This window comes from Hymenobacter sp. YIM 151858-1 (assembly GCF_025979705.1).
Classification (GTDB): Bacteria; Bacteroidota; Bacteroidia; order Cytophagales; family Hymenobacteraceae; genus Solirubrum.
This window is the reverse complement of sequence record NZ_CP110136.1, coordinates 2,446,340-3,361,177: the sequence shown is the minus strand read 5'-3', so window position 1 is coordinate 3,361,177 and position 914,838 is coordinate 2,446,340. Positions and strand designations below refer to the sequence as shown.

Annotated in this window: 788 protein-coding genes, 10 tRNA genes, 6 rRNA genes, 1 other RNA gene, 3 pseudogenes and 2 riboswitches (2 of these 810 only partly in view); of the genes and pseudogenes, 419 read left to right on the top strand and 389 right to left on the bottom strand. The window is 61.7% G+C overall.

Going from position 1 to position 914,838, the window contains the following annotated elements:
* Positions 1-2,963, top strand: partial view of an SNF2-related protein gene (locus OIS50_RS14885; RefSeq protein WP_264691428.1) — the 3' portion only. It extends 949 nt beyond the left edge of the window; the window shows 2,963 of its 3,912 coding nt (coding positions 950-3,912); its start codon lies beyond the left edge, outside the window; it ends in the stop codon at positions 2,961-2,963.
* Between the two features lie 70 nt (positions 2,964-3,033).
* Here OIS50_RS14885 and OIS50_RS14880 read toward each other — a convergent pair whose 3' ends face one another.
* A complete protein-coding gene (locus OIS50_RS14880) occupies positions 3,034-4,107 on the bottom strand; it encodes an aminotransferase class I/II-fold pyridoxal phosphate-dependent enzyme (protein WP_264691427.1) in 1,074 nt (357 codons plus the stop codon).
* Positions 4,108-4,196: 89 nt separating this feature from the next.
* Between OIS50_RS14880 and OIS50_RS14875 the strand changes: the two genes are divergently transcribed.
* The 7 genes from OIS50_RS14875 to OIS50_RS14845 all read left to right on the top strand — a co-directional run bounded on the left by OIS50_RS14875 (position 4,197) and on the right by OIS50_RS14845 (position 10,619).
* Positions 4,197-4,868: a hypothetical protein gene (locus tag OIS50_RS14875; RefSeq protein ID WP_264691426.1), complete on the top strand. Its 672-nt coding sequence runs from the start codon at positions 4,197-4,199 to the stop codon at positions 4,866-4,868.
* Positions 4,869-4,974: 106 nt separating this feature from the next.
* Complete coding sequence (locus OIS50_RS14870; protein ID WP_264691425.1) at positions 4,975-5,652, top strand: hypothetical protein; 678 nt, start codon at positions 4,975-4,977, stop codon at positions 5,650-5,652.
* Positions 5,653-5,695: 43 nt separating this feature from the next.
* Positions 5,696-6,145 (top strand): SRPBCC family protein, encoded by a 450-nt coding sequence (locus tag OIS50_RS14865; protein ID WP_264691424.1) that lies wholly within the window; start codon positions 5,696-5,698, stop codon positions 6,143-6,145.
* Positions 6,146-6,327: 182 nt separating this feature from the next.
* Positions 6,328-7,515, top strand: coding sequence for a class I SAM-dependent rRNA methyltransferase (locus OIS50_RS14860; RefSeq protein ID WP_264691423.1), 1,188 nt, complete (start codon positions 6,328-6,330; stop codon positions 7,513-7,515).
* 209 nt (positions 7,516-7,724) lie between these two features.
* Positions 7,725-9,245, top strand: a complete 1,521-nt coding sequence (gene crtD / locus OIS50_RS14855; protein ID WP_264691422.1) for a 1-hydroxycarotenoid 3,4-desaturase CrtD — start codon at positions 7,725-7,727, stop codon at positions 9,243-9,245.
* Between the two features lie 26 nt (positions 9,246-9,271).
* Positions 9,272-9,964: a carotenoid biosynthesis protein gene (locus tag OIS50_RS14850; RefSeq protein ID WP_264691421.1), complete on the top strand. Its 693-nt coding sequence runs from the start codon at positions 9,272-9,274 to the stop codon at positions 9,962-9,964.
* Between the two features lie 43 nt (positions 9,965-10,007).
* Positions 10,008-10,619, top strand: coding sequence for a TetR/AcrR family transcriptional regulator (locus OIS50_RS14845; protein ID WP_264691420.1), 612 nt, complete (start codon positions 10,008-10,010; stop codon positions 10,617-10,619).
* Positions 10,620-10,831: 212 nt separating this feature from the next.
* Here OIS50_RS14845 and OIS50_RS14840 read toward each other — a convergent pair whose 3' ends face one another.
* Both OIS50_RS14840 and OIS50_RS14835 read right to left on the bottom strand, forming a co-directional pair.
* Positions 10,832-11,074, bottom strand: coding sequence for a DUF6952 family protein (locus OIS50_RS14840; RefSeq protein WP_059071614.1), 243 nt, complete (start codon positions 11,072-11,074; stop codon positions 10,832-10,834).
* Positions 11,075-11,083: 9 nt separating this feature from the next.
* A complete protein-coding gene (locus OIS50_RS14835; RefSeq protein WP_264691419.1) occupies positions 11,084-11,401 on the bottom strand; it encodes a thioredoxin family protein in 318 nt (105 codons plus the stop codon).
* Between the two features lie 294 nt (positions 11,402-11,695).
* Here OIS50_RS14835 and OIS50_RS14830 point away from each other — a divergent pair, with 294 nt between their 5' ends.
* Positions 11,696-12,406: an arylesterase gene (locus OIS50_RS14830; protein ID WP_264691418.1), complete on the top strand. Its 711-nt coding sequence runs from the start codon at positions 11,696-11,698 to the stop codon at positions 12,404-12,406.
* Positions 12,407-12,586: 180 nt separating this feature from the next.
* Here the strand turns inward: OIS50_RS14830 and glgP are convergent, their stop codons facing one another.
* Positions 12,587-14,254 carry an alpha-glucan family phosphorylase gene (glgP, locus tag OIS50_RS14825; protein ID WP_264691417.1) on the bottom strand — a complete coding sequence of 556 codons (1,668 nt, stop codon included), beginning with the start codon at positions 14,252-14,254 and terminating at the stop codon, positions 12,587-12,589.
* A 343-nt stretch (positions 14,255-14,597) separates the two neighbouring features.
* Here glgP and OIS50_RS14820 point away from each other — a divergent pair, with 343 nt between their 5' ends.
* The 5 genes from OIS50_RS14820 to OIS50_RS14800 all read left to right on the top strand — a co-directional run bounded on the left by OIS50_RS14820 (position 14,598) and on the right by OIS50_RS14800 (position 21,263).
* Entirely contained in the window at positions 14,598-16,499 is a 1,902-nt protein-coding gene (locus OIS50_RS14820; RefSeq protein WP_264691415.1) for a glycoside hydrolase family 13 protein, read from the top strand.
* A gap of 59 nt (positions 16,500-16,558) precedes the next feature.
* Positions 16,559-16,942 carry a GxxExxY protein gene (locus OIS50_RS14815; protein ID WP_264691414.1) on the top strand — a complete coding sequence of 128 codons (384 nt, stop codon included), beginning with the start codon at positions 16,559-16,561 and terminating at the stop codon, positions 16,940-16,942.
* A gap of 59 nt (positions 16,943-17,001) precedes the next feature.
* Positions 17,002-17,709 carry an SDR family oxidoreductase gene (locus OIS50_RS14810; protein WP_264691413.1) on the top strand — a complete coding sequence of 236 codons (708 nt, stop codon included), beginning with the start codon at positions 17,002-17,004 and terminating at the stop codon, positions 17,707-17,709.
* 283 nt (positions 17,710-17,992) lie between these two features.
* Positions 17,993-19,678: an alpha-amylase family glycosyl hydrolase gene (locus OIS50_RS14805; protein ID WP_264694386.1), complete on the top strand. Its 1,686-nt coding sequence runs from the start codon at positions 17,993-17,995 to the stop codon at positions 19,676-19,678.
* Positions 19,679-19,856: 178 nt separating this feature from the next.
* Positions 19,857-21,263, top strand: a complete 1,407-nt coding sequence (locus OIS50_RS14800; protein WP_264691412.1) for an MFS transporter — start codon at positions 19,857-19,859, stop codon at positions 21,261-21,263.
* Between the two features lie 84 nt (positions 21,264-21,347).
* On the opposite strand, the gene OIS50_RS14795 is transcribed toward OIS50_RS14800, so the two are convergent.
* A complete protein-coding gene (locus tag OIS50_RS14795) occupies positions 21,348-21,782 on the bottom strand; it encodes a hypothetical protein (protein ID WP_264691411.1) in 435 nt (144 codons plus the stop codon).
* Between the two features lie 127 nt (positions 21,783-21,909).
* Between OIS50_RS14795 and OIS50_RS14790 the strand changes: the two genes are divergently transcribed.
* From OIS50_RS14790 to OIS50_RS14775, 4 genes are all read left to right on the top strand, one after another.
* On the top strand, positions 21,910-23,019 hold the full coding sequence (locus tag OIS50_RS14790) for a glycosyltransferase (RefSeq protein WP_264691410.1): 1,110 nt from the start codon (positions 21,910-21,912) through the stop codon (positions 23,017-23,019).
* A 72-nt stretch (positions 23,020-23,091) separates the two neighbouring features.
* Entirely contained in the window at positions 23,092-24,927 is a 1,836-nt protein-coding gene (locus tag OIS50_RS14785; RefSeq protein WP_264691409.1) for a family 10 glycosylhydrolase, read from the top strand.
* A 117-nt stretch (positions 24,928-25,044) separates the two neighbouring features.
* Positions 25,045-25,479: a hypothetical protein gene (locus tag OIS50_RS14780; protein ID WP_264691408.1), complete on the top strand. Its 435-nt coding sequence runs from the start codon at positions 25,045-25,047 to the stop codon at positions 25,477-25,479.
* Positions 25,480-25,724: 245 nt separating this feature from the next.
* Complete coding sequence (locus OIS50_RS14775) at positions 25,725-28,787, top strand: M16 family metallopeptidase (protein WP_264691407.1); 3,063 nt, start codon at positions 25,725-25,727, stop codon at positions 28,785-28,787.
* 114 nt (positions 28,788-28,901) lie between these two features.
* On the opposite strand, the gene OIS50_RS14770 is transcribed toward OIS50_RS14775, so the two are convergent.
* From OIS50_RS14770 to radA, 4 genes are all read right to left on the bottom strand, one after another.
* Positions 28,902-29,711 carry an immunity 50 family protein gene (locus OIS50_RS14770; protein ID WP_264691406.1) on the bottom strand — a complete coding sequence of 270 codons (810 nt, stop codon included), beginning with the start codon at positions 29,709-29,711 and terminating at the stop codon, positions 28,902-28,904.
* Positions 29,712-29,808: 97 nt separating this feature from the next.
* On the bottom strand, positions 29,809-30,831 hold the full coding sequence (locus tag OIS50_RS14765) for an SPASM domain-containing protein (RefSeq protein WP_264691405.1): 1,023 nt from the start codon (positions 30,829-30,831) through the stop codon (positions 29,809-29,811).
* A 502-nt stretch (positions 30,832-31,333) separates the two neighbouring features.
* A complete protein-coding gene (locus OIS50_RS14760) occupies positions 31,334-32,800 on the bottom strand; it encodes a TlpA family protein disulfide reductase (RefSeq protein WP_264691404.1) in 1,467 nt (488 codons plus the stop codon).
* Positions 32,801-33,005: 205 nt separating this feature from the next.
* Positions 33,006-34,391, bottom strand: coding sequence for a DNA repair protein RadA (gene radA, locus OIS50_RS14755; RefSeq protein WP_264691403.1), 1,386 nt, complete (start codon positions 34,389-34,391; stop codon positions 33,006-33,008).
* Positions 34,392-34,670: 279 nt separating this feature from the next.
* On the opposite strand from radA, the gene OIS50_RS14750 reads away from it, so the two are divergent.
* From OIS50_RS14750 to OIS50_RS14735, 4 genes are all read left to right on the top strand, one after another.
* On the top strand, positions 34,671-36,074 hold the full coding sequence (locus tag OIS50_RS14750) for a sensor histidine kinase (protein WP_264691402.1): 1,404 nt from the start codon (positions 34,671-34,673) through the stop codon (positions 36,072-36,074).
* 147 nt (positions 36,075-36,221) lie between these two features.
* Positions 36,222-37,883, top strand: a complete 1,662-nt coding sequence (locus tag OIS50_RS14745; protein WP_264691401.1) for an NAD(P)/FAD-dependent oxidoreductase — start codon at positions 36,222-36,224, stop codon at positions 37,881-37,883.
* Between the two features lie 243 nt (positions 37,884-38,126).
* The gene (locus OIS50_RS14740; protein WP_264691400.1) at positions 38,127-38,924 is read left to right on the top strand and encodes a metallophosphoesterase family protein; all 798 of its coding nucleotides are present in this window, start codon (positions 38,127-38,129) and stop codon (positions 38,922-38,924) included.
* On the top strand, positions 38,924-39,586 hold the full coding sequence (locus tag OIS50_RS14735) for a hypothetical protein (protein WP_264691399.1): 663 nt from the start codon (positions 38,924-38,926) through the stop codon (positions 39,584-39,586). Before OIS50_RS14740 ends, OIS50_RS14735 begins: the two co-directional genes overlap by 1 nt.
* 77 nt (positions 39,587-39,663) lie before the next feature.
* Here OIS50_RS14735 and OIS50_RS14730 read toward each other — a convergent pair whose 3' ends face one another.
* Positions 39,664-41,094, bottom strand: coding sequence for a lysophospholipid acyltransferase family protein (locus OIS50_RS14730; protein ID WP_264691398.1), 1,431 nt, complete (start codon positions 41,092-41,094; stop codon positions 39,664-39,666).
* Between the two features lie 118 nt (positions 41,095-41,212).
* Between OIS50_RS14730 and OIS50_RS14725 the strand changes: the two genes are divergently transcribed.
* Entirely contained in the window at positions 41,213-42,418 is a 1,206-nt protein-coding gene (locus OIS50_RS14725; protein WP_264691397.1) for a tetratricopeptide repeat protein, read from the top strand.
* 8 nt (positions 42,419-42,426) lie between these two features.
* On the top strand, positions 42,427-42,987 hold the full coding sequence (locus OIS50_RS14720; RefSeq protein WP_461656777.1) for a Riean_0653 family protein: 561 nt from the start codon (positions 42,427-42,429) through the stop codon (positions 42,985-42,987).
* Positions 42,988-43,254: 267 nt separating this feature from the next.
* Here OIS50_RS14720 and OIS50_RS14715 read toward each other — a convergent pair whose 3' ends face one another.
* Positions 43,255-44,016, bottom strand: a complete 762-nt coding sequence (locus OIS50_RS14715; protein ID WP_264691395.1) for a carboxypeptidase-like regulatory domain-containing protein — start codon at positions 44,014-44,016, stop codon at positions 43,255-43,257.
* Positions 44,017-44,037: 21 nt separating this feature from the next.
* Positions 44,038-46,005, bottom strand: coding sequence for a vWA domain-containing protein (locus tag OIS50_RS14710; RefSeq protein WP_264691394.1), 1,968 nt, complete (start codon positions 46,003-46,005; stop codon positions 44,038-44,040).
* A 135-nt stretch (positions 46,006-46,140) separates the two neighbouring features.
* On the opposite strand from OIS50_RS14710, the gene OIS50_RS14705 reads away from it, so the two are divergent.
* Positions 46,141-46,734 carry an RNA polymerase sigma factor gene (locus tag OIS50_RS14705; protein WP_264691393.1) on the top strand — a complete coding sequence of 198 codons (594 nt, stop codon included), beginning with the start codon at positions 46,141-46,143 and terminating at the stop codon, positions 46,732-46,734.
* Positions 46,721-47,836, top strand: a complete 1,116-nt coding sequence (locus OIS50_RS14700) for an energy transducer TonB (RefSeq protein WP_264691392.1) — start codon at positions 46,721-46,723, stop codon at positions 47,834-47,836. The genes OIS50_RS14705 and OIS50_RS14700 overlap by 14 nt, the downstream gene beginning before the upstream one ends.
* A 114-nt stretch (positions 47,837-47,950) precedes the next feature.
* Here OIS50_RS14700 and OIS50_RS14695 read toward each other — a convergent pair whose 3' ends face one another.
* From OIS50_RS14695 to OIS50_RS14665, 7 genes are all read right to left on the bottom strand, one after another.
* Positions 47,951-48,325: a dodecin family protein gene (locus OIS50_RS14695; protein ID WP_264691391.1), complete on the bottom strand. Its 375-nt coding sequence runs from the start codon at positions 48,323-48,325 to the stop codon at positions 47,951-47,953.
* A 423-nt stretch (positions 48,326-48,748) separates the two neighbouring features.
* Complete coding sequence (locus OIS50_RS14690; RefSeq protein WP_264691390.1) at positions 48,749-49,183, bottom strand: CHRD domain-containing protein; 435 nt, start codon at positions 49,181-49,183, stop codon at positions 48,749-48,751.
* 55 nt (positions 49,184-49,238) lie between these two features.
* Entirely contained in the window at positions 49,239-50,162 is a 924-nt protein-coding gene (locus tag OIS50_RS14685) for a DUF5777 family beta-barrel protein (protein ID WP_264691389.1), read from the bottom strand.
* 29 nt (positions 50,163-50,191) lie between these two features.
* A complete protein-coding gene (locus tag OIS50_RS14680; RefSeq protein ID WP_264691388.1) occupies positions 50,192-50,725 on the bottom strand; it encodes a YceI family protein in 534 nt (177 codons plus the stop codon).
* A gap of 72 nt (positions 50,726-50,797) precedes the next feature.
* Positions 50,798-51,157 (bottom strand): c-type cytochrome, encoded by a 360-nt coding sequence (locus tag OIS50_RS14675; RefSeq protein ID WP_264691387.1) that lies wholly within the window; start codon positions 51,155-51,157, stop codon positions 50,798-50,800.
* Positions 51,158-51,339: 182 nt separating this feature from the next.
* Positions 51,340-51,771, bottom strand: coding sequence for a cation transporter (locus OIS50_RS14670; RefSeq protein ID WP_264691386.1), 432 nt, complete (start codon positions 51,769-51,771; stop codon positions 51,340-51,342).
* A gap of 37 nt (positions 51,772-51,808) precedes the next feature.
* On the bottom strand, positions 51,809-52,315 hold the full coding sequence (locus tag OIS50_RS14665; RefSeq protein ID WP_264691385.1) for a group I truncated hemoglobin: 507 nt from the start codon (positions 52,313-52,315) through the stop codon (positions 51,809-51,811).
* A gap of 383 nt (positions 52,316-52,698) precedes the next feature.
* Here OIS50_RS14665 and fumC point away from each other — a divergent pair, with 383 nt between their 5' ends.
* From fumC to OIS50_RS14640, 5 genes are all read left to right on the top strand, one after another.
* Positions 52,699-54,102 (top strand): class II fumarate hydratase, encoded by a 1,404-nt coding sequence (gene fumC / locus OIS50_RS14660; protein WP_264691384.1) that lies wholly within the window; start codon positions 52,699-52,701, stop codon positions 54,100-54,102.
* A gap of 149 nt (positions 54,103-54,251) precedes the next feature.
* Complete coding sequence (locus OIS50_RS14655; RefSeq protein WP_264691383.1) at positions 54,252-54,689, top strand: hypothetical protein; 438 nt, start codon at positions 54,252-54,254, stop codon at positions 54,687-54,689.
* Between the two features lie 159 nt (positions 54,690-54,848).
* Complete coding sequence (locus OIS50_RS14650; protein ID WP_264691382.1) at positions 54,849-56,357, top strand: hypothetical protein; 1,509 nt, start codon at positions 54,849-54,851, stop codon at positions 56,355-56,357.
* A gap of 120 nt (positions 56,358-56,477) precedes the next feature.
* Positions 56,478-56,903, top strand: a complete 426-nt coding sequence (locus tag OIS50_RS14645; protein ID WP_264691381.1) for a secondary thiamine-phosphate synthase enzyme YjbQ — start codon at positions 56,478-56,480, stop codon at positions 56,901-56,903.
* Between the two features lie 50 nt (positions 56,904-56,953).
* Positions 56,954-57,517: a hypothetical protein gene (locus OIS50_RS14640; RefSeq protein WP_264691380.1), complete on the top strand. Its 564-nt coding sequence runs from the start codon at positions 56,954-56,956 to the stop codon at positions 57,515-57,517.
* Between the two features lie 29 nt (positions 57,518-57,546).
* On the opposite strand, the gene OIS50_RS14635 is transcribed toward OIS50_RS14640, so the two are convergent.
* Together OIS50_RS14635 and gpmI are read right to left on the bottom strand one after the other, a co-directional pair.
* Entirely contained in the window at positions 57,547-58,131 is a 585-nt protein-coding gene (locus OIS50_RS14635; RefSeq protein WP_264691379.1) for a hypothetical protein, read from the bottom strand.
* Positions 58,124-59,668, bottom strand: a complete 1,545-nt coding sequence (gene gpmI / locus OIS50_RS14630) for a 2,3-bisphosphoglycerate-independent phosphoglycerate mutase (RefSeq protein ID WP_264691378.1) — start codon at positions 59,666-59,668, stop codon at positions 58,124-58,126. The genes OIS50_RS14635 and gpmI overlap by 8 nt, the downstream gene beginning before the upstream one ends.
* Before the next feature lie 142 nt (positions 59,669-59,810).
* On the opposite strand from gpmI, the gene OIS50_RS14625 reads away from it, so the two are divergent.
* The 6 genes from OIS50_RS14625 (at position 59,811) to OIS50_RS14600 (ending at position 64,022) form a co-directional block, all read left to right on the top strand.
* Positions 59,811-60,209: a DUF4783 domain-containing protein gene (locus OIS50_RS14625; RefSeq protein WP_264691377.1), complete on the top strand. Its 399-nt coding sequence runs from the start codon at positions 59,811-59,813 to the stop codon at positions 60,207-60,209.
* A 94-nt stretch (positions 60,210-60,303) separates the two neighbouring features.
* Complete coding sequence (gene nadC, locus OIS50_RS14620; RefSeq protein WP_264691376.1) at positions 60,304-61,164, top strand: carboxylating nicotinate-nucleotide diphosphorylase; 861 nt, start codon at positions 60,304-60,306, stop codon at positions 61,162-61,164.
* A gap of 99 nt (positions 61,165-61,263) precedes the next feature.
* Complete coding sequence (locus tag OIS50_RS14615) at positions 61,264-61,908, top strand: hypothetical protein (RefSeq protein WP_264691375.1); 645 nt, start codon at positions 61,264-61,266, stop codon at positions 61,906-61,908.
* A gap of 50 nt (positions 61,909-61,958) precedes the next feature.
* Positions 61,959-62,354, top strand: coding sequence for a hypothetical protein (locus tag OIS50_RS14610; RefSeq protein WP_264691374.1), 396 nt, complete (start codon positions 61,959-61,961; stop codon positions 62,352-62,354).
* Positions 62,355-62,502: 148 nt separating this feature from the next.
* On the top strand, positions 62,503-63,252 hold the full coding sequence (locus OIS50_RS14605) for a class I SAM-dependent methyltransferase (RefSeq protein ID WP_264691373.1): 750 nt from the start codon (positions 62,503-62,505) through the stop codon (positions 63,250-63,252).
* 35 nt (positions 63,253-63,287) lie between these two features.
* A complete protein-coding gene (locus tag OIS50_RS14600) occupies positions 63,288-64,022 on the top strand; it encodes a ZIP family metal transporter (protein ID WP_264691372.1) in 735 nt (244 codons plus the stop codon).
* Between the two features lie 148 nt (positions 64,023-64,170).
* Here OIS50_RS14600 and OIS50_RS14595 read toward each other — a convergent pair whose 3' ends face one another.
* Positions 64,171-64,500 carry a chaperone modulator CbpM gene (locus tag OIS50_RS14595; protein WP_264691371.1) on the bottom strand — a complete coding sequence of 110 codons (330 nt, stop codon included), beginning with the start codon at positions 64,498-64,500 and terminating at the stop codon, positions 64,171-64,173.
* 15 nt (positions 64,501-64,515) lie between these two features.
* A complete protein-coding gene (locus OIS50_RS14590; RefSeq protein ID WP_264691370.1) occupies positions 64,516-65,478 on the bottom strand; it encodes a J domain-containing protein in 963 nt (320 codons plus the stop codon).
* 246 nt (positions 65,479-65,724) lie between these two features.
* Here OIS50_RS14590 and OIS50_RS14585 point away from each other — a divergent pair, with 246 nt between their 5' ends.
* A complete protein-coding gene (locus tag OIS50_RS14585; protein ID WP_264691369.1) occupies positions 65,725-66,147 on the top strand; it encodes a DUF6799 domain-containing protein in 423 nt (140 codons plus the stop codon).
* 88 nt (positions 66,148-66,235) lie between these two features.
* Here the strand turns inward: OIS50_RS14585 and OIS50_RS14580 are convergent, their stop codons facing one another.
* From OIS50_RS14580 to OIS50_RS14570, 3 genes are all read right to left on the bottom strand, one after another.
* Positions 66,236-66,433, bottom strand: a complete 198-nt coding sequence (locus OIS50_RS14580) for a hypothetical protein (RefSeq protein ID WP_264691368.1) — start codon at positions 66,431-66,433, stop codon at positions 66,236-66,238.
* 24 nt (positions 66,434-66,457) lie between these two features.
* Complete coding sequence (locus OIS50_RS14575; protein WP_264691367.1) at positions 66,458-66,847, bottom strand: septal ring lytic transglycosylase RlpA family protein; 390 nt, start codon at positions 66,845-66,847, stop codon at positions 66,458-66,460.
* A gap of 120 nt (positions 66,848-66,967) precedes the next feature.
* A complete protein-coding gene (locus OIS50_RS14570; RefSeq protein WP_264691366.1) occupies positions 66,968-67,840 on the bottom strand; it encodes a glycoside hydrolase family 25 protein in 873 nt (290 codons plus the stop codon).
* Positions 67,841-67,951: 111 nt separating this feature from the next.
* Between OIS50_RS14570 and OIS50_RS14565 the strand changes: the two genes are divergently transcribed.
* The gene (locus OIS50_RS14565) at positions 67,952-68,281 is read left to right on the top strand and encodes a hypothetical protein (protein ID WP_264691365.1); all 330 of its coding nucleotides are present in this window, start codon (positions 67,952-67,954) and stop codon (positions 68,279-68,281) included.
* A 452-nt stretch (positions 68,282-68,733) separates the two neighbouring features.
* Here OIS50_RS14565 and OIS50_RS14560 read toward each other — a convergent pair whose 3' ends face one another.
* The gene (locus OIS50_RS14560) at positions 68,734-69,117 is read right to left on the bottom strand and encodes an Hsp20/alpha crystallin family protein (RefSeq protein ID WP_264691364.1); all 384 of its coding nucleotides are present in this window, start codon (positions 69,115-69,117) and stop codon (positions 68,734-68,736) included.
* 193 nt (positions 69,118-69,310) lie between these two features.
* Between OIS50_RS14560 and OIS50_RS14555 the strand changes: the two genes are divergently transcribed.
* On the top strand, positions 69,311-70,012 hold the full coding sequence (locus OIS50_RS14555) for an alpha/beta hydrolase (protein WP_264691363.1): 702 nt from the start codon (positions 69,311-69,313) through the stop codon (positions 70,010-70,012).
* Between the two features lie 63 nt (positions 70,013-70,075).
* Here the strand turns inward: OIS50_RS14555 and OIS50_RS14550 are convergent, their stop codons facing one another.
* Positions 70,076-70,846 (bottom strand): Hsp20/alpha crystallin family protein, encoded by a 771-nt coding sequence (locus tag OIS50_RS14550; RefSeq protein ID WP_264691362.1) that lies wholly within the window; start codon positions 70,844-70,846, stop codon positions 70,076-70,078.
* 191 nt (positions 70,847-71,037) lie between these two features.
* Positions 71,038-71,400, bottom strand: coding sequence for a VOC family protein (locus OIS50_RS14545; protein ID WP_264691361.1), 363 nt, complete (start codon positions 71,398-71,400; stop codon positions 71,038-71,040).
* A 198-nt stretch (positions 71,401-71,598) separates the two neighbouring features.
* On the opposite strand from OIS50_RS14545, the gene OIS50_RS14540 reads away from it, so the two are divergent.
* Both OIS50_RS14540 and OIS50_RS14535 read left to right on the top strand, forming a co-directional pair.
* The gene (locus OIS50_RS14540) at positions 71,599-72,846 is read left to right on the top strand and encodes a TCR/Tet family MFS transporter (protein WP_264691360.1); all 1,248 of its coding nucleotides are present in this window, start codon (positions 71,599-71,601) and stop codon (positions 72,844-72,846) included.
* Positions 72,847-72,904: 58 nt separating this feature from the next.
* Positions 72,905-73,423: a GNAT family N-acetyltransferase gene (locus OIS50_RS14535; RefSeq protein ID WP_264691359.1), complete on the top strand. Its 519-nt coding sequence runs from the start codon at positions 72,905-72,907 to the stop codon at positions 73,421-73,423.
* On the opposite strand, the gene OIS50_RS14530 is transcribed toward OIS50_RS14535, so the two are convergent.
* The 3 genes from OIS50_RS14530 to OIS50_RS14520 all read right to left on the bottom strand — a co-directional run bounded on the left by OIS50_RS14530 (position 73,420) and on the right by OIS50_RS14520 (position 76,950).
* Positions 73,420-73,878 (bottom strand): SUKH-3 domain-containing protein, encoded by a 459-nt coding sequence (locus OIS50_RS14530; RefSeq protein WP_264691358.1) that lies wholly within the window; start codon positions 73,876-73,878, stop codon positions 73,420-73,422. The two genes, OIS50_RS14535 and OIS50_RS14530, sit on opposite strands and share 4 nt — an antisense overlap.
* 121 nt (positions 73,879-73,999) lie before the next feature.
* The gene (locus OIS50_RS14525) at positions 74,000-75,817 is read right to left on the bottom strand and encodes a serine hydrolase domain-containing protein (RefSeq protein ID WP_264691357.1); all 1,818 of its coding nucleotides are present in this window, start codon (positions 75,815-75,817) and stop codon (positions 74,000-74,002) included.
* 278 nt (positions 75,818-76,095) lie between these two features.
* The gene (locus OIS50_RS14520) at positions 76,096-76,950 is read right to left on the bottom strand and encodes a pirin family protein (RefSeq protein ID WP_264691356.1); all 855 of its coding nucleotides are present in this window, start codon (positions 76,948-76,950) and stop codon (positions 76,096-76,098) included.
* A gap of 167 nt (positions 76,951-77,117) precedes the next feature.
* Between OIS50_RS14520 and OIS50_RS14515 the strand changes: the two genes are divergently transcribed.
* A complete protein-coding gene (locus tag OIS50_RS14515; protein WP_264691355.1) occupies positions 77,118-77,549 on the top strand; it encodes a hypothetical protein in 432 nt (143 codons plus the stop codon).
* A gap of 71 nt (positions 77,550-77,620) precedes the next feature.
* Entirely contained in the window at positions 77,621-78,697 is a 1,077-nt protein-coding gene (locus tag OIS50_RS14510; RefSeq protein ID WP_264691354.1) for an NADH:flavin oxidoreductase/NADH oxidase, read from the top strand.
* 308 nt (positions 78,698-79,005) lie between these two features.
* Here the strand turns inward: OIS50_RS14510 and OIS50_RS14505 are convergent, their stop codons facing one another.
* Positions 79,006-79,461: a hypothetical protein gene (locus OIS50_RS14505; protein WP_264691353.1), complete on the bottom strand. Its 456-nt coding sequence runs from the start codon at positions 79,459-79,461 to the stop codon at positions 79,006-79,008.
* A gap of 175 nt (positions 79,462-79,636) precedes the next feature.
* On the opposite strand from OIS50_RS14505, the gene OIS50_RS14500 reads away from it, so the two are divergent.
* A complete protein-coding gene (locus tag OIS50_RS14500) occupies positions 79,637-81,760 on the top strand; it encodes a M13 family metallopeptidase (protein WP_264691352.1) in 2,124 nt (707 codons plus the stop codon).
* 189 nt (positions 81,761-81,949) lie between these two features.
* Entirely contained in the window at positions 81,950-84,064 is a 2,115-nt protein-coding gene (locus OIS50_RS14495) for a M13 family metallopeptidase (RefSeq protein ID WP_264691351.1), read from the top strand.
* 92 nt (positions 84,065-84,156) lie between these two features.
* Here the strand turns inward: OIS50_RS14495 and OIS50_RS14490 are convergent, their stop codons facing one another.
* Both OIS50_RS14490 and OIS50_RS14485 read right to left on the bottom strand, forming a co-directional pair.
* The gene (locus tag OIS50_RS14490; RefSeq protein ID WP_264691350.1) at positions 84,157-84,579 is read right to left on the bottom strand and encodes a nuclear transport factor 2 family protein; all 423 of its coding nucleotides are present in this window, start codon (positions 84,577-84,579) and stop codon (positions 84,157-84,159) included.
* Between the two features lie 28 nt (positions 84,580-84,607).
* A complete protein-coding gene (locus OIS50_RS14485) occupies positions 84,608-85,381 on the bottom strand; it encodes a bacteriorhodopsin-like (protein WP_264691349.1) in 774 nt (257 codons plus the stop codon).
* A gap of 218 nt (positions 85,382-85,599) precedes the next feature.
* On the opposite strand from OIS50_RS14485, the gene OIS50_RS14480 reads away from it, so the two are divergent.
* Together OIS50_RS14480 and OIS50_RS14475 are read left to right on the top strand one after the other, a co-directional pair.
* Positions 85,600-85,860, top strand: coding sequence for a hypothetical protein (locus tag OIS50_RS14480; RefSeq protein WP_264691348.1), 261 nt, complete (start codon positions 85,600-85,602; stop codon positions 85,858-85,860).
* Between the two features lie 145 nt (positions 85,861-86,005).
* Positions 86,006-86,665, top strand: a complete 660-nt coding sequence (locus OIS50_RS14475; RefSeq protein WP_264691347.1) for a hypothetical protein — start codon at positions 86,006-86,008, stop codon at positions 86,663-86,665.
* A 30-nt stretch (positions 86,666-86,695) separates the two neighbouring features.
* On the opposite strand, the gene OIS50_RS14470 is transcribed toward OIS50_RS14475, so the two are convergent.
* The gene (locus OIS50_RS14470; protein WP_264691346.1) at positions 86,696-87,097 is read right to left on the bottom strand and encodes an NUDIX hydrolase; all 402 of its coding nucleotides are present in this window, start codon (positions 87,095-87,097) and stop codon (positions 86,696-86,698) included.
* Positions 87,098-87,245: 148 nt separating this feature from the next.
* Between OIS50_RS14470 and OIS50_RS14465 the strand changes: the two genes are divergently transcribed.
* The 6 genes from OIS50_RS14465 (at position 87,246) to OIS50_RS14440 (ending at position 91,387) form a co-directional block, all read left to right on the top strand.
* Positions 87,246-87,512, top strand: a complete 267-nt coding sequence (locus OIS50_RS14465) for a hypothetical protein (protein WP_264691345.1) — start codon at positions 87,246-87,248, stop codon at positions 87,510-87,512.
* A gap of 121 nt (positions 87,513-87,633) precedes the next feature.
* Positions 87,634-88,242: a pentapeptide repeat-containing protein gene (locus OIS50_RS14460; protein WP_264691344.1), complete on the top strand. Its 609-nt coding sequence runs from the start codon at positions 87,634-87,636 to the stop codon at positions 88,240-88,242.
* Positions 88,243-88,345: 103 nt separating this feature from the next.
* Positions 88,346-88,978 carry a nitroreductase family protein gene (locus OIS50_RS14455; RefSeq protein ID WP_264691343.1) on the top strand — a complete coding sequence of 211 codons (633 nt, stop codon included), beginning with the start codon at positions 88,346-88,348 and terminating at the stop codon, positions 88,976-88,978.
* 345 nt (positions 88,979-89,323) lie between these two features.
* The gene (locus tag OIS50_RS14450) at positions 89,324-90,298 is read left to right on the top strand and encodes an alpha/beta fold hydrolase (RefSeq protein WP_264691341.1); all 975 of its coding nucleotides are present in this window, start codon (positions 89,324-89,326) and stop codon (positions 90,296-90,298) included.
* A gap of 167 nt (positions 90,299-90,465) precedes the next feature.
* On the top strand, positions 90,466-90,762 hold the full coding sequence (locus OIS50_RS14445; RefSeq protein ID WP_264691340.1) for a hypothetical protein: 297 nt from the start codon (positions 90,466-90,468) through the stop codon (positions 90,760-90,762).
* Positions 90,763-91,063: 301 nt separating this feature from the next.
* Positions 91,064-91,387 carry a hypothetical protein gene (locus OIS50_RS14440; protein WP_264691339.1) on the top strand — a complete coding sequence of 108 codons (324 nt, stop codon included), beginning with the start codon at positions 91,064-91,066 and terminating at the stop codon, positions 91,385-91,387.
* Positions 91,388-91,462: 75 nt separating this feature from the next.
* On the opposite strand, the gene OIS50_RS14435 is transcribed toward OIS50_RS14440, so the two are convergent.
* The gene (locus OIS50_RS14435; RefSeq protein WP_264691338.1) at positions 91,463-91,870 is read right to left on the bottom strand and encodes a hypothetical protein; all 408 of its coding nucleotides are present in this window, start codon (positions 91,868-91,870) and stop codon (positions 91,463-91,465) included.
* Positions 91,871-92,046: 176 nt separating this feature from the next.
* Between OIS50_RS14435 and aspA the strand changes: the two genes are divergently transcribed.
* The 3 genes from aspA (at position 92,047) to OIS50_RS14420 (ending at position 95,072) form a co-directional block, all read left to right on the top strand.
* A complete protein-coding gene (gene aspA / locus OIS50_RS14430) occupies positions 92,047-93,453 on the top strand; it encodes an aspartate ammonia-lyase (RefSeq protein WP_264691337.1) in 1,407 nt (468 codons plus the stop codon).
* A gap of 266 nt (positions 93,454-93,719) precedes the next feature.
* A complete protein-coding gene (locus OIS50_RS14425; RefSeq protein WP_264691336.1) occupies positions 93,720-94,232 on the top strand; it encodes a hypothetical protein in 513 nt (170 codons plus the stop codon).
* A gap of 342 nt (positions 94,233-94,574) precedes the next feature.
* Positions 94,575-95,072, top strand: coding sequence for a hypothetical protein (locus OIS50_RS14420; protein ID WP_264691335.1), 498 nt, complete (start codon positions 94,575-94,577; stop codon positions 95,070-95,072).
* Between the two features lie 82 nt (positions 95,073-95,154).
* Here the strand turns inward: OIS50_RS14420 and OIS50_RS14415 are convergent, their stop codons facing one another.
* Together OIS50_RS14415 and OIS50_RS14410 are read right to left on the bottom strand one after the other, a co-directional pair.
* On the bottom strand, positions 95,155-95,442 hold the full coding sequence (locus OIS50_RS14415) for a hypothetical protein (protein ID WP_264691334.1): 288 nt from the start codon (positions 95,440-95,442) through the stop codon (positions 95,155-95,157).
* Positions 95,443-95,487: 45 nt separating this feature from the next.
* Positions 95,488-96,027, bottom strand: a complete 540-nt coding sequence (locus tag OIS50_RS14410) for a GNAT family N-acetyltransferase (RefSeq protein WP_264691333.1) — start codon at positions 96,025-96,027, stop codon at positions 95,488-95,490.
* Between the two features lie 166 nt (positions 96,028-96,193).
* On the opposite strand from OIS50_RS14410, the gene OIS50_RS14405 reads away from it, so the two are divergent.
* Positions 96,194-96,562 (top strand): hypothetical protein, encoded by a 369-nt coding sequence (locus OIS50_RS14405; protein WP_264691332.1) that lies wholly within the window; start codon positions 96,194-96,196, stop codon positions 96,560-96,562.
* Between the two features lie 78 nt (positions 96,563-96,640).
* On the opposite strand, the gene OIS50_RS14400 is transcribed toward OIS50_RS14405, so the two are convergent.
* Together OIS50_RS14400 and OIS50_RS14395 are read right to left on the bottom strand one after the other, a co-directional pair.
* A complete protein-coding gene (locus tag OIS50_RS14400) occupies positions 96,641-97,027 on the bottom strand; it encodes a hypothetical protein (RefSeq protein ID WP_264691331.1) in 387 nt (128 codons plus the stop codon).
* Positions 97,028-97,303: 276 nt separating this feature from the next.
* A complete protein-coding gene (locus tag OIS50_RS14395; RefSeq protein ID WP_264691330.1) occupies positions 97,304-98,638 on the bottom strand; it encodes a TPM domain-containing protein in 1,335 nt (444 codons plus the stop codon).
* Positions 98,639-98,990: 352 nt separating this feature from the next.
* Between OIS50_RS14395 and OIS50_RS14390 the strand changes: the two genes are divergently transcribed.
* Entirely contained in the window at positions 98,991-100,013 is a 1,023-nt protein-coding gene (locus tag OIS50_RS14390; protein WP_264691329.1) for a ScyD/ScyE family protein, read from the top strand.
* A gap of 111 nt (positions 100,014-100,124) precedes the next feature.
* Here the strand turns inward: OIS50_RS14390 and OIS50_RS14385 are convergent, their stop codons facing one another.
* From OIS50_RS14385 to OIS50_RS14370, 4 genes are read right to left on the bottom strand one after another with little or no spacing between them, the layout of a single operon-like run.
* Positions 100,125-101,015 carry a DUF5694 domain-containing protein gene (locus OIS50_RS14385; protein WP_264691328.1) on the bottom strand — a complete coding sequence of 297 codons (891 nt, stop codon included), beginning with the start codon at positions 101,013-101,015 and terminating at the stop codon, positions 100,125-100,127.
* A gap of 28 nt (positions 101,016-101,043) precedes the next feature.
* Positions 101,044-101,631, bottom strand: coding sequence for a glycosyl-4,4'-diaponeurosporenoate acyltransferase CrtO family protein (locus OIS50_RS14380; protein ID WP_264691327.1), 588 nt, complete (start codon positions 101,629-101,631; stop codon positions 101,044-101,046).
* 60 nt (positions 101,632-101,691) lie between these two features.
* A complete protein-coding gene (locus OIS50_RS14375) occupies positions 101,692-101,901 on the bottom strand; it encodes a VOC family protein (protein ID WP_264691326.1) in 210 nt (69 codons plus the stop codon).
* A gap of 48 nt (positions 101,902-101,949) precedes the next feature.
* On the bottom strand, positions 101,950-102,627 hold the full coding sequence (locus OIS50_RS14370) for a VOC family protein (protein ID WP_264691325.1): 678 nt from the start codon (positions 102,625-102,627) through the stop codon (positions 101,950-101,952).
* 213 nt (positions 102,628-102,840) lie between these two features.
* Between OIS50_RS14370 and OIS50_RS14365 the strand changes: the two genes are divergently transcribed.
* From OIS50_RS14365 to OIS50_RS14355, 3 genes are all read left to right on the top strand, one after another.
* The gene (locus OIS50_RS14365) at positions 102,841-103,296 is read left to right on the top strand and encodes a DUF2147 domain-containing protein (protein WP_264691324.1); all 456 of its coding nucleotides are present in this window, start codon (positions 102,841-102,843) and stop codon (positions 103,294-103,296) included.
* An 11-nt stretch (positions 103,297-103,307) separates the two neighbouring features.
* Positions 103,308-104,354 carry a DUF6268 family outer membrane beta-barrel protein gene (locus OIS50_RS14360; protein ID WP_264691323.1) on the top strand — a complete coding sequence of 349 codons (1,047 nt, stop codon included), beginning with the start codon at positions 103,308-103,310 and terminating at the stop codon, positions 104,352-104,354.
* Between the two features lie 142 nt (positions 104,355-104,496).
* The gene (locus OIS50_RS14355; RefSeq protein WP_264691322.1) at positions 104,497-104,766 is read left to right on the top strand and encodes a hypothetical protein; all 270 of its coding nucleotides are present in this window, start codon (positions 104,497-104,499) and stop codon (positions 104,764-104,766) included.
* A gap of 331 nt (positions 104,767-105,097) precedes the next feature.
* On the opposite strand, the gene OIS50_RS14350 is transcribed toward OIS50_RS14355, so the two are convergent.
* The 5 genes from OIS50_RS14350 to OIS50_RS14330 form a co-directional block, all read right to left on the bottom strand.
* Positions 105,098-106,894 (bottom strand): hypothetical protein, encoded by a 1,797-nt coding sequence (locus tag OIS50_RS14350; RefSeq protein ID WP_264691321.1) that lies wholly within the window; start codon positions 106,892-106,894, stop codon positions 105,098-105,100.
* Positions 106,895-107,121: 227 nt separating this feature from the next.
* Positions 107,122-109,497, bottom strand: coding sequence for a ribonucleoside-diphosphate reductase subunit alpha (locus OIS50_RS14345; RefSeq protein WP_264691320.1), 2,376 nt, complete (start codon positions 109,495-109,497; stop codon positions 107,122-107,124).
* Between the two features lie 451 nt (positions 109,498-109,948).
* Entirely contained in the window at positions 109,949-111,667 is a 1,719-nt protein-coding gene (locus OIS50_RS14340) for a CotH family protein (RefSeq protein ID WP_264691319.1), read from the bottom strand.
* A gap of 715 nt (positions 111,668-112,382) precedes the next feature.
* Positions 112,383-112,679 (bottom strand): hypothetical protein, encoded by a 297-nt coding sequence (locus OIS50_RS14335; protein ID WP_264691318.1) that lies wholly within the window; start codon positions 112,677-112,679, stop codon positions 112,383-112,385.
* A gap of 86 nt (positions 112,680-112,765) precedes the next feature.
* Entirely contained in the window at positions 112,766-113,728 is a 963-nt protein-coding gene (locus tag OIS50_RS14330) for a ribonucleoside-diphosphate reductase small subunit (protein WP_264691317.1), read from the bottom strand.
* Positions 113,729-114,211: 483 nt separating this feature from the next.
* Between OIS50_RS14330 and rplU the strand changes: the two genes are divergently transcribed.
* The 3 genes from rplU (at position 114,212) to OIS50_RS14315 (ending at position 115,639) form a co-directional block, all read left to right on the top strand.
* Positions 114,212-114,520: a 50S ribosomal protein L21 gene (gene rplU / locus OIS50_RS14325; RefSeq protein ID WP_059071525.1), complete on the top strand. Its 309-nt coding sequence runs from the start codon at positions 114,212-114,214 to the stop codon at positions 114,518-114,520.
* A 108-nt stretch (positions 114,521-114,628) separates the two neighbouring features.
* Positions 114,629-114,901, top strand: a complete 273-nt coding sequence (gene rpmA / locus OIS50_RS14320; RefSeq protein ID WP_059071524.1) for a 50S ribosomal protein L27 — start codon at positions 114,629-114,631, stop codon at positions 114,899-114,901.
* 180 nt (positions 114,902-115,081) lie between these two features.
* Complete coding sequence (locus OIS50_RS14315; RefSeq protein ID WP_264691316.1) at positions 115,082-115,639, top strand: hypothetical protein; 558 nt, start codon at positions 115,082-115,084, stop codon at positions 115,637-115,639.
* A 17-nt stretch (positions 115,640-115,656) separates the two neighbouring features.
* Here the strand turns inward: OIS50_RS14315 and OIS50_RS14310 are convergent, their stop codons facing one another.
* From OIS50_RS14310 to hemW, 4 genes are all read right to left on the bottom strand, one after another.
* Positions 115,657-116,439 carry a cyclase family protein gene (locus OIS50_RS14310; RefSeq protein ID WP_264691315.1) on the bottom strand — a complete coding sequence of 261 codons (783 nt, stop codon included), beginning with the start codon at positions 116,437-116,439 and terminating at the stop codon, positions 115,657-115,659.
* Positions 116,440-116,447: 8 nt separating this feature from the next.
* Entirely contained in the window at positions 116,448-117,152 is a 705-nt protein-coding gene (locus tag OIS50_RS14305; protein ID WP_264691314.1) for an alpha/beta fold hydrolase, read from the bottom strand.
* Positions 117,145-117,585 (bottom strand): hypothetical protein, encoded by a 441-nt coding sequence (locus OIS50_RS14300; protein ID WP_264691313.1) that lies wholly within the window; start codon positions 117,583-117,585, stop codon positions 117,145-117,147. Before OIS50_RS14300 ends, OIS50_RS14305 begins: the two co-directional genes overlap by 8 nt.
* A gap of 192 nt (positions 117,586-117,777) precedes the next feature.
* Positions 117,778-118,923: a radical SAM family heme chaperone HemW gene (gene hemW / locus OIS50_RS14295; protein WP_264691312.1), complete on the bottom strand. Its 1,146-nt coding sequence runs from the start codon at positions 118,921-118,923 to the stop codon at positions 117,778-117,780.
* Between the two features lie 177 nt (positions 118,924-119,100).
* Between hemW and OIS50_RS14290 the strand changes: the two genes are divergently transcribed.
* The gene (locus OIS50_RS14290) at positions 119,101-120,978 is read left to right on the top strand and encodes a BamA/TamA family outer membrane protein (protein ID WP_264691311.1); all 1,878 of its coding nucleotides are present in this window, start codon (positions 119,101-119,103) and stop codon (positions 120,976-120,978) included.
* Here the strand turns inward: OIS50_RS14290 and OIS50_RS14285 are convergent.
* Positions 120,975-121,163, bottom strand: coding sequence for a hypothetical protein (locus OIS50_RS14285; protein WP_264691310.1), 189 nt, complete (start codon positions 121,161-121,163; stop codon positions 120,975-120,977). The genes OIS50_RS14290 and OIS50_RS14285 overlap by 4 nt on opposite strands.
* Before the next feature lie 235 nt (positions 121,164-121,398).
* Between OIS50_RS14285 and OIS50_RS14280 the strand changes: the two genes are divergently transcribed.
* Positions 121,399-121,471 (top strand) — tRNA-Met (locus OIS50_RS14280).
* Between the two features lie 172 nt (positions 121,472-121,643).
* Here OIS50_RS14280 and OIS50_RS14275 read toward each other — a convergent pair.
* The 3 genes from OIS50_RS14275 to OIS50_RS14265 form a co-directional block, all read right to left on the bottom strand.
* Positions 121,644-124,103, bottom strand: coding sequence for a TonB-dependent receptor (locus tag OIS50_RS14275; protein ID WP_264691309.1), 2,460 nt, complete (start codon positions 124,101-124,103; stop codon positions 121,644-121,646).
* A 527-nt stretch (positions 124,104-124,630) separates the two neighbouring features.
* The gene (locus OIS50_RS14270; RefSeq protein ID WP_264691308.1) at positions 124,631-125,395 is read right to left on the bottom strand and encodes a LytR/AlgR family response regulator transcription factor; all 765 of its coding nucleotides are present in this window, start codon (positions 125,393-125,395) and stop codon (positions 124,631-124,633) included.
* The gene (locus OIS50_RS14265; RefSeq protein WP_264691307.1) at positions 125,376-126,437 is read right to left on the bottom strand and encodes a sensor histidine kinase; all 1,062 of its coding nucleotides are present in this window, start codon (positions 126,435-126,437) and stop codon (positions 125,376-125,378) included. Before OIS50_RS14265 ends, OIS50_RS14270 begins: the two co-directional genes overlap by 20 nt.
* 563 nt (positions 126,438-127,000) lie before the next feature.
* Here OIS50_RS14265 and OIS50_RS14260 point away from each other — a divergent pair.
* From OIS50_RS14260 to OIS50_RS14250, 3 genes are all read left to right on the top strand, one after another.
* Positions 127,001-129,520 (top strand): DUF5686 and carboxypeptidase-like regulatory domain-containing protein, encoded by a 2,520-nt coding sequence (locus tag OIS50_RS14260; protein WP_319805297.1) that lies wholly within the window; start codon positions 127,001-127,003, stop codon positions 129,518-129,520.
* A 224-nt stretch (positions 129,521-129,744) separates the two neighbouring features.
* Positions 129,745-130,374: a pyridoxamine 5'-phosphate oxidase gene (pdxH, locus tag OIS50_RS14255; protein ID WP_264691305.1), complete on the top strand. Its 630-nt coding sequence runs from the start codon at positions 129,745-129,747 to the stop codon at positions 130,372-130,374.
* A gap of 97 nt (positions 130,375-130,471) precedes the next feature.
* Positions 130,472-132,259: a glycoside hydrolase family 15 protein gene (locus OIS50_RS14250; RefSeq protein WP_264691304.1), complete on the top strand. Its 1,788-nt coding sequence runs from the start codon at positions 130,472-130,474 to the stop codon at positions 132,257-132,259.
* Between the two features lie 322 nt (positions 132,260-132,581).
* Here the strand turns inward: OIS50_RS14250 and OIS50_RS14245 are convergent, their stop codons facing one another.
* From OIS50_RS14245 to OIS50_RS14235, 3 genes are all read right to left on the bottom strand, one after another.
* Complete coding sequence (locus OIS50_RS14245; RefSeq protein WP_264691303.1) at positions 132,582-134,762, bottom strand: bifunctional alpha,alpha-trehalose-phosphate synthase (UDP-forming)/trehalose-phosphatase; 2,181 nt, start codon at positions 134,760-134,762, stop codon at positions 132,582-132,584.
* 314 nt (positions 134,763-135,076) lie between these two features.
* Complete coding sequence (locus OIS50_RS14240; RefSeq protein ID WP_264691302.1) at positions 135,077-136,132, bottom strand: aldose epimerase family protein; 1,056 nt, start codon at positions 136,130-136,132, stop codon at positions 135,077-135,079.
* 120 nt (positions 136,133-136,252) lie between these two features.
* Positions 136,253-137,842 (bottom strand): family 43 glycosylhydrolase, encoded by a 1,590-nt coding sequence (locus OIS50_RS14235; RefSeq protein WP_264691301.1) that lies wholly within the window; start codon positions 137,840-137,842, stop codon positions 136,253-136,255.
* A 499-nt stretch (positions 137,843-138,341) separates the two neighbouring features.
* On the opposite strand from OIS50_RS14235, the gene galK reads away from it, so the two are divergent.
* From galK to rrf (OIS50_RS14205), 6 genes are all read left to right on the top strand, one after another.
* Positions 138,342-139,520: a galactokinase gene (gene galK / locus OIS50_RS14230; RefSeq protein ID WP_264691300.1), complete on the top strand. Its 1,179-nt coding sequence runs from the start codon at positions 138,342-138,344 to the stop codon at positions 139,518-139,520.
* 84 nt (positions 139,521-139,604) lie between these two features.
* A complete protein-coding gene (locus OIS50_RS14225; RefSeq protein WP_264691299.1) occupies positions 139,605-140,660 on the top strand; it encodes a UDP-glucose--hexose-1-phosphate uridylyltransferase in 1,056 nt (351 codons plus the stop codon).
* A 157-nt stretch (positions 140,661-140,817) separates the two neighbouring features.
* The gene (locus OIS50_RS14220) at positions 140,818-142,659 is read left to right on the top strand and encodes an alpha-amylase family glycosyl hydrolase (RefSeq protein WP_264691298.1); all 1,842 of its coding nucleotides are present in this window, start codon (positions 140,818-140,820) and stop codon (positions 142,657-142,659) included.
* A gap of 815 nt (positions 142,660-143,474) precedes the next feature.
* Positions 143,475-144,989, top strand: a 16S ribosomal RNA gene (locus OIS50_RS14215).
* Positions 144,990-145,192: 203 nt separating this feature from the next.
* Positions 145,193-148,102, top strand: a 23S ribosomal RNA gene (locus OIS50_RS14210).
* A gap of 99 nt (positions 148,103-148,201) precedes the next feature.
* Positions 148,202-148,313 (top strand): 5S ribosomal RNA (rrf, locus tag OIS50_RS14205).
* The 16S, 23S and 5S rRNA genes sit together here, the layout of an rRNA operon.
* Positions 148,314-148,591: 278 nt before the next feature.
* On the opposite strand, the gene OIS50_RS14200 is transcribed toward rrf (OIS50_RS14205), so the two are convergent.
* Both OIS50_RS14200 and OIS50_RS14195 read right to left on the bottom strand, forming a co-directional pair.
* Complete coding sequence (locus tag OIS50_RS14200; RefSeq protein WP_264691297.1) at positions 148,592-149,554, bottom strand: NAD(P)/FAD-dependent oxidoreductase; 963 nt, start codon at positions 149,552-149,554, stop codon at positions 148,592-148,594.
* 155 nt (positions 149,555-149,709) lie between these two features.
* Entirely contained in the window at positions 149,710-152,457 is a 2,748-nt protein-coding gene (locus OIS50_RS14195) for a 4-alpha-glucanotransferase (RefSeq protein ID WP_264691296.1), read from the bottom strand.
* A 258-nt stretch (positions 152,458-152,715) separates the two neighbouring features.
* On the opposite strand from OIS50_RS14195, the gene OIS50_RS14190 reads away from it, so the two are divergent.
* A complete protein-coding gene (locus OIS50_RS14190) occupies positions 152,716-157,962 on the top strand; it encodes a translocation/assembly module TamB domain-containing protein (RefSeq protein ID WP_264691295.1) in 5,247 nt (1,748 codons plus the stop codon).
* A 295-nt stretch (positions 157,963-158,257) separates the two neighbouring features.
* Positions 158,258-160,582, top strand: a complete 2,325-nt coding sequence (gene tamL, locus OIS50_RS14185; protein ID WP_264691294.1) for a translocation and assembly module lipoprotein TamL — start codon at positions 158,258-158,260, stop codon at positions 160,580-160,582.
* A 155-nt stretch (positions 160,583-160,737) separates the two neighbouring features.
* Here the strand turns inward: tamL and OIS50_RS14180 are convergent, their stop codons facing one another.
* From OIS50_RS14180 to metH, 7 genes are all read right to left on the bottom strand, one after another.
* A complete protein-coding gene (locus OIS50_RS14180; RefSeq protein ID WP_264691293.1) occupies positions 160,738-162,267 on the bottom strand; it encodes an N-acetylmuramoyl-L-alanine amidase in 1,530 nt (509 codons plus the stop codon).
* A 64-nt stretch (positions 162,268-162,331) separates the two neighbouring features.
* On the bottom strand, positions 162,332-162,901 hold the full coding sequence (locus tag OIS50_RS14175) for a hypothetical protein (protein WP_264691292.1): 570 nt from the start codon (positions 162,899-162,901) through the stop codon (positions 162,332-162,334).
* Positions 162,902-162,951: 50 nt separating this feature from the next.
* Complete coding sequence (locus OIS50_RS14170; protein WP_264691291.1) at positions 162,952-163,533, bottom strand: energy transducer TonB; 582 nt, start codon at positions 163,531-163,533, stop codon at positions 162,952-162,954.
* Between the two features lie 180 nt (positions 163,534-163,713).
* Positions 163,714-164,205 carry a tetratricopeptide repeat protein gene (locus OIS50_RS14165; RefSeq protein ID WP_264691290.1) on the bottom strand — a complete coding sequence of 164 codons (492 nt, stop codon included), beginning with the start codon at positions 164,203-164,205 and terminating at the stop codon, positions 163,714-163,716.
* A gap of 176 nt (positions 164,206-164,381) precedes the next feature.
* Entirely contained in the window at positions 164,382-165,338 is a 957-nt protein-coding gene (gene metF, locus OIS50_RS14160) for a methylenetetrahydrofolate reductase [NAD(P)H] (protein ID WP_264691289.1), read from the bottom strand.
* A gap of 88 nt (positions 165,339-165,426) precedes the next feature.
* A complete protein-coding gene (locus OIS50_RS14155) occupies positions 165,427-165,747 on the bottom strand; it encodes an endonuclease domain-containing protein (protein WP_264691288.1) in 321 nt (106 codons plus the stop codon).
* A gap of 97 nt (positions 165,748-165,844) precedes the next feature.
* Positions 165,845-169,651: a methionine synthase gene (gene metH / locus OIS50_RS14150; protein ID WP_264691287.1), complete on the bottom strand. Its 3,807-nt coding sequence runs from the start codon at positions 169,649-169,651 to the stop codon at positions 165,845-165,847.
* Between the two features lie 72 nt (positions 169,652-169,723).
* A riboswitch (SAM riboswitch) is annotated at positions 169,724-169,836 on the bottom strand.
* A 134-nt stretch (positions 169,837-169,970) separates the two neighbouring features.
* Between metH and OIS50_RS14145 the strand changes: the two genes are divergently transcribed.
* The 6 genes from OIS50_RS14145 (at position 169,971) to OIS50_RS14120 (ending at position 181,332) form a co-directional block, all read left to right on the top strand.
* Positions 169,971-170,408, top strand: a complete 438-nt coding sequence (locus OIS50_RS14145; protein ID WP_264691286.1) for a DUF6069 family protein — start codon at positions 169,971-169,973, stop codon at positions 170,406-170,408.
* A gap of 695 nt (positions 170,409-171,103) precedes the next feature.
* Positions 171,104-171,817 (top strand): phage tail protein, encoded by a 714-nt coding sequence (locus tag OIS50_RS14140; protein WP_264691285.1) that lies wholly within the window; start codon positions 171,104-171,106, stop codon positions 171,815-171,817.
* Between the two features lie 169 nt (positions 171,818-171,986).
* Positions 171,987-176,915, top strand: a complete 4,929-nt coding sequence (locus OIS50_RS14135; RefSeq protein WP_264691284.1) for a LamG-like jellyroll fold domain-containing protein — start codon at positions 171,987-171,989, stop codon at positions 176,913-176,915.
* A gap of 97 nt (positions 176,916-177,012) precedes the next feature.
* Positions 177,013-178,158: a PA14 domain-containing protein gene (locus OIS50_RS14130; RefSeq protein WP_264691283.1), complete on the top strand. Its 1,146-nt coding sequence runs from the start codon at positions 177,013-177,015 to the stop codon at positions 178,156-178,158.
* A gap of 164 nt (positions 178,159-178,322) precedes the next feature.
* Positions 178,323-179,774: a M16 family metallopeptidase gene (locus OIS50_RS14125; protein WP_264691282.1), complete on the top strand. Its 1,452-nt coding sequence runs from the start codon at positions 178,323-178,325 to the stop codon at positions 179,772-179,774.
* A 154-nt stretch (positions 179,775-179,928) separates the two neighbouring features.
* Entirely contained in the window at positions 179,929-181,332 is a 1,404-nt protein-coding gene (locus OIS50_RS14120) for a M16 family metallopeptidase (RefSeq protein WP_264691280.1), read from the top strand.
* A gap of 98 nt (positions 181,333-181,430) precedes the next feature.
* On the opposite strand, the gene OIS50_RS14115 is transcribed toward OIS50_RS14120, so the two are convergent.
* The gene (locus OIS50_RS14115; RefSeq protein ID WP_264691279.1) at positions 181,431-182,147 is read right to left on the bottom strand and encodes a hypothetical protein; all 717 of its coding nucleotides are present in this window, start codon (positions 182,145-182,147) and stop codon (positions 181,431-181,433) included.
* Between the two features lie 154 nt (positions 182,148-182,301).
* Complete coding sequence (locus tag OIS50_RS14110; RefSeq protein ID WP_264691278.1) at positions 182,302-183,813, bottom strand: catalase; 1,512 nt, start codon at positions 183,811-183,813, stop codon at positions 182,302-182,304.
* Positions 183,814-183,934: 121 nt separating this feature from the next.
* Here OIS50_RS14110 and OIS50_RS14105 point away from each other — a divergent pair, with 121 nt between their 5' ends.
* Positions 183,935-184,867: a hydrogen peroxide-inducible genes activator gene (locus OIS50_RS14105; protein WP_264691277.1), complete on the top strand. Its 933-nt coding sequence runs from the start codon at positions 183,935-183,937 to the stop codon at positions 184,865-184,867.
* A 108-nt stretch (positions 184,868-184,975) separates the two neighbouring features.
* On the opposite strand, the gene OIS50_RS14100 is transcribed toward OIS50_RS14105, so the two are convergent.
* On the bottom strand, positions 184,976-185,488 hold the full coding sequence (locus tag OIS50_RS14100; RefSeq protein ID WP_264691276.1) for a hypothetical protein: 513 nt from the start codon (positions 185,486-185,488) through the stop codon (positions 184,976-184,978).
* Positions 185,489-185,703: 215 nt separating this feature from the next.
* On the opposite strand from OIS50_RS14100, the gene OIS50_RS14095 reads away from it, so the two are divergent.
* Positions 185,704-186,369 carry an SOS response-associated peptidase gene (locus tag OIS50_RS14095; RefSeq protein ID WP_264691274.1) on the top strand — a complete coding sequence of 222 codons (666 nt, stop codon included), beginning with the start codon at positions 185,704-185,706 and terminating at the stop codon, positions 186,367-186,369.
* A gap of 5 nt (positions 186,370-186,374) precedes the next feature.
* On the opposite strand, the gene OIS50_RS14090 is transcribed toward OIS50_RS14095, so the two are convergent.
* The 7 genes from OIS50_RS14090 to queA all read right to left on the bottom strand — a co-directional run bounded on the left by OIS50_RS14090 (position 186,375) and on the right by queA (position 191,803).
* Complete coding sequence (locus OIS50_RS14090) at positions 186,375-186,584, bottom strand: hypothetical protein (RefSeq protein WP_264691273.1); 210 nt, start codon at positions 186,582-186,584, stop codon at positions 186,375-186,377.
* A 174-nt stretch (positions 186,585-186,758) separates the two neighbouring features.
* Positions 186,759-186,965: a hypothetical protein gene (locus OIS50_RS14085; protein ID WP_264691272.1), complete on the bottom strand. Its 207-nt coding sequence runs from the start codon at positions 186,963-186,965 to the stop codon at positions 186,759-186,761.
* Positions 186,966-187,133: 168 nt separating this feature from the next.
* Positions 187,134-187,478 carry a hypothetical protein gene (locus OIS50_RS14080; protein ID WP_264691271.1) on the bottom strand — a complete coding sequence of 115 codons (345 nt, stop codon included), beginning with the start codon at positions 187,476-187,478 and terminating at the stop codon, positions 187,134-187,136.
* Positions 187,479-187,740: 262 nt separating this feature from the next.
* The gene (locus OIS50_RS14075; RefSeq protein ID WP_264691270.1) at positions 187,741-188,535 is read right to left on the bottom strand and encodes an enoyl-CoA hydratase-related protein; all 795 of its coding nucleotides are present in this window, start codon (positions 188,533-188,535) and stop codon (positions 187,741-187,743) included.
* Positions 188,536-188,693: 158 nt separating this feature from the next.
* Positions 188,694-189,410 (bottom strand): 2-C-methyl-D-erythritol 4-phosphate cytidylyltransferase, encoded by a 717-nt coding sequence (locus tag OIS50_RS14070; RefSeq protein ID WP_264691269.1) that lies wholly within the window; start codon positions 189,408-189,410, stop codon positions 188,694-188,696.
* Complete coding sequence (locus tag OIS50_RS14065; protein ID WP_264691268.1) at positions 189,407-190,402, bottom strand: DUF4932 domain-containing protein; 996 nt, start codon at positions 190,400-190,402, stop codon at positions 189,407-189,409. The genes OIS50_RS14070 and OIS50_RS14065 overlap by 4 nt, the downstream gene beginning before the upstream one ends.
* Positions 190,403-190,750: 348 nt before the next feature.
* Positions 190,751-191,803, bottom strand: a complete 1,053-nt coding sequence (queA, locus tag OIS50_RS14060; RefSeq protein ID WP_264691267.1) for a tRNA preQ1(34) S-adenosylmethionine ribosyltransferase-isomerase QueA — start codon at positions 191,801-191,803, stop codon at positions 190,751-190,753.
* Positions 191,804-192,020: 217 nt separating this feature from the next.
* Between queA and OIS50_RS14055 the strand changes: the two genes are divergently transcribed.
* The 3 genes from OIS50_RS14055 (at position 192,021) to OIS50_RS14045 (ending at position 196,001) form a co-directional block, all read left to right on the top strand.
* Complete coding sequence (locus OIS50_RS14055) at positions 192,021-193,283, top strand: ABC transporter permease (protein WP_264691266.1); 1,263 nt, start codon at positions 192,021-192,023, stop codon at positions 193,281-193,283.
* Positions 193,284-193,781: 498 nt separating this feature from the next.
* Positions 193,782-194,645, top strand: a complete 864-nt coding sequence (locus tag OIS50_RS14050) for an LOG family protein (RefSeq protein WP_264691265.1) — start codon at positions 193,782-193,784, stop codon at positions 194,643-194,645.
* A gap of 183 nt (positions 194,646-194,828) precedes the next feature.
* Positions 194,829-196,001, top strand: a complete 1,173-nt coding sequence (locus OIS50_RS14045) for a lycopene cyclase family protein (RefSeq protein ID WP_264694384.1) — start codon at positions 194,829-194,831, stop codon at positions 195,999-196,001.
* Positions 196,002-196,041: 40 nt separating this feature from the next.
* Here OIS50_RS14045 and OIS50_RS14040 read toward each other — a convergent pair whose 3' ends face one another.
* From OIS50_RS14040 to OIS50_RS14030, 3 genes are all read right to left on the bottom strand, one after another.
* The gene (locus OIS50_RS14040; protein WP_264691264.1) at positions 196,042-196,824 is read right to left on the bottom strand and encodes an ABC transporter ATP-binding protein; all 783 of its coding nucleotides are present in this window, start codon (positions 196,822-196,824) and stop codon (positions 196,042-196,044) included.
* Positions 196,825-196,887: 63 nt separating this feature from the next.
* On the bottom strand, positions 196,888-197,109 hold the full coding sequence (locus OIS50_RS14035; protein WP_022821757.1) for a DUF2795 domain-containing protein: 222 nt from the start codon (positions 197,107-197,109) through the stop codon (positions 196,888-196,890).
* A gap of 135 nt (positions 197,110-197,244) precedes the next feature.
* Positions 197,245-198,549, bottom strand: coding sequence for a DUF349 domain-containing protein (locus tag OIS50_RS14030; protein WP_264691263.1), 1,305 nt, complete (start codon positions 198,547-198,549; stop codon positions 197,245-197,247).
* Positions 198,550-199,004: 455 nt separating this feature from the next.
* Between OIS50_RS14030 and ettA the strand changes: the two genes are divergently transcribed.
* The 6 genes from ettA to OIS50_RS14000 all read left to right on the top strand — a co-directional run bounded on the left by ettA (position 199,005) and on the right by OIS50_RS14000 (position 207,116).
* Positions 199,005-200,672, top strand: a complete 1,668-nt coding sequence (ettA, locus tag OIS50_RS14025; protein ID WP_264691262.1) for an energy-dependent translational throttle protein EttA — start codon at positions 199,005-199,007, stop codon at positions 200,670-200,672.
* A gap of 148 nt (positions 200,673-200,820) precedes the next feature.
* Positions 200,821-202,614 (top strand): site-specific DNA-methyltransferase, encoded by a 1,794-nt coding sequence (locus OIS50_RS14020; RefSeq protein ID WP_264691260.1) that lies wholly within the window; start codon positions 200,821-200,823, stop codon positions 202,612-202,614.
* Positions 202,581-202,802: a hypothetical protein gene (locus tag OIS50_RS14015; protein ID WP_264691259.1), complete on the top strand. Its 222-nt coding sequence runs from the start codon at positions 202,581-202,583 to the stop codon at positions 202,800-202,802. Before OIS50_RS14020 ends, OIS50_RS14015 begins: the two co-directional genes overlap by 34 nt.
* 4 nt (positions 202,803-202,806) lie before the next feature.
* The gene (locus OIS50_RS14010) at positions 202,807-205,494 is read left to right on the top strand and encodes a DEAD/DEAH box helicase family protein (RefSeq protein WP_264691258.1); all 2,688 of its coding nucleotides are present in this window, start codon (positions 202,807-202,809) and stop codon (positions 205,492-205,494) included.
* Positions 205,495-205,583: 89 nt separating this feature from the next.
* Positions 205,584-206,570 carry an HNH endonuclease gene (locus OIS50_RS14005; RefSeq protein WP_264691257.1) on the top strand — a complete coding sequence of 329 codons (987 nt, stop codon included), beginning with the start codon at positions 205,584-205,586 and terminating at the stop codon, positions 206,568-206,570.
* A 96-nt stretch (positions 206,571-206,666) separates the two neighbouring features.
* Positions 206,667-207,116, top strand: coding sequence for a hypothetical protein (locus OIS50_RS14000; protein ID WP_264691256.1), 450 nt, complete (start codon positions 206,667-206,669; stop codon positions 207,114-207,116).
* A gap of 129 nt (positions 207,117-207,245) precedes the next feature.
* On the opposite strand, the gene OIS50_RS13995 is transcribed toward OIS50_RS14000, so the two are convergent.
* Positions 207,246-207,707: a carboxypeptidase-like regulatory domain-containing protein gene (locus tag OIS50_RS13995; protein WP_264691255.1), complete on the bottom strand. Its 462-nt coding sequence runs from the start codon at positions 207,705-207,707 to the stop codon at positions 207,246-207,248.
* Positions 207,708-207,868: 161 nt separating this feature from the next.
* Entirely contained in the window at positions 207,869-208,276 is a 408-nt protein-coding gene (locus OIS50_RS13990; RefSeq protein ID WP_264691254.1) for a carboxypeptidase-like regulatory domain-containing protein, read from the bottom strand.
* A gap of 384 nt (positions 208,277-208,660) precedes the next feature.
* Between OIS50_RS13990 and OIS50_RS13985 the strand changes: the two genes are divergently transcribed.
* A complete protein-coding gene (locus tag OIS50_RS13985) occupies positions 208,661-210,133 on the top strand; it encodes a M48 family metalloprotease (RefSeq protein WP_264691253.1) in 1,473 nt (490 codons plus the stop codon).
* Between the two features lie 121 nt (positions 210,134-210,254).
* Here OIS50_RS13985 and OIS50_RS13980 read toward each other — a convergent pair whose 3' ends face one another.
* Positions 210,255-211,463: an acetate/propionate family kinase gene (locus OIS50_RS13980; protein ID WP_264691252.1), complete on the bottom strand. Its 1,209-nt coding sequence runs from the start codon at positions 211,461-211,463 to the stop codon at positions 210,255-210,257.
* Positions 211,464-211,732: 269 nt separating this feature from the next.
* Between OIS50_RS13980 and OIS50_RS13975 the strand changes: the two genes are divergently transcribed.
* A complete protein-coding gene (locus tag OIS50_RS13975) occupies positions 211,733-212,332 on the top strand; it encodes a hypothetical protein (RefSeq protein WP_264691251.1) in 600 nt (199 codons plus the stop codon).
* A gap of 313 nt (positions 212,333-212,645) precedes the next feature.
* Here OIS50_RS13975 and OIS50_RS13970 read toward each other — a convergent pair whose 3' ends face one another.
* Both OIS50_RS13970 and pta read right to left on the bottom strand, forming a co-directional pair.
* Positions 212,646-213,578, bottom strand: a complete 933-nt coding sequence (locus OIS50_RS13970) for a DUF808 domain-containing protein (RefSeq protein ID WP_264691250.1) — start codon at positions 213,576-213,578, stop codon at positions 212,646-212,648.
* A gap of 111 nt (positions 213,579-213,689) precedes the next feature.
* Positions 213,690-215,786 (bottom strand): phosphate acetyltransferase, encoded by a 2,097-nt coding sequence (gene pta / locus OIS50_RS13965; protein ID WP_264691249.1) that lies wholly within the window; start codon positions 215,784-215,786, stop codon positions 213,690-213,692.
* Between the two features lie 228 nt (positions 215,787-216,014).
* Between pta and OIS50_RS13960 the strand changes: the two genes are divergently transcribed.
* Positions 216,015-216,437 (top strand): hypothetical protein, encoded by a 423-nt coding sequence (locus tag OIS50_RS13960; protein WP_264691248.1) that lies wholly within the window; start codon positions 216,015-216,017, stop codon positions 216,435-216,437.
* 108 nt (positions 216,438-216,545) lie between these two features.
* The gene (gene treF / locus OIS50_RS13955) at positions 216,546-218,114 is read left to right on the top strand and encodes an alpha,alpha-trehalase TreF (protein ID WP_264691247.1); all 1,569 of its coding nucleotides are present in this window, start codon (positions 216,546-216,548) and stop codon (positions 218,112-218,114) included.
* Positions 218,115-218,200: 86 nt separating this feature from the next.
* Here treF and OIS50_RS13950 read toward each other — a convergent pair whose 3' ends face one another.
* The 9 genes from OIS50_RS13950 to OIS50_RS13910 form a co-directional block, all read right to left on the bottom strand.
* Positions 218,201-220,015, bottom strand: coding sequence for a M61 family metallopeptidase (locus tag OIS50_RS13950; RefSeq protein ID WP_264691246.1), 1,815 nt, complete (start codon positions 220,013-220,015; stop codon positions 218,201-218,203).
* Positions 220,016-220,202: 187 nt separating this feature from the next.
* Complete coding sequence (locus OIS50_RS13945) at positions 220,203-220,859, bottom strand: hypothetical protein (protein WP_264691245.1); 657 nt, start codon at positions 220,857-220,859, stop codon at positions 220,203-220,205.
* Between the two features lie 198 nt (positions 220,860-221,057).
* Positions 221,058-223,379, bottom strand: a complete 2,322-nt coding sequence (locus tag OIS50_RS13940; protein WP_264691244.1) for a patatin-like phospholipase family protein — start codon at positions 223,377-223,379, stop codon at positions 221,058-221,060.
* 202 nt (positions 223,380-223,581) lie between these two features.
* Positions 223,582-224,754 carry a hypothetical protein gene (locus OIS50_RS13935; RefSeq protein ID WP_264691243.1) on the bottom strand — a complete coding sequence of 391 codons (1,173 nt, stop codon included), beginning with the start codon at positions 224,752-224,754 and terminating at the stop codon, positions 223,582-223,584.
* A 56-nt stretch (positions 224,755-224,810) separates the two neighbouring features.
* The gene (locus OIS50_RS13930; protein ID WP_264691242.1) at positions 224,811-225,182 is read right to left on the bottom strand and encodes a DMT family protein; all 372 of its coding nucleotides are present in this window, start codon (positions 225,180-225,182) and stop codon (positions 224,811-224,813) included.
* Positions 225,183-225,282: 100 nt separating this feature from the next.
* The gene (locus tag OIS50_RS13925) at positions 225,283-226,266 is read right to left on the bottom strand and encodes a zinc dependent phospholipase C family protein (protein ID WP_264691241.1); all 984 of its coding nucleotides are present in this window, start codon (positions 226,264-226,266) and stop codon (positions 225,283-225,285) included.
* A gap of 89 nt (positions 226,267-226,355) precedes the next feature.
* Entirely contained in the window at positions 226,356-226,943 is a 588-nt protein-coding gene (gene def, locus OIS50_RS13920) for a peptide deformylase (protein WP_264691240.1), read from the bottom strand.
* Complete coding sequence (gene ruvX / locus OIS50_RS13915) at positions 226,940-227,356, bottom strand: Holliday junction resolvase RuvX (RefSeq protein WP_264691239.1); 417 nt, start codon at positions 227,354-227,356, stop codon at positions 226,940-226,942. The genes def and ruvX overlap by 4 nt, the downstream gene beginning before the upstream one ends.
* A 182-nt stretch (positions 227,357-227,538) precedes the next feature.
* Positions 227,539-228,168: a hypothetical protein gene (locus OIS50_RS13910; RefSeq protein ID WP_264691238.1), complete on the bottom strand. Its 630-nt coding sequence runs from the start codon at positions 228,166-228,168 to the stop codon at positions 227,539-227,541.
* Positions 228,169-228,533: 365 nt separating this feature from the next.
* On the opposite strand from OIS50_RS13910, the gene OIS50_RS13905 reads away from it, so the two are divergent.
* The 4 genes from OIS50_RS13905 (at position 228,534) to OIS50_RS13890 (ending at position 233,460) form a co-directional block, all read left to right on the top strand.
* Entirely contained in the window at positions 228,534-230,219 is a 1,686-nt protein-coding gene (locus OIS50_RS13905) for a S41 family peptidase (RefSeq protein WP_264691237.1), read from the top strand.
* A gap of 131 nt (positions 230,220-230,350) precedes the next feature.
* Positions 230,351-231,556 (top strand): homogentisate 1,2-dioxygenase, encoded by a 1,206-nt coding sequence (locus OIS50_RS13900; protein ID WP_264691236.1) that lies wholly within the window; start codon positions 230,351-230,353, stop codon positions 231,554-231,556.
* Positions 231,557-231,570: 14 nt separating this feature from the next.
* The gene (locus tag OIS50_RS13895) at positions 231,571-232,878 is read left to right on the top strand and encodes a hypothetical protein (protein WP_264691235.1); all 1,308 of its coding nucleotides are present in this window, start codon (positions 231,571-231,573) and stop codon (positions 232,876-232,878) included.
* A 51-nt stretch (positions 232,879-232,929) separates the two neighbouring features.
* The gene (locus OIS50_RS13890; RefSeq protein WP_264691234.1) at positions 232,930-233,460 is read left to right on the top strand and encodes a hypothetical protein; all 531 of its coding nucleotides are present in this window, start codon (positions 232,930-232,932) and stop codon (positions 233,458-233,460) included.
* A gap of 97 nt (positions 233,461-233,557) precedes the next feature.
* Here OIS50_RS13890 and OIS50_RS13885 read toward each other — a convergent pair whose 3' ends face one another.
* The 8 genes from OIS50_RS13885 to OIS50_RS13850 form a co-directional block, all read right to left on the bottom strand.
* Complete coding sequence (locus tag OIS50_RS13885; protein ID WP_264691233.1) at positions 233,558-234,502, bottom strand: N-acetylornithine carbamoyltransferase; 945 nt, start codon at positions 234,500-234,502, stop codon at positions 233,558-233,560.
* A 34-nt stretch (positions 234,503-234,536) separates the two neighbouring features.
* Complete coding sequence (locus OIS50_RS13880; protein ID WP_264691232.1) at positions 234,537-235,337, bottom strand: hypothetical protein; 801 nt, start codon at positions 235,335-235,337, stop codon at positions 234,537-234,539.
* Between the two features lie 224 nt (positions 235,338-235,561).
* A complete protein-coding gene (gene carB, locus OIS50_RS13875; RefSeq protein WP_264691231.1) occupies positions 235,562-238,813 on the bottom strand; it encodes a carbamoyl-phosphate synthase (glutamine-hydrolyzing) large subunit in 3,252 nt (1,083 codons plus the stop codon).
* 203 nt (positions 238,814-239,016) lie between these two features.
* Entirely contained in the window at positions 239,017-240,108 is a 1,092-nt protein-coding gene (gene carA / locus OIS50_RS13870; RefSeq protein WP_264691230.1) for a glutamine-hydrolyzing carbamoyl-phosphate synthase small subunit, read from the bottom strand.
* Positions 240,109-240,577: 469 nt separating this feature from the next.
* The gene (locus tag OIS50_RS13865; RefSeq protein WP_264691229.1) at positions 240,578-241,717 is read right to left on the bottom strand and encodes an aspartate aminotransferase family protein; all 1,140 of its coding nucleotides are present in this window, start codon (positions 241,715-241,717) and stop codon (positions 240,578-240,580) included.
* 165 nt (positions 241,718-241,882) lie between these two features.
* A complete protein-coding gene (argC, locus tag OIS50_RS13860) occupies positions 241,883-242,863 on the bottom strand; it encodes an N-acetyl-gamma-glutamyl-phosphate reductase (protein WP_264691228.1) in 981 nt (326 codons plus the stop codon).
* Positions 242,853-244,040, bottom strand: a complete 1,188-nt coding sequence (gene argG, locus OIS50_RS13855; RefSeq protein ID WP_264691227.1) for an argininosuccinate synthase — start codon at positions 244,038-244,040, stop codon at positions 242,853-242,855. Before argG ends, argC begins: the two co-directional genes overlap by 11 nt.
* Before the next feature lie 92 nt (positions 244,041-244,132).
* Positions 244,133-244,708: a GNAT family N-acetyltransferase gene (locus tag OIS50_RS13850; protein ID WP_264691226.1), complete on the bottom strand. Its 576-nt coding sequence runs from the start codon at positions 244,706-244,708 to the stop codon at positions 244,133-244,135.
* A gap of 590 nt (positions 244,709-245,298) precedes the next feature.
* On the opposite strand from OIS50_RS13850, the gene argB reads away from it, so the two are divergent.
* The 3 genes from argB (at position 245,299) to argH (ending at position 248,754) form a co-directional block, all read left to right on the top strand.
* On the top strand, positions 245,299-246,168 hold the full coding sequence (argB, locus tag OIS50_RS13845) for an acetylglutamate kinase (RefSeq protein ID WP_319805296.1): 870 nt from the start codon (positions 245,299-245,301) through the stop codon (positions 246,166-246,168).
* Positions 246,156-247,226, top strand: coding sequence for a M20 family metallo-hydrolase (locus tag OIS50_RS13840; protein ID WP_264691225.1), 1,071 nt, complete (start codon positions 246,156-246,158; stop codon positions 247,224-247,226). Before argB ends, OIS50_RS13840 begins: the two co-directional genes overlap by 13 nt.
* Before the next feature lie 217 nt (positions 247,227-247,443).
* Positions 247,444-248,754 (top strand): argininosuccinate lyase, encoded by a 1,311-nt coding sequence (gene argH, locus OIS50_RS13835; protein ID WP_264691224.1) that lies wholly within the window; start codon positions 247,444-247,446, stop codon positions 248,752-248,754.
* A 333-nt stretch (positions 248,755-249,087) separates the two neighbouring features.
* On the opposite strand, the gene OIS50_RS13830 is transcribed toward argH, so the two are convergent.
* The 4 genes from OIS50_RS13830 to OIS50_RS13815 form a co-directional block, all read right to left on the bottom strand.
* Complete coding sequence (locus tag OIS50_RS13830; RefSeq protein WP_264691223.1) at positions 249,088-249,549, bottom strand: hypothetical protein; 462 nt, start codon at positions 249,547-249,549, stop codon at positions 249,088-249,090.
* A 34-nt stretch (positions 249,550-249,583) separates the two neighbouring features.
* Complete coding sequence (locus tag OIS50_RS13825) at positions 249,584-251,140, bottom strand: hydroxymethylglutaryl-CoA reductase (protein WP_264691222.1); 1,557 nt, start codon at positions 251,138-251,140, stop codon at positions 249,584-249,586.
* Positions 251,141-251,251: 111 nt separating this feature from the next.
* The gene (locus OIS50_RS13820; RefSeq protein WP_264691221.1) at positions 251,252-251,980 is read right to left on the bottom strand and encodes an energy transducer TonB; all 729 of its coding nucleotides are present in this window, start codon (positions 251,978-251,980) and stop codon (positions 251,252-251,254) included.
* 112 nt (positions 251,981-252,092) lie between these two features.
* Positions 252,093-252,863 (bottom strand): WG repeat-containing protein, encoded by a 771-nt coding sequence (locus tag OIS50_RS13815; RefSeq protein ID WP_264691220.1) that lies wholly within the window; start codon positions 252,861-252,863, stop codon positions 252,093-252,095.
* 198 nt (positions 252,864-253,061) lie between these two features.
* Between OIS50_RS13815 and OIS50_RS13810 the strand changes: the two genes are divergently transcribed.
* The 4 genes from OIS50_RS13810 to OIS50_RS13795 all read left to right on the top strand — a co-directional run bounded on the left by OIS50_RS13810 (position 253,062) and on the right by OIS50_RS13795 (position 259,205).
* Complete coding sequence (locus OIS50_RS13810) at positions 253,062-253,880, top strand: phytanoyl-CoA dioxygenase family protein (protein ID WP_264691219.1); 819 nt, start codon at positions 253,062-253,064, stop codon at positions 253,878-253,880.
* Positions 253,881-253,986: 106 nt separating this feature from the next.
* On the top strand, positions 253,987-255,309 hold the full coding sequence (locus OIS50_RS13805) for an amidohydrolase (protein ID WP_264691218.1): 1,323 nt from the start codon (positions 253,987-253,989) through the stop codon (positions 255,307-255,309).
* Positions 255,310-255,680: 371 nt separating this feature from the next.
* Positions 255,681-258,155 (top strand): M4 family metallopeptidase, encoded by a 2,475-nt coding sequence (locus OIS50_RS13800; RefSeq protein ID WP_264691217.1) that lies wholly within the window; start codon positions 255,681-255,683, stop codon positions 258,153-258,155.
* Between the two features lie 147 nt (positions 258,156-258,302).
* A complete protein-coding gene (locus OIS50_RS13795) occupies positions 258,303-259,205 on the top strand; it encodes an ATP-grasp domain-containing protein (protein ID WP_264691216.1) in 903 nt (300 codons plus the stop codon).
* 34 nt (positions 259,206-259,239) lie between these two features.
* Here the strand turns inward: OIS50_RS13795 and OIS50_RS13790 are convergent, their stop codons facing one another.
* The 3 genes from OIS50_RS13790 to OIS50_RS13780 form a co-directional block, all read right to left on the bottom strand.
* A complete protein-coding gene (locus tag OIS50_RS13790) occupies positions 259,240-260,025 on the bottom strand; it encodes an SDR family oxidoreductase (RefSeq protein ID WP_264691215.1) in 786 nt (261 codons plus the stop codon).
* 196 nt (positions 260,026-260,221) lie between these two features.
* Positions 260,222-260,938 (bottom strand): outer membrane beta-barrel protein, encoded by a 717-nt coding sequence (locus tag OIS50_RS13785; protein ID WP_264691214.1) that lies wholly within the window; start codon positions 260,936-260,938, stop codon positions 260,222-260,224.
* Positions 260,939-261,009: 71 nt separating this feature from the next.
* On the bottom strand, positions 261,010-261,738 hold the full coding sequence (locus tag OIS50_RS13780) for a tetratricopeptide repeat protein (protein ID WP_264691213.1): 729 nt from the start codon (positions 261,736-261,738) through the stop codon (positions 261,010-261,012).
* Positions 261,739-261,980: 242 nt separating this feature from the next.
* Between OIS50_RS13780 and OIS50_RS13775 the strand changes: the two genes are divergently transcribed.
* Positions 261,981-263,360: an APC family permease gene (locus OIS50_RS13775; RefSeq protein ID WP_264691212.1), complete on the top strand. Its 1,380-nt coding sequence runs from the start codon at positions 261,981-261,983 to the stop codon at positions 263,358-263,360.
* 169 nt (positions 263,361-263,529) lie between these two features.
* Positions 263,530-264,231, top strand: coding sequence for a phosphatase PAP2 family protein (locus tag OIS50_RS13770; protein WP_264691211.1), 702 nt, complete (start codon positions 263,530-263,532; stop codon positions 264,229-264,231).
* An 87-nt stretch (positions 264,232-264,318) separates the two neighbouring features.
* Here the strand turns inward: OIS50_RS13770 and OIS50_RS13765 are convergent, their stop codons facing one another.
* From OIS50_RS13765 to rocD, 5 genes are all read right to left on the bottom strand, one after another.
* Positions 264,319-264,831, bottom strand: a complete 513-nt coding sequence (locus OIS50_RS13765; RefSeq protein ID WP_264691210.1) for a hypothetical protein — start codon at positions 264,829-264,831, stop codon at positions 264,319-264,321.
* An 82-nt stretch (positions 264,832-264,913) separates the two neighbouring features.
* Positions 264,914-265,906, bottom strand: a complete 993-nt coding sequence (hemB, locus tag OIS50_RS13760) for a porphobilinogen synthase (RefSeq protein WP_264691209.1) — start codon at positions 265,904-265,906, stop codon at positions 264,914-264,916.
* A 54-nt stretch (positions 265,907-265,960) separates the two neighbouring features.
* Entirely contained in the window at positions 265,961-266,149 is a 189-nt protein-coding gene (locus tag OIS50_RS13755; RefSeq protein WP_264691208.1) for a hypothetical protein, read from the bottom strand.
* 605 nt (positions 266,150-266,754) lie between these two features.
* Positions 266,755-266,991, bottom strand: coding sequence for a hypothetical protein (locus tag OIS50_RS13750; protein ID WP_264691207.1), 237 nt, complete (start codon positions 266,989-266,991; stop codon positions 266,755-266,757).
* Positions 266,992-267,251: 260 nt separating this feature from the next.
* Positions 267,252-268,514, bottom strand: coding sequence for an ornithine--oxo-acid transaminase (gene rocD, locus OIS50_RS13745; protein ID WP_264691206.1), 1,263 nt, complete (start codon positions 268,512-268,514; stop codon positions 267,252-267,254).
* Between the two features lie 315 nt (positions 268,515-268,829).
* Between rocD and OIS50_RS13740 the strand changes: the two genes are divergently transcribed.
* From OIS50_RS13740 to rimO, 9 genes are all read left to right on the top strand, one after another.
* Positions 268,830-269,210, top strand: a complete 381-nt coding sequence (locus OIS50_RS13740) for a RidA family protein (protein ID WP_264691205.1) — start codon at positions 268,830-268,832, stop codon at positions 269,208-269,210.
* A gap of 9 nt (positions 269,211-269,219) precedes the next feature.
* Complete coding sequence (locus tag OIS50_RS13735; RefSeq protein ID WP_160328134.1) at positions 269,220-269,378, top strand: DUF5522 domain-containing protein; 159 nt, start codon at positions 269,220-269,222, stop codon at positions 269,376-269,378.
* Between the two features lie 133 nt (positions 269,379-269,511).
* Positions 269,512-269,751 carry a 50S ribosomal protein L28 gene (gene rpmB, locus OIS50_RS13730; RefSeq protein ID WP_059068864.1) on the top strand — a complete coding sequence of 80 codons (240 nt, stop codon included), beginning with the start codon at positions 269,512-269,514 and terminating at the stop codon, positions 269,749-269,751.
* Between the two features lie 177 nt (positions 269,752-269,928).
* Positions 269,929-271,572: an aminopeptidase P family protein gene (locus tag OIS50_RS13725; protein WP_264691204.1), complete on the top strand. Its 1,644-nt coding sequence runs from the start codon at positions 269,929-269,931 to the stop codon at positions 271,570-271,572.
* Between the two features lie 175 nt (positions 271,573-271,747).
* Complete coding sequence (rpmG, locus tag OIS50_RS13720; protein ID WP_059068866.1) at positions 271,748-271,930, top strand: 50S ribosomal protein L33; 183 nt, start codon at positions 271,748-271,750, stop codon at positions 271,928-271,930.
* An 8-nt stretch (positions 271,931-271,938) separates the two neighbouring features.
* Positions 271,939-272,100 carry a DUF4295 domain-containing protein gene (locus tag OIS50_RS13715; protein WP_078062888.1) on the top strand — a complete coding sequence of 54 codons (162 nt, stop codon included), beginning with the start codon at positions 271,939-271,941 and terminating at the stop codon, positions 272,098-272,100.
* 241 nt (positions 272,101-272,341) lie between these two features.
* A complete protein-coding gene (ftsY, locus tag OIS50_RS13710) occupies positions 272,342-273,325 on the top strand; it encodes a signal recognition particle-docking protein FtsY (protein ID WP_264691203.1) in 984 nt (327 codons plus the stop codon).
* Between the two features lie 131 nt (positions 273,326-273,456).
* Positions 273,457-274,626 carry an acyltransferase family protein gene (locus OIS50_RS13705; protein ID WP_264691202.1) on the top strand — a complete coding sequence of 390 codons (1,170 nt, stop codon included), beginning with the start codon at positions 273,457-273,459 and terminating at the stop codon, positions 274,624-274,626.
* 410 nt (positions 274,627-275,036) lie between these two features.
* Positions 275,037-276,353 (top strand): 30S ribosomal protein S12 methylthiotransferase RimO, encoded by a 1,317-nt coding sequence (gene rimO / locus OIS50_RS13700; protein ID WP_264691201.1) that lies wholly within the window; start codon positions 275,037-275,039, stop codon positions 276,351-276,353.
* A 92-nt stretch (positions 276,354-276,445) separates the two neighbouring features.
* On the opposite strand, the gene OIS50_RS13695 is transcribed toward rimO, so the two are convergent.
* Positions 276,446-276,649 carry a hypothetical protein gene (locus OIS50_RS13695; protein WP_264691200.1) on the bottom strand — a complete coding sequence of 68 codons (204 nt, stop codon included), beginning with the start codon at positions 276,647-276,649 and terminating at the stop codon, positions 276,446-276,448.
* A 144-nt stretch (positions 276,650-276,793) separates the two neighbouring features.
* Here OIS50_RS13695 and bshC point away from each other — a divergent pair, with 144 nt between their 5' ends.
* From bshC to OIS50_RS13680, 3 genes are all read left to right on the top strand, one after another.
* Positions 276,794-278,374, top strand: a complete 1,581-nt coding sequence (gene bshC, locus OIS50_RS13690; RefSeq protein WP_264691199.1) for a bacillithiol biosynthesis cysteine-adding enzyme BshC — start codon at positions 276,794-276,796, stop codon at positions 278,372-278,374.
* A gap of 97 nt (positions 278,375-278,471) precedes the next feature.
* A complete protein-coding gene (locus OIS50_RS13685) occupies positions 278,472-279,062 on the top strand; it encodes a 5-formyltetrahydrofolate cyclo-ligase (RefSeq protein ID WP_264691198.1) in 591 nt (196 codons plus the stop codon).
* Positions 279,063-279,142: 80 nt separating this feature from the next.
* Complete coding sequence (locus OIS50_RS13680) at positions 279,143-279,658, top strand: ExbD/TolR family protein (RefSeq protein ID WP_264691197.1); 516 nt, start codon at positions 279,143-279,145, stop codon at positions 279,656-279,658.
* A gap of 32 nt (positions 279,659-279,690) precedes the next feature.
* Here the strand turns inward: OIS50_RS13680 and OIS50_RS13675 are convergent, their stop codons facing one another.
* The 3 genes from OIS50_RS13675 to mnmC2 all read right to left on the bottom strand — a co-directional run bounded on the left by OIS50_RS13675 (position 279,691) and on the right by mnmC2 (position 282,392).
* On the bottom strand, positions 279,691-280,266 hold the full coding sequence (locus tag OIS50_RS13675; RefSeq protein WP_264691196.1) for a GDYXXLXY domain-containing protein: 576 nt from the start codon (positions 280,264-280,266) through the stop codon (positions 279,691-279,693).
* On the bottom strand, positions 280,263-281,486 hold the full coding sequence (locus OIS50_RS13670) for a DUF2157 domain-containing protein (RefSeq protein ID WP_264691195.1): 1,224 nt from the start codon (positions 281,484-281,486) through the stop codon (positions 280,263-280,265). The genes OIS50_RS13675 and OIS50_RS13670 overlap by 4 nt, the downstream gene beginning before the upstream one ends.
* 219 nt (positions 281,487-281,705) lie before the next feature.
* A complete protein-coding gene (gene mnmC2 / locus OIS50_RS13665; RefSeq protein ID WP_264691194.1) occupies positions 281,706-282,392 on the bottom strand; it encodes a tRNA (5-methylaminomethyl-2-thiouridine)(34)-methyltransferase MnmC2 in 687 nt (228 codons plus the stop codon).
* A 49-nt stretch (positions 282,393-282,441) separates the two neighbouring features.
* On the opposite strand from mnmC2, the gene OIS50_RS13660 reads away from it, so the two are divergent.
* The 4 genes from OIS50_RS13660 (at position 282,442) to rlmN (ending at position 285,223) form a co-directional block, all read left to right on the top strand.
* The gene (locus OIS50_RS13660; protein WP_264691193.1) at positions 282,442-282,876 is read left to right on the top strand and encodes a thioesterase family protein; all 435 of its coding nucleotides are present in this window, start codon (positions 282,442-282,444) and stop codon (positions 282,874-282,876) included.
* A 30-nt stretch (positions 282,877-282,906) separates the two neighbouring features.
* Positions 282,907-283,551: a hypothetical protein gene (locus OIS50_RS13655; RefSeq protein WP_264691192.1), complete on the top strand. Its 645-nt coding sequence runs from the start codon at positions 282,907-282,909 to the stop codon at positions 283,549-283,551.
* A 129-nt stretch (positions 283,552-283,680) separates the two neighbouring features.
* A complete protein-coding gene (locus OIS50_RS13650) occupies positions 283,681-284,106 on the top strand; it encodes an STAS/SEC14 domain-containing protein (protein ID WP_264691191.1) in 426 nt (141 codons plus the stop codon).
* A gap of 49 nt (positions 284,107-284,155) precedes the next feature.
* Entirely contained in the window at positions 284,156-285,223 is a 1,068-nt protein-coding gene (gene rlmN / locus OIS50_RS13645) for a dual-specificity RNA methyltransferase RlmN (RefSeq protein ID WP_264691190.1), read from the top strand.
* A gap of 79 nt (positions 285,224-285,302) precedes the next feature.
* On the opposite strand, the gene OIS50_RS13640 is transcribed toward rlmN, so the two are convergent.
* The 5 genes from OIS50_RS13640 to OIS50_RS13620 all read right to left on the bottom strand — a co-directional run bounded on the left by OIS50_RS13640 (position 285,303) and on the right by OIS50_RS13620 (position 290,269).
* Complete coding sequence (locus tag OIS50_RS13640) at positions 285,303-286,028, bottom strand: hypothetical protein (protein ID WP_264691189.1); 726 nt, start codon at positions 286,026-286,028, stop codon at positions 285,303-285,305.
* Positions 286,029-286,089: 61 nt separating this feature from the next.
* Entirely contained in the window at positions 286,090-287,229 is a 1,140-nt protein-coding gene (locus OIS50_RS13635) for a hypothetical protein (RefSeq protein WP_264691188.1), read from the bottom strand.
* A 67-nt stretch (positions 287,230-287,296) separates the two neighbouring features.
* A complete protein-coding gene (locus tag OIS50_RS13630) occupies positions 287,297-288,268 on the bottom strand; it encodes a YihY/virulence factor BrkB family protein (protein WP_264691187.1) in 972 nt (323 codons plus the stop codon).
* Positions 288,269-288,355: 87 nt separating this feature from the next.
* On the bottom strand, positions 288,356-289,087 hold the full coding sequence (locus OIS50_RS13625; RefSeq protein WP_264691186.1) for a DUF3891 family protein: 732 nt from the start codon (positions 289,085-289,087) through the stop codon (positions 288,356-288,358).
* A 183-nt stretch (positions 289,088-289,270) separates the two neighbouring features.
* Positions 289,271-290,269, bottom strand: a complete 999-nt coding sequence (locus OIS50_RS13620) for an NAD-dependent epimerase/dehydratase family protein (protein WP_264691185.1) — start codon at positions 290,267-290,269, stop codon at positions 289,271-289,273.
* 206 nt (positions 290,270-290,475) lie between these two features.
* Between OIS50_RS13620 and OIS50_RS13615 the strand changes: the two genes are divergently transcribed.
* Complete coding sequence (locus tag OIS50_RS13615; protein WP_319805295.1) at positions 290,476-291,498, top strand: patatin-like phospholipase family protein; 1,023 nt, start codon at positions 290,476-290,478, stop codon at positions 291,496-291,498.
* 72 nt (positions 291,499-291,570) lie between these two features.
* Here OIS50_RS13615 and OIS50_RS13610 read toward each other — a convergent pair whose 3' ends face one another.
* Positions 291,571-292,440: a DUF6920 family protein gene (locus tag OIS50_RS13610; protein WP_264691184.1), complete on the bottom strand. Its 870-nt coding sequence runs from the start codon at positions 292,438-292,440 to the stop codon at positions 291,571-291,573.
* Between the two features lie 230 nt (positions 292,441-292,670).
* Between OIS50_RS13610 and kbl the strand changes: the two genes are divergently transcribed.
* A complete protein-coding gene (gene kbl, locus OIS50_RS13605; protein WP_264691183.1) occupies positions 292,671-293,918 on the top strand; it encodes a glycine C-acetyltransferase in 1,248 nt (415 codons plus the stop codon).
* A 60-nt stretch (positions 293,919-293,978) separates the two neighbouring features.
* Here kbl and OIS50_RS13600 read toward each other — a convergent pair whose 3' ends face one another.
* The 3 genes from OIS50_RS13600 to folP all read right to left on the bottom strand — a co-directional run bounded on the left by OIS50_RS13600 (position 293,979) and on the right by folP (position 296,355).
* A complete protein-coding gene (locus OIS50_RS13600; protein WP_264691182.1) occupies positions 293,979-294,404 on the bottom strand; it encodes a hypothetical protein in 426 nt (141 codons plus the stop codon).
* Positions 294,405-294,623: 219 nt separating this feature from the next.
* A complete protein-coding gene (gene cdaA / locus OIS50_RS13595; protein WP_264691181.1) occupies positions 294,624-295,469 on the bottom strand; it encodes a diadenylate cyclase CdaA in 846 nt (281 codons plus the stop codon).
* A gap of 4 nt (positions 295,470-295,473) precedes the next feature.
* Positions 295,474-296,355: a dihydropteroate synthase gene (gene folP, locus OIS50_RS13590; protein WP_264691180.1), complete on the bottom strand. Its 882-nt coding sequence runs from the start codon at positions 296,353-296,355 to the stop codon at positions 295,474-295,476.
* Between the two features lie 145 nt (positions 296,356-296,500).
* On the opposite strand from folP, the gene OIS50_RS13585 reads away from it, so the two are divergent.
* From OIS50_RS13585 to OIS50_RS13560, 6 genes are all read left to right on the top strand, one after another.
* Entirely contained in the window at positions 296,501-297,067 is a 567-nt protein-coding gene (locus OIS50_RS13585; protein ID WP_264691179.1) for a DUF1599 domain-containing protein, read from the top strand.
* A 27-nt stretch (positions 297,068-297,094) separates the two neighbouring features.
* Complete coding sequence (locus tag OIS50_RS13580) at positions 297,095-298,198, top strand: BT_3928 family protein (protein WP_264691178.1); 1,104 nt, start codon at positions 297,095-297,097, stop codon at positions 298,196-298,198.
* A gap of 87 nt (positions 298,199-298,285) precedes the next feature.
* Positions 298,286-299,347, top strand: a complete 1,062-nt coding sequence (locus OIS50_RS13575; RefSeq protein ID WP_264691177.1) for an ABC transporter permease — start codon at positions 298,286-298,288, stop codon at positions 299,345-299,347.
* A gap of 6 nt (positions 299,348-299,353) precedes the next feature.
* Positions 299,354-300,037 carry a shikimate kinase gene (locus OIS50_RS13570; RefSeq protein ID WP_264691176.1) on the top strand — a complete coding sequence of 228 codons (684 nt, stop codon included), beginning with the start codon at positions 299,354-299,356 and terminating at the stop codon, positions 300,035-300,037.
* Between the two features lie 71 nt (positions 300,038-300,108).
* On the top strand, positions 300,109-300,753 hold the full coding sequence (locus tag OIS50_RS13565; RefSeq protein ID WP_264691175.1) for a sterol desaturase family protein: 645 nt from the start codon (positions 300,109-300,111) through the stop codon (positions 300,751-300,753).
* A 242-nt stretch (positions 300,754-300,995) separates the two neighbouring features.
* On the top strand, positions 300,996-303,299 hold the full coding sequence (locus tag OIS50_RS13560) for a T9SS type A sorting domain-containing protein (protein ID WP_264691174.1): 2,304 nt from the start codon (positions 300,996-300,998) through the stop codon (positions 303,297-303,299).
* Between the two features lie 84 nt (positions 303,300-303,383).
* Here the strand turns inward: OIS50_RS13560 and OIS50_RS13555 are convergent, their stop codons facing one another.
* The 4 genes from OIS50_RS13555 to OIS50_RS13540 all read right to left on the bottom strand — a co-directional run bounded on the left by OIS50_RS13555 (position 303,384) and on the right by OIS50_RS13540 (position 306,430).
* A complete protein-coding gene (locus tag OIS50_RS13555) occupies positions 303,384-303,554 on the bottom strand; it encodes a hypothetical protein (RefSeq protein ID WP_264691173.1) in 171 nt (56 codons plus the stop codon).
* Complete coding sequence (locus OIS50_RS13550; protein ID WP_264691172.1) at positions 303,551-304,504, bottom strand: DUF6597 domain-containing transcriptional factor; 954 nt, start codon at positions 304,502-304,504, stop codon at positions 303,551-303,553. The genes OIS50_RS13555 and OIS50_RS13550 overlap by 4 nt, the downstream gene beginning before the upstream one ends.
* 354 nt (positions 304,505-304,858) lie before the next feature.
* On the bottom strand, positions 304,859-305,563 hold the full coding sequence (locus OIS50_RS13545; RefSeq protein ID WP_264691171.1) for a RibD family protein: 705 nt from the start codon (positions 305,561-305,563) through the stop codon (positions 304,859-304,861).
* A gap of 150 nt (positions 305,564-305,713) precedes the next feature.
* Positions 305,714-306,430, bottom strand: coding sequence for a DUF434 domain-containing protein (locus OIS50_RS13540; RefSeq protein WP_264691170.1), 717 nt, complete (start codon positions 306,428-306,430; stop codon positions 305,714-305,716).
* 249 nt (positions 306,431-306,679) lie between these two features.
* Between OIS50_RS13540 and OIS50_RS13535 the strand changes: the two genes are divergently transcribed.
* Entirely contained in the window at positions 306,680-307,462 is a 783-nt protein-coding gene (locus OIS50_RS13535) for an MBL fold metallo-hydrolase (RefSeq protein WP_264691169.1), read from the top strand.
* A 148-nt stretch (positions 307,463-307,610) separates the two neighbouring features.
* Here OIS50_RS13535 and OIS50_RS13530 read toward each other — a convergent pair whose 3' ends face one another.
* Both OIS50_RS13530 and OIS50_RS13525 read right to left on the bottom strand, forming a co-directional pair.
* Complete coding sequence (locus tag OIS50_RS13530; protein WP_264691168.1) at positions 307,611-311,231, bottom strand: ABC transporter permease/M1 family aminopeptidase; 3,621 nt, start codon at positions 311,229-311,231, stop codon at positions 307,611-307,613.
* On the bottom strand, positions 311,228-312,142 hold the full coding sequence (locus tag OIS50_RS13525; protein ID WP_264694381.1) for an ABC transporter ATP-binding protein: 915 nt from the start codon (positions 312,140-312,142) through the stop codon (positions 311,228-311,230). Before OIS50_RS13525 ends, OIS50_RS13530 begins: the two co-directional genes overlap by 4 nt.
* A gap of 269 nt (positions 312,143-312,411) precedes the next feature.
* Between OIS50_RS13525 and OIS50_RS13520 the strand changes: the two genes are divergently transcribed.
* The 3 genes from OIS50_RS13520 (at position 312,412) to OIS50_RS13510 (ending at position 317,416) form a co-directional block, all read left to right on the top strand.
* Positions 312,412-313,434 carry a sensor histidine kinase gene (locus OIS50_RS13520; RefSeq protein WP_264691167.1) on the top strand — a complete coding sequence of 341 codons (1,023 nt, stop codon included), beginning with the start codon at positions 312,412-312,414 and terminating at the stop codon, positions 313,432-313,434.
* Positions 313,403-314,131: a LytR/AlgR family response regulator transcription factor gene (locus OIS50_RS13515; protein ID WP_264691166.1), complete on the top strand. Its 729-nt coding sequence runs from the start codon at positions 313,403-313,405 to the stop codon at positions 314,129-314,131. The genes OIS50_RS13520 and OIS50_RS13515 overlap by 32 nt, the downstream gene beginning before the upstream one ends.
* A gap of 474 nt (positions 314,132-314,605) precedes the next feature.
* The gene (locus OIS50_RS13510) at positions 314,606-317,416 is read left to right on the top strand and encodes a PAS domain-containing protein (RefSeq protein WP_264691165.1); all 2,811 of its coding nucleotides are present in this window, start codon (positions 314,606-314,608) and stop codon (positions 317,414-317,416) included.
* A gap of 689 nt (positions 317,417-318,105) precedes the next feature.
* Here the strand turns inward: OIS50_RS13510 and OIS50_RS13505 are convergent.
* The 3 genes from OIS50_RS13505 to OIS50_RS13495 form a co-directional block, all read right to left on the bottom strand.
* Positions 318,106-318,789, bottom strand: coding sequence for a hypothetical protein (locus OIS50_RS13505; protein WP_264691164.1), 684 nt, complete (start codon positions 318,787-318,789; stop codon positions 318,106-318,108).
* A gap of 80 nt (positions 318,790-318,869) precedes the next feature.
* A complete protein-coding gene (locus tag OIS50_RS13500; RefSeq protein WP_264691163.1) occupies positions 318,870-319,433 on the bottom strand; it encodes an HNH endonuclease in 564 nt (187 codons plus the stop codon).
* A 113-nt stretch (positions 319,434-319,546) separates the two neighbouring features.
* The gene (locus OIS50_RS13495) at positions 319,547-320,296 is read right to left on the bottom strand and encodes an XRE family transcriptional regulator (RefSeq protein WP_264691162.1); all 750 of its coding nucleotides are present in this window, start codon (positions 320,294-320,296) and stop codon (positions 319,547-319,549) included.
* A gap of 84 nt (positions 320,297-320,380) precedes the next feature.
* On the opposite strand from OIS50_RS13495, the gene OIS50_RS13490 reads away from it, so the two are divergent.
* Genes OIS50_RS13490 through OIS50_RS13480 form a run of 3 tightly spaced genes read left to right on the top strand, consistent with a single transcriptional unit; the run spans position 320,381 to position 321,381 of the window.
* Complete coding sequence (locus OIS50_RS13490; protein ID WP_135530105.1) at positions 320,381-320,605, top strand: hypothetical protein; 225 nt, start codon at positions 320,381-320,383, stop codon at positions 320,603-320,605.
* A 6-nt stretch (positions 320,606-320,611) separates the two neighbouring features.
* Positions 320,612-320,998 (top strand): hypothetical protein, encoded by a 387-nt coding sequence (locus OIS50_RS13485; RefSeq protein WP_264691161.1) that lies wholly within the window; start codon positions 320,612-320,614, stop codon positions 320,996-320,998.
* Entirely contained in the window at positions 320,995-321,381 is a 387-nt protein-coding gene (locus tag OIS50_RS13480) for a hypothetical protein (RefSeq protein WP_264691160.1), read from the top strand. The genes OIS50_RS13485 and OIS50_RS13480 overlap by 4 nt, the downstream gene beginning before the upstream one ends.
* Here OIS50_RS13480 and OIS50_RS13475 read toward each other — a convergent pair.
* The gene (locus tag OIS50_RS13475) at positions 321,347-322,141 is read right to left on the bottom strand and encodes a helix-turn-helix domain-containing protein (protein WP_264691159.1); all 795 of its coding nucleotides are present in this window, start codon (positions 322,139-322,141) and stop codon (positions 321,347-321,349) included. The two genes, OIS50_RS13480 and OIS50_RS13475, sit on opposite strands and share 35 nt — an antisense overlap.
* 103 nt (positions 322,142-322,244) lie before the next feature.
* Here OIS50_RS13475 and OIS50_RS13470 point away from each other — a divergent pair, with 103 nt between their 5' ends.
* Together OIS50_RS13470 and OIS50_RS13465 are read left to right on the top strand one after the other, a co-directional pair.
* Positions 322,245-323,162 (top strand): hypothetical protein, encoded by a 918-nt coding sequence (locus OIS50_RS13470; RefSeq protein WP_264691158.1) that lies wholly within the window; start codon positions 322,245-322,247, stop codon positions 323,160-323,162.
* Positions 323,044-323,898, top strand: coding sequence for a hypothetical protein (locus tag OIS50_RS13465; RefSeq protein ID WP_264691157.1), 855 nt, complete (start codon positions 323,044-323,046; stop codon positions 323,896-323,898). The genes OIS50_RS13470 and OIS50_RS13465 overlap by 119 nt, the downstream gene beginning before the upstream one ends.
* A gap of 59 nt (positions 323,899-323,957) precedes the next feature.
* On the opposite strand, the gene OIS50_RS13460 is transcribed toward OIS50_RS13465, so the two are convergent.
* The 3 genes from OIS50_RS13460 to OIS50_RS13450 all read right to left on the bottom strand — a co-directional run bounded on the left by OIS50_RS13460 (position 323,958) and on the right by OIS50_RS13450 (position 325,767).
* Entirely contained in the window at positions 323,958-324,293 is a 336-nt protein-coding gene (locus OIS50_RS13460; protein WP_264691156.1) for a hypothetical protein, read from the bottom strand.
* A gap of 75 nt (positions 324,294-324,368) precedes the next feature.
* Positions 324,369-325,004: a hypothetical protein gene (locus OIS50_RS13455; RefSeq protein ID WP_264691155.1), complete on the bottom strand. Its 636-nt coding sequence runs from the start codon at positions 325,002-325,004 to the stop codon at positions 324,369-324,371.
* Positions 325,005-325,053: 49 nt separating this feature from the next.
* Positions 325,054-325,767, bottom strand: a complete 714-nt coding sequence (locus OIS50_RS13450; RefSeq protein ID WP_264691154.1) for a hypothetical protein — start codon at positions 325,765-325,767, stop codon at positions 325,054-325,056.
* Positions 325,768-326,289: 522 nt separating this feature from the next.
* On the opposite strand from OIS50_RS13450, the gene OIS50_RS13445 reads away from it, so the two are divergent.
* The 6 genes from OIS50_RS13445 to OIS50_RS13420 all read left to right on the top strand — a co-directional run bounded on the left by OIS50_RS13445 (position 326,290) and on the right by OIS50_RS13420 (position 332,780).
* Positions 326,290-326,985, top strand: a complete 696-nt coding sequence (locus tag OIS50_RS13445; RefSeq protein ID WP_264691153.1) for a vWA domain-containing protein — start codon at positions 326,290-326,292, stop codon at positions 326,983-326,985.
* A gap of 2 nt (positions 326,986-326,987) precedes the next feature.
* A complete protein-coding gene (locus OIS50_RS13440; RefSeq protein ID WP_264691152.1) occupies positions 326,988-327,857 on the top strand; it encodes a protein phosphatase 2C domain-containing protein in 870 nt (289 codons plus the stop codon).
* Complete coding sequence (locus OIS50_RS13435) at positions 327,838-330,132, top strand: protein kinase domain-containing protein (protein ID WP_264691151.1); 2,295 nt, start codon at positions 327,838-327,840, stop codon at positions 330,130-330,132. The genes OIS50_RS13440 and OIS50_RS13435 overlap by 20 nt, the downstream gene beginning before the upstream one ends.
* A 398-nt stretch (positions 330,133-330,530) precedes the next feature.
* On the top strand, positions 330,531-330,674 hold the full coding sequence (locus OIS50_RS13430; protein WP_264691150.1) for a hypothetical protein: 144 nt from the start codon (positions 330,531-330,533) through the stop codon (positions 330,672-330,674).
* Positions 330,675-330,687: 13 nt separating this feature from the next.
* Entirely contained in the window at positions 330,688-332,580 is a 1,893-nt protein-coding gene (locus OIS50_RS13425) for a DUF4407 domain-containing protein (protein WP_264691149.1), read from the top strand.
* Positions 332,581-332,585: 5 nt separating this feature from the next.
* Complete coding sequence (locus OIS50_RS13420) at positions 332,586-332,780, top strand: DUF4236 domain-containing protein (RefSeq protein ID WP_264691148.1); 195 nt, start codon at positions 332,586-332,588, stop codon at positions 332,778-332,780.
* 390 nt (positions 332,781-333,170) lie between these two features.
* On the opposite strand, the gene OIS50_RS13415 is transcribed toward OIS50_RS13420, so the two are convergent.
* From OIS50_RS13415 to OIS50_RS13405, 3 genes are all read right to left on the bottom strand, one after another.
* On the bottom strand, positions 333,171-333,593 hold the full coding sequence (locus tag OIS50_RS13415; RefSeq protein WP_264691147.1) for a M15 family metallopeptidase: 423 nt from the start codon (positions 333,591-333,593) through the stop codon (positions 333,171-333,173).
* Positions 333,577-333,810, bottom strand: a complete 234-nt coding sequence (locus OIS50_RS13410) for a hypothetical protein (RefSeq protein WP_264691146.1) — start codon at positions 333,808-333,810, stop codon at positions 333,577-333,579. Before OIS50_RS13410 ends, OIS50_RS13415 begins: the two co-directional genes overlap by 17 nt.
* Before the next feature lie 783 nt (positions 333,811-334,593).
* Positions 334,594-334,950: a DUF2493 domain-containing protein gene (locus OIS50_RS13405; protein WP_264691145.1), complete on the bottom strand. Its 357-nt coding sequence runs from the start codon at positions 334,948-334,950 to the stop codon at positions 334,594-334,596.
* Between the two features lie 182 nt (positions 334,951-335,132).
* Here OIS50_RS13405 and OIS50_RS13400 point away from each other — a divergent pair, with 182 nt between their 5' ends.
* The 9 genes and pseudogenes from OIS50_RS13400 to OIS50_RS13360 all read left to right on the top strand — a co-directional run.
* Complete coding sequence (locus OIS50_RS13400) at positions 335,133-335,504, top strand: hypothetical protein (protein WP_264691143.1); 372 nt, start codon at positions 335,133-335,135, stop codon at positions 335,502-335,504.
* Positions 335,497-335,790, top strand: a complete 294-nt coding sequence (locus OIS50_RS13395; protein ID WP_264691142.1) for a hypothetical protein — start codon at positions 335,497-335,499, stop codon at positions 335,788-335,790. The genes OIS50_RS13400 and OIS50_RS13395 overlap by 8 nt, the downstream gene beginning before the upstream one ends.
* Entirely contained in the window at positions 335,777-336,070 is a 294-nt protein-coding gene (locus tag OIS50_RS13390; RefSeq protein ID WP_264691141.1) for a hypothetical protein, read from the top strand. Before OIS50_RS13395 ends, OIS50_RS13390 begins: the two co-directional genes overlap by 14 nt.
* A 48-nt stretch (positions 336,071-336,118) precedes the next feature.
* A complete protein-coding gene (locus OIS50_RS13385; RefSeq protein ID WP_264691140.1) occupies positions 336,119-336,322 on the top strand; it encodes a hypothetical protein in 204 nt (67 codons plus the stop codon).
* Between the two features lie 11 nt (positions 336,323-336,333).
* On the top strand, positions 336,334-336,648 hold the full coding sequence (locus OIS50_RS13380; RefSeq protein ID WP_264691139.1) for a DUF3846 domain-containing protein: 315 nt from the start codon (positions 336,334-336,336) through the stop codon (positions 336,646-336,648).
* A 4-nt stretch (positions 336,649-336,652) separates the two neighbouring features.
* On the top strand, positions 336,653-336,847 hold the full coding sequence (locus OIS50_RS13375) for a hypothetical protein (protein ID WP_264691138.1): 195 nt from the start codon (positions 336,653-336,655) through the stop codon (positions 336,845-336,847).
* Positions 336,848-336,915: 68 nt separating this feature from the next.
* Positions 336,916-337,593, top strand: coding sequence for a hypothetical protein (locus OIS50_RS13370; protein WP_264691137.1), 678 nt, complete (start codon positions 336,916-336,918; stop codon positions 337,591-337,593).
* Between the two features lie 58 nt (positions 337,594-337,651).
* On the top strand, positions 337,652-337,915 hold the full coding sequence (locus OIS50_RS13365; protein ID WP_264691136.1) for a hypothetical protein: 264 nt from the start codon (positions 337,652-337,654) through the stop codon (positions 337,913-337,915).
* A gap of 45 nt (positions 337,916-337,960) precedes the next feature.
* Positions 337,961-338,566 (top strand): annotated as a pseudogene (locus OIS50_RS13360) (PD-(D/E)XK nuclease-like domain-containing protein); the annotation flags it as partial.
* 406 nt (positions 338,567-338,972) lie between these two features.
* Here the strand turns inward: OIS50_RS13360 and OIS50_RS13355 are convergent.
* The 6 genes from OIS50_RS13355 to OIS50_RS13330 form a co-directional block, all read right to left on the bottom strand.
* Positions 338,973-340,196 carry a DNA cytosine methyltransferase gene (locus OIS50_RS13355; RefSeq protein ID WP_264691134.1) on the bottom strand — a complete coding sequence of 408 codons (1,224 nt, stop codon included), beginning with the start codon at positions 340,194-340,196 and terminating at the stop codon, positions 338,973-338,975.
* 98 nt (positions 340,197-340,294) lie between these two features.
* Positions 340,295-341,152, bottom strand: coding sequence for a RecB family exonuclease (locus tag OIS50_RS13350; protein ID WP_264691133.1), 858 nt, complete (start codon positions 341,150-341,152; stop codon positions 340,295-340,297).
* Positions 341,152-347,271, bottom strand: coding sequence for a DEAD/DEAH box helicase (locus tag OIS50_RS13345; RefSeq protein ID WP_264691132.1), 6,120 nt, complete (start codon positions 347,269-347,271; stop codon positions 341,152-341,154). The genes OIS50_RS13350 and OIS50_RS13345 overlap by 1 nt, the downstream gene beginning before the upstream one ends.
* Positions 347,264-348,361, bottom strand: coding sequence for a hypothetical protein (locus tag OIS50_RS13340; RefSeq protein ID WP_264691131.1), 1,098 nt, complete (start codon positions 348,359-348,361; stop codon positions 347,264-347,266). Before OIS50_RS13340 ends, OIS50_RS13345 begins: the two co-directional genes overlap by 8 nt.
* Positions 348,333-350,309 (bottom strand): hypothetical protein, encoded by a 1,977-nt coding sequence (locus tag OIS50_RS13335; protein ID WP_264691130.1) that lies wholly within the window; start codon positions 350,307-350,309, stop codon positions 348,333-348,335. Before OIS50_RS13335 ends, OIS50_RS13340 begins: the two co-directional genes overlap by 29 nt.
* A gap of 126 nt (positions 350,310-350,435) precedes the next feature.
* Entirely contained in the window at positions 350,436-350,873 is a 438-nt protein-coding gene (locus tag OIS50_RS13330) for a very short patch repair endonuclease (protein WP_264691129.1), read from the bottom strand.
* An 89-nt stretch (positions 350,874-350,962) separates the two neighbouring features.
* On the opposite strand from OIS50_RS13330, the gene OIS50_RS13325 reads away from it, so the two are divergent.
* From OIS50_RS13325 to OIS50_RS13315, 3 genes are all read left to right on the top strand, one after another.
* Entirely contained in the window at positions 350,963-351,385 is a 423-nt protein-coding gene (locus OIS50_RS13325) for a DUF3427 domain-containing protein (protein WP_264691128.1), read from the top strand.
* Positions 351,386-351,483: 98 nt separating this feature from the next.
* Positions 351,484-352,359 carry a DUF6615 family protein gene (locus OIS50_RS13320; protein WP_264691127.1) on the top strand — a complete coding sequence of 292 codons (876 nt, stop codon included), beginning with the start codon at positions 351,484-351,486 and terminating at the stop codon, positions 352,357-352,359.
* 81 nt (positions 352,360-352,440) lie between these two features.
* Positions 352,441-354,225: an ATP-binding protein gene (locus tag OIS50_RS13315; protein WP_264691126.1), complete on the top strand. Its 1,785-nt coding sequence runs from the start codon at positions 352,441-352,443 to the stop codon at positions 354,223-354,225.
* Between the two features lie 242 nt (positions 354,226-354,467).
* Here the strand turns inward: OIS50_RS13315 and OIS50_RS13310 are convergent, their stop codons facing one another.
* The 3 genes from OIS50_RS13310 to OIS50_RS13300 all read right to left on the bottom strand — a co-directional run bounded on the left by OIS50_RS13310 (position 354,468) and on the right by OIS50_RS13300 (position 356,406).
* Positions 354,468-354,941: a hypothetical protein gene (locus OIS50_RS13310; protein ID WP_264691125.1), complete on the bottom strand. Its 474-nt coding sequence runs from the start codon at positions 354,939-354,941 to the stop codon at positions 354,468-354,470.
* Positions 354,942-355,026: 85 nt separating this feature from the next.
* Complete coding sequence (locus tag OIS50_RS13305) at positions 355,027-355,770, bottom strand: hypothetical protein (RefSeq protein WP_264691124.1); 744 nt, start codon at positions 355,768-355,770, stop codon at positions 355,027-355,029.
* A gap of 57 nt (positions 355,771-355,827) precedes the next feature.
* On the bottom strand, positions 355,828-356,406 hold the full coding sequence (locus OIS50_RS13300) for a thermonuclease family protein (protein ID WP_264691123.1): 579 nt from the start codon (positions 356,404-356,406) through the stop codon (positions 355,828-355,830).
* Positions 356,407-356,478: 72 nt separating this feature from the next.
* On the opposite strand from OIS50_RS13300, the gene OIS50_RS13295 reads away from it, so the two are divergent.
* A complete protein-coding gene (locus OIS50_RS13295; RefSeq protein WP_089332422.1) occupies positions 356,479-356,670 on the top strand; it encodes a hypothetical protein in 192 nt (63 codons plus the stop codon).
* 108 nt (positions 356,671-356,778) lie between these two features.
* Here OIS50_RS13295 and OIS50_RS13290 read toward each other — a convergent pair whose 3' ends face one another.
* From OIS50_RS13290 to pheS, 5 genes are all read right to left on the bottom strand, one after another.
* On the bottom strand, positions 356,779-358,104 hold the full coding sequence (locus tag OIS50_RS13290) for a site-specific integrase (protein ID WP_264691122.1): 1,326 nt from the start codon (positions 358,102-358,104) through the stop codon (positions 356,779-356,781).
* A gap of 161 nt (positions 358,105-358,265) precedes the next feature.
* A tRNA-Asn gene (locus OIS50_RS13285) sits at positions 358,266-358,339 on the bottom strand.
* Between the two features lie 96 nt (positions 358,340-358,435).
* Positions 358,436-358,816, bottom strand: a complete 381-nt coding sequence (locus tag OIS50_RS13280) for a QcrA and Rieske domain-containing protein (protein WP_264691121.1) — start codon at positions 358,814-358,816, stop codon at positions 358,436-358,438.
* Positions 358,817-358,915: 99 nt separating this feature from the next.
* Entirely contained in the window at positions 358,916-359,773 is an 858-nt protein-coding gene (locus tag OIS50_RS13275) for a 3-hydroxyacyl-CoA dehydrogenase NAD-binding domain-containing protein (RefSeq protein ID WP_264691120.1), read from the bottom strand.
* Positions 359,774-359,848: 75 nt separating this feature from the next.
* Positions 359,849-360,940, bottom strand: coding sequence for a phenylalanine--tRNA ligase subunit alpha (pheS, locus tag OIS50_RS13270; RefSeq protein WP_264691119.1), 1,092 nt, complete (start codon positions 360,938-360,940; stop codon positions 359,849-359,851).
* 146 nt (positions 360,941-361,086) lie between these two features.
* Between pheS and OIS50_RS13265 the strand changes: the two genes are divergently transcribed.
* A complete protein-coding gene (locus OIS50_RS13265) occupies positions 361,087-361,431 on the top strand; it encodes a hypothetical protein (protein ID WP_264691118.1) in 345 nt (114 codons plus the stop codon).
* A gap of 137 nt (positions 361,432-361,568) precedes the next feature.
* Positions 361,569-362,135 carry a hypothetical protein gene (locus OIS50_RS13260; protein ID WP_264691117.1) on the top strand — a complete coding sequence of 189 codons (567 nt, stop codon included), beginning with the start codon at positions 361,569-361,571 and terminating at the stop codon, positions 362,133-362,135.
* Between the two features lie 57 nt (positions 362,136-362,192).
* Here OIS50_RS13260 and OIS50_RS13255 read toward each other — a convergent pair whose 3' ends face one another.
* On the bottom strand, positions 362,193-363,476 hold the full coding sequence (locus OIS50_RS13255; protein WP_264691116.1) for a M16 family metallopeptidase: 1,284 nt from the start codon (positions 363,474-363,476) through the stop codon (positions 362,193-362,195).
* Positions 363,477-363,763: 287 nt separating this feature from the next.
* Here OIS50_RS13255 and OIS50_RS13250 point away from each other — a divergent pair, with 287 nt between their 5' ends.
* From OIS50_RS13250 to ytxJ, 4 genes are all read left to right on the top strand, one after another.
* A complete protein-coding gene (locus OIS50_RS13250) occupies positions 363,764-365,743 on the top strand; it encodes an alpha-ketoacid dehydrogenase subunit alpha/beta (protein ID WP_264691115.1) in 1,980 nt (659 codons plus the stop codon).
* 79 nt (positions 365,744-365,822) lie between these two features.
* A complete protein-coding gene (locus tag OIS50_RS13245; RefSeq protein WP_264691114.1) occupies positions 365,823-366,266 on the top strand; it encodes a hypothetical protein in 444 nt (147 codons plus the stop codon).
* A 12-nt stretch (positions 366,267-366,278) separates the two neighbouring features.
* Positions 366,279-366,617, top strand: coding sequence for a hypothetical protein (locus OIS50_RS13240; RefSeq protein ID WP_264691113.1), 339 nt, complete (start codon positions 366,279-366,281; stop codon positions 366,615-366,617).
* The gene (gene ytxJ, locus OIS50_RS13235; RefSeq protein WP_264691112.1) at positions 366,618-366,956 is read left to right on the top strand and encodes a bacillithiol system redox-active protein YtxJ; all 339 of its coding nucleotides are present in this window, start codon (positions 366,618-366,620) and stop codon (positions 366,954-366,956) included.
* A 105-nt stretch (positions 366,957-367,061) separates the two neighbouring features.
* On the opposite strand, the gene OIS50_RS13230 is transcribed toward ytxJ, so the two are convergent.
* On the bottom strand, positions 367,062-367,469 hold the full coding sequence (locus tag OIS50_RS13230) for an OsmC family protein (protein ID WP_264691111.1): 408 nt from the start codon (positions 367,467-367,469) through the stop codon (positions 367,062-367,064).
* 93 nt (positions 367,470-367,562) lie between these two features.
* Between OIS50_RS13230 and OIS50_RS13225 the strand changes: the two genes are divergently transcribed.
* Both OIS50_RS13225 and lipA read left to right on the top strand, forming a co-directional pair.
* The gene (locus tag OIS50_RS13225) at positions 367,563-368,360 is read left to right on the top strand and encodes a hypothetical protein (RefSeq protein ID WP_264691110.1); all 798 of its coding nucleotides are present in this window, start codon (positions 367,563-367,565) and stop codon (positions 368,358-368,360) included.
* 161 nt (positions 368,361-368,521) lie between these two features.
* Positions 368,522-369,424 (top strand): lipoyl synthase, encoded by a 903-nt coding sequence (lipA, locus tag OIS50_RS13220; protein WP_264691109.1) that lies wholly within the window; start codon positions 368,522-368,524, stop codon positions 369,422-369,424.
* Between the two features lie 95 nt (positions 369,425-369,519).
* Here lipA and OIS50_RS13215 read toward each other — a convergent pair whose 3' ends face one another.
* Entirely contained in the window at positions 369,520-371,937 is a 2,418-nt protein-coding gene (locus OIS50_RS13215; protein ID WP_264691108.1) for a T9SS type A sorting domain-containing protein, read from the bottom strand.
* A 178-nt stretch (positions 371,938-372,115) separates the two neighbouring features.
* Positions 372,116-372,724 (bottom strand): DUF4136 domain-containing protein, encoded by a 609-nt coding sequence (locus OIS50_RS13210; protein WP_264691107.1) that lies wholly within the window; start codon positions 372,722-372,724, stop codon positions 372,116-372,118.
* 207 nt (positions 372,725-372,931) lie between these two features.
* Here OIS50_RS13210 and OIS50_RS13205 point away from each other — a divergent pair, with 207 nt between their 5' ends.
* Both OIS50_RS13205 and OIS50_RS13200 read left to right on the top strand, forming a co-directional pair.
* Positions 372,932-373,225, top strand: coding sequence for an SH3 domain-containing protein (locus OIS50_RS13205; RefSeq protein ID WP_264691106.1), 294 nt, complete (start codon positions 372,932-372,934; stop codon positions 373,223-373,225).
* An 89-nt stretch (positions 373,226-373,314) separates the two neighbouring features.
* Positions 373,315-373,611 carry a hypothetical protein gene (locus OIS50_RS13200; RefSeq protein ID WP_264691105.1) on the top strand — a complete coding sequence of 99 codons (297 nt, stop codon included), beginning with the start codon at positions 373,315-373,317 and terminating at the stop codon, positions 373,609-373,611.
* 118 nt (positions 373,612-373,729) lie between these two features.
* Here the strand turns inward: OIS50_RS13200 and gcvP are convergent, their stop codons facing one another.
* Positions 373,730-376,648, bottom strand: coding sequence for an aminomethyl-transferring glycine dehydrogenase (gcvP, locus tag OIS50_RS13195; protein ID WP_264691104.1), 2,919 nt, complete (start codon positions 376,646-376,648; stop codon positions 373,730-373,732).
* A gap of 324 nt (positions 376,649-376,972) precedes the next feature.
* Here gcvP and OIS50_RS13190 point away from each other — a divergent pair, with 324 nt between their 5' ends.
* Positions 376,973-378,208: an NAD(P)-dependent oxidoreductase gene (locus OIS50_RS13190; RefSeq protein WP_264691103.1), complete on the top strand. Its 1,236-nt coding sequence runs from the start codon at positions 376,973-376,975 to the stop codon at positions 378,206-378,208.
* Between the two features lie 77 nt (positions 378,209-378,285).
* Here OIS50_RS13190 and OIS50_RS13185 read toward each other — a convergent pair whose 3' ends face one another.
* From OIS50_RS13185 to OIS50_RS13175, 3 genes are all read right to left on the bottom strand, one after another.
* On the bottom strand, positions 378,286-379,128 hold the full coding sequence (locus tag OIS50_RS13185) for a DUF1206 domain-containing protein (RefSeq protein ID WP_264691102.1): 843 nt from the start codon (positions 379,126-379,128) through the stop codon (positions 378,286-378,288).
* A gap of 62 nt (positions 379,129-379,190) precedes the next feature.
* The gene (locus OIS50_RS13180) at positions 379,191-379,757 is read right to left on the bottom strand and encodes a hypothetical protein (protein ID WP_264691101.1); all 567 of its coding nucleotides are present in this window, start codon (positions 379,755-379,757) and stop codon (positions 379,191-379,193) included.
* A gap of 144 nt (positions 379,758-379,901) precedes the next feature.
* Complete coding sequence (locus OIS50_RS13175) at positions 379,902-380,501, bottom strand: hypothetical protein (RefSeq protein WP_264691100.1); 600 nt, start codon at positions 380,499-380,501, stop codon at positions 379,902-379,904.
* A gap of 208 nt (positions 380,502-380,709) precedes the next feature.
* Between OIS50_RS13175 and OIS50_RS13170 the strand changes: the two genes are divergently transcribed.
* Positions 380,710-382,245 (top strand): hypothetical protein, encoded by a 1,536-nt coding sequence (locus OIS50_RS13170; protein ID WP_264691099.1) that lies wholly within the window; start codon positions 380,710-380,712, stop codon positions 382,243-382,245.
* A 59-nt stretch (positions 382,246-382,304) separates the two neighbouring features.
* On the opposite strand, the gene OIS50_RS13165 is transcribed toward OIS50_RS13170, so the two are convergent.
* Positions 382,305-382,613: a hypothetical protein gene (locus OIS50_RS13165; RefSeq protein ID WP_264691098.1), complete on the bottom strand. Its 309-nt coding sequence runs from the start codon at positions 382,611-382,613 to the stop codon at positions 382,305-382,307.
* A gap of 130 nt (positions 382,614-382,743) precedes the next feature.
* On the opposite strand from OIS50_RS13165, the gene OIS50_RS13160 reads away from it, so the two are divergent.
* Positions 382,744-383,208, top strand: coding sequence for a DUF6799 domain-containing protein (locus tag OIS50_RS13160; protein ID WP_264691097.1), 465 nt, complete (start codon positions 382,744-382,746; stop codon positions 383,206-383,208).
* Positions 383,209-383,222: 14 nt separating this feature from the next.
* On the opposite strand, the gene OIS50_RS13155 is transcribed toward OIS50_RS13160, so the two are convergent.
* On the bottom strand, positions 383,223-385,199 hold the full coding sequence (locus tag OIS50_RS13155; RefSeq protein WP_264691096.1) for a WG repeat-containing protein: 1,977 nt from the start codon (positions 385,197-385,199) through the stop codon (positions 383,223-383,225).
* Positions 385,200-385,390: 191 nt separating this feature from the next.
* Here OIS50_RS13155 and OIS50_RS13150 point away from each other — a divergent pair, with 191 nt between their 5' ends.
* Positions 385,391-385,792, top strand: coding sequence for a hypothetical protein (locus tag OIS50_RS13150; protein ID WP_264691095.1), 402 nt, complete (start codon positions 385,391-385,393; stop codon positions 385,790-385,792).
* 85 nt (positions 385,793-385,877) lie between these two features.
* Positions 385,878-386,888 carry a hypothetical protein gene (locus OIS50_RS13145; RefSeq protein ID WP_264691094.1) on the top strand — a complete coding sequence of 337 codons (1,011 nt, stop codon included), beginning with the start codon at positions 385,878-385,880 and terminating at the stop codon, positions 386,886-386,888.
* A gap of 96 nt (positions 386,889-386,984) precedes the next feature.
* On the opposite strand, the gene OIS50_RS13140 is transcribed toward OIS50_RS13145, so the two are convergent.
* Entirely contained in the window at positions 386,985-387,509 is a 525-nt protein-coding gene (locus OIS50_RS13140; RefSeq protein WP_264691093.1) for an RlpA-like double-psi beta-barrel domain-containing protein, read from the bottom strand.
* 438 nt (positions 387,510-387,947) lie between these two features.
* Here OIS50_RS13140 and OIS50_RS13135 point away from each other — a divergent pair, with 438 nt between their 5' ends.
* The 3 genes from OIS50_RS13135 (at position 387,948) to odhB (ending at position 394,002) form a co-directional block, all read left to right on the top strand.
* Positions 387,948-389,081: an SMP-30/gluconolactonase/LRE family protein gene (locus tag OIS50_RS13135; protein ID WP_264691092.1), complete on the top strand. Its 1,134-nt coding sequence runs from the start codon at positions 387,948-387,950 to the stop codon at positions 389,079-389,081.
* Positions 389,082-389,332: 251 nt separating this feature from the next.
* Positions 389,333-392,194 (top strand): 2-oxoglutarate dehydrogenase E1 component, encoded by a 2,862-nt coding sequence (locus tag OIS50_RS13130; protein ID WP_264691091.1) that lies wholly within the window; start codon positions 389,333-389,335, stop codon positions 392,192-392,194.
* A 119-nt stretch (positions 392,195-392,313) separates the two neighbouring features.
* Positions 392,314-394,002 carry a 2-oxoglutarate dehydrogenase complex dihydrolipoyllysine-residue succinyltransferase gene (odhB, locus tag OIS50_RS13125; RefSeq protein WP_264691090.1) on the top strand — a complete coding sequence of 563 codons (1,689 nt, stop codon included), beginning with the start codon at positions 392,314-392,316 and terminating at the stop codon, positions 394,000-394,002.
* An 89-nt stretch (positions 394,003-394,091) separates the two neighbouring features.
* Here odhB and OIS50_RS13120 read toward each other — a convergent pair whose 3' ends face one another.
* The 3 genes from OIS50_RS13120 to OIS50_RS13110 all read right to left on the bottom strand — a co-directional run bounded on the left by OIS50_RS13120 (position 394,092) and on the right by OIS50_RS13110 (position 395,666).
* Positions 394,092-394,475 carry a group III truncated hemoglobin gene (locus OIS50_RS13120; RefSeq protein ID WP_264691089.1) on the bottom strand — a complete coding sequence of 128 codons (384 nt, stop codon included), beginning with the start codon at positions 394,473-394,475 and terminating at the stop codon, positions 394,092-394,094.
* A 250-nt stretch (positions 394,476-394,725) separates the two neighbouring features.
* Positions 394,726-395,136, bottom strand: coding sequence for a group III truncated hemoglobin (locus OIS50_RS13115; protein WP_264691088.1), 411 nt, complete (start codon positions 395,134-395,136; stop codon positions 394,726-394,728).
* 44 nt (positions 395,137-395,180) lie between these two features.
* On the bottom strand, positions 395,181-395,666 hold the full coding sequence (locus OIS50_RS13110) for a hypothetical protein (RefSeq protein ID WP_264691087.1): 486 nt from the start codon (positions 395,664-395,666) through the stop codon (positions 395,181-395,183).
* A 178-nt stretch (positions 395,667-395,844) separates the two neighbouring features.
* Between OIS50_RS13110 and OIS50_RS13105 the strand changes: the two genes are divergently transcribed.
* The 3 genes from OIS50_RS13105 (at position 395,845) to OIS50_RS13095 (ending at position 399,224) form a co-directional block, all read left to right on the top strand.
* On the top strand, positions 395,845-398,298 hold the full coding sequence (locus OIS50_RS13105; RefSeq protein WP_264691086.1) for a heavy metal translocating P-type ATPase: 2,454 nt from the start codon (positions 395,845-395,847) through the stop codon (positions 398,296-398,298).
* 14 nt (positions 398,299-398,312) lie between these two features.
* Entirely contained in the window at positions 398,313-398,483 is a 171-nt protein-coding gene (gene ccoS, locus OIS50_RS13100; protein WP_264691085.1) for a cbb3-type cytochrome oxidase assembly protein CcoS, read from the top strand.
* A gap of 135 nt (positions 398,484-398,618) precedes the next feature.
* On the top strand, positions 398,619-399,224 hold the full coding sequence (locus OIS50_RS13095) for an REP-associated tyrosine transposase (RefSeq protein WP_264691084.1): 606 nt from the start codon (positions 398,619-398,621) through the stop codon (positions 399,222-399,224).
* A gap of 132 nt (positions 399,225-399,356) precedes the next feature.
* On the opposite strand, the gene OIS50_RS13090 is transcribed toward OIS50_RS13095, so the two are convergent.
* The gene (locus tag OIS50_RS13090; RefSeq protein ID WP_264691083.1) at positions 399,357-402,101 is read right to left on the bottom strand and encodes an alpha-L-rhamnosidase-related protein; all 2,745 of its coding nucleotides are present in this window, start codon (positions 402,099-402,101) and stop codon (positions 399,357-399,359) included.
* A 149-nt stretch (positions 402,102-402,250) separates the two neighbouring features.
* On the opposite strand from OIS50_RS13090, the gene OIS50_RS13085 reads away from it, so the two are divergent.
* Positions 402,251-403,966, top strand: a complete 1,716-nt coding sequence (locus tag OIS50_RS13085) for a carbamoyltransferase family protein (RefSeq protein WP_264691082.1) — start codon at positions 402,251-402,253, stop codon at positions 403,964-403,966.
* 106 nt (positions 403,967-404,072) lie between these two features.
* Here OIS50_RS13085 and OIS50_RS13080 read toward each other — a convergent pair whose 3' ends face one another.
* The 3 genes from OIS50_RS13080 to OIS50_RS13070 all read right to left on the bottom strand — a co-directional run bounded on the left by OIS50_RS13080 (position 404,073) and on the right by OIS50_RS13070 (position 405,807).
* Positions 404,073-404,441 (bottom strand): hypothetical protein, encoded by a 369-nt coding sequence (locus OIS50_RS13080; RefSeq protein ID WP_264691081.1) that lies wholly within the window; start codon positions 404,439-404,441, stop codon positions 404,073-404,075.
* Positions 404,442-404,486: 45 nt separating this feature from the next.
* A complete protein-coding gene (locus OIS50_RS13075; RefSeq protein ID WP_264691080.1) occupies positions 404,487-404,918 on the bottom strand; it encodes a hypothetical protein in 432 nt (143 codons plus the stop codon).
* Positions 404,919-405,126: 208 nt separating this feature from the next.
* Positions 405,127-405,807, bottom strand: coding sequence for a carboxypeptidase-like regulatory domain-containing protein (locus OIS50_RS13070; protein WP_264691079.1), 681 nt, complete (start codon positions 405,805-405,807; stop codon positions 405,127-405,129).
* A 531-nt stretch (positions 405,808-406,338) separates the two neighbouring features.
* Here OIS50_RS13070 and OIS50_RS13065 point away from each other — a divergent pair.
* The 8 genes from OIS50_RS13065 (at position 406,339) to OIS50_RS13030 (ending at position 414,731) form a co-directional block, all read left to right on the top strand.
* Positions 406,339-406,836: a DUF4126 domain-containing protein gene (locus OIS50_RS13065; RefSeq protein WP_264691078.1), complete on the top strand. Its 498-nt coding sequence runs from the start codon at positions 406,339-406,341 to the stop codon at positions 406,834-406,836.
* Positions 406,837-407,058: 222 nt separating this feature from the next.
* Positions 407,059-409,260, top strand: coding sequence for a cytochrome-c oxidase, cbb3-type subunit I (ccoN, locus tag OIS50_RS13060; RefSeq protein WP_264691077.1), 2,202 nt, complete (start codon positions 407,059-407,061; stop codon positions 409,258-409,260).
* Positions 409,261-409,352: 92 nt separating this feature from the next.
* A complete protein-coding gene (locus OIS50_RS13055) occupies positions 409,353-409,553 on the top strand; it encodes a hypothetical protein (protein WP_119445222.1) in 201 nt (66 codons plus the stop codon).
* A complete protein-coding gene (locus OIS50_RS13050) occupies positions 409,547-410,461 on the top strand; it encodes a cbb3-type cytochrome c oxidase N-terminal domain-containing protein (RefSeq protein ID WP_264691076.1) in 915 nt (304 codons plus the stop codon). The genes OIS50_RS13055 and OIS50_RS13050 overlap by 7 nt, the downstream gene beginning before the upstream one ends.
* Positions 410,462-410,732: 271 nt before the next feature.
* On the top strand, positions 410,733-412,148 hold the full coding sequence (ccoG, locus tag OIS50_RS13045; protein ID WP_264691075.1) for a cytochrome c oxidase accessory protein CcoG: 1,416 nt from the start codon (positions 410,733-410,735) through the stop codon (positions 412,146-412,148).
* Positions 412,149-412,438: 290 nt separating this feature from the next.
* Entirely contained in the window at positions 412,439-412,924 is a 486-nt protein-coding gene (locus OIS50_RS13040) for a FixH family protein (RefSeq protein WP_264691074.1), read from the top strand.
* A gap of 109 nt (positions 412,925-413,033) precedes the next feature.
* The gene (locus OIS50_RS13035; protein WP_264691073.1) at positions 413,034-413,792 is read left to right on the top strand and encodes a sulfite exporter TauE/SafE family protein; all 759 of its coding nucleotides are present in this window, start codon (positions 413,034-413,036) and stop codon (positions 413,790-413,792) included.
* Positions 413,793-413,846: 54 nt separating this feature from the next.
* Positions 413,847-414,731: a universal stress protein gene (locus tag OIS50_RS13030; protein ID WP_264691072.1), complete on the top strand. Its 885-nt coding sequence runs from the start codon at positions 413,847-413,849 to the stop codon at positions 414,729-414,731.
* A gap of 315 nt (positions 414,732-415,046) precedes the next feature.
* On the opposite strand, the gene OIS50_RS13025 is transcribed toward OIS50_RS13030, so the two are convergent.
* Positions 415,047-416,024: an EamA family transporter gene (locus OIS50_RS13025; protein ID WP_264691071.1), complete on the bottom strand. Its 978-nt coding sequence runs from the start codon at positions 416,022-416,024 to the stop codon at positions 415,047-415,049.
* A 158-nt stretch (positions 416,025-416,182) separates the two neighbouring features.
* Here OIS50_RS13025 and OIS50_RS13020 point away from each other — a divergent pair, with 158 nt between their 5' ends.
* The 3 genes from OIS50_RS13020 (at position 416,183) to lpdA (ending at position 420,849) form a co-directional block, all read left to right on the top strand.
* Entirely contained in the window at positions 416,183-416,971 is a 789-nt protein-coding gene (locus tag OIS50_RS13020; RefSeq protein WP_264691070.1) for an SDR family oxidoreductase, read from the top strand.
* Positions 416,972-417,500: 529 nt separating this feature from the next.
* Complete coding sequence (locus tag OIS50_RS13015; protein WP_264691069.1) at positions 417,501-419,156, top strand: M1 family metallopeptidase; 1,656 nt, start codon at positions 417,501-417,503, stop codon at positions 419,154-419,156.
* 286 nt (positions 419,157-419,442) lie between these two features.
* Positions 419,443-420,849 carry a dihydrolipoyl dehydrogenase gene (gene lpdA, locus OIS50_RS13010; protein ID WP_264691068.1) on the top strand — a complete coding sequence of 469 codons (1,407 nt, stop codon included), beginning with the start codon at positions 419,443-419,445 and terminating at the stop codon, positions 420,847-420,849.
* A gap of 87 nt (positions 420,850-420,936) precedes the next feature.
* Here the strand turns inward: lpdA and uraH are convergent, their stop codons facing one another.
* On the bottom strand, positions 420,937-421,347 hold the full coding sequence (uraH, locus tag OIS50_RS13005; protein WP_264691067.1) for a hydroxyisourate hydrolase: 411 nt from the start codon (positions 421,345-421,347) through the stop codon (positions 420,937-420,939).
* Positions 421,348-421,742: 395 nt separating this feature from the next.
* Here uraH and OIS50_RS13000 point away from each other — a divergent pair, with 395 nt between their 5' ends.
* The 3 genes from OIS50_RS13000 (at position 421,743) to OIS50_RS12990 (ending at position 423,899) form a co-directional block, all read left to right on the top strand.
* On the top strand, positions 421,743-421,961 hold the full coding sequence (locus OIS50_RS13000; RefSeq protein WP_264691066.1) for a hypothetical protein: 219 nt from the start codon (positions 421,743-421,745) through the stop codon (positions 421,959-421,961).
* Between the two features lie 203 nt (positions 421,962-422,164).
* Positions 422,165-422,596, top strand: coding sequence for a SpoIIAA family protein (locus OIS50_RS12995; protein ID WP_264691065.1), 432 nt, complete (start codon positions 422,165-422,167; stop codon positions 422,594-422,596).
* Positions 422,597-422,768: 172 nt separating this feature from the next.
* Positions 422,769-423,899 carry a TlpA disulfide reductase family protein gene (locus OIS50_RS12990; protein WP_264691064.1) on the top strand — a complete coding sequence of 377 codons (1,131 nt, stop codon included), beginning with the start codon at positions 422,769-422,771 and terminating at the stop codon, positions 423,897-423,899.
* A gap of 127 nt (positions 423,900-424,026) precedes the next feature.
* Here OIS50_RS12990 and OIS50_RS12985 read toward each other — a convergent pair whose 3' ends face one another.
* Positions 424,027-424,458, bottom strand: coding sequence for a VOC family protein (locus OIS50_RS12985; RefSeq protein ID WP_264691063.1), 432 nt, complete (start codon positions 424,456-424,458; stop codon positions 424,027-424,029).
* Positions 424,459-425,187: 729 nt separating this feature from the next.
* On the opposite strand from OIS50_RS12985, the gene OIS50_RS12980 reads away from it, so the two are divergent.
* Together OIS50_RS12980 and OIS50_RS12975 are read left to right on the top strand one after the other, a co-directional pair.
* Entirely contained in the window at positions 425,188-425,337 is a 150-nt protein-coding gene (locus tag OIS50_RS12980) for a chryseobasin-related MNIO class RiPP peptide (RefSeq protein WP_264691062.1), read from the top strand.
* 25 nt (positions 425,338-425,362) lie between these two features.
* Positions 425,363-426,481 (top strand): DUF692 domain-containing protein, encoded by a 1,119-nt coding sequence (locus OIS50_RS12975; RefSeq protein ID WP_264691061.1) that lies wholly within the window; start codon positions 425,363-425,365, stop codon positions 426,479-426,481.
* A 103-nt stretch (positions 426,482-426,584) separates the two neighbouring features.
* Here the strand turns inward: OIS50_RS12975 and OIS50_RS12970 are convergent, their stop codons facing one another.
* From OIS50_RS12970 to rlmF, 3 genes are all read right to left on the bottom strand, one after another.
* Positions 426,585-426,962, bottom strand: coding sequence for a DUF805 domain-containing protein (locus tag OIS50_RS12970; protein WP_264691060.1), 378 nt, complete (start codon positions 426,960-426,962; stop codon positions 426,585-426,587).
* Positions 426,963-427,388: 426 nt separating this feature from the next.
* A complete protein-coding gene (locus OIS50_RS12965) occupies positions 427,389-427,778 on the bottom strand; it encodes a DUF805 domain-containing protein (protein WP_264691059.1) in 390 nt (129 codons plus the stop codon).
* Positions 427,779-428,211: 433 nt separating this feature from the next.
* Positions 428,212-429,189 (bottom strand): 23S rRNA (adenine(1618)-N(6))-methyltransferase RlmF, encoded by a 978-nt coding sequence (gene rlmF / locus OIS50_RS12960; protein ID WP_264691058.1) that lies wholly within the window; start codon positions 429,187-429,189, stop codon positions 428,212-428,214.
* Between the two features lie 136 nt (positions 429,190-429,325).
* Here rlmF and OIS50_RS12955 point away from each other — a divergent pair, with 136 nt between their 5' ends.
* On the top strand, positions 429,326-430,453 hold the full coding sequence (locus tag OIS50_RS12955; RefSeq protein WP_264691057.1) for a putative sensor domain DACNV-containing protein: 1,128 nt from the start codon (positions 429,326-429,328) through the stop codon (positions 430,451-430,453).
* Positions 430,454-430,458: 5 nt separating this feature from the next.
* Here OIS50_RS12955 and OIS50_RS12950 read toward each other — a convergent pair whose 3' ends face one another.
* The 8 genes from OIS50_RS12950 to OIS50_RS12915 all read right to left on the bottom strand — a co-directional run bounded on the left by OIS50_RS12950 (position 430,459) and on the right by OIS50_RS12915 (position 437,023).
* The gene (locus OIS50_RS12950; protein ID WP_264691056.1) at positions 430,459-431,019 is read right to left on the bottom strand and encodes a GNAT family N-acetyltransferase; all 561 of its coding nucleotides are present in this window, start codon (positions 431,017-431,019) and stop codon (positions 430,459-430,461) included.
* Positions 431,020-431,141: 122 nt separating this feature from the next.
* Positions 431,142-431,351 carry a zinc ribbon domain-containing protein YjdM gene (locus tag OIS50_RS12945; RefSeq protein WP_264691055.1) on the bottom strand — a complete coding sequence of 70 codons (210 nt, stop codon included), beginning with the start codon at positions 431,349-431,351 and terminating at the stop codon, positions 431,142-431,144.
* A 29-nt stretch (positions 431,352-431,380) separates the two neighbouring features.
* Positions 431,381-431,851: a cold-shock protein gene (locus OIS50_RS12940; protein ID WP_264691054.1), complete on the bottom strand. Its 471-nt coding sequence runs from the start codon at positions 431,849-431,851 to the stop codon at positions 431,381-431,383.
* 177 nt (positions 431,852-432,028) lie between these two features.
* Positions 432,029-433,540: a TPM domain-containing protein gene (locus OIS50_RS12935; RefSeq protein WP_264691053.1), complete on the bottom strand. Its 1,512-nt coding sequence runs from the start codon at positions 433,538-433,540 to the stop codon at positions 432,029-432,031.
* Between the two features lie 48 nt (positions 433,541-433,588).
* The gene (locus tag OIS50_RS12930; RefSeq protein WP_264691052.1) at positions 433,589-434,155 is read right to left on the bottom strand and encodes a pseudouridine synthase; all 567 of its coding nucleotides are present in this window, start codon (positions 434,153-434,155) and stop codon (positions 433,589-433,591) included.
* A gap of 128 nt (positions 434,156-434,283) precedes the next feature.
* Complete coding sequence (locus OIS50_RS12925) at positions 434,284-435,555, bottom strand: PorT family protein (RefSeq protein WP_264691051.1); 1,272 nt, start codon at positions 435,553-435,555, stop codon at positions 434,284-434,286.
* Between the two features lie 149 nt (positions 435,556-435,704).
* A complete protein-coding gene (locus OIS50_RS12920; protein WP_264691050.1) occupies positions 435,705-436,382 on the bottom strand; it encodes a head GIN domain-containing protein in 678 nt (225 codons plus the stop codon).
* 119 nt (positions 436,383-436,501) lie between these two features.
* A complete protein-coding gene (locus OIS50_RS12915) occupies positions 436,502-437,023 on the bottom strand; it encodes a GNAT family N-acetyltransferase (protein WP_264691049.1) in 522 nt (173 codons plus the stop codon).
* Positions 437,024-437,194: 171 nt separating this feature from the next.
* Between OIS50_RS12915 and OIS50_RS12910 the strand changes: the two genes are divergently transcribed.
* Positions 437,195-437,872 (top strand): T-complex 10 C-terminal domain-containing protein, encoded by a 678-nt coding sequence (locus OIS50_RS12910; protein WP_264691048.1) that lies wholly within the window; start codon positions 437,195-437,197, stop codon positions 437,870-437,872.
* A 118-nt stretch (positions 437,873-437,990) separates the two neighbouring features.
* Here OIS50_RS12910 and OIS50_RS12905 read toward each other — a convergent pair whose 3' ends face one another.
* Entirely contained in the window at positions 437,991-439,238 is a 1,248-nt protein-coding gene (locus OIS50_RS12905) for an MFS transporter (protein ID WP_264691047.1), read from the bottom strand.
* Position 439,239: 1 nt separating this feature from the next.
* Positions 439,240-440,403: a hypothetical protein gene (locus OIS50_RS12900; protein ID WP_264691046.1), complete on the bottom strand. Its 1,164-nt coding sequence runs from the start codon at positions 440,401-440,403 to the stop codon at positions 439,240-439,242.
* A 188-nt stretch (positions 440,404-440,591) separates the two neighbouring features.
* On the opposite strand from OIS50_RS12900, the gene OIS50_RS12895 reads away from it, so the two are divergent.
* Positions 440,592-441,455 (top strand): SDR family oxidoreductase, encoded by an 864-nt coding sequence (locus tag OIS50_RS12895; RefSeq protein WP_264691045.1) that lies wholly within the window; start codon positions 440,592-440,594, stop codon positions 441,453-441,455.
* A 554-nt stretch (positions 441,456-442,009) separates the two neighbouring features.
* Here OIS50_RS12895 and OIS50_RS12890 read toward each other — a convergent pair.
* Positions 442,010-442,546 (bottom strand): GNAT family N-acetyltransferase, encoded by a 537-nt coding sequence (locus tag OIS50_RS12890; protein ID WP_264691044.1) that lies wholly within the window; start codon positions 442,544-442,546, stop codon positions 442,010-442,012.
* A gap of 153 nt (positions 442,547-442,699) precedes the next feature.
* Here OIS50_RS12890 and OIS50_RS12885 point away from each other — a divergent pair, with 153 nt between their 5' ends.
* Positions 442,700-444,151 carry an aldehyde dehydrogenase family protein gene (locus tag OIS50_RS12885; RefSeq protein WP_264691043.1) on the top strand — a complete coding sequence of 484 codons (1,452 nt, stop codon included), beginning with the start codon at positions 442,700-442,702 and terminating at the stop codon, positions 444,149-444,151.
* Positions 444,152-444,230: 79 nt separating this feature from the next.
* Here OIS50_RS12885 and OIS50_RS12880 read toward each other — a convergent pair whose 3' ends face one another.
* A complete protein-coding gene (locus OIS50_RS12880; RefSeq protein WP_264691042.1) occupies positions 444,231-445,730 on the bottom strand; it encodes a DUF5723 family protein in 1,500 nt (499 codons plus the stop codon).
* Positions 445,731-446,084: 354 nt separating this feature from the next.
* Between OIS50_RS12880 and OIS50_RS12875 the strand changes: the two genes are divergently transcribed.
* Complete coding sequence (locus OIS50_RS12875) at positions 446,085-448,136, top strand: GMC family oxidoreductase (protein ID WP_264691041.1); 2,052 nt, start codon at positions 446,085-446,087, stop codon at positions 448,134-448,136.
* A gap of 62 nt (positions 448,137-448,198) precedes the next feature.
* Positions 448,199-449,305, top strand: a complete 1,107-nt coding sequence (locus OIS50_RS12870) for a flavin-containing monooxygenase (RefSeq protein ID WP_264691040.1) — start codon at positions 448,199-448,201, stop codon at positions 449,303-449,305.
* 313 nt (positions 449,306-449,618) lie between these two features.
* Here OIS50_RS12870 and OIS50_RS12865 read toward each other — a convergent pair whose 3' ends face one another.
* Positions 449,619-450,002, bottom strand: coding sequence for a T9SS type A sorting domain-containing protein (locus OIS50_RS12865; RefSeq protein WP_264691039.1), 384 nt, complete (start codon positions 450,000-450,002; stop codon positions 449,619-449,621).
* Positions 450,003-450,194: 192 nt separating this feature from the next.
* On the opposite strand from OIS50_RS12865, the gene OIS50_RS12860 reads away from it, so the two are divergent.
* The 3 genes from OIS50_RS12860 (at position 450,195) to OIS50_RS12850 (ending at position 453,470) form a co-directional block, all read left to right on the top strand.
* Positions 450,195-451,337 carry an NAD(P)/FAD-dependent oxidoreductase gene (locus OIS50_RS12860; RefSeq protein WP_264691038.1) on the top strand — a complete coding sequence of 381 codons (1,143 nt, stop codon included), beginning with the start codon at positions 450,195-450,197 and terminating at the stop codon, positions 451,335-451,337.
* Between the two features lie 213 nt (positions 451,338-451,550).
* Positions 451,551-452,666 (top strand): type III polyketide synthase, encoded by a 1,116-nt coding sequence (locus tag OIS50_RS12855; RefSeq protein WP_264691037.1) that lies wholly within the window; start codon positions 451,551-451,553, stop codon positions 452,664-452,666.
* An 87-nt stretch (positions 452,667-452,753) separates the two neighbouring features.
* Complete coding sequence (locus OIS50_RS12850; RefSeq protein ID WP_264691036.1) at positions 452,754-453,470, top strand: methyltransferase domain-containing protein; 717 nt, start codon at positions 452,754-452,756, stop codon at positions 453,468-453,470.
* Positions 453,471-453,837: 367 nt separating this feature from the next.
* Here OIS50_RS12850 and OIS50_RS12845 read toward each other — a convergent pair whose 3' ends face one another.
* Positions 453,838-454,677: a histone deacetylase family protein gene (locus OIS50_RS12845; RefSeq protein ID WP_264694379.1), complete on the bottom strand. Its 840-nt coding sequence runs from the start codon at positions 454,675-454,677 to the stop codon at positions 453,838-453,840.
* 156 nt (positions 454,678-454,833) lie between these two features.
* Positions 454,834-455,244 (bottom strand): STAS/SEC14 domain-containing protein, encoded by a 411-nt coding sequence (locus OIS50_RS12840; RefSeq protein WP_264691035.1) that lies wholly within the window; start codon positions 455,242-455,244, stop codon positions 454,834-454,836.
* A gap of 80 nt (positions 455,245-455,324) precedes the next feature.
* On the opposite strand from OIS50_RS12840, the gene OIS50_RS12835 reads away from it, so the two are divergent.
* The gene (locus tag OIS50_RS12835) at positions 455,325-456,203 is read left to right on the top strand and encodes a carbohydrate kinase family protein (RefSeq protein WP_264691034.1); all 879 of its coding nucleotides are present in this window, start codon (positions 455,325-455,327) and stop codon (positions 456,201-456,203) included.
* Between the two features lie 142 nt (positions 456,204-456,345).
* Here the strand turns inward: OIS50_RS12835 and OIS50_RS12830 are convergent.
* Positions 456,346-456,420 (bottom strand) — tRNA-Val (locus OIS50_RS12830).
* 196 nt (positions 456,421-456,616) lie between these two features.
* On the opposite strand from OIS50_RS12830, the gene OIS50_RS12825 reads away from it, so the two are divergent.
* Together OIS50_RS12825 and OIS50_RS12820 are read left to right on the top strand one after the other, a co-directional pair.
* Positions 456,617-457,306 carry a porin family protein gene (locus OIS50_RS12825; RefSeq protein ID WP_264691033.1) on the top strand — a complete coding sequence of 230 codons (690 nt, stop codon included), beginning with the start codon at positions 456,617-456,619 and terminating at the stop codon, positions 457,304-457,306.
* Between the two features lie 90 nt (positions 457,307-457,396).
* On the top strand, positions 457,397-457,909 hold the full coding sequence (locus OIS50_RS12820; protein ID WP_264691032.1) for a DUF6992 family protein: 513 nt from the start codon (positions 457,397-457,399) through the stop codon (positions 457,907-457,909).
* A gap of 74 nt (positions 457,910-457,983) precedes the next feature.
* On the opposite strand, the gene OIS50_RS12815 is transcribed toward OIS50_RS12820, so the two are convergent.
* The 5 genes from OIS50_RS12815 to OIS50_RS12795 form a co-directional block, all read right to left on the bottom strand.
* Entirely contained in the window at positions 457,984-458,544 is a 561-nt protein-coding gene (locus tag OIS50_RS12815) for a type 1 glutamine amidotransferase domain-containing protein (RefSeq protein WP_264691031.1), read from the bottom strand.
* A 375-nt stretch (positions 458,545-458,919) separates the two neighbouring features.
* Positions 458,920-459,456, bottom strand: coding sequence for an acyl-CoA thioesterase (locus tag OIS50_RS12810; protein ID WP_264691030.1), 537 nt, complete (start codon positions 459,454-459,456; stop codon positions 458,920-458,922).
* Between the two features lie 61 nt (positions 459,457-459,517).
* The gene (locus tag OIS50_RS12805) at positions 459,518-460,753 is read right to left on the bottom strand and encodes a DUF3616 domain-containing protein (RefSeq protein WP_264691029.1); all 1,236 of its coding nucleotides are present in this window, start codon (positions 460,751-460,753) and stop codon (positions 459,518-459,520) included.
* Positions 460,754-460,859: 106 nt separating this feature from the next.
* Positions 460,860-461,378 (bottom strand): hypothetical protein, encoded by a 519-nt coding sequence (locus OIS50_RS12800; RefSeq protein ID WP_264691028.1) that lies wholly within the window; start codon positions 461,376-461,378, stop codon positions 460,860-460,862.
* A gap of 226 nt (positions 461,379-461,604) precedes the next feature.
* Positions 461,605-462,030 carry a hypothetical protein gene (locus tag OIS50_RS12795; RefSeq protein ID WP_264691027.1) on the bottom strand — a complete coding sequence of 142 codons (426 nt, stop codon included), beginning with the start codon at positions 462,028-462,030 and terminating at the stop codon, positions 461,605-461,607.
* 361 nt (positions 462,031-462,391) lie between these two features.
* On the opposite strand from OIS50_RS12795, the gene OIS50_RS12790 reads away from it, so the two are divergent.
* Positions 462,392-463,273, top strand: coding sequence for a DNA/RNA non-specific endonuclease (locus OIS50_RS12790; protein WP_264691026.1), 882 nt, complete (start codon positions 462,392-462,394; stop codon positions 463,271-463,273).
* Between the two features lie 121 nt (positions 463,274-463,394).
* Here OIS50_RS12790 and OIS50_RS12785 read toward each other — a convergent pair whose 3' ends face one another.
* Both OIS50_RS12785 and OIS50_RS12780 read right to left on the bottom strand, forming a co-directional pair.
* Entirely contained in the window at positions 463,395-464,132 is a 738-nt protein-coding gene (locus OIS50_RS12785; protein WP_264691025.1) for a porin family protein, read from the bottom strand.
* Positions 464,133-464,448: 316 nt separating this feature from the next.
* Positions 464,449-465,024, bottom strand: coding sequence for a DUF4468 domain-containing protein (locus tag OIS50_RS12780; protein WP_264691024.1), 576 nt, complete (start codon positions 465,022-465,024; stop codon positions 464,449-464,451).
* Positions 465,025-466,191: 1,167 nt separating this feature from the next.
* On the opposite strand from OIS50_RS12780, the gene OIS50_RS12775 reads away from it, so the two are divergent.
* The 12 genes from OIS50_RS12775 (at position 466,192) to OIS50_RS12720 (ending at position 479,791) form a co-directional block, all read left to right on the top strand.
* Positions 466,192-467,058: a dihydroorotate dehydrogenase gene (locus OIS50_RS12775; RefSeq protein WP_264691022.1), complete on the top strand. Its 867-nt coding sequence runs from the start codon at positions 466,192-466,194 to the stop codon at positions 467,056-467,058.
* Entirely contained in the window at positions 467,046-467,816 is a 771-nt protein-coding gene (pyrF, locus tag OIS50_RS12770; protein WP_264691021.1) for an orotidine-5'-phosphate decarboxylase, read from the top strand. Before OIS50_RS12775 ends, pyrF begins: the two co-directional genes overlap by 13 nt.
* Positions 467,779-468,396, top strand: a complete 618-nt coding sequence (pyrE, locus tag OIS50_RS12765; protein ID WP_264691020.1) for an orotate phosphoribosyltransferase — start codon at positions 467,779-467,781, stop codon at positions 468,394-468,396. Before pyrF ends, pyrE begins: the two co-directional genes overlap by 38 nt.
* 41 nt (positions 468,397-468,437) lie before the next feature.
* Positions 468,438-468,995, top strand: coding sequence for a hypothetical protein (locus OIS50_RS12760; protein WP_264691019.1), 558 nt, complete (start codon positions 468,438-468,440; stop codon positions 468,993-468,995).
* 3 nt (positions 468,996-468,998) lie between these two features.
* Positions 468,999-472,043: an AIR synthase-related protein gene (locus OIS50_RS12755; protein ID WP_264691018.1), complete on the top strand. Its 3,045-nt coding sequence runs from the start codon at positions 468,999-469,001 to the stop codon at positions 472,041-472,043.
* Positions 472,044-472,140: 97 nt separating this feature from the next.
* A complete protein-coding gene (locus OIS50_RS12750) occupies positions 472,141-473,019 on the top strand; it encodes a phosphoribosylformylglycinamidine synthase subunit PurQ (RefSeq protein ID WP_264691017.1) in 879 nt (292 codons plus the stop codon).
* 24 nt (positions 473,020-473,043) lie between these two features.
* Positions 473,044-473,991, top strand: coding sequence for a phosphoribosylaminoimidazolesuccinocarboxamide synthase (locus tag OIS50_RS12745; protein ID WP_264691016.1), 948 nt, complete (start codon positions 473,044-473,046; stop codon positions 473,989-473,991).
* Positions 473,992-474,211: 220 nt separating this feature from the next.
* The gene (gene purD, locus OIS50_RS12740) at positions 474,212-475,498 is read left to right on the top strand and encodes a phosphoribosylamine--glycine ligase (protein ID WP_264691015.1); all 1,287 of its coding nucleotides are present in this window, start codon (positions 474,212-474,214) and stop codon (positions 475,496-475,498) included.
* Positions 475,491-476,186, top strand: a complete 696-nt coding sequence (purN, locus tag OIS50_RS12735) for a phosphoribosylglycinamide formyltransferase (RefSeq protein WP_264691014.1) — start codon at positions 475,491-475,493, stop codon at positions 476,184-476,186. The genes purD and purN overlap by 8 nt, the downstream gene beginning before the upstream one ends.
* A gap of 1 nt (position 476,187) precedes the next feature.
* On the top strand, positions 476,188-477,690 hold the full coding sequence (purF, locus tag OIS50_RS12730) for an amidophosphoribosyltransferase (RefSeq protein WP_264691013.1): 1,503 nt from the start codon (positions 476,188-476,190) through the stop codon (positions 477,688-477,690).
* 318 nt (positions 477,691-478,008) lie between these two features.
* A complete protein-coding gene (locus OIS50_RS12725; RefSeq protein ID WP_264691012.1) occupies positions 478,009-479,124 on the top strand; it encodes an AIR synthase-related protein in 1,116 nt (371 codons plus the stop codon).
* Between the two features lie 136 nt (positions 479,125-479,260).
* Positions 479,261-479,791, top strand: a complete 531-nt coding sequence (locus tag OIS50_RS12720; protein WP_264691011.1) for a DUF4240 domain-containing protein — start codon at positions 479,261-479,263, stop codon at positions 479,789-479,791.
* A 56-nt stretch (positions 479,792-479,847) separates the two neighbouring features.
* Here the strand turns inward: OIS50_RS12720 and OIS50_RS12715 are convergent, their stop codons facing one another.
* Entirely contained in the window at positions 479,848-481,338 is a 1,491-nt protein-coding gene (locus tag OIS50_RS12715; RefSeq protein WP_264691010.1) for a nicotinate phosphoribosyltransferase, read from the bottom strand.
* A 202-nt stretch (positions 481,339-481,540) separates the two neighbouring features.
* Between OIS50_RS12715 and OIS50_RS12710 the strand changes: the two genes are divergently transcribed.
* The 4 genes from OIS50_RS12710 (at position 481,541) to OIS50_RS12695 (ending at position 486,973) form a co-directional block, all read left to right on the top strand.
* Positions 481,541-482,251 carry a class I SAM-dependent methyltransferase gene (locus OIS50_RS12710; RefSeq protein WP_264691009.1) on the top strand — a complete coding sequence of 237 codons (711 nt, stop codon included), beginning with the start codon at positions 481,541-481,543 and terminating at the stop codon, positions 482,249-482,251.
* A gap of 54 nt (positions 482,252-482,305) precedes the next feature.
* A complete protein-coding gene (locus OIS50_RS12705) occupies positions 482,306-483,703 on the top strand; it encodes a M20/M25/M40 family metallo-hydrolase (RefSeq protein ID WP_264691008.1) in 1,398 nt (465 codons plus the stop codon).
* 459 nt (positions 483,704-484,162) lie between these two features.
* The gene (locus OIS50_RS12700; RefSeq protein WP_264691007.1) at positions 484,163-485,413 is read left to right on the top strand and encodes an efflux RND transporter periplasmic adaptor subunit; all 1,251 of its coding nucleotides are present in this window, start codon (positions 484,163-484,165) and stop codon (positions 485,411-485,413) included.
* 39 nt (positions 485,414-485,452) lie between these two features.
* A complete protein-coding gene (locus OIS50_RS12695; protein WP_264691006.1) occupies positions 485,453-486,973 on the top strand; it encodes a TolC family protein in 1,521 nt (506 codons plus the stop codon).
* Between the two features lie 104 nt (positions 486,974-487,077).
* Here the strand turns inward: OIS50_RS12695 and OIS50_RS12690 are convergent, their stop codons facing one another.
* Positions 487,078-488,751, bottom strand: a complete 1,674-nt coding sequence (locus tag OIS50_RS12690) for an OmpA family protein (RefSeq protein WP_264691005.1) — start codon at positions 488,749-488,751, stop codon at positions 487,078-487,080.
* A gap of 381 nt (positions 488,752-489,132) precedes the next feature.
* On the opposite strand from OIS50_RS12690, the gene OIS50_RS12685 reads away from it, so the two are divergent.
* The 8 genes from OIS50_RS12685 to OIS50_RS12650 all read left to right on the top strand — a co-directional run bounded on the left by OIS50_RS12685 (position 489,133) and on the right by OIS50_RS12650 (position 496,897).
* A complete protein-coding gene (locus OIS50_RS12685; RefSeq protein ID WP_264694377.1) occupies positions 489,133-489,801 on the top strand; it encodes an ABC transporter ATP-binding protein in 669 nt (222 codons plus the stop codon).
* A 20-nt stretch (positions 489,802-489,821) separates the two neighbouring features.
* Positions 489,822-490,016, top strand: coding sequence for a hypothetical protein (locus tag OIS50_RS12680; protein WP_264691004.1), 195 nt, complete (start codon positions 489,822-489,824; stop codon positions 490,014-490,016).
* Positions 490,006-491,265 (top strand): ABC transporter permease, encoded by a 1,260-nt coding sequence (locus OIS50_RS12675; RefSeq protein ID WP_264691003.1) that lies wholly within the window; start codon positions 490,006-490,008, stop codon positions 491,263-491,265. The genes OIS50_RS12680 and OIS50_RS12675 overlap by 11 nt, the downstream gene beginning before the upstream one ends.
* Positions 491,266-491,396: 131 nt before the next feature.
* Positions 491,397-492,599, top strand: a complete 1,203-nt coding sequence (locus OIS50_RS12670) for an ABC transporter permease (RefSeq protein WP_264691002.1) — start codon at positions 491,397-491,399, stop codon at positions 492,597-492,599.
* A 118-nt stretch (positions 492,600-492,717) separates the two neighbouring features.
* The gene (locus tag OIS50_RS12665; protein ID WP_264691001.1) at positions 492,718-494,112 is read left to right on the top strand and encodes a sigma-54-dependent transcriptional regulator; all 1,395 of its coding nucleotides are present in this window, start codon (positions 492,718-492,720) and stop codon (positions 494,110-494,112) included.
* A 61-nt stretch (positions 494,113-494,173) separates the two neighbouring features.
* The gene (locus OIS50_RS12660) at positions 494,174-495,544 is read left to right on the top strand and encodes a sensor histidine kinase (protein WP_264691000.1); all 1,371 of its coding nucleotides are present in this window, start codon (positions 494,174-494,176) and stop codon (positions 495,542-495,544) included.
* 349 nt (positions 495,545-495,893) lie between these two features.
* Positions 495,894-496,028, top strand: a complete 135-nt coding sequence (locus OIS50_RS12655; RefSeq protein WP_264690999.1) for a hypothetical protein — start codon at positions 495,894-495,896, stop codon at positions 496,026-496,028.
* A 596-nt stretch (positions 496,029-496,624) separates the two neighbouring features.
* Positions 496,625-496,897, top strand: a complete 273-nt coding sequence (locus OIS50_RS12650) for a hypothetical protein (RefSeq protein WP_264690998.1) — start codon at positions 496,625-496,627, stop codon at positions 496,895-496,897.
* A 152-nt stretch (positions 496,898-497,049) separates the two neighbouring features.
* Here OIS50_RS12650 and OIS50_RS12645 read toward each other — a convergent pair whose 3' ends face one another.
* From OIS50_RS12645 to OIS50_RS20590, 5 genes and pseudogenes are all read right to left on the bottom strand, one after another.
* Entirely contained in the window at positions 497,050-497,787 is a 738-nt protein-coding gene (locus OIS50_RS12645) for a TIGR04283 family arsenosugar biosynthesis glycosyltransferase (protein ID WP_264690997.1), read from the bottom strand.
* A gap of 155 nt (positions 497,788-497,942) precedes the next feature.
* Positions 497,943-500,000: a M13 family metallopeptidase gene (locus tag OIS50_RS12640; protein WP_264690996.1), complete on the bottom strand. Its 2,058-nt coding sequence runs from the start codon at positions 499,998-500,000 to the stop codon at positions 497,943-497,945.
* A 168-nt stretch (positions 500,001-500,168) separates the two neighbouring features.
* Positions 500,169-500,393 (bottom strand): hypothetical protein, encoded by a 225-nt coding sequence (locus OIS50_RS12635; protein ID WP_264690995.1) that lies wholly within the window; start codon positions 500,391-500,393, stop codon positions 500,169-500,171.
* Positions 500,394-500,680: 287 nt separating this feature from the next.
* Entirely contained in the window at positions 500,681-507,943 is a 7,263-nt protein-coding gene (locus OIS50_RS12630) for an MBG domain-containing protein (RefSeq protein ID WP_264690994.1), read from the bottom strand.
* 36 nt (positions 507,944-507,979) lie between these two features.
* Positions 507,980-508,534, bottom strand: a pseudogene (locus OIS50_RS20590) (Ig-like domain-containing protein); the annotation flags it as partial.
* A gap of 625 nt (positions 508,535-509,159) precedes the next feature.
* Here OIS50_RS20590 and OIS50_RS12625 point away from each other — a divergent pair.
* Positions 509,160-509,666, top strand: coding sequence for a cupin domain-containing protein (locus tag OIS50_RS12625; RefSeq protein WP_264690993.1), 507 nt, complete (start codon positions 509,160-509,162; stop codon positions 509,664-509,666).
* A 319-nt stretch (positions 509,667-509,985) separates the two neighbouring features.
* Positions 509,986-511,722 carry a hypothetical protein gene (locus OIS50_RS12620; protein WP_264690992.1) on the top strand — a complete coding sequence of 579 codons (1,737 nt, stop codon included), beginning with the start codon at positions 509,986-509,988 and terminating at the stop codon, positions 511,720-511,722.
* A 127-nt stretch (positions 511,723-511,849) separates the two neighbouring features.
* Here the strand turns inward: OIS50_RS12620 and OIS50_RS12615 are convergent, their stop codons facing one another.
* Both OIS50_RS12615 and OIS50_RS12610 read right to left on the bottom strand, forming a co-directional pair.
* Positions 511,850-512,275, bottom strand: coding sequence for a response regulator (locus OIS50_RS12615; protein WP_264690991.1), 426 nt, complete (start codon positions 512,273-512,275; stop codon positions 511,850-511,852).
* Between the two features lie 50 nt (positions 512,276-512,325).
* Positions 512,326-515,118, bottom strand: coding sequence for a PAS domain-containing sensor histidine kinase (locus OIS50_RS12610; RefSeq protein WP_264690990.1), 2,793 nt, complete (start codon positions 515,116-515,118; stop codon positions 512,326-512,328).
* Between the two features lie 121 nt (positions 515,119-515,239).
* Between OIS50_RS12610 and OIS50_RS12605 the strand changes: the two genes are divergently transcribed.
* Both OIS50_RS12605 and OIS50_RS12600 read left to right on the top strand, forming a co-directional pair.
* On the top strand, positions 515,240-515,650 hold the full coding sequence (locus OIS50_RS12605) for a hypothetical protein (protein WP_264690989.1): 411 nt from the start codon (positions 515,240-515,242) through the stop codon (positions 515,648-515,650).
* Between the two features lie 75 nt (positions 515,651-515,725).
* Positions 515,726-516,133 carry an STAS/SEC14 domain-containing protein gene (locus OIS50_RS12600; RefSeq protein WP_264690988.1) on the top strand — a complete coding sequence of 136 codons (408 nt, stop codon included), beginning with the start codon at positions 515,726-515,728 and terminating at the stop codon, positions 516,131-516,133.
* 108 nt (positions 516,134-516,241) lie between these two features.
* Here OIS50_RS12600 and OIS50_RS12595 read toward each other — a convergent pair whose 3' ends face one another.
* Complete coding sequence (locus OIS50_RS12595; RefSeq protein ID WP_264690987.1) at positions 516,242-517,288, bottom strand: LLM class flavin-dependent oxidoreductase; 1,047 nt, start codon at positions 517,286-517,288, stop codon at positions 516,242-516,244.
* A gap of 315 nt (positions 517,289-517,603) precedes the next feature.
* On the opposite strand from OIS50_RS12595, the gene OIS50_RS12590 reads away from it, so the two are divergent.
* Complete coding sequence (locus tag OIS50_RS12590; protein ID WP_264690986.1) at positions 517,604-518,017, top strand: hypothetical protein; 414 nt, start codon at positions 517,604-517,606, stop codon at positions 518,015-518,017.
* 65 nt (positions 518,018-518,082) lie between these two features.
* Here OIS50_RS12590 and OIS50_RS12585 read toward each other — a convergent pair.
* Positions 518,083-518,154 (bottom strand) — tRNA-Arg (locus OIS50_RS12585).
* A gap of 420 nt (positions 518,155-518,574) precedes the next feature.
* Between OIS50_RS12585 and OIS50_RS12580 the strand changes: the two genes are divergently transcribed.
* The gene (locus OIS50_RS12580) at positions 518,575-519,735 is read left to right on the top strand and encodes a DUF2652 domain-containing protein (RefSeq protein WP_264690985.1); all 1,161 of its coding nucleotides are present in this window, start codon (positions 518,575-518,577) and stop codon (positions 519,733-519,735) included.
* A 610-nt stretch (positions 519,736-520,345) separates the two neighbouring features.
* On the opposite strand, the gene OIS50_RS12575 is transcribed toward OIS50_RS12580, so the two are convergent.
* Entirely contained in the window at positions 520,346-521,569 is a 1,224-nt protein-coding gene (locus OIS50_RS12575) for a Pycsar system effector family protein (protein ID WP_264690984.1), read from the bottom strand.
* Between the two features lie 234 nt (positions 521,570-521,803).
* On the opposite strand from OIS50_RS12575, the gene OIS50_RS12570 reads away from it, so the two are divergent.
* Both OIS50_RS12570 and OIS50_RS12565 read left to right on the top strand, forming a co-directional pair.
* Complete coding sequence (locus OIS50_RS12570) at positions 521,804-525,742, top strand: BamA/TamA family outer membrane protein (RefSeq protein ID WP_264690983.1); 3,939 nt, start codon at positions 521,804-521,806, stop codon at positions 525,740-525,742.
* A 335-nt stretch (positions 525,743-526,077) separates the two neighbouring features.
* Positions 526,078-527,196, top strand: coding sequence for a hypothetical protein (locus tag OIS50_RS12565; protein ID WP_264690982.1), 1,119 nt, complete (start codon positions 526,078-526,080; stop codon positions 527,194-527,196).
* A 268-nt stretch (positions 527,197-527,464) separates the two neighbouring features.
* Here OIS50_RS12565 and ppk1 read toward each other — a convergent pair whose 3' ends face one another.
* From ppk1 to OIS50_RS12530, 6 genes are all read right to left on the bottom strand, one after another.
* Positions 527,465-529,555 carry a polyphosphate kinase 1 gene (gene ppk1, locus OIS50_RS12560; RefSeq protein WP_264690981.1) on the bottom strand — a complete coding sequence of 697 codons (2,091 nt, stop codon included), beginning with the start codon at positions 529,553-529,555 and terminating at the stop codon, positions 527,465-527,467.
* Positions 529,556-529,657: 102 nt separating this feature from the next.
* Entirely contained in the window at positions 529,658-530,158 is a 501-nt protein-coding gene (locus OIS50_RS12555) for a SixA phosphatase family protein (protein WP_264690980.1), read from the bottom strand.
* A gap of 516 nt (positions 530,159-530,674) precedes the next feature.
* The gene (locus tag OIS50_RS12545) at positions 530,675-532,402 is read right to left on the bottom strand and encodes a GEVED domain-containing protein (protein WP_319805294.1); all 1,728 of its coding nucleotides are present in this window, start codon (positions 532,400-532,402) and stop codon (positions 530,675-530,677) included.
* A gap of 370 nt (positions 532,403-532,772) precedes the next feature.
* Complete coding sequence (locus tag OIS50_RS12540; RefSeq protein WP_264690979.1) at positions 532,773-534,005, bottom strand: M43 family zinc metalloprotease; 1,233 nt, start codon at positions 534,003-534,005, stop codon at positions 532,773-532,775.
* Positions 534,006-534,259: 254 nt separating this feature from the next.
* Complete coding sequence (gene hflX, locus OIS50_RS12535) at positions 534,260-535,624, bottom strand: GTPase HflX (protein ID WP_264690978.1); 1,365 nt, start codon at positions 535,622-535,624, stop codon at positions 534,260-534,262.
* Between the two features lie 112 nt (positions 535,625-535,736).
* Positions 535,737-536,168, bottom strand: a complete 432-nt coding sequence (locus tag OIS50_RS12530; protein ID WP_264690977.1) for a c-type cytochrome — start codon at positions 536,166-536,168, stop codon at positions 535,737-535,739.
* 302 nt (positions 536,169-536,470) lie between these two features.
* On the opposite strand from OIS50_RS12530, the gene OIS50_RS12525 reads away from it, so the two are divergent.
* The 3 genes from OIS50_RS12525 (at position 536,471) to rfbC (ending at position 539,164) form a co-directional block, all read left to right on the top strand.
* The gene (locus OIS50_RS12525) at positions 536,471-537,229 is read left to right on the top strand and encodes a hypothetical protein (RefSeq protein WP_264690976.1); all 759 of its coding nucleotides are present in this window, start codon (positions 536,471-536,473) and stop codon (positions 537,227-537,229) included.
* Positions 537,230-537,418: 189 nt separating this feature from the next.
* On the top strand, positions 537,419-538,561 hold the full coding sequence (locus tag OIS50_RS12520; protein ID WP_264690975.1) for a glycosyltransferase family 4 protein: 1,143 nt from the start codon (positions 537,419-537,421) through the stop codon (positions 538,559-538,561).
* 57 nt (positions 538,562-538,618) lie between these two features.
* A complete protein-coding gene (gene rfbC, locus OIS50_RS12515) occupies positions 538,619-539,164 on the top strand; it encodes a dTDP-4-dehydrorhamnose 3,5-epimerase (RefSeq protein ID WP_264690974.1) in 546 nt (181 codons plus the stop codon).
* Between the two features lie 172 nt (positions 539,165-539,336).
* On the opposite strand, the gene OIS50_RS12510 is transcribed toward rfbC, so the two are convergent.
* A complete protein-coding gene (locus OIS50_RS12510) occupies positions 539,337-540,644 on the bottom strand; it encodes a UDP-N-acetylmuramoyl-tripeptide--D-alanyl-D-alanine ligase (RefSeq protein WP_264690973.1) in 1,308 nt (435 codons plus the stop codon).
* 97 nt (positions 540,645-540,741) lie between these two features.
* Between OIS50_RS12510 and OIS50_RS12505 the strand changes: the two genes are divergently transcribed.
* The gene (locus OIS50_RS12505) at positions 540,742-543,012 is read left to right on the top strand and encodes a T9SS type A sorting domain-containing protein (RefSeq protein ID WP_264690972.1); all 2,271 of its coding nucleotides are present in this window, start codon (positions 540,742-540,744) and stop codon (positions 543,010-543,012) included.
* A 178-nt stretch (positions 543,013-543,190) separates the two neighbouring features.
* Here the strand turns inward: OIS50_RS12505 and OIS50_RS12500 are convergent, their stop codons facing one another.
* The 3 genes from OIS50_RS12500 to OIS50_RS12490 all read right to left on the bottom strand — a co-directional run bounded on the left by OIS50_RS12500 (position 543,191) and on the right by OIS50_RS12490 (position 549,787).
* Positions 543,191-543,970: an amidohydrolase gene (locus OIS50_RS12500; protein WP_264690971.1), complete on the bottom strand. Its 780-nt coding sequence runs from the start codon at positions 543,968-543,970 to the stop codon at positions 543,191-543,193.
* 404 nt (positions 543,971-544,374) lie between these two features.
* Positions 544,375-545,532: a methionine aminotransferase gene (locus OIS50_RS12495; protein ID WP_264690970.1), complete on the bottom strand. Its 1,158-nt coding sequence runs from the start codon at positions 545,530-545,532 to the stop codon at positions 544,375-544,377.
* 43 nt (positions 545,533-545,575) lie between these two features.
* Positions 545,576-549,787, bottom strand: a complete 4,212-nt coding sequence (locus tag OIS50_RS12490) for a PAS domain-containing protein (RefSeq protein WP_264690969.1) — start codon at positions 549,785-549,787, stop codon at positions 545,576-545,578.
* Positions 549,788-549,967: 180 nt separating this feature from the next.
* Between OIS50_RS12490 and OIS50_RS12485 the strand changes: the two genes are divergently transcribed.
* Positions 549,968-550,363 carry a hypothetical protein gene (locus OIS50_RS12485; RefSeq protein ID WP_264690968.1) on the top strand — a complete coding sequence of 132 codons (396 nt, stop codon included), beginning with the start codon at positions 549,968-549,970 and terminating at the stop codon, positions 550,361-550,363.
* Between the two features lie 86 nt (positions 550,364-550,449).
* Here the strand turns inward: OIS50_RS12485 and OIS50_RS12480 are convergent, their stop codons facing one another.
* Positions 550,450-550,941: a hypothetical protein gene (locus OIS50_RS12480; RefSeq protein ID WP_264690967.1), complete on the bottom strand. Its 492-nt coding sequence runs from the start codon at positions 550,939-550,941 to the stop codon at positions 550,450-550,452.
* A 172-nt stretch (positions 550,942-551,113) separates the two neighbouring features.
* On the opposite strand from OIS50_RS12480, the gene OIS50_RS12475 reads away from it, so the two are divergent.
* The 4 genes from OIS50_RS12475 to OIS50_RS12460 all read left to right on the top strand — a co-directional run bounded on the left by OIS50_RS12475 (position 551,114) and on the right by OIS50_RS12460 (position 557,984).
* The gene (locus tag OIS50_RS12475) at positions 551,114-553,990 is read left to right on the top strand and encodes a TolB family protein (RefSeq protein ID WP_264690966.1); all 2,877 of its coding nucleotides are present in this window, start codon (positions 551,114-551,116) and stop codon (positions 553,988-553,990) included.
* Positions 553,991-554,107: 117 nt separating this feature from the next.
* A complete protein-coding gene (locus OIS50_RS12470; RefSeq protein ID WP_264690965.1) occupies positions 554,108-554,680 on the top strand; it encodes a fasciclin domain-containing protein in 573 nt (190 codons plus the stop codon).
* Positions 554,681-554,917: 237 nt separating this feature from the next.
* Positions 554,918-557,392 carry a TonB-dependent receptor plug domain-containing protein gene (locus OIS50_RS12465; RefSeq protein WP_264690964.1) on the top strand — a complete coding sequence of 825 codons (2,475 nt, stop codon included), beginning with the start codon at positions 554,918-554,920 and terminating at the stop codon, positions 557,390-557,392.
* 166 nt (positions 557,393-557,558) lie between these two features.
* On the top strand, positions 557,559-557,984 hold the full coding sequence (locus OIS50_RS12460; RefSeq protein WP_264690963.1) for a hypothetical protein: 426 nt from the start codon (positions 557,559-557,561) through the stop codon (positions 557,982-557,984).
* A 76-nt stretch (positions 557,985-558,060) separates the two neighbouring features.
* On the opposite strand, the gene msrA is transcribed toward OIS50_RS12460, so the two are convergent.
* Positions 558,061-558,717: a peptide-methionine (S)-S-oxide reductase MsrA gene (gene msrA, locus OIS50_RS12455; RefSeq protein WP_264690962.1), complete on the bottom strand. Its 657-nt coding sequence runs from the start codon at positions 558,715-558,717 to the stop codon at positions 558,061-558,063.
* A 122-nt stretch (positions 558,718-558,839) separates the two neighbouring features.
* Between msrA and OIS50_RS12450 the strand changes: the two genes are divergently transcribed.
* Both OIS50_RS12450 and OIS50_RS12445 read left to right on the top strand, forming a co-directional pair.
* A complete protein-coding gene (locus OIS50_RS12450; protein WP_264690961.1) occupies positions 558,840-559,445 on the top strand; it encodes a DUF4136 domain-containing protein in 606 nt (201 codons plus the stop codon).
* Between the two features lie 153 nt (positions 559,446-559,598).
* On the top strand, positions 559,599-559,994 hold the full coding sequence (locus OIS50_RS12445; protein ID WP_264690960.1) for a hypothetical protein: 396 nt from the start codon (positions 559,599-559,601) through the stop codon (positions 559,992-559,994).
* A 118-nt stretch (positions 559,995-560,112) separates the two neighbouring features.
* On the opposite strand, the gene OIS50_RS12440 is transcribed toward OIS50_RS12445, so the two are convergent.
* The gene (locus OIS50_RS12440; protein WP_264690959.1) at positions 560,113-561,435 is read right to left on the bottom strand and encodes an MFS transporter; all 1,323 of its coding nucleotides are present in this window, start codon (positions 561,433-561,435) and stop codon (positions 560,113-560,115) included.
* 214 nt (positions 561,436-561,649) lie between these two features.
* Here OIS50_RS12440 and OIS50_RS12435 point away from each other — a divergent pair, with 214 nt between their 5' ends.
* The 4 genes from OIS50_RS12435 (at position 561,650) to OIS50_RS12420 (ending at position 564,101) form a co-directional block, all read left to right on the top strand.
* Positions 561,650-561,919 (top strand): hypothetical protein, encoded by a 270-nt coding sequence (locus OIS50_RS12435; RefSeq protein WP_264690958.1) that lies wholly within the window; start codon positions 561,650-561,652, stop codon positions 561,917-561,919.
* Between the two features lie 287 nt (positions 561,920-562,206).
* On the top strand, positions 562,207-562,632 hold the full coding sequence (locus OIS50_RS12430) for a hypothetical protein (RefSeq protein WP_264690957.1): 426 nt from the start codon (positions 562,207-562,209) through the stop codon (positions 562,630-562,632).
* A 10-nt stretch (positions 562,633-562,642) separates the two neighbouring features.
* Entirely contained in the window at positions 562,643-563,455 is an 813-nt protein-coding gene (locus tag OIS50_RS12425; RefSeq protein ID WP_264690956.1) for an alpha/beta fold hydrolase, read from the top strand.
* A gap of 196 nt (positions 563,456-563,651) precedes the next feature.
* Positions 563,652-564,101, top strand: coding sequence for a DUF2141 domain-containing protein (locus OIS50_RS12420; protein ID WP_264690955.1), 450 nt, complete (start codon positions 563,652-563,654; stop codon positions 564,099-564,101).
* 63 nt (positions 564,102-564,164) lie between these two features.
* Here OIS50_RS12420 and OIS50_RS12415 read toward each other — a convergent pair whose 3' ends face one another.
* The 5 genes from OIS50_RS12415 to OIS50_RS12395 all read right to left on the bottom strand — a co-directional run bounded on the left by OIS50_RS12415 (position 564,165) and on the right by OIS50_RS12395 (position 567,679).
* The gene (locus OIS50_RS12415; protein WP_264690954.1) at positions 564,165-564,830 is read right to left on the bottom strand and encodes a hypothetical protein; all 666 of its coding nucleotides are present in this window, start codon (positions 564,828-564,830) and stop codon (positions 564,165-564,167) included.
* Between the two features lie 46 nt (positions 564,831-564,876).
* Positions 564,877-565,302 (bottom strand): hypothetical protein, encoded by a 426-nt coding sequence (locus OIS50_RS12410; protein ID WP_264690953.1) that lies wholly within the window; start codon positions 565,300-565,302, stop codon positions 564,877-564,879.
* Between the two features lie 92 nt (positions 565,303-565,394).
* Positions 565,395-566,585 (bottom strand): PAS domain-containing protein, encoded by a 1,191-nt coding sequence (locus tag OIS50_RS12405; RefSeq protein WP_264690952.1) that lies wholly within the window; start codon positions 566,583-566,585, stop codon positions 565,395-565,397.
* 167 nt (positions 566,586-566,752) lie between these two features.
* A complete protein-coding gene (locus OIS50_RS12400) occupies positions 566,753-567,049 on the bottom strand; it encodes a hypothetical protein (protein WP_264690951.1) in 297 nt (98 codons plus the stop codon).
* 129 nt (positions 567,050-567,178) lie between these two features.
* Entirely contained in the window at positions 567,179-567,679 is a 501-nt protein-coding gene (locus tag OIS50_RS12395; protein WP_264690950.1) for a YdeI/OmpD-associated family protein, read from the bottom strand.
* A 106-nt stretch (positions 567,680-567,785) separates the two neighbouring features.
* Here OIS50_RS12395 and OIS50_RS12390 point away from each other — a divergent pair, with 106 nt between their 5' ends.
* The 3 genes from OIS50_RS12390 (at position 567,786) to OIS50_RS12380 (ending at position 569,891) form a co-directional block, all read left to right on the top strand.
* Positions 567,786-568,490 carry a DsbA family oxidoreductase gene (locus tag OIS50_RS12390; protein WP_264690949.1) on the top strand — a complete coding sequence of 235 codons (705 nt, stop codon included), beginning with the start codon at positions 567,786-567,788 and terminating at the stop codon, positions 568,488-568,490.
* Between the two features lie 463 nt (positions 568,491-568,953).
* The gene (locus OIS50_RS12385) at positions 568,954-569,256 is read left to right on the top strand and encodes a hypothetical protein (protein WP_264690948.1); all 303 of its coding nucleotides are present in this window, start codon (positions 568,954-568,956) and stop codon (positions 569,254-569,256) included.
* Between the two features lie 263 nt (positions 569,257-569,519).
* Positions 569,520-569,891 (top strand): hypothetical protein, encoded by a 372-nt coding sequence (locus OIS50_RS12380; protein WP_264690947.1) that lies wholly within the window; start codon positions 569,520-569,522, stop codon positions 569,889-569,891.
* Positions 569,892-569,928: 37 nt separating this feature from the next.
* On the opposite strand, the gene OIS50_RS12375 is transcribed toward OIS50_RS12380, so the two are convergent.
* The gene (locus tag OIS50_RS12375; RefSeq protein ID WP_264690946.1) at positions 569,929-571,176 is read right to left on the bottom strand and encodes a dipeptidase; all 1,248 of its coding nucleotides are present in this window, start codon (positions 571,174-571,176) and stop codon (positions 569,929-569,931) included.
* A 435-nt stretch (positions 571,177-571,611) separates the two neighbouring features.
* Positions 571,612-572,889, bottom strand: coding sequence for a DUF2268 domain-containing protein (locus OIS50_RS12370; RefSeq protein ID WP_264690945.1), 1,278 nt, complete (start codon positions 572,887-572,889; stop codon positions 571,612-571,614).
* A gap of 215 nt (positions 572,890-573,104) precedes the next feature.
* Here OIS50_RS12370 and OIS50_RS12365 point away from each other — a divergent pair, with 215 nt between their 5' ends.
* Together OIS50_RS12365 and OIS50_RS12360 are read left to right on the top strand one after the other, a co-directional pair.
* Positions 573,105-573,959, top strand: coding sequence for an aminotransferase class IV (locus OIS50_RS12365; RefSeq protein ID WP_264690944.1), 855 nt, complete (start codon positions 573,105-573,107; stop codon positions 573,957-573,959).
* Positions 573,956-575,185 carry a cysteine desulfurase-like protein gene (locus OIS50_RS12360; protein ID WP_264690943.1) on the top strand — a complete coding sequence of 410 codons (1,230 nt, stop codon included), beginning with the start codon at positions 573,956-573,958 and terminating at the stop codon, positions 575,183-575,185. Before OIS50_RS12365 ends, OIS50_RS12360 begins: the two co-directional genes overlap by 4 nt.
* A gap of 291 nt (positions 575,186-575,476) precedes the next feature.
* On the opposite strand, the gene OIS50_RS12355 is transcribed toward OIS50_RS12360, so the two are convergent.
* Positions 575,477-576,040: a dihydrofolate reductase family protein gene (locus tag OIS50_RS12355; RefSeq protein ID WP_264690942.1), complete on the bottom strand. Its 564-nt coding sequence runs from the start codon at positions 576,038-576,040 to the stop codon at positions 575,477-575,479.
* 58 nt (positions 576,041-576,098) lie between these two features.
* Positions 576,099-576,527, bottom strand: a complete 429-nt coding sequence (locus tag OIS50_RS12350; protein WP_264690941.1) for a DoxX family protein — start codon at positions 576,525-576,527, stop codon at positions 576,099-576,101.
* A gap of 137 nt (positions 576,528-576,664) precedes the next feature.
* Between OIS50_RS12350 and OIS50_RS20550 the strand changes: the two genes are divergently transcribed.
* The gene (locus tag OIS50_RS20550) at positions 576,665-577,105 is read left to right on the top strand and encodes a DJ-1/PfpI family protein (protein WP_319805293.1); all 441 of its coding nucleotides are present in this window, start codon (positions 576,665-576,667) and stop codon (positions 577,103-577,105) included.
* A 75-nt stretch (positions 577,106-577,180) separates the two neighbouring features.
* Entirely contained in the window at positions 577,181-577,651 is a 471-nt protein-coding gene (locus OIS50_RS20545) for a GlxA family transcriptional regulator (protein ID WP_319805292.1), read from the top strand.
* Here OIS50_RS20545 and OIS50_RS12340 read toward each other — a convergent pair.
* The 6 genes from OIS50_RS12340 to OIS50_RS12315 form a co-directional block, all read right to left on the bottom strand.
* The gene (locus OIS50_RS12340; RefSeq protein WP_264690940.1) at positions 577,648-578,196 is read right to left on the bottom strand and encodes a GNAT family N-acetyltransferase; all 549 of its coding nucleotides are present in this window, start codon (positions 578,194-578,196) and stop codon (positions 577,648-577,650) included. The two genes, OIS50_RS20545 and OIS50_RS12340, sit on opposite strands and share 4 nt — an antisense overlap.
* Before the next feature lie 61 nt (positions 578,197-578,257).
* Positions 578,258-578,932, bottom strand: coding sequence for an MBT domain-containing protein (locus OIS50_RS12335; protein ID WP_264690939.1), 675 nt, complete (start codon positions 578,930-578,932; stop codon positions 578,258-578,260).
* Positions 578,933-579,059: 127 nt separating this feature from the next.
* Positions 579,060-580,577: a M61 metallopeptidase family protein gene (locus tag OIS50_RS12330; protein ID WP_264690938.1), complete on the bottom strand. Its 1,518-nt coding sequence runs from the start codon at positions 580,575-580,577 to the stop codon at positions 579,060-579,062.
* 156 nt (positions 580,578-580,733) lie between these two features.
* Positions 580,734-581,039, bottom strand: a complete 306-nt coding sequence (locus OIS50_RS12325) for a hypothetical protein (protein ID WP_264690937.1) — start codon at positions 581,037-581,039, stop codon at positions 580,734-580,736.
* A 91-nt stretch (positions 581,040-581,130) separates the two neighbouring features.
* Entirely contained in the window at positions 581,131-581,439 is a 309-nt protein-coding gene (locus OIS50_RS12320) for a hypothetical protein (RefSeq protein WP_264690936.1), read from the bottom strand.
* A 169-nt stretch (positions 581,440-581,608) separates the two neighbouring features.
* The gene (locus OIS50_RS12315) at positions 581,609-582,547 is read right to left on the bottom strand and encodes an NADP-dependent oxidoreductase (protein ID WP_264690935.1); all 939 of its coding nucleotides are present in this window, start codon (positions 582,545-582,547) and stop codon (positions 581,609-581,611) included.
* A gap of 458 nt (positions 582,548-583,005) precedes the next feature.
* On the opposite strand from OIS50_RS12315, the gene OIS50_RS12310 reads away from it, so the two are divergent.
* Positions 583,006-584,040: an SDR family NAD(P)-dependent oxidoreductase gene (locus OIS50_RS12310; RefSeq protein WP_264690934.1), complete on the top strand. Its 1,035-nt coding sequence runs from the start codon at positions 583,006-583,008 to the stop codon at positions 584,038-584,040.
* Between the two features lie 295 nt (positions 584,041-584,335).
* On the opposite strand, the gene OIS50_RS12305 is transcribed toward OIS50_RS12310, so the two are convergent.
* On the bottom strand, positions 584,336-584,710 hold the full coding sequence (locus OIS50_RS12305) for an SPW repeat domain-containing protein (protein WP_264690933.1): 375 nt from the start codon (positions 584,708-584,710) through the stop codon (positions 584,336-584,338).
* Between the two features lie 152 nt (positions 584,711-584,862).
* On the opposite strand from OIS50_RS12305, the gene OIS50_RS12300 reads away from it, so the two are divergent.
* Positions 584,863-585,588, top strand: coding sequence for an energy transducer TonB (locus OIS50_RS12300; protein ID WP_264690932.1), 726 nt, complete (start codon positions 584,863-584,865; stop codon positions 585,586-585,588).
* 172 nt (positions 585,589-585,760) lie between these two features.
* Here the strand turns inward: OIS50_RS12300 and OIS50_RS12295 are convergent, their stop codons facing one another.
* The gene (locus OIS50_RS12295; RefSeq protein WP_264690931.1) at positions 585,761-586,150 is read right to left on the bottom strand and encodes a VOC family protein; all 390 of its coding nucleotides are present in this window, start codon (positions 586,148-586,150) and stop codon (positions 585,761-585,763) included.
* Between the two features lie 133 nt (positions 586,151-586,283).
* Between OIS50_RS12295 and OIS50_RS12290 the strand changes: the two genes are divergently transcribed.
* The 3 genes from OIS50_RS12290 to OIS50_RS12280 all read left to right on the top strand — a co-directional run bounded on the left by OIS50_RS12290 (position 586,284) and on the right by OIS50_RS12280 (position 588,211).
* Entirely contained in the window at positions 586,284-586,412 is a 129-nt protein-coding gene (locus tag OIS50_RS12290) for a hypothetical protein (protein WP_264690930.1), read from the top strand.
* A 531-nt stretch (positions 586,413-586,943) separates the two neighbouring features.
* A complete protein-coding gene (locus OIS50_RS12285) occupies positions 586,944-587,492 on the top strand; it encodes a hypothetical protein (RefSeq protein ID WP_264690929.1) in 549 nt (182 codons plus the stop codon).
* A 305-nt stretch (positions 587,493-587,797) separates the two neighbouring features.
* Positions 587,798-588,211, top strand: a complete 414-nt coding sequence (locus OIS50_RS12280; RefSeq protein WP_264690928.1) for a protein-export chaperone SecB — start codon at positions 587,798-587,800, stop codon at positions 588,209-588,211.
* Between the two features lie 86 nt (positions 588,212-588,297).
* On the opposite strand, the gene mfd is transcribed toward OIS50_RS12280, so the two are convergent.
* Positions 588,298-591,885: a transcription-repair coupling factor gene (gene mfd, locus OIS50_RS12275; RefSeq protein WP_264690927.1), complete on the bottom strand. Its 3,588-nt coding sequence runs from the start codon at positions 591,883-591,885 to the stop codon at positions 588,298-588,300.
* 273 nt (positions 591,886-592,158) lie between these two features.
* Here mfd and OIS50_RS12270 point away from each other — a divergent pair, with 273 nt between their 5' ends.
* Together OIS50_RS12270 and OIS50_RS12265 are read left to right on the top strand one after the other, a co-directional pair.
* Entirely contained in the window at positions 592,159-592,902 is a 744-nt protein-coding gene (locus OIS50_RS12270; protein ID WP_264690926.1) for a metal-dependent hydrolase, read from the top strand.
* Positions 592,903-593,296: 394 nt separating this feature from the next.
* Entirely contained in the window at positions 593,297-594,283 is a 987-nt protein-coding gene (locus OIS50_RS12265; protein WP_264690925.1) for an NYN domain-containing protein, read from the top strand.
* Between the two features lie 280 nt (positions 594,284-594,563).
* On the opposite strand, the gene OIS50_RS12260 is transcribed toward OIS50_RS12265, so the two are convergent.
* Complete coding sequence (locus tag OIS50_RS12260; RefSeq protein WP_264690924.1) at positions 594,564-595,049, bottom strand: PaaI family thioesterase; 486 nt, start codon at positions 595,047-595,049, stop codon at positions 594,564-594,566.
* A gap of 73 nt (positions 595,050-595,122) precedes the next feature.
* Between OIS50_RS12260 and OIS50_RS20640 the strand changes: the two genes are divergently transcribed.
* Positions 595,123-595,452 carry an Mpo1-like protein gene (locus tag OIS50_RS20640; RefSeq protein ID WP_461656624.1) on the top strand — a complete coding sequence of 110 codons (330 nt, stop codon included), beginning with the start codon at positions 595,123-595,125 and terminating at the stop codon, positions 595,450-595,452.
* Between the two features lie 124 nt (positions 595,453-595,576).
* Here the strand turns inward: OIS50_RS20640 and OIS50_RS12245 are convergent, their stop codons facing one another.
* On the bottom strand, positions 595,577-596,527 hold the full coding sequence (locus OIS50_RS12245) for a pyridoxal-phosphate dependent enzyme (protein WP_264690923.1): 951 nt from the start codon (positions 596,525-596,527) through the stop codon (positions 595,577-595,579).
* A gap of 274 nt (positions 596,528-596,801) precedes the next feature.
* Between OIS50_RS12245 and OIS50_RS12240 the strand changes: the two genes are divergently transcribed.
* Positions 596,802-597,299 (top strand): YajQ family cyclic di-GMP-binding protein, encoded by a 498-nt coding sequence (locus OIS50_RS12240; RefSeq protein WP_264690922.1) that lies wholly within the window; start codon positions 596,802-596,804, stop codon positions 597,297-597,299.
* Between the two features lie 188 nt (positions 597,300-597,487).
* On the top strand, positions 597,488-598,255 hold the full coding sequence (locus tag OIS50_RS12235; protein WP_264690921.1) for a TerC family protein: 768 nt from the start codon (positions 597,488-597,490) through the stop codon (positions 598,253-598,255).
* 65 nt (positions 598,256-598,320) lie between these two features.
* On the opposite strand, the gene OIS50_RS12230 is transcribed toward OIS50_RS12235, so the two are convergent.
* From OIS50_RS12230 to OIS50_RS12215, 4 genes are all read right to left on the bottom strand, one after another.
* Complete coding sequence (locus OIS50_RS12230; RefSeq protein WP_264690920.1) at positions 598,321-599,295, bottom strand: J domain-containing protein; 975 nt, start codon at positions 599,293-599,295, stop codon at positions 598,321-598,323.
* A 21-nt stretch (positions 599,296-599,316) separates the two neighbouring features.
* On the bottom strand, positions 599,317-599,739 hold the full coding sequence (locus tag OIS50_RS12225; protein WP_264690919.1) for a hypothetical protein: 423 nt from the start codon (positions 599,737-599,739) through the stop codon (positions 599,317-599,319).
* Positions 599,740-599,816: 77 nt separating this feature from the next.
* Positions 599,817-602,483 carry a T9SS-dependent M36 family metallopeptidase gene (locus OIS50_RS12220; protein WP_264690918.1) on the bottom strand — a complete coding sequence of 889 codons (2,667 nt, stop codon included), beginning with the start codon at positions 602,481-602,483 and terminating at the stop codon, positions 599,817-599,819.
* A gap of 136 nt (positions 602,484-602,619) precedes the next feature.
* Positions 602,620-603,162: an RNA methyltransferase gene (locus OIS50_RS12215; RefSeq protein WP_264690917.1), complete on the bottom strand. Its 543-nt coding sequence runs from the start codon at positions 603,160-603,162 to the stop codon at positions 602,620-602,622.
* Between the two features lie 186 nt (positions 603,163-603,348).
* On the opposite strand from OIS50_RS12215, the gene mutS reads away from it, so the two are divergent.
* The 5 genes from mutS to OIS50_RS12190 all read left to right on the top strand — a co-directional run bounded on the left by mutS (position 603,349) and on the right by OIS50_RS12190 (position 610,124).
* Complete coding sequence (gene mutS, locus OIS50_RS12210) at positions 603,349-606,066, top strand: DNA mismatch repair protein MutS (RefSeq protein ID WP_264690916.1); 2,718 nt, start codon at positions 603,349-603,351, stop codon at positions 606,064-606,066.
* Between the two features lie 286 nt (positions 606,067-606,352).
* Positions 606,353-606,425, top strand: a tRNA-Gly gene (locus OIS50_RS12205).
* Between the two features lie 150 nt (positions 606,426-606,575).
* A tRNA-Gly gene (locus tag OIS50_RS12200) sits at positions 606,576-606,648 on the top strand.
* A gap of 62 nt (positions 606,649-606,710) precedes the next feature.
* Positions 606,711-606,794, top strand: a tRNA-Leu gene (locus OIS50_RS12195).
* 342 nt (positions 606,795-607,136) lie between these two features.
* A complete protein-coding gene (locus OIS50_RS12190) occupies positions 607,137-610,124 on the top strand; it encodes an ATP-binding protein (protein ID WP_264690915.1) in 2,988 nt (995 codons plus the stop codon).
* A gap of 75 nt (positions 610,125-610,199) precedes the next feature.
* On the opposite strand, the gene OIS50_RS12185 is transcribed toward OIS50_RS12190, so the two are convergent.
* The 3 genes from OIS50_RS12185 to xrtX form a co-directional block, all read right to left on the bottom strand.
* Positions 610,200-610,934, bottom strand: a complete 735-nt coding sequence (locus tag OIS50_RS12185) for a LytR/AlgR family response regulator transcription factor (protein WP_264690914.1) — start codon at positions 610,932-610,934, stop codon at positions 610,200-610,202.
* Between the two features lie 136 nt (positions 610,935-611,070).
* A complete protein-coding gene (locus OIS50_RS12180) occupies positions 611,071-611,571 on the bottom strand; it encodes an XrtX-associated membrane protein (protein ID WP_264690913.1) in 501 nt (166 codons plus the stop codon).
* Positions 611,564-612,094: an exosortase X gene (xrtX, locus tag OIS50_RS12175; RefSeq protein ID WP_264690912.1), complete on the bottom strand. Its 531-nt coding sequence runs from the start codon at positions 612,092-612,094 to the stop codon at positions 611,564-611,566. The genes OIS50_RS12180 and xrtX overlap by 8 nt, the downstream gene beginning before the upstream one ends.
* 152 nt (positions 612,095-612,246) lie before the next feature.
* Between xrtX and OIS50_RS12170 the strand changes: the two genes are divergently transcribed.
* The gene (locus tag OIS50_RS12170; protein WP_264690911.1) at positions 612,247-613,239 is read left to right on the top strand and encodes an AAA family ATPase; all 993 of its coding nucleotides are present in this window, start codon (positions 612,247-612,249) and stop codon (positions 613,237-613,239) included.
* Here the strand turns inward: OIS50_RS12170 and OIS50_RS12165 are convergent.
* The 4 genes from OIS50_RS12165 to OIS50_RS12150 form a co-directional block, all read right to left on the bottom strand.
* A complete protein-coding gene (locus tag OIS50_RS12165) occupies positions 613,236-614,498 on the bottom strand; it encodes a lipopolysaccharide biosynthesis protein (protein WP_264690910.1) in 1,263 nt (420 codons plus the stop codon). The two genes, OIS50_RS12170 and OIS50_RS12165, sit on opposite strands and share 4 nt — an antisense overlap.
* Positions 614,495-615,688 carry a glycosyltransferase gene (locus OIS50_RS12160; protein WP_264690909.1) on the bottom strand — a complete coding sequence of 398 codons (1,194 nt, stop codon included), beginning with the start codon at positions 615,686-615,688 and terminating at the stop codon, positions 614,495-614,497. Before OIS50_RS12160 ends, OIS50_RS12165 begins: the two co-directional genes overlap by 4 nt.
* Before the next feature lie 159 nt (positions 615,689-615,847).
* Positions 615,848-617,464 carry a T9SS type A sorting domain-containing protein gene (locus tag OIS50_RS12155; RefSeq protein ID WP_264690908.1) on the bottom strand — a complete coding sequence of 539 codons (1,617 nt, stop codon included), beginning with the start codon at positions 617,462-617,464 and terminating at the stop codon, positions 615,848-615,850.
* A gap of 105 nt (positions 617,465-617,569) precedes the next feature.
* A complete protein-coding gene (locus OIS50_RS12150) occupies positions 617,570-620,362 on the bottom strand; it encodes a TonB-dependent receptor (protein WP_264690907.1) in 2,793 nt (930 codons plus the stop codon).
* Positions 620,363-620,534: 172 nt separating this feature from the next.
* Between OIS50_RS12150 and OIS50_RS12145 the strand changes: the two genes are divergently transcribed.
* Entirely contained in the window at positions 620,535-621,428 is an 894-nt protein-coding gene (locus OIS50_RS12145) for a YicC/YloC family endoribonuclease (protein ID WP_264690906.1), read from the top strand.
* Between the two features lie 319 nt (positions 621,429-621,747).
* Positions 621,748-622,290: a hypothetical protein gene (locus OIS50_RS12140; RefSeq protein WP_264690905.1), complete on the top strand. Its 543-nt coding sequence runs from the start codon at positions 621,748-621,750 to the stop codon at positions 622,288-622,290.
* Positions 622,291-622,480: 190 nt separating this feature from the next.
* Here OIS50_RS12140 and OIS50_RS12135 read toward each other — a convergent pair whose 3' ends face one another.
* The 10 genes from OIS50_RS12135 to OIS50_RS12090 form a co-directional block, all read right to left on the bottom strand.
* Entirely contained in the window at positions 622,481-623,779 is a 1,299-nt protein-coding gene (locus tag OIS50_RS12135) for a M28 family metallopeptidase (RefSeq protein WP_264690904.1), read from the bottom strand.
* Positions 623,772-624,227, bottom strand: a complete 456-nt coding sequence (locus tag OIS50_RS12130; RefSeq protein WP_264690903.1) for a VanZ family protein — start codon at positions 624,225-624,227, stop codon at positions 623,772-623,774. Before OIS50_RS12130 ends, OIS50_RS12135 begins: the two co-directional genes overlap by 8 nt.
* Before the next feature lie 19 nt (positions 624,228-624,246).
* A complete protein-coding gene (gene gcvH, locus OIS50_RS12125; RefSeq protein WP_264694370.1) occupies positions 624,247-624,627 on the bottom strand; it encodes a glycine cleavage system protein GcvH in 381 nt (126 codons plus the stop codon).
* A gap of 161 nt (positions 624,628-624,788) precedes the next feature.
* On the bottom strand, positions 624,789-632,225 hold the full coding sequence (gene sov / locus OIS50_RS12120) for a T9SS outer membrane translocon Sov/SprA (RefSeq protein WP_264690902.1): 7,437 nt from the start codon (positions 632,223-632,225) through the stop codon (positions 624,789-624,791).
* 39 nt (positions 632,226-632,264) lie between these two features.
* Entirely contained in the window at positions 632,265-632,870 is a 606-nt protein-coding gene (gene ruvA, locus OIS50_RS12115; RefSeq protein ID WP_264690901.1) for a Holliday junction branch migration protein RuvA, read from the bottom strand.
* Positions 632,871-633,295: 425 nt separating this feature from the next.
* Positions 633,296-635,566 (bottom strand): NADP-dependent malic enzyme, encoded by a 2,271-nt coding sequence (locus OIS50_RS12110; protein WP_264690900.1) that lies wholly within the window; start codon positions 635,564-635,566, stop codon positions 633,296-633,298.
* Positions 635,567-635,665: 99 nt separating this feature from the next.
* Entirely contained in the window at positions 635,666-637,711 is a 2,046-nt protein-coding gene (locus tag OIS50_RS12105) for a LysM peptidoglycan-binding domain-containing protein (RefSeq protein ID WP_264690899.1), read from the bottom strand.
* 4 nt (positions 637,712-637,715) lie between these two features.
* Positions 637,716-639,161, bottom strand: a complete 1,446-nt coding sequence (gatA, locus tag OIS50_RS12100) for an Asp-tRNA(Asn)/Glu-tRNA(Gln) amidotransferase subunit GatA (RefSeq protein WP_264690898.1) — start codon at positions 639,159-639,161, stop codon at positions 637,716-637,718.
* Between the two features lie 16 nt (positions 639,162-639,177).
* Positions 639,178-639,555, bottom strand: a complete 378-nt coding sequence (tatA, locus tag OIS50_RS20540) for a twin-arginine translocase TatA/TatE family subunit (RefSeq protein ID WP_319805291.1) — start codon at positions 639,553-639,555, stop codon at positions 639,178-639,180.
* Positions 639,556-639,567: 12 nt separating this feature from the next.
* Positions 639,568-639,792, bottom strand: a complete 225-nt coding sequence (locus OIS50_RS12090; RefSeq protein ID WP_264690897.1) for a twin-arginine translocase TatA/TatE family subunit — start codon at positions 639,790-639,792, stop codon at positions 639,568-639,570.
* A 321-nt stretch (positions 639,793-640,113) separates the two neighbouring features.
* On the opposite strand from OIS50_RS12090, the gene OIS50_RS12085 reads away from it, so the two are divergent.
* Entirely contained in the window at positions 640,114-641,016 is a 903-nt protein-coding gene (locus tag OIS50_RS12085; protein ID WP_264690896.1) for a GAF domain-containing DNA-binding protein, read from the top strand.
* Positions 641,017-641,276: 260 nt separating this feature from the next.
* Here the strand turns inward: OIS50_RS12085 and OIS50_RS12080 are convergent, their stop codons facing one another.
* The 7 genes from OIS50_RS12080 to OIS50_RS12050 form a co-directional block, all read right to left on the bottom strand.
* Positions 641,277-642,671 carry a murein hydrolase activator EnvC family protein gene (locus OIS50_RS12080; RefSeq protein ID WP_264690895.1) on the bottom strand — a complete coding sequence of 465 codons (1,395 nt, stop codon included), beginning with the start codon at positions 642,669-642,671 and terminating at the stop codon, positions 641,277-641,279.
* A complete protein-coding gene (lolB1, locus tag OIS50_RS12075; RefSeq protein WP_264690894.1) occupies positions 642,649-643,425 on the bottom strand; it encodes a lipoprotein insertase outer membrane protein LolB1 in 777 nt (258 codons plus the stop codon). Before lolB1 ends, OIS50_RS12080 begins: the two co-directional genes overlap by 23 nt.
* Positions 643,418-645,199, bottom strand: a complete 1,782-nt coding sequence (locus OIS50_RS12070; RefSeq protein WP_264690893.1) for a tetratricopeptide repeat protein — start codon at positions 645,197-645,199, stop codon at positions 643,418-643,420. Before OIS50_RS12070 ends, lolB1 begins: the two co-directional genes overlap by 8 nt.
* Before the next feature lie 131 nt (positions 645,200-645,330).
* Positions 645,331-646,341, bottom strand: coding sequence for a sugar nucleotidyltransferase (locus tag OIS50_RS12065; protein WP_264690892.1), 1,011 nt, complete (start codon positions 646,339-646,341; stop codon positions 645,331-645,333).
* A 138-nt stretch (positions 646,342-646,479) separates the two neighbouring features.
* On the bottom strand, positions 646,480-646,914 hold the full coding sequence (gene dut, locus OIS50_RS12060; protein ID WP_264690891.1) for a dUTP diphosphatase: 435 nt from the start codon (positions 646,912-646,914) through the stop codon (positions 646,480-646,482).
* Between the two features lie 31 nt (positions 646,915-646,945).
* Entirely contained in the window at positions 646,946-648,469 is a 1,524-nt protein-coding gene (locus OIS50_RS12055; RefSeq protein WP_264690890.1) for a lipopolysaccharide biosynthesis protein, read from the bottom strand.
* A gap of 125 nt (positions 648,470-648,594) precedes the next feature.
* Entirely contained in the window at positions 648,595-649,383 is a 789-nt protein-coding gene (locus OIS50_RS12050) for an enoyl-CoA hydratase/isomerase family protein (protein WP_264690889.1), read from the bottom strand.
* 249 nt (positions 649,384-649,632) lie between these two features.
* On the opposite strand from OIS50_RS12050, the gene mscL reads away from it, so the two are divergent.
* Together mscL and OIS50_RS12040 are read left to right on the top strand one after the other, a co-directional pair.
* On the top strand, positions 649,633-650,058 hold the full coding sequence (gene mscL / locus OIS50_RS12045; protein WP_264690888.1) for a large conductance mechanosensitive channel protein MscL: 426 nt from the start codon (positions 649,633-649,635) through the stop codon (positions 650,056-650,058).
* A gap of 249 nt (positions 650,059-650,307) precedes the next feature.
* Positions 650,308-650,751 carry a hypothetical protein gene (locus tag OIS50_RS12040; RefSeq protein ID WP_264690887.1) on the top strand — a complete coding sequence of 148 codons (444 nt, stop codon included), beginning with the start codon at positions 650,308-650,310 and terminating at the stop codon, positions 650,749-650,751.
* A gap of 264 nt (positions 650,752-651,015) precedes the next feature.
* Here the strand turns inward: OIS50_RS12040 and OIS50_RS12035 are convergent, their stop codons facing one another.
* The 6 genes from OIS50_RS12035 to infB form a co-directional block, all read right to left on the bottom strand.
* Positions 651,016-651,528, bottom strand: coding sequence for an OmpA family protein (locus OIS50_RS12035; protein WP_264690886.1), 513 nt, complete (start codon positions 651,526-651,528; stop codon positions 651,016-651,018).
* 78 nt (positions 651,529-651,606) lie between these two features.
* Positions 651,607-652,233 carry a hypothetical protein gene (locus tag OIS50_RS12030; RefSeq protein ID WP_264690885.1) on the bottom strand — a complete coding sequence of 209 codons (627 nt, stop codon included), beginning with the start codon at positions 652,231-652,233 and terminating at the stop codon, positions 651,607-651,609.
* Positions 652,234-652,278: 45 nt separating this feature from the next.
* Positions 652,279-653,052, bottom strand: coding sequence for a hypothetical protein (locus tag OIS50_RS12025; protein WP_264690884.1), 774 nt, complete (start codon positions 653,050-653,052; stop codon positions 652,279-652,281).
* A 293-nt stretch (positions 653,053-653,345) separates the two neighbouring features.
* The gene (locus OIS50_RS12020; protein ID WP_264690883.1) at positions 653,346-653,738 is read right to left on the bottom strand and encodes a hypothetical protein; all 393 of its coding nucleotides are present in this window, start codon (positions 653,736-653,738) and stop codon (positions 653,346-653,348) included.
* A 343-nt stretch (positions 653,739-654,081) separates the two neighbouring features.
* Positions 654,082-657,081 (bottom strand): 7TM diverse intracellular signaling domain-containing protein, encoded by a 3,000-nt coding sequence (locus OIS50_RS12015; protein ID WP_264690882.1) that lies wholly within the window; start codon positions 657,079-657,081, stop codon positions 654,082-654,084.
* A gap of 147 nt (positions 657,082-657,228) precedes the next feature.
* Positions 657,229-659,844: a translation initiation factor IF-2 gene (gene infB, locus OIS50_RS12010; protein ID WP_264690881.1), complete on the bottom strand. Its 2,616-nt coding sequence runs from the start codon at positions 659,842-659,844 to the stop codon at positions 657,229-657,231.
* A 261-nt stretch (positions 659,845-660,105) separates the two neighbouring features.
* Between infB and OIS50_RS12005 the strand changes: the two genes are divergently transcribed.
* Positions 660,106-660,426, top strand: coding sequence for a hypothetical protein (locus OIS50_RS12005; protein ID WP_264690880.1), 321 nt, complete (start codon positions 660,106-660,108; stop codon positions 660,424-660,426).
* Between the two features lie 47 nt (positions 660,427-660,473).
* Here the strand turns inward: OIS50_RS12005 and nusA are convergent, their stop codons facing one another.
* The 4 genes from nusA to OIS50_RS11985 form a co-directional block, all read right to left on the bottom strand.
* Positions 660,474-661,766, bottom strand: coding sequence for a transcription termination factor NusA (gene nusA / locus OIS50_RS12000; protein WP_264690879.1), 1,293 nt, complete (start codon positions 661,764-661,766; stop codon positions 660,474-660,476).
* Between the two features lie 101 nt (positions 661,767-661,867).
* A complete protein-coding gene (locus OIS50_RS11995; protein ID WP_264690878.1) occupies positions 661,868-662,341 on the bottom strand; it encodes a ribosome maturation factor RimP in 474 nt (157 codons plus the stop codon).
* Between the two features lie 104 nt (positions 662,342-662,445).
* Entirely contained in the window at positions 662,446-666,267 is a 3,822-nt protein-coding gene (locus OIS50_RS11990) for a DUF7948 domain-containing protein (protein WP_264690877.1), read from the bottom strand.
* Between the two features lie 375 nt (positions 666,268-666,642).
* Positions 666,643-670,074, bottom strand: coding sequence for a DUF7948 domain-containing protein (locus tag OIS50_RS11985; RefSeq protein ID WP_264690876.1), 3,432 nt, complete (start codon positions 670,072-670,074; stop codon positions 666,643-666,645).
* 190 nt (positions 670,075-670,264) lie between these two features.
* Between OIS50_RS11985 and OIS50_RS11980 the strand changes: the two genes are divergently transcribed.
* From OIS50_RS11980 to OIS50_RS11965, 4 genes are all read left to right on the top strand, one after another.
* Positions 670,265-671,359 (top strand): endonuclease/exonuclease/phosphatase family protein, encoded by a 1,095-nt coding sequence (locus tag OIS50_RS11980; protein ID WP_264690875.1) that lies wholly within the window; start codon positions 670,265-670,267, stop codon positions 671,357-671,359.
* Between the two features lie 103 nt (positions 671,360-671,462).
* Positions 671,463-672,965: a cysteine--tRNA ligase gene (gene cysS, locus OIS50_RS11975; protein ID WP_264690874.1), complete on the top strand. Its 1,503-nt coding sequence runs from the start codon at positions 671,463-671,465 to the stop codon at positions 672,963-672,965.
* A 119-nt stretch (positions 672,966-673,084) separates the two neighbouring features.
* The gene (locus OIS50_RS11970) at positions 673,085-674,164 is read left to right on the top strand and encodes a M28 family peptidase (RefSeq protein ID WP_264690873.1); all 1,080 of its coding nucleotides are present in this window, start codon (positions 673,085-673,087) and stop codon (positions 674,162-674,164) included.
* Between the two features lie 96 nt (positions 674,165-674,260).
* The gene (locus OIS50_RS11965) at positions 674,261-675,592 is read left to right on the top strand and encodes an alpha/beta fold hydrolase (RefSeq protein WP_264690872.1); all 1,332 of its coding nucleotides are present in this window, start codon (positions 674,261-674,263) and stop codon (positions 675,590-675,592) included.
* 18 nt (positions 675,593-675,610) lie between these two features.
* On the opposite strand, the gene OIS50_RS11960 is transcribed toward OIS50_RS11965, so the two are convergent.
* Positions 675,611-676,516: a S66 peptidase family protein gene (locus OIS50_RS11960; protein WP_264690871.1), complete on the bottom strand. Its 906-nt coding sequence runs from the start codon at positions 676,514-676,516 to the stop codon at positions 675,611-675,613.
* Between the two features lie 96 nt (positions 676,517-676,612).
* On the opposite strand from OIS50_RS11960, the gene OIS50_RS11955 reads away from it, so the two are divergent.
* Positions 676,613-677,836: an alpha/beta hydrolase gene (locus OIS50_RS11955; protein WP_264690870.1), complete on the top strand. Its 1,224-nt coding sequence runs from the start codon at positions 676,613-676,615 to the stop codon at positions 677,834-677,836.
* Between the two features lie 36 nt (positions 677,837-677,872).
* On the opposite strand, the gene OIS50_RS11950 is transcribed toward OIS50_RS11955, so the two are convergent.
* From OIS50_RS11950 to OIS50_RS11935, 4 genes are all read right to left on the bottom strand, one after another.
* A complete protein-coding gene (locus OIS50_RS11950) occupies positions 677,873-679,138 on the bottom strand; it encodes a homoserine dehydrogenase (RefSeq protein WP_264690869.1) in 1,266 nt (421 codons plus the stop codon).
* A complete protein-coding gene (locus OIS50_RS11945) occupies positions 679,116-680,150 on the bottom strand; it encodes a homoserine O-acetyltransferase family protein (protein ID WP_264690868.1) in 1,035 nt (344 codons plus the stop codon). Before OIS50_RS11945 ends, OIS50_RS11950 begins: the two co-directional genes overlap by 23 nt.
* A 232-nt stretch (positions 680,151-680,382) precedes the next feature.
* On the bottom strand, positions 680,383-681,768 hold the full coding sequence (locus OIS50_RS11940) for an O-acetylhomoserine aminocarboxypropyltransferase/cysteine synthase family protein (RefSeq protein WP_264690867.1): 1,386 nt from the start codon (positions 681,766-681,768) through the stop codon (positions 680,383-680,385).
* Between the two features lie 378 nt (positions 681,769-682,146).
* A riboswitch (SAM riboswitch) is annotated at positions 682,147-682,256 on the bottom strand.
* Between the two features lie 239 nt (positions 682,257-682,495).
* The gene (locus OIS50_RS11935) at positions 682,496-682,804 is read right to left on the bottom strand and encodes a LysM peptidoglycan-binding domain-containing protein (RefSeq protein WP_264690866.1); all 309 of its coding nucleotides are present in this window, start codon (positions 682,802-682,804) and stop codon (positions 682,496-682,498) included.
* A gap of 211 nt (positions 682,805-683,015) precedes the next feature.
* Between OIS50_RS11935 and OIS50_RS11930 the strand changes: the two genes are divergently transcribed.
* A complete protein-coding gene (locus OIS50_RS11930; protein ID WP_264690865.1) occupies positions 683,016-683,435 on the top strand; it encodes a hypothetical protein in 420 nt (139 codons plus the stop codon).
* 93 nt (positions 683,436-683,528) lie between these two features.
* On the opposite strand, the gene OIS50_RS11925 is transcribed toward OIS50_RS11930, so the two are convergent.
* Entirely contained in the window at positions 683,529-684,602 is a 1,074-nt protein-coding gene (locus tag OIS50_RS11925; protein ID WP_264690864.1) for a lysylphosphatidylglycerol synthase transmembrane domain-containing protein, read from the bottom strand.
* A gap of 287 nt (positions 684,603-684,889) precedes the next feature.
* Here OIS50_RS11925 and dxs point away from each other — a divergent pair, with 287 nt between their 5' ends.
* On the top strand, positions 684,890-686,833 hold the full coding sequence (gene dxs / locus OIS50_RS11920; RefSeq protein WP_264690863.1) for a 1-deoxy-D-xylulose-5-phosphate synthase: 1,944 nt from the start codon (positions 684,890-684,892) through the stop codon (positions 686,831-686,833).
* A 68-nt stretch (positions 686,834-686,901) separates the two neighbouring features.
* On the opposite strand, the gene OIS50_RS11915 is transcribed toward dxs, so the two are convergent.
* Positions 686,902-687,900, bottom strand: a complete 999-nt coding sequence (locus tag OIS50_RS11915; protein WP_264690862.1) for an SRPBCC family protein — start codon at positions 687,898-687,900, stop codon at positions 686,902-686,904.
* A 40-nt stretch (positions 687,901-687,940) separates the two neighbouring features.
* Positions 687,941-688,279, bottom strand: a complete 339-nt coding sequence (locus tag OIS50_RS11910; RefSeq protein WP_264690861.1) for a winged helix-turn-helix transcriptional regulator — start codon at positions 688,277-688,279, stop codon at positions 687,941-687,943.
* Between the two features lie 147 nt (positions 688,280-688,426).
* On the opposite strand from OIS50_RS11910, the gene OIS50_RS11905 reads away from it, so the two are divergent.
* The 5 genes from OIS50_RS11905 (at position 688,427) to OIS50_RS11885 (ending at position 694,033) form a co-directional block, all read left to right on the top strand.
* A complete protein-coding gene (locus tag OIS50_RS11905) occupies positions 688,427-688,975 on the top strand; it encodes a YceI family protein (RefSeq protein ID WP_264690860.1) in 549 nt (182 codons plus the stop codon).
* A 259-nt stretch (positions 688,976-689,234) separates the two neighbouring features.
* The gene (locus OIS50_RS11900; protein ID WP_264690859.1) at positions 689,235-690,143 is read left to right on the top strand and encodes a GNAT family N-acetyltransferase; all 909 of its coding nucleotides are present in this window, start codon (positions 689,235-689,237) and stop codon (positions 690,141-690,143) included.
* Complete coding sequence (gene upp, locus OIS50_RS11895) at positions 690,119-690,796, top strand: uracil phosphoribosyltransferase (protein WP_264690858.1); 678 nt, start codon at positions 690,119-690,121, stop codon at positions 690,794-690,796. The genes OIS50_RS11900 and upp overlap by 25 nt, the downstream gene beginning before the upstream one ends.
* Positions 690,797-690,946: 150 nt before the next feature.
* A complete protein-coding gene (locus OIS50_RS11890) occupies positions 690,947-691,354 on the top strand; it encodes a hypothetical protein (RefSeq protein WP_264690857.1) in 408 nt (135 codons plus the stop codon).
* A gap of 507 nt (positions 691,355-691,861) precedes the next feature.
* Positions 691,862-694,033, top strand: a complete 2,172-nt coding sequence (locus tag OIS50_RS11885) for a GEVED domain-containing protein (RefSeq protein WP_264690856.1) — start codon at positions 691,862-691,864, stop codon at positions 694,031-694,033.
* 84 nt (positions 694,034-694,117) lie between these two features.
* Here the strand turns inward: OIS50_RS11885 and OIS50_RS11880 are convergent, their stop codons facing one another.
* Positions 694,118-695,560 (bottom strand): DEAD/DEAH box helicase, encoded by a 1,443-nt coding sequence (locus tag OIS50_RS11880; protein ID WP_264690855.1) that lies wholly within the window; start codon positions 695,558-695,560, stop codon positions 694,118-694,120.
* A 152-nt stretch (positions 695,561-695,712) separates the two neighbouring features.
* Between OIS50_RS11880 and OIS50_RS11875 the strand changes: the two genes are divergently transcribed.
* The 3 genes from OIS50_RS11875 to OIS50_RS11865 all read left to right on the top strand — a co-directional run bounded on the left by OIS50_RS11875 (position 695,713) and on the right by OIS50_RS11865 (position 697,178).
* Positions 695,713-695,789 (top strand) — tRNA-His (locus tag OIS50_RS11875).
* A 98-nt stretch (positions 695,790-695,887) separates the two neighbouring features.
* Positions 695,888-696,811: a PfkB family carbohydrate kinase gene (locus OIS50_RS11870; RefSeq protein WP_264690854.1), complete on the top strand. Its 924-nt coding sequence runs from the start codon at positions 695,888-695,890 to the stop codon at positions 696,809-696,811.
* A gap of 64 nt (positions 696,812-696,875) precedes the next feature.
* The gene (locus OIS50_RS11865) at positions 696,876-697,178 is read left to right on the top strand and encodes a hypothetical protein (protein ID WP_264690853.1); all 303 of its coding nucleotides are present in this window, start codon (positions 696,876-696,878) and stop codon (positions 697,176-697,178) included.
* Positions 697,179-697,279: 101 nt separating this feature from the next.
* Here the strand turns inward: OIS50_RS11865 and OIS50_RS11860 are convergent, their stop codons facing one another.
* Both OIS50_RS11860 and OIS50_RS11855 read right to left on the bottom strand, forming a co-directional pair.
* The gene (locus tag OIS50_RS11860) at positions 697,280-698,110 is read right to left on the bottom strand and encodes a hypothetical protein (protein ID WP_264690852.1); all 831 of its coding nucleotides are present in this window, start codon (positions 698,108-698,110) and stop codon (positions 697,280-697,282) included.
* Between the two features lie 23 nt (positions 698,111-698,133).
* Complete coding sequence (locus OIS50_RS11855; protein WP_264690851.1) at positions 698,134-699,894, bottom strand: M61 family metallopeptidase; 1,761 nt, start codon at positions 699,892-699,894, stop codon at positions 698,134-698,136.
* A gap of 140 nt (positions 699,895-700,034) precedes the next feature.
* Between OIS50_RS11855 and rpmH the strand changes: the two genes are divergently transcribed.
* From rpmH to rrf (OIS50_RS11775), 16 genes are all read left to right on the top strand, one after another.
* Positions 700,035-700,193 (top strand): 50S ribosomal protein L34, encoded by a 159-nt coding sequence (gene rpmH / locus OIS50_RS11850; RefSeq protein ID WP_078014902.1) that lies wholly within the window; start codon positions 700,035-700,037, stop codon positions 700,191-700,193.
* A gap of 46 nt (positions 700,194-700,239) precedes the next feature.
* Positions 700,240-700,683: a ribonuclease P protein component gene (gene rnpA, locus OIS50_RS11845; RefSeq protein ID WP_264690850.1), complete on the top strand. Its 444-nt coding sequence runs from the start codon at positions 700,240-700,242 to the stop codon at positions 700,681-700,683.
* Positions 700,684-700,712: 29 nt separating this feature from the next.
* Positions 700,713-702,413, top strand: coding sequence for a S41 family peptidase (locus OIS50_RS11840; RefSeq protein WP_264690849.1), 1,701 nt, complete (start codon positions 700,713-700,715; stop codon positions 702,411-702,413).
* Positions 702,414-702,673: 260 nt separating this feature from the next.
* On the top strand, positions 702,674-702,898 hold the full coding sequence (locus OIS50_RS11835; RefSeq protein WP_264690848.1) for a DUF433 domain-containing protein: 225 nt from the start codon (positions 702,674-702,676) through the stop codon (positions 702,896-702,898).
* The gene (locus OIS50_RS11830; protein WP_264690847.1) at positions 702,895-703,212 is read left to right on the top strand and encodes a DUF5615 family PIN-like protein; all 318 of its coding nucleotides are present in this window, start codon (positions 702,895-702,897) and stop codon (positions 703,210-703,212) included. Before OIS50_RS11835 ends, OIS50_RS11830 begins: the two co-directional genes overlap by 4 nt.
* Before the next feature lie 34 nt (positions 703,213-703,246).
* Positions 703,247-703,942 (top strand): tRNA (adenosine(37)-N6)-threonylcarbamoyltransferase complex dimerization subunit type 1 TsaB, encoded by a 696-nt coding sequence (gene tsaB, locus OIS50_RS11825; protein ID WP_264690846.1) that lies wholly within the window; start codon positions 703,247-703,249, stop codon positions 703,940-703,942.
* Positions 703,943-704,022: 80 nt separating this feature from the next.
* Positions 704,023-704,532 (top strand): DUF2480 family protein, encoded by a 510-nt coding sequence (locus tag OIS50_RS11820; RefSeq protein ID WP_264690845.1) that lies wholly within the window; start codon positions 704,023-704,025, stop codon positions 704,530-704,532.
* Positions 704,533-704,680: 148 nt separating this feature from the next.
* Positions 704,681-706,045, top strand: a complete 1,365-nt coding sequence (locus OIS50_RS11815; protein ID WP_264690844.1) for an APC family permease — start codon at positions 704,681-704,683, stop codon at positions 706,043-706,045.
* 96 nt (positions 706,046-706,141) lie between these two features.
* A complete protein-coding gene (locus OIS50_RS11810; protein ID WP_264690843.1) occupies positions 706,142-707,131 on the top strand; it encodes a hypothetical protein in 990 nt (329 codons plus the stop codon).
* Positions 707,106-707,384, top strand: coding sequence for a hypothetical protein (locus OIS50_RS11805; RefSeq protein ID WP_264690842.1), 279 nt, complete (start codon positions 707,106-707,108; stop codon positions 707,382-707,384). The genes OIS50_RS11810 and OIS50_RS11805 overlap by 26 nt, the downstream gene beginning before the upstream one ends.
* Positions 707,385-707,552: 168 nt before the next feature.
* Positions 707,553-708,722, top strand: coding sequence for a class A beta-lactamase-related serine hydrolase (locus tag OIS50_RS11800; protein ID WP_264690841.1), 1,170 nt, complete (start codon positions 707,553-707,555; stop codon positions 708,720-708,722).
* Positions 708,723-709,427: 705 nt separating this feature from the next.
* Positions 709,428-710,942: ribosomal RNA gene (locus OIS50_RS11795) — 16S ribosomal RNA — on the top strand.
* A gap of 130 nt (positions 710,943-711,072) precedes the next feature.
* A tRNA-Ile gene (locus tag OIS50_RS11790) sits at positions 711,073-711,146 on the top strand.
* Between the two features lie 36 nt (positions 711,147-711,182).
* A tRNA-Ala gene (locus OIS50_RS11785) sits at positions 711,183-711,256 on the top strand.
* Between the two features lie 177 nt (positions 711,257-711,433).
* Positions 711,434-714,343 (top strand): 23S ribosomal RNA (locus OIS50_RS11780).
* Between the two features lie 96 nt (positions 714,344-714,439).
* Positions 714,440-714,551: ribosomal RNA gene (rrf, locus tag OIS50_RS11775) — 5S ribosomal RNA — on the top strand.
* Between the two features lie 498 nt (positions 714,552-715,049).
* Here rrf (OIS50_RS11775) and OIS50_RS11770 read toward each other — a convergent pair.
* The 5 genes from OIS50_RS11770 to OIS50_RS11750 form a co-directional block, all read right to left on the bottom strand.
* Entirely contained in the window at positions 715,050-716,333 is a 1,284-nt protein-coding gene (locus OIS50_RS11770) for a M16 family metallopeptidase (protein WP_264690840.1), read from the bottom strand.
* Between the two features lie 6 nt (positions 716,334-716,339).
* Entirely contained in the window at positions 716,340-717,530 is a 1,191-nt protein-coding gene (gene porV, locus OIS50_RS11765; protein ID WP_264690839.1) for a type IX secretion system outer membrane channel protein PorV, read from the bottom strand.
* Positions 717,531-717,583: 53 nt separating this feature from the next.
* Positions 717,584-721,558, bottom strand: a complete 3,975-nt coding sequence (gene porU, locus OIS50_RS11760) for a type IX secretion system sortase PorU (protein WP_264690838.1) — start codon at positions 721,556-721,558, stop codon at positions 717,584-717,586.
* Between the two features lie 124 nt (positions 721,559-721,682).
* Positions 721,683-722,414, bottom strand: a complete 732-nt coding sequence (locus OIS50_RS11755; RefSeq protein ID WP_264690837.1) for a CDP-alcohol phosphatidyltransferase family protein — start codon at positions 722,412-722,414, stop codon at positions 721,683-721,685.
* Positions 722,415-722,428: 14 nt separating this feature from the next.
* The gene (locus OIS50_RS11750; protein WP_264690836.1) at positions 722,429-723,067 is read right to left on the bottom strand and encodes an MBL fold metallo-hydrolase; all 639 of its coding nucleotides are present in this window, start codon (positions 723,065-723,067) and stop codon (positions 722,429-722,431) included.
* Positions 723,068-723,158: 91 nt separating this feature from the next.
* Between OIS50_RS11750 and OIS50_RS11745 the strand changes: the two genes are divergently transcribed.
* The 7 genes from OIS50_RS11745 to ccsA all read left to right on the top strand — a co-directional run bounded on the left by OIS50_RS11745 (position 723,159) and on the right by ccsA (position 732,686).
* Complete coding sequence (locus OIS50_RS11745) at positions 723,159-724,256, top strand: NAD(P)/FAD-dependent oxidoreductase (RefSeq protein ID WP_264690835.1); 1,098 nt, start codon at positions 723,159-723,161, stop codon at positions 724,254-724,256.
* A gap of 32 nt (positions 724,257-724,288) precedes the next feature.
* Positions 724,289-727,528, top strand: coding sequence for a hypothetical protein (locus OIS50_RS11740; RefSeq protein WP_264690834.1), 3,240 nt, complete (start codon positions 724,289-724,291; stop codon positions 727,526-727,528).
* Between the two features lie 296 nt (positions 727,529-727,824).
* Positions 727,825-728,457, top strand: a complete 633-nt coding sequence (locus tag OIS50_RS11735; RefSeq protein ID WP_264694368.1) for a heme exporter protein CcmB — start codon at positions 727,825-727,827, stop codon at positions 728,455-728,457.
* Between the two features lie 73 nt (positions 728,458-728,530).
* On the top strand, positions 728,531-729,232 hold the full coding sequence (locus OIS50_RS11730) for a cytochrome c biogenesis protein (RefSeq protein ID WP_264694366.1): 702 nt from the start codon (positions 728,531-728,533) through the stop codon (positions 729,230-729,232).
* The gene (locus OIS50_RS11725; RefSeq protein WP_264690832.1) at positions 729,213-729,458 is read left to right on the top strand and encodes a CcmD family protein; all 246 of its coding nucleotides are present in this window, start codon (positions 729,213-729,215) and stop codon (positions 729,456-729,458) included. The genes OIS50_RS11730 and OIS50_RS11725 overlap by 20 nt, the downstream gene beginning before the upstream one ends.
* Before the next feature lie 110 nt (positions 729,459-729,568).
* Positions 729,569-729,994 (top strand): cytochrome c maturation protein CcmE, encoded by a 426-nt coding sequence (locus tag OIS50_RS11720; RefSeq protein WP_264690831.1) that lies wholly within the window; start codon positions 729,569-729,571, stop codon positions 729,992-729,994.
* 118 nt (positions 729,995-730,112) lie between these two features.
* Positions 730,113-732,686: a cytochrome c biogenesis protein CcsA gene (gene ccsA / locus OIS50_RS11715; RefSeq protein ID WP_264690830.1), complete on the top strand. Its 2,574-nt coding sequence runs from the start codon at positions 730,113-730,115 to the stop codon at positions 732,684-732,686.
* Positions 732,687-732,764: 78 nt separating this feature from the next.
* Here the strand turns inward: ccsA and OIS50_RS11710 are convergent, their stop codons facing one another.
* Positions 732,765-734,696 (bottom strand): T9SS type A sorting domain-containing protein, encoded by a 1,932-nt coding sequence (locus tag OIS50_RS11710; protein ID WP_264690829.1) that lies wholly within the window; start codon positions 734,694-734,696, stop codon positions 732,765-732,767.
* A 127-nt stretch (positions 734,697-734,823) separates the two neighbouring features.
* Between OIS50_RS11710 and OIS50_RS11705 the strand changes: the two genes are divergently transcribed.
* The 15 genes from OIS50_RS11705 (at position 734,824) to rodA (ending at position 749,184) form a co-directional block, all read left to right on the top strand.
* Entirely contained in the window at positions 734,824-735,627 is an 804-nt protein-coding gene (locus OIS50_RS11705; protein ID WP_264690828.1) for a Rossmann-like and DUF2520 domain-containing protein, read from the top strand.
* Positions 735,628-735,702: 75 nt separating this feature from the next.
* On the top strand, positions 735,703-736,035 hold the full coding sequence (locus tag OIS50_RS11700) for a (2Fe-2S)-binding protein (protein ID WP_264690827.1): 333 nt from the start codon (positions 735,703-735,705) through the stop codon (positions 736,033-736,035).
* A gap of 89 nt (positions 736,036-736,124) precedes the next feature.
* Entirely contained in the window at positions 736,125-736,364 is a 240-nt protein-coding gene (gene iscX / locus OIS50_RS11695) for a Fe-S cluster assembly protein IscX (protein ID WP_059067060.1), read from the top strand.
* 92 nt (positions 736,365-736,456) lie between these two features.
* A complete protein-coding gene (locus tag OIS50_RS11690) occupies positions 736,457-736,930 on the top strand; it encodes a KdsC family phosphatase (protein ID WP_264690825.1) in 474 nt (157 codons plus the stop codon).
* A gap of 114 nt (positions 736,931-737,044) precedes the next feature.
* Complete coding sequence (locus OIS50_RS11685; RefSeq protein WP_119444997.1) at positions 737,045-737,239, top strand: cold-shock protein; 195 nt, start codon at positions 737,045-737,047, stop codon at positions 737,237-737,239.
* Positions 737,240-737,395: 156 nt separating this feature from the next.
* Entirely contained in the window at positions 737,396-738,298 is a 903-nt protein-coding gene (locus tag OIS50_RS11680; protein ID WP_264690824.1) for a geranylgeranylglycerol-phosphate geranylgeranyltransferase, read from the top strand.
* 123 nt (positions 738,299-738,421) lie between these two features.
* Positions 738,422-739,606, top strand: coding sequence for an outer membrane protein assembly factor (locus OIS50_RS11675; RefSeq protein ID WP_264690823.1), 1,185 nt, complete (start codon positions 738,422-738,424; stop codon positions 739,604-739,606).
* A gap of 107 nt (positions 739,607-739,713) precedes the next feature.
* On the top strand, positions 739,714-740,883 hold the full coding sequence (locus OIS50_RS11670; protein ID WP_264690822.1) for a BamA/TamA family outer membrane protein: 1,170 nt from the start codon (positions 739,714-739,716) through the stop codon (positions 740,881-740,883).
* A gap of 164 nt (positions 740,884-741,047) precedes the next feature.
* Positions 741,048-742,628, top strand: a complete 1,581-nt coding sequence (purH, locus tag OIS50_RS11665) for a bifunctional phosphoribosylaminoimidazolecarboxamide formyltransferase/IMP cyclohydrolase (RefSeq protein WP_264690821.1) — start codon at positions 741,048-741,050, stop codon at positions 742,626-742,628.
* Positions 742,629-742,814: 186 nt separating this feature from the next.
* Positions 742,815-743,840: a rod shape-determining protein gene (locus OIS50_RS11660; protein WP_264690820.1), complete on the top strand. Its 1,026-nt coding sequence runs from the start codon at positions 742,815-742,817 to the stop codon at positions 743,838-743,840.
* Between the two features lie 129 nt (positions 743,841-743,969).
* The gene (mreC, locus tag OIS50_RS11655; protein WP_264690819.1) at positions 743,970-744,896 is read left to right on the top strand and encodes a rod shape-determining protein MreC; all 927 of its coding nucleotides are present in this window, start codon (positions 743,970-743,972) and stop codon (positions 744,894-744,896) included.
* Positions 744,896-745,420: a hypothetical protein gene (locus tag OIS50_RS11650; protein WP_264690818.1), complete on the top strand. Its 525-nt coding sequence runs from the start codon at positions 744,896-744,898 to the stop codon at positions 745,418-745,420. Before mreC ends, OIS50_RS11650 begins: the two co-directional genes overlap by 1 nt.
* A gap of 196 nt (positions 745,421-745,616) precedes the next feature.
* Positions 745,617-747,455: a penicillin-binding protein 2 gene (gene mrdA / locus OIS50_RS11645; protein WP_264690817.1), complete on the top strand. Its 1,839-nt coding sequence runs from the start codon at positions 745,617-745,619 to the stop codon at positions 747,453-747,455.
* 38 nt (positions 747,456-747,493) lie between these two features.
* Positions 747,494-747,868: a four helix bundle protein gene (locus OIS50_RS11640; RefSeq protein ID WP_264690816.1), complete on the top strand. Its 375-nt coding sequence runs from the start codon at positions 747,494-747,496 to the stop codon at positions 747,866-747,868.
* Positions 747,869-747,894: 26 nt separating this feature from the next.
* Positions 747,895-749,184, top strand: coding sequence for a rod shape-determining protein RodA (gene rodA / locus OIS50_RS11635; protein WP_264690815.1), 1,290 nt, complete (start codon positions 747,895-747,897; stop codon positions 749,182-749,184).
* A gap of 134 nt (positions 749,185-749,318) precedes the next feature.
* Here the strand turns inward: rodA and OIS50_RS11630 are convergent, their stop codons facing one another.
* Positions 749,319-750,566 carry a hypothetical protein gene (locus OIS50_RS11630; RefSeq protein ID WP_264690814.1) on the bottom strand — a complete coding sequence of 416 codons (1,248 nt, stop codon included), beginning with the start codon at positions 750,564-750,566 and terminating at the stop codon, positions 749,319-749,321.
* Between the two features lie 40 nt (positions 750,567-750,606).
* Here OIS50_RS11630 and OIS50_RS11625 point away from each other — a divergent pair, with 40 nt between their 5' ends.
* Entirely contained in the window at positions 750,607-750,933 is a 327-nt protein-coding gene (locus tag OIS50_RS11625) for a (2Fe-2S)-binding protein (RefSeq protein ID WP_264690813.1), read from the top strand.
* Positions 750,934-751,329: 396 nt separating this feature from the next.
* On the opposite strand, the gene recO is transcribed toward OIS50_RS11625, so the two are convergent.
* The 7 genes from recO to OIS50_RS11590 form a co-directional block, all read right to left on the bottom strand.
* On the bottom strand, positions 751,330-752,049 hold the full coding sequence (gene recO / locus OIS50_RS11620) for a DNA repair protein RecO (RefSeq protein ID WP_264690812.1): 720 nt from the start codon (positions 752,047-752,049) through the stop codon (positions 751,330-751,332).
* Between the two features lie 78 nt (positions 752,050-752,127).
* Positions 752,128-754,479 (bottom strand): type IX secretion system anionic LPS delivery protein PorZ, encoded by a 2,352-nt coding sequence (gene porZ, locus OIS50_RS11615; protein ID WP_264690811.1) that lies wholly within the window; start codon positions 754,477-754,479, stop codon positions 752,128-752,130.
* A 50-nt stretch (positions 754,480-754,529) separates the two neighbouring features.
* On the bottom strand, positions 754,530-755,162 hold the full coding sequence (locus OIS50_RS11610; RefSeq protein ID WP_264690810.1) for a thymidine kinase: 633 nt from the start codon (positions 755,160-755,162) through the stop codon (positions 754,530-754,532).
* Between the two features lie 154 nt (positions 755,163-755,316).
* Positions 755,317-755,757, bottom strand: coding sequence for an FKBP-type peptidyl-prolyl cis-trans isomerase (locus tag OIS50_RS11605; RefSeq protein WP_264690809.1), 441 nt, complete (start codon positions 755,755-755,757; stop codon positions 755,317-755,319).
* Positions 755,758-755,760: 3 nt separating this feature from the next.
* Complete coding sequence (locus tag OIS50_RS11600) at positions 755,761-756,303, bottom strand: FKBP-type peptidyl-prolyl cis-trans isomerase (RefSeq protein WP_264690808.1); 543 nt, start codon at positions 756,301-756,303, stop codon at positions 755,761-755,763.
* Positions 756,304-756,377: 74 nt separating this feature from the next.
* Positions 756,378-757,397 carry an FKBP-type peptidyl-prolyl cis-trans isomerase gene (locus OIS50_RS11595; RefSeq protein ID WP_264690807.1) on the bottom strand — a complete coding sequence of 340 codons (1,020 nt, stop codon included), beginning with the start codon at positions 757,395-757,397 and terminating at the stop codon, positions 756,378-756,380.
* Between the two features lie 79 nt (positions 757,398-757,476).
* Positions 757,477-758,520: a DHH family phosphoesterase gene (locus OIS50_RS11590; RefSeq protein WP_264690806.1), complete on the bottom strand. Its 1,044-nt coding sequence runs from the start codon at positions 758,518-758,520 to the stop codon at positions 757,477-757,479.
* 413 nt (positions 758,521-758,933) lie between these two features.
* Between OIS50_RS11590 and OIS50_RS11585 the strand changes: the two genes are divergently transcribed.
* The gene (locus OIS50_RS11585; protein ID WP_059067102.1) at positions 758,934-759,353 is read left to right on the top strand and encodes a nucleoside-diphosphate kinase; all 420 of its coding nucleotides are present in this window, start codon (positions 758,934-758,936) and stop codon (positions 759,351-759,353) included.
* A 324-nt stretch (positions 759,354-759,677) separates the two neighbouring features.
* On the opposite strand, the gene OIS50_RS11580 is transcribed toward OIS50_RS11585, so the two are convergent.
* The 3 genes from OIS50_RS11580 to OIS50_RS11570 all read right to left on the bottom strand — a co-directional run bounded on the left by OIS50_RS11580 (position 759,678) and on the right by OIS50_RS11570 (position 762,307).
* Positions 759,678-760,964: a nucleoside permease gene (locus OIS50_RS11580; protein ID WP_264690805.1), complete on the bottom strand. Its 1,287-nt coding sequence runs from the start codon at positions 760,962-760,964 to the stop codon at positions 759,678-759,680.
* A 175-nt stretch (positions 760,965-761,139) separates the two neighbouring features.
* The gene (locus tag OIS50_RS11575) at positions 761,140-761,754 is read right to left on the bottom strand and encodes a superoxide dismutase (protein WP_264690804.1); all 615 of its coding nucleotides are present in this window, start codon (positions 761,752-761,754) and stop codon (positions 761,140-761,142) included.
* 103 nt (positions 761,755-761,857) lie between these two features.
* Positions 761,858-762,307, bottom strand: a complete 450-nt coding sequence (locus OIS50_RS11570) for a nucleoside deaminase (protein ID WP_264690803.1) — start codon at positions 762,305-762,307, stop codon at positions 761,858-761,860.
* A gap of 57 nt (positions 762,308-762,364) precedes the next feature.
* Between OIS50_RS11570 and OIS50_RS11565 the strand changes: the two genes are divergently transcribed.
* A complete protein-coding gene (locus tag OIS50_RS11565) occupies positions 762,365-763,714 on the top strand; it encodes an SLC13 family permease (RefSeq protein WP_264690802.1) in 1,350 nt (449 codons plus the stop codon).
* A gap of 78 nt (positions 763,715-763,792) precedes the next feature.
* Here OIS50_RS11565 and OIS50_RS11560 read toward each other — a convergent pair whose 3' ends face one another.
* The 4 genes from OIS50_RS11560 to OIS50_RS11545 form a co-directional block, all read right to left on the bottom strand.
* Positions 763,793-767,422, bottom strand: a complete 3,630-nt coding sequence (locus tag OIS50_RS11560; protein WP_264690801.1) for an ABC transporter permease/M1 family aminopeptidase — start codon at positions 767,420-767,422, stop codon at positions 763,793-763,795.
* 39 nt (positions 767,423-767,461) lie between these two features.
* On the bottom strand, positions 767,462-768,361 hold the full coding sequence (locus OIS50_RS11555) for an ABC transporter ATP-binding protein (protein ID WP_264690800.1): 900 nt from the start codon (positions 768,359-768,361) through the stop codon (positions 767,462-767,464).
* A gap of 176 nt (positions 768,362-768,537) precedes the next feature.
* Positions 768,538-769,110, bottom strand: a complete 573-nt coding sequence (locus tag OIS50_RS11550; protein WP_264690799.1) for a hypothetical protein — start codon at positions 769,108-769,110, stop codon at positions 768,538-768,540.
* Between the two features lie 252 nt (positions 769,111-769,362).
* Positions 769,363-769,830 carry a hypothetical protein gene (locus tag OIS50_RS11545; protein WP_264690798.1) on the bottom strand — a complete coding sequence of 156 codons (468 nt, stop codon included), beginning with the start codon at positions 769,828-769,830 and terminating at the stop codon, positions 769,363-769,365.
* A gap of 181 nt (positions 769,831-770,011) precedes the next feature.
* Here OIS50_RS11545 and aspS point away from each other — a divergent pair, with 181 nt between their 5' ends.
* Both aspS and OIS50_RS11535 read left to right on the top strand, forming a co-directional pair.
* On the top strand, positions 770,012-771,772 hold the full coding sequence (gene aspS / locus OIS50_RS11540) for an aspartate--tRNA ligase (protein WP_264690797.1): 1,761 nt from the start codon (positions 770,012-770,014) through the stop codon (positions 771,770-771,772).
* Positions 771,773-771,781: 9 nt separating this feature from the next.
* Complete coding sequence (locus tag OIS50_RS11535; RefSeq protein ID WP_264690796.1) at positions 771,782-772,252, top strand: hypothetical protein; 471 nt, start codon at positions 771,782-771,784, stop codon at positions 772,250-772,252.
* Between the two features lie 93 nt (positions 772,253-772,345).
* Here the strand turns inward: OIS50_RS11535 and OIS50_RS11530 are convergent, their stop codons facing one another.
* On the bottom strand, positions 772,346-773,020 hold the full coding sequence (locus OIS50_RS11530; protein ID WP_264690795.1) for an MCP four helix bundle domain-containing protein: 675 nt from the start codon (positions 773,018-773,020) through the stop codon (positions 772,346-772,348).
* A 138-nt stretch (positions 773,021-773,158) separates the two neighbouring features.
* On the opposite strand from OIS50_RS11530, the gene OIS50_RS11525 reads away from it, so the two are divergent.
* From OIS50_RS11525 to OIS50_RS11510, 4 genes are all read left to right on the top strand, one after another.
* Positions 773,159-776,239 carry a sensor histidine kinase gene (locus OIS50_RS11525; protein ID WP_264690794.1) on the top strand — a complete coding sequence of 1,027 codons (3,081 nt, stop codon included), beginning with the start codon at positions 773,159-773,161 and terminating at the stop codon, positions 776,237-776,239.
* A 286-nt stretch (positions 776,240-776,525) separates the two neighbouring features.
* On the top strand, positions 776,526-777,176 hold the full coding sequence (locus tag OIS50_RS11520; protein WP_264690793.1) for a response regulator: 651 nt from the start codon (positions 776,526-776,528) through the stop codon (positions 777,174-777,176).
* Positions 777,177-777,631: 455 nt separating this feature from the next.
* Positions 777,632-778,429, top strand: coding sequence for a 3'-5' exonuclease (locus tag OIS50_RS11515; RefSeq protein WP_264690792.1), 798 nt, complete (start codon positions 777,632-777,634; stop codon positions 778,427-778,429).
* 148 nt (positions 778,430-778,577) lie between these two features.
* Positions 778,578-779,900, top strand: coding sequence for an OmpA family protein (locus OIS50_RS11510; protein WP_264690791.1), 1,323 nt, complete (start codon positions 778,578-778,580; stop codon positions 779,898-779,900).
* 76 nt (positions 779,901-779,976) lie between these two features.
* Here OIS50_RS11510 and OIS50_RS11505 read toward each other — a convergent pair whose 3' ends face one another.
* The 4 genes from OIS50_RS11505 to nuoK all read right to left on the bottom strand — a co-directional run bounded on the left by OIS50_RS11505 (position 779,977) and on the right by nuoK (position 785,288).
* Positions 779,977-781,410: an NADH-quinone oxidoreductase subunit N gene (locus OIS50_RS11505; RefSeq protein ID WP_264690790.1), complete on the bottom strand. Its 1,434-nt coding sequence runs from the start codon at positions 781,408-781,410 to the stop codon at positions 779,977-779,979.
* A gap of 12 nt (positions 781,411-781,422) precedes the next feature.
* A complete protein-coding gene (locus OIS50_RS11500) occupies positions 781,423-782,889 on the bottom strand; it encodes a complex I subunit 4 family protein (protein ID WP_264690789.1) in 1,467 nt (488 codons plus the stop codon).
* Between the two features lie 40 nt (positions 782,890-782,929).
* The gene (gene nuoL, locus OIS50_RS11495) at positions 782,930-784,867 is read right to left on the bottom strand and encodes an NADH-quinone oxidoreductase subunit L (RefSeq protein WP_264690788.1); all 1,938 of its coding nucleotides are present in this window, start codon (positions 784,865-784,867) and stop codon (positions 782,930-782,932) included.
* An 88-nt stretch (positions 784,868-784,955) separates the two neighbouring features.
* Complete coding sequence (gene nuoK, locus OIS50_RS11490; protein ID WP_264690787.1) at positions 784,956-785,288, bottom strand: NADH-quinone oxidoreductase subunit NuoK; 333 nt, start codon at positions 785,286-785,288, stop codon at positions 784,956-784,958.
* 371 nt (positions 785,289-785,659) lie between these two features.
* Here nuoK and OIS50_RS11485 point away from each other — a divergent pair, with 371 nt between their 5' ends.
* Together OIS50_RS11485 and OIS50_RS11480 are read left to right on the top strand one after the other, a co-directional pair.
* A complete protein-coding gene (locus tag OIS50_RS11485; protein WP_264690785.1) occupies positions 785,660-786,262 on the top strand; it encodes an RNA polymerase sigma factor in 603 nt (200 codons plus the stop codon).
* A gap of 13 nt (positions 786,263-786,275) precedes the next feature.
* Complete coding sequence (locus tag OIS50_RS11480; RefSeq protein WP_264690784.1) at positions 786,276-786,659, top strand: hypothetical protein; 384 nt, start codon at positions 786,276-786,278, stop codon at positions 786,657-786,659.
* Positions 786,660-786,701: 42 nt separating this feature from the next.
* Here OIS50_RS11480 and OIS50_RS11475 read toward each other — a convergent pair whose 3' ends face one another.
* The 17 genes from OIS50_RS11475 to OIS50_RS11395 all read right to left on the bottom strand — a co-directional run bounded on the left by OIS50_RS11475 (position 786,702) and on the right by OIS50_RS11395 (position 800,175).
* Positions 786,702-787,229 carry a YegJ family protein gene (locus OIS50_RS11475; protein ID WP_264690783.1) on the bottom strand — a complete coding sequence of 176 codons (528 nt, stop codon included), beginning with the start codon at positions 787,227-787,229 and terminating at the stop codon, positions 786,702-786,704.
* A gap of 2 nt (positions 787,230-787,231) precedes the next feature.
* Positions 787,232-787,744: an NADH-quinone oxidoreductase subunit J family protein gene (locus OIS50_RS11470; protein ID WP_264690782.1), complete on the bottom strand. Its 513-nt coding sequence runs from the start codon at positions 787,742-787,744 to the stop codon at positions 787,232-787,234.
* A gap of 99 nt (positions 787,745-787,843) precedes the next feature.
* On the bottom strand, positions 787,844-788,419 hold the full coding sequence (locus tag OIS50_RS11465; RefSeq protein WP_264690781.1) for a NuoI/complex I 23 kDa subunit family protein: 576 nt from the start codon (positions 788,417-788,419) through the stop codon (positions 787,844-787,846).
* 57 nt (positions 788,420-788,476) lie between these two features.
* Positions 788,477-789,547 (bottom strand): NADH-quinone oxidoreductase subunit NuoH, encoded by a 1,071-nt coding sequence (gene nuoH / locus OIS50_RS11460; protein ID WP_264690780.1) that lies wholly within the window; start codon positions 789,545-789,547, stop codon positions 788,477-788,479.
* A gap of 91 nt (positions 789,548-789,638) precedes the next feature.
* Positions 789,639-790,646, bottom strand: a complete 1,008-nt coding sequence (locus OIS50_RS11455; protein WP_264690779.1) for an NADH-quinone oxidoreductase subunit G — start codon at positions 790,644-790,646, stop codon at positions 789,639-789,641.
* A gap of 48 nt (positions 790,647-790,694) precedes the next feature.
* Entirely contained in the window at positions 790,695-792,035 is a 1,341-nt protein-coding gene (gene nuoF / locus OIS50_RS11450; protein WP_264690778.1) for an NADH-quinone oxidoreductase subunit NuoF, read from the bottom strand.
* Positions 792,036-792,056: 21 nt separating this feature from the next.
* Entirely contained in the window at positions 792,057-792,626 is a 570-nt protein-coding gene (locus tag OIS50_RS11445; RefSeq protein ID WP_264690777.1) for an NADH-quinone oxidoreductase subunit NuoE family protein, read from the bottom strand.
* Positions 792,623-792,973 carry a HepT-like ribonuclease domain-containing protein gene (locus OIS50_RS11440; protein WP_264690776.1) on the bottom strand — a complete coding sequence of 117 codons (351 nt, stop codon included), beginning with the start codon at positions 792,971-792,973 and terminating at the stop codon, positions 792,623-792,625. Before OIS50_RS11440 ends, OIS50_RS11445 begins: the two co-directional genes overlap by 4 nt.
* Positions 792,957-793,259: a nucleotidyltransferase family protein gene (locus tag OIS50_RS11435; RefSeq protein ID WP_264690775.1), complete on the bottom strand. Its 303-nt coding sequence runs from the start codon at positions 793,257-793,259 to the stop codon at positions 792,957-792,959. Before OIS50_RS11435 ends, OIS50_RS11440 begins: the two co-directional genes overlap by 17 nt.
* A gap of 14 nt (positions 793,260-793,273) precedes the next feature.
* On the bottom strand, positions 793,274-794,464 hold the full coding sequence (locus OIS50_RS11430) for an NADH-quinone oxidoreductase subunit D (RefSeq protein ID WP_264694364.1): 1,191 nt from the start codon (positions 794,462-794,464) through the stop codon (positions 793,274-793,276).
* A 182-nt stretch (positions 794,465-794,646) separates the two neighbouring features.
* Entirely contained in the window at positions 794,647-795,216 is a 570-nt protein-coding gene (locus tag OIS50_RS11425) for an NADH-quinone oxidoreductase subunit C (RefSeq protein ID WP_264690774.1), read from the bottom strand.
* 90 nt (positions 795,217-795,306) lie between these two features.
* The gene (locus OIS50_RS11420) at positions 795,307-795,864 is read right to left on the bottom strand and encodes an NADH-quinone oxidoreductase subunit B (RefSeq protein WP_264690773.1); all 558 of its coding nucleotides are present in this window, start codon (positions 795,862-795,864) and stop codon (positions 795,307-795,309) included.
* An 87-nt stretch (positions 795,865-795,951) separates the two neighbouring features.
* Positions 795,952-796,371, bottom strand: coding sequence for an NADH-quinone oxidoreductase subunit A (locus OIS50_RS11415; protein ID WP_264690772.1), 420 nt, complete (start codon positions 796,369-796,371; stop codon positions 795,952-795,954).
* Between the two features lie 200 nt (positions 796,372-796,571).
* Complete coding sequence (pruA, locus tag OIS50_RS11410) at positions 796,572-798,242, bottom strand: L-glutamate gamma-semialdehyde dehydrogenase (protein WP_264690771.1); 1,671 nt, start codon at positions 798,240-798,242, stop codon at positions 796,572-796,574.
* 406 nt (positions 798,243-798,648) lie between these two features.
* Positions 798,649-799,347, bottom strand: coding sequence for a YjjG family noncanonical pyrimidine nucleotidase (locus OIS50_RS11405; RefSeq protein WP_264690770.1), 699 nt, complete (start codon positions 799,345-799,347; stop codon positions 798,649-798,651).
* Positions 799,348-799,413: 66 nt separating this feature from the next.
* The gene (locus OIS50_RS11400; protein WP_264690769.1) at positions 799,414-799,734 is read right to left on the bottom strand and encodes a (2Fe-2S) ferredoxin domain-containing protein; all 321 of its coding nucleotides are present in this window, start codon (positions 799,732-799,734) and stop codon (positions 799,414-799,416) included.
* A 45-nt stretch (positions 799,735-799,779) separates the two neighbouring features.
* On the bottom strand, positions 799,780-800,175 hold the full coding sequence (locus OIS50_RS11395) for an ArsR/SmtB family transcription factor (protein ID WP_264690768.1): 396 nt from the start codon (positions 800,173-800,175) through the stop codon (positions 799,780-799,782).
* A 114-nt stretch (positions 800,176-800,289) separates the two neighbouring features.
* On the opposite strand from OIS50_RS11395, the gene OIS50_RS11390 reads away from it, so the two are divergent.
* Positions 800,290-800,964 carry a carboxypeptidase-like regulatory domain-containing protein gene (locus OIS50_RS11390; RefSeq protein ID WP_264690767.1) on the top strand — a complete coding sequence of 225 codons (675 nt, stop codon included), beginning with the start codon at positions 800,290-800,292 and terminating at the stop codon, positions 800,962-800,964.
* Positions 800,965-801,317: 353 nt separating this feature from the next.
* Positions 801,318-802,694, top strand: a complete 1,377-nt coding sequence (locus OIS50_RS11385) for an NAD(P)/FAD-dependent oxidoreductase (protein ID WP_264690766.1) — start codon at positions 801,318-801,320, stop codon at positions 802,692-802,694.
* A gap of 81 nt (positions 802,695-802,775) precedes the next feature.
* Here the strand turns inward: OIS50_RS11385 and OIS50_RS11380 are convergent, their stop codons facing one another.
* The 5 genes from OIS50_RS11380 to OIS50_RS11360 all read right to left on the bottom strand — a co-directional run bounded on the left by OIS50_RS11380 (position 802,776) and on the right by OIS50_RS11360 (position 807,518).
* Complete coding sequence (locus tag OIS50_RS11380; RefSeq protein ID WP_264690765.1) at positions 802,776-803,177, bottom strand: hypothetical protein; 402 nt, start codon at positions 803,175-803,177, stop codon at positions 802,776-802,778.
* Between the two features lie 88 nt (positions 803,178-803,265).
* The gene (locus OIS50_RS11375) at positions 803,266-803,640 is read right to left on the bottom strand and encodes a PH domain-containing protein (RefSeq protein ID WP_264690764.1); all 375 of its coding nucleotides are present in this window, start codon (positions 803,638-803,640) and stop codon (positions 803,266-803,268) included.
* Positions 803,641-803,697: 57 nt separating this feature from the next.
* Positions 803,698-804,303, bottom strand: a complete 606-nt coding sequence (locus OIS50_RS11370) for a DUF4279 domain-containing protein (protein WP_264690763.1) — start codon at positions 804,301-804,303, stop codon at positions 803,698-803,700.
* A 60-nt stretch (positions 804,304-804,363) separates the two neighbouring features.
* Complete coding sequence (locus OIS50_RS11365; protein ID WP_264690762.1) at positions 804,364-806,724, bottom strand: M1 family metallopeptidase; 2,361 nt, start codon at positions 806,722-806,724, stop codon at positions 804,364-804,366.
* 179 nt (positions 806,725-806,903) lie between these two features.
* On the bottom strand, positions 806,904-807,518 hold the full coding sequence (locus OIS50_RS11360) for a HupE/UreJ family protein (protein WP_264690761.1): 615 nt from the start codon (positions 807,516-807,518) through the stop codon (positions 806,904-806,906).
* A gap of 121 nt (positions 807,519-807,639) precedes the next feature.
* On the opposite strand from OIS50_RS11360, the gene OIS50_RS11355 reads away from it, so the two are divergent.
* From OIS50_RS11355 to OIS50_RS11345, 3 genes are all read left to right on the top strand, one after another.
* Positions 807,640-808,041, top strand: a complete 402-nt coding sequence (locus OIS50_RS11355) for a hypothetical protein (RefSeq protein WP_264690760.1) — start codon at positions 807,640-807,642, stop codon at positions 808,039-808,041.
* Between the two features lie 93 nt (positions 808,042-808,134).
* On the top strand, positions 808,135-808,617 hold the full coding sequence (locus OIS50_RS11350; RefSeq protein WP_264690759.1) for a hypothetical protein: 483 nt from the start codon (positions 808,135-808,137) through the stop codon (positions 808,615-808,617).
* A 115-nt stretch (positions 808,618-808,732) separates the two neighbouring features.
* A complete protein-coding gene (locus OIS50_RS11345) occupies positions 808,733-809,719 on the top strand; it encodes an L-threonylcarbamoyladenylate synthase (RefSeq protein ID WP_264690758.1) in 987 nt (328 codons plus the stop codon).
* A gap of 123 nt (positions 809,720-809,842) precedes the next feature.
* Here OIS50_RS11345 and OIS50_RS11340 read toward each other — a convergent pair whose 3' ends face one another.
* Positions 809,843-811,492 carry a T9SS type A sorting domain-containing protein gene (locus OIS50_RS11340; RefSeq protein WP_264690757.1) on the bottom strand — a complete coding sequence of 550 codons (1,650 nt, stop codon included), beginning with the start codon at positions 811,490-811,492 and terminating at the stop codon, positions 809,843-809,845.
* A 235-nt stretch (positions 811,493-811,727) separates the two neighbouring features.
* Entirely contained in the window at positions 811,728-814,343 is a 2,616-nt protein-coding gene (clpB, locus tag OIS50_RS11335) for an ATP-dependent chaperone ClpB (RefSeq protein ID WP_264690756.1), read from the bottom strand.
* A 775-nt stretch (positions 814,344-815,118) separates the two neighbouring features.
* Here clpB and OIS50_RS11330 point away from each other — a divergent pair.
* Positions 815,119-815,274 carry a class IIb bacteriocin, lactobin A/cerein 7B family gene (locus tag OIS50_RS11330; RefSeq protein ID WP_264690755.1) on the top strand — a complete coding sequence of 52 codons (156 nt, stop codon included), beginning with the start codon at positions 815,119-815,121 and terminating at the stop codon, positions 815,272-815,274.
* A gap of 831 nt (positions 815,275-816,105) precedes the next feature.
* On the opposite strand, the gene OIS50_RS11325 is transcribed toward OIS50_RS11330, so the two are convergent.
* A complete protein-coding gene (locus tag OIS50_RS11325) occupies positions 816,106-817,131 on the bottom strand; it encodes a DUF2268 domain-containing protein (protein ID WP_264690754.1) in 1,026 nt (341 codons plus the stop codon).
* A gap of 654 nt (positions 817,132-817,785) precedes the next feature.
* Between OIS50_RS11325 and OIS50_RS11320 the strand changes: the two genes are divergently transcribed.
* A complete protein-coding gene (locus tag OIS50_RS11320; protein WP_264690753.1) occupies positions 817,786-818,538 on the top strand; it encodes a DUF72 domain-containing protein in 753 nt (250 codons plus the stop codon).
* Between the two features lie 15 nt (positions 818,539-818,553).
* Here OIS50_RS11320 and OIS50_RS11315 read toward each other — a convergent pair whose 3' ends face one another.
* Positions 818,554-819,129 carry a hypothetical protein gene (locus tag OIS50_RS11315; protein WP_264690752.1) on the bottom strand — a complete coding sequence of 192 codons (576 nt, stop codon included), beginning with the start codon at positions 819,127-819,129 and terminating at the stop codon, positions 818,554-818,556.
* A gap of 169 nt (positions 819,130-819,298) precedes the next feature.
* Here OIS50_RS11315 and OIS50_RS11310 point away from each other — a divergent pair, with 169 nt between their 5' ends.
* Positions 819,299-820,030, top strand: a complete 732-nt coding sequence (locus OIS50_RS11310) for a DUF72 domain-containing protein (protein ID WP_264690751.1) — start codon at positions 819,299-819,301, stop codon at positions 820,028-820,030.
* 436 nt (positions 820,031-820,466) lie between these two features.
* Entirely contained in the window at positions 820,467-822,479 is a 2,013-nt protein-coding gene (locus OIS50_RS11305; protein WP_264690750.1) for a monovalent cation:proton antiporter family protein, read from the top strand.
* A 46-nt stretch (positions 822,480-822,525) separates the two neighbouring features.
* Here OIS50_RS11305 and OIS50_RS11300 read toward each other — a convergent pair whose 3' ends face one another.
* From OIS50_RS11300 to OIS50_RS11270, 7 genes are all read right to left on the bottom strand, one after another.
* On the bottom strand, positions 822,526-822,921 hold the full coding sequence (locus OIS50_RS11300; protein WP_264690749.1) for an OsmC family protein: 396 nt from the start codon (positions 822,919-822,921) through the stop codon (positions 822,526-822,528).
* A 276-nt stretch (positions 822,922-823,197) separates the two neighbouring features.
* Positions 823,198-825,633, bottom strand: coding sequence for a S9 family peptidase (locus tag OIS50_RS11295; RefSeq protein WP_264690748.1), 2,436 nt, complete (start codon positions 825,631-825,633; stop codon positions 823,198-823,200).
* Between the two features lie 283 nt (positions 825,634-825,916).
* A complete protein-coding gene (locus OIS50_RS11290; protein ID WP_264690747.1) occupies positions 825,917-826,618 on the bottom strand; it encodes a hypothetical protein in 702 nt (233 codons plus the stop codon).
* Complete coding sequence (locus OIS50_RS11285) at positions 826,618-827,382, bottom strand: LVIVD repeat-containing protein (protein ID WP_264690746.1); 765 nt, start codon at positions 827,380-827,382, stop codon at positions 826,618-826,620. Before OIS50_RS11285 ends, OIS50_RS11290 begins: the two co-directional genes overlap by 1 nt.
* 4 nt (positions 827,383-827,386) lie before the next feature.
* Positions 827,387-827,905, bottom strand: coding sequence for an LVIVD repeat-containing protein (locus OIS50_RS11280; protein ID WP_264690745.1), 519 nt, complete (start codon positions 827,903-827,905; stop codon positions 827,387-827,389).
* Between the two features lie 118 nt (positions 827,906-828,023).
* The gene (locus tag OIS50_RS11275) at positions 828,024-829,082 is read right to left on the bottom strand and encodes an MBL fold metallo-hydrolase (RefSeq protein WP_264690744.1); all 1,059 of its coding nucleotides are present in this window, start codon (positions 829,080-829,082) and stop codon (positions 828,024-828,026) included.
* A gap of 395 nt (positions 829,083-829,477) precedes the next feature.
* Complete coding sequence (locus tag OIS50_RS11270; protein ID WP_264690743.1) at positions 829,478-830,782, bottom strand: serine hydrolase; 1,305 nt, start codon at positions 830,780-830,782, stop codon at positions 829,478-829,480.
* 208 nt (positions 830,783-830,990) lie between these two features.
* Here OIS50_RS11270 and OIS50_RS11265 point away from each other — a divergent pair, with 208 nt between their 5' ends.
* From OIS50_RS11265 to OIS50_RS11235, 7 genes are all read left to right on the top strand, one after another.
* Entirely contained in the window at positions 830,991-831,440 is a 450-nt protein-coding gene (locus tag OIS50_RS11265; protein ID WP_264690742.1) for a MarR family winged helix-turn-helix transcriptional regulator, read from the top strand.
* A 31-nt stretch (positions 831,441-831,471) separates the two neighbouring features.
* Positions 831,472-831,903, top strand: a complete 432-nt coding sequence (locus OIS50_RS11260; RefSeq protein ID WP_264690741.1) for an organic hydroperoxide resistance protein — start codon at positions 831,472-831,474, stop codon at positions 831,901-831,903.
* Positions 831,904-832,062: 159 nt separating this feature from the next.
* Positions 832,063-833,073, top strand: coding sequence for an NADP-dependent oxidoreductase (locus OIS50_RS11255; RefSeq protein WP_264690740.1), 1,011 nt, complete (start codon positions 832,063-832,065; stop codon positions 833,071-833,073).
* Between the two features lie 237 nt (positions 833,074-833,310).
* Positions 833,311-833,718, top strand: coding sequence for a hypothetical protein (locus OIS50_RS11250; RefSeq protein WP_264690739.1), 408 nt, complete (start codon positions 833,311-833,313; stop codon positions 833,716-833,718).
* A gap of 114 nt (positions 833,719-833,832) precedes the next feature.
* Entirely contained in the window at positions 833,833-838,308 is a 4,476-nt protein-coding gene (locus OIS50_RS11245; RefSeq protein ID WP_264694362.1) for a CusA/CzcA family heavy metal efflux RND transporter, read from the top strand.
* 196 nt (positions 838,309-838,504) lie between these two features.
* Positions 838,505-839,689 carry an efflux RND transporter periplasmic adaptor subunit gene (locus tag OIS50_RS11240; RefSeq protein ID WP_264690738.1) on the top strand — a complete coding sequence of 395 codons (1,185 nt, stop codon included), beginning with the start codon at positions 838,505-838,507 and terminating at the stop codon, positions 839,687-839,689.
* Between the two features lie 73 nt (positions 839,690-839,762).
* Positions 839,763-840,611: a glutamate--tRNA ligase family protein gene (locus OIS50_RS11235; RefSeq protein WP_264690737.1), complete on the top strand. Its 849-nt coding sequence runs from the start codon at positions 839,763-839,765 to the stop codon at positions 840,609-840,611.
* A 33-nt stretch (positions 840,612-840,644) separates the two neighbouring features.
* Here OIS50_RS11235 and nfi read toward each other — a convergent pair whose 3' ends face one another.
* From nfi to OIS50_RS11215, 4 genes are all read right to left on the bottom strand, one after another.
* On the bottom strand, positions 840,645-841,334 hold the full coding sequence (gene nfi, locus OIS50_RS11230; RefSeq protein WP_264690736.1) for a deoxyribonuclease V: 690 nt from the start codon (positions 841,332-841,334) through the stop codon (positions 840,645-840,647).
* 252 nt (positions 841,335-841,586) lie between these two features.
* On the bottom strand, positions 841,587-842,087 hold the full coding sequence (locus tag OIS50_RS11225; protein ID WP_264690735.1) for a hypothetical protein: 501 nt from the start codon (positions 842,085-842,087) through the stop codon (positions 841,587-841,589).
* Positions 842,088-842,259: 172 nt separating this feature from the next.
* The gene (locus tag OIS50_RS11220) at positions 842,260-843,810 is read right to left on the bottom strand and encodes a serine hydrolase (protein WP_264690734.1); all 1,551 of its coding nucleotides are present in this window, start codon (positions 843,808-843,810) and stop codon (positions 842,260-842,262) included.
* A 62-nt stretch (positions 843,811-843,872) separates the two neighbouring features.
* On the bottom strand, positions 843,873-844,496 hold the full coding sequence (locus OIS50_RS11215; RefSeq protein WP_264690733.1) for a hypothetical protein: 624 nt from the start codon (positions 844,494-844,496) through the stop codon (positions 843,873-843,875).
* Positions 844,497-844,604: 108 nt separating this feature from the next.
* Between OIS50_RS11215 and OIS50_RS11210 the strand changes: the two genes are divergently transcribed.
* The 4 genes from OIS50_RS11210 to OIS50_RS11195 all read left to right on the top strand — a co-directional run bounded on the left by OIS50_RS11210 (position 844,605) and on the right by OIS50_RS11195 (position 847,227).
* Complete coding sequence (locus OIS50_RS11210) at positions 844,605-845,258, top strand: dienelactone hydrolase family protein (RefSeq protein ID WP_264690732.1); 654 nt, start codon at positions 844,605-844,607, stop codon at positions 845,256-845,258.
* Positions 845,259-845,285: 27 nt separating this feature from the next.
* Positions 845,286-845,924, top strand: coding sequence for a phosphoribosyltransferase (locus OIS50_RS11205; protein ID WP_264690731.1), 639 nt, complete (start codon positions 845,286-845,288; stop codon positions 845,922-845,924).
* Between the two features lie 69 nt (positions 845,925-845,993).
* Positions 845,994-846,569 (top strand): DUF1990 family protein, encoded by a 576-nt coding sequence (locus OIS50_RS11200; protein WP_264690730.1) that lies wholly within the window; start codon positions 845,994-845,996, stop codon positions 846,567-846,569.
* Complete coding sequence (locus tag OIS50_RS11195; RefSeq protein ID WP_264690729.1) at positions 846,556-847,227, top strand: DUF1990 domain-containing protein; 672 nt, start codon at positions 846,556-846,558, stop codon at positions 847,225-847,227. The genes OIS50_RS11200 and OIS50_RS11195 overlap by 14 nt, the downstream gene beginning before the upstream one ends.
* Here OIS50_RS11195 and OIS50_RS11190 read toward each other — a convergent pair.
* Positions 847,224-847,826 (bottom strand): DUF4304 domain-containing protein, encoded by a 603-nt coding sequence (locus OIS50_RS11190; RefSeq protein ID WP_264690728.1) that lies wholly within the window; start codon positions 847,824-847,826, stop codon positions 847,224-847,226. The genes OIS50_RS11195 and OIS50_RS11190 overlap by 4 nt on opposite strands.
* A gap of 127 nt (positions 847,827-847,953) precedes the next feature.
* Positions 847,954-848,256 (bottom strand): DUF3817 domain-containing protein, encoded by a 303-nt coding sequence (locus OIS50_RS11185; protein WP_264690727.1) that lies wholly within the window; start codon positions 848,254-848,256, stop codon positions 847,954-847,956.
* Between the two features lie 97 nt (positions 848,257-848,353).
* On the opposite strand from OIS50_RS11185, the gene OIS50_RS11180 reads away from it, so the two are divergent.
* Positions 848,354-849,397, top strand: a complete 1,044-nt coding sequence (locus tag OIS50_RS11180; RefSeq protein WP_264690726.1) for an NAD(P)-dependent alcohol dehydrogenase — start codon at positions 848,354-848,356, stop codon at positions 849,395-849,397.
* 80 nt (positions 849,398-849,477) lie between these two features.
* Here OIS50_RS11180 and OIS50_RS11175 read toward each other — a convergent pair whose 3' ends face one another.
* Both OIS50_RS11175 and OIS50_RS11170 read right to left on the bottom strand, forming a co-directional pair.
* Positions 849,478-849,987, bottom strand: coding sequence for a hypothetical protein (locus tag OIS50_RS11175; protein ID WP_264690725.1), 510 nt, complete (start codon positions 849,985-849,987; stop codon positions 849,478-849,480).
* 95 nt (positions 849,988-850,082) lie between these two features.
* The gene (locus OIS50_RS11170; RefSeq protein ID WP_264690724.1) at positions 850,083-851,282 is read right to left on the bottom strand and encodes a pyridoxal phosphate-dependent aminotransferase; all 1,200 of its coding nucleotides are present in this window, start codon (positions 851,280-851,282) and stop codon (positions 850,083-850,085) included.
* Positions 851,283-851,504: 222 nt separating this feature from the next.
* On the opposite strand from OIS50_RS11170, the gene OIS50_RS11165 reads away from it, so the two are divergent.
* Positions 851,505-852,035 carry a DinB family protein gene (locus OIS50_RS11165; protein WP_264690723.1) on the top strand — a complete coding sequence of 177 codons (531 nt, stop codon included), beginning with the start codon at positions 851,505-851,507 and terminating at the stop codon, positions 852,033-852,035.
* A gap of 102 nt (positions 852,036-852,137) precedes the next feature.
* Here the strand turns inward: OIS50_RS11165 and OIS50_RS11160 are convergent, their stop codons facing one another.
* Complete coding sequence (locus OIS50_RS11160; protein WP_264690722.1) at positions 852,138-852,548, bottom strand: hypothetical protein; 411 nt, start codon at positions 852,546-852,548, stop codon at positions 852,138-852,140.
* A gap of 393 nt (positions 852,549-852,941) precedes the next feature.
* Here OIS50_RS11160 and OIS50_RS11155 point away from each other — a divergent pair, with 393 nt between their 5' ends.
* Positions 852,942-853,670, top strand: coding sequence for a DUF4397 domain-containing protein (locus OIS50_RS11155; RefSeq protein ID WP_264690721.1), 729 nt, complete (start codon positions 852,942-852,944; stop codon positions 853,668-853,670).
* A gap of 233 nt (positions 853,671-853,903) precedes the next feature.
* Here OIS50_RS11155 and icd read toward each other — a convergent pair whose 3' ends face one another.
* The 3 genes from icd to OIS50_RS11140 all read right to left on the bottom strand — a co-directional run bounded on the left by icd (position 853,904) and on the right by OIS50_RS11140 (position 861,080).
* Positions 853,904-855,169 carry an NADP-dependent isocitrate dehydrogenase gene (gene icd, locus OIS50_RS11150; RefSeq protein ID WP_264690720.1) on the bottom strand — a complete coding sequence of 422 codons (1,266 nt, stop codon included), beginning with the start codon at positions 855,167-855,169 and terminating at the stop codon, positions 853,904-853,906.
* A 644-nt stretch (positions 855,170-855,813) separates the two neighbouring features.
* Positions 855,814-858,777, bottom strand: a complete 2,964-nt coding sequence (locus OIS50_RS11145) for a M16 family metallopeptidase (protein WP_264690719.1) — start codon at positions 858,775-858,777, stop codon at positions 855,814-855,816.
* 281 nt (positions 858,778-859,058) lie between these two features.
* Complete coding sequence (locus OIS50_RS11140; protein WP_264690718.1) at positions 859,059-861,080, bottom strand: DNA polymerase III subunit gamma/tau; 2,022 nt, start codon at positions 861,078-861,080, stop codon at positions 859,059-859,061.
* A gap of 193 nt (positions 861,081-861,273) precedes the next feature.
* Between OIS50_RS11140 and OIS50_RS11135 the strand changes: the two genes are divergently transcribed.
* From OIS50_RS11135 to OIS50_RS11115, 5 genes are all read left to right on the top strand, one after another.
* On the top strand, positions 861,274-861,801 hold the full coding sequence (locus OIS50_RS11135) for a hypothetical protein (RefSeq protein ID WP_264690717.1): 528 nt from the start codon (positions 861,274-861,276) through the stop codon (positions 861,799-861,801).
* Between the two features lie 256 nt (positions 861,802-862,057).
* Positions 862,058-862,582, top strand: coding sequence for a hypothetical protein (locus tag OIS50_RS11130; protein ID WP_264690716.1), 525 nt, complete (start codon positions 862,058-862,060; stop codon positions 862,580-862,582).
* Positions 862,583-862,739: 157 nt separating this feature from the next.
* Positions 862,740-863,111, top strand: a transfer-messenger RNA (tmRNA) gene (gene ssrA, locus OIS50_RS11125).
* 396 nt (positions 863,112-863,507) lie between these two features.
* Positions 863,508-864,482 carry a heavy metal-binding domain-containing protein gene (locus OIS50_RS11120; RefSeq protein WP_264690715.1) on the top strand — a complete coding sequence of 325 codons (975 nt, stop codon included), beginning with the start codon at positions 863,508-863,510 and terminating at the stop codon, positions 864,480-864,482.
* A 515-nt stretch (positions 864,483-864,997) separates the two neighbouring features.
* Entirely contained in the window at positions 864,998-865,261 is a 264-nt protein-coding gene (locus OIS50_RS11115) for a hypothetical protein (protein ID WP_264690714.1), read from the top strand.
* Positions 865,262-865,290: 29 nt separating this feature from the next.
* Here the strand turns inward: OIS50_RS11115 and OIS50_RS11110 are convergent, their stop codons facing one another.
* From OIS50_RS11110 to OIS50_RS11095, 4 genes are all read right to left on the bottom strand, one after another.
* Complete coding sequence (locus tag OIS50_RS11110; RefSeq protein ID WP_264690713.1) at positions 865,291-865,977, bottom strand: LytR/AlgR family response regulator transcription factor; 687 nt, start codon at positions 865,975-865,977, stop codon at positions 865,291-865,293.
* Positions 865,978-866,007: 30 nt separating this feature from the next.
* Positions 866,008-867,066 (bottom strand): sensor histidine kinase, encoded by a 1,059-nt coding sequence (locus OIS50_RS11105; RefSeq protein ID WP_264690712.1) that lies wholly within the window; start codon positions 867,064-867,066, stop codon positions 866,008-866,010.
* A gap of 32 nt (positions 867,067-867,098) precedes the next feature.
* On the bottom strand, positions 867,099-867,389 hold the full coding sequence (locus tag OIS50_RS11100) for a hypothetical protein (RefSeq protein ID WP_264690711.1): 291 nt from the start codon (positions 867,387-867,389) through the stop codon (positions 867,099-867,101).
* Positions 867,390-867,658: 269 nt separating this feature from the next.
* Positions 867,659-867,781, bottom strand: a complete 123-nt coding sequence (locus OIS50_RS11095) for a hypothetical protein (protein ID WP_264690710.1) — start codon at positions 867,779-867,781, stop codon at positions 867,659-867,661.
* 415 nt (positions 867,782-868,196) lie between these two features.
* Here OIS50_RS11095 and OIS50_RS11090 point away from each other — a divergent pair, with 415 nt between their 5' ends.
* Positions 868,197-868,694 carry a hypothetical protein gene (locus OIS50_RS11090; RefSeq protein WP_264690709.1) on the top strand — a complete coding sequence of 166 codons (498 nt, stop codon included), beginning with the start codon at positions 868,197-868,199 and terminating at the stop codon, positions 868,692-868,694.
* Positions 868,695-868,842: 148 nt separating this feature from the next.
* A complete protein-coding gene (locus OIS50_RS11085) occupies positions 868,843-870,162 on the top strand; it encodes a cystathionine gamma-synthase family protein (protein WP_264690708.1) in 1,320 nt (439 codons plus the stop codon).
* 208 nt (positions 870,163-870,370) lie between these two features.
* Here the strand turns inward: OIS50_RS11085 and OIS50_RS11080 are convergent, their stop codons facing one another.
* The 5 genes from OIS50_RS11080 to OIS50_RS11060 all read right to left on the bottom strand — a co-directional run bounded on the left by OIS50_RS11080 (position 870,371) and on the right by OIS50_RS11060 (position 874,746).
* Entirely contained in the window at positions 870,371-870,739 is a 369-nt protein-coding gene (locus OIS50_RS11080; protein ID WP_264690707.1) for a hypothetical protein, read from the bottom strand.
* A gap of 16 nt (positions 870,740-870,755) precedes the next feature.
* Positions 870,756-871,682 (bottom strand): UV DNA damage repair endonuclease UvsE, encoded by a 927-nt coding sequence (uvsE, locus tag OIS50_RS11075; protein ID WP_264690706.1) that lies wholly within the window; start codon positions 871,680-871,682, stop codon positions 870,756-870,758.
* Between the two features lie 75 nt (positions 871,683-871,757).
* Entirely contained in the window at positions 871,758-872,546 is a 789-nt protein-coding gene (locus tag OIS50_RS11070) for a carboxypeptidase-like regulatory domain-containing protein (protein WP_264690705.1), read from the bottom strand.
* A gap of 124 nt (positions 872,547-872,670) precedes the next feature.
* Complete coding sequence (locus OIS50_RS11065) at positions 872,671-873,351, bottom strand: hypothetical protein (protein WP_264690704.1); 681 nt, start codon at positions 873,349-873,351, stop codon at positions 872,671-872,673.
* Between the two features lie 138 nt (positions 873,352-873,489).
* Positions 873,490-874,746, bottom strand: a complete 1,257-nt coding sequence (locus tag OIS50_RS11060; protein WP_264690703.1) for a metallophosphoesterase — start codon at positions 874,744-874,746, stop codon at positions 873,490-873,492.
* A 112-nt stretch (positions 874,747-874,858) separates the two neighbouring features.
* Here OIS50_RS11060 and radC point away from each other — a divergent pair, with 112 nt between their 5' ends.
* The 7 genes from radC to OIS50_RS11025 all read left to right on the top strand — a co-directional run bounded on the left by radC (position 874,859) and on the right by OIS50_RS11025 (position 882,796).
* Positions 874,859-875,602 carry a RadC family protein gene (gene radC, locus OIS50_RS11055; RefSeq protein WP_264690701.1) on the top strand — a complete coding sequence of 248 codons (744 nt, stop codon included), beginning with the start codon at positions 874,859-874,861 and terminating at the stop codon, positions 875,600-875,602.
* Between the two features lie 151 nt (positions 875,603-875,753).
* Entirely contained in the window at positions 875,754-876,383 is a 630-nt protein-coding gene (locus OIS50_RS11050) for a DUF1684 domain-containing protein (protein WP_264690700.1), read from the top strand.
* A 333-nt stretch (positions 876,384-876,716) separates the two neighbouring features.
* Entirely contained in the window at positions 876,717-879,152 is a 2,436-nt protein-coding gene (gene pheT / locus OIS50_RS11045) for a phenylalanine--tRNA ligase subunit beta (RefSeq protein ID WP_264690699.1), read from the top strand.
* 127 nt (positions 879,153-879,279) lie between these two features.
* Positions 879,280-879,576, top strand: a complete 297-nt coding sequence (locus OIS50_RS11040) for a hypothetical protein (RefSeq protein WP_059067347.1) — start codon at positions 879,280-879,282, stop codon at positions 879,574-879,576.
* 34 nt (positions 879,577-879,610) lie between these two features.
* On the top strand, positions 879,611-879,901 hold the full coding sequence (locus OIS50_RS11035; protein WP_059067349.1) for a cell division protein ZapA: 291 nt from the start codon (positions 879,611-879,613) through the stop codon (positions 879,899-879,901).
* 220 nt (positions 879,902-880,121) lie between these two features.
* Positions 880,122-881,786, top strand: coding sequence for a ribonuclease Y (rny, locus tag OIS50_RS11030; protein ID WP_264690698.1), 1,665 nt, complete (start codon positions 880,122-880,124; stop codon positions 881,784-881,786).
* A gap of 149 nt (positions 881,787-881,935) precedes the next feature.
* Positions 881,936-882,796 (top strand): hypothetical protein, encoded by an 861-nt coding sequence (locus OIS50_RS11025; protein ID WP_264690697.1) that lies wholly within the window; start codon positions 881,936-881,938, stop codon positions 882,794-882,796.
* 121 nt (positions 882,797-882,917) lie between these two features.
* On the opposite strand, the gene OIS50_RS11020 is transcribed toward OIS50_RS11025, so the two are convergent.
* The gene (locus OIS50_RS11020; protein WP_264690696.1) at positions 882,918-883,994 is read right to left on the bottom strand and encodes a hypothetical protein; all 1,077 of its coding nucleotides are present in this window, start codon (positions 883,992-883,994) and stop codon (positions 882,918-882,920) included.
* A gap of 206 nt (positions 883,995-884,200) precedes the next feature.
* On the opposite strand from OIS50_RS11020, the gene OIS50_RS11015 reads away from it, so the two are divergent.
* Both OIS50_RS11015 and OIS50_RS11010 read left to right on the top strand, forming a co-directional pair.
* Positions 884,201-884,932 carry an outer membrane beta-barrel protein gene (locus OIS50_RS11015; RefSeq protein WP_264690695.1) on the top strand — a complete coding sequence of 244 codons (732 nt, stop codon included), beginning with the start codon at positions 884,201-884,203 and terminating at the stop codon, positions 884,930-884,932.
* A gap of 27 nt (positions 884,933-884,959) precedes the next feature.
* Positions 884,960-885,370: a contact-dependent growth inhibition system immunity protein gene (locus OIS50_RS11010; RefSeq protein ID WP_264690694.1), complete on the top strand. Its 411-nt coding sequence runs from the start codon at positions 884,960-884,962 to the stop codon at positions 885,368-885,370.
* 64 nt (positions 885,371-885,434) lie between these two features.
* Here the strand turns inward: OIS50_RS11010 and sucD are convergent, their stop codons facing one another.
* Positions 885,435-886,328, bottom strand: coding sequence for a succinate--CoA ligase subunit alpha (sucD, locus tag OIS50_RS11005; RefSeq protein ID WP_264690693.1), 894 nt, complete (start codon positions 886,326-886,328; stop codon positions 885,435-885,437).
* Between the two features lie 361 nt (positions 886,329-886,689).
* Here sucD and OIS50_RS11000 point away from each other — a divergent pair.
* Together OIS50_RS11000 and OIS50_RS10995 are read left to right on the top strand one after the other, a co-directional pair.
* Positions 886,690-887,667, top strand: a pseudogene (locus tag OIS50_RS11000) (PLP-dependent cysteine synthase family protein); the annotation flags it as partial.
* Between the two features lie 74 nt (positions 887,668-887,741).
* On the top strand, positions 887,742-888,158 hold the full coding sequence (locus OIS50_RS10995) for a response regulator (RefSeq protein ID WP_264690692.1): 417 nt from the start codon (positions 887,742-887,744) through the stop codon (positions 888,156-888,158).
* A gap of 90 nt (positions 888,159-888,248) precedes the next feature.
* Here OIS50_RS10995 and ade read toward each other — a convergent pair whose 3' ends face one another.
* A complete protein-coding gene (ade, locus tag OIS50_RS10990) occupies positions 888,249-889,922 on the bottom strand; it encodes an adenine deaminase (protein ID WP_264690691.1) in 1,674 nt (557 codons plus the stop codon).
* Between the two features lie 88 nt (positions 889,923-890,010).
* Between ade and OIS50_RS10985 the strand changes: the two genes are divergently transcribed.
* From OIS50_RS10985 to OIS50_RS10945, 9 genes are all read left to right on the top strand, one after another.
* Positions 890,011-890,172, top strand: coding sequence for a hypothetical protein (locus OIS50_RS10985; RefSeq protein ID WP_264690690.1), 162 nt, complete (start codon positions 890,011-890,013; stop codon positions 890,170-890,172).
* Between the two features lie 58 nt (positions 890,173-890,230).
* The gene (locus tag OIS50_RS10980; protein WP_264690689.1) at positions 890,231-890,938 is read left to right on the top strand and encodes a hypothetical protein; all 708 of its coding nucleotides are present in this window, start codon (positions 890,231-890,233) and stop codon (positions 890,936-890,938) included.
* A gap of 17 nt (positions 890,939-890,955) precedes the next feature.
* Positions 890,956-891,612 carry a hypothetical protein gene (locus tag OIS50_RS10975; protein WP_264690688.1) on the top strand — a complete coding sequence of 219 codons (657 nt, stop codon included), beginning with the start codon at positions 890,956-890,958 and terminating at the stop codon, positions 891,610-891,612.
* Between the two features lie 64 nt (positions 891,613-891,676).
* Entirely contained in the window at positions 891,677-892,072 is a 396-nt protein-coding gene (locus tag OIS50_RS10970; protein WP_264690687.1) for a hypothetical protein, read from the top strand.
* Positions 892,073-892,242: 170 nt separating this feature from the next.
* Complete coding sequence (locus OIS50_RS10965) at positions 892,243-892,662, top strand: hypothetical protein (RefSeq protein ID WP_264690686.1); 420 nt, start codon at positions 892,243-892,245, stop codon at positions 892,660-892,662.
* A complete protein-coding gene (gene cmk / locus OIS50_RS10960) occupies positions 892,659-893,363 on the top strand; it encodes a (d)CMP kinase (RefSeq protein WP_264690685.1) in 705 nt (234 codons plus the stop codon). Before OIS50_RS10965 ends, cmk begins: the two co-directional genes overlap by 4 nt.
* A 105-nt stretch (positions 893,364-893,468) precedes the next feature.
* Complete coding sequence (locus tag OIS50_RS10955; RefSeq protein WP_264690684.1) at positions 893,469-894,353, top strand: 4-hydroxy-3-methylbut-2-enyl diphosphate reductase; 885 nt, start codon at positions 893,469-893,471, stop codon at positions 894,351-894,353.
* Positions 894,354-894,427: 74 nt separating this feature from the next.
* Entirely contained in the window at positions 894,428-894,970 is a 543-nt protein-coding gene (locus OIS50_RS10950) for a DUF502 domain-containing protein (protein WP_264690683.1), read from the top strand.
* Positions 894,971-895,128: 158 nt separating this feature from the next.
* Positions 895,129-895,941 carry an alpha/beta fold hydrolase gene (locus OIS50_RS10945; RefSeq protein ID WP_264690682.1) on the top strand — a complete coding sequence of 271 codons (813 nt, stop codon included), beginning with the start codon at positions 895,129-895,131 and terminating at the stop codon, positions 895,939-895,941.
* 2 nt (positions 895,942-895,943) lie between these two features.
* On the opposite strand, the gene OIS50_RS10940 is transcribed toward OIS50_RS10945, so the two are convergent.
* A complete protein-coding gene (locus OIS50_RS10940) occupies positions 895,944-896,504 on the bottom strand; it encodes an O-acetyl-ADP-ribose deacetylase (RefSeq protein ID WP_264690681.1) in 561 nt (186 codons plus the stop codon).
* Positions 896,505-896,688: 184 nt separating this feature from the next.
* Between OIS50_RS10940 and OIS50_RS10935 the strand changes: the two genes are divergently transcribed.
* The 13 genes from OIS50_RS10935 to OIS50_RS10875 all read left to right on the top strand — a co-directional run bounded on the left by OIS50_RS10935 (position 896,689) and on the right by OIS50_RS10875 (position 909,076).
* Positions 896,689-896,982 carry a 2TM domain-containing protein gene (locus OIS50_RS10935; RefSeq protein ID WP_264690680.1) on the top strand — a complete coding sequence of 98 codons (294 nt, stop codon included), beginning with the start codon at positions 896,689-896,691 and terminating at the stop codon, positions 896,980-896,982.
* 48 nt (positions 896,983-897,030) lie between these two features.
* Positions 897,031-898,137, top strand: coding sequence for a PQQ-dependent sugar dehydrogenase (locus tag OIS50_RS10930; RefSeq protein WP_264690679.1), 1,107 nt, complete (start codon positions 897,031-897,033; stop codon positions 898,135-898,137).
* A 79-nt stretch (positions 898,138-898,216) separates the two neighbouring features.
* Positions 898,217-898,696, top strand: coding sequence for an ATP-dependent zinc protease family protein (locus tag OIS50_RS10925; RefSeq protein ID WP_264690678.1), 480 nt, complete (start codon positions 898,217-898,219; stop codon positions 898,694-898,696).
* Positions 898,697-898,746: 50 nt separating this feature from the next.
* Positions 898,747-899,694, top strand: a complete 948-nt coding sequence (gene rimK, locus OIS50_RS10920; RefSeq protein ID WP_264690677.1) for a 30S ribosomal protein S6--L-glutamate ligase — start codon at positions 898,747-898,749, stop codon at positions 899,692-899,694.
* Positions 899,695-899,791: 97 nt separating this feature from the next.
* Positions 899,792-900,616 carry a T9SS type A sorting domain-containing protein gene (locus OIS50_RS10915; RefSeq protein ID WP_264690676.1) on the top strand — a complete coding sequence of 275 codons (825 nt, stop codon included), beginning with the start codon at positions 899,792-899,794 and terminating at the stop codon, positions 900,614-900,616.
* 268 nt (positions 900,617-900,884) lie between these two features.
* Complete coding sequence (locus OIS50_RS10910) at positions 900,885-901,520, top strand: helix-turn-helix transcriptional regulator (protein ID WP_264690675.1); 636 nt, start codon at positions 900,885-900,887, stop codon at positions 901,518-901,520.
* Between the two features lie 298 nt (positions 901,521-901,818).
* Positions 901,819-903,180 carry a S8 family serine peptidase gene (locus OIS50_RS10905; RefSeq protein WP_264690674.1) on the top strand — a complete coding sequence of 454 codons (1,362 nt, stop codon included), beginning with the start codon at positions 901,819-901,821 and terminating at the stop codon, positions 903,178-903,180.
* A gap of 170 nt (positions 903,181-903,350) precedes the next feature.
* Positions 903,351-903,590, top strand: coding sequence for a hypothetical protein (locus OIS50_RS10900; protein ID WP_264690673.1), 240 nt, complete (start codon positions 903,351-903,353; stop codon positions 903,588-903,590).
* Positions 903,591-903,707: 117 nt separating this feature from the next.
* A complete protein-coding gene (locus tag OIS50_RS10895; protein ID WP_264690672.1) occupies positions 903,708-904,268 on the top strand; it encodes a DUF1353 domain-containing protein in 561 nt (186 codons plus the stop codon).
* A gap of 67 nt (positions 904,269-904,335) precedes the next feature.
* Positions 904,336-906,513 (top strand): HelD family protein, encoded by a 2,178-nt coding sequence (locus OIS50_RS10890; RefSeq protein ID WP_264690671.1) that lies wholly within the window; start codon positions 904,336-904,338, stop codon positions 906,511-906,513.
* 203 nt (positions 906,514-906,716) lie between these two features.
* A complete protein-coding gene (locus OIS50_RS10885) occupies positions 906,717-907,703 on the top strand; it encodes a succinylglutamate desuccinylase/aspartoacylase family protein (RefSeq protein ID WP_264690670.1) in 987 nt (328 codons plus the stop codon).
* Positions 907,704-907,859: 156 nt separating this feature from the next.
* Positions 907,860-908,519, top strand: a complete 660-nt coding sequence (locus OIS50_RS10880; protein WP_264690669.1) for an OmpH/Skp family outer membrane protein — start codon at positions 907,860-907,862, stop codon at positions 908,517-908,519.
* A gap of 311 nt (positions 908,520-908,830) precedes the next feature.
* Positions 908,831-909,076 carry a hypothetical protein gene (locus tag OIS50_RS10875; RefSeq protein WP_264690668.1) on the top strand — a complete coding sequence of 82 codons (246 nt, stop codon included), beginning with the start codon at positions 908,831-908,833 and terminating at the stop codon, positions 909,074-909,076.
* Between the two features lie 93 nt (positions 909,077-909,169).
* On the opposite strand, the gene OIS50_RS10870 is transcribed toward OIS50_RS10875, so the two are convergent.
* The 4 genes from OIS50_RS10870 to OIS50_RS10855 all read right to left on the bottom strand — a co-directional run bounded on the left by OIS50_RS10870 (position 909,170) and on the right by OIS50_RS10855 (position 913,653).
* The gene (locus OIS50_RS10870; protein WP_264690666.1) at positions 909,170-909,751 is read right to left on the bottom strand and encodes a hypothetical protein; all 582 of its coding nucleotides are present in this window, start codon (positions 909,749-909,751) and stop codon (positions 909,170-909,172) included.
* A gap of 77 nt (positions 909,752-909,828) precedes the next feature.
* Entirely contained in the window at positions 909,829-910,518 is a 690-nt protein-coding gene (locus OIS50_RS10865) for an oxidoreductase (RefSeq protein WP_264690665.1), read from the bottom strand.
* Positions 910,519-910,605: 87 nt separating this feature from the next.
* Positions 910,606-911,436, bottom strand: a complete 831-nt coding sequence (locus tag OIS50_RS10860; protein ID WP_264690664.1) for a CvfB family protein — start codon at positions 911,434-911,436, stop codon at positions 910,606-910,608.
* Positions 911,437-911,808: 372 nt separating this feature from the next.
* The gene (locus OIS50_RS10855) at positions 911,809-913,653 is read right to left on the bottom strand and encodes a BamA/TamA family outer membrane protein (RefSeq protein WP_264690663.1); all 1,845 of its coding nucleotides are present in this window, start codon (positions 913,651-913,653) and stop codon (positions 911,809-911,811) included.
* A 233-nt stretch (positions 913,654-913,886) separates the two neighbouring features.
* Here OIS50_RS10855 and OIS50_RS10850 point away from each other — a divergent pair, with 233 nt between their 5' ends.
* On the top strand, positions 913,887-914,838 hold the 5' portion of the coding sequence (locus tag OIS50_RS10850) for a putative DNA modification/repair radical SAM protein (RefSeq protein ID WP_264690662.1). It continues 374 nt past the right edge of the window; 952 of the gene's 1,326 nt are visible here — the first part of the coding sequence; its start codon is at positions 913,887-913,889; its stop codon lies beyond the right edge, outside the window.

Sequence of the window (914,838 nt, the reverse complement as noted above, 5' to 3'; positions counted from 1 at the left end):
ACTTTATCCGGGAGCTGCAAGACCGCGCCCTGGAGGTGCGCAACGGCCGCGCCGTGCTCGAGAAAGCCACCGCCTTTAAGTGGCTGCACTCGCACGCCGAGGAACTGGCCCGCCTAGGTTTTACGGTGCAGCAAGGCAGCACCTCGGGTAAGGACTACTTTATCGGCACGGTAACGGTGAACGTGGGCATCACCGAGAACAACGACTGGTTCGACATCCACGGCACGGTGCGCTTCGGCGAGTTCGAAATACCCTTCGTGAAGCTGCGGCCCTACATCCTGCAGAAGCGCCACGAGTTTAAGCTGCCCAACGGCCAGATTGCCATTATTCCGGAGGAGTGGTTTACGCAGTACCTCGAGCTGTTTGCCTTCTCGGAGGAGCACCACCACTCGCTCACGCTCAAAAAGCACCACGTAGCGCTGGTTTCGGACCTGGAGAACGGTAACCTCGCCACCGTAACCATGAGCCGCAAGCTGGAGCGCCTGCGCGGCTTCGAGGCCGTGGAAGACCGGCCCCTGCCTGCCGGCTTTAATGGCGCCCTGCGCCCCTACCAGCAAGCCGGCTACAACTGGCTGCACTTTGTGCAGGAGTACCACTTTGGCGGCTGCTTGGCCGACGATATGGGCTTGGGCAAAGCCCAGCCGCTGCATGCGCGCATACTGACCCCTACGGGCTGGACCACTATGGGGGAAGTGCAAATCGGCGACGAAGTGATTAACGCGCAGGGTGGCCGCTCGCGCATTACGGGCGTGTTTCCGCAGGGCGAGAAAGAAATTTTCCGCGTTACGTTTACCGACGGGGCCACGGCCGAATGCTGCGCCGAACACCTATGGGCGGTGCAAAGCCCGGTGCAGAAGCACCGCGGCCAAGGTTTTCGGGTGAAAGAGCTCCGCGAGCTGCGCCATGATCTGCACGACAAGCACGGCAACACCAAATGGTTTGTACCCGTGGTGCAGCCGGTTGCCTTTGCGCCCCGGCCTGTTACCATCGATCCGTATTTCCTGGGCCTGTTGCTAGGCGATGGTTGCTTCCGGCAGAACAGCATTGCACTGTCTTCGGGCGACACCGAAATTGTGGCGTATGCTACCGAAGCCTTGCCCAAAGGCTTGCGGGTGCGTCGTAATCCGGGTTCGTATGACTATGCATTTGTAAAGGACACCGGCTGGACCAACCAGCTGATGCAGCAGGTAAAACACCTAGGGCTGAAAGGAAAAGGCTCGAAGGATAAGTTTATCCCGGAGGACTACCTGTTCAACGACGTGCCCACGCGTGTGGCCTTGCTGCAGGGCCTTATGGATACCGACGGCTACGTATCGGCCAGCGGCGACGTATGCCAGTTCACGACCACCTCGGCCCAGCTGGCTGAGGGCCTTACCAGCTTGGTGCAGTCACTGGGCGGCACGGCAAAGCGTACCAGCAAAACCCCGACCTACCGCTATGCCGGCGAGCTGCGGACCGGAATGGTAGCGTACACCCTCACGCTGTCGTTGCCGCCCGATGTGATGCCCTTCCGGCTGGCGCGCAAGCTGGCGCTGTACCGCCCCAAGACCAAATACCTGCCCTACCGCGGTATCAAATCCGTCGAGCGCGTGGGCAGCATGCCTGCGCAGTGCATTGCCGTGGATGCGCCCGACCGCCTGTACGTTACCGACAACTTCGTGGTGACGCACAACACCATCCAGACGCTGGCCATGCTATTGCAGCGCAAGGAAAGCGGTGCGGCGGGCGGCGCGGCCTCGTTGCTGGTAATGCCTACCTCGCTGGTTTACAACTGGCTAAACGAGGCCCAGAAGTTTACGCCCGGCTTGCGCGTGCTGACCTACACCGGCACCTACCGCGACAAAAACGTGGAGCAGTTTGCCGATTACGACCTCATTCTGACGTCGTACGGCATTGTGCGCCTCGATGCCGAGCTGCTCAAAACCTACAAGTTCGACTACGTCATCCTCGACGAGTCGCAGGCCATCAAGAACCCCAGCTCCACCACCTCGCAGGCGGTGCGGCACCTGCACTCGCGCCACCGGCTCATCCTCACGGGCACGCCCGTGGAGAACAGCACCATGGATTTGTGGTCGCAGATGTCGTTTATCAACCCGGGCCTCCTAGGTTCGCAGGCGTTCTTCCGCAAGGAGTTCCTGAAGCCGATTGAGAAGGAGAAGGACGAGCTGAAGACGCGGCGCCTGCATACGCTCATCAAGCCGTTTATCCTGCGCAGGCACAAAGCGCAGGTGGCAACCGAGCTGCCCGAGAAGATTGAGCACCTGAGCTATTGCCGCATGACCGACGAGCAGCAGCAGTGCTACGAGGAAACCAAGAGCTACTACCGCAACAAGATTCTGCAGAGCATTGAGGAGCACGGCACGGCCAGCACCCAGTTTATGCTGCTGCAGGGCCTTACCAAGCTGCGCCAAATTGCCAACCACCCCCGCATGGCCGACGAAACCTACGAGGCCGAATCGGGCAAGCTGCGCGAGGTGGTGCGCATGATCCGGAGCGTGGTGGCCGAGGGGCACAAGGTGCTGGTGTTTAGTCAGTTCGTGAAGCACCTGGAGCTGGTGCGCCACGTGCTCGACGAAAAGCAGATTGAGTATGCCTACCTCGACGGCAACACCCGCGACCGGCACAAGGAAGTAGCCCGCTTTCAGAAAGACGAGGACCTGCGCGTGTTCCTCATCTCGCTGAAAGCCGGCGGCGTGGGCCTGAACCTGACGGCCGCCGACTACGTGTTCATTCTCGACCCGTGGTGGAACCCCGCCGTGGAAGCCCAAGCCGTCGACCGCGCCCACCGCATCGGGCAGGAGCGCACGGTGTTCACCTACAAGTTCATCACCAAGGGCACGGTGGAGGAGAAGATCCTGGCCCTGCAAAACCGGAAAATTCAGCTGGTATCGGACCTGATAACCACCGACGAGGCCATCATCAAGAGCCTCACCAAGGAGGATATTGAGGAGTTGCTGGGGTAAGAACCGCAACCGCCATGCTCTACTTTAAAGCAGCTTTTGGCCTGGGCCGGAAGCTGCTTTTTTTGGGCGGCTAGGTGGCTGTGCGCGCAGCGGCGAACTGCCGGCACAACTCGATTACCCGCGCTACATCGGCTGGGGTATGCAGGGCCGAAAGCACCACGCGGGTAATGCACGGGTCGGTAGGCGAGGGGTAAGGAAAGCTCGAGATAAGCACCTGCTGTTGCTGCAGGTAACCGGCCAACTCGTTGGTGGGGGTATAGAACACCGGCAATCCTTCGGCCGAATGGAACAGCCCTAGGTGCGCGGTGGCCGTGGCAAAGAGGGCAGCGTGGGCAGCCACTTGCTGCCGGGCTTGCCGATACAGCGCTTGGGCGTGCAGAAAGGCATATAAATATGCAGGCACCACCGGCGAGCTGGCTGCGAAAAACGCACTCCGGCGCAGGCTGCCCACAAAAGCGGCATCGGCCAGTACCACCCCGCCGGGTATGCCGCACGCCTTACCTAGGGAGCTGACCACCACCAGGCGCACCGTATCGGGCACGCTGATTTCGGTGAAGATGCCGGCCCCGTCGCGGCCAATCAGCCCGAAGCCGTGCGAGTCGTCGAGGAGCAGCGTGATGGGGCGGTCGGTGGGTAGCTCGGTGGTCCAGGCGAAGTCGTAGCGCTGCACCCGCAGGGCATCGAGCGAATTGCTGACGATAACAACCGGGTGCGGCGTTTCGTGGCGCAGGCGGCGAAGCAAGTGCTGCGCCCATTCATCGAAGGTGCGCGTGGCGGCCACCAAAGCGGGGTGCTCGGTAAGCCAGGCGGCGGGGTGCGTGCCCGGCGCGTACTCGAAGCGGCCCGCGTTGGCCAGGGCCTTCACGGCCATTTGCCCCGCCAAGTACCCCGACGACACCGTGAGGGCCGCTTCGGCCCCGGTGTAGTGCCCTAGGTATGCCTCGGCTTCGTCGTAAATGCGAAGCTGCAGCGAGCTGTTGCGGGAGCTGCTATAGTTGGTGCCGTAACGGGCTAATCCTTCGGCAAGCAGCTCGGCAAAAACCGGATTGCGCGGAATGCCTAGGTAGCTGGTGCCGCTGCAGAACAAGTACTCGCGGCCATCGGCGCATAAGGTGCGGCCCGGCAGGTAGTCGGCGTGCAGCATGGGCAAGCAATGACATTATTGAGCGACTAACATATGCTGTTCTAGGGCATTCTGTACATTGCTGCGGTGTAAGCAATATGCTTGTTCCCATGGATGATCTGCGCAATACCGACCCTGAGGACATCAATGATGTGTTAAAGCTGATTGAAAAGTCCTTTAGTATTCGTTTCGGGCAGACGGACTTTCAGCATGTAGTCACCTTTGGCGAGCTGTGCGATGTTGTTGTGGATAAGCTCAAGCAGCGACCTTTCGACAACAGTTGTACTTCACAACAGGCTTTTTACAAGCTACGCGGGGCCATAAAAGCCGTCGGCATACAATTTGAGGAGCAGCTTGCCCCGCAAACCAGCCTTTCCTTCTTACTTCCGCGCCTCAAGCGCCGCAAGTACGTAGCGCAGCTTCAGCATGAGTTAGGATTGTCACTGAACTGGTTGCTTACGCCTAAGTGGTGGATTGTATCAGTATTGGCGGTGGTGTCTGCTGGTTCACTTATTTACCTATTCATTGATGCAAGCACAGGAGTATTAGCATTTGCTGCCTCGTTAGCTGGATGGACTCTTGCATTTAGACTAGGTCGGGAGTTGCAAGTAAAGACAGTAGGACAGCTGGTTACTAAGCTGATGCAAGAGCACTACGCGCAGATGCGTCGGCAAAGCAATACTGTAAACCACCTCGAAGTACCTGAATTACTGCGTCAGCTGTTTGCTGATCGATTATATCTAAACCCAACGGTACTGACGCGTGAGGCCACGATTAACTAGCACATCAAGCGCGCCATCTATTTCATAGGTTGCTGCATGATTTGTCGCGGCACAAGCCTGCCCCTGCTAACTTACCCGCAAACTGCTAGTAACCGTCACAAAATCTATGGCGCATACCTATCCCGCACAGCTCCGGCTTGCGCTTGTCTTAGCCGCCTTCCTAGGTGCCGCAACGGCTGCCACCGCCCAGGAGGCAGCCGCGCCCAACCGGAAGCTGGGTTTGCAGGTGCACTACGGCGCCGGGGCCAACTTTCAGGCGGCCGGGCAGCGCGACACCCCCGAGGAGCTGAACAGTGTCGATCTGGTCGGCTCGGCCGGCGGGGCTGAACTATCGTACCGCGTGGGCAAGGCCGGGGCCGTGGCCCTGGGCTACACCCGCACCGTGAACATGCAGCAAAAGCACATCAGCTACAGCACGGGCTACGCCATGCCTTCTTCGCTCGATTTCCGCCTGCGCTACATCAACAACGCCTTTCAGGCCGTGTACGAGCGGGCTTTTTCGGCCGATTTCAAGGCCCACGCCGGCTTGCTGTACCTCACCACGGCCAAGCAGTCGGCCACCGTCAACGGCTCGTTGGGCAGCGGCATGCCGTTGGTGCTGGTGTCGGAAACAAACCGCAGCAACAGCTTTGCTGAGGAGGGCGGCGTGGTGGCGGGCCTGGAGTACTCGCGCCCCGTCGATACGCGCCTGCGCCTGGGCCTGAAAGTGCGCTGCTACTACCTGGCGTCGGTGAGCACGTTCGAGATGCTGACGCTCACGCCCACGCTCACCTACCGTTTGTAACGGCAAGCCGAACACTGGCCGCCCCGCGCGGTTTGCATAGCCTATGCGCCTGCAGCTCCGCACCCCCGTGGCCCAACCGCCTGCTCAGGTTTGGGCCGGCTTTACCCGTCAGCTTTTCCTCGACCTGGCCCCGCCCGTGCCGCAGCTGCGCCTGTTGCGCTTCGATGGCTGCCACCGCGGCGACGTGGTCGAAATTGAAATGCACCTAGGGCCGCTGCGCCTCGCCCGCTGGACGGCCCTCATCACCGAGCACGGCGAGCTGCCCGGCGGTGGCCGCTACTTCGTGGACCTAGGGCAGCAGCTGCCCGGGCCCTTGCGCTACTGGCAGCACCGCCACCTGCTGGAGGCCGCCCCGGGCGGCGGCACCGTAATCGTGGAAGACCTGGAGTACCGCACCTTTTCGTCGGTGCTCGATGCTTTGCTGTACCCGCTGGTGTGGGCGCAGTTTGCCTGGCGCCGCCCCATTTACCGGCGGTATTTCGGGGCGCAGTAGGCAGTACGATTTCTCGCGGAGGCTCGCGGAGGTATGCGCGGAGGTGCGCCGAGGGCCCCGAGCAAACCCCGGGCGGGTTGAACCTAGGCGGCGCGGCGGTTGTCCGTATGCCTGGTACTTACCTCGGCCGCCTGCGCCGAGGTGCGTACCTTTGCCTTTCGTACCTGTTTTGCCGAATACCCATGTCAGCCGCTACCATTTTTCTGAAGCCCGGTAAAGACCAATCCTTGCGCCGCCTGCACCCGTGGGTGTTTTCGGGCGCCATTGCCCGCATGCAGGGCGAAGTGGTAGAGGGCAAGGTAGTGAGCGTGCATGCCCACAACGGCGAGCTGCTGGGCCAGGGCCACTACGCGCCGGGCTCCATTGCCGTGCGCATGCTGGCCTTCGGCGAAACCGCGCCTATCGACGCTGCTTTCTGGGTTGAAAAGCTGCGCAACGCCTACAAGCTGCGCCACAGCCTGGGCCTCACGGGGCAGGGCAACACCAACGTGTACCGCCTGGTGCACGCCGAAGGCGACGGCCTGCCCGGCCTCATCATCGACGTGTACGGCGACGTAGCCGTGGTGCAGGCCCACAGCGCCGGCATGTACCAGGCCCGCCCCGACATTGCCGCCGCCCTGCAGCAAGCCGTGCCCGGCCTGCGCGCCATCTACGACAAGAGCAGCGAAACCGTACCCGCCAAAGCCGCGCCCGGCGCCCAAAACGTCTACCTCTTCGGCGAGAGCACCGGGGCCGAGCACGTGGTAAACGAAAACGGCCACCGCTTTGCTGTGGACTGGGAAACCGGCCAGAAAACCGGCTTCTTCATCGACCAGCGCGACAACCGGGCCCTGCTGGCCCGCTACGCCCCCGGCCGCCGCGTGCTCAACACGTTTTGCTACACCGGCGGATTCTCGGTATACGCCCTGCAAGCCGGCGCCGAGCTGGTGCACTCCGTCGATTCGAGCAAGAAGGCCATCGAGCTGACGAACCGCAACGCCGAGCTATCGGGCCTAGGGGATAAGCACGAGGCATATGCGCAGGACGTGTTCTCGTTCCTGAAAGACCGTCACAACCAATACGACCTCATCGTGCTCGATCCGCCGGCGTTTGCCAAGCACCTTTCGGCCCGCCACAACGCCATTATGGGCTACAAGCGCCTGAACGTGGCCGGCATCAGGCAAATCGCGCCCGGTGGGCTGCTGTTCACCTTCAGCTGCTCGCAGGTAGTGAGCATGGAGCTGTTCGAGGGCGCCGTAATGGCCGCCGCCATCGAGGCCGGCCGCCCGGCGCGCATCCTGCACCGCCTCACCCAGCCCGCCGACCACCCCGTTAGCCTGTTCCACCCCGAGGGCGAGTACCTGAAGGGCCTGGTGCTGGCCGTGGATTAGTCCGCTTCCCTGCAATCCTGACGAAGGACCTTATCAAGGCTGAATGGCTGGCGTAACAACGTCGGGTTCTGGCCTGGTAAGGTCCTTCCTTCGTCAGGATGACAATGGAAAAACGTAGCAGCAGCAGAATAGCGTAAACATTACCTGCCGAAACGCATTTCTTAGCAGCACGTCTTTGCTCAAACCCGCCGATACTGCCAGCGCATTTCATGTCCGTTCTGCCCGCCGCCCGCAAGTTCCGCCAAGCGTCTTCCCTTAAGCAGCCCGTGGCCGTAATCGGGGCGGGCATTGGCGGTATTGCGGCGGCTGTGCGGCTGGCCGCCACGGGGCATAATGTCACGGTATTTGAAGGCCGCGAGTCGTTCGGCGGCAAAATGCACCAGTTCGACCTGCCCGGCGGCTACCGCTTCGACGCCGGCCCCTCGCTCTTCACGCTGCCGCAGCTCGTCGACGACCTATTCCGGCTGGCCGAGCGCGACCCTAAAGACTACTTCCGCTACGAGCGCCTCGACCCGATTACGCAGTACTTCTTTGCCGATGGCACGCGCCTCACGGCCTGGGCCGACGAAGACAAGTTTGCCCACGAGGTAGAGCAAAAGCTGCGGGTGCCCGCGGCCGAGGTGCGCCACTTTCTGCAGGGTGCCCGCCGCGCCTACGAGGCCACGGCCTCTACCTTTCTGCACAAGTCGCTGCACCGGCCGCAAAGCTACCTCAGCCGCGATACGCTGCGCGCCGTGGCCGAAATGCCGCGCCTGGGTTTGCTGAGCTCCATGCACCGGCGGCACCAGCGGGCTTTCCCGAAGGATGCGCGCCTGGTGCAGCTCTTCGACCGGTTTGCCACCTACAACGGCTCCGACCCGTACCAAGCCCCCGCCACGCTGAGCATGATTCCGCACCTCGAGCACGGCATCGGCGCGTTTTACCCCGAGGGCGGCATCTACAGCATTGCCAGCAGCCTGGTGCAGCTGGCCGAGGAGCTGGGCGTAGAGTTCCGGTACCAGGAGCCCGTGGAGGAAATCCTGACCGCTGGCAGCCGCATTACGGGCGTGCGCACGGCGCAGGATGTGTACGATTTTACGCAGGTAGTCAGCAACATGGATGTGGTGCCTACCTACCGCCGCCTGCTGCCCCAGCAGCCCGCCCCCGAGCGCACCCTGGGGCAGCCTAGGTCGTCGTCGGCGCTGATTTTCTACTGGGGCATCGGGCAGGCGTTTCCGGAGCTGGGCGTGCACAACATCTTCTTCTCCGCGGATTACCGCCGCGAGTTCGAGGCTATCTTCCGGCAGAAAACCGTGGCTGACGACGTAACCGTGTACGTCAACATCACCTCCAAAAAAACGCCCGCCGACGCCCCCGCCGGCCACGAAAACTGGTTTGTGATGGTGAACGTGCCCCACGACGAAGGCCAGGATTGGGGGGCCCTTACGCAGCATACCCGCGCCGCCGTGCTGCGCCGCCTAAACCAAGCCCTCGGCCTAGACGTTGAGACACTGATCCGGGCCGAACGCGTGTGGACGCCCCCAGGCATTGCCGCCGATACTTCGTCGCAGGGCGGGGCGTTGTACGGCAGCTCCTCCAACACCATGATGGCGGCGTTTCTGCGCCACCCCAATTTCTCGCGCAAGCTGGAGGGGCTGTACTTTTGCGGCGGCTCGGTGCACCCCGGCGGCGGCATACCGCTGTGCCTGCTGTCGGCCAAAATCACTGCTGATTTAATTAATAATGCCTAATTATTAATTAATAATTCTTTTCGTTGATGCCACAACCCGATCAACTGACCCCGCCGGTGGCGGCACCGCCGGCACCGGGCTCGTCGCGCCGGTTGCGCTTCGCGCAGTTTGTGATGCTGCTGTTCTACGCAACGGGTTTTATAGGCCTGGGCTACTCGCAGGACCCCACCTTTTACCTGCAGTTTATGCCCCTGACGCTGCTGCTCACGGCGGCGCTGCTCCTGGGCTTCGATAAGCACAGCCCGGCGCCCATGTTCGGCTGGTTTGCCCTTACCACCATGCTGGTGGGCTATGGCGTGGAGGTGGCCGGCGTGCAAACCGGGGTTATTTTCGGGCGTTACGAGTACGGCACTACGCTGGGGCCTAAGTTCCTGGGTACGCCCGTGATTATCGGCCTCAACTGGCTGATTCTGACGTATGTGGCCGGTGGGTTGGCGCAGCGCCTGCCGCTGCCGGGCTTTGTGCGCGCCTTGCTGGCCGCCGTGCTCATGGTGGGGCTCGATGTGTGCATCGAGCCGGTGGCGGTGCATTTTGGGTGGTGGAAGTGGTTTGCCGATCTCATCCCGATGCAGAACTTCAAGGCCTGGTTTGCCGTCTCGCTGATCCTGCAAGTGTACTTCAACCGCAGCCGCGTAGCGGCGGGGCGCAACCCGCTGGTGCCGTTCGTGTACATGCTGCAATTGCTGTTCTTTTTTGCATTAGGGCTGCTGATCACCTAATTTGCCTGGCTGCCGCGTTTTCGTACCCGCTTACCCCCCGCTCATGAGCCGAACTTTACGCGACACCCTACTCGAAGAAGCCAACCAGCTGTTCAGGCGCGAAGGCATCGAAAGCCAGTCGCAGGAGCAAATCATAGCCGCGCTCGACGTGTCGCCGGTCACCTTTCGGGAGATGTTTGCCGACAAGGCCGACCTGGTGATGCAAACGCTGCAATACGACATCGACCGGCAAAAGCGCGAGCACGCCGAGCTGTTTGCGCTGGTGCAAAACCCCGTGGGGCGGCTGCTGAGCTTGCTTGAGCTGGGCATCCGCGACCTGCGCGACATTTCGCCCACGTACTTCGCCGACCTCATTCAGCACTACCCGCAGGTGTGGGAGGCAGCCCAGCAACACCTGGCCACGTACTCGTTTCCGCAGATTTCGGGCATCCTCAACGATGGCGTGCTGCAAAAGCTGCTGCGCGGCGACATCAACATTGGCCTCGTTACTAAAATCATTCTCGAGCAGCTCAACATGGTGCTGAACGAGCAGATATTTCCGCCTACCCGCTACAACGTGGCCGAGGTATTCCGCAGCGTGTACCTGTACTACTTCCGCGGCCTGTGCACCGACGAGGGCATTCGGGCCGCCGGGGCCTACTTCGCCCGCATGTAGTTGGGTGACAGGTTACACGTGACAAGTGACAGGTAACACGCGAGCCGGGTGCGTGCCTAGGTGGCGTGGGCCCGGCAAGTGGCAGGCACCTGCTGCAGCAAAACCTGAATGAAACAGCAAGGGCCGCTCCCGTTGGGGGGCGGCCCTTGCTGTTGGTGCCGGGCAGGCAGCACACGTGTCACCTGTTACCTGTCACCTCATCACCTAAAAAATTAACTAATCGACACGCGCACTTTTTTGGTGTACTCGCGCAGCGCGGCCGTAAACTCCACGCCGTGGTCTTTCATGTGGTTGAGAATCCAGATAGCGGCAAACACGTGCGTGAGCTGCTCGCCTTCGTCCTCGCCTTCTACCTCAAACGAAGGCTGGCGCTCATCGAGCAGGGCTTCTTCGGCCTCCACCAGGGTTTGCAGGGTTTGGCTTTCAACCAAGCGCTTAATGGCCGGAATTTTCATAGCGGGGTACTAACGGAGTTTATCGATAAGCGAAGCCACGGCGTCTTCCTTGCTGGCTGCTACGGTGTCAACCAGCTCGCCGTTCCGGAATACGGCAAAGAAGGGCAGGTTGGTAACGTTGGCCGCTTTGCGCGCTTCGGGGCTGTTCTCGGCGTTTACATCCAGAAACACCACCTGCTCGTTGCCGGCCTGGTCGGAGAGGCGCTTGAACTTGGGCGAAAACAAGCGGCAGTTGCCGCACCAATCGGCGTAGTACTTCACAACTACTTTCTCGTTTTCCTGCAGAAGCTGCTGAAAATCAGCATCGGTGGCTTTGATTACGGCCATGAATCGTATGTGTGTGTAAAGGGAGGAAGTAAGAGCAGCTAAGAATCATTCTTATCTGGCTGCAAACCTAAAGCGTTTCGGGCAGAAAATAGTTTAGCCCGCAAGGCACAGGCCACTGCCTTTTCCCCAACGCGCCCGCGCCCCAATGGTTTAAACCGGGTGGCTTGAGGCCGGCAAAACGCCCTTTGCCGGAGGCTGCGCAAGGCCCGCGTCGGGCGGCTTGGGCGGGCGGGCGGCAGGGCTACGCGGCCGGTGCGGTTATCCTGCAGGGGAGCTTCGCCGTACAGCAACCACATGCAACGCTTCTTCCTTTGGCTGGTGCCTTTGTTGGCGCTTCTGCTGGCCTGCTCGCCCGACGAACGGGCCCGCACGGAAGCGGTGCCGCCCGTGGTACGTATGCGCAACATTGTTTTCTTCGGCAACTCGCTCACGGCGGGTTACGGCCTGCCGCCCCACCAGGCGTTTCCGGCGCTTATTCAGCAAAAAATTGATTCGTCGGGGCTGGCCTGGCAATGCATCAACGCCGGCGTAAGCGGCGAAACCACGGCCGGCGGCCTGCACCGCCTGCCCGCGGTGCTGAGCAAGCGCCGGCCCGATGTGTTTGTGCTGGAGCTGGGCGCCAACGATGGCCTGCGCGGCATACCCGTGCGCGAAACCACCCAGAACCTGCAGCGCATCATCGAGGAGGTGCACCGCAAGTACCCCGATGCCCAGGTGGTGCTGGTGGGCATGGAGTTTCCCTTCGACCTAGGGCCGCTGGGCAACCACCAGTTTGCGCGCTACGCCCAGGAGTTCAAGGCTTTGTTCCGGCAGGTGGCCGATAAAAACCGCCTGCCCTTTGTGCCCTTTTTGCTGCAGGGCGTGCTAGGTCGGCCCGAGCTGAACCTGCCCGACCGTGCCCACCCCAACGCCGCCGGCTACCGCATTGTGGCCGAAAACGTGTGGCAGGTACTGGAGCCGGTGCTACGCCAGGCCCCGGCGAACGAAAAAGAGGCGGGCACCTAGGGGGTGCCCGCCTCTTTTTCGTTCGCCGGGGCAGCTGTTAGCTATCAGCTATTAGCTGTTAGTTTTCGCCTGCCAGTTGCTTGCGGCCGGAGGTGGTCGCGGGTTTTCGGTTGTCGGGGTGCAACCACTCCCGGCCGCTAAAAGCCAACAGCTGATAGCTAACAGCTAAACGCTGACAGCTTACTTAGCCGCCAATACGTTGGCGTTGTACATCAGCTCGTAGTACTCGGTGGCCATGCGGCCCGACTCGAACTGCGGCTCCACCTCGCGCATGGCGGTTTGCACGGCCTGCCAGTAGGCCTCGGGGTTGCCGTAGTACAGCGGCAGAATCTCCTGCTCCAACACATCGAGCGTGCCGCTCGATTCGATGGCGTCCTTCGTGTCGTCCGACTCGTGCAGCTCGGCCAGCGGAATCAGGAAGCCGTTTTCGCCGTGGCGCACGAACTCAGGAATCCAGCCGTCGGGGATGCTCAGGTTGAGCGCGCCGTTCATGGCGGCCGTCATGCCCGAGGTGCCCGAGGCTTCGCGCGGGAAGCGCGGCGTGTTCAGCCAAATGTCGCAGCCCTTCTTCAGCAAGGCCGAAAGCTGCAGCTCGTAGCCCGTAAGTACGGCGCACTGCTTCAGGTGGCGGGTGCGCTTAATCAGGTCGTTGAACAAGCCGATGGCGGCGTAATCCTTGGGATAAGGCTTGCCAGCCCAGATTACCTGCACCGGGCGCTCCGAGCTGCGCACCAGGGCCTCGAAGCGGGCAAAGTCGTGCAGAATAAGGTTGGCGCGCTTGTAGCCGGCAAAGCGGCGGGCCCACACCACCGTGAGGGCATCCGGGTCGAAGAGGTTGCCGGTTTGGTTGGCTACTTCCTTAAACAGCTCCTGCTTGAGCTGGCGCTTGCGGGCTTTCAGGGCGTCGGTGTCCTTGGCGGCCAGGGCTTCGTGCAGCTGCTTGTCGCGCCAGTAGGTGCCGTTTTGCGAGTTGGTGATGTGGATGATGGGGCAAATGCCCGCGTTGCCGGCCCACATTTGGTTCGACACGCGGCCGTGTACCGCCGATACCCCGTTGGCAATGTGCGACATGCGCAACGCCGTGAGGGTGTAGTTGACGCGCTCGTGCTCCACAAAGCCCAGGCGGCGCACCTCCTCGCCCGATACCCCGGCGAAGAACGTCATGTCGTCGAGCAGCTTGAAGCCGTGCTCCTCGTTGCCGGCCAGCTCGGGCGTGTGCGTGGTGAACACCAGGCGCTTTTGCACCTCCTCCAGCTTGTGGCCGTGCTTGTTGTAGAGGTAGAAGCCCAGGGGCAGGCCGTGGCCCTCGTTGAGGTGGTACACCTCGGGCGTTTTGCCGATTACATCGAGCAGCTTGCCGCCGCCCACGCCCAGCAGAATGCTCTGGGCCACGCGCGCGGCCAGGTCGGCGTCGTAGAGGTGGTGCGAGATGGTGCGCGAGAGGTAGTCGTTCTCGGGCACGTCGGTGGTCAGGAAGAACATGGGGCACGTGCCGAACACCTCGGGGGCGAGGTAGTAGGCGCGCACCTTCACGGGGGCGTTGTGAATGGTGATTTCGAACATCACGCCCGTATCCTGCAAAAAGCTGTAGTGCTTATGGATGTAGTCGACGCGCAGGGTTTCGTCTTCCTGGCGGGCCTGGTCGTAGTAGCCGTAGGTCCAGAGAATGCCGATGCCGATCAGGTTTTGCTTCAGCTCGTAGGCCGAGCGCATGTGCGAGCCCGCCAAAAAGCCCAGGCCACCGCTGTAGGTTTTGAGGGCCTGATCGATGGCAAACTCCATGGAGAAGTAAGCCGCCGGTTTGCTGAACTCGGGTGCTGGCTGGTACGAGGTAAATGAAAAGGCCATTTCGTTTAAAAACTGTTGGAAATGAAGCTGGTAAAGCTGCTAAACAAGAAAAAGGCGCGCCCCGCGGGCGCAGCCGGGTGATGATGACGTGGCAAGCGCAACCGCTTAAGCGGCAAGCACCTAGGCCGGCTGCCCAGGCGCCCCCGGCAGCCCTAGGTGCCGGCGGGCTGCTACGGCCGCGGCAGGCCAAAGTGCATGCGAATTAGGGGCTAAGCGCAAGAAAAAGTAAATAAATAACGCAAATTATCTGCAATTGCCGAGGTAGGTTTGAGTGCGCGCTCCGGAGCATGCTACTTTGGAGCGTTTCCGCTAGGTTGCTTTTCCGCTTATTTTCCCCATTCCTATGTCCCGTAAGTTTTCCTGGGCGCCGCTGCTGCTGATGCTGCTCGGCGCGCCTGTGGCCAGCCAAGCGGCCGAGCCTGCCCCAGTAGCCGTTGCCAAAAGCGGCATTACCCGCATCGACCCCACTTTTTGGTGGGTGGGCATGAAAAACCCCGAGCTGCAATTGCTCGTGTACGGCCCCGGAATCGGTTCCGGCACGGCCGCAATCGATGGCAGCTACCCCGGCGTAACGCTTACCAGCCAGGAAAAACTCGAGAACCCGAACTACCTGCTCGTCAACCTGCGCATCGAGCCCACGGCCAAGCCGGGCAAGTTGCCGCTCACGTTTACGGGCGGCGCCAAAAAGCAGAAGTTTCAGTACGAGCTGCGCGCCCGCACCACGCCGGGCGACAAATCGAAGGTGCAGGGCATCGGCACCGCCGATTTTATTTACCTGCTGATGCCCGACCGGTTTGCCAACGGCAACCCCAAAAACGACATCGTGAAGGGCATGCAGGCGCCGGGCATTGCCCGCGACTCCATGTTCTCGCGCCACGGCGGCGACCTGAAGGGCATCGAAGACCACTTCGGCTACCTCAAGGAGCTGGGCGTAACGGCCATCTGGCCCACGCCCATCGTGGAGAACGACGAGCCCAAAGCCAGCTACCACGGCTACGCGGCCACCGATTGGTACCGCGTTGACCCCCGCTACGGCACCAACGACGACTACGTGCGCTTTGTGCAGCGCGCCCACCAGCAGGGCCTGAAAGTGGTACACGACGTGGTGCTGAACCACATGGGCACCTCGGGCTACCTCGTGAAGGACGCGCCCGCGAAGGACTGGTTTCATCAGTGGCCCACGTTCACGCGCTCCAACTTCCGCGACGCCGCCTTCAACGACCCATACGTATCGGCTGCCGACCGCAAGCAGTTTGGCGAGGGGTGGTTTGACAAGCACATGGCCGACCTAAACCAGAGCAACCCGCAGGTGGCCCGCTACCTTATCCAGAACTTCCTGTGGTGGGTAGAGTACACCGGCCTCGACGGCTACCGCGTGGATACCTACACCTATTCGGACCGCAAGTTTCTGATGGACTGGGGCAAAGCCATTCTGGATGAGTACCCCAACTTGGGGATGTTTGCCGAAACCTGGGTGCAGGGCACGGCGCAGCAGGCCTACTTCGCGCGCAACATCTTCCCGGAGGTGCAGGGCTTTAAGAGCAACATGCCCGGCGTGCTCGATTTTCAGCTGCAGTACGCCCTCAACGAGGCCCTGACCAAAGATGCGGGCTGGACGGAAGGCATCAGCCGGCTGTACTACACCATGCAGGCCGACTGGATGTACGAAGACCCGCAGCGCAACGTGGTGTTCCTCGACAACCACGACGTGAGCCGCTTCTTCTCGGTGGTGGGCGAAGACTTTCAGAAGTACAAGATGGGCATTGCCTGGCTGCTGACCACGCGCGGCACCCCGCAGCTGTACTACGGCACCGAGGTGCTGATGAAAAACTACTCGAACCCCGACGGCAAAGTGCGCGAGGATTTCCCCGGCGGCTGGCCCGGCGACAAAAACAACGCCTTTACCAAAACCGGCCGCACCGAGCAGCAGCAGGCCGCGTTCGAGTACGTAAGCCGCCTGGCCAACTACCGCAAAACGCACCCCGTGCTGCACACCGGCAAGTACATGCACTTCATCCCCGATAACGGCGTGTATACTTACTTCCGCTACAACGAGCAGGGCGAAACCGTGATGGTGGTGATGAACGCCAGCAAGGAAGCCAAAACCGTGGATACCGCCCGCTTTGCCGAGCGCATGCAAGGCTACAAATCGGCGCAGGAGGTAATTACCGGCACCTCGCTCGACAACCTCGCCACGCTGAAAGTGCCCGCCTACACGGCCTGGGTGCTGGAGCTGAAGAAGTAGCTTTCGACCTAGGGTTTTTAGCCCGCAGAGGGCGCAGAGGCTTGTCGCAGAAGGCGCTGATGCACGAGAACGAAATATCCTTTTCGATTCGAAAAGCGGCGTACAACATTCACACGGCTCTTGGGCCGGGGTTGTTGGAGTCGGTGTACGAGACGTTGCTGTGCCACGAGCTGCGCAAGGCTGGGCTGCGGGTGCAAACCCAGGTGGCGCTGCCTGTGCTGTACGACGGCCTGAAGCTGGAAAACGGCTTTCGGTTGGACGTGCTGGTGGAAAACAAAGTAGTAGTGGAGCTGAAGTCGGTGGAAACGCTTTTAGAAGTGCACCACATGCAGCTCATCACGTACTTAAAACTTTCGGGCCTGAAGCTCGGGCTGCTGATCAACTTCAACGTGCCCCTGATCAAAAACGGCATCTTTCGCAAAGTCAACGGCTTGGGTACCTAGGGCTCAGCGCCTTCTGCGAAAACCTCTGCGCCCTCTGCGGGCTAAAAATCATCCGAACCATGACCGACCTAACCAACCAAGTAGCCATTGTAACCGGGGCCAGCCGCGGCATTGGCCGGGCCATTGCCACGCTGCTGGCCCTGCAGGGCGCCCAGGTAGTGCTGGTAGCCCGCTCCGAAGACGACCTGCTGGAGGTAGCCCACAAAACCAACGGCCTGCCCGTGGTGGCCGATGTCAGCCAAGAAGCCGACGCGCAGCTGGTGGTGGCCGAGGCCCTGAACCGCTACGGCCGCCTCGATATGGTGGTGTGCAACGCGGGCGTGGGCTCCTTCAACCTGCTCGAAAACTTTGAGGAGGCCGAGTGGGACCGGATGTTCGACGTGAACGTGAAGGGCACCTTCCTGCTTTGCAAAGCCGCTTTGCCGCACCTCAAGGAGCAGCGCCGCGGCCACATCGTGGGCATTGCCTCCGACGTGAGCAAGCGCACCTTTGCCCACGGCACCGCCTACGGCGCCAGCAAATACGCCCAGCACGCCGTGCTCGATGCCCTGCGCAAGGAGGTGCGCCCGCACGGCATCAAAGTGAGCGTGATTTACCCCGGGCTCGTCGATACCCACTTCAACGCCTCGCGGCCCGGCTCGCCCGAAAAGCAGCTTACCCACCTGCAACCCCTGGATGTAGCCCAGGCCGTGCGCTACGTATTGGAGGCTCCGGCCCACGTAGTAATCGACGAGCTGATGCTGCACCCCCTTACGCAGGAGTGGTAGCCGAACCGCAGCCCGGCCGTGCCTGCCGGTAGTGCGCGGCCCTAGGTAGCCGCAAGCCTTTGGGCGCACCGGCCCAACCACCTCGCACTTTTCCTAACTTACGAGCCGTATGCGACGCTCCCTCCTCCTGTCAGCCACCGCGCTAAGCCTTGGGCTTGCCTCTTTTACCTTGTACCCCCATACGCCCCCGGCCCCTTTGCCCGTGGACCACGCCGCCGACCTAGCCGCCGACCCCAACACCACCGACGAGGTACCGAAGGACAACAAGCTCGTCATCTACCAGATGATGGTGCGCCTGTTCGGTAACCAGAAAACCACCAACAAGCCCTTCGGCTCGGCGGCCGAAAACGGCGTTGGCAAGTTCAACGACATCAACGACAAGGCCCTGCAAGAGCTCAAAAAGCTGGGGGCCTCGCACGTGTGGTACACCGGCGTGCTGGAGCACGCCACCATGGCCGACTACAGCAAGCTGGGCATTGCCCTCGACGACGCCGACGTGGTAAAAGGCCGCGCCGGCTCGCCCTACGCCGTGAAGGACTACTACGACGTGGACCCCGACCTGGCCGTGGACCCCAAAAAGCGCATGCAGGAGTTTGAAGCCCTGGTGCAGCGCACCCACAAAAACGGCCTCAAGCTGCTCATCGACTTTATTCCGAACCACGTAGCCCGCAGCTATAAGTCGGATGCCAAGCCCGCCGGCGTGATTGACCTGGGCCAGAAGGACGACAAAACCAAGGCCTTTGCCCCCGGCAACAACTTCTACTACCTGCCCGGCAAAAGCCTGGTGGTGCCCAAAGGCAACAACCCCCTGGGTGCCGCCATCAAAGGGCCCAAGGAAGACGGCAAGTTTGCCGAAACCCCGGCCAAGGCCACCGGCAACGACGTATTTTCGGAAACGCCCTCCATCGATGACTGGTTTGAGACCATCAAGCTGAACTACGGCGTGGATTACCAGGCCGGCCGCAAAACGTACTTCGAGCCCGTGCCCGACACGTGGCTGAAAATGCGCGACATTCTGGTGTACTGGGCCAAGAAGGACGTCGACGGTTTCCGCTGCGACGTGGCCGAGATGGTGCCCGTGGAGTTTTGGGCCTGGGTTATTCCGGAGGTGAAAAAGGTGAAGCCCGACATCATCTTTCTGGCCGAAGCCTACAACCCCAAGGAGTACCGCAAGTACCTGGAGCAGGGCAAGTTCGATTTCCTCTACGACAAGGTGGGCCTCTACGACGGCCTGCGCCGCCTGATGCGCGACGAGGGCAAAACCGAGGACATTACCAAGGTGTGGAGCGAAGAAAGCCGCGGCTTCTCTTCCAACATGCTGCGCTTCCTGGAAAACCACGACGAGCAGCGCATCGCCTCCAAGGATTTTGCCGGCGACCCGATGCGCGCCATCCCGGCCATGACGGTATCGGCCACCCTGGGCTCGGGCCCCGTCATGATTTACTTTGGGCAGGAGGTAGGCGAGCCGGGCCGCGGGGCCGAGGGCTTCTCGGGCGAAGACGGCCGCACCACCATTTTCGACTACTGGGGCGTGCCCGAGCACCAGAAATGGCTGAACGGCGGCAAGTTCGACGGCGGCAAGCTCAGCTTGCAGCAAAAGCAGCTGCGCGACTTCTACAGCCGCCTGCTGAACCTGTGCAGCTCGCACGAGGCCCTGCGCCGCGGCCGCTTCTACGAGCTGCAGGATGCCAACAACCTGGCCAAGGAGTACAACGATAAAAACCTGTACGCCTACCTGCGCTACACCGAAAACAAGCGCGTGCTGGTGGTCGTCAACTTCAGCGCCACCCAAACCTACGTGCCCACCCTCAAGGTGCCGCCCACGGCCTGGCAGCTGATGGGCCTCGACCCGCTGCGCAACCAGTTTACTTACACCGACGTGCTCAACGGCCGCACCGTGAGCAACACCTCGCGCGTTACGCTGCCGCCCCTCTCGGCCGTGGTACTCGAAATAAATCCGCTGCAATAGGGGTGTTGGGGCTTGGCTGCTCAGGAGCTTGGCTGTGCAGGCCCGCCTGGCCCCAAGCCCCAAAGCCCCCGGCAGCACCTAGGTGCCCCGGGCCTGTTACATTGCTAAGCACCTAGGTCCCAGCCCCCAACTACCCCAGGCTCCCAAGCCCCTCAGTCCCTAAGATCCCCTCTCATTCATGGCCACCGCTTCCGCCACTGTGCCGGCCGGCACGCAGCACAAACCGCGGCTCTCGTTCTGGCAAATCTGGAACATGAGCTTCGGCTTCCTCGGCATTCAGTTTGGCTTTGCCCTGCAAAACGCCAACGTAAGCCGCATTTTCGAAACCATGGGCGGCACCGAAATAGCCTTGTACTGGCTGGCCGCGCCGCTGACGGGCCTGCTGGTGCAGCCCATCATTGGGTACATGTCCGACCGCACATGGTCGCCTAAGTGGGGGCGCCGCCGGCCCTACTTTTTGGTGGGCGCTATTCTGGCCTCGATTGCGCTGTTGGTAATGCCCAACGTTACGGCGCTCTGGATGGCGGTGGGCATGCTCTGGATCATGGACTCGAGCATCAACATTTCCATGGAGCCTTTCCGGGCACTCGTGGGCGACCTGCTGCCCTCGGAGCAGCGCACCACCGGTTTCGCGGCCCAAACCTTTTTCATCGGGGTAGGGGCCGTGGTGGCTTCGGCCCTGCCCTGGATGTTCACCAACTGGTTTGATGTGCCCAATACCGCCCCGGCCGGCCAAATTCCGCCCTCGGTGCGCTACGCGTTTTACCTGGGCGGCGCGGCCTTCTTTTTGGCCGTGCTCTGGACGGTGCTGCGCACGCGCGAATACCCGCCGGCCGACCTGGCCGCTTTTGAGGAGGAAAAGCGCCGCAACGCCGGTTTTATGAACGGCGTGCGCGAATCGTTTGCGGGCGTGCTGCACATGCCCGCTACCATGCGGCAGCTGGCCGTGGTGCAGTTCTTTTCGTGGCTGGCGTTGTTTTCGATGTGGATTTACACCACCCCGGCCGTTACCAGCCACATCTACCACACTTCCGATGCCACCTCCAAGCTCTACAACGAAGGCGCCGACTGGGTAGGTGTTTGCTTTGCCGTGTACAACGGCGTATCGGCGGTGTTTGCCCTGCTGCTGCCCGCCATTGCCAAAGCTACCAGCCGCCGTTTCACGCACATGATTTGCCTGGCAGCGGGCGGCCTGGGTCTGATTTCGTTCTACTTCATTCAGGACCCCAAGATGCTGCTGCTCTCGATGGTGGGCGTGGGCATCGCGTGGGCGTCCATCTTGTCGGTGCCGTACGCCATGCTGGCCGGGGCCCTGCCCGCCAACAAAATGGGCTACTACATGGGCGTGTTCAACTTCTTCATCGTGATTCCGCAGGTGGTGGCGGGCCTGATTCTGGGCTTCTTCACCAAAAACGTGTTCGGCGGCGAAAGCATTTACACGCTGGTGCTGGGCGGCTGCTCGATGATTATTTCGGGCCTGCTGACGCTGCGCGTTAACGATGCCGACGATGTGCACCTGCCCGATGTGGAGCCCGTAACCGGCCCCGCCTACGAGGCCCCGGTGCAGGCCGATCCGCGGGTGTAGCCCGTACGCAACTCCCCAACGCCGAACGCCCCGGCAGCCAGTACTGGCTGCCGGGGCGTTCGGCGTTTAAAGGCACCTAGGGGCTCACAGGCCCAGGCGCAGCCAGTGCTGGGCGGGCAGCTCCTCGGTAAAAGTGTGCACGGCGGCACCTAGGCGCGTGGCCTCGGGCACCTCGGGGTCGAGCTGCCGGATGCGTTCGTTCATAATTTCGGCCTGGTAGGGCGTAACCAGGTAGGCAATGCGGCGGGGCGGGGGTACGGCAGCCGCCATCCGCTCCCGAAACGTGTGCAGCACCCAGGCAAAATCCTCGACGGAGGCCAAGCCGCGGGCGCGCAAGTCAATCAGCCAGCGGCCGCTTTGGTGCTCCTGGCCCAGCGCCAGGGCGGCGGCGTAGCCCGAGCGGTGCTCCTCCGACGACACGGGGCGTACCCAGCGCATAAACAGCAGCTGCAGATCGGGGCGGTACGAAAGGCGCAGGTAATCGTGGTGGTTGATGAGGTGCATAGCGGCGGAGTGCACAAGGGCCCGAAGGTAGCAGCCAAAAGCCCTAAAACCGGTAGCTCGGCGGTATCTCGTCGGTAACTATCCCTAGGTGATTTAACGTAAGGCAGAAGCCGCGCGACCCGATTTCTGAAAGCCAGCCGTTATGCTATTTGTTTACGCCTTTTTCGTAGTGTTTTTTGGCGTGTGCCTGTACCTGTTGGCGCGGCTGGCGTGGGTTCGGCAAGTGCCCGTGCCCGCGCAGGCCCGGCCCCGGGTGAGCATACTGGTGCCGGCCCGCAACGAGGCCGACAAGATCGAACGCTGCCTGCGCGCCCTGGCCGCCCTCAACTACCCCGCCGACAAGCTCGAAATCCTCATCGGCGACGACCACTCCACCGACGACACGGCCGCCGTGGTGGAGCGCTTTATCCAGGGCAAGCCGCAGTTTCGGCTGGTGCGCATTGGGGCGCCGGTGGGCAAGGCCAAGGGCAAAAGCAACGCCATTGCCCAGCTCAGCCGCCAGGCCACGGCCGATTACTTCCTGCTTACCGATGCCGACATGGCCATGGCCCCCGATTGGGTGCAGTACATGCTGGGCGCCGCCGACATCGATAACGGCGGCAAAGTGGGCGTGGTAACCGGTGCCACCACCGCCGAGGGCGGCGTGTTCGGCAAATTGCAGGGCCTCGACTGGCTGTTCGGCCTGAGCGTCATCCGGATTCTGTCGGATGCGGGCTTGCCTGTAACGGCCGTGGGCAACAACATGCTCGTAACGCGCGCGGCCTACAACAGCATCGGCGGCTACGAAACCCTGGCCTTTCAGATAACCGAAGACCTGCAGCTGTTTGCCTGCATTGTGCAGGCCGGTTGGGGCTACCGCAACCTGTGGCACCGGCACGTGCTGGGCGTATCGGTACCGCAGCCCACCGTAAAGTGCCTGCTGGAGCAGCGCAAGCGCTGGATGCGCGGCACCACGCGGCTGCCGTGGTATTTGTCGGGGCTGTTTGGCATGTACGGGCTGTTCTACACGGTGCTGTTTTGCCCGCCGTTTGTCTCGTGGCCCTTCACGCCGCTCGTGTTTGGCCTGAAGGTGCTGCTGCAGGTGGCATTTTTGTGGGGCAGCCTGCGGCAGGTAGGTCGCCGCGAAAAGCTGTGGGTGCTGTTGTGCTACGAGTTCTACCTGGCGGGCATGTCGCTGCTGGTAATCGGCTACACCCTTATGCCCGGTCACATCCGCTGGAAGGAGCGCCGCTACGTGTGGGCCGAGGTGTAGGCCGGCAGTGGGGTAGGAGGGGCCGAAGTGCTATACTTACAGCCCGTTCCATTCCTACCCGCTCTATCCTTCATGAAACAAGCTTACACTTATGCAGCCCGCGCGGGCTGCGCCCTGCTGCTCGCGGGCCTGACCCTAGGTGCCCAGGCCCAAACGCCCGCCCAGCCCAAGCGCGAAATGCGCGCCGTGTGGGTGGCGCACGTGTTCAACCTCGATTGGCCCCGCAGCAAAACCCTGACGCCCGCGCAGCAGCGCGCCGATTTCATCAGCCTGCTCGACCGCCACAAGGCCAACGGCATCAACGCGGTGGTGGTGCAGATTCGGGCGTCGGCCGATGCCATTTACCCCAGCCCCCTGGAGCCTTGGAGCGAGTGGCTGACGGGCCAGCAGGGCCGCGCGCCGCAGCCGCTCTACGACCCCTTGGCGTTTATGATTGCCGAGGCGCACAAGCGCGGGCTCGAGTTTCATGCCTGGCTGAACCCGTACCGCGCCGTAACCAACGCCAACACCGCCAGCGTGGCCGATCACCACGTGAGCAAGCTGCATCCCGATTGGGTAGTGCCCTACGGCACCCTGCGCGTGCTGAACCCCGGCCTGCCCGCCGTGCGCGCCTACCTTACCCAGGTGGTGATGCACGTGGTGCGCCGCTACGACGTGGATGCCATTCACTTCGACGACTACTTTTACCCCGCCCCGCAAAGCGGCCTGGCCTTCGACGACGACGCGGCCTTTGCGGCCGATCCGCGCGGCATCAGCAACAAAAACGACTGGCGCCGCGACAACGTCAACCTGTTTGTGCGCACCGTTTCCGATAGTATTCGGGCAGCCAAACCGCGTGTAAAGTTTGGTATTTCGCCGCCCGGCGTGTGGCGCAACGGCACCAGCGTGGGCGGCACCGCCACCACGGCCTTCCAGAGCTACGCCGATATTTTTGCCGACTCGCGCCTGTGGCTGCAGCAAGGCTGGGTTGATTACCTCGCGCCGCAAGTGTACTGGACCACCAGCACCGCCGCCGCCCGCTACGACCTGATCGTGCCCTGGTGGAGCCAGCAGGTGCTCGGCACCATGCCGCGCCACGTGTACATCGGCCATGCCGCCTACAAGGTAAGCGCCTCGGCCACCGATGCCTTTAATCAGCCCACGCAAATACCCACGCAGCTGCGCCTGGCGCGGCAGCAAGCCAATGTGCAGGGCAGCATGTTTTACAAAAGCACCGAGCTGCTGGCCAACCCCCTGGGGGTAGCCGACTCGCTGCGCACCAACTTCTACCGGCACCGGGCCCTGCCGCCCACCATGCCCTGGAAAGACGCCGTACCGCCCACCACGCCGGTGCAGGCCAGCATGCAAACCGAAGCCACCGGCTCGGTACGGCTCAGCTGGCAGCCCGGCCCCGCCGCCCCCGATGGTGAGCTGGCCCGCTGGTACGCGGTGTACCGCGCACCGTACCACCCTGGCCCCGCCACCGCCGCCGATGTAGCCAATGCGGCGCACCTGCTGTCGGTGCAGGATAGCACGAGCTACCGGGTACCGGCCCAAACGGGCACGCCGCAGTACCTGTACACCGTTACGGCCCTCGATCGGCTGCACAACGAAAGCGCGCCCGTAGGGCAGTTTACCACGGTGCTGGCCAACCGCGCCGCCGCGGCTACTGCTGCCCTGGAGCCGGCCTTCCCCAACCCCTTCGGCGAAAGCACGCAGCTAAGCTTCCGGTTGCCGACGGCCGGCCAGGCCAGCGTACGCGCCTACGACCTAACTGGGCGCCTGGTAGCCCAGCTGGCCGAGGGCCGCCACGCCGCCGGCCGGCACACCGTAACGCTGCGGGCCGGGGCGTTGCCGACGGGCGTGTACATCATCCGGCTAACCACCGCCGCGGGCACCTGGCAGCAAAAGGTGCTGTTGGCGCGCTAACGCACCTAGGGCCGCCTCGTCCGCCGAGGGGGCTTTGGCCGCACGCGGGCGGTTGCTACTTTTGGCTGCCCCGGCCACGCTGGCCGGGGCGGGTTGCTTTTCGGCCGAAATTACTCCATGCGCTACTTGTTAGCCTTGCCGCTGCTCCTGTCGGCCGCTCCGGCCCTTGCCCAAACCGCCGCCGTGCCGCCGTCCGGCCCGCTGAGTGCCGCCCGCTACAGCCCCGCCGATACTTTGCGGGCGGTGCGGCACTTGTTTCAGCAGCGCGGCAAGGGCGGCGCCGGTTACCTCGATGGCGGCAGTGCGTTGGTTGGCCAGGGCACCAGCGGGCTGCTGCAGCCGCGCGATACAGTGCTGGCCGACTGCCGCATAGAAGCGCGCCAGAACGTGCTTGCCGGTGGTTTGATGATGGGGTACGGCCTGTTCCGTACCCAGCGGTTTGGCCCGGAGCGGTACGAGCAGGTAGCCGCAGCCTACGCCCAGGGCGAGCCGCTGCCCGCTTACGTGCGGCGCCGCCTCAAGCCCAAATATTTCCGCTACCGGTCCTTCTGAAGCTTGCCGGCAGCGCCCGGCCGCCCCGGCGGCACCTAAGGGGTTGTCAACGCTTTTCCGAGCAATGGCACCTAGGGCGCGGCGGGTGCCCGCGGCGGGCCGCTAAAAAACCCGGCCGCAGGGCAGCTCCGCACGCAGCCTTGCGGCGCGGCCTACGTCATTCGCGCGAACAGGTTACAGCGCACAGCGCGTTTTACCCGACAGTTCCTAACTTGGCTTCACTTAAACTCCTCTATTCTCACCGTATGACCCGCAACCAACTGTTGCTGCTGGGCCTAGGTGCTTTTCTGTCGGCAGGCACGCCGCAGCTAGCCCAGGCACAAGCAAAACCCGCCGCCAAAACCGCTGCCAAAGCCGCCACCGGCAGCACGCGCCTGGTCGAAAAAGTAACCCGCAAGGCCGGCGAAGTGGCTATTCCGTACGAGAAGTACGTGTTGCCCAACGGCCTGACGCTGATTGTGGCCGAGGACCACTCCGACCCCATTGCCCACGTCGACGTAACCTACCACGTGGGTTCGGCCCGCGAAACCATCGGCAAATCGGGTTTTGCGCACTTCTTCGAGCACATGATGTTCCAGGGCTCGGATAACGTAGCCGACGAGCAGCACTTCAAGACGGTAACGGCCGCCGGCGGTACCCTCAACGGCACCACCAACCGCGACCGGACGAACTATTTCGAAACCGTACCCTCGAACCAGCTCGAAACCGCGCTGTGGCTGGAGGCCGACCGCATGGGCTTTTTGCTCGACGCCGTAACGGAGAAGAAGTTTGAGGTGCAGCGCGCCACCGTGAAAAACGAGCGCGGCCAGAACTACGACAACCGCCCCTACGGCCTGGCCTCGGAGTACGTGGCCAAAACGCTGTACCCCTACGGCCACCCCTACTCGTGGCTGACCATCGGCTACCTCGAAGACCTGAACCGCTCCGACCTGCAGGACCTCAAAAACTTCTTCCTGCGCTGGTACGGCCCCAACAACGCCACCGTAACCGTGGGCGGCGACGTGAAAGCGGCCGACGTGGTGAAGCTCGTAGAGAAATACTTCGGCTCGATTCCGCGCGGGCCCGAGGTGCAGAACATGAAGCTGCCCACCCCGCAGCTGACGCAGGACCGCTACACCAGCTACCAGGACAACGTTCGTTTCCCGATGCTGCAGATGGTGTTCCCGACGGTGCCCCAAAACCACCCCGACGAAGTACCCCTCGACGCCCTGGCCGAAATCCTGGGCGGCTCGAAAACCTCGCCGCTGTACCAAAACCTGGTGAAGGCCCAAAAGGCCGTGCAAGCCCAGTCGTACCACCCCACCTCCGAGCTGAGCGGTGAGTTTACGCTGGTGGGCCTAAGCTACCCCGGCAAGCCCCTCGCCGACCTCGAAGCCACCATGCGCGCTTCCATCGACGAGCTGGCCAAGCGCGGCATCAGCGACGAAGACGTGGCCCGCTACAAAGCCTCGGCCGAAGCCAGCCTCATCAACCGCCTCAACAGCGTGAGCGGCAAAGTGAGCACCCTGGCCGCCTACCAGTACCTCACCGGCAACCCCAACCTGCTGCCCGTGGAGCTGAAGCGCATTCAGTCGCTCACCAAGGCCGATGTGCAGCGCGTGTTCAAGCAGTACATCCAGGGCAAGCACGCCGTGGTGCTGAGCGTGGTGCCCAAAACCTCGCCCGACCTCGTTGCCAAAGCCGACAACTACACCGTATCGAAGGACGGCTTCAAGGCCCCCAAAGACGAGTACGCCGGCCTGAAGTACGTGAAGGCCACCGACAACTTCGACCGCACCAAGCAGCCCAAGGCCGGCGCCAGCCCCATGGTGGCCGTGCCCGCCGTGTGGAAGAGCGAGCTGCCCAACAAGCTGAAGGTAATCGGCACGCAAAACGCCGAAATGCCGACGACGACCATGCTGCTCACCATCCGCGGTGGCCACCGCCTCGAGCAGAACGACCGCAACAAGGCTGGTATCGCCTCGCTCACGGCTTCGTTGCTGAACGAAGGCACCGAGAAGTACACCGCCGAGCAGTTTTCGGCCGAGCTCGAGAAGCTGGGCAGCCAGATTTCGGTAAGCCCCGGCACCGACAACACCACGGTGTACGTGCAGTCGCTGACCAAAAACCTCGACAAGACGCTGGCCCTGCTGGAGCAGCGCCTGCTGCACCCGCGCTTCGACCAGGCCGATTTCGACCGCCTGAAAAAGCAGACGCTGGAAGGCATTGCCAACCAGAACACGCAGCCGGTGATGGTGGCCGATAAAACCTTCGCGCGCCTGCTCTACGGTGCCGGCGACATCATGAGCGTGCCCACCTCGGGTACGGCCGCTACCGTGTCGGCCCTCACGCTCGACGACGTGAAGAAGTTTTACCAGGAAAACTACGCACCCAACATCAGCCACCTGGTGGTGGTGAGCGACGCCGCGCAGAAATCCATCGAGCCGAAGCTGGGCTTCCTGAGCCAGTGGCAGCAGAAAGCCGTGACGCTGCCCGCCGGCAACATGGCTGCCAAGGCCGATAAAACGAAGCTGTACTTCGTGAACAAGGACGGTGCTCCGCAGTCGGAAATCCGCATTGGCTACCTGGGCCTGCCCTACGACGCCACCGGCGAGTACTACCGCGCCTACCTGATGAACTACATCCTGGGCGGCGCCTTCAACTCGCGCATCAACCTGAACCTGCGCGAGGATAAAGGCTACACCTACGGCGCCCGCTCGGGCTTCCAGGGCACGCGCTACGCCGGGCCCTACGTGGCGCAGGCCGGTGTGCGCGCCGATGCCTCAGCGGCTTCGGTTCGCGAGTTCATGAAGGAAATCGAGACGTTCCGCAAAACCGGCATCACCGACGAGGAGCTGGAGTTCCTGAAGGCTTCCATCGGCCAGAGCGACGCCCTGAAGTACGAAACCGGCCAGCAGAAGGCCAGCTTCCTGGCGCGCCTGGTAGAGTACGACCTGCCCACCGACTACGTAGCCAAGCAGACCGAAATTCTGCAGAAGCTGACCAAGGAAGATGTAGCGGCCATGGCGCAGAAGTACCTGCCCGCCGAGAACATGTATATCGTAACCGTGGGCGACAAGAAGTACCTGCCCGAGCTGCGCCAGCTTGGTTACGAGGTAATTGAGCTCGATGCCGACGGCAACCCCGTGGCCCCGGCCGTAGCCGCCGAAGCTGCTCCGGCCCCGGCCGCTGCCCCCGCCGCCCCCGCTACTTCCGACAAGAAGAGCAAGACCAAAGTGAAAGACGCCGACGGCAACAAAGCCAAGCGCAAGCAGAAGTCGGACGAAGACGGCGGCAAGGAGAAAGTGAAAACCGAAAAGGCCGACTAAGCCCTAAGTCTCACCTGCCCCCGCAGCAAAACGGGGCGTTGCCACTGCGGCAACGCCCCGTTTTTGTTTTCTGTAGCGTTTACAACGCGTCATGCTGAGCTTGTCGAAGTATCTCTACCGCTTTGTTGCGGAAGCCAGATTGCGCTTGTGCCCGTAGGACATGACACCAATCTTGTTAAACCTCATAGCCTTTGTAAACGAGAGGTTGCAGAGGTCTACATTCGTCGTTTTCAAAAACGTACTTATCCTACTTAGAGCATCTTTTAAGGTTGACCGGTAAGAGTCATGGCGTCCAAGAACGACGTATACATCGTCTTCATCAAAAAGTGTATAGGCGTACTCTGCCACTTTTTCTGTCTTGTACTCATTCGCCTGTTCATAATCAAGGCCAACATAAATCAAGTCTGACCAATCGAAATCGGCTAGCCTATGCTGACTTGAAATGAAGATGTTTTTTGCATCCATCGGCTCGTCCGGGTTTACCTGCTCAACTTCTTCTGGCTCATCCGTAGGAGGAGCGGTAGGCGTCAAACTTAAGACCGACACCTTCTCAGCAACTATTATCCGGGTATCAGCAGAGGAAGCAAACCCACATTCTATGAGGTTGCCGCGCTCTTCAAAGTCAAGCCCGAAAATGATCGGCTGATGGTCGAACCCCAAAACCGTTTCTTGTATACCAAGAAATTGAAGCTCGATGTCGCAGTGCTTTATCTGTTTATAGTGGCCTTGTTCTGTGACTTCATCGGTCGTTTCACAAGCCTCTATCACAAACGTCACTGCTGCCCCGGATGAAGGATGAACTTCAAAGGTCACCTTGCCAATACCGGCGTCATGAAAACTCGGCCAATAGCCGAAGTGCTGAAGAACAAGTTCAGAATTGACTATCCGTCTAATTGCGGGGTCTAGGTCCTCTATCTCAGCCATGTTGCAAGTGGGCTGTCTGAAACTCAGACGAAGCGGTAGAGATGCTTCGGCAAGCTCAGCATGACGTGCTTTTAATCCTTCCCTGAATCGAACCAGCCTACCCCCACACCCGCGTGCCCTCGGTGCAGTTGCGGCACATTTCTACCTGGTCGCGGCCTTTGAGCAGGGCTTTGCGGAAGTCTTGGTACTTGGGCCCGTGCCACAGCTGCCGAAAGGTCTGGCCCTTCAAATCACCTAGGCGGTACTCGGCGTCCTTGTCGAAGCAGCAGGGCACTACCAGCCCGTCCCAGGTAATCACGCAGGAGTGCCACATCTTCCAGCAGTGGTTGAGCAGGCGGTTTTTGATGCTCCAGGTACCGTCTTGATTGTTCTGGTAGCGCGAGTAGTAGTCGATGGTGGGGATGAGCGGCGAGCCTTGCTGGTAGTCGTAGATCTGGGCGGTTTTAAACCACACGTCGTCCACGCCCAGGTCGCGGGCCAGCTGCCGGGCTTCGTCGATCTGGTGCTCGTTGGGGCGCACCACCAAAAACTGGAAAATGATGCGCGGCGTGGCGCTGCCCAGCTCCTGCTTGTACTTTACCACGCGCTTCACGCCTTCCAGCACTTTATCCAAACGGCCGCCCACGCGGTACTGCTGGTACACCTCCTGCGTGGTGCCATCGAGCGACACGATAAGCCGGTCGAGGCCGCTTTCCACGGTCTTCTTGGCGTTGGCCTCGGTGAGGTAGTGGGCGTTGGTGCTGGTGGCGGTGTAAATCTTCTTGCGCGCGGCGTACTGCACCATGTCGAGGAACTGTGGGTGCAGGTACGGCTCGCCCTGAAAGTAGAAGGTGAGGTACCACAGGCGCGGCGCCAGCTCATCGATGGTGCGGTAAAACACCTCGCCTTCGAGCATGCCCGTAGGTCGCGTAAAGGAGCGCAAGCCGCTGGGGCACTCGGGGCAGCGCAGGTTGCACGAGGTAGTAGGCTCCAGCGACACGGCCATGGGCAGCCCCCACGCCCGCGAGCGGTTGGTGAGGCGGCTCAGCACGTAGGAGCCCGTTACCTGCACGGCGTTCAGGGCCCGCAGGGGCGTAAGCTTGGAAAAGAAGTTCAGCCCGTCGCGGAGGGTGGAGCGCATGGTTGCAAAGGTCGCGAATGGCTGGTAAACCGCCGTTGCTGTGTAGCGCTGAGTGGCACTCGGCGCGGTTGGCGAAGCCAACCATACGGAGTTGCGCAGTATGAGCCAAACGGTAAATCCTGGCGCGAGTCTTAGCGCGTTAGCGCGCTAAGACTCGCGCCGCAGCATGGCGGGGAGTCTCCAGACTCCTGTACTTTGAACAGCACCTAGGAAACGACTGGGCGGCGTGAGGTGCCTCATGCTTCAGCAACCAGCGGCACCTAGGCCGCTCCGTGCAACGCCCGGGAGTCGGAGACTCCCCGCAATGCTGCGGCACGAGTCGCGCGCTAACGCGCTAAGACTCGCGCCAGTTTTCCCAGTGCTACTGCGCTGCCACAACCCAAACGGCGCGGTTCCGCCTTGGCGCCTGCGGCGCCAGCGCCAAGCACCGCTCAGCGCTGCACAAACAACGGCCCCGCCCTGGGTGGGCGGGGCCGTTGCACTATGCCCGACCTAGGGGCAATTACTTGCCCGAGGGCAGGGCGCTGCTGTAGGTAGAGGCCTTGCCGAACGATTCCTTGATTTCGTCGACGGCGGCGCGGCTGCTCAGGCGCTTGGGCTTGGTGTTCAGGAAGGTGCCGTCTTCCGCAATCAGGAAATAAGCCGGTACTTCCTGCAGCATGTAGGCGCGGGCCAGGGGGCCGCGCTGGCCGCCTGGGGCCCGCAGGTGCATGCCCGAGAGTCGTTTGCTGGCTACCAGCTGCCGCCAGGCCGGCTCGTTCTCATCGAGGGCGATGTTGACGAACACGATGTTCTGGCCGCTGAATTTCTTGGCCAGCTCCTGGGCGTAGGGCAAATCGCGCAGGGCCAGGCCGCTGGTGGTGCGCCAGAAATTTACGTACACCAGCTTGCCGCGCAAATCCTGCAAGGATACCGAGTCGCCTTTGGCCGAAACAAGCTTGAAGCCGGGAGCCGGCGAGCCGATAGCGAAGTCTTTGTGCTTATCGAAATCGGCCTTCAGGAAAGGGTAGAAGTGGTTTTTCTGGTCGACGGAATGGCGGAAATCCTCCAGCATAGCCGCCGACATCTTTACGTGGCCGAAGCGGAACGACTCCTGCAGCACGCGGCCCATGATAACGGGCTTCATGGGGCCTTGCAGCTTTTCCTTGGCCAGGTTGTAGCACATCTGGTAGAACTCCGGGTCGCCTTTTTTGCGGCCGGCCACCGTGGCGGCGTAGTGCACGTAGTTCAGCAGGAACTCCTGGTAGCTCTCGTTCTGGTATGCGGCCGGGTTGTTGAGCAGCGCCGCGTCGTTCAGGAAGTCGTAGTACGTGCCCGATATCTTCAGGCGGCCCTCGGTGGCCACCACCTGCTCGCGCAGGTCCTGATAGGTCAGGCGGTCGTTGGCGTAGCTGTAGTCGATTTCGGCTTTGGTGTAGTTGCGGAATGCGGCCGACACGTTGGCGTCTTCCTCCACATCCTTCAAAAACTTCATTTCCTCCTTGCGGCGGTAGTCCAGAAACGACAAAAACGGCCCCTCGTAGAGACTGATGTTGTCGGGCAGTACCTGAAAGCCGTCGTTCTCCACAAACCGCTCGTCGAAATCGGCGAGGTAGGTGTTGGCCTCGGCGCCTTTGCCCTTAAACTTCACCGTGGTAGCCAGGTCTTCGCCCTTAAAGCGCACCTCCAGGTTGGTGCCGGGCTCCAGCCACAGGCCGGTCACGTCGTCGCCGTATACCAGGTCGGCCTTGGTCGGGCCGTCCACCTTCACGGCCAGCTTAAACTCGCCTTTGCCGTCGACGCGGGCGTAGGTAAGCTGCTCCTTGGGGTCGAGGGGGTGTTCGCGCAACGATACGGCTACGGTATCGTCGGTTTTGCCGTTGATTTTGCCGGTGAGCACCACGGTGCTCTGCGCCTGTGCGGCCGCGGGGGCGGCTAACAATCCCAGTGCGAACAGGGACAGAGCAGAAAGACGTGTGACGAAAGACATCAGGCGGCTAGGTATCGGGGTGTGGCACAAGAACAATAATCCGCATACGCGGCCGGGGCCGCCCCGTTGTGCTTGAGCTTATAATAGTTCAGCCGCAAGTCATTCACGGGAAAAGACAATTGTTGGGTCTAAGTTACGGCGAACAGGTATATAAAATCCTATATCGCGCACCACATTTTTAGGCGATTATCCCCTTTTTATGTGATTAGCCGAACAGTCCGCTGAGAACTTCATCGAGACGTGCAACCGGGTGAACTTTTAGTCCAAACCGCCCTAGGTCGAGGCCGCGGCCGTTGAACTGCGAGATGTACATCTCGCGGAAACCCAGCTTCTCGGCTTCCGACAAGCGCTGATCCAGCCGCGACACGGCGCGTATCTCGCCGCTCAGGCCCACTTCGGCCGCCAGGCACACGTCGCCGGGCACCGGAATGTCGTTCAGCGACGATACCACCGCCGCGCACACGGCCGCGTCGAGGGCGGGGTCTTCGAGGCGCAGGCCGCCGGCAATGTTCAGGAACACGTCGTGCTGGCCCAGGCGCAGGCCCGAGCGTTTCTCCAGCACGGCCAGCAGCATTTGCAGGCGCTTGCTGTCGAAACCGGTGCTGCTGCGCTGCGGCGTGCCGTAGGTGGCGGGCGTTACCAGGGCCTGCACCTCCACCAGCAGGGGGCGGTTGCCCTCGAGCGTGGCCCCAATGGCAATGCCACTCAGGGTTTCGGCCCGCTGCGACAGCAGAATTTCCGAGGGGTTCGAGACCTGCCGCAGGCCCGAGCCCTGCATTTCGTAAATACCCAGCTCGGCCGTGGAGCCGAAGCGGTTTTTGATGGTGCGCAGGATGCGGTACGTCAGGTGCCGGTCGCCCTCAAACTGCAGCACCGTATCCACCATGTGCTCCAGAATTTTGGGGCCGGCAATGGAGCCGTCCTTCGTGATGTGGCCGATAAGCAGCACCGGCACGCCCGTGTCTTTGGCGTACTTCAGCAGCTCGGTGGTGCACTCGCGCACCTGGCTTACCGAGCCCGCGCCCGACTCGACGAGCTGCGAGTGCAGGGTCTGGATCGAGTCGACCACCACCACGTTGGGCTGCAGCGCGTCAATCTGCTTGAAGATGTTCTGGGTGTTGGTTTCGGTGAGGATGTACAGGCCCTGGTGCTGCCGGCCCAGGCGCTCGGCACGCATCTTTATCTGCTGCTCGCTTTCCTCGCCCGATACGTACAGGATGCGCAAATCGCGCAGCTGCATGGCAATCTGCAGCATCAGGGTGCTTTTGCCGATGCCCGGCTCGCCGCCGATAAGTACCAACGAGCCCGGCACCAAGCCGCCGCCCAGCACACGGTTCAGCTCGCCGTCGTGGGTGTCGAGGCGCGACTCCTCTTCGTACAGGATTTCACCTAGGGCCTTGGGCTTGGCCGCCTTGCTGGTGCCGCCCACCGAGGTAGACGCTTTCCAGGCGGTAGCCGGGGTAATTTCCTCCTTCTGGATAACTTCCTCCACGTAGGTGTTCCACTCGCCGCACGAGGGGCAACGCCCGATCCACTTAGCCGACTGCGCACCGCACGTTTGGCAGAAATAAAGGGTCTTGATTTTGGCCATGTAATGCTCTGAGGGTATTCTGGGTTAATGCGCAGCTGGGCAGAAAAGTTTGGCAAGAAACGCTATTTCCGACCTAGGAACGCTACTTTTTGCGCCGTGGCCGGCGGCTGTTCAATTTTCTGGCGTACGGCATAAAGCATATGGCGCGGGGCTGCGTCTGCACGGATAGCAGCCGGGTCAAACCTCGGGTACGCAGGCGGGTTGCAATTAGGTTAGCCGGCATGCGGTGGCTTTGTGCCGGCGTTCGTGTAGCTTATCGTTCAACCATTTAACTCGGGCATGGCTACCTCAACTACCCCGCTCGTAACGGCCGACGACTTGGCCACCATACCAGTACTGGCCGGCTTGCCCGACGAAGTACTGATGTGGCTGCTGGAGCACAGCGAAGCGCGCTTTTTGCCCGCTGGTACCGAGCTGTTCAGGCCCGGCGACCCTACCGACCATATGTTTGTATTGTTGCGCGGTGCGTTGCAGCTGTGGCGCGAGCAAGGCGGGCAGCGCGAGCCTTTTCTGCGCTTCGAGGCGCCGGCCGTGTCGGGGGTGTTGCCGTACTCGCGGCTGCGTCAAACCACGGCCACCGGCGTGGTTACGGCCGATGCAACCCTGCTGATGCTGCACCGCAGCCAGTTTCCGGAGCTGGAGCACCAAAGCCCCGAGCTGGTGCAGCGGTTGGTGGGGCTGATGAGCGACCGGGTGCGCGAAGAAGCCCGCGGGCTGGAGCGCGACGACAAGCTGCGCGCCCTAGGTAAGCTGGCTGCCGGCCTGGCCCACGAGCTGAACAACCCCGCTGCCGCCATCAGCCGGGCCGCCGCCGACCTCTCGGCCCGCACCGGTGCCGAGCCCATGCTGCTGCAAGAGTTGCTGGCCGCGGGCGTACCGGCCGAGCAGCTGCCCCCGTTGTTGGCCCTGGCCAGCCGCTCGGCGCTGGCCAGCACCTCGCTCTCGGTGCTGGAGCAGGCCGATTGCGAGGAGGAGCTGGAGGCCTGGCTGCGCAAGCAAGGCATTGCCGACGCCCACACCCTGGCCGCCGGCCTGCTCAGCGGCGGCCTCGACGAAGATGCCCTGGCGCCCGTGTTGGCCGCGCTACCTAGGCACGCACGCCAACCAGCCCTGCGGTGGCTCGAAGGCCAGCTGGCCAGCCGCCAGTTGGTGCGCGATGTGCAAGAGGCGGCCCGGCGCATTTCGGAGCTGGTGCGCAACGTAAAGGAGTACTCCCACATGGACCGCGGTGCCGGCATGGTGCCCACCGATGTGCACGGCGGCCTCGATAGCACCCTGGCTTTGCTCAGCTACCCGCTGCGGCAGCGCCACGTTCAGGTAGTGCGCGAGTACGCCCAGGGTTTGGTGCTTGTTGATGGCTCGCCGGGGGCGCTCAACCAGGTATGGACCAACCTGATTGACAACGCCATCGACGCTTTGCCCCAAGACGGCACCCTTACGCTGCGCACCCGCCGCGAGGGCAATTTTATTTGTGTGTGCATTATCGACAGCGGCTCGGGCATTGCGCCAGAGGTGCTGCCGCACATCTTCGAGCCCTTCTACACCACCAAACCCGTAGGCGAGGGCACCGGCCTGGGGCTCGACATTGCCCGGCGCATCGTGCTCAGCCACGGCGGGCGCCTGCAAGCCAACTCCGAGCCCGGCCGCACCGAGTTTTGCGTGTGGCTGCCGCTGGCCGATTAAAAGTAACAGGTAACAAGTGACACGTCACAGGCTGGAAAAGCCACTTGCTTACGTATTGCCTGTTGCCCACCACGTGCCATCTGGCTCGCGCGTCCTTCCTGTCACCTGTTTCGTGTTACCTGTCACTTATTAATTAGTACCCTCGCCATGCCCAAGAAGCCAGCTTTGCTCGTGGTCGACGACGACCCGCAGGTACTCGCCGCCATCGACCGCGACTTGCGCCAGGAGTTTCGCCAGGACTACCGCATTCTGCGCGCTGGTTCGGGGGCCGAGGGGCTCGAGGCCATTCGTCAGCTAAAAGCCCGCGCCGAGCCACTGGCCCTGGTACTCTCCGATCAGCGCATGCCCGATATGGAGGGCGTGCAGCTGCTCGAGCAGGCGCGCACGCTCTTTCCGGAGGCCAAGCGCGTGCTGCTCACGGCCTACGCCGATACCGAGGCCGCTATCCGGGCCATCAACGAAGCGCACCTCGATTATTACCTCATGAAGCCCTGGGACCCGCCCCAGCACCTGCTCTACCCCACGCTGCACGATTTGCTGGCCACCTGGCAGGCGCAGTACCAGCCGCGCTTTCAGGGCGTGCGGCTGCTGGGCTTTCAATGGTCGCCGCAGTCGCACGAGCTCAAGGACTTTCTGGCGGCGTACATGGTGGCGTTTCAGTGGCTCGATTTCGAAACCAACCCCGAAGCGGCCGTACTGCTTAGCTCCCTAGGTCTGACGCCGAGCGACTTGCCCATAACCGTGTTCGACGACGGCACCGCCTTGGCGCAGCCCAGCCGCACGGCCATTGCCGAAAAGCTGGGCTTGGCCCTAAAAGCTTCGCAGCCACTCTACGATGTGGTGGTGGTGGGCGCCGGCCCCTCGGGCCTAGGTGCCGCGGTGTACGGGGCCTCCGAGGGCCTGAAAACCCTGCTGATTGAGCGGCAAACCCCCGGCGGGCAAGCTGGCACCTCGTCGCGCATCGAAAACTACCTAGGCTTCCCGACGGGCCTGAGCGGGGCCGAGCTGGCGCACCGGGCGTGGGCGCAAGCCGTGCGCCTGGGGGCCGAGTTTTTGTCGCCGCAGGAGGTAACGCAGCTGTGCGTGCAGGATGAGTACAAGGTGCTTACCCTGGCCGATGGCAGCGAGGTGCGCACCCGCGCCGTGGTGCTGACCACCGGCGTAAGCTACCGGCAGCTGGCCGTACCCGGCATGGAGCGGCTTACCGGCGCGGGCGTGTACTACGGCGCGGCCCGCACCGAGGCGCGCTCCTGCAGCCAGCAGGATGTGTACGTGGTGGGCGGTGGCAACTCGGCGGGCCAGGCGGCTATGTACCTGGCCGTGTTTGCACGCAAGGTGTACATCGTGATTCGCGGGGCGTCGTTGGCGGCGTCCATGTCGGCCTACCTCATCGAGCAGATCGGCCGCACGCCCAACATCGAGCTGCTGCCTTACACCGAAATAAAAGAGGTGCGCGGCCAGGATAGCCTCGAAACCGTGGTGCTGCACCACAACCAAAGCGGCGCCGAGCAGGAGTGCTCCGCCCGGGCCGTGTTTGTGTTCATCGGGGCCAAGCCCAGCACCGAGTGGCTGTGCAATGCCGTGCTCTGCGACGGCAAAGGCTTTGTAATTACCGGCCGCGATTTGCTGGCCGATGCCCGGTTTGCCCCCATCTGGAAAAAGCGCCGCGAACCCTACGCCCTCGAAACCTCGGTGCCGGGCATTTTCGCGGCCGGCGACAGCCGCGCCGGCGCCATGGCCCGCGTGGCCTCGGCCGTGGGCGAGGGGGCCATGGCCATCAAGTTTGTGCACCAATACCTCGACGAATAAGCTCAACAGTATAGGGCTATCTGAATAAATTTAGTTGCTGTTGATGAGGCTGTTACAAGTAGTAATAAAAGAATGCAGTGTAAAATATTGCTTAAATGAAAAAATATATTAACAAAACTTAGGCCTCGGTGGTATAGAACGACTGCACACCAAGCCCCATGCCGCACATGCGGGGCGGGTGCAGACCACATGAAACAGCTTTTCTCCTTTCTTCATACCTGCTTACTACTCCACCGCAGCCTGTTGGCCGGTGCCGTACTGTGCCTCTTGGCCGGCTGCGATTTAATCGAGTTCAGCCCCAACGAAACCCGCACCCCCGAAGCGTTCCGCAACCTCACCCAGAAAAACCTGGAGCGCCTGCAGGCTCAGCCCAATCCCACGGGCGGCGACACGGTGCGCTTCGTGTTCACCGGCGATTCGCAGCGCTTCTACTCCGAGGCCGAAGACTTTGTAACGAGCGTAAACCAGCAACGCGACATTGCTTTTGTGGTGCTGGCCGGCGACGTATCGGACTTCGGGCTGGTGCGCGAGCTGCGCTGGGTGCACGATAAGCTGCGCCACCTGCGCATGCCCTACCTCACGGTGGTGGGCAACCACGATTTGGTGGCCAACGGCAGCGGAGCGTACCAGCAAGTGTACGGCCCGCTCAACTACACCTTTACCTACGCCGGCACCAAGTTCGTGATGGTGGATACCAACGGCCGCGAGTACGGCTTCAACGGCCGCGTGCCCGATGTAAGCTGGGTGCAGCGCGAGCTGCGCGAGCCCGCCCCCGAGGTAAAGCGCCAGATTGTGATGAGCCACGTGGCCCCCATGAGCTCCGACTTCGACCCGAAACTGGTGGAGCCCTACGTGCAAACCCTAGGCGATGCGCCGCGCCTGGCCTTCGAGCTGAACGGCCACAACCACGATTTCAGCATCGGCAAGCCCTACGAGAACGACGTGACGTTCATCAACTCGTACAGCTTCGAGAAGCGCCAGTACGTGGTGCTCACGGTGTGGGGCGAAAAGGAGTTCAAGCTCGAAAAAGTCCAGTTCTGATGCGCCGCCTGTTTCTGCTTCCGCTGCTGGCCGCGCTGCTGCCTGCCCCCGCCCGCGCCGCGCACCTAGGCGCCGCCGCGCCCGATACCACTGCCGCTGCCCCCGATGAGCCCGCAGCGCCCCTCGGCCTGATTGCCCAACCCTGGTACCGCCCCCACCACGCCATTGCGCAAGCCGCCGGCGGGCAGGGCATGGTAGCGGCCGGCGTGGGCTACACCACCCTGCGCGGCAAGCTCGATGTGGACGTGCTGGCGGGCTACGTGCCCAAAAAGTACAGCATCACGCCCATGGGCGTGTTCACGGGCAAGGCCACGTACTCGCCCTTCACGCTCGACCTAGGCGAAACCAAGTGGCAGCTGCGGCCGCTGTCGGTGGGCATGTTCGTGAGCCACACGGCCAGCAACGGCATGGTCGAGTCGCGCGACGAGAAATACTACAACGGCTACTACTGGTGGTCGGCGCGCACGCGCATCGGCGGCTTTGTGGGCGGCCGCGTGGCGCGCGTAGTCGGCACCAACCGCTTTGGGCAGCCGCGCACCGTAGCCGCTTACTACGAGCTGGGCACCAACGACCTGTACCTCACCAGCGCCATGACCAACCTGGGCGGCCTGCCCCTGCACGACATCCTCACCCTGGGTTTCGGGGTGAAGGTGGATTTGTAGGAGCACGTTGCTCACGTCTGTCATGTCTCGCTGCGCTCGACATGACAGCTAGCTCCGCTCACCACGACAGCCGGGCCCTACAACGCCGCCGCGGCCCCGTCTTTTTCCTCGGATAAGCCGCGGGGCGAAGCCTCACGCCGAGCGGCCACGTAGGCGTCGCGGGCATCGGCCAGCAAGCGCAGAATGGTGGTGCGCTGGCGCAGCACGCCTTCGGCCACCGGCCGCTGCTCCCGAAACAGGCGCAGCAGGCGCAGGCGTTGGAGGCGCTGGGTGAGGCGGTTCCAGTAGTGCAGGGCGTAGAAACCGGTAACGGGCAGGCTGAGCGCGTAGAGCGCCGTCAGCCAGTTGTTGTCGGTGAGGCGGTGCACGAGCCAGGTTTGCAGCGGGTACATCAGCCCGAAGGTGAGCATGCCCGTAACCAGCATTATGGGCGCAATAAACTCCACATCCTGGGTGGCGCGCTTGGCAATTACGGAGGGGATGATGTAGGGCACGTAGTTGTTGAGCGCGCCGTAGGCATACACCGGAAAGCCCAGTACCACCTTCAGGGCCGTAAGCAGGCCCCGCTTCAGGCGGCCGCGCCGGGCGCCGCTGCGCTGCAGGGCTTCGTCGCTGATGCGGAGGCGGTGCAGCTCCTGGGTGTAGTCGGTTACGCGGCGGCGCAGCTCCTGCAGGTGGTCGGGCGAGTGGCGCTCAAACCAGGCCACGGCTTGCAGCAAGGTGCGCGTCAGCTGAAACTCCTCGTAGGGGCTGCCTTCGTTGTGCTCGGGCACCAGGTACTGGCCAAAGGTGGCCTCGATCTGGCGCACCAGGGCGTCTTCGGCGTCGTCGCGCGTTACCACCAGGTGCTGCTCCAGGCGGCGGCGCAGCTCCTCGGTAAGGGCCTCGGCGGCGGCTTCGGGGTCGAGGCGGTACTGGGCGGCGTAATCGGCTACCACAATGGGCGCGGCCGGGTTGAGGAGCACATCGGAGCGGAAGCGGGTGGAGGCGGAGTAGTTGATGCCGATGGGCAGGATGCGCAGCCCCAGCTTAAACTGGTGGCGCGCCTCGGCACCCAGGGCAATGCGCGCGGCGCCGGTTTTGAGCGGGCGCAGCCGGCGCTCGGCAATGCTGGTGCCCTCCGGGAAAATCATGAGCGTGCCGCCGCGCCCGAGGTGGTCGTAGCTGCGGCCGAAGGCTTTTTCGTTGAGGGCCTGCAGCTGCTCGGGCGTGATGTTGGCGTCGCCGGATTCCACGTCTTGCCGGCGGTACACGGGGATGCAGTTGGAGCGCTCAAAAAACCACCGCGACACCGGGTTCTGAAAAAACGTGCTCTTGGCCAGAAAATGAATCTGCTGCCGGCGGTTGGCGGCCACCACCAAGGGGTCCATCAGGGTGTTGGGGTGGTTGGCGGCGATGAGCAGCGGCCCCGGCTCCTGCAGGCGCTCGGCGTTGCGGATCTGGAGGCGGCGGAAAAACACGCGCAGCGCGAGCTGCACGGGGGGCTTCAGCAGGGCGTAAAAGAGCATACTCGAAGAAAAGCGGCAGCAGGCCGGAGCAGATGCAATTGCCCACAATGGCCAAAATCAATCATATTTAACGAATCCATTTGGCTTCCGGCAGTCGGGCGGCCTGCAATCGTTGTTTATGCGCGTGTTTTTATTGGGTGCCGTCCTGGTTTTGCTGGGTGCCGGCCCGCTGCGGGCCCAAACCGAGGCCGCCGTGCTGGCCCGGGCCGAGGCGCTTATCGGCCAGAAAAAGTACGAATCGGCGTACCGCGCCCTCGAGCAGTTCGACCCCAAAAACGCCCACGTGGCGGTGGTGCTGAAAAAGGAAGCCATTGCCCTGAACTACTACCTGCTGAGCCTGAACCTGGAGGTGTTTGGCCTGCGCGACCTAGGGCCCGGCGAGCAGGTAGCGCAGCTGCGCGGCAAGCCGGGCAAGTACGGCAGCTACCAGCTGCCCGTGGCCCAGGTGCTGGGCGCCCTGAAGCGCCGCCATCCCACCGATTACCGCCTCGACCTAGGGCTGGGCCATTACTACTACACCCTGCAGCAGTGCGGCTGCGGTCGGCAGCGCTTCGCCGACGACGAGCTGCTCCAAAAAGCCCAACAGTACTACGCCGCGGCCCACGCCCACCAGCAGGAAGATTACGAGTCGCGGTTTGCTACGGGCTTTATGCTGCTGCGCGAGAAGCAGCTGGCCGCCGCCGTGCCCGAGCTGGAGCGCTCGGTAGCCCTCAATGCCCAGTACCCCAACGCCCACTACAACCTGGCCTACGCCTACGCCGCCCTCGGCCGGCCCGCCGAGGCGCTGCCGCACGCCCGCCAGGCTGCCGCCCTCTACCAAGTAGCCGAGTACAAAGCCGATGCCGAAGGCATGGCCGCCGCCCTGGAGCAGCAATTGCAGGGCGGCCCGGCCCCCAACCTGCCGGGTACCCGCGAGCAGGCCAGCGCCGCGGCCGATACCTACGCGGCCCTGCGCGAGCAAGTAGCTGCCGCTGTGGCGGGCAAAGCCCCCAACGTTCGGGAGCTTACGCTAAAGCTGTTCCGGCTCGACCCCGACAACGACGCCATGTACGCCGACCTGATGGATATTTACCAGGCCCACAACCAGTTTCCGGCCCTGGAGGTGTTCTTTCGGGAGCAGCTGCCCACGGCGCCCCAAACCCCCACGGCGCAGGGCATGCTGCACTTCTACGTGGCTATCCTGAACATGCAGCTGGGCCGCCCGGCCGCCGCGTACCCGCACTTTCAGCAAGCCGATACGCACTTGCGCCAGGTGGCCCAGGCCGATAATCCGTTGTTTGATACCATCCGGCGCGGGTTGGCCGAAAGCAAGCCCCGCCGCTGATATTCGCTATGCTACTAAGCCTACTAATGCCGCGTCGGTTGCTGTCGTATGCTGCCTTGCTGCTGCTCACGCAGTGCAGCAAGTGCAAAAACGACCCGCAGCCCAAGCGCCCCGAAGACCAATTGCCGCCGGCCACCCAAACCGGCGCCAATACCTTCGGCTGCCTCGTCAACGGCCAACCCTGGACGCCGCAAGGAAACGACGGCACGGGCAACTACAGCATCGTTTGTGACCCAGGCTATAACTACGGTCTGCTCAACGTCGCCACTTACCGCATCTACAACAAGGGCACGGCCCACCAGACGCTCGGGTTTTACTCGGACAGCGTGCGCGCACCCGGCCGCTACCCGATTACCTACCGCAGTCGTCATCGGGGAAATTTCATTGACCGCCCGACCCGATGTGAGTATTTCTCACGAGATGCCGGGACGTATAGCCGCGGCTCGTTTACCATCACCCGTTTGGACTTGCAGGCCGGCATCGTGTCCGGCACGTTCGATTTTACGCTGGTCAAACCCGGCTGTGATACCGTCAAGGTCACGCACGGCCGCTTCGATAAAAAGCTGTAACCAGCCCCAGCTAGGTTTCGTCCGAAAAGTCGTTTTACGTTTATCAGTCGAGATGCTTGGCTTGCGCCTTCCTTCGGTTCGACTTCGCTCAGCATGACCGTTTCGTCCTTTCCAAAAACAGCTAACTAACCGGCGCAAAAAGAAGCGGCCCGCCAGAGGCGGGCCGTTTGCATAGGTGAGTGAATGGTTGAAGGTGTGTCGAAGAAGGCTTTCGCGGCGCGAAGTTGCGGATTCCTTTGGTTATTCGGTGCAACGGGGCAAAGCTTGCTAGCGCCACACGTTGGCCACGCGGCGCGGCACCGAGCGCAGCACGTGCCACCAGGTGCGCGGTGCGTACCAGGGCTGGCGCACGTATACCAATTCGCCAAGCGTTTTGGTGCTCATTTCAAGCTCGATGGGCGCAGCTCCAAGGGCATCGGTCGCGGTTACCTCGCGGCGCACATACCCAACCGATGAAATCTGCAGCACCTGGGCACCCGTGGGCACATTTAGCCGAAACCTCCCCTCCGCATCCGTCGAAACGCCAACCAGCGTGCCCTTCACCAACACGGTTGCGCCGGGGATAGGTTCACGGGTGGCGGCATCGAGCACCTGGCCGGTAACCGGCGTGCTGCCCACGGCGCTGGGGCTTACCATACCTAGGGCAATTACCTGCGGAACCGGCACGGGGGCCGGTAGCTGGCTGGGGCGCGGGTGCTGCGCCGGGGCGGTTTGGGCCTGCGCCGCGGGGGCACCTAGGGCGCGCAGGCCCAGCAAGGCACCGGCGGCCAGCAGCCACGTGTGCCAGCGCGCGGCGGCCCTAGGTACTTGCAAGGGCCGCTGCAGCTGATCGGCCCGAAAGCGGCCGCACACGCGCCGCCCGGCAGCCTGGCGCAGCAGGGCCAGCACCTCGGCGTCGGTTTTGTGGGTGAAATCGGTAACGGTGTGTTGGCAGGCGGCGCAATGGCGCCCGTGCGCGGTGGGCGTCATGGCCTCCCACGCCTCGGCGCACGGGCGCGGCACTTCTACTTGTATGGCGGCACGTGGCATAAGAGCTAGGGCGTTAAGGGGTTAGCGGCTGCCGTACACTTCTTTGGTGGGCGCGAGGCCAGCGGCGGTTTCCATCATCCGGATGCACTCGGCACGGTAGCCGTCGTCGTCGCGGCCGCGGGCGGCGCGGGCCAGCTGCAGGGTGTTATCCCAGGTGGCCAGGCCGCGCCGCTCGCTCTGGCGCAGCAGCAGGCTCATTTGGGCCACGGCCGCCGCCCAGCGCAGGTTTTCGGAGCCCTCCGTTATGTTCTTGGCATCGGCGGCACCTAGGGCCTGGCTTACCAGGCGGCTCTGCTGGCCCTGGGGTTCTTTGTAGCGCAGCTTCACGGTGAGCAGCTCGGCGGCGGCCGCGCCGGCGGGTGCCGGCGCCACGGACTGGTACTTCAGGCCATCAACCACGGGCGGCGCACCCACGGGCACCACTTCGTAGAGGGCCGTTACCTGCTGCCCGGCGCCCAGCTCGCCGGCGTCTTTTTTGTCGTTGTTGAAGTCTTCGTCGGCCAGCAGGCGGTTTTCGTAGCCGATGAGGCGGTAGGCCTGCACGCGGGCGGGGTTGAACTCGACCTGCAGCTTCACGTCTTTGGCCAGGGTAAACAAGGTGCCACCGAACTGCTGCACCAGCACGCGCCGGCCCTCGGCCAGGTTATCAATGTAGGCGTAGTTGCCGTTGCCTTTGTCGGCTAGCCGCTCCATTTTGCTGTCCTGCAGGTTGCCGGTGCCAACGGCCAGCACCGACAAAAACACGCCCGATTCGCGCTCCTGCTTAATCAGGTGTTCCATCGCGTCGTCCGACGATTCGCCCACGTTGAAGTCGCCGTCGGTGGCCAGAATCACGCGGTTGTTGCCTTCTTTCAGAAAGTTCTGCCGGGCCGTAGCATAAGCCAGGCGCAGCCCCGCGCCGCCGGCCGTGGAGCCACCCGCTTCCAGGTTATCCAGCGCCGCCAGAATATCGGCCCGCTGCGAGCCGGGCGTGGGCGGCAGCACCAAACCCGCCGCGCCGGCATACACCACCATCGATACCTTGTCCTGGGGCCGCAGCTCGCGCACCAGCTGCTTCAGCGAGGCCTTCACGAGCGGCAGCTTATCGGCCGAGGCCATCGAGCCCGACACATCAATCAGAAACACCAAGTTGGCGGGCGGCAGCTTATCGGTGGGCACGGTGCGGGCCTGCAGGCCCACAAGTACCAGCTGGTGCTGCGGCGCCCACGGGCAGGGGGCTTGCTCCAACGTAAGGGTGCAGGGCGCGCTGGCATCGGTGGGCGGCGGGTAGTTGTAGCGGAAATAGTTTACCAGCTCCTCGGTGCGCACGGCATCGGGCGGGGGCAGCTGGCCATCCTGCAGCAAAAAGCGGCGCACGTTGCTGTACGAGGCCGCGTCCACATCGATGCTGAAGGTGCTCAGCGGCGCTTTGCCAACCAGCTGAAACCCGTTTTCGGCCACGTGCTCGTACGATTCGCGGTTTTCGCGCGGGCGCCGGGCTTGGTCGTAGGGGTAGTAAGGAGTTGATACAGATGGCATGCTATTGTTGCCCCGTATCATCACACGGGCCTTGCTCTGCGTAGCAACGGCTCCGGTTACCTCACGACGTTGCTGAACTGGCGCTGCGCCAGTTACCACCACTTCGTTCAGTGTTTTGGTGTCGGCTGCCAACCCCACAGCTACCGTTTGCCCCGGCCGCACGGGCATTTCTCTGGTAACATAGCCTACGCTGCTGATCTGCAGGATGTGCTTGCCTTTGGCTGAGGGCAGTACAAGCCGAAAGCCGCCCTTGGCATCGGTGCTGACGCCGGTCGTTGTGCCCTTCAGGAGCACGGTAGCTCCTGGTATGCCCACGCCGGTGCTAACGTCGGTTACGAGGCCCCTAATGGCAAGCGAATCGGAAGCGGGGCTTATGGGCTCGGCTTTGGGTTTTACCTGGGCCGTGGCCGGGTTGGCAGCTCCTAGGTACAAGGCGGCACCTAGGAGGCCGCAGAATAGAACGGTGCGCATGGCGGTGAGTGGTTAGCGGTGGCGTTTGCTGAGTTGATGTGGCCCCGCCAGAAATTCCACACGGCCGCCACAACTTTTTTTGCCGCCGCCCAAAGCCGCTACCTTTAGCCACCGCCGTTCGCTTAGCCTTGCCGCATGTTTTTGTTTCGCCGCCCCAAGCCCCAGGAGCAGCCGCCCACCGAGGCCGAGCTGCTGGCGCGCTACCGCGCCCACGGCGATGTGCAAGACCTAGGGCGCCTCTACGAGCCATACTTTCACCTGGTGTACGGCGTGTGCCTGCGCTACCTGCGCGACGAGGCCGATAGCAAGGACGCCGTGATGCAGATTTTTGAGAAGCTGGTGACGGATTTGCGCCGCCACGAGGTGCAAAACCTCGGCAGCTGGCTGCACACCACCGCCCGCAACCACTGCCTCATGGAGCTGCGCCGGCGCAAAGCCTCGCCCGAGGCCGTCGAAATTTCGTTGCCCGGTGTGGAATCCGACGGCGCGGCGCATCTGCTTGATGCCGACGATGATTTCCCGACCGAAGAGCACCTGCAGCAGCTCGAGGTAGCCCTGGCGCGGCTGCCCCCCGAGCAGCACCGCTGCCTCGATTTGTTTTACCGCCAGCAGCAGTCGTATCAGGAAATAGCCGACCTCACCGGCTACGACCTCAAGCAAGTAAAAAGCCACCTGCAAAACGGCAAGCGCAACCTCAAACTCTACCTCGCCCGCCATGTCGCCCGCTAACCAGCCGCCCCCCCACGCCCCCGCCGCCGCGCACGTGCCGGCTGCGGTGCTGCGCCAGTACGCGGCCGGCACCCTGGCGGCCGCCGAGCGCCGGCAGGTAGAGCGCCATACCCTTGCTTGCCCCCTCTGCGCCGATGCCCTCGAGGGCTACCTAGGGGCCGCGCCCCAGGCCATAGCCCCGGCCGCCCTGGCCGATTTGCAGCAGCGCCTGCACGCCCGCGTAGCCGAAGCCGCCGAGCCGCAGCGTTTTGGTGGCTGGTGGATGCGCGTAGCCGCGGCCGTGTTGGTGCTGCTCGTGGCCCTAGGTGTGTGGCAATGGCCCAACCTGCGGCAGCCCCAGGTAGCCAGCACGCAGCCACAGCAAGCCGCCCCGGAAAGCGTAGCCGCCGCGCCACCTGCCCCGGCGCCTGTGCCGCAAGCCGATGCCGCGGCCGCCGGGCAAGCACCTCCGGAGCAGGCCGCTGATGCCGCCGAGCCTGCCGCCGCCAAGCCCACCCGGCCCGCCTACGCTGCCGCGCCGGCCAAACCGCGCCGCCGGGCCCCGCGCCTAGGTGCCCCCCGACCCGCGCCCGAGGTGGCAGCCCCGGTTGCCGCCTCCGCCGCAGCCGCCAGTGCCGAGCCCCTGGCCGATGCGCCCGTCGTAGCCGCCGCGCCGCCGGCCTCGGTGCCCGATTCGGGCACGGCCGCCCTGGCCCTGCGCACCCGCCTGGCCGCCGCGCCCGATACCAAAACGCTGAGCCTGGCCGAGCAGCCCAAAGCGGCCGTGGCCTACGAGGGCGCCGCCCGCCGCAAAGCGGCCATGCCGGCCGTGCCGCCCATGGCCCCGCTGCCCGCCGGTGGCTACCCGGCCCTTACGCGCTACCTGCGCCAGGAGCAGCAACTGCCGCCCGAAGCGCCGCGGGTGCGCGGCAGCGTTAAGCTGAAGTTCATGGTGGAGGCCGACGGCTCGTTGCAAAACATCCAGGTGGTGAAAGGCCTAAGCCCCGAAGCCGATGCCGAGGCCATTCGGCTGGTGTGCGAAGGCCCAAGCTGGCACCCCGGCATCGTGAACGGCCGCCGCACCAGCATGCCGGTGCTGCTGGAGGTACCGTTCCGCGATTAGCGGAACTTGTAGCGCGGAACGGATTTCCGCGCTACACACAAACAGCCAGCGGGGCCCAGGGTGCAACATTTCACCTAGGGCCCCGCGGGGTTTCATTTGGGCCAGCGGCCAGGCCTAGCCGCTGTAGCCGCCGCCGCTTTCGGGGGCGGTGGCGCTGCCGCCGGGTACCACGGGGCGCGGCAGCTGCGGCTCGGCGTTGATGTTGACGCCGGAATAATCGGGCACGCCGCCCCCGTCGATGGTTTCGGCGGCGCTGGCCGATCCGTGCTGGCCGGGCTGCCAGCGGTGCATCACCTCAAACGTGATTTTGGCCGTGATGCGGTACTCCACAATCTTGTTGTCCTGTACTTTGCAGCTCTGGTCTTTGATGTAAATCGATTTGATGCCCTTAACGGTGGTGCTGGCTTCGGTGAGGGCGCGCTGCAGGGCATCCTCGAAGCTTTTGTCGGAAGACGCCAGCACTTCGATAACTTTTTTGATGGTGCTCATAGCCGATGAGGGGTTTGTAGTGAACGGCAAGCCCCGCCCGGTCGGCCGACCACAGGCAAGGCAGTGGTACTACGCAGCCACCAGCCAAAAAGCTGTTACCTCAAGCGCTTCGGCCACCGGAAACAACGGCAAATGCCGGGTAGTAAACTAGGTTACAATTATATAGTGGCAGGCTAATTGTTCGTTGTGCTGTAAACGTGTTTACCATCAGTAAGTAGTTGATATTTATGTATTTAACCCGGTTATCTGTTCTCTATATATTGAATATCCGATCCTATAATCAGGCTCTTTCCGATACCGCTGATACGCCTGCCGGCCCCAGCAAAACGCAAACCCCGCCCGTTGCCGCTGCCAGGAAGGCAGCAGGCAACGGGCGGGGTTACGGTACAACCAACCTAGGCTGCTAGGTACGGCTGCTCTGGCTTACTTCAGCGTGATGTTGCCGCGGATTTCGCCACCGGGGTAAGTGGTCGAGTGCAGGTTTACGTAGGTATTGCCGGCCACCAGGCTGGCGGCATCGGCCTCCGTAAGGGTAGCCGAGCCTTTGATGGGCGAGCTGGCCACGCTCGAGAAAGGAATGATTACGCCTCCGTTCTGGCCCGGTGCTGCCTGGTGAATGTGGCCAGCCGAAGGCGTAAAGCCCTGGTACGTAACGGTGTAGGTGAGCGTGCGGGTGCCCTTGTCGTAGGTGCCCGTCATGGTGCCGGTGGCCGCCGAGTTGTTGGCCGGTACTTCCTGGCTGCCGTTCAGCGTAGCCGAGGCCTGCATCACGGTGGGGGTTTTGTCGTCGTCGTTGTTGTTGCAGGCAGCGGTAGCCATCAGGCCGGCCAGCATAAGCATCGTAGAAAAACGCTTCATAAGAACAGAGGTGAAGAAGAGAGGAAAAAGAAGGAACAGGTTGGAGTAGAGCAGCTTACTTGCGGAAGCCCTCTTTGGCGCGCACCGTGAAGTTGCGGGCCATGTTGAAGCCGAAAAACAGGTCGCCTTTAAAGAAATTGCCCCGCGTTTCGGTGATGAACTGCTTCTCAATCATGCCCTGCGAGTTGGTAACGTGCAGCTGAAACACGTGCCCGCCCGTTTCGATGTCGAAGCCCACGGCCAAGGAGTTGCGCAGGTCGTAGGGCTTGGTGCCGGGCAGCAGGTAGTAATACTCCAGGTTCAGCGAGGTGCGCTTCGTAAGCTTCTGGCGGCCGCCCACACCTAGGGCGTACACGTCGTTGGGCTCGGTAGCGCGCGACACCAGGTTGCGGTGCACCACCGTGGGCATCACCTGGATAGACAAATCGGAGCTGAACTTGCGCGCCACCATGGCCTGGTAGGTGTAGGTGAGGCGGCGCCCGAAGGTGCGCTCCACGTTGTCGGTGAAGCGCAGCGTGTTCACGGCCGAGGTGGCCAGCAGCGTAACCGTTACGGGCATGGCACGCGGGCCGGTAGTCTGGCGCAGCGCCTTGTACTTCAGAAAGCCATCGAAAGCCTTTTCCATGGAGCTGCGGCCGATGCCCACCGTCAGGCGGTCGGTCAGGCCGTACTCAAAGCCCAGGCGCAGGGTGGCCTGGTCGAGGCCGAAAAAGTTGTAGGCGCCGCTGTTGAGCGCCCCAAAGCGGTGGCTGATCAGGAACGCCATGGTGCCCTGCCCCGGGGTTTGCACGGTGTGGCCGTTGATGAGGCGCAGGCCTTTAAAAGTTGCCTCCACCACTTCGGGCGCGGCGGGCTGGGGCGTTTGCTCCAGCTGGTTCAGCAAGTCGTCGTCCTGGGCCAGCGCGGCGGTGGAGGCGGCAGCCCCCACCAGCAGCGTCGCGGCCACCCGACGACCTAGGCGGGTAATAGATAAATGCATAGGAGTGTGTGCGTTGACGTGGGAGAGGGTTAGGGTTTGGCGGCCGATATCTGCGACACCGATTCGCACGAGGCCACCAGCTTGATGCTGACGATGCGGGCGATGTTTTCGCGCACCAGCAGGGGTATCTCGATGCCGTAGTCGGCCGGGGCTACGCTAAAGAAGGCGTGCACCAGCAGGTTGCCTTTCTGCATCTCGAGCGCGCCCTGCACCTGCACGCGCTTGGTTACGCCGTGGATGCTCAGGTCGCCCTCTACCTGCACTTGCTGCGAAACGCCCTTGGCCAGGGCCTCGCGGTCGAGGTGCTGAATCTGGCCCTTGAAGGTGGCTTTTGGGTACTTGTCCGACTCCATGTAGTTCTCGTTGAAGTGCTCCTGCATGAGGGTGCGCTTGAACTGGAACGACTTGATCGGGATAACAAAGGCCACCTGCCCACCTTGCAAGTCGATGAGCGCCGAGGTTTGCTCCGAGCGGGCTTCGATGTCTTCCAGAATACTCGTGGAGAAGAAAGACACCGTACCCGTGCGGGTTTGGTATTTGCCTTGGGCGTGTGCTTCGGGCACGCCCCAGAGCAGGGTTATCAGCAGCCAGCCACCATATCGCCGCCAGAATGCGGTTGTCGGGAGCGCGGCCATCTAGTTATTGGGTGCGCCAGCGGTAACCCATTTCTGCAGCAGGGCAATGTCGCAGTCGGAGAGCTTGGCCCCGCCCTGGGGCATTTGCGGGTAGCCGGGGTCGTGGTTGACGACGTGCATGAGTAAGCCGCTGCGGGCGCGGGTTTGCAGCTCGTTCATGTCATCCATGTTGAAGTTGCCGGAGCGCAGCGCCGAGGCGTGGCACGAGCGGCAGTTGCGGTCGAGCAGCGGCGACACGTTGAGCGAGTACGAAACCTGCTCGGGCGTGGTGCAGGGCACTTTGGGGCTGGCCAGCTCCTCCACGTTGTCGTAGGCACAGCCCGTTAGGGCCATCATAAAGAGTAAAGCGTATCGGCGCATATGCAACAGGGAAAACCGCGGAGCGGCGGAGGCGTGTAAAAAACGAAGCGGTGAAGCGGGGTACTAGTAGCGTAGGGGCGGTGCCGGCTGGCCCCGGGCAGGCACGTAGCTACCCGGGGCGCAAGCGGTACTGGGGGCAGGCCGCCCTAGGTGGCGCCTGGGCAGCCTGCCCCAAGGAGGTGCTATACTTCCACGAAAAAGCGGCGGAAGTTGAGCGCAAAGCGCAACCGCTCCAGCGCCAGCAGGTACGAGGGCGGCACCGGGCATTGCGGCCCGGTAAGCACCATCGCGGGCGGGCGCGGCAGCGCGGTAGCCTGCACCCCGGCCTGCTGCAATGCCGCCGCCAGCTGTTGCGGCGACACGTGCTCGGGCCGGTGCATTACCACCGCAATGCCGGCGGCGGGGTTGGCGGTGCAGCTCGTAACGCCGGGTACCTGCTCCAGCACGGCGGCCGGCTCGGCCGGGCCGGGCTGGTATTGCAGGCGCGTTACGGTTACGGGCGGCACGTAGTCGTGGAGGTTGGGGGTTTGCCAGTTGGCCCAGGTCAGCAGCGCCAGCACCGGGGCCAGCGCTAGTGCCCAAACCACCAGGCGTTTAAAAGCGGAACGGCGCATGTACGGAAGCTCGGCAGTAGTCGGATTCAGCAAGGGCTTATTTTCCGACTATATCGCCGCGCATGGCGCCCAGCAGGCCCAGCAGCTGCTCCTGGTCGGCGGGCTTGATCTGCTGCGTGTTCATGGCCTTGGTCAGCTCGGCCGCCACGGCGTCGAACTCGGCGTTGGTAATCTTCATGCCGATGTGGGCCGCCACCATGTTTTTACCGCGGTACACCAGCGGGCCACCCGAAATCTGGCCCAGCTGATCGATGAGGTTGTTGCGGAATGCCAGGCGGCGGGCGTCGTTGCCGGCGCTTACATCGGCCAGAAACGCCGTGTGGCTGCGCAGCAGCACCGAGTTGGGCGAGGCGCACTCGGCCACCACGTTGGCCATGAATTTGTCGACGAGTTTACTGATTCCGTCTACCTTACCCACGCGGTCGTAGAGGGTAGGCTCGGGGGCTTTTTCCTGCTCGCCGCACGAGGCAGTGGTGGCCGTTAGCGAAGCGCCAAGCAGCAGCAAAGCAATAAAACGGCTGGCTTGATAGTACTTTTTTTGCATAGGTGGACGTCGGGTTGGTATTGATTCAACAGCGCAACCTAAACGGTAGACCTGCTTACTAGTTGGCCGAATTCGATGAAGCTCGACTATTACTCGATGAACGTTGGCTAGGATGAGACGAACCAAAAATGTTATAGCGTATTAAAATCGTTTAATTTTTGGTCGTTTTAGGGGCCTCCCAGCGGCTTTTGGGAGGGTGCCGGCGGCCCCTGCCCCAGGTGCCCGGCACTGCCTTTGGCCGCTGCCACCTAGGGCCCGCAGCGGCGTATGGCCCACGGCCCTAGGTGGCCACGCAAAGCCCAAGCTCGGCAGTAGGCCGAGTGGCCTCATTGCCTACCTTTGCCGCGCTTATTCCCATCGTTTCACCGAGTCGTCTGCTGCTGATGCAATTCCGCACCGAAAAAGACACCATGGGCACCGTGCAGGTACCCGTCGACGCCTATTGGGGCGCCCAAACCCAACGCTCCATCGAGAACTTCCCGATTGCGCAGGACATCAACCGCATGCCCAAGGAGATTATCCGCGCCTTCGCCTACCTCAAGAAAGCCGCGGCCCTCACCAACCGCGACGCCGGCATTCTGCCCGCCGAAAAGGCCGAGCTGATCGGCCGCGTGTGCGACGAAATCCTGGAAGGCAAGCTCGACGACCAGTTTCCGCTGGTGGTGTGGCAAACCGGCTCGGGCACGCAGTCGAACATGAACGTGAACGAGGTAATTGCCTACCGCGGCCACGTGCTGCAGGGCGGCCAGCTTACCGACGAGAAGAAGGCCCTGGCCCCGAACGACGACGTGAACAAGTCGCAGTCGTCGAACGACACCTTCCCGACGGCCATGCACATTGCGGCCTACAAAATCCTGATGGAGGTGACGATTCCGGGCATCGAGAAGCTGCGCGACACGCTGGCGGCCAAATCGCGCGAGTTCATGCACATCGTCAAGATCGGCCGCACCCACCTGATGGACGCCACGCCGCTGACCGTGGGCCAGGAGTTTTCGGGCTACGCCTCGCAGCTCGACCACGGCCTGCGCGCCATCCGCAACACGCTGGCCCACCTCTCCGAGCTGGCCCTAGGTGGCACGGCCGTGGGTACCGGCATCAACACGCCGCCCGGCTACTCCGAGAACGTAGCCAAGCACATTGCCCAGCTCACGGGCCTGCCCTTCATCACGGCCGAAAACAAGTTTGAGGCCCTGGCCGCCCACGACGCCATCGTGGAAGCTCACGGCGCCCTGAAAACCGTGGCTGCTTCGCTGATGAAGATTGCCAACGACGTGCGCCTGCTGGCCTCGGGCCCGCGCGCCGGCATCGGCGAGCTGTTCATCCCCGACAACGAGCCCGGCTCCAGCATCATGCCCGGCAAGGTAAACCCCACCCAGAGCGAGGCCATGACCATGGTGGCCGCGCAGGTAATGGGCAACGACGTGGCCATCAACATCGGCGGCATGAACGGCCACTTCGAGCTGAACGTGTTCAAGCCGGTGATGATTTACAACTTCCTGCACTCGGCCCGCCTCATCGGCGACGTGTGCGTGGCGTTCAACGACAAGTGCGCCGTGGGCATCCGCCCCTTGGAAGACAACATCCGCAAGCACGTGGAGTCGTCGCTGATGCTGGTAACGGCCCTGAACCCGCACATCGGCTACTACAAAGCTGCCGAAATTGCCCAAACGGCCCACAAAAACGGCTCGACGCTGAAGGAAACCGCCCTGCAACTCGGCTACCTCACCGAAGAGCAATTTAACGAATGGCTGAAGCCCGAGGACATGGTGGGCGAGCTGCCCCGCTAATTGCCTTGGGCCAATAATCTGGCCTGCTGCATGTTGTAACGCCGCAACCCCGCCGGGTTGCGGCGTTCTTGTTTATAGCCGATTAAACTAAAGTTGTACTTTACGGTTGCAATAGGCCCCATGCTTACCACTCTACATCGCTCGTGCTCATGATCAAACTCTACGATCAGCCCTTCTTGCGCATGCACTACGACCAGCACCTGCGGCTGCTGGAGAGCGAGTGGCTAACCGAAGACCTAGGGACGGCGGAGCTGCGCGAAGGCCTGTGGCAAGGGGTGCTGATGATGGAGCGCTACCAGGTGCTGTCGTGGCTAAACGATTTGCGCCGCCTGCCCCTGATACCCGCAAGCGAGCATGCGTGGCTGCAGCAGTACTTTGCGCGCTACCAGGAGCTGCCGCTGCACAAAGTGGCCGTAGTAAAACCCACCGACCCGGTGCGGTACGAGCACCTGCAGGCCGCGGTGGGCATGGCGCGCAGCCACGGCTTGGTGCTGCAGCCCCACGTAATGTACTTCGACACGGTAGAGGAAGCCCGGCGCTGGGTGCGCAAGCCGCTGGTGTCGATGCAGTTGCCCCCGCGCGACTAACCCCGTGGCACTTTGCGGCGGCTTCGTTGTTAAGCTGCTGACTCGTAGGTTTGTGTTTCGGCTGGTTGAAAGCCGCGCGGAAGCCCTGGTGCCCAACGCCCAAGCCCGCGCCGGCCCAACAGCCGTTTCTCATCTTAGCCTTTTGCCGTGCGCTTTCTTTTGCCCGTTCTGCTTCTGTTGGCCATGCTGGCTGCCGCCGTGTTGCCCGGCTGCGAACCCAAAGAGGAGCTGATTACTACCGACGGCAGCGCCCGGCTAACCTTTTCGGCCGATACCGTGGCCTTCGATACGGTGTTTGTGCAAACGCGCACCGTGGCCAAGCGCCTGTGGGTGTACAACCGCAACAAACGGGCGGTGCGGGTGGATGAAATCCGGCTGGCCGGCCCCTACGGCAACCCCTACAAGCTCGTCATCAACGGCGACTCGGGCGCGGTGGCTCAAAACCTCACCATCCGGGGCCAGGATAGCCTCCTGATTTTGGTGAAGGCCACGCTCGGGGCCACCAACCAGGCCCAGAACAAGCCCTTTCTGCAGGAAGACCGCATCGAGTTCCGTACCAACGGCAACCAACAGCAAGTGCAGCTGGTGGCCTACGGGCAAAATGCCTACTTCCACTTCAACGAAACGCTGGCCTGCAACACCGTGTGGCGCAACGACAAACCGCACGTTATCTACGGCGGGGTGGTGGTGCCGGCCGGCTGCAGCCTGCGCCTCGAGGAGGGCACCCGCGTGTATTGCCACGCCCGCACGGGCATCATCGTGCGCGGCACGCTGCTCGTGAACCCCACGCTGCAGCCCTCGGGTGAGGTGCGCCCCGACGACCGCCGCATCGTGCGCTTTCAGGGCGACCGGCTCGAAGCGTTCTACAACGACATCCCGGGCCAGTGGGCGGGCATTCAGTTCGAGGCCGGCAGCAGCCGCAACAGCGTGGTGCGCTTCTGCGAAATCAAGAACGCCTCGTTTGGCCTGCTCGTGTTCAACCCCGAGGCCCGGCAGCCCTTCCCCAAGGTTACCGTCGAGCACAGCGTAATTCGCAACATTTCGGGCGCGGGGCTCACGTTTGCCAGCGGCGGGCAGCGCTTCAACGGCGGCGGCATCCTGAGCTTTTCCGGCGACTTCGACGTGCGCAACACCCTGCTTACCAACTGCGGCGAGTTCGCCCTAGGTGGTTTTCAGGGCGGCACCTACAACGTGCAGTACTGCACCATTGCCAACTTCACGCCGCAGTTCCGCCGCGAAACGGCCTCCATTACCCTGGCCGACGTGCTGCCCGTGCGCGAACCCACGCTGAGCGTGCTGCCCGTGCTGAACTTGCAAAACAGCATCGTGTGGGGCTCGGTTGAGGATGAGCTCCTGTTCGTGAACAGCCAGAAGTACCTAGGGCAGCTGGCCATAAGCAACAGCGTGCTGCGCACCAAAACCTACGCGGCCGCCACCGATGCCAACGGCCGGCCCGGCCTGGCCCGCAACGGCAACTTGCTGAACGTGAATCCCAAGTTCCGGCGCACGCCCGAAACCTTCGCCGAGCGTTTCGACTACCGCCTCGATACCCTCTCGCCGGCCAGCAACCGCGCCGTGCCGCTGCCCCAGCTTGCCACCGATCTGCGCAACCTAGGGCGCAGCGCCACCACCCCCGACCCCGGCGCCTACGAGCGCGCCAACCCGTGATTCTTTAGCAGTTGGTACTGGGTATTGAGTACACAGATGTCAGCTGTAAGACCACGTGCAGGAATGTTCGAACGATGTCTCAATACGAACTACTCAATACCCAGTACCTAATCCCAACCCATGATCAGCGTTCAGAAGCGAATGCGCCTGCCGGCCGTGCGGCGCGGGTTTCACCTTATCACCGATCTGATTACGGCCGAGCTGCCCGAGCTGGAGCAGGTGCGCATCGGCACGCTGCAGGTGTTTATTCAGCATACCTCGGCTAGCCTCTGCATCAACGAAAACGCCGACCCCACGGTGCGCCACGATTTCGAGCAGTTTTTCAACCGCGCGGCCCCCGAAAACGCTCCGTACTTCCGGCACACCCTCGAGGGCCCCGACGACATGCCCGCCCACCTGAAAGCCGCCCTGCTGGGCAGCAGCGTGAGCATTCCGGTAACCAACGGCGAGCTGGCCCTGGGTACCTGGCAGGGCGTGTACCTGGGCGAGCATCGCAACGACGGCGGCCGCCGCTGGCTGGTTCTTACGCTGTTGGGCGTGGCCTAGGTAGTTGTTTTGCGCCGAGTTGCGTATAGGGCTGCAAATAGCCTTTGCGCATGAATATCCTGGTGCCCGGTACGCTCCTGACAGGTCTGATGATCCTGGTTGCCTGCCGCGATGATCCGCAGACTGCTACCACCGAGCCGCCCCGCCGCCCGGTGCCGAAGCCGCGCGCCCAGGCCGTTGCGGCTAAGCCTGCCGTGGTCCGCACCAAGCGCGTGTGCTCCATCACCGATGCCGCGGCCGCCAACGACCCCTTCGGCACCGAGCTTACCGCCGCCGACATCGTGCGCAGCGGCGGGCGCATCACCAGCCGCAAAGCCGTGAAAAACGCCCACGTGCCCGCGCAAACCGATACGCTCGTTACGGTGCAGCAGGGTGGCAACCGTTGGGTGTTTTACCGCACCCCCGAAAAGGATTTGCTGAGCAGTGCCACCTTGGTGTCGTTTACCACGCCTTACGGGCAAGCCGTGCGCAGCCGCGTGGGCGCCAGCTACCGGCGCCAGGGCGGCGGCTGCGACAGTCTGCTCATCTCCGACGACATGCAGATGAACCGCGTGGTGGCCTCCATGAGCAGCGGGCAAGTGCGCAAAGTGCGCATCGAGCCGTATCTGGATTAGCCCACGACGGTGCTGTCGCCTAGTTTAGCTTACCGCACCACCTGCCCACTGGCCTGGTAGCGCGTCGTATCGAAAGCTACCAGCTTTTGCTGCCCGCGCACCTCGTAGCTGCTCAGGCCGCCATCGGCCCCGAAGCGCATCCGAAACTGCTTGCCCGAGAAAAACAGCGGGTTATCCTGGCTGACGGTGGCCGTAAGCTCGCGCAACACCGGGCCGGCTTGCAGCACGGTTAGCTCCGTTACGGGGTGGTCCACGTCGGGGCGGCGGCGGTAGGTGCGGCGCGTCAGCCCGGCCGAATCGGTGCTAGACTCCTGGTAGGCGCCGCGCAGGGCGGGTTTGTTGATGTCGGCCTGGTAGAACAGCTGCAGCTCGTTGGCCCAGTTGGGCGAAGCCAGGCGGGTTGTTTCGGGCTTACCGTTGCGCAGTACCACGCGCTTTTGCAAAGCGGGGCTTTTCGCTTGTAGCTGCTTTACCTGGGCATCGAGCAGGCCCACCACGTCGAAGTAGCCGGCGGGTTGCCGGGCCGGCCGCTCCGAGGGGTCGGAAGAGCAGGCGGCGCTGCATCCGAGCAGGAGCAGCGCCGCTTTTTGTAGCAGCCCTAGGTGGTTACGCATGTGCCTGAGGGCGCAGCAGGGATTCGCCGGTCATTTCGGCGGGCTGCGGCAAGCCCAGTATCTGCAGCACGGTAGGCGCAATGTCGCCCAGCTTGCCATCGGCCAGGGTGCCTAGGTAGTCGGGGTCGGCCAAAATGCACGGCACCAGGTTGGTGGTGTGCGCCGTGTTGGGGGTGCCGTCGGGGTTAATCATCATGTCGGCGTTGCCGTGGTCGGCAATGATGATGCTGGCGTAGCCGCTTTCCAGGGCGGCCGTTACCACGTCGTGGGTGCATTGGTCCACGGTTTCGCAGGCGCGTACGGCCGCCTCAAACACGCCGGTGTGGCCCACCATGTCGGGGTTGGCAAAGTTCAGCACCACAAAGTCGGCGGTGCGGGCGCGCAGCTCCGGCACCAGCGCGTCGCGTAGCTCATAGGCGCTCATCTCGGGCTGCAGGTCGTAGGTGGCTACTTTGGGCGAAGCGCGCAGAATGCGCTTTTCGCCGGCAAACTCGGCCTCGCGGCCCCCCGAGAAGAAGAACGTAACGTGCGGGTATTTCTCGGTTTCGGCAATCCGGATCTGGCTGCGGCCGTTGGCGGCCAGCACCTCACCTAGGGTGTGATTCAGGTTGTCCTTATCGAAGATGGGCTGCACCCCTACGAACGTGGCGTCGTAGTTCGTCATCGTGAGGTAGTGCAGGTTCAGCCGGTGCATGTTGAAGGCGTGGAAATCCTGCTGCGTGAGGGCCTGCGTGATTTCGCGGCCGCGGTCGGTCCGGAAGTTAAAGCAGATCACCACGTCGCCCTGCTGCATGGTAGCCAGCGGCTGCTCGTCGGCCCCGATCTTCACCAAGGGCTTCAGAAACTCGTCGGTAACGCCGGCCCGGTACGAGTCGAGCATGGCCCCGATGAGGTTGGTGCAACGCTGGCCTTTGCCGTTTACGAGCAAATCGTAGGCTACCTGCACCCGCTCCCAGCGGTTGTCGCGGTCCATGGCGTAGTAGCGGCCCACAATCGAGGCGATTTTGCCGCTGGCGCCGTGCTGCAGGTGCTCCTCCAGGTCGTTTACGTAGCGTACGCCGCTCTTGGGGTCGGTGTCGCGCCCGTCGGTAAAGGCATGAATAAACACGCGGTGCACGTCCTCGTCGTGGGCGAGGGTGCACAGGGCCTTCAGGTGCTCGATGTGCGAGTGCACGCCGCCATCGGAGAGCAGGCCCATCAGGTGCAGGTTTTTATCGGGGTGCTGGCGCAGGTACTCAAAGGCCTGCTGCAAGGCCGGCATCGAGCCCAGTTTCCGCTCGCGGATGGCCTTGTTGATGCGCACCAGATCCTGGTACACCACGCGGCCCGCGCCTAGGTTCATGTGGCCCACTTCGGAGTTGCCCATCTGTCCTTCGGGCAAGCCTACCGCCTCGCCCGAAGCTTGCAGGCGGCTGTGCGGGAAGCGCTGAAAAAGCGAATCCACGAAGGGTGTGTTGGCCGCGGCAATAGCCGACACGGCCGGATTGGTGCCTAAACCCCACCCATCAAGGATTACCAACAGTACCGGTTTATTCATGGGGCAAAGATAGCGGGAAGGCAAGTGGCAAACGGCACCGGTTCACTATTTTGGGGCAGTTGCCGCCTATTTGTCGCTTCTTGTATACCTGCCTACCTTGGCACAGTTTTGGCACAATCGCCGCTGCAACCCAGCTTACTACATGAAACGATTGTTTTTCCGAGTTCTGACGCTGTTGTGCCTGGCTTTGGCCACGCCGGCCGTCAACGCCCAGGGCGATACGTTCGGGGCGGTACGCTCGGCCATTCGCAACGGCTCTTCCCGCGCCATATCCCAGTACTTTGGGGGTACGGTGGAGTTGGGCTTCGACGGCGACAAGCAGAGCTACAGTGCTACGCAAGCCGAGTTTGTGCTGAAGGATTTCTTCGCCAAAAACTCGCCCGCCACGTTTGAGCTAGTGCACCAGGGCGCCTCAAACGAAGGCATTCAATATGCAATCGGCAAATACGCCGGCAAGAGTGGCAGCTACCGCGTTTTCATCAAGATGAAACCGGCGCAGGGTAGCCAGCAGATCGACACCATCGATTTTACCCACGAATAGATGGCCTAGACCGCTACTTTTCCCTCCTCTTTTGCGGTCTGAGTACAATAGCAGGTCCCGGCTTTAAGTCGGGGCCTTTTGCTATTTTTGCGCCGTGCAAAACGCTCCTTACCTCACGCCCGAAGCCTTACGCTCTTTTATTCAGGCGGCCCTGGCCGAAGATGTCGGCGACGGCGACCATTCGTCGCTGGCCGGAGTGCCCGCCGGGGCCCGCAAGCAGGCCCGCCTGCTGGTGAAGGACGAGGGGGTGCTGGCCGGGGTTGAGCTGGCTCAGATTATCTTTCGGGAGGTAAACCCCGCGCTTACCGTGCAGGTGCAACTGCCCGACGGCAGCCGCGTGAAGCACGGCGACGTGGCCCTGACGGTGGAAGGCCCGGCGCGCAGCATCCTCACGGCCGAGCGCCTGGTGCTCAACTGCATGCAGCGCATGAGCGGCATTGCCACCCACACGGCCTACCTCAACAGCCTGCTGGCCGGCACCAAAGCCCGCCTGCTCGACACGCGCAAAACCACGCCCAACTTCCGCATCTGCGAGAAATGGGCCGTGCTGATTGGTGGCGGCGTAAACCACCGCTACGGCTTGTTCGACATGATTATCCTGAAGGACAACCACGTTGACTACGCCGGCGGCATCCGGCAGGCTATTGAGGCCACCCACGCCTACCTGAAAACCCTAGGTCGGGAGCTGCCCATTGTGGTAGAGACCCGCACCCTGGAGGAAGTGCAGCAGGTGCTCGAAGTAGGCGGCATCGAGCGCATCATGCTCGACAACATGAAGCCCGATACGCTGCGCGAAGCCGTGGCGCTGGTGGGCGGGCGTTTCCCTACCGAAGCCTCGGGCGGCATCACGGAGCACACCATCCGGGCCGTGGCCGAAACCGGCGTCGATTTTATTTCAGTCGGGGCGCTTACGCATTCCGTAAAAAGCCTGGACCTCAGCCTGAAAGCAATTTGATTGGGTTGTCAGTTGCGAGTTGTTAGTTGTCAGTGGTTCAACACCGCTTTTCCTAACAACGACCTGACAACTGACAACTGATAACCGACAACTTACATAATGCAACCTCCCATTCCGCGTGGCGGCGGCCGGCAATTCGTTCAGCAGCAACAGCAGCCTTCGCCGCTCGCCGTCCGCACCAAAAAACATCAACTCGATAAGAACACCTTCACCCGCATGGCGCTTACCCAGGTGTGGAAGCGCGACTGGTGGCAGGCTGTTATTCCGCTGGTAGTACTGCTGCTGCCGGCCGCGTTCAGCTTTTCGTGGTGGTGGGTAGCGGCGGCCGTGCTGGTAGCGGTGCTTTACGTGCTGGTACGCTCGGCGCAGGTAACCGGCGTAACCCAGATGGAGCAGAGCAAGGTGTTGTTCGACCGCGTAAGCTACGAGTTCGACCCGCGCTACATTGCCATGCGCAGCAACGAGAAAGATCCGCCGCGCGGCATGAACTGGGAAACCATCGAATCGGTGCGCCGCGACAAGGACGCCTACGTGCTGTACCTGAAGCAGCCCGATGTAGCCGACCAGATTTCGGGCTGGCGGCTGTGGCTGGCCAAGCTGATGTGGGTGCCGGTATTTCTGCACATCCCCACGCGCATCTTCAACTCGGGCAAGGATCAGCAGATGTTTGAGAACCTGCTGCGCCGCAAAAACCTGCTGCCCGCCGACGCCGGCGCAACTACCAACGCCCCGAAGGCGGCCTAATGGCCGATTTCTCCGTATTTCGCATTTGATTTCTTCCGCATTCTCTCCTTATGACCTCCAACAAAAGCATTTTGGGCCTGGCCGTTGTAGCTCTGCTGGGTCTGGCTTCGTGCAGCAGCGAACCTTCGGACTGGCGCGCCGACAAAAAAGTATCGGTTGACATGGTGCCTCCCGGAGCCCGCGAGTCGTACGACTTCGACCTGGCTACCGACGCGCCGAGCCAGCACAAAGGCGGCGCTATCGAGAAGCCGGTTAGCTCGCAAATGGAAGTAGAACAAACCCTGGACCCGGCCCGTGGCCTGCCCGACAAGCCCACCGCCGACCAGGCCATGACGCCCGACGCCACCCAGGCCGAAGGCAGCAAAGAAGGCCCCGCGGCTACCAAAGGCCCCAGCGCCACCCAGCACGACCTGAACAACAAGGAAGGCGTACAGAAGCAGAACTAAGCTTCGGCCCACGCCCCCATTTGTTTGCTAGAGCGCCCCGGCGCAGCACTGGCATGCCCGCCAGTGGCTGCGCCGGGGCGCCGGTGCATGCTAGCTAGCCACCGAAGCGGCCCACCCGCTTACTCCGCTTATTGCTTTCTGCCTTTTTATGGCACGATCCTACGCCGAGTCGGCCGAGTGGTTCAGCACTTGGTTTGATTCGCCCTACTACCATTTGCTGTACCAGCACCGCAACCACGACGAAGCCCGTGAGTTTCTGGATAAGCTGCTGATACACCTGCACCCCAAGCCCAAGGAGCGCCTGCTCGATTTGGCCTGCGGTAAGGGCCGCCACGCTATTTACTTAAACCAGCAGGGCTACGACGTTACCGGCGTCGACCTTTCGCCGCAGAGCATCGACCACGCCCGGCAGTTTGAGAACGAGCGGCTCCACTTCTTGGTGCACGATATGCGGGCGCCCTTGCCCGAAGGCCCCTTCGATTTTATCCTGAACCTGTTCACCAGCTTTGGGTACTTCGACGAGGAAGCCGAGAACGTGGTGGCCCTGCGCAACGCGGCCGATGCGCTGCAGTTCGGCGGCAAGCTCGTTATCGATTTCATGAACACCGAGCGCACCGTGCGCGAGCTGGTGGCCCACGAGCAGAAGCAGGTAGAGAACACGCTGTTCCGTATCGATCGTCACCTCGACCGTGACTTCATCGTTAAGGACATCCGGTTTACCGATGCCGAGGGCCGGGAGCAGCACTTTCAGGAGCGCGTGCGGGCCCTTACCATCGACCGTTTCAGGGAGTACTTCTACCTCGCGGGCCTGCGGCTGGGCGAGGTGCTGGGCGACTACAACCTGAACCCTTACATCGAGGCCGAGAGTCCTCGCATGATCTTCATTCTTAAAAAGTAACCGCGCCCCGCGCGCGGTACTGCAGCTTCTCCGCCATGCTCGTAGCTCTTGTGCTGCTGTTCGGAACGGTGCTTGGCGCCGGCTGGCTTACGCGCTTTGTGCCCACCAGCCACACTACCTGGCTTCGTCCGTTGCTGGCATTCAGCGGTGCTTACCTGGTTACGCTCACGCTTACGCACCTGCTGCCCGAGGCCATTGCCCTCGATGGTTCGGCGCACCGCGTGGGGTACTTTTTGCTGGCCGGCTTTTTTGGCCAGTTGGTGCTCGAGCTGTTTTCGCAGGGCGTGGAGCACGGCCACCAGCACGTGCACGCCGAGCATGCCCACGCCGGCGTGCCCTGGCTGCTGCTCAGCTCGCTTACGCTGCACGCCTTTCTGGAGGGCAGCATTTTGGTGCGGCAGCCGCACACCGAGGTGCCCGGCGGCTTTTATGCCGTGCTGGCCGGCGTGGCGCTGCACCACATTCCGGCAGCTTTTGCCCTGATGGCAGTGTTGGTAACGCGCCTGGGCAGCTTTGGCCGGGCCTTACCTTGGCTGATGTTATTTGCGGCTGCCGCGCCCCTAGGTGTGCTCTGGAGCCACTACAGCGGCCTGAACCCGGTGCAGCCGGGCGGCTGGTACCCGGCACTGCTGGGCTTGGTAAGCGGCAACTTCCTGCACGTATCCACCACCATTCTGTTCGAGGTAAGCCCCGAGCACAAGATTAACGTGCGCAAGCTGCTGGCCACGCTCCTAGGTGCGGCGCTGGCGTTGCTGGTAAACAGCCACTGAGGGCTAGTTAGTGAGGGTAGGAGTTTATGAGGTATGAAGTTTATAAGTTGATGAGGGTAGAGTTTGGGGAGTTTTGGTAGCTCCTAGGTTTTCTCTACTATGTCAGAACTCATTAACTCGCCAACTCGAAACTCTTTAACTCCCAAAATTAATCGGCGTCGGTGGCGGGGTGGCGGCGCACCCAGGCCTCGAGCTGCGCCGCGCGGGCGGTTTGGCGACGCAACTCGTACTGCAGCTGCAGCATGCGCTGGCGCATATTCAGGATCAGGTCGATGCCTTCGGGCGGCAGGTGCAGCTCGTGGTGCAGGCGCGCAATACGGGCCAGGTGCTCGGCGTCGTCCTCGATCAGTGGCTCGGCGGCAGGTTGTGGGTGCAGGCGCAGCCAGCCTAGGTCGGCCAGGTCCTGCAGTGCCGCTTCGGGCAGGCCATAAGTAGTGGCGCAGTCGCGGAAGGAGAGGGTGATATAGTGCGTGCTCATGGCTGAGGGGCTGGGTTAGGAGGGTTGGCTTACCTCTTCGCCGCGGAACTGGGCTAGCTGCTGAAACAGCTCGCGCTCCTGCGCCGTGAGGTGCTGGGGCAACTGCACTTGCAGGCGCAGGTACAAGTCGCCGTGCTGGCCGGCGTGGCCGTACACCGGAAAGCCCTTGCCCCGCAGGCGCAGGCGGGTGCCGTTGGCCGTTTCGGGCTTGATCTTCACCCTCACGGGGCCACCCAGGGTTTCTACCACTTGCTCGCCGCCGAGCAGGGCTTTGTAGAGGCTAACGGGCACGTCCATGGTCAGGTCGTGGCCGGTGCGCACGTAGCGCGCATCGGGCTGAATGCGGAAGGTGATAAGCAAGGAGCCATTGGGCCCGCCGTTGCGGCCGGGCGCACCTTGGTCGCGCAGCCGAATGGTTTGGCCATCCTCTACGCCCGGCTTGATGTTGATGCGCAGCTTACGCTCGCCAACCACCACTGTGCGCGGGCCGCCGTGGTATGCCTCTTCGAGCGTAATCTCCATTTCGGCCTGCAAATCGTGGCCAGCCGCCGGGCGTGTGGTGCGAGCGTGGCCGTGGCCGCCCATGCCTCCAAAAAAGGAGCTGAAGAAGTCGGAAAAGTCGCCGGCGTCGGCAAAATCGTGGGCACTGCCGCCGCCTCCGAAGCCGCCAAACCCACCGCCTTGGTTGGTGTACTGCGACCAATCGAAGCCGCCTTGCCCGCCAAAGCCCCCGCGGCCGCCCGCCTGCTGGTAGCGCTGCCAGTCGGCGCCCAACTGGTCGTATTTCCGGCGTTTTTCGTCGTCGCTGAGTACTTCGTTGGCCTCGTTTACCTCCTTAAACTTGCGTTCGGCCTCGGCGTCGTTGGGGTTTACGTCGGGGTGGTACTGGCGCGCCAGCTTGCGGTACGCCTTCTTGATCTGGTCTTTGGTCGCGTTCTTCTCAACGCCCAAAATCTGGTAGTAGTCCTTGTATTCCATGGGCCGCGGGGCTGCGCGTGGGCTAGGTGCTTATCGACTACCAAAGACGCTAGCAGCCGTCAGAATTCATAATTCGGAGGCAAAGCCGTTTGGGTTGCTTTTTCGTGGGGTTGGGCGCCGCCAAGCTGGCCCATTTATTGCCGCTGGCTACCACCACGTTCCGGGCGAGGCATTGCGCAGGCAGCAGTAGCATGGTAACGTGCCAATGGCTAACTTCAACCATCTCTCCGCATTCCTACCCCACACATGAAAGTTCTCTTCTCGCTCCTGACCCTAGGTGCTCTAACCCTAACGCTGTCGGCAGAGGCGCAAACCCGCCCGGCACCGCGCAAACCGGCCACTCCGCCGCAACGACCCGTACTGAAAAACGCCGGCGTGAAAGACGGCGTGCTGATGCAGCAAGGCAAAGTGATGGTAACGCAGCACGGCCATACCTCCGAGCTGACGGCGCCTAACATCATGAGCTTCCCCAACGGCACCAAGGTGCAGGCCGATGGGGTAGTGGTAATGGCCGATGGCAACACCTCGCAACTGCAGGAAGGCGATTACATGTCGCTGAGCGGCCGCATCACCACCGCGCGCATGAAGGCCGAGCAGGACAGCCTGATCCAGGCCGTGAAGTCGGGCCAATCCGGAAAAGCCAAAGTAAAATCGAAGCGCAAGGGCTAACCCGCACTTGCTACTCGCCCGAACGCACAAGCGCCCGCAGCAGCTGCTGCGGGCGCTTGTGCGTTCGGGGGCACCGAGGGCCGCGGGCTCAGGCAAAGGTGTAATCGGCCAGAATTTCGCGGGCCTCGGTGTCGTCGCGGGCTTCCACCACCTCGTCAATCACAAATTGCACTTCCTGCTCCGTCCAGCCTTGTTGTTCGGCGGCTTTGATGAATTGGCTGAGCACCACAAACCGCGCGGCGGTGGCGGGCGGCACGGTCCATTTTACTTTTTTACGGATGCGCATAGGGCTGAAAGAGAAAGTAGAAAGCTAGCGGGCGGCGCTGGCCTGGCGCACCACGCGCACCTGCACGGGCGCCACCCCGGCCTTATCGACCCCGATTTTACGGGCGGCTTTCTTCGAAAGATCAATCACGCGGCCTTTTACGTGCGGGCCCCGGTCGTTGATGGTTACCTTCACGGAGCGGCCGTTTTGCTGGTTGGTAACGCGCACCACCGTGCCAAAGGGCAGGGTTTTGTGCGCAGCCGTGCGTTTGCCGGGGCGGTAGGGCACACCGCTGGCCGTTTTGCGGCCGTTGAATTTATCGGCGTAGTACGAGGCCTTGCCGGTTTCGGTGTAGGCCTTGCTGCCGGCGCAGCCCGCCAGCAGGCTGGCCCCCAGGCCAAGGCACAAGAGTAAGCGGAAGAAAGCAGATACCATAAGCAACAAACACAAGCTCAACCAGAGCCTAAATTAGCCCTATTCGTGGCATTGTGGTGCGCTGCGTGGGCAAAAGCCACCTGCGCCCTAGGAGCCCGATGCCCCCGGGCGGCCAGGCACCTAGGGCGCGGGTGGGCCAATTGGCCTGGCCGCTGGGCTGCCCCCGGCTTCCGGAATGCGCATCGAAAGCAGTTGCTCGTAGCTGCCTTGGTACACGTTGAAATCGACGGCGCCGCGGATGCCGGGCACGTAGGCCTCGTCGGAGTGCTGCCAGATAATCCATTTGTTGCGGGGCAGCGCGGGGCGCTCCACCTCGTAGTGCGCCAGCCACAGCGGGTACTTGTCGAAATGCCCGGCCAGGTAGCGCTTGTAAAAACTGTAGTTGGAGTAAAGAATGGGCCGCACGCCGTAGTGCCGCTCCACCAACCGCAGCCAAGTGGCCACGTTGCGGCGCATCACGGCCACGTCATGAAACTCGGGGTGCTCTACATCGAGCACGGGCGGCAGGTCGCCGGGGCCCAGGGGCACGGTGCCCACAAACAGGTTGGCCTGGTCGGTGCCGTCGTAGTTGGGCTGAAAGTAGTGGTAGGCGCCGCGCACAATGCTGGCCTTGCCCGCGCCGCTCCAGTTTCGCTGGAAGCGCCGGTCGCGCAGGCTGACGCCTTCGGTGGCTTTGATGAAGGCAAACCGCACGTTGTGGCGCGAAACCTCGTCCCAGTCGATGCGCCCCTGGTACGACGACACATCGATGCCGTGCACGGAGTAGCCCGAAAGCAACGGCGTTTTTTCGCGGCCCGTAAGCTGCTCGGCCGTAAAAGTGGCCCAGGCCCGGCGGGCGTAGCGGTGTATCTGGCGGCGGTAGTGCCAGTAAAAAGCGCCCGTGCCCAGCAGCAACACTACCAACGCCCACAGCACGGCCGGTAGCCACGCGCGGCGCTTAGGCGCCGGGCGGCGTCGGGGCGAAACGGGCACAGGGCGTCGGGTACGGGGCATGGGCAAACGGTGCTAAGAGCGAAGATAACGCCAACCACGGCGTAACTCGTGCCCTGCGGGCGCGGCAACTGCCCTGGGTAAGCATTGGCCTGCGGCTGCTATCTTGCTGCTATGGCTACCGACGTACAACCGCAATCTGCTGGCTCCAAATCCTTTCTTGTTGGTTTAGCGGGCTTTGTGGCCTTCGAGGTGCTGGCGTATTTCCTCATCAGCTGGGTGGTGTCGGGGCTGGGCGAAAGCAACCAGTTTCAGCCCGAAAACACCATTGTGCGCAACTGGGTAAAAACCACCGCCTTTTTGCTGCTGCACCTCACCCTGATGATTGTAGCCCTGCTGGTGCTCAGCAACATGCTGCCCCGCCAGCACCGCGGCCAAATCATGCGCTGGTTTCTGCTTTCGCTCGTAACCATGTTTTTCCTGCTTTGGCCGCTGTTCGGGTAGGACGGCAGTGTTTGTTCGTTGGTAGTCGACTTCGCCTGAACGTCATGTCGAGCTTGTTGAGACATCTCGCGTGCTGACGTTCGATAGAAACTGGATAGCCACCGTCATCCTGAGCGCAAGCGAAGGACCTGCTCACGCTTGGGCAACGCGCCTAGGTCCCCACCTCCAACCCCTCCCCAAAAGGAGAGGGGAGCGGTTAGCATCCTGCGTCCGCACGCGAGATGCCTCGGCTGCGCTCGGCATGACACGACCTAGGAAAAATCGTGCGGGCGTGAGAGGCTCCTTCGACTCGCGCCTCAGGATGACAGGCGTTAACCGGGCGTAGACAAGACTCCTTACCGCCAAACCCCCAAAAACAAAAAAGCCACTGCCTAGCCGCAGTGGCTGTGAAACCATGGGTGTCGGTCGGTCCCGACGTTATATGGAGCAATGAAGAGCGCGGCAGGCAGGGCTTAGCGCCGCTTGATGTTGATTTCGCGGTGGCGGCCGTTGGGGCCTTCGTACGGAATGCGCACGCGCAACTCGCCGTCCTGGTGCACCGCGTCGATGCGGGTTACGTCGAGCGTATCGGGCAGGTCGAACGTTTGCACGAACAACGGAGCGGCCAGCTTATCGTCGGGGGCGTGGCGGTACTCGGCAAAAACGCTTAGCGTATGGTCGTTGAGCACCACGTGAAAAGTCTCGGGGTCGACGCTCGGAGCCGACACCTGGATAACCACGCCCTGCTCGCGCTTGTGCACCTTGGCCTGGGCTTGCACTACCCCACCGCCGAGCGTGTTGAGCAGATCGAGCTGAGGAGCAATGTTGTGCAGGAATTGTTGGCTTATGAGCTTCATGGTATGAGTCGTCCTTCTGTTTGTCAGCGGGTTATAGGCAAACCGTGTACCAACCTTGATTGTGTGCATGCCGAATAAGCTGGTTGCCACATTGGCCGTTTTTGGCAGCCCGAGCGGGCCGGCAGTGCGCCAGCTTGGCAGCCAAAACCCTAGGTGTGCGTATAGGCAAAGGCCCACCAAAGCACCCCGTGTTATGTTGCCTCTTCATGATTTTGCCACCACCCGCACCGCCCGCTACGCGCTGTTGGGCGAACCGGGGCCAAACATCCGGAGCGTGTGGTTTTGCCTGCACGATGCCGACCAATCGGTAGCCGACTTAGCCGCGCAGTTGGCTCCCATCGATACGCCCGAGCGCCTGCTGGTGCTGCCCGAGGGCCTCTCGCGCTACACGGTGCCCGGCAACAGCCTGGCCGAGGTACCGCACATGGCCGCCGCGTGGCTGGCCCCCGGCACCGGCGACCTGCTGCCCGACCTTACCGACCTCACGGCTTACCTCGATGCCCTGGCCGAGCACATCCTGGCGCAGTGCCCGCCCGATGTTAGCTGCACCGTGCTGGGCTATGGCCAAGGCGCGGCCGCGGCCTGCCGCTGGCTTAGCGGCAACCGCCTCAACTACGAGCGCCTGATTTTATACGCCGGCGTATTTCCGCCCGATTTCGACCGCCGCGCTACCCTCGTGAGCCTGCCCGAGCGGCCCGTAACCGTGGTAGCCACCACCGTGGATACCTACACTCCCGAAGCCGCCGGCGACGGCCTGGTGCAGGACCTGCTCGACGTGGGCCTGCCCGCCACCTTGCGCCTCGTTACGCCCGGCCCCATTACGCTGGCCGCCCTAGGCCCTACGGCCGATGGGCAGCCCGTGGAGCACGACCCCACGCCCAACCCCACTGCCTAGCCAATGCGAAGGGCGCTTTCTCCGCTGAAGAAAGCGCCCTTCGCATTTAAAAAACATCCAAAATCACGAGCCCACGCCCGAGCCGCGCATCGAGCCGGCGCCGTCGTCGGGGTGGCCGTCGCCGTAGCTATCCGAGGCGGCGCTGGTGTTCGTCCAGGAAGCGGGGCCGCCGGCATTGCTCTGACCACCCATGGTAGGCTGCTGGGCGCTGCCGCCGCTGGCCCCGGTGCCGGCCGAGGCCGTGGCGCCCTGGTACGAGCGGGCCGGTTGCTCTTGCTGCAAGCCATGGCCGGCGTGCTGATGGCCGTTGCCGGCCTCTACCGGAATGTCGGTGGCCTGCTGGCCCATGCGGTCCGATACCTGGCCGGTTTGCAGGTTGTTTTGCTGCGGCTGGCGGCCGCGTATCTCCACCTGGTGGCGCATGGTTTTCTGCTGATCCTTGGGCACGGTAATGTGCAGCACCCCGTCTTCGAACGTAGCCTCAATGCCTTGGCCGTTGGCTACATCGGGCAGCTGAAAAGTGCGCTGAAACGAGCCGTACTGGCTTTCCATCATGTGGTAGCGGCGGTCATTGCGTTCGTTTTGCATGCGCCGCTCGCCCGAAATCGACAGCCGGCCCTGCTGAAACTCCACCTTGATGTCTTCGCGCTTCAGGCCCGGCAACGATGCCTCGATTTCGTAGCCCTGCTCGGTTTCGTACGCATCCACGTGGGGCATAAAGGAGTTCATGCGCCCGCGCGTGTTCAACGAGTCGTTGAAGAAACGGTCCAGCATCGACGAGAAGCTCTGCGGCATCATGTCGCCGAACGAGTCGGAATAACGTTGAATAGCCATGGTACTTAGCGTTTTGGGTTGGAAGGATGACAACAATGAAACTCCGGCGCGGTACGGGCTCGGCAGCTTGAGTACCACCGGAGCGGCTGTTTTGTTTCCTGGCAAAGTGCTTTCCAAACGATAAATAGTGCCACGGTGTCAGGGCGAGTGTACAACCTGACGGTGCTACGCTGCCGGGGCGTCAGGGCAGGCTACGCCGGCAGCTGGAAATGCGGGTTCTGGATGATACCGAACAAGTTACCGGAGGGGTCTTGCACGGTACCGAGCAGAATGCCACTGCCTACGTCGCGCACCGCTTCGTGCGGGCTGGCCCCTAGGTCGAGCAGGCGTTGGTAAGCCTGGTGGGCATCGGCCACGCCCCAGTACGCCACGGGCCCGCCCTGGCCGCCCGCGGGGCCGTCGGGGTCGAGGCCCAGCTCGTAGCCGCCCACGTTGTAGCCCACGTAAAACGGCTCATCGAAATAAGGCTCCTGGCCCAGCACCTGGCTGTACCACTGTTTGGCGCGGGCCAGGTCGCCCACGGGGTACACCACCGTGCGTAATCTCTGAATCATAAAGTAAGTAATGCGCTTGAGCAGCCAACCGTAGGCTACCGCCCCAAAGTAATAGCCTGAGCCCATGCTTGGCGCACGGCCGCCGCTTACTTTTATGGTTTGCTCCGTTGCTGCTGGGCTGCAAGGCCACGCCGGCCACCTAGGGCCGCGCACATGGCCGCGGAGCGCCCCACGTAGTTGCAGCCGCACCCCTCCGCTATGGCCGATAAACGCAAAGCCGCACTGGGCTTCATTTTCGTTACCCTGCTCATCGATGTTATCGGCTTCGGCATCATCATTCCGGTACTGCCCGACCTGATTCGGCAGCTCACGGGCGGCAGCATCAGCGAAGCCGCCCAGTACGGGGGCTGGCTGGTATTTGCCTTTGCCGTGATGCAGTTCTTGTTTTCGCCGGTGTTGGGCAACCTCTCCGACCAGTACGGGCGCCGGCCGGTGCTGCTGATTTCGCTTTTCGGTTTCGGGCTCGATTACCTGCTGCTGGCGTTTGCGCCGAGCATTACGTGGCTGTTTGTGGGGCGCCTGATTGCGGGCGTTACCGGCGCCAGCATGACCACCGCCACCGCGTACATAGCCGATGTAAGCCCGCCCGAGGAGCGGGCCCAAAATTTCGGGATGGTGGGCGCGGCCTTCGGTCTGGGCTTCATTATCGGGCCGGTAATTGGCGGCGTGCTGGGCGAGCTGGGGCCCCAGGTGCCCTTTCTGGCCGCGGCGGGGCTCACCTTTGTCAACTGGCTCTACGGCTACCTGGTGCTGCCCGAGTCGCTGAAGCCCGAAAACCGCCGGCCTTTCGAGCTGCGGCGGGCCAACCCTGTCGGCTCGTTGCGGCAGCTGCAGCGCTACCCCGTGGTGCTGGGGCTGGTGGGCTCGTTGGTTTTCATTTACATCGCGGCCCACGCCACGCAAAGCACGTGGTCGTACTACACCATGCAAAAGTTCGGCTGGAACAAGGCGTGGGTGGGCTACTCCCTAGGTGCCGTGGGGCTGATGGTGGCCTTGGTGCAGGGCGTGCTCATCCGCTACCTCAACCCCCGTCTGGGCGCCGCACGCGCCATTTACCTGGGTATGGCGCTGTACGCGGTGGGCTTTGCCTTGTTCGCGTTTGCCACCCAAGGCTGGATGATGTTCGTGTTTCTGGTGCCGTATTGCCTGGGTGGCATTGCCGGCCCGGCGCTGCAAGGGCTGATTTCGTCGCAGGTGCCCGCCAACGAGCAAGGCGAGCTGCAGGGCGGCCTAACCAGCCTGGTAAGCGTTACCTCCATCATCGGCCCGCCCCTGATGACCAACCTGTTTGCTTACTTCACCGGGCCCCAAGCGCCCGTTTACTTTCCGGGGGCGCCGTTCCTGACCGGGGCCGTGCTCACGGTTATCAGCGTATTGCTGGCCCGGCGTTCGTTGCGCCACCACCTGCCCCAGCCGGTGCCCGCCGAGCAGGTACCGGCGCAGTAGGTTTGGCCGCACCGTTGCGCCACCTTTGCCGCTCTGCTTACCCCGACCTAACCGCGTTATGCTGCACCTACGCCGCGCCACCGCCGCCGATTTGCCGGCCATCCTGAACATCGTACGCCGCGTGGTGCCGCTGATGCAGGCCGCGGGTAATTTTCAGTGGGAAGCCGATTACCCCAACGCGGCGGTGTTTCGGGCCGATATCGAGCGGGAACAGCTGTGGGTGGCCGAGCTAAGCGGCCAAATAGCGGGCGTGGCCGCTCTCACCACCGACCAAGACCCCGAGTACGCCCAGGCCGATTGGGATGCTGCCGAGCCGGCCGTGGTTACGCACCGCCTGGCCGTGGCGCCGGAGGCGCAGGGCAAAGGCATTGCGGCTGCTTTGCTGTTGCAGGCCGAGCAATTGGCCGCCGAGTGGGGGCTGCGCAGCCTGCGCGTCGATACCAATTCGGAGAACAAGGCCACGCAGCGGCTGTTCCCGAAGCTGGGCTACCGGTTTGCGGGCGAAATAACGCTGGCTTTCCGGCCGGGCCTACGCTTTTACTGCTACGAAAAGCGCCTAGGTACCACAGCGGGCTAAGCCGCTGCCACCACCTCGAAAGCCAGATCGAGGCAAATGGTTTCGATGGCTTCTGCGCCGCTGTTGGCAATCAGGTACAGGCAGTCGTCGCAGCCACCGCCGTACACGCGGCCCTGCGCATCCATGAGCAACAACAGATCTTCGGCGTAGGCCTGCCCAATCACCGTGAAGCCGCCCGCACCTAGGCGCGTCATGCAATCGTTCAGTACCTGCGAGCTGGCGTGGCTGGCCAAAGCCTGCGCCACGTTGAAATGCAGGGTGGTAACGCTGCCGTCGGAGCGCAGAAAGCGCAGCAGCAAGCCGCCAAACTCGCTCAGAAAGCGCTGCGCAGGCTCTTGCCACGGAAACTTGTTTGCCCGAATGGCGGCCGCGTAACGGTGCGTATCCACGCTTCTGCCCCTGTACCAACCTGCCTCTTGCAGCAGATGCAGGACTTCATCCGAAAAGCTAGTCATTCTGTTTCTGCGTCTCCTTGAGGTTTAGCTAGATAGCTAATATAGCGGAAGAATTTATTACGCAACTATCCGGGGGCGCCAGTTGCGTAATAAATTATTGGGTGGGCACTCCGCCGGGTGCCTAGCTCGAAGCCCCAAACCACTTCAGCAGGCCGCGGCTCATCTCGCGCAGGCGAATCCAGTACGAGGCCGACTGCGGCTCGATGGCCGGCGAGTCTGGCATGGATTGCCCCGTTTGGGTGCGCTCCGCATCGGCCGTCTGCATCAGGTTGGGCATGGGGCGTGCGGCCTGAGTGGTGCGCTTGGTGCGGGCCTTGGCTGCCCGGGCCAGGGGCGCTTTGGAGGCCTTGTTGCTCTTGGCCACCAACGGCGCGGCCGGCGTGGTAAACTCCAGCACGGGGTTGCCCTCCAGGGCGTACACGGGGTGCTGCCCGGTGGCCTCGCTCTGGTTGTACTCCACCAGGCGCGCGTAGTAGGTTTTGCCGGGTTGCAGGCCCCGTACGGTTACGGCGCTATCGGGGCCGGCGGCCACTACCGAGCCCTGGCCCAGAATGGCGCCCCGGCCCAGCGTGGCATCGGCTACGTAGTTGGTGCCATCCTGCGGCAGCTCGCGTACGGGGCTTTTTTCTTGCAGCACCAGCAGGCGGCCGCTGCCGTTGCCCTTGCTCCAGGTAAGGCGGGCCGTGTTGGCGCTCAGGCTGGCCACGCGCAGCTGGCTGGCGTTCTGCTCCGGCGGAAACAAATCGTAGCTGGGCCAGGCGTTGGTGCCGTTGATGCACTCCCAGCCGAGCTCCTCCAGGTCGTTCCAGAAGCGGTTGGTGGTGGAGCGGCTGTTCAGCAGAATGGCCCAGGTGTAGCCCGAGGCCGTGCGCACCACGCAACTGGCCGTGCCATCGAGCGAGCCGGTGTGCCACCAGGTAGTGCGGTCTTTGTTCACGAGCCAGCCTTTGGCGTAGCGCCGGTTGGGCTCGTGCGAGGTCGTCATGGTATCGAGGGTGGCGGGCAGCAGCAGGTCGGGGCGCGTGGGCGAGCCATCAATGGCCAGCACCAGCCGCACCAAGTCGCGCGCCGAAAACAGCCAGCCGCCGTGGGCTTTCATGGCTTCCAGGTTCCAGCCGCCGTAGGGGTAGGGCACGCGCTTGCCCGTGCCGTAGCACGATTCGCGGGTGTCTTTGCTGAAGTACTCGGCTTCGCGTTCCAGCTTATCGGCCAGCAGGTTGCGCCCCAGGTGGGCTTCGCTGACGCCGGTAGGCTCAAGGATGTGGCGGCGCACCCAGGCTTCGTAGGGCTGGCCCGTAACGCGCTCGATGATTTTGCCCAGCACGAGGTAGCCGATGTTGGAGTAGGCAAAGCGGCTGCCGGGCGTAAAGTTGAGGCCCTTGCCCAACAGGTAGCGCACCAGCGTGGAGTCGGGCACGGGGTTGGGCACCAGCATGGCCGCGGCCACGTGCAGCGGAAAGTCGATGGGGTCGGAGCTGCTGAAGCCGTCGACGCCGGCGTTGCGGTTCCAGCCGGCGGTGTGCTCGAGCAGCTGCTGCACCGTGATGTCGTAGATGCGCGCGTCCTCGATTACGCCGGTATAATAAGGCGTGTTGAGGTAGCCCTCGGGGCCAAACGCTTTGTGCGAGAGCTGCAGCTGCCCGTCTTCCACCAGTTTCATGATGGCCACGGCCGTTACCGGCTTCGATACGCTGGCCACCCGCAGCAAGTGCGAGGGTTGCATTAATTCGGTACGCTCCAGGTTGGCGTGGCCGAAGCCGCGGGAGTATACCAGCTTGCCGTGGCGGCTGATGGCCACCGTGGCACCTGGTATTTTCCAGCGTTGCATAAAGTGCTGCACCGCCGCATCGCACTGCGCCAACTCCGGTTCCGAAACCCCTGTTTGCGCCACCGCCGCCAGCGACCAAAGCCCCAGCAGCACCGTAAGCCACTTCTTCACTAATCCCGCTCCGAGTAAACGTTTTACAAACTTATTGGCGGCTTCTGTTCAGGTAATGAGCCGTTTAACAAGTTTATTATATAATTCCGGGATTGTGGTAATAGCTTTAAAGGATAAAATTGTAAGTTTTAAAGCATCTTATTGGTGCTATATAATATTGGATTCCATATAGTTGAGCTTCGGGAAAAGATGTGGTTGCCGCCGGTGGCGCGTAGTGGTGGCGGTAGGGTTATCCCTAGGTGCTGCCGGGGCTGCGCAGCCCCGGCAGCACCTAGGGCTTAGCCGCGCCAGCGGCCAAACTTGCCCGCCTGGTAATCGTGGTAGGCCTGCTCAATTTCCTGCGGCGTGTTCATCACAAAGGGGCCGTAGGCTACAATGGGCTCGTTGAAAGGCTGGGCGTGGCCGAGCAGCACCACCGCATCGGTAAGCGCTTCGAGCTGCAGCTCGTCGCCGTCGTGGTTGAACTCCAGCAGGCGCAGCGCTTCGGTTTCGTGGCAGTTCACGCGCAGCTTGCCGCGCACCGTGTAAAAGAAAATCGTGTGCTCGGCCGGAATCGGGAGGTTGAGCTTGCCCCCGGCGCGCAGCACGGCCCAGGCCAGGGCAACGGGCGCCAGCGGCTGCACGGCGCCCGCGGTGCCGGCCCACTCGCCCGATACGGCGTGCAGCGTAACGCGGCCTTCGCCAAGAGTAACCTGCGGAATATCGGGGGCTTGCAGGCCGATGTAGCGCGGCGCCGTCATCTTGTGCTTGGCCGGGAGATTTACCCACAGCTGCAGAATTTCGAGCGGGCCGCCCTGGCGCTTAAACGCCTCCGACGACACCTCGGCGTGAATCAGCCCCGAGCCGGCCGTCATCCACTGAATACCGCCCGCGTTGATCACGCTTTCGTGCCCGCCGGTGTCCTTGTGCATGATGTCGCCCTCCAGAATAAACGTTACCGTTTCGAAGCCGCGGTGCGGGTGCGGGCCAAAGGGCAAGCCGCGGTTGTTGGGCGGGTAGGTTTGCGGCCCGTGGTGGTTCAGAAACAAAAACGGATCGAGGTGCTCGACGGATTGCGTGGGCAGCGCCCGGTACGTTATCAGGTCGTCGATGGGGGCGCTTTGGGCGCGGTGCTGTTGTTTGATGGAGCGCATGGCTAAGCAAATAGGGGTGAGGGCAACCTAGGGCGAGCCGCCGCCCGGGAGCAGCAAAGTGGTAGTACAACCGGCGGGCCGTCCGGGTTTTCGGTGGGGGCTGGGGGCGCGCGGGCATCGGGGGATGCTGCCTACCTTTGCCGCCCATCTGCCGCTCATCTCTTGCTATGACTTCGCCCACTACGAGCAGTTTCCTGGACCTTGCCTACCGCCCCGATTTGCACCTGGTGGTGGGCCGCTGGCTGCGCCAGGCCAGCCTGCCCGAGCTCAAGCAGGGCTACCTCGATATGCTCGAGCTGGCCGCTGTGCACCAATGCCCCTACTGGCTGCTCGACGCCCGCCGGCGCATCGATACCGATAAAGAGGCAATGCACTGGATGCTCGACACGTTTACCCCGCAGCTGCCGCTGCGGCTGGGCGGGCAACGCTCGTTTCTGGCCTACCTGGTGGCGCCGCTGCACCTGCGCGACGCCGCCTCGGGCGAAAACTTTCCGCCCGCCAGCTTTTTCGACGATAAACCCTACCTGGCCGACCGCTTTACCGACGAGGCCGATGCCGTGGCCTGGCTGCTTGGCTGCCAGCCCCAGCCGCGCACCTAGGGCCGCCCGCAACCAACGGGCGGGCGCGGCGGTTTAAGCTGCCTGTACCCGCTTTCCCCGATGGTTTTGCTATGACGGTAGCCTTGTTTTCGCCGCTTACGCTGCGCGGCCTAACCCTGAAGAATAGAATTGCCGTGTCGCCGATGTGCCAGTACAGCAGCCTCGACGGCTTCAGCAACGACTGGCACCTGGTGCACCTGGGCAGCCGCGCCGTGGGCGGGGCCGGCCTCATCATCATCGAGGCTACGGCCGTATCGCCTGAGGGCCGCATCACCCCCGACGACCTGGGCATTTGGCAGGACGAGCACGTGCCCGGCCTGCAGCGCCTTACCGCCTTTATGGAGGCCCAAGGCGCCTTGCCCGGCATTCAGCTGGCCCACGCCGGGCGCAAAGCCAGCCACAGCAGCCCCTGGAAAGGCGGCGCGGTGGTGCCCCCCGGCCAGGGCGGCTGGCCCACGGTAGCGCCCAGCGCCGTGCCCTTCGGCCCCGAGGAGCCCGCGCCCCTTGCGCTCGACCTAGGCGGCATCGAGCAGGTAAAGGCCGATTTTCGGGCCGCTACGTTGCGGGCCCTCGATGCGGGCTTCCGGGTGATTGAGCTGCACGCCGCGCACGGCTACTTGTTCCACGAGTTTTTGTCGCCGCTGAGCAACCAGCGCACCGATGCCTACGGCGGCTCGTTCGAAAACCGCATTCGGCTGTTGGTAGAAGTGGCCGAAGACACCCGCCAGCTGCTGCCCGACGAGTACCCGCTGCTCGTGCGCATTTCGGCTACCGACTGGACCGAGGGCGGCTGGACGGCCGACGACTCGGTGGCCCTGGCGCAGGTGCTCAAAACCAAAGGCGTCGATTTGATTGACTGCTCCACGGGTGGCAACGTGCCCACGGCCGCTATTCCCGTTGGGCCGAACTACCAGGTGCCGTTTGCCGAGCGCATCCGGCGCGAGGCCGGTATTGCCACCGGTGCCGTGGGCCTGATTACCACCGCCGCCGAGGCCGAGCAGATTGTAGCCAGCGGCCAGGCCGATCTGGTGCTGCTGGGTCGCGAGCTGTTGCGCGACCCGTATTTCCCGCTGCACGCCGCCGAAGAGCTGGGCGCCGAGGTGGAGTGGCCGGCGCAGTACCTGCGCGCCAAACCGCGCCGGCGGTAGGCCGCAAGTGCCGTTGTTTTCCCTGTTATCCTGACGCAGGAAGGACCTCATCACGCCCGAACGACCTGAGTAAAAGAACGTCATGTCGAGCTTGTCGCGACATCTCGCGTGCCGATGTCAGATAGAAATTACTATCCGGCGAGATGTCTCGGCAAGCTCGACATGACAACGAACTGAAGTAGTTGTTCGGCCGTGATAAGATCCTGCGCTCGGCACAGGATGACGGGTGGTGTCTGGTATTACAGTTCGTTCTTGCAAACGCGAGCTACAAAGGCAGCAAGACAGCGCCCGGCCTGCGCTGCGCGGTACTAATACCGCTCAATGTCAAACGCATTCAAAATCTGCAGCATCATATCGGCGGCGGCGGGGCTGCGCTTGTAGCGGGCCTCAAACTCGGGCGCGGTTTGCAGCTTGCCCAGGTACTGCACAAAGGCGCTGGCCTGCAGGTGTTGCACGGCGGTGCGCAGCTCCTCGCGGCGCAGGCTGCGCAGCCATTGGGCATAGGCAGGCGTAATGCGCTGGGCTTTGGCACGTTGGCACAGGGCGGTGCACTCGCGCAGTAGCGGAGCCTCGGCAGCGGCAGTAGCGGGCTGGGCCATCAGGCGCTTCATCAGGCCGGCGGCGGCATCGGCAGCGGTCAGAAATTCCTGTTCGGGGCTGTTGGTTGCGGCCTGCGTTGCGGTGGCAGGTGCTTGTGCCCAAGCTGCCGGCGCAGCACCTAGGGTAGCGAATAGGGCGAAAGAGATACAAAGGAGCTTACGCACGACGTCAACAAAGGGCAGGTGAAGGCCGCAAGTTACGCACTAGCTGCCGGGCCCTAGGTGCGGCGGGCGCTGGCAGGGCCGAACAGCGGCCGGCAACCGGGCATGCAGCCTAACTTACGCAACCCAAGTCTTTGCCTCGCCCCAAGGGGTGCCTTCCATCCCTGCACAGTCCCCCATGAAACATCAATTAGCGCTTACACGCGCCGTGGCGGCCGCCTCGGTGCTGGCTTTGGCGGGTTGCGCCGCCAGCAACCCGGCCGGCAATGCCCCCGCCGCTGCGGCCAACAACGCCGGTACGGCCACGGCCGCGGCCAGCACCGAGCCCGAAATCAAGGGGCGCAGCATCAACCCCGCCGATATCGACCGCTCCGTGTCGCCGTGCGAAGACTTCTTCCAGTACTCGGGCGGCGTGTGGCTCAAGAGCAACCCTATTCCGTCGTACGCCTCGAGCTGGGGCCCGCGCAACCTGCTGCAAGACCGCAACCAGGCCCTGATGCGGCAGATTCTGGAGGAGGCGGCCGCCAACAAGAGCGCGCCGAAAGGCACGAACCTGCAGAAGGTGGGCGACTTCTACGCCTCGGCCATGGACACCACAGCCATCGAAGCGGCGGGCCTGAAGTACCTGCAGCCCGAGCTGGCCCGCATCAGCGCCATCAAAGACCTGAAAGGCCTGCAATCGGCCATGGCCCGGCAGAAGATGTTGCAGGTAGGCAGCTACTTCCGCACCGGCGTCGAAATCGACGACAAGAACTCGACGCAGTACATCGTGGGCATGAACCAGGGCGGCCTAACGCTGCCTGACCGCGACTACTACCTCAAAGACGACGCACGCTCCAAGAACATCCGCGAGGCGTACCGCACCTACCTGCGCAATATGTTTAAGCTGCTCGGCGACAACGAGGCCACGGCCGAGAAAAACGCCGCTGCCGTGGAACGCATCGAAACGCGCCTGGCCAAGGCCTCGCGTACCCGCGTGGAGCTGCGCAACCCCGAGGCCAACTACAACAAAATGACGGTGGCCGCCGCGGCCAAGCGCTACCCCAACCTCGATTTGCCGCGCCTGCTCGCGGAGCTGCAGCTCAGCACCGCCAAGGAGGTAAACGTAGGCCAGCCGGCGTTCTTCGACGAGCTGAACACCACGCTGAAGGCCGAACCCCTAGGTGACCAGAAGACCTACCTGCGCTGGCACCTGGTGCGCTCGGTAGCGGGCGCGCTGCCCAAAGCGTACGTCGACGAAACGTTCCGCTTTTCGCAAGTGCTCGGCGGGGCCAAAACCCAAACGGTGCGCTGGAAACGCATGCTGGCCTCGACGGACGCTACGCTGGGCGAAGCTTTCGGCGAGCTGTACGTAGCCAAGGCTTTCTCGCCCGAGGCCAAAGCCAAGGCGCTGGAGATGGTGAATAACATCAAGGCGTCGATGGCCGACCACATTCGCTCGAACACCTGGATGAGCGAACCAACGAAGCAGGAGGCGTTGAAAAAGCTGAACGCGCTGCGCGTGAAGATTGGCTACCCCGACGTGTGGAAGGACTACTCGGCGCTGACGATTTCGCGCGAGTCGTACCTCAAAAACGTGCTGGCCGCCCGTGAGTGGGAGTACAAGGACAACGCGCAGAAGCTCGGCAAACCCATCGACCGCAACGAGTGGGGCATGACGCCGCCCACCGTGAATGCCTACTACAACCCGCCCATGAACGAAATTGTGTTTCCGGCCGGGTACCTGCAGCCGCCCTTCTTCGACCCGGAAGCCGATGATGCCGTGAACTACGGCGCTATTGGCGGTGTAATCGGCCACGAAATCACGCACGGTTTCGACGACCAGGGCCGCCAGTACGACTCGCAAGGCAACCTGCGCGACTGGTGGACCAAGGAAGACGCCGCCGAGTTTACCAAGCGCGCTGCCGTGGTGGGCACGCAGTACGACGCCTTCTCGCCGCTCGACTCGGTGCACGTAAACGGCAAGCTGACCATGGGCGAGAACCTGGCCGACTTTGCCGGCCTGACGGTGGTGTACGGCGCCCTGCAAAAACAGCTGCAGCAGAAATACGGCAGCAACCCGCGCCCGAAAATCGACGGCTTTACGCCGGAACAGCGCTTTTTCCTGGCGTGGGCGCAGCTGCGCCGCACCAACATCCGGCCCGAAGCTTTGCGTCAGCAAATCCTCACTGACCCACACTCGCCGGGGCAGTACCGCACCATCGGCCCGCTGATGAACATGCCGCAGTTCTACGAAGCTTTTGGCTGCCAACCCGGCCAGAAAATGGTGCGCGCCGAAGCCGAGCGAGCCAAAATATGGTAAGCAGCTGAGCCGCTGATAAAAACGCAAGAAAAGCAGCCTGAAATTGCCAGGCTGCTTTTTTGTTGCCCGGTTGCTTGCCAGGTTGTGCTATAAAACCCAGCATTAATACCGAACTTAGGAGCGCGCCGCTTTTGCCCCATCGGAAGCGGCGCGCTTTTCCCCGTTCGTTCACTGTTGTCAGTACCCCGCATGACAAACAACAAGTACCTGCTGCTGGCTGCCAGCGCATTGGCCGGCTTCCTGGGTGCCTGCGCCTCCAGCAGCTCCACCCAAACGGCCGCCACCACCCCCACGGCGGCCACGGCTACCGCCACTACTACCGAGCAGCCCAGCGTGCCCGGCGTCGGCCTCGATGTAGCCACCATCGACAAGTCGGTGTCGCCGTGCGACAACTTCTTCCAGTACGCCTCGGGCACCTGGCTGAAGAACACGCCCATTCCGGCCGCCGAAACTTCGTGGGGTTCCTGGAACACGCTCATCGATAAGAATCAGGCTTTGATGCGGCAGATTCTGGAGGAAGCCGCGGCGAACAAGAGTGCGCAGAAGGGCACGAACCTGCAGAAGGTGGGCGACTTCTACGCCTCGGCCATGGACACGGCCGCCATCGAGGCGGCGGGCCTGAAGTACCTGCAGCCCGAACTCGCCCGCATCAGCGCCATCAAAGACCTGAAAGGCCTGCAAACGTCGTTGGCGCGCCAGCAGATGCTGCAAACGCGCTCGGTATTTGGCCTAGGTGTAAACCAAGACCGCAAGATCAGCACCCAGTACGCGGTGTACCTCTCGCAAGGCGGCCTCACGCTGCCCGACCGCGACTACTACCTAAAGGAGGATGCGCGTTCCAAAGCTATTCGTTCGGCCTACAACACCTACCTGACGAACACCTTTAAGCTGCTCGGCGACAACGAGGCCACGGCCCGCAAAAACGCCGAAACAGTGATGCGCCTCGAAACGCGCCTGGCAAAGGCCTCGAAGGACCGCGTAGCCCTGCGCGACCCCTACGCCAACTACAACAAAATGACGGTGGCCGAAGCCGACAAGCAGTTCGGCAACTTGGCCATTCCGGCGGTGCTGCAGCAAGTAGGCTTGGGTTCGGCGAAGGAGGTAATTGTGGGCCAGCCCGACTTCTTTAAGGATGCCAGCGCTGCCCTGAAGGCCGAGCCGCTGAGCGACTGGAAAACCTACCTGCGGTGGCACCTCACCTCGAGCATGGCTTCGGCGTTGCCCAAGGCGTATGTCGATGAGTCGTTCCGCTTCCAGCAGGTGCTCACGGGCGCCAAGCAGCAGCAACCCCGCTGGAAGCGTATGCTGCGCTCCACGGATGCCTCCTTGGGCGAGGCGTTCGGCCAGCTGTACGTCGACCGCGCTTTTACGCCCGAAACCAAGCAGAAGGCGCTGGAAATGGTGGGCCACATCAAAGAGGCCATGGCCGAGCACATTCAGCAGCTCGAGTGGATGAGCCCCGCCACCAAGCAGGAAGCCCAGAAGAAGCTGAACTCCTTCACGGTAAAAATCGGCTACCCCGACAAGTGGAAGGACTACTCGGCCCTCACCATCTCGCGCGAGTCGTACCTGAAAAACGTAATTGCCGCCCGCGAATGGGAGTACAAGGATAACGTGCAGCGCTACGGCAAGCCCATCGACCGCTCGGTGTGGGGCATGACGCCGCCCACCGTAAACGCCTACTACAACTCCTCGCTCAACGAGATTGTGTTCCCGGCCGGCATCATGCAGCCGCCCTTCTTCGACCCCAAAGCCGATGATGCCGTGAACTACGGCGGCATGGGCGCGGTAATCGGCCACGAAATCACGCACGGTTTCGACGACCGCGGCCGCCAATCGGATGCCGAGGGCAACCTGCGCGACTGGTGGACCAAGGAAGACGCCGCCGAATTTCAGAAGCGTGCCGATTTGGTGGGCGCCCAGTACTCTGCCTTTCAGCCGCTCGACTCGGTGTTCGTGAACGGCAAGCTGACCATGGGCGAAAACCTCGCCGACTTCGGCGGCACGGCCCTGGCTTACTCGGCCTTGCAAAAGCAGCTGAAGCAGAAGTACCCCAACGGCAACGCGCCCCGCTACGACGGCTTTACGCCGGAGCAGCGCTTCTTCCTGGCCTGGGCGCAGGTGTGGCGCACCAGCATGCGCCCCGAGGCCCTGCGCCAGCAAGTACTCACCGATCCGCACTCGCCGGCGCAGTTCCGCGTGAACGGCCCGCTCATGAACATGCCGGAATTCTACCAGGCGTTCGGCTGCAAAGAGGGCGACAAAATGGTGCGCCCGCAGGCCACGCGCGCCAAGGTGTGGTAGGGCTTGCCCAGCCCTCCTAGCCCCTCCCCGAAACAAAAAGCCCGCCCTAGGTACCTAGGGCGGGCTTTTTGTTTCGGTGGAGCAGGCAGGGGTCAGGCGGCGGCTTCTTCCTCGCGCACGCCCAGCAGCGAGCTGTGGTAGCGGGCTTCTTTCCAGGCGTTGCCCACTTTTTTCCAGACGATGGTGCTCAGGCACGAGAAGCGCAGGCGCTTGCCGTTGTGCACCAGCATCTGGTCGAAATCGACGACGCTGTAGCCCATTTCGGCGGTTTTTACGGCTTGGTAGCCGGTTATCTCCGACCAGGTGCGGGCGTCCATGGCGTCGAGCTGCCCAAACAGGTTGCGGAACCAGCTTTCCCACTCGGCCCGGTTGCGGATGACGAGTGTGCCGCCCTCGGCGTTGATGTCGACGATGCCGAAATCATCGTCGCACAGGGCCGCCAGGGGCTCAAAGGCGTGGTCGCGCACGTTGTCGAACAGCTGCTGCGTTTCCGCGAAAAACGGCTTGTCGTTCATGGCTGATGGCGTAGCGCTACCTAGGGTGTTACATTACCGATGAGTAGCTGGGCGGCGCCACCTTCACGGCCGATTCGCTGCGGGCAATGCCGTATACCACCAGGCCAAAGCCGATTTTGTTGATGGCGTCGCCGATGTTGTAGAACAGGTCGAGGTCTTGGGGGCGCAGCAGGCCCGCGCCATCGGGCCCCAGCCAGCCGCCGGGCATGGCCATGTAGCCAATGGGGTAAATGGCCCAGCCCACCAGCACGAACCACGCCAGCGCCCGCACGCCCCGCTGCACCGCCTCGGAGCGCGAGGCCGCCGCCAGCTGCGCTACCTCGCCGGCCCAGGCCGAGTACAGGATGTACACGTAGCCCACCGTGGAAAGCGTGCCCCACAGCACCGAGTGGCGCATCGAGCCGTCGGTAAAGGCCTCGCCGATGTAGCCGCACACCAGCATCACGAGGGCCGCTGCAATCAGCTTATACAGCAGCGAAGTTTTGGCCCCGGCGGCGCGCACCAGCAGGTAAAACTCCACCACCATCAGCGGCACGGTCAGCGTCCAGTCGATGTAGCGCAGGGCAATGGGCGTGGCGCGCGTGGTTACGTAGTAGTCGCGCATGTAGTAATAGTGCACCGCCGCAATGCCCGTTACCAGGCCCGAAATCAGCAGCGAGGTCTTCCACTTTTTGTCGACGGTGCTGCGCTCGAAAAAGAAAAACACGGCCGCCGCAAACATGGCCATGTACCCGGTGAAGAACGTGAAAGCTACCGGATCGTCGACCGGTATTTCCATGACATCAAGCAACAAGGTTTTCATAGTGAAAGAGGTTGAGTTGAAGGTCACACATATAATATATCTGATATAAGATTTGTTTAAACTTTGATATATAAAATTTAAACAAAAAATTCTCAGATACCAGCCATGCGCCTGGGCCGGCCCTAGGTGCCTTGGGCCGGCGCCAACCAGGCTACCGGCGGCCGACCCCGGGCCGGGCTGCTGCGTATAGCCCCGAGGTACTTTTATCTGCCTCCGCCATGCCCCTGCACCGCCAGCTTGTCGAAAAGCTCAGCAAAACCTACGAGCCCAGCAGCACCCTCCACGACCGTTTTCGCGGCCTCGATATCACCTTCGTTACCAACGACCTGGGCGAGCCGGTTACGCTGTTTATCGGCCAGCGCCGGCCCGATGGCGCCATTGCCGGCGAGCGGTACGTGCGCACCATTAAGCGCGTGCCCGGCAGCCAGCAGGTGCAGGCCAGCCACTGGGATTTGAAGGGCCGGGTAACGCGGGCCTAGGTGTTGCGGCGGCGTTCGGCGCATGGCACCCTGCAGGGTTGCGGCAGCCGGCCAACAACGGCATGGTGCCGCACAATGTGCAGCCAGGCAGGGCGTTATGCTGGTGTATTTGCTTATCATTCATCACCACTACACCTCTATCGCCATGATGAAACCATTGTTGGGCCGCGCGCTACGCGTGGCGCTTGTTGCATTGCCGGTGCTGTTGGGCGCGGCCCCAAGTTCGGCGCAGCAAAATCCGGCGCCGAGCGGCGGATTTATGGCGCTGTTTCGGCCCAGGTACGAGCCCGCGACGCTGCCCCGCAAGGCCGTGTACTTTATCGACGGCCAGCTGTCCGAGCACACGGCCGCTACCCAACTGGCCCCCGACGCCATTGACGAAATCAGCGGCGTGCGCGACGCGGACGCAGCGGCCCTGTTGCAGCGCGAAGGGCTGAGCAGCAGCTTGCTATGGCCCATGTCGCCGGTGGTGGTGCTCATTACTACCCGGCAAAACGCCGAGCAGCCGGCCGTGCGCGCCTTCGTGGCCCGCCACCGGCCGGCTACTCATCCGGGGCTTGATGCGCAGCGGTATGCGTACACCAAACAGCTCTACAATAAACTACTAACCGGGCAGCCCCTGACCGAGCAGGAGCTGGCCGGGCGCCTGCTCTACATCGATCAGCAGGCAGCCACGCCGGAGCAGCTGCGCGCCCTAACCGCCGCGCGCTTCAAGGGCGTGGCCGTAATGGCTGGCCACCCCGAGCTGCTGCAAACCTACGGCGAGCGAGGCCGCAACGGCATTATTCGGGTGTACACGCGGTAGCCGGCCAGCAGTAACTTTTGCGAATTGCACCTAGGCCAACCGCCCGGCGGCGTGCAGCCAGTCCATGATGATCTGATCGACGGGCGACACGCGGGGGCGGTCGTGGTAGCGGAGCCACACCACCTCCTCGATTTCGGCGGCGGGCTGCAGGGTGCCCTGGTAGCGGGCGGCGTAGCACGTCATCTGCACCCGAATGCCGCTGGCGTGGCCGTGGGCCTGCGCCGTAAAGGTGCCTAGGTGCTGCAGGCTCTCGGGGTCGAGGTCAACGGTCAGCTCCTCCTTGATTTCGCGCAGCAGCGTTTGGGCGTCGGTTTCGCCGGGCTCGCGCTTGCCACCGGGGAAGTAGTAGCAGTCTTTGCCGCGGCTGCGGGTGCTGAGCACACGGCCCTCGGCATCGAGCAGCAGCCAGGCAATTTTGTCGATCGTCGTCATGGGGGCGAAGCGGGGTAGGGGCAGGCAAAGATACCCAGGGCGGCGCGCCCGTAGGCCGGCAGCCCAACCACCGCGCGCGGCCGGCGTACAGCTACGTAGCTGCCGGCGCAGGGCCGCGGCTCCCGATTTTTTATTCCGACCAACAACCATGAGCACCAACCCGAACCAGCCCACCAGCACCCCGAACGAAGCCGACGAGCAGAACAGCCGCCAGGAAGCCCCGCAGCAGCAGCAAACAGCCGGCGCAACCCCGCAGGGCGCCGCCGGTGCCACCGAGGTAACCCAAGGCAACATGGGCGACGGCAGCGGCCAGCGCGGGGGCTACGGCGACAGCGACCAAACCAACGGCATGGAAGGCCAGAACAACGACCCCGCCACCCTCGGCACCGACGAGCAAAGCGGCCAACGCGGCTAGGGCCCTAGGTGCCAGCTGCCCCGGCGGCCCGGTTGCCCTAGGCAGCCGGGCCGCCGTGTTTATTGGGTACCTTGCGGCGCCCAGCGGCATTGCTGGTTCCACCCCCTCGAAAGCTCTTGTTGTGAAATCCCGGCGTGCTGCCTCCGCCCTGCGCAAACCCTCCGTATTTCCGGCCGAAAACGTGTTTGAGCGCTGGGATGCTGCCCGGCTGGCTGCCTACCCGCACGAGCTGGAGCAGTGCCGCTTTGTAAGCTGCGACTTTTCGGGGGCCAACCTCAGCAACCTGCTGTTTATCGACTGCCTGTTCGAGCGCTGCAACCTGGCTTCGGCCACGCTGGCCAACACGGGGTTGCAAAACGTGGCGTTCAGCGAGTGCAAGCTGTCGGGGCTGCAGTTCGGGGCCTGCCGCGACATGCTCTTTGGCGTGCACTTCGAGCGGTGCCAAATGCCGTACGCGTCGTTTTACGGCCGGCGCATGCCGCGCACCCGCTTCGCGCACTGCGCCCTGTCCGATGCCGACTTCACCAACGCCGACCTCACCGAGGCCGTGTTTGCCGAATGCTCGTTGGCCGGGGCCGTGTTCGAGCACACGCAGCTGGCCGGCGCCGATTTCACCACCGCCACCAACTTCATCATCGACCCCACCCTGAACTACCTGCGCAAAGCCCGCTTCAGCACGGCCGGGCTGCCGGGCTTGGTAACGCAGCTGGGCATCGTGATTGAAGGCTAGGCTGCGGGGCGGTAAACATTCGGGCTAGGTGGGCAGTTGTTGGGCCATTGTTTGGCAACGCCGCCTCGCTGAGCCGCGCTGCCCCAAGTACGCATCCACTGCTATGAACCTGCTAGAAGCACTGAACTGGCGCTACGCCGCCAAACGCATGAACGGCCAAGCCATTGAGGCCGAGAAACTAAATGCCATTCTGGAGGCCACGCGCCTGTCGGCCTCCTCCATGGGCCTGCAGCCCTACACCGTACTGGTGGTGGAGAACCCCGCCGTGCGCCGCCAAATTTTCGAGCAAGCCTGCAAGCAGCCCCAGATTGTGGAGGGCTCGCACGTGCTGGTATTCGCCGCCTGGGCCGATGTAACCGAGCAGCACGTGGACGCTTACCTGCGCCGCATCCAGGAGGTGCGCGGCGTGCCGGCCGAGTCGCTGGCCGATTTCCGCAAGGCCATGCTGGGCGGCGTGGTGGCCGGCAAAACGCCCGACGAGCGTTTTCAGTGGGCCGCCCGCCAGGCCTACATTGCCCTAGGTACCGCCCTGGCCGCCGCCGCCGTGGAGCAGGTAGATGCCACCCCGATGGAAGGCTTCAACCCGGCCGCCCTCGACGCGCTGCTGAACCTGCCCGCGCAAGGCCTGCGCAGCGTGTCGTTGCTGGCCCTGGGCTACCGCGATGCCGCCAACGACCACCTAGCCAGCGCCCAAAAAGTGCGCCGCAGCAAGGAGCAGTTCTTCGTGCAGATTTAGGTTGTAGGGCTTAGGTGTTAGGCATTGGTAGTGGCCAATTGTGCTGACCGACAACCCGTAGGCAAGGATTTGTGCCTAACAACTAATTATGGCTTGTAAAGTGGCCTGACTGCCAGTAGCAGTCGGGCCGTTTTTTTAGGCAACAGCCCGGCGCAGTAGAAGAATGCGGGCTACCACAAGCGCAGGGTGGCGCAAGGGTAAGGATTTGTTTGTGGCCCTTGTATCTGAGCCTTACAAAATAGCAAACGCGGAGGGCGGTCTGGTTGTCCGCAATGCAGTAATTATCAGCCACCATACGAAACTTCTATATTGAGGCTCCTTTATCATTCATCAATCCCATCCATCATGCAGTATGCTTACCTGAAGTCGGTTCGGCCGAGCCGATTGTTCGTTGTAATTCTATTGGCGCTGTTTGCGGCGCAGCCCTTGGCCGCCCAGCGCAAAGCGGCGGCAACAACGCTGGCCAACGGCACGCCTACTATCACTACCTCCGACGGCGTAAAACTTTACACCCACGTAGCGGGCAAGGGCTTGCCGTGCGTGTTTGTGCACGGCGGGCCGGGCGCGGGCAGCTACGGCTTCGAGGCCCTGGGCGGCCGCTCGCTCGAAAGCACCTTTCAGATGATTTACCTCGACCAGCGGGGCAGCGGCCGCTCGGCCAGCGACCCGAACGGCAACTACAAGCTGGAGCGGCTGGTGCAAGACCTCGAAGACCTGCGCCAGCAGCTGGGCCTCGAGAAATGGGTGGTGATGTCGCACTCGTTTGGCGGCACCATTGCCACCGCCTACGCCAGCAAATACCCCGAGCGCGTGCAGGCCATGGTGCTGGTCAACAGCATCCTTAACCTGCCCGCCACCATGGAAACCACCACCACCTACGGCTACAGCCTGCTGCCCGAGGCCGGCCGCCCACCCCTCGACCCCGCCATGCCGCTGCCCCAGCGCTGGGGCATGGTAATGGGCATGCTGGGCCAGCAAAAGCTCATGGGCAAGCTGATGTACGTAACCGATACGGCCGCCGCCCGCGCCAGCAAGGTGGTGCGCAGCATGCCCTTGAACCAAGATTTTGCCGCCGCCGTGTACAAGCTGCCCGACTACGTGCAGGACTTTACGCCCGCCTCGGCCAAGCTGCAGGCGCCCGTGCTGGTGCTGAGCGGCCGCGAGGATTACGTAACCGGCCCCGAGCACTACAAGTCGTTTAAGTTTCCGCAGCAGCAGGTGGTGGTGCTGCCCGGCAAGCACTACCCCTTCCTCGAAAACAACAAAGAGTTTCAGGCAGCCGTAATGGCCTTTGCTCGTAAGCTGCCGCGCAAGGCCTAGGTGCCGCTGCTGCCCGGGGTAGCCGCTGATACTTAGGAGTATAAGCGAACCTCGGCGCTGCTGCATAATTCGGTGATAAGCAGGTGGTAGCCTTATTGGTCCGTAATTTGCGCCGCAAAAGCGCGCTGCTCGTGCGGTTGCTACTCCACCTGGCTTTACTCCTCCCTATGAACAAACTCTTTCTACTGCTGCTCTGCCTGATTTTTGCCTTTGCCGATCCGGTGCTGGCATTGGCCGAGCCCGCTGCGCCGGCTGCTACCACCGAGGCCGTGCTCGAGGCCGAAATTGCCGATGCGCCCCCGCGCGTGCCGCGGCCCAGCTACAAGCGCTACAAAGGCAACAGCCGCCGCAAGTACCGCCGCAATATTTTCCGCCGGTGGTCGGCTAAGCGCCGCGCCAAGCACAAAGCCCGCACCGCGCCGCGCCGCGGGGTAATTACCGTAGAGCCGCCGGTGCGCAACTAAGCGCCCGCTGCTTTACCTGCAAAGCCGCCTGCTCCGCCCCGGAGCAGGCGGCTTTTTTATTGCCACCACCCTAGGTGGGTTGTCCAGCGCTGATATTGGGCAGGTAGGACTATACCGCGCTAGGTAGCAGCGCTTTGCTATTGGTTGCTGGCGGGAGCGTACAATTTTTGGCGCGGCGGATATTTTTGTATTGTTCTGCCAAATACTGGCTATATTAGTGCTAACACGCGCCACCTATTGCACATTTCGAATCAAAAACTGCTCACGCATCCTGTTTTAACTTCTAAAACTTACATTCGACATGCGCAAACTTCTACTCTTGTTTCTTTGCACCTTAATGGTGCTCATCGAGCCTGCCGAGGCTTTGGCCGAGGTGGCAATGGCTGCCGCGGCTACCACCGAGGTAGCGGCCGAAACCTCCGTGGCCACGCCCGTGCCCAGCCCCAACTACAAGCGCTACAAAGGCAACAGCCGCCGCAAGCGCGGCCCCATTGCCGCCATGAAGCGCTGGGCCAAGCGTCGCAAAACCCGCCGCAAAATCCGCGCTGCTCACAAAGCCAATCCCAACAAAGCCGGTTCGCGCAAAGGCGTAATCACCGTCGATAAGCCCGTGCGCAGCAAGTAAGCCTGCTTGCCGGCGTACGCCCTAGGTATCGGCCGCTCCTGCACCCGCAGCAGCGGCCGATTTTTTTGTGCCGCCCTAGCGGGTGTAGGTTTTGGTCCGGATGAGGTAGCGCGTGGAGTTGATGTCCTGCCGGGCGCGCAGCACCAGTTTCGCCTTGGTGTGCTCCTCAATGGTAAACTCGCCGCCACTCTGCAGCGAGAGGCGGTTGTCGGTAACCCAGTAGCTGATGCGCCCTGCCACCGTTCCGTTGTTGTAAACAGTGTAAATGCGGGCCTGCTCATCGAAGTGGAGGGCGTGCAGGCCCACCCGGTAAGGCAGCAGGTAAGAACTCAGGAGCTGATTGTTCTCGTCGTACATTTCCTGGCGTTCGTCGAGGCCCTTCCAGTCGCCGGCCAGGGTGGGCGCGGGTTCGGGAGCGGGTTTTTTGTGGCAGCTGCCCAGGGCCATGCCCGCGGCCAGAACCAGATAAGAGAGGTGTTTCATGCAAAAAACAGCGTGAGGGGTGGCAAGGGCAAGAGGCCCGGCCCGCTACCTAGGGTTGCATGGCCGAGGCAAGGGGCCGCGGTTTGCGGCGGTGGTTTGGGCCACATGCGTTTTGGGTTTGCCCAACCAACCCCACCTTTGCGTAGAAGTATCCCACACCCGATCAGCTCAGCCCAATGCCAACATCCCGGATCGAACACGATTTTCTTGGGGAACGCACCCTTCCCAACAACGTTTACTACGGTATCCAAACCCTGCGCGCCCTCGAGAACTTCGATATCACGGGTATTCCGCTGCGGGCCGAGCCGCTGTTTGTTCAGGCGCTGGGCTACGTGAAAAAGGCCGCCGCCCTGGCCAACCGCGACCTAGGGGTGCTCGACGCCACCACGGCCCGCTACATTGCCGAAGCCTGCGACCAGGTAATTGCCGGCCAGCACGACGACCAGTTTCTGACGGACATGATTCAGGGCGGGGCAGGTACCTCCGTGAACATGAACGCCAACGAGGTAATTGCCAACGTGGCCCTGGAGCTGATGGGCCGTAAGAAGGGCCAGTACGAGTTCTGCCACCCCAACAACCACGTCAACTGCTCGCAGTCGACGAACGATGCCTACCCCACGGCCTTCCGCATTGCCCTGAACAACAAGCTGGTGGGCTACCGCGATGCGCTGGCCCAGCTGGCCGATGCCTTCGCCGCCAAGGGCGAGGAGTTCCGGAACGTGCTGAAGATGGGCCGCACCCAGTTGCAGGATGCCGTGCCCATGAGCATGGGCGACGAGTTTAAGGCCTTTGCCACCAACCTGCGCGAGGAGCTGCTGCGCATCGAGGACTCGCGCCACCTCATCAGCGAGATAAACATGGGCGCCACGGCCATCGGCACCCGCGTAAACGCGCCCAACGGCTACGCCGAGCTGGTAACCCAGCACCTGCGCGACCTTACCGGCCTCGACCTGGTGCTGGCCGGCGACCTGATTGAGGCCACCTACGACACGGGTGCCTATGTGCAGCTTTCGGGTGTGCTGAAGCGCACGGCCGTGAAACTCTCCAAAATCTGCAACGATTTGCGCCTGCTGTCCTCGGGCCCGCGCGCCGGTTTGTTCGAGATTAACCTGCCGCCGCTGCAGCCGGGCTCCAGCATTATGCCGGGCAAGGTAAACCCCGTGGTGCCGGAGGTGGTAAACCAAACCGCGTTCTACGTAATCGGCGCCGACCTTACCGTGACGATGGCCGCCGAGGCCGGGCAGCTGCAGCTGAACGTGATGGAGCCGGTCATCTCGTTTGCCTTGTTCACGAGCATCTCCTACATGAGCCGCGCCTGCCGCACCCTGCGCGATAAGTGCGTGGTGGGCATCACGGCCAACGCCAAGCACGCCGAGGACATGGTGCGCAACAGCGTGGGCATTGTAACGCAGCTAAACCCCGTGCTGGGCTACGAAACCTCGGCCGAAATAGCCAAGGAGGCGCTGCGCACCGGCAAATCGGTGTACCAGATTGCCGTAACCGAGCGCCGCTTGCTGACGCAGGCCAAGTGGGACGAAATCTTTACGTTCGAGAACCTCATCCGCCCGCACTTTATTCAGTAGCCCACCCAGGGGCCCAAGCCAAGCCGGCCGGCAGCTGCGTGCTGCCGGCCGGCTTGGTGTTTTGGCAGTGCCCCGCACCGGCAACCGCACCTAGGCAAATGGGCAGCCCGAACAGCATGAGCATGTGATGCGCGGTATGGGTATTTGTGCTATCTACTGCTTGGTAAACAATCGGTTATAGCACAATCATGTCGGGCCGAAATAGTGCAGCAGGGGCCAGCAGCGTGTAGCATTGCATCAACAACACGCCCTCACAACCTACCGCTATGAAAACCCATCAAATGCCCACTGCCGAAGCCGCCGCGCTTGCCCTGCCAACCCCCGCCGCCGAACGCGGCTACCTGCCGCTGGCCGTAGGGGCGCTACTCGCCCTGGGTGGCGCCCTAGCCGCCCAGCCGGCGCGGGCGCAAAACGACGCCCAACCCGTTACCGTGCAAAAAGTCGACGACGTGAGCTTTCGGGTGCGCATCAGCAACCCCGGCCAGCAGCCCGGGCGCGTAGAGATACAAAGCCTGAGCAGCGGCCGGTTGCTGTTCGGACAAGACTACGCAGGCCCGGCTTATGGCCACCGCTTCAGCTTCGGCAACCTGCCCGCGGGGCGCTACGCCATTGTGGTGAAAGCCGATAAGTTGCAGTACCGCTACACCTTGCGCCTGCAAGCCAACGGCACGCAACGGGCCGTAGCGGTGCGCGGCATACGCGTGCGGCTCGCCAAGCAGGGGCCCGGCTCGTTGGCCGCCGCTCCGGCTGCCAACCGCCTGGCGGCTGCGGGCATGTAACCAACCTAAGTTCCGGCCAACGCAGCCCCGCTGCCGCTTGCTTGTGGCCCCGTGCCCGAACGCAAACGGCAGCGGGGCTTTGTGCAGCCCTGCAAAACTGAACACGGTGCCCGCATCCGGACACATTTTAGCGCTGCGTTCAAACGTAACTTTGGGTTAATTAACTGATAATAAGAGCGATATAAATTTGGCATCGGTATTGGGAATATAAGCTGGCCCCCAGGCTACAGTTGTCCGGAACTGCACACCGCCTAGGTGGGCACCGGCAACCGGCCCGGAGGGGGCGCTCCGCTAAGGGCGCCCAGACCAAACCCGATTCACCCATCTTTTCACAATACCCTTATGAAAACCTTCTTCGCTTCCGCCCTCCGTTCGCAAATGTTTACGGCCGTTGCTGCACCTGGCTCCCGCGCTTCGCGGGTGCTGCTGGGGCTGCTGGCCCTAGGTGGCGTGCTGGCCGCTTCGCCGGTGCAGGCCATGCCGGGGCAGCCCGTTTCGCTGGAGCGGGTTGATGAGGTAAGCCTGCGGGTGCGCATCAGCAACCCGGCCCAGCAACTGGGGCAGGTGCAGGTGGTAAGCCTGGTCAGCGGCAAAACGATCTTCAGCGAAACCTACTCCGAGCAGGCCTACGGGCACCGCTTCAACTTTAGCGTGCTGCCAGCGGGCCGCTACGCCATTGTGGTGAAGGCGGGCGAGCAGCAGTACCGCTACACCCTGCAACTGCAGGCCGCCGGCAAGCAGCGCGCGGTGGCCATGCGCAGCATTAAGGTGCGCCTGGGCAAAGCCGCAGCGGCCTCGTTGGCCGCTACGCCCGCTGCCAGCCCGGTAGCGCAGCTGTAGCAACGCCTAGGTGTCAGCCGGGGGCCCGCTTCGGGCACGCAGGGCCAAGGCCGTGCGTGTGCCGGGGCGGGCCTCGGTGCGGTTATACGGCCGCTGGCTCGGTGGCCGGCGCGGCGGGCAGCAGCGTGTCGGCCATGGCCTTCAGGTCGAGGTCGTCGACGAACACATCGGCCACCGTGAGCACCGAGAACAGGTAGCGCTTTAGCTCGGCAGGGCTGGGCTGCCCGGGGCGCAAGGCAGCCTGCACCAAGTGCAACGATAAATCGGCCAGCACCAGCTTTTTGCGCTCCAGCAAATCGGTTTCGGCCACGGCGGTGCTTTCGGTGAGGGCGTGCGCCTGGTGCACCAGCGCCAGAATCTGGTCGTTCATGGGGGAGAGGGTCTTAGGTTGGGGGTAAGGTAGCAGAAATACTTCCTAGGTGGTGCCGGGTGCCGCCTCGGTAAGCAGCTTGTAGTACACCATGGTGCTTTGCAGCTCGCCGGCCTCGTTGCGCACGTAGGCGGGTATTTCGCCGGCCAAGGTGTAGCCCGTTTGCCGGTACAGCTGCTCCGATACGTCGCCGCGGCGGGTATCGAGCACCAGGGTGCTGCGCTGGTGCCGGCGGGCGTGGGTTTCGAGGGCGTGCAGCAGGGCGCGGCCGATGCCTTGGCGGCGGTAAGCCGAGTGCACCAGCAGTTTGCTTACCTCCGCCCGATGCGGCGCGTTGGGCTTGGTGGCCAGCACCAGCTGCACGGTGCCGCACACGCTGCCATCGGGCGCTTCGGCTACCAACAGCACGGTTTCGGCGGCCGCTACCGAGGCCAGCACGCCGGCCCAGTACTGCGCGGCCAGTTCGGGTGGCAGTGGGTGCAGGTAGCCAACCGAGGCGCCACTGGCTACGGCATCAATCAGCAGCTCTTGCAAGGCCGCCAACCTAGGGCGCATTTCGGCCGGGGTAAGGGCTCGGATGTTCATGGGCACAAACAACGGCTGCCGGCCTCAAGCTAGCAAGCGCTGCCGCCCTGGGTGCCGGGTTACGGGCAGGCAACGGGTGCCTAGGGCTAAGCTCAGCGATGTTGTAATTAGCTGCTTTGCATTACATTAGGTAACACTCGTTTCGGCCACGCTACCCCTGCCTGCTATGCTACCCTACGCCGCCGTTTTGCTGCGCATACCGTTTGAGCAGCTGTTGCGCTCCACGCTCGTTACGGTGCCCTTCGTGCTGGTATGCCTGTTTGTGCTGCTGTTGCTGCGCAACGCGGCCGCCGACCCGCCCCGGGGCCGCTACCGGCTTATTCACGGGCTGAACCTGTTCAATTTGCTTTACGGCGCCTACTGGTACTCCAACCACGACGAAGCCTCGCTGCCGGGCGTGCTGCTTTGCCTGCCGGTTATTTTTATGGTGCTGGCGCTGATGCTCAACCGCAAGCCCGCCGCTACCGGCACGCCTGCCGCCCCCAATGCCAACCCGCCAACGCCGGCTGGCCCCAACCGCGCCCCGCTGGCCTGAGCACCTAGGGCACGCTATAAAACGGCAAGGCCTCCGCATCGGTGCGGAGGCCTTGCCGTTTGGGCTAAGCTCGGCGGCCTAGCGCATGGCGGTGGCGCTGGTGCCCAGGGCTACCGTGCGGGTGGTTTGCAAATCCAGCGCGTAGCGGTGGGTTTCGTTGCCGATGCGCACCACAAAGGCGTAGTGGCCATCGGGCAGGCTGCCCACGTTTATCTTCTCGCCAAACGAGGGGCGCGAGCTGCTGCCCTGGTAGAGCACGTTGCCGTCGCGCAGGCGCACCAGTTGCACCTTGGCCGCGCGTTGGGCGGGGTTGCTTACGCGCACCAGGTAGGTGAAATCGGCCACCTTATCCACGTACACCGGCTGCCCGCTGGGCGACTGCGCCATGCTGGGCTGAACAAAACCCAGGCCGGCGAAGGCGGCCATCATCAGTACTCGGGGGGCGGTTTGCAGAAGCGTTTTCATAGTTGGTAGGGTTGGGAGTGGGTTGGCTTGTTACCGGTGCCGGGCACCTGCCTGGCGTTCGGTTTAGTAGGTGCTAAATTACCCCCAACGGTTGCCTGCTTCGTTTCACACAATGATGTGATGCCCAATGAAAATCAGGTTTTTAGCGTGGTTTTAGGCCTTGGCTCACCAATTCATGTGGTAGCCGCAGCCCCCCAATGCAGCGCATTACAAGCACCACGGCCCGGCTGCGCTGCGCAGCCGGGCCGTGGGCATGCAGGCCGTGGCCAGCGGGGCTTACCACGAGCCGCTGTTGTCGTTGGTATCGTCGAAGCCGCCCCCGCCGGTATCGTCCGACGAAAGGTCGTCGTAGGTCGAGGCATCGTCGTTGGCGAAGTAGTCGGCCGAGTTGTCCTGCAGGGCTTCGTTGCTGAAGTAGTCGGGGGCTGGCGCATCGGGGCCTAGGTCGTTGGGGCCACCAGCGCCATCCAGGGCCGCAAAGCCGCCTGCGGCGCCGGCCGCGGGCGCGGTGGGCAGGGGCGGGGTGCCGCCGGTGCCCAGGTCGTTGGCGGCCGGATGGTCGGGGTGGTCGTGGGCCGAGGCTATGCGGTTGCCCAGGTAAGCGCCGGCGGCGGCCGCCGCGCCCGTGAGCAGGGCGCCGCCCATGCCGCTACTCAGGCCTCCGCTGCCGCGGTTGGGGTAAAAATCGGGGGCGGGTTGCTGCATGGGGGCGCGGCCGTAGTTGCCGGCCTGGTTGTAGCCACCGGTTGCGCCATAGCCTCCGCCGGTGCCGTAGCCACCGCTGGGGCCGGCCGGGCGGTTGGGGTAAAAATCGGGCACTGGGCCTTGGGCAGCAGGCGGCGCTTGCTTGCGCCGAAACAGGCGCAGCAGCAGCCACACGCCCCCACCCAGCACCAAGGCCCCGAGCAGCATGCTGCCAATGCCCAGGCCTGGGCTGGCCGGCGCGGCAGCGGGTTGGCTACCCGGCGAAAACGGTTCGTCGCCGTAGCTGGGCGCGGGCGTTTGCAGGCTGCCGCTGCCCGCGCCGGCATCGGCACCCAGGCCCGGGTTGCTGCTGAGCGGGGCGGTGCTGCCCGGTGCGGCCGCGGCATCGGGCTGCTCGCGCCGCGGCGCCGACTCGGGGTTGGCCGCTAGCATCAGCTGGTTGAGCCCGGCGCGCAGCCCGGCAAAGTAGCGGCCCTGCTTAAACTCGGGCGTCATTTGCTGGCCGATGATGCGCTGCGTCAGCTCGGGGGTAATCTGCTGGCGCAGGCCGCTGCCGGCTTGTATGCTCACTTGTCGCTCCTGGCCGGCCAGCAGCACCACCACGCCGTTGTTTTGGGTGCGTTGGCCGATGCCCCAGGCCTCGCCTAGGTCGCGGGCGTAGTCGGCTACGGGGCGGCCGCCCAAAGTGGGCACGGTTACCACCACTATTTGGGTGCCCGTGTTGTCGGCGTAGCGGTGCAGGCCGCGCTCCAGGGTGTTGGCATCGGCTGGGCTGAGCAGCTGCGCCTGGTCGGTTACGAATTTAAACGGGTTGGGCCGAGGCGGCAGCTCATCGGCCGCGGCAGCGAGTAGGGGCCGGCTCCAGCCAGCTACCACAAGCAAACAAATAAGCAGAAGGCGGTACATCGGAGCATCAGGGGGTTAGGGCCGCGGAGCACGTCCGGGCTGCCTGTGTTGTACGCCTGCGGGGCCGGTGGGGCTGCATTGCCTGGGTTGGTGTGGCTGGCCGCAACCTAGGGCAGTTGGCGCAGCGGCCGCAAAAAGCCCGAAGCAGCTTTTGCTGAGCCATTGTGGTTTGCTACCCCTTGCCGAGCCTTGGCAGCAGCTCGGGCATGTGTCTTTGCTTCCGACAATCATAAATAAGAAAAAGTATATGCAGCGGGAAGTGATTTGCTTATATTCAACGTCAATCAGCTGATTAACAGATGATTGTGCTTGTGTAAGTTCTATTTTCTTTCTCACCTCCAATCCTGTTGCCATGAAGTACGCCCGCATTTCCCTTGCTTTTGTGTCGATGTTGATGCTCGGTACGAGCTGCGCCGATAAGCACGCGCTCGACCAGGTGGCGCCCAGCCAGTCGGATGCCAAAGTGCTGCCCGACCAAGCGGCTATTCTCACCGATCAGCTGGTGAAACCCATTGGCATGAGCGTCGATCAGAAAGGCTTGGTGTGGGTAACGCAAAGCGGCACCGGCCAAAACGACGGCTCGGTGGTGGTGGTGCGGCCCAACGGCGAGGTGCAAACGGTGTTTTCGGGGTTTGGCTCGCAGGTGCTGCTCAACGGCGAAATCGGCGGCCTGGGCCACCTGCTCTACCGCGACGGCGTGCTTTACATTCTTGATGGCCTGAACGGCCGCTTGTACGCCGCCGATGTATACAACTACAAGAAGGGCGACGCACCGCAGCCCGCCAGCTCGGTGCCGTACATCGACATCAAGCCCTTCGTGTTGTCGCAGAACCTCTCCGACCCCCTCGACTCCAACCTCTACGACCTCACCTTCGGCCCCGATGGCAACCTCTACATTGCCGATGCCGGCGCCAACGCCATCATCAAGGTAAACTTTACCGCGCGGGCGCTCAGCGTATTTGCCCGCATACCCAACATCAACCCGCGGGTGCAGGCCGTGCCCACGGGCATCATCTTCGATGGCAGCAAGTTTCTGGTAACTACGCTCACCGGTTTCCCCTTCAGCGCGGGTGCCGCCCGCATCTACCAGATTAGCACCAGCGGCGCGGTAAGCGTGTACCGCACGGGCTTCACGGCCCTTACCAGCCTCACGCTGGCCGGGCGCGGCGGGTTGCTGGTTACCGAGTACGGCCAGTTTGCCTTTACGCCGCCCACGTTTGTGGGCTGGCTGCCCAACTCGGGCCGCGTAGCCACCGATGCGGGCACTACCGTGCTGAGCGGGCAGGATCGGCTTACCGATATCGAGCGCATCAACCCCCAAACCTACTATGTGCTCAGCACCGGCGCGGGCACCATTCGTAAGCTGAAGTACTAGCCCCTGGGTACTTGCCTAACCAACCAGCCCACCTGCCGCCCTAATCATGGGCAGCGGGTGGGCTGGTTGGTTGTGTTGCGGTAGCAAGCCGCCGCCAAGCGGCAGTTGGGCCTACTTCTGCTTAAAATACTCTGAAGCCTGCACCAGCTGAAAAGCCGGGTCGGTGCCGAAAATGCCTTGCAACGAGCCCGTGTGGCGCGCCCCGAAAATGGTAAGAATGCGCTTGCTGCCGGTGGCTAGCTGGGTGGTGGCTATGTTGGAATAAATCTTCAGGTCGCGGTTGTAGAACACCGAAATAAACTCGGCGCCCACGTGGCGCGGGCTGATGAACGCGGCATCTACCATGGCATCGGGCCGGAGGGTGCCGTTGGTAACCCGCGCCGGGGTGCGGTACACCAGCGTGTGCAACTCCTGCACCAGGGCCGGGCTGTTCAGGAAAGCCAGGTACTGCCCCATCGTCATCGAGCCGCTTTGCATTTGCTGGCCTATGGTTTTGGTTTTCTCGCGCAGTTGGGCAGTGGCTTGTTGGTAAAGCTCGATGTTGGTGCCCTCGTGCAAAATGCTCTGCGAGGTGCCGCCGGGGGCATTCACACAGTAAATACGTCCGATACCTAGGCGCTTGCCCAGCACAAACCCCAACTGGTATACCTCCGAGCGGCCATCGGGCAGCGTGGCCAGCTCGAGCTTGCCCTGCCGGTACAGGTTGTAGAGGCTATCGATGCGGCCTTGCTGCTCGGGGAGCCGCTCCACCATAATGGCATCGGGCCGAAAACGCTCGATCTGGCGGTTGAGGGCGGTGAGCTCGGCCTGCCGCTGCGGGGTAAGCACGTCGGTGTGGGGCTTATCGGGCTTGTAAAGCTGGGCCAGGTGGTCGCAGCCAAGCACCCATATGGCCGTGCGCGGGGTGGCGCTGGCGGCTGCGGCGCTAGTAGATTTTGGCGAGGTGACGCAACCAAAAAAGCTGCTCAGGGCCAGCAAACCCGGTAGTAACAATCGATTCATGCGGATACTTAGCGTCAACAGATGCCGGCTAAAGTACCGCTTTGTGGCTTTCGGCGGGGCCGGCTCCTGGCTCGTGCTGGCCGGCCGCTGCCGCAAGGCGCAACCGCAGGTACTGCTGCAGCCATATGGGGTACAGGTTGTAGCCGATGTTGGCCAGCAGCATCAGCAAGGCCCAGCCCCACCGGCCGTGGGCGGCGGCGTACAGGGTGCAGCCCAAAAAGAACAGCAGCAGCACCAGATGAAAACGCTCGAGGTGGTACGAGGCCCGCACGTGCCGCTCGGCCGATGCCCGCCCCTGCACCTGCCGAAACCCCGGAAACCGTTGCCGCAGCCGCGCATTCACCAGTGCGCCGTTTTGGGTGATGCGGTTAATCCGGTGCACGCGCAGCTGCCGGTACACTCCCGCCGACTGGCTTAGCTGCAAACGCCGCAGCCACGCAGTAGGCAGCAGGTAGGCCAACAAGCTCGGCGCTAGCAGCCCGTACAGCCACGCCCGCTCCATGTAGCCGTAGCCGAAGGCCACCACCGGCGCAAAGCCCAGCACCGACCACAGCACGTTCGGCACGGCGTTGTACCAGGCCGCCAGCCGAGCTGCTTTTCGTCGTTCCGAAGCCATGGCTTATCGCTGCTGATGTTCGGCCGGAAGGTAAGCACTCCGCCGCGGCGGCTGGTAGCCTTACGCCACGCGCAGCAGCAACGCCGAGCCCCACGGGTCGCGGGTAAGGTAGCCTTGGGCCGTGGCCTCCACGGCGTAGCCGGCCTGCCGGAGCCGCTGGGCAGCCGCCTCGGCGCTGGCCTGGGTGGGCAGCACCAGCTCCCAGCGCAGCAGCCGGGCATCATCGGCGGTGGCGGCGGGTGCGCCGGCGGCCCACACGTTCAGGCCCAAGTGGTGGTGGTAGCCGCCCGCCGATACAAATAGCGCCCCGGTCAGGCTTCAGGTTACTTTATCGAGGCCGAGGGCGGCGTGGTAAAAGGCGGCGGCTTGCCCTAGGTCGCCCACGTACAGGTGCATGTGGCCAAGGGTGGTGCCGGCTGGCAGGCCTGCCCAGGGCTCGGCGCCCGCAGCAGCCAGCACGCCGTGCGTGTCCATGGGGTCGAGGGCCGATTGAATTTCGCCTTGGGCCGTTACCTGCCATTCCTGGCGGGGCCGGTCGCGGTACACCTCCACGGTAATGCCGTCGGGGTCGACGAGGTACGTCGCCTCGCTGTAGTTGTGGTCCGACGAGCCCAGGGGTACGCCCAACTGCCGCACGTGCCGCACGAAACGCCCTAGGTCGGGGCGCGATGGCAGCAGCACGGCAAAGTGGTAAATGCCCAGCAGCCCCCGCCGCGGCACGGGCCGCACGCCGGGTTTTTCGTGCAGCAGCAGCAACGCCTCGTCGGAGGTGGCTAGCCCTAGGTGGGCTACGGCGCCGTGGGGCCCGGCAGCGGCTTGCTGCCGAAGCAGCCGAAAGCCCAGCACCTCCTGGTAGAAGCCGAGCGAGCGGCCTAGGTCGGCTACTTGCAGATGCACGGTGCCCAGGCGCGTTTCGGCCGGCAACGAGCCGGCCGGGGCATGTATGCCAATGCGCTCGGCCGGCACCGAGAGGTACGGAAGGGTAGCAGCGCTCATGGGGTATACTACGGCCCGCGGTGGCGCATGGCCGCTTGCTCTGCCGGTTTTTGGCGGCCCCGGGCAAAGTGGCGCGGTAGCTTCGGGCCCCGGCGTAATCCGGCAACGTGGGCACTCAACAGCAGCGCGAGTATCGCGAAAACAAAATTATGATAGTATTACTTTAAAACATGAGTGCGTTGCTTTATTTTGGCTTAACAAAACTCCTTTCCTATGAACTGGTTGAAGAAAACGCTACTGACGAGCTTATTGCTGCTGGCCGTGATTGGCCTGGCCTGTGCCAAGAACCCCGATGCCGTGCTGGGCGTCTGGAAAAACGGCGAAGGCACCGGCATGGTCCAGATCTACAAAAAAGGCGACAAGTACTACGGCCGCGTGGTGTGGCTGAAGGTGCCCAACAACCCCGACGGCACGCCCCGCACCGACATCAACAACCCCGACGAAAAGCTGCGCAGCCGCCCGCTCAAGGGCCTCGAAAACCTGCGCAACTTCGTGTACGTGGGCGACGGCCAGTGGGAATCGGGCCAGATCTACGACCCCAAAACCGGCAACGACTACTCCTGCGAGATGAAGCTCGTGGATGAAAACACGCTGGAGGTGCGCGGCTACATCGGCGTGTCGCTCTTCGGCCGTACCGATGTGTGGAAGCGCCAGGTAAGGAAGGCTTAAGCCGCGCGCCCATGAAACCGCACACCTACCTGATGGCCGGGCTGCTGGCCGCGGCCACCGTGCCCGCCTTGGCCCAAACCACCCCGCCGCCCGCCGCCCCCGCCGATTCGCTCGATTTCGGCGAGTTTGGCGACGCCGACGACCAAGCCGCCCGCACCTACGCCACGCAAAAGGTGCTGTACCTGAGCCCTACCAAGCTGATTTCGGTCGGCTACGAAACCCAAACCGGCTTCGACCTAACGGCCCGCGGACCCGTGTCGCCTTCGAGCGCGGACCGTGAGGTCACCGAGTCGGTAAGCCGTTTTGGGGGCGTGCGCCTGGGCTTCAACGCGCCCGTTATCTCGCGCTCCAGCTTTATCCTGAACCTGGGCCTCACCTATTGGAACACCAGCGTAGGCCTCGACAACGCCGAGCAGCAACCTTTGTTCGCGGCTTTGCGGCGCGGCTTGCGCTCCACGGGCGTCAACGCCACCGTGTTCAAGCCCTTCGACAACAAGCACTTTCTGCTGCTGCAAGCCAACACCGACCTTAACGGCACCTACCGCAACCCGGGCGACATCAGCGGCGAGGCGCTTACCTACAGCGGCACGGCCATTTACGGCTGGAAACCCAACGACAACTTTATGTGGGGCCTGGGCCTTACGCGCACCTACCGCGCCGGCCAGTTGCTGCACATTCCGGTGGTGTTTTACAACCGCACCTTCAGCCCGCGCTGGGGCGTCGAGGCGGTGTTTCCGGCCCGCGTCAACCTGCGCCGCAGCTTTGGCACCAGCTCGCTGCTCATGTTCGGATACGAGCTTGAGGGCAACACCTACTACCTAGGGCCCGTGGGCGGGCAGGAGCTGTTTTTGCGCCGCGGCGAAATGAAGCCGCGCATCACCTACGAGCGGCAGCTGGCGGGCTTCGTGTGGCTGTCGGCGCAGGTGGGCTACCGCTACAACTGGCGCTTCGATGTATATGACTCGCAAAACCCCGGCGGCTCCAACCGCGAGGTGTTCAGCAACACGCTCGGCAACCCGCTTTACTTCAACCTGAGTGTAAATCTCGTGAGCCCCTAGGTGGGTAGCCGTGGCACTTGGGCAAGCACCCGCTTGGCTGCCGCAACGCAGCCGGGCGGGTGCTTTGCGTAGGGATGGGGTGTTGGCTTAATCTTTGCCTGCTGATGCGTCGCCCTTTACAGTTCAGCTTAACCTCCACTGCATGCGTCCATCTTTCCTCTTCTCAGCCTTGCTCGCCAGTGCCGCTTTGGCCTTCAGCGCAGCTCCGGCCCGTGCCCAAGTAACCATCAACATCGGCCGCCCAGCGCCGCCTCCGGTAGTGGTGGTGCGCGAGCACCCGGTTAAGTACAAACACAAGAAACACCGGCATCACTATCGGGCGCAACCCGTAATGCTGGTGCCAGCCCAACCGGTGTATTACGGCCCGAAAGGCGGCCACCGTGGCCGGGGTCACGGGCACGGTCGTCACTAAGCATAGGTTTTTGAACAACACAGCCGGCTTTTGCTTCGCGCAAAGGCCGGCTGTGTTGTTTGTGTTTGTTGACTAGTCGACTTCTAGCTTAACTGGCGCGAGTTTACTAATCGTACCTTCTTGTGTGGCAGGTTTTCTACTCGCTTGATTCACGTTGTATGTTGTCAGCTTGCCACTGGGGCGGCAGTGAAGATACAATCTCCACATCATGCGTTAGTCGCGAGCTGCAAGCTCGCGGCAGTTGGGGCGAATTTGTCACTCGTGCCTTTTCGTGAAGCGCAAAGATTCAGAATACTGTGGGCGAGTAGTTCACAGTATTACATTGATATAGTCAAATAAACAAATCCACAGAATGTGGAACACAGACGCAAGTCGCTACTCCATATTCATGCTTTTTTAAGCTTTTAAGTATTGATTCTTGGTACGAGAAGAAATCATCAATGCTAATCTTGTGCAATTCGATTGGCTTTGGCTGGCAATCGGAAAAAAATTCTACGCATTTACTCAGAATGAAAGTGAGATAATATCTGAGATTAGCGTATATAGTGTCTAGCTGGTAAGAAGATCTTGCATCATGCACAATTTCATTTCTAATTCTATACATTCTAACAATATGTCTTTCAAGGTTTTGTTTGTGTTTTTCTATATATGTAACTCTTCTCTTTCCATTAAATAAAACACTCTTCAAATATCTCGCTCTATAAGCTATCAAAGGATAATAGCTCTCTAATGCTATTATAGCATCATAGGTTTGTATGTCAGTTAGATAAGTAATATCGTCCTTGTCAAACAAGGGCAAGCGCTTTCTTATTGTACTTTTTGTTAATGTCTTATGTAAATTATGTATATTCCTTTTTATATAGCTAACTAAATGAGCATTCACTAAGTGCTGCTTTATTCGTTTAAAAGTGCTAGAATCAATATTGTAATTCGCAAAAATGTTTTCTAGACCGATCCAACAGTTTAGAAACTTTTGTTCCATTTCGTCTGCTTCTGTTGCCAGCCTAAGGTGTTTGACGCATGAGTAGAGCTTGTCCGATACTTCTTCTAGAACGCAGTTGTTCTCTCGAATACTTGTAAGCTTGCTGATGAGACTACTATATGTTTCAGAATTTGCTTGTATATTATCTACTTGTGGATTAGGTCTCAACAAATGTGCATCTTCATGGTCATAAGTGTTGATTACTAGCACTTGGCTATTTATAGACTGAGCGCTGTGAGGATATATCAAATGAATAATATCAAGGATGATGGTTAGTTTTTTTCGGGCATTGTTTGCCGCTTGGAATCTGTCAAGTGCCTTCGTTTCTATTGGTATAAAATTATCAAGACCATGCTGATCAAGAAACTTAGATAATTTCGTGTTTTCATTTAATCTGTATTTTTCTTTGAGGCTTTCTATACTTTCCTTCATTTGACCGAAATCAGCATCTAAAACCTTTTCGATGTTTACAAATAATTTAAATACAACAATATAGTCAATCTGATTTTCGTAAGAGAATACCTCCTTAAATTTTTCCCAACGAGGGCCAAAATTGCTGGAATTGCTTTTGTCAAACTCTGTTTTGATGAATGTTCTAATAAACGTTTTTGAATATCCGCTATTCAGTAAGTCTGATGTTAAAAGGCTACAATATTTGTTAAGAGCCTTTTGAGCTAATACAAAGCTTTGCTCATCATTGTAAGTAGAAAATATGCATTTTTCTATATCTTTGATTATATCGATGTGATACTCTTTGTTAATTGTCAACAAATAGTATAGATTATACTGAAGTTGTTGAATATTTACTATGTTTATTGTTTTACTGTCTTCTTTTTTACCATCCTCCACCTTCAGCTCCTTTAAAAGGTCTTGAAAAAAAGGTTTTGATATTTTGCCGTAACGTAGATGCTCATCCGTTTCTATAAAATCAGCTAGTTCGTCTCGGATGACCATAACAGTATCAGGAGACTTTATTTTCTTATCCTTCCAGTCGGCTAATACTTGGTACAACTCTTTCAACACAGAGCGGGCACTAGCTGACTTTGCACGGTAACTATCGATAGTGGAGTTGGTTGAAAGCTCCTCCATAAAGCCTATAAATAGGCGCTCAAGTACAAAATGTTTATTTAAATCTTCTTGCTCCATGAATCTTTGTGCGTACTTTTGCGTTCCGATACCGAAAGTTTGGTAGACGGGCTTAATTAGAATGGCTCGGGGACGGGCTAGGCCGATACGATGACGTTTGTCACGAGGCTATAGTGACCGTTCCCCCATCATATTAAAGAGTGCAGATTCACTTCTGCACTCTTTTTTTATACGAAAAAACCGTCCTCCACATAGGCAGGACGGTCTTTTCGTATATATAAATCCTCTTACGCGCTGCAAGCTTCGCAGGCGTCCGGGTTATCTAGTGAGCAGGCCATATCGTTGCGGTTCTGCTCGGCGTACACGGGCTCCAGCGTTTCGGCGGCTTGCTTCTGCACCGTGAACTTGATGGCGTCGACAGCGGCTTTGGTGCGCAGGTAGTACATGCCGGTCTTCAGGCCGCGCTTCCAGGCGTGGAAGTGCATGGAGGTGAGCTTGCCGAAGTTCGGGTTCTGCACGTGCAGGTTCAGGCTCTGGCTTTGACAGATGTAAGCCCCGCGGTCGGCAGCCATGTCGATAATGGTGCGCTGCGAGATTTCCCAAACCGTCTTGTACAGGTCCTTGATGTGCTGCGGAATGCTCGGGATGTTCTGCACCGAGCCGTTGGCGGCAATGATGTCGTTCTTCATCTGCTCGTTCCAGAGGCCCAGTTTCACCAGGTCTTTGAGCAGGTGCTTGTTCACCACCATAAACTCGCCGCTTAGCACGCGGCGCACGTAAATGTTGGAGGTGTAAGGCTCGAACGACTCGTTGTTGCCCAGGATTTGGGCCGTGGAGGCCGTAGGCATGGGAGCTACCAGCAGCGAGTTGCGCACGCCGTACTCCTTCACCTCGGCACGCAGCGCTTCCCAATCCCAGCGGCCCGAGTTGGGCTTCACGTCCCACATATCGAACTGGAACTGGCCCTTGCTAATGGGCGAGCCGGGGTAGGTTTCGTAGTGGCCGTCGCGCTTGGCGAGGTCCTTCGAAGCCGTTACGGCGGCAAAGTAGATGGTCTCGAAAATATCGGCGTTCAGGCCCTTGGCTTCGTCGCTCTCGAAGGGCATGCGCAGCGCAATAAAGGTATCGGCCAGGCCCTGCACACCCAGGCCAATGGGGCGGTGGCGCTTGTTGCTGCGCTCGGCCTCGGGCACGGGGTAGTAGTTGATGTCGATAACCTTGTTCAGGTTCTTCGTGGCGTGGTACGTCACCTCAAACAGGCGCTGGTGGTCGAAGAACACGCGGCCGTTTTCCTCGCGTACGTAGCGGGGCAGGGCCAGCGAAGCCAGGTTGCACACGGCAATTTCGTCGGCGTCGGTGTACTCGATAATCTCGGTGCACAGGTTCGACGACTTAATCGTGCCTAGGTTCTGCTGGTTGCTCTTGCGGTTGGCAGCGTCCTTGAACAGCATGTAGGGCGTGCCGGTCTCGGTCTGGCTTTCCAAGATGGCAAACCACAGGTCTTGCGCCTTAATGGTTTTGCGGCCGCGGCCTTCGCGCTCGTACTTCTGGTACAGCTTCTCGAAGTCCTCGCCCCAGCTCGTGTCGAGGCCCGGGCACTCGTGGGGGCACATCAGCGTCCAGAGGTCGTTGCTCTCCACGCGCTTCATGAAGAGGTCGTTGATCCAGAGGGCGTAGAACAGGTCGCGGGCGCGCATCTCTTCTTTGCCGTGGTTCTTCTTCAGCTCCAGGAAGTCGAAGATATCGGCGTGCCAGGGCTCCAGGTACACCGCGAAAGCGCCTTTGCGCTTGCCGCCGCCCTGGTCAACGTAGCGAGCCGTGTCGTTGAACACCTTCAGCATGGGCGTGAGGCCGTTGGAGGTGCCGTTGGTGCCTTTGATGTAGCTGCCGGTGGCGCGCACGTTGTGCACGGCCAGGCCAATGCCGCCGGCGCTCTGCGAGATGAGCGCGCAGTTCTTCAGCGTGTCGTAAATGCCCTCGATGGAGTCGTCCTTCATCGTGAGCAGGAAGCACGAGCTGAGCTGCGGCTTGGGCGTGCCGGCGTTGAAGAGGGTAGGCGTAGCGTGCGTAAACCACCGCTCCGACATCAGGTTGTACGTTTCGATGGCCTGCTCAATGTCGTCGCGGTGAATGCCTACGGCCACGCGCATCAGCATGTGCTGGGGGCGCTCCACCACTTTGCCGTCGAGGCGCAGCAGGTACGAGCGCTCCAGCGTTTTGAAGCCGAAGTAGTCGTAGTTGTAGTCGCGGTCGTAGATGATGGCCGAGTCGAGCTGGGCGGCGTGCTTGTGCACCACCTCCCACACGTCGCGGGCAATCAGCGAGGCATTTTCGCCGGTTTTGGGGTCCTCGTAGGTGTACAGCCGCTTCATCGTCGAGCTGAACGACTTGGAGGTCACCTTGTGCAGGTTGCTCACCGCAATGCGCGCCGCCAGGATGGCATAGTCGGGGTGCTTGGTGGTGAGCGAAGCGGCGGTTTCGGCCGCCAGGTTATCCAGCTCTACGGTGGTTACGCCGTCGTAAATCCCGTCGATGACCTTTTTGGCCACCTCAATGGGCGAGACGTAGATCATGTTCAGCCCGTAGCAGAGCTTCTCGATGCGAGCCGTAACCTTATCGAACTTGACGGACTCGCGCCGGCCGTCGCGTTTAATTACCAACATAGGCGGTGCGAACTTGTAGCGGTGTGGAGGTTAAGAAGATACACGGGCGCGGGCTCAGGAGCGAAGAATTAGTGTACTAACTATCAACTTCTCCCAAGCCCGCGCCGATCATGACCGGAATATACTCGGCCCGTTTGCTCACCTCAAGAGCAAACTCCGCAGAAAGTTTTCCACAATGGCCTGGCGCCCGTGCCCGGCCCGATTTTCCGGAGTTATCCACAAGCCCCAAGCCGCCGCCAAAGCAGGCCAAATCGGGTTGCTGATTTCCGCCGGATTTGGTAAGCTCCCTAGGTGCCCCGGCCGGGCTTGCCGGGCGGGGGCTGGCCCACCGCGGGCCGGGCCCGGGGCCGCAGCTACCAGGCGCCCGGCAGCCCCTTCGCAAACGCAAACGGCCCGCCACCTAGGGCGGGCCGTTTGGCAACGCAGCCTGGGCCCGGTTGGCCCTAGGTGCTCAATTGATTACCAGCTTTTGGGTGCGCACTTCGGCCGCGCTGCGCAGCGTAACCACGTACAGGCCTTTTTGCAGGTGCGCAACGGGGAGCTTGTGCTGCTTGCCTTGCAGGGCCGAGCGCAGCACCTCGCGGCCGCTCAAATCGCGGATGCTCAGCTCGCCCGAAGCCGTGGCGTCCAGCTCGATGTTCAGGTAGTCGCTGGCCGGGTTGGGGTACAGCTTCAGCGGTTGGCTTTGCTTGCTGGGCTGGGCGGCCAGCGCGAGGCAGCTGCGGCCGAACTCGGCATCGAGGAAAGCGAGGCGGGCCTTCAGCCACGTGTTGATGTAGGTAAGCTGCTCGGGCGTTTGCTCAAAGCTGTTCCAGGTGCGTGTTTCCCGCTCGAACGCGTTGTTGGCCATTAGGTAGTCGTGGTTGGCCCGGAACTTGGCCATGATGTTCTGCTCGGTAACAACGGTGGCGCGCAACTCGGCCCAGCGGGTACGCAGCGCATTCCGGAAACCGGTAGACGAGCAATCCTGCAGCAACCTGTCGTAGAAACCGTTGGAGAGCACATCGTTGGTCGTGGGCTGATCGAGGCCCATCCAGTCAGTACCAAATACGCCGTCCAAATCCCAGGGCACGTAGTAGTACGGCTCGCCCTGCTTGTACTTGGCGATGTAAATATTCTTGCCCGTGTTGTCGCCGGCGCGCGTCAGGTTCAGGAAGATGAAATAATCGACCGCGTTGCCCAGGTGAAATTTCTGCTGGTAGGTGCTGTTGAACTCCTGCTTCGGGCTGTTTTTCACGAAGTCAACGAAGTCGTACAGGTTCTTCCAGTCGGTTTTCTCCTCGGGGTGCTTGTACTCAAAGCCGCCCCAGGTTTCGTTCGCGTTGTCGTAGGGCGGGAGCAGCGTAAACGTCACGGCGCCATCCCACGATTCGCCTTTGTACAGCTCGCCGGTAATGCCGTTGTTGTATTTCTTGAGCTTGAGCTGCTTGCGGTCGACCCGCTCGCTCAGGGTGTAAATGCCCTGGTACTCGTCGTTGACGAACACCTCCACAAATTCCATGTCGATGCCGTTTTTGGCCTCGGGCTCCAGGTTTTTGTAGTAAATCTGGTGTATTTCCTGCCACAGCTCGTTGCTGGTTTTGCTCCGGATGCGCAACGGCTCGTTGTACATGGCCTGCAGGTTGTACTTGTTGTCGTTGCGCAGGCCCAGCAGGCTCAAGTCGCGCGAGGCCCCGGCCAGCGTGTCGTTCACGAAGCCCAGTTCGTACGACTTCTTGGGGAAGGTTTGGGAGAAGTTGCCGCGGATTTCAATTTTCAGAAACGACTCCGTCACTTTGCCGTCGGCCTCGTCGAGCGCAAACTGAGCGTACACACTGGGGCTGTCGACAATCTTGTTTTTGGTGCTGATGCGCACCACCGGCAACTGCGTGAAATACAGCTGGTACAGCTTGTTTTCGCGCGTTACCTCGTAGGAGGTGCCATTGTCTACCTCGGGCACGCCTTGCGTAAACGTGTACACGCCATCGAGCGCAAGGTGGCTCTTCACGTCGTTGTACTCGCGGTTAATTACCTCTGGCTTTTGGTTAACCAAAATCAGGCGGCTCTTGTGGTCGACGTGGTAGAAATTACGGGCAATTACAAGCGTGTCTCCTGCCGTGGCGCTAAGCCTGATGGTAAGGGTAAAGAGAAATGCTAGCAGTAAGAGTTTGTTGGTAAAGATTTGTCGCATGAGTAATGAAGCAAACGTTTATTGCCTGGGGCGTATTTATTTCAGCAGTAACAGCACGAACTAATCAACTACCCGCACTACCACAGTAATTTGGGCGGGCATCTGGGCGTAGTGAGCCGTAACGATGGGCAATGGTTGCATTGCCTGGAAAAATTATTCAGGAGCCTTGCGCACGCGCTCTACCTGCCGCCCGAAGACGTTGGTTAATAGTTAATTAAGCCAGGGAATGGAGGTGCGCGGAGGCAGAAAATTTGAATATTATATCATCAGCAATTTTGCAGTGTAACAATAGTCGCAAACAGAACGATAGCGGAACTGTGGTTGTAATTGAAACTCGTTAGAAGCAATTTGCCGTTGCACACTGCAGCCGCAATTGGCGACGGGTTTTCGACAAACGGGGTGCGATTTACAAATAAATAATCGTGTAAAATATTGCTGGCATAATATTATGCCATAGTTGCTAAAATATATTGCATTAGTTATAAATATGCGATGGTTATGGCACTAAAAGAGGAGTTCGTTTCATAGAACGCCCTTTGGCTCCAATCCGAAAGCAAGGTCCTGAAAGGCATCAGGCGATATGCCTGAGCATGCACTTAAGTAGGCGTTCCGCAAGAGTAAACTGCGGTGTTGTTGCTGCCCACCTGCCCTAGGTTGTTATACTAAAAGCAACCTAGGGGACGGGTAGCAGCGTGCTGAGGAGGCAGGCACGAGGTTACCGCCACGCATAAGCAAAGCAGTTGCCGAGCGTCAGCAGGCTTTGCTTGGTTAGCCAAGGGTGCGCCTCTTGCGTAGCCGATAATACTCGTTGGGTGGCTGTTTCCAGGGTTTCCTTTTCCCAGTTAACAGGTGTGTTCACAGCAGTTTGGTAGGCCTCCCAAACCAACTGATATACAGCCCAGCCAAACTCAGCTTTGATGGCTTCGGCCTTCTCATCTCTCCACCACATGCCCAAATACTTATCAATGGCCGCATTGGCTTGGGCAGGGGCTGAGCTTGATATATTGTGCATCACTGAAAAATAACGGCACAGCTCGCGGCAAACAAAAAGCCCGAAGCGGCAGCTCCGGGCTTTCTGGCTAAGCGGCCGGTGGCCGATTAAAAATCCTCGTCGAGCGAGAATACGTTCTGGTCGCGGTCGGTCATTACGCCGGCCTTCTGGTATTCGCCCACGCGCTTCTCGAAGAAATTGGTTTTGCCCTGCAGCGAAATCATTTCCATGAAATCGAAGGGGTTGGTGGCGTTGTAAATCTTGCGGTAACCTAGGGCCACCAGCAGGCGGTCGGCCACAAACTCGATGTACTGCGACATGAGCTGGGCGTTCATGCCAATCAGGTTCACGGGCAGTGCATCGGTCACAAACTCCTGCTCGATGCTTACCGCGTCGCGGATGATTTCGTGCACGCGGGTTTCGGGCAGCTTGTTCACGAGGTACTTCTCGTAGAGCAGGCAGGCAAAGTCGCAGTGCAGTCCTTCGTCGCGCGAGATGAGCTCGTTCGAGAAGGTAAGGCCCGGCATCAGACCGCGCTTTTTCAGCCAGAAGATGGAGCAAAACGAACCCGAGAAGAAGATGCCCTCGACGGCGGCAAAGGCAATCAGGCGCTCGGTGAAGTTCTCCGAGTTAATCCACTTGATGGCCCACTGGCCCTTTTTGGTTACGGCCGGTACGGTTTCCAGCGCGTTGAAGAGGTAATCCTTCTGTTTGGGGTCCTTGATGTAGGTATCGATCAGCAGCGAGTAGGTTTCCGAGTGGATGTTTTCCATCATCACCTGGAAGCCATAGAAGCAGCGGGCTTCGGGCATCTGCACCTCCTGCATGAAGTTCACCGCGAGGTTTTCGTTCACGATGCCGTCGGAGGCTGCGAAGAAGGCCAGCACGTGCGAGATGAAGTGCCGCTCGCCGTCGTTCAGGTTTTCCCAGTCCTTTTGGTCCTGCGACAGGTCGATTTCCTCGGCCGTCCAGAACGAGGCCTCGGCTTTCTTGTACATCTGCCACACATCGTCGTTCTGAATAGGGAAGAGGACGAAGCGGTTGGGGTTTTCAACGAGAAGCGGTTCCATGAGCTAGGGCAACAGTTGAGAAAACGACAAGGAAGAGCCGGCACCGTGCCGGGCCAGCGGTTGAGCTGCCAACCTCGACGGGCGGGCAATTGTTCGACCTGGACCGGCCACAATCGGACCCGTAACGACCTAGGCGAAGACCAAAGATAGCCCTGCCAGCCGGACCGCCGAGGTGCGTTCTGGCTTTTTTGTCTGTTAATTTTTCGCTAAGCGGGCCGGGGTTGTGCTGTTGCCGATTTCCCGTCAAAACCCAAAACAATAGTGGATTTCTATGCTTTAGGCAAAAGTTATCCACATTTGGCGTGTGGACAAAAGAAGTTATCCACTTATTTTGTATCACGTGCTCGCGTTATGCGGTACTGTTGTACCCGCAGCGGAGCTTGTTTTTAAGCCGACTGAAAGAGGATTAGTGAGTTAGGCTTGGTATTGTGAAATGGAACTCGTACTTTTGCCTTCCATTTTCAGAAAACCTGCGGAAAACCGATGTACGCAATCGTAGACATAGCCGGCAAGCAGACCAAGGTCGAAGCCAACAAATTTGTGTACGCCCACAAACTGGCCGGCAACGTCGGCGACGAAGTAGAACTGGGCAACGTACTGCTGACCGACAACAACGGCACGCTGAGTGTAGGCGCCCCCTTCCTGTCGGACGTTAAAGTAAAAGGCACCATCCTCGCACACGTTCGCGGCGACAAGCAGATCGTGTTCAAGAAGAAGCGTCGTAAGGGCTACAAGAAGCTCAATACGCACCGCCAGGACTACACGAAAGTAATGATCAACAGCATCGGCTAAGAAAGCTGTTGGCCGATGGCTTCTGGCCGTTGGCTTGCTTTCCCAACCGGGCTTTTTCTCAGAACCTCAGCTAATAGCCGATAGCTAATAGCTAACAGCTCAAATAAAATGGCTCACAAGAAAGGCGTAGGTAGCTCCAACAACGGCCGCGAATCGCATTCGAAGCGTCTCGGCGTTAAAATTTACGGCGGCCAGCTGGCCATTGCCGGCAACGTAATCGTGCGTCAGCGCGGTACCAAGCACCACCCCGGTCAGAACGTAGGTATTGGCAAAGACCACACCTTGTTCGCTCTGATCGACGGTACGGTTCAGTTCCGCAAAGGCCGCAAAGACCGTTCGTTCGTAACGGTTGTGCCGGCTGCTGAAGAAGTAGCTGCTTAAGTAGCTGCTGCAACTAGCATCAGAAAAGCCCGCCGTTCAGGCGGGCTTTTTGTGTTTGCGGTTGGTGCCACGTTGTGGCTGGTTGTTTGGGCTGAGGATTAACTACAAACGCGCCGCGAAGCCGAAAACCTTTTTCGCCGCGCCCGGTATTACTATCCCTCCTTACGCTAGTTGTGTTCTATGATTACTTCAACGGCTGCAGCAAGTTCTTTCGTGGTTGATGCCGGCGCGCAAGTAAACGGGGCCACCCTAGGCGTGGTGCTGAAAGCGTTTCGCATTCCGCAGCAAGCACAAAACCTGCTAAAAAAGCACGGCCTCCCGGCCAATCCCGACAGAAACGCCTGGTACTCGCTGCAGGCCTGGCTAGACCTGCTGGGCGACCTAGGAGAGGAGTACGGGAGCACAACGCAGTATGCAGCCGGCCTGGAAGTAGTGGAGCAGTGCGTGTGGCCCGCCGGCCTTGGCTCGTTGCCCCAAGCCATTGAAGCCCTGGATGCGGCCCTGCGGTGCAACATTCAGGGTGGCAACATTGGTTATTACCGCAGCACTGTGGCCGGACGACACGAGATAATAGTGGAATGCTTTACCCCGGCCCCGCCCGACTATGAATGCGGCATAATTATGGGGCTGGCACGAAAATTCAAGCCTGCAACGGCCATTCGGGTGTTTGTTACCCGCGAGCAGCCGCGGCAAAGCGACCCAGAAGCCTTGAAACGGTTTAAGGTAAGCTGGCGGTAAACAACCTCAGCGGCGGGCTAATGCCCTGCCCAGCCATCGGTTTCGGTGAGGGCGTGCAGCACCGGGTTGCTGGGGCTGGCATCAAGTTCCAGCGCAGTTACCTGCAGGTTGAGCAGGTACAAACCATCGGGCACCGCATCGGGCACGAAGATTAGCTCGGTGATGGTGGCTTGCCGGCGGGTGTTGGCAGGGTATTGCCAAAAGATGTGGTGCGCGGCGAGCACGCCGTTGTCTAGCTCCCGGTCGACGCTGGGCAGATCGAGCAGTAAGTGTTGGATGCCCTGGTCAACCAAGTATTGCGCCAGCTCGGCCGAGAGGTAAGGCGGGTTTTGGCCCGAGTACTGGCGGCTGCGCTTGCTCTCGTCGTTGGGCAGGGTGCGAATGATGAGGGCCTGGGGCGGCACCGGAGCCGCCTGCAGCAGCGGTTGCACGTCGGATAGCTCCACCACGTGGTCGCCATCCAGGCGGCAGTGCGGCTCCACGGAAATCAGCCACGCTACAAACAGGTATTGGCTTAAGCAGCCCGGCAGCGCTGCCGCATCGGGGCTGATGTGGCCATAACACTCGGTGTGGGTGCCATTGCCGTGGGGTGTTAGGTGCACGCGCTTGTAGTTGGTGCTGCCGCCCTCGGCCACACTGCCTACAAAGTCGCCCACCCGAATGACGTCGATTTGCACCGGTTCGGCCCAAAAGCAGTTAACCTGCTGGGGGCCGGGTGCCAGCGGCAGGGCAATGCTGATGGGCGCCGCAGGGTTGAAACCGAACGAGCGGCCGCCGTACTGGATAGAAGCAGAAAGCATGGCAGTGGCTAGGTATTGACAACGGGCGGCTCGGCAGTAAACTCCGCCGTCAGCTCGTTCAGGATGCGGGCTACCTCGTCGGCGCGGCTGTAAACCATAAAGTGCGTGCCGCCCTCGATGAGGTACTCGACTTTGGCCGGGCCAGCCGGGAATACCCGGTCGCGGGTGCCGCGGATTTGCACGCACGGGCCGATGTCGCGGCTGTCCCAATGCAGCAGGCTGCGGATGGCCCAGCGGGTGTAGCGGGGCTCCTGGTCGCGTAGTACTTCCTTGAACAGCTGGTATTCGGCGCCGCCCCCGATGCCAAAGTACCATTGGCCGGCCCGCGGAAACAGCTTCAGCAACTGCGGCGGTACCCAGTGCTGCACGCCCGTGGCCCGAATGATGCGCAGCAGGGGCGGAAGCTGATCGGCACCGGGAATGCTGGAGATGAGCGCCACAAGCGCCAGAGGGCGCAGCCGGGCCATTTCCAGGGCCACTGTGCCGCCAAACGACACGCCCACCAGCCAGCAGCGCTGATCGAGCGGAATGCCCGAGGCCATGCGCTCGGCGTAGGCGGGCAGGGGCTCGTCGGGGTGGGTGGGCGGCAGCCAGTTCAGTACCGTTACGTGGCCGCGCAGCCTGGGTATCAGCCGCGTAAAAATGCGCTCGTCGGCACCTAGGCCCGGAATGAGGTAGAGAACGGGTGGCAGCGGCGCGGCGGAATCAGGCATCCAAACGGCGGTAAATACCTTCCAGGTAAAACACGTTGTCGGCGGCCGAGCGCTCTTCGCTTTCCTCGTCCTCTTCGTCCTCAAACTCGTCTTCGTCGGCGGGGTACGTGAAGGAAAGCTTCAGGGCAATGTCGGGCAGCACAAAGGGCTCGTGGCCCTCGGCGGTGTACTCGAGCAGGCAGGGGCGCGGGGCCGTAGCCAGGGCATCGGCTACGTCTTCCTGCAGCTCGCCGGAGCGCACGCCGGCCTGGCGCAGCAGCAAATCGAGCTGCGCAAACGGCAGCCCTAGGTGAAAAAAGTACGTCTGGCCATCGAACACGGTGGTGGCCCACAGCGTCACGTCGTCGGAGTTGTCGAAAACAATGGCGCGCACTTGTACTTCCTCCACAAAGAAATCAGCACCGTATTCGACGGCGTCAATGAGGCGTTGCATGCGGGGAAGCGGGTACGGGGTTGATGGGAGAAGCCAAAATACCCTTGGATTTACGCAAAAGCCGGCTGTTTGCCGAATCAGCAACAAGAAATTTTGCTGGGCCAATAGGCTTATTGCTGAGCTTCAGGCAGTAGCGCCGCCGGCCCTTGCGGAGCGCTCGGCGGGTACAACGCAAGCCTAGGTGGCTGCTGGCTATACCGCCCCGGGAGCTTCCAGGAACAGCTCAAGGGTAATCTGATCGGCGAGGAGCTTGCCGCGGTCGGTAAGGCGCAGGGTTTCGTGGCTGATGGTGGCCCAGCCATCGTGCTGCAGCTGCTGCAGGTAAGCGGCGCGCTCGGTGGCCAGATCGACGCCTAGGTGCCCGCGCAGGTACGCCAGGTTGCAGCCCTGGGCGGTGCGCAGGCTCGTCATGAGGTACTCGTTGGCGCGGTCGGTGGCCGAAAGCTGCTCGACGGTAGCGGGTACCGTGTGGTGCTCCAGTATCTGCTGCACGTATTGGGTGTTGCTCGGCACGGTGTACTGCCGGCTGCGCCCATTGAAAGAGTGGGCGCTGGGGCCCAGCCCCAGGTACGGCACGCCCTGCCAGTAGCTGGAGTTGTGGCGCGAGTAGCCGCCGGGCTGCGCAAAGTTGCTGATTTCGTACTGCTCGTAGCCGGCTTCGCGGGTGGCGGTCAGCAGCATTTCGAACTCCTGCGCTACAAACTCCTCGGGCGCGCCGCGGAAGGTGCCTTTCTTCAGCCGACGGCCAAACACGGTTTGCGGCTCGATGGTGAGGGCGTAGCAGGAGAGGTGCGGCACACCCAGGGCCACGGCCTGCCCTAGGTCGTGCTGCCAGATGCGGTGGTCGGGGGCCGGCACGCCGTAAATCAGGTCGATGCTGATGTTGCTCAGGCCCGCATCTTGGGCGAGCTGCACCGAGCGGCGCGACTCCTCGGCCGAGTGGGCGCGGTTCATGAGGCGCAAGTGCGGCTCGTGGAAGCTCTGCAGCCCAATGCTGAGCCGGTTGACGGGCGAGGCCGCCAACTCGCGCAGCTTCTGGGCGCTGAGGTCGTCGGGGTTGGCTTCGAGGGTTATTTCGGCGTCGGCGGCTACGTCGAAGTATTTGTAAATAGCTTCGAAGAGCGTGAGTAGCTCGGCCTCGGTAAGCAATGAGGGCGTGCCCCCGCCGAAGTAAACGGTGCTGAGGCCGGCGCTGCCCAGGTAATCGTGGCGGAGCTCCAGCTCGCGCACCAAAGCCTGCACTACTTGCGCTTTCCGGCCCAGCGAGGTGCTGAAGTGGAAGTCGCAGTAGTGGCAGGCCTGCTTGCAGAACGGGATGTGAAGGTAGAGTCCGGCCACGGAGAAAAGGATGTGCTAAGATTGTGCAACAGTAGCGCGAACTTTGGAGTTCGTGCCTTGCCGGGCTGCCTGCCGCGGTGCTGCCAATGCCTGCCTGGGAGTGTTTGCCTAGGTGGATGGCGGGCCCACGGCTTCGGCAGGAAATGAAAACGGCCGCTACTGCGTTTGAGCCTGCAAATGTATACCAGCTTCGTGCGCTTCTGGCTGTTGGCAAGCCTGCTCCTGCTAGGGGTGGTAGCAAGCGCGTGGGCACAAACCACCTCGCCGGTATCGGCCCCTAACCTGCCCGCCACCCAGGCGCCGCCCTTGCCGCCGCGGCCAACTTTGCCCGACTCGGCCGCGCAGGCCAAGCGCCGCGTGGCACCCGCCCGGCCCAAATACCTGCGCCTCCAAACCGAAGCCGCCGACCAAGCCGTGCTGCGCCGCTACCGGGTGCGCACCACAGCCGCCGACACCCTGGAAGCCATGCGCAGCGTGCGCGAGTTGCTGCTGGCCATGCAGGCCGATGCTTACCTCACGGCCTCGGCCGATACCATGCACTGGCACGGCGACACCTTGGCCGTGCGCCTGTACGTAGGCGAGCAGTTTCGGTGGGCGCGGCTGCAGCGCGGCAACCTCACCGAGGATGTGCTGACCCATACCGGCTTCCGGGAGCGGTTGTACCTAGGGCAACCGTTGGTGCCGACCGAGCTGGCCCGCCTGCAGCAGCGCGTGCTCGAAAACACCGAGAACGAGGGGTTTCCGTTTGCGCAAGTGCGCTTGGATTCGGTGCAGCTCGATGGCTCCGACATCACGGGGCGGCTGCTGTTGGACCGGGGCCCGTTGGTGGAGTTTGATTCCCTGCAAATCATCGGCAACACCAAAACGCGCAAGCGCTTTCTGAGCAAGTACCTGCAGATTTTGCCGGGCCAGCCCTACAGCCAGCAGCGGGTAGATGCCGCCGCCCGCCTGTTGCGCCAATTGCCCTACGTGCAGCTGAAAGCCGAGCCCGAGGTGCGCTTTGCCCGCGGCCGGGCCCGCGTGTACCTGCTCCTCGACGACCGCAACGCCAACCAGTTCGATGCCATTGTGGGGGTGCTGCCCAACCCCAACCCCACGGCCGAGCAGCGGCGCGTGCAGCTTACCGGCGACGTTACCCTGAACCTGCGCAACCTAGGCGGCGGCGGCAAGCAGCTGGGCTTGCAGTGGCGCAAAATCGGAGCGGCCTCGCAGCTGCTCGATGTGGGGTACCAGCACCCCAGCTTCTTCGGCTCGCCCCTGGATGTGGCCGCCAGCTTCACCCTGTTCAAGCAAGATAGCACCTTCCTGACGCTGCGGCCGCGCCTGCAGGTGGGCTACCCGGCGGCCAAGGCCGGGCGCTTTAGCGTGTTTGTGGAGCAGCGCAATTCGCGCCTTTACCCGCGCCGCAACCTGCCCACGTTGCAAGCCCTCCCCGAAAACATCGACTCGCGCTACACCGCCTACGGCCTCGATTTCAGCCGCTCCACGCTCGATGATTTGCTTTTTCCGCGGCAAGGTTTGCTCCTGGCTGGGCAGGCAGCCGTGGGCAACAAAATCATCAGCCGCAACGCCTATGTCAACCCCGAGCTGTACCAAGGGCTGCCGTTGCGTACCACCCAGGTAAGCCTGAGCGGCCGGGCCGAGTACTACCTGCGCGTGGGGCAGCAGGGCGTGCTGCTAGGCCGGGTGCGCGGCGAGGTCCTGCTAAACCGCCGCCTGTTTCTCAACGATTTGTTTCGCCTGGGTGGCCTGGCCACGCTGCGCGGCTTCAACGAGCTGCAGTTTTTTGCTGCCCAGTACGGCATTGGTACCGTGGAGCTGCGGCAGTTTACCGGCCCCGATGCCTACGTGTTTCTGTTTGCCGACCAGGCCTACCTGCGCCGCGACCTGCCCGGCGACCTAGGCGAGGACGCGCCCACCGGCCTGGGAGCGGGCCTGAGCTTCCGGACCGGGGCGGGCTTGTTTCAGTTCGTGTACTCGGTGGGGCGCAGCAACAGCCAGCGCTTCTCCTTGGGTGCTTCCAAAATACACTTCGGCATTACCAGCCGCTTCTAAAGCCGCACGGTGGCCGTGTCTTCGGGCGCAATACTGGTATCGGAGTCGGCCTCGGGGTTGGTGCTGTTGGTGGTAGTGGGCGACTCGGTGGAGATTTGGTCCATGTCGCGTTGCTGACTGTCGCAGGCCAGCAAGGAAAAGGCAAGCAGCAAGCCAGCCGAGGAGTAGACAACAAAGCGTTTCATCCGCTGAAGGGTAACGTGTCTTCAGCCTTACGCAGAAAGCCATAACCCGGCCGCCCCAATCGGTACTTTGGTTGGGGCAGTAGGGCAAGCTTTCAACTGGCGCAAAAGCAATGGGTAATAATTCGGTAAAATATTTTATCGCTGATTTTCAGGCACAAATGCTTTTATGGCCGGTAATTCTGAGCCCCTATGCTGCAAATCCGAAAAAGGCTACTACTTTTGCATCACCAAACAGTGCGGGGTGGAGCAGTTGGTAGCTCGTTGGGCTCATAACCCAAAGGTCACAGGTTCGAGTCCTGTCCCCGCTACCTAAAAGGCCGTTTCTTCAACAGAAACGGCCTTTTTCTTTTTACCCCGTTTCTGTAGTGGCGCGGAGTAGCTTAGGTGCCGGAAGAAGTTTGTTCTGGGCCTAGGTGGTGAGTGGTGGTAAAAACAACCGCCTCTCGCTTGGCGCGGAGAGGCGGTTGAACCATAGCAAACTTATTGTTGGCCGGTGCGGCCTAGCTCCTCGAGCTGCGTAGCCGGGCGGCGCGGTGTTGGCTGGTTACCGTTGCGGAAGCGGTAGCGCAGCGTCAGGCGCAGGCCCCGGGCACCGGCGTATTGGTCGATGGTGTTGACGTTGCCATTCAGGTTGGCCGTGGCGCGCAGGCGGCGCGTTCGGAACAGGTCGGTAGCACTCAGGCTCACGTCCAGCTTATCGTGGCAAAAGGCGCGCTTCAGGCCGGCATCTACCCACCAGTTGGTTTGGAAGCGGTACAGGCCGTACACCATTGGTCCCTGATAACCGGCGTTCATCTCCAGGCGCACTTGGCGGGGCAGCTGCACCGAGTGCGTAGATTGGGCCTGCAGCAGCACTTGCTGGTTTCGCAGCAGCTCGCTGCCAGCGGGTAAGGTGTAGCGCTGGTAGGCCAGGGTAGCGGTGTTGTTCATCTGCCAATTGGCCGATACCCGCACTGGCACCAGCAGCGTGGCGCTGAGGTTGCGGAAGCGCTTCAGGTTTTGCTGCTGAAAGACAGTGGTTTTGTCGGCGGCCCGCTGCTCGGGTACTTCGCCGATGAAGCCGTTGGTGGTAGCGTAAGCCAGCACCAGGTTGTATTGCTGTTTCAGCGTCTGGCTCAGCTCAAAGGAGTTGGTGTATTGCGGTTTGAGGTAGGGGTTGCCCTGAATCCAGGAGTACGGATCGAGGTAGAAGATGAACGGGTTCAGCGCTTCGTACTGCGGCCGATCGAGGCGGCGGTTGTAGCTGTAGCCAATCTGGTAATCGGCATTCACCGTCTGCAGCACCGATACGCTTGGAAACAGCCCTAGGTAGTTGCGGCGGAACGTTTGGGCCAGCGTGAGCGAGTGGCCGTTGGTCAGTGTCTGTTCGGCGCGCAGGCCGCCCTGCACCTTCCATTTATCTCCGAAGCTGGTGGCTAGGTTTGCATAGCCGGCGTACACCGTTTCCTGGTAGATGAAGTGGTTGCTGCGGTTGGCATCGAGCAAGGCGGCGCCGCTGGTTTCGTCGAAGAAGCGCACTTCGCTACCCGATTTCACGTGGCTGACCTTGGCGCCCAGCTCCAGCTTGGTAAGCTTGTTCAGTGGTTGGCTGAAATCCAGCTTGGCCGCGTAAATGTCGTAGTCGGTGGGGTTTTGGCTGGTGAGCAGGGTGGCCACATCGGCGCGGCTGCTGCTTAGGCTGTCGTAGCGGTTGCGGAAAGTAGAGGCCTCGCGGCTGTGTAGGCGGGCGTAGTCCAGGTCAGCTGAGAGCATGGTGCCGGCGGTATCGAGCTGGCCAGCATAGTGCAGGTTAAGGGTGCCGTTAGTGCCCTGGCCTTTCTCCCGGTTGTCAGCCCCGATGAAGAGGTCGTTTTTTGGGCTGCCGTCGCGCAGCAGCGAGGTAGTAACAAAGCCGTTGTTGGTGCGGCGGTGCGTCAGGTTCAGGGTGGCGCCTAGGGTGTGGCGGGGACTCAGGGCGTAATCGGCGCCTAGGCGCAGGGCCGGTACGTCGCGGGTGCCTTCTTCGCGGCCTTGCTGGTCGAAGGTGCTAGTGCCCGTCTCGCCGCGGAACTCACGGTGCATGTCGAGGGTGCGGTAACGGGGGCGGCGAGCCAGGTCGAGGGCCACGTTGGTGTTCCAGCGGCCGTGGCGGTATCCTAGGTCGGTGCCGGCGCTGTAGCCGTGCAGGCTGTTGTGCTGATAGCCGGCGTAGGCGCTGCCGCTCAGGCCCGTCTGCTGGTATTTCTTCAGGTTGATGTTGATGACGCCGGCCGAACCCGCCGCGTCGTACTTGGCCGAGCCGCTGGTGCTGATTTCCAGGTCGCGGATATTCTCGGCGCTCATGCTTTGCAGCAGGTTCTGGAGCTCTTTGCCCGTGAGGTAGGAACGCTTGCCGTCGATCAGGACTTGCACGCCGGCCTTGCCGTTGAGCTGCAGGTTGCCGTCCTGATCCAGGGCCACGCCGGGCGAGCGGCTCAGCACATCCAGCGCGGTGCTGCCGCCATTCAGGGCCGAGCCGGCCACGTTCACCACCAGTTTATTGGCCTCTTTCACCACGGTAGGGCGCATGGCTTGCACTTTCACCTCCTGCAGCAGCTGGGCATCGGTGGGAAGCACCAACCGGCTGAAGTCTTTGCTGAAGCCGGGGCTGCTTACCTCGAAGGCAGGCGTTTGGAGTGGCGCGTAGCCCAGCATGCTCAGCTTTAGCACGTAGCTGCCGGGGGCATGAACCGGTAGGACGAAGTGGCCCTCGGCATCGGCAGCTATGCCCGTAACCAGAGTGGTAGTGGCGGCATTCAGTAGCACCACGTTAGCAAAACTCACAGCTTCGCCTTTCTGGTCGACCACGGTGCCAATGAGGCTACCGCTAGCTTGGGCTAGGCCGGGCTGCGCGTGGGTGAGTAAGCTCAGGCAGAGCAGCAGCCCAAGCAGGTAGTGCGGAAGGGTAGCGGTTGGTTTCATGGCTGGGGTGAGGCTTAGGCGTTGAGAATTGGGCATCAGTTGATTGATGACCAAAGGTGCTGCGCGCCTTCGCCAGCCGGAATCGAATTCCCATGAGTCAGGAAGCCTAGGCCATGAACCGGGATATCAGCCCAATGAAATGGACGCTACCATGCGTCGAATCGGGCTCAAACGGTGCTCTATCTGCCCTGCCTCAGTAATGCGTTGGTACAAAAGCCGTCGGCCGCGCCATTTGCCCAAACGGGGGCAGCGGCGCGGCCGGTAATGAGGGTTGTGAGTTGCTAGGTAAGCCTTATCAAAAGGTTTTCGCGTCCATGAGCACGTATTGCTGAGCGCGTTCGAAGCATCTCTGCCGCTTCGTTGGGTTTACAACCTCACGTCAGCATGCAAGATGTCTCGTTTGGGCTCGAGATGACAGGCGAGTGAAGTTCAGGCAAACTGGTAGAGATGCTTCGACAAGCTCAGCATGACGGCCTTTTTACTTACTGGCCGCACGCCTTGGCTCAACAGATTCGCTTCTCACACAATCACGAATCCAGCCACTGCTTGAAGCTAGCGGCGCGGGTGCTGCTGATGAAGATGCCCTCGGCGGGGGCGGGGTTTAGCTGCAGAAAGAGGCGACCTTTCAGATATGGCTTTACCTCGCTCACGGCGTTGATGTGCACGATGTACTGGCGGTTGGCCCGGAAGAACTGCTGCGGATCGAGCTGCTCTTCGAGCTGGTCGAGAGTGAAGTTCACGATGAAGCGCTTCTTCTCGTGCGTCACCAAAAACACCACCGCGTCTTCGGCCTGGAAATAAGCAATGTCGTGCAGCGGCACCACCTTAATGCTTTGCCCGTTCTTCACCAGAAAACGGGCCCGGTACTGCCGCTGCGGCGCCTGAAACGACTGCAGCAAGCTTTGCAGGTTGCCCAGTCCATCGGCCAGGTAGTGCTTGCGCGACTCCTCGTACTTGCGTAGGGCCTGTGCTACGTCGGGCAGCTGCACCGGCTTGAGCAAGTAATCTACGCTGTTGACCTTGAAGGCCTCAATGGCGTACTGGTTGTAAGCTGTGGTGAAGATGACCGGGCACTTCACTTCTACCTGCCTGAATATCTCGAAGCTGCTGCCGTCGGAGAGGTGAATGTCGCAGAAGATGACGTCGGGCGCCTGATGCGCGGCCAGCCACTCCACCGATTCCTCCACCGAGCCCAACATAGCCAAAACCTGCGCATCGGGCCGCGCCTGTTGGATGAGGTTCGCCAGGATGTCGGCCGCGAACTGCTCGTCTTCAATAATCAACGTCCTCATATTCACCTAGGGGTAGCAGGGGCAGGGTAACACGGAAGGTTTCGGCGGTTTGTTCGATATGCACGGGCTGCGGGCTCAGGTGGCGGTAGCGGTCCACGATGTTGCGCAGGCCTATCTTGGTAGACGTCTCCGGCGTGGTACGCGGCTGCAGGTTGTTCTCCACCACCACGGCGCCGTCTTCGGCGAAGATGCGCACCTGCAGCGGCTTTTTGTTGGTGGAGCCATTGTGCTTGATGGCGTTTTCGATGAGCATTTGCAACGAAGCCGGCGGCAGGCCCTGCTGCTGCACGTGCGGGGACAGGTTGATAGAGAACTGCAGGTTGTTGCCGAAGCGTGTTTGCATCAGAAACACGTAAGCTTGCACCAGCGCCAGCTCCTCTTGCAAGCTTACTACTGGGCGGCCGCTGTTGTCGAGGGTGAGGCGGTACACGGTGGAGAGCTGCTCCAGAAAGCGCGAGGCCAGCTGCGGGTCCTTGTGGATAAGCGAATTCAGCACGTTCAGGCTGTTGAACAGAAAGTGCGGGTCTACCTGGTTTTTGAGCAGCTCCAGTTGCGCCCGGAAGTTTTCTTTCTGTAGCTGCTCGGCGCGCAGCTGTGCCTGCCGCAGCCGCGCCCGGCTCCGCTCCCGCTCCACGAAGTAGTAGGAGAACAGCGAAATCATGCTGCTCACGATAAACGCCATGCGCACCCGCACCGGTAGCAGCTGCACGTTTACCCAGTCGGCTTTGATGATGATGAGGTAGGGTAGGTAAATCGTCAGGAAGCACACGACCAGGTTGGCCCCGAACACCACCAGTCCCTCTACCGCCGACTTCTGCACGGAGGTAAGCCGCGGTATTTGGCGTGCTTCAAACAGTACGGCTATCTGCTGATTAACCCAGAAGTTGGCCAGCAGGTAGCCAAACAGCATTGGCAGCTCGAGCAGCACCCCGCTATCGAATACCCAGATGGTGCCCTGGTAGATGAAAACGAAGGTGTAGTAAAAGGCCACCGCCGTAACGGCAGCCCGAACTATGGTTTGCAAGGTGGGCGAGGCGGCCATAAACTCAGGAAAGACTGCAAGCAGCTAGGTGCATAGGTAGCAAAAGTGTAGCGATGCTTGGAATGCAGCAACCTGATGATGACCGAAACAGGATAGATAAAGGATGAACCAGGAAATAATACCCGCGAAAAAGTAACGCGGCTATTATGGGCCAGCAGCACGCTAGTACTACTTCGTGGCAAGGGAACGGCGGATACAGCAAACCTCCTGAGTGCGCGCCTTAGCACCTGCACTCAGGAGGTTTGTGTAGCTAGCCAGCCAAAGCGCGAGCCTCTGCATAGGGGTAGGACTTTTCTGTTTGTCAGGTAGTCAACGCAGCACTCTGGGTTTGATAAACGCTGGGTAAAGTTTGAGCAGCTCAATCAAAGATCAGTGTACAGACACGATAACGGCTGTTAAGCGCATAAAGCTCGAAAGTGTTTCTGGAAATAAATTCACTTGATAAACACAGTAATTTACTGTTAATCAAAGGTTAATTACTGTTTTGTGTTCTTGTGCTAACATCTGAATAAAGTAATCCGTGTCCGGCTGCGTCGTACCTTTACGGCATTAGTTGGATAGATATGAAGTATCGGTACGCTTGGACTTGGCTGGTTGTAATGCTGATCAGTGCAAGCTCCGCGTTTGCACAGCGAATTGTATTTACCGGGAAAATCACCGAGGCGGCCACCGGGCAGCCGGTGCCGTTTGCCTCGGTGTATGTTAAGGGTACCACCTTCGGCACTACCGCCGACGACGAAGGCCGCTACGAGCTAAAAGTGCTGCAGCCGGTCGATTCGGTTACGGCTTCGGCCGTGGGCTTTAGGCCGCGCAGCAAGGCCGTAGGCAAGGAGCCCGCCCAAACCGTGAACATCGGCCTGCCCTCGGCGGCTATTGCCCTAGGTGAGGTAACCATTCGGCCCACCGAGAACCCGGCCTACGCCATTCTGCGCCGGGTGCAGCAGCACAAAAAGCAGAACGACAAAAAGGAGCTGGCAGCGTTTGAGTTCGACAGCTACAACCGCACCGAGGTGTCGTTGTCCGACATCACCGACCGCTTGGCGCGCCGCAAGGTGATTCGTGACATGACGGCCGTGGCCAACGGCGTAGGCGAGCTGGCGCGCAACGCCGCGGGCAAGCCCACGGTGCCGGTGTTTGCCTCGGAGGTGATGTCGCGCTACTACGTGCGGCACCGCCCCAACCGCGAGCGGGAAGAAATCAAGCACACCAAGCTGCACGGCGTAGCGCCCAAGGATGGCACGCTGCTCTCGCAGGTGCTGGGCTCGTCGTTTCAGGACTACGACTTTTACCCCAACTGGCAGGTGGTGATGGGCAAGGACTTCATCTCGCCCATTGCCGATGGCTGGCGCATCACCTACGATTACGACCTGGAGGACTCGGTGATGATCGGGCAGGACCGCTGCTACCAGCTGAAGGTGTTTCCGCGCCGCCCGCAGGATTTGGCTTTCACGGGCCGCATCTGGATTACCACCGACTCCTACGCCCTGCGCCGCGTGGACCTGGAGGTGGACCCCAAGGCCAACATCAACTTCGTCGACCAGATTCGGGTGTACCAGGACCTGGCGCCCACCGCGGCCGGGCCGTGGCTGCCGCAGCGCACGCGCGTGGTGGTGGGCCTGAAACCGACCAAAAAGCAAACCGGCTTGCTGGTGCGCTTTACCACCGTCAACCGCAACTTTGAGGCAGGCCGCCCGCACGAGCTGCCTTTTTACGACCAGCCGTTTGCCGCCGCACCCGAAGCCCTGAAAACGCCCGTCGGCTTTTGGGAGCAGCACCGGCCCGATACCCTGTCGGGGCAAGAGCAGCGCACCCTCGCGGTGCTCGATTCGGTAGGCAAGCTGCCTTCGGTGCGCACCTTCCTGGAGGTGGCCGATTTGGTGGTGAATGGCTACAAAGAGCTGGGCCCGCGCGGCCGCTTCGAGCTGGGCCCCATCTTCAGCTCCTACAACTACAACAACGTGGAGGGCCACCGCCTGCGCCTGGGTTTTAGGAGCACGCCCGAGCTGAACCCCAACTGGCTGCTGCAGGGCTACCTGGCCTACGGCACCCGCGACGGGCAGCTGAAATACGGCCTCGCGGCCGACCGCATCCTGAACCGCCAGAACTGGACGCTCTTCAGCATGCGCCACAGCCACGACGTGGACCTGGTGGCCCTGCTCGATAACGACCTGGCCCTGGAAAGCCCCTTGTTTGAGGCCGCTGCGCGGTTCGGCAACATCCGGCCCGGGTTGCCGGTGTGGCGCGACATGACCAGCGTAACGGCCCAAACCGACCTGTTCCACAACTTCACCCAAAAGGTGACGCTGCGCCACCAACGCTTCGATCCGCTGTACAACTTTGCGTACTACACCAGCCCCGACCACGGCCCCAACGCCCCCACGGCCCGGCAGTACGCCTTATCGGAGGTAGTGTTTGAGTCGCGCTACGCCCCCGACGAGGTGCTGATTCAGAACCAGAACCGCCGCTACTCCGTGGGGCTGATGAAGTGGCCGGTATTTATGTTCCGCTACACCCTGGGCCTGCCCGATGTTCTGGGCAGCGACTTTAAGTACCACAAGTTCAACTTCACGATGACGCACAGCGTGCAGCTGGGCCAGCTGGGCCGCACCGAGTACATCGTGGATGCGGGCTACATCCCGAGCACGGTGCCGTACCCGGTGCTCAAGTCGCACCTGGGCAACGAGTCGTTCATCTATACCTCCAACGCCTACAACCTGATGCGCTACTTCGAGTTCGTGAGCGACCGGTACGCCTCCGTGCACGCCGAGCACTACTTCGAAGGGCTGCTGATCAACGCGGTGCCGCTGCTCAAGCGGCTCGATTGGCGCCTGCTGGCCTCGGGCAATGTGCTGTACGGCGGCGTAAGCCAGGCCAACCGCAATGCCACGCCCGCCATCGATGCGAGCGGGGCCCCGCTGCCCTCGTTCCGGCCCCTGGGTAGCACGCCCTACCTGGAGGTGGGCTACGGCGTGGAGAATATCTTCAAGTTTTTGCGGGTCGATTTTCTGCACCGCCTCACGTACCGCGACTTGCCCGGTGCCCGCGACTTCGGCGTGAAGCTTTGCGCGCAGTTTAAGCTGTAGGCCAGTTAAAAGTTGGTGCAAACCCAAACACGTAGCCCCGGCGCAGGTTGTAGAGCTGCTGCCGGGGCTACGTGTTTGGGCCCTAGGTGCTGCCATGCGTGTGCCGCAGCGTTGCCTACCATAATGATGTGATATATGCTTGGTATTGAGCGGCAATAGGTTACGTTTGTGCCAACGGCTGCTTGCGTGGCCGCTACTCCGCTCTCACTGCCCTACCTATTGCTATGGAAACCACTTTTGCGCCGGCCGTGCCGGCCGGCTGGGCCGCGCTGCTCGCCGAAACCGACGCCCTGCACCTGTTCCGCCACTGGCTCGACGAAGCCCCGCTCGACGGCCCCGTGCCCATGACACTCTCGACGGTGCGGCCCGATGGCTACCCCGCGGCCCGCGTAGTGTACCTGCACGGCGTGCCCACCGACAAAACCGGCTTCCGGTTTTTCACCAGCCTCAGCAGCCCCAAAGCGCAGGAGCTCGAAGCCAACCCCCACGCGGCGCTTACCTTTTACTGGGCCGGGCTCGATAGGCAGGTGCGCGTAGAGGGCATCGTGCACCCGCTGCCGCCCGACGATGCCACGGCCGCTTTCGCCAAACGACCTAGGGCCAGCCAGCTGGGCGTGTGGGCCTCGCCGCAAAGCCAGGTGCTCAGCAGCCCCGAGGAGCTGGCCGAGCGCCTGCACGAGGCCACCGAGCAGTTTGCCGACCAAAAAGCCGTGCCGCGCCCGCCGCAATGGGGCGGCTATGCCGTTCACCCCACCACCATTGAGTTTTGGGCCGCTAACCCCGGCGACCTGCCCAGCCGCATGCGCTTCGAGCGTACGCCCACGGGCTGGCAGCAAGTGTGCCTGGCGCCCTAGGTGGGGTAGCCGCGGCGTGGGCGAAGGCAACCCCGGCGGGCCGCAGCGGGTACACCTAGGCCACGCACCCTCGCCAAAGCGGGTGCCGCACCGGCCCATGAGCAATCGACACACTTACGACCTAGGCGTAATCGGCAACTGCGCCTACCTGGCACTTATTCATCAGGATACCAGCCTGCAGTGGCTGTGCTGGCCCCGTTTCGACAGCGGCTTTGTATTCGGCAGCCTGCTCGATCGGCAGCAGGGCGGCGAGTTTACCCTGCAGCCATCCGAGGGCGAGTTTCGCACCCATCAGTATTACCTCGATAACACCAACGTGCTGTGCACCGAGGTAGAGTCGGGGCAGGGGCGCTACCGCGTTACCGATTTCGCGCCCCGCTTTCAGCAGTACGAGCGGTACTACAAGCCCCTGATGCTGATCCGGAAGCTCGAACCCCTGGCCGGTACACCGCGCGTGCGGGCCGTGTGCCGCCCCGTGGGCGACTACGGCCGGCAGGTGCTCAGCCCGCGGCGCTCCTCCAACCACATCAGCTACCTGGGCTTGTCGGAGGAGCTGCGCCTTACCTCCAACGTGCCGCTTAGCTACATCCTCGACGAGGAAGACTTTGCCCTCACCGAAACCAAGTACCTGGTGCTTACCTACGGCGCGCCGCTGGAGGCCGCTTTGGAAAGCACCTGCGAGCGGTTTCTGCGCGACACCACGCAGTACTGGCGGCAATGGGTGAAAAGCACCAGCATCAGCAACTTTTACCAGCCGCAGGTGATTCGCTCGGGCCTGGTGCTGAAGCTGCATCAGTACGAGGATACCGGCGCCATCATTGCGGCCACCACCACCTCGCTGCCCGAGGCACCGGGCTCCACGCGCAACTGGGACTACCGCTACTGCTGGATGCGCGACACGTACTACATCCTCACGGCCTTCAACAACATCGGGCACTTCGAGGAGATGGAGCAGTACTTCCACTTCATCGCCAACATCTCGACGAAGGTGCGCGACAAGTACCAGCCGCTCTACTCCATCAGCGGCAACTCCGAGCTCATTGAGCAGGAGCTTTCGCACCTGGCCGGCTACCTGGGCAACCAGCCGGTGCGCATCGGCAACGATGCCTACACGCACATCCAGAACGACGTGTACGGGCAGGTGCTGGTGGCTTTGCTGCCGCTCTACGTCGACCGCCGCTTTGCCACCAAAGAGCGTGTGCACTCCGAAAAGCTGATGTACGATGCCCTGTCGTTTATCGAGCGCACCATGGAGCAGCCCGATGCGGGCCTGTGGGAGTTCCGCAACCTGGCGCAGTTTCATTGCTACACCTACCTGTTTCATTGGGCCGGCGCTCATGCCGCCCGCAAGGTGGCCAGCAACCTAGGCAACGCCGATATGGCCGCCCAGGCCGAACGCCTGATGCACCAGGCCGGGCAAAAAATCGAGGCCTGCTTTCAGCCCGCGCGGCAAGTGTACACCAATGCCATCGGCTCGCCCCACCTCGATGCCAGCACCCTGCAGCTCATCATGATGGGCTACCTGCGGCCCGACTCGGAGGTGGCGCGTACGCACCTGGCCGCGCTGGAGCAGGAGCTGAAAACGCCCGAAGGCCTGTTTTACCGCTACCGCCACGCCGACGACTTCGGCACGCCCGAAACCACGTTCCTCATCTGCTCTTTCTGGTACATCGAAGCCCTGGCCTGCGTCGGCCGCCTCGACGATGCCATCCGCGAGTTCGAGAAGCTGCTCGGCTACACCAACCACCTAGGGCTGCTGTCGGAAGACGTGGACGCCCGCACCGGCTCGCAGTGGGGCAACTTCCCGCAGGCCTACAGCCACGTGGGCCTGGTAAACGCCGCCTACCGCATTTCCAAAAAGCTCGACATGCCCAACTTTTTGTAGGAGCAGAAACTGTTCCCTTGGCTGTCATTGCGAGGACGAAGGACGAAGCAATCGGTCCTGGGCTGGGTACGACCGTTCAGCTAGCACTAACCGCAAACCTAGGAGCGCACAAAACCGCACCGCCCGAACCCTGGCAGCAGGATTTGGGCGGTGCGGTATTCGGTTGGTGCCAGCTGAACGGTGGTGCCACGAGAGGAAAGATTGCTTCGCTTTGCTCGCAATGACAGCCGTGGGGGTGGGCGGTGCTGCGTTAACGGTCGTGCCCTGCCCAGGACCGATTGCTTCGCTTGGCTCGCAATGACAGCCGGGGGCAGCGGTTGTGCTACTCTGCCAACTGCCACAACACTTGGCGTACCTGCTCGGGGCTGTCGAGGTGGTAGCGGGCCAGCGACCTAGGGCGGGCGCCTACTTTCACGGTGTACGCCTCGGGCGGCATGGCCCGGAACGTGTCTTCGTCGGTGCGGTCGTCGCCCATGGCCAGGATGAAGTCGGGGCTGAATTGGCGTACCCAGTGGGCGGCGGCCACGCCTTTGTCAATACCGGCGTTCTTGACCTCGACCACCTTGTTGCCCTCCATGATGTGCAAGCCGCTGCCGCTGCCGATAAAGTTGAGGTGCGCGGCCAGCTCGCGGGCACGCATGGCGCCTAGGTCCGGATCGACGCGGCGGTAGTGCCACACCAGCGAGTACTCTTTCTCTTCGATAAAAGCCCCGGCCGTACGGCTCACGTGCAGCTCCAGAATGGGCCGGATGTCGCGCTTCCAGTCGTTGCGCAGGGCCTGAATCATGTGCCAGTCGCCTTCGCGCTCCTTTAGCCAAACGCCGTGTTCCGTGATAAAATCGAGCGGCAAATCGCCCAGCCAACCGGTAAGCGTGGCCCGGTCGCGGCCCGAAATGATAACCACGCGGTTGCGCTCGTTGGCGGTAAGCGCCTGCAGGAGGCGGCGCAGCTCGGCATCGGGGCGCACGTGCTGCGGGTTGGTCTGAAAGGGCATTAGCGTGCCGTCGTAATCGAGCAGCAGCAGGCGGTTTTGGGCGCTCTTAAACTGCTCCGTCATCAGCAGCTGCGCCGGTTCGTCGAGGGTATCGGTGTTCAGGATTTGCTGCTTGATTTTGCTGTAAGCCAGGCGGTTCATAAACAGCTCCACCCAGGCGTGCACGTTGTAGCGCTTTACAATGGCCTGCAAGCTGGCCATGCGGTGTTGCTGCTCGTCGAGAGGCATGGTCAGGGCCTGGTAAATGGCATCGGCCACCTGCTCCATGTCAGTCGGGTTGATGATGACTGCGTCGGATAACTCCCGCGCAGCCCCCGCCCGTTCGCTCAGCACCAGCACGCCCCGTTGGTCGAGGCGGCTGGCAATAAACTCCTTGGCCACCAGGTTCATGCCATCGCGCATCGGCGATACCAGCGCCACGTCGGCAATGCGGTACAGGGCGCTCAGCTCCTCGAGCGGGTAGGAGCGGTAGAAGTACTGAATCGGCGACCAGCTGATGGTGCGGTAGTCGCCGTTGATGCGGCCCACCAGCTCGTCAATTTCCTCTTTCAGCTCTTTGTATTGCTGCACTTGGTCGCGCGAGGGCACCACCAGCATCAGCAGCGTTACTTTGTTGTGCAGCTCGGGGTGGCGCTGCAGCAGCAGCTCAAAAGCCCGCAGGCGCTGGGCAATGCCTTTGGTGTAGTCCAAGCGGTCGATGCTGAGCACCACTTGCTGATCGGCCAGGGCCTGCCGGTATTCGGCTTCGAGGCTTTGGGCTTCGGCCGAGGCTGCTACCTCGGCGTACTTGTCGTAGTCGATGCCCATCGGAAAGGCGTCTACCATCACGGTCCGGTTGCCCGACTCTACCAAGCCGTTCTGGTTGGGGCAGCCCAGCAGGCGCTCCACCGAGCTCAGAAAATGGCGCATGTAGCCGTAGGTATGAAAGCCGATGAGGTCGGCTCCGAGCATACCTTCGAGCAGCTGCCGCCGCCACGGCACCGCCCTAAACAACTCGTACGACGGGAACGGAATGTGCAAAAAGAACCCAATGGTAGCATTGGGCAAGGCCTGGCGCAACATGCCCGGCAGCAGCAGCAGCTGGTAATCCTGAATCCAGATGGTGTCGTCGGGGCCGGCCTGGGCTACCACGGCTTCGCAGAACTTGCGGTTCACGGCCTCGTAAGCCTGCCAGTACGTGGGCTCGAAAACGGCGTATTGCGCAAAGTAGTGGAAGGTGGGCCACAGGGTTTCGTTGCTAAAGCCTTCGTAGTAGTCCCGGATTTCGTCTTCGGTCAGGAACACCGGCGCCATGCTGTCGGCCCGCAACTCCTCGGTCACGTGGTGTTCTTCGTCCTCGCTGTCGAGGTATAAGCCGGGCCAACCCACCCACACGTTGCCGTCTTGCTGGTAAACCGAGCCCAGGCCGGTAGCCAGGCCGCCTTCGCTGGGCGAAAAGGAGAGGCTGCCGTCGTCGGCGCGTTTTACTTTAGTAGGAAGCCGGTTAGAGACAATAATGGTACGAGACATACGTCGGAGCAGAGCGTTTCTGCTAGTTCACTACGAACAGCGCCCAGTTTAGGGCGTGTTATTAAATGATTATTCGAACAGGGGAGGGGGGAAGGTGCGGCAAGCAGCACCCGGCACGCGGGCCGCGGCGGCGGTGCCCTAGGTATGGGCACAAAAAGAGGCAGGCCGCTCATCGTTACATGCACCCTCACAAGGAAAGCGCATGCTAGTTGCCGCATTTGATGAGCAGCCTGCCACTTTCTTTAACGGCGGGGTTTGCCGCCGGGCTGCCCAACAAATACCTATTTCAGCTGGTGGCGAATACGGGTTTTGCCTTAGCGTACCCCGCAGCGGTACTCCGTAACCGACTTAAATACCTCGCCCGGCCGCAACACCGTGCTAGGGAAGGTGGGCTGATTGGGCGAATCGGGGAAGTGCTGGGTTTCGAGGCAGAAGCCGCCGTGCTTGGGGTAGGGGCGGCCCTGCTTGCCGGTGAGCGTACCAGCCAAAAAGTTGCCGGCGTAAAATTGAAGGCCGGGCTGATCGGTACGTACCTCCAGCGTGCGGCCCGAGGTGGGCTCGTACACTTCGGCCACCGTCCGCAGGCCTTTGCCGCGCAGCTCCCAGTTGTGGTCGTAGCCGCCGGGCACTTGCGCTATCCGCTCGCCGATGGGGTGGGCTTGCGTGAAGTCGAAGGGTGTGCCGGCCACCGGGCGCAGCTCCCCGGTCGGGATTAAGGTATCGTCGACCACGGTGTAGCGGTCGGCGTGCAGCGTCAGCTCGTGGCCCAAGGTATCGGGCGTGGCGCCGGCCCCTAGGTTGAAGTAGCTGTGGTTGGTGAGGTTGATGGGCGTGGCGCGGTCGGTGGTGGCGGTGTAGTCGATGCGCAGCGCGTTATCGGCAGTAAGGCCGTAGAGCACCGTTACGGTGAGGTTGCCGGGGTAGCCCTCCTCGCCATCGGGGCTGATGTAGGTAAGCCGCAGTACGGGCCCTAGGTCTACAAGCATTTCGGCTTCCCAGAGCTGCTGGTTGAAGCCGTGCAGCCCGCCGTGCAAGTGGTTCGGGCCGTTGTTGGTAGCCAAGGTGTAGGGCTGCCCCTCGAGGGCAAAGCGGCCTTCCCGGATGCGGTTGCCGAAGCGGCCAATCAGTCCGCCGAAGTAGGGGTTGGCGGTAGCGTAAGCGTCGCTGAGGTAACCGTCGAGGCTATCGAAACCCAACACGATGTCGCCGGGCTGGCCTTGCCGATCGGGGGCGAAAAAGTGCGTTACAATGCCGCCGTAGTTGGTGATGCGCACCTGCAGGCCGGAGCTGCCGGTAAGTGTGAACAGCTGGGCGCTTTGGCCGTTGGGCAACTGACCAAACGGGGCCGAGGTAATCGAGGGTTGTGCCATATCCGATGCAAAGAGGCCGGGCCGCTTTGTACGGGCAACAGCGTGCTGCGTTGGCCCTGAAAACACCACGCCCCGGCCGCAGAGGCAGCCGGGGCGTGGTATAACGCAAGGTAAAATGCCTTACCGCTGGTTGCGCAGCTTGAAGTGCGAGAACGTAGCGGTTTGGCCCTCTTCGCCCTGGGCAATAAGGCCCACGCGCACGCCCCGGTCCCAGGGCGGCAGGTACGTGCCGTTGATGGCAAAGCCATCGGTGCGGATCGGCTCCCAGTTCAGGCCACCGTCGAGGGTGTAGGCAAAGCGGTAGCGGCTGCCGCCCCAGCACTCGAGGCGCAAACCTAGGGTGCTGCAGGGCTCGAGCAGTACCTCGGTGAGGCGCTGCTTCTTGCCCATCTTCACGTGCCAGAGTTGCAGCATGTTGTCGCCGGCCACAAGCGCCAGCGCGTTGTACGGGTCGCCCACGGCACCCAGGCCGGCAAACGTGCCTTCGCCCATGGCGGTGGTATCAACCTGTACGCTGGCGGTGTATGTTGCCGAGTAGGTGCGCTGCGCTACAATCGAACCCAGGCGGGCCGGGCTGGCCCCTAGGTGCAGCTGGGCATCGGCTACCTCAATAGGGGGCTGCTGCGTTACCGGCCACTGCCAGGTAAGGGCAAGGGCGTCGCCGGCAAAGTTGTCGGTCACGTTCATCAGCGTCACATCGGCCAGCGGAGCAGCTTGTGGGCTGTTGTTCACGAACTCGGGCCAGCCGTGCTCGTTCCAGGTAAACTCGCTGAGCAAGCCTTGGCGGCCCACAAACTCGTGGCTGTTTACGTGGTAGGCGTGGTGCAGCAAAAACCAGCGGCCGTCTTTCTCGGTCACGGTGCCGTGGCCGGGGCACTTCCACACCTCGTTGTCGGTCAGGATGGGGTTGCGGTCGTACTTCTCCCACGGGCCGAGCAGGTTACGCGAGCGGGCCACGCCCTCGGCGTAGGTGCAGTACTTACCGCAGCACGCGTTGGCGGCGTAAAACATATAGAAGTAGCCGTTGTGGCGCACCAGCGCCGAGCCTTCTACCAGGTTGCCCTCCCAAGGCGTGTCGTTGCGGAACAGCTCGTGGCGCTTACCTACCAGCTTCATCGTTGCTTCGTCGATGCGCTGCGCCCAAATGGGCGTGGGCTTGCCAATGCTGTTGCCGTCGTTCTTCCAAACCAAGTGCAGCACCCCGTTTTCGTCGCGCACCGGAAAACCATCAATCGAGCCGGCGGCCTCGCCTACCAGCGGACCGTGGTCGGTGTAGGGGCCCTCGGGACGGTCGGCGCTAGCCACGGCTACGCATAGCACGCCGCCGCGCTTGCGGGCGGTGTAGTACATGTACACCTTGCCGCCTTCGTAAAACAGCTCAGGCGCCCAAAACTGCGAGTCGCACCAAGCCGGCAAGCGGCCCGGAAAAACGTGGCTTACCAGCTCCCAGTTCACCAGGTCGTCGGACTTGAACAGCGGGAACACGGCGCCCCACTCAGCCGAGGTGGCGCTGGCCCAGTAAGTATCGCCAATCTTGGTAATCGTCGGGTCCGGAAAATCTCCTGGCAGCACCAGGCGGTCATAGCCGGTTAGGGCCGGCGCTACGGGAGCCGGTGCGTCGGCCCCGGAGTACATTACTTCCGGGCGGTCAACGAGCAAATCGGCGTCCGGCATCGGGGTGTAAGCCCCGGGTTCCAATTCGAAAGACAAAGCAGGAGAAGTTTAAAAAGAAAGAAATCAGGCCAACCCGACCAGCCGCTCCAACCCGCTGCCCGACGCGTATAGCCAAATACACCAAGACACCGAAGGCAAAACGCGGGCCAGAATCAGCTGAAAACTTTGGTACTTAAACGAGAAGTTTTATTCATGCCTTTTAGCGCTGCTCGGGCCCCAAAAGCCCTGCTGCAGCAATGGAAACGCCGAACGTGGTGGCTAATCCAAGCGTTCGGCGTTTTCAACTTTTCGAAGTTAGCCAACTCTTCATTGCTGAACCACTATGCTTGCAATTTTTTTGCTGAACACGACTTTGTCTCGGTTCAATAGGGCGAATCGGCCGGTTAAACATTTATGATTCGTGAGTTTGCCTGATGCAGGCTTAAGGCTGCTTCGGGGCGGCGGTAGCGTCGGCAATTGGCCGGATGTTCGGCCATGCCCCCGGATTATTCGTAGTTCTAGGCCGGCTGCTGCCGGTAACCATACCCCCGTTGCTATGCTTGCCCAAACCGTTGCTTCTGCCTTCCAACGCCATTTTGGCTACGCCGCCCCGCTCTTGGTACGCGCTCCTGGCCGCGTCAACCTCATCGGCGAACATACCGACTACAACAATGGCTTTGTGCTGCCGGCCGCCGTCGATAAGGCCATTTACTACGCCGTGGGGCTCAGCAGCACCGCCGAGATACGCCTGGTAGCGCACGACCTGAACGACTGCTTTACCATTGCCCTCGATCAGGTGCACCGCACCGATACGCCTTGGGCGAACTATCTCCTAGGTGTGGTGGCGCAATTGCAGAAACGGGGGCTTACCCTTACCGGCTTCGATTGCGTGTTTGGCGGTACCATTCCTATCGGAGCTGGCATGTCGTCGTCGGCCGCGGTGGAGTGCGGCTTGGCTTTCGCGCTCAACCAGCTGCTCGCGGCCAACATCGATAAAATGGAGCTGGCGCACATTGCCCAAAAAGCCGAGCACGAGTACGCGTTGGTGCAGTGCGGCCTTATGGATCAGTTTGCCAGCCTGTTCGGCAAGCCCGAGCACGTGGTGCGCCTCGATTGCCGCTCGCTCGAGTACGCCTACTTTCCTTTCGATACCCAAGCCTGCCGCATTGTGCTCTGCAACTCAGGCGTGAAGCACAGCCTCGCCAGCTCTGAGTACAACACGCGCCGGCAGGAGTGCGAACGGGGAGTATCGGTACTGCGCCAGTACTACCCCGAGGTGCAAAGCCTGCGCGATGCCACCCTCGACCACCTGGCCGCCCACCGCGACGAAATGGGCACGGTGGTGTACCGCCGTTGCGCTTATGTAGTGCAGGAAAACCAGCGCGTCGAAGCTGCCTGCCGCCACTTGGAGGCCCACGACCTAGGGGCCTTCGGCAAGGAAATGTACGCCTCGCACGCCGGCCTGCGCGACGATTACGAGGTGAGCTGCCCGGAGCTCGACGTGTTGGTAGAGGCTGCCAGCAAAGTGCCCGGCGTGTACGGCTCGCGCATGATGGGCGGCGGGTTCGGGGGCTGCACCATCAACTTGGTAGCGCCCGATCAGGTCGAAAACTTCATCCGGCAAGTAGGCGCCGCCTACGAGCAACACTTCCGCCGGCCGCTCGAAACTTACCAAACCACGATTGTAGGCGGCGTAGAGGCGCTAACCGAAGCGGTGCCGACCGGCGGCAACTAGCGCCCTAGGTACCGGCTTCGGGCAAGGGGCTTGCCAGCGCCCTGCTCGCTGATGATTCATCATTGCTCATTGTTATTGCTCCCCATGGCTGCCTTCGATAGTACCGAGCACCCGCACCGCCGCTTCAACGCCCTCACCGGCGAGTGGGTATTGGTGTCGCCCCACCGTTCCAAGCGCCCGTGGCAGGGCCAGCAAGAAACGCCCGATGCCGAGCAGCGCCCGGCCTACGACCCCGGCTGCTACCTCTGCCCCGGCAACACCCGCGCCAACGGCGCCGTGAACCCCGCCTATCCCAACACCTTCGTGTTCGACAACGATTTCGCGGCCTTGCTGCCCGATACGCCTGCCGGCTCAATCGACGAAGGCGGCTTGCTGCGGGCCGAAGCCGAGTCGGGTGTGGGGCGCGTCATTTGCTTTTCGCCCCGCCACGACCTCACGCTGCCCGAAATGACGGTGCCCGATATCCGGAAGGTGGTCGATTTGTGGGTTGACGAGTTTAAAACCCTAGGTGCGCAGCCCGACATCAACTACGTGCAGATTTTCGAGAACAAAGGTCAGATGATGGGCTGCTCGAACCCACACCCGCACGGCCAGATCTGGGCGCAGCGCACCGTGCCCTCGGAGCCCGCTAAGGAAACCGTGCAGCAACTGGCCTATTACCAGCAGCACGGCCGCACCCTACTGGCCGACTACCTAGGGCTGGAGCTGGAAAAGCAAGAGCGCGTGGTGCTCGAAAACGAGCATTTTGTGGTGCTGGTGCCGTTTTGGGCCGTATGGCCTTTCGAAACCATGCTGGTGGCCCGCCGCCCCGTGCAGGACATTGCGCAACTAACCCCCGACGAGCGCGATGCTTTGGCCGATGCCATTCGCCGCCTCACCATCCGCTACGACAACCTATTTAATATCTCCTTTCCGTACTCGGCCGGGCTGCACCAGCGCCCCACCGATGGGCACGAGCACCCGGAGTGGCATCTGCACATGCACTTCTATCCGCCGCTGCTGCGCTCGGCTACGGTGCGCAAGTTTATGGTAGGCTACGAAATGCTGGGCAACCCGCAGCGCGATATTACGCCCGAGTTCAGCGCCGATAAGCTGCGCAGCCTCTCGGAGGTGCACTACAAGTCGGCAAGCCAGGGCTGAGCTTTGGGCTCAGAACACTATAGTATATATTAGATAGGCATCACGGGCGGCAACATGCTGCCCGTGCTTGTTTTACAAAGCGGTGCCGCCGCCGAACGAGGGCCATTGCTGCTGAATAGCTTATACTAGCGGCGCTCAAAACCTCTTGCCGCTTGCTATGCCCTCTTCCCGCTTTGGTTTACTTATCCTAGGTGCTGCCATGGCTTGTTCGCATATGGGCCTGGCCCAGAATACTGCCGCAAGCCATAACCAGCCGCCCAACTGGGCCAAGGATGTGGTGTGGTACCAGATTTTTGTGGAGCGCTTCAGCAACGGCGACCCCAAAAACGACCCTACACCCCAAACCATGCGGCCAGCTTTCGAGGCGCCGGCGGGCTGGCGCATCACGCCTTGGTCGCACAACTGGTACGAGCCCGAGCCCTGGGCCAAGCAAGCCAACCTCTCGTGGGGCGATGAGCTAGGCCTGCGCCGCTACGGCGGCGACTTGCAGGGGGTAATCAACAAACTGGATTACTTGCGCGACCTAGGCGTATCAGCCCTGTACTTCAACCCGCTGAACGATGCGCCGTCGCTCCACAAGTACGATGCCCGCAACTACCATCATATAGATGTAACCTTTGGGCCCGACCCCGCCGGCGACCAACGCATTATTGCCAGCGAAAACCCCGCCGACCCGAGCACCTGGAAGTGGACCTCGGCCGATAAGCTATTTCTGAAACTCGTGGAAGAGGCGCACCGCCGCAACATGCGCGTGGTGCTCGATTACTCCTGGAACCACACGGGCGTAGGGTTTTGGGCTTGGCAGGACATCCTGAAAAAACAAAAGGCTTCCCCTTTCTCCGAGTGGTATCAGATTACCTCCTTCGACAACCCCAACACGCCCGCCAACGAGTTTGCTTACCAAGGCTGGGCCAACCTCGCCAGCCTGCCCGAAATCCGGAAGGTGAACCTTACTACGGAACGTAAGTCGGGGCAACCCTACGAAGGCAACCTCAGCGAAGGAGCCAAGCAGCATATATATGCCGTTTCCAAACGCTGGCTTGCGCCCGATGGCAACCTGGGCAAAGGCATCGATGGCTACCGCCTCGACGTGGCCGACCAAATACCCATGGGTTTCTGGCGCGACTACCGCACCTATATAAAAGGCATCAAGCCCGACGCCTATTTGGTAGGCGAAATTTGGTGGGAAGAGTGGCCCGATAAGCTCATGAACCCCGTGCCCTACGTCAGCGGTGATGTATTCGACGCCGTAATGTTCTATCAGATCTACCGGCCGGCGCGTAACTTCTTCGCCAACGTAACCGAGGGCATCGACGCCAAGCAGTTTGTGGCCGAGTTGCAGGCAGAGTGGGGCCGCTTGGCTAAGCCCTACCGCTACGCCATGATGAACGTATCGGCCACGCACGATACCCCACGCCTTCTCACCGACTTCTACAACCCTGCCAAGTACAAGTACCAGGCTACGCCCCGCGACAACGCCAGTTACAAAACCGGCAAACCCGACGCCGATACCTATAAGCGGGTGCGTCTTTACCTCATGCACCAATTCACCAACATAGGTGCACCGCACATCTGGAACGGCGACGAGCTCGGCATGTGGGGGGCCGATGACCCGGATTGCCGTAAACCACTGATGTGGCCAGGCCTGAAGTTCGAACCCGAAACCCGCAACAACTACCAGCCCGGCACCAAAGCTTATGACCCTATTGGGTACAATGCCGAGCATCATATCTTCTATCAGAAACTTGCCCGCATGCGCCAGAATAATCCCGTATTGCACACCGGCGATATAGAGTTTCTGACTGCCACGGGTAAGCAACTTGCCTACCGCCGCTTTAATAAACAGCAACAGATTGTAGTGCTATTCAACTTGGAGAATAGCAGCCGCACCTTTAAGCTTCCTGTGAAAGGCCGCTGGACCAACCTGTTAGAAGGTACATCCGTCAATTCAGATCAGGTTCAGCTACCTCCTCTCAGCGGTTTGATCCTGAAGAAATAAACTGCACACCCTGTGTACCAAAGAAGCCCCGAGGTTCCTGAAACTACCTTCAGGAACCTCGGGGGGGGTTATTGCTGATTTACAAATCGTTACGTGTATTATAGCAAGTAGTGAACTTTTGGTTTGGCCACAACGTCTTGCCCAAGTGCCAGTAAAGCTTACCGGTCGGGCTAAGCTCTAGAGCGGGCATTCCGGAGCCAGCAGCATTTTTTTTCGTCAGAAGAAATTGGTTGGAACCAAAGGCAACTGCTTGGGGGTTAAGCCCTCTGCCGCCGGGTGGTTGGCATCTGCGCAGGCCGGGCAAGCAAAAATCTTGCCGTAGCGGTTGCGCAAACGCACCCGGTCTGCTACTTTTGTCCTCCCCTTCAGCCGGAAGAGGGCGCTAACGGCGGGAAACGACCGGTTTTGGGCCGGCGCGCTTCGCCAAAAAAAAAGTTGGGCCAAGGGCTTGCGGCCGCGAAAAAGTGGCTTACCTTTGCAGCCCGCTTCACCCGGAGGCGGCCGCTACGGCAGGCGAAACGGAAGGTTCGAAAAAAAATCTTCGAATTGCTTGCGAAACGAAAAAGGCCTCGTACCTTTGCCACCCCGAACGGAAACGCCGCTCGGCAAACGAGAAAAGCCCCGGCTGAGACGCTCAGCCGCACCGCGAAAAACGAGAGGTTTTTGGCGTGCGTTCTTTGAAAGACTGGAAAGACAAAAGGTAAGACCGCCCTGCTTTCGGGCAGGGCGCGAGCAAGCGTAACAAGCAGCTCGAATACGCGGGTCGGATCAGCACTCGACACGGCTTCGGCTTCGGCCGGAGCGACTGATTTTTTACAATGGAGAGTTTGATCCTGGCTCAGGATGAACGCTAGCGGCAGGCCTAATACATGCAAGTCGAACGCGGGGCAGCGATGCCCCGAGTGGCGCACGGGTGCGTAACGCGTAGGCAATCTGCCTACTTCTGGGGGATAGCCCGCCGAAAGGTGGATTAATACCGCATAAGACCACGGCGCGGCATCGCGCAGGGGTTAAAGAATTTCGGAAGTAGATGAGCCTGCGTGCCATTAGCTAGTTGGCGGGGTAAGGGCCCACCAAGGCGACGATGGCTAGGGGAGCTGAGAGGCCGATCCCCCACACTGGCACTGAGATACGGGCCAGACTCCTACGGGAGGCAGCAGTAGGGAATATTGGGCAATGGCGGAAACGCTGACCCAGCCATGCCGCGTGCCGGATGAAGGCCTTCTGGGTTGTAAACGGCTTTTGACCGGGAAGAAAAAACCCTTGCGAGGGGAATCGACGGTACCGGTTGAATAAGCACCGGCTAACTCCGTGCCAGCAGCCGCGGTAATACGGAGGGTGCGAGCGTTGTCCGGATTTATTGGGTTTAAAGGGTGCGTAGGCGGCCCGGTAAGTCCGTGGTGAAAGCCCCTCGCTCAACGAGGGAACTGCCATGGATACTGCCGGGCTTGAGTCCAGACGAGGTTGGCGGAATGGATGGTGTAGCGGTGAAATGCATAGATACCATCCAGAACCCCGATTGCGTAGGCAGCTGACTAGGCTGGTACTGACGCTGAGGCACGAAAGCGTGGGGAGCAAACAGGATTAGATACCCTGGTAGTCCACGCCGTAAACGATGGATACTCGCTGTGGGCAATATGACGGTCCGCGGCTTAGCGAAAGCGTTAAGTATCCCACCTGGGGAGTACGCCGGCAACGGTGAAACTCAAAGGAATTGACGGGGGCCCGCACAAGTGGTGGAGCATGTGGTTTAATTCGATGATACGCGAGGAACCTTACCTAGGCTAGAATGCGCGTGACCGGCCCAGAGATGGGCCTTTCCTTCGGGACACAAAGCAAGGTGCTGCATGGCCGTCGTCAGCTCGTGCCGTGAGGTGTTGGGTTAAGTCCCGCAACGAGCGCAACCCCTATGTTTAGTTGCCAGCGCGTCAAGGCGGGGACTCTAGACAGACTGCCTGCGCAAGCAGCGAGGAAGGCGGGGACGACGTCAGGTCATCATGGCCCTTACGCCTAGGGCTACACACGTGCTACAATGGGCGGTACAGCGGGTTGCCACGCAGCGATGCGGAGCCAATCTCGAAAAGCCGTTCTCAGTTCGGATCGCAGTCTGCAACTCGACTGCGTGAAGCTGGAATCACTAGTAATCGCGTATCAGCAACGACGCGGTGAATACGTTCCCGGGCCTTGTACACACCGCCCGTCAAGCCATGGAAGTCTGGTAGACCTGAAGCCGGTGCTCGTCACAGAAGCCGGTTAGGGTAGAACAGGTAACTGGGGCTAAGTCGTAACAAGGTAGCCGTACCGGAAGGTGCGGCTGGATCACCTCCTTTCTGGAGCAATCCGATCCGTGAGCTGGCCTTGGCTTGCTACGCCTTTTGTCTTTTCATCTTTCAGCTGCACCGGGCAACAGGCCCGGTACACGTTCTTTGACGTAACGGCTAGCAAACATAGAAGATAAGCCTGCCCGAGCAATCGGGTGGGCATCACACGAGCAAACGACAGTTCCCTGCTTACTCGGGAACGACCGTTACTTACGGAAGTAACGAAGGGCGCACGGGGGATGCCTAGGCTCTCGGAGGCGACGAAGGACGTGATAAGCTGCGATAAGCTTGGGGGACGGGCACATACCGGTTGATCCCGAGATTTCCGAATGGGGCAACCCACTTGGTTGAAGACCAAGTATCCGAATCCGCAAGGACGGAGGCGAACGCGGGGAACTGAAACATCTAAGTACCCGCAGGAACAGAAAATAACAATGATTCCCCCAGTAGTGGCGAGCGAACGGGGACGAGCCCAAACCGGGTTGGTTACGGCCAGCCCGGGGTTGTAGGACCGCGGCGTGGGACCTTTTTACGGTAGTCGAAACAGGTGGGAAACTGTACCAGAGACGGTGAGAGTCCGGTAGACGACATTGTAAAAGGCCCTAGCGGGATCCTGAGTAAGGCGGGGTTGGAGACGCCCCGTCTGAATCCGCCGGCACCATCCGGCAAGGCTACATACTCCCGAGAGACCGATAGTGAACCAGTACCGTGAGGGAAAGGTGAAAAGAACCCCGGATAGGGGAGTGAAAAGAACCTGAAACCGTGCGCTTACAAGCGGTCGGAGCTGCTAGGTGCAGTGACGGCGTGCCTTTTGCATAATGAGCCTACGAGTTGCTCCTCCCTGGCGAGGTTAAGCGTCTGGAGACGCGGAGCCGCAGCGAAAGCGAGTCTGAACAGGGCGCAGAGTCAGGGGGGGCAGACGCGAAACTTTGTGATCTACCCATGGGCAGGGTGAAGGTTGGGTAACACCAACTGGAGGCCCGAACCAGTTTCCGTTGAAAAGGATTTGGATGACCTGTGGGTAGGGGTGAAAGGCCAATCAAACTGAGAAATAGCTCGTACTCCCCGAAATGTATTGAGGTACAGCGTCGTGGTCGAGTCACCTGGAGGTAGAGCTACCGATTGGACTAGGGGGTGTCACAGCCTACCGAATCCAGACGAACTCCGAATGCCACGGTGATATACACGGCAGTGAGGCCTGGGGTGCTAAGGTCCCAGGCCGAGAGGGAAAGAACCCAGACCATCCGCTAAGGTCCCTAAATCCGGGCTAAGTTGAACAAAGGAGGTCCAGTTGCCTTGACAGCCAGGATGTTGGCTTGGAAGCAGCCATTCATTTAAAGAGTGCGTAACAGCTCACTGGTCGAGCGACAGGGCATCGATAATACGCGGGCATCAAGTCCGGTACCGAAGCGATGGATTCTACTTATGGTAGAGTGGTAGGGGAGCATTCCAGCAGCGGCGAAGCCACGACCGGGAGGCGTGGTGGAGCGGCTGGAAAAGCAAATGTAGGCATGAGTAACGATAATGGGGGTGCGAAACCCCCACGCCGATAGACTAAGGTTTCCTGCTCAACGCTAATCGGAGCAGGGTTAGTCGGGACCTAAGGCTAAGCCGACAGGCGATGACCGATGGCCAGCTGGTTGATATTCCAGCACTTGTTCAGTGGAGTGATGCGGTGACGGAGAAGTGAAAGGCACGCGGGCGGACGGAAGTGCCCGTTGAAGCGCGTAGGTATAGGACCGGTAGTGAAGTACGCCGGTTTTGCCGAAACGTGATAGTAGGCCAAGCCCCTCGGGGCGCGGCCATAGTTGCCCTAATCAGACTCCCAAGAAAACCCGCTAAGCGTTTACCGCTGGACAACCCGTACCGCAAACCGACACAGGTAGTCAAGGAGAGCATCCTGAGGCGCTCGAGTGAATCACGGCCAAGGAACTCGGCAAAATGGTCCTGTAACTTCGGGAGAAGGGACGCTTCCTCCTAGCAATAGGAGAAGCCGCAGTGAAAAGGCCCAGGCGACTGTTTAACAAAAACACATGGCTTTGCGAACTCGCAAGAGGAAGTATAAGGCCTGACACCTGCCCGGTGCCGGAAGGTTAAGAGGGGGACTTAGCGCAAGCGACGGTCTGAATCGAAGCCCCGGTAAACGGCGGCCGTAACTATAACGGTCCTAAGGTAGCGAAATTCCTTGTCGGGTAAGTTCCGACCTGCACGAATGGTGTAACGATCTGGGCGCTGTCTCAGCCGTGAGCTCGGTGAAATTGTAGTCTCGGTGAAGATGCCGAGTACCCGCCACGGGACGGAAAGACCCCGTGCACCTTTACTACAGCTTGACATTGACCCTGGGCACCGCATGTGTAGCATAGGTGGGAGGCGTTGAGCCGGGGGCGCCAGCCCTCGGGGAGCCGACGTTGAAATACCACCCTTGCGTTGCTTGGGGCCTAATCTCCAGGAAGGGGAAACAGTGTCTGGTGGGTAGTTTGACTGGGGTGGTCGCCTCCAAAAGTGTATCGGAGGCTTTCAAAGGTCCGCTCAATCCGCTTGGTAACCGGATGCAGAGCGCAATAGCAGAAGCGGGCTTGACTGTGAGGCCGACACGCCGAGCAGGGTCGAAAGACGGATATAGTGATCCGGTGGTTCCGCATGGAAGGGCCATCGCTCAAAGGATAAAAGGTACGCCGGGGATAACAGGCTGATCTCCCCCAAGAGCTCATATCGACGGGGAGGTTTGGCACCTCGATGTCGGCTCGTCACGTCCTGGGGCTGGAGAAGGTCCCAAGGGTTCGGCTGTTCGCCGATTAAAGTGGCACGCGAGCTGGGTTCAGAACGTCGTGAGACAGTTCGGTCCCTATCTGTGGCGGGCGTTGGAATGTTGACAGGACCTGACCTTAGTACGAGAGGACCGGGTTGGACCAGCCGCTGGTGTACCAGTTGTGCCGCCAGGTGCAGCGCTGGGTAGCTACGCTGGGTCGAGATAAGCGCTGAAAGCATCTAAGTGCGAAACTCACCTGAAGATGAGCATTCCGTTGTATAAGGTCCGTGGCAGATCACCACGTCGATAGGCCGCAGGTCTTAAGCCGGAAACGGCCAGCCGAGCGGTACTAATGAACCGAACGCTTCCGAACCAGTGCCTCGTGTTTTCCCCTTCTGCGTTTGCTGGCCGTGCGTCACAAGTTCACGGCTCCCGCCGCCCCCACCGGGGGGCCGGGATGTCCGCTCACGACAATGGTGGCTTTAGCCCGGGTGTTCACCTCTTCCCATTCCGAACAGAGTCGTTAAGCCCCGGAGCGCCCATGGTACTGCCTTCGCCGGCGGGAGAGTCGGTCGCCGCCAACCCTTGTCTTTTCCGCGCTGCCCCCCGCGGGTTCCTGCCCAGGAACCGCCGCGGGGGGCAGTTCGCGTTTCGGGCGAAACGCGGTCCATGAAAGGGCCTAGACCAGGTATCTGGAGGCTAGATTGGATCACCCTGGTCGTTAGCCTGCGCCCCGGCTGGCAGAAACTCCGTGTAATCTGGGTTAGTAATCGGATTGCTGGATAGCAATAATGCCTTTGAGTACGGTGCTTAGCTTTCTTTCCCCGGGCCTAGAACCGTCATTCTGTTGCAGACAACCGGATTATGAGCATTCTTCCCGAGTTAGCTGCTCATTGCAGCTGATACCGGCCTGTACTCCTTCAGCTGCGGCAACCACTGCTTGCTGGGCCGCGGGGGTTGTATCCCCGGCTGCGTACACACCAGGAACGGATGTCTGGATGCGTTTGTCAACGCGTATGCCTCCGCTTCGTGCCAACCGGTAACAACCGAGCTGTGTCGCCAAATCGGTGCGCTGTTGCTGATCCGGGTGAAGAAAAAGAGCTGTACGTTCGATAGTGCTCCCATCAGTAAACTCGATGTGGTGGATTTCGCCGTTTTTTTTGCCTATCAATCGTTTTATCGGCTGCTCATACACCGGGATGCCATGACGCTTAAGGCGGTGGCGTGAATGGTCGGCTAGCCCAGCTGTGCCATCGGTGCATACCACCACATCCTTTGACCAGCGGCTTACCAATAGTGCAAAGCCCGCTACCGATTTACCACGGCCATAAACAGCTAATGGTTTGTCGGACACTTCGTAGCCGTGGCAGTACGGGCAGTGCAGTACTCCTATTCCCCATAATTCGCGCATACCATCGATGGGTGGGAGTACATCAAGCACACCTGTTGCGAGGATGACCTTACGCGACGTGACGCAGCGGCCTGTATCGAGAGTGATTCGGAAGGTGCCGGTTGCTTCGTCGCGTTCAGCTTGTGTTACGCAGCTTTCCCGCTGCTCTACGGTTGGGTAAGCCGACAACTGCTCATGACCATACCGAAGAAGCTCCTGCGGCTTTATTCCGTCTCTGGATAGAAAATTATGAACAGCAGGAGAGGGTGCATTTCTGGTTTTCCCTCCGTCGCACAGCAGAACACGCCGCCGACACCGGCCCAACACTAAAGCTGCGCTCAAGCCAGCGCAACCTGCTCCTACTACGACTACATCATAATCAGTGGGTGGAATATGCGTGGGGCGTCTGAAAGGTCGTCGGGTTGAAGTAGGCATGGTCGTTGGTTCGAGGCTCAACAACGACATACTTCTTAAACGTAGGTATAGGTTACGGACGAGCCTGGTTGAATTTATCAGCTATTGACGCGCGAGACAAAAAAAGAGGGCGCCCTAAATGGGGCGCCCTCGTTCAGGATGAGCTACTGAAGTAATTAAAAAGCTTCGTCGCGGCCGCTTTGCTGTACCAGCTCGTGTACCTGCTGATTGAACTGCTTCTGCTGCACTAACTCTTCGAGCGGGATGTGGAAACGATACTTCCAGAAATGCTCGGGGTTAGCCGGTACGTTTATCTGCTCGTCAAGCGGGTTTTGGCGGCGTAGCTGAGCATCGAGGGCGACAAAATCCTGCAGCGGCAGAATGGCCCACATTGCCGGGGAGTTCAGGTGTTGCACCACCATTTCGCGAGCAACCCAGGGCTCACAGTAAAAAGGGGCCTGCTGGCCGTAATGACCTAGGGTATGCTCAAAGAAACGCTGCGTCCGCTTGTGGTCTTCCTCCCACCAGCCTCGTATGGTGCTCATATCGTGGCAGGAAGGCGAAACCACAGACAGGTAGGCGGCATCGCTGGGGTGCGAAAACTCGATACCCGTTGCAGCCGGCATACGCTGGATGTTCAGGCCAAGCATGCCTAGATGGCGCATCACGCCAGGTACGGAGGCAGGTACCATCCCTAGGTCTTCGCCGCAAATAAGCATGTTGGTGGCGTAGCGCACTGGCGGCAGCTTCACGAGGCCTTGCTCACGCCAGAAGTTCTCGTGGCGGCGGTAGAAGAAATCGATGTACAACCCGTGCATGCGGTGGCGCGTGGCATCGTCGAGGTCGCGGAAAGTGCGCGATTTATCGACGGTGATGCGCGGATGCCAGAACTCGCCGTTGGTACCGTCGGCTTCTACAAACAGTACTTCCGTGAGCAAGCGGTACAGGCCGTTGCGGATGGTAAGCAGGTGTTCGCGCTGTTCGCCTGATGCGCTGCCCAACTTTTGCTCAAATACCGCTTCCACCTTGCGTTGGGTGTTCACGTGTTCCTTCAGACGGAACGCGCCGTGGCCGGCATCCTCCAGAAACTCCTCGCGCACGGCGTGGGCGGCGGCGCCGAACAGCTCCTCCAGGATGTGCCAGCGAATGTACGGCTGCGTGAGGCGGGCGTCGTCCCACCAGCCCAGCCGCTCGCGAATCTCATTGCGGTGCAGGGGCAGGGCCGGCGAAAAGTGACCTAGGAGGCCCTCCACGGCGTGGTTCGGGATTTCCCAAATGCGGAAGAAACCAAGAATGTGGTCGATGCGGAGGGCATCGAAGTAGCGCGCCAGGTGGCTCATGCGCTGTTTCCACCACTGATAGCCATCCTCGGCCATTTTGGCCCAGTTGTAAGTAGGGAAACGCCAGTTCTGGCCCGTTACCGAAAAGTCGTCGGGCGGGGCGCCGGCTTGTTGGTCGAGGTGGTATAGCTCGGGCTGCGTCCAGGCCTCTACCGAATGGCGGTAAATGCCGATGGGCAAGTCGCCTTTAAGGGTTACTCCTTTCGAGCGGGCATAATCGACGGCGGCGCGGAGCTGCTTATCGAGGTGGTACTGCGTGAACAAGTGCAAGCCGAACTCATCGAACTCGGGGTGCTCGGGCTGCAGCAACTGCTCGGGCAAATTGCCGGGCTGCTGAAACTCGGCGGGCCACTGGCGGAAATCAACCGTATTGAACCGGTCGCGCAGGCCCGAGAATACCGCGTACGGCGCCAACCAGGCATTTTGCTCGGCAAAGAACTGTTGGAACTCCGCATCGGCCAGGAACGCGGCTTTCTCTTGCTGGTAGAGCAGCTTCACGAAGCGCCACTTCGCCTGCGTTACGGGTTCGTAATCAACAAATTCGCGCTGGTTCAGCTCGTCGCGCAGGCGGTTCAGCTCTTCGCGCTGGGCCGCGTCTTTCAGCTCGGCAATTTCATCGAGGCGCAGGTACTGCGGGTGCAGGGCAAATACCGAAATGGCCGCGTACGGGTACGAGTCGACCCAAGTGTGCGTGGCCGTGGTATCGTTGATGGGCAGCACCTGCACCAGCTTCAGGCCGGTTTCGTGGGCCCAATCAACCAGCAGTTTCAGGTCGGAGAACTCGCCCACGCCCAGGCCCTGCTTGCTACGCAGCGAGAACACCGGCAGCGCTACGCCCGCCCCGCGCCACGGGCCCTGTGCGTAGCGGAACTGCTCGTCGTGGCGCCAGCGCAGCACGTCGCGGCCGAACACCGGGGGCAGTACGCGGTCGGGGCCGGCTTCGAGGGCTACTACTTCTTTGGTGGCTGGGTTCCAGATGGCGTACTTATACAACACTGGCTTATCGGCGGCTTCCAGGGCCACGTCAGCCGTCCATTCAGGATACCCGGCATCCGAGAGCACCACGGCCTTGCGGGCGTCCCAGGCACCTAGGGACGCATCGGAACCTAGAATGCAAAGGCAATGCTCGGGCGATACGCGCGGGGCCGCTAGGGTAAAGCGCACGGCCGAATCGGCTACGCGGGCTTTGGGCTTAGCCGGAGCGCAGGGCGATTGCGCCGGCCGGCGGAAAATAGCCTGCGTGAAGGCGTTGGTAAGCAGTTCGTTTTCGGCCAGCAGCGGAGCGCGCCAAAATTCATCGAGCACTACGCGGCCGTAGGGCTCGTTGCCGAGGGCCACCACGCGGTCGGGGCCCCACTCCCAATGGGTAGCGTTGTTGGGCTCGTCGATGAGCAGGTATTTATAACGAAGCTCAGCGGTGCCGGCGGGCACCTCCAGCTCTTTCTCCCAATAACCGGTAGCCGGGTCGTAATCGAGGCGCAGGGCTTGCTCGGGGCGCCAGTCGCCCAGCGTAGGCCCGGTGCCGCGCACTTCAATACGTTGCCCCCATTGCGTAAAGTAGGGAAGACGAAAACGAACGCGCATAAAAACGAAAAAAAGTACGCAACAAAAGTAGCGGGAAGTAGGCGCTTGGCCGCACACCAACGGCCCGAACCCGAGGATAAATAAACGCGAGCCGCCCCCTAGGTAAACCAGCGGCACAAGGGGGCCAACAGCGGCTTGAAGGAGGACGGGCGGATTGCGGCAAGTGCTTAAACAAACATCCGCTGTAACATTCCCGGGCAATTGTGCGTCCGAAGGGACGTTCCCGCCCAAGTGCGGGGCGCTAACGCTACTGCTCGCTTGGCTACTCCTACGCCTCCTCCTTCCGATACTACGCCGGCCAGCTCGCCGGCGCCACGCCCGCACGCGCGCAGCCCCTGGGGCTGGTTGTGGCGCGGGCTGTTGGGTTTGTTGCTGCTGATTGTGTTGCTGGTGGTGGGGCTGATCGTGGCCCTGCAGTTTCCGGCAGCCCAGAACTTTGCTGCCCGCAAGGCCGCCAACTACCTTCAGAACAAGATTGGCACCGAGGTGCGCATCGGCAAGTTCCGGACGGATTGGCGCCACGCCCTGTCGCTCGACGGGGTATACCTCGAAGACCAGAAGGGCGACACCCTGCTATCGGTGGGGCACCTAGGGGTTGATATTGATTTGTGGGCCCTCACCAAGTCGCAGATCAACGTAAGCTCGGTGGAGCTGACCGACGGCACCGTGCACATTGCGCGCACCGAGCCCGACTCCACGTTCAACTTCGACTACATCCTGGCGGCGTTTGCCACCGGCGACACTACCACAACCACCCCGGCCGACTCGACCGGCGGGTTTAAGTACGACATCGGCGACGCGCACCTGGCCAACATCTACCTCACGTACCGCGACGAGGTAGACGGCATGAACGTGCGCACCCGCGTGGGCGACCTGGCCGTGGCCATGAACGAGGTGGACGTAGACCGCAGCATTTACCGTATCGGCACGGCCTCGCTGAAGAACACGGGCATCAACATCACCCAAACCAAAGTACCGCCCGATACCCCGGCCGAGCCGCTTACGCTCACCCTGGGTTTGGAGCGCGCCGCCCTCGATAACGTTTCCTTGAACTACCGTAACGACCCCTCGCGGCAGTACATCCGCACGCGCATCGGGCAGGCGGCGGTTACGGCCGATAACATCGACCTCATTCGGCAGCGCATTGCTTTGAATACGCTTACGCTGCGCAACTCGGAAATAGCCTACGCCCAAAACGAGAACGTGCCCGTAGAGCAGCGCGTGGTAAACCCCGCCGAGGTGGTGGAGAAAGTTGATTCGGCGGTGGCGCAAACCACGGGCGCGCCCACCAGCTGGCGCGTTTCGCTGCGCGAGTCCGACATCAGCGGCGTGCGGTTTGCCTTCGACAACGTGGACGAGGCCCGGCAGCGCACCCGCCTGCCCGCCATGGACTACAACCACTTGCTGTTCGATAGCCTGGCGCTGCGTACCCGCAACCTGGTGTACACCAACAACCGCACTACCGGCCGCATCGATTTGCTGCGCGGCCGCGAGCAAAGCGGTTTTCGGGTTGATAAAGCGCAGGCCGATGTGGTGTACGACTCGGTGCAGATTCGGCTTGATAACCTCGACCTGATTACCCCGCACACGCGCATTCGGCGTACGCTGGCTATCGGGTTCGACTCCCTAGGTGCCTTGGCCGACACCCGCACCCTAGGTAAAACCCGCCTCGAGGCCAACCTGCAGAACACCCGCCTCGGCTTCCGCGACATTCTGTACCTGGCCCCCGACCTCATCACCGAAAAGCCCTTCACGAGCGGGCCCAACCAATCGGTACTCATCAGCGGGCAGTTGAACGGCCGCCTCGACAACTTCGCCCTGAACAACCTTGAGCTGGTAGGCCTGCGCAATACCATTGTGCGGGCGTCGGGGCGCATCCGGGGCTTGCCCAACACCGATGGCCGCCTCTACACCGATCTGAACATTCGGCAGCTGACCACCACGCGGCGCGACATCAACGATATCCTGCCCGCGGGCATTATCCCCGAAGATGTAATTGCGCTGCCCGAGCGGGCCACGCTTAGCGGCACCGTGCGCGGCCGCCCTACCGCCAACGACCTAGCCCTGAACCTGCGGGCTAACACCTCGTATGGCGGCGCGGCTATTGTGGCCAACCTGCGCCCCGGCCCAACGGGGCAGGAGCCCGTGGATGCCCGCTTCACGCTCAACAACTTCGACCTGGGACGCTTGCTGAAGCAGCCCGACCTAGGGCCCGTAACCGGCAGCGGCACCTACAAAGGAGTGGGCTTCGAGCCGACGACCATGCGTGGGCAATTGGTGGCCAACCTGCAGCAGGCGCGCTACGGCAACTACACCTACCGTAACGTGGCCGCCAACGTGGGCATTCGGGGGCAGCAGTACGACATCGACGCGCGCAGCACCGGCGACGCCAACGCGGCTTTTGCCATTAAGGCCACGGTTGATTTGCGCAACCCCGATGCCCCGCGCTACAGCTTCAGCGGCAACCTGCAAAGTCTGAACCTAACGGCCCTAGGTTTTTACTCGGGCGGCAACCTGAGCGTACGCGGCGACTTAAACAGCAGCCTTTCGGGCGCCGACCTGAACACCCTGAACGGTACGCTGCAGGGCAACAACGTGGTTATCACGCTCAACAACCAGGTTATTCCCATCGACTCGGTGAATGCCCGCATTGTGCAGCAACCGGGCCGCACCGAAGTCGATTTTACCTCCAACCTCGTAACGGCGGTGCTGCGCGGCAACACCCGCCTCGGCGATATTGCCACCGAGCTGCAACGCCACATCGATCGGTACTTCGATTTGCCGGGTGTGCAGTACCGCGCCTCCTCGTTAGCGCGCAACTTTACGTTTGATGTGCGCGTGCCGCAAAGCGGAGCGCGGCTGCTGCCCAAGTTCGTAACGGGCCTCACGCGCATCTCGCCCTTCGCTATTGCAGGCTCCTACGACAGTCGTGCGGCCAACCTAACCGTGCGCTCCGATATCCGGCGCATGCGCTACCAAGGCGTGGTGTTCGATTCGCTGAAGCTGCGCGTGGGCTCCGATCCGCAGAAGCTTGACTACAGCGTGGCACTCGACCAAATCAGGCAGGATACTACCCTGAAAGTGCCCAGCCCGAGCCTGACGGGCAGCATCGCCAACAACCAAATTGGCACCCGCCTGCGCATCGCCGAAGGCGACTCGGCCGAGCGCCTGAACCTGGCCGGCACCTTGCAAGTGCTGGGGGGCGGGCGCACCTACCAGTTCAGCTTCGAGCCCACGTTGGCACTCGATGGGCGGCAGTGGGATGCCGCACCGGGCAATTACCTGCGCTACACGCCCGCTACCGGCAACATTGAAGCGCAGAACGTGCGCCTGACGTACAGCGGCCGAGCCGAGCGCTTTTTGGCGCTGCAAACGCTGTCCGGTGCCCGCAACCCCTTGCAGGTGCAAATCGGCAACTTTGATTTGAACGCCCTAGGGCACGCGGCCGGCCTGCAGGACTCGCTGATTGGCGGCACCCTCAACGGCCAGGCCGTGGCCTTTAACCTAGGGCGCACGGGCCAGGCCTTCACGGCCGACCTGAACCTAACTGGCCTGGCCTACAACAAGTACCTGCTGGGCGACCTGCGTGCTCAAGCCGTAAACAACACCGCCGACCGCTACGATTTAACGGCGCAGCTGGTAAGCCCCGATGGCAATGACGTGCGCCTGAACGGCTACTACGTGGCCAACGGCACCATCAACGTGGTGGCCGACCTGGCCCGCCTGAACCTGCGCACGGTGGAGCCATTCGCGGCCGGGCAAATTCAGCAGAGCACGGGCGCACTTACGGGCCGCTTTACCGTAACGGGCACCACGGCCGCGCCGCAGCTGCGCGGGGCGGCGCGCTTCCAGGAGGCCGGCTTCACGCTTACGCAGCTGGGCGCACCCTTCCGCCTGCCCTCCGACGAACTGGTGCTGAACGAACGCGGCCTGCGCTTCGACAACTTCGCCATTCTCGACTCGGTGGGCAACCGCGCCGTGGTAAACGGCTACATCGAGCCGGCGCGCGACCTTGCCATGGTGGGTCAGTACCGCCTGGCGCTGGATGTTGTAACCGACGATTTCCTGGCCGTGCAGAGCACCCGCCGCGACAACCCGCTGTACTACGGCAAGTTGCTGGTCGATTCGGACACGCGCGTAACCGGCAACCTGTACCGCCCCGTGGTGCGCACCCGCGCCGCCGTGGTAGAGGGCTCCGACCTAAGCGTGGTAGTGCCCAACGACGAACCCGTGGCCGTGGAGCGCGAAGGCATTGTGGTATTCGTGGATAAAGACGCGCCCAAACCCAATGCCGACTCGCTGCTGCTGGCCACCGCCGATGACATCGACAGCGCCGCCGTAGCCACCGGCTACGATGTGCGCGCCAACATCACCATCACCGACAACACGCCCTTTACCATCGTTATCGACGAAGCCGCTGGCGACAACCTGCGCGTGCGGGCGGCCGGTACGCTCAGTGCCGTGCTCGACGAGCGCGGCGCCCAAACCCTCACGGGCCGCCTCGATGTAACGCAGGGCCAGTACCAACTCTCGCTCTACGACCTGGCCGAGCGCAAATTCGACATTGCGCCGGGCAGCTACATCGTGTGGAGCGGCGACCCGTTCAATGCGCAGGTAAGCGTATCAGCCATTTACCGCGTGCGCGCCGTGGCCGCCGACCTTATTGCCAACCAGATTGAAACGAGTCAGACACTGAGCAACCTGTCGCGCAACCGTCTGCCTTTCGAGGTGTACCTGAACGTTACGGAGCAGCTACTTAAGCCTGCTATCAGTTTCGACATCAAGCTACCCGAGGGGGCAAGCGGCGAGGTTGCAGCGGCCGTGCGTGCCAAGCTGGAGCAGCTGCGCCAGCCCAGCAACGTAAACGAGCTGAACAAGCAGGTGTTTGCCTTGCTGGCGCTTAACCGCTTTATCGCCGACAACCCCTTCCGCAGCACCGCCGGCCCGGGTTCGTTTGTGGAGAACCAGCTGCGCGGCTCGGCCAGCCAGGTGCTTACCGATCAGCTAAACAACCTAACGGGCGAGTACCTGGCGGGCCTAGGTCTGGAGCTGGGCGTGAACTCGTACAGCGCCGTGGGTGCCACCGGCGAGGAGCGCAGCCGCACCGATCTGAACGTGGCCGTGCGCCGGCAGCTGCTCAACGACCGCCTCACGGTGCGCCTAGGTACCGATGTGCCCCTGGCCGGCAGCAGCAGCGGCAGCCAGGCCACCAGCGGCGCCAGCGCGGCCAGCCAGTTTGCCGGCGACGTCAGCATCGAGTACAACATCCTGCCCGACGGCCGCCTGCGCCTGCGCGCCTTCCGCAACAACGCCTACGAAGACATCGACGGCCAATTTGTGCGCACCGGCGCCTCGCTCATTTTCCAGCGCGACTACAACTCGCTGGATGAGCTGTTTGCGCGCACGCCTGAGGCGGTAAAGCAACAGGTAAAAGCCGACCGCCGCGCCCGCAAGGCAGAAGAAGCTGCCCAGCAGGATACGCTTAAAAACAACGCTCTGAACTAGTAAAACGGCCAACCTCCCCTCCTCAGCTGAGGAGGGGACGCGGCAGCTTTAGCTGACGCCGGGGTGGTTGACCCCGCGTTAGATAGTAAAACCACTAACAAGAACGTCATGCTGAGCGCAGTCGAAGCATCTCTCCCGCTTCGCCAGATACCAACCTCAACGAAGCGGGAGAGATGCTTCGACTGCGCTCAGCATGACGCCCTAGGTGGTATCGTTCGCACAACCATCAACCACCCCGCCCTTCGGGCACCCCTCCTCATCTGAGGAGGGGAGTTTTTCGTTCAACTCCACAGCTATGAACCAGCCCCGACCGTTTTATCATCCACTAACTTCCCTGATTTGGCGCGGGCTGGCGCTTGGGGCTGGCCTGGCTCTGGCCTCGTGCAGCGGCACCAAGTTCATTCCCGAAAACGACAAGCTCTACACCGGCAGCAGCGTCAGCATCAAATCGAACTACCCCGTTCCGAACGAGTCGGCGCTTACCACGGAGCTCGAAGCCGTTATTTCGCCCAAGCCCAACACGTCCATCCTAGGTCTGCGGCCCAAGCTGTACTTCTGGCACATGGGCGAGGGCAAGAGCAAAGGCCTGGGCAAGTGGCTGGCCGATAAGTACGGCGAGGCCCCGGTGCTGCTCAGCCAGGTAGATACCCAACGCGTGAAGGGGCTGATGATTAACCGCCTCTACAACAACGGCTATTTTGCCACGCCCGAGGTGCAAAGCCTCATCAAGGCCAAGGGCCGTACGGCCAGCGTCGATTACGTAGCGCGTGTGGAGCGGCCCTACACCATCAAGGAAATTCATTTCCCGGAGCGCGACACGCTCATCGACCGCGACATCCGGAAAACCCAGGCCGGTTCGCTGCTGAAAGTAGGCGACCCGTACAACCTGAACACGCTGATAAACGAGCGTACGCGTATTGATAACGAGCTCAAGCAGCACGGCTATTACTACTTCGCGCCCGATTACCTGCTGTTTGAGGTGGATAGCACGCAGCACAACCAGGCCAACGTGTACATCCGCGTGAAAGGCAACATTCCGCACCGCGCCGACCACCCGTACATCCTCAACCGCGTGACGCTCAACACCAAGTACGGGCTTACGGACACCACCGAGGCCATTCGGCCCATCATGTACAAAGGCTACCGCTACGTACCCGATGAGAAGGTGTTCAAGGCCAAGGCCATAACCAACGCGGTGTTCTTGTACCCCGATTCGTTGTACCGCCGGCGCCGCCACGACCAGACCCTGAGCCGCCTGATGAGCCTCGGTACGTTTAAGTTTGTCGACATCCAGTTTCGGCCGGCGCGGCAAAAGCCCGACTCAGCCGGCTACGGGTTCCTGAACTCGACGGTGCGCATGACGCAGCTGAAGAAAAAGTCGTTGCGGGCCGAGTTTCAGCTGATATCCAAAACCAACGGCTTCACGGGGCCGGGCATTACGGCGCAGTTCCGCAACCGCTCGGCCCTGCGCGGTGCCGAGCAGCTAATCGTGAACCTGGTGGGTACGTTTGAGCGGCGGCAGGGCGTGGGCAGCAATACCGACGTCGGCAACCAAGGCTTTGGGGCCAACTCCATCGAGGTGGGCATCAACGGCCAGCTGCTAGTGCCCAGGCTGATAACGCCGCCCTTGCCTTTCCTGGATGTGCGCCTGTCGAACTCCGATTTTCAGCCGCGTACCAGCTTTGGCGCGGGGTACCGCTACGTGGAGCGGCGGCAGTTCTTTCAGGTTGATTACCTGAACCTGAACTACGGCTACAGCTGGAAAACCAAGATTACCAACGAGCAGGAGCTGCGCCCCATTGACCTGCAGTACGCGCGCCTGGCCCGCACCACCGACGACTTCGACGAACTGCGCCGCCGCCGCCCGTTCCTCGACAACAGCTTCCGGCAGCAGTTTATTCCGGCCTCGTCGTACCGCTACACCTACAACAACCAAGTGTACGAACAGCGGCGCAACCAATCCTACTTCAGCGGGCAGGTGGAGGTGGCCGGCAACCTGGCCAGCCTCGTCAGCAAGCTGTCGGGCACCGAGGGCAAAATCTTCGGGCAGGAGTACTCGCAGTACAGCCGCTTCGATCTGGAGTTTCGCAACTACTACCGCGTAGCGCAAGACCCCACCAGCGGCAACCGCTTTGCCACCCGCGTGCTGGTGGGCCTGGGGCTGCCCTACGGCAACTCCACGGTGCTGCCCTACCTGAAGCAGTACGGCATTGGCGGCCCCAACAGCGTGCGCGCCTTTGCGCCCCGCCAAATTGGCCCCGGCCGCTACGAGCCCACCGACAGCCTGCAGCGCAGCACCAGCTTCTACGACCAGGTGGGCGACATCCGGCTCGAGGCCAACGCCGAGTACCGCCAGGATTTGTTCCCGTTCGTGAAGGGCGCCCTGTTTGTGGATGCCGGTAACGTGTGGCTCGTCAACAACGACCCCACGCGCCCCGGCGGGCAGTTTGCCCTGAACTCGTTTTTCAAGGAGCTGGCCGTAGGCGCCGGGGCCGGCTTGCGCGTCGATGTGCAGTTCCTGGTTATCCGCCTCGATTACGCCGTGCCCTTGCGGGTGCCCTACGGCGGTACCGGCGGTAATGCGGGCCGCCTTAACCTAGCCATTGGCTACCCCTTCTAGGTAATGAGTTTGTGAGCTGAGGAGTTAAAGAGTTTCGGCTGCCTGCTCCCGAAACGCGCGGCCCCGGCAACCTAGGCCCAGGTTGCCGGGGCCGTTTGCTTATGCCGGGGCCAGGGATTCAACTCCTGAACTCTCCAACTCCACAACGCACAAACTCATTGCCTAGCCAGCGCGGGTTGTTTGCGCCACCAGCCCCTAGGTCCGCGGGCGCGGGTTTCTTTCAGGAACTGCTCCAAGCCGCTGGCAATGCGCTCGGCTATTTCCTGCTGAAACGCGGGGTTGATGAGGCGCTGCTCGTCGTCGGGGTTCGAGATAAACGCCGTTTCCACGAGCGCGTTCGGGAACTCGGTGGGCCCGTTCAGGGCAAAGTTGAAGGCGCCCACGTTGCCCCACGGCGCCAGGCCGGTTTGCAACATCTCGTGATAAATGGCCTGCGAAAGCGGCCGGAAGCCCACGTAGCGGTAAAACGTGGCCGTGCCTTTGGTATCCTTGGTGCCCGAGGAGTTGACGTGCACGCTCACGAGCAGGTGCGGCATGGCCCGGCGCAGCCGCACAATGCGGGCTCCGTTATCCACGCTTACATCGGCTTCGCGCGTCATCAGCACGGTGGCGCCTTTTTGCTCCAGCTCTCGTTGCAGGCGTTGGGCAATGGCCAGGGTCAGGTCTTTTTCCTTGGCTCCGGTAGCACCAACGGCGCCGTGGTTGTCGCCGCCGTGGCCGGCATCGACGGCTACCGTAAGGCCCCGCAGCTCGAGCCTGGCCGGCGGCCGCCGCACCCGAACGGTAAGCGTGTTGCCTTGGTAACCGATGGCGTAGCCCCAGCTTTGCGCGTGCTTCAGGTCGATAACAATGCGGAACACATCGGGCTGCGGCTGCTCGTAGTACACGTTCTCAATCGCCTGCAGGCCGCCGCGTTGCGTTATCCAGTTGGTGTTGGAGGTGGCCCCAAACACGTCAATCACCAGCCGCGAGGGCTCCAGTTGCAGTTGCGAGCGGTAGGGCAGGCGCTCCTGCAAACCCACGCGCACGTAGTCGTATTGCGCGTCGCCGCTCACGCTCCACGAGCCCGTAAGCGACTGCGGCACCAGGCCGCCGGGCGGCAGCAGCGTGGCTACCTCCACAGGCACCCAGGCCGTTTGGTTTTCGGCCAGGCGCACGCGGTACTGGCCCCCCACGCGCCCCGTAAGGTGCAGCAGCACCAATGAGTCGAGGTAGCCGATTTTGGCGCCGCCCAGGCGGTCTTCGCCCAAACCGTAGTTAAGGTAGGCCAGGGCACCGCGGGTGCGGGCCAGCTGCGGCACGTTGGGGTCGAGCACGCGCACGGTGGTGCTGGTCAGCAGCGAATCGCGGCGGCCATCGGGCAGCTGCGCGTACAGCTTAATCCGGCGGGTGTGGAGCGTGTCGCCGGGGCGCACCACGTAGCTAACCTGGTATACGCCCGGTTGGCCGTTGGCGAGGCTGGGGTGTAGCTCGGGCAGCGGCAGGCCCCACGAGGTAGTTACCCGCGCGCCGGGTTGGGCTTTGGCGCGCAGCTGCAGCCGGTCGCCGGGTTGCAGCCATTGGTCTTGTGCAGGCACTACTTCGGCGCGCTCCAGCAGGCGCGCTTGGTTTTGGGCGCGCCCTAGGTGGGGCAAGCCGGTTATCAGCAACAGAGCCGGAAGGCAGCGGGCAAGCAAACGCAGCATGGGGGTAGGCTAAAAGAAAAGCCCCGCGGCGTGCGGGGCTTAAATCAATACGGCTGGCGGCGAATTACCGCGTGTTGGTGGGCTTATCGCGCACGGCCTCGCGCAAATCTTTTATGTCGCGGCCGGCTTCAAGGGCCGTGAATTCGGTTTGCAAGGCCTTGATGCGCAGCTCCTGGCGGGCCGGTAAATCGAGGCGCAACGAGCGGTAGCGGTCGTTGAGCCGGCGAAACACGGCCGTGGCGTAGTCCCAGTCGCGTTGGGTCCAGTCGCGGCGCTTGTCGCGGGTTTGGCGCAACAGCTGCGTGTAGGCCGGCTCCAGCTCCTGCACCGAGAGCTGCTCGATGCTGGCGTAGCTGCCCAGCAGCTCTTGCGTAAACTGATTAGCGGCCGCATCGTCGAGCGGCTGGCGGCTGCGCGATTTGGATACCGAATCGAAACGGGCGGCGCGGCTGCCGGCACGTTTCAGCGCGTCGCCGGCTTTGTCGGCCAGGGTATCAAGTTTGCGGGCGCTGTCCTTCACGATGTCTTGCCGCTCGCGCGGCGTGGTATCGCAGGCAGCCATCAGCAGGGCCACACCGGCAAGCAGGGCGGCGCGACCAACGCAAAAAAAGGCGGGGGCGGCAGAGGGTTTCATGGCCGAAGTTTACGCAAACTCTGCCATGCAGGATACTGCCGCCCCGCGCGCTAGTTCTGGGCCTGGGTTATCCGGAAGGTAAAGGGCAGCTCGTACTCCACCGGCACGGCGCGGCCATCCTTGCGGCCCGGAATCCACTCGTGCGGAATGGAGCGGGCAATGCGCAAGGCCTCTTCGTCGCAGCCCGAACCAATGCCGGTAAGCACCTGGTAATTGCTGGCGGTACCTAGGGTATCGATAACGAAGCGCACCACCACGCGCCCTTGCACGTTTTTGGTGCGGGCCTGCGTGGGGTACTGCAACTGGCGCATGTAGGTTGAGAGGACGCCGTCGCCGCCGATGTACAGCGGCGGGCGCTCCAGGTAACCGCTCTGCCAGTTGCCCGCTACCTGGTGCCGGTAAGGGTGTTCGTCGGGCTTGCGGAAGTACAGCAATCGTTTGCGGTCGTAGTCGTAACGCTGCACCAACACTTTGCGTCCGCTACCGGTAAAAGCGTAATAGGCCCATTCGCCGACTTTCTGGCCCTTTTCGACGCGGCCGCTATCGAGGTCGGTTTGGCGTACGCGCCCCTGGGCGTGCACAGCAGCCGAGGCGCAGCACATGAAAGCAATGAGTAGTAAGCGTGTTGCCATAGACGGGAGTAATGGCCAAAGCGAACTTTGCTAAGTTCTACTTCGGGTGGTTGAAGTCAGTTCTTGGAAAAAGCCTGTAATCTGCCGATTTGCTGCTATTGGCAACTCAGCGGATATTGAAATTACACTTTTTCTGTTGAAGGCAAGCTTCGGTAATCCCGGAATGTTACACAAATGTGTTTACGAAGGGTCGTCGAGCCGATTTTGCAAATCGTGGAGTTGTGCCTGTAAACCAGGAAAATGAGGGCACAGCACGCTAAGCCGGCGCAGGGTGCGCAGGGCGCCGCGGTCGTCGCCAACCATGCGCTGAATGGTGGCTTTGCCCGACAAGGCCCCGAAGTGGCGCGGTTCGCGCTCCAGCGTTTGGGCTACGTCCTCGAGCGAGGCTTTGTACTCGCCACGGAGGTAGTGAGCGGTAGCGCGCTTGTTCCAGCCCTCGGCAAAGTCGGGGTGCTTTTTCACCAGCCAGGTAAAATCATCGATGGCCTTGGTGTAATCGCCGGCAGCCATGGCGCGCATGCCTTCTTCGAGGCGTTTGTTCAGGGCCTGGTCGTCGGTTTCGAGCCACAATTGCCAGATGCCCTGCTGCAGAGCCTCGATTTCGAGCGGGGCCGTGGCCGTACGCAAGCGCGTAAAAAGCTCATCGAGTTGTTGCTGACGGTCGGAGGACATAAGCGCAAAAGCTGGCTCGGCTTATAACGAAAATCGGGCGGCTTTGGTCGCACCTGGGGCAGCAAACCCGCCGGGCGGCCCTAGGTGCCCGTGGCATTGGCTGCACAAAGCAGCCCCGGCCCGCTGCAGGAGCGAGCCGGGGCAAACCGACAAACAAAAACCGGAAGCCGAGTAAGCTAAAACAACTCGGCCGCTACGCGGCGCACCGCTTCGGAGCGGCCCATGCTGTAGTAGTGCAGGCAAGGCACGCCGGCCGCCATCAACTCGCGGCTCTGCTGAATGCACCAGTCGATGCCGACCTCGCGGGCGGCGGCATCGTCGCGGCACTGGGCCACGGCCTCTACCAGCTCTTCGGGCAGGTTCAGGTAGAACGTGCGCGGCAAAACGGTAAGCTGCTTTTTGGAGGTAAGCGGCTTCAGGCCCGGAATAATGGGCACCGTAATGCCCGCCTGCCGGCACTTGGCCACGAAGTCGAAGTACTTCTGGTTGTCGAAAAACATCTGCGTCACGATGTACTCGGCTCCGCAATCGATTTTCTGCTTCAGGTAGCGTAAGTCGGTGCTCAGGTTGGGCGCTTCGAAGTGCTTCTCGGGGTAGCCGGCCGTGCCAATGCAGAAGCTGGTGGCCGCCGTATCGGATTGCTCTTCGTCGAGGTAGCGGCCGCCGTTCATGGCCGATACCTGCCCGATCAGCTCGCAGGCGTAGGCGTGGCCGTTGGGGTGCGCCACAAAGCCGGGCTCCGACTTAATGGGGTCGCCGCGCAAGGCCAGCACGTTGTCGATGCCCAGGAAATGCAGGTCGATGAGGGCGTTTTCGGTTTCCTCGCGCGAGAAGCCGCCGCAGATCAGGTGCGGAACGGTGTCCACATCGAAGCGGTTTTTGATGGCCGCGCAAATGCCTACCGTGCCCGGGCGCTTGCGGGTGGTAATCTTCTCGAGCAGGCCTGCCGCCCGTTGCCGGTACACGTACTCTTCGCGGTGGTACGTCACGTCGATAAACGGCGGCTTAAACTCCAGCAGCGGCTCGATGTTCGAGAACAGCGTCTGAATGTTTTCGCCCTTGCGCGGCGGCAGCACCTCAAACGAGAAGAGGGTTTTGCCGTTGGCGCGGGCAAGGTGGTCGGTAACTTTCATAGTGGCCTCACCCCCCGGCCCCCTCTCCGGGGGAGAGGGGGAGCCTGACGATTAGCGAATGGGGGGAGTCAGGATTGTGGTGGCTGGTTTATTCTTGAGGCAAAGCCAAGGCTTCGCGGATGGTTTGCAAAACAGCAGAAAGGGTGCTGAGCACTTGCTCGTTGATGAAGCGCAACACGCGGTAGCCGGCGGTGGCTAACTCGTAACTGCGACCTAGGTCGTACTGGGCTTGGCTGCGCTCGGCGTGCATGTCGCCATCGACTTCAATAATGAGCTGATGATCGGTACTGATGAAGTCAACAATAAAGTTGCCTATAGCATGCTGCCGCCGAAACTTTACTCCGTTGAGCTGCCGGTTGCGCAATGCTTGCCACAAAGCGTCTTCGGCCGACGTCGGATTACGCCGCATCTCCCCGCTGAATGTCTTCAGCCGAGTGTGCCACCGCTTCTGATCAGCGGTTAGCCGGTCCTGCTTTGGGTCTGGTGCGTCCACGCAAAAGCTGTAACTACTGCGCAGTTGTAACTGCAACAACGTTGACTTTAGGCTCCCCCTCTCCCCCATGTCGCGCATCTAGCGAGGGAAGGGGGCCGGGGGGTGAGGCCACATCGTAGTTCAAGTTAGGCGACAACCAGCGCTCCAGCTCGGCAGAGGGCATGCCTTTGCGGCGGGCCAGGTCTTCTACCTGATCTTTGCCAATTCGACCTAGGCCGAAGTAGCGCGAATCGGGGTGGGCGTAGTAGAAGCCGCTCACCGAAGCCGTGGGGTACATGGCCAGGTTTTCGGTGAGGCTGATGCCGGTTTGGCCGTTGCCGAGCAGGTGGAACAAGGTAATCTTCTCGGTGTGATCGGGGCAGCCGGGGTAGCCCGGGGCGGGGCGAATACCGCGGTACTCTTCCTTGATAAGGTCTTCGTTGGAGAGGTGCTCCTGCGGCGCGTAGCCCCACAGCTCGCGGCGCACCCGCTCGTGCAGGCGCTCGGTCAGGGCTTCGGCCAGGCGGTCGGCCAGGGCTTTGGCCAGAATGGCCGAGTAGTCGTCGTGCTGCGCCTCGAACTCGGCCACCAGCTCATCAAGCCCGATGCCCGCCGTTACGGCAAAACCGCCTAGGTAATCGGCGCGGCCGCTGTCCTTAGGAGCCAGGAAATCGGAGAAGGCGAAGTACGGCAGGCCCGGTGCCTTCAGGCTTTGCTGACGCAGCGTGAAGGTTTCGGCCAGTAACTGCTCGCGGGTGTCGTCGGTGTATACCTCAATTGTGTCGGAGTCGACGGTATTAACCGGCCAGAAGCCTACCGTAGCACGGGCCGTAAGCAGCTTTTCATCGATGATGCGCTTGAGCAGGGCTTGGGCATCGGCAAATAGCTTGCGCGCGGCCTCGCCTAGGGTCTCATCTTCCAAGATGCGCGGGTAGCGGCCTTTCAGCTCCCAAGCGTGGAAGAAAGGCGTCCAGTCGATGTAGGGCACCAGCTCCTGCAGCGGGTAATCTTCGAATACCCGCGCACCCAGAAAGCTGGGCTTGGTGATGGGCGCGGCAGCCCAGTCGGCCTGAAACTTCTGCGCGCGGGCATCCTCAATGCTCACGTACTCCTTGGTACGCTGGCGACCGGCGTGGTCGTCGCGCAGCTGTAGGTACTCCTGGGCCACGTCGTTGGCGTACGCATCCCGACCTAGGCCTAGCAGTTGCGAGGCCACCGGCACGGCACGCGAGGCGTCGTTTACGTGTATAACGGGCCCTTTGTAAGCGGGTGCGATGCGCACGGCCGTGTGCAGGCGCGAGGTGGTAGCGCCACCAATGAGCAACGGCACGCGCAGGCCGCGCTTCTCCATTTCCTGCGCCACGTACACCATCTCGTCGAGCGAAGGCGTAATCAGGCCGCTTAAGCCCACAATGTCGGCTTGGGTGCGCTCGGCTTCGGCGATGATCTTTTCGAGGGGCACCATCACGCCTAGGTCAATCACCTCATAGTTGTTGCAGGCCAGCACCACGCCCACAATGTTTTTGCCGATGTCGTGCACGTCGCCTTTCACGGTAGCCAGCAGTACTTTGCCGGCTGTCTGGCGGGCTTCGGTGCCGCCGGCAGCAGCTACGGCGTCGCGCTCGGCCTGCATGTGCGGCTCGAGCCAGGCCACTGCGCGCTTCATCACGCGGGCCGATTTCACTACCTGCGGCAAGAACATTTTGCCGGCGCCGAACAGGTCGCCCACTACCGTCATGCCGGCCATCAGCGGGCCTTCAATCACGGCCAGCGGCTTCTGCAATTGCTTCAGCGCTTCTTCGGTATCGGCTTCGATGTGGTCGGTAATGCCTTTTACCAAGGCGTGCTCGAGGCGCTTCTCAACCGACCACCCGCGCCATTCTTCCTGGCTAATAGCTGTCAGCTGTTGGCTATTAGCTTTCTGATGGCTAAGCTTGTCGGCCAGCTGCACGAGGCGCTCGGTGGCATCGTCGCGGCGGTCGAACAGCACGTCTTCCACGGCTTCGAGCAAATCCTTGGGCACTTCGTCGTACACGGTCAGCTGGCCGGGGTTCACGATGCCCATATCCAGACCGGCCTTGATGGCGTGGTACAGGAACGCGGCGTGAATGGCCTCGCGCACCGGGTCGTTGCCGCGGAAGGCAAACGACACGTTGCTGACGCCGCCGCTGGTGAGGGCGCCGGGCAGGTGCTGCTTAATCCAGCGCACGGCCTCAATAAAGTCGATAGCGTAGCGGCGGTGCTCCTCGATGCCGGTGCCTACGGTAAGGATGTTCGGGTCGAAGATGATGTCTTCGGGCGGGAAGCCTACTTCTTCGGTGAGGATGCGGTAGGCGCGCTGGCAGATGTCGATGCGGCGCTGGTAGTTATCGGCCTGGCCCTGCTCGTCGAAAGCCATTACGATAACCGCCGCGCCATAAGCGCGCACCAGGCGGGCGTGGTGCTTAAACACCTCTTCGCCCTCCTTCAGCGAAATCGAATTGACGATGCTCTTGCCCTGGGTGCACTTCAGGCCAGCTTCCAGCACCTCCCACTTGGAGGAGTCGATCATGATGGGCAGGCGGGCTACATCGGGCTCCGAGGCCAGCAGGTTCAGGAAGTTGGTCATGGCCTCCACCGAGTCGAGTAGGCCTTCGTCCATGTTCACGTCGAGCACCTGCGCGCCGCCTTCCACCTGGGCGCGAGCCACGGCCACGGCTTCGTCAAACTGCCCCGAGCGAATCAGGCGAGCGAAGGCGCGCGAACCCGTTACGTTGCACCGCTCGCCCACGTTCACGAACAAGCTTTCGGGGTGAATATTCAGCGGCTCCAAACCGCTCAGGCGCGTGGCTTGGGGGCGCACCGGCAGCTGGCGCGGCGGGTAGCGGTCGACGAGCTTCGCGGCTTCGGCAATGTGCTGGGGCGTGGTGCCGCAGCAGCCGCCCACCACGTTTACGAGGCCTTCCTGCAGGTACTCTTCCAGCACGGCCGCAAATTCCTGGGCCGATTCGTCGTAGCCGCCGAAGGCGTTGGGCAAGCCGGCGTTGGGGTAAGCCGAAATGTAGCAGTCGGCCAGGCGGCTCAGCTCCTGCAGGTACACCTTCAGCTGCTTGGCACCTAGGGCGCAGTTCAGGCCAATGCTCAGGATGGGCAGGTGGCGCATGGAGTTCCAGAACGCCTCCACCGTTTGGCCCGACAACGTGCGGCCCGAAGCATCGGTGATGGTGCCCGAAATCATGATGGGCACCACGCGGCCGCCCTCATCGAAGAAGCGCTGCGCCGCGAACAATGCGGCCTTGGCGTTCAGCGTGTCGAAGATGGTCTCAATCAGCAGCGCATCCACGCCGCCATCAACCAGGCCTTTGATCTGCTCCAGGTACGCCGTAGCCAGCTCATCGAAGGTGATGGCGCGGAAGCCCGGGCGGTTTACGTCGGGCGAGAGCGAGGCCGTGCGGTTGGTGGGGCCAATGGCGCCGGCCACAAAGCGCGGGCGCTCGGGCGTGCTGTACTCGTCGGCAGCGGAGCGGGCTAGCCGGGCGGCTTCAAAGTTCAGCTCGTACACAATGTGCTCCAGGGCGTAGTCGGCCTGCGCCACGGTGGTGCCGCTGAAGGTGTTGGTTTCTACCAGGTCGGCGCCCGCGGCGAAGTACTCGGCGTGCACGCCGCGCACCACGTCGGGGCGCGTCAGACACAGTAAGTCGTTGTTGCCGCGCAGGGGCTTGGGGTGGTCCCGAAACCGCTCGCCCCGAAAGTCGTCTTCGGTGAGCTGGTGGCGCTGCAGCATGGTACCCATGGCACCATCGAGCACGAGGACACGGCGGGCAAGCAGCTCGGCAAGCGGGGAGGCGGGAACAGTAGGCATATGGTCTTTCCGGATTGCGGTGGATGCTGGCGCGTATCCGGAAAGCCGAGGGGCCGCGAGGGGCTCTGGTTCCGCTCATCTTCTCCGAACGCCGCACCGGCCTCGGATGGGAGTTAGCACCTTGCCGCATTGGCCGGTTGCTAAGACGTCGTCGGGCCCAGTCCCTCGGTCTTTCTGGATAAGCACCACGAAGATAGAGGCCGCCACGAGTTTTTGCAAGTGCCCCGCCGTACCTCAACAGCAAATACGTGTAGTTTATTTGAAAGTATAAATATTTAATTGTAAATTATTGGTAGAAGAAGTGGTGTTGCTGAGTGCTATGGAAACCGTTTATCACCAACACGCGCCCGTGCCAAGCGCCGGGCTGCGCGCCAACCCGTTGTGGTGGGCGGCGCCCCTCGCCGGCCTGGTTGCTGCAGCCCTAAACCTGGGCATTTACTACGCTGCTACTGCTACAGGGCTGTTGCCGGCCAATCTGCGCGAGCCTACCGGCGGCACCATTGGCCCGGCCCACGTGGCCCTGGCCTCGATGGTGCCGGCCCTGCTCGGGGCTTTGGTGCTGGCCGCCCTTATCCGGTGGGCCGATCGGCCGCTGCAAGGGTTTGCTATTGTGGCGGTGGGTATTTGCCTGCTCTCGATGGCGGGCCCGGCGGCCATTCCGCACAACCCGGCCAGCGGCGTGGCTGTACTGGGCCTGATGCACGTGGTAGCGGCCGGGGTGGTGTGGGCGCTGTTCAGCCGCGTTACCCGCGCCTAGGTGCGCGGCACGCTGCAAGGCTCAGCCAACACCTACTGCGCCCCAACTCAGGGTAGGGTTTGCCGGCCGCGGGGCGTCAGATGCAAACAGTGCTTTTGCCAAGGCTTGTGCTTGCCCCCAGCAGCTTGGCTTTGCTGTTGTTGCCTAGGTGCCCGGGCAGCCAGGTGCTGCCGGGGCCTGGGCAACGGTCGTCGGCGTTGGCAAGGGGTTGAGGTGGTTTTGGGCTGATTCCGGCCGATTGCATGGCGGGCGCGGTAGGCAACTACCACTTGGCATGCAGCAACTCAGTTATACAGCCCGGGGTGTGTAAATAGTGTTTTGTCTATTAAAATTATATCAATGATAATATGAATTTAGCCATGGTATATAATGCATATAATATATTTGTGCAGCCATTGTTCAGGCGATATACGCTGCTTGCTAACTAACTGGTAGAAAGCCTTTTGGTTGCTGCAATGTGTCATTGAGCCTGAATGGGGCTGCTTTGGCCTGGGAGCTTAGAGGGCTACTCTGCTTTCGCTTTTCCCGGCCACGAATCACTTTATCTGCCCAACGGGCATTCAGCCTTCGCGCGGCTAACGCTTAACGGCGCCGGGGCAGGCGCAACGAGCCATTTCAGGAATGGCTTGGCTGTAACAAATGCCTCGGTTTGGTGCTGCACAAGCTTTTTTACTCCACCTTCTTAACCCTTTTTCATGCGATTGATTGCTACGCAACAAGGTTTACAGAATATCCAACAAGTGGTAGGCCAGGCCGAGCCCACCCGCCGCAGCTGGCTTAAGCGCCTGGGCGCCGTGCTCGGCGGTAGCCTGCTGGCCGGCCCTGCTGCCGCAACCGCAACCCGGCAAGCCTATCGCACTACCGGCATGGAGCCGTTCATCGGCGAAATCATGCTGTTTGCCGGTAATTATGAAGTGCAGGGCTATATGTTCTGCAACGGCCAGATACTCTCAATCGCACAAAACACGGCCCTTTACTCCATACTGGGCACCATGTACGGCGGCGACGGGCGCACCACATTTGCCCTGCCCGATTTGCGCGGCCGTGTGCCCCTGCATTATGGCCAGGGGCCAGGCCGGTCGCAGTACACCATGGCCAGCGCAGGTGGCAGCGAAAACACCACGCTGCTAGCCAACCAAATGCCCGCCCACGTGCACTCCGCGCCGGGCAGCGTAAGCTCGGGTGCTGCCACCACCAACTCGCCGGTAGGAGCGGTGCCGGCCGTGCTTTCGGCTACCGACGTGAACGGCGAGAGCGTAAGCGTGAAGGGGTACGCCGCCACCGGCAATATCAACTCGACCGGGAGTACCGGTATAGCAGGTAACAGCCAGCCGTTTTCCACTTTGCAGCCTTACCTGGCGCTCAATTTTCAGATTGCAGTAGAAGGCATCTACCCATCGCGCAACTAACCTGCCCGGCGGGCAACCGCCGCCGGCTGTTTCGGCCGGGCCCAAGCGGGTTGTGCGCCAATTGCCGAGCTGGCTTGCCTTGCTCCTGTTGCGGTTTCGGGGCCCTAGGTGTGGCCGGGGCAGCCGCCGCAAAGGGGCAGGGCAGGGGCTGGCTTTTATCTGATATTATATGAAAAAAACTTACTCCTCCGGCGGCCTGCTTCGCAAAGCGGCGCTGCTGGTTTGGCTTGTGTGGGCGGCTTTGCCGGCCCGGGCCCAGGTTAGCTACTCGGTGCAAACGAGTCCGTTTCCGGTGCTGTCGTTTCCCAACCGGCAAGGCTTTATCGACGTGGACAAAGACGGCGACTTGGATTTGCTGTACCAGAACGGCAACACGGCCGGTGCGGGCATCGGCCTGCGGCGCAACGACGGCGGTGGCAACTACACCGATTTCGCGGCCGGTGCGGGCGGTACGTTCGCGAGCGGCCCGCTCACTGGCATCACGTTCACGCACGTGGTGTTTGGTACCGTCAGCAACGGTTATGCGCAGTTTGCCGTCGATTATGACCGCGACGGCGACACCGACATTGCGCAAATGGTGAATGCCCAGGCGGGCTCGTTGTTTCGCAACAACGGCAACGGCACCTGGAGCGCCGTGGCCAACCCGTTCGTTTCCATTGCCATTGCCTCGCGCCGCGTTTTCATCGACGTGAACAACGACGGCGCCATCGACATGCTGTTTCAGGACGGCAATACGCCCGGCACTAACATCGGGGTGCAGATCAACAACGGCAGCGGCGCGTTCAGCACTACCAACGCCAACAGCAGCGGCACCTTTACCAGCGGCCCGCTCACGGGCGTAACCCTCACCGGCGTTATCGGCAGCGGCGACCCGTCGGTGTTTGCGGTGGACTACGACAACGACGGCGACAGCGACCTGCTGACCGCGCCCAGCGGCAGCGCCGGCACCCTGTACCGCAACAACGGCGGCAGCTTTGCCGTGGTGGCCAACCCGTTTCCGGCGCTGAGCATTGCCTCGCGGCGGCGCTTTGTGGATGTGGACGCCGACGGAGCCGTGGACATGCTCTACCAGGACGGCAGCACGCAGGATACCGGCATTGGCCTGCTGCTGAACAACGGCAGCGGTGCGTTCAGCACCACCAGCGCCAACACGAGCGGCACCTTTACCAGCGGCCCGCTCAACGGCCTCGATTTCGATTTCATCTCGCAATCTTCCCCGGGGCTGTACGCCTCCGACTACGATAACGACTCCGATACCGACCTGGTGGAATTTACGACGGGAGCCGCCGGCCGCGTGCTGCGCCAGGAAGGCAACCCCCCGCTGCTGACCGCCAGCACGCCCGCCGACAACGCCACGGGCATCGCGCCGGCCACCAACATCACGCTCGTGTTCGACAAAAGCGTTACCAAAAGCGCGGGCAACTTTTACGTGGTGCGGGTGTCGGATAACAGCGTGCTCGAAACCATTCCGGTGGGCGACGCGCGGGTAACGGGCAGCGGCACCACCTGGGTTATCAACCCCAACACCACGCTGGCCCTAGGTACCGCCTACGCCATCCGCATCGATGAGGGCGTGTTTCGGGATGCCAGCAACCGTGCCTACCTGGGCATCTTCGACAACACCACGCTCAACTTCAGCACCTACAACACGGCCACCGTGGCCACGGCTGCGCCCACCGGCGTGAGCAGCAGCGGGGCCACGCTGGGCGGCAGCGTAACGGCCGACGGCGGCGCCAGCGTAAGCGAGCGGGGCGTGGTGTACAGCAGCACCAGCACTACCCCAACCCTAGGTGGCAGCGGCGTAACGACGGATGCCAACGGCACGGGCCTGGGCAATTTTGCGAAGGCCCTGACGGGCCTGACCGCCGGCACCACGTACTATGTGCGCGCCTACGCCACCAACGCGGCCGGCACCGCCTACGGCAACGTGCTGAGCTTTGCCACGCCGGTACCGCTCAGCGCTTCGGCCGTCATTACCAACGTGGCCTGCTTTGGCGGCGCCACCGGGGCCATCAGCCTGACGCCCAGCGGCGGCACCGCGCCCTACACGTACCGCTGGAACGACGGCATTACCACCCAGAACCGCACCGGCCTGCCGGCCGGCAGCTACTCGGTTACCATTACCGATGCCAACACGCGCACGGCTACGCTGAACCTGAACGTTGCGCAGCCGGCGGCGGCGCTGGCCGCCACTGCCTCGCAAACCAACGTAACCACCCCCGGCGGCGCCAACGGCACGGCCACGGCCACGACTACGGGCGGCACCGCGCCCTTTAGCTACGGATGGGCGCGCACCTCGGCCCCGGCGGGCAGCCTCGGCCAAACCACCGCCACCGCTACCGGCCTGGCCGCCGGCACGTACCGCGCCACCGTTACCGATGCCAACGGCTGCACCACCACCCAAGACTACACCATTCTGCAGCCCACGGCCGCGCCCGTGGTAGTTGCGCCCGCCAACGGTAGCCTACTCTCGACCACCACCCCGGCCTACGCGGGTACCGCTGCCGCCGGCAGCACCGTAACCGTGTTTGTGGATGGCACCAGCATTGGTACCACCCCGGCCAGCGCGGGCGGCAACTGGAGCCTAGGTCAGCCCGCGGCCCTGAGCCAAGGCAGCCACGCGGTTTACGCCCAGGCCCAGCTTAGCGGCCAGCTGACGAGTGCCAGCTCCAATACAAACACCTTTTTGGTAGATTCCACCCCGCCGCCAGCCCCTGTGGTAACGGCGCCGGCCAACGGCTCGCTGAGCGCGGCCACGCCCATTTACTCGGGTACGGCCGAGCCCGGTGCCACGGTAACGGTACTGGTCGACGGCAGTAGCATCGGCACGGCCACGGCCAGCGCCGGCGGCACCTGGAATCTGGCGCAGGTGCAACCCCTGGCGTTTGGGAGCCACACGGTGCGGGCCCGCGCCACCGATGCGGCCGGCAACACCGGCCCCGACAGCGGCACCAACACGTTTACCGTGCCTAACCCGGCCACCTACACCAGCAGCACCGCCGAGCAGCCCGTTACCGGCGCGGTGGCGCCGGGCAGCCTCAACCAGGGCGTGTTGCGCGTGGCCGTAACCATTGGCGGCGGCCCCGACTTGCCCCTGAGCGCGCAGTCGTTCTCGTTTAGCACCGCCGGCAGCACCGCCCCTGCCGACATTGCCACGGCCCGCGTGTACTACACCGGCAGCAGCGGCACGCTGGCTACCACCACCGCCTTTGGCGGCGTCATCAGCAGCCCCAACGGCGCCTTTACGGTGGCGGGTACGCAGCAGCTCAGTACGGGGGTCAACTACTTCTGGCTGGTGTACGATGTGGCCGCCGGTGCCGCCGATGGCAACGTGCTCGATGCCACGCTCAGCAGCCTGACGGTGAGCGGCACGGCCTTCACACCAGCCACCACGGCGCCGGCGGGCAGCCGCCTCATCATCCGGACGAGCCGCGTGGCCGGTACGGCCTTGCGCCTGGCCGGCGGCAACACCCTGGGCTACGTTGGTTTCGGCAACGATGCCGCCAACCCGGCGCCGGCGTTCAGCGGCTCGTACACGCAGCAGGCCTGGATTAAGCCCAGCCTGAACACGAGCAGCACGGAGTACTACGTGCTGGGCAACGGCACCGGCAACGCGGCCGCGCCCTACCTCAGCATTACCGGCAACGGCCGCCTGGAAGCCGGTTTCGGCACGGGTACGGGCACGGTGTTCGTGCGGACCAACCCCAACGCCCTAGGTGCCGGCTGGAGCCACGTGGCCGCCACCTACGACGCCGATGCCGACTTGCTCACGCTTTACCTCAACGGCGAGGTGGTGGGCACCCAAGCCAGCCCCAACGGCCCGGCGGCCACCCCCGTGAGCTACGTGGGCAGCGTGGGCACCACCGCGGGCAACGGCTTCCCCGGCGACCTGGACGAAGTAAGCCAGTGGAACCAAGCCCTGAGCCGAACGCAAATCCGCCAGCTGCGCCACCTCACGCTCAGCGGCACCGAGCCCGGTCTGGTATCGTACCTGCAGTTCAACGAGAGCGGCAGCGCCGTAACCGATGTGGTGCGCCGCCTGGCGGGCACGCTGCTCGGCGGCACGCGCGTGGCCAGCACCGCCCCGGTGGGCTACGGCCAAAGCAGCCTGCTGGCCGTTACGGGCGCCGGCAACTATACCTTTGCGGGCACCAACGCGGCCATCAACTTTACCACCGCCACGGGCGCGCCCTATGATGTGGTGGTAACGCGCCTCGAAGGCCGCCCCCTAGGTACCCAGGTAACCGACGCCAACCTGCGCGGCCTGCATACCCCGGCCTACTGGATTGTGAACCGGTACAGCACCGCCGCCATGGCCGCCACCATTACGTACACGCTGGGCCCGGCCGATATCAGCGTGGCCGATGCGGCCACGCCCGCCAACCTGAAGCTCTACAAGCGCGAGAGCAACAGCGACGGGGCTTTCGACGCGCCCATTGCGGCCAGCGCTGCCAACGCGGCAGCCGGCACGGTAAGCTTCCCGGTTACCTCGTTCAGCCAAACGGTTATCGGCGGCTACGGCAACTCGCCGCTGCCGGTGGAGCTGGTGCGCTTTACGGCCGAGCGCACGGGCCCCGATGCGTTGCTGCGCTGGACCACCGCCCAGGAGAAAAACAACGCCGGCTTTGAGGTAGAGAGCAGCGCCGATGGGCGCGGGTTCCGCCGCATCGGGCGGGTGGCCGGGCAGGGCACCAGCACCAGCCGCCACGACTACCAGTTTACCGACGCCAACCTGGCCCGCTACGCCAGCCCCGTGGTGTACTACCGCTTGCGCCAGCTCGATACCGATGGTGCCGCGCACTACTCGGGCGTGGTGGCCCTGGCCGTGGCCCCCAATGCCGGGGTTAGCGCCGTGGCCTTCCCGAACCCGGCTACCGACGAGCTGCTGGTGCGCGTGGCCGGGGTAACGCAAGGCGCCGTTGATTGCCAGCTCTTCGATGCGCAAGGACGCCGCGTGCTGCGCTTCGGGCAGCGCCTGACGCCGCACTACCAGCCCGACCTTGCCACCTCGGTACAGCACTTGCCCGCCGGCATGTACGTGCTGCGCGTTACCCTGCCCAACGCGGTGGTAAACCTGCCCATCGTGGTGCGGCACTGAGCAAGGCCCTAGCTCCCTCCGAAAGAAGCAAGCCCCGGCCCGTTGGTCGGGGCTTGCTTTTTTGGCCCTAATGCCCTCGAATAACTATGTTTAAGCCATGCGAAATTACCTGTGGTTTATAAAGAGTGCCGGGCTACTGCTGAGCAGCCCCACGCAGGCGCAAACCCCGGCCCCGGCCGTTGGCAGCGGGTTGCGCGCCGAGTATTACCTAGGCGAGCGTTTCGAGCAGCGGGCCTACACGCGCACCGATCCGCAGATCAACTTCGATTGGCGGTTTGAGTCGCCGGCGCCGGGCGTGCCGGCCGAAAACTTTTCGGTGCGCTGGACGGGCTATTTGCTGGCGCCGGTGTCGGGCGTGTATACCTTTCATATTGCCGTCGACGACGGCATGCGGGTGTGGCTCGGCAACCGCAAAATCCTCGACGAATGGCGCTATCAGTCCGAAATACAGGCCACCAGGCAAGTGCGGCTAACTGCGGGCGAGTACTACCCGTTGCGCGTCGAGTACTTTCAGGGCTCGGCGCCCACGCGCGCTTTTCTGGGGTGGGTGCTCCCAAACCAGGAAGCCGAAAAAGGCCTCGACAACCTGTTTGGTTTGCTGCCCGCCGTGCAGGAGCCCGCCGCGGTGCCCGCGCGCTACCTGTTCAGCCGCAACCCCAAAGCCGCCGTGGCTGCCCCGGCTAAGCCTGCCAGCACGCCACCTAGGGCCGTGGTGGCCGGTTTGCCCGCGGGCGTAACCGTGCGCCAGGTGCCCAGCGCGGTGGTGGTGGGTCGCCGGCCCCAGCCCGCGCCCGCCCGCGTGGCGGCCGCCGCGCAGCCGCGCCGGGCAGTGGCCGAGCCGCCCAAAGCGGCGGCTCCAACGCCGGCTGTGGCCGATTTAAGCGAGCTGCACAAGCTGCCCGCCGGCGCGGCCGTGGAGCTGCGGCATATGTACTTCGAGCAAAGCAAAGCGCGGCTGCTGCCGGCCTCCTTGCCCGAAATGGAGCGCCTGGCGCAAATTCTGAAAGACAACCCCGCGCTGCGCCTCGAAATAGCCGGCCACACCGACAACGTGGGCGACGCCAACCTCAACCAAGTGCTTTCGCAGCAGCGGGCCGAGGTAGTGCGCGACTACCTCGTGCGGCAGCAGATTGCCGCCGAGCGGCTGCTGGCCGTGGGCTACGGCGGCACGCGCCCCGTGGCCGACAACGCCGACCCGCAGCAGCGCCCGCGCAACCGCCGCGTGGAGGTGGTGGTGCGCTAGGGTTTGTAGCTGGCTGGCGCCTTGGCCCGCGGTTGGGCAGGCAGCCTAGGTGCTCGTGGCGGATGGTACTGGCAGGGGAGGTTTGTAGGGCGAGGCTTTGATTAAGTTGAAATATTTTTAGCTTAACGGCCTCGTGCTCAACCTCTCAACCCCAAGTAGTGCCCATGTACCAATCCGCCAAAACTCCGCTTTCCTGGCTTGCGCTGGGGGCAGCTGGCTTGCTGGCTTTGGCTTCGGCCTCGTGCAGCCAAAAATCCACCTCCGCCGCTACCCAAGCAGCGCCACCCGCCACCACCACGGCCGCTCCCGCCGCCGAGGCCGCGCCCGCCTACCAGATTCCGGTCGATTACTACACCTTACCCAACGGGCTGAAGGTGGTGCTGTCGCCCGATAAAACCGCGCCGCTCGCTACGGTGGCGGCCTACTACAACATCGGCTTCCGCAACGAGCCCAAAGACCGCACCGGCTTTGCGCACTTGTTCGAGCACATGATGTTCCAGGGTTCGCAGAACCTAGGGAAGATGGAGTTTATCCAGCTGGTGCAGAAAAACGGCGGCGTGCTCAACGGCTCCACCCGCTTCGATTTCACCAACTACTTCGAAACGGTGCCCGCCCACAAGCTCGAAACCATGCTGTGGGCCGAAGCCGACCGCATGCGCGGCCTAGCCATTACGCAAGCCAACCTGACGAACCAGCAGGGCGTGGTGAAAAACGAGGTGCGCGTAAACGTGCTCAACCAGCCCTACGGCGGTTTTCCGTGGCTCGATATGCCGCAGTACGCCAACAAAAACTGGTACAACGCCCACAACTTCTACGGCGACCTGAAGGACCTCGACGCCGCCACGCTCGACGACGTGCAGAAGTTCTTCAAAACCTACTACGCGCCCAACAACGCCGTGCTGGTGGTGGTCGGCGACTTTGAGCCCGCCCAGGCCCGGCGTTGGATCGAGCAGTACTTCGCGCCCATACCCGGCACGCCGCAGCCCCCGAAAGTCGACCTGACGGAGCCGCGCCAGGAAAAGGAGCAGCGCTTCACCAAAGACGATAAGCTGGCCAACAAGCCCGCCCTGGCCTTTGCCTACCACATGCCCGAGCGCAACTCGCCCGAGTACTACGCCATGATTCTGCTCGACCAATTGCTGCTGCAGGGCAACGACAGCCGCCTGTACCAAGCCATGGTGCAGAAGCGCGGCTACACCGACAACGTGAGCGGCGGCATCAACTACCTAGGCAACCAGTTCAACTACGCCGGCCCGATGCTCTGGATGGGCAACCTCACGCACGACCAGACCGTGAAGGCCGACTCCGTGGTGGCCGTGCTCGATCAGGAAATCAATAAGCTGATGCGCCCCGGCGGCGTTACGCCCGCCATGCTCGATCTGGCCGTCGTGAAAATGCGCTCCAGCTTCTACGACCAGGTGGGCGGCTCCGACGGCTTCGGCCGCGCCGATATGCTGGCCTCGTTTGCCTTGTTCGACAACAACCCTGCGCGCATCAACACGCTGGAGGCAGAGTTCCGGAAAGTAACGCCCGAGCTGATGCAGAAAACCGCCCAGGAGTATCTGCGCCCCACCAACCGCACCGTGCTGCTGATTAACCCGTTGGCCAAAAGCTGACGCGCGGCTGTAGCGCGGACTTTGGCTACGCCGACCTTCGGTTGCAGTCCGCGTCCGCAGATAGTATTCTCTTACAATCAGAACGTGCAAACGGCGCGGAGGACGCGGACTACAAAGTCCGCGCTACAGCCGCGCTACACCCCCTCAACCTCCCATGAAACCACTATGCCTAGGATTACTCGGCGCGGCCCTGCTGCTGGCCGCTCCGCTGAAGGCGCAGGATCAGCCTAAAAAGCAAACCCCGCCCGAAGGCGGCACGCCCAAGGACTTTAGCTTGCCCGCCAAGGAAGAGTTTAAGCTCGACAACGGCCTGCAGGCCACGCTGGTGCCCTACGGCAACGTGCCCAAGGTAACCGTTACGCTGGCCGTGCAGGCCGGCAACGTGCATGAGCCGGCTGGCCAAACCGGCATTGCCGATTTGCTCGGGCGCATGCTACGCGAAGGTACCCGCTCGATGTCGGCGCAAGAAATGGCCGAAAAGGTGGCCCGCATGGGCGGCTCGCTCGATGTCAGCGTCGGCTCAAACCAAACCATGATCTGGGCCTCGTCGCTGTCGGAGTTCGGGCCCGAGCTGGTGAACCTGCTGGCCGAAATGGTGCAGCACCCCACGCTGCCCGCTGCCGAGCTGCCGCGCCTGAAGGCCGACTTTAAGCGGCAAGTAGCCCTAATGCGCGCCCAGCCCAGCACGCAGGCCCAGCAGAAGTTTCTGAAGGCCATGTACCCCAACCACCCCTACGGCAACATGCTGCCCACCGACGCCGAAATCGACGCGATGACGCTGGAGCAGGTGCAGGCCTTTTACCAGTCGCAGTACGGGGCGCAGCGCAGCAACATCTACGTGGCGGGCAAGTTCGATGACGCGGCCATGCGCAAGGCCATTACGCAGGCTTTCAGCCCGTGGCCGCAGGGCCCGGCCCCAAGCATTCCGCTGGCCAAGCCCGTTACGCGCGGCCAGATCATGACCCAGGACCGCCCCGGCGCGCCGCAGTCCACCATCGTGATGGGCTTGCCGGTTATCGACCCCACCAACCCCGACTACCTGCGCCTGCGCGTAACCAACTCGCTGCTGGGCGGCTCGTTTGGCTCGCGCGTTACGCGCAACATTCGCGAGGACAAGGGCTATACCTACTCGCCCTACAGCTACATTTCGCCGCGGTACCGCGCGGGCGAGTGGGCCCAGGTGGCCGACGTAACCACCCAGGAAACCGGCAACTCGCTCAAGGAAATCGTGTACGAGATTGAGCGGCTGCAGAAGCAAGCCCCCAGCGACGACGAGCTAAAAGGCATTCAGAACTACGAGGCCGGCTTGTTTATTCTGCGCAACTCCAACCCCGGCGGCATCATCAACCAGCTCAACTTCCTCGATTTGCACGGCTTGCCCGATTCGTACCTCACCGATCAGGTGAAGAACACCTATGCCGTCACGCCGCAGCAAGTCAGCGAAACCGTGCGCAAGTACATCCGCCCTGAGTCGATGACGATTGTGGTGGTGGGCGACAAAAAGGTGATTGACCCGCAGATCAAGAAATTTCAGGCCACGCGCAAAAAGGCGCTGTAATAACCCTGTATCCCTTCCGCCAAGCAAAAGCCCCGGCCTAGGTGGTCGGGGCTTTTGCTTGGCGGAAGGGGCTTGCGCTATCGTCGCTGAACGCGGTTTTAGAATTGCACCGGGTAATTGCGGGCTTCGCTGGGCGCCAGCGTAAGCGAATCGAGGCTGGTGCTGAGCAACGTGCTGTTGCGGAAGCGCTTCACTTCCAGGCGTATCAGCAGCTCGGCCGGCATGTCGAGGCGGTGCTGCGTTACGCTGTTTGGGTTTTGGGGGCTCGAAAAGCCGGTTGAAGTGCCGTGGTACCCGATGCGCAACGGTGGCTGGGTCAAGGTGCTTGCGTAAATATCAATACGGTCGGTGGCTTGCATGGCCTGGGGGTTGGCCAGCTGCATTACCAGAGTGGCTGGCCGCGGCAGCAAGTACGTGGGGTTGGTGACGGTGATGTCCCGCTGCCTAGGTGCTTCCACGTCAATGACGTTCAGGCCGTAATAGGGCAGCGGGGCCACATCCACGTCGAGGATGCCGGTGTTCAACTCCTCGTCGGTAAGGCCATAGCGCAGCATGTACTCGCCGTTGGCGTTGGAGGTGGCCACGCTTTTCTTTCGCACATCGGTGCGGCCAAAAAAGCCGTAGCCCCGAAACCACACCAGGGTAAGCTTTACACCGGGGAGCGGGTCGCGGCCGTTGGGGCCGGTAACAAAACGGCCCGTTACCGTGGTGCAGCCCGAGCGGCATTTTTCCGGCGCGGGCTCCTTGTCGCAGCCGAGCAAGCCCATAGCGCCCGCCAAAGCCGCAAGGGCGACCAATTTTACACGCAGCATCATAAAGCAGGCAATAACCATAACAGCGGCACGCAGCGGGTATCGGCCAGCAGCTCTGACTTGCCGTGCAGCGCCGAAACTTAGCACAAAAAAGCCGGCCCCAACGGAGCCGGCTTTTTCAGTGTAATGAGTTAACCAAACCGATTTATTCCCACCCTTACACTGTGGTGCTCTCGGCAGGCGCGTGGTGCGCCGGCATCGAGATATTCACGCCCAGGCCCTGCGCAATGGCCATGCCGAGGCCCAGGTCGGCGCGGAAGAAGTGGCACAGTTGGCGGTTGATGATTTCGTCGCGCTTGGGGCTGCTGATGCCGCTCATGGCGCCCACGATGTTTTGCACCAGGCGCTGCTGGGCGCCTAGGTCGAGCAGGCGGTAGAGGTTGCCGGGCTGCGTGTAGTGGTCGTCTTCGCCGGGGGCGTTGCGGTCGTGGCGGGCAGCCAGGCCCGAGAGGTGCTCGGCCGGCTCGCCCACGGTGCGGTCTTCCTGCGGGCCGCCGAACGAGTTGGGGAAGTAGTTCGGGCCGGCACCGCCGTTGTCGCCGAGGGCCATCAGGCCGTCGCGCTGGTAGTTGTTGGTGGCGTAGGGGCAGCGGTTCACGGGCAGTTGCTCGTAGTTGCCACCCAGGCGGTAGCGCTGCGCATCGGGGTAGGAAAGGATGCGGCCCTGCAGCATGCGGTCGGGCGAGTAGCCAATGCCATCGACCACGTGCGCCGGCGCAAACGCCGACTGCTCTACGTGGGCGTGGTAATTCACGGGGTTCTCGTTCAGCTCCAGTACGCCCAACTCGTGCAGCGGAAAATCGGCCTTGGGCCACACCTTGGTCAGGTCGAAGGGGTTCCAGCGGAACGTAGCGGCCTGCTCCTCAGTCATCAGCTGCACCTTCAGCGTCCAGCGCGGGAAGTCGCCGCGCTCAATGGCTTCTACCAGGTCGCGCTGCGCGAAGTCGGGGTCGAGGCCCTTCATTTCGGTGGCTTCCTGGGCCGAGAAGTTCTTGATGCCCTGCTCCGTGAGGAAGTGGAATTTCACGTACACCCGCTCGTTTTCGCGGTTGACGAACGAGAACGTGTGCGAGCCGAAGCCGTGCATGTGGCGGTAGCCGTAGGGCGTGCCGCGGTCCGACATCAGAATGAGCACCTGGTGCAGCGACTCGGGGTTCAGGCTCCAGAAGTCCCACATGGCCGTGGGCGACTTGCAGTTGGTAAACGGGTCGCGCTTTTGGGTGTGGATGAAGTCGGGGAACTTCACCGGATCTTTGATGAAGAACACCGGCGTGTTGTTGCCTACCAGGTCCCAGTTGCCGTCTTCGGTGTAAAACTTCAGGGCAAAGCCGCGCGGGTCGCGCTCGGTGTCGGCCGAGCCCTTTTCGCCGCCCACGGTGCTAAAGCGCAGAAACACGCGCGTTTGCTTGCCGACTTCCGAAAACAGCTTGGCGCGGGTAAAGCGCGTCAGATCGTGCGTTACGGTAAAGGTGCCGTACGCCCCCGAGCCTTTGGCGTGCACCACGCGCTCGGGCAACCGCTCGCGGTTAAAGTGCGCCAGCTTTTCGTGCAGCAGGTAGTCTTGCAGCAGCAAAGGGCCGCGCTGGCCTACCGATACGGAGTTTTGATTATCCCAGATAGGACGGCCCGAGGCAGTCGTTAGCTTATTAGGAGTGGTTTGATCGGCCATGGGTGGCAGCGCTTTACTGTTGAGGAACGCTGCAAAGGTGAGTGGCCTAGGTTTATAAATAAAATCGATAATTTTGATTCAAGTATAGCTAAATCAAATAAACAATTGCGGCCCTAGGTGTATGACCCTGCAACAGCTTGAGTACCTGGTTTCGCTCGATACGCACCGGCAGTTTGTGTTGGCGGCCGAAAAATGCTTTGTGTCGCAGCCCACCCTGAGCATGCAAGTGCAAAAGCTGGAAGACGAGCTGGGCGTGCTGCTGTTTCACCGCACCAAGGGCGGCATCGAGCCCACCGCCATCGGCGCCAAAGTGGTGCAGCACGCCCGCGAGGTGCTGCGTTCCGTGAAGCAGCTGAAAGAGGCCGTGCAGCTCGAAAAAGGCGAGTTGATGGGCGAGCTGCGCCTGGGCGTTATTCCTACGCTGGCGCCGTACCTGGTACCGCTGTTTTTGCTGGAGCTGGTAGCGCGGCACCCGCAGCTGCGCGTGCAGGTAGAGGAGCTGCAAACCGAGCAAATCGTGCAGCGCCTCAAAGACAACCGCCTTGATGCGGGCCTGCTGGTAACGCCGCTCGACGACCGCGCCCTGCAGGAAGTACCGCTGCTCGAAGAACCGTTTCTGGCGTACGTATCGGAGGGGCACCCGCTGTACGGGCAAGCCACCGTGCAGCCCACCGACCTCGAAGCGCACGAGCTGTGGCTCTTGCAGCAAGGCCACTGTTTCCGGCACCAGGTGCTCAACATCTGTACGCCCCCCGCCGCCTCGGATAACCGCCCCTTCACCTACGAAAGCGGTTCCATCGAAACCCTGAAGCAGCTGGTGCGCCAAAACCGCGGCTACACGCTGGTGCCCGAGCTGTCGGTGCTTGATGAGCTGGATAATAACCCCATGATCAAGCGCTTTGCCGCGCCCGAGCCCGTGCGCGAGGTAAGCCTGGTGGTACACCACAGCTTTGTGCGGCTGCCGCTGCTCACGACCCTGCGCGACATCATTCTGGGCCGGGTGCCGGAACGGCTGCGGGCCCAGGGCGCCGGCAAAAAGATACGGTGGAAGTAAGCCCTAGGTGCCGGCTAATGCTGGTTGGCCCGGCGGGCTGCCGATGCCTGCCAGCACTTGCCGGCACCTAGGGCGCCGTGCACCCGGCGGCGCACTTAGTATGGGTTCTTAATGAATAAACGACGGCATTTCGCCGGCGTACTGGCGTCTGCTTTCGCGCTTTTGCAGCCATTCGTAAGCCGAGGCCAGGTCGTCGAACGTAGCCACAAGGGGGCGATTTTCGGAAAGCTGCACGGTTTCGCTGATGGCCAGGGCCAGATCGGCGGTGCGGCGGTTCAGCATGCTGGGGGCATTTACCCAGGCAATGTATTGCAAACCGGCTTCGGCCAGCATGGTGTAGAACGTGCTGCCTACCCAAGCCGCCGAGCCCTCGTAGGGCACCACAACGGTTTGCCAGGCCAGGTCGGCGCTCGAGGGTTGCGCGGTGGTGGTTACGTGGGTGTCGTCGGTAAGCAGCTTCACGCACTTGGTTTCGCGCAGGTGGTGCAGCAGCAGCAGGCAGCCCCCCCGGATGCTTTCGGCGTTGTGGTCGCCCAGCCATTGCACGTACAACCAGCAGTTCCGCTTGTCGTGGGCAATGGTTAGTTCCGGGCTTTCGTGCAGGAGGTAAAATTGGGGCATAGGCAGAAGTAAGCAGGGAGGCGGGGCAGGGCGCAGGGCTCAACCTTGCCAAAAAGCTAGTGCAGCTTGTATTGGTACAAAAGGTTGATTCCGACTTAGTAAAGGTACTATTTGGGGAAAGTAAAACGATGCTTAGCTCAGCAATAATTCGCCGAAAAGCATCTTATGCTGTTCGGTTGCGTTTTAGGACAAAGCCAATCTTTTCCCTCTTGCTTATGTGTGGCCGCTACACCTTTATTGCGCCAGCCCCAACCGCGGAGCAGCGCTTCGACGCAACCTTCACCGAACCTGCCCCCACCAGCTACAACGCCGCGCCCTCGCAGCGCATGCCCATCGTTACCAATCTGGCCCCGCACGAAATCCAACTGGTGCAATGGGGGCTGATTCCGGCCTGGGTGAAGGACGTACGGCAGGCCGCCAAGCCCATCAATGCCCGCGCCGAAACCCTAGGTGAAAAACCCTCTTTCCGGCAGTTGCTGCAGCGCCGCCGCTGCCTGGTGCTGGCCGATAGCTTTTACGAATGGCAGCAAACCAACCGCGGCAAGGTGCCGCACCGCATTTTGCGCCTCGACGAGCAGCCCTTTGCCTTTGCCGGCCTGTGGGACGAGTGGGCCGACCGCACCACCGGCGAGGTGGTGCCCACGTTTACCATCGTAACCACCGAGCCCAACGAGCTGATGGCGCGGCTGCACAACCGCATGCCCGTGATTTTGCCCTCGCGCGAGGCCGAGCTGGCCTGGCTCGATGAAAACGCAACAGCCGCCGAGCACCAGGCGCTGCTGCGCCCGCTGCCCGACGGCCTGCTGAAAGAGTATGCCGTAACGACCCTGGTAAACTCGCCCGCTCACAACGACCCCTCGGTGCTGGAGCCAGCGGCCTAGGTGGCCTAGCGCATGCGCATGCGCTGGCGGCGGTGGCGCATCGCGGTGCGGTTCTTCTTGCGCTTCTTGCGCTTAAACTTGTCGCCACCGCCTAGCTCGTCGGCTTTTAGCTGAGCCGAGGGCAGCGCCGCGGCATCGGTGGTTTCGGAAACGGCGGCCTCGGCCGGCACAGAAGCCAGCACCGCCAGCAGTAACGCGTAGCAGGTTATTTTCATCGGTGGTTTGGTGTATGTTGGTGTTGTATTGAGTTATTGTTGTGCTAATCAATGACAACTAATAGATAAATGCAAGTAATTATATGAAATGAAATAAAAACCCTGATTCAGGCATCTATTCTGAATCAGGGCCGTAAGGGATTAGTTTTTCGCTACTGCAGCGGGCGAAGTAGCCTAGCGCAAACCACGCAAACGGCGGTAGCGGCGCATGGAGCGATTTTTCTTCCGCTTTTTGCGCTTGAGCTTGTATCCGCCGCCAAACCCATCGGCCTCGGCCAGCACAGTGCTGGTGGTTTCGGGTGCGGGTGTAGCGGCATGCGAGGCTTCGGAAGGTGCGGCGGCCAAAACGGCAACCAAAAGGCTGAAGCAAAGGGTTTTCATAGCAGAGGGGCGTGGTACTTTTTTAGTGGCGTATGGTTTATTTATGCTGCAAGATTACAGGCTGATGATGGCTAAGTGCAATCACATGATGATGTGAACACGCAAAAAGGCCCGCTTCGGAAAATAGGTTTTCCGAAGCGGGCCTTGTGATTATGAAGGCTTTACACGCTAGTGCTGGCCTTGCTGGGCTTGTTTGTTTTTGGGCTGTGCGCCACCCCGGCCTTGCTGGCCGTTGTTGTCGTCGCCGTCGGTCAGGTCTTCAATGGCGTCCTGAATCTGGTCGGAATACTTGGTGAGCACGATTACCGTACCAACGGCCAGCACCGCAATGCCCAGCACCAGCTGCGTGGGCGTGAAGCGCTGGCTGGCTTTGCGCAGCAAGGCACCGCCGTGGCGCAGCAGGTCTTCCATGTGGTCGTTGTTGCCTTGAATCACGTGGTAAGCACTTTCGAACGTGCGGGCCAGGTCCTCGGGCATGATTTTGTCGAGGTTCTGCTGGAGCTGATTTTCCATAGCGAGTAGAATGAGTAGGGTTTTGGCTTGGCTACGTGCCTGCCGCTGGGACAGGCCGCGGATGGCATGTACGCAAAAGCAGCAATCAGGGCTACGTATGCACGCAGAGTTTTTGCGCCGTTGGCGCAATGCCGGCCGACCGAAAGGCGAGTACGGCGCCAACGGGCCCTGCCCGGGTACCGCCGCAACGCGCCGCGGCAATCAAAAAAGCAGCCTGCTCCTAGGTAGCGGAGCAGGCTGCGGGGCAAGGGAGCGGGCCGGCTTATTTGCCCTGGAACACAGGCTTGCGCTTTTCGCTGAACGCCTGCACGCCCTCCTGGTAATCGGCGCTTTCGCCGGCAATCTGCTGGCAGTAGGCTTCGTAGTCAAGCATCTCATCGAGGGTAGCAGCGCCCGATTTGTTTAGCATTTGCTTGATGAGGCCAATGGCTTTGGTAGGAGCCGAGGCGTAGCGCGTGGCCAGAGCGTAGGTGGCTTCGTCGAGTTGCTCCGGGGCCACTACTTGGTTTACCAAACCCAGGCGCAGGGCTTCGTCGGCGGGTACTTTGGAGCCGAGGGTGCACAGCTCAAAAGCCTTAAGCGACCCTACGATGCGGGGCAAAAAGTACGACGAACCCGAATCGGGCACCAGGCCAATGTTGATGAACACCTCAATCAGCGACGCCTCCGCCGAAGCCACGATGGCGTCGCAGGCCAGGGCCAAGGAGCAGCCCGCGCCAGCTGCCACGCCGTTGAGGCGGCAAATAATGGGCTTGGGCAAGGCGCGCATCGCCCGGATGATGGGGTTGTAGCGCTTGTGCAGCGAATCGTAGAACGAGCGTTGGCCGCCTTCGGCTGCTACCTGCTGCGAGGCCTTCAGATCCTGCCCCGAGCAGAAGGCCCGGCCGGCGCCCGTAAGCACCACGGCACGCACCTGCGCATCGCGGGCTACCTGCTTCAGGGCATCCTGCAGCTCGTAGCTCTGCGCATCATTAAAGGCGTTGAAAACGTCGGGGCGGTTGAGGGTGATGGTGGCCACGCCATCGGGGCGTACCTCGTAGAGCAGGCAGGTATACATTCAGTGAATGAGTGATTGAGTGAATGAGTGGGTGAGTGAGCAGATGAGTAGCCGTAAAAGTAGCCACCCGTTCGCAACCTCCCGCCACGCAGCAAGTACGCCTTATCCACTCATCCACTCATCCACTCATCCACTCATCCACTCATCCACTCATCCACTCATCCACGCCGCAGCAAAGCCTCCGCCAGCAGCAAGTCGTCGGGGGTGGTGATTTTGATGTTGCAGTAGTCGCCCTGCACCAACTGAATGGGGTGCAGGTCTTCTACCACGCTGGCATCGTCGGTGAAGGTGGATAGCTCGGGCATCTGGTAGGCACGGCGCAGCAGGCCCAACTCGAAGCACTGCGGCGTTTGCACCAGGCGCAGGCGCGAGCGGTCGAGGGCATACGAGCCCGTGGCCGAGAGGCCGCGCACCGAGTCTTTGGGCGGTACGGCGGCAATGGCAGCGCCGTGCTGCTCGGCCGCGGCGTAGGTGCTTTCAATCACGCTAAGCGGCGTAAGCGGCCGTACGCCGTCGTGCACGGCTACTACGCCCTCGGTTTGGGTGCCTAGGTGCAGCAGGCCCTGGCGCACCGAGGCCCAGCGGGTGGCGCCGCCGGTTACTACTTCGTGTTTAAGCTCGGGGGCGTAGCGGGCGTGCAGCTCCTGCCACACGGCCTGCTGGTCGGCTGGCAGCACCAGCACCAGGCGTTGCACACCTAGGGCTGGGTCGGCAAAACGGCGCAGCGTATGAACGAGCACCGGCTGGCCCTGCAGCTCCAGGAATTGCTTGGGCCGATCGGCGCCCATGCGGGTACCGGTGCCGCCCGCTACGATAATGGCAAACCGCGCTGCCGCGCTTGTAGGGCGGGCTGAATCGGGAGAAGCGTGGGTCATGGTAATGGATTAGGGGGCTGCTGGCGGCACCAGGCCAGCAGGTCGGGATACAGGGCTGCCACAGTCTGGCCGGGGCGGCGGGCGTGGTACAGCCGCAGTAGCTCGTCGGCAAAAGCCCCGAAGCGCACGAAGCCACGCCGCTCCTCATTCAGCCGAACGCGGCTGCGGCGCACGGCCTCGTACACGGCGGGCGGGTAACGGTCGTGCACGTACAGCAGGTACACAGCATGGGTCATATACTCGTTGAACGTACGCAGCGGGCTCGGGTAGTGCCGCGCATCGCGCCCGGCTGTCCAGTAGGTGCGTTGGGCAAAGGCCTGTTTCACCGCACGCGCGTGCTGGCTGCTGATGGGGTTGACGTAGTGGTGGTCGATTTCGGTAAACACCACCCCCGAGTACAGCGCAGCGGCCAGGGCCGTATCGGGCAGGGCGGCGTAGTCGCGGGGGCTCGAAACGAGCATAAGCGCCGTGCGGCTATCTGCCGGACCGTACGTGCGGGTGGAGTGCGTGCCCCCGATGAGCGGCGACACTACCACGCGGTAGTGCGCGTAACGAGCCGGAAACTGCGCTTCCAGCCACCGCTGCATAGCAGCCAACGGCAACAGCCGCTGGGCCAGCGCCGAATCTTGGCGGTAATACGAGCGCTGCGCCGCGAAAAAAGCACGAAACTGGCTCGCAGCCGCAAAGTTCTCCCATTGCCGCCGCTGGCTGCGCAGCGAATTGAAGGGCAATCGGGCGGGCGGACCTTCGGGAGCGGCGCGCAGGTGTGGCCCCGCAAAATACTGCCCGCACCCGTTGGTACGGCTCGCCACGTACCACCATAAGCCGCGCGGCCCGCCAAGCCGCCGCTCCACCCGTCGCACTATCGGGTGCGCGGCGTAGGGCTGAAAGTGCTGCATCACGGCTTGGTAATACGGCCCGCGCTGCTCCACCAGGTTGGCATCCTGCCGGCCCCGCGGGGTAAGGGCGCACACCACCTTGAACAGTTCCAACGTTTCGGCGTGCTCGATACGAGCGTACCCGTTGGTTGCCGGCCGCGGGGCTTGACCAACGGCGGCCGGAGACCTTGCGAGGCCAGCTACGATTAGCGCAACAGTGAGCAGGCGAATGAGCAGAACAGTCACGCGGTAAAGCTAACGCAAGCGCCGGCACTTTCAACCGGTAGCCAAACAGTGCCCGCAGGTTTGGCCTGGGGGCAGACAACCCTCTTCGCCTGGCTACGCAGCACAACTAATGGCTATCGAAATTTCGCCCACAACAAAGCCCGGCCGCAAGTGAGCATCCGGGCTTTGTTGTGGGCGACACAGCCGGTGGTGGGGTGTCCCGCCACCGGCCAATCACTACAGAATCAGCATCGCGTCGCCGTAGGTGAAGAACTTGTACTTCTCCTTAATGGCGGTTTGGTACGCCTCGATGAGCAGGTCGTAGCCCGCAAAAGCGGCGGCCATCATCATCAGCGTGCTCTCGGGCATGTGGAAGTTCGTGAGCAGCGTGTTGGCGATTTTGAACTCGAAGGGCGGGAAGATGAACTTGTCCGTCCAGCCTTCGGTGGGCTTCAGGCGGGCGTTGGCCGATACCGACGACTCCATGGCGCGCATGGTGGTGGTGCCCACCGCGCACACGCGCTTCTTCTGGTCGAGGGCGCGGTTTACCATCGTGGCCGAATCGGTGGGCACGATGAAGTTTTCCGAGTCCATCTTGTGCTTGGTCAGGTCCTCCACATCAACCGGGCGGAACGTGCCCAAGCCAACGTGCAGGGTTACCGGTACCATTTCCACGCCTTTGATTTCGAGGCGCTTGATAACCTCGCGGGTGAAGTGCAGGCCCGCGGAGGGCGCCGCTACGGCACCGGTGTGCTTGGCGTAAATCGTCTGGTAGCGCTCCTTGTCCGAAGCCTCCGGGTCGCGCGGGATAAACTCCTTGGGCAGCGGGGTTTCGCCTAGGTCGTGCAGGGCCTTGTAGAAGTCCTCCTCAGGGCCGTCGAACAGGAACTTGATGGTGCGGCCGCGCGAGGTGGTGTTGTCGATAACTTCGGCCACCATGATGCCGTCGTCGTCGAAGTACAGCTTGTTGCCGACGCGGATTTTACGAGCCGGGTCCACGAGTACGTCCCACAGGTGCAGCTCTTTGTTGAGCTCGCGCAGCAGGAACACTTCGATTTTGGCGCCGGTTTTTTCTTTATTGCCGTAGAGGCGGGCCGGAAACACTTTCGTGTCGTTCACCACCATTACGTCGCCATCGTCGAAATACTCGATGATGTCTTTGAAAGTACGGTGCTCGATGCGGCCACTATCGCGGTGCACCACCATCAGCCGCGATTCGTCGCGGTTTTTGGCAGGGTGCTGAGCGACCAGGTTATCGGGCAATTCAAACTTGAACTCGGAGAGCTTCATGGCCGGCGTTTAGAACAGGCAAGAAAACGGGGAGAATACGCAAAATTTTCGGATTGCAAAAGTACGCAACGGGCTTGGATATATCGTTACTTTCCTTTCTAAATCTGAAAAGCCTTCACTACGTGAAAGCATGCCGGAAAGATGAGGCCGCCCAACCGGTGGCTGAGCTCCGGTGTTGTACCTTTCCCGGGTAATTGCTGACTACAAGTTCGCCGCCATGAAATCGTTGCGCCTGTTGTTCGAGAGTCTACGCTTTGCCTGGCAGGCGCTTCGTGCCAACCTGCTGCGCACGGTGCTGTCGTTGCTGGGCGTCACGGTGGGCATTTTCGCCATCATCTCGGTATTCACGGTGGTCGATTCGCTCGAGGCCAACATCCGCCAGAGCATGAACTTCGTGGGCGACAAGGTCATCTACGTACAGAAGTGGCCCTGGGCCTTCGGCGGCGACTACCCGTGGTGGAAGTATTTCAACCGGCCCAACCCATCTATTCGCGAGTTTCGGGAGCTGCAGCGCCGCCTCACGGCCGAGAATAACCGCGGCGTGGCCGTGTTTGCGGCGCGCGGCGGCAACACCCTCAAGGCCGGCACCAACAGCGTGGAGGGCATTGCCCTGCAAGGCGTTACCTACGACTACCGCCAGGTATCGAGCGTGCCAATCCAGGAGGGGCGCTATTTTACGCCGCAGGAGATGGATGCCGCCCGCAACGTGGCCGTAGTGGGCTACGACATTGCGCACAACCTGTACCCCAACGGCTCGGCTCTGGGCCGCGAGTTCCGCACCCAGGGGCAGAAGTTTGTGATTGTGGGCGTGATGGAAAAGGAGGGCAAAAAGCTGCTCGATACGCCCAGCAACGATACCAATTGCCTGCTGCCCCTAGGTGCTTTTACCAAAATGTTTGCCCTGAGTACCGGCAGCTTGGGCGGCGCGCAGGCTACCATCGGCATCAAGGGCACCGACACCGACCCCGGCCTGCTGAACCTGGAGGCCGAGGTGCGCGGCGCCATGCGCAACATCCGCGGCCTGAAACCGCGCGAAGAAGACGACTTCGCCCTGAACCGCCCCGAAATGCTCGCCGACGCCATTACCAAACTGTTCGGCGTTATTGGCGTGGCCGGAGCCGTTATCGGTTCGTTTGCTATCCTGGTGGGCGGCTTTGGCATTGCCAACATCATGTTTGTGTCGGTGAAGGAGCGTACCAACATTATCGGGATTCAGAAGTCGCTCGGCGCCAACAACTTCTTTATTCTGTCGCAGTTTCTGTTCGAGGCCGTGTTTCTGTGCCTCGTAGGCGGCGCGGCGGGCCTGTTTCTGGTGTGGCTTGTTACGCTGGTGCCGCAGGATGCCCTGAAGGTGGCCATGTCGCTGAACCGCATTGCGCTGGGCTTGGGCCTATCGGTGCTGATCGGGGTGATTTCGGGCATCGTGCCGGCCGTAATCGCCTCCATGATGGACCCGGTTATTGCCATCCGCTCGAAATAAGTGGGGGCTGCGCGTAAGCGAGGCATTTGGCTTTGCACGTTAATTACATCTGTCATCCTGAGCCCAAGCGAAGGACCTTCTCACGCGTGGCCGACGTGCTTAGGTAGTGTCATGCTGAGCTTGCCGAATCATCTTGTTTGCTGACGCCAGATACTAGCCGCTCCCCTCTCTTTTGGAGAGGGGCTGGGGGTGAGGTCCCGGTAAGGTCCTTCCTGCGTCAGGATGACAATACCATCCAACGACCGCACGCCAGCTGCCTCGACCAGCTCGGCATGACAACGACCTAGGGCTTGCTTAACAATTTAACTATATGGCTAGCGCAATGTTAACAAATTGTTAACTTGGGCGCCGATACTTTTGGTCGCTGCGCCCGTAGGGGCAGAGCGGCTTTCTTTTTGCCCTTTCTTTTCCCACCTTTCCACTTACCCGGTTGGCCGTGCCTGCCGCCGCGCGGTTGCGCAGGTGCCTTAATCAACCCCTTACTTCATCAGCGTGGCTATGACCAAACTGAAAAAAACCAGCAAAACCAAACTCCAGGAGGAAGCCCACAACGCCGGCAGCGGCCGCATCATCACGCAGCCCGACGTTAACGACAACAAGGTTACCACCATCAGCGACATTCGCGAGCAAACCCACGGCGAGCGTACCATTCAGCTCGAGGACGAGCAGAAGATCCGCAAAGCGTTTGTCGACAAGGACTGGAACGAGATTAAGATTGCCGACTCGTGGCAGATCTTTAAGGTGATGGCCGAGTTCGTGGAGGGCTTCGAGAAAATGGCCAAAATCGGTCCGTGCGTATCCATCTTCGGTTCGGCCCGCACCAAGCCCGACAACCCTTACTACCAAATGGCCGAAGAAATTGCGGCCAAGCTGGTGCGCCACGGCTACGGCGTAATCACGGGCGGCGGCCCCGGCATCATGGAAGCCGGTAACAAAGGCGCCCGCGCCGAGGGCGGTAAGTCGGTGGGCCTGAACATCGAGCTGCCCTTCGAGCAGACGCACAACATCTACATCGACCCCGATAAGGTGATCAACTTCGATTACTTCTTCGTGCGTAAGGTGATGTTCGTGAAGTACTCGCAGGGCTTCATCGGCATGCCCGGCGGCTTCGGCACCCTCGACGAACTGTTTGAGGCCATTACCCTGATTCAGACGCGCAAAATCGGCCGATTCCCCATCGTGCTGGTAGGTTCGGCGTACTGGAACGGCCTGTTCAAGTGGATCGAGGAAGTGATGTTGCACGAGGAGCACAACATCTCGCCCGAGGACATGAGCCTGGTGCAGATCGTGGACGACCCTTCGGATGCCGTGCGCATCATCGACGAGTTCTACAGCAAGTACCTGCTCTCGCCGAACTTCTAAGCCCCGGCGGCGCAACTACTGCAATTTTGTGGCGGCTCTGGTACTCACCAGGGCCGCTTTTGTTTGCCGCGGCGGCGGCCCTAGGTGCCTTGGTTACGTATGGCCCGGGGGCACCTAGGGCCGGCGTGCGTAGCTTGGCCCAAACAAATACCCCCGCGCTGTTCTTTTCTGCCCGTGACGACGATGACTCCGCCCGATTTCGACTACCTGCTTGCCGGCGGCGGCGCGGCCGGGCTGAGCCTGGCGTACCACCTCAGCCAGGAGCCGCGCCTGCGCCACAAGCGTGTGCTGCTGCTGGAGCCAGAAGAGAAAAACCAGAACGACCGCACCTGGTCGTTCTGGGCGGACCGGCCTACGCCCTACGATGCTGTGCTGGCCGGCCAGTGGCGGCAGCTGGCCTTCCGGAGCCCCGAGCTCGATGCGGTGCTGCCCTTGCAACGGCACCGCTACTGCACCCTGCGCGGCCTCGATTTTTACCGCTTCGTGCAGCAAGCCCTGGATGCCCGCCCCGAGCAGTTTACCGTGGTGCAGGCCCGCGTAGAGCAGCTCGAAAACACGCCCACGGGCGTGGCGGCGCACACCTCGGCAGGCACTTTTACGGCGCGCTATGCTTTTGATAGCCGCCCGCCCAAGCCGGAGCCGCGCCCCAATAAGCGCTACCTCTGGCAGCATTTTGTGGGCTGGGAAGTTGAAGCGGATTACGACGCCTTTGATGCCCGCACGCCGGTGTTCATGGATTTTCGGGTGCCGCAACACCACGAGTGCCGCTTCGTGTACGTGCTGCCGTTTTCACCTAGGCGGGCGTTGGTAGAGTACACCCTGTTTTCGGGCCAGCTGCTGCCGCAGGCCGAGTACGAGCAAGCACTGCGCGATTACCTGGCCACGGCCCTGGGTGGCCGCCCGTACCGCATTGCCGAAACCGAGGCCGGCGCCATCCCGATGACCGACCACGTTTTTGCGCCGCGCACGGGCACCAATATTGTGCACCTGGGCACCCGGGGCGGGCGCGTAAAAGCCAGCACCGGCTACGCCTTTCTGCGCATGCAGCAGCACGCCGAACGGCTTACTGCGGCCCTGGCCAGTACCGGGGCACTGCCCGCCAACCTTACCGGCGACGCGTGGCAGTTTCGCCTGTTCGACACTTTGCTGCTCGACATTATGCAGCGCGAGGGCGAGCGAACCGGCCAGATTTTCAGCGAGCTATTTCGGAACAACCCGGTGGAGCGCATCCTCGATTTCCTGGACGAACGCACCACGTGGGCCGAGAATTTCCAGGTGATGAATTCCGTAACGCCGTGGCCCTTTATGCAGTCGATTGCCAACGTGCTGCGCGGCAAGCCGGGCCAACGCCGGTAGCTGCGTGTAGCGCGGACTTTGCAGTCCGCGCTACACGCAGCTACCGTTTGGTGGGCAGGCTGGCTTCGTTTTCGAGCCACTCGCGGGCGGCGCGTACGGTAGCCTCGTTCAGGGGCTGCAGCTGCGGCTCGGGGGCCGAAAGGTTGAGCAGGTAGCCCGGGAGGTCGGGCAGCTGGTCGAGGTCGTGGGTGATGCAGAGGATGGTTTTGCGCCGCTCCTGCACCCACTGTTGCAGCAGGGCAAACACCCGGCGGCGGTAGTACACGTCGAGTTGCTGGGTAGGCTCATCGAGCAGCCACAGGCGGGCATCCTGCAGCAGCAGCTGCGCCAGCCATACCAGTTGTTGCTCGCCACCCGAAAGCAGCGTAAAATTTTGCTGCCCTAGGTGCGCGGCCCCCACTTGCTGCAGGGCCTCATCGGCCAGGGCGTAATCGTGGGCGGTGTAGCCGGCCAGCAAGCCGCGGTGCTGCCGAAAGCGGCCCATTACCACTAGCTCGCGCACCTCAATGGGGAAGCTGATGGCGTTGCGCTGCGGCAAGTGGGCCAGCACGCCCTGGGCCGCCGGCTGCCGGATGTGCTGCAAGTCGCGGCCGTGCAGCTGCACTTGCCCGGTGTAGGGCAACTGCCCCGTCAGTACCCGAAACAAGGTGGTTTTGCCGGCGCCGTTGTGGCCTACAATAGCCACGAACGCGCCCTCGGGTACCGACAAAAAAAGGTTGCGGAGCAGAACGCGCTGTTCGTACCCCGCAACCAGATTCTCCGCGCGCAATGCGGGAGGAGCGTCGTCGGTCGTCAGTTGCGAGTTGTCAGTCAGCAGACTCATCAGGTAGGCGGCTTCAGGGCCGCAAAGGCCCCGACAACTGACAACTAAAAACTGATAACTGGCTTAATACTCGTCTTCGTTGAACATGAAGTCTTCCTTGGTCGGGTAATCCGGCCACACTTCTTCGATGCTCTCGTAAGGTTGGCCGTCGTCTTCGAGGGCCTGCAGGTTTTCCACTACCTCCATCGGAGCGCCCGAACGGATCGAGTAATCGATGAGCTCGTCCTTGGTGGCGGGCCAGGGAGCATCTTCCAGATACGAGGCGAGTTCCAGGGTCCAGTACATAGTAAGGTTGTGCGTAAAATGGGTTGGGTAAAGTAGCGGTACGCCGCTAGCAAAAATCCGGCCGTCGATATATAGTGCGCCAAGGCGTCAGGTCGACAGGCGATTGGACAACGTAAAACGCGTGGAAATGTTAGATTATTCGGCGTAACGCTCGCGAAGCAGGTCGATCAGCTCGTTTTTGGTGCGGATTTTCCGCTCGAACGCCCTGATTTTGCTTTGCAGCATCGTCCGGAAAGCCTCGTTGCCCGGGGAGTCGTTCAGCTTGCCCAGGTTTTCCTGCAGCACATCCTGCTCCTGCCGGTCGTACTTGATGAACTCGCGCAGAGCCGTAACGCGCTGCGAAAGCTGCTCCTGCGAGCTGGGCTTGGGGCCTTCCTGGGGTTGGCGCTTGCGGATGTAGTGCTCCAACGAGCTGAGCTCGAACACCTTGTCGCAGGCGGCTAGAAATTGCTCCCACACTTGGTCCGACTCGGGGCCGCGCACGGGGCCCACCTTTTTCCAGGCGGCTTGCAGCTCTTTGGCGCGGGCCACGGCCTCGTGCATGGGCTGGCTGAGCAGGGCTTCGGCCTCGGCCACCAGGGCGCGCTTGCGGCCCAGGTTGTCGTCCATGTACTGGTCTTTGGCCTCGGAGCGCTTCGAGCTGATGTGCTCTTTGAGGCGGTCGAAGAAGCGGTTATGGGCAGCGCGGAAGCGCGTCCAGAGGTCGTTGGCGGTTTTGCGGGGCAGCGAGCCGCCTACGTCTTTCCACTCCTGCTGCAGCTGCTTCAGCTGGGCGGTAGTGCCTTCCCAATCCTCGGAATTTTGGAGGGCTTCGGATTTGTGAATAAGCGACTTGTACTTCTCGAACGCCCGGTTGGTCATGGCCTTTTTATCGGCCTGGAACGCTTTTTTGCGCACGTAGAAGTCTTCGATGGCGGCTTGGAAGCGCGTTTCCATCTCGTCGGTAAGCTCCTTGCTCACCGGGCCGGTTTTGATCCAGGCCTGGCGCAGCTCCTTCAGCTTTTCGCCGCCGGCCTGCCAGTCGATGGTGTCGTGCAACGACTCGGCCTCCTCGATGAGCTTCACCTTGGTGGCCAGGTTTTTCTCGCGGTTGCGGGCTACCAGCGTGCGAATGTGCTCCTCGGCCTCGGTAAGGCGGCGGTGCAGCTCGGTGAAGTCGCCCAGGGCATCGTACGAAGCAATTTGCTCCTTAAGGTGCAAGGCTTTCATCAGGAAAGAGCCCTTGTTTTCCGATTCCTCGATGCGGCTGAGCAGGTCATCTACCTTGCCGCGGAAGCTCTCGAAACGTTGGGCGAAGTACAGCAGGGCTGCGTCTTCGGTGTCTTTTACCTGGCCCACCTGCCGGGCGGGCAGGTCCATGAACGGGCGAAGCCATACCTGGTCGCCTTCGATGTAGCCAAATTGGCGAGCCTGATTGAGCAGCTGCTCTTGCTGTTCCATAAGGATAAACGTCCTAAACAGGAGCGGAGTGGTGGGTGGCGGGAAGCGATAAACGCACAAGTTTACGGGATTCGTAGCTACTTGGCGGTACGGTAAAGGATGAGGTACGTTGGGCGGAGTAAAGTGAACGGCGTTGCCAAACCCGGCGCCTGATGCGAAGACGGCGTACGCAGCCGGAAGTTGCACCCAAGAATGCTTACAATGCAAGCCTTATGCGGTGTGTTTCTGTGGCGGGCGCGGCTTAGCTTTGCAAACGGCCCCGCTGCCGAAAGCGGCGGCCACCTGCCCGACACTGCGGTGCTTGATCAAGGCTAACGCCCGGGGGCAGGAGCGGTTCGGCCACGAGGCCCCGCCCTAGGTCGGCAACCCCCGTTGCTGCGCGAGCAGCAACATTCCTAGCTGCTAAAACAGAAGGAGCTTTTTCTTTCACATCGAATTCATCATCAGCTTACTGCATGAGCGACCAGCCCACCATTATTTTCTCGATGGCTGGCGTGAACAAAGTGTTCCCGCCCCAGAAACAGGTTCTCAAAAACATTTACCTCTCGTTTTTCTACGGCGCCAAAATTGGCGTGCTCGGCCTCAACGGTTCGGGTAAGTCGTCGCTGCTGAAAATCATTGCCGGTGTTGATAAGCAATACCAGGGCGAAGTAGTGTGGTCGCCGGGCTACTCGGTGGGCTACCTCGAGCAAGAGCCGCAGCTCGACGCTACCAAAACCGTGCGCGAGGTAATCGAGGAGGGCGTAGCCGAAACCGTTGCGCTGCTCAAGGAATTTGAGGAAATCAACGAAGCTTTCGGCGGCGAAGACCCCGACTTCGACAAGCTACTTGACCGCCAGGGCAAGGTGCAGGAGCGCCTCGACCAGCTCGACGCTTGGAACCTCGACAACAAGCTGGAGCGCGCCATGGACGCCCTGCGCACCCCGCCCGAAGACGCCATCATCGGCAACCTCTCGGGCGGTGAGAAGCGCCGCGTAGCCCTGTGCCGCCTGCTGTTGCAAGAGCCCGACGTGCTGCTGCTCGACGAACCGACCAACCACCTCGATGCCGAATCGGTGTTGTGGCTGGAGCAGCACCTGCAGCAGTACAAAGGCACCGTAATAGCCGTAACCCACGACCGTTACTTCCTCGACAACGTGGCCGGCTGGATTCTGGAACTCGACCGCGGCGAGGGTATTCCGTGGAAAGGCAACTACTCTTCGTGGCTCGAGCAGAAGGCTTCGCGCCTGGCCCAGGAGGAGAAAACCGAGAGCAAGCGCCAGAAAACCCTGCAGCGCGAGCTGGAGTGGGTGCGCATGGCCCCCAAGGCTCGCCAAGCCAAGAGCAAGGCCCGCCTCGCCAGCTACGACAAAATGGCCTCCGAGGACGCTCGCGAGAAGGAGCAAAAACTAGAGCTGTTCATCCCCGACGGCCCGCGCCTTGGTGCGCAGGTTATCGAGGCGCACAACATCAGCAAAGCCTTCGGCGACAAGCTGCTGTTCGAGAACCTGTCGTTCTCGCTGCCGCAGGGCGGCATCGTGGGCATCATCGGCCCGAACGGCGCCGGCAAAACCACGCTGTTCCGCCTGATTACGGACCAGGTGAAGCCCGACGCTGGTACGTTTGAAGTAGGCCCCACCGTGAAAGTGGCCTACGTAGACCAGCAGCACGAAAGCCTCGACGCCAACAAGTCGGTGTTCGAGACGATTTCGGGCGGCACCGAAACCATGCTGCTGGCCGGCCGCCAGGTGAACTCGCGCGCTTACGTGAGCAATTTCAACTTCCGCGGCGGCGACCAGGAGAAGAAAGTAGGCAACCTCTCGGGTGGCGAGCGTAACCGCGTGCACTTGGCTACCACGCTCAAGCAAGGCGCCAACCTCATTCTGCTCGACGAACCGACCAACGACCTCGACGTGAATGCCATTCGTGCCCTGGAAGACGCGCTGGAGAACTTCGCCGGTTGCGCCGTTATCATCAGCCACGACCGTTGGTTCCTCGACCGTCTGGCCACGCACATCCTAGCCTTCGAGGGCAACTCGGAAGTGGTGTGGTTCGAAGGCAACTTCTCCGACTACGAAGAGGCCAAGAAGAAGCGCCTAGGTGACGTGGAGCCCAAGCGCGTGCGCTACCGCAGCTTGAATTAGTCTCCGGTTTTATTGGGCCGAAGCGCCTCGCTGGATGTGTTCAGCGGGGCGCTTTGATTTACAGCGTGCTAAAACTCTTCTGCCGCGTAGCGTGCCAAATTCATTAGCGACGCTTGTACTTTTAACTTCCCAATCCATCCGATTACTGATGCAGAATTTGCAACAAGACTTAATCGAACTGCTGCGCCAGCAGCGCCCGGACTTTTTCGCCAACGACCAGCTCATTACCGACCGGGTGGCCGAAGCCGCTTACCGCTACGATGCCGGCCTGCTGGCCCTGCTGCTGAACCACGCGGGCCTGCGCGGGCAGTTCTTTCAGCCCGTGGGCGAGGCGCAGGTGTTCAAGCTCCAGGAGTTTGAAACCTTTCTGCACAACCGCACCTTGCTGCCCCAGTCCTACACAGCCTACCGCGACCGGATAGGCCTGCGCGTGGCCCGGGGCCGCTACCTGCGCGAATCCAACGACGTGGTGCTGGCCTGGCCCTACAAGGACTGCGTGCTGGAAGGCGGCCAGGACAAGGACGACCAAAAGCGCGACGAGGTGTTCTACAACGAAACCCTCGCCCCCGACGAAATAACCCGCCTGCTGGCCCCCAAGGCCCTCACCGGCTTCACCCGCTACGACGCCGACGGCGCGCACCCGCTCACGGCCGATGCCACCATTGACCTGAGCCAGGAAAACCTGCTCATCAAAGGCAACAACCTGCTGGCCCTGCACAGCCTGCTGCCGCGGTTCCGCGGGCAGGTCAAGCTGATTTATATTGACCCGCCTTATAATACTGGCACCGACAGCTTCAAGTATAACGACAAGTTTAACCACTCGTCGTGGCTGACGTTTTTAAAAAACCGATTGCTGGCCGCCAAACAACTGCTCAGGAAAGACGGGGTGATTTTTATTCAGCTCGACGACAACGAAGTGGCCTATGCAAAGGTGTTGTGTGATGAAGTGTTCGAGCGAGATAATTATGCAAATCATATTATAATCGAAACTAATAGTGCTTTCGGCTTTAAAGGAGCATCCGATTCTTTGTTTAAGCAGGCAGGACATATTTTATTCTATTGCAGAAATAAAAAATACTTTAAATTAAAGAAAATGCTTGTTGAGAAAGAATATGACAAAGCGTATAAGTTTATTTTTGCAGATATCACCTTGCCGGAATCTGAATGGACCTGGATGGGATTAGGAGAGGCGCTGGCTCTCGAAAAAGGCTATTCATCGGTGCGTGAGGCCAAAAAGGCTATTGGTGAAGAAAGTTTTAATTCGGAGCTGCATGACTATGCTATTGACAACGCCGAACGGGTTTTTCGTACGGCTTCCGTGACAGGCGGCGCCCTGAAAAAAAGACGTGAAACGATAGAGTTATCCAAATCTGATAATTCCAGAATTGTGCGGCATCCCAACGATGATATGGACTACCGTTTTATTGGGGGTGAGCGAGTCTTATTTTATAAGGAGCGCATAGTTGAAATTGATGGCGAGAAGGTACCTGGGACGTTACTCACGGACATTTGGCTGGATATTTCGATAGAAGGAATTTCGAGTGAAGGCGGTGTCAAGTTTGAGCGCGGCAAGAAACCGGAGCAGCTGATACGGCGAATTATAGAACTCGGCTCCCAAGAAAGCGACTTGGTATTGGATTTTTTTGCCGGTTCCGGCACCACGGCGGCCGTGGCCCACAAGATGGGCCGCCGCTACATTGCCATCGAGCAGATGGACTACGTCAACACCGTGACCGTGCCGCGCCTGCAAAAGGTTATTGCCGGCGAGCAGGGTGGCATCTCAAAAGCGCAAAATTGGACGGGAGGGGGGATTTCTTGTACTGTGAGTTGCGGGAAGACAACGCGGGCTACATCGCCCGGGTGGAAGCCGCACCCGACACGGCTACGCTGCTGGCGCTCCACGCCGACATGGCCCGCCACGAGTTCCTGCGCATTGAGGTAGACGGCTGGGACGCGGACGAGTTTGCGGCCTTGCCGCTGCCCGAGCAGAAGCGCGTGCTGCTGGACTGCCTCGACAAGAACCGCCTCTACGTGAACCTCTCGGAAATGGAAGACGCCGACTACGGCCTCTCCGCCACCGATATTGCCCTCAACCGCACCTTCTACGGCCTGTCGGCCGATGCCGAATAGCGCCATGCCCGTCGCCCTTACGTTTCTGGCCGACAAGCTGGCCGATGATTTTGCCGAAGGCGCTTTCGACAACGAAGTGCCCGACAGCCTTATCCGTAACCTGAACCCCGCGCTACCGCTACGGCCCTACCAGGCCCACGCGCTGGCCGTGTTCCGCTACTACTGGGAAGAAATCCGGGCCCGGCGCAAGGTGCTGCGCGACAAGCCCGCCCACCTCCTGTTCAATATGGCTACCGGCAGCGGCAAAACCCTGCTCATGGCGGCCAATATGCTGGCCCTCTACGCCGAAGGCTACCGCCGTTTCGTGTTCGTGGTGGACAGCAAGAACATCGTAGAGAAAACCCGCGCCAACTTCACCGAGCCCGGCAGCCCCAAGTACCTCTTTGCTCCGCAAGTAGTGGTAGCCGGGCGTGCCGTGCCGGTGGTGGCCGTTGAGTCGTTCGAAGGCACTCACCCCGACGACCTGAGCATTCTGTTCACCACCATCCAGAAGCTGCAAGGCGACTTGCGCACGCCCCGTGAGGAGGGCCTCAGCTACGAGGACCTAGCCCGCGAGAAGCTGGTGCTGCTGGCCGACGAGGCCCACCACTTCAACAAAGCCACCCGGAGCCGGCAAGACGCGGAGCAGGAAGAATCCACCTGGGAAAGCACTATCGGGCGCCTGCTGCGGCAGCGCCCTGATAACGCGCTGTTGGAATACACCGCTACGGTAGATTTCAGCGACCGGGCACTGGCCGAAAAGTACGCCGATAAGCTGCTGGTGCGCTACTCGCTCAAGGAGTTCCGGCAGGATGGCTACTCCAAGGAAATCCGGCTGCTGAAATCGGGGGAGCCGCGCTGGGCGCGGGTGGCCCAGGCGCTGCTGCTGAGCCAGTGGCGCCTAAAGGTGTACAACGCCGCCAACCCCGGGCTGCACTCGCCCTACGCGCCCTTTAAGCCGGTGGTGCTGTTCAAGTCGCCTTCTATTGCGGAAAGCAAGGCGTTTTTTCAGGCGTTCGGAGAATGGCTGGATGAGTTGAACGGCGAGCAGCTTACAGCATTAACTACCAATGCCGGACCCACGCTCAGCAAGGCGCTGGCCTGGTTTCAGGCCCACGGCCTGCCCCTGGCCCGCCTGGCCGACGAGCTGCGCGAAGCATTCCGGACCGACCGCTGCATCATCGTGAACAGCCAGGACGACAGCGAGGCCAAGCAGCTGGAGCTGAACCGGCTGGAGGAAGGCCCGATACGGGCCGTGTTTACGGTGCAGATGCTCACCGAAGGCTGGGACGTGCTCAACCTCTACGACATCGTGCGCTTGGATGAAAGCAACGGTGTGAGTGGCTCCGCCCGCAACCCCAAGCCCACCAAAGCCACCACCCAGGAAGCCCAGCTGCTGGGCCGGGGTGCCCGCTACTTTCCCTGGCAGCGCCCCGCCGACGCCGAGCCGAACCGCCGCAAGCTGGATAAGGACTTGGGCAACCCGCTCCGCTGCCTGGAGGAGCTGTACTACCACTCCATCAACGACAGCACCTACGTAGCGGCCCTGACCAAGGAACTCGTAGAGGCCGGCATCTACGACCCCAGCCGCGACGACGGCACCCCGCGCACCGTGCGCGTAAAGCCCGCCTTTAAGCAGCTGCCCATCTGGGAAACCGGCCTGCTCTACACCAACGAGCGGGTGCGCACCGGCAGCCAGCGGCGCGTCACGCTGCAAAGCTCCCTGGCGGGTACCAGCCTGGGCATCCGCTACGTGCTGCCTCCGGACGGTACCGCCGAAGCCACCGTATTCGACCCGGCCGAAGCCGTGGCCGCGGCGGCTACCACCCCGGCGGCCGACCAGCTGGAATACCAGGTGCCGCTAGCCGAGCTGGGCATACCGGTGCTGCGCAAGGCCCTGGAACGCTACTCCTTCTTCGAATTCAGCCGCCTGCGCCAGCTACTGCCCCAGCTCACATCGGTGCGTGAGCTGCTCACCTCGCTGGACTACCTGGGGGCATCCACGTTTACCCTGGTAGCTACTGCGGCTCAGCGCCAGGGCTTGCGGCCTCACCAGAAGCTGGCCGCTGCCCAATACGTTTTTCAGGAGCTACAAACCCTATTGGGCCAGAAGCTGAGCACCTACGTGGGCAGTACGGCCTTCGTGGGCAAGCCGCTGAAAAGCTACCTGGCCAACGACCGGGTAACGGTGGCACAGGATGGCGGCAACCCGGAAACGGCGCTGGCCATGAGCACCCACCCGGATGCTGCCCTGCGCCTCGATGTGGCCAATGCCGACTGGCTTATCTACGATGAGTTCTACGGCACCTCCGAGGAAAAGCACTTTATCAAGTACCTGGCTGCTGCGCTGCCCGAGTTGCGGCAGCGTTTCCAGGACATCTACCTGTTGCGCAATGACAAGCTGTTTCAGCTCTACAACTTCGATGACGGCCGCCCGTTTGAGCCGGATTTTGTGCTGTTTCTCACCGAAGTAGCCACCGGGCAGGCCCTGAGCTGGCAGGTGTTTGTGGAGCCGAAAGGGGAGCACCTGCGGCTCAATGATGCCTGGAAGGAGACCTTTCTGCTAAGCATCGAAGCCCGCGCGACCAATGGGAATTTGCAGTTGTTGTTCGAGAATAACGAGGTACGTCTGCACGGGCTGCCCTTCTACACGCACAGCCGGGAAGCAGCATTTGAAGCTTCATTTAAAACACTTTTAGTCGACAGCGTTTAGCTTCACGGTCGGCGCCCGAATGGAAACAAAAGCGGTCAGAACTTTCTGACCGCTTTTGTTTCCATAAAAGCTGTGCTTATTGTACCAAAGTGGACTGTTCCTACCTCCACCGCTTCACGCACCTGCGCGTGGCGCGCAGCCGCCAGCACGGCGAGGCCCCGTACAAGCCCGCCCTGCTGCTGGCCGTGCTCGACGGCATCGAAGACGGCAGCATCCAGGACAACCGCGTCTACATCACTCCGGAGCTGTTAGCTGCTTTTCGCAGTATCTGCCGCGACCTGAGCACCTCCGCCCTGTTTCGGGCCAACGATTTTTCCTTGCCTTTCTACCACCTCTCGGGCGACGGGTTCTGGCACCTGCGCACCCTGCCGGGGCTGGAAGTGCTGCTGACGGCTTCGCGCTCGGTGAAGAGCTTCCGCAACCTGCGCGACACCGTGGAGTATGCCTACCTGGATGCGGAGCTGTGGGCGCTGCTGCAGCAGCCCGCCGCGCGCGAAGAGCTACGGCAAGCCCTGCTGCTGCGCTATTTTCCGCAAACGCGCTTCCGCTATCAGCCTTGTGTGGGAACTGCTGCGGTGCAGGCCATCCGGAAGCAGATGCTGGAAGAGCCAGCGGCCCAGTACCGCACCCGCGTAGCTGCCACCGACGAGCTGGATGCGGCCGTACGCAGCGGTCTTTTTAAGCGTGTGGTGCTCGATGCCTACGATTATACCTGCGCCATCAGCGGGCTGAAGCTGATTACCACGCAGGGTGCTGCGCCCAACCCGCTGCTCGATGCGTGCCACATTGTGCCCTGGGCCCTCAGCCACGATGATACCCTGCCCAACGGCTTGGCGCTAACGCCTACCCTCCACCGCGCCTTCGACCGAAAACTGCTGTGGGTAGACGACGATTACCGCGTACGCCTGACTCGCGGTTTTGACGAGCTGGCCGGCGAGGCGCACGGCATCCGGCAATTCGAGGGGCGCGCATTGCGCTTGCCTGCGCAACAAGAATGGTGGCCGAGCCTGGTGAACCTGCGGCAGCAGCGGGGCGGCTGCCGGCATGCCGCTGCCGGCACACCCAGCAACACCTAGGGCGTTGGCTCGGGGCGGATGGCCAAAACTTAACTGCGGCAAACCGCGTAGCGGCCGTAGCGGGCTTATCTTGGCGCTGCTTTGTCGTTTTTCGCTATGCGTACCCTGCCTTCGCCTCCGTATCTGCAGCTTGTTTACCGGCCCGAGCTGGGCGTACTTGTGGGGCGCTGGCTGCAGCCGCTTACCTCCGAGGAGCTGCAAGCCGGGTACCACGCAATGCTGGAGGCCGCTGCCGAGCTGCAGTGCCGCTTTTGGCTGGTTGATGGCCGCCGCCGCACGCATGCACATTCCAACGACTCGCGCTGGATGATGGAGGTGTTTTTTCCGCAGCTGGCCCCGCGGCTGGGCGGCCAAACGTACCTAGGCTACTTGTTTACGCCCACCCATTTGCAAGACCTGGAAACCGACGCCGATCTGCCCACACTCAACTACTTCGATGGCCGGCCCTACCAGGTACGCCGGTTTATTGAGGAGCAGGGAGCCATGCAATGGCTGGCGCATTGCCGGGCCCGGCAAATGGCTGGGGCCGCGTTGCTGCACACTTAGCCCTAGGTGCCGCACCACAACCCGGCCCAATGAGGCAAGGCCATTGGCCGCATTACCCGCGTAAACAAACCGCGGCGCACCCACCGGTAGACCGGTAAGCGCGCCGCAGTGGCAATAGGCAGGATGGGGTTATTGGCGGTAAGCCTGGCCCGAGCGCACGATTTGGCCGGCGCGTTTGCCGCTGCGCTTCACCTTGGTGCCTTCGGCTAGCTCAAGGCCCACTACGGGACCCTCGCAGGTATGCAGCTCGTAGTAGCGGCCGATGTAGCCGGCGGCCTCAATGCGCAGCTGCTGGCCGCGGTACACGGGTTCGGCTATCTGGTAGCGGCCTTCGCCATCGGTGATGTAGGGGCGTTTGCTGCCGGCCAGCATTACGGTGGCGCCGATTAGCGGCTGGCCGTAGGAGTTGAGTACCTGCCCCTGCACCTTGCCGCAATCGAGGCGGTTGCTGGCAGCCGATGCCGTGGGAGCTTCCTTGGCAGCAATGATTTCGGCCGAAGCCTGTGGGCCTGCCGGAGCATGTTGGGCAGTGGCGGCGAGGGGCAGCGTCAGCAGGGCAGCAACACAGGCAAAAGGTAGTAGTCGGCTCATCGGTGATGCGGGTTAAGTAAGCATACGGATGCGCTTACAACGCGACACAGCGAAAATGGTTGAGCTTACCCTACGGCCGGCCTACTCGTTTTGGGCGCGGCGCACTACGGCTGGGGCCGTAGCCACGCGTTGCCGGCTGCCTAGGTGGCCCGGCATTGCCCCTAATGCACCTTACCGGTTTTGGTGGTTTTCTTGATGCGCCCATCGGCGCGCAGGCGCGTGCCGGGCAGCAGCTCCAACGATACATCCAGCGGGTTGCAGTTGGTAAGCGGCAGCTCCACACTGGTGTAGCCGGCGGCGCTTACCTGCAGCAGTGCGCCGCGCGGAATCCCCGTTCGCGAAGCCAGAATAAACCGACCCTCCGAGTTGGTGCTGAAGGCGTTGGTGGTGCCCACAAACATTACGGTGGCACCGGTAAGGGGCTCGTCGTAGAGGTTGGTAACGCGGCCGAGCAGGGTGTCGCAAGGCAGCACCGGCGGGGCGGCGGGGGTGGCGGTGGTTTGGGCCTGGCCGAAAAGCGGAGCAAGCAACAGCCCGATGCAGAGCAGCAGCGTAGCACGTTGATCCATGGCAGTGTCGTCGGGGGGGGGAAGAAAAAGAAAGAGAGGACGAGCCACGCGGCACAAAAGCCGCGTGTGCGCTGGATGCAAATAGGTGGCCAACGGGGCGCTAACCCGCGTTGGGTAAGAAAAAGAGAAGCGCAAAAGGCACCACGCGCGCCGCAGTAGCCTAGGAATTAAAGCAATAGTAAGGCTTATTGGCTTAATGTCGAGCTTTTGCCGGCGCGGGTTACCTAAAGTAGCTATTTAATTGGTGCTGCCGATGCGGCGTAACCTATAAGCGGCGGCCGCGTTGCTAGAGCAAAAACCAGACCGCCCGTGCCGCGCCCTAGGTGCTTGCCGGTAAGCCTGCGCTCGGGCAGCCCCCGTTGTTACTGCAACCCACCTCGCATTATGAAAACCCGTTTTGTTGCCGGCTACGGCGCCGCGCTGCTCTTGTTATCCAATGCCTGCTCCACCAACCCCGTCAGCGGCAAACGCGAGGTAAGCCTGATGTCGGAAGGGCAGGAGGTGGCCATGGGCAAGCAGGCCGATCCGCAGATTGTGGCGCAATACGGCCTGTACGAAAACCCCGAGCTGCAGCGCTTTGTGCAGGAGCGGGGCAAGCAAATGGCGGCCGTGTCGCATCGGCCCAACCTGGCGTACGAGTTTAAGGTGGTCGATTCGCCGGTGCTCAACGCCTTTGCCATACCCGGCGGCTACGTGTACCTCACGCGTGGTATTCTGGCGCACTTCAACAACGAGGCGCAGTTTGCCGGCGTGCTCGGCCACGAAATCGGCCACGTAACGGCCCGGCACTCGGCCCAGCAGCAAACCAAGGCCACGCTGGCGCAGGTAGGCTTGCTGGGTGCCATGATTGCCTCGCCGCGCTTTGGCCAGTACGCCGAGCAGGCGCAGCAGGGGTTGGGGCTGTTGTTTCTGAAGTTTGGCCGCGACGACGAGCGCGAGGCCGACCAGCTGGGCGTGGAGTACTCCACCAAAATCGGCTACGACGCCCACCAGATGGCCGATTTTTTCCAGACCCTGCAGCGCGAGCAGGAGAAAAGCGGGGGCGAAGCCCTGCCCGATTTCCTCTCGACGCACCCCAACCCCGGCGACCGTTTCGTGACGGTAAACCAGCTGGCTACCGAGTGGCAGCAGAAGGCCGGCCTCACCAATGCCAAAGTCAACCGCGACTCCTACCTGCGCATGCTCGAGGGCATGGTGTACGGCGAAGACCCCAAGCAAGGCTTCGTGGAGAACAGCGTGTTTTACCACCCCGAGCTGCGTTTTCAGTTTCCGGTGCCCGCCGGCTGGCAGCACCAAAACACCCCGCAGCAGGTGCAAATGGCGCCCAAAGACGGCAAAGCCCTGCTGATTTTTACGCTGGCCCCCGGCCAAACCCTGGAGGCCGCCGCGCAGCAGCTGGTGCAGCAGTACCAGCTGCAGGTAGCCGAATCGAAGAACACCACCGTAAACGGCCTGCCCGCGCTGGCCATCGTGGCCGACCAGGTAGCCCAGCAGCAACAAGGCCAGGCCGCACCGCAGCAGCAGGCACAGGTATCGGCTCGCACGCTGCTCTACCTTATTCGCTACACCGATAAAAACTACCTGATGCTGGGCGCCAGCAGCCCGCAGGATTTCAACGCCTACTTCCCGCTGTTCAGCAGCACCGCCCAGGGCTTCCGGCAGCTCTCCGACCCCGACAAAATCAACCGCCAGCCCCAGCGCGTGCGCATCAAAACCCTGAAGCTGCGCAGCACCCTGCAGCAAGCCCTGCGCACCCTGCAAGTACCCGAAAAGCGCCACGAAGAAATGGCCATCCTCAACGGCATGCCCCTCAACGAGCAGCTCAACGCCGGCTCGCTGATTAAGGTAGTTGAGTAAAGGCTGTTAGTTTTCAGCTCTTAGCTGTTGGCTGTCAGCTGTTAGCTCGTGCCCTAGGTGCTTGGGGCTGAGAGCAGGCCTAACAGCTATCAGCTATCAGCTGACAGCTTATAACTAACAGCTAATAGCTGACCGCTAACAGCTGATAACACTGTTGGGCTATTTCCAGCTCTTCGTTGGTGGGCACTACCAGCACTTTCACCGCCGCACCAGCCTCGTTGATTTCGCGCAGCTGGCCGGTGCGCAGCTGGTTCTGCTGCTCGTCAATCCGCACACCCAGGAACTCCAGCCCCTGGCAGGCCAGGCGGCGCGTAAGCGGGTCGTTTTCGCCCACGCCGGCCGTGAAAACCAGCGCATCGAGCCCGCCCAGCACGGCGGCGTAGGCCCCGATGTATTTCTTGATGCGGTAGGCGTAGAGCTCGTAGGCGAGGCGGGCGCGCTCGTCGCCGTCGTCGAGGGCGCGGCCGATGTCGCGCATGTCGCTCAGGCCCGTGAGGCCCAGCATGCCGCTTTGTTTGTTGAGCAGGTTGCTCACCTCGGCGGGCGAGTACCCTAGGTGCTCGATGAGGTGAAAGACAATGGAGGGGTCCAGGTCGCCGGAGCGGGTGCCCATCACCAGGCCCGCCAACGGGCCAAAGCCCATGGTGGTATCGAGCGAGCGGCCCCCGCGCACGGCGGCCATGCTGCAGCCGTTGCCCAGGTGAATGGTAATCAGCCGGGCATCGGGGTTGCCTAGGTGGGCAGCGGCTTGCGCGGCCACGTACTTGTGGCTGGTGCCATGAAAGCCGTACACCCGAATGCCGTGCTCGTGGTACAGCGCCTCGGGCAGCGCGTAGCGAAACGCCGGCTCGGGCAGCGTCTGGTGAAACGCGGTATCGAACACGGCCACCTGCCGGGCCTGCGGAAAGATTTGCTCGGCCACCTCAATGCCCAGGTAGTTGGCGGGGTTGTGCAGCGGTGCCAGCGAAAACAGCCGCTTGATTTCGGCCTTCACCTCCGGGGTAATCACGGTGGTGGCGGCAAACGCCTCGCCGCCGTGCACCACGCGGTGCCCCACGGCCTCAATTTCGTTCGGGTCGCGAATTACACCTAGGGCCGCATCGGTAAGCAGTTGCAGCACGGCCTGCAGGCCGGCGCGGTGGTCGGGCAGGCTTTCGGGGCTTTGCCGGATAACCTGCTCCTCGCCGCCGCTGTACACCTTGTGCGTAATGCGCGGCTCGGCCAAGCCAATGCGCTCTACCAACCCGCTGCACAAGGGCTGCTCGGCCGGCAAGCGAAACAGTTGGTACTTAATGGACGAGCTGCCGGAGTTGACGACGAAGATGTTCATGAGCAAATGCTGGCCACTTGGAGGATATGCATTACCCAGGGATGGGTAGCGCCTGTAGCACTACGGCTATTTAGTGGAATTGTACAGGTTCGGCAACGAATCTACCACACACCTACTAATGCTTGGTAAGCAGGTCAGGTAGTTACAATCCCTAATTCCGCAGTGCCAACACAGCCATTAAGTGCTCAGTTAGGAAATAGTAATTACTGACTTATGCTTATATGAAAATATAAAGCCGGTTGGTATTTTGGCGGTATCTTATTACTCCAATGAAACACAGAAACGTACTGCCAGCACTTCTACTTCTTTTCTTGGGGTTGTCGCACGGCTCACTTGGGCAAGAAGCTCCAAAGCAAGCCGAAAAGCAAACCCCACCCGTGCGGCTACTGATTGGCGGGGCACTTGAGTTGGGGGGCGATGAAGTGGCCAAGGTGTATTTCACCAACGGCGACGATCAGTCCGTAAAAGCGGGGCAGGGTGGCTCTATCGCCGTTGGTGCTCAGTACCAGTTTCCCAAGCTGGAAAGGCTGCTGCTGCGCGGTACCGTCGGCTTTAAATATGTTACCACAGCCGCGGACAATGCGCATATTCGCCTCACCCGGGTGCCCGTAATTCTGACAGCGAACTGGATGGCTACCGACAAACTTCGCTTGGGCGGCGGGCTAGCCATGCACCGCGGCATCCGCTTCAAAGCCGATGGTATTGGGCCGGATATCAATTTCGAGGGAGCCAGCGGCCCTACCTTCGAAATTGCCTACGGCGGTGTTGGCCTTACTTACACAGCCATGACCTACAAAGGCCCCGAAAACCATACCTATTCCGCCAACGCTATCGGGCTTGCTTTTTCCTTGGTGATTCCGAAAAAATAAGCTCTGCTAACAGCCAGCGCCCCGGCGCGGATGGGTTTTTCGGTTAGGAAAAACCGCATCCGCGCCGGGGCGCTGGCTGTCGGTGGAAAGAAAGCGTTGCTGCCCCTAGGGCGTGTGGACGGAAGGCCAGTCCAATAGGTATTCGCTCCCATAAGGCCGTCATGCGGAGCGCAGTCGAAGCATCTCTCCTGATAGTATTCTACTATCTCACGAAGCGGTAGAGATGCTTCGACGGGGCTCAGCCTGACGCCTTTTTACTTACTGTCCAAACGCCCTAGGTGGTTGCTTTCCCGTGCGGTGCGGGCAGCGGCGGCTAAGCGGCGGCTTGCTTGCTGGGCAAAGCTTTCTTCACCAGCCCCACAACCTTCTCGATAAAGAAACCCAGGATAAGCCCGCCGATGCCGCAGGCCAGGGCCTTGGCAAACCAGGCCACGGCCGGTACATGGGCCAGGGCGTGTTCCAAATCGTGGAGCAAGTGGGCGGTAAACGGAATGCCGTGCGCAATGATTTCGGCGCCCACCCACAGCATAGCCGCCGTGCCCACGTAGCTCAGAATCTTGAGGAAGTGGGGCATGAATTTTACGATGCCACGCCCGAATTTTTGGGTGCCGGGGTGGTATTTGTCCTGCGCCAGGTGCACCCCAAAATCGTCGGCCTTCACAATCAGGCCCACAAACCCGTACACGGCCACGGTGATGAACACGGCCACGGCCAGCATTACCGCAATCTGGTTGACGATGGGCTGATCGGTTACCTGGCTGTAGGCAATGGCCATGATTTCGGCCGACAGGATGATATCGGTGCGCACGGCTCCGGTAACGCGCTCTTTTTCCAGCTCCTCCGGGCTGATGGTTTCCACCGCTTCGGTTTCGGGGTTTACCTCGTGGTGCTTGCTGAACATGGAGTGCACCTTTTCGTAGCCCTCGAAGCACAAAAAGGCCCCGCCCAGCATCAGGATGGGCGTAATGGCCCAGGGCGCGAAGTACCCCAGCAGCAAGGCCGCCGGAGTAAGGATCAGCAGCTTGTTGAACAGGGATTTTTTGGCAATCTGGAAGATGATGGACAGCTCGCGCGAGGGGTCGAGCCCGACCACGTATTTGGGCGTAACGGCCGTGTCGTCAATCACGATGCCCGACACCTTGCCGGTGGTTTTGGCCACTTGGGTCGGCACGTCGTCGAGGCTGGCGGCACTGGCTTTTACCAAAGCCGAGATGTCATCCAGTAAAGCAAAAAGTCCTGAGGGCATAGGGTAGGAATGGCGGTTTCGGTGGGCCCAATGCCGCGCGGCGCGCCATTGGCGGGCGGCAAGTTACGGGCAAATGCGCGGTTGCCGGAAGCGCAGCCAAGCGCCCGCAGGCTATTCGTGCTGGCTCTGAATGGCCGTGATGACGACGGTATTGAACACGTCATCTACGGTGCAGCCGCGGCTTAGGTCGTTTACGGGTTTGTTGAGGCCCTGCAGCACCGGCCCGATGGCCAGCGCGCCGGTTTCGCGCTGCACGGCTTTGTAGGTGTTGTTGCCGGTGTTCAGATCGGGGAAAATAAGCACGCTGGCCTGGCCGGCTACCTCCGAGCCGGGCAGCTTTTGGTTGCCCACGATGGGGTCGACGGCGGCATCGTACTGAATCGGGCCTTCCACCTTCAGATCGGGCCGCAGCTGGCGCACCAGCTCGGTGGCACGGCGCACCTTGTCTACCTCGGCGCCCTCGCCGGAGGTGCCCGAAGAGTAGGAGAGCATGGCAATGCGCGGCTCGATGCCGAAGCGCAAACCGCTCTCGGCCGACGAAATAGCAATTTCGGCCAGCTGCTCGGCGGTGGGGTTGGGGTTTACGGCGCAGTCGCCGAACACCACCACGCGGTCGGGCAGGCACATGAAAAACACCGACGACACCAGCGAAATACCCGGCTTGGTTTTGATGAACTGCAGGGCCGGCCGAATTGTGTGCTGCGTGGTGTGCACCGCCCCCGATACCATGCCGTCGGCGTGGCCTTTGAACACCATCATCGAGCCGAAGTACGACACGTCGCGCATCAGGTCGCGGGCCATGTCGAGGTTCACGCCCTTGCTTTGGCGTAGCTCAAAAAAGGTCTGCACGTAGTCGTCGTAGTAGTCGGAGTGCACCGGGTCAATCACGCGCAGGTGGGCACCTAGGGGCATGCTCAGGCCCAGGCGCTTGGCCGAAGCGGCTACCTCGGTGGGGTTACCCAGAATGGTAAGGTCTACGATGTCTTGCTGGAGCAGGTGGGCCGCGGCGCGCAGAATGCGGTCGTCGTTGCCCTCGGGCAGCACAATGTGGCGGCGCTGGCGCTTGGCCCACTGCAGCAACCGGTACTGGAACATGTGCGGCGTAATGCCTTCGGGCTTGAACGCGACCATGCGCTCGTCGAGGGCGCGCACGTCCACGTAGCGCTCGAAGGTGCGGATGGCCAGCTGAATCTTCTTGGGGTTGTTGGGCGAGAGGCGCGATTTGATGGCCCCGAGCCGGGCACTGGTTTCGAAGGTGCCCGTTTGCACGGCAATAATGGGCATTACGCCCTGCAGGCCGCGCAGCAGGCGCAAAATAGGTTCCTCGGGCTCCCAACCGGCCGTAAGCACCACGCCCGCCACCTTGGGGTAGTTGGCCGACATATTGGCCTGCATGGCGCAAATAACGATGTCGCCCCGGTCGCCGGGCGTTACAATGACGACGTTGTCCTTGAGGTAGTTGAGGAAGTTGGGCACCTGCATGGCCCCGGTCACGAAGTTGTCGACCTGGTTGCCGAGCAGCTCCTGCCCGAACAGCAGCCGGCCCCCTAGGTTCTCATGAATCTCCTGCATGGTGGGGTTCAGCAGGGCCTTGTCTTCCGGTATCACCGACAGAATAACCTCCGGCGGCAGCTGCGCACGCAGCAGTTGCTGCACATCGAGGGCTTGCTCGGGGCGCACTTTGTTGGCCACAATGGCCAGCACCTGCACCTCGCGGGCCTCAAAACCGCGCAGGGCCGTAAGGGTGCCGCTCACCATTTGGGCGGTGGTTTTGCCTTCGCCCGAGGTTACGAGCACCACCGGCACGCCCAGGTTTTTGGCGATGGTCACGTTCAGGTCGAACTCGAAGGCGGTGCCCTGGCCCACAAAGTCGGTGCCCTCTACCACTGTAAAGTCGTACTGGTCTTCGAGCTGCTTGTACCGGCGGATGATGGTGTCGATCATCTCGCCCTGCCGCTCGGTTTCAATCAGCCGCAACACCTCGGCGCCGGTGTAGGCGTAGGCATCGTCGTAGGCCACGGGCAGCTGAAAGTAGCGCAGCACCGTGTCGATGTGCGGGTCGCGGCGGTTATCGGGGCCGGTGTTGATAACGGGCTTGAAGTAGCCCACCTTTTGCGCTTTGCTGAGCAGCATATTTACCAGCCCCAGGGCTACCAGCGACTTGCCGCTGTACGGCTCGGCCGAGGCAATAAAGATGGTTTTCGTCATGCAGAAAATCGGTAAGGAAATCGAACGCCAGGCACGGGCCGCCAGCCGGGCAGCCGCGGCCGCCCGGGCAAGGCAACCGTAGTGGGTGCTTACGCACAGAAGCGCGGCAGGTATACCCGCGCCGCGGCAAGCTAGCCGGTTGTGCCTCCAGAGTAGTGCGAAATCTCTATCTTTCTGCAAGCGGGTAGCCGCTTTGCCTGCCTCCACCACCAAGCCCTGCCGTACTGCATGCAGCTGCAGCTAGTAGCCCATACCGACCTTGTCAGCGTCAGTTACGATGCCACCAACGCGTGGCTGTACGCCGATTGGCGCGGCCAGCACAACCAGCATACCTCGCAGGCCGGGTGCATGCTGCTGCTCGAGGCCCTGCGCCGGCAGCCCTGCAGCAAACTCCTGAACGACAACTCCGGCATTACGCACACCACCGTGCAGCCCACGCTGTGGGGCGCGTGGTGGCTTGAGGAAATGCTGCGGGCCGGGCTGGAGTACGTGGCGTGGGTGTTTCCGCGCGAGTTTGAGGCCCGCCACCTCACCGAAAACACCTTGCTGCTGATACAAAAGCCCATCGTGAGCACCTTCAACGACGTAGCCTCGGCCTACGTGTGGCTGCAGCGGCAAAGCCAGCCCGTGCCCAGCCACCCGATGATGTAAGGGCTGGCGGCACCTAGGGCCCGGGCCGGCGCACCGGCCATTCGCGCCGAGGGCGGTGGCCGCCGGAGCAGCCGTTGCGTACTGCCGAATAAAGCCCTGCTGTGCCCCATGAAATACCTGCTGGTTGTTTGTTGCTGGCTGCTGAGCCTAGGTGCCCGGGCGCAACCCTCGCCGCGGCAGCTGTACCCGGGGCTGTTCGAGGCCGTGCAGGCAGGCCGCGTGTTCGAAGACAGCAAAACCTTTGTGGACGCGCGCCCCAAAGCCCGCCCGGCGGCCATCGTGCAAGCCTACGAGCAGCAGAAAAACCAGCCCGGATTCAGCCTGCGCCAGTTTGTGCTGCAGCATTTTGAGCTGCCCGCGCAAGCGGCAGGCAGCTACCGCGCCAACGTGGGCGGTGGCATCCGGCGCCACCTCGATACGCTCTGGACGGTGCTGCAGCGCCAACCGCAGGATTCGGTGGGGCCTTACGCCTCGCTGATTCGGCTGCCCAAGCCGTACATCGTGCCGGGCGGGCGCTTTCGCGAGATATACTACTGGGATTCGTATTTCACCATGCTGGGCTTGCGCGAAAGCGGCCGTACGCAGCTGATGCGCAGCATGGTCGACAACTTTGCCTCGCTGATTAGCCGCTACGGCTTTGTGCCCAACGGCAACCGCACCTACTACCTTACCCGCTCGCAGCCGCCGTTTTTTGCCCCCATGGTGCAGCTGCTGGCCCAAGCCCAGGGCGACACGGTGCTGCGCCGCTACCACCCGCAGCTGCTGCAGGAGTACGCCTACTGGATGGCCGGCGCCGACTCGCTCGCGGCCGGCCAGGCCGCCCGCCGCGTGGTGCGCCTGCCCGGGGGCGAAGTACTTAACCGCTACTACGACAGCGGCGACTACCCGCGCGAAGAATCCTACGCCGAAGATGTAACTACAGCCGCCAAAAGCGCGCAAACCAAGCCCGTTTTCTACCGCAATGTGCGCGTCGCCGCGGCTTCGGGCTGGGATTTCAGTACGCGCTGGTTTGGCCCGGCCGGTGGCCTGGCATCCATCCGCACTACCGAGCTGGTGCCCGTCGATCTGAACTGCCTGCTCTACACACTGGAGCAAACCATTGCCCGCGGCTACCGTGTTCAAGGCCAAACCGCGCGGGCCAAGCAATTCAGCCAAAAAGCCGCGCAACGCCAAAAGGCACTGCTGCGCTACTGCTGGAATGCGCAAGCCAACTGGTTTACCGATTACGACCTGGCGGCGCAGCAGCCCGCCGCCCTTCGGACCCTGGCGGGCGTGTTTCCGCTGTTTGTGCAGATAGCCACCCCCAGGCAGGCCCGCGCCGTGGCCGCCGGCCTGCAGCGCGACTTTCTGAAAGATGGCGGCCTGCTTACCACGCTCAACAGCAGCGGCGAGCAGTGGGATGCGCCCAACGGCTGGGCTCCGCTGCAGTACGTGGCCATCGAGGGCCTGGAGCACTACCGGCAGCGCGAACTGGCGCGCACCATTGCCACGCGCTGGGTAGCCCTGAACGTGCGCGTGTTCGGGCAAACGGGCAAGCTGCTCGAGAAGTACAACGTGGTGAACACGCACCTGGAGGCTGGCGGCGGCGAGTACCCCACGCAGGATGGCTTCGGCTGGACCAACGGCGTGCTGCTGACGCTGATGAACCGCTACCGGCTGCCCGAGCCGCAGCCCTAGGTGCCCACCAAGCCCGGCAAAGCAAAGGCCCACCCGCCGGCTGGCAAGTGGGCCTTACGCAAAAAAGTAGCAAAGCCACCTAGGGCCTAGCGCGGCAGGTTCTTCAGCCAGGCCTCGCGCAGGGCCAGCTGCTGGGGCGTGGCCTGCGGGTTCAGGGCAAAGGAGTAGCGCTGCACTTCCTCCTCATCGAGCAGGCGCGGGCGCACTTGTTGGGCGGTGCCGTTGCGCCGGATGGTCAGCTCGTACTGGGTGCCGGCCGGGCGGGCCTCCACCGCGTCGAGCAGTTGTACGAGGTTGTCGTAGGTTACGGGCTTGCCCTCCACGGCTACCAGCTGGTCGCCGGGTTGCACGCCGGCGGCCTGCAGCGGGGCCGGCACGCGGCTGAACTCGATGCCCGCCGGACCGGGCTTAAAGCCCAGCTCGCGCGTGGGCAGGGCCGCCCGGCGGCGGCCGGTGCGCAGCACGGGCGTGTAGTTGATGCCCACCTTGGCGTAGTACTCGCGCAGCGGCAGCGGCTCGGCATTCTCCACGTAGCGCGTAAAGAAGTCGCGGATTTCGGGGTAGGTGGCCTTAGTGAAATCGTCGAAGAAGTTTTGCTCGCTTACGGGCTTGCTCGGGCCGTATTGCTTGGCCAGCTCCAGCAGCACCTCGCGCAGCCCGCGCTTGCCGCCCGAAAGCTCCAGCAAACGCAAATCGAGCAGGGAGGCCGTGAGGGCCCCGCGCTGGTAAATGTTGCCGTATTGCTGCTGCCCTTCGTCGGAAAACGAGTTCAGACCTAGGCGCTTCAGCGAGTACGTGGTGTCGGCGCGTTGCTGGCTGTAGCCCACTTTGCTGCGCAGCGTGGCCAGGTACTCGTCCAGCGAAATCAGCCCGCCGCGCAGCTGCATCATGTGGGCGGCCCACTCGGTAGTGCCTTCGTAGAGCCACAGGTGCTGCGAGCCGGTGGGCTGCACAAAGTTGAACCGCTCGATGATTTCGGAGTGGATATTCAGCGGCGTGACGATGTGGAAGAACTCGTGCGCGGCCATATCGGTAATGGCCTGCGCCGATTGGGGCGTAAGGGGCCGCTCGCGCAGGGTGTACTCCGAGCTGTACGAGTGCTCCCAGGCGCCCTGGTCCTGGTCCTCGAAGTGAAACAGAAAGGCGTAGCGCTTCACGGGCAGCTCAACCAGAAACGCCTGCGCCGCCTGCAGCATCTTTTGCATGTAGCCCAGCAGCGGCTCGGCCTGCACCACGTCGGTTTTGGAGTAGGTGTACAAGGCCACTTCGGCGTCGCCGAGCTTAGTGCTGGCCTGCGTAAGGCGGCCCAGCAAAATCGGCGAGTCCACGGCGTGGTCGTAGCTGGTGGTGCGGTAGTAGCCCTGCGCATCGGGCACCAGGGCGGTGCCCACTTTCCAGTCGGCAGGGTAGTTCAGCTTGATACGCAGCGGGTTGCCCTGCATGCCCTGCGGGTACCCGAACACCGTTTGCCCGTTAATCAGGGCGTGGTCGGCCTCGAGCGACGAGCCGCACATGCGGTAAATGCGGTGCTCCTGCACGGGCGTATCCCAGGTTTCGGCAATCGTGTAGCGGATTTCGCGCGTCTTGTCGGGCCGATCCAGCTGCCACTGGTTTGTCGAAAGCTGCTTGGCACCCAGGGGCTTGCCCTTGCTGTCGAAAGCCTGAAAGTTGCTCACGAAGCGGCCCATGTCCATTACCTGGTAGGTGCCCGGCGCCGTGGAGGCAAACTGGTACACGGCCTGGTCTTTCTTGAGCTTGGGCAATTGCAGCCGCACCCGAAACTCGTTGGTCGAAACTTTCGGGTCGATGTCGACGGTGTACGTCAGCTCTTTCTGGGCCTGGGCCGCCAGCCCGGCCAGGAGCAGCCCGGCCAGCAAGCCGTAGCGCAGGTTGTTTTTCATAGCAGCAAGGTAATAGCAGCAGCCTAACGGATGTAAAATCGGGCGCAGCGTTGCTTGGGCGCCTCAAATTGCTGGCGGCCCCGGGTGCGCGTACGGCTGGCGGCTCGCCCAAAAGCGAAACGCCCGAGCTGCGTTGGCAACCCGAGCGTTTCGCTCGCGTGGGCAAGGTGCCCCTAGGTGCTGCCCCTCACGACTTGGCGTAGGGGAACATTTTGGAGCACTTGCGCATAATGGCGTTGATGATGGTGCTGGTGTCGGAGCCGAGGCCGCGCGATAGGGCCTTGTCGTACTTCCAGAGCAGCTCGCCCGTGGCGCCATCGTTGATGCTGATGCTGGTGCGGCCCGAGTTGGTGGGGCCCGACACGCCCACCAGCACGCCCATGGCCACGGCCGCGCCGTCGGAAAGGGGCTTATCCGTCACGAAGGTGCCCGAAATCACGCCGTCGACCCCGAGCAAGCTGGCCAGCTCCTCGGAGGTTTTGCTGCCGATGTTCTCGGGCGTAATGCCGGCCTTCGAGAGCAGCGAGTTGGTTTTGTTAACGTCCTGAAACGTCACCGTGAAGTTGTCGGAGCTTTGGTGCTTCAGAAAGTACGTGTGCAGGGCGCTTTGCACGTTTTTGCCCTCCTGCAGCTCCTGTTGGTGCACTTGCTCCTGCGTTACGCCCTTGGGCAGCTTCTTCGTCGTCATCGTTACGGCGAAGGGCAAGATGGCCAGCTGCTTGTGCTTTTGCGCGAGGGTTTTGAATTGCGGGTTCTCGTAAATCTCGCGCGACTGCGCCACCGAGGCAGTGCTGAGGGTGCCGGCGAGCAGAACGGTGGCGAGGGCGAAGCGGAAAGTTTTCATAGCGAAGGTGGTATGGATTCGGTTTCGCCAGCTAAGGTACCGACCGGCCATACCCCTGCGCAATCACATGATTTTCACAAGATAAAAAGTTGCAATTCAAAGCTGGGTTGGCTATGAGGCAGCTGCCTGAATGCCCAGCGGCCCTAGGTGCCGCTTGCACCTAGGGCCGCTGGGTACGGGCCTGTAGGCGCCTGGGGCCTACTCCAGCGCGCGGCCCTGGAACAGCAGGTAGCCAATGTGCCCGAATACGCCCCAGCGCTTGGCCGGGTCGTCGTAGTGGATGACGTGCACAGCCAGCGGGCCCAGGGGCGTTTGGTACACCAGGCCGGTGCTGGCCGTCAGGCGGGGGCGCTCCAGGCTAAAACGCCCGTTGCGTTCGGCTTCCTGGTTGTCGCCCATGCGCAGGGGTTGGTGCCGCACGTGCACGTAGGCCTCGGTGCGCCACTCCAGCTTGCCCGCCAAGCCCTGGTTGAAGCGCAAACCCGCTGCCACGTAGCGCGCCGAGCGGTAGTTTTCCAGAAACAAGGTGCGCGAGTCGGGCAGGGGCGCAAAAATGGGTGCGGCCGTAACCGACGAGCGGTAGTTGTAAAAGCGCGGCTGCCCGCTAATCATCACCTCGCCGAAGTAGCCCCAGCTTTGCTTTTCGTTTTTCAGCGGGAAGAACTGCTCCGTAAAGGCGCGGATCTGCAGCCAGCGCAGGTACCGCTCGCGCTCCTCCCCGATAAGCGAGGTGGTGCCGGGTGTAAGCTGCTCGCGGCCGTACACGGCCCGCGCCGTAAACACGGCCCGCCGGCCGCTGGTGGCGTACTGCTTGCGGTTGAGGGAGTTGCGGGCAAACTGCGCGGCGGCGGTATACCCCGTAAAATCGGTTTCGTCGAGGCGGTCGGTGTTCGATATCTCGTTTACGTTGGCGTACTCATCCTGCCGCGTAAACCAGGCACCCTCCAGCAAAATGCGGCTGCGGTAGTTCGGGCTGAGGCCCAGCTGCACGCCGGCCTTCAAATCCTGCTGGCGCACCTGCGTGCTCACCACGTCGCGCCCCAGCAGGCCCCCGGTTTTCTGGTAGTTCCACTGGTTATAGATAACGGTGGGCTCGAGGTAGTAGGAGTAGCGCGCCGGCACGTTGATGCGGAACGAGGCGCGCGCTGCGTTGTAGAAGCGGCCGAGGTTTACGCTGGCCGAAGCCTGGTACAGAAAGCGGCGCAGGTAGCGGTACTCCAGCCCCAGGTAAAAGTTATCGATGGGGCGCGAGCTGAGCACGAAGCCCACCTCGCCCGAGAGGTTGTTGTTCTGGCGGGCATCCACCTGAAACACGTAGCCCTCGGCGGCGCGGTCGTAGCGGATGCGCGGGTACACGTTCCGGAAAAAGTCGTCGGCGGCGAGGCGGTAGTAGCCCTCCTCGATATCGTCGACGGTGTAAGTGCTGCCGTCGCGCCGGAAAAAGCGCCGCACAAAGCCCGCTTGCTGATCGTTAAGGCCCTGCACCCCCACGCGGGCAAACCGCGGCTGCGGCGCCTGCTGCTGAAAACCCTGGCGGCGTTGGGCCAGCTCCAGCGTATCCTGCCGGCGCTGAATGCGTTGCAAGGCCTGGGGCAGCTTGGCGGTGGCGGCCTTTTCGCCCAAGTCAATCAGCTCGCGCACCCGGGCAAAGTCGGTAGCCCCAAACCCCTCCAGGTCGGGCTGAATGAACACGCCGTTTTTGCCCACGGCCAGGGTATCGGCCACGTCGGCACCTAGGAACACGATGGAGCCGAGCAGCAGCTCATCGTCCTTGCCGAAGGGGTACTTCTTGTACGCCACGTCGCCCACGTTCACCCCGATGATGACATCGGGCTTGAACTCGGAGCGCATCACATCGGTGGGGAAGTTGTTGTAGATGCCGCCGTCGAACAGGTAGCGGCCATCGGGGTTGCGGATGGGCCGGAACACCAGCGGCACGGCCATGGAGTTGCGCACCGCATCGGAAATCGAGCCTTCGCGCTGAATGACCTGGTTGCGCGTGAACACCTCGGCCGCCAGGCACCGGAACGGCACAAACAGCTTATCGAAGTTGTAGCCCGAAATGGCCCCGGCCGGCGCCAGCATCTTGGCCAGCACAAAGTTCAGGTTCACGTCGTTGATGAGGTTGGGCGTAACCCGCGTCCGGAACGACGAATCGACGGCCAGCCCCACGTGCAACGACGAGGGGTTGGGGTCGGCGGTGAGGTAATTGAAGGTGCGGTCGGCGGGCTGCTTGCCCGATACCCAGTACTGAAACTCGGGCTGGATGACGATCTGCTCGATTTCGCGCGGTGAGTAGCCGGCCGAGTACAGCGCCCCCACCACCGAGCCCATGCTGGTGCCCACGATGTAATCGATGGGGATGCCGTTTTGCTCGAGCACCTTCAGCACGCCCACGTGGGCCAGGCCCTTGGCCCCGCCCCCCGAAAGCACCACGCCCACACGCTGGGCCCCCGCGGGGCCAGCAAGGGCACAAAAACAAACAAGTAAGCCTGCAACGAGGCGTAAAAAACGAGGCATATACAACAGCAGCGGAAAGGTAGGGCAACGGCCTACCTACGCATGCCTGCGGTCGGGGTTGTTGCCTGTGCCTCTGCGGTTTCAACCTAGGCGCGTGCGCGAGCGGGTTGCCAGCTTTGCAGGCGCCGCAAGGCGTGGGCTGCCGGGCTTTTTCAGCTGCCTAGGTGCCTGAGGTTTGGCGGCAACTAGGCAGCTGCCCGGGCTACAGCCCAAGCGTGAGCACCAGGGTGTTTTGCTGTAGCCGGTATTGGGTTTTGCTGCCGCCCGCCAGCAGGGCGCTTTGCCGGTGCGCCGCCAAACCCCACCTGCCAAGCTTGCTGCGGTAGGTGAGCCCGGCCCCAAACCGCGAAGCAAGCGAGTTGGCGTTCATGCTCAGGTTGTAGGCGTAAGGGCGGTCGGTGGCCACTTCGGGCGTTTCGGATACGCGGGCCCGGTAGCTCAGCACCTGAATGTGGGTACCGCCGCCTTCGGCGTACAGGTGCAGGCGGCGCTCGGGGCGGCCAAACTGCCACCGGCCCAGCAACGGAATCTGCAGCGCCTCCAGCTCTAGCTCGGCCGTGCGCAAAAAGTAGTTGTTGGCCGCGTTGGGCCGTTCGCGCACCTGCGCCGTGGTGCCCAGCCGGGAGTAGTTGACCTCGAGCGCGGCCTGCAAGTGACCCGAAAATACCCACACCAGGCTGGCGCCGGCCGTGTAGCTGGTGGTGGTGGGGCGCTGGTTGCCAAACGGCATGTCTTTTTCTACAAGCCAAAACCGGCTGTGTTGCACGCCGCCCTGCGCGCCAAAGTGCAGCCGCTGCATTCCGGAACCGGGGTAGTAACGAGCCGTGGCCGCGGGGGTAGCGCAGCGGTTGTACTCGGTAACCACCTGGCCGATGGGCTGGCGGCCGTACTGCAGGCGGGCGCGCTTCCGGTCGCGCAAATTCAGGGTGGGGCAGTTGGCCACCACGCCTTGCAGCACGGGCAAAAACTGCGGCCGGGCCAGCGGCAGCAAGGGCTTATCGGCCTCGCCCAGCAGGTAGTCGGCCGGGGAGTTGGCCACGTAGCCGGTGTATACCGACAGCGGCCCGCTGGCCACCACCTCCAGCAGGCGCAGGCTGTCGCCGCTTAGCTGCCGGCTCCGGAAAGCCTGGCGCAGATCGGCCGTGCCGGCGGCCAGCAGGTGCCGGGCCCGCAGCTTTTCGACGGGCGCCTCCGGCGTGGCCTGAAAGCGAATGTAGCCCAGGCGGGTAGTGGCGCGGTACACATCCAAGTAGCCGCGCACGGTATCGGCAGGGGCCCCGGCCCGCACAATGTAGCCGGGCTGAAACAAGGGGCTTTGGCCCGAAGCCAGCCGGGCGCCCAAAACCAAGGATAAAGCAAGTAGATAGCTACGCATAGCGGTGCACAGGCAAAGGGCCATATTCGGCCGCTAAGTTAGATGGTCGGTGCCGCTTACCACTTCCGGAAAATGACGTACACCGCCGCCACCAGCAGCCCAAACCCCAGCAGGTGGTTCCAGGCCAGCTTGTCGGATTTGAACACGTACACGGCGCACAGCGTGAACACCGTGAGCGACACTACTTCCTGAATCACCTTCAGCTGAAACAGGTTGTAGGGCCCACCGTTGCCCTCGAAGCCAAGGCGGTTGGCCGGCACCTGAAACACGTACTCGAAAAAGGCCAGCCCCCAACTCAGCAGCACCACGCCCACGATGCCCGTTTTGGCAAACCACGGCAGCTTCTTAAAGTACAGGTGCCCGTACCAGGCAAACGTCATGAACAGGTTGGAAACGCAGAGCAGGGCAATGGTGAGGAAGGCTTTCATAAAGGCAATAGCGGCAGGGGTGGAGCTGGCCAAGCCGCCAAGCAAAGTTCGGCATCGGCTGCCGGTGCGCCGCGCAGCCCTGCCTACCTAGGGCGCGGGGCTAGTCGGTGTGGCCGTGGGTATCGGTGGCGGGGGCGGTTTGCTCTTGCTGAGCCTGCAGGGCCAGTTGGCGCATTTGGGCTTCGGTGAGGCGCGGCAGGTGGTTGAGGTCGGGTTGGCCGGCATCCACCCAGCAGGTGTACCAAAACGCCCCGGTAAGGCGCACGGCCAGGCGCATTTGCCGCTCTACTTGCCCGGCAAGGCGCTGGTGGTACTGGCGGCTGAACTCCTGCGAGTACACCCGCGCGGTGCGGCCGTTGCGCTCCTCGTAGCTGTATTTGCGGTCGGCGGGCAGCTGGCGCGTCAGCTCGCTTTCGAGGCGCAACACCGAGTCGACGGCGGCGTTGGAGCGGGCTACCACGGCCCAGATGGTGCCGGTGGGATACTCGAGGTACGGCGCCGGGCCCGTGAAAAAATCGTAGCCGGTGGCCAGCAGCTCGGGCAGCCGCGACTCCCAAAGCCCGTGGATGCCGCGCTGGTTGGTAAGTTGGCCGTTGTAGTTGCGGGTGGTGTGCAGGGGCACGCAGGCATCGGCCAGGTAGTGCCCTAGGTCGGCCGAAAGGCTGATGATGCGCTCGGCGTCGCGGGTGCGGAAGGCCTCGGTGAGCTGCCCCTTCATGCGCGCTACGTGCCAGGGCACAATGCCGTGGCGCAGAAGCGAATCCTCGCCGAAGCGGGCCACGGCATCGGCGTAGGAGCGGGGCAGCTTGTAGGCGGCCGAGTCGCCGTACACGTCCAGGTCGATGAAGTGCCTGGGGGCCTCGCCGGCCACCACCGTGCGCCGCGAGTCGGGCCGCGTGGCCTGCACCGTGAGGTACTCGATGCGGCTTTTGTAGAAGCCGATCATCTCGGGCGGCAGCGTAAACACGGCCAGGCGGTTGATGCTGCGGTGCGCAAAAAAGCCCCAGGCGCGGGTTTCGGGTTGCGGCGGCAGCAGCCACAGCACGGTAGTCAGCAGAAAAAGCAAAGCACGCCGCAGCAGCATAATCCAGGGATAAGGCACTAATTGGGAACCTAAAGAACGCAAAAACGCCCGGCATGGCCGGGCGTTTCAGGCTGAAAACTACCTGGGGCTTAGCGGCCGCGCTGGCCCGCAAAGCGCATGCGGTAATCGGCCTTGGCATCGCCTTTGGCAATGCGCATCAGCTTGCTCTTGATCAGCTGCTTTTTGAAGGCCGAAATCTTGTCGGTGAACAGCACGCCCTCGAGGTGGTCGTACTCGTGCTGAATCACGCGCGCCGTGAGGCCCGAAAAGCCTTCTTCGCGCACCTGGCGGTTTTCGTCTTCGTAGCGAATGATGATATCGGGCTTGCGAAACACCCGCTCGCGCACGCCGGGGATGCTCAGGCAGCCTTCCTCGAAGGGCCACTCTTCGCCGCTTTCCTTTATCATCACGGGGTTGATGAAGGCCCGCTTCACGCCGGTTTCGGCCGGCGCGTCATCATCCTCGTCGTCATCCACCATCGGCTCCGAATCGATAACGAACAGGCGGACGCCCTTGCCGATTTGCGGCGCCGCCAGGCCCACGCCGTGGGCGTAGTACATGGTTTCGTACATATCGGCGATGAGCTTTTGCAGCTCTTCGGCCGGGAAATCGGCCGGAATGTCCTTGGCGCGGGCTTTCAGCACCGGGTCGCCGTAGGCCACGATGGGGTAAATCATACGGGGCGAGAGTCAAGAAAAGATTGCAGAATGATGGTGGCGCTGACGCGGTCGACCAAGGCTTTGTCGCGGCGGGCTTTCTGGCCCAGGCCGCCGTCGAGCATGGCCTGCCTGGCCATGCGCGAGGTAAACCGCTCGTCTACCTCGTGCACGGGCACCTCGGGCAGCTCGCGGCGCAGCTTGCGCACCACGCCCACCACGGCGGGCGTGGAGTCGGTGGCCTCGTTGAGCAAGGTGCGCGGCATGCCGATAACGATGCCCGCCAGCTGCTCCTGCTGGTGGTACTTCTTCACGAAGGCAAACAGCTCCTGGCTATGAATCGTGTCGAGCGGCGTGGCGATGAGCTGCAGCGGGTCCGTTACGGCCAGGCCCACGCGCTTGTGGCCGTAATCGATGGCAAGAAGGCGGGCCATAAGGGGCTTGGAAACGAGCGAAAAACCGGCCGCGCCTGGGTGGCGCTGCCCCCGCAAAGATACGGCAGCCAGCCGGCAGTAGGTGCCCGGCGGCCCAAGTTGCCCGCAGCACCTAGGCCCGGCGCCGCCCGCCCCCTAGGTGCCGGCGGCCGGTTTGGCGGCAAGGGGTAAGCCAGCAGCGGCTAAAACTGAATTTCGACGTCGGTGGTGTCGAGGGGCGGGTAGGTGATGGGGCGCTGGTGGAGGGCGCCTTGCCCGTTGACGACGATTTGCCAGCTCAGCGTGTGCGGAAAGTTCCCATAGAACATGCGCAGGACGGTGGTGTCGCGCAACTGGCGCGACAAATGTACGGCGTCCGAGCCTTGCGCGTCCTGCATGAACGGAGCCACGTAGATGTCGGCCGGCTGGCGCGGGGGCACGTTGGTGAGGCGCACGCGCACCCAGGCGAAGGGCAGGGCCGGCAGGCGCAGGCCGTTGTTGCGCCCGCCGCGGCGCAGCGCGGGCGCGCCCTGCAGGTGGGCCTGGTAGCGCCCCGGCGCGTAGCCGGCCAGCTTGTAGGCGCTGTGCGCCTCGGCCTCGAAGCGAAAGCGGAAGCGGCCCTGCGCGTCGGCCGGGTGCGGGTCGCCCAGGGGCACAAAGCCGCCGGCCAGCCCGCTGCCGCCCTGCGCCAGCACCTGCACCCGGGCGTGCGGCACGCCCCGGCCCGTGTACTTGTCCACCACCTGGCCCTCCACCAAGGTGGGGCCCTCGCGCTTTTCGCAGCTGGCCAGGGCCAGCGCACCTAGGAATACGGCAACGGGTATCGGTTTCATCTGATGGATTGCAATTAACAAGGATACGCAACGAGCGCCCTGAGCCAGAACAGGCCGTTGGCGGGGCCAGGGCAAGTAGTAGCGCAATGTACACTTTGCGAGGGAGCAAGCAGGCAGGGTTCGATAAGTACAGTTGGGGTGAAATGATTGGGCCTTAGCACAATCCCAACACAACAGCAGATAAATGCACTTGGTGGTGGAATTGTGCAGTAGAATTAAATATATAAAAACCTGTGTTTTTATTGGAAAATTACCATGCGGCCCAAGTTCTGCCGAGTTCGTAGCTGCAGGCTTTGTATTTTTGGGTAGTATCCGTTCGCTTACCCGCTGCTTATCGCTCACATTTACTCGCCCCTCTGACCCTGATGAAAGCTGCTTCAAAGCCGGAAGCGCCGCGCCCCGCTGGGGCTGCGCGGGCGCGAAGCGCGTGGGCGCGCTGGCGGCAGCCGTTGCTGCTGGCGTGCGCGCTGGCCTGCGGGGTGCTGCTGGGGGCCAACCCGTTTCGGCCCTCGGAGCAAAACCCCGACGCCACGGCGCGCGGCTACCTCAAGTTCAAGGAAATCCTGAGCTACGTCGACCGCGAGTACGTCGATAGCGTCAACGCCGAGGAGCTGTCGGACTACGCCATCAAGCGCCTGCTCGAACGCCTCGACCCGCACTCCACCTACATTCCGGCCAAGGAGCAGCAGCAGGCCGCCGCGTTTCTGCAGAGCGACTACGACGGCATTGGGGTGGAGTTCAACCTGTTTCGCGATACCGCCACGGTGGTAGCCCCGCTGAGCGGCGGCCCGGCCGAGCAGGCCGGCATGCAGCCCGGCGACCGGATTCTGGCCGTGGATGGCCACAACGTATCGGGCCAGCACTACACCACCGATCAGGTGTTTGCCCGCCTGCGCGGCCCGCGCGGCAGCACCGTGCGCCTGCTGCTGCTGCGCCGCGGCCAAACGCGCCCCCTGATGATGGCCCTCACGCGCAACCGCATTCCGAACAGCTCGGTTGATGTGGCCTACCTGATGGACGGGCAAACGGGCTACATCAAAATCAGCCGCTTTGCCGCCGGCACCTACGACGAGTTTAAGGCGGCCCTGGGTCGGTTGCGCCGCGAGGGCATGGAGAAGCTGGTGCTGGATTTGCGCGGCAACCCCGGCGGCTACCTCGACCGCGCCACCAAAGTGGCCGACGAATTTATTGCCGGCACGCGCAAAATCGTGTACACCGACGGTAAGGGCGACCAGTACGACAGCCAGACGTTTTCGCGCGTGCTGGGCGAGTTCGAGGAGGGCCAGCTGGTGGTGCTCGTCGACGAAGGCTCGGCCTCGGCCTCCGAGGTGCTGGCCGGCGCCTTGCAAGACCACGACCGCGCCCTGCTGGTGGGCCGCCGCACCTTCGGCAAAGGCCTGGTGCAGCAGCCCATTACCCTCAACGATGGCTCCGAGCTGCGCCTCACCATTGCGCGCTACTACACGCCCTCGGGCCGCTCCATCCAAAAGCCCTACCGCAACGGCGTAGCTGCCTACGACCGGGAGCTGCAGGAGCGCTACGCCCGCGGCGAAGCCTTCCATGCCGATAGCGTGCACTTTGCGCCCGAGCTGCGCTTCCGCACCTCGCACGGCCGCACCGTGTACGGCGGCGGGGGCATCATGCCCGATTTGTTTGTGCCGCGCGATACGGTGGTAAACAACCGCTACTACGCCCGCCTGCAGGCGGCCAACGTGGTGCGCGAGTTTGCCCTGAACCTGTACCAGCAGCACCGCCCCGAGTTGGAGCAGATGACGTTTCAGCAATTTGCCCGCACGTTCGACATCAGCGAGGTGCAGCTGCAGGCCCTGGCTGCCCGCGGTGCCCAGGAGGGCGTGCGCCCCGACGCGGCCAGCCTGCGCCGCAGCGCCGCCGCCTTGCGCGCCCAGCTGAAAGCCCTGGTGGCCCGCAGCGCCTACGGCAAAGACGCCTACTACGCCGTGATGCGCGACCAGGACCTGGAGCTGCAGCAGGCCCTGCACGCCCTGCAGGCGGGTAGCAGCAAGCTGGCGCTCAAGCAGCCGAGCGAGTAGGCGGCGCCCTAGGTGGCGGGCCGGGCAAGGGCGGCAGGAGGGGGGAGCAAGTTCGTCGGCCGGCGGGGGTTTTTCGTACCTTCACGGCTACCCAACCGGCCCAAATTCCCACCCAAGTTTCCCGTCTGCTTATGCCGTATTACACCCGCCTAGGTCAGATTCCGCGCAAGCGCCACACCCAGTTCCGCCAACCCGATGGCTCGCTCTACGCCGAGCAGCTGGTGGGCACGCTGGGCTTTTCGGGCTTGTCGTCGCTGCTGTACCATAAAAACCCACCTACCCAAATTAAGCGCGTAGGCGAGCCGCAGCCCTTTAGCCCCAAGCTGCTGAAAGACCGCCCGCTGCAGCCCACGCACCTGCGCACGCTGCCTCAAACCAGCACCGGCACCGATTACCTAGGTGCCCGCCAAACCCTGCTGGCCAACGCCGACGTGGCCCTGAGCATCTGCAACCCCTCGCAGGCGCGCATGGACTATTACTACAAAAACGCCTTGGCCGACGAGGTTATCTTCGTGCACGAAGGCCGCGGCGAGCTGTGGAGCCAGCTGGGCAAGGTCGCGTTCGAGCCCGGCGACTATGTGGTAATCCCGCGCACCATCATTCATCAGTTTCATTTCGAAGAAGGCCCGGTGCGCCTGCTCGTTATCGAGTCGTTCAGCCCCGTGGAAACCTGCCGCCGCTACCGCAACCACTTCGGGCAGCTGCTCGAGCACTCGCCCTACTGCGAGCGGGACATTCGGCCGCCGCACGAGCTGGTGACGGAAGATGACGACCGCGAGGAATACCGCGTGCTGGTGAAGCGCGAAGGCGCTCTGCACGAGCTGATTTACGCCCACACTCCTTTCGATGTGGTTGGCTGGGACGGCTACTTCTTCCCGTACGCCATGAGCATCCACGATTTCGAGCCGATTACGGGCCGCATTCACCAGCCGCCACCCGTGCACCAGCAGTTCGAGGCGCACAACTTCGTGATTTGCTCCTTCGTGCCGCGCCTGTTCGACTACCACCCCGAGGCTATTCCGGCACCCTATAACCACAGCAACGTCGACTCCGATGAGGTGCTGTACTACGTAGCCGGCAACTTCATGTCGCGCCGCGGCGTCGATCTGGCGTCGTTTACCCTGCACCCCTCGGGGCTGCCGCACGGCCCGCACCCCGGCACCGTGGAGGCCAGCATCGGCAAAAAGGAAACCCACGAGCTGGCCGTAATGGTGGACACCTTCCGCCCGCTATACCTCACCGAAACGGCCCTGCAGTACGAAGACACCGGCTACCCCATGAGCTGGAACCCTGATTATCCGCACGCCGGCCCCAAACCGGCCGACATGATGGATTAACCCGAGTACATAGTATGTCACAATCGAACGTACCGGACGCTGCCACCGCAGCGTCCGGTACTATTATCGGCCCGGCACAAGCCACTGCTGAAGCCAGCAAGCCGGGCAGCTTTTGGCGCTACTTGCTGGTGCCCGCTTTGTACACGGCTGGCATGGTGCTGCTGGCGGTGGTACTGCTGCCCTACCTAGGGGCGCAGCCCATTACCGCCCGCGGGCTGCTGGAGTGGGATGCCGAGCATTACCTGTTCATCCGCAACCAGGGCTACGACCTCATCCGAACCGCTTTCTTCCCGGCATTTCCACTGCTGTGGCGCGCTACGGGGCTGGGGGCCGTGGGCATCAGCCTGCTTAACCTAGGGCTGTTTGTGCTGGCGTTTGCGGCGCTGGCCCGGGCGTGGCGCCTCACGCGGGGGCAGCAACTGTTGGCGCTGTCGGTGCCATCGATGTTTTTTATGGCCGTGCCCTACAGCGAGGCGCTGTTTTTTGTGGGCGGCGCAGCGGCCCTTATTGGGTGGCGGGAGCAACAAGCGCCGCTGGCCTGGGCAGGGCTGTTGCTGTGCAGCTGCACGCGCTCGGTTGCCTTCGTGTTTGTGCCAGCTCTGTTGCTTACGGCCTTACTGCTGCGGCACCAAGCCCAGCGGGAGCTATGGCGGCAAGTCCTAGGTGGGGCGCTGGCCTCGGGCACAGGCATGCTGATTAGCCTGTGCGTGCACTACCGCGATACGGGCATTTGGATGGCGTTCGGCCAAGCTCAGCGCCAGGGATGGAACATTCACCTGCAGGTGCCTGCATGGCCTCTCCACAGCTGGGGCGGCGATATGATGACGCGCTACGAGTCGTTGGCGTTGCTGGTGGCTGTTGCTTGCGCTGTTTACCTGGCCTATCTGCTGGTGCACCCCAACCGGGCTGCTGCGGTGCCGTTTGCGGTGGTGTTTGCCCTTATTTACGTAGCCGGCGTGGCTACCATCACGGTTGCCACCAAAGGCGGCATTGTGGCCAGCCTGAGCCGCTACGTGTTCGCCACGCCATTCTTTGTGGTGCTGCTGAGCTGGGTGCTCGGGCAAGTGCGTTTCGACTACAAGCGCCTGTTGTGGGTGTGGCTGGCTGCCGAAGTGTGCTGGATGGTGCTTTTCCGCTCTTACGGTCACGTCCGGACGCTAACTGCTTATTTACTACTAGGCCTGGCCGCTATGGTGGTGCTGGCAACAGCTAGCCCTTACCCGCGTGTGCGCCAGGCGGCGCTGGTGCTCAGTGTAGCGGGCAACAGCGCGTTGCTCTTGCTGTTGTTGCAGCGCTTTGTTGTGCGCGAATGGGCAGGGTAGTCGTAAATCTTTCTTCTGCCGATCTTCGTAAACTCGACAAAAGCCAACTACATGAATAAAGTACTCTTACTGCTGGCGACTATGGCCCTGCTCTCGGCCGTTGCCTGCAAAAAACTCGACAAGATTCTCACCTTCACCATCGAAGATTCGCAGAATATCCGCGTAGCTGGTAGCAACCTGCCCTTCGGCTCGGTTATTCCGGTAGCGCCCGTTTCGGTTACTACCAAGTCCGAGGACCGTTTCAGGAACGAGGACACCCGCGCCGACCTAGTGAAAGACGTAAGCCTCACCAAGCTTACACTTACCATCACCGACCCCAACACGGCCAACTTCGACTTCCTCGAAAGCATCACCATCTACATCAGCACCGACCAGAACGACCGCGTGCCGCTGGCCTCGCTCTCGTCGGTACCGCGCGGCGTGCGCACCATCGATCTGCAGCCCAGCGGCGCCAAGCTCGATAAGTACATCAAGGCTTCGAGCTACACCCTAACCACCGAAGCACGCATCCGGGCGGCCGTAACGCAGGACATCACCATGCGCGCCGATTCCAAATTCAAGGTAACCGCCGATCCGCTGTAGGGCATTTGCACCTAGGCGCAGCGCGCTGCCATTTACCAAACAAGAAAGCCGGACCTAGGTCCGGCTTTCTGCGTTTTGGGCAATAGGAGAGAAGTGGCTACTTCAGCATCTCGTGCAGCACCGTTTGCATGGAGAAGACGCGGTTGCCGGCTTCCTGCACCACCAGGGAGTTGGGCGAGTCGAGCACCGCGTCGCTTACCTCCACGTTGCGGCGCACCGGCAGGCAGTGGATGAACTTAGCGTTGTTGGTGAGGGCCATGTGGCGGGCGTCCACCATCCAGCTCGGGTCCTGGGTGATTACCTGGCCGTATTTGCGGTAGCTGCTCCAGTTCTTGGCGTACACGTAGTCGGCGCCTTCCAGGGCTTTGGCTTGGTCGTACTCGATGCGGGCGGCCTTGGTGAACTGTTCGGCCAGCTCGTAGCCCTCGGGGTGGGTGATGACGAAGTCTACCCAATCAACCTCCGAAAACCAGTCGGCGAAGGAGTTGGGCACGCATTGGGGCAGGGCGCGCACGTGCGGGGCCCAGGTCAGCACCACTTTCACGCGCTCGGTTTGCTTGGTTTCGGCCACGGTAATGAGGTCGGCAAACGACTGCAACGGGTGCAGCGTGGCGCTTTCCAGGCTGATGACGGGCACGGTGGCGTACTGCAGAATCTTGTTGAACACTACCTCATTGTAGTCCTCGTCGCGGTCCTTGAGGCCGGGGAAGGTACGCACGCCCAGCACGTCGCAGTACTGGCTCATCACGGCAATAGCTTCCTTGATGTGCTCCTGCGTGCCGCCGTTCATCACGGCGCCGTCGGCCATTTCCAGGGTCCAGGAGTCGGCGCCGGCGTTGAGTACCCATGCTTGTGCCCCTAGGTTGTAGGCCGCCTTAATGGAGCTCAAGCGGGTGCGCAGGCTGGGGTTGAAGAAAATCAGCCCGACGGTTTTGTTCTTGCCCAGTTGCTGGTAGCCGAAGGGGTTCTGCTTAATCTCCAGCGCCTGTTGCAGCAGGGCGCGGTAGTCGGGTACGTCGGCGAAGGAGGTGAATTTTTTCATGGGTTGGTTCTACGGAATTTTAGAACGTCAAGCTTCATTTATCCAACATCATATAAAAATTAAACACATGATGCTTCCCTTCATCACCAAGCTTGAAAATTTGAATCCAATAATTTCTGAGCTGCACCTTGTCAACCGAAGGGTGCACGTTGCCATTTTCAATAAGATAGTCGACCATTAAATTTATTTTTTGCTCGGTGTCAAATTCTTCTTTAAAAGATTTCCATGCTAAATCAAAAAGTTCTTGTGAATCTATAAATTGAAATACAGGAGGGTCAATAAACTGATTCATAGCACGAACAGCTTCTACAAAATCATCAAATTTTGGATCGGTTATTTTTTCATAAAAATTAACAAAACTCTCATGTGCAGTTGCTTCACTAACTTTTTCTAAAGGAGCTAGTACTCCCCAAAACGGTGCTCTTGTTATTACGGTAATCTGCTGCCATATCTCTATTCCATAGCAGGCCCCCAGCACCACCAATAGGTTATTTTTGGTCAGGGTATTGATATGCCGAAGATGCAAACCCAGAATATTCCAGGTTATTACTTCTCCAGATTCCATCTCTAAACCTTGATTAGAACCGTGAGCTTCAATATGTATAATTGGTAAAAATCCATCTTCTTTTGCTCCTGATTTAACTTCTTCGAGTGCGCCAATGAAATCCTCGGCACTGTAAACGTTGCAATATCCGCATAGAAACCCATGCTGCTCTGCCCGTCTTCCTAAAATAGAATTTACCAACTCTTGGCCAGTTCTTTCCTTTTGTGGTAGCGATTCTATTACAATTATAGTGTTCCAAGCAAATTGCCGATAGACATGGTTGTCAATCATATATGAACTGTTTTGATGAAATATTTTTACCCTCTTGATCTAACTAGTGAGGCTGCTTCGGTGCACATTGCCCTGGTGTTACCGATGTATAGTACGACTTCCCTCGGGTTAGCAGAAAAGCAGAACAGCAAAAAAAGAACGTCATGCTGAAAGCACGCGAAGCGGTAGAGATGCTTCGCCAAGCTCGACATGACGTTCTTATTTCAGCGCATTCTATCAGCTACCTAGGCCAGCACCGGCGCAGCTTCCGCCTTGAATTCCTTCCAACTCTTGATGCTCAGATCCTGCAGCTTCAGCGTGCAGAAGGCGTGGATGAAGGCTTTGGCCAAGCGGGCGTTGGTGATGAGCGGGATGTTGAAGTCGACGGCCGTGCGGCGGATTTTGTAGTCGTTGTCCAGCTCGCCCTTGGTCATGTTCTTGGGGATGTTGATGACCAAGTCGATTTTCCGCTCGCGCAGGTAGGTCAGGGCGTTGGGCTCCTGCAGCTCGTCGGGCCAGTAGACCAGGGAGCTGGGCACGTTGTTTTCGGTGAAGAAAAGGTGCGTGCCGTGCGTGGCGTAGATGGTGTAACCCTTCTGCACCAGCATTTGGGCCGATTCCAGCAGGGCCACTTTGGAGGTGAGCGGGCCGCTGGAAATCAGCACCGTCTTCTCCGGAATGCGGTAGCCCACCGACAGCAGCGACTTCAGCAGCGCTTCCTCGGCCGTGTCGCCCAAGCAGCCCACTTCGCCGGTCGAGGTCATGTCCACGCGCAGCACCGGGTCGGCGCCTTGCAGGCGGGTGAAAGAGAACTGCGAGGCCTTCACGCCCACGAAGGGCAGGTCGTACACCAGCTCGCTCGCGTCGCGCTCCACGTGCTTGCCCAGTAGCACTTTCGTGGCCTTTTTGATCAGGTTGTTGCCCGATACCTTGCTCACGAAGGGGAAGCTACGCGAGGCGCGCAGGTTGCACTCGATAACGCGGATTTCGCGGTTTTTCTCCAAGAACTGGATGTTGAACGGCCCGCTGATCTGGAAGCGCTTGGCAATCTTCTCGGCAATGACCTTGAGCTTGCGCACCGTGCCCACGTACACGCGCTGCGGCGGGTAGTACATGGTAGCGTCGCCGGAGTGCACGCCGGCAAACTCCACGTGCTCCGATATGGCGTACGACATGATTTCGCCCCGGTCGGCCACGGCGTCCAGCTCGATTTCCTTGGCTTCCTGGATGAATTCTGAAACGACAACCGGATATTCGGCGCTGACCTCGGCGGCCAGCTTCAGGTACTCCTGCAGCTCCTGCACGTTCGACACCACGTTCATGGCCGCGCCCGACAGCACGTAGCTCGGGCGGATCAGCACCGGGAAGCCCACCTGCTTCACGAAGTCGTAGATGGCCTCCATGGTGGTCAGCTCGCTCCAGCGCGGTTGGGCAATGCCCAGCTCGTCCATGATGCTGCTGAACTTGTGGCGGTTTTCGGCCTCGTCGATGCGCGCGGCGGCGGTGCCCAGGATGGGCGCGCCGGCGGCTTCGAGGCGGGTGGCAATGTTGTTCGGAATCTGCCCGCCGGTGCTCAGAATCACGCCCTGCGGCTCCTCGAAGTCCAGAATGTCCATCACCCGCTCGTAGCTCAACTCCTCGAAGTACAGGCGGTCCGACACGTCGTAGTCGGTGCTTACGGTTTCGGGGTTGTAGTTGATGATGATGGACTTGTAGCCCTCCTCGTTCACCGTTTGGGCCGCGTTGACGCCGCACCAGTCAAACTCCACCGACGAGCCGATGCGGTACACGCCCGAGCCCAGCACCACCACCGACTTGTCGGTTTCCGGCTCCAGGTCGTTTTCGGTACCGTGGTAGGTGAGGTAGAGGTAGTTGGTTTGGGCCGGGAATTCGGCCGCCAGCGTGTCGATTTGCTTGACCACGGGCACCACGCCCAGGGCCTTGCGGCGGGCGCGCACCAGCATTTCGTTGGCTTTCACCTCGGCTGGGCCGAGGAGCTGCACGGCCAGCTGCTGGTCCGAAAAGCCCGACTTCTTGGCTTGGCGCAGCAAATCGGTATCGAGGGCATCGAGGCCGCCCTGCTGGCGCTTCTCGCCGAGCTGCTGGCTCAGCTGGTAGATGCCGTAGAGGCGCTGCAAAAACCACCGGTCGATGCGCGTGAGTTCGTACACGCGCTCCACGTCGTAGCCGGCCTGGAAGGCCTCGTTGATGGCGAAGATGCGCTCCTCGTTCGGCTCGCTCAGCAGCGTGTCGAGATTGGCAAGGTCAATCGGCTCGGGCTTGTTGGCCACGAAGCCGCGCCGGCCGGTGTCGAGCATGCGCAGGCCCTTCTGCACGGCTTCCTCGAAGGTTTTGCCGATGGCCATAACCTCGCCCACGCTCTTCATGGCCGAGCCGATCTGGCGCTGCACGCCCGAGAACTTCCCTAGGTCCCAGCGCGGCAGCTTCACCACCAAGTAATCGAGCGAAGGCTCGAAGAAGGCCGAAGTGGTCTGCGTCACGCTGTTTTTCAGCTCGGCCAGGGAGTAGCCCAGGCTGAGCTTGGCGGCCACGAAGGCCAGCGGGTAGCCGGTAGCCTTGGAAGCCAGGGCCGAGGAGCGCGACAAACGGGCATTCACCTCAATCACGCGGTACTCCTCCGAGTGCGGGTCGAGGGCGTACTGAATGTTGCACTCGCCCACGATGCCCAGGTGGCGGATGGTCTTGATGCCGATGCTGCGCAGCTTGTGGTACTCGCGGTTGCTCAGGGTCTGCGACGGCGCCACCACGATGCTCTCCCCGGTGTGAATACCGATGGGGTCGAAGTTCTCCATGTTGCAGACGGTGATGCAGTTGTCGAACTGGTCGCGCACCACTTCGTACTCCACTTCCTTCCAGCCCTTCAAGGACTCTTCCACCAGAATCTGGTCCGAAGTCGAGAAGGCCTTCTGGGCCAGGGCACGCAGCTCCTCCATGTTGTTGGCGAAGCCGCTGCCCAGGCCGCCCAGCGCAAAGGCGGCGCGCACGATAATGGGGAAGCCAATTCGCTCCGCCGCGGCCAAGGCGTCCTCCATCGTGGTTACGGCTTCGCTGCGGGCCGTGAGCACGCCGATCTGGTCGAGCTTTTCCTTGAAGATGTCGCGGTCCTCGGTGTCGATGATGCTCTGCACGGGTGTGCCGAGCACGCGCACGTTGTACTTCTCGAACACGCCGGCGCGGTACAAGGCTACGGCGCAGTTCAGGGCCGTTTGGCCGCCGAAGGCCACCAGAATGCCGTCGGGCTGCTCCTTCTTGATGACCTCCTCCACGAAGTAGGGCGTCACGGGCAGGAAGTACACGTCGTCGGCAATGTCGTCCGACGTCTGCACGGTGGCAATGTTGGGGTTGATGAGGATGGTGCGGATGCCTTCCTCTTTCAGCGCCTTGAGGGCCTGCGAACCGGAGTAATCGAACTCACCGGCCTCCCCGATTTTGAGGGCGCCGGAACCGAGAATCAAGACTTTCTGTGGTTTCTCCATCCTTGCCGTGGTGGTAGAAAATGTATGTTGAGGAGAAAATGAATTTGCGTGCTTGCTAGGTTTAAGACTAGCTCCCCTCCTCAGATGAGGAGGGGCTGGGGGTGGTTGAAAGACTAGAATTAGAGGTTAGATCTAGGGGTTGTTCAACGACTAGTCAACCACCCCTAGCCCCTCCTCATCTGAGGAGGGGAACTAGCTCTAGCTTAGCTGGCTTGCTGCGCCTTGTACTTCTCTACCTCCTCCAGAAACTGGTCGAACAAAAACTCCGTGTCCTGGGGGCCGCCGGCTGCCTCGGGGTGAAACTGGGTGGAGAAGAAGGGCTTGGTTTTGTGCTTGATGCCTTCGCAGGTGCCGTCGTTGAGGTTCTCGAACAGCATGTCCCACTCGGCGGGCAGTGTGGCGGTGTCCACCGCGAAGCCGTGGTTCTGGCTGGTGATGTAGCTGCGCTGGGTGCCCGTGAGTTTCACCGGCTGGTTGTGGCTGCGGTGGCCGTACTTGAGCTTAAACGTGTCGCCGCCTGCAGCGAGGCCCATAAGCTGGGAGCCCAGGCAGATGCCGAAGATCGGCTTGTCCTGTTGCAGGGCTTTCTGCAGGTGCTCAATCGTCGGCACGCACATTTTCGGGTCGCCGGGGCCGTTGCTCAGGAACAGGCCGTCGTAATCGAGCTGGGTGAAGTCGTAGTCCCAGGGCACGCGGATCAGCTCCACGTCGCGCTCCAAAAAGCAGCGGATGATGTTGGTCTTGGTGCCGCAGTCCACCAGCACGATTTTGTTTTTGCCCGTGCCGTAGTGCTGCACGCCCTCGGGGCTTACCTGGGCCACCAGGTTGTCCTGGTTGGGGTCGTGCAGGGGCACGTCCTCTTCGGCCACGATTTTGCCGAGCATGGCGCCCTTCTCTCGCAGCTTCTTGGTGAGCATGCGGGTATCCACGCCGTAGATGCCGGGGATGTTGTACTCGGCCAGCCAGTCGCCGAGGCTCTTGGCGGCGTTCCAGTGGCTGTGCTCCTCGGAGTAGTAGTTCACCACTAGGCCGGCCACATGAATCTTATCCGACTCGAAGATCTTGGAAATGGACTCGTACAGCTCCTCGCCCGGCACGCCGTAGTTGCCCACGATGGGGTAGGTGAGCACCAGGATCTGCCCGGCGAAGGACGGATCGGTGAGGTTTTCGGGGTAGCCGGTCATGGCCGTGCTGAACACCACTTCGCCCGCGGCCGAGGTAAATGCCCCGAAGGAGCTGCCCTGGATTTCGGTGCCGTCTTCGAGCACCAGCTTCACCGTTTTAGCGTTTTCCACTCTGTTGTGCGAAAAAGGGGTTTATGCTGTTGTTGAGTTTCGACCTCACCCCCCGGCCCCCTCTCCAAAAGAGAGGGGGAGCCAGACGATTCGATTTCGATGGTTGGGTTGCGGCGGCCGCAAACGTGACGGCCTGAAAGGGCAGCGGATGTGCCCAAAAAGATTTTCGGCTGGAACAGGACCATAAATCAGGGGTCTGTTCCAGCCGAAAAAGCACTTAAGCCAAACGGGGTCGAAAGCGTGTAGATCAATCGGCCCCGCACAATACCGATCCCAGATGTCAGGCATCGGGAAGTCTGGTAGGCTCGGCTGCTGGAAAGAAAATTCGATGGCTGCTCTTTCCTGGAAAGAGCCAGCCGGGTGCTGCGCCGCAAGGGGCAATGGCAGCGTGCGGCTAATCAGAAGGTGAGCTTTGCTCGTGAACCTCGTGGTGCCACTCATTAAGGCCGCAAGTTAGGCTGCCGGTTGCTTAACTCCTTACATCTGCCGGAATTATTGCGTACAGCGCTTGCAAAAACTGGTCGACTTCCGCGCGCTTGATGTTCAGTGGCGGCAGCAGGCGCAGCACCGTCGGGTCGGAGGCGTTGCCCACGAAGATGTGGTGTTCCGAGAGCAGCTTGTCGCGCACGTCCTTGATGGGGAAGTCGTACTTCAGGCCGATCATCAGCCCGCGGCCGCGCACTTCCTGGGCGCCGGCGTTTTGCAGCAACTCCTGCTTCAGGTACTCGCCCATTTCGCGGGCGTGCGCCAGCAGGTTTTCCTGCTCGATGACTTCCAGCACCGCCAGCGCGGCGGCGCAAGCCAAGTGGTTGCCGCCGAAAGTAGTGCCCAGCAGCCCGTACGAAGCCTGGAACTCCGGCGCAATCAGGATGCCACCGATGGGAAAACCGTTGCCCATGCCTTTGGCCACCGAGATGATACCCGGCCGCACACCGGCGTGCTGGTGCGCGAAGAACTTGCCGCTGCGGCCGTAGCCACTCTGCACTTCATCGGCAATGAGGACGGCGCCGTACTGCTGGCACAGCTGCTCCAGGCCCTGCAGGAACTCGTCGGAAGGCATGATGATGCCGCCCACGCCCTGAATCGGCTCGATGATGACGGCGCAGGTCTTGCCTTCCTGCAGCACCCGCTCTACTTCCGCCAAGTCGTAGGGCAGGAAGCTGATGGGGTGACCGGCGTTGAACGGCGCGACAATCTTCGGATTGTCGGTAGCCGCCACCGCGCCCGACGTGCGGCCGTGGAATGCGCCCTTAAACGCAATAACGTGGCTTTTGCCGGTGTGGAAGGAAGCTAGCTTCAGCGCATTCTCGTTGGCCTCGGCGCCCGAGTTGCACAAGAACAGCGTGTAGTCCTCATAACCTGACACCTCGCCCAGCTTCCGCGCCAGCTCCCGCTGAATCGGGATGTGCACCGAGTTCGAGTAGAAGCCGATCTGCTGCACCTGCGCGGTGATGCGCTGCACGTAGTGCGGGTGGCTGTGGCCGATGCTGATTACGGCGTGGCCGCCGTAGAAGTCGAGGTACTGCTGCCCACGGTCGTCCCAGAGCTGCGCCCCGAGGGCGCGCACCGGCGTGATGTCGTTGAGCGGATAGACGTTGAAAAGCTCCATTTGGGGTTAGAACTGAGAGCTGAGAGATTAGAACTGAGAAACCGTTGAGCGGCAATCAGAACGTAATGCTGAGCTTGTCGAAGCATTACGTTCTGATTGCGATTTATTACCCCTAGAGAAGCGGTAGAGATGCTTCGACAAGCTCAGCATGACCGTGCTAATACATTAGAAAAGCACCGATTTGAGGTGGAGCCCCGTCGTTTCGGGCAAGCCGAAGAGCAGGTTCATGTTCTGGATGGCCTGGCCCGAAGCGCCCTTCACGAGGTTATCGATAACCGAGGTAATGAGCAGCTGCTTGCCGAATTTTTGCACGTGCAGCAGGCTCTTATTGGTGTTTACTACCTGCTTCAGGTGCACTTCCTTGTCCGACACCGTGGTAAATGGCGCGTCGGCGTAGAACTTCTGGTACAGCTCCCGCGCTTCCTCCTGCGTCAAATCCGACGGCGTGTAGACGCTGGCGAAGATGCCGCGGGTGAAGTTGCCGCGGTAGGGAATGAAGTTGATGTCCATTGCCAGCTCGGGCTGCAGTTGCGCCAGGCTCTCCCCAATTTCCCCTAGGTGCTGGTGCGTGAAAGGCTTGTAGATGGACACGTTGTTCGAACGCCACGAGAAATGCACCGTCTCCGATAGGCTCTGCCCCGCGCCCGTGCTGCCGGTAATGGCCGATACGTGCACGTCGTCGGTGAGGCGGCCGGCCTGGGCCAGCGGCAGCAGGGCCAGTTGAATAGACGTAGCAAAGCAGCCGGGGTTGGCAATGCTTTGGGCCTGCTGAATGCGCGTCTTGTTCAGCTCCGGCAGCCCGTACACGAACTCCCGGTCCTGAAACTCCCGATCAGCACCTAGGCGGAAATCGTTGCTGAGGTCGATGACGTGGGTGGTTTCCGGCAGCGGTTGCTTTTCAAGAAACGCCCGCGAGTTGCCGTGGCCCAGGCAGAGGAACACCACGTCTTCGTCGCCGGCCAGCTCCGCGGCAAAGCGCAGGTCCGTTTCGCCCACCAGGTCGTCGTGTGCCTGGTGCACCGGCTTGCCTGCGCTCGACGAGCTGACGATAGCGCCCAGCTCCACGAACTCGTGGTGCAGCAGAATGCGGATCAGCTCTCCGGCCGTGTAGCCGGCCCCGCCGACGATGCCAACCTTAATTTTCATCGTTGAAGGAAGCGTGAATGCGCAGCTGGTTGCTGAAAATCTTGATAAACCCTTTGGCGTCGCGCGAATCCCAGGCGTTGTTCTCCTCACCGTAGGTCGCCACTTTCGACTGCATCATGTCAAATTCCGACTCGATGCCCAGCAGCTCAAACTGATAAGGCTTCAACGACACGTACACCGTGCCTGACACGCGCTGCTGCGACGACTCCAAGAAAGCTTCCATATCGCGCATCACCGGATCGAGGTACTGCGCCTCGTGCAGCAGCGTGCCGTACCAATTGGCGATGTAGTCTTTGTGCAGCAGCTGCCAGCGTGAGGAGGTGTGCTTCTCCAGCAGGTGGTGGCTTTTGATAAGAATCAGCGGGGCCGGAGCCTCGAAGCCCACTCGGCCTTTGATGCCTAGGATGGTGTCGCCCACGTGCGTATCGCGGCCAATGGCGTACTTACCGGCCAGCTCGTTCAGCGCCACAATCAGGTCTACCGGCTTCATCTGCTCGCCGTTCAGCGCCACCGGCTCACCTTTTTCGAAGGTGATGCTGATTTCCTGCGGCTCGGTTGCCGAGAGCTGCGTCGGCCAGGCCGACTCCGGCAGGCCCTGGCGCGAGGTCAGCGTTTCGACGCCGCCCACGCTGGTGCCCCAAATGCCCTTGTTGATGGAGTATTTGGCTTTTTCCCAGCTCATCTCCACACCGTTGGCCTGCAGGTACTCGATTTCCTGCTGGCGCGAAAGACGCAGGTCGCGGATGGGCGTGAGGATTTCGGTGTTGGGTGAAATCACCGAGAAAGCCACGTCGAATCGTACCTGGTCGTTGCCGGCGCCGGTGCTGCCGTGGGCAATGTAATCGGCCTTGTTTTCGCGGGCGTACTCGGCCAAAGCCAGCGACTGGAACATGCGCTCCGCGCTGACGCTCAGCGGGTAGGTGTCGTTTTTTAGGATGTTTCCCGCCAGCAGGTAGCGCAGGCACTGTTGGTAGAAACGCTCGGTTACGTCAATCACCTCGTGGCGCTTGGAGCCCATTTCGTAGGCGCGCTTTTCGATGCCGGCCAGCTCCTTCTCCGAGAAGCCGCCCGAGTTGACGATTACCGTGTGGACTTCCAGGCCCAGTTCTTTCGTCAGATAAACGACGCAGTAGGACGTATCCAACCCGCCGCTGTAGGCGAGAACTACCTTTTTCATGCTTTGTAGTGAGTAGGAAGTAGTGAGTAGTCAGTATGCGCGGCGAAGAGCGAGAGCCAACCCAGTGAGTTTGTCTCAGTACCCAAAACCAACTACTGATTACTGATGAATTCGATGGTTTCCTGCGGCTTCTGCCCGTACTCGTCGTTCAGGTTGTCGTACAACATGCCGGTGCACAGGCACATACGACGCTGGTTTTCCTCCAGAATGGGGTAGTACTTGCACGACGAGCAACCCTTCCAGAAGTCGTCCGACTGCGTGAGCTCGGGGAAGGCCACGGGGCGGTAGCCCAGGTCGGTGTTCATTTTCATCACCGGCCCGGAGGTGGTAATGCCGAACAGCTTGGCGCCGGGGTACTTGGTGCGCGAGAGTTTGAACACCTCGTTTTTGATGGCGCGGCCCAGGCCCTCTTTGCGCAGCTGGGTGTTCACGATCAGGCCCGAGTTGACGATGAATTTCTGGTCCTCGAAGGTCTCGATGTAGCAGAAGCCGGCCAGCTGTTCGCCAATGAATGCGATGATGGCGTTGCCCGTTTCCATCTTCTTCTTCAGGTAGTTAGGGTCGCGCTTGGCGATGCCCACGCCCCGCTGTTTGGCCGATTCCTCGTACCATTGACAAAGCGTTTCTACATGCTGCACGTCGGCAGCATTAGCAACTCGTAAAATCATTGGGGTGTAGACGATGGTGCCGGCCTGCGGAGCGCGGCAAAAAATGTCGGGGAAGTCAGGAAAAAGCAGCAGATGTACGCTAACGGTACGCGGCGCAAACAGGGCCAGCGGCCGACGTTGCAACGACCAAGCCGCCTAGGTGGGCTCGGTATCCGGGGAGGGGTGCCAGTAGGGGATTGGCTGGGGCGGGCAACCGGCCAAACGGGCCGTTGCTCAGGTGGGGCATTTACGCAAAGCCACCTTCAGTACATGTACCGCGTCCTACACTCGTGTCAGTCTGTTGATTGTCAGTTGTTCTGTTCTCTTGATATTTCCGCTCTGTGAGCGGAGCCGTGTTGGTAGCACGAAGGGCAAACACAAACGGCTATCGGCAAGCCAGCTCTAGGCTGGCTTAATTCGCACGATCCGGTTCGATCGTCGCAAATGCACAAGAGAAGTAAAACGAATCATGACAAACACCAACGCCCCTAAAGGGCCAGCAGGAGAGTTTTTCTGACGGTGTAAATGAGGGGCACCGGAAAAACGTTGCAATACTAGATGTTTTTTTTCGGAAACTTTGCCGGCCCGGCGGCAAAAAAAATGCGCAACTAATGCCGGCCCATTGCCTGCTGGCCCCAAGCCGGCGCCCTGCACCTAGGGCCGAAAAGCGCGTGTCGGGCCTCTCTGCTGACTTTCGGATGAAAGAAATCCTCAAACTATTCAAGATTGGCGGCGGCATCCTCGACGACGAGGCGCAGCTCCGCCGTTTTGTGCAGGCGTTTGCCCAAGTGCCCGGCCGCAAAATGTTGGTGCACGGCGGCGGCAAAGGCGCCAACCAGATGCTCAGCGACCTAGGCATCGAGCCCAAAATGGTGCAGGGCCGCCGCATCACCGACGCCGCCACGCTCGACATCGTAACGATGTTTTACGCTGGCAAAACCAACAAGCAATTGGTGGCCCTGCTGCAGGCCAGCGGCGTAAATGCCCTAGGGCTGTCGGGGGCCGATGGCAACGCGGTGCGGGCCAGCAAGCGGCCGGTAAAGGACATCGACTACGGTTTTGTGGGCGACATCGACGCCGGCAGCATCGACACTGCCGTGGTGCAGCAGCTGCTGGCCGCCGACCTCACGCCGGTGTTCTGCGCCATTACGCACGATGGCCAGGGGCAGCTGCTGAACACCAACGCCGATACCATTGCCAGCGCGCTGGCCCGCGCGCTGGCGCCGCACTACCAGGTAGAGCTGCACTTCTGCTTTGAGAAGGATGGCGTGCTGCGCGACGTAAACGACGACAGCTCGGTGGTGCCGCGCATTACGCCCGCGCTGTATCAGCAGCTGAAAGCCGAGGGTATTATTGCCGCCGGCATGATTCCGAAGCTCGACAATGCCTTTGCCGCTCTGGCGGCTGGCGTGGAGCAGGTTATCATCGAAAACGCGCTCAAGATCAACGAGCCCGTGAAAACCGTGCTATGCCGGAGCTGATTTCGCGCCTCACAGACGAGGCCATTGCGCTGTTGCAGCAGCTGATTCGCACGCCGTCGTTTTCGCGGGAGGAGGGTGCTACTGCCGACCTCATCTTCGCGTTTCTGCAGCAGCACGGCGCCGCGCCGCAGCGCGCGCAGCACAACGTGTGGGCCGTTAACGAGCACTTCGATGCCGCCAAGCCAACCATTCTGCTCAACTCGCACCACGACACCGTAAAGCCCGGCAGCACCTGGACGTACGACCCTTTCGGGGCCGTGCTCGAGGGCGACAAACTCGTGGGCCTGGGTAGCAACGACGCCGGGGCTTCGGCGGTGAGCTTGCTGGCTACCTTCCTGTACTTCCGCACGCGTCCCGACCTAGGGTTTAACCTCATCTGCGCCATCACGGCCGAGGAAGAAGTATCGGGCGCCAATGGGGTGCGCAGCATCCTGCCCCAGCTCGGCCGCATCGACCTAGGGATTGTGGGGGAACCCACCAAAATGGACATGGCCATTGCTGAGAAAGGCTTGGTGGTGCTTGACTGCGTAGCGCACGGCCGCACCGGCCACGCCGCCCGCGACGAAGGCGAAAACGCGCTCTACAAAGCCGTGCAGGATATCGAATGGATTCGGCAGTACCAGTTTCCGAAAGTGTCGCCGCTGCTCGGGCCCGTGAAGATGACTGTAACGCAAGTGCAAGCCGGCTCGCAGCACAACGTAGTGCCCGACCGTTGCCACTTTGTGGTGGATGTGCGCACCAACGAGTTCTACTCCAACGCCGAGGTGGTGCGCACCGTGCAGCAACACATCAGCTCCGAAGCAACGCCTAGGTCGCTGTACCTGAACTCCTCGCGCATAGCGCCCGAGCACTTGCTGGTGCAGCGCGGCCTGGCCCTTGGGCGGAAGACGTTCGGCTCGGCCACGCTCTCCGACCAAGCTGTAATGCCGTTCGAAACCGTGAAGATGGGCCCCGGCGACTCAGCCCGCTCGCACACCCCCGACGAGTACATTCTGCTCAGCGAAATCTGCAGCGGCATCAGCGGATACGTAGAGTTACTGGAAGGCTTTAAGTTTTGATTAGAGTTAAAGCTCGCTATCAGATTAGATGCTAGGACTAGTTTCCCTCCTCAGATGAGGAGGGGCTAGGGGTGGTTGACTTTGACGTTTGAACGACCTTTAGACCTAGCCACTAGTATTTAGCCACCTACCCAATTTAGCTCTAGCCTTTCAACCACCCCTAGCCCCTCCTCATCTGAGGAGGGGAACTAGTTTTTAGCTTCCGACTCAAACACACATGAAAATCTGGGATAAGGGCATTGCCGTCGACAAGAAGATTGAGGCGTTTACCGTGGGCCGCGACCGGGAGCTGGATATGTATCTGGCCCGCTTCGATGTGCAAGCCTCGAAGGCGCAGGCCAACATGCTGGCCAAGGTTGGGCTGATTTCGGAGGCCGAAAACGCGCAGCTGCAGCAAGGCCTCACGGAGCTGGCCGCGCAGGTAGATGAGGGCACCTTAACCATCGAGGAGAGCTTCGAGGACGTGCACTCCAAGATTGAGTACTACCTCACGGAGAAATTCGGCGACGCGGGCAAGAAGATCCACACCGCCCGCTCGCGCAACGACCAGGTGCTTACGGCTATCCAGCTGTTCCTGAAAGACTACACGGAGCGAGTGGCGAACCGCACCATGGAGCTGGTGCAGGTGCTGCTGCTTAAAGCCGATGCGCATCAGGCCGATTTGATGCCCGGTTACACCCACTTTCAGGCGGCCATGCCCAGCTCGTTCGGGCTGTGGTTTTCGGCCTACGCCGAGCACCTGCTGCTCGATCTGGCCTTGTTCGAAGCGGCCCACACCGTAGCCGACCAAAACCCTTTGGGCTCGGGCGCAGGCTTCGGTAGCTCATTCCCCATCGACCGGCAGCAAACCACCGCCGAAATGGGTTTTGGCAACCTGGCCGTGAGCAGCGTGGGCGCTCAAATGCTGCGCGGCAAAACCGAAAAAACGCTGGCCTTTGCCATGGCCGGCATGGCCGCCACGTTCGCCAAAATGGCCTACGACCTGGTGCTCTACAACTCGCAGGATTTGGCCTTCGTGGAGCTGCCCGCCGCGTTTACTACCGGCTCCAGCATCATGCCGCACAAGAAAAACCCCGACGTGTTCGAGCTGATCCGGGCCCGCTGCAATGCCCTGCAGGCGCTGCCCAATACGCTGCTGCTGGTAACCAACAACCTGCCCAGCGGCTACCACCGCGACTTCCAGATTCTCAAGGAAATCCTGTTCGAGCCGATGACGCAGCTGCTCGACATTCTCGACATCGTGCTCTTCGCCTTGCCGCAGCTGAAAATTAAGCCGAACCTGCTCGATCAGCCGAAGTACGATGCGGTGTTCACCGTGGAAAACATCAATCAGCTGATCCAAGCCGGCATGCCCTTCCGCACGGCTTACAAAGAGGTAGGGCAGGCCGTAGAAGACGGTAGCTACGTGCCGCACAAAGAGTTCGGCACCACGCACCTGGGGAGCGTGCACAACCTGGGGCTGGAGGCGATTCAGCAGAAAGTAGATAAGCTGCGCCAAGGCAGCCGACTGTTCATAAACCAGGAGTAGCCGTAAGGTTAATCGTCCGTCATCCTGACGAAGGAAGGACCTTCTCACGCTCGCACGATTTTTCCTAGGTCGTGTCATGCCGAGCTTATCGAGGCATCGGGCGTGCTGACGCCGGATACTAACCGCTCCCCTCTCCTTTTGGGGAGGGGCTGGGGGTGGGGTCTACCGACGTAGGCACGATAAGGTCCTTCGCTTGGCTCAGGATGACTGTACCTACGTAGGTAACTATTCCGTTTCTATCCCGCGTCAGCACGCGAGATGTCTCGACAAGCTCGGCATGACGGACTTTTCCACTGAGCGGAGGAGTCATTCAGCGCGGCAAAAGCCCGGTGCTTACTTGCTCGTAGGAGCAAGGCGTACGGTCAGCTCAACATCCACGGGTTTGCCGTTCTGGTAGCCCGGCCGGAAGCTACCTATCGACTGCAAAGCCCTGGCCAGCGCCGGGTCGGTGGCAGCCTCGGTTTCGGCCGAAGTAGGACCTAGGGCCGGAAAACGGGCCTTGCCCGTTTGGTCGACCACGAAGGTGAGGTAGGCTCCGCTGCCGCTGGCTGCCCCGCGTACCCTGCTGCTCATAAACGCCTGCAAGCCCGCGTTGCCTCCGTCGAGGTACACCGGCATCTTCTCGACATAGCGGTACAGCTTGCGGCCGCCGAGCTTGGCACTGCCCCCTAGGTCGGGTGACATGGCATTGGGCATGGGCGTAAGGGCGCCTTGAGCCGCTGCCGATAAGCCGGTTAGCAGCAGAGTACCTAGGGCCAGCAGAGAGCCCCAATACTTCACTAATGGAGTGTGCATAGGTAGTATTAACGGGCTGAGGAAGTTGTGATTATCACCGATTGCGGCCGTACTGCTCGTGCGAGCTTACCCAGTCGGAGCTGCTGATGGCGGCGGCCAGGCTTAGTTCGCCGGCCAGCACCACGCCGGCCACGATTTCGGCAAACTTGTTCACGGTGCCGCGGCCCACGCAGCCCAGCATGCGCAGGCATTCGTTTTGGGTGGCCAGGCCAGTGCCGCCGCCGTGGGTAGCCACAATCAGCGACGGGATGGTGATGCTCAGGTACAGGTCGCCCTCCGGGGTGCGCTCCGAGTAAATAATGCCTGCCGACGATTCGGACACGTTGGCCACGTCCTGGCCCGTGGCGATGAACATGGCCGTGATGCCGTTGGCCGAGTGCAGGCCGTTGTTGTTGGCCCCCGACATAAACGCGCCCACGTTGGCCACTTGCCCGTGGTAGGCCAGCTGCTCGGGCGTTACGCGCATGCGCTGCTGCAGCACATCGCGCTTAATCAGGGCCTCGGCCACCACGCGCTTGCCGCGGGTGCGCATCACGTTTATCTGCGAGGCTTTTTTATCGGTAGCGAAGTTCGACTCGAGGTAGAAGTTGCGGATGGGCGCGCCTTGGTAGTTGGCCAGTATCCAGGAGCAAGCCGCGAAGGTGGCCCGGCCCACCATGTTTTGCCCGGCCGCATCGCCGGTGCTGAAATTAAAGCGCAGGTAAGCAAACTTGTTGGCCAGGTACGTATCGATGTACTGCAGCTTGGCCACGCGCGAGGTGGCCTCGGCCTCGTGCCGGATTTTTTCGATGCACTCCTCTACCCAGCGGCTGAAGTCGCGGGCGCCGCGGGCGTCGTCGAACACAAACACCGGGGCGCGCTGCATGGCATCGCCGATAACGGTGCACTTTACGCCGCCGCTCAGGTTGAGCAGCTGCATGCCGCGGTTGTAGCTGGCTACCAAAGTGCCCTCGGTGGTGGCCAGCGGAATGAGGAAGTCGCCCTGCGCGTGCTCGCCGTTGATGCGCAAGGGGCCGGCCAGCCCGATGGGCACCTGCGCCACCCCCGCAAAATGCTCGCAGTTGCCCTTAAGCGCGTGCGGATCGAAGGAGTATTTGGTGATGTGCTCGAACTCCTGGCCCGTGAACTCCTGCGCGAAGCGTTGGCGCGCCTGAATGGCCGCCTCGGCGTAGTCGTCGGGCTCGAAGCGCGGAATGCGCACGCGCTGGTCCTGCTGCACAATGGCGTCTTCTACCTCCACCTGCAGTTCGCCGAAGGGGTCGGTCTGGAACTGCAGCTGCACCGGGTGCATGCCCTCGGGCAGCGGGTGGGTGTGCAGGCGCAGCGTAATGCTTTGCCCCACGGGGAACTCCAGGCCGCCGCCCTCGCCAATTTCGGTAGCCGGCCGGATGTTGCCGTTGCCCAAATCGATGGTAATCTGCTCCGGACCTAGGGCATGGCCGTTCACCCGAACGTGGTCGATGCGCGTGAGGCGCACCGTATCGAGGCGGTTTTTCAGCGAGAAAGCAACGCCGCCGTTGTCGGGCAGGTTGTGCAGGCTGCCGCGGGTGTACAGCAGCTTCAGCAGCATGGGGCTCGGGGTGAAGATCATGGCCGGAAGGAGGATGAAGTCTGGCTATAAGTATAAGCTTTTATGACTTCAGTACTACTGCCGAGCCGCTAGGTTGTGGACTTGGCAGTTCCTCGTGTGCCTCCTAGGTGCTTACTGCTTGCTGTCGAAGGTGATAGGTACGGTATAGGTCACTTCGATGGGCCGACCATTTCGGTGAGCCGGTATCCAGTTGGGCATCTGCTTAACGACCCTAAGTGCTTCCGCATCAAGCGCCGGATCGGCACTCTTCACAACCCGCGCATCTTTAACTGCGCCGGTTTTTGCAACAATGAAACTGATAAATACCCGACCCGAGGCTGCGGTACGAGGATAATGAATGTTGTTGCGTAAATATTCCAACAGAGCCTTTTGCCCGCCTTTAAATTCGGGCATTTGCTCCATCCCCACGAAAACCAGTTGCTCTTGTTGAGCCTTTGCGGACAGTGGTACGTGGTGAGCTTGCTTCGCGCTGTTATGCTGATTAGCAGAAGTCGGCTGCTGCGTGCGCGGAGCTGCTGGGCGTTGCCGCACCTGCGCCCACGCCTGTTGCGCCGATAAGCCCTGCACAACCACCAGCACCAAGGCCGCCAAAAAGCACCGCAACCTCGGCCGCAGCCTAGGTGCCGCCGCCAATTGCGCCTGCCGGAAGCGGCCGCACAGCCGGCCATCGGGCGAGGCGGCTCGGGCTGCAGCCAACTCAAGCTGCGTAGCGTTGGTGAAGTCGTGCACCACGCGCTGGCAATCGGCGCAGAAATGCCCGCCCGGCACGGACGTGAGCTTATCAGCCGCTACGGCGCAGGGCTGCAGCCGAACGTTGGTAATGGGCAGGGCGTGGAGCATGCCTGGGTGGGTTTAGCTGAGCGGCAAACGCCGGGACAGTACTAAGTGCTATACGGCGCCAGCGCGGCAAGATACGGTCCGAACTGGGCGGCGCGGCTTACGCCCTAGGTGCTTAGTCGAAGTACTCGCGGCCGGCATCGTCCACGTACCCTACTTTGCCTTCGGGCGTAACCACGCGGGCCACGCCGGCTACAAAGGGCTCGGCAGCAGCGTACTTGGGCTTGATGATGAGCTTGCCGCTGGGCCCTAGGTAGCCAAACCGGCCTTGCTGCTCCACAATGGGGTAGGCGTAGCCGTTTTGCTCGGTAGCCCGAATGTTGTCGAAGGAGAGGGGCAAGCGTTGGCGGCCGCGGTTATCTACCACGCCCCACTTGGGGCCCTGGCGCACCAGCAGCAGGCCGTCGTGGTACAGGTCCTGCACTTCGTCGTACACGGGCGGCACCACGGCGTCGCCGACGGAAAACCGGAAGCCCACTTTGCCGTTGCGGCGGAGCGGGTCGCCCTGGGCCAGGTAATCCTCCTCGGGTTGCTCGCGGGGCTCGGCCAGCCGGCGGCCCGATACGTCGATGTCGAAGGTTTCGCCGCGCAGCACCACCGTGGCACGGCCCTGCTGAAAGTTGGAGGCCTGCTCGAAGTGCATGGGCGTGAGCGGGTTGCCGGCGCCGTCGATGTAGCCGTAGCACGCACCAACGCGCACCCAGGCCACTTCGTCCACAAACGGGCCGGCTTCGTCGTAGCGCAGGGGCAGCACCACGCGGCCCTGGCGGTCGGCGTAGCCCCATTGGTTGCCCTTGCGGCACGGTACCAGGCGAGCGGGGGCGGGCTGGGCCGCGGCCGCATAGCTAAGCGCCAAGGCCAACGGCAGCCAGAAAATGCGTTTCATGCGGTGGAAGGCTGGAGGCAGGTGGAGGAGTGAAGTTCCAGCATCCCGAAAATACACAATTTCTGACAAAGCCAAGCTGCAGCCTGGCCAAACCGGCCGCTGGGCTGTGTAAACGGCCGGTGGCGGCCCGCCGAAGTTGCGTAACTTGCCTTGGCTGAGGCTTGCCCACGCAGTAGAGGCAGGATTCGGCGTAGCTTTATGCAGCTCTCTGCCGATTATCCCCGCTTCTGCTTACGCAATTCGCAACTCTCGCACGAGCAAAAAGCCTTTTTTCAGCGGCGCGGCTTTCTTCATTTTCGGCAATTTGCTGCACCCGAAGCCGTGCAAGGGCTGCTGCAGGCCATTGCAGAATTGGAGCAGCAATGGCTGCAGGCGGGCCCCACCAAAATCAACGGAGTGCCCATTAAGTACGGCCACGATGCAGACGGCACGCGCATGGTGCAGCGCTTTGCGTTTGCCTCGCAGCACAGCCCCCGGCTGCACGCATTTTTGCAGGATACACGCCTGCGGGCATTGCTCGGGCTGCTTGATGCACCTGGCGCCCGCATGGGCGAAAACGAGAAGAACGGCCTGGTAGTAAACCACTACGTGAACGTGCCGGGCAGCACGTTTGCGCACATGGGCTGGCACACCGATGCCCTGCGCGACGTATTCGAGGGGCGGCGCATTGGGGCTATGCTGAACGTGGGCATTCACCTCGACGACTGCCCCGCGGCCAACGGCGGCTTGCGCGTGCTGCCGGGCACACACTGCCAAAGCCTGCGCGAGCTGCTGTTTCGCAAAAAGTACTTCGCCAGCCACGAGGCCGACCCTAACGAGCTGGCCATCGAAACCCAGGCCGGCGACCTGACCGTGCACGACGGCCGCTTGTGGCACCGTGTAGCCCGCTCGCCCTTAGTGGGGGCCGCGTCGCGCCGCCGCGTGCTGTACGTGCCCATTGTGGCGGGCCCGTATCAGCCCAAACACGCCGCGGCACCTACGCCCTTGTACCTGCGCTTTTTGCACCTGCTGAAGTAACGCAACCCCTAGGTGCCGGTGCTTGGCCAGGGCAGTAGCACCTAGGGCAATCGGCTGGGCGCGGTGTTGTACCTTGGCGGGCATACTCATATCATATCTGGCGCTCATGTTCCGCCTTCCTGTTTTATTGGCCGCTGCTGCCGGGCTGCTGGCCTTGCACCCGGCTCCGGCCGCGGCCCAAAAGAAAAACCCCTTGGCCGGGCGCATCGACGCGCTTTCGGCCCGCGTAGAGCCCCAGGTAATTGCCTGGCGCCGCGATATTCACGAGCACCCCGAGCTGGGCAACCGCGAAACCCGCACGGCCGGCATTGTGGCCGCCGAGCTGAAGCGCCTGGGCCTGGAGGTGCAAACCGGCGTGGGCAAAACCGGCGTGGTCGGGCTGCTGCGCGGCGGCAAGCCCGGCCCCGTGGTGGCCCTGCGCGCCGACATGGACGCCCTGCCCGTGACGGAAGACCGCAAAGTGCCGTTTGCCTCGAAGGAGCGCACCCAGTACAACGGCCAGGAGGTAGGCATTATGCACGCCTGCGGCCACGACAGCCACGTGGCCATGCTGCTGGGCACCGCCAACGTGCTTAGCCAGCTGAAAAACGACCTGCACGGCACCGTGAAGTTCATTTTCCAGCCCGCCGAAGAAGGCCCGCCCGCAGGCGAGGAAGGCGGCGCTGCCCTAATGGTGAAAGAAGGCGTGCTCGACAACCCCAAGGTGGATGCCGTGTTCGGGCTGCACATCAATGCCCAAACCGAGGTAGGGCAGGTGAAGTACCGCGCCGGCGGCATGATGGCCAGCGCCGACGTGTTCCAGATTCGCGTAAAGGGCAAGTCGGCGCACGGGGCGTACCCGTGGCTGGCCGTCGATCCGGTGGTTACGGCTTCGCAGATTGTGGTAGCCCTGCAAAGCATTGTAAGCCGCGAGGTGCAGCTGACGGAAGATGCGGCCGTGGTAACCGTGGGCATGATTCACGGGGGCGTGCGCAACAACATTATTCCGGAGCAAGTGGAGCTGCAAGGCACCTTGCGCGCCCTGAATGCCCAAACCCGCGCGCAGCTGGCCCAGAGCGTGCGCCGCGTGGCCACCAACATTGCCGAAGCCGCCGGCGCTACCGCCGAGGTGGAGGTGCGCGCCGCCGCCCCGCTTACCTACAACGACCCGCGCCTGCTGCAGCAAGCCCTGCCCACCCTGCGCAACGTGGCCGGCGCCAGCGCCGTGAGCGAGATGAAAGCCGTAACCGGCGCCGAGGATTTTGGCTGCTATCAGGAAAAAGTGCCCGGCCTGTACCTGTACCTTGGCGGCATGCCCAAGGGCGCCGACCCCGCCGCCACCGCCCCGCACCACACGCCCGGCTTCTTTCTCGATGAAAGCGGCTTTGGCCTGGGCGTACGTACCCTCTCGAACCTCGCCGTTGATTACCTCGGTGGCAAGATGAAGTAGGCCCGCCCGGGCAAGCAAACCGGTTGCCGCGCGGCAGTCAGCACCCAGCTGGCTGCCGCGCTTTTTTGTGCCGCCTAGGTGCGTTGGGGCTGAGGTTGGCTAAGCAGGGTGCAAAACGCGGCGGCGCGCGGCGCCTTCACGGAAAATTCATGGTATAGTCTTTTTCATATGCCTGATGCGCACGCCAGCGCCGGCGCGATACGGTTTCGATGATTGTAGGTTGTTGTTTGAAGGGTTTTCAATGAAAAAAATATTTCTATGCGAAAAGTGGTAGTTGGACGTGTAAAGGATTAAAAAATTTTTAATTTGTCGGCCCCTTACTGCTTGTCAAGGACACATACAATTTCCTGTCACCTCCAAAACCCTACTCCATGCTCTACAAATACTCTGCCCTTGGGCTAGCCTTGCTAGGTAGTGCCGCCGCTATGGCGCAAACGGGCCCGCGCCCCACCGGGCGCATCAACGCGGCCGATGGCATGCCCGAGCTGGTGCATTTCTCGGCTGCCGGTGCCCGCTACCAGGATGCCCGCGCCGCCTTGCGCGCCACGCTGCCCCTCACCAGCCACGACGAAATGCGCGTCGCCCGCCTCGAAACCGACGGCGCCGGCATCAAGCACGAACGCTTTCAGCAGTATTTCAAGGGCGTGAAGGTGGAAAACGCTACCTACACCGCCCACAGCCGCAACGGCGAGGTGGAGGTAATCAGCGGCGACTTTGAGCAGCTGCCCACCACCCTGGAGGTGCGCCCGGCCGTATCGGCCGAGGCCGCGCTGCAGTCGGCCATGCGCTACGTGCGGGCCCGCCGCTACATGTGGCAAATGCCCAACGAGGCCGAGTTTGCGCGCGAATCGGAAGGCAAGAGCACGTTTAAGCCCAGCGGCGAGCTGGTAATCATGCGCAATACGCTGAGCATGGATGCCGCCAAAGCCGGCCAGCCCACGCTGGCCTGGAAGCTCGACGTGTACGCCGCCGAGCCCGTGAGCCGCGCCCACATTTACGTGGATGCCCAAACCGGCGAGGTAATTTCGCAGAACGACATCATCAAGCACGCGGCCACTACGGCCTCGTTTGCTACGGCTTACAGCGGCACCCGCTCGCTGGCCAACGAAAGCTACACCACCAGCACAGGCGCCACGGCCTACCGCCTGCGCTCCTACACCCGCGGCCTGGGCATCGAAACCTACAACTGCCGCAAGGGCAACAGCTACACCTCGGCGGTTGACTTTACCGATGCCGACAACAGCTGGACGGAGTACAACAACGCCAACTTCGACAACGTAGCCGGCGACGCGCACTTTGGCGCGCAGGCCACCTACGATTACTGGAAGAACGTGCACGGCCGCAACTCCTACGACAACGCCGGCGCCAAAATCAAGAGCTACATCCACTTCGACGACACGCCGGGCGACGGCGTAGGCTACGAAAACGCTTACTGGAACGGCTCGGTAATGACCTACGGCGACGGCGCCACGCGCTTCCGCCCGCTGACCTCGCTCGACGTGTGCGCCCACGAAATTGGCCACGCCGTGTGCGAAAAAACCGCCAACCTGGTGTACTCCAACGAGTCGGGCGCGATGAACGAAGGCTTCTCCGACATTTGGGGCGCCTGCATCGAGGCCTACGCCGTGGGCACGCTGGGCGCTACCTCGTCGGGCGTGAAGGCTAAATCGACCTGGCTGATCGGCGAAGAAATCGACAAGCAGCGCGCGGCGCTGCGCTCGATGAGCGACCCGAACTCGCAAAGCCAGCCCGATACCTACAAAGGTACCTACTGGTATACCGGCACCGGCGACAACGGCGGCGTGCACACCAACTCGGGCGTGCTCAATCACTGGTTCTACCGCCTGGCGGTGGGTGGCTCGGGCACCAACGACATCGGCAGTGCTTTCAACGTAACCGGCATCGGCATTGATGCCGCCGCCAAAATTGCCTACCGTACCGAAAGCGTGTACCTCACCTCGTCGAGCACCTACGCTTCGGCCCGTACCTACTCCATTCAGGCGGCCAAAGACCTGTACGGCGCCGGCTCGGCCCAGGAAATTGCCGTTACCAACGCGTGGTACGCCGTGGGTGTAGGCGCCGCTTACGGCGGTGGCAGCACCACGCCGCCCCCCACCACGGTTACGTACTGCGCCAGCAAAGGCAGTACCACCTACGAGTGGATTGACCTGGTACAGCTCGGCTCGATTAACCGCACCTCGGGCGCCAACGGCGGCTACTACGACGGCACGGCCCTGAGCACCTCGGTGGCAGCCGGCTCGTCGCAAACCATCTACTTCTCGGCGGGCTTTGCCTCCACGGCCTACACCGAGTATTGGAAGGTGTACATCGACTACAACAAGAACGGCGTGTTTACCGATGCCGGCGAACTGGTGGTATCCGGCTCGAGCAGCAGCACGGGTACGCTGAGCGCCAGCTTCACGGTGCCCACCACGGCCAAGAGCGGCGCTACCCGCCTGCGCGTGGTGATGAGCGACAACTCGGCCACCACCAGCTGCAACACCTACAGCTACGGCGAAACTGAGGACTACACCGTCAACATCACGGGCGGTACGGCCATTGCCGCCACCACCGTGGCCTCGCTCACGGGCACCGAAGCCCTCGGCAACGAAGAAGCCCGCACGGCCCGCGTATTCCCGAACCCGGCCAACGACTTCCTCAACATTGCGCTACCCGGCAACATGGCGGTGCAGTCGGTGCAGGTGTTTGATGCCCGCGGCGCCGAAGTACAGGTGCGCGTGCTGGAGCGCGGTCAGCTCGACGTGAGCAACCTGCGCGCCGGCATCTACCAGCTCAGCATTTCGGACGGGCAAAAGGCCTTCCGCTCGCGTTTCGTGAAGCAGTAATGCTCCGGTAAGCCATTGGCTTCGCAAAGCCCGCCGTGCCCTAGGTACGGCGGGCTTTTTGTTTGAGCACGAGGCGGGTAGTGGTACCTTTGTGCCCCCTTTTTGGGTCCGCCGCACCTAGGCGGCTTCACGCTCTTTTCCGCGCTTATGCACCTTGCCTTAGTTTCTTGCGATGCGCTGGCCCAGTACGCCGCTACCAACGTAGCCGCCGAAGACCAGCAGCTTGCCGATTACCTCCGCGCCCGCGGCATACAGGTTTCGTACGTTTCCTGGACGGACCCCAGCGTGCAATGGGAAGCCTTCGACGTGGCCGTACTAAAGTCGCCGTGGGACTACTTCGAGCGCCCGGCCGAGTTCCACAACTGGCTGAACGAGCTCGACGCCCGCGGCGTGCGCCTGCTCAACCCCACCGGCATTGTGCGCCACAACGCCGATAAGCTGTACCTGCGCGACATGGAGCAGGCCGGCGTACCTATCGTGCCCACGCACTGGCTGCCCCGCGGCAGCCGCGTGGAGCCCGCCGCCCTGCTGGCCGAACTCGGTACCGAGCGCCTCGTACTGAAGCCCACCGTGAGCGGTGGCGCTAAGGATACCTTTGCCCTAGGTCTGGCCGAGGCCCAAGCCGCCCAGGAGCAGCTGCAGGCTTTGGTTGACGAAGCCGATTTCATGGCCCAACCCTTCCTGCCTCAAATCCAGACCTCGGGCGAGTGGTCGTTGGTGTTTTTTGGCGGGCAGCTGAGCCACTGCGTGCGCAAAACCCCCAAGTCGGGCGACTTCCGGGTGCAGCACTTCCACGGCGGCGCCATCCACACCGAAACGCCGCCCGCGCCTATTCTGGCCGTAGCGCAAGACATCGTCGCTCGGTTTGCTGAGGACTGCCTGTATGCCCGCGTCGATGGGGTAGAGGCGCCCGACGGCGGTTTCTGGCTGATGGAGTTGGAAATGATTGAGCCCTTCCTGTACATGGATTCGGCGGGCGAGGCGGCGTACCAGCGCTACTACGAGGCGTTGCGGCGCCTTACGCAGCCAAGCGAGGTGGCCGCGCATTAGCGCAGTGTAGCCGCAGTAGCGCTCTACTTGCAGCTCAGAAACCGTAGCCCACAAAGCCTCCGTCAACCGAAAGCGTCTGGCCGGTGATGTAGCTGGCGGCGGGCAGGCTCAGGAAAGCCACCGCCGCGGCTACTTCGTGCGGCTCGCCGATGCGGCGCATGGGCGTGCGGCCGAGCACCTCTTGCAGGTAGCTCTCGTTGCTGAGCACCCCGGCGGCCAGCGGCGTGCTGATGTACCACGGCGCCACGCAGTTTACCCGGATGCCATCGGGGGCCCACTCGGCAGCCAGGTAGCGCGTGAGTTGCACCATAGCAGCTTTCGTCATGGCGTACACGGCGCCGGTGCGCACAGCCGTAAGCCCCGCCACCGACGAAATATTTACCACGCTGCCCTGCCCGCTGGCTTTCAGCAAGGGGTGGGCCAACTGGCACAGGTGAAAAGCCGAATCGAGGTTGGTTTGCATCACGTGGCGGTACTCGTCGTCGGAGTAGGCCGTGGTGGGCTTGCGGATGTTGGTGCCTACGTTGTTTACCAGCCCATCGAGCCGGCCAAACTGCGCCTGCACCTGCTCCACCAGGGTTTGCCGACCTAGGGGCGTGCTCACGTCGGCGGGCATGGCGTGGGCATCGAGGCCTTGCTGCTGCCAAGCGGCCACGGCCTGCTGCAGCGGCTCGGGCCGGCGCGCGGCCGCTACCACCGTGGCGCCAAAACCCATCAGCTCGGCCGCTACCGCCGCGCCAATGCCGGCCGAAGCGCCCGTTACCAGAAAAACACGGCCTTGCAACGACCACCGCGTGGCCGCATCAGCGGGAAAAGGCATAGTGGGCAATTGGTATTGAGTACTTAGTATTTGGTACTCAGTATGAAGCATGGTTTGTGCGGCGCGGCAAGTGAGCCTGCAACGGCGAAAGGCTGCCTGAGCGAACTTGTATCGGTAGTTGCAGTAACATCAGGTCGTCGTGATTTGGTGCTCAGTGCTCACTACTGAATACTCAATACCAACTACCAAACCCCACCTACTCACCTAGCTGATACTCGAGCTTCAGGGTAACGGTGCCGTAGCCGTCGTTGCGGTCGGGGTTGCCGCGCTGGCTGATGTCGTCGAGGTGGTCGGTGGTGGTGAAGCCGTACGCTGCCTCGGCCGTAAGCCAGAACCGCCGCGTCAGGAAAAACGACAGGCCGCCGCCCACGGGTATGGTAATGGCGGTGGCGGTGTAGTCGGGGCGCTCGGCCGCAAGGTAAGTGGTGGAGTTGGTGGGGCGCTCGGTGCCGTTGTAGGCCTTGGGGTTGTACAGCAGGTAGCCCACCCCGGCTTTCAGGAAAGGCTTTACAGGGGCAAAGCGGTTGCGCGTTCCGGCGTACCACGATGGGTCGCGCAGGGGCTCGTAGCGCACAAAGGCTGCCACGGCCAGGTTGTTGCCTCTGAAGGCCAGGTTGCGCTCGGGCAGTTGGTCGCGGGCGCCGATCTGAAACGCGGTGGCCTCGCCGCCCACGCTCCAGTGCGGGCGCCAGGTGTAGATCAGGCCCAGCTGCCCGGCCGGCCCGATAAAGTTGTCGCCCAGGCTCGCGGTCAGGTCGCCGTTGTACAGGGCAATGCCGCCCCCTGCCGATAGACGCAACGGCCCGCGGAAGAAAGCGCGGCCTTGCGCGTCGAAGTGGCGGCGCGGGGCCTGGGCCGCGGCTGCCAGCGGCGCCAACAAGGCCGCCCCGAGCAATAAGTTGGTGATGCGCACGTAGGAGAGGAATGGTAAGCAGCCCGCTTACGCCAGCGGCGCGGGCTGCGTTGTGAGTAAGGGGCCGCGGCCTACTTAAACAAGCCCTTGGGGTCGGGCATTTTGTCCTTGAGGCTGGTTACGAGCTCAAAGTCGACGCCGCTGAAATTGAGCGTGCTGCCCTTGTGCAACGACTCCCAGGCCCCGGCATACTCGTTTTGGTAGTACTGCACCCACGCCAGCTGCTGCCAGGCGTAGGCGCTGTTGGCATCGGCGGCCAGGGCTTTGCGCAGTTGCTCCTCGGCCGTCTTCAGGTCTTTGGCCTTTTTGGTTTGGCTGTAGCGCAGCAGGTAGCTGCTGCCTAGGTCGGTAAGCAGCTGGGCATTGTTGGGAGCCAGCGCCAGGCCTTGCCCGAACAAGCCGATGGCCTGATCGGGCGAAGTGGTGGCGGCCAGCAAGCCCAGGCCGCGGTAGGCTTCGGGGTTTTTAGGATCGAGCAGCCAGGCCAGGTTAAAGCGGTAGCGGGCCGTATCGGCCTGGCCCTCGGTGAGGTATTCGTAGCCTTTGTTGGCGAAAAACTGGCTAGCCTCGGCCCGCGACGGAAAGCTCTGCTCCAGGCCTTTGAGGTACGGCTCGCCCACCAGTTGCTGAGCGGCTTGCGGCGTGAGGCCGCCAAACAGCGGCAACAGCCGCCGCGCCGCCACCGACAGCTCGGCCGCACCGGCGCCTTTTACTTTGGTTTTGGCCTTTTGGGCCACGGCGGGGGCAGTTGCGCTCAGCAACAGGGCTGCCAGCGCCCCCATCAATACAGGGTATTTCATGAACTAAAGGTTTCGCCTTGCAGGGTAAAGGTAAGCCGCGCCCCATGCCCAGGCCACAGGCTAAACGCACCTAGGGGCTGCTGTAGTGCACGGCACCGCGCAAGCCGCACGGGCACAGCGGCAGAAGCGGCAATATTAGCACGGCTTTCGACACCAACCCTGCCGGGACTAGGCGCGTCTAAACCCTGGCTGCGCCACAGCAGTTACTTCGCTTCAAGGCCTGCCTCTCTACCGCCGCCCTTATGCCCGATACCTCTACCACCAACCCCACCGATACGCTGCGCCGCGAGCTGGGCCTGCTGCAGGCCACAGCCCTCAACATGATTGATATGGTGGGCATTGGGCCGTTTGTGGTGCTGCCGCTGATAATGCAGCTGCTCGGGCCGTACTTTATGTGGGCCTGGGTGGCGGGGGCGGTGCTCTCGGTGGTCGATGGGCTGATCTGGTCGGAGCTGGGCGCGGCGTACCCCGAGGCCGGCGGCTCGTACCGCTTCCTCAAGCTGGCTTACGGCGAGCATACCTGGGGCCGCCTGATGTCGTTTTTGTACGTGTGGCAAACCCTGGTGCAGGCGCCGCTGGTGGTGGCCTCGGGGGCCATAGGGTTTGCGCAGTACTTTGCCTACCTGGTGCCGTTGCCCGAGTGGTGGCAGCCCAAGCTGGTAAGCGGCACGGTAGTGCTGCTGCTGGTGGCGCTGCTGTACCGGCGAATTGGCTCGGTGGGCAAGCTGGGCGTGGCCTTGTGGGTGGGGGTGCTGGTGCTGCTGGTGGGCCTCATTGCCAGCGGCCTGCTGCTGGGCCGCGAGGCCGTGCCGTTTCCGCCGCTCACGCCCGTAGCCGCGGCCGATGCCGCCAAGGGCTGGTTTGTGCTGCCGGCGCTGGCCCTGGGTCAGGCCAGCGTCAAAACCATTTACAGCTACCTGGGCTACTACAACGTGTGCCACCTAGGGGCCGAAATCAGGCAGCCGGCGCGCATTATTCCGCGGGCTATTTTCCTGAGTATTCTGGGCATTGCCGTGCTGTACCTGCTGCTTAATTACAGCGTAGCGCGCGTGCTGCCCTGGGCCGAGGCAGCGCAGTCGGAGTTCATTGTAAGCACCTTTGTGGAGCGCCTGTTTGGGCACACGGCCGCATTGGCGGCCACGGCGCTGGTGCTGTGGGTGGCGTTTGCCTCGCTGTTTGCGGTGCTGCTGGGCTACTCCCGCATTCCGTACGCCGCCGCTGCCGATGGCGAGTTTCTGCCGGTGTTTGCGCGCCTGCATCCTACCAAGCACTTCCCGTACGTGTCGTTGCTGGTGCTGGGCGGGGCCGGGTTTGTGTTTAGCCTGCTGTTCAAGCTTTCCGAGGTCATCAGTGCCATTCTGGCCATGCGCATCCTGGTGCAGTTTGTGGGGCAGGCCGTGGGGCTGGTGCTGCTGCGGCGCCGGCGCGGCACTGCGGGTTTGCCCTTCCGGATGCCGCTATACCCTTTGCCGGTAATCGTAGCGGTGGTGGTGTGGCTGCTGGTTTTGTGGAGCACCGGGCTCTCGTTTATGCTTTCGGGCCTGACCGTTATTGCGGTGGGCGTAATGGTATTTCTGATCAGCAACTCGCGGCAGGGCCGCTGGCCTTTCGGGCGGCATTAAACAGGCCTTAATGCGGTTGATTGCGGGCTGTAGGATAGCTGCGCGGGCATATCAGGGGCGTAACTTTTCGGAAGAACAATTCAAATAAACTATCATTAAACAATTATTAATTATTAAATTATGTATGTTGTTGCCCCGCCTCGTACCACCCTTTACCCACCCATGCGCCATGTTACCAGCTTTCGACCGCGTTATCCTGGAAGGCCTGAACCAGTATGTGCACCAATCGGCTCTGTTCGATACGTTCATCGATTTTCTGAGCTACAACAACCTGCTGAAAGGTGCCCTGTTTACGGTGGTGCTGTGGTGGACGTGGTTTAAATGCGGCAACACGCCCAGCGGCAACGCCTGCCGCAGCATCGTAATTGGCGTGCTGGCCGGGTGTTTTATTGGCATGGCCGTTACCCGCACGCTCACGCACATTTTCCCGGAGCGGCCGCGCCCCCTGCACAATACCGAGCTGCAGCTCGAGCCCGTACACGCGCAGCTGCTCGCCGACTCGGCCGACAACAGCTCATTCCCGAGCGACCACGCCACCATCTTCTTCGCCCTGGCCACCGGCATGCTGTTCCTGTCGCGGCCCATTGGGGTGGCCTCGCTGCTCTACGTGGTGTTTTTTATCTGTGCGCCCCGCCTCTACCTAGGGCTGCATTACCCCACCGATTTGGTGGCCGGTGGCATTATTGGGGTGGCTACGGGCGTGGCGTCCAACCTGCCGGCCGTGCGCCAACGCTACTGGCTGCCCGTGGTGCAATGGCACTACAAGCATCAGAGTGCATTTTACGTAGGCTTCTTCCTGATGAGCTACCAGCTCGACGAGCTGTTTGCGGGCGTGCGCCAGCTGATGCACTTCGTGGCCAATGCCCTTTAAAAAAAACGGGTCGGCACCCTGCAAGCAGCTAACCAGCTGGCCGGTTTGCGCCCCTAGGTACTCCCGCGCCCCGTGGAGAAAAGAGGCTCAGCGAGTCATTTCGTTGGGCCCACCGCGGGTAGTAAACAACACCGGGCGCTGGGCGGCGCTGGTGCGCAGGTAGCGGGCCAAAAAAGCCTGGCTGTTGCGCAAGCGGGTTTCGGCGCGGTGCACCACGGCGGTTAGTTCGCGCACGGAGGCTTGGCGCGTTTCGTCCTCAAACACCACCGTGGCCAAAATACTCCGGGCTCGTTGCAAGCTGGCCGCCACGGGTGGCAGCATCTGTTGCAGCTGGGCGTCGGTTTTGCGGGGCTGAAACTGGTGGTTGTAGTAGTCGAAAAACGCGTTCAGTTGGGTAATGGCCTGCTGCGTGTGCTGCTGGGCCTCGTTGTAGGCCGCCAGCATGCGGTTGTGGCGGGTGGCGCGTTCGTTGTGCGCGCCAATGGCGTCTTCCAGCGAGATGGTATCCGGCGCCGTGCGCGGTTGCGCCTGAGCCCGCCCGGTGGTGGGGCGCAGCCACAAGCCGGCGGCTGCCAGCAGAATAAGTAAGCGGATAGGCATAAAACAGGGCATATGGAAAACGAAATTGGGCAAACCCAGCGACTGTTTCGCCAAGTTTGCCCAACGCTCGGAGAATTTACGGCTAACCGCGGCGCAGAACCTGCGCGGCCTCCTTGGCGAAGTACGTCAGGATAGCGTCGGCGCCGGCGCGCTTAATGCTCATCAGCACTTCCAGCATGGTCCGCTCGCCGTCGACCCAACCGTTTTGAGCGGCGGCTTTCACCATGGCGTACTCGCCCGATACGTTGTAGGCCGTTACGGGCAGCGTGGTGTTATCGCGCACGTCCCGAATCACGTCGAGGTAGCTCAGGGCGGGCTTAATCATCACCATGTCGGCGCCTTCCTGCTCGTCGAGGCGGAGCTCCCGGATGGCCTCGCGGCGGTTGGCCGGGTTCATCTGGTAGCTCTTCTTGTCGCCCTTTTTCGGGGCCGAACCTAGGGCGTCGCGGAAGGGGCCGTAGAACGCCGAGGCGTACTTGGCCGTGTAGCTCATGATGCTCACGTGCGAAAAGGCGTTGCGGTCGAGCACGTCGCGAATCCAGGCCACGCGGCCGTCCATCATGTCCGATGGGCCGATGATATCGGCGCCGGCGCGGGCCTGGGCCAGGGCCATCTGGCCGAGCACCTCCAGCGTGGCGTCGTTCATGATTTCGCCCGAGTCGGGGTCCACGATGCCGTCGTGGCCGTCGGAGGAGTAGGGGTCCATGGCCACGTCGGTCATGATTACCACCTCCGGAAATGCCTTTTTGATGCGCTCCACCGTGCGCACGTACAGCCCGTCGGGGTTATGGCTTTCTTTGGCCAGGCGGTCCTTCAGGCGGTCGTCGATGCTCGGGAACGGGGCAAACGCTTTGATGCCTAGGTCGACGCACTGGCCGATTTCATCAAGAAGGCGGTCGGCCGTAAAGCGCTGAATGCCCGGCATCGACGTTACCTCAACGGTTTTGTTTTCGCCCTCGATGAGAAACAGCGGGAAAATAAAGTCGTGCACCGACAGCGTCGTTTCCTGCACCATGTTGCGGATGACGTCGGACTTGCGGTTCCGCCGGGGGCGGTGGGTGGGGATTAGAGCCATAGGAAAGGTAGTTCAGCGGGGCAAAGATAAAGTCGGTGGCCAGAGCCCTACGTGCTACGGCAGGTTGCCGTTGACGAAGGTGCCGAACAGGCCCACCAGCGCGCCCGCGGCCACCAGCACCAGTGCCACCAGCAGGCCCAGCCAGCCGCCCAGCCATATACCCAACGCGATGCCGCCTATTGCGAAAACCCACCCCAGTATTTCCAGCCAGGTGCCACGGCTAAGGCTTTGTTGGGAGGGCAATCGGGCCGCGTTTTGGCTGACTAACTTCGGCCTGTACTGAGGTATGGTAGCGTGTAGCGCCCGTTGCGGCCCAGCCGGGCGGGCAGCCAAGCCCTGCAACGCCGGCCGGCAGGTACGCGCAATTCGAATTGACTGGTAGTGCCCAGGTTGCTGCGAGAGCGTTCTGCCTTCGGGGTAACTATCGGCATGGCTCTGCCGAAGCCCAGAGCGTTGCCGGGGCAATAGCGCTGAGCTTGCCCCGTTAGCGGCCTGGTGCTGAAGCAAGGCAGAAGAAGCCGCTACCGAATTAGCCGGCTTGGGCGCGGCCGATGGCACTTCGCCGGGGCCTGGGGCAAAGTAAAAAACGTGGCGGCCAGCCCGGCAGCTGCTAAGCAATAGCAGCAGTAGCAAGCAAGCACGAGTGGCCGTGTTCTGCATTGTTCGGTTCGTGAGTCTGACTTTGTAGCTGCAAGGCTAATCAAGCGAAGTCAAAAAGTACGGAATCGGGCATCAGCCAAAGGCCGGCTTACGGCTTTGCCGCCTTCGCAAAGCAACCGCCCAAAACGACATTGGCCCGGCATAGATGCCGGGCCAATCGCCATTAACCAAACCAAAATAATGTATTCCTATCGGCGGTTGCCTTTTGCCCTAGGTGCTGCCGGAGCTTCCGCGTCGGTGGCAGGCACCACCACGCGCGTGGGTTCGGGGCTCTGCGAGTCGTGCATCAGTACCACCCGCGTGCTGTCGGTATCGAGCATAGCCACGGCGGGCGCCGCGTGCGGGCCAAAAGCCGAGCGGCTGGTTTGGCAGCTGGCCAAACCTAGGGCCGAAATACCGAGAAGCAGGGCGTAACGAGCTAACATCGCAGGAGGATAAAAAGCAATACCAACGGCACAAACCTAGGCGTGCCACTGCCCGCAAACCGTGCTACTCGCCGAAAGCGTTCCGCAACGCTGCGAATTATCCTGTTGGCTAGCTGAATGGCTTGTTAAGTGCTTGACCTGCAGGTAAACCGGAGGTGTTGACTGCCTTCGAGGGATGCGCCAAGCCCCTGCTGATAAAACACAAGCGGACGACCTAGGGCAGGTCGTCCGCTTGCGGGAACTCGGGAAAAGCGGTGCGCTTAAAACGCCATAATCACCTGCTCGATGATGTCGCAGGCCTCGTGCAGCTGCTCCTCGGTAATCACCAGCGGCGGGGCAAACCGGATGATGTCGCCGTGGGTGGGCTTGGCCAGCACGCCGCGCTCCATCAGCGTCATGCACACATCCCAGGCGGTGCGGCCGTCGGGGGCGGGCTTGATTACCACAGCGTTCAGCAGGCCTTTGCCGCGCACCAGCTCCACTACCTCGGGGCGCTTGGCTTGCAGGCGCCGCATCCGTTCGCGGAACACCTCACCTAGGGCGCGGGCATTTTCAGTCAGCTTTTCTTCGAGCAGCACGTCGAGCGCCGCCATCAGCACCACGCAAGCCAGCGGGTTGCCGCCGAAGGTGGAGCCGTGCTGGCCGGGCTTAATGCCCAGCATGATTTCGTTGCGCGCCAAAACGGCCGACACCGGCAGCACGCCGCCGCTCAGGGCTTTGCCCAAAATCAGGATGTCGGCGTGCAGGCCCTCGTAGCACGAGGCCAGCAGCTCGCCGGTGCGGCCCAGGCCCGTCTGAATCTCGTCGGCAATCATCAGCACGTTGTGCTTTTTGCAGATGGCGTGCGCGTGGGCCAGGTAGCCATCCGACGGCACCACCACGCCCGCTTCGCCCTGAATGGGCTCAACCATGAAAGCGCACACGTGCGGCTCCTGCACGGCGGCTTCGAGGGCGGCCAGGTCGTCGTAGGGCACCACTTGGTAGCCGGGCATGTAAGGCCCGAAACCGCCGGTGCTGTCGGGGTCGGTGCTGAAGGAGATGATGCCCGTGGTGCGGCCGTGGAAGTTGTGCTCGGCCACGATGATGCGTGCCTGGTTGGGCGCAATGCCTTTTTGCTCGTAGCCCCAGCGGCGGGCCAGCTTCAGGGCAGTTTCTACGGCCTCGGCGCCCGAGTTCATCAGCAGGGCCTTGTCGTAGTTGAACAGCTCGCACAGGTACTTCTCGGCGCGGCCCAGCTGGTCGTTGAAGAAGGCCCGCGAGGTAAGCGTCAGCTTCTGGGCTTGCTCGATAAGCGCGCCAATGATGCGCGGGTGGCAGTGGCCCTGGTTTACGGCCGAGTACGCCGACAGAAAATCGTAGTAGTGCTTGCCTTCCACATCCCACAGGTGCACGCCTTCGCCGCGGCTCAGCACCACCGGCAGGGGGTGGTAGTTGTGCGCACCGTAGTGGTCTTCGAGCTGCATCAGGTCTTGGCTGCTCAGCTGAATGGGGGCGGCGGTAGCGGGAGGCGTGCTAACTGACATAGTGGGAAAATTTTGGAGAGCTAAAAAATCGGTGGGATGCCCAAAAGTACGGATTTCGGGTCGCGAAGGTGCGCCGAGGTAAGCGTCTCAAGAATAACAAAATAGCCGCCGCGCCGTGAACTTCACATGCCTGACCCCTAACTCCGGCTGAGCTTCGGGTACCTGACGTTCAGCCGCGAAGGCCCGCTGCCGGTGCTGAAGCACAGCCCGCCAACAGCGCACGGAAGGAGCCGGGGCCGGGTGCCCGGAAAGCGGCGCGCACCTCGGCATTGGTTGGTACCTTTGCCCGGCAACCAACCCCTTGCTTTCCAGCACATGCAATCCATCCACCACCCCGATGCGCCCAAAGCCGTTGGGCCCTACTCGCAGGCCATTGTAACGGGCGGCCTGGTGTTCTGCTCTGGCCAAACGCCGCTCAATCCCCAAACCATGCAGCTCGAGGGCACTACCATCGAGGTGCAAACCCGGCAGGCGCTGGCCAACCTAGGTACGGTGCTGTCGGCGCACGGCCTGGGGCTGCAGGATATCGTAAAGACGACCGTGTTCCTGAAAAACTTCGCCGATTTTCAGCGCATGAATGCCGTGTACGCCGAGGTGTTTGGGGAGCACCGCCCGGCCCGCACCACGGTCGAAGTATCGCGCCTGCCGCTCGAAGCATTGGTCGAGATTGAATGTATTGCCGCCGTTCGGGGTTAAGGGAGCCGCATGAAAGCCAAACCCCAGCCGCTGCAACCCGGCGACTTTTACTACACCCCCGAGGGCTACATGGTGTTTACCGAGCAGTACCACCTGCGCCGCGGCAATTGCTGCGGCAGCGGCTGCCGCCATTGCCCCTGGAAGGCCAAAAAAGCCCTAAAGCGCTAGGTGCGGCGGCGTCTCAGCCCAATAGGCAACGAGCTCTGCCTCATGAATTTTCGGTAGAAGTTTGACTAATCCAGAGTTTTGCCGATATTTGCGCCCCTGTTTCCCGCATTGTCATCTCAAGTAACACATAGCCATGGCCCGAGTTTGTGATCTGACCGGCAAGCGCACGCGCGTTGGTAACAACGTATCGCACGCCAACAACAAGACCAAGCGCAAGTTCTACCCGAACCTGCAGAAGAAGCGTTTCTACATCCCCGAGGAGGATGCATGGGTTACCCTGCGCGTAGCCGCTTCTACCATCCGCACGATCAACAAGAACGGCATCATGGCCGTGTTGAAAAAAGCCAAGCAAGAAGGCTACGTAGTTTACTAAGCTACGACGCGTGCCCGAATTCGGGCGCATGGCTTACTGCATATCCGGAAGCGAGATTTTGGCCGAAGTTGCCGCCTGTGGCGCGCAACCTTCGGCCAAAATCTCGCTTCTTTGGCTTTAGCTGCGCAACTATTCTGCTCTACCGTACTACGCACCTGCCTCGCTGCGGCTTTTGTTATGCTCCGAACCCCGTTGTGGCTCCGCCAAGGAGCTTTCGCCCTGCTTTGCCTAGGTGCTCTGGGCCTCGAACCTGCCCAGGCCCAGCGGCCGGCCAGCCCCGAGCGCCCCACCGATTTTTTAAGCCCTGCCTTTCATAAGGGGCGGCGCGAACTGCTGCGCCAGCAAATGCCCGCCGGCTCGGTAGCGGTGCTGTTTGCCGCGCCGGTGCGCAACCGCGCCAACGACGTCAGCTACATCTACCACCAGCACCCCGACCTGTACTACCTCACGGGCTACACCGAGCCTGATGCCGTGCTCGTGCTGTTCAAAGAGCCGCAGAACCTGGGCGGCCAAACCGGAGTAACGGAGGCGCTGTACGTGCAGCCCCGCAACGCCGCCCGCGAAATGTGGACGGGCCGCCGCCTAGGTAAGGACGGCGCCAAGCAGCAACTGGGCCTGCAGTACACTGCCGACAACACCGAGTTTGCCGCGGCCCCCGTTCAGTGGGGCAGCTTTGGCCAGGTGCTGATGCTGACGTTGCCGGCCGATGCTGCCAACGACCCGCGCAACCCCGCCGACCTCACCGACCTGGTGGCCAGTTTCCGGCAAAAAGCCAATTTGCCCGCCGATTTCAGCCCGGCCGTAGGCGAAGCGCACAAAATGATTCAGCGCTACGGCACCGCCAACGCTGCCGAGCTGCGGCCTTACCTCACCGGTATGGCAGCCTCGCAGCCCCAGCTGGCTGCCGATGCCTACGTACAGGCCTATCTGAAAGCCGAAACCGACGCCGACCGGCAGAAGGTGGTAGCCTCGCGGCCGGCCTCGCGCTTCGACGCCACCACCCTCGACGAACTGCTAAGCCAGCTGCGCGAAGTGAAAACGCCGGAGGAGATAAAGCTGCTGCGGCAAGCGGTGCGCATTTCGGCAGTGGGGCAGCAGGAGGTGATGAAGGCCACCAAGCCCGACATGGGCGAAATGGAAATACAAGGCCTGCACGAGTACGTGTACAAAAAGTACGGTGCCGAGTTCGAGGGCTACCCCAGCATTGTGGGCGCCGGCAACAACGCCTGCGTGCTGCACTACGAAACCAACGACAAGCCGCGCATCGGCAACGAGCTGCTGCTGATGGATTGCGGCGCCGAGTACCACGGCTACACCGCCGACGTAACGCGCACCATACCGCCTTCGGGCAAGTTTTCGCCGGCGCAGCGCGAGATTTACGAGCTAGTGCTGGCCGCTCAGGAAGCCAGCTTCAAAGAGTGCAAACCCGGCGCCGATTTTCAGGCCCCGCACAAAGCCGCGCAGGCCGTAATTACCGAGGGGCTGAAGCGCCTAGGCATCATCAAAACCGATGCGGAGGTGCGCCGTTATTTCCCGCACGGCACCTCGCACTACCTAGGGCTCGATGTGCACGACCGCGGCACCTACGGCCCGCTGCAGGCCGGCAACGTGATTACCGTGGAGCCGGGTATCTACATCCCCGAGGGCAGCCCCTGCGACAAGAAATGGTGGAACATCGGGGTGCGCATCGAAGACGACCTGCTCATTACCTCGTCGGGCTACGATAACCTGTCGAAGGAAGCGCCCCGCACCGTAGCCGATATTGAGGCGCTAATGGCCAAGCCCAGCGCCCTCGACGACTTCAGGCTGCCCAAATTGTAAGGCCGTGCGAAAGTTTTTGCTTGTGCTACTTGTGGCCGCGGAAGCAGCTAAAGGCTGATTATTACCGGGCAACAACAAACAACCAAAAACCAATTCACTCAGCTATTTGACTTTGTCGAAACAACTCGTATCTTTGCAGTCCTAAAATCGAAACCCACGTCCTGACTGTATCACGATGGCCAAGAAAGGAAACCGGGTGCAGGTAATCCTGGAGTGCACCGAGCACAAGAACTCGGGCCAGCCGGGCACCTCGCGCTACATCACCACGAAGAACCGGAAAAATACGCCGGAGCGCATTGAGTTGAAGAAATACAACTCGGTGCTCAAGAAAATGACCGTCCACAAGGAAATCAAGTAAGCTGAGTCATGGCAAAGAAAGTAGTTGCTACGCTGAAGACTTCGGGCGGTAAGGACTGGGCCAAGGTTATCCGCGCCGTCCGTTCGCCCAAAACCGGTGCCTACACCTTCAAAGAAGAGATGGTGCCCGTTGACAAGGTGCAGGAGTTCCTCGCTTCTGGCAGCAAGTAAGACCTTATCGGGTGCGTACGGTCGAACGGCTGTGCCAACGCTCATCCGGTTCCCTTCGGGGCAGCCGCTACGCACTCGTCTGATAGTGAAGAAGTCCCGCCTTTTCGTGGGACTTTTTTGCGTTGTTAGGGCTTGGTGATTAGGGCTTAGGTCTTAGTTGCGTGCCCTTGGCCGCCAAAGCCAGCCCTAGTGGCCTGGCGTGCTGCACTAAATACCAAGACCTAATCCCTAAGACCTAAACATGGGCCTTTTCGATTTCTTTAAGAAAGACAAGGAAAATCAGGAGCAGCGCGAATCGCTGGACAAAGGGCTGGAGAAAACCAAAACCAGCTTTTTTGACCAGCTGAGCAAAGCCGTAGTGGGCAAAAGCTCCGTCGATGAAGAGGTGCTCGACGACCTCGAATCGGTGCTGGTGCACGCCGATGTAGGCATTGATACCACCGTGAAGGTGATTGACCGCATCGAGAAGCGCGTGGCGCGCGACAAGTACGTGGGCACCTCGGAACTCGACCGCATCCTGCGCGAAGAAATTGCCGACCTGCTCCAGAAAAACGACTCCGGCTCCACGGCCGTGCTCGAGCGCGCCGACCGCGAAGGCGCCAACGGCCAGCCGTTCGTGATAATGGTGGTGGGCGTGAACGGGGTGGGCAAAACCACCACCATTGGCAAGCTCGCGCACCGTTTCCACTCGGCCGGTAAAAAGGTGGTGCTAGGTGCCGCCGATACCTTCCGGGCCGCGGCCGTCGATCAGCTCATCATCTGGGGGCAGCGCGTGGGCGTACCGGTGATTTCGCACGGCATGAACACCGACCCGGCTTCCGTGGCCTACGATGCCGTAAAGAAGGGCGTGGAGATGCAGGCAGACGTGGTCATCATCGACACGGCCGGCCGCCTGCACAACAAGGTGAACCTGATGAACGAGCTGAGCAAGATCAAGCGCGTGATGCAGAAGGTAATTCCCGATGCGCCGCACGAGGTGCTGCTGGTGCTCGACGGCAGCACGGGCCAGAACGCGTTTCTGCAAGCCAAGGAGTTCACCAAAGCCACCGAGGTTTCGGCCCTGGCCATTACCAAGCTCGACGGCACCGCCAAAGGCGGCGTGGTAATCGGCATTTCCGACCAGCTGAACGTGCCGGTGCGCTACATCGGCGTAGGCGAAAAGATGACGGACCTGCAGCTGTTCGACCGGCGTACGTTCGTCGACTCGTTGTTCTCGAAGAAGTAAGCGTACCTAGGTGCGTACCCGGAGCCGCTGCGTAATGCGCAGCGGCTCTTCTGTTTATGGGTGTTGCCACCCTAGTGTGTGAGTTATTTGCAGCTGGCTTTTGACCAACCAGACAACCGTTGCGCCACCCGGTGCATCTGGTTGATATGCAAGTAGTAGCCGACGTCCCCATCCCTGCTGACGAAGCCGTCAAACCCAAGCGGCTGGATCCGTTCCTGAGCCAGAAGCTGCGATTTTGGTCGTTCGTGGCCATGCTCATGCTGGTGTACGTGCACGCCTACAACCTGCACCCGCGCTACCTGCACGCCGCCTCGGCAGTAGAGGAGCCGCTGACGGTGGGCGCGTACCTGCAGTATTTTCTGGCCAATGGGCTGTTTCGGTTCCGCATCCCGATTCTGTTCGCCATTTCGGGCTACCTTTTTGCCTACCACGACTCCGGCACGCCGCACCGGGTGCGGGTGCAGCGCCGGGTGCGCACCTTGCTGGTGCCGTACTTGCTCTGGAGCTTTATCGGGCTAGCGGGCACCTGGGCCATGGAGCAGTTCCCGGCCACGCGGCAGCTGGTGCAGGATGCAGCCCTAAGCAGTTTCGGGCCCGACAACCCCTTTGTGAGCGGCTACACGCCGGGGCAATTGCTGCTGCGGTGGCTGTTGGTGCCGGTGCCCTTCCAGTTTTGGTTTTTGATGAGCCTGCTGATTTACAACCTGGCTTATCCGTGGTTGCGCAAGGCCGTCGACCGGGCGCCGGCGGTTTACTTCGGCGTTACGGGGCTGCTGTGGCTGCTAGGCATCGATATTCAGCCGTTTATCGGGGGCACGGGCCTGCTGTTCTTTGCCCTGGGCGTGTGGCTGCACCGCCGCAGCATCGACGTGCTCCGGCCCCCTCGCTGGTTCCCGGTGCTACCCATGGCCATGCTTTGGCTGGTGGTGGTGCTGCTGAAAAGCTACGCGGCTTTTCACTATCAGTACCCACCCTTCTTGCCCATGCTGCTGCTGCACAAAGCGGCCGAGGCGTTGGGCATCGGCGTAATGTGGTTTGGCTCCGATGCGGTGGTGCGCGCCGCCATGCGCCAGCGCTGGTTTGCGTGGGTAGTGGGCTTCTCGTTCATGATTTATGCGCTGCACGTGCCCTTGGTGAACTACGCAACCGAGTGGGCGCTGCGCGTCTGGCCGGGCCAGAATACGCTGGTGTTTGTGCTGCTGCCGCTGCTGATTGCCGGTTTGGCCGTGCTGCTAGGTGCGATTATGCGCAAGCTGGTGCCCGGCGTGTATAGTTTGCTGACCGGCGGGCGTGGCATGTAGCGCAGACTTTGGCTACGCCGACCCCCGGTTGTTTTCCGCATCCCCGGCTAGTAACATCAAATGTTGCGTGTAGCGCGGGCTGCGTGGTGTCGGGTGGGCTTCAGCCCGCGTTTGCCAGAACGAAACCGTTGCGGTGTTTGCCGTTCAACGACACAGTTCTGGCAAACGTGGGCCAAAGCCCACGCTACATTTTACCTAGGTCCGACAACAGAAATTACTATTCGGGGACGCCAACTGCAAAGTCCGCGCTACTGGTGAACGTTCGGAGTAGGAAAAGGCGTTGGCTCCTGCGTACCTTTGCGCTCCAATTTTCGCCGCGGGCGAAAGCGAGGCAATTTGTTCAGGATTAGGTGCTTGCTGCCAGGCAGCGCCGTTCAACGATACGCGAAGTGAAACTTCGCGCTACTTGCATGAAAGTAAAAGGCAATCGGGCCAATAAGGTAAACGTCATCACGCTGGGCTGCTCCAAGAACCTGGTGGACTCGGAAGTGCTGATGGGCCAGCTGCGCGGCAACGGCTATGACGTAACGCACGAGTCGACGAAAAACGAGGCGGGCATCGTCATCATCAACACCTGCGGCTTCATCGACAACGCCAAGCAGGAGAGCATCGACACCATTCTGCAGTACGCCGACGCCAAAGAGGCCGGCAAGGTGGAAAAGGTGTACGTAACGGGCTGCCTCTCGCAGCGCTACAAGGACCAATTGGAGGTGGAGATTCCGCAGGTGGATGCCTACTTCGGTACCCTGGAGCTGCCGCAGCTGCTGAAAACCCTGAATGCCGACTACAAGCACGAGCTGGTGGGCGAGCGTTTGCTGACCACACCCCGGCACTACGCCTACTTCAAGATTGCCGAGGGCTGCAACCGCCCGTGCTCGTTCTGCGCCATTCCGCTGATGCGCGGCAAGCACGTGGATAAGCCCATGGAGGACCTCGTAACCGAGGCCACCAAGCTGGCCAACATGGGCACCAAGGAGCTGATCCTGATTGCGCAGGACCTCACGTACTACGGCCTCGACAAATACGGCGAGCGGAAGCTGGCCGAGCTGGTGCGCCGCCTGAGCGACGTGAACGGCATCGACTGGATTCGCCTGCAGTACGCCTACCCCTCGCAGTTCCCGATGGAGGTGCTCGACGTGATGCAGGAGCGCGAGAACGTGTGCAAGTACCTCGACATGCCCTTGCAGCACATCAGCGACAACATGCTGAAAACCATGCGCCGCGGCATCAGCAAGCGCCGCACCGTGGAGCTGGTCGATCAGATTCGGCAGCGCATGCCCGACATTGCCCTGCGCACCACGCTGATTGCCGGCCACCCCGGCGAAACGCAGCAAGACTTCGAGGAGCTGTACCAGTTTGTGGAGGACACCAAGTTTGAGCGCCTGGGCATCTTCACGTACTCGCACGAGGAGAATACCCACGCCTTCAGCCTGGAAGACAACGTGCCCGCCGAGGTGAAGCAAGAGCGTGCCGACGCCATCATGGAGCTGCAGCAGAGCATTTCGATGGACCTGAACGAGCAGAAAGTGGGCAACACCTACAAAGTGCTGTTCGACCGCAAGGAGAGCGGCTACTGGGTGGGCCGTACGCAGTACGACTCGCCCGAGGTCGACAACGAGGTGCTGGTGCCCGCCACCAGCCAGTACGTGCGCCTAGGTGATTTTGCCGACGTGAAGATTACCGAGGCTTCGGACTTCGACCTGTACGGCGAAGTGGTAAGCAACTAAGCCCGGCAGCACCGAGCATGAAAAAGGCCGCGGCAGTACTGCCGCAGCCTTTTGTGTTCTGGAGGGTTGTTGGGGTGGGTGGTAGGGTAGGGCTAGTGCGATACGCGGCGCCGGTGCACGCCGCTCGTCCAGTACTGCCACATGCCAATAAAGGGCAGATAAGCCACCGACGACATCCAGCGGCGCCGTTCCCAGCGGCCCGGAAACTCGCCGCTGCGGATGTGCCACAGCGTAAACAGCCAAGGCAGGAGCACCACGGCTGCCAGCCAGTACCAAAGCGGGATAGACGACATCATAGCGGGCGGAATGGGTGTAGAGCAATCTACCAAATCAGCGTGAGAATTCCATGACGAAATAGACCGAAATAAAGTTGAGCTTGAACATTAATTTGTGGCCGCGGTTTTTTTGCGAACGTTGCAGCCGCAACGTCTACTCCGCCCATGCCCGTGCACTGTTTGCCCTACGCCGCCACCGGCGCGTTTAGCGCGTTTGTCGCTGATTACCTGAAGCAAGAGCCCAGGCTCCAGCCTTTTTATCACCGCTTCCCGACGCTGGAGGCTTTTGCCGAGCAGCTGGAGGAGAAGCGTGCGCAGTACCCGGCTGCTACCCGCGAGCGGCTACAACAAGCATTGCGCCGACAGCTGAGCGCCCTGCCCGAGCTGCACCCGGCCGTGCAAGCCAACCTAGGGCTGCTGGCGAAGGAAACCACCTTCACCGTTACCACCGGCCACCAGCTCAACCTGCTTACCGGGCCGCTGTACTTCATCTACAAAATTGCCACGGTGGTAAAGCTCTGCCGCCAGCTAAAGGAGCAGTACCCGCAGTACGATTTCGTGCCGGTGTACTGGATGGCTTCCGAAGACCACGACTTCGCCGAAATCAACCACCTGCACCTGTTCGGCAAAAAGCTGGAGTGGCAGGCCGAGCAAACCGGCGGGCCCGTGGGCCGCATGCCGCTGGCGGGCCTTACCGAGCAGGTGCTGGCGCAGTTGCCCGCCGAGGTGCCCGCGGCCTTCCGCGAAGCCTACGAGCAAAGCCAAACCCTGGCCGAAGCCACCCGCCGCCTCACGCACACCTTGTTTGGCCAGTACGGCCTGCTGAGCGTAGAGCCCGACGACGCCGAGCTAAAGCAAGTGCTGGCGCCGGTGCTGGCCGAGGAGCTGCGCACCCAGGCTGCCTACCAAGCGGTGCAAGCCACCGATGCCGCCCTAGAGGCTGCCGGCTACAAGCCGCAGGTGTATGCCCGCCCGCTCAACCTGTTTTACCTCACCAGCACGGGCAAGCGCGAGCGGCTGGAGCTGGAAGACGGCCACGTAGTGGTGCGCAACACCGATATCCGCTGGACGATTGACGAAGCCGTAGCGCACGCCGAAGCCGAGCCCGCGTGCTTCAGCCCCAACGTGGTGCTGCGCCCGCTTTACCAGGAGCTGCTGCTGCCCAACCTGTGCTACGTGGGCGGCGGCGCCGAAGTAGCCTACTGGCTGCAGCTGAAGGGAGTATTCGAGCACTACCAAGTGCCCATGCCCCTGGTGCTGCTGCGCAACTCGGCGCTGTACGTGGGCCGCACCCACCTGGGCAAGCTGCGCAAGCTGGGCCTCGGCACCAACGATTTGTTCCGCCCGCTGCCCGAGCTGAAAAAGCAGGTGGCGGTTTCCCTAGGTCAGGAGGAGGTGTCGTTGGCCGAGCAGCAGGAGCAGCTGGCCGCCGCCTTTGCCGCTGTGTCGGCCGTGGCGCAGCGCCTCGACCCCACGCTGGTGAGAACCGTAGCGGCCGAGCAGCAAAAGGTAACGGGCATTGTGGCCGGCCTCGAAAAGCGCCTGAGTAAAGCCGCCGAAGCCAAGCACGAAACCGCTTACAACCAGCTCAGCGGCCTCAAGGAAAAGCTCTTCCCAGGGGGCAGCCTGCAGGAGCGCCACGACAACGTGCTGAGCATTGTGGCGAACAACCCGGGCTTTATCGATCAGCTCGTCGAGGCGTTCGAGCCGCTGGCTTTGGAGTTTACCGTAATCGAAGAAGAATAACACCCGAAGCCAGCTGCCCACGCCGGCTACGCACAAAGCAACCTAGGGCGATGCCGGCCAAACCAGCAAAACCACGGCAAGCAGCCGCCAAACCGCCATGCTGAAAGCCGACCTCCGCCGCGACATGCTCGGGCGCCGCCGCGCCCTCCCGGAAGCCGAGCTGGCCGCGCGCAGCGCGCAGGTGGCCGCCCGGCTGTTTGCCGCCTTCGACCTAGGCGCCTGGCGCACGGTGCACGTGTTTCTGCCCATCGAGCGGCAGCACGAGCTGAACACCTGGCTTATCATCCGGCGGTTGTGGGCGGAGTTTCCGCAGGTGCAGGTGGTGGTGCCCGTGGTGCAAGCCGATGGCCAGCTAACGCACCGCCTGCTCGGCCCCGGTACCGCCTTGCAGCCCAACGCCTGGGGCATACCCGAGCCCCTAGGTGCGCCAGCCGTTGCGGCCGCTACCATCGATGCGGTGCTGCTGCCCTTACTGGCTTTCGATTTGCAAGGCCACCGCGTGGGCTACGGCAAAGGCTTCTACGACCGATTCTTGCAGGAGTGCCCTGGGGCGCAGCGCATCGGCCTGAGCCTGGAGCCGCCCGTGGAGCGCATTACCGATGCCTGGCCCGGCGACGTGCCCCTGCACGCCTGCGTGGCGCCGGAGCGCGTGTGGTGGTTTGAGGAGGCGCAGCACGCCGGCGAGTAGCGCCCCGAAGGCCTGGGTGTAATAAGCCAACGAAGCCCGGCGTTTTGGCAGGTGAAACCTCAACCAACACCTCCACCGCCATGGCCGACATCCAGCCCACCTCCGCCCCGAGCCGCAGCACCAAGCCCCGCGCCAAAAAGCAAGCCTTCCGCCTCGACATGACCCCGATGGTGGACCTCGCCTTTCTGCTGCTCACCTTCTTCATGCTCACCACCACGTTTGCCAAGCCCAACGTGATGCAGCTGACCATGCCCGTAACCGATGCGGATAGCGACACCGATGTGCCGGCCAGCCAAGCCCTCACGCTCATTTTGGGTAAGAACAGCCAGGTGCACTACTTCTTTGGGTTGAACACCGCTGAGGCACCCGCCGAGCTGCGCACCACCAACTTTGGCGCGGCTGGGGTTCGGCAAGTGCTGCTGCAGTTCAAGCAACGCAGCCCACAAGCCACCGTGCTCATCAAAACCAGCCCCGATGCCAGGTACTGCGACGTGGTGGATGTGCTCGACGAGATGAGCATCACCAACCAAAAGAAGTACGCTTTGGTGGACCTGGACAAAGCCGACCGCCAGCTACTCGCCCTGAACACGCGGTAGCCAACTCCCCACAAACCAGCAGAGCGCCCCAGTTACGGGCGCTCTGCTGGTTTAGGAGCTATTTCGACGCGGGTAATGCGCGACTGGTCCCACGGAGCCACGCTCACGTGCACCAGCAGCGGCTGCCGACCGGCGCGGCGTTCCAGCTTGCGGCCTTCGCCTTCGGGCACGTAGTAGCGCTCCAGGCCGTAGCGCAGTTGCAGGCCTTGGCGCCACACGTTCACAATCCAGCCGCGCAGGGCCACATGGTCGGCGGGCAACGAGGCGGGCTCGGCGGGGTACACCGCTACGGCCTCGTAGTAGCCGGCGGGGGTGGGGCGCAGCTCCACGTACACGGGACGGTGCCGGCGCGGAGCCTCCGAGCCACGCCACAGCGGCCGCGGCAACTGGCTTACGTCGTAGTTCAGGGTAACGTAGTCGCCGTACAGCAAGTCTCGCGGGTCGACGGGCGACGTGCGCAGCACCACCGCCCGGCCGTAGCTGCTGATGGCCGAGCCTGCCCCGGCCACCAGCAAGAGAAACAGCACCTGCGCGGCCACGGCCAAGGCTACCCAGCGGCGGCGCTTATCGGCCGCTCCCGACAAGAAGAGCGTAGGCAACAGCTTCATCGTTGGGGCGTGGGTTGGTTGGAGGGCGGAATAGAACGAGCCCGGCGGCGCAAGTACCAGCTCAGGCCCAGCAGCAACAAGCCCCCGAGCAGGAAGAACAACGACTTATCCATGAACTCCCACGTCAGCTTAAAATAAGCTACCATGGTAGTGAGGATGAACAGCGCCGTGCCCAGGTTTACGCGGTCTGCAGCTTGTTCCTGAAAGCCGCGGTACAGCACCGAGCCGGTGTAAGCATACAGCACCACCAGCGCCGCCACGGCCAGCGGCAACCCGCCGGGGAAGTAGTAGCCTGGCAACAGCAGCAACCAATCGGCGGCGCTGCTCAGGTGCCCGCGCGCGTGCTTGCCCGCTACCGACAGGCCAAACACCAGCAGCAGCGCCCCCACAAAGCCCACAAAGTGCGGCCGCAGCTGATCGGTGTAGCTGCCGGCTTCGCCAAACATACCTAGGCCGAGCATAAAGAGGAAAGCGGCCACCAAGGGCGGGGCTTGCAGGGCGCGGGCCGCAGGGCGGTTGGGCTGCCAATCGCCGGCGGCGTACACCAGCATGGCCGGCACAAAAAACCACGTGATTTTGATGTGCAAGTGGTTAATCAGCAACGCCGATTGCCACAGCAGGCCCGTGGCCAGAATGGCTCCGCAAAGCGCGTCGGGCCGGCGCCACCAGTAGTAACCGAGGCCGCCGGCCATCAGCAGCGCGCTAGTGTAGCTGTAGCTGCTAAGGCTACCCACGCTGTAGCCTTGCGCCAGCACGCCAATGGCCACGGCCAGAATGAACAGGAAGTGGCTTTGGTAGATGAAGGTGAGCACCACGCCGGCCATTACCCACGCCAGCAGCCCCGTTACATCGTAGCCCACCAGCTGGTACATCTGGCTCGTGAGCACAATACCGGCCCCGAACAAAACCAGACCTAGGGCTACCAGGCCAATGCCCATCGAGCGGAAACCGCGGTGTAGGAAATGCTCGCCGCCTAGGTAAGCGCCCACCATCGAGCCGATAAGCAAGCCCAGGCGCAGCAGCTCGGGTAGGTCTTGCCAGTTGGCTGCCACCAGGCTCAAGGCGCTGAGGCTCACCAACAGGCTGCCCAACAAGGGCAACAAGCCAATGGCGCGCTGCTGCTCGGGGTATAGGGCCAGCAGGCGCTGGTGCTGCTCGGGGCTGATGATGCCCTGCTCAACCCAGTGCTGGCCTTCTATTTCGACGAATTTTCGACTCATAACTACCGCCAAATACGGAAGACGCGTGCAAAACGACAGTGCCGTTTTAGTGCAAGCTTCTTTGGTCTTGCTTAGCCATGCGGTAATCCCGTTTTAGCTCAGGGGTCTAAAAGAAACCGACGAGCTGCTGCAGCCGCTCACGGCTATCATACCGAAGTGCCCATTGTAGTTTCATTTGGCACTGGCAGAAGGCGGCGAGCGTTGAGCAGGTGAGAATTTTTACGGCTTGCGGGCCCGCGTCATTTCGCGTTTGCCGGGCGGGCCGGGCAGCGCCTCCACTTCCCAGCCAGCGGCTTTCAGGCTGCGCTTGAAGGCGCCCTTGGCGCAGTAGCTCACCAGCACACCGCCGCGCGCCGTAGCCGCGAATAGCTGCTCGAACACGGCCTGCGTCCACATATCGGGTTGCTTTTCGGGCGCAAAGGCATCGAAGTAAATGAGCTGGTAGTGGTTGGCGGGCAAGTGCGCCTGCTGCAGCGCCACGTGCAGCTTGCGCAGCTCAAAGTGCGGCGTCAGGTCGACGGGCGTGTTCCAGGGGGCGGCGTGCAGTTGGCGGTGCAGGTCTAGCAGCTCCGGGTTCAGCACGTAGCGCTCAATACCTAGGGCCTCCACGATGTCGGGCGGCAGCGGGAACGTCTCGACGGCATCGTAGTGAATGCGCACGCGGGCGGTGAGGCTGCGCTGCAGCGTAAGCAGGGCGTTGAGGCCGGTGCCCAAGCCCACTTCCAGAATGTGCTGGGGGCGGTCGGCGGTGAGCAGCAACGGCTCGAGGCCCGCCCGAATAAACACGTGCACCGACTCTTGCAGCGCACCGTGGGTCGAGTGGTAGTGCTCATCAAGCGCCGGCACGTACAAGGTGCTCGAGCCGTCGCCCGTTTGCCGTACTTCTACCTTTGTAACGTCGCTCATCGTTTGCGTTCAGTCTGATTACCTCGTACCAAATACCCAGTACCAACATATGGCCCGCGTAAAAGTAGCCTTGCCCGAGACGTTTTCCGTAACAGTGGAGCTGCCCGTGCGCATCACCGACCTGAATTACGGCGCCCACCTCGGCAACGATGCCCTCGTTAGCCTGCTGCACGAAGCCCGCGTGCAGTTTTTGCGGCACATGGAGCTGGCCGAGTACGACCCCGCCACCAAGCAGGGCATGATCATGTCGGATTTGGCTGTGGAGTACAAGGGCGAGGGCTTTTACGGCGACGTGCTGCGCGTGCAAATGGCCGCCACCGATCTGCACAAGTATGGCTTCGATGTGGTGTACCACATCCAAACCACCGAAGGCCGCGACATTGCCCGCGCCAAAACCGGCATGCTCTGCTTCGACTACAACACCCGCAAGCTGGCTTTGCTTCCCGAAGTAGCCGCTGCCCGCCTAGGTGCCCCGGCTGCCTAACGACCTAGGGCCCGCGTGCGTACAGCCTGCATGCTCCACCACCTCCGCTTTGCCGCCCCCTGGCTGGCCGGCGCGCTACTAGGCGCCTGCCAAACCAACCCCGATCAGCCCGAAACCACGGCCCCCAACCCGGCCAACCGCCCGCCCCAAACCGGCGGCGTGCCCGCGGCCGAGGTGCCGCCCGGCATGCCGCCGGCCGCTACCACGCCGCTGCCCGCCCGCCGCGCCCGCATGGAAGCCACGGCCGAGCACCGGTTTTCGTCGCAGCAGGCCAACGATGTGTTTGCGCTGCGCATCGTGGGCGATTCGCTGCTCACGGGGCAGGCGCAGTTCACCATCGTGTCGGCCCAGGGCGATACGCTCTGGCGCGAGCAGTTTCCGGTAACGGCGTTGCTCGATTACGGCTTGCTGAAGTACGGCCAGAACCCCACCACCGCCCAGCGCGAGGCCTACGTGCGCGAGCGGCTCGACGGCTTTTTTGCCCCGGAGCGCTTCCTGCAGCCCGCCGTAAAGCCCGGCACCGCCCCCGACCGCCACGCCAGCCAAGCAGTTTGGAAAGAAGTGCAGCAAACCGGCTTGCCCGGCTTCGCCTACAGCCTCTACGAGGAGGACGGCCGCCGGCTGGCCTACCTGCCCCGCCAGCACAAAGCCGTGGTGTACTACAACTGCTGCTAGCTTGAAGGGGCCGAGCACGCCTAGGTGAAGAAGGCTCAGGCAGATATGGCAGCGGCCCGCAACGGCAGTTTTGGGGTGGCGCAACTTGTACTACCTTTAAGGTCGCCGCCTGCTCACGCTTTGCCTGTTATGCCCCTGTCTTCTTTTTCGGCCTCCTTACGCATGCATGCGCAGCACCCGGTAGGCCAGGTGCAGCTGATGCCCGGCGAATACGTGCACCTAAGTTGGCAAGGTGTGCCCGCCAGCAGCGCCGAGGTGCGCGCCATCTACAACGAGGCGCTGGCCTTGCTGCGCCGCGAAGGGCTGCACAAAATCCTGACCGACCACCGCCTGATGCCGCGCCTGAGCGCCGCCGACCGCGACTGGCTCACGGCCACCTGGGCGCCGCAGGCCGTGGCTACGGCGGGCTACCGCTTTGCCGCCATTGTGCAGGCGCAGGATGTGTTCAACCGCCTGGCTACGGTGCAAATCGTGCACGAGCTGGCCGTGCCCCTTACCGTGCGCTACTTCGACGACGAAGCCACCGCCGACGCCTGGCTGCGGCAGCAACGCTGAGCCCCGCGCAAAAGGAACCTAAGCCGCTGTTTGGTTGTACCTTTGTGCTATGATCACGCTGCCCATCGTTACCAAACGCGACATCCGCAAACTCACCCTCGACGAGCTCAAGGCCTTTTTTGTTGAGCACGGCGAAAAGCCTTTCCGCGCCAAGCAGGTGATGGAGTGGCTGTGGCGCAACGTGGCGCACTCGTTCGCCGAGATGAACAACATCTCGCTGAGCACCCGCGAGTTGCTCGATGCGCACTTCAGCATCAACTCCGTTCAGATTCAGAAGCAGCAGCAAAGCACCGACGGCACCATCAAGTACGCTTTCCGGCTGCACGACGGGCACCTGGTAGAGGGCGTGCTCATCCCTAAGGACGACCGCATGACGGCGTGCATCTCGTCGCAGGTGGGCTGCTCGCTTACGTGTAAGTTTTGCGCCACCGGCTACATGGAGCGCAAGCGCAACCTCGATACGGCCGAAATCTTCGACCAGGTGGCCATTATTGCTCAGCAGGCCGAGGAACACTTCGGCAAGCCGCTCACCAACATCGTGTACATGGGCATGGGCGAGCCGCTGCTCAACTACGCCAACGTGCTCAAGAGTGTGGAGCGCATCACCGACAACAAGGAGGGCCTGGGCATGGCGGCTCGCCGCCTTACGGTGAGCACCGCCGGCATCTCCAAGATGATCAAGAAGCTGGCCGACGACGGTTTCAAGGCCAACCTGGCCCTCAGCCTGCACGCGCCCACCGATGAGAAGCGCAACGAAATCATGCCCATCAACGAGTCGAACTCGTTGCCGGTGCTGAAGGAGGCCTTGCAGCACTACCACCAGGTAACCGGCCGCATGGTAACCTACGAGTACATCGTGTTCGACAACTTCAACGACTCGATTGACGACGCCAAGGCCCTGCTCGAAATCACGAAGTGGATTCCCTGCAAGGTGAATCTGATCGAGTACAACCCCATTGCCCCGGCCGCCTTCCTCAACGCCCAGGAAGACCGCCTCGTGCCGTTTATGAAGTACCTCGCCGACCGCGGCGTGCAGGTAAACGTGCGCCGCTCGCGCGGCAAAGACATCGACGCCGCCTGCGGCCAGTTGGCCACCAAAGAAGGCCAGCCCGCCTAGGTGCCCCGCGGCGCCGCCAACGAAAAGGCCCGGTTCAGGTAGCTGAACCGGGCCTTTTCGTTTGAAGGATGCACGAGGCTTACTGCCCCATTTCGGCAATAAGCGGGGTGCATTTGGAGGCCATCAGGGAGCCGATTTTCATGCCGATTACTTTCAGCTTTTCGGTGTCGAAGAATACATCGGCACCGTAGAAGTCGCCGATTTCCTTGGCGTGGGCTTTGGCGGCGTGCAGAATGGCCTGCTGTACGGCCGTTTGGCGCGCTTCGGTGGTTTGCCCGGCCAGCGGCGTGGCGGCGTTCAGGCGGCCCAGCTCGGTGCAGGCATCGGCGGCCAGGGTTTCGATGAGGGGCCGCTCGGCCGCGCTGATGGCGAGCGAAGCTGCATCGACGGAACCGACGGCGTCGGCGGCGGCTTTGTTGCCGCTGAGGCGGGCAAACAGCAGCATGGCCACCGGGCAGTTGCCGGCCAGCTGAGCCCCCACGCGCTGGCCCACCTCGCGCATGGCGGTGTTCGGGTCCTGCTTGTTCTTCTTCAGGATTTTCTCCACTTCGGTGGCGCGGGCGCTCATCACCTTAAACATGGAGTTTTGCATCATGGTGGTAGCCTCTTCCTTGGTAAGCTCCGCCAGCGGCCGCGTTTTGTTTTCGCGCTCAAAATCCTGGCAAATGGCATCGGCCATTTCGCGCTCCAGCTGCTCGGTGGAGAGGCCCGCAGCCGTGTTGCTCGCTTTGGCCGATTTGCCCGCCTGCGCGAAGGAGAACATGGGTGCCCAAACAAGGGCAAATGCTAGTAAATAGCGCTTCATAGAAAAGGGATAAAAGCCAAAGGTAGCACGGCGCGTAGCCGGGTACGCCGGCCGGCCGGGCTTATTTCACTTTTCCGAAGCGGTAGGCGGCCTCGAGGTAGGCCGGAAAGATGGTGTTCAGCCCCGAGAGGTACAAAAAGCCGAGGCTGCCGCTCAGGCGTGCTGCCGCCATCCTAACGCCCGCCAAACCACCTAGGCCGCCGTCGAAAATGTACGTTTCGTTGACCAGGGAAATGCGGCGCGATATGCGCGCGGCGCCGCCTACCAGCACCACCGGGCTACTTTCTACCTCGCCCTCGGCAAACAGGTAGCCCAGGCCCAGGGTGGCGTTTTGGTCGGCGGTGCCGTAGGTGCCGGCGCCGTAGGCAATGCCGGCGCTCGAGCCGAAGCCGGTGACAAACAGCACGCCGGCGGCCAAATTCACCTTTTCGGTAACGGGCACGCCCACTTTCGGCGTGAGGGCCACGAGGCTCAGCTGCGTACCGGGCAACACCGGCACCAATGCCCCCACCGAAAAGTAGTCGGTAATGCCGTAGTTGGCCCCGATCAGGAAAATATTGACGTCTTGCACGTAACCCTCGCCCTTGCGCAGCATGCGGGCCGTGGGCGCAAAAAACAAGCGCGTGCCGTTGCCCACCGGGTCCCAGCCCCGCCGGGTTTGCTCCACCGTGAGCGGCTGCATGCTGCGGATATTGTCGCGCTGCACCGTAATGCGCCCTAGGTCGCGGGTGGTAAATTCGAGGGCAGCAGGGCGGCTGGCCGCCAGCGTGCCCACAAACGAGTTGCCCGAGCGCAGCTCCACCGAGTACATCGTGCCGATGGAGTCGGGCTGGGCGCCTTTGGCTTGGGGCACCGCCGTTTGGGCGGGCAACGCGACGGGCCGGGCCACGGCAGCGCGGGCAGCCTGCAGCTCCTCGGGGCCGATGATGCGTCGGCGGGTGTTGCCGTCGCGGAAGCGGGTGAGCAGCGTAACGGTGCTGTCGGGGCGCAGGGCGCGGTACAGCCGGCCTTCGGCAAGGCTGTCGGTGGAGTAGTAGGGGAAGAGGCCGTAGGTGGCTTTTTCCTGCGCGTCAATCACCTCGCCTACCACCGGGCTCAGAATAATGAGGCGAGCGGTATCGGCCGGGGTTTGGGCGTGGGCATCGGGCGCCACGATGCCCAGCACGAGCAAGGTGGCCACAAACAGTAAGGTTTGACGCATAGAGGAATAGCTATGCGTCAAACCTATTGGTTTTTAGACGAGAAATCAGCCTAAGCTCGACAAAATACTAGCTCCGGAAACGCCCCTCGGCGTGCGGGCGGCCGGTGTTTTGCTCTTCCTTGGTTTCGCCGGGCGGCACCTCGCGCACCTCAATGCGCACGGCGTGGGCTTTGGGCTGCACGTGCTGGCCGTAGCAATCGGCGTACTGCTGCGTGAACTCGGCGCCGAAAAAGATGATCAGCGAGGAATAGTAAATCCAGACGAGCAGGATGATGAGCGAACGAGCCGCCCCGAAGGCCGAGCCGGGGTCGGAGGTGGCGATGTAAAAGGTAATCAGGTACTTGCCGATGATGAACAGCAGGGCCGTGATGAAAGCGCCCGTCCACACGTCGCGCCAGCGGATGATGGCGTCGGGCAGAAAGCGGTAGATCAGGGCAAACAAAGCCGTGGTGATGCCCAGCGAGAGCAGCAAATCGATCAGGCGGATAAAGAACACGGCCACGCCCGGCAACAGCTGCTGGAGGTAATCGGTGAAGAAGCTGAGCACGGCGCTGACCACAAACGAAATCAGCAGCAACAAGGCCACGCTCAGGATCAGGCCAAACGAAAGCAAGCGCGCGTGAATAAACTCCCACAGGCCGTTGCGCGGCTTCACCTTCAGGTTCCAGATGCTGTTGAGGCTTTCCTGCAGCGTAACGAAAAACGTGGTGGCCGCAAAAATGAGCGTGCCCAAACCGATGGCCGCCGCCATGCCGCCTTTTTGCTGCTCATGAAAACTGCTGATGGACTCCTGGATGATTTTGGCGGCATCGGGGCTTACAAAACCGCTCAGCTGCTGCATCAGCTTGCCCTGTACGGCCTCTTCGCCGAAGAAATACCCAGCCGAGGCAATAACGATGAGCAGCAGCGGCGGAATGGAGAAGATGGCGTTGTAGGCCAGCGCACCGGCCAGGCGCAGGGAGTTGTTCTCCATGAACTGGGTGGCGGTGGCTTTGAACAGGCCGGGCAACGAGGATAGCTGAAACGAGGAGGTAGCCATAGGGGTCAGGGTCGCGTAATCGGGGAGGGGCCCGCGGCGGGGCCCTGCGCGGTACTACGGGGGCCTTTGGGCTTTCGTTGGCGCAGGCTAGCTGCGGCGCAGCTGCCAGCGCAGGTTTTGCACGGGCGCCTCGCGCAAGGCCTGGCTCAGCTCCTGGTCGTTTTTGAACTGCAGCTGCGTGAGCACCGAGGCCTCTACGCCCACCTCAAAGGCATCGGCCGCAAAAGGCCAGGGCTCCACGGTTACGGCCTCGTCGGCGGCAAGCTGGCGCACGTCGTAGCGCTGGCCGTCGGGCCCGCGGCTGATTTCGAGGGCGCGCTCCATCTCGGGCAGCTCCTGGCGGCAGAAAATCAGCGAAAACCGGTCGCACCACTGCATCAGGGCGTAGGCGCGCTCGGCGTCGGCCTTGGTCATTTTCAGCTCGCGCCGCCAGCGCTGCTGGCAGTGGCGCTGCTCGTCGAGAAACGCGTCGATTTCCTGCCTTTGGCCGCGCAGTTCCTCGTACAAAAAGCTCATGTGCATGCTGGTAAGCAGGCTGCGCCACCGCCCCTGAAACCGGGCCTGGTGCATGAGCTCGGTGGCTTGCTCCAGCGAAAATTCCTTGGTGGTGAAATCGGCGGGGGCGCCGGCGGGCGTAATGGCGTAGCGCCCGTCCCAGCGGCGCTGGCCGTCGTCGTGCTGCGTTACGGCGGCCAGCAGGCCCACCCATTGCTCGAGCGGCAGGAAAGCCGGCCATTGGTGCAGCAGTTGGGCCGCCAGCAGCGCATGGGCTTGCTGGTAAATGATTTGCCAGCCCTCGGAAGTGTAGTTTACGATCATATCAGCGCAGACTAAATGCCTGCGCTGTGGTACGGATAGAGGCGGTTAGGCGTTGAACGAAGTAGCGCGGGCTTCAGCCCGCGTCCGCCGGATAGTAATGTCCAATAGTTGACCTAGGGCCTGACGATTAGGAAATACTATCCGGGGACGCGGACTACAAAGTCCGCGCTACAGTCGTTCGGCTTACTTCGCTTCGGCGGCCAGCGGGGCCAGGTACTGCGGTTCCTCCTGCAGGTGCCGGAGCATGTCGGCCGTCATGGCACCTAGGTCGAACTGCGGCGTCCAGCCCCAGTCCTGGCGGGCGCGCGAGTCGTCGATGCTCTTGGGCCAGGAGTCGGCGATTTGCTGGCGCGAATCGGGCTGGTACGTTACCTCGAAGTTGGGCAGGTGCTGCTGAATGCTCTGCGTGATTTCGCGCGGCGAGAAGCTCATGGCTCCTAGGTTGTAGGAGGTCCGGATTTTGATTTGCTCGGCGGGGGCGTGCATCAAATCGAGCGTAGCCTTCAGGGCATCGGGCATGTACATCATGGGCAGGTAGGTATCCTCCTGCAAGAAGCACTGGTAGGGCAGGCCGTGCACGGCGTGGTGGTAAATGTCCACGGCGTAGTCGGTGGTGCCGCCGCCGGGCAGGCTCTTGTAGCCGATGAGGCCGGGGTAGCGCAGGCTGCGCACATCAAGGCCGTGCTTGCGGTAGTACCAGTCGAGCCACAGCTCGCCGGCCTGCTTGCTGATGCCGTAGATGGTGCCCGGGTCCATTACGGTGTATTGCGGGGTATTGTCGCGGGGGGTGTTGGGGCCGAACACGGCAATGCTCGAGGGCCAGTAAACGCGGCCCGTGCCGTGCTCCACGGCGGCATCGAGCACGTTGAAGAGGCCGTCCATGTTCAGCTCCCAGCCAAACTTGGGGTTCTTTTCGGCGGTAGCCGAGAGCAAGGCGGCCAGGTGGTACACTTGCTTGGGCTTGTAGCGCTGCATCACTTCGCCCAGGCCCGCTTTATCGAGCACATCGAGCTGCACAAACGGGCCGGCATCGGCCAGCTCGGGGTGTTTGGGCAGGCGCACGTCGGCGGCTACTACGTTGGAAGCGCCGTAAAGCTGGCGCAGTTCGTGGGTGAGTTCGAAACCCAGTTGTCCGCCGGCGCCAATTACCAGAATTGTGTCGCCTGTGCCGGTTGTGCTCATGCGTAAGAAGGAAAACGGGTGGGGAAAAGCAGATCAGCAGAAAAAGCCCGCAGGCCAGTACACAAAGATACCAACTTCGGGGGCCTCGGCGGTTGGGGTTGCCGCTTCTGTTGCAACCTCTCGGCCGGTGTAGGCCTCGTGGAGGTATGCAGCTGCAACAAATTTGTTATACGGCCGCGGCGCTTCTGTGTGCCAGCTGCGCCGCGGTGGCTCAGGCCCAACCCACGTACCGCAACCTCGTGATGGAGGGCGGCGGCATCAGGGGCATAGCCTACGGGGGCGCCCTGCAAGAGCTGGAGCATCAAGGCGTGCTGCGCAGCATCGAGCGGGTGGGCGGTACCTCGGCCGGAGCCATTCAGGCGGCGCTGCTGGCCGTGGGCTACTCGGCCGACGAGGTTGTTGAGGTGGTGAACCGCGCGCCCGTGCAGCGCCTCAACGACGGCCGCTTCATTTTCGTGGGGGGCAGCACGCGCCTGCTCCGGCAGTACGGCTGGTACCGCGGCGATGCCCTGGCGCGCTACCTGGCCGAGCTGGTGGCCCGCAAAACCGGCAACCCCAACCTTACCCTAGGTGAGCTGCACCAACTGGCCCGGCAGCAGCCCGGCCGCTTCCGCGACCTGTACACCACCGGCACCAACCTTACCACGCAGCGCGTGCAGGTGTTCAGCCACGAAACCCACCCCGGCATGCGCGTGGCCGATGCCGTGCGCATCAGCATGAGCATACCCATGTACTTCCGGGCGGTGTTGCTTGATGCGCAAGGGCATGTGCTGCAGGGCAAGCCGGCCAAAGGCCAGCCCGTGCAGGTGCTGGTAGATGGTGGGCTGTTGGCTAACTACCCCATCCGCCTGTTCGACTACCCCCGGTACTTGCCCCCCGACGTGGCCGCCACGCCCGATGCCCGCGGGCAGGTGTTCAATGCCGAAACCCTAGGTCTGCGCCTCGACCGTGCCGAGCAAATCCGGCTGGATACTACCGCCACCGGCCGCCAGCAACTCGCCGCCTACGACATTCACGACTTTCCGTCGTATGTGGGCGCGCTCTACAACGTGGCCATCGAAAACCTCAACCCAGCCCAGCCGCAGGACTGGCAGCGCACCATCAGCATCAGCACCGTGGGTTTTCAGCCGAAGATTAGGCGCGTGCCCGATGCGCAGAAGCAGCAACTCATGGAAAGCGGGCGGCAGGGCGTGCAGGCCTTTAGGCAACGCGCCCAGGTGCCGAAATAAAGCGGTTTAGCGCCTGCTTTGCTCGCGCCGAGCGCCTATGTATCCAGGTGTTGCCGGGCTGGCGGGTGTGGCTTACCTAGGGGCCCGCGAGCCGTTGGCAAATTCGTACACGGTTTGCAGTGTGCCGCGCCAGTAGGGACTTCGGCCTTCGGGCAGAAACCAGGCTACGTCGCCGCTTTGCGGCACCATCATGCCGGCCACGCGGATGTACTGCTGGTAGGTACCGCCCCAGGGCGTGGGCACGCCCTGCCCGTTTACATCGCGGAAGCGGGCGGGCGCGTAGCTGCGCACGATTTCGCCCTGCTCGCCAAAGCTAAACTGCAACGACACGGTGGTGGCGCCATCGGTGAGCGTGGCCAGGGCAGTATGCTCGTCGATGGCGCTCCACCGAACGCCTTGGCTGGGCAGCAGGGCGGTGGGGTACCACACCGCCTCGGCCAGGTAGCGCAGCAAGGCGCCCGAGTCGATATCGGGGCGGTTTACGGCATTTACCACGGGCACCACGCCGGCAAATTTGCCCTGCATGGCGCCGTGCCCGGCCACGTAGCTGTCGCGGATGCGCACGGGCAGCACCGGAGTCATGTAGATGCGCGCATCCCACACGAAGCCGGGCGGTGTTACGTGTACGTGGTGCGTGGCCGTAAACGGGCTCCAGCCGTTGCCCGCGTTAAACTCGCCGGTTTGGCTGGTGCGGGCGCTGCGAATGAGCGGCTGGCCGGGTGTCAGGGCAAACCGAAAATACCGGGCTACAGAAGCGGGCAAGGTGGCCAGTTCATCGGCCGAAAACACCTGCGGAACGGCATCGGGCGCCGGTGTCAGCAGGCGCTCCACTGTTCTTTCGGTAGCACGGTTCCAGAGCAGGGTGCCCACAGCCACCGCTACGGCGGTTGCGCCCACTAAGCCGCCGGCCGCAGCGGCGGTTTTCTTTGCCCAGCTTTTCATGATCAGCGAGTGGTTAGCAGTGTTGCGGGTTGAAGTAGTGAAGATCGGGCCTGGCGCTTACCAAAAAATGACTTTTGTTGCCTTTTGCGTGTTAAGCAAGCCGGATGCTTTGCGGGCGTCGCGTGCCCCGGTGGGCCGTGCGCGAGGCCATGACCTAGGGCCCGAGGCGTTCCTTATCTTTGGTGCCCGCACCGCAACACTGCATTTCTTTATACCTGTAATCCCGGAGCATGTACACCACCCTACAACCCGACCTCCAGCAGCAGCTGGCCGAGATTAAAGAAGCCGGTCTTTACAAGAAAGAGCGCATCATTACCTCACCGCAAGGCGCCGAAATCGAGACCAACGAGGCCGGTGAGGTGCTGAACTTCTGCGCCAACAACTACCTGGGGCTGTCGTCGCACCCCGAGGTAATTAAGGCCGCCAAAGAAGCCATCGACACGCACGGCTACGGCATGTCGTCGGTGCGCTTTATCTGCGGCACGCAGGATATTCACAAGGAGCTGGAGCGCAAGATTGCCGAGTTCCTGGGTACCGAAGACACCATCCTGTACGCCGCGGCTTTCGATGCCAACGGCGGCGTGTTCGAGCCCTTGTTCAACGAGCAAGACGCCATCATCTCCGACGCGCTTAACCACGCTTCCATCATCGACGGCGTGCGCCTGTGCAAAGCCCAGCGCTACCGCTACAACCACAACGACATGGAAGACCTGGAGAAGCAACTCCAGGACGCCGTAGCCAAGGGCACCCGCCACCGCATCATCGTGACGGACGGCTCGTTCTCGATGGACGGTACCATTGCCCGCCTCGACCAAATCTGCGACCTGGCCGACAAGTACCAGGCCTTGGTGATGATTGACGAGTGCCACTCGATGGGCTTCCTCGGCAAAACCGGCCGCGGCACCCACGAGTACCGCAACGTAATGGGCCGCGTCGACATCATTACCGGCACGCTGGGCAAAGCGCTAGGTGGCGCCATGGGTGGTTTCACCTCGGGCCGCAAAGAAATTATCGACATGCTGCGCCAGCGCAGCCGCCCCTACCTGTTCTCCAACACCTTGGCCCCGGCCATCGTGGGCGCCAGCATCCGCGTGCTCGATCTGCTGACGGAAAGCACCCAGCTGCGCGACCAACTGGAGGAAAACACCAAGTACTTCCGCGAGAAGATGACCGCCGCCGGCTTCGACATCAAGCCCGGTGAGCACCCCATCGTGCCCGTAATGCTCTACGACGCCAAGCTGGCGCAGGAGTTTGCCGCCAAAATGCTCGAGAAAGGTATTTACGTGGTGGGCTTCTACTACCCCGTGGTGCCGAAAGGCCAGGCCCGCATCCGGGTGCAGCTCTCCGCTGCCCATACCCGCGCGCATCTCGACAAGGCCATCAACGCCTTCATCGAGGTAGGCCGCGAGCTGGGCACGCTGAAGGACCGCTCGGCCGCGCAGCCCGAGGCTGGCCAAGTGGTGCAGAACACGCCCTAAGCAGCAGTTACCTCAAGCAAAAGGCCCGGCATAATCCTGCCGGGCCTTTTGCTTGGTGGGCTAATTGATGATGGGCAAAGGAACCCTAGGGTGACGTAGGAAAAAGAGCTGCAAAGGCGTGAGCAGAACGGTAAAAACCGGCGACTTCACCATCGTTTGGCCTACCCGGGCACTTGCTCTGGCTTCTACAGGGATTGTGCCCTTATAGAAGTAATATGCATCGAGGTTGATAGCACAGTAAGAGCGAGGGGCTAAGGTGTCTTGCCAGAAGCTGTTTCCGCAGAACATATCCATTGGGTAGGCAGGGAGCACCCAACGTTCATCCAACCGAAGCTCAACTCCAACATCAAGTAGCGTGGCGTCAGCGCGCTCAATTGGTACTTTCTTGGAAGTAGCATTCAGCAAATACAGGCGAATGAGTTGCTGATCGTTGGGCAACAGAATACGATGATCCGGAAGCAGTACCAGTGCCAAGCTGTCTTGCAAATGCTTGGGTGCAGCGCTTCGCAATTCAGTTGTAAGCGGCGCCTTCGTCTCAAACCAGGCTTGCGGGCGCCGGCCCATGTACGTGTTAAACCACGTAGTGTGTCCCTTTTTCGCAGGTTGGCCACTCATTATCTGGCCACAGGCTAATCCGCTATTGGCAAGGAGTGTTGCCCCTGCTAGCCAACGGTAAAGAACGCGTGTAAACACCTAGGTAAAATTCTAAGCTGCTACCTCTGCTGCCGAGCGGGCCGACGTAGTACCTGCGCCCGTACGCGGCATAGCATCGAACAGGAACTCGTTGAGCTTGGCGCGCAAATCCTGGCCCGAGAGGTTGCGGTACACTTCGCCGCCGCGCACGATGGACATCTGGCCGGTTTCCTCACTCACCACCAGCACCACCGAGTCGGTTACTTCCGAAAGGCCGATGGCAGCACGGTGGCGCAGGCCCATGGAGGCGGGCACGTCGGGATTTTCGCTGACGGGCAGGATGCAGCGAGCGGCTTTGATGCGGCCGCCAGCCACGATAACGGCGCCGTCGTGCAGCGGGGAGGTTTTGTTGAAGATGCTCATCAGCAGGCGCTTGCTCACGGCAGCGTCGAGCAAGTCGCCGCTTTCGGCGTAGAACTTCAGGTCCGAAGCTTGCTGGAAGGCAATGAGCGCCCCGGTGTTTTTGCTGGAAAGGCTTTTGGCGGCTTCCACGAAGGGCGTTACGCTCATGCGCTGTTGCTGCTGCTCGCGGCGCCACGGAAACATGCGCACGCGCTCGAAGGAAGTGGCCTTGCCGATGTTGAGCAGAAAGCGCCGGATTTCCTGCTGAAACAGGATGATGCCGGCCAGCACGCCCACGCTCATAAACTGACCTAGGATGGTGGTCAGCAGCTCCATGCCGGCGGCTTTCACCACCAGGTAGAGCAGGTAGATCGACAAGAAACCCAGGAAAATACGCAGCGCCACCGAGCCGGTAAGCAGCTTGTAAATCTGGTAAAACAGCACCGTAACCAGCAGCACGTCTACGACGTCGATCCAGCCGATGCGCAGGAAGCCGATGGAGACGGGAGGAAACACGGGATTACGAGCTTAAAGTATTCTGAACCAAGCGCACCAGCTGCACAGCTTCCGCTACGTCGTGCACGCGCAGCAGGTTAGCGCCGCCCATCAGGGCCAGGGTGTTGAGCACCAGGGTGCCCGGCAAAGCCGCCTCGGGCGTAAGACCCAGGGGCTTCCAGACAAGGGTTTTACGGGAAAGTCCTACCAACAGCGGCAAATCCAGAATGTTGCGCAGCTCGGGCAGGCGGCGCAGCAGCTCGTAGCCTTGCTGCGGCGTTTTGGCAAAGCCAAAGCCGGGGTCGAGCACCACGTCGGCATCGGGCCACAGCGCGCGCAGGGCCGCCACCCGGTCGCGGAAGTAGCGCACCAGCTCCTGCACCAGGTCGGTATCGTAGTGGGTAAGCTGCGTCATGGTTTGCGGCGTGCCGCGCATGTGCATCAAAATGTAGGGCACCTGCAAACGCGCCACCGTTTCGAACATTGCCTCGTCGAGCAGCCCGCCGCCAATGTCGTTGATGATGTCGGCGCCGGCTTGCACGGCCTCCTCGGCCACGCGGGCCCGAAACGTATCCACAGACACGAAAGCCTCCGGAAAGTTGCGCCGCACGGCCTCTACGGCGGGCAGCAGGCGGGCAAGTTCCTCATCGGCAGGTACATCCTCGGCGCCGGGGCGCGAGGAGTAGCCGCCTAGGTCGAGCACGGTGGCGCCGGCCCGCAGCATGTGCTCGGCGCGTTGCAGCAGCTCGGTTTCGGCCTGCAGGCGGCTGCCGGCAAAAAACGAATCGGGTGTAACGTTGAGGATGCCCATTACCTGCGGGCGGGCCAAATCGAGCACGCGGCCGCCGGGGCAGCGCAGCGTCTGCCTCACCCGAAATAGCGTATCTTGCGCAACCAGGGCCTTCATGGGTTCAGGGCTTAGAACAGCAGGAATTAGGGTTTGGCAGAAACCAACAAAGCGTTGCCGCGAGCAACGCCATTAGCCCTGCAAAGAAAGTTCTAAGACCTTAGCCCTAATACCTCCGCTCTGTTCTAAAAATAGCTTTTTCACGTTGAACGACCAAACCCAGCTCCAATACGACCGCATCATCGAGCGGTGCCGGGCGCTGTTTCTGGCCAAGACCCACGACTACGGCACGGCGTGGCGCATCTTGCGTTTGCCCAGCATTACCGATCAGATTTTCATCAAGGCGCAGCGCATCCGTTCCATTCAGGAGAAAGGTACGCAGCTGGTGCAAGAGCCTATCGATGATGAATTTGTGGCCATCATCAACTACTGCGTTATTGCCCTGATGCAGCTGCGCCTGCCCACCGATGCGCCCCTGGAGCTGGAGCCGGCGTTTGTGGCCGATGCCTACGACCAGGAGGTGGCCGAAAACCGCCGCCTGCTGTTTGCCAAAAACCACGATTACGGCGAGGCCTGGCGCCAAATGCGCGTGTCGAGCATCACCGATATTATCCTGATGAAGCTGCACCGCACCAAGCAGATCGAAGATTTGCAGGGCCGCACGCTGGCTTCGGAAGGCGTAGATGCCAATTACCGCGACATGCTCAACTACGCTGTATTTGCGCTAATTCTGCGCGGTGCCGCCGAACCCTCCACTGCCGCCGCAGTTTAAGGCTTTGACTTAAGCTCCATCTAACCCATGCGCACCTTCGTTCGACTCTGCTGGCTGCTGCTCGGCGTGTTGTTTATCTTCTCGGGCCTTATCAAGCTGAACGACCCCATCGGTACGGCTTACAAGCTCGAAGAATACTTCGAGGTTTTTGCCGCCGATTTCGGCTCGTTCTTCCTGGCTTTCAAGGGTATGGCCCGTACCCTGAGCATCACGCTCAGCTCGTTGGAGGTGGTGCTGGGCGTGGCCCTGCTGCTGCGCTGGAATCTGCGCTTCACCTTGTGGTCGTTGTTCGGGCTGCTGGTGTTTTTCACCTTCCTCACGTTCTACTCGGCCTTCTTCAACAAGGTAACCGACTGCGGCTGCTTCGGCGACTTCATTAAACTCACGCCGTGGCAGTCGTTCAGCAAGGATGTGTTCCTGCTGGTGCTCTGGCTGATCGTGTTCCTGAACCAGCGTTACCTGCGCCGTGTGTTTGCCAAAGGCACCCTAGGTACCATGTACATTACGTTTGCCGGGGCGGTGGCCGTGGGCATCGGGGTGTACGCCCTGGGTCATTTGCCGTACTTCGATTTCCTGCCCTACAAGGTGGGCAACAACATCGGCAAGCTGATGCAGCCCTCGGCGCCGCTGCGCTACAAGTACATCATGGCGAAGGGCAGCGAAACCCAGGAGTTTACCGAGTACCCCACCGACACCACCTGGAAGTTTAAGCAGATGGTGGCGCTGAACCCCGAAGACGGCCCGAAGATCATCGACTTCCGGGTGTGGGGCGCCGACCAGGCCGACGTAACCCAGGAAGTGCTCAAGGGCAACAAACTGCTGCTGATTGTGCAGGGCCTTGAGAAGGCCGACCGCGACCGGTTTGAACAAATCAACGCTACCCTGGCCGGGGCCGATTCGTCGAAGAAGAACATCGAGACGATGATCATCACCAGCAACAGCCCGGCCGACTTCGACGCGTTCCGGCACGAGGTAAACCTCTCGGGCAAGTACTACTTCGCCGATGCCACGGTGCTCAAGTCGATGATTCGCTCGAACCCCGGCTTTATGCTGCTGCAGAACGGCGTGGTAAGGGGCAAATTCCATTACCACGACATCCCCGACCGCGAAAAGCTGGAGGAATTGCTTTGATAAAAGCTGTTAGCCGTCAGCTGTTAGCCTTTAGCCTAGGACCTAACAGCTAATAGTTAACAGCCGACAGCTAATAGCTGAAAACCCATGCTCCTTTTCATCCTCCGCCGGCTGCTGCACGGCCTGCTGATTTTGGTAGGCGTGGCGCTTACGGTGTTCGTGCTGTTTCAGGTGCTGCCCGGCGACCCGGTGGCCCTGCTGGCCGGCCAGCGCTCCGACGTGGCCACCCGCGCCGCCATTGCCGCCGACCTAGGGCTCGACCAGCCCTTGCCGGTGCAGCTCGTGGGCTACCTCAACGATGTGTCGCCGGTGGGTGTGCACCCCCGCGACTCGGCCAGCGTGGCCCGCTACGGCGGCGTTGCGCTGCTGCCCCTGGGTGGCGAGCGTGCCGTGGTGCTCAAGAAGCCCTATTTGCGCCGCTCGTTCCAATCGAACAAAGACGTACTCGACATCCTGCTCGACCACTTCAGCGGCACCTTGTGGCTGGCCTTGGCCGCCATGCTGCTGGCCGCCGTGCTGGGCATTGGCTTCGGCATTGTGGCGGCGCTGCGGGCCCACACCTGGCTCGACCGTACGCTGCTTACGGTATCGGTGCTGGGCATTTCGGTGCCGTCGTTTGTGGCCGGCATTCTCATTGCCATGGCGTTCGGGTTTTACTGGAGCCGCTACACAGGCCTCAACCTCACGGGCCAGCTGTTCGAGACGGACCCGTTCACGGCCGAGTCGCACGTGGTGCTGCGCAACCTCGTGCTGCCTGCGTTTGCCCTAGGTATCCGGCCGCTGGCCGTAATCGTGCAGCTCACGCGCAGCTCCATGCTCGATGTGATGTCGCAGGATTTTGTGCGCACGGCGCGGGCCAAGGGCCTCAGTAAGCGCCGCACGGTGCTGCATCATGCCTTGCAAAATGCCCTCAACCCCGTGGTAACGGCCGTATCGGGCTGGTTGGCGTCGCTGATGGCGGGTGCGTTTTTTATCGAGTACATCTTCAACTGGAAGGGCCTAGGTACCGTTACGCTCCGCGCCGTCGAAAACCTCGACTTCCCGGTGGTAATGGGCGCTACCATCTTCGTGGCTTTCCTGTTTGTGGTTATCAACATCGCCGTGGATGTGCTCTACGCCGTGCTCGACCCCCGCGTGAAGCTGGGCTAGGTAATTATGAATGCTGAATTGAATAGCGCCCTAGGTTCGCCGACGCCCCAAGCTGCTAAGGACCCAACTGCCGCCAGCCACCTGGCACCCGCCGCCGACCCGGCAGGGCCACTGCCGGCCCAACCCGCCGCAGCCCCGGCCGAGCAATTCATAATTCCCAATTCAGAATTCAGAATTCACCTGATAGGTATGCCCGGCGCGGGCAAAACCACCCTGGGCCGGGCCTTGGCCGCGCGCTACGGCCTGCCCTTTCGCGACCTTGATGAGGAAATTGTGCAGCGCCAGGGCCGCAGCATTCCGGACATTTTTGCGGCCGAAGGCGAGGCGTATTTTCGGCAGGCGGAGGCCAGCACCCTGCGCGCCGTGGTAGCCGAGCAGCCGCGCCTGGTGCTGGCCACCGGCGGCGGCACGCCCTGCTTTCACGGCAACGCCGAGTTGCTCGCCCAAACCGGCCTGACGCTTTGGCTGGACGTACCGGTGCCCGAACTGCTTGCGCGCTTGCAACATGCGGCCGCCACCCGCCCCCTGTTGGCCGCCCTGCCCGATGCAGCGGCCCTGGAGCAGCGGCTGCGCCAAACATTGGCCGCCCGCGAGCGGTTTTACGCCACGGCCCAACTCCGCTGCACGCACCCGGCTTGCACCCCCGAAACCGTGCATCACTTGCTGACACGTTTTCTGCATACTGCCTAAAACCTTATAAGTGGCCCGGCGTTTGTGCGTTCATGGCTACTTTTGCCCCCTCAACTTCCTCTACCACTCTTATGGAACAACAGGCTGCTCCTGCGTCGGGCCAACTGCACAAGCCCAAGCACAAAGGTTCGGCGCGTTTGTTTGAGAACCCCGTGCTGGAGCGCATGACGCACACGCACATTGCCGCGCCCCTCACCATCTTCTTCGCCGTAGCGGCCGTAAGCCTTTACTACGGCCTCAGCCGCGGCCTGCTCACGGGCCTGTCGGCGTTCGGGTTGTTTCTGGCCGGCTGGTTTGCCTTTACGCTGGTCGAGTACCTGATGCACCGCTTTCTGTACCACATGAAAGCGGACACGCCCGGCAAGGCCAAGTTTCAGTACACCATGCACGGCGTGCACCACGAGTTTCCGAAGGACAAAACGCGCCTGGCCATGCCGCCTATCCTGACGGTGTTCGTCACGTCGTTGCTGTTTTTCATCTTCCGCTTTGTGTTCGGCTACGCGGGCCTGGGCATTCTGGCGGGCTTCGTGTTTGGCTACGCGCTCTACCTGTTCGTGCACTACGCCATCCACGTGTATGCCCCGCCCAAAAACTTCCTGAAGTTTTGGTGGCACCACCACGCCCAGCACCACTACCGGCAAGACGAAGTAGCTTTTGGTGTATCCACTACCATCTGGGACCACATCATCGGCACCATGCCCGAGAAGCGCAAGTAGGCGCCCAGGCCCGCTCAACAATACTGAAATGGAAACCCGAACGGGTTTCCATTTTTATTTGCGCAAACCTCATCAGGAATATTGCGGTTGGGTTGCAAGGTTTGCAACAAAATGACTTAACCCTTGATTTGCTTGGCGTTGCGTGGTGCTGGCTTAGGGCAAAGCAATTGGGCTTAGAATGGTGCAGGTGAAGGGATAAAATCTAATTTTGGACAACCAAAGCCCTTTATCACCACCGTTATATGAACAAACTTTACTCCTTGCTGCTGCTGGCAGCGCTTTCCGCAGGCGTGGGTAGTGCGCATGCCCAGCACACGTTCAGCTCCGTTACGGCCTACAACCAAAACTTCGACGGGCTGGCCGGCCGAACCACGTTCACCAGCAATACAACCCTGACCGGGGTGTACATCGAGTACGCCGGCTTGCAGGCTTGGCCGGCACCGGCCAACGACGGCAGCATCAACACGGCCAGCTTCTACCACTTTGGCACTGCCGGCGCCACCGACCGCGCCCTAGGTGGCGTGGCGTCGTTTACTACCAGCGGCACGGGCTACGTGGGCATTCGCTTCAAAAACAACACCGGCCAAACCATTCGCAACCTGGCCGTTTCGTTTGCCATCGAGCAGTGGTACAACTCGGGCCGGCAAGATGCCGCTCAGGTTTCCTTCGACTACAAAACCAGCACCAGCGCCATTTCGGCCATGGGCGGCGTGGTGGGTACTGGCGCCAACGACTGGAAGAACGTAGCCGCCCTGAACGTGGATGCGCCCTCCACGGCTACCGTTATCGAAAACAAAAACGGCAACTCCGACGCCAACCGCCGCACACGCACCTACACGCTGCAAAACGTAGACGTGGCCAACGGCAGCGAAATAGCCCTGCGCTGGCGTTACGAGCTGAACAACGCCACCAACGGCAACGGCCTGTCGGTGGATGATGTAGTGGTAACGCCCGAAACCTCGGTGTTTTACTACAAAGGCACCGGCAACCTGAACGAGCTGGCCAGCTGGGCGCCTAACCGCGACGGCACCGGCAACGCCCCGGCCAGCTTTACGGCCAACAGCCAAACGTTTTACGTGCTGAGCCAGGTAGCCGACGACCGCCTGAGTGCCAACTGGACGGTGAGCGGCACCAACTCGCGCGTGGTCGTGGGCGATGGTACCGCGGCCGCCTCGCTGGCGGTGCTAACCGGCAACGGCAACGCAATCGATGCGACCATCGATGTGCTCGACGGGGCCACGCTTGAGATTCAGCGGGCCAACCAGGGCGTGCCCTTGCTGGGCCGCTTGGCCAACACCAGCACCGTGCGGTACGTGCACGATAACAACATTACGCTGGGGGCGCAAGTGTTCGGCAATCTGGTGCTAAACGGCCGCGGAACCAAAACGCTGGCGGGCCCAACGGTGCTCAACGGCAACCTCGAGCTTATTGGCAGCCCCACGGTACGCCTGACGTCGCACGACCTGACCCTGATCCGCGGCGGCAAAATCACGGGCGGCAGCGCCGATGCCTACATCCGGGCCGACGAGGGCGGCGCGCTGCGCCAAACGGTGCAGGCCAACGGCCAGTTTGTGGAGTTTCCGGTGGGGCTCAACAACAGCTACAACCCCGTGCGCATTAAGCAGTCGGCGGCGCGTTCCGAAGATGTGTTTGCCGTAGAAATAGCCCCGGGCATGTTCCCGAACTACAGCGGCAAAACCGGGCAGGGCGCTGCCCTCGATGCCAGCAACGTGCGCCGTACGTGGTTTATCAGCGAAGAAAACGCCGGCGGCTCCGATGCTACCGTGCAGCTGGAGTGGAGCAGCGCGCATGCCGCTGCAGGCTTCAATCCGGCCCAGGCCCGCCTGGAGCACTACAACACCAGCCGCAACAGCTGGGATACGGGCATTCAGGTAACGCCGGCCGAGGTATCGGGCACTACCTACACCGTTACGCGCAGCGGCATTACCAGCTTCTCGCCGTTCGGGGTGTCGTCGCGCCCGGGCGGGGTACTGCCCGTCGAGCTGGTGGCCTTTAAGGCCGAGCGCCTGGGTGCCGCCGAGGTGCGCTGCGTTTGGCAAACGGCCTCCGAGAAAAACAACCGCCGCTTTGTGGTAGAGCGCTCTACCGATGGCCGGCAGTTTGAGGCCGTGGGTGCGGTAGCCGGGGCTGGCAACTCCACGGTTGTGCGCTCCTACCAGTACCTCGATGCGGCCGCGCTGCCGGTGCTCAGCTACTACCGTTTGCGGCAGGAAGACGCGGATGGCACCACGGCTTACTCGCCGGTGGTGGTAGTGGAGGCCTGCAAACGCTGCGCGGGCGGCGCAACCCTTACGGCGGTGCCCAACCCCACGAACGGCCGCTTCGAGCTGTTTGCCAATGCCGAGCTGGGCGCCCCGGCGCAGGTGAGCGTGTACTCGGTGGTGGGCAGCAAGGTGCAGCAAGTGCAGTGGGCTGCCGGCGCTGCGCGCGCCTCCCTCGACCTAGGGCAGCAGCCGGCGGGCGTGTACCTGGTGCAGGTGGCGCTGCCCACGGGTGTGCAAACGGTGCGCGTGCTTAAGCAATAGTTTGCGCGCCCAACGTCGTGCCATAAACCACAAGGCCGGTTCTGCTTCAGAACCGGCCTTGTGCGTTAAAAAAAGCCCAGGTGCTTAGCGCCGAAAGCGGCGCAGCACCCACAGCACCAGAATAATCAGCAGCACCGCCACGATGATGCCCGTGTAGGCGCCGGCTTTAAAAATATCGCCGACCAACTCGCAGCCCGTAAGCGGAAGCAGCAGCAGGCACAGCACCAGCGGCAGCCAAGGAAGATTGCGTTTCATGACAGTAGGGGAAGGGAAACCGTGTAAATGCGGGCCGCCACACTTGGGCGCCCGTTGTTGTTTCCGCATACTAACCCTGGTGGCAAAAGGTTGGGGCGGCACCTAGGGAGGCGGCCCAGCCCTACGGGGCGCTTTGGGCACCCATGCTGCTGCGCACGGTTTGGTATGGCCGGAGTGCTTCGCCGGCAAAGTGGCGGTAGTCGCGCGCCAAATGCGCCGCATCCGCGTAGCCAAAGCGCAGCACGGCCTCGGCCAAGGTGGCGTGGGGGGGCCTGCAGGTAGGCATGCGCCGCCCGAAAGCGCACCAGCCGGGCAAACGTTTTGGGCGACAGGCCTACTTCGCGCGAAAAGTGCCGCAGCAGGGTGCGCACCGATACCTCCAGCTGCCTGGCTACTTCCTCTACCGCGAGCTGGCCTTGGCTGCGCACCAGCATGGCGGCGGCCCGCCCGCCCAGCCCCAGCGTGGCTTGCTGAATGGCCAGGTGATGCAGCAAGAAGGCATCGGCGGCGGCGCAGCGGCTGGCAAAGTCCATGCCGGGCCCTAGCTGCCGCGCAATGCCACTGGCCAGTTGCGCACCTAGGGCGTGGTGCAGCGGCACCGTGGTGTTCTGGTAGCGGTGCACCTCGCAGCGCAGCAGATCGTAAGCGCCGGCCGGGGCCAGCTGCACCGCAAACCCCCGGGTGGTACCGGTGTACTCGTTGCCGCTGCTGCGGGTAATTTGCCCCACAAAGCCCGCGGGCGGAGCCAGCTCATGGGCGTTTGGGCCATCGGTAATCCGTACCTGGCCTTCGTAAAAAAGCACAATGGCCGGGCACCCTAGCGGCACAATGCGGGCCGCATAGGTTTGGTGCTGCGGCAAGGGCACAAACAGGTCGGCGTAGCCAACCACAAATGGCTGTAGGGCAGCCGCCGGCGGCACGGTTCCCGGCTGCGAGGTAAGCAAATTCAATCCCGAAGTTTTCTGGTGTGGCGAAGAGCTTCTGATTGCAGTACACGCCCGGCGTGTAATTGTTTGCAGCGGCACAGGCAAGCAAGTGCCTGGCTTGTGCGGCCTGCGCCGCCGGCCACCAAAGGGCAAAATAAAACCCCGGCTCACGGAGCCGGGGTTTTAAGGTGGAGCTATGTCGGCAGTGCTGCCGAAAACGAATGAAACAGCATCTGCAAAAAGGATGCCGTTGCTGGTAGGAGCTGCGGAGGGCGAAGGTCAGCCCTTAGGTACACCAACACCAAAGCAGTCCGGCAAGCCCCATGCCCCGTGAGTGTCATTCCGCCAGGAGCGCAAGCCTACCCGGCAGTTTTCCTTCTAGGCTTGGGCAAACCGGTATTTCAACCACACCACATCGTTGTCGAGTTGCTGCACCTGGCTTAGCCTCAGCCGCGTAGCCGGCCCTTTGGTCAGGTACTCGCTGACTTCGAAGGTGGTTGGCGATTTGGGCGTGCCATCGGCAATGGGCAGCAGCAGCAAGCTTAATTCGTCAATCAGTCCGGCGTTCAGCAATGAGCCGTTCAGATGACCGCCGCCTTCCAGCATCAGCGTTTGGATAGGGAAGAGCGAGGCGAGCTGCTCCAGTGCCGAGGCAAAATCGACGGTTGTGGGGCCAGCAAACAGGTAGGAAATACGCTGGCGCTGCAGGTAGTACAAGTACTCGTCGCTTACTTGCTCAGTGAGCACCTCAATGATGTGGTCGCCGCCTGTGGTGTTGCTTTCCCAACCCAGCCTACCGTGCGGGTCGACGGCAATGGCAAAGGAGGCCGCGTTCGAATCGCCGATAAATGGCTTGCGCGCAATGGGCTGCGGGGCGGGCAGCAAGTCGGGCTGCACGCCGCCCGAAAAGTCGCGCTCCATGGTAATGCGGCCGCACATCCAGGCTTGGCTGATGAACGTCTCGTGGTACTTCTCGAAATACCCGGCAAAGGTGTTGAACAGGGTTTCGTCCTGCCAGTTGGCCGACAGGATCTTCCCGTCCACCGAGGACATCATGTGGCAAATAACGTGGGGTCGTTTCATGGAAGCGTATACGGGCGCGGTCGTCGTAGGCCGAAAAGGCAGAGGTATGCCGTCAGAAAAACGAGGCGGGCTTCGCCAGCCATGCGCCCGGCAAGGCGGGCGGTGCCGTGCTTGCGGGCAATTGCGGCATGCAGAGAATACCGGCAGCGCTCAGCCCAAATCGAGGAGCCAGCGCGGAGGCGCTTCTTTCAGTACAATCGCGGCCAGGTTAAGCCAGGAGCCCGCGCGGTCGAGCACTTCCGAATCGGAGGTTACCACGACATCCGTGGTGTCGGCCAGCACGCGGTCGGGGTTGGGCACCACTTCGGCCGTCCAGGGCAGGCCGAGTTCGGTGCCCAGGTCGCGCAGGCGCGCGGCCAGCCTACCGCTGTTCGAAACGGGCTGATCGAGCAGCCAGCGCACCGGCCCGGCACCTAGGGCAGCCAGCGCGGCAGCCGTCAGCCGAATGGCCCGGTCGGTTTCCTGCACGGCGCGGTAGGTGCCGTGTATGCTCGATAAATCGCGCAGGGCGCCGTCGCGGCCCCGCAGCACCACCCCGCCGCTCAGGGCCGTTTCGAGCAGAATAAGCAGGTTGAAGCCATCGATGGCAATAGGCTGGCCGCCTAGGTCGGCGGCGGGTAGCTGCGTGCGGGCACGTTGGTGATGCTGCTCGTCGGTGCAGGCGGCGCGGCCCACCGCCGCGCGTTGGCGCTCGGTGAGGGCGTACCGGTCGCCCACCAGCTTCAGGGTCGCGCTGGGCGGGTATCCGCGCGTCAGCAGCCACGACAGCTCCGCAACCGCACGGCGCAGCACCGGTATTCGCTCGGGCGCAAACAGGTTGGCGTCGGCAGGGTGGGGGCCACGGTGGCGGGTATCGGCAGGGCGCATAGGTAACGCTGTACGCAAACCGGCTTGCCCTAGGTCTTCGGCATAAGAAACCCTGCTGGCACCCACAAGGCGGCGCATCGGCCGGGTAGCGCACATTGGGCTTAGGGCTTGCTTGCCCGCTGATCTGAACTTGTGCGGGGCGCTTCGGTTATTGTGCCGGTTGCCGCGCCGGGCACTTTTGCTCGGGCAGCAGGCAAGCAGCACACACACACCCGCCGATACGTTGTACCCGGTAAGCAGCAAATTCCTATGAAATATACCCTCGTACTCACAGCCGCGCTGGCGGCTGTTGCCACGCAGGCACCGGCCCAAACCGCCGCTCCCGACGCGCGCCCAGCCGCCGATCAGATTGCCACCAAGCAAGGTCCGCTCACGGTGCAGCCCATTGCGCACGGCAGCGTGGTGCTGAGCTGGAACCGGAAGACGATTTACGTTGACCCCGCCGGCGGGGCAGAAGCGTACGCGGGGCTGGCTGCCCCCGATGTCATCCTCATTACCGACATTCACGGCGACCACCTCGACCCAAAAACGCTGGCGGGCCTCGCGGCCGGCAAGGCGCTGCTGGTGGTGCCGCAGGCGGTGGCCGATAAGCTGCCGACCGCGTACAAACCGCAGGTGCGCGTCCTCGGCAACGGCCAACGGCTCGATACGCTGGGCCTGTCGGTGTCGGCCATTCCGATGTACAACCTGCCCGAAGCGGCCGACGCCATGCACCCCAAGGGCCGCGGCAACGGCTACGTGCTGGGCCTGGGCGGCAAAACCGTGTACCTCTCCGGCGACACCGAAGACATACCCGAAATGCGCGCCCTTAAGAACATCGACGTGGCCTTCGTGTGCATGAACTTGCCTTACACCATGGATGTGCAGCAAGCCGCGCAAGGCGTACTGGCGTTCAGGCCGGGCATTGTGTACCCCTACCATTACCGCGGCCAAAACGGGCTAAGCGACGTGGCTGCGTTCCAGAAAACCGTCGGCGCGGGCAACAAGAAGATTGATGTGCGCCTGCGCAATTGGTACCCCGCAGCTAAGTAAGGCCGCGCCTCTGATATGCTGCAGGCTGCGTTGTATCAGCGGTGCCGCACTGAGGCGAAACGTTGTTGAAACAAGCAAAAGCGAGCAGCCAATTGGCTGCTCGCTTTTGCTTGTTTAGGCGGCCGATTAACGGGTGGCCCAATCATAACTACTGGGCAAGCTTTACCATTTTGTCGTTGTCCGTGAGCTTCCAGTCAATGAACAAACGGCGCGGGTCAACGGCGGCTTTGGCGGGGCGGCCGGGCAGCGTCAGCACAATGGTCTGCCGGCCCGCTTTGATTAGGTGCTTTTGCCGGTAAAGCTGCTTGCCGAACTCCTTACCGGCTTCGGCCGGCGTGAATACGCCGATTTCCACCCAGTCCTGCATCGGCAGATTGGTTTCGGTGCCGGCGCTGTCCACCGCCAGCTTGGTGGCCTGCACGGTGAGCGTCAGCTGCCAGGTGCCGGCTTGGGTCTGTTTGGCGGTGGCGGTTTTCGTGGCCAGCTCCCAAAAGGTATTGACCTCGAACAGGTCGCGGAGCAGCGGCTGGAGCGAGTCGGGCGCGGCCGCCTGCAGCTCTCGGTAGAGGTCCAGCGAGGTAGGCCGGGGCAGCGTGCCGGGGCGGTGGTTGGCCAGCAAACTCCGCACCGCGTGGTTTACCCGGTCGCGGCCCATGTACTGGCTGAGCGCGTACAGCGCCAGGGGGCCTTTGCGGTAGTTCTGGTAAAAGCCGTCGGCCTGCAGCAGGGGCTTGGCGGCGCGGGTGCGCGGGGTTTCGTTTTCTTCCCGCAGAAAACGCAGGAGCGCCCCTAGGTGCTCGGGCCCATATTGGTCCTCCAGCACGCCCATGGCCGAGTACCACGCCAGGCTTTCGGTAATCAGGCCCGCGCCCTCCACGTAGGCTTGCTTGAGCTGGTTGCCCCACCACTGGTGCGCTACCTCGTGCGCCACCACGGCCGTTACCAGGTCAAAGCCCCGCTCGTCAGCCTTCGGGTTCAGCAAAAAAAAGCCTTCTTCGGCCGTGATGTCGATAGGCGCGGCATGGTGGCCGAAGGCGTAGCTGGGGTGGGCCACAAAGCGGAGCTGCCGGTGCGGGTAGGGCCCAAACTGCCGGGAGTAGTAGTGCAGCGACGCCTGGGCGCTGCGGATCATCCGCGCGGGGTTCTCTGCCGGGCCCGGCGGGTAGTAAACCTGAATGGCTACCTCTTGCTTTGCGCTTGCCGAGGGGTTGCGCCATGTGCCTTCCTGCAGCGCATAATTGGCCGAGAAAAAGGCGTACTCATTCCGGATGGGCGCGTCGGTGGCGTAATGAAAGTAGCGACGGCCGTTTTTAAGCCAGGTACGGCGCAGGGTGCCCGGCGCCACTGCTGTCTGGTCGGCATCGGTACCCACAACGGCCTCAAAGCTGATCTGCTCAGCAAACGGGGCGTAGCGGCGCGCTGCCACGTTGTAGAGCGAGGCCGTGGCGGGCCTGGGTGCCAGGCCGTGCGCTTTGCGGGCGCCAGGCTCGTCGAGCTCCCGGTAGGGCTGGTAGCCGATGACGGGCAGCCACTCCATGTTGCGGAAGCTGGTGCCGTTTGCCAGCACCTGCGCGTCGGCGCCGTTGTTAGAAAAACCCCGCGCCTGGTAGGATACCCGAAAGCGCAGGCGCAGCGAATCGCCGGGAGGCAGAGGCTGCGCCAGGGCGTAGATGCGCTGGCCGTGCTCCGCGTCTACGAGCACTTCCTTGGCTGGCTGGTCGAAATGAACCAAGGAGGTTTCGACGCCACCCGTCCCCGTTGCTAACAGAACCGAGTCGATAGGCCCCTGATGATTATTTACCAGCAGGTAGGTGCCCTCTAGCTGCACCGCCCGGTGCTTGGGGTATATCTCTACCCCTAGGTTTACGCCGGCCAGCAGGGGCTGGGGCCGGTTCTGGTAGCGGCGGAAGCGGTGTTCGTAGTCGGCCCGCTGCGCCTCCGCGTCGGCAGTGCTGGCGTAGTCGTTCAGTATGTTGGTATTGTAGAAGATAAAACCGCCGGCCACCAAAATGCCGCCGGTAGCCGCTGCCGCCACCCGGGCCAACGAGCCAGTAAAGCGCTGCCGCGCCAGCTGCAGGCGGGCGGCCACACTGGTTTCCCGGCTTCGCACCCAAAACAGCACCGCCACCACCGCCAGCAACAGTCCCCACGCCAGCCAGTAGCCTTTAAACCACAGCCAGGGCGCCAGCGTCGGCCCGAAGCCGGCCATGTCGGTATAGGTCCAGCCTGGGCTGGCGGCATAGATGAGCAGCTTGTGCTCGATGCCGAGTTTCGGGGCAAAGACGAGGCACCCGTAAGCCAGCAGCGCCACTAGGTGCCCTGGGTACTTCTGGTTCAGCAGCACGTGCACGGCCAGGGCCAGCAAGGGAAAGAGCAGGCAATCCAGCAGCTGCAGCCCGAACAGCACCGGCACGTACAGCCCGATTTCGGGCTTGAACCCACCTATGGCTGCCTGCGCACCTAGGCCGGCCATCAGCAGAAAGGCCAGCCACGCCACCAGCACCAGCTCCAGGGCCAAATACCGGCTCAGCAGCTGCACCCATTCGGGCACCGGCGCGGCGTGGGCTATTTCGCTCAGGCCGGTTTCCCGTTCCCGCCACACCAGCTCCCCGGCGTAGAAAATGATGAGCACCCCGATGATGACCCAGAACTTGTCGGGCTGCGTGATGGGCGCGGTCAGGTAATCCACGACAAAATCGGTGCGGGGCAGCAAGGGCACACCTCGGGCCTTCAGGTTGCCGGGGGCGGCCAAGCCCACCGCCAAAGCCAGCAAACCCAGCAGGGGCAGGCCGGCCTTGCTTTTGGCGAGTTGCAAAAAGGCCGTCGAGGTAAGCAGGCGCAACTGGTGCAGCCGCGTAGCCAGCCCAAACGTGCCCCGGGTTGGCGGCAGGGCCTTGGCGGTTTTGTGGTCGATCAGCTCCTGGTCGGCCACCGTTGCTTGTGGCTGCTGACCTAGGGTTTGTTTTTGGCCGGCTTCGGGCAGCACGAGCTGAAAGCGCGAATAGGTAAACGCCAGCATGCCCAGCGAGACGCCCAGCCACAGGAGGCGGTTGAGGAGAAACGTGTCTTCTAATAGCACCAGGCGCGCATTCAGCTCCAGGGGGCTCCAGCTCGACATATGGCCCATAATCGGGGTAAAACCCATGGGGTCAATCAGATTGCCCCATTGCCCTTGGTGCTGCAACGCCTGCCCCACCACGTAGGCCGCCACAAACAGGGCCGCGCCGCCCAGGTAACTGCCGATGGCCCGGCGGCTGAGCGCCGCCACCGAGAACTGAATGGCCGTGGCGAAAAAAGCGTTGGGCAACACGATAAAGAAAAAAGCCGTGAGGTAAGCCGCCGCGCGGAACGGCCCCAGCAACTCGGCCTCGATTCCGGAGCCGTGCAGGGCCAGCAGCAGGCCCGCCGGCACGGCCAGCAGCACGAGCACATTGAGGGCGAGGGCCGCCAGTAACCGCCCGCCCAGGTAGTCGGCTTTGCTGGTAGGGGCGGTGTAGGTGAGCAGGTGCATGCGGGTCTGCACATCGCGCGCCGCCGCGTCGCCCGCCACGGAGGCCCCGATCAAGAGCCAAAACACGCTGCACAACACCGCCACCGTGGCAATGACGATGGGCGCATTGACCAGAAAGTAGCCCTCCTGGGCATCGGAGAGGTAATTGGCCGTGACAATGAGAAACGCAATAAGCCCTATCACTGCGAAGTAGAGCCAGGTAGCGGCCCGGCGCAGCTGGTAGCGGAACTCCAGCGCGAAAATCCGTCGCAGCATCATAGCGCTACCTCCTCCGCTTGCAGCTGCCGACTGGCCGGGCCGAAGCAGCCCGCCAGGGCACTGAAATAGACATCCTCCAGCTCAGGGGCCACCGGCTCAAAACCGTGGCCGGGCGTTTCCGGGCTGAACACGTGCACCAAGGTGCGGCCACTCAGCAGCTTAGCCGAAATGATTTGGTGCTCCTGCTCCAGCGTCGGCAGGCTCTGTTTATCGGTGAGCTTGCGCCAGATGCGGCCGTGCAGCTGCTCCACGGCGCGCAGCGGCTCGGCTTCGAGCAAAATCCGGCCGTGGTTGATGATAGCCATGCGCGTGCACAGCTCGGCCACGTCCTCCACGATGTGGGTGGAGAGGATGACCACGCTGTTTTCGCCCAGCTCGCTCAGCAGGTTCAGGAAGCGCACCCGCTCGGCCGGGTCCAAGCCGGCCGTGGGCTCGTCCACAATCAGTAACCTAGGATTGCCCAGCAAAGCCACAGCTACGCCAAACCGCTGCTTCATGCCGCCCGAAAAGCCGCCCAACTTCTGCTTGCGCTTGTCCCACAGGTTGGTTTGCCGCAGCAAGGCCTCGGTGGTTTCCCGGCGCAGCGCCCGGTTGGTAATGCCTTTCAGCACCGCGAAGTAGTCGAGCAGCTCCTCCGCACTGGCTTTGGGGTACACGCCGAATTCCTGGGGCAGGTAGCCCAGCGTTTGGCGCACCGCCTCCTGCTGGTGCACCACATCGATGTCGCCTAGGTGGATGGTGCCGGTATCGGGCTGCTGCAGCGTGGCGAGCGTACGCATGAGCGTGCTCTTGCCCGCGCCGTTCGGGCCGAGCAAGCCATACATGCCCGGCGGAATATCCAGCGACACATTATCCAATGCCTGAACGCCATTCGCATATCGTTTGGAGACGTTGCGGATAGTAAGGACCAACGGGTGCATTCCCATGTTAGCTGATTGGCTTCGGTTCGTATGTTGAAATGAGGAAAGCACCTAGGTTGATGCTTTCTCTTTCAGGTCGAAGCAACACTTGCCAAATCGGAAGATGAAAACGGATATGCTGGCGCCGCGAAGTAATCGACCAATCGGGGCTTTGCTTCCGCCAATGCGCTGGCCGGCTGCTTTGCCCCGCTCGTAGATTAGCCCGGGCAACTGGTCGAGGCGCCGGCGCCGGCCACCGCCGCAAAACCCACCTTTGTGCTATGGAGCGCGTCAAACGAATCTTCTGGCTGATTCACCTCGTCGTCTGGGTCTTATTCACCTTATTGGTCGGCTTGCAGCTGAGCACGGATGGCGACGCCCATTGGGTGAGCACCACCAAAGGGTTTATAGCCACCTGTTTGTACGTTTTTTACGGCCATTTCTACCTGCTAACCCAGTATTCCGGCAGGCCGAAAGGACGTGGTTATTGGCTGCGGCTGCCGGGCATCGGCCTGACCGGGCCGCTGCCTTTTTTCCTTTTCTACCAAAAGCCGTTCGACTTTGGGCAGTACATGATGCACCTCGTTACGGCCGTCGTCTTTCTCTTCCTGAGCTGGCTGGCCCGCGTCACCGAGACGCTGGTGCTCAACACCATCCGGAAAGAGCAGCTAGAGAAACAGGCCGTGGAGGCGGAGCTGCACTACCTGAGGTCGCAAATCAACCCGCACTTCCTGTTCAATACCCTCAACAACATCCACACGCTGGTATACAAGCAAGCCCCCGCGGCCCCGGAGGCGCTGATGCACCTGGCCTCGTTGATGCGCTACATGATTTATGAGTCGAATGCGGCCACGGTGCCGCTGGCCCGGGAAATGGATTACCTGCATGATTACGTGAGCTTGCAGCAGCTTCGGTACCGGAGCAACCCGGTGGTCGACCTGCAGCTGGCGGGAGATGTTGAAGCCTGCTCCATTGCCCCCTTGCTGTTCATTCACCTGCTGGAAAACGCCTACAAGCACAGCCCCGCCCGCCTCGGGCCCGGCGACCTGAAAGTGCGCCTGGAGGTAGCAGCCGGCAACCTGACCTTCAGCGTGCAGAACCCCATCGGCAACCGACAGGCTGCTACGCTGCAGGAACCCGGCGGCATCGGCTTGCCCAACGTCCGGAAAAGGCTGGCATTGTTGTATCCCGATCAGCACACGCTTGCCATTCAGGACGCGGGCAACACCTTTACGGTCACGCTCACCATCCACGGCCTCCACGCACCGGCGCATGAAAGAGAAGCTCACTTGCTACATCATTGAGGACGAGCACCTGGCCCAGGAAATCCTGGAGGAATACATCCGCAAAGTCCCGTTTCTGGAGCTGAAAGGCACTTTCATGAGCCCCTTGGAGGCCGCCGCGCCGCTGAAGGCCGACCAGCCCGACCTGCTGTTTCTGGACATCAACATGCCCGATCTGGACGGGCTCAGCTTCATCCCGATGCTCAGCCCCAAACCCCTGATCATCCTCACCACCGCCTACGACCAGTACGCGCTGAAGGCCTACGACTTGGAGGTGCGGGACTACCTGCTGAAGCCTTTCACGTTCGAGCGGTTTTACCGAAGCGTTTTGCGCCTGTACCAGGAGCAAAGTCCTAGGTATACCCCGCACAAATCAGTAGAAAGAGCCGATAGCCGGAACGAGCAGGAGTACCTGTTTCTGAAAGTTGGCCACCGCATTCAGAAAGTGGCTACCCGGGATATTCTCTTCGTGGAGGGCATGAAAGACTATTTACGGATTCATACCCCGGATGAGAAGATCATGACGCTGCTGAGCTTTGCCAAGCTCGAGGAGCTGCTGCCCGCTCAGGACTTCGCCCGCGTGCACCGCTCATTCCTAGTCGCCATTGATAAAATTGACCACATCGAGAAAAACCGAATTCAGATTGCCGACCAGATCATCCCCATCAGCGACACCTACGCCGACGCGTTTTACAAGCTGCTGCGGGGCTGGCAGTAGGGCAAATCGCGCTTGGTATTCTTTGCCCTCCAGGCAGCAGCCAGTGTCATCAGCGCATGGGTATCAGGCAGTGGCTGAAGAGGGGCATTGCAACAGGAATTTGGCGCAAACCAGCCGTGCCTTTGAAGGAATTGCGCAGCACGGGTGCCGTGGTGCGCGCTTGCCGCACCTGTTCCGTTTCGCCCCACCGCATCCGGGAAATCTTCCTGACCAATGGCTTAAGCACAGCGCAAACCTAGGGCGCGGCTTGGGCAGAGCCGCGCCGGGCGCGCTGGGTTGCCCTCGAAAGGGCGAGCAGATGCCGGAAGGCGTGCGGGTGCATATTTCTGAAAGCCACGAACTTTTCGCGTAAGCTTCGTTGGCCGGCTCCCTACACGCCGGAGCATATTTTTATCTTTGGCGGGCCAGCACCAGCCATTTTACGTGAGCCTGGGTAGCTCCTGCAAAGGCTGCTGGGAATTTGCGTTTTTCTCGATGCCCACGACCCTGCCTCCGCCCGACTGGCTGTCCGTCTTCAATGCCCAGCCCGGCGCCACCCTGTTGCTCTCAGCAGAATGGGTGATTGTGGGGGCCAGCGACGACTACCTGGCCGCGACCTTAACCGAGCGGGCCACTATCGTCGGGCAGTACATCTTCGAGGCGTTTCCCGACAACCCGCTCACCCCCGAGGCCAACGCCGTGGCCAACGTGCGCGCCTCGCTGGCCCAGGTAATGGCCACCCGCCAGCCGCACGACATGGCTCCGCAGCACTACGACGTGCCCGACCGCACCCGGCCCGGACACTTTGTGGAGCGCCACTGGAAGGCGCGCCACACGCCTGTGCTCGACGCGGCCGGGCAGGTGCAGTACATCATTCAGTCGGTGCAGGATATTACGGCCAGCCGCTTGGCCGAGCGGCAGCTAAGCGAAAGCCGAGCCAACGAGCAAGTAGCCCGCGCCGACGCCGAGCAGCAGCGCACCGAGTTTCGGCACTTTATCGAGCAAGCCCCCGTGGCCGTGGCCGTGTACCACGGCCCCCGGTTTCAGGTGGCCATGGCCAACGCCACAACGCTGGCCATCTGGGGGCGCACCCTGGATGCGGTGCTTGGGCGCCCCGTGTTTGAGGTGATGCCCGAGGCGGCCACGCCCGAGGTGCTGGCCATTTTTGAGCGGGTGTTCACCACGGGCACCCCGCATACGGCCAGTGAGCAGCCCACTACCATTTACCGCAACGGCCGGCAGGAGCTGGTGTACTGGAACACGGTGTTCGAGCCGCTGTGTGGGCCCGATGGGGGCATCAGCGGCTTGTTTACCGTGGGCACCGACGTGACGGCGCAGGTGGTGGCGCGCCAGCAAGTGCAGCAGCTCAACCAAGAGCTGGAAGCCCGGGTGCAGGAGCGGGCCCAGGCGGCGCTGGCGCTGCAGGCCGATTTGCTGGCCGCCGCCCAGCACCAGGCCCAGCAGCGCGAAACCTTCTTTCAGGTGTTCGAGCAAACCCCGGCCTGCATCGCCCTGCTGCGCGGCCCCGCGCACCGCTTCGAGTACGTGAACGCCGCCTACCAGCAGCTGTTTCCGGGCCGGCAGCTGGTGGGGCTGCCGTTGGCCGAAGCCCTGCCCGAAACCGCCGCGCAAGGCTTCGTGGCCTGGATGAACAACGTGTACCAGACGGGCCAAACCTTCTACGGCACGGAGGTGCTGCTCACGGTGGAACAGCTCGGCGGCCAGCCCGCCAAGGACGTGTACTTCACCTTCACCTACCAGGCCTACCAGGAAAACGGCGCGGTGGCGGGCATCTCCATTTTCGCCCACGACGTAACCGAGCAGGTGCTGGCCCGCCACGAGCGGGAGGCCCAGCAGCGTAAGCTGTACACCGTCTTCGAGCAGGCGCCCGCCGGCATTTGCATCCTGGCCGGGCCGGAGCTGGTGTTTGAGTTCGTGAACCCCAGCTACCAGCGGCTGCTGCCGGGGCGCGACTTAGCAGGCCGCTCCATCTTCGAGGCCATGCCCGAAATTGCGGGTACCCCCGTGGCCGGGATACTGCGCGGGGTTTACGCTACCGGCCGAACCCACGAGGAGCAGGCCCTGCGGATTCCCTTGGCGCGCCCAGCAGATGGCGTGCTGGAAGACCGGTACTTCACCTTCGTCTACCAAGCCCGTCGCGACGAACGCGGCGAGGTAGACGGCATCCTGGCGTTTGTGTTCGAAGTAACAGCCCAGCAGCAGGCCATTGCGGCCGTGCGCGAGAGCGAGGCCCGTTTCCGCATCATGGCCGATGCCGCGCCCAATCAAGTGTGGGCCGTGACGCCGGACACGACCATTCGCTACGCCAACCAGGCCTTTCTGAACTTCGTGGGGGTGAAGAGCGTGGAGGAATACACGGCCACGGGCTGGGCCGCTTATCTGCCGGCCGAAGAGCTCGAGCATGCCCAACGCACTTTGGGCGAGGCCATTCGCACCCGCTCGCTGTACACGCTGGAGCACCGCATGCGCCGCCACGATGGCGAGTATCGCTGGCTGCTGTCGCAGGGTGCACCCAGCTTCTATCCCAACGGCGAGCTGTACGGCTACGTGGGCTCAGCCATCGACATCACCGACCTCAAGCACGCCAACGAGCAGCTTACGCGCACCAACCGCGACCTGGATAATTTCGTGTACGCTGCCTCGCACGACCTCAAGCAGCCCGTTCACAACCTTGCAGGCTTGCTGGAAGAGCTGCTCCGTACCGCTACCTTCGCCGACCCGGCTGAAGAGCAGTTGCTGGTGCGGATGGTGGAGGAGGCCGTGCAGCAGTTGAATACCACCATCGAGGACTTGGCCGTGCTGGGCCAGGCCCAGAAAGCAAGCGAAACACCGGCCGAGCCGGTAGTGCTGGCGGATCTGACCGAAGAAGTACTCAACACGCTCGAACCGCAGGCACGCGCTGCCCGCGCCCGCCTTACCACCGATTTTGGCGTGCGCCCCACCGTGGCGTTTGCTCGCGCCAACCTGCGCACCATCCTGCTTAACCTGGTGAGCAACGCACTCAAGTACGCCGACCCGCAGCGGCCGGCGCGCATCCACGTCTCGATGTGGCTGGAGGGCGGGCAGCCCGTGCTGGTGGTGCAAGACAACGGGCTGGGCTTCGATGCCGAGAAGTACGGCGCGGAGCTGTTTCACCTGTTCCGTCGCTTTCACACCCACACGGCGGGTACGGGCGTAGGTCTGTACCTCGTAAACCGCATCGTGCAGGCCAACGGCGGGCGCATCGAGGTGCAGAGCCAGGAGGGCGCCGGCGCCACCTTTCGCGTCTATTTGGGCTGCGCTTAGGCTCAAGTGAGCTGGTTGTGCGCTGAGTCGTTTACGAGCCTTTAGTGAGCCCCAACGGGCGCTTGGTTGTACTACCCGCCCATCTGTTGCCTCAAGCAGTAAGGAGCGCCCGCGCCGGCAAACGCGCCTTAGGCATAGCGGCCTTTGCCATCCTCACCGTCGACGTGCCCAAGCGCGAGCTTGGCCAAGGCGTTGTTGTTCTGCGCAGCTGGCCGCATGCCGGGCCGTGCGGCCACTTGTGCCCTGCCCCAAGGGTTGTTAGGGGGTGCTGCACCTAGGCTGCCGGCGGTCTGCTTTTGGTTCAAGCCAGCCGGGCAAAGGGAGCAAAACCAGATGGGCTTAAAAACGAAGAAGCCCGCCGGTTATCGGCGGGCTTCTTCTGGTTGTGCGCTCCCTCCTGGGTGCGTATAACCAGCTACAGTATTTAATTAAGGGCAATACTAGGTTTTGGGTCCTGATTTGTGTCCCGGTTTAGGCTGTACAGCATACCTATGCTCAGCGGCAGTTGGTACATGACCATTATGCTGGCTGATCGGGCCACTATGAAACGCCACTTTTTGAGAAAAGTGGCGTTTCTTGGTTCCATGGCCTCCGCTGTTGGTACCCCTTCATTTACTTTGAAATTCGAATAACAAAGAATAGCACCGGCCAACGAACCCGGCCTGTGGCCGGCTGAAACTGCCGGCGGCTCAGTCCCCGAAGCGCCGACGTCGGCCAACTGCCACCGGTGGCTGGTAAACCGGTGTGGCCTGGGCCGGCCTACCATAGATTTCATACAGGCGCTTTTCTGCCGCGTAGCCGGAAAGCTGGCTTTCCTCCTCCCAGGTCAGCGTTTTCTCGAAGCGGGCCCGATGGCACAGGTGGTGCACGTAGGGGTCATAGTAGCCTTCCCGCAGGCGAACCACCACCTGTATTTTGTCGTGCAGGTACTCGTGTGCGACATTATCGACGTGGTAGATGGCAGAGCCGGTGACGCCAGATATAAAGCCCAGCTCAACTCCCTCACCAACCTGCGGCGGCACCGCCAGCCGGCATAAAAAAGTGATGTAGTCCCGTGGCCCCGGCACACAAAACAGGTACTCGACCTGCCGGAACTGCAGCACGTCGGCATCTTCTTGAATCAACCCCAGAAAGTCGTCGTGCCAGTTTTCCGCCCACCGCCGGAACACGGCCGCACTGATACCCAGTTGCTGCTGCAGCGACTTGGCCGTGGGCAGCTTCGCGTCCGGCGGCAGATCCATCAAAGCAGCTATCAGCGGCGCGTATTCTTTCTTCTGGCCGTACAGCTTCTCCATAGCCGGGCGCACCTGCAGGAGGCTGTACAGCATGTCTTTCGTGCCAATGGGCGGCTTGGGGCGTTCAGTGTAGCGCATATAACAAGATGCGCAGGCTGGGCGAGAAAACCTGCTGCAGGCTCCGAAGAGGCATTCTTACAAAGAAAGCCGCATGGCTTTCAGTGTTGGGTTTTTCTCGCTACTCGCACGTTGTGCCTCACAATTGCAGCAAGTTCGTCAGCGCGCTTCATCAGTTGATAGACCTCGTTCTTAATGGCATTCAACTCCGCAAGCTCCTTGCTGCTTGTTTGCTCAATAACCTGCTTGGTATTGACCACGCCACGCTGGATGTATAACGAAATCAATTCGGCCTTCTGCCGCTTCGTTTCTTCATCCAGATTCCGCGAGTTCAAATACGTCTGCCAGCTTTTACTGCCCTTACTGGAGTTGCAGGCCTTGCAGCACGGAACCAGGTTGCCGATCTGATGCCCAATACCTGAGAATTCACCTTTGCTGACTGTCGAAGAGATATGGTCCCAGGTCGCGGCCGGCTCGTCGCAATAGGCACACAACAGTTCACCGTCGGGGTCCTGCCCAAGCACTTTTAGCGCTTCATCAACAGCTTGCTCATCGTATTCATCAGCGGCTGATAGGGCAGCTGCAAAAGCGTGGTTAATTGTCGTCCAGCGTTTGTGATAGATGGAATAATCCTTCAGGTGGCTCTTGATAGCAGTTTTCTTCATTGTTGCCTTGATGGGTAAAGAGGCTACTGACCAATAATAGGGGTGATGCAGCCAAGTGTATTCCGCTGTGGGTAACTCGTAAGCACCACGTCCCTGCTGACTGCGCCCTTTGCCTACAGCACCTTCCCCCGCACGATTTCCAGCACCCGCCACATATACCGGATATCCTCGGCGGCCACGGTCAGGCTGCCGGCGTTTTCATTGTCGGAATGCAGCACCAGGTAGCCCTTCGTCAGCAGGTCGTTATCCTTGATGCGCTTGATGGCAAACTGGCTGCCGAACACCACGGCGTACACCCCGCTCACCGCGTACTTGCAGTCCTCCAGCGGAATCAGCACGGCGGCTACCTGCATACCCGAGCGCAGCTGGGGTTCCATCGAGTCCCCGTCTACGTCAATGACCCACGTTTTCCGGCCGCGCAGTTCCGGACTGGGGCTGTAGATGCGGATGGTATCAAACTGCGTCGTGTCCAGGTCGCACAGGTCCCCAAAGCCGGCGCGGGCAGGTACGGTAATGTGTATCCAGTCCTCGTAGTCTTCCTCATCCAGCGGGTGGGCCAGGCGGGCATTGCCGTTGAGGCCCGGCGTGGCTTCCTCCATCGGCCCAATGCCGAACCACAGCCAGTTGCGGCTGATTTCCAGCTTGCGCACAATCGTTTCCAGCACGTCCTGACTGGGCTGGTGCCGGCCGGCCTCCAGCTGCGTAACCGTCGGGCGCTTCACGCCCAGCAGGTCAGCCATTTGCTGCTGGGTCAGCCCCCGCACCTGGCGCACTATCCGCAGACGCTCCCCTGCACTGGTGCGCAGGTTTTCTTCCGCCACCTCCTGGGCCGGAGATTTTTTGATGGTAGCAGATTGTGTCATATAGTTTAGTTTTTGTTACATTTGGTCACTCCTTTAGTGGGTGAATTTGTAACAACCATGACAAATGTAACAAATTGAAACCAAATGCAACCATCTGAACTAAAAAAATCAGTGCCCGACCTGCGGGAGCTTTTGCCCCACGGCTCCATCACTTACATAGCCCACCGGCTCGACATTTCCCGGGCGGCCGTTACCAAGGCTCTACGTAAGGGCCGGCCCTCGCACCCGGCCGTGGCCGAGGCAGTTCGCCTTATCAAGGAGGCCGGCAGCCAGGCCGTGCAGCAGGATTTGTCTCAGCTTTCCAAATAACCCGCCATGCTTCTGTACTTCACCGCCGACAAGGAATACCCCCGCCGCCCGCTGCCACCGGCGCCCTACCTGCTGGAAGAGCCCCGCGCCGCCACCGCCGCCCTCGAAACCGCCGTGCGGGCCTGCCCCCGCCCCGATTACTTCGGCAATTACCCGTTCCCGACCCCGGCGCAGCGCCAGGAGCTGTGCCAGTGCCTCGATAGCCCTTACCTCACGCACCGCGAGGCGGTTTGGCTGGAGCTGTGGCGCACCCAGTTTGACACCGATACGGCCGCGCAGGTGCTCGGGCAGCTGCATATCATTATCCGCCACCGGCAGGCCACCGGCATTACCCCCGTGCCGCACAACGGCGGCTATTTCTTCCCTGAACGAGCTACCCAACCCCGGCCATGACCGAGCTGACCACGACCACCGCCGACGGCCTGCACATCATCGTGCGGATGCCTGACGACCACCCCTGGGTGCGCGAGTCCCTGGAGAAGGCCTGCGCCGCCGAGGCCCGCCGCCAGATGGAAAATACCCCGGCGCCTGACCCGGCCTGCGCCGTGCCCCGGGCGGCCGAGCTGCTGGGCCTGCACCCCGAAACCGTGCGCGACTACATGCGCCTGCCCGATAACCACCCGCGCCGCCTGCACTACGTGCCCGGCGAGAGCAGCCGCGGCGACCGGGTGCTATTGTCCCAGCTGCACGACTGGCAGCGCCGCAACCGTACCGACGCCGCGCTGATTGAGCCGGCTGCCGCTACTCGCCGTCGGCGGGCTGCCCGCCCGACCTGACCGGCGGGGCCGGTACCCGCGTGGTCAGGTAGCCGCGCACCTGCCACAGCTCGATGATGTCGGCCGCCGGCACGTGCATGGATGCTATCCGCGCATTGTCGGCCAGCAGCTCCACTACCTGCCGACGCTCCGTGATGGGCGAGGGCAGCCGCCGGACCAGCACGCTGCCGGGCACTACCACCACGCAAGCCGAGCCGGGCGCCAGCAGGTCCCACCGCTCCACGAAGGAGCACACGGCCACGTCGTGCCGCCTGATGCCGGGGTGCAGCTCGTCGCCGTCCACCTCGAAGGCGCGGAAGGTACCCGAGGCAAACAGCGGCAGCCGGAAGGTGCTGAGCTTGTCCAAGAAAGCCGGGTCATCGTGGCGCTTGGCGTAGGCGGCCTGGTCGCGCAGGGGCACCATCAGGATGTTCTCGTGCCCGGTGTGGTCCACCGTCACGGCCACCATCCGGCCCCCGCTGATGCCCCGCTCCGGCAGCACCGGCGCCTTGGCGGCGAACAGCGGCAGGTCGTTGGTTGAGGCCGCCCCGCCGCGCAGCATGGGCCCGGTGCCCAGGATCAGCCACTCCGGCGACAGGTCCGGCCACGTCGTCAGTAGCTCCACGATGGTGTCGTAGCCCGGCTTGGCGTCGTTGTTCACCAGCTTGTAAACTTTTGAAGGCTTTTCGTGGCCCAGCTTCTGCGAAGCCTGGTAGGCGTTCAGCCCGTGTGCTTCCAGAAAGGCCTTTATACGGTCGCCAACCTGCGTTTCCTGACTCATAGTGGGGTAGTGCTGCGGCCGGACCGTGCTGGTTACCGGCTTGTATTTCTATGCAAAGTACGCATCTGCTCACTACCTGCTGCTACCACCCGCTACGGTTTGTATGAACTACATTACCCATACCCGCGCTGCCTTTGCCTTCCTGGCCGCCGAGCCCACGGCCACCCCGCACCACGTCAGCCTGTACGTGGCCCTGTTCCAGCTCTGGAACGCCGCTCACTTCCCGCCCTCGGTGCTGCTGTTTCGCGACGAGCTGATGCGGGCCGCCCACATCGGCAGCGCCGGCACCTACCGCGCCTGCCTGCGCGACCTCACCGCCTGGGGCCTCATCACCTACCAGCCCAGCCAGAGCCAGCACCACCCCAGCCAGGCCCTCATGCACGAGCTGGGACCGGAAGCCGCCCTGCCCACTGCTACGCCTGAAAGTGCTCCAACCACAACCGCCCCAAGCCGTGGGCCAGGCCGTGGCGCAAGCCGTGGCCCGACCACCGGCCAAGCCGTGCCTCCTATTCTTAAAACACCGGTAACGGTAACAGACGAAGAAAACCCCACAGACTTTTCAAACGCATCTGCGGCGGGCGCGAAAATGAAGAAGGGCTATGCCGTGCTGGATGATTCGCTCTCAGCGGAGCAGTTGGCCGCGGAGGACTGTGCAGGCGAGGCCCCGAAAGAAAAAGTTGCGCCAAAAAGAAAAGCCCCCGGCAGGGGAGGAGGGCGGCCCGAGGTCCTGTTTGCCGAATCCGAGCTGGCCGACCCCGAGGCCTTCATAGCCGCCTTTGCCGGCACCGACTTCGAGCTGGCCAACCTGCGCTTCTACCACCAGAAAGTAGCCAACTGGCGCAAGGACGGGGAGCCGCCCCGCCGCCGCGACTGGAAAGCCACCGCCAAAAATTTCATGCTCAATGACATCGAACGCAACGCCCTCGTACTCGCCCCCGCGCAGCCAGTCGCCGGCTACGGCGCCCCCGCCCACGGGGCCCGAAGCGCAATTGCTGACTATTTCGACAGCCGCTACGCTTGAGCAGCTGGTCACCGTGTCCGATGAGCGCCCCCGCCTGCTGCTGGCCCGCATGTCCGTCGGCCTCGACTACGCCCAGGCCGCCGAAGCCCGCAAGCTGTTTCAGGTGCAGCGCAGCATCGGCGAAGGAGAGTTGCTGAAGCTGCTGGCCGTCATCTTCAAGGCCTTTGTCGATTCGGTGCGCGTGCCCCACAAGCCCGACGCGGCCGACCTCATCGAGCTGGCCGAAACGGTCATGCGCAAGTACAGCCACGACAGCCTCAAAGACATCATACTGGCCCTGAAGGAGGCCCGCACCAGTGGCCGCAACTTCTTCCAGGAACTCGACCAAGGCAAGATTTTCGCTTTGCTCAATGAGTATTTCGACAAGAAGGCTGCCTTCCTCGAAAGCCGCCACCTGGACCAGAAGGGTCAAGGTGCCGCCGCACAGTCCCAGGCCGTAGCTACCCTCGGCGACCTAGCCCCGAAGCTCATGCAGCAACTGGCCGACCGCATCCCCGACGACCACCCCAACCACGACGTGCTGCGCGCCCGCCTTAGCCTGCAGAAACAGCGCCGGCGCCGCGGCCTGCCCACCCCCGACCCCGAAGAATTCCGTCAACAGCAGCACGCCGCCGCTTTCCGCAACCCCCGTCCCGACTGGCAGGCCCGCCCCGATGCACCGCTGGGCGAAACCGGAAAATACGTGCGGCAGCTACGCGCCGAGAATGAGCAGCAGCGGCTGCGCAACAGCGCGTAGAAGAGCAATGACGGTCAGGGTAGCTATGGGCGTCTTTCAGCCTTTAGCTGCTCTAGGCATTATGCCGGCACGGCATCAGCCGTTTCCTCAAACACAATCAGCACGGGCCCCTTCAATACCTCCGGCTCTTCGTTCATATCAAACTCCCAGCCCCATTTACCGGCCAGCAGCTGCATGGCCGCCAAGTTTGCTTCCCCTCCCTCGTAGTCGAAGATGGAATACGCCACATGGGTTCTGCCCGAAGCCAGAATATCCACCATCTGCCGGCTGCAGCCCAGCAGTTCCGCTTCCCGGTCCGTCAGCTGCGCGTAGCCTGACTCCGGGTGCGGCAGGCACAGGCCATCCGTGGCCACCGGCCGCGGCTGCTCATTCGGAATACAGAGGTAGGCTTGCATAGGATGAGGATAGTGTACCCGCAGAGAAAACTGCCGATAACCACCACAAGTTAAGCACGATAATCTTGTCGGGTGCTAAGGAGTGACGGGAGAGCCTGTTAAGCCGATTTCCGGAATGCCGTGCAGGTGACAGTGAGCCACAAATTCAGCCAGCACCTGACGGGTGCTTTGTTCGTCGAGGAATGCTGTTATGGGAAAGGCTTTTGTAATCAGAGTACCGTTCCCGTCCGCCGTTTTCAGGTTGGTATAGCCCGTGCAAGCCCGTACAGCAGTAGGGGAAAATTCACTTTCAAACTCCCCGTGCCAGGTATTTTTTCCGATGAGGAAGCGCAGACGGGTTTCCGATACCTCAACCGGCGCGAAAGAGCGGATGTCGGTTTGCTCAGCACCAGCTTGGTCATAAAAGCCGGTGTCGCTTTGCAAAACCACCGCCAGTCTAATCCGATGCTCCCCTACCAGTTCCTCTCCCAGGAAGAACTCGTAATGGTACATGTTAAGCCAGTCCCAAGCCCAGTTGTCCAAGCTGCCCCGTCCATCCCGGGGCGTTACATTGCTGAACCAGCACCAACCGCCATGGTAGTTGCGGCCGAGTTGCTCAGCTATAAACTTTACGGTGTCCATCACCCGTGATTGAAACAGGTACAGGAGCCGGTAGGCCTTGCGCACGTCAAGGGCCACTGCCGCTAAATCTTCCTGGGTAAGCTCACTCATAAAATACGGGTGTCAGTTGGCGCTGCACTTGCCGAGCCGGGGTATGTAATCAGAATTGGGAGGATTTGCTCAGCAACGTCTGCAGTCCGTTGACCTGCCTGAGCCTTGTCAGCTCACTGCCAGGCATCGTCGCCAGCCAGTCGTTGGTGGCGTAGCCGTGCAGACCGAAACCGGCTATCAGGTCTTTGAGCAAGTGGCTGAGGTGTGGTGCATCAGGCGGTAGCTGCTGCTGGGCGGTGCGCAGAGCCCCCAGCAGAGTGCGCCACCGGCATTTGTACACTAATACCGTGCGACCTGGGAAGGTCAGATGTGTTGGCTGTTCATCGCCGTGGTCAATTCCCCCAACGGCCAGCAGGAACACGTTTTTCTCACAGCCATACTCATTGAAATACGCCTGCACCTGGTCACGCCACTGCTTAGGGTTTTGCTGCCCGTAGTCGTGACGCTTTGCCTCAATTATCAGATCAAATTCCGATGTGCGAACAAAAACGTCGGGCTCCACGCTGTACGTGTTGGCAGTGTACGTAGCATCCCACCTTGGCCAGAACTCATAACTGATAATTTCTGGCGAGGACTGGCAAGGTAATTCCAGGTTGTATGCCCCTTTGCACAACACCTCCCACAACAGGTTTGCAGGCAGGTAGAATAAGTGCCCGAATACCGAGGAAGTAAGCGAATCCTCCGACGCGCCGAACAACGCCCGCCAGTTCACGGCATCCTGAAAGTTGCGGCCTGCCTTGTTGTTTCTTATGGCATGAAGCATTGGACCGGCGTAAGTGAGGCGGCAAATAGCATCGGAGCCAGCACTTGCACAAGTACGAGCCCCGAATAGCTACACCTCGAAATGCGGCCGGGCCTTCCACCCCGGCCAGTCCCCGCCCCAGCGCACCGCCGGGCCGCCTTTACCAGCTGCGCGAACCGCCGCCGCAGTTCCGCCGACCAGCATAAAAATCACGTCTGGGGCCAGAGCAGGTACTAGGTTATGCGTCGACTTCCTGCCACGCTTGTAGGTCACGATATGTATTGGCGCCGTACGGCCCTGCGCGCACAGCCGTTTGCTGCTTCACTGTAGCCGCCACAATTTCTCATTCACCAACGGTAGGGGGACGGTTGTATGGCCGTTAATGGCTGTTGCAACTGACAGTGTCGTCCATCATTCAGCTTGTAAACCTTGAACGATGCACCGATCATAATGAAGAGGAAATTGTCCGAATTATCCTGTTTCCGTCCTAGAACCTTATCTTGCTCATCAATCCACCCCTAATAACAAACCTGTTTTCTGGTTATGAATGATTTAATGGCCTTAGGGCCTATGGCGTCGCCCCGTACTTGGCACCAGCTAGGTATTCTGCTGCTTGATGGCAGCGGATCAATGAAACGCGAAGGTAAAGGTGGCCGGCCCTTGGCAAGTGATGTAAATCAGGCAGTCAAAGATTTCCTGGGCTTCTTCAAGGGAAGCTCTAAAGCCAATAACTTCTCTATTGCAGTTATCACATTTGGCGAAGTAGCAGAAGAACATACTCCTTCAACCCCTCTGACCCAAATAGACGAAGACGCGGACTACAACCCGCTTCTGGGCCATGGAGATACCACAAACATCGGTGCAGCACTGGAGAAAGCAGAGAAAATAGCTTTAGCCCACTTAGCAGCACCCGAAGCACAGGGAGGCGTGCCCCATACGGCTCACATCGTTATTCTAACCGACGGCCTATGCCTTCATCCTGACCATACCCGGCAAGTGGCTGAGCGTCTCCGTCGCCAAGCTGGTGTGGAGTTATTCGGCACACTATTCACCCCCCGTGATGTATTGCGTCCCACTGCACCACAGGAAGCAGCGGCGGCAAAGGAACTAATGCGTGATGTTGTCGGTGATGACAGCCGGTACAAGACGACCTATGATGAAGCTGGTCTGCGCGACTTTTTCAAAAAGTCAATGTCAGCAAACGTTGCCTTGGCCACACGCACTATAGCCGACCTGTAAACGTGTCGGAAACCTCTTATACTGGCCTGTGCGTAGCTGTTAGCCAAGGGCGCAAGGCTGACAATCAGGACGCTTGCCGGGCACTTCCCCGAGCCGGCCGCAATGCAGTGATTCTGGCTGATGGACTAGGCGGGCTGCGGCATGGCGGTCCGGCCGCTCAGCAGGCGGTTGCTTTCATGGGCGACCAGCTTAGCGCTGCTACAGAGCGTCTGGACTATCCGGCTGTATTTGCCGCTGCCAAGCAACGTATCATTACTTACGCCCGCAGTGAAGGCCATACAGGCGAAGAGGCTGGCCATTATGCTACTACGCTGTTGCTGGTGGAGGAGACAGCCGATGCGGTACGGGTGGCATACGTAGGTAATGGTGCCATTTGGCATGTCCGTCCCCAGGCCATCCGCGAGCCTGAGCGCCAGCTACTGCCGTGGTCAGTAAGCAACTATCTTAACCCTCATAGTAAAGACGGAGATGGGTCCGAGCAGCTCTACCGACTACTGTCAGGAAATGACTTAGCATCCGAGGCTCAGCCCACCGTTCTGGATGTAGCCAAGGACCCGGTGCAGGGCGATATTTTCGTGCTCTGTACGGATGGGATTTACTCGGCTGACCAGCCCCTGCTAGGTCAGAACGAGACAGGCCTTTGGGTGCGGGCTGATGCCCAAGCTCTGGGGCTCGTGCGCGTTTTGCGCGAAGTCCTGATACATCCCTGTCCAACTAACTCTCTGTTGCAGGAGGCGCTTATTAGCTACCTGCAGTCCATCGAAAAGCAGTTAGACGACGATGCCTCTATAGGCGTGTTGGTGACGGGACAGGCAATGGCTTTTCTCTCCCAACCTGTGACAGTGCCTGCCGATGCTACTTCTGACAATTGATGATTCCCTCTCATCTGGTTTATGGCCCGAGTTGGCAGGCGGCATTCAGCAGATTGGTCTGGCTGACAAAGCATTTGCCAGTGGCGCTTACGGAGAGGTATATAAGGGCCTGACTCTGAATGGCAAGCCGTTCGCCAAGCCTTTGGCTGTCAAGCTGCTGTTTGAAGATGGTGCAGGAGTGGCCTTGGCTGGCTATTCAACTATCCGAAAGCTACAGGGCCAGATTGCGCAGCACGAGCTTGACTCTGCGGCTCAGGGCCGCACTTCGCTGCGTGACCTCCCATTATTACGGGCATTACCCCAACTGAGCTTTGCCGGCCACCGCGACGACACAGGCGAACCAGTGCGCGGGTATATTGCCGAATTGCTGCCACTACCTCCATTTGGGGAGTTCAACGACCTGTTCGACCACGACGACCCAAATGAACGACAGCGCCGGTACCAGGCTTTTTATGGCTTGGACCAAACACAGCGCCTACGGCTGGGGGTGGACCTGATACGCGGCTTTCAAGCCCTCACGCAGCTAAACTTTATCCATGCTGATCTGAATGCCCATAACCTCTTGGTTAGCGTTCAGCCTCCCGCCCTATGCTTGCTCGATTTTGACAGCGGTGCGGTAACTGCTGGTACCAAGGACGAGCCACAGACTTTTGGAAAGCCTGGCGAATGGCTGGCACCAGAAGTACTGACCCAGTTGATGCAGCCCGGTACTACCCGCGTTAAGGTGAACCTGGACACAGATACTTGGTCCGTTGCCATAGGTCTGCACTACCTGTTATTCCCTCTGCATCCGCTTTTCTTTCTGCGTACGCTGGGGCTTAATGATATGCGGGCTTACCTCAACCAGTTTACCTGGCCCGATATCGACACCAGCTCCCCGCTATTCAACCCGCAAGCGGCCGGCCACTACGCATGGTACCGGAAACAACTGACTACTCTGCCGGCCGGCTTACTGAAGCTGTTTTCTGCTACCATTAACTCGGGTACCTTCAATATCAACCAACGGCCATCTTATAACCGCTGGTTACAGGAGTTCAACCGTATGCTGGCCGTTGAGGCCGTAATTACCCGGTTTGATAGTTCTCCTCAGGTCGTGAGCGAGCCTTCGCCGGTCCGGATTTTCTGGCAAACCGATGGCGCGGTTTCCCTTACACTCTCCGGAGTGGGCGACGTGACTAACCTCACCGAAACCACCATAACTGTAAGTGATGATGCAACTTTTACCTTGGAAGCTACCAGTTTCGGTGGGCAGAAGGTAAGACAAGACCTCACCATAAAAACAGATAAGCGCCCGCCTGAAATATCTGGGTTCAGACCTGAGCCTTCGACTGTACTTGTCGGCGACCCTGTTCAGCTGTGCTGGCAGACCGCCCGTGCTGTTAAATTAACCGTAACTCCTGGCAACAACCCGGCAAAGCAGCTTGCCGCTGCCACTACGCTTTTCACGCACAAGCCCACCGAAACCACCCGCTACGTATTGCGGGCAGAATCAGCGTTTGGGCAGTCCACAAAGGCCAGCGCTGAGGTGCAGGTGTTCCCGCGCCCTGTCATTACCGACTTCGCGCCCGGGCACCAGAAAATCAAACCCGGCCAAGCCACCACGCTTCGCTGGAAGGCGAAGCATTTTCAGCAGCTAACCCTGCATGTCGGGTCGAAGGCGCACGATGTCACTGGGCGCAGCTCCTTCGATGTAAAGCCGACCGGTTCCGCAGACTACCAGTTGGAAGCCTTAGCCTTAGATGGGCGCACTACCATCAGCGCGGCCACAGCTATTGAGGTCGTACAACCGGTTAAAATCAAAAAATTCTCAGCCGACCGTACCGTCATTCTCCCCACTGTGGCGGTCCGTTTCAGTTGGCAGGTCATTCAGGGCCAGCAGTTGACGCTGGAACCCGATGGACTGGATGTCACCGGTGAATCCAGCTGTGAAGTGCACCCCGGCCGCTCTACCACTTACCGGCTTGTAGCTCGCAACGACTTGTACTCTGTTACCAGCGACGCGGTGCATATCGAAGTGCAACCTTTACCGCGCCTGGATGCCTTCAAGATGCCCCCAGCCCCCCGGCTGACGCTGACACCACCACCCACCCTGGGCCACTGGATGCCGCACGACCCAACCCAAGCCCGCCGACAACTCTTCGCCGAACAGGTGTTGCCGCCTGCCCCAGCAGGTTCTTCCCAATTACCTGTCGGCAACCTCTACGCGCGCCTGCGCACGGCATTGGCGGCTAAAGTTGAACGTCTTCTATCCGGCCAACCCGGTTCTGAATCCTGATGCAGACTCCTTCGTCATACTCCGCCACGGACGGACTGCTTTGGTTGGCCGGTGCTGAACCCCGGCTGCTGCGCCATGCATACACTGACCGCACCCGATTTATCAGCTTGGGTATGAGTGTTGGGGCTGCCGCACTGCTTATTGCCACAGCCGTAGCCCTAGGCATCAGTATGGCTACCTGGGGTTGGGCAGGTTGGGCCTCGTTCCCCATAGTGCTGATAGGTGCTGGATTCTGTCTGCACCGGGCATTCGCATGGGTATGGGAGGCAGCGCCGGAGCGCTTCGGCCGGCGGCTCGCCCTGCATGCCGTGGTACTGACTGTCGGTGCGGTGCTATTGTCTTGGCCAGTACAGCGCTATGTCTTAGGTCCGGTTACTCATCAGGCCTCACCGGCTGCCATGCAACTGTTGGTGTGGGCCATTCGCCTCACGGTGTTGCTGGTACTGCTGGTGCCTGTATATGCCACGGCCGTTTCCAGCCGGTGTGCCTATGCCCGCACGCTGGCTACCCGTCATGCCTTCAACTCAGTTTTCTCGCATTGAATAAACTTTACTAATGCCCTATTCCCGTATTCAATACCTGTGCTGGCTGTTTTCCGGTGCAGAAATATCCCTGTTAAAGGAGTGCCCGACCGATTACAACCGACAGGCCAGCATCGGCTTTACAATCCTCATGACCTGCCTTTTCGCTGGCATGGCCGGCGGTTTCGCAGCTTGGCGTTTTAGCGAGGGCAGCATACTAGCCGCTGGCATTTTCGGACTTGTCTGGGCCATGCTCATCTTCAGCATCGACCGCAGCATGGTTGTAACACTGAAGAAAGACCCAACGAAACCTAAAGGCGGCTGGGGAAAAGTAATTGCTTTCAGTGCTCGGATGGTATTGGCGGGCCTACTGGCTTTTCTGATTTCACTCCCACTCGAAACGTACATCTTCCATGTACAAATTGACAACGAATTAAGCCATCAAAATACTGCCTCACAGGATTCGCTTCAAAAGGAGTTGGAGCGGATATATGGCAAGCCTCAATTAGTTGCAGAACGAACTGAAGTAGAAGGTAAGATTGCTGGTGCCCAGGCAAACCAGAACAATTATGATCCGCCCTCCGGGGATTTTAAAGCTGCGAACCTAACTGTCCAACGCATTACGAATGAAATTGCCGGGTTAGACCGGGACATTGCCATTAATGAAAAAATTGCAGCAGATGCTTTCCGTGTCGTCCCTTACATAAGGTACACATACTATGTAGATGGAGAGCCCAGGCAGGCCTCCAAGCTCAATAAGCAATCTGACGCTTGGCAGAGATACAAACAGGCAACTGGTACCGCTACTAATCTTCGCAGGGCCAAGCGGGCCAGGATGGGGGACCAGAGTGGCGCAATAGCTACCAGAGAAACTATTCGGAAGAAGTACTTTGATGACAACAAGGACTTAATAGCCAGGCTGGAAGCAGAAGCAAAGACAAAGAAGATACAGCTTGATTCAGCTATTGCGAAGATTGACCACCAGATTGCAATTGAATTACCTAAGCGGGTTCGTGGCGGATTTGTGCGTGAGTTCACGGCTTTAGAGGATGCTTCCAGGGGCAATACTGGTTTGTTCCTGATGCTCTGGCTGATTCGGGCCATGTTCTTCATTATCGAACTGCTGCCCACTATTGTGAAGATGGTGACCCCAATCGGTGAATATGACCGGCAGCTCCACGCCCATGAGGAGCTTTTCGCGTTGGCTCTCCGCACCAACTATAGCATTATGGAAGGCCGGGAGCGGCTGAGGCAGCAGACCGAGCAGCGGATAGCCGAGCAATTAGAGCAGGCCCGTCTTGACCGGGAGTTGGAGCTTGGGAAAAATGTGTTGGAGAAGACCGCCACTTACCAGAATGACTTAGCCGAACGGATGCTCAGAGACTGGCACAAGCAGGAGCGTGAGAAGCAAAAAGCCGCTGCCATACCCAGGGCTCCGGCTAACCCGCCGGTTGCAGTCTATACTCCGTCCATGACCCAACAGACGCCTGTGGTTGCACCAAAATCTGCACCTACAGTACCAACCCAGAATGCACAGCCTGCGGTTGCGCCAGCTACTCCGGTAGCCTCAGTAACGTCACCGCCAATAGTTGCGGTACCGGTCCAAGCGGCCCAATCTACAGCAGTGTCTGCTGCCTCAACTATTACTCTTGCCGCATTGACATCCAAGCAATTTTGGTGGCTAAAACCTGATAACAGGAGAAACTGGTACGCCTTTGAAAATGGCTCAACCAATAATCGGGTTCGTCGGAAGATTAATGGAGGTGATATTGAAAATGGCCGCTGGGAGCATCCTAATGATGACAAGTCTTTGTTGCGGATAACCTTCAATACTGAAACCGAGGAGTACAATATCCAACGACTGACCAACACGGAAATGGTATTGCGCAATGCTGCCAGCGACGAAGAACTATCCTTTCTAGCCTGACATCCATGCCCTTCTCATTCCGAAAGCTGTTTAACCTCGGTCCTCTCCGTCTGTCCCTGACAAAGAAAGGAATAGGCGTCAGTATGGGCATACCGGGCATCCGCGTGAGTCAGCAAGCAAATGGCAGCCGACAAGTAACTATTTCGGTGCCGGGTACGGGGTTCACCTATACAAAAAAACTAGGCCGTGATAAGCAGTAGCTGATTCGGCTGGCTATTTCGTTTCCACCAGCACCGCCCCGCGCAGTACCGCGTCTTCATCCTTCGCATTAAAGGCCACCCCCGATACCGCCGCCATAGCCGCCGGGTTTGGCTTCCCCTCACTGTCAAACACCAAGTACGCCCCGTACTCCGGCCCTCTGGCCAGCACCTAGCACGTACAGCAGCCTCGGTACGCAGTCCGGCAGCACCTGTCTGGCCTGCGTCCAGGGAAGCGGGATAGACAGCGCCCCTTGTGCATTACTTCATTTTCGCTCCCCTGAGAAGCCCGTCTTGTTGCGACGTTTCCGCGGTGCATTCAACAGGTGCTGAGCCGCAATGCGTTGCTCTCAAAAATAAAACGAGCAGGCCATCTGGCCCGCTCATTTTGCTTTACACCTCAAAATGCGGCCGGTCCTTCCATCCCGGCCAGTCCCCGCCCCAGCGCACCGCCGGACTCGCCACCTTCATCAGCTGTGCGAACTGCCGCAGCAGTTCCGCCGACCAGCTTACCTGCCCGCCGGCCAGTAGAAAAGCCACATCCAGCGCCCGGGCCGGTACCAGGTTGTGCTTCGACTCCCCGCCGCGTTTGTAGGTCACGATAGGACCCGGCGCCGTGCGGCCCTGCGCGTACAGCCGCTCCTGCTCGGCCGCGCTCCGGTAGCCTTCCGTCACGATGGGCCGCCCCAGCCGGGCCAGCTCCGGCCGCGCCTGCCAGGCAGCCAGGGCCCGCCCGAAGGCCGTTCGCAGCTCCTCGTGCACGCCGGCCAGACGTGCTGCCTGCCGCGCCTGCTGGGCCTTAGGCAGCGTCACCACGCCGGGTAGGGGCAGCCGGTGGAACTTCGGCCGGCAGGGCCTCCGCCGGAATCTTCACGACCGCCTCCGGTTTCTGCAGGGCCTTGCGCACCGTGGCCCAGATGGTCACGATGGCCACCAGCGCCTGAATCACCAGATGCCCGTACTGCTCAATCTTGTCGGGGTCCGGCGGTACCAGTTCGTTGCTGGCTACCTGGCCCAGAAGTGCGGTTGCCATAATATGCGCCATATGGCCGGCTTTCGTGCTGCTGAACATGATGTTGGATGGCTTGGCGTTTGTATTTATTTACAACAAAACTACGTCGGCCACCACCCAACCTGCTGTAGCAGTTGCAGTTGGTTACATATGGTATTTTTCTGGGCAGCCCCTTCGGGCCGGGCTGTCCGCCACTCCGCTTCGCTGCGGCCCTTCGGGCAGCCTCCTTCGTCGGCTTGGCTACCATCCCTGCTGCATCCTCCCGATTCTGTTGCTGCCCGCTGAAGCCCCCAGACGCTCTGCCCCCGCACCCGCGGCCGGGCCGCCCTGTCTGCCCCGCACAGCCACCCCGCCAGGGCCACCCGTCCGCTCCCCTGATAAGGCCGCAGCCCGCCCCTGAAACGGGGCAGGCTGCCAGGTAAAGTGCGTTCAGGCCACGCAGGCCAAATAAAGCGGTGTGCTGCGCACCGGTTAGCTTAACCGGGGGCCTCCCCGGACCCCTCGCCACCGCGCCGGCACCCGCCGGCTCCATTCCGCTCTGCTGCATTCCGACCGGCCAGTACCTCTTGCCGCCATCCATGCCCACCGGCCCTGAAAAACGGGCCGCCGGTCATCCTAGCCACCACGCGGGGCCAGCCGCCGGTCCGGCTCCGCTGCTCTGCGCCTCCCCGTCGGCCCGCCCCTAAGCCCCCGCCCATAGGAGCGTTGCACGCAGCCTCAGTGGGGGAAGGCCCCCACACCCCCTGGGTATTTAAGGGCAGGCAGGTGGCCCCGGCAGCCCCCGCCGTGCGCCGGTCGCCCGGCTCAGGAGTCCAGGGGCAGCAGCTCCACCGCACGGCCCAGGCGGCGGGCGGCGCGCAGGGCGCTCAATGTGCCCTTGCTGCGGCCGTCCCACACCACCAGCACCAGGTCGGCGCGGCGTACTATTTCGGCGTTGCGCACGTGGGGCGCAGCCGTGGGGCCGTGGGCGGCATAGTCCGGGCGCAGCTCTGTCAGCGGCACCCCGTGGGCGCGGGCCCAGGCGGCGGCCAGCTGGTCCACGCCGGCCGCTCCGCCGCTTACCACTTCGGCCGGCGCCAGTTCGCCCAGCCGTGCCAGCAGGGCCGCACAGCTTTTTACGCTTCGGCTGCCTACTACAGCTATTATTTTGTCTTTTACCATGATATAAGATATTGAAATTTCCTTGTATTTCAAGGGGTTATTGGCGAATAATACTTGTATTATATTGCATGTTATTCCAATTATTATTGTATATTTATACAAGTAAGTCGGGAAAGGCCCGGCTGCCTGCCTTGCCCGGAGGCCTACGGCGCGGGGCACCCCACGGCTAACACCTACAGCCCATGTTCACCGCTTTGCAGTATTCGCAGCTCGTTGCCGCTGCCTGGTCCGGTCCGGCCGCCGCCCATTTCGCCACCATCAGCCACTACGTGGCCCCGGAAGGCTACACCCGCACGCAATACACGGCCTCGTACCACGTCGGCCGCGCCTGCCACCTGGGGCAGGCCGAGTGCCCCTTCCAGGCCATTGCCGCCGCCGTGCAGGCGTTTGCGGTGGCCCAGCCCGCCCCCAGCTTGTTGGGCGCGCTGGCCGTGACCCATGCCGCCCAGGCGCTGGCTGCCGCGGCCCAGGCGCTGGCTGGTGGCCCCTTCCGCCGCCCCGGCTTCGCCTTCCGCTGCCTCCGCCACCGTTGCGCCCGCCTGCGCTATGCGTAGCGCCCTGCTATCCGCGCCGGCCGCTCCCATATCGGGGGCGGCCCCGGCGCCCACCGTGCGCCAGCAGCTGGCCCGCACGCAGTCGGTGATGTTCGATGCCCGGCACGCCCTGTACGCGCTGCGCGAGGAGCACCCCCGCCAGCCGGCCCGCTTCGCCCGCATCCGCGCCGCCATCCTGCGCCTGCGCGAGGCCCGCGCCGCCTATAAGGCCGCCTGCGAGGCTTTCCACGCCAGCCCGGAAGGGGCTCAGCTCCACCGCTTGCGCCAGCAGTATGCCCGCTGGTAGCAGCCCGCAGGCCGGCCGTTGGCATACGGCCTGCCTGTACGCCGGCGACAAGGGCTGGGCCGTGGTGCGCGACGTGGCCCTGCCCGGCACCCGGCCCGGCGGCCCCGGCCACTACCAGCAGGAGGCCGCCCCCGGCGCCTACGCCACCCACGAGCAGGCTCAGGCCGCGGCCGATGCCCTGAACGCGCCGCCCGTGCTGCGCCTGCGCCCGGCCGACCGCTACGGCGAGTTGCCCACTCCGGCCGACGACTACCACCCCCACCCTTGGGACCTGAAATAATCCACCATCGGCCCGCGCCCCGCCCGGCGCCGGCCTCAATACCCCACGATGTCAGCAGTGAAAGAACATGCCGCAGTCTTTGAGGCCGCAGTAGGCCGGGCTGCCTCGGCGCTGGGCTTTGCCAGTCCGTCCGAATACATCCACGAGCGGAGCCGCAACGCCCGAGGCGTCCGGTTCCTGGCCGTGGAAGTCCTGGCGGAATTGCGTGCTGCCGGGTGGCGGCTCACGTGGGTGGATGCCGAAGACGAATAATCCTGATTCCCATGCCCGCAACCGCTACGACTTACCAGCCCCATTTGCTCGACCCGCACAGCGCCGAGCCCCAACCCATCCACCCGCGCAACGGCCGCAGCTTCCGGCTGGCCGAGCTGTACGAGCTGCTGCAGTGCCAGCGCGTGGACGTGGTGCGCCTCACCGACGAGTTGATTTTGATTATCGACGACGAAGGCAAGTTCCGCAACCCGGCTTACCTGAATCTGCTGGCTACTTACCTCTGGTACCAGTACCAGCCGCAGGCCCGCGGCCAGGACAGCATTGTGGGCCGCGTGATTCTGTGCCACGACAAGCAATTCCGCTAGGCCCATGAAAGCGCCCACCTTCCGCGCCTGGGTGCGGCCCTGCCCGCGCTTTGGCTTTGTCTGGCAAGCCCGCCAGCCCTTTTACCCGACCACCGCCAACGGCGACCGGCCCACCCGGGCCGCCGCCATGCGCGAAGCCATCCAGGACTGCCGCCACTTCCAGACCTGCCACGAACACCCCAGCCCCCGCAAGGGCTGACCGCACACGGCTACCGGGGGCCGGGCCGACAACCGGCCCCCATTTCATTTCTCCTTCTCTTTCTTCTTATGGCTAAGAAAAACGCCCCCGCTCCCGTTGCCACGCCCGCCGTGCTCGAAACCGCCCCCGCCGAAGCGCGCCGGGCCTACCTGCTGGAAAAGGTAGACGAGGCCACCGGCGAAGTAACCCAGGTGCCGCGCTTCCGCTACCTGCCGGGCCACCCGCGCCAAATCCGCTTCGACGCCAAGGCCGGCCAGTTCAACATCAACGGCGTTGCGCCGCTGGGTAATGCCCTGCGCTTCATCCCGCTGGCCTGGCGCATCTTCCAGGACGACATCCTGAACATGGGCCGCAAGCTCTGGGCCGAGCTGTTCTACGCCGACGAGAAAGGCGCCATCTGCGCCGTACTCTTCCACGGCTACTCGGTGGAGAATCTGTACCGCCTCATCGAACCGCTGTTCTATGATGATTTGACCCTGGCCGACGTGGTGGTGAAGGCGCAGGCCAGCAAGAAGGAAACCACCAAAGACGGCAAGAAGGCCACCTATTACATTGCCGAGTTCAGCTACGAGCCCGCCGACCCGGCCGAGGTGCAGGCCCGCCGCGAGTTTGCCCGGGACTTTCCCATCTGGCGCCAGGAAACTCACACCGGCACGGCCGACGTGCGCATCCAGCACGGCTACACCGTGCCCATAGAGGCAGAAGCCGCTACAGAGCAAGTGGAAGAAACCCAGCAGGCTGCCTGATGCCCGGGCCTCCGCTTCCCCTGAGGCGGGGGCCCGAGCCGGCTACCATTCCCGCGCCATGCCTCAGCTGCATACCACCCTCACGCTGCCCCGGCTCCGCATTGAGCAAGCCCCGCTCGATGCCACGGAGGCCGATCTGCTGGCCCGGCTCGGCCAGCTTATAGAGGCCACCGGCCCCATGCCCGATGTGCGCGCCTTGGCGCCGGCCATCCGTGCGCTTTTCCCGGCCCCGGCTTACCAGGTAGGCTGCGGCGGCGCCCACATCTGGCTACACCGCACCGACGACCCGAACCGCCTGGCTCTCATCCGTGAGGACCGATAAGCCTACAACGCAGAATAAAATCAAGTCACTAGGACCCTGACAGCCATGTTTCACAGCCTCCAAACCTACCCCGGCCTCACTCAGGAGCAGCACCGCGCCCTGCCGCACGTTTCCAATACTGACCTCTCCGAGCTGAAAGCCCGGGTGCTGGGCCAGCTCCGCAACCCCAACCCCCAGGCTCTGGCCTACGGCTCGGCCTTTCACGCGGCTACCCTGGAGCCCCGCACCTACGCCCGCACCGCCGACAAATGCCCCTGGCAGGAGCTGGAGCAGTTGGCCCGCCACGTGCGCCACCAGCGCTACTGCCGCGACCTGCTGTACCGCGGCACCGCCGAGCTGACCCATACCGCCGTGCACGCCGAAACCGGGGTAGGGGTAAAGGTGCGCCCCGATCTGCTGATAGTCAGCCCCGCCGGCCGCCGCCGTACCCTCATCGACTTCAAAACCACCAGCTGCCGCAGCCGGGAACAGTTCTTGGCCACCGTTGAGCAGTACGACTACGACCGCCAGGCCGCCCTCTACCTCGACGCCCTGCAGGCTGACCGCTTCCTGATTATCGGCGTCCAGAAAAAAGCTCCGCACGAGGTTTGGGTTTTCGACACCAGCGCCGATGCGGGCCTGCTCACGCAGGGCCGGAAGAAATACACTGCCCTGCTACGCCGGCACGCCGCCGAGGTCATACCTGCCGTCGGCATTGTGATGGGCACCGGGCCCGCGACGCGACACGCAGTATTACGTGCGACTGGAAACGGTGGCCTGATGTGAGTGCTTTTAGAGTTTCTGCCGTTGCTAACGGCCGCTACTACCCTCAACTGGCTGCAGCGCCATCATAATATTGGCGCGCCTTCTACCTGGACGAGTCAGGGCGCTGCTCCGTGCCGCTGGCGGCCTGTGCGTAGCGGGTGGGCTGCCGTCCAGGTAAAATTCGGCTCCCACGGCGTGGGCCCGTTGTAGGTGGGGACATGTCCTAAAGGTTGCTAGTCGCTATGATGCTTGAAGCAAGAAAGCAAAGCCGAACAGTAGGAGAACCGAGCACAAAGGTGTGGTACAGGGAACCTTAAACCTCCGCCAGGGCCAAGGATTGTACTAATAGTTCCGACTTAAGAGCAACTTCGCTTTTAGCCCTGACACCACAGTAGTCCCTTAATAGCCTGGCAATAGTGCGGGCAACCCCGTTGGCCAATGGAACGGGCACACCATTGCCAATCATCTTGAACTTTGCGCTAAGTGGCAGGTCGGTTGGTAGAATGTATTCCTCATCCACTCCCTGGATACGCAGCACCTCCCGGACGGAAAGGCGCTTGTTCTCCCATGGGTGCAGATGTACTTCGTTGTTGCCATAGCATGCAGTTGGGCTGTAGCGGTAACGATGTAACCGTTTAAAAGACCGGTTAGATACCATGCCTTCGTCCGTTGCTGCAGGTTTTTTTGAAATCAAGTTGAAACGCTCCTTAGCATTATGGGTTGTTTCCTCCAGGTGCTCAGGAACAAGACACCGGCTGACGCACAAATCGAGCTGCTGCTCTATTTCTGGTGCCGGAGGTGTTACCCCCAATGGCGTGGTGGTAGGCCATGTGTAGCTCTTGCGGGCCTCCGCGTGGGTAAACTCCTGTTCCCAACCGGCCCAACCAGCTTCTGGTAACTCAGGTGCAAATAAACCCATCTGTGGTACCTGTACCAGGTCCCGCCGGATACCAATCAGGAAAAGCCGTTCGCGGCTCTGCGGCACTCCGTAATCCAGCGAGTTTAATTTAGCGTAATCCGTTAGGTAATGCTGTTTGAAAAAGTCCCGGATCAGATCGAATTCTGCCCGGTGCTTTTTTTGTAACAAGCCAGTTACGTTCTCAAAAACGAAGAATGCTGGTTGCAGGTGGTCGATGCGCCAACAGTAATCGTGCGTCAAACTACCCCGCTGTCCACCTATACCTTCCCGTTTGCCGGCGATGCTGAAGTCTTGACAGGGTGGCCCGCCTATGATACCGAACAGGTTGGGTGTTCCTGCAGGAAAGGCCTGCTTGAGAATCGTGTCATCGTCCGGGATATCTACAATACTGCCTGCAAATGTAATCTTGGCCTCTCCGGCCTGCGGGTCTTTCCCACGACGCCAAGAGGTCATGCCCGCGGCATAAAGGGCCGCAAACTGAGGGTCGACCTCGTTAGTCCACACCACGGGAAAACCCAATGATTCAAATCCCATGTCCATGAGTCCGCCGCCTGTGAAAAAGGACAATACGGGAATCTGATGGGCTATTTCCTGCAAGCTTTGAAGTGACGCATTCATTAATTCCGCACAACTGTTATCCTCGACTGCTATATGATACAGTAACTAGTAAATGTAAATCAGCCATAACTGATAATAAAGTAGCAAAACAACAATTTCTAACTATTGGAAGCAGCGCCAACCGATACTGCGTAAGGCTCACACAGTTGCTTTACCTGGCAACCATGGCAAACTTCCGTTGCAGGCCGGGCCAGTTGCTCGCTATGGCCGGCGGCAACCTGGTTATTGACTTCCTTGAATAACGCATGGGCAGCAGCTAGCAGAAAGGAGCATTCCTGCAAACTGCCGGCCACTGGGTATTCATTACCCGCCAGATCTGCCAGCAGCATTGAAATTGGCCACTCGCCAGAACTTTCATGCAACAGGGCAGCATACAATTGCAACTGCGTAACATATTCAGGCTTGATTTTGCGGGCATCCGGCTCTGGAGACTCCGCGTCCGGTTCGGTTATGCGCCCGGTTTTGTAGTCCACCACTTCCAGATTGCCAGCGGCGTTGCGCCTGATTAGATCGGCTACACCACGAACAATACCATGACTATCAGCCAGCCATTGTTCAACACCTAGCGGAGCAGAGGAAGCTTGTTTCGACCTGCCTGTGAGCATCCAGCACAGCAGCAACTTTCTGACAGCATACTGATGAGCGCGGTAAGCAAGTGGAACCAGGTGTTGCTGCTGCTTTTTAATCAGCTCGGCCTCCTGATATTCCACTTGCTTGTTCCACTCGGCTTCAAAGTCAGCTACAGTGCTTATACCGCTTGTGTTGGCTGTTTCCAACACTTTATGAATGATGGTTCCCAAGGGCCCAGCACCGCCAGGGCCTAAACCAGAACCGGACACTGCCAATAACGTCTTCCCCTCCGAAGACCTTTCCAGCAGCACCTGATAGGCGCAGCGCTGCAGCCGCACAAACTGACTGGGAGATATACTGGTGAGAGGCTGCAGCGCTGCAATCATTATTTAAGCAGGTTTTGGCTGCTTTTGAGCCATTCATAACATTTGCCCATGCGGCGGGCCAGATTGAACGAATCCAGGAACTGGACTTGCCCATCATGGTCGAGCGCGTACTGCTGTGCCAGCGCGAGTATTTCGGTTAGCCAGCTGCCTTCCTCAGGGCGGTTGAGTTCCCAAAATGGATGAACTGCTAGAGTTATGTTCTGGCGGCTGGGACCCCATAGAAGAACCGGAAGAGTCTGGCCGTTGCTGGCCCGCAACTCGCTGACTTCGCCGGTGATGCCTCCAGGTGTAATAAAGAAGCTGGTAGCCAGATCGGAAAAAAGAGCCTTTGCCTGATCCAACCAGCCTGCGAGTTCAGGAGTAGTGAACTGCCCATCTGTACCAGCGCGGTAAGAAGGGTCTCTCATTACCCGCAGCAGACCTAGCGCAAGCCGCCAATCCAGCAAAGTATGATAACTCATGTTACGGTAACCCATCAAGCAGTTGTAGCAGGCCGTCTTGCAACGCTCAGGGTGGCCATCCGTGCCGGTTCCTCTGTCGTTGTGGATCTTGTCGAGATACCCTCCCGCCTCTGCTGGCGCTAGTGCCTCCTGTATCAAGTCCATGCCGATTGAGCCTTGGCCCACAGGAGCCATCTTTCCGAACAACCGGCGCACAAAGCCCGAACCATTTGGCAGCGCGTCGCTCAGTGTCAACTGACCCACGAAACGGCCCGCCCGTTTGTCATCGGCTAAGGGCACTTGCGTGATGCTACCAATTTCAATTTCCTCGGGCTCGATATCCTCTTCATCCGCAATGGCGCGTTGCAGCAGGAAAGCAGCTGAATAATACGCTGCCTTCACCCCGTCTCTTTGCGAACCGGTTGACCCATCTAAGCCGAGGTTCAAGCCAAGGGGCACTGTAGTGGGCTTGAGCTGCAATAGCTCCGTTTTCTTATTGGCTGCCAAGGCCACCCGCTCTTGCGGATTGGCTTCGTCAGCCAGCCACTGCTGAGTAGTCCATATGTCGTTAAGGTGCCTCTCACGCACATTTGCTTTCATTCCGCCACCAAATAATGCTTCGCGAGGCCCCTTGTTTAAGCGCCATACCACATCAGCATCCCAAAGCATGGCCTGCGACCCACGAAGCTCCAATACAGGTGTGGGCTCACTATCCGTGCCGCGTTCTGTTAAAAGGGGAGGACGCTGCACATACGAATCCACGTCTTCCCGTTCATCGCTGCCCGGTCCGTAGTTCGTACGGAATGCTTTAGGAGAAACTACTTCATAGATATGTGCCGTGCTGACGTGCGGCGCATCGAGCTCAGCCTTGCAGGCTTCGACGGGGCACACTGATGCTGGCGGGTCTGCCTGTTCACAGGTGTCTGTGTGATGGCATACCGGGCAGGTACGCATCCAGCGTCTGAGCACAAACGGGTCCCCGTCACGGTTGGTAATTACTGTCCGGTCGTGGCGTTGCTGGGTCTGCAACTCAGAGGTGAACCCAGTGGCCATATAATAGAACTTGTCTTTAAGCTTCTGGGCTCCTGGTGCAAATTCATAAATGGCAGTATCTGCCTGCCGGTCAATGAGCGGTAATATCCATCTACCGGCCTGCTGCCGTGCTCCTAAGTGCAAGTTCCGGACCGTGGTAGGCATTCCAAACATGGGGAGCACGCCACCTTGGGCTAGTTTGTCGGCGTTGTCCTCACCAGGGGATTTACTGGTCATAACCCGGTCTACTTCACGGTATAAACCAGTGCCTGTATCAGCCAGCCAATCCAGCATTTCCGGAATATATTGCTCATTCTGGGCACCAGTCATAACACCCAGGACCTTTGTAGCCCAATCTGCAGACTCCTTATTCAGCCAATGCTTAACGCCGTCCTGCCACGCAGGCCATGTCCCTTGCTCCCCGAACTCCCCGTGTACTCCGCCTCCAGTGGCACCAGCGTATTGGAACGCCTCACGCAACGCGGCTTTGGCTAGTACGCGCTTCAAAATGCGGGGCTGATCCATTGCCAAGAAGGGAGTAGGTGAATCGTCGCCAGTTATTTTGTGGGGGTTGGCAAAGTAAAACTCATCATGGCTGCGACCCCGACAGAAAGTAAAGGCGACAGAGTACGCCTGGCCCCGGCGGCCTGCACGGCCTACCCGTTGCTGGTAATTGAAGCGCTGCGGGGGCATGTTCGCTAGCATCACCGCCTGCAGGGCACCAATGTCAACGCCGACTTCCAAGGTTGTTGTAACGCTCAGTAGATCTATCTGCCGTACTACTGCCGGACCTTCGCGGGTAAGCACCACGTTACGGAAATGCCTTTGCCGCTCAAACTGGTCATCTGTTTGGCCGGTAAGTTCCTCGCAATGTAACCGGATAGAAGGGCGCGGATGAAGTGCTGCATGATATGCGAGGTAGTTCCGTTCCCACAGTTCCTGACACTGTTTTGCTGGCTGTTGGGGCAGTGGTTCACGGCAACCCGTACAAATGCCGGCTGCTGGGTGCAGGTGTGGCCGGTGACATTTGCCGCAAACCCAAACCGGGTCAGTTTTACCAGCGGCTTGCAAACTCAAGGCAATGGTATCTACGTTGCCATGGGAATCCATCACAACTGGCCCCCCTGGTCCGCGCAGATAGCGGCGCACCCAATCAGCAATAACTTCCCACTGGTCTCTGCCGCCTAGATGCAGGCCTGCAACGGCTTTCAAATACCGTTTGACGGCACCAGGAAAATCCTCGGAACTGGCCAGTGGCCGTTCGCTCTTGTATTCGCTGGTTGTGTAACGGTATTTGTCGCCCAGAATTCTGACAACGGCGCTTAGTATGTGGTCTGCGTGTGCATGAAGCGTAGATGGCAAAGCGGATAGTGCTGAACCGTTTAGCTTGGGTCTCACTACCGCCGTTCCAAGCCCTGATGCTTCAAGCGAATAGAACAGGCGGCGGAACAATAATTCTGCTACCCGGTCGGTAAGACTGTTGCGTATTCTGTCACCCAGTGCCCCATAGTTTACCTTCCATTTCGGTTTTGATGGATCGGAATAGTCGACGCCATCAAACCACGGCTGTTGCCGGTTTTGACTATCAAGGTATTGTGCTTCAAGTTCATTGCCTCCGGGGTTTACACCTAACTCCAGGAATAACTGCTGCAGCGTAGCGCTGCCATCGTTAGTGAGTCCGCTAATCAGCGCCTGTAGGGGTACTGTTTTCTCGGTAAGCTTTGCTAACGCTTCCTGCGCCTCCTCAGCTTTCTTGCGTTTTGTGCTATTGGGGCTGCTCAGATTTTGTAACTCGTCCAGCCAACTCTCCACATCATCGTAGAGCTGTTCGTTCTTCTCACGAAGTATCCCCAATTCTTCTTGGCTCAGCTGGCCGCTTTGGATGGCCTGCACCAAATCCGCTCCTTGCAATACTTGCTGCTGCAGATAACCGGTCAGCAGCTCACGCAGCAGGTCGCCGTAGTGGTTGCGTTCTATTCCATTGGCTACTTGAGCTGCATCGTCCCGGCTGTCTGAAAATACAACTAGCTTCCGGCTATCGGCGCCTTCCGGCAACTGTAACAGCAGTTCCTTAGCAAACGTCTGACTGGTCTGGCCGAAACCAGTCCGGAAGCCGCGCACTGAACTCAGACGCCTCTTGCCCCTTTCATGATTGGCGCCGCACCCAGGACATACTGCCGGCATCGCCCGCAATGGCTGTGCGTCGGCTCCAGCCTGTCCTTCTACGCAAAAAAGCCACCCCGCAATCCAATCCGGGCCGTTGGCGGCACTTGGTGCGGACGAGCCGTTCCCAAGTAGCTGCACCTGGCCGGTACGGCTATCAATTCTGGCCCGTACCCATTTAGCCGTATTGGCTGGCCGGTTTTTTCCTATACCAGGTTGCTGCCACGGAAAGGGGCCTTCCGCATCAAGTTCAGCCTGCGTCCATTCCCGCCGTGGGTTTTCATAAGGTAGCACCTTCTGGTCCCCAGCTGGCCAGAATACCGCGTAGTCTGCATAGGTCCGACGTTCCACCAAGGTTTCGGCTGCCTTTTCCGGAATGCCCTCAATGTCAGGGCTAACAGTCAACATTTGGAAGCTGTTGCGGGAGGCAGCACCTGGTACCGACCAGTTAAGGCGGGCTCCGCCATAGAACACAGTGCCGCAGCTGTCACAGTACAGACCTTCCAGTACATGCTGGCCGTCATCGGTGCGCAGCTTTGTCTGCGGCAGCAGCTCACCAAATGGCTTTCTTACCTGCTGACCGTCAGGTAGGTCAGGCAAGCCCACCCACAATCCTTCGATGTTGCGAAAGAAGAAGTGGAACCGGAACCGGGGTAATGCACGCCCCTGCATCCGTGCTGCCTTTTCAACATCCCGAAATTGCCTGTCATCGAGTAGGCCGCGCGCGATAAACAGGCCACGCATAGCGGCCCGTAAATCTGCCTCGTCATGCCCTGGGCCAAATAATGATATGGCCAGGTGCTGGAAGCCAGGGGCAAGGCTGTCATTAGCGGGCAGTACGGGTACTGCTCGGATCTTGGTGCGCCCGGTACCTTGGTCGGTCACCTGACAGGCCGCGTACAGCCGCTCGCGCAATTGCAGTTCGGCCGACAATAGGCAGCGCCCCAGCGCGGCTACACCCGTGCCGGGTTCAGTCGGGCTCTGCGTCCTTCTGCAAAACTGGTTCAGCAGCTGGGTCGCTTCGGTTGCAGCCTCGTCCAACTGGTCCCGTGTTCCGCCCCATGCGTCAGCTACCACCTTGAATGGAGCTATTGGTAAATGGCGTTTCGAGTTGCCGTCAGGAGCCACTGCTACTTCAATCTCTTGACCTTTGATGATTTGGAAAGCCTCGCTACCGTCTTCCTTAGTGGGAACACCAAAAAAGTCTTCGAGGAACTGACGACTTGCTACACCTTCCTCACCCTCTGTTTCCAACGAAGCACTACTGGCCAATATTCGTAGCTGAGGATGCACAGGCGACAGACCAAGGCGTTGTAATACGAGCCGTAAGAGGTAGGCTACCTCAGTGCCGGCAGTGCCCCGGTATAGGTGCAGCTCATCAACTACCAGGTGAAATATCCGGCTGCTGTCTTCTTCCAGCCAAAGGCGCGTCTTCTCAAAAATCGGGCTGTCCAGTGTACGCATTAGCATCACACTGAGCATCGAATAGTTGGTAATCAGGATATCCGGTGGGGAGTCCTGCATATCAAACCGGCTCCGCATTTCTGCTCCGTCCAGCTGCGGAAAGAAGGCAGTCAGTTCCTTCCGACGGTTAGCGTTTTCAGGCTGACTTATAAATTCTGCAATGGCTTCTGCATTGGCGCTAGCCTGTTGCAGCTCAGCTCGTAGCTCAGTCAGCTTGTACTTGTTAATCTCCCACTGCCCAGCCTCATTTTTCTTGCGCAATGAGCCGGCCACAGGCGTAGCCCCTGTGTATCGGCCGAAATGGATGCGGTTGCCATTGTTGTTAGCATCAAACCAGTCGCGGGCATCCTGCGAGTCAAGGGCCCGCCGCAAGCGGGTCATCTGATCCTCAACCAGGGCGTTCATCGGGTAGAGAATCATCGCCCGCACTGCCGCGGGGCGTTTCTCGTGCCCGCGTTGTTTAGCGGCAGGTTTTAAGCCGCTACCAGTCGTTGCCGCTTTATCAACTGCGCTAGTATCCGTGAGCTTATTTGGGCCATCCCACCAGTTTTTCGCACTAGCTGGCATCTCTCCAGCCGGCCGCCATTCCTTTCGGGTGAATTCCTTGGTGATTTCAGCCAACAGCGGCAACAGGAATGATTCGGTCTTACCAGAACCAGTACCAGATGTAATAACGCAATGTCTATGCTGCAGAGCTTCCCGCAGCATTGTCACCTGGTGTTCATACAATTCTATCTCAGGGTTGTCAATCAAGCCAGATTGGATCAGGCCCTTGAATAGCTCCTGCTGCCTGCTGTTTAATCCGGGTAAGTCATCCGGGCCAAGCGCAGCAATATTCTTCCTGCTGCTCTTGTACTCCGGTAGTGGTTCGGCCCAAGGCTGACGGTACAGCACCCGGTCCTGATGCAGCAGTTTGTGCCGACGTTCCTCTATATCTGGAAATTTGGTGCGGAACGCTGTTTCAACGTAGCGGATAAAATTGTCGCGGATGGTGTCAAACGCACCGATTGGATCATTCATAATAAGAGGAGGCGGGCAAACAGTTCAGGTGTTGTACTTCGATGATTTTCTGTCCCAGAAGCTCAGGTAATTTGTTATAGAGCAGTGTGTACATGCCAGGGGCGCTGTAGACGTTATAGCGCCGTATCTGACCGGCGTAGTCAACGAGGCACTGCTCAGGAGCTAACCCGCTTAATAGAGTGGCCGCCCGGGCCGGTAATTCGGGTAACGGCGTTGCGGCTGGCACGGCAAGCAATTCCTGTGACTGGCTATGGAGCAGCACCCGTTTCGGTGCTCCTGCCTCTGCCCGCGAAAGAACTAGGTACCTTCCCCAGCTCTTATCAACGGCATAAGGAATATTGTCCTGCCACAAGTAACAGTGGCGCCGGTATACTGTAAGCTCAAATTCAACCAGACTGAAGGATTTGTTACCAACTCCTTCCTGCCATTGTAGCGTTTGCGGATTGAACCAGGACTGCTTCCAGTCATCAGGGAGTTCATCGTTGTGGGGTTGCAACGAAGCGCAGTAGGCTTCCAGCTTGGTGGAAAAAGCCATCAGTTCCGGTTGCACCAGGTCGCTGCAGAATTGCAGTCGGCATTCGGCCGCCAAGTGTTTTAGTTTGTGCAGTCCATAACTGGTTTGGGCATTCCCGCGCGCTGTTAACACCACCCGATCAGGCAAAAGCAGGTGGGCGTTACTCTTGGGCTGTGGCCTCACTTCCACCTCGATATCTAACGCTGCAGCCTGTTGCTTAATATCCGCGATGAGCTGCTTGGTACGTGCCCCTGTCAAGAGCATGCGCCGGCCACAGAAGCCTGTAGGTGCTGGCAACAGGATGACCCCAGGGGGATGTACCCGTAGGAGACCATGCTGCGCGTCATAGTCCCCAAACCCTAGTTGGCCATACAGACGCATAGCAGCACGCTTGTCTACTGCCTTCAATAAGACTGCGTGTGAACCTGGGGCTGCTTCACGGCGCCGTTTATCATGGATTACCTGAAACGCCTCGCCGAATTCCTGATTGGTGAGCCGCCCCTGTAGAGTCAGATAATGTAAAAGGGTATCGTTGTGCAATGCAGATTTAGCAAACGGGTTGGAAATACTGGGCATAGACCACCTGCTGGCGGAAGCGAAGCTGTTGCAGAGTTTGGGTTTCTCCACGCAGCTCATATCCGTCATAGCACAGGCCTATCAACTCCTCAGGAATCATGCTTGTAGCAAGTCCCAATGAATCCCGGCTTGGAGCAGAATAATTTTCTGGCAGCTTGCTGGAAGTAATGCAATGTGGTAGACTGCTAACATTTGCTTCGCCGACGGCAAATACCCTGAACTTCCTATCCGTCGCCACGCCGGAAGGTAAATGCCATAGTGCGACGTCTTTAGCGTCCTGACTTAACTCAACTGCTGGCCCTCCATCTGTGTAAGCCAAGCATAGCTGCCAATCTTTCTGGCCGTTGATAACCCGGAACGAAGGCACCAATTCACCCAAGTAGGTGCGGTAACCGCAGGCCAAGCCACCTTCTGCCACAATTTGAATTTCAGTAGCGACTGATAGGCCAGCCAGGCCTGTTGCGTCAGCAGGCAAACCTTCCAGCCAGAACAGGCAGTGGTCGTCTGGAACCCCATTGAAGTGTGACCAGTCCAGAAACCCGGCCGGTCCAACGCCACTCTTCCACTGCTGTATAGCGCTGGAATGGCGCTTATGGCAAAGAACTAACAGGGGGGTACCACGTTCGAGTGTCTGCGCTGGTACCCACCACTGGTAAAAACCGTAACGCCCTCCGGAAATGAAGACTTGAAGTTCAGCCAGCTGGGCTACCACCTTCCAGTTGTTTGCAGTATCTCGGTAAACCTGGGCTTCTCTACTAGTCTTTATACCTTCTACTTCCTGCGACCATTCGGTAGTTTCCGGTTGAACAGCTTGCTGCTGTACGCCCGGTCCCGTTAGCACCAGATCATCCGGAATCGGTGTTTTGATATCCAGCCGGTAGTGTAGGGAAAGCTTTCCGGTTTCATTTATCCAATCAGGGATAAAAGGCATCAGCCGGGCGTAAGTTTCACCGCGGTACTCCACAGTCTTCACCTGCCCACCCGAGCGTACTACCCGTTCGCGCCGGCTAGTGCTGCCAGTCCAACGGTCTAGTATGTTCTGCACAATATCTACTACCGCCACCCCTAGTTCTGTGCCCTCTTGCAACTCGTGGCGGGTTGAAGTAGGTAGCAGTAGGTTGGAGTCCTGCAGTAACAGACTCCGCATTTTGTCGGCAGTGACTCTGGACCCTGGCAGTATATTGTTTCGGCCAAAAAAAGCTGGCAAACCGCTCAAGGTACTTGGAGGGAGGAGACATTGAGCCCGTGGCCAGCCGACATGAATATGGTGCCCCAGCTTCCGGGCCACCAGCACCCCGCGTGTGCCCTGCAAATCTTCCTGGCTCCACCGGGCTAACTCTTGCCACATCTGCACCCAAACCCCGCTGCCTAGCTGGGCAAAGGCATTGTCTGGCATCTCTGTCTTGCGTAGCAGTAGCCCTTTACCTCTGAAAAAGTTATTCCAGCATCTGTAAAACCCTCGGGTTACAGACGTATCGATGCTGAACGGCAGCGTGAAGCAAGCCAAATACAACAGATGGAGCGGGGCCTTGAGCGATAGCCTTTTGTTGCCACGAAACAAAACTGTGCGCTGACCGGCAGTAGCTCCCGGTGCGGCCTGCATCCAGTCTTGCCAAGCATACTTGGCCAGCTCAGCAGGGTGGGCTGGTGCATCGCGTACAATCCAGTCGTGTATTTCCTCACCGAGTACTACAGATTGTTTACTCGAGGATACATTATCCCAGAATACAGGACCGCGTTGTAGGGCTTGCCAAAAGTCACGCAGAATGACAGCGTTTTCGGCGCTGGCCAGTGTTGCCAAGGTACTAGTGGCGGTGGGTTTGGCTGCTGCCAACTGCACCGCTTGCAGTAGATTGTCCTCGGTGAGATATAAGAACACCTCCTGTCCCTGCCGGGCAGGTTTAAACAAATAATCTGCGACCAGATTATTCCACTGTATATAGTCCATTTATAATGTTAGCTCGTCAGCCGCAATTCATTTGCAGCTGGTTTTTTCGGGTCTAGCAAGTAGTTGATAAAGTCACATAACTGCAACTCTGGCGTGCGGTTTGTAATTTCTTTATACGACATAAGTCTAGCCGGCCAGGCGAAGTGGGTTGTCAGTCAATTCATTCCACAAATGCTGAAGTGTCGCGTCCCGCCGCGCAGGCTTCAGTTCACACTCCCACACCACCAGCACCTGCCAGCCCTGTAGTTCCAGGGCCCGCTGGTGCTGCCAGTCCCGCGCCTTGTTACGGCCGAGTTTCCGCTGCCACCATTCCGTCCGCGAGGACGGAATTTTAAAACAGGGACGCCCCTCGTGCGCATGCCAGAAGCAACCGTGCACTAGAACTACAGTGCGGTAGCGTGGCAGTACGATGTCGGGTTTACCTGGCAGATCTGCCCGGTGCAGCCGGAACCTTGCCCCTTGCTTGTGCAGCCATTGCCGCACCATTAGCTCAGGCTTGGTATCCTTGCTGCGGATGCGTGCCATGTTGTAACTCCGCCGTGCAGGTGTAATCTTGTCAGCCATACCAACCCAACCACCGGCTTAGCCACCGCGTTCCGCTTACGCATCCAAGCACTTAATCAGGCAGCCCATTATTTGCAGACCGATCATCCATGACCTCTTCTGGCCCTAATTACACTTCCGAAAATCTCAATATTAGTGAAGTATATTCCAGGCAAGACCTGCGTAATCAGTTTGGTATCAACGATGCCACGATCAACACTGGCGTGTTCCGACCGAGGAATACCAAGTCAGTTTGGCTTTTTGTAACCGAAGAAAAAACAGCCGACAAGACTCAGTATAAAGACAAACTGGATGGCAACATGCTTAAATGGCAAGGTCAGCTGAGTGGCCGCACCGACCAGCTTATCATCAGTCATGAGGCGGAGAACATAGAGTTGCTGGTTTTTTACCGCCGCAACAAATCTGAATATCCTGGTGCCGCCTTCCGTTATCTGGGTCGCTTCAAGTACCATAGTCATCAAGCAGGACATCCAGCTTCATTTGTGCTGTTGGCGGATACGAGAATATCATAGCAGCTTAAAGCGCACCGTGGTGTGTTTATTCGAGGAAATGGTTGAGCGTGCATCTTCGAGGAGATGCATCCTGAGCCCTCCTTTAAGCAAACAATTTTATGGCAGGTCCTATCTGTGCCGCATTCAGTAAAGCATCAGTTGATACGTGGCACCGCATTCAGGAGGGGCATACACTGGGCTATTATCTCGGCGAAGAAACTCTTACTGACCTACTGATCCGTGACCTGCTGCGGCTGCGCCTTCCAGCCTTCGACATTGAGGCGTTTAGCAAGCTCAAAGAAGGTAGAAATGGCGCTGACTGGGAATGGTGGTTCCAAGGCAGTTCAGGAAAATGGATTGGAATGCGGGTACAGGCCAAGGTAATTGATGAGCATAGCCCCCGCTTTGAGCATCTGCATTATCTCTGTCCGGGTAAAACCATTCCTGCAGGTACGCCACCTGAGAAATTCTATCAGTCAGACAAGCTAATTGCGCGGGCTCTCAAAGATGACCCGGCCTGCCCGCGTGTGCCTGTTTATTGCCTGTACAGCTACTGGCAGTCGTTGCCGGCAGTTGGTACCGCCAGCGTGTTATCGTGGCTGCCATTAACAGACAGCAGCTTTGGCTGCTCAATTATGGCTGCCCAGAAGGTAAGGGCATTGCGTGTACCGCTTAAATCAGGCTTGATAACCTACAAGTGTGCGCTATCAGATACCATCAAGGATTCGTGGCCTTTACAATGGCTGGTCTGCTTTCCGTTTGGGTTAACAACTGAGTGCATAGCCACACGCGTGAATTATGCGCTTGGCGTAATGGGGGCGCGCGAGCCGGAAATCAATTACCTGGTTGATGCGCCCCCCGCTTACATTAACCGGCTAGTTGAGCGTCGCAATGATGCCAGGGTATTGGGCAGTGAGGTGACACCGAATAGGGATATACAGCTGCCCTCAGATGTTGCCCGGGTACTTGCCGTCAGGCAAGCGAGGCAGGGGTAGGCATTTGTCCGATGCCGGGTATATCCGCGTAAGCCGTCGATTGGCTACCGTATCTTTGTAGCTATACCAACTACTTACAGCATGTCCCGGATACCATCGGCCTCACCTGTCTCCCGCCAGCTGAATCTGTTCGATGCTACCCCCGTCGATGACGTCGCAGATGTGGCCACGTTGCTGTCCAACCCCGAAAATCAGTGGTTCGACCGTAAGAGCAGCCGCATTGAGCCAGGCAAGCTGGCTGAGTGCATGATTGGCTTGGCCAATGCTGACGGTGGCCGTATTGCTATTGGTATTTCCCAGGGTGTCGTAGAAGGCATCAATGCCTACGAGCGCAAAATCAACGACCTCATCCAGGCCGGTCGGGACCACGCCGACCCACCCGTGCGCAGCGCTGTCCGCTACCTCGATTGCCTCAATCAGAAAGGCAACCCCGATAAGATTCTGATTCTCGACGTGGAAGCCAGTGAGCATATTCACCGCACGCCCCGCGGCAAATGCTTTTTGCGCGTTGGCGACGAAACCCGTGAGTTGGGCCCCACTGAGGAACGCGAGTTGGCCTTTGATAAGCGCGAAGCTTCCTTCGATGACAGCATCGTACCTGGCCTTACACAGGAAGACCTCAACATGGCTATGGTCGAAGAGTATGCCCGCCGCATGGGCAGCCGCGACATAAATACCCTGATGCGCAGCCGCAGCATCTTCCGTAGCCAAGGCTCACGCCCCGGCGTTACCCAGGCCGGCCGCCTCGTCTTTGGCCTCGACACCCCCGTGTGGTGCTACGTGCGCTACCTGCGCTACGATGGCACCGTCGCCGAAACCGGCGTCCGATCCAACCTTCTCGAAGATGTCCGCCTGGAGGGCACCATTCCGGAACTCATTGAGCAAACCCAGCAGCTTCTGCGCGACCAGATTCCCTCGGTTATCCGCCAGACCGGCAACGGGCGTTTTGCCCGAGTACCCTCACTTCCCGAGTTTGCTTGGCTCGAAGCTGTCGTAAACGCCCTCACCCACCGTTCCTATAGCCTCCAAGGCGACGGCGTGCACGTGCGCCAGTTCTCCGACCGCCTAGAAGTGCAGAGCCCTGGCCGCTTACCCGGCTTGGTTCGCGTCCAGAATATTCAGAACGCCCGCTTTTCCCGCAACCCCCATATTGCCCGCATACTGGCCGAAATGACCAACTACGTGCGCGAGCTGAATGAGGGCGTCCGCCGCATGTTCCAGGAAATGAAACAAAGCGGTCTGCGTGAGCCTGAATACCGCATTTCTGATTCCCACGTCTGCGTTATTCTTTACAAGCAGGTTAGCACACCCGTACCGGTTGAACAACTGGCCGAATTGAACCCGTTTCCTGTGCATGTGAGCGGGCGAGTGGCTGAGTTGCTTCCTCAATTGATGCAGTTGTTCAAACACGGAGGCTATGCTTTATCAACCGGCGACGTAGCGCAAGGGTTGAAAGTCAGCCATGCTACTGCTCGCGGTTATCTCAATACTTTGGCCGAGCAGGGTTTACTTCGTCATGATGCTACCACAGCCAAAGATCCGCAGGGTCGCTGGACTGCAGTGGTTGGTCTGTCTGATGAGTCAATAAAAAATGTTGTTGACACTGCATCGAGGTCAGCCGCTGCTAAAGCCAAGCGTCTCGCGTTTCTAATGCCTCAACTACATAAATTATTTCAGCAGAATGTATCTATGTCTACCGGGGAAGTGGCTTTGGCTTTGGGAGTTAGTCACGGCACTGCGCGCAAACACTTGGCTAGGCTGGCTGAGCAAGGAATGCTGCGCCGTGAAGCCAGCGCCCCAAAAGACCCACAAGGTTGCTGGGTGTTTATAGCATCCCCTGAATGGGAACGGCAGTTTCTGGAGTAGCAAAGCGCACTTGATAACATCTAGCTTGTAAAGGCTATTTACAAGCAGGGGTTATAAGTAACAGCCGTATAAGCTCAGAAACACGCTTTTTATCTACTTGTGATAGTTACTTGTCAAGTTTTGTCAAGTTTTGTCAAGTTTGAGAGCTGAACACTGACGCGCGTTTGTCAAAATTGTATATAAGAAAAGCCGGTCCACGCCTACGCGCAGACCGGCTTCTGTTGCCTAATCTTCGCCGATGATTAGCCCTTGCCTACAAACGCGACAGGGTCAGTAATTTCAGCTGAGCCAAATCTGACTGCATCCTTAACCCCAAAACCCGCCATATCCGATTGAGGCACCTCAATAATCGGCGTACCTATCACCGTTTCCCCGAACAGCGGATTGGTCGGCAGCGGCTGGCCGCCGTTGCCATCCGGAATCTGGTTGAACAGGACCAGCTCCTCGCCCGGCGTGCTGGCGGCCAGCGTGTCGCTCAGGCGCTGGGGCGTCACCACGTCCAGCAGGTCGTGCACCAGCAGGGTTTGCGTGCTCACGTCCACGTTGTACGTCTGGTTCAGCGCGTTCATCATGGCAGCGGCCGTCTGGGCGTCGAGCAGGGCCGTGGCCAGGCGGGTAGCGTAAGAGCGGGCTTTGCGGTCAGCTTTGGCCCGCAGGCTGATAGCACGCTTCATGCGCTGGCGAAATTGTTTCTGGTAGGCGGTTAAGGTTGCCATATGGAAAGGTGCCTTGCGGCGTTGAGGTGAAAAAGAAAGCGGCCGGCTCCGGGAAGCCGGCCGCGTGACCGTTGGTGCCAAGCGGTTAGCCCACGTACACCACCGCCAGCGGGTTGCTGCCGTTGTTGTTCAGCGGGTACATCTTGCCGTTCAGCTCCTGGTAGAAGTTGATACCCAGCACGCCCAGCACCACGTCGGTAGCGGCCGGGTCGGCGGGCAGCGTGGCCACGACGCTCTGCGCGCCCAGGGCGCCGCTCAACGGCTGCGGACCCAGCGGCGCGGATACCGTGGCCACGGCAAAGGTTTTGGTGTCGAAGCTGAGCGCGGCTGCGGCGTACACAACCTCGTAGTGGGTGGCGCCCTGCGGGGCCGCCACGTCGGTTTGCGGGTTGATGCCCGCCACGCTCAGCGTTACGTCCCGGCCGGCCAGCTCCACGCCGTAGCCGAAAAACAGCGTCTGGCTCAGGCCGGCCCCGGCGTTGAAGTTGAAGCCCAGCAGGCCCGCCGTGTTTTCTTTGAGCACCTGCCTGCCGCCCCGGTCGTTGTCCTCGTCGAGGCTGATGATTTCGCGCATCTTCTGCGTCAGCCGGGCCACCAACTTCTTGTCGCTGGCCGACTGGATAGCCTGCCGCAGCGCGTCACGTACCAGCTTGCCGGCCGAAGCCGCCTCGCCGAACTCCGAGGCGTTTTCCCGCGTGCGGGCCATGCTGGCCGAGCCGGCAAACGCCGCCTTGTTGGAAGCTGGCTTCTGCCGGATGCTGCCGTCCTTGGCAAACACGAGCCCGCCGACGGTGCCCTGAATGCCGATAATCCCGGTTTGTTGTGCCATGGGTGAAAAGAGAAAAGGAGTGAGGAAATGAGAAGAACTAGGGGAGAAGCGGATGACTCAGCGGGGACAGCCCGAAGCGTAGCGCCGCTTCCCGGCCGCGCTCAGGTTGCGCCAGATAGAAGGCGGCACCGCCGGCGAACAGTGCCACAGCCCACGCCCCTGACGCTGGGCCTGCTGTTGCACGGCCGCCAGTCGCGGCACCTTGTGTCGGGGTGCCCAGGCCCACGCCCAGCCCCGCGCCACCAGCAGCGAGTCCAGAGCTACCGCCGGCCGCTTACCCGTTCCGGGCAGCAGAGCCACCATGGCCAGGGTCCGGCCATACAGGTCCTGCCCGTGCAGGGTCAGGGCCACCAGTTGCCGGGGCGCCAGCAGCCGGCGCACCGAATCGGCCACCTGCCGGCCGTAGGGCTGGCCCAATTCCGGCGCATCTGCCCCGGTCAGGCGCACCCGCAGCACCCGGCCGCCGCTCAGCACGTCGTAGGTGTCGCCGTCGATGACGCGCACCACGCGGCCGGGCTCAGTACGGGGCTCGTTCGTGCCGGAACCGGGGCTACCGGCCGCTGCCGAACTGCCCGCAAGCATGGCGCTCAGAGCCAGGAAACCAACCGCAACCAATCGTAACGTATTGTTTGTCATGGCGCTAAACCTATGGGCTGCACCCGCTTGGTTGTATCTTTGCCTGTCCCGAACGCCCCCACTCTCCCCACTATGCCCCAGGTTTGCATCTACCCCAAGGAGGCGGCCCAGCTCACGGGCACCAGCTACGACGCCGGCAAGCGACTCCTCCAGCGCATCCGCCGCCACCTGGCCAAGCCCGCCCGCTCCTACGTTTCCATCGCCGAGTTCTGCCGCTACACCGGGCTGCCCGAGGCCGAAGTATGTGCCGCCCTCCGCCCGTAGCTGAAGCCAGGCAAAAGCCACCCTCCAGGCACCCTATAGCGCGAAGCGGCCCCCTGCCGCCGGTGTAGCCGGAGCAGGGGGCCGCGTCGTTATGTTGCCAGGCAGCCGCTAGGCTGGCACTCTGTCGTACCAGTCCCCCAGAATCTTCTGCCAGGCATCCAGCACAGCCGGAGCCAGCAGCCGGGCCTTGTCTTTGGCGTAGCGGTCCGTCACGTCTTCCTCGGCGTGCCCCAGTACCAGCTTCGCCAGGGCCTTGTTGCCGTTGCTGACCTGTTTGAGCAGCGTAGCCGCCGTATGCCGGGCCGTGTGGGTGCTAATCACCTGCCAAATGGGGCGCCAGTTGTGCACCACCTTCCCGCCTGTAATCAGCCGGTCGTCCCATTCCCGGTTAAGTCCGGCCTGCTGGGCAATGTCCTTGATGTAGTCGCCGCGCTGCTGCCAGGTACGGGCCGGAAACTGCCAGCCCCACCGCTCCCCGATGTTCACCGCAATAGGGGGGAGGGGCACGGCTGCATCGTTGCCCGTCTTGCCCTGGGCGTGCAGCAGGGCCGGCACCTTACGGCCGTCTTCCAGCGTCAGCGTAATCCGCTCCCGTGGGTCGAACTTCTCCAGATCCTCGTAGCGCCGCCCACTGAACAGCTGAAACAGCCACCGGTCCCGCTCTTCCGCCAGTACGTCCGAAGTCGGCCGCCACCTGATCAGCCGCTGCACCTCCTCGATTTCCAGGTCCAGCTGCGGCGCGTTCTTGGCCGAATACTGCAGCCACGCCATGTCGGCCGGCAGCCCCAGTTGCTCAAGGCATTTGCGCAGCCCGGTGAAATGCACCTTGATGGTGGCGTCCGACTTCTGCAGGTCCAGCAGATGCTGCTGATATTCCTTGGCAATCTTCTGCGTCACCTGTTCCGGCCGCAGGTCAGGCCGCCAGGTTTCCATCATGGTAGCCAGCTGGTCGTACTTGCGCAGGGAGTCTTTGCCCAGGTTGCGGTTTTCTTCCTTCCACTCTTCCAGCACCTGTCGGAACGTGCGGCTGATTGGCTTGACCACCTCTGCCGGTTCAGGAACCTCTTCCACTTCGGGCGGAAACAGCTCAGCCCGCAGCTGCTCCTTGCTCACCTTCTCAAACGGCGCCCGGTCAAACACCGACTCGAAGGCCTGGGTAACGTCCCTGACCCATTCGGCCAGCCGGGAGTTTAAGTACGCCTTGTCGGGGTGGTCACCGACCACCTGCCCCGCCTCCGCGTCCCAAAAGGATTCTTCCTTACCCCGCCGGTTCTTTCCCGTCGGCATTACCAATTCCCCGGTGTCCATCTGCAGTTCCTCCCCGTGCCAGCGCGCCGTCATTCGCACCGGGCAGAAGCCCCGCTTATTGCGCTTGGCCAGCCGCAGGCTCATCCGCACGCTGATCTGTTTCCGGTAGGTAATCTGCTTTGCCATCCTGCCTGTGTCCCGGTATAGGTCCCGTTTTGTGTCCCGGTTTATATCGAAAGATAACCGGAACGCGGAGGAAAGGCAAGGAAGGCAAAAACAAAAAGTGGCTTGGAATGGCCTAAAAACGAAGAAGCCCGCCGGTTATCGGCGGGCTTCTTCCGGTTGTGCGCTCCCTCCTGGGCTCGAACCAGGGACCCTCTGATTAACAGTCAGATGCTCTAACCGACTGAGCTAAGGAAGCGGGTAGCAATTGCTTAGTAGCTGATTGCGGGTGCAATATTACGGCGCGTTGCCGGTTCTCACAACCCTTGGGTAATAATTTTTTTATGGCCGATGGTTAGTTCGTGACATACAGCAAGTTGCCGGATAGCGCCGTGCTGTATTGGCGCAGCGGACGGCGGGCGGGGCCGCTGGTTACCTGCCCGCGCATATCAAACCGGGAGCCGCAGCAAGAGTCGGCCATGAAGAAGCCCGACTTATCGACGGTGACTTTGGCGCAGGCGTTGTACGGCTCGTAGGGACAGTTGCGCTCGAAGGCGAGGTACTGCTGCGCGTTTTGCCGCACCACCACAATGCCACGCACGCCGCCCCCTAGGTACACGTAGCCGTTATCGAAGCGAAGAGCGGCGTATTGCTGGTTGGTGAGGTTGAGTTGCTCGTTTACCACCGCCGACGGTATGCCCGGCTCGGCGGCCGTGTTGGATGAGCAAGCTGCCAAGCCCGCAGCTAGCAACAAGAGAGCAGGCAGACAGAAACGCGATAGTGAATGCATACCGGTACTAACGTGCGCCTGGGTGTTTTATGTTCGGGCAGCGGGCTAGTATTGGTAGAAGCCGCGGCCCGACTTGCGCCCGTGGTGGCCGGCATCCACTTTCTGCTGTTGAATGCGGCTGGGGCGGAATTTAGGATCGTAATGGAAGGCGTGGTACAGCGAGCTGGTTACGGCAAAGTTGGTGTCGACGCCGATCAAATCCATCAGCTTGAACGGCCCCATGCGGAAGCCCGCCGACTCCAGCAGCTCATCAATGGTTTCGAGCGGCGCTACGTTTTCTTCCAGCGCCTTCAGGCTTTCCACGTAATAGTGCCGGGCTACGCGGTTCACGATAAAACCGGGCGCATCGGCGGCCAGCACGGGCTTCTTGCCCAGCGCTACCGCCAGTTGGCGCACCTGTTCGGCTACCTCGGGAGCGGTGGCAACGCCCGAAATAACCTCCACGAGCGGCATCAGCGGGGCGGGGTTGAAGAAGTGCATGCCCACTACGCGCTCGGGGTGGGGCACGGGGGCTGCCAGCTGTGTAATAGGAAAGGTGCTGGTGTTGGAGGCCAGTACCGTGCTGGTGTTATTGATGGCCGCCAGATCGATAAACAGCTGGTGCTTTACGCTCATCTTTTCCACCACGGCTTCAATCACGATGTCGGCCTGCACCTTCTCCAGATCGTGGGTCAGGACGAGGCGACCCAGGGCGGCGTCGCGGTCGGCGGCGCTTATGCGGCCCTTTTCCACCAGCTTACCTAGGCCGGCTTCAATGCCCTGCTGGCCCCGCAGCAGCATGTTCTGGCTTACATCGTAGAGCAAGGTGCGGTAGCCGGCTTGCAGGCACAGCTGGGCAATGCCGGCACCCATGGTGCCGGCGCCAACCACGGCGATTGTTTGGAATGCAGCAGGAGAGGTCATAGCAGGGCCAAAAAAGAAAGCGAGACGCAAGATATTGCGTCTCGCCTCAATGCAGCAGGCGCGGGCACCTAGGGCCTAGTGAATGGCCTCGAACTGGCGCAGGAAGCGCATGTCGTTTTGGGTGAACAGGCGCAGGTCTTTGATCTGGTACTTGAGCATGGTGGGGCGCTCCAGGCCCATGCCGAAGGCAAAGCCGGAGTAACGCTCGGGGTCGATGCCGCAGTTGCGCAGCACGTTCGGATCGACCATGCCCGCGCCCATAATCTCGACCCAGCCGGTGTATTTGCAGATGTTGCAGCCCGCGCCTTTGCAAATCAGGCACGAAATATCAATCTCGGTGCTGGGCTCGGTGAAGGGGAAGTAGGAGGGGCGCATCCGCATCTTCACGTCCTTGCCGTAAAACTCCTGCGCGAAGTAGTAGATGGTTTGCTTCAGGTCGGCGAAGCTCACGTTTTCGTCGATGTACAAACCCTCGATCTGGTGGAACACCATGTGCGCGCGGGCCGAAATGGCCTCGTTGCGGTACACGCGGCCCGGCATGATGCTGCGGATGGGCGGCTTCTGGCTTTGCATCAGGCGCACCTGCACGGTGCTGGTGTGCGTGCGCAAGAGGTGATGAGGTGATGAGGTGACAGGTGACACGGCGCCATCCGCACCTGTTACCTGTTCCGTGTCACTTGTTACCCCATCCGCCAGGAAAAAAGTATCCTGCATTTCGCGGGCGGGGTGGTTTTCGGCGAAGTTGAGGGCCGAAAAGTTGTGCCAGTCGTCCTCAATTTCGGGCCCCTCGGCCACGTTGAAGCCGATGCGCGAGAAGATGCGCACGATTTCGTCGCGCACCAGGCTCAAGGGGTGGCGCGTACCGAGGGCGCCCGGCACGGGCGGCAGGGTGTAGTCGTAGCCCGGGTCGGCGGGTTGGGTTGCGGCTTCGTCTTCGAGCTGCTGGCGGCGCTGGTCGAATTTATCCTGCGCCAGCTGCTTCAGCTGGTTTAGCTGCTGGCCCACGGCGCGGCGGTCTTCGGCCGCTACCGTCTTGAGCTGGTCGAACAGGTCGGCCAGGCGGCCTTTGCGGCCCGTGTAGGCAATGCGAAACTGATCGAGCTGCTGCGCCGTCGAAACGTCGTAGCCCTCTATTTCCTCCCGAAGCTGTTGAATCGTGTCCTGCATAACAAAAGCAAAGATAGGTTGCGGGTGCGCTTTTGCGGCCCTAGGTGCATAATTGCCCGGCAAGCCAAGCCAAAGGCCCGACCCTTTGCGGCGCGCATACGTATCAGGCGGGTACGTTTTCTTCACCTAGCCCTACGCCCCGCTGCATGGTACGTCGTTTACTGCTGCCCCTGTTCCTGATGCTAGCCGGCGTAGTGGCCGAGCTGCCTGCCGAAGCCCAGAGCCGAGCCCGCACCGGCCGCGGCTACCGCGCCCGCACGCAACCCCGCTCCTCCGACGACGTGAGGCTGGCGCCCGGCATGCGCCTGGGCAGGCCCCTGGCCCTCACCACCGACTACATGGGCCGCCCCATCAAACCCAAGGCCAAGCTCACCTCCACGCCGGCAAAACCGAAGGGCACGGGCGCCACATCCATGTCGGCCGGCAGCCGCCGAGCCGCTAGCCGTGCATCCGATACCAAAACCCCGGCCGCCAAGCCGCGCCGCCGATGAACTGTTTTGGATAGGGTGCGGTTGCGCATGAACTCGCCGGCCGGCGAGGCAGCATAATGAACTGATTGTCGGGCTTGTACCTGCTTAACCAGAACCGTAAATTCCCTTTCCACCCCCACGTACTCTCCTAACTCGCTATGAAACGCTTCGCTTTTCTTGTACTAGCCATGGGCATGGCCGCTGTTTCGGCGGAAGCCCAACAAAAAAAGACATCCAGCAAGGGCAACGACGGCTGGGGTAGCTCCGGCGGTGGCTGGGGCAGCTCGAGCGGCTGGGATGCACCGGCCCCCAAGCCCGCCGCTAAGCCCAAAACCACTACCACCAAGGCTACCGCTACGCCCAGCGCTGCGGCTACCAACGGCGCCACGGCCGCACCGGCCGCGGGCAACGCAACCGCCACCACGCCCGCCGGCGGCACCGGCGCCGCCGGCGATGCTTCGCAGGCCATGGGCGGGCAGGGCACAGCCGGCGTTACGGGCAACGCTGCCAACGGCGGCTTCGGCGACGTTGGCTCCGGCGACCGTACGCCCGAGCGCATCGAAGGCATGAGCGTGGCCCCGGGCCGCCCCCTGATGCCCTCGGGCCGCACCCGCTCCGACTACATGGGCCGCCCCATCCAGCCCAAGCCCTCGATGCGCCCCCGCAGCACCGACAACAACCAACAAACCGACCTGCTAAACACCGCCCCCGGCCAGCGCCCCTAGGTGGGGCCCCAACCGGGGGCACGGCAGCACCTAGGGCCACGGGCCCGGGTGGCAAGCTTAAGCCGAGGCTGTTTCAGCCTCGGCTATTTTTTTGTTTGCGGCGGCCGGGCGGGCCTGGTAGCGCAGCGTCGAGCAGTTGTCGGGGCGGAGCACTTCGCGGGCGGCTGCCAGCACGTGGGCCGGCGTAACGGCCTGCACGCGGGCGCTTTCTTCGTTTACCAGGTTAGCATCGCCGATGAGCTTGTAGTAGGCTAAGTTCATGGCGCGGTGCAGAAGCTCTACTTCGCTGAACACGATGCTGGCCTCGGCCTGGTTTTTCACCTTTTCCAGCTCCTCGGCAGCTATTTCCTGGTGGCGCAGCTCCTCCACCACCTCCGTTACGGCCGCGTCGGCTTCTTCCAGGCTTACGCCTTCGTTCAGCTTGCCGCTGATTACAAACAAGCCCGGCTCCAATGAGCCCGACACCGAAGCCGATATGGAGTTGAACAACGGCCGCTCCTTTACCAGGCGCTGGTACAAGCGCGACGATTTGCCGCGGCCTAGCACGTCGCTCAGCAAATCGGCGGCCTGGTAGGCCTCGTCGGCGCGGCTGGGCATGTGGTACACTTTGTACAGGGCGCTCAGCGGCACATCGGCCTCCACCGTGAGCAGGCGGGCTTCCGTCTGGCGCGGCTCCTGGGGCAGCTGCCGCTCGTAGCGCGTGCCGGCCGGTATGGGGCCAAACCACTTTTCGGCCAGGCGCTTCACTTCATCCAGGCTCACGGCGCCGGCCACCACCAAAACGGCGTTGGCGGGCGAGTAATGCTTGGCAAAGAAGTCGCGCACCTGCTGCATGGTGGCGTTTTCGATGTGGCTGATTTCCTTGCCGATGGTGGCCCACTGGTAGGGGTGGTGCTGGTAGGCGAGGGGCCGCAGCTTCAGCCACACGTCGCCGTATGGCTGGTTGAGGTAGTTTTGCTTGAACTCCTCTACCACCACTTTGCGCTGCACCTCCAGGCCGTTTTCCGAAAACGCGAGGCTCAGCATGCGGTCCGACTCAAGCCAGAAACCGGTTTCGATGTTCTGGGCCGGCACCGTGAGGTAGTAGTTGGTGATGTCGGGCGAGGTGAAGGCGTTGTTTTCGCCGCCCACGCGCTGCAGCGGCTCGTCGTACGACGGAATGTTGACGGAGCCCGAAAACATCAGGTGCTCAAACAAGTGCGCAAAGCCCGTTTGCGCGGGGTCTTCGTCGCGCGAGCCTACGTTGTAGAGGATGTTCAGCACGGCCATAGGCTGCGTAAAATCTTCGTGCACAATGCAGCGCAGGCCGTTGTCGAGGGTAAATTCCTGGAATTGTATCATGAGAAGCGGTAGGTGCGGGCGGGAAACGAACGTGTCAAGAAGCTTAACCTACGAAATAGGTGGCAGGTTCGGGTGCAGCCCGATACACGCGAGGCTTACAGCGTGGCCTGCACGCCCAGCAAAACGGTGCACAGCGTTGGCCGCACAAACAGGTAGTACTCGGGGCATAGCAACTGCATACAGCGCCCGAAGATAGCAGCACCGGCACATGCGGCCCCAAACCGATGGGCCTTCGGCTCAACCTTCTACCTTTGCCGCCACCCATTTCCCCGAACCCGCTCCACCCAATGACATTCGACCGCAAAGACTACTCGAACGACGAGCTGCTCCGCCTGTACGAGGGCCTGCTGAAGCCCCGCATGATCGAAGAGAAAATGCTTATTCTGCTGCGCCAGGGCAAGGTAAGCAAGTGGTTTTCGGGCATTGGGCAAGAGGCCATTTCGGTGGGTAGCACCCTGGCCCTGCACCCCGACGAGTACATCCTGCCGCTGCACCGCAACTTAGGCGTGTTTACGTGCCGCCAACTGCCCTTGGATCGGCTGTTTGCGCAGTGGCAGGGCAAGAAAACGGGCTTCACGAAAGGCCGCGACCGGTCTTTCCACTTCGGCACCAACGAGCACCACATCGTGGGCATGATTTCGCACCTAGGGCCGCAGCTGGCCGTAGCCGATGGCATTGCCCTGGCCTCGGTGCTCGATAACGAAGGCAAAGTAACGGTGGTGTACTCCGGCGACGGCGGCGCTTCCGAAGGCGACTTCCACGAGGGCCTGAACGTGGCCGCCGTGTGGCAGCTGCCGGTTATTTTCATTGTCGAAAACAACGGCTACGGCCTCAGTACGCCCAGCAACGAGCAGTTCCGCCACGGTTACTTCATCAACAAAGGCCCGGCCTACGGCATCGAGGCTGTGCAGGTAGATGGCAACAACGTGCTGGAGGTGTACGACACCGTGCGCCGCCTTGCCGAAGACCTGCGCCAGAACCCGCGCCCCGTGCTGCTGGAGGCGCTTACCTTCCGGATGCGCGGCCACGAGGAAGCCTCGGGCACCAAGTACGTGCCGCAGGAGCTGTTTGAGGAATGGGGCCAGAAAGACCCCGTGGAAAACTTCGAGCGCTACCTGCTGGAGCAGGGCGTGCTCGACGAGGAAGCCAAGCAGCGTTACCGCCGCACCATCAAAGACGAAATCGACGAGGCCTGGCGCGTGGTGTTCGACACGCCCGAGGTAACGGCCGACACCGCCGAGGAAGTGGCCGATATGTACCGCCCCTTCGCGGCGCCCGACCAGGCACCGGCCCTAGGTGCCGCCAGCACCGAGAAGCGCTACGTAGATGCCATTTCCGATGGCCTGCGCCAGAGCATGGAGCGCTACCCCGAACTGGTGCTCATGGGCCAGGACATTGCCGAGTATGGCGGCGTATTTAAAGTGACGGATGGCTTTGTGCAGCAGTTTGGCAAAGGCCGCGTGCGCAACACGCCCTTGTGCGAGTCGGCCATTGTGGGCGCGGGCCTGGGCCTGAGCATTCGGGGCAAGAAGGCAATGGTAGAAATGCAATTCGCCGACTTCGTTACCTGCGGCTTCAACCAAATTGTAAACAACCTCGCCAAAAGCCACTACCGCTGGGGCCAGAACGCCGACGTGGTGGTGCGCATGCCCACCGGCGCGGGTTCGGCCGCCGGGCCGTTCCATTCGCAAAGCAACGAGGCGTGGTTTGTGCACACGCCGGGCTTGAAGGTGGTGTACCCCAGCACGCCCTACGACGCCAAAGGCCTGCTCGCCGCCGCCATCGAAGACCCCAACCCGGTAATCTACTTCGAGCATAAGCTGCTGTACCGCTCGGTAAGCGAGCCGGTGCCCGACGAGTACTACACCGTGCCCATCGGCAAGGCCCGCTTGGCGCGCGAGGGTGCCGACCTGAGTATCATTACCTACGGCCTAGGGGTGCACTGGGCCACCAAGCTGGCCAACGAAATGCAGCTCGACTGCGACATCCTGGACCTGCGCAGCCTGCTGCCCTGGGACCAAGACGCTGTGCGCGCTACCGTGGAGAAAACCGGCCGCGTCATCATTCTGCACGAAGACACGCTTACCGGCGGCATTGGCGGCGAAATTGCCGCCTGGATTGCCGAGCACTGCTTTACCGCGCTCGATGCGCCCGTGCAGCGCGTGGCTTCGCTCGATACAGCTATTCCGTTTGCGCCGGCCCTGGAGCAAAACTTCCTGGCCGAAAGTCGCCTGCGGCAGTACCTCGAAAAGCTGCTTGCCTACTAAATCGGGCACAAAGGCCGGGGATATTCTCCGGCCTTTGTATTTTTCGAACTGATTGTACTTTACTTACCCCCTGCCATTTGTGATGGAGCTGCTTCGGGTGCGCCGGCTGGGCTGGCTGTTGCTGGTGCTGATGTTGGTAGCCGGGCCTGCGCTGCAAAGCTGCCGGCCCTACCGCTTGCCCAACCCCTCGGGCCCGGTAACCAAAAAAACCAAGACCAAAAAGAAAGACCCGGAGGCGACCGAAATGGCCGACGGCTCGACGGGTACGGCCAGTACCGAAGCTCCCAAAATTCAGAAGAACAGCTACGACAAAAACGGCCTGCTCAAAAAGCCGAAGTACAAGCGCCGCCGCTTGGCCAAGCCCGGCGAGAAGTTCATCCTGGGGGTGCGCATTCCGGCCTGGCCCTGGATTTCGTTTAAAAAGAAGAACAAGACCCGCGTGCCCAGCACCGTGCCCTCGCGCTCGAGGCACTACCCCAACAAGGCCAAAAGCGCCCCGGCCGACACCCCCGATAGCAATTAACCCATTCGCTCTATGCTGCTTCGTTACGCTTTAGTAATTACCCTGGTGTGCGGCGCTGCTACGGCGGCTTCGGCTCAGGAGTCGGTTGTTAGCCCAAACCCAAAGAAAGAAGCGCGCCGCTCGTTGCGCGATGCCCGCAAGTACCCGGCCGCCGAGGATTTGCGCCAAAGCCACCTGGCCGTAACCAAGCACGACCTGCGCCCCGGCGAGAGCGGCCGCCTGCGAAACCCAAAAGACGGCAGCGAGCGTTACAAGTTCGATAACTCCGGCACGCCGCGCGTGAGCGACCAACGCCAGCGCGTGGGCCTGGGCTTATCGAAACCCAAGAAAAAAATCAAAGCAACCGAATAAATGCAGTGGCATCTGCTTACCCAGCCCGAGCAGCTCGACGACATCGTGCGCGAGTCGGCTCAGCAACCCGTCGTCATTTTCAAGCACAGCACCAGCTGCTCCATTAGTGCCATGGCCAAAAGCCGGCTGGAGCGCCAGTGGGCCGAGGCGGGCCTAGGTGACGTGAAGCCTTACTACCTCGATCTGCTGCGCTTCCGGCCCATATCCAACCAGATTGCCGAGCAGTTCGGCATCCGGCACGAGTCGCCGCAGCTGTTGCTGATCCGCAACGGCGAGTGCCGCTACGACGCCTCGCACATGAGCATTCAGCTCAATGACGTGAAGAAGAAACTGGCCTAGGTCGGCCTAGGTGCAGCACCGCAAAAGGGCCGCCTTTTACCGCTTCGGGCCGTGTGCCCAAAACCGGTAAAAGGCGGCCCTTTTTATGGGGCAACGCAAGCGCGGTTAGCCCTCGTAGGAGAACTGAACCGACTGACGAATTTCCGGGTTCAGGCTAAGAGCAACGGGGCAGGTGCGGGCGGCGTTTTCCAGCACCGTGCGGTCTTTGGCCGAAAGGCTGGCCGGCATCCGGAACTTCACCTCGATTTCGGCGATGCGCCGCGGCTCGGAGGCCATGTGCTTGGTTACCTCGAAGGTGACGCCGCTGAGGTCGAGGCTGCTGCGCTCCGCCACGATGCCCATGATGGTCATCATGCACGAGCCAAGCGCCGCGCTTACCAAATCGGTGGGCGAAAACGCTTCGCCGCGGCCGTGGTTATCTACCGGGGCATCGGTTTGGATGGTGGTGCCCGAGGCCACGTGTTGGGCTTCGGTGCGCAGCTGGCCGGCGTAGCGGGCGGTGGCGGTGCTCATATAATCTTCAGAACTTACAGACGGATGCGTTCAAATTTACGTACTTTCGGAGAGGCCCGCTTCGTGGGCGCAGCCCTTTCTCATTTGCACCCTATGCCAGCTTCTACTGCCGTGCGTACTCCGCTCTTGTTTGCTGTGCTACTCGCGGCTGCCGGCCTGGCCGCCCCGGCCGCGCACGCGCAGGAAGCCCAGGATGGCCCCGCGTACCAGAAAGAATTCACCTACGGCATCAACCTGAACTCCAACGCCGGCCTTATTGGCGGCGCGGCCGTGCGCTCCACGCATTTGCTGAACGACGACTGGGCGCGTTTTTGGATGATTGAGGGCGTGGAGGTGAAAAACCGCAAGGAGCAGCGCGCCCAAACCTACGTGGGCGGGGTGTACGTGCTGGGCAAAAGCAACTACCTGTTTGTGGCGCGCCCGAGCGTGGGCTTGCAGCGCGTCATCTTCCGGAAAGCGGCCGAATCGGGGGTGCAGGTAAACGGCCTGGTGGGCGCCGGGCCCTCGTTGGGCCTGCTGATGCCCTACTACGTGTACTACGACTACACGCCCGCACCCGACCCCAGCAACCCCAGCCCGCGCGAGGATATCCGCTCGGAGCAGTACGACCCCGGCAAGCACAGCGACCCGAACCGCATTTACGACCGCGCGCCGCTGTTTACCGGCATCAACGAGTTGAAGCCCAACATCGGGGCCCACGTGCGCGGGGCTTTCACGTTTGAGTACGGCCGCTACCGCGACGCCGTGGCGGGCCTGGAGGCCGGCGTGTTGCTAGAGGCTTATACCAAGCGCCTCACGGTACTGCGCGCCCTCAACACCCCCGACCGGCAAATCAACGACAACGTGTTTTCGTCGGTGTACGTGACGCTGTACATCGGCCAGCGCAAGTAGTTGCTGCTTTGGCTGTTGCCGGCCAAAGCTGCTACAAGCACCTAGGGTTTTGAACCAGCCATTACGTGGGTTTGGTTGCGGCTATGCGGCCGGCAGCCAAACCCACGCTTTGTTGGGTGGTTACTGACTACCAACAACCCAATACCCACTACCTTTGCGGTATGGATACTCTCCTGACCTTACCCGTAATACAACCCGAAGCGGCTGCCCCGGCCAAGCCCCGCAAGCCCGATTGGCTGCGCGTGAAGCTGCCCGTAGGCGAATCGTACGCCAACGTGCGCCGCCTCGTGGACGAACATAAGCTGCATACCATCTGCGAAAGCGGTAACTGCCCCAACATGGGCGAGTGCTGGGGTGCCGGCACGGCCACGTTCATGATTCTGGGCAACATTTGCACGCGCTCGTGCTCGTTTTGCGCCGTGGCCACGGGCCGCCCCACCGAGTACGACCTCGACGAGCCCCGGCGCGTGGCCGAGGCCATTAAGCTGATGGGCGTGAAGCACGCCGTAATCACCTCCGTAAACCGCGATGAGCTGAAAGACCGCGGCGCCAGCGTGTGGTACGAAACGGTGGTGCAAACCAAGCAGCTCTCGCCCGAAACCACCATCGAAACGCTCATCCCCGACGTGAAAGCCAACTGGGATGCGCTGCACACCATGATTGCCGGCGGGCAGGAAGTGGTGTCGCACAACATCGAAACGGTGGGCAGCCTCTACCGCCTGGTGCGCCCGCAGGCCAAGTACGACCGCAGCCTGGAGCAAATCCGCCGCACCAAGGACGCCGGCAAGCGCACCAAATCGGGCATTATGCTGGGCCTCGGCGAAACCAAAGACGAGATGTACCAGGCCATGGACGACCTCGTGGCCAACGGCCTCGATATCCTCACCCTAGGTCAGTACCTGCAGCCTACCAAGCGGCACATCGAGGTGGCCGAGTTCATTCACCCCGATCTGTTTGCGCACTACCGCGAAGAGGGCCTGCGTCGCGGGCTGAAGTACGTGGAGAGCGGTCCGCTGGTGCGCTCGAGCTACCACGCCGAGCGCCACGTAAACGTGCCCATTTAACCCTCGGCTACCTAGGGCTGCCCCTAGGTGATGCGCAGCAAAAAGCCCCGCTCTTCGGCCGAGGAGAGCGGGGCTTTTTGCTGCGGTAAGTTGCGCTAGCGCAACACGCGCAGCGCCTGCTGCCGGCCATCGGCGGTAACCAGGCGCAACACGTAGGTGCCGGGCTTTAACGCGCCCAGGTTTTCGAGCATGGCCGTTTGGGCGGCAGGTGCCAAGGTGGTGGTGCACACGCGCTTACCTAGGGCATCGAGCAGCTCAACGGTGGCGACGCTGCGCAAGGGTTGCGCCAGGCGCAGTTGGAGCCGGTTGCCGAAGGGCACCGGGTAGGCCGCCACGCCCAGCTCGGCAGTGCGAGGTGCTTGACCCGAAAGCACCGTGAACTCGTAGGCGCCTAGGTCGGGGCTGGTGCTGGGCCGGAGGGTGCCGGCCACATCGGCGGTTACTTCGGGCAGCGCCACGCCTTTGCTTTTCAGCAGGCCGTTGGTAGGGCGCAAATCGGTGGCCGATACAAATTTGGGGTCTTCGGCGAGGCTCTTGGCATCCTGGCTGGTGGCCGTGCGCCATTCCGGCAGGGCCGCGTGCTCGAAAGCCGTGGTGCGGCCCACAAACCCGCCGGTGCTGTTGGCCAGGTACAGGTTGTTGTAATCGATTACCGAGCCCGCACTGCCGGCTGTGGCCGTAAGGAAGTACAGCACGTAGTGCTTGCCTGCGGTTTGGGCGCCCGTGAGGTTGGCGAAGATGTTGTTCCGAATGTCAACCTTGCCCCCGGTTGCTGCCGAGCCGCTCGATTCGAAGGCCGCGCTGATGAACTTGGCATCGGTGCCGGCATTCACCTGTACGGTGTTGTGCCACAAGGCAATTTTGGTGTCGGCGTTGGTGCCGGTAGTGGTCAGGTGAATGCCGCGCAACAAGCGGTTGGCCGGGGTAGTGGTGGCGTTGAAGTCGCGCACCACGCCCGAAATGACGTTGTTGTAGAGGTAGATGGTTTGCGGACCCACCGTGTGCGGCGCCACGGCCAGCCCGTTGGCCGAAATCAGGGTAGAGGGGCTGGTGGCGCTGGCAAAGCGCACATCCGAAATGCGGTTGTTGTAGAGGCGGCTGGCCGCGGCATCGGTGCCCTGCAAACCCAGGGCCTGGATGCCGTACACCGCCGCGTTGCTGGAGTGCACGCCCCGGATGAGGTTGTCGTGCACGCTCAGGTGGTATTGGTTTTCCAGCTGCATGCCGTAGCTCAGCGTGGCATTGCCGATGTCGCCGGGTGTGCCGTTGCCCACCTGCACCCGCGCCACCTCGTTGTCCATGTCGGGGTAGGCGGTTTCGGCGCCCAGCAGCCACACGCCGCTGTTGGCGTTGCTGATTTTCAGATCGTGGTAGTAGTTGCCGATGCTCACGCCCGTGCCTGCCGTGGGGGCGCCGGCGCCGTACGCCGCGCCCGTGCCCTGCAACAGCTCCACCGAGTTGATGGCGCGGTTGAGCGTGATGCTGGCGTTGCGAATGATGTTTCCCTGGGCGCCGTCGGTGGGGGAGGCGTTGCGCACGCGGTAGCCGTAGAGCGGCCCGTTGCCGGGGCCGGCTTGCACATCAATCCCGTCAAACGTCACGTAGTCGGCGCCGGCCAGGTCGATGGCCGCGGCGCCGGTGCTTAGCTGCACCACCGGGTTGGCACCCGCCCCGGCCCGGCGAAACACGATGCGCGCCGTGGCCGTGCCACTGGCCTGCAGGGGCGGCAAGGCCTCGCCGAAGGTCTGGCCTGCCGCTACCTCGAAGGCAACAGCACCGGCCGCCCCCGCCTGGTTAAGCCGCTCGAAGGCTGCTCGCAGCGAGGCAAAGTTGGTGGCGCTGCCCGGCCGGGTGTTGTCGATGGTGTAGGTGCCGGCGGGTAGCGGCTGCACCGTGCTGGCGGTAAGCACCACGTTGTCGATGGCGGCGGGCATTTGGCTCCCCGACGACGCGTTGTTGCCCCAGGTGAAAACGAGGCGGCGCGTGGTGCCGGCCAGCGCGGCGCCACCGGGGAGGGGCAGCGTGAGGCGGGCGTAGCTGTTTTGCTGGCTGAGCGGCGCGGTGGTTACGAGCACCGCGTTGGCGCTGGCCGACGGCTGAGCTCCCGCGGTGGGCGTAAAGTCCTCTGGAGCTAGGTACACGCGCAGCACGTCGTTGGGAGCCACGTCGCCCTGGTTTTTCCAATCAAACGAAAGCTCGAATACGTTGTGGCCTGCCGGCAGCGCCACCGTGCGGTACAAGTGCGATACCGACGTGGTGCCGAGGTCGTATTCGTGCGTGGTGCCGTTGTCTTTGGCTACAAAGGCCGCTTTGCTGCCTGCGGTGGTAGGGCCGTTGCCGGGCACGCTGCCGGCAAACCACTTGTTGGCCGCGGCGTTGGCCGCCGTAAAGGAACCGAAGTCGGCGCCTTCAAAATCTTCCGAAAACACCACGGTTTGGGCTTGTAGCGCCAGCGGAAACCACAGGCCGAGCAGCGGCAGCCACAAGCGCCGGGTGGGTAAATGTGTTGTCATGTAACAAAAGCAGATCAAACGGGAATAATCCGCGCAAATTAGGTTTTTTACTGTCCGGCTTCGCGGCGTTTATGGTGTAACAAGGCAGTGGGCTGCCTCCGAGCCGCCGCGGGCAGGGCACAAAAAAAGCCCCGCCAAGGGGCGGGGCTTTTTGCGCTTTGGCGCTCTGTAGCTAGGCTTAACGACGAGCGGTGTTGTCGGTGGGCGGGTAGGTGCCCAGCACGCCCGTCACGATGCGGTTTACTTCCTCATCCGACAGGTTCTGCTCATCTACCTGGCTTTGGCCGTAGCCGCGCCATACCAGTTCCTTGCGCTTGGCATCCACAATGTCGATGATGACGTTGCCGGCCTTGTACTCTACCACGGGCTGCTGATACAGGCCGCGGTTCCAGCCGTAGCCCCAGTAGGGGTACCAGCCATAGGGGCCGTAGGGCACCGCCGTGTTGGTGCGCTGCTTGTCCTCTACGCGGGCGGAGTAAGCCACGAACACATCGGGGTTCTTCTCCACCTTCGTCATGCCTTTGCGTACCATCTCGGCCTCTACCGAGCGGCGCATGCGCTTATCGAAGAACGAGTTGTAGCCCTGGGCGGGGCCGCCCTCGGCGTCGGCAGGCTGCTGGGGGTACCAGGCCCAGGTTTTGTAGTTGCGGAAGTTTACGGCGTGGTCGAAGTCGGAAGTGACGCCTACGCGCGGTATGGAGGCGCAACCGGCCGAGCCCAGAAGCAGGGCCAGCCCAACGGCTGCCAGCGCCACCGGACGAGTGAAAAGCTGAGTGATGGATTTCATGGGAAAATTGCGTGGTGAAACGCGCCGCTGCTGGCCGTTGTGGCCCTAGGTGCCGGCGCATCAGCATAACACCCGGAGCATGGCCGCACGTTCCCGGTTTTTGTATATCCCTAAGAATGTAGTAGAATAAAAAGACAGGAATATTTTGATATGCTACTGACGGGTTTGATATTGTAGCACCGCTCTGTTTCCCCCAAAATCCTACTCATGAACCGCCTATTGTTTGCTGCGCTTTTGCTTTCGCTCGGCGCCTGCGCCACCGCCAAAGACGACGTTGCGAAAATCCCGACCCTGCTGCCCGTGGCCATCGACCGCACCACCGGCACCACCTGCGGCCTCTACAGCCAGGCCTCCACGCAATCCGAAATGCTGGCCATGGTGGAGGTGGGCGCCAAAATTCAGGTGCTCGACTCGAGCAACGCCCACTTTGTGCGGGCGCGCCTAAGCAAAAACGGCAAAGCCGTAACGGGCTTCATGTACAAAGCCTGCCTGGGCAAATAAGTTACCGCGGCCGTTGCTGATTATCGGCCCGGTTTTTTCACTTTTCGGCACCCATTCAATTCATTATCTTCCTGACATAATTCAGCTATATGAAAAAAGCTCTACTGTTCTGTTCCCTTGCGGCCCTAGGTGCCTGCAGCGCCGCCAAAGACGATGGCAGCTCGGCAGCTCGGGCCAACCGCACACCCGTAGCACACAACACCGTAGTAGAATGCGCCCTCTACGACGGCATGAAGAAGGAAGCCGCCCAACTGATGACGGTGGCCTCGGGCATGGAGGTACAGGTGATGGATACCATCGACACGTACTTTGTGAAGGCCCGCGTTACCAACCCCGCCGGCGAAGCGCAGGTGGGCTACATGTACCGCTCCTGCTTCGGTCGTTAATCCCTAGGTGCCCGCAACAAAAAGGCCCGCTGCCATCTAGCAGCGGGCCTTTTTATTAGTACTTGGTACTGGGTAATTGGTATCAGGTACTCAATACCAAGTACCTGATACCAACTACTTAGTATGACGGACCCTTGTCGGTGGGCACGAGGTGCTCCTCCTGGTCGGCGTAAGCCTCGATGGGCGTGCAGGCGCAAATCAGGTTACGGTCGCCGTAGGCCGAGTCGATGCGCGACACGGTGGGCCAGAACTTGAAGCGGCGGGCAAAATCGGTGGGGTAGGCAGCCTGCTCGCGGGTGTAGGGGCGCGTCCACTCCTCGGCCAGCAGCACGGCCGCGGTGTGCGGGGCGTGCTTCAGCACGTTCTCCTTGGCATCGGCGCGGCCTTCTTCTACGGCCCGAATCTCCTCGCGGATCTTGATCATGGCCTCGCAGAAGCGGTCCAGCTCCTCCTTGCTCTCCGACTCCGTCGGCTCCACCATCAGCGTACCCGCTACCGGGAACGATACCGTGGGCGCGTGGTAGCCGTAGTCCATCAGGCGCTTGGCAATGTCCTCCACCTCAATACCAGCTTTCTTGAACTGGCGGCAGTCGAGGATCATTTCGTGGGCGCAGCGGCCGTTTTCGCCCGTGTATAGCACCGGGTAGTGCTCCTCGAGGCGGGCCTTGATGTAGTTGGCGTTCAGAATAGCCGTTTCGGTGGCTGCCTTCAGGCCTTCGCCGCCCATCATGGCAATGTAGGCGTACGAAATGGGCAGAATGCTAGCCGAGCCCCACGGAGCTGCCGAAACCGCGCCTTCGGTGCGGCCATCGGCATCTACCAGCACGTGGCCGGGTAGGTACGGAGCCAAATCGGCTACTACGCCGATGGGGCCTACGCCGGGGCCACCGCCACCGTGCGGAATGCAGAAGGTTTTGTGCAGGTTCAGGTGGCACACGTCGGCGCCGATGTTGGCGGGCGAGGTGAGGCCCACCTGGGCGTTCATGTTGGCGCCGTCCATGTACACGCGGCCGCCGTGCTCGTGAATCAGGTTGCAGATGTCGATGATGCTCTCCTCGTACACGCCGTGCGTGCTGGGGTAGGTCACCATCAGGCAGCTCAACTTATCCGAGTACTGCTCGGCCTTGGCCTCGAGGTCGTCGAGGTCGATTTCGCCGCGCTCGGTGCTCTTTACCACCACAATCTGCATGCCCACCATGGCCGCCGAAGCGGGGTTGGTGCCGTGCGCCGAAGCCGGAATGAGGGCTACGTTGCGGTGATGGTCGCCGCGGGCATCGTGGTAAGCCTTGATAACAAGCAGGCCAGCGTACTCGCCCTGCGCACCCGAGTTGGGCTGCAGCGAAACCGCGTCGAAGCCAGTAACCTCGCACAGCCAGGCCTCCAGGTCTTTGAAGATCTGGGCGTAGCCCTGGGCTTGCTCGCGCGGCGCGAAGGGGTGCAATTGGCCAATCTCGGGCCAGGTCACCGGAATCATCTCGGCGGTGGCGTTGAGCTTCATGGTGCACGAGCCCAGCGAAATCATCGAGTGCGTCAGCGAGAGGTCTTTGTTCTCGAGCTGCTTCATGTAGCGCAGCAGCTCGTGCTCCGAGTGGTGCGTGTTGAACACCTCGTGCTTCAGGAATTCCGACTTGCGAATCAGGCCAGCGGGCCACACCAGCTCGGCATCGGCCGGTACTTCAAGCGAAGCCGTTGCCTGCTTGCCCAGCACTTTGCCAAACGCACCTAGGATATCGGCTACGTCTTGCGGCTCGGCGTTCTGGTGCAGCGAAATGCCCACGTTGCTCTCGCCGAAGTAGCGCAGGTTGATGCCTACGGCTTCCAGCTCGCGCTTCAGGGCTTGCTGCAGCTCGGCGCTTTCCAGCTTCAGCGAAACCGTGTCGAAGTAGTTTTCAACCAGCAGCTCGGCGCCCAGGCCGCGCAGGCCCTCGGCCAGCTGGCGGGTGAGCAGGTGCACGTTGGTAGCAATTTGCTTGAGGCGCTCGGGGCCGTGGTACACGGCGTACATGCCGGCAATAACGGCCAGCAGCACCTGCGCAGTGCAAATGTTAGAGGTAGCCTTTTCGCGACGAATGTGCTGCTCGCGCGTCTGCAGGGCCATGCGGTAAGCACGGTTGCCGGTAGCATCCACGCTCTGGCCGATGATGCGGCCCGGAATTACGCGCTTGTAAGCGTCTTTGGTAGCGAAGTAGCCGGCGTGCGGGCCACCGTAGCCCATCGGTACACCAAAGCGCTGCGAGTTGCCTACTACGGCGTCGGCACCCATCTCGCCGGGCGAGGTGAGCAGCGTGAGGGCCAGCAGATCGGCCGCTACGGCCACAAACTGGCCGCGCTCGTGCGCTTGGGCAATAAAATCAGTGTAGTCGAATACCTCACCATCGGCGGCGGGGTACTGCACCAGCGCACCGAAGATGCCCTCGTCGGAGAGGTCGGTGGTGCGGTGGTCGCCCACGATCAGCTCGATGCCCAGGGGCGTGGCGCGGGTGCGCAGCACGTCGAGGGTTTGGGGCAGCACCTGCTCCGAAACGAAGAACTTGTTGGCGTTCTTCTTTTTGGTGAGGCCATGGAACATGTTCATGGCTTCGGCGGCGGCGGTGCCTTCGTCGAGCAGCGAGGCGTTGGCAATTTCGAGGCCCGTCAGCTCAATTACCATGGTTTGGTAGTTGATAAGGGCTTCGAGGCGGCCTTGCGCAATTTCGGCCTGGTAGGGCGTGTAAGCCGTGTACCAGCCGGGGTTTTCCATGATGTTGCGCAGGATTACCGGCGGCAGCTGGGTGTCGTGGTAGCCCAGGCCGATAAACGAACGGAATACTTTGTTTTGGCCGGCAATCTGCTTGAACTTCTGCAGAAACTGGCGCTCGGTAAGAGCCGCGGGCAGGTTTAGCTCGCGCTTCAGCCGGATGCGGGCCGGTACGGTTTCATTGATGAGCTGATCCACCGACTCAACGCCGATGGTTTGCAGCATCTCGGCCACGGCCACGGCGTCAGGACCGTTGTGGCGGTCAACGAACACGTCGGCGGGCTTGAAGGACAACTTCATACAGGGAAACAGATGGATGGCGGGAAATGGGACCTCGTTAGGCCCTAACAAAGGTAGCTTGAAATGGATTGCTCCTTAAACCAAAATACCGACGAAAATGTGCAAAAGCAGGAAGCCGGTGTTTAGGCCAGGGCCAACCAAGCAGGTGCCGCAGCCAGCGTGGCTGCTACGGCACCTAGGGGCAATGGCTACCTAGGGCCGCGGGCACCGGGCAAAGCAGCTAGGGCCGGGCGGAGCGGCGCAGGGGCCTGCAAGCCGGGGGCGGCGCATTTGTGCCTGAAAACAATAGCTTTGCCGTTACCACCCACCCGTTCTGTTACTGCTATGCTACCCATCCGTTTGGGCCTTATCCGCGAAGGCAAAGTACCCGTCGACCGCCGCGTGCCGCTTACCCCCAAAAAGTGCGTTGAGGTGCAACACACCTGGCCGCACGTGAAAGTGGTGGTGCAGAGCAGCGACATCCGCAGCTACGCCGACCAGGAATACCGCGACCTGGGCATTGAGGTGCAAGCCGATGTTTCGGACTGCGATATTCTGCTGGGCGTGAAGGAGGTGCCCGTCGCGCAGCTCATTCCGCATAAAACTTACTTGTTCTTCTCGCACACCGTAAAAAAGCAGCCCGCCAACCGCGAGCTGCTGCGCCAAGTGCTGCAGAAAGACATTACGCTCATCGACTACGAAATGCTCACCAACGCCGAGGGCGAGCGGATTGTGGCCTTTGGGCGCTGGGCCGGCATTGTGGGCGCCTACAACGGGCTGCTCACCTACGGCCGCAAGCACGGCCTGTACCAGCTGAAGCCCGCCTACCAGTGCACCGACCTAGGCGACATGCAGGAGGAGTACTTTAAGGTAAAGCGCCTGCCGCCCATCAAAATGGCCGTTACGGGCTCGGGCCGCGTAGCCAAGGGCGCCCTGGAGGTGCTCGATTGCATGGGCATCCGGCGCGTAAGCGTGTACGATTACCTCTACCACGATTTCACGGAGCCGGTGTACACGCAGCTACGCTCCTCCGACTACAACGCCCGCCTCGATGGCCGCGTGTGGGACACCCCCGATTTTCACCGCAACCCGCAGGAGTACAAGTCCACGTTCGACAAGTTTCTGCCCGTAACCGACCTGCTGATTGCCTGCGCCTACTGGCACCCCACGGCACCCAGGCTGTTTTCGGAAGACGACACGCGCCGCCCCGATTTCCGCATCAACACCATTGCCGACGTTACCTGCGACGTCGACGGCTCCATACCCGTAACCAAGCGCAGCACCAGCATCCCCGATCCGGCTTTCGATTACAACCCCGCTACCGGCGCGTTGGAGGCCGCGTATTCGCGCCCCGGCAACATTACTGTAATGGCCGTGGATAACCTGCCCTGCGAGCTGCCCCGCAACGCCTCGCGCGACTTTGGCCGGCAGCTGATTGACAATGTGTTTCCGCACCTGTTCGGCCCCGACCCCGACCACGTTATCGAGCGGGCTACGATTGCCGCCCGCGGCCAGCTTACCCCTAGGTTCGAGTACCTGCAGGATTACGTGAGCGAAGACACGCTGGTGAGCGTGCACTAACCCAGCGCCATTACAAACGCGAAGCCCGTTCGGCGCAGTGCCGAACGGGCTTCGTTGTGTTTTCGCCTAGGGCCGCGCTACACGCCGCGCAGGATGGGGTACTTGGCGCGCACAAACATGTACAAGCCGTAGGCCACCAAGCCCAGCGCCACCACCAGCAGCAGGCCCGAGCCCATGCTGGCCAGAAAGTCGAAGGCGCCCTCGGTGCCTTGGGCTTCGTTGGCGTTGCTGTGCATGGCGGCCTGAATCAGGAAGTAACCCAGAATGGCCCACACAATGCCGCGGGCGGTGTAGCCCAGCTGGCCCATGCGGTGCACGAGGCGCTGCTGGCCGGCCGGAATCTGGCTGGAGTTTACGTGTTTGGCAAACGAGCCCGAATAGGCCCGGAACAACTGGTACAAGCCAATGCCGATTACCGTAAGGCCGATGGCGCCCACCAGCCACTGCCCGTACGATTGCTCGAGCAGCGTAGCCACAAACGACTGGCGCGAGTTGCCGCCGCTGCCACTGCCGGCGGTGCTGTTTTCGAGTGCCGCCTTGCCGGCAATGTACGCCAGCACGCCGTAGCCCAGGGCACTGGCCGCATAGGCTATGCGCTTGCCCATGCCTTTGGCGCTGTTGCCGTGGCCTTCGGTGTCGCGGATGGCTTGCACAAAGCGCCACAGCACGTAGCCGGCCAGCCCCAGGGCTACCAAGCCCAACAGCCAGCGGCCCATGGGCATGTCCTGAATGGTTTGTAGCACTTGGGTTTTGTCGGCGGTGCGGCCGCCGTCGGTGCCGGTGGCAGCCATTACGGCCAGCACGCCAAGCACCGTGTATACCATGCCCTTGGCCGCAAAGCCCAGGCGCGCCAAGGTGCGGATGCCATCGGATGGCGAAGCCGGAAGATGAGTAGGAATATGAGATGCCAGAGTAGCCATGGTGTTTTGGTCGGAAAAAGTGAACCCTCTAGCATACGCACCAATCGCGCCCAAAGGTTAGGTTATCCTGGCTTATTGCTGAGGGCCAGCATCGGCCGGAACACGGTAGCACCTAGGGCTTTAAGCGGGTAGTTCTCGGGCAGATCGAGCGTAACGATGGGTTTGCGCCGGAAAGCCTCGTGCTGGAGCAAGTCGTTGAGGTTGCCGCCCGGCGTGAGGTACGGGATAAAGAACGAGTCGGCCAGGTCGGCAATCAGCAGGTTGCGGATGCTGGCCGTGTCGGGGGTGATGGTGTGCACGTCCTCGGCAAACGGCGTGATAAACAGCAAACGCCCCGCCGCTACCTGCATTTCGTACTCGAAGCGCGTACCCGGCTGAATGCCACGGGCCAATGCGTAAACCACCGGTTGCCACAAGCCCTGCAGCAAGTAGCGCAGCACCTTTTGCTCGAGCCGGGAATGAAAGCCCGACAGCACGCACGTAGCTAAGGCGCGTTGCTCGAGCGCCCACAGGTACACTTGCCGCTCAATGGCGCTGGGGTAATCGCGCGAGCAGAGAAAAGCCGTTTTAGGCAGCCGCAGCAGTGCCTTGTTGCCTAACGTCAGGAATTGTTCTGCGCTGGTAATCACAAGATACAAAACAAAATAGCGGGGTAGATGGATTTGCATAGCGTGTGTTTATATCAGTAAAAAGCCCCGCAGCGCTGCTGCGGGGCCAGGGTTAATAGCGGGCAGGTATCATTTTCTTACGGCCGGCTGCCGTCGAGGTTGCCGCTACAAGCCCTGGTGGAAAAGCAGCAGCAGCCCCGCCACCTGCAGGCCGATGGCCACGCCCAAGCCCGCCGCGGCTTTGCCCGTGCGCCGCGCCTGCACGCGCTGGCGGTAGCCGCGGTAGTAGTCGGCATCGTGCAGCCGCTCGGGGTAGGGGGCGTTGAGCTTGGCGGGCTTGGGCGGGGTGGCGGCAACGGCGGCCAGGCCGCCCAGGCCCAGCGCCGCGCCCACCCCGTAGGGCACCGCAGAGGTAGCTCCAAACGTAACCCAGAACAAGCCCTTGCCGCCTTTGTAGTGCCGGCGCGCATCGGCCTGGCCCAACCCGTAGCGCTCCGTAGCCGATAAGGCTGTCAGCAGGCTGTCGGGGGCCGTGGCGGGCGCCGGGCCGGGCTCCTCCGCGGCCATTTGCCGACCTAGGGCGTCGGCCCGCACCGCCGCGGCAAGCTCGACATCGGCAAGCAAAGCCTCCGGCGCGGGCGCCGCGTAGCTGACGACTGCCGTACGGGGCGCTTCGGGCGGGCTATCAGCCGGAAAGCTTTGCGCCAACAAGGCACCGGGGGCAAGCAGCAAGTAAACGAATACGCGTAACGAACGGCGGAACATAACAGAGCTGGTAAGGAGTGTTTGGATGCGCCGAAAGTAGACGCCCGCCGGCCCGCTCCTCTAACGAATAGTTGCGACAATCAGACTTTTTATAGCTTAGTTAGCGCGAATTAAGCGCCTGTTTGATACTAAGTTGCGAAGTAAAATTCAGGCCTTTGAAAATACCGGGGTAGGCTTGGCCTGGGGCTTTTTTGTGCATCTTTCCGGCATGGATGACCTGCGCACCACCCTGGCCACGTTCTCGCCCGACGACCGCAAAGAGTTCCTGCGGTTTTTGCAGCGGCAACGCCGCAAGGAGAAAGGCCGCAAAGATGCCCAGCTCTGCGAGCTGCTTTGGCAAAAACAGGAATACGACACGCCCGAGCTGCTGCAGCGCCTCTACCCCGACGAGCCCAACGCCGTGGCGTATTACGCCCTGCGCAAGCGCCTGCTGCGGCAGGTAACCGATTTTTTGTTGCTGAAGCAGCGCGACCAGGACCTTACGGCGGCCTCCACCGTGCGCGGGCAGCTGAGCCTGGCCCAGTACCTTTTCGATAGCGGCATTGCGCGCCTGGCCTGGAACATCCTGCGCAAAGCCGAGAAGCTGGCGGCCCAAAACGAGCAGTACGAGCTGCTGAACACGGTGTACAACCTGCAGATAGAGTACGCCCACAGCGAGCATGCCGAGCCCCTAGGTGAAATCCTGAAGCGGCGCAACCGCAACAAGCCCGCCGCCGAGGAGGAGGAGCGCGCCGCCATTGCCTACAGCCTGATGCGCCAGCGCCTGCGCGAGGCGCGCACCCACGGCCGCTCGGGCGCGGCTTTCGATCAGATCATGCAGGATATCCTGCGCGAGTACGACCTGCAGGAAGCCTTTGCCCGCCGGCCCTCGTTGCTGTACCGCTTGCTAAGCATTGCCCGCTCGGCCATGCTGGTGCGCCGCGATTTTGCCTCGTTCGAGCCGTTTGTGCGCCGCTGCTACCACCTCATGGAGAAGCGCCACGGTTTTCAGCCCGCCCACCGCGAGTACCAGCTGGGGCTGCTCTACATGATTGCGCACGCGCTCTACCGCAACCGGCGCTTCACCGAGTCGGTGGAGTACCTGGGGCAGCTGCACCAGCTGCTGAGCACGGGCTCGCGCAGCCACCAAAACGAGTTTTACCCTAGGTACATTTTTCTGCTGGCCGCCAACCTGGCCTTTCTGCGTCGCAACGCCGAAAGCATCGGGCTGCTCGAGGAGCTCCTGCGCACCCACCAGCTCAGCCCGCGCGACCAACTTACGGCCCGCCTGGGGCTGGGCTTCCATTACTTTGCCGAGGGGCAATACCAGCGCACCAACCAGGTGCTGCACACCATCGGCCGCTCCGACCACTGGTGCGAGGAAAAAATGGGGGTGGAGTGGCTGCTGAACAAAAACCTGGGCGAAATGCTGACGCAGCTCGAAATGGGCCACCACGATGTAGCCGCGCACCGCCTGCGGGCCATCGAGCGGTTGGTGCGCGACCGGTTTGGGGCCGATGGCGGTGCCTACCGCTACGTGCTTAGCTACCTGGCTCTGGTGCGCGACATCATCGAAAACCCCGACGCGGCCCGGCAGCCCACGTTTGCGGCCCGCATGGCCGAAATGCCGCGGTTTTTGCCGCTTGAGCGCGAAGACCTGCAGGCCCTGAGCTTTTATGCCTGGCTGCGCGCCCGCATGATGAACCGCCCATACTACGACGTGCTGGTTGAGCTTACGGCGCCGCAGCCCGCCGCGGTGGCCTAAAAAACAAGCGCCTACTCCCGGGTAGGGAGCAGGCGCCTGGTATGCTAAGCAAGCAAAAATTACTTCTTCTGGGTTTCGTCAACCACGCCGTTGGCGGGCTGGTTGCGCACCACAGCGGTGTCGCCTTTCTCGGGAGCCACGGTGTTTTGGCCGTCGTTGTCGGGCGTTACGGCGTCGGCAGCGGCGTTGCCAGCGGCATCAGCAGCGTTCGAGGTAGCGTCAGCGGCATTCGAAGTAGCGTTAGCAGCATCATTGGCTGCGCTTTCGGCCGTAGCTTCGGCGTTTTCCTGGGTTTTTTCGCTGCACGAAGTGGTAGCGAAAGCGGCGAAGGCAGCTACTGCCAGCAAGGTTTTAAACGAGAATTTCATGATGTTTGGCTGTTTTTGGTGGACAAATCGAAGCTTGATACTCCGTTCGTCGAAAGGTAACCCGGTGCCGCACCAACGTTGGGCAACCGGCGGGCGTAAAACCGGCTCCGTTTACGATTGCCCCTCGCCGATGTTGCCTTCCACGCCCCCTGTTGTTCTGCGCAAAGCCTATGTCGGAGCCGTTTTGGCCTGCCTGCTGAGCTGGCCCGCCGCCGCGCAAAAGGGCACGGCCAACGATGGGTTTCTGCGCCAGAACGGCACCACCTACGTGGTGCGCCACGGCCAGCTGCGCCCTCTCACGCGCGAAGTGCACCTGCCCAACGGCCGCACCGTCGCGCCCGAGGGGTTTGTAATTGGCCCCGATGGCCAGCGCCAGCCGCTGGCCGAGGGCCAGGGCTGCGACCTGCAGGGCACCCTGCGCACCGCCCGCCGCCAGCCCAACGGCAGCTGGGCCGTGGTGGGCGGCCGCTCGGCACCTAGGGGTGGGCAAACCGTACGCCCCGCCGACGAGGACCGTTGGGTGCCGCCAGGCCAGCGCAAAAAGGGACAAAAGCACCACGGCAAGCGCAAACGCAAAAAGCACGACGACGATTAGCCCGCTTGCCGCGGCTACTCGGCTACCTCGTCGCCGTCTTCGTCGATAAAGAAGCTGCGCCCGTTTTGGCGCACGCGGGCGCGGCCATCAGCAAAGTCGGTGGCTTGCTCGTAGCGGCCAAACGGCTCCAGGCTGCGCTCGGGGTCGGTGAGGTGCTTGGGCGTAATAAACGTGTACGCGCCATCGAGCCGCACCCGCGCCAGCCCGTTGCGGAAGGGGTACGCCTCCTGAAACACGCGCGGCTCGGCGGGTACGCCCCCGTCGGGCCCGCTGATGTAGAACCAGCCGCGGCGGTCGAGCACCGGCGCGTAGCCCTCGGCAAAGTCGTAAGCGTTGTAGAAGTAGTGGCTGAACTCCTGGCCCTCTTCGTCGATAAAGGTGTACAAGTCGCCGATGCGCACGCGGGCGTAGCCGCCGGCGTAGGGGTTCAGGGCATCGTAGGTGGGCGGCACTACCTCGGTGCCGTCGGTATCCACAAAGCCAAACGCCCCGTCGCGCTCTACCACGGCCAAACCCTCCTGAAACGGCTGCACCGAGCTGTACTTGGCTTCGATTACCGGCTCATCGCCCTTGGCAAAGCCCCACTGGCCGTTGGCCTGGTAAGGCTCGGGCGCACTGCTGCTCAGTAGCTTGCTGCCAAGCCACACCAGCAGCAGCACACCTAGGGCACCGCCCAGCAGCTTCGGCAGGCCGGGCGTGAGGCGCGGGCCCAGCCGCTCGCGCAAAACCGCTACCCCATGGGCCAACCGATCGGCGAATTGCCGGGCACCGGCCTTGGCGGCTGCGCTATCGAAAGTATGGGCCGCTTGGGCCGGGCCGGCAGGTGCTTGGCTTGGGCGAGCGGGTGGGGACGGAGCTGCCGCCCTAGGTGGTGCCGGGGTGGGTTGCGGGGCAGGAGGCGGTAGGGCAGGGGCAACGGGCTCGGCGGCCGGCGGGGCAGCGCTGGTTTGCTCTGCAGCAGACGGGGCAGCCGGCGCCGGCGGGGTTACTTGCTGGGGTGTTGCCTGTAACCGCTGTATCAGCTGCTCCAGGGCCTGAATCTTGGAGTCGAGGTCGTGGTTGCGTTGCTGCCACTCCTGCTGCGACTGCCGCAGCGCGGCCTCTTCCTCCTCCTTGGCCTGGTTCTCGCGCGCCAGCCGGGCCTGCAGCTCGGCCGTGTTCGGCGCCGATTGGGCCTGGGCTTGGGCCAGTTGGCTGCGCAGCTGCGCCATGCTTTGCTCGCGGGCCGATTCGCGGGCTTCCAACGCGCGCACTTGCTCGGCAAGCTGCTGCTGCAACGCTGCCTGCTGCTGCTCCAGCTCGTGCTTGCGGTCCTCGGTTTGGGCGGCTAGCTCGTAGGTGTCGGGCGAGAGCGAGTCGATATCCTCGGCCCCGATCCACCGCCAAAGCTGCCGGGCCGAGTTTTGCATCAGCGAGCCAAACGAACGGCGGTTGTCGTCGGCCTCGGGCTCCGAAGCAGGGCCGGCACCTAGGGCGCTGGGCAGGGCCTCGGCCAAATGGCGGATGTCGGCGTCGGTCAGCTCGATTTCGGGAGTAGCCAGCTGGGCCAGCCGCCGCGGCAGGCGGGCCACTTCGGGCAGCAGCTGAAACTGCCGGGCTTCCGGCGCTTCGGCCATGCTCGCCTCCACATCGGCGCCAAAACGCACGGGGCCGGTGGGTACCCACAAACCCGTTACAAACCGGCTGTTGATGGCATCGGGCGGCAAAAGCGGGCCGATGAGCTTCAGCAACGCCTCGCGCTGCTCCTGAAAAGCCGCGTACGGGTTGATGGCCGCGCCGGCGGGCAGGGGCACCCCATCGAGCCGCCAACCGCTGGCCGCAAACGACGGAATACTTAGCTCGCCGGCGCCGGGGTGCAGCGTCAGGAGCGTAAGGCTGTGCGGGCGCACCAACAGGGCATCAACCCACGAGCCGTTGGGCAAGCGCAGCGGGCCGGCCAGCAGCGCATCGGCCTGGCTGGTTTGCGCCGATGCTTGAAGGGTGTCCTGCACGGCTGCGAACAAGTGTTGCCGGGCCGAATCGGAAAAAGGAGCAGACTGAAAAACGTGCAGCATAGAAAGCCGCCGCAAGTTGGCGGCACGGAAAGCAATTGACCGCTTCTGCCGGCCAACTTTTTGGATACACCCGAAGTATACGCAAGCGGTTGCCCTTTCTGTTTGTCTGACTTTCCAGCCCTCTTCTCATGGATTCGCTTACGCCCACCCCAACGCACACCCCCGAGTTTCAGGCGCCGCTCGAAGTAACTGACGGTCAGCACTCCGCGCTTATCGACGATACCCTGGCCCTGCTCAGCAACGGCGTGCCCACGCAAGCCGACCAATACGGCCTCACCGAAATCGACCGGTGGACGGAAGTGCTGCGGGCCAGCGAAAAAACCGGCCTCGCCAAAATCATTCAGGAGCTTACGGCCCTGCGCGAACAGCTTGCCTCCGACAGCATCGACTCGCACACCCTGGCCGAAACCCTCGCGACCCTAGGTGCCGAAACCAGCAAAGTGGCCGACGATGCCTCGGCCGGCTACGGCCCGCCGCTGGCTCAGCTGGGCAAGCTGCTCATCAAGCTCGGCTCGTCGCTGTCGCGCTAAGTTTCAGGCGCATCCGTTTTAAAACAGCGCTGCCCGCCGCGGCCGGTTCGTTCCGGCTGCGGCGGGCAGTGTATTTTTGCGGCCTATGGCAGCCGTTCCTACGCCCGATCTTACGCTCTACGACCCCTTTGTGCGCATGCAGCTGGTAGCGCCCAACTGCTTTTTGTGCGGCACCCCCGTGGAGCCGGCCACCGATAAGGTGCCGGTGTTTGCGCCGTGGCTGCGCGAGCGGTATCAGCTGGAAGGCAAGCCTATTCAAATGCTCGACCAAAGCACCAGCAACTTCGCGGAGCTAAGCATCCCGTGCTGCGCCAAGTGCCACTACGAGCACGTAAACCCGCTGGAGGCCCACGTAGCGCAAGCCACCGCCGACAGCCCGCAAGGCCTGCGCACCCTCGACGAGCAAACCCTGTTTTTGTGGTTGGGCAAGATGTTTTATGGCATCTTCGTGAACGAGCTGGCGCGCGAGCTGGAGCCCCTCATCAAACCGCGCTACCCGCTGGCCGAAAACCGCACCCTGTTCAGCCGCTTCCGCTGCTTTTTCCAGGTGCTGCAGGCCTTGCGCGTACCCATGCAGTACGACGACTTCATGCCTGCCTCGGTGTTTTTGCTTGATGTAGACCTAGGGCCCGACGACGCGCCGTTTGCCTACGACGACGACCTGGCCACCATGGTGTTCAGCATCCGCCTCGGCAACGTGCAGGTAATCAGCTGCCTGCTCGATAACGCCATGCTGCGCGACGTGATGGCGCGCGTATACGCCGATGCGCAAACGCGCCCCCTGCACCCAGTGCAGCTGGCTGAGTTTAAGGCGCGGGTGTATTACGGGGCTTACCTCATCAGTGCCATTCCGGAGTACTTCCCCCGCCCGGTAAAGCCTGGCGACGAAGTGCTCGTGATGGACACTTTCCTGGATGATGTAACCGGCTCCGTATTCAACCCCTGGGATACCATGGCCTACGCCCAAACGCTCGAGGAGCTTTGGCTGCCCTGGCAAATAGGCCTGCGCGATATTATGCGCGACCCGCAGCAGCCGCTCAGCTACCTCTACGACGCCGAGGGCAACCCACGGGTGCTGACGAAGTTTCCGGAATAACACGCGCACTGCTTCAGGAAAACAGGAAGCAGCTAAGTTTGGATAAGACGCTGCAGCCCTAGGTAGGCGCCAGCGTGCTTGGGCAAGGCAGGCGGCTTAGCCGGCCTGCCACTGCGGAATTACCACGGGGCGCTTGGGTACGGGGCTGATGCGTACGTTGCCCCAGCGGCCGTAAATGTCTTCGTGCTTGGCCACGAGCAAGTCGATGCCGTGCTTAAAGCGGCGGTTCATCGTGTCGTGCACCACGTACACCCCATCGAGCTCGGGCGAAACGCCCCGCACCTGTACGGAGTCGCCGAAGCGGAACGGGCCACCCCACTTGTCGAGCAAATCGCGCGAGAGGGCCATCCAGCGGATTTTGCTGGTAGCGCGGCGAGGAATACGGGAGTTATCGGCCGTGATGAGCGGATCCGAATCGGTTTGCCGGGCATCGGCCATGTACACGGTGGCCGTTACGCGGTAGGTGGGCAGCTTACGGGGCGGTTTTTGGTAAGCTACCGGGGCTGGCGTTGGTTTCACTTTTACCACGCGCGGGGCCAGCGGCGCAGTGGGCAAGTTCCGGGGGGCGAAATCGGAGGCGGAGGGGAAGAACAAATACAGGAGGAACAGCGCGATAGACATCTCGTTAGGGTTCGTGCACTCCCTCTTTCACCTGGGGAGGTTAAGGTCCGGCCGACGCACGGCCAGAATTCATATGAGTAAGAAGGCGCGAAAGTGGCCTTGCTTGCCGGTGTCCAGAGTGGTTAAGGTATAGAATATAATTTGTTTAGTGTAAGTATTTGTAAGTTAAATTATATAAAAGGGTGTTTTGGGTAGGTAAATAGCGCGCAGAGGTAGCTTAAACGGGGGTTGCCCCCAAGGGTTATGGTAGAGCCCGGAAGGGTAAGCGGCGCCGGCCGAGCCGTGCCTGGGCCCAACCACCACCGGGCGGCTGCGTACGTTCAAAACAACCCGTTTGGGCCTTCGGGTACTTGCCGCAATTCAAACCCTAACGCCATGAAAAACTTCTGCTTATCAGGCTCATTTGGGCTGGTTCGCCGCTCCCTGGGTGCTGCCGTTATGGTTGCGCTGTTGGCCGGTTGCTCGTCGCGCCAACAGCCCGACGAAACGGCTGCTCAGCAAAACACGGATGGTACTAACACGGCTGCTGAGGCCAAAGTTCCGGCCAACGCGGCGCTGCAGGTAGTGGCCGAGTTTCAGGAGCCGCAAATTGTGGGTGTGGCCGTTACGCCCGATGGCCGGGTTTTCGGCGTGTTCCCTAGGTGGGACGACAACCCCGTGAACCCCATTGCTGAGGTAGGGCCCAACAACACCCTGAAGCCGTACCCCAACGCCAGCTGGTGCATGTGGAACGACTCCGTGAAAAACGAGCCGGCCAAGCACTGGATTTGCCCGCAGGCCGCCACCGTAGATAGCAACGGCATGCTGTGGGTGCTCGACCCCGCCGCGCCCGGCCTGAAAACCGTGGTAAACGGCGGCGCCAAGCTGGTGAAGATTGATCCCAAAACCGACCAGGTGGTGCAAACCATAGTGTTCGATAAGCAGGCCGCGCCCGAGAAGTCCTACCTCAACGACGTGCGCATCGACCTCGACAACAACTACGCCTACATCACCGAGTCGGCGCAGGGCGGCATTGTGGTGGTTGATCTGAAAACCCAAAAGGCGCGCCGCCTGCTCATCAACCACCCCTCGGTTAAGCCCGAGGATATTCGGCTGAACGTAGAAGGCAACCCCATGCTCGACCCACAAGGCAAGCCCATGCGCATTGCTTCGGACGGCATTGCCCTCAGCCGCGACAATAAGTACCTCTACTACCACGCCCTTACCGGCCATACGCTCTACCGCATTCCCACGGCGGCCTTGCGCAATGCTGCCCTCAGCGAAGCCCAGCTTGCCGCACAGGTAGAGAACCTAGGAAAAACGCCCGCCACCGATGGCATGGAAATCGACCAGGCCGGCAACGTGTACCTCACCGCCTTCGAGCAGAATGCTTTGGTGCGCCGCACGCCCGACGGCAAGGTAAGCGAGTGGATTAAGGACCCGCGCCTGCAGTGGCCCGATACGTACTTCCTCATGCCCGATGGCACGATGTACGTTACCACTTCGGCCATTCATAAAACGCCTACCTGGAACAAGGGCGTCAGCAAAAAAGACCAGCCGTACCGCATCTTCAAAACCTCGCTGCCGCAGTAAGCAAGGCCGCCCCGGCACCTAGGGCCCGCTCAACCATGAGCGGGCCTTTTCGTTTACAATCGTTTATTATCGAGGGTCGAAGGCAGGGTTTCTATCTCCTTCGATCCAAGCCCGATCTGGCAAAAGACAACAGGACGCCGATGCTTTTTCGTCGAGCTTGTTGTTAGTCAGGCATATTTGCGTATGCGCATCTGTATTTGCGCTTCTTTCAGTACCCATTACATTTGCCTTTTCCAACATAGCCGTTCTCCATGGACGCATACTCTTATATCGCCAACGCCCACGGCGACTACATCGACCAGCTATACCAGGCCTACAAGAACGACCCCGACTCGGTTGATTTCGGCTGGCGCAAGTTTTTCGAAGGTTTTGACTTCTCGCAAGCCTACCCCGAGGATGGCCAGAACGGCCTCAACGGTCAGGAAGTAGGCACCGGCGTGCTCACCAAAGCTGCCTCTACCATCGGCGCCACGGCCATCAGCTCGTCGGATGCGGTATCGGCAGACAAGGAAACGGCCGTGCGCAACCTCATTCATGCGTACCGGAGCCGCGGCCACCTGGTGGCTCGCACCAACCCGGTGCGCGAGCGGAAAGACCGCAAGGCGCGCCTGAGCCTGTCGGATTTCGGCCTGAGCGAAGCCGACCTCGACACGACCTTCCGCAACGGCGAGCTGCTCGGCCTGGGCAGCGGTGCCAAACTGCGCGACATCATTGATGCCCTGCAAAAGATTTACACGCGCACCATCGGGTTCGAGTACATGTACATCCGCGACCCGCAGGTGCTCGACTGGTTCCGCAACAAAGTGGAGCGCGACTCGCTGTCGTTCAACCCCGGCGTTGAGTACAAGAAGCGCATCCTCAGCAAGCTGAACGAGGCCGTAGTATTCGAGAACTTCCTACACACAAAGTTCCTAGGTCAGAAGCGCTTCTCGCTCGAAGGCGGCGAAACCACCATTCCGGCGCTCGATGCCATCATCCAAAAGGGTGCTGAGCTGGGCGTGGAGGAAGTGGTAGTGGGCATGGCGCACCGCGGCCGCCTCAACGTGTTGGCCAACATCATGGGCAAGACGTACGAGCAGATCTTCTCGGAATTCGAGGGCACGGCCGTACCCGACCTGACCATGGGCGACGGCGACGTGAAGTACCACATGGGCTACTCGTCGGAGGTGGATACGACTTCGGGCAAGAAAGTGCACCTGAAGCTCGCCCCGAACCCCTCGCACCTAGAGGCCGTGAACCCGGTGGTGGAAGGCTTTGTGCGCGCCAAGCTCGACACGCTTTACAAAGGCGACTTCAACCGCATTCTGCCCATTCTGATCCACGGCGACGCCGCCGTGGCGGGCCAGGGCATTGGCTACGAGGTAACGCAGATGTCGCAATTGGAAGGCTACAAAACCGGCGGCACCCTGCACTTCGTCATCAACAACCAGGTAGGTTTCACTACCGACTTCGAAGATGCCCGCTCGTCGATCTACTCGACCGACCTGGCGAAGATTATCGACGCGCCGGTGCTGCACGTAAACGGCGACGACCCCGAAGCCGTGGTGTTTGCCGTGCAGCTGGCTACCGAGTACCGTCAGCAGTTTCACGCCGATATCTTTATTGATATGGTGTGCTACCGCCGCCACGGCCACAACGAGTCGGATGAGCCGAAGTTCACGCAGCCTTCGCTGTACAACGTCATCAGCAAGCACAAAAACCCGCGCGAGGTATACAACGAAACGTTGGTGCAGCGCGGCGAGGTTGATGCCAAGCTGGCCGAGCAAATGGACCGCGAGTTCCGCGACCTGCTGCAAGCCCGCCTCGACATGGTGAAGCAGAAGCCGCTGCCCTACAACTACCAGGCCCTCGAAAACGAGTGGCGCACCCTAGGTCGGGCTAAAGCCGAAGACTTCAACCAGTCGCCGGAGACGGGCATCAGCGAAGCGGTGGTAGAGAAAGTGGCCAAGGCCCTGACGACCATTCCGGAGAGCTTCAAGCCCATCAAGCAGATCGAAAACCTGCTGAAGGAGCGCCGCAAGATGTTCTACGAAACGCGCGTGCTCAACTGGGCGGCCGGCGAACAGCTGGCCTACGGCTCGCTGCTGCTCGAAAACAAAATCGTGCGCGTAAGCGGCCAGGATGTGCAACGCGGCACTTTCTCGCACCGCCACGCCGTGCTGCACGATGCCGTTACCTCGGCGCCGTACACCCCGCTCAACCACATCGAAGGTGAGCACGAAGAGCTGCGCATCTACAACTCGCTGCTGAGCGAGTACGGCGTGCTGGGCTTCGAATTCGGCTACGCCATGGCCAACCCCTCGGCGCTGGTTATTTGGGAAGCGCAGTTCGGCGACTTCGCCAACGGCGCCCAAACGATGATCGACCAGTTCATTTCGTCGTCGGAAAGCAAGTGGCAGCGCATGAACGGCCTCGTAATGCAGCTGCCCCACGGCTACGAAGGCCAGGGCCCCGAGCACTCCAACGCCCGCCCCGAGCGTTTCCTGCAGCTGTCGGCCGAGCTGAACATGGTGGTAGCCAACATCACCACGCCGGCCAACTTCTTCCACTTGCTGCGTCGTCAGCTGGCCTGGAATTTCCGCAAGCCCTGCGTGGTAATGTCGCCGAAGTCGCTGCTGCGCCATCCGCTGTGCATGTCGCCGGTAGAGGAGTTCACCTCGGGCGGCTTCCGCGAAGTGTTGGGCGATACTTATGCCGATGCCAAGAAGGTGAAGCGCGTGCTGCTGTGCTCGGGCAAGGTGTACTACGACCTGCTGGAGGAGCAAACCAAGAGCGAGCACAAGGACGTGGCCATTGTACGCCTTGAGCAGCTGCACCCCTTCCCGCAAACGCAGCTGCAGGCCGAGCTGGCCAAGTACCCCAAAGCCGAGCTCATCTGGGTGCAGGAAGAGCCCGAAAACATGGGTTACTGGAACTACATGCTCCGCTTTATGCGCCGCGAGCTGGCCGACGTAGTAGCCCGCAAGCCTTCGGCTTCGCCGGCTACCGGCTACAACAAGGTGCACGTGCAGGAGCAAAAGCAAATCGTGGCCCGGGCCTTCGGCATCAAGCAAAGCGAAGTCGAAGACCAGAACATCAAAACCACGGCCGCCACGGCTAAGCGCGTAGACTAAGCCGCTGCCGGTGCAGCGCGAACCAAAAAGTTGGCCTGGCCGACCTAGGGTTCGCGCTACATCGGCGGCAGCTGCCTACTTTCCCATATCCAACGACATCCTTTCCCACCAGCTAGTACATGGCTCTGGAAATTAAAATACCCGCCGTCGGCGAATCCATCACGGAAGTAACCATCGCCAAGTGGCTTAAGAAAGACGGCGAGGCCGTGAAGCGCGACGAAGTAATTGCCGAACTCGAGTCGGACAAAGCCACGTTTGAGCTGCCCGCCGAGGGCGACGGTGTGCTGAAAATTCGCGTGGCTGAAGGCGAAACCATCGGCATCGGCGCGGTTATCGCCGAAATCGGCGGCGACGGCGCTGTGGCCGCGGCGCCCGCGGCTGCACCTGCTGCTACGGCTACGGCGTCGGCCCCGGCCCTAGGTGCCACCGACCCGATAACGCAAGGGGAGCAAAACCCGCAGGCCAGCAACCAATCGGGCTACGGCGGCTCGCAGGCCGGCTCGGCCGACACGCCCACCAACGCCGCTCCGGCCGCTGCTGCTGGCAACGCGGGCGGTGGCACGGTGGAGATGAAAATCCCGACCGTGGGCGAGTCCATCACAGAAGTAACGGTGGCCAAGTGGCTGAAGCCCGACGGCGCTCAGGTATCGCGCGACGAGGTTATTGCCGAGCTGGAATCGGACAAGGCCACGTTTGAGCTGCCTTCGGAGGCCAGCGGCACGCTGCGCCACGCCGTGAAAGAAGGCGAAACCATCGGCATCGGGGCGGTAATTGCCCGCATCGAGGGTGCTGGTGCTTCGGCGGGTGCCGCGGCTCCGGCGGCTGCTCCGCAGGCTGCCGCGGCGGCTCCGGCCGCTTCGGCTTCGGTGGGTGGTAGCTCGGCTTACGCTGCTGGCACGCCTTCGCCGGCCGCCGGCAAAATCCTCGACGAAAAAGGCATCAACGCGGCCAACGTGCAAGGCACCGGCCGCGATGGTCGCATTACCAAAGAGGACGCCCTGAAAGCCCAGCCGCAAGCAGCTGCTCCGGCTGCTGCACCGGCTCCGGCCGCTGCTGCCCCCGCTGCGGCTAATAGCCAACAGCCAACAGCTAACAGCTTGCCCGGCAACCGCAACCAGCGCCGCGAGCGGATGAGCAACCTGCGCAAAACGGTTTCGCGCCGCCTGGTGTCGGTGAAAAACGAAACGGCCATGCTTACCACCTTCAACGAGGTGAACATGCAGCCCATCATGGACTTGCGCAACAAGTTCAAAGACAAGTTCAAGGAGAAGCACTCGGTGGGCCTCGGCTTCATGTCGTTCTTCACCAAGGCCGTGTGCGTGGCCCTGCAGGAGTGGCCGGCCGTGAATGCGCAAATCGATGGCACCGACATCGTATACAACGATTTCTGCGACATCAGCATCGCCGTATCGGCCCCGAAGGGTTTGGTGGTGCCGGTAATCCGCAACGCCGAGCAGCTGTCGTTCGACGGCATCGAGAAGGAAATCGTGCGCCTGGCTTCGCTGGCCCGCGACAACAAGCTCACCATCGAGCAAATGACCGGCGGCACGTTCACCATTACCAACGGTGGCATCTTCGGCTCGATGATGAGCACCCCGATTATCAACGCGCCGCAGTCGGCCATTCTGGGTATGCACAACATCGTGCAGCGCCCCGTAGCCGAAAACGGCCAGGTGGTAATCCGGCCCATGATGTACCTGGCCCTTAGCTACGACCACCGCATCATCGACGGCCGCGAGTCGGTGTCGTTCTTGGTGCGCGTGAAGGAGCTGCTCGAGGACCCCACCCGCCTGCTGCTGGGTGTGTAAGCCCCCAACCGCTTCAACAAAAAAGCCCGGCTGCAAAGCCGGGCTTTTTTGTTGAGCCAGTGCCCTAGGTGCGCCGGGCGGCGCAGCGGCTAGGCAGCGGCCTCGTTATCGTTGAGGGCAATGGTGCGGGCGGTAGCTATGGCTTGCTCGGCTTTGGGGCCGGCAAAGTGCTCCTGCACCGTGGCGTTGAACAAGTTGAGCCAGCGGCCGGAGTGCGGGCCGGCAAACGACAAGCCGGCCTCCTGGGTAGGCGCCTCGGCAGCGGCGGGGGCAGGCTGCGGGCCAAGCAGCCTGGAGCTCCAGAAATCGTACATCGAAAACAGGTGGTGCGGCCAGTGCACGCGGGCTACCGCGTTGTATACCGGGCTCAGCACCTCGTCGTGGTCAACCTTCTCGCAAAAGCAGTCCACGAGCGTTTTAACGTCGGCTTCGCGGGTGATGTCGGTGAGGGCGGAAGTCGGGGTGGTTTTCATAGAACGAGGGAACTAGGGCTCGAAATACGGTAGAGCTTGCGCGCAGGTTAGGCGAAATTAGTGCAAACGTTTGCACGTTGACTCATAAGCTTGGTATTCGCTTGATAATCAAATTAAAAAATTCTGTTGATAAAAACGCAAAGTAAGGCCAGGCGCAAGAAGCCAGACCGCCTAGGTGATGCTACGGCACACATTGCGCAGGAGCCAGAGCCGGTGCCCGCCCCGCCTCAACGGGGCGGGCGCCCGGGTCTTACAGTATCGACAGCGGCGACTTGGCGGCTTTCATCTTGTACTCGAACATCGAGGCGATGTTGAGCGCTTTGACTTTGGCTTCCTCGGCTTTGGGGCCGGCAAAATTTTCCTGCACGGTGGCATAAAACAGCTGCAGCCAGCGCTGAAAATGCTCGCCTTCGATGGGCAAGGCCAGGTGCTTGGGGAAGGGACGGCCCTTGTAGCGCATGGTGCCAAACAGCACCGAGCTCCAGAAGTCGTACATGGTGGGCAGGTGCTTGGGCCAGTGCACCGCGGCAATTTCGTTGAACACCGGACCGAGGAGCGCATCCTGGTTCACCTTATCGTAAAAGGTGTCGACCAGCTTCTGGATGTCGGCTTCGGTGGTGATATCGGGGAGGGCGGCCGGAGGGGTGGTGGGGCTCGGCATAGAGCGGAAAGCGAAAGCGGGCAATGCCCAACGAGAAAGGTAAGTTAAGCAGCAATGCGGCGGTGGTCTTCGCGCCGCCGGGCCATGCGCATCAGCCAGCTAAAGGCCATGGTGCCGCTGATAATCAGACCGATTAGCTTGACGGCCTCCAGCACTACATACGTGAGGTGCTGGGAGCTGGGCGGGTTGGGTGAGCCGGCCAGCAGCGCGGCGGCGCGGGCATCGAGGGCCGGCAGCAGCCAAAGCGTTTGGGCCAGCAAAACCATGACTACCGTGAGCAGGGCCAGCCAAATGCGCGACGGCACGCCCAGCACGCCGGCGCTCAGCAGCGCCACCACGCTCAGCACCAATTCGGCCTTGTTGAGCGCGTGAAACACGATGCGGCCAATGCCCACGCCCAGCACCACCGTGATGTTGGGAGCCGTGAACTTGAGCGGAGCCTCCATAAAGGAAATAGCCGCCACCATGCCCGCCCACACAAACAAGGCCAGCACCAGCAGCAGCGCGAAGGTATTATGAGAAGAACGCATAAGGCGAAATACAGCGGGTGTAAAGTGGGCGTTGAGCAGTAGCGCAGCCAAGCCCACGCTACAGGCAGCCCGAACAACATCCCAAAAGTCCTGCTCGGTTCGCGGGCGGGCGCTGACTAGTATCAGCCCGGGTGCCTGACATTCGTCATCTTTTGCCCTAGGTAAGCGGGGGAAATTTGTGCAGCCACCAGAGCTGACCAACCGCGTGAACATCACCGCTGCACATACCCACACCCATACGGCCTGCACCCACTGCGGCGACGACTGCCCCGAGCAGCCGATTGTGCTGCACGAGAAGCCGTTTTGCTGCCAGGGCTGCAAGGCCGTGTACGAGCTGCTCGAGGCCAACAACCTCTGCAACTACTACTCGCTTTCGGAAGAGCACCCCGGCCAGAAAGTAAAGGAAGTGGAGCTGCCCGGCCGCTTCGATTACCTCGACGAGGAATCGGTGCAGGCGCAGCTGCTGAGCTTCCGCTCCGATAAGCTGGCTCGCCTCACGCTTACGCTGCCGCAAATGCACTGCGCCTCGTGCATTTACCTGCTCGAGAACCTGTACAAACTGAACCCGGGCGTGTCGGAGTCGCGGGTGAACTTTCTGCGCAAGGAAATCAGCATCAACTACGTGCCCACGGAAACCTCGCTGAAGGACGTGGTGAAGCTGCTGACCGCCCTAGGTTACGAGCCGCAGATTACGCTGGCCGAGCTGGGCGCGCAGCCCAACCACGGCTCGCGGGCCATTTACTACAAGCTGGGCTTGGCGGGGTTCTGCTTCGGCAACGTAATGCTGCTGGCTTTCCCCGATTACCTCTCGTTTACCGACGAGCTGGCGCACGAGTTTGGGCGGTTTTTCGGCTACATCAGCCTGGTGCTGTCGTTGCCCGTGCTGCTCTACAGCGCCCAGGATTTCTACCGCTCGGCCTGGGCCGGCATCCGGCAGCGCTACATCAATCTTGACTTTCCGATCAGCCTAGGTCTGACGGCCTTGTTCGGCGTCAGCAGCTACGAAATCCTGTCGGGCACCGGCCCGGGCTACCTCGATTCGTTTACGGGCCTCGTGTTCTTTATGCTGATTGGCAAGTGGGTGCAGCAACACACCTACGATGCCCTGCGCTTCGACCGCGACTTTACCTCCTACTTCCCGGTGGCCGTTACGCTGCTCACCAAGGATGGGGAGAAGTCGGTGTCGGTGAAAGACCTGCAGGTGGGCCAACGCATTTTGGTGCGCAACCAGGAGGTAATTCCGGCCGATGCCATGCTGATGCGCGGCACCGGGCAAATCGACTACTCCTTTGTGTCGGGCGAATCGGTGCCGGTGGCTAAAGTGGCCGGCGAGGTGGTGTACGCCGGCGGCCGGCAAGTGGGCGAGGCCGTGGAGCTGGAGGTGGTGCGCGAGGTGTCGCAAGGGTACCTCACGCAGCTCTGGAACAACCCTGCCTTTCAGAAAGCCGAAAAGCAAACCCTCGAAACGTACGCCAACAGGGTAGGCCGCTACTTTGTGGCCGCCACGCTGCTCATCGCGGCCGGCGCCATTGCCTACTGGTTGCCCCGCGACCAGCACATGATGTGGCGCGCTTTCACCTCGGTGCTGGTAATTGCCTGCCCGTGCGCGTTGTCGTTGGCTACGCCGTTTGCTCTGGGCAGCGCCCTCACGGCGTTCGGCCGCCGCAAGTTCTTCCTGAAGAACTCGGCCGTGGCCGAAACCCTAGGTCGAGCTAACACCATTGTGTTCGACAAGACGGGCACCCTCACCGACGTGAAGCAGTCGGCCGTGGAGTACCTAGGGCCCACGCTCACCCTGCGCGAGCAGCAAGCCGTAGCCGCCGTGGTGCGGCAATCAACGCACCCCCTGAGCCAGCGCCTGGCGCAGGAGCTGCCGCACAGCCCGTTTGCGGTGGTTGATTTCCTCGAGGTGCCCGGCCAGGGCTTGCGCGGCATCGTGGATGGCATGGTGGTGAAAGTGGGTTCGGCTGCGTTCGTGGAGGCTGCATCGGCAGCACCGCAAGCCTCGGAAACCTCCGACAACATGCAGTCGCGGGTGTACGTGAGCCTTGATAATGACCTAGGCGGCTGCTACATCTTCCGGAACGTGTACCGCCAAAACCTGCGCGAGGTACTCGCCGACCTAGGCAAGCGCTACCGCCTAGCCGTGCTCAGCGGCGACAACGACACCGAGCAGGAGCGCCTGCGCGAGCTGTTCGGGCCGAAAGCCGAGCTGCGCTTCCGCCAAACGCCCCAAAACAAGCTCGACTACATTGCCGAGCTGAAGCGCCAGGGCGACACCGTTATCATGATTGGCGACGGGCTGAACGACGCCGGCGCGCTGCAGCAAGCCGATGCCGGCATTGCCCTCACCGATACGCTCAGCAACTTCTCGCCCGCCTGCGACGCCATCCTCGACGCCAGCAGCTTCGGGCAGCTCAACACCTTCCTCAAGTTCACGCAGGACTGTCTGCAGGTGGTGCTGGGCACGTTCGTCCTCTCTTTTATTTACAACGGCATCGGCCTGGGCTTGGCGGTGCAGGGCAAGTTCACGCCCATTGTGTCGGCCATTCTCATGCCCATCAGCTCGCTCAGCGTGATGCTGTTTGCCACGCTGCTGGTGCGCCTCGCCGCCTACCAACGCAAACTCTAACTTCCTCCTGAGTCATGGAAATCATCTTCGGCCTTATCACCATTTCGCTTACCGTTGCCGTGCTCTTCCTGCTGGCCTTCGTGTGGGCCGTGCGCAGCCACCAGTACGACGATACGTACACGCCCTCGGTGCGCATGTTGTTTGAAGACAGCGAGACGCAAGCTCCAACGGAGCAGCCGCAATAGCACAACAGCGTACCCGCCTGTAGCGCGGACTTTGTAGTCCGCGTCCCCGGATAGTATTCTCAATCGTTCAGCTGATTTGAATTTACTATCTGTGGACGCGGACTACAAAGTCCGCGCTACTGCGTTCAATGGTCTGTGACTGACCTGACTCATTACCAGCGCAACCTGCCTCACCGCCTGCCCTCAGGCGAATCCATATTCATCACTTTCAGATTAGCTAGCTCACTGCCGCGCACAGTAGTAGAGCAGTTACGCGTTCAGTTGCGCCAAGTGCAGCAAGCCGAAAGCCGGACTGCTGCTGATGAAGTGAGGAACCGCCGTAAGCGCTACTTCCGGCATTTTGACCAACTGCTCGACCAAGCGACAACTGGACCTATGTGGTTATCGCGCCCCGACGTGGCGGAAGTGGTAAAAGCAAGTCTGCACCATTTTGATGAGGACGAGTATGAGCTGATCTGCTATTGCTTAATGCCAAACCATGTGCATCTGCTGGTAAGGCTACCCGAAGATGCACCTCCTCTGACGCGAACACTGCAGCGGCTGAAAGGCTACAGCGGCCGACAAGCCAACTTGCTGCTGAATCGAGAAGGCGCGTTCTGGCAACCCGAAAGCTACGACCACGTGGTGCGCAGCGGCGACGAGATGCAGCGCATTATCGCGTATGTGCTGGAAAATCCTGTGAAAGCCGGGTTGGTAGCCGATTGGCAAAAATGGCCGCACAGCTACTGGCGTGACATCTAGAACGCAGTAGCGCGGACTTTGTAGTCCGCGTCCGCAGATACATTTCTTCATCGTTCGTGCGATTAGAAGCTACTATCCGGGGACGCGGACTACAAAGTCCGCGCTACACGCGGGTACAATCGTTCTGTACCGTTAGCGCACACGCGTCAGGCGCAGCTGATCGAGCATGGCTTGGTTTACCTCGCCGTTCATGTTCTCGTTGGCGGGCTCGAAGGTGAGCGTGAGGGTGTGCATGCCTTTGCTGAGCTGCGCCACCACGGGGTTGGAGTAACCCCAATCCGACCACTCATCCACCCCGCGCTGCGGCAGCACCACCGTGCCGAGCTGCTTCACGCCATTGCGCAGCGTGCGGATTGCGCACTTGTTGCTCGTGTTAATGGGTCCATTGCCGTTCGCGTAGCGGAAGTCGATGGCGTAAACCCCATCGGCGGGTACCTGCACGCGCACGGCTACGCGGCGGTTTTGTGTTTTGCTGATTTCGATGAAGCCCTTGCCCGCGAAGCCTTTGTAGGGCAGCCTGGCTGCTGGAGCGGAGGACTCGAGCTCGTAGCTGCGGCGGAACTTGTCGGCTTCAACGGCCAGCGGCTCACTGGCGAAACTCTCGTAGCCGGCCGCATCCACGGCTAGTACCTGGTACTCGGTGTACGCGGTGGGGGCGGGTACGGCAAACTCTGTATCGGTGGTGCGGGCGGCAAACTGGCCGTTGCGCAGCACCTGGTAGGCTTTGGCTCCCTCTACGGCTGGCCAGTTGAGGCGCCCGTTGCGGTAGCTCACGGCGGGCGTCATGGTGGTTACGTGGTGCGGTACTTTGTTTTGGGCGGCCGTGCTAGGTGCCTCGTTGGCCAACTCGATGCGGATGTTGTGCGTGCCCGTGAGCGTAGCCGGCACGGTAGGGTTGGGCAGCGGCTGGCCATCCATGGTAATGCTGCGGATGCTGCGGCCGTAGCCCGTCATCTCCACATTCAGCACGGCTTGGCGGTACTTGACGTTGGTTAGCCGGCGCGTGCCTTGCAGCGCTTGCGGTACGAATGGGCGGAAATCGAGGCGGTCGGCCTGGAAATTCATGCCGAACAGGCCTTTGTACACCAGCCCTAGGTTTCCCGACAGGCTCCAGAGCATGACGCTGCTGTTTACCTGCGTGCCGGCAAAGTCGCCGTTCGAGGCCACGAAATTCTCCTTGTTGGTAACGAACAAAGCCGCAGGGCGTGCCACAGCGGCAATGCTTTCCATGAAGGCCGTATCGTTGCCCACTTTGGCGGCGGCCAGCCCCCAGTAGCTCTGCACAAAGGGCCACACGGCGTTGTTGTGGTAGGGCGGAATGCCGGCAATTTGCGGGTAGATGCACGGAATGCCGTACGCCATTACGGGTGTGCGCTGCACCACGGTGGTTTGGCGCTCGGCCGGTGCCACATCAAACAATACGCTCAGGGCAGCACCTAGGGCTTCGGCGCGTGGCGACAGCGTTTTGTAGGTGCGGCCGTAAAGATACTGGCCGTAGTAGCCCTTTTCTTCCTGCCACAGGTGCTCGTTTACGCCGCCCCGAATGCGCTCGGCCAATTTGCTGAAGCGAACCGCGTCGCCGTCTTGTTTCAGCAGCCGGGCCATTTCCGACAGCACCTGGTTGGCCTGCGCGTGCACCGCGTTCGTTCCTAGATTCTCCGACTCGTAAATGTCGGCGGGCTGCATCCACTTGGGGTAGGTTTGCTCGCGCCAATCCAGGAACGACGACTCGCCGCGCACCAGGCCCGTTTGCGCGTCGTAGGCGTTTGCTACGTCGTCTTCGATGGACTTTTTGACGATGGGGTACACCTTGCGCAGCCACGCCTCGTCGCCGGTGGTCAGGTAAATTTCCCAGGCAGCCACGGCCCAAATCATGCGGTCGGTAGAAACGGGGTAGGCGCCGCCCGTGCCGGTGTCCTGAATGATGCGCCCATCGGCCGTAACCTTGCGCAGGAGGCTGGTTTTGGCCACTTCGGGCTGCAGCAAAGCCTGCGAAAGGATGATGCTGTAGCTGATGTCGCGCGTCCAGACGCCGGCCCACTCCTGACCTGTGCGGAAGGTGCCATCGGGCTCCACGGCGCGCGTGGCTTCCTCAATGCTAAGGTTGTAAATGGCATCGAGCAGCGGGTAATCCGATTGGTACTGCGGAAACGCCGACACATCGAGGCTGGGCTTCCACTGCTTGGCGGTGGTTTTGGCATCGGAGTGGGCGTTGAGCACCACCGTGGTTTCGTAAATGCCGTCGCCGTCGGGGTCTTTCAGCTCCAGCTGGGGCTTATTGATGAGGTTGTCGAAATCCCAACTCAGCGGCGTGGTGTTGCCCGCCACGTGCACGTGCTTCAGGTCGCCCTGGTACAGCTTCTGGCCGTTGTAGAGCTGGTAGTAGCCTTGTTTTCGGAAGGCCGCCAGCACGGGGCGCATGTCCACCCGAATCTTGAGCGGGGTGTTGGGGGCCAAGTAGGTGTCGGCCGGCACGGGCGTTTTATCCACGTACTGCTGCCCGAACACGATTACCGGCGTTTCGAGCGCGGCGCCGCCCGCCCTGGGTACGGCCACAAACACGTGGTCTTGGCCGGGCTGCATCTCGTTGTCTTTGCCGTTGAGGCTGAACTTAAAGCTCACCTGCGGGCTCTGAAACTCGTTGGCCGGGCTCTGGTAATTCGACGTCAGCTCCTGGCGCGATACCGCCCGCGCCACGTGCTTGCCCTGCACCACCGAGTCGCGGTAGAGGGCGTACGCCTCCGATTGCCAGATGGGCGCGGCCGGCGCAGGCGTATTGGTTGAAGCGGAAGGGGAGGTGGTGGCTTTCGGCATGTGGCAAGACCCCAGCAGCCCTAGGGCCAACAGGAAATGCGGAGAACAGAAACGGTGGCGCATAAAAGCAAAGTAACGGGCTTTTGGGGCGCGTAGCTGCGGTAGGCAATGGGGCAGTGGCAGGCAAGGCAACAGCCGGCAGCAGCACACCAAAGCCGGCGGCGGCGCACAACCGCTATTTTTGGCGGCTCCTAAGCCCTTCAGCCCGCCCTATGCACCGCGTAATCCTAGGTATCAATTGCAGTGGTTTTCACTCGTCGGCCTGTTTGCTCGATGCCCAAGGGCGGGTGCAGTTTGCCATTGCCGAAGAGCGGCTTTCACGCATTAAGCAGGACAAGTCTTTCCCCAAGCGCGCCATTCAGTACTGCTGCGAGGCGGCGGGCGTGCGGGTGCAGGAGGTTACCGACGTGTTCGTGGGCTGGAACCCCTCGCCGTACCTAGGGCAGTCGGGCCAAACGCTGGCCGATGCTTTCCAGAACCGCGGCAAGCTGGCGCAGCTTACGGCCCAGGAACTGGCCGCTTTGCAAGGCGATGTGCACCACCTAGGGCAAACCCTGCTGCGCGCGGGCGGCCACCAAACGCGCATTCACTACATCAATCACCACCACGCGCACCTGGCCAATGCCCTGCTGCTCTCGGGCTTCGCCGAGGCCGATTTCTTCATTGCCGATGGCTTTGGCGAAACCACCACTGGCCTGATCGGCACCGCCGATGCGCACGGCTTGCACGAGCTGGCCGCCAACCGCACGCCGCACTCCCTGGGCTTGTTCTACGCCGCTTTTACCGACTTCCTGGGCTTCCGACCCAACAGCGACGAGTGGAAGATCATGGCCCTGGCCGCGCGCGGCAACTCGGATACCTACTACGAGCAGCTCCGCCCGCTTATCACGGTAGAGGGGCTGCACTTCGAGCTCGATCTGCGCTACTTCGAGTTCTTTTTGTTTTTCACGCCGCGGTACTTTTCGCCCAAGCTCGAGGCGCTGCTGGGCTCGCCCGCAGCGCCCGGCGCCGAGCTTACCCAACGCGACTACGACATTGTAGCCGCCGTGCAGCGCATTACCGAGGAGGTAGTATTTGAGCTGCTCAACAACCTACAAGCCCAAACCGGTCGGCGCCGCCTCGTGCTCGGCGGCGGCGTGCTCATGAACTCGGTGCTGAACGGCAAGCTGCGCCAGCATACCCGCTACGCCGAGGTGTACATCGGCGGCACCCCCGACGACACCGGCATCAGCGTGGGCAGTGCCCTCTACGGCCGGCACTTTGTGCTCGGCGAACCCAGGGCCGCACACCCCGAGCCCAGCCGCCACAACTTCTTCGGGCGCGAGTACCCCGAAGCTGAGCTAGAAGCCGAGCTGCAGCGCCGCAAGCTGCGCTACGAGCGACCTGCCAGCATAACCGCCGCCGCGGCCGAGCTGCTGTACCAAGGGCAGGTGCTCGGCTGGTTTCAGGGCGCTTCGGAGTTTGGGCAGCGCGCCCTAGGTCACCGGAGCATTTTGGCCGACCCCACCCGACCCGACATGAAAGCGCAGGTAAACGCCAGCATCAAGTACCGCGAGGCGTTTCGGCCGTTTGCGCCCGCCGTGCCGGCCGCGCACCAGCACGAGTACTTCGAGCTGCCCGAGGGCGAAACGGCTTACTTCATGGAGAAGGTATTTCGCCTGAAGCCGGAAGCCCAGCGCCGCCTGCCCGCCGTAACCCACAACGACGGCACCGGCCGCCTGCAAACCGTACTGCCCAAGGCCGACAACGCCCTGTTCCACGAGCTGCTGCTGGCCTTCGGCCAACGCAGCGGCGTGCCGGTGCTGCTCAACACTTCGTTCAACCTCAACGGCATGCCCCTGATCGAGTCGCCGGCCGATGCGCTGGATTGCTACCTGCAATCGGGGCTCGATGCGCTGGTGCTGGGGCCCTTTTTGCTGCGGAAGTAGCCGGGCACCTAGGGCCGGCGCGCCTACCGGCCCTAGGTGCCGCGCACAAAAAAGCCCGCTGGCACCTAGGGCCAGCGGGCTTTTTTCGGGGGGGTAGCCGGGCTGCTTAGTTGAGCACCGCGGCCTGGCTTTTCAGTACCTGGCGAGCCATGGCCAGGTTCGTGTCGGCCGATTTCACGGCGAGGTAAATGAACTTGCCGCCGTCGGCCGAGAGCTTCAGCAGGTGCAGCTGGTCGGTAAGCGTCAGCAGGATGTCCTGCACGGTTTGGTCGAGCTTCAGGGCCTGAATAGCTTTCAGCTTTTGCTTGATTACCTCGGTGTTGTAGGCCGCGGCGGTTTCGGCATCAAACGTAGCCAGGTTGGAGTGGTGGGCCAGCGGCATGCCGGTTTCGGTTTCTACTACGGCCACGGCTACCAGCGAGGGCAGCTCTTTCAGGATGTTCTGAACGGCTTGGTTGGGCGTAATAATAGACATGAGAGAAGGGAAGAGAAAGAAGTTGAAAAAGGAGTAAGCAACAGGTTAGGAAAGGGGTGCGGCGGCGCGGCGCAGCACCTCGCGCAGCACGGCCATGTTGGTATCGGCCGAGCGCACGGCCGCGTAGCACAGCCACTGGCCATCGGCGGCCAGGCGCAGGCAGTGCAGCTGCTCGTCGAGCACCACCAGCACGTCGGCCAGCTGCTGGCCCGCCAGCCACGGCGCGGCCAGCATGCGCTGCATCTGGCGCACCAGCTCGGCGTTGCGCCCGCTGATTTTGTAGGGGTCGAACTGGCTGGTGCTGGTGTAGGCGGCCAGGGTTTTGTTGGCGGGTACCTGCACCACAGCCGCGGCCACTAGCTCGGGCAAATCGAGCAGCAACGCGTTGATGACGGCGTCGGCTTTGTACCGATCAATGCCCAATGCGTCTCCCGTAATTTTCTTCACAACGGTTTTGTGCAGAAAGGGAAATCTCATTTAGCTGATCTGGGGAAAGAAGGTAAACGGAAAGAAAAGCAGCCTCGGCAGGCACACCCCACACGAAGCGGGAAGGGCAAAGTCCCTCCGCGCTTGCCGCGGAGGGACCCGCGAATCGGGGCCAATACAGAATAGCCGGATAAATAGCGTTGCTTGCTATTGCCCAGTGAGTAGCCTCTATATCCGGACGGGGTAAGTGGCCGCTACGCTAGAAAAGCAGCCAGCGGCGCTTTTTGGCGGGCGCTTCGGCCTGCTCGGTGCGCGGCAGCAGCGTTACGTTTTCCACCGCGCCGGCTTTCACCTGCAGCTCCTCCTCGGCGTAGCCGCCGTAGGCATACTGCAGGGTAGCGGCCTGCCCGGCCGGCACGCGCAGCGCGTAGTGGCCCTGCGCATCGGTGCTCACGCCCATGCGGGTACCTTTCCGAAGCACCGTGGCGCCCACCAGCGGGTGGCCGTTTTCGTCGAGGATGCGGCCGCGCACCGTAACCAGGCGTAGGCTGGCGGCTTCGGCCACCGTAGCCTCGGCGGGGTTAGCCAGGGCAGGAGCTTCGCTGGCGGGCGTGGGCAGGTTGGTGCCCGCAAACACGGCACCGCCCAGCAAGGCGCCGGCCGTTACCAGGGTGGCCGCCCGGCGGCGGAAGCGCTCGGGCTCGGTACGGATCAGGTCGAACTGGCGCTGCACCCAGCCCACGGGGCGAACCGCATCGCCAGCCTGTTTCATTTCGTAGTAGCGGCGGAGCGTATCGTCGGCGTGCTGGCTGTGCTGGCGCATGTATGCATCAACGGCTTCGGTATTCTTCGACGATAAATCGCCGCGCAAATACGCATCGCGGTAAGCTGGTAACAATTCCCCGGTTTCCGGGTGAAATGGGTAAGAGCTTAATTTCATACTGGTTGGTGGAAGGCGGGCAATAGGTTCGCAACTGGGCGGCACGGATGTAGCGGCGCATGCTGAAATAGGTTGCGGCTTCTTTAATTATTTAAATAAAATTATTGTACTTAACAAAGGTGTTAATGCCTGTTGGAGCTCGTTGAACCATATTAATTGCACGATAAACCAACCCGCATGCGCGACGAATATTTATCAGTAGACTCGTTATTTTGTTTGTTATATATAATAAAATAGTGGTTTAACCACGCATAATAGTATTAGTATTACGGATGATGTATTCTAGGCTAAAAAGTAATTATTTGTTTAACTTATTTATCAAATAATTAAACAAATTAAAGCATAATATAATTTATAATATTATCGATTATAAAAATTTCAGATTGTACTGAAAACGGCCGAATTGAGTTGCCAAGCCAGTGCCGCATACTATACCTGGCGCCCAGCTGATGCGGGCAACCGCTGGCGTTCGGTTCGCCCGTAACCCCTCGGGGTACGTTTAAGCCAGTGCACTAACCCCCTGACTTAATTATGAGCAATAAACGTTCTGCCGGATTGTGGCAAACCCTGGGCCTGGGCGCGGTGGCCGGGCTGCGCAGCATGTCGGCGCCGGCCATGCTTAGCCACGTACTGCACAAGCACCCCTCGGGCCGGCTCGCGGCCTCGCGGCTCGGCTGGTTTCAGTCGGGCACCGCGGCCAACTTGCTGAAAGTAATGGCCGCAGGCGAAATCATCGGCGACAAGCTGCCCGGCATGCCCGACCGCACCGCCCCGCCCATTTTGGGTGGCCGCATTGCATCGGGGGCGCTGGTGGGCAGCGTGTTGGCCAAAGCCAACCGCAGCAGCGTGTGGCAAGGCGCCCTGCTGGGTGCCGCCGCCGCCGTGGCCAGCACCTACGGCGCGCTGTACCTGCGCAAAGCCGCTTCGCAAAACACCGCCCTGAAGGAGCCCTGGCCGGGCGTGGTAGAAGACGCCCTGATGCTGGCCAGCGGCTCGGCTTTGCTCAAGGGCCACACGCCCGGTCGGTAAGCACCTAGAGTTGTATTGGCAAGTAAAGCCAACGCGCTGCCCCGGCCGCTAAAGCGGCCGGGGCAGCGCGTTGGTGCAGGTGGCGGCGCGGCAGCGGGGGCAGTGTGCTGAACCCGCAGCACCCGAACTGACATCAATCACCCGCAGTATCTGACTTTCGTCATCTTTTGGCGGTCGGGGTTTGGGGAGTTTTGTAACACTCAAAACAACCCGTTTCGCGCTATGGCTGTGCTGGTCCAAGCGAAACCGCCCCAGGAGTTAGTTAAACCTTCGAAGGCCGTTCTCGCATCGTTTTACGACAACAAAATCGTCCGCAATTTCGGCATTGCTACCGTCTTCTGGGGCATTGCCGGCATGCTGATCGGGGTAATTGCCGCTTTTCAGCTGGCCCGCCCCGAGCTCAACATGGGTACGCCCTACACCACGTTCGGCCGTATCCGTCCCTTGCACACCAATGCCGTGATTTTTGCCTTCGTAGGCAACGGCATTTTCATGGGGGTGTACTATTCGCTGCAGCGCCTGTGTAAAACGCGCATGTTCTCCGATCTGCTGAGCAAAATCCACTTCTGGGGTTGGCAGCTCATCATCGTATCGGCCGTGGCTACGCTGCCGCTGGGCTTCACCTCCTCCAAGGAGTACGCCGAGCTGGAGTGGCCCATCGACATTGCCATTACCCTGATCTGGGTGGTGTTCGGCTGGAACATGTTCGGCACCATTGCCCGCCGCAAGGAGAAGCACCTGTACGTGGGCATCTGGTTCTACATCGCCACGTTCCTGACGGTGGCCGTGCTGCACATCGTCAACTCGCTGGCCATTCCGGTGTCGTTCATGAAGAGCTACTCGCTCTACGCCGGGGTGCAGGATGCGCTGGTGCAGTGGTGGTACGGCCACAACGCGGTGGCCTTCTTCCTGACCACACCTTACCTGGGCCTGATGTACTACTTCCTGCCCAAGGCCGCCGACCGCCCGGTGTACTCGTACCGCCTCTCGATTATCCACTTCTGGTCGCTGATCTTCATCTACATCTGGGCCGGGCCGCACCACTTGCTCTACACCTCCCTGCCCGACTGGGCCCAATCCCTAGGTGTGGTGTTCTCGGTAATGCTGATTGCCCCCTCGTGGGGTGGCATGATCAACGGCCTGCTCACCTTGCGCGGTGCCTGGGATAAAGTGCGCGAAGAGCCCATCCTGAAGTTCATGGTGGTAGCCATTACCGCCTACGGCATGGCCACCTTCGAAGGGCCGATGCTCTCCTTGAAGAACGTAAACGCCATTGCCCACTTTACCGACTGGATTGTAGCCCACGTACACGTTGGCGCCCTGGGCTGGAACGGCTTCCTCACCTTCGCCGTGCTCTACTGGTTGTGGCCGCGCCTCTACCAAACCCCCATCCACTCGCGCAAGCTGGTTAACACCCACTTCTGGCTCGGCACCCTGGGCATCCTGTTCTACGCCATTCCGATGTACTGGGCCGGCTTCACGCAGGGCCTGATGTGGAAGCAGTTCAACGACGAGGGCATGTTGCAGTACGCCAACTTCCTCGAAACCGTGATGCAGATTGTACCGATGTACTACCTGCGCGGCATCGGCGGGGTGCTCTACCTGAGCGGCGTGTTCCTGATGGTGTACAACCTCTACCAAACCGCCAAAGCCGGCTCGTTGCTGGCCGACGAGAAGTTCCACGCTCCGGCCGTAATCGATAACGAGCACAGCCACGAAGGCGGCCACTGGCACCGCTGGATTGAGCGCCGCCCCGTGCAGCTCAGCATCTGGGCCACGGTAGCCATCCTGATCGGCGGTGCGGTGGAAATGGTACCCACGTTCCTCATCAAGAAAAACGTGCCCACCATTGCTTCTGTGAAGCCTTACACCTCGCTGGAGCTCGAAGGCCGCGACATCTACATCAAAGAGGGCTGCGTGAACTGCCACACCCAGATGGTGCGCCCCTTCCGCTCCGAAACCGAGCGCTACGGCGAGTACAGCAAAGCCGGCGAGTTCGTGTACGACCGGCCCTTCCTGTGGGGCTCCAAGCGCACCGGTCCCGATTTGCACCGCCTCGGAGGCAAGTACCCGCACTCCTGGCACTACAACCACATGATGGACCCCACCAGCATGTCGCCGGGCTCGATTATGCCGCCCTACCCCTGGCTGTTCGAAAACCAGACCGACTACTCCAGCACGGCCGATAAGATTGCCGCCCTGCGCAAGCTCGGCACGCCTTACCCCGCCGGCTACGAGCAGGTAGCGGTGCAGGACGCCGAAAAGCAGGCGGCCGGTATCGTGGCTGAACTGGCCAAGGAAGACATCAAGGTGAAATCGGACAAGGAAATCGTGGCGCTGATTGCCTACCTGCAACGCCTCGGTACCGACATCAAAGTGAAAGAAGACCAGGCTGCTGCCTCGGCTGTAGCCGCCGCTGAATAATAACAAATGGCCCCGGGCGGGGCGCCCCTCGCAACACGTGCTGGAAACACTTGCCGGCGCCCTGCCCCTAAAGCCTCTCTAGGTCTAGCGTTATGTACAAGAACGTCCTCCAGGCAATCAGCGGAATCGAAATCTACCCGCTCATTTCCTTCGTCATTTTCTTTCTCTTCTTCCTGGCCCTGCTGGTGTATGTGTGCGTGGTAAGCCGCGAGCACATCCAGGCCATGAAACACATCCCGCTGCAGGCCGACGACGCCGCGCAAGCCCAACCGGAAGGAGGTGTGCTATGCTAACGCGCCGCTGGTACCTAGGCACGCTGCTCGTGCTGAGCGGCCTGTTCACGGGCTCGGCCGCCGTGGCGCAGGAAGCTGCCGCCGCTGCCACCGAGGCCGCTGCCAAGCCCGCCGCCGAAACCGGCGCCAGCCTAAGCACCATGCTTTGGCTGATGGGTGGCCTCACCGGGCTGATCATCTTCGTGCTGCTGATGCTGTTTGCCCTGCTGTGGCAAATGCGCCCGCTGCTCCAGAAGGTGTACGAAATCGAAACCATCCGGCAGTCGTGGTACGGCCGCGCCCTGGGCTTGTTCCTGGGTGATACGGTGGGCCTGACGGGCACGTACAAAGAAGACGTGATGGCCGGCCACGACTACGACGGCATCACGGAGTACGACAACGACCTGCCGCCGTGGTGGAAGTACAGCTTCTACGCCACCATCGTGTTCGGTATTGCCTACTTCATCCACTACCACGTGTCGGAAACCGGCCAGCTGAGCGACGCCGAGTACCAGCACGAAATGGCCGAAGCCGCCATGCTGGCCGCCAAGCTGGGCGCCAACGACGACCCCAACAAGCCCACCGACTACAAAGCCCTGACGGCCGCCGCCGACATTGAAGCCGGTAAGGCCGTGTTCGCCCAAAACTGCGCCGCCTGCCACGGCCAGGCCGGCGAAGGCAAAGTAGGCCCCAACCTCACCGACGAGTACTGGCTGCACGGCGGCGAGGTAAACAAGGTGTACAAAACCGTGAAGTTTGGCGTCACTACCAAAGGCATGGTGGCCTGGAAAGGCAAGCTCTCGAGCAAGCAAATGCTGCAGGTTTCTTCTTACATCCTGAGCATTCAGGGCACCAACCCGGCCAACGCCAAGGCCCCGCAGGGCGAGAAAGAAGCCCCCGCCGGCGGCAAGCCGGTAGCCAAGCTGTAGAAACAATCCGTCATGTCTCGGCAAGCTCGACATGACACCTGAGTAAACTGCCCGCAGCGGGTACCCTTCTCCCCGCTGTTTATCCGACAACCGCTCACAGCACAGCCCTGCGTTCGGATAAGCCGCCAGCCCTAGGTTGGCGGCGGGCATTTTGGGGGAGTGCAACGGCCAGGGCAAGGTGCCCGGCCACGCCTGGCCTGCCGCAGGCCGACGGAATGTGTAGCTGATAACGCCCTAGGTGCTTGTTGCGCCGCGGGGCCTCCGATATAAGATGAATCCCGTCGCCACCAAACCCGCCGCTGCCGAGTCGTTTCGCGATACTATCTCGACGATCGACGCCGAGGGCAAGCGCGTGTGGCTTTTCCCGAAAAAACCCAGCGGCAAGCTCTACAACGCCCGCAAATGGGTAAGCTACGGCCTGCTCGCGCTGCTGTTTGCCGGCCCCTGGCTGCGCATCAACGACTTGCCGGTGCTGATGCTCAACGTGGTTGAGCGCAAGTTTATCATCATGGGCCAGATCTTCTGGCCGCAGGATTTCTTTATCCTGCTGCTGGGCTTCATGGCCTTTATCCTGTTCATCATCCTGTTTACGGTGGTGTACGGCCGTATTTTCTGCGGCTGGGTGTGCCCCCAGACCATCTTCATGGAGATGGTGTTCCGGCGGGTGGAGTACTTCTTCGAGGGCGACGCGCCCCAGCAGAAGGCCCTCGACAAAGCCGACTGGACGTGGAACAAAATCTGGCGCCGCACGGGCAAGCACAGCGTGTTTGTGCTCATCTCGTTTCTGATTGCCAACACCTTCCTGGCCTACATCATCGGCTCGGAGGCCCTCGTGAAAATCGTGACCGACTCGCCCCTGAACCACCTAGGGGGCCTCAGCTCGATGGTGCTGTTCACGGGTGTTTTCTACGCGGTGTTTGCCCGCTTTCGCGAGCAGGTGTGCACCATTGCCTGCCCCTACGGCCGCCTGCAGGGCGTGATGCAGGACAAGAACACCATTACCGTGGCCTACGACTACGGCCGCGGCGAGCCGCGCGAGAAGCTCCGCAAAAACCAGGAGCGCAAAGCCGGCGACTGCATCGACTGCAAACAGTGCGTGCAGGTGTGCCCCACGGGCATCGATATCCGCAACGGTGCTCAGCAAATGGAGTGCATCAACTGCACGGCGTGCATCGATGTGTGCAACTCCATCATGGACCTCATCAACAAGCCGCACGGCCTCATCCGCTACGATTCGGAAGCGCACATCGAGGCCGGTACCAAGTTCAAGGTTACAGGCCGCATCAAGGCCTACACCGCCGTGCTGGTGCTGCTGGTAGCCGTAATGGCGGGCCTGCTGATAACGCGCTCCAACGTAGATGCCACCGTGCTGCGCACCCCCGGCCAGCTGTACCAAAAGACGGGGCGTGGCACCGTTACCAACCTCTACAACATCTCGGTGATCAACAAAACCAACCGCGCCATGCCCATTGAGGTGCGCGTGCTGGAGCCCGCCAACGGCTCGGTGAAGCTGGTGGGCCAAAACGGCCTGAAGCTGCCCGCGCAAGGCATGGTAGAGGGCGTGTTTTTTGCCGAGCTGCCCACCGCCGCGCTTACCCGCACAAGCAACCAAATCCGCATCGGCGTGTACAGCGGCGGCCAGCTGATAACCGAAGAGAAAACCAAGTTTCTGGCCCCGGCGCAGTAAGTGTTGTTCTTATCTGTCATCCTGAGGCGCCAGCCGAAGGACCTTCTCACGCCCGCACGACCCTGGCACCGAACGTCATGTCGAGCTTGCCGAGACATCTCGCCGGATAGTAATGTCACCATCCAGCGTCAGCACGCGAGAGGTCTCGGCAAGCTCGACATAACATTCAGACGGATCGGCACGGCGCGCTTTCCCTAGGTCGTCCAAGCGTGAGTAGGTCCTTCACTCCGCTTCGTCTCTGCTTGATGCGCAGAATGTTCAGGATGACAGATGTAAATTACCCCTTTCCCATGAGCACCCTCACCGTGAATAAACCCGCCCCACAACGCAGCCTCTGGCCCTACGCCATCATCGCGACCTTCGTGCTGTTTGCGCTCTTCATCGGCTACATGGTAAAGCAGGCCATGAGCACCCAGGTCGACCTCGTGAGCAAAGACTACTACCAGCAGGAGCTGCAGCACCAGCAGCGCATGGAGGCCGTGGCGCGCACCAACGCCCTGCCCAGCGCCGTGGACGTAGCCTACGACGCCGCCACCGACGAGCTGACCCTGCAGCTGCCCGCCAACCTGGCCGGCCAGCAGGCCACCGGCAAAGTGCAGTTCTTCCGGCCCTCCGACCAGACGCTCGACTTTGCCGTGCCCCTGCAAGCCGATGCCGGCGGCGCCCAACACCTGAGCACGGCCAAGCTGAAGCCCGGCTACTGGCGCATCCGCCTCGACTTTGAAGCTGCCGGCCAGGCCTACTTCGTGGAGAAAAATATCACCGTCGAGGACTGATTTTTATCATAGTTGCCTGCCGAGGTGCTAGCGAACTTGCCTTCGCTAGCACCTCGGTGCGTTTTGGTGGCTGCCGTGGGCAGCCGCTTGTCGCTTTACCCCTTCGTTCATGCTCTGGGCTGGTTTTCTTTTTGGGCTACTCGGCAGCTTTCACTGCGTGGGCATGTGCGGCGCTATTGCGCTGGCCTTGCCGGGCGCGGGGCAAGGCGGCAGCCGCTACGTGGCGGGGCGCGTGCTCTACAACCTGGGGCGCGTAAGCACCTACGCCACGCTCGGCGCCCTGGCCGGGCTGGTGGGGCAATCGTTGCGGGTGGCGGGCGTGCAGCAAGGCCTGTCCATCGCCTCGGGCCTGCTGATTTTGCTGCTGGTGGCGGTGCCCGAACGCTACACCGGCCGGGCAGCCGCCGCCCTGGGCCTCGACCGCGTACTGGCCCGCCTGAAACAAACCCTGGCGTACTTCTTCCAGCGCCCATCCCTAGGTGCTCTGTACATGAGCGGGGTGCTGAATGGCCTGCTGCCCTGCGGCCTGGTGTACCTGGCCCTGGCCGGCGCCCTGAGCGCGCCCGGGGTAGGAGGGGCTGCCGCCTACATGGCCTTGTTTGGCCTGGGCACGCTGCCGCTCATGCTGGCTTTGTCGCTCACGGGCCGATTGGTGCCGCTGCAGTGGCGCACCCGGCTGCGCCAGGCGGTGCCGGTGGTGGCCACGGCCATGGCGGTGCTGTTCATCGTGCGCGGGCTGGGGCTGGGCATTCCGTACCTGAGCCCGCAGGTGGGCACCACGGCCAGCGGCCAAGCGGCCAGCTGCCACCCCACGGCAGCCCACACGCCGGCCACCATTTCGGTTTGCCACGCTACCCCGGCCGAGTAGCCGGTGCTTTTTTCTCTCTCGACATTTCAGCTTTTACCCTAGCCGCTCCGCCTGATGAAAACCATCCTCGTTCCCGTCGACCTGACCGCTGCGGCCGAGCATACCCTCGTGTACGCCAATAAGCTGGCCGTGCGCCTAGGTGCCGAAGTGGTGCTGCTGTACTGCCACCACGGCCACCTCTCGGGCGCCGAAACCGCCGATTACCAAAAGCGCCTCGACACCCTGGCCGAGCGCCTGCGCTACGTGCAGCTGGTGCGGCAGGATGGCCGCCGCATCCGCTACCGCCACGCCGTGCGCTCGGGCTGCCTCCATGATCGTATTCAGGAGGTAATCGACCAGTACGCGGCCGATTTGGTGGTGATGAACCTCGAGCACATCGATTGCGGCGAAGAGGCCATCAGCGGCAACCACGCCATTCGCATTGCCGAGCTGGCCAGCTGCCCGGTGCTGGTGGTGCCGCCCGGCTCGCGCACCCTGCCCGCGCGCCTGGCCTTTATGGCCGATTTCGGCAGCCTCGACAAAGCCACCCTGCCCGGCCTGAACGAGCTGGTGAGCGGCCTGGGCGCGCAGCTGCAGCTGGTTCACTTTTACCAGCGCCTCGATCTGCCGGAGCTCATCAGCATCAAGCGCGGCATGCAACTGATTCGCCAGGAGTTGCCCAACGTAAACATCGACAGCAAGCTGGTGCTCGACGACGACCCGCTGGAAGGGGTAAGCGAGTTTTGCGCCCAAATGCAGGCGCAATTGCTCGTTTTCGCACCTGCCAACGTGGGCCTGCTGCGCCGCTTTTTCGATGTGTGCTACACCAAAACCCGCGCCTACCACACCCGCATTCCGGTGCTGGTGCAGCGGCAGCCGCAGCAGCAATCGGCCTTCTGCTGCGAGCATTGCGCCCAGCAACAGGTTACAACGGTTAGCGCAGCCGCGGAGGCAGTTTAACCGAGCGAAAACCTAGTTCCCCTCTTCGGATGAGGAGGGGATGCACCAGCAAGCTGATGCAGGAATGGTTGAACAATCGTTGTTTCGTCTGTCATCCTGAGGCGCCAGCCGAAGGACCTTTTCGCGTGTGAACGATGCGCCTAGGTCGCCATGTCGAGCTTGTCGAGGCATCTCGCGTGCTGATGTCGGATAGCATCTACTCCCCCTCTTTTGGAGAGGGGGCCGGGGGTGAGGTCCTGATGTGAAAAGGTCCTTCGCTGAGGCTCAGGATGACAGTTCCTATTCAGCCAGCAGCCCCGGCCACCTAGGCCCGCGTCAGTTTTCCACGTCGGCCAACTGACGCTCGCCGGCCGGGGCCGGCTGCGGTGCCGAGGTCTTGCGGCCGCCCAGCACCACCAACATTACGGCCAGCACAATCAGCAGGGCGCCGCCGGTCATCTGCACGTTTAGGGCCTCGCCGGCAAACGCCCAGCCCAGCAGCACAGCCACCACGGGGTTCACGAAGGCATAGGTGCCAGCCAACGCCGGCTCCACCACCCGCAGCAGCCAGATGTAGGCCGAAAAAGCTATCCAGGAGCCAAACGTAACGAGGTACGCAAAGGCAAACCACGCTTTCGGCGTAATGCCGCTCAGGTGAAAACGCGGAGCTTCGCCGTGCAGCAAGCCCGCCATCAGCAGGAAGAACCCGCCGCAAATCATTTGCATGCCCACCCCCAAAAAGGGCGAGCCGCCGATGGGGTTCTTTTTGGAGTACAACGAGCCCACCGACCACATAAACGCCGCCAGCAGCACCGCCGCAACGCCCAAGCCATGGTGGCCGGAGATGAGCACCGGTGCCGCGGTATCGGGCTTGGCCAGCAGGTACATGCCACCCAGGCCCAGCCCCAAACCCAGCAGTACCTTGGCCGTGGGCCGCGGCGTGAGGCCGCTCCACCAGCCCAGCACCGCCAGAAACATGGGCACGGTAGCCACCATCAGCGCCGCCAGCCCCGACGGAATATATTGCTGCGAAAACGTGGTGCCGCCGTTGCCGAACAGCGGCAGGCAAATGCCCACCACCGCGGCCCGCAGCCAATCCTGCCGCGTGGGGGCCGCCGCGCCGCTCAGCCGGATAACGGCGTACTGCACGCTGCCGGCCAGCAAATAGCGCACCCCCGAGAGCAAAAACGGCGGCCACGCCGTGAGGGCGGTTTTGGTGGCCAGGTACGTGGAGCCCCAAATCAGGTAAAGCGCCAGCAGCGCCGCGCCAACCAGCACGGGCGCAGGACGCGCAGAAACAGCAGTAGCAGACATAGCAACAGCGCAAATCGACACCTAGGTAGCGGGCAACGGAGCCTTCTACGAAACGCCCGCAAACGTAGCGGCCTTGGGTGCGGCATCCAACCGGTTTCTTGCGAAACTTGCCCGCTGTTGTGGCCCAACCGCGCCCGCAGCTGCATACCTTGCCGGGCATGAATTTCCGCAACCAAGTGATTTGGGTTACCGGCGCCTCTTCGGGCATCGGCGAAGCCCTGGCCAAGGCCTTGGCCCGCGAGGGCGCCCGGCTGGTGCTATCGGCGCGCAACGAGGCCGCGCTGCGCCGCGTGCAGCAAGCCTGCTCCCCTGCCGAGGCCCTGGTGCTGCCCCTCGACCTAGGCGATGCCGCCAGCCTGCCCGGCAAAGTGCAGCAGGTGCTGGCGCACTACGGTCGCCTCGATGTGCTCGTGAACAACGGCGGCGTAAGCCAACGCTCCCTGGCCCTCGAAACCGCGCCCGACGTCGACCGCCGGCTGATGGAGGTGAACTACTTCGGCACCGTGGCCCTGAGCAAAGCCGCGCTGCCGCACCTGCTGCAGCAAGGCGCGGGCCGCATCGTGGTTATCAGCAGCCTGGTGGGCAAGTTCGGTACGCCGTACCGCTCGGCCTACGCGGCCAGCAAACACGCCCTGCACGGCTTCTTCGATTCGCTCCGGGCCGAGCTGCATGGCTCTGGCGTGGGCATCACCATCATCTGCCCGGGCTTCATTCGCACGGGCGTGTCCGTCAACGCCCTTACCGGCGACGGCCGCGCCCTAGGTACCATGGACGACGCCACCGCCCAGGGCCTCGCGCCCGACACCTTTGCCCGCCGTGCCCTCCCCATCATCGCCCGCGGCGACAACGAAGCCTGCATCGGCGGAAAAGAAACCCTGGGCGTGTACCTAAAGCGCTTCGCCCCCACCATCTTTGCCAAGCTCCTAACCCGGGCCAAAGTGCGGTAGAAGCGAGGTAAACTGGTTTACTAGAGTGTTCATAACCTAGTTTACTTGTTTTGAAGCACGTTAAACAAAGCCGCAGCTAGTGTTAAGCTAAGGCTAGTTCCCCTCCTCAGATGAGGAGGGGCTAGGGGTGGTTGAAAGGCTAGAGCTAGAGGGTAGGCTACTTCTTGCGTAAGTCATGCTGAGCTTATCGAAGCATCTCTACCGCTTCGTCCGCGTATGGCGCGGACGTTGTGATCCGCGTCCCCAAATGGATTTCTCTGATAATCGACCTAGGTACCAGAAGTCACATCGATGGACGCGGACCACAACCGAAGGTCGGCGTAGCCAAAGTCCGCGCTACAGCAGCGCCGCTCGTTCTAGCACACGCGGACTGAAGTCCGCGCTACATCGCCCTGCGGCGCTAGAGGACTAAAAGTCCCGAGCAATGGCCTGCCGCAAAGAATACCCTAGGCCAGCCAAACCGCGTTTGCGCAACCCTACCTTGGCCTTCGGGTCCTTTCACCTATTCTCCGCCCCAAATTCCTGTTCCATGCTCAGAGCCGCGCTCTGCTCCCTGGCCGCGCTGGCGTTGCCGCACCTAGGCGCCGCCCAGCTCATGCAGCCCAGGCCCGCCTTCACGCGCGCCGATTCGCTACGCGGTACGCTTACGCCGCCCCGCAGCTGCTACGATGTTAAGTACTACCACCTCGATGTAAAGCTCGATGTAGATAAGCGCTACATCAGCGGCTCCAACCTGTTCCGCTACGCGGCTACGCAGGATTTCACGCGCCTGCAGTTCGATCTGTTTGCCAACCTAAAGGTTGATCGGGTGGTGTACCGCGGCCAGGAGCTGCCCTTCACCCGCGAGTTCAACGCGGTGTTCGTTACGTTTCCGCAGCCTATCCGGCAAGGCACGCAGGGCGAGTTTACCGTGTATTACTCCGGCAACCCCACCGTGGCGCAGCACGCGCCCTGGGACGGCGGCTTTGTGTTTGCGGAGCACGGCAAGGGTCAGCCGTGGGTGGCTACGGCCTGCCAGGGCATCGGCGCCAGCATCTGGTGGCCTACCAAAGACCACCAGTCCGACGAGCCCGACTCCATGCTCATCAGCGTAACGGTGCCCAAAGGGCTGAAGGATATTTCGAACGGCCGCCTGCGCAAAACCACCAAGCTAAAAGGCGGCGCCACGCGCTTCGATTGGTTTGTCGCGAACCCCATCAACAACTACGACGTGGCCCTGAACGTGGCCAACTACGAGCACTTCTCCGACACGTACCAGGGCGAAAAAGGCCCGCTGACGCTCGATTACTGGGTGCTGCCCGAAAACCTCGCGAAAGCCCGCAAGCAGTTTGGCGCCAACGTAAAACCCATGCTCAAGTCGTTCGAGAGCTGGTTTGGGCCGTACCCCTTCTACGAAGACGGCTACAAGCTCGTGGAAACGCCGCACCTCGGCATGGAACACCAAAGCGCCGTGGCCTACGGCAACCAGTACCAGAACGGCTACCTGGGCAAAGACCGATCGGCCACCGGCTGGGGCGATAAGTGGGACTTCATCGTCATTCACGAAAGCGGCCACGAGTGGTTCGGCAACAACATTACCGCCCGCGACATTGCCGATATGTGGATTCACGAGTCGTTCACGAGCTACTCCGAGTCGTTGTTTACCGAAAGCCTGTTTGGCAAGCAAGCCGGGCAGGAGTACGTGCACGGCCAGCGCCGCAACATCCAGAACGACGCCCCCATCATCGGCACCTACGGCGTCAACCGCGAAGGCTCGGGCGACATGTACGACAAGGGCGCCAACCTGCTGAACATGGTGCGCACCATCGTCAACGACGACGACAAGTGGCGCCAAATTCTGCGCGGCCTGGGGCAGCAGTTCCGCCACCAAACCGTTACGGCCGAGCAAATCATCGGCTACATCAACCAGCAAAGCGGCCGCGACTTCACCAAAGTGTTCGACCAGTACCTGCGCCACCCCGGCCTGCCCACGTTGGAAGTCCGCTTCGAGAACAACCAAACCCTGGGCCGCTGGGTGGCCGACGTGCCCGGCTTCGATATGCCCGTACGTGTGCGGGTAAAAGGCGGCGAGTACCGCTTCGTGCAGCCCACCACCCGCTTCGAGCCCCTCGACCTGCCCGGCGCCACCCGCGAGAACCTGGAGGTCGATACGTTCAACTACTACATCGGCGTGCTGGTGGACTGATGAGGTGAAAGTGGGGTAGGAGCTAGAGCTAAATTTATAAGCTAGTGTTAGTTCCCCTCCTCAGATGAGGAGGGGCTAGGGGTGGTTGAAAGGTTAGAATTAGAAACTGGCTCTAGTCAACGTTCGGCGCCTAGGTCAACCACCCCTAGCCCCTCCTCATCTGAGGAGGGGAACTAGAATGTAGCCCTAACCTTAGCATTGCCGGGCCCCTAGGTACATACTTACCCAGTGGCTCGGCATTCTGCCTTACCTTTGCCGCCACGCGCTTACCAACCCGATTTTCAGCATGAACCAATACGACGTTACCGTCATCGGCTCCGGCCCCGGCGGCTACGTGGCGGCCATCCGCTGCGCCCAGCTCGGCTTCAAAACGGCCCTCATCGAGAAATACCCCACCCTAGGTGGTACCTGCCTCAACGTAGGCTGCATCCCGAGCAAGGCCCTGCTCGATAGCACCGAGCACTTTCACAATGCCGGCCACACCTTCAAGGAGCACGGCATTGAGCTGAGCGAGCTGCGCATCAACATGAACCAGCTCATCGACCGCAAAAACGGGGTGGTAAAGGCCAATACCGACGGCATCCAGTTCCTCATGAAGAAGAACAAGATCGAGGTGCTGCGCGGCGTGGGCTCGTTTATTGATAAAAACCACATCAGCATCGCGCCCCTGGAAGGCGGCGAGGCCCAGCAGATCGAAACCAAGTACACCATCATTGCTACGGGCTCCAAGCCCACGGTGCTGCCCTTTATTGCCCAGGATAAGGAGCGCATCATCACCAGCACCGAGGCCCTGAACATCCGCGAAGTACCCAAGCACATGATCGTGATTGGCGGCGGCGTTATCGGCCTCGAAATGGCTTCGGTGTACGCCCGCCTCGGCGCCAAGGTGAGCATCGTGGAGTTCATGGACTCGCTCATCCCGACCATGGACCGCGCCCTGGGCAAAGAGCTCAAGCGCATCCTCGGCAAAATCGGCATCGAGTTCTACCTCTCGCACAAGGTTACCGGCGCCACCCGCAACGGCGACACCGTAACCGTTTCGGCCCTGAACCCCAAGGGCGAGGAGGTGAAGTTTGAAGGCGACTACTGCCTGGTGGCCGTGGGCCGGGCGCCCTACACCCAGGGCCTGAACCTGGAAGCCGCCGGCGTGCAGCTCGAAGAGCGCGGCCGCATTAAGGTTGATGAGCACCTGCAAACCACCACGCCCGGCATCTACGCCATCGGCGACGTGATTCGGGGCGCTATGCTGGCCCACAAGGCCGAGGAAGAAGGCGTGTACGTGGCCGAAACGCTGGCCGGGCAGAAGCCGCACGTCAACTACCTGCTCATCCCCGGTGTGGTGTACACCTGGCCCGAAGTGGCCGGCGTGGGCTACACCGAAGAGCAGCTCAAGGAAATGGGCAAGGCCTACAAAACCGGCTCGTTCCCCTTCCGCGCCTCGGGCCGCGCCCGCGCCTCCATGGACCTCGACGGCTTCGTGAAAGTGCTGGCCGACAAGGAAACCGACGAAATCCTGGGCGTGCACATGATCGGCCCGCGCATCGCCGACCTCATTGCCGAAGCCGTAACGGCCATGGAGTTCCGCGCCTCCGCCGAGGACGTAGCCCGCATGAGCCACGCCCACCCCACCTACGCCGAAGCCATGAAGGAAGCCTGCCTGGCCGCAACGGAGAACCGGGCGCTGCACATGTAATTCGGAAGCCGAAAGGCTGAAACGCAAAGCGGCTGGAGCTACTAGAGCTTCAGCCGCTTTTTTGTTTGCTAGGGTGCTGCCGACAGCTCAGCTGCCGCGGTAAGTGGAGTAGCCGAAGGGCGACAGCGTGATGGGCACGTGGTAGTGGGCGCCGTCTTTTATTTCGAACACCACATCGATGTACGGATAAAACGACGCTTGCTTTTGGGCTTCGAAGTAGGGCTGCGTCAGGAAGGTGAGCTTGTAAATGCCGGGGCTGCCGGCCTTGCCAGCAGCAGGCAGAAAGTCGGCAATGCGGCCGGCGGCGTCGGTCTTTTTCTCGCCCACGGTGGCCCAGGTTTTCCTGGCGGGGTCAAGCTTTTCGAGGCGCACCGTAACGCCCGCGGCCGGCGTGCCCGTGCCGATGTTCAGAATGTGGGTGCTGAGCTGGTATTGGGGCGCTTGGGCCAGGCCGAGCAGGGGCAACAAAGTGAGCAGACAAATCAGGAGTGCTTTCAAAGCAAGTGGTAATTTGAAATGAACGGAAATGCTGCCATTGGCAACGAAGGCAAACGGCCTCAGTGAAACCGCTGATGGCAGCCAATGTTGGCGCGGGGTGCCGGTTGCTCGTTAGCTCGCCTAGGTGCAACGGGTAGCCGGAGCCCGCAAGGGCGCAGACCACCGCTTGGGGCGGTTGGGCTGGCACCTGGGGTAGAGGAACAAGCTCCGCTGCTGCGCCGGGGGCGGATTACTAGCGGAGCGCGCCAAGGCTGGCCGCCCAAAAAACGTAGCGCATTGGCCCCGGAAAGTGTTGGCTTTGGCGATATTATCGTTGGCTGCACGCAACCATAAAATTTTATTGGGGTAATTGAACTAAAGCTGACCCTTTTCCAACCAGCTGCGGTTACTAGCATATGGCAACTTCCACTAAGCGCCCCCGCGGGGGCAAAACCGTTGAGACGACAACTCCGGCGGTAACCCTTTCTCATGCCGAGCACATGCAGGCGCTCCAGGCCCGCGAGCAAGGCAAAACCGTGATGTACAAGCAGGATGCCTGGGGCCACATCGAGACCCGCTTTGTGCGGACCCAGAACGTAAAAGCCTGGGAAGAGAAGGGCTTTATCGTTCGGTAATCCTCCTTCGGCACCAATAGGCTGCATACATTGCCCAGGGCTTAGCCCTGGGCAATTTTGTTTTCGGGCGGGAGTGGCAGGCACCTAGGGCCAGGGCGGCGGCCCAAGCAAGCAACCTCGCGTTACCTTCCGGTAGCCGGGTCACGTACTTTCACGATTACCAGTACCTTAGCCCACCACCCAACCGCCGCCTGCCGTTTCGCATGTCTGCTCCCGACAAACTCCGTTTTGCCAACGCCTTTGCCGAGGTGCAGCCCGATCCGGAGGGGTTTGCCTACATGCGCTGCCTGCCCGGCCCGCGCCTGCTCGCCGATTACCAGGAGGCCATGAACGCGCTGCTGCGCGTGATTCGCAACATCGGCACCGGCAAGGCCCTCGTCGACCACATGCACATCGAGCCCATTACGCCCGAGGAGCAGCAATGGGTAACTACTAACTGGCTGCCGCGCGCCGTGGTGCAGGGCAACTACCGCTACGCCGCCCTGCTAAGTGCACCCGAAACCATGGCCTGGCTTAACAAAGTAGACCCGCATCTGCTCGACTGGCCGCAGGCGCCAACGTTCCGGCATTTCAGCAACGAAACCGAGGCGCGCGCCTGGCTGCGCGCGCAAACCGTAGTGGAGTCGCAGATATGATAGCGCCGCCCCTGGGGGGCCACCCAGGGGTATGGTGTGCGAGTGGCTATGCAGCATAATTAGCGTTTGATGCCTAAGTTGTAGCCGAACAGCTACACGTTATGCCAGGCCCCGGGGGCCCGCCTGTTCTTGTGTGCGCTTACCTGCTTTTTTATCAATACCACACCCCTCTATGAAAAAACACTTACTCGGCTGGCTGCTGCTGGCTCCGGGTTTGGCGCTGGCCCAGGCCGCCCAGCCCTACACCATCAAAGGCACAGTGGGCAAACTGAGCGCGCCGGCCAAAATTTACCTGGTGCGCGGCACGCAGCTCGCCGATTCGGTCACGTTGCACAACGGCGCCTTCGAGCTGAAAGGCACCGCCGCCGAACCCAGCGAGGCACGCCTGATTGTGTACCGCCGCGGGGGCCTGCGAAGCGCTTACGGCGTTTCGCCCAACCAAACCGGCCTGATTCTGGAGCCCGGCACCATCGTCGTGAGCACGCCCGACTCGTTGCCCAACGCCCGCATTACGGGCACGCAACTCAACCTCGACTACGGCCGGTTGCAGGCCTCGTACAAGCCCATCATGGCCAAACTGGCAGCCTTCAACCGCGAGGTAAAGCAGGCTACGGAGGCGCAGCGCAACGATCCTGCGTTTCGGGAGCGCACCACCGCGCAGTTTATGGGCCTTTTTAAGGAAACCCTGCAGGCGCAGATGGCCTTCGTGCGCGCCAACCCCAACACCTGGGTCAGCCTGAACGCGCTCAGGCAAGTAAGCACGCAAGGCACGCCGCAATACGCCGAGCTGGCCCCCCTGTACAACGGCCTGAGCCCGGCCCTGCGCAACAGCCCCGAGGGCCTGAAGTTCGGCCAGATGCTGGAGCGCATCAAGGCCATAGCCGTGGGGGCGCAGGCGCCCGCCTTCAGCCAGCAAACCCCGGCCGGCAAAACGGTGGCGCTGGCCGATTACCGCGGCAAGTACGTGCTGGTCGATTTCTGGGCCTCTTGGTGCGGCCCCTGCCGCGAGGAGAACCCCAACGTGGCGAAAGCCTATCAGCAGTTTAAGGGCCGCAACTTTGAGGTGCTGGGCGTGTCGCTCGACAACGAAAAATCCCGCGAGAAATGGCTGAAAGCCATTGAAGACGACAAGCTGCCCTGGACGCAGGTATCGGACCTGAAAGGGTGGCAAAACGAAGTGGCGCAACGCTACCAGGTGCAGAGCATCCCGCAGAACTTCCTGATCGACCCCACGGGCAAGATCGTGGCCGTGAACCTGCGCGGCGACGAGCTGCAGAAAACGCTGGCGCAGCTGCTCAAGTAATTGCCGAAAAGCCCAACAGCCGCAGCAGGTAGCCATACCTCGCTGCGGCTGTTGTGTTTCAGATACCGTACATCGCGCCCTGCGCCGCACCTGTGTGGCTGCCCGGCCCTCGGGCCACAACCAGTACCTAGGCGCTGATTTCGGCGACGGGGTGCGCTTGCGCCAGCACGGCCGGGTTCATGTACATCAGCTCCCAGAGGTGGCCGTCGGGGTCCTGAAAGTTGCGGGTGTACATAAAGTCGGAGTCGGGCAGCGGCTGGGAGGCCGCGGCGCCGGCGGCCAGGGCCTGATCGGCAAGCCGATCGACCTCGGCGCGGCTGTCGAGCGAGAGCGACAGGATTACTTCGGTGGTTTGGGTGGCGTCGGCGACGGGTTTGGGGGTGAAGCTCCGAAAAAAGGGCTCCACCAGCAGCATCACGTAAATGTCGTCGCTCACGACCATGCAGGTAGCCCGCTCGTCGGAAAACTGCGCGTTGAACTGAAAGCCAACTTTGGTAAAGAACTCGATAGCGGCGCTGAGGTCCCGGACAGGCAGATTTACAAAGATTTTGGTAGGCATAGCGGTGGTGTTTTGGTGATGTAAGCTAAAGGTATTGGTTTTACTGTTGATATGCTAACATAATTAGCAAAAACTTTGGTTTGTCTGGGCGTAATTATCTGTTGTTTAGTTAGTTGTGCAGTTTTGTTTTTTTACACTGTTGCTGCCGCAATCTAGCTTGTGTCCGCGAAGGACGAAACGGTCATGCTTCATCTGGCGTCCGCCCCGCCGAAGCATCTCTGCCGTTTTTTCTGAACGTCATGTCGAGCGTAGTCGAGACATCTCGCCAGATAGTATTGTCATCCTGACGCAGGAAGGACCTTCTAACGTCAGAACCTCACCCCCCCGGCCCCCTCTCCAAAAGAGAGGGGGGGGTAGTTGCTATCGGGCGTCAGCAAGCGAGATGTCTCGACTTCGCTCGACATGACGTTCAGAAAAAGTGGCAGAGATGCTTTGGCAAGCTCAGCATGACGTTCAAGAAAACTCATAATGGCTTTCAGCCGCAACCCCTCTGATGACGGAGCGCAGATTACTCAGCTAAGCCAGCCTCGAAACCGCTGCGGCGCAGCGAGGGCGCAATGCACGGGCACGGAGGGGAGAGGTGCCGCCGGGCCTGGCCAAGCCAAATCGGCCGCTGGCACCTAGGGCTTCGGGCTTGTTGCCGGTGTGGCCATGCAACCATTCGGCCCGTTGCCGGCTCCCTACTCCGAGCCTCTTTGTGTAGATGCCACAACTGCTGCTTACCTCGCCATGAAACTCCCGAAAGCTGTACTGGGCGCCGTGCTGCTTGGCCTGACCGCCCAAACCACCACGAGCTGTGTGAAAGACGACGTGAAGCCCAAGGAAGAGCAGGGCAGCACCAAAACGCCCGACAACTGCCCGGCCTGCGGCCGCGGCTAAAGCCGTAGCCGTTTCGCGCACTGCCATGTACGCTACCATCGCCTGCAACCTCGACGCCGACCTGCTGGCCACGGCTTTTCCGCTGCTGCAGCAAGGCCGGGTAGAGGCCCTGGAGTGGTCGTTTGATACGCTGTACGGTGCCGGGCAAATGCCCGAGTGGTTTACGGCGCTGCTGCGTACCTACGCCGAGGCCGGCCGGCTGGTGGGCCACGGCGTGTTCTTCTCGTTGCTGGCGGGCAAATGGAGCCCCGAGCAGCAGCAGTGGCTGGCGCACCTAGGGCAGCTGGCCGGGCAGTTTCGCTTCGACCACATTACCGAGCACTTCGGGTTTTTCACGGGCCAGAACTTCCACCACGGCGCGCCGCTGCCCATTCCGTACACCGCCGCGGCCCTGCGCATCGGGCAGGATCGGCTGCGGCGCATCCACGATGCCTGCCGCTGCCCCGTGGGGCTCGAAAACCTGGCGTTTGCCTACACCCTCGAGGAGGTAAAGCGCCACGGGGCTTTTCTGGAGGAGCTGCTGCTGCCCGTCAACGGCTTCCTGATTCTGGATTTGCACAACCTGTACTGCCAGCTCCACAACTTCGGGGTGGCCTACGACGCGCTGATTGCCTTGTATCCGCTGGAGCGCGTGCGCGAAATCCATATTTCGGGCGGTAGCTGGCACGATTCGGAGCAGGCCCCGGGCCGGCGCATCCGCCGCGACACCCACGACGGGGCCGTGCCCGACGAGGTGTTTCGGCTACTGGCGCTGACTATCCCGCGCTGCCCCAACCTGAAGTTTGTGGTGCTGGAGCAGCTCGGCCACGCCTTGCACACCGAAAGCAGCCGCACCCAATTCAGGCAGGATTTCGGGCGCCTCGAACACCTGGTAGCCCAGCACCGCGCCGCCCTGCGCCCCGAGCCCACCAACGATTTCAGGCCCCGGCAAACCGCGCTGCCTGCCGCCCCCGCCGCCGAAGACGAGCACCTGCACGAGCAGCAGCGCCAGCTTTCCGACATTCTGGAAAACGCGCCCAGCTACGCCGAAGCGGAGCGCCAGCTGCGGGCGTCGGCCCTGGCCCATTCCGATTGGCGCATCGAGCAATGGCAGCCGCACATGCTGGAAACCGCCCTGCACATTGCCCGCAAGTGGAAGCCTTAAGCCCCGCTGGGCGCGGGGCCTAGGTGCTAGTAGCACAAACAAGGGGCGGCAGCTACGGGTAGCTGCCGCCCCTTGGCGTTTTCGGAGCAAAGCCCTGGGTGGCTTAATAGGCAAACACCTTGTGGTAGGCCAGGCCGTACCGGTTGGGGCCGGGGCTGCCCTCGGAGCAGAGCAGGTACAGCAGCCACGCCCAGCCCACCACGGGCACAAACGCGGCCAGCAGGTTCAGGCCGCTGCGGTTTACATCGTGCAGGCGGCGCGTGCCCGCCGAAATGTTGGGCATCAGTACCGCGAGCAGGTACATCAGGAAGGTATAGCCGATGGCCGATTCGTCGTCGAGGGTGATGCCGAGAACGTTGTCGAGCAGCAAGGCCGTAGCCCCAAACAAGGCTTGGTAGCCGATAAACATCCAGTATTCCTTTCTCCTGGCCCGGCCGGTAAACACCCCGAATTTGTCGAAGGCTCGCAGAAAGTAGCGCATGCTGAGGTTAGGGTTAAGGTTCGTACTCGTGAGGCTTTGCGGTTGCGCCCCGTTTTTTGGGGTAGGTGCTGATTTCCACCCAGGGCCTTATAACGTTCGGCTGCCCGCAGGGTACATCCCGAAAGGTGAATATAGCCCGGCGCTTGCCGAAACAAATAGGGCAGTGCAGGGCGCAAATAAGGTGCCGTGTTGCGCGCCAAGCCGCGGCACCTAGGGCCAAGCCGGCGGGGGGCGTGGCTGTGTGGGTGCAGTGGCTAAGCCGCAAAATAGCAGTGCGTTAGGCACTGCTACGGTGTGTTGTTGCAACACCTTTTGGGCTGTCATGGCGGGGCAGGTATAAGCCCCGGGGCTGCCTGCCGCCCAAGAAAAAGCGGCCGGAGCTTCTCCCGATGCTCCGGCCGCTTTTCGATAATGCAAAAGCCTGGGTTAGTAAGCCATAATCGGCTCCTGGTTTTCGGCTTTGGGGTCGGCGCCGTACGGGTTTTCGCCGCGGGTGCCTTCGGTGCACATCAGCACCAGCAGCCAGATGGCGCCAATCAGCGGCACAAAGGCAATCAGCAAAAACCAGCCGCTCTTATTCACGTCGTGCAGGCGGCGCACCGCCACGGCCAGGCCCGGAATAAGCATGCCCAGGGTGTAGAGGCCGTAAATCATGCCGTAGCCGATGCCCTCGACGGCTGTGCCCAGCAGGTTGTCGAGCATCATGGCCGATACGCCGAAGATCAGGTTGAACAGCGTGAACATCCAGTACTCCTTGCGGCGGGCCCGGCCGCTAAACGTTGCGTAGTTCTTTAAGGCGTGTAAAAAGTATTGCATGCGTAGCGCGGGTAAGGCGGGTCCTACTCGTTAGGCTTTTCGGTGGCGCCCCGTTGTTTAAAGTGAGTTCTGGTCTCCACTGCGCCAGGGCCAGCGGGCTGCGTGCGGGAGAACGGCAGCAAGTGCTGGTCGGGCTGGCTTCAGTTGAAATATATGTACTCGGAATAATATAACGCGTGCCGCCAAGTGCAATTTTTTTCGGGGCCGGGCGGCCAGGCTGCGTGGCCAGTAAGCTAAAGCCCGCGTCATGCTGAGCTTGTCGAAGCATCTCTGCCGCTTCGGTGAGATTAGTATCTGGCGAAGCGGCAGAGATGCTTCGACAAGCTCAGCATGACGGGCTAAATGTTTCGACCTCACTCAGCATGACGCGGGCTAAATGTTGCGAATGGTTCTTGTGCTCATTCTCAACAAACCCTAGGTGCTGCCGAGTAGCTTAGGCCTTGGGGGCCCACCGCTTCCGGCGCCAGTCCTGCTGCTCTTCCGGCGTCAGAAACGTCCAGGCCACAAAGCGGCTTACTTTCTGGCCCTGCGTCATCCCGATGGTGCGCACCTCCGTCGCCTTCAGCTTTTGCAAGGATTTGTAGAGACCCGGCAAGGTGTCCTTTTTCGATACGAGCGAGGTAAACCAGTAGCAGTTGTGGCGCAGGTGGGCGCTTTCTTCGGCCATGCGCCACAGAAAGGTAGCCTCGCCGCCGGGCGTCCAGAGTTCGTTGGTTTGGCCGCCGAAGTTGAGCGCCGGTTGGGCGGCGGGGTTGCCGGTGCCCAGGTTCTGCACCTTGCGGCGGCTGCCCGCCTCGGCCTCGGCCGCCGACGCGTGGAAGGGCGGGTTGCACAGCGTCGCGTCGAAGTACTCCGAGGGCTTGATTACCCCGCTGAATACCTCGGTGGCCGAGGGCTGCAGGCGCACCTCCACGGCCCCGCCGAGGGCGCGGTTGGCGGCGGCAATTTGCTTGGCCACGCGCACGGCCACCGGGTCGGTATCGGTGCCCACAAAGCGCCAGCCGTACTCGCGGTGGCCGATGATGGGGTAGATACAGTTGGCGCCCACGCCCACATCGAGCACCCGAATGCCGCGGCCCCTGGGCACCTCGCCCTGGTTGCTGTCGGCCAGCAGGTCGGCGAGGTAGTGCAGGTAGTCGGCGCGGCCCGGAATGGGCGGCACCAGGTACCCGGCCGGAATATCCCACTGCTCGATGCCGTAGAACTGTTTCAGCAGCGCCCGGTTGAGGGCCTTTACGGCGGCGGGGTTGGCAAAATCGATGCTGGCATCGCCGTGGGCGTTGGGGGCCACGTAGGCACCCAGCTCGGGCCAGGCCGCGGTAAGCTGCGCCAAATCGTAGCGGCCCTGGTGGCGGTTGCGCGGGTGCAGCGGGTCTTTATCGGGGGTGGCCGGAGCGTTGGGCTGGGTCATGGGGTACGGAGCTAAGCAGAAGGCTGCCGCTAGGCAGTGCCTAAAGGTACTACCTAGGGCGCCGCGCCACCCCGGCTGTTGGCGCGTGTACCGCGTAGGAGTACCTTACTGCCTCACCATGTTTGTTGCTGCGGTTATGTATTCAGAGCCTACCTACCTCACCGCCCGCATGGTGGCGCCCACCATCGAAGCCCACTTTGCGCGGCAGGCGGCCGAAAGCGCCGTTGTGCCCGACGAGGTAGTGCTGCCTTTGGCGCCCTGGGTAGAGGCCGTAACCGATGCTGCTTTTTGGGCCAGCCTGCGCCGCGAAGAAGGCCACTCGCCCCGCATTTCGCTGGCTTTGCTGCCGCCCACGCAGGCCGTGCGGCCGCTGGTGTTTGGGCAGGTGCGCCGCCTCACGCCCTACAACCTCGTAAAGCTGGCCCCGGCCGTGGTGCAGCCCGGTATTCACCTAGGCGTGTGGCACGATGCCGACGGCTTTTACGTGTGGGGCACGGCCACGCGCATACCGCCGCTGTGCTTTGTGCTGGAGGTAGTAGAGCCCGGCCTGCTGGTGGTAAAGCACCGCCGCGCCGATGGCTTCGGTAAATTCGTGAACGTAGCCATTTTGCGCGGCGACCAGCTGCAGCTCGTGGATGCCGAAAACGTGGCGGCCGCCGACTGCCCCGCGCTGCGTGCGTTTTTGCCCTTGCCGGGCCCGCCCACCCACCGCCACCAGGTAGACAGCGTGCTGGTGGAGCTGGCCACCGCCATGCGCGCCCACGGCCGCGGCGGGCTGGTGCTGGTGGTGCCGCCCGGCAGCACGACCTGGCAGCAGTCGATTGTGCAGCCCATCAGCTACCCCGTGGCACCGGCCTACTCGCGCATTGCCGAGCTGCGCCGGCCCGAGCCCACCAAACGCAAGCAGCAGCAGCGGCTGCTGCGGGCCATTGGCATGGTAGGCGGCTTTACGGCCGTTGATGGCGCCACCGTCATCACGCGCGACTACCACCTGCTGGCCTTCGGGGCGAAAGTAGCCCGCGCCGCCAACAGCACGCCCGTGGATAAGCTGGTGCTGTCGGAGCCGGTGGTGGGCAGCAAGCCGCAGCACCTGCACCCGGCCCAAAACGGCGGCACGCGCCACTTGGCCGCCGCCCAGTTTGTGCACGACCAACACGACGCCCTGGCCATGGTGGCCTCGCAGGATGGCTACTTTACGGTGTTTGCGTGGTCGGAAAAAGAGCAACTGGTGCAGGCCCACCGCATCGATGTGCTGTTGCTGTAGCAGCCCTAGGTGCTGGCCTGCTGCAGGGCCGCAAACCGCTCGCGCGTGAGCACCCACAGCCGCACGGGCTGCTCAAAGTTGATTTGACCCGGCGTGGTGGTGTACTCCTGCACCAGCTCGAACCCCAGGCGCGGCAGCGTGCGGTTGGGGGCAGGGTTGCGGGCGTACGGCTCGCAGTAGAGGCGCTCGAGCTGGTAATTGCCGAAAAAGTAAGGCAACGAGAGCCGTACCAAGGCGGTGCCGTAGCCCTGCTTGCGCACCCCGGCATCCCAGAGGTGCAAGTGCATGTAGGCCTCTTCGCCGGGCTTGATTTTGTTGATGTTGCAGTGGCCCACGGCGCGGCCATCTACCTCCCAAATCAGGCAATACGACTGCTTTTCGGGCGGCGGCGCGGCCAGCTGGGCCTGCAGCAGCTGCCGCCAGGCCGCGCGGGTGGGCAGCTTGCCTAGGTCCACGCCCATGCCCGTGAGGTAGGCAGGTTCGGCGTGCAGCCAGTAGTTGGCAATGGCTTCGATGTCGGGGGCCTCCAGCTCGCGAACGGAAAGAACGGGCGACGACGACTTCATGGGCAAAAGGCCAGCGAGTGGTATGGTACCACAAGATACCCAACCACCCGGCCGGGTAAAAAGAAAAGGAGGCCGTTGGGGGCCTCCTGCGGGTTGTGGGGTGGGTGGGGCACTGCGGCCACCTAGGCTTTCTTCACGAACTCGGTGCGCAGTACCATCATCGAGCCACCCGCGCGGCCTTCAACCTCGGCGGGGCTGTTGGTCAGGCGAATGTTCTTTACCAGCGTACCGCGCTTCAGCGTTTGCGACGAGCCTTTTACTTTCAGGTCTTTGATCAGCGTTACCGAGTCGCCGTCGTTGAGCACGTTGCCGTTGCTGTCTTTGGTTTCCATTCGGGCAGAAAGGAGAGCTTGACGCGAGCCTAAGCCGGCTGCGCGCCGCCCGTACGTACCGAAACCGCCTGCGGGCCTTTGTGGCCGTTCTCGATTTCGAAGGTTACCGCGTCGCCTTCCTTGATGGGGTTCACCAAACCGCTGGCGTGCACAAAAATGCTCTCCTGGGTTTTCTTGTCCTTGATGAAGCCGAAACCCTTCGACTCGTTGAAGAACGACACCACGCCGGTGCGCAGCTTGTCTTCGGGGTTTTCTTCCTCTACCGGCGCGGCACCCAACCGAATGCTGTTCACGTCGATTTCCTCGCGCTTGCGGTTGGGGTCGGGCGGGGTGTTGGTGATGTTGCCGAACTCGTCGACGTAAGCCATCATATCCTCCAGGCTTTGGCCTTTTTTGGCACCGGCCTGGCGTTCCTGTTTGCGTTCTTCTTTTTGCTTCTGCTTGCTGGCGCGTTTCTTTTCGTTTTCGCGTTTGCCGAAGCTGCCTTGCCCTCTGCTCATAGTAATGCTTGATGTTATTTCCGGCTGGTTTCAGGAAACCATAAGCTCAAACCAATGAGCGGCCCTAACAAAGGTACGCAAAAGGCCACGGTGGGGGTGCACCCAGCTACAAGCCAATAAACCCGGCCGAAACCCCGGGCGGCTGGGCCCCGGCAGCGGTGCCCGCCACGCCGGCGGCTACCAGCTGCTGCCCGCCCCGCCGCCCCCCGACGACCCGCCGCTGCTCGACGAAGAACTGCTGCCCGACGAGGACGACGAATACGACGACCCGCCCGACGATGACGACGAGGGGCTGCTGAGCTGGGCAATGGTGTAGCGTTCCTTTTGCTCGTGCCCGCAGTGGCGGCAGCGCGTTAGCTGCCACCCCCAACCAGGGGCCGAGCGCGTGGCGCGCTGCACCACTTGCCGGCCCGCCTCGAGGAGGGTGTGGTAGTGGCACGCGGGGCAGGCCTTGGCTTCGGTGGCGGGGTTGTGGTAATCAAGCACCAGGGTGTGCTGGCACGGCTCGCACTGCCACACGTCGTAATCCACGGCGGCCAGGGCTTCCTCGGTGCGTTGGCCGGGCTGCAGGTGCGCGTCGTCGGCGGTTTCGGGCAGGCGCTGCATGGGGCGCTGGCAGTGGGGGCAGGGGTAGGGCGCCTCGCGCAGCTGCTGCAGGCGCTGCCGGTGCCGCCGCCAGTACCAGTACAGCGGCAAGGCAAACAGGTAGCGGCTGAAGCCGAGCCCGTGGTGCGTGCGCTGCAAATACTGGTACTGCTGATGCCGGCTTAGGGTGCTCTGCTGGGCAGCCAGCGTGCGGCCCACGCCGCGCAGGTAGGCCAGCAGGTACAGCAGCAGCGGCACGTAGGCCGCCAGGGCCAGCGCCCACACCGGCACATCGGCGAAGAGGCCCAGCAAAATCAGCCCAAACGGCAACACCATTACCGTGGACCAGGCGTTGCGGTGGGGGTGGCCTTTGGTGGTAGCGTCCCAGGCCGCGCTGTAGAACACCGTGCCCGCCATAGCCACCAGAAAAGCGCCCAGCATACGCCAGATAAACGCGGCCGCGCCGTCGTCCTCGTCCTCGGGGGCGCGGCTGGCCGCGTAATTCTCCGATGGCACTTCGGCGGTGGCGGCAACCGAGTCGGCGGGGCTGCCCGGCTCGGCAATGGAGCCGGTGGCCAGCTGCCGCATAATGGCCGAAACGCCCTGCTGCACGGCGGCATCGTACTGCTGGGCGCGCAGGTGGGGCAGCATGTAGCGCTGCTGAATGCGGTAGCAAATGGCATCGGGCAGCTCGGCCTCCAGGCCATAGCCGGTTTCGAACTCCACGCGCCGTTGGTCGAGCACCAGCAGCATCAGCAAGCCGTTGTCCTTGTCCCGGTCGCCGATTTGCCAGAGGTTGAACAGCTCGGTGGCGGTGGTTTTGGGCACGGCCTCGCCAATGCTGCGCGCCAGTGCCACATCGATGTGCGCACGGCCGCTCTGGTCGAGGGCGCGCAATACGTGGTTGAGGTTGGCTACCGTGGCCGGGGTCAGGATGCTGTCGGGGTCGCTGACGTAGCTTTCACCTAGGGTTTTGGGGTTGGGCAGGTCCTGCCGGTAATCGGCGACGGCGGTTGGCTCGGTAGCGGGGTCGGCGGGGTTGCAGGCGGAGGCGCACAGCAGCGCCAGGGCACAAAGGCAGAGGGATAAATAGCGGCTGAACATGGCGCGGGGCGGTAACGCGGCGAAGGTACACGTTGTGCCCGCTCGGCCCTAGGTGGTCAGTTCGGCTACTTCCTGCACGGCGCCCGGTGCCAGATCGAACAGGTGCAGCCGCCCGATGCGCACGCGCACCAAACGCAACGTGGGGAAGCCCACGGCGGCCGTCATCTTGCGCACCTGCCGAAACTTGCCTTCCGTCAGGGTAAGGCTTACCCAGCTGGTGGGGCCGTGGCGCTCGTCGCGGATGCGCTTGGCCCTAGGTGGCAGGTCGGGCGGGGCGGGCAGGCGGCGGGCGCGGCAGGTGGTGGTTTGGTACTTCACGTCGCGCACGCCAATCTCCACGCCTTGTTCCAGCGCGGTCAGGGCTTCGTCGGTAATCAGGCCATCCACCTGGGCGTAATATTCCTTCTCCACGCCGCCGTTCCGGATTTGCTCGCTCACGCGGCCGTCGGTGGTCAGCAGCAGCAGGCCTTCGCTGTCTTCGTCGAGGCGGCCGATGGCCATGGTGCCGGCCGGAAACTCGTACAGCTCGCCCAGCAGGCGTTTTTTCTTCGCATCAGTAACAAACTGACTGAGGTAGCCGAAAGGCTTGTGCAGGATGAAGTGCTGGTGGGGCATACGGAGGAGGATGGATACGTGAACGAAAGCCGCCGCCGGGGCAACCCACCGCGCACGGGTTTGGTGCCCGTGCGCGGTGGGCGACACCCAGGGCTGGCCCGCAGCTCCTCAGGCAAGCCCGGGGGCGGCTACTTCAGGTAAAAGCTGGTCAGAATGTGCGTGCGGGAGGTGGTAGAGCGCAGCGCCACGATGTACGACATGCCGTTGCCTATTTCGTGCCTTGCCTCTGCCGAGAACCTCGACAGCCGGCCGCCCAGGCCAAACACCAGGCTTTGCTCGTAGGGGCGCACATCATCCAGGGCTTTGCTTTGGGTGGTGCGCACCGTGGTGTAAAAGTGCGACACATCGGTGCGGGTGTTTTTCTGGCTGACCATGAGGCCGTTGGAAATGCCGGCGTTCAGAAACACGCGCGTGCTGCCCAGGCCGTAGCTGTAGCGCAGCAGGTTGTTGAGCTTGAGGTAGCCGGCCGCGTACACAAAGTCGGTATCGGTGTAGGTGTTGGCGTTGCGGGTGTCGCGGTAATGGCCTTTGAACTCGTACGCGCTGAACATCAGCTCGTTCACAAACGAGAGGCGCCGCATTTTTGAGGGCGGCGTGAGGTTGAGAAACAAACCGCCCGAGAAGCCCTTGGAAGCCTCAAGTGGCGTTTTGGTCAGGTGGTAATATGCCTCGGAAGAGCTGCTGAACGTGAGGCGCGACACGGTGCCACCCGCCAGCACGCCGAACTCGGCGCTGGTGCCCTGGGTTTTTTGCCGAAACGCGGGCTGGGCACCAAGCTGCTTGTAGTAGCCGGCGTACAGTTTCTCGAGGCGCGAGCGGGTGTAATCGGCCGCGGCAAGGCTTGCCTGCGCCCCCGGAAACTCGCCCAGGTAAGCCGCCAGCTGCCCCTTGTAGTTCTCGATGGGCACCACGGTTTTGGCGCTGCCGGCGTAGCGGATAAACTTCTTGTACAACAGCAGCTCCAGCGCCGCGCCGTTGCGGAAGTAAAAGTGCTCGTTGTCGTCGGCGTCGACGTAGCTGTACAGGCTTTTGGGGCCGTCGATGAGCGGCCGCACGAACAGGGTATCCTGCCGGAGCGCGAAATCGGGCGAGGAGGAGAGGTTGGCCAGCGAGCGGGGCGAGGTTTCGACCTGCACGTACGCGCTGGCGAAGTGCTGGTTGGCGGCGCCAAAGCCCCGAATCTGGGCCGGTTGGTAGGAGGCAGCGGCCGCGCTTTCGCCCGTTCGGAAGGTAACCGAAGCCGGGTTTCGGCGCCAGTCCTGAAAGTCAATCTGCCCGCGTAGCGTGTCGCCGGCTTGCGTTACAATGTACCCGGGCTTGTAGTTGGTCTGGGCCTGGGCTGCGTGGGTGGCCGCACTTGCCAGCGCGCATACAATTGCTACGGAATAGCTGTTTTTCATAGAAGAAAATGATAAAGCAGCTACAAAGATATGCCGCGGCTCCGCCTGCTTCCTAGGTGCAGGCGGAGCCGCGGCATCAATAGAGCAACCGGGCGGGCGAGGGGCCTTGCGGAGCTTGTTCCAACCGCCGCCGGCTTGCAAAGCGGGCCTTACCGCCCCACCCGGGCGCGGCCTTTGTAGTGCACGTCGCTGGCGCCGGAGCTGCGCGCCTGCAGGTCGCCATCAACATACACGTAGGCGTCGCTGGCGCCCGAGGCTTGCACCACGGCTTTCTGGCTTTGCAACTCGTAGGCCCGGTAGTCGCTGCTGCCGCTTACCTGCACCTGCTGCTGCGCCACGCGGCCGGCGAGGCGGATGTCGCTGGCCCCGCTGGCCGTGGCCGACAGGCTTTGGGCGTTGAGCTGCAGCGTTACGTCGCTGGCGCCGCTTACGCGAATGCTGAACTGCTCGGCCTGAATGGGCGAGGCGCTTTTCAACTCGCTGGCGCCGCTTACCTCCACGCCCGTGAGGGTAGGGGCCGTAACGTACACCGTTACCTGGTCATCCTTGCCCCAATTCAGCGACGACCAGCCGCTGCCCGACTCGCGGTAGATGCGCAGGGTGCCGTTTTCGACCACGGTGCGCACGCGGGCCTGCACCTCGGGGCGGGCTTCCACGCGTACCTCCTGGGCAGCGGCCTGGCGCAGCACCACGTTTACGGCGCCGCTGGCCTTCACCTGCCGAAACGCGCCTACCTGCCGCAGCTGGCCCTGGGCCACGGCCACCGCCTGCGCAGAAACTACAAGGGCCGCAACGGCCAAAGTGCGGAAGAGAGTTGAGGTACGCATAGGGCAACTAGGCTTGGTTGGTTTGACAATACGCCAGATGCGGCAGCGGCCCCAGCCGTTGCCTCGGCGCGCAAACTTTTCGGCGGAAGCCGGGCGGCGCGGGGCTGGCGCCGGGTGCCCTAGGTGCGGCCGCGCGCCGGGCCGCGGGGCAGCGCGTAGCGGAGCAGGCCGGGCACATCGGAGGCGGCGGGGGCAAAGCCGGTGCGGGTCAGCAGCCGCTGCGAGGCCAGGTTGTCGGGCTCGGTGTACGCTTCGATTTGCCGCAGCTGCAGCTGCCCGAAACCGAAGGCGCAAATGGCCTGCACGGCCTGCGTCATCAGGCCCTGGCCGCGGTACTCGGGGCGCAGCACGTAGCCGATTTCGCCGCAGGCCCCGGCAAAGCCGCGGTAAAACCCGCAGGTGCCGATCAGCTCGTCGGAATCGGCCAGGGCCACGGCCCAATGAATGCTTTGGCGGTTGCGGTAATCCTCCTCGATGCGGGCCAGCATGCGCTCGGTTTGCGCGAGGCTGGCGGCCGGCAGCCCGTCGTAAAACGTGATGGGGCGCACGGCCTCCAGGTCGGCAGTGGTTACTGCGCGTAGCCGCAGCCCGGCGGTGCGCAACTCCGGAAACGCCGCAAACGCCGCATCGGCTGGGGTCATGGAACGAGCAAAAAGAGGAGAAACCGGTAAGCGCGCCCGGCAACAACGCCCCCGAAAATAAAGCAATTGCCCGCAGGAAACCGGGCTGCGGCAACAGTGCCGCAACCTCAGCCGTAGAGGGGCCGTGGGCTACCTGGTGGCCCGTGTTTCAACCCAACGCTCTCACGTACCATGAAAAATACCCTACTGCTGTTTGCCGGCGCCGCCACCTTGGCGCTCAGCACAGCCTGCAACCGCGATAAGCCCGCCGCCGTGGATGCGGCCGCCACCCCCTCGGCCGATACCGCCGTGGTAGTCGACGACGATGCCGACATGACCGTGTACCAGGACCAGGCCAACCGCACCGCCGACCAGGTAGCCGCCGACCTAGGCGTATCGGATACGGCCAAAGTGCGCCGCTTCCGCAACACCTATTACACCCGCGCCCAGCGCATCGGCGACCTGGATGCGCAGTACGAAACCGACACGGCGGGCCGCTACGCCGCCACGCGCCAGATCGACACCGATACCGACACGGAGGTGCGCACCATTTTGGGCGACGACGCGCAGTACCGCACCTACGAAACCAACCGCAGCCGCTACTACGGCTCGGGCACCAACGCGGGCACGGCCAGCACCACCACCGTTACCACTACTACCACGACCACCGAAACCGCGCCTGCGCGCCCGGCCCGCCGCCGCCAGCCGCGCATCGTGAAGTATGAAAACAAAAACGGCGAGGTGAAAATCGTGTACGCCAACGGCACCACCGTCAAAATCGACAAGGACGGCGACCGGAAGGTGGAATACGCCAACGGCACCAAAGTAAAGCGCGACGCCGACGACGGCGAGGTGAAAGTGAAAGACTAACCCTCTGGCGCCCTAGGTGCGCAGCACCCCCAGCACAACGCCCACCTCTGCCCCGCGGAGGTGGGCGTTGTGTTTAGCCGCGGCCCCCGCGGCCCCCGCGGCCGCCCGGACCGGGGCCCTAGGTGGGCTGGGCGGGTTGGGCTTGTGGGGCCCCGGCGGCGGGCGCCACCGACACCAGCCCCGCCAGCGCCAGGCCGAGGGTGGCCATCAGGGCAAATGCCCAGCGCAAACCGGCGGCTTCGGCCACAAAGCCTACCACGGGCGGCACCACCAAAAAGCCGAAATACCCGACCGTGGACACCGCCGCAATGGCCGAGCCGCTGCTAAGCGTAGCCGAGCGCCCGGCCAGGCCAAAAACCAGCGGCACCACGCACGATACCCCAAAACCCACCAGCGCAAACCCTGCACCGGCCACCGCGGGCACGGGCCACAGCGCCGCCAGCAACAGGCCGCTCGCCATCAGCAGGCCGCTGGTGCGCAGCATGGGCCGCGTGCCGAAACGGTTGATCAGGTGGTCGCCCGAGAACCGGCCCAGCGTCATGGCTACCATGTACACGGCATACCCCACGGTGGCGAGCTGCGGCGGCGCGTGGGCGGCTTTGCTGAAATAAATGGCGCTCCAGTCGTACATGGTGCCCTCGCAGGCCATGGCGGTAAACGCCATCAGCCCGAAGCGCAGCATGGTTTTATCGGGCAGCACAAAGCCCGAGCGGCCCGCGGCTTGTTGCGCGGGCGGCAGGCGCAACGTGCCCGGGAAGAACGCCAAGGCCAGCCCCGTCAGGCCCAGGCCCACGCCCGCAAAGTGGTAGGCGGTGGGCACGCCGCTGCTCAGCAGCCAGGCACCTAGGGCGGCCGCCGCAAAGCCCGCCACGCTCCACATGCCATGAAACGTGGCAATGATGGAGCGCGGGTACAGCGCCTGCACGCCCACCGATTGGGCATTGACGGAGATATTGAGCAGGTTGCGCGACGAGCCAAAGCAAAACAGCAGCACCACCAATTGCCAGGTGTGCGCGGCAAAGCCCAGCAGCGCCAGCGCTACGTTGAACAGCACCGCGCCCACCAGCATAATTTGCCGGCTGCTGAAGCGCTGCAGCAGCAAGCCGGTAACGGGCAGCGTCAGCATCAGCCCGGCGGGCAGGGCCAGCAGCACCGAGCCCAGCTCGGCCTCGTTCAGCCCCAGGCGGTGCTGAATGGTGGGGATGCGCGAGGCCCAGGTGGCGAAACCAAACCCCGAAATCAGGAAAAACAAGGTGGTGGCCACCCGCGCCCGCGTGGCGGCGCCGGCCTCGGCCGAGTTGTTGCCCATGCGCTGAAACCCTAGGTGCGTGCTGCCCCGGCAACGCTTGGCCGCTGCCGCAGGCACGTTATTTCACCTTAAACGCCCGCAGCTCCGCATCGATGCGCTGGTTCCAGCGCTGCTGGGCGGCCGTGTTCTGGCCGCCGCCGGTTTCGCCGTCGTACTGCTCTTGCAGGCGGTTCATCTCCCACCACGATTGCAGGTACTGAAACTGCATGCGCGCGTTGTAGTTGTCGAGGTGCATGCTGTCGGGGCTGAGCTTGCGCTTGAAGCGTTCGGCCACCAGCTTCACCAGATCGAAGTGCCGCTGCTCGTGGTTGAGGGTGTAGGCATCGTGGTGCTCGGGCGCCAGCCACGAGGAGCTGCGCACCACAAACACCTTGGTGGTAACGGTGAGGTGCACCCGGCCGCCTTCGAGCCGGGCGCTGCCCTGGTACGAAAAGCTGGGGAACACGGCCCCGCCGTACTGCCCGCCGCGGGTGCGGGGCTGGGCCCGAAAATCGGCGTAGGTAAGCGGCTGGGCCGGAACGTAAAACAGCGTGTCGGCGTCGGTGTTTTGGGTGTGGTCGAGGGTGGTGATGCGCAGGCCCGTGGCCAGCTTTTCGTCGTAGCGGGCGGCCTGGGCTATCCAGCTGTTGAAGTTGCCTAAGGCATCGGCGAGGCTTTGGCGCAACGTGGGCTCGATGATGCTGAGCTGCTTGGTGGTGCGGCGGTAGCGCGCCCCGCCCTGGTAGCTCGTGAGCGGAATGGTTTTGCCGTTGCGCTGCCACTCAAACGCCAGGTGCACGGCCACTTTGCCGTCGATCAGCCAGTTGGTGCCGCTCACGGGCGTTTCGCTGATGCGGCACTCGCGCACCCGCACCGTTACGGGCCGCAGCGCGGCGTTGCGCTTAATGCCCTGCTGAATAAAGCGCCGCAACACGGCCGCACCGCCACCCTGCAAATCGACGGGTTGCGCGGGCTTGTCGGGAGCGGGCAGCAGGTACGCCACGGCCTTTTGGTCTTTGCGCTCATCGATTACCCGCGCCACGTAAAAGCCCGCCGGCTCGAGCGGCAGCAACTCGGTGCGCAGCGCCAACGGGGCAATGGCCGGCGTGGGCCCCGCCTGGCTGGCCGTGAGCAACTGCACACCGGCCAGCAGCGCCAGCCACCGGCCGCGCCGGCTAAGGCGGTTACTGAAGATCAGAAGAATAGCAGTTGGCAATTGCTGCCCAATAAGTCGACGAAGCACGCGAATACGCTGAAGAAGTGGCCCGCCAAGCCAACAAGCCGGCCGTTGCGTTAAGTTCGGTTGGGCCTAGGGCTGCCGCCCGGACAATGGGGCCCGGGCACCTAGGGCCGCGGCCGGTTGGCCGGCTCGGCCATAACCCTGCCCGGCCCGGCGCGTTTGTTGGGGCTCAGCTATTCACCCTACGCGCTATGGAAAACAAACCCACGAAGCTGCCCCCGCAAAAGCAAGAGCAGCAGCCCGGCATCGAGCAGGAAATGACGCCCAAACCGGAGTACATCCGCGCGGGCTACAAAGGCAGCGACAAGCTGCAGGGCAAAGTGGCCCTGATTACGGGCGGCGACTCGGGCATCGGTCGCTCCATTGCGGTGCATTTTGCCCGCGAGGGCGCCGATGTGGCCATCACCTACCTGCCCGACGAGGAACAAGACGCCCACGAAACCCGTCAGCTGATAGAGCAGGAGGGCCGCCGGTGCCTCACGCTGCCCGGCGATTTGCGCGACCGGCAGTTCTGCCAGGACATTGTGGCGCGCACGGTGCAGGAGCTGGGCCGCCTGAACATCCTCGTCAACAACGCCGCCGAGCAGTTCGTTAGCGAAGACCTGACGGAGGTGGACGACGAGCAGTGGGAAGACACCTTCGAGGTAAACTTCTTCTCGTTTGTGCGCGTTACGCGCGCCGCCCTCAAGCACATGCAGGCCGGCGACAACATCATCAACACCTCCAGCATCAACGCCTACCGCGGCAACCAGCAGCTCGTCGATTACACCTCCACCAAAGGCGCCATCACGGCCTTCACGCGTTCGATGGCGCAGCAGCTGGCCGAAAAGAAAATTCGGGTGAACTCGGTAGCGCCCGGCCCCATCTGGACGCCCCTTATCCCGGCCTCGTTCCCGCCCGAAAAGGTGGCCAAATTCGGGCAGGATACCACCATGAAACGCCCCGGCCAGCCTTCGGAAGTAGGCCCGTGCTACGTGTTCCTGGCTTCCGACGACGCCTCGTACATCACGGGCCAGGCCCTGCACCCCAATGGCGGTGAAATCCTGAACACCTAGGGCTGCGGGCTGATACGCAACACAGCCCATCTTGCTGAGCGCAGTCGAGACATCTCGTCGGATAGTAACTGTAATCCTGAGCAAAGCGAAGGACCTTCTCACGTTGGACCTCACCCCCAGCCCCTCTCCAAAAGAGAGGGGAGCGGTTAGTATCGGACATCAGCACGCGAGATGTCTCGGCTGCGCTCGACATGACGTTCGGGCGAAGCGGTAGAGATGCTTGGCTAGCGCCTTCCTACGGTTCGACTGCGCTCAGCAGGACGTTCAACAACAAAAGCAAAACCGCCCCGGCCGACTACGGCTGGGGCGGTTTTTTTGGGGCCTACGGCGCCGCTTTTTGGTGGGGCCAGGTGCCTAGGTCGGTAGCCGCATCGGCAGGCTAAGGAGCCCCTACAGGCTGTGGACAAACAGCGTGCATTGCCAATGAGGCCAAATATTTAGTTTTCAAAACGCTTGCTGTCAGTTGATTGTAAAAGTAATGCACACAGTGTGGATAACTTTGTTTACAACTTTAGCATCCGCAACGCCCCGGCTAACGGCTTTGGCAAACGCCCCTAGGTGATGTCGTCGCGCCTGCGCTCCATGTGCAGCCAGCGTACCTGGTTGTGGACCACCTCGCGGGCCAGCCGGAACCCCGCCTTTTCGTAGGTGCGGATGGCGCGGGTATTGGAGGCGGCCGGCACAATGGTGCACACTTCCACGCCTAGGTTCTCGAACAGGTATTCGGCCAGGGTATTCAGGGCATCGGTGCCGTAGCCGCGGCCGGTGTCGGCGCTGGAGGCAATCCAGATATCGAGCTCGGTGGAGTTGTCGAGCGGGTCGATTTCGTCGTAGTTGATCTGGCCGATGGGCTGCCCGTTTACCTCGATGCCGAACGACTGCCCCAGGTTGGGCGCCGAGCTGTCGAAGTAGTGCGGCAGGTAGTCGCCGAACAGCTCCTCCCAGGTGGGCACGCGGGCGCCCTGATCGGCGCCGAAGATGTACGGCGTAGCATCGGAGCGCACGGCCCATTGGTAAAACAGCTCCTTGTCGGCGGGCGTAAGCGGCCGCAGCGTTACCATTTCGCCTTGCAGCAACAGGGTAGTATCCATAACATAGCGGGGAAAGGCGGGTTGCTTACCCAAGATACGCGTAGCGAACCGTGAATACGCCAGCCGCTGCCAGTTAGATGTGCCCTGCCCGCGCAACTCCGCAGTGCCCGGCACACGTTATCTTACCTACACTTCATTGCCGCCCCTCCCCGTATGTCCGTTTCCGTAGCTCCGGCCACTGCCGCTCTGGCGCCCGATACCGCTGCCCTGCAGCACTTGTTCCGTTTGCAAAAAGGCCGCAGCGAGGCCCTGCGGCGCGAAGAAGCCGCCGAGCGCATCCGGCGCCTGCAGCGCCTGCACGATTGGATTGCGCAGCACCGCGACGACATTCGGGCCGCGCTGTACCACGATTTCCGCAAGCCCGCTACCGAAACCGACGTAACCGAGATTTACGCCACCCAGGCCGAAATTCGCCACGCCATCAAGCACCTCAAGCAGTGGATGCGACCTAGGCGCGTGGGCACGCCGCTGGCCTTGCTGGGCACCACCTCGTGGGTGCAGTACGAGCCCAAGGGCGTGTGCCTGATTATGGCCCCCTGGAACTACCCCTTCTATTTGGCCATCGGGCCGCTGGTATCGGCGCTGGCGGCCGGCAACTGCTGCATCGTGAAGCCCTCGGAAATGACGCCGGGCGTGGCGGCGCTCATCGCGCGCCTGGCCCGGGAGGTGTTCGACCCGGCCGAGGTGAGCGTGGTGGAGGGCGACAAAGACGTGGCCACGGCCCTGCTGCAGCTGCCCTTCGATCATATCTTCTTCACGGGGAGCCCGCAGGTGGGCAAAATTGTGATGCGGGCCGCCGCCGAGCACCTTGCCAGCGTTACGCTGGAGCTGGGCGGCAAGTCGCCGGCCGTAATCGACGACACCGCCGACCTGCGCGACGCCGCCGAAAAGCTCGTGTGGGGCAAGTGCATCAACGCCGGCCAAACCTGCGTGGCGCCCGATTACCTGCTGGTGCACGAGCGCGTGAAAGACCAGCTGATCGAGGAAATCCGGCAGGTGCTCCACCGTTTCTACGACGCCGGGGGGCGCGGCGTGGCCCAGTCCGAGTCGTATGCGCGCATCGTCAACAGCCATCACTTCGGGCGGCTGGCACGCCTGCTCGAAGACGCCCAGCAGCGCGGCGCCACCATTGCCGTGGGCGGCAGCGTCGATCATGCGCAGTGCTTTATCGAGCCCACCGTGCTGCTCAACGCCCCGCCCGACAGCGCCGTGATGCAGGAGGAAATTTTCGGGCCGCTGCTGCCCGTGCAAACCTTCGGCAACCTCATGGAGGCCGTCGATTTCATCAACGCCCGGCCGCACCCGCTGGCCCTGTACGTGTTCACGCGCAACGCCGAAAACCAGCGCTACCTGCTCGGCCACGTGCCCGCCGGCGGTGCCTGCGTCAACGATACCATCGTGCACCTAGGGCACCCCGAGCTGCCCTTCGGCGGCTTCGGCAACAGCGGCATCGGGCGGGCCCACGGGCACTACGGCTTCGTGGCTTTCTCCAACGAAAAAGCCGTGCTGCAGCAGCGCGTGGGCAAAACCGGCATCAAAATGTTTTACCCGCCCTACACCGAGCGCGTGCGCAAAATGGTGGGCTGGCTGCTGAAGTTTTTGTAGCGCTCCGCAACGCCGCGGCGCCCCGCCGGCCCTAGGTGGGCGGCAGCGGGGCGCCGGGCGGGCACCTAGGGCGGCAGCCTTAAATGGAGGCCGGCGCCGCCGAAGGCACCGGCCGGCCGGCCTTCGGTTTCGGGTTTTTGGGGCGCTGGTTGGTGAGCGAAAGCAGCGACAGCTCCACGTACACGTTGGTGCCGTAGGGCTTGGCGCCGAGCAGCCCGCCCAGGTCGTTCGAGCCTATGCTGAGCGGGCCCAGGCGCAGGTTCAGGCCGTAGGTAAGCGTTTGGTAGTTGTTGATGAGCGAAACCGGCGTGGCTATTTCCAGCCACTTCGTTTCGAGGCGCGGGGCCACCAAGGCAAAGGAAAAGTGGCGCATGCCGGCCGCGTAGGAGCCCCGCAGGCCCTGGCTGAGGGCCGCATTCAGGTACAGGCGCCGGGCCACGCGGTAGTCCACGTCGAGGTTCAGGGCGGTGGGCAGGGCGGCGCTAAAGCTGGTTTCTTTTTGGTAGCGGCGGGTTTGCAGCACGCGCTCAAACCGCTCCGCGAAGTTGTTTTCGTTGATGCCCTCGATGTCGCTTTCGCTTACGCCCAGGTTCCGGGCCCGGATATTGTTGTAAGCCACGGCGTTGCGGTAGCGGATGGAGCCCACATCGGTAATGGCCACCGAAACGCGGTACTTGTACTTGCTGCGCGAGTGGTCGGTGCGCGTCACGCCTTTCTTATCCACGTAGCGATACTGCGCGGGGTCGTCGGGGCGGTACTCGTACACCAGGCCCAGGTCGGCGCCCCAGCCGCTGCCGGGGGCATTGCTGGGCGTAAGCCAGCGGCGGGCCGTGCTCAGGTCAAAATCCCGGAAAGCATCGGCGTTGGAGTACCCGAAAGCGCCGTCGAGGTGGTGCACGCGCAGCGTCGAGTCGCCGGTGGCGGCCGTGCGCGTTACCACTTCGTAGTCGAGGTCGCGGCTTTGCAGGTAGGCCGAGGCCACGCCCAGCAGGCGCTTGCCCGTGATGCCCGCCTTCAGGAAGTGCGGCCCCGCGTCGAGCACCACCCGCGCGTACGAGGCGTTCCACTCGGCAAAGGCGTTCAGATTCAGGTTGAAGGTGTTGTCGGCGAAGCGGGCTTTGGTTTTGAATTCGTCGACGGCGTTTTGCAGCAGCGCCGGCGACACATGGTTGCCCTGCAACGCCACCCGCACGCGGCTGCCGATGGCCAGCGAGTTGCGTTCGTTCAGGCGCAGCAGCAGGCCCGGGCCGCGCATGTTCAGGCCCACGCTCAACCGCTGGGGCTTATCGGTGGGGCGCGCCTCCAGGGTGCTCTTGTTGAACTCCAGGGGCACGTCGCGCACCAGCAAATTCCAGCCGCCGCTGTAGCGGTAGGCTGTGTTGGTGGCGTGCACATCCACCCCAATCAGCCGCAGCTGAAACTTGTAGCGGTTATCGGCCAGGGTGGCGGGGTTCCAGGCAGCGCCGCCCAGGCCGCTGTAGTTGGAGCGCGAGGTGTTGAACGACGACTGCGCCGCTGCCAGCTCGGGGAGCAATAGCAGCAGCGCACCGCCGAGCAGGCGAGGGGCAGGTAGGGTCACGGGTTGCAGTAAAAGGTGTAGCCGATAGGCCAAGGAAAAAGCGAAGGCAAGTGGCTGGCTGCCAGCGGGCAAGCGGCGGCCGTACAACCCACTTGGGAAAAGCTGCGTACAACCGTGGTTTTGCCCGCACCGCCCAGGGCGCGCCAAAGGTATGGTTGGGCTTGGGTTGGCTGCAAACCCGCGCCAACAATTCCGGCGGAGGCCAGGGCCGGTAGCTGTGGCCGATTTTGGAAGCTCGGCATGCCGAGTATCCGCCGAAAAAGTTGTATTTAGCAGTAAGCCCCGCGCCCGGTGCTGCCGCTTGTGGCCGAAACCCAGCGCGCGCCTGTTTTGCCTGCCTAACCCACCCATTGCATGGATTTCTCAGCTGAGCAACGCCGCACCCTGGCCGCGCTGGCCGATGCGTTTATTCCGAGCCTGCCGGGCCACACCCAGCACGCCGCATTTTGGCAGCACCACGGCGCCGAAGGCGTGCGCCTGGAGCTGCTGCAGGCCGCCATCGAGGCGCAGCCGCAAGCCGCGCAGCAGCAGTTCGGGCAATTGCTCGGCCTGCTCGATAGCCGCCTGCTGGGCCTGAGCTGGGGCGGCCCGCTCAAGCCCTTTCTGGCGCTCGATGCCGCCCAGCGCGAAAAGCTGCTGCAGTGCTGGAGCCAAAGCCCGCTGCCGCCGCTGCGCCAAGGGTTTCAGGCCCTGCGCAAGCTGGTGATGTTTCTGTACTACGGCGGCTCGGCGCCCGAGGCACCCAACTTCAACTGGCAGGAGCTGGGCTACCCCGGCCCGCTGGCTTTTTCCGACGGACTGGTAGACACCCCCCGGCCGCTGCAAACCCTGCACCCCGCGGGCCCCGAGGCTACCTACACCTGCGAGGTGCTGGTGATTGGCAGCGGCGCGGGCGGCGGCGTGGTAGCCGGCGAGCTGGCCGCGGCCGGCCACGATGTGCTGGTGCTCGACAAAGGCCCGTACTGCCACGGCTGCGACTTCACGCAGCGCGAAGCCGACATGATCGGCCACCTCTACGACGCGCGCGGCACCCTCAGCACCACCGATGGGGGCGTAACCTTGCTGGCCGGCTCGTGCCTGGGCGGCGGTACCACCGTCAACTGGGCGGGCTCGTTCCGCACGCCCGACTACATTCTGGAGGAGTGGGCGCGCGAGCATCAGGCCCCGCATTTTCTGCAGGCCTCGTTCCGCCACAGCCTCGATGCCGTGGCCGCGGCCCTGAGCGTGAACACCGACTACGTGCGCCACAACGGCCAGAACCAGGCCCTGCTCGAAGGCTCGCGGCGCCTGGGGCACGAGGTGCGCCCCATTCCGCGCAACGAAAAAGGCCTCGACGACTCCGAGCTGCACTTCCGCGGCCTTGGCTTCAGCACCTTCGGCGACCGGTACGGCATCAAGCAAGGCACGCTCAACACCTACCTCAAAACCGCCGCCGCGCACGGCGCCCGCCTGCTGCCCGATACGCGCGTGCAGCGCATTACCCTGGAGGCCGGTCGTGCCACCGGCGCCGAGGCCGAGTACCGCGCCCCCGATGGCCGCGTGGTGCCAGTGCGCATCCGGGCCAAGCGGGTGGTGGTAGCGGGCGGCGCTATCCAAACGCCGGCCTTGCTGCTGCGCAGCGGCCTGCGCCACCCGCACCTAGGGCAGCACTTGCACCTGCACCCCACGGTGGCGGTGTCGGGCGTGTATCCGCAGCTGATTGAGGCGTGGTACGGGCCGAGCATGTCGGTAGTAAACGACAGCTGCGCCCGGCTCGGCGGCACCAACTTCGGCGCCAAAATCGAAACGCCGCCCGCCCACCTGGGGCTGATGGCCATGACGCTGCCGTGGCTTTCGGGCGAGCAGCACAAGCGCATTATGGAGCAGGCCGCGCACCTGGGCTCGTTCATCGTGCTCACCCGCGACCGGGACAGCGGCCAGGTGCGCATCGATAAGCGCGGCCAGCCGCTCATCAGCTACCGCCTGAGCGCCTTCGACCGCGGCAGCCTGCTGACCGGGGTGCGCACGGCCGCCGAAATCCATGTCGCTGCCGGGGCCCACACGGTGTATTTGCCGCACGGCACGCTGCCCACGCTGCACGCGCACGAAGGCGTAATCCGGAACCCGGAGGTACTTGATGCGCTGCCCCACCTCGATTGGAGCCCCAACCGCTTTAACCTCTACAGCGCCCACCAAATGAGTACCTGCCGCATGGGCGGCAATCGCGCCACGCACCCCACCAGCCCCACGGGCGAGCTGTTCGAGGCCCGGGGCTTGTACGTAGCCGATGGCTCGGCTTTTCCGGCGTGCAGCGGCGTCAATCCCATGCTCACCATTATGGCGTTGGCGCACCACACCGCGCAGCACCTGAAGGCCGATTTGGCCACGGCCGCGCACCCGGCGGCCGCAACGGCGGCCGCCGGCTAAGCACCTAGGGCCGGCAGTTGTTTCTTTGTGGCGTGGCCCTGGGTGGGGCCACGCCAATTGCTATGCCATCCGTAGTTGCTGCCGCCGGCGAGTACCGTACCGATACCCTGATTATTGGCGCCGGCCAGGCCGGCCTGGCCGCGGCCTATTACCTGCAACAGGCCGGCGTGCCGTGCCTGCTGCTTGAGCAGGCCGCCGAAGTAGGGCGGGTGTGGGCCTCGCGCTACGCCTCGCTGCGGTTGTTTTCGCCGGCCTGGGCCAGTGCCTTGCCCGGGCTGAAATGGCCCGGCCCCGGGCTGCGCTACCCCACCAAAGACGAAGCCGCGCAGTACCTGCGGCTCTATGCCAACTACTTCAACTTCGAGGTGCACCTAGGGCAGCGCGTGGTGCGGGTAAGCTTGGCCGATGGCGGAGGCTTTGGGGCACTTACCGAGGCAGGGGCGCATTACCTGGCCAGGCGCGTAATTGTGTGCACGGGCGGGTTTGGGGCGCCGCACGTGCCGGCCTGGGCCAGCGCCCTAGGTGCCGGGGTGCAGCAGCTGCACAGCAGCCAGTACCAGGCGCCCGAGCAGCTGCTGGGCTCCGGAGCGGTGGCGGTGGTGGGCAGCGGCAACTCGGCCTTGCAAATTGCTGCCGATGTAGCCGCTACCGGCCGGCCCGTGTACGCGGCCTTCGACCCCGGCACGCCTGCCATGCCCAACAATACGCTCATGTGGGTGCTGCTGAAAACCTTCGGCATCTTAGGACTTTCGCGGCATGGCTTGTTGGGCCGCTGGCTGCACCGCCGCGCCGAGCCCGTGGTGGCCGGCGACTTGCGCCGCCTCCGCCGCTTTGCCAACGTGCACTGGATTGGCCGCGCCCGCCAAGCCGAAAGCGCTGCGTTGCTGGCCGATGCCGGCCGCACGCCGCCGCTGCAAGCCGTGGTATGGGCCACCGGATTTCGGCCCGATTACCGCTGGCTCGAGCTGCCGGTGCTTGATAGCCAGGGTTTTCCGCTGCACCACCGCGGTATTAGTACTGTGCCGGGGCTGGCGTTTCTGGGGTTGCCCTGGCTCGACAGCCGCGGCTCGGCTTTGATGGGCGGCGTAGGGGCCGATGCCCAACGGGTGGTAAAGGCGCTTCTGGCCAGCCAAAAGGTAGTTCGGCAAAAAAAAGGAACCCCGGCGTAGTCCGAATTAGTTAAAGCTGCGTAATTTGGTATGTAGGCTTTCCACATTCTTGTACTCTTCCATGACGCTGAATTCGCTTGCTGATAAATTGGCTGCGCTTCTGGACCGTGTTCTGGGTGGCCGTACCCCTCAGCTCCAGCCAGTGCCAGTTCGCGCCCGCCGCTAACATTGTCTTCCACGTTGTCTCATCAGCCCTTCGGTTTGCCCCGAAGGGCTTTTTTTATGGCCCGCCGCCCCAATCCCTGGGTGCCAAAAACGCGGCGGCCGTTGCCCCAGCAAGGAGCAACGGCCGCCGCGTGCGTTAAGCCAATCGTTAGCGAATCACCAACTTGCGCATTACGCTGGTATTGTCGGAATCGATTTTGACGTAGTACAGGCCGCTGGCAAAACGGCTCAGATCGAGGCGGCGCGTAAAGCGGTTGTTGAGCTCCGTAATGGTTTCGCGGTACACCACGGTGCCAATCACGTTGAGCAGGCGCAGCTCGGTTTTGCGGCCTTCGAAGCCGGTAAACGACACGTACACCACATCGGAGCTGGGGTTGGGGTACACCAGAATGTTGCGGTCGTCGGAGGCGGCGGCGGGCGCAACCGCTCGCGCCGGCGCTTGCTGCTTGGCAGCGGCGGCTGGTAAACTGCTTTGCAAACAGCACACGCTAAAAGCAGTTACCAGTATAGCGTAGAGTAAACGTTGGGGCATAGAAAAAAGTAATGCTGGCGGGGTGCCTGCGCTACATCGGGGCCGGATGCGGCGCAGCGCACGGAACATCCACAAAAGTAACGGCTTATTCTGAAATAGGTTATAAAAAATATATGGAATATAAGGTACCTTTTGAAGCTTCGTATACGAATACAGCGTTCGTCTTCGTTAGATCTAATTCCCCCTGTCGTTTTGCCCACTGCCCAGCCCGTTTCTGATGTTGAAGTGCTGATTATCGGCGGCGGGCTGGCCGGCCTTACCGCCGCCCTCGACCTGGCCAGCCGCGGGCGCCGCGTAGCGCTGGTAGAGCGGCGCCACTACCCGTTTCATCGGGTGTGCGGCGAGTACGTTTCCAACGAGGTGCTGCCGTACCTGCGCCGCCTGGGCGCCGACCCCGCGCCGCTGCAACCCGCCCGAATAGAACAATTCCTGGTATCGGCGCCGGGTGGCCGCACCCTCACGGCGCGTCTCGACCTAGGCGGCTTCGGCGTAAGCCGCTTCGCCCTCGACGAGTACCTGTACCAGCTGGCCGCTGCCCGCGGGGTGCAATTCTGGCTCGGCGCCACTGTCAGCAACGTCCGTTTCGAGCCCGCCGCCGATTGCTTTACTGCCACGCTGGCCGATGGCCAGCAGCTCCGAGCCCGCGTAGTGCTGGGTGCCTACGGCAAACGCGCCACCCTCGACCGGCAGCTCGACCGCGCCTTCTTTCGGCAACGCTCGCCGTACGTGGGCGTGAAGTACCACCTGCGCCTCGATTTCCCGCGCAACCTCATTGCCCTGCACAACTTCGCCGATGGCTACGCCGGCCTCTCGGCCATCGAAGCCGACCGGTACTGCTTCTGCTACCTCACCACCCGCGCGCAGCTGCGCCGCCACGGCAGCATACCCGCCCTGGAGGCCGAGGTGCTGGCCAAAAACCCGCACCTGCGCGAGGTGCTAACCGGCGCCGAGCGCCTGTACGCGCAGCCCGAGGTCATCAACGAAATTTCCTTCGCCCCGAAAACCAGCGTGGAGCAGCACGTGCTGATGTGCGGCGATGCGGCCGGGCTCATTACCCCGCTGTGCGGCAACGGCATGGCCATGGCCATGCACGGCGCGGCCCTGGCCGCCGAGCACGCCCACGCCTACCTAGGGGGCCAGTTTACGCGCCCCGCGCTGGAGGCCAGCTACACCCGCGCCTGGCAGCGGCAGTTTGCCGGCCGGTTGCGCATCGGGCGCATGGTGCAAGGCTTGTTTGGCGGCCCGCGCCTTACCGATGCCGTGGTGGCCACGCTGCGCTACGCCCCGGCCGTGGTGCAAGGCCTGATGCGGCAAACCCACGGCGCGCCTTTCTGACGGAAGAATGAGGAGTGCAAAAGGAGCAACTGGCCGATGCCGCTGCATGCCCCACGGCCCGCAGCCAACCACGCGCCGCGAACTTTAGAGCAACCCTAGCTCAACAGAAACGGTACCACACTGTCCGATGCTCGTGGCCATTGTTCATTGATAATTGTTCATTGATCATTGCCCGCCGATCATTGCTCACCGACCCGCCGTATACTGCTCTTCATGACCACCAGCTACCTCAGCGCCATCGGCACGGCTACGCCGGCGCACCGGCTGCCGCAGCCGCAGATTGCCGAGTTTATGGCCCGTGCCCACGGCATGGACGAGGCTGGCACACGTAAGCTCCGCGCCATCTACCGCATGTCGGGCATTGGCTACCGGCACTCGGTGCTGCCCGACTACGGCCGCACGCCCGGGGCCTACACCTTTTTCCCGAACACGCCCGACCTGGAGCCCTTCCCGACGGTGGGCGCCCGCATGCGCGTGTACCGCCGCGAGGCCCTGCCGCTGGCCGCCGAGGCCGCCCTCGACTGCCTGCGCCAGGCCCCCGAGGTATCGGTGCAAAGCATTACCCACCTGATTTCGGTGAGCTGCACCGGCATGTATGCCCCCGGCCTCGATATCGAGCTGGTGCAGCACCTAGGGCTGCGGCCCGATGTGCAGCGCACCTGCGTCAACTTTATGGGCTGCTACGCGGCCTTCAACGCCCTGAAGCTGGCCGATGCGTTTTGCCGCGCCGACCCCAGGGCCCGCGTGCTCATCGTGTGCACCGAACTGTGCACGCTGCACTTTCAGAAGCGCAACGAGGAAGACCACATGGTGGCCAATGCCTTGTTCGGCGACGGGGCCTCGGCCGCTTTGGTGCTGGGCCAACCCGCCCCCGGCCGGCCCAACCTCGAGCTGGCCGCTTTCCACTGCGGCCTCGAGCCCGATGGGCAAGCCGACATGGCCTGGCACGTAAATGATTTTGGCTTCGAGATGACGCTCTCGAGCTACGTGCCGCGGCTGGTAAAGCAGGGCATCCGCAAGCTCACCGACGGGCTGCTACAGCGCCTGCCCGTGCGCCTGCCCGATGTGCGGCACTTCGCCATTCACCCGGGCGGGCGGCGCATTCTGGAGGCCATTGAGCAGGAGCTGGGCCTCTCGCCGGCCGACAACCGCCACGCCTACCGCGTGCTGCACGAGGTGGGCAACTTGTCGTCGGCCACGGTGCTGTTTGTGCTGCGCGAGCTGCAGCGCCACCTGCAGCCCGAAGAAGACGGCGCCCCCGTGCTCAGCTTCGCCTTCGGGCCGGGCCTGACGCTGGAGGCCATGCTGCTGCGCGTAGCTTATCAGTAAGGAAGAAGGAGGAATGACGAGGGAGGAAGGCCGCTGCTTCCTTTTTTCATTCCTCCTTCTTCCTTCATCATTCCTCCTTCACCCCTTATGCCCGATTTCGCCCGCCGCTCCCTGGAGCCCGAGCTGATGGACGACCTGACGCTGGCCTCCGACGACCTGCGCCAAAACCTCTACGAGCTCGAGGTTATTAACGCGCGCCTAGGTGGCTACCGCGTGGTGCTCAGCGCTTTGCAGCGCCTGCGCCCCCGGCTGCCTGCCAACCGCCCCGTGCGCATTGCCGACCTAGGCAGCGGCGGCGGCGACACCCTGCGGCGCGTGGCGCAGTGGGCGCGCCGGCAAGGCCTGGCCGTAGAGCTAACCGGCCTCGATGCCAACGCCTTTATGGTGGATTACGCCCGCGCCCGCAGCCAGGGCTACCCCGAAATCCGGTTCGAGCAGCAGGACATCTTCGCGCCCGAATTCGCGCGGCAACGCTACGATGTGGTGATGTGCAGCCTGTTTTGCCACCACTTTGCCGAGCACGAGCTGGTGCCCATGCTGCGCCAGTGGCGCGAGCAGGCCCGCACGGCCGTCGTCATCAACGATTTGCACCGCCACCCGCTGGCCTACCACAGCATCAGGTGGCTCACGCGCCTGCTGGGCGGCTCGTACCTGGTGCAAAACGACGCGCCCTTGTCGGTGGCCCGCGCCTTCCGCCGCCACGATTGGGAAGAACTGCTGACCACCGCCGCCATTACGCGCTACCAGCTGCGCTGGCAATGGGCCTTTCGGTGGCAGCTGATAATTGAGGGGGCAGGGGAGTAGCAGCACAAAAAACTCCCCTCCTCAGCTGAGGAGGGGACGCGGCAGCTTCAGTTGCTGCTGAGGTCGTTGACAATCGTTGCTGACGTTGGGCCTCACCCCCCCTGGGCCCCCTCCGATGGAAAGGGGAGCCCGACGACCTAGGTCATGTCATGCTGAGCCTGGCGAAGCATCTCTACCGCTTCGTCGAATAGTAAAATGCTATCAGTAGAGATGCTTGGCTACGCCGACCTGCGGTTCGACTGCGCTCCGCATGACGTGCTGGTTGGTTAAGGTTACTATCTGACGCGAGGTCAACCACCCCAGCGTCCACTGCGTGGCCGCGTCCCCTCCTCAGCTGAGGAGGGGAGTTTTTTCGTGCTGCTGCCGCTCAAAACCACAGCTCACGCGCCAGCCGGAAGGTATTGGCGTGGGCTTCCACGATGTCGCTGATGCGCTCGGAGTAGCCGCCGCCCATGCACACCACCACGGGCAAGTGGTGGCGGTGGCAGAGTTCGAGCACCAGCCGGTCGCGCTGGCGGCAACCCTCGCGGGTGAGGCCGAGGTGCCCGAGCTTATCGGTGCTGAGCACATCCACGCCCGCGAGGTAAAACACGAACTCGGGCTGTACCTCGTCGAGCAGGCGGGGCAGGGTTTCGCGCAGCAGCCCTAGGTAGGCGGCGTCGTCGGTGCCGTCGGGCAGGGGCAGGTCGAGGTCCGATTGCTCTTTGCGGGCGGGGTAGTTGCGGGCGCCGTGCATCGAAAAGGTGAATACCCGCGGCTCGTGCCGGAACAGGGCCGCCGTGCCGTTGCCCTGGTGCACATCCAGATCAACGATCAGCACCTTGCCGATGCCTTCGTGCTGCAGCAGGTAGTTGGCCGCCACGGCCTGGTCGTTGAGCAGGCAAAAACCCTCGCCGCGGTCGGCAAAGGCGTGGTGGGTGCCGCCGGCTACATTCAGAGCCACGCCGGTGTGGCGGGCCAGCTTGGCGCACTGCACCGTGCCGCCCAAAATGGCAACCTCGCGCTGCACCAGTTGCTCCGACCACGGAAAGCCCGTGGCGCGCTCCTCGTGCCGCGTAAGCTGCCCCTGCACCAGCCGTTGGTAGTAGGCGGGGCAGTGGGTTTCCAGGACATACTTTTCGGGCAGCGGAATGGGCGCGAAGATGCTTTCCTCGGCAATGGTGCCTTCGCGAATAAGTTGCTCGGGCAGCAGCTCGTATTTCAGCATCGGAAAGCGGTGGCCGGCGGGCAGCGGGTGGGCGTAGAGCGGCGCCCAGGCAACGGGCAAATAATGCGGATGGGTCACGCGCGAAACAACGCCGCGAAGGCGGTTGGGGTTTGCGGAATAACGGGCAGGGTTTCTGCCGGAGCGGCCGGCAGCGCGCTACTGCGCCACCAGCCAGGCCACCGCGGCCGCTTCGTCGGCGAAGTACTGGTACGTCATCGAAAGGCCGTGCACCTGCGTGGCCACCGTGGCCGTGGCCAGGCGGGCAAACACATCCTGGGCCTGCACTACGGCGCCCCAGCGGTAGCCACCCTCGGCGTTGGCGCGCGGTAGCCACTCCGTAAGCATGTATGCCTGTTCCTCGGCCGAAAACGGCACCATTACGCGTTGGTCGATCAGCAATTTGCCGCCGCCGTGCTTGGCCAGCGCACGGCCAAGGTGGCCCAACAGGGCTTGTAAATCGGCAAGGTGGCGCCGGCCCGCTGCGTACTCCACGCGCACGTAGCCGGGATGCTCGCGCACCAGGCCGGCCGCGTTACGAAAGTAAATGGTAGAAGAACTGGTTGGCATTGGGCGTAAATTACACATTCGGGCCCAGTGGGGTTCGGGGTAGGTACGGGGCCGCGCGGCGGCTTGCAACACAAGCGTTCATGAAACAGGAGGTTGTGTGCTTCGGCGAAATACTCTGGGATATGCTGCCTGCGGGCCGGCAGGCCGGCGGCGCGCCCTTCAACGTGGCCGTGCACCTGCAGCAACTGGGCGTGCCGGCGCGGCTCATCAGCAGCATCGGCCCCGACGACCTAGGACAGGAGCTGCTGGCAGTGGTGGCCGGCAAGGGCCTCAGCACCGATTGCGTACAGCGCAGCCACCTGCCCACGGGCGTGGTGCACGCCAATGTAACCGATGCCCAAAACGTGCGCTACACCATTGCGGAGCCCGCTGCCTGGGATGCCATCGGGCCCGACCCCGCCGCCGATGCGCTGGTGGCGCAGGCTGCTGTGTTGGTGTTCGGGAGCCTGGCGGCGCGCCATGCCACCACGCGCGCCACGCTGTACGGCCTGCTCGGCCACGCCCGCTTGCGCGTGTTCGATGCCAACCTGCGCCCGCCGCACTACAGCCCCGAGGTGGTGCTGCACCTGCTCGCCCGCACCGACCTGCTGAAGCTAAACCACCACGAGCTGGCCGAGCTGATGCACTGGCTCGGGCAAGCCGCCGAACCCGCCACGGCCTTGCCCTGGCTGGCCGAGCGCTACCACCTGCAAGCCGTGTGCGTTACGCTGGGTGCTGCCGGCGCCGTGCTGTGGGCCAACGGCAAACTGTACCAGGCCGCCGGCGTGCCCGTGCCGGTGCACGATACCATCGGCAGCGGCGATGCATTTCTGGCGGCTTTGCTGCGCGGGTGGCTGGCCGGCCAGGCGCCCGACGAGCTGCTGCGCTTTGCCTGTGCGGCCGGGGCTTTGGTGGCCACCCAGCCGGGGGCCACGCCGGTAATCAGCGCGGTGGCGGTGCAGGCAATGCCGGGCACCTAGGGCAAACCGGGTGGCTTGCGGGCGCTCAGCCAAAAAACAACATACGGGCCTGCTGCGGACCTCCAGGCGGCTCTTGCCAGCTCTTGCCAGCTCAAAAAAGCCCCGCCCCAGGCTGGCAACGTAGCCTGGGGCGGGGTGCGTGTGAAGCGTACTGGACTCGAACCAGTGACCTCCACCGTGTCAAGGTGGTGCTCTGAACCAACTGAGCTAACGCTCCGGAAGGGCTGGGCCGGAAGCCGCAAACATACGCACGGCCGGGCAACGGGGGCAAGCAGCTCAATAGGAAAATTTTCTGTTTGGTAGGGTTTCCGTGCAACCCGTGGGCGCTGCCTAAAGTATAGCAAATCGCCTATGGCCCGATGCGTTGCCGCAAACAACTGCCGGGCGCGGCTCAACCCCAGATCCTCTATCACATGAAAAAATTTGCACTCTTACTCTCGCTGTGCGCGTTGTGCAGCTGGGATGCCCTGGCCCAGCGCGGCGTAGAGGGTATCCGTAAATCGTCGGATTACCAAACCACGCCCGATTCGCGCAACAACGGCTTCGGCATTAAAGGCGGCTGGAACTCCTCCAACTTCCGCGGCGACGACAAGAAGAACTACGCCAACGAGGCCAACCGCCAGAACTTCCACGCCGGGGCCTACGCCCAGTTCGGCTTTTCGCCCCAGGCCTCCATGCAGGTAGAGGCGCTTTACAGCCGCCAGGGCTTCAAGGCGTCGTCGGCGTTCCGGCCGGCGGGCATGCAAAACACCTACGAAACCCAGCTCGACTACATTCAGGTGCCGGTGATGTTCGTGTACAACTTCGTGGATAACGTAAGCTTGCACGTGGGCCCGCAGGTGTCGCTGCTCGTGAACGTGAAGGAAGACAAGAACGCCGTGAACATCAGCAGCCGCAACTACAACTCGCTCGACTACGGCGGGGTGGCCGGCCTGGAGGCCCGCGTGGGCCCGGCCCGCGTGGGCGGCCGCTACGTGCTCAGCCTGGCCAACATCTACAACGACCCCAAGATGGAAAACGGCCTGATGACGCCCAACGAGAACCTCAACGACATCAAGAACAGCCTGATTCAGGTGTACGTAGGCTTTGGCTTTGCCCAGTAACCTGCTGCCTGCCTAGGTGCTTTCCGGAAAGCGCGCCCCCTGGGGGCGCGCTTTTTTGTTTAGGTTGCTGTGTTGCTGATACTGCTGCTTATGCCCGATTTACCCGATGTGGCGGCCGCGCTGCCGGCCATCAACTTTCAGCGCGAAATGCTGGCCCAGCAAGGCATGGGCGTGCTGGGCGCCTGGGCCCTGCTGAACCTATTGGGCAGCGGCTGGCTGGTTACGCGCACGCCGGCTAGGCAGGCGCCGCACTACTTTCATCAGATGAACATCGGCTGGGGCGCGGTAAACGCTTGTTTGGCCGTGTGGGGCATTTTGCAGGCGCGGCCCTTGCACGTAGAGGGCCTCACGCTGGCCGATAGCCTGCAGGCGCAGTTCCGGTTCGAGAACATCCTGCTCTTCAATGCCGGCCTCGATGTGGCGTACGTGGCCGTGGGGGCCTGGCTGCACGCGCGGGCAGCCTCCGCGGAGCACCTGCCCGAGCGGTACCTGGGCTACGCCCGCTCGCTGTGGGTGCAGGGCGGCTTTTTGCTTCTGTTCGATGTGGGCTTTTACCTCGTGTACCACCGCTGGGCGGCCGCGTTGCTGGCGCTGGTGCCCTAGGTTGCTGCCGGGCAATAAACGCCAAAGAGCCCCGGCCGCTACGCGCGGCCGGGGCTCTTTGGTGGGGCAGGTACCTAGGCTTGGGTGCCGCCGATTTTCTCGATCAGCTTTTCGTTGAAAGCAGGCAGGTCCTGGGGGTTGCGGCTGGTAATGAGGTTGCCATCCACTACCACCGTGGCGTCTTGCCACTGGGCGCCGGCGTTGGTGAGGTCGGTTTTGAGGCTGGGCCAGCTGGTCATGTTTTTGCCGCGCACCAGGCCGGTTTCTACCAGCGTCCAGGGGCCGTGGCAAATGGCCGCCACCACCTTGCCCGACTTCATGAAGTCGGCCGCGAAGCTCACGGCTTTGGGCTCCGTGCGCAGCACATCGGGGTTCATCTGGCCGCCGGGCAGCACCAGCGCGTCGTAGTCGGCGGGGCGGGCTTCGTCGAGGGTTTTATCCACGGAAACTTTGCTGCCCCAGTCTTTTTCGTCCCAGCCCTTAATCGAGCCGCTTTTCAGCGACACTACCTCCACGTCGGCGCCGGCGTTCTTCAGCGCTTTCACGGGTTGCTCCAGCTCCGATTGCTCGAAGCCATCGGTGGCCAGCACGGCTACTTTTTTGCCCTTCAGCGGGTCGTTACCAAAAATGCTCATGGTGTTTTCAGGTGTGGTGAAACAATCGGCAATGAAAAACCGGAACCGCCCTAGGTGGGTGGTTCCGGTTTCTGGCTAACGCAAAGGCGGAAGGGGAGGTTGTGGCTGCAGCGCGGGCTTGGCTACGCCTTCCTACGGTTCAGCCCGCGTTCTTCGAATAGTAATTTTTGTTTTCGGACCTAGGGATGCAGTGCGTGTAGCGTGGACTTCAGTCCGCGTATGCCACAACGATTGACTCTGCGCGGTTTTGCTCCAACGATTTCGTTCAGGCCAACGCGGACTGAAGCCCGCGCTACCTGCAACGATTGATTTTACTATCTGTGGACGCGGACTACAACCGAAGGTCGGCGTAGCCAAAGTCCGCGCTACACGGTGCTACTCGTCGTCGTGGCCCGCGGCTTTGCGGTGTTTCTTGAACTGGTGGCGCAGCTCCCGAATGCGTTCGTCGAAGCCGTCGGGGTGGTACTGCACATCGTCCACGTCTACCTGCTCGAGCATGTCCATGAGGGCGTCGGAGTGGTCGGCGCGCTTGCCGTTTACCAGGCTGATAAAGGCCATTTCCGACCACAGCAGCGACTTCAGGCGCAGGCCGGCCGCATCGAGCATCTGCATCTCAACCACCAGCGAGGAGTTGTCGAAGTGAATGAGCTGCGTCCGGATGAGCACTTCCTCGCCGTGGTTGGCTGGTTTCAGGTAGCTGATGTGGTGCTTGGTAATAACCCAGGCGGCGCGCTGTTCGCGGGTTAGCTGCCCTAGGTTGAGGGCGTAGTGGCGCATGGTGTGCTCCTCGCGCGCGTTCAGGAAGTAGTCGAGGTAGCGGGCGTTGTTGAGGTGGCCCAGCTGGTCGCAGTCCTGAAAATAGATGCGGTGCCGGGTTTCGGGCGTCTGGATGAGCGTGGCGTTATCAGCCATAGAGAAGTGGTAGGTATGCCGAGCAAAGTAACACCTTTGGCGGCCGTTGGTTGGCAAGCGGCTATTGAGCGGGCACGTTGCTTTGGGCATCGGGGGCCGTTACGTGCTCGTCGGCGGTGGCTACCTGGGCGCTGGGTTCGGCGGCGGCGCTGGGCGCCGGCGGGGCGGCGTTTGCGGCGTCGGGTTGCTCGGGCTCCTGCACAATGCGGAAGGCGTCGGCAAGTACTGCGTCGTCCTCGGGCTTGCGGGCATCGGTGGGGCTGTCGAACACCACCAGCACGTGGTGCTCGTTGAGCAGGGCCATGCCCTCGGCTTTGTCCTGGCAGGCGGTGGGCCCAAAGCCGTGCGGCACATCAAACAAGCGGCGCAGCTGCGAGGGCGCCACCAGGCTGTCGGCGTCGTGGTGCAGGGCATCGGGCCAGCAAAACACGGCAATGGTGCCGTCGAGGTCCATGGTGGGGCCGGCCAGCAGGTACAGGTCGTTGCCCACGAGGCGCAGCTCGCGCAGGCCCATGCCGCCTAGGTCGAGAAAGTGCTTGCGGTAGTACACCCCCTGCGCATCGGAGAGCTTGCCCAGGCGCAGGCGGCCGGGTTTGCTGCCCTCGGTTACGTGCAGCTCCAGCACAATGGCCCAGCCGCGCAGCACCGGCCCGCGCAGGCCCACAAACAGGCGCCCGTCGCCGGCGTAGGCCATGCCCTCGATGTCGAAGCCGTTGTCTTTGCCGGGCAGGTGCACAAACGGGCCCACGTGCGGGTCGCGGCGCAGCAGGCGCACCAGGGTATGATGCCCGAGGCGCGCGGCCTTCAGCTTGCGGCGCTTCTGGTGCGGGTCGGGGGCGGTTTTCTGCAGCTCGTAATCCTGGGTTTCCGGGTTCAGCACCAGCGGCACCCGGGCCAGCAGGTAGCGGTTGGGGTCGGCGCGCACTTTGGCCAGCTTGGCCAGGCCTTTTTCGGTGTCGTCTTTCTCGGGCTTGGGGTCTTTGCGGCGCAGGCTGTGCGAGCCCACAATCCACAAATACCCGTCGCCTTCGGCCAGCCCCTCAATGTCGATTTCGGCCTCGGCATCGGGGTCGGGCAAGTCAATAAAATCGGCCAGCTGAAAGCGGCAGTGCTGCCCGAAGGTGGTGGCGTCGGTAAGGCGCAGGCGCTCCACGCTGGCCCGCTCGTCGCAGGCCATCCAGAGGTTGTCGCCGGTGCGCAGCGTCGAGGAAAGCCCGTCGCGCACGTGCTTGCCCGAGGGGTTGATGCTCAGCTTGGGGTCGAAGCGCAGGGTAAAAGCGGCGGGCGAGTTGGCCATGGGTGCAGCAGGGTAGAGCGTAGAGGTTGTTCGAACGTAATCACCCCGCCTGCGGGTTGTGCTTGGCCCTAGGTGCCTGCACCTGGCCGGCACCTAGGGCAGCGCGTTAGCGGCAGCCTTGGCGCAATTTCTCGAGGCGGCGCACCACATCCAGCACGGCTTTTTCGTCGGTGGTGTAGAGGGGCAGCTCGAAGTTGCTGGTGTTGCCCTTGCGCACGCGCCGGAGCTTGATTTCGTAGGGCGGCTGGTCTTTGTCGTTGTCGGGCTTGTGCCGCAGGTAGGTAATGGGCTCCACCTCGCGCCATTCAAAATCCAGCGCCAGCTCAAACTTGCCATCGGCCACTTTCGCGGCCCAGCCGGCCTCGCCGCCTTTGTTGAAGCTCACCGAGATGGGCCCCACGGAGGACTGCACATCGGCTTGGTTGTCGCGGATGGTTTGGGTGGCGTGGCAGCCTTTCAGCTCGAGCCGAAGCTCCTGGTGGGGCTTGGCCGGGTTGCGCATCAGCTGGTTGATGCGCTGCTGCAGGGCCTTGCTTTCGGCGGAGGCGGCTGCGGTGTTTTGCGCCTGGGCGCTGGTGGCACCTAGGAGCAGGCAAGCAGCGGCGGCAATCAGTAGTTTTTTCATGAGAGAAGAAGCTGGCAGTAGGGGTTGAGGGAGCAGTGGTTGCGCCGTGCGGGTGCTTATAGGGCAGCGCTTTCGGGGTACTGCGCAGCTGCTTCGGAGGCTCGGCTGCGTTTGTATCAAGATAAAAAATAACGCCGGCGCAAGCCACCCCTAGGTTGCGGGGTGGGCTTACACCGGCGTCAGATGCCGGGACCGGGCCGGGCGTTGCCCGGGCTGCCGAAAAATATTAGTTGCCGGCTTTTTGCTCGCGCAGCTTCTGCTGAATCTGGGGCTTGCGCACCTGGTACTGCTTGTACTGCTCGGGCGTCATGATCTGCTTCAGCTGGGCCTCCGAGCTGGCATTGATGCGGCGCAGCGCCGTGGTAAGGCCGGCTTTATCGGTGCCGAACTTGGTTTGGGCGGCGTTTACCTGCTCCACCGTGCTGGCCAGCACCTGCCGGATGCGCAGCGTTTGGTCTTCGCGCAGTTGCAGCTCTTCCGTCATTACCGAGGCCAGGTCGCGGGCGTTTTCCCGCCGAACTTCTTCGGCCGTGCGCGGCGCTTCGACGGGGGTGCTGGTGGCCGTTTCTTTTTTGGCGCGGTTGCGGCGGGCGCAGCCGGTGCCTAGCGTAGCCACGAGGAGCAACGCACATAGCCAAAATCGGAGGGTCATAGGAGTGGTGAAAAGGGGGATGTGCGCCAACATACGTGAAAAGCGCAAGTTGTGTGGCGCGCCTGCCCTGCCGGCTGGCTCCTAGGTGCCGCCGCGGCCGCCAGCACCTAGGGCAAAGGGGCCAACGCCGTGGCCGGCGCCCCCCTCGGCAAGGCCACAAGCTTGGGGAGGGCGCAACGGGCCGCAGCCGCGCAAATTTGCGATATTTGCAAAGCCAGGCGAGGTATCGGCCAGGATTGCGGGTGCGGGGAAACGTTTTGTTAACATTATGGTAACAACACCATAACATTAACGTAATCAGGCAACAATATGGAGTTGCCAACTTTGCAACCATATCCCTCTCCACCAAACACCTTTTCAAATGAAGGGTACCTTCACCCGTCTGAGCAGCTTCCTATTGGTAGGTTTGCTGGCTGCTTCGTGTTCGAAGCACAGCGAAGTAGCTCCCCAGCAACCTTCGGCCGTTAGCCAAAGCGCCGACGCCACCCGCGACAACCACCTGGCCATGGGCAACCCCAGCGGCGCGGTGGCCAGCACCTCGTACTACTGGAACTACCTCATGCAAAAGCCGCAGTACGCCATGTCGTACCACCGCGACCGGGGTACGCCCAACTGGGTATCGTGGCACCTGAGCTCGGCGTGGCTGGGCTCGGCCGCGCGCCAGGACGACTTCCGCAACGATACCGCCCTGCCCTCGGGCTGGTACCAGGTAGGCGGTAGCAGCTACTCGGGTTCGGGCTTCGACCGCGGCCACAACTGCCCCTCGGCCGACCGCACGGGCTCGACCACCGACAATTCGGCCACGTTCCTGATGACGAACATGATTCCGCAGGCGCCCATGAACAACCAGCGCACCTGGGCCAACCTCGAAAACTACTGCCGCACCCTGGTAGGCCAGGGCTACGAGCTGTACGTTATTATGGGTAGCTACGGCCGCGGCGGCACGGGTTCCAACGGTTACATGACGACCATCGACGCGGGCCGCATTACGGTGCCCAACCGCGTCTGGAAGGTAGTGGTGGTACTGCCCGAAGGCTCTTCGGATGCCAGCCGCGTAAGCAGCAGCACCCGCGTAATTGCCATCGATACCCCCAACGACAACTCGCTGCTCTCGACCTGGGGCTCGTACCGCACCACGGTTGATGCCATCGAAAGCGCCACCGGCTACGACATCCTCTCGAACGTGTCGGCCTCGGTGCAAAGCGTAGTCGAAGCCCGCGTGGATAACGGCCCCACCAGCTAATACTGCCCGTAGTTATTCAGCATAAAAAAGGCCGCCCACAGCGTGGGCGGCCTTTTTGCGTTTATGTGAGCGAACAGCCAGTAAGAAAGAACAACGGTGGAGAGAACCCGGAGCCTGCCCGTTAAAAGGCGAAGTTCACGGAGGCTTTAATCACGCGGTTTTGGGCGTCGAAGCGGTTGTTTTTATCCAGCGACGACAAACCGTAGTCGTAACCGGCGCTCAGGCCCAATCCGTTCCCGAACTGGTAGCCCGCGCCGCCGCTCACGCCAAAATCCAGCTCGCGGAAGTAGTCGCGCACCTCAAAGTCCTGCCGGTACACATCAAACCCCAGGGCGCCTGCTTCAACGCGGGCTTTGCCCGACACCAAGTAAGAAGCCTGCGGGCCGGCGTACAGGTACAACCCCCGCGTGAGGTAGGCTTTGGCCAGCACCGGCACGTCGATGTAGCCCATGCGCGCGGTGGCGGTGGCTTTGGCGTTCAGGAAATCGAATTGCTCCATGGGCACCCGGCCGCTCACGATTACGCCCTTTTCGGAGTATTGCACCCCGGGCTCAATCGTGAAGCGCGGACCTAGGGGCAGGCTCACGTAAGCACCCGCATGAAAGCCCGGGCGCTGCTGCTTGGTAATGGCGCCGTTGGCCAAATCGGTCAGGCTTTGCACGCTCTGCACCGCGTCGCCCGACCAGTCGGCCACGTTCAGGCCCGCCCGGATGCCGAAGCGTACGCCATCGGTTTTGTTGGCTGCCGAGGCCGCGGGGGCATTGGAGTAGGAGCGAACCTGTGCCTGGGCCGTAGCGGCCGAGCCCAGCAACAAGGCGGTAGCAAAAGCAAATAGGGTAGCTGCGCGGTTAGTATTCATGACCACGGGAGGAAAAAATCGGACGGAAAAAGGAAGGGCAATGCTGCGTCTCGAGGCTGCTGCGCATTGCTGTTTGGTCATCGCTATAAAACCGTGCCAATTCCGGCGCAGCGTACCGAACGCGGGCTCCGGTTGCCGCTGATCGATACCCCAAGCAGGAGTAATGCAGCACGCGGCTCGGCTGCGCGGAGGCAGGTTTGCCTGCCCACAACAACAAGCTTCCGGTCGGGGGCCCGTGGCCTACGAGCCCTAGGTGCACAAAAAAACGCGGCTGCCCGGGAGGGGCAGCCGCGTTGATGTTGCTGCGCGAAGCAGCTTAGTGGGTTTCGTTGCTGGAGGGCAGGCCTACACTTCCATCTTCGGCCGCCGGAATCTGGTTCATGTACGAGCGGAAGCTCATGGCAATTTCGCTGGCCAGCGAGTTGGCCTGGGCCCGCACACGACGGTCGTTCTTGGTGCGTTCGTTGTTTTTGTCGGCGCGCAGCTGGGTCAGGTAGTCATCCAGCGGTGCCGTGGCATCGAGGTTTTGCGGGTTGGGAATTACCCGAAACGCGCCTACGCTGTAGGTGTAGCCTTCGTCGGTAGCCTGAAAGTTGAACTCGAAGCGGGCCGTGCGCTCCATTTCCTGCCCTTTGTTGTCGAGCGGCTTAAGCTTCACGGTGCCCAGTACGCGCACGGTGCCGGCGGCGGCGTTGGTGGCAAAATCGGTTTTGGGCCCGAAGGCAAAGCGGCGCTCTACCCACTCCTGGGCACGGGCGTGCAGCGTTGAGCGGCCGTATGCGCCTGCCGGAACCCGTTCGCTGTATTCAACGGGAGCATCCGATTGCGCCAGGGCAGGCGTGCCGGCAAATAGGCAAAGCAGCAAGCCGAGTAATAGTAACGGTGATTTCATAGCACGGGGGCGGTGATGGAGACTTGGAAATGTGATGTGCAAAGCTCCGCTGAGTGCAGCAGCCAGGGGTTAAGCCAGCGTTATCAAAACATGAACCTGTGGGTGCTCAACTCGGCCTGATGCTTTGTATTTTCAGTAAATGTAAAAATGATTTTGGACTTTTTCTGCATATGTGGATTATATATATCGCGTCATGTTCAATCCTTAAAAAGTGAAATAGTACAAACAAAACTTTGTGCTTGCTCCAGCTGATAACGCGGCAAGGGTATTGCAGTCGGTTGGAAGTCAATAGTTTAATTGCTGTTGCAAAAGCGGTAACGCAATACCTTAGTAATATAAGCGAGCTGCCTGCTTAACATTTTCTTAACACTGGTTTTCTGCAGCCGGGAGGTTGCGCGTCTGATGAAGTTGGATACTTTTGCGACGTGCTTCTGAATCATCAACATAAAACGAAGCGCAGAACGGCTTTTTCGCAGGTTCTGCAACGGGGTCGGAGCCCGTTTTCGTTGATTGATTTCGTTTCTTTTCTGGCCTTGCCTTCGTTTGCCGCCCGGTTGTTGCCGGAGCGGTTTTTTTGTGTCCGTGCGGTTCGGCTGCGCGGTCAACCCACCGCCTGCATCGGCCCTTTAGCCGCCGTGTTCCAAGCTTGAGCCAGACCATGAAACAACCCTTTGCACCGGCCCAGGCGCGGAACCACAACCCGAGCGCGACGCCACGGCCCGCGGCCCTAAACAAAGCCTGCGAGGCCGAATTGCGCGCTGCCAGGCAGTGCGCGGGTGCCTACAACCTGGTAGCCAGTGCCTGCGCAAACACCAATACACCATTCACCCCCAATGGGCACGACGGCCGGAACTTGTTCTTGCCGAAGGCCCGGTAAGCTCATCGTCCGCAAAAGCCCGGTGCCTGCCGGGCCTCTTGTTTTCCATTTCCCCTAGGTCGGCCTGAACCGCAGCGCCGGCGCAGCGAAAAACTGCAGCAACCAGCAACACAGCCCTGTCGCGTCGGCCGAAGCATCTTTACGGCTGGCGGCTGAGCAACGGTGAGCATTAAGCCGCTAACCAAGCGGTAGAGGTGCTTCGGCCGGCGCGGCACGGCAAGTGTGCTGAGTGGCAGCTGTTTTATCGCCTTGCGCCACCCGACCACCCGAACCAAATAGCCCCATCCACTATGCAACTCGGACCTTCTTTAACGCTGCAGAATCCCGTGTGCCTGGCTGCCGCTCCTTGGCAGCTGCCCGACAACCTAGGCTACGAGCGCCTGGGTGCTATTTTCACCAAAACGGTCATCATGGAGCCGCGGCCCGGCGGGCGCGAAGGCCTCATCCGCGTAGCCGATTCGTCGCTGCTGAACACCACCGACCGCCGCACCGACGGCGCCGAGCAGCTGGTGCAAGACCACCTGCCGCACCTGCGCCGCCACGGCGTGCCCGTGCTGGTGAGCATCACCGCGCCCGGCATCCCCGGATTCCGAAAAATCGCTCGCTTTCTGGCCCGCGAAGCCGCTGGCCAGATTGCCGGCGTTGAAGTATACATTAGCAGCGCCACTACCCAAAAAGGCTTCGACCTGACGCCGCGCTTCGTGCGCGAAGCCACCGAAGCCGTGCGCAACGAGCTGGGTGCCGATGCGGCCCTCATCGTAAAGCTGCCGCCGTGGCCCGACCACGTGCGCGCCCTGGCCCTGGGTGCCCAGGAGGGAGGTGCCACGGCCCTGGCTGCCTGTAACACCTTAAAAGCGTTGCACCTGCCCGATGGCGGCGAGCCAATCCTCGGTGGCCTCTCGGGCGAGGCGCTGCGGCCCATGGCCCTGCGCTGCGTGTACGAGCTGGCCCACGACGAAAACCTGCAACTGCCGGTTATCGGCACCGGCGGCATCTTCACCGCCCAGCACGTGCGCGACTACCTGCGCTGCGGCGCCGCGGCCGTGCAGGTGGCCACCGGCGAGTGGCTGGAACCCGGCCTTACGGCCCGTCTCGCCACCGAATGGGAAACCGCGAATACCCTCACCGAAACCAAACCCGCCGCATGGATCAGCTAACTCGCCGCGCCCACACCACCGGCTCGCTGCTCTGCGTGGGCCTCGACCCCGTAGGGGAAAACGTAGAAACCCGCCTGCGCCAAGTGGTGGAGCAAACGGCCGAGTACGCCGCCGGCTTCAAGCCCAACCTGGCTTTCTTCCTGGCCCGCCCCGATGGGGTAGCCCTGCTGCAGCGCCTGCGCGAGTGGATACCCAGCGAAGTGCCGATGATCCTCGACGGTAAGTTCGGCGACATTGCCAACACCGCCGAGCGCTACGCCGCCTTTGCCTACGACATCATCGGGGCCGATGGCGTGACGGTGAACCCCTACATGGGCGACGACGCTATCGTGCCGTTTGCCCGCCCCGGCAAGGCCGTGTTCGTGCTGGCCAAAACCTCCAACAAGCCCGCCCACTCGCTGCAGGATGAACAGCTGGTGCGTGGCGGTACGCTCAGCGACCTGGCCGCCGATGTGGTGCAGGACCTCTACCCCCAGCACCCCGACCTAGGCCTGGTAGTAGGCGCCACCAACGCCGAGGCCCTGGCCCGCCTGCGCCAGCGCTGCCCCGAGCTGTGGTTTCTGGTGCCCGGCGTGGGGGCCCAAGGCGGCGACCTGGCAGCTACCGTGCAGGCCGGCTGCCGCCCATCCGACGGCCTGGGTCTTCTGATTAATACTTCCCGTAGCATCTGGCAGGCCGCCGACGCTGGCGCCGCGGCCCGCGACCTTACCCAACAAATTCATGCCCTACGCTCCGAGCGATTTTCAGCAGCAATTTGAGTTGCAGCTGCGCGGCGAAGATGCCCTGCTGAGCGGCCACTTCCGCCTTTCTTCCGGCCTGCACTCCGATACCTACGTGCAGTGCGCCCGCTTTCTGCGCCGCCCCGACCTGGCCGCCCCGGCCCTGGGTGTGCTGGCTAAGCTGATCCGGGAAGCCGGCCTACAGCCCGACGTGGTGGTAGGCCCCGCCATGGGCGGCGTGGTGGTGAGCTACGAGTTGGCCCGCCAGCTGCAAGTGCCCGGCATCTTCACCGAGCGCGACGCCGACACCAAGATGACCTTGCGCCGCGGCTTCACGCTGCAGCCGGGCGAGAAAGTCATCATCGCCGAGGACGTGGTAACCACGGGAAAATCGACCCTGGAGGTAGCCGAAGTGCTGCGCCGGATGGGCGTGGACGTGCTGGGCGTAGCCTGCCTCATCGACCGCACCGGCGGTCAGCATGAACTAGACTTCCCCCTGTTTGCGTTGCTACCGGTTCAAGCAGCCACCTATCAGCCCGAAAATTGTCCGCTGTGTGCCAAGGGCATTCCGGCGGTAAAGCCGGGAAGTCGGCCCGACGCGGTGCCGACGCTTGCGTAAGGGCGGCGGTTGTCGTTCTTTTGTAACTCCTTCGCTACCCTGTGCAACGAAGCTTCTCCCATACTCCCACCTCGCTCACGCGAACCCGGCCCAGCAAGGCCTCGTTCGACAGCATGTGGCGCCGTAGCGCACTGCTGAGCCGAGCCGCGGGCCTGCGCCTCGACGCCGAGCGCCGGGAAGTGGAAGAGCAGATAGCCGAGCGACGCCAGCAGCAACATGCCGAGTCGCAGCCGCAGCACAGTCAAACGTGCATAGCCGACCTCCGAAAGCAGCTGCGAAAACCCGTAGCCGCCGAGGTAGCAAAGCACCTAGGGTACTTCGGCGAAGATGCTTCTTCGAACACTCATGCCGCGCATGCGGCCTCCTGGAGCAACGCTCCGCACCATACTGTAAGCCGCCTTGTGGCCCGTACATCGGGCCCGGGGCGGCTTACCGCATTCTTGGGGTTTGCCAGTGGCGCGGAGTGGTACTCCGCGACGCGCGCCAGCGCGTTCCTCGCGTCTGCCGAAGCCGCCGACCACGCACTCTTCACGCAAGCTACTCGCCTGCGGCTCGTCGCGGAGTACCACTCCGCGCCACAACACTCGCTACCCTTCTGAGCTTTGGAAAACACCGCTTCGCATACCATCCAACTGATTCCGCGCCCTGGCCAGCACGACGGCGAAGGTGCCCGCGTAGCCGAAGCCGCCCGGCGTCACCTGCACCTGCGCACCGGCCGCGTGCAAACCAGCGCCGTGTACACCGTGCGCTACCCGCTGTCGGCCGAGCAGCTCGAAAGCTTCACCGCCCAGTGCCTCCAGGACCCGCTGCTGAATGATGCGGCTTTGGACAAATGGGCCGTGGCGCCCGAGTTCAAGAGCTACATCCTGGTGGCCAAGGGACCGGGCGTGACGGACGACGAAGGCACCTCGGCCCAGAACGCCCTGCAGGACTTCCTCGGCCTGGAGCTGGACATCCGCACCCAGCACATCTTCAGCAAGCGCCTGTACCTGCTGGAAAAGGAGCTGCCCGAGGTAGACCTGCGCCGCATCGCGGAGGAGCTGCTGGGCAACAAGCTCATCAACCGCTTTCTGGTTGGCCACACCGCCGAAGGCATCCGCGACTTCACCCCGCAGCCCGGCGGCGGCGCTGATTCTACTACCCACACCATCCGACTGGAGCACCTGACCGACGAAGAGCTGCTGCAGCTATCGAAGGAGAACGTGTACGCGCTGAACTTGGCAGAAATGCGCGCCATCCGTGACTATTACTACTCGGCCGAAACGCAAATCAGCCGCGCCGAAGCCGGCCTGACGCCCGACCCCACGGACTGCGAGCTGGAAATCCTGGCCCAGACTTGGTCGGAGCATTGTAAGCACAAGGAATTTGCGGCCATCATCCGCTACCGCAACGCCGTAACCGGCGAGGAAAAGGAAATCGACGGGCTGTTCAAGACCTATATAAAAGGAGCGACGTCGGAGGTTGACCGGCTGCTGCGCCAGAACGGCAACGACTGGCTCATCAAGGTGTTTTCTGACAACGCCGGCGCGGTGCGCATTAATAAGGATTCGTTGTTCGTCTGGAAGGTCGAAACCCACAACTCGCCCTCGGCCATCGACCCCTACGGCGGGGCCATTACCGGCATCTTGGGCAACAACCGCGACCCGCTGGCTACCGGCATCGGCGGCGCGCGGCTGCTGTTCAACACCAACGTGCTCTGTTTCGGCCCGCCGAACTGGGCGGGGCCGCTGCTGACCGGGCAGCTGCACCCGCGCCGGGTGTTTGAGGGCGTGCGCAAGGGCATCGAGGACGGCGGCAACAAGTCGGGTGTGCCGACGGTGAACGGGGCCATCGTGTTCGATGAGCGCTACCGCGGCAAGCCGCTGGTGTACTGCGGTACTGGCGCTGTGCTGCCCATGCAGCTGGCGGGCCAGGATGCCTGGGAGAAAAAGATTGACGCCGGCGACCGGATCATCATGGCCGGCGGCCGGGTGGGCAAGGACGGCATCCACGGCGCCACGTTCAGCAGCATCGAGCTGGACGAAGCCGCGCCGGCCACGGCCGTGCAAATCGGCTCCCCGATTACCCAGAAGCTGGCCATGGACTTCCTGCTGCTGGCTACCCGCCGCGGCCTGATCAAGTGCAGCACCGACAACGGTGCGGGCGGCCTGTCCTCGTCGGTAGGTGAGCTGGCCGGCATCAGCGGCGGTGCCACGGTAGAGCTGGAAAAAGTGCCGCTGAAGTACCCCGGGCTGCGCCCCTGGGAAATTTTCCTGTCGGAGTCGCAGGAGCGGTTTACGCTGGTGGTGGAGCCCGCTAAGCTGGCCGAGCTGAACGCGCTGGCCGCCGAAATGGAAGTGGAGCTGTCGGACATCGGGCAGTTCACCGACAACGGCCGCCTCGACGTGACCTTCGACGGGCAGCCGGTGGCCTCGCTCTCGCTGGAGTTTCTGCACGAAGGCGTGCCGCGCAAGGTGCTCGACGCCGAGTGGACGCTGCCGACCTTGCACGAACCCAAACTGCCGGCTTCGCTCGACGCGACGGAACTCCTTATCAAGCTGCTCGGCGCGCTGAACATCTGCTCGCGCGAGGCCGTGATTCGGCAGTACGACCACGAGGTGAAAGGCCGCACCGTCGTGAAGCCCTTGATGGGCCGCACCGGCCAAGCGCCGCAGGATGCGGCCGTGGTGCAGTTCAATTTCGATTCCTGGGAAGGCGTGGCGGTGAGCAACGGCATTCTGCCACGCTACGGCGACATCGACCCCTACCAGATGTCGGCCGGCGCCTTCGATGAGGCTGTGCGCCAGATCGTGTCGGTAGGCGGCAAGCTGCCCAATCTAACGCCCAGCGATGGAATATTCTGGTCGGTCAACGACAACTTCTGCGTGCCTGACTCGGTGTACGACCCCGTCACCAACCCCGACGGCAAGCAGAAGCTGGCCGCCCTGGTGCAGCTCTGCGAGGCCTTGCGCGACATGTGCGTGGCCTACCATATCCCGCTGACCTCGGGCAAGGACTCGATGAAAAACGACTTCAAGGCCGACGGGCAGAAGATTTCGGTGCCGCCCACGGTGCTGTACTCCATGACCGCCCTGATGCCCGACGTGCGCCGCGCCGTGACGTCGGACTTCAAAGCCCCCGGCGACTTGGTGTACCTGCTCGGCGACACCTACGACGAGCTGGGTGGCTCGGAGCTGTACCACCTCTTCGGCGAGCTGGGCCAGAACGTGCCCCGCGTGCGCCCCGCCGAAGCCAAGGACCTGTACGAGAAAGTCGGCCGCGCCCATGATGCGAACCTCATCGTCTCCTGCCACGACCTTTCCGACGGCGGCCTGGCCGTAGCCGTGGCCGAAAGCCTGTTCGGCGACGACAACCTAGGCGCCGAGCTGAACCTGGAAGGCGAGCTGCCAGCCCTGACGGAGCTGTTCTCAGAAAGCCACTCGCGCTTCGTGGCCACCGTGGCCCCGGAGGACGTGGTAGCCTTCGAAGCCCTGATGGAAGGCCGCGCCACCCGCCTCGGCGTGGTGACGAATAATGGCCGCTTGGTCATCCGTCATCAGAACAAGACGGTGGTGTACGCCGCTACCGCCGACCTGCGCGAGGCCTGGAGCAATGGCCCGGTGAACCGCGTAATGGCGGGTGAAGAACTTACCGCAAATGCACTGTAATATCGAAGGGGTGACTACGATGCAGACGACTGAAAACAGTGCGGGTGAATCGTTCAACGAGCGGCCGCGTGCGACGCGCCCCTACGCCGAACAACGAATGACGAACAACGAAAAACGCGTTCATGCCTTGGTCCTGACCGGCTTCGGCATCAACTGCGAAGAAGAACTGGCCGCTGCTTACCGGCTGGCGGGCGGCGAGGCCACTATCGTGCACTTCAACGACGTGCTCCACGGCCACGTCAGCATCCACGACTACGACGTGCTCAACTTCCCCGGGGGCTTCTCCTTCGGCGACGACCTGGGTTCGGGCGTGGTGATGGCCAACAAGGTGCGCTTCCGCAAGCTGCCCTCGGGCCGCACGCTGCTGGAAGAGCTCCGCGCCTTTATCGAGTCCGGCAACTACGTGGTGGGCATCTGCAACGGCTTCCAGATGCTGGTGAAAATGGGCCTCTTGCCCGATTTCGCCGGCCAGCAAGAGCGCGAAGTGACGCTGACGCACAACGCCTCGGGCCGCTACGAAGACCGGTGGGTACGCCTGGCGGTGAACCCCAACAACCGCTCGCCCTTCCTCAAGGGCCTGACCTCGCTGGAAGTGCCCGTGCGCCACGGCGAAGGCCGCTTGGTTATCCGCGACCAGGAAATCCGAAGCCGCATCCTGGCCGAGGGGCTGAACTGCCTGACCTACTGCGACGCCACGGGCTGCGAAACCGAGTTGTACCCGCACAACCCCAACGGCGCCGAGCTGAACTGCGCCGGCCTCACCGATACCACCGGCCAGGTGTTCGGCCTGATGCCGCACCCCGAGGCTTTCCTCTCGCTCTACAACCACCCCGACTGGGCCCGGCGCAAGCGCCTCGACCCTACCTTATCGGAAGAAGGCGACGGGCTGAAGCTGTTCCGCAACATCGTGGAGCACATCAGTCAGAGCCGTGCCGCGCAGCCTGCCGAGGCTGCCTCGAACGAAGTTTCTCTTTAGCCGCTTTTGTCGCTAATCCGCGCCATGAATACGCTTCCGTATTTCAATACGCCCCAGCTCCAGCTGCTGCACCGCGGCAAAGTCCGCGACTCGTACCGCGTCCCCTCGGGCGAGCGGCTTATCGTCGTGACGGACCGCCTGTCGGCTTTTGACTCGGTGCTGGAAACCGCCATTCCCTACAAGGGCGCTGTGCTCAACGGCTTAGCCGACTTCTGGTTTGAAAAAACCAAGGACATCGTGCCCAACCACGTCATCCGCGTGGTCGATCCGAACGTCATGCTAGTGAAGGAAGCCGAGCCGATTCGCGTGGAAATGGTGGTGCGCGGCTACCTGACCGGCTCCATGCTGCGCGGCTACCTGCAGGGCCAGCGCACTTTCTCGGGTGTTTCGGTGCCCGACGGGCTGAGCAAGCACCAGCGCTTCCCCGAGCCCATCGTGACGCCGACTACCAAGGAAGAATCGGACCGCGAAATCACCCCGGAAAACCTCGTTTCGGAGGGCTGGGTATCGGCCGAGCTGTATGAGCAGATGCGCGTCATCTCGCTAAAGCTGTTCAACTTCGCCTCGGCGTGGATGGCCGAGCGCGGCATCATTCTAGTGGACACCAAGTACGAATTCGGCCTACTCAACGGCGAGCTGATTCTCATCGACGAAATCCACACGCCGGACTCCTCGCGCTTCTGGGATGCCGCCGACTACGCCCGCAACCCCGAAGGCGCCGCCCAGATGGACAAGGAGTACATCCGCCAGTGGCTGATTGCGAACAAAGTCGACGGCAAGTACCCCACGGCCCTCACGCCGGAAGTAACCGCCGAAGCCAGCCGCCGCTACCTCGACATATACCAGCGCATCACCGGGAAGCCCTTGGCCGGTGCTGATGTGGACGATGTGGATGTGCCCGCCCGCTTGGTGCGGAACCTGGTGAAGGAAGGCTTTATGCAAGACGCTCGTGTGGAGCAGCTGAATGAATAGCAGCACGTCATGCTTCATCTGACGTCCGCGCAGCCGAAGCATCTCTCCCGCTTCGTTGAGAATACTATCAGTAGAGATGCTTCGACAAGCTCAGCATGACGACCTAGGGTAATCAACCTAGAATAACCGTTGGAGAGTCAGCCCAACGACCATCAACCACCCCGCCCTTCGGGCACCCCTCCTCATCTGAGGAGGGGAGTTTACGACCAACGAACCCGCCTTGCCCCAGCAACCAACCAACATAGTCCTCCTAGGTAGCGGCGCCCGCGAACATGCCCTCGCCTGGAAACTCACCCAGGACGGCGCCCGCGTGCACGTGCTGCCCGGCAACGCCGGCATTCCCGGTTCGGTGCCCGGCATCAGCGCCACCGACTTCCCTGTCATCCAGCAGTTCTGCCAGGAGCACGAGGTGAAGCTCATCGTGGTAGGTCCCGAGGCGCCGCTGGCCGCCGGGGTAGCTGACTACTTCGCCGAAACGGATATCCGCGTGTTTGGTCCGCGCAAGGCGGCGGCCGTGCTGGAAAGCTCGAAGGTGTGGTCGAAAGGCTTTATGCGCCGCCATGGCGTGGCTACTGGCCGTTCGTGGACGTTCCGCTCCGATCAGCTGGACCAAGCCCGCGCTACGGCTGCCGAGCAAGGTGGCCACGTGGTGCTGAAGTACGACGGCCTAGCCGCTGGCAAGGGCGTGTGGGTGTGCTCGTCAGTAGCGGAGTTCGACCAAGCCCTACAGGAAATGCAGGCCTTAAACCCGGCCGGCCACGACTGGTATTCTTTCCTAGTAGAAGAAAAACTCACCGGCCCCGAAATCAGCATCATCGGCATCACCGATGGCAAAACCATGCGGCTGCTGGCCCCCTCGCAGGACCACAAGCAATTGCACGCCGGCGACCTAGGGCCCAACACCGGCGGCATGGGAGCGTACTGCCCCGTACCGTTTGCGGATGACAACGTGCTGGCATCTATCCGCGAGGCAATTGTTGAGCCTACGCTCAGCGGTTTGCGCACCGAAGGGTTGCCCTTTATCGGTTTTCTGTACTTCGGCATTATGCTGACGCCCGCCGGACCCAAGCTGCTCGAGTACAACGTGCGCCTAGGTGACCCCGAAGCGCAAGTGCTCCTGGCCTCAATGGGCAGCAGCTTGCTCGAGGTGATTCAGGCCACGCTTAATGGCCGCTTGGCCGAAGTAGGTGTGCGCCAAAAACAGGGTGCGTTTGTGGGCGTGGTGCTGGCTTCGGGCGGTTACCCGGCAGCGCAATTCCCCACCGGGTTTGCCATCGAAGGCGTTGAGGCGGTAAGCCCCGGCACGCTGGTGTTCCAGGGCGGTACCAAGCGCAACGAAGCTGGCCAGCTGGTAACCAGCGGCGGCCGCGTGCTGACGGTGGTAGCGCACGGCCACGACCTAGACTTGGCCGTGGAGCACGCCTACGCTGAGGTGAAGAAGATTACGTTTCAGGATGCTTATTACCGAACCGACATTGGCCAACGGCCAACCCCGCAGCTTGTCTGAGTTGAAGCACACCCAGCGGCCGGCGCGGCTGGCCATCCTGCTGTCGGGGCGCGGCTCCAACATGCTGGCGCTGGCGCGCGAGGTGCGCGAGGGCGTGCTGCAGGGCGTAGCCGAGGTGGCGGTGGTGTTCAGCAACATTCCCGAGGCCCTAGGTCTGCAAGCCGCCCAGGAGCTCGGCCTGGCCACGGCCAGCATCGACTCGCGCGGGCGCAAGCGTGCCGAGTTCGACGCTGAGGTGGTAGCCGCGCTGGAGCAGTTCCAGCCCGATTACGTGGTGCTGGCCGGCTACATGCGCATCTTGTCGCCCACGTTTATCCGAGCGTTTGCTGGACGCATCGTGAACATTCACCCGGCCGATACGCACCAGCACCAGGGCCTGCACGCCTACGAGTGGGCCTGGGAAAACCGCCTGCCCGAAACGAAAATTACCGTGCACCTTGTTGACGAGGGCCTGGATACCGGCCCCGTGCTGGCCCAAGCACCCGTAGACTTGCGCGGCGCCGATTCGTTGGGCGAAGTGGAGCGCCGCGGCCTTGCCGTGGAACACCGTTTTTACGCCGATACCCTGGCCCGCTTCATCAGCGGCCAACTCACTCCTGAACTTTCCCCCACCCATTCCTTGCCGTCATCTGGCTCCCCCTCTCTTTCGGAGAGGGGGCCGGGGGGTGAGGCCCTTTCTTACCACTGATATGTGCGGAATTGTTGGTTTTTTCGGTCCGGATGACGTCGCCCACGACATGGTGTTTGGTCTCACCGCCCTGCAGCACCGCGGGCAGGACGCGGCCGGCATGTGCACCTTCGACGACAACTTCCACCTCTGCAAAGGCAACGGCCTCGTGGCCGACGTGTTCCGGCCCAAGCAGCTCAAGAAGCTGACCGGCAACATCGGCATCGGGCACGTGCGCTACACCACGCAGGGCTCCAACGATTCAGCCCTGGCGCAGCCCTTCACCACCAGCTACCCCTTCGGGCTGGCCATGGTGCACAACGGCAACGTCATCAACTTCCGGGAGGTGGCCAAGCGCCTGCACGAGAAGTACCACGTGTTGCCCAAAACCAGCAACGACCTGGAGCTGATCATGTACACCTTCGCCTCGGAGCTGCGCCTGAAGAACCTCGACAACCTCTCGGTAGTCGACATCTTCGACGCCGTGGAGACGACGCAGGAGCTGGTGAAGGGCGCCTTCGCCACCATTACCGTTATTGCCGGCCACGGCCTGCTGGCCTTCAACGACCCTCACGGCATCCGCCCGCTGGTGCTCGGCCGCCGCGACACGCCCGAGGGCCCCGTTTACGCCTTCGCCTCCGAAAGCACCTGCTTCGACTACCTGGGGTTCGAATTCATCCAGAACGTAGGCCCGGGCCAGGCGGTGTTCATCGACAAGGACTTCAACCTGCACTTCAAGAACCCGTACGAGCTGCCCAAGGCGTTCTGTGTGTTCGAGCAGATTTACTTTGCCCGCGAAGACTCCACGATTCACGGCCGCCTGGTGGCCCGCGAGCGGGTGCGCCTAGGTAAAATGCTCGCCCGCAAAGTCATGGCGGCCGGCATCGAGCCCGATATGGTTATCGACGTGCCCTCGTCGGGCTACTTTGCGGCATCGGGCCTCGCCGAGGCCATCGGCGTGCCGTACCGCCGCGGCTTGGTGAAGAACAACCACATGGGTCGTTCCTTTATCGTGAGTAGCCAGGCCGGGCGCGAAGACGTGGTGAAGAAGAAGCTGAACCCCATCCGCGAGTTTGTGGAGGGCAAGAAAGTGGCCGTAGTCGACGACAGCATCGTGCGCGGCACCACCTCGCGGCGCATCGTGCGCATCCTGCGCGAAGCCGGGGCCAAGGAGGTGTACTTCATTTCGTCGGCGCCGCCCATCATCTCGCCCTGCATCTACGGCATCGACATGGCCATGAGCACCGAGCTGATTGCCGCCAACTACACCGAGGAGGAAATCTGCCGCTACATCGAGGCCGACCGCGTGGTGTACCAGGACCTGGAGGACCTCAAGCAGCTCTTTCACGAAGAGCGCGGCCACGGCGGCAACTGCTTCGCCTGCTTCTCGGGCCAGTACCCCACCGGCGACGTCACCAAGTACCTGCGCCACATTCAGGAGGAGCGCGAAAGCCACCGCCAGAAGCAGGAGCGCCCCACCGAAACGTCGGTTAGCGCCAAGGCACCCGCACCTACGGAGCACTAGCAGCACGGCAAGCTCCCCTCCTCAGATGAGGAGGGGATGCGGCAGCTGCAAGCTGACGCTGGGGTGGTTGACCTCGCGTCAGATACTAACCTCAACCAGAAAAGAACGTCATGCTGAGCTTGCCGAAGCATCTCTACCGCTTCGTTGAGAATACTATCAGTAAAAGCGGTAGAGATGCTTCGACTTCGCTCAGCATGACGACCTAGGGTTATCGACCTTAGATAATCGTTCAAGCGTCAGCCCAACGATTATCAACCACCCCGCCCTTCGGGCACCCCTCCTCATCTGAGGAGGGGAGTTTCGTTCAACTTCTCTCGCATGAGCCAGACTACCGCCGCCAACCTCAAAGAAACCGCCGGCTATTCCATCGAAGAAGGCAACGCCGCTTCGCGCTGCGCCTACAACTGGGCCAAGAGAACCTTCGCTACCCGCGCTGGCAAGCCCGGCGAGCCGGCGCAAGACCTGGAGGGCGGCTTCTCGAACGAAATCCGTTTCGGCGCTGAGCGCCTAGGTATCGGCTCCGACGGCATTGGCACCAAGATCGAAGTAGCCGAGCGCGTTGACCGCTACGACACCTTAGGCTACGACCTTATTGCCATGGTAGCCGACGACCTGGTAGTAGCCGGCTTCATCCCCACGAACCTCTCCAACATCATCGACGTCAACACGCTCAACTACGACGTGGTAGACGAGCTGATGCGCGGCCTGCACGACGCGGCGCAGTTCAGCTCCATTGCCGTAACGGGCGGCGAAATTGCCGAGCTAGGCAACCGCATCGGTGGCTTCCCCGGCGCACGCATGAACTTCAACTGGTGCTCCACTGCCGTGGGCGTGCTGCACCCCAGCCTAGAACGGCCTCTGAGTGGTGCCAACGTGCGCGCCGGCCAAGCCGTGGTAGCGCTCCGCTCGCCTTCGTTCCGCTCGAACGGCTACTCGCTGGCCCGCCGCGTGCTCACCAAAGCCTTCGGCGAAAACTGGCACACCGCGCCCTACACCGGCACCGATGCCGACGTAATGGGCCAGACCTGGGGCGAGGTAATGCTTGCGCCTTCGCTCATCTTCGCGCCCGGCGTAGCAGCCGTGCTCGATGCTGGCCTGCAGCTGCACGCCGCCGCGCACATCACCGGCGGCGGCATTGCCGATAACTTTAAGCGCGTGCTGAAAAGCGGGGTAGGGGCCGAACTGCACAACCTGTTCGAGCCGCTGCCTGCCATGCAGCAGCTCGCCGACCTAGGCGGCATCAGCCCCGCCGATGCCTACCTGTACTGGAACATGGGCAACGGCATGCTGCTCGTAACCGACGCCGACCGGGCTGATGCGGTGGCCGCCGAGCTAACCAGTAAAGGCTACGAGGCGCAGGTAGCTGGCCGCATCACGGCAGAGCCGACTATTACGCTGAAGGTAGACTCAGGTGAGCTGCGCTACGAGGTGTAAGTTTTCACCTGGCAAGTCAAAAAGCTCGGCTTGACGCGCAGGGCATGAACTGGTGAAACAGGCCTGGGTAATACTGTCGACAGCCGCCGGTCTGGAGCTTTTGCCTTAATTCGAGGCTACGATCATCACAGCACGAATGAACAAAACTGAGTTTTGGCAGATAATGGAGGCCGCAAAGGCCGCCGCCCGGGGCGACCAGGAACTTCAGGAGCAGGCCATCATCAACAGCTTAGAAAAGCTAGAGCCCGAGCAGATAACTGAGTTTGAGTGCATTCTGCGGGAGTACTTGCTAGAGGCCGACCATTTCAACATCATGGCGGCGCAAAGGATTATCGACGGCTACGTGTCGGATGACACCTACCTGTATTTCCGGTGCTGGCTGATCGGGCAAGGCGAAGCGGTATTCACCAATGCGCTGCAAAACGCCGATACCCTGGCCAGTGTAGTAATCGACCCTTATCAGGACTTTGAAGCCTTGCTGTACGTGGCTACCCAGGCCTTCGGGAAGCGCACTGGCCGAGCCGAGGAGGATGCTACTTTCCCAAGGGCCGTGGCCGCCGCGCGCGGCCTCCACTACGACCTAGGGAGCGAAACCAAAGGCGAAGACTGGACCGAAAACCAGCTGCCCAAGATGCTGCCGAAACTCTGGAATAAGTTTGGCGCTTAGCAAAGCACAACGCCCGGCTGCTCGTGCGGCCGGGCGTTTTTGGTATGCTGATGCGCTTACGCCGGCCGCACCGCCCGCTTCTCCAGAATGAGCTGCGTACGGAAGCTGTTCAGACCCGCCTCTAGGCCCACTGGGTACACGTGCGGGTTCAGGAAGCGCCGGATGCTCGGGTCGAAGGAAGCCAGCTCCTGGTGCACCCGTTCGCGGCTTTCCGGCAGGGTGGGCAAATCGGCCACTAGCTTGCCCTGGCGGAACACCGGCTCCAGCAACTCGCGGTACTGCTCCGATTTCACAGGGCGGCGGCGCGTGGGGTCCATGGGGTCGACGATGGTGAGGTCGGCGGGCAGCTCCTCGGCGGTGTTGTAGAGCATATCGGCCACGGGTTTGCCATTGGTGCCTAGGTAGCGGCGCACCTGCAAAATGCCGGGGATGCTGGTTTTGGCCAGCTGCTCCGAAATCTTGACGGTGTAATCCCAGCCCGAGCCATCGGCGCGCTGCAGGGCCGCCAGCTTGTACACGCCACCTAGGGCGGGCTGGTCGTAGGCCGTAACGAGCTTGGTGCCGATGCCCCAGGTGTCGATGCGGGCGCCTTCGAGCTTGAGGGCGGTTACGAGCTGCTCGTCGAGGTCGTTGCTGGCCACGATGCGTACTCCGGGGAAACCGGCTTCGTCGAGCAGGCGGCGGGCTTCGCGGCTGAGGTAGGTAAGGTCGCCCGAATCGAGGCGGATGCCGCCCAGCTCGTGGCCGGTGGCGCGCAGGCGCTGCGCCACCCGAATGGCGTTGCGCACGCCTTCGAGCGTGTCGTAGGTATCAACCAAAAACACCGAATCGTCGGGGAAAGCGTCGGCGTAGGCATCAAAGGCTTCTTCTTCGCCCTCAAACGCCATAACCCAGCTGTGGGCGTGGGTGCCGCGCACCGGAATGCCAAACTGGTGCCCGGCCAGCACGTTGCTGGTGCCATCGGCGCCGCCTAGGTATGCCGCGCGCGTAGCCGACAGGCCACCGTCGAAACCCTGGGCGCGGCGCAGGCCGAACTCCAGAATCTGGTCGTGGTGGCCCACGGCCTCGCGGATGCGGGCGGCTTTGGTGGCAATCAGCGTTTGGAAGTTGACGAGCGTAAGCAGCGCCGTTTCAATCAGCTGCGCCTGCAGCAGCGGACCGCGCACCCGAATCAGGGGCTCGTTGGCAAACACCACGGTGCCCTCGGCAATGGCATCCACGTCGCAGGTAAAGCGCAAATCGCGCAGGTAGTCGAGGAACGCCGCGTCGAACAGGGCCGTGCCCTTGCGGCCGCGCAGCGCGCCTAGGTAGGCGAGGTCCTCTTCGCTGAAGCGCAGCTGCTCCAGCCAGTCGACTACATAGGCCAGGCCGGCGCAAATGGCGTAGCCACCGGCAAACGGCGGCTTGCGGAAGTACAGGTGAAACACGGCTTCGCGGTCTTGCATACCCTTGCGCCAGTAGCCGTAGGCCATGGTAAGCTGGTAGAGGTCGGTGAGCAGGCTGAGCGAGGGGCGGTACAGGCCCGAGAGGGGAGCGTTGGTAGGCATGGCAAGTGGCGGTGCGTTGCGCCAAGGTACGTGGCTGCGCCGATATCGGCTGAGCTTTGGAAGCCTGCCTAGATGCTGTTTCGGCTTTACCTGCCCGGCAGGGCGCTGGCTTTTTGTATCTTATGCAAGCGCAACGCGCAGGCCCTAGGTGGCCAAAACGGACTTGTAACGAGTGTACCTCCCACGCTTAAACAGTTCGCTTATGTTCGCCATCCGCCTTCTGTCGCTAGGTGCTTTGCTGATGCTGCTCAGCGCGGCAAGCCTTTTGGCCCAACAACGCCCGGCCACTGCTTCGCCTAGGTTGGAGCAGGAGCGGCAGCGCTGGAACCGCAGCCTCACCCGCGACACGGCCTACAAGTTCAACCGCCAACCCAACGCCTTACTGATGGAGGTGGCGAAAGGCCGCCAGCCCGGCAAAGCCTTGGATGTGGGCATGGGCCAAGGGCGCAATACCCTGTTTTTGGCCCGGCAAGGCTGGGACGTAACCGGCGTCGACATTGCCGATGAGGCCGTAGCCGAAGCCCGGGCCCAGGCCAGGCGCGAAAACCTGCGCATCAATGCCGTGGTGTCGCCCATGGAAACCTTCGACTACGGCACCAACCGCTACGACCTCGTGGCTTTTGTGTACGAAGGCTGTTTTGAGACGCACCCCGAGGTGCTGGCCAGCATCAAGCAAGCCCTGAAACCCGGTGGCGTGCTGGTGTTTGAGTTTTTCCACCGCGAAGCAGGCGTGGAAATGAATCGGCCCGATTTCGGCTGCCTGAGCGGGGCCGTGCAGGCGTTGTTTGCCAACGATGCCCGCTTTAAAATGCTGCGCTACGAGGAGAAAATGGGCATACCCGACTTCCGCAGCGGCAGCAACAAGTACCACCGCCCCCTGAAGCTGGTGTACTGCGTGGTGCAAAAGCAATAAGTTGTTGCCGGGCGTGGGGTGCAACTGCTTTGCCGGCGCGTGCTACTTTGCGCTATGAAACATCTACTCCTGGGCTTGGCACTGGTTGGCTCGGTGCAAGCCACCGTGGCGCAGCAAAAAGCAGCCAAGCCTGTCAAGACAAATATTTCGGCCGCTACGGTGGAGCGCGTGGAGCGTACCCTGGCCGACGACAAGATGCGCGGCCGGGCCCTGAACACCGGCGCCAACGACGCGGCGCAGTTTCTGGCCGGCGAGTTCAAGCGCATTGGCCTCAAGCCGCTGCAGGGCCTCGCCTCGTTCGAGCAGAAGTTTCAGGTGTTTGAAATCAACACCACCAGCGTGCAGGCCTCGCTGAACGGCACAGCCGTACCGCGCGAAAACGTGGTGCTGATGTCGGGCCAGGAGCAGGTAAGCTGGATTAGCGGCCAGAACGGTGCCCCGGCGGCCATGGTATCGGCCGAAAGCCAGGTAAACTGGGCAGCCGGCACCGGCGACAACGCCCCGAAGGTGTGCGTAATTGGGCCGCAGGCTGATTTTCGGAAGGAAATAGGCCCGCTGCTGCGCCAGAAGGCCAACGTGCTGGTGCTCATCGACCCCGCCCACGCGGCCATGTTTAAGCGTCTGGCCGGGCAAACGCAGCACAGCACGTTCCGCAGCGAAAAGCCGCAGCCCTACACGGCAGCCTTTATCCTGGCCCCGGCCACGGTGGCCAACGGTGCCAGCTACCAGCTGACGGGTGCTACCAGCATCAAGCCACTTGAAATCCGTAACGTGGTGGGCGTGCTGCCCGGCCGCGACAAGAGCAAGGCGGCCGAGCAGGTAGTCTTCTCGGCGCATTACGACCACATCGGCTACTTGCCCGCCGTGGCCGGCGACTCCATTGCCAACGGCGCCGACGACGATGCCTCGGGCACTACCGCCGTGGTGGCTCTGGCCGAGCACTTCAAGAAAGCCAAAAACAACGCCCGCTCGCTGGTGTTCGTGGCCTTCACGGCCGAGGAAGTTGGCGGCTTCGGCTCGCAGTACTTCTCGAAGCAGCTCGATCCCGCGAAGGTTACGGCCATGTTCAACATCGAGATGATTGGCAAGGTGTCGAAGTTTGGCCCCGGCACGGCCTTTATCACGGGCTTCGATAAATCGGACTTCGGCCAGATTTTGCAGCGCAACCTGCAGGGCTCCGCGTTTAAGTTCGAGCCCGACCCGTACCCCGAGCAGCAGCTGTTCTACCGCTCCGACAACGCCACCCTTGCGCGCCTAGGTGTGCCGGCCCATAGCATCAGTACTGACCAGATTCCGACGGACAAGCTCTACCACTCGGTTGACGACGAGGTAGAAAGCCTCGACCTGAAAAACATGACCGAAGTAATTAAGGCTATTGCCCAAAGCGCCACCAGCATTGTGAGCGGGCAGGATACGCCCACGCGCATTGCCGACGCGGGCACGCGGAAGTAAGCAACTGACAAAACCTTGCAGAAGGGCCGGTAGCTAAAATGAGCTACCGGCCCTTCTGTTGTTCAGCACTGCACAGTAACTGCTGATCTATGTCAGCAGCGGCTTGTGTGCACCACTGTTGCATGGCATCCAAGTTGGGCCCGGTGGTTGTTACTGTGTGGCCCGAAGCACGCGTAAGCTCAAGGCAGTAGACATTGTTGCTTACCTCCTGGCAGCATGCTTGCCATCCGGCAGGAGGGGTCCAGGTATCGGGCATATGCGAATACGATAAGCAGCGGCGAGAGCAGGAGTTAAGGTAGAATAGATCAAAGCAATACCGAACACACTGTCCACAATCGGACATATTTTCGAAGCGCTGCCGATCAATTATAAATTATAAATTATTAATTATCAATTAGTTGAAAGTTTGGCATTGGGCTTGGCTACTACTACCCGAATCCGACCCCAATCCGAACGAAAATGGACAGAGCTATTTCGCCCGCCACGTATGCCAAACGCCGCACCCGGCGCCTGTTGCTGGTAGTTGCCGCCTTGGCGGTGGCGGCCGTGGGCCTGTGGGCCTTCCGCGGTGTGCTGAAGCCCAGCATCAGGCAGGAGGAAATCCTGACGGCGGCCGTAGAAACCGGCGACGTAGAGGCTTCCATCACGGCCACTGGCCTCATCATTCCGGCGCATGAGGCCGTCATCACCAGCCCCATCCAGTCGAGCATTCGGCGGGTGCTGCTTACGGCCGGCGCCAAGGTGCAGCCCGGGCAGCCCATTCTGGAGCTCGACAAGGAGCTAACCAGCAGCGCGCTGGCTAAACTGCAGGACGAGCAGCTGCAAAACCGCAACAAAAGCACCCTGCTGCAGCTCTCCCTCGAGCGCAGCCTCAACGACCTGGAGGCGCAGGAGAAAGTGCAACAAGAGAAAGTGCGCAGCCTGCAATCGGCCCTGCGCGACGAGCAACACCTGCTCGGCATTGGCTCGGGCACTCAGGAGAGCGTGCGGCAGGCCGAGCTGAACCTGAAGATTGCCGAGCTGGAGCTGCAGAAAGTGCGCCGCCAGATCAGCAACCAGCGCCGCTCCAACGATGCCGACGAGCGCGGCCTGGGCTACACCATGCAGATCCAGGACCGCAACATTACCGAGTTGGCGCATAAGCTGCGCCAGGCCAACATCAGCTCCGACCAAGCCGGCGTGCTTACCTGGGTAAGCGAAGACATTGGCTCGACGGTAAACCAGGGCCAGGTGCTGGCCCGCGTGGCCGACCTGAGCTCGTTTCGGGTGCGGGGCTCCGTGGCCGATAGCTACGCCGACTCGCTGCACGTGGGCGACCCCGTGATTGTGCGCCTGGGCGGCGGCACCAATTTGCGCGGCACCATCAGCTCCATCAGCCCCGCTGCCGACAAAGGCGTGGTAACGTTCTATGCCCAACTCGAGCAGAACAACCACCCCGCGCTGCGCGCCAATCTGCGGGCCGATGTGTACGTGGTAACGCGGGCCCACCGCGGCGTGCTGCGCGTGAAAAACGGCCCCTTTTACCAGGGCGGGCGCGAGCAGCCGGTGTTTGTGCTGGAAGATGGCAAGGCCGTGCGCCGCACCGCGCGCTTCGGCGACGCCAACTTCGACTACGTGCAGATCATCAGCGGCGTGCGCTCCGGCGAGGAGCTGATCATCAGCGAAACCAAAGACTACGAACAGGCGCCCGAGCTCAGCATCAAACGCTAAGCCCACCCTTCTTTTCTCCCGACACTGCCCTTCTGAGCTATGAACCGACTGAATCTACCCTTTCTGCTGGAGGTGTTGCGGCTGTGGTTGCTGATGCTGGGCGCCACCGTGGTGCTGGTGCTGCTTACTATGTCGATTGCCTGGGCGCAACCTACGGCGCCGGCCCAGCCGGCCCTCACGCTGCCGCAGGTAATCGAGCTTACCCTAGGTCGGGCGGCGGTGGCGAAGCAGGCCGTAACCAACCGCGAAACCAGCCTGTGGCAGTACCGCTCGTTTCGGGCCGACTACAAGCCGCAGTTGGCCCTGGAGGGCGTGCTGCCCAACTACAGCCGCACCATTACGCCCGTAACGCAGCCCGATGGCACCACCGATTTTCGCTACGTGCGCATCAACAACTCGTACCTGGCCACCACGCTCAGCCAGGGCATCGGCCTTACGGGCGGGCGCATTACGGTGGGCTCCACGCTGCAGCGCTTCGATAACTTCGAGGGCAACCAGCGCCTCTACAACAGCAACCCCGTGGCCGTGGGTCTGGTGCAGCCCCTAGGTGGTTTCAATGCCCTGGGCTGGAACAAGCGCATCGAGCCGCTGCGCTACCAGGAGGCCGAGCGGCAGTACGTGGAGGAGCGCGAAACCATTGCGCGCCGCGCCACCGAGCTGTACTTCGATGTGCTGCTGCAGCAGGTAAACGCCGGCATTGCGCGCCAAAACCGCCAGGTAAGCGAAGACATGCTGCGCATGGGGCGCGAGCGGCACCGCCTGGGTCGGTTGTCGGAAAACGATTTGCTGCTGCTCGAGCTGAACCTGCTGAACGCCCAGCAAGCCGAAGTGCAGGCCAACGTGGATGCCCAAAATGCCGCCGTGCAGCTGAAAGGCTACACCGGCCTGACGGTAGACGCCGCCGGTACGCTCGACGTGCCCGCGGCCGCCCCCAAGCTCGACGTAGCGCCCGAAGCCGCCTTAACCCAGGCGCGGCAGTACCGGCGCGAGGCGCTGATGTTTCAGCGCCGCCTGCTCGAGGCCGACCGCAACGTGGCGCAGGCCAAGGGTACCACCGGTTTTCAGGCCAGCCTTACGGCCTCGTTTGGCCTGGCGAGCAGCGGCGAGCAGTTTCGCAGCAGCTACCTCAACCCCAACGACCAGCAGCAGGTACGCCTGGGTTTCTCGATGCCCATTGTGGATTGGGGCAAGACGCGCGCCACCGTGAAAACCGCCGAGCTGGCCCGCCAGCAGGCCAAAGTAACCGTGGAGCAGGAGCAAATGACCTTCGAGCAATCGGTGCTGTCGCAGGCGGCGCAGCTGGGGGCCCTGGAGCAGCAGCTGGCCCTGGCCGCCCGCGCCGATTCGCTGGCCCAGCGCCGCTACCACATTGCCCGCGCCACCTACCAGGTAGGCCGCATTTCGCTTACCGACCTCAACATTGCCCAAAGCGAAAAAGACCGCGCCAAGCGCGCCTACATTGCCGCGCTGCGCGCCTCCTGGGTAGCGTATTATCAGCTGCGTACCCTTACGTTGTACGACTTTGAGCGGCAGCAGCCCTTGCTGGCCGCCAGCAATTAGGCCCTAGGTACCTGGGGCGCCGCAGCGCACGAGCAGCAAAAAAGCAGCCGGCCCGCCGCTCCAGCGTGAGCGGCGGGCCGGCTGCTATGGGGCTGCCCAGGGCCTTAGCGTTTTTTCTCCCACTCGGCCACGCGCTTGCCTTGCAGGCGCTGCCCCAGGTTCTGAAACCAAACGCCGGCTTTGGTGCGCGGCTGGGCCTTGGTGCGTTTGCGCTTCCGGCGACTTTCGGCGGCGTTGCTGCTTGGCTCCGCATCGGTGGCGGCGCCTGGGTTGCGCGCTGGGGCGGCCGGTACCGCGGCCGATGCAGCCGAAACCTCCGCCGGCAACTGCATGTTGCGCGGCAAGCCGGCCTCGCCTGCCTTGCTGATGACGCGCACGCTCAGGCGGCGGTTGAGCGCCCGGCCCACCGCGCCGGCATTGGAGGCAATAAAATAATTGGCCCCGAAGCCTTCGGCCCGCAGGCGGCGCGGCTCTACGCCCAGGCGCACCAAAGCGCGGCGGGCTTCGTTGGCGCGCTGCTGGCTAAGCCGCAGGTTTGCCGCCGGGTCGCCGGTACCATCGGTGTAGCCGCCGAGCTGCAGGTGCACCTCCGGAAAAGCCTTCAGGATTTTGGCCACGTTGCGCAGCTGCTCGCGCGAGCCATCGGTGAGGGTAGCGCGGCCGGGCTCGAAGTACACGCGGTCGAGGTTGATCCAGCCCACGGCCGGGCTGATGGTATTGGGGCCTTTGTTGGGGTCGGAAAGAAAGCGGTAGAGCTGGTACTCGGTGGAGTTGGTGCCAACGTTCAGCGTGTTGCCGTCGGCCAGGGTAACCAGCAGTTGCGGCCCCGTTTCGCGGATGTAGGTATCGGTAAGCACATCGTAGTAGCCAGCCGGGTACGAGGCCGGGTAGGTGCTGGCGGTGGGCACGGGGCGCGGGGCAGCCGGGGCCTCGGCGAGGGCAGGGGCAGGAGCCACAGCCTGGGCAGGGGCGGGCACCAGCCGGGAGCGGTACCCAAAGCCAAAGCCCAGGCCCAGCGCCGGCACCAGCAACAAGGCCCATTGCCACCGGGGCGCTTTGCGCCGCCGCACGCTGGTGAGGGCCGGCGTAAAGGTGATGCCGCCGCCCACGCTGCCCCAGGTGCCGTCGGCAGCTGGGGCGGCAGGGGGCATTGGGGGTTCGGGCGGGGCGGGGGGTGTTGCCGGCCCCAACGGTTGGGCGGCCCCGGATTTAAGCGGCGTAGGGCCCGCCACCGGCCGGTCGATGGGCTCGGCCGCGGCCATGGCCCTAGGTGTGGCCAGGCGGGGGCTGGCGGGTTGGTGCTGCAGCCACGCGCACAGGGCGGCGGCATCGAGGCTGTGCTCGGCGGCGTGCTTGCCCAGGGTGCCCAGCACGGCGGCCACGGCTACATCGAGCAGGTGCTGCAGCTCGGCGGCCGAGAGGCCGCGGCGCGCCGCCATGGCCGCCGTGGTGCTGGCGTAGGCGTCGCCCAGCAGGCCCTGCATCAGGGCTACGCCGCGGCCGTGCCAAGGCTGCCGGCCGGCGGTGCTCAGCTGGTGCAGCACCTGGTTTTGGTGGGCTTGGCGGGTTAGGGTGCAAACGGCCTCGGGGCCGTTGGGCTGGCGGGCGCGCCCGGCCAGGGCGCTTACCACCAGGGGCAGCACCTCGGCAAACGTGCGCTCAATGGTGCCGGCGTCCTCGTCGAGGGCGGTGGCCAGGGCGTTCAGGTGTTCGGCCTGCAGAAAAGTATGAACCTCTTCCACTAAGGCTTTATCGGGGCTCATGGTAGTAGTGGGCATACAGCAAGGGGCAATCTGCTACAATACGCGAATAAGAGGCGGCGGTTGGGCAAGCCCGGGGGCAGTCGAAACCGCACAAGGGCGCCTTCATTTCCGAACACCTTGTCCGGTTCCGGACAATATTTTGCTTGTGGTATTTGTGGTATATGCATGTAAATAGCTGAAAAATAATCAATTGAGCAATTGGCACGCGCCTTGGCTTATGTTGGTGGCACCCGCTCCGCCCTTGCACAAAACCGGACAGCGCGGGGAGGCTTTCTTCCTCTCAACACCGGCTCAACCCTCCGAAAACAAACCCCGACTGCCCCTATGGAACCGACCCTGACCAAAAGCCCAGCGCTCAACGACTTGCGCGCTACTACCTCGCTGAAGAATACGCCCATGATCAAGCTTGCCGACATCGAGAAGGTATACCAGACCGACACCATCGAGACGGTGGCGCTCAACCGCGTGAACCTAACGATCAACCGGGGCGAGTTCGTGTCCATCATGGGGCCGTCGGGCTGCGGCAAATCCACGCTGCTGAGTTTGATGGGCCTGCTCGACGAGCCCACCACCGGCACCATTGAGATTGACGGCCGGGCCGTAACCAGCTACTCCGATAAAGAGCTGGCCAAAGTGCGCAACCACAAAATCGGCTTCATCTTCCAGAGCTTCCACCTGATCAACGACCTCTCGGTGCTCGATAACGTGGAGCTGCCCTTGCTCTACCGCGCGGGCATGGGCGGCAAGGAGCGCCGCCAGCGGGCCCTGGCCGCCCTCGAGAAAGTGGGCCTGAGCGCCCGCACCAAGCACTTCCCGTCGCAGCTTTCGGGCGGGCAGCGCCAGCGCGTGGCCATTGCCCGCGCCCTGGCCGGCGCCCCGGAAATTATTCTGGCCGACGAACCCACCGGCAACCTCGACTCGGTGATGGGGGAGGAGATTATGGACCTGCTGCTGAGCCTGCACCGCGAGGCCGGCACCACCATTGTGATGGTAACCCACGACGAGAACATGGCCAACAAGACGGAGCGCGTCATCCGCTTCTTCGACGGCAGCCAGGTCAACTAAGCGCCCAACGCCTCCCAGCTATGAAACGGGTATTACAAGCCGCCGCCCTGGTACTGGCCGCCTTGCTGCTGCTGATGGCCGGAGCCGGGCTCTACGACCTCACGGCTCCGCAGGCGGCGCCTAGGTCGGTGCTGCCGGCGGCGCGCCCGGCAGCCATGCCCACGCTTCAGGTTACCCCCCAACCCACATCTGCCCCCACGATTTATGCTGCTTAGCTACCTGAAAATTGCCTGGAAGGTGCTCTTGCGCCGCAAGTTCTTCACCTTCATCAGCTTGTTCGGCATCAGCTTTACGCTGATGGTGATGCTGGTGCTGGTGGCCGCCGTCGACCACTTCAACGGTTCGCACAAGCCCGAAAAGCGCATGGACCGCATGTTGTTCGTGAACCTGCTGAGCCTGCGTTTCAAGGACGGCGGCTCGAACAACACGCCCGTCAGCGCCCACTTCATCAACACCTACGTGCGGCCCATGAAAACGCCCGAGCTGGTGGGCTTTACCTCGGTGGGCACCAGCGCCACGGCCTTTGCCGGCAACCAAACCCTCACGCTGGATGTGCGCCACACCGACTACAATTTCTGGCGCGTGATGGATTTCGACTTCGTTGACGGGCGCACCTACACGGCCGCCGAAATCGACCAGAAAGCCCGCGTGTGCGTCATCAGCCGGAGCACGGCCCGCTCGTTTTTCGGTACGGAGCAAGGCGCCGCCGGGCGCACGCTCGAAATCGGGCCGCACCGCTACCGCGTAACGGGGGTGGTGCCCGATGTGCCGGCCATCCGGCTGTACTCCAGCGCCGATGTGTGGGTGCCCTACACCCTCAACGCCAGCAGCATCGAAGACAACCGCTACGACGGCTCGTACTTCGCCATTTTGCTGGCGCCCACGCGCAAGGCCGTGCCGGCCATGCGCGCCGAGTTTCAGCAGGTGATGCGGCGCGTGCCGCTGCCCGACCCCGCCCGCTTCAACAAAATGTTTGCGCACGCCGATCCGGCCCTGGCCGGCATAGTGCGGCAGCTCACCAGCAACCAGGACTCTGACAACGACGGCATGGGCCTGTTTCTGACGGTGTGCGGCGTGCTGGCCCTGCTCTTTATGCTGCTGCCCGCCCTCAACCTCGTGAACCTGAACGTGACGCGCATTATGGAGCGCGCCGGCGAAATCGGGGTGCGCAAGGCCTTCGGGGCTTCGCGCTCGGTGCTGGTGGGCCAGTTTCTGACGGAAAACCTGGTGCTGACGGCCCTGGGCGGCCTGATTGGGCTGGGCCTCGCGGCGGGGGGGCTGCACTTGCTCAACGAGTCGCAGTTTATTGCCCACTCGCACTTTGGGCTGAGCTGGCGGGCCTTCGGCACGGGCCTAGGTCTGACGGTGATATTCGGGCTGATGAGCGGCGTGTACCCGGCCTGGAAAATGTCGCGCCTGAACCCGGTAGATGCCCTGCGCGGCAGCGCCGGCGGCCCTAGGTGATGGAAGAAGGAATAATAAAGAATGAGGCCTGAGGAAGAAGCCAAGCCGGTTTCCGGTGCTTGCCCAGTGCCTGCTGCCCACCTGTTGCCTGTAACCTGTCACGTGTTACCTGTTACCCCATCACCCCTGCCATGTTTCGTCATCTGCTTCGCCTGATCTGGAACCGCAAGCGCACCAACGTGCTGCTGCTCAGCGAAATTCTGCTTTCGTTTATTGTGCTCTTCGCCGTGGGCGTGGTGCTCGTCACGGTAGGGCGCAACTACCTGCTGCCGCCGGGCTTCCGCCACGAGCAGGTGTGGCGCCTCAACATTGCGGCCGGCCAGGGCGAAAAAATGCCCCGCCCCGTGCTCGACGACGTGCTGCGCCAGGTGCGGGCGCTACCCGGCGTGCAGGAGCTGACCCTGACCAGCCCCAACACGCCCTTCCGGTTTATCACGATGAACAGCGACATACTGGCCGCCAACAACGCCAAAGCCAAAGACGTGGACCGCTACGACGCCGACGACCGGTACGCGGCCACCATGGGCCTGCAGCTGCTCGCGGGCCGCTGGTTCCGGAGCGCCGACGATGCCGCCACGCACCGCCCGGTTGTGATTACGCGCAACATGAGCGAGAAGCTGTTTGGCACCGCCCAAGGTGCGCTGGGCCAGGTGCTGCGCCACGATGTCCGGTTCGGCGATTCGGCCAATGAGCGCTTTCAGGTGGTGGGCGTGGTAGAAGACGTGCGCGTGCACAGCGAGTTTAGCGACGTGAGCCCCAGCATGTGGATGCGCCTGGTGCCCCACGATACCACGCAGTGGGAGGGCGCCGCCGTGCTGGTGCGCGTGGCCCCGGGCCAGCGCGCCGAGCTGCAGCAGAAAATTGTGAAAACCGTGGCCGGCGTTACGCGCAAATGGAGCACCGAGGTATACACCCTGGAGGCCGACCGCATTGATAAAATGAAGGTAACCGTGGCGCCCATTGCGGCCTTGTCGGTGGTGGGCCTGTTTCTGATCATCAACGTGGCCCTAGGTCTGTTTGGGGTGCTGTGGTACAACATCAGCCAGCGCCGCGCCGAGGTAGGCCTGCGCCGTGCGCTGGGGGCCACGGGCCCGGCTATCAGCTCGCAGTTTCTGGCCGAAATGCTGGCGCTTACCTCGCTGGGGGTGGTGCTGGGGCTTGTGCTGGCGGTTCAGTTTCCGCTGCTAGGCGCTTTTGATGTGCCAGCACGCGTGTACCTGCTGGCCATGCTAATTGCCACGGGCATCATCTACCTGCTCACGGCTATCTGCGCCTGGCAACCCAGCCGCCTGGCCGCAGGCATTCAGCCCGCAGTAGCCCTGCGCGAAGAGTAGCCGCAAGAACAGCCAGCTTCTTGCCTCAGCTGAAGGGAGAAGCTGGCTGTTCTTGCAACGCGGCTTCGCATTCCGGCCCGAAATACCGTCCTTCGCTTCTCTCTCAACAGCCATTCCCATGATACTCATCGTCGACGACGACATAGCCGTGCGCACCTCCCTGGGGCTGCTGCTTAAGCAGGCCGGCTACGCCACCAAGGCCGTGGGCACCCCCGAAGAAGCGATGCGCGTGGTGCGCGAAACCCCGCCGCAGCTGGTGCTTATGGATATGAACTACTCCATGGCCACCACCGGCCAGGACGGCCTGCGCCTCCTGGGTCAGGTAAAGGAAATTGCCCCGCAGGTGCCGGTTATCCTCATCACGGGGTGGGGCTCTATTTCGCTGGCCGTGGAAGGCATGAAGGCCGGTGCGGCCGAGTTCGTAACCAAGCCCTGGAACAACGACTCGCTGCTGCAAACCATCCGCACCGTCATCAGCCTGGCCGAAAGCCACGCCGCCCACCCCGACGACGAGGTGAGCCCCACGCGCCGGCAGCTCGATCGGCAGTACAACTTCCGGAACATTGTGGGGCAGGATGCGCAGCTGCTGCAGGTGTTGCGCAGCGTGGGGCAGGTAGCCGCCACCGATGCCTCGGTGCTGATCGAGGGCGAGTCGGGCACGGGCAAGGAGCTGATTGCCGAGGCCATTCACCTGAACTCGCAGCGCCGCAACAAGCCTTTTGTGAAAGTGAACCTAGGCGGCATTTCGGCGTCGTTGTTCGAGAGCGAGATGTTCGGCCACCGCCGCGGCGCCTTCACCGATGCCAAAGCCGACCGCCAGGGCCGCTTCGAAATGGCCAACGGCGGCACCATTTTCCTCGACGAGATAGGCGAGCTGGACATGGGCTCGCAGGTGAAGCTGCTGCGCGTGCTGCAAGACCGCACCTACGAGGTACTCGGCGACTCGCGCAGCCGCTCCCTGGACATTCGGGTAATTTGCGCCACCAACCGCGACCTGGCCCAGGAAGTGCGCGAGGGCCGCTTCCGCGAAGATTTGTTTTACCGCATCAACCTGATTACGGTACGCCTGCCCGCCCTGCGCGAGCGGCCCGACGACATTCCGCTGCTGGCGCAGCACTTCGTAAGCAACCTGCGCACGGCCTACAACCGCCCGGCCCTGAAGGTGAACACCCGCGCCCTGCACTGGCTGCGCGAGCAGCAGCTGCCGGGCAACATCAGGGAGCTGAAAAACCTGGTGGAGCGCGCCGTGCTGGTAAGCGGCAAGGATGAGCTCGGCCCCGAGGAGTTTCAGGCCCAGGCGCAGCGCGTGAGCACCAAAGCCGTGGAGCCCGGCGCCCTGCCCGAAGTGGGCCTGATGACGCTCGACGAGATGGAGGCCCAGATGATTCGCAAAACCGTGGATTTTTACGCCGGCAACCTCTCGCGCGTGGCCAAGGCCCTGGGGCTCAGCCGGGGCGCGCTGTACCGCCGCCTCGAGAAGTTCAACATCCCGTACGACGCCGCGCAGCCGTAGCCAAAGTCCGCGCTACTTCGCGCTACATCGTTCCGCTTTCCGCTTCTCCCCACCACCGCGCATGACCTTACGCACCAAGTACATTCTGTTCGTTGGCCTGATTCATGTGGCCATTGCGGTGCTGGCGTTTCAGTTTCGCGGTACCAACATGTGGCTGTTTCTGACGACGGAAGCGCTGCTGCTCGTTACGGCCATGCTCAGCATTCAGCTGTACCGCGGCTTTGTGCGGCCCCTGAATTTGATTGCCGCCGGCACCCAGGCCATTCGCTCGCGCGACTTCACCATGAAGTTTCTGCCCGTGGGCCAGACCGAAATGGACCAGCTGATTGATACCTACAACACCATGATTGACGAGCTGCGGCAGGAGCGCATCACCCAGCACGAGAAAAGCTACCTGCTGGAGCGCCTGATTACGGCCTCGCCGGCAGGGATTTTACTGCTGAGCTTCGATGGGAATATTGAGTCGCTGAACCCGGCGGCCGAGCGCTGCCTGCAGCAGCCCGCGGCCGAGCTGCTGGGCAAGCGCCCCGCCGAGCTGCCCGGCGAGTGGGGCCGGGCCCTAGGTGCGCTGGAGGCCGGGCAGCCGCAGGTGGTGCAGCTATCGGGCATGCAAACGTACCGGGCCAGCACCTCGCGCTTCCTCGACCGGGGCTTTACGCGCTATTTTATTTTGCTGGAAGAGCTGACGCAGGAGCTCATCAGGCAGGAAAAGCAGGCCTACGAGAAGCTGATCCGGATGATGTCGCACGAGATTAACAACTCCATCGGCGCCGTCAACTCCATTTTGCAGTCGTTCCGCTACTACGCCCCGCAGCTGGCCGAAGACGACCGCCCCGATTTCGAAGAAGCCCTGGATGTGTCCGTGAACCGCAACACGCACCTGGCCAACTTCATTGCCAGCTTTGCCAACCTGGTGCGGCTGCCGGCGCCCACACCGCGCCCCACCGATGTGCACGAGCTGCTGAAGGCTACTTGCCGGCTGCTGCAGGTGCAAAGCGAGAAGCGCAGCATCAAATGGCACTGGGAGCTGGCGCCCGGCCCGCTGTTTGTGGCGCTGGATGCGCAGCAAATGGAGCAGGCGCTGCTGAACATCTGCAAAAACGCCCTCGAAGCCATCGACCACGACGGCAACCTGTGGGTGCGCACCACCGCCCAGCCGCCCGCCGTGGTTATCGAGAACGACGGGCCGGGCATTCCGGCCGAAGTACAGCCGCACTTGTTCACGCCGTTCTTCAGCACCAAGCGCGACGGCCAAGGCATCGGCCTGACGATGATTCGCGACATTCTGCTGCACCACGGCTTTGCGTTCAGCCTGGCTACCCAGCCCAACGGCCGCACGGCGTTTGCCATTAGCCTGGCCGGCACAACCTCCGCACCTGCGCAGGCTGTTACGGGTACAGCCAAGAGCCCGGTGCCTGCTACCCCGGCCTGATACAAGCCCAGGCACCTAGGGCGCCACCCAAAAAGCCGGAGCCGCTGATCAAGAGTTGATCGGCGGCTCCGGCTTTTTGGCGCCAAGCTCGCTGCGCCAACCTCATGGGTTTGCCGAAGCTCAGCTGAAGCGCTGATGCAAATACGCTGCATAGCCCCGGTGCGCAGTTGCATTTTTTTTCGGCAGCCCGAAGGAGCTGCTATACAACCGGACACGTGTTCGATATCGGACACCTTTTCAGGCCTGATAAGATGTGTATATCAATGCAAATACCTGTTAATCAATAGATTATAAAACTGGCACGGGCATTGGCTATTACTATTCAGAAACGCTTGAAACCCGCACGAAAATGAACACGCAGCCCGCCCTCCGCAGCACCAGCCAACCTAGCCGCCGCACACTGCCGGCCCTGCGCGCCATGGGCGGTGCACCCGTTCGGGTAAGCCAAGGCGTGCTGCGCACACCGGCACTTTGCGGCCGCTGATTTTTGCCGCCGCCCCTTCCTTTCTACACAACTCAACTCTTACACCGCTATGAAAACTGCCCAAGCCCTCCGTACCGCTGCCCGCCCTTGGCGCCGTGCCACCCGCCGCTACCTGCGCGCTGCCTTGTAAAAAGCCTAGGTGCCGCTGCGGCTGCACCGGTTCATCAGCCCACTCCCAACCCTACCCAAAGCCATGAAAACCATCCTTAGCACCCCCGGTTTGGCCGCTCGGCCCTGGCGCCGTACCAACCGCCGCTACCTGCGCACCGCGCTCTGAGCCGTGCCCGCGCCCACCAAACAACCCGACCGGATTCTGCCCAGGAGTCCGGTCGAGCTGTTTGGTGGGGTGCCGCACCCGCTGGCACTAGCGGCTGGTTGCGTGCTGGCGGGGTTGTTAGGTTCTGGGCATCAGCCGAATGTGCGGATTAATGGCCCTTGGCACGCCTTAATCCCGGTTACCTACGTATTACTCCATGCCTGCCCAGTGCGGCAAAGCAACTAGTACCGCGCCAACTGCTTTGCTGAGGAGCCCGGACAACAATGCCGGCTGCTCCTGTAGCGACCGTCCAAGGTTCCATCCCTAACGCACCTGCCGCATGTCGTTCCCACACTCGAACTTATCCTGGACCGATGCTATTCAGCGGAGCCCAGTTTTAGATTACGCCCGTTGTACCGATGCCTCCGGGCGGCCGCCGCAGCACGAGGGCGACTGGCCCATCGAGGGCTTTGTGTACCCCGTGCGCCTGGTGCAAGACGCCAAAACCGGCGCCCAAATGATTTACATTTTGGGTTTTAGTGCCGCGGCGCCGCACTTCAACGGCTTTGCCCCGCACCGCTTCCGCATGGTGTGCTCCATGTGGCTCAACTAACCTAGGGCTGCCAGGCAGCGCGGGAACCCGTTGGCTACGCCGACCTTTGGTGCCGCGACGCGCCTAGCACGCGTATGTGGAGCTGCGCAGTACCGAGCACGCGCTCTTGGGGCGTGTAGCGCGAAACGGATTTCCGCGCTACACGCCCTAGGTCAGATTTTGTCTTGCCGGATGAGGGCGCGGTACACGCGCTTGAGGTTGGGTTGCGATACGCCCAGGCGGTACAGCACGCAGATGATGAAAAAGATGCTCTGCAGCCGGAAAACACCGTTTTCGAGGTACTTGCGGGCCGAGGTGGTTACGCGGCCCGGCAAAATGGCAAACCGCCCGAAGCGCCGCAGCCGCCCGATGATTTCCTGGTCTTCGAGCACCACCATTTCTTCGCGAAAACCGCCGGCCTGCTCGAACACCGCACGCCGCACAAACAGGCTTTGGTCGCCGAAACGCACCGCGTCCCAATCGAAGCGGGTAAACCACGCGCTGGCCCGCAAAAACCAGTGCGGGTGGTCGAAGGCGAGGCGGTAGCAGCCGCTGCCGTAGCCCTGCTGCACCGCCCGCCGGATGTCGGCCAGAAAGCCGGGCGGCGGGTAGCTGTCGGCGTGCAAAAAGTACAGAATGTGCCCCTGCGCCGCGCGGGCGCCGTGGTTCATTTGGGCGGCGCGGCCTTTGCGCGGGCAGCGCAGCACCCGGGCGCCGGCCGCCGCGGCCACGGCGGCGGTAGCGTCGGGGCTTTGCCCATCGGCCACGATAATTTCTACCCCGGGCCCGGCGCCGCCCGCCTGGCGCAGGTACTCCACCAGCGCACCAATGGCCCCGGCCTCCTGGTACGCCGGGATGATGATGCTCACCGAATCGGGCGGGGCGGGGGTGGCAGGGGCTGTGGCGTTCATGGCCGTAAAGGTGCGGGCTGCGGGCCGAAACCTCAACGCCGCCCCGGCCTGCCCGGGCTCCTGGGCAGCGGCCGCACCTAGGGGTCAGCAAAAATGCCCGCCGGCGCGGGGCCAGCGGGCATTTCGGAACGCATAACCAACCGGGCGCCGGCCGGCTACCAAATGCGCACGCGGGCGCTATCGGGCCGGAACAGCTTGTGCGTGGGCTGCACCTTAAAGGCCTCGTAAAAGGCGGGCACGTCGGCCATGGGGCCGTTCACGCGGTATTGCGCGGGCGAGTGCACATCGGTGAGGATGCGCTGGGCCAGCTCCTCCTCGCGTTGGTGGCTTTGCCAACCTAGGGCGTAGCCCAAAAAGTAGCGCTGCGTGGGCGTGAGGCCGCCCAGCTTTTCGCCTTTCTTGTATTGCTCGGTTTTCTTGAACGCGTCGTAGGCAATGACGATGCCGCCCAAATCGGCAATGTTTTCGCCGGCCGTGGCCTTGCCGTTGATGCGCAAGGAGTCGAGCACGGTGTAGCCGTTGAACTGCCGCACAATCTGGTTGACGCGCTTTTTAAACTCGGCGCGGTCTTGCTTCGTCCACCAGTTGCGCAGGTTGCCTTTCTCGTCGTACTGGCTGCCTTCGTCGTCGAAGCCGTGGGTCAGCTCGTGGCCAATGGTGCTGGCGCCGGCGTAGCCGTAAACGGTGGCGTCGTCGGCGTCTTCATCCTTCAGGCCCGGAATGGCGAAGATGGCCGCGGGCAGCACAATCTCGTTGTTCGAGGGGTTGTAGTAGGCGTTGTAGGTCTGGGGCGTCATGTCCCACTCGGTGCGGTCGACGGGGCGGCCCAGCTTGTTGACGCGGTAGCGGTAGGCCCACTGGTTGGCGCGCATCACGTTTTGCACGTACGAGCTGCGGTCGACTTTCAGCGCGGAGTAGTCCTTCCACTTATCGGGGTAGCCCACCTTCGGCGTTATTTTGCTCAGCTTCACCAAGGCTTTCTGCTTGGTCGAGTCGCTCATCCAGTCGAGCTGCTGAATATGCTCGCGGAACGAGGCCGTTACGTTCGCCACCAGCTTCTCGTAGCGCTGCTTGGTTTCGGGCCGGAAGTACTCCTTCACGAAGAGCTGGCCCAGCATTTCGCCCATGGCGTCTTCTTCGCGGTCGAGCACGCGTTTCCAGCGGGGGCGCTGCTGCTTGCTGCCCTGCAGCACCGTGCCGTAAAAGCGGAAGTTCTCGTTATCGAAGTTGCTGCTGAGGTTGGGCGCGAAGGTGTGCACCAAATGCCACTGCAGGTAGGCCTTCCAGTCATCCACCGAAGCGGTTTTCAGCAGCTGCCCCACGGTGCGGTAAAACTCGGGCTGGCCCACAATCACGGTGTCGGCCCGTTGCAGCTCCATTTGGTTGAGCACCGTGCGCCACGCCACGTTGCCGGCCAGCTTGCCTAGGTCGGCCACGGCCATTTTGTGGTAGTTGGCGTAAGGGTCGCGCAGGTCTTCGAGCTTGCGCGACGACCTGGCCAAGGCCGTTTCCAGCCGCAGCACGCGGTTGCTGTTGAGGCGGGCCGTAGCCGAATCCTGCCCCAGCAGCTGAAACATGCGCGCCACGTGGTGGCCGTACTGCTGCCGGATACCCGCCGTGCGCTTGTCCTGGTTGAAGTAGTAGTCGCGGTTGGGCAGGCCCAGGCCGCCCTGGTACAGGTACAGCGCCATTTTCTCGCTGTTCTTGGCGTCCTGCATCACGTAGGGGCTCATCAGCGCCCCAACACCTAGGGGCTGCAGGTGGGCCACGGCAGCCATTACCTCTTGCGGCGTCCGGATGGCGGCAAGGCGGTCCAGCTCGGGCTTCAGCGGCGCAATGCCTTGCTTTTCGATGCGGGCCGAATCCATGCCGGTGGCGTAGAAGTCGCCGATCTTCTGCTGGTTGCTGTCCGGCGCGGCGTTGGCCTTGGCGGCCTCCTCGCTCAGGGCGCGCAGGCGGGCGTACACCTCGTTTTGCACCTCGCGGCCAATGCCCCACGAGCTTTCGGAGTTCGGAATGGGGTGGCGCTTCAGCCAGCCGCCGTTGGCGTAGCGGAAGAAGTCGTCGCCGGGGTGTACGGTGGTGTCGAGGCTGCTTTGCAGGATGTCGGTTTGGGCGGTGCCGGCGCTGCCCGAGGGGTTGCAGCTACCCAGGGCCAGGCCCAGCAGCGGCAAAGCCCACAGCCACTTGCCGAAGGCAAAAGAACGCGTCATAAGAAAAGAGGAGAGCAGGTGTGCGGAAGCCCGAAGCTACTATTTCGGGCCATACGAGCACACCACCGACACCGAAAGCCGGCGCCCGTTGCGCAGCCCTGCCCCCTAAACGGCCAGCGGGCCGCACCCACCTAGGGTGCGGCCCGCCGCAAGGGTAAGTGCCGTAGATTAATTGGCGTGCAGGCGCAGAAAGTTGCCCAGCTCGTCGGCGCTGGTAAAGCGCCCGCGGCCGTACACCCGTGGGCGTTGGCCATGGCCTAGCACAATTTCAGCGAAGGTTTCGTCGAGGGCCACGAACACGCACATGGGTTCGAGGGGGCCTTTGCGCTCGTACTGCACACCGGCCGGGCGCGCGCCGCCGGCTTTTATGTGCTTGGTTGGTACAAAACCCATAGAGGTGAGTTGAGTTGATATCATAGGCGGCAACTAGGTTGGGCGCGCAACAGCAGCGGCCTAAAAGCAGTTCCCGGGGCCGCATAAAAAAGCCCCGAAGCAAGGCCTCGGGGCTTTGAACAATGGATTTTCCATACACGCGGAAGGGTAACCGCGCCCTGGGTCAAACTCAACAATTGTGCCGCTAATGCCTTGTGCTGCCGCCGAATGACGGTTTGGGAGAAATATAAAAATGTAAAGCGGCCGGGCACTGCCCGGCCGCTTTACTTATCACGGCGCACGCACCGTTATTTGGCAATGCTGATGCGCCGGTTTTCTACCTGCCCGTTGACGATCAGGCGGCAGAAGTACGTGCCCGTGGGCAGCTCGGTGGCCCGCAGCGGCACCCGGTACTCTCGCCCGCCTTGCACCTCGGCGTTGTAGAGCGTGCCCACCAGCGCCCCGAGCTGGTTGTAGAGGTACACCTGTGCTTTGCCGCCCTTAGCCGCCCGGAAGCGAACCGTGGCCTGGTCGGCAATGGGGTTGGGGTACACCTCGAGCACCGTGGCCTCGGCCGGTTTGGCGGTAGCCGGTGCAGCCGGGGCCGTTACGGCCAGGCTGGCCGTGCTGCTTGGGGTGGTGGCCGTTACGGCAGCGGTGCCGCTGGGCGCGCCATGCACCGTTACCAGGTCTTTGGCCGCCACATTCACCATGCGCATCACGGGTTTGGTGCCGTCCCACTGGCTCGAGTACCACACGCCGCCGTTGGCGCGGTAAACGGTAATGGCCAGCAAATCCTGCGTAGCGGGCTGAACTGCAGGGTTGCCAACACCGTCCATCAGCTCCAGTTGCATGTTGCAATTGCCTTCGATGCTTTGCTCCACGCCGTCCACAATCTCCTTGATGTTGGCCTTGCCGCTGAACTGCGCTTTGGGGTTGTTCACGGCCAGCACCGAAATGGCGTTGCTCTTCAGCACGTAGGTGTGCGTTTTGCCGTCTTCCTTACCGGTGCGGTCGAAGGGGCTGTGCACCGTTACCGAAACGCTGCCCTGCGGGTTTTTCAGGCTCTTGTTGTACTGCACGTAGAAACCGAAATCGGCCCGGCCCTTGATAAAACCGGCCGAGCCGGTTTCGGTAAACGAGCCGCCGCCGGCAATAAGGCCGCCGGGCGTGGGCACGGCCAGCGTTACGGGGGCGTCCTTGGTGCCGTCGTCGTAGCTGCGGTAGTTGCCGGTTACTTTCACGGCAATGTTGATAACCTCGGCCCCGCCGCTAAAGGAGTACTGCACATTGGCCGCGGCCGTGCCGGTGCTCATGTCATCGGGGTTCACCAGGCCCACCGGCAGGTTTTGCGCCCCGTTGATGGGCGTGAGCGAGCCATCGGCCTTGCGCACGAAGAACGAGGCGCGGGCCGTGCGCATGTCGCCGCCGTAGTTGGGGTTGTTCTTCAGGGTGGTTACCAGGTTCAGCGTTACGGTGTTGCTGGTGGGCCCGGTGCTCCAGTAAAACTTCGAGCCGGTGTAGTAGGTGTCGGCCACGGGGTTGGCAAACTGCGGCGTAATGGTGAGGTTGGCCCCTAGGTACGTGAGGGTGTAGTTGGCACCTAGGGCCAGGGTGTTGCGCAGGATGGCGTACGTGCCCACATTGGTGCCCGCCGCGCGCGACAGCGCTCCGGTAAAGGCATCGTTGTTCACCAGATTACCCGCCGTGATTTTATACGTCAGGGCCGGTTCGGCCTCGCCATACACCATGGTTTTGCTGTCGGCCGTTACCGTTACGGGGCGTGGGCTTATGGCAAGGGTGCCGTTGGTTTTGGTAACGGCGTAGTTGCCGAGCTTGCCGTTGGGGTCGTTGAGGGCGGGCTCGATTACGTAGTTGCCCACGCCCGTAGCCGCGGTGGCGATGGTGCTGTAGCTGGCCGTAATGGCATCGGCGTTCTGGAGGCCCGTCAGCTGGCCCGTCAGGGACGGGTTGGCGTCGCCGTAGGTGCGCTGCTGGTTGGCCGCCACAACCGTTAGCGGGGCCTTTTCAACGGTCAGCGTACCGTCGGTGTTGGTTACGGTGTAGTTGCCCAGTCTGCCGTTGGGGTCGAGGAGCGTGGCCTTGATGGGGTACTGGCCGATGTTGGCCGCGGCCGCGGCCCCGGTGCTGGTGCGCGTGGCCGTAATCCCGTCCGTGGCTACCGCGCCATCCAGCGGGCCCGCAAAATCGGTGGCCGCCAGGGCGGCGCCGTAGGTTTTGGCGCGGCTGGTGTTGCCAACGGTAATAGTGGCCTTGCCGATGGTAAGGGTGCCCGGCGCAAACCGGAAGCTGTAGTTGGCCGACTGCAAGGAGCCAACCGCCGCTACAATGTCGTACGGGCCTACGTTGCTCGTGCTGGTGGCGGGGGTGGTAAGCTGGGGCGCGCCGGTGTGGGCCGCCGCGTCGTCGCCGTTCACGTAGCCGGAGTAGTGCGCCGTGAAGGCCGGATTCGCTTGCCCGTAGGTGCGGCTGGCGTCGTTGGCCTTCACTGTAAGCTCGGCTTTGCCTACGGCGAGGGTGCCGGCTACGTACTTGAAGGCGTAGTTAGTCGAAGCGCCACCAGCAGCCGTGATGGGGTAGTTCCCGGCGCCGCTGCTCTGCGTAGCCGTGGTGCTGGCACTTGGGGCTGTAGGCAGCACCGAGGCGGTTTCGTTCAGCACAAAGCCGCTGTAGCTCACCGTGAGGGGCGGGTTGGCGTCGCCGTAGGTTTTGCTTTTGTTATCAGCCGTAACCGTTAGGGTAGCCCTACCGATGGTCAGCACACCGTTGGTCAGATTCACTTCGTAGTTGCCCAGCTTCTGATTGGGGTCGTTCAGGCTGGTTACAATGCTGTAGGTGCCGGCGTCGGTGCCTGGCGTAGCCGTAGTGGTGTAACTGGCCGTAATGGCGTCGGAGTTTTGCACCCCTGTGAGCGTACCACCGAAGGTCGGATTAGCCTCGCCGTACAAACGGCTCTTGTTGTCGGCGGTGGCGCTCAGCTGCGCTTTGCCGATGGTGAGCTTACCGGTTTTAAACTCCAGCGTGTAATTGCCTGAAATCAGGCCGCCGGGCGTTATGTCGTAAGCGCCCACCGGGCTGCCGGCCGTGGCCTGCGTGGCAAAGCTTAGCGTGCCGCCCAGGCTGGCTGGCGCGTCGTTGTTCACGAGGCCCGAGTAGCTGGCCGTGAAGGCCGGATTGGCTTGGCCATACACCTTGCTCTTGTTGTCGGCCGTTACGATCAGATCAACCGGCGTAACGGTGAGGGTGCCGGTTTGGTAGCTGATGTCGTAGTTGCCGTCGGCGGCACCTAGGGCGGTAATGGGGTAGCCGCCAGCTTTTACCGGGCTGCCGGCCGTGGCTGTGGTGCTCACGCTGGGCAGCGTTTTCGGAGCCAGTTCGCCGTTCACGAGGCCCGCGTAGCTTACGCCCAGGGCGGGCATAGCCGCCCCGTAGGCCTTGGTGGCGTTGTTGGCCGTTACGGTCAGCGGGGCTTTGCTCACCGTGAGGGTGCCGGCGGGGTTGCTGACGATGTAGTTGCCGAGTTTGCTGTCCGGGTCGAGGAGCGTGGCCACAATGTCGTAGCTACCGGCATTGGCCCCGGCCGCGGCGCCCGTGCTCGTGCGCGAGGCCGTAATGTCGTCGCCGGGCACCACCCCGTTCAGGCTGCCCGTAAAGGCGCTGGCCGGCAGCGCCTGGCCGTAGGTTTTGGTTTGGGCATCGGTGGCTACCGTCAGGGTGGCCTTGGTAATGGCGAGGTCGGCGCCGGTGTAGGTAAGCGTGTAGTTGCTGCTTAGCGCCAGGGTGCGTTGCTCAATGGCATAGCTGCCTGCGGCTTCGCCCGCGACCCTACCTAGGGCGCCCGCAAACGCATCGGTGCCCACCAGCGAGCCGGCGGTAATGGTGTAGGTCAGGGCCGGGTCGGAGGTGCCGTACACTTTGGTTTGCGCATCGGCCTTAACGGCCACGCTGCGCCGCCCAACCTGCAGCACCCCCGGCTGGTACCCGATGGCGTAGTTGCCCGAGGTCAGCCCGCTGGCCTCGATGGCGTACGTGCCCACCGGCGAGGTGCTGGTGGCATCGGTTTGCAGGCTTAGCGTGCCACCCAGCACGGTTGCCGTTTCGTTGTTCTTGAAGCCCGTGTAAGTAGCGCCGAAAGCGGGGTTGGCCTCGCCGTAGGCACGGCTGGCGTTGTTGGCCGCCACCGTAAGCGGGGCCTTGCCAATGGCCAGGCTGCCCTCCACGAAGCTGAGCTGGTAGTTGGCACCTAGGCTAAGCGTACTGCGCCCAATGGCGTAGGTACCCACGGTTTCGCCGGGGGTGCGGGCAATGCTGCCGCTGAAGCTGTTGCCGTTGGCCAGCGAGCCAGCGGTAATCTGGTACGTCAGGCCGGGGTCGGCGTCGCCGTACTCTTTGGTTTTGCTGTCGGCGGTTACCGTTACGGGGCGTGCCTCCACGGTAAGCTTGCCGTCTTGCTGGCTCACCGCGTAGTTGCCGAGCTTGCCTTTCGGGTCGTTCAGGGTGGCCGCTATGGGGTAGTCGCCCACGTTGCTGGCGGCATCGGCGGCGGTGCCATAGCTGGCCGTGATGCCGTCGTTGGGTATGGCACCATCAAACTCGCCGTCGAGGGTTGGGTTGGCGTTGCCGTAGGTGCGGGTTTTGTCGTTGGCTTTTACCGTCAGGGCCTTGGGGGCAATCGTAAGAGTGCCGGTGGCATCGGCGGCCGAGTAGTTGGCATTGTTGAGGGTAGCCACCACGGCGTAGGTGCCGGCCGCGCTGGGCAGCGGGGCCGCGCCGTTGTAGGTAACCGTTACGGGCAGGCCGGCCGGCGAGGTGCTCACCGTGGCGGCTTTGGTGGTGCCATCGTAGGTGTGCCCGCCTAGGTCGGCCAGGCTGATGGTGGCCGCGGCCGGCACAACGCTAAGCTCGCCGGGCGTATTGGTTACCGTGTAGTTGCTGAGTTTGCCCTGGGGGTCGAGCAGGGTAGCGGTTATGGGGTATTTGCCTACGTTGCTGGTAGCCGTGGCGGTGGTGCTGTAGCTGGCCGTAATGTTGTCGGCGCCTTGCACGCCGGTAAGTGTGCCCGTCAGGGCAGGGTCGGGGGCGGCGTACGCCCGGCTTTTATCGGCAACGGTAACCGCCAGTGCTGCCGGTGCAATTACCAGCGTGCCGGTGGCGCTGCCCGTGTAATTGGGGTTATCGAGCGTAGCCGTAACCTCGTAGCTGCCGGCGGCCGTGGGCTCGGCAACCACCGCGTTGTTTTTCCGGAAGCTGTAGCTGAAGCTGCTGCCCGCTGCCGAGGTGCTGGCCGTTACCGTTTTGGGCGTGGCGCTATAGGTTTGGCTGAGGCCATCGAGGGTAACCGTGGCCACAGCTTTGCTGATAACCAAGGTGCCAGTGGCACTGATGGCTTGGTAGTTAGGGTTGTCGAGCGAAGCCACCACGGCGTAGCTACCGGCGGCCGTGGGGGCCGTGGCCGAGCCGTCGTACGTGATGCTTATTCCGGCCAAACCGCCGGGCGTGGTAGTGGCCGCCACGGGTTTGGCGCTGCCATCGTAGCCAAAAGCCAGGGTGCCCAGCTGCAGGGTAGCGGTAGCTTTGTCAACGGCAAATGTGCGGCTCACGGCTGCGGCCGCGTTGTAGTTGTCGTTGCCGGGTTGCTCGGCCGTTACCGTAACCGAGCCGGCACCGGTTAGGCGCAGGGTTTTGCCGTCGGGCAGCAGCGTGGCGGGGCCCGTTACCGCAAACCCGATGGGCAGCAGCGCGGTGCTGCCGGCCGTCAGCTCAAAATCAGCATCGCCGAACGTCTTGGCGCTGAGTGCCGCAAACTCGATGGTTTGGTCGGCTTTGGCTACCGCAAAGCTGCGGCTCACGGCTGTGGCCGCCGCGTAGTTGTTGTTGCCGGCTTGCGTGGCCTTTACCGTAATGGTGCCCGCACCCGCAATGGTGAGCGTGTTGCCGCTGATGCTGGCGGGCCCGGCCGTCACCTCGAAGCTTACGGGCAAGCCCGAGCTAGCCGTAGCGGCCAGCGGGAGCGTGGCATTGGGGGCGTAGGTTTGGTTGGCCAGCGCCTCAAAGCTGATGCTGTTGCCGGCCGGGGCAATTACCAGGCTGCCCGTAGCGTTGGCGGCCGTGTAGTTGGCGTTGTTCAGGGTCGCTACCACGGCGTACGTACCGGCTTCGGTAGGGGCCGCGGCATTGCCGTCGTAGCTGATGCTCAAAGCCAGCCCCGCCGGGCTGGTAGTAGCCGATGCCGTTTTGGGCGAACCGTCGTACGTGGCGCTCAGCCCGCTTAAGCTGATGGTGGCCGGAGCCGGCGTAATCGTGAGCTGGCCGGGGCCGCTGTTGCTAGCCGTGAAGTAGCCGGCCCCCAGAAAGCTGGCCGAAATAGCGTAAGGCGTAGTGCCCGAGGCATTCAGCTGGCTGGCGTTGTAGGCCAGGGTAGCTACCCCGCCGTTGCCCACCGGGCTGGTACCCACTTTGGCGCCCCCTAGGTAAAAATCGACGGAGCCGCCGCCGGGGTTGGGTTGTACGGTGGCCGTAAGGGTAACCGAGCCGGCGCCATACACGCCGCTGGCATCGGCCACGGTGGTGGTCGTGCTCACCTTTTTCAGCTCGATTGTGACCTCATCGGTAGAGGCGGGGCACAAACCCGTGCCGATGCTCCAGCGCAGTTTATACGTGTTGCCGGCTACCCCCGAAAAGGTACTGGTTGGGCTGGCCGCGCTGCCAAATGAGCCGCCCTCGCCGCTTACCACGCTCCAGGTGCCGCTGCCCACCTGCGGGGCGTTGGCAGCCAGCGTAGCGGTTTCACCGTCCAGGCTTTGGTCGGGGCCGGCATTGGCCGTGGTGGGCGCCGGATTTACGGTAACTGCAACGGGTTTGACATCGGTGCAGCTGCCGTTGGTGGCTTTTATGTAGTAGGTGCCGCTGGCGGCTACCGCTTCGGGGCTGTTCAGCGCCGTGGTGGCGGCTGCGTTGGTCCAATAACTGAGAACGGTGCCATCAGGGAGCGTGCTTCCGGCGGTTACCGCAGCGGCCGTCAGGTTTACGGTACCGGGTGCGCAAACAGCCGTGGGGGCTGTAATGCTGAGGCTGGGGGCGGGCGTTACGGTCACAACCGTAGCTGCCGAGGTAGCTGAGCAGTTGCTGCCGTTGGTAACCGTAACGGAGTAGCTGCCGCTTGCCGAGGCCGTAATCGATTGCGTGGTAGCGCCGTTGCTCCACAGGTAGCTTAGGCCCGCCGGAGCCGAAAGCGTGACCGAGCTGCCGGTGCAAAAGCTGGTGGGCCCGCTGGCCGTGATGGTAGCCGTGGGCGCTGCATTAATGGTAACGTCGATTTTCGACCTAGGGCTTTCGCAGCCGTTTACCGTTTGGCTTACATAGTAGCTCGTAAGGCCCACGCTGGCGGTGCTGGGTGTTGGGGCCGTAGTCGAGCTGGTGGTAGCGGTTGCGGTAGCGTACCAACGCAGGTTACTGCCGCTGGCAGTAAGCGCCGGGGCAATTGCGTTTTGGCAATAAGTTAAGGCGGTAGTGGTGGTAGGAGGAGCGGGTTGGGTTATCGTTACCGGCACAGACGTGCTGTTGGTACATCCGCTGCTTGAAACGGTATAGATGATGGACGCTGATCCGGCCGCTACGCCGGTAACCAAGCCAGTGGTGGTGACAGTCGCAACGTTTGTATTAGAACTACTCCAAGTGCCTCCCGATGTGGTGGTATTCAGTTGTGTACTGCCGCCCACGCAAGCAGACGGGGTACCAGTAATTGGGGCCGGAGCAGGTGGAACGGGATTAATAGTTATCGTGGTCGGGCTAGGTGTGTAATTTGGTGCCGGTGAGATATTGCTTGTTACTCTTACGCGATAGTTGCCCGAGAGCAACAGGTTTGTGGGGATAGAAACCACAGCTGTAAGGTCACCCGAACCCAGGTTGGAAAACTGGACAGTACCCAGGTCTTTAGTGTTGCTACTGTTGAAGTTTATATTTGGCGCTACCTGTACAGTAAACGCCGAACTAGTGGTAAAGCCCGTTCCCGTGATTTTGAAGGGTACGCTTATAGCTGAACCGGTACAGTAGGTAGTTGGGAGAATGGCTTTAGTTTCGATTGTCTGCGCAAATGCACTAGCACTGGCCAGAATGAGAACCAGGAATGGCACATATGCCATTATCCATGTCCTATGTTTGGCAGGATGTAGACATGTATTCATAAACTGAATAGGTGTGTGGGTTGAAAAATCGGGTTTGGGGCGGGCAAACAGAATCCTGCTCCGCTACACAAGTGAGTGTCGGATGACGAGCAGAGCTTAAGAAGAAAGCTTACCTAGCTAATTTAACTGTATATAATTAATAAAAAATTGTATCGATGAAATTTATTATCCATTCAATGCAACAACAAAGTCCTAACGACGTAGCCGCGCAGCTTGCCTCAGCCAGGTACTGCAACTGAAAAGGGCCGCCTGCGCTAGCAAGGCCACAGCTACGGAGAGGCCAGCTGGGTGCCAAGTACCCAGTATATGTTGGCCGACAGTTAGTTAGCAAGTGGTGGGTTGCCCTATTGCCGGCAGCAGACTGTGCCCTTGCCAAATTATTAGCCCTCGGGCCGTAGCTTACAGCGTTTGGCGCAGCGCTATGTTTGCGGGTTGCTCTGTGCCTAACGGGTAAAAAATGTAACCGCTCTAAGATTTTTTTGGTAGATTCAATTGTCGGGCTGCAAGTATTGGGGTGTGCCACCCTAGGTACCGCAGCCACGCCTTGCTCCTTTCACCACCAACAGCTTAGCGCGCCACATCCATGAACTCCACCGCTACCCATCAGGAAATGCTCTTCGAGGAAATAGCCAGCCAGCTTCAGGAGCAGGGCTTTACCATCGTAGCTCAGGACCAGGCGCGCCCCTGGGGCGGCTTTTTCGTTATCGACGAAGCCCAGGCGCAGGCTTTTGCCGATGCGTATTTCGACGGGTTGCCGGTGGATGAGCTGAAGATTGCCGGCAAGCTGAGCCCGAAGATTTTGCTGGTGGCGCCGCACAAGCGGTTGTCGTGGCAGTACCACCACCGCCGCGCCGAAATCTGGCGCGTGGTAGAGGGCCCGGTGGGCGTAGCTACCAGCGCCACCGACACCGAAGAACCCGCGAAAACGTACGCCCCCGGCGAGCAGATTACGCTACGGCAGGGCGAGCGGCACCGTCTGGTGGGCCTCGACGATTGGGGCGTGGTGGCGGAAATCTGGCAACACACCGACGCCACCAACCCCTCGAACGAAGACGACATCGTGCGGGTGCAGGACGATTTCGGCCGGTAAGCACCCCGCGCAACCACCACAACAGCCCGCGCAGGGCAGCGCTGATACAGGCGCTGCCCTGCGCGGGTTTATGCCCAAACGCGCGCCGCAACCGGCAGCAAGCAAATTTTAGGAGGCCCTGCCTGCTGGCGCAAGCAGCTGCCTGCGTTGCAGTTAGGCCGCAGTACCTAGGGTAAAATATACGTTGGGGTATACCGGCATTGCGCCGGAACGTAGATATTCGCCGTTTCGGGCGGCGTTCGGCAAGCCAACGGCCCGTTTGCTGCCCTTGCTACCGGCAACTCCTCCAACGTTCATCCTTAGCTAATACTCAGATATAATGGCAAACCAAAACCAGCCAGCCAACTCTGCTGCGGTAGTGCCCGCTGCCACCTTGCACCTAGGCCGCTACCAGGCCGACATCGACGCGAAAATCCGGGAGTTCAACGACAAGAACTTCACCGAGGGCTTCTGGAACAAAGAGGCCTCGCTGTGGGTGCAGGATGCCCAGGCGCAGCAAAACCTGCGCAGCTTTATGGGCTGGCTGCGCGTGGCCGAAACCATGCTGGAGGCCGTGCCCGAAATCGAGCAGTTTGTGCAGCAGGCCAAGCAAGCCGGCTTTAAGCACGTGGTGGTAATGGGCATGGGCGGCAGCACCATGGCGCCCATCGTGTTCAAATCGTCGTTCGGGCAAAGCCCCGAAGGCCTGCCCATGTCGGTGCTCGATACCACCGACCCCGGCACGGTGCGCCAGATCGAGGAATCGGTGCCGCTGGCCGACACGCTGTTTATCGTGGCCAGCAAATCGGGCACCACGGCCGAGCCGCTGGCGTTTGGCGACTACTTCTACGACCGCCTGAAGCAGCTGAAGGGCGACAAAGCCGGCGAGAACTTCGTGGCTATTACCGACCCGGGCTCCAAGTTTGTGGAGCAAGCCACGCGCGAGGGTTACCGCCGCATCTTCCTGAACTTCGCCGAGGTGGGCGGCCGTTTCTCGGCCTTGTCGTACTTCGGGCTGGTGCCGGCCGCGCTGTACGGCATCAACATCCGCGAGGTGCTGGAGCGCTCCGTGGCCATGATGCAGGCCTGCGGCAGCAACGGCGCCGTGGCGCACAACCCCGGCCTGGAGCTGGGCGTGGCCCTGGGGGTGCTGGCCCAGCAAGGCCGCGACAAGCTCACCCTCATCGTGCCCGAGCAGCTCAGCGACCTAGGGCTGTGGCTGGAGCAGCTGATTGCCGAAAGCACCGGCAAAGAAGGCAAAGGCATTTTGCCGGTAGCCGGTGAGCCGGCCGGCGAGCCGGAGCTCTACGGCCCGGACCGCGTGTTCGTGTACGTGGGCTACCGCAACCAGCCCGACCAGGAAAACCGCCAGAAGCTGGAGCGCCTCGAGCAAGCTGGCCACCCGGTTATCACCATCCTGCTGAACGATCCGCTCGACCTAGGGCAGGAGTTCTTCCGCTGGGAGGTAGCCACGGCCGTGGCCAGCGCCGTGCTCCAGATCAACCCCTTCGACCAGCCCAACGTGCAGGAAAGCAAAACCGCTACCGACCGCCTCATGAAGGTGGTGCAGGAGCAAGGCAAGCTGCCCCAAACCGAGGAGCCCAAGGTGCAGGAAAACGGCGTAACCTACTACACCAAAGTAAGCGGCGCCAACGCGGCCGAGCTGCTGAAGGCGTTCTTCGGCCAGGCCAAAACCGGCGACTTCCTCAACATTCAGGCGTACCTGACCGAGACACCCGCCCTGAACGAAAGCCTGCAGCAGCTGCGCGCCCAAGTGCAGCAGGAGCGCCGCATTGCCACTACCTCGGGCTACGGGCCGCGCTTTTTGCACTCCACGGGCCAGTACCACAAAGGCGGCCCCGACACGGGTTTGTTCGTGCAGTTCACCGTCGACCACCCGCAGGACCTGCAGCTGCCCGGCCGCTCGTACACGTTCGGCACGTTCAAGAATGCCCAGGCGCAAGGCGACCTGGAGGCCCTGCAGAGCTACAACCGCCGCACGCTGCGCATTCACCTCGGCAACGATGCCGAGCAGGGGCTGCGCACGGTGCTGGCCGCTATGGGCGCGGGCAACTAAAGCCAGGCCCTAACCGCTAACGAAAAGCCGGCTGCTAGCCATAGCAGCCGGCTTTTTTGGTTTTGCGTTGGCCGCAGCCCTAGGTGCTACCGAAGGCGCTGGCGAAGAGGGGGCCGCGGGGAGTAGCTTACCCGGCGGTGTTCAGGCGCTCGGGGAAGTGGGTGCGCAGCAGCTCCTGTACTTTGTCGGCCGTGAGGGGTTTGCTCACGAAACCATCGACGTGCAGCTGCTGCACGCGCTCCACATCGCGCGGGTGCATCGAGGTGGTAAGCATTACCACCACCGAGGCCTGCTGGTGCACTTCCGGCAGCTGGCGGTAGGCTTCCAGAAACTGAATGCCGTTCATGCCGGGCATGTTCACGTCGAGCAAAATCAGGGCCGGGCACTCCGGGTCGGGCACGGCGCAGTGCGCCTGCACGCGCGTAAGGGCTTGTTCGCCGTTCAGGGCCACGTAAATGCGGTCGGCTACACCCAGGCGAGTAAGCAGCGTTTGGTTCAGGAAGTTGGTAGTGGTGTCGTCATCCACCAACAACACGCTCGGCAAAGGTGTCATAAGCTACTCGTAAGGGAAAAAGCACCCACAGGCGGAGCAGTATACGTGGCTCAGCGCCGAAAGTACACCGAGAACGTAGAGCCCACGCCCGGTTGGCTGTGCACGGCCACTTTGCCGCCGGCGTTTTCGACGCTGCGCTTCACCATATACAAGCCCAGCCCCGAGCCGGCCACGTGGTGGTGCAGGCGCCTGAACATGCCAAACAGCTCCTGTTGCTGCTGGGCATCGAGGCCGAGGCCGTTGTCGTGCACGTGCAGCACCGTAAACCGCTCCTGCAGCTCGCACGCGATGCGGATGCACGGCGGGCGCTCGGGGTGGCGGTATTTGAGCGCGTTGCTGAGCAGGTTGTACACCACCGAGCGCAGGTTTTTGGCCGAAAACGAAATGCTCGGGCAGCCGGCCACATCCACCGCCAGCGTGGCCTGGCTTTCGGTAATCAGGGGCGCCAGATCAAGGCACACGTCGTCAATCACGGGGCCCAGGGGCACATCGGTAGTGGGCTGGTCGTGCTCCTTTTGCAGCTTCACCACGTCGCTCAGGTACTCAATGGTGCGCTGAAACCGCGCCACCGAGTCTTGCATCATCTGCAGCAGGGGCTGCAGCTCCGGGGTAAGCGCGTGGTGGGCCGGCAGGTGGTCCTGCATCAGGTTCAGCAAGCCCTCGATGTTGGCAATGGGGGCCTTGAGGTCGTGCGAGGCGGTGTAAATAAAGTTGTCCAGATCGACGTTGACGCGCTGCAGCTGCTCGTTCATGAGGTGCAGCTGCTGCTCGGCCTGCTTGCTTTCGGTAATATCAACCACAAACTTCACGAACTCGTTTTCGCTGAGGCGCTTGCCCGCAAACAGGCCCCACCAGCGGGTGCCGTCGGGGCGCAGGTACTGCTTTTCGTAGGGGCTGCTTTCGCCCAGCGTGCGCAGCTGCTCCACAGCTTTGCGCGTGGCGGGCATAAACTCCGGAGCGGTAATCTCGTCCCAGCGTACGCGGCCGCTCACAAAATCCTGGTGCGTGTAGCCGCTCATGCGCTGAAAGGCCTCGTTGGCGTCGTGAATGGTGCCATCGAAGTTGAAGAACATCACGCCCACCGTTTCGATGGATATGGCCCGTTGCAGGCGCTCCTCGCTACGGCGCAGGGCGTCTTCGGTGCGGGCCCTGATTACCGCCGCCCAGGTGCGTTCGGCCGTTTCCGTCAGCAGGGCCAGCTCGTCGCCGTCGCTTTGGTGGGCCTGCTGATAGTGGACAAAGAGCACGGCCACCAGCTCGCCGCCCTTCATCAGGGGCAGGTTTACGGTGGCCCCGAGCTGCAGCGCGGCGTGCGCCTGCTTTTCGGCTTGGGTAAGGCTGGCGTCGTGGGCAATATCGGGGCGCACCACGGTGCGGCCGGCCTGCAGCTCCTGCAGCAGCGCGGGGCCGTAGTCGTCGAAGTGGTAGCGGCCCTCTATGCCCGGCACGCCGTTGGTGTAGTTGCGCATTACCACAACGGTCTGGCCATCGGGCAGCACCTCGGCATACCCCACGCGGTTGGCACCCAGGTACTGACCTAGGGCACACGCCGCCTGAAACTGTATTTCGGCGGCATCAACCAAGGGGCGGAGCCGGTCGCTGAGCTGCAGCAGAAAAGCCTGCTGCTCTTCGCCTTTGCGCAAGGCTTCTTCGGTGCCTTTGCGCTCGGTAATATCGCTGAACAGAATGGCCACGTGGCGCTGCTGCGGCTCGCCTATCCGGAAGGCGTATGCGTCGAACCAGCGGCCCATCGACTCGGCATGGCTCTCGAAGCGCACGGGCGCCCCGGTGCGGGCCACCTGGCCGTAGGTTGTTATCCAAAACGTCTCGATGCCCGGCACCAGCTCCCGCATGGTTTTGCCCAAGGCCCCCTGCATACCGGTTTGCTTTTCAAAAACCGGGTTCATCTCCACAAACCGGTAATCCACGGGCTGGTCGGTCGCGTCGTCGAACAGCACCTCGATGATGCAAAACCCTTCGTCGATCGACTCGATGATGGTGCGGTACTTGGTTTCGCTGATGCGCAGGGCGGCCTCGGCGCGGCGGCGCTCCGTAACGGGCTGCGTGCGGCCGGCCACGGCCTCCACGGTGCCATCGGGGGCGAGCAGCGGCACAAAGGCGTACTCGTAGTAGCCAATGTCGCCGGTGGGGCTGGTATAGGGCGTTTCGCCCTCCACGGTTTGCCGCGTGTCGATTACCTGCTGAATCTGGGTTTGCAGCGCGCCGGCCAGGGCGGCGGGGTATTCGAGGTCGAAAAAGTTTTTGCCCACGGCCTGCTCCAGCCGCAGGCCCCACAGGTCGAGCAGGGGTTTGTTGACGTACTGAAACCGACCTTCCAGATCGAAGAGGTACACGTACTCCTGCAACCCCTCCAGAATGGTATCGAAGATGCGCAGCTGCCGGCTGTGCTCATCGGCCTGCCGCTCGGGGTGCTCGTCGGGCGGGGTGGGTTGCTGCGGGGCGGCCGCGTCGGCAAAGCGCACAAGCAAGCCCGCGCCCACCCGCTGGCCGCTGGCTTGCACGGCGCCGGTGGGGGTGGGGTAGCACAGCGGGTACGGGGTGCCAGCCTCGGCCAGCAAAGCCTGCTGGTGGGCGGCCCACGCAGCGCTGCCGGCGGTGGCCGAAAACTGCTGCCGGTAGGTGGTGGCCGGCTGCGCCGGCAGGCCCAGCAAGCGTTGCGCAGCCGGGTTGAGGTAGGCAAACGCCAGATCGGCTACCGGGACCGCAGCACCGGGCACGGGGGTGTAAAGCACCAGCGCGTAGGGCACCGCATCGAGTACGGTGTGCAAAAGCTCGGCTGGCGGAAATACATCGGCCGGAAACGAAGCAGGAGAAGAAAGCATGGAAAGCGGGCGGTGGGCAAAGGGGCATACGGCACAACTGCGGTACTGGCCGTACAATTGGCAAAACTAACCGGAACACGCACGCGCCGCGCCGCGTTGGTAGTCCTGTTATTTTTGCGCCATGCCCCCAATTGCATCGTACCCGTCGCTGATTTTGCACCTGCACCACGGGCGCATCAACGCCCTGGAAACGGAATGGCTGAGTTTTGTGAGCAGCGCCAATTTCCGGAGCCAGATACTCGACGCGCTGGCCCTGGCCCGGCAGCACCACGTTACCGGCTGGATTGCCAACGACCGGCTGCTGGGCGCCGTGCGCCCCGTTGATTTGCGCTGGGTGGCCGAGGAGGTGCTGCCCGCCATGGCCGAACTGGGCGTGGTGCGCTTCGCCCGCCTCGAGTCGGAGGAAACCCTCAACCGCATGCTGATCGGCAATATGTACCAGGGCGCAACCGAAACGGTGCCTTTTGAAGTACGTGCTTTTAGCGACCCGGCCGAGGCCCGTGCCTGGGCATGCGGCCAGGCCGCTACCTAGGGCGCTTGCGCCGTTGCCGATCTATTCAGCAGTTAACCCACCCAACAGAAGTAGTTTTTCAGGCTTTCATCCCTTATGCCAGAACTTAAGTCGTCGCTCGGCCACGTGTACCTGTCCATCGATACCGATGTGGAAAACCGCTGGATTCATGTGCGCTGGCAGGGCTACCTCACGGCTAGCAACATCCAGGAGGGCGCCAAGGCCTATACCGCTGCTCTCGCCAAAGCCGGTTTTTCGTGCGTGCTCAACGACACCCGCGACGTGCGCGGCCCCTGGGGCCACTCCATGGATTGGGTTATCAACGAGTGGGCACCCATGGCCGCGGGCGCAGGCCTGAAGCACTTTGCCATGATTACCACGCCCGCCTCGCTGGCCGAAGGCTCGGCCAGCGAATTTTACGCCCAACTCCGCGCCTTCGAGGCCCGCGTGTTCGATAACCTGCCCGCCGCCCAGCAGTGGCTGCGCACTATTTGCGGAAGCTAAGCGGGCGGGCACAGCGGCCGGCCCCGGGCCGTTGGCGTTTGTGCTATCGCTGCCCAGCGTTGGTCGGCAGCCACCAAACCAGCTCGAGCGCCTAGGTGCTTGGCCTGGCTATACCTGCCGGGCAGCACCTAGGGGCGGCTCGGCTACCGCGGCGGGTTGGCACAGGCCGCTGAGCAGGGCAAAGGAGCGCAGCCGGGCCGAGTGGTCGTAGATGTGCGACACGGCCAGCAGCTCGTCGATGCCGGTTTGGGCGAGGAAAGTTTGCAGCTGCCGCTCCACCTGAGCCGGGCCGCCGATAAAGGAATACGCCATCATTTGCCCCACGGCCTCGCGCTCCATATCCGACCAAATGCCCGCCATGCTGGCCACGGGCGGCTGCAGCGGGCGGCTGGTGCCGCGGATAATGTTCAGGGCCAATTGGTAGAACGAGGTAGCGAGGTGCTCGGCTTCGGCGTCGGTGTCGGCCGCAATTACGTTGACGCAGGCGGCCGCGTACGGCTCGGTGAGGTACGCCGAGGGCCGGAAGTTTTCGCGGTACAGGTGCAGCGCCGCCTGCAGCTGCGCCGGGGCAAAGTGGCTGGCAAACGCAAACGGCAAGCCCAGCAAGCCGGCCAGCTGCGCGCTGTACGTGCTCGAGCCCAGCAGCCACACCGGCACATCGAGGCCCTCGCCGGGGATGGCGCGCACGCGGCTGGTGCGGTTGTCGGCCGATAAGTACTGCAGCAGCTCCTGCACGTGGCGCGGGAAATCCTCCACCGAGCCCTGCAAATCGCGGCGCAAGGCCATGGCCGTAAGCTGATCGGTGCCCGGCGCGCGGCCCAGCCCTAGGTCGATGCGGCCGGGATACAGCGTAGCCAGGGTGCCAAACTGCTCGGCCACCACCAGCGGCGCGTGGTTGGGCAGCATAATACCCCCCGACCCTACCCGAATGCGCGAGGTACCGCCCGCCACGTAGCCGATAAGCACGGCCGTGGCCGAGCTGGCAATGCTGGCCATGTTGTGGTGCTCGGCCAGCCAAAAGCGCCGGTAGCCCCACCGCTCGGCGTGCTGGGCCAAATCGAGGGTATTGCGGAAGGTATCGGCCGGGGTGTGGCCGTCCAGAATCACGGCCAGGTCAAGTATCGAAACCGGCAGCTGCGCGAGGGTCTTTGTCATGGTTGGGTAACTACGAACATCGGCAACACCCCAGCCCGCCGGATGGTTGCTTTTGCCGGAAGCCAAGTAGCCGCAAGAATAACCAAACTCCCCTCCTCATCTGAGGAGGGGTGCCCGAAGGGCGGGGTGGTTGACAATCGTTGCTGACGTTAGCCCCCCGGCCCCACACTCGCTTAATGCGCGACATCCTCTGGGAGAGCGGGAGCCAGCCGACCTACAGCTGCCCAGCCCTAGGTGCCCGACGGCCGCCCCGGCCCCAGCACCTAGGCTGCCAGCACTTTCCGAAGCAGGGCGCACCTCATCTATATTTGCCCCGTGATTGATAACGCCGCCATTCAACTCCAATACCGCCCCGATCTGCACATTCTGGTAGCCCGCTGGACGGGCCAGTTCGCGCCCGGCGCCATCGAGGCCGGCTACGAGGCCCTGCTGCAGGCCGCCCAGCACCACGGCGCCCACCGCCTGCTCGTGGATGTGCGCCGCCGCCCGGTGCCCTCGCCCGAGCAAGCCCACTGGATTGCCCACTCGTGGCTGCCCCAGGTGGCGGCTGCTTGCGCGCCCGTGCGCCTGCGCCTGGCCTACCTGCTCTCGCCCGCCTACGAGCACAGCCTGAACAGCACGCCGGCCTTGCAACCCAGCCTACAAGCCGTGCTGGCCCCCAACCTGCCCTACGACCTGCGCACCTTTATCGAGGAAAGCGCCGCCATGGACTGGGTGCGGCAGGGCTAGCCGTCGCGGCTACAAACACCAACGCCCCCGCTGCCGCAAGCCGGCAACGGGGGCGTTGGTGTTTGTAGCCGCGACGGGAATCGAACCCATATCAAGCGTTTAGGAAACGCCTATTCTATCCGTTGAACTACGCAGCCAGTTACGGGCAAAGATAAGCCGAAAACCCCTAGGTGCCCAACCCGCGAAGTAGCGCGGCAGTAGCGCGGACTTTGCAGTCCGCGTCCCCGGATAGTAAAATCAATCGTTGCAAGTAGCGCGGTGTAGCGCGGGCTTTAGCCCGCGTTTGCGTGAGCGATTGGTGCCGCGCGGTTTCGCCCCGACCATTTCGTGCTGGCACACGCGGGCTAAAGCCCACGCTACATTGCGCTGCCGCCCTAGGTAAGGAAACAGAAATTACTATCTGTGGATGCGGACTACAACCGTAGGTCGGCGTAGCCAAAGTCCGCGCTACTGCCGCGCTACGGCGCGCTACCACCGCCTCAACATCCTGCCGGGCCTGCGCCGCGTATAGGCGCACGGGCGCTGGTTGCTGCGGCCCACCCCGCTAGCGCTGTACTATGAGCTTACTGGAAGATTTGCGCGCTGCCCGCCGCCTGGCCGGCATGCGGCCCGTAGAGGCCCTCCACGACGACGCCGAGCCGGCGCTGTTGTTCATCCCCGACATCAGCGGCTTCACGCGCTTTATCGAAGAAGCCGACCACCCACAGGCCCCGCACCTCGTGGCCGATTTGCTGGAGATACTCGTGGAGGCCAACACCCTCGATATGGAGGTGGCCGAAATCCAGGGCGACGCCATTTTGTTTTACCGCCTCGGCGAGCCGCCCTCCGCTGCCGAGCTGGTGGAGCAGTGCCGCCGCATCTTCCTCGATTTTCAGAACTACCTCAAGCTGGTAGCCCGCGACACGGGCTCGGAGCTGGTAGCGGCCCTGCAGGAGGTTGATCTGACGCTGAAAATCGTGGTGCACTACGGCCGCGTGAGCGTGTCGCAAATCCGCAACTTTACCAAGCTGCTGGGCCGCGACGTGATAGTGGCGCATCGCCTGCTCAAGAACAACGTAACGGGCTCGGAGTACATTCTGCTCACCGAGGACTACCTGCGCACCCAGCCGCCCGCCGAGCTGGCGCGCTGCTTTTCCTGGACGCGCCTGCAGCAAAGCGCCGCCGTGTACGACTACCTGGGCGAAATCGAGTACCGCTACGCCTACCTCACACCGCTGCGCCTGTTGCTGCAGTCGGAGTCCGACAACGGCCAGCTGCCCACCACCTGCCGCATTAAGGTGCGCCGCGTGGCGGCCGTGCCGGCCACCTTCGCGTTTCGGCTGCTCACCAACTTCCGGCTGCGGCCGCGCTGGCTGGCCGGCACCACCGCCGTGCACTACGACATCACCAAGGCCTACCGCCCCGGCACCAGCTACAAGCTCGATCTGTACCGCGGCCAGATAGACCTGCAAGCCGTGCAGCGCATCGTGGCCGACGACCACATCGAGTACGTGGAGAAAGTATCGCACTGGCGCTTGTTCCCCAACGCCATGCTCATCTACTACATCGAGGAAGTCGACGACCGGCACTGCCTCATCAGCATGGAGTTTCGGTACGGCCACGTGGCCAGCCCCCTGCGCACCATCCGCCGCGGCCAGCTCCGCCGCCTTCGCCGCTGGCTCGGCCAATCGATGCGCCAACTGGCCGCCTTCTGCGAAGAGGTAGGAGCGGGTAGGTAGAAGGGAGGAAGGATTAAGGAGGGAACGACCAAACTCCCCACCTCAGATGAGGAGGGGACGCGGCAGCTTTAGCTGCCGCTGGGGTGGTTGACCGTCGTTGCTGACGTTGGGTGGAGCGTTGTTTAATGTTGCATATGTCTGTCATCCTGAGCAGAGCGAAGGACCTTCTCACGCCTGAACGATTGCCCTAGGTCGCGCTGTCGATTGCGGCTGTAGGAGCCTCACCCCCCGGCCCCCTCTCCGGAGGAGAGGGGGAGCCACGGCGGCGCGGCAGTCAGCAACGATTGCGGCGGCTGCGCCGCCCCGGTGTAGAGCGGAAATCCGTTCCGCGACGCGCCAACAGCGCGTATGGGGCACCGCACGGTACCGGATACGCGCCCTTGGCGCGTCGCGGAACGGATTTCCGCGCTACAGGACCTAGGTACCGAAACCGCAGCGGGGCCGCCGAACCTAAGTTCGGCGGCCCCGCAATCGTTGCTGACGGCTGGCTCCCCTCTCCGCGATGTCGCGCCTGGAGCGAGGTAGGGGGCCGGGGGTGAGGCCCTCCTCAGCTGAGGAGGGGAGTTTGGCTGTTTCCTCCAAGCCCTAACACCTAAGCCCTAAAAAACCCCTACGCCTTGTACAGCATCACAATGCCAAAGGCCAGGGCCGTCAAAATCAGGCCTACCATGAAAATGGTGTAGCTCACACGCAGCAGGCGGTACTTGCGCGAGAGCACCTCGCCCAGGTAGTAAATGTCCGTTACCATGTTGGTGTAGAGCAAGTCCTTGTTGCGCATCAGCTCGTGCATGCCCTCCTGAAAGTGGTCGAGGCTGAGGCGGGTGAAGTTGCCGAAGAACAGCAGGTTTACGCGGCGGTTGGTGGCAATCTGGGGCGAGCGGCGCAGCCACTTAAAGCTGGTTACATCGGGCTGGGCCGACAGGATAGCCGTAACCACCGAGCCCAGCGACGTGGCCACCAGCAAGCCCATGGGCACGGCCAGCACGGGGTTTTTGGTGAAGGCCGGCCCCAGCGTGGAGGTTTTGGCGCCTAGGTAGGTAATGATAACCGACAGCAGCACCGCGTTCAGGCTGATCATCATGTTGGCCTTTTGGTCGGCCATGCCCGAAAGCTGGATGTGCTGCCCGTAGGTAGAGCGGAACATGGTCTCGACGCCGCGCTTGCCCTCGGCAAAGCCTTCGGCTTCCTCCTGCTGCTTCTTGGCTTTCTTCCCGATTTTCTTCAGCTGCTTGTGCTGCTCCTTGATGTTTTCCTTGAGCTGATCCTTGTAGCGCGCTTTGCCGGCCTCCGACAAAAACTTGTGCTGCATCAGAAAATCGAGCTGGTACTCGGCCCACTCCTTGTTGCCGTACACGCGGCCCTGCGTGGCCTCCCACTCGGTGCGCAGCAGCTCGGCGTCGGCCAGGCAGTTGTCGCGCCCCAGGTTGCTCATGTCGGCGTCCACCATCAGCTTTTGCAGCTCGGTTTTGCGGGGCTCGTCGCGGTGCGTCGCCCGGATGATGTCCTTTACCAGGGCAATGCGCTCGGCCGGGTAGCCTTTGCCCTGCAGCCACTGCTCGGCCAGCTCCATGCTGCGGTACTCGTGGCCGTCGTAGCGGTCGATGTAGCCGGTATCATGAAACCACGCGGCCAGAATCAGGGCCTCCTGGTCCTGCGGGGGCAGGCCGGCGGCTTCACCTAGGGCAGCGGCTTCTTTGGCTACGGTGTTGGTGTGCCGGAAGGTATGGTAAACGAGCTGCGGCGGCAGTTGCTGCTCAAACAGCTGCTCGATGTAGGCTTTGGCCTGCTTTACAATTTCGGCCTTGGCCGGTTTGAGGGTGGGAGTCGTTTCCATTGATGGCGGAAGTGCGGCCCGCGGCGGGGCCCAATGGCTTTACAACGCAAGCGCGGCCGCCGGGTTCTAAAAGTAGCCCAACCACCTAGGCCCAACGTGCGTAACGGCCGCAACCCAACGCCAAAGCGTCGGGCTGCGTATCGGCTACTATTGTACCTCGTACGCGTCTCTCACACGCCCAGGCGGCTGCTGCGGCAGCCCGGCTTACCCGCACGTTTCTTTCTTAACTGCTATATGACCCGACCTTTCCTGACTGGCCTGTTGCTGCTGGTCGGTAGCCTGTTTCTGAGGCCCGCCGTAGCCCAGGAAGGCAAAACCCAGGCTGCCCACCCCGAGCGCCCCAACTACCGCGGCATCGGGGCCGACTGGCGGCAGCAAGCCGCCCCCGACAGCACCCAGCTGCGCTACTCCGTGTTCCTCATCGGCGATGTGGGCGCGCCCGCGCTGCCCGAAAAAGGCGGCGAGCCTTCGCTCAACTTCATGCGCCGCGAAATCCTGAAAGCCGGCGAGCGAAGCACCACCGTGTACCTCGGCGACAACATTTACGAGTACGGCCTGCCCCCCGTGGGCGCCTACGACCGCAAAGTATCCGAGCAGCGCCTCATCGAGCAGATCAACGTGCTGCGCGACTACAAGGGCGAGAAGTACATGATACCCGGCAACCACGACTGGAAGCAGGGCCTGCCCGGCTCGCTCGAGCAGGTAATTCGGGCGCAGGTGTTTGCCGAGGATTACATGAACCGTGACTCGGCCGCCTTTACGCGCACCGGCCCGTTTTACGTGCCCGGCAACGGTTGCCCCGGCCCCTACGAAATCCTGGTGCAGGACAATCTGGCCATCATCGCCATCAACTCGCAGTGGTTTCTGCAAACCCGCGAGCGGCCCTACGGCGCCAACAGCGGCTGCGGCGTAGCCAACGAAACCGACTTCTTCGTGCAGCTCGAAGATTTGATGGCCAAGCACCGCAACAAAAACGTGGTGGTGGTGGCCCACCACCCCATCTTCTCCGATGGCATTCACGGCGGCTACTTTACCCTTGCCGACCACTTCTTCCCGCTGAGCATCGTCTATAAATACGCGTTTATACCGCTGCCCATCATCGGCTCCATTTACCCGTTTGCGCGCAAGTACGGCGGCATCTCGCAGGATATTCCGCACCCCTTGTACCAGCAGTATAAAAAGGGGCTGATGGACATTTTTGCGAAGTACCCCAACACGATTTACGCCGCCGGCCACGAGCACAACCTGCAGTATTTCAAAGCCGAAAACCTGCACCACATCGTGAGCGGCTCGGGCTGCAAAACCCAGCACGTAAAGCCCGGCCGCAACGGCCAGGCCATCTTCTCCGACAAAGAGAAGGGCTTTGCCCGCGTGAACTACTACCAGAACGGCGAAGTGTGGGTAGAGTACTGGGTACCCAACGAGCAGGGCCAGTCGGGCCGCCTCGTGTTCCGCCAGTCGCTCTACGCCAAGCAGGCCGTGGCCGGCGATGCACCCACCAACGCCGTTAAGGACCCCTTTAACGTGGAGCTTGCCGGCCGCCCCAACTTCAGCGACTCTACCGTAACCGTGGCCATCAACCCGCGCTACGCCAAGCGCGGCGGCCTGCACAAGGCGTTGTTTGGCCAGCACTACCGCCAGGAGTGGGCCACCCCGGTTAAGTTTCCGGTGCTCGACCTGGCCACCGAAAAAGGCGGCCTGGAGCCCTACAAAATCGGAGGCGGCAAGCAAACCTCTTCGCTGAAAGTGCGCAACGAGGAAGGCCGCAACTACACCATCCGCTCGCTCGACAAGGACCCCGCCGCCGTGCTGCCCGAGGCCCTGCGCGAAACCGCTGCCAAGGACATTCTGCAGGACCAGATTTCGGCCCAGCACCCCTACGCGGCCTTCGTGGTTCCGCCGCTGGCCGAGGCCGCCGGTATTCTGCACACCAACCCCGAGCGCCGCTTTGTGCCGCGCGACCCGCTGCTGGGCCAGTACCTGGCCCGCTTCGAGAACACGCCGGCCATGATTGAGGAAGACGCCAAGGACGACCAGTCCAACGTGGCCTCGCTGGGTTACGCCCGCAACCTGGTGGGCACCGACCGCGTGCTGGAGCGCCTGCGCCAGGACAACGACAACAAGATCAAGGCCAAGGCCTTTGTCCGCTCGCGCCTGTTCGATATGTGGATCGGCGACTGGGACCGGCACGAGGACCAGTGGCGCTGGGCCGAAAGCAAAAGCGACGACGGCGACCGGACCTTTACGGCCGTGCCCGAAGACCGCGACATTGCCTTCTTCAAAGGCGACGGGTTTTTCCCGTGGCTGGCGCGCCGCAAGTGGGCCATCCGCAACTTCCAGAACTTCGGCGAAGACTACGCCGACTGGAAAGGCCTGAACCTGACGGCCCTGGCCAACGACCGCGTGTTTCTGGGCGAGGTATCGAAGGAGGACTGGGTGAAAACGGCCGAAGACCTGAAGGCCCGCCTTACCGATGCCGTTATCGACTCTTCGCTGCGCTCGCGCTGGCCCGCCGAGATTTACAACCTGCACGGCCCCGAAATTGCCCGCAAGCTGAAAAGCCGCCGCGAGCTGCTGCCCGAGCTGGCCGCCGATTATTACGAGGTGGTGAACAGCAAGGTGGAGGTGAAGGGCAGCGAAAAGCAGGAGCGCTTTATTGTGGAGCGCCTGCCCGATAACAAAACCCGCGTGCTGGTGAAGAAGGTGAACAAGGAGGGCCAGACCACCAAAACCCTCTGGGACCAGACCTACGACGGCAAGGTGACAAAGGAAATCCGCCTCTACGGCTTTGCCGGCAACGACTCGTACCGCGTAACGGGCAACGTGCCCAGCGGCATCCGGGTGCGCATCATCGGCGGCACCGACCGCGACACCATCGTGGACGAAAGCCGCGTGGGCGGCTCGCTGCTGCGCCCGCACTCCCTGCAGGTGTACGACGCCGACACCGGCAACGTAATTGTGCCGGGCCGCGAAACGCGCCTGCGCCTGGAGCCGGGCATTGAGGTAAGCCAGTACGACTACGCCTCGCGCACCGACCGCAAAGACTACAAGCTGCCTTACTTTGGCCCGGCTGCCTACTTCGGCTACAACATCGACGACGGTATTTTTGTGGGCGGCGGCGCCACGCTGCGCACCTTCGGCTTCCGGCGCGAGCCGTTTGCCACCGAGCAAACCCTGGTGGCCAACTACGCCCCCGCGCGCCGCGCCTACAACGTGCGCTACAACGGCACCTTCACCGATGTGCTGGGCAAGTACGATTTGCTGGTTAGCTCGCAGCTCTACGGGCCGCAGCTGCTCTACAACTACTTCGGCAAAGGCAACGACACCCGCAACGTGGCCCAGAGCGAAGGCGGCGGCAATGCCCTCGGCAACCGCGTCATCAACGATACTTACCGCATCCGCTTCTCGCGCTTCTCGTTTGCGCCTACCCTCGAGCGCGACTTGTTCAGCTTTCTGAAAGTGGGCTTCGGGCCGCAGTACGACCAGTGGCGCATCAGCCGCGAAGACCTGGGGCGCGAAATCAGCGAAGGCCTCGACCCGGTAACCGGCAACGGAGTAAGCAGGGCCGCCACGGGCATCCGGGCCTCCGACTTTCAACTGAACCGCTACGCCGGCGGCCGCGCCTACTTTAACCTGGATGCCAGCTCGTCGCCGAAAAACCCGCGCATTGGCTTGCGCATTACGGGCTCGGCCGAGTACAACCGCCAGCTCAACGGCGAGCAGCTGCAGTACGGCCGCCTGGCTTCGGAAGTGCGCTTCTACGTTTCGCCCAACTTCCCCTTCCAGCTTACCTGGGCGGGCCGCATTGGGGCCGCGCGCAACCTCGGCGACTACCGCTTTTACCAGGCCAACACCCTGGGCGGCACCACCAACCTGCGCGGCTACCGCCGCACGCGCTTTGCCGGCCGCAGCGTAACCTACGCCAACGCCGAGGCACGCATTCAGCTCTTTAGCTTCAACGCGTACCTGGTGCCCGGCAAGTTCGGTATCCTGGGCCTGGCCGATGCCGGCCGCGTGTACAGCTCGCAGGATACCCGCACGGGCCTGCGCGCCTTCCACACGGGCGTGGGCGGCGGCATCTGGATCGACGTGCTTAAGCAGGCCGTTATCAATGCCACCTACTCGGTAGGCGAGGAGCGCCTCGTCAACGTCGGCTTCGACTTCCTGTTCTAGGTCAGTTGTTGTCAGTTATTAGTTGTCAGTTGATGCTCACCGGTGCACGACCTAGGGAAGACCAGGGGTCAACACCGAGTTCACCCAACCGGCAACTATGAACTGGCAACTAATAACTGACAACTAATAACTGACAACTCTCACCCTACCCAAGGCCTGCCCGCCTTCAGCACCCGCCGCCCACCTAGGGCACACGGGCTGAGCGGGCGGGCCTTCGGTTTTGAAGCGAAAAATTGGCCCCGACCAACAGCCATTTCGGGGCCGGTACCGTTAGAAGCAAAGCGCCGCCGGCGCCCCCTGTTCCGACCAATCGGCCACTCTAGCCGCTTTTACTCATGCCTTCACGTTTGCTTTCACATTGCGGCGGCGCCGTTGCGGTGCTGCTGCTAGCCGCTGCTTCGGCCCAGGCCCAGATTACGCCGCCGGGGCAGGTGTACCCGCGCCCTTTGCCGGCCAAGCCCGACTCTACCACCGACGAGCAGGAGTTTGCCACGCCCTCGGTGGTGGGCATGGGCCCGAGCAAGGGCGTAATATTCCACTACGAGCGCATGCCGCGCTTCCGGGCCGAATCGAGCGCCCAGGTAGTGGGCCTGCGCGACTACGCCACCGACGCCGAGAAGAACGCACGGCTCATCATCAAGGGCTACATCCCGATGCTCAACAACCCGCACCTGAAGATGATTTTGGGCGTGAACTACGAGCGCGAGGAATTCCAGTTCCGGAGCCCGCCCACCGAGTACGAGCTCTACGACAACATCGAGGATAAAGGCCTGAAGACGCTGGGCGCCCAGCTGGCCGTGATTCGGCCGGTAAACGAGGTGAACTGGTACATCTTCCGGGTGAAGGGTGAGCTGAGCGGCGACTACACCTCCTCGGCCCTGTCGTTGCGCGACTACCTGCGGGTGTCGTCGGAGTTTTTGTACGGCTGGAAGCGCAGCCCCTCGTTTTCGTGGGGCGTGGGGGTGCAGCTGGGCTACACTTTTGGCCGCCAGAGCGTGTACCCGGCCGTGCTCTACAACCGCACCTTCAACCCGCGCCTGGGTATCGAGGCCTTGTTTCCGGCCCGCGTAACCATGCGCTACAATGCTTCGCCCAACTCTATCTTCTTCGCGGGCTACACCGTCGATGGCTTCAACTACATCATCAAGCTGCGTACGCCGCTAAGCCGCCGGGCCAGCGACGGGCAGCCCGACCCCAACACCCGCGCCCTGCGCACCCTGGAGCTGCGCGAAACCGAAGTAAAATTCCGCGGCCGGTGGGAGCGGGCCATCTTCGATTTTCTGTGGCTGGGCGCCGAAGCCGGCTACCGCTACAACTACGCCTTCGACGCCTTCGACCGCACCAACTCCGACCGCCTCAAAATCATCGACTCGAAGTTTGCCGGTGCGCCCTACGGCAGCCTGGAGCTGTTTATTACCCCGGCCATCGTAAAAGCCTTCGGCCGCCAGCCCTAGGTGCCGGTGTAGCACGCAGTAGCGCGGACTTTGGCTACGCCGACCTTCGGTTGTAGTCCGCGTCCCAGGGTAGTAATTTCTGGACTTAGGGAAATGTAGCGCGGGCTTCAGCCCGCGTTTGCCAGCACGACTACCATTGAACGGCAAACGCCCCAATGATTTCGTTCACGCAAACGCGGGCTGAAGCCCGCGCTACACGCGCTTCCGCCCTAGGTCAGAAATTACTATCCGGGGACGCGGGCTAAAGCCCGCGCTACACTTCCCTAGGTTACTTGCGCCGCTTTTTGCGCAGGTACTCGTAGGTGGCAAACTGCGCCCGCACGGGTTTATCGTGGGTGGCGCCGCGCAGCAGCTCGTTCTGCCAATCGCGCGACTTGGTATTGTCCTGCCGCTGCAAATCGAGCAGGTGGCGCACCTCTTCCCTGATTTCGGGGTCGTAAACGGGGAACACGACTTCCACGCGGCGGTCGAGGTTGCGCGTCATCCAGTCCGACGACGCGATGTATACCTTCTCCTGGCCGCCGTTGGCGAATACGTACACCCGCGCGTGCTCCAGGTAGCGGTCAACGATGCCGCGCTGCGTGATGTTGTCGCTTTGGCCGGCTTGCCCCGGCACCAGGCACGAAATGCCCCGGATGAGCAGCTCCACGCGCACGCCGGCCTGGCTGGCGGCGTACAGCTTCCGGATCATCTCCTCGTCTTGCAGCGCGTTCAGCTTCAGAATTATGTAGGCTTCCTGGCCCGCTTCGGCGTTGCTGATTTCGGCGTCGATTAGCTGGTGCAGGCGCTGCCGCAGCTCAAACGGCGCTACCAGCAGGTGCTCGAAGGCCGCCGGAGCTTTGTGGTTGCGGAAGAAATCGAACAGGCGCGCCGCCTCGGTGGTAAGCCGGGCATCGGCCGTAAACAAGCCGTGGTCGGCGTACACCTGCGAGGTAGCCTCGTTGAAGTTGCCGGTGCTCAGGTAGGCGTACTGGCGCGGGTGGCCGGCTTCCTGCCGCGTAATCAGCAGCAGCTTGGCGTGCACCTTCAGCTCGGGCGCCCCGTAGATTACGGTAGCGCCGGCCCGCTCCAGCTTTTCGGCCCAACGAATATTCGATTCTTCATCGAAGCGCGCCTTTAGCTCCACCACCACCGTTACGCGCTTGCCGTGTTGGGCGGCTTTCAGCAGGGCTTTGGCCACGGCGCTTTTGTCGGCCACGCGGTAAAGCGTAATGGATACGTCGGTTACGTCGGGGTCTTTGGCGGCCTCGCGCAGCAGCCGCGTTACGTAGTCGAACGACTGGTACGGGAAGTGAATGAGGTGGTCGCGGCGGGCAATGGCCGCCAGCAGCGAGTCGTCTTTGCGCGGCAGCGTGGGGTGGGGCAGCGTGGGCTGCGGCACGTACTGCAGCTCCTTCAGCCCAAACCCCGGAAACCCGAAAAAGTCGCGGAAGTTGTGGTAGCGGCTGCCCTCCACCAGCTCCTCGCGCCCGATGCCCGTTTTCTGCATAATGGCGCGCAGCACCGGCTTGGGCATGGCGGGGTCGAAGAGCAGGCGGGCCGGGTAGCCGGTTTCGCGCTTTTTCAGGCTGCTCTTGATTTTGGCCAGCACGTTGTCGGATACTTCTTCCTGAATATCCAGCTCGGCATCGCGCGAAATCTTGATGCTGTGCACCTCCACGGCGCGGTACTTCGGAAACAGCTCGGCCGCGCAAGTGCGGATTACGTCGTCCAGAAACATCACGTAGCGCTCCTCGCCGCGGGCGGGCAGCTCCACAAACCGCCCGCCGTGGCGCTTGGTGGGCAGCTCCATCACCAGCACGCGCTCCTCGTCTTCGGCTTTTTTGCCTTTGGCGGGCTGCGTGAGGTACAGCGTGAGGTACACGGTCTGGTCTTTCAAGAACAGGTAGTGCAGGTTGTCGTCGAGCACCATGGGCGAAAGCAAATCCTGCACCCGCTCGCGGAAGTAGTGGTGCACCCAGTGGCGCTGCTCGTCGTCGAGGTCGCGCTCCGTAATCAGGTGAATGTGGTGGCGGTGCAGCTCGGGCAGCAGCTGCTCCCGAAAGGTGGCCCCAAACTGCTCTTGCTGCCGGCGTACCTCCTCCAGCACCTGCTGCAGCTGCTCGGTGGGGTCGTCGCCCAGCTTCGCGCGGGTTTTGCGCTTAAGCTTTTGCAGGCGGCGCAGCGTGGCCACACGCACCTTAAAGTACTCGTCGAGGTTGGAGGAGAAGATGGCCAGAAACTTCAGGCGCTCCAGCAGCGGCACATCGGGGCATTGGGCCTCCTGCAGCACCCGCGCATTAAAGGTGAGCCAGCTTAGCTCGCGGTTGTGCAGGGTAGGTTCGGCGGGCGGTGGGGTAGAGGAAGCAGGGTGCGGCATGGCAGAAGATCGATGCGTGAATGCACGACGCCGGAAACGGGCGAACGAGTAAGGCAGCAGCGTGGCCGCTTCGCTCAGGCGCTCATTTACCTGGTCAGCGGTTCACTCATCGTGGTGGTTCTTGGGGTAATCGAAGAAATAGAACTCGGAGTTGGTGCGGTGCGCCTCGGCCCAGTGGTCGGTATGAAAGTGCAGGCACACCACGGCGGCCGTGGGCATGTCGTTCACGCTGTGCGCCGACAGCCTGTTTACCGTGTCGGTGAGGGTAGGGTTGTGGCCCACCAGCAGCACGCTCCGGGCCTCGTCGGGCAGCTCCGCAATAATGTCGAGCAGGCGGTCGGCGTTGGCTTCGTAAATGCCGGGTATCACCTGAATGCCATCGGGCGGGTAGTTCAGCTCCTTGGCCACCAGGGCGGCGGTGCTCAGGGCGCGCACGGCCGGGCTGCTGACCAGCAAATCGGGCCGGATGTTGCGCGTGGCCAGTGCCTGCCCCATTTGCGGGGCATCGGCCCGGCCCCGGCCGTTGAGGGGGCGTTCTTTGTCGCTCAGCCCGTCGAAGTTCCAACTCGACTTGGCGTGGCGCATCAGGTACAGGGTTTTCATCTGAAATGCAGGAGCTTCGGGGGGTGCAACTCTGCTTTACTGCTGCCCCGGCAAAATAGTTATCGGAAGCACCTAGGGTTAGCGCGGCAGTAAGTGCAACAGGCGCTCGGCTGGTTTTCTGACTGTCATGCCGAGCCCCGCCGAGGCATCTGGCGTGCTGACGTCCGATAGCATACACTCCCCCTCTCTTCGGGAGAGGGGGCCGGGGGGTGAGGTCCTGACGTGAGAAGGTCCTTGGCTACGCCTTCCTTCGGTTCGCTCACGCTCAGGATGACAATACTATCCGGCGAGATGTCTCGACGGGGCTCGACATGACGTTCAAACGAAGCGGCAGAGATGCTTGGCTTACGCCTTCCTTCGCTTCGACAAGCGGACGCCAGATGAAGCAGGACGCCCTTTCCGCTCACTTTCCACACATCCCCCTAGGTGCCAGGCACGAAAAAGCCCGCTTCACCTAGGGCGAAGCGGGCTGATCGGTTATCGGGGGAGGGGAGCAACCTAGGCGGTTGCCCCAGGTTACTGCTTCACGAAGCGCTGGTGCACCACGGTGCCACCGTCCTGCACGCGCAGGGTGTACACACCGGCCGGCAGGCTTTGTACCTGCAGCATGCCCGAGCCATCGTAGCGCACTTGTTTCATGGCCGCGCCGCGTACGTCGAGCACTTCTACCTGCACGTTGGCGGGGCTGTGTTCGGCGGGCAGCACCAGGTTCAGCACGTCGGCAGCCGGGTTCGGGAACAGCTTGTAGTCGGCAGCAGTAGCCGCGCTGGGGGCCGAGGTACGCAGGCCGCCCGTGATGTTGACGGTGTAGTCCTCGGTTTCGCCGTAGCTGTAGGTGTTGCAGCTGGTGGTGGCCGAGTTGTCGCTCATCACCACGCGCAGGCGGGTGGCGCCGCTTTTGGCCGTGGTGGGCACCGTAAAGCTGGCGCTCAGGGTAGAGCTGCTGCTGCTCGAGCGGCTGGCTACCAGTTCGCCCGAGTCGGTGAAGTCGCCGTCCTGGTTGTAGTCGATGTAGATCTTCCAGTACTCGGTGTAAGCCGAGCCGCTGAAACCGGCTGAGTAGTAGATGGTTTGCGTAGAGCCGGCTGCCACCGAGGTGCTCAGGGCCGTGCCGTTGTAGTAACCTGCGTTGGCACCCGACGAGCGGTTGATCGAGCCGAGCTGTACCAGGTCAACCCACTCGTAGCCTACGCTGTTGCCCTTGGAGGCGCAGTACGTGGGCGTGGTGGGAGTAGGCGTGGTGCCGGGGGCCGTGCCGCCGGTAGAGGTGAGCAGCGAAGCACGCGCACCACCGGTAGCAAACAGCGCGTTCATGCGCGACGACTGGCCCGTGCTGAACATGTACATGCAGGCGTCGTCGGTGTAGTCCATGTAGTTCATGAACATGTCGCCGTTCGGGCCGTTCGAGCACGAAGCCTTCGGGAAGGTGGGGCAGCCGTAGTTCTGGCCACCCTGGTTGGGCGTGTCCGAAACGTTGTCGGTGCCGGTGCAGGCGCCGTTGTCGTCGCCCCAAATGTGGTTCAGGTTCAGCCAGTGGCCTACTTCGTGCGTGCCGGTGCGGCCCAGGTTAAACGGCGCGGTGGCCGAGCCGCCCTTGCCGAAAGCCGTCGTCAGGATTACCACGCCATCGGTAGCAGCCGGGCCACCGGGGAACTGCGCGTAGCCCAGCACGCCGCCCGACAGGTTGCACACCCACAGGTTCAGGTACTTGCCAGCGGGCCAGGCATTGAGGCCGCCCGTGGTCGTGCTCTTCATCTGGTCGTCGGTGCCCCACGAGGTTTTCGTGGTTTGCTTGCGCTGGATGCCCGTGGTGGGGTTGCCGTTGGGGTCTTGCTTGGCGAGCGTAAACTGAATACCGGCGTCGGCGGCCAGGCCTGCAAATGCAGCCGGCACTTTCGATACGTCGGCGTTCAGCTTACGGAAGTCCTCGTTCAGCACCGCAATCTGCGACTGAATCTGGGCATCCGAAATGTTCTGGGCGGTGGTGTTGTACAACACGTGCACCACCACCGGAATGGTTACCGTAACGGCAGTGCCGCGTTGGGCCGTGGTTTGCGGGCGGGCCGCAAACGCCTCCGTTTGGGCCTCGATAGCGGCCCGGCGCTGCGCCAGCGTGGGGTCGGCGGCTAGTTGAGCGGCCAGGTTTTCCATGGTAGCGCACTGACGAACCGGCGTCGTCTGTGCTTTTGCTCCCGATGCGAATAGGCCCAGGCAGGCCAGTGCAGCGTAAAGGGTTTTCTTCATGAAAAAGGGGTTTGGTTGTGGAGAAAGAGGGGCAGAGAAATAAGAGAATCGAAAATTAGGGCCGACAATTATGAAATTTGACTAGACAAACGCAACTGTTTGTTGTCAAATTTTTAAAATTGACAAAAACCGGCCCCCGGGCAGCTTACCGACGAGGTTTTACAGATGCAATCCTGTATTTTTGCTGGCGAAAGTTGAGAATTGCACTTAGCAAAGTATTTGTTTTACTTTGTTATTTTACCTGTAAATCAGTCGTTTGCTTTGCCAGCGCGGCTGCGCAGGATCATTTTCTGATGGCTTAACGCCACGTAAGAGCCCGCCCTGAGTTCAGGACGGGCTCTTGTGTTTTGTGCCGGTTGTGGGCTTGCGCTTACTCCTTCACGAAGCTTTGCTGCGTTACCTGCTGGCCATCGGCGATGGTTACGCGGTACAGGCCTTTGTTCAGGCCCTCTACGTTTACCTGGCCGGTGGTGGCGTCGAAACGGGCACCGCGCATTACCTGGCCGTGGATGTCGTACACGGTAACGGTGGCGCGCTCAGAGGTGCGCACGCCGATGTTCAGCACGTCGGTGGCCGGGTTGGGGTACACCGAGGTTTTGGTTACGCCGGCCGTGGTGCTGGCCGCAGCCATTGCCGCGCGCGGACCGCCGGTGGCAAATACAGCCTCCATGCGGGCTGCCTGGCCCGCCGTAAACATGTACATGCACTTGTCGTAGGTGTAGTCCATGTAGTTCATCGACATATCACCCTGGTTGTTGCAGGTGATTTTGGGGAAAGCCGGGCAGCCGCCGTTGCTGGTTTGCTGCGTGGGCGTATCGCCTACAAAGTCGTTGCCGCAGGTGGCATCGCCCCAAATGTGGCGCAGGTTCAGCCAGTGGCCCACCTCGTGGGTAGCGGTGCGCCCTAGGTTGTAGTTGGCCGCCGTACCGCCGGGCAACGACGAGAACAGCACCACCACGCCATCGGTAGCGGGGGCGCCGCCAGGGAACTGGGCGTAGCCCAGCAGGCCGCCGCCCAGGTTGCACACCCACAGGTTCAGGTACTTATCGGGCGAAACCGGGTCGCTGCCGCCGCGCTTCGTAATCTTCACGGCATCGTTGCTGCTGAACGAGGTAGTGCGGGTTTGGCGGCGCACTACCTGCTGCAGCGAAAAGCGCACGTTCACGGCCGAGGCCACGCCGGCGTACAGGCTGGGCGTCAGGCTGGCATCGGCGTTGGTTTTGCCGAAGTCCTGGTTCAGTACCGCAATCTGGTTGGCAATTGCCTGGTCCGATACGTTTTGGGCAGCCGTGTTGTATACCACGTGCACTACCACCGGAATGGTGATGGGCGTGGTGGCGGTGGTGCGGCGGCCGGCGGCATTGGCCACGAAGGAGCGCGTATGGGCTTCGATATTGGCCATGCGCTGGCCCAGCGAAGGGTCGGCGGCCATTTGGGCGGCCAGCACGTCCATCGAGGCGCACGAGCGTTCCGGCAGTTCGTCGGCGCCGCCGCGCACTACGGGCTGGCGCACTTCTTTATCGCGGGTGCCTTGCGCAGCAGCCGTCAACGAGGTCCCGAAAGCCAAGCCCATCAGGGCAATTGCGTAGAGGGTTTTCTTCATAAACAGGTGTTTTGTTTGGGGAAGTGAGAAAGTAGGCTATCAATAGACGAGTATTTTACACCAATGCAAAGAATAGGTTAAGAAATTTTTAATTAGAAAAATAGGATATAACTGTTTTATAGATGGTTAAACTTTTTTGGCGAGTGTTAAAATGTTTAACACCCCGCCACGCGGCAGCTCGCCCTAGGTGCCGGGCCAAAACAAACGAGCCGCTGCCCCAGGGCAGCGGCTCGTGCACAAGCCTGATAGTAAGACTATTCGGTTTCGGCCGTGTACGCCGATAAGTCGGCGAAGGGCGGGTGGCCGGGGTACTGCTGCTCGTACAGGGTGCGCACGTGGCGGGCCACCATGTCGCGCAGCTCGTCGATGTTGACGCGCTCCTGCGCCGACACGAAGATGACCGGATCGTGCAGGCGGGCCATGTAGGAGCTGCGCAGCTGCTCCAGCGTGGGGCGCTGCTGGTGCTCCTCGCGCGTTACCACGTCCTCGTCGTGGTCGGGCTCTACGTCGTGCAGGTGCTGGGCCAGGTCCACATCGGTGCTGTACTGGTCGATCTTGTTGAACACCAGAATCGTGCGCTTGTCCACAGCGCCAATGTCCTTGAGCGTGTCGTTGACGACCTGAATGTGCTCCTCGAACATGGGGTGCGAAATATCCACCACGTGCAGCAGCAAATCGGCTTCGCGAATCTCGTCGAGCGTCGATTTAAAGCTCTCGATCAGGCGCGTGGGCAGCTTCCGGATAAACCCAACGGTGTCGGACAGCAGAAACGGCACGTTCTCGAGCACCACCTTGCGCACCGTCGAGTCGACGGTGGCGAACAGCTTGTTTTCGGCAAACACGTCGGCGCGGCTCAGCAGGTTCATCAGGGTGCTTTTGCCCACGTTGGTGTAGCCCACCAGGGCCACGCGCACAATGCCGGTGCGCGCCTTGCGCTGCGTCTGGCTTTGCTTATCAAAGTCCTTGAGCTGCTCCTTCAGCAAGGAAATCCGGTCGCGCACCACGCGGCGGTCGGTTTCAATTTCCCGTTCGCCGGGGCCGCGCATGCCCACGCCGCCGCGCTGGCGCTCCAAGTGCGTCCAGAGGCCCGTGAGGCGGGGCAGCAGGTACTGGTACTGAGCCAGCTCAACCTGGGTGCGGGCGGTAGCGGTTTTGGCGCGCAGCGCGAAGATGTCCAGAATCAGCAGCGTGCGGTCGAGGATTTTCACCTTCAGCTCCTTTTCCAGGTTGCGCAGCTGCGAGGGCGAGAGGTCGTCGTCGAAGATGACGGTGGTGGCGCCGGCGTGCTGCACGTAGGCCCGGATTTCTTCGAGCTTGCCCGAGCCCACAAACGTGCGGATGTCGGGCTTTTCGAGCTTTTGCACGAAGCGCTTGATGGGTACGGTGCCGGCGGTTTCCGTCAGAAACGCCAACTCGTCGAGCGACTCGGTAATGATGGCGTCGTCTTCGCGCTTATCGGGTACGGCCACCAGCACGGCTTTCTCGGCCTCCAGGGCGGTTTCGTAAGTGGCGGTTTTGTTGCCTTTGGCCAGAATACGGCCCGCCCGTCCCTTCACCGAGTCGGTGGCGCCGGGGTGGCGGGTGCTGTTTTGGCGGCGTTTGGAAGAGGGGTTGCCCATAAAAGGTTGCGGGTTCGGGAGTGCAGGAAAAGCGGAAGCCCGCCGCGCGGCAGGCTCCGGCCCTAGGTATACGGCAACGGCCGCCGCGCGGGCGGCCCTAGGTGCCGCGGGGCTAGCGCAAGGTAAGGGAGTAGGCCACCACCTGCGAAATCTGCTCGGGCGTGAGCTGGCCCTTGAAGCTGGGCATCTTGCCCAGGCCGTGGGTTACGATGTACTCGCGGCCCGTTTGGTTGAGGTTGCTTCGGGTCAGGTCGCGGGCGCCGTTGAGGCCCAGCTTGCCGTTTTCGCCGTGGCAGAGGGCGCAGTTTTGCAGAAACAGGGTTTTGCCGGCGTCGGCCAGGGCAGTTTCGGCGGGTGCCGCCGCGGCGGGCGCGGGCGGGCCGGCGGCCTCGGGGCTGCCGGCTGCCGGCGGGGTGTTGTCGGAGCAGGCACCTAGGGCGGCCAGGGCCAGCAGCCCCGCCGCGCCGCGCAGGCGCCGGGTGTGGGCAGCAGCAAACAATGCAAAACGGGCAGCCCGGGGCAGGCGGGTGGGGTGGGTAGGCATACGCAGCGGGGTGAGTTGGCGAAAATACGGAAACCGGCGCGGGGTGCAGGTTTTTCGGTGCGGAATGCCGTCACAAACCGGGTCTTGTCAGGCATGCCCTGCAAGTAATCGGGCAATGGCAAGCGTATGGCCATCAGGTACGTATTGTTGAGCTGTTTGTGCAAAGCGCAGCCAAAACCGGCCGAATTGGATGTCACACCGCGCGCGCTTTCTTCCTTGCTTGGAGGGGCCTGGGCGTGGCAGGTTTGCGGCTGCTTACGGCCAAGCTACCCGCAAACGCCGCCATACCCTTAAAGTTGCCCATGCGCACGACTTCCTTTCGCTTATCCCTGGCGCTGCTGGCCGGCGCCGCCGCGGCCCGCGCCCAGGCCCCCGACTCCAGCGCCGCCCGCCCGCCCCGCCACGAGCTGGGCCTGACGGCCGCGCCCCGGCTCGACAAGTTTTTCACCGGCAACCGCAGCCTGCCCGTGGGCCTGCTCTACAAGCGCCGGCTCGGCGCCGGGCGGCGCTACCTGCGCCTGGGCGCGGCGGGCAGCTACCAGCGCGCGCGCCGCGACGACCCGTACTGGCCCACCGTCAACGACGACTTCGACTACCGCACCGCTGCCCTGGAGCTGAGCGCGGGCCTGGAGTGGGCGCGCCCGCTGGGCCGCCGCTGGCAGGCGGCCGCCGGGGCCGACGCGGGGGCCGGCTACCGGCGCGAGCACCGCTACCGCCTCAGCTTCAACACGGGCAACACCGGCATCCGCGACGCCAGCGGCAACCCCGTGCCCGTGTACGAACAAGAGGAATTTACTTTCACTAACCGCACGGCCTTTCTGCGGCCTTTCGCCGCCCTGCGCTTTTACTTCGCCCCCTGGCTCTACGCCAGCGCCGAAGCGGCTGTGGTGGGTTCCTACACCAGTTTTCGGACAGACGGCAGCGCTAAAAGAGTAAGGACGGATACCAATGAGGCGTATATACAGACTATCAACGGCAACCCTCTTTACCGGCAGAACACTTGGGATTTTCACTTGCAACTGCTCCGTCAGGTGACGGTGCATTATTGCTTCGGCAGGTAACCTTTAATCCTTGCCGCAACCGGCGCAAGCTTGGCACGAGCCTAACCCGCGCCCGCCCATAGCCCGGAGGTTATAATCCCAGGCCCCGCCCCGGCGGCAACCCGGCGCCGCGCCCTGCGTTTCAGGGCCACCGCTCAAGCCCAAACTGCCTACCTTTGCAAACCGGCGCCCCCTAGCGCCGGCTTTTTTATGCGTGTTGCCATCGTTATCAATACCAGCTGGAATATCTGGAACTTCCGGCGCAACCTGGTGCGGGCCCTGCAGGCGGCCGGCCACGAGGTGCTGGCCATAGCCCCGCCCGACGCCTACTCCGCCCGGCTCGAAACCGAGCTGGGCTGCCGCTACGTGCCCATTGCCATGGAAAACAAGGGCACCAACCCCCTGAAAGACGCCCTGCTCACCAAGCGTTTCTACGACATCTACCGCCGCGAGCGGCCCGATGTGGTGCTGCAGTACACCATCAAGCCCAATATTTACGGCACGCTGGCGGCCCGGCTGGCGGGCGTACCCAGCGTGAACAACGTATCGGGCCTGGGCACGGTGTTCATCGTGAAGAACCTCGTGAGCAAGGTGGCCCTGGGGCTGTACCGCTTCGCGTTTCGGTTTCCGAAGCGCGTGTTTTTCCAGAACGACGACGACCGGCAGCTGTTTCTGCAGCACGGGCTGGTGCGCCAGGAAATAACCGATTTGCTGCCCGGTTCCGGCATCGATGTGGATAAGTACCGGCCCGACGCCGCCGCGCCTGTGCGCCACGAGCCGTTTGTGTTTCTGATGATTGCCCGCGTGCTCTACGAGAAGGGCGTGGAGGAGTACTTCGAGGCCGCCCGGCAGGTGCGCGCGCAAGTGCCCGGTACCCGCTTTCAGCTGCTGGGTGGCATCGACGAGTCGGGGGGCGTGGGCGTAAAGCGGGCCGTGCTGGAGCAGTGGCTGCAGGCCGGCCACGTGGAGTACCTCGGCACCTCCGACGACGTGCCCGCCCACATCCGGCAGGCTGATTGCGTGGTGCTGCCCTCGTACCGCGAAGGCACCCCCAAAACCCTGCTCGAAGCCGCCGCCATGGGCAAGCCCCTGGTTACTACCGATGTGCCCGGCTGCCGCGAAACCGTGGTGGACGGCCGCAACGGCTACCTCTGCCAGGTGCGCTCGGCCGACGACCTAGGGGCCAAGATGCTGCAGGTGCTGCGCCTGCCCGATGCCGAGCTGCGCCGCATGGGCGAGGCCTCGCGCCAGCTGGCCGAGCAGAAATTCGACGAGCGCATCGTACTTCAGAAATACCTTAACATAGTAAACGAAGTGGGCCTGCGGCGCCAAGGCGCGCGGCAAACTGCCTAACTTGCCGCTGCGTACGTACGAGCCCCTGTATTTACCGACTCCTGTATTCTGCCCCCGATGGAAGTAATTAAGCACCCGCTGGCTGGCGTGGTCGAGCTTGTTCCGCGTGTTTTCGGCGATGCCCGCGGCGCCTTTTTCGAATCGTTTAGCGCCCGTTTGCTGGCCGAAAAAGCCGGTATTCAGGAAGATTGGGTGCAGGACAACCAGTCGTCGTCGGCGGCGGGGGTGCTGCGCGGGCTGCATTTTCAGCGCCCTCCGTATGCCCAGGCCAAGCTGGTGCGCGTAGCCAAAGGCCGCGCCCTCGATGTGGTGGTGGATATCCGCCGCGACTCGCCTACCTACGGCCAGCACACCAAGGTGCTGCTCGATGCCCAGCGGGCCAACATGCTGTACGTGCCCACGGGCTTCGCGCACGGCTTTCTGGCTCTCGAAGACGATACCATTTTCCTCTACAAGTGCTCGAACTACTACCACCCCGCCGCCGAAGGCGGGCTGATGTGGAACGACCCGCAGCTAGGCATTGACTGGGGGGTAGAAAACCCTGGTATTTCGCCCAAAGACGAGGTGCACCCGCTACTGGCCAATTTCGACTCGCCGTTTTAATGTAGCGCTGAGCGGCACTCGGCGCCGGCGCCTCCAGCGCTAATCCGGGGCCGCGTCTATATCGCCTAAAAAAAGCACCCTAACGACCACGCCCGCACGAAACCGTGCGGGCGTGGTCGTTGGGATTATGGCTAAGCGGCGCGGTTCCGGATGGCCGCCGCGCCACTCAGCGCTACAGCAGCCCCATCAGGGTTTCGAGGCCCATGCCGCGCGAGCCTTTTACCAGTATCTGGCGGCCGGCCGGCGGGTTTTGGCCCAGCCACTCGGCGGCTTCGGCTTTGGTAGCGAAGTGGCGGAAACCGGGGCGCACGGCGTGCTGCATGTCGTGGCCCACCAGCAGCACAGTGCCGAACGACTGCTGGGCCAGCAGCTCACCTAGGGCGCGGTGCTCGGTTTCGCTTTCGGGCCCCAGCTCGAACATATCGCCCAGCAGGGCTACTTTGTGGGTGGCCTCGCCGGGGCGTGCGGCCAGGCTGGCAATGGCGGCGGCCATGCTGCTGGGGTTGGCGTTGTAAGCGTCCAGAATTACCTCGTTGCGCCGCTCGGTACGCACCAGCTGCGAGCGGTTGTTGGTGGGGTCGTAGGCGGCGAGGGCGGCGGCAATATCGGCCGAGGGCACGCCAAAGTGCGCGCCCACGGCGGCAGCGGCGGCCAGATTCAGGAAGTTGTAAGCCCCGGTAATGGCGGCTTCCACGGGCGTGCCGTCGAACAAGCGCATGCTTACGTGGGGAGCGGCGGCCAGCAGCTCGGCCGGGTAGGTGTCGGTGGGGCCGGGGTACGTAATGCGGTTGGCCACGGGCGCGCCTAGCTCGGGCAAGCGGGCATCGGCGGTGTTCACGAACACGGTGCCGCCGCGCGCCCCTAAGTACCGAAACAGCTCGCTTTTGCCCTTGGCCACGCCCTCCAGGCCGCCGAAGCCCTCGAGGTGGGCTTTGCCGATGTTGGTGATGAGGCCGTGCGTGGGCTCGGCGTACTGGCAGTAACTATCGATTTCGCCCTGGTGGTTGGCGCCCATTTCTACCACGGCCAAATCGTGCGCTTCGGGCCGGATGGTGAGCAGCGTAAGCGGCACGCCGATGTGGTTGTTGAGGTTGCCGCGCGTGTACTGCACGCGGTAGCGGCGGCTGAGCACGGCGTGCAGCAGCTCCTTGGTAGTGGTTTTGCCGTTTGAGCCGGTAATGGCCACCACGGGCATGCTGCCCAGCTGGCGGCGGTGGTGCAGGGCCAATTGCTGCAGGGCCAGCAGGGTATCGGGGGCGTAGCAATAACGCTCGGGGTTGGTGGCGGCCAGGGCGGCATCATCAACCACGGCAAACAAGGCGCCTTTTTCGAGGGCCTGCGGGGCAAAGGCGGCGCCCCGGAACGAGGGGCCGTTCAGGGCAAAAAACAAGGTGCCATCTTGCGGCTGGCGCGTGTCGGTGCTCACGGCACGGCACTGCTGAAAGCGGGCGTAAAGGTCGGAGATGGCAGAAAGCGACATACGGCAGGATTAAACGTAGCGGGGCGAAGAACCCCGGCAGCAAATTTTGTTATTTGTTTGTGCTCGTTCTGCATTTGTCGTCGTTCTTCTGCTCGTTATGTCACGATTGTTGCCCGCCGCCCTGGCCTTGCTGCTGCCCCTAGGTGTTTTTGCCCAAACCAGCCGCTTTGGGCTGGAGTACCGCCCGCAGGCCGCGGGCATCAGCAACGGGGCCGCCGAGCTGCCGCTGGCCTGGGCCGGGGGGCTGAACAGTCCGCAGTTTTCGGGCATCGACCTGAACGCCGACGGGCAGCAGGACATGTTTGTGTTTGAGCGGATGACCAACCGCGTGCAAACCTACCTGAGCGTGCCCGCGGCAAACGGCGGGCGCGCCTGGCAATACGCCCCCGAGTACGAAGGCCTGTTTCCTGGCGACCTGCAGAACTGGGCCTTGCTGCGCGACTACGACTGCGACAACCGCCCCGACCTCTGGACGCAGATTGCGGGCGGCGACGTGCGCGTGTTTCGCAACGTGCCCGATGCGGCCGGCCGGCCTACGTTTCAGCTCATCAGCAATCAGCTTACCTACAGCCTGGGCTCGGGCACGGGCAGCTTCAACATTCGCCTAGGTGGCTACGACGTTCCGGCCATTCAGGACGTAGACGGCGACGGCCGGCTCGATATCCTGTCGTTCGACTTTGCCAGCGGCAACTACCTGCAGTACTTCCGCAACACCAGCGCGGGCTGCGGCGGCCTGCAGTTCCGGCAGGAAAGCGACTTCTGGGGCGGTGTTACGGCTTGTTTCAGCTCGTGCACCGGCTACGCCACGGGCGGGGTGGCCTGCCGGCCCAACGGCACCAACCACACCGGCGGCTCGGGCGTGCTGCTGCAGGATTTCGACCAGGATGGCGACCAGGACGTGCTGGTGGGCCGCGACGGCTGCGCCGAGCTGGTGGGGCTGCGCAACACCGGCACCGCCCAGCTGGCCGCTACCAACAGCGGCAGCGTATTAACGGCGCTGCCCAACGGCCTGGGCGCCGTGTCGTTGGTGAACTACCCGGTGGCCTTCAGCCTCGATGCCACCCACGACGGCAAGCCCGACCTGGTGGTGGCCTCGGCCTTGCTCGATAACACCGACCGCGTGAGCCTGCGCAACAACGTGCAGCTGTTCGAGAACACGGGCACGGCCGCGGCCCCCAGCTACGTGCGACGCCCGGGCGGTTTCGTGGCCGATCAGATGCTGGACGTGAGCGAAGGTGCCGCCACCACTTTTGCCGACCTCGACGCCGACGGCCTCGTGGATATGCTGGTGGCCAACCACGCCGAGCAGTACGGCGCGCACCACACCGAAACCAACTACCGCGCTACGCTCTCCTTTTACCGCAACGTGGGCACGCGCAGCCGGCCGGTGTTCAGCCTCGCCAACGCCGACTACCTAGGGCTGGCGGCGCGCAACCTCCGCGCCCTGCGCCCTGCCCTGGCAGACCTGAACCGCGACGGCGCCCCCGACCTGGCTTTTGCCGCTACGTACCAGGGCGCGTCGTTTGTGTTTTATTTTCTGAACACAGCTGCTGCCAACCAGCCGGCCGCCTTCAGCACCGCGCAGCTTACCTACCTGCGCAACCTGGGCAACACCGCCGGCGACACGCCCTGCTTTACCGACGTAGACGGCGACGGCCACCTCGATTTGCTGTTGGGTACCAACTCCATCAACACCGCTGGCTCGCTGCTGTACTACCGCCGCAACCCCGCGCAGCCGCTGGAGAATGGGTTTAGCCTCGTAAGCGACGACTACGGCCGCATTCGGATGGGCAACGGCGACCGGCCCTTTACCCTGGCGCCCACCGTAACCGATGCCGACGGCGACGGCACGCCCGACCTGCTTACCCTCGACCACAGCGGCGTGCTGCGCATGTATGCCAACTACCGCGCCCAAAGCGGCACCTTCGTGGAGCGCACCGATTTGGTGCTGAACAACCGCACCGGCCAGTACGAGGCCACCCGCCTGGGGGCCAACTCGCGCGCCCGCAACCACGTGGTAGCCGCCGACCTCAGCAACGACGGCGCCCCCGAAGTAGTGGTGGGCCTCGAAACGGGTGGTTTGCTGCTCTACGGCACGCGCAACCGCGTAACCAGCACCCGCAACCAGGCCGCCGCGCTGGCGCTGCAGCTATACCCCAACCCCGCCGCTACCGAGGTACTCGTTGAAACCGCCGCGCCCACGCGGGTAGTAATCCGCGATTTGCGGGGGCGCTTGGTGCTGCAAGCCACCCCCTTGGCGCGCCGCCACCAACTAAATGTGCAAGCCCTGGCCGCAGGCACCTACCTGCTGGAAGCTACCGATGCCCAAGGCCGCCGCGGAGGGCAGCTGTTGGTGGTTGGGCGTTAAGCGGGGCAGTTGGCGGTGGCCAGGGTTGGGCCGCACTGCGGCCCCTAGGTGCCGCGCGCCCCACCAGCCGCTGGCACCTGGGCGGCAAATGGCCGTTTTGGCCCCGCGCGTGCTTTGTTTGCGCTGCACTACGCGGTTTGCATCAGCTGCTGATGACTAGCAGCTGATTGGCAACTCGTTATTTAAGCTCGTACGCATCGCCGTCGAGCAGGGCCGGGAAGCGCGTGCGGTACGCCTCGAGGTCGGCGCGGCGCAGGGTGCGCGTAATACTGGTTTCCTGGTTGCCTACTTCCACCAGGTATTCGCCTTTCATGTCGAGCAGGGCCGAGTCGCCCTCGTAGCTCTGGCCGCGCAAATCGGTGCCCAGGCAGTTCACGCCCATGGTGTAGGCCAGGTTTTCCATGGCGCGGGCGCGCAGCAGGGTAATCCAGGCGGTGCGGCGGGCGGCGGGCCAGTTGGCCATGTACAGCAGCAAATCGTAGGGCTCGGCGGCGTTGTTGCGGCTCCATACCGGGAAGCGCAAATCGTAGCAAATCAGCGGGCAAATGCGCCAGCCGCGCCACTGCTCAAACAGGCGGTGCTGCCCGGCGGTGTACACCTCATGCTCGCCGGCCATCCGAAACAAATGGCGCTTGTTGTAGTGGCTGAAGGTGCCATCGGGCCGTACCCACAGCAGGCGGTTGTAGTAGCGGCCGTTTTCCTCGGTAATCACGCTGCCGGTAACCACGGCATCGCGCGAGGCGGCCAGGTTGCGCATCCAGGCCAGGGTAGGGCCCTCCACGGGCTCGGCCAGCAGGGCCGCATCCATGCTGAAGCCCGTCGTGAACATCTCGGGCAGCACCAGCAGATCAGTGGGGATAGAAATGGCCTCGATGTGCGAGGCCAGCTCGGCGCGGTTGTCTTCGGGCTTGTGCCATTGCAGCGAGGCCTGAACAAAGGAAACGGTTAGGTCGGACACAGGTGATGGGGGAGTAGGCAGTAGCGGAATGACTGGCATGTTACCTAATCCCGGGCGCAATCACAACCTGGGGGCGGGGCAATCATCCACGGAAAAAGCAAACCGGCCGTGCTGCAGTACAAGTACGAGCCTCTTTCGGCCCCTGCCCGCAAGCGCAAAGAGCCAAGCGACCTAGGGGCGCGCCCCTAGGTCGCTTGGCTCACCCCGGGCCCCTACCTCGCTCCATGCGCGAGATGAGGGAGAGGGGAGCCAGGGCGGCGCAGGAGTCAGCAACGATTCCGTTCAACGATTGCGGCGGCTGCGGCTCGCGCCTTCGCCGCCGCCCGGGTGTGGCGCGCCTGCAGCGCGTCGCGGAACCGAAGGTCGGCGTAGCCAACGGGTTGCCGCGCTACAGGCCCTAGGTGCTAGAGCTGGCGCAGGCGCTCGGCGGCGGCGCGCAGGGTGCTGTCCTGCTTCGCGAAGCAGAAGCGCACCAGGCCATGGTCGGTTTGGTTGTGGTAGAAGGCCGACACCGGCACTACGGCCACGCCGGCCTCGGTGGTAAGGCGGCGCGCAAACGCGGCGTCGTCTTCGGTGGGGGCAATGCGGTGGTAGCGTGCCAGCTGAAAGTACGAGCCCTCGGAGGGCAGCAGCTCGAAGCGCGTGTCGCGCATCAGCTCGCCAAACAAGTCGCGCTTCTGCTGCATAAACGCGGGCAGGTAGTCGTACGAGGCCACATCGCCCAGCACATCGGCAATGGCCAGCTGCGACAGCGTGCTCACGCTGAACGTAACGAACTGGTGCACGCGGCGCACCTCGGCGCTTAGGGCCGGCGGCGCCACGCAGTAGCCCACCTTCCAGCCGGTAGCGTGGTAGGTTTTGCCGAACGACGACAGCACGAAGGCCCGCTCGCGCAGCGCGGGGTACTGCAAGGCCGAGCGGTGCGGGTGCCCGTCGAACACCATGTGCTCGTACACCTCGTCGCTCAGCAAAAAGGCCTGCGTGGGCGCCAGGATTTCGGCCAGCTGCTGCCAGTCGGCATCGGTGAACACGGCGCCGGTGGGGTTGTGCGGCGTGTTCACCATCACGAGGCGGGTACGTGGGGTAATAGCCGCCTTAATTCGCTCCCAATCGGGGCGGAAATCGGGCACCGTGAGCGGTACGTACACGGGCCGGCCACCTTGCAGGCGAATGGCCGGGCCGTAGAGGTCGTAAGCAGGCTCGAGCACCACTACCTCGTCGCCGGATTGCACCACAGCGGCCAGCACGGCATACAGGGCTTCGGTGGCACCGGTGGTTACGGTTACGTCGGTTACCGGATCGGGGGCGGGCACGCCGTACACGGCGGCGGTTTTGGCGGCAATCAGCTCGCGCAGGCGCGGCAGGCCGGGCATGGGCGCGTACTGGTGCTGCGGCCCTAGGGTGTGGCGCTGCAAGGCCTCGGTGAGGGCGGCGGGCGGGTTGAAATCGGGGAAACCCTGGGCCAGGTTGATGGCGCCGTGCTCGGCAGCCAGCTGCGACATAACGGCGAAAATGCTGGTACCTACGTCGGGCAGTTTAGACGAGAGCGTGGGGGCGGGCATAGCGGGGGCTGAAGTTCGAGCCCGCAAAGTACGGCCCGCGCGCCTAGGTTGCCGCACGGGGCGGCACCAGCGGCAGCCGGATGCGGAACGTGGTGCCCTGGCCCACCTGGCTTTGCACCTCCAGGCGCCCGCCGTGGATCTGCACAATGCGCTGCACCAGGTACAGGCCCATGCCCGAGCCCTCCACGTGGTCGTGAAAGCGGCGGAACATCTGGAATATTTCGGTGCCGTAGCGTTCCAGATCGATGCCCAGGCCGTTGTCCTGCACCACCAGCATGGCCTGCCCGTTTTCGACGGCCGAGTACACCCGAATGTGCGGAGCGCGCTCGGGCGAGGCGTACTTGATGGCGTTGCTGATGAGGTTGTAGAACACGCTTTGCAGGTTGGGCCGCACAAACGCCACCGCCGGCAGCGCCGCAAAATCCGTTTCGATGGTAGCGCCGGTAGCCCGCACCTGCTCCCGGATGCTTTGCAGCACCTCCTGCGTCAGCAGCTCCAGATCGACGAGCTCGGCCGGCACCTGCTGGCTTTGCTTCTGCACCTGCACCAGCTCGCTCAGGTCGCTGATGGTGTCGTAAATCTGATCGAGCGAGTGCTCGAACATGGCCGTCAGCTCGGGCGCATCGGGGTCGTCGTAGCGGGCCATGCGCGTGAGCTCGGCAAAGATGCCGGCCATGTTGTCGATGGGCTGCTTGAGGTCGTGCGAGGCCGTGTACACGAAGTTGTCGAGGTCCTGGTTGATGCGCACCAAATCGGCGTTGCGCTCCTCCAGCTCCTGCTGAAAGCGCTTGTAGTCGTCGATGTCGGTGCTGGTGCCAAACCACTTCAGAATGCGGCCCTCGGCGTCGCGCATGGGTCGGGCCCGGTGCAAAAACCAGCGGTACTGGCCGTCGGAGGCGCGGCGCAGGCGGTTTTCGTGCTGGTGGTGGCGCCCCAGCCGCAGGTTTTCGGCCAGCGCCTGCACCGTTTCGGCCCGCTCGGTGGGCGGCACCAGGTGGGCCCAGCCTTCGCGGCGCGCCTGCTCCAGCCCCAGGCCCGTGTACTCCATCCAGCCCTCGTTCAGGAAATCGATGCTGCCGTCGGGCTCCAAGGTCCAGACCAACTGCGGAATGCTGTCGGCCAGAAACCGGAATTTCTCCTCCGAGGCGCGCAGCTCCGCGTGCAGCTCGTACTGCTCGTGGATATCGGTGGAGGAGCCGTACAGGCGCACCACCGTGCCGTGGGGGCCGATTTCGGGTACGCCGCGCGCCAGGTGCCAGCGGTACTGCCCGTCGCGGCGGCGCAGGCGCACCTCCAGGGCGTAGGGCATGCGGTCGGCCAGGGCCTGGGCCAGGCGCTGCTGCGCCGGCCCTAGGTCGTCGGGGTGCAGGGCCCGCGTCCAGCCGCTGTCGGGGCCGGTCAGGGTGGGGTCGAGGGGGTCTTGCCCCGTCAGCCGGAACCACTGCGGGCTGAGGTAATCGAGGTGGCCCTGGGCGTCGGCCGTCCAGATGATTTGCGGAATGCTGTGCGTCAGGAACCGGAAGCGCTCCTCCGAGCGGCTCAGGCGCTCCTGCAGCTCCAGCTGCTCGTGCACATCGATAATAGAGCCGTACCACTGCGTTACCTGCCCCTGTTCGTCGAGCATGGGCAGGGTGCGCCCTAGGTGCCAGCGGTACTGCCCATCGTGGCGGCGCAGGCGCAGCTTGCCCGTCCAGGGCTGTTTTTGGCGGCGGGCCTGCTCGAAGCTGGCCAGGCAGGCGCGGCGCTCGGCCGGGTGCAGGTACTGTTGCCAGGCCGCGGCCTCGTGGGGGGCGCAGCCGGTGTAGGCATGCCACTGCGGGCTCACGTACGCCAGCTGCCCATCGGCCCGCTGAATGTAGCTGATAAGGGGCAGGGCCTCCGTCATGGCCCGGATCTGCTCGTCGCGGCGGCTTACCTCGGCGGCCAGCTGCTCGCTGCGCTGCTGCGTGAGCACGCGCTGCGTAACCTCGATGCCGAAAAGCAGCACGCCCTGGGTGCGGCCGTGCTCGTCGAGCAGGGCCTGCAGCGTAAAGTCAAAATAATGGGCCTCGGGCTGCCCGGTAAGCGGGCTGAGCAGGCTAAGCGGGTAATCGTGTTGCGTGATGGTGGCGCCCGAGCCGAACACCTCGTTCAGCATCGGCACGATGCCCTGCTGCTGCAGCTCGGGCACGGTTTGGGCCACCGGCAAGCCCACGCGCAGGCGGCCGCCGAGCAGCTCGGCAAAGTTGGGCGTGGCGAAAGCACAAATCTGCTCGGGCCCCAGCAAGGTGGCCACGTAAGCCGGCACCTGCCCCAGAATTTGCTGCAGCTGGCGGTCCTTCTCGAGCATGCGCTGCTGCACGCGCTTGGCATCGTCGATGTCGGTGCAGGTGCCAAACCACCGGCTGATGCTGCCGTTGGCATCGCGCATGGGCAGGGCCTGCACCAGGTACCAGCGGTGGTTGCCTTGGTGGCTGCGCAAGCGGCACTCGGCTTTGTAGGGCATGCCGCTGCGCAGCGAGTCCTGCCAGCGCTGCTCGGCCGCGGCCGCGTCGGTGGGGTGCAGGAAGGCCGTCCAGGTAAGGTGGCTGCCATCGGCGGCGGGCTGGCCGGTGTAAAGGTGCCAGCGGCCGTTGGCGTAGTCCTGCCGGCCGTGGGCATCGGTAGCCCACACCAGCTGCGGAATAAACTCGGCCAGAAACCGGAATTGCTCTTGCTGGCGGCGGGTTTCGGCCGTGGCCAGGGCCACGGCCTGCTGCGTGCGCAGCTGCTCCGTCACGTCGAGGGCCGCCATCAGCACGCCCTCGATGCGCCCGCGCGCATCCAGCAGCGGGTGAATAGAAATGTTGACGTGCTTTACATCGGCCTCGCTGCCGCCCAGCGGCAACACGGGTACGCTTTCGAGGCGGCGCAGCTCGCCGGTGCGGTACACCTCATCGAAAAGCGCCAGCATTTCGGGGCCGGGGCTGGGGTGCGCCGCGCGGGCCGGCTTGCCCACCGAGTCGTCGGCAATAAAGGGGCGGGCCTGGGCCGATAAGTAGTCGATTACGTGCTCGGGGCCGCGCATCACCACCAGGTGCATGGGCAGCTGATCGAACTGCCGCAGCAGGCGGCGCTGCCGTTGCTGGCGCACCTTGCGCTCATGAATTTCGGTGCTGGTACCGAGCCAGCGCACCTGTTGGCCGTTGGGCACCACGCGGGCCTGCGTCAGAAACCAGCGGTACTGCCCCTCGCGGTTGCGCAGGCGGTATTCGGCCTCAAATGCGGTGCCCTCGGCCAGGGCTTTGGCCCAGTGCTGGGCTATGCCGGGCCGCTCGTCGGGGTGCAGGTGCTGCACCCAGCCTTCATCCGACCAAAACGTGGCCGCGGGCTGGCCGCTGAACTCCTCCCAGCGCTTGTTTACGTAGCCGGCGGTGCCCTCGGCGTTGGCCATCCACACGATTTGCGGAATGCTGGTGGCCAGAAACTCCAGCTGCTGCTGCTGCCGGCGCACTTCGGCGGCGGCTTGCTCGGCGGCGTGGCGGGCGCGTACCTGCTCGCTCACGTCGACGGCCACCACCAGCACGCCCTCTACCTGGCCGGCTTCGGCGCGCAGCGGCTGCAGCGTAATGTCGAGGTAGGCCGGCGCGGCACCGCCGGCCTCGGCACCTAGGGCGGCCACGGCCTGCTCGCGCAGCACCACCACCTGCCCGCTGCCGTAGGCCCGATCGAGCATGCGACCTAGGGCGCGCATGGCCGGCCGCGGGTCGTTTTTATCGAGGGGCTGGCCCAGGGGTTGCGGGCCGCTGAAGCGCACGGCCGAGGGCGACTGATACACCAGCCGGTGCTCGGGCCCCGTAACGATGAGCAATTGCACCGGCAGCTGGCCCAGCTGCTGCAGCAGGCGCTGCTGGCGCAGGTGCAGCGCCGAGGCCGGCGCGGTTGGCTCGGGGGCACCATGGGCTTCGGCCCGGCACAGCAGGTAGCGCAGCTGGCCGCTTTCGGGCTCGGCTACGGGCGTGAGGGTCAGCTGCAAAACACCTAGGGCAAGATGAGCCGGGGCGGACTGTTGCCGCGCATCGGCCAGGGCCTGGGCCCACACCCCGGGCGCCGCGCCATGGCCGGAAAATACTTCGGCCACGGGCTGGCCCACCAATTGCTCGGCCCGGCTGCCAAGCAGCCGGGCCATGGCCGCGTTGGCGGCCACTATGCGTCCGGATGCAGGGCAAATGGCCAGATGAGGTGCTGGCAACGCATTGAACAGCAGCGCAAAGTCGGCGGTTTGGGGGGTTGCCATATCCTAACGAGGGCCCGTGCACGACGGGCTCGTCTCAGCCAAATATAGCAAGCTGCTGGCCCAAAGGCGGCACAAAAGTGGCAGCTTGTGGTAGGCATAACCGCCGGCCGGGCTTCGGGTTTGTAACCTTAGCTCAACAATTACGTTTACGGCAGATTCATTTAGCTATTCGCCCGCGCCATGGCCCTGCGCTCCATCTTCGAGGATGCCACCATCAGTATTTACTACGACTTCGGCAACGATTGGCTGTACGCCGATTGGGGCGCCCAGCAGGACCTGGCCAGCGTGCAGGCCGGCGCCCTGCAAATGCTGGAGTGCCTGAAGCAGGAGCGCTGCCACAAGGTGCTCAACGACAACCGGAAGGTGCAAACCATTTGGGCCGACGCGGCCGAGTGGGGCGGCAAGGTGTGGTTTCCGGCCATGGCCGAGGCCGGGCTCGAGTTTTTCGCCTGGGTGTACTCGCCCAACATCTACAGCCGCCTCTCCACCGACCTGACCCTGCGGCACACCGCCAAGCCCATCGTGATGACCTTCGATAACATGGATACCGCTGCCTCGTGGCTGCGGCACATGTAGCCACCTAGGGCTCCGCACGCGCCACGGCCCCGCCCGCACTGGTTTGCCAGTGCGGGCGGGGCCGTGGCGTTAGCGGCGGGGCAGGCCTACAACGGCGCGATGCTGTAGTCGACAATCGTTTCGTAGCGGGTGCCGTTTTGCTGGGCCGAAGCGCCGGTGTGCTGGGCAGCAAACACCTCGGTACGGCCTTGGTACACGTGTACGTCGAGCAATTGGCCGGCAGCAGGCCGGGCGCTGCTGGATAGCACCAGGCGCAGCCTGGCAGGCGGGCCGCCGGCGTACGTGGTTACCGTGGGCAGATCAACCAGCACCGCCGAGGCCGAGGCGTTGGTGTAGGTGGTGCGCAGCGCATAGGGCTTCAGGGCAAAGCTGCCGTTGCTCGCTTCGGGCTCGGCGGTGTATACCTCGATGCGGGCGTCGTCGAGCTGCACGGGCTGGCCATTGGCGGCCTGCTTGCTGTAGCTGATAGAGTACACCTGGCTTTGCTCGAGGGCGGCACCGGGCTGGGGCTGCGGCAGATCGGGCGTGGAGCAGCCCAGCACGGCCAGCAGGGGCAAAAAGGCAATCAGTTTTTTCATGTTCGAAAAGGAGGGGAGTGGGAGGTGGCCGCACAACACCGGCCGCCCGGCAATGGTGCGCTGGGCGCGGCTTGCAAGATAAGCCGCCGCCGCGAAGCCCGCCCGCAGCCCCGCCCGCCGAAGCCGGCGCCTGGGTTGCAAATGCCGCCGCCGCGCCGCAGCTTTACTACCGATGCTTCGCTTTCCCTTTTTTGCTGCCTGCGGCCTGGCCGCGGCAGCCGCGTTTTCGGCCTCGGCGCAGTCGCTGCCCATCCTCGATCAGAACCCGCCCGCGCTGCAGTGGCGGCAGGTACGCACGCCGCACTTCAGCGTGCTTTACCCCCAAGGGTTCGACTCGGCCGCGCAGCGCACGGCCCGCCGCCTCGAGCAGGTGCACGCCGTGGGCTCGGCCACGCTGGGCGTAACGGCGCGGGCCATTACCGTGGTGCTGCAAAACCAAACCACCGTCAGCAACGGGTTTGTTACGTTTCTGCCGCGCCACTCCGAGTTTTTCGTGGTGCCCCCGCAGGACATGAGCCTCGGCACGCTGGATTGGCTCGACCAATTGGCCGTGCACGAGTTCCGGCACGTGGGGCAGTTTGATAAGGCCCGGCAGGGCGTGGGCCGCCTGCTGGTGCCGCTGCTCGGCCAAGGGGCCCTGGGTGTGGCTTCGGTGGGCGTGCCGCCGTGGTTTTTTGAAGGCGACGCCGTGGGCACCGAAACGGCCCTCACGCGCAGCGGCCGCGGGCGCATCCCGAGCTTCGATGTGGGCCTGCGCGCCAACTTGCTGTCGGGGCGCCGCTACAGCTACCCCAAAGCCGTGGCGGGCTCGTACCGCGACTTTGTGCCCAACTGGTACGTGCTGGGTTACTTCATGACCTCGTACCTGAAAAACCACCACGGCCCCGACGTGTGGGACCGGGTGCTCGATCGGTATTACCGCTTTCCGTTTTACCCGTATTCGTTTTCGCGCAGCATCCGCCGCGAAACCGGCCTGCGCGTGGAGCAGCTGTACCGGCGCAGCATGCAGGAGGCCGACTCGGCGTGGCGCGCCCAGCAGCGCGAGCTGGTGCTTACCCCCGGCCGCGACCTGAAAGTGCAGGCCACCGAAAAAGTATTCACGCAGTACGAGTTTCCGCAGTACCTCTCCGATAGCACGGTGCTGGCCCTGAAAACCGGCCTCGGCGACATTGCCCAGCTGGTGCGCCTAAGCAGGCAAGGGCGCGAGGAGAAGGTGTTTGTGCTGGGGCAGCTGAATTGGCCCGAAATGCTGTCGGTAGCGGCGGGCAAGGCCATTTGGCCCGAGTACGGGTTCGACCCTAGGTGGGGGCAGCGCATTTACACCGAGCTGCGCCTGCTCGACCTGGGCACGGGCCGCCTCACGCGCCTCACCAAGGGCAGCCGCTACACCGCCGCGGCCCTCTCGCCCGATGGCACCCGTATTGTAGCCACGCAAACCGACGAAAGCTACCGCCACGCCTTGGTGCTGCTCGATGCCGCCACGGGCAAGGTGCTGCAAACGCTACCCAACCCACAAAATCAGCTGTACATTCAGCCGCGCTTTACCGCCGATGGGCAACACGTGGTGGCCGTGGTGCTGCGGCCCGAGGGCAAAACCCTGGAGCTGATAAACCCCGCCGCCAACCAGGTGCGGGCGCTGCTGCCGGTAGCCAACGTAAACCTCAGCAACCCGCAGCCCTGGGGCGACTACGTGCTGTACAACTCGCCGCAATCGGGCCTCGACAACGTGCACGCCGTGCATACCGGCACGGGCCGCACTTACCAGGTTACCAGCCGCCCATTCGGTGCCTACCACGCGGCTGTGTCGCCCGACGGGCGCCACCTCGCTTTTCACGATTACCGGGCGCAGGGCGCCCGCGTAATGGAAATGCCGCTCGACCCCGCCACCTGGCGCGAGGTACCCGTAGCCACCACCGATCCGGCCCGGTTGTACTCGGCCCAGCTTACGGCGCAGGAGCCCGGCGCCCGGCGTTTGCTGCCCCAGCTTGCGGCCCCCGCCGATTCGGGCCAGGCCTACGCCGTGCGGCCCTACTCGCCGCTGCGCCACGCGTTCAATGTTTTCGGCTGGGGGTTGGTGCAAAGCCCCGCGGGCAATAGCCTCAGCCTAGGTATTCGGTCGCAGGATTTCCTGAACACCACCCAGGCCATAGCGGGCGCATCCTTCGACCAGGCCGAGCGCACAGCGGGCTTTTTCGGCGGCGTAAGCTACCAGGGGCGCTACCCCGTGTTCGACCTCGATATTGAGCACGGCGGCCGCAACGCCGGCATTTTGTACCAAGGCGATGTGTACCGCGACCGGTGGCGCTACACCCGCCTGACTACCGGTGTGCGCCTGCCGCTCACGCTCACGCGCTCCAAGTACCTGCAGGCGCTTACCCTAGGTGCCTACTACCTGCACGAGCAAGTGCGCGACTACAACCTGCCCGTGCGGCGCATTACCGAGGTGGGCCCCAACAGTCCGCTCAACGGCGTGCAGGGCAGCGCCAGCTACGTGCGCGTGCTCAAGCAAAGCACCCGCGATGTGGGCCCTAGGTGGGGGCAAAGCCTGCTGGCTACGGGGCGCACCACGCCGTTTGGCCGCGGGCTCGAGGCCTCGCAGTGGGCCGTGCAAGGCAGCCTGTATTTCCCGGGCGTTGGCAAGCACCACAACGTGCGGGTGCGCGGCGGCTATCAGTGGCAGCAGCAGCGCGAGTATCAGTTTGCGCCGGCCGTGTTCTTCCCGCGCGGTTCGGGCTACGTCAGCTTCGATCGGCTGCGCACGGCCAGCGTGGAGTACCGCCTGCCTTTGGCCGATACGCACTGGGCGGTGGGCCGCTGGCTGTACGTGCAGCGCTTTACCGGCTCGGGCTTTGCCGACTGGGCCCACGGCCGCAACGTGGAAGGCCGCTTCGTGGGCTCGCGCACCTACCAAAACCTAGGGCTGAGCACCACCGTGGTGTTTAACGTGCTGCGCCTGCGCACCCCGCTCGAAACGGGCCTGCGCTTTGTGTACAATACCCGCACCGGTAGTTGGGTGCTGCAGCCGTTGGTGCTCGATATCGGAATTTAATTGGCTGATGGCGAGGGTGGGAGAGAGCTGGTGCAAAGAATTTTTCGGGGTGTAGAAATCCGCTGATAAAGCGGCTCCCGTAGGTTCCGGCACATTCATTCTCTCTCGTTCCAAACCATGAAAAAGAACTTCTTCTCTCTCGCCCTGGTAGCCATTCTTGGTGTAGCTGCTCACTCGGCTTCGGCCCAAGCCATGATGTCGCCCAACAGCGTGATGGTAGGTGGCAAAGCCATGCTGCCGAGCAAGAACATCGTGGAAAACGCCGTAAACTCGGCCGACCACACCACCTTGGTAGCCGCCGTAAAAGCTGCCGGCCTCGTTGAAACGCTGCAAGGCAAAGGCCCCTTCACGGTATTCGCGCCGGTAAACGATGCCTTCGAGAACCTGCCCGCCGGCACCGTTGACAACCTGCTGAAGCCCGAAAACAAGGCCACCCTCACCAAGGTGCTCACCTACCACGTAGTAGCCGGCAACCTCACGGCCGACAAGCTGATGGCGCAAATCAAAGCCGGCAAAGGCAAGGCTTCGCTGAAAACGGTAAGCGGCGGCACGCTGGTAGCCCAGATGAACGGCAAAAACAACGTGGTTATTTCCGACGAATCGGGCAACGTTGCCACCATCTCGACCTACGACGTGAACCAGAGCAACGGCATGATTCACGTAATCGACAAAGTGATGCTGCCCAAGTAATCTTACCAAGGCACTACACGCTCACGCAAAGCACAAGCCCGCCGGCAACCTAGGTTGCCGGCGGGCTTGTGCTTTGCGGGCACCTGGGTTTTGGTAGGCGAGGCACGCCGGTAAAGGCCCCGGCCCACCGGCTGTGTCACGCCAATAGCAACAAAGGCCGGGAAGGTTTGGCGGGTAATCGTGCATCTGCTTTATTCGCTGCCGACTTATTGGTTTGTTCCCGATTATTTCCTCTCAATGCTTTTCAATTATCGTACGAGGTGGCAGCGCTGGGCGCTGCTGGGCAGCTGCGCGGCAGCCCTAGGTGCCTCGGCCTTTACCACGCCCGAGCCGGCCCTGGTGCAACAGATTTTGGGTAAGCTAACGGGCTTTTACCAAGCCACCGCGCCCGAAAAGAGCTACCTGCACCTGGATAAGGGCTTTTACACCGCAGGCGAGCTGGTGTGGTTTAAGGCCTACGTAGTGAATGCCGGTCAGCACCAGCCCGATACCCTGAGCCGCGTGCTGTACGTTGATTTGGTGGGCCCCAACCAGCAAGTAGTGGCGCGGCGCACCCTGCGCCTGCAGGGCGGCACCGCGGCCGGCGACCTAGCCCTGCCCGACAGCGCCGCGCAGGGCTCTTATACGGTGCGCGCCTACACCAACTGGATGCGCAACGCCGGCCCCGATTACTTTTTCAGCCAAAGCCTGCCGGTGCTGGGCACCAAGCCCGCGCCAGCCGCCAAGCGCAAACCGGCCGCCAACAAGCCCGATTTTCAGCTGTTTCCGGAGGGCGGGCAGCTGATTGCCGGCTTGCCCAACGTGCTGGCTTTTAAGGCCTCCGACCAGCAAAGCCGCGGCTTGGCCGTGAAGGGCGAGCTGCTGAACGCCGCCGGCACGCCCGTGGCTAGCTTTGCCAGCCTGCACGCGGGCATGGGGGCTTTTACCTTCACGCCCGAAGCCGGCCAGGCGTACACCGCGCACGTTACCTGGCCCGATGGCAGCACCAGCACCCACGCGGTGCCCGCTGCCGCGCCGGCCGGCGGCCTGCTGCTGCACGTAGAGCCCTCTGTTACCCAAATGGGCATCCGGATGGCGCGCAAAGTGCCCGGCGAGGCAGTGCCTTCCGAAAACGTAACGCTGGTGGTGCACGTGCGCGGCCAGTTGGTGTACGTGGGGCAATCGGCGCTGGCCAACGGCGAGGTGCTGAGCAGCCGCATTCCCATCGAGCGGTTTCCGTCGGGCATTGCGCACTTTACCTTGTTTGATGCGCAAGGCGTGGCCCGGTGCGAGCGGCTGGCTTTCGTGAACCGGCAAGACGGCCTGCGCGTAACCGTGCGGCCCGACAAAGCCAGCTACGGCCCGCGCCAAAAAGTAACCTTGGCGCTCGAAACCCGCGATGCCAGCGGGCAACCCGTACCGGCCGAGCTTTCGTTGGCTGTAACGGCTGCCGACCTGGAGCAACCTGGCGCGCCCACCATCGTGAGCCACCTCTTGCTCAGCTCCGATTTGCGGGGCTACATCGAAGACCCGGCTTACTACTTCCGCGACGCCGAGCCCGCCACCCGGCAGGCGCTGGATCATCTGATGCTTACCCAAGGCTGGCGACGGTTTGTGTGGGCGCAGCTGCTCAACAACCCCTTGCCCGTGGGCGAGTATGCTTTGGAGCGCGGCCTGGGGCTCAGCGGGCAGGTATGGCGCACCGAACGCAAACCCGCTGCCCAAAGCGAGCTGACCTTGCTGATTGGGAAGGGCCTGAACAACCTCACCACCAGTACCACCGACAACCAGGGGCGGTTTTTGTTTACGGGTTTCGGGGGGCAGGATAGCGCCCGGGTGGTGGTGCAGGCCCGTACGCCCAAAGGAAGCCCGGCACTTATAGTGAAACTAACCGACCGTTGGGCGGGGGTGCCCGCGCCCTACCCACCAGCCCTGATGCCCGATGCAGCGCTTGCGGCCAGCTTTGGGCAACGCAGCCGCCGGCAGCAGTCGATTGAGCGGCAGTTTGGGCCCGATACCACCCGGCGTATCATGCTGAGCAACGTTGTAATCAAAGGCCGCCGCGAGCCGGTACCCGACGACCCGCGCCGCATTTTTACCGGTGCCGACGTGATGCTCAAAACCAGTTCCATTCCTGGCTTCGATAATTACCCCAATGCCCTTATGGCGCTGCAGGGGCGCATTGCCGGGGTGCAGATAATGGGCAACGGCATGCAAACTACGGTGCAAATCAGGGGTGCCGGTTCCATCATGGGGTCGTCGCAGCCGCTGATATTGCTAGATGGGATGCCGGTACGGGACATCGAAGCCATTCTTACGATTCCGGCCTCGGATATCGAGTCGGTCGACGTGTTCAAGGGGGCATCGGCTGCTATGTTTGGCACGCAGGGCGCCAACGGGGTAATGGCTTTTTACACCAAGCGCGGCGGCTCGGCCAGTACCTCCTCGGGCAGCAGCCCGGGCGTGGCCCGGGCTACCGTACCGGCCTACTACCAACCCCGCGAGTTTTACGCCCCGCGCTACGAAACCCCGGCCCCTGCCCTGCACCCCGATTACCGCGCCACTACCCTGTACTGGGCGCCCACCGTTGCCACCAACGCCGATGGCCGTGCTACCCTCACCTTTTACACCTCCGACGACCTAGGGGCGTTTCGGGTAGGCGTGCAGGGCCTGAGTGCCAACGGCCGGCCCGGTACCGGCTCGGCCGTGCTGGAGGTGCAGCGAGGGCGGTAGGCAGGCAAGCACCTAGGCGCGCTTGCCTAGGTGCTTGCACCACGTGCTGAGCTTGGGGCAAAAATGCCAGCCCAAAACCCGGCGAGGCAACAGAAATATAACGTTGCTGACAATCAGGTAGCCCGTTTAAATGCCATAGCTTTGGAGGTATCACTTTTCCGAGGGTATGGCCGTTGTACACCAATCAGCAGCGTTACTGATTCATTACCACGCGGCCACCGCTGTGCTGGAGGCCGAGTGGAGGGGCTTCGTGAACAGCGAACAGTTGCGGGCAGGCTTTCAGGAGCTGTTGCGGCAAGGCCGGCGGCGCCGCGTGCGCGGCTGGGTTGCCAACCACAAGCAAATGCGCACCCTGCGGCCCGACGACCAGGAGTGGATGCTGACGAACTTTATTCCGCACATGGCCGAGCTGCCGATTGTGCGCCTGGGCCTGGTGTACTCCGATGACCCGCTGAACCGCATGGCCATCAAGCGCATCATCGGCAGTTGCGCCGAAGTGCTGCCCTGCCAGATTCAGTTTTTTAGCGAAGCCCGGCAAGCCCAGCAGTGGGTAAGCGAAGGTGCCGCCCATGCCTTGCCCCAGTTGCCATAGGCTGTGCAAACCCAGCAAAGGAGCCCCGGCCGCTGCTGCTGCCGGCGCTCCTTTGCTGCTAAGCTGTAGGTAACACCTAGGAACCGGGCTTGAGCAGCTCCGGAAAATCCCGGGCCACTTGTTGGTAGCGCGGCGCAGCCACAATGCGGCTGTACGGATGCTCGGGGTGGGCGCTGAAGTAGTTTTGCAGGTAGCGCTCGGCCGGGTAAAAGGCCCTGAACGGCACCACCTGCGTAACCACGCGCGTGGGGTAGCGCCGCGACTCGTTCAGGCGCTTGATTTCAGCTTCGATCAGCTGTTTTTCCTGCGGGGTGCGGTAAAAAGCTACCGAGCGGTACTCCGGGCCTTCGTCGGGGCCCTGGCGGTTGAGGGTGGTAGGATTGTGCTGGGCAAAAAATACCTGCAGCAAGCGGGCGTAGCTGATTACGGCCGGGTTGTAGTACACCTGCACGCTTTCGGCGTGGCCGGTGCCGCCGCGGCTTACCTGCTCGTAGGTGGGGTTGGGCACGGTGCCGCCGGCGTGGCCGGCCACCACGGCGCGTACCCCCTTCAGGCGCTCAAACACGGGCTCGGTGCTCCAGTAGCTGCCTCCGGCGAAAGTGGCCACGGCCTCGCCCGGCTGCAGCTTGGGCAGCTCGGCAAAGCGGCGGTCGGGCTCGGCGGCGGCGCCCGTTTGCGCATGGCTGCCGAGGGCCCCGGCGCCGGCCAGCAATAGCATCAGCAAGCGTTTCATTATCATACCCCCGGCATACGCAGGCCGGTTTCAATTCGATTACGCTGCGCTACGCCGGCGCAGCACAACTTGCGGGTAGCCAGTGCAGTACAGGTGTAATATACCACCCAATTGCTAAGCGTATGATTCTGAATTCCCGAATACTGGCCGTGCTGCTGTGCTTGCTGGGCGGCCTTGTGGGCGGCTGCTCGTCGGTGAGCGTGCAGCAGCGCGAAGGCGTCGATTTCGGCCAATACCGCACGTTTGCCTGGGCCGAAACCGAAGTAAAAACCGACGGCACGCAAGGCCCGGCGCTGCGCAGCCAGCTGCAGGACGGCACCATTCGGCAGGCCATCGAAACGGAGCTGGCCCGGCGCGGCATTACGCCGGCTACCTCCGGCAAACCCGATTTTTACCTGACGTACCACCTCTACGTGGAGCAGGCCGAGCGCACGGTGGCCAACCCGCCCAACCCCGCCGTGCCCGTGAGCTACCCTTACCTGGTGCGCTACCGCGGTTTTCTGGTGCCCGTAAATTACACCTACTGGTACCAGGCGCCCAGCGGCTACCGCACCGAGCGCTACCAGGAGGGCATGCTGGTGCTCGATTTTGTGGATGCCAAAACCAACAACCTGGTGTGGCGCGGCTCCATCATCGATGCGGTAACCAGCCCCAACCGCGCCGGCGAGCGGTTCGCCGAATCGGCCCGCGACATTCTGGACAAGTTTCCGGTGAAGGAGCGCAACTAACCCAGGGCAAATACCCCGGCCCGCTGCTGAGCGAAGTGCGGGCCCTAGGTGGGCCGATGGATGCCGAGCCAATGGTACTTACCCGCAACGGATTTGTGCCGGGGTGCCGTAGCTGTGTTAGTTTTGTGGCCCCAAGCACCATCCATTGCACCCATGGCCCTGAGCACGCTCTACCAAAACAGCCACGTTACCATTGCCTACGATTACCTGAACGAGTGGCTGTACGTCGACTGGACCGGCGAGCAGGATTTCGACTCGGTGCGCAACGGCTGCCTGCAAATGCTGGAGTGCCTGAAGCAGGAGCGTTGCCGCAAGGTGCTCAACGACAACCGCAACGTAACCAGCATGTGGTCGGATGCCTCGGAGTGGGGCGGCAAGGTGTGGTTTCCGGCCATGGCCGAGGCCGGGCTCGAGTTCTTCGCCTGGGTGTACTCGCCCAACGTCTACAGCCGCCTCTCTACTGATTTGATGATGAGCCACACCACGCGCCCGCTTGTGCTCACGTTCGACGATATCGACACCGCCAGCGCATGGCTGCGCCAGATGTGAGTTTAATATTGGGTACCCGGTACTAAGCACTGAAACGGGTGAGGGGAGTGCAGGGCCGCGGAAAACGGGCGCACGGCGGCGTAACCCGCACCCTAGGTCGGCAATACGCACCTAACACCTAACACCTAACACCTAACACCTCTATCCTCGACGTGTGCTTGGTATCGGCCATGCGCCAGTACACCAGCAGCGAGAGGGCGGCGCAGGCCGTTACGTACCAGTAGTAAGCGGCCTCAATGCCCTGGCTTTTGGCCAGCAGGGCGCCGTACTCGGCCGAGCCCCCGAAAATGGCTACCGTAAGCGCGTAGGGCAGGCCCACCCCCAGGGCCCGGATGTGCGTTGGGAACAGCTCGGCCTTTACTACCGCGTTGATGGAGGTATAGCCGCTCATGATAATCATGGCCACCGCCAGCAGGCCAAACGCCGCCCACGGGCTGCGGGCCTGCGCCAGCAGCGTGAGCAGCGGCACAGTACCTAGGGTGGCGCCCACACCAAAGAACAGCAGCACCGGGCGGCGGCCCACGCGGTCGGAGAGGGCGCCCATCAGGGGTTGCAGCAGCAGGGCCACCGCCAGCGCCCAAAACGAAATTTGGGTGGCCTCGGCTTTGCTGAAGCCCGCGGTATTCACCAGAAACTTCTGGGCGTAGGTGGTGAAGGTGTAAAACGCGATGGTGCCACCTAGGGTAAGCCCCACCACGGTAAGCAGCTCGCGCGGGTGGCGCAGCAGCACGCGCAGCTTGCTTTCGGCCGGGGCCGGGTTGTTGGTTTGCTGCACAAAGGCGTCGGTTTCGTGCATGCTGCGGCGCAGGTACAAGGCCACCACGGCGGCTAAGGCGCCAATCGCGAAGGGCACGCGCCAGCCCCAGGCGTGCAGCTCGGCGGGCGTGAGCAGGCGCTGCAAAGCCAGCTGCACCAGCAAGGCCAGCAGCTGCCCGGCCAGCAGCGTTACGTACTGAAAGCTGGAGTAAAAGCCGCGGTGCCGGTGGTGGGCCATTTCGCTCAGGTACGTAGCCGAGGTGCCGTACTCGCCGCCCACGCTCAGGCCTTGCAGCAGCCGGGCCAGCACCAGCAGTATCGGCGCTGCCACCCCAATGCTTTGGTAGCCGGGCGTAAGGGCAATCAGCAGCGAGCCGCCGCACATCAGCAACACCGAGAGCAGCAAAGCGGCCTTGCGCCCGCGGCGGTCGGCGTAGAGGCCCAGCAGCCACCCGCCCAGGGGCCGCATCAGAAAGCCCACCGCAAAAATGGCGGCCGAGTTGAGCAGCTGCGCCGTGAGGTTGCCCTGTGGGAAAAACGCCGGCGCGAAGTACAAAGCAAAGGCCGAGTACACGTACCAGTCGTACCACTCCACGAGGTTGCCGATGGAGCCGCTCACGATGGAGCGAATACGCGTGGCGGCCGAGCGTACGGGCGGCGGGGGCGGAGAGGCAGGCGCAAACATGGCGCTAAGCTACGATCGGCTGTTGGCTAGCAGCTGTTGGCTGTTAGTCAATTCCCAAATGCTGATAATTAACTGTGCTGATAGCTAACAGCCAACAGCTGCTGGCCGATAACGGCCCGCTGGCGGTGCAACCTTCGGCCGGCGTTATCTTCTTATAAGTACTTGCGTATGAAGTCATTTAACACCTCTGCTACCGTCATACACCTACTCCGCAATGAGCCAGCACCAATCCGTACCGGGTATTTTCTTTACCAACCGCAACACGCCCACCGCCCGCGCCGAGCTGGCCGAGCGGTTTAAGCAGTTTCATGCTGCTTTTTTGCGCAAAGCCAGTTGCGAAGAAGTGTTGAAAGTGTATACCCGCGCCTTCGTGGAGTGGTCGATGAACCCCAACACCGAGGTGTACCAGATGGAGTTGCTGTTCGACGAGATTTACCACGCCTCGAAGCTGGAAGACGCCGAGGAGCAAGGCGGCAAGGAGTAACCGCCATTGGGCCCCGGGCGCGGCCCTGTGCCGGCAAGCCGGGCCCACAAGCACAACGCCCGGCTGCTGCGCTGCTAGGCGGAGTTACCGGGCGTTGGTGTTGGTTGTGGAAAAGAGGGCGAATGGATGCTAGCTTACGCAGGGCGCCCCACTAAGGTTGAGCTGCGGCCCTAGGTGCGGGCTGCCGCCTGGCGGCGGATGCGCGTAATTCTGGTTTGCTGTACTATGTTGTGGCCGAACGGTGCCCGTCTTCGTTGAAGGCGTGTGCTATCTGCTCGCTACCTGCTATGCAACCCGTCTCTACCTCCGTTACCACCTTTCACCGGCCCGATGGCTACGTGTACCTTACGGCCGAGCGCAACCGCCACGAGGGCTGGATTTGCGCCCGCTGGTCGGGCATTCAAACCCTGAGCACCGTGATGGAAGGCGGCATGGCTTACCTCGACATGCTGCGCGAAGAGCCCTGCGCCAAACTGCTGAACGACCACAGCGAGCTGGTGGGGCCGTTTTCCGAAGCCAACGAGTGGATAGCCAACGTGTGGACGCCGCTTACCATCGAGGCCGGACTGCGCTACTTCGCGCAGGTGTTGTCGCCGGGCATCTTTGGGCAGCTATCCGTGCAGGATTTGCACCGGCGCATCGGCAACCAGTTCGAAATGCGCCTGTTTGATAACCCCGAAAACGCCAAAAACTGGTTGCGCAGCGTGGGGTAGCTTTGCGCCCATGACCCCTGCCGAGCTGATCATTACCGAAACCGACCTAGGCTTTGCTGCGGGCTACACGCTGCGCGTGCAGCGCCTGCTGCCCGCCAGCCCAGCTGCGGCCCCACGCCCCACGCTGGTGTTTCTGCACGATTCGTTGGGCTGCATCCGGCTGTGGCGCGACTTTCCGGCGCGCCTGGCCGCTGCCACGGGCTGCCCCGCGCTGGTGTACGACCGCCGCGGCTACGGTCAGTCGTCGGCCTTTGCCGATGAGGCCCGCACCAACCGCTACCTGGAGCAGGAGGCCCCGGTGCTGCGGCAAGTGCTCGATGCCTGCCAGCTAGAGCAGGCCATCCTGTTCGGGCACTCCGATGGCGGCAGCATTGCCCTGTTGGCCGCCGCCCTGCACCCCGAGCGGGTGGTGGGCGTAATTACCGAAGGCGCGCACGTGTTCGTCGAAGACCTTACCCTGGCCGGCATACGGGCGGCGCAGCAGCAGTACCGCAGCACCAACCTGCCCGAGCGGCTGGCCCGCTACCACGGCTCCAAAACCGACGCCGTGTTCCGGGCCTGGGCCGGTACCTGGCTGGCCCCCGCCTTCCGCAGCTGGAACATCGAAAGCTACCTGCCCCGTGTGCAGTGCCCGCTGCTGGTGCTGCAAGGCGAGGCCGACGAGTACGGCACCGCGGCGCAGGTGCAAGCCATTGCCCGGCAGGCCGGCGGCCCCGCCCGCAGCGTGCTGCTGCCCGGGGCCGCCCACACGCCGCACAAAGAAGCACCCACCGAAACCCTGCAGCTGGCCACCGATTTCGTGCGGCAGCTGTGCAGTAGCTGAAGCAGCGGCAGGCCGGTGTTTTTTGCCCAACTGCACCCCGAAACCCAACCGCGGGCGGGTTGGCGGCAGCGCGGTTGGGCTCCTTACGCCCACCGGCGGGCAATGCACCTAGGGCAGCCACAAAACCGGGCATTACGTACTAAAATTTAGTAGCTTAGGGTTTGCCCGTTAGTGTCCGGTATTCAGTGCTCCTTCAATGACTTTATTTCAGCTTGCTCTCGTTGCCGCCGTGGGTAATCCGCTGGCGGCTTTGCTGCCCGCCGCCCCCCACGCGCCGGTAGCTACCTCGTCGGTAACGGTGGTGGTTTCCAGGCTGGCTTCGAAAGAGTCGGCCGTGAAGCTGTACTTCTACAACGTGCGCGAGTCGTTTCTGCAGCCCAAGCAGTACGCCTTCTTTAAAGTGGTGCGCCCCGATGGGCAAGACCGCATTACCCTGCCCGTGCAGCTGCCCCACGGCGAGTGGGCCGTGGCCATTACGCAGGACGTAAACAACAACGACAAGCTCGACAAGAACTTCATGGGCATCCCGACCGAGCCCTATGCCTTCTCCAACAACGTGCGCCCCAAGCTGGCCCCGCCCCGCTTCGATGAGTGCAAGTTTCGGGTGAGCGGCAACGATCTGGTCGTGTCCATTCAGCTGAAATAAGGATAGCGGATTGGCGCTCTGCCGAATGCCGGCGACTGCGTTCAGCCCTAGGTGCCGGCCCGGTTACTGGCGGTAGGGCAGGGCCGTGTGGGCGCGCTTGGCCAGCTCTTTGCCTAGGTTTTTGGCGCTGATTACCGCGTTGCCGGTTTGCTCGTGGCTGAAGCGCCAGGCCAGTTGCCCGGTGCGGCCGTCGTACACCGAGAGGTAGGAGCGCACCACGTTGAGCGGCGCCTCGCTTGGGTCGGTGGGGGCAAACAGCATCAGCACGGCCAAGGGGCCGGGCAACGATTGCACCACCCGCGTTTCGCCGGCCAGCACGGCATCAACGCCCAACACCCGCTGCAGCTCCTCGGTGCTGCGGTACTGCAGGCTGTCGAGCGGAATGCCGGCTTGCTGCAGGCGGTGGTTGGTTTCGGCCACGGCCTGAAACTGCACGCGCCAGCTTTGCTGCTGCAGCCGCGCAGTTAGCTCGGCTTGCAGGCCGTAGGCCAGGGTGCGGATTTCGGCGGCCTGCCGGCGGTCGAACTCGGCTTCGGACAGGCCTAGGTCGTCGAAGGTGAAATTGGCCAGCCAGGGCCGCTCCACGCGAACCTGAAAAGGCAGCACGGCCACCGTGCGGTGGGTTTGCAAAACGGCGGGCACCTGCTCGCGCACAGCGTACAAGCGCTCCACGCACGACGAGGCCACCAACGCCAGGGCAACAAGCAGCGGAAAAACACAACGGCGCATAGGCCGGCAAAGGTAGCGGCAACGCAAGGCGCGCGGGCAGCGGTGGCTACAAATTGCGGCGCACCCAGCGCTTGGTTTCCTCCAGGGTGCCCAGGATTTCGGGCTCCAGCACGTAATCCTCGCGGGCGGTGGTGTTGGCGGCGTACACCTGCGCGGCAATGCGCCCGAAAATGTTTTCCGACGATACCATGCCGATGTGCCGCACGCCCAGGCTGTAGGCGCGCGGGTTCCAGTCGGTTTCGAGCCACAGCTGGTCGGCGGGCACCAGGGCGCTCATCTTGCGCAAATCGAACAGCCAGCCCAAGGGCCAGGTTTGCTGCGCCTCGCGGGTGTAGTAGGCCAGGGCTTCGTCCATGAGCGAGCGAAACTGGGCGCTGTTGGCAAAGCTGTGCCACCGCACGGCCACGCAGGGCACGTCCGGCATCAGCAGCACGTCGCCGTAAGGCTCAGAAATGACAACCGACTCGGCCATGGATTAAATGGGTTTTAGGGGGTAAACGTAGCCGGCCGCCGTAACGTTGGGCTACAATCCCCGCCAAAAGTAAACCCAGGCCCTGGGTGCGGCTACAATGCCTGCAGGTTGTTGGCGTAGGGCAGCTCGTGCAGGTTGGTAATATCGGTGTTGGTGCCAAACCAGCGGGTAATGTTGCCGGCGGCATCGCGCAGCGGCGCCGCCTGCGACAAAAACCAGCGGTACTCGCCCGTGCGGCCCCGCAGCGGAAACACATCCTGCCAGGGCTCGCCGGTTTCGAGGGCTTGCGCCCAGCGCTGGTACACGCGCTGGTAGTGCTCGGGGTGATGCACTTTTTCCCAGCCCCAGCCCTGCATTTGCTCCAGGGTAGTGCCGGTGTAGTCGTACCAGCGCTGGTTGTACCACACAATGGCGCCCGAGGCCTCGGTCATCCAGGCCAATTGCGGAATGGTGTTGGATATGGCCCGAAACTGCGCCTCGCGGGCCTGCAGCTGCTCGCGCAGCAGGTGTTGCTCATGAATATCGGTGCAGGTGCCAAACCACTGCAGTATGTGGCCCTCGGCATCGAGCAGGGGCAGGCCGCGGCCCATAAACCAGCGGTACTCGCCCGTGCGCGACTTCATCCGGAACTCCTTTTCGTAGGGCTGGCCCGATTGCAGTGAGCGGTTGAGCGCGGCAATGGTGGCCGATAAATCGTCGGGGTGCATGGCGGGGCCCCAGCCCCACTCCAGGCCTTCCTCCAGCGTGATGCCGGTGTACTCCGACCAGCGCTTGTTGAAGTACGTAATGCTGCCGTCGGGCCGGGCTATCCACAGCATATCCGGAATCGATTCGGCCAGAAACTCGAACTGTTGCTGCTGCTGCTGCGCCTGGGCGGCCGTGTGCTTGCTCTCCGTAATGTCGATGCAAAAGCCCTGCAGCAGCACGGCGGCAGTGCGCTCCGGGTTGAACACGGCGCTGCCCACGGACCGAATCCAGCGGGTGCGGCCGTGGTAGCCGGGCTCCAGCACGCGGTACTCGTTTTCGTAGCGGCCCGTGCCGGCCGGGTTGCAGGCCTGGGCAACGGTTTGCTGCAGGCGGGGGCGGTCTTGCGGGTGCACGGCGGCCAACACCTGCTCAAAGGTGATGTCCTGATCGGGGGCAAAGCCAAACAGCACCTTGCACTGCCCCGACCACAAGGGGCGGCGTTCGGGCAGGGTCATTTCCCACACGCCAACGTGGGCGGCATCGAGGGCCGCTTGCAGCCGCTCGATGGGGAAAGTGGGCGACGGGGTAGTAAGCATAGGCTTCGGAACGAAACTAGGGGAAGGAATGCGCGGCCACTGGCTAATGGGTACGCACCGCGGCGCCGCGCGTTTTGCCCAGGCCCCCGAAGCCACGAGCTGCTGGTGGCGCAGTGCGCCGCCACAGCAGGTTTTTCCGCGAAAGCTGTTCCGAAAGTTGGGGTGGGTCAGGCCGCCGGCACCGGCTCGGCGGCCGGTTGCGGGGCCTGCTCCCTAGGTGCCGGCTCGCCCGGGAGGGGGCGGTAGCCATCGAGCAGCACCGAGCTCAGGCGCGGGTCGTGGGGGCGGGCGGGCGGCGAGGCCTTGGGCGTGCGCAGCTGGTACACGGCAGGAGCGGGCAGCGGCACGGGCGGGTTATCGGGCTTGGGCAAGCCCGTCAGGGCCCATTGGTCGCGCTTCCACACGCCGTCGCGGAAGGCATACAGGCAAAGAGCAAGCAGGCAAAACAGTAGCAGTAGGTTCATGGCACCAGATGCTATGGTGAGTGGGGATGTACCCCGCCCGCAGCCCCAAGGTTACTGCCCAGGTGTGGTGTTTTTGTTAAGCCCATTCGGCTTCAACCAGCTGATTAACAACGAAAACGGCGCTACTGGTTACGCCGGCAGCATTTTGGGAGGCCGGAAGGGGTTGCCGCCGGTGGCCAGCTGGTGCAGCACGCCAAGCACCCGCTGCACCCGCGTTTCGGGGCGCTTGGCCGTGCCGATGTAGTGCGCCAGGTTGCGCTGCCGCCCCGGCGTAAGGCGGGCAAACGCCTGCTCGGCTTCGGGCCACTCGGCCAGGCCCTCGGCAAACTCCTCGGGCAGCTCCACATAGTTGGGGTCGGGGTCGGGGCTGAGGGTAATGGTTACCTCGGCGCCCACTTGCAGGTTGGCTTGCTTCAGCAGGGCTTTGCTTACCATCAGGTACCGCTCGCCGGTGCGCATGGGCAGCAGGCCGCGCCGAATGGCAAAGCCGTTGAGCGTGCCTATCACGCGCTTCACGCTTTTGCCCCCGAGGCCCTCCACCACGTCTTCCGGCACAATCAGTATAAGCATGGGCATGAAGCCGAGGCCGTTGGGCTGCAGGCGCGCCCGGAAGCTGAAGGTTGGTTGCATGGCCGGAAGTTAAGCCCGTGCTCCGATTTGCCACCGCTCCAGGTGCGGGCGGTAAACTTTTCGGGCAGCAATTGGCTTATTGCCACCAAACCTTTTGCCCCGCGAGATGAAAGTAGAAATCTGGTCCGATATAGTTTGCCCGTTCTGTTACATCGGCAAGCGCCGCTTTGAGGCAGCCTTGCAGCAGTTTGCCCACGCCGACGAGGTGGAGGTGGTGTGGCACAGCTTCGAGCTCGACGCCAACACCCAAACCGCCCCCGGCGAGCAGCTGTACGGCCGCCTGGCCGCCAAATACGGCCGCTCCGAGGCCTGGGCCCGCCAAATGTGCGCCGACATGACCCAGACCGCCGCCGAGGTTGGCCTCCGGTTCAATTTTGATATTGCCGTGCCGGCCAACACCTTCCGGGCGCATCGGCTGGTGCACCTGGCCGCCCAGCACGGCAAGCAGGATGCTGCCAAGGAGCGCCTGTTTAAGGCGTATCTGGAGGAAGGCCTGAACATCGACGACGTGGCCACGCTGCAAACCCTAGGTGCCGAGCTGGGCCTGGCGGCCGAGGAGGTAAGCCGCACGCTGGCCTCCGATGCCTTTGCCCAGGAAGTGCGCCACGACGAGTACCAAGCCCAGCAGATTGGGGTGCGCGGCGTGCCGTTCTTCGTGTTCAACGACAAGTACGCCGTGTCGGGCGCGCAGCCGGCGGAGCTATTTCAGGAAGTGCTCGAAAAGGTGTACGAAGAGTTTAAGCCGGCCCAGCCCAAAGCCGTGGTGCCCCTGGCCGATGGCCCCGCCTGCGGCCCCGACGGCAACTGCTAACCGGCAGCCCCCAACCCCGTGGTTTGCCAACGGCCACCCTCCGCCCGGAGGGTGGCCGTTGTGCTTTGGGGGCGTGGCGCAATGGTTGAGCTTGGACAAAACCTAGGTGCCCGGCACACGCATGCTTTGCCGGCAGCAGCGGCTACAGTGCAAGGGCAATGGAGGGGTACAAGCCTACGTATTTGCCGAAAAAGTGCGCAAATGCGTAGCCCAGAGTGCGTTGATTGCGTACAATCGTTCCCGATGGGTACGGGGCCTGCGCCTCCGTAGCCATGCCCGGTGCCCGGGCGGCCTCGGCAGTGAGGCCGTGCGGGACAAGCCAGTCATTGGACTGTGCCATTCGTTTGCCGTGTGTTTTACTAGCCGAATGCCCTGCTCCGCCGGAGCAACGGTGGCCGGATAAGGCCGGTGTGCCCGCCTGGCTGCTGGTTCAGTTTTGCTATTTCTTACCCCCCCAACCACCATGACTCCTTCAACTTCCCGCGTCCGCGCTTTTATAGAAACCAGTGGTTCAGTAGCCGAAGTTTGCTTGCTGGTGCAGCCAGAGCCCGGTATTGATGTACCGTGGCGCTGGGATTTGCCTTACCCGCTGTGGGCATCGTGGGGCACGGCCCGCACGGCCCGCTGGCTGGCCGATCAGTTCTTTCGCCACGACATCAGCCTCACGCGCGCCGTTGGGGCCGAGGCCGTGCGCCATGCCCTGTGGCGGGCCCTTGAGGTGCACCGGCGGTTTTTCAAGGTGACGTGGCTGGCCAACGTGGCTTAGCCGGCCAGCGCCAATTGCCGGGTGCACGCGCCCAACCAGCAGCGCCCTAGGTAGTTACTGCAAAAACAGGCCCCTGCAGCAGTGCAGGGGCTTTTTTGTGGCTAAAGAAAGACGCCGTTGGCTGCAATCAAGAGGCGAAAATTGAGTTAATGCATAATAATTTCATGGTCAATCGGTTATGAAAGCCTAGTTTTGCGCCCCGTTCAGCTACTTAGTACTTAGCCGCACAATTCATGGTCACCCGATTGCTTCACGAATCTCCGGTGCTTGCTCTTTCGCACGACGAATCCACGGATTGGTTGTACCTCGAGTGGTACGGTACGCCCACGTTGGAGCAAGTACAGGAAAGCTGCGCCCTCGTTGGGCAGGCCCTGCGCGAAGAAAACACCCCCAAAGTGCTCTGCGATATTTCGCAGGTGCTCCGGCCCAACCAGGAGGCCGTGCGCTGGGCCCTAACCGAGTGGCTGCCCACCATCCGCAACGCGGGCTTGCGCTACGTGGCGTGGGTGTACTCGCAGCACTACTTTATCGGGCGCGAAACCTTCGACCGGCTGCACGTGCTGCTCACCAACCCCGTGGTAGCTGCCTTCGACGACCTGGCCTCGGCCTACGACTGGCTGCAGCAGCAATCCTAGCCCGGCTCCAGAGCCGGGGCCCTAGGTGCGCCGGCGGCTACTGGCCGGCGGCAGCTGCGGGCCCGGCCGCCCGGGCCTTTTCCACGGCGCGCATCACCCGGAACAGGTTGCCGCTCCAAATCTTCTCGATATCGCGCCGCGAGTAGCCGCGCCGCACCAGTTCAATCGAAAGGTTGGGGTACTCGCCCACGTCGCGCAGGCCGTCGAGCTCGGTGCCGCCGTCGAAGTCGCCGCCGATGCCCACGTGGTCGATGCCGGCTACGCGCACAATGTGGTCGATCTGGTTGGCGGCATCCTGCACGGTAGCCAGCGGCACCGGAAAGCGTTTGCTCAGCTCATCCATTTCGGCCAGCGCCAGCTTTTGCTCGGCCTCGGGCAGGCTGTACACGTTCAGGAAGTTCTTGATCTTCCATTTGCTGTTGAACGCCTGCACCGCGGCATCGCGCACGGCGTCGGGCGGCAGCGGGCGCACATAGGGGCTGAACAAGTTGAGCTGTACCACGCCGCCGTGCCGGGCCAGGGCGCGCAGCATGTCGTCGGAGAGGTTGCGGGGTACGTCGCTGATGGCCCGCGCCGCCGAGTGCGAGGCAATGATGGGGGCTTTCGACACCCGCAGCACATCGTAGAACGTGGAGTCGGAGGTGTGCGAAATATCCACCATCATGCCCAGGCGGTTCATTTCGGCTACGGCCTGCACGCCCAGGAGGCTCAGGCCCTGGTATTCGGGGCCGTTGGGGTCGGTGCTGGAGTCGCAGAGGTCGTTGTTGGTGCCGTGGCACAGCGTCAGGTAGCGCGCCCCCAGGTTGTAGTACTGCCGCAGCAGCCCTAGGTCGCGGCCCATGGGGTAGCCATTCTCGATGCCGATGAAGATGGCCCGCTTGCCGGCCTTGCGAATGCGCACGGCCTGGGCGGGCGTGGTAGCCAAGGCTATTTCCAAGGGGTGCGCTTTGATGGCCGCGTGGATGGCCTCGAAAATCTTGAGCGCCTCCTGCTTGGCCGCGGCGTTGCCCTCGGGCGTGCGCGGCCCTTGCCCCATGTACACCGCCCAGAATACCGCATCGAGCCCGCCGCGCTTCAGCTTCGGAAAGTCGAGCTTGGCTTCGGCAGGGTCGTGGTCTTTGGTCAGGTCGAAGCCCGGCTTTACCAGGTTCATCGGGGTGTCGGCGTGCGTATCAACCGTAAAAACCTGCTCGTGCAGCTTGCGCGCTTTGGCTTCTTGTTGGGCAGCGGCCGAAGTGCTCAGGGCCGAGGCGGCGATAAACGGAAAAAGGTAGCGCAGGCGCATGGCAAAAGTCGAAAGCGGGTAGGCGGGCAATATAAGTATTACCACTGCCTGCCTTTCAGCTTATTCCACGCAACGTTTTCTGATCTGCTCAACGACGTAGGCGGTGTGTAGCTAGCAGGCGAAAAGAACGTCATGCGGAGCCCCGTCGAACCATCTCTACCGCTTCGTTTGAACGTCATGTCGAGCGCAGTCGAGACATCTCGCTGGATAGTATTGTCATCCTGATGCAGAAAGGACCCTCTCACGTCAGGACCTCACGGGACCCCTCCGGGGCACGGCCCCCTACCTCGCTCCAGGCGCGACATCGAAGAGAGGGGGAGCGGATGCTATCCGGCGTCAGCACACGAGATGCCTCGACAAGCTCGGCATGACGACCTAGGGAAAGCAGGCGAGATGCTTCGACGGGGCTCCGCATGACGGGCTGTGCAGGCTGTCCTAGCGGCGGGCCAAATCTTCTTCGTAGCCGCTGGCCGCCAGAAAGGCTTTCGCGTCGCGGATATTCAGGATATCGGCCACGGCTTTCTTTTTGTCGGCGGCCTTGTTGTAGTAGGCCTGACAAATTTTGTAGCCCACGTAGTAGCCTAGGTCGCAAGGCTTCTCGGGCGTTTCCTGGCGGCCGTTGGCAATCCAGTTGCTGGCATCGCGGCCTCCCATTTCTTTCTTAAACGCCTCCCACAGCTCTTTCTCGTGGGCGTTGCCGTACACATGCAGGCGGGCGTTGTTGCCGAGCGTACCCGTTACCAGCTCGGCTATAAAATCGGCCATGCCTTCGTTGATGGTGTAGCTCAGCAGCGTGCCGTCTTGCGGGCCTTGGTTGCTGTGGATGAGCTCGTGCAGCAGCAGGGTCGGCATTTCGGTAACCATGCCGTTGCGGTTGCGCTGCAGCAGGTTCAGCTCGGAGGTGTCCACGCCCGGCCCGTTAGCCGTCTGGTCGGCCCCGATCAGCAGTCCGGCATCCGACACGGTGCCGCCCGCCGAAAACCCGCCCACCACGAAGTAAATGTGCTGGAAGTACGCCGCCGGGTACAAGTCCTGGAACTTCTGAAAGGCGGCCAGCATCTGCGGTTTCTGGGCCGCAATGGAGTTCATGGTGGCCTGAATGGAGGCGTAGTACTGCGGCCGCGCCAGCACGCGCCGGGCAAAGGTTTGGGCGTTGCGGATTTTGTAGGCGTAGTAATCCTGCAGGCCGATGGAAGCCTTGCTGAAGTACTCGCGCTGGAAGATGGCCGCGGCGTTGGCCGTATCGGCTTTGGCTTTGGCGTAGGCCGGCCAGAAGTTGTCGATATCGGTGGTAACCAGCTTAATGTCCTGCACGCGCCGCACCTTCTTTTTCTCCTCGGCTTTGCGCACCTCGGCTAGTAGCTTCGGCCAAGCTTTATGGGAGTGCAGCACCTTCAGGTCGGTATCGTGCTCCATGTTGGCGGCGTTGGCGTAGCCGGCAGCCACGGCTTTTTGGGCGTTCTTCAGGGCGTCCGGGGCGTTGTTGAGCAGGCCATAGTCGCAGGCCAGGTTGTAGTACACGGTAGCCTTGTGGCGGGGCGTAATGCCCGGTGCGCGTAGCGCCAGCTCGTAGGTGCGGGCCGAGGCTTCGTACTGCTGGGCGCGGTATTGCTCCTGGCCTTTGCTGTTCAGCGAATCAAACTTGAGGGTGTGTTGGGCATAGCCCAGGGTGGAGGTAAGCGTAAGGGTAAGCGGTAAGAGGACTTGGCGCATAAGCGGGTGGGTGGTGGAAGGAAACAGTGCGCTGCCAAGGTGCGCCCGATCGTGGTGGTGGGGTATTCACCTTGCAGCTTAGTCATAGATAGAGAAAAAGCTATATGGTTGCTTTGCGGCGGCCGGATCCGTGTTTTTCGCGTGAGCACCCCAGGCAGTTTGCGCTTCGTGGTTCTGCCGAACGGCCGTAACTTCCGGCCCTTGCTAGCCTGCCCATGAATCCGGCCCTTTACGCATACCTGCGCGGTAACTTTGTGCCGCTCGATCAGGCCTTTCTGCACGTCAGCGACCTGGCCATTCAGCGGGGCTACGGCATCTTCGATTTCCTGAAGGTGCAAGACGGCCACCCGCTGTTCCTCGACCAGTACCTCGACCGTTTTTACCACTCGGCCGCGCTGATGGAAATGGCCGTGCCGCTGCCGCGCCCCGCGCTGGTGGCGGTGCTGCACGAGCTCATCGGGCGCAACAACCTGCCGCTCTCGGGCATCAAGCTGCTGCTCACGGGCGGGTACTCCAGCAGCGGCTACGAGCCGCCCGCCGAGCCCAACCTCATCATCACGCAGCAGCCCATTACGCTGCCCACGGCCGAGCAGCTGGCGCGCGGCCTGCGGGTAATCAGCCACGAGTACGTGCGCGAGTTTCCGGCAGCCAAAACCATTAACTACACCATGGGCATCAGGCTGCTGAAGCGCCTGCAAGCCCTAGGTGCCGACGAGGTGCTGTACCACCAGCAGGGCGTAGTAACGGAGTTTCCGCGAGCCAACTTCTTCATCGTGCGCGAAGATGACACCGTGGTTACGCCCGCCGCCAACGTGCTGGCCGGCATCACGCGGCGCAACATTCTGGGTTTGTCGGGGCGGCCGTACCAGGTGGAAGAAGGCCTTGTAACCTTGCACGACGTACGCCAGGCCAAAGAAGCTTTCCTGACGAGCACCACCAAACTGGTAATGCCCGTAGTGCAGCTCGACGACCACGTAATTGGCAGCGGCCAGCCCGGCCGCGTCACCCTCGATTTACTTTACGCCCTCACGCAGCTCGAACAACAGCAGCTGACGCAATCCTACGCATGACCCACGCATCCATTCTCTCGATTCGTTCGCACTTTCCGGCCCTGCAGCCCGACGCCATTCGCCCGCCCTACATCTTCTTCGACGGGCCGGGCGGCACCCAAATGTCGCGGCAGGCACTCGATGCCATGGTAGCTTACATCACGGGCGGCATGGCCAACCTGCACGGCACCTTCCCGACGAGCGTGGGCACCGATGCCCTGCTCGACGAAGGCCGCCAAGCCGTAGCCGACCTGCTGAATTGCGAACCTCAGGAAGTGGCCTTCGGCCAGAACATGACTTCGCTGGCTTTTGCCATTGCGCGCGGCCTGGCCGGCTTCATCAACCCCGGCGACGAGGTGGTAGTAACCGAGCTCGACCACCGCGCCAACGTTGATCCGTGGGTAACGCTGGCCAAGGACCGCGGCGCCGTGGTGCAGTTCATCCCCGTCAACCCCGAAACCTACACCCTGGAGCTAGACGACCTAGGCAGCCTCATCACGGAGCGCACCAAGCTGGTGGCCGTGGGCATGTCGTCGAACGTGACGGGCACGGTTACGCCCGTGGAGCGCATCATTGCCCGCGCCAAGGAGGTAGGTGCCCTCACGGTGATTGATGCCGTGCACGCCGTGCCGCACCTGCCCATCGATTTCCGCGCCCTAGGTGCCGATGTGCTCTTGTGCTCGGCCTACAAGTTCTTCGGGCCGCACCTGGGCGTGGCGGTGGTTTCGGCCGAGCTGTTCGAGAAGCTGGCCGTGTACAAGCTGGCTCCGGCGCCTACCGAAATTCCGCACAAGCTGGAAACCGGCACCCAAAACCACGAAGGCATTGCCGGCCTCATTGGTGCCTTGGAGTTTGTGCAGGCCCTAGGTGAGGGCAGTACCCGCAAGGCGCGGCTACGCTCAGGCCTCGAAGCCATTGATGCCTACGAGCAGGAGCTGGCCCAGGAACTTGAAGATTTCCTGCTTTCGCTGCCGCAGGTGCGCTTGTACCGGGCACCTGCCGGCACGCGCAAAACGCCCACGCTGGCGTTTACCATCGAAGGCCGCAACTCGCGCGAGGTAGCCGCTTGGTTTGCCAAGCGCCACCACATGTGCATCGCCGATGGGCACTTCTACGCTTCCACATTGGCCGATAAGCTGGCTGTAGGTCCGCAGGGTGGTTGGGTGCGCATCGGCCTGGCGCCGTACAACACGGCCGAGGAAGTGGAGCAGTTTAAAGCCGCGCTGCAGGAGTTTTTGGCTGAGTAGCGGACCTAGGAAGTGCGCACGGCTTGCCCAATTTTAGAAGACCGTCATGCTTCATCTAGCGTCCGCTTGTCGAACCGAAGGTCGCCGTTAGGCAAGCATCTCTCCCGCTTCGTTGTCCGGCTGTAGTGTACCAATGCTATTAACGAGTTACCAGCTAGTTCCCCTCCTCAGATGAGGAGGGGCTAGGGGTGGTTGAAGAACTAGAGTTAGAGGCTACATCTAGAGGTTGTTCAACAACAAGTCAACCACCCCTAGCCCCTCCTCATCTGAGGAGGGGAACTAGCCTTAGCTCTAGCTTTGGCTGGCTTCTTTCTGCTGCGGGGCGGGGGCGTAGGTGAGTACAGTTACGCCGGAGGGGTGGGCTTTGGAGCTGATCAGTTTTAGGTTGGCGGTGCTGCCTTCCTGGAAGAGGCGCTGGCCTTTGCCTACCACCACCGGGAACACCATCAGGCGGTATTCGTCCACGAGGTTGTGCTGCATCAGGGTTTTCACCAGCTGGCCGCTGCCGAACACCAGAATATCCTGGCCGGGCTGCTGCTTCAGGCGGGTAACGTACTCAGCCAGGTTATCGGCGACGATGTGCGTGTTCTGCCACGGGCCTTCGGTCAGGGTAGTAGTTACCAGGTGCTTGGGCATGGTGTTGATGCGCTCGGCGTAGCCGTCTTCGTCGGTGCGGCTGGGCCAGGCGGCGGAGAAGCCTTCGTAGGTAACGCGGCCGAGCAGCAGGTCGTCGGCGGTCATCATTTCGTGCAGCTTAAACTGGCCTTCTTCCGCGCCGAAGTACTCCAGCGTCCAACGCGGTTCTTCCATTACGCCGTCGAGGGTCAAGAACTCCGATATAACTACTTTTCTCATAGTGGGGGAGAGGGTTAGGTAATGCCAGGTGGTAGAATGCGAAACTATCGGAAAGTGCTTAGGCCACGGCTAGCTGGGCAGCCGGAGTAGCATCAGCCACCAGAGCCGACTGTAAGCGTTGGCCTTGCCGCTTTTTCCAAAGCAGGTAGCTCAGGCCCATAAAGCTCAGGAACAGCAGCGGCGACACGATGAGCATGGTGCTGTCGTGGGCGGCGGCGCGGGCAGCGCACGCACCTAGGAAGTTGAAGGTGAAGCCCGCATACGCCCACTCTTTCAGGGTAGCGTAGCGGTTTTGCACCAGGGCCAGCGCGCCGAGAACTTTGCCTGCGCCCAGCACCAGCAGCACGTGCTCGGGGTAGCCTAGGTGGCGCATTATCTCGCGGCCCTCGGGGCCTTGCAGCAGCTCCATGATGCCGGCCATCAGCATAAAGGCCGAAAACAGCAGGGTGGTGGCGTAGTAAAGGGCGGTAGTGGCTTTGGCTTTCATGGCTGGGCTTGGCTAAAAGGGTTTGGGATGTGCCTGATCGACATCCCAAAAGTATTAGCACGGCCGGCCACCTAGGGGGTGTAAATGCGACCATCTGAGGGGTTGATTGCGACACCCCATAATGGTAGCTTGGTACCATGAAACACATAACCATCCTGGTTCCTAAGGGAGCCATCCTAGGAAGCATCGAAGGGCCCCGGCTGGTGTTCTCGGAGGTAAATGCCTTGATGCAGCGCATGGGCAAACCGCCGTTGTTTCAGATTCAGCTGGTGGGCCTCGCGCACGACACGCCCGTGTGCGGCGGCCTGTACCAAGTGCACACCGATTTACTGACTTCCGACGTGGAGCGCACCGATTTGGTGGTAATCCCGGCCATTGACGGTGACCTACGGCAGGCGCTTGAGGACAATCGCGACTTCATCCCCTGGATCATCGGCCAGTACAAGCGCGGCGCCGAGGTGGCTAGCCTCTGCGTAGGCGCCTTTCTGCTCGCTTCCACGGGGCTGATTAAAGGGCGGCAGTGCACCACGCACTGGGCGGCGGCCAGCTACTTCCGGGCCATGTTTCCCGATGTGTAGCTGGTAGAGGATAAGCTCATCACCGACGAGCACGGCATTTACTCCAGCGGCGGCGCTTTCTCCTACCTCAACCTGGTGCTGTACCTGATTGAGAAGTATGCCGGCCGCGACATTGCCGTTACCTGCGCCAAGGTGTTCCAGATCGATATTGAGCGCGTAAGCCAATCGGCCTTTATCATCTTCAAAGGCCAGAAAGAGCACGGCGACGAGCCCATCAAAAAGCTGCAGACCTACATCGAGGACAACTACCAGGAAAAGATTACCGTCGATCAGCTGGCCGATATGCTGGCCCTAGGTCGGCGCAACCTCGAGCGGCGCTTCAAGAAGGCCACTGCCAACTCGGTGGTCGAGTACATTCAGCGGGTGAAGATTGAGGCGGCCAAAAACAGCCTCGAGTCGTCGCGCGATACCGTGAACGAGGTGATGTACCAGGTGGGCTACACCGACCCCAAGGCCTTCCGCGACACGTTCAAGCGCATCACTGGTTTGTCGCCGAAAGAGTACCGCGACAAGTACAACCGCGAGCGGGCCGTGGCCGCGGTTTAATACAGCACTTGCACCCGGCTGGCATCGTAGAGCTGCAGCCAATCGCGGCGCAGAATGGCGTAGAGCAGCTCGTCTTCGAACTCGCCTAGGTCGTTCAGGCCCGATTCGCGCATCACGCCCTCGAACTGAAAGCCCGTGGTTTTCTCGATGGAGCGCTTCGACGACAAGTTCGACACGCGGCAGCCGGTGGCTACGCGGTTCAGGCCCAGCAACTCGAAGGCCAGGTAAAACAAGTGCGGCTTGCTGCGCGGCGTAACGCCGCGGCCGCGCATGTGCTCGAATACATCGGCGCCGGTCGAGCCTGCTCGTTCTTCCCAGCTATCCACCGAAAGCAGCGTCATGCCGGCCAGCTCCGCGTCCAGCATGGAGTAAAAGCCGAAGTTGGTGCGCTGGTCGCGCTCGTACCTAGGCAGGTAGTTGCGAAACATTTCCTCCAGCATGGGCTGCGTATCGGGGTGGCCCTGGAACAGGCTGAACACCTCCGTCAGGTTGTCCTCGTTGATGAGGTGCAGCGTAATGCCATCGGAGTGCAGCGCTTTGAACATAACAGTGGAGGTGTTGCAGGTGAAGGCTAAATCATAGATCCGGTAGTTGCGCCTAGGTAGGTTACTGATCTTGGCAGTAGCAGCGAATGAAGTTGGTTTCGCCTTCGCGCTGGTTGTCGTAGGGCGAGCCGGTGGCGCCTTCCTCCAGGTACAGAATGGTGTGCCGGTTTTGGTTGCTTTCGCTGCGTATGTCGTCTTTATCGGTAGGGCCAGCATACCAGCCACGGCGCTTTAGGCGCAGGTTCGAGCCGCTAGCCCAGGTAAGCTCGCGCGTACGGGCATCGAAACGGTAGGTGCCTACGGGCCCGGCCTCTAGTATTTTGTATTGGCCGCCGGGCATTATCCACATGCTGCCCACCAGCATGTTGGCTGCGGTGGTGTAGCATAAGTACTTGCCTACTGGCGGACCATCCTTGCCGGCCGCCGAAGTTTTGGTGGCGGGCAGTGGCTTCGCCGAGGGCACTGCAGGTGTAGGTTTGGGAACCGGTGCGGCAGCCGACGCTGCTTTCAGGCGGGCTGGAGCAACCCATTCATCCCAGCTGGCGGCGTAGCCATCGTAGTGAATTTTGTAGGAGCCGTTTTTCGCCTCCAGAACCCTGCCTGGGTACCACGAGCTTTTCCACTGAATCTGGACTGCGTCGCCGACTTTGTAGGCGGCCGGAGTTTGGGCCTGCACAAGCAGCGCAAGCGGCAGTAAACCTAGGGCTGAAAGACGGCAGGGTAGAGGTAGGTGCATGCGGTATAAATCAGCGTTTAACAGTGCCCATGTTGCAACAATACACCGCCCGAGCTTCGCCGCAAAATCGTGCTGCAACTTTGCTAGGCTGCCCCAAAAGCAGCGTTAAAATCCCACTGCGAAAGGCTTACTTTTGCGCTACCGATTTAGCGGCGGGCTTGTTGTTGAGGTACCGCTCGCGCACGGCATTGCTAGCGCCGGTGGTTTTCAGTACCGGCATGCCCTGCACGGTTTCCACCGCAAAGCCTTCGATCAAATCGGCGGTAGCGAGGGGCAAATCGGCGCCTACTAAAATGTGCTTCTGAAAAAACGCGCTGATGTCTTCGTGTAGGTAATCCTGCACCATGGCCAGGAACCGCTCGTCGGTAAACTTCTGGCCCGGCTGGCGGCAGGCTTGCAGCATGTCGCGCATCAGGTCGTCGAGCGAGCGGGTGTACTTCGATTTCTTCAGTATCTGGTTATCGAGCCAGAAGGCAAACAGCGCCCCGCGGCGGTAGGGCAGCGTTTCGAAGCTGCGCGACTTCCAGAAGTTGTCTTTGAGCACGTAGTTGGGCTGGTTGCGCTCGGGGTTGTTATAGAGCGACTTGATGACGCGGCTGTTGAAGCTCTTCAGCCAGTCGTCGAGCGAAAGGGAGCCGTTGCGCAGGCGGTTTTTGTAGGCGTAGTAATCGGTGAAGCCCTCCGTAAACCAGTAGTTCAGCTCCTCGTGCGCAGCGCCAATTTGCCCGCCCAGCCAGTCGTGCATCATTTCGTGGTTGAACATATAGCCGAGCAAATCCCAGTTGTTGAACGGGTTGTTCGACGACTGCAGCTTGAAGCCCTGGTACATGCTCTCGCCCCGCATGCTCTGCCCGTGCCAGGTGGTGTCGGCGGTGCTGATGGTGGGGCTCAGAAACACGGTGTACATGGCCGGGCCGGCATCGTTCCAGAACTCGCGCTGGGTGCTGAGCACCTTCTGCATGTTGCTGAGCACGCGGGCATCGTCGTAGTGGTGCCACTGCCCGCGGATGGCCAGGTACACCGGGCGGTTGCGGTAGCTAAACTGCTGCAGGCGGTAGTCGCCGCCCACGTACAGCGAGCGGAAAAACTGCGTCCAGAGCTTGCCCCGAAAGGTTTGCTGCGCCACCTGCGAGGCAAACGTGTTGTGCAGCACGTAGCCCTTCGGAAAACCCACCCAGCGAATGGTAGCCGTAATGTCGGGCTCGGTGGGCGTGTTGGTGATGAACTCGGGCGTGGCAAACAACGACTCGCCCAGCACGTGGAAGTACGTGTCCGTCACGCGAGGCCGGTTGAAGGCATCGCGCGGGTACTCGGCTGCATCCTGCTTTACGCGGTACGAGAAGCTCACCAAGCGGGTGCGCGGGTGGTACACCACAATGCGGTTGCTATCGGGCACCACCCGAAAGCGGTACAGCGCGTTTTCGCCCGCAAACCCGCCAATGCACCGCAGCAGATCCTTCTCGCCCCACACCTCGTTGGCGAAGTGGAAATAAGTAGAATCGGTGGCCTTGGGCGTGCGCACGCTCAGCTGCACCCGCAACCCCTCGGAGCCTAGGTTGGGTGAGTAGTGCACGGCGTAATCGAGGCGGTGCTGGGCCAGCAGCAGGGTGGGCAGCAGGCAGCAAACGAGTAGCAGCAGTCTCATAAGCAACGGTGTAGGCGAGCGTGTTGGCAAATGTAGAGTAGCTGCTAATCAGCTGGTTTCACATGATGATGTGAGTTGATGTGCAGGCCCTAGGTAAAAAACACAGGGCCGCCCTGCACGTGGCAGGGCGGCCCTGTTCCTGAATCGTGGGGGCGGTTAGTAAGAGCTACCCGAGGTAGTGGAAGCGGCTTTCTGCTTTTGCTTCTTGCGCGCCTTCTTCATTTCCTTATTGCTGCCGCTGGTCTGGCCTTGGGCCGAGGCAGCAGTGGTAGTTTCGCGGTCGGCAGCGGGTTGGGTGTTTTGGGCCGGCAGCGTACCCAGCGACCCGGGTGCTTGCGCGGGCGGCGCCGATTGCGGGCTGGTGGTGCCGTTTACGGTAGGCGTCCCTTGCGACGAGGTTTGGGCCGAGGCAGCGGTGGCGCTCAGCAGCAATGCGGCGGCAAATACAAAAGCAAGTTTCATAGCGGTTGGGGTTAATAGCGAGCTGTGTCATACGGCTCAGCTACTAATTACGTTCGGATGGCACCTTCGGGCACCGCACTTATTGCTCCGCCTACAACTGCTGCGCCGGCTGCGTGCTTGGCTGCAGGCCACGCTTGGCAGCAAGTAGCAAACCCAGAGCCGCAAGGCGGAGGCCACCGGTTATAGAAAAGCCCAGCAAAGGCCCGCCGTTGCGAAAGTTGTCCAGCAGCACACAGCCAGCCATTAGCAGGGCCAACACCTGCCATACCACCAGCAACTGCAAGGCCAGGCGTTGCAGCCCAGGTTTTCGGTACGCAAACAGCCCCACCAACAACAGCAGCAACAAGCCGCTGCTGCGACCTACTCGGCCGCTTTCGGCCACAAACCATAGCTTTTGCAAACCGGGTAGTAGTTCGGCCACCAGCAAACACGCTGAGGCTATATGCAATTGCAATCGGGTGTTTTGTGGGCTATCCATCGGGCCAAATATAGCCGCACAAACAAATGCACAGCCCGCTGCCACGCACAAAGGAGGGTAGCAGCGGGCTGTGCAGCGTAAAAGCGTGTGTTTACAGCGTAACCACCACTTTGCCTTGGGTGCGGCCGGTGGCTACTTCGTCCAGGGCTTGTGGCAATTGCTCGAAGGCAAACGTGTGCGACACGTGCGAGCGGAGCGCGCCGCTGCCCAGCAACTCGGCTACTTGCTGCATGCCCGGCTCGTTGGAGTTCACCAGCATGCCCTTGGCCGTAACGCCGCGCTGCTCGGCGCGCTGCGGCGTATCGGGCGTAAGGCCCAGGATGCTCACCAGCGTACCGCCGGGCTTCAGCACCTCTAGGGAGCGGAGCTGGGTGTCGCCGGCGAGGCAGTCGAGCACCACATCCACGGGAGCTACGGCCTGCTCAAAGGCTTGCTGCTGGTAGTCCACAATCTCATCGGCACCTAGGCTTTGCACAAAGTCGCGCTTAGCGGCCGAAGCCGTAGCCACCACGTGGGCGCCTAGGTGCTTGGCCAGCTGCACGGCGTAGTGGCCCACGCCGCCCCCGGCCGCATGCACGAGCACGCGCTGGCCGGCTTGCAGGTTGGCATTGTTTACCAGCGCTTGCCAAGCTGTAAGGGCCGCCAGCGTACCCGCCGCGGCCTCGGCCATCGAAATGTTGGCGGGCTTGCGCACCAGGTGGGCGGCCGGCGCGGCAACCAGCTCGGCGTAGGCGCGGCCGTGCCCGGGGAAGTTTACCATGCCCAGCACTTCGTCGCCGGGTTGTAGGGTGGTTACGTTGCTGCCCACTTCGCGCACGATGCCGGCAATGTCCCAGCCGGGCATCACGGGGCTTTGCTCTTTCAGGCTGCCGTACAAAGCTTTGCCCTGGCAGGTTTTCACGTCTACGGGGTTCAAGCTGATGGCCTGCACCTGCACCAGCACATCATCGGCACCTAGGGTAGGAGTGGGCTGCTCGGTTAGCTGCAAGCCGGCCGAGCCGGTAGGCTCAGCAAGGATAAACGCTTTCATCGGAGTTGTATAAAGTAGAACAGCGGCAGTTCAGCCCGCCGCCGCATGGCACATTGGGCTATTAAACCAACTCCGGCCCAAAAGGATATAGCGCCGCTCAAAAGAAGCAAACCGAAGCTAAAGCTAGGTGCTAGTTCCCCTCCTCAGATGAGGAGGGGCTAGGGGTGGTTGATTCAACACCAGAACGTCATGCTGAACAGTGTAGCGCGGACTTTGTAGTCCGCGTCCCCGGATAGTATTCTTCTCGGTAGCACCTAGGGCAACGATTGATTTTACTATCCAGGGACGCGGACTACAACCGTAGGTCGGCGTAGCCAAAGTCCGCGCTACTGCAGAGCCGCTCGTTCACGCAAACGCGGGCTAAAGCCCGCGCTACACTCCAACCTGAAGCATATCTAGCCCCCGCGCCCCACCGTAGGCCGAAGTGCCACACCGTGCCCAATCCACTACCACTTGCTATGAAACACAAACGCCTACCAGTATCCATTAACCTGGTGCTGCTCGTGCTGCTAATTGGGGTGCTCAGCAGCTGCGCCACCTCCAAGCCCGGTGCGGCCGTGCAGAAGAAAGTACAAGGCAAAACCTACGTGATTGTAGGCGCCTCGAGCGGTTTTGGCCGCGGCATGGCCGAGCAGCTCGGCGCCATGAAAGCCAACGTGGTGCTGGCCGCGCGCCGCACCGAGCTACTCGAAGAAGTAGCCACCAAAGTGCGCGCCGGCGGCGGCCAGGCCTTGGTAGTAACCACCGATATCAGCCAGCCCGACCAGGTGCAACGCCTCGCCGATGCCGCCATGCAGCAGTTTGGCCGCGTGGATGTATGGGTAAACGACGCCGGCGTGGGCGGCATTGGCCGCTTCTGGGAAATACCCATTGCCGATTACTCCCGCATGATCGACGTGAACCTGAAAGGCATTGTGTACGGCAGCCACGCCGCCATGCAAATCTTCAAGAAGCAGGGCACGGGTGTGCTCATGAACCTAGGCTCCGTCGAAAGCCACGTGCCCCTGGCTTACCACGCCGTGTACGCCTCCACCAAGGGCGCCATTAAAAACTTCGACCAGGCCCTAAACCAGGAGCTGCGCCTGAGCGGCTTCAAGAACATTGAGGTGGTTACCATTGAGCCGTGGGCCGTGGATACCCCCTTCTGGACGCACGCCGCCAACTACAGCGGCGGCACGCCCCGCATGGCCGCCATGGACCCGCCCAGCAAAGTGGTAAACGCCATGGTGCGCTCCTCGGTGCGGCCCCGGCAAGAGCTGCCGGTAGGCTGGAAAGCCCGCGGCGCCGTTACTTCGCACCGCATTCTGCCGCACTTCACCGAGCGGCTATCGGCCAACATTGCGCACCGCTACCAAATAAAAACCGCGCCGCCCGCCCCAGCCAACGCCGGCTCCCTGCACCAACCCGAAGCCGATGGCCGCGGCGTAGCCGATGGCGTAAAAGCCCGCATCAAAGCCGAAAACAAGCAGCGCCGCGAGCAAAAAGGCAAGTAGCAACGGCACCGCACCCGCTATGAACGTCATGCTGAGCCCCGCCGAAGCATCTCTACCGCTTCGCCCGCGTGCAGCGCGGACTTGGCTACGCCGACTTTAGTTCAGTTCGCGTTTGCTAGAACGAGCGGCGCCTCAGTGGCACGGACGTAAGTTGGCAGCCCCTAGGTAGTAAAACCAACAACGGCTCGGAGCACCTGCCCCGAGCCGTTGTGGTATTGTACCTGGTGCCAATCGTTCTGGCAAACGCGGACTAAAGTCCGCGCTACCGGGGCGGCCAAAGCACAGGCCGCACAGCCTAGCGCGTGCGGTACTTGGGCATTTCCTCGGGCCGCGACAACGCCGTTACGATGCTGGCAATGGTGCCCATGGCCAGGAACGCGTTGCGGGCGCGGGTGTTCTTGGCAAAGCCAAACAGCCACGGCGCCGCCAGGGCCGTAATGCCGCTCACGGCATCAATAGCAAGGTGGGTTTTATAGGGTATCACCTTCACGGCGCCCCATTCGGCGCGGGTAAACAAAGCCGAGAGCAGGGCCGTGCCGCTCAGCACGTAGCACAGCGTAGAGGCGGTTTTGTCGTTAGTGAAACCGAACGCGGCCGGCGCGGCGGCGATAGAGGGAATCATGGTGAACTCCGGGATGGCGTGCTGGCGGCGCGAAATGGGCTGATCCATATTTTATCGGGCTGGTTTGATGGGGTTGTACTGCCTGCTACCAGAGCAGTAGAAAAGCCAACGGCCCAACCGCCCAAAAGGATAATGACGAGGTTGCCCCACACCGCTGATGCTCGGTGCTTATGTTTGTGCGATATACACGCTACCACCGAATGAAATACCTCCTCAGCTTAGGACTCATAAGCCTTTCCGTAACGAGCTATGGTCAGCAGACCAAGAAAGTAACCGAGCACCGGGGCAACACCAAAGAGCAATACAGCGCCCTGAAAACCGACCCCACGGTGAAGCACGGGCCTTACGCCCGCTACGAGGGGCAATCAGGGCAGCTGGCCGAGCGGGGCTACTACCGCAACGGCGTGCGCGACAGCCTCTGGACGGAGTACCACTGGGGCGGCAGCAAAGTGCGCGCCCGCGGCGCGTACCGCAACAACCAGAAAGTAGGGGAGTGGCAGGCCTACGATTACCAAGGCGAGCTGGTGCAGCGTTTCGACTACACTACGCGGCAATTGTTGCTTGATAAGCCCAACCCCTGGGCCGAGAAAGTAACCGCCAAATCCCTGGGCGCCGGCGCAACGCTTGATAGCAAGCCCACTTACATCGGCGGATGGGATGCCGTTTTCCGAACCATCGGCATGAACATCCGGTACCCTGCCCAGGCGCTGCGCAACAACATCCAGGGCGAGGTGCGCGTGGCCTTCACGGTTGATGCTGACGGCAAGGCATCCGGCTTCCGGGTGGCCAAAGGCATCGGAGCCGGCTGCGACGAAGAGTCGCTGCGCGTAATTCAGATGATTACCGATGGCTGGTTTCCGGCGCAGGTTGCCGGGCAGCCAGTTGCAGCGGAGTTAGAGGTGCCGGTAAGCTTTTCTATTCGCTAGGTCGTCGCAACGGCAAGGCCCGCCCGACCAAGGCGGGCCTTGCCGTTGGGGGCATTCCTGGGTAGGGCTTGCGTGCCGGGCACGTTATTTGGCGCTCCAGCTGCCTTGCCACCCTGCCGGCGCTGGCCCCCGGCACATCTTCGCACCGATATTGACCTAGGGTGCGCCTTGCCTACTCGGCTTGCTCATCGGCGGGCTCCCATAGCTCAAGCTTGTTGCCTTCGGGGTCGAGGATGTGCACGAACTTGCCGTACTCCGAAGCCTCTATTTCGTCGAGGATGATTACGCCCTGGGTGCGGAGCTGCGCTACCAAGGCCTCCAGGTTCTCGACGCGGTAGTTTATCATGAACTCCTTGGCCGAGGGCTCGAAGTAGGAGCTCGTTTCGGCGAAGGGGCTCCATTGTGTCGAGCCTTGTTTCGCGGGGTCGGCATCATCACGCCACGCAAAGCTGGCCCCGTACGGGTTGGTGTCGAGCCCTAGGTGCGTTTTGTACCACTCGCGCACTTGGGCGGGGTCTTGGCACTTGAAGAAGATGCCGCCAATGCCGGTTACTTTTTTCATTGTCTTGGTTGTGTCGGGATGGTGCCGTTCGGCAAGTGGCGCAGTCTAAGCAAAACCGAGGCAGAATGAATCAGCAAGGCGTTGAATTAGTAGCAGTGCACTTTCTCCTAATGGGTGTTTGGTAATCTGCCCGGTGCCTTTTCAGCGCTACCTGCAAGCGCAGCGCCTGAGCTACCACCGCATCATCGTGCACCACAGCCACCCGTTCATCACGCCCGCCATGCTGGAGCAGGTACTCGCAGCCAAGCCCGGGCGGAGTTGAGTGGGTGATTGGAAGGTCTTGAAACAACCGTAGTAACGAACAACGCGCTGGCCAATCGGTCGGAGAGTTGTGCGTTGATGTGGCAGAGTCATTGTGGAACCGCTTTGCCGCTTCGCAGCAGGGAGGCGCAGCCTTCGGCTAAATAAGGCACGGGCTACAAGCTCGCGCCAGATGAGAAAATCACTGCCTGACGCTGTATCCTGAAAACGACTGAATAATGTAAGGCGGGCTTGCGGCCGCAGCAGCTGGGAGGCCTTACGCCAAGCGCGGGAGCCATTGGGGCGGATGCCAAGCGTTGCGTTGAAGCGACTGAGATTTATGGGGAAGCTAGGAAGTAAGTAGGAGCTTATTTCTGTTGGGCGACAGGAAGGCACATCCTTTCCAGCTAGACATGAGTTTCAAGATCACGCTAGCCAGAAGAGTACGACTTGTATTAACAGAGAAAGTCGAATGAAACGATAAACTACAATGGGAAGCTTTTAACTTGCTAACCGTTTTGGACTATAGCTTTGCAGCAGAGAAGTAGATTTTATGCATATCACTCATGGGTTCCACACTGTTGAGGATAGGGGAAATATCGATTATGTCAAACGTAGCGCGCCGTTTAAGTGTGCTCGGAAGAATGCTTGGTTATCACATGGTTTTTATTTCTGGGAGAAAGATTTACAGCGTGCTAAAGATTGGGGAGAAGATGTTTATGGAGGAAAGTATCTGATTGGCCGAGCTGAGCTAACGCTTCCTAATATGCTCGATTTAGTAGGTGACCGAGAGCATCAAGAGATGATCCAAGAATTAAGTCACATATTACAAGAAGATCATCCTTCATTAAGGGGGATGCAGGAGCCTCCATTAGCTGAAGTCATTACGCTTCTTCGTAAACTTGAAGCGAGTACACACCCAGGCATATTTCCCTATGATTCAGTTAAGTCACAAGACAACCCATCGCCGCGTAGGCGTCGTTATGTAGAAGGTCGGAGAGAGACAACAGACTTGCATCCTCGGATACAAATTTGTTTATTCGAAAAAAACGCCCGTTTTTTGCAATCCTTCCGTATCGTATACCCCGAACCATCCGTATAGGATGTCTGTTACGGAAGCACACCCTCCTAACAAATAAAGATCATGCGTATCGTCATGACCCCGGCTGATATGTTGCGAGATTATCTCCGCAGCACTTCAGTAACCAAGCTGGCTACAGACTGGGCAGAGGTTAAGTCACTCGGCCTCGAAGGGCCGACGTTGTCGGAGGTCCTTGGATTAACTCTCTTCTATGAAGTGAAGCCACCAGAGATTAAACTTCAACAACCACAAACCCTGCTCCTCTCCGAACGAGAGGAGTTTTTTTTTGTAGATGATTCGTTAGTATTGCAGCCTAGACTACTCGTATGGAACAAACGCCAGCAAAATTTTCGCTGCAAGGGGTACAGATTAAAGAAAGCTTATTCAAGCAAGCCGAAGAGTATACCGGAAGCTTTAAAGTAACTACGGAAGCCAATGGTGTAGTGCGACGCTTGGATCGTGTTTTTCAGTTGCATCTCCAGGTGAGAGTCTTCGATGAGTCAGGAAGCTTTGAGGCTAAAGTTTATCAGGTAGGTAACTTTGTTTTTGATCAAGATATAGAAGCGAGCAGCCTAACTAACTACTTTGTAGGCAATGCGCCGGCGATGCTTTTTCCATTCGTTCGCTCATACATAGCTGCTGTTACTGCGCTTTCAGGGTATTCAACCATTATAGTTCCTGCCTTGAACCTAGTTGAGTTAGGCAAGAAACTTCGCTCCAGTATTGTAGAAGAGGAATAACAGTTTTTTTAGCAGCGCTAGCGTACTTATACCGCCCCGCCGAAGCCTCCTTAAAGGCCTCAGCGGGGCGGCATCATTACAGTCGTCTACACGTCGTCCTCGTCATCCGACACCGTAGCGGCAGCTACCACCGGCGGCATCGACTCCGCGCTTAGCTCGTTCATAATCTCGCGGGCGTGCAGCACGTCGCGCACGTCGTCGATGCTGATGATGAGCTGGTCTTTGCGCTCCTTCATGCGCGAGGAACGGGGGTGCGTCTGCACGTAGTTCAGTATCTGCCCGAACTGCTCGCCCTGGAAGTACGCCTCCGAGCCTTCGCCGGCGCGCAGGTAGCCTTTCAGGGTGCCTTTCTTCAAGGATATCTTCTCGAAGCCCACGCGCGAGCCCTGCCAGCGCAGGCGCACAATGTCGGCCAGCTGCTCTACCTCGGGCGGCAGCGGGCCGAAGCGGTCTTCCATGCTCACCAGCAGGCGGCGCAGCTCCTCGGGCTCCTTGGCGCGGTCGAGCTTCGAGTACAGCCGCAGGCGCTCCGATACGTTGCTCACGTAGGTATCGGGGATGAGGATTTGCAGGTCGGTTTCGATGTTGCACTCCTTGGGGCGGGCAAAATCGGCGGCTTCTTTGAGGCGGCCGGTGGTGTCGCCCAAAAACAGGTCGCGGAACTCGGTTTCCTTCAGCTCCTGCACGGCCTCGTCGAGAATCTGGTGGTAGGTTTCGTAGCCCAAGTCGTTAATAAAGCCCGACTGCTCGCCGCCCAGCAGGTTGCCGGCGCCGCGAATGTCGAGGTCGCGCATGGCCACGTTAAAGCCGGCCCCTAGGTCGGAAAACTCCTCGAGGGTGCTCAGGCGCTTGCGGGCGTCGGAGGGCAGGCCGGCCACCGGCGGCGTAAGCAGGTAGCAGTAGGCTTTTTTGTTGGAGCGGCCCACGCGCCCGCGCATCTGGTGCAGGTCGGAGAGGCCGTGCATGTGCGCCCGGTTGATGATGATGGTGTTGGCGTTCGGAATATCGAGGCCCGATTCGATGAGGTTCGTCGACACGAGCACGTCGTACTCGCCCTCCACAAACTTCATCATGCGCTTTTCCAGGTCTTCGCCCTCCATTTGCCCGTGTATGTAGGTAATGCGGGCATCGGGCACCAGGCGCTGAATCATGGCCGCCTGCTCGGTAATGTCCTTCACGCGGTTGTGCACATAAAACACCTGCCCGCCGCGCTTCAGCTCGCGAGCTATGGCATCGCGCACCAGGTGCTCGTCGAACACGGCCAGCTCGGTTTGCACCGGCTGGCGGTTGGGCGGCGGCGTGCTGATAACCGACAGGTCGCGGGCACCCATGAGCGAGAAGTGCAAGGTGCGCGGAATGGGCGTGGCCGTGAGCGTGAGGGTGTCCACGTTCACTTTTAGCTCCTTCAGCTTGTCCTTGGTTTTCACCCCGAACTTCTGCTCCTCATCGATGATGAGCAGCCCTAGGTCCTTGAACTGAATGTCCTTGTTGGTGAGGCGGTGCGTGCCGATGAGGATATCCGTTTTGCCCTCGGCCACCTTACCTAGGGTTTCCTTTACCTGCTTGGTGGTTTTGAAGCGGTTGATGTAGTCCACCGTCACGGGGAATTCGGCCAGTCGGTCGCGGAAGGTTTTGAAGTGCTGCATGGCCAGAATGGTGGTGGGCACCAGCACGGCCACCTGCTTGCCGTCGCACACGGCCTTGAAGGCCGCCCGAATGGCTACCTCGGTTTTGCCGAAGCCCACGTCGCCGCACACGAGGCGGTCCATGGGGTGCGGCTGCTCCATGTCGTTTTTCACGTCCTCCGTCGACTTGGCCTGGTCGGGCGTGTCTTCGTAGATAAACGACGACTCCAGCTCGGCCTGCAAAAAGCCGTCTTTGCTGAAGGCGTAGCCCGGCGCGGTTTTGCGCTTGGCGTACAGCCGGATGAGGTCGGCGGCAATGTCCTTAACCTTCTTCTTAACGGCCTTTTTCTTGTTTTCCCACTCCGGCGAGCCCAGCTTGCTCATGGTGGGCGGCGTGCCCTCGGCCCCCGAGTACTTGGCAATTTTGTGCAGCGCGTGGATGCTCACCGTCAGCACGTCGTCGTCGCGGTACACCAGCCGGATGGCCTCCTGCACATGGCCGTGAATCTCTACCTGCGTAAGGCCCACGAAGCGGGCAATGCCGTGGTCCTGATGCACCACGTAGTCGCCGGGGCTCAGGTTGCGCAGCTCCTTCAGTGTCAGGGCCTTCTTTTTAGAGAACTTGCGCTTCTCCTGGGCGCGGTAGTAGCGCTCAAACAGCTGGTGGTCGGTATACACTACCAGCTTACGGTCCTCGTCCACAAACCCTTCGCGCAGACCTAGGGCCAGGTGCTGAAAGCGCACGTCGTGGTCGAGCTCGTCGAAGATGGTGCGCAGCCGGTCAATCTGCCGCATCGAGTCGGCGGCAATGATGTTCACCAAATCGCGCCCCTGGTTTTCGTGCAGGTTCTTGACGAGGCGGTTGAAGTCCTTATTGAACGAGGGCTGCGGCTTGCTCGTGAACTGCACCTGCTCGGCCTCTTTGTAGTAAAAGCGCTTGCCGAACTCCAGTACCGGAAAGCGCTCCAGGCTTTTCTTCAGCGCCTTGGTGGTCTCAAACAAAGCCTCCGGCGACGACACGATCTGCTGCCCGCCGGCTTCCTCCATCAGCTGCTTGAAGTTCTGCTCGGCCCGGTCGAACTGCTCGCCAACTACGTCGAGCAGCTGGCGCACGTCCTTGGCCCAAATAGCCGAATTGGCCGGCAAAAACTCCAGAAACGACTCGCGCTTTTCCGTCAGCAACTTCGTCTGCACGTTCGGCACAATGCTGATGAACTCCTTGCGCTCCACCGACAGCTGCGACTCCGGATTGAACGTGCGAATCGAGTCAATCTCGTCGCCGAACAGCTCGATGCGGTAGGGCAGCTCGTTGGCGTAGCTGAACACGTCGACGATGCCACCGCGCACGGCGTACTGGCCGGCTTCGTACACAAAGTCGGTGCGCTCGAAGTCGTATTCGGCCAGCAGCTCGCCCAGGAAGTTCACATCGAGCCGCTCGCCCACCTTGGCCGAAAAGGTGTTCTGCACCAGGCTCTGGCGGTTGATTACCTTCTCGCTCAGCGCCTCGGGGTACGTTACGATGAGGGCACCTTTCGGAGGGGCCTCACGGGACCCCTCCGGGGCCGGCCCCCTCTCCGCGGGAGAGGGGGAGCCTAACGTGGGCTTGTTTTCCTGCTTAATGTCCTTGCCCTTAGAACGCACCCCCTCTCCCGCGGAGAGGGGGCCGGGGGGTGAAGCCTTGCCAGCCTTGCCGCTGAGGCGGTTCAGCACCTCGGCGCGCATCAGCACGTTGGCGTTTTCGGTTTCGTCGAGCGCGTAGGAGCGCTTGTAAGAGCTCGGGAAAATGAGCACCTCCTCCCGCTCGCCCACAAGGTGCTGCAGGTCGGAGGCGAAGAACGCGGCCTCGTCGCGGTCGTGCAGCACAAATACGAGGTGCTCGTCGGGGCGGTCGAGGTGCAGGGCGGCGGCTACCGTGGCATCCTGGCTGCCTACCAGGCCGCGCAAATGAAAGCGCAGCGCAGCGGCGCCGGTGGCAGGCGCAAGGCGCATGGCCAGGGCCTGAATGTCGGTATCGAGCGAGTAGAGGCGGAGGAATTCGGAAGCTTGCACGGGGTATCGGCTTGGAGCGGCGGCAAAGGTAGAAGCCCGGCCGAATGGAGCTTCGGCCGGGCACACGGTAGGGAATACCACCTAGGCGCACCGAAAGTTTCCGACGGGCGGCCGTAGCTGCCAACGGGCGCCCGGGTAGCAAGTCAAAAGCCAGCGGCCAATCCAGAATATAAGCTGGTTCAGATATCGTAAAGTCCGTTTAGGCCAATGATTTCGGCCTTTCTGCGGGCTGGTGGCGTACTTTTGTACATCCACTTAGCAGCTCAATCACTCGTGCGCGGATCTTCACATTTAGCTATTGGCCTGATTACCGGCGCCGGCATTGCGGCCGTAGTGCCCGATGTGCGCCTGTCGCTGCCCGGCGTGGCGCTGGCGGGCTTTTCGGCCCTGGCCCCCGACCTCGACCACCCCGGCTCGCGCCTGAGCAAGCGCCTGGGTTTCGCCCAAAACTACGTGCGCTGGGCCTTTGCCGCGGCGGGCGTGCTGCTGGCGGTGTTCACGCATTTCAACCTGCCCGAAGGACCGGAGCGGCGCATGGGCTTCACGGCGGCTTTGTCGATGTTTCTGATCGGCATGGCCATGCAAAACCAGTCGGCGCGCAAGCTGGCGTTGCTGTTCACGGGGGTAGGGGCGGTGCTGGCCGGGCTCTACTGGCAATATCTGTGGCTGAGCTTGCTCGGCGCGTTTGTGGCCACGGCCCCGTTTACCTCGCACCGCTCCTGGACGCACACCATCTGGGCGGCCGCGCTCTGGACCTACATCGGCTACCTCGCCAACCGCGACCTAGGGTGGCACGGCGTAACGGCCTACGCCGGCGCGGGCTACATGTCGCACCTGCTGGCCGATACGCTCACCAAATCGGGCGTACGGTACCTGCTGCCGCTTTCTGATAAGGCGCTAAAACTTCCGCTTATCTCAACCGGCTCAACCCTTGGAAATATGATAGAACTTGGGATATGTGCCGGTTATGGTTTGCTGGTGGCCTTGCTGTGGTGGCAGCGGCTCAGCTTTGCATAGCCCTAGGTCAATTAGCTGGCGGCAAAATCCTAAGCAACGACCTCCGAGGGGATTAATTGTGTCACGGTGTTTGTCTATGGCCTAGGTTTTGTAACATTGCAGTGCCCGAACAGGCACCTCGCCGGCCTTCGCAACTATGCTGCCACCTAGGCACTTTCATATTTGCTGCGGCCTGCAACGTTTCTCCTCATAGTGTGTTTCTACTACTGAAAGCGCTGTGGACACGTTCTTCTTTATAGCACAATTTTTAGGAGAAAAATAGCTATACCGCTGAACATCTTGCACATCTAATACATCGGAAATTAACTATGCTTTTGTACCTTTGGTCACTTCCGGCTACCGGGCCCGGAACCCCTGCTCCCTCCTCTTACCCTCTCGCACACCTCCTGTAATCATGAACCAGATCAATAGCCCGCTGATCCGGATCGGCGTCTTCTACGACGGCAACTATTTCCTTAAGATCAGTGATTACTACTACTTCCAGCACGACCGTAAAGCCCGGATTAGCCTGGAAGGCCTGCACGATTTCATTCGGCACCAAGTAGCCGAGGATGAAGACGCCGACGTGCGTCTGTGCCAAATCACCGAGCCCCACTTCTTCCGTGGCCGCTTGTCGGCTACCGAAGCCCGCGATAAGGACCGCCTGTTCCACGACCGTCTGCTCGACGATATCCTGATGAACATGTCGGTGCAAACGCACTACATGCCCCTGAAAACCCGCGACGGCCGCCTGCAAGAGAAAGGTGTTGACGTGTGGCTGGCCCTCGAAGCCTTCGACCTGGCCCTGCACAAGCACCTCGACGTGGTAGTGCTCATCGCCGGCGACTCGGACTACGTGCCCCTGATCAAGAAGCTGAACACGCTGGGTACCCGCGTGATGCTGCTGAGCTGGGATTTCAAGTACACCGACTTCAAAGGCGAAAGCCGCGTAACCCGCCCCTCGCAGCTGCTGCTCGAAACGGTAAACTACGCCGTGGCCATGAACGAGGTAATCGACGGCCGCGGTGGCGAAATCGTCGACAACCTGTTCGTGAATCAGCCCGAGCCCTCGGCTTACCCCAACGTGGCTACGCCGCCGCGCCCCGCTGCTACCACGTACCAGCCCACTGCGGCCGGCCCCGAGGGTTCTATTGGTGTCAGCACCATCAAGAACCTGAAGAACGGCTACGGCTTTGTGGTGATGCCGCCCAACAACTTGTTCTTCTCCTACGCCGACATGGCCGAAGGCCAGGACTTCAACGAGCTGCACGAAGGCGATTGGGTTGAGTTTACGGTGGGCCGCAACCACCGCAACGAAGACTGCGCCCGCAACGTGCGCAAGGTAGAAGCCCCCGCTGAAAGCGACTACCAGCACGAAACGGCCGAATCGGAAAGCCTGTAGGCTGATTAACCCCACTTGCCCGGTAGTGTAGCGCCGCCGGACCGGTTGCCCCCCTGGGGCCACCGCGTCCGGCGGCGCTGCGTTTGGGGGGTAGGTAACAGGTGATGAGGTGACAGGTAACACGTCGTTTGTGATTCCGAGCGCAGCGAGGAAGCTGGCAAGTCCACATCAAGGCATACTCAGATTCCTCGCTGCGCTCGGAATGACAACGTTATGGCGTAACCCGGCGCCAAGGGCAGCAGTACCGTCCTGTCACCTGTCACCTGTCACCTGTCACCTGTCACCTGTCATCATCGCCTAAACCCAGCTTACTGGCCACAGAGCGCACAAAATCGCGCTTGGTGGCGGGGTAGCGGTTGAAGGTGCCCAGGCCCAGGGCCACCAGGGCCTCGCGCAGCGGGCACTCGATGCGGCCGTTTACTACCACCAGGCTTTTGCCGTGGTGCTCTACCTCGGCGTGGGCCACCAGCTCGTCGCCTAGGTGCACGGGCTGCAGGTAGTTGATCTTGAACTCGACCGTGGACACAAACTCCTGCTCGGTAAAGGCTTGCGTGAGGGCTGCCGCACCCAGCACGGCATCCATCAGGCCGGCCACAATGCCGCCGTGCGCCGTACCCGGCGACGACAAATGTTCCTCGCGCACGCGCATGGTGTAGGTAACGTGGCCCGGCCGGTGCACCGTCAGCTTCATGCCGTTGGTGCGGCCGTAGTTGTTTATCTGATCGTAAAGAGCCACGAGGGTGTTCACGTCGGGTAGGTCGGCCATAGCGGTAAAGGGAGAGCTTGGGAATGGCTGAAAAGTTAGGTTTCTTTCCTCAGAAAGGAAGCCCCTAACCGCCATGGCCGAATTGCCCGCCCAACCCACCTTTGCCGAGTTTTACCCCCACTACCTGCGCGAGCACCGGCAGCGCGGCACGCGCGTGCTGCACTTCATCGGCACGTCGTTGTTTTTGCTGATGGCGGTGGCGGCCGTGGTGTTGCTGCGCCCGTGGCTGCTGCTGTTGGGCGTGGTGCTGGCCTATGGCTTTGCCTGGGTAGGGCATTTTTTTTGTGGAGCACAACCGCCCGGCTACCTTCCGCTACCCGCTGCTCTCCTTGCGCGGCGACTTCCGCCTATACTGCGATTTGCTCCGCGGCAAAGAGCGGTTTTGAGCGGGCAACCCATGTAGCGCTGCGCGGTACTCGGCGCAGTCGGCGAAGACGACCATACGGGACCGCGCAGTATGGGCTAAACGGGCGCAATCCCGCCTTGGCGCGTAGCGCGCCAGCACCGCTCAGCGCTACATAATCGTCCTAAAAAGGCAGCTTGCTCAGATCGACGTTGCCACCCGACAGAATGATGCCGATTTGCTTGCCGGCGTACCGCGTCTTGTCTTTCAGCAGGGCGGCCAGGGCCACGGCGCTCGAGGCCTCCACCACAATCTTCAGCCGCTCCCAAAGCAGCCGCATAGCCGCCACAATCTCGTCTTCGCTCACCAGCACAATGGCTTCAATGCCTTGCCGGATGATGGGGAAGTTGATGTCGCCGAGCTGGGTTTTCAGGCCGTCGGCAATGGTGTCGCCGGCGGCGTTGCCCTCAATCGTGCCCGATTGCCACGAGCGGTAGGCATCGTCCATGGTGGCTGGCTCGCCGGCTACCACGCGGCAATTGCGGCCAAAATGCTGCGCTGCCAGAATGGTGCCGGCCACCAGCCCGCCGCCTCCCACGGGCGTGAAGATGTAATCGAGAGCGGGCTGCGTGCTCAATAATTCGACAGCAGCAGTGCCCTGGCCCAGGATAACGTTGAGGTCGTTGGACGGGTGGATGAACGTAGCGCCGCGCTCCGCCACAATTTGCTGCGCCGCTTGCTCGCGCGCCGCAAGGGTAGGGGCACACTCCACCACTTGCCCGCCGTAGGCCAGCACGGCCTCCTTTTTCACGCGCGGAGCGTTGTTGGGCATCACGATGTAGGCCGCCACGCCCAGGCTTTGGGCCGCCAGCGCCAGGGCCTGCGCAAAATTGCCCGACGAATGCGTAACCACGCCGCGCTGCTGCTCCTCGGCCGAAAGCTGCATAATGGCATTCACGGCGCCGCGCATCTTAAAAGCCCCCATCCGCTGAAAGTTCTCGCACTTAAAGTACAGCGTAGCGCCGGCCAGCTCATCGAGCAAATGCGAGGTAAGCACCGGCGTGTTGTGCACGTAAGGTTGAATGCGGGCGTGCGTTTGCGCAAGGGCGGCTTTCAGGGCAGGGGCGAGTAGCATGGCGCGTGCTTAAGGGCGGAGGTTTAGCGGTAAAGTTCGCGAAACCCAGGGGCGTTGCCTAGGTCGGGAGCCGACTTGGCAGCTGCCCGCGGCCCAAGAACACAGGAGTACCTAGGGCGTTGCGAACCGCCCGAAAGTCGGCCGCCGGAAAAGTAGCCCCGAACGCAGCCTTTGGCGGCATTTGGGCGTTTAGGCAAATTCGCCAACCTTTGGCGGCTGGCGCGGCTGCTTGCGGCGCCAATCATTGCCTTCACCAAACTGCCCAACTCCAAGCATGGCCTCGTTCGATATCGTCAGCAAAATAGACCCGCAAACGCTCGAAAACGCCGTCAACAACGCCAAAAAAGAGTTGCTGACGCGCTACGACTTCCGCGACACCAAAGGCGGCATCGAGCTGGACAAACAAAACAACGTAATCACGCTGTCGTCGGAAAACTCCATGAAGATCAAGTCGCTCGAAGACATCCTCATGGGGCGCATGGTCAAGCAGAGCATCGACCCCACCAGCCTCGATTTTTCGGCCGACGAGGAAGCCTCGGGGGCTTTGGTCAAGAAAAAGCTGCCGGTGCGCGCCGGCATCGACAAAGACCTGAGCCGCAAAATTCAGAAGCTCATCAAAGACTCGAAGCTGAAGGTGGAAGCCCAGATCCAAGGCGACCAGCTGCGCGTAACGGCCAAGAAAATCGACGATCTGCAGGCCGTAATTGCTTTGCTGCGCGGCAACGCCGCCACCATTGGCCAGCCGCTGCAGTTCGTGAACATGAAAAGCTAACGCGGCGGGTTGATGCGCCGAAACCAGCGCACCAGCAGCCACACCAGCCCGGCAAACAGGCCCGCCGTCACGATTTGCCACACCATCATTCCCTGATCCAGACTCATCCGTTTGCGTGTCGTTAGAGGTTAGCCGAAAGACCACAAACTTACGACTGCCCGCCACCGCTCCGACTCTTCTCCCTGCCTATGTTCGATTTATCCGTCTTCTCTGACCCCCAAACCTGGGTTAGCCTGCTTACCCTCACGTTCATGGAAATCGTGCTGGGTATCGACAACATCATCTTCATTTCCATCATCGTCAACCGCCTGCCGCCCGAGCAGCACCAGCGCGGCCGCACCATTGGCCTGATGCTGGCTTTGTTGTTCCGCATCGCGCTGCTGCTCAGCATTTCCTGGATTGTGGGCCTGAAAGAGCCGCTGTTCCACGTGAACCTGCCGTGGGTGGAGAGCGACTTCGGCGTAACCGGCCGCGACATCATCCTTTTCCTGGGTGGTTTGTTCCTGATCGGCAAGAGCACCACCGAAATCCACACGAAGCTGCAAGGCGAGGAGGAGCACGAGGGGGGCACGCCCGCTTACAGCACCATGGGCCGCATCATCCTGCAAATCATCATCATCGATATCGTGTTTTCGTTCGACTCCATTCTCACGGCCGTGGGCTTGGTTGACAACGTGATGATTATGATTCTGGCCGTTATTCTGTCGATGGGCGTGATGCTGGCCTTCTCGGGCCTGGTTGCCAACTTCGTGAACCGCAACCCGACCATCAAGATGCTGGCCCTCTCGTTCCTGATCATGATCGGGGTGATGCTGGTGATGGAAGCCTTCCACAAGGAAATCGAGAAAGGCTACATCTACTTCGCCATGTTCTTCTCGTTGGTGGTGGAGCTGCTGAACATGCGCCTGCGCAAGCAAACCGAGCCCGTGCACCTGCGCGACTCGCGCTACGACTAAGAATTTCAGCTTGCCTAACCGCCTTGGCCGCCCGCTCCAGCTGTTGCTCGAGCGGGCGGCTTGGTTTAGTAGCTAACCATCAGGTAGAGCACAATAATCGCCAGCAGGGCTACCACAATGGCGTTATCGACGGTGCGCTTGGGCGAGCTGCCGGGCCAGGCGCCGAAACCTGCGGACGCCGCCATCACCAACGGAAAGAAAAACAACGCGCCGTACATCAGCTCCGAGGAGTAGTCAATCAGCGGTGCCGCGGCATCGGTAGCGGAGCGGTAGGCGCGTACCTGCCGAAACAGCGCACTGCGGCGAACCTCAAGCGGCTCGCCTACCTGGTAGTTCCAGGCGCTGCGAAAGGCGGCGTGGGATGTTTTTACCCAGTAATACGACGGGCTGCCGCGCCGGCTGCCTATGTGGTACTCAACGGACGCCACCGGATCGGGGGCAAACCGCAGGGTCCAACTCATATCTACCAGCAGCAACCCGAAGAAAACCAGGGCCGCCCAACACAGCCGCCGGGCCAGCGGCGCATACCTGACGTACTGCTCCGCTAGCGGATCGGGCCCCCGCGCCGGGCGCTGGCCTTTCACGCGGGCATCGTGGGAAGGGCGGAGGCGCGGGTCGTTCAGGGTAGCATAGGCGTGCTCTACCTGCTGCAGGTATTGGCGCAAAGCCGGATCGACGGTGTTGGCCTGCAGCACAGCGCGCAACCGTTGGTAAGCCTGATGGATGTGGGCAGCAGTAGCGGAGTAGGGCACGCGCAGCACCTGGTACGCATTGCCCGGGAAAGGCTCGGCATAGGCAGGCGGGGGTGCGGAGGCCAGCAACGGGTTGCGCAGCGCCGCCAGTTGCGCATCGTAGCGGGCGCGGGTAGCCGGGTGCCGCAGCGTATCGTACGCGTCGTTTACAAGCAGGTACCGCTGGTGGGCCACCGGGTCGGGGGTGCGGTCGGGGTGAGTAAGGCGCACCAGCCGCAGGTACGCCCGCCTGATATCGTGGGCGGTGGCCTGCTCGGTAAGCTCCAGTACTTGGTAATAAGTTGTCACGCGCGGGCAGCGAAAGTAAGGCTACTCGGGCTCGGTAACCAATTGTACGACAGCGGCTGCTTGCGATAATACGCGCTGACGGGCCAACTCCAATAGCCGGCGGTTTATTTCGGGGCGGTGCCGGCGATAAAAGGCGTATTCGGGGGCGGTAAACAGGCCGGTTACCATGCCCGTGAGGGTGTGCTGCAAGCGCGCGTTGCGGCGCAGCAGCTCATCCAGCAGCCGTTCGCAATCGGCAGGGGCGGCGGTACCTAGGGGCAGGCGGTAGTCGCGGGCGTAATCGGCCACCAGCTGCAGCAGGCGTTGGTTGTGCAGCTTCAGAATAGGCCGCAGGGCGCGGTGCAGCACGTCGTCGGCCGAGGTGGCCGGGGCGGGCCCTAGGTCGGCATCGATGGTGGGGCGCAAGGCAGCCAAGGCCGCGTCGAACGAAACAGTATCAGACATAAAAAATGGGGTGCCTTCCTTAAACAACAAACGCCCGACCTAGGGCCGGGCGTTTGGGTAACAATTTGCGGTGGCTATTAGTGGCGTACCACCAACTTATGCGTAGCCGTGCCGTTGGAGCCCGTCAGGCGAATGACGTACATGCCCGCGGGCAGGTTGGCTGTGCTCAGCTTCACGCCTTCGCGCTGCAGCAACGAAGCCGCTTCGGTGCTGCGCTGCACCACCTGGCCTAGGTGGTTGAGCAACTCAACGGCTACCGGCTGCTGGCTGGCGGCCATCATGCGTACGGTAACCTCGTGGTTGGCCGGGTTGGGGAACACAGCCAGGTCATCGGTCGAGAACTTCGGGCGGTTCGAGAGAACGGCGGCGGGCAGTGTAAAGCCGGCTTTGCCGTCGGTTGTATTGTTGCTCGAGCCCTGCGAGGCGTCGGCACCCATGCCACGACGGGCAAATACGCGCCAGATCAGGGCAGCGTTGGCGGCTTTGTTGTTTACCGAGTCGGCTTTCAGAATGCCGTCGCGGCCCGAGATAAAGCCCGGCGAGCAACCCTGATACTTCATGCCGTCGATTACAAGCTTCAGGGCAATGTTGTTGCCGCCGGTAGCGGCGTACAGGTCGCTGTTGTAGCCGTACTTCTCAATCAGTGCCCAGTTCAAATCCCACAGCGCGGTGCACCAAACGGTGCCTATGCTGTGCGCGGCGTTGTAATTCGGCGTGCCTACGTTGGCGTAGGTAAGCTCGTTTACGGCCATGTTGGTGGTGTAGGGCCGGTTGCGGATGCCTATACCGTTTGCGGGCTGGCCGTCGGCAAAGGTGCCGATGCCGCGGGGCGTGTCGCCTTTGTCGCCGGGCTTGGTCGTCATCCAGAGGCCGAAGAAGTCGCTCCAGCCCTCACCCATTTGCTCGGCGTTGCTGAGGCAGCCTGCACCTACGCCGGTAAGGCGGTTGCTGATGCCGTGGCCGTACTCGTGGGCAATGATGCCGTTGTCGAAGCTGCCGTCGCGGTCGAAGGCCGAGGCGCTTACGTTTACCTCGCCGGCGCGCAGGGCGCTAATCAGTTTCTCGCCGTTGGTGCGCGAAATGAACAGCGTTGGAATGCGGATGTTGTTAGTGTCGGGGGCGGTGCCGCCAAACGTTAGCAGCGGGCCGTTCGCCACGGTATCCATCACGATAACCATGCGGGCACCGGCGGCCACGGCCCGCTGAATTTTGGGTACGAAGTTGCAGTTGCCGCGCTTGATAAAGGCCACGTTGTCCTTCACGTTCGCGGCGTTGGGCAGCGGGTCGGCGCAGCCGTCGCCAGCGTACACCAGCTTGCCGCTTACACCGGGGCCAAACTGGCTTAGGCGGCGGCCGAAAGTGGTGCCCGAAAAGTTATCGATGGTGATGGGCGCGCCGCTGGCTGGCGTGGCCACGATGCTACGCTCGCCCGAGTCCCACAGGTACATCTGCATGCGCGGCTGAAAGCCCTCGCCCGGCGTGGCCATGTTGGCGTTGTTGATGCCGTTGCCATCCAGGGCTTCGGCCTGCACAAAATCGTTGCCGCGGCCCGAGCCCGAGTAGTTAAATGCCTGGAAGTTGCGTGCTGCTTCGGTGAAGCCGTGTCGGTCCATCACGTCGTGCACCAAGTTGTTCCAGTAGAACAAGTTGGTAATAGCTGCGTCCTGGTTCACGTTGGCCGCCACGCGGTTCTGCACCGGGAAATCGAACACCAGTTGGGCGCCGCCATCGGGCGAGTAGCCGGCCGTGTAGTTGTTGGTGGTAGCGCCCACGTTGCGGTTACCGCGGTCTTCGTAGGCGTGCACGTTGTTGCCACGCGTGATGGTGTACTCGGCGCCGGCCTGGCCATTGGTGTCGTGCCAGCCAAAGGGCGAGGCCACGGCATTGGCTGGGTTGGTGACCACTTGGCGGTTTCCATGCAGCGGGCTCTCCACGGTAAGCGGCCACACGTTGTAGCTGTTGGTAGCGCTGGTGCGCTGGCCCACCGGCGGGGTTTGTGTATCGGCCGCGCCAAACTGCGCAGGCGTAGCTGCCGAAAGCGCATTGCGCTGTTGGGCCAGCGCCGCAAACGAGGCTTCTTCGCGCACCACAAAATCGGTGCGGTCAATGAGTTGGCCGGTAGTAGCATCGATGCGCGCATCCCAGTAGTGCTGGGCGTCGAGCGGGTACAGGGTTACGTTCCAAGTCAGCACCAGCTCGCCGCTGGGCTGGCGGAAGTACATCAGCTTAACCGGAATTTTCTCCAGCGAAATACCGCCCTCCGAAAACATCATGCCTTCGGTGGCCGATCCTTCTTTTACAACGCGCAAACCCTGCGGAGCTGGCATTTGCAGCGCACGTGCAGCGGCTGCTACTGCCTGCTCGGGCGAAAGCCCGGCGGTGGCTGCTTTGGCGTGCGATGCTGCATCAGAAACAAATGCGTTGTGCGAGGCGACAACCTTGCCGCTGCGGTCGAAGTGCACCTCAATAACAGCCCCGTAAATTTCCACGCCTTGATGACGTTGGCGCAGGTACAAATGGGTAGCTCCGTTATCAGCGTCGGTGTATTCCGATGGAACGGCCGGATTGCGCAGATCAGCTTCGGTCAATCCAAGTTTGGCCCGACGGGAGTTAAGGTACTCAAGCCCGCGGTTAACAGCCGAGGTCTTGGCTTGGGTTTGCTGCTGAGCCAAGCCTAAAGTAGGCAAGGCCAGAAAGGCCGCGAGCGTAAACACACGTCCGTAATGCGTAAAAGTGTTTGTCATGCAAAAAGGAAATGGAGCAGTAGGTTAAAGCCGCTGACAGTGCGGTTAGTGCCCGTTAAAAATACGGATAAGTAGCAATAAACACGAGTAAATGTTCAAAATCTAAGTCTTTTGAAACGCTTTATTTGAAGACTTATCAGCTTGAAACAGTCAGGCCCCATTTCGAAAGCACATCCCACACCAGCACGCCTACCGTTACCGATACATTAAGCGAGTGTTTGGTGCCGAATTGGGGTATTTCCACCGCCGCGTCGCAGTGTTTCAGCACCTCATCATCAACCCCGAACACCTCATTGCCGAACACCAGGGCCAGCGGTTTATCAGGTGCTGGCTGAAACTGCGGCAGCGGCACCGAGCCGGTGGTTTGCTCCACGGCCACCACCTGCCAGCCTTCCTGGCGCAGGCGCTCCACCAAAGCGGGCACGTCGGGCGCATGCTCCCACGGCACCGACTCCGTCGAGCCTAGGGCGGTTTTGGTAATCTCGCGGTGCGGGGGCTGGCCGGTAATGCCGCCAAGCCACAGTTTGCTCACGGCAAAGGCGTCGCAGGTGCGGAACGCGGCGCCCACGTTGTGCAGGCTACGAACGTTGTCGAGCACCACGCAGAGCGGGAATTTCTCCGTATTTTTGAAATCCTCGACCGTGAGCCGATTCAGTTCGTGAATGGTTAGTTTGCGCATGTAAGGGGTGAAACGAAGGCTTGCGTAGCAGTTAGAACGATACTGCCCGGCGGCAGTGTTCAGACGAAGGTGCAAGCTAAAGCTTGCGCCCCGAATGGGCCCGTGCTGCTCCGCGCCGAACGATTGCAAACCCCACCCTGAGCTGGCGCCACAACGTGGCTTTTACCCGACGATAGACGCGCACGTATGCGTAAACCTGCCCCCGGCGCACCGGCCCCCGTGGTCGATACGCCCCTGATGAAGCAATACTACGCCCTGAAGCAGCAGCACCCCGGCGCGCTGCTGCTCTTCCGCGTAGGCGACTTCTACGAAACCTTTGGCGAGGACGCGGTTACCAGCGCCCGCATTCTGGATATCACGCTTACCAAGCGCGGCGCGGGCACTTCTTCGGAAGTTGCTCTGGCCGGCTTCCCGCACCACGCCATCGATACCTACCTGCCCAAGCTCGTGCGGGCCGGGCAGCGCGTGGCCATCTGCGACCAGCTCGAAGACCCCAAGCAGGCCAAAGGCCTCGTGAAGCGCGGCATTACCGAGCTCGTAACGCCCGGCGTAAGCCTGCACGACAACGTGCTGGAGCGCCGCGCCAACAACTACCTGGCGGCCGTGCACTTCGGCAAAAGCAACCAGGCCGGCATCGCCTTCCTCGACATCAGCACCGGCGAGTTCCTGGTGGCTCAGGGCGATGCCGCTTACCTAGGCAAGCTGCTGCAGAATTTTGCGCCGGCCGAGGTGCTGCACTGCAAAAACCAGCGCCAGCACTTCGAAACGAACTTCGGGCCCGACCTCTGCACCTACGCCCTCGACGAGTGGGTTTTCGGGTTCGACTACGCCCACGATTCGCTGACGCGCCATTTCCGCACCACCTCGCTCAAGGGCTACGGCATCGATACGCTGCAGGAAGGCATTGTGGCCGCCGGCTGCATCATGCACTACCTGGCCGAAACCAAGCACACCGACATCGGGCACATCAACGGCATCGGGCGCCTGGAGGAGGACAAATACGTGTGGCTCGACCGCTTTACGGTGCGCAACCTCGAGCTGCTTTCGGCCCAGCACCTAGGGGGCGTGCCCCTCATCGAGGTGCTCGATCAGACGCTGACTCCGATGGGCGCCCGCCTGCTGCGCAAGTGGGTGGTGCTGCCGCTGAAAGAGCCGGCCCAAATTCAGCGCCGCCTTGATACCGTGCAGACCCTGCACGAGCAGCCTGAGCTGCTCGAGGCCATCCGCGACCAGCTGCGCCAGATAAACGACCTGGAGCGCCTGATTTCCAAGGTGGCCGTACGCCGCGTGAACCCCCGCGAGCTGCTGCAGCTGAGCCGCGCTTTGGAGGCCCTAGGTCCGGTGCGCGAGCTGCTGCAAGCCAGCGGCGTGCGCGCCCTGCAAAAGCTCTCCGACCAGCTAAACCCCTGCGACGGGCTGCGCAGCGAGATTCAGGCCAAGCTGCGGCCCGATGGCCCGGTGCTCACCAACCAAGGCAACATCATTCAGGACGGCGTCGACAAAGAGCTCGACGAGCTGCGCGCCATTGCCTACACCGGCAAAGATTACCTGCTGCAGCTGCAGCAGCGCGAGCAGCGCAACACCGGCATCGGCTCGCTGAAAGTGGCTTACAACAAAGTGTTTGGCTACTACCTCGAGGTGACCAATGCCCACAAAGACAAGGTGCCCTCGTCCTGGATTCGGAAGCAGACCCTGGTAAATGCCGAGCGCTACATCACCGAGGAGCTGAAAACCTACGAGGAGAAGATTTTGCACGCCGAGGAGCGCCTGTTCGTGATTGAGCAGCGCATTTACGACGAGCTGGTGCTGACGGCGGGCGAGTACATCACCCAAATTCAGCAGAACGCCCGCACCGTGGCCGTGCTCGATTGCCTAGGTTCGTTTGCCGCCACGGCCCGGCAGCACCGCTACGTGCGCCCCGTCGTCGACGATTCGGCCGTGCTCGACATCCGCCAGGGCCGCCACCCGGTTATCGAGCGGCAGCTGCCCCCCGGCGAGCAGTACATCCCCAACGACATCCGGCTCGACCGCGACGAGCAGCAAATCATCGTGATTACCGGCCCCAATATGGCCGGTAAATCGGCCTTGCTGCGCCAGACCGCGCTTATCGTGCTGCTGGCCCAAATTGGCTCCTTCGTGCCCGCCACCGCCGCGCACGTGGGCGTCATCGACAAGGTGTTTACCCGCGTAGGCGCTTCGGACAACCTCTCGAAAGGGGAGAGCACCTTTATGGTGGAGATGACCGAAACAGCCTCCATCCTGAACAATCTCTCCGACCGTTCTCTGGTGCTGATGGACGAAATTGGCCGCGGCACCAGCACCTACGACGGCATCAGCATTGCCTGGGCCATTGTGGAGCACCTGCACAACCATCCCAAAGCCCGCGGCAAAACGTTGTTTGCCACCCACTACCACGAGCTCAACCAGCTGGCCGAGCAGTGCGAGCGGGTGCGCAACTACAACGTGGCCGTGAAAGAGGCCGACGGCCGCATCCTGTTCCTGCGCAAGCTGCAGGAGGGCGGCTCCGAGCACTCCTTCGGTATTCACGTGGCCCGCATGGCCGGCATGCCGCCCGCCGTAGTGCTGCGCGCCAACGAAATCATGCACCACCTGGAGCAGGAGCGCGCCCAGGTTGCCACCGACGAGCCCGCCGATGAGCTAGCGCCCGTGGAGGCCGAGGTAACCGTGGCCCTAAATGGGCACGCCGTGCGCCAGCCCCAGGCCCGCCCTTCGGCCGCGGTGGCTACTGCACCTAGGCCCACGCTGCAGCTCAGCATGTTCGAGCCCGCCGACCCGGCTCTCGAGCGCGTGCGCGAGCTGTTGCAGCACCTCGATGTGAACACGCTCACGCCCATTGAAGCGTTGCTGAAGCTAAACGAGCTGAAGTTGGTGCTCAACCGTTGAGTGCCAAAGCAAGCCAGGTGATGAAACAGTAAGGCCTGCTCTGGTAGCACCCGACGGGCTTTGCTTTTGCTGCTCGATGCGCTAATTGTTGGCTTTTAAGAACCTGTTTATACTGGCTTTGCTCCTTCCTAAGCGCAGGCTCGCCTTGGGGTATTAGTAAAAAAAAGTGCCTCATAATGAGGGATAAAAGGCTTTTGCTCTGATTTTTTAGGCTTCAACGCTTGACTTCCTGAAATCACGCTTTACCTTTGCATCATCAAAACGCCACTACGGCGGTTGACCTCAAGCGAGAGTAGCTCAGTTGGTAGAGCGCGACCTTGCCAAGGTCGAGGTCGCGAGTTCGAACCTCGTCTCCCGCTCAAAAGAGGATGTTGCTTCGGTAGCCTCCTCTTTTTTGTTTTAATGGAGAGCAAGCCTATCTGTATAGATTTTTTGCTTCGCTCTTGACAACAAGAAAAGTCTTGTTGTACCTTTGCATCATCAAACGCCACTACGGCGGTTGACCTCAAGCGAGAGTAGCTCAGTTGGTAGAGCGCGACCTTGCCAAGGTCGAGGTCGCGAGTTCGAACCTCGTCTCCCGCTCAAAAAAGGACGTTGCGCACAGGCAGCGTCCTTTTTTACTTTTGTGCAGGTTCGCTGCACTTGCCGGAGTGGTGGAACTGGTAGACACGAGGGACTTAAAATCCCTTTTCCGCAAGGAAGTACGGGTTCGATTCCCGTCTCTGGTACAATTAAGCCCGTTGGTCATAGGCCAACGGGCTTTTTTATTTGCCAGAATACCCGTCGAATCCTACTGTGTCCGGTAAGGAGCTACGTAGTAGCGAATTCATAATGATGGTGCCAGACACCGTTTAATGCATTCAGCGAGAAAAAGCTGCTGTTTGCAGAGCAATTACACGCGTTCGGCAAGCATCGGAGCAAATTGCTCTTATTACGTGTTGCTTGCGCTTTGCCAATCCTACGCCTGCACCGCAGAGATGAACTCCTCCGATAACCAAACAGATTCAGTACGAAAACCGGATACCGATTTGCAGGAGGCGTTGACGCTTGCCCAAGCCCGCATTCGTGAATTGGAGCTACGAGCACGGATACCCGATCAAAACCCGAACCCCATTCTGCAAGTAGACGCCGCCGGGCAGTTTCTGTACAGCAACCCGGCCGGCTGGAAGCTCTGGAACTCGCTTACTATCGACGAAAAGCGCTACGTGAGTGGACGCCTGCGCGAAATGACGCGGGAGGTGCTTCGGGAACAGCAACTCGTGCAGCAGGAGGTAGAGGCCCTAGGTCGGCAATACACGCTGCACGGCTCGCCGGTGCAGCCGGAGGGCTACGTAAACCTCTATTTTATTGATGTAACCGAGCGCCGCCGCGCCGAGCAGCAATTGGCGCAGGAGCAGCGTTTTTACAGCAATATCCTCGACGAGCTGCCCGTGGAGGTAGTGACGCTGGATGCTGACCGGCGCTACATTTACGCCAACCCGCAGGCCGTGCCCAGCGCCGAAGCCCGGCAATGGCTGATTGGCCGAACGGTAAAGGAATACTGCGAGCAGTTTGGCTACCCCATCGAGCTGGCCGAGCACCGGCACCGCATGTTCGATAGAGCCGTGGCCGAGCGCGAAGTGGTGGTGTGGGAAGACCAGACCCCGACCGAAAACGGCCGCACCTTTCACAACCGGTTTTTCAAGGCCATTGCGCACCCCGATGGCGCGTTCTACATGATGCTGGGCTTTGGGCTCGACAATACCGCCCAGCGCGAGGCCGAGCTGCAACTGGCGCAGCAGCGCGAGTTTTACGAGTCGATCCTCAGGCATTTGCCTGCCGATGTAGCCGTGCTCGACGCTGAGCATCGCTACATGTTTGCCAACCCCGGGGCTATCAAAAACCCGGAGGTGCGCCGCTGGATAATAGGCAAAACCGATTTCGATTACTGCGCTTACCGCGGCCGCCCCGAGCAGGTAGCGGCGAGCCGCTGGCAGCTATTCGAGCAGGCCAAAGCCACCGGCGAGCGGGTGGCCTTTGAGGAGCAGCTGGTGAAGCCCAACGGGCAACTGGAGTATGCCCAGCGGCACTACCAGCCCGTGTACGACCACAGCGGGCAGCTGCAGATGATGATCGGATACGGGAGCGACACTACCGAGCAGCGGGTAGCCGAGGAAAAATTGCGCCTGAGCGAGGCCGAGCTCCGCGAGCAGCAGGCTTTTGTGCAACAGGTGCTCGACACCTCTCCGAGCCTGATTTACGTGCGCAGCGCCGACGGCAACGTGCAGTTCAGCAACCGGGCCATGCGCCAACTCACCGAAAGCTCGCAGGATCGGCTGGCGCTTACCCAGGACCCCACCACGGTGCAGGCGCAGGAGCAGGCGCACTACGCCGCTGCCGACCAGTACGTGCTGCAAACCGGCGAAGAGCTGATGCGCGAAGACTCGTTTACCTTGCCCTCGGGCGAGGTACGCTGGTTTCAGACCATAAAGCGCCCGCTGCTGCGCCCCGACGGCAGTGTGCAGGTTTTGGGCGTAAGCACCGACATTACCGACCTGAAGCGCGCCACGGAAGCCGCCCATGCTGCGGCGCGCGCCCGCGAGAACTTCCTGGCCAATATGAGCCACGAAATACGTACCCCCCTGAACGGAGTGCTGGGCTACGCCAACCTGCTGGCCAAAACCCAGCTGGACGCTCAGCAAACCGAGCAGCTGAACGTGATTCGCAAATCGGGGCAGCACTTGCTGGCGTTGGTAAACGACGTGCTCGACATGGCGAAAATCACCTCGGGCAAGATGGAGTTCGAGCAAACGCCCTTTAACCTCTGCGACTCGATGGGCGGGGCCGTGCAGGGCCTGGCGCTGCAAGCGGCTCAGAAAGGCCTCACGTTTCTGGCGCAGCCGCTCAGGCTTACCTGCCCGTACCCTTGGGTTATCGGCGACCCGCACCGCCTCAACCAGATTCTGATCAACTTGGTGGCCAACGCGGTAAAGTTTACGCAGCGCGGGAGCGTGTCGGTGGCGGGGCGCCTGCTCACGGAAACCGACGAAACCCTTACCGTCGAGTTCAGCGTGAGCGACACCGGCCCTGGCATTCCGCCCGACCGCCTGGAGCGCATTTTTGAGGACTTTACCCAGGCCTATGCCGATACCACCCGCAACTTCGGCGGCACGGGCCTAGGTCTGAGCATCAGCCGGGCGCTGGTGGAGCAGCTGGGCGGCACCATGCGCGTAGAAAGCGAAATGGGGCGCGGCAGCACGTTTGCGTTTACGGTAACGCTGCCCAAAACCCGCATGGTTACGCCGCCGGTTGCCGAGCCGGCCGCGCCAGCCGCAACCACGGCTTTAGCAGGCAAGCGGGTGCTGCTGGTGGAGGACAACGAAATCAACCGCAACATTGCGCGCATGCTGCTGGAAGAGTGGAACGTGGTGGTTGACGAAGCCGCCGACGGGTTTGAGGCGCTGGCGTTGTTCGAGCAAAACCGCTACGACGCGGTGCTGATGGACATTCAGATGCCCGGCATGAACGGCATGGAGGCCACGGCGGCCATCAGGGCCAATGCCGACGCCGCCAAGGCCCAGGTGCCGGTGCTGGCGCTTACGGCCAACGCCTTCCGCTCGGATAACGAGCGGTACCTGGCGGCCGGCATGAACGATACGCTGGCCAAACCCTTCGACGAAGCCGAGCTGTATCAGAAGCTGGAGACGCTGGTTAAGCGCCCCCAACGCAGCTACGACCTCACGCGCCTCCGCGAGATGGCGCGCGGCAAGGAGACCTTCGTGCACCGCATCATTCAGTCGTTTCTGGAAAACATGCCCGGGAGCGTGGCTCAGATTGAAGCTGCCGCTGCGGCTGCCGACTGGGTGGCCGTGGCCGGGCTGGTGCACCACATCAAGCCGTCGTTGTCGTCGTTGGGCGTGCAGCAGGTCGACGAGGCCGTGCGCCTGCTCGAAGCCGCGCGCCACACCACGCTGCTCAGCGCCCACGATCAGAAAACCTACCACGATGCCGTGCAGCATTTGGTAGCCGTGGTAGCGCGGGTGCTGAGCGAACTGCCCGCCGAGCTACCCGCCGCCTAGGTGGTAATGGGTGCGAAACAGCCGGGGCGGGCCGAATTACACTTCGGCCCGCCCCGGCTGTTTTGTTTCATCAGGTTAAAGGCTGCGTAGCCGCTCGTAGAACTCCTCCTGGTAGGATTTGCCGACGGGCACCTCGTGGTTGCCCAGCTGCAGCATGTTGTCCTGCACCGACTCCACGCGCTGCATATTCACCATGTAGGAGCGGTGCACGCGCATAAAGTGCGAGAAGGGTAGCCGCTCTTCCAGCGCCTTCAGGGTGATGTACACGATGTGCTTTTGCTTGGGCGTAACCAGCACCGAGTACGTCGACATGGCCTCGATAAACAGCACGTCGTTGAAGTCGAGGCGCAGCAGCTTGTTGTTCGTTTTTACGAACAGCGTCGAGTCGTTGGCTTCTACGTTCGAGGGCGTGGCGGCGGCCGCGGCGGCCGTTTGCTGCTGCTCCACGGCGCGGTTGATGGCTTTGCTGAAGCGGCTGTACTCCACGGGCTTCACCAGGTAATCGAGTACCTGCAGCTCAAACGCATCGACGGCGAAGTTGGCGTGGCTGGTTACGAGTATCACCTGGGGTTGCGGCTCGGGCAGCACGCGTACCAGATCGAGGCCGCTGAGCTGGGGCATTTCGATGTCGAGCAACAACAAATCAACTTGCGCGCCTGCCCGCAGCAGGTTGAGGGCCTGCACCGCATCGGGCAACGAAGCAACCAGCTCCAGCGACTCCGTCATTTCGACAAAGTGCTCGAGGGTGAGGCGGTTGATTTCGTTATCGTCGATGATCAGGCAACGAAGACGAGTAGACGGGTTGGGCATCGGCAAAGCGGCAGTGGAGAAACAGAAGAATTGCTAAAATAAGCACCTTGCCCGTAACTACGTCGGATGCTGCCCGGTGTTTTGTACCCGAAGGCAGGCCCGTGCGGCTGCCCGGCACCAATGCCCGCCGCGGTACCTAGGCGCGTTGCCTGCCAGCGGGGTACAGCCAGTGCATGAGCGGGGTTAGCACGATAACGGGCAGCGGGTTTAGCGTGAGGTCGATAATGGGGCGCCCCAGGGCGAAGGCCGGGCTGGTGCTGCCTGCCGCCTTGCCCACCAGCACCAGCACGATGCTCAGCAAAAACAACCCGCCGTAGATGCCCGCGCCAACCCGCCAGGTGCGCGCCGGCGTGAGTACCAGCAGCAGCAGCAAACAAGTGAAGCTGTAGCCTGCACCGTACGTAAACTTGGCCGGCAGGCTGGTAAAGCCCGGCAATGCGTACGCCGGGTTTGGCTGCTCGCGCCAGAACCCGCTCTGCAGACCTAGGGTTTCGGCTGCCGAGGCCCAGAACCTGGCCAAGGCCGTTATGGCCACGGCATCGTGGGTGCCGGCCCAAAAAAGCACCGCCGCCAACACCAGCGCCAGCCCCACGCGCAGCAGCCTTGGCAGGGCACCTAGGGCCGCAGGGTTACGCATGGCTGGGCACCTGCGGCGAGGCAAAACGGCGTACCCAGAGCATCCAGAGCAGGAAAATGCAGCCGTACACCACAAACGTGAAGGTGTAGTGGTGGTTGAAATCGACGGTGCCGCGCGAATACAAATGGTTGAGCGTAAGGGCTCCTACCCGCACAATGTTGAGCCCGTAAATGGCCAGTATACCAAGGGCCATAAACGGCAGCTTGCGCCGCCAGCTGCCCCCCGGAAAAGCCAGGATAAAGCCCACAAACAACGCGTACAGCACCTGGCCATTGCAGGGGTCGCCGACCCACACGGCCGGTTTGCCCGCCACCAGCACCATGCGGCCGGCGGCCGCCGCGGGCACGCTTACCGCCCGCAGCACCGCCGCGCTTACCGAGGCCAGGTTGAGCGACAACGCCTCGTCGAGCTTACCGGCGGGCCTCAGCCACAGCTCGTAGCCGACGTACCACAGCAGGTAAAGCGCCCCGGCCGAAAGCGCAAAGCGCAGGAGCGCCCGGTGGTTGGGAGTACGATCGTGCATAAAGCAAAAGTACGGGGCTTGCCTCGTTGGTCAGCAAAAGGCTGCGCGCGCTGAAATAGCACGGGGGCAATGGTTTCGAGCCATATTTGCGTTGGGCACTGGGGGCTTAGCCACCGCATCGTACTTTTAACCTATCGCTCAGCTGCATTTTCATGTCCGAAAACCTTTCCTCGCCCGCCGACCTCACCCAGCACTACCAGCAGAAGATCCGGCAGGTATTTACCGAAGTAGGCAAAGTGGTGGTGGGGCAGCAGTACATGCTCAACCGGCTGCTGATCGGCCTGTTTACCGGCGGACATATCTTGCTCGAAGGGGTGCCGGGCCTGGCCAAAACGCTCACCATCAGCACGCTGGCGCAGGTGCTGCACCTGCACTTTCAGCGGGTACAGTTCACGCCTGATCTGCTGCCTTCGGATTTGGTGGGCACCATGATTTACAACCAGACGCAGTCGGAGTTTGAGGTGAAGAAGGGTCCCATCTTCGCCAACCTGGTGCTGGCCGACGAGGTAAACCGCTCGCCTGCCAAGGTGCAAAGCGCCCTGCTCGAGGCCATGCAGGAAAAGCAGGTAACCATCGGCGAAACCACGTATCCGCTCGATTTGCCTTTTCTGGTGCTGGCTACGCAAAACCCAGTGGAGCAGGAAGGCACGTACCCCTTGCCTGAGGCGCAGGTCGACCGCTTTATGATGAAGGTGTTTGTGGACTACCTGAAGAAGGCCGAGGAGCTGGAAGTGATGCGCCGCATGGCCAACCTCAGCTACAGCAGCGACGTGCAGGCCGTGCTCACCAAGGAGGATATTTTTGGCATTCGGGGGCTGATCAACCAGGTACAGATTTCGGATACGCTGGAGAAGTACATCATCGAGCTGGTGTTTGCCACGCGCAAACCGGCCGAGTACGACCTAGGCGAATTTGCCCAATACGTGCAGTACGGCGTAAGCCCCCGGGCCAGCATTGCCCTGCACCGCGCGGCGCGCACCGTGGCCTTCTTTGATGAGCGCGACTACGTGTTGCCCGAGGACATCAAAGACGTAGCGGCCGACGTGCTCAACCACCGCATCATGCTCACTTACGAAGCCGAAGCCGACGGCGTACGCACCCAGGATTTGATCGAGGCCATGCTGCGGAAAGTGCCCATCAGCTAGTGGCGCACCCGTTGCAGCAGCAAGGCCACATCGGCGGGGCGGGGCAGCAGCTCGGCGGGGCCGATGCCTGCCGCACGCACAAATTGCCAGGCCAGCCACACCGTGGAGCCTAGGTACGAAACCGTGGCCGCCCAGGCGGCACCCGCCGCGCCGTACTGCGGAACGAAGGCGAAACAGCTCACCAATGTGAGGCCCAACCCCAGCACGGCCGCCAGGTTGTTGGTGCGGTATTGGGCCGTGCCGGCGAAAAAGGCGCTCAGCTGCATGTGCATGCTGAACGCCACAACCCCTAGGGCCAGCGCCCAAATAACGCGTTGGGCGCCCGCGAAGTCGCGGCCGAACACGGCAGCCAACCATTGAGCGGGTACCAAGGCCAGCGCCAGCACGGCCAGGGCGCTCAGCACCACCGCTAACCGCACCGCCCGAACGGTGGCCTGAACAGGCGCGGCATGGTTGGTGCGGTAAACAGTATCGACGTACTGCACCTGCGAAATGCTGCGCGGAATCAGCCACACGGCTTCGGCCAGCGCCACGCCCACCGAGAGTACGCCCACGGCGCCCGTGCCCACCCAGGCCGCCACGAAGTAGAACCCCAGGCGGTAGTTGGCAAACCCCACAATGTTGGAGAAATGCGCGCCGCGGCTGTGCCGGGCCAGCTCGCGCGCTACAAAGCGCCAGCGTTTGCCATGCCCCGCGGGCCGGTCGGGCTGTTGCTGCAGCATTCGGGCGGTAAGTGCCCAAATGGCAGCGTAGGTAAGCACATGGGCGGCGTAGTAGGCCGTGGCGCTGCGCCATTGCAGCATAAAAAAAGCGGCAGTTAGCCCCAGCGCTATACCGGCACTCTGCAGCAGAATAACGAGGTTGTAGAGCCGCTCTTGCCGGCGGCCCAGCAGCAGCTGCAAGTGCACCAGCACGAAGCCTTCAACTAAAGTAGCCACCAACAAGTAAGCCGAATACCCAGGGCTTGGCCGCCGCCACCACCACACGGCTGCCGTGCCCAGCAGGCCAATCAGTGCCGACCAGGCGTAGGCGGGCAGCAGCAGGTGCCACAGGTTGCGCCTAGGTGCCAGGTAAATCAGCGACGAGCCACCCACCAAGCCGGCAAACAGCAGCAGCAGCGTGCGGTCGATGGTGAACAGGCTAACCTGCCCGCGGCCCTCAGCGCCCAGCCAGCGGGCCGTGAGCCACACCAGGCCAAAGTTCAGCAAAGCCGCGCCCAGGCGGGTGCCAAAGGTGAACAGGATGCGCCGCAAGCTCATCGGCCGAGGATGCTTTGGTTAAGCGCCGCAAACTGCCGACCCACTTTAGCCGGGCTGCACCGCTCCACGGCATCGGCACGGAGCACTTCGGCCTGTAGTTGCAGGCGTTGGTGGTACACAGACTTGATGGCGGCACCTAAGGCGGCTTCGTCGTCGGGGGCAATCAGCAAGCCAAAGCGGCCTTCGGGCTGAAACAGCTCGGGCACGCCGCCCACCCGCGTAGCCACCACCGGGCAGCCGCAGGCCCGTGCTTCGAGCAACACGCAACCAAATGTTTCGGCCCGGCTGAAAGAAAGCAGTGCCGCGGCTTGCTGCATTTCGTGGGCCACGGCGGGGTGGGGGAGCTTGCCCAGAAACTGCACCCGGCCAGTAGCCAGCAGCCCTAGGTCGGCGGCCAGGTTTTGCAGGGCTTGAGCATCGGGGCCGTAGCCGGCAATGCGCAGGCGCAGGTGGGGCAATTCGCTTTGCAGCCCCGCCACCACGCGCAGTATGCCCGATATGTTCTTCAGGGCATCGTGAAACGCCGACACCACCAGCAGCGGCGCCAGTGCGGGTTTGGTTGGTGAAGGCCGGAACAGCTCGGTGTCAACCACGTTGGCTATTACGGCCGAGTGCGGGTTGCGGAACCCTAGGTGGCGCATGGCCTCGCGCAGCCCTTCGGATACGGTGTGCAGCGCGGCCGCTTGCTGCACCACCAAGCGCGTAAGCCACCGGCGCACCGGGCCGATGCTGGCCGAACGCGGAGGTAAATACAACGTCCAGTGCTCGGTGACAAGGTACGGAATGCCTTGCCACACTCGCAGCCACCAGGCAAACAGGCCCGTGCGCAACAACACGTGCACGTGCACGAGGTGCGGTTTGGCGCCCCAATGCCGCACCGCCTGCCGGTAGCCGCGCCACACACACACGAAATACAGCAGCAGCTTCAGCGGTTTATCGAGCAATGGCCAGCCGGTTGGCGCGGCGCGGTAGTAGTAGCGCAGCGTAGGCACGGCGGCTTCCCACTCGGGGGCGTACTCTATCAGCTTAGGTAATGGGCCGCGCGCTACGCCTGCAAAAAGCACTACGGCGTTGGCGTGCGGGGCAATGGCGGCCACGTGCCGCGCCACAAAGTCGCCGTCCTGGTCGTCGTACCGGTTGGGGTACCACTTAGGGAGCATAAGCACGCGGGGCAACGGCGACGACGTCATGGGGGCGCAAACGAGGCACGGCACGCCTAGGTGCCAAGTGGCAAGCTACGGCTTTGGCAGCGTAAGCCGGCGTGGGCAAAACGAAATTCGGCCCGCCCCCGCGTTGGCGGAGGCGGGCCGAGTATCAGGGGTAATGATAAGTAAGGTAATCGGCGGAGGCTATTGCGCCACCACGAAGCGGACTGCAGCGCTGGTTTCTTCGGTTTGCACCGTAGCCAGGTACACGCCGGCTTTCAGGCTGCTGGGCAGGGTTACTTCCTGCGGGCCAGCCTGCAGCTTGCGGCCTTCGCTTACCACGGCTACTTCGCGGCCGGTCAGGTCGAGCACGCGCACGGTGGCGGTGCTGGCGCGGCGCAGCTCAAAGGCCAGTTTGGCGGCGGCAGTGGCGGGGTTGGGGTACACGCCCAGGCGCTGCACCTGGTCGGAGGTCTTTTTGTTGCTGGCTACAATACCGGCGAGGTAAGGCGTGTTCTGCGGGTCCCAGTTGGTCCAGCCCTGCGTCCAGTCGGTGGAGCCGAAAGCGCCGCGGTACGATACCCGCTCGAAGAACGTGTCGGCCAGCTTGGCATCGGCGAAGGCAGCGCCGTTTTGCAGCGGCGAGGCCGCGGCGGGCAGCACCTGCGGGTTGGTAAGCGTGTACGAGCCCGACTGGAACTGTACGTCCGACTCGTTGGCGTAGAGCGTATTGCTACGGGCGCCCTGGTTGTAGAAAGCGGCCACATCGTAGCTGCTGCCAGAGGCCGTAGCAAAGTTGGTGGGCAGGCCGGCCAGCACCGTGTTGGCCACTTGCAGCTCGCCGTTGGTAGCGTTGCCTTCCGAGGCAGTACCATCAATCAGCAAGCCCGTGCGGTAGCCCGTAAATACCGAGTTGAACACCGACAGCGCCGAGTTGCGGCGGATGTGCATCGCGCTTTTTACGTTGGCGTTCAGGGTAGTCGTACGGTTAATCACGTCGGTCACGTTCGAGAATACAGCCGCGGTTTTGGGCGAGGCGGTGGTACCGTTCCGGTCGTTGTCCGACTCGAAACCGTTCGAGCCCGATTGGTCACCGATGTTCGGGTCGCGCAGCGAAAACGCAAACTGCACCTTGCCCGCGTAGCCGTTGTCGGTATCCCAGTTGTCGTCGAGGGTGCGGAAGGCCACCAGGTGCTTGGCATTCACGGTGCCGCCAAACCACTCAAAAGCGTCGTCGCCGGAGTACGAAATCTGAATGTGGTCGAGCACGGTGCCCGAACCCACGCCCCCTAGGGTCAGGCCGTTGATTTCGGTGTCGGGAGCAAAGGCAATACCCGGAAACTCGATGCGCACGAAGCGTAGCACACCGGAGTTGTCGGCAGGGTTGGTGCCGCCGAAGTTCGACTCAGGCGTAGCCTCAATGGTAGGGTCGCCGGGCAGGTTGATGGGCGCCGAGCCGGCAATTACAATGCCGCCCCAGTCGCCGCGGGCCCGCTGCCCAGCCGGCTCGGCCGAGGTGAATACGATGGGCTGCTGGCGGGTGCCGTCGGCCACCAGGCGGGCGCCGCGCTTTACCACCAACGTGCCCTTCGAGGCCTTGTCGCCTTTAATAATAGTACCCGGCTGAATGGTGAGCGTAGCGCCCGGCGCCACGTACACGAAGTTATTCAGCACGTACACGTTGTTGTTCGTCCAGGTGGTGTTGGCGCTGATTACGCCCGATACCTGCACCACCGGAGCGGCCGTTTGGGCCAGCGCAGCCGGCGCGGCAGCGACCAGCAAAGAAGCAGCAAACAGTACGGGAAGTAGAAGCTTTTTCATAGCACGAAAGCAGTGGCTGATTGACGCTGCGAAGGTCCGGAACGACAACGCCTACCGGGGCACGGCAGGCGTTATCATATCGTTAGCGGGCAGTTACCTTTTCGTTTACAGGCGCCAGATCAGACCTAGGGTGTAGTAAGAGCCGCGGCGGAAGCGCGAGAAATCCTGGTCCTGGCCGCCAATCTGCTGGTTGCGGTCGAGGTCGCGCACCAGGCGCGTGGGCTGGTTCAGCACGTCTTGCAGGCCAGCCCGCAGGTCGAGGCGCTTGGCTACGGTTTTGGTCACGGTCAGGTCGAGCACGTTGCGCGGCATCTCGTAAATGCTGCCGTTATCTACGTTGCCCACGAAGGCAATGCGGCGGCCGATGATGTTGTACTGCGCCGACATCTGCAGGCCGTGGTCGTCGTCCTGGTAAAAGGCACCTAGGTTCACCACGTAGGGCGATTGGCCCTGCAGCGGGCGGCGCTGGATTTGGGTAGCGTCGCTGATGCGTACTTGGCTGCGAATCCACGAGGCGTTCAGCACAAACGAGAGGCGCTGCAGCACCGGCGAGGCAGCCAGGTCGATGAGCGACTTGCGCACCTCCACTTCCAGGCCGTAGTCGTAAGCGTTGCCGTCGGCGTTGCGGTACGATACCTTCAGCAGGTCGCCGGCGTTCTGCTCAATCACGCTCTCGATGGGGCGGTCGAAGTGCTTGTAGAAAGCACCCACCGAAATCATTTCGGAGCGCGAGGGGTAGAACTCGTAGCGCAGGTCGCCGTTGTAAATCGTGCCTTCGCGCAGCGAGGGTTGGCCCACCACCAGCCAGTTGTTGGCAAAGTCGAAGTACTGGAAGCTGGCCATTTCGCGGAACTCGGGGCGGTTTACCGAGGTGCTGCCGGCCACGCGCAAGAGCGAGCGAAGGTTGAAGTTGTAGGTAGCGTTGAACGAAGGCAGCACCACCGTGCGGTTGTAGTCGGCGTTTTTGCTGGGGTTGCCGGGTACCCGCACGGCGCGCACGTTGTTCTCCACACGCACCCCGCCCGATACATTAAAGCGGTCGGAAATGGGCGCCACCAAGCTCACGTACGAAGCCAGCAGGCGGTTGTCGCCGCGGTAGCTGTCGTCCTGGTTCGTGCCTTCATCAAGCACCAGGCCCGTACGGGCGTTGATGTTTTCGGGGCTGAAGATGGTTTCGATGGGCTGCTCGAGGATTTCGTAACGGAAGTTGTCCTCGTTGCCAATCTTGTAGGAGAAGTAGCGCGCACCGAACGAGCGGTCCTTCTGCTCGGCGTAAAAACCTACGCGCAGCTTGTATTCGTTGGCTTTGGTGGTGTCGCGGCCGGCCCAGCGGCGCTCCAGCTGGCCGCTGCCGGCCAGGGTGTTTTCGGTCAGGTTCGAGTAGAAGCGGCTCGCGTCGTAGGGGTTGCCGCCCGGCGGAATCTGAATCAGGAACCGGTCGTTGGTGCCCGCATCGCGCTGCGAACGGTAGCGGCGGAAGTCGGGCTCGTCGCGCTGCACGTAGTTGTAGCCGCCCAGCCAGGTAACGGTGGTTTGCGGCCCTAGGTCGTGGGTGCCCTGCAGCTGGCCCGAGTAAATGCTGCGGCTGGTGTAGTGCAAGGCAAAGTCGCGCTTATCGAGGCGGCGCTCCAGCGAGGTGCCGGTGCGGGCCACCACCTGATCCTGGCCAAACTGGTTCAGAAAGTTGCGGAACTCGATGCGGTGACGGTCGTTCAGGCGCAGCTGCCAGTTATGAATGACACCCAGGCGCACGTTGGTGTTCGACTGCAAATCGTTGTAGCGGTACTTGGCTTTGTAGTTGCCGTTCTCGTCTTTCTGGTCTTCGTAGTCGGCGCGCTCCACGTTGTATTGCTCGCGCGTGAGGCTGTACGACACCGAGGTAACGTTGCTCAGGTGGGCGCTGCCCAGCTCAAACTTGCGCAGCAAACCCAGGGAGGCGCGCACATCGGGCGAGGCTTGCGTGCGGCGGGCCACCCAGTCGTTGCGCAGGCGCTGGCCTAGGGCATTCAGCTCATCGTTGCTCACTTTGCCTTGCTGCACCATGCCCGGCGTGCCCGAAGGCAGCTGGCGGCGGCCACCATCAAAGCCCAGCCAATCGGTGCTGCTGCCTTGCGTTGTCGAGAAGTTGTTGAACGTAGTGCCGCTTCGGTACGACGACGACAGCGAGAACGTGGTGCCGTTGTCGAGCACCGAGTTCTTGGTGTACACCTTTACTACGCCGCCGCCAAACTCGCCCGGCAGCTCCGGCGCACCCGACTTAAACACCAGCACGCGGTCCATCACCGACGAAGGCAGAATATCAAAGCTGAAGGCGCGCGTATCGGTTTCGGCCGAAGGCGTCAGGGCGTCGTTCAGCATTACGGTGTTGTAGCGTTCGGCCAAACCCCGAATCACCACGAAGTTGTTGTTCTGGATAGTAACGCCCGGTATGCGCTTCACTACCTCGGCGGCGTCGCGGTCCAGCGTCTTCACGATTTGGTCGTTCGACATGCCGCTTACCACCACCTCGCTTTTCTTCAGGTCCTGAATCAGAGCCACCTCGGTGCCGGTTTGTTTCTGGCCCGTGATGGTTACCTCCTGCAGAGCCTGCACGTTCTCCTCCAGGGTGCCGTTTAGGGTGGTTTTCTCACCGGCTTTCACTTCAATCCCCGCGAAGTTCATGGGCTTGTAGCCGATGTTCGTCATCAGGATGTTGTAGGTGCCAGGAGCGAGTTTCAGTTCGTACTGACCATCGACACCTACCGGGGCTGCCTGGGTGGTGCCGGTTACTACTACGGTAGCGCCAATCACCGCCTCGCCGGTTTTTTTGTCGAGTACTTTGCCGACGATTGAGCCTTGCTGGGCAAAGGTTAAGCTGCTGACGATCAGCAGCAGAAAGAGTAGAAATGAGCGGCGCATAGCAGTCTGCTGGTTTGCGACGCAAAGCTATTTTGGGCCTGTTACGCCAGTATGACGCCGCGGTTATGCTACCATGACGCCACGGTTACCCTTGCGTTACGCCCTAGGTGCAACCTGCTGAAGATCTGCTAGGAGCTCTTACTTTTGCGCCTTCCTCTACTGCGTTCCTGCTATGCTCCTGTCCATGACTGGCTACGGGGTTGCTCATCACGAAACCGAGCAATACACCGTTACAATTGAAATCAAGTCGCTCAACTCCAAAGGCCTCGACCTGGGTTTGCGCACCCCGCGCTCCATTGCAGCCTACGAGTTGGAGCTACGCAACCTCGTCAGCCGCCAACTCGTGCGCGGCAAGGTCAACGTCAGCATCGATATTACCCGGCCAGCCGCAGCCCGCTCGCGTGCTACCCTAAACCGTGAGGCTTTAATGGCTGCCTATCAGGAGCTGCAAAGCGTAGCCCAGGAGTTGGGCGATGGCTCAAGCAATTTGCTGGAGCTGGCTTTGCGCATGCCCGGCGTGGTGCAAACGCCCGCCGAAGCCGCCGCGCCGTCGGAAGAAGAACTGGCTTTATCGTGGGACGACCTGCAGCCGCTGGTGCAGCATGCCCTCGACCGGGTACTGGAGTTCCGCCGCACCGAAGGGCAGGCCCTCACCACCGAAATCCTGAGCTACATCGACCGCATTCGCATTCTGTTATCGGATGTGGAGCGCCACGACCCCACTCGCCTCGAAAACGTGCGGCGCCGCATGCACGAGGGCCTGGGCGAGCTGATGCAAAACGACCAGTTTAATCCCAGCCGCTTCGAGCAGGAGCTGCTATACTATATAGAGAAGCTGGATATAGCCGAAGAGAAAGTGCGCCTGATCAGCCATTTGCATTACTTCACCGAAACGGTGCACCTGCCCGAGCACAGCGGCAAAAAACTGATCTTCATTTCGCAGGAAATCGGCCGCGAAATCAACACCATCGGCTCCAAAGCCAACGATTCCACCATCCAGCATTTGGTGGTTGGAATGAAGGAGGAGCTTGAAAAAATAAAAGAGCAACTTAACAATATCCTATAAGTCCTAACGGGCGTTAGGCTCAACTTACCTGATATTTTAGGATCTTTTCCATAGATTTAAACCAATCAATGTTTGGATGCGTAAGTAGCTTAAATCAAGCTCAACAGTAAAAGGAAAATTTTGCAGAATGTGGGTTTACAGCTTTTTAAGCCCTAATTTTGTAGCGCAAGCATGACAGCAGCCACTTGCACAAAATTATTTTTGTAGGAAGTTCTTGCGTTGTGCGTGTTTCTTCCTAAATTGTGTTATCCAAACAGACTGCCTTCGCCTCGTTAGGTAGTTTACCTAGAAAGATTTCCACTTTTTTTCGCTTTAGATGATGAAAAAAGTTCTACTCGCCCCGTTGCTCTGCCTTGCAGTGCTGCTCATGGCCGCCCGGCCCTTCGCTGAAGTGGAGCTCATCAAAAAGCGCGTTCTGAGCGAGCGTGTTGAAATTCTCATCCCGAAAGGCTTCGAGGTGATGAGCGAGCAGCAGATGGATTTCCTCTACGCCAAAGCGCAGAGCCGTCCTAGTGTTATCTACACCAACACCTCGCACGCTAGCCTCTCCTTCTCGTACACCGACAACACGGCCGACCAGGACATGGTTGACATGTACGCGGCCAACTTCATGAAGACGTACAAGAAGCAGTACTCCGATGCTACGTTCTTCGCCGATGGTGTGCGCGAAATCAACGGCCGCAAAGTTGGTTTCATTGAAATGATGAAGCCCGAGCTGGGCCACCAGGTTTACAACCTGATTTTCTTCACCGACGTGGAAGGCCGTCTGCTGATGTGCACCTTCTCTTGCCCCGACCGCCAGAAGCCGGAGTGGGAATCGGTAGCCAAGCAGGTAATGGGCTCACTGCGCAGCAACAGCTAAACAGCCTGGCATAACGCCACTGTTTTATACATCCCAGAATTGTCCGTTCCACCTCGGATGATTCTGGGATGATTGTTTTATACCAGGTTGATCCGTTGCAGGCACTGCACCAGCCCCGCCCGGCCATGCGCCACGGCGGGCTTGATTTTTGGGCCAACCATTAGGTGCTGATGGAAAATCTCGCGTTGGGCTACCGCTGCTGCTGCAGCTGATTCAGAAATGTTGTGGCAAGCTTAAACAAGCCCGCAAAACCGCTCAAGGGAAGTGTTTCGGCACGGTCGTGCACATCGTGGTAGTGCGTGGGCGTGCCGCGCAGATACACGAAGAAGGCCGGCACGCCGGCTTCGGAGAAGGGGTAATGGTCGGAGTTGGCGGCGGGGCCCCTAGGTGCTAAAGCGGGCAGGTGGTTGCCTTGCTGGTTGAGGCGCACCAAGGTTTGGTACTCGGGCTCGTGCAGCCGGGCGTTTACTACGGTAGCGCCGGCCTGGCCCGTGCCCTCCAGGTCGAGGTTCAGCAGAAAGCGAATGCGGCTAAGCGGCACCAAAGGCTGTTGCACAAAGTAGCGCGAGCCCACAAGGCCTGCCTCCTCGGCCCCAAACGCCAGGAAGGCCACCGAGTACCTAGGTCGGTGCTCGGTGTAGTAGGCAGCAAGCTCCAGCAGCATGGCCGTACCGCTGGCGTTGTCGTTGGCGCCCGGGAAGTAGGCCCGCTTGCCCATGCGCCCCAAGTGGTCGTAATGAGCGGATACTACCAAAAACGAATCGGGCTGCGCACTGCCGCGCACCATACCAACCACATTCTGCGTGGCATAGGCTGGCTGCAGTTTGGCTGCCACATCCAGCGAAACCATCGTACCTGCTGCAGCTTGCTTCGGCCAATGAGCGGCCAATACCTGCAGGCGTATTTGCGGCGCCTGCTGCCCGCTTACCGAAGCCGTGAGCTTATCCGGCACTAGCACGATGCGGGCAGCTGCCGAGGCAAGGTGCCGTTCGAAAGCAGCGGGCAGCGTACGGATGCGTTCAGCGTCGCGCTGCCGCAGAACCAGGATGCGGCCCCGTAGGGAGTCGGCTAAGAAGCGGTAACCAGCCTGCTCGTTGGTGAAGATCAGCGTATCGAGGTACGCAACTGGGCCGCGCAGTTTACCCGAGCCCGAAGCAGGCTCGGCAATAAAGTCCTCGCCGGAGCGGAGTGCGCGCTTGCCCACCGTAAGCTGTAGTTTGCCCGGAAAGGTGTTTACCGGCAGCTGAAACGGCTGAAAGTAATCGGGGGCAAGCGGCTGCAGCTTAAGCGCCGCAAAACGGCGCCTGATGTACTGGGCCGCCTTACGCTCGCCGTGCCGTACGTAGCCGCGCCCGTGCAGCTTTGGGCTGGCCAGGTACGCTACCGTTTGGCGCACCCGCTGCATATCCTGAGCCGAAGCGGCCCCTTTGGGCACCAGCCCAAGCAGCAAAGCTGCCCCTAGGTAGCAGAGGCTGCGGCACCTAGGCATGGGTGCGGGCTTTGGCGGCCGGAGCGGATGCAGGAACATCCCACCACCGGCGGATAAGCCACATCAGCAGCAACCCACCCACGGCACCCAGGCCGTCGCTGATCATGTCCGTCCATTCGCCTAGGCGGCCTAGGTCCATGAAGGTTTGCACCAGCTCGATGAAGGCACCCAGGAGGAGGCACACTGCCAGCACCCACCAAAAAGCCCGCCGGCGCAAACTCGGGAAGAGCCGTTGCCGACGGGCTGTAAGGATGTAGAGTACGGCCGTAACCACGAACATGCCGGCGTGCGCGGCAGTATCAAACGACAACAGCTCCCAGTGGGGCAGCGGCGGCAGCCGGTTCAGCGGACTCAGCGTGCCCCAGAGCATAAAGGCCGTCCAGGCTGCGGATAGCAGCAGCCAGACCCGGCTTCCGGCCAACGGGGGGGCGGTAGGCGGTTGGGTCATGGCTTAGGCCGTAGGGTTGTTAAGCGCCTACCAGGTCGCCGTAGGCTTCGGCGGTCAGCAGCTCGTCAATTTCGGCGGGGTTGCTGATCGACATTTTGATCATCCAGCCGTCGCCGTAGGGGTCGGCGTTTACCGTCTCGGGAGCGTCGCCCAGTTTGGCGTTTACTTCCAGCACCGTGCCCGAAAGCGGGCTGAACAGGTCGGATACCGTTTTAACGGCTTCAACCGTGCCAAATACTTCGTCTTTGCTTACTTCCTTGTCAACGGTGTCGATGTCCACGTACACGATGTCACCCAGCTCTTTCTGGGCAAAATCGGTGATGCCCACGTAGGCAACATCACCTTCAACGCGGATCCACTCGTGCTCTTTGGTGTACTTCAGGGTGCTGGGCAGGTTCATGTCAGGCAAAACGGAAATGTAGAAAGGGAGTTGCGGCTTAGCCGCGGCCAAAGGTAAGCTTTAGCCGCATTGTGCGCAGCCTAGGTGCGGCATAAAAAGCAGCGGGCCCGGCACGCACATACGGCGTACCGGGCCCGGTTGTTGGTTGCCCTGCGGCGGGCTTATTGCGACAAGCTGTATCGCAGCTGAATGCCGCCTTCGGTGGCGGCGTTCTTGTAGGAGTTGCTTACCACCTTCGGCTGCGACACGTTGCGCGTGAAAAAAAATTGCAGGTTCAGGCGCTGATTCACGACGTAATCGATGGTGGGGCGCAGCTGAAACTGGCGGTTGCCGTTGGTAACCTGCTGCTCGGGCCGGCCCACCGGGCCGGGGTCGCCGGTAGTGGGGTCGGGCGGGGCCACATCCACCACGCTGCGCTGGAACGTCACGTTGTCGCGGATGGAAAGGTCGAGGCGCGCGTTGAGCTCGTTGCGCAGGATGCGCTGCTCGCCCCCGATGCGGAACGGAATCCGGAAGCGGTTGGTGGTGTAACCCAGGCCGATGGTCAGCGTTTTGTTGCGCAGCTCGGTTACCTGGGCGTTGGTGGTGTTCAGGAAGAGGTTACGCTCCAGGCCGTAATCCACGCGGCCGTTTACTTTCTCCAGGGTCTGGAAGTTGATGCCCACCAGCGGAGCAAGACGCTCGGTAATGGTTACCTGATTCACCACGTAGTAGGGCACGTACAGGCGGTCCTGGTTTACCTGCTTCGAGAATTCCCCTGCCTCAGGCTTAGCGTCGTAGAGGGTGGAGGTAGTGTAGCCCAAAATCTGGTATTCCGAGGAGTACTGGTGCGTAATCGACACCGAGCGCAGGTATTGCTGCACGAAGGGCAGGTTGGCCAAGCCGTTGTAGTCGATGCGCCAGTTGGGCAGCGGTAACTGGCCAAACGGATTAAAAGCCTTGGCCTTGTGCCCCTCCGACGAGCGGCCGCGATACGCATCCAAGAAGGCCGGAATCAGTACTTCCTGCGAGTTGTAGCCGTAATAGCCGCCGTTAGGATTTTCCGATTGCAGGCTTTCGCGCACCGGCTGGCGGTTGCTCACAAAGCGGTTAAACGACTTCGACGCATTCTGCCGGTTTACGTCGCCAAACAAGGTGTTCAGCGCGAAGAACGACGTGCTGAACGTGCCCGAGCCCAGCGGCAGGCGTGGCGCCAGCTCAAACTTGCCGGTGTTCGGGTCGATGAAAGGCTGCAGGTTGACTTCGTCGACAGCCAAGCGGTAGAATACCTCGTTGTTTTCAACCCGCTGCCGACGAATATCCAACTGGATGTTGAAGTCGCGGAACGGTTCCAGGGCCGTGCGGGCGTTCAGGTTTTCCGTCTTCAACGAGCTTAGCGGCGTGTTCAGCAGGTCGCTGCGCTGCGTGTACCAGCCGCGCGAGTTGGCCCGGTTGTACAGGTCGTTCAGCTCATACTGCTGACCTAGAATAAACGGCACGCCCGGCGCCGAGAAGTCACTGTTCAGGCCGAAGAAGCGGGTGCCCGGTAGGTAACCCGGTAGCAGCGTGCCCGAGGTGCGGGTGTAGGTAAAGTTCAGCGAACGGGCCGTCATCAACGAGCGTAGCACGGCTTTCAGGGCGCGCAGCTCGGGGCCCTTGGCCGAGTCGGCCGCCTCGGGCGTTTGGGCATCGGGGGCGTTGCCGCGGCGCAGGCGGTCAATCTCCGAGCCGGGCTGGCGGCGCTGCGCCGTTGGGGCCGGGGCGTTGTTGATGATGTTCAGGAACCGAACCTTGTTATAGAGCTTCACCAGATCGATGCGGCCGTTGACACTGATGTCCTGGTTGTTCTGAATAGTGTTGCCGATATCGACCTTCTGCGTCGTGGTATCGTTCAGGCCACCAAGCGGGGCCCGCAGGGCCGTAGAGGCCGCTTGCCACGAGTAGTTGGCGGCATAGCGGGTGTCGGCCGAAAGCCAGTCGGTCAGCGGAAACTTATCGAGCGGCAGGCGGTAGGTAAGCGCAATGGTTTGGTTGAAGTTGGTGGTGCGGCCGCCGCGCTGCAGGTTGCGGCGCAGCAAATCCTGGTTGCGCTGGGCCTCTGGCGAGTCGCCGATGGCGCGGCCCACGCCTTCGTCGACGCTGCTGCGGTTGGTGGCGGTGTAGTCCAGGATCAGGCTTTTCGTCAGGTCCCACTTCAGGTCGTAAATGCGGTTGATGAAGAAGCTTTTCTGGAACACGCCCGGGATGCCGTCGGGCGTGGGCACCTCGCCCGGCACCAGCGTGCGCTGCAGGAAACGCTCGTTGTAGCGGCGGTCTAGGTCGGCGCGGAAGGCAAAGCGCGAGGGCAGGGGCGTGAAGTTCAGCTCCTGCAAAAACTTCAGGTACGGCGAGTTAAGCGCTTGTACCGAGCTCAGCGGCGCGTACGACTTGGGCGTGGGCTGGTAGGTGTAGGCCAGCGCGCCGGTGTAGGTACGGGTAAAGTCGCGGTCGGTCCGGATGTCGGTGTGCAGGCGCTCGGTAAGCGAGTAGCTTACGGCCAGGTTTTCCACATCGTAGGGCCGCACCTTCTTGTCGGGGTTCAGGCGTTCCTTCCGCACGTTCAGCAGGCTGATGGAGCGGCTGCGCGTTTGGTCGGTTACCTCGCGGCGGTAGGCGGCGCGGTCTTGCTCCGAGTCGAACTTCTGCAACGACTGCTCCAGCGGCGTGTCGGGGTCGAGGGGGTCGTACTTGGGCGAGCGACTTTCGTGGCCCGCCTGTAGCAGCACCGGCACCCGCAGGCCCAGCTTTTCAGGCAGGAACTTATCCACCGCCACTGCAGCATTCACGTCGCCGCGGGCAATGTTGTCGAGCGAGCGTTGCGAGGGGCGGTCTTGCAGGGCCCCGAAGCCCACCGAGGTAAAGCTGCCGGTGGCGGTAATGTTGGCCACATCGGCCAGGCGCGTGTTGAAGCGCGCCGTAGCTGCCCAGCCGGGGTTCTGGTCGAAGTTCAGCACGCGCAGCTCGTCGGCCCAGAGGCACAGCGACTGGTCGGGGCCCTGGCCGTTGTCGGAGGGGTTCTGCACGCCAATCATAAGGCCTTGCAGGGCGCTCAGATCGGGGTTGCCCAGCACGGTAATCACGGCGCCGTTGGGCAGCGTCTTGGAGTAGGGCACCAGGAAGCTGGCGCGGGCCTGGTTGCGCTCGGCCTTCACGTCGATGAAGTCCTGCAGAGCTACGTCGATGCGGTTGGCTACCGGCCAGATTTGGTCAGGAGTGGTGGCGCCGGGGCGGGTAACCTCCAGCGGCAGCGTGTACTGATAGTAGTTCTGGCTGTAGTCGGTGCCGAAGCGTACGAAGCCCTGGGTTTGGCCGTCCTGCAGGTTGCGGTTTTCGCTCTCGGCGTGCAAAAACAGCTTCAGGCGCTTGTAGCGGAGCAGGTCGAGGTTCACGTTTTTGTAGGCGGCTTTGGCGTAGCCGTCCTTCAGGCCCTCTACGCACAGGCGCAACGACTGCTCGTTTTGCTGGCGGTTTACGGTGCTCGAGCCGTACTCCCGGTCGCGCTGAATGCCGGGCGGCGTTACGTAGGGAATGGCGTCGCTCTGGCCGCTGGTAGCACCGTTCTCCTCCACGCTCACCGTCGAAATGGCGAAGGCGTCGGCATCGTTCGTTACGTTGATGGGCTGCCCGCTGTTGGGCTGCGCAATCACGCCTAGGTAGCGGCGCCATTGGTTGGCTACAAACTGCATCTGCACGAAGCGCAGCACCGTGGGCTGCTGCCAGCCCGTGAGGTACATCCGGATAAAGCGAATCGACTTAAAGCCAAACTCGGCGTTGGCGCCCTGAATGCCCGAGTACTGCCGGATGGGAATGCGGAACTGGTACCACGTTACCTGGTCGCCGTTGACGGGGCGGGTAACCTGATCCACGATGAAGTTTTCGCCCACGCGCAGCTGATCGGGGCGCAGCGGCACGCGGTACTCGTAGTAGCGCTCCGTGTCGGTGATGACGTTGTCGCGGTTCAGATCTTCCTTGTCGGGGTAGGCGGTGGAGCTCTGCGTGCCGTCGGCGCGCGAGTTGCCCTCCATGCCGTTAAAATCCTTGTAGCGACCTAGGATTTTCACGTCGGCCTGATCGAAGGAGCCGTCGAGGTGGTGGCGGAAGTTGTCGGCCGAGGCATCGGCAAAAGAGCCGTAGCCCGGAATGCTGGCGAAAAACTGCTGCTCCTCGGTTTGCGTCAGGCCGTCGAGGCCAATGTCCTGCCGCTCGCGGCCGCCGGGGGCGGTCGAAAAGGCGTCGGTCAGGAACTGCAAACGCGTAGCGCGGCCCCAGTCCGTGCGCTGCACGTTGGTTTGGTCGTTGGTATCGGGCAGGCCGTTCTCAAACTCGTACACGCCGTCCTTCAACAGGTCTTCCGACACCGAGCCCAGGTTGAAGTACAACTCGCCGCCCGAGGTGTTCGGGCCGCTCGGCGTGCTGGGGTCCGAGTCGTCGATGGTGTTGTAGTTCTTGCCGCTCTGGTTTTTGATGAACGGGTCCATCAGCCAGAACTCCAGGTACTCCACGTTGGCGTTGTCGAAGTCGGTATCGAAGGTGATTTCGCGCGAAATGCCGCCGTAGTGGCTCTGCGGGTTCGAGGTCAGGAAGCGGCCATCGGCCGACACCCGCGGCGAGTAGTTGTACTGCCCGCGCTCGGTGGGGTAATAAGCCAGGTCGAAGGTGTTTTCGTAGGTGTTACCTAGGGCGCCGTTGTCGCGGTTGGGGAACACCTCCGAGCGCGGCACGCCACGCGAGTAGTGGTTCTTCAGATCCTCCACGCCGATGTTACCCGGCTTGGAGCGGCCGTTGGTAAAGTACGTCTGGTCGATGGTATACCAGGCCAGCTTGGCGCGGCGGTAGCTGTACTGCAGGCCGGGCAAGGCACCACCCAGAGGCAGCGGCGTGGAAGCCAGCCGCCAGGTGCTGGTCGAGTTCAGACCACCTAGGGTAAAGGGCGTGCGGGCGTTTTCGAAGTCGTCGAGGTACGAAGCGCCGTCTTCGCCGCGGCCCAGCTTCGACTGTCCCGGCACAAACTGCGCAAACTCGCCGCTAAAGGCCACCGACGACGGCGCCTTGGTGCTCACGAAGGGCAGCGCATCGAGGTACTTCGTGAGCACCCGCGATTCGCGGCGCAGGTTCACGTCGAGGCCGTAAATCGTGTTGTTGCCGGGCTCTTCGCCCAGGTTCACTCGGTTGATGCCGGGGGCCTGGTTTTCGAGCAGGTGCAGCACCGTGCCGCCAAAGTTCAGGTCGTCGGATACCTTGTAGTCGAGGCGGGCGCCCACCAGCTTGCGCGGCAGCACCTGCACCACGGCGTCGCGCTCAAACTGCACGCGCAGCTCGTTGGCCGAGTTCAGGTAGCTCGGGTTCAGGATTTTAACCTTCGCCTGATCGTAGAATACCTGGTAATCGGTGCCCTCCTGCAGCAGCGTCGAGCCCGAGTACACCCGCACCGAGCCCTCCGGAATCCGGATGCCAGGCAGGGTAATTTCGTCGCTCGAGGTGGCGGCGTAGCGGCCCTTCAGGAAAAACTTGTCCTTCTCCTGCCGCTGCTGCGCGTCGCTCTGCACCTGCGTGTACAGCTCGGGGTACACGTACTGCCGCACCAGGGCCTCCTCGCCGGGATTGAACTGCGTTTGCAGGTACGAGCCAAACGGCTCAATCACCGGGAAAATCACGCGGCCCTGTTCCGGGTCGATGGTCAGGCCCGGCAAAAAGTCGAAGTTGCCGTCGGCGGGGCGGTCGTTGTTGGGGTTGAGGTTGTCGAGGTTGAAAACCTGCGTTAACGGCACGTTCTGGATGCGCGCGCCCTCCTTCAGCGACAACAAATCGAGGCCGGTCAGGTCGTCTTTATAGATGATGTCGAGGCGGAACTGGTCGCGGCTGAGCTGCGAGGCGTTCAGCGCGTAAATGTTCTTCATCATCAAGTCGAACACCGGCAGGTTGCCCGTTTGCAGGCGGTCGTTCTGGGGGTTCTGCGCGGCGTCGGCCAGGCCCACGCCGGGGTTGGTAGCGCGCAGCAGCTTCAAGAAGATGACGCCTGTGTCGGGCACGTTGCCGTACTCGGTCACCGTTTCGCCGATCTGGTAGGCACGGCCGTTAAACAGGTATTCGCACGAAATAGCCAGCACCTGCTCGGGCAGCAGCGGCGTGTTCAGCGAAAGGTAGCCGAGCTGCGAGTTGAAGGTGTACTCGCGCGGATCGAGCTTTCGGGCACGTACCAGCTCGTAATCAACGGTTTTGGTCAGGTTCTGGCTTTGCAGGTACCCATCAATCTGCTGCACATCGCGCGGGCCGCGGCGGGCCAGCTCTAGCACCTGGTTTACGTCGTTACCAGCCGGGGCAAGCTCGCGGCCGGGCTTAGCCAGGTTGCCGCGGTAAAGGCGGCGCGGCTCGGCCACGTCTTGCAGGGCCACCACGTTGCGCAACGTTTCGGTGGTGCGGTTGTCGTTGGTGATGTATACCTCCAGGCGCCGTATTTCGACGCCGCTTTGCACCGTGGGCAGGTTGCGCAGCACGGCATCGTACCGCTCGCGGAAGAAGTGCGACAGGAAGAAGTGCCGGTTGGCCTCGTACTGCGAGGCTTTGATTTCGAAATTGCGGCTTTGGGCGCCGTTTTGCACTCGTACCTCGTCGGCGGTGCCGCGCAGCTGGGCTGCCACGCCCGTTACGCTCAACTTGCCAAACTGCAGCTGCGTTTTGATGCCGAACATGTTTTGCCCGCCTTGCACCAACGAGTTGTTCAGCGGCAACGACACGTTACCCATCTCCACTTTGCGGATGATGTCGGTGTCGTAGCCCGTAAAGTCGGCCTTAATCTGGTTTTCGAAGTCGAACGCCGCGCGCGTGTCGTAGTTGAACAGCAGGCGCAGCTTGTCGCCAATCTGGCCCGTGAGGTTCAGATTGAAGTTTTGCTGAAAGTTGAAGTCGCCGTTGCGGCGCTGGCGCAGCGTCAGGGCCGGGTTGTCGTTGAAGTTCTGGCGCCAACCTAGGGAAATGGTGGCCGCGCCGTTGGGCCGGATGTCGATGAACTCGCCGCCGAAAATGCGACCTAGGCCCGGAGCCAGCGCAATTTTCGGAATCAGGCGCTTGGCCGCCGTGGCATTGCCCGCCTCGCCGGCCACGCCGCCCTCCGATTTGGTCCGGAAGTAATTACGAATGGCTTGCTGCTGCTGCAGGCGCTCAAACTCCCGGAACGATAACCGGGCCGGGTCGCGGTAGTCGAGGTCGGTACCGATGTTTTCCTCCACGTCCACGTAGTCGAGCGAGTCGCTCACCGTAACCTGGGGCTTCACGTTGTCGGGCAAGGGCAGCACCAGGGGCGAGCGGCGCCGTTCCGTCAGGAAGTTGCCCTGCCGGTCGCGCGGGGCCACTTTGGGGCGCCGGCTGCTGCGGTAGCGTGCGGTGTCGGCCGCGGCGGGGCGCGTGGTGTCGGGCAGGCCGGCGAGCAAAGGCCCGTGCGGCTGCACCCGCAACCAGCTCCACAGTTGCGAAAACTCGAACGTGCGATTCCGCGCCGGCCCAGCCTGCGACCACCAGGTCAGCAGGAAGGCTACGGCAACAGAGGAAAAAGCGGCAACGTACTTCTTAGTACCAGGTGTCAAGCAAAGGCGAAACAAAAGGGCCCGAAGGCCCAGGGAAAACTAATTCGACTTAAGAGCAAATTTAATTAAATCCTCCACGCTCAGGTCGTTGCCGTGTCGTTGCTGAATCTGGTCGAGCGTTTTCTCGGCAGCCGCCCGCGCAAAGCCCAGGGTAACCAGTGCGGCTAACGCTTCGGAGCGGTTGGTATTGTGTTGCTTCGCCAAAGGCACGGTTTCTACGCCGGCTTTGGCCAATAGTTCGTCTTTGCGGAGCCGGTCCCGCAAATCGAGCACGATGCGCTGCGCCGTTTTTGGCCCCACGCCCTTGATGGCCTGAATCGAGCGCACGTCTTCCTGAATAATGGCCTGGCGGATTTCGCCCACCGACATCGACGACACAATCACGATGCCCGTGCCCGGCCCAATGCCCGACACCGAAATCAGGTGCATGAACAGCGCTTTCTCGTTCGGATCGAGGAAACCGTAGAGCGCCTGCGCGTCTTCCTTGATGTGGTGGTAGGTGAAGAGGTTGATTTTCTCGCCCTCGGCCGGCAGCTTGGAATAGGTAGCCAGCGAAATCTTTACTTCGTATCCGACGCCCTGAACGTCGATGATGACTTGCGTAGGGTCTTTGTAGACAATCTTACCGTCGAGGTAGGCAATCATGTAGGCAGCGGTGTGATGACAGGTAACTCGGGCTAAGTTAAGCCGACATTCCGAACGCGGCCGCGCGGCGGCGTTCGGGTCTCAGGTCAACAGTAAAACCGGCCAAACAATTCGCCTAGGTGCCGCGCGGTGCCGGAGGCGCCGGCACCTAGGGGCAGGGTTGCCGATGCCCTGGGGGGGGCGGCATAAAAAAAACGCCCAGAGCCGGTGAGGCTCTGGGCGACCTAGGGCTGTGTGGACACTAAAAGCAAAGTATACCGCAGCCCGTCATGCTGAGCTTGTCGAAGCATCTCTCCCGCTTCGTCAGATAGAAGTTACTACCGGCCGTCAGCGGTAGAGATGCTTCGACTTCGCTCAGCATGACGCCCCTGTAGCTTATGTGTCCACACGACCTAGGAAGTTCTTTGGTGGCGCTAGAGCCAGTCCTACAGCGGGTGATTGTACGTCTGCGCGTCCACCACGGCAATGGCTGTCATGTTCACGATGTCGCGCACCGAGGCGCCGAGCTGCAGAATGTGCACCGGCTTGCGCATGCCCATCAGCACCGGGCCAATTACCTCGGCGCCGCCAATCTCCTGCAGCACTTTGTAGGCGATGTTGCCCGAGGTAAGGCCGGGGAAAATGAGCGTGTTGGCGCCTTTTTCGGCCAGCTCCGAAAACGGGTAATGCTCGCGCAGCAGCTGCGGGTTCAGGGCCGTGTTGGCCTGCATCTCGCCGTCCAGAATCAAATCGAGGAAGCGGCGCTTGGCCATTTCGGTGGCGCGGCGCATTTTGTCGGGCAGCGGGCCTACGTTCGAGCCAAAGTTGGTGTAGCTGAGCACGGCAATGCGCGGCTCCGTGTCGAAAAAGCGCACCGCCCGGGCCGTCAGGCCGATAATATCCACCAGCTCCTCGGCCGTAGGGTCGATGTTGACGGTAGTATCGGAGAAGAAGAACGGGCCTTTTTTGTGCAGAATGATGTACATGCCCGCCGCGCGCTGCACGCCGTCTTCCACGCCGATGATCTGCAGCGCGGGCAAAATGCTCTTGCCGTAGTCCTTGGTGAGGCCGGTGATATAGGCATCGGCCTCGCCGTTGTCGAGCATCAGGGCGCCGTAGTAGTTCCGCTCGCGCAACAGACGCTTGCCTTCGTACAGCGTCATGCCTTTGCGCTGGCGCTTCCGGAACAGGATTTCGGCGTACTCGTGGCGCTTGGCCTCGTCTTCCAGGATGTCGATGATTTCGCAACCCTCGAGGTCGAGCGAGTTTTCGCGGGCAATCTGCTCGATTTTGGCGCGGTTGCCCAGCAAAATCGGCGTGGCAATGCCCTCGTCGTGCACGATTTGGGCCGCCTTCAGAATTTTGTAGTTGTCGGCCTCGGGGTACACCACGCGTTTGGGCGTGGCGCGGGCCCGCGAGGTAATGCGGTTCATCAGCTTCTGGTTGACGCCCAGGCGCGAGCGAAGCTCGTCCTCGTAGCCGTGCCAGTCGGTGATGATGCGCCGGGCCACGCCGCTTTCCATAGCCGCCTTAGCCACGGCCGGCGAAATGGTAGTAATCAGGCGCGGGTCGAGCGGCTTCGGAATCAGGTACGTGCGGCCAAAGCTGAGGGTGTTGTCGCCGTAGGCCTTGTTCACCATCTCGGGCACCGGCTCCTTGGCCAGCTCCGTGAGGGCGCGCACGGCGGCCAGCTTCATGGCCTCGTTGATTTCGGTAGCGCGTACGTCGAGGGCCCCGCGGAAAATGTAGGGGAAGCCGAGTACGTTGTTTACCTGGTTGGGGTGGTCGGAGCGGCCCGTAGCCATAATAATGTCCTCGCGGGTGGCCATGGCTACCTCGTAGGCAATTTCCGGGTCGGGGTTGGCCAGCGCAAACACAATCGGGTCTTTCGCCATCTTCAGCAGCAGCTCCGGGGCCAGCACGTTGGCCGCCGACAGACCCAGGAAGAAGTCAGCGCCTTCCATGGCCTCAGCCAGGGTGCTGATGGGGCGCTCGGTGGCAAACTGCATCTGCAGCTCGGCCAGGTTGGTGCGCTGCGGGTTAATGACGCCGTCCTTGTCGAACACCACCACGTTTTCGCGCTTCAGGCCCAGCTCCAGGTACAGGCGCAGGCAGCTGATGGCCGCCGCGCCGGCACCGCTCACCACTACCTTAATTTCGCCGATTTTTTTGCCCACCAGCTCCAGGCCGCTCAGCAGCGCCGCCGCCGAAATAATGGCCGTGCCGTGCTGGTCGTCGTGCATCAGCGGAATGTTCATCAGCTGGCGCAGCTCCGTTTCGATGCGGAAGCACTCCGGCGCCTTAATGTCCTCGAGGTTGATGCCGCCGAACGTAGGCTCCAGGGCCTTCACGATGCGAATAAACTCGTCGGGGTCGGTGGCGTCAATCTCAATGTCGAAGCAGTCGATGCCGGCAAACTTCTTGAATAGTACGCCCTTGCCCTCCATCACGGGTTTGGAGGCCGCCGCGCCAATGTTGCCCAGGCCCAGCACCGCCGTGCCGTTGCTGATAACGGCCACGAGGTTGCCTTTGGCGGTGTACTTGTAAACGTCGTCGGGGTTAGCAGCAATTTCTTTGCAGGGCTCGGCTACGCCCGGCGAGTAAGCCAGGGCTAAGTCGAGCTGCGTGCTGACGGGCTTGGTAGGTACCACCTCGATCTTCCCCGCGGGGTTTTGCTCGTGGTAGTGAAGCGCGTCTTCCTTATTTATTTTCAGCATAAACCGGTTTGAGCGAAAACGAAAAGGCGCCGCCTGCTAAAGGCAGCGCCCGAAAGCAAGTTGCGACAAAATTAAGTAAATGAATGCCGCAAGTTTGGTCTAGCTGGCCACAATCAGCTTTTGGCCGGGTTTCACCTCGTCGGATTTGAGGTTGTTGAGCTTGCGCAGCTGCTCCACCGTAAGGCCCTGGTAGCGGCGCGAGATGTTAAACAGCGTATCGCCGGGCTGCACGATGTGCACCCGCTGCTGCGCGGCCCCTAGGTGCTGGCGCTGCTTTGTAGCCTTGGCAGGGAGGTGGGCTACTGTAGCTGCTTTAGCGGCCGGGGTTACGGGCGCAGTGGTTTCGCTGTCGGCGGGTTGGGTGAGGCGCAGCTTCTGGCCGGGCGCTACCGCTGCCGATTGCAGGTTGTTCCACTCCATCAGCTGCGTTACCGTTAGGCCACGCTCGCGTGCCACCTTGTTCAGGTAGTCGCCTTTCCGCACCACGTATTCGGTGGCAGCTTCAATGTGAGCCTGAGCCTGCGCAACCACGGCCTCGGGCTCAGCGGCCGTAGTTTCTGCCGCCACTGCACGCGCCGAACGGGGCGGTTGCGTGCGAGGCGCAGCTGCTGCAACGGGCGCACTTGCCGGCTCGGCTACTGCCGCCGTAGCGGGTTCGGAAGACTCCGAGGTGGCGACCGGGCGCTTGGTTACTTTCACGCCCATTTCGCTGGGTGTGCGGGGCGCGGCAGCAACCGCAGGTGCGGTGGGCTTGCGCGTAACGGCCACCGCCGTGGCCGTGGTGTTGGTTTCTTGCGCGGGCACAAACACCACAATTTGCTGTTTGGGGCGCAGGGCTTTGCCTTTGGGCAGGTGGTTCCAACGCCGGAGTTGAGCAGTGCTTACGCCGTACCATTCGGCCAGCTCACCTAGGGTTTGGCCTTTACGCACGGTGTGCACCTTACGGCGCGTGCGCGGCGCCTCGGCAACTGCGCCTACTTCGCGCTTGGTGTTCTTTGGCGCGTTGTTGCTGTTGGCAGCCAGTGCCGAGGGGAATGGCTCAATACCTTGCAGCCTGGGTGGCAAGGCCGCAATGGGCTGCGGCAGGGTTGCCTGCGGCAGGCAGTAGCCAAACAGCGTGGCGCGGTCGACCTGTTGCAGCAACGGCCTGGCCGAAGCCGGAAACTTAACGGCGTAGGGCCGGTAGCCCTCGGGCAGGTAGGTTTTGCGCAGCTCAGGGTTCATGCGCAGCAGGGCCACCGAGTCGAGGCCGGCGGCCTGGCCGAGGCGCGCTACATCGAAGGCACGGCCGCCGATTTGCAGCGTATCCATGGGCTGCGCGTACTGGTAGCGCAGGTCGGGGGCGTGCAGGTTGTGCTGCTGCGCGTACTTCATGGCGTACAAAATGGCCGTGAAGCTAGGCACGTAGTTGCGCGTTTCCTGCGGCATGTGCGGGTGCAGGTCCCAGTAATTGCGCTTGCCGGTACGGCGCATTACGCGCTGTACGTTGCCCGGGCCCCAGTTATAGGCAGCCAGTACCAACTCCCAGTCGTGGAGCATGCCGTACAAGAAGCGCAGGTGTTTGCAAGCGGCTTCGGTGGCCTTTTCGGGGTCCATACGCTCGTCAACCCAATCGTCACGGCGCAGGCGCAAATCACCGGCGGTAGGGCCCATAAACTGCCACAGGCCAGTAGCGCCCACGCGCGATTTGGCCGTCGGGATCAGGGCCGATTCCACCACGGCCAGGTACTTCAAATCCTGCGGCAGGTTGTACTTGGCCAGGTACTTCTCGAAAAGCGGGAAGTAGAGGTTCTCGCGCTCCAGTACCCGCTGCATGTAGGTGCGGTTGCGCTGGGTGAAGAACGTGACGTGCGACATCACCACGTTGTTGAACACCAGCGGCATGTCGGAGTCGATGCAGCTGAGCCGGTCGCCCACCAAATCGCGCATGGCGGGCGGGGTTTGCATCCAGGCCAGCTTTTCGGGGCTCAGCACAGGCTCAGCCACCAGCGAATCGGGCGCCAGCTCCAGCTGTACCTGCGTCGAGTCGAAATCCGTTCCGGCCTCCGGCGGAGCTATGGGTGGCACCTGCGTTTGGCCCGCAACCGGGCGAGCAAAGGCAGCAGCCAACAACAGCAGGGCAGAGGCGCGGAACGTTCTTTTCATGCAACTACGGAGCTACAGCAGAGGCAACAACACTTTCGGTCAGGTGCTTGGCAAAGGCCAGCATCTCAGCTTCGCGGAAAGCGCCGCTCATCACCTGCATGCCAATGGGCAGCCCGGCTTGGTCGTTGCCGATGGGCAGCGAAATAGCGGGCACGCCAGCCAGCGAAGCCTGAACAGTAAATATATCAGCTAAATACATTGCCAGCGGATCTTTCGTGTTTTCGCCGATGCGGAACGCCGTGGTGGGCGAAGTCGGCAAAATCAGGAAGTCGTACTGGCGCAGCAGCTCGTCGGTTTGCTCCTTAATCAGGCGACGCACGCGCTGGGCTTTGGTGTAGTAAGCGTCGTAGTAGTTGGCCGACAGCACAAAGGTGCCCAGCAGGATGCGGCGCTGCACTTCTTTGCCGAAACCCTGGCTGCGCGATTTCTTGTACAGCGAGGCCAGGTCGGTAGCATCAGGAGCCCGGTAGCCGTACTTTACCCCGTCGTAGCGCCCTAGGTTCGAGCTGGCTTCGGCCGTGGTGAGGATGTAGTACGTGGGCACCATGTAATCGAGGTACGGGAAGTCGACGGCTTCCACCACGTGGCCTTGGCCGCGCAGTTGCTCGATTACGTTCTCTGTAGCTTGCTTAATGTCGGGCGACAGGCCCGGGCGCTCCAGCGTGTCGCGGATATAACCGATGCGGTAGTGGGCCTGCGGCTCGAGCAGTTGGCTGTAGCTGGGCACGGGCTGCTGGCTTACGGTCGAGTCGAACTCATCGGGGCCGGCCATTACCTCCAGCAGCAAAGCGGCATCGTCGACGGAGCGCGTGATGGGCCCGACCTGGTCGAACGACGAGGCGTAGGCAATCAGCCCGTAGCGCGAAATACGCGAGTAAGTAGGCTTCAGGCCCACCACACCACAGAAAGCGGCCGGTTGGCGCACGGAGCCGCCCGTGTCGGAGCCGATAGAGGCCAGGCACATATCGGCCTGCACAGCTACCGCCGAGCCCCCCGACGAGCCGCCGGGCACACGCTCGGGGTCGAGTTCGTTGCGGGCCGGCCCGAAGTACGAGGTTTCGTTGGAAGCGCCCATGGCAAACTCGTCGCAGTTCTGGCGGCCGATGAGGATGGCGTCTTCGTCGAGCAGGCGCTGCACGGCCGTGCCGGTAAACAGCGACTTGAAACCATCGAGAATGTGGGAGCTGGATTGCAGCGTGTGGCCCTGGTAGGCCAGCACGTCTTTCAGGCCGATAACCATGCCGGCCAGCTTGCCGGCCGTGCCGGCCGCTAGTTTGGCGTCAACGGCGTCGGCCTGGGCGCGGGCTTCGTCGGCCCACACTTCCAGAAAAGCGTTGAGGTGGGCTTTGCGGCCGATGTTATCCAGATAATACTCCACGAGCTGGCGGCAGGTGATGTTACCGGCCGCCAGCTCGTTACGAACTTCCGTTAGGGAGTTAAAGCGTCTCAAGGGAGCTTGGCTTAGATCAAGTGGTAGGATGCTGATCGGAGGGGGGGTGGGGCAAACCGGCCGGGGTTACGGTGGGTTGCTCCGGCGCCGGAACGGGGCCGCCTTGCGGCTGATCGAGGCCCGACGACTGGTAGGCTACCGGGGCAGGCGGCGCCTGCTGGTATGGTTGCGGCTGGGGCGTAGGCTGCTGGTAGCCGGCGGGCTGGGTGCCGGCGTTTTCAATTTCGCTGCGAATCTCGCGCGAGGCGTCCTTGAACTCGCGGATGCCCTTGCCCAGGCCACGCGCCAGCTCCGGAATTTTGTTGGCGCCGAAGAAGATCAGGATGAAAAGCAGAATGACCAGCATTTCGCCGCCGCCAACATCGGGCAGGAAAAGAAACACAGAGGTGCTCATCGCGGTAACAGATTAGCGGCTCGGCTGCTGCGGGTCTCGCGGGCTCGTCGGGTTGGTGTCGCGGTATTCGGGCTTTTGCTCCTTCGAAGCATCCTTGAACTCGCGAATGCCCTGACCCATACCCCGGAACAATTCCGGAATGCGCTTAGCCCCAAACAACAGAACTAACGCAACAACTATCAGCAGAACCTCGGTAGTGCCGAGGCCACCGACAAACAGAAAAAGAGAAGCTAGCATGGTTTCCGGAGTGGAAAGTGAATGATAGTTAGGCTTACGGCCAGGCCTGCCAAACGGATTGTAAAGGTACCCTATAATTTCCAAACCCGATTCTTGCGTACCACATTCCGAAATGAAGAATGAGCAGCAGAACGTATGTTGCTTTGCATTTTTGCCCGGGCAGAGGCGAGGTTCAGCGAGTGAAAAGAAATGTTTGGCGAGGGAAACCGCCAAATTGCATTTGTTCGTAGGTACTTAGTGGGCTTATTCTGCCCATAGGGCGAAGACACTGCCGCCGCTTATCCGACCCCAGCCATGAATGTTCAAACCCTTTCCCCGCCCATGATTATCCCCGGAGTGGCAAACATGTTCGGTGAAGAAGACCGTCTTGAGGCGTTGCGGGCGTACCGAATTCTGGATACCTCGCCCGAAGAAGACTTTGATGCCTTGACGCGCCTTGCGGCTTACATATGCGGCACGCCGATTTCGCTGGTGTCGTTGATCGATAGCGACCGGCAGTGGTTTAAGTCGAGCTTCGGCCTGGGCGTGAGCGAAACGCCCCGTGCGTACTCCTTTTGCCAGTACGCCATGGTGTCGGATGGGGTATACGAGGTAGAGAATGCCGCCGACGACCCACTGTTCCGCAACAATCCGCTGGTAACCAGCGACCCAAATATTCGCTTTTACGCCGGTGCTCCGCTGGTTGCACCCACGGGGCAGCCCCTAGGTGCCCTGTGCGCCATCGATACCCAGCCGCGGCACCTCACGGATGAGCAACGCGACGCGCTGAAAACGCTGGCCCGCGAGGTGGTTTCGCACTTGGAGCTTCGCCGGGCCCGCTTGCAACTGGAGCAGGAGCGCGCTAAGCTGGAGGGCTTGCTGCGCATGGCCAACGATACGGCCGCTTCGCTGTACTCCAACGGCCGCACGGAGTTGTTTGTGAAGCAAGACCACAAACTTGTGCGCGTGTGCGCCACGGATATTTCGTACGTGGAGGCCCTAGGTGATTATGTAAATATTTACGTAGGCAACGAACGCTACACCGTGTACACCACCATGAAGGACATGCTCACGCGCCTGTCCTCGCGCGACTTCGTGCGCGTGCACCGCAAGTACATCGTGCGCCTCGACCGCATCGTGACCATCGACGGCGATTCGCTGGTGGTAGACGGGGGGCGCGCCTCGTCGGTACCCATCGGTAACTCCTACAAACAGGACCTGATGAGCCGCTTGAATTTGGTGTAGCGTACCCCGGCTAAGAAATTTTGGTGGTTTAAAAAGAATTTTAGTCCATTCGCCGAAAATAGTACTCAAGGAATACCCTAGGTGCTGTATCTTTCGGCTGTTATCGGGGGATTAATCTTTTGGCGACGAGCCTTCGGGCTTGCCAAGGAGGGATTAACTGATAGCTAAGTTTGTTTTCATAGCTCAGAAAGGCACCGTACGCTGTACGGTGTTTTTTTATTTCCGGGCAGCGGCAAATTGTCGGCTTTGGTGTAGCAACACTATTTGCGACCCAGCCACTGCTCGGGGTTCAGGTTGGTGCTGTTCTTCCAAACCTGAAACTGCAGTTCGGTGGTGCCGTCGGCGTTGGTCGAAACCGTGCCTATCGGCTGACGCATCTTTACCTGCTGGCCTTCGGAAACGTTAACCGAGCGCAGCTTGGCGTACACCGTGAAGTACTCGCCGTGCTGCACCATTACCACGTTGTTCATGCCGGCAATGTTGGCTACGGTCAGCACTTTGCCGTCGAAAATGGCCCGCACCGACTCGCCCGCGCCGGTCTGGATGTCAACGCCCCGGTTATCTACCGTTACGTTTTTCAGCACGGGGTGCGGGTGCCGCCCAAACGGCTGCGAGATAAAGCCCCGGGCCACCGGCCACAGCAGGCGCCCGCGGTTTTCGGCAAACGACGACGACAGCTCCGCCGTTTCGGGCGTGAGCGTAACGCGGCTGGTAGAGGTATTGGCCGCGGCATCGGCAGCCTCGGCGGCTTCGGCGGCTTCGCGGCGGGCCGTGGTGCGTTCGGCGGCGGTGGCGTCGGTTCGCTCGGCGCGTTCGGCAGCGGCTTTGGCGGCGGCGGCTTTGGCGGCGGCTCGGGCAGCGGCAGCCCGTGCGGCGCGGGCAATTTCCTCGCGTACGCGCTGGGCAATCAGGTTATCGAGCTTGCGAACAGCTTGTTGCCGCTGCGCCAGCTCTTTCTGCAGTTGTTGCTCTTTTTGGCTTAGCTGCTGCACTACCTGGTCTTGCTGCACGCGCATGGTTTGCAGGCTGCGCCGTTCGCTGAGCTGCGTGGTCAGCAGCGAGCTTTTTAGCTGGCGCTTTTCGGTAAGGCTGGTTAGCTGCTGGCTTAGCTCTTGCTGGGTGCGCAAAATGCCGCTTACCTGCTGCCGGCGGGCCTCCGCATACTGCCGTACGTAGTGCAAACGCCGCATAAACTCGTTGAACGAGTCGGCGGCGAACAGAAACATAAGCCGGTTGTACGAGTTGGCCGTTTTGGCCGACGCGTAAATCAGCTGGGCGTACTCGGCTTTCAGGCGGTCGAGCTCGGCCTTGGTAAGCTGTACGTTGGTGGTGGTTTGCTTTACGCCGGTATCAATGTAACGCAGCTCCGAGGAAGTGGATTTGATTACCTGCTGCTGCACGGTAATCTTTTCCTTCAGGGCGTTCAGCTGACCTAGGGTGCTTTGCTTTTGTTGCTTGGTTTGCTCCAGAATGCGGCTTGCTTCCTGTATGCGGCGCAGGTTATTGCGCCGCTCGCGCTCCAGCTGGGCCTTGGTTTTGGGCGGCTCGCGGCGCGCCGATCGGCGTTGCTGAGCCGGGGCTGTGGTTAGCGCAAGCAGCAGTGCTCCGCCCAGCAGCCAGGCTTGCCAACGGCTACTTACGATTTTTACGCCCATACTCGGCCGGTACGGAGAAGGGGAAGGAAAGCCGTTCTTTGTCGAGGTCCACGTTGCGGTAATTAATCATCACGGTGGCGGCCGAGCGCCCCGGCTGCTGCGCCTGCAGCATAACGCCACGCGCAAACAGCTGGCCACCCGGCTCGAGCGGCTGAAAGTCGGCGTAAGTTACATCCAAAGAGCTTTGGGTGCCGCTATCCTGCACGGTAAGCTTTTGCAGCCGGGCGCGGTTTAGCTCAATCAGCTGCTCCACCAGCAAGCCGGCTTGCTGGTAGCTTACCTTTTGCACGGGGCCCTCTTCGGTAGCCGTGAGCGGGGTTTGGATGGCGGCGGGCAAATAATCGCCGGCAAGCAGGGCCTGCAGCTGCGCAAACGTTACGGGCACGTTAAACTGGCGGCTCAGGTAGTCGAAGTTGCCGGCGTAATACGTCTTTTCCAGCTTGTTCATTACCTGCACCGAATCGGGGGTGATGCGGGCACGAACGCCCTCAATACCCAGCCACGAAGCCGATACCCAGATAACGCTGTCCTTGCGCATGCGCACGTTCAGGTTGGCCGTGTATTGCTCGCCGTTGGCGTTGATCTGCGCTTTGCCTTTGGCCGCCAGGTACGTGAACTCGAGGTTGCGGGCACGCACTTCGGGTGCCTGCGGCCGCGTAGCGGCGGTAGATTTGGTAGGAACGGCGCGGCGCTGACAAGCACCCAGGGCAAGGCTTCCGGCCAAGGCCAGCAGTAGCGGCCAGCTTCTATTCATACAGTTTTCGGTCTTTGATCTTGCGGTCGATGAGGGCGGAGGTGCCACCGGCCTTTTTAGCCTGCTGCCACCGCTCCACGGCCGCCGCCGTATCGCCTAGTTGATACAGCACATCGCCGTAGTGCTCCAATACAGTGCCATCTTTCGAGGTTTTGATGGCTTTTTCGAGGTATTGGCGCGCGCCGGCGTAGTCTTTGGATTTGTACAACACCCACGCGTAGGTGTCGAGGTAAGTGTCGTTTTCGGGGAAAAGCTTAACCAGCTTGCCCGCAAGCTCTTTGGCCCTAGGTAAGTCCTTGCCGCGCAACGACAGGAAGTAGCTGTAGTTGTTCAGGGCCTGCGCGTTGTTGGCATCGAAGGTAAGCGCTGCCTCGTAGGCTGCATCCGACTTGTCGTACTCCTTCAGCTCGTGGTAAGCGTCGCCCAGCTGCGTATCAAACTGCGCAGCCAGCTCGGGGTTGTCTGTCGTTAGTTTTTTGCCCTGCTCCAGCGCCTTTACGGCCTTTTGCGGCTGCTTGGCAAACATGTGCCCCACGCCGTTGTAAAACCAGAACACCGCCTGGTTCGGGAACAGCTCCAGCGCTTGGTTGGTGTGCCGCAGCAACGAGTCGGTTTGCGTTAGCTCGGCATCAATCAGCACCACCTGCTGCCAGATTTTGAAGTGCGAGTTATCGAGGCGCAGGGCCCGCAGGTAGTTGTCGCGCGCCAGGGCTTTTTTCTCCGACAGCAATTGCACATCGCCGGCCACCGAGTAGGCTTTGGCCTCTTTGGGGTGTACGCGCGTAGTGATGTCGGCCAGCTCCAGCGCGGTTTGTTGCACGGCCGGGTTCGGCAGCTGCTTCAGGTAGTCGACCAGGATGCGTACCTTCTGATCGATACCTAGGGCCGGGCTCTGGAAGGCCTGCTTGATCTGCTTTTCCGATTCGGCCTGGTTGCCCTGCTGGCGGTACGCATCGGCCAGAATCATGTGCGCCTGCGGGTTGTCGGGGTCCTTGCGCAGGGCCTGGTTGGCTACCCGAATAGCATCGGGCAGGCGGTTGTTGGCCGCGTACATTTCGGCTTGCGCCAGCACGTAGCGGATGTCCTCGGGGTTGGCCGAAATCAGGGCTTCGCCTTCTTTCAGGGCCTTGTCGAGATTGTTTTGCTTGAGGTAGATCTGCTGCTTTTTAAACGACACCTCGTCGAGCGTACCAAACTCCTTTTCGGCCTGATCGAAGGTGGTTAACGCCTCGTTGAGCTTGCCCTGCGCCAAATACAAGTCGGCCAGGTTGAACAGGTAGGACTTCGACTCCGGCACGTCCTGAATCAGGCGCGTGTATACCTGCGCGGCCTGGTCGTACTGCTTCTGGGTAGCGTAAATCTGGGCCAGAATCAGGTAGTAGTACGGGTTCTTCGCGTCGAGGCGCAAAGCGGCCTGTGCAAAGTTGGCGGCGTCCTTAAGGTTGCCGATCAGCAGGTTGTTTTCGGCAATCTTGTAGTTGATGGCCGCGTTGTTCGGGTCGATCTGGTACGCCTTCAGCAGCCGCTCCTGGGCCTTGGGGTAATCCTCCAGCAGCATGTACTTCACGCCGTCCACGAAGTAGGCCGCGCTCATTTCGCGGTCTTTCTCGGTAAGCTGGCTTTGCTGCTGGGCTTTGGCCGCTTCGAGGGCTGCCTGGCGCTGCATTTCCTTTTTTTCGCGGCGCGTAAGCTTGCGCGGTTTTTCGGTGCCCGCCTTGCCGGCCGCGCGCTTCTGCTGGGCATAGCCGGGCTCGGCCATGAGCAGGCCTAACACAAGAAGCAGGAGGGAAGCGGAGCGAATCATGGCAAAAGCTGCGGCAGCAGAAAACGTAAAAACAGGTGGTTTCGGGGCAAGCCGAACCTAGGAAAAGATACGGCATTTACCCCGAAACCACCCGGCTGTCGCTACAGTTTCAGGGCGTTGTAATCGCCTACGCTTAGGTCGGCGGGGGTGCCGGTGAGCGTGGCAAAGCTGCCGATCATGGAGTTGGTGATGTTGGCGTTTTGCACGGCCGCCGACTTCTGCACGATGCTGTTGACCACTACCGAGTGGCGCACCGTCGAACCATCGCCCACCGATACGTGCGGGCCGATAATGCTGTGCTCGAGCACCACGTTCTCGCCGATGTATACCGGCGGAATGAGTACGGTATTGGTGAGCTTGGCGGATTTGGCCACCGTGTCTTCGCCGGCTTCGTGCAGGTACTCGAGGTAGCGCTGGTTGGTGAACACGGTCGCGTCCTTGTTGCCGCAGTCGAGCCACTCCGTCACGCGGCCGGGGATGAACACCGCGCCTTGGTTTTTCATGTTTTCGAGGGCGTTGGTGAGCTGGTACTCACCTTTATCCTTGATGTCGTTATCGATCAGGTACTGCAGCTCGCGCTTCAGGTACTCGCCGTCGCGGAAGTAGTAAATGCCGATAATGGCTAGGTCCGACACAAACTCCTGAGGCTTCTCGATCAGTTCGGTGATGTGGCCTTGCTCGTTGAGCTTTACCACGCCGAAGGGGCGCGGGTCTTCCACGCGCTGCACCCAAATGGTGCCGTCGGCGGAAGTGTCGAGCGTGAAATCGGCTTTGAAGAGGGTATCGGCAAAGGCCACTACCACGGGGCCGCTCAGGGCCGACTGCGCGCACAAAATGGCGTGGGCAGTACCTAGGGGCTCATCCTGGTAATGAATAGAGCCTTTGGCACCTACCGATTCGGCAATCTGCACGAGGCTCTTTTCTACTTCTTCGCCGAAACGGCCCACGATAAACGCAACCTCCGTAACCTGTTGGCCTACAACCTTGGCAATGTCCTCGACGAGGCGCTGAACGATAGGTTTACCAGCAATAGGAATCAACGGCTTGGGAACGGTGAGCGTGTGCGGGCGCATGCGCTTGCCCATGCCGGCCATCGGGACGATGATTTTCATAAGGGGTGCGTTGTCAATATTTAGTTCAGGTGGCGTGTACGTAAGTTGCTACGAAACGCTGTGTAAAATTCGCTCTTGGCAAAGTAATATCTAGCGTTAGGCGAATATTTTATCATCCTACCCAACGAAACTCTGCGGCTATTTAGTACCCGTGCTGCCGTAGCCGCCTGCGCCGCGTACGGTTTCGCTCAGCTCGGTTACCTCTTGCCACTCAATGGCTTCGTAGCGTGCAAATACCAGCTGGGCAATACGTTCGCCGTCGTTTACTACAAAAGCTTCGTTCGACAGGTTTACCAGCAGCACCTTCACTTCGCCGCGGTAATCGGCATCGATGGTGCCCGGGCTGTTTACCAGGCCAATGCCGTGCTTGTAGGCCAGGCCGCTGCGAGGGCGCACCTGCGCCTCGTAGCCGGCCGGAATTTCGAGGTACAGGCCCGTCGGTATCAGCGCCCGTTGCAGCGGACCTAGGGTAACCGGCTCGGTAAGGTTGGCGCGCACATCGAGCCCGGCCGAGTGCTCGGTTTGGTAAGCGGGCAACGGGTGGTGCGAACGGTTGATGACGGCAACTTGCATGCGAAGAGAACGAAAGAAGGAAGAATAGGGCTTATACCGCTTTAACCTGCGGGCGGCGGAATGCCCGCTCGGGCCGCTCCACCAGCCACACCGTGGCCACAAAAGCGAGCGTAATCAGAAAGTGTACTACATGGGTTGTCCAAACCCCTAATGGGGGCAGGGCCCAGCTACCGGCCACCACGGCCACGGCCACCAGCAGCCACAGCAGGAGCCGGCTCATTGGATAAGGAACCGGAAAGTGCCGCTCGCCCAGCCACCAACAAACCAAGGCCATAGTAGCATAGCACACCAGGGTAGCAATGGCCGAGCCCATGTAGCCCAGCAGCGGAATAAGCGCAAAGTTTAGCGCAATGGTCAGGATAGCGCCACCAAAGCTGATGTAGGTGCCGAAGTAGGTTTTATCGGTGAGCTTAAACCACACCGACAGGTTGTAGTATACGCCCAGAAACAGGTTGGCCATCAGCAGCACCGGCACCACAGGCAAGCCCTCCAGGTACTCGGGGCTGGTAAGAAACCGCGGGGCAATCAAATCGATGTTGACGCTTACTGCCACGAAAAGAATGGTGCAGCTGATGGTAAACCATTTCAGCACCAGCGCAAAGGTGCGGGGCGAGTTTTTGTCCTCGCTTTGGGCAAAGAAAAACGGCTCGGCGGCGTACTTGAAAGCCTGAATGACCAGGCTCATCAGAATAGCAAGCTTGTAACATGCTCCGTAAATGCCCACAGCCGCCAGGCTGCTGCGCCCCGGATAGAAGCCCTCGGGCAACCAGCGCGCCAGCAGAACGCGGTCGAGTGTTTCGTTGACCATGCCGGCCAAGCCCATCAGCATGATCGGGTAGGCGTAGCGCCACAGCGGCCCTAGGTACGTAACCCCCAGGCGCGGCCGGAAATCGAGCAGCTCGCGGCCCAGCAGCAGCAGCGTAAAGGCACTGGCCGCTAAGTTGGACAGGAACACGTAGCCCACGCCAATGTTGGGGTCGTAGAGGGGGCGCAGCAGCGGCGCAAGCCCCGTTAGGTACTTGCCGGCCAGCACATCGGGGCAGAGGACCAGAAAGAACAGGTTCAGCCCTACGTTCAGCAAGATGTTGGCCATCCGGATGGAGGCAAACTTTACGGCCTTGTTTTCCAGGCGCAGCCGCGCAAACGGAATGGCCGCCACGGCATCGAGACCCAGAATCAGGGCCAGCCACACGGCGTACCGTTCGCTGCCCGGCGGAATGCCGAGCAGACGCATCAACGTGGGAGCCAGTGCTATCAGCAGGGCCGTTAGTACAACGCTGCTCAACAGGAGCAGCGTGAGCACCCGGTCGTATAAGTCGCGGCGGTCGGTGCCTGGTCGGTTGGCAAAACGCAGGTACGTCGTTTCCATGCCGTAGGTGAATACTACGTTCAGGAACGACATGTAAGCGAACAGCCCGGTAATAATGCCGAATGCCGCGGGCGCAAAGCGCCCGGTGTAAAGCGGCGTCAGCAAGAAGTTGAGCACGCGCCCCACAATGCTGCTGATGCCGTAGATGGCAGTTTGGCTGGCCAGCCGTTTTGCTAGTCCGCTCACGGGGAGGAATTAAAAATTAAAAATTAAAAATGAAGAATCAGCAGAGCGCCCGGCTGACCGCTTGGCCTAGACTGGGTGCCTGCCTGTGCTCACGTTTAATTTTTAATTCTTCATTTTTAATTGATTTACTCGCCCCGGAACGCTGCCGGGCGCTTTTCCAGGAAAGCCTGGGTGCCTTCTTTGAAGTCTTCGGAGGCAAAGCAGCGGGCAAAGGCGTTTACCTCGGTTTGGTAGCCGTGGCGCTCGGGCTCGAAGTACGCATTCACGCAGTCGATTACCTGGCCCACGGCCAGCGGGGCTTTGGTGAGGATGCGGCCCAGCAGCTGGCGGCAGAAGCCCAGCAGCTCGGCCTGCGGCACCACGTGGTTTACCAAACCCAGGCGCAGGGCCTCGTCGGCTTTCACTTGGTCAGCCGTCATCATTAGTTCCAAGGCCTTGGCTTTGCCTACCAGTTGGGTAAGGCGCTGCGTGCCGCCGTAGCCCGGAATCAGCCCTAGGTTTACTTCGGGCTGGCCGAAGCGGGCATTGTCGGAGGCGACCCGAATGTGGCAGGCCATGGCCAACTCGCAACCGCCACCTAGGGCAAAGCCGTTGACGGCCGCAATTACGGGCTTGTTGCTTTCCTCGATGGTGCAAAACACCTCTTGCCCGCGCTCGGCCGTGCGGCGGGCCAGCGGCTCGCTCAGGGCCGAAAGCTCGGCAATGTCGGCCCCGGCTACAAACGCCTTTTCGCCGGCGCCGGTCAGGATTACGCCGCGCACGGAGGGCTCGTCGAGGGCAAACTGAATGGCTTGGCCGATTTCCTCGATGGTGGCCGCGTTCAGGGCGTTGAGTTTGCTGGGGCGGTTGAGCGTGATGGTCAGAATGCCGTCGTCGGTGCGGTCGAGCGCAAGGTTTTCGAGTTCTGGAAGCATGAGGCTAGTAGGGTGGTTTGCGAAGCGTGCCGGCAAAGATAGAGACAATGCGCACCTCGGCTTTGGGGCATCAAGAAAGGAGCAGCCCCGGTTCGGAAAGCAAATCGGTGCCCCGGCCAACAGGCAAGCACAACAGCTGGCACCGCGCTGCACCTTTGTTATGCTCGCTGCACCCCTAGGAGGTAATTCGATTTCTCCTATACTTACACCCAACCGCATCAATCCCAAACACTTCTACTCCACATCACTATGGGTTTCGTTTCCGAGTTCAAAGAGTTCATCTCGAAGGGCAATGTGCTCGACCTCGCCGTTGGTGTAATCATCGGCGCTTCGTTCGGCCGTATCGTGACGTCGCTTACCGACGACATCATCATGCCGGTGCTGAGCCTGTTCACGCGCGGCATCGATTTCAAGCAGATGTTCGTGTCGCTCGACGGCAACCACTACGAAACCCTGGAGGCAGCGCAGGCCGCCAAAGCCGCCACGCTCAACTACGGCAACTTCATCAATGCCCTTATTTACTTCCTGGTCATTGCCTTTGTCATCTTTTGGGTGGTGAAGCTGGCCAACCGTTTCAAGAAGCCCGCCCCGGTGGCCGTGGTTTCGGAGCCTGCACCCACGAAAGAGGCAATTCTGCTGGCCGAAATCCGCGACGCGCTCCGGGCACGTGCCTAGCACACGCGGTTGGGCCTAGGTGCACCAAGGTAGCCGGTGCCGGGGCAGCTGCCAATGCGCAGGCCCGGCACCGGCTTTTGGTTGGCTGGGCCGGTGAGGCATTGTTTTTGCCAGAACGGCGTTACTTGCATTGGCTACGTACTGCAACGCGTTTATTGTGCCCGCCCAAGCCGGCGTGGGGCATTTTGAACTAACTTGCCTAGGGGCCCGTTGGCCCGGCGTAGCTGCCAACTTCTCGTTTCTGCTGACATGAAAAAATACATTGCCGCCGCTGCCCTGCTGGCCGCTGGTATGCTGGCCACCCCTGCCGCGCAGGCGCAAACTTCGGCTACCCCCTTCACGGGCAACGGGCCCCGCCGCGAGGCTCCGAAAAAGCGGAAGGCCTCGACTCAGGATATTGCGCGCATGCAGCAGCGCATGAGCATGAACGCTGACGATGTGAAGCGCGACCAGCAAATGGAAGTGCTGGAGGCGCGCTCGGGCGTGGGCAACAGCAGCCTCACGCGCGGCTCGTCGTCGGCGCGGCAGTACGATCGGTCTTCGGGCGCCTTTACGGTGCGCAAGTTTAAAGACAAGCGCGTGGGTGTGCGCCCACAAAAGCGCGGCCAAACGCGCCCGGCGCCGGGCATCGACCCCAAAGGCAAGCCGCTGAAGCATAAGCACCCCAAAAAGGGCTTCCTGTTCTTCAAGTAACAAGCAGCACTTAGTAAAGAAAAAGCCCCGGCGCAGCGCTCCGGGGCTTTTTGCTTCTTCGTGTCGTTTCAGAGCCACCGTTCGCCTCTGAGTCGCAGAAGAATTGACGGGTGTTGCCGGGGCAACCAAGTAAAGCCTGGGTTGAGAGAAGGAACGGGAAGGAGCCGGGATACTTTAGCCAAGTGCCAGGCCATAGCCGAGCAGCGCCGCCAGCAGCAAGCCCGCGCACCGACGGAGTACTATGTTGGGTACCGCTGCCATGGGTTACAGCTTCACGAGTTCCACGCGCTGGTTGAGCGGAGCGTACTCGTCGTCGGGTTCGGAGTAGAGGGGCTGCGAGGCCCCCAGGCCTTTGGCGGCCAGGCGGGTGCCATCGATGCCGAGTGCTACCAAAGCAGCGCGCACGGCGTCGGCGCGGCGCTGCGAGAGTTTTTGGTTGGCCGCCGCATCGCCGCCGAGCAGCGTATGGGCCTCGATGCGCACGCGGATGGCGGCGTCGCGGCGCAGCATATCGGCCAGGCCTTTCACAAAAGGCTGCGAATCGGGCAGGAGCGTGGCCGAGCCTTCTTCAAACTGAATGGTGTGCGATACGATGCGGCCGTTTTCGAGCAGCTGGGTATAATAGTCGCCGGTACGCTCGGTGATTTTGCGCTCCACGGCGGCTTCGATCTTGCGTTCGGCGGCGCGCTGCACGGCCCGCTCCAGAATGCCGTATTGGGCTTGCGACAGCGCCGGGTACAGCAGCAGCGTACCCAGAATGAGCAGAAACGATTTCATGGCGAGTAGTTGCGAAATGGATGAGGAAGTAGAATGCCGGCCCTAGGTGGCAGCGCGGCCCGGCACACAGGCCGGTGCCTAAAGGCTGGCTAAGCGGGTGAGGTTGAGCTGGCGCGCAACTTCCTTTACCAGCTTGGTATCGGGTTGCTGCGTCGACTCGACCGACACGAAAAACCGGTCGCCGACACCTAGGGCCACGGCCGCCCGGTGCTCTTGTTTTTGCAGGGTTTCGTACCCGCGCACCCCCGGCAGGCCCAGGTCGCAGCTTTGCATCAGCTGCTCGTCGCTCTCCTGCGAGCCAAGGCCCATCAGGGCCGTGGCGCCGGCGTACAGGGCATTGGCGCCGTTGTAGTCCACGAGTTGCACTTTCAGCTGCTGGTTGCCCTTGCGGTAGCGCTGCTCGCAGGTAGAGTAGCGCACGCTGCCCATGTTCACCGATGCGCCCTGCGGCTCGCCTTCGCGCACAAACCCGGCCACCTCCAGCGGCAGAAACCGTTGCAGCTCCTGGTGGCGCATCGAGAGCGTATCGCCGCGCGAAGCCCGCTCCTGGTACCGCAGCTCGGCATCAACCAACTGTTGCTCGAGTTGCTCCGTGGGGTGCTCGGCAGCTGCTTCGGGAGGGGCTTGGCTTTGATGCCCCTGGCCGCAGCTCACGAGCAGCGCGAGCAGCAAGGCATTGCCGGCAAAGGTGCGCGGAGCGTTCATGGCGGGGGGGGCAGCGGGAGGTGGAAGGGCGGATGTGGGGGCCGATCAGAATCGGGCCGTTAGTCCGAGCTTCAGGTACGACATATCGTAGCCGGCTTCGCCAAAGGCCCCCAGGTTGTCGCTGAACATGTAGCGGCCGCCTACGAAGAAGCCCGACGTGACGTAGCTACCGCCGTACTGGCGGGTGTATTCGCGGTCGAGGTAGTTATCGGAATACGACTCGACGCGCACGCCAAGGCTGATGCCGGCGTAGGTATCCAGCTTCGGCACATCGAATACGTTGTAGTGGTAGGCGCCGCGGGCCGAGACCAGGAAGTTCTTCCACGAGCCCTTGTAGTCGCCCGACTTCCAGGAGTAGGCTTTGTAGCCGATCATGCCGCCCACGCCAATCACGCCCGGCCCTAGGTTGTCGATGATGCCGCGCTCAACCGACAGGCTCAGGGCCGGGGTAGAGCGAATACCCGAAAACAGCGAGTAGCCGTAGCCCAGGCCAAACCCAACGCCCAGGTTGGCGGCCATGCTGCCCTTGCCAAACTCGTGCGCGGTGGCCGCCTGGCTTATGGTAGTAGCGGCAGCTGGCTTAGCGGCCGTTTCGGGCGCGGCTTGCGCGGCTGGCTCGGTGGCGGGGGCCACTGCGGCCGGTTTGGCCGCGGTGGCTTTGGTGGCCGCCGGCGCGGCTTTGGCGGTAGTAGCCGGCTTGGCCGCTACTGATTTGCTGGCCGTAGCAGCTGGTTTGCTGGCAGGCCGCGTTTGGCCCACGGCCGTGTTGGTTACCAGTGCCGATACAGCAATAAGGGTAGAGATGCCAAGCGTTTTCATAGGGTTATGGGGTTAGAACGGTGTGAGAAACGAGCCAGGAGCGCGGCGGCCAAAGCGGCCATCCGTCTGCGACAAAGCTACCGTGTGGCCCTACCCGGCGGCAATAGCATGATGATGTGAGCACATCCGTAACACGCGCTGATAAAACCCAGGGCTTGCCTTAGCAAATGCGCCCCGCCCCCAGGCCAATTGGCCTAGAGGCGGGGCGCACACCGAAATTGAAGTAGTTGGCTACGCGAAGCGCGAGCAACCAAGGCACCTGTTTATGTGAGGCAAACCCTAGGTGCGGCCGGCTAAAAGCCCGGCAGCAAGCGGTAGGCGAAGCGGCCGATAAAGGGCAACGGCTCCTGCAAGCCGCTCATGGCAGCCATTACGCCGAGCATGCGCATGAGGAGCGTAAGCGCAAGGCCGCCGCCCGCAACCACCAGGCTGCTCCAGCCGAAGAATGGCAGTACTACGATTTGGGCCCCGAGTATGCCCACGCTAAGCAGCAGGAGCAGCGTCATCTGGCGCAAATGAAAGGTTGCCAGCGGGCCGCGTTCGTGCCGCGAAGCCCGGTAAGCTACCAACCAGCCAAACACCGATAGGTAGCACATAATGGCCATTTTCCGGTCGAGCTGCTCGGTACTGCCGCGGTGTTCGGGCGAGCCCCCCGGCGCAATTCCCACTTCGTCGAAATCACCCAACCAACTTCCTAAGCGGCTACTAAAGCGTAACACTACATCAGCGGCCAACAACCTCTCCAAAGCAAGCATAACGGTGAGAAAAAATGATAGGGATAACTGGGCCAGCGCCTAGGTAGGCAGCTGGTGCCCGAAGCAAAGCAGCCGTTGTGCGTGGTGAGCTGGCCCTTTGCTTTCGACGGCACAAATGTGGGGGCTCAGGCTGCCAGACTGCTAATACCCATGTTTCAAATGCTGTTGCATATGTTTCATTGTATGTAAGTAGTTAATAATCAATATTTTGTATTTATACTAAAGCCCTGGGTAAACTCAACAGAAGTTGCAAAACGTGCGCAAGGCAACCACGTCAGGTGGTGGTAATTGCCTGCGCCGCGTATTCCGATGGCGACTGTTGGTACAGCTCGCGGAAGCATTTGCTGAAGTAGGAAAGGTTGGCAAACCCCACCGCCTCCGCCACTTCGGCCACGTTGCCGGCGTGGGCCTGCAGCAGCACCGCCGCCCGGCGCAACCGAACCGTGCGCACAAACTCCGAGGTGGATTGGTCGGTAAGGGCTTTCAGCTTGCGGTGCAGCTGCACACGGCTCATGGCCATTTCGTCGGCAAACCGCTCTACGCTGAACCCGGTATCGGCCATGTGTTGTTCCACCACGCCCATGGCACGGTTGAGGAACGTTTCGTCGGCTGAGGTGATGCTGATGTCGCGCGGCTGCAGCGTAACCTCGCGGCCAAAGCGCTGCCGCAACAGCCGGCGCTGCTGCACCAGGTTATGAATGCGCACGCGCAGCTCCTCCGGATGAAAAGGTTTCGTCAGGTACTCATCGGCACCCAGGCCAAAGCTGGTCAGGCGAGCTTCGTCGCCCGCCCGGGCCGTGAGCAGTATCACCGGAATATGGGAAGTGTGCTCGTCTGCGCGCAGGCGCCGGCATAGCTCAAGCCCATCCAGCTGCGGCATCATCAGATCGGAAACAACCAAGTCCGGCTCAAGGTCCTTCAGCAAGGCCAGTCCGTGAGCACCGTCGTTGGCCGTACGCACCCTAAACTCGGCGGCCAGGCACGTACGGATGTAGTCGCGTACTTCGGGGTTGTCTTCTACCACCAGCACCAACGGGCGCGCATCGGCAGGCGCCACCGGCAAGTTGGTATCGGGTTGGTCGATAAAATCGGGGAGGGGCGCGGCCAAACCGGTGGCAGATGCAGCGGCTGCGGCGCGTAGCTCGTTGGGCTGCAAGTGGGCCTTGCCCAGCGGCAGCTCCACCACAAAGGTGGTTCCCTCACCTAGGGCGCTCAGCACGCGAATGTTGCCGTGGTGGAGGGCTACCAATTCTTTTACCAGTGCCAGCCCAATGCCCGAGCCTTCGTGCCGGCGGGTGTGGGTGTCATCAACCTGATGAAACCGGTCGAAGATAAGCGGTACGTGCTCGGCGGGTATGCCCACGCCGGTATCCTGCACGCGCAGCACTGCCCGCCCGGCTTGCTGGCCCACGCTCACGAGTACCTCGCCACCGGCGGGCGTAAACTTGAATGCGTTACCAAGCAAGTTGTACAGGATTTTGTCGAACTGGTCGGCATCGAGGTACACTTCCAGGCTTTCCAGTTCTGTTTCGAAACGCAAGGCCACTCCATGCGACACCGCCAACGACTCGAACGACGATACCCCTGTTCGTACCGTGCGCACCATGTCGGCGGGCGCGGCGCCTAGGTGCATCTGGCCTGCTTCCAGCCGAGCAATATCGAGCAACTGATTGATGAGCTGCAGCAGCCGGCGGGCGTTGCGCAGCATCAGCGCGTACTCGGGCGGAGCGGGCAGCCGGGGGTGTTGTTGTGCCTCGCTGAGTAGTTGCTCCAGCGGGCTGATGATAAGGGTAAGCGGTGTGCGCAGCTCGTGCGAAATATTGGTGAAGAACTTGGTTTTGAGTTCATCAAGCTCCTGCAAGTGGTGCGACGTGCGGATGCTTTCGTGCAGCTCTTGGTAAGCATGTTGCAGCTCCGCCGCACGTTCGGCCAACTCGTGGTTGGTGCGCTCCTGCAATTCCTCCTTTTCGCGCGATAATACCAGCGCTACTTCCTGCGCACGTTGGGTTTCGCGTAGGGCGGCCAGTGCTTGGCTTTGGGCCGCTTCTTTTTGCTGCAGCGCATGCATGGCCGCCTCCTGCGCCAATTCTTTGTCGTGCTTGGCCAGGTTGATGCGGTCGGCAAAGCCAAACGACAGCAGCAACATCTCCAAGGCAGAGGCTACGTGCACGCCGTGCGCGGCCCAAAATCCGGTACGGGGCGTAATGCCCAGCAGCCCTAGGTAAAAATTGGCCACCGCCACGAGCAGGAGCGTCCAGCCAGCCATGTAGTACCTGGCTGGGCGGTAGCCGGTGCGCAACACCAGCACCCCAGCCGCCAAAAGCACTACGCACGTCCAGAGGGCGGGCAGGGCTTGCCACCAAATTGCGTGGTTGGGGTTGGCGAAGAAGCCGCTGGCCAAAGGCAGCCATGCCACCAGCAACGTAAGCTTCAGAACTTTATCAAAGCGCGGCAACAGGCGCCACGAATCCAGAAAAGCCCGAGCCGTGAGCGTGCCGAAGAAGATGGTGCAGGCCAGCACCAGGTTCTGACGCATATCCAGGGCAAAACCCGACCAGTTGTTGGGCCACACTTGCCGCCAATAACCCGTCATATCAAACTGCAGCGCGGCAAAAAAGCCTACGTAGAGCACGTACAGCAAATAGCTTCTGTCGCGGACGGACACATACAGGAGCAGGTTGTAGGCCAGCAGCGCCAGCAAAATGCCGAAATAAGGGCCCATTGCCCAGTCGGCTTCGCGGTATTGCTGTAGTAAATGCGCCTGCTCCGCCAGGGTGGGGTACACTACTTGTTGAGCCGGAGCTCTGAGGTACACCGTTACAACTTGCCCAGGTGGCAAACTCAGCCCTAGGTTAAAGTAGCGCGTACGCAGGGCATGGGTTTGCTTGTGCGGCAAGGCCGTGCTCATGCGCTGATGCTGCACTTGCCCATTGGCCGGCACCACGTACACATCCAGCCCGTCCATGTACTCCGTGTTCGTGCTCAGCACCCAGTGCGTCGCCGGATGAGCCACGGAAGTAATGTTAAAGCGCCACCACAGCTCAGTTGCGGTTGGCGCCCCGGCAGCCTGGGTAGCTGGCGCAAACCGGTTGTGCCAGCTGGCCGAGCGTACCTGAGCGAGGCTCAAGGGCTGGCTCGTGGCCAGTACAGAGCCTTGCGTGCGCAGCTGGTACACTCGCGCGGTGTCTTCCACCACCAATACACCGGGCCTAGGTGCCGCAGCGGCCCAGGTTGTCGATAAGCACAGGTATACGCCGAGTAACAGGTATTTCATTTGCTAAGCAAGTGTGGGTGGCGCACTCATAAGATACAACACACCGGGCACATAGAGTCATATAAGCGCGAAGGCGTTGCCTGTACCGCAACAAAAAACCCCAGCCGTTGCGGGCTGGGGTCTTCGGTATGGTAGTAAGCCGTTGGCTTACAGCGTACGCTTAACTTCTTTCTCCTCGAAGCCTTCGATAATGTCGCCTTCGCGTAGGTCATCGAAGTTTTTGATCGAGATACCGCATTCGTAGCCTTGGCGCACTTCCGACGCATCGTCCTTGAAGCGCTTGAGGGCCAGGATTGCTCCGGTGTGCTGCACGATGCCGTCGCGTACCACACGCACTTTGGTGTTGCGCGCGATGGTGCCGTCGGTAACCATACAGCCGGCAATCGTACCCACTTTCGTGATGTTGAACACCTGGCGTACCTCCACCGTAGCTACCGTCACCTCCTGCACCGTCGGGGCCAGCATGCCTTCCATCGCATCCTTCACCTCGTTGATGGCGTTGTAGATGATCGAGTAGAGACGGATGTCAATTTGCTCCTGCTCGGCCAGTTTGCGGGCACCCAGCGACGGGCGCACCTGGAAACCGATGATGATAGCATCCGAAGCCGAGGCCAGCAATACGTCCGATTCGGAAATGGCGCCTACACCCTTCGAGAGGATGTTTACGGCCACTTCGCCGGTCGAGAGCTTCAGCAGCGAGTCCGACAGTGCTTCCACCGAGCCGTCCACGTCGCCCTTAACAATGATGTTGAGCTCTTTGAACGAACCGATAGCCAAACGACGGCCAATCTCGTCGAGCGTAATGTGCTTTTTCGTGCGCATCGACTGCTCGCGCTGCAGCTGCAGGCGCTGGGTAGCAATTTCGCGGGCTTCGCGCTCCGTTTCCATTGCCACAACCTTGTCGCCGGCTTGCGGCGCGCCCTGCAAACCCAGGAGCTGAACCGGAGTCGAAGGACCAGCCGATTTCATCTTCTTGCCGCGGTGGTCGGTCATAGCCTTCACGCGGCCATAGTGCGGACCAGCCAACACGATGTCGCCTACGTTCAGTGTACCCGTTTGCACCAGAATGGTGGTTACGTAGCCACGGCCTTTGTCGAGCGAAGCTTCGATAACCGAGCCCACAGCCCGACGGTCGGGGTTGGCCTTCAGCTCAAGCAGTTCGGCTTCCAGCAGAACCTTCTCGAGTAGGTCGCTGATGCCAGCACCGGTTTTGGCCGATACCTCCTGCGACTGGTACTTACCACCCCATTCTTCAACCAGAATGTTGATGGCCGACAGTTCCTCGCGGACTTTGTCGGGGTTTGCACCCGGCTTATCAATCTTGTTCAGCGCAATCACGATGGGTACACCGGCAGCTTGCGCGTGGTTAATGGCTTCCTTCGTCTGCGGCATCACCGAGTCGTCGGCAGCCACCACGATGATGGCAATGTCGGTTACCTTGGCACCGCGGGCACGCATAGCGGTAAACGCTTCGTGACCAGGGGTATCGAGGAAGGTGATTTTGCGGCCCGAGTCGGTGGTTACTTCGTAAGCACCGATGTGCTGCGTGATACCACCGGCTTCGCCTTTGGCTACCTGCGCATTGCGGATGTAGTCGAGCAGCGAGGTTTTACCGTGGTCGACGTGACCCATGATGGTCACAATCGGAGCACGATCCTGCAGTGCTTCCGGATCGTCTTCGTCAACGATGGCCACATCCTGCTCGTCTTCAGCCGACAGGAATTCTACATCGTAGCCAAACTCATCGGCAATAACCGTAATGGCTTCGGCATCGAGGCGCTGGTTGATGGACACGAACATGCCCATGTTCAAGCAAACCTTGATAACGTCGTTCACCGAGGCGTTCATCAGCGAAGCCAAATCATTGGCCGAGATGAACTCGGTCAACTTCAGCGTCTTCGAGGCCAGCTCGCTTTGCTGACGGGCCAGCTCTTGCGCTTCGGCAATACCAGCGCGTTTATCGCGGCGGTACTTAGCGCGGTTTTGCTGATTGCCACCACGGCCACCGCTCAAACGAGCCAGCGTAGCCTTGATCTGGTCCTGAATCTGCTTGTCGCTCTGTTCGGGCGATACAGCAGGAGCCGGACGGTTGGGGTTGCCACCGCGGTTGTCGCGGCCGCCGGGCCCACCCGGGCGGTTGCCCTGATTGGCCGGACGCGTCGGGCGGTCGTTGCCGGTACCGCCGGGGCGGTTGCCGCCTTGTTGCTGATTGCCGCCCTGGCCGGGGCCTTGCTGCTGTCCACCGGGCGTAGTAATACGCTGGCGCTTTTTCTTATCGCCAATGCCTGCCTTGCGCACATCCGAAGAGGCTACCGGGCGGGCACCACGGTTGCCACCACCACGACGCGAAGCGTCGGTGGGCAACTCAATCTTGCCTAGCACCGTCAGGCCTTTCAGCTGATCGGCGCGAGCGATGATAGTGCCTTGCTCAGGAGTTGGCTCGGCCGGAGCCGGGGTAGGAGCGGGGGCAGCCGCTACCGGCGCAGCAGGCTTAGCTTCGGCAACCGGAGCTGCTGGCGCTGGCGCCGGAGCAACAGGCTGAGCCGGGGCTGCTGGAGCAGAAGCCGGTGCCGACGCTGCAGCCTGGGGCGCAGCTACCGGTGCCGGCGTGGCGGCAGGGGCTGGCGCAGACTTAGGCGCAACTGGCTGCTGTGCTACAGGTGCGGGTTGCGGTGCCGGTGCAGGCTTGGGAGCCGGTGCGGGCGCAGGTGCCGGAGCGGGCTGAACAGTAGTAGCTGCAGGGGCCGCAGCCGGGGCTGGCACTGGAGCAGGTTGCGCAGGCTTTGGCGGTACCGGACGCCCTTTCGCATCGAGTTCGATTTTACCCAACACCTTAAGGCCGGGTACGGGGCGGCCGTTGTCCGCGCTAGGAGCGGGAGCGGGCTGCGGGGCCGGAGCTGCGGGCTTAGCTTCTGCTGCCGGAGCGGCAGCCGGTTGCGGAGCCGGGGCAGCCGGTTCGGCTGGCTTTGGGGTCGTTACCACCTTGGCAGCTTCCTTGGCTTGGGAGGCTTGCTCAAGCTCAGTATGACGCAGCGACTGGCTTCGTTTGGTAGCCTCGGCTTTATCCTGAGCCGACGACGCAAACTCTTTGTTCAGCAGTGCAACCTGATCGGCCGACAGCTTGGTGGTGGGTTTATTTTCAACAGAAATTCCCTTCGTCGCGAGAAAATCCACAATCGTGTGGGTCCCGACGTTCAGGTCCGTGGCCGCTTGTTTCAGTCGTTTGCTTGCTGCTTCCGCCATTCTTTGGTCGCGTGCGATACTCGTAGTTTGTTGCAAAAGTACGATTTAATTATTGCCAAACGGCGGAAAACCTGCCAGTACGGACAGGCTTTCCGCCGATGATATCCGAAGCGGGTGTCGGTCGCCTACGTTGGAGGCCGGTCCGCCGGTTACGCGTTGGGTTCTGCTGCTTCGCCCTCAGCAGGCTCGGCAGCTTCGTCCTCGCCGTCGAATTCGGCCTGGATGACGCGGAAAACGTCTTCTACGTTCTCCTCTTCCAGTTCGGTACGGCGTACGATATCGGCTTTGTTCACAGCCAATACGGCACGGCCCGTGTCGAGGCCGATTTTCTTCAACTCATCGATAATCCACTGGTCAATCTCGTCGCTGAATTCCTCCAGCGCAATATCCTCTTCGTAAGAGTCGGCTTCGCGGAACACGTCGATTTCCATGCCCACAAGGCGGGAGGCCAGTTTGATGTTGGCACCGCCCCGGCCGATTGCCAGCGACACTTGGTCTGGTTTCAAGAACACCGAAACACGGCCGGTTTGTTCATTGATTTTCATCGATGAAATTTTGGCCGGCGACAACGCACGCTGAATGTACAGCTCGAGGTTGTCGGTGTAGTTGATAATGTCGATGTTCTCGTTTTCGAGTTCGCGCACCACGGCGTGAATACGCGAGCCTTTCATGCCCACGCAGGCGCCTACCGGGTCGATGCGGTCGTCGTAGCTTTCAACGGCTACTTTGGCACGCTCGCCGGGTTCGCGCACGATGTTCTTGATGGTAATCAGGCCATCGAAGATTTCGGGCACTTCCTGCTCCATGAGGCGCTCCAGGAAAGCCGGGGCCGCACGCGACAGGATAATCTTGGGAGCACCGTTGATGACATCGACGCGGTGCACCACCGCCCGAATGGTGTCGCCCTTGCGGTAGCGGTCCTTGGGGATTTGCTCCGTTTTGGGCAGGCTTAGCTCGTTTTCTTCCTGATCAAGCACCAGCGTTTCGCGGCCCCATACCTGGTACACTTCGCCGGCGATGATTTCGCCAACCATGTCCTTGTACTTCTGGTACAGGTTGTCGCGCTCCAGGTCTTTGATGCGCTGAATCAGCGTTTGGCGGGCCATAAGCACGGCACGGCGGCCAAACTCTTCCAGCTTCACCTGTTCCGATACTTCTTCGCCTACCTCAAAGTCCGGCTCGATCTTCTGGGCTTCCGACAGCGGAATTTTGTCGTGGTCCCAGATGTCCTCGGATTCGTCGTCCACGATTTCGCGGTTACGCCAAATTTCTAAGTCGCCGTTGTCGGGGTTGATGATGACGTCGAAGTTGGAGTCGTCGTTGTACTTCTTACGAATCATCGTCCGGAACACCTCTTCGAGGATGCTCATCATGGTAGGACGGTCGATGTTCTTGAACTTGGCAAACTCCGAGAACGACTCGATGAGGTTGAGCGTGTTCATATGGGTGGTGTTTGAATGCCGTACTGTTGCCGGCAGCGAGCAGGTGCCTGATACCCAGGCAAGATGCTAACTATCTGTGCAACAGTAAACCAGTCGGTAATTTACTTAAATGAGATGACGACTTTTGCCTCCTGAATGTCCGCAAACGGTACCAGCGCAGGCTCAAGAGTCTTTTTCTTGTTCTTTTCCTTTACCACCTCGCTCACCACAACGCCTTCGGCGGTGGCTTCTTCCAGGGTGCCGGTTTTTTCGGTGCCGTCGGTCATTTTCAGGCTAAGCGTGCGGCCGGTGTGGCGGGCATACTGGCGCGGGCTCACCAAGGGCTGATCGGCGCCGGGCGAAGTGACTTCCAATGAGTAGGCAGCATCTTCGCCGTAAGCTTCGTCGATCTGGCGGGTAAGACGACGCGTGATGGAGCCAAGCTCATCGATGCCGATACCTTGGTCGCCGTCGATGGTAGCCGTGATTTTCGGACGGACAGCCGTGTCGCTCACCGTCAGGCCTACCACAAAGTACTCGGGGCCGGGCAGGCTGGCCTCCAGCATTTGCTGTATGCGGGTGCGTTCGAAGCTCATGGAAAAGGGTAGTAAAAGAAAGAGGGGACTACGCGTCCCCTCCTCTGATTACGATTAACTACTGCAAATATACAACTTCCGAAGCCGAAACGCAAGGAGCTCCGTCAACGCTGAATTTCGAGCCAGCCTTTCACCGTGCGCCCATCAACGTAGCGCAACAGGTAATAGTAGGTGCCCGCTGGCTGGTTGCCACCGCCCCAGTTGTTGCGGTAAGCGGCATCGTCGTACACTTTCTGGCCCCAGCGCGAAAACACCTGCAAGCCAGGTGGGCAGCCGGCCGATACCTCAAACACGTCGTTCTTGTCGTCGGCGTTGGGCGTGATGATGTTTGGGATGGGTTTGGTTTCGAGCACCTCGATGGGAGCAAGCTGAAGCTCGGTGCGGCAGAGGCGGCTGTTATAGTACATCACTACCTTCGGCTGGTAGCGGCCAGGCTGGGCGTAAATGTGTGCCGGATTTAGGCCGGTGGCGGTGCTGCCGTCGCCGAAGTCCCACTGCACATCGGCTACATCAACCCCGCGAAACTGGACCTGCAGCGGAGCCTGGCGGTCGGTGGGGCAATTGGTGGCTTGCCACCTAGGCCCAAAAGCTGGCATGGGGGCCACGCCCACACGGCGCGTGGCACTGCTGATGCAGCCGCCATTATTAACCGTGTAGGTAAGAGCTACGGAGCCCGCAAAACCCGCCGGGGGCGTGAATACCCCGGCGGCTGTTACATGCTGCCCCGACCACGTACCACCTAGGGGCAGGCCGCGCAGGCGGAAGGCCTGCACGGAGCCCGGGCACAGCAGCGTATCGGGCGGCAAGGCAATGGCGGGCGGGTTGCCTACCGACATCGTGACGCTGCCGCGGGTTTCGCAGGGGCCGTTGTAGGTTACGTACGTGAGCGTGTGTTGCCCGGGGCCGGCTACGGCCGGGTTGAAGGTGAAGCCCTGAAACGACGGGCCTTGCACGCCGCGCCCGCTCCAGTAGGCGGCGTTGGGCAGCTTGAGCGGGGTGTTGTCGGTGGCGCAGAAATTGGTTTGGGCGGGCGCTGCTACCACGGCCGCGGCAAATACGCTGGCCTGCAAGGTGCTGCTGCTGGTGCAGCCGCTGGCGGTGGCAATGGTGTAGGTAAGCGCCACGTTGCCGGTAAGGGTAGCGGGCGGCGCAAAAAAGTAGCCCGTAGCCGCCGAACCGGTAACGTATTGCCCTGCCCAGGTGCCCCCGGCGGGCGAGCCACCTAGGCGCACCGGGGCAGCCGGTAGGCACAGGTTGAAATCGGGGCCGGCGTTGGCGGTTAGTACGCTTACCTGCTGGGTAGCCGTAACGGAACAGCCCGTTACGGTATACTTATAAGTAATGGTGTGGGTGCCCGGCCCTGCCGTTGCCGGCGAAAACGTGCTGCCCGATACGCCCGGCCCCGAAAACGTACCACCTGCCGGCAAAGCCGCGAGCGATACAGCGGGCGAGTTGACGCAGAACTCGTTGAACGGCAGCGGCTGGAAGGTAGCGGTGGGCGTAGGCACCACCGTAACGTTCTGGGTGGTTTGGCTTTGGCAGAAGTTGTTGACCACTTTGTACGTGAGCGTGCTTTGGCCCAGGCCCACGGCCGTAGGATTGAACACGTACCCCGTGGCAACCGAGCCGCTTACGCCCGGCCCCGACCAGATACCGCCCGCCGGCGAACCAACCAATGGAATAGCGCCGGCCGAGAGGCACACCGTCATGTCGGGGCCAACTACGGCGCGTTGCGGCTCAAAGTCGAACTTAAAGGCGGCGTTGTTGCAGTTGGAGTAGCCGTTGCGGGTGCTGTAGGTGCCGGCGCCGGGCGGAATCGGGAAGGTGGCATTGCCGCCACCGCAAGCACACACGGCATGGTAAACAAACCCCCGGCGGTCGAAGCGCGAGGTGCCGCCGTCGACGTGGTCGGAACTGGAGCCGCCGAAGAAAGTGGCGTACTCCAGGTGCGTGGCGCCCTCGGCCAGCTGCATCAGGTAAAAGTCGCTGCCATCGGTGGTGGGCTGCACCGCCGTGGGCGTGGTGGGCAGGTTGGTGGTGTAGCCGTTGCCCTGGCTCGCGTTGGTGCTGCCGCCCCAGCCGCTAACGTAAATGCGGTTGCACTGATCGACCAGAAACGCGGTGGGCGAAATGTCGATGGTAGGGCGGCCCGCGCCAAACACTGTCGAAAAGCTGGTGGTGGTAAGGTCGGCGTTCAGCTTATGAATAAACTGGCGGCCGTTGGCGTTGGCGTACCTACCGGCTGTAACGGGGTACTGACCTAGGCTTTGCCCGAGCAGGTACACGTCGCCGTTGGTATCCAGCTGCACGAAGTAAGTCTGATCGTACTGCGCCGTGCCAAGCAGGGTCGAGCGCTCCATTTTGCTGCCGTCGGCGCTGATGCGCACCACAAAGCCGTCAACATCGCCGCGGTGGGTGGTTTGCAGCGCCCCCGGCGTGGTCGGAAAGTTGACGCTGGTGGTGCCGCCGCACACGTACAGCCGCCCTGCCGCATCGAGCTGCAGCGAGTACGCCGCATCGGGGTTGCCGCCGCCTAGGTAGCTGCTCCACAACAGGTTGTTGAGGCTCGGCGTGAGCTTGCACACCACGGCATCGAGCCCGGCGCCGCGCGCCGCTTGAAAGTTGTTGCGGGTAGGGAAATCGGGCGAGGAGCTGTTGGAAGCGATGTAGATATTGTCGTTGGCATCTACCAGCACGTCGCCCCGAAACTGGTCGCCGTAGTTGCGCATCAGCTCCGCCACCATGCCCGTGCGCATGTTCAGGCCCTCAACGCTGGTGCCGCCCAGGTAAGTAGAGCCTACCAAGGCCGAGCCGGAAGCACTCAGGCTGGTTATGGCCAGATCGGTGCCTTGCGCGATGGTGTAAAGCGGGTCGTTGAAGCCGTAGGGGCTGACGGAGGGGCCGCCGGCAAAAGTGCGGTCGAAGGCATCGGGCGTGGTGGGGTAATTGGCCGAGCCGGTGGTGCTCAGGATTACCAGCTCGCCGCGGCTGTTCACCACCAGGCTCTGCGGATAATCGGAGCTGCTGCCGCCTAGGTAGGTGGCCCACACGCGCGAGGCCGGGCCCGTGGTGGCCGTGTTGTACTTGATGATGGCAATGTCGATGTTGCCGCTGAAGGTGGTGCTGTAGGCGCCGGCCGTTACGGGGTACCCCAGGCCAAACGCGATGCCGCCGGAGTACATGTTGCCTTGCGGGTCGTAGGTGGCCGTGAAGCCCCAGTTGTCGGCCGTGGCGCCGGTGAAGGTGGAGAAGACGACGGTGGGGTCAATCACCAAAGGGCGTGCGCGGTCGTAGCGGCCCAAAGCAAAGCTTACGTCGGTGCCGCGCAAGGTGTAGCGGCAGCTGACGGGCCGCCGCTCCCCGCCCGGCCCCAGTTGCCAGGCCCTAGGCGCCAGCTCGGTAATCGTACCTAGGGAAGTCCGGATCTGGAGGGTGCCGCCTTCGCCCAGGCTAAGCTGCTCGGCGCCGGTATAGCGCTGCCGAATCAGCGAGGCATCGGCGCCGGGCGCCAGCTCGAAGTCGTACTCGAACAGGCCCTGCTTGTTTTCGTACAGGCGCACGTCGATGCCCGGCCACACGCCCAGGTAGCGCAGCTCGCGGTAGCTGCCCACGTTGCTGGCCCAGTTTTTCGGGTCGGCACCCAGCAGGTAGTTGCGCACTTCGCCGGTGAGCGTGGCGGGTTGCAGCTGCGTTTCGGGGCGGGCACCCACAAACTCCATGCGCACGGCGTGGGCCCGCAGTTGCGCCTGCCCCGAGGTGGCCGATTTGGTGTGTGGGTCGATGGGCTCAGCTAGGGCGTACGTCCAGCCCGTGGCTTCTAAAAATAGGCGGCCATGCACCAGCGGCGCCATGTAGTGCACCGGTTGCGGCCATTGCCCCTTATTCGGAATAAACTCGATGTGCTGCGCCGGGGCGGGCGCGGCCAAAAGGGGGCTTCCTGCTGCGGCAGCAATCAATAGGAAAAGCCAACAAGCCACAAGGCTTCGGTGCCAGGCCGAAGAAGACATTGGATAATTGAAGAAAGCAGCTCAGCCCAAAGCACTTCAGCAGCCCGGTGCCCGAACTAAAACTTGGTATATAATCGGACAAAGCTACACACAGCTACGGGCTTAGGCGGAAGAAATCTGTCGGGTTTGATGCTGATGCTATTTCAGGGGTGCGGAGCGAGGCCGGCCGGTAAGGCACGGGCCAGGGCACCTAGGGCAGCGCTCTTGGCCGCTGCCCTAGGTGCCAAAAGCAAAACAGGCGGCAGGTAGTGTACCTGCCGCCTGCGCGGTAACTGCGGGCCCGGAGCCCAGCGGCTAACGCCGGATTTCTACCCAACCCTTGGCTTTGCGGCCTTCGGTGTCCATTACGTGGTAGTAATATACCCCGTCGGGCAGGGTGCCGCCGTTCCAGTTATTTTGGTAGTTGGCAGTGCTGTACACCTCTTTGCCCCAGCGCGAAAACACTTTCAGCGTAACGGGCAGGCAGCTCAGGCGCTGCTCAAACACATCGTTTTGGCCGTCGGCGTTGGGCGTGATGATGTTCGGGATGAACGGAGTGCCTACATACACCGGCGCAAACACGGTTTTGGCCTCGCAGTTGCCATTGTAGTAAGCCGTGAACCCGATTTCGTACGTGCCGGGTTTCTCGTAGGTGTGCGTCGGGAACTGCTCCGTGCTGGTGGTGCCGTCGCCAAAATCCCAGCTGTAGCGGCTGGCAAACAGCATATCGTGGTTGAACACGTGCGTAAAAGGCGCCAACCCGGTGTAGGCCGGCATGCCTTCGCTGCGGCGCGGCGTAAGCGGGCAGCTCGGCAGCTGCAGGGGCACGTTGGTGCGGTTTTCGGGTACCAGCATCACGCGGCGCTGCGCCGTTTGGGTGCAGCCATCGGTGCTGGTGTAGCTGTACGTGAGCAGAATGGGGCCATACACCCCGGCGGGCGGCGTAAACAGGCCTTGCGGCGTGCAACCCTGGCCGCTCCAGGTGCCACCGGCGGGCGAGGCGCCCTTCAGCATGTACGGTGCGCGCTGGAAGCTGCACAAGGCCGTATCGGGGCCGGCTGCTACTTGCGGGGTGGGGCTTACCACCACGCGTTGGGTGGTGCTGCCGCACAGCGGAGCCGGCAGGGTATAGGTAATGGTATGGGTGCCCGTGCCGGCCGTTGCCGGCGAAAACGTGCTGCCCGACACCCCAGGGCCCGAAAACGTGCCCCCAGCCGGCGTGGCAGTAAGCTGCACCGTGTTGCCGTTGAGGCAAGCTGCCCCCACCGGCGTAAAGTTGATGGTGCTGATCGGTACCACCGTCATGTCGAGCGTGCTGGTGGTTACGCAGGTGCCGGTGCTGGCCACCGAGTACGTAAGCCGATGCGTGCCGGCCTGGGCCACCGTGGGCGTAAACGTGAAGCCGCCCGCCACCGAACCCGTTACCCCCACGCCCGACCACGTGCCGCCCGAGGGCTGACCACCTAGGCGCAATGGCGCGGCATCAATGCAAATGTTCTGGTTCGGGCCGGCCACGGCGGCGTTAATGCCGAAGTCGATTTTGAAAGCCGCGTTGTTGCAGTTGCTGGAGTTGTTGGCCGTAGAATACGAGCCGGCACCCGGCGGAAACGGAAACGACGAGCTGCCCCGGCAGCCGCCGCAAACCGCCTGGTACACAAAGCCGCGGCGGTCGAAGCGCGAAGTGCCGCCGTCGACGTGTTCGCCGCCCGGGCCGGTACCCCCGAAATACGTGGCGTACTCAACGGCCGTGGCGTAGGGCGCCAGCTGAATCAGGTAGAAGTCGTTGCCATCGGTGGTGCGCTGCATGGCGTTGGCGGTGGTTACCAGGCCCATCACGTTGCCGTTGCCCACGTTGTTGGTGCCGCCCCAGCCGCACACGTAAATCCGCTCGCACTGGTCTACGAGGAAGGCCGTGGGGGAGAGGTCGGGCGCCGAGCGGCCCGAGCCGAAAGTGGTGCTGATGAGCAGATCCGACAGATCAGGCGAAAGTTTCTGGATAAACTGTTTGCCGTTGGCGTTGCTGTACACGCCCGCGGTTACGGGCACCGTGCCGCGCGTTTGCCCCAGTGCGTACACGCCGCCCCGGTCATCAACCTGGATAAAGTAGGTCTGATCGTAGGAGCTGGTGCCTAGGTAAGTGGTGCGAATCAGGGTTGGCTGATCGGCAGTGGTACCGATGCGGGCTATAAACCCATCGATGCCGCCCCGGCGCGTAGCAAAGTAGGCCCCGGCGGTGTTGCCGAGGTTGTCGCTGTCGGTGCCGCCCGCCACGTACACCTCACCGGCTGCATTCAGCTGAATGGAGTAAGCGGCATCGTTGTTGGCGCCGCCCAGGAAAGTGCTCCAGATCAGGGAAGAGAGGTCGGGGGCGAGCTTGCACACCACGGCATCGGAGGTGCCGCCCTGGTAGGTGCTGCGAAACCCACGCACCACCGGGAAGTTGTTGGAGCCGATGCTGGTGGAGCTGCTGCTGGTGCTCGAAGCGAAGTAAACGTTGTCGTTGGCATCAACTATTACGTCGCCCCGAAACTGGTCGCCGTAGTTGTTGGCCAGCGTAATGGACTCGAGCACGCCATCGTTGCTGGTGCCACCTACGTACGTAGAGCCCAGCAAAGCCGAGCCAGTGGCATTCAGGCGCGTCACCACGATATCCACCCCGTTCGAATAAGATAGTCCGTTGGCCGTGAGGCTCCGTCCGCCGGCAAAGCTGCGGTCGTAGGCACTGCTGGTGGTGGGGTAATTGCTCGACGAAGTAGAGCCAAATACGATCAGCTCGCCGCGGCTGTTTACCACCATGCTGTGCGGGGCCTCCATGGCGCTGCCGCCTAGGTAGGTGGCCCACACGCGCGAGGCAGCACCCGTGGTGGCGGTGTTGTACTTGATGATGGCCATATCCCATACGCCGCCAAAGCTGGTATCGTAAGCCCCCTGCGAAACCGGATAGCCCGAATTGTCGGCGATGCCGCCGGAGTACATGTTGCCTTGCGGGTCGTAGGTGGCCGTGAAGCCCCAGTTGTCGGCCGTGGCGCCGGTGAAGGTGGAGAAGACCACGGTGGGGTCAATCACCAAGGGGCGTGCGCGGTCGTAGCGGCCCAAAGCAAAGCTTACGTCGGCGCCGCGCAAGGTGTAGCGGCAGGCCACCGGCTGCCGCTCCCCGCCCGGACCCGGCTGCCAGGCCCTAGGCGCCAGCTCCGTCACCGCGCCCACCGAGGTGGTTATTTCCAGCGCGCCGTCGGCCCGCAGCCGAACGGCATCGGCCCCCTCGTAGCGCAGCCTAATAGCGTCGGGGTTGGCTTTGGGCTGCAGCTCGAAGTCGTACTCGAACAGGCCCTGCTTGTTTTCGTACAGGTGCGCATCGATGCCCGGCCACAAGCCGCGGTAGCGCAGCTCGCGGTAGCTGCCCACGTTGCTGGCCCAGTTTTTCGCGTCGGCACCCAGCAGGTAGTTGCGTACCTCTTTGGTGGCCTCGATGGGCTCGAGCTTGGTATTCTTGCGGCCGTCGACAAAGCGCATGCGGTAAGCGTGGGCTTTAATCTTTTGCGGAGCCATATCGGCGCGTTTGCCTGCCTCGGTGTTGTGGGCGTGGGCAAAGGCTTTGGGGTCGAAGAGCGAGTAGGTAAGCCCGCCCGGCTCCACAAACATGCGGCCGCCTGCGGGCAGCGGTGCCGCGTACCGGGCGCGGGCATCCCACTGGCCTTTGTTTTCGATAAACTCCAGGCTGCGCTCGGGCGGCGCAGAGGCTAGCATAGCAACAGGCAGCAGCAGAAAGCCCAAGGCTAAACTGGCCCGGTAAAGCGTAGAAAGAAGCATAGAGAGGCAACTAAAATATCGACATGAAGGTACGACGAACGGGCGGCCTTATTGTGCATATCACTTATAGATGTGGCGGGCGCCGAATTGCATTGTAGGTTTGCGGCTCCAAGCTTGGTTGGTACCGGTGCGTCGTTCATTAGCTTTCAAATTCACTTTACTGGTTATTGCGTGGCTGTTGGTAGCCATAGGATGCACCCAGGTGCCGCCTAGGTTGTTTTGGCCTGCAGCTTTTGTGGCCTTGTCGTTGCCGGGGGCTTTGGCGCTCAACGCCGCCATGCTGGGGTATTGGCTGATGCGGCGCTGGCCCGTGGCCCTGCTGCCGCTGGCCGTGTTGGTGCTTACCTGGCCGCACCTGATGCGCGGCGTGGCCCTGCACCCTTTTGGCAACAATGCCGCAGCGCCGGCTACGGTGCGCCTGCTCAGCTCCAACGTGCGCATATTTAATGTGTACCCGCAGCTGCGCGACCCCAACCTGCAATCCTCCAAGAGCATGATTAAGTGGCTGGCCGAGCACCCGGCCGACGTGCTGTGCCTGCAGGAGTTTTACACCGAGCCCCGACCCACGGCCGATGGTGTGGTGTTCAACACCGAGCGCAAAATTGGCAAGCTCAGCGGCCGCGAGAGTTTTGTTTCTACCACGCTCACCAACAGCATCGGCGCCAAGTTTGGCATGGCCATTTTTTCGCGTTTTCCCATTGTGCGGCGCGGGGTTATCAGCTTCGGCAAACTTTCGCAAAACCATGCCATGTGGGCCGATTTGCGCTTGCCCCAGGGCGACACCGTGCGCGTGTTCAACGCCCATCTGCAAAGCATGAGCATGGACGAGCAGGACATCGTGGATAGCTACTCGAGCAAAGCCGGGCTAAAGGCCAAGGGCGCCAGCTTGCTGCGGCGCCTGAAGCGGGGCATGGTAAAGCGCAGCGTGCAGGTTGATACGCTGGTGCGCCGCATCGAGGCCAGCCGCTACCCCGTGCTGCTCTGCGGCGACCTGAACGACTTGCCCTACAGCTACACCTACGACCAACTGGCCGATAACATGCAAAATGCCTGGGCTACCGCGGGCCTGGGCTTTGGCGCCAGCTACAACGGCAAGCTGCCTTTCGTGCGCATCGATAACCAGTTTGCCAGCCCGCAATGGCAAGTGCTAAGCTGCGAGGTGCGCCGCGATATTCCGTACTCCGACCACTTTCCGCTGGAGGCCACGTACCGATTACGATGAGCGGATTAGTGGATGAGTAAATGAATGGATGGGCAGAAACGCTGTTCCATCCGCTCATCTACTCATTTACTCATCCACGCATCCATCTCACTACCTTTGCCCCATGCAACACCCACTGTCGCTCCACAACACGCTCACGCGCCGCAAAGAACCGTTTGTACCGCTGCACTCGCCCTTTGTGGGCGTGTACTTGTGCGGGCCCACGGTGTACTCGGAGGCGCACGTGGGCAACGCCCGCGGCCCAGTGGTGTTTGATGTGCTGACGCGCTACCTGCGTCACCTGGGGTACACCGTGCGCTACGTGCGCAACATCACCGACGTAGGCCACCTCGAAGGCGACGCCGACGAGGGCGAGGACAAAATCAGCAAGCGGGCCCGCGCCCAGCAGCTCGAGCCCATGCAGGTAGCGCAGGACTACGCCAACCGCTACCGCCGCCACATGGAGGCCCTAGGTTGCTTGCCGCCCGATATCGAGCCGCTGGCCACGGGCCACATCATCGAGCAGATTCAGCTGATCGAAGAAATCATCAGCAACGGCTTTGCTTACGAAGCCAACGGCTCGGTGTACTTCGATGTGCCCAAGTACAACAGCGCCGGCAACAACTACGGCAAACTGTCGGGCCGCGTGCCCGAGGAGCTGCTCTCCGGCTCGCGCGACAACCTCGCCGGCCAGGACGAAAAACGCTCGCCGCTGGATTTTGCCCTCTGGAAGCGCGCCGACGAACGCCACCTCATGCGCTGGTCCTCGCCGTGGGGCGAAGGCTTCCCCGGCTGGCACCTCGAGTGTTCGGCCATGAGCCGGAAGTACCTAGGGCAGGTGTCGGATATCCACGGCGGCGGCTTGGATTTGATGTTTCCGCACCACGAGTGCGAAATCGCGCAAAGCCAGGCCAGCCACTCGCACACCGACGAGGCCCGCGTGTGGCTGCACAACAACATGATTACGGTGAACGGCCAGAAGATGAGCAAGTCTTTCGGCAACTTCATCACCATTTCGGAGCTGTTTGGCGGCCAGCACGCATTGCTTTCGCAGGCGTACTCGCCCATGGTGGTGCGCTTCTTCCTGCTGCAAGCGCATTACCGCAGCACCGTTGATATCAGTGACGAAGGCCTGCAGGCGGCCCGCAAAGGTTACCGCAAGCTGATGAACGGCCTGCGCCAGATCGAGCGGCTGCAACTGCCCGAAGGCACCGAGCGCGCCGCCGACACCTCAACGGCCGATGCCGAGCTGCGCAAGCTGGTGGCCGATTGCTACCTAGGCCTGAACGACGACCTGAACACGGCCCGCTGCATTGCTTCGCTGTTCAACCTGCTGCGTAAGTTCAACGGCTTCTACAACCAGCCGGCCACGCTGGCGCAGGTAGGCGAGGCGGCGTTGGGCGAGGCCGTGCAGGCGTTCCGGACGCTGGTGCAGGACATCCTGGGCCTGCGCGACGAGCCCCGCGCCAACGCCGAGGAGCTGTTGGGTCTCACGCTGCAGTTCTACCAGGAGGCCAAAGCCGCCAAAGACTACGCTAAGGTCGATGTCATTCGGGCCGCGCTCAAGGAGCAGGGCATTCTGGTGAAGGACACCAAAGCCGGCGTTGATTGGGCCTACGAAGAATAAGTTGGTTTGCGCTTAGTTTTAGAACGTCATGCTGAGCGTAGCCGAAGCATCTCGCGTGCTGACGCCGGATAGAAACCACTATCCGACGAAGCGGTAGAGATGCTTCGGCCACGCTCAGCATGACGTTCTTTGTTACCTCTGATGATTTGTTTTGCTTTCTCATGATGTGGAACCCCTTGCGCCTGTTGTGGCGCCCTGCTGCTCTGCTTGCTGCTACGGTGCTGCTCACGGCGTGCCCCGATAAAAAGCCGGCCGCCAGCGAAACCGAAACCACTGCCGAGCCGCCGCTGCGCAAGGCCCCGGTATTCAGCGCCGATTCGGCCTACCAGTACACGGCCAAGCAGGTAAGCTTCGGGCCGCGGGTGCCCAACTCCAAAGCCCACACCCAAGCCGGCGACTGGATTGTCAGCGAGTTCAAAAAAATGGGCCTGCAAGTGCTGGAGCAGCCTTTCACCACCATGGCTTTCGATGGCGTGATGCTGCGCAGCCGCAACATCATTGCCCGCTTCAACCCCACGGCGGCGCGGCGGGTGGCGCTGTTTGCTCACTGGGATACCCGCCCCTTCGCCGATAAGGACAAGCAAACGCCCAATGCCCCCTTCGACGGCGCCAACGACGGGGCCTCGGGCGTGGCGGTGGCCATGGAAATTGCTCGGCAACTAGCTGCGCAGCCCGATTCCTTGCAGCCCACGGTAGGCGTGGATATCATTCTGTTCGATGCCGAAGACTACGGCCACGACACCTCCACCCAAGGCAACAAAGAAAACAAGCTGGCCGCGCAAGGCCTCGAAAGCTGGTGCCTGGGCTCGCAGTACTGGGCCAAAAACAAGGTGCCCGCCAACTACAAAGCCGAGTATGGCATTCTGCTCGATATGGTAGGGGCGAAGGGTGCCCGTTTCTCGCGCGAGGAGATTTCGCGCCAGAACGCCAACGAGGTTATCGGCAAAGTCTGGAACGTAGCCAACCGCCTAGGTTATTCCGACTACTTCATTGCCCAGGACTCGCCCGGCATCACCGACGACCACGTGTTCACGAACCAGGCCGGCGTGCGTACCATTGACATCATCGACCATGTGCCGTTTGGCGAGGAGTACTTCCCGCCGTACCACCACACCACGCAGGACAACATGAGCATCATCGACCGCAACACGCTGAAAGCCGTGGGCCAAACCGTGCTGACGACGTTGTACCAGGAGTAACCCTAGGTCAGGTTGCCCTCACCTCCGCCCCGGCAGCGTAAGTTGCCGGGGCGTTGTCGTTATTTGGCATAAATATTCACCTGCTAAAATATTGTTTTGAAGCACCTTTTACTTGCCTGTTTCGCGTGGGGCTGCATGCACCTAGGGGTCGCCCAAGCCCAGAACAAAGCGGTTGTTGGCACAGCCAATTCTTTCGATCAGCGCCTCGATGCTAAGCCTTATGCGGGCAAAGCGTTCCGGCTGAGGGCACAAGTGTGGCTGGATACCACCCAATCGGGCGGCGCTACCGTTCGGCTGCTGGCCATGACAACCGCCGCGAAAAGCAAGCGGCTGCTCGGGGTGTTCAGGTACGATCAAAAGGCCTTGCGCAACCGCGAATGGCAGACCTACACGGTTACGGGCCGCATCAGCAAGAAGGCCGACAGCTTGGGCGTAGTGGTGGTTTACAACCGAAACGGCACCTTCCGGTTCGATGATTTTGCGCTGGAAATAGAGCAGAAGCCCAACGAATGGGTGCCCGTGCCGCTGAAAAACCCGGGGTTTGAGGAATCTGGTGAAATAGCACCGGACGCCGTGCCGCGCGGCTGGCACCAGTTCCGGGAGGTGCAGGGTTTTTCGGGCGCTGTGCTCGAAACCGCGCCCGGCCAGCACGTGTACCAGGTGCAAGGGCGCGGGGTAGTGCCCTACGGGCGCAACCGGCAGGCGGGCCGCTTTGCCACCGCCAATGGCGTGAAGCTGTACTACGAAACCTACGGCCAGGGCGAGCCGCTGCTGTTGTTGCACGGCAACGGCGAGTCCATCGTGTCGTTTAGCGAGCAAATTGCCGCGCTGGCGGCCCACTACCGGGTTATTGCCGTTGATACGCGCGGCCACGGGCAATCGGGCAACGGGCCGGCCCGCTACACCTACGACCTTTTTGGCGATGATATGCAAGCCCTGCTTGATACCCTGCGCCTGCCGGCCGCGCACGTTGTAGGCTGGAGCGACGGCGCCAACACCGGGCTGAGCATGGCCCTGCGCTACCCAAACCGGGTTAAAAGCCTGGTGATGATGGGCGGCAACCTGTTTGCCGACCGCACCGCCGTTGACGCCAAAATGCTGCGTGAGGTGCGGCAGATGCAGCTGCTGAGCACGGTGTTGTACCCTTTCAGGGCGCAGTTCCGGCGGGCGCATCGGTTGGCCAATTTGCTGCTGCGCTACCCGCGCCTCAAGCCCGGGCAGCTGGCCCAGGTGCAGGCGCCTACGCTGGTGCTGGCCGGCGAAAAGGATATTATTCTGGAGCCGCATACTCGCCTCATTGGCAGCAGCATACCCGGCGCGAAGGTGGTTATCCTGCCTAAGCTAACGCACTACGCACCGCGCGAAGACGCTGCCCTGTTCAACGAAACCGTTTTGCAGTTTTTGCAGCCCCTAGGTAGTACGCACTAGCCAGGCAGTGGCACCGGGCTACTGCACGTACTCCAGCCGCGTGCCGTCTTCGGTAACCACCAGCCGGGCGCGGCGGCCGCAAATCAGGGCCATGTTCTCGGGCTCGTGGCCTACGGGGAAGTTATAGGCCACCGGAAACCGGTACTTGCGGGCGTAGCTGTCGATGATTTCGTAGCTGGTTTGGCCGAACGGAATGGCGTTGTCCTGCGGGTTGGTGAAGTGGCCAACTACCAAGCCGGCTAAGTCGCGGAGCTTGCCCGAGCGGTCGAGGTGCACCAGCATGCGGTCGACGTTGTAGAGGTACTCGTCGATGTCCTCCAAAAACAGAATGCGGCCGGCGGTGGGGCAGTCGGAGGGCGTGCCGCTCAGGGTTTGCAGCAAACTCAGGTTGCCACCGATCAGCTCGCCTTCGGCAGTACCTAGGCGGTTAAGCGCGTGCGTGGGGGCAGCGTAGCTCACCGGCTCACCAAACAAAGCACGGCGCAGGCTTTCGAGGGCCAGCTCGCCACCGGGCTGGTTGAAAAGCAGCGGCATCACGCCGTGGATGCTCTCGTGACCTAGGGCCAGCAGGTGGCAGTTGAGGGTAGTGATGTCGGAAAAGCCGGCAATCCACTTGGGTTGCTCGGCAAAGCGCGAAAAATCGATATGGTCGATGATGCGCGGGGTGCCGTAGCCGCCGCGGGCGCACAAAATAGCCCGGATGCTGGGGTCGTCGAGCTGGCGCTGGAAGTCGCGGATGCGTACTTCGTCGGAGCCGGCAAACTGGTGGTGCTCAGCGGCCACGGTTTCGCCCAGCACTACCTCCAGGTTCCAGCTTTCGAGCACGGCAATGGCGGCCGCGAGTTCATCGCGCGAAACTTTGCGGGCGGGGCACACAATGGCTACCCGGTCGTGGGGGCGCAGCGCAGGAGGCGTAGTAGGCATGGCAAGTGAAGCTGAGCCGCAAACCTACGCCGAAGAATGCGGTACTATACTACCGACGCTGCTTATTGCCGTACGCTAATGCTCACGTTGTTTGCCATGAAACAGCTACTGCTTATCTGGGTTACGCTACTGCTGAGCTGCTGCCCTGCTTTCGCGCAGATTGACACCACCGGTGGCCGCTACTGGCAGCCCCGCTTTCAGCAGGTAACCGTTACGCGCGGCGTGGAGTACGGCGCGGCGCCCAACCTCAGTGGCACCACCCAAACGCTGCGCCTCGACCTCTACGAGCCCACCAACGACACTGTGCGGCGGCGCCCGCTCATTGTGTTTGCGCACGAGGGCGCTTTTCTTACCGGCAACCGCGACGATGCCTTTATGGCGGCCATCTGCACGCGCCTGGCGCAGCTGGGCTACGTAGCCGCCAGCATCGATTACCGCACCGGCTTCTTCCCACTCGATAGCCTGAACGTGGGCCAGGCTGCCTTGCGCGCCACGCAGGACATGCGGGCCGCCATCCGGTTTTTCCGGCGCGATGCCGCCACCGTGCGCCAGTACCGCGTGCACCCCGGCTACATTTTTGCCGCCGGCTCATCGGCCGGCGGGTTTATGGCTTTGCAGGTCGGCTACCTCGATAAGCCTGCCGAAGTACCGTCGTATATCAACCTCAACCAGCTGGGCGGCCTCGAGGGCAACAGCGGCAACCCGGGCTACAGCAGCCGGGTGGCGGGCGTCGTCAACCTGTGCGGCGCCCTAGGTAGCCTGAGCTGGCTGGAGCCCGGCAACGTGCCCCTGTGCAGCGTGCACGGCACCGCCGATGGCGTAGTGCCCTACGGGGTGGGAAAAGCCTGGAACTACGCAGCCTCGCCGCGGCTGTTCGGCAGCGGCGCCATCAAGCCCCGCGCCGATGCCCTGGGTATTCCGAACGTGCTGCGCACCTTGCGCAACGCCCCGCACGTGCCCTACAACGGCAGCAGCCCGAGCAGCGTCGCGTACTTCGATACCACGTACCAAACGGTGCGGGCGTTTTTGCGGCCGTTGCTGCGGCAACCCGGTACAGTGCTGAGCGCGGCGCGGAGCAATATTCTGGCAGGCGAACTGCAGATATATCCTGTGCCGGCGCAGCAGCTTATTGTATTGGAAGCAACGGGCCAGCAGCCATTCAGGCCGCGGCAAGTGGAGCTGATTGACGCAAGAGGCCGCGTGGTACGGCGCTTTATGTGGGACAAGCCGCGCATGCTGATTCCCCGCGGCAATTTGCCCGAGGGTACTTATTACCTCAGCGGTGAAGGGCTGCAGGGCCTCACCATCATTTTGCAGTAAAACAAAACGGGCCACCTAGGTGGGCGGCCCGTTCAATTACTCAGCGAGAAGCTCGCTAGCTAATTGCCTTGGCTGAGCAACGGCTTGCCGGGTTCTGCCTGTTCGGGCCACGAAAGTGCCGGCGGCCCGTAGCGCGTCGCGGTGCTTGTGCAGCTTATTCAGGCTGATATAACCTAGGGTGCCCTCCGAAGCTGGAGCAGCCGTAATGGTCTCGCCTGATTCCTTAGCAATACCTAGGATTTTCTGCAGCTCTTCGGGAGCGTTGCGTAGGTATACTTCCAGCTCCAAATCAGGTGTTTCTGCAGCACCTGCTGTGTCGCTAAGCTTATCATACTGATAGCGGAAGTCGTTGCGCAGGGCTACCAGGTCGGCTAGCACGGCCGAGCCGGTGGGGTGGCCGCCGGCGCCGCGGCCGCGCAAAAAGTGCTGGCCGGCAAACTCAGCCTCCACCACCACGCCGTTGAACTCGCGCTCCACGGCGTACAGCGGCGAATCGGCCGAAACCAGCTGCGGCGTTACGAACACGGTAGCGCCACCGCCGGGCAAGGGCTGCAGGCTGGCTACTACCTTAATCTTCTGCCCGCGCTCGGCGGCGTAGCGAATGTCGGCCAACGAAATGTTCTCGATGCCCAGGTTCAGTACGTCGTCAGGGTTCAGCAGCAGGCCGTAGGCGTGGGCGGCCAGTATCACCGCTTTCGACCTAGGGTCGAAAGCGGCCATATCGAGCGTGGGGTCGGTTTCGGCAAAACCTTGCGCCTGGGCTTCGGCCAAAGCTTCGGCGTAGTCGGAGCCGCCTTCCGTCATGCGCGTGAGCACGTAGTTGGAGGAGCCGTTGAAGATGCCGCTTACCGAGCGCAGCGGCTCCTGGCCGAAGTAGCTGTCGAGGGTGCGAACGACCGGAATGCTGCCGCATACGGCGGCTTCGTAGAGCAGCGTGCCGCCAAACTGGCGCTGCAGCTGCAGCAGCTCGGGCAGGTGCCGGGCCACCATGGCCTTATTGGCCGTAACCACCCGCCGACCTAGGCGCAGCGCTTCGCTCACCAATCGGAAAGCCTCGGCCGCATCGTCGATAACTTCAACCAGAATATCGAGCTCCGCGTCGTGCAGCAGCGCCTCGGCCTGAAACTCGAAGCGGCTGGCCGGCAGCGGGCGCAGCTTGGTGGGGTTCTTCACGGCGATGCGCGCTACCGCAAAACCGGCCTCGGGGTGGCGCTCCAGAATGTCGAACAGCCCTTGCCCAACGCAGCCGAAACCAATCAGCCCAATGCGGGTGCGGGGGTTAGTGGACGAAGGTTTGGACATAGAATCGTTCGAGAAAATGCGTGATTTGCGCGGTTTCGATCAGGAAACCGTCGTGGCCGTAGGGCGAATCCATTTCGGCGTACATGGCGCCGGGTACGTGGCGGGCAATAAACTGCTGCTCGGCCGGCGGAAACAGCACATCCGACGAAATGCCCAGCACCAGCGTGCGGGCCTGCACCTGCCGCAGCGCGGCCTCCAGCCCACCGCGCCCGCGCCCCACGTTGTGCGAATCCATGATGTGCGACAGCGTAACGTAGCTGTAGGCGTTGAAGCGCGCCGTGAGCTTGTCGCCCTGATACTGCTGATAGGAGCTGGCCCGGTGAAAAGCCGGTAGGGCGTCCTCGTCGGGCTCGGCCTGGGTGCGGCCGTAGGCATCGTAGCTGCGGTAGCTGAGCAGGGCCACGGCCCGGGCCGCCCGCAACCCGGCCACGCCGCCCTCGGGTCCGCCGCCCTGGTAGGTACAATCGGCCTGAATGGCCAGCCGCTGCGCCTCATTAAAGGCAATGCCCCAGGGCGAGTGCCGCGCGTTGGTAGCCAGCAGCACCAGGTGTTCGAACAGTTTGGGTTGCGCAATGGCCCACTCCAACGCCTGCTGCCCACCCAGCGAGCCGCCGATAACGGTATGAATTTTCGCCAGCCCTAGGTGCTGGCGCAGTTGCTCGTGGGCGGCAACCAGGTCGCGCACCGTAAGGCGCGGAAAAGCCTGGTACAGCGGCCGGCCCAGCGGCGGCACCGGCGAGGTAGGGCCCGTGGTGCCGTAGCACGAGCCCAGCACGTTGGCGCACACGATAAACCACTCGGCCGGGTCGTAGTAGTGGCCGGGGCCCACCAGGCCGGGCCACCAGCTCGGCACATCGGCGTTGGCCGTGAGGGCGTGGCACACCCACAATACGTTGTCGCGCGCGGGGCTCAGGGTGCCGTAAGTGTGGTAGGCAATTTGTACGCCGGCCAGCTCGCCGCCGCACTCCAGCGGCAGCGGTTGGGCCAAGGTTAGCGTTTGTTGTTCGCTCATAGCGGGGTCCTTTCGGGTAAGGCTGAAAGGAGTGGTAAAACACCGCAGCCCGCGGCTGCAGCGGTCAGAAATGCTTTGCTCCCGGCCCCCTCGAGCAGAAGAAGGGGCCGGAAAGCAAAGGAGCCGAAGCGGCGGCGAAGCACTTTCTCCCGAAGCGCTTCGCCTAGGTGCCAATGCTGGAAGGGAAGCCCTGCCCCATGGCAGAAGCGGGCTTCCTCAGTTTTCCCTCCCTTTATACTTCCAGCGTGGCGGGGTGCTCGGCTTGTTGTTCGAGTAGGATAGCGTTATCCTCGGTGTTGCTCAGCGGCGCCGCGTTCTGCACTGCGTCAAAAGCGCGCTGCAAATCGGCCTTGATGTCGTCGATGTGCTCCAGGCCCAGCGACAGGCGCAGCAGCGTGGGCGTTACGCCAGCGGCGCGCTGCTCCTCGTCGGAAAGCTGCTGGTGCGTGGTGGCCGAAGGCTGAATGATGAGCGTTTTGGCGTCGCCCACGTTGGCCAGGTGGCTGATGAGCTGCAGGTTGTCGATAAACTGCGTGGCCGTTTCCTTCGAGCCTTTAATAGCGAAGGTGAGCACACCGCCGAAGCCGCGCTTCAGGTATTTGGTGGCCAGCTGGTGGTAGGGGCTGCTCTTGAGGCCGGGGTAGTTCACGGCCTCTACCTGCGGGTGCTGCTCCAGCCACTCGGCAATTTTCTGGGCGTTTTCCACGGTGCGGTCTACGCGCAGGCTCAGCGTTTCGAGGCCGATAAGCAGCTGCCAGGCGTTGAAGGGGCTCTGCGAGGGGCCGAAGTCGCGCAGGCCTTCTACCCGGGCCCGGATGATGAAAGCAATGTTGCCGAAGGGGCCGTTTTTGCCGAACACATCATTGAATACCAGGCCGTGGTAGCCTTCGCTTGGCTCGGTAAACTGCGGAAATTTGCCGTTGCCGAAGTCGTACTTGCCGCCATCCACGATTACGCCGCCGATGGAGGTGCCGTGGCCGCCAATCCATTTCGTAGCCGATTCTACTACAATGTGCGCGCCGTGCTCCAGGGGGCGGAACAGGTAACCACCCGCGCCGAAGGTGTTATCCACAATCAGCGGAATGTCGTGCTTGTTGGCAATGGCCGCAATGGCTTCAAAATCCGGAATGTTGAAGCCCGGGTTGCCGATGGTTTCGAGGTACAGCGCCTTGGTGTTCTCGTCGATCAGCCGCTCGAAGCTCTCGGGGTTGTCGCCGTCGGCAAAGCGCACCTCAATACCCAGGCGCTTGAACGCCACCTTGAATTGATTGTACGTGCCCCCGTACAGAAACGAAGTCGACACGAAGTTGTCGCCGGCCTGCAGGATGTTGTTCAGGGCAATAAACTGCGCCGCCTGGCCGGAGGCCGTTGCCAGCGCTGCCACGCCGCCTTCGAGCGCCGCCACGCGCTGCTCAAACACGTCGGTGGTAGGGTTCATCAGGCGGGTGTAAATGTTGCCGAACTCCTTTAGCGCAAACAGGTTAGCGCCGTGCTCAGCATTCTTGAATACGTAGGATGTAGTTTGAAACAGCGGCACTGCGCGGGCGCCCGTGGTGGGGTCGGGTTGCTGGCCGGCGTGGAGTTGCAGGGTTTCGAAGTGCAGGTTCTGCTGAGACATGATAATGCTGAGAAAGAGGGTTGTGGATTGCGAAATCGATGCGGGAAACCGGCCACAGCAAGCCCAAAGCCGCGTGCGCCGAAGTGGTGGCCCGCAGCAGCCCAAGTGAAACCCTAGGGTGCAGCGAAGCCACATGCCGCCGAAAAGCCGGGCGGCCAGAATGTGAAATGGGAAGGGTAGGGGCAGGCTTTAAGCGCCCGCGGGGCCAACTACCAACAACAGCAACAACACGCCGTTTCGGCAGCGCGCATAGCCTGCGGCTGCATCATCGTCGCGGTAGCGGGGCGAGCGGCTACAAGCATAGTTGTAGCGGGCGCCGCGGTAGCGCGGAACTGCGAAGGAGTGTTGTAGGGGTGCGGGTAGGTATCCATAGCACGCTATTTATTTGTCCCCTCGTAGGGGCAGGACTTGGCACCTGCCAGCTTGTGCGTTGCTGGTGGTTGCCAGCGGGTCATCGAGCCTGTTCTCTCGCCGCTTCGGAATAAACCATGCTTCAAAAAACGCCGGGCCGTAAGCCGGGCTGGCACAAAGGTAGTACCGGTTGCATTAAACGCAAATCTGGCGAAAAGTTTTTTCAGGACGAGAAGTCAGATGTAACCAATTGCGCTTTGGTTCGAAGTAAAATATTGGTTATAAGATGATTATTAATAAGGTGTGGCAGTGATTTTACACAAAAAAACGCCTAGGGGTCGGACCTAGGCGTTGCAATATCAAGCAGAAATAAGGCCTACATCTTGGGCAGTTTCAGCACCTGGCCTACCTCAATATGGTCGGGGTTGCTGCCAATCGTCGACTTATTAGCATCGTAAATCTGGTGCCACTTGGAGGCGTCGCCGTAGTGCTTTTTGGCAATCTTCGAAAGCGAGTCGCCGCTTACTACGGTGTAGGTTTCGCCTTGGGCGGCGGCGGGTTGGGCTGCCTGCGGTTGCGCTTGGTTGCCGAAGAAATCGGTAGCGCCGCCGGCCGGCTTTTGGGGTTGGGTAGGTTGTACGGGCTTTTTCTCGCCCTTATCGCTGAGGAAATCGAACAGTCCCATGGTTGTGTGGTCTTTGTAAGTGGGTGCGGATGCGAGCAACAGGTGCTGGGTAGCAACCCATTGGCTCGGCTAAAGTGTACGGGCTAGGTAGCAGATAGTTGCGCGCTTAACCCTTTGCAGCGGGGGTGCGTAAGTAACGGCGCAGCGCTTGCCAACTCGGCCGCGCCGCAGTTGCCGAACCCTGTTCCATCCCCATTCCAGACACCCATTTATGACACGCGCATTTAACACACCGCTCCACTACCTAGGCACGCTCCTGCTGCTGATGACCCTCGTTATGTATGCCTGCGGCAGCAAAGAAGGCAAGGTAGAAGGGCAAAACATGCTCTACGGCACCGATAGCAAAGTGTGGAAAACCCGCCGCGAAGAAGACGCTACCGGCGACAAAGTGAAGCAGACCTCCGAGCAAAAGCAGGAGGAAATCCGCTTCTTCGGCAATGGCCAGTACGTCATGACCTCGCCCACGCAGTCGATCAACGGCAAGTACACCTTCGATCAGGCCAACAAGAAGATTACCATGACGCCCGACAACGGAAACGTGGCCAATACCTTCGATGTGGCAACGCTTACCGACGACCGCCTGACGCTGCGCAGCGCCGACGGGGCTGAGCTGCAGCTAGAAGCTGAGTAATAGCTCAACAGCCTCACTTGCTGATAAAACAATAAGCCCCGCGGCAGTTACGCCGCGGGGCTTATTGTTTGTTGCCTAGGTATTGGTTGCCAATCAGGAAGCCATGACCTCGTGTGCCACCTTTTTGCCAAACACCCGGCCGACCCAGCGCGGCAGGAAGATGGAGCCCAGCACGAGGTACAGGTAATAGGTAGCAATGCGGTAGAGCAGCAGGATGAAATTCGTCATGGTTGCCGAGCCGGCGAAGCTGCGGAAGAAGAACGGGAAGGCACCCTCGGCAAAGCCCGCGCCGCCCGGCGTAATAGCCACCAGCAGCACTACTTTGTACACCAGGTTGCGGGCGAAGATGACGCCAAACGTAGCCCAGCTTACCGGCACAAAAGCCGCAATCAGGCAGCCGATAACGAGGTAGCGGGCCGTCCAGACGAATGCCGTGGAGAGGGCCGCGCGGCTCCAGTAAGCCCAGCCGTTGCCGCGCAGCTGCGCCGAGGCCCACACCAGCTCGGTGCCGTGCTGCCAGGCGCGGCGGCGCCAGCGGCGCAGCCCGCGTACCGAAAACAGGCGCATAATCAGGCGCTTTACCACGTGGGGGTTGATAAGTAGCGCCCACGCCATCAGGCCGGAGTACAGAAACGTGAGTACGTAGCTTAGCCAAAACGCGACTTTGAGCGTGGTAATAAAGCCGCTTTCGAGCACCTCGGTGGGGTAAAGACTGTCGCCGGCCAGGAGCAGCACAAAGGGCACCACCACCACAAAGTACAAGTTATCGAGCATGGCTGTTGCCATCACGTAGGCCAGCGACTTACCTAAGGGCACGCCCTCTTTGTTGATGATAAACGTAGCCACCGTGGTACCGCCCACGGCCGATGGAAGCACGCACGAAGCCAGCTCCCAAATCATAATCACATCGATGCTCTGCCGCCACGACAGCTGCCGCTCCGAAATATGCCGGATGCGGTACATATAGCCTACATCGCGCACAAATAGCACGGCCAGCACCACCAGCAGCCACAACGGGCGGGCGTCGGCCAGGGGGGCCAGGTCGCCGGGGCGGTAGCTGCGCCAGAACATAAAGCCCACTACCCCGAGGCCAATAGCAACCGGCAGCAGCATCCGCGAAGGCGATAATTTTTCGAGCAGCTGGCGGTCCTGCTGGGGAGTGGTCATGCAAGTAGGCGGGTAGTGGTCAGGCAAAAATACGTAGTTGACCTAGGCGGGGTCGTTAAAATTATTCTAACCCCGGTGAGGGCAAAGCCGGAACACAAAGCATGTAGGTACAATGCACCTCAACCGGAACCCCGGCCCCGCGGCAGCACGTTAAGCTACGAACCGCCAGGCTGAAAATGTCGTAACTTTGCCGGCTAATGTCGGCCTACCTTAACGGGTGGCCGCAACAAACTGGCCACTACGGTGGTTAGCCGCTACCATCCCACTCGTTGCCGTAACCGAAACCAATGATTGTCGAACCCGGACCCCTGCTGGCGGCTATCAACTCGCCTGCCGACCTTAAAGAGTTGCGCGAAGACCAGCTGGTTCAGCTAAGCCAAGAACTACGGCAGTTTATCATCGATTCGGTCTCGATCTACGGCGGGCACTTCGGGGCTTCCCTAGGTGTGGTAGAGCTTACCGTGGCGCTGCACTACGTGTTCAACACCCCGTACGACCAGTTGGTGTGGGACGTGGGGCACCAGGCGTACGGCCACAAAATTCTGACGGGGCGCCGCGCGCAGTTTCATACCAACCGTAAGTACGGCGGGCTGTCGGGCTTTCCGAAACGCTCCGAAAGCGAGTACGATGCCTTTGGCGTGGGGCACAGCTCCACCAGCATCGGCGCGGCCCTGGGTATGGCCGTGGCTTCTGACTACAAGAAGGAGTTCGACCGGCAGCACATAGCCGTAATCGGCGACGGCGCCATGACGGCGGGCATGGCTTTCGAGGCCCTGAACCACGCCGGCGTCACGAATACCAACCTGCTGGTTATCCTCAATGATAACTGCATGAGCATCGACCCCAACGTGGGCGCGCTCAAAGAATACCTGACTGACATTACCACCTCGCGCACCTACAACCGCGTGCGCGACGAGCTGTGGAACGTGTTGGGGAAGCTTTCGAAGTTCGGGCCTAACCCGCAGCAGATTGCTAGCAAGGTGGAGTCGGCCATGAAGGCTACTTTGCTGAAGCAGAGCAACCTGTTTGAGGCGCTGAAGTTCCGCTACTTCGGCCCCGTCGATGGCCACGATGTGCAGCATCTGGCTACCCTGCTGAACGACCTGAAGAGCATTCCGGGCCCCAAGCTGCTGCACTGCGTAACGGTGAAGGGCAAAGGCTACGCCCTGGCCGAAAAAGACCAGACGCTGTGGCACGCCCCGGGCTTGTTCGACAAGATTACCGGCGAGATTTACAAGAAGGTGCCCGATAAGCCTCAGCCGCCCAAGTACCAGGATGTATTTGGCCATACCATGGTGGAGCTGGCCGAGCAAAACCCCAAGGTAATGGGCGTTACGCCCGCCATGCCCTCGGGCTGCTCGCTCAACATCATGATGAAGGCCATGCCCGACCGCGCTTTCGACGTGGGCATTGCCGAGCAGCACGCCGTTACGTTTTCGGCCGGTTTGGCCACGCAGGGCCTGGTGCCGTTCTGCAACATCTACTCGTCGTTTATGCAGCGCGCCTACGACCAGGTGGTGCACGACGTAGCCCTGCAGAACCTGCACGTGGTATTCTGCCTCGACCGCGCTGGTTTTGCCGGCGCCGATGGCGCCACGCACCACGGCGCCTACGACCTGGCCTACATGCGCTGCGTGCCCAACATGGTGGTGGCCTCGCCCATGAACGAGGAGGAGCTGCGCAACCTGATGTACACCGCCACGCTGCCCGAAAACGCCGGGCCGTTTACCATCCGCTACCCGCGCGGCGAGGGCGTGATGCCGGAGTGGCGCAAGCCCTTGCAGCGCCTTGCCGTGGGCACGGGCCGTACCGTGCGCCAAGGCGCCGGCGATGTGGCCATCCTAAGCATCGGGCACATCGGTAACTACGCTGTAAAAGCCACCCAGCAGCTTCTGGCCGAAGGCCTCGACACCGGCCACTACGACATGCGCTTCTGCAAGCCGCTCGACGAGGAATTGCTGCACCAGGTTTTGCGCCGGTACAAGGCTGTTGTAACCGTAGAAGATGGCTGCCTGCAGGGCGGCTTCGGTTCGGCGGTGCTGGAGTTTATGGCCGACCACGGTTACGCCGTACCCGTGAAGCGCCTAGGTATTCCGGACCTTGTAGTGGAGCACGGCTCGCAGGACGAGCTGTACAAGGAGTGCGGCTACGATGCAGCCGGCATTGCCCAGGCTGTGCGCCAGATGCAGGACAAAGTGGCCGCTGCCGCAACGCAGCAACTGCTGCGGTAACCCCCCATGCGCAAGCTATTCTTACAAAAGCGCCAGCTTCGGCTGGCGCTTTTTTGTTGGTGTCATTTTTAGGGCTGCAGGGCAGTGAGCCGCCGTGGAGCCTCGCAGCGTCGCTTTACGACTTGCAAAATGCGGCGCTGAATTTCGCTCATCACGTAATCCGTCCAGAGCCCGGCGTAGGGGTTGAGGTTGGTGCTGAGTCGTTGCTGACTGTAGAGTACTAACCTGGTATGGCCGTTGGGCAGCGGCTGCAACTCGTAGGTGCCGCGCAACACGTCAAAAAAGCGGCCGCCCACAATCACGTGCTCATCAAAGGTGGTGGGCGGAATGGTAGCCGTGTTGGGCTCGATGCTGAAGGAGAGCTTTTGCAAAGGCACCCATTCATCCACGGTTTCGATGAACTCCACCCCGCGCTCAAAAGTGGCGCGGCGCACGCCGCCAATGCCTTCGTGGGTCAGGGTAGCCTCTACGGGGCGCGGAAAGCCGATGTCGTCGATGAGGCTGGGCCCTAGGTCGGCGGCGCTGATGGGCGGCACCCGCACGATGTGCGGCCACACCGCGGCGGGCGCGGCGGCTATTTCTACCACGTTTTGCACGCGCCTCAGGCTGTCGGGGGTGGCGAAACGGCTTTCGGCCAAAGCCACCACCAGGGGTAGCAGCGCCACGGCCGAAACCAGCACGTAATCGTCGGGCTTGTTGTTGCGGCGCTTTTCGAGCCAGCCATAAAGCCGCGCACCCAGCCACGAAACAAAGAAGAACAGCGGCAGAATGATGATCAGGCAGATAGCGCCCTCCAGGTGCGCGATAAACGCCGTAACCAGAAAGAGCGTGGTGGCTATCCAGGGCGCAAAAACGTAGCGCCAGGCACTACCGCGTCCGGGCGGGGTGTAATGCGCCGTAAGCATGCCCAAACCATACGGCACCGCTACCAGAAACGACACCATCAGCAGGCCGCCATACCGCTCGAAGGGCCCCGTGTTGAATACGAGCCGAAAGGCCAGGGCATATACCACGCCGGCAAGCACCGCCAGCAGTTTAGGAGTGTGGCGGCCGGAAATCTGCAGCATGGAGCAAAAGGATAGTCGGCCAAATATAGCTGTGCGTGCCCTAGGTGCGCTCGAGTATCCGCTCGCGGTGGTGCAGGCCCCAGTCGCGGATTTCGCCGATTAGTTTCTCCAGCGTGCGGCCGTAGTCGGTAAGCGAGTACTCAACGGCCAGGGGCACGGTATCAAACACCTTGCGCCGCACCAGCTCGTGGCTTTCCAGGTCTTTCAGCTCTTTCGATAGCACCTTGGCTGCTACGCCCAATTCGCGCTGAATTTCCTTGAAGCGCCGTTCGCGCAGCGAGAGCAGCATGATAACCGGGATTTTCCACTTGCCGCCCAGCACGTCCATCGCATCGCGCAGGGGCAGCAGGTAGTCGGTGCAGGGTTTGGCGGTGGGCATGGCGGCGGTGTTTGATGATGGATAACCTAGGAGTAACCGGTTACCTGTAGGTTAGTTGAAACAAATGTACGTACATAGTTTTGATATTTGCATCAACAAACAACGCAACACCGGCCGGCTGCTCCGGCCCCAAACAACTGTTCTGCCATGGCTGCTACCAAATGGGTGCTCGACCCCACGCACTCCGAAATTCAGTTCAAAATCAAGCACTTGGTTATTTCTACCGTCACGGGCTCATTCAAGCAATTTGAGGGCGAAGTAGAAACCCAGGACGACAACTTCGGAACGGGCAAAGTGCGTTTTGCCGCCAGCATCGCCAGCATCGATACCAACCAGGAGCAACGCGACCAGCACCTGAAGTCGGCCGATTTCTTCGACGCCGAAAACCATCCGCAGCTTACGTTCGAATCGACTTCGCTCCGCAAACTGTCCGACGACCGGTACAAGCTACTGGGCAACCTCACCATCAAGGGCGAAACGCGCCCCGTGGAGCTGGACGTGGAGTACGGCGGTTCGGCCACCGATTTCTACGGCAACCACAAAGCCGGTTTCGAGCTGACGGGTAAAATCAGCCGCAAAGAGTTTGGCCTGACCTGGAGCGCCGTAACCGAAGCCGGTGCAATTGTGGTGGGCGACGAGGTAAAGCTGTTTGCCAACGTACAGCTTATCAAGCAAGCGGCTGAGGTTGCCGCCTAAGCACCTAGGCAGCGGCTGGATTGGCAAGGCGCAACCTGCCGGCTAATTCGCGAGCTGATCAGCTAGCTGAGAAAGTTGGCTCTGACCACTAAAGCAAGCCTGCTGCTGCCCGATTTTGCCAAAGCCGCCCCGCGTGGGGCGGCTTTTTGCGTTCAGAAAAGGCAATGCGCTTGCTGCTACGGCCCTAGGTGCAAGGGGGCTTGGTAGCCGCTACCTTTGTGCTGTGCCGCTTTGCTACCTCCAATACTCTGAGCTTGATTTGGCTGCCTGGCAGGCTTGCGTAGCCCAAGCCGAGCAATGCGTGCCGTATGCCCAGGCCCTGTGGCTCGATGCCACCAACGGCCCCACCTGGGCAGCAGTGGTGGAGACCCTGCCCGGCGGCGGCTACGCTTCGGTTTTTCCGGTGCCGGTGCGCCGCCGCTGGTGGGGAGCCGAAAGCTTGCAGCCGCCTTTTACGCAGCAGCTGGGTTTGCTTACCACCGCGGCCAGCCAGCACCGCCACCCCGAGGAGTACCTGGCTTTGCTGGCCAACCGCTTTGTGCGTTTGCACCTGCAGCTCAATACCCACAACCCGCCGCCCGGCCGCTTCCCGCCCGGCTGGTGCATGGCCGAGCGCACCACGTACCACCTAGGGCTTGCCGCCGATTACCACAGCCTGCTGCTGCACTACACGCCCGAGTTCCGGCGGCGCCTGCGGCAGCACCGCGAGCGGGCCGTGCCGCTGCAAATTGTGCCGGGTGCCTCGTTGGCGCCAACCATTACCTTGTTTCGCAGCTACAAGCCCGATAGCCAAACTCGCTTGCGCAAAGGTCATTTTGCGCGGTTGCAGCGGCTGGTCGAAGCCCTAGGTAGCCAGGCCCAGCTACTGGAGGTGCGGCAGCCCGGCACCGGCGAGCTGCTGGCCGGGGCTTTGTTTGTGCACAGCCGCGGCCGCATTACGTATTTGTTTGCGGCGGCCTCGGCAGCGGGCAAAAAGCAGCACGCGCCCATGCTGTTGCTCGATTACGTTATTGCCCGCCATGCGGGCACGCCCAACCTCGTGCTCGATTTTGAGGGCGGCACCATACCCAGTATTGCTCGCTTTTTTGCGAATTTCGGGGCGCGGCCCGTGCCGTATTGTTCTATCACCCAAACTACCCGCCCGTGGTACCTGACCTGGATGCGCTGACCCAAAGCGGCCGAGTGCACATCGTGACCTCTGAGCCGAGCATTGCCAACCACTTTTTGGCCGAGCTGCGCGATGTGCAGGTGCAACGCGATTCGCTGCGATTCCGGCGCAACCTGCAGCGCCTCGGCGAAATCATCGCGTACCGCATCAGCTCGCAGCTGAGCTACACCGAGAAAACGGTGCAAACGCCTTTGGCCGAGTCGAGCGGGCAGCTGCTGTCGGATTTTCCGGTGCTGGCCACGGTGTTGCGCGCGGGGTTGCCTTTCCACCAGGGCTTTCTCAATTACTTCGATCAGTCGCCCAGTGCCTTTGTGGCCGCGTACCGCATCGAGGCCACCTCGCGGGTAGAGGTGCAGGTCGACTACCTCTCGGCCCCCGACCTCAACGGGCGCGTGCTCATCCTGGCCGACCCCATGCTGGCCACCGGCAAATCGTTGGCGCTTACGTACCGGGCTATGCTGCGCTTCGGGCAGCCGCGGCAGGTACACATCGCGGCCGTAATTGCTTCGCCCGAGGGCGTCAAGCACGTGCTGGAGGAAGTGCCGGAAGCCAACATCTGGCTGGCCGCCCTCGACGACCACCTGAACGAACATGCGTATATTGTTCCGGGCCTGGGCGACGCCGGCGACCTGGCTTACGGCAGCAAGCTGTAAGGCGGCTGCCAGCCGGTTTGAGTTGCCGTACAACCGTATTTTTGCCGCCTAAGCTACCCGGGTAAGTATCTTGCTTTGCTTAGAACGATCAACGTCTGAACGCCCGTGATGCCGCACGCCGTCAAATACGCGTCCGTTTTCCTGCTGAGCATGGTTAAATTCTTCGGTGGGCCTCTGGCCGGTGCCGCCGCGGGGCTGTCGTTTGTACCCACCTGGGTGCTCACCGTAGCCGGCATGATGACGAGCGTGCTGGTGTTTTCGGGCCTGGGGCGGGTGTTTGTGGCCCACTTGCAGCGCCGCCGCCGCCTGCGCCACAAGCCGGTATTTACACCTAGGGCCCGGCAAATCGTGCGCGTGTTTCGGCGCTTCGGCATCGGCGGCATTGCTTTCCTGACGCCGGTGCTCTTTACGCCCATCGGCGGAACCGTTATTGCCACGCTGCTGGGCGTAAAGCGCCGGCATATCTTGCTGCACATGCTCTGGAGCGCCATGTTCTGGGGGGCTGCCTTCACGTTTCTTACCATCAAGTTCAGCCATTTGCCCATTTTCCACCGCTGAGCTTGCTCACTTTGCCATCAGCTGCGGCCCAATGCAATTGCGCATTGGGCCGCATTGCTTTTGGGGCATAACGGATGGAGCCCTTAACAAATGCGTACTTTTTGTTTGTTGATTATGTATAATTTATTGTTATTTAAGTCATAATAAAGGCAGTCGAGCTTTTTGGTTCTGCTGCTTGGTCCGGCCGGCTTTCCACCAATAGGCTGGTACGTGGTTCTCGCCAGGAGCCATCGTCTGTCGTGCTGAGCCCTAGGTGCTGTTGTGCTGATGAAGCATTGGCAACGGGCTCGTGTGTAGAGTATAAGCGAATGCCTGACAGAGACTTGCTCGTGCCATAACCCTTGGTAGGCTGGCGCTATTTGCCCAGCGCCCGTGCCTCCTTTTTCGGGCTGCCCACGCCTTGCTCGCGGTTGCCGCGGGCAGCACGGATAGTTATTGCCTGCAGCAGAGCTCTGTCATGCGTCTTAATCGGTTGCGCCCTAGGTGATTGCCCAAATGATTTGACCCATGAGAGGACTTGTACCCGGTTTGTTGGCTTTGGTAACAGGTGCAACCTTGAGTGCAGCGCCTGCACAGGCTCAGTCGTTGTTGCCGTGCGCTACGCCACCACCTAGTGCGGCCGAGCAGGTGCGCTTGCTGCAGCTTTCCCTGAGCCCCGTGGTGGCGCGGCCCAGCGGCGCGGTTACTAATTTGCCGGTGCGGCTCAACATCATTCGCCGCTCCGATGGCAGCGGCGGAGCCGATGTGGTAGTACTCCTGCGCGCTTTGGCCGAAACCAACTTCCGCTTCCGCAACGCCAATGTGCAGTTCTACGCCTGCGGGCAAGTGCGCTACATCAACAGCGACCAGTACTACGATTTCGACTACCACACCGACGATAGTGCGTTGGGCGCTGCCTACGACCAAAGCGGCGTCATCAACATTTACAGCACCAAAAACATCAACGTCGGCGGTTTTGGCAGCGCCGGCGGGTATGCCATTGGCCAACGCGTGCTGCTCACCAACGGCATGCTCGGCGACCATAACCTGGTGCAGCACGAGTTGGGCCACGTGCTGGGTTTACCGCACACGTTCTTCAACAGCAACCACGCCGATGTAAACCAGCGCGAGCTGGTAGCCCGCACCAATTGCCAAACCACCGGCGACCTGGTGTGCGACACGCCCGCCGACCCGTACGAGCGCAGCGGCGCTACCCAGCACGAGTGCGGCTACACCGGCACCATTACCGATGCCAACGGGGCCGCATATGCCCCGGCCATGCGCAACAGCATGGCGTATTGGGGCTGCGGCAACGTGTTCACGCCCGGGCAACTGGCCCGCATGGATGCCTACCGCACGGCCTACCTCAACAACCTAGGGTGCAGCACCGAGCGCGTGAAATCACCCACCGGCCTGAGCGCAAACAACCTGGGCCGAAGCGGCGTGAAACTCGACTGGAACGACCAGGCCGACAACGAGGTAGGTTACTTCATCGAGCGCGGCTTATCAATGAACGGCGACTACGTTACCATCGGGGCCACCGGGCCGGCCGGCGTTACGTTCGTCGATGCCTCGCCGCCGGCCCAGCAAACGGTGTACTACCGCGTCAAGCCCATCAACTCCGTCGATGAGTACAGCAACCGCGCTTCCGTAACGTCGGATGTAACGTATTGCCGCCCCGAGTACGCCAACAGCAACTGCCTGCCCGATTTGCCGGTGTACCTGTCGGCTTTTCAGGTAAGCGAGGGCGAGAAGGTGCTGCTGACGCGCCCGTCGGTGGCGGGCTGTGGCAGCTACCTCGATTTTACGGCCGGGCAGGACTTTATTATGGTAGGCGGACGCGCGTACAGCGCGCAGCTGAAGCTATTCGTGAACGCCAGCAACCAATACTACCCCCAGTACACGGCCATCTGGATTGATTTGAACCGCAACGGCGACTTTACCGACGCCGGCGAGCAGGTTTTCCGAGGCACCGACGGGCAGCAACAGCAGCAAACCACGTTTACCCTGCCCAAGCAGCTAACACCCGGCACTAGCCGCATGCGCGTACGCACCCGCTACATCAGCGGCGGCCCCCTCGACGAGCCCTGCGATTGGGCCGCTTACGGCGCCACCGAGGATTACGCCGTGCAGCTGCGCGACCCCGACCCGTTACCTGTGGAGCTGGTTGCTTTTGAAGCCCGTGCCCAGGCCGGCGGGGTAGTGCGCACCGAATGGCGCACCGCTTCCGAAAAGCAGAACGACCGATTTGAGGTGGAGCGGGCTTTGGATGGGCGCACGTTCGAACGCATTGGCACCGTGGCCGGGCGCGGCACGAGCAGCAGCCCCATCAACTACGCCTTCACCGATGCCGCTGCCGCCCACCTACCTAGGCCGCTGTACTACCGCCTCCGCCAAATCGACGATGACGGCACCAGCAGCCTCAGCCAGGTACGCGTGGTTGCGGGCTCTGGCAACTTTGCCGTGGGCTTGTTCCCGACTTTTACCCAAGGTGCCGTAACGCTCGATTTGCGCAGTTTGCCGCCCGCTGCGTGCACCGCAGAGGTAGTCGATTTGTCGGGCCGCGTTATCACCGCATGGGAGCTAACCGGTGGCGTGGCCCACAACTTATCGGTGCATCAGCTGCGCCAGGGCACGTACATGGTGCGGCTCAGCGCCAAGGGCCTCACGCTGCCTTCGCTTCGCCTCCTTAAGTGGTAGGCCCATCGGCCACCTAGGGCCCGCAAATGCCGAAGCTCCGCTCGGGCTTTTGGCTGAGCGGAGCTTCGGCTACGTTTGTGGGTGCTACTTGCGGCGCGCCTGCCGGTTTTTAGCGGCCGCGGCTTTGCTGGCTTTGGCGGTAGGCGAGGAGGCCCGGCCTTTCGATGGGTTTATTTTGCTGCCCTTTTTGCTGCGTTGCGGGCCATCGTAGGTTTTGCCGGTGCGCTTGTCGATGGTAACGCCGGTTTTCAGCCATTCCTGTTTTTCATGGAAGGCGCCTTTGTACTCCGGGTCGGCTTTGCGGCGCAGGGTATCCAGCTCGCGCGCCATGCGCTGCGCTTCTTCAAAAGGCGTTTCGGCAATGCTTACCTCGGCCGGCAGGGGCTGCTGCGGAATGGGTTGGCGCATCAGCTCCTCGATGCGCTGCACGTGCGGCATTTCGGCCGGCGTAGCAAACGTAACGGCGGCGCCCGTGCGCTCGGCCCGGCCCGTGCGGCCAATGCGGTGCACGTAGTCGTCGTACACCACCGGCACATCGAAGTTGATAACGTGGCTGACCTCCGGAATATCAATGCCGCGCGCCGCTACATCAGTAGCCACCAGAAAACGCACGCCGCCCTCGCGGAAGGCATCCATGGAGTTCAGGCGCGTGTTTTGGCCTTTGTTGCCGTGAATTACCCGCGATTCGCCCTCGATCTTGCGGTGCAGAAAGTGGAACACGTTGTCGGCGGTTTCCTTGGAGCGGGCAAAAATGATGACGCGGTTGAATACCTCCGTATCGGCCACCAAGTGCTCGAGCAAGTGAATCTTAGTGAGAAAATTGGGCACCTCATACAGCGTTTGCTGCACCGTGGAGGCGGGCGCGGCCGAAGGCGTCACCTCAATTTTCACCGGAAACTCCAGAAACTCGGCGCTCAGCTCCTCCACCTTGGGCGGCATGGTGGCCGAGAACAGCATGTTCTGGCGCTTCCGCGGAATAATTTCGAGCAAGCGGCGAATCTGGGGCATAAAGCCCATGTCCATCATCTTGTCGGCCTCGTCGAGCACCAGGGTTTTCAGCTCCTTCAGCACTAAGTCGCCTTTGGAGTACAGCTCCATCAGGCGGCCCGGCGTGGCCAGCAAAATATCCACGCCGCTGCGCACGGCCTCGGAGTGCGTTTTCACGCCCACGCCGCCGTACACGGCCACAATGCGCAAATCGGTGTAGGCGGCCAGCTTGCGCAGGTGGCTTTCGAGCTGCAGAATCAGCTCGCGCGTGGGGGCCAGCACCAAGGCCCGGGGGTGCGTGCCCTGGGCATACTTCACCTTCATGAGCAAGGGCAGGCCGAAAGCGGCGGTTTTGCCGGTGCCGGTTTGGGCCACGCCCAGCAGGTCGTGGCCGGCGAGCAGCAGCGGAATGGCCTGTTGCTGCACGGGCGTGGGGCGCTCAAAACCAGCTTCGGCCACGGCCGTGAGCAGCTGCTTATTTAGTTTGAAATCTTCAAACGACAGGGGAGCGGCGGCTTGTTCGGGGGTAGGTTCGGTCATGACGTAGCTGCAATGGGCAACCGCAAAGGTACGCCGAAGTAGCGGGAGGCTCAGGCAAATAGCTGTGGCGAGCGGTTTGTGGAGAAAAAAAGTTGAGTTAACACTTGCCTCAAACTCCCTCTTGCTCTACTTTTGCCATCCAAACAAACACGGTAGGTATAGCTCAGCTGGTTAGAGCGTCGGATTGTGATTCCGAAGGTCGTGGGTTCGAGCCCCATTACTTACCCCACTAGGTCCCCGGAACTTAAGCTCCGGGGACTTTTTTATTGCCTTTGCGGTTTTACTCCGCAACTTCACATCCATATCAACTCCAGAATTCAACTGCGTATGAGCCTGGTCGTAATCGGCACGGTAGCCTTCGACGCTATCGAAACGCCCTTCGGCAAAACCGACAAAATCGTGGGTGGCGCTGCCACGTTTGCCTCACTGGCCGCTTCCTACTCTGTCAAGCCTGTTAAGATCGTTTCGGTAGTAGGCGACGACTTCCAGCAAAGCGACATTGCCATGCTGCAGCAGCACGGTGTGGACACCGAAGGCCTGCAGATCAAGCAAGGCGAGAAGTCGTTCTTCTGGGCCGGCAAATACGCCAACGACCTGAACTCGCGCGATACGCTCGCTACCGAGCTCAACGTGCTGGCTACGTTCGACCCGATTATTCCGGACGCTTACCAGGACTGCAAGTACCTGATGCTGGGCAACCTCACGCCTCAGATTCAGCGCCTCGTGATTCAGCGCCTCGTAAACCGCCCCAAGCTCATCGTGATGGATACGATGAACTTCTGGATGGATACGGCCATGGATGACCTGCTCGAAACCATTCAGATGGTGGACGTGCTGAGCATCAACGATGAAGAAGCGCGCCAGCTGTCGGGTGAGTACTCGCTCGTGAAAGCGGCCCGCAAGATTCTGGCCCTAGGTCCGAAGTTCCTCATCATCAAAAAGGGCGAGCATGGCGCGTTGCTCTTCCACAAAAAGCAGGTGTTCTTCTGCCCGGCGCTGCCGCTCGAAGAAGTGTTCGACCCGACCGGTGCCGGCGACACCTTCGCGGGTGGCTTCATCGGCCACATTGCCGCTACCGACGACTGCTCGTTCGAAAACCTGAAGCGCGCCGTGATTCACGGTTCGGCTATGGCTTCGTTCTGCGTGGAGAAATTCGGTACGGAGCGCTTGCTCAACCTCACGCCGGAGGAAATTCAGGAGCGCGAAAAGCAGTTCTCCGACCTGGTGCGTGTAGAAGAAGTGCTGGCTTAAGGCAACCCGGCGGCGGAAGTAGGGGTAAAAGCAATTAGTTGTTTCCCCATAACGACCTCCCGCCATGTCACAGAGCAAAAGCAAACATAACCACAACAAGAACCAGGAGATGATTCCGAACTCCAATTCGGAAAACAACCTGAAGAACAGCCAAATCCCTACCTCGAACAGCGGCGGCACCCAGGTGCAGAACGTAAGCCGCAACCCGATTTCGGAGGAAGGCAACCAGATTCGCAACAACGCAGCCGGCGGCAATCAGGACGAAATTCGCTCGAACGCCTCCAACAAGCCGCGCAGCAATCCGCAAGGCAACTGGCCCATGTCGGTTGACAGCAACCAGAAAGGCCCCGGCCGCAAAGCCGACTAAGTTGACCTAGGTCAATTGAAAAGCCCCGCCAAGCAATTGGTGGGGCTTTTTGTTTGTTTTTTTCGGTTGGCGGGCTGCCTCTGTCACCTGGGGCGCCGGTGTTAGTTCACGAGCTTCAGGCGCATCACGCGGGTATCCACGTCGCCGTTGTGGATAAAGTCCTGCTCGAAGAGGATGCTGTGGTTATCCAGCCACTTGGGCTGGCTCACGCCCCATTCGGTTTGCCGCTCCCAAAGCAGGCGCGGGCGGCCGCTCGTCATGCTCCACACCTGCAGGCCGCTGGGCTCGTAGCGGGCCAGCACATCGGAGGAGCCGCACACGAAATGCAGTCCGTCGGGTGCCACGGAGGGCGGGCTCCACACCACCGTTTGCCGGCCGGTCTGCTGATCGACGAGCAGGTAATAGCCGCCTTCGTACAGGCGCACGGCCACCAGCCATTGCTTAATGCCGGGGAGCGTGGCCACGTACTCGTACACCACGCTGGTTTCGTAGTCTTCGGTGGGGTTGCTTACCAGGCGTACTTCCTTGCCGCTGCGGCCGCGCAGCGCCAGCACCCGACCTAGGCGCTTCACATCGGCTCCGGCTTTGCGCAGGCGGCGCCGTTCTTCCGCTTCCGGGTCGAACTCGTCGCCCTCGGCCGCTGAGCCGCTCACCAGCCAGGGCTGCACGGGCAGTTTTTCGTACACCTCGCGCGCGGCAGGGTACAGGCGCAGCACCCGGTGGCCCAGCACCAGCGTATCGAGATGGCCCAAGCGGTATACCGGCGGCGGTACCGGGCGCTTAATGCTGCCCGCCGGGCCGGGCGTAGGCGGCGGATACGGCGACGAGCCCATTACGCCCGGTTTGGCGCGCTCCGCCGGCTGCATGCGCAGCGTACAGGAGGTCAGCAGGCTCAGGCCCAGCAAGGCCGGCAGCGGACGAAGCGAGTACATACGGCTACGAAGTGGCGAAACGACTAAAAGGCTTGGTTTAGCCACTGGCTGAAACTCTGTTGCTGCGCGGCGGTAGCCTCGGCAAGCTTAGCTACCGTGATGCGGGGCCAAAACAGCTGGCCGGTGGAGGGCTCCAGCACCACGGTTAGCAGGCGCTCTTGCCGAAACACCGCCAACTCGTACCTAGGCTGGTTGGTGCTGAGCAGGCTTTGCAAGTTACCGCTTACCCGGCGGCCATTCACGGCAATTATTTGGTCATCAACGGTGAGGCCCCGGCTGGCGGGCGAGTTCGGGTGGATGTCGGTTACCTCGGTGCGGTCGTTTTTTTGCACTGTCCGGAAACCAAACCGGCCTTCGGCTGCCGAGCCGTTCAGCTGCACCATCAGGCAGCAACCTACAAAGCGCAAGGCATCATCGAGGGGTTCCTCCAGGTCGGCCGTGCCGTAAATGTGCTGCTCGAAGTACCAGCGCATATCCTGGCCGGCTACCTCGTTTACCACGCGCTGGTAGTCCTCTTCGGTGTAACCAATGCCGGTTTGGCCGAACTCCTGCCACAAGCGGCGCATCACGTCGTCGAGGCTGCGCTGGTGGTTGTGCAGGCACCGGATGTGCAAATCGAGCAGCAACGCCACCAGCGCGCCCTTGTGGTACACCGATACTTTGCGGTCCGGAATGCCCGGCTTGTAGCCATCCAGCCACAAGTCCATCGAGGCATCGGCCACCGAGAGGTTTTCGCGGCCGTGGTCGTCGTAGTGCTTGCGCAGTACCGTGTTCAGCTCCTCGAAATACTGCCGGGCCGTGCGCACGTTGGCGCGGGCCAGCAAATACTCGCCGTAGTACGTGGTAACGCCCTCGGCCACGAAACACGTCCGGAAGTAGTTTTCGCGGGTGTAGTCGTAGGGCATCATCTCGGCGGGCCGGATGCTCTTGATGTTCCAGGCATGAAACAACTCGTGGCAGCTCACGCCCAGAAACTCCTTGTACAGGTCCTCGGTCATCAGCAGCTCCGCCGGACCTAGGGTAATCACCGTGGAGTTGAGGTGCTCAACGCCGTGGTAGTGCTTGTAGGGCAGAATTTCGTTGAGGAAATGATATTCCTCGGCCGGAAACGAGCCAAACAGCCGCAACTGCTCTTCGCTGAACGCTTTGAAGTCGCGCACGATTACCTCCCAGTCGGGCCGGGCCTCGTTGCCCTGCACCCATACGTGGAAGGGCAGCCCGCCGGCATCGTACCGGGCATGCTGCAGGGTAGGAGAGGCTATCAGCGGCGAATCGACCAGCACATCGAACGAGGCTGCTTCGAGCACATTCGGGGCTACTTGCTTCAGGCCGCAAGCAATTTGCCAGCCTTGGGGCAGGGCAAGCGTGAGCTGGCACGGCTCGGAGCGGCGGCCCTCGGCGTACATAAAGCACTGAATGCCGTTCAGGTACAGCTGCGACTCGTCGAGCCACGAGCCGCCCGCATCCATTTGGTGGGCGTAAAAATTGTACTGCACGCGCACCGTGCGGCCGGCGGCGTTGCCCACCTGCCACCGGTCTTTGGTGAGCTTACGCAAGGGCAGCGGCTCGGTAGTAGCCGCGTCGAATGCCTCTACGCGCTGAAGCTTCTGGCCAAAGTTCTGAATTTCGTAACGCCCTGGTCGCCAAGCCGGCAATTGCAGCTCCAGCGGTGCCGCCTCGTGGGCGGGCACTGCGAGTTGCATCTGCACTTGCAGGTAGAACGTGAGCGGATTGGCAAACGAAACGTGGTACTGAATCATGGCACGGAATGCACCTAAGTGCATAGCAAAGCTACGGCGGAAAACGACAGCCTACCCGCTGCGAGTTGCCCGAAATAGAACTTTCTCGCAGCGGCTTAGATTTATGATTGCCTTTTAGAATATAACTCCTTACCTTTGCCGGCCTTACATAACCGTGCCCCGTCATGAAAAGAACGTTTCAGCCTTCTCAGCGCAAGCGCCGTAACAAGCACGGCTTCCGTCTGCGCATGGAATCTGCTAACGGCCGCCGCGTACTCGCCGCCCGCCGTAAGAAAGGTCGCAAAAAGCTCACCGTATCGGACGAGCACAAACACAAGCGCTAATAGCCCCGTCGCACGGCTGGCCGGCTAGCGTATAGCTTGTTTGGCCGTGCCCCGAGTTTTCATGCCGGGCGCGCGCGCTTACACGTTTTCGAAAGAAGAACACTTGTGCCGTAAAAAGCTCATCGATGAGCTTTTCGGCCAGGGTTCTTCTTTTGGTTTATACCCCCTGCGCATGGTGTGGCTGCCTTTGGCCGAGCCTACCACTGCGCCGCCCCAGGTGCTTATCAGCGTGTCGAAGCGCACCTTCAAGCGGGCCGTCGACCGCAATTACCTCAAGCGCCTGCTGCGCGAGGCCTACCGCCTCAACAAGCACCTGCTTACCGAAACTACCGGTGGCCACCGCGTGGGCCAGCTGGCACTTATCTACACGGGCAAGGAAAAAAAGCCTTTCGCCGTCGTCGAGAATAAATTAATTTCAGGACTGGAGCGTTTGTTACGCGCCACCGAGGCTGGATCTGTGCCCAACAACGCAACTCCTCCGGCGGTATAAGTGTCTGTGTTCTACAGCTGCTGCCCTCTATGAACGTCCGCAAAACTACCCTAGGTCTCGCTGCTGGTGCCGCCCTGGTATTCTCCCTTACTTCGGCCACCGACAGCGAACGGTATTTCGAAATAGCGAAGAACCTCGACATCTTCGCCACCCTTTTCAAGGAAGTAAATACCTACTACGTGGACGAGGTGCCGCCTTCGAAGCTCGTGAAAACGGGTATCGATGCGATGCTGAAGTCGCTCGACCCGTACACGAACTACATCCCCGAAGACGACATCGAGGACTTCCGCACTATGACCACCGGCCAGTACGGCGGCATTGGGGCAATAGTGGTGAAGCGCAGCGGCAAAACCGTGGTGCAAACTGCTTACGAAGGATTCCCGGCTCAAAAAGCGGGCTTGCTGCCCGGCGACGAGATTCTGTCGATCAACGGTGTATCCGTTGAGAAAAAGAACAACTCCGATATCAGCAAGCTGCTGAAGGGCCAGGCCAACTCCACCGTAAAGCTGATGGTGACGCGCTACGGCCAGGAGCAGCCCATCGAAGTCAACATCACCCGCGATAAGATTCAGGTGGATAACGTGCCGTACTTCGGCATGATTACCAACGACATCGGCTATCTGCAGCTGTCGGGCTTTACGGTTGATGCCTCGCGCGAAGTGCGCAACGCCGTTACCAAGCTGAAGGAGCAGGGAGCGAAAAAGATCGTTTTTGATTTGCGTGATAACCCTGGCGGGCTGCTCAACGAGGCGGTTAATATCTCGAACCTGTTCGTAGATAAGGGCCTCGACATCGTGAGCACCAAAGGCAAAGTGACCGAGTGGAACAAGACGTACAAAGCCCTTGACGCACCGCTCGACACGCAAATCCCGATGGCTTTTATCACCTCCGGGCGTTCGGCTTCGGCTTCCGAAATCGTAACGGGCGTGATGCAGGACTATGACCGCGCCGTAGTGGTGGGCGAGCGTACGTTTGGCAAAGGGCTGGTGCAGGCCACGCGCCCGCTCTCGTACAACTCGCAGCTGAAGGTGACGACGGCCAAATACTACATTCCGAGCGGCCGCTGCATTCAGGAAATCGACTACTCGCACCGCGCCGACGACGGCACCCTAGGCAAAGTGCCCGACTCGTTGCGCACGGCCTTCAAAACCCGCGCGGGCCGCGTGGTGTACGACGGCGGCGGCGTAGCCCCCGATGTGGAAGTGAAGGACAAGGAAGTAGCCGACATCACGCGCGTGCTGCTCCAGAAAAACTACCTCTTCGATTACGCCACCCGCTACCGCGCCGAGCACCCGAGCATTCCGCCGGCCCGCGACTTCAAGCTCTCCGACGCGGAGTACCAAAAGTTTATGCAGTGGGTGCAGGCCAAAGATATCAGCTACTCCACGCCGGCCGAAAAAGCGCTGGCCAGCCTCACGGCCCAAACCAAGGAGGAGAAACACTACGAAGACGTAAAAGCCGAGCTGGAAGCCATTCGGAAGAAGGTAACCACCAACAAGGCCAACGACCTTACGCGCTTCAAGCCCGAAATCAGGGAGATACTGGAGCAGGAAATCGTGTCGCGCTACTACTTCCAGAAGGGACAGATTGAGGCCACCTTCAACGACGACCCCAACATTCTGGCTGCCGTGCAATTACTCAACGACCAGCCTCGCTACGCCACGCTGCTGAAACCGGGCGGCAAAGCGGCCAGCGCCATGAAGAGCGCCGGCACACCCAGCAAGCAGTAGGGTTTAGCTTACCTTTGCCATCGAAAGCAGGCTCAATACTGAGCCTGCTTTTTTGTTGGTTTGGCGCCTTCACAGTTTCAATCCAGCAAACATGCATTGCAAACAGATGAAAGGCAGCGGTGAAGGATTAGCTTTGGTGTACTACAAGAAGGCCAAGAGTGCTGCTGACAAGTGCATGCCACTGCTAAAGCAAGTCACCAATTAAGCTTCGTTGGCACGTAAACCACCCCAAACAAAGTCGTTCAGCTAATTTATTCGGTATGGATTCCCTTCGTCAGCGCATTACCTCCGACCCGCAGCAATGCGGTGGTCGGCCTTGCATCCGTGGCATGCGCATCCGCGTAGCCGACGTGCTGAATCTTTTAGCGGCTGGCTTGAGTGCTGAGCAGGTGCTGGCAGAAATGCCCGACCTGGAGCCACTCGATATTCAGGCGGCGCTGCAATACGCTGCGCAGCGGCTCGATCATCCCTCGCTGGCGGCATGACGCTTTGGTTGGATGCGCAGCTTTCGCCGTTACTGGCTGTTTGGTTGCGGTGGAAGTTCGGATTAAACGCCTCGGCATTGCGCGATATAGGCCTGCGCGACGCCAAAGACGAGGAAATATTCCGGGCGGCCCGAACTGCCAATGCAGTGGTGGTATCCAAAGACGCTGACTTCCTGCGTTTGCTGGAACGGTATGGGCCACCGCCGCAAATTATCTGGATTACGTGCGGCAACACGGCTAACGAGCGGCTGCAACAGGTACTGCTAGCCACATTGCCAGCGGCGTTGGAATTGCTGGCGGCGAGCCGTTGGTAGAAATTGGCGACCAGCCGACGTAATTTTGCCGTTGATGCCTCTCATACTCGCTCTTGAAACTTCCTCACCCGTCTGCTCGGTAGCGCTGACGCAGGGCGGCGCCTTGCTGGCTGCTACTGAGTTGCGGCTCGAAAAGTCGCACTCGTCGCACCTTACCGTGCTTATCGAGCAACTGCTCAGCAATGCGGGCGTCACGCTCGAGCAGGTTTCGGCGGTGGCCGTGTCCGATGGACCCGGCTCGTACACAGGTTTGCGCATCGGTGCGGCCGCTGCCAAAGGATTGTGCTACGCCCTGGGTTTGCCGTTGGTAGCCGTGGGCACGTTGCCGGCCCTGGCGCACCAGGTGGCCCAGCAGGTACCTAGGGCCGGGCGTTACCGCTTCTGCCCCTTGCTCGATGCCCGCCGCATGGAAGTATACGCCGCGCTCTACACCGCCGAGGGCCAGGAGTTGCAAGCGCCGGCACCCGTGATACTGGCTGCCGACAGCTGGGCCGCGGAGCTCGACCTAGGGCCGGTGGTGTTCTTCGGGAGCGGCGCGGCTAAGTTTCAGCCGTTGGTAGCCGACAACCCCAACGCTGAGTTTCTGTTTGACGTGCATCCGTCGGCCATAGCGGTGGCGCAATTGGCCGAAGCCGCCTACGCGCGGCAGGAGTTTAAAGACGTGGCATACTACGAGCCTTTCTACCTCAAGGAAGTGTACACCACTACCCCGAACAAAGCCGTTTTGTAAAGTGTATTGCATAGGGAGCGTATGGCCTTGCGGCCGAACCGCATTCCACTCCTCAGTACCAACGACTGAATACTCCTTCCATGGACGAAATCATCAACCGCGTCGCGCAAAGCGCCTTGGTCAGCTTCAACCTCGAAGAGCTGAAGCACCCCGGCGAGCGGGTCGTGTACGACATCAAGGATAACCTGTTTCACGGCCTGATCCTGCGCGAAAAGGACTTCCGCGACTTCCTCAAAACGCACGACTGGAACCAGTACGACGGCAAGAACGTAGCCATCGTCTGCTCGGCCGATGCCATTGTGCCCACGTGGGCCTATATGCTGCTGGCCAGCAAGCTGCAGGGCCACGCGCATCGCTACGTGTTCGGTAACCTGGAGGCCTTGGAGCAGGAACTCTTCTGCGAAGCCATTGCCGCCTTAAATCCCGAAGACTACCGCGACGCCAAGGTGGTGGTAAAGGGCTGCGGCAACGACCCCGTGCCTACATACGCCTACGTGGCCATTATGCAAAAGCTGCTGCCGGTGGCCAGCAGCATTATGTATGGCGAGCCGTGCAGCACGGTGCCGCTCTACAAGCGCCCGAAGGCCTAGGTACCGGATATTGCAGCCCCCGTGGGCAACTCAGCGCGCCATGCTGAGCGTAGTGCAAGCACCGTTTGGGAGTAGCAAGTTGGCTGCGCCCGTGCTTGGCACCGCTCGGCATGGCGTTTCGTATGCCGTTTATTAAGTAATTCGCCGCATGAGTCAGCCCACCCTGAGCAAACCTGTATACCGGATCGGCTTCTACACCGGCATTGCCATTGTGGTGGCCAACATGGTAGGCACGGGGGTATTCACGAGCTTAGGCTACCAGGTATTGGGCACCACCAGCGGTTTTGCCTTGCTGATGCTGTGGGTTGTGGGCGGCATAATCGCCCTGTGCGGAGCCTTGTGCTACGGCGAGCTGGCCGCGGCGCTGCCCCGGTCGGGCGGCGAGTACCACTACCTTTCGCGCATTTACCACCCCAGCGTGGGGTTTTTGTCGGGCTGGATTTCGGCCACCGTTGGGTTTGCGGCCCCCACAGCTTTGGCTGCCATTGCCCTAGGTAGGTACACGGCCAGCGTATGGCCGGGGGCGCATGCCAATTTGCTTTCGGTGGCCGTGGTGGCGGGCATCACCGTGGTGCATCTCATCAGCGGGCAAGTAGGCAGCCGCTTTCAGGTGGTAGTTACGGTGCTGAAGGTCGGTTTGCTGATTTTCTTCATCGGAGCCGGGTTGCTGGCCGAGGCGCAACCGTTTTCTTTCGCGCCAACGGCCGAAGCCGGCCGGCAAATGCTGCAGCCTTCCTTTGCCGTTTCGCTCATTTATGTGTCGTACGCCTACTCGGGCTGGAATGCGGCCGTGTACATGGCTGGCGAGGTAGAGCAGCCACAGCGCCGGTTGCCGCGCATCCTGCTTATTGGCACGAGTGTGGTGGCGCTGCTGTATGTGTTGCTGAACTACGTGTTTCTGCGCACCACCCTCATTGGTGTGCTGGCCGGGCAGGTGGAAATAGGCTTTTTGTCGGCCAATCAGATTTTTGGCGTAGCAGTAGGCCAGCTGATGGGTTTGCTGGTGGCCTTGCTGTTGGTGTCCACGGTCAGCTCCATGATTTTTGCGGGGCCGCGCATCGTCCAAACCATGGGCGAAGACCTGCCGGCCCTACGGTGGCTGGCTCGCCGCAGCCGGCGCGGCCTGCCGGTGCGCGCCACATTGTTTCAGACCCTGCTTACCCTGGTATTTATCGTGTCGGGTACTTTCGAGGCGGTATTGGTGTACGCTGGCTTCGTGCTCAACCTATTTACTTTTCTCACCGTGCTGGGGCTCTTCGTGCTGCGCTGGCGCCAGCCCGAGCTGCCACGCCCGTACCGTACGTGGGGGTATCCGTTCACGCCGCTTCTGTTTCTGGCCCTCAATGCCTGGACGCTGGTTTTCCTGCTGCGCGACCAAACCCCCGAATCGATATTAGGCTTGGGCACCGTGCTTATTGGCTTGGTTATCTATGCTGTCATCTCCGCCCTAGGTGCCAGCGATAAAAGAGCAGCAGGGGAGGGGGGTAAGCCTGTTACTGGAGCAAGGCCCTAGGTCGTTCAGCCGGGTGCAGCTTCCTGAGGCAATGAGGTGCCTATCATCCCCGCCGAGGTTTTGTAACTTTCCGGCAAATCAGCCTTTGTTCAGGTAATGCGTTTCTCTTTGTGCCGGTGGTTGTTGCCGGTTGTTATTGCCTCTGCGTCGGCCTGCTCCGAGCAGCGTAATTCATCAGTAGCCAAGCAAACCCAACCGGTACCAGCCGTTGCCAACACCGCGGCCGTATCTGATACAGCGGAAAGGCCCACTGGCGCCCGGCCGGTAGTCGCAGCAACTCCCACCGACACCTCCGATACGCACGATGTTGCCTCTTACCTAGGGGGCCTGCCGGTAAAGCGTAGCTCAGGCCTGCGTGCTCTAACCGCCAAGCCCGAATGGCAAAGCTTTGCTGCCGATGCCGATGCCAACTGGGCCAAGTACCACGCCAGCCGCACCACCAAAATTCAAGCGTGGGCCAAACAAGAGCTTGACAGCGTGCAACAGCAGAGCTCGGTGGTGTTTTACCCGTTCAGCGGCCCCGATTTTCTGAATGCGGCTACCATGTTTCCGGGCAGCCAGGCGTATGTGCTGGTGGGCCTGGAGCCAGTAGGCTCGGTGCCGGGCCAGGCGTCGCTCCAGAGTCCCAAGCTCTATCATGCCATCAAAACCTCGCTTTGGTCGGTCTTAAGCTTTAGCTTCTTTCGTACCAACAGCATGGCCGTCGACCTGAAGTCGCTGGAGCTTGACGGCGCCTTGCCTCTGATCATGCTCTTTGCCGCTCGCACCAATCATTTGGTTACGGATGTGCAGTACCTGCACCTCAGCCGCACCGGCGAGGCGTTGCCGCCCGATTCGGTTAGCGCAGCCGCTGCCAGTAAGCTGATTCCGGGTGTGCTCATCAAACTGCGTGCTTCGGATGGTCAGGAGAAGAAAGTTTACTACTTCTCGGCCGACTTAAGCGACTGGAAGCTGGGGCAAAATCAACGGCGCTATCCTGCGCTATGTGCGAAATCTGGGGCCGCTTACCACCTATGTAAAATCGGCTACTTATCTGATGCACAAGCCGTACTTCAGCAAAGTGCGCAACCTTATTTTGGAGCGTAGCCAGTTCATTCTCCAAGATGATTCGGGCATTGCCATGAAGTATTTCCCGCGCGGCAATTGGCGCTTCATACATTATGGCACTTACCGCAAGCCAATACCAATGTTCGCCATGTACTACCAGCCTGCTCTTACCGCAGCCTACCAGGATTCGGTGCAGAAACCCCGCCCGCTCCCTTTCGGCACCGGCTACAACTGGCGCGTCAACGACTCTAACCTCCTGCTTGCCAAACGAAAGCATGTGCCCAGTGCCTAGCACACCAGAGTACAAACTTATTTCGATAGCATAAATAGGTATTAGGTTGATGCTATGTTGAGATGCTGCACATTGTTTGGGATAGTGGTGTTGAGTAGTGTGTACATTTCGTCTGTTTCGCAGTTAAAACCTCGGAACAAGCAAACGGCCACTCCTCCTGCAAACCTCTTGGATAGTTTGCTGCGGAGTACGCCGGCGCTTATGCCAGTCGTAAATAATGCAGAGGAGCACGAACTGCAGGTCATTTACACACGCATCCAGCGCTCCGCCAATGGGCAGCCGAGCTTCCAGCAGTACACCTACCGGCTCAACGACAAGGCCTACTTCAATCCGGCTAGCCTTGTTAAGCTGCCTGTGGCGCTTCTTGCGCTCGAAAAGCTGAACATTTTGCGCCAACAGGTACCAGCCTTAACCCGTCAGAGCATAATGGCCACCGGGGTGGCGGGCCGTTGCCAAACAGCCGTACCGTTTATCACCTCAACCGATAGTAATAAAGTCGCCAGCCTGGGTAACTACATAAAGCGGATGTTGCTGGTAAGCGACAACCAAGCATATAATAGGTTGTACGAGTTTCTGGGCCAGCAATACATTCATCAACGGCTCGCCAAAGCTGGCTATCCAGAAGTACGCATCACCCGAAGGTTTGCCCCTTGCGATACAGCCGCCAACCGCTGCACCAATCCCGTTACTTTTTATACCGTGGCCGGCAGTAAAATCTACCATCAGCCAGCCACGTGCAATCCAACAGCACCAAGGCCACCTCTGGGGCGCTTTGTAAAGGGCCGCGGGTATTACAGCGCAGGAAAGTTTGTTCCTCAACCATACGATTTCACCACCGGCAATTACTTGCCCTTGCGAATTGTTGACGAACTGTTGCGGCAAACGCTCTTCCCCAATACTAGCAGCGCCAATCCTGCTTTTGCTTTAACCAGCGCCGACTACGCATTTCTGCGCACCTATCTAGGCAGCACTCCAGCCGAATCGGGCTTTCAGCGCTTTGCCTCTCCCGAATACTTTCCAGCTTACAAAAAGTACCTGTACTACGGGCGCCAACGGCATTCCAAGCCACAGCCAGGACTGCGCATCTATAATATAGTAGGCATGTCGTACGGCTACCTAGCCGACTGCGCCTACTTTGCCGACCAACGGACGGGTGTTGAATTCATCTTGAGCGCAGTTTTATACGTCAACAAGGATGGTGTCCTAAACGATGGCTCATATGAATACAAGTCCATCGGTCTGCCTTTTCTGCAGGCGCTGGGGCAAGCCATCTATAGGTTTGAAGCAGAGTATCCTCATGCTTACCCCTTCAACAAGGCAAAGAGTAACACTGAGTGATAGAGGGTGGCAAAGCGCAACCTGCACTCATTCAGGCCACAAAGTACTGACTGAAAACAAGTGATGAAAAAATCTTCTACTAACGTTTGCGTAAGCCAAATCAAACCCCCACTTTTGCACTCCCAATCCGAAACGCGGTAGGGAAAGCAAGCTGAACAGGCTTGCTTGTAGTGACTGAGTTTCTTCTGATTCCTGCCTGCTTATCAGGTTTAGGAAATTTTTCGAAGCGCTTGTTTTTGTTGATCTGGGGTTGCTACCTTTGCAGCCCGGTTCAAAATCAGAATCGGCAGGCCGAAAAAAGAGGGGCTTGGAACTTGCAAAGTGGCAACGTGGTTTGCTACCTTTGCAGCCCGGTTCGAAACGCGAACGGGCAGCCGCAAAAGAGGCAAACGGGGCGGCGAAAAAAAAAAGTTGCCCGGGGGCTTGCAAACGACGAACCGCGCTTCGTACCTTTGCCACCCCAAACGCAAACAACCGAAGCGAGCAGCGCTTCGCCACGAACACGACCGGTGTTCGCACGTTCTTTGAGAGAGTGTTGAAAACGACAAGGTAGTAGCCGCTTGCGGCGCCGCGAGGCGCGGGCAAGGGGCGAAGACAAGCGAAACGAACAAACCGATCCTGTCAGCCGCCCTTCTCTTGTGGAAGGGCAACGACAAAAGATTGCTAGGACACAACGCTGCGCTTCGGCGCGGCACACAAACTTTTACAATGGAGAGTTTGATCCTGGCTCAGGATGAACGCTAGCGGCAGGCCTAATACATGCAAGTCGAACGCGGGGCAGCGATGCCCCGAGTGGCGCACGGGTGCGTAACGCGTAGGCAATCTGCCTACTTCTGGGGGATAGCCCGCCGAAAGGTGGATTAATACCGCATAAGACCACGGCGCGGCATCGCGCAGGGGTTAAAGAATTTCGGAAGTAGATGAGCCTGCGTGCCATTAGCTAGTTGGCGGGGTAAGGGCCCACCAAGGCGACGATGGCTAGGGGAGCTGAGAGGCCGATCCCCCACACTGGCACTGAGATACGGGCCAGACTCCTACGGGAGGCAGCAGTAGGGAATATTGGGCAATGGCGGAAACGCTGACCCAGCCATGCCGCGTGCCGGATGAAGGCCTTCTGGGTTGTAAACGGCTTTTGACCGGGAAGAAAAAACCCTTGCGAGGGGAATCGACGGTACCGGTTGAATAAGCACCGGCTAACTCCGTGCCAGCAGCCGCGGTAATACGGAGGGTGCGAGCGTTGTCCGGATTTATTGGGTTTAAAGGGTGCGTAGGCGGCCCGGTAAGTCCGTGGTGAAAGCCCCTCGCTCAACGAGGGAACTGCCATGGATACTGCCGGGCTTGAGTCCAGACGAGGTTGGCGGAATGGATGGTGTAGCGGTGAAATGCATAGATACCATCCAGAACCCCGATTGCGTAGGCAGCTGACTAGGCTGGTACTGACGCTGAGGCACGAAAGCGTGGGGAGCAAACAGGATTAGATACCCTGGTAGTCCACGCCGTAAACGATGGATACTCGCTGTGGGCAATATGACGGTCCGCGGCTTAGCGAAAGCGTTAAGTATCCCACCTGGGGAGTACGCCGGCAACGGTGAAACTCAAAGGAATTGACGGGGGCCCGCACAAGTGGTGGAGCATGTGGTTTAATTCGATGATACGCGAGGAACCTTACCTAGGCTAGAATGCGCGTGACCGGCCCAGAGATGGGCCTTTCCTTCGGGACACAAAGCAAGGTGCTGCATGGCCGTCGTCAGCTCGTGCCGTGAGGTGTTGGGTTAAGTCCCGCAACGAGCGCAACCCCTATGTTTAGTTGCCAGCGCGTCAAGGCGGGGACTCTAGACAGACTGCCTGCGCAAGCAGCGAGGAAGGCGGGGACGACGTCAGGTCATCATGGCCCTTACGCCTAGGGCTACACACGTGCTACAATGGGCGGTACAGCGGGTTGCCACGCAGCGATGCGGAGCCAATCTCGAAAAGCCGTTCTCAGTTCGGATCGCAGTCTGCAACTCGACTGCGTGAAGCTGGAATCACTAGTAATCGCGTATCAGCAACGACGCGGTGAATACGTTCCCGGGCCTTGTACACACCGCCCGTCAAGCCATGGAAGTCTGGTAGACCTGAAGCCGGTGCTCGTCACAGAAGCCGGTTAGGGTAGAACAGGTAACTGGGGCTAAGTCGTAACAAGGTAGCCGTACCGGAAGGTGCGGCTGGATCACCTCCTTTCTGGAGCACTTTTGTTACGCTGACCGGATTGTGGTTCGTCAAGCTGACGCTTGTTGTTTTCGCACTCGCTCAAATAATTTAGTTGAGTAACGAGGATTCACTGCGGCCTGCGGGCGGCAACTGAAGGCCCGGGCTTGTAGCTCAGGTGGTTAGAGCGCGACACTGATAATGTCGAGGTCCGTGGTTCGAGTCCACGCAGGCCCACTCGCTTCGGCGTCCGGCCGCGGCGACTTGTACGACGGGGGATTAGCTCAGCTGGCTAGAGCACCTGCCTTGCACGCAGGGGGTCAACGGTTCGAATCCGTTATTCTCCACTCTTACCTAGGCGGTTGGGCTTCGGCCCACCTGCCTCCGTGATGGACAGCAGGTCCGTCATACGTTCTTTGACGTAACGGCTAGCAAACATAGAAGATAAGCCCAACCACCTGGCGTGGTTGCGCATCACACGAGCAAACGACAGTTCCCTGCTTACTCGGGAACGACCGTTACTTACGGAAGTAACGAAGGGCGCACGGGGGATGCCTAGGCTCTCGGAGGCGACGAAGGACGTGATAAGCTGCGATAAGCTTGGGGGACGGGCACATACCGGTTGATCCCGAGATTTCCGAATGGGGCAACCCACTTGGTTGAAGACCAAGTATCCGAATCCGCAAGGACGGAGGCGAACGCGGGGAACTGAAACATCTAAGTACCCGCAGGAACAGAAAATAACAATGATTCCCCCAGTAGTGGCGAGCGAACGGGGACGAGCCCAAACCGGGTTGGTTACGGCCAGCCCGGGGTTGTAGGACCGCGGCGTGGGACCTTTTTACGGTAGTCGAAACAGGTGGGAAACTGTACCAGAGACGGTGAGAGTCCGGTAGACGACATTGTAAAAGGCCCTAGCGGGATCCTGAGTAAGGCGGGGTTGGAGACGCCCCGTCTGAATCCGCCGGCACCATCCGGCAAGGCTACATACTCCCGAGAGACCGATAGTGAACCAGTACCGTGAGGGAAAGGTGAAAAGAACCCCGGATAGGGGAGTGAAAAGAACCTGAAACCGTGCGCTTACAAGCGGTCGGAGCTGCTAGGTGCAGTGACGGCGTGCCTTTTGCATAATGAGCCTACGAGTTGCTCCTCCCTGGCGAGGTTAAGCGTCTGGAGACGCGGAGCCGCAGCGAAAGCGAGTCTGAACAGGGCGCAGAGTCAGGGGGGGCAGACGCGAAACTTTGTGATCTACCCATGGGCAGGGTGAAGGTTGGGTAACACCAACTGGAGGCCCGAACCAGTTTCCGTTGAAAAGGATTTGGATGACCTGTGGGTAGGGGTGAAAGGCCAATCAAACTGAGAAATAGCTCGTACTCCCCGAAATGTATTGAGGTACAGCGTCGTGGTCGAGTCACCTGGAGGTAGAGCTACCGATTGGACTAGGGGGTGTCACAGCCTACCGAATCCAGACGAACTCCGAATGCCACGGTGATATACACGGCAGTGAGGCCTGGGGTGCTAAGGTCCCAGGCCGAGAGGGAAAGAACCCAGACCATCCGCTAAGGTCCCTAAATCCGGGCTAAGTTGAACAAAGGAGGTCCAGTTGCCTTGACAGCCAGGATGTTGGCTTGGAAGCAGCCATTCATTTAAAGAGTGCGTAACAGCTCACTGGTCGAGCGACAGGGCATCGATAATACGCGGGCATCAAGTCCGGTACCGAAGCGATGGATTCTACTTATGGTAGAGTGGTAGGGGAGCATTCCAGCAGCGGCGAAGCCACGACCGGGAGGCGTGGTGGAGCGGCTGGAAAAGCAAATGTAGGCATGAGTAACGATAATGGGGGTGCGAAACCCCCACGCCGATAGACTAAGGTTTCCTGCTCAACGCTAATCGGAGCAGGGTTAGTCGGGACCTAAGGCTAAGCCGACAGGCGATGACCGATGGCCAGCTGGTTGATATTCCAGCACTTGTTCAGTGGAGTGATGCGGTGACGGAGAAGTGAAAGGCACGCGGGCGGACGGAAGTGCCCGTTGAAGCGCGTAGGTATAGGACCGGTAGTGAAGTACGCCGGTTTTGCCGAAACGTGATAGTAGGCCAAGCCCCTCGGGGCGCGGCCATAGTTGCCCTAATCAGACTCCCAAGAAAACCCGCTAAGCGTTTACCGCTGGACAACCCGTACCGCAAACCGACACAGGTAGTCAAGGAGAGCATCCTGAGGCGCTCGAGTGAATCACGGCCAAGGAACTCGGCAAAATGGTCCTGTAACTTCGGGAGAAGGGACGCTTCCTCCTAGCAATAGGAGAAGCCGCAGTGAAAAGGCCCAGGCGACTGTTTAACAAAAACACATGGCTTTGCGAACTCGCAAGAGGAAGTATAAGGCCTGACACCTGCCCGGTGCCGGAAGGTTAAGAGGGGGACTTAGCGCAAGCGACGGTCTGAATCGAAGCCCCGGTAAACGGCGGCCGTAACTATAACGGTCCTAAGGTAGCGAAATTCCTTGTCGGGTAAGTTCCGACCTGCACGAATGGTGTAACGATCTGGGCGCTGTCTCAGCCGTGAGCTCGGTGAAATTGTAGTCTCGGTGAAGATGCCGAGTACCCGCCACGGGACGGAAAGACCCCGTGCACCTTTACTACAGCTTGACATTGACCCTGGGCACCGCATGTGTAGCATAGGTGGGAGGCGTTGAGCCGGGGGCGCCAGCCCTCGGGGAGCCGACGTTGAAATACCACCCTTGCGTTGCTTGGGGCCTAATCTCCAGGAAGGGGAAACAGTGTCTGGTGGGTAGTTTGACTGGGGTGGTCGCCTCCAAAAGTGTATCGGAGGCTTTCAAAGGTCCGCTCAATCCGCTTGGTAACCGGATGCAGAGCGCAATAGCAGAAGCGGGCTTGACTGTGAGGCCGACACGCCGAGCAGGGTCGAAAGACGGATATAGTGATCCGGTGGTTCCGCATGGAAGGGCCATCGCTCAAAGGATAAAAGGTACGCCGGGGATAACAGGCTGATCTCCCCCAAGAGCTCATATCGACGGGGAGGTTTGGCACCTCGATGTCGGCTCGTCACGTCCTGGGGCTGGAGAAGGTCCCAAGGGTTCGGCTGTTCGCCGATTAAAGTGGCACGCGAGCTGGGTTCAGAACGTCGTGAGACAGTTCGGTCCCTATCTGTGGCGGGCGTTGGAATGTTGACAGGACCTGACCTTAGTACGAGAGGACCGGGTTGGACCAGCCGCTGGTGTACCAGTTGTGCCGCCAGGTGCAGCGCTGGGTAGCTACGCTGGGTCGAGATAAGCGCTGAAAGCATCTAAGTGCGAAACTCACCTGAAGATGAGCATTCCGTTGTATAAGGTCCGTGGCAGATCACCACGTCGATAGGCCGCAGGTCTTAAGCCGGAAACGGCCAGCCGAGCGGTACTAATGAACCGAACGCTTCCGAACCAGTGCCTCGTGTTTTCCCCTTCTGCGTTTGCTGGCCGTGCGTCACAAGTTCACGGCTCCCGCCGCCCCCACCGGGCCGGGATGTCCGCTCACGACAATGGTGGCTTTAGCCCGGGTGTTCACCTCTTCCCATTCCGAACAGAGTCGTTAAGCCCCGGAGCGCCCATGGTACTGCCTTCGCCGGCGGGAGAGTCGGTCGCCGCCAACCCTTGTCTGTTCGCGCTGCCCCCCGCGGGTTCCTCCCCCAGGAACCGCCGCGGGGGGCAGTCCGCGTTGCGGGCGAAACGCGGGCCCGCGCGACCTGCCACCCCGGGGCTTCAGCCGCCGGGGACGCGCAGACGCAAGGGCTGCTTATTCCTACCGGTTGATACACGCTGGCGCCCCCGGCCGCCCCGGCGGGCCACAGCCTTGCCGGAGCCGGTGGGCCGGTCGCCTCGGGCCAAGCCGGCATGCTCCCCACCGGTCCGGTGGGGAGCATGCCGGCTGCGGAAGCCGTGCGTGGGCCCGAGCCGCCTGGGCAACGGCACGAAGCCGGTCTGCGCGGGGGGAAGGCGCGTGTACGGCTTGCCCGCCCGCATGCCCGCGCGCCCGGTGCGGGCGCAGTGACGGACCGGTTTCTGGGCCCGGGCGGGTAACTGAGCCTGCTGCCGGCTGGGCTTCGGTGCCCGGCAGGGAGAAACGCCCCAGGCCGGGCACCGAAGACTGGCTACCGCGCCGTTGGGCCCGCCACCGCTTGCGCCAGCCCCGCCGGGGCCAGATAGCCCTGCGCCAGCGCGCGCAGCTCATCGGCCGTCACTGCACTTACCTCTGCTATGAACTGTGCATGGAAGTCTGAATGCAGGCCGAGTAAGACGCGGGTTTTGTATTTGTCCGCTTGCTCGAATATTGTTCCAAGCTCGTTCAGGAACTTACCTAAGATGTAGCTGCGAACTGTTTCAAGTTCTTCTTCCGGTATCGCTTCTTCTTGAAGCGTGCGCATTTCATGATGTATTTCCTGAATCGCAGCTTCGGCGTTTTGTGCGTTCACATCAGAGGCAATAATTAGATTGCTGCCGTGCTCACGATGATTGATGCTAGCATAAATGCCGTATGTAAAGCCTTTGTCCTCCCTGATGTTCTTCATCAAGCGTGAGCCGAAGTAGCCTCCCAGGACTTTCACAAGGAATTGTAGTTTGTGAGTATCCGCATGGGAAGGAGTAGGCCATGCACGACCTAGGCGCAGCGAAGCTTGCAAACTGCCTTCTATAGCTACGTAGTCGGCCGGGATAGGTGTGAAGTCGTTTGTGAACTCCACGATGGCTCCGTTTGCGCTAGGTTTGCCAGATGTACCTAGCAGTTCTTGCAAGATATTGATGTGGCTTTCATTCACATCGCCGCACAGAAACAGCTCAGCTTTGCCCAGATTGTATGCTTCGTGATGAAAACTGCGGGCATCATCTGGGGAAAGTGTCCGGAAGGAGTCTTCGTTGAACACCCTGCCGTACGGGTGCTTTGGGCCGAATAGGTTCTGAGAAAACCGTTCCGAAGCCAGATAGCTAGTCTTCTGTCGTTCTACTCGAATATTTTGAATAGTGCGAAGCTTAAGCTGTTCAACGTCGCTGTCGGGAAAGCTGGCGTTAATCAACACATCTTGCACCAAAGGAAGCAACTTCTCTAAGTGACGGGACAAGCAATAGAGCGTCAGTGTCGCTCTATCGAAACCTTGCTCGCATTCCAGGGAAGCCCCGTAAAAAGCTACTTCGTCAGCAATTTGGCGTGCGGTGCGCGAGTGGGTCCCATCGAGCAGTGTGCGCGCTGTCAGCAGCGACACTCCGGGCGTAGGATCGTACCAGCGGCCGGCTGGCAGCACAACCTGCAAGCGCACTACTGGCTGGGCATTGTGGGGTAGTACGTGTAAACGAGCCCCGTTTGGCAGCTGCGTAACGGTGGCCTTAGGCAAATCGACCCGGCCAATTGGCCGGGTCGGAGGAGCGAGTTGACGATTCAGCATCGACACTTAGTTTGAGGGCGAATCGCCGGACGAGGCGTTGTCGCTTGCGTTACCAAAGTTGAAATGGAGCGAAACCCGAATGGTGTTGGCCAGTGGATTGGCGCGGGAGTTCGGCACTAGGTAAGCGGCATCTACACCGAATACCTGATAGCGCAGACCCAAGCCCAGGCAGAGGTACTGCCGGTCGCCTTTCAGCGGGTTTTCATAGAAATAGCCTACGCGCGCGGCCAACAAGTCGTTGTACCAATACTCGGCACCGGCCGAGAGGTTGATTTCCTTGAACTCCTCGCTGGCCCCGCCGGGCGCATCGCTGAACGAACCCAGGATGCCACTCACAATCGACTTACGGGCAATGCGGTCGTTCTCGGCCACCACGGCTGGGTCCGACGAATCAACCCCGTCGATGTAATACGGAGTAGGCACCAGCAGCTTGTTGGCGTCCACGGTCAGGGTAATCTTGTTGAAGGCGTCCAACTCGCGCGTAATGGCCGTGCCCAGCTTCAGGTTGGTCGGCAGAAAATCAGCCTGATCGGCCCGCGTGTAGGTAATCTTGTTGCCGATATTCGACACTGCGGCGCCGAAGGCCAGGTTGTAGTCACCGGCCCCGATGGATACGTCGCGGTTGTAATACACGCCTAGGTCGACGGCAAACGCGTTGCCAGGGCGGCTATCGGCAATTTGGCTGCCGGTGAGGTTCGAGCGGATGTAGCGCGTGGTCACGCCTACGCCTAGGTACTCGCTGAGCTTTTGCCCGTAGGTGAGGCTAACCGAATATTCCTTCGGGTTGAAGGTACCTTCGGGCTGGTTGGTGCTGCTGCGAAAGTCGATGGAGCCTAGGTCGAAGTACGTGAGCGAGGCGGCCAGGGCCGAGCGTTGGCCGAGCTTCTTGTACCCCGACAGCGCCGAAATGCTCATGTCGTCGGTTACGTTGCGCAGCCACGGCGAGTACGAGGCCGAAGCACCGTATGGGTTCCGCAAAAAGCCCAGCTTGCCCGCGTTGTGGAAGGGGGCGTTGGCATCAGGCGAAATGGCAGCCCCCGCATCACCTAGGGCAGCGGAGCGCGCATCGGGGCTGATGGTGATGAACGGTACGGCCGTGGTGATGGTGTTGGTTTTTTGTTGGGCCTGCGCAGCGCCGGCTGTGCCCAGCAAGGCTGGCAGCAGCAAGCGCATGGCCGTCGACTTCGAAGAGGGCATATGCAGAGAAAAGGGTTCGGAAAGGCGGAAGGTAAAAAAAAGCAGTCAGCAGCTTAATTAAGAAGAACCAGCTTCTCGTATTTGCTCACCGGCGCATCGCGCGAGGTGCGTACGCTCAGGCGGTACACGTACACGCCGCGCGCCAGTTGGTCGTTGTACTCGTCGCGGCCATTCCAGGTGATGGTTTTTACGTGCGACTCGCTTGCGGGCACATACGCGGAGAGGGTACGTACGAGTTTGCCGGAAACGGTGAAAATCTGCACTTGTACATCCAGGTCTTCGCCGGGGCGGTTGTGGTCGAAGTGAAAGGCGGTATGCGTAGCAAACGGATTGGGGTAATTAATAATATGGCTGAGCGCTAATTTTTCGTCGCGCGCTACGATAAACTCGATTTCCCGCTCGCCGGAGTTATTGAAGTTGTCCCAGGCTTTGACGCGCAGCACGTGCGGGCCCGGGGTTAAGTTCTTGAATAAGTAGCGTACCCGCCCGCTGGTAAACTTGTTCAAATCGGCGGTGTAGTACTCGTTCAGCACCGTCACCTTGGCGGGGTCGTTGTCGAGCGTGGCGGTAAGCTCGTGGCCGATACCGGTGCCGGCCGTGTTGATGCCGCTGGAATCGGTTAGTGTGGCCAGCAAAGTGGTATTGGGGCGGGTAAGCCCCCCGAAAGCAAACGACTCGGTATCCATGGCCAACCGAATGGTAGGCGGAATGGTATCGGTGAGGCCAGCCTTGGCAGCGCCGCCCACCACAATGCGCGGGTTAGCGCCGTGGGCATCCACATTGCGCGTCGAGTCGGCGGCGTATAAGCTGATTTTGCCCAGCCCGAAGCGGTAGTTGATATCCTTGGGCACCACAAACTGCACGAAGAAACGCCCGTTGCGCACGGTAGCCTGCCCGTCGTACATCACGTTGCGCTGCACCACAACGACTTTGGGAAGGTTTTCATTGCCCAGGGTACGAACCGAGTCGGCTTTTTCGTACACTGTTACCTGCACCTTGCCGTTGAAGTCGCTTTGCAAAGCATTGCCTACGGGATTTACCACCTCGCCTTCGAGGCGCACGCGCTGCAATGCCCGCACTGTATCGAGGGGCGTGCGAGTTGGGTCGTTAGCATCGCTTAGTCGAGCCGTACGGGCTACCAAATCGGGCATGGCCAGCCGCATCGATGGGTCGCCGAGCAGCGAGAAGTTGCGGTTGTAAACGTCCTCGAAGTCGTTGTTTTTGCCGAACACGACCGCGTCACCTAGGCGCGGCCAGCGGCCCGTGGCAGCATTTCGCTGAAACAAATGACGGTAAAAGGCATTGGCCAACGCCTGGTTGTTTGAGGCATACACCAGGCGCGTGGTGGTGAGCAGACCAATGGCGCCGTTGGGTGTATCGGTAAGCAGCTGCTCACCGGCCGAAGTGAAGCCGGGGTCGTCGTACTGGGCAAAATCGCAGGTGCCCGTAAACATGAACGTGAGCCGCTGCCGGTTTTGCAGCTGCTGCACCGAGGCATCGGTAATAAGCTTTTCGTCGGCCCAGGCCGTGGGGCCGCCGTGGCCCGCGTAGCTCACCAGCAGCGAGCCTTGCTCGATGGCAGCATCCAGGGCAGCCGTTGCGTTGGGCGAGCGCTGCCCACTGGCAGTGCTAACCTGCGGGTACATATCAAGGTACACCTTGTTTACCTGAAAGCCGGGTTGGGTGCTCACCAGTGGGTTGGCGGTATCCTCGGAGTTGTCCAGGTGCTGGTTGTTGTCGCCGTCGTCGGCCACAAACGTGAGGCGGTTGCGCCACTTACCCTGGGCGGGTGCCAGATCGTACTCAATCAGCTTGCGCACCACTTCGGCAGCCATGGCCGCGGGGTTGGCCTGCCTGCTGCCGAAACGTACCGGCAAACGGCCCACAGCGGCATCCATCACCTGCGCGCCGGCCGAGCCGTCTTCGGGCCAGGCGCCCTCGTTGTCGTCGAGGTAAGCGTAGTAATCGTCGGAACAGTACGAAACGCCTTGCCCGTTGAAGCGGGGCGCCACCTTGGCAAACGACTCGATGGCCTCGTAGGTAGGCACCAGGTTCTGGTTGTCGGCGTCTTTCACCTGCCGATCCTTCCACCACGCCGGCAGCTGATTGGCGGCGTTGCCGGGGTCGGCTTTGTAATCGTACGAGGCATCGCCCAGCAGCAACACGTAGAGGCCCGGCGCGCCGCCGCGGCGGTCATAAAGCATCTTCACGAAGTCGCGAATGGCGGTAATGTCCTGCCCGCCCGAGCTGAACTCGTTGTATATCTGATTGGTGGTGACCACGGCCGTGCGCAGGCCGTCGTGCGTGCGGCGGTGAGCGGCGAGGCGTTCGGCTTCGGCCACAAACAACGGGTGTGTAACGATGGCCAGATCAACCGGAGCGCCCGCCCCGATGGCGTGCAGGTTTTGGTTGGCCACGCGTCCGAAAGCCCTAGGGGTATCAAAGCTGGCGTTGGGCGCGAAGGCCACGTACTCGCGCACTTGGTTGGAGCGGGCCAAAAAGCGGCCAGCAGTTTGCGCAACGGCCTGTGGCGTGCGCGGTTCGGTTACGTCCCATACCAAAGCGTTGCCCGCGTTTTGCAGCACAAAGGCGCTTAGCGCACTACCCGACACATTTTCGAGCGAGCGAAACAGCAGCGGCGTGTTGCCGAGGCGTAGCTGGCGGCGCGCCTGCACCTCCAGGTAGTCGAGGTAGCCGGTGGCCGATAGGTCGGAGGGCGTACCTGCGTACGTGAGCCGGATGCGCAGATCGGGGCCGGCCGGGGCATTGGCGGTGTGGGTGCTGAGCTCGGTGTTGGCGGCTTCCTCGTAGCAAAAAGCCGTGCCGGGGTTGCAGCTCTGGTTGCGGATCAGCTGGGTACCTAGGGCGGTACCGTTGAGCGCGAGGCTGAACGAGGTGGTGCCGCCGGGCGGCAATGCAGTAGCCGCTGCCGACGAGGTGACGAGCAACGGGCTGCCAACCACCAGATCGGTGATGCCCGCAAACGTAAATTCTTTTTGCAGCCCGGCGTTGCCGCTGAAGGTTTCGCCCAACCACTGCCGGCCCGATTTCAGCAGGTTGAGCAGGTCGCGCTCGTAGAAAAAGTGGTCGGTGTACTCGCGGATTTCGGCGGTGGCGATGCCCGTTACGGCCGGAGCCGGGGCCACACGCTTGCCCAAGGTGCTGCCAACGGTCAGGAAATAATAAGCCGTATCGGTGTAGAGGTTGAGCCGATGCCGGAAGCGGCCGCCATTTAGCTCCCAGGTGTGCGGGCCGGGCGAGTAAAACAGAAAGTACTCGTCGTCGTCGAAGGCGGCGTTGTTGCCGCCGTTGTCGGCAAAGTAGATGGCGTTTTCCTCCAGGTCGTCGGGGCGGGGGGCGCTGTTGGCCTGCGGCAACATGCCCAGGCTGTGGCCGTAGAGCTGCAGCCGCCTAGGGTCGAGCGATTGGACGGGCAGCCCCAGGTTGCGCAGAAACGCTTTATCGAGCTTGAACACGTTGCCGTTGCCCAGGCTCGTGTTGGTAACGCCAATTTTAAACCACTCGCCCTGGCGCAGCACCGAGTTGGGGGCGTAGGTGCGGTTGGTGCGCGCCTGCACCGGGCTGCTGCCGGTGCGGTAAGTGTACTCAAACGAAACCAGCTTTTCGAGCTGCCCGGTTTGGGGGTTGCGGCGCAGCGGCACCAATGAGGCCAGCGTAACGGGCTGGCGGTTTTCGGTGCCGTAGCGCAGTTGCACCTGCGGCGCGGCGCCCACGCTGGCGCCGGCAAAAGCCGCCGCTTCGGGCGCCGTAAAGGGCGCGTACTGCGTGGCCTGCAGCTGCACTTCCGCAACGTAGCCATTTAGGCGCAGGTGCACGCTGGGCACGCGTTGGCCCGTTTCGAAAACGGCCGTGGTAAACGTAGGCACCCGTATGCCCTGGCCGCCTTGCGGAAAAGCCACCGCTTGCCCGCGCCACGTTAGCTGTACCTGCTGAGCCGGAGCCTGCGCCTGCGCGGCCCACGACCAACCCACAATTGCCAGGATGAGAAGCGAGGTAAAAAAGCGCATGAACGACAGAGCGGCTAATGGAAGCGGGGCAGCGCCAAGCGGCGCGGCCTAGGTGTGGTAAGCGGGAGCCAGGCTAGCCAGCTAGTTGCAGCAGAACTGGCTCCTGCCCAAAATATTGTGCGCGTTAGCCGTACGACGGACGCAGCACCGAAAGCAGCACGTAAAGCAAAATGATAAGCGGTACCGCCGAGGCCTGAAGGAGCACCAGCAGGGCCACCGTCGCAATCAAGAACACGAAACGCAGCGAATTGTCTTGCCAGGTTAGGTTCTTGAATTTAAGAGCAAACAACGGCAACTCGGCAACCAGCAAACCCGAAAGCACAAGCGTAAGTGCCACCAGCACCCACGGGTTGAGGATTATGCCGCTCACGCCAAACTGGTCGTGGAGTAGGATAACCGGCAGCGAGGTAACCAAAATGGTGCACGCCGGCGTGGGCAGGCCAATAAACGAGTCGGACTGGCGCGTGTCGTTGTTGAACTTGGCCAGGCGCAAGGCCGAGAAAATGCTGACGGTAAAAGCCAGGTAAGCCAACGACGAGTTATCAGCTGGCGCGGCGTTTTGCAGCAGCTTGAACAGAAACGCGCCCGGTACCACGCCAAACGAAACCATATCGGCCAGCGAGTCGAGGTCCTTGCCGATGGGGGAGGACACCCGCAGCGCCCGCGCCACCAAGCCGTCGAAAAAGTCGGCAATGGCGGCAATGCCGATGAGCACGGCTGCGGGCATTAGTTGCTGCCAGTCGGCTGCCTGCGCGAAATCACGGGTATTGGTACCTAGGATGATGCTCAGGGCCACGCAACCGCACAGCAGATTGACGCAGGTAAGGGCGTTCGGGATATGTTTCTTGATTGCCATAATCAGCCTAGAGCCTAGCGCAGGAAAGGATTGGTGCGGCGCTCTACGCCAATGATGGTGGCGGGGCCGTGGCCGGGGTACACCGTTACGTCGTCGGGCAAGCTGAACAGCTGCTCCCGAATGCTGCGGATCAGCGTATCGAAGTCGCCGCCGGGCAAATCGGTGCGGCCGATGCTGCTCTGGAACAGCACGTCGCCGCCGATTACCACTTTGCTGGGGGCGTGGTAGAACACCACGTGGCCGGGGGCGTGGCCCGGGGCAAAGCGCACCTCCAGCTCGGTTTCGCCAAACGTCAGCGGCTCGCCGGGCTGCAGGAAACCCGTGGGCTCGGCGGGGCGGTAGTGCGGAAAGCCGTACACCGGGGCGTAGGTGGGCACGGCACGCAGGGTGGCCAAATCGGCCTCGTGGATGAGGAAGGGCGTGCCGGGCCAGGTGTCGAGCACAAACTGGTTGCCAAATACGTGGTCGATGTGGCAGTGCGTGTTCAGCAGCAGCGCTACCCGCAGGCCTTGGTCGAGGATAAATTGGCGGAGTTGCTGCTGTTCGGCGCGGTCGTAGCAGCCGGGGTCGACGATGGCGCAGGCGCCGGAGGCATCGTGCAGCAGGTAAGTGCTTTCGGAGAAGGCGTTGAACGTAAAGCCCGAAACAATCATGCAATCAGGGAAAGGCCAGCCCTAGGTGAGCGGCATACAAAGGGAGGGTAAGTTACGCAATCAGCAACGGAAAGTGCGTATTTTGCTAGGAATGCAAGAGCAAGCCGATTACCTGATTGTGGGCCACGGTATAGCCGGCGCCACCCTGGCGTGGGAGCTGCGCCGCCGTGGCCGGCGCGTAGTAGTACTGGATGAGCACCAGCCCGACTCGGCCACGCGCGTGGCGGCCGGGCTCATCAACCCCGTAGCCGGCAAGCGGTTTGCCCTGGCCTGGCGCATCGATGATTTATTGCCCGCTGCGCAGGCGTTTTACCAAGCGCTGGAGGCCGAGTTTGGGCGCCGGTTTTTCTTCGAAATGCCCATTCTGAAGCTGTTTTCGTCGGTGCGCGAGCAGAACGACGTGCTGGGCCGCTCGGCCGACCAGCCCTGGGGCGACTACGTAGCCGACCCGGCCCTAGGTCTGCCCGCGGTGCCCGGCCTGCAGCACCCGTTTGGGGGCCTGCAACTAAAGCACGGCGGCTGGGTTGATACCACGGCCCTGCTCGATGCCCTGGGTGCCCAAGGGCGCGAACAAGGCTGGCTCCGAACCGAAACTTTTGTGCCGGAGCTGCTTGTTGCCGACGAGCTGGGCATTAGCTACGGCCGCGCGTTGCGGGCCCGCCACGTGGTGTTCTGCGAGGGCGCCGCGGTGGTGCGCAACCCGTGGTTTGGCTGGTTGCCCGTTACGCCCAATCAAGGCGAAGTGCTCGATGTGGAAGCGCCCGAGCTGCCCACTGGCTACGTGCTTAACCGCGGGGCCTACGTGGTGCCGCTAGGCAACGGGCAGGTGCGGGTAGGGGCCACGTACCGCTGGCCGCCCTTCGGGCTGCAGCCCACGGCTGAGGCCCGGGCCGAGCTTGCCCAGCGCCTGCACGACCTGACCACGGTACCCTTCGCCGTGGTGGGGCAGCGGGTGGGCGTGCGCCCCACGGTGCGCGACCGTAAACCCCTGTTGGGCACGCACCCGGCGCATCCGGCGCTGGCAGTTTTTAATGGCCTGGGCTCGAAAGGCGTGCTGCTGGCGCCGCGCCTGGCGCAGGTGCTAGCCGATGCCATAGAATCTGAAAAAGAGCTTTGGCCAGAAGTCAATATTCTACGTTATCAGGCGTTGTATACTGCTGCTGCTTCGGCAACGGCGTCGCCCGCCTGAGTTACCTCTCCTTCAGCCTATACGCGGCTTCTATGATGCACCTGTCCAATCTGTCGCCCCGCCTGCGTTGGGGAGTAGGCCTGCCGGCTTTGGTGCTGGCGCTGTTGGCTCCGGCCGGAGCGGCAGAGGCCCAAACGGCGCAGGAAAGCTTTGGCCGTACCCGCATTCAGTACAAGCAGTTTGAATGGCAACTGCTGAGTACGGCCAATTTCAACGTGTACTACTACGGCGGGGGCGAAGCCATGGCGCGCCGGGCGGCCGAGTACGCCGAGCAGGAGTTGCAGCGCATTACGGCGCTCATCGGGTACTACCCCTACTCCAAAACCACCCTGATGCTGTACAACTCGGTGGGCGACCTGCGCCAGAGCAACGTGGGCCTGAACGCCGACAAGTACCAGACCGGCGGCGAAACCGCCTTGCTGCGCATGACCAAGGTGCAGCTCGCTTTCCAGGGCCAGCAAACGTTGTTTAAGCGCGACCTGAGCTACCAGATTACCAAGGTGTTGCTGAACGACATGATGTACGGCGGCTCGCTGAAGGAGGTAATCCAGAGCAGCTACCTGCTGCAGCTGCCCGATTGGTTTGTGTCGGGCGCCTCGGCCTACGCCGCCGAGGGCTGGAGCGTGGAGATGGACGACTACATGCGCGATATGACGCAGAAGGTCGACAAGGATAAAGCCGCGCAGTTTTTCGTGCGCAACCCCGAGCTGGCGGGCCAAAGCGTGTGGAACTACATTGCCGAGCGCTACGGCTACACCAGCGTTCAGAACATCCTGAACCTGACGCGCATTACGCGCGACGTGGAAACGGGCATCAGCTCGTCGCTGAACGTGCCGTACCGGCAGTTTTTGCGCGACTGGCTGGGCTACTACCGCCAGCTGAACGCCCAGCCCGAAACGGCCTACGCCCTGCCCGACGAGCAGCGCCAGGTGATGCACCGCAACAAGCGCAACCTGAGTTTCAACGAGCCGGTTATCAGCCCCAACGGCAAGCTGCTGGCTTACACCGAAAATGACCGCGGGCACTACCGCGTCATCGTGTCGGATGCCGATGGCTCGGGCCGCCGCGTGGTGTACTCCGGCGGCTACCGCACGCCCGATCAGGAAGTAGACCGCCGCGCGCCGGTGCTGGCGTGGCGCAACAACAGCCAATTGGCTATTGCCGAAGAAGTGCGCGGGCTGATGTCGTTGCGGCTACGCTCGGCCGACGGCGGCGCATTCGGCGTGTTTGCGCGCCTGAAGGAAGCGTTGCCTTTCGGCGACAAAGGCTCGTCGGTGTTCAACCCGTACTCGCAGGTGCACAGCATGGCGTACTCGCCCGATGGCAAGGCGCTGGCGTTTGGGGCCACCCGCAACGGCCAAGCCGATTTGTACCTGCTACGCGCCGGCAGCCGCCAGCCCGAGCGCCTCACCAACGACGTGTTCGACGACGTGCACCCGGTGTTTATGCCCGATGGCAACTCGCTCGTGTTCAGCTCGAACCGCTGGCTCGACTCGGCCGGCACGGCCAAAGGCTCGTTCGCGGCCGTCGTCAACAACTACGATTTGTTCCGCTACCGCCTCGATGGTGGGGCGCAGCCGATTGAAGCGTTGGTGGCCACCATCTCCAACGAAACCCGACCTAGGGTGCTGTCGGCCACGGAACTGCTGTACCTGAGCGAGGAGAGCGGCGTGCGCGGGGTGTACCGCTACAACCTGACTACCCGCGAGCGTACGCCGGTTACAAGCTTCCTCAACAACCTCAAAAGCTTCGATTACAACCCCAACAGCGGGGCCCTAGGGTTTGTAGCCGCCGACCGCGCCAGGGACTTTGTGTACGCGTACCCCAAGTACGAGCTGCCGCAAAGCCTGAAGCTGAGCAAAACGGCCCGTCAGGAAATCTTGGAGGACCGCTCGGCGGCGGCAGCGCGGCCGCGCCCTCAAGCCCAGCCGCAGCAATCGGCTCAGCCTGCTGATTCGGGTACCAACGCACAGCCCGCAGCCCCCGCCCGCAACCAGGCGGTGGACGTAAGCGACTACCAGTTCGAAGAAGACACGCCGCAGCTGCGCCGCCGCACCAATGCGCCGGTGGCCCAACAGCCCGTGCCCACCGCTCCCGACCTAGGCCTGCAGGGCCCCGTGCGCTACGACACCCGCTTCAGCCTCGACAACGTGGTATCGACGATTTATGCCGATCCGCTGCTGGGCATTGGTTTGGTAGGGCAGGCCTCGATGTCGGATTTGTTTGAGGACCACCGCATTCGGGCGGGCATTTTTGCCCTTACCGATTTGCGCACCAGCAACCTGTTTGCCGAGTACACCAACCTGAAGCACCGCTACGATTGGAGCATCGGCTTTCAGAAACAAAGCAACTACGTACAGCTGGAAGAAACCGGCGCCCAGGTGCGCATGGGCCGCTACGAGGTAACGCCCGGCGTATCGTACCCGCTCACGCACAACCTGAGCGTGCGGGCCAACCTGCGCTACGTAGCCAGTACCATCTCGTACCTCGACGACATCTCGCGCGGCGACCGGCGCGAGCACTACTACGGCGGCAGCGGCGAGCTGGTGTTCGATAACTCCGTGGCCACCGGCGTAAACATGCTGGAGGGCTCGCGCATGAAAGTCGGCGTGATGAAGCTCCGCGAGCTGAACGACGCCGACGGTGACTTCGGCAAAGTGTACGTGGATTTGCGCCACTACCAGAAGGTGCACCGCCAGATTATCTGGGCCAACCGCGCCTCGTATGGGCAGTTCTTCGGCAGCTCGCCCAAGCAGTTCCGCCTGGGTGGTATGGATAACTGGCTGAACGCCCGCACCGATGACTTCCGCGAGGTGCGTCCGCAGATTGATGCCTCGCCCACCGATTTCTTCTACCAGCAGTACGTAACCAACCTGCGCGGCTTCAACTACAACACGCGCTCGGGGCCCAAATACGTGCTGTTCAACTCGGAGCTGCGCGTACCGATTATTCAGTACTTCTCCCGCCGGCCCATCTACTCCGGTTTTTTCCGCAATCTGCAGCTAACGGGCTTCGTGGATGCCGGTACGGCTTACCGGGGCTCCAACCCCTTCAACGTCAACAACTCCTTCAACACGCGCCCCTACGCCGGCAACGACAACGCCTTCTCGGGTACCGTGACCAATTTCCAGAACCCCTTCCTGGTAGGCTACGGCGCCGGGGCCCGCACCACGCTGTTGGGCTTCTATGGCAAGCTCGATGTGGCCTGGGGCCGCGAAAACGGCCAGGAAAACGGTCCGAAGTTCTACTTCACGCTCGGCTACGATTTCTAAGCTCACCGAAGTACATCTGATGGCAGCGCCCGGCAACCTTGGTAGCCGGGCGCTGTTGTTTATTGCCTAGGTGACGCAGCAACCGAACAAGCGCGGCAGCCAGCCGGCACCGGTCCAAACTGCATAGCACAATGGGGTGAGGGGCATTGCGCATCGCGATTTTGGGGCCGCCTACACCGCCGAGGTATTCACATATTCGGGCTAGCCCAACCCCTTTCCGCGCGTTGGGTTGTATCTTTGCACTTTCGCTTACCCACCGACCGGCCGTGCAGCTGTTACGCGAGATTTGGTACCTGATGCAGAAGGACTTCCGCCTGGAATGGCGGCAGCGTTCAGCCCTTAATGGCATGTTGCTATATGTGGGCAGCACGGTATACGTGTGCTACCTGAGCTTCGTGCGCGGTGGGCAGCTGCCCGCTCCGGCCTGGAATGCCCTGCTTTGGATTATTTTGCTGTTCACGGCCATCAACGGCGTGGCCAAGAGCTTTTTGCAGGAAAGCCGGGGGCGGTTGCTGTACTACTACACGCTGGCCCGGCCCGAAGCCGTGATTTTGGCCAAAATAGCCTACAACACCTTGCTGCTGCTGGGCTTGGGGCTGGTAGCGTTTGGGGCGTATGCCCTGGTGCTTGGTAATCCGGTGCAGGATGTACCCCGCTTCACGCTGGTAGTAGCCCTAGGTGCCGTGGGCTTTGCCACCTCGCTCACCCTCATTTCGGGCATCGCGGCCAAAGCGGCCAACAGCAACACCCTGATGCCGGTGCTCGGCTTTCCGGTGGTTATCCCCATTCTGCTGCAGCTTATCAAGGCCGCCAAAAATGCGCTCGACGGGCTCGATGCCTCGCCGCAGCCCCTATACATGCTGATGGGCCTGAGCTTGCTGGTGGTGGCGGTTTCTTATTTGCTCTACCCGTTTTTGTGGCGAACGTGACATGGTAGTGAGTACCGGGCACTGAGTAGTTTACCTAACCGCCTGCCCGTTGCAACAGCTCGTTGCTGTTTTGATACTCAGTACTACATACTTCATACTGAACATGAAAAAAGCCTGGTGGAAAGTTCTGACGGTGGCGCTTCTGATTTACTCGGTCGTGATGGGCTTGCTGGGCACTGTGCCCCGGCTGGCTATCCTCAACGAAACCATCCGGAACCTCTACTTCCACGTGCCGATGTGGTTCGGCATGACCATCATCTTGTTTGCCTCGGTGGTGTACTCGGTGCTATACCTGCGCAAACCCTCCGATAGGCTCGATGTGTGGGCTTACCAAACTGCCCGCACCGGTACCGTGCTGGCCGTGCTGGGCCTGGCTACCGGCAGTGTGTGGGCTCGTTTTACCTGGGGCACCTGGTGGACGGCCGACCCGCGCCTGAACGGCGCAGCGGTGGCCGTACTCATCTACGGCGCATACTTAGTACTGCGTTCTTCCATTGTCGATGAGCAGCAGCGCGCCCGCATTTCGGCCGTCTACAACATCTTCGCTTTCTGCGCAGCCATTCCGCTGCTGTTTATTCTGCCACGCCTCACCGACTCCTTGCACCCCGGCGCCGGCGGCAACCCAGGCTTCAACCAGTACGACCTCGACAACAACATGCGCCTGGTGTTTTATCCGGCCGTGATTGGCTGGACGCTCCTCGGCGTCTGGATTACGAACGTGTCGGCCCGGCTGACCTTCGTTAAACACAAGCTCTATGAAAAACAATTGGCTTAATCGCCTAGGTCGCCGCGCCCTGTTGGCGCTGGCGGCCGTGCTGCTGCCGTTGCTACCTGCGCTGGCGCAGCAATCCGCCTCGCCCGAAATGGCCGACCAACTCCGCCAGGATGGAAAAATCTACGTGGTGGTAGCCGTGGTGCTGGTGATTTTGCTGGGCTTGCTGCTCTACCTCGTGTCCATCGACCGAAAGGTGGGCCGCCTGGAGCGCGAGCTGCGCGATTGATAAAAATCATTTCGATGGCGCGGATTTTTTCCGCCCTTCGCGGTTGTTCAACGTGGGCTGGCTGCCGAGCAGTTGGTCCAATTTCCCGGCTGCTTTTCTAGGTAAGCACCATGAAAAAAACACATTTATTAGCCCTCGTGGTTATTGCCCTGGCCATCGGCATCGTGATGGCAACCGCCGGCGACGCCAGCGTGTACGTGTCGTTCAAAGAAGCAAAAGAACTGGCTGCCGACGGCGACCTGCGTAAGGTGCACGTGGTGGGCCGCCTGCCGCACGATGGCAACAAGAATATCGTGGGCATGCAGTACAACCCTACGCTCGACCCGAACTACTTCACGTTTGTGCTGGTCGATACAAACCGGGTGCACCAGCAGGTGGTTTACTTCAACCCCAAGCCGCAGGACTTTGAAAAATCGGAGCAGGTGGTAATTACCGGCAACATGCGCAACAATGTGTTTGTGGCCGATAAAATCCTGTTGAAGTGCCCTTCGAAGTATGTGGAGAACGAGGTGAAAGGCGCTACGGCCGGGCTGTAGGTCCGGCCAATTATGAATTCTGAATGTTAAATTCTGAATTACCCAGCCCCGATCAGGTTCCGGAATTCAGCACCACCAATTCAGAATTCAACATTCAGAATTTAGAATTTAGCGAAGCATGAGCATCGGCGACTGGGGACATTTAAGCGTTATCGTGGCCTTCGTGGCGGCGGTAGTGTCGGCGTTAGGGTATTACATGGCAGCGCGGGGCCGGGCGCTGGGCGAGGCCGATCCGGCTTGGCTTAAGCTTGGGCGTGCCGGCTTTGCGGCGCACAGCTTGGCGGTAATCAGCGTAATCGTAACGCTGTTTGCCATCATCTACGGCCACCGCTACGAGTACTACTACGCTTGGTCGCACTCCAGCAACCACCTGCCGGTGTACTACATGATTTCCTGCTTCTGGGAAGGGCAGGAGGGCTCGTTTTTGCTCTGGATTTTCTGGCACGTGTTCCTAGGTGCCTTCCTGATACGCGGCGCGCGGCAGTGGGAGGCCCCGGTAATGGCCGTGTTTGCGGGCGTTCAGCTGTTCCTCACGTCGATGATTCTGGGCGTTACGCTCGGTTCGCTCAAAGTTGGCTCGTCGCCGTTTATTCTGATGCGCGAGTTTATGCCCGATTTGCCAGTGTATAAGCTCAACCCCGATTGGGTACCGCAAGACGGCAAAGGCCTGAACGCGCTGCTGCAGAACTACTGGATGGTGATTCACCCGCCCACGCTGTTTCTGGGCTTTGCCCTTACGCTGGTGCCGTTTGCCTACGCCATTGCCGGCCTCTGGAAGGGGGAACTGACGAAGTGGGTACAGCCCGCCATCCGCTGGAGCCTGTGGGGCGGCGGTGTGCTCGGCATCGGCATCATGATGGGCGCCTACTGGGCCTACGAAACCCTGAACTTCGGCGGGTACTGGAACTGGGACCCCGTCGAAAACGCCGTGTACATCCCGTGGCTGGTGCTGGTAGCTGGTTTGCACGCCTTGGTGCTGTGGCAGCGCGGCCGCACCGGCCTGCGCACGGCCTTCGCCTTGGTGGTTGCCACTTTCCTGCTGGTACTTTATGCTACCTTCCTCACGCGCAGCGGTGTGCTGGGCAATGCCTCCGTGCACTCCTTCACCGACCTAGGCCTTTCGGGCCAGCTAATCGTGTACCTGGCTGCCTTCGTGGTACTAAGCATCGGCATGCTGGTATGGCGTTGGAAGCAGATTCCGGTATCGGAAAAGGAGCTGACGATGTACAACCCCGAACTGTGGGTGTTCATCGGAGCTACGGTGCTGTGCCTAGGTGCTTTCCAGGTACTGGTTACCACCAGCATTCCGGTATACAACGCCTTTGTTGGCTTTTTCGGCGTCAAGTCTAACTTGGCCTTGCCGGCCGATCAGATTGCCCACTACACCAAAATTCAACTGTGGATGGGCGTAGGCGTGGCCGTGCTTTCGGGCATTGCGCAGCTGATGTGGTGGCAGAAAAACGATAAGGAAAGCGTCACCAATACGTTTACCATCCCGGCCATGCTCACGCTGCTGGGCGCTGCGCTGGTAATCCTGCTGGTGCGCCAGAACGGCCACCAGATGTCGCTGCCCTACATTGCACTGCTCACCACGGGCTTGTTTGGGGTGCTGGCCAACCTAAGCATGCTGCTGCAGCTGGTGCGCCGCAAGGTGCGCCTGTCGGGTGGGGCAGTCTCGCACATCGGCATTGCGCTGATGCTGTTGGGTATCCTGGCTTCGGCGGGCTATTCCAACATCATTTCCAAAAACACCTCGGGCCTGCTTTACTCGCGCGAAATGCCCGAGGAAATCAACCGCGACAACGTGCTCCTGTGGCGCAACGACGTCACCAAGATGGGCCCCTACGAGCTTACGTACACCGGCCAGTACTTTGATGTGCCCAGCGTGCCCGAGTACGTGAACAAGGAGTTACTGTTCCCGGTGCTGAACGACGAATACAAGGCGGTAGCGCGCGGCGAGATTAAAGTAGGCGACAAAACCTATTACAAAGCCGGCGACACGCTGGAAATCCGCCCCGAGGACACGTACTACCGCGTGGTGTACAAGCACCAGGAGTCGGGCAAGGAGTTCGTGCTGTTCCCGCGGGCGCAGGTGAATGAGGAAATGGGCGGCTTGCTGGCTTCGCCCGATATCAAGCTGTTCTGGGACCACGACATCTACTCGCACGTGTCGTCAGTGCCCGATCCGACGAAAGAGAAGGACTGGAGCGAGGCCAAGGAGTTTGTGGTTTCGATGAACGATACCCTGTTCCTGAACGACTACTTTGCCGTGTTCAAGAGTGCCGAGCCGGCACATAACACCGCTGGTCTGGGCTTGGGCAAGGACGACATTGCCGTGCAGGGCGACATTATTGTGTACGGCGAGAAAGGGCGCCAATACCACGTTCACCCGGTGTTTGTGGTGCGCAACGGCATGGTTGGCCGCGTGCCCGACGAAGTGGAGGACCTAGGCCTGCGCATCACCTTCGACAACATCGACCCGCAGAAGGGCAAGTTTACCTTCGGCGTGAGCACCACCCAAAAGGATTACGTTATCCTGAAGGCGATGGAGAAGCCCTTTATCAACCTGCTCTGGAGCGGCACCCTGCTCATGGGCTTGGGTTTTGCCATAGCCGTGTACCAGCGTGGGCGCCAGCCCAAGCCGGCGCCTGTGGCCGTTAAGACCAGCAAAAAGCAGGTACTAACTGCATAACGAAAGCGCTAAAGCAAAAAGCCCGTTGGCCAAGTGGCCAACGGGCTTTTTGCTTTAGCGCAATTTAAGTAGCAGATCTTAGTGGCGAATGGAGATGTTGCGCACCATATACTCGCTGCCCTTCGTCACTTTCAGGGTATAAATACCTGCGGCTAAGTGCGATAGTTCGAGCTTATTCTCGAAGTTGTCGCGGACCGGGCTGCTGTACACGCGCTGACCTAGGGAATTTAGGACCTCTACTTGCAAGCCCTCCTTGGCATTGGCGCCGCGCACATCCAGCGAGAAGCTACCGCTGCTGGGGTTGGGGTACACGCTAACAGAGCGGTCGAGTGCCTTGGAAACCCCGGTGGTGGTATTCACCACCGCCTCGATGATAAAAGCCCCTAGGTTTGAGCTGGCAGCATCAACCAGAGTAAGAGGCGTGGTTACAGCCGGGTCAAAGCCGGTAGTGAAGAAAAACGTGCCGGGGCGCGTAGGAACCTCCGCGGTGGTACCAATCGGGAAATAGGCGGTGCCACCCGTGGGCACCGAGCCCTGCACTAGGCCCACGTAAAAATCGCCGGACGAAATAGTAACCGGAGTCGTCAGGGCAAACGTCTTCAAGCTGGCAATGTCGTTGGCCGTAGCGACGTAATCAGGCGTACGGCCCAGAATAGCCCCATTGGAGCCTAGAATAACACCGTAAACCGTGCGGCCAATTGTGTTGGCATCCTCCAGGTAAACGCGAACAGCCGTAACAGCCCGGGCGGAGTTCGTGTTATACTTGTTGAGCAGCGCGGCCCGGGGGTTGGGTGCAGTGGCGGTGACCACGGTATTCAGGCCCACGCTGCCGCTGGCGGCGCCGTTGATGTCGGCCGCGCCAAAGACGTTATCGGTTACGGTTTGGTTAAAGGTTTTGGTGTTGTTACCGGACTGGTCATCGTTGGGCACGGTGGCCGTGAGGGTGCTGTTGCCCAGCGATGTCGGCGTGTAGGCCGGGAACGAGAGCGTAACGCTGCCATTAACGGGCAACGAGGCAATTTGCAGCGTGTTGCTGTAAGTCGTGGCGCCGGTGATGTTCAGCGTAACGGGTACGTTGGTTTGAGCTGCGCTGCCCACGTTGCGCACCACCACCTGCGGGGTGTGGGGCGTGGCCAAGCCGCGCGGTAGCTTGCCAAGCGCGTAAATGGCTTGCACCTCTACATCATTCGGCGGCGCCGGGCGGAAGCGGTAGGTACGGCCCGCGTTTGGGGGCGCCACGTTGCGCACAAAGTGCGGCACCAGCGAGTTGGTAACGCTCACGAAGGTGGTGGTGCTCCAGGGGTTGGCGCTGCTGGTTTTCGAAGCAAGCAGGCTACCGGCGTTAGTGGCAGCTTTCAGACCGATGAGGAATGGCTGGCCCGAGGGCGCCGCAACCCCGCTCGACGTCCACGTGCCGTAAATCAGCTCAATGTTGCCGGTGGCCTCGTACAGCTTAATCTGGCACTGCATGGCGCTGAACTGCCCCGGAATGGTGGTAGTGCCCGAAACTGTGGCTTTATCGGCCACGTTTTTGTACTGAATGGTGCATACCCGGTTGCCGGCCGCACCGGTGGTAAACACCCGGTACTCGGTGGGCGTGGCTGTTTGGTCGGTAGCACCCTGCAAATCAATGCCACCCGCTACCGAGATGATGTTTACATCGGCCGCGTTGGTGGTAAAGAAGTTAAATAGGTTGGCCGCAGAAGGAGGGGTGTTGCCTAGCTTAATAAAGCCGTTGGTGTTCAGTACAAACTGGGTGAAGGACTGCCCGGCGTAGCTGAAAGGAAAACCGATTTCCTGGGGCGCCGAGTTGTCGTCATCGGTGTTGGCAGTAGGTATGGCCGTGCCGCTGTTACCTAGGTCGGCATAGGTGCCGGTTACGTTTTGTGCTAAAGGAGCCGTATAATTCAGTCCTTGAGCTTGAGCCGCAACGCCAGCAATGCTTAACAGGCTTAGTAGCGCCAGTTCGCGCCACCCGTTGGTGCGGGCGATGTTGGTTGGAAAAAACATGGAAGAGAGTAAGGGTGTGTAATACGGTCGGGAAGAAGTTCGTGAAAGAGCTTTGCCAAGCTCCTAAAATTTCAGTTCTCAAAGTGCAAAACTTTAATTCAAAAGCCGCCGCTAACTGCAAAATACTTTGAATTATTCCTTTCGAATAGCATTTGTGGGAGCCGGGCGCGTAGCCACGCATTTAGCACCAGCCTTGGTGCGGGCGGGCCATCAGGTAGCGGTTGTATGGAGCCGCAGCGAATCGTCGGCTCAGCTATTGGCCCATAAAACCGGGGCCACGCCCATGCACGGCGCCAATCCCGACTTCTCGGCCGTAGCCGCCGACCTGTACCTGCTGGCCGTGCCCGACGATGCCGTGAAAGCCGTGCTGCTGGCTGCCAAATGGCCAGCCGGCGCGCTGCTGGCCCATACGTCCGGCGCGTTGCCCCTAGGTGTATTTGGCGCCGGGCCGCAAGTGCGCGGTGGGGTATTCTACCCGCTTCAAACCTTCAGCCCGGGCCGGGTGCTTGATTGGGCCACGGTGCCTTTGTGTCTGGAAGCTACCAGTGAGGCGGATTTTGCGGTGCTCGAAGCCGTGGCGCAATCGGTAAGCCAACGGGTGTTGCGCGTGCCCACTCCGGCGCGGCAGCAATTGCACGTAGCGGCCGTTTTTGCCTGCAACTTCACCAATCACCTGCTGGGCATTGCCGATGCGTTGCTTGCCGAGGCCCGGTTGCCCGCCGATATGCTTGCTCCGCTGATACGCGAAACCGTGGACAAGGCCCTGACGAACCCGCCCTTTACGGTGCAAACCGGGCCGGCCATCCGGCACGATGCTTCCACCATCGCGCTGCACACCCGCGCCCTAGGTGCCCACCCCACGTGGCAACTCGTATACCAGCAGCTTACGGCCAGCATTCAGGAGGCGGCCGAAACGCGCCCGCAAACGTAAACATCTGAGCGGGTTCAGGCTTTATGGAAAGGCGTGCGTACCTTCGCGGCCGCATTTGTAACAGCACAGGATTCAGTGAAAGCCGTCAATATCACCTTCAAGTTTTCGGACGGGCAGCCCGAGCAAACCCACGTGGCCGCTGAGGGCGAGTCGGTGCTCGATGTGGCGCTCAACAACGGCATTCAGCTGCAGCACAACTGCGGCGGCGTGTGCGGTTGCAGCACCTGCCACGTGTACGTGCTCCAGGGGGGCGACGAACTGCCCGAAATCAGCGACAAGGAAGAAGACTTCATCGACCGTGCGGTAAACCCGCGCATCAACTCGCGCCTGGCTTGCCAATGTGTGGTACAAACCACCAGCGAAAACCTCGTTATCGAGGTTCCGCCGCAAGATTTCCTAGGTCATTAATCTTAAGTTATTCGTTGCCAGGTGTGCGGTGTCAAGTAAGCTCGACAATGCGCATCGGCAACCGAAAACCGCAACTGACAACCCCCCTTATGACTCATTTTGAGCCGCCCATGCAGTGGCAAGACCACGAGGATATTGCCATGGCGTTGTACGAGAAGTTCGGCGACGACTTCACGGAGGCCAAGATCTACCGCATCCGTTTCACCGATTTACTCGAGTGGATTCTGAGCCTGCCCAACTTCGAGGGCACCCGCGAGCAAGCTAACGAAGGCCATTTGGAGCAAATTCAGGCCAAGTGGGTGTACGAGTGGCGCGACAACCAGAAATAAGAGAAACCAGCTCATCCATCAGCAGCAGCAAGTGACCGGTAGCAGGCGTTGCCGGTCACTTGCTGCTTACGGGGCCCAATGCGGTGCTTGCCATGCTAGATTTTTCGGCCGTTGAGGCTTTTGTATTCGATGTTGACGGGGTGCTGACCGACGGTACCTTGCTGGCCCTGAGCACGGGCGAGCAGGTGCGCAGCTTTCACATCCGCGACGGGTTTGCCATTCGGCACGCGCTGCGCCGCGGCTACCGGGTGGTTATCATTTCGGGGCGGCAGGAGGAGGGCGTGCGCAAGCGCCTGGAGTCGCTCGACGTAACGGAAATTTACCTGGGCGTCGACGACAAGCTACAAGTGTTCGGCGCGTGCGGCCTCGATCCGGCCCGCGTAGTGTACATGGGCGACGACGTGCCCGACCTGGAGGTAATGCGCCGCTGCCACCTGGCTGCCTGCCCCGCCGACGCCGCCGCCGATGTAGTCGAAATCAGCCAGTACGTTGCCAAACTGCCTGGGGGCCACGGTGCTGCGCGCGAGCTAATCGAAACGGTGATGAAAGCGCAGGGCAAATGGTAGCCCCTGCGTTTACAATTCCTTAACATTAGCCGACTTTGATACAGGGGTTGCAAGTGTGAGATATTCCGGTACATTTACCGGAACATTATTCACCTTTTCCCTTTTCGCGTACCAATGAAAACAGGAACCGTCAAATTCTTTAATGAGTCGAAGGGCTACGGCTTCATTACGGAAGATGCCACCAAGGAAGATTTCTTCGTGCACATCACTGGCCTGAACGGGCTGCAGATTCAGCAGCACGACCGCGTGGAGTTCGACACCCGCGAAGGCCGAAAGGGTATCAACGCAGTTAACGTGAAGAAGGTATAGGTTACGATTACGCGTTTTCGCGTTACCCCCATCAAAGACCCTCCCGCCACGCGTGTGAGGGTCTTTTTTATGCCATAGGCGGCGAAGGTGGGTGTGGGCGCCTAGCTTTGCAGCGCGGGGGTGGCCCTGTGCTGCACCTTCTTGCTTTTCGTTGTTATGCCTGTTCCCGTCAGTGCCTCGTTGCCTCAGGGCGTGGCTGCCCGCTGGCGCCACCTAGGGCGGTTGGTGCGGTTGCCTAACTTGCTGATTATGGCCTTGTGCCTGACGCTGACGCAAACGTGCTTGCTGTTTCCGCAGCAGCCCTTGCAGGCCCTCCTCAGCGAGCGGTTTCTGCTGCTGCTGCTGGCCACGCTGTGCGTAGCGGCCGGGGGCTACATCATCAACGATTACTACGACATCAAGATCGACGCCATTAACCGCCCCGGGCAGTTGGTGGTGGGCCACAGCGTAGGCCGCCGCGCCGCCATGATGGCGCATCTAATCCTATCGTTTGAGGGAGTACTGGTGGCGGGTGTGCTCAGCCGCGTGGTGGGGGCCGTAACCCTGGGCGCCGCGCTGCTGCTGTGGGGCTACTCGGCGCGGTTTAAGCGCCTGCCGCTGGTGGGCAACCTGAGCATTGGGTTGCTTACGGCCGCGCTGGTGCTCTTGCCCGAACTGTTGCAGCGTACCGGCAGCACTGCCGTGTGGGCCTACGCGCTGGCGGCTTTTCTGCTCACGGTGGTGCGCGAAATCATCAAGGATATTGAAGACATGCGCGGCGATGCGGCCCACGATTGCCGCACCCTGCCCCTCATGATTGGCGTAGCCCGCAGCAAGTGGGTGGCCGGCTTGTTTCTGGCCAGCCTTGGCTGGCTGGTAACGGCCGCCGCCGTGGAGGGGTTTGCCACCGGCTATTGGCGCCTGGGGCTGTGGCTGCTCGGCGCCGTGCTGGGACCCATGCTGATGATGGCCTGGCAACTGCTGCGGGCCGACCGGAAACGGCATTTTGCCCAGTTGAGCTTGCTCTGCAAGCTCACGATGCTGGCTGGCGTACTCTCCATGCTGGTGCTCGGCCGTTAGCACGCCTAGGTGCGGGGCAACCGCAAGGGGCAGAGGGCCGTTAGCGCATCGTTGCCCACTCGTTGCGGTTAGCCAAGCGGTAACGCACCGCGTTGCTACCTGCGGCCCATTCGTGCCTACTCCATGTTATTCCGGCTTTGCCTCGTGTCTGGCTTGTGCCTTGCGGCCGTTTCGTCGGCCCGTGCCCAAACCCCCGACTCCACCGCTGCCACTGCGGCGCCCCCCACCACCACGCAACAGCCATTGCCCGCCGCGCAACCGCCCAAAGACCCGCGCGATAAGCCCAGCTTTATTCCGGCGCCCGTGGTGTTCTACGAGCCCGAAACGGGCTTTGCGGTCGGCGCTACGTTTTTGCCCACCTGGCGGCACGGCCGCGATACCACGGTGCGCAAATCCAACGGGCGCATCGGGGGGTGGTACTCGCAAAAAAAGCAGCTCAACCTGCAGCTTTCGCACACCATCTTCACGCGGCAGGAGCGCTACCTCATCATGGGCGACATCCTGTTTTTCGATTACCCCATCTTCTTCTACGGCATCGGCAACGACACCAAGCTGCGCGACGAAAGCGAGATTTCGTACAAGCTGCTGATTGTGCAGCAGCGCGGCCTGAAGCGCTTCCGGCCCTTTTGGTTTGGCGGCGCCACCTACCGTTTCACCGATATGCGCAGCATTCGGGCCGATAAGCCTACCGTGAACGACGGCGACACGCCCAATCTGCTGCTGGGTCTCGAGGAGCGCGAGCGGCAGCCCACCCGCATTTCGGGCCTGGGTCCCACCATCATTCACGATAGCCGCGACAATATCCTGAGCTCCTTCACGGGTAATTACCTGGAGCTGCAGGCCCTGTTTAACGCCAAGGGCCTGGGCAGCGACTACAACTTCACGCGCTACCTGCTCGATGCCCGCCACTACCAGCCGCTGTTCGGTACCACCAACACCATCTGGGCCTCGCAGGTGCTCGGGCAGTTCCACAACGGCTCCGTGCCGTTTCGGGAGCTGGCCAACCTAGGCGGCATTAGCTTGCTGCGCGGCATTTACGAAGGCCGTTTCCGCGACCGGCAACTGATAGCAGCGCAAACCGAAATTCGCCAGCACCTGTTCTGGCGCATCAACGGGGCCGTTTTTGCGGGGGTGGGCCAGGTAGCGCCGCACGTCAACGATTTCGGTTTCGGCCGCTTCAACGTGGCCGGCGGGGCCGGTATCCGCTTCCAGTTCAACCGCCGCGACCGTATCAATGTGCGCTTCGACTACGGCGTGGGTACGGGCGGCAACAGCGGCCTGTACTTCGGCGTGAACGAAGCTTTCTGACCTAGGCAGCCGAGACGAAAAGCGGCGCCGGGCAAGCTCATCTTTTCATAGCATTATTCGTGTACATTTAGCAGCCGCCCGGGTTGGGCGGCTGCTATTTTGTATTGATGCGTAGCCGTTTATTTCTGCTTGCGCTTGGGGTGCTGCAGGTTGCCGCCCACACGTCCGAAGCCCAGACCCTGCCGCCACCCGCCGCCGACGAGCCAGCCCCGGCGCCCGCGGCAACTGCTCCGCGCAAGGAGCGCCGCGTGAAAGTGGCTGCCTTGCCCATCGTGTTTTCGCAACCCGAAACCGGCCTTGCCTACGGCGCGGCGGTGCTGCCGGTGTGGCGCTTCGGCACCGATACGGCCACGCGCAGCTCCACGGCGCGCTTGCTGGGGTACTACACCCAAAAAAAGCAGTCGAGTGCTTCGCTTACCTACACCATTTTCACGGCCGGCGAAAAGTGGGCCTTGAACGGCGAGGCGTTCTACTTCAACCTGCCGATTTATTACTACGGCATCGGCAACGATACCCGCAAAGCCGAGAAAAGCGACATTTCCTACAAAGTCGTAATCGTAACGCAGCGCGTGCTCAAAAACCTGCGCCCTCATGTGTTTGCCGGCCTGAGCTACCGCCTTACCGATCTGCACCACATCCGCATCGACGACCCGCTTACCGACGATGCCACGCGCCCCAACCTGCTGCTCGAGCGCGACGCCCGCGAGCGGCAAACCACCGTTACCTCGGGCGTGGGCCCCACGTTTCTGTACGACAACCGCGACAACATTCTCAGCGCCTGGCGCGGCAGCTACCTCGAGGCTACGTCGCTTTTCATGGGCCGCTACCTGGGCAGCGACTACGGTTTCACGCGTTTGGCGGTGGATGCGCGGCATTTTCGGCCGCTGCTCCGCGGCTCTACCAACACCATTGTGGCCGGGCAGGTGCTGGGGCAGTTTCATTCGGGCCGGGTGCCGTTTCGGGAGTTGGCCAACCTAGGCGGCGAGCGAATGATGCGCGGTATTTACGAAGGCCGTTTCCGCGACCGGCAAATGGTGGCTGCTCAGCTTGAACTGCGCCAGAAGCTATTCTGGCGCCTAGGTGGCGTGGTGTTCGGGGCGGCAGGGCAGGTGCACGATCAGCTCGGCCAGTTTCGCCTCAACGATTTCAACGTAGCCGCCGGGGCCGGCCTGCGCATCGCCGTCAACCGCAAAGATCGGCTGGCCATCCGCATCGATTACGCTGTGGGTTCGGGCCAATCGAGCGGGCTGTACTTCGCTTTCAACGAAGCATTTTAGGGCATATCACGCCGCGGGTGCAGGCTTTGCCTGCAGTGCATCCGAGCACAGGACACCTGCCCACCTAGGTCAGCAGATAACAATTCGGTAACGCAGCTGGGTTGAGGGTGCCGGCGGCAGGGGCTACCTTCGCCCCGCGTTTCACCCCAATTTGCCTGCTTACTATGTCTACCGTGCCGTCGCTCACCACCCCCGAGTCGGTTGCCGATGCGCAGCTGTTGCCCATCCGCGCTGCCCTCGTATCTGTGTACTACAAAGACCGGCTCGAGCCCTTGGTGCGCCTGCTGCACCAGCACGGCGTAAAGCTGTACTCTACGGGCGGCACGCTCAAGTTTATCGAAGGGTTGGGGGCCGAGGTAACCGCCGTCGAGTCGCTTACGGGCTTTCCGGAAGTGTTTGGCGGACGCGTAAAAACCCTGCACCCCAAGGTGTTCGGCGGCATTTTGCACCGCCGCCACGAGGCTGCCGACCTGCAGGAAGCCGAGCAGCACCAGATTCCGCCTATCGATCTGGTAATCGTCGACTTGTACCCATTTGAGGAAACCGTGGCCAGCGGTGCTGCCGAGGCCGATGTTATTGAGAAAATCGACATTGGTGGCATTTCGCTGCTGCGCGCCGCGGCCAAAAACTACCGCGACGTGCTGGTAGTAAGCTCGCGCGAACAGTACCAGGCCGTAACCGAGCTGCTCGAAACCCAGAACGGCGGTACCTCGCTGGAGCAGCGCCGCCACTACGCCGCCGCGGCTTTCAACCAAACCTCGCACTACGACACCGAAATCTTCAACTACCTGGCCCTAGGTACCAAGCTGGCTGGCAGCACCCTGAAGATCAGCCAGAGCCCGGCCACGCCGCTGCGCTACGGCGAGAACCCCCACCAGCAGGGCACGTTCTACGGCGACCTAGGGGCGCTGTTCGAGCAGCTGCACGGCAAGCAGCTGAGCTACAACAACCTCGTGGACGTGGATGCCGCCGTGCTGCTGATGCAGGAGTTTCGGGAAGGCAAACCCGCTTGCGCCATCCTGAAGCACACCAACGCTTGCGGCATCGCGCAAGCCGACACGCTGCACCAAGCCTACCTGAATGCGCTGGCCTGCGACCCGATTTCGGCTTTCGGCGGCGTTATCATCGTGAACCGGGAAGTAGATGCGGCCACCGCCGAGGAGCTAAACAAACTGTTCTTCGAGGTGCTGATTGCGCCCGGCTTCGCTGCCGATGCCCTGCCCACGCTGCAAAGCAAAAAGAACCGGATTCTGCTGCGTCAGAAGCCGGTGACTTTCCCGCAAAAGCAAGTGAAAACCCTGCTCAACGGCATCATCGAGCAAGACTTCGACCGCGTGGTAGAAGGCCGCAACGAGTTCCGGACGGTAACCGAAACCGTGCCTACTGCTGAGGAGGTAGAAGCCCTGGAGTTTGCCCTGAAAGTGTGCAAACACACCAAGAGCAACACCATTGTATTGGCCAAAGCCGGTCAGTTGTTGGCTTCGGGCGTGGGCCAAACCTCGCGCGTCGATGCCCTCAAGCAGGCCATTGAGAAAGCCCGTTCGTTCGGCTTCGATCTGCAGGGCGCCGTCATGGCCTCGGACGCGTTTTTCCCCTTCCCCGACTGTGTTGAGATTGCCGGCGCGGCTGGCATTAAGGCCGTGGTGCAGCCCGGCGGCTCTATTAAGGATCAGGACAGCATCGACGCCTGCAACCGCCTGGGCATGGGCATGGTGCTCACCGGCGTGCGCCATTTTAAGCACTAAGCGCTTAAGTACTTAGCTAAAAAAAGACCCGGCTGGGGAATATCAGCCGGGTCTTTTACGTTTAGGGGCCCAATTAGCATGCCCCATCCGGCGCAAAGGGGTTGGGCTTCGCCGAAGAGTGCTTACCTTTGCCCACCTTTTTGCAAGCGCGCAACACGCGCCTTCTCCTTCAATTGCCGCTACTCAATGGGATTTTTCAACTTCCTCACCAGCGACATCGCCATTGACCTGGGCACGGCCAATACGCTCATCATCCACAACGACAAAATTGTGGTTGACGAGCCGAGCATCATCGCCAAGGACCGTACGACCAATAAAGTAATTGCCGTGGGCCGGCAAGCGCAGCAAATGCACGAAAAGACCCACGACAACATCAAAACCATTCGTCCGCTGAAGGATGGCGTAATTGCCGACTTCCACGCCGCCGAGGAGATGATCAAGGGCATGATTCGCATGATTGATGCGAAAACGCGCCTGTTTCAGCCCTCGCACCGCATGGTTATCTGCATCCCGTCGGGCATTACCGAGGTAGAGAAGCGCGCCGTGCGCGACTCGGCCGAGCATGCCGGTGCCAAGGAAGTGTGGATGATTCAGGAGCCCATGGCCGCCGCCATTGGTATTGGTATCGACGTGGAGCAGCCCGTGGGGTCGATGATCATCGACATCGGGGGCGGCACTACCGAAATTGCGGTAATCGCCCTTTCGGGTATCGTGTGCGACCAGTCGATTAAAACGGCCGGCGACGTGTTCAACCAGGACATTCTGGACTACATGCGCCGCCAGCACAACCTGCTCATTGGCGAGCGTTCGGCCGAAAAAATCAAGATCGAGGTAGGCGCTGCCCTCACCGAGCTGGAGGTAACGCCGCCCGACTTTGAAGTGCGTGGCCGCGACCTGATGACCGGCATTCCGAAGGTTATCAAGGTTACCTCTGCCGAAATTGCCATTGCCCTGGATAAGTCGGTAGCTAAAATCGAAGAGGCCACCCTGAAGGCCCTCGAAATTGCTCCGCCTGAACTCTCGGCCGATATCTACGACAACGGCATTCACCTGACGGGTGGCGGCGCCCTGCTTCGCGGCCTCGATAAGCGCCTGGCCGCTAAAACCAAGCTGCCCATTCACGTGGCCGAGGACCCGCTGCGTGCCGTGGTGCGCGGTACCGGTGCCGCCATCAAGAACATCCAAGGCTTCCGCAGTGTGCTTTTGACTTAGGTCAAAAGAATTAAAAATTAAGAATTAAGAATTAAAAATTGGCCGTCCGGCTGCGTCGCCCTTCGGGGTATTTCGCAAACCGGAAACGCCAATATTTCTTAATTCTTAATTTTTAATTTTTAATTCAACATGAGAAATCTGCTCGCTTTCCTTTTTCGCTACCGGGGCATCCTGGTGTTTGCGTTATTGGAAATCGTGAGCTTGATTATGCTCATTCGCAACAGCGCTTACCAGCGCGCGGCCTTCTTCAACTCCTCCAATGCCTACGTGGGGCGCGTGTTGGAATTCCGTACGCAGGTGTACGACTACTTCCGGCTGGTTGAGGTGAACAAGGCCCTGGTAATCGAAAACGCGCAGCTGCGGCAACAACTCTACCGCTCCGATATTGCCGGCCGCTTGCCCGACAGCCTGGGGGTGCCCGGCGATACCACCGGTACCCGCCTGCGCCCCGATACGCTTATGCTGGGTATGCAGGCGGTGCTCACGCGCTCATCCGATTACCCGCTTATTCCGGCGCGCGTAATTAACCAAACCTTACGGCGCGTTGATAACTACCTGACGCTGAATGCGGGCAGCAGCCAGGGCGTGCAGCCCGGCATGGGCGTGCTTACGGCGGGCGGGGTAGTGGGCCGCGTGCGGCAGGTGAGTGCGCATTACGCCACCGTAACCTCGGTGCTGCACTCCAAAACCAACCTGTCGGCTAAGTTGCGGCGCGACGGTACTTTTGGCACGATTAAGTGGCTGGGCGAAGACCCCACCCACGCGCTACTCGACTACATTCCGCGCCAGAATAAGCTTGTGCGTGGCGACACGGTGGTTACCTCGGGCTACAACGCTGTGTTTCCGGAAGGCGTGATGGTGGGCACGGTCGATTCGTTTACCAAAGAGCCCGACAAAAACTTCTGGACGGTGCGCGTGAAGCTGGCCGTCGATTTCTCCAAACTAACCTACGTGTACGTGGTAGGCCCGCAGCCGCGCGCCGCCGAGCGCGACACGCTGGAAACCCGTTCGGGGTTGCGTACGCCCGCCGCGGGCGAGGAAGGAGGCCAACCCTGATGGGCAACGTAGGGCAAATACTGCTGCAACTGCTGCGCTTCGCTATTTATGCCGGCGTGCACGTGCTCCTGATCAGCCGGTTGTCGCTGTTCAACGTGGGCTGGTGCCTGTTCTACCTAGGCTTTCTGCTGTTCCTGCCCATTGCCACGCCCATTGTGCTGCTGCTGGTGCTGAGCTTCCTGACGGGCTTCACCATGGATTTGTTTTACGACACGGGTGGGGTGCACGCCGCCGCGGCCGTGCTGCTAGGTTACCTGCGCCCGTGGGTGCTGAAGCTGCTCACCCCGCGCGACGGCTACGATGCCCAGGACTCCGTGAACATCCACCAAATGGGCTGGCAGTGGTTTTTGGTGTACCTCGTGCTGCTGGTGAGCATTCATCACTTCGCTTTCTTCTTCCTGGAGCTGGGCAGCTTTAGTGCCGTTGGGCTTACCCTGCTGAAAGTGCTGGCCAGTACGCTGTTCACGGGTATTACCATGCTCATCGTGCAGCTACTGTTTTTCCCGGCCAAGCGCCGCAGGTAGTTTTCAGCTATTAGCTGGCAGCTATTAGTTGTTAGCTTTTAGTTGCCAGCGTCTTTCGTCGCAACTGGCACGTAGGCAACCCGGAGTTCTCAGCTAACAGCCAGCAGCTAATGGCTAACAGCTCATACCTAACCTCTTATCTTTGTAGGCTGATTGCACCTAGGGCAGTCACCTCACTTTCAGATCGTAACGCAACTTGCAATACTTAGAAGGCCGCAAATTTGTCGTGCAGGGAATATTCCTGGCAGTGGCGTTGGTGTTTGCGGTGCGGCTCTTCCACATTCAGGTGCTCGACGGCAGCTACAAGCTGGCGGCCGATAAAAACACGTTGCAGCGCATCGTGCAAACGCCCTATCGGGGCATGATCTACGACCGGAACGGGCAATTGCTGGTGCACAACACCCCCGTGTACGACCTGCTGGTGATTCCGCGCGAGGTAAAAAACCTCGATTCGGCGCGCTTCTGCCAACTGTTGCAAATGCCCATCGAGGAGTTGCGCGAAGGCCTGAAAGCCGCCAAAATCTACTCGCGGTCTAAGGCCTCGCCGCTGGTGCAAAACCTCTCGACGCCCGAGTTAGCCGCTATTCAGGATAACCTCGTCGATTTTCCGGGCTTCAGCATCAAGGCGCGCATGGCCCGCGCCTACCGCACCGAGAACATGGCGCACGCCCTAGGGTACGTGGGGCCGATTTCGCCCCTGATGCTCGAAAAGCCCAAGTACGCCAAGTACATGCCCGGCGACTTTTTGGGCATCAGCGGTTTGGAATCGTTCTATGAAAAGGAGCTGATGGGCCGCCGCGGCGTGCAGTACCGCATGGTGAACGTGCGCGGCGTGGAAAAAGGCGCCTTCCGCGACGGGGAGTTTGATACGCTATCCGTAGCCGGGCAGGATTTGCACCTGAGCATCGACGCGGAGCTGCAGAAGTACGGCGAGTTTCTGATGCAGGGCAAGCGCGGCTCCGTCGTGGCAATCGACCCCAAAACCGGCGAGATACTGGCCTTTGTGTCGGCGCCGGCGTTCGAGCCCGCCCGCCTGACGGGCAAGGGGCTGGGCAACCGCTACATGGAGCTGCTGCGCGACGAGTCGCGCCCACTGTTCAACCGCCCGCTGGCGGCCACGTACCCGCCGGGCTCGGTGTTTAAGCTGGTAAACGAAGCCATTGCCTTGCAAGAGGGAGTCGTTACGCCGCAAACCGGCTTCCCGTGCAATCAGCGGCTGGTGCGTTGCACCCACCGCCACGAGTACCCTGCCAACTCTACCATTGCCATCAAGAACAGCTGCAACCCTTACTTCTACCAAGTAATGTTTGCCACGGTGCGGCGCGGGCGTTCTACCAACAAGTTCAAAGATGCCGCATTGGGCCTGGCCGAGTGGCGCAAGCATGTCACGTCGTTTGGGCTGGCGCAGCACCTAGGCGTCGACATTCCGGGCGAGCGGATGGGCCTCATTCCGTCGCCCAATTTTTACGACAAGCGCTACGGGCAAAACCGCTGGAGTTATAAAACCGTGTACTCGCTTAGCATCGGGCAGGGCGAAATTGGTATTACCCCGCTGCAAATGGCCAACCTGATGGCCATTTTCGCCAACCGCGGGTGGTACTACCCGCCGCACTTTGTGCGCCGCATCGGCGGTGGCGGACCGCTGCCGCAGTTTACCCAAAAACACTACACCACAGTAGCGCCGCAGCATTTCGAGTCGATTATTCCGGGGATGCTGGCCGTAGTAAACCAGCGCGGCGGTACCGGCATCAACGCCAACCTCTCGGATGCCGGCATTTGGGTAGCCGGCAAAACCGGCACCGTGCAAAACCCTCACGGCGACGACCACGCCACCTTTGCCGCGTTTGCCCCCGCCGAAGACCCCCAGATTGCTATTTCAGTTTTCATCGAAAACGCCGGTTTCGGCGGCTCCTCGGCCGCGCCGCTGGCCGGGCTGATGATAGAAAAGTACCTGCGCGGTAAGGTGGCGCCGTGGCGCAACCGTTGGGAGCAGTGGCTACCCGGCCCGGCGCACCGCTTCATCACGAAACACTGAGTCAATTAAAAATTGAGAATTAAAAATTAAAAAATAGGATGAAGGGCGGTAACGTTGTGCTCGATAAAAGCTACGCTTATTCGTTGCGAATTGTACGCCTATACCTGCATTTAAAATCCGAAAAGAAGCCTATGGCATTGGCTGAGCAGGTGCTGCGCAGCGGTACTTCTATCGGGGCTAATATAGAAGAAGCCGTAGGCGGTTTTTCGCGCAAGGATTTCGTGGCGAAATGCAGTATTGGCTACAAAGAAGCTCGCGAAACCCATTATTGGATCCGGTTGCTGCGCGATGCGTGCTTAATCGATACCCGTTTGGCCGAGTCGCTGCTGACAGACGCCGAGGAACTGAAAAAATTATTGGCGTCAATCCTGCTGGCTACGCGCCGTCCGGAAAATTCGCCCAATAATTTTTAATTTTTAATTCCTAATTTTTAATTGATTTGAACCAGGTTCGCTACAGCCGCAGCATCGATTGGGTAACGCTGTTGCTTTACATCCTGATGGTAGGCGTTGGGTTGCTCAACGTGTACGCGGCCTCGTACTCGCCCGAGGTACCCTTTTCGCGGGTATTTACTTCGGATTGGAGCGGGCTGATGGCCTTCAACTGGTTTAAGCAGTTGGTGTGGATTGGCGCGGCCGTGGTGCTGATTGTGGTGCTCATCGTAATCGACCACAAAGCCTACGACACCTTTGCCTACGTGCTCTACGGCGGCATGATTGCGCTGCTGCTGGTTACGCTGGTAATTGCGCGCCCCATTGCCGGCTCGCGCTCCTGGCTGGAGCTGGGTCCCGTACGCCTGCAGCCCGCCGAGTTTGCCAAGTTCACCACGGCCCTGGCCGTGTCGCGGTTTATGGCGGGCATCAACCTGCGGCAGCAAAACTTTCGGCAGCAAATGGTGCTGGTGGGGCTTACGCTGCTGCCCCCGGCGCTCATCATCGCCTCCAACGAAACCGGCCAAGCGCTGGTGTTCGGGGCCTTTTTGCTGGCGTACTTCCGCGAGGGTATGTCGCCGCTGATTCTGCTGATTCTGGCCGCCGCAGCGGTGGTGCTCATTCTGTCGCTGTTGGTGCCCAAGCTGTGGCTGGTGGGGGTGTTCACGGTTATTCTGGCGCTGGTGTTCGTGTTCAACACCCGCATTTTCCGCCATCACCTGCCGCTGGCGCTGTCCACGTATGCCGTGGTGGTAGGCATGGTGTTCGGCGTCGACTTCTTTTACAACAGCGTGTTGCAGCCGCACCAGCGCAAGCGCATCGAGGTGCTCATCAACCCCTCGGCCGACCCGCTGGGCTTTGGCTGGAACGTGACGCAGTCGAAAATTGCTATCGGCTCGGGCGGCCTGCTGGGCAAAGGCTACCTCGAAGGCACCCAAACCCGCTTCGACTTTGTGCCCGAGCAAAGCACCGACTTCATTTTCTGCACGGTAGGCGAGGAGTGGGGCTGGTTTGGCACCATGCTCACCATCGTGCTCTTCATGACGCTGCTGGCGCGCATTATTTACGTGGCCGAGCGACAGAAATCGGTGTTCGGACGCACGTACGGTTACTGCGTGGCCAGCATCATCTTCTTCCACTTCTGCGTGAACATCGGCATGACCATTGGCCTGGCGCCCGTGGTGGGTATTCCGCTGCCGTACTTCAGCTACGGCGGTTCCTCGCTGTGGTCCTTCACCATCCTGCTGTTCATCTTGCTGGCCATTGATGCCTACCGCAAACAGGATTTGGTGCGCTAACCCGCAACCCTAGGTACCACCAGGGCCCCTAAAAATAAACAGCCCGATGCGGGCGGTGGCCTCGGCTACCGCCCGCATCGGGCTGTATGCTGGTGCCCCTGGGCCGCGAAGCCCTAGAAGCACCTAGGGCGCTGCTAAGCAAATTTGCGCTCGATCAGGCGCAGCAGCTTGGTTACGTGCTCTTCCTTGCGCACCCACTGGTAGCGTTGCGCCAGCTCGTCGGTTACGTACGTGCGGGCGGCATCGGCCGAAGGCAGGGAGTCGAGGTGTTCGATGGCGGCATGGTATTCCATGTTCTCGCCGTTGAATAGCTCGTTGATGAAGCTGAAGCGCTGGTTAATGGAAATGGCCCCGCGTAGCGAGTCTATTTTCGGCTGGGCCTCGGCAATGCTGTTGCCGTTGGCTTTCACGCCCAGTTTCTCACCTAGGGCTACCGGGCGGTTGCTGGCCAGCTTATCGTTGAGGGTGTTGATGGGCGATACCGTTTCGGCCAAGGGCTTGGGCCGAGCCGAAGTTGCCGCCTCGGGCGTGGGCTGGGCCGCAACCGCATCGTAGGCCGGAACCTCGGAGGCAGGCGTGGGCTCGGCAGTGCGCACCGGCTCCGGCGACGAAACGGGCGTAGGTGCGGCCTCTTCCCGCTCGGCAGTCGGCTCGCTAGCAGGGCCGGCATCAACCGAAACGACCGGGGCAACAGGCGCAGCCACGGCGGAGGGCGGCTCGGGCAGCGGCTGCGGAGCGGCAGGCTGCGCCGGCCGTAGCTCGCTCGCCGTAATGGGCAGCAAAGGACTCAGTTCGGCCAGCAGGCCACTCAGCGTTTTTACTTCCTGGTAGCGCGCGTCGCAGTACACCCGGAAACGGGTGAGCAGTGCGTCGCGCTCCTGCGGCAACTCGGCCGGCAAGCTCTCGATAAACTCCTGGTACAGTGATTTATTGACCTCCACATAACGGAGCGCGTCGCGCAGTTGCGCGGGCGCAACGGCGGCCTGCTCGGCGGGCAGCAGCTTGCTTTCGAAGATGGCGGCCGGATCGAGGGCGGTGCGGAGGGTATCGGCTGCGGCCTGGGCCAGCAGCGGCTCGTAGGTGGCGCGCGTAAGCTTTATACGGCGCGAGAGCAGGTTCATTAACTGGGTTAGGGCCTGGCGTACGGCAGCGTCTTCGTAGTCGAAATACGGGCTGCGCAGGCGGGCCATTTCTTGCGTCCACTGGGCCAGCAGTTGTTGCACCACGTACAGGTTCAGCTGCCGAATGGGAGCCAGGCGCAGCACGGCCGGGCCATCTAGGGTGGTGCCAACGGGTTGTGTGGCAAAGTACTGGTCGCAGAGGCGGGCCGCCAGCCGGCGGCCGTAGGCCAGTAGCTGGTCGTTGCTATACGTATCTTGCATCCTCAAAAAAAGCCTGCTTCAAGTAGGCAAGTTAGCCAAAATGCCTACACTAACCGTGCAAAACCTGCCCGGCGGACCTATCAACGTAAGCAGCGGCCAGACGTTGTTGCGCGCCCTGCACGAAGCCGGCCACGACTGGATGCACGCCTGCGGCGGCAAAGGGCGGTGCACGACTTGCCGCATCGAGCTGGTAAGCGGCGCCGAAAACCTGGCGCCGCCCACCATGCACGAGCTACGTTACCTGAACACAGGCCGGCTGGCCGCCACGGCCCGCCTCACCTGCCAGGCGCAGCTGCCGCAAGGCGAGGTAGTGGGGCGGGTGCCCGAAGCTACCAAGCTGCCGCACGTGCAGTACCTGGGAGAGTAGGGTAGCTTTATTCGGAACCTAATTGTGCGCTGACGCAAGCAACCTGGGCCCCTGGGACGGTCCACTGGTCCACTGGCGCGAGTCTTAGCCCGCAGCGCGCGACTCGTGCCCGAGCATGGAGGGGAGTCTCCAGACTCCCGGGCGTTGCGCGGCACCTAGGGAACGGCTTGCTTTCGAGAGATGCCTGACATTTCAGAGGCTACCGGCACCTAGGCCGGATCGTTCACGGCACGGGAGTCTGGAGACTCCCCTCCATGCTGCGGCACGAGTCGCGCGCTAAAGCGCTAAGACTCGCGCCAGTGTGGCCAGTGCGGCCAGTAACTTGTGCAAATTCGCGCCAGTGGGCTTGATTTTACTATCCGGAGACGCGGACTGCAGAGTCCGCGCCACTTCGTGCTACAGTTCGGCCAGTACCTCCGATAGCACATCGAGGGAGCGAACGTCGCCGAGGCCTTCGATGTGGAGTTGGTAGTAGCGCAGCAAAATGTTGAGCAAGTCGCGGCGCACGCGGCCGTTCGGGATGGTGGCGCTTTCGGGTTGGTGCAGCAGCTCGTCGTAGAAGTGCTCGAACTCCTGAAAGCGCAGTACGGTGCTGCGGGCCGTGGCCGATTGGTTGATATCGGAGGCGAAAGCCACCTGCTCGGTAATCTGCTGCCCCGACTCGGGCCCGAACCCTAGGTAGCCAGCCAGGTTCAGCAGAAACAGCAGCGGGAAGTTCTCGAAACCGGTTTCCTGCTCGTCGAAGGCCACGATGGCGCTGAACAGGAAATCGAACAGCGCAGGGTTTTCTTCTTCCTCGCGCAGGGTGCGGCCCGCTACTTCCGACAAAAACAGCACGACGCTGCTCTTGCGCATGTCGTACGGGATGCTGCGGAACGGGCGCACGCAGCGGTACTCCGACAGGCGCGTGAGGCCGCCGCGCGGCGACACGTAGGCCACCATGTCGAGCAGGGTGAAAGGCTGAAACAGCGCGATGCGCCCCGGCGGCTTGGCTTTGCGCACCCCGTTCACGATGTACGACTGCACGCCGCGCTCTTCGGTGTAGATGCGCGCAATAATGCTGGTTTCGCGGTACTTCAGGTAGTTCAGGACGATGCCCCGGGTTTTGATCAGCATGCTGCTAGAGGAAGAATCAAGAAGGAAGAAGCAGGAAGAAACAGAACAACCATTCGTCCTTTATCATTCTTTCCTTACTCACTTCGAAAGCACGGCCACCTTCGAAATACAACCGTTTTTGCCATGCGCATCGGCCGTAAGCACCAGGTACACGCCCGATTGTACGCGCCGGCCGTTGTAGTCAGTCAGGTTCCAGACCACGGTGCCGCCGGTGGCGCGGGTTTGGTACACCAGCGTACCCGTAATGTCGGTAATCTTTACCTCGGCGTTGTTGGCCAGGCCCGATATGCCCACTTGCCCGCTGAAATCGGCGCGCACCGGGTTAGGAAACACCTTCGCGCATTCCACTTTGCCTTCGGTAACGGTGGCCGAGCCGCGGTAGCTAACCAGGCCGCCGTCGGTGGCTACCCACACCTCGCCCGTGTAATCGTCGACTGCTACATCTACAATGCGGTTGGAGGGCAGCGGGCTGTTGTCGGTGGTGAAGTGCAGCAGGCCCTCGTCGCCGTCGGGGCTGAACAGCCACAGGCCGTTGTCGGTACCAAACCACTTGCGGTTGGCCCCATCCACGGCAATGGCTTTTACCACCTCGGCGTACAGCAGTTCGTTGCCGCGGCCTTCACCCCGCCGCACTACGGGCCGCGCAAAGTCGGGCGCATCGGCGTCGAACACCTGCCCGGGGTTGCTGTACACGGCCACGCCGGCATCGGTAGCGGCCCAAATGTCGCCGTTGCGGTCTTTGGCCAGGTCGTGCACGTTTACGGCGGGGAGGTTGTAGCTGGCAATGGCAATGCTGCGATGGCGGCCGGTTTCAGGGTCGTAGGCCACCAGGCCAGGCGAGCTGCGCCGGTCGCGACTTACCCAGGCGTGCCCTAGGTCGTCGAACACCAGCCGCTCCAGGTTGCCCGACCCGGGAAACGCCTGCGCGGCCTGCCAGGTGTTGGTGGCCGGCGTAAACTTGAACAAGCCCGGGAAGTTGGTTACGCCCTGGACGTCGTTGCGCCCCCAGCGGTTTACTACCCACACATTGCCGTCGGGGTCGGTGGCCACGTCGGTAACGCGCACGAACAAAGGCAGGTTAGGGTCTTGTGGGTCGGTGATGCCCGAGCGCAAAGGGCTGTTGCCCAGGCCAAACACCCGAAACTCGCCGGGACCTTTCCATTGCAGCAAGCCTTGCCCGTAGCTGGCCACGTACAGGGTGCCATCGGGCGTGCGGGTGCCGCGGCTTAGGTCGAGCAGGTTGGGGTATTGGTTGGCCGGCAGGGTTTGGGCGTTGAAGCTGGTCCAGCGGCCGTCGGCATCGTACTGGTAAAAGCCGTTGCGCGACCCAAACTGCAGGTAGTTTTCCTGGTAGCCGCCCGTAAACACCGTAACCGTGCGCGTGGCCCCATCGGTAAGGATGTTGAAAGCTGCGGTGGTGGGCGGCGCGTTGCTGACGAAGCTCTGCGCGTTTTGCCCGTTGGCATCGATGCGCACCAACCCGTTCCGGAAATCGGCTACGTACACCGGGCCGCTCACGGCCCGCACGGCATCGCGGATATCCGCAAAGGCGGTAGCCTTGAGCTGGTAACGGCTGTTGGTGCGGGTATTGAGCACGTTTACGATCGTAGGCTCGGCCACCAGCAGCCCCGCCCCCGATGAGCGCAACGAGCGAAAATCGGCGGCGCCAAAGCCCAGACTTACCAGGCCAGCCCCCACCGCGCGGTACAGGTTGTCGTTGTTGATGCCGGCAAACACTTTGCCCTGGTGCGCAACCACGTTACGGTAGGGGTTGCCGGGGCGCGGCCCAAAGCCCGGGTAGCCGCGCCAGTTGTTGAAATCGAGGAGGTTGGTGCCCAGGCGCCCGCGCAGCAGGCCCGCGCTGGTGGCGGCGTACAGCGAGTCGTTGAGCACGGCGGTGGCGTATACCTGCGGCACGGCCCCGCGCGGCGCGATGTTGGCGTAGGTGTCGCGGATTTCGCGGCGCTGCAAATCGAGCACTACAATGCCAAAGCTGGTGCTTAGGTAAGCCAGGCGGCGCGCAAACCCAATGCTGTAAATTTCCTTGCTGCCCGAAATGGCCTTGCGCCGGATATCGGCATACGACGTAAGCAGCCGGCCCGTGGCATCGAGCACATCCACGGTGCCGCTGCGGTAGGCCACTACTACTTGCTGCGTGAGCGAGTCGTAGGCCACGGCGCTAACGCCCACGTCGGTAAGCCCGTCGCGGCGCGAGAGCAGCTGCAGGCTGTTGGTTTCTTTATCGAAGGCGTAGAAGGCATCCTGCGCCACCACAAACACGCGCTTGCCGGCATCGGCCAGCATAAGGCTGCGGTTGGTGGGCAGGTGCAGCTGCCAGTCGCCGTAGGCCGCGGTACGCTGCGCGGCGGCCTGCCCCGCCGCGCAGGCCAGCCCAATCAGCAGCAATAGCAAACGGAGCGCGTGTGTCATCTCAGCGGGGCAAAAGCAGGCGGGCGCACCTAGCGCCGCCTAGGTGGCGGTTAGGGCTTGAGGTGCCCGGCAGCGGCGGCAGGCAGCGCCTCCGATTTGCCGTGCTGGCCCTCCAGAAAGCAGTGGCGGCAACGTGCTTCGTACGAGTCGGTTTCGCCCAGCAGCACCTGCTCGGCCGAGGCTATTTTGCGAAACGAGTACGAGGCAATGTCGCCGCAGCGCACGCACACGGCGTGCACCTTGGTTACGTACTCGGCCACGGCCAGCAGCGCGGGCATGGGCCCGAAAGGCTTGCCGAGGTAGTCCATGTCGAGCCCGGCCACGATGACGCGCACGCCGTGGTCGGCCAGCTGGTTGCACACCTCCACCAGCGAGTCGTCGAAAAACTGGGCTTCGTCGATGCCCACCACGTCGCACGAGGAGGCGGGCAGCAGCATTTCGTTGGGGAAGGTAACGGGCGTGGAGCGGATGCTGTTGGCGTTGTGCGACACCACGTCCTCGGCGTGGTAGCGCGTATCCAGCCCGGGCTTGAAGATTTCGACGTGCTGGCGCGCAATTTTGGCGCGGTTGAGGCGCCGGATCAGCTCCTCGGTTTTGCCCGAGAACATCGAGCCCACAATTACTTCTATCCAGCCCCGGCGGGGCAATCCGCGGCCATTGCCGACACGGGGTTCAATAAACATACTCGGGGTAAGAAAGCGGCAGGTTCGAAGTCCGAAGTTACACCGCCGCGGGGTGCTTTTTCAAACCCGGTTGCGCGGCACCTAGGGCCCACAACGGGTTCGTGCAAAAACCAACCGGCCGAAACACCTAGGGTTTAGGGTTTCGGCCGGTTGGTTAGTTGATGCGCACAATTTCGAGCTCGAACACCAAATCGGTATTGGGCGGCACGCGGTACTTGCTGTCGTCGTCGGGGTCGCGGGCTCCTTTGGCTCCGTAGGCCAGCCCGGCCGGGATGCGCGCCCACACGCGGGCGCCCTCGGGCAGCAGCGGCAGCAGCTCTTCCCAGCCCTGGATTACCTCGTGCTTGCCGAGTTTCACCCGAATGGGCCGCCCATCGGTAGCCGACGAATCGAAAAACCGCCCGTTAGGCAGAAAGCCCGTGTAGTTGACGCGCACGGCGGCCGTGGGCCCGGCTGGCTTGCCTTGCCCGGGTTGGCGCAGCACGTAGCGCACGCCGTTCGGCGTGCGCAGGGTGTCGGCTTCGGGGCGGGCCGCCGCAACACCTAGGGTTGGCAACCCGGCCAGCAAGGCCAGCAGAAAGGCAGTACGGAGCACGGACTATTGCTTAACGTCGAGCAATTCCAATTCGAACATGATGGGCGTGTAAGGTTGAATGCTAGGGAGGTTGCCTGTGTAGCCGTACGCTAGGTGCGACGGAATCAGCAGGAGTACATCTTCGCCTTTGTACATGTGCTCGGTCAGGGCTTCGTTCCAGCCTTCGATTACCTGCCCCACCACAAAGTTTGTGGCGCCATCAGGAGAGCCGTTGTCGATGGATGAGTCAAACCGCAACCCGTTGCTGATGAAACGGCCAATGTAACGCGCCCTGACTTCCTTGCCGCGCACGGGGCGCACGCCTGACCCAATTTTCTTGCGCCACACGATGTACAGGCCCGAGTTGGTGCGGGTGTAATCGGTGATGTTGTTTTTCTTCAGGTAGTCCTGAATGGTAGCGTCGTCGATGGGCTTTTGGGCCTCAATCTTCTTCTCGATGTCCTTCTGGAAATCGGTTTTGTTGTCGCAGGCACCTAGGGCCAGCAGGAGGGGCAGCAGAGCCCACAAAGCGAGGCGGGCAAAGATGGAGGTTGAAGCAGTGCGCATAAGTTTGAAAATGACAGCGGGCGACCAGCTACAAGAGCCGGCCGCCCGCCGGCGGGTTGCATCAATTTAGCGAATTAACGGCCAGCCGGAGCACCACCGCCGGGCATCATTCCCATGCCGGGTTGCGGCGCCGGCGCGGCTTTCACGTCTACCAGCTCCACGTCGAAGCGCAGCACGGCATCGGCGGGGATGTCGTTGCCGGCGCCGCGTTGGCCGTAAGCCAGGCCCGACGGAATCAGCAGGGTAGCTTTGGTGCCTTTGTTCAGCAGGGCAATGCCTTCGTCCCAGCCCGGAATTACGGCGCCCACGCCAATCGGGAACTCAATCGGCTTGCCGCCGTTGCCCTTCGCCGACGAGTCGAACTCTTTGCCGTTGAGCAAGGTGCCGCGGTAGTTTACCGATACCAGCTGGCCCTGGGTGGGCTTGGCGCCGGTGCCAGGCTGCGTAACCACGTAGTGCAGGCCCGAGGCGGTTTTCTGGGCTTTCAGGTTGTTCTTCTGCACGTACTCCTGAATAGTCTTCTCATCCACGGGCTTCTGCTGCTCGGCGTGCTTCTGCATCTGGGCCATGGCAGCTTGCTGGTCTTTCTGCTGGTTGGCCATAGCCGTAGCCTGGTCCTCAATAGCAGCCACCTTCACGAACAGCGTCATGGTGTTGCCGTGCTTCTTGATTTGGGGCGGCGCCGGCTGGCCGGTGGTTTTCATCGACAGCGTGTCGGCGTTGAAGCGGAACACGGCCGAGTCGCCGGCTTGCAGCAGCGAAATAGCCTCTTCGAGGCCGCCTTTGCGGGCTACGTCTTGCAGGGGCACGCGCACCGGAAAGCCCATTTGCTGCTTGCGCGACTGAAACAACACCGAGTCCTTGGCGGTGCGGTACTCTACGTGCAGGGCAATAATCTGGCCCAGGCGCTTTTTGTAATCAGCTTCCGCGGTTTCGGGCTTGATGTCGCGGGCCTTGCCGCTCTTGTCGAACACTTTGTATTCGATACCCGATTTGGTTTTGGCAAAGTTGCCGCCGGCAGAGTTACAGCCGTTCAGGCCTAGGGCGCCAACCAGCAGAGCGGCCGGCCACAAAAGGAGGGAGTTGCGGAGCATGAAGTAGAAAAAGAGAGAAAGTGCGGCTAAAGGTAAGGATACCTAGGTGCTGAGCGCCATGTGCCCGCCTAGGGGCAAATTACTGCTGCGGGGCAGCGGCAGCGAGCGGTGCGGTTACCAGCTGAGCCTGATACCCGGGCAACAGATCGAGGAACTTCTTCACGGTGGCGTCGAGCGGCTCGTGGCTGATGCCGCCGGCGGCGTTGTGGTGGCCGCCGCCGTTGAAGTGCCGGCGCGAAAACTCGCTTACCGAGAAGTCGCCCACCGAGCGGAACGAGATTTTGACGGCCTGCACGCGGTCGATGAGAATGGCCGCGAACACAATGCCCTCGATGCTGAGCGCGAAGTTGACGAGGCCCTCGGTGTCGCCGGTTTTGGAGTGGTACTGCTTTAGCTCGTCGGCCGTAATGGCAATGTAGGCCGTGTTGTACTCGCGCAGTACCGTGAGCTTGTCCTTCAGCACGAAGCCCAGAAAGCGCAGGCGCTCCTCGGAGTGCGAATCGTAGATGCGGCGGTGTACGGCCGACAGGTTGATGCCCGCATCGAGCAGCTCGGCAATGATCAGGTGCACATTGCGCGAGGTGCTGGGGTGGCGGAACGAGCCGGTATCCGTCATAATGCCCGCGTACAGGCACTCGCCGATGGAAGGGTCGATGAGCGACTGGTCGCCCAGGTCGCGGATCAGCTCAAAAATCAGCTCGGCCGTGGCCGCGGCCGTCGGAAACGAAAAAGCCATGTCGGCGAACTGCTCGGGCTTTTCGTGGTGGTCGACGAGCACCTTTTTGCCCGGGGCGTTGCGCACGTACTGGCCCAGCTCGTTGATGCGGCCCAAGGAGGAGAAGTCGAGGCAGAAAATAACGTCGGCCGTGCCCACGATTTCCTGCACTTGCCGGTCGTTGCGGCCGGGTTCAAACACCACTACCTCGTCGTTGCCGGGCATCCAGGCCAGAAAATCGGGGTAGTCGGAAGGCGTAACCACCGTTACGTGGTGGCCTTTCTTCTTAAGGTACCCCGCCAGGCCCAGCGACGAGCCGAGGGCATCGGCGTCGGGTTTGTGGTGGGTGGTAATAAAGATGTGCCGCGGCTCCCGCAGGAGCTCCTTCAGCGCCGTGACTTCGTGCATTGTCGGCTGATAGGTGACTGACTTTGCGGCCCTTACAGGCCGTGCAAGGGGCAAATTTCGGGAATGATTCGCAAAGTTGTTCTGGCCTGCAACATTCGGCCCCGGTCTTTCGGTTCGTTGGGGTGCCCGAAGCACGCTGCGCCTTCGGCCAAAAGTGCCCCAGGTGCCCCAGGGCGGGGGTAGGCGTGCCCAAATAAGGAGCAGCCCGGACGGGGCCGAGAGGAGCCCAGGAGCCGAAATTAATGCCGCATCCGGCCGTGCTGCGCCACCCGCCGGCCACCTTTGCTGCTGTTACTGCGGCCGGGCTACACCACGTCTTCGCATTAACTCCTACTTTTGCGCCCGCAATTCTTTTGTTTCTGTAACCGACCGCGCACCCTAGGTGCTGGTCCCTCATTTAACTCCCCGAGCCCATGGCAACGAACCGCACCTTCACCATGATTAAGCCCGACGCTGTTCAAGACGGCCACACGGGTGCCATCCTCGCCGACATCGAGAAAGGCGGCTTCCGCATCGTAGCGCTGAAGAAAGTGCTGCTCACCCCCGAGCGTGCCGGCAAGTTCTACGAAGTACACAAGGAGCGTCCGTTCTACAACGACCTCGTGAAGTACATGTCGTCGGGCCCCATTGTGGCGGCTATCCTGGAGCAGGACAACGCTGTAACGGCTTTCCGCGAGCTGATTGGTGCTACCAACCCCGCCCAGGCTGCCGAAGGCACCATCCGCAAGAAGTACGCGAAGAGCATCGAAGCCAACGCCGTGCACGGCTCTGACTCCGACGAAAACGCTGAAATCGAAGGCAGCTTCTTCTTCGGCGCCGACGAGCGTTTCTAAGCTCGCTTAAGCGTTATTTGCGCAAAAGGCCGCTCTGCAACGTGCAGGGCGGCCTTTTGCATATACTGTTTTTATGCCAGTTTTATACCTGTTTTGTATTGCCGAGCTTGCGTTTAGGTGTCAGTCGATTGATTAAGTGCAAGCTAGGATTTGCTCAGCTACAAGCCCCCATTGTGCAGCCTAGCCCCTAGGTGCCCGCACCGAAAAGAGCACGGAGGGGCCAGCCATGCCGTGGCCAGCCGCAAAAAACACCGCGCCGCCCGCCGCCGGAAACTCCGGAACGACGGGCGGCGCGGTGCCTTGCTGGTAGCGGGGTGCGGATACCTAGGCCGACAGCACCGGCTCGGCGGCGTGGGTGTCGGCGTCGCGCACTTCCTGCGGGTTGTGCTTGTGCTTGAACAGGAACAGGAACAGCACCGCAATTACCAGGGCGTACAGGGCAAAAGCCGTCCAGATGCCGGGCCAGTCTTTGCTCTGGTCGGCGTAGGTGAAGTACTTCTCAATCACGATGCCGCTCACCGAGGAGCCCAGCACGGCGCCAAAGCCGTTGGTCATCATCATGAACAAGCCCTGCGCGCTGGCGCGGATGCTGGGCGCCGTTTGCGTTTCGACGAACAGCGAACCGGAGATGTTGAAGAAGTCGAAGGCCATGCCGTACACGATGCACGACAGGATAATCAGCCAAATGCCGGGGCTATCGGGCGTGCCGTAGGCCAGCAAGCCGAAGCGCAGTACCCAGGCAATCATGCTGAACAGCATTACCTGCTTGATGCCGAAACGGCGCAGGAAAAAGGGAATGGCCAGGATGAACAGCGTCTCGGAAATCTGCGAGATGGACATGATCATGGCCGGGTACTTCACGGCAAACGTGTCCTGGTACTCGGGTACTTTGTCGAAATCGTGCAGGAAGGTATCGCCGTAGGCATTGGTGAGCTGCAGGGCCGCACCAAGTAGCAGCGAAAAGATGAAGAAGGTGAGCATCTTGGTGTCGCGCAGCAAGGCAAACGACTTCAGGCCCAGCACATCCACGAGCGAGCGGCTGGGGGTGTCTTTGGCGGTGGGCGGGCAGGCCGGCAGCGTAAACGAGTACAAGCCCAGCAAAATGGCCGCGCCGGCCGCTACGTAAAACTGGCTGGCCGATTTCTCGAGGCCCAGCAGGCTCACCGTCCACATGGCGGCAATAAAGCCGATGGTGCCCCACACCCGGATGGGCGGGTAATCCTTCACCACGTCGAGCCCTTCCTTCTTCAGCACCGAGTACGACACCGCAATGGACAAGGCCAGCGTGGGCATGTAGAAGATCATGTTCAGCAGCATCACCCAAAACATCAGGCCGGGGTCGGTTACCAACGGCACCGTGCATAGCACCGCGCCGCCCAGTATGTGCAGCGCGCCGTAGAGCTTCTCGGCATTCACGTACTTATCGGCCACAATGCCCATAAGCGAGGGCATGAAGATGGACGCGATGCCCATGGTCGAGAAGATGGCGCCGAACTGGGCCCCCGACCATTGTTTGGTTTGAAACCAATATGCCCCGATGGTGATCAGCCACGAGCCCCAGATAAAGAACTGTAGAAAGCTGAGGATAATAAGACGCAGCTTAGTACTCATGCGAGTGCAGTTGGGAGAGGGTAGGGAATGATTAAGTCCATAAAGATACAAGTTTTCTGCCGTGGCAGGTTTTTAGAGTGCCTTGCCCTAGGCGCCAACAAAAAGCCCCGTACGACACCGTACGGGGCTTTTTGTTGGGGTAAACCAGCCATGTGGCTGGCAACGCCAAGGTGCATTACATGGGGGTGGCCTCCTGCAGGCGGCGGTTCACTTCGTCCCAGTTAATCACGTTGTAGAACGCCTGGATGTAATCGGGGCGGCGGTTCTGGTAGTTGAGGTAGTAGGCGTGCTCCCACACATCGAGGCCCAGCACCGGAATGCCTTTGCAGCCCGAGTCGGGCATCAGCGGGTTGTCCTGGTTCGGGGTAGAGCAGATTTGCAGGTTGCCGTCGTTCATTTTGCACAGCCATGCCCAGCCCGAGCCGAAGCGCGTGGTGGCGGCTTTGGTGAACTCCTCCTTAAACTTGTCGTAGCCGCCGAAAGTCTTCTGAATGGCCTCGGCAATGGGGCCGGTGGGCTCGCCGCCGCCGTTCGGCGACAGGATTTTCCAGAACAGGTCGTGGTTCCAGTGGCCGCCGCCGTTGTTGCGCACGGCAGCCGGAGCCTTGGCGATGTTATGCAGGATTTCCTCGAGCGACTGATTTTCCATTTCAGTGCCCTGGATAGCGTTATTCAGGTTGGTAACGTAGGCCTGGTGGTGCTTGGTGTGGTGGATTTCCATCGTGCGCGCATCGATGTGGGGTTCCAGGGCATCGTAGGCGTATGGAAGCTGGGGCAGTTCGAAAGCCATAGCGTTGTGAGGTTTGGGGTATGGTATAGGGTGAGTTTCTGGGGTGATTAACCGCCGAAAGCAGCTACGGGTTACGTACTGGTACGGAGGCGGCCAAAAGTAGCTATTTCCGTTTGTCGGCAAAGAAGCGCTGCATTAAAGTCGCGCATTCGTCGGCCAGTACGCCCGTAAGCACCTGGCACCTAGGGTGCAGCAGCTGGCCGTGGCGCGAGTAGCCCACCTTGGGCTCGGGGGTGCCGTACACCACGCGCGGCACCTGCGCCCAGGCCGTGGCGCCGGCGCACATCACGCAGGGCTCCACGGTTACGTACAGCGTGCAATCGTGCAGGTACTTGTTGCCTAGGTAGTTGGCGGCGGCGGTAAGGGCCAGCATCTCGGCGTGGGCGGTTACGTCGCGCAGCTGCTCGGTTTGGTTGTGCCCGCGCCCGATGATTTGGCCGGTGCCGTTGTGCGCTACTACCGCGCCAATCGGAATTTCGCCTTGGGCAAAAGCCAGCTCGGCTTCGCGCAGGGCTTGGCGCATGAGGCGTTCGTCGTGGGGTAGCACTCGCATGGCTGGCAAAGGTAGCGGTGTGCGAAAAAATCCAGGCAGCCGCTACCTTGACGGCCGATGTCGTCGTTGCTGAAACGCTTGCTGCTGATTGGTGCCTTAGCCGCCCTGGTAATAGGTGCTCTGCTGCCCTGGGTGAGCACGTTTGCCGAAGGCGCCGCGCTGGTGCTGGCCGGCGTGTGCCTGGCCCTGTGGCTGAGCGAGGCGGTGCCGCCCTTTGTACCGGCGTTGCTGCTGGCGGTGCTGGTGCCGGCCGGGCTGGGCCGCCACAACCCCGCCGAATACGGCCTGGGCCAAGTGCTCGGCTGGGGTGCCGACCCCGTGCTGGCGCTGTTTTTCGGGGGCTTTGTGCTGAGTGCCGCCACCCGCGCCCACGCCCTCGACCGCGCCCTCATTCAGCAAACCACCCGGCTGGCCGGTGGCTCGGGCTTGCGCCTGCTGCTGCTCACCAGCGTGCTCACGGCCGTGCTCTCGATGTGGCTTTCGAACATTGCGGCCTCGGCGCTGGTGCTTGCCAGCCTACAGCCCCTGCTGCAGCAATTGCCGCCCAATGCCGCGCTGCGGCGCGCTTTGCTGCTGGGCGTGGCGTTTGGCGCCGATTTCGGCGGCATGGCCACACCCATCGGGAGCGGCCCCAACGGCCTGGCCCTGGCCGAAACCGCCGCCCGCGGGGTGCCGGTGTCGTTTGGCGCCTGGATGCTGTTTGCTCTACCGCTTACTCTGGGTTTGCTGGCGGCCGCTCTGGCGCTGGTGGTGTGGCGTTTTCACCTAGGGGGTAGCAACACGGCCGTGCCGGTCACCCCCGCCGAGCCGCTGCCGCCCGATGCGCGCCGCCGCCACTTGCTGGCGGTGCTGCTGCTCACGGTGGTGCTCTGGCTAACCGAGCCGTGGCACGGCGTGGCGGCGGGCGTGGTGGCCCTGGGTAGCGCGGCCGTGCTGTTTGCCATCCGGCTTATCACCCCCGAAACCCTGCGCGAGCTGGATTGGAGCACCCTGATGCTGATTGCCGGCGGGCTGATGCTGGGGCGGCTGCTGGAGCAATCGGGCGTAGTCCGGACGTTATCGGCCCAGGTGAATTGGCAGCAAATGCCGCCCGCGGTGGGCTTGTTCGGGTTGTGCATTATCAGCGCATTGCTTTCGGCCCTCATGAGCAACACTGCCGCCGTGGTTATGCTTATTCCGCTGGGGCAGGCCATTTACCCCGAACCTTCCACGGCTATTCTGGTGGCGCTGGCGGCGTCCATGGGCGTGCCCTTCGTCATCAGCACACCGCCCAACGCCATGGCCTACAGCCAAGGTGGCCTGAAGCCCGCCGACCTGCTGGTGCCCGGCTTGCTGCTGATGCTGGGCGGCTGTTTGCTGATAAGCCTCACGGGCCGCGCGGTGCTGCACTGGGCTGGCATTCCGTAGCTCCACGGGCTGCCGCCAAACAAAAAGGCCCCCGCTGGTACCAGCAGGGGCCTTTTTCTGAAACCACGAAAAGTACACCTAGGCTTTCTTCTCCTCGGGCGCCTTCACGTTGTCGTCGGGGTTGCGGTCGATGAGCTTGTTGAAGGGGTCGATGCCGACGCGGTCGGGTTTCTGCGGCACCGTAAACTCCAGGCGGTTGAGGCCCGGCACCAGACGGCGCTTTTCGAGCAGCATGGGCACATCCTGGTACTTGCCGTCTTTGCCCTTTTTGCGGGTAATTACGCCCACATCAATAAAGTCGCGCGCTTTCAGGTCGGGCGTTTCGTTGCCCAGCGAGTCGGCGTACAGCTTCTTGGTGTTCACGGTGAACTGCACCTTGTACTGGCCATTTGGCAGCTTGCGGTACGAGGCCGAATCAACCTTGTTCTCGTACAGCGTGATGCGCTCGAACAGGTCGGTAACCAGGTACTGCAGCGAGTCGGGCGTGTGCTTACGGATGTACCCCAGGAACTCTACCGAAGTGGTATACGGCGCGCGTTGGTAAGCTACTTTGTCGCGGTATTCCTTGATGGCGGCGTTTACGGCTTTCTCGCCTAGGTAGTCCTGCAGCGCGTACATCACCACCGAGCCTTTGCGGTAGTGGATGTAGGGCTGGTTTTCGACCAAATACAGCGGTACTTCCTTCTTACGCTCGGTGGTGCGGCCCGTGAGGTACGAGTTCAGCTCGTACTTCAAGAACTTCTTCATTTTTTCCTCGCCGTAGATGTGCTTCATCACCATAAGGGCGCTGTACTGGCTTAGCGTTTCCGACATCAGCGTGCCGCCCTGCACGTTGCCGCCAATAATCTGGTGGGCAAACCACTGGTGCGCCACCTCGTGGGCGGTTACGTAGAGCGGGTAGTCGATGTCCTTGGGGTCGGTCGAGTCGACGTGGGCCACGAAACCAATGCTCTCGGAGAACGGAATGGTGTTCGGGAAGGCTTGCGCAAACGAGCTGTACCCCGGAAACTCCAGAATACGCACTTGCCGGTGCTGGTACGGGCCGAAGTTGGCGGTGTAGTACTCCAAGCCCTTCTGCACGCCCTTCACCATGCGCTTCAGGTTGTACTCGTGGCCGGGCTGGTAGTAAATCTCAATCGGAATGTCCTTCCACTTGTCCTTGTACACGGCATAGCGCGCCGACAGGAAGGAGTAGAAGTTGAGGATGGGCGCATCCATTTTGTAATGGAAGTAGCGGCGGCCGTCCTTGGTCCATTCTTTCTGCAGGTAGCCCGGGGCAATGGCAATCTGATCGGGCGAGGTGCTGACGGTCGTTTCAAACCGAATCCAGTCGGCCTCGTTGCTGATGTAGGTGTTCATGCGCGCCGCCGAGTCGTGCACCGAAGCCATGCGCGGCTTGGGCTGCAGGCCTTGGTCTTTGCGCAGGTCGTCGTCGCCTAGCTCCAGGCCATCTTGGTAACCAATGTGGGGCAATAGCTGCGTGCCTACGAAGGTGCCGTTGTACACCATGCTGGTGTTGGAGCCGCGGTTGCGGAAGCCCGGGTTGGTGTAGGCCATGTCGAAGTGCAGCTGCACCGAGTCGCCGGGCTGCAGGGGTTGCTGCAGGCGCACAATGCGATACACCACCTCGCCCAGTTTTTTGTTGAGCACTTCCTTGGCGGGGCGAGCCAGCTCCAGGCGCTTCACTTCGGCATCGGACTCGTGGAGCAGCTGCACCGAATCAATAGCTACCTTTTCGCGGTTGAGCAGCCAGTACGTGCCTTTGAAGTGCACATCGCGCTCGGCCGGGTAAATGTCGGCCTCGATGTTGACGGCCGTGATGCGCGGCTGCGGGCGCTTCTCGAAGCGCTTAAACTCCCGCTCGTACTGCGCCTGCAGCTCCTCGGTTTCGTCGGAGGTGCGGTACTCGTTCAGCACGTTGGTGTTGTAGAAGATGTAGCCGCCCATGCCCGCAAACACCAGCAGGGCCACACCAGCCACCCCGCGCAAAGCCGGCGACATGGAGGAGCGCGCCTGTGCCCACCGCCACGAAAAACGCGTTTCGGTACCGCGCGGCCACAGCAGCGACGAGGCCAAGGCCAGCAGCACTGCAAATGCCCCCCAGTACAGCTTAAAGGCGAAGTACGGCCACACAAAATGCCCGTAGCCGTTCATGGCCGAGTAGCGCACGCCGGGGTCGGAGTTGAAGGAGTACAGGTTGTGCTCGAGGCCCAACTGCCCTTTGAAGAGGTTGAAGGCGTAGTACAGGATCATGATGAAATGGCCCATGTACTTGTTGTTACACAGCACCTGCACCAGCATGGCCAGCACGCACATAATCCAGAAGTCGAGCAGCTGGAAGCCGAACAGCTCCTTCAGGTACACATCAATTTCGTAGTTGAAGTAGCCTTTGAAGGTTTGCAGCGTTACGCCGCACACCAGCACTACCACCAGCAGCACTACCTGAATAAGCATGAGCGCCCCGAGCTTGGCCGAGAAAGGCACCCAGCCCGGCATGGGCATGGCGTCGTAGATCTGGTGAATCTGCGAATCACGCTCGCGCCACACCAGCTCGCCCGAGTAGAACGTGATGATGATGAGCATGAACAACGAGAACGAGCCGCCCAGCACCTGCACCACCACCGGCGTAACGGGGTAGGTGTTGGTGCCGAACATCTGGCCCACTTGCATGCCGGCAATAACCAGGAACAGCACCCCCGCGCCGGCAATACCCATAAAGTACACGCTGCGCACCGTGCTCAGGAACTCGAGCCGCAGCAAGCGCCCGAACTGCGCCCAGGCCAGACCCGCGGTAAAGCGCGGCGTAATGCGCGGCAGCTGCAGGCCCTTGGGGGCATCGGCTACACCTAGGGCACCCGCTTTGGGGCGCGGGCCCGAAGCCGAAGCGTTGGCAAACGAGAAGCGAAATACGAAGTAGCAAGCCGCCAGCATGAGCAGCGAAATGGCCATCCAGAGCAAGCGGTTTTGCACCAGGTAGTCGCTCCAGGGCAGCAGCATGGCGTTGCGCTCGGCTACCGTCCAGTAGCGTTGCGTGAGGTACACGGCGCCGCCGCCCATCGGGTCGAGCAGGTTTTGCAGCGTGTCGTTATCAATGTCCTGCTGCAGGGTTTGGCTGATGGAGTACAGCACAAAGAAGCCGATGCCGCCTAGGTACACCGCCAAAGCCGAGCGCGTGAGGGTGGCCCCGGTAAAGAAGATGGCCCCCGTGAACAGCAGGTTCGGGATGATGATGGTGAGGTAAGGCTGCAGGTAAGCGGCCGCGTGGTTCGGACCGATCTTGGCCTCATCGAGGCCGGGCCAGTACGTGGCCAGCCAGGCACCTAGGCCCGCACCGGCAAACACCAACAGCAGCACCACAAACGAGCCCAGAAAGCGGCCACCTAGGTAGCCTAGCTTGCTGATGGGCGCCGTGTAATAGAGCGAATGCGTGCGGTGCTCGAAGTCGCGGAACACGGGCGTGCCCATAATGGCCGACGTAACGAACACGCCAAACATGCTGATGGCCGTGAGCAGCCAGTTGATCTGGTACGGCGAGTTGGCCAGCACCTTGCCGCCGGCGGCGTCGCCCACCACAATGCCCCCGCCGAACAGCCCACCTAGGGCCAGCATCAGCAGGAAAGCCATCAGGAACATCAGGCCGAAATAGATGTACGTGGCCGGCCTTTTCAGGCGGTAGCGTAACTCAAACCGGAATATCTCTCCGAACATAGTCGAGTGTGAAGTAGAAGTTGACGATGAACGGAACGCTTAGGCTACTACCGGTTTGGCGGCTACTTGCTCGGCCGCATGAATGCGCGCGAAGTACACGTCTTCGAGCGTGGGCTCTACGCCCTCGAAGCCGTTGCCGGGCTGCGCCACGCTGTGCACGTGAATAATGGTTTGGCCGGCAAACAAGCGCGACGAAATCACCGAGAACTGCTCCTGGTAGCTGCTGAGCTCCTCTTTGCGGATGAGGCGGCGCCAGATTTGCCCGCGCATTTCCTCGATGGCCTGCAGCGGGTCGCCGGTGTACAGCACCTGGCCTTTGTTGATAATGGCAAACTGGCGGCACAAATCCGACACATCGGACACGATGTGCGTGCTCAGGATCACGATGCGGTCTTCGCCGATTTCGGCCAGCAGGTTATGAAAGCGGTTGCGCTCGGTAGGGTCGAGGCCGGCCGTGGGCTCGTCCACAATAATCAACCTAGGGTTGCCCAGTAGCGCCTGCGCAATGCCGAAGCGCTGCTTCATGCCGCCCGAGTAGCCGCCCAGGTTTTTGTTGCGCACGTTGTAGAGGTTGGTTTGGTGCAGCAAGGCATCAACCACTTGGCGCCGCTCGCTTTTGTTGCTGATGCCCTTGAGCACGGCAAAGTGCTCGAGCAGCTCGGCGGCGGTTACTTTCGGGTACACCCCAAACTCCTGCGGCAAATAGCCAAGTACCTGGCGCACGCGCTCTGGCTGGTTCAGCACGTCAATGTCACCTAGGCGGATAGAGCCCGAATCGGCCTCCTGCAGGGTCGAAATCGTGCGCATCAGCGACGACTTGCCCGCGCCGTTGGGGCCAAGCAAGCCAAACATGCCCGGCTCGATGCGCAGCGACACATCGTTGAGCGCTTTGGTGCCGTTGGGGTACGTTTTGGAAAGGTGTTCGATGACCAGTTCCATGCGAGTATGAGGGTTAGGGTGTGGAAAGCAAGAGTGGATTGTGGATAATATATCGGCGTTAGGCCGTGCGCATTACAAGCGCGAGCATAAAAAAAGCCCGTTGGGTAAAACCCAACGGGCGCAAGATGCGTATTCGGCCGCCTTCGTTGCCTAATCAGGCCGGCAGGGCAGCAAATTTATTTCAGCGCAATGCTCTGCATCACGGCCTGGGCCACAGGCTGGTACTGCTTCTGCTCCTCAATGGGGCTGTTGAAGTGGAACACGTACAGCTGGTCGCCCGAAATGGCGTACTGCATCAGCTGGTAGCGTTTCAGCGGGGCCATCATCTCGCGGCCGCGGCGGTTATCGGTCAGCGTCGAGACAAACTCCAGCACCACAAAATCGCGCTTGTTCACGGTCCGAATGTCCTTGCTGATGAAATCGACCTTGGTGTAGGTGCGCTTCAGGTTCGATTCGTACACCTTCAGCAAGAGGGCGTAGTCGCGGTCGGTAAAGGTGGTTTGCTTGTTGGCAATGCTGAAATCGACGCGGCCGGCGGGGTTGCTGAACACGGCCAGCGGCTTGCGGGCGGCCGGGTACTTCGAGGCAATAGCATCGTCGGGCAGGGGCTGAAAGTCTTCCGGCACGCCAACGGTCAGGTTTTTGGCTACCTGTACTTTCTTCAGCTTGGGGGCTACAAAAGCTACCAGCAGCAGGAGCAGCGGCAGCAGCCACAGGGCGGGGTGGAGGATATTTCGCGAGGTCGTCATTGAGTTATGCATCGTCGGCAAAGTAACGCAGCTACGCCCAACAGAATTTCGTGCCAATTCATTTGCCCAGCCTGCGGCCTTGCTCATGGGGCAACGAAAAGCCCCCGGCACCTAGGGTACCGGAGGCTTTTAGTTTCAATAAAGCGCGTCATGCTGAGCGCAGTCGAAGCATCTCTACCGCTTCGTCGAATAGTAGATTACTATCAGTAGAAATGCTTCGACTGCGCTCAGCATGACGCGCTTTATTAAGCCTTAGCGGCGGCCGCGCTTCTTCTTAGTGGCAACGGGCGCCGAGGGGTACTTGATGCGCACCTTCTTCCAGTACAGGTAGTTGTCGATTTTGGCCTCTACCAGGTAGGTGCCGGCCGGAATGCGGCCTAGGTCGACGGGGGCGCCGGTGTGGGTGGCCGGGTCGAGGGGCTGCGTGTATACCGGCTGGTTTTTGTAGTCGGTAACGGTAAGCGTGCCGGGCTTGGTGAACTGCTGCGTAAAGCTGAGCAGCACCGAGTTGGAGTTCGGCTTCGGGAAAATGTCGATGCCCGAAAGCGTTTCCACGCGCTTAACGGCGCCATCGAGCACTACCGGCTCGGCTTCCGATTTGGTCTTGATTTCGGTGCCCGTGGTTTCCGACTTGGTTTTCGTCTTCACCTTGGTTTGGGCGTGGGCGGCGGGCAAGGCCAATAGGGTAGCAGCGACGAGCGTCAGCGCAAAGCGTTTCATATCGGTGGTAAGAGTAGAAAGTCCGGAGTTGAGAAGTAGCTGAGGCGCCCTTTGCAGAATCCGGGCCAAAATTAACGAAGCTCGTTCTACGTACCTATCGGGTGCGTGGCTTGCCTATCTTTGCCGCCTCCGATATAGTTGTCCGGCTGCCTGCCCCGTGGGCGGGCCTACCTCTGAGCTTATGCTTCGAACGAATACCTGCGGTGAACTCCGCCTAGAGAATGTTGGCCAAACCGTTACACTGTGCGGCTGGGTGCAGCGCACCCGCGACAAAGGCGCCGTGCTTTACCTGGATTTGCGCGACCGTTACGGCCTTACTCAGGTAGTATTTGAGCAAGGCGTTGAGGCCGAAGAGCTGCGCGAACAAGCCCGCGACCTAGGCCGCGAGTTTGTAGTGAGCATTACGGGCCGCGTAGCCGAGCGCTACAACAAGAACCCCAACCTGCCCACCGGCGACATCGAGATTCGCCCCGAAACGCTGCAGGTGCTCAACCCCGCCAAGCTGCCGCCCTTCCTCATCGAAGACGAAACCGACGGCGGCGACGACCTGCGCATGAAGTACCGCTACCTCGATTTGCGCCGCAACCCCGTGCGCCGCAACCTCGAGCTGCGCCACCGCCTGGCCCAGTCGGTGCGCCGGTACCTGGATAACCAAGGCTTCCTGGAAGTAGAAACCCCGGTGCTCATCAAGAGCACGCCCGAAGGTGCCCGCGATTTTGTGGTGCCCTCGCGCATGAACCCCGGCCAGTTCTACGCCCTGCCGCAGTCGCCCCAAACGTTTAAGCAGCTGCTGATGGTGTCGGGCTTCGATCGGTACTTCCAGATCGTGAAGTGCTTCCGCGACGAAGACCTGCGCGCCGACCGCCAGCCCGAGTTCACGCAGATTGACTGCGAAATGGCCTTCGTGACGCAGGAAGACATACTGCAGACCTTCGAGGGCATGACGCGCCAGATGTTTGTGGAGGTAAAAGGCTTCGACCCGGGCGAGTTCCCGCGCATGACCTACGCCGACGCCATGCGCCTCTACGGCTCCGACAAGCCCGACACGCGCTTTGCCATGCAGTTCGTGGAGCTGAACGACGTGGTAAAAGGCCACGGCTTCCCGGTGTTCGACAGCGCCGAGCTGGTAGTGGGCATCAACGCCGCCACCTGCGCTACTTTCACCCGCAAGCAGCTCGACGAGCTGACTGATTTCGTGAAGCGCCCGCAGGTAGGCGCCACCGGCCTGGTGTACGCCCGCGTAGAAGCCGACGGCAACGTGAAATCGTCGGTTGATAAGTTCTACTCGCAGGAAGTGCTGCAGCAGTGGAAAGCCGCCTTCAACGCCAACCCCGGTGACTTGCTGCTGATTTTGGCCGGCCCCGCCGACAAAACCCGCAAGGCCCTGAACGAGCTGCGCCTCGAAATGGGCCAGCGCCTAGGTCTGCGCAACAAAGAGGACTTCCGCCCGCTGTGGGTGGTCGATTTCCCGCTGCTCGAGTTCAACGAAGAGGATGGCCGCTACTACGCCATGCACCACCCCTTCACCTCGCCCAAGCCCGAGGACATTCCGCTGCTCGAAAGCAACCCCGGCCAGGTGCGCGCCAACGCCTACGACCTGGTGATTAACGGCACTGAAATCGGCGGCGGCTCCATCCGTATCCACGACCGTGCCGTGCAGGCCAGCATGTTCAAGCTCCTGGGTTTCTCCGACGAGGAAGCCAAGGCGCAGTTCGGCTTCCTGCTCGATGCCTTCGAGTACGGCGCTCCGCCCCACGGCGGCATCGCCTTCGGCTTCGACCGCCTGTGCTCCATGTTCGGCGGCGCCGACTCGATCCGCGACTTCATTGCCTTCCCAAAAAACAACTCTGGCCGCGATGTGATGATTGACTCGCCCTCGGAGATTTCGGGCGCGCAGCTTAAGGAGCTCAGCATTGAGTCGAAAGTGGAAGCGGCGAAGTAGCTCTCGTTAATGCCTGATTCGCCACTGCCAGCAGTAACAGAGGTGCGCTACACGCGCAAGCCTACGCCTCTGCTACTGCTGGCAGTGGTGTTTATGCTGCTATGTGTCTACAATGCTTTCCGGTTCTTGGCCGTGTGCGTGAACTGCGGGCATGATTTGATGCGCAACCCCCAGTTGTTGTTCATTTGGGGATTCACCATTGCCGCTACGGGGTACGAAGTCTGGCGATGGTACAAAAGGAGCAAAGCGCCCTTGCCGGCACTTAAGTTGAGCAAGGCCGGCATCTGGTCGCCTTTAACTGGCTGGTTAAGCTGGCAAGAGGTACAGCTGAACGTAGCCCTTTGGCATGATGCCGTTAGCCTGCATTATTCCCAGCCCAGCACTGAGCTTCCGTTTATCAAATGGCAGATCAGCGAACTAGCTATCAGCGGAAAGAGATTGAAGCACTTGCAGCAGCAGTATCGGGAAGCCGCTAGCTAAGCTATGGACTCTCAAACCTAAAACCTCATACCATTCAAAGAGCAGCGCCTGAAGCATTAGGCGCTGCTCTTTGAATGCCATAAGGCCAGCGTCTTAATTCAGCCGAAAGTTCTTAAGGTCCCTAGGTACCAGCGGGTGCCGATCAAGCAGCAATACTTGCTGAATTGCCAAGGCAAAAACAATCAAAATGGCAATCTGCAGGTTGCTGAGCAGGGTGGCGTTGCTCTCGGTTGTAGCCGAGCTCTTTGATAGCTCCTGGCCTACCTGCAGCTGAATCTGGCTCAGCTTGGTTAGTTCGGTGTGAATGGTGTCGAACTCGCGGGCGAGCTGCTGCACATCGGCTGCCGATGGGCTGTTGGCGGCCGCAAGCAAGTGTTTTTCGTGGGCGTTGTAGCGGTGCAAATTGCGTTTGAACTCCTGGAGTACGCGGTTTTCCTCGACTACCAGGTAGGTTTGCTCGTAGCGGCTCACCAACGAATCAATCTGCACGTTGCGGCCCGCCAGCTGCATGGTGGCGTAGCGCTGCTGCTCCGCGGTGGGGTGCCCTAGGTAGCTGGCCAGCAACTGCTGCTTGGCATACATCAGGTCGTTGAGCTGAAACAGGCCCGTGGCGGGTAGCAGTCGGTCGTTGTACAACGAAGCTGCCGAGGTAGTGGCATTGTGCATCAGGCGTTTCTCGACGATGCTGCTGCCCAGCACCACAAGCAGCACCACAAGAAACAGAAAGGCCGGCTTGGCTTTATGGTGGATGCGATGGAGCGGGCTCATGGCGGTGAGGAACAGAAGTAATGCTATAGAGTAAGATAGCAAAAGCGGTGGAGCATACCTAGGCACCCACCAGGGTTAGGCGGCGTCTAGGTAGCAGCACGTTTGGCAAGCTGCGGTGCGCCCGCTTACTTGCAGTAAATGGCGCGTTTTGGGTTTCCGCAGCTACCTAGGCTGTATGTTTTGCTGGCGGCGTGCTGCTGGTTGCTTGCCAGCTCGTGGGGGCTGGCCCAAAATCTCACGTTCCGAACCCTCACCTCACAAAACGGGCTGTCGGAAAACAACGTGTACGCCATAGCCCAGGACCAGCGCGGTTTTCTGTGGCTGGCCACCCAAGATGGCCTCAATCGCTACGATGGCGCTTCCTTCCGGGTGTTTCGCAGCGACCCGCAGGTGCGCGGCAGCCTCGGCAGCAACTTTGTGCTGGCCCTGGCCGCCGATAGCAAAGGCGGCATGTGGGTGGGCACCGGCGGGGGCGGCCTGGCCTGCTTCGACCCGCTAACCGAGCGTTTTCGCATCTACGAAACCGGCGGCCCCGGCACCCTGGCCGACAACTTTGTGCGCGCCGTGTACGCCGACGGCCAAGGCCGCATTTGGGCCGGCACCGAGGGCGGTTTGCACTTGCTGAACCCCGCTACGGGCAAGTTTCGGTTGTTTAAGCACGGGCCCGGCGTAAGCGGCAGCGTGCGCGGCAACTCCATCCGCAGCATCACCCAAAGCACCGACGGGCGTGTGTGGGTAGGCACCGGCGAGGGCCGCATCAGCTACGCCGACGAGCGCACCGGCGCGCTGGTGCCGCTGCCCAACTGGCAACACGGCGACGCCATTAAGGACCTGGAACCTACCCAAGACAACGGCCTGTGGGTTGCCACCGAGCATATGGGTTTGTACTACCTAGGGCTCAGCAACAACCGCCAGGTGCACTACCAGCACGAGCCCGGCAAGGAGGGTAGCTTGCCTACCGATGACATCCGCAACTTGCTGGTAGATAGCCAGCAGCGTTTGTGGGTGGGCACCTCGGCCGGCCTATGCCGCTACACCGCCCGCACAGGTGCCTTTCAGGTGTGGCACCACCAGCCAAACGCCCCGCGCGGGCTGCCCACCGACAAAGTGCATAGCCTGTTCGAGGACCGCTCGGGCTTGTTTTGGGTGGGTACGGAGTACGGGCTTTCCAGCTTCGACCCACGACCCAACGCCTTCGCGCAGCCCATTCCGCACCGCGTAACGGGGTCGGTTTGGGCCATTGCCGAAGATGCGCGCCGCAATCTGTGGTTTGGCTCCGAAGCCCTAGGTCTGCATCGGCTCGAACCCCTCACGGGCCGCATCACCACGTACCGGCACAACGAAAACGACCCCGAAAGCCTGCCCGAAGACTTTATTCGGGCGCTGCTGCCCGACCGCGACGGCCGCCTCTGGATAGGTACCCAAAGCCAGGGGCTGGCCTGCCTCGATCCGGCTACGGGCCGTTTCCGGCGCTTTCGCCACAACCCCGCCGACCCTACCAGCCTCTCCGACGACTTTATCCGCTGCATTTATCAGGACAGGCAGGGCCGCTTGTGGATAGGTACCGAAGGCGGCCTCAACCTCTTCGACCCCGTCAGCGGGCGCAGCGCCGTGTACCGGCACAACCCCCGCGACCCGCGCAGCCTCAGCAGCAACTTTGTGCGCTGCGTATTTCAGGATAAGCGCGGGCGCATGTGGGTGGGCGTGGGCGGCGGCGGGCTAAGCTTGTTTGATCCGCGCACGGGCCACTGCCGCACCTTCCGGGCCAACCAAACCGATCCGCACAGCCTTAGCAACAACTTTGTGCGCTGCATGCTCGAGGATGAGCAGGGCCGGCTGTGGCTCGGTACCGAAGGCGGCGGGCTCACCTGCCTAGTTGACGCCGAGAAGGGCCGCTTCGTGACGTACCGCGAGCGGCAGGGGCTGCCCAACAACGTCATCTACGGCATGTCGGCCGATGGCCGCGGCGCCCTCTGGATGGCCACCAACAAAGGCATTGCGCAGTTTATGCCGAGCACCGGCAAGTTCCGGACCTATGACATGCGCGACGGTTTGCCGCAAGACGAGCACAACGCCGGCGCCTACCTGCGCACCACCGATGGCCGCCTGCTGTTTGGCGGGCCCAACGGGGTAGTGGCCTTTTACCCCACCGCGGTGCGCCACAACCCGGTGCCGCCGCCGGTGGTGCTTACCCGGTTTCGCAAGTTCAACCAACCGGCCGAGCTGGATACCAGCATTACCGAAAGCCGCGAAATCCGCCTGACCCCACGCGACTACCTGTTCTCCATCGAGTTTGCGGCCCTCAACTACCGCTTGCCCGATAAGCACCGCTTCATGTACAAGCTGGAGAACTTCGACGAGAACTGGATCGACGCGGGCAACCAGCACCAGGCCACCTACACCAACCTCGACCCTGGCACCTACACCTTTCGGGTGCGCGCCGCCAACAACGATGGGGTATGGAACCCGACCGGCACCGCCCTGCGCCTGGTGGTAGAGCCGCCGTGGTACCAAACGTGGTGGTTCCGCATTCTGGCCAGCTGGTTTGTGTTCGGCTTGTTGTTTCTGGCCTACCGGGTGCGCGTAAGTCAGCTGCTGGCCCTGGAGCGGGTGCGCCACAACATTGCCCGCGACCTGCACGATGATATGGGCTCCACGCTCTCGTCCATCAGCATCCTGAGCCAGTTGGCCCGCACGCACCAGCAGCGGGGCAGCGTGGAGCAGTCGTCGCAGCTGCTCGAGCAAATCGGCGAATCGTCGCGGCGCATGCTCGATTCGATGGATGACATCGTGTGGGCCATCAACCCCGCCCACGACAGCATGGAGTCGGTTACCTCGCGCATGCGCTCCTTTGCCTCCGATGTGCTCGAGGCGCGCGGCATCGACTTTGTGTTTAAAGTAGCGCCCGAGGTTACCGAGCACCGCCTGCCCATGCGGGCGCGCCGCGAGTTTTTTCTGCTGTTTAAGGAGGCCGTAAACAACCTCGCCAAGTACTCCAAAGCCGAATTTGCCACGATCAAGCTCGACTACGAAAACCGCCACCTGGTGCTGCGCGTGGAGGACAACGGCGTGGGCTTCGACCCCAACGCGCCCGCGCAGGGCGGCGGCAACGGCATGACCAACATGCGCAGCCGCGCCGCTGCCATCCGGGCCAGCTTGCAGATTGATACGGCCCCCGGCCAGGGTACCAAGCTGGAGCTGCGCGTGCCGATGCGGTAGCGCGGTTGTAGCGCGGACTTTGTAGTCTGCGTCCACGGATAGTAATATCTGTTTCTGACCTAGGGCGGTAGCGCGGTGTAGGGTGGGCTTTAGCCCGCGTTGGCCAGAACGGCCGACTCCAAGGTTAAACGGCGCGGCACCAATCGTTCACGCCAACGAGGGCTGAAGCCCGCGTTACACCGCTACATTGTGTTCACTTTCTCACATCATTATGCGAGGCGGCGCGTCGGGGCTTTGGCTACCTTGCAGCATCTGGTTTGCTCTTGTATCCACCACCGTTAAGCATATGGAAGCTTCTACCCGCGTACTCATTTACGAAGACAACCCCGACCTGCGCCTTAGCCTCAGCCACCTGCTAGGGGGCACGCCTGGCCTGGAGCTGGTAGGGGCCCTAGGTAACTGCCAGCAGGTAGAAACCGACATACCGCGCCTGAAGCCCGATGTGGTGCTGATGGACATCGACATGCCCGGCATCAACGGGATCGAAGGACTCAAGCGCATCAAGGCTTCGCAGCCGAAAGTGAGCGTGGTGATGCTGACGGTGTTCGAAGACAACGACCGGGTGTTTCAGGCCGTGTGCGCCGGTGCCGATGGCTACTTGCTGAAGAAAACACCCCCGGCCAAGCTGCTCGACGCCATTGGCGAGGTGCGCGCCGGCGGCGCCCCCATGACGCCGGCCATTGCCCGCCAGGTGCTGCGCCTGTTCCCGAAGCCCACCGCCCCGCGTCAGCAAGAAGACTCGCCGGCCAACCTAAGCGCCCGCGAGCAGGAAATTCTGGGGCTGCTGGTGGAGGGCTACAGCTACAAAATGATTGCCCACGACCGCGGCATTTCACTCGATACGGTTCGCTCGCACATCAAGAAAATTTACGAAAAGCTGCACGTGCGCTCCATGACGGAGGCCGTGAGCAAGGCCTTGCGCCAGGGCCTCACCTAGGCCGGGCCCTAGGTGCGGCGGGTGGTTGCCGCCGCCCGCTGTGGGGGAGGGTGGCCTCACATCGTATCACATCATCATGTGATTGCAGCTCCCCGCGGGGTTATTGACCTTTACACAATCAGACTCTCGCAGTCAGTTTGTTAGCTCACTTTTTCGACCGACCCCAATGTCAGCGAAATCCCGACGGCAGCTGCTGATTTCTTTGCTGGGCTTGTGCCTCACCGGCCGCCCGGCACTGGCTTAGCGCGGTACCGCCGCCTAGCCCCGACACACCTCCTGCAGCTCGGCAGCTGTGCCCCGGAAGTGAGCAAAACATACCCCCGCCCGGTTGGTTGAAACACCAGCCGGGCGGGCTTTTTTGTGGCTTGCCCAGCCAATTTTATGGTTGCGCACGTTTGATAGTTAGCGCGGCGGCGGGCTATCTTCGTTACCGCGCCCCTGTTCCACCGTGCCCCATGCAGCTACTCCGCAACCTCAAGCTCACCGACGTTTTCGTGCTCGACATTGAAACCGTGCCCTGCGTAGGTTGCCACGACGAGCTCGACGACATGCTGCGCCACCTCTGGGAGCACAAAGCCCAAAGCCTGCGCCGCCAGCAAGGGTACCCCAGCTGGGGCGCCGAGGAAATCGAGCCCATGCCCGACCGGCTTTCGGCCGCCGCCTTGTTTTCGCAGGCCGGGATTTACGCCGAGTTTGGCCGGGTGGTGTGCATTTCCCTAGGTTGCTTTTACCACGACAAGCAGGAGCAGCTGCGCTTCCGGGTGAAAAGCTTTGCCGCCGACGACGAAGCCACCTTGCTGCGCGAGTTTGCCGAGGTGCTCAGCCGTAAGCCCGGCCACATGCTGTGCGCCCACAACGGCAAGGAGTTCGATTTTCCGTACCTCTCGCGCCGCATGATGATCAACGGCGTGGCGCTGCCCCCCCAGCTCGACATTGCCGGCAAAAAGCCCTGGGAGGTAAACCACCTCGATACGATGGAGCTCTGGAAGTTCGGCGACCGGAAATCGTTTACCTCCTTGGCGCTGCTGGCGGCCATGTTCGGCATTCCAACGCCCAAAGACGACATCAACGGGGCCGACGTGGCCCGCGTGTACTACGAGGAGCGCGATTTGCCCCGCATCGTGAAGTACTGCCAGAAGGACATCATTACCACCGCCCGCGTGCTGATGAAGTTCCGCGGCGACGACCCCTTCGACGACGCGGCCGTGGTGTACGCCGATCAGCCCGAAATGGCGGTGCTGCGGTTGGCGTAAGCTGAACGTCGATTGGAAACCTGCAAAAGGCAGCCGCAAGGCTGCCTTTTTTCATTTGGTGCGAGGGCAAAACAGTGTGGATAACTATGTTAATATGTTGATAAATTATTGTATTATTATTCATGGTGTAACCCTTATCCCCTAGGTCATGTCGCAGAATGTGTTGGAGGAAGTCTTGGCCTGTTTCACGGCACCCGCCGTTAGCCAGGTGAGCACAGTGGTGGGAGAAAGCGAAACAGGCGTTCGAAAAGCTTTACCCAAAGTAATTCCGTTGGTACTGAGCAGCCTGATCAAGCTCGCGGAACAAGTGGGTGGCAGCGAGGTAATCTGGACGATGGCCCACGATGCCCACCGGGCCGATGTGCAGACCGATGTGCTGGCCGCCGAAAACGAAAGCAGCCCCGCGCACCGGGGGCAGCAACTGATCCGCTCGTTGCTAACCGAAAACAACCACCGGCGCGTAGGCGAAATAGCGCACGAAACCGGCATTCGGCACGCGGCCGTGGAGCGCTTGCTGGGTATTGTGGCCCCCGTGATGCTGGGGGTGTTGGGCGAGTACGCTACCCGGCAGCCGCTCGATGCGCCGGCCCTGGGCCGCTGGCTGCATGCCCAGCGCAACAGCGTATCGGGTTTGCTTATCGCCGACAAGGAAAGCAGCCTCGCCACCCAAACCGCACCCGAACCCAGGCGCCCCCTGCCGCCCGTGCACGAGCCCGTAGCGGCCCACGAGGGTATTCCGCAGCGGCAATGGTTGTGGCCGGCGTTGTTGGTGCTGCTGGCCGTGCTCACCGGCTTTTTTCTGGGGCAAAACCGCACGGCACCGCTTGCCAGCCTTCCGCCGGCCAACGCTTACACGGCGGGCCTAGGTGCCACCGACGAGCCAGCCGCCCAGGAGGCAAGGCCCGCTCGCTCGGCCGCAAACCTGGTGGCCGACAACGAAGTCCCGACTACGGCAAGCGGCCGCTACGATGCCGCTTCCGAAAACTACATCTACGACACGGGCCAGCCGGTGCAGCTAACCCTGGCGGGCGGCACCACCTACACCGTGGGCGCCAACTCCACCGAAAACCGGCTGTACCGCTTTTTGGTCGATGCCAACGTGCAGGTCGATTCCGTTAACCGCACCAAAGGCTGGATTAACTTCGACCGCGTGTACTTCGATGCCCGCAAGGCCTCGCTCACCGACGAGTCGATGGCGCAGCTGCGCAACGTGGCCGATATTCTGAAGAGCTTCCCTCGCTCCCGCGTGAAGATTGGCGGCTACACCGATACCACGGGTACCTTTTTGCAAAACCTGCGGCTGAGCGAAGAGCGGGCCACCGTAGCCATGGCTGCCCTCATCGACCTAGGCGTGCCCGCCAACCGCATCGAGGCCAAGGGCTATGGCCAGAAGTACCCCGTGGCCAGCAACGAAACCCCGGTGGGCCGGGCGCTTAACCGGCGCATCAGCATCCGCGTCACGCAGAAATAACCTGGGGCTGAAAGGCATAAGAAAAGGCAGCCCGCAAAGGCTGCCTTTTCATTGTTGACGCTGGCAAAACGGTGCGTTAGCCGTTAAGAACGTTCTCCAAAATGCCGGGCGCTACGCCGAGCAGCACCGTAATGGCTACCAGCAGCACCAGCACCGCCGATTGAAAGAAGGTAACCGGCACCGCTGCATCGGCGCCTTCGGGGGCCGGGCGCATGTACATGGCAATAATGGGGCGCAGGTAGTAGTAGATGCCGATAGCCGACATCACCACCGCAAAAATTACCAGGCCGATGTAGCCTTCCTGCGCGGCGGCCGCAAACAGGTAGAACTTGCCGAAAAAGCCGCCCGTGAGCGGAATACCGGCTAACGACAGCATGGCAACCGTCATGGCGAAGGCCAGTAGCGGGTTGGTGCGCGCCAAGCCGTTCAGGCCCTCGTAGTCGTCGCGGCCGCGCTGGTCGTGTACCAGCTTAAGCACCGCGAAAGCTGCAACCGTAGCCACCGAGTAAGCCAGCGAGTAAAAGAAGATGGCATTGGCCGACAGAGCGTTGCTGCGCAGCGCCACCAGGGCCAGCAGCAGGTAGCCGGCATGCGAAATGCTGGAGTACGCCAGCATACGCTTGGCGCTGGTTTGGGCCACCGCACCAACGTTGCCAATCAGCAGCGTGAGCACCAGCATGGCCGTGAGCGTGGGCAGCCACATGCTCATGGTGTTGTCGCCGAAGGCCACGAGTAGTAGTTTAAAGAAACCCGCGATGCCGGCCGTCTTCACCACGGTGCTCATAAAGCCCGTGAAGATGGTAGGCGCACCCTCGTACACGTCGGGCGTCCAGAAGTGGAAAGGAGCCGCTGAAATTTTAAACCCAATGCCAATCAGCATCAGCAGGATACCGATGTACAGCATAGGCGCCAGGGCCGGATCGGCGGTGGGCAGCGCACGAGCGGCCACACCCAGCTGATCCAGCGCAAAAGTGCCCGTAGCCCCGTAAAGCAAAGCCATGCCGAAGAGCAGAATGCCCGTGGCAAACGAGCCCATCAGGAAGTACTTAAGGGCCGCTTCGTTGGAGCGCAGGTTGCTCTTGTCGGAGCCGGCCAGCACGTACATGGCAATGCTGAGCGTTTCAATGCCCAGGAAGAGGATGAGCAAGTGGTTGTAGCTCACCATCATGATGGCGCCCACCAGCGAAAACAGCATCAGGCTGTAGTACTCGGCCAGGTTAGGGTTGCCTTCGCGCACGTACTGCTGCGAAAACGGTAGCAAAAGCAGCGTCGAGAGTACTACCACGGCCGTAAACACTTGCGCGTAACGGTCGAAGATGAGCATGCCGTTGAAGTAAGGCGAGTCGTTCCAGGACGACAGCGCCCCGGTGGAGTCAACGCCCGAAAGGTTTACGGCAAATACCACCGCCAGCACCAGCAGCACAGCCGGCAGCAGCACCCGGTTGGAGCGCAGGAAACCTAGGAACAGGTTGGCCAGCCCGGTAACAGAAAGCAGAATAATCGAGAGCATGAGTCGGGTGGCTTAGCGGTTGATCAGCACCAGCAGCTTGTTCACGGCGGGCTCCGAAATGTGCAGGAAGGTGCCGGGGAACAAGCCGATCCAGAACACCATCAGGATAAGCGGCACGAGCACAGCCAGCTCAGCGCCGGTTAGGTCGCGGATAACGCTCGAAAACGACGAGTCGGGGCCGAGCATCACGCGCTGGAACATGCGCAGCAGGTACACCGCCCCGAAGATGATGGTGAGGCCAGCTACGGCACCCAGCCAGGGGTTGTACTGGTATACGCCCATCAGCAGCAGAAACTCGCCTACGAAACCGTTGGTGAGCGGCAGGGCAACCGTACCGAGCAGAATAACGAGGAAGGTAACCGACAGCAGCGGGGTAGCCCGCGTGAGGCCGCCCAACTCCGGAATCTGGCGAGTGCCGGTGCGGCGCTCGATGATATCGGCGATGAAAAACATGCCGACCACGTTCACGCCGTGCGCCAGCATTTGCACCGCAGTGCCCTGCAGGCCCACGGCCGTGAGCGAGAACATGCCGGCAATCATCAGGCCCACGTGCGAAAGCGACGAGAAGGCAATCAGGCGCTTCATGTCGCGCTGACGGATGGCGATAAGCGCACCGTAGATGATGCCGATTACCGCCAGAATCATCACCAGCCAGCTCCACTGGCTAACCCCTAGGGGCACGACGGGCAGTACCCAGCGCATGGTGCCGTAAATGCCCATTTTCAGCATAATGCCCGACAGCAGCATGGTGGCCGGTGTGGGGCTTTGCTCGTAGGTATCGGGCTGCCACGAGTGCAGCGGGAAGATGGGCATCTTCACGGCGAAGGCCGAGAACACCAGCAGGAACACCCACGATTGCTCGGCAGCCGAGAGGCGCAGGTTGTAGAAAGCGGCCAGGTCGGAGCTGCGCACCGCGCCGTTAACACCCGTCATGTAGTACAAGTACACGAAGCCGGCCAGCATCAGCAGCGAGCCTACTACGGTGTAGATGAAGAACTTGAGCGTAACCTGCACGCGCCGCTCGCCGCCCCACACGCCGGCGAGGAAGTAAATCGGAATCAAGGCCACTTCCCAGAAGAAGTAGAACACGAAGGCATCCAGAGCCACAAACACCCCGATCAGGCCGGTTTGCATGAACAGCACCAGGGCGTAGAACACCGAGGGGTTGTCGTAGTCGTGGCGGAACGAGGCCAGCAGAATCAGCGGCACCAGAAACGCCGTGAGCAACACCAGCAACAGGCTCAGTCCATCAACGCCGATATGGAAGTTGATGCCTGCCGAAGCCAACCACGGGTAGTTGATTTCGAACTGGGTTTGGGAGTTGACCTGAAACGTGACCGTCATGTAAACGACCAGAGCCAGCTCAACCAACGAAGCACCAAAGGCCAAAGCACGGGCAGCGCCACCGCGCACAAAGTGCAGCAGTAGTGCAGCCGCTACCGGCCAAAGGAGAACAATAAGCAGAAGGGCAGTTTGCATAACGCGAACTTCGGGGGATGCGGAGTAGCCCGCCTATGGATTACAGTCGGATGAAATTCAGGGCCAGCACCACCACAATGCCAATTACCATCAGCAGCAGGTAGGTTTCGACGCGGCCGGTTTGCAGGTTGCGCAGCAGCTGCGAGCCGCCCATTACCGTGCGACCTAGGCCATTCACGGCACCATCCACCACGCGCTTCTCCACGCCGTCGTGTAGGCCGCGCGAGAGGAACATGGAGGGGCGCACGAACAGGGCGTTGTACAGCTCGTCGACGTAGTATTTGTTGTATACCAAGTTCTCGAAGAAGCCGCGTGGCTGGTTTTCTTCGGCCGGGCGGGTGCGGCGGGCTACGTACAGCACGTAGGCCAGCAGAATGCCCAACACGCCAGCAGCTACCGAGAAGCCAATGAGCATGTACTCGGTGGCGTGGTCGATTTCAGCCCCGAAAGCTTCGGGGTTCAGCTGGCGCGAGTAGTTGAACAGCGGCGCCAGGAAATCGGCCAAGTAGCCACGGCCCAGGAACAACGGCGCGTTCATGAAGCCACCCACGGCGGCCAGAATGGCCAGGATAATCAGCGGCAGCGTCATGCTGGCCGGCGACTCGTGCAGGTGGTGCTTCTGCTCCTCGGTGCCGCGGAACTCGCCGAAGAAGGTGAGGAACAGCAGGCGGAACATATAAAACGCCGTCAGGAACGCCGTCAGCAGGCCAATGCCCCACAGCACTTTGTTGTGCTCGTAGGCGTGGGCCAGGATTTCATCTTTCGAGAAGAAGCCCGAGAACGGCGGGATACCCGAAATAGCCAGGCAGCCGATCAGGAACGTGAGGAAGGTAATTGGCAGGGCTTTGCGCAGGCCGCCCATGCGGCGGATGTCCTGCTCGTTGCTCATGGCGTGAATTACCGAACCGGCACCTAGGAACATCAGCGCCTTGAAGAAAGCGTGCGTGAGCACGTGGAACAACGACGAGCTGTAGCCCATTACGCCCAGCGCCAGGAACATGTAGCCCAGCTGCGAAACGGTGGAGTACGCCAGTACCTTCTTGATGTCGTTTTGGGCCACGCCGATGGTGGCGGCAAACAGGGCGGTGATAGCACCAACCCAGGCCACAACTTCCAGCGTGTCGGGCGACAGGGTGTAGAGCACGTTGGAGCGCAGCACCATGTAAATACCGGCCGTTACCATGGTGGCGGCGTGGATAAGCGCCGAAACCGGCGTGGGGCCAGCCATGGCGTCGGGTAGCCAGGTATAGAGCGGCAGCTGTGCCGACTTACCCATGGCACCCACGAAAAGCAGCAGGGTAATGGCCGTAACTACGCCAGCGCCAACCTGCATCTGCGAAGCCTTCTGGAACACCTCGCCGTACTGCACCGAATCGAAGGTGAAGTAGATCAGGAAGATGCCCAGCAGGAAGCCTAGGTCGCCGATACGGTTGATGATGAAGGCCTTCTTGGCGGCGTTGTTGTAGTTGGTGTTCTTGTTCCAGAAGCCGATCAGCAGGTAGGAGCAGAGGCCCACGCCCTCCCAGCCGATAAACAGAATTACGAAGTTGGCGCCCATTACCAGCACCAGCATCGAGAACACGAAGAGGTTGAGGAAGGCGAAGAACTTGCCCACGTTCTCATCGTGGTGCATGTACCCGATGCTGTACACGTGGATCAGGAAACCCACGCCCGTAACCAGCAGCAGCATAATCAGGCTGAGCTGGTCGATTTGGTACGCAAAGGGGATACTCAGCGAGCCGACCGAAATCCAGTCGAACAAGTGCACCACGTAGGGGTATTGGAACGTGGTGAACAGGTACACCGAAATCAGGAACGAGCCCAGAACGGTGGCGCTGCCGATAAGCCCTGCAACCGTGCCCGAAAGCCGGCGGTTGAGCAAGCCGTTGATCAGGAAACCCAGAAACGGCAGCAGCGGAATGAGAATGTAGAGCAGCGGCGAGCCGGCAAAGACGGCGAGGGGCGCTTGTTCAGCCATAAGTCAGATGAGTAGATGACTGAATGAGCAGATGAGTAGAGCGGTAGGCGAGGCAAGTGCTCGTCTTACTCCTTACTCCTCCGCTCATTCACCATTTAAGCCGGTCGAGCAGGTTGACGTCGGTGTTCTGAATGTTGCGGTAAATCATCACGATGATGCCCAGGCCCACTGCTACTTCGGCAGCGGCTACGGCCATGATGAAAAACACAAATACTTGCCCGTTGGGGTCGGCGCGGTAGGCCGAAAAAGCGGCCAGCAGTACGTTGACGGCGTTGAGCATCAACTCCACGCACATGAAAATAATGATTGCATTACGCCGGCTCAGCACGCCCAGCACCCCAATTGAGAACAGGGCGGCGGCGAAAAATATGTAGTGCTGAAGCGGAATCGTGCGGATGACTTCCGGTATCGTCTGTTCCATTCAGGACGGGGTAGCGGCAGAAAAAAGCTCTACCTCAGCGGTAGGCAGAATTAGCGGGCAAAGGTATCCTGAAAATTGGAAAACTCCCGCGGAAAAGTACTTGATCGGCAAAGCCACGGCCGGAGTAGTTTGTGCGTTGCCAATGCCCGGGTGTAGCGCTGAGTGGTACTCGGCGCGGTCGGCAAAGATGACCGTGCGGCCGCGCGGCCCCGACCCTAGCGGCGTGGCTCCGCATGGGCGCGTGCCGCGCCAGCGCCGAGTACCACTCAGCGCTACACTGGGTGTCGGTAAGGCGCAAACCGCTGTTCAGGCTGGCAAATTTTCTATTCCGGATAAAGTATTTTTCCGCTGCCTGCGTCTTCCCCATCAGAATGGAACAGGCACTGACCATACTACCCACCGCGGCGGCCATGACCGAGCAAAACGACCGGGTGCAAGAGGCCGTGCGGGAGCAACGCGGCAAGCTGCTCGCGTTTATCCGCCGCCGCATCCCCGACGAGGCCGACGCCGAGGACGTGCTGCAGGACGTTTTCTACGAACTCGTGCAGAGCTACCGCCTGGTGAAGCCGGTAGAGCAAATGGCTGCGTGGCTGTTCCGGGTGGCGCGCAACAAAATCATCGACCGCTACCGCCGACCCAAGCCCGCCTCGCTCGAAGAAGCAGCCGGCTACCATGCTGCGTCCGATTCCGACGAGCCCTTGCTGCTCGCCGATGTGCTGCCCGCGCCCGACGACTCCACCGAAACCGCCATGGCGCGCGAAACCATCATGGAGGCCATTCTGGATGCCCTAGGTGAGCTGCCGCCCCCCCAGCGCCAAGTGTTTGTGTGGCACGAGTTTGACGGCAAAACCTTCCGGCAGATGTCGGAAGAAACCGGCGTGCCGCTGAAAACCCTCATTTCGCGCAAGCACTACGCGGTGCAGCAGCTGCGCACCAAGCTGCAGGCGCTCTACACCGATTTGTTTCTCGACTAACTCTCTCCCCGATATGAACCGCAATTTTTGGCTGCTCCGCGGCCTACGCTTTCTGCTCTTTGTGGCCGTGTTCGTGTCGTTGGCCAGCTTGGCCGTAATGGCGCTCTGGAACTGGCTGATGCCGGCCATATTTGGCCTACCCTTTATCTCGTTCGCTCAGGCCCTGGGTCTGCTAGTACTGAGCAAAATCTTATTTGGCGGCTTCCGAGGTGGCCCAGCCGGCGGCTGGAAAGCCCGCGCCCAAGCGCATTGGCGCCAGAACATGGAAGCCCGCATGCAGGGCATGACGGAGGCGGAGCGGGAGAAATTCCGCCAGAAAATGAGCCGTTGTAGCGCTGGTTGGGCCCGAATGGCCGCGCCGGAAGTTCGGCCTAGCCAAACTGCACAGGCTGACTAAAAACGGCAGCGGCGCCTGAATCTTCAGGCGCCGCTGCCGTTTTTAGTCAAATTTCCAAACAACCGATTTATCGAACTCAACTCTTTCTGCTGGCGTCATCCGGTCCCTGATTACTTTGATTGAGTAGCCGCCGATCAACCTATTGTTCCGGATGTAGTTCCAGTCAGCGATAGAGTCTTTGTGAATGCTTACGCGCTGGCCGCTTACAACGCTGTGGATGTATTCGGGCTCGTTGTCGACTTTCCCATAAAGCGAGTCACCTTCCACGGTTAAATCACCTATCCACATGTATTCCCTCTCGCTACCGTCAACGAAGCCATACTTCACGGCGAAGTTGTAGTTAGCCGAATCTTGGCTGTTCAGCGCTGTAATAAATTCCGCAAGGGTAGCGCGGCTTTTTCGTTGAGCCTCCAGCATCGCTAAGTCATTACGCTCGGCGTTATACATGAAGGAATCAGCGTTCCAACCCTTCTCCTTATCATGGCTGACACAACCTGCTAAAAGCGACGCAGCCGCCCCAAAGACTAAGAGTGTCTTCGGCAGCGGCTGAACCAATGTTTGCTTGCTCATTTCTAGAAGTTCCGCTCTCCAGTCTCTCGTTTGCCGAGCATTACCGAGCCTACCATAGCTACTAGAAACAGCACCGAGGCCAACTCAAAAGGCAGCAGGTATTGCTGATACAGCACTAGACCTAGGCGATTTACCATGCCAATTTGCGAATCGAAGGTGGCGAGGTCGGCGCCAGCGGGATTTACGTTGCGTAGCGCGGCAGTAAGCACGAACAGCAGCAAGCCCCCGGCAATGGCAGCCGTAATCTTGGCAAGCGCGGGCTTATTCGGTTCCGTTTCGGCGTTGAGGTTCAGGAACATCACCACGAACAGGAACAGTACCATGATGGCACCGGCGTACACGATGATGTTGACGGCTGCCAGAAACTGCGCGTTCAACAGGAGGTAATGACCCGAAATGGCGAAGAACGTCAGGATCAGGAACAGCACCGAGTGAATGGGGTTCTTGGCAAACACCACACCTAGGGCCGACAGCAGCGCCACAAACGTCAGGAAGTAGAATAAGGAGGTACCCATGGGGGAGAGGAGCTCGGGCTTCGGTACTTGGTAAATGAAATGCCCCACCAAGCCAAGCTGACCTAAGACGGCTTGGCTTAGCGCGGCAGGCTGCGGTTGTTAGGCTTCGATGCCGGCCATGCGGCGGGCCAGGGCTTCGGCTTGCTCGGGCGTGAGCTGAATGCCACGCTTGCTGCGCGCATTCGGATCGACGGGCTCCACGAGGCGGTCTTTGCCGTAAATGAACTCATCGCGCTCGAAGCGGGGCGGCGCCATCTTATCGGCCTGCAGGTAAATGGCGGCTTTGGGGCACGCCTCTTCGCACAGGCCGCAGAAGATGCAGCGCAGCATGTTGATTTCGTAGCTGACGGCGTACTTCTCCTCGCGGTACAGGTTTTCTTCGCCTTTTTTCCGCTCGCCGGCTACCATCGTAATGGCTTCGGCCGGGCAGGCTACAGCGCACAAACCGCAGGCAGTGCAACGCTCACGGCCTTGTTCGTCGCGCTTAAGCACGTGCAAGCCGCGGAATGTAGGCGAGAAGGGGCGCTGCTCCTCCGGGTAACGGATGGTAGCCTTCTTCGAGAAGAAGTGCTTGAGCGTGATGAGCATGCCTTTGGTAACAGCAGGCAGGTAGGCCCGCTCCATCAGCGTCATCTGCTTCTTCTCGATGTGTTTTCTTCTATTGGTCAGTTGCATGTTGATCGACAGTAGCAGTTGATCGGTAAGTAGCGCGCCGGGTGGCGTACTACTGCGCTAGCCGAAGAGGTAAGGCTTCAGCAGGATAAAAGCGCCGGTCAGCAGAATGTTCAGGATGGCAATGGGGAACAGCATGGTCCAGCCCAGGCGCATTAGTTGGTCGTAGCGGAAGCGCGGCAGCGTCCAGCGCACCCACATGAAGAAGAAGATGAAGAAGAAAATCTTCGCAAACAGCGTAACGGTGCCCAAGATGGTAACCGTGTTGTGCGCGAACAACTCGCCCTGCGATTTCAGCAGTACGTCGTAGAGCAGGTGCTCACCGGGGAAGCTAAAACCACCGAAGTACAAAGTGCTCATCACGGCCGAAGCCACAAACACGTTGATGTACTCGGCAAACAGGTACAGGCCCATCTTCATCGAGGAGTACTCGGTGTGGTAACCACCTACCAGCTCGGTTTCGCACTCCGGCAAGTCGAAGGGCGTGCGGTTGGTTTCGGCGAAGGCGCACACGATAAAGATGATAAAGCCGAGCGGCTGGTACACAATGTTCCAGAGGCCGTTGTACTGCTGCAGCGCAATTTCGCGCAGGCTCAGCGTACCGGTTACCATCAGCAGGGCAATCAGGGCCATGCCCATGGCCAGCTCGTAGCTAACTGCTTGCGCAGCCGCACGAACAGCACCTAGGAGCGAAAACTTGTTGTTGGAGGCCCAGCCGCCAATCATGATGCCGTAGACACCCAGCGACACCACGCCGAACACGTACAGCATCCCGATGTTCACTTCAATGGCCTGCAAGCGGATTTCGGTACCGTTGCCGAAGATCAGCGTGTTGCCAAACGGAATAACGGCCGAGGCCATCAGGGCCGTGGTCATAGCCAGGCAGGGGCCGAACACGAACAGCCAACGATTGGCGCCGCTCGGGAAGAACTCCTCCTTCGTGAACAGCTTCACGGCATCGGCCAGCGGCTGCAGCAAGCCGTAGGGGCCAGCACGGTCGGGGCCTACGCGGTCTTGCAAGAAAGCCGCTACCACGCGCTCAGCGTAGGTAGAGTAAGTAGCAATCAGCAGCGTAATGCCGAATACCGCCAGAATTACGAGGCCTTGCCAGGCCAGCAGTGGAATTTCCATGTAGTTGTCCGTTGCAAGTTGTCTGTTGTCAGTCCGTTGCGCATTCATCAGACCTAGGCCTGACAACTCGCAACGGACAACTGACAACTACTTATCTGCCTAATTTCAGAGGCGGGTTCTGTTCCAGGTCACGAATAGTGCTTTCCGGCATGTCGGCAATGACTTGCGGGTTCACCACCGGCAGCTCGTAGTGGTTGGCCGAGATAACCGACGAACGGTCGATGTGGGTCGGGCCCTCAATCGTCCAGTCGCTGGTTTCTTTCTTCTCGAAGCGGCAGGTGTTGCAAATCCACTCCTTCACCTCGCCGTACTCGTCTTTGCGAGCGGTTACGCGCAGTACGTCTTTGCCTTTGTACCACAGCACCACGTTGCCCGAGCACTTCGGGTTTTCGCAGTTGCGGTGGGCATTCACCGGCTTGGTAAACCACACACGCTGCTTGAAGCGGAAGGTCTTGTCGGTCAGGGCGCCTACCGGGCACACGTCAATCACGTTGCCGGAGAACTCCTGGTCGATGATGTTGTCGATGTACGTGCCGATTTCGGCCGCGTCGCCCCGTCCCAGGACACCGTGCACGCGCTGCTCGGTCAGCTGATCGGCCGTGTACACACAGCGGTAGCACAGGATGCAACGCGTCATGTGCAGCTGGATGTAAGGGCCGATGTCGATTTTCTCGAACGTGCGGCGCTCCTCCTCGTAGCGGGTGGTGGCCATGCCGTGCTCAAAGGCAAAGTTCTGCAGGTCGCACTCACCGGCCTGGTCGCACACGGGGCAATCGAGCGGGTGGTTAATCAGCAGCATTTCCACAATGCCCTTGCGCACGTCGAGCACCTGCTGGTTGGTGGTGTTTTCCACCACCATGCCGTCTTGCACCGTCGTGATGCACGAAGGCACCAGCTTGGGCATGGGGCGCGGGTCCTTGGCCGAGCCGGCCGTCACCTTCACCAGGCAGGCGCGGCATTTGCCGCCCGTGCCTTTCAGCGGGGTGTAGTAGCACATAGCCGGCGGCACAATGTCGCCCCCGATTTTGCGGGCTGCATTCATGATAGTGGTACCGTCTGGTACTTCTATCTCGATGCCGTCGAAGGTTATTTTAGCCATTTTCAGAACTCCCTAGGTAGGGAGCGAAAAGTCAGTTCAAAAGGAAAGTTAAACCAGTACGGCTTTGCCGGGGTACACGGCGCCGGGGCGAGCAGCCTCTTCGCGGTGCGTCACGTGCCACTCGAACTCGTGGCGGAAGTGGCGCACTGCTGCTGCAACCGGCCAAGCCGCAGCTTCACCTAGGGGGCAAATGGTATTGCCCTCGATCTGCTTAGCCACGCTCACGATCAGGTCGATGTCGTGCATGTTGCCGTGGCCGTGCTCGAGGCGGTGCAGCACCTTTTCCAGCCAGCCCGTACCCTCGCGGCACGGCGAGCATTGCCCGCACGACTCGTGGTGGTAGAAGCGCGAAAAGTTCCAGGTGTTGCGCACGATGCAGGTCGTCTCGTCCATGGCAATGAAGCCACCCGAGCCGAGCATGGTGCCCGTTACGAAACCACCGTCCGAAAGCGACTCATAAGTCATCAGACGGTTTTCACCGGCTGCAGTCTTCAGAATCAGCTCTTTGGGCAGAATCGGCACCGACGAGCCGCCGGCCACTACAGCCTTTAGGTCACGCCCTTTCCAGATGCCGCCGCAGTACTCGTCGGAGTAGATAAATTCCTCCACGGGCACGCCGAGCTCAATTTCGTAGATGCCCGGCTTGTTCAAGTGGCCACAAGCCGAAATCAGCTTGGTGCCGGTGCTCTTGCCAACGCCCAGCTTGGCGTACTCGTCGCCACCATCGTTGATGATGGGCACCACGGCCGCAATCGACTCCACGTTGTTTACCACCGTGGGGCGGGCGTAGAGGCCCTGCACAGCCGGGAATGGCGGCTTGTTGCGCGGGTTGCCACGCTTGCCTTCCAGCGACTCGAGCAAAGCGGTTTCTTCGCCGCAGATGTAGGCGCCGCCGCCGGGGTGCACGTGCAAGTCGAGGTCGTAGCCCGAGCCTAGGATGTTCTTACCTAGGAAGCCGTTGGCGTAGGCCTCGGCAATGGCTTTCTCCAGAATGCGCAGCACGTACAACAGCTCGCCGCGAATGTAGATGTACGAGGTGTTCGCACCTAGGGCGTACGAGCTCGTAATCATGCCCTCGATGAGCAAGTGCGGCAGGCGCGACATCAGGTGGCGGTCCTTAAAGGTACCGGGCTCCGATTCGTCGGCGTTGCACACCAAGTGGCGCGGAACCCCTTCTGGCTTAGCCAGGAAGCTCCACTTCATGCCCGTGGGGAAGCCAGCGCCGCCGCGGCCACGCAGGCCCGACTTCTTCACTTCTTCCACCACCTCGTCGGGCGTCATCGTCTTCAGCGCCTTCTCCACCGAGCGGTAGCCGCCGTGTTGGCGGTATACCTCGAAGGTGTCGATGCCCGGGACGTTAATATATTCGGTCAGTAGCTTGCGGCCCATGACGGTAGTTGCTTCGGAGGGTTATTGTTGCGTGTGCTGCAGGCCGGTTTGCTCCCACGGGAGCAGGGGGCGGTGCACCATGTTGCGTAACTCGTTGAGCATGGCGTCAACGGCTTCGGGCGTATCGAGCTGCTCGTAGTACTTCTCGCGCACCTGCACGATGGGGGCAGTGCCACAAGCGGCCAGGCATTCCACTTCTTTCAGGGTGAACAGGCCATCGGGCGAGGTTTCACCGACTTTGGCGCCGGTGATGCGCTCCAGGTTGGCCGTCAGCTCGTCGGAGCCGCGCAGCATGCAGGGGCCCGTGCGACAAATTTCCAGCACGTGCTTGCCTACCGGCTTCAGGTTGAACATCGTGTAAAACGAGGAAACCTCGTAAACCTCGATGGGCTTCAGACCTAGGGTTTCGGCCACTAGGTCTTGTACCTCGGGGCTTACCCAGCCGCCAAACTCGGCCTGCGCAATGTGCAGCAGCGGCAGCAGGGCCGACTTTTTGCGTTCGGCGGGGTAATGAGTCAGCAGACGAGCAATTTCAGCCTGGGCGGCCGGGGAAAATTGCGGTTTCTGAGCAGTTGTTTCGGGAGTATTCATGCCGCAGACGTGGCTAGTATTTCTTGCAGGTGCCTGCGTAACGTGGGCAGTTCCTGCTGAACGACGCGCCACAGCAGCGCCTCGTCGATATTGTCGTAGTCGTGAACCAAAATATGACGCATACCGATGATGCGCTTCCACTCGATGCCCGGATGCCGCTGACGCAGCTCCGGGGTAAGCTTGCTGGCCGCTTCGCCGATAATCTCTACCAGCTTCACAAAAGCGAAAAAGCGGTAGTCACCATCGGGCAGCCGGTGTCCGGGCAACGCCTCGTAAGCCCCTAGGGCCTGTTCAGCGGCTGCCAGCATATGCTCCAGACGGAGTCTATCGTTAGGCAGCTTGCTCATAGATAGGATGCAGATCGGACGCGATGTTATTGCGGAAACGGCTGCCAGGCTTGGCACCCGTTACCACATCTACTTTCTTACCTAGGATTTCGGCCAGATACTCGTGCCACAAGAACACGTCGAGGGCACTTACCAGCCGGTCGTAGTCGATTTCGACCAGCAAATCTACGTCGCTTTTTTCGTCGGCCTCACCGCGGGCATACGAGCCAAACAGGTAAGCCTTGCGCACGGGCTGAGTGCGGAAGAACTCCCTGATTTTCTGGATTTCCTGCTCGGTGAGGTGCATCGGTTTCGGGCAGATTAAGCGTCCAGTTCGCCAGCAATGACGTTCATGGAGCTCAGGGTAATAATGGCGTCGGAGAGAGTCGAGCCTACCACCATTTCGGGGTAAGCCTGGTAGTAGATGTAGCAGGGCCGGCGGAAGTGCAGGCGGTACGGGGTGCGCCCACCGTCCGACACCAGGTAAAAGCCCAGTTCGCCGTTGCCGCCTTCCACGGAGTGATACACTTCACCCACCGGAGCGTCGATTTCGCCCATGATGATCTTGAAGTGGTAAATCAGGGCCTCCATGTTGCGGTACACCTCCGTTTTGGGCGGCAGGTAGTAATGCGGCGCATCGGCGTGGTAGGGGCCATCGGGGAGCTTGGCCAACGCCTGCTCGATGATGCGGTAGCTCTGCCAGATTTCCTCGTTACGGATGAGGTAACGGTCGTAGGTGTCGCCGTTGGTGCCCACCGGAATTTCGAACTCGAAGTCTTCGTACGACGAGTAGGGGTTCATCACCCGCACGTCGTAATCGACGCCGGCCGCACGCAGGTTCGGGCCGGTGAAGCCGTAGTTCAGAGCACGCTCCGCCGAAATCGGACCCACGTTGATGGTGCGGTCCATGAAGATGCGGTTGCGGTCGAACAGGTTCTGGAATTCCTTCATTACGGTCGGGAACTCCTTCATCCACTTGCGCAGCTTCAGGATGGCCACTTCCGAGAAGTCGCGCTCCATGCCGCCCACGCGGCCCATGTTGGTAGTGAGGCGCGAGCCGCACACCTCCTCGTAGATTTCGTAAATCTTTTCGCGCTCCTCGAACAGGTAGAGGAAGCCCGAGAATGCACCGGTATCTACGCCCAAGATGCCGTTGCAAATGAGGTGGTCGGCGATACGCGCCAGCTCCATCATGATTACGCGCATGTACTGGGCGCGCTTAGGCACCTCAATGCCCAGCAGCTTTTCCACCGTCATGTGCCAGCCCATGTTGTTGATGGGGCTGGAGCAATAGTTCATCCGGTCCGTCAGCGGCGTAATCTGATAGAAGGGGCGCCGCTCGGCAATCTTTTCGAATGCCCGGTGGATATAGCCAATCGTCGGCACGCCCGACACGATCTTCTCGCCATCCATTTGCAGGATGTTCTGGAAGATGCCGTGCGTGGCCGGGTGCGTGGGGCCTAGGTTCAGCGTGGTAAGGTCCTGGCCGAAGTCTTCGGTTTTCTGGACCATCACGCCGCGCTGCTGTTGGGCAGCTTCGTGATGTATGGGACGGGTCGCTTCGAGTGCGTCGTTCGTTGCCATTTACTTAGTACTGAGTATAAAGTACTGAGTATTGAGTAGGTCGTGGTGAGTAAGAAGCGGGCCGCAGCACCGCCTTAATACCCAGTACAAAGTACTCGCTACTCCTCGGCTTATCGGCCGAAGAAAAGGTCGGTTTTGTCTTCGCGGGTGCCGTCTTCGAGCGGGTACTCCTTGCGCAGCGGGTGGTAGTCCATGTCCTCCACATTCAGAATGCGGATAAGATTGGGGTGGCCCGTGAAGATGATGCCGTAGAAATCGTAGGCTTCGCGCTCCATCCAGTTGGCAGTGGCGTACACATCCGTGAGGGTGGGTACCACCGGGTCCTGAATGGGGAAGAAAATTTTTAAGCGTAGCCGGATGTTATTCACCAAGCTGTGCAGCTGGTACACCACGCCAAGCTCCTGGCCAACTTTGTCGGGCCAGTGCATGCCGCACATGGTCGTCAGGAAGTTGAGCTGCAGCTGCTCCTCGCCGTGCAGCACGTCGATGATTTCGTGAATCCGTTCGCGCGATACCGTAGCGGTAAGCATGCCATAGGGCTCTTCCACATCCGAGAACGTGTCGGCGCCAAAAAGCTCCTGCAGGCGAGCCAAGATTTGCTCGTTGCTGATGGCAGCGTGGGCCTTAACGTAGTCGGCAGCTTTTTGCTGGGCGGCCGGCGAGGTATTGAGTTGGTTCATTCTCTGAGAAGCTAGGAGTTAGAAGCTAGGAGCTAGGAGCAGAACTGGCGGGATGAACGACCATGCTAACTCCTGGCTCCCAGCTCCTAGCTACTTAATGTTGTAAGACGCCAGCAGGGCCTGGTACTCCGGCGAGTTGCGGCGGCGGAGCGACTCGTTTTTGGCCAGTTCCTGCACGCGCATCAGGCCTTCCAGCACCTGCTCGGGGCGGGGCGGGCAGCCGGGCACGTACACGTCAACCGGAATGATGCGGTCGATACCTTGCAGCACCGAGTAGCTGTCGAAAATACCGCCCGACGAAGCGCAGGCGCCCATGGCCAGTACCCAGCGGGGCTCGGCCATTTGCTCGTACACTTGCTTCACGATGGGGGCCATCTTCTTGGCAATGGTGCCCATTACCATCAGCAGGTCGGCCTGGCGCGGCGAGAACGACGGACGTTCCGAGCCGAAGCGCGAAATATCGTAGTGCGAGCCCATGGTTGCCATGAACTCGATGCCGCAGCACGAGGTAGCAAAGGGTAGGGGCCACAACGAGTTGGCGCGGGCGATGCCCACTACTTTCTCGAGCGAGGTAGCAAAAAAGCCGGCGCCCTCGATGCCATCGGGGGCGGCTACCGTCTTAATTTCAGGAACACGGTTATCACTCATGGCGAAAAGTCTGATTAGGTGTAAGCTGTGGCGGCAACCTCATCATCCGAACACCAGCCCGGATACAAAGGTTTACCTAGGCACGGCTTACTGCTGCCACTTGAGAATGCCCTTCTTGATGATGTAGAAGAAGCCGGCAAGCAGCAATGTCATGAACAGCAGCATCGTGACGAAGCCGGCAAGGCCCAGCTCGCGGAAGTTGACTGCCCACGGGTACATGAAGATGACTTCCACGTCGAAGAGCACGAAGAGGATAGCCGTCAGGAAGTATTTCACCGAGATAGGCGTACGGGCGTTGCCCACCGACTCGATGCCGCACTCGAAGGAGGCATCCTTCACTTTGGAATGACGCTTGGGCCCGATGAGGTGCGAGGCAATCATCGAAAACGCCACAAAGGCCAGTGCGAGGCCTAGTTGAATCAGAATCGGCACGTAATCGGCCGGTTGGTACGCAGCAGTGGTAGCTAACAGCATGGAAACAGGTAGTTGCTGTTGAGGAAATGGCATTGGGGGGCAAAGGTAGGATGAAAACCGGGGGGTTACAACGAATCAAAGACCATAGATGCCGATGAGCTGCAGAGTTGATCTTTGGCGCCTTTAGCTTAGAATTGTTCTAAAATTAAAAACGCAACTTAACCTCCAATGCCAGTAAACAAAAAAGCCGCCCTGTTTGTCGCAGAACGGCTTTTTTGCCTGCCTAAAGAGGATTAAAAACCTCCTTTGCCGGTAACGTTCAGGTCTTCGTGGTTGTCGACACCCAGGAACGGGTAGCGGTAATCAACGGGTGGCACGAAGGTCTCCTTGATGGTGCGCGGCGACACCCAGCGCAGCAGGTTCAGGATAGAACCGGCTTTGTCGTTGGTGCCGGAGGCGCGGGCGCCGCCGAAGGGCTGCTGGCCGACCACGGCGCCGGTGGGTTTGTCGTTGATGTAGAAGTTGCCGGCCGCGTGCACCAGCTTGCGCGTAGCCAAGTCGATGGCGTAGCGGTCTTGGGCGAAGATGGCGCCGGTGAGGGCGTAGGGCGAGGTGTTATCTACCAGTTTCAATGCCTTTTCGAACTGCTGCGAATCGTACACGTGCAGCGTCAGCACGGGGCCAAACAGCTCGTCGCACATCGTCACGTACATCGGGTCTTTGGCTACGATGATGGTGGGCTCGATGAAGTAGCCCTTTGACTTGTCGTAGTTGCCGCCGGCAATGATTTCGACGCCTTCGTCCTGCTTGGCGTTGTCGATGTACTTGGCCAGCTTATCGAACGATTTCTCGTCGATAACGGCGTTGATGAAGTTCGAGAAGTCCTGCACGTCGCCCATCTTGAGCGACTTCAGATCTTCGATAACGTAGCCACGCACTTCATCCCACATGTTGCTGGGGATGTAAGCGCGCGAAGCCGCCGAGCACTTCTGGCCTTGGAACTCGAAAGCGCCGCGGGTAATGGCCGTAGCTACCTGGCGCGGGTGCGCCGACTCGTGGGCAATGATAAAGTCTTTGCCGCCGGTTTCGCCCACCACGCGGGGGTACGAGCGGTACTTGCCCACGTTCTGCCCGATGGTTTTCCAGATGTTGTTGAAAACACCCGTCGAGCCGGTGAAGTGGATGCCGGCGAAGTCGCGGTGGTTGAAGATGACGTCGCCAGCCGTGGGGCCATCGACATACACCAGGTTGATAACGCCGGCCGGAACGCCCGCTTCCTGGAACAGCTCCATCAGCACCTGCGCCGAGTAAATCTGCGTGTTGGCGGGCTTCCACACCACCACGTTGCCCATCATGGCCGGGGCCGTGGGCAGGTTGCCGGCAATCGAGGTAAAGTTGAACGGCGTGAGGGCGAACAGGAAGCCTTCGAGCGGGCGGTGCTCCAGGCGGTTCCACATACCAGGCGCCGACTCGGGCTGCTGCTGGTAAATCTGCTGCATGAAGTGCACGTTGAACCGGAAGAAGTCGATCAGCTCGCAAGCCGAGTCGATTTCAGCCTGGAACGCGTTCTTGCTCTGGCCCAGCATGGTGGCGGCGTTCAGGCGGGCGCGGTAGGGGCCAGCCAGCAGCTCAGCGGCTTTCAGGAAGATGGCAGCGCGCTCTTGCCAGGGCAGCTCGGCCCACATGGGGCGGGCAGCCAGGGCCGCGTCAATGGCCTGCTGCACGTGCTCGGCCGTGCCGGCGTGAAAATGACCTAGGGTGTGCTGATGATCGTGGGGCGGGGCAATGCGCTGGGTGTTGCCCGTGCGCACTTCCTGGCCGCCAATGTACATCGGAATATCGCGCTCCTGCTTCTTGAGCGCCTTTAGCATGGCTTGCAGCTCGGCGCGCTCGGGCGAGCCGGGAGCGTAGCCTTTTACAGGTTCGTTTTTGGGAGCAGGTACGTTGAAAAAGCCGTTGGCCATAGCGTGGGAATATCTGTTGGCGATGGGGTGTCTGGAATGTGCGGGCAAAGGTAGAACGAATAGGCAGAAGCGGTAGCACCGGCTGTCATTGCGAGCATAGCGAAGCAATCGGTCCTGGACTGGGCACGACCTTTCACCCAGCACTAAGCGAAATGCACCTAGGGCGGGTTTTCGCTGCGTCTTCTTGCGGTAGTCGCAGGCCTCCGCAGATACTAGCATTTATTACGCCCAACGATCAGGAATGCTACCGGAGGACGCACAACCGCAGGTCAGCGTAGACAACGGCCGCGCTGCTGCGGGCTGCTCGCCTAGGTCGTTTTCGCTTGGTGCTAGGTGAAAGGTTGTACCCTGCCCAGGACCGATTGCTTCGGCCTTCGTCCTCGCAATGACAGCTTAGGGAACGGCGCTACAAAATTGCTTTCAGCTCGCTCAGGCAGCTGATTTCGTACGTCACCTCGGCCGAGTGGCGCCGCTTCTCGGGGTTAAAGTACACCTGATCGATGCCGGCGTTGTAGGCACCCAGGACGTCGCACTCCAGGTTGTCGCCAACCATCAGCGACTCGGGCGCTTTGGCGCCGCTGCGCTCCAAAGCGTGCTCGAAAATGCGGCGGTCGGGCTTAAGGCAGCCGCTGCACTCCGAGGTGACGATTTCCTGGAAGTAATCGGTGAGATTGGAGGAGGCCAGCTTAACGTACTGCACATCCCGGAAGCCGTTGGTGATGAGGTGCAGCTCGTAACCGCGGCCGCGCAGGTAGTCAAGCACCTCGTAGCAGTACGGAAACACGGCCGATTTCTGCGGCAGCAGGTCGGTAAAGTCGCTGCTGATGGTAGCAGGCACCGCTTCTTCGGGCACGTCGAACTTGGCCAACGTGCGCACAAACCGCACGCTGCGCAGCTGCTGCTGCGAAATCTTATTGGCTTGGTAGAGGCGCCACAGGCCGTGGTTTACCTCGCTGTAGCGGCTGATGAACTCCTCGACCGTGAAGTTGCCAAAGCGCCCTAGGTTGTGCTGCTCGTAGAGGTGGCGTAGGGTTTCATCGGCGTTGCGCTCAAAATCCCACAGCGTATGATCAAGGTCGAAGAATAAATGGCGGTAAGATTTCACGAGAAGCGGCAACTGATGAATGAGCAAAGAACAATGCTCCAAAAGAAATGAATGCGACCTAGGCGGTTATTTTTCGATGAGGAGCCGGCCCACGGCCTGTCCTTCGCCCAGGTGCTGGTGCACAATATCGGCGGCATCGCGTGGGTGCACGTTGCCGTACCACACGCCCTCGGGGTACACCACCAAAGCTGCGCCGTTGCCCTTTTTGCACTGTTTGCACACATCGAGGCAGCCCACGGTTTGCACCCGGTTTTTACGCTTTTGGCCCTCTACCAACAGGCTTTTGAGGTCCTGCTTTTTAAGCTCCTTCTTGATAGCCTTGGCCACGTCGGAGCCGACGCCGCTTTTTTGGTTGGTGCAAACGAAGAGGTGATGCTGGTATTTCATGGGGCGGCATAGTCCGTTGCGGTGCTCGTTGGTGCGCCCCACAGCCTAGGTGCGCGAGGCGCCCGTCCAGTAACGGTTTTGCAGCTTATACGCAGCCAACTCCCGATTTGACCAAAGCGTGTCGTAGGTCTTCTGGTCTTTCACCAGTTGCGGGTCGCGCTCCATGTAGCTGAGCTGCTGCTGCAGCAGGTCCACTACTTCGTCTTTGATGAAGTAGAATATCCAATTGTCGAGCCGCCGAAAATTCACCAAGCCCGCATTTTTCAGGTAGGATAATTGCCTGGAGGTTTTTGTTTGGGTGAAATCAAGCACTTGCTCGAGGTCGGAAATGCACATTTCCTGGTTGCGCCAGAGCAAATGCAGGATGCGCACCCGCGATTCGTCGCCCATGGCTTTATATAAGCTAAGCCCGAATGCAACGGAAAAGTGTTTGAGACGCATCTTTTGCCAAGCGTGGGGGTTATAGTGGCGGTTGGCCTGCCCCTCAAAGGTAAGTCTGCGTCGCCCCACGCCCCGCGAAAGAGCCGTATCTTTGTTTATCTGCAAATTGCCCTCATGCCCACCATTGCCCGATTCAATCATCTGCTAGTGTGCTTGCTGCTCGTGCTGGTAGCTGCCTTTACGCTGCCCCGCCATGCGCAAGCACAAGGGCACCGGCAGGTAGTGCAGTTTACCGGCATCGTAGCCACCGGCGACTCGCTGCTGGGTGTGCCCGGCGCTACGGTGTTTGTGCCCAAAGCCGGCCGCGGTACGGCCACCAACGCCTACGGCTATTTTTCGATACCCGTGCTGGCCGGCGACAGCATCGTGATTCGCTCCCTGGGCTACCGCAACCAGTACGTGGTCATACCGCCCGATTACCCGCGGCAGAGCTACTCCGTGATTGTGCAGCTGAAGGAAGACGCCACCGTGCTGCCCGAGGTGCGCGTGTTTCCGTACGTGACCGAAAAGGATTTCAAGCGCGCTTTCCTGGCCCTGAAGCTGCCCAAAGAGCGCGGCAGCCGCACCGCCGAAAACCTGAACGAGGACATACTGCGCCGCATCTTCCAGAACGCGCCCGTAACCAGCATGGCCAATTACCGCCAAACCATGCAAATGCAGCAGCTCGATCAGCAGCGGCGCATGGGCACGGCTCCCAACCCCTACACCAACAACCCGCTGCTCAACCCGTTCAGCTGGCTGCAACTGATTAATCAGATTAAAAACGGCGAGTTTAAGAAGAAGGATTAGCCTCGCTTTTCGGCCCTTACTTCGCTCTAGGCGCACCATCGCGCAGAAGGAGAGCCAGCCGTCAGCAACGATTGCGGGGCCGCCGAACCTGAGTTCGGCGGCCCCGCTGCGTTTCCGGTACCTAGGGCTTGTAGTGCGGAAATCCGTTCCGCGCTACACGCGGGCGGAGGCGCAAGCCGCAACCGCCGCAATCGTCGCTGATGTTGCTGACTTTCGCGCCGCCGTGGCTCCCCTCTTCCTCGGAGGGGGGCCGGGGGTGAGGCAACCGAAAACCCGCTTTTCCGGTAAAGCTCAGAAACGGCCAAATTGTGCCGTGGCGCGCTTACCTTGGCGCGTTATCATCCCGGTTTGCCATGGATACGAACCTTCCGAAATCGAACCACCCACGTGTTGTTATCATCGGCTGCGGCTTTGGCGGAATGCGCCTCGCTCAGTCGCTCAAACACGACCCGGTGCAGGTGGTCGTAATCGACCGCCATAACTATCATAATTTTCAGCCGCTGCTCTACCAGGTAGCCACGGGTGCCCTCGAGGCCGATAGCATTGCCTACCCCATCCGCAAGATCTTTGCGGGGCAGAAGAACTTCTTCTACCGCATGGCCGATGTGGAGCGCGTTGATACCGCTAGCAATTTGGTACATACCAACATTGGCGACATCAGCTACGACTACCTGGTGCTGGCTACCGGTTCGCTCACCAACTTCTTCGGCATCGAGAGCATCGAGCGCAATGCCATGCAGATCAAGAGCATACCGAATGCCCTGAACCTGCGCAGCTACATCTTCCAGAACTTCGAAAAAGCCCTGCTCAAAGAGGACCCTGCCCAGCGGCAGGCCCTCATGAACATTGTGGTGGTAGGCGGCGGTCCTACGGGCGTCGAAATCAGCGGCTCGCTGGCCGAAATGCGCCGCACGGTGCTGCCCAAAGATTACCCCGAGCTCGACCTGAAGGAGATGAACATCATTCTGGTGGAGGCCGGCCCGGCGCTCCTAGGTCCGATGTCGCAAAAATCGCAGCAGGAGGCCTTGCGCTACTTGCAGGAGCTGGGCGTGGATGTGCGCCTGAACACCGGCATCAAGCGCTACGAAGACTGCCGTGCCTACTACACCGAAACCGATTACATCCCGACGGAAAACCTGATCTGGGCCGCCGGCGTGAACGGCGCCGCCCTGCCCGGCTTGCCCGAGCAGGTGGTTACGCGCAACAAGCGGGTCACCGTTAATCAGTGGAACCTGGTAGAAGGCTTCGACAACGTGTTTGCCATCGGCGACGTGGCCAACATGGTAACCGAAGACATGCCCAAGGGTATGCCCATGCTGGCCCCCGTGGCGCAGCAGCAGGCCGAGCACCTGGCCGAGAACTTCCGCCGCCTGATGCGCCGCGAGCAGCCCGTGCCGTTCAAGTACTTCAACAAAGGCGTAATGGCCATTGTGGCGCGCAACAAAGCCGTAGTCGATTTGCCCAAGGACGTGCACTTCCGTGGCTTCCTGGGCTGGCTCACGTGGCTGTTTGTGCACCTGATGACGCTCGTCGGCTTCCGCAACAAAGTGGTGGCTTTTGTCGACTGGGCCTTCAGCTACTTCGCCTCCGATCAGGCCCTGCGCCTCATCATTCGCCCCTTCAACCGCCGCGACATGAAGGACGACAAAGGCAAGCGCACGGCCGAGCACCAGGTGGCTACGCCGCAGTACAACCCCACGCCGCCTGCCATTCAAAAGCCGGCTGCCTAGCACCTAGGGCGCTAAAACCACAGGCCCCGCTGCTCAGCTGAGCAACGGGGCCTGTGGTTTTACATGCGCGTGGCAGCGGAGTTACTGGCAGGGGGTGGTGCTTACGCCCTCCAGCGTAATCAGCAGGGGCGGTGCCGGGCAGTCGGCCGTGCGGGCACCTAGGGCAGCTAGCTCGGCGTTGGTAGCTGGGTGCGCCTGAAAGTAGACTTTGTGCCCGGGGTGCTGCAGCTCGGCGGGTAGGTTAAGCGCCGTTACCACGTGCTTGTAGTTGGTGCCGGTGGCTGGGTTGGTCCAGGAAACGGAGGAAGGGTAATCGGCGGGTACTTCCAGCACGTAGCCGTAGTTGCCGCTGGGCGAGCCGCAATGCGCGCCTAGCACGGTAGCCGCGGTGCAGGGTTGCGGGTCATCATCGGCGTTGCCGCAGCTAACAAGCAGAAAGCTGGCTGCCAACCCGAGCCAAACGGAAGGTACTCGTAGGTTCATAGATAACGGAGCAGGAGTGGACTGCTGCTCATAAGAGGCAGCTACCCTAGGTAAGGTTGGCTGCCTGTGCAAAAAAGACCTAGGCAACCTAGAGTGCGTACTCGGCCAAGGCGCGGCTGATGTCGTGGATGTTCTGGTCGTTGCGGAAGTTTTTGCTGATGGGCTCGGCCTGCCCGCGTATCCAGATTTTGAGCTCGGCATCGAGGTCGAAGTGGCCGGTGGTTTCCATCGAAAACCGCTCGATGCTGCGGTAGGGCACGCTCAGGAACTCCTTCTTCTTGCCCGTCATGCCTTGCTTGTCCACCAAAATCAGGCGCTTGTTGGTGAAGATGATTTGGTCGCGGATGATGGCGTAGGCTTTTTCCACGCGCTCATTGGCAGCCAGAATGCGGGCAAGTTCTTGTTGCGTTTCCTGAATGTCGCTTTCCGAAGCGTTGCCGAGTATTGCGTCGAGGAGGCCCATGGTGTTTGAAGGTTGTGAAGGGGTAAGATACACGTAAACGCCAAGCTTGAAGTCGCATTAATCAGGCAGTGCATTACCGTCGGCGTACAAGTCGAGGTCGACGGCAATATTCATTTCACTTAGCAAACCAATAACTTTTGCCGACAAGTGCAGGCCCGACATGCTATGCGCATAACCATAATAAGCCACATGTAAGCAGATAGTGGTACGCTTGGAAAGTTCAGTGATTTGCCTGCTAAACGGAATGAGCGACTGTACAAGGATTTCTACCTTCTCGCTCACGTCACCAGGCTCGTTCGCATTTACTGCGTACTCAAAGCCGTGTTTGGTAATCTTAGTTGGCGTAAAGGGAAGGTCTTCTACATCAGCTCCTGAATTGCTGATGCTTAGGTAAACCAAGGACCCAGCTTCTATATAAACCCAGCTGACTTCTGCATTTGTGGTTTGCTCTACTACCACAGCTAAAAAGAAGCGTTGATCCTCGAGAGAAAAGTATACTACAGCTCTACTGAATACCTGGTCGTGTTTGAATTGCACATGAGCTACCAGCGGTTTTCCATGCTCGAGGCAAACACGGTGGTTCGCGAGATACTGGCGAGTAAGATCAAGTCTTTGCTCAAGTACCTCTTTTGCAGCAACAGACTCGACAACGCTATAATCCATGACCCAACAAAAACAGCCGGACCAAACGGCCCGGCTGTTCAAAGCTAAACGAAAGCAGGATTAGCGAGTACCGCCGCCCGTGGTGCCACCGCCTTGCTGCGGCTGCTGCGACGACACGTTGCGCTGCTGCATGGGGTTCGGCTGGGCTTGTTGCTGCTGCTGGAACAGCTCGAAGCGCGAGGGAGCCAGCTTACGCGGGAAACCGTTGTTCGACAGGTCGGTGTCGGCCGTTTGGCCGAGCGGGTCGAGGGTGAACGAGGCCACCGGCTTCTCGGTGATGAACACCTTGGTTACCTCGGCGTTGTTCTTGCGCCAGATTTCGGCCGGGATGTTCACAATCTCTTGGGTGCCGTCGTTGTAGGTCATCTGAATGATGACCGGCATTACCAGGCCCCCTAGGTTCTTCAGGTTTACCTGGTAGAAGTTGAGGCCCTTGCTCAGGATTTGCTGCTGCTCGGGGTTCAGCCCCGAAACGTACTTCTGGTAGCGAGCCTTGTCGGCGTCGGTTACGGCCAGCGCGTCGAAGCTGTTGTAGAAGTCCTTCAGCTCGGGCTTGTCGTCAACGAGCGTCTTCTTGATGTCCTGCAGGCTGCGCTGCTGCGAGAGGCTCTGCGGAGCGGCGTTCAGCTCCTCGCGGCGGCGGGCATTTTCAATTTCGGGGTTCTTCGAATCGGCTTTGTACCACTGCACGCCCTCGATGCTAATGTCGGTGTGCTCGGTGCCGTAGAACCAGCCGCGCCAGAACCAGTCGAGGTCAACGCCCGAAGCGTCTTCCATGGTCCGGAAGAAGTCGGCCGGGCTGGGGTGCTTGTAGGCCCAGCGCTTAGCGTAGGTCTTGAAAGCGAAGTCGAACAGGTCGCGGCCCATTACCGTTTCGCGCAGAATGTTCAGGGCCGTGGCGGGTTTGCCGTAGGCGTTGTTGCCCAGCTGCAATACCGATTCTGAGTTCGTCATGATCGGGTTCTGCAGGTTTTGGGCCATGCTCATGTAGGGCACAATCTGGCTCGGCTCGCCGCGGCGCGAGGGGTAGCCACGCTCCCATTCCTGCTCGGTGAGGTACTGCATGAAGGTGTTCAGGCCTTCGTCCATCCACGTCCACTGGCGCTCATCCGAGTTCACAATCATCGGGAAGAAGTTGTGACCCACCTCGTGGATAACTACCGAAATCAGGCCGTACTTGGTGTTGGCCGAGTAGGTGCCGTCTTTCTCGGGGCGGTAGCCGTTGAAGCATAGCATGGGGTACTCCATGCCGCCGATGGGGCCGTGCACCGAAATGGCTACGGGGTACTGGTAGGGCACCGTCATGCGCGAGTACACGCGCAAGGTGTGCGCCACCGATTCGGTAGAGTACTTGCCCCACAGCGGGTTGGCCTCCTTGGGGTAGTACGACATGGCCATTACGGGCTTGCCCTCGATGTTCAGGCCCATGGCATCCCAGATAAACTTACGCGACGAAGCCCAGGCAAAGTCGCGCACGTTTTTGGCGGCGTACACCCAGGTTTTGGTGGCTTTGGCGCGGCCTTGCTCGGCCTTTACGGCCTCGGGCTGCTCCACAATCACTACGGGGCTTTTGGCCGTTTTGGCGCGCTCCAGGCGCTTGCGCTGGGTAGCGGTGAGCACCTGATCGGGATTTTGCAGCACGCCGGTAGCGCCCACCACGTGGTCGGCGGGGGCCGTGATGCTCACGCGGTAGTCGCCGAAAGGCAGGGTAAACTCGCCGCCGCCCAGGAACTGCTTGTGCTGCCAGCCGTTCACGTCGTCGTACACGGCCATGCGCGGGTAGAACTGCGCAATCTCGTAGAGGTAATTCTTATCCTCGGGGAAAAACTCGTAGCCCGAGCGGCCACCGGTGGCTTTCTGGTCGTTTACGGTGTAGTGCCACTTCACCGTGAAAGTTACCGACTGCTTAGGCGCCAGCGGCTGCGGCAAATCCACCCGCATCATGGTGTAGTTGATGGTGTGGGGCAACTGCTTGCCGGCACCTTTCAACCGAATGTCGTCGATTTTGAACGAGCCATCGAAGCCGGTGCGCTGCAGGTACTCCATGGCCTGAAACGACATCCGGTCGCGCAGCTCGGCGGTCTGCGTCAGGGCCGTCATCGACTGCGGATGGTAAATGTTCGCGTCGAGCTGCAGCCAGAGGTACGAGAGCTTATCGGGCGAGAGGTTGGTGTAGGTAATATCCTCGGTGCCGGTGATGCTCTGGTTCTCGTCGTTGAGCGTTACCTTAATGTTGTAGTCGGCGCGCTGCTGCCAGTAATCCTTGCCCGGCGCACCCGATGCCGTGCGGTAGGTGTTGGGCGTGGGCAGCTCGGTGCCGAGCTGGGCAAATTTGTCGGTGCCGGAGTGGGTTTGCTGCGCAACGGCCGGTGCGGCCAAAGCCAGCGCAACTCCCGCGGCTAATAGTAGGCGAAAACGCATGGATGGTGAGTGAGGCAGAATGGACTTGTAAGGTAGCTTGCAGTGGCTAAAACTCAGCTAACCCCGAAAGTTACTATTGCTGATCGGCAATAACACCGGGGCAGTGCAACGGCTGCGTGAGCAGTGCTGAAAAACCAGCAGGATGAAAAAAGTTGCCGGTTAGGTGATAAATCTATCGGCTAGGCACCGGTTAACTGCCCAAGCAGCAGTACGGTAGCTATGCCCGCGGCGGCACCGCTTACCACCAGTACCCAGTCGCGGCGGGTGGCCCCGAAGCCGCGCAGCACCACAAACCCAACGAGCAGAATGATGAGCACAATCAGCAGCTGGCCCAGCTCCACGCCTAGGTTAAAGGCAAACAGCTCGAGCACGGGGCGGCTGTTCTGGCCCAGCAGCTCGCGCAGGTAGTTTGAAAAGCCTAGGCCGTGAATCAGCCCGAACACGGCTGCCAGCAAGTTGGGCAAGGTTAGCACAACGGGCTCGGCGCGGCGGGTATCGTTGCGGCGCGGCTCGAGGCGGCCTACCCGCAGCAGGTTGGCCAGGCAGGTAAGCAGGATGGTAACGGGAATGAGCGCCTCGATGATGGCTGCATCGAACGCAATAACACCTAGGGTAGCCAAAGCCAGCGTGATGGAGTGGCCAATGGTGAAGCTGGTAACCAGGGCCACTACGCGGCGCCAGTCGCCGAGCACGTAGGGGGCGCACAGCGCCAGCAAGAACACGAGGTGGTCGTAGGCCTGCAGGTTGAAGATGTGGTAGAAGCCCAGCTGCAGGTAAGTCTGGAAAACGGACATGCGGCAAAGCTATACGCCCGGCGCAAATCTGTACTACTGTTGAGGTGCCGGGCGTTATCTTGCACAAATCATTTCTCCTAGGATTCAGACGCGCAAGCAAATATTAGCGGCTGGGTTGTTGGTGCTTTCGGCAGCCGGAGCATCGGCCCAAACCACTCCCTCGCTGCCCGAAAAACCCACCCCGCCCATTGAGGCCGCCCAGGCCGCCGCGCCGCAGGTAGCAGCCAAAAACGACTCGGTGCAGGCCGTGCAAACCCTGTTTCGGAAGCGCCGCAACGGCGGTACGGTGTTCACGGCGGTAGGCTCGCTGGTGCTGCTGCGCGGGGTGCTGGCCAGCAGCGGCGCCGATGGCGTAGCGGCTTCGGGCGTGCTGGCTGCTCCTTTTTTGGCCGTGGGCATTGGCAAGCTCGCGCGCTTTGGCAGCAAAAAAGAAGAGTTCTACATCAAGCAATACCAGCAGGGCAAGCCGCTGCCGGCGCACATCCGGCGGCGCCTGCGGCCCGAGTACTTCCGGGCGCAGTAGCCCGGCGCCCTAGGTCGGGGGTGCCCGGGTGGCGGCCGGGCACCCCCGACCTAGGGCTATCTTTTTTCTGAATCCGCATTCGAAATCAGCTGCATGCTCAAACAGTTACTCTGCACGCTGGCCCTGAGCGGGTTGGCCGCTACGGGCTTTGCCCAGGCGCCGGCCGCGCCCGCGGCTGCGCCCGGCCCCGCCGCCTACTCGCGCACCGATACGCTGGAGGCGTTGTCGGCCATGTTCACGATGAAGCGCCGCGGCGGCCACCTGCCCCTCACGCTGGCGATGCCAGGCGTGGCCCTGATGTCGACGAAGCAGCGCGAGTACGACGTGTACTCCGGCAGCTGGGTTGAAACCGCGCCCTCGGGCGGGGCCGTGGCGGCCGGCGTGCTGCTGATGGGCGGCGGCCTGGCCTACCTGCTAGTGCGCAACAGTACCTACAACCTGGGCACGTTGCAGCAATTGCAGATAAACTACGACGCCGGCCAGCCCTTGCCCGAGCGCTACCGCCGCGAACTGCGCCCGCGCCATTTTGCCAAAGCCGCCAAATGGCGCGCCAAGCGCGAGCGGCGCAACCGCTAGCGCTGCCGCGCTGTTTGCCTAGGTGCGGGCGCAGTTCGCGGCGGTAGCAGCCGATAACCGGCCGCGCCGCTACCTTCGCCCCGCGTTACGCACCGATGCTGCGGCGTGCTATGTTATGGAGACACTATTAGGGACCGATGTCGCGCGCGCTGCCGCCTTGCTGCGGGCCGGCGAATTGGTAGCCATACCCACGGAAACCGTGTACGGCCTGGCCGGCCACGGCCTGCGCGAAGACAGCCTGCAGCGCATTTTTGCGGTGAAGGGCCGCCCGCTCAGCAACCCGCTCATCCTGCACTTTGCCAGCCCCGAGCACCTAGGCGGCTACGTGCGCCCCGAGGCCGTGCCTGCCGCGGCCCACACGCTACTGGCTGCCTTCAGCCCCGGCCCGCTTACGCTGCTGCTCCCGCGCGAGCCTGCCGTAGTGCCCGATACCGTAACGGCCGGCTTGCCCGATGTGGCCGTGCGCATCCCGGCGCACCCGCTGGTGCAGGAGTTGCTGCACCAGCTCGATTTTCCGCTGGCGGCGCCCTCGGCCAACCCCTTCGGCTACATCAGCCCTACCTTGCCCGAGCACGTGCTGCGGCAGCTGGGCGGCAAAATCCCGTACGTGCTCGATGGCGGCGCCTGCCAGGCCGGCATCGAAAGCACCGTGGTAGGCTTTGGGCCAGCTGGCGAGCCGGTGGTGTACCGCCCCGGCGCTATTTCGCTGGAAGCGCTGCAGCAGGTGGTGCCCACGGCGCGCCTGCGCACCGCCGCCGAAAAGGCGCAGCGCGTGGCCAGCCCCGGCTTGCTGCCCTACCACTACTCGCCCCACACGCCGCTGCAGCTTTTTGGCCCCGGCCTAGGTGCCGCGCCGGCTTTTGAGGCCGGCAGCACCGGCGCACTCACCTTCCGCGACCCGCTGCCCGGCTTGCCCCCCGAGCAGCAAGTGGTGCTCAGCCCCGGCCGCGGCAACCTCGCCGAAGCCGCCCACGGCCTCTACGCCGCCCTGCACCACCTCGATGGCCTCGGCCTGCAGCACCTGCTGGCCGAACGCTTCCCGGAAACCGGCATCGGCATGGCCCTGAACGAGCGCCTGGAGAAAGCCGCCGCGCGCGCCTAAGCGCATGCTGGCTGTAAAACAGGAGCTGGTGTAAAGCCAACGGCTGCCCCAAAGCACATAGGCCCGCGGGCACCAAGGCACTGTATGCCTAGGTGCCCGCGGTCTTTTTTTGGTGCGGTTGCGCTATTCTACCAGGAGGCGCTCGGTAAGCCGGCCTTGCGGGGTTTGAACCCGCACATAGTACACACCCCTGGGCAAACCCGAAAGCTGGAGCTGCTGGCTGATTGCGCCGTGGTTTACTGGCACCTGGTACGATTGCAGCACTTTGCCCAAGGAGCTAATCAGCTCCACGCGGGCATCGGCCTGGCCGCTGAGGCCAGCCAGGCGCAGGGTAGCGGAGGACGCTGCCGGGTTGGGGTACAATGCGGCCGATTTCTCAACCGGGGCAGAAACCAGCCCGCTGAGCGGGTTGGCCGTTAGCTTCAACAGCCAAATGTCGCTGCCGCCGCGGCCAGCGCTGGTTTTGTCGCCGCTGATGCCGGATTGCGAAGTGCCGGCTAGTATCAGGCTGTTGCCGGGTAAGGGCACAACATCTGTTATGTACTCGTTGGCCGCGCCGCCAAAGGATTTCTCCGAGCGTTGCGTACCATTCGCATCCACATCAACCAACCAGTAGTTAAAGGGCACATCGTCGGCATCTCCGGCCGGCGACAATCGGCCCGTCCAGCCCCCGAGCAGGTAGCCGCCGCGCGGGTTTAGCTGCAGCGTGGTGATGCGCTCCATCAGGGTGGTGCCGTACACCCTGTCCCACTGCTTGTTGCCTTGCGCGTCGAGCTTGATTACCCAGCATTCTTTGTTGTTGTCGGCGGTACTTTTGTCGCCGCTTACAGGCGAGCTGGAGTTGCCCGACACCAGCAGGCCGCCATCGGGAGTGGCCAACAGCGCCCATGCCGTTTCGTTGCCGCTGCCGCCATACAAACGGTCCCATACCTTGTTGCCCTGGGCATCAATCCTCGCAACCCAGTAATCGTATTCGCCTTTGGTATTGCCCGATACGTCGCCGCCAAGCGTGGTGCTCCCAGCGGGGAAAAAGGGCAGCGCGGCAATTGCAAAGTCAGTACCTAGGGAAACCACACCGTAAGCGTAGTCGTCGGCGGCACCGCCCAGGCGTTTATCCCACAACTTGTTGCCGTTGGCGTCGAGCTTCACCATCCAAACGTCGCTGCGGCCCTGCAGCGCCTCGGTGCGGTCGGCATCGGGGGCGGGGTTGGTGTCGTTGCTGGATTGGCCTACCAACAGGCAGCTACCATCGGCCGCAACGGCAGCGCCGGTAAGCATATCGTTGCCAGAGGTGCCAAAGCGTTTATCCCACAGCTTGTTGCCTTGCGCGTCTACTTTCACCACCCAATAGTCGGTGCCACCGCGGGAGGGTTCCGTCTTGTCGAGCTCAGCCCCCGAGTTCGACCAGCCGCAGAGCAAAAAACCGCCATCGGGGGTAGCCAGCAGCTTTACCAGTCGGTCGTCGCCGGAGGCACCGTAACGTTTGTCCCACAGCTTGCGGCCTTGCAAATCCGTCTTCAGCAGCCAGTAATCGTTGTTGTTTATGGCTGGTGTGCCGCGTTCGGGTTGGCTTACATCGCCACCCACGCCCGATTGCGTGAAGCCACCGAGGAGCAGGTTGCCATCGGCCGTTAGCAAGGCGCCCGCGCACCCCTCCGTGGCTGTGCCGCCAAACGTGTAATCGGCAACAGGGCTTTGTGCTTGTAGCGGCTGCAGAGCCCCTAGGTGGTACAGCAGCAAAGCCGGTAGGCAGAGGCGTAGCACAGATTTCATAGGCAAACAACGGTGGGGATAGAGGGCGTAAGAATCTCAATGGTTTTATATGCCTGACCGCCATAGGCCCGCTTGCGTTGTATCGGGGATAAAAAATTTTAGGAACGAGCTTCTTGTACTGGTGCTGTAAAAGCAAAACACCCCGCCAGTAGCAAGCACTGGCGGGGTGTTTAGGTTACTATCTGTGGGCGGCAGACTGAAGTCCGCGCTACAGTGCGCTACGGCAGAGCTGTGCTTACATGCCCGGAATCTGCACGTTCACGTTCTCGAAACGGATGTGGCCGCCGTCGAGCACGGCTTCCACCACGGCGTCCTTCGACACCTTGCCCGAGAGAATTTCCTTCGACAGCTCGTTCAGGATCTGCCGCTGCAGCACGCGCTTGAGCGGGCGGGCGCCAAACTGCGGGTCGAAGCCTTGTTCGCCTAGGTAGTCGAGCACCTCGTCGGTGGCTTCCAGGCGGATGCCGGCTTCTTCGAGGCGGTGCTGAATCTGCTTGAACTGGATGTCGACAATCTTGCGAATCTCGCGGCGCTTGAGCGGCTGGAACATCACAATCTCGTCGATGCGGTTCAGGAACTCGGGGCGCATGTGCTGCTTCAGGCGCTCCACCACTTCGTCGCGGGTACGGTCTACCACCTCGTCGTGGTTGTATTCATTCAGCTCTTTAAAGTTCTTCTGAATGATGTCGGCGCCCGTGTTCGAGGTCATGATGATGATGGTGTTCTTGAAGTTCGCCACCCGACCCTTGTTGTCGGTGAGGCGGCCATCGTCGAGCACCTGCAGCAGGATGTTGAACACGTCGGGGTGGGCCTTCTCAATCTCGTCGAGCAGGATTACCGAGTACGGCTTGCGGCGCACGGCTTCGGTAAGCTGACCACCCTCGTCGTAGCCCACGTAGCCGGGAGGCGCACCAATCAGGCGCGACACGGCGTGGCGCTCCTGGTACTCGCTCATATCGATGCGCACCATGGCGTTTTCGTCGTTGAACAAGTACTCGGCCAGGGCCTTGGCCAGCTCCGTTTTACCCACGCCGGTGGTACCCAGGAAGATGAACGAGCCGATGGGGCGCTTGGGGTCCTGCAAACCGGCCCGCGAGCGGCGCACCGCATCCGAGATGGCCGCAATGGCTTCGCTCTGGCCGGCTACGCGCTTGCCCAACTCGGCTTCGAGGTTGAGCAACTTCTCGCGGTCCGACTGCAGCATTTTGCTTACCGGAATGCCCGTCCACTTGGCTACTACTTCGGCAATGTCTTCCGAAGTAACCACCTCCTGCAGCATCGAGCCGCCGTCTTTTTGCTGGTTGGCTTGCTCCTGCAGGGTTTTCAGCTTGGCTTCGGCTTCCTGAATCTTGCCGTAGCGCAGCTCGGCCACGCGACCGTAGTCACCCTGGCGCTCGGCCTGCTCGGCTTCCAGCTTAAAACGCTCAATCTGCTCTTTGGCCGTCTGGATGTCGTTGAGCACGTTTTTCTCCGATTCCCAACGGGCTTTCAGGTCGTCGCGCTTCGAGCTGAGCTCGGCCAGTTCCTTGTTCAGCACGGCCTCGCGGTCCTTGTTGTCTTCGCGCCGGATGGCTTCGCGCTCAATCTCCAGCTGCATAATGCGGCGCTGCACCTCGTCGAGCTCCACGGGCATGGAGTTCAGCTCGATACGGAGCTTGGCGGCGGCCTCGTCCATCAGGTCGATGGCTTTGTCGGGCAGGAAACGGTCGGTGATGTAGCGGCTCGACAGCTCCACGGCGGCAATCACGGCATCGTCGGTGATGCGCACGCCGTGGTGCAGCTCGTACTTCTCCTTAATACCGCGCATGATGCTGATGGCGTCCTCCACCGAGGGCTCGTCCACCATCACGGCCTGGAAGCGGCGCTCCAGCGCCTTGTCCTTCTCGATGTACTTCTGGTACTCCTTGAGCGTGGTAGCGCCAATGGAGTGCAGCTCGCCGCGGGCCAAGGCTGGCTTAAGCAGGTTGGCAGCATCCATGGCGCCTTCACCGCCCGCGCCGGCGCCAATCAGCGTGTGCATCTCGTCGATGAACAGGATGATCTGGCCTTCGGAGTCGGTTACTTCTTTGATGACGGACTTGAGGCGCTCCTCAAACTCGCCCTTGTACTTGGCACCGGCAATGAGCAAGCCCATGTCGAGCGACATGATGGTCTTGTCCTTCAGGTTCTCGGGCACGTCGCCGGCCACGATGCGCTGGGCCAGGCCCTCCACAATGGCGGTTTTACCCACGCCCGGCTCACCCAGGAGCACGGGGTTGTTCTTGGTGCGGCGCGACAGGATTTGCAGCACGCGGCGGATTTCCTCGTCGCGGCCAATTACCGGGTCCATCTTGCCCGAGCGTACCTGCTCGTTCAGGTTGCGGGCGTAGCGGTTCAGGCTTTGGTACTGGTCTTCGGCCGACTGGCTGGTTACTTTGCGGCCGCCCCGCAGCTCTTTGATGGCGGCTTTCAGGTCTTTCTCGTTGAAGCCCGTGTCTTTGAGCAGCGTAGCCACGCTGTCGCGGCCGCCGAGCAAGCCCAGCAGCAGGTGCTCTACCGACACGTATTCGTCGTCGAACTCCTTCAGGAAGCCGTTGGCGCGCTGCAGGGCCGCGGCGGCATCGTTGGCGAGGTACGGCGCACCACCGCTCACCTTGGGGTAGCCATTTACAATGGCATCGAGGCGCGGGGCGAGGATATTCAGATTCACGCCGAGCTTCTTGGCCAGGAACCCGGTCACGTTTTCATCCACCTGAAAGAGCCCTTTCAGGAGGTGGCCCGTTTCGATGGCCTGCTGCTGATTGCCACCGGCAATTTCGGTAGCCTTCTGCACGGCCTCCTGGGCCTTGATAGTGAAGTTGTTAAAGTTCATAGTGCTAAGTCTGTTTCAGGTGCTCTAGTTAAGCTGATACGGTCTTAGCAAATGGTGGGCTAATGGTAGAAACAGGACTTTTTGTCGGAATGCCATGTGCTTTAATGAAGAATATCAGACATAATGGCTTATTTAGTTAAGGTTGCAATACTATTCTGGTCCTCCTGATAAGACACCGGGGTAGATATGCGGTCTACCTGATCGTTACAGCCGTTACCATACAAGGCATGATTTGAGTGTTATGGCCTAGGTAGGCTGACACTAGATTCCGATGGTGGCCACCTTCCGTGCCGTTGCACGCCAACCCATTCTTACGCAGCCCGAGGCGCCGCAGTACGACCATGCTCCTATAGTCTGTTAAACTGGATTCAGCCCCAATGAGCTACCATCAAAGAAAATGATATTATACTACTGTTGTCGATAGTAATACTATCTTGGTTATTTGTGATGTATCCGAAAGTAAGTGTCGCGACATACTCACTGATACAAACCCATTCTTTCATTTTTTAGCCATTTTAAACAATGGAATCATTGCTTAAAAAAGTCGAGAGTTCGGACGTAGCCATGATAGAAGCCGAATAATTGCAGCACATAGATGGTGGCTTTTTACCTGCTGTCGCGATTGGCGTATGTTGGGGAATCCAGGCGTGTTGCGCACTTGTGGCTGGAGGTATTTACATCACAGCTAAAAAAGATGGCATAATTAAATAATAAATCTTAAAATAAAAAAACCATTCAAGCACAAAATTTAGATCAAGCCGAAATTTATTTTTCCTTGCGCACGCTGGATGATGAGGACCTGCGGCATACCGAGGGCGGATTGGCGCCTATTGCTATTCCTCTTATTATAAAAGGTGTGGGCATTGGTTTCACGGCCTGCGCTGCAGCATTTACAGTTTTAGCAGGAGGTATGAAGATGGCTAAAAAATAAATCTAGCACGTAATAACTATTGCGGGAGTAGTATCCCGCAATAGTTATTACGTGTTATTCAAGCGGACATTTAAGTACAATGAAACGGAAAAAAATTAATCCCAAGGAAATTTTTAATGGGGTGGCCGTTGGCTTTTTGGTGTGCTCAGCTGTAGTGGTTGCGGTTCTTATGGGGATCAAACTATTTTAAAGTTTTCAGGCCAACAGAAAGCGATTTTGCATACGGTACATTCATCGATTGCTCTAGCCTGTCAGCGCTTTCTGGCTGCCAAGTTGATTGCTGGTGTCTGTGTGTATCATCGTTTCAACACGGAGCTTTGGCGGCACTTGACTCATTAGCTGAAATGAGCCACAAGGCTGGAGTTATACTGCCCATGGAATTACCTCAGCTGACTTCAATTTTTCAAGCCCATGAGCAAAAGAAGCTTAGTAAAGATTGCCACTTCTGTCTCTGCTTTCTGGTTAGCGAGGCTGTTCCTTCAAAATTGGGACATGATGAAGGAGTATGTTTTTGGAGTAGCGTGCCCATAAAGTCATTTTCTCAAATGACCACAGTTCAGCAGATAGAATACCACAGATACTAAAATGATACCCCTCTATTGGCGCAAGCTCGTAGCTGGTAACCGCCGATAGGGTAGAGGTTTTACCTCCACTCAAGCCACGTTAGCGCAAACCCATCCGCAAGCGGCGCAGGCGGTGGGAAATGCAGCCCCCGCCATAGTCGGTGCGCCGAAGCGCAAGCTACGCGGGCGTGGGTGCTGCTGCACACAAAGCCAGATGCAGCGGAGTAGCCCGGCGAGCGGGCTTACTGGCGCCAGCCGCCCCGGCGGGTTATGGTTTAGGAGCTGGCGTGGTTTCGAGCTCGAGCAGGGCTTGCTCAATTTCGGGCCGGAGCTGGGCTAGGTTGGCGTGGGCCAGCTCCGGCAGCGAGTGACGCTTGGCGAGTTTCTCGGCCACCAGGTAGCCTAGGTAGTAGCCCGAGCGGGCGGGGGTGGCAGCCTGCGCATCCATGCCGCCCAGGAAGTAGCGGGCGTAGTCCTCGCGCTTTTCCGAATCGAGGGCGGCGCGCAGCTCGCGGGCGTAGCGCGGCAAATCGGCCTGGGTGCGGGCGGGCGTGTTGAGGGGCAGGCCAAACAGGTTGACGCCGTTGGCCGAGGGGTTGAGGGCGTGGGCCACGTAGGTAGCCAGGCCTTCGCGCCACAGCGCCGAGGCCACCGACTCGTTGCGCTCGAAGAACTGGCTGTGGTACACATGGAAAAACTCGTGGTGGAAAAAGGGCGCGGGGTCGGCCTCGTGCCCGTACACGTAGGCAATCATATCCAGCCCGAACAGCAGCGCCTGCTGGCCCCCGATGGTGCGCGTGCCCCCATCGAAACCACCTAGGGAGTACATAAAATAGAGGCGGCCGCGGTAGTCGAGGTCGGGAAAGGTTTTGCGGAAACTGGCCTCGTAGCGGGGCAAATCCTGGCCGATTTGCTTGCTCAGGCGCAGCACCAGGTCCATTTTGGGCAGCACCATGCTTTGCACCTTGGCATAGCGCATGGGCAGCACGTCAGCAAAGGTTTTGTCGGCGGGGCCGCCCAGCACGCTGTTGTTGTACACCTCGGGGTAGCGGTCGGCCAGCAGCTGCTGAAACAGCTTTACCTGCGTGGCTTCGTCCTGCGTGCGCGCCTTTTGCCAGAACTCCTCGAAGGCCGGCATCAGGTTGATGACCTGGTACGTGGCCGCGGGCGGTACGGCGGTGGCGGCAGCGGTGGCACCAGCAGCAGGCGGCGCAAGCGGAGCGCGGTGGCACGCCCCGGTAAGCAACGCCGCACTTAGGAGCGTGGCCGTAGCCGAACGAAAAGCAGGGAACATGGAAATGCGGGAAGGAGTAAGCCGAACGAAAAGCCGCCGCACGCAAGCGGGGCTGCCGGGCAAGCTGGGCCAAGATAAGTAAGCTGATAAGCCATGCCGAAAAATTTGAGGCACGGGTACGAGCCGCCTCCGCAAAGCTGCCCTAGGTGGGTGCACGGTCGCCAGAAACTATGACCCGATCGGCTTCAAATGCGCAAGTAATACGTATTGATAATTGACGATAAAATATAGTATATTGAAGAGGTGGCGCACTAATGCCACGTAAAGCCATGGAAGCTAAACCGAGAAGATACCAAGGCTACGCCGGCATGCGTAGAGGACTGCCTTGGTGGGCTTACATCCTGATGATCTTCGGCTTTTACCTGCTCGGCTGGGTGCTGCACCTGGTAGGGCTGATTCCCAATCACTAGGCACCTGGGGTGCTTTGCACGGGTAGTAGGTGGCGGCGCCGCTGCTCGGGTGTGGGCTGCGCAAGGCCGCACTGTGCATACCGGGTTAAGCAATCATGGGTCCGTACCGGTTTGGTGTGGGTACCAGGGGGTGCGCGTGCGTTGTAGCCGGGGCACTGGCACTACCTGGGGCAGCGTGCCTGGTGGCCCTGGGTGCCCGCCGGCGCGCCGAATGCGTAGAGGGTAGCTCCACCATTGGTTTGGTATGGCTGCTACTTATCACATTGGTTGCTCCGGCTTTTCGTTTCGCGACTGGAAGGGCGTGTTTTACCCCGCGGAGGTGCCGCCCCGCAAGTGGTTTGAGTACTACTGCACCCAGTTCGATACGCTCGAGCTGAACGTGACCTTTTACCGCATGCCTGAGCCCGAGGCGTTTGAGGGCTGGTACCACCGCAGCCCCGCGCACTACCGCTTTGCCGTGAAGGCGCCGCGGGCCGTAACGCACTACAAAAAGTTTGGGCCGGAGGCACAGCCCATCTTGGCCGACTTCTACGGCACGGTGCAAGAGGGCTTGCAAGAGAAGCTGGGGCCGGTGCTGTTTCAGCTGCCCCCCAAAGCCGCCTATTCCGACGAGCTGCTGCAGCGCATCTTCGATAGCCTCGATCCGGCTTTCCGGAACGTGCTCGAGTTTCGGCACCCCTCGTGGTGGAGCGGCGAGGTGTTTCGGGAGCTGGCGCGCCGCAACATCAGCTTTTGCGGCCAAAGCCACCCGCAGCCGCTGCCCGACGAGGTGGTGGCCAACACGCCCTTGTTGTACTACCGCTTTCACGGCGTGCCCGAGCTTTACAAATCGGCCTACGACGAGGCCTTTCTGCAGCGCATTGCCGCAGAGGTGCGGGCGGCCAAACAGGCCAAAGAGGTGTACCTGTTTTTCAACAACGGCATTGGCGGCGTGGGCGCCCTGAACGCCCGGCAAATGCAGCAATTGCTGCAGGCTGCGCCGGCCGGCCAGCCCTAGGTGTGCGGTGCCGGCCTACAGGGTAGGGGCAGCGGTGGGCAGCGGGGCAATCTGGCGCAGTAGGTAAAACAGCATGTGGCCGATTTCTTGCAGCTGCGCGGGCTCCAGCACGCCGGCATCCTTGCTGAACGTGAGCTGCAGCGGAGCGTCGCCATCGGTGGCGGAGGGGCCGAGCGAAAGGCGGCACTCGTGGTACTTCAGGAGCGTGTCGTGGATATCGGGGTAGGCAAACAGGGTTTGCAGCGCGGCCGGGTCGTTGGTGCGGATGATGAAGGCGTCGTCGATGTCCGGCACGCCCAGCTCCACGTCTTCCATGCCCAGCAGCTTGCCCAGCTCGTGCAACAAGTCCTGCTCGTGCAGCACAAAGCGCAGCGCCACATGCTCGGGCACCGGGGCCGTGAGGGTCGTAAACTCGTAGCCGCCCTCAAAGCCGCCGCCCAGGTCGATGTCGATATCGAGCAAAAGCTGGTAGCCGCCTAGGTTCAGCTGGGCCGAATACTCGAGCAAGTCGGGCTCGCGGGCCATGTCGGCGGCAACCTGGCGCCAGAGTTCAGCTTCAGTGTTGGCAGAGAATACGCGGGGAGTTTCCATTGGAGCAGGCGGCAGGTTAGGGTGTGGCTACGCAAGCCGCCGAGGGGCGGCCCGCAGAGGAGCTTACTCACATTGGCTGCCGTGGGTTATGGCCCGCGCGGCACCTAGGGCTGCGGCTACCCGCACCGGGCCCTTACGTACAGCCCATGCACCGCCTTCCGCTACCCTTATGCCTACCTACCACATTGGCTGCTCCGGCTACCACTACCGCCACTGGCGCGGCCTGTTTTACCCCGAAAAGCTGCCCATGCGCCGCTGGTTCGAGTACTACGCCGCGCACTTTGCTACGCTCGAGCTGAACGTGACCTTCTACCGTTTTCCGCAGCTTTCGTTTCTGCAGAACTGGTACCAGATCAGCCCACCCGCGTTTGTGTTTGCCGTGAAAGCCCCGCGCCTGATTACCCACTACAAGCAGTTCAACGGGGTGGGCGAGCTGCTGCTCGATTTTTACGGCACCGCGCAGCAAGGCTTGCAGGAGAAGCTGGGCCCGGTGCTGTTTCAGCTGCCACCCAGGGCGGCCTACACCGCGGAGCGCCTGCAACGCATTCTCGATTACCTCGATCCGGCCTTCCAGAACGTGCTCGAGTTTCGGCACCCCAGCTGGTGGCAGCCGCAGGTGTACGCGGCCCTGGCCGAGCGCGGCGTGAGCTTTTGCGGCCAAAGCCACCCCGAGCTGCCCGATGCCGTGGTGGCTACCGGGCCGGTGCTGTACTACCGCTTTCATGGGGTGCCGCGGCTGTATCAGTCGCCCTACAGCCCGGCGTTTCTGCAGCGCGTGCAGGCCGGGGTTGCCGCTGCCCCGCAGGTGGAGCAGGCGTATCTGTACTTCAACAACGACATCGACGCCTCGGCCATTGCCGATGCCCGGCACCTGCAGGCCTTGTTGGCGTCGCACGCCTAGGTACCCCGTGCCCCTAACGGTTTCCGGAGGCATGCACCTAGGTACAACAAAACAGGCCAGCTGCGCAGCAGCTGGCCTGTTTTGTTTATGTGAGCGAACATTGCAGTACCCGGGCAACGAAAAAAGTAACCGGGATAAGTGGCCCTGTATACCGCCGGTGCCCGGAAAAGTTGTGCGGCTTGCAGGCCATGCGCCAATGGTATCACATCTTCATGTGATGCCCTCGGGCGCTTGCCGAGCTGGTGTCGGGCTGCGTGAAGTTGTATTTTGGGGCTTATTGCGTGAAGGAGGAACCCAGGCATCCTGGCCTCGGGTAAAAGCGGGAAGAGACCCACTGGTGGGTCGTGAGTACTCTCTTGCTGGACTTGATGGAGCTGCGCCAGGTAATGCGGCGCGGCCATTAACCAGTCGTTGGCGTTGGCCAGCACCTGCGCGTATGCACGTTCCTATGCTTTCCGATTTGCTGGTTATCCTGCTGCTTTCAGTGGGCGTAATCCTGCTCTTCAACCGCATCAAGCTGCCTTCCATCATTGGCTACCTCGTTACGGGCATGGTAGCGGGGCCGTATGCGCTGGCGCTGGTGCAGGCACCGGCCAAGGTCAATCAGTTGGCCGAGCTTGGCGTGATGCTGCTCATGTTCATCATCGGGCTCGAGTTTTCGTTGCACAGCCTCAGCCGCATGAAGCGCGCCGTGTTTTTGGGCGGCGCCCTGCAGGTGGGGCTTACCATCGCGGCCGTGTACGTGCTGGCCCGCGGCATGGGCAGCCCGCCGGCCACGGCCGTGTTCTGGGGTTTTCTGATTGCCCTGAGCAGCACGGCCATTGTGCTGAAGCTGCTGCAGGATCAGCTGCAGGTAGATTCGGTGCACGGGCAGGTGGTGCTGGCCATCCTGATTTTTCAGGACCTGATTGTGGTGCCCATGATGCTGCTGGTGCCCTTGCTGAGCGGCCAGATTACGGGCAGCCCCTGGCTTACGCTTAGCATCATGCTGGCCAAAATGCTGGGCGTGCTGCTGCTGGTGGTGGTGGGGGCCAAGTTTCTGATGCCCCGGCTTTTGCTGCTGGTGGCCCGCACGCGCAGCCGCGAGCTGTTTCTGCTCACCATTATCGGCACCTGCATCGGGGTGGCCTGGCTTACCGCCGAGGCCGGATTATCGATGGCGCTGGGCGCTTTTCTGGCCGGGCTTATCATTTCGGAGTCGGAGTACAGCTACGAGGCCGTAAGCAACGTGATGCCCTTCCGCGAGATATTTGCCAGCTTCTTCTTCGTGTCCATCGGCATGCTGTTCGATGTGCACGTGCTGCTCGAGCATCCCCTGCGTATTCTGGTGCTTACGGTGGGCGTCATGTCGCTGAAGGTGCTGCTCACGCCCGCGGCAGCGGCTTTTTTGCGCGTGCCGGTGCGCGCGGTGCTGCTGGCCGGCTTGGCACTGTGCCAGGTAGGCGAGTTTTCGTTTATTCTGTCGTTGGCAGGCCTGGAGGCAGGGCTCATCAGCCACGAAAGCTACCAGCTGTTTTTGGCTATTTCCATCCTTACCATGTGCCTCACGCCGGTGGTAATGCTGGTTGCCGAGCCCGTGGTATCGCGCATGATGCGTATGCCCTTGCCCGAAGTGGTGAAGGATTACCTGCACCCCGAGCCCACCGAGGCCGAGCCCACTACCTCCCTAGGTGAAAACGTGCTCGAAAACCACCTAGTGGTCATCGGCTACGGGCTGAACGGCCGCAACCTGGTGCGCGCCGCCAAGCACGCCCACATTCCCTACGTCATCATCGACACCGACGCCGACACCGTGCACCGGCAGCTGAAGCGCGGCGAGCCGATTTTGTTTGGCGACGCTACCCACGCCCACGTGCTCGAACACGCGCACATTCAGCGCGCCCGGGTGGTAGTAATTGCCATATCCGACCCGGCCGGCAGCCTGCGCGTGGTGGCCGCCGTGCGGCGCCTCAACCCCGAAGCCTGCATTATCGTGCGTAGCCTGTACCTATACGAGCGCAAAGAGCTGTACCAGCTGGGGGCTACCGAGGTAATTGCCGAAGAGATGGAAACTTCCATCGAGATACTGGCGCGCGTGCTGGCCCGCTACCTGGTGCCCCTGCACGAGATTGATGCCCTGATCCGGCAATTGCGCGGCGGCAACATCGTGCGCAGCCGCTCGCTTACCGATCTGGAGTGGTCGGGCATGCACGTGGGGCTGGCCGGCCTGGAGCTGGCCACCGTGCCCGTGCCCGACCAGGCCGCGCTGGTGGGCAAAACCCTGTCCGAATCGGAAATGCGCCAGCATTACGGCGTAAACCTGCTGGCTATCCGGCGCAACGGGCATATGCTCAATGATATGTGCCCCGATACCGTCATCCACGGCCACGATACGCTGTACGTATTCGGCAAGCCCGACCAGGTGGAGCGCCTGGCCCACGAGCTGCAGCCCGAAGAGGAATTTGCTTGAGGCCCACTCCCTGCCGCCCAATGGGCGGAGCGCACCTAGGCAGCTCCTAGGTCAGCGTCGTATCAATCTCGATGCCACCCGCCAGGGCCTTGTGCACGGGGCAGGCGTTGGCCACCTGCAGCAACCGTTGGCGCTGCTGGTCGGAAAGATTACCCAGCAGCTGCACCCGGCGCGTGAGGCGGTGCACCACGTGGTCGGGGCCCCGCTCAAAGCCTACCGTAGTCAGCGCCTGCTCAAGTGGCCAGCCTTTGCGGTCGGCGTACATGCGCAGGGTGATACACGTGCAGGCGCTCAGCGACGAAGCCAGCAACTCGGCCGGTGTCAGGCCCATGTTCTGCCCTCCCTGCGCCAAGGGCTCGTCCGAGAGCAGTGCGTGGCCGCTGTCGGAGGTAAGGTCCGTCACGTAAGGGTCGGTGGCAATACGCCCGCTGATGCTAGGCATGGCAGAGGTGGTAACAATGAAAGAAACAGCACTTGGCAAACTGGGTCGGGCCGATCATACGACGCTCAATATCAGTGCATCGGCATTTGCGCCAGCGCTCAGCTGAGAAGGCAATTTTCATACGCCAAAACCGCCGCTCTGGTGCCGCGGGCGGCCATGGTGGTTGCGGCATCGGCTTAGGCCCCCAAAGCGCATACCGCCTTGCCAAACTGCGTAAAACACAAACGCCCGACCTGCAAGGTCGGGCGTTTGTGTTTCCGGTGGCAGCGCGGGGTATTAGTTAGCCGCCGCGGTGGTGGGGTTCTTCACGTACTTGTCGAGCCACGCGTTCATCTCCCACAGCATGTGCATGATGTTTTCGCGGGCGGCGTAGCCGTGCGACTCAAAGGGCAGCACGACGTAGCGCGTGGTAGCGCCGTGGCCTTTCAGGGCCGAGTAAAAACGCTCGCTCTGAATGGGGAACGTACCCGAGTTGTTGTCCAGCTCGCCGTGGATCAGCAAAATCGGCGTCTTAATCTTGTTGGCGTAGTTGAACGGCGACATCGCGTTGTACACCTCCGGAGCCTGCCAGAACGTGCGTTCCTCGCCCTGGAAGCCGAACGGCGTGAGGGTGCGGTTGTAGGCGCCGCTGCGCGCAATACCCGCCCGGAACAGGTTGGAGTGCGCCAGCAGGTTGGCCGTCATGAAAGCGCCGTACGAGTGGCCCATTACGGCCACGCGGTTCGGATCGACCACGCCCATGCGCTTGCCTTCGTCGATGGCAGCCTTGGCGCTGCTAACCAGCTGCTCGATGTACGTGTCGTTGGGCTGTTTGTCGCCCTCGCCCACAATCGGAATGCTGGCACCCTGCAGCACGGCGTACCCTTGGGTTACCCAGAAGATGGGCGAACCGTAGCCGATGCGCGTGAAGGTGTACGGCGACCCCGACACCTGGCCGGCGTTCTTCTTGTCCTTGAACTCCACCGGGTAGGCTTCCATCAGCGTGGGCAGCGGGCCGTCGGTGGGTTTGTAGTTGAGGGGCAGGTACAGGTTGGCGGTCAGCTCCACGCCATCGGCGCGCTTGTAGCGGAGCACCTGCTTTTTAAAGGAGCCACCGAAAGCCGCGTAGGGGTTCGGAAACTTGGTAAGAGCCGTGAGCTTGCCGCCGCGGGTATCGCGCACGTAGTAGTTGGGCGCTTGGTCGACGGCTTCGCGGCGGGTAACGATGCGGCGCTTTTCGGGGTCGAGAATGGCCAGCGGCACCTCGTAGTAAGGAGCCTCCGAACGCCACCAGCGGGTGGTTTTCTTGGTGGCCAGGTCAAACTCGTCTACAAACGGACGGTCGCCCTCGGGCGAGGCACCCAGGCCGGTAAAGTAGATGGTTTTGTTGGCGACATCGGTAAGCAGCACCGGCTGGCCCTGCGCGTTGCGCTTGGTGTAGGCGGTGCCGGGGTCGGTGTACTTATCCTGCGACGAACGCTCGTACAGCACGGCCAGCGAGGGCAGGGCGCCCGGCGTCACGCGCCAGGTAATTTCCTTGCGGTCGGCCCAGCGGCTGCCGTATACCAGCGCCACCGAGTTGTTGCCCCAGGTTACGCCGTCGTAGCGCAGGGGCAGGGCGGCAAATTCTTCGGCCTGGCCGGTAAAAGGCGCGGGCAGGGTAAATACCTTGTCGCGAATGGCGGCTTCGGTTTTGGGGTTGCCGCCGTCCTGGGCTTCGGCCCAGTACAGGGTGGCGGGCACATCGGCGCGCCAGCCGTGGCCGCGCTGGCCGGTGGGCACCGCATCAAAAGCCGTGGGCACGTTGTCGGCCAGGGGCAGGTCGGCAAGCATTTTAACCGGGTCGCCGGTGGCCAGGTCGTACACCTCCACTTTCAGCGGAAAGCTGCTGATGGGCAGGTTGTAGGAGTAGGGCCGGTGGCGGGTTTTTACCAGAATGTACTTGCCGTTGGGCGAAGGCACCGCCGACTGAATAAGGCCGGGCTGGCTGATGGGTTGCAGCTTGCCCTCGAGCGTTACGCGCACCATTTGCGAGGTAGCGTAGTGCTCGAACAGGCGCTCATCGGTAGGGTTGCGGAGCAAGTCCTGGTAGGTGCGGGCACCGGCGGCCTTGCCGTTGTTTTCCTGCACGGCGGGGCCGGTAGGGGCGGCGGTAGCGCTGGGCGCTGCGCCGCGGCCGGCCACCAGCGCGCGTACGATGAGGGTTTGGTTATCGGAAACCCACTCGTAGGGTGTGCCCAGCGTGGCGTTGAGCGTGATGCCGGGTACGCGGCGGGCCGCGAAGGTGTTTACGTCAACCACCCACAGCTCGATGCGGCCTTCGGCACCGCTGCCGGTGGTGTGGCAAAACGCGAGCTTGCTGTTGTCGGGCGACCAGCTTACGTCGCTGATGCGGGCCTGGGTGGGCAGGTTCAGCACGCCCATGTCCTTGCCGTCTTCGAGGCGGCGCAGCATCAGGCCGGTGGAGTAGCTGATGCGGCTGGGGCCGTTGGTGCGCGGGTTGATGCGCAGGCCGGCCAGGCGCAGCTCGGGCTGCGAGAGGTCGGCAATCGAGGGCATATCCTGCACGGCCAGCATGGCCATCCACTTACCGTCGGACGATAGGCTGATGCGGGGCGTTACGGGCGCCTCAACGATATCGGCAATGGCCCGGGGCGGCGTCTGATACGCAACGTTTTGAGCCTGTGCAACGGCTGCCAAACTCAAAAAGCCTGCGAGTAAAAAGTGTTTCATGTAGCAATTGGTGCAGCTAAGGCGGCGTATTAGCTACGAAGATACTATCCAAACTCGCAGTTTTGCCAACAACCACTCGGCAAAAGCATGAATTATAGTTTGTTAAATTGCCAGGAGCGAGCCTTTTAGCTACGATTAGCAGCCGTTCAATATGAGAAAAGCACCATTCGGATAATTGTGCGGCGGCGTGTGGCCGCGCTGCGGGCGCGGTTCGGGTTTGGCCCTAGGTGCGCTGCCGGAATGGCGGCCCTGCCAGCGCGGCCCGGCACGGGAAGAATTTTATTTATAGCGCAAAGCCTATTTTAAATCCGGCGGGCAGGTAAAAGCCCTGGTAAGCGTAGTCGAGCAGGCCGGTGCGGTAGCGGCTTTCCGGAAAGGCCGAGCTGAATTGGGTGTTGCGGTACCCGATGCCCAGGTAAAAATCCAAGTACACGCGCCCTAGGTCGAGGGGGCTCTGGTAGCCCAGCACGGCCGTGGCCCCGTAGCGCCGAATGGTTTCCGTGTAGTCGATGGGGCCGTACTGGTAGTAGGTAAGGCCGTCGTTGGCGAGGAGCTGCTGCCAGCCGTTGGCTTTAAACTGCATTTCGAGCCGCTGGTACTGCGGGCCGTAGGCAACGTAAAAGCCGGCCATGGCGGCATCGGTGTTCGGGACGAGGTAGGCGCGGTGCAGCAGCTCCAGGCCCCAGCCGCGCAGGCGTTCGTCGGGCTGGGTTTCTTGGTCGGAGGTGAGCTGGGTTACGCGCCCGTGGTACAGCTGCGGCGTAAGGCCGAGGCTGTGCTTGGGGTGGCCGGGCAGCTGCTTTTCGAGCTCCAGCTGGTAGCTGCGGGCCAGCGGCTGAAACGCGTTCAGCTTCAGCAGCGCTGTGCGGGGGCGCGCAGGTGCCTGCGGCGCCTGGCCCGCGGCCGGCAAGCTCATCAGCAGCCACAGGGCGCCTAGGGCGCAGCGGCCGGCAACAGGGCGAGGAGGCAGGGGCGGCAGCAGCATCAGGGGCGGGCAACGGGCAGCATGCTGAGCTGCGTGAGCGTGTTGTTGCCGCGCCGGTATTGGTACAGCCCATCGGCCCCGACGACCAGCAGCATATCCTGGTTCGGAATCACATCGAACGCCTCGATGCGGTGGTGCTCGCGCTGCGTGAGCGTGGGCGCGCGGCGCAGGTCAAACACCTTCAGGCCGTCGTCGCACACGTACAGCTGCGTCGAGTCGGCACCCAGGCCGTAGGGCTTGGTCATGGGGTAAATCTGGGCCAGGCGCGGCTGCTGCAGGTTTTGCAGATCCACGACCTGCAGCTGGTTTACCCCGCCGCCGCACGCCCGGCCCTGCCGCAGCGTAAGGTAGGCGTAGCGCCCCTGCACCACCACCGGGTCGCAGCTCACCACGTGCTGAAAGTAGCTGAGCTGCCTGGGGTTTTGCGGGTTGCTGGCATCGAAGATGAACATGCCCTGTTGCGTACCGATGAACAGGTAAGGTTCCTTCGGGAAGATGGTTTCGATGCCCACGCCCAGGTTGGTGACGCGCACGGCCGAGGCGTTGGCGGGGTTGCTGAGGTCGAACACGCGCAGGCTGTGCTCGTCGATGGTATAGAGCGTGTTGCCCATGATGGCAAAGCGCGCCATCGAGCCGCCCTGGCCTACATCGGCGCCGCGCGGACCGCTATCCGCCGCATCGGCGGCGCAGCCACCCAGCCCCAGCAGCAGACCAAGCAGCAAAACACCTAGGCCGCTAAGGCCCGAAAAGTATGTGAGCTTCATGGGGCTACGGATTTACTTTTTGCCAGCCTACCACAATGGCGTCGGTGGGGCGGTTTTCGGGGCGGTACTCGGGCTCGATGCTGGCCGGCTCGGGCGGGGCCAGCTCCGGAAACGCGTTGCGGGTGCGGCCCACCACGCGCGCAGCGGTGGGGTCGGCCAGGTCGACGATAACCAAATCCACCGCGTTGTCGGCGTACAGCAAGGAGCCGCGCATGGCCACGTCGATGTTGCCCGGAATGCGCAAAAAGCCCGCGTTGCGGGGCTTGGCCGGGTCGTGGTTGTCGATGATATGGATGCCTTCGTACCGCTCGTTGATGAACACGTAGCTGCCCTTGAGGTAAATTTTGCCGGTGTTGCGCATGGGCCGGGCCGGCACCAGGGCCACCGACTGCTCCAGCGTGGCCCGCGCCATCAGGAGCGGGCGGTAGGGCGGCAGCGCGGGGCGTTCGTCGATATCGATAAAGCACCCCGGAAGGCCTAGGAGCAAGCCCGCGGCAAGGAGCGTGGCGTAAAGTTGGCGCATGTGGTAAAGCGTTGGCCCGTAAGCCCGTACTCGGCTGAAACCAAGCCACGGGCTTAGGCAAGAGCCGGCAAACCGCCCGATGGTTGCAAGTGCCCGGTCCAAAATTGGGCGGCCTCACCTAGGGCAGGCGCCAGGCCACGCCCTCGCGCGGCACCGCAAACGCCGAATCGGGCACTTGTTGCGCTTTCAGGGCCTGTCGCAAATCGGTTACGGGTTCGGTCAGGCCGTCGTCGGCCATCTGAAAGGTGCCGAAGTGAGTGGCCACGCTTTGGGCGGCGCCTAGGTCGCGGTGGGCCTGCACGGCCTGGGCCGGCGACATATGAATGGGCTCCATAAACCACTGCGGCTTGTAGGCACCAACGGGCAGGATGGCCAGCCGGATGGGGCCCTCGCGGCGGGCAATTTCCTGCAGAAAAGGGCCGTAGCCCGTGTCGCCGGCGTAGTAGAGCTTGCCGGCCTGGGTGCGCAGCACCCAGCCGGCCCACAACGTGGCGTTGCGGTCGGAGAGGCCACGGCCCGAAAAGTGCTGCGCGGGTACGCACACGGCCTGCACCGTTTTGCCTAGGTCGTGCTGCTGCCACCAATCCAGCTCGGCGGCGTTGGCAATGCCCTCCTGGTCGAGCAGCTTCTTTACACCTAGGGGCACCAGCATCAGCGGCTTATCGCGCTCGGCGAGGCGCTGCAGCGTGGGCAGGTCGAGGTGGTCGTAGTGGTTGTGGCTGATGACGACGGCATCGATGCGCGGCAGCTCCTCGAAACGCAGGCCGGGCGGGCGCATGCGCTTGGGGCCAATCCAGCTAAAGGGGCTGCACCGCTCGCTCCAGATGGGGTCGGTAAGAATGTTCAGCCCGTCGACCTGCAGCAAAAACGTGCCGTGGCCCACGAACGTGAGGCGGACTTCGCCGGCGGCTACCTGCCGCGCCGGGGGCGGGCCCACAAAGGCGTTGGGCTGCTCGGGCCACGCGTCCTTGTCGCGGTTGAGCAGCCATTTCAGCACCCCGCCAAAGCCCTTTTCCTCTACGGGCGGCTGATTGACGAACTCCTTGCCGTTGAAGTGCTCGGAGCGCGGGCCCCGGTAGCGCGGTGCCGACAACGAACAGCCCACCAACACGGCGCCCGTGGCCAACATGAGCACTGCGGCTAACAAAGGCAACCAAATGCGGCGGGAACGGGCCATAACAAAGCTGAATAGATAAACCGGACGACAATTTGCCAGATACTACCCGGGCGCCCGGACAAATGTTTGCCGGGAGGCCAACCACCAAAGGGCCCAAAAACGATAAGCCCCTCCGTGGTAGCGGAGGGGCTTGTACGGCACTGTGATTCATCACAAGTTGGCGTAATTCCGGCAGCGCCCGGCCGGTAAGTAAGGTATGGGGCGCTTAGTTTCGGTAGCGGTTTAAGTGAGCGAGTGGATAGCAATACATCGGTTTGGTGCTTGCAAAGTAAGCTGCCAACTAGGGGGCGCCGCAATCCGTGTCGGCACGGGTTTTTTGCGCAACCTCCGATGTGGCTAGCACGTAGACGCGCGCCCGAAAAGGCCAAAACTACCCCTAAAGTGCTATTTACGGTTTAGTGCACGATGCGGCGCGAAGCCAATAGCTGCCCCGCCGGGCTGCGCACCTGCAGAAAATACACGCCGTGGGCCAGCCGCTTCAGATCGAGCGCCGCCACCGGCCCGTGGCCTAGCTGCGCGTGCACCTCCTGGCCCAGGGCATTGGTCAGGTGCAGGGTGCAGGTACCTAGGGCGGATGGCAGCGTTACCAAGAGCTGCTCGGCCGCCGGCTGCGGGTAAGCGGTTATGCCGGCAGGGGCGGCGTCGGCGCGCACCGCCAGCGGGCGGCACTGCATGGCTGCCATCAGGCGCCGCCACAGCTCTGCATCAAACGACGATACGGCCAGCTTGGAGGCCCCGGCCGATTGGCCTTGGCGCACCACCACCAGCCCCAGGCTCGGCACCACGTAAATCTTCTGGTCGTTTTTACCTAGGGCGGCAATCATGTCGGCCGGGGCGGTGGGCACCATCGGGCCGCTGAACACCAGCTGCGAGGTGGGCAGCATATAGGACGCCTGCCCGTTGAGCCACCACAAGTAGCCGTAGGCGCGGTTGTGCGGCTGCGCGGGCGTGGTCATGGCCTGGTAGTAAGTGGCGTCGGTCAGGATAGGTGTTTGTTCCCAGGTGCCGCGGTTCAGCATCAGCAGGCCAAAGCGGGCCATGTCGCGGGCGCGGCTGTAGTACACGCCGTTGACCCACGCGCCGCTCATGCCAATGCGCGCGGCCAGGCGTTGGTTGGTGTACTGGTTGATGCTGAGGCCGCTGGCCCGGGCAATCACATCGAGCAGCAGGCGGTAAGGGCCCGTGTGGTAGGCCCAGCGCGTGCCCGCGTCGGCGAGGTAGCGCAGGCAGCCGGGCGCGGTGCTTTCGTTGTCGCAGGGTGGGGGCGGGGTATCGTCGAGGCCGGTGGTCATGCTCAGCTGATGCCGCACCGTAATGAGCCGCTCCTTGGCCGCCGGCGCCCCCGACCAGCCCCGCCCCAGGTGCCGGGAGGTGCTATCGGCGAGGCTGAGCAGGCCATCCTGCTGCGCGATGCCCACGAGCGCGGCCGTAAGCGACTTGCCCGCCGAGGCCCAGTACCACACCGAGTCGCGGGTGTAGGTGCCGTAGTACTGCTCCACCACCATGCGGCCGTCCTTCAGCACGATAAACGACTTGGTGCGCTTGCTGGCCAGGTAGTTCAGCAAGGTATCGAGCTGCGGCTGGCACCAGCCCAGGCTTTGCGGCGAAGTGGTGGCCCAGGTGGTACCGGAGTTGGGCGGAAAGTAGAGCGCATTTTGGGCTGCAAGTGGCAAAGCCCCTGCGAACAGCAGGAGAAGCATCCCCAGGCGTAGACATGCAAACATAGTAAGTAGCTAATGTAGATGCTTCGATGCCAACCCCCCGCGATGGTTTAGCTGGCGGCAACAATAATTGTAGCCGCCGGAAAACTATTGGTGCTGATAGCCAGATATGCAGAAAATATTGCTTGCTATTTAATTGTGCACAATGTAATGTTGCGGCGTCAGTCAACTATAGCGAGGCAACCACATGAGCGAATCGGCTAAGCCCACCCCAAGCGAGCTGCTGAAGCTGGACAACCAGCTGTGCTTTCCGCTCTATGCCGTGTCGCGGTTGTTCACGAAGGCCTACCAGCCGCTGCTGCAAGAGCTCGACCTGACCTACCCGCAGTATTTGGTGCTGCTGCTGCTCTGGGAGCACCAGGAGCTGACAGTGAAGGCCTTAGGCGAGAAGCTGCTGCTCGACTCAGGCACCCTCACGCCCCTGCTCAAGCGCATGGAGCAGCGCCAATTGGTAAGCCGCCGCCGCGACCCCCGCGACGAACGCTCCGTGATTATTGCCTTGGCGCCGGCCGGCCAGCAGCTGCAACACCGCGCCGAGTGCATCCCCGAAGCCCTGTTGGCCAAGCTGCAGCTCAGCCCCGATGAGTTTAACCAGCTGCGCACGCAGCTCAACCGTTTGTTAACCCAGCTTTCGTAACCCCGCGAAGGCTTCATTCCTTTAGTTTGCGATGAAAATCGAGAAAGTGTACACGGCGCAAGCCCACGTAAAAGGCGGCCGCAACGGCCAGGTAAGCAGCCAGGACAACGCCCTGAACCTCGAGCTCAGCACGCCCAAAGCCATGGGCGGCGCGGGCAAAGAAGGCGCCACCAACCCCGAGCAGCTGTTTGCCGCTGGCTACGCCGCCTGCTTCGAGGGTGCCCTGGGTGTGGCCGCCCGCCAGGCCAAAGTGGCCCTGCAAGGCGTAACCATCGAGAGCTTCGTGCACTTCGGCAAGGCCGAAGACGGCGGCTTTGGCATTGCAGCCGATCTGCACGTGAACATCCCCGGCGTGGAGCAGGCCCAGGCCGAAGAGCTGGTAGCTCAGGCGCACCAGATTTGCCCCTACTCGCGTGCTACCCGCGGCAACATCGAGGTGAACCTACACACCACCACGAACTAAGGATTAAGGAGGAATGAGGAAGGACGAATAGGCGGCCCCAGCGGCGCCTAGGTGCGCCCACAACGGGCCGGCACGGGCAGGCGGCGCTGCTTGCCACCGCCGCCCCCGGATTGCGTAGTACTTGCGTCGTCCTTCCTCATTCCTCCTTATTCTTTCATCATGACTGCTCGCACCATCATCCTCGACCACCGTCCCCAGGGCAAGCCCACGCCCGAAACGTTCCGCTACGAAACCAGTGAGGTAGCCGCGCCCGCCGATGGCCAAGTGCTGCTGAAAACCCTGTACGTGTCAGTCGACCCCTACATGCGCGGCCGCATGAGCGACGCCAAGTCGTATGTGCCGCCGTTTGAGGTGGGGCAGCCCATCGGCGGCGGCGTGGTGGCGCAGGTGGTAGAAAGCCGGGTGGCGCAGCTGCCGGTTGGCACGTTGGTAGTGGGCAACCTGGCCTGGAGCGAGTACCAGCTTTCGGGCGGCCGGGGGCTGCAGCCAGTGCCTGCCGATGCCGCGCCCATCAGCTACTACCTAGGGCTGCTGGGCATGACGGGGCTGACCGCGTACTTCGGTTTGCTCGATATCTGCCAGCCCAAGCCCGGCGAAACCGTGGTGGTATCGGGCGCGGCCGGGGCGGTGGGCATGGTGGTGGGGCAATTGGCCAAAATCCAGGGCGCGCGGGTAGTGGGCACCGCCGGCTCCGACGAAAAGGTAGCTTACCTGAAAAACGAATTGGGCTTCGACGAGGCCATCAACTACAAAACCGCCGGCAACATAGCGCAGGCCCTAGGTGCTGCCTGCCCAAACGGCATCGACTGCTACTTCGACAACGTGGGCGGCGCCATTACCGATGCCGTGTACAACTTGCTGAACAAGCACGCGCGCATCGCCCTGTGCGGCCAAATTTCGATGTACAACGCCACCGAGGAGCCCACCGGCCCCCGGCCCGAGCCCAAGCTGCTCAAGACCAGTGCCCTGCTCAAAGGCTTTATCGTGAGCGACTACCTGCCACGCTGGCCTGAGGGCGTGAAGGCACTTACAGAATGGTACCAGCAAGGCAAGCTGAAGTTTGAGGAAACCGTAACCGAAGGCTTCGAGCAAATTCCGCAGGCGTTCCTGGGGCTGTTCAGCGGCCAAAATACCGGCAAGGCCGTGGTGAAAGTGGCCGACCCGGAGTAGCGCGGTGTAGCGCGGTGTAGCGTGGGCTTGGCTACGCCTTCCTGCGGTTCAGCCCGCGTTGGCGTGAACGAAATCACTGAGGCGATACCGCGGACAACCATTCGTGCTGGCAAACGCAGGCTGAACCGCAGGAAGGCGTAGCCAAGCCCACGCTACACGCAACGAATGATTTTACTATCCGGGGACGCGGACTACAAAGTCCGCGCTACAGGGCTACTTCCTATCTTTACACCCGGAATGACGAAGCGGTTGATCATAGCGCTGTTGAGCTGGCACTTGTTTGCCGTGAGCCTTGTGCCCGCTGGCAATGCACTCGAGTTGCTGAAGATTCCGCAATTGGTTGATCATTACCAGCAGCAGCACGCGGGCAGCCCCATCATGCGCTTTCTGTACGACCACTACGCCGGCCTGCACAACCAGCAGCGTCAGCAAGACCACGAGTCGCTGCCCCTGCACACCTGCCTGCACCAGGCCGCCGCGCTGGCTATGCCGCCCCTGCTGCGCTTGGTGCTGCCTCAGCCGCTGGAGTTCCCAGAGGCGCAGCAATACGGCGGCGAGTACGTGGTTTCGGCTCCGCGGGGCGTTTCGCGCACCTACTTTCAGCCCCCGCGCTCGGTAGCTGCCCCCGTGGCAAGCCGGGCGTAGGTTAGCGGCCCTGGCTTGGGCGAGGCAGCGCGGTGCACCTAGGGCGCACCGGCGGCCCGCTGCAGTACAGCCAGCCTCCACATGAAAGTTGCCCTTGGCGGCAACGCCTCTTTCATGTTCAATAAGCTTATTGCGCTAAGCCTCCGGCACAAGCTGGGGGTAGGCGTTGGAGTAGTAGCCCTGTTGGTGTGGGGCCTCTACGCACTGCGGCATCTGCCCATCGATGCCGTGCCCGATATCACCAACAACCAGGTTATCGTGTACACGGTGTCGCCCTCGCTGAGCGCGGCCGATGTGGAGCGCCTGGTAACTTTCCCCGTCGAGCAAAGCGTGGCCACCATTCCGGGGCGGGAAGAGGTGCGTTCGTTTTCGCGCGCGGGCCTCTCGGTCGTCACCATTGTGTTCGGCGACGCCATCGACAACTACTGGGCGCGGCAGCAAGTGGCCGAACGATTACGCGCGGCCGAAGCGCAGATACCGCCCGGCCTGGGGCAGCCCGACATGGGGCCGCCCACCACCGGCCTGGGCGAGATATACCAGTACACCCTCCGCACCAAGCCGGGCTTCGAGCAGAAGTATTCGCTATCCGAGCTGCGCACCCTGCAAGACTGGGTAGTGCGCCGGCAATTGCTGGGTACGCCCGGCGTGGCCGATGTGTCGTCGTTCGGGGGCTACATGCGCCAGTACGAAGTTGCCGTGGAGCCGGCGCGGCTGCGCAGCCTGGGGCTTACCGTGGCCGATTTGCAGCAGGCCCTGAGCCGCAACAACGGCAACGCCGGCGGTGGTTACCTCGTGCGCGGCCCGCAGGCGTGGTTTATCCGCACCGAGGGCTTGGCGCAATCGGCGGCTGATATTGGCCGCGCCGTGGTGCGCCCCGCCACCGCCGGCCGCGGGCCCATCCTCATTCGCGACGTGGCCGATGTGCGGGCCGGTGCCGCCCCGCGCTTCGGCGCCATGACGCGCAACCACCACGGCGAAACCGTGGGCGGCCTGGTGCTGATGCTGCGCGGCGCCAACTCCTCGGAAGTGGTGGCGGCCGTGAAAACCAAAATGGCCGCCATCGAGAAAACCTTGCCCGCCGGCCTCGAAATTACACCCTTCCTCGACCGCACCAAGCTTGTTGATCAGGCCATCAGTACGGTGGCTAAAAACCTGGCTGAAGGCGCCCTGATTGTGATTTTCGTGCTGGTGTTGTTCCTGGGCAACCTACGGGCTGGCTTGCTGGTGGCCTCGGTTATTCCGCTGGCCATGCTGTTTGCCATCGGCATGATGCACGTGTTCGGCGTATCGGGCAACCTCATGAGCCTAGGTGCTATCGATTTCGGGCTGATCGTAGACGGCGCGGTTATCATCGTGGAAGCCACCATGCACCGGCTCAGCTTGCGCTTTGGGCAGGCCCACGGCAGCGGCGAGTTGCCCCTTACCAACGACGACCTCTCGCCCCAGGAAATGGACGAAGAAGTGTACGACGCTTCCTCGCGCATTCAGCAGTCGGCCTCGTTTGGGCAGTTTATCATCCTGATGGTGTACTTGCCCATTCTGGCCCTCACCGGCATCGAGGGCAAGATGTTCCGGCCCATGGCCGAAACGGTAGCCTTCGCAATCCTAGGTGCTTTCATCCTGTCGCTGACGTACGTGCCGGTGATGTCGGCGCTGCTGCTGCGCAAGGGCGTGCACGGCGGTTGGTCGGATAAGGTGCTGGCTAAGCTGGGGGCGCGCTACCGGGCCCTGGTGAAGCGCGTACTGGCCGTGCCGCAGCTGGTTTTGGGCGCTGCCGTGGCGCTGCTTGTTGGGGCTGTGGTGTTGCTCGGTACCCTAGGTGGCGAGTTCATCCCGACGTTGGAGGAGGGCGACTTTGCGGTGGAAACCCGCGTGCTGCCCGGCTCGTCGCTCGATTACACCATCCAGCAAGCCCAACAAGCTTCGGATTTGCTCAAGCAGCAGTTCCCAGAGGTAAAAGAAGTGGTGGCCAAAATCGGCTCCTCGGAAATCCCCATCGACCCGATGCCGCTCGAGGCCTGCGACCTGATTGTGGTGCTGAAGGACCGCAAGGAGTGGTCGTCGGCTGACAACCGCGAGGATTTGGCCGCCAAAATGGCCCGCGCCCTGCGCGTGCTGCCCGGCGTTACGTTCGGGTTTCAGCAGCCTATTCAAATGCGCTTTAACGAGCTGATCAGCGGTGCGCGGCAAGATGTGGTGGTGAAGATTTACGGCGAAGACCTCGACCAGCTGGCCGGCTACGCCCGCCAGGTAGGCAGCCTCGTGAAGCAAGTACCCGGCGCGGCCGACCTTTACGTGGAGCAGGCCACCGGCCTGGCCCAGATTGTGGTGCGCCCCGACCGCGAACGGCTGGCGCAGTTTGGCCTGAGCGTGGATGACCTAAACCAGAGCATTGCCGCGGCCTTTGCCGGCGCCGGCGCTGGCCAGGTGTTCGAGGGCGACCGGCGCTTCGACCTGGTGGTGCGCCTCGCCGATCAGTACCGCCACGACATCAACCAGGTGCGTGCCCTTAACGTGCCGCTACCCGCCGGCGGGCAAGTACCCCTCGAGCAAGTAGCCAAGGTTGATTACCAGGTTGGCCCCAGCCAGATTCAGCGCGACAACGCGCAGCGCCGCATTACGGTGGGCTTCAACGTGCGCGGCCGCGACGTGCAGCGCGTGGTGGAGGAGGTGCAGGCGCTGGTGCAAAGCAAAGTGAAGCTGAGCCCCGGCTACAACGTAACCTACGGCGGGCAGTTCGAGAACCTGCGCCAGGCCAACGAGCGGCTGGGCATTGCGGTGCCGGTGGCGCTGCTGATGATTTTTGGCTTGCTGTACCTCACGTTCGGCTCGCTGAAGCAGGCGGTACTCATCTTCACGGCCATTCCGCTGGCGGCGGTGGGCGGCGTGGCGGCCTTGTGGCTGCGCGGCTTGCCGTTCAGCATCTCGGCGGGCGTGGGCTTTATTGCGCTGTTTGGGGTGGCGGTGCTCAACGGTATTGTGCTGCTGAGCGCGTTTAACACGCTGCGCGATTTTGGCGTGCGCGATGTGCGCGAACGGGTACTGCGCGGCACCGAAGAGCGCCTGCGCCCCGTGCTGATGACGGCCACCGTAGCCTCCCTAGGTTTCTTACCGATGGCCTTGGCCGGTACTGCCGGTGCCGAGGTGCAACGGCCCCTGGCTACGGTGGTAATCGGCGGGCTGGTATCAGCCACGCTGCTTACGCTGCTGGTGCTGCCGGTGCTGTACTACCTCAGCGAAGCCGAAGGCGGTTTTTGGCGCAACCTGCTGGGGCGCGCTCCTAAGTCGAAAGCGGTAGCCGCGGTAGGAGCGGGGCTGGTGCTGTTGCTGCCCGCTGCGGCTTCGGCCCAAACACCCGCTGCCGACCGCCGCGCAGCTCCGGCGCCGCTTACCGCAGCCGGCGCGGTACAAGCTGCCCTAGGTAGGAGCGGCGACGTGCGCGCGGCCAGCTATCAGCTGTCGGCCCGCACGGCGGTGCGCGGCGCGGTGTGGGAGCTGCCCCGCACTACGGTGCAAGCGGGCTACGGGCAATTCAACTCGCCGTACATGGATAACCAGTTTTCCATTGCGCAGCCGCTGCCCGCCCTAGGTCAGTACCGCGCCCTGATGGGCCTGGCAGCGGCCCAGGTAGCCGTAGCTGAAACAGAGCTGGATGTACGCCGCGCCGAGCTGCGCCGGCAGGTGCGTAACACCTACCAGCAAGCCGTTCATGCCCGGCATCGGCTGGTGTTGCTGCGCAGCCAGGATAGCTTGAGCCGTGCTTTCCGGCGGGCGGCCGAGCTGCGGTTTAAAACCGGCGAGGCAGCCCGCATTGAACCCGCCACGGCCTTGGTGCAGCAGGGCGAAACCCAGCTGGCCACCGCCCGCACCCGCACCGATTACCTCGCGGCCCGCCGTCAGCTGCAAGCCTTGCTGCAGTGGCCCAGCCTGCCCGTGCCTGCCGATAGCCTGCTGCAGCCTTTGCCGCTGCCCACTGAAGTGGTTACCCTCCTAGGTGATTCGTTGCAAGCCACGGCCGACACCACCAACCCCGCCGACCCCACGGCACGCCTGCTGAACCGGCAAGCTGCCGAACGCCAGGCCGAAGCCTTGGTGCAGCGCCGCAGCCGCCGCGCCGAGCTGGGCCTCACGTACCTCAACCAGTCGTTGCGTGGCAGCATTTTGTACAAAGGCGCCGAGCGTTTCTACGGCCCCGGCAACCGCTTTCAGGCGGCGCAGCTCAGCCTGAATGTGCCCCTCTGGACGCGCCCCTACAAAGCCCGCGAAGAAGCCGCCCGGCTGCAGCAGCTGGCAGCGCAGGAGGCTTACCGTCGCCGCGTGGCCGAGGTAGCTGCCAGCCAAGCATCTTTGCTGGCACGCTTGCGCGAGCAGCAGCAGCGCATGGCCTTCTACCAGCAAACGGGCTTGCCGCAGGCCACGCTCATTTTGCGGCTGGCCGGTAAGGGCTGGCGCGCTGGTGAGATGGACTTTGCCGAATACCTGCTGCACGCCGAACGCGCCCAACGCCTGCGTGCCGATTACCTCGATGCCATACTAGCTTACAACCAAACGGTGCTCGAGTTGGAGTATCTGCTAGGCCGTACCGATTGAGGACGTCGCGCCGTAGCGCGGACTTTGGCTACGCCGACCTTCAGTTGTAGTCCGCGTCCCCGGATACATTTCTCAAATAGTGGCGCCTAATTAGAAGTTACTATCTGCGGACGCGGACTACAACCGAAGGTCGGCGTAGCCAAAGTCCGCGCTACAGCAGGCTACATCGCCCACAACCGCATTTCATCAGCTTTCCATGCTTCACCGCTCAACTTCATACTTCCGATACATCCTGCTGGCAGCCCTAGGTGCCTGCAACTCCGCGCCGGCCGAGCAGCCGCAGGAGCAAGCCGCCACCGAAGCCACCACACCAACCGCCGAAAACGAGGTGCATCTCAGCGCCGATGAGTTACGCGTAGCGGGAGTGCGCACCGGCCGCGTCAGCTACCAATCGGCGGCGGGCGTGCTGCGCGTAAACGGCTCGTTGGAGGCTCCGCCGCAAAGCTTAGTGGTGCTGAGTGCGCCCCTAGGTGGTTACATCGAGCGGCTGCCGCTGCTGCCGGGCGCCCACGTGCGCAAGGGCGAGGCCGTAGCCGTGGTACGCAACCCCGAGTTTATTCAGGTGCAGCAGGATTACCGCCAGGTGCTGAGCCAACTCGAGTACGCACGCACCGAAATGGAGCGCCAGCGCCAGCTGGTGCAGGAAGAAGTAGCCCCGGCCAAAAATTACCAGCGCGCCCAAGCCGAATACCGCAGCCTGCAGGCCCAGCGCGATGCTTTGGCTGCGCGGCTGCGCCTGGCGGGTTTGCCGGTGCGGGCCAGCGGCGCTATGGCTACTACGGCCGAGCTGCGGGCTCCCATCAGCGGGTTTGTACGCCATGTGCGCGCCACCACCGGGCAAACCGTAACCTCCACCGACCCCGTAGCCGAACTCGTCGACCCCACGCACCTGCACGTGGAGCTGACGGTGTTTGAGAAAGACGCGCCTAGGGTGAAAATGGGCCAGCCGCTGCGCTTTACGCTTGCGTCCGACTCGGCTGGTACCGAGCACACCGCGCGCATCACGCTGGTAAGCCGCGCCGTCGACCCCGAAGCGCGAACCGTGAGCGTGCACGCCCACCCCGACGAGGAAGACAACCCCGCTTTGCTGCCGGGCATGTTTGTGCGCGCCGCCATCCAAACCGAAGCCGGCAAGCCATCGGCCACTACGCCCACGTTGCCCGAGGCCGCGGTGGTCGATTACGAAGGCCGCAGTTACATCTTCGTGCAGCCGAACGCTGCTGAGGCGCGCTACCGCATGGTAGAGGTGCGCCGGGCCGGGGCCGTCGAAAACGGCACCGTGCCAGTGGTGCTGCCGGCCACCGTTACGGCCGAAACCCAGGTGGTAACCACGGGCGCCTATAGCCTACTGGGTAAGCTGAAAAATACGGCCGAAGAGTAGCGCTGCGTAAGTTCGGGGCATGAGTGTGGCTTTGCCTTTTGTTGGAGCACCTGGCGCTGCGGGAGCGGGACCGGTGGTGTCGCGCCTAGCGCCCACGCCCAGCGGCTATTTGCACCTGGGCAACGCCGTAAACTTCGTGCTGACGTGGCTGCTCGTGCGCCGCGCCGGCGGCACCCTGTACCTGCGCATCGACGACCTCGACCGCAACCGCCTGCGCCGGCCGTACCTCGAGAGCATCTTCCGCACCATCGAGTGGCTGGGTATCGACTACGACCACGGCCCCGCTGGCCCTGACGACTTCCTGCGCCATTACTCGCAGCTACTGCATCAGCCCGAGTACAACTACCTGCTGCGCCGCCTGCGCCTGGTGCCCGGTTTGCTGCACGCCAGCACCCGCTCGCGCACCAACGGCCTCGAAGTGCCCGCCGGCCTCGACGAGCCCGGCGTAGCGTGGCGGGCGCAGGTACCGCTCGGCACCACCGTCAGCTTTGCCGATGGCTGGCAAGGCACCACCCGCCTCGACCTAGGCGCCGCCATGCCCGACTTTGTACTGCGCAAAAAGGACGCAGTAGTGGCTTACCAGCTGGCTTCTGTTGCTGATGACTTGCGCCTGGGTACCACGCTCATTGTGCGCGGCCAGGACTTACTGCCCAGCACCGCCGCCCAACTGTGGTTGGCTCAGCAACTACCCGAAACGGCCGCCTTCAACGCTACCCGAGTTCAGTTTTTACACCACCCGCTGCTGACCGATACCGATGGCCGCAAACTCAGCAAATCGCAGCAGCAACCCCTCGACCGCGGCGTGCTGAACGCTGCCACCGGGCCGCAGCCGGTGTACGCGGCCGTAGCCCGGCTGCTGCAATTGCCGCCCGAAGCCGGGGTATCGTTGCGGGCGCTGCAACAGGCGTTGGCCGAGGCCTGAGTTAGCGCCAGGGCTTGGGTGCCGGTGTGGCGCTTAAAGCACTTCGCTTTTGAACTTGGCAGCCCACAAATCGGCCAGGCGCGTGGGCTCGGGCAGCTTGTAGCCGCCTGCGCAACCCAAGGCCAGCGCGGTGGCCGTGGCCTGGTCCAGGCGGTGGCCCGGCGACACGAACACGGGTTGCACGCGGTCTTTCATGCGCACTACTTCGCCAATCAGCTCGCCGGTCTTCTTGTCGGTGAGCGGGGTCACGTTGCCTTTCTCGGGCGCGGGGTCGTGGTACTGGCCGGTAAGTACCTGCTTGGCCACGCCCAGGCTGGGCTTATCGAGCAGGATACCAATGTGGGCTCCGATGCCCATGCGGCGCGGGTGGGCGTAGCCGTGGCCATCTACCATCAGCACATCGGGCTGGTGCTGTAGCTTGGCAAAGGCATGAATGAGGTTGGGCGCTTCGCGGAAGGACAAGAAGCCTGGCACGTAGGGCATGTCAACCGGCCCGTAGTTGTACACCTTTTCCACCAGCTCCAGCCCCGGGTACGTGAGCACCACAATCACCGACAAAATCGTGTCTTCGGTCGGGAAGGAGGAATCGAGCCCGGCAATAAGCTTGGGTGGTGCAATCAGCGGCTCGATGCGCTGCCGCTCGCGCATTTCGTTTTGCTGCTGCGTGAGTTGGCGTACCAAAGCAAGGTCGGCGGGCGGGTGATAGGGGCGGTAGTAGGCCATAAGCGGAGCGGTTGGTGCCCGGCTATACGATGGCTGCACAAGTTATGGCCGGGTAATCCGGAGGCGTAATGATTCCTACTTGAACGGGGTATAGAGTTTGTAGAAACGCAAACCCACGTATTGTTGTCTACACAGTAGTACGCTCTCTTTGGAAGTAGGAGCTTTTGTTGTTTTTAATAATTAGCTTAAAAACTAATATTTGGACTTATTTTATAATTTTGTTTTGGTGGCGACTTAAAATATATATTTTAGTTAATGATAGGTTATTTTTTTGATAGAAAGTGCAATCATGCTATCGTTTATTTTATTTACGTAATACTTTTCTCTGTATTTATTTATATTGTAAATAGGTGGTTTATTTCCTAGGCTGACTAAGCTGTCATTAAATTTATGTGTGTTGTTTTCTTCGTAGCTTCCGAGGATTAGCGTATCACCTATTATTTTCCAATTGTCGGGATTGAGCATAACATCGGTAATATTATTGTAGTTTGTGGAATTGATTGTATCATAGTTGTATATATGAGTGAGATTTCCATTTTCTTTAATCAGCCAGCTAAAAACCGGCGTATTGTCCTTTCTACGTAATTTAATATCAATGCCAGAGAAGTTTGACTGAGTCATAATCAAATCCCAGTATTGTTGATTCTTCCCATTTAATAGTACTTTATTTAAATCTTGCGGTGTGTTTTTGATGCAACTTGAAAAAACGCCAACATATAAGATATATAAGGCGGCTAATATTAAGTATTTCATAACTTTTTAAGTTTCGTTTGATTTGATTATGAAAGGAGTGTTATAGTTTTTAAATTGTATACGTAAAAATTTTGACTTGGTGCCGTATGAATGATTTTGAACCAAAGGATTTAGCGCCTAAATTGTTAGTGCGAAATCCTTGAGCACAGAGCGGTAGATATAAATTCCCGAATTACCCCTTCGTGAAAACGTACGGGTCCTGGTCGATGCCGTCGTTTACGCGCAGCTCCACCGATTTTACCTGCCCGTTATCCACCACGAACGTGGCCGGGTAAATGCCGTAGGTGAGGTTGGAGTACGTGGCCCGGAACTCCTGCCCGTCCATGTAGTCGAGGGTGGCGCGCAGCTCGGGGTGGCGGCTGAAGCGGATAATCAGCTGCTTGCCCTTGGCCTCGATGCTGATGGGGCCGTAAACCGGGTGCGTGTACTGGCCGGCGTAGGTTTTCAGCGCCACGGCGGGCTTGTTTTTCTTGGCTACGCGGGCGCTGAGCTGGGCAATTTGCTGGCGGGTTTCGTCGCGGGCAGGCTGGCTGCGGTTCCAGAGCTGGCGGCTGCGGTCGACGTACGGCATGCCTAGGTACGCATCGAGCAGCTGGTAGCGCAGGGCCTCGAAGAAGCTCTGGTTATCCTGATTGGTGAGCACGGCAATTCCCAGGCGCTCCTCGGGCACAAAGCACGTGTTGCTGACATAGCCGGTGGCGCCGCCCGTGTGCCAGTACACCTGCCGCCCGTTGTAATCGGCCGCAAACACACCTAGGCCGTAGGTGCGGAAGTGCTCGGGCAAGAAACTGGATTTGCGCGTGGAAATCAGTGTGTTGGGGTCGCGGGTGCGGCGCACGGCGGCCCACGGCAGCACCTGCTGGCCTTGGTACTTGCCGCTATCGAGCTGGCACTGCAGCCACTTGCCCAGGTCGCTCACGCTCGATACCATGCTGCCGGCCGGCCCTAGGTTGTCGATCTGGTCGATGGGCAGCACGGCCAGCGGCCCGTAGGCGTTGGAGTAGGGCAGGGCAATGTTGGGGCGCTTCTCGAAGCCCGCCGTGAGCATGTACGTGTTGCCCATGCCCAAGGGCTTCAGCATGGTTTGCTCCACGTAATTCTCCCAGGTGGTGCCGCCCGTTACGCGCGGAATAATCTCGCCCGCGGCCAGAAAACCGGCGTTGCAGTAGCCGTAGTCCTGCCGAAACTGGTACACCGGCTTCAGCGTGCGCATGCGCTCGATAATCTCCTCGCGCGAAAAGTTGGAATCCCAGAAAGCGAAGTCGCCCTGGAAGGTTTTGGTGCCGAGGTGGTGGCCCAGCAAATCGCGCACGGTGGTAAGCTGCGTGCTTACGGGGTCGTAGAGCTGAAAGCCGGGCAGGTACTTGGTGGCCGGGTCGTTGAGCGAAAGTTTCTTTTGCTGCTCGAGGTTGGCCAGGGCCGTGCCCGTAAACAGCTTGCTGTTCGAGGCAATCAGAAACAGCGTTTTGTCATCAATCGGCTCTTTCTTGACCACGTCGCGCACGCCGTAGCCTTTGCTGACTACTACTTGCCCGTCCTTCACCACCACCACCGCCAAACCCGGAATTTGCCACTGGCGCATACCGCGCTGGATGTACCGATCAAGCGAATCGGCCACGAAACGGTTGGGCGCCGAGGCCGTTTGGGCCGCAACCGGCGCCGGGCTACCTAGGGCCAGGGCAAACAAGCCGCCGAGTAGCGGCTTAACAAAGCGAATACGCATGTAGGGGAATTGTAATGAAAATGGAGTGGCAAAGACCCTGCTGTGCCGACGGAGTTGCCGGGTTACCACCGAATGCTGAAGGCCGTGAGGTGCGGATCGGTGGGCACGGGCCGTTCGGGCTCTACCTCAACCTTTACGCGCACGGCATCGGCGGGCTTAAAGCGCCGGGCCAGGCCCGTGATAATGCCTAGGTCGAAGGGCACAGGGTTGGGCGTGCGGCAATGCAGCACCAGCTCGTGGTCGGTTTCGCGCACCACGTGGTAGTAGCCCATGTTCTGGCCGTGCACATTGGTGCGATACGTCAGGTCGAGCCCGCGCATAGCCTGCGACAACGTGTGCAGCGAAGCCGGAAACTGGCTGTGGTCGACGACTTGCAGGCCGATGCTGTAAAGCGTTTCGGGCCCGAATTCGGCTTCTACATCGGCCAGCACATCCAGCCAGGCCTGCATGGAGTACCACTTGCCCGGCTCGGGGTTTTCGGCAATGCCGTGGCGGGCAAGCAGCTCGGGGCCTTGGTTGGCCAAGCGCAGCCCGGCCAGCAAGGAGCGCACGCTCTCGCCATTGATGGTGGCATTGGTATCGAAGGAGGTGTAGGTGGGCACGGGTGCAGGAGCTTTGCCGAAGAAAAATAACCAAAAAGTAACGGTGTGCCACAGCCACCCGCTGCCAATGTATGCAGCTTGCAAGTAAACCCCTGGTGTTGAGTAGCTGGGCCACCCGGCAGGCACCAGCACCTAGGGCCATGCACCTTTTGCCACTAGCTGCGTAAAGGAAAGCACCTTCTCTCTGCACGCATGAATTCATCAGTAGTTACGCCGACCACCACGGCGGTACGGCTGGAGCTGCCGCAAGCCACCCTGTTGGGCGACCTGACGGTACCCACCAATGCTTCGGGCATCGTGGTGTTCTCGCACGGCAGCGGCAGCAGCCGGCTTAGCTCGCGCAACCGCTTTGTGGCCCAGTGCCTGCAACGGGCGGGTTTTGCCACCTTGCTTTTCGACCTGCTCACGCCCGAAGAAGACCAGCACTTCGAGGCCCGTTTCGATATTGATTTGCTAACGCGCCGCCTGCTGGGTGCTACCAGCTGGGTGCGCCGCGAGCAGCGCCTGCACGATTTGCGCCTCGGCTTTTTTGGGGCCAGCACCGGCGCCGCCTCGGCTATGCGCGCCGCCGCCGAGCTCGGCGCGCAGGTGCACGCGGTAATCTCGCGCGGCGGCCGCCCCGATTTGGTGTTGCCCGCGCTGCACCGGGTTTCGGCGCCGTCGCTACTGATTGTGGGCGGGCAGGATTGGCCCGTAATCGGCCTGAACGAGCAGGCCATGGATGCCCTAGGTGGCCCATGCCAGATGCGCGTGGTGCAAGGCGCCGGGCACTTGTTTGAGGAGCCCGGAACGCTCGAAGAAGTAGCCGACCTGGCCGTGGATTGGTGCATGCATCACCTGCGCTAAACAACAGCGCACAAGCTTTGCAGGGCCATGATTTCTCAGTTTGAAAATCGACTGGAAGCGGCCTGCCTCCTGGCCCAACAGCTACAGCACCTAGGGCTGCGGCCGCCGGGCGTAGTGCTGGCTATACCCCGCGGCGGCGTGCCCGTTGGGGCCGTGGTAGCGCAGGCGCTGGGGTGGCCGCTCGAGCTGGCCTTAACCAAGAAAATCGGCCACCCCGGCAACCCCGAGTACGCCGTAGGGGCCGTAAGCGAAACCGGCTACGTGCTCACGCCCGGCCTGGCGCTGCCGCCCGAGTACTTAGCCGAGCAAATACCCCGCTTGCAGGCACAGCTGCGCGAGCGGCGGCTGCAATTTGTGGGCAACCACCCCGCCACGCCGCTGCAAGGCCGCACAGTAGTTATCACCGACGACGGCGTAGCCACGGGCCATACCGTGCTGGCTACCATCGAGTTGGTGCAGGCGCAGCGGCCCGCCCGCATAGTGGTTGCGGTGCCCGTATCGTCGCCGGAGGCGCTGCGGCTGATAGAAACACGGGTTGATGCGGTGGTGTGCCTGCTTGCGCCGCCCGATTTTTACGCCGTGGGCCAGTATTACCGCGACTTCAGCGAAACCACCGATGCCGATGTAGCCGCCGCGCTGGCGCAGGCACGCGCCTCCGCAAGCTAACCTCTGGCCTGTTGGTGTCGTTTTGAGGGTAGCGCCCGCCGTGTTCCTTCCTCGGGCAGGTGCTGCATCATGTCCCAAAACCCGCAAACCCCCGACCAGGGCGCCGGCCCTTTTACCGAGCGGCGCTACTACATCGATATAGCACATCCCAAACAGCCTGCCGAAGCCCTGATGCACGACATTCAGTGCAACATCGAGCGGTACTCGCCGGGCCTGCTGGCCGAGTTTCATAAGGAGAAAGGCGAAAAGCACGGCCTGCACGTGGGCGACGAGTTCCACATCAAAATCATCGGCCCCTGGAACGGCTCGGTCCGCGTAACGGAAGTAGCCAAGCAGCACTTCGAGTTGCTTACTCTGGAAGGTCACCCCGAAGCCGGGCACATCCGGTTTTCGCTGCGCCAGCTGCCCAACCAGCCCGGTGTGCTGCGCTTCGAGATTCACTCCAAAGCCCGGGCCCGCGACGGGCTGGTGGCCTTTGCCTACGGCACCCTGGGCGTGGGCAAGCAGGTGCAGGAGCAAACCTGGGTTACGTTTTGCCAACGCGTAGCCGAAGAAAGCGGCGGCGAAGCCCTGGGTCCGGTGCAGGTAGATACCACCGAGCACGACGGTGCCGAAAAGCGTAAGGAGCACCATGAGCGCAGCTAACCCCGCCGCGGCACCCGCCTGGCACCAATACCGCAACCAACTGGAGGCCTACGGCAAAGCCAAAGTAAACTACGACCTGGAGCGCGTACACGAGTATACCTCCGAAACCGGCTGGCAGCTCGATGATTACGGCACCGACTTGCCCGCCGAGCCGCCCGGCCCACCCGTAGCCGGCGGCAGCTTTGAGGCGGCCAAGCAAGTGCTGCTGAACTACTCCTTTCCGCCGCCCGATCTGATTACGGGCATCTTCGTGCCGGAGCAGCCGTTGGCCGAGCGCGTAATGCTGCTGCGCGGCCGGTTCCTGGGCTTCACGTTCTGGTTTGGCGTGCGCATCGGCGGCGTAATCGACGAGCAGCGCACCCCCTCGCCCGACGATGGCCCCGAGCAGGTGTGGGGCTACAACTACCGCACCCTCGAGGGCCACTTCGAGAAGGGCGAAATCACCTTTACCGTGCACAAGCAGCTGCGCACCGGCCGCGTGCGGTTTCAGGTGAAAGCCTACTCGCAGCCCGACCGCATTCAGAATTTTTTCTACCGCATCGGCTTCAAGCTGTTCGGGCGCATGCTGCAGCGCAAGTTCGCCCGCGAGTCGATGCGGCGCATGCGCGAACAGGTAGTGGCGCAGTTGCGGCAAGGCGGTGCTGGTCAGTCAGGCTAGTTTTCCTGCAAACCCAATTCAGCGGCCAGATCTTTGTACCACCTACGGTCCCATTGGGTTCCGGCAGCCAACTCTTGTTGCAACCGCGCTTGGGCTTCGGCCAGGTAGCCATTGGCATGAAACACTCTGATGGCCGTTGGGGCATGCACAAGCTGGGGCTGGTCTATTATCAGCTGGAGCATGTCTGACCGGCTTTGGGCTTGGTTTAAAAAGGGTAGGATGTAGCTTACTACATCGTCTTCTACTGCCTTGTGGAGTTCGGCCGTATTGGTAGTCGGAAGTATGTCATACCACAGGTCGTGACGCTCGGGCTTTAAAAAGCCAATACGTTTACGAATAAAGCAATCCGGCTCTGTGAACGTATTTGACGTTCTAAACTCATCTACTTCAGGTAAGTACATGCCGGCGTTCAACGTAAAATGTATGTGCTGTTTGTCGTAGAATCTGCTCTTCTGAAAACTCAGAATCTTGCCCGATTCATCTACATGCAGGCAGCGGAAGTTATTGCCAGCCTTACGATAACTGCGCGCTTTGAAGTGCGGCCAAATCACTTTGGAAACCAGAAAGTCGAATTCGGCTTCAACGGAAGTTTTCGGCACAGTAGCTATGGGTCTAGAATCGAGGTGACGTACCCGAATGCGCAAAAACCAGCCGCTTGCTACGAGCAAGAAAGCGGCTGATTTAGCACTTCAAAGAAGAACTAGAGAAGGCAGAGACACAAACCGACTACTCCCGAAACAGCCGCTTATCTGCCCAAAACGTGCCGAACGGCACCAGCGAGGCCACAAAGCCCAGCGCGGCTTTGCGCACCGACCAGCTGTGCTCGATGGTGGCCATAATCAGCAGCAGCACATACAGCACGAATAGCACGCCGTGCGCCATGCCTACGTGCCGCACTGCTTCGGGCTGACCCATGATGTACTTCAGCGGCATGGCAATGCCCAACAGTACCAAAAACGACAAACCCTCCAGGAAGCCCACCACGCGCAGGCGACCTAGGGTAGAAGAAAACAAACCGGAGTTCTGCATATCAAGGCCAACAATAACCCAAGCCGCGAAGTTACCGTCTTCAGTTTCCTTTGTGGCTGACTTTTGGCAGACCCCGATCAACTTCTTATTCCAAGCAATGCAACCAACGAAAGCCTACGCAGCGCCGGCGGCCAACATTCCGCTCGCACCGTTTGATTTTGAGCGCCGCGAAGTGGGCCCCCACGACGTGCAGATCGAAATTCTGTACTGCGGTGTGTGCCACTCCGATTTGCACCAAGTCCGCGACGAGTGGGGCGGCTCCATCTTCCCGATGGTGCCCGGCCACGAAATTGTGGGCCGCGTAACCAAAGTAGGGGAGCACGTGCGCCAGTTTAAGCCCGGCGACCTAGCCGGCGTGGGCTGCATGGTCGATTCGTGCCGCACCTGCCCCAGCTGCAAAGAGGGCCTCGAGCAGTACTGCGAAGTGGGCTTTGTGGGCACCTACAACGGCCGCGAGCTAAGCAACGGCGCGCCCACCTACGGTGGCTACTCCAAGCTGATTGTGGTGGATGAGGCCTTCACTCTGCGCGTGCCCGACTCGCTGCCGCTCGAAGGCGTAGCGCCGCTGCTGTGCGCCGGCATCACCACCTACTCGCCGCTGCGCCAGTGGAAAGTGGGCCAAGGCCACCGCGTGGCCGTAATGGGCCTAGGCGGCCTGGGCCACATGGCCGTGAAGCTGGCAGTTGCCATGGGGGCCGAGGTAACGGTGCTCAGCACCTCGCCGGGCAAGCAAGCCGATGCCGAAGCCCTAGGTGCCCACAAGTTTGTGGTGACCAAGGACCAAGCCGCGCTCAAGAGCGTGTCGAACTACTTCGACTTCATCATCAATACCGTATCGGCACCGCTCGATATGGGCATGTACGTGAACCTGCTCCGCCGCGACGGCACCATGATTTTGCTGGGCGTACCGCCCGAAGCGCCGCAGCTGCATGCTTTCAACCTGATTGCCAAGCGCCGCCGCATTGCCGGCTCGCTAATCGGCGGCATCGAGGAAACGCAGGAAATGCTCGACTTCTGCGCCCGTCACAACATCACGTCCGATGTGGAGGTCATCCCGATCGACTACATCAACGAAGCCTACGAACGCATGTTGAAAGGCGACGTGAAGTACCGCTTCGTAATCGATTTGGCTACGCTGTAGCCCCTGATTAGTTAAAGCAAAACGAGCGGCTCCCTAGGTAGGAGGCCGCTCGTTTTGCTTTTGGCAGGTCCAGAACACACCTAACGCACTTCGTACGGAAAATGGAAGCTGCCTTCCAGCGTCAGGCGCTTGGCATTGGCCCGGCTGGCGTTGGTTTGGCACAGCACGGCGCGGTAGGTGCCGGTAAGGGTGTGCGCCTTGGTGTCCACGGCCGTAATGCGCACTTCGCCGTCGTTTACGCCGCAGGCTTTCGATTCGGCGGTTACGTCGTTGGCGCGGTAATAGGCTTCGCGTACGTGTCCGCTCAGTATTTCCTTGAACCGGTACACGCCCGGCTGCGGCTTAAACTCATCTACGAGAATGGAGAGGCCCACGTCATCCGGAAAATCGGCCCGCACGATGGAAAGCGTGAGTACCTTACCCGCCCCGGTAGAGGCCGTGAAGCGCGAACCGATAGAATCGGTGACGATGACCCCGCCATTGAGGCGCATGGTTAGCTGGTAACGCGAAGAAGAAGCGGGCGGGGTGGCGCTGCTGAGCAACAGGCCCATGCCCAACGGCAATAGGAAAGCGTAAGAAGCCGGACGCATGAGAAAGCGGTAAGTAGGGTAGTAGCCGAAGTTACAACGTATGGATGGGCTTTGGGCGCATAAGCCCGCCATACTTTGCGGCCCTAGGTTGGTATTTACAGCTGCCGGCCGGGGTACACCTGCAGCGCGTGGGCGAGGCAATCCATGGCGGCATCAATGGCTTCTAAGTTCAGCACGTAGGCCAAGCGCACCTCTTGCCGGCCGGCGCCCGGTGTGGCGTAGAAGCCTGTAGCGGGCGAAATCATGACGGTTTGGCCCTCGTACTCGAATTCCTCGAGCAGCCACTTGGCAAAGCGCTCCGCATCGTCGACGGGTAGGCTGGGCATTACATAGAACGCGCCGCCCGGCACGGGGCACTGCACGCCGGGAATGGCTTGCAGGCGCTGCACCATCCGGTCGCGGCGGGTTTGATACTCGGCTTTGGTGTGGTCGAAGTAGGTATCGGGCAGTTCGGCGGCGGCTTCGCCCAACAGTTGTGCTAGGCCGGGCGGGCTCACGCGCATCTGCGCAAACTTGAAAGCTGCATCGTACACCGCCTTGTTTTTGGTTACCAACGCACCAATGCGCGCACCGCAGGCGCTGTAGCGCTTCGAAATGGTATCGAGCAGCACCACGTGCTCGTCGGCAGGTGGCCCTAGGTGCAGGGCGCTTACGTAGGGGGCATCGTAGCAAAACTCGCGGTACGCCTCGTCGGAAAGCAAAAACAGGTGGTGCCGTTCGCACAGCGCCAGCAGTTGCTCTAGCTCGCGGCGCGTGTACACGTAGCCTGTAGGGTTGTTGGGGTTGCAGAGCAGCACCGCTTTGGTGCGCTCGGTAATGCGGGCCTCCAGCTCGGCAATTGGCGGCAGGGCAAAGCCCGTTTCGATGTGCGCCGTAACGGGCACAATGTGCACGCCGGCCGCAATAGCAAACGCGGTGTAAGCGCCGTAATAGGGCTCCGGTACAATCAGCTCGTCGCCGGGGTTCAGGCAGCTCAGAAAGGCAAATAGAATAGCCTCCGAGCCGCCCGCCGTTACGATGATTTCTGCGGCCGACACCTCAATACCTACCCGCTGGTAGTACTGCGCCAGCTTTTGGCGGTAGCTCAGGTTGCCCGCGCCGTGGCTGTACTCCAGCACCCGAATGTTGGCCTGCTGCACCGCGGCCATTACCGCCGGGGGTGTTTCGATATCGGGTTGGCCGATGTTGAGGTGGTACACCCGGGTGCCGCGGGCTTTGGCGGCATCGGCGTAGGGCGTGAGCTTGCGGTAAGGCGACATGGGCATGGCCACGCCACGCGAAGAGACTTGGGGCATAACCACAAAAATACAGCGCCGGCCCCCGTACCCGAAAGCCCAACGGGGCGGGCATCTTCATGTTTGCTTCAGAATGCCTGCCCGAGTTTTGCGCCACATAACCTGGTTTGGTTAGACACGGAAAGGGGCACTCAGTTTGGGTGCTTTTTTTTGCGCGGCACCCAGGGCAACTTTAGCGCCGGCAGGGCGGTAACAACCGCGGTACTTACCGGTTACGCCCCCATGAACAACCCCGCTGCCACCCAGCCCGAAGTATGGCTGCGCGGCCCCCTGCCCGATATGCCGGCCTTACTGCAGCCCGTGGCGCATGCTCTGCTGCAAGCCCGCGAAGAGCTCGAAGCCGAGCTGCACCGCTTCCCCGATGCGCTGCTGTGGCAGCGGCCCGCTGGCGTGGCTTCCGTAGGCTTTCATTTGCAGCACCTCGCGGGCGTGCTCGACCGCCTGCTGACTTACGCCCGCGCCGAGCAGCTTAGCCCCGCCCAGCTTGCTTACCTGGGTGCCGAAGGCAAACCCGGCCAAACCACCGCCAGCACTGCCGAGCTATTGCAAGCTTTCAGCCAACAAGTAGAGCGCGCTTTGGCACAGCTGCGGGCCACCAACCCCGCCACCCTCGCCGAGGCGCGCGGGGTGGGGCGGGCGCAGCTGCCCTCCACGGTGCTGGGCCTGCTGGTGCACGCGGCCGAGCATACCATGCGGCACCTAGGGCAATTGCTGGTTACGGCGCGCGTGCTGCAAGCCGGTGCCGGGCAGTAGGCATTTCCTGAAAAACGCAAAACCGCAACCGCCGAGGCGCTTCGCTGGGAAGCCGCCTGGCGGTTGCGGTTTTGTGCTTGCTTGATGCAGATAGCCGCAGGCTTACTGAGCAGTGGTAGCCGCGCCGCTACCGGCCGTAGTGGTGCCCGCGGTAGTGCCGCTGCCCGTGCCGGTTGCGCTGCCGGCGGCGGTGCTGCCCGAGGTAGCCGAGCCGCTGGTGGTAGTGGCCGTACGGCCCGTGGTTGAGGTAGCGCCGCCCGGCGTAGATGCCCGCGACGTAGGCCCGCCGTAAATAGAGGAGCCGTTGTTGGTAGTGGTTTGGTCGGTGCCCTCGATGCTGGCCGGGCCGTCGCCCGATTGGTCGGCGGTGGTGCCGGGGGCGGGCTGGGCGCCCTCGGCCGTGCCGTCGGTGTTGTCTTGCACGGTGCGCTGCTCAGCCGAGTTTTCGTTGTGCGTGCACGAGGCAAAGCTGAACGCAGCGGCGGCCAGCGCAAGGAGAAGTGTCTTCTTCATGGGTGTAGGTGAAAGGTTGTGGTGATAAGGTCTGGTGCGGGTATACGCCGCTGCCGGGCGCCGCGACGCCATGCGGTAGTTCTACGGCAGAATACGGTAGGGCGGTCGGGATAACTGTGCTGGCTGCCGCCCGTCGCAGGTGCTTCGGTACCTGCGCCACCTGCCACGCGCCAGGCAGCCTAGGTGCCGATGTGCGGCAGGCCCTCAAGAGCTGCTCTTAGGCGTGCTTCGACTGTTTATTATATATAGCCGATAAATTATTATTGGCTCTAAGTCAGGTGCTTTGGGCTGAGAATGGGTTGCTAAGTGGTGGGCAGCGGTGGCTCTGGCCCGGTGCTTGCCTTGCCTGCCAACAAGCCAAAAGCCCTGCTTCATCCTATCCCTTTACTCGTTATGAACACACGTTTACTTTATCTAGCTGCTCTCAGCGCCGCTGCCCTGTTGGGCCAAGCCTGCTCCGCCGATAAATCGGAGGCTCCTGCGCCTAAACCCGCGCCCCAAGGTCAGGTGCGCATCGTCAACAACCTCACCGCCAGCCAGCCGATTACGGGCGAAATTCAGCTGTACGTGGGCGGCAAAGCCGTGGGGCCCGGCGCGGCCACCGGCAAAGCCACTCCCTACCAACCGGTAGCGGCCGGCGAGCATTTCGTGCAGATTATGCTGCCCACGGCATCGGGTAGCGGCACGCAGTGGGTGCAGTTCAGCGCTTTGCCCATTGCCGAGAGCAAGCGCTACTCGTTGTTTACGCGCAGCACCGGCAGCTTGCACCACACCGCGCTGGTGGTGGAGGAAGCTGCCTTGCCCGCGCCCGTGGCCGGCAAAGCGCACATCCGGGTTGTCAACACGGCTTCGCAGGCCACGCCCGTGCGCATCGAGGATCAGCAAAGCAACACCGCGCTTTACTCCGAAGTAGGCTGGGGAGCCGTAACTGCCTACCAGGCCGTTGATGCACGCACGTACCGCCTGAACGTGATGCGCGCAACCAGCCCCCAAACGCCCTTGTTCGTGCAAGGCGCTGCGCTGGAGCCAGGCAAAGCGTATAGCCTTGTGCTGCGCGGTTCCACGGAAGCCAGCGCCGTTCCCACCGAGCAGTTGGCCTTCGATGTGATTGAAGATCAGTAAGCAACGCGGCAGGAGCGCACCAAGCCAGAACCCCAGCCTTAAAACGCGCAGTTGCTCGCCTATCAAAAGCATCCCTAGGTGGGCACGGCCCGGGGCCGCCCCGGGGGCACCGGCCACCGGCCTGACCGGAACCCTGTTCTGCGGGGCTGAGGTTGTGCCGAAACAAAACGCAAAAACCCGCGCCAGCTGCTGCCGACGCGGGTTTTTGCGTTTCTGACCTAGGGCCAGCAGGATTACATGTTCTTCACAATCTCCTCGCCGAACTCCGAGCACTTCAGCAGGGTAGCACCCTCCATCAGGCGTTCGAAGTCGTAGGTTACGCGCTTGGCGGCGATGGAAGCTTCCAGGCCCTTGTAGATCAGGTCGGCGGCTTCCTGCCAGCCCATGTGCTCCAGCATCAGCGCACCCGACAGGATTACCGAGCCGGGGTTCACCTTGTCGAGGCCGGCGTACTTGGGCGCGGTGCCGTGGGTAGCTTCGAAAATGGCGTGGCCGGTTACGTAGTTGATGTTGGCGCCCGGCGCAATGCCGATGCCGCCTACGATAGCCGCCAGGGCGTCGGAAATGTAGTCGCCGTTCAGGTTCAGGGTAGCTACTACCGAGTACTCCGAGGGGCGGAGCAGGATTTGCTGCAGGAAGGCGTCGGCGATGCTGTCTTTGATGATAATCTTGCCGGCAGCCTCCTCGTTTTTCATGTGGGTGTTGGCCGCTTCGGTGCCGTGCTTGGCAGCCAGCTTGTCGTATTGCGCCCAGGTAAACACCTTGTCGCCGAACTCGCGCTCGGCCAGCTCGTAGCCCCACGTCTTGAAGGCACCCTCGGTGAACTTCATGATGTTGCCCTTGTGCACCAGTGTTACCGAGGGCTTGTTGTGGCTGATGGCGTACTCGATGGCGGCGCGCACGAGGCGCTCGGTGCCCTCTTTCGAAACCGGCTTAATGCCGAACGACGACGACTCGGGGAAGCGGATTTTCTTCACGCCCATCTCGTCCTGCAGGAATTCCAGCATTTTCTGGGCCTGCGGCGTGCCGTTCATGTACTCGATGCCGGCGTAGATGTCCTCGGTGTTTTCGCGGAAGATGACCATGTCGGTCAGCTCGGGGTGCTTCACGGGCGAAGGCACACCCTGGAACCAGCGCACCGGGCGCACGCAGGCGTACAGGTCGAGCTCCTGGCGCAGGGCCACGTTCAGCGAGCGAATGCCGCCGCCTACGGGCGTGGTGAGGGGGCCTTTGATGCCCACGAGGTATTCGCGGAAAGCGTCGAGGGTTTCGTTGGGCAGCCAGTTGTTGAGTTGCTTGAACGACTTTTCGCCGGCCAGCACCTCTTTCCACTCGATCTTACGCTGTCCGCCGTAGGCTTTCTCAACGGCGGCGTCGAATACGCGCACCGAGGCAGCCCAGATGTCCGGACCGGTACCGTCGCCTTCGATGAACGGGATGGTGGGGCGGTCAGGAACGTTAAGTTTGCCGTTCTTGATGGTAATCTTCTGGTCTGCCATATGTTACGTGGTCAGTAAATGACGCCGGGGTTAAGGGTGTTTGGTGAAGAATCTAAACGGGCAGAAGAACCGGCTCAGCCAGTGCATTTAGCCCAAAAGCGGATGCAAAGCACCGACATTAATTGGGCCCAAACAAGTGTTTGAAAAAAATGTCGTATATGCGCCTCAACGCCCCTCCTCAGCTGTGGGGCCTCACCCCCCGGCCCCCTCGCCAAAGGGAGAGGGGGAGCCACGGCGGCGCGGATGTCAGCTACGATTGCGGCGGCTGCGGCTCGCGCCTCCGTCGCCCCGGTGCAGCCCGGAAATTAGTTGGCTACGCGCCAACAGCGCGTAGGTGGCTCTACATCATACCTACTCCTTAAGGCGCGGTGCCGGATACGCGCCTTCGGGCGCGCCACAGAACCGCTGGTCGGCAACGAATTTCGCGCTACAGGCCCTAGGTGCCACTGCCGGTAAACAGCAAGCGGGGCCGCCGAACCTAAGTTCGGCGGCCCCGCAATCGTTGAACGGAATCGTTGCTGACGGCTAGGGGATGAGGCTTGCGGTTTAAACAACGTCAGCAACGATTGTCAACCACCCCAGCGTCAGCTAAAGCTGCCGCGTCCCCTCCTCATCTGAGGAGGGGAGTTGGGTTGTTCAACGGCTTAATAGCCGAAGATTTCCTTCAGCGTGAGCTGCTTCACCTCACCGTATTTGGCCAGCTCCTTGAAGTTCAGGCGGTCTTTCGAGCCGATAACCAGGATGGTTTGCGGCTGGTCTTTCACCTTGGCTTCCTGAAATTTCTTCAGATCGGCGAGGCTCATGTTTTGGGTCTGCTCGTAGATGTCGCGGCGCAGGTCGTAGTCGAGGCCCAGGCGGCGGGCCCGCTCGTAGCTGAACAGGATATCCGACTTGGTGATGCGCTCCGTAGCAATGCTGTTGCGGATGCTCTGGCGGGCCACGCTGAGGTTGGCCTCGGCCATGGGCATGTCGTTCAGCAGGGTTTGCATGCCGGCCATGGCCTCGGGCAGCTTATCGGCCTGGGTGCCGATGTAGCTGAGCTGGTAGTTGGAGCGGCCCACTTTGTCGGCGTTGGCGTAGCGCGAAGTGGCCGAGTAGGCCAGGGCCTTCGACTCGCGCAGCTCCTGAAACACAATGCTACCCATGTTGCCGCCGAAGTACTCGTTGTAGAGGCTCACGGTGGGCACCAGCTTGGGGTCGTAGGCGTCGCGCTTGCTCAGGAACAGGATTTCGGCCTGCACCATGTTGTAGTCGGTCCAGTACACGCAGCGGTCCTTCAGCGGCTGCTCGGCAAACTCCTTGACCGGCGGGGTAGGGGTGAGCTTGGCGGGCGTCTTGTGCTGGGCTACCAACGTGCTTTGCAACTCCCGAGCGCCGCGCGGGCCATAGTACAGCACGCGGTGCTGATACGTAGGCAGCTGCTTGATGCGGCCGATCAAATCCTGCGGCTTCAGGGCCTTCAGCTCCTTTTCGCTCACGATGTTCGTGAAGGGGTTGTTGGGGCCGTACTTGGCGTAGTTCACCATGGCCTGCTGCAGAATCACGCCTTTGTTCAGCTTGGCATCCTGGCGGTTTTTCAGCACGCCGGCCACCATGTTTTTCAGGGCTTCGGCGTCGGGCGTGGGGTTGCTCAGCAGCTGCTCGAACAGCTGCAGCGCCGGCTCCAGGTTTTTGTCGAGGCCCGAAAGGCTGACGAACACGCGGTCGGCGCCGCTTTGCACGCCAAACGAGCAGCCGAGCTTATAAAACTCCTGCTGCAGCTGCGCAGCCGAGTACTTGCCCGTGCCCAGGTACTGCAGGTAGTCGGCTGCTAGGCCCAGCTTAGGGTCGTTGTTGGTGCCTAGGTCGAGCACGTAGTACAGCGAGAACAGGCCGTTCTCCTTGTTCTGGGTGTAGTACAGGGGAAGGCCGGGCTTCAGCTCCGTTTGCTGAATGTCCTTTTTAAAGTCGACGAACACCGGCTGCAGCTCGGGCGAAGGCATGCCCACCACCTGCTTGTAGTAGTCAGAGGCCGCGTCGCGGTTTACGGGTACCGGCGTAATGGCCGGCTTAATCACCTTAGGCGTGCTGGTGTCTTTGCCGGTGCGCTTGTAAATGAGGGCGTAACCGGGGCCGTAGTACTGGTTGGCCACGCGCATCACGTCCTGCTTCGTGATTTTGCCGAAATCCTCGAACTGCTGCAGGTAGTCCTTCCAGTCTTCGCGCGCCACAAAGGCGGCTACAAAGGCGCCCGCGCGGGCTTCGTTGCTCTCGTAGCTTTTGGTGCGCTGCAGCTGCTCGTTGTTGATGATGGCCGGAATCAGCCACTCCGGAAAGTCGCCCTTCTTCACCTTATCCAACTGCGCCAGCAGCAGGTCGCGCACCTGGTCGAGGGTTTGGCCCTGGCGCGGCGTGCCGTACAGCACGTGGGTGCTGTAGTCGTTGTTGAGGTCGGTAAACGAGGCGGCTTCCAGCACGGCCTGTTTCTGGTTCAGGTTCAGGTCGATGAGGCCGGCCTGGCCGTTGGTCAGGATCTTGTCGATCATGCGCAGCGCCAGCGCATCCTTGGTAGCCGTGCCCGGGAAGCGGAAGCCCAGCATCACGTTTTCGGCGTTGGGGCCTTTTATTTCCTTAACGATGGGCGCCGCAATGGGCTCCTCCTGGGCCGCTACAAAATCGGGCAGGGGCTTGCGCTGCAGCTTGCCAAAGTACTGGTCCACAATGCGGATGGTCTGGTCGAAATCCAGGTCGCCGCTCATGGCCACGGCCATGTTGTTCGGCACGTAGTACTTCTCGAAATACCGCTTAATCTCCGTGATGGACGGGTTCTGCAGGTGCTCAATCGTACCAATGGTGGTTTGGGTGCCGTACTGGTGTTTCCGGAACAGCGAGGCGTTCAGGGCCTCGAACTCCTTGTTGAAGTCGTTGTCGAGGCCGCGGTTTTTCTCCTCGTACACGGCCTCCAGCTCGGTGTGGAACAGGCGCGGCACCAGCTCGCCAAACCGCTCGGCCTGCACCGAGGCCCACTTCTCCACCTGGTTCGACGGAATATCCTCCTGGTACACCGTCTGCTCCACCGAGGTATAGGCGTTCGAGCCCTTCGCCCCGATGGCGCCCATCAGCTTATCGTACTCGTTGGCCACGGCGTACTTGGCCGCCACGCCCGAGATGGAGTCGATCTGGTGGTACAGCTGCTTGCGCTGGGCGGCATCGCGGGTGGCGCGGTACTTCTCGTACAGGCCCTCAATTTTCTGCAGCTCCTGCCGTTCGGCTTCCACGTTCTGCGCACCTAGGCGCGAGGTGCCCTTAAACACCATGTGCTCGAGGTAGTGCGCCAGGCCGGTAGCGTCGGCGGGGTCGTTTTTGGAGCCGGCCCGCACGGCCACGTACGTTTGGATGCGCGGGGCGTCGTCGTAGTCGGAGAGGTACACCGTCAGGCCGTTGTCGAGGGTGTAGATGCGCGTTTTCAGCGGGTCGCCCTCCACGGTGGTGTACTTGTATTCTTTGGCCCTAGGTGCCTCGGCGGCCTGCGGCGGCTGGGAGGCGGTAGTGGCGGTTTTGCTGGGCTGGCACTGCATCAGGCCCAGCGCCATTGCCGCCGGCAACAGGAGCAGGATTGGTTTTTTCACGGAGCAGATGGGTGAAAAACAAGAAATTGGTAGCGGCCAAAGGTAACAACGCCGCCAGAACAACCGGCTTCCCCGCTTCAGAAAGCAAGGAAGCCGGCGCATTTAACCTAGGGCTGCAAAGTGTGGCGCTGAGTGGCACTCGGCGCGGCCGCCCAAAGCGGCCATGCGGTACTGCGCAGTTACGGGCCACGCGGCGCGGTTTCGCCTTGGCGCGTGCCGCGCCAGCGCCGAGTACCACTCGGCGCCACACGTGGGCGTCGGCAACGGCTTGGGGTGCGCCGCTAAAAATCGGTGTCCAGACCTAGGCGCTGCTTCATTTCATTCAGCACCGGGAATTTCTCGGCCAGGTACTCAAACTTATCCGAGGAGGTGTAGAGGCGTTTGCCGGTTTGCACCTGCTCGGCTACTTCCGTCTGGATGCTGAGCGAACGGTAGCCCGTACGCTGGCGCAACGCCGCCAGAAACTCCGGCTTAAACGCGTTGAACTGATCGAGCTGCACGGGGTTTTCGAGCTGCAGGCGAATTACGTGCTGCGCATCGGCCTGAATGGGCCGGTTCAGCGTCATGAACTCGCTCATGCTGATTTGCTTGCGCGCCTCGGCCAGCTCGCGCCACACTTGCTGGAGCATGGCCTGGTTGATGCTGCCCGTAACGGGTGCGGCGGCTTCCTCCTCCAGCACGGCCGTAGCGGTTTCCTGGCGTTGCGTGGCCTGGGCTTTTATGGCCTGCAGGTTCAGCTTCGGAATAGCAATGGGCTTGGGGGCGGGGCGGGCACTGCCGGGCGCGGCCGCGGCTACCGGTTCGGCCACCAGCGGGCGGCTGCCGGGCTCGTGGCCGGCCACGCTGGGGCGGCCGGTTTCTACGTGCGGCAGGGTGTCCACCAGCTGCCGGCGCGTCGAGGGCGCTTCTTCCTGCTCTGTTTCGATGCTGGGCGTGGGGTGCAACTCCTCCACGCCGCTTTGCACCGGCACAATGGGCTCGGGGGCGGCCGGGGCGCTGGCTGCTACGCCGTTGGGCTTGGGGTAGGCGGGCGCCGCGGCTTCGCGCAGGGCCGGCGTGGGCGCGTGGCCGTTGGGGGCGTACCCGTTGCCATTGGCGCCGGGCGCGGGTGCCGGCGCGGCAGCTACGCCATCAATTTTTTTTTTGGCCTCGCCGTTGCCCGACGAAGCCAGCTGCGCGCCCGCTACCAAATCGTGGGTGAGCTGCACGGCGTTGCGCAGGTAGGCCAGCTTCATCAGGGCCAGCTCCACGTGCAGGCGCTGGTTTTTGGCGGCTTTAAAGTCCCGGTCGCACTGGCTGAGCAGGTTCAGGCCCGTTACCAGGAAGCTGAGCGGGGCCTGGCGGGCCTGATCGGCGTAGCGCTGGCGCAGGCCTTCCGATACCTCCAGCAGTTGCACCGTCTGCGGATCCTTGCACACGAGCAAGCCGCGTAGGTGCTCGGCGGCGCCAATCACAAACTGGTGCAGATCGAAGCCATTCTGCACCACTTCCTCCAGCAGCAGCAAGGTGCCCGAAAGGTTTTGGGTCAGGCAGGCTTCGGTCAGGCGGAAGTAGTACTCGTAGTCGAGCACGTGCAGGTTTTGCACCACCGCGCGGTAGCTCAGCCGATGGCCCGAAAAGGTCACCATCTGGTCGAAGATGCTGAGCGCGTCGCGCAGGCCGCCGTCGGCTTTTTGGGCAATCAGGTGTAGCGCGTCGTCTTCGGCCGTTACCTGCTCTTTGCCGGCAATGTACCCTAGGTGCCCAACAATGTCGTCGAGCTTGATGCGGTTGAAGTCGAAGATCTGGCAGCGCGACAAAATCGTGGGGATAATTTTGTGGCGCTCGGTGGTGGCCAGAATAAAGATGGCGTAGCCCGGCGGCTCTTCCAGCGTTTTCAGGAAAGCGTTGAAGGCCGCGTTCGAGAGCATGTGCACCTCGTCGATGATGTACACCTTGTAGCGGCCCTGCTGCGGGGCGTAGCGCACCTGCTCCACGAGCGAGCGAATGTCCTCCACGGAGTTGTTGGAGGCCGCGTCGAGCTCGTGCACGTTAAACGAGGCGCTCTGGTTGAAGGCGCGGCACGAGTCGCACTCATTACAAGCCTCGGCTTCCGGCGTGAGGTTGGTGCAGTTAATCGTTTTGGCCAGAATGCGGGCGCAGGTGGTTTTGCCCACCCCGCGCGGACCACAAAACAGGAACGCCTGGGCCAAATGGCCGGTAACGATGGCGTTTTGCAGCGTGGTAGTTACGTGCTGCTGCCCTACTACACTGCGAAACGTAGCGGGGCGGTACTTACGGGCCGAAACAACGAAATTCTCCATAACCAGTCTCACAAAGATACCCCGAAATCCTGGGCTACGGAAGCACCAGTAGGCGCAGAGTGCGCTGCTGATTTGATAGTAATAATATTTTAAATGAAAGTAAAACTATTATACATGCGCAGTGGTATATGTACTAGCGGCAAGCCCCCGGTCCGTTGGTTTGATTTTCCAGGTACACCATCCGCAATGCGCCATGAAAACCACAAGCACCCCGTCTTACCGGCTCTTTTTGCTCTACCTGTTGCTGACCTTCTACTGCTTGGGGGCGGCCGTGATGAATGAATTTGTGGAGTACCAGAGCTGGGCCGACCTAGGGCCGTACCTCAGCGCCGCCGACTTCGCCGCCTGGCACGTGGCCACCAGCCAGCATGCCCTGCCGTTCCTGACGGTGCCGGCCTTGTTCCTGACGGTGGTGGTGCTGGCCTTGTTCTGGGATTTGCCGCCCGCCATACCGCGCTGGCCGCTGTACGTGGTAGCCGCGTGCCACGCTTTGTCCTGGGCTTCGTCGGTGCTGGTGCAGTTTCCGCTGGAGGCGCGGCTTAGCCAGGGCGAGTTTTCGCCGGAGCTGATGAACTACCTCATCCATAGCGACTGGCTGCGCAAACTCACGCTTTTCGTGGAAGCCCCGATGGCTGCTTACATGGCGCACCGGGCCCTGCACGGCGCCGCTGCCCCGGCGGGCAATGGCGTGCAAGCGTTCAACAAACCCGCTTTAGGCTGATTTGGTTGGGGGACCTGCAGCCGGCCCGGCGTTTGCGCTGATGCGCAAACGCCGGGCTTTTTTGCGCCGCATGCAAGCGTGCCTGGGCCCGGCAGCAAGCCTCTGACATCTATGGCGGGCGGGCTGCATTGAAGAAATAATATGTTACTTTGGTAATCTTAATTTGTATTATTATCAAATAATGCTATATTTATACTCTGCAAACTGCAAGCTGAACAGCGTGCTTTTCTTGTTCCCCATCCCCAAACCATAGCTTATGAAAACAAACCTTACCCCGTCTTACCGTTTATTGCTGGCCTACTTGCTGCTGACGCTGTGCTACCTAGGCGCCGCGTTGGTAGGGGAGTGGCAGGAGTACCGCAGCTGGTCTCAGGCGGGCTCGTACCTCAGCCTGACCGACTTTGCCGCCTGGAGCATGGCCAGCTCGCAGCAAACTGTGCTGCTGCTCACGGTGCCCTCGGTAGTGCTAAGCGCCTTGGTGCTGGCCTTGTTCTGGTATTTGCCGGCCTCGGTACCTAGGGGGCCGCTGTGGGTGGTGCTGGCGTGCCACGTGGTGGTGTGGGCGGCTTTCTTCCTGGCGCGGATGCCGTTGCCCGGCGCCTTCAGCGAAAACGAGCTGGCCAACCTGCTGCTGCACAGCGACTGGGTGCGCAAACTGGCGTTGCTGATTGAGGTGCCGATGGCCCTTTACATGGCTTACCGGGCCTACGGCGCCAACCTGTGGCCCGCACGACCAGCCTCGTTGCTGCGTGCGCCCGGCAGCGCTCCGGCCATGAGCTAATGCGCCCGCGGCCAAGCGGCATTTGCATCCGCCCCGGGGCGTTCTGTGCTGCACAGAGCGCCCCGGGGCGGAAACTTTTGGCCCAGCGCGTCCGTTATTCATCTGCTTGCGTACCTTCGCAGCCCCGCCGGCCACGGTGGGTCGTTCTTACACAATTGGGGCTGACCGGAATTGACAGCTCGTGCAGGTCGCGAGTAAGCGTGTCGAGAGTTGGGTGAATCTCTCGCCAACAAATCATCCGAACAACAACTGGCGAGTATAGCTACGCCATGGCTGCCTAGTCTAGGTACTAAGCAATAGCCATCATCCCGCATCCGTCTGCCTTATCACGGGTGAGCACGGGGTGTCGAAAGCATAAGGATAGCCTAGGTGGCGCTGCGACACCTAGGTGAATCTCAAGCAGATAAGGGTAACTCACAGGCCTGACGGGCGCCTAGGTTACCTCGAACAAATCAAGCTCGGATACACACGTAGAAAGCTCGACGCTCTCCTTGTCTGGACCAGGGTTCGACTCCCTGCAGCTCCACTGAAAACCCGCTCTGCATGGCGCAGGGCGGGTTTTTTTGTTGCTGTGCTTAGGGCCCAGGCCAGCCTTGCCGCGGTGTGGCAGCGCCGCTTGCCCGTTTTGGGGGCATAACACTGCTTCGGTAGTTGCACTTATGCTCCCCGAGCGTTTTCGGGCAAAGGTTTCTGGCTACTGATTCGGAGGCGGCTCTTGGCTGAACCAGGCTTTATTGCGTACTCCCAGTTGCCCTTAGCTGCCAACGGGGATATTCCCGTACAGCCAACACAACCGGCTGCCAGGCTGCAAGTCCGCATTGGCCGCTGCCCGGGCGGCAGTGGGCTGCTGGCAGCGGCGCAGTTGCCAGGCAACCGGGTAGGGGTGAACCCAAGCCGGTTTATTTTCCGCAATTTCTTCATGCCCATGAAACGTACTCTGTTGCCCATTTTGCCCCTGCTCACGTTCATCTGGACAACCTCCTGCTCGTCCGACAATTCCGCCGCATCGGGCAATGCGCCGGCGGCCGCCGGGCACCAGCATGCCGCCGGCGAAGGCCACGAACCTGCAGCCGGAGCCGAGCACAGCGGCGGCCACATGTATGCGTGCCCCATGCACCCCGAAGTAACCAGCGAAAAACCCGGCACCTGCCCCAAATGCGGCATGACGCTGAAGCGCACTGACCAGGGACCTGCGGATGGCATAAGGTACCGAATGAACTTCGCGGCTACGCCTGCACAGCCCGCTGCGGGCCAGTCTGTTACGTTGTCGTTTCGGCCGCAGGTGGTGGGCAACGAACAAACGCCGGTACCGTTGGCGGTGGTGCACGAAAAGCAAATGCACCTGATTATCGTGTCGAAGGACTTGTCGGAGTTCTACCACGAACACCCCGAACTTAAGGCGTCGGCTCGCTACGAGGTGCCGTTTACCTTCAAAACCGGCGGTACGTACTTGCTTTACCAGGATTACCAGCCCGAAAACAACTCCCACCAACTTGGCCGGCAGACGTTGCAGGTAAGCGGCCCCACGCGGCCCGCAGTGAAATTCGAGAAAGACCAGCTGCGCTGGCAAAAAGATGGTTACGCGGCGGCGCTGTCGTTCGATAAGGCCGTGCAGGTAGGTCGAACGTTGGGCCTGATAGTGACCGTGAGCCGCGGCGGCCGCCCCGTTACCGACCTCGATAATTACCTGGGTGCTCTAGGTCATATGGTGGTGCTGAGCGAAGACGGCTCGCAGTACCTGCACGTACACCCGCAGGAATCCAGCACGCAAGGCCCGGCCGTCGGCTTCCACACGAGCTTCGAAAAGCCCGGGCGGTACCGGGTGTTTCTGCAGTTCAAACACGGCGGCACCGTTCAAACGGCCGACTTTACGGTGACGGTGGCCCCGGCCGCGGCCTAACCCGAGCAGCTGGTCGGCAGTGCAGGGTTGCCCCAGCTCGTTGCCCTGCCCCCGAGGGGCATAGTTGCGGCCAAGCGCCCCGTTGGGCACGTGCTACGCCCAACGGGGCTTCGGCTGAAAAACTTTTTGCCTAAAAAGCGGCTGGCCGGCAAACATTTCGGCAAGCTCGACAGTATAAGCCTCAAATTCCCTTTTGCCATAAAGACCCGGTGTGCCCTGTGCTCCGGGTCTTTGCGCGTTTACCTAGGCGGGTATTGCCCCGCAGCAGAGGAGGGCAGCAGGATTTAATTGTGAAGTTGCTACGGCGGTTGATGTCACAAATCAGCTGAAATGCAGCACCTGTGTTGGTTGCTAAAGCCGCGTTGCGTTCGTTTAAGCCGGGTTTGGTAAGGATTGGGGGCAGAAAAACCAGGGATGTGGGTTGTCACACGCGGGGCAACATTTTCCTTGCCGTTGGCGGCGCAAAGTCGCACATTTGAAACCCAACCCGCCCTTTTCCATAACCAAACCACAAGATGAGCGCCTCTAACTCTGCCATGGCCGGGCTTCAGGCGGCGGCCCTCGTGCAAGAAGCCATGCACGAGGGCCGTACCATCGAGGCCGCGTGTTTGCTGGCGCAATGGGTACAAATTCAGGAGGGTACGCCGGCCCTGGAGCAGGAGCAACAAGCGCATTTGCTGCACAGCTGCCACGATTTGATTTTGAGCGAGATGGAAACCCGCACCGATTTATGGTCGCGGGCCCGGGCCTGCCTCTACGCGGCGCTGCTGCTCACCTAGGGCTGTTGACGCCGCTGAAGGCCCCCGCGCTACCCCCGCAGCTGCGGCAGGTACGACGCACCTAGGGGCACCCACTTACCGCCGATGCTCACCTGATGCCGCTCGATGCGGTCGATCCGGTCTTTGGCCACGATAAAAGAGCGGTGCACGCGCACGAAGCGCTGGGCGGGCAGCAAGTCAACCAGCTCGTTAATCGTCATGCGGGTAAGGATGCTTTTGCCCGCCAGCACAAACGTAACGTAGTTGCCCGCGGCTTCGAGGTACAAAATGTCGTCGTATCGCACCTTCACCTGCTCGTACCCGGTTTTCACGAACAGGTAGTCCTTGGCGGGCGCGGCAGCAGGCGCAGCCTGGCCGCCGCGCAGTTGAAGCTGCTCGTGGGCTTTGTTGCAGGCTTTCACAAACCGCGGCAGCGAAAACGGCTTCAGCAAATAATCCAGCGCATCGAGCTCGAAGCCGGTAACGGCGTGCTCGGCGTAGGCAGTGGTGAAGACGACCAAGGGCTTGCGGGGCAGGCTGCTCACCAGCTCCAGGCCCGATATGTCGGGCATGTTGATGTCGAGAAACAGAAGGTCGACGGGCGCTTGCTGCAAGTATTCCAGCCCCTGAAACGCGTTCGTGAAGCACGCCCTCAGCTCGATAAACGGCACCTTGGCGGCCAGGGAGCGAACCACCTCCAGGGCAATGGGCTCGTCGTCGATGGCAATGGCAATCATGCGAAGCAGAAACGGGGGTACGGGTGCGGCTTACAGCTGAAGCGTAAGATGCACGAAAAACTCGCTGCTGGTTTCGCGAATTATCAGCTCGTGGCGTTTGGGGTACAGCAGCGCCAGGCGCTGCTGCACGTTGCTGAGGCCCAGGCCCGACTCCTCGGCGGCCAGCTGCTCGGGCTCGGCGCGGGGGTGCGTGCTGTTGTACACATCAAAATACAGCTTGCCGTTGGCGTAATGCAGCGTGGTTTTAATCCAGGAGCGGCGCTGCAGGCTGATGCCGTGCTTAAAGGCGTTTTCGACAAACGGAATCAGCAGCATGGGCGCAATCCAGGCGGCTTCGGGCACCTCTTCGATGCTGGTTTCGAGGGTGATGTTGGGCGAGGCCGCAATGCGCAACGACTGCAGCTCGATGTAGTTGCGCAGGTACTCGATTTCGCGCGCCAGCAGAATGCGCGACTGGTGGTTTTCGTGCAGCATAAACCGCATCATGTCGCCCAGCATCTGAATGCCCTGCGCGGTACGCTCGCTTTGCTCCTGCAAGGCCGTGCCGTAGAGCGTGTTGAGGGCGTTGAACAGGAAATGCGGGTTGATTTGCGCCCGCAGCAAATCGAGCGAGGCGTTGGACTGCCCGAGCTCCTGCTGCAGTCCCTCCAGGGCCCGCTGCCCGCGGGTGCGCCGCTGGTACACCAGCCACGCCAGCGGGGTGGTAATCAGCAGCTGAAAAGGCACGTGTAAGGCAACGTAGCCCGCGCCGGCTTCGGGGTCGTTGCGCACGATGCCCACCAGCAGGCCAACGGGCACGGCCGTGAGCACCAGCGTAAGGGCCGCGCGCAGCACGTAGGCCCAAAACGGCCGCTTGCGGTGCAGGCAAACCGGAATGATTTTGTGGCCGAAAAGCGAGTACAGCAGCACTCCCGAAAGCGACAGGAAGCTCCAGTACAACACCAGCTCGCCGCCGCCTTCGCCGGCAAACAGCAGCAGCGAGCCCATGGCCCACAAAACCAAGCCAATAACAGCGTCGCGGACGACGCTGCGGGTTTCGGAAGTAATGGTTGCGTAGGCCGGAAGCCAGAAAGCGTTGAGGTATTTCACAGGCAAAGAATGGCCGCGTTTGGGGCAGGCCGTTAGGTTAGTAGTAGGGAAAGTGACGCGCTTAAGCAGGCTATGGTGCAGGGCGGGCAGCCGTGGTGATGCCGCAGCTCGGCCACCCAACGGGCGGCCAGCCGCACATCGGGCCTAAGCCTGGGTTGCCTGAACTGAAGCGTGTGCACCGGCGTGTGCGAGGGTGGGGCAGGGGTGCGTGGTGCCGGCGGCGTGGGGGCGCGGGCCAGCCCCGCCAGCACCAGGGCCGCCGCCAACAGCAGCCCGCCCGAAACCCTTTCGGCCACCAGGCAGGAGTTTGCAAAAGTGTTCATGGCAGTTGAGGTTGTGTGGGTTTGGCGGGCCAGTGCCCTAGGTGGTACAGGGCGTTGCCCGAACGCGGAGCAAGGTTAGGGCGCCTGCGCCGGCCCCGAAACAAAAAGTGACGAAAGCCCCGGAAAATGGGACGAACAGCGGCTTCCGCCCCCGACGAGCCCTAGGTGCCGCCACCCCCAGCAGCCCCGCGCACCTAGGGCTGGCCCCTAAACGCCCGCGCCCCACCTGCATGCAGGTGGGGCGCGGCAGCCACAGGCCGTAGGCAGAATCAGGTATGCAAAGCCGGGCCGGGCGCAACCGGGGCGGCGGGCCCGGGAGCCGCATGCACGCGCACCGCGAAGGCAAGCATCAGCAGCAAAGCAAAAGCGAGATAGTAGCGGAAGTTGCGCATGGGCGTGGGGGTAGGGCTGTAGGGCCGGTTGCTGGTGCCGGCCTCGGATTGAGTACTTAAACCTAGCCCCGGCAGCCTGCTTCCGCCGCCGGATTATGCCGGCGAGGTGTCTGACGATCCAAACCTGGTTTTCGTCTTTCTGGCTGATGCTAAACCGGTTACTCGCTTACCATGCTTCGCACGGTAGCGCCGCTTGGTCGGAGGCGGGTTTCGGGCGCGTGGGTGCTTGGGGCTGCTGCGGTGGGCTACTTAGCCCAGGGAAATAAGTACGGAGCCGGGCTTCCGCACAAGCACGGAAATAGCAGCCGGAGCCTCGCTCAACAATAACCCGGCACGGTTAAGTCTGCGTAAGCGCGCATTCCGGTATGTGGATAACCACCCGGTTTCTAACCATCACCAACCAGAGCACCTCGTTATGAAAAAGGTAATTGTACTGGCGGCTATGTTCGCCGCAGGCTTTGCAGCACAAGCCCAAACAACCGCTGGCGGCACTACTTCGGGTGGCACTACCGGCGGCAGCACATCGGGCTCTACCAGCGGCTCCACTACCATGAGCACCAGCGGTAGCACCTCGGGCTCATCTACCATGGGCACCACCACATCGGGCACCACGGGCGGTACTACCGGCACTACGTCGGGTACCACCTCGGGCACTACTTACGGCACCACCTCCGGTACCACCAGCGGCAGCACCACCATGAGCACCAGCGGCTCTACTTCGGGCTCGGGCACCATGGGCACCACCAGCGGCTCTACCAGCGGCACCACTTCGGGCTCGATGGGCCAGGGCTCCACTACCAACGGCACGGTGCGCGGCCAGGGCCGCGCCAACAGCTCGCAGAAAGGCACCCGCACCAAAACCAAGAGCACCCGCAGCCGCTCTACCTCCAGCACCTCGGGCTCGCGCATGTAGCGCCGCGCCGCAAGGCCGTTTCAGCCGGAGCCCGCACCACTGGTGCGGGCTCCTTTGCGTTTGGGGGCTTGCGGCCACCTAGGGCGGAGTAGGGCGGGCCGGGGCAAATTTCTACCTTCGTTGCCTCCCACCCACATTCCTCCCACCCATGAAAGAATTGCGCAAACAGGCCGAGCTGAACGGCCGCCCGCTAAAGCCCGAAAGCCTGATGATGAGCTACGGCTTTCGGCCCGAATGGAGCGAGGGCGCCATTAAGTGCCCCATCTTCCAGACCTCCACGTTCGTGTTCAAGAACGCCGAAGAAGGCAAAGCCTTTTTCGAGCTGGCCTACGGCCTGCGCCAGCCCGCGCCCGAAGAGGAAATGGGCCTGATTTACTCGCGCCTTAACAACCCCTCGCTCGAAATCCTGGAAGACCGCCTCACCCTGTGGGACGGCGCCGAGGATGCCGCTTCGTTTGCCTCGGGCATGGCCGCCATCAGCACCTCGCTGCTGGCCCTGCTGAAACCCGGCGACGTGGTGCTGCACTCCGAGCCCGTGTACGGCGGCACCGATTTCTTCCTGAAAAACGTGCTGCCGCGCTTTGGCATCACGGCCGAGGGCTTTTCGCCCACCTTGCCGGCCGCCGAGCTGCAGGCCCGCGCCGCCGCCCTAGGTGAAAAGCTGGCCGTGCTGTACGTGGAGACGCCCGCCAACCCCACCAACCACCTCGTCGACCTGGATGCCTGCGTGGCCGCGGCCAAGCTGGCGGGCACTGCCGAGCGCCCTTGCCGCGTGGTGGTCGATAATACCTTTCTGGGGCCGGTGTTTCAGCACCCGCTGCGCCACGGCGCCGATCTGGTGCTGTACTCGGCCACCAAGTTTCTGGGCGGCCACTCCGATCTGATTGCCGGCGCCGCCCTAGGTTCCAAAGCCCTGATGAAGGAAGTGCGGGCCATGCGCACTTTTATGGGCACCATGTGCGACCCGAATACCGGCTGGATGCTGATGCGCAGCCTCGAAACCCTGAAGCTGCGCATGGAGCGCGCCGCCCAATCGGCGCGCACGGTGGCCGATTGGCTGCTGCAGCACCCGCAGGTAACGCGCACCTACTACCTGGGGCACCTCGACGATAATCCCGCCCAGCAGGACATTTACCGCCGCCAGTGCCTTTCGCCGGGCTCCATGATTTCGTTCGACATTGCCGGCGGCGAGGCCGAGGCGTTCCGCTTCCTCAACCGCCTGCAGCTCATTAAGCTGGCCGTGAGCCTGGGCGGCACCGAAAGCCTGGCCGAGCACCCCGCCACCATGACGCACTCCGACATCACGCCCGAGCTGCAGCGCGAAATGGGCATCACCGAAGGCATGGTACGCCTGAGCATCGGCGTTGAGGACCCGGCCGACATCATCGCCGACCTGGCCCAGGCCTTCGGCGACGCGGCCGAGCCGGTAGCCGTAGCTGCCCCCAAGGCCTACGACGCAGTGATTTAACGAAACCCGAACGAACCCAAAAAAGAACGTCATTCCGAGCGAAGCCGAGGAATCTCGCGTGCTGACGCCAGATAGACATTACTATCGGCTTAAACACGCGAGATTCCTCGGCTTCGCTCGGAATGACGTTCTGGCTTTACTGGGCGTTTGGGTCTTGGTGCAACAGATGCCGTGCGTTGGCGGCGTAGCGGCCTGGCTTGGCGGAGGATTAGCGCCCGTTGTTGTCGGCTTCCAGCTCACCGCCCAAGCGCAGCAGCAAGGTGCTCAGCTGCGAGAGGCCCACTTTGCGCTCTTCGGGGGCATTGGGCATAATCTCGGTTACCTGCGCGCCCAACATACCCAGGGAGCGGCCAATGGCCGGGCCATCGAGCTGGCCGCTGCTGAGGATGGATTGCAGGTTGCCGATTTCGCGGGCAATGTTTTGCAGCTCGGGCTGGCCGCTTTGCAAAAACTGCTGCTGCCAGGCCTCGGTGTTGGTCATGGCTTCGCTCAGGGGCACGGCCGTGAGGCCGCTTTGCAGGGCATGAATGGTATCGGCGAGCAGGTCGGCGTTTTGGTCGGATTGGGGTAGTTGCATGTTTTGCGGGTATAGCTTAGTACGAAGTGGCTGAGGAAGTACGCGGTGCCGTAAGGCGGCCCACGTCGCGCAAAATGGCGCAGGCCTTGTGGGCACTGGCTTCTTTGTCTTTGATTTCGAGCATGATGTCGGCGTCGATGCCACGCAGATCATCCACGAAAGCCCGGAACAGGTCTTCCTCGATGCTGTTCACGTGCTTGCCTTTTCGCTCGCCCGGCGCCTGCGAGCTATAATCAATCATCAGGGGGCCATCCTGCTCGGGGTGCCAGGTGGCGGCGGCCAGCTGCAGGGCCATGGGCATGGGCTCGCCGCTGCTCAGGCACTCGTGGTGGAAGTTGTCGAACAGCACCGGCACGCCCACCGCGTCGTAGAGGCGCAGGCACTCCTGCAGGCTGTAGAGGCGGTCGTCGTTTTCGACCACCAAGCGCACCTTCACGGCTTCGGGCAGCAATTCTTTGTAGGTGGTAATCCAGCGTTTCAGCGCCGATTCTTTGTCGCCGTACACGCCGCCGGCGTGTATCTGCAGCTTGGCTTTGCCGTCGAGGCCCATCAAATCGAGCATCGAGCCCTGGTACACCAGCTCGGCCACGCTGCGCTCCACAATGCCGGCGTCGGGCGAGTTCAGCACCACAAACTGATCGGGGTGAAACGAAACCCGCATGTCGTGCTGCTTGATGTAGTCGCCGATGGCCCGAAACTCGGCCGCAAAGCGCTGCTGCCAGGGGTAGGTATTAACAGGGTGCGAGCCGAACGGCACAATGCCCGAGCCGATGCGGAAAAAGCGCAGGTCGTGCTGCACGTTGTACTCCAGAATGCGCTGCAAGCAGGCCAGGTTGTTGGCCACCGCCTGCTCCAGCCGCTCGGCGGAGTACGATGCCAGCCGAAAGGTAGAGGTGGACGTACAGTCCAGCGACTCGTTTACGCAAGGATAGCCAATTCTCATACCTAGGCTTACGCCACAGCCGCCCGTGGGGTTAGGTCGGAAGGTGCGCTGCGTGGCACCCGGCGCTACATTGGCCTACCGCTTGGGGGCCAGACTGCCGGCAGGCGGCTGCATGGGTTGCGTGGGCAAAGCCGGCAAAGTGCGCGGCACCGAAATAGGCACGTACGTGGAGTCGCCGTCTACCTCGTAGCCCTTGTTCACGCGGAACAGGCGGTTGTAGGCGCGGCGCCGGGCCAGCTCGTCGTTGTACTGCTTCTGGGTCTGTATTTCCTCCATCTTGCGGCGTTGCTCGCCTTCGCGCGAAAACTGGTCGTAGAGAAAGCTGATGGGGCTGGCCAGCGTGGGCACCGGCGCCCTAGGTGCCGTGGAGTCGACGGGGAACAGGGGCTTGGGCCGGGGGGCGCGCTTTACCGCGTTGGGCGGGGGCGTAGGCCGCCGAATATTGCGCAGGGCTTTGTTGATGGTGGCATCGTCGGGGCGGCCTTCGCGAATGGTTACGCCCGTGAGCTGCACGCTGGTGCGCTGCAGCTTTATCTGCACAATCAGCTGCGAGAGGCCCGTGCCACCTAGGGGCAGGCGGTACGAGGCGTAGCCGATGGCCCGAAACTCAAGCGTGTCGGTGGGTTGCGCTACCAGGTTGAAGTTGCCTTGCTCATCGGCTACCACGCCGCGGCGGGTGCGCTGGTTGATGACGGCCGCGCCCGGAATATCTTGGCGGGTGTCTTTATCGGCGATGGAGCCGGTAACGCGCACCTGCGTTTGGGCAGCCGCCGGCATGGCGCCCCCCAGGCACAGCAGCGCCACCAACAGGCCCAGCCACCGCCGCGCAATCAACCGATAACAGAATACCAACGAAACTTCCATGCAAGGCTGCAAACAACCATTCGGCCTGCAATGTATTCAAGCCTCGGGCCAATGAGTTAAAAAAAGCCTGCACCGTTGGCAACGGTGCAGGCTTTTTTGCGAAATCCGGAATTAAGCCAACTGGCTATTCCATTTTTACCTTTTGGCCTTCTTCGGGCTTGTGCTTCAGGGTGCCGTCGTCGCCGTCGAGCTTGGTTTTGTTGTCGGCAGCGTCTTTAATCTTCACGTCGCCGTCGCGCTGAATTTTCACTTTCACGTCGCCTTCTTTGGTTTTCGTCGAGCCCGACATCGAAGCCGAACCCGAAGCGTTTTCGGCGTTCATGTCGCTGCCGCTGGCCATCGAGGTGTTGTCGGTGGTCATGTAGCGGTCCTCGAGGTACATGTCGCGGTTCGACTCGTAGGTGGCGTACATCTCGGGCTCCGTGAAGATGCCCTTCAGCTCGGTGTCGGTGTCGGAGTACACGCGGTTCATTTCGGCGGCCATGCCGGTGGTGTCGGTGGCGTACTTGTTGTGCAGCTCACCCAGGCGCTTCGAGCGGTTGTAGTACACGGTGCGCACCTTCTGGCGGGTGGCATCGTCGAGCTTCATGTTGGTAGCCAGGTCCTGCGAAATCCGGTCGGCGCGGCTGTTGTAGTCGGCGTCGGAGTAGCCACCCATGGCGGCCGAAGCGTCGCCGGTAGCCGAGGTTTCGGTGGTCGTGGTGGTTTCGGTGGTGGTAGCGGCCGAGTCGGCGTTGTTGTCGCTGCTACACGAGGCCATGGTCAGCGCACCTGCGCAGGCCAATAGCATGAGGGTCTTTTTCATATTCGGGTAAGTCAAGAGTTTGGAAAGGCACAGCGCCTAGGTGCGCTCCGGCAGGAGCGGCCAAGGCACCGTGCACAGCGGCTTATACGCTGCTGCCCAGCTTGCGTTACCTAGGGCGTTGAGTTTGGCGCGGGCAGGCTAGGCCCGGCGCAACTCAAACACCGTTATTTCGGGCAAAAAACCCACCCGGCCGGGGTAGCCGATAAAGCCCAGCCCAGTGTTTACGTACAGCAGCTGCTTGCCGCGCTCGTACAGGCCCGCCCACTGCCGGTACACGTACTGCACGGGGCTCCACTTGAGGTGCGGCAGGTTCACGCCGAACTGCATGCCGTGGGTGTGGCCCGAGAGCGTCAGGTCGATGTCGTTGTACTCCAGCACCTGCGCCTCCCAGTGCGAGGGGTCGTGCGAGAGCAGGATTTTAAACGGCACTTCGCCCGATGCGGCGTGGGTTTTGGCCAGGTTGCCGTACTTGGCAAAGCCGCGCTGCCCCCAGTTCTGCACGCCCAAAATGGCAATTCGCTCGCCGTTGCGCTCAATGTGGTGGGTTTCGTCGAGCAGCAGGCGCCAGCCTATTTTGGCGTGGTTTTCTTTGATGCGGGCCAGGTTGGCGGCCTTGGCCTCGGCGCCGCCCAGGGGTTCCCAGTTCACGTAGTCGGAGTAGTCGTGGTTGCCAAGCACCGAGAGCTTGGCCACGCCCGAGGTAATGCCGGCCAGCGTGTCGATGTGCTCCTCCACCTCGTGGGCGAAGTTGTTTACCAGGTCGCCGGTCATTACTACCAGGTCGGCCTGCTGCTGGTTAATCAGCGCTACGGCCCGGCGCAGCGGCTCTTTCGATTGAAAGGAGCCGGTGTGCAGGTCGGAAATCTGCACCATTTTAAAGCCGTCGAACGAGGCGGGCAGGTTGGGGAAGCGCAGCGTTACGCGCTTCACGCGGTAATCGGTAGCGCCGCGCACCATGCCGTAAATCAATGCTACAAACGGGATGCCCGCCGTCAGCAAAGCCATTTTGCTCAGGAACTCGCTGCGCGTAATGGGCGTGCCGGTGGCCGCGGCACCACCAGCATCGGAGCGGGCAAACAGCCGCGCTACCCAGCGGCCCAGGCGCACGATGTCCTCGGGCAGCAAAAACAGCAGTACAATCAGTTTGGCCACCACAAACGCCAGTAGCAAGCCGCCGATGTACGATTTGAAGGCGCTGCTGCCCATGTGCCGGGTGCTCATGGCCCATACGCCCGCCACCCACAGGCCAATGGTAACCAGCCAGTAAGCTGCCGTAACCACGCGCCGGGTGTTGGGCGAATAATGCTGCACCAGGGTGCGAATGGCCTGCGAGCCGTACCACTCGGCCACTACCAGCAGCGCCAGAAAAAAGAAAGATGAAAACAGACGAGACATATCGAGGCTAACAAACTGCGCGGCGGCCGTTTGGTTGCAGCCGCGCGTTTGTACGTAAGACGGACAAGTTGAAATTTTACTTTACTCCGCCCTTCAACAATAGTGGTGCCGTATGGATTCGATTGACAACGCGACAGAAGACGAAAGCCTGCCGGGCAGCTACCAGGCCCCGGCCAGCTTCAGCATAAAAAGCTGGGCCGAAGAAGACCGCCCCCGCGAAAAGCTGCTGCTGAAAGGCCGCGCCGCCCTCTCCGATGCCGAGCTAATGGCCATTTTGCTGGGCTCGGGCACGGCCAAGCTCTCGGCCGTGGATGTAGCCAAACTGGTGCTGGCCGCTACCGGCAACGATTTAAACCAGCTGGCCCGCCTTTCGGTGAAGGAGCTGATGCGCCACAAAGGCATTGGCGAGGCCAAAGCCATAACCATTGTGGCAGCCATGGAGCTGGGCCGCCGCCGCAAAGAAACCGCCGCCGCCGAGCGTACCACCATTACCTGCTCCACCGACATCTACAACCTGGTGCGGCCCAGCCTGCAGGACTTGCCGCACGAGGAGTTCTGGGTGATTCTGCTGAACCGCGCCAACGTGGTAATGCGGCAAGAGAAGATTAGCAGCGGGGGTGTGGCCGGCACCGTGGCCGACCCCAAGATGATCTTTAAGCACGCCCTGGAGCAGCTGGCCAGCAGCATTATTCTGGTGCACAACCACCCCAGCGGCAACCGCCAGCCTTCCGCCGCCGACATCGCCCTGACGAAAAAACTCAAGGAGGCCGGCAAGTTTCTGGATTTGCCCGTGCTCGACCACCTCATCTACACCGACCGCGGCTACTACAGCTTCGCCGACGAGGGCATTCTGTGAGCCCAACCCAACGGGCCCTGGGTGCCTCGCTTGCCCCAGGCACCTAGGGCCCGTTGGGGCACCTGGGGTTTCGGCTGTGTGCGAAGCCGGGTCGGCCAAAAATCCGCGCAATCCGTCCGCTCCGTGTCAATCCGTGGTCTAGCTTTGCGGTATGGCTAAAATTTCAGCGCCCAAAATTTTCCTAGGTCTCGGTTTGCTCATCGTGCTCGGGTACATCTTTTCCGACCTGGTACTCAGCGACGACCAATACGCGTTTAAGCTGAAGCAGGAGCGCAAGCAGAAAAACGAGAAGTTCCGCAGCCACAGCGACTCGCCGCTGCCCGAGGAGCTGCACGAGAAGTTCGACAGCTTGCACTACTACCTGCCCAACCGCGAGTGGCGCCTGGTGGCCAAGCTCGAGCGCCTGCCCGAAGGCGACACCATCAGCCTGCAGCTAACCGAAGGCGGCGCCGACAAATACACCCGCTTTGCCCGCGCCACCTTTGAGGTTGCCGGCCAACCCCAAACCCTCACGCTGCTCAAGCGCGCCAGCAAAACCGACCCCACGCTGTTCGTGCCCTTCACCGACAAAACCAACGGCCGCACCACCTACGGCGCCGGCCGTTACCTCGATGTAGACATGCCCGGCGAAAACGACAAGCAGGTAGTGCTCGATTTCAACCGCACCTACAACCCGTACTGCGCCTACGGCGACAACGTAGCCTCGTGCCCCATGCCGCCCAAAGAGAACTGGCTGGGCATTGAGGTGCCGGTAGGGGAGAAGACCTACAAAGAGCTGTAGCACGCAGTAGCGCGCTGTGGCGCGGACTTTGTAGTCCGCGTCCCCGGATAGTAAAATCTGACCTAGGAATGTAGCGCGGGCTTTAGCCCGCGTTTGCCAGAACGGCTGGCATCAGGTCAGCATCGCGCGGCACCACTCGTTCACGCCAACGCGGGCTAAAGCCCGCGCTACACTGCGCTACCGGCAACGATTAAGAATACTATCCCAGGACGCGGACTACAAAGTCCGCGCTACTTCGCGCTGCGGCCGCGCTACATCGAGCGGCAGCGTTTACCTTTGCTGCTTCAGCCCAAACGGCCCAGGGCTACCTAGGCCGCAGCCAACTGACCCATTATGAAGATTTCCCTCGACTGGCTCCGCACCCTGTTTCCCACCGATAAAACGCCGGCCGAGATTTCGGCGCTGCTCACCAGCACGGGCCTCGAAGTTGAGGGCCTGGAGGAGCTGGAAAGCGTGCCGGGCGGTTTGCAGGGCGTAGTGCTGGGCACGGTGCTCACCTGCCAGAAGCACCCCGACGCCGATAAGCTCAGCATTACCACCGTGGACGTGGGCGACGCTACGCCGCGCAACATTGTGTGCGGTGCGCCCAACGTGGCCGCCGGCCAGCGCGTGGTGGTAGCTTTGGAGGGTGCCGTGCTGCACCCCACCAGCGGTGAGCCTTTTAAAATCAAGAAGTCGAAAATCCGCGGGGCGGCCTCGGAAGGCATGATTTGCGCCGAGGACGAAATCGGTCTGGGCACGTCGCACGCCGGCATTATGGTGCTCGATACCGACCTGCCCAACGGCACGCCGGCTGCCCAGTACTTCGGCCTGGGCTCCGACCACGTGCTGGAAATTGGCCTGACGCCAAACCGCGCCGATGCCGCCTCGCACTTCGGCGTAGCCCGCGATTTGCGCGCCCTGCTGCGCCAACCCGTGCAGCTGCCCGATGTAACGCAGTTCCACGCGCCGGCGCAGGCCAACGGCACGGCCATTTCGGTGCAGATTGAAGACGCCGACGCTTGCCCGCGCTACGCCGGCTTGCTGCTCGAAGGCGTGCAAGTAGGCCCCTCGCCCGAGTGGATGCAGCGCCGCCTGCGCAGCATTGGCCTGTCGCCCATCAACAATGTCGTCGATGTAACCAACTACGTGCTGCACGAGCTGGGCCAGCCCCTGCACGCGTTCGATGCCGACCAAATAGGCGGCAACGGCATTCGGGTGCGCCGCGCCGCCGCTGGCGAGCAGTTTGCTACCCTCGATGGCATTGAGCGCACACTGAAAGCCGAAGACCTGGTTATTGCTGATGCCGAAGGCCGTGCGCTGGCGCTAGCCGGCGTATTCGGTGGTAAAAGCTCGGGCGTTACCGAGGGTACCACCCGCGTATTCCTCGAAAGCGCCTATTTCAACCCGGCCGTAGCGCGTAAAACCGCTCAAAACCACCAACTCAAAACCGACGCGTCGTTCCGTTTTGAGCGCGGTACTGATCCGCACATGGTGCCGCTGGCGCTTAAGCGGGCGGCCCTGCTACTGCAAGAGGTGGCCGGTGCCCGCGTGGCTTCGCCCGTGGTAGATGAGTACCCCAAACACATTGAGCACACGCCGGTGCGCCTGCTGCTGCCGCGCGTCGAGAAGCTCATCGGCCACTACATCGCGCCCGACCGCATTCGCCAGATTCTCACCGATCTGGATATCCTGATTGTGGAGGAAAACGACGTGCCGGGCGGACCCGAGTGGATTTTGTCGGTGCCGCCGTACCGCGTGGATGTTACCCGCGAAGCCGACGTGGTGGAGGAAATCCTGCGCATCTACGGCTTCGACCACGTGCCGCTGCGCACCCACAACGCCGCCGATTACTTGGCCAGCTTCCCGCAGCCCGATACCGAGCTGCTCCGCCGCGACGTGTCGCAGCTGCTCAGCGGCCAAGGGTATTCTGAAATTGTGACGAACTCGCTCACCAACTCGCGCTACTTCGAAACCGCGGAGCAGCCCGATGCCAACCTGGTGCGCGTGCTCAACTACAACTCGGCAGACCTCGACGTGATGCGCCCCACGCTGCTGCACACCGGCCTCGAGATTGTGCGCCACAACGTAAACCGCCGCCAGCGCGACCTGAAGCTGTACGAGTTCGGCCGCAGCTACCACCGCCAGCCCGACGGCAGCTACAAGGAGCGTCCCACGCTGGGTATCTACCTCACGGGCAACGTGCAAGCCGAAAGCTGGCAGCAGCCCGATGCCAAAACTGCCTTCCACCACCTAGGCGGCGCCGTGCTGCAGGTGCTGCGCAGCCTGGGCCACGCGCAGCCGGGCCAGCAGCCCGTGCAGCACCCGTACCTCAACGGCGGCCTCACGCTGCTGCTGCACAACCAGCCCGTGGTGCACCTAGGCAGCGTATCGCCCAAGGTGCTGAAGCAGATGGACGTGAGCCAGCCCGTGTGGTACGCCGAGCTCGACTGGGCCTGGCTGACCAAGAAATACCGCGGGGCCCTCACGGTGCAGGAACTGCCCAAGTTCCCCGAAGTCCGCCGCGACCTGTCGCTGGTAGTCGACCTAGGCGTGACGTTCGAGCAACTGCGCCAGATTGCCACCAAAGCCGAAAAGAAGCTGCTGCGCGAGGTGAACGTGTTCGACGTGTACCAGGGCGAAAACCTAGGGGCCGGCAAGAAGTCGTACTCGCTAAGCTTCCTGCTGCAAGACCCCGAGCGGACGCTCACCGATCAGGCCATCGATCAGGTGATGCAAAAGCTCATGACGCAGTTTGAGCAGCAGGCCGGAGCGGTAATTCGCAAATAGTGCGTTGGTTTTTCGTTATTCGTTGCTCGTTATTCGCCCGATGCGAAAGCCCGCATGGGTAGGTTGGATTTAAATCTTTGAAAAACCCACCCGAAAAACGAAAAACCAATAACGAAAATCAAACCCGATGGCCTCCTCGCAGCAGCTTGCCCAACTCGACCGATTGGAACGGCAGGTAACCACTTTAGTGGCTGCCTATCAGCAAGTGCGCGAAGAACTGGCCGATGCCCATACCACCATTCAGCAGCTCCAGGCCGAGCTGCGCGACCGGGACAAGCAGCTGCGCGAGCACCAGAACCAGGAAAATATTGTTAAACTTGCTAACACCATAGCTGGCGAACCGGCTACCGCAACCGAGCTAAAACAACGTCTCAACGAATACATCCGCGAACTAGATAAGTGCCTTGCCTATTTGAGGGAGTAACCACCTAGCCGACCCACCCCAAGCACCCGCGACTGTGACCGAACTATCCATCAAAATCCGCATTGCCGACCGCGACTACCCCCTTCGGGTAACGCCGCAGGAAGAGGAGCGCCTACGCTTAGCCGGGCGCATGCTCAACGAACGGATTAAGGAATTTCGGGAGCAATACGGCATTCAGGACAAGCAGGACCTGCTGGCCATGATTGCGCTTACCACACTGGCCGACCGCATGAAGGCCGTGAAGGAAAAGGACGGTACCGATGCAGCCCTGACCGAGCGCCTCTCCCGCCTCGATCAGCTGCTGGCCTCGGTGGTACTTGCCTGATGGCACTGGTACTTGGTATGCTGTACCAGGTATTGGGTATTAGGAAATCGGACATAACTGTTAGCCCCGCTGGTGGGCGTCCGATTACTTGCTACCAACTACTGATTACGTAATACCGCTCACGGCCTGGGGCAGACGGCCCGGCCGCTCGCTGCCGTTGCGGCAGAACGCTTTGCGCAGGCTATGGTGTTTGTATCACCCTCCCCAACATCACCATACCATGCCCGAAATAATATACATCGTGCTGGCAGCCGTAGTAGCCCTGGTTGTGGGCTTCTTCATCGGCCGGCAGATGGCTGGCAAGGCTAGGCAAGATGCCGAAGCGCAGGCGCAAGCCCGCGCGCAGGAGCTCTTGCAAGAGGCCGAAGCCAAAGCCAACCGTGTGCGCGAAGAGCGCATTCAGCAGGCCAAAGACAAAGCCCGCCAGATTCGGAACGAGTCTGAGCAGGAGCTGCGTCGCCTCCGCCAAGAGGCCGAACAAGACCTTTCGCAGCGCCGCGAAGTAGTGGTGCAGCAGGAAGCCAGCATCAAGCAGCTTACCCAGGCTACCCAGCGCCAGCTGGAGCAAGTGCAGCGCAAGGAAAAAGAGCTCGATACGCTGCGCGAGAAAGTACAGAACGACGCCCAGCGCCAGCAGGAGCGCCTTGAAGCTCAGGAAGAAAAGCGCCGCGCTGCCCACGAGCAGCTCGTGGATCAGCTGCGCCAAGACCAGGACGAGGTAGACGAGCAGCGCCACCAGTTGCAGCGCCAGCTGGAGGCCATTGCCGGCCTCACGGCTGCCGAAGCCCGCGAGCAGCTCGTGGAGTCGCTGAAGAACGAGGCCCAGATTCAGGCTTCGTCGTACATCAAAGACACCGTGGCGCAAGCCCGCCTCACGGCTACCAAAGATGCCAAAAAGGTGGTGCTGGAAACTATTCAGCGCACCGCTGCCGAGCACGCCATCGAGAACTGCGTGTCGGTTTTCAACATCGAGTCGGACGACGTGAAGGGCAAGATTATCGGCCGCGAAGGCCGTAACATCCGCGCCCTGGAAGCCGCTACCGGCGTCGAAATCATCGTTGACGATACGCCCGAGGCCATCATCATCTCGGGCTTCGACCCGGTACGCCGCGAAATTGCCCGCCTCTCGCTGCACTTGCTCGTGAAAGACGGCCGCATTCACCCGGCCCGCATCGAGGAGATTGTGGCCAAAACGCGCAAGAACATCGAGGAGGAAATCGTCGAAATCGGCGAGCGTACCATCGTCGACCTCGGCATCCACGGCTTGCACCCCGAGCTGATTAAGATGGTGGGTCGCATGCGCTTCCGCTCGTCGTACGGCCAAAACCTGCTGCAGCACTCGCGCGAAGTAGCCAACCTGTGCGCCACCATGGCCGCCGAGCTGGGCCTGAACGTGAAGCACGCTAAGCGCGCCGGCCTGCTGCACGACATTGGCAAGGTAAGCACCGAGGAGCCCGAGCTGCCCCACGCCATCCTGGGCATGGAGCTGGCCAAGAAGTACAAGGAGCACCCCGACGTGGTAAACGCCATCGGCGCCCACCACGACGAAATCGAGATGACCGCGCTCATTTCGCCCATCGTGCAGGCCTGCGACGCCATCAGCGGCTCGCGCCCCGGCGCCCGCCGCGAAATGATGGAGAGCTACATCAAACGCCTCAAGCAGCTCGAAGAAACGGCCCACGCTTTCAAAGGCGTGAACCAGTGCTACGCCATTCAGGCGGGCCGCGAGCTGCGCGTAATCGTGGATGCCGACAACGTAACCGACGACCGCGCCCAGGAGCTTTCCAGCGAGATTTCACAGAAAATCGAGAAGGAAATGCAGTACCCCGGCCAGATTAAGGTGACGGTTATCCGCGAGATGCGCGCCGTGGCCTACGCGAAGTAGCCGAGCTGAAACGCTGCTAAACCAAACCGCCGCCGGATCGAAAGATCGGGCGGCGGTTTCTTTTTCTACCGTGGGCCAATTAGGCACCTATACCAGTCAGGCCTACCTATATTGAGCGGTATTACCCCGAGTTATCTATCCCGAAACAGATGCGTGCGCTACCTGCAGTTTTAGTCTTCCTAGGTGTTACGACTCTGCTAAGCGCCTGCAACCAATCGGTTTACTACCCGCTGCAGCCAACCGTGCCGATGGTAACCCAGGCGCGGCAAGCAGAAATAACAGCGGGCATCGATCAGAACCAATCGGCTTACGCCTCGGCCACCGGCATACCCGTGCCGCACCTGCTGCTCACGGCTACTGCCAGCAAAAGCCTGTTTGGGCCCGCCGAAATCAGGCCTAGGCGCAACAACGAGCGCCGGCAGCAGCAATGGGAGGCCGGCCTCGGCAGCTACATCACGCTAAAGCAGGCTTACACCGTGGGCCTGCTGGCCGGCTACGGGCAAGGCGAAAGCGCCTACCAGGAGTTCGTGCCCGACTTATCCTTTTCGATGGCGGGTGGGCAGGCCGATGAGTACCGGCGCGTGGATGCGCGCTTCAGCCGCTACTACGCGCAGGCCTATGCCGTTGTGGTGCCTGTTTCCGAAGGAGCCGTGCAGTTTAACCTAGGCGCCGCATACCGCCTGAGCTGGGTGCGCTATGCGCAGTTCGAGGCAACCACTTTTTACTATCAGCCCTCGGGCGCTGCCAGCGGGCAAGGGCCTACGGGGTATGCCGTGCCGCGCACGTACTGGCACAGCTTTTCGGTGCAGGCCAGTGCGCAGTGTACGCGCTGGCCGGCTATGCGGCTGCAGGTTGGCCTGGGTGGTGCGCAGCCCCAATCCGGCAAGGCCGAATCTGCCGACGGGGGCTACCGCATTCCGTACCAGACCGAGCGCAGCCGCCACGGGCAATGGGCGCAGGCCCATGTTGGCTTGGTGCTGCAGCCGCATTACTTTTTTCGGAAGCCGTAGCATTGTAGGAATACGCGCTGGGCATGTGTTGGAGCAGGCGACCCAGGCTCCGCTTGCCAACCCGGGCCACGCTACCTAGGGTGCCCCGATGCCACGAGGGAGCCAGCACCTAGGGCTGGGGTTACTTCTTCTCGAAGAATTGGGCCAAGGGCCGGGCAAACAAGCCGGTGGTGGTGGCCACGTACACCGAATCGCGCAGCACGGCCATGCCCGTAACGCTGGCGCGCTCAAGCCCATCGGCCTTCAGGGGGCGGATGCGGTAGTTCGGCCCTTGCCAGTGCAGCGTGTACAGCTGGTCGAATTGGCTGCCCACCAGACTGTCGCCCACAAAGTAAAAGCGCGACTGATCGAAAATGGCCGGCACGCCGGTGTATTCCCGCCAGGTAAGGCCTTTATCGGCGGAGGTAAGCAGGCGCCCCCATTCGGCGTGGGCATAGGCCGTGCCGCCGTAGGTGTAAAACGCGTCGGTAAGCGGCGAGGGGCCCCACACCCGCCGGAACTGCCCGTCGGCCCCGATGCGGTAGAGGCCGCCGTCGCCTAGGTCGGCCACGAAATAATCGTCGAGGGCAGCCAAATGGCGCACGTAAGGCAGGCCCGCGCTCCGATCGACGGGGATGCGCACCACCTGCGCCCGCTGCACCACGCTGGTGGCCGGACTGACGGTGGCCAGCACGAAGGTAATGGGCCGCGCCGGGTCGTTGTTGTCGTAGGCAATGAGCACTTGGTTGGCGCTGCTGATGGCCGTGGTTTTGAACGGGGTGATGTAGCGCGTGGCAAAGCGCACGGCCGTGGCATCGAGCCGGCGCAGGCGCACAAAACCGGCCGGGTTGAGCGGGGCCGCCGTGGTGGCCACCACCAGCAGCGAGTCGTGGGCGGGGTAGGCAAAAAACGCCGGCGCCAGCGCCAGGCGCACGCCCACATCGGAGGGCAGGCCCGCGGCGTGTACCGTGGCGCCGCCGGGCCCCTGGCTGCGCAGCTTGGTAAAGTAAAACGGCTGCTGCAGCAACAGCTGGCGCCCGTCGCCGGCCATGTTCAGGATGGTGCGTTCGAGCCCGCGCAGGTTGCGTACTTCCGTCCAGCTCCGGCGCTCGGGCACCTCTTTTATTTCAATAACGGGGTCTTTTTGGCAGCCCAGCAGCAACACGAGCGCGCCCAGCAGGCAGCGCCCCGCGGAAGCAGGCGTAAACGACGAGTTCATACGAAGGATAGCGGCGGTGTAGCAATGCACAGCTGCGTGGCAGCTCGGCCGTAAGTTAGCGCCAAGCCGGGGCCGGGCGGCAGTGCCGGGCTTACTTTTACTTTTGCGGAGGCCGGGCCAGCGCTTGCCCTGGCCAAATTTGTGCGCTGCTGCACAACGAAACCGCCTTTGCTACGTTGTGCTAGCCCAAACCAATGCCTTTTGCTGTGGCCGTACGTCGACTGTTGCTGTTGGGCCTGCCGCTGCTGAGTAGCTGTGCCTCTGTTTATTTTCCGCCGCCCGCCGCCGCGCCTATGCTCACGCAAAAGGGCGAGTTCAGCGGGGGCTTGCATACCAACTGGAAAGCCAACGTTACGGCCCAAGGCGCCTATGCGGCCGGTGAGCACGTGGGCATCATCGCCTCGGGCTCGTTTCTGCACACCAACGGCAAGCGCAAAGTTTACGACCAGGATTTTGGCGAAGTGGGCGCGGGCTACTACACCCGCTTCGGGGCTGATAAAAGCCGCATTCTGGAGGTGTACGCAGGCGCCGGCTACGGCAAAGGCAAGCGCACCGAGCGTACCCGCGCCGGCGAAGTAACAGAAACCGTGGAAGCCCGGCTTGAGAAGTACTTCGCGCAGGTGAACTACACCAAGAAAGACCGCGAGGAGTTCGAGTTCCTAGGTCGCACGTGGCCGTTCCGGTACGGGGCCGCCCTGCGCCTGAGCTACATGAACACCCCCGAGCTGCGCCTGAACGGGCAGCTCATTCCCGGCGAGGACAACATTTTCTTCGAGCCTGTTACCTACACCCGCATCGGCCTCGTCGGCCCGCTCAAGTTTCAGACCATGAGCGGCTGGAACTTCGGCCTGAAAAACCGCAAGTACCTCACGGCTGGTAATTCGGTGTTCAGCCTCGGGCTGATTATCAACGTGGGCGGAGACGGACGAGGGGATTAAGTTCTTAAAGCTCGCAGACGCACTTTTATGAAGCTGGAGCGCAATTGGCGCAATAAGTCTCTTGATAACTTAGAAAAGGAGGTTTGGGGCGCTTCGTCTTGCGGAAGTAATCTAACTAATAGGGTTGTTGCGCTACGCAAAATGCCCTTAGAGCAACTACGTGCCGAAGACCTCCGCCTCCTTATCAGGCAAGGAATAAGCCTCCCTTATCTGGTGCCGCTGGTTTTAGAACTACTAGAGCAGGACGTCGCTGTTGAAACAGACTATGGCCCTGGCAATCTGCTGGAAACCGTTCTGAAGATAGATGAGCAGTATTGGTTTAGGAATCAGAGTCAATGGTCGGTACTATGCAAGCTAGTCAGCCAGAATTCTGATTTACTAGTGGAGCTAGCTATTGACACAACTAAGTTTTTGCGAGTAGGTAAACAACTAGGCTGAGACCAAAAACAAAAAGCCCCGACCTGTATAGGCCGGGGCTTTTTGTTTTCAGAACCTAGGGCAATTACGCCGTTACCTTGTCGCCTTGCAGCACGCGCAGCATCGTTTCGCCGATTTCGGCGGGCGAGTCTACTACGTGGATGCCGCACTCGCGCATGATGGCCATTTTAGCAGCAGCCGTGTCGTCGGCGCCGCCGACGATGGCACCAGCGTGGCCCATGCGGCGGCCGGGAGGTGCGGTTTGGCCGGCTATAAAGCCTACCACGGGCTTTTTGTTGCCGGTTTCTTTAATCCAGCGAGCCGCTTCGGCTTCCATGCCGCCGCCGATTTCGCCGATCATTACGATGCCCTCGGTTTCGGGGTCGTTCATGAGCAGCTCAACGGCTTCCTTGGTGGTGGTGCCGATGATGGGGTCGCCGCCGATGCCGATGGCCGTGGTTTGGCCCAGGCCGGCTTTGGTCAGCTGGTCAACGGCTTCGTAGGTCAGGGTGCCCGATTTCGACACGATACCTACGCGGCCTTTCGAGAAGATAAAGCCGGGCATGATGCCCACTTTGCACTCGCCGGCGGTCATTACGCCGGGGCAGTTCGGGCCGATCATGCGCAGGCCCTCGCGGTTTTTCAGGTACTCCTTCACCGCAATCATGTCCTTGGTCGGGATGCCTTCGGTGATGGTTACGATAACTTTAATGCCAGCGTCGGCAGCCTCCATGATGGCGTCGGCGGCAAATGCCGGGGGCACGAAAATGATGGTCGTGTCGGCGCCGGTTGCTTGTACGGCGTCGGCTACGGTGTTGAATACGGGCTTGCCGAGGTGGGTTTGGCCGCCTTTGCCGGGCGTTACGCCACCCACGACGTTGGTGCCGTAGTCCATCATCTGCTGGGCATGGAACGAGCCTTCGGAGCCCGTGAAACCCTGCACAATCACTTTCGAGTCCTTATTGACCAGTACGCTCATGTGGGAATGGAGTGAAGATAAATCAGTGGAAAAACCCGCCTACGGCGAGCCGTGCGCAAAGGTAGCCTTTTCGGCGGCTGAGGCAAGGCTGGCAACCGACCGCCGGGGCGCGCGGCGGCCCCTAGGTAGCGCGGGCTGCGGCAGGCACGGGCAGGGGAGTGGGTTGGGCGGGGAGCAACCCTGGCCCAACGCATGCCCCAGGCAAAGCCGCGAGGCGCTAATTGCAGCCTGCGGGCACGAACGGCGGCGCGGCGTTGTTAGCAACCGATTGGCAGGCGATAACCCGATGGCCGGGGCTGCTTGTCAATAGTTCGGCTGCAAGGGCAAAACCGTACCTTTGCGCTTTCCCAATCTCCCACGCATGTACCTAAATAACATCGTTGAAGCCATCGGCAACACGCCCTTGGTGAAGCTAAATAAAGTAACCGAAGGCATTCCCGGTACCATCCTGGCTAAGGTTGAGTACTTCAACCCGGGCAACTCGGTGAAGGACCGCATGGCCCTGCGCATGATCGAGGATGCCGAGAAAGCGGGCCTGCTGAAACCCGGCGGCACCATCATCGAGGGCACTTCGGGCAATACCGGCATGGGCCTGGCGCTGGCCGCCATTGCCAAGGGCTACAAGTGCATCTTCACGATGTCGGACAAGCAAAGCAAGGAAAAGCAGGACATCCTGAAGGCCGTAGGCGCCGAGGTAATCGTGTGCCCCACCAACGTGGCCCCCGACGACCCCCGCTCGTACTACTCGGTAGCCCGCAAGCTGAACGCCGAAATCCCGAACTCGTTCTACCCGAACCAGTACGACAACCTCTCGAACTCGGCCGCGCACTACGAAACCACCGGGCCCGAGCTGTGGGCCCAAACCGAGGGCAAAATCACGCACTACGCCTGCGGCGTGGGCACGGGCGGCACCATGTGCGGTACTACCAAGTACCTGAAAGAGCAGAACCCCAACCTCGTGAGCATCGGCCTCGATACCTACGGCTCGGTGTTCAAGAAGTACAAGGAAACGGGCATTTTCGACGAAAACGAGATTTACGCCTACAAAACGGAAGGCATCGGCGAAGACATTCTGCCCAAAAACGTGGACTTCGACCTGATCGACCTGTTCATCAAGGTAGGCGATAAAGAAGCCGCCGTGATGACGCGCCGCCTGGCCAAGGAAGAAGGCCTGTTCGTGGGTTGGTCGTGCGGCTCGGCCGTGCACGGTGCCCTCGAGTACGCCAAGGAAAACCTGAAGCCCGAAGACACGATGGTGATTGTGCTGCCCGACCACGGCACGCGTTACCTAGGCAAGATTTACAACGACGACTGGATGCGCGAGCAAGGCTGGCTCGATTAATTTCAGTATCTTTAGCATACCCGACTGCAAGGCGTGGCCGGTTATTGTTCCAACTATTTCAGGCCTACGCAATGTCACGCAAGCTCAATCAGGTGGTGCTTATCGATGATAACGAAACCACCAGTTTTCTGAACAACCGGCTGTTGCAGCGGCTCGATCTGGCCGAGAACATTTTGTTGTTTACCAACGCCGAGCAAGCTTTCAGCCAACTCTGGGGCAAAGGCGCGGCAGCCGGCGAGGCAAAGCCGGAGCTGGTTTTCGTGGACCTGAAAATGCCCGGCATGGACGGCTTCGAGTTCCTGAACCAGTACAGCCAGTTGCCCGCCGAAGTGCGCGAAAAAACCGTAATGGCGGTGCTAACCACCTCCATGCACTCGGCCGATACCTCGCGGGTGGCGCAGTACGAAGGCGTAGAGTACCTGGCCAAGCCGCTCACCGAAGAGAAGATGCGCATGCTGCTGGAGAAGCGCTTCGAGATGGTGAACTAAGCTTTATCGAGCTTTTGTTTTTTCAACAGAAAGGCCGCCGGAACAGCTGTTCCGGCGGCCTTTCTGTTGTTGCGGCGGCGCAGCAAAGCGCTACATCAGCACGGGTACAAATTCGAACTTCTCGCCGTCGAACAAACCTTTGTCGCTCAACTTCAGAGCCGGAATTACCAGCAGGGCCATGAACGACAACGTCATGAACGGGGCGCGCAGCGGGCTGCCAAGGTGCTTGGCCAATTGGTCGACGGCGGTATAGGCCTCGGCCACGGCGTACCCTTCGCCATCCGACATCAGCCCGGCCACGGGCAGCGGCAGCAGCAACTCCTCGCCGTTGTCGCCCACGGCAGCCAGGCCGCCTTTGGCCTCGATTACCAGGTTCACGGCGCGGGCCAGGGCCTCGTCGGAGCAGCCCACGGCCGTGATGTTGTGCGAATCGTGGCCGACGCTGCTGGCCAGGGCGCCGCGCTGCAAGCCAAACCCGCGGATGAACGCCACGGCGGGCCGGGCATCGGGCTGGTAGCGGTTTACTACCGTCAGCTTCAGCACATCGTTGGCAACATCGGGCACGAGCAGGCCGGCTAGCACGGGCACGCTGGCGGGGTCGGCGGCGGTAATCAGCTGCCCGTCGTAGCACCGGATGGCCCGCACCCGGGCTGCCCCGGCGGCCGTGGCATCGGGGGCACCTAGGGCAAAATCGGCGGGCTGCACGGGGCGGGCCACAAAGTTGTTGGGCGCGCCGTTGCGGCCGGGCGGCAAAAGCGCGCGGCCCTGTTCGGCCACCAGCGCGCCGCGCAGGTAAGTTTGCTGAACGCGGAAATCCTGCAGGTTATCCACCACGATAAAGTCGGCCGCGTCGCCTTCGCGCAGCTGACCTAGGTCGGTGAGGCGGTAGTGCTGCACGGGGTTCAGGCAAGCGGCCTGCAGCACCTTCCATACCTCGATGCCGCGGGCCACGGCGCGGCGCACCAGCTCGTCGATGTGGTTGAGCACCAGGGAGTCGGGGTGCTTGTCGTCGGAGCAGAACATGATGCGGGCCGAATGCTCGTGCAGCAAATCCACCAGCGCATCGAAGTTGCGGGCCGCCGAACCTTCCCGAATCAGAATGTGCATGCCGCACGCCAGCTTATCCAAGGCCTCTTCGGCCGTAAAGCACTCGTGGTCGGTGCTCATGCCGGCGGCGGCGTAGCGGCGGGCGTCGTCGCCGCGCAGGCCGGGGGCGTGGCCATCTACGGGGCGGCCGTACTGCTGGGCCAGGGCAATTTTGCGCATCACGTCGGCATCGTGGTGCAGCACGCCGGGCCAGTTCATCATTTCGGCCAGGTAGCCGATTTCGGGCCGCTGAAACAGCGCTTCGATGTCGTCGGCGGTGATGACAGCCCCGGCCGTTTCGAACGCGGTAGCCGGCACGCACGAGGGCGCCCCGAAGCAGAAGTGAAACGGCGACTGGCGGGCGTTATCGAGCATAAACTCCACGCCGGCCACGCCCAGCACGTTGCCAATTTCGTGCGGATCGGACACGGTGGCCACCGTGCCGTGCACCACCGCCAGGCGGGCAAACTCGGCGGGCACCAGCAAGGAGCTTTCTACGTGCACGTGCGCATCCACGAAGCCGGGCAGGGCATAGGGCAGGGCCGGGTCGGGCGCGGTGCCGGGGGTATCGTGCTCAATCCGCTCGATGCGGCCGCCGGCCACCCGAATGGTGCCTGGGCGGGTGGTTTTGTTATGGATATCGACAACGTTGGCGCGCAGCGCAAAATCAGCGGACATAGGCAAAAAGCAGAAACAACTTGCAGGACAAAGAGTGGCCGAGCCACCCAACAAAGAAGGTTATCTTTGTTTAAAAACCGATTGACTGGTGAGAAAGACCTTAACCCTGCTGCTCTCGGCGCTTACCCTGGCCACGGCTACGCCGTTGCTTACGAGCTGCGCCCGCATGACGCCGCAGCAGAAAAAAACCGCTTCGTTTAAGCGCAAAGCCCGCGGCGGCAAAACGCCCTGCCCCTGCGAAAGCCACTAGCCGCGCCCGGCACCCAGGGCCGCCCGCAACTCGCTCCACTTCTTCTTTTCCTCGTTCTATGCCCCACGTTTACCCGCGCGGCCGCCGCGCGGCCCTGCGCAGCCTGTGCGCCGCAGCGCTTTTCCTAGGTGTTCAAACAGCCGTCTCGGCGCAGGCAGCCCTGATTGTGGGCCTGGTGCGCACGGCCGTCAACGTAACCATGCTGGCCACCGCCGATACCCAGTTTGCGCGCAAAGGCAAAGGCAGCTACCAGCTCGAGGCCGATGCCGCTACCTGGCAGCCCGCCAAGCTGCTGCTAACCAACAACGTGCTGCAGGCTGAGGCCGGCAAGAGCGAGCAGCGCTACAGCCTGGGCGAGCTGCGCCAGGCCGTTATCGGCACCGATACCTTTGCGGTGGTACACAGCGTGCAGTTTCCGCCGAGCGGCAAAGCCAAAGAGCCGGTGCCGCCTACCACCGTGCTGGGCCGCCGCACGTGGCGCCGCCCGCAGGTCGAGCTGTTCGAGTTTGCCAGCAGCGCGGGCATGGTGCCGGTGCTGCGCTTCCCCAACCAGAAAGCCCTGGCCCTGCCCACCCAGCGCAAAGAGTTTCAGCAGGCCATGCAAGCCGTGGTGGCCGACCACCCCGTGCTCAGCCAGCAGCTGCAGAGCGGCCAGCTCGACGCGACACACACCCGCGCCATTCTGGAGGCCTACCTCCGCAACAAGCCCGAAGGCTTCAACACGGCCGCCATTTTTGCGCAGCAGCCCGAAGGCGCGGCCAAGTAGTTATTAGCAATATCGTTATGACATTAGCAGCTCGCTTCTGGTGGCTTACGCTGGCCCTAGGTGCCGCGCCGGCCTGCGCCATTGGGCAGGCATTCCCCAGCTACGCGCCGCCGCGCATGCCCATACCCGGCCAGCCCGGCATGCCGATGTATTATGGCCAGGGCACGGCGTTCGTGCGCGGCCGGTTTCAGTTGGCCGATGGCCGCTGGAACGACGCCCAACTGGTGCCGGGCATCGACAGTATTGCCGTAGCCAACGACGACCGCCGCAACCGCACGCCCACCTGGTACGACCCCCGCGAGGTGCAGCGCTACGTGGTGCGGCAGGATACCTTTGTGGTAGCCCGCAATTTTGTGGCGCGAAAAGCAACGGTGGAACAGGCGTTTGTGCGGCAGCTCTACCGCAAAGCCGGCTACGTAGTAATGCGCTACGACGCTCCCGAAACCCTGCTGCTGGCCACGCCGGGCGGGGCTTCGGTGCGGGTATTGCCAAAAAAGCGGACCGAGTTTCGGCAGGCTATGGCCGAGGTATTGCACGACCACCCCACGCTACCGCAGGAGCTGGCCAAGGTTGACGTAGGCCCCGAGCACATCGGCAAAATCCTGGATATATACCTGAGTTGGAAGGCTATGGCCACTCAGCCGGGTGCTGCGGCGCTGCCGCCCGCGCCCTAACCACTGCCGCTGCCCGCTGGTTGCCGTAAGAGGTAGTTGTCTTCAGCTTTTACTTTCTGTGCCTATGTCATCCGAAAATCCCCTTGCCCACATCCAGCAGGCGGCCGAGGCCGTGCGCCAGCAGCTGCAGGTAAACGACTTCGGCGAAGCCGCCGTGCAGCGCCTCGCCGCGTTCATCGAGGAGCAGCGGCCTTTGCTGAACCGCGACAACATTCAGGGCGTGGTGGTAGCCCTAGGTGCCTTCTTGGGCCAGTGCATGGTGCAGGGGTACCAGGGCGAGTGGGCCACCGGGCCCGATGGCACCACGGGCGTAGGCTTCCGGGGCGAGCGGTTCTTCAACCCCTTCTTCCGGGTGGCGCTGCAGTTCGACAACGGACCCAAGGAATCAGTGGCCGATTTCTACGCTTCCATACCGTCGAGATTGGCCGAGCCGGTGAAGCGCAAGGGCTGGATTCAGTAGGCATGCCTACTAGTACTTTCCTTAAAAAATCTTATTGTTTTTCTATAATCGCCTCCCCGGAGGCGATTTTTTTTGCTTGAAATTCTGGTATCCAGCAAAACTTTTGTAACTACGTAATCACCCGCTTGCGGGTTAGTCCTTCTTTCCTTCCTTCTATTTCACCTATTGCCATGGAAGAGTTGCGTGCTGCCGCCGAAGCTGTGCGGCAACAACTCAATGTATCTGCCTTCGACGAAGCCGCCGTGCAGATACTTGCCGAATTTATTGAACAGCAGCGCCGCGACATCGGTGATGCCGACAAGCCCAACGTTGTCAATGCCTTAGGCTGCTTTTTGGGCGAGTGCATCATTCGTGCGTTCGGCGGCCAGTGGATACACAATGAAGCCGGGGTGGTGGGCATCCAACTTGGAGCGCATACCTTTGTGCGGCCGTTCGAGCATGTGGACCGCCAACTGACGCATGGACTCGCCGAATCGGTGTCTGGGTTTTACCAATCGGTACCCAGCCGGTTATCGGTGCAGCCCGCTCGTCGGTTGACGTGGATTCCGCTTCCGCTCCCGACGACGGCCCGCCGACCGCTCACCAGATGAAAAACATCGTCATAGCCATCGACGGCTACTCTTCCTGCGGCAAAAGCACTACGGCCAAAGCCGTTGCCGCCGAACTTGGCTATGCTTACATCGACACCGGGGCCATGTACCGTGGTGTCACGCTTTACCTCCTCGAGCACAACATCTCGTTCGAGGATTTGCCGCGGGTGGAGGAAGCCCTCCACCACATGCAGATTACCTTCAAGCGGAACCGCCGCACGGGGCGCAACGAACTGTGCCTCGACGGCATCATCCGGGAGGACGAAATCCGGCAGATGCGCATTTCCAACGCCGTAAGCGAGGTGTCGGTTATTCCGGCCGTGCGCCACGCCATGGTGCGCCAGCAGCAGCGCATGGCCCGCAAGCGCGGGGTGGTGATGGACGGCCGCGACATCGGCACCACCGTATTCCCCGACGCCGAGGTGAAGATTTTCATGACGGCCGACGTACACACCCGCGCCATGCGCCGGCAAGTAGAGCTGGCCACCAAGGGCGAGCAAGTGTCGCTCGACGACATTGTACAGAACCTGCAGAAGCGCGACTACCTCGACTCGACGCGCGCCGAAAGCCCGCTGCGCCGCGCCGCCGATGCCGTGCTGCTCGATACCTCGCACATTACGATTGATGAGCAGGTGGATTTCGTACTCGAGCGCGTTTCGTCCGTATTGGTGGATGGGCTGCGCGCTGCTGAAATCGGCTGACAAAACGCCTGCCCCCGAGGAGTTTGGAATGATTCGTGCCCTAGGGTGCGTTAGTCGGCAGGCCTGAAGGCGGGCAAGCCGGCTGGGCTACAAGAACCGACTGACATGAACGTCATCATCGATAAGAATTCCGGGTACTGCTTCGGCGTGGAGTACGCCATTCAGATGGCCGAAGACGAGCTGCAGGACTCTGCGGAGCTGTACTGCCTGGGCGACATCGTGCACAACCGCATGGAGGTAGAGCGCCTGCACCAGCAGGGCCTGCGCGTGATTGACCGCGAGCAGCTGGGCCAGCTCCACGACTGCAAGGTGCTGATTCGGGCCCACGGCGAGCCGCCCGAAACCTACCAGCTGGCCTTGCGCAACAACATCGAGCTGATCGACGCTTCGTGCCCGGTGGTGCTGAAGCTGCAAAACCGCGTAAAGCACGCCTTCGATGCCACGCGCCGCCACGATGGCCAGATTGTGCTGTACGGCCAGCCCGGCCACGCCGAGGTAACCGGCCTGAACGGCCAAACCGGCAACCGCGCCATTGTGGTGATGACCGAGCAGGACCTGGAGCAGATCGACTTCCGCCGCCCGGTTACCTTGTTCAGCCAAACCACCAAAAGCACGGCGGGCTTCTACCGCATGAAGCAGATTATCGAGGAGCGCATTGCCGCTGCTGGTGGCGACCTGACCACCTTCGACGCCAACGACTCCATTTGCCGGCAGGTATCGAACCGCGAGCCGCAGCTGCGCAAGTTTGCCCACGAGCACGACGTAGTGGTGTTTGTGAGCGGCCGCAAAAGCTCGAACGGCAAAGCCTTGTTTGGGGTGGTAAACCAGGAAAACCCGCGCAGCTACTTCGTGGAAAACGAGCAGGAGCTGCAAGACGAATGGTTTGAGGGTGCCGCCTCGGTGGGCATTTGCGGCGCCACCAGCACGCCCATGTGGCTGATGCAGCGCGTAGCCGACCGCATTGCCGAGGTGGGCGAGGCGGTGGCCTAATAGCTTATTCTTAAACCTGCGGCTTTTAGTAGTTTGCGCCTGGCTTTTTGCCAGGCGCTTTGTTTTTCGCCCCGATGAAAAAAATCATAGGCTACTTTTTGCGCGGGCTGCTCATTCTGGCGCCCGTTACCCTCACGGTTTACATCCTGCTGGCCTTTTTGCAGTGGCTGAACAACCTGTTCACCATCGAGGGGTACCCGCCGGGCCTGGGCCTGCTGCTGATTGCCGTGCTGCTGACGCTGGTGGGCTACGTGGGCACGCAGGTGCGGCCGTTTATCGTGCTGGGCGAGCGTATCCTGAACCGGCTCCCTGTTATCAACATTCTGTATTCCAGCATCAAGGATGTGTTTGATGCCTTGCTGGGCGAGGAGCAGAAGTTCAGCCAGCCGGTGCTGGTAAAGGTGTTTGCCGGCACCGAGTGCTTTAAGCTGGGCTTCGTTACGCAGGAGTCGATGGTGGCCATTCACCGCGAAGACCTGATAGCTGTGTACTTCCCCGACTCCTATAATTTTTCGGGCGAGTTGCTGCTGGTGCCCCGCGAAAACGTGGTGCACCTCGATTTGCCCAGCGCCCAGGTAATGAAGTTCGTGGTATCGGGCGGCGTGGCGAAGCTGTAAGGTTTTTGGGTGACAAGTGACAGGTGACAGGTAACACGTTGAGGGAGGCAGCAAACAAAAACCGGTAGTCGGCAATAGGAGTACACTCTGTCACCTGTCACCTGTCACCTGTCACCTGTCACCTGTCACCTGTCACCTGTCACCTGTCACCTTAAAAAATGTTCGTCGAATCGGGCCAAACCAAGCTGCATTACCAGGTATATGGCCGCGGGCCGTTGGCGGTGCTGGCTTTTCATGGGTACGGGCAAAACGAAAGCCACTGGCGCAGCGTGGCCGCGCTGCTGGGCGAGCGGGTTACCATCTACTCCTTCGACTTGTTTTACCACGGCCGCAGCCGCCTGGCCAAGGCCGATTCGCCTATCCGGAAGCAGCGCCTGGCCGAGCTCCTAGGTCAGTTTTTGCAGGAGCAAGGCATAGAGCAGTTTGGGCTGCTGGCCTTTAGCATGGGGGCCAAGTTTGCCCTGACGATGGTAGAGCACTTTGCCGACCGCGTAGCGCACCTGTGGCTGATTGCGCCCGACGGCATTAAAACGCAGTTCTGGTACTCGCTGGCCACGTACCCGCCCTGGATGCGCGGCGTGCTGGGCCGGGCCGTGCTGCGCCCGCAACGCCTGCTCAACCTGATTGAAACCCTAGGTCAGCGGCGCATCGTGGACAACGGGCTCGTGCGCTTTGCCCAGTGGCAGCTCGACAGCCGCGAAAAGCGCCTGCGCGTGTACCGCAGCTGGACGGGTTTCCGGCACCTGGTGTTCGATACGCCGCGGCTGGCGCAGGTGCTCAACCGCCGGCCCACGCCGGTTACGTTTTTCCTGGGCCGCTACGACCGCGTGATACCCCACGCCGGGCTGCGCGAGTTTATCAGCTCGCTCCGCAACGCCCATACCGTGATACTGGAAACCGGCCACGCCGGCCTCATCTACGACGTGGCCGCTTACCTGCGCCGCCACCCCGAGGAGCTGCGCTGGACCTAGGGCTAGACTTCCGATAAGGCCGTCAGCTCGCGTTCGTAGAGGTGCAGGTTTTCTTCATCGAACAGCACGAACACCACTATTTCGGGTAGCTCGTGGTGCAGCAGGTAGTCGCGCACGGTTTGCACGGCTATGCGCGCGGCCTCGGCTTTGGGGTAGCCGTAGATGCCCGTGCTGATGCCCGGAAACGCGATGCTGCGCAGCCGGTGCTCGGCGGCCAGCTGCAACGAGCTGTTGTAGCAGTTGGCCAGCAGCTGGGGCTCCTCTTGCCCGCCGCCCTGCCACACCGGGCCCACCGTATGAATAACGTGGCGCGCGTGCAGCTTGCCGCCGCTGGTAATCACGGCTTTGCCGGTGGCCAGGTTGCCGCTGCGCGCCCGGATGGAGCGGCACTCGTCGAGGATTTGGGCGCCGCCGGCCCGGTGGATGGCCCCATCGACTCCGCCGCCCCCCAGGAGCGAGGAGTTGGCGGCGTTGACGATGGCATCGGTGTCGAGCTTGGTAATGTCGCCGTGCGCGAGCAGGATGCGGCCGAATTCGCGGGAAGCAGAGTGGGGGAGAGACATGCTGCAACGAAATAGGGGATGGTGAGAAAACGAGAAGCAGCGGCGGCCCGGCTACAGTTCGTCGGTCTTTTTAGACGGTTCGGCCCCAAATGGTTGCCGTTCGGCACAGAAAAAATTGACCTAGGGCCCTTGCCCACAGTACATTCGGGTATTCTAATTCTTCTGACCGACACCAAACACTGCTATGGCTACCCCCGACCGCGACCCCCAAATCTGGCGTATGGCCCAGGCGCGTGCCAAGTTCAAATCGCACGCACTTACCTACCTACTCGTGAATGCCTTGCTCTGGACGGTTTGGGCCGTTACCAGCCGCCAAACCGGCGACTACGGCGTTCCGTGGCCCATCTGGCCCACCGTGTTCTGGGGTATTGGCCTCGGCATTCAGGGACTGGCTACTTACGGCCGCTTCGGGCAGGAGAGCTGGTCGGAGCGCGAGTACGAACGGCTGCTGCGCGAGCGGCAGGCGGGTCGCCTATAGGCCCTGGGTGGGCGCAACCTTTGGGCGGGGGCAGCAGTTGGTAAGGGTATGATCCGCCGACTGCTGCCCTTGCTTTTGCTGTTGCCCCTGGCCGGCGCAAGCCCCACCGCTGCGCCCGATAACCTCAGTAACATCAGGTTGCCGGCGGGCTTCCGCATCAGCTACTTTGCCCAAAACGTGGGCGGGGCCCGCTCGCTGGCCCTAGGTGCCGACGGCACCGTGTACGTGGGCACCCGCGGCACCAAAGTGTACGCCTTGCCCGACCGCAACCGCGACGGCCGCGCCGACGAGGTGATTACCGTGGCTGCTGGCCTGAACGAGCCCAACGGCGTGGCCGTGCGCAACGGCGCCCTGTACGTGGCCGAAATCAGTCGCATTTTGCGCTACGACAACATTGCCGCCCGCCTGAAGCAAAATCCCAAACCGGCGGTGGTGTTCGACCAGCTGCCTAACCGGGAGCACCACGGCTGGAAGTACATCAACTTCGGGCCCGATGGCAAGCTCTACATCCCCGTGGGCGCGCCCTGCAACGTGTGCCTGCCCGAGCAGCGCATTTTTGCTACCATCAACCGCCTGAACCCCGACGGCTCGGGCCTCGAAACCGTGGCGTACGGCGTGCGCAACTCGGTGGGCTTCGACTGGAGCCCCGTGGACAACGCTTTGTGGTTTACCGACAACGGCCGCGATATGCTCGGCGACGACAAGCCCGCCTGCGAGCTGAACCGCCTGGCCGCCCCGGGCCTGCACTTCGGCTTTCCCTTCGTGCACCAGGGCGACATTCTCGATCCGCAGTTCGGCCGGGGCAAAAGCCCGAGCACCTACGTGCCGCCGGCCCGCAAGCTGGGCCCGCACGTAGCGCCGCTGGGCATGAAGTTTTACACCGGGCGCATGTTTCCGGCGGCGTACCGCAACCAGATTTTTATTCCGGAGCACGGCTCTTGGAACCGCTCCAACAAAATTGGCTACCGCATTACCCTGGTGCGCCTCGATGCCAGCGGCCGGCAAGCCACCAGCTACGAAACCTTTGCCTCGGGCTGGCTGCAGGGGCAGCGAAGCTGGGGCCGCCCCGTGGCGCTGCTGGTTATGCCCGATGGCGCGCTGCTCGTATCCGACGACCAGAACGACTGCGTGTACCGCATCAGCTACGTGGGCTAAGCGCACCTAGGGCGCGCCCCTCAAATAAAAAACGCCTTACCTGCCTACCTACTAGCAGCCGCGCCCGTATTTTGCCCCCGTGAAAAAGGCCCACCCCCGACGACCCCCGAAACGCATCGTAGGCCGCCGCGAGCTTGTCGACTTTCCGCAGTTTCAGCTGCGCGGGGTAGAGGCCAAGGTGGACACCGGCGCGTTTACGGGCGCCATCCATTGCTCCAACATCCACGTGGATACGCTGCCCGATGGGCGGCCGCTGCTGCGCGTGCTGCTGCTCGACGACGCCCACCCCGCTTTCCACGGCATGCCGCTGCAGTTCGAGGAGTTTTCGCTGCGCGATATTCGCTCCTCCAACGGCGAAGTGCAGGAGCGTTACGTAATTAGGGCCGTAATTCGCTTGTTCGGCGAAGATTTCGAGACGGAATTTTCGCTTTCCGACCGCTCCGATATGAAGTACCCCGTACTTATCGGGCGGTTGTTGTTGCGCCGGGCCCGGTTGATGGTGGATGTGTCGAGGCGCAACTTGTCGTACAAAAGCCAGCACCTGCGCATGCCCAATTAGTGGGTAGCGGCCCACTTGTTTTCTTCCTCAGCTATACCCTCGTTTACCATATGAAACTGGCGATTCTCTCGCGTGAGCCCAAACTGTACTCCACGAAGCGCCTGGTGGAAGCGGCCGAGCTGCGCGGCCACGAAGTCGAAGTCATCGACCATTTGCAGTGCAACCTGGTGCTGGAAAAAGGTGCCCCCAGCATTGTGTACGAGGGCCGCAAGCTCGAAGGCTTCGATGCCGTGATTCCGCGCATCGGCGCCTCGGTTACCTTCTACGGCACGGCCGTGGTGCGGCAGTTCGAGATGATGAAAGTGCGCACCGCCGTCGAAAGCCAGGCCATTGTACGCTCGCGCGACAAGCTGCGCTCCATGCAGATTTTGGCCCGCGCCGGCGTGGGCATGCCCAAAACCGCCTTCACCAACTACTCCGACGAGGTGCTGGAAATGATTCAGCAGGTGGGCGGCGCGCCCGTTATCATCAAGCTGCTGGAGGGCACGCAGGGCCTGGGCGTGGTGCTGGCCGAAACCGAAAAGGCCGCGCAGTCGGTAATCGAGGCCTTCCACAACCTCAAGGCCCGCATTATCGTGCAGGAGTTTATTGCCGAAAGCAAAGGCGCCGACCTGCGCGCCTTTGTGGTGAACGGCGAGGTGGTCGGCGCCATGAAGCGGCAGGGCAAAGAGGGCGAGTTTCGCTCGAACCTGCACCGCGGCGGCACGGGCAAGCTCGTGAAGCTGACGCGCGCCGAAAAAGCCGCTGCCCTGCTGGCCACCAAAGCCCTGGGCCTGGGCATTGCCGGCGTGGATATGCTGCAGAGCAAGCGCGGCCCGCTGGTGCTGGAGGTAAACTCGTCGCCGGGGCTCGAGGGCATCGAGAAAGCCACCGGCCTCGATATTGCCGGCAAAATCATCGAATACACCGCCGAGCTGAGCAAGCACAAAAAAGGCGGCAAGAAAAAAGACGGCACGAAATCGACGGCCAAATCACTGCCCGATACGCAATCGGATTAAGGGCTGGCGCGGCCCTCCGAATACCAAAAGCAGCAAGGGTTACCTAGGGGCAAAGTGGCTGATAAACAGACAGCCACCGTTGCTGCTACACCCGCCCATGAAAACGACGCTTGCTTTTGCTGCCGCTGCCGTGCTGGCCGCCGCCACGGCCTGCGACCCAGGTATTGCCTTTGAGCCGGTGCCGTTTGGCCACGTGCCGCCCCGCCAACGCCTGAGCCTGGAGCAGCTGCTAGGCGGGCCCGCCGTGGTGCTCGTGGGCCCCCGCGATACGCTGCGCCTGCGCGTGCGCTACGAGCCCGCCACCCAACTCAACCTGATTACCAGCGCCGCCAGCGGCGATACCCTGCTGCACGGCTGGGCCTACCGTTACAAGCGCCTGTTCTACCTGGTGCAAGCCCGGCCCGGCGGCGCGTACTGGGTGCACGCCGCGCGCATAAAAGCCAACAAGGTAACCGGCCTCATCAGCGACTACGAACAGCTGGCGCCGTTGGCGCGGGCAGTAAGGAGCGGGGCATTTGGCCAGTTGGTAAGTGCCCGAAACCCGAAAGGCGAACCCACGCGGCTGCGCTTCGAGGCAAAAACGCTGCGGCCCTTTTACGAGGCCGTGCTCGATAGCTGCACTACCTACCGCCTAGGTGGCAGGCCGGGGCCGGGCCCGCAGGCACCGGCCACCGAAAGCCTCATAGCCAGCGTGTACCCCAACCCGGCCGCCGGGCAAACCACCATAGTGCTTGCCGATACCGGCACGTACCACCTCGAAGTGGTGGATGCGCAGGGCCGCACCCGCTTGGCGCTGCCGGCCGCCCGCGGGGCGGCCACGCTGGAGTTGGGCAGTTTGCCTGCCGGCACGTACTGGGTGCGGGCCCACCACGCCAAGCGCGGCCGCACGGCCACCAAACTGCTGGTGGGGCAGCGGCCCTAGGTGGGCGGGCGGTTTAGGCCACGGGCAGGCCAATTGCGGCAGGGCTCAGCGCTGAGGCCAGCTATTGGCCGGGCTGCTGAAAATCCCAGGCAACCCCAACGCAGTAGGCGGAAATAATGGAACAATGTCTAGTTTATATATAATAATGTCTATAAATTAACCCTATCGCGCCGCAGTAGCCAAGCCAAGCACTGCATACCTATCCCTATTGCACAACCTATCTGCCGATGCCTATGCCCATTGTCCGCTATTTCCCCCAGCACTTATTATGTCTTCGCCCAGTTACGATGTGCTCGTGGCCGTGCACCCGGGCGCGTACCGCCAGCAGCTAATCGACACCATTCACCGGGCCTGGCCCAACACGGCCATTACCCTGGCCGCCAGCGCCGGCTCGCTGCGCGAGCTGCTGGCCCGGCAATACTACGCCGCCATTCTGGCCGAGGAATCGTACCTCGACACCAGCCCCGCCCGGCTGCTGGCCTCGCTGCGCTACCAGTGCCGCCGTACGCGGCTAATCCTGCTTACGGCCCACGAGGGCGCCAAAACCGGTACGCAGGCGCCGCCGGGCGCCGACTATTACCAAGTATCGGGGCAGGCCGTGGCCGAAGTCGTTATTGCTGCGCTAAGCAGCTGGCTGGCCACTTCGCTCCCGAAACACGCGGCCCTGCCCGCGCCCGCGCCGCTGAGCCCGTTCAGCCGGCGCGAGCTGGAGGTGCTGCGCTTGGTAGTGGCCGACCGCAGCAACCAGGAAATTGCCGACCGCCTGTGCCTGAGCGTGCGCACCGTGGAAAGCCACCGGCGGGCCCTGCTGCAAAAGGCCGGCACCAAAACCATTGTGGGCCTGGCGGTGCAGGCCGTGATGGAGGGCTGGGTACAATCGGTAGAAACCGCCAACGCCACCTAGGGGCCGCCCTTCGCAATTCAGTGATAACACGGATGCATAGGCCCAGGGCTTGGCTGCAATTTGGCAGCAGGCAGCCGACCCGGTTTTTCGCGTGCTAGCTGCAGATTGCTGCGGAAACAGCGGCTGCCAGTGCCTCCGTATGCGGGGCGCTGCAGGTTCAACCCATTACAGAGCAGAGGTTTACGCCTAGGAACGGCCGCGCAACGGGTGCAGGCCGGGTAAGGGGGGCGGTACACGGCTTACCGCGCTCGGGGCGGGCAGTAGCGAGTGGTTCGAAAGGGTTCTTTTCTGTTGTGGTATGGCTAAAAATCGAAACGGATCCGCCGAAGGATCCTCTGCTAATCGTGCGTCTTCTTCCATCGAAGAGCTGCTGCTGGCGGCTATGGAGCGCGGCGACGACAGCCTGGAAACCGGGCGTTTTCTGGTGACATTTAAGGAGGGAGCCGGCGAAGAGGGCCTGCGCTCCTTGGGCACCACGCAAGGCATGCGCGTGGCCGATGCGCGCGACTTTGAGGGGCAGGCCGCTACCCTCGAAAGCGTGGGCGATGCCGATGCGATAGTGTTTCCGGAAATCAACGTGGCCTTGGTGGGCGGCGAGGCGGCGCAGGAGCGCAGCATGAACGCGCAGTTTGAGGCCCGCGCCGACGACCCGGTGGAGTCGGTAAACCCGGAGTTCTTCCAGTTTGCGGTGCAGTACCCCGTGCAGTTTATGGACCCGGCCCTGGAAACCGCCGAATCGGGCAACGGCAACAGCGACTTTTTGCGGGGCTTTCTGCAGGCTACCGAAATTCTGGCCAAAGAGCTGCGCAACGGCCACCACGGCCACGCCCACCTCGAGATTGACCAGGACGTGCAGGTGTTGGGCGCCACCTGGGGCCTGAACGCCTGCCGCGTACCCCCAAGCATGCGCAGCGGCCTGGGCATTCGGGTGGCGGTGCTCGATACGGGTTTCGACCTGGGGCACCCCGATTTTGCGGGGCGGCCCGTTATCGGGCAAACCTTTGTGGGCCAGCCCGTGCAGGATTTGCACGGCCACGGCACGCACTGCACCGGTACGGCTTGCGGGCCCAAAGCGCCCGTGGGCACCACGCCCCGCTACGGCATTGGCTTCCGCTCCTCCATTTACTCCGGCAAGGTGCTCACCAACTCCGGCTCGGGTACCATGGCCAGCGTGCTGGCCGGCATGAACTGGGCCATTGCCAACCGGTGCGCCGTCATTTCGATGTCGTTGGGGGCGCCCATTGGCGTGCAGCCGGCCTACACGGCCGCCGGCCAGGCCGCCCTCAACAACGGCTGCCTAATAATTGCCGCCGCCGGCAACGAGGCCGGCCCCACCGGTGCTCCCGCCAACTCGCCCACCATCATGTCGGTGGCGTCGCTCGATCCGAGCCTGAGCCCTTCCTCGTTCTCCAACTCCGGCAAGATTGAGATTGCCGCGCCGGGTAGGGATGTGTTTTCGTCGTGGCCCCGGCCTGTGCGCTACCGCACCATCAGCGGCACCAGCATGGCCACGCCCCACGTGGCCGGCTGCGCGGCGCTATGGGCCGAAACCTCGCCCAACATGCGTGGCCTTACGCTGTGGCGGCGGCTGCAGGCCGCCGCGCGGCGCCTTCCGTTCCCGGTAACGCGGGTGGGGGCCGGGCTGGTGCAGGCACCCTAGGTGAAGTTCACCGGGTAGGAGCCCGGGGGCGGGCGCCGTACTCTGCCGGGTGCGCTGCCCCCGGGCTCCGGGCAGGATCAGGTACCTCGGGTGCCTGATCCTGTACTGCTTTTTTCGGGCCCCAACGGGTGGTAGCTTACGCATGGGTTCAGCCAAATGCCAACCTCGCTATGCCAGCAAACCGACAGTGGATTGTAACCGTGGACGGGCGCACGCCCTTGCCGGCCCTGGCCGAGCAGCTGAAAAGCCACGGCTTTGCCATTCGGCAAATTCTCGATCAGATAAACTGCATCATCGGCACCGGCACCGACGACGTGGCCCAGCAGGTGCGGCGGCTGCCGGGCGTGGCCGATGTATCGCCCGACGCCGACATGCAGCTGCCCCCGCCCGAAAGCCCCCTGACGTGGTAGCGCCTGGGGACCGGGGCGGGGCAGGCGCTGCGCCAAGCCCGGCAGCCGCCCTGTGAGGTGCCGCCGCGCCATCCGGCAAGCGTTTCAGTCCTGACACTACACCCATCCACCACCGCTATGTACGGACGCTTTTCCGGAAACCCGCGCACCGAGTGGCTCCCCGAAGCCGGGGCCGACCGCCGCATGCTTCTGCTGGAAGACTTTTGGTACACCGACCCCGACGGGCGCACGTGGGTGGCGCCGGCCGGCTCCGTTATCGACGGTGCCAGCATTCCGGCGCCGCTTTGGTCTACCATTGGCTCGCCGTACACCGGGGAGTACCGGCGCGCCTCCATCGTGCACGATGTGGCCTGCGCCGACGCGCGCGTGAACCGGCGCGAGGCCGACCGGATGTTTTACTTCGCCTGCCAGGCCGGGGGTTGCAGCCGCTTGCAGGCCGAGTTGCTGTACGCGGGCGTGCGCATCGGGGCCTGGGCGCCCGATATCCGGCTGTGGTCGGGCCGCATTGCGCGGCCGTTGCTGGCGCGGGGGCGTACCCAGCCCGGCCTGACGGACCAAAGCGTGCGCACCACGTTTCAGGAAATAGCCGCCGACCTGGAAGCCTTGCGCCCCGACGAGCCCTTTGCCGCCGTGGCCGACATCGTCGACCGGCACCTGGCCGCCAAGGCCGCGCAGTAGCCCGACTGCCCCGTGGCCCTAGGTGCCACCGGGCGCCTCGGGCCCGATGACCTAGGCGCGTAAGCGCGTGCCCGCGCCGCCGGCAAAGCGCCTGGCTGCCCTGCTGCCCGCCGATGCCGGCAAGAAAATGGACCTAGGGTTTCGGCCAGCCGGAATTTGCGGTGACCTTTGCGGCATGATGGAGAAGTCGCCGGTAGTTAACGCCACGGAACAGGAAGAACGGGAGTACCTCGAAGAAATAAAGGAGCAGCTGGTGCTGGCCGTAAAACGCGTCGACGACGCCGTGCGGCAATTTTCGGGCGAGCTGCGCCAGCAGAAGCAGTACCTGCACGAGCACCAGTCGGGCCTCGACGAGGCCGACCTGGTGGCCGCCGAGCAATCCATCAACCGCATGGCCTACACCGGCGAGGGCGCCGTGGCCCGCAAGCGCCGCCTGCTCAAGCTGGTGCAGTCGCCGTACTTCGGCCGCATCGATTTTACGACGCCCAACGGCCCCGCCACGCCGGTGTACATTGGGGTGCACGCGTTTGCGGGCGAAGGGCAGCGCCAGAATCTGATTTACGATTGGCGGGCGCCGATTTCCTCGCTGTTCTACGACTTTGAGCTGGGCGAAGCCTCGTACGCCTCCCCGAACGGGACGGTGCAGGGCCGCATCGACCTGAAGCGGCAGTACCGCATCCGCGACGGGCGCATGGAGTTCATGCTCGACAGCGACGTGAACATCCACGACGACGTGCTGCAGCGCGAGCTGGCCAAGTCGTCGGACGACAAGATGAAGAACATCGTCGCCACGATTCAGCGCGACCAGAACGCGGTTATCCGCAACGAAGACGCCTCGGTGATGGTGATTCAGGGCGTGGCCGGCTCGGGCAAAACCTCCATTGCCCTGCACCGCATTGCCTTCTTGCTCTACCGCTTCCGCGACACCATTCGGGCGCAGGATATCCTGATTATTTCGCCCAACAAGGTGTTTGCCGACTACATCTCGAACGTGCTGCCCGAGCTGGGCGAAGAGCACATTCCGGAGCTGGGCATGGAGGAGCTGGCTGCCGATTTGCTCCAGGGGCAGTTTCGGTTTCAAACGTTTTTCGAGCAGGTATCGGCCTTGCTCGAGCGGCACGACGCGGCCTTCATCGAGCGGATTCGGTTTAAGTCGTCGGCCGAGTTCCTGACGCAGCTAAACCAGTACCTGCTGCACGTCGAGAACAACTACTTCAGCGTGGCCGATCTGCGCGTGGGCCGCACCGTGGTGCCCGGCGCGTTTATTCAGCAGAAGTTTAAGGCCTACCACCGCGTGCCGCTGCTCCGGCGCTTCGGGCAGGTGGCCAACGACGTGCGCGCCTACGTGCGCGACAAAGTGGACCGCAAGCTGACGGGCGGCGAAAAGGCCACCATCGGGGAGGGCATTCCGCGCATGTTCCGGTACGCGAACGTGCTCGATTTTTACCGCGACTTCTACCGCTGGGTGGGCCGGCCCGAGCTGCTCCGCCTCGATGCGCAGCGGCCCCTGGAGTACGCCGATGTGTTTCCGCTGCTTTACCTGCGCATTCGCATGGAGGGCCTCGCGGGCTACGACCACGTGAAGCACCTGCTGGTGGACGAAATGCAGGATTACACCCCGGTGCAGTACGCGGTGCTCTCGCGCCTGTTCCACTGCCGCAAAACCATTCTGGGCGACGTAAGCCAGACGGTGAACCCCTACAGCGCGTCGTCGGCCGAAACCATCGAGCGGGTGTTTCCGCAGGCCGATGTGGTGAAGCTCTACCGCAGCTACCGCTCTACCGTGGAAATCACGGCCTTTGCGCAGCGCATCAGCCCCAACCCGCACATCATGCCCCTGGAGCGCCACGGCCCCGAGCCTGCCGCGGTGCGCTACGCCTCCCCGGCCAAGGAGCTGCAGGCCGTGCAGGCGCTGGTGGCCGCCTTCCGCGGCTCCGGCAACCACTCCCTGGGGGTCATTTGCAAAACCCTGCGGCAGGCCACGCAGGTGCACGAGGCGCTGCAAGGCCCGGGCGTGTACTTGCTGACGGACGAGTCGACCGCGTTCAAGGAGGGCGTCGTCATCACCACGGCGCACCTGGCCAAGGGCCTGGAGTTCGACGAGGTGGTGGTGCCGTTCGTGTCGGCCCAAAACTACCGCACCGAGGTGGATAAGAGCATGCTGTACGTGGCCTGCACCCGCGCCATGCACCGCCTCACGCTCACGTACACCGGCCAGCTGACGGCGTTTTTATCGGCCGGCTAAGCCCGCGCTGCCGGTTGCCGGGCCTGGGCCCTAGGTGCCTTGGGCCCAGGCCCGGCGCCGGCAGGCAGCGGGCCGAGCAAAAGCGTGCTGCCGCCGGGCAGGCCCGGGCCGGAAAATCGGGAAATAATGGGTAATTAGGGCAGTGTGGCCCGGTGGTTGCTGGTAGCTGCTGCGCTTCGCCTAGGTCTTTTTTCTCTGCGCTCTTGACGACACCTGCCGTACCCGCCGCCCGCAACCCCGATATCCTGCTCAACAACCACGTCATCGCCCCGGGCGAGCAGGTGCTCACGCGGCTGGTGATTTCCCGGTTGCCCTCGGGCACGGTTATCGATGTGCCGGTGCACGTGTTTCGGGCCGTGGAGCCCGGGCCCACCGTGCTGCTGATGGCCGGCATGCACGGCGACGAAGTAAACGGCATCGAAACCATCCGGCGCATGATTCGGCGGGGGCAGTTGCAGCACCCGTTGCGCGGCACCATCATTGCCATTCCCATTTTCAACATCTACGGTTTCCTCAACTTCTCGCGCGAGGTGCCCGATGGCAAGGATGTCAACCGCTCGTTCCCGGGCTCACCCAGGGGCTCGGTGGCCAGCCGGGTGGCGCACCGCTTCATGCGCGAAATCATGCCGCTGGTTGATTACGGCATCGATTTTCATACGGGCGGCGCGGCGCGCTCCAACCACCCGCAGGTGCGCTGCCTGCTCGGCGAAGACCCCGAAACCGATGCCCTGGCGGCCGCTTTTGCCGCGCCCTTTACCCTGCACGCCGATTTGCGCCCCGGCTCGTTGCGCGAGGCTGCCATGCGCCAAAACCGCCGCATCATCGTGTACGAAACCGGCGAGTCGCTGCGCCTCGATGAGTACGGCATCGAAATAGCTACTGCCGGCACCTTTCGCTTTCTCCGGCACCTAGGCATGCTGGCCGAAGCGCCCGAGCCCACGCAGGCGCCGGTGGTGTGCCGCAAGCATACCTGGCTGCGGGCTAAGTTTGCGGGCCTGTTCCGGACGCACATGCAAACGGGCCAGTACATCGAGAAAGGGCAGGAGTACGGCATCGTGGCCGACCCCTACGGCGAAATGGCCGTGCGGCTGGTTTCGCCGGTAAGCGGCTATATTATCGGCCTCAACCACATGCCCGTGGTAAACCAAGGCGATGCGCTGCTGCACATTGGCGTGCCCGAGCGGGGGTAGTTGCCCGCCTTGTGCCCGGTAGCACCTAGGGCCCGCGGCCGGCGCTGCGCCGGCCGCCGGCTGATTTCGCGGCCCATACCAAAACCTGCGGGTTTCTGCGTTTCTTTGCCGGAAGCCGGTGGCCGTAGCCGGTGGGTTTTTTCGATTTTCCAACGCATGAAGAATTCGCTTCAACTGGCGCTGAACGCTATCCTGCTGATAGCCGTGGGCGTGTTGTTTTACCTCCACTTCGCCCAAAAGCCCGCCGCTGCGCCCGCCCCGGCTGCTGCGGCCGCCGCGCCAGCCAAGGAAACCAAAGTGGTTACCCTCGATTCGGCCAAAGCCGCGCCGGCCCTGCCCGAAGACAACCTGCGCAAAGTGGCCTACGTGGAGTCGAGCAAGCTGCTCGATCAGTACAAAGGCCTGCAGGATGCGCGCAAGGCGTTTGAGCGGAAGGTAGCCGGCTGGGAGCGGCAGCACGAGCAAAACGTGCGCGGCCTGCAAGCCGCCGCCCAGGCCTACGAGAAAACCGCCGCCGGCCTCACCGACGAGCAGCGCGCCGCCACCGTGCAGCGCCTGCAAGCCCAGGAGCAGCAAGTAGCCGCCAAGCAGCAGCAATTGCAGCAGCAGGCCCAGCAGGAGGAAGCCAAGATGACCGAGCAAGTACTCACGCGCGTGAACAAGCTGCTCGAGAGCTACGGCAAGGAAAATGACTACGACCTGATTCTGGTAGCCGGCGGGGGCACCATTGCCTACGCCCGCCCCGGCCTCGACATCACGAAGGAAATCCTCGACCGCCTGAACGCCGAGTACGCCAACCGCAGCAAGAAGAAGTAAGCAGCCCCGCTGCCATCGCCCCGCCCCGCCAGTAACTAGGTCCTGGCGGGGCGTTGTGCTTATGGAGCTAGGCTGTGTCTGAAAAGTTGCTTCAAGCCTCCTGGTCGTCATGCTGAGCCTGCCGAAGCATCTCTGCCGCTTCGTCTGGGCTCGTTCCACGAAGCGGTAGAGATGCTTCGACAGGCTCAGCATGAGCGTTCTGGAGTTTACAGACACAGTCCAACAGTTGTGCACTTGCCCATTAAACCCCGGGGCTGGTTGGTGGTCTAGTAAGTACAAAGCCAGCGCCCGCACCGGCGCACCCACTTGCTATGAACTCAACCCTGAAAACCTCCTTGGCTGCCTTATGCGCCGTGGCGGGCGGCCTGCTGAGCAGCTGCGTTACGCCGGCCCGCACGGTGGTAGTGGCCCCCGCGCCGCCCCCGGTGGTGCGGTACTACCCGGCCCCGCGGCCGTACTACGCGCCGCGCCCGCCGCGCTACTACCGCCCGGCCCCATACCGCCGCGGCTACTACCCACCAGCCCCCCGGCCCGGCCGCGTAATTATTGTGCGCTAGGCACCTAGGGCACCTGCAACCACGACAACGGCCGCCGGATTGCTCCGGCGGCCGTTGCGCTGAGGGGGTAAAAAGCTTGTGCGTTTGCAGAGGCTAGAACGTGAAGCGGATGCTCACGGCGCCATCGGTGTACGCGGCGGTGCGGCCGTCGAAAATGTCGAAGTACGGCTTGATATCGACGCCGACTACGATGGGCAGGTCGTCGAACTTGTACTCGGCCCCGGCCAGGAAGTCGCCGCCGAATACGGGGTACACCTTGTCGTCGTAGTAATAGTAGCGGTACACCTCGTACTTCTTGCCCTTTTGGCGGTAAGCCACATCGTAGTAGTAGCGGCCGCGGTAAGCCCCGGCGTGCAGGCCGGCGCCCACGTAGAACTGGAAGCCGCGTAGGTCTTTTAGCGGAAAGTGCTTCTCGAACAGCAGCGTGCCGCGCACGCCCTTGGCGTAGTACTCGGTGGTAATCAGCCCCTCGATGGCTACGTTGTTGCCGCCCGTAAAGTGCTTAATGGTGAGGCCCGAAGCGTAGTTGCCGCCGCGCAGGCCGATGGCCGTTTGGTAGCCGGCGCCGCCATGCCCGCCCGACGACTTGGAGGAGCTTTTTTTGGATTGGGCCGAAGCCCAGCTTACCGGCAGGCACAGCGCCAGCAGGAGCAGGATGATAGCAGGTTTGTTCATGAAAAGGTACAAGAAATGCTAAGCGTAAGCCGTTTAGTTGTGCTTTATCAGGCAAACATACGGCTTGCGGTGCAATTCTAGGCCGTGGGCGAGATGCCGGCGGCTATTTCGTCGGAGAGGTACACGCGCACGCCGCCGCCCTCCTGGTAGGCCGCGTTCAGCATGCCTTGCGCCACGGCTTGCGCCGGTATGCCGCGGTAGCGCTTAAGCGGGCCCACCAGCAGCGGATTGACGAGGCGCAGCAGCACGGCGCCTATTTGCTCGCCCAGGCGCTTTTCGGCCCGCTCGCCCAGCAAGAGCGAAGGCCGGAAAATGTGAATGGCCCGAAACGGCGTTTGGCGCACGGCGGCTTCCATGTCGCCCTTCACGCGGTTGTAGTAAAAAGTGGAGGCCACATCGGCCCCCATGGCCGAAACCACCATGAACTGCGCCGCGAAGTTGGCCGACGTGAGGGCCGCTAGCTTCACCACGTACAGGTAATCGACTTTGTAAAACGCCTCCTTGGAGCCGGCCTGCCGCATGGTGGTGCCCAGGCAGCAAAACACGTCGTCGGCGATAAGCGAGAGGCGGTGGTCTTCGAGGCGGTCGAAATCCACGACGCGCTGATCGAGCTTGGGATGTACGAGCTGCAGCGGGCGGCGACTCAGCGAAATTACCTTGGCGTAGCGGCCGCTGTTCAGCAGCAACGGCAGCAGGCAACTGCCCACCAAACCGCTGGCACCGGCAATGAGGGCTACTTTGTGGGGGGCCGACGAAGTTGGGGCCATGGCGTGGGCAGGAAGGAGCAGTAGGGAGTAGAGTTCGGCGGTTTTCCCAACGAAGCCTACGGTTGAAGGTTGCCTGGGTGCCTGGGCTTACTCTTCGTCGATGAGGCGGGTGTGGTCGTCGGCGAGGTGCACGGCGCCGCGGCGGTACAGGGCACCTAGGGCTTTCTTGAACACTTTTTTGCTCATGCCGAGGCGGCGGTAAATTTCCTCCGGGTCGGTGCGGTCGGTGAGGGGCAAGGTGCCACCGGCCTGGCGCAGGGCCTGCGCCAGGGTATCGGCCGCGGCCAGGGCTTCGTCGTAGCCCTGGCGCTGCAGGCTTACATCCACCTTGCCATCGGGGCGCACCTGGCGCACGTAGCCGCGCAGCACATCGCCGATGCGCATGGGCCGAAACACCTCGTTGCGGAACAGCATGCCCTGGTAGCGGCTATCTACCACGGCGGCGTAGCCTAGGTCGCTTTCGCCGGCAATCAGCAGCTGCACCTCCTGGCCGGGCTGCAGCTGCGGCTCGTGGTCGGTAAATTTCTCCCACTTGGCGGTAGCCACTAGGCGGTCAGAGGCATCATCGACGTACACGTACACCACCACCCGGTCGCCGGTGCGCACGCGCTTGGGCTGGTTGCGCATGGGCAGCAGCAGGTCTTTCATCAGGCCCCAATCCAGAAAAGCACCCATGCCGGTTACGTCCTTCACGGTAAGGGCCGCAAAGTCACCCACGCGCGCCAGGGGCTGCTCGGTGGTGGCCACGAGGCGGTCTTCGGAGTCGCGGTACACGAACACGCGCAGCACGTCGCCCACCTGCACGCCGGCCGGCACGTAGCGGTCGGGCAGCAAAATGTCGCCGTCGTCGGAAGTCAGGTACACCCCAAATTCGACAAAGCGGGCTACTTCCAGTTCGTTGTAATCACCTAGGTTCATGGGCAGAGGAGGGCAGGGGGCAATGATCAATTAGCAATGAACAATGATCAATAAGCAATGATCATTGAGCCGCGTGGCTTCTACGCGTTACGCAATCGGCACGCCGATGGGCTTGCGCGCGGCTGCAAAGGTGGAGACAATTCAGTTGATGAGTTGATGAGTTTTGAGTTTAGGAGTTGTGGCAGTTTAGGAGTTGATGAGTCTTGAGTTTAGGAGCCACTTGGAAATATGCGTGGTGCCCGAACGTGCGGCTGAGGTGTGTGCATGTTGCGCTTTGCCCGCTTATCAACTCATAACTCAAAGTCCATACCTCACAAACTCGACACCTTGCCAACTCATTAACTCACAAACTCCTCAACTCCTAAACTGCCATTACTGAAACTGGTCGTAGCGCACGATGCTGGGCTGGCCGAAGCTGAAGTCGCTGAAGGTGTAGTAGTTGCGGGTGGTCTGGAAGATGCGCGAACCGGTGCCGTCGCCGAAACCGCGCGGGTAAAAGCCGAAGTACAGTTGAATGGTGTTCACGGCCAGGTATTCGTTGCGGAAGCGCAGGCCAAAGCCGAAACCGGTGTACGGCTTGTCGCGGAAGGGCGAGGTACGGCCGTTGGTGCTCAGCCAGGCCGCATCCACAAAGGCAATACCCGCAAGCCGGAAACCCAAAAACGACACCGGCGTGAACACGTTGGCCTCGTAGTTGAGCACGAAGCGCGAACGGCCGCGCAGCTGCTGCTCGGGCCTGAAGCCGCGCAGCCCGCGTTGCTCCTCAATGTTCAGGGGCAGCTCGTCGGGCAGGCGGTTGATGCCCACGAGCGTGCGGTTCCAGAAGAAATGCCGCCACTGCCAGTTGCCCGTGTGGTAGAGGCGCGTAAAGGCCAGCACCTCGCCCGTAAAGGCGCCCTGGCTCCAGCGGCCGTTGCGCAAAAAACGCCCGTATTCGCCGCTCATGTAGAGGTAGCCCCGCAGCGGACTAAAGCCCGCCAGACCTAGGCGCGTGCCCACGTAGGGGCGGTTGCCGTTTTCGTTCAGGTCGTAGCCGGCCGTGGCGGTAAGCAGGCTGCCGGTGGGCACGTCCTCGGTGCGGCCAAAGCCGAACAGGTAGCGGTCTTTGTAGTAGCGGCGTACGCTGTAGCCCACGCTTAGCAGCCCCAGGGTGCTGTTGGCGAAAGTGGCGTTGGGGCGGCGGGCGTAGTCGGTGCGCACCACGCGGCCCGCCACGATAATGCGGGCCGGGTTGTCGTAGCCCAGGTCGTAGGAGCGGGGTTGGTAGGCGCGGCCCAGCCAGGCATCGGCCACCGTAAAATCGAGCGGGCTGAAGCTGGGCTCCTGGCCGGGCTCGGGGCTGCCCTGCTCAATGCCGTAGTGGTACTGCGCGGCACCTAGGGAGTAGGCGTAGCGCGTGTTTACGGCCACAAATCCGCGCGAGAGCGAAGCCATTTTTTCCTCGATCTGGTACTGGTTGCGGTAGCGGGCCTGCGCCAGCAGGTAATTGCGCAGCGGCACGGTGTAGCTGCCCTCGTACGACCAGCCCTGCGGATCGGGGCGGCCGTAGCTGAAGCGGTTGCGGAAGTCGTGGCCGCGCGCCAGAAAATTTTTGTCGCGCAGGGTAAGCACGCCCGCGCCCACGTCGCGGATTTGCAGGCCCGCGCTGGTGCTGAACACGTCTTTGGTGATGACCTTGATATCGACGCTGTCGCGGGTGGAGGTGCGCTCGTTCACCAGCACCCGCGCATCCAGAATAAAGTTGGTTTGGCGCAGCAGGCGTTCGGTTTCGGCCAGGGCCTGCGGCTGCAGCTCCTCGCCCGGCCGAAACAGCAGCAGCTTGCGCACCTTGCGCCGCGCCGTTACGATGTGCAGCGCGTTGCCGCCCTTCTCCAGAAAGTTGCGCGGCACGCGGGTGGTGTCGTTGATGTTGTAGCCGAACGCATCGAGGGTTTGCACCTCCACGCGCCGCACCACTTTGTAGTTGTGGCGGTCGTACTGGCGGTCGAGCAGGGTGGCATCGAGGCCGGCTTGCTCCTCGCTGCGCTCCGTGAAGTTGAACAGCGCCGAAGCCGCCCGGCTAATCAGGGTTTTGCGCCGCACGTAGTTGCGCAGCCCGCTCAGAATGCGTTGCTCGTCGAGGCCCTTGCGCACCGTGTCGGTGGGCTGGGCTGCCGGGGTTTGGCGGGTGGTATCGGCGGGGGGCACCTGCTGGGCAATAGCCGGGCCGGCTGGCATGCAGCAGTGCAGCAGCAACAGGAGGGCGAGTAGGCTAAAGCGCGGCAATAGGCTGAACACAGGCGAGCAGGCCCGCGCCACCGGTGCGGGGTTGCTGCCGAAGATACGAAAGCATAAGCGCGGCGTTGAACCCGGGAACTAATTCTAAAAAAATTAGTCGGGCTTTTCAGCGGAACATTGTTGCGTAATCAGCGGTTTTTCTATTTGTTTACACCCCGAAAGCTACCTTTTTGATGAACGAGCGGATTCAGGAAAAGCTAAGTATTTTGGCAGATGCCGCGAAGTACGATGCCTCGTGCTCGAGCAGCGGTGGCAAGCGCAAAAACGAGAACCGTGGCTTGGGCAACGCCGAGGGCATGGGCATTTGCCACTCGTACACCGAAGACGGCCGCTGCGTATCGCTGCTGAAGATTCTGCTCACCAACCACTGCATCTTCGATTGCGCCTACTGCGTGTCGCGCAAGAGCAACGATGTGAAGCGCGCCGCCTTTACGGTAGAAGAGGTCGTGGACCTGACCATGAATTTCTACCGCCGCAACTACATCGAGGGTTTGTTCCTGAGCTCGGGCATTTTCTCGTCGCCCGACTACACCATGGAGCGCCTCGTGCGCATCTGCAAAAAGCTGCGCCTCGAGGAGAAGTTCAACGGCTACATTCACCTGAAAACCATTCCGGGCGCTTCGGAAGAGCTGATTCAGGAAGCCGGCTTGTACGCCGACCGCCTCAGCGTGAACATTGAGCTGCCCTCGGAGCTGAGCCTGAAAACCCTCGCCCCCGAAAAAAACTACGAGGAAATTCTGACCCCGATGAGTCAGATTCAGACCAAGGTGGCCGAAAACCGCGAGGAGCGCGAGCTGTTCCGGAAAGTGCCGCAATTTGCCCCCGCCGGCCAAACCACGCAGCTGGTAGTGGGCGCCTCCCCCGAAACCGACCATCAGATTATCAAGCTGGCCGATGGCCTCTACAAAGGCTACGGGCTGAAGCGCGTGTACTACTCGGGCTACGTGCCCGTGAGCGGCGACGACCGCCTGCCGCAGGTAGTGCAGCCCCCGCTGATGCGCGAGCACCGCCTGTACCAGAGCGACTGGCTGATGCGCTTCTACGGCTTTGAGGCCGATGAAATCCTCGACCCGCAGCACCCGCACCTCGACCTGGAAATCGACCCGAAGCTGGCCTGGGCGCTGC

Coding starts and splice junctions, on each gene's coding strand:
- OIS50_RS13905 (WP_264691237.1), top strand. CDS start 228,534: ATGAAAGCTGCTTCAAAGCCGGAAGCGCCGCGCCCCGCTGGGGCTGCG.
- OIS50_RS14420 (WP_264691335.1), top strand. CDS start 94,575: ATGAAAACCTTCTTCGCTTCCGCCCTCCGTTCGCAAATGTTTACGGCC.
- OIS50_RS12220 (WP_264690918.1), bottom strand. CDS start 602,483: ATGACAAACACTTTTACGCATTACGGACGTGTGTTTACGCTCGCGGCC.
- OIS50_RS11660 (WP_264690820.1), top strand. CDS start 742,815: ATGGGATTTTTCAACTTCCTCACCAGCGACATCGCCATTGACCTGGGC.
- OIS50_RS13675 (WP_264691196.1), bottom strand. CDS start 280,266: ATGAAGCTGTTGCCTACGCTCTTCTTGTCGGGAGCGGCCGATAAGCGC.
- OIS50_RS10875 (WP_264690668.1), top strand. CDS start 908,831: ATGAACTCAACCCTGAAAACCTCCTTGGCTGCCTTATGCGCCGTGGCG.
- OIS50_RS13735 (WP_160328134.1), top strand. CDS start 269,220: ATGAAAGCCAAACCCCAGCCGCTGCAACCCGGCGACTTTTACTACACC.
- OIS50_RS14070 (WP_264691269.1), bottom strand. CDS start 189,410: ATGACCCACGCTTCTCCCGATTCAGCCCGCCCTACAAGCGCGGCAGCG.
- OIS50_RS11590 (WP_264690806.1), bottom strand. CDS start 758,520: ATGCACGAAGTCACGGCGCTGAAGGAGCTCCTGCGGGAGCCGCGGCAC.
- OIS50_RS13255 (WP_264691116.1), bottom strand. CDS start 363,476: ATGATACAATTCCAGGAATTTACCCTCGACAACGGCCTGCGCTGCATT.
- OIS50_RS12480 (WP_264690967.1), bottom strand. CDS start 550,941: ATGAAAAAACTGATTGCCTTTTTGCCCCTGCTGGCCGTGCTGGGCTGC.
- OIS50_RS12450 (WP_264690961.1), top strand. CDS start 558,840: ATGATTCTGAATTCCCGAATACTGGCCGTGCTGCTGTGCTTGCTGGGC.
- OIS50_RS13935 (WP_264691243.1), bottom strand. CDS start 224,754: ATGCGTAGCTATCTACTTGCTTTATCCTTGGTTTTGGGCGCCCGGCTG.
- OIS50_RS13910 (WP_264691238.1), bottom strand. CDS start 228,168: ATGAAACCGATACCCGTTGCCGTATTCCTAGGTGCGCTGGCCCTGGCC.
- OIS50_RS11585 (WP_059067102.1), top strand. CDS start 758,934: ATGGCAACGAACCGCACCTTCACCATGATTAAGCCCGACGCTGTTCAA.
- OIS50_RS12875 (WP_264691041.1), top strand. CDS start 446,085: ATGGATTTCTCAGCTGAGCAACGCCGCACCCTGGCCGCGCTGGCCGAT.
- gcvP (WP_264691104.1), bottom strand. CDS start 376,648: ATGAAGTTGTCCTTCAAGCCCGCCGACGTGTTCGTTGACCGCCACAAC.
- OIS50_RS12340 (WP_264690940.1), bottom strand. CDS start 578,196: ATGTTCAAAGCGCTGCACTCCGATGGCATTACGCTGCACCTCATCAAC.
- OIS50_RS12330 (WP_264690938.1), bottom strand. CDS start 580,577: ATGAGACTGCTGCTACTCGTTTGCTGCCTGCTGCCCACCCTGCTGCTG.
- OIS50_RS12225 (WP_264690919.1), bottom strand. CDS start 599,739: ATGTCTGATACTGTTTCGTTCGACGCGGCCTTGGCTGCCTTGCGCCCC.
- OIS50_RS12610 (WP_264690990.1), bottom strand. CDS start 515,118: ATGCTTTCTTCTCCTGCTTCGTTTCCGGCCGATGTATTTCCGCCAGCC.
- OIS50_RS13725 (WP_264691204.1), top strand. CDS start 269,929: ATGCTCCGAACCCCGTTGTGGCTCCGCCAAGGAGCTTTCGCCCTGCTT.
- OIS50_RS14610 (WP_264691374.1), top strand. CDS start 61,959: ATGACCTCCAACAAAAGCATTTTGGGCCTGGCCGTTGTAGCTCTGCTG.
- OIS50_RS13310 (WP_264691125.1), bottom strand. CDS start 354,941: ATGGCAACCTTAACCGCCTACCAGAAACAATTTCGCCAGCGCATGAAG.
- OIS50_RS14090 (WP_264691273.1), bottom strand. CDS start 186,584: ATGAAAATAACCTGCTACGCGTTACTGCTGGCGGTGCTGGCTTCTGTG.
- OIS50_RS12170 (WP_264690911.1), top strand. CDS start 612,247: ATGTCCGAAAACCTTTCCTCGCCCGCCGACCTCACCCAGCACTACCAG.
- OIS50_RS13885 (WP_264691233.1), bottom strand. CDS start 234,502: ATGAAAAAATTCACCTCCTTCGCCGACGTACCCGACTACCGCGCCCTG.
- OIS50_RS12640 (WP_264690996.1), bottom strand. CDS start 500,000: ATGACGCGTTCTTTTGCCTTCGGCAAGTGGCTGTGGGCTTTGCCGCTG.
- OIS50_RS12840 (WP_264691035.1), bottom strand. CDS start 455,244: ATGCCAACCAGTTCTTCTACCATTTACTTTCGTAACGCGGCCGGCCTG.
- OIS50_RS13500 (WP_264691163.1), bottom strand. CDS start 319,433: ATGAAGAAAACTGCTATCAAGAGCCACCTGAAGGATTATTCCATCTAT.
- OIS50_RS11310 (WP_264690751.1), top strand. CDS start 819,299: ATGCCTACCTACCACATTGGCTGCTCCGGCTACCACTACCGCCACTGG.
- OIS50_RS13765 (WP_264691210.1), bottom strand. CDS start 264,831: ATGCCTATCCGCTTACTTATTCTGCTGGCAGCCGCCGGCTTGTGGCTG.
- OIS50_RS14035 (WP_022821757.1), bottom strand. CDS start 197,109: ATGTACTGGACCCTGGAACTCGCCTCGTATCTGGAAGATGCTCCCTGG.
- OIS50_RS13250 (WP_264691115.1), top strand. CDS start 363,764: ATGACATTCGACCGCAAAGACTACTCGAACGACGAGCTGCTCCGCCTG.
- OIS50_RS11955 (WP_264690870.1), top strand. CDS start 676,613: ATGAAACAGCTACTGCTTATCTGGGTTACGCTACTGCTGAGCTGCTGC.
- OIS50_RS11245 (WP_264694362.1), top strand. CDS start 833,833: ATGTTCAATAAGCTTATTGCGCTAAGCCTCCGGCACAAGCTGGGGGTA.
- OIS50_RS12670 (WP_264691002.1), top strand. CDS start 491,397: ATGTTTCGTCATCTGCTTCGCCTGATCTGGAACCGCAAGCGCACCAAC.
- ppk1 (WP_264690981.1), bottom strand. CDS start 529,555: ATGCCGCACCCTGCTTCCTCTACCCCACCGCCCGCCGAACCTACCCTG.
- hflX (WP_264690978.1), bottom strand. CDS start 535,624: ATGGGCAACCCCTCTTCCAAACGCCGCCAAAACAGCACCCGCCACCCC.
- OIS50_RS11120 (WP_264690715.1), top strand. CDS start 863,508: ATGAAACGTACTCTGTTGCCCATTTTGCCCCTGCTCACGTTCATCTGG.
- def (WP_264691240.1), bottom strand. CDS start 226,943: ATGATTTACCCCATCGTGGCCTACGGCGACCCGGTGCTGAAAGCCCGC.
- OIS50_RS13815 (WP_264691220.1), bottom strand. CDS start 252,863: ATGAAACGCATTTTCTGGCTGCCGTTGGCCTTGGCGCTTAGCTATGCG.
- OIS50_RS11640 (WP_264690816.1), top strand. CDS start 747,494: ATGAAGGGCGGTAACGTTGTGCTCGATAAAAGCTACGCTTATTCGTTG.
- OIS50_RS10950 (WP_264690683.1), top strand. CDS start 894,428: ATGAAAAAAATCATAGGCTACTTTTTGCGCGGGCTGCTCATTCTGGCG.
- OIS50_RS11300 (WP_264690749.1), bottom strand. CDS start 822,921: ATGCCTAGCATCAGCGGGCGTATTGCCACCGACCCTTACGTGACGGAC.
- OIS50_RS14385 (WP_264691328.1), bottom strand. CDS start 101,015: ATGAATCGATTGTTACTACCGGGTTTGCTGGCCCTGAGCAGCTTTTTT.
- OIS50_RS12465 (WP_264690964.1), top strand. CDS start 554,918: ATGCTTTTCAATTATCGTACGAGGTGGCAGCGCTGGGCGCTGCTGGGC.
- OIS50_RS13990 (WP_264691254.1), bottom strand. CDS start 208,276: ATGGATCAACGTGCTACGCTGCTGCTCTGCATCGGGCTGTTGCTTGCT.
- OIS50_RS13570 (WP_264691176.1), top strand. CDS start 299,354: ATGAATGCTGAATTGAATAGCGCCCTAGGTTCGCCGACGCCCCAAGCT.
- OIS50_RS12990 (WP_264691064.1), top strand. CDS start 422,769: ATGAAAAAACACTTACTCGGCTGGCTGCTGCTGGCTCCGGGTTTGGCG.
- OIS50_RS11250 (WP_264690739.1), top strand. CDS start 833,311: ATGACGAAGCGGTTGATCATAGCGCTGTTGAGCTGGCACTTGTTTGCC.
- OIS50_RS11175 (WP_264690725.1), bottom strand. CDS start 849,987: ATGCGTCCGGCTTCTTACGCTTTCCTATTGCCGTTGGGCATGGGCCTG.
- OIS50_RS13505 (WP_264691164.1), bottom strand. CDS start 318,789: ATGCGCTACACTGAACGCCCCAAGCCGCCCATTGGCACGAAAGACATG.
- OIS50_RS13160 (WP_264691097.1), top strand. CDS start 382,744: ATGTTGCCTTCCACGCCCCCTGTTGTTCTGCGCAAAGCCTATGTCGGA.
- OIS50_RS13400 (WP_264691143.1), top strand. CDS start 335,133: ATGTTCACCGCTTTGCAGTATTCGCAGCTCGTTGCCGCTGCCTGGTCC.
- OIS50_RS12405 (WP_264690952.1), bottom strand. CDS start 566,585: ATGCTTACTACCCCGTCGCCCACTTTCCCCATCGAGCGGCTGCAAGCG.
- OIS50_RS13555 (WP_264691173.1), bottom strand. CDS start 303,554: ATGAAACGCAATCTTCCTTGGCTGCCGCTGGTGCTGTGCCTGCTGCTG.
- OIS50_RS12985 (WP_264691063.1), bottom strand. CDS start 424,458: ATGCCTACCAAAATCTTTGTAAATCTGCCTGTCCGGGACCTCAGCGCC.
- OIS50_RS14355 (WP_264691322.1), top strand. CDS start 104,497: ATGCGTCCATCTTTCCTCTTCTCAGCCTTGCTCGCCAGTGCCGCTTTG.
- OIS50_RS12885 (WP_264691043.1), top strand. CDS start 442,700: ATGTCCGTTTCCGTAGCTCCGGCCACTGCCGCTCTGGCGCCCGATACC.
- OIS50_RS14475 (WP_264691347.1), top strand. CDS start 86,006: ATGATGAAACCATTGTTGGGCCGCGCGCTACGCGTGGCGCTTGTTGCA.
- OIS50_RS13715 (WP_078062888.1), top strand. CDS start 271,939: ATGGCAAAGAAAGTAGTTGCTACGCTGAAGACTTCGGGCGGTAAGGAC.
- OIS50_RS13260 (WP_264691117.1), top strand. CDS start 361,569: ATGAAACGCTTCGCTTTTCTTGTACTAGCCATGGGCATGGCCGCTGTT.
- OIS50_RS13230 (WP_264691111.1), bottom strand. CDS start 367,469: ATGAGCACCGCCACCGCCCGCTACGCCGGCCAGCTGCGCACCGAAGCC.
- OIS50_RS13510 (WP_264691165.1), top strand. CDS start 314,606: ATGCCCACGACCCTGCCTCCGCCCGACTGGCTGTCCGTCTTCAATGCC.
- porV (WP_264690839.1), bottom strand. CDS start 717,530: ATGCCCTCTTCGAAGTCGACGGCCATGCGCTTGCTGCTGCCAGCCTTG.
- OIS50_RS14785 (WP_264691409.1), top strand. CDS start 23,092: ATGAAACAAGCTTACACTTATGCAGCCCGCGCGGGCTGCGCCCTGCTG.
- OIS50_RS11115 (WP_264690714.1), top strand. CDS start 864,998: ATGAGCGCCTCTAACTCTGCCATGGCCGGGCTTCAGGCGGCGGCCCTC.
- OIS50_RS10870 (WP_264690666.1), bottom strand. CDS start 909,751: ATGAACAAACCTGCTATCATCCTGCTCCTGCTGGCGCTGTGCCTGCCG.
- OIS50_RS11110 (WP_264690713.1), bottom strand. CDS start 865,977: ATGATTGCCATTGCCATCGACGACGAGCCCATTGCCCTGGAGGTGGTT.
- nuoH (WP_264690780.1), bottom strand. CDS start 789,547: ATGGAAATTCCACTGCTGGCCTGGCAAGGCCTCGTAATTCTGGCGGTA.
- OIS50_RS13040 (WP_264691074.1), top strand. CDS start 412,439: ATGAGCACCCTCACCGTGAATAAACCCGCCCCACAACGCAGCCTCTGG.
- OIS50_RS12870 (WP_264691040.1), top strand. CDS start 448,199: ATGCCATCCGTAGTTGCTGCCGCCGGCGAGTACCGTACCGATACCCTG.
- OIS50_RS12635 (WP_264690995.1), bottom strand. CDS start 500,393: ATGGGTTTTGTACCAACCAAGCACATAAAAGCCGGCGGCGCGCGCCCG.
- OIS50_RS13305 (WP_264691124.1), bottom strand. CDS start 355,770: ATGGCACAACAAACCGGGATTATCGGCATTCAGGGCACCGTCGGCGGG.
- OIS50_RS13770 (WP_264691211.1), top strand. CDS start 263,530: ATGTTACCAGCTTTCGACCGCGTTATCCTGGAAGGCCTGAACCAGTAT.
- porU (WP_264690838.1), bottom strand. CDS start 721,558: ATGCGCTTTTTTACCTCGCTTCTCATCCTGGCAATTGTGGGTTGGTCG.
- OIS50_RS13780 (WP_264691213.1), bottom strand. CDS start 261,738: ATGAAATACCCTGTATTGATGGGGGCGCTGGCAGCCCTGTTGCTGAGC.
- OIS50_RS13015 (WP_264691069.1), top strand. CDS start 417,501: ATGCTCAGAGCCGCGCTCTGCTCCCTGGCCGCGCTGGCGTTGCCGCAC.
- OIS50_RS13020 (WP_264691070.1), top strand. CDS start 416,183: ATGAATTTCCGCAACCAAGTGATTTGGGTTACCGGCGCCTCTTCGGGC.
- OIS50_RS11580 (WP_264690805.1), bottom strand. CDS start 760,964: ATGAGTACTAAGCTGCGTCTTATTATCCTCAGCTTTCTACAGTTCTTT.
- OIS50_RS13130 (WP_264691091.1), top strand. CDS start 389,333: ATGGACGCATACTCTTATATCGCCAACGCCCACGGCGACTACATCGAC.
- OIS50_RS11530 (WP_264690795.1), bottom strand. CDS start 773,020: ATGAGCCCGCTCCATCGCATCCACCATAAAGCCAAGCCGGCCTTTCTG.
- OIS50_RS11710 (WP_264690829.1), bottom strand. CDS start 734,696: ATGTTTTTTCCAACCAACATCGCCCGCACCAACGGGTGGCGCGAACTG.
- OIS50_RS14020 (WP_264691260.1), top strand. CDS start 200,821: ATGCAGAATTTGCAACAAGACTTAATCGAACTGCTGCGCCAGCAGCGC.
- OIS50_RS13960 (WP_264691248.1), top strand. CDS start 216,015: ATGCAGCTGCAGCTAGTAGCCCATACCGACCTTGTCAGCGTCAGTTAC.
- OIS50_RS14240 (WP_264691302.1), bottom strand. CDS start 136,132: ATGGCACAACCCTCGATTACCTCGGCCCCGTTTGGTCAGTTGCCCAAC.
- OIS50_RS11865 (WP_264690853.1), top strand. CDS start 696,876: ATGTCACAGAGCAAAAGCAAACATAACCACAACAAGAACCAGGAGATG.
- OIS50_RS12645 (WP_264690997.1), bottom strand. CDS start 497,787: ATGAACGCCACAGCCCCTGCCACCCCCGCCCCGCCCGATTCGGTGAGC.
- OIS50_RS13840 (WP_264691225.1), top strand. CDS start 246,156: ATGCCGGAGCTGATTTCGCGCCTCACAGACGAGGCCATTGCGCTGTTG.
- OIS50_RS14560 (WP_264691364.1), bottom strand. CDS start 69,117: ATGAAGCTCATAAGCCAACAATTCCTGCACAACATTGCTCCTCAGCTC.
- OIS50_RS11565 (WP_264690802.1), top strand. CDS start 762,365: ATGTCGTCGTTGCTGAAACGCTTGCTGCTGATTGGTGCCTTAGCCGCC.
- OIS50_RS14130 (WP_264691283.1), top strand. CDS start 177,013: ATGCGAAATTACCTGTGGTTTATAAAGAGTGCCGGGCTACTGCTGAGC.
- OIS50_RS11435 (WP_264690775.1), bottom strand. CDS start 793,259: ATGCACCTCACCGAGCAGGAAATCCAGAAAATCAGGGAGTTCTTCCGC.
- OIS50_RS10910 (WP_264690675.1), top strand. CDS start 900,885: ATGTCTTCGCCCAGTTACGATGTGCTCGTGGCCGTGCACCCGGGCGCG.
- galK (WP_264691300.1), top strand. CDS start 138,342: ATGCTTGCCCAAACCGTTGCTTCTGCCTTCCAACGCCATTTTGGCTAC.
- OIS50_RS11100 (WP_264690711.1), bottom strand. CDS start 867,389: ATGAACACTTTTGCAAACTCCTGCCTGGTGGCCGAAAGGGTTTCGGGC.
- OIS50_RS12355 (WP_264690942.1), bottom strand. CDS start 576,040: ATGAGAAAAGTAGTTATATCGGAGTTCTTGACCCTCGACGGCGTAATG.
- OIS50_RS12685 (WP_264694377.1), top strand. CDS start 489,133: ATGATCAAGCTTGCCGACATCGAGAAGGTATACCAGACCGACACCATC.
- pheT (WP_264690699.1), top strand. CDS start 876,717: ATGAAGATTTCCCTCGACTGGCTCCGCACCCTGTTTCCCACCGATAAA.
- icd (WP_264690720.1), bottom strand. CDS start 855,169: ATGGCAGACCAGAAGATTACCATCAAGAACGGCAAACTTAACGTTCCT.
- aspA (WP_264691337.1), top strand. CDS start 92,047: ATGCCAACATCCCGGATCGAACACGATTTTCTTGGGGAACGCACCCTT.
- OIS50_RS11130 (WP_264690716.1), top strand. CDS start 862,058: ATGAAAACAAACCTTACCCCGTCTTACCGTTTATTGCTGGCCTACTTG.
- OIS50_RS11625 (WP_264690813.1), top strand. CDS start 750,607: ATGCCTACACTAACCGTGCAAAACCTGCCCGGCGGACCTATCAACGTA.
- OIS50_RS10955 (WP_264690684.1), top strand. CDS start 893,469: ATGAACGTCATCATCGATAAGAATTCCGGGTACTGCTTCGGCGTGGAG.
- OIS50_RS13790 (WP_264691215.1), bottom strand. CDS start 260,025: ATGCCTTTTCCCGCTGATGCGGCCACGCGGTGGTCGTTGCAAGGCCGT.
- OIS50_RS13275 (WP_264691120.1), bottom strand. CDS start 359,773: ATGACCTCTCCTGCTGCATTCCAAACAATCGCCGTGGTTGGCGCCGGC.
- OIS50_RS13660 (WP_264691193.1), top strand. CDS start 282,442: ATGGCCCGCGTAAAAGTAGCCTTGCCCGAGACGTTTTCCGTAACAGTG.
- OIS50_RS12570 (WP_264690983.1), top strand. CDS start 521,804: ATGACCCGACCTTTCCTGACTGGCCTGTTGCTGCTGGTCGGTAGCCTG.
- OIS50_RS11305 (WP_264690750.1), top strand. CDS start 820,467: ATGCACGTTCCTATGCTTTCCGATTTGCTGGTTATCCTGCTGCTTTCA.
- mscL (WP_264690888.1), top strand. CDS start 649,633: ATGGGTTTCGTTTCCGAGTTCAAAGAGTTCATCTCGAAGGGCAATGTG.
- nfi (WP_264690736.1), bottom strand. CDS start 841,334: ATGGCCTACTACCGCCCCTATCACCCGCCCGCCGACCTTGCTTTGGTA.
- OIS50_RS12825 (WP_264691033.1), top strand. CDS start 456,617: ATGAAAAAATTTGCACTCTTACTCTCGCTGTGCGCGTTGTGCAGCTGG.
- OIS50_RS13115 (WP_264691088.1), bottom strand. CDS start 395,136: ATGCCGAGCCCCACCACCCCTCCGGCCGCCCTCCCCGATATCACCACC.
- OIS50_RS12940 (WP_264691054.1), bottom strand. CDS start 431,851: ATGAGCAGAGGGCAAGGCAGCTTCGGCAAACGCGAAAACGAAAAGAAA.
- pruA (WP_264690771.1), bottom strand. CDS start 798,242: ATGGCCAACGGCTTTTTCAACGTACCTGCTCCCAAAAACGAACCTGTA.
- OIS50_RS14175 (WP_264691292.1), bottom strand. CDS start 162,901: ATGAAACCCTCTGCCGCCCCCGCCTTTTTTTGCGTTGGTCGCGCCGCC.
- OIS50_RS13865 (WP_264691229.1), bottom strand. CDS start 241,717: ATGGAGCTTTTCAACGTCTATCCGCTCAACGACATCACGCCGGTGCGC.
- OIS50_RS13625 (WP_264691186.1), bottom strand. CDS start 289,087: ATGATCGTAAACTACACTTCCGAGGGCTGGCAAATCATTTACCAGCAA.
- OIS50_RS12485 (WP_264690968.1), top strand. CDS start 549,968: ATGGCCCTGCGCTCCATCTTCGAGGATGCCACCATCAGTATTTACTAC.
- pyrE (WP_264691020.1), top strand. CDS start 467,779: ATGCCCTACGCTCCGAGCGATTTTCAGCAGCAATTTGAGTTGCAGCTG.
- ccoN (WP_264691077.1), top strand. CDS start 407,059: ATGGCTGTGCTGGTCCAAGCGAAACCGCCCCAGGAGTTAGTTAAACCT.
- OIS50_RS10855 (WP_264690663.1), bottom strand. CDS start 913,653: ATGCCAGCCGGCCCGGCTATTGCCCAGCAGGTGCCCCCCGCCGATACC.
- OIS50_RS14290 (WP_264691311.1), top strand. CDS start 119,101: ATGTATACCAGCTTCGTGCGCTTCTGGCTGTTGGCAAGCCTGCTCCTG.
- OIS50_RS13145 (WP_264691094.1), top strand. CDS start 385,878: ATGGCAGCCGTTCCTACGCCCGATCTTACGCTCTACGACCCCTTTGTG.
- OIS50_RS13655 (WP_264691192.1), top strand. CDS start 282,907: ATGCTCCACCACCTCCGCTTTGCCGCCCCCTGGCTGGCCGGCGCGCTA.
- ccoG (WP_264691075.1), top strand. CDS start 410,733: ATGAATCCCGTCGCCACCAAACCCGCCGCTGCCGAGTCGTTTCGCGAT.
- OIS50_RS13330 (WP_264691129.1), bottom strand. CDS start 350,873: ATGGCTGACAAGATTACACCTGCACGGCGGAGTTACAACATGGCACGC.
- OIS50_RS12935 (WP_264691053.1), bottom strand. CDS start 433,540: ATGTTCAGCCGCTATTTATCCCTCTGCCTTTGTGCCCTGGCGCTGCTG.
- OIS50_RS14200 (WP_264691297.1), bottom strand. CDS start 149,554: ATGCCTACTTCAACCCGACGACCTTTCAGACGCCCCACGCATATTCCA.
- OIS50_RS13135 (WP_264691092.1), top strand. CDS start 387,948: ATGGTTGCGCTGTTGGCCGGTTGCTCGTCGCGCCAACAGCCCGACGAA.
- OIS50_RS12815 (WP_264691031.1), bottom strand. CDS start 458,544: ATGAGCATTTTTGGTAACGACCCGCTGAAGGGCAAAAAAGTAGCCGTG.
- OIS50_RS11595 (WP_264690807.1), bottom strand. CDS start 757,397: ATGCTCCGCAACTCCCTCCTTTTGTGGCCGGCCGCTCTGCTGGTTGGC.
- uvsE (WP_264690706.1), bottom strand. CDS start 871,682: ATGAGAATTGGCTATCCTTGCGTAAACGAGTCGCTGGACTGTACGTCC.
- OIS50_RS12745 (WP_264691016.1), top strand. CDS start 473,044: ATGAATACGCTTCCGTATTTCAATACGCCCCAGCTCCAGCTGCTGCAC.
- OIS50_RS12235 (WP_264690921.1), top strand. CDS start 597,488: ATGTTCGATTTATCCGTCTTCTCTGACCCCCAAACCTGGGTTAGCCTG.
- rfbC (WP_264690974.1), top strand. CDS start 538,619: ATGGAAGTAATTAAGCACCCGCTGGCTGGCGTGGTCGAGCTTGTTCCG.
- OIS50_RS12925 (WP_264691051.1), bottom strand. CDS start 435,555: ATGAAAAACAGCTATTCCGTAGCAATTGTATGCGCGCTGGCAAGTGCG.
- OIS50_RS13370 (WP_264691137.1), top strand. CDS start 336,916: ATGGCTAAGAAAAACGCCCCCGCTCCCGTTGCCACGCCCGCCGTGCTC.
- glgP (WP_264691417.1), bottom strand. CDS start 14,254: ATGGCCTTTTCATTTACCTCGTACCAGCCAGCACCCGAGTTCAGCAAA.
- OIS50_RS20550 (WP_319805293.1), top strand. CDS start 576,665: ATGAAACACATAACCATCCTGGTTCCTAAGGGAGCCATCCTAGGAAGC.
- OIS50_RS14410 (WP_264691333.1), bottom strand. CDS start 96,027: ATGAACATCCGAGCCCTTACCCCGGCCGAAATGCGCCCTAGGTTGGCG.
- OIS50_RS13380 (WP_264691139.1), top strand. CDS start 336,334: ATGCCCGCAACCGCTACGACTTACCAGCCCCATTTGCTCGACCCGCAC.
- OIS50_RS11140 (WP_264690718.1), bottom strand. CDS start 861,080: ATGGAGAATTTCGTTGTTTCGGCCCGTAAGTACCGCCCCGCTACGTTT.
- ruvX (WP_264691239.1), bottom strand. CDS start 227,356: ATGGCCCGCCTTCTTGCCATCGATTACGGCCACAAGCGCGTGGGCCTG.
- OIS50_RS12105 (WP_264690899.1), bottom strand. CDS start 637,711: ATGAAAAGAACGTTCCGCGCCTCTGCCCTGCTGTTGTTGGCTGCTGCC.
- OIS50_RS12835 (WP_264691034.1), top strand. CDS start 455,325: ATGAAACAGGAGGTTGTGTGCTTCGGCGAAATACTCTGGGATATGCTG.
- OIS50_RS11910 (WP_264690861.1), bottom strand. CDS start 688,279: ATGCCCACCGCCAAACCCTGCACCGACTACCTGCTGCCCCTGCGCGAT.
- lpdA (WP_264691068.1), top strand. CDS start 419,443: ATGAACCAATACGACGTTACCGTCATCGGCTCCGGCCCCGGCGGCTAC.
- OIS50_RS11070 (WP_264690705.1), bottom strand. CDS start 872,546: ATGGAAGTTTCGTTGGTATTCTGTTATCGGTTGATTGCGCGGCGGTGG.
- metH (WP_264691287.1), bottom strand. CDS start 169,651: ATGCCTACTGTTCCCGCCTCCCCGCTTGCCGAGCTGCTTGCCCGCCGT.
- OIS50_RS11400 (WP_264690769.1), bottom strand. CDS start 799,734: ATGAAATACCAGCATCACCTCTTCGTTTGCACCAACCAAAAAAGCGGC.
- gpmI (WP_264691378.1), bottom strand. CDS start 59,668: ATGAATAAACCGGTACTGTTGGTAATCCTTGATGGGTGGGGTTTAGGC.
- OIS50_RS13215 (WP_264691108.1), bottom strand. CDS start 371,937: ATGACAACACATTTACCCACCCGGCGCTTGTGGCTGCCGCTGCTCGGC.
- OIS50_RS12445 (WP_264690960.1), top strand. CDS start 559,599: ATGGCCCTGAGCACGCTCTACCAAAACAGCCACGTTACCATTGCCTAC.
- OIS50_RS12140 (WP_264690905.1), top strand. CDS start 621,748: ATGAAAAAAGTTCTACTCGCCCCGTTGCTCTGCCTTGCAGTGCTGCTC.
- OIS50_RS11390 (WP_264690767.1), top strand. CDS start 800,290: ATGCCCACCATTGCCCGATTCAATCATCTGCTAGTGTGCTTGCTGCTC.
- OIS50_RS11340 (WP_264690757.1), bottom strand. CDS start 811,492: ATGAAATCTGTGCTACGCCTCTGCCTACCGGCTTTGCTGCTGTACCAC.
- OIS50_RS12025 (WP_264690884.1), bottom strand. CDS start 653,052: ATGAAAACGCTTGGCATCTCTACCCTTATTGCTGTATCGGCACTGGTA.
- nusA (WP_264690879.1), bottom strand. CDS start 661,766: ATGAACACGCTCAACCTCATCGAGTCGTTCTCGGAGTTTGCCAAGTTC.
- OIS50_RS14590 (WP_264691370.1), bottom strand. CDS start 65,478: ATGGAATACAAGGACTACTACCAGATTTTGGGCGTTGAGAAGAACGCG.
- queA (WP_264691267.1), bottom strand. CDS start 191,803: ATGAAGCTCTCCGAGTTCAAGTTTGAATTGCCCGATAACCTGGTCGCT.
- OIS50_RS11290 (WP_264690747.1), bottom strand. CDS start 826,618: ATGCTGCTGCCGCCCCTGCCTCCTCGCCCTGTTGCCGGCCGCTGCGCC.
- OIS50_RS12495 (WP_264690970.1), bottom strand. CDS start 545,532: ATGCCCGCCCCCACGCTCTCGTCTAAACTGCCCGACGTAGGTACCAGC.
- OIS50_RS14125 (WP_264691282.1), top strand. CDS start 178,323: ATGTACCAATCCGCCAAAACTCCGCTTTCCTGGCTTGCGCTGGGGGCA.
- OIS50_RS11880 (WP_264690855.1), bottom strand. CDS start 695,560: ATGACCGAACCTACCCCCGAACAAGCCGCCGCTCCCCTGTCGTTTGAA.
- OIS50_RS11485 (WP_264690785.1), top strand. CDS start 785,660: ATGGAACAGGCACTGACCATACTACCCACCGCGGCGGCCATGACCGAG.
- OIS50_RS13050 (WP_264691076.1), top strand. CDS start 409,547: ATGCTAACGCGCCGCTGGTACCTAGGCACGCTGCTCGTGCTGAGCGGC.
- OIS50_RS11325 (WP_264690754.1), bottom strand. CDS start 817,131: ATGTTCCCTGCTTTTCGTTCGGCTACGGCCACGCTCCTAAGTGCGGCG.
- argC (WP_264691228.1), bottom strand. CDS start 242,863: ATGAAAATTAAGGTTGGCATCGTCGGCGGGGCCGGCTACACGGCCGGA.
- OIS50_RS14780 (WP_264691408.1), top strand. CDS start 25,045: ATGCGCTACTTGTTAGCCTTGCCGCTGCTCCTGTCGGCCGCTCCGGCC.
- OIS50_RS11575 (WP_264690804.1), bottom strand. CDS start 761,754: ATGGCTTTCGAACTGCCCCAGCTTCCATACGCCTACGATGCCCTGGAA.
- OIS50_RS14745 (WP_264691401.1), top strand. CDS start 36,222: ATGCCCAAGAAGCCAGCTTTGCTCGTGGTCGACGACGACCCGCAGGTA.
- OIS50_RS12165 (WP_264690910.1), bottom strand. CDS start 614,498: ATGAGCTTGCGGCGCATCCTGTTCACCTTTGGCACCCGCCTGGGCGCG.
- OIS50_RS11065 (WP_264690704.1), bottom strand. CDS start 873,351: ATGAAAAAGACCCTCATGCTATTGGCCTGCGCAGGTGCGCTGACCATG.
- OIS50_RS13530 (WP_264691168.1), bottom strand. CDS start 311,231: ATGATGCTGCGACGGATTTTCGCGCTGGAGTTCCGCTACCAGCTGCGC.
- OIS50_RS12015 (WP_264690882.1), bottom strand. CDS start 657,081: ATGAAATACCTGTTACTCGGCGTATACCTGTGCTTATCGACAACCTGG.
- OIS50_RS12085 (WP_264690896.1), top strand. CDS start 640,114: ATGATTATCCCCGGAGTGGCAAACATGTTCGGTGAAGAAGACCGTCTT.
- OIS50_RS12065 (WP_264690892.1), bottom strand. CDS start 646,341: ATGAAAATCATCGTCCCGATGGCCGGCATGGGCAAGCGCATGCGCCCG.
- iscX (WP_059067060.1), top strand. CDS start 736,125: ATGACTCATTTTGAGCCGCCCATGCAGTGGCAAGACCACGAGGATATT.
- OIS50_RS14030 (WP_264691263.1), bottom strand. CDS start 198,549: ATGGAACAGCAAGAGCAGCTGCTCAATCAGGCTCGCCAATTTGGCTAC.
- OIS50_RS13375 (WP_264691138.1), top strand. CDS start 336,653: ATGAAAGCGCCCACCTTCCGCGCCTGGGTGCGGCCCTGCCCGCGCTTT.
- OIS50_RS12705 (WP_264691008.1), top strand. CDS start 482,306: ATGAAACATCTACTCCTGGGCTTGGCACTGGTTGGCTCGGTGCAAGCC.
- OIS50_RS14335 (WP_264691318.1), bottom strand. CDS start 112,679: ATGCACAATATATCAAGCTCAGCCCCTGCCCAAGCCAATGCGGCCATT.
- OIS50_RS14600 (WP_264691372.1), top strand. CDS start 63,288: ATGCTCGTAGCTCTTGTGCTGCTGTTCGGAACGGTGCTTGGCGCCGGC.
- OIS50_RS12965 (WP_264691059.1), bottom strand. CDS start 427,778: ATGCAATACTTTTTACACGCCTTAAAGAACTACGCAACGTTTAGCGGC.
- OIS50_RS12820 (WP_264691032.1), top strand. CDS start 457,397: ATGCCCGATTTACCCGATGTGGCGGCCGCGCTGCCGGCCATCAACTTT.
- OIS50_RS14730 (WP_264691398.1), bottom strand. CDS start 41,094: ATGCTCTTTTACGCCCTGCTGAAGCCCCCCGTGCAGCTCGCGCTGCGC.
- OIS50_RS11275 (WP_264690744.1), bottom strand. CDS start 829,082: ATGGCCCGTTCCCGCCGCATTTGGTTGCCTTTGTTAGCCGCAGTGCTC.
- OIS50_RS12370 (WP_264690945.1), bottom strand. CDS start 572,889: ATGCGCCAAGTCCTCTTACCGCTTACCCTTACGCTTACCTCCACCCTG.
- OIS50_RS14605 (WP_264691373.1), top strand. CDS start 62,503: ATGGCACGATCCTACGCCGAGTCGGCCGAGTGGTTCAGCACTTGGTTT.
- OIS50_RS13355 (WP_264691134.1), bottom strand. CDS start 340,196: ATGAATGCGTCACTTCAAAGCTTGCAGGAAATAGCCCATCAGATTCCC.
- OIS50_RS12335 (WP_264690939.1), bottom strand. CDS start 578,932: ATGCACCTACCTCTACCCTGCCGTCTTTCAGCCCTAGGTTTACTGCCG.
- OIS50_RS14395 (WP_264691330.1), bottom strand. CDS start 98,638: ATGTACCGCCTTCTGCTTATTTGTTTGCTTGTGGTAGCTGGCTGGAGC.
- OIS50_RS13365 (WP_264691136.1), top strand. CDS start 337,652: ATGCCTCAGCTGCATACCACCCTCACGCTGCCCCGGCTCCGCATTGAG.
- OIS50_RS14805 (WP_264694386.1), top strand. CDS start 17,993: ATGATGGTGCGCCTGTTCGGTAACCAGAAAACCACCAACAAGCCCTTC.
- OIS50_RS14425 (WP_264691336.1), top strand. CDS start 93,720: ATGAAAACCCATCAAATGCCCACTGCCGAAGCCGCCGCGCTTGCCCTG.
- OIS50_RS14450 (WP_264691341.1), top strand. CDS start 89,324: ATGCAGTATGCTTACCTGAAGTCGGTTCGGCCGAGCCGATTGTTCGTT.
- argG (WP_264691227.1), bottom strand. CDS start 244,040: ATGAAAAAGGTAGTTCTCGCCTACAGCGGCGGGTTGGATACGTCCTAC.
- OIS50_RS13970 (WP_264691250.1), bottom strand. CDS start 213,578: ATGCCCTCAGGACTTTTTGCTTTACTGGATGACATCTCGGCTTTGGTA.
- fumC (WP_264691384.1), top strand. CDS start 52,699: ATGCAATTCCGCACCGAAAAAGACACCATGGGCACCGTGCAGGTACCC.
- OIS50_RS14540 (WP_264691360.1), top strand. CDS start 71,599: ATGGCCGATAAACGCAAAGCCGCACTGGGCTTCATTTTCGTTACCCTG.
- OIS50_RS11285 (WP_264690746.1), bottom strand. CDS start 827,382: ATGAAGCTCACATACTTTTCGGGCCTTAGCGGCCTAGGTGTTTTGCTG.
- rpmG (WP_059068866.1), top strand. CDS start 271,748: ATGGCCAAGAAAGGAAACCGGGTGCAGGTAATCCTGGAGTGCACCGAG.
- OIS50_RS10940 (WP_264690681.1), bottom strand. CDS start 896,504: ATGTCTCTCCCCCACTCTGCTTCCCGCGAATTCGGCCGCATCCTGCTC.
- gcvH (WP_264694370.1), bottom strand. CDS start 624,627: ATGAACCTGCCCAGCACCCTGAAGTACACCAAAGAGCACGAGTGGATC.
- rocD (WP_264691206.1), bottom strand. CDS start 268,514: ATGTCAGTTAGCACGCCTCCCGCTACCGCCGCCCCCATTCAGCTGAGC.
- OIS50_RS11165 (WP_264690723.1), top strand. CDS start 851,505: ATGAACAACCCCGCTGCCACCCAGCCCGAAGTATGGCTGCGCGGCCCC.
- OIS50_RS14110 (WP_264691278.1), bottom strand. CDS start 183,813: ATGGCCGATCAAACCACTCCTAATAAGCTAACGACTGCCTCGGGCCGT.
- OIS50_RS12650 (WP_264690998.1), top strand. CDS start 496,625: ATGTCGTTCCCACACTCGAACTTATCCTGGACCGATGCTATTCAGCGG.
- OIS50_RS12620 (WP_264690992.1), top strand. CDS start 509,986: ATGGCAAACCAAAACCAGCCAGCCAACTCTGCTGCGGTAGTGCCCGCT.
- OIS50_RS12390 (WP_264690949.1), top strand. CDS start 567,786: ATGAAAGTAGAAATCTGGTCCGATATAGTTTGCCCGTTCTGTTACATC.
- OIS50_RS13455 (WP_264691155.1), bottom strand. CDS start 325,004: ATGAGTGAGCTTACCCAGGAAGATTTAGCGGCAGTGGCCCTTGACGTG.
- OIS50_RS14270 (WP_264691308.1), bottom strand. CDS start 125,395: ATGAGGACGTTGATTATTGAAGACGAGCAGTTCGCGGCCGACATCCTG.
- OIS50_RS13075 (WP_264691080.1), bottom strand. CDS start 404,918: ATGAGATTTCCCTTTCTGCACAAAACCGTTGTGAAGAAAATTACGGGA.
- OIS50_RS14530 (WP_264691358.1), bottom strand. CDS start 73,878: ATGACTAGCTTTTCGGATGAAGTCCTGCATCTGCTGCAAGAGGCAGGT.
- OIS50_RS12035 (WP_264690886.1), bottom strand. CDS start 651,528: ATGAAATCGTTTCTGCTCATTCTGGGTACGCTGCTGCTGTACCCGGCG.
- OIS50_RS14195 (WP_264691296.1), bottom strand. CDS start 152,457: ATGCGCGTTCGTTTTCGTCTTCCCTACTTTACGCAATGGGGGCAACGT.
- OIS50_RS12865 (WP_264691039.1), bottom strand. CDS start 450,002: ATGCCCCAACGTTTACTCTACGCTATACTGGTAACTGCTTTTAGCGTG.
- OIS50_RS12855 (WP_264691037.1), top strand. CDS start 451,551: ATGACCACCAGCTACCTCAGCGCCATCGGCACGGCTACGCCGGCGCAC.
- OIS50_RS13030 (WP_264691072.1), top strand. CDS start 413,847: ATGAAAACCATCCTCGTTCCCGTCGACCTGACCGCTGCGGCCGAGCAT.
- OIS50_RS13805 (WP_264691218.1), top strand. CDS start 253,987: ATGTTCCGCCTTCCTGTTTTATTGGCCGCTGCTGCCGGGCTGCTGGCC.
- OIS50_RS12410 (WP_264690953.1), bottom strand. CDS start 565,302: ATGGCCGAGTCGGTTGTCATTTCTGAGCCTTACGGCGACGTGCTGCTG.
- OIS50_RS14865 (WP_264691424.1), top strand. CDS start 5,696: ATGCGCCTGCAGCTCCGCACCCCCGTGGCCCAACCGCCTGCTCAGGTT.
- OIS50_RS13560 (WP_264691174.1), top strand. CDS start 300,996: ATGAACAAACTTTACTCCTTGCTGCTGCTGGCAGCGCTTTCCGCAGGC.
- OIS50_RS12790 (WP_264691026.1), top strand. CDS start 462,392: ATGAAGGGTACCTTCACCCGTCTGAGCAGCTTCCTATTGGTAGGTTTG.
- OIS50_RS14850 (WP_264691421.1), top strand. CDS start 9,272: ATGCCACAACCCGATCAACTGACCCCGCCGGTGGCGGCACCGCCGGCA.
- OIS50_RS13025 (WP_264691071.1), bottom strand. CDS start 416,024: ATGTCTGCTACTGCTGTTTCTGCGCGTCCTGCGCCCGTGCTGGTTGGC.
- OIS50_RS12505 (WP_264690972.1), top strand. CDS start 540,742: ATGTCACGATTGTTGCCCGCCGCCCTGGCCTTGCTGCTGCCCCTAGGT.
- OIS50_RS12805 (WP_264691029.1), bottom strand. CDS start 460,753: ATGGCCAACTCGCCCGCCGCTTTTACCCTGCGCTTCGACCCCAAGCTG.
- aspS (WP_264690797.1), top strand. CDS start 770,012: ATGCTTCGAACGAATACCTGCGGTGAACTCCGCCTAGAGAATGTTGGC.
- OIS50_RS10865 (WP_264690665.1), bottom strand. CDS start 910,518: ATGGCCCCAACTTCGTCGGCCCCCCACAAAGTAGCCCTCATTGCCGGT.
- OIS50_RS11885 (WP_264690856.1), top strand. CDS start 691,862: ATGAGAGGACTTGTACCCGGTTTGTTGGCTTTGGTAACAGGTGCAACC.
- OIS50_RS14705 (WP_264691393.1), top strand. CDS start 46,141: ATGTTTTTGTTTCGCCGCCCCAAGCCCCAGGAGCAGCCGCCCACCGAG.
- OIS50_RS13925 (WP_264691241.1), bottom strand. CDS start 226,266: ATGCTGCTGCGGCGTGCTTTGCTTTTTCTGCTGACTACCGTGCTGTGG.
- OIS50_RS12915 (WP_264691049.1), bottom strand. CDS start 437,023: ATGACCCCAGCCGATGCGGCGTTTGCGGCGTTTCCGGAGTTGCGCACC.
- OIS50_RS11315 (WP_264690752.1), bottom strand. CDS start 819,129: ATGGAAACTCCCCGCGTATTCTCTGCCAACACTGAAGCTGAACTCTGG.
- OIS50_RS13465 (WP_264691157.1), top strand. CDS start 323,044: ATGACATCGAACGCAACGCCCTCGTACTCGCCCCCGCGCAGCCAGTCG.
- OIS50_RS12040 (WP_264690887.1), top strand. CDS start 650,308: ATGAAAAAATACATTGCCGCCGCTGCCCTGCTGGCCGCTGGTATGCTG.
- OIS50_RS12415 (WP_264690954.1), bottom strand. CDS start 564,830: ATGCGCCGTTGTGTTTTTCCGCTGCTTGTTGCCCTGGCGTTGGTGGCC.
- OIS50_RS12395 (WP_264690950.1), bottom strand. CDS start 567,679: ATGCAACCAACCTTCAGCTTCCGGGCGCGCCTGCAGCCCAACGGCCTC.
- OIS50_RS12180 (WP_264690913.1), bottom strand. CDS start 611,571: ATGCGTAACCCTGCGGCCCTAGGTGCCCTGCCAAGGCTGCTGCGCGTG.
- OIS50_RS12680 (WP_264691004.1), top strand. CDS start 489,822: ATGAAACGGGTATTACAAGCCGCCGCCCTGGTACTGGCCGCCTTGCTG.
- metF (WP_264691289.1), bottom strand. CDS start 165,338: ATGAAAGTTACCGACCACCTTGCCCGCGCCAACGGCAAAACCCTCTTC.
- OIS50_RS14105 (WP_264691277.1), top strand. CDS start 183,935: ATGACCCTGCAACAGCTTGAGTACCTGGTTTCGCTCGATACGCACCGG.
- OIS50_RS13420 (WP_264691148.1), top strand. CDS start 332,586: ATGCCCTTCTCATTCCGAAAGCTGTTTAACCTCGGTCCTCTCCGTCTG.
- rpmB (WP_059068864.1), top strand. CDS start 269,512: ATGGCCCGAGTTTGTGATCTGACCGGCAAGCGCACGCGCGTTGGTAAC.
- OIS50_RS11950 (WP_264690869.1), bottom strand. CDS start 679,138: ATGTCCAAACCTTCGTCCACTAACCCCCGCACCCGCATTGGGCTGATT.
- OIS50_RS13425 (WP_264691149.1), top strand. CDS start 330,688: ATGCCCTATTCCCGTATTCAATACCTGTGCTGGCTGTTTTCCGGTGCA.
- OIS50_RS12895 (WP_264691045.1), top strand. CDS start 440,592: ATGGAAAACAAACCCACGAAGCTGCCCCCGCAAAAGCAAGAGCAGCAG.
- OIS50_RS14845 (WP_264691420.1), top strand. CDS start 10,008: ATGAGCCGAACTTTACGCGACACCCTACTCGAAGAAGCCAACCAGCTG.
- OIS50_RS11260 (WP_264690741.1), top strand. CDS start 831,472: ATGAAAATCGAGAAAGTGTACACGGCGCAAGCCCACGTAAAAGGCGGC.
- OIS50_RS11570 (WP_264690803.1), bottom strand. CDS start 762,307: ATGCGAGTGCTACCCCACGACGAACGCCTCATGCGCCAAGCCCTGCGC.
- OIS50_RS11475 (WP_264690783.1), bottom strand. CDS start 787,229: ATGAGCAAGCAAACATTGGTTCAGCCGCTGCCGAAGACACTCTTAGTC.
- OIS50_RS12675 (WP_264691003.1), top strand. CDS start 490,006: ATGCTGCTTAGCTACCTGAAAATTGCCTGGAAGGTGCTCTTGCGCCGC.
- OIS50_RS13940 (WP_264691244.1), bottom strand. CDS start 223,379: ATGCCTCGTTTTTTACGCCTCGTTGCAGGCTTACTTGTTTGTTTTTGT.
- OIS50_RS13575 (WP_264691177.1), top strand. CDS start 298,286: ATGCTCCTTTTCATCCTCCGCCGGCTGCTGCACGGCCTGCTGATTTTG.
- folP (WP_264691180.1), bottom strand. CDS start 296,355: ATGAAGGCCCTGGTTGCGCAAGATACGCTATTTCGGGTGAGGCAGACG.
- OIS50_RS14365 (WP_264691324.1), top strand. CDS start 102,841: ATGAACTGGTTGAAGAAAACGCTACTGACGAGCTTATTGCTGCTGGCC.
- porZ (WP_264690811.1), bottom strand. CDS start 754,479: ATGACACACGCGCTCCGTTTGCTATTGCTGCTGATTGGGCTGGCCTGC.
- OIS50_RS13200 (WP_264691105.1), top strand. CDS start 373,315: ATGAAAAAAGCTCTACTGTTCTGTTCCCTTGCGGCCCTAGGTGCCTGC.
- OIS50_RS11320 (WP_264690753.1), top strand. CDS start 817,786: ATGGCTGCTACTTATCACATTGGTTGCTCCGGCTTTTCGTTTCGCGAC.
- OIS50_RS13850 (WP_264691226.1), bottom strand. CDS start 244,708: ATGATTTTACGAGTTGCTAATGCTGCCGACGTGCAGCATGTAGAAACG.
- OIS50_RS11815 (WP_264690844.1), top strand. CDS start 704,681: ATGAGTCAGCCCACCCTGAGCAAACCTGTATACCGGATCGGCTTCTAC.
- pdxH (WP_264691305.1), top strand. CDS start 129,745: ATGGAAACCACTTTTGCGCCGGCCGTGCCGGCCGGCTGGGCCGCGCTG.
- OIS50_RS10895 (WP_264690672.1), top strand. CDS start 903,708: ATGTACGGACGCTTTTCCGGAAACCCGCGCACCGAGTGGCTCCCCGAA.
- OIS50_RS14390 (WP_264691329.1), top strand. CDS start 98,991: ATGAAGTACGCCCGCATTTCCCTTGCTTTTGTGTCGATGTTGATGCTC.
- OIS50_RS13090 (WP_264691083.1), bottom strand. CDS start 402,101: ATGCGCCACCGTTTCTGTTCTCCGCATTTCCTGTTGGCCCTAGGGCTG.
- OIS50_RS13350 (WP_264691133.1), bottom strand. CDS start 341,152: ATGATTGCAGCGCTGCAGCCTCTCACCAGTATATCTCCCAGTCAGTTT.
- OIS50_RS14485 (WP_264691349.1), bottom strand. CDS start 85,381: ATGAAAACCTTGTTGCTTGATGTCATGGAAATACCGGTCGACGATCCG.
- OIS50_RS14085 (WP_264691272.1), bottom strand. CDS start 186,965: ATGAAAACCCTTTGCTTCAGCCTTTTGGTTGCCGTTTTGGCCGCCGCA.
- OIS50_RS12470 (WP_264690965.1), top strand. CDS start 554,108: ATGAAAAAGAACTTCTTCTCTCTCGCCCTGGTAGCCATTCTTGGTGTA.
- OIS50_RS12435 (WP_264690958.1), top strand. CDS start 561,650: ATGAGCCAGCACCAATCCGTACCGGGTATTTTCTTTACCAACCGCAAC.
- OIS50_RS12955 (WP_264691057.1), top strand. CDS start 429,326: ATGTATTCAGAGCCTACCTACCTCACCGCCCGCATGGTGGCGCCCACC.
- OIS50_RS12050 (WP_264690889.1), bottom strand. CDS start 649,383: ATGCTTCCAGAACTCGAAAACCTTGCGCTCGACCGCACCGACGACGGC.
- OIS50_RS13945 (WP_264691245.1), bottom strand. CDS start 220,859: ATGAAAACTTTCCGCTTCGCCCTCGCCACCGTTCTGCTCGCCGGCACC.
- OIS50_RS13825 (WP_264691222.1), bottom strand. CDS start 251,140: ATGATCTTCACCCCGAGCCCCATGCTGCTGAAGCTGCTGTACACCCGC.
- OIS50_RS12605 (WP_264690989.1), top strand. CDS start 515,240: ATGCCCCCAATTGCATCGTACCCGTCGCTGATTTTGCACCTGCACCAC.
- OIS50_RS14100 (WP_264691276.1), bottom strand. CDS start 185,488: ATGCCCCAATTTTACCTCCTGCACGAAAGCCCGGAACTAACCATTGCC.
- OIS50_RS13205 (WP_264691106.1), top strand. CDS start 372,932: ATGAACCGCCTATTGTTTGCTGCGCTTTTGCTTTCGCTCGGCGCCTGC.
- OIS50_RS14000 (WP_264691256.1), top strand. CDS start 206,667: ATGCGTACCCTGCCTTCGCCTCCGTATCTGCAGCTTGTTTACCGGCCC.
- OIS50_RS12005 (WP_264690880.1), top strand. CDS start 660,106: ATGACGCAGCGACTGGCTTCGTTTGGTAGCCTCGGCTTTATCCTGAGC.
- OIS50_RS12995 (WP_264691065.1), top strand. CDS start 422,165: ATGTCTGCTCCCGACAAACTCCGTTTTGCCAACGCCTTTGCCGAGGTG.
- OIS50_RS11830 (WP_264690847.1), top strand. CDS start 702,895: ATGACGCTTTGGTTGGATGCGCAGCTTTCGCCGTTACTGGCTGTTTGG.
- OIS50_RS14310 (WP_264691315.1), bottom strand. CDS start 116,439: ATGCTTTCTGCTTCTATCCAGTACGGCGGCCGCTCGTTCGGTTTCAAC.
- OIS50_RS13980 (WP_264691252.1), bottom strand. CDS start 211,463: ATGAACATCTTCGTCGTCAACTCCGGCAGCTCGTCCATTAAGTACCAA.
- OIS50_RS10905 (WP_264690674.1), top strand. CDS start 901,819: ATGGCTAAAAATCGAAACGGATCCGCCGAAGGATCCTCTGCTAATCGT.
- OIS50_RS11740 (WP_264690834.1), top strand. CDS start 724,289: ATGATGCACCTGTCCAATCTGTCGCCCCGCCTGCGTTGGGGAGTAGGC.
- OIS50_RS12565 (WP_264690982.1), top strand. CDS start 526,078: ATGCCTTCACGTTTGCTTTCACATTGCGGCGGCGCCGTTGCGGTGCTG.
- OIS50_RS13610 (WP_264691184.1), bottom strand. CDS start 292,440: ATGAAAAGCTGGGCAAAGAAAACCGCCGCTGCGGCCGGCGGCTTAGTG.
- OIS50_RS13485 (WP_264691161.1), top strand. CDS start 320,612: ATGCTTCTGTACTTCACCGCCGACAAGGAATACCCCCGCCGCCCGCTG.
- OIS50_RS11510 (WP_264690791.1), top strand. CDS start 778,578: ATGTCGCAGAATGTGTTGGAGGAAGTCTTGGCCTGTTTCACGGCACCC.
- OIS50_RS10915 (WP_264690676.1), top strand. CDS start 899,792: ATGAAAACGACGCTTGCTTTTGCTGCCGCTGCCGTGCTGGCCGCCGCC.
- OIS50_RS11445 (WP_264690777.1), bottom strand. CDS start 792,626: ATGAATACTCCCGAAACAACTGCTCAGAAACCGCAATTTTCCCCGGCC.
- OIS50_RS14690 (WP_264691390.1), bottom strand. CDS start 49,183: ATGAAGCGTTTTTCTACGATGCTTATGCTGGCCGGCCTGATGGCTACC.
- OIS50_RS10995 (WP_264690692.1), top strand. CDS start 887,742: ATGTCACGCAAGCTCAATCAGGTGGTGCTTATCGATGATAACGAAACC.
- carB (WP_264691231.1), bottom strand. CDS start 238,813: ATGGAGAAACCACAGAAAGTCTTGATTCTCGGTTCCGGCGCCCTCAAA.
- rlmN (WP_264691190.1), top strand. CDS start 284,156: ATGATCACGCTGCCCATCGTTACCAAACGCGACATCCGCAAACTCACC.
- OIS50_RS12375 (WP_264690946.1), bottom strand. CDS start 571,176: ATGCGCCTGCGCTACCTTTTTCCGTTTATCGCCGCCTCGGCCCTGAGC.
- OIS50_RS11280 (WP_264690745.1), bottom strand. CDS start 827,905: ATGCGCCAACTTTACGCCACGCTCCTTGCCGCGGGCTTGCTCCTAGGC.
- radA (WP_264691403.1), bottom strand. CDS start 34,391: ATGGCCAAAATCAAGACCCTTTATTTCTGCCAAACGTGCGGTGCGCAG.
- OIS50_RS11670 (WP_264690822.1), top strand. CDS start 739,714: ATGCGTAGCCGTTTATTTCTGCTTGCGCTTGGGGTGCTGCAGGTTGCC.
- OIS50_RS13325 (WP_264691128.1), top strand. CDS start 350,963: ATGACCTCTTCTGGCCCTAATTACACTTCCGAAAATCTCAATATTAGT.
- OIS50_RS12975 (WP_264691061.1), top strand. CDS start 425,363: ATGTACGCTACCATCGCCTGCAACCTCGACGCCGACCTGCTGGCCACG.
- OIS50_RS13800 (WP_264691217.1), top strand. CDS start 255,681: ATGCTCTACAAATACTCTGCCCTTGGGCTAGCCTTGCTAGGTAGTGCC.
- kbl (WP_264691183.1), top strand. CDS start 292,671: ATGTACACCACCCTACAACCCGACCTCCAGCAGCAGCTGGCCGAGATT.
- treF (WP_264691247.1), top strand. CDS start 216,546: ATGAAATACCTGCTGGTTGTTTGTTGCTGGCTGCTGAGCCTAGGTGCC.
- OIS50_RS14500 (WP_264691352.1), top strand. CDS start 79,637: ATGAAACATCAATTAGCGCTTACACGCGCCGTGGCGGCCGCCTCGGTG.
- OIS50_RS13140 (WP_264691093.1), bottom strand. CDS start 387,509: ATGTCTATCGCGCTGTTCCTCCTGTATTTGTTCTTCCCCTCCGCCTCC.
- OIS50_RS11915 (WP_264690862.1), bottom strand. CDS start 687,900: ATGCTGCAGATTTCCGGCCGCCACACTCCTAAACTGCTGGCGGTGCTT.
- OIS50_RS11060 (WP_264690703.1), bottom strand. CDS start 874,746: ATGTCTCGTCTGTTTTCATCTTTCTTTTTTCTGGCGCTGCTGGTAGTG.
- OIS50_RS12615 (WP_264690991.1), bottom strand. CDS start 512,275: ATGACACCTTTGCCGAGCGTGTTGTTGGTGGATGACGACACCACTACC.
- OIS50_RS11960 (WP_264690871.1), bottom strand. CDS start 676,516: ATGCCTACTACGCCTCCTGCGCTGCGCCCCCACGACCGGGTAGCCATT.
- OIS50_RS14770 (WP_264691406.1), bottom strand. CDS start 29,711: ATGGCTGAGATAGAGGACCTAGACCCCGCAATTAGACGGATAGTCAAT.
- OIS50_RS12280 (WP_264690928.1), top strand. CDS start 587,798: ATGGAACAAACGCCAGCAAAATTTTCGCTGCAAGGGGTACAGATTAAA.
- OIS50_RS11350 (WP_264690759.1), top strand. CDS start 808,135: ATGCTCAAACAGTTACTCTGCACGCTGGCCCTGAGCGGGTTGGCCGCT.
- OIS50_RS12725 (WP_264691012.1), top strand. CDS start 478,009: ATGAGCCAGACTACCGCCGCCAACCTCAAAGAAACCGCCGGCTATTCC.
- OIS50_RS11970 (WP_264690873.1), top strand. CDS start 673,085: ATGACGTTCTTTGTTACCTCTGATGATTTGTTTTGCTTTCTCATGATG.
- OIS50_RS11630 (WP_264690814.1), bottom strand. CDS start 750,566: ATGCAAGATACGTATAGCAACGACCAGCTACTGGCCTACGGCCGCCGG.
- OIS50_RS14735 (WP_264691399.1), top strand. CDS start 38,924: ATGCGCCGCCTGTTTCTGCTTCCGCTGCTGGCCGCGCTGCTGCCTGCC.
- OIS50_RS14095 (WP_264691274.1), top strand. CDS start 185,704: ATGTGTGGCCGCTACACCTTTATTGCGCCAGCCCCAACCGCGGAGCAG.
- OIS50_RS11745 (WP_264690835.1), top strand. CDS start 723,159: ATGCAAGAGCAAGCCGATTACCTGATTGTGGGCCACGGTATAGCCGGC.
- OIS50_RS13475 (WP_264691159.1), bottom strand. CDS start 322,141: ATGAGTCAGGAAACGCAGGTTGGCGACCGTATAAAGGCCTTTCTGGAA.
- xrtX (WP_264690912.1), bottom strand. CDS start 612,094: ATGCACGATCGTACTCCCAACCACCGGGCGCTCCTGCGCTTTGCGCTT.
- OIS50_RS14180 (WP_264691293.1), bottom strand. CDS start 162,267: ATGCTGCGTTTGCTTGCCCGCTGCCTTCCGGCTCTGTTGCTGATAACC.
- pta (WP_264691249.1), bottom strand. CDS start 215,786: ATGACGAAAACCATCTTTATTGCCTCGGCCGAGCCGTACAGCGGCAAG.
- OIS50_RS12970 (WP_264691060.1), bottom strand. CDS start 426,962: ATGCGCTACTTTCTGCGAGCCTTCGACAAATTCGGGGTGTTTACCGGC.
- OIS50_RS12930 (WP_264691052.1), bottom strand. CDS start 434,155: ATGCCCCACCAGCACTTCATCCTGCACAAGCCTTTCGGCTACCTCAGT.
- OIS50_RS12285 (WP_264690929.1), top strand. CDS start 586,944: ATGCATATCACTCATGGGTTCCACACTGTTGAGGATAGGGGAAATATC.
- OIS50_RS12810 (WP_264691030.1), bottom strand. CDS start 459,456: ATGGCTGATAACGCCACGCTCATCCAGACGCCCGAAACCCGGCACCGC.
- OIS50_RS14135 (WP_264691284.1), top strand. CDS start 171,987: ATGAAAAAAACTTACTCCTCCGGCGGCCTGCTTCGCAAAGCGGCGCTG.
- OIS50_RS13950 (WP_264691246.1), bottom strand. CDS start 220,015: ATGAAAAACAACCTGCGCTACGGCTTGCTGGCCGGGCTGCTCCTGGCC.
- OIS50_RS13390 (WP_264691141.1), top strand. CDS start 335,777: ATGCCCGCTGGTAGCAGCCCGCAGGCCGGCCGTTGGCATACGGCCTGC.
- OIS50_RS11925 (WP_264690864.1), bottom strand. CDS start 684,602: ATGACCACTCCCCAGCAGGACCGCCAGCTGCTCGAAAAATTATCGCCT.
- OIS50_RS13055 (WP_119445222.1), top strand. CDS start 409,353: ATGTACAAGAACGTCCTCCAGGCAATCAGCGGAATCGAAATCTACCCG.
- rimO (WP_264691201.1), top strand. CDS start 275,037: ATGAAAGTAAAAGGCAATCGGGCCAATAAGGTAAACGTCATCACGCTG.
- OIS50_RS10965 (WP_264690686.1), top strand. CDS start 892,243: ATGGAAGAGTTGCGTGCTGCCGCCGAAGCTGTGCGGCAACAACTCAAT.
- OIS50_RS12135 (WP_264690904.1), bottom strand. CDS start 623,779: ATGCCTAGGTGCCGCAGCCTCTGCTACCTAGGGGCAGCTTTGCTGCTT.
- dut (WP_264690891.1), bottom strand. CDS start 646,914: ATGCAAGTTGCCGTCATCAACCGTTCGCACCACCCGTTGCCCGCTTAC.
- OIS50_RS13395 (WP_264691142.1), top strand. CDS start 335,497: ATGCGTAGCGCCCTGCTATCCGCGCCGGCCGCTCCCATATCGGGGGCG.
- OIS50_RS13185 (WP_264691102.1), bottom strand. CDS start 379,128: ATGGCTACTCTGGCATCTCATATTCCTACTCATCTTCCGGCTTCGCCA.
- OIS50_RS14260 (WP_319805297.1), top strand. CDS start 127,001: ATGAAGTATCGGTACGCTTGGACTTGGCTGGTTGTAATGCTGATCAGT.
- crtD (WP_264691422.1), top strand. CDS start 7,725: ATGTCCGTTCTGCCCGCCGCCCGCAAGTTCCGCCAAGCGTCTTCCCTT.
- OIS50_RS11380 (WP_264690765.1), bottom strand. CDS start 803,177: ATGAACCTACGAGTACCTTCCGTTTGGCTCGGGTTGGCAGCCAGCTTT.
- OIS50_RS11195 (WP_264690729.1), top strand. CDS start 846,556: ATGAGCGCAGCTAACCCCGCCGCGGCACCCGCCTGGCACCAATACCGC.
- OIS50_RS12420 (WP_264690955.1), top strand. CDS start 563,652: ATGACTTTATTTCAGCTTGCTCTCGTTGCCGCCGTGGGTAATCCGCTG.
- OIS50_RS12785 (WP_264691025.1), bottom strand. CDS start 464,132: ATGAATACTAACCGCGCAGCTACCCTATTTGCTTTTGCTACCGCCTTG.
- OIS50_RS11265 (WP_264690742.1), top strand. CDS start 830,991: ATGAGCGAATCGGCTAAGCCCACCCCAAGCGAGCTGCTGAAGCTGGAC.
- OIS50_RS11455 (WP_264690779.1), bottom strand. CDS start 790,646: ATGGCTAAAATAACCTTCGACGGCATCGAGATAGAAGTACCAGACGGT.
- OIS50_RS13335 (WP_264691130.1), bottom strand. CDS start 350,309: ATGGACTATATACAGTGGAATAATCTGGTCGCAGATTATTTGTTTAAA.
- OIS50_RS14045 (WP_264694384.1), top strand. CDS start 194,829: ATGACTCCGCCCGATTTCGACTACCTGCTTGCCGGCGGCGGCGCGGCC.
- OIS50_RS13810 (WP_264691219.1), top strand. CDS start 253,062: ATGCAGCTCTCTGCCGATTATCCCCGCTTCTGCTTACGCAATTCGCAA.
- tamL (WP_264691294.1), top strand. CDS start 158,258: ATGAACCAGCCCCGACCGTTTTATCATCCACTAACTTCCCTGATTTGG.
- OIS50_RS13035 (WP_264691073.1), top strand. CDS start 413,034: ATGCTCTGGGCTGGTTTTCTTTTTGGGCTACTCGGCAGCTTTCACTGC.
- OIS50_RS13240 (WP_264691113.1), top strand. CDS start 366,279: ATGCTGCTTCGTTACGCTTTAGTAATTACCCTGGTGTGCGGCGCTGCT.
- odhB (WP_264691090.1), top strand. CDS start 392,314: ATGGCTCTGGAAATTAAAATACCCGCCGTCGGCGAATCCATCACGGAA.
- OIS50_RS13190 (WP_264691103.1), top strand. CDS start 376,973: ATGCTACCCATCCGTTTGGGCCTTATCCGCGAAGGCAAAGTACCCGTC.
- OIS50_RS11935 (WP_264690866.1), bottom strand. CDS start 682,804: ATGGGACTGTTCGATTTCCTCAGCGATAAGGGCGAGAAAAAGCCCGTA.
- OIS50_RS14010 (WP_264691258.1), top strand. CDS start 202,807: ATGCCCGTCGCCCTTACGTTTCTGGCCGACAAGCTGGCCGATGATTTT.
- OIS50_RS11295 (WP_264690748.1), bottom strand. CDS start 825,633: ATGAAACACTTTTTACTCGCAGGCTTTTTGAGTTTGGCAGCCGTTGCA.
- OIS50_RS12160 (WP_264690909.1), bottom strand. CDS start 615,688: ATGACGTCGTCGCCGTTGCCCCGCGTGCTTATGCTCCCTAAGTGGTAC.
- OIS50_RS13580 (WP_264691178.1), top strand. CDS start 297,095: ATGCGCACCTTCGTTCGACTCTGCTGGCTGCTGCTCGGCGTGTTGTTT.
- OIS50_RS11080 (WP_264690707.1), bottom strand. CDS start 870,739: ATGCAACTACCCCAATCCGACCAAAACGCCGACCTGCTCGCCGATACC.
- OIS50_RS14225 (WP_264691299.1), top strand. CDS start 139,605: ATGGCTGCCTTCGATAGTACCGAGCACCCGCACCGCCGCTTCAACGCC.
- OIS50_RS11135 (WP_264690717.1), top strand. CDS start 861,274: ATGAAAACCACAAGCACCCCGTCTTACCGGCTCTTTTTGCTCTACCTG.
- OIS50_RS14760 (WP_264691404.1), bottom strand. CDS start 32,800: ATGTCTTTCGTCACACGTCTTTCTGCTCTGTCCCTGTTCGCACTGGGA.
- OIS50_RS12950 (WP_264691056.1), bottom strand. CDS start 431,019: ATGAAGTCGTCGTCGCCCGTTCTTTCCGTTCGCGAGCTGGAGGCCCCC.
- OIS50_RS13120 (WP_264691089.1), bottom strand. CDS start 394,475: ATGAAAACCACCCCGACTTCCGCCCTCACCGACATCACCCGCGAAGCC.
- OIS50_RS13470 (WP_264691158.1), top strand. CDS start 322,245: ATGAACTACATTACCCATACCCGCGCTGCCTTTGCCTTCCTGGCCGCC.
- msrA (WP_264690962.1), bottom strand. CDS start 558,717: ATGAAACGCTTGCTGATGCTATTGCTGGCCGGCGCCGGGGCCCTCGGC.
- OIS50_RS14750 (WP_264691402.1), top strand. CDS start 34,671: ATGGCTACCTCAACTACCCCGCTCGTAACGGCCGACGACTTGGCCACC.
- sucD (WP_264690693.1), bottom strand. CDS start 886,328: ATGAGCGTACTGGTCAATAAGGACTCGAAAGTGATTGTGCAGGGTTTC.
- nuoK (WP_264690787.1), bottom strand. CDS start 785,288: ATGGAACAGACGATACCGGAAGTCATCCGCACGATTCCGCTTCAGCAC.
- OIS50_RS11550 (WP_264690799.1), bottom strand. CDS start 769,110: ATGACGACCTCGCGAAATATCCTCCACCCCGCCCTGTGGCTGCTGCCG.
- OIS50_RS14080 (WP_264691271.1), bottom strand. CDS start 187,478: ATGGAAAATCAGCTCCAGCAGAACCTCGACAAAATCATGCCCGAGGAC.
- OIS50_RS14860 (WP_264691423.1), top strand. CDS start 6,328: ATGTCAGCCGCTACCATTTTTCTGAAGCCCGGTAAAGACCAATCCTTG.
- OIS50_RS13545 (WP_264691171.1), bottom strand. CDS start 305,563: ATGAAACGACCCCACGTTATTTGCCACATGATGTCCTCGGTGGACGGG.
- OIS50_RS11525 (WP_264690794.1), top strand. CDS start 773,159: ATGGCGCGTTTTGGGTTTCCGCAGCTACCTAGGCTGTATGTTTTGCTG.
- OIS50_RS14140 (WP_264691285.1), top strand. CDS start 171,104: ATGCGATTGATTGCTACGCAACAAGGTTTACAGAATATCCAACAAGTG.
- OIS50_RS14350 (WP_264691321.1), bottom strand. CDS start 106,894: ATGGAGCAAGAAGATTTAAATAAACATTTTGTACTTGAGCGCCTATTT.
- OIS50_RS14790 (WP_264691410.1), top strand. CDS start 21,910: ATGCTATTTGTTTACGCCTTTTTCGTAGTGTTTTTTGGCGTGTGCCTG.
- OIS50_RS13895 (WP_264691235.1), top strand. CDS start 231,571: ATGTCACAATCGAACGTACCGGACGCTGCCACCGCAGCGTCCGGTACT.
- OIS50_RS11160 (WP_264690722.1), bottom strand. CDS start 852,548: ATGAAGAAGACACTTCTCCTTGCGCTGGCCGCCGCTGCGTTCAGCTTT.
- OIS50_RS14675 (WP_264691387.1), bottom strand. CDS start 51,157: ATGCGCCGATACGCTTTACTCTTTATGATGGCCCTAACGGGCTGTGCC.
- OIS50_RS12520 (WP_264690975.1), top strand. CDS start 537,419: ATGCGTGTTGCCATCGTTATCAATACCAGCTGGAATATCTGGAACTTC.
- OIS50_RS11685 (WP_119444997.1), top strand. CDS start 737,045: ATGAAAACAGGAACCGTCAAATTCTTTAATGAGTCGAAGGGCTACGGC.
- OIS50_RS11545 (WP_264690798.1), bottom strand. CDS start 769,830: ATGAAACGCTTTGCGCTGACGCTCGTCGCTGCTACCCTATTGGCCTTG.
- OIS50_RS12625 (WP_264690993.1), top strand. CDS start 509,160: ATGAACTCCACCGCTACCCATCAGGAAATGCTCTTCGAGGAAATAGCC.
- OIS50_RS10945 (WP_264690682.1), top strand. CDS start 895,129: ATGTTCGTCGAATCGGGCCAAACCAAGCTGCATTACCAGGTATATGGC.
- OIS50_RS13435 (WP_264691151.1), top strand. CDS start 327,838: ATGCTACTTCTGACAATTGATGATTCCCTCTCATCTGGTTTATGGCCC.
- OIS50_RS11725 (WP_264690832.1), top strand. CDS start 729,213: ATGAAAAACAATTGGCTTAATCGCCTAGGTCGCCGCGCCCTGTTGGCG.
- OIS50_RS13640 (WP_264691189.1), bottom strand. CDS start 286,028: ATGAAGCGCTATTTACTAGCATTTGCCCTTGTTTGGGCACCCATGTTC.
- OIS50_RS11560 (WP_264690801.1), bottom strand. CDS start 767,422: ATGTTCGGAGAGATATTCCGGTTTGAGTTACGCTACCGCCTGAAAAGG.
- OIS50_RS11890 (WP_264690857.1), top strand. CDS start 690,947: ATGGTTAAATTCTTCGGTGGGCCTCTGGCCGGTGCCGCCGCGGGGCTG.
- OIS50_RS12385 (WP_264690948.1), top strand. CDS start 568,954: ATGACTCCTTCAACTTCCCGCGTCCGCGCTTTTATAGAAACCAGTGGT.
- OIS50_RS12665 (WP_264691001.1), top strand. CDS start 492,718: ATGATACTCATCGTCGACGACGACATAGCCGTGCGCACCTCCCTGGGG.
- OIS50_RS12845 (WP_264694379.1), bottom strand. CDS start 454,677: ATGCTGAAATACGAGCTGCTGCCCGAGCAACTTATTCGCGAAGGCACC.
- OIS50_RS11170 (WP_264690724.1), bottom strand. CDS start 851,282: ATGCCCCAAGTCTCTTCGCGTGGCGTGGCCATGCCCATGTCGCCTTAC.
- mutS (WP_264690916.1), top strand. CDS start 603,349: ATGCGTAAACCTGCCCCCGGCGCACCGGCCCCCGTGGTCGATACGCCC.
- OIS50_RS14455 (WP_264691343.1), top strand. CDS start 88,346: ATGAACCTGCTAGAAGCACTGAACTGGCGCTACGCCGCCAAACGCATG.
- OIS50_RS13210 (WP_264691107.1), bottom strand. CDS start 372,724: ATGAAATCCATCACTCAGCTTTTCACTCGTCCGGTGGCGCTGGCAGCC.
- OIS50_RS13635 (WP_264691188.1), bottom strand. CDS start 287,229: ATGCGTCAAACCTTACTGTTTGTGGCCACCTTGCTCGTGCTGGGCATC.
- rplU (WP_059071525.1), top strand. CDS start 114,212: ATGTACGCAATCGTAGACATAGCCGGCAAGCAGACCAAGGTCGAAGCC.
- OIS50_RS14815 (WP_264691414.1), top strand. CDS start 16,559: ATGCACGAGAACGAAATATCCTTTTCGATTCGAAAAGCGGCGTACAAC.
- OIS50_RS12080 (WP_264690895.1), bottom strand. CDS start 642,671: ATGGGCGTAAAAATCGTAAGTAGCCGTTGGCAAGCCTGGCTGCTGGGC.
- OIS50_RS14440 (WP_264691339.1), top strand. CDS start 91,064: ATGCGCAAACTTCTACTCTTGTTTCTTTGCACCTTAATGGTGCTCATC.
- OIS50_RS12425 (WP_264690956.1), top strand. CDS start 562,643: ATGACCCCTGCCGAGCTGATCATTACCGAAACCGACCTAGGCTTTGCT.
- OIS50_RS14400 (WP_264691331.1), bottom strand. CDS start 97,027: ATGAAAACGCTTCTGCAAACCGCCCCCCGAGTACTGATGATGGCCGCC.
- OIS50_RS13460 (WP_264691156.1), bottom strand. CDS start 324,293: ATGCAAGCCTACCTCTGTATTCCGAATGAGCAGCCGCGGCCGGTGGCC.
- OIS50_RS10935 (WP_264690680.1), top strand. CDS start 896,689: ATGGCTACCCCCGACCGCGACCCCCAAATCTGGCGTATGGCCCAGGCG.
- OIS50_RS11835 (WP_264690848.1), top strand. CDS start 702,674: ATGGATTCCCTTCGTCAGCGCATTACCTCCGACCCGCAGCAATGCGGT.
- OIS50_RS13085 (WP_264691082.1), top strand. CDS start 402,251: ATGCACCGCGTAATCCTAGGTATCAATTGCAGTGGTTTTCACTCGTCG.
- OIS50_RS12795 (WP_264691027.1), bottom strand. CDS start 462,030: ATGACCCTCCGATTTTGGCTATGTGCGTTGCTCCTCGTGGCTACGCTA.
- OIS50_RS11180 (WP_264690726.1), top strand. CDS start 848,354: ATGCAACCAACGAAAGCCTACGCAGCGCCGGCGGCCAACATTCCGCTC.
- OIS50_RS14145 (WP_264691286.1), top strand. CDS start 169,971: ATGGAAACCGTTTATCACCAACACGCGCCCGTGCCAAGCGCCGGGCTG.
- OIS50_RS13065 (WP_264691078.1), top strand. CDS start 406,339: ATGAGCAATAAACGTTCTGCCGGATTGTGGCAAACCCTGGGCCTGGGC.
- rimK (WP_264690677.1), top strand. CDS start 898,747: ATGAAACTGGCGATTCTCTCGCGTGAGCCCAAACTGTACTCCACGAAG.
- OIS50_RS12710 (WP_264691009.1), top strand. CDS start 481,541: ATGTTCGCCATCCGCCTTCTGTCGCTAGGTGCTTTGCTGATGCTGCTC.
- OIS50_RS12575 (WP_264690984.1), bottom strand. CDS start 521,569: ATGGAAACGACTCCCACCCTCAAACCGGCCAAGGCCGAAATTGTAAAG.
- OIS50_RS14670 (WP_264691386.1), bottom strand. CDS start 51,771: ATGCGCCGTTCCGCTTTTAAACGCCTGGTGGTTTGGGCACTAGCGCTG.
- OIS50_RS11200 (WP_264690730.1), top strand. CDS start 845,994: ATGTCCCAAAACCCGCAAACCCCCGACCAGGGCGCCGGCCCTTTTACC.
- OIS50_RS14775 (WP_264691407.1), top strand. CDS start 25,725: ATGACCCGCAACCAACTGTTGCTGCTGGGCCTAGGTGCTTTTCTGTCG.
- OIS50_RS13880 (WP_264691232.1), bottom strand. CDS start 235,337: ATGATTGACAACCATGTCTATCGGCAATTTGCTTGGAACACTATAATT.
- OIS50_RS12720 (WP_264691011.1), top strand. CDS start 479,261: ATGAACAAAACTGAGTTTTGGCAGATAATGGAGGCCGCAAAGGCCGCC.
- OIS50_RS14285 (WP_264691310.1), bottom strand. CDS start 121,163: ATGAAACGCTTTGTTGTCTACTCCTCGGCTGGCTTGCTGCTTGCCTTT.
- OIS50_RS13480 (WP_264691160.1), top strand. CDS start 320,995: ATGACCGAGCTGACCACGACCACCGCCGACGGCCTGCACATCATCGTG.
- OIS50_RS11720 (WP_264690831.1), top strand. CDS start 729,569: ATGAAAAAAACACATTTATTAGCCCTCGTGGTTATTGCCCTGGCCATC.
- OIS50_RS14510 (WP_264691354.1), top strand. CDS start 77,621: ATGACGGTAGCCTTGTTTTCGCCGCTTACGCTGCGCGGCCTAACCCTG.
- OIS50_RS13540 (WP_264691170.1), bottom strand. CDS start 306,430: ATGCGCCCTGCCGATACCCGCCACCGTGGCCCCCACCCTGCCGACGCC.
- OIS50_RS12360 (WP_264690943.1), top strand. CDS start 573,956: ATGACCCACGCATCCATTCTCTCGATTCGTTCGCACTTTCCGGCCCTG.
- OIS50_RS11255 (WP_264690740.1), top strand. CDS start 832,063: ATGACTGCTCGCACCATCATCCTCGACCACCGTCCCCAGGGCAAGCCC.
- OIS50_RS14015 (WP_264691259.1), top strand. CDS start 202,581: ATGGCCCGCCACGAGTTCCTGCGCATTGAGGTAGACGGCTGGGACGCG.
- OIS50_RS13340 (WP_264691131.1), bottom strand. CDS start 348,361: ATGCCCAGTATTTCCAACCCGTTTGCTAAATCTGCATTGCACAACGAT.
- OIS50_RS13740 (WP_264691205.1), top strand. CDS start 268,830: ATGCAATCCATCCACCACCCCGATGCGCCCAAAGCCGTTGGGCCCTAC.
- OIS50_RS12365 (WP_264690944.1), top strand. CDS start 573,105: ATGAATCCGGCCCTTTACGCATACCTGCGCGGTAACTTTGTGCCGCTC.
- ftsY (WP_264691203.1), top strand. CDS start 272,342: ATGGGCCTTTTCGATTTCTTTAAGAAAGACAAGGAAAATCAGGAGCAG.
- OIS50_RS11600 (WP_264690808.1), bottom strand. CDS start 756,303: ATGCGCACTGCTTCAACCTCCATCTTTGCCCGCCTCGCTTTGTGGGCT.
- OIS50_RS12890 (WP_264691044.1), bottom strand. CDS start 442,546: ATGGATACTACCCTGTTGCTGCAAGGCGAAATGGTAACGCTGCGGCCG.
- OIS50_RS11505 (WP_264690790.1), bottom strand. CDS start 781,410: ATGCTCTCGATTATTCTGCTTTCTGTTACCGGGCTGGCCAACCTGTTC.
- tatA (WP_319805291.1), bottom strand. CDS start 639,555: ATGAGCACCTCTGTGTTTCTTTTCCTGCCCGATGTTGGCGGCGGCGAA.
- OIS50_RS14445 (WP_264691340.1), top strand. CDS start 90,466: ATGAACAAACTCTTTCTACTGCTGCTCTGCCTGATTTTTGCCTTTGCC.
- OIS50_RS13650 (WP_264691191.1), top strand. CDS start 283,681: ATGCCCCTGTCTTCTTTTTCGGCCTCCTTACGCATGCATGCGCAGCAC.
- nuoF (WP_264690778.1), bottom strand. CDS start 792,035: ATGGGCCGCAAGCTACTGACCGAATATATTAACGTCCCGGGCATCGAC.
- ade (WP_264690691.1), bottom strand. CDS start 889,922: ATGTCCGCTGATTTTGCGCTGCGCGCCAACGTTGTCGATATCCATAAC.
- OIS50_RS12530 (WP_264690977.1), bottom strand. CDS start 536,168: ATGCCTACCCACCCCACCCGCCTGCCCCGGGCTGCCCGTTTTGCATTG.
- OIS50_RS14640 (WP_264691380.1), top strand. CDS start 56,954: ATGAATATCCTGGTGCCCGGTACGCTCCTGACAGGTCTGATGATCCTG.
- OIS50_RS11520 (WP_264690793.1), top strand. CDS start 776,526: ATGGAAGCTTCTACCCGCGTACTCATTTACGAAGACAACCCCGACCTG.
- OIS50_RS12945 (WP_264691055.1), bottom strand. CDS start 431,351: ATGGAAACCAAAGACAGCAACGGCAACGTGCTCAACGACGGCGACTCG.
- OIS50_RS13080 (WP_264691081.1), bottom strand. CDS start 404,441: ATGTCTATTATTACGCCCAACCAAGCCGTTCAGAACATCCTGAAAGAG.
- OIS50_RS14055 (WP_264691266.1), top strand. CDS start 192,021: ATGAAATCGTTGCGCCTGTTGTTCGAGAGTCTACGCTTTGCCTGGCAG.
- OIS50_RS14250 (WP_264691304.1), top strand. CDS start 130,472: ATGAGCAATCGACACACTTACGACCTAGGCGTAATCGGCAACTGCGCC.
- OIS50_RS13150 (WP_264691095.1), top strand. CDS start 385,391: ATGGATTCGCTTACGCCCACCCCAACGCACACCCCCGAGTTTCAGGCG.
- OIS50_RS13175 (WP_264691100.1), bottom strand. CDS start 380,501: ATGTTCCGCCGTTCGTTACGCGTATTCGTTTACTTGCTGCTTGCCCCC.
- OIS50_RS10970 (WP_264690687.1), top strand. CDS start 891,677: ATGTCATCCGAAAATCCCCTTGCCCACATCCAGCAGGCGGCCGAGGCC.
- OIS50_RS12910 (WP_264691048.1), top strand. CDS start 437,195: ATGAAAAATACCCTACTGCTGTTTGCCGGCGCCGCCACCTTGGCGCTC.
- purF (WP_264691013.1), top strand. CDS start 476,188: ATGTGCGGAATTGTTGGTTTTTTCGGTCCGGATGACGTCGCCCACGAC.
- OIS50_RS12775 (WP_264691022.1), top strand. CDS start 466,192: ATGCAACTCGGACCTTCTTTAACGCTGCAGAATCCCGTGTGCCTGGCT.
- OIS50_RS13750 (WP_264691207.1), bottom strand. CDS start 266,991: ATGTTAGCTCGTTACGCCCTGCTTCTCGGTATTTCGGCCCTAGGTTTG.
- OIS50_RS11870 (WP_264690854.1), top strand. CDS start 695,888: ATGAGCCTGGTCGTAATCGGCACGGTAGCCTTCGACGCTATCGAAACG.
- OIS50_RS14800 (WP_264691412.1), top strand. CDS start 19,857: ATGGCCACCGCTTCCGCCACTGTGCCGGCCGGCACGCAGCACAAACCG.
- OIS50_RS11205 (WP_264690731.1), top strand. CDS start 845,286: ATGATTTCTCAGTTTGAAAATCGACTGGAAGCGGCCTGCCTCCTGGCC.
- OIS50_RS14480 (WP_264691348.1), top strand. CDS start 85,600: ATGCCCCTGCACCGCCAGCTTGTCGAAAAGCTCAGCAAAACCTACGAG.
- OIS50_RS11755 (WP_264690837.1), bottom strand. CDS start 722,414: ATGGCAATCAAGAAACATATCCCGAACGCCCTTACCTGCGTCAATCTG.
- OIS50_RS12655 (WP_264690999.1), top strand. CDS start 495,894: ATGAACACGCAGCCCGCCCTCCGCAGCACCAGCCAACCTAGCCGCCGC.
- OIS50_RS13450 (WP_264691154.1), bottom strand. CDS start 325,767: ATGCTTCATGCCATAAGAAACAACAAGGCAGGCCGCAACTTTCAGGAT.
- OIS50_RS13820 (WP_264691221.1), bottom strand. CDS start 251,980: ATGCTCCACGCCCTGCCCATTACCAACGTTCGGCTGCAGCCCTGCGCC.
- lolB1 (WP_264690894.1), bottom strand. CDS start 643,425: ATGAATAGAAGCTGGCCGCTACTGCTGGCCTTGGCCGGAAGCCTTGCC.
- OIS50_RS11985 (WP_264690876.1), bottom strand. CDS start 670,074: ATGCTAGCCTCTGCGCCGCCCGAGCGCAGCCTGGAGTTTATCGAAAAC.
- OIS50_RS14810 (WP_264691413.1), top strand. CDS start 17,002: ATGACCGACCTAACCAACCAAGTAGCCATTGTAACCGGGGCCAGCCGC.
- OIS50_RS11905 (WP_264690860.1), top strand. CDS start 688,427: ATGGCTGCTACCAAATGGGTGCTCGACCCCACGCACTCCGAAATTCAG.
- ettA (WP_264691262.1), top strand. CDS start 199,005: ATGAGCGACCAGCCCACCATTATTTTCTCGATGGCTGGCGTGAACAAA.
- OIS50_RS10900 (WP_264690673.1), top strand. CDS start 903,351: ATGCCAGCAAACCGACAGTGGATTGTAACCGTGGACGGGCGCACGCCC.
- OIS50_RS11680 (WP_264690824.1), top strand. CDS start 737,396: ATGCCTGTTCCCGTCAGTGCCTCGTTGCCTCAGGGCGTGGCTGCCCGC.
- OIS50_RS11155 (WP_264690721.1), top strand. CDS start 852,942: ATGAACACACGTTTACTTTATCTAGCTGCTCTCAGCGCCGCTGCCCTG.
- dxs (WP_264690863.1), top strand. CDS start 684,890: ATGATTGTCGAACCCGGACCCCTGCTGGCGGCTATCAACTCGCCTGCC.
- OIS50_RS12490 (WP_264690969.1), bottom strand. CDS start 549,787: ATGGCAACCCCCCAAACCGCCGACTTTGCGCTGCTGTTCAATGCGTTG.
- OIS50_RS14315 (WP_264691316.1), top strand. CDS start 115,082: ATGATTACTTCAACGGCTGCAGCAAGTTCTTTCGTGGTTGATGCCGGC.
- OIS50_RS11555 (WP_264690800.1), bottom strand. CDS start 768,361: ATGGAACTGGTCATCGAACACCTTTCCAAAACGTACCCCAACGGCACC.
- OIS50_RS12325 (WP_264690937.1), bottom strand. CDS start 581,039: ATGAAACTTGCTTTTGTATTTGCCGCCGCATTGCTGCTGAGCGCCACC.
- OIS50_RS14870 (WP_264691425.1), top strand. CDS start 4,975: ATGGCGCATACCTATCCCGCACAGCTCCGGCTTGCGCTTGTCTTAGCC.
- OIS50_RS14300 (WP_264691313.1), bottom strand. CDS start 117,585: ATGCAACGCCTCATTGACGCCGTCGAATACGGTGCTGATTTCTTTGTG.
- OIS50_RS14595 (WP_264691371.1), bottom strand. CDS start 64,500: ATGAGCACGCACTATATCACCCTCTCCTTCCGCGACTGCGCCACTACT.
- OIS50_RS11855 (WP_264690851.1), bottom strand. CDS start 699,894: ATGCACTTAGGTGCATTCCGTGCCATGATTCAGTACCACGTTTCGTTT.
- OIS50_RS12295 (WP_264690931.1), bottom strand. CDS start 586,150: ATGAAAAAAGTAACCGGCATTGGCGGCATCTTCTTCAAGTGCCAAGAC.
- OIS50_RS12350 (WP_264690941.1), bottom strand. CDS start 576,527: ATGAAAGCCAAAGCCACTACCGCCCTTTACTACGCCACCACCCTGCTG.
- OIS50_RS11090 (WP_264690709.1), top strand. CDS start 868,197: ATGAAAAAGGTAATTGTACTGGCGGCTATGTTCGCCGCAGGCTTTGCA.
- OIS50_RS13685 (WP_264691198.1), top strand. CDS start 278,472: ATGCTGAAAGCCGACCTCCGCCGCGACATGCTCGGGCGCCGCCGCGCC.
- OIS50_RS11930 (WP_264690865.1), top strand. CDS start 683,016: ATGACACGCGCATTTAACACACCGCTCCACTACCTAGGCACGCTCCTG.
- OIS50_RS11220 (WP_264690734.1), bottom strand. CDS start 843,810: ATGCGTATTCGCTTTGTTAAGCCGCTACTCGGCGGCTTGTTTGCCCTG.
- OIS50_RS12555 (WP_264690980.1), bottom strand. CDS start 530,158: ATGAAAACCCTGTACCTGATGCGCCACGCCAAGTCGAGTTGGAACTTC.
- cysS (WP_264690874.1), top strand. CDS start 671,463: ATGCAACACCCACTGTCGCTCCACAACACGCTCACGCGCCGCAAAGAA.
- OIS50_RS13670 (WP_264691195.1), bottom strand. CDS start 281,486: ATGAGTCGAAAATTCGTCGAAATAGAAGGCCAGCACTGGGTTGAGCAG.
- OIS50_RS11860 (WP_264690852.1), bottom strand. CDS start 698,110: ATGTACTCGCTTCGTCCGCTGCCGGCCTTGCTGGGCCTGAGCCTGCTG.
- ytxJ (WP_264691112.1), top strand. CDS start 366,618: ATGCAGTGGCATCTGCTTACCCAGCCCGAGCAGCTCGACGACATCGTG.
- OIS50_RS14830 (WP_264691418.1), top strand. CDS start 11,696: ATGCAACGCTTCTTCCTTTGGCTGGTGCCTTTGTTGGCGCTTCTGCTG.
- nuoL (WP_264690788.1), bottom strand. CDS start 784,867: ATGGCTGAACAAGCGCCCCTCGCCGTCTTTGCCGGCTCGCCGCTGCTC.
- OIS50_RS14625 (WP_264691377.1), top strand. CDS start 59,811: ATGAAACGATTGTTTTTCCGAGTTCTGACGCTGTTGTGCCTGGCTTTG.
- OIS50_RS12430 (WP_264690957.1), top strand. CDS start 562,207: ATGCAACCCGTCTCTACCTCCGTTACCACCTTTCACCGGCCCGATGGC.
- OIS50_RS11375 (WP_264690764.1), bottom strand. CDS start 803,640: ATGGGCCTCCTCGACGCAATACTCGGCAACGCTTCGGAAAGCGACATT.
- OIS50_RS13225 (WP_264691110.1), top strand. CDS start 367,563: ATGCCAGCTTCTACTGCCGTGCGTACTCCGCTCTTGTTTGCTGTGCTA.
- OIS50_RS14050 (WP_264691265.1), top strand. CDS start 193,782: ATGACCAAACTGAAAAAAACCAGCAAAACCAAACTCCAGGAGGAAGCC.
- OIS50_RS13445 (WP_264691153.1), top strand. CDS start 326,290: ATGAATGATTTAATGGCCTTAGGGCCTATGGCGTCGCCCCGTACTTGG.
- OIS50_RS11420 (WP_264690773.1), bottom strand. CDS start 795,864: ATGAGTGATAACCGTGTTCCTGAAATTAAGACGGTAGCCGCCCCCGAT.
- OIS50_RS12780 (WP_264691024.1), bottom strand. CDS start 465,024: ATGAAATCACCGTTACTATTACTCGGCTTGCTGCTTTGCCTATTTGCC.
- OIS50_RS11240 (WP_264690738.1), top strand. CDS start 838,505: ATGCTTCACCGCTCAACTTCATACTTCCGATACATCCTGCTGGCAGCC.
- OIS50_RS14720 (WP_461656777.1), top strand. CDS start 42,427: ATGCTACTAAGCCTACTAATGCCGCGTCGGTTGCTGTCGTATGCTGCC.
- OIS50_RS14040 (WP_264691264.1), bottom strand. CDS start 196,824: ATGAGTCTGCTGACTGACAACTCGCAACTGACGACCGACGACGCTCCT.
- OIS50_RS14370 (WP_264691325.1), bottom strand. CDS start 102,627: ATGAGCGCTGCTACCCTTCCGTACCTCTCGGTGCCGGCCGAGCGCATT.
- OIS50_RS14575 (WP_264691367.1), bottom strand. CDS start 66,847: ATGGTATCTGCTTTCTTCCGCTTACTCTTGTGCCTTGGCCTGGGGGCC.
- OIS50_RS12920 (WP_264691050.1), bottom strand. CDS start 436,382: ATGCGTACCTCAACTCTCTTCCGCACTTTGGCCGTTGCGGCCCTTGTA.
- OIS50_RS13265 (WP_264691118.1), top strand. CDS start 361,087: ATGGTACGTCGTTTACTGCTGCCCCTGTTCCTGATGCTAGCCGGCGTA.
- OIS50_RS13315 (WP_264691126.1), top strand. CDS start 352,441: ATGTCCCGGATACCATCGGCCTCACCTGTCTCCCGCCAGCTGAATCTG.
- OIS50_RS13680 (WP_264691197.1), top strand. CDS start 279,143: ATGGCCGACATCCAGCCCACCTCCGCCCCGAGCCGCAGCACCAAGCCC.
- recO (WP_264690812.1), bottom strand. CDS start 752,049: ATGCTGATCAAAACCCGGGGCATCGTCCTGAACTACCTGAAGTACCGC.
- OIS50_RS14245 (WP_264691303.1), bottom strand. CDS start 134,762: ATGTCTCGTACCATTATTGTCTCTAACCGGCTTCCTACTAAAGTAAAA.
- OIS50_RS11650 (WP_264690818.1), top strand. CDS start 744,896: ATGGGCAACGTAGGGCAAATACTGCTGCAACTGCTGCGCTTCGCTATT.
- OIS50_RS11185 (WP_264690727.1), bottom strand. CDS start 848,256: ATGCAGAACTCCGGTTTGTTTTCTTCTACCCTAGGTCGCCTGCGCGTG.
- ccsA (WP_264690830.1), top strand. CDS start 730,113: ATGAGCATCGGCGACTGGGGACATTTAAGCGTTATCGTGGCCTTCGTG.
- OIS50_RS12260 (WP_264690924.1), bottom strand. CDS start 595,049: ATGGCCGACCTACCCGACGTGAACACCCTCGTGGCTCTTTACGATCAG.
- OIS50_RS13410 (WP_264691146.1), bottom strand. CDS start 333,810: ATGGCAACCGCACTTCTGGGCCAGGTAGCCAGCAACGAACTGGTACCG.
- OIS50_RS13430 (WP_264691150.1), top strand. CDS start 330,531: ATGCAACTGTTGGTGTGGGCCATTCGCCTCACGGTGTTGCTGGTACTG.
- OIS50_RS14275 (WP_264691309.1), bottom strand. CDS start 124,103: ATGAAACCAACCGCTACCCTTCCGCACTACCTGCTTGGGCTGCTGCTC.
- OIS50_RS14415 (WP_264691334.1), bottom strand. CDS start 95,442: ATGAACGACCAGATTCTGGCGCTGGTGCACCAGGCGCACGCCCTCACC.
- OIS50_RS14305 (WP_264691314.1), bottom strand. CDS start 117,152: ATGCCTGATTCCGCCGCGCCGCTGCCACCCGTTCTCTACCTCATTCCG.
- OIS50_RS14555 (WP_264691363.1), top strand. CDS start 69,311: ATGTTGCCTCTTCATGATTTTGCCACCACCCGCACCGCCCGCTACGCG.
- OIS50_RS13070 (WP_264691079.1), bottom strand. CDS start 405,807: ATGAAATTAAGCTCTTACCCATTTCACCCGGAAACCGGGGAATTGTTA.
- OIS50_RS13405 (WP_264691145.1), bottom strand. CDS start 334,950: ATGGTAAAAGACAAAATAATAGCTGTAGTAGGCAGCCGAAGCGTAAAA.
- OIS50_RS11415 (WP_264690772.1), bottom strand. CDS start 796,371: ATGCCATTTCCTCAACAGCAACTACCTGTTTCCATGCTGTTAGCTACC.
- OIS50_RS14695 (WP_264691391.1), bottom strand. CDS start 48,325: ATGAGCACCATCAAAAAAGTTATCGAAGTGCTGGCGTCTTCCGACAAA.
- OIS50_RS13110 (WP_264691087.1), bottom strand. CDS start 395,666: ATGCGTTCTTCTCATAATACCTTCGCGCTGCTGCTGGTGCTGGCCTTG.
- OIS50_RS14725 (WP_264691397.1), top strand. CDS start 41,213: ATGCGCGTGTTTTTATTGGGTGCCGTCCTGGTTTTGCTGGGTGCCGGC.
- OIS50_RS14345 (WP_264691320.1), bottom strand. CDS start 109,497: ATGTTGGTAATTAAACGCGACGGCCGGCGCGAGTCCGTCAAGTTCGAT.
- cmk (WP_264690685.1), top strand. CDS start 892,659: ATGAAAAACATCGTCATAGCCATCGACGGCTACTCTTCCTGCGGCAAA.
- rpmH (WP_078014902.1), top strand. CDS start 700,035: ATGAAAAGAACGTTTCAGCCTTCTCAGCGCAAGCGCCGTAACAAGCAC.
- OIS50_RS14495 (WP_264691351.1), top strand. CDS start 81,950: ATGACAAACAACAAGTACCTGCTGCTGGCTGCCAGCGCATTGGCCGGC.
- OIS50_RS14570 (WP_264691366.1), bottom strand. CDS start 67,840: ATGCCCCGTACCCGACGCCCTGTGCCCGTTTCGCCCCGACGCCGCCCG.
- OIS50_RS11360 (WP_264690761.1), bottom strand. CDS start 807,518: ATGTCCGTTTTCCAGACTTACCTGCAGCTGGGCTTCTACCACATCTTC.
- OIS50_RS12310 (WP_264690934.1), top strand. CDS start 583,006: ATGAAACACAAACGCCTACCAGTATCCATTAACCTGGTGCTGCTCGTG.
- OIS50_RS11480 (WP_264690784.1), top strand. CDS start 786,276: ATGAACCGCAATTTTTGGCTGCTCCGCGGCCTACGCTTTCTGCTCTTT.
- OIS50_RS11440 (WP_264690776.1), bottom strand. CDS start 792,973: ATGAGCAAGCTGCCTAACGATAGACTCCGTCTGGAGCATATGCTGGCA.
- ruvA (WP_264690901.1), bottom strand. CDS start 632,870: ATGATTGCCTACCTCGACGGTAAGATTGTCTACAAAGACCCTACGCAA.
- OIS50_RS11840 (WP_264690849.1), top strand. CDS start 700,713: ATGAACGTCCGCAAAACTACCCTAGGTCTCGCTGCTGGTGCCGCCCTG.
- OIS50_RS14220 (WP_264691298.1), top strand. CDS start 140,818: ATGCCCTCTTCCCGCTTTGGTTTACTTATCCTAGGTGCTGCCATGGCT.
- OIS50_RS12690 (WP_264691005.1), bottom strand. CDS start 488,751: ATGCCCACTACTACCATGAGCCCCGATAAAGCCTTAGTGGAAGAGGTT.
- OIS50_RS14360 (WP_264691323.1), top strand. CDS start 103,308: ATGAAACCGCACACCTACCTGATGGCCGGGCTGCTGGCCGCGGCCACC.
- OIS50_RS12540 (WP_264690979.1), bottom strand. CDS start 534,005: ATGAAGAAAACCCTCTACGCAATTGCCCTGATGGGCTTGGCTTTCGGG.
- bshC (WP_264691199.1), top strand. CDS start 276,794: ATGCCCGTGCACTGTTTGCCCTACGCCGCCACCGGCGCGTTTAGCGCG.
- OIS50_RS14835 (WP_264691419.1), bottom strand. CDS start 11,401: ATGGCCGTAATCAAAGCCACCGATGCTGATTTTCAGCAGCTTCTGCAG.
- OIS50_RS12850 (WP_264691036.1), top strand. CDS start 452,754: ATGCCCGATTTCGCCCGCCGCTCCCTGGAGCCCGAGCTGATGGACGAC.
- OIS50_RS11025 (WP_264690697.1), top strand. CDS start 881,936: ATGCGTGCGCTACCTGCAGTTTTAGTCTTCCTAGGTGTTACGACTCTG.
- OIS50_RS12305 (WP_264690933.1), bottom strand. CDS start 584,710: ATGGATCAGCCCATTTCGCGCCGCCAGCACGCCATCCCGGAGTTCACC.
- argB (WP_319805296.1), top strand. CDS start 245,299: ATGCCGGCCCATTGCCTGCTGGCCCCAAGCCGGCGCCCTGCACCTAGG.
- OIS50_RS13695 (WP_264691200.1), bottom strand. CDS start 276,649: ATGATGTCGTCTATCCCGCTTTGGTACTGGCTGGCAGCCGTGGTGCTC.
- OIS50_RS11820 (WP_264690845.1), top strand. CDS start 704,023: ATGGACGAAATCATCAACCGCGTCGCGCAAAGCGCCTTGGTCAGCTTC.
- OIS50_RS14120 (WP_264691280.1), top strand. CDS start 179,929: ATGAAACCACTATGCCTAGGATTACTCGGCGCGGCCCTGCTGCTGGCC.
- OIS50_RS12185 (WP_264690914.1), bottom strand. CDS start 610,934: ATGCCCAACCCGTCTACTCGTCTTCGTTGCCTGATCATCGACGATAAC.
- OIS50_RS11430 (WP_264694364.1), bottom strand. CDS start 794,464: ATGGTCCAGAAAACCGAAGACTTCGGCCAGGACCTTACCACGCTGAAC.
- OIS50_RS12545 (WP_319805294.1), bottom strand. CDS start 532,402: ATGAAGAAAACCCTTTACGCTGCACTGGCCTGCCTGGGCCTATTCGCA.
- OIS50_RS12400 (WP_264690951.1), bottom strand. CDS start 567,049: ATGAACCTACTGCTACTGTTTTGCCTGCTTGCTCTTTGCCTGTATGCC.
- OIS50_RS13170 (WP_264691099.1), top strand. CDS start 380,710: ATGGATGACCTGCGCACCACCCTGGCCACGTTCTCGCCCGACGACCGC.
- OIS50_RS12460 (WP_264690963.1), top strand. CDS start 557,559: ATGGCCGTTGTACACCAATCAGCAGCGTTACTGATTCATTACCACGCG.
- OIS50_RS12695 (WP_264691006.1), top strand. CDS start 485,453: ATGAACCGACTGAATCTACCCTTTCTGCTGGAGGTGTTGCGGCTGTGG.
- OIS50_RS12130 (WP_264690903.1), bottom strand. CDS start 624,227: ATGACCCAACCGCCTACCGCCCCCCCGTTGGCCGGAAGCCGGGTCTGG.
- OIS50_RS11770 (WP_264690840.1), bottom strand. CDS start 716,333: ATGCTGAATCGTCAACTCGCTCCTCCGACCCGGCCAATTGGCCGGGTC.
- OIS50_RS14840 (WP_059071614.1), bottom strand. CDS start 11,074: ATGAAAATTCCGGCCATTAAGCGCTTGGTTGAAAGCCAAACCCTGCAA.
- OIS50_RS14465 (WP_264691345.1), top strand. CDS start 87,246: ATGAGCACCAACCCGAACCAGCCCACCAGCACCCCGAACGAAGCCGAC.
- OIS50_RS10975 (WP_264690688.1), top strand. CDS start 890,956: ATGACATTAGCAGCTCGCTTCTGGTGGCTTACGCTGGCCCTAGGTGCC.
- OIS50_RS14615 (WP_264691375.1), top strand. CDS start 61,264: ATGCAACCTCCCATTCCGCGTGGCGGCGGCCGGCAATTCGTTCAGCAG.
- OIS50_RS10860 (WP_264690664.1), bottom strand. CDS start 911,436: ATGAACCTAGGTGATTACAACGAACTGGAAGTAGCCCGCTTTGTCGAA.
- OIS50_RS14075 (WP_264691270.1), bottom strand. CDS start 188,535: ATGTATACCTGCCTGCTCTACGAGGTACGCCCCGATGGCGTGGCCACC.
- OIS50_RS10880 (WP_264690669.1), top strand. CDS start 907,860: ATGAAGAATTCGCTTCAACTGGCGCTGAACGCTATCCTGCTGATAGCC.
- OIS50_RS14550 (WP_264691362.1), bottom strand. CDS start 70,846: ATGGCTATTCAACGTTATTCCGACTCGTTCGGCGACATGATGCCGCAG.
- OIS50_RS14645 (WP_264691381.1), top strand. CDS start 56,478: ATGATCAGCGTTCAGAAGCGAATGCGCCTGCCGGCCGTGCGGCGCGGG.
- OIS50_RS13490 (WP_135530105.1), top strand. CDS start 320,381: ATGCAACCATCTGAACTAAAAAAATCAGTGCCCGACCTGCGGGAGCTT.
- OIS50_RS13515 (WP_264691166.1), top strand. CDS start 313,403: ATGAAAGAGAAGCTCACTTGCTACATCATTGAGGACGAGCACCTGGCC.
- OIS50_RS11370 (WP_264690763.1), bottom strand. CDS start 804,303: ATGGATTATAGCGTTGTCGAGTCTGTTGCTGCAAAAGAGGTACTTGAG.
- OIS50_RS13620 (WP_264691185.1), bottom strand. CDS start 290,269: ATGAGCACAACCGGCACAGGCGACACAATTCTGGTAATTGGCGCCGGC.
- OIS50_RS12440 (WP_264690959.1), bottom strand. CDS start 561,435: ATGTTTGCGCCTGCCTCTCCGCCCCCGCCGCCCGTACGCTCGGCCGCC.
- OIS50_RS13320 (WP_264691127.1), top strand. CDS start 351,484: ATGGCAGGTCCTATCTGTGCCGCATTCAGTAAAGCATCAGTTGATACG.
- OIS50_RS12800 (WP_264691028.1), bottom strand. CDS start 461,378: ATGAAAAAACTACTGATTGCCGCCGCTGCTTGCCTGCTCCTAGGTGCC.
- OIS50_RS14115 (WP_264691279.1), bottom strand. CDS start 182,147: ATGATGCTGCGTGTAAAATTGGTCGCCCTTGCGGCTTTGGCGGGCGCT.
- OIS50_RS11500 (WP_264690789.1), bottom strand. CDS start 782,889: ATGCAAACTGCCCTTCTGCTTATTGTTCTCCTTTGGCCGGTAGCGGCT.
- OIS50_RS14330 (WP_264691317.1), bottom strand. CDS start 113,728: ATGGAACCGCTTCTCGTTGAAAACCCCAACCGCTTCGTCCTCTTCCCT.
- OIS50_RS14565 (WP_264691365.1), top strand. CDS start 67,952: ATGGCTACCGACGTACAACCGCAATCTGCTGGCTCCAAATCCTTTCTT.
- OIS50_RS13630 (WP_264691187.1), bottom strand. CDS start 288,268: ATGGCTACCTCCTCGTTTCAGCTATCCTCGTTGCCCGGCCTGTTCAAA.
- OIS50_RS13300 (WP_264691123.1), bottom strand. CDS start 356,406: ATGACAAACAATACGTTACGATTGGTTGCGGTTGGTTTCCTGGCTCTG.
- OIS50_RS12525 (WP_264690976.1), top strand. CDS start 536,471: ATGCGCACGACTTCCTTTCGCTTATCCCTGGCGCTGCTGGCCGGCGCC.
- OIS50_RS13385 (WP_264691140.1), top strand. CDS start 336,119: ATGTCAGCAGTGAAAGAACATGCCGCAGTCTTTGAGGCCGCAGTAGGC.
- OIS50_RS13165 (WP_264691098.1), bottom strand. CDS start 382,613: ATGAAATTCTCGTTTAAAACCTTGCTGGCAGTAGCTGCCTTCGCCGCT.
- OIS50_RS14265 (WP_264691307.1), bottom strand. CDS start 126,437: ATGGCCGCCTCGCCCACCTTGCAAACCATAGTTCGGGCTGCCGTTACG.
- OIS50_RS12265 (WP_264690925.1), top strand. CDS start 593,297: ATGAACCAGATCAATAGCCCGCTGATCCGGATCGGCGTCTTCTACGAC.
- radC (WP_264690701.1), top strand. CDS start 874,859: ATGGATTCGATTGACAACGCGACAGAAGACGAAAGCCTGCCGGGCAGC.
- OIS50_RS13000 (WP_264691066.1), top strand. CDS start 421,743: ATGGCAACTTCCACTAAGCGCCCCCGCGGGGGCAAAACCGTTGAGACG.
- OIS50_RS11020 (WP_264690696.1), bottom strand. CDS start 883,994: ATGAACTCGTCGTTTACGCCTGCTTCCGCGGGGCGCTGCCTGCTGGGC.
- OIS50_RS11385 (WP_264690766.1), top strand. CDS start 801,318: ATGGATACGAACCTTCCGAAATCGAACCACCCACGTGTTGTTATCATC.
- OIS50_RS11095 (WP_264690710.1), bottom strand. CDS start 867,781: ATGCGCAACTTCCGCTACTATCTCGCTTTTGCTTTGCTGCTGATGCTT.
- OIS50_RS14435 (WP_264691338.1), bottom strand. CDS start 91,870: ATGAAACACCTCTCTTATCTGGTTCTGGCCGCGGGCATGGCCCTGGGC.
- OIS50_RS11085 (WP_264690708.1), top strand. CDS start 868,843: ATGAAAGAATTGCGCAAACAGGCCGAGCTGAACGGCCGCCCGCTAAAG.
- OIS50_RS11535 (WP_264690796.1), top strand. CDS start 771,782: ATGCCTGATTCGCCACTGCCAGCAGTAACAGAGGTGCGCTACACGCGC.
- OIS50_RS11610 (WP_264690810.1), bottom strand. CDS start 755,162: ATGTTTATTGAACCCCGTGTCGGCAATGGCCGCGGATTGCCCCGCCGG.
- OIS50_RS12600 (WP_264690988.1), top strand. CDS start 515,726: ATGCCAGAACTTAAGTCGTCGCTCGGCCACGTGTACCTGTCCATCGAT.
- tsaB (WP_264690846.1), top strand. CDS start 703,247: ATGCCTCTCATACTCGCTCTTGAAACTTCCTCACCCGTCTGCTCGGTA.
- OIS50_RS14380 (WP_264691327.1), bottom strand. CDS start 101,631: ATGGCTTCGGAACGACGAAAAGCAGCTCGGCTGGCGGCCTGGTACAAC.
- pyrF (WP_264691021.1), top strand. CDS start 467,046: ATGGATCAGCTAACTCGCCGCGCCCACACCACCGGCTCGCTGCTCTGC.
- OIS50_RS13775 (WP_264691212.1), top strand. CDS start 261,981: ATGCCCGATACCTCTACCACCAACCCCACCGATACGCTGCGCCGCGAG.
- OIS50_RS14710 (WP_264691394.1), bottom strand. CDS start 46,005: ATGCGCACCGTTCTATTCTGCGGCCTCCTAGGTGCCGCCTTGTACCTA.
- purH (WP_264690821.1), top strand. CDS start 741,048: ATGTCTACCGTGCCGTCGCTCACCACCCCCGAGTCGGTTGCCGATGCG.
- OIS50_RS12090 (WP_264690897.1), bottom strand. CDS start 639,792: ATGCTAGCTTCTCTTTTTCTGTTTGTCGGTGGCCTCGGCACTACCGAG.
- OIS50_RS13995 (WP_264691255.1), bottom strand. CDS start 207,707: ATGAGCCGACTACTACCTTTTGCCTGTGTTGCTGCCCTGCTGACGCTG.
- OIS50_RS11470 (WP_264690782.1), bottom strand. CDS start 787,744: ATGGGTACCTCCTTATTCTACTTCCTGACGTTTGTGGCGCTGCTGTCG.
- OIS50_RS11365 (WP_264690762.1), bottom strand. CDS start 806,724: ATGCGTTTTCGCCTACTATTAGCCGCGGGAGTTGCGCTGGCTTTGGCC.
- mnmC2 (WP_264691194.1), bottom strand. CDS start 282,392: ATGAGCGACGTTACAAAGGTAGAAGTACGGCAAACGGGCGACGGCTCG.
- OIS50_RS14155 (WP_264691288.1), bottom strand. CDS start 165,747: ATGCGGCGTAATCCGACGTCGGCCGAAGACGCTTTGTGGCAAGCATTG.
- OIS50_RS11750 (WP_264690836.1), bottom strand. CDS start 723,067: ATGATTGTTTCGGGCTTTACGTTCAACGCCTTCTCCGAAAGCACTTAC.
- ccoS (WP_264691085.1), top strand. CDS start 398,313: ATGGAAATCATCTTCGGCCTTATCACCATTTCGCTTACCGTTGCCGTG.
- OIS50_RS12240 (WP_264690922.1), top strand. CDS start 596,802: ATGGCCTCGTTCGATATCGTCAGCAAAATAGACCCGCAAACGCTCGAA.
- OIS50_RS12750 (WP_264691017.1), top strand. CDS start 472,141: ATGACGAACAACGAAAAACGCGTTCATGCCTTGGTCCTGACCGGCTTC.
- lipA (WP_264691109.1), top strand. CDS start 368,522: ATGGATACTCTCCTGACCTTACCCGTAATACAACCCGAAGCGGCTGCC.
- OIS50_RS13975 (WP_264691251.1), top strand. CDS start 211,733: ATGAAACACAGAAACGTACTGCCAGCACTTCTACTTCTTTTCTTGGGG.
- OIS50_RS14880 (WP_264691427.1), bottom strand. CDS start 4,107: ATGCTGCACGCCGACTACCTGCCGGGCCGCACCTTATGCGCCGATGGC.
- OIS50_RS11425 (WP_264690774.1), bottom strand. CDS start 795,216: ATGAACCAACTCAATACCTCGCCGGCCGCCCAGCAAAAAGCTGCCGAC.
- OIS50_RS14470 (WP_264691346.1), bottom strand. CDS start 87,097: ATGACGACGATCGACAAAATTGCCTGGCTGCTGCTCGATGCCGAGGGC.
- OIS50_RS11225 (WP_264690735.1), bottom strand. CDS start 842,087: ATGAAATACTTAATATTAGCCGCCTTATATATCTTATATGTTGGCGTT.
- OIS50_RS11675 (WP_264690823.1), top strand. CDS start 738,422: ATGTTATTCCGGCTTTGCCTCGTGTCTGGCTTGTGCCTTGCGGCCGTT.
- OIS50_RS11395 (WP_264690768.1), bottom strand. CDS start 800,175: ATGCGTCTCAAACACTTTTCCGTTGCATTCGGGCTTAGCTTATATAAA.
- OIS50_RS11270 (WP_264690743.1), bottom strand. CDS start 830,782: ATGCTTCTCCTGCTGTTCGCAGGGGCTTTGCCACTTGCAGCCCAAAAT.
- OIS50_RS12145 (WP_264690906.1), top strand. CDS start 620,535: ATGCTCCTGTCCATGACTGGCTACGGGGTTGCTCATCACGAAACCGAG.
- OIS50_RS14535 (WP_264691359.1), top strand. CDS start 72,905: ATGCTGCACCTACGCCGCGCCACCGCCGCCGATTTGCCGGCCATCCTG.
- pheS (WP_264691119.1), bottom strand. CDS start 360,940: ATGCAGGACACGATTCAACAGCTTCGGGAGGAAATAGAGGGCTACGAC.
- OIS50_RS12030 (WP_264690885.1), bottom strand. CDS start 652,233: ATGAACGCTCCGCGCACCTTTGCCGGCAATGCCTTGCTGCTCGCGCTG.
- OIS50_RS12315 (WP_264690935.1), bottom strand. CDS start 582,547: ATGAAAGCGTTTATCCTTGCTGAGCCTACCGGCTCGGCCGGCTTGCAG.
- OIS50_RS13890 (WP_264691234.1), top strand. CDS start 232,930: ATGAATAAAGTACTCTTACTGCTGGCGACTATGGCCCTGCTCTCGGCC.
- OIS50_RS11945 (WP_264690868.1), bottom strand. CDS start 680,150: ATGAGCGAACAACAAACGCTAACCTTGGCCCAACCGCTGCCGCTGGAG.
- OIS50_RS11940 (WP_264690867.1), bottom strand. CDS start 681,768: ATGTCTCAGCAGAACCTGCACTTCGAAACCCTGCAACTCCACGCCGGC.
- OIS50_RS11345 (WP_264690758.1), top strand. CDS start 808,733: ATGGAGACACTATTAGGGACCGATGTCGCGCGCGCTGCCGCCTTGCTG.
- OIS50_RS13535 (WP_264691169.1), top strand. CDS start 306,680: ATGAAATATACCCTCGTACTCACAGCCGCGCTGGCGGCTGTTGCCACG.
- OIS50_RS14170 (WP_264691291.1), bottom strand. CDS start 163,533: ATGGCAACACGCTTACTACTCATTGCTTTCATGTGCTGCGCCTCGGCT.
- OIS50_RS13495 (WP_264691162.1), bottom strand. CDS start 320,296: ATGACACAATCTGCTACCATCAAAAAATCTCCGGCCCAGGAGGTGGCG.
- OIS50_RS14490 (WP_264691350.1), bottom strand. CDS start 84,579: ATGAACGACAAGCCGTTTTTCGCGGAAACGCAGCAGCTGTTCGACAAC.
- OIS50_RS12510 (WP_264690973.1), bottom strand. CDS start 540,644: ATGTCGCTTTCTGCCATCTCCGACCTTTACGCCCGCTTTCAGCAGTGC.
- OIS50_RS13795 (WP_264691216.1), top strand. CDS start 258,303: ATGCACCTTGCCTTAGTTTCTTGCGATGCGCTGGCCCAGTACGCCGCT.
- OIS50_RS11690 (WP_264690825.1), top strand. CDS start 736,457: ATGCTAGATTTTTCGGCCGTTGAGGCTTTTGTATTCGATGTTGACGGG.
- OIS50_RS14165 (WP_264691290.1), bottom strand. CDS start 164,205: ATGTCCTCCGACCGTCAGCAACAACTCGATGAGCTTTTTACGCGCTTG.
- OIS50_RS13520 (WP_264691167.1), top strand. CDS start 312,412: ATGGAGCGCGTCAAACGAATCTTCTGGCTGATTCACCTCGTCGTCTGG.
- OIS50_RS12300 (WP_264690932.1), top strand. CDS start 584,863: ATGAAATACCTCCTCAGCTTAGGACTCATAAGCCTTTCCGTAACGAGC.
- OIS50_RS13830 (WP_264691223.1), bottom strand. CDS start 249,549: ATGCACACTCCATTAGTGAAGTATTGGGGCTCTCTGCTGGCCCTAGGT.
- OIS50_RS13290 (WP_264691122.1), bottom strand. CDS start 358,104: ATGGCAAAGCAGATTACCTACCGGAAACAGATCAGCGTGCGGATGAGC.
- OIS50_RS20640 (WP_461656624.1), top strand. CDS start 595,123: ATGGCCGAATTGCCCGCCCAACCCACCTTTGCCGAGTTTTACCCCCAC.
- OIS50_RS12215 (WP_264690917.1), bottom strand. CDS start 603,162: ATGCGCAAACTAACCATTCACGAACTGAATCGGCTCACGGTCGAGGAT.
- OIS50_RS14585 (WP_264691369.1), top strand. CDS start 65,725: ATGAAAGTTCTCTTCTCGCTCCTGACCCTAGGTGCTCTAACCCTAACG.
- OIS50_RS12715 (WP_264691010.1), bottom strand. CDS start 481,338: ATGCCTACCAACGCTCCCCTCTCGGGCCTGTACCGCCCCTCGCTCAGC.
- OIS50_RS14545 (WP_264691361.1), bottom strand. CDS start 71,400: ATGATTCAGAGATTACGCACGGTGGTGTACCCCGTGGGCGACCTGGCC.
- OIS50_RS14580 (WP_264691368.1), bottom strand. CDS start 66,433: ATGCGCATCCGTAAAAAAGTAAAATGGACCGTGCCGCCCGCCACCGCC.
- OIS50_RS10980 (WP_264690689.1), top strand. CDS start 890,231: ATGCCCCACGTTTACCCGCGCGGCCGCCGCGCGGCCCTGCGCAGCCTG.
- OIS50_RS13565 (WP_264691175.1), top strand. CDS start 300,109: ATGGAACAACAGGCTGCTCCTGCGTCGGGCCAACTGCACAAGCCCAAG.
- OIS50_RS11050 (WP_264690700.1), top strand. CDS start 875,754: ATGGCTAAAATTTCAGCGCCCAAAATTTTCCTAGGTCTCGGTTTGCTC.
- rpmA (WP_059071524.1), top strand. CDS start 114,629: ATGGCTCACAAGAAAGGCGTAGGTAGCTCCAACAACGGCCGCGAATCG.
- clpB (WP_264690756.1), bottom strand. CDS start 814,343: ATGAACTTTAACAACTTCACTATCAAGGCCCAGGAGGCCGTGCAGAAG.
- OIS50_RS12660 (WP_264691000.1), top strand. CDS start 494,174: ATGACCTTACGCACCAAGTACATTCTGTTCGTTGGCCTGATTCATGTG.
- OIS50_RS12155 (WP_264690908.1), bottom strand. CDS start 617,464: ATGAAAAAGCTTCTACTTCCCGTACTGTTTGCTGCTTCTTTGCTGGTC.
- OIS50_RS14655 (WP_264691383.1), top strand. CDS start 54,252: ATGATCAAACTCTACGATCAGCCCTTCTTGCGCATGCACTACGACCAG.
- OIS50_RS13900 (WP_264691236.1), top strand. CDS start 230,351: ATGCCGTATTACACCCGCCTAGGTCAGATTCCGCGCAAGCGCCACACC.
- OIS50_RS13985 (WP_264691253.1), top strand. CDS start 208,661: ATGAAAACCCGTTTTGTTGCCGGCTACGGCGCCGCGCTGCTCTTGTTA.
- argH (WP_264691224.1), top strand. CDS start 247,444: ATGAAAATCTGGGATAAGGGCATTGCCGTCGACAAGAAGATTGAGGCG.
- OIS50_RS12980 (WP_264691062.1), top strand. CDS start 425,188: ATGAAACTCCCGAAAGCTGTACTGGGCGCCGTGCTGCTTGGCCTGACC.
- mreC (WP_264690819.1), top strand. CDS start 743,970: ATGAGAAATCTGCTCGCTTTCCTTTTTCGCTACCGGGGCATCCTGGTG.
- OIS50_RS12245 (WP_264690923.1), bottom strand. CDS start 596,527: ATGCTACTCGCCCCTGCCCTGAAAGCCGCCCTTGCGCAAACGCACGCC.
- rny (WP_264690698.1), top strand. CDS start 880,122: ATGCCCGAAATAATATACATCGTGCTGGCAGCCGTAGTAGCCCTGGTT.
- OIS50_RS11040 (WP_059067347.1), top strand. CDS start 879,280: ATGGCCTCCTCGCAGCAGCTTGCCCAACTCGACCGATTGGAACGGCAG.
- OIS50_RS14405 (WP_264691332.1), top strand. CDS start 96,194: ATGCTACCCTACGCCGCCGTTTTGCTGCGCATACCGTTTGAGCAGCTG.
- OIS50_RS14715 (WP_264691395.1), bottom strand. CDS start 44,016: ATGCCACGTGCCGCCATACAAGTAGAAGTGCCGCGCCCGTGCGCCGAG.
- OIS50_RS13295 (WP_089332422.1), top strand. CDS start 356,479: ATGCCCCAGGTTTGCATCTACCCCAAGGAGGCGGCCCAGCTCACGGGC.
- OIS50_RS13345 (WP_264691132.1), bottom strand. CDS start 347,271: ATGAATGATCCAATCGGTGCGTTTGACACCATCCGCGACAATTTTATC.
- OIS50_RS11735 (WP_264694368.1), top strand. CDS start 727,825: ATGCAGAAGGACTTCCGCCTGGAATGGCGGCAGCGTTCAGCCCTTAAT.
- OIS50_RS14635 (WP_264691379.1), bottom strand. CDS start 58,131: ATGCGTAACCACCTAGGGCTGCTACAAAAAGCGGCGCTGCTCCTGCTC.
- OIS50_RS14875 (WP_264691426.1), top strand. CDS start 4,197: ATGGATGATCTGCGCAATACCGACCCTGAGGACATCAATGATGTGTTA.
- OIS50_RS11465 (WP_264690781.1), bottom strand. CDS start 788,419: ATGCAACTGACCAATAGAAGAAAACACATCGAGAAGAAGCAGATGACG.
- OIS50_RS14700 (WP_264691392.1), top strand. CDS start 46,721: ATGTCGCCCGCTAACCAGCCGCCCCCCCACGCCCCCGCCGCCGCGCAC.
- hemB (WP_264691209.1), bottom strand. CDS start 265,906: ATGGCTCTAATCCCCACCCACCGCCCCCGGCGGAACCGCAAGTCCGAC.
- OIS50_RS12580 (WP_264690985.1), top strand. CDS start 518,575: ATGAGCTTACTGGAAGATTTGCGCGCTGCCCGCCGCCTGGCCGGCATG.
- OIS50_RS11010 (WP_264690694.1), top strand. CDS start 884,960: ATGAAGCTGGAGCGCAATTGGCGCAATAAGTCTCTTGATAACTTAGAA.
- OIS50_RS12475 (WP_264690966.1), top strand. CDS start 551,114: ATGCTTCGCTTTCCCTTTTTTGCTGCCTGCGGCCTGGCCGCGGCAGCC.
- rlmF (WP_264691058.1), bottom strand. CDS start 429,189: ATGACCCAGCCCAACGCTCCGGCCACCCCCGATAAAGACCCGCTGCAC.
- OIS50_RS11810 (WP_264690843.1), top strand. CDS start 706,142: ATGCGTTTCTCTTTGTGCCGGTGGTTGTTGCCGGTTGTTATTGCCTCT.
- OIS50_RS14685 (WP_264691389.1), bottom strand. CDS start 50,162: ATGCATTTATCTATTACCCGCCTAGGTCGTCGGGTGGCCGCGACGCTG.
- OIS50_RS14765 (WP_264691405.1), bottom strand. CDS start 30,831: ATGCGCTCCACCCTCCGCGACGGGCTGAACTTCTTTTCCAAGCTTACG.
- OIS50_RS11995 (WP_264690878.1), bottom strand. CDS start 662,341: ATGAGCTTCGAACGCACCCGCATACAGCAAATGCTGGAGGCCAGCCTG.
- OIS50_RS12110 (WP_264690900.1), bottom strand. CDS start 635,566: ATGCTGAAAATAAATAAGGAAGACGCGCTTCACTACCACGAGCAAAAC.
- OIS50_RS11515 (WP_264690792.1), top strand. CDS start 777,632: ATGCAGCTACTCCGCAACCTCAAGCTCACCGACGTTTTCGTGCTCGAC.
- OIS50_RS14520 (WP_264691356.1), bottom strand. CDS start 76,950: ATGCGCTCCATCAAACAACAGCACCGCGCCCAAAGCGCCCCCATCGAC.
- OIS50_RS12700 (WP_264691007.1), top strand. CDS start 484,163: ATGGACAGAGCTATTTCGCCCGCCACGTATGCCAAACGCCGCACCCGG.
- OIS50_RS10930 (WP_264690679.1), top strand. CDS start 897,031: ATGATCCGCCGACTGCTGCCCTTGCTTTTGCTGTTGCCCCTGGCCGGC.
- OIS50_RS14820 (WP_264691415.1), top strand. CDS start 14,598: ATGTCCCGTAAGTTTTCCTGGGCGCCGCTGCTGCTGATGCTGCTCGGC.
- OIS50_RS14665 (WP_264691385.1), bottom strand. CDS start 52,315: ATGCAAAAAAAGTACTATCAAGCCAGCCGTTTTATTGCTTTGCTGCTG.
- OIS50_RS12150 (WP_264690907.1), bottom strand. CDS start 620,362: ATGCGCCGCTCATTTCTACTCTTTCTGCTGCTGATCGTCAGCAGCTTA.
- OIS50_RS11210 (WP_264690732.1), top strand. CDS start 844,605: ATGAATTCATCAGTAGTTACGCCGACCACCACGGCGGTACGGCTGGAG.
- OIS50_RS13930 (WP_264691242.1), bottom strand. CDS start 225,182: ATGAAAGCCTTCCTCACCATTGCCCTGCTCTGCGTTTCCAACCTGTTC.
- OIS50_RS14515 (WP_264691355.1), top strand. CDS start 77,118: ATGACTTCGCCCACTACGAGCAGTTTCCTGGACCTTGCCTACCGCCCC.
- OIS50_RS12595 (WP_264690987.1), bottom strand. CDS start 517,288: ATGACAAAGACCCTCGCGCAGCTGCCGGTTTCGATACTTGACCTGGCC.
- OIS50_RS14340 (WP_264691319.1), bottom strand. CDS start 111,667: ATGCGACAAATCTTTACCAACAAACTCTTACTGCTAGCATTTCTCTTT.